The 922,746-nt window shown below is 34.5% G+C and carries 887 protein-coding genes, 57 pseudogenes, 4 riboswitches and 5 other annotated features (2 of these 953 cut by a window edge); of the genes and pseudogenes, 222 read left to right on the plus strand and 722 right to left on the minus strand.

The features are described 5' to 3' along the window. Window positions 1-207, plus strand: the final stretch of a protein-coding gene (locus tag ACUL40_RS06050) for a GNAT family N-acetyltransferase (RefSeq protein ID WP_000337118.1). It extends 354 nt beyond the left edge of the window; the window shows 207 of its 561 coding nt (coding positions 355-561); its start codon lies off the left edge, out of view; the stop codon is at window positions 205-207. A 290-nt stretch (window positions 208-497) separates the two neighbouring features. Here ACUL40_RS06050 and ACUL40_RS06055 read toward each other — a convergent pair whose 3' ends face one another. Beyond that, on the minus strand, window positions 498-1,442 hold the full coding sequence (locus ACUL40_RS06055) for a helix-turn-helix transcriptional regulator (RefSeq protein ID WP_063245509.1): 945 nt from the start codon (window positions 1,440-1,442) through the stop codon (window positions 498-500). Window positions 1,443-1,531: 89 nt separating this feature from the next. On the opposite strand from ACUL40_RS06055, the gene ACUL40_RS06060 reads away from it, so the two are divergent. Beyond that, window positions 1,532-1,975, plus strand: coding sequence for a hypothetical protein (locus ACUL40_RS06060; RefSeq protein ID WP_445422883.1), 444 nt, complete (start codon window positions 1,532-1,534; stop codon window positions 1,973-1,975). A gap of 408 nt (window positions 1,976-2,383) precedes the next feature. Here the strand turns inward: ACUL40_RS06060 and ACUL40_RS06065 are convergent, their stop codons facing one another. Beyond that, window positions 2,384-4,459, minus strand: a complete 2,076-nt coding sequence (locus ACUL40_RS06065) for a HelD family protein (protein ID WP_098583515.1) — start codon at window positions 4,457-4,459, stop codon at window positions 2,384-2,386. A 319-nt stretch (window positions 4,460-4,778) separates the two neighbouring features. Here ACUL40_RS06065 and ACUL40_RS06070 point away from each other — a divergent pair. Continuing rightward, window positions 4,779-5,093, plus strand: a pseudogene (locus ACUL40_RS06070) (CPBP family intramembrane glutamate endopeptidase); the annotation flags it as partial. A gap of 54 nt (window positions 5,094-5,147) precedes the next feature. On the opposite strand, the gene ACUL40_RS06075 reads toward ACUL40_RS06070, so the two are convergent. Beyond that, window positions 5,148-5,528, minus strand: coding sequence for a gamma-glutamylcyclotransferase family protein (locus ACUL40_RS06075; RefSeq protein WP_075677138.1), 381 nt, complete (start codon window positions 5,526-5,528; stop codon window positions 5,148-5,150). Window positions 5,529-5,553: 25 nt separating this feature from the next. Then, complete coding sequence (gene recQ / locus ACUL40_RS06080) at window positions 5,554-7,671, minus strand: DNA helicase RecQ (RefSeq protein WP_445422884.1); 2,118 nt, start codon at window positions 7,669-7,671, stop codon at window positions 5,554-5,556. Between the two features lie 1,123 nt (window positions 7,672-8,794). Here recQ and ACUL40_RS06085 point away from each other — a divergent pair. The 3 genes from ACUL40_RS06085 (at window position 8,795) to ACUL40_RS06095 (ending at window position 10,527) form a co-directional block, all read left to right on the plus strand. Beyond that, window positions 8,795-9,418 (plus strand): hypothetical protein, encoded by a 624-nt coding sequence (locus tag ACUL40_RS06085; RefSeq protein WP_000287725.1) that lies wholly within the window; start codon window positions 8,795-8,797, stop codon window positions 9,416-9,418. A gap of 164 nt (window positions 9,419-9,582) precedes the next feature. Next, entirely contained in the window at window positions 9,583-9,939 is a 357-nt protein-coding gene (locus ACUL40_RS06090) for a hypothetical protein (protein ID WP_000606231.1), read from the plus strand. 135 nt (window positions 9,940-10,074) lie between these two features. Then, window positions 10,075-10,527, plus strand: a complete 453-nt coding sequence (locus ACUL40_RS06095; RefSeq protein WP_000877572.1) for a hypothetical protein — start codon at window positions 10,075-10,077, stop codon at window positions 10,525-10,527. Here ACUL40_RS06095 and ACUL40_RS06100 read toward each other — a convergent pair whose 3' ends face one another. The 4 genes from ACUL40_RS06100 to ACUL40_RS06115 all read right to left on the minus strand — a co-directional run bounded on the left by ACUL40_RS06100 (window position 10,528) and on the right by ACUL40_RS06115 (window position 13,650). After that, complete coding sequence (locus ACUL40_RS06100; RefSeq protein ID WP_000503011.1) at window positions 10,528-10,701, minus strand: hypothetical protein; 174 nt, start codon at window positions 10,699-10,701, stop codon at window positions 10,528-10,530. Between the two features lie 216 nt (window positions 10,702-10,917). After that, window positions 10,918-11,748 carry a GH25 family lysozyme gene (locus ACUL40_RS06105; protein WP_078188085.1) on the minus strand — a complete coding sequence of 277 codons (831 nt, stop codon included), beginning with the start codon at window positions 11,746-11,748 and terminating at the stop codon, window positions 10,918-10,920. Between the two features lie 428 nt (window positions 11,749-12,176). Beyond that, window positions 12,177-12,911, minus strand: coding sequence for an N-acetylmuramoyl-L-alanine amidase (locus ACUL40_RS06110; protein WP_000135291.1), 735 nt, complete (start codon window positions 12,909-12,911; stop codon window positions 12,177-12,179). 289 nt (window positions 12,912-13,200) lie between these two features. Then, on the minus strand, window positions 13,201-13,650 hold the full coding sequence (locus ACUL40_RS06115; protein ID WP_000820903.1) for a DUF6884 domain-containing protein: 450 nt from the start codon (window positions 13,648-13,650) through the stop codon (window positions 13,201-13,203). Between the two features lie 243 nt (window positions 13,651-13,893). On the opposite strand from ACUL40_RS06115, the gene ACUL40_RS06120 reads away from it, so the two are divergent. Next, window positions 13,894-14,082: a DUF4017 family protein gene (locus ACUL40_RS06120; protein ID WP_000789485.1), complete on the plus strand. Its 189-nt coding sequence runs from the start codon at window positions 13,894-13,896 to the stop codon at window positions 14,080-14,082. Between the two features lie 338 nt (window positions 14,083-14,420). Here the strand turns inward: ACUL40_RS06120 and ppaC are convergent, their stop codons facing one another. The 3 genes from ppaC to ACUL40_RS06135 all read right to left on the minus strand — a co-directional run bounded on the left by ppaC (window position 14,421) and on the right by ACUL40_RS06135 (window position 16,926). Next, window positions 14,421-15,350 carry a manganese-dependent inorganic pyrophosphatase gene (gene ppaC, locus ACUL40_RS06125; RefSeq protein ID WP_000416873.1) on the minus strand — a complete coding sequence of 310 codons (930 nt, stop codon included), beginning with the start codon at window positions 15,348-15,350 and terminating at the stop codon, window positions 14,421-14,423. Between the two features lie 160 nt (window positions 15,351-15,510). Continuing rightward, window positions 15,511-16,176, minus strand: a complete 666-nt coding sequence (locus tag ACUL40_RS06130) for a lytic polysaccharide monooxygenase (protein WP_000742279.1) — start codon at window positions 16,174-16,176, stop codon at window positions 15,511-15,513. Between the two features lie 246 nt (window positions 16,177-16,422). Further along, window positions 16,423-16,926: a GNAT family N-acetyltransferase gene (locus ACUL40_RS06135; protein WP_078385980.1), complete on the minus strand. Its 504-nt coding sequence runs from the start codon at window positions 16,924-16,926 to the stop codon at window positions 16,423-16,425. 105 nt (window positions 16,927-17,031) lie between these two features. Between ACUL40_RS06135 and ACUL40_RS06140 the strand changes: the two genes are divergently transcribed. Continuing rightward, a complete protein-coding gene (locus ACUL40_RS06140) occupies window positions 17,032-17,673 on the plus strand; it encodes an HD domain-containing protein (RefSeq protein ID WP_000875112.1) in 642 nt (213 codons plus the stop codon). Between the two features lie 64 nt (window positions 17,674-17,737). Here the strand turns inward: ACUL40_RS06140 and ACUL40_RS06145 are convergent, their stop codons facing one another. The 7 genes from ACUL40_RS06145 to ACUL40_RS06175 all read right to left on the minus strand — a co-directional run bounded on the left by ACUL40_RS06145 (window position 17,738) and on the right by ACUL40_RS06175 (window position 25,392). After that, window positions 17,738-18,130 (minus strand): carboxymuconolactone decarboxylase family protein, encoded by a 393-nt coding sequence (locus tag ACUL40_RS06145; protein WP_001999958.1) that lies wholly within the window; start codon window positions 18,128-18,130, stop codon window positions 17,738-17,740. 72 nt (window positions 18,131-18,202) lie between these two features. Further along, the gene (locus tag ACUL40_RS06150) at window positions 18,203-19,693 is read right to left on the minus strand and encodes an alanine/glycine:cation symporter family protein (RefSeq protein ID WP_142408772.1); all 1,491 of its coding nucleotides are present in this window, start codon (window positions 19,691-19,693) and stop codon (window positions 18,203-18,205) included. A gap of 130 nt (window positions 19,694-19,823) precedes the next feature. Then, window positions 19,824-21,308 carry an aldehyde dehydrogenase family protein gene (locus ACUL40_RS06155; protein ID WP_000920973.1) on the minus strand — a complete coding sequence of 495 codons (1,485 nt, stop codon included), beginning with the start codon at window positions 21,306-21,308 and terminating at the stop codon, window positions 19,824-19,826. A gap of 17 nt (window positions 21,309-21,325) precedes the next feature. Next, window positions 21,326-22,222, minus strand: a complete 897-nt coding sequence (dapA, locus tag ACUL40_RS06160; protein ID WP_001169456.1) for a 4-hydroxy-tetrahydrodipicolinate synthase — start codon at window positions 22,220-22,222, stop codon at window positions 21,326-21,328. Window positions 22,223-22,244: 22 nt separating this feature from the next. Continuing rightward, the gene (locus tag ACUL40_RS06165; RefSeq protein ID WP_001025560.1) at window positions 22,245-23,186 is read right to left on the minus strand and encodes a proline racemase family protein; all 942 of its coding nucleotides are present in this window, start codon (window positions 23,184-23,186) and stop codon (window positions 22,245-22,247) included. Next, on the minus strand, window positions 23,183-24,220 hold the full coding sequence (locus ACUL40_RS06170; protein ID WP_000842048.1) for a proline racemase family protein: 1,038 nt from the start codon (window positions 24,218-24,220) through the stop codon (window positions 23,183-23,185). The genes ACUL40_RS06165 and ACUL40_RS06170 overlap by 4 nt, the downstream gene beginning before the upstream one ends. Continuing rightward, entirely contained in the window at window positions 24,217-25,392 is a 1,176-nt protein-coding gene (locus ACUL40_RS06175; RefSeq protein ID WP_001215261.1) for an NAD(P)/FAD-dependent oxidoreductase, read from the minus strand. Before ACUL40_RS06175 ends, ACUL40_RS06170 begins: the two co-directional genes overlap by 4 nt. Before the next feature lie 180 nt (window positions 25,393-25,572). Between ACUL40_RS06175 and ACUL40_RS06180 the strand changes: the two genes are divergently transcribed. The 4 genes from ACUL40_RS06180 (at window position 25,573) to ACUL40_RS06195 (ending at window position 29,176) form a co-directional block, all read left to right on the plus strand. Next, complete coding sequence (locus ACUL40_RS06180; protein ID WP_000885732.1) at window positions 25,573-27,234, plus strand: sigma-54 interaction domain-containing protein; 1,662 nt, start codon at window positions 25,573-25,575, stop codon at window positions 27,232-27,234. A gap of 108 nt (window positions 27,235-27,342) precedes the next feature. Continuing rightward, a complete protein-coding gene (locus tag ACUL40_RS06185; protein WP_000182617.1) occupies window positions 27,343-27,615 on the plus strand; it encodes a (2Fe-2S)-binding protein in 273 nt (90 codons plus the stop codon). Continuing rightward, entirely contained in the window at window positions 27,612-27,944 is a 333-nt protein-coding gene (locus ACUL40_RS06190) for a (2Fe-2S)-binding protein (protein ID WP_000087065.1), read from the plus strand. Before ACUL40_RS06185 ends, ACUL40_RS06190 begins: the two co-directional genes overlap by 4 nt. Continuing rightward, window positions 27,941-29,176: an NAD(P)/FAD-dependent oxidoreductase gene (locus ACUL40_RS06195; protein ID WP_001286095.1), complete on the plus strand. Its 1,236-nt coding sequence runs from the start codon at window positions 27,941-27,943 to the stop codon at window positions 29,174-29,176. The genes ACUL40_RS06190 and ACUL40_RS06195 overlap by 4 nt, the downstream gene beginning before the upstream one ends. Before the next feature lie 24 nt (window positions 29,177-29,200). Here the strand turns inward: ACUL40_RS06195 and ACUL40_RS06200 are convergent, their stop codons facing one another. Together ACUL40_RS06200 and ACUL40_RS06205 are read right to left on the minus strand one after the other, a co-directional pair. Further along, window positions 29,201-29,509, minus strand: a complete 309-nt coding sequence (locus ACUL40_RS06200) for a YxcD family protein (RefSeq protein WP_000447747.1) — start codon at window positions 29,507-29,509, stop codon at window positions 29,201-29,203. Beyond that, window positions 29,497-29,946, minus strand: a complete 450-nt coding sequence (locus ACUL40_RS06205; protein ID WP_000914478.1) for a hypothetical protein — start codon at window positions 29,944-29,946, stop codon at window positions 29,497-29,499. The genes ACUL40_RS06200 and ACUL40_RS06205 overlap by 13 nt, the downstream gene beginning before the upstream one ends. Window positions 29,947-30,204: 258 nt before the next feature. On the opposite strand from ACUL40_RS06205, the gene ACUL40_RS06210 reads away from it, so the two are divergent. The 3 genes from ACUL40_RS06210 to ACUL40_RS06220 all read left to right on the plus strand — a co-directional run bounded on the left by ACUL40_RS06210 (window position 30,205) and on the right by ACUL40_RS06220 (window position 32,201). After that, window positions 30,205-30,969 (plus strand): DUF1836 domain-containing protein, encoded by a 765-nt coding sequence (locus tag ACUL40_RS06210; protein ID WP_000447231.1) that lies wholly within the window; start codon window positions 30,205-30,207, stop codon window positions 30,967-30,969. A 233-nt stretch (window positions 30,970-31,202) separates the two neighbouring features. Beyond that, window positions 31,203-31,808 (plus strand): DedA family protein, encoded by a 606-nt coding sequence (locus tag ACUL40_RS06215; RefSeq protein WP_000952913.1) that lies wholly within the window; start codon window positions 31,203-31,205, stop codon window positions 31,806-31,808. A gap of 168 nt (window positions 31,809-31,976) precedes the next feature. After that, the gene (locus ACUL40_RS06220) at window positions 31,977-32,201 is read left to right on the plus strand and encodes a hypothetical protein (RefSeq protein WP_000558689.1); all 225 of its coding nucleotides are present in this window, start codon (window positions 31,977-31,979) and stop codon (window positions 32,199-32,201) included. A 40-nt stretch (window positions 32,202-32,241) separates the two neighbouring features. Here the strand turns inward: ACUL40_RS06220 and dltD are convergent, their stop codons facing one another. The 7 genes from dltD to ACUL40_RS06255 all read right to left on the minus strand — a co-directional run bounded on the left by dltD (window position 32,242) and on the right by ACUL40_RS06255 (window position 39,252). Next, window positions 32,242-33,423, minus strand: coding sequence for a D-alanyl-lipoteichoic acid biosynthesis protein DltD (gene dltD, locus ACUL40_RS06225; protein ID WP_048538300.1), 1,182 nt, complete (start codon window positions 33,421-33,423; stop codon window positions 32,242-32,244). 268 nt (window positions 33,424-33,691) lie between these two features. Then, a complete protein-coding gene (locus ACUL40_RS06230) occupies window positions 33,692-34,225 on the minus strand; it encodes a GNAT family N-acetyltransferase (RefSeq protein ID WP_000061617.1) in 534 nt (177 codons plus the stop codon). Between the two features lie 114 nt (window positions 34,226-34,339). Beyond that, on the minus strand, window positions 34,340-35,962 hold the full coding sequence (locus ACUL40_RS06235) for a peptide ABC transporter substrate-binding protein (RefSeq protein ID WP_445422885.1): 1,623 nt from the start codon (window positions 35,960-35,962) through the stop codon (window positions 34,340-34,342). Between the two features lie 20 nt (window positions 35,963-35,982). After that, window positions 35,983-36,984: a C40 family peptidase gene (locus tag ACUL40_RS06240; protein WP_445422886.1), complete on the minus strand. Its 1,002-nt coding sequence runs from the start codon at window positions 36,982-36,984 to the stop codon at window positions 35,983-35,985. 39 nt (window positions 36,985-37,023) lie between these two features. Further along, a complete protein-coding gene (locus tag ACUL40_RS06245; RefSeq protein ID WP_053082644.1) occupies window positions 37,024-38,085 on the minus strand; it encodes a dipeptide epimerase in 1,062 nt (353 codons plus the stop codon). A gap of 186 nt (window positions 38,086-38,271) precedes the next feature. After that, complete coding sequence (locus tag ACUL40_RS06250; RefSeq protein WP_000271313.1) at window positions 38,272-38,598, minus strand: DUF3870 domain-containing protein; 327 nt, start codon at window positions 38,596-38,598, stop codon at window positions 38,272-38,274. Window positions 38,599-38,895: 297 nt separating this feature from the next. Further along, the gene (locus ACUL40_RS06255; RefSeq protein WP_001228738.1) at window positions 38,896-39,252 is read right to left on the minus strand and encodes an FtsB family cell division protein; all 357 of its coding nucleotides are present in this window, start codon (window positions 39,250-39,252) and stop codon (window positions 38,896-38,898) included. Window positions 39,253-39,536: 284 nt separating this feature from the next. Here ACUL40_RS06255 and ACUL40_RS06260 point away from each other — a divergent pair, with 284 nt between their 5' ends. Beyond that, window positions 39,537-40,463, plus strand: a complete 927-nt coding sequence (locus ACUL40_RS06260; RefSeq protein ID WP_000559360.1) for an aldo/keto reductase — start codon at window positions 39,537-39,539, stop codon at window positions 40,461-40,463. 19 nt (window positions 40,464-40,482) lie between these two features. Here the strand turns inward: ACUL40_RS06260 and ACUL40_RS06265 are convergent, their stop codons facing one another. From ACUL40_RS06265 to ACUL40_RS06310, 10 genes are all read right to left on the minus strand, one after another. Beyond that, entirely contained in the window at window positions 40,483-41,079 is a 597-nt protein-coding gene (locus ACUL40_RS06265; RefSeq protein WP_445422887.1) for a DJ-1/PfpI family protein, read from the minus strand. Next, window positions 41,076-41,567 carry an ankyrin repeat domain-containing protein gene (locus tag ACUL40_RS06270; protein WP_000400680.1) on the minus strand — a complete coding sequence of 164 codons (492 nt, stop codon included), beginning with the start codon at window positions 41,565-41,567 and terminating at the stop codon, window positions 41,076-41,078. The genes ACUL40_RS06265 and ACUL40_RS06270 overlap by 4 nt, the downstream gene beginning before the upstream one ends. A gap of 532 nt (window positions 41,568-42,099) precedes the next feature. Further along, window positions 42,100-42,330 (minus strand): hypothetical protein, encoded by a 231-nt coding sequence (locus ACUL40_RS06275; protein ID WP_000789031.1) that lies wholly within the window; start codon window positions 42,328-42,330, stop codon window positions 42,100-42,102. A 369-nt stretch (window positions 42,331-42,699) separates the two neighbouring features. After that, window positions 42,700-42,963, minus strand: coding sequence for a hypothetical protein (locus ACUL40_RS06280; protein ID WP_000432421.1), 264 nt, complete (start codon window positions 42,961-42,963; stop codon window positions 42,700-42,702). A gap of 140 nt (window positions 42,964-43,103) precedes the next feature. After that, a complete protein-coding gene (locus tag ACUL40_RS06285; RefSeq protein ID WP_445422888.1) occupies window positions 43,104-43,664 on the minus strand; it encodes an AAA family ATPase in 561 nt (186 codons plus the stop codon). A 100-nt stretch (window positions 43,665-43,764) separates the two neighbouring features. Further along, window positions 43,765-44,526 carry a class I SAM-dependent methyltransferase gene (locus tag ACUL40_RS06290; RefSeq protein ID WP_000490911.1) on the minus strand — a complete coding sequence of 254 codons (762 nt, stop codon included), beginning with the start codon at window positions 44,524-44,526 and terminating at the stop codon, window positions 43,765-43,767. A gap of 227 nt (window positions 44,527-44,753) precedes the next feature. Next, window positions 44,754-46,493 carry a Xaa-Pro dipeptidyl-peptidase gene (locus ACUL40_RS06295; protein WP_142408745.1) on the minus strand — a complete coding sequence of 580 codons (1,740 nt, stop codon included), beginning with the start codon at window positions 46,491-46,493 and terminating at the stop codon, window positions 44,754-44,756. A 322-nt stretch (window positions 46,494-46,815) separates the two neighbouring features. Further along, a complete protein-coding gene (locus ACUL40_RS06300) occupies window positions 46,816-47,658 on the minus strand; it encodes a peptidylprolyl isomerase PrsA (protein ID WP_000823433.1) in 843 nt (280 codons plus the stop codon). A 189-nt stretch (window positions 47,659-47,847) separates the two neighbouring features. Continuing rightward, on the minus strand, window positions 47,848-49,224 hold the full coding sequence (locus tag ACUL40_RS06305) for a sensor histidine kinase (RefSeq protein ID WP_001037254.1): 1,377 nt from the start codon (window positions 49,222-49,224) through the stop codon (window positions 47,848-47,850). Then, window positions 49,217-49,864, minus strand: coding sequence for a response regulator transcription factor (locus ACUL40_RS06310; RefSeq protein ID WP_000865969.1), 648 nt, complete (start codon window positions 49,862-49,864; stop codon window positions 49,217-49,219). The genes ACUL40_RS06305 and ACUL40_RS06310 overlap by 8 nt, the downstream gene beginning before the upstream one ends. Before the next feature lie 121 nt (window positions 49,865-49,985). Between ACUL40_RS06310 and ACUL40_RS06315 the strand changes: the two genes are divergently transcribed. Continuing rightward, complete coding sequence (locus ACUL40_RS06315) at window positions 49,986-50,402, plus strand: hypothetical protein (protein ID WP_000591763.1); 417 nt, start codon at window positions 49,986-49,988, stop codon at window positions 50,400-50,402. A 44-nt stretch (window positions 50,403-50,446) separates the two neighbouring features. On the opposite strand, the gene ACUL40_RS06320 is transcribed toward ACUL40_RS06315, so the two are convergent. From ACUL40_RS06320 to ACUL40_RS06370, 11 genes are all read right to left on the minus strand, one after another. Beyond that, entirely contained in the window at window positions 50,447-50,944 is a 498-nt protein-coding gene (locus tag ACUL40_RS06320; RefSeq protein ID WP_000504411.1) for a DinB family protein, read from the minus strand. A 99-nt stretch (window positions 50,945-51,043) separates the two neighbouring features. Then, on the minus strand, window positions 51,044-51,502 hold the full coding sequence (locus ACUL40_RS06325; protein WP_000651656.1) for a GNAT family N-acetyltransferase: 459 nt from the start codon (window positions 51,500-51,502) through the stop codon (window positions 51,044-51,046). Between the two features lie 267 nt (window positions 51,503-51,769). Then, window positions 51,770-52,474 (minus strand): alpha/beta hydrolase, encoded by a 705-nt coding sequence (locus ACUL40_RS06330; RefSeq protein ID WP_048656226.1) that lies wholly within the window; start codon window positions 52,472-52,474, stop codon window positions 51,770-51,772. A gap of 55 nt (window positions 52,475-52,529) precedes the next feature. Beyond that, a complete protein-coding gene (locus ACUL40_RS06335; protein ID WP_142408712.1) occupies window positions 52,530-53,189 on the minus strand; it encodes an HAD hydrolase-like protein in 660 nt (219 codons plus the stop codon). A gap of 2 nt (window positions 53,190-53,191) precedes the next feature. After that, window positions 53,192-53,905, minus strand: coding sequence for a 5'-methylthioadenosine/adenosylhomocysteine nucleosidase (locus ACUL40_RS06340; protein WP_065212611.1), 714 nt, complete (start codon window positions 53,903-53,905; stop codon window positions 53,192-53,194). A 17-nt stretch (window positions 53,906-53,922) separates the two neighbouring features. After that, on the minus strand, window positions 53,923-54,672 hold the full coding sequence (locus tag ACUL40_RS06345; protein ID WP_000372655.1) for a WecB/TagA/CpsF family glycosyltransferase: 750 nt from the start codon (window positions 54,670-54,672) through the stop codon (window positions 53,923-53,925). A gap of 12 nt (window positions 54,673-54,684) precedes the next feature. Continuing rightward, complete coding sequence (locus ACUL40_RS06350) at window positions 54,685-56,268, minus strand: M3 family metallopeptidase (RefSeq protein WP_061457352.1); 1,584 nt, start codon at window positions 56,266-56,268, stop codon at window positions 54,685-54,687. Between the two features lie 290 nt (window positions 56,269-56,558). Next, complete coding sequence (locus tag ACUL40_RS06355; protein ID WP_000538278.1) at window positions 56,559-57,419, minus strand: DegV family protein; 861 nt, start codon at window positions 57,417-57,419, stop codon at window positions 56,559-56,561. A gap of 477 nt (window positions 57,420-57,896) precedes the next feature. Further along, window positions 57,897-58,349: a spore coat protein gene (locus ACUL40_RS06360; RefSeq protein ID WP_000361676.1), complete on the minus strand. Its 453-nt coding sequence runs from the start codon at window positions 58,347-58,349 to the stop codon at window positions 57,897-57,899. Between the two features lie 14 nt (window positions 58,350-58,363). Continuing rightward, window positions 58,364-58,564, minus strand: a complete 201-nt coding sequence (locus ACUL40_RS06365; RefSeq protein WP_000342253.1) for a spore coat protein W — start codon at window positions 58,562-58,564, stop codon at window positions 58,364-58,366. Window positions 58,565-58,927: 363 nt separating this feature from the next. Continuing rightward, window positions 58,928-59,497: a spore coat protein gene (locus ACUL40_RS06370; protein ID WP_000333030.1), complete on the minus strand. Its 570-nt coding sequence runs from the start codon at window positions 59,495-59,497 to the stop codon at window positions 58,928-58,930. Between the two features lie 850 nt (window positions 59,498-60,347). On the opposite strand from ACUL40_RS06370, the gene ACUL40_RS06375 reads away from it, so the two are divergent. Next, window positions 60,348-60,779, plus strand: coding sequence for a GNAT family N-acetyltransferase (locus tag ACUL40_RS06375; protein ID WP_063220344.1), 432 nt, complete (start codon window positions 60,348-60,350; stop codon window positions 60,777-60,779). Between the two features lie 314 nt (window positions 60,780-61,093). On the opposite strand, the gene ACUL40_RS06380 is transcribed toward ACUL40_RS06375, so the two are convergent. Both ACUL40_RS06380 and ACUL40_RS06385 read right to left on the minus strand, forming a co-directional pair. Continuing rightward, window positions 61,094-61,864 carry a GNAT family N-acetyltransferase gene (locus ACUL40_RS06380; RefSeq protein WP_242245060.1) on the minus strand — a complete coding sequence of 257 codons (771 nt, stop codon included), beginning with the start codon at window positions 61,862-61,864 and terminating at the stop codon, window positions 61,094-61,096. A gap of 310 nt (window positions 61,865-62,174) precedes the next feature. Then, complete coding sequence (locus tag ACUL40_RS06385) at window positions 62,175-62,954, minus strand: BC_2878 family exosporium-associated protein (RefSeq protein WP_242245061.1); 780 nt, start codon at window positions 62,952-62,954, stop codon at window positions 62,175-62,177. A gap of 252 nt (window positions 62,955-63,206) precedes the next feature. Between ACUL40_RS06385 and ACUL40_RS06390 the strand changes: the two genes are divergently transcribed. Further along, window positions 63,207-63,527 (plus strand): hypothetical protein, encoded by a 321-nt coding sequence (locus ACUL40_RS06390; protein WP_001062733.1) that lies wholly within the window; start codon window positions 63,207-63,209, stop codon window positions 63,525-63,527. Between the two features lie 54 nt (window positions 63,528-63,581). On the opposite strand, the gene ACUL40_RS06395 is transcribed toward ACUL40_RS06390, so the two are convergent. From ACUL40_RS06395 to ACUL40_RS06415, 5 genes are all read right to left on the minus strand, one after another. Further along, window positions 63,582-65,117, minus strand: coding sequence for an MDR family MFS transporter (locus ACUL40_RS06395; RefSeq protein WP_078385869.1), 1,536 nt, complete (start codon window positions 65,115-65,117; stop codon window positions 63,582-63,584). Between the two features lie 24 nt (window positions 65,118-65,141). After that, complete coding sequence (locus tag ACUL40_RS06400; protein WP_017673238.1) at window positions 65,142-65,849, minus strand: hypothetical protein; 708 nt, start codon at window positions 65,847-65,849, stop codon at window positions 65,142-65,144. An 18-nt stretch (window positions 65,850-65,867) separates the two neighbouring features. Further along, entirely contained in the window at window positions 65,868-66,578 is a 711-nt protein-coding gene (locus ACUL40_RS06405; protein ID WP_001258384.1) for a bactofilin family protein, read from the minus strand. Window positions 66,579-66,591: 13 nt separating this feature from the next. Continuing rightward, window positions 66,592-67,215, minus strand: a complete 624-nt coding sequence (locus ACUL40_RS06410) for a YhbD family protein (protein WP_000102257.1) — start codon at window positions 67,213-67,215, stop codon at window positions 66,592-66,594. 158 nt (window positions 67,216-67,373) lie between these two features. After that, window positions 67,374-69,110, minus strand: coding sequence for an ABC transporter substrate-binding protein (locus tag ACUL40_RS06415; protein ID WP_000470211.1), 1,737 nt, complete (start codon window positions 69,108-69,110; stop codon window positions 67,374-67,376). 101 nt (window positions 69,111-69,211) lie between these two features. On the opposite strand from ACUL40_RS06415, the gene ACUL40_RS06420 reads away from it, so the two are divergent. Next, window positions 69,212-70,426 carry an MDR family MFS transporter gene (locus tag ACUL40_RS06420; RefSeq protein ID WP_078187065.1) on the plus strand — a complete coding sequence of 405 codons (1,215 nt, stop codon included), beginning with the start codon at window positions 69,212-69,214 and terminating at the stop codon, window positions 70,424-70,426. A 170-nt stretch (window positions 70,427-70,596) separates the two neighbouring features. Here the strand turns inward: ACUL40_RS06420 and ACUL40_RS06425 are convergent, their stop codons facing one another. The 8 genes from ACUL40_RS06425 to ACUL40_RS06460 form a co-directional block, all read right to left on the minus strand. Continuing rightward, window positions 70,597-71,268: a DUF4309 domain-containing protein gene (locus ACUL40_RS06425; protein ID WP_139362476.1), complete on the minus strand. Its 672-nt coding sequence runs from the start codon at window positions 71,266-71,268 to the stop codon at window positions 70,597-70,599. 275 nt (window positions 71,269-71,543) lie between these two features. Beyond that, complete coding sequence (locus ACUL40_RS06430; RefSeq protein ID WP_000959548.1) at window positions 71,544-71,690, minus strand: hypothetical protein; 147 nt, start codon at window positions 71,688-71,690, stop codon at window positions 71,544-71,546. Window positions 71,691-72,010: 320 nt separating this feature from the next. After that, window positions 72,011-72,406 carry a hypothetical protein gene (locus ACUL40_RS06435; protein ID WP_000834883.1) on the minus strand — a complete coding sequence of 132 codons (396 nt, stop codon included), beginning with the start codon at window positions 72,404-72,406 and terminating at the stop codon, window positions 72,011-72,013. A 77-nt stretch (window positions 72,407-72,483) separates the two neighbouring features. Further along, window positions 72,484-72,726, minus strand: coding sequence for a GlsB/YeaQ/YmgE family stress response membrane protein (locus ACUL40_RS06440; protein ID WP_000638306.1), 243 nt, complete (start codon window positions 72,724-72,726; stop codon window positions 72,484-72,486). 180 nt (window positions 72,727-72,906) lie between these two features. Next, window positions 72,907-73,872 (minus strand): nucleoside hydrolase, encoded by a 966-nt coding sequence (locus ACUL40_RS06445; protein ID WP_078187062.1) that lies wholly within the window; start codon window positions 73,870-73,872, stop codon window positions 72,907-72,909. 77 nt (window positions 73,873-73,949) lie between these two features. Beyond that, window positions 73,950-74,138, minus strand: a complete 189-nt coding sequence (locus ACUL40_RS06450; RefSeq protein WP_078187061.1) for a YvzF family protein — start codon at window positions 74,136-74,138, stop codon at window positions 73,950-73,952. 69 nt (window positions 74,139-74,207) lie between these two features. After that, window positions 74,208-74,993, minus strand: a complete 786-nt coding sequence (locus tag ACUL40_RS06455) for a class I SAM-dependent methyltransferase (RefSeq protein ID WP_445422889.1) — start codon at window positions 74,991-74,993, stop codon at window positions 74,208-74,210. Window positions 74,994-75,188: 195 nt separating this feature from the next. After that, complete coding sequence (locus ACUL40_RS06460; RefSeq protein ID WP_000071478.1) at window positions 75,189-75,557, minus strand: hypothetical protein; 369 nt, start codon at window positions 75,555-75,557, stop codon at window positions 75,189-75,191. A gap of 478 nt (window positions 75,558-76,035) precedes the next feature. On the opposite strand from ACUL40_RS06460, the gene ACUL40_RS06465 reads away from it, so the two are divergent. The 8 genes from ACUL40_RS06465 (at window position 76,036) to coaW (ending at window position 82,171) form a co-directional block, all read left to right on the plus strand. Beyond that, window positions 76,036-76,188 (plus strand): YqbF domain-containing protein, encoded by a 153-nt coding sequence (locus ACUL40_RS06465; protein WP_000291905.1) that lies wholly within the window; start codon window positions 76,036-76,038, stop codon window positions 76,186-76,188. Window positions 76,189-76,356: 168 nt separating this feature from the next. After that, entirely contained in the window at window positions 76,357-76,791 is a 435-nt protein-coding gene (exsC, locus tag ACUL40_RS06470; RefSeq protein WP_000148799.1) for an exosporium protein ExsC, read from the plus strand. A gap of 294 nt (window positions 76,792-77,085) precedes the next feature. Then, window positions 77,086-78,288, plus strand: a complete 1,203-nt coding sequence (locus ACUL40_RS06475) for an MFS transporter (protein ID WP_000269258.1) — start codon at window positions 77,086-77,088, stop codon at window positions 78,286-78,288. A 149-nt stretch (window positions 78,289-78,437) separates the two neighbouring features. Next, window positions 78,438-78,737, plus strand: a complete 300-nt coding sequence (locus tag ACUL40_RS06480) for a hypothetical protein (RefSeq protein ID WP_078187059.1) — start codon at window positions 78,438-78,440, stop codon at window positions 78,735-78,737. 169 nt (window positions 78,738-78,906) lie between these two features. Further along, entirely contained in the window at window positions 78,907-79,269 is a 363-nt protein-coding gene (locus tag ACUL40_RS06485; RefSeq protein WP_000757022.1) for a hypothetical protein, read from the plus strand. Window positions 79,270-79,610: 341 nt separating this feature from the next. Continuing rightward, window positions 79,611-80,810 (plus strand): LL-diaminopimelate aminotransferase, encoded by a 1,200-nt coding sequence (locus ACUL40_RS06490; RefSeq protein ID WP_000222697.1) that lies wholly within the window; start codon window positions 79,611-79,613, stop codon window positions 80,808-80,810. Window positions 80,811-80,866: 56 nt separating this feature from the next. Further along, the gene (locus ACUL40_RS06495; RefSeq protein ID WP_000547649.1) at window positions 80,867-81,265 is read left to right on the plus strand and encodes a 3-hydroxyacyl-ACP dehydratase FabZ family protein; all 399 of its coding nucleotides are present in this window, start codon (window positions 80,867-80,869) and stop codon (window positions 81,263-81,265) included. Window positions 81,266-81,349: 84 nt separating this feature from the next. Then, on the plus strand, window positions 81,350-82,171 hold the full coding sequence (coaW, locus tag ACUL40_RS06500; protein WP_000442501.1) for a type II pantothenate kinase: 822 nt from the start codon (window positions 81,350-81,352) through the stop codon (window positions 82,169-82,171). Window positions 82,172-82,185: 14 nt separating this feature from the next. Here coaW and ACUL40_RS06505 read toward each other — a convergent pair whose 3' ends face one another. From ACUL40_RS06505 to ACUL40_RS06535, 7 genes are all read right to left on the minus strand, one after another. Beyond that, window positions 82,186-82,695 carry a 2'-5' RNA ligase family protein gene (locus tag ACUL40_RS06505; protein WP_001259199.1) on the minus strand — a complete coding sequence of 170 codons (510 nt, stop codon included), beginning with the start codon at window positions 82,693-82,695 and terminating at the stop codon, window positions 82,186-82,188. 117 nt (window positions 82,696-82,812) lie between these two features. Beyond that, window positions 82,813-83,292, minus strand: a complete 480-nt coding sequence (locus tag ACUL40_RS06510) for a CcdC family protein (protein WP_000502963.1) — start codon at window positions 83,290-83,292, stop codon at window positions 82,813-82,815. 39 nt (window positions 83,293-83,331) lie between these two features. Then, window positions 83,332-84,003 (minus strand): DUF4052 domain-containing protein, encoded by a 672-nt coding sequence (locus ACUL40_RS06515; RefSeq protein WP_000178200.1) that lies wholly within the window; start codon window positions 84,001-84,003, stop codon window positions 83,332-83,334. Next, complete coding sequence (locus ACUL40_RS06520) at window positions 84,000-84,872, minus strand: ABC transporter ATP-binding protein (RefSeq protein ID WP_000560923.1); 873 nt, start codon at window positions 84,870-84,872, stop codon at window positions 84,000-84,002. The genes ACUL40_RS06515 and ACUL40_RS06520 overlap by 4 nt, the downstream gene beginning before the upstream one ends. Next, window positions 84,869-85,249: a GntR family transcriptional regulator gene (locus ACUL40_RS06525; protein ID WP_000805185.1), complete on the minus strand. Its 381-nt coding sequence runs from the start codon at window positions 85,247-85,249 to the stop codon at window positions 84,869-84,871. Before ACUL40_RS06525 ends, ACUL40_RS06520 begins: the two co-directional genes overlap by 4 nt. Window positions 85,250-85,373: 124 nt before the next feature. Beyond that, window positions 85,374-85,862, minus strand: a complete 489-nt coding sequence (locus tag ACUL40_RS06530; RefSeq protein ID WP_000424643.1) for a DinB family protein — start codon at window positions 85,860-85,862, stop codon at window positions 85,374-85,376. 13 nt (window positions 85,863-85,875) lie between these two features. Next, window positions 85,876-86,469, minus strand: coding sequence for a DUF4825 domain-containing protein (locus ACUL40_RS06535; protein ID WP_063245537.1), 594 nt, complete (start codon window positions 86,467-86,469; stop codon window positions 85,876-85,878). A gap of 441 nt (window positions 86,470-86,910) precedes the next feature. Here ACUL40_RS06535 and ACUL40_RS06540 point away from each other — a divergent pair, with 441 nt between their 5' ends. The 6 genes from ACUL40_RS06540 to ACUL40_RS06565 are packed head-to-tail and all read left to right on the plus strand — an operon-like array spanning window position 86,911 to window position 87,922. Next, a complete protein-coding gene (locus tag ACUL40_RS06540; protein WP_000156193.1) occupies window positions 86,911-87,051 on the plus strand; it encodes a YrzI family small protein in 141 nt (46 codons plus the stop codon). 27 nt (window positions 87,052-87,078) lie between these two features. Continuing rightward, on the plus strand, window positions 87,079-87,222 hold the full coding sequence (locus ACUL40_RS06545; protein WP_000142712.1) for a YrzI family small protein: 144 nt from the start codon (window positions 87,079-87,081) through the stop codon (window positions 87,220-87,222). A 28-nt stretch (window positions 87,223-87,250) separates the two neighbouring features. Next, window positions 87,251-87,394 carry a YrzI family small protein gene (locus ACUL40_RS06550; protein WP_000668965.1) on the plus strand — a complete coding sequence of 48 codons (144 nt, stop codon included), beginning with the start codon at window positions 87,251-87,253 and terminating at the stop codon, window positions 87,392-87,394. 26 nt (window positions 87,395-87,420) lie between these two features. Then, window positions 87,421-87,561: a YrzI family small protein gene (locus tag ACUL40_RS06555; protein ID WP_000669805.1), complete on the plus strand. Its 141-nt coding sequence runs from the start codon at window positions 87,421-87,423 to the stop codon at window positions 87,559-87,561. A 52-nt stretch (window positions 87,562-87,613) separates the two neighbouring features. Next, entirely contained in the window at window positions 87,614-87,754 is a 141-nt protein-coding gene (locus tag ACUL40_RS06560; protein ID WP_000669806.1) for a YrzI family small protein, read from the plus strand. A 27-nt stretch (window positions 87,755-87,781) separates the two neighbouring features. After that, window positions 87,782-87,922 (plus strand): YrzI family small protein, encoded by a 141-nt coding sequence (locus ACUL40_RS06565; RefSeq protein WP_000668497.1) that lies wholly within the window; start codon window positions 87,782-87,784, stop codon window positions 87,920-87,922. A gap of 240 nt (window positions 87,923-88,162) precedes the next feature. On the opposite strand, the gene ACUL40_RS06570 is transcribed toward ACUL40_RS06565, so the two are convergent. Continuing rightward, window positions 88,163-89,248, minus strand: a complete 1,086-nt coding sequence (locus ACUL40_RS06570) for an AI-2E family transporter (protein WP_000837892.1) — start codon at window positions 89,246-89,248, stop codon at window positions 88,163-88,165. 149 nt (window positions 89,249-89,397) lie between these two features. Here ACUL40_RS06570 and ACUL40_RS06575 point away from each other — a divergent pair, with 149 nt between their 5' ends. After that, entirely contained in the window at window positions 89,398-90,219 is an 822-nt protein-coding gene (locus ACUL40_RS06575) for an HNH endonuclease (protein ID WP_000189709.1), read from the plus strand. Window positions 90,220-90,447: 228 nt separating this feature from the next. Here the strand turns inward: ACUL40_RS06575 and ACUL40_RS06580 are convergent, their stop codons facing one another. The 21 genes and pseudogenes from ACUL40_RS06580 to ACUL40_RS06680 form a co-directional block, all read right to left on the minus strand. Beyond that, window positions 90,448-90,540 (minus strand): putative holin-like toxin, encoded by a 93-nt coding sequence (locus ACUL40_RS06580; RefSeq protein ID WP_001289320.1) that lies wholly within the window; start codon window positions 90,538-90,540, stop codon window positions 90,448-90,450. Window positions 90,541-90,734: 194 nt separating this feature from the next. Next, window positions 90,735-91,847 carry an FMNH2-dependent alkanesulfonate monooxygenase gene (gene ssuD, locus ACUL40_RS06585; RefSeq protein WP_078186511.1) on the minus strand — a complete coding sequence of 371 codons (1,113 nt, stop codon included), beginning with the start codon at window positions 91,845-91,847 and terminating at the stop codon, window positions 90,735-90,737. Window positions 91,848-91,923: 76 nt separating this feature from the next. Then, entirely contained in the window at window positions 91,924-92,772 is an 849-nt protein-coding gene (locus ACUL40_RS06590; protein WP_445422890.1) for an ABC transporter permease, read from the minus strand. Between the two features lie 16 nt (window positions 92,773-92,788). Continuing rightward, a complete protein-coding gene (locus ACUL40_RS06595; protein WP_063245540.1) occupies window positions 92,789-93,775 on the minus strand; it encodes an aliphatic sulfonate ABC transporter substrate-binding protein in 987 nt (328 codons plus the stop codon). Window positions 93,776-93,792: 17 nt separating this feature from the next. After that, window positions 93,793-94,548 carry an ABC transporter ATP-binding protein gene (locus tag ACUL40_RS06600; protein WP_000218576.1) on the minus strand — a complete coding sequence of 252 codons (756 nt, stop codon included), beginning with the start codon at window positions 94,546-94,548 and terminating at the stop codon, window positions 93,793-93,795. 240 nt (window positions 94,549-94,788) lie between these two features. Continuing rightward, window positions 94,789-95,517: a hypothetical protein gene (locus ACUL40_RS06605; RefSeq protein WP_000691336.1), complete on the minus strand. Its 729-nt coding sequence runs from the start codon at window positions 95,515-95,517 to the stop codon at window positions 94,789-94,791. Beyond that, on the minus strand, window positions 95,514-96,104 hold the full coding sequence (locus ACUL40_RS06610; protein ID WP_063245541.1) for a TetR/AcrR family transcriptional regulator: 591 nt from the start codon (window positions 96,102-96,104) through the stop codon (window positions 95,514-95,516). Before ACUL40_RS06610 ends, ACUL40_RS06605 begins: the two co-directional genes overlap by 4 nt. 239 nt (window positions 96,105-96,343) lie before the next feature. Further along, complete coding sequence (locus ACUL40_RS06615) at window positions 96,344-96,853, minus strand: DUF402 domain-containing protein (protein WP_063245542.1); 510 nt, start codon at window positions 96,851-96,853, stop codon at window positions 96,344-96,346. 205 nt (window positions 96,854-97,058) lie between these two features. Then, window positions 97,059-98,114, minus strand: a complete 1,056-nt coding sequence (locus ACUL40_RS06620) for a hypothetical protein (RefSeq protein ID WP_063245543.1) — start codon at window positions 98,112-98,114, stop codon at window positions 97,059-97,061. A gap of 12 nt (window positions 98,115-98,126) precedes the next feature. After that, a complete protein-coding gene (locus ACUL40_RS06625; protein ID WP_000400636.1) occupies window positions 98,127-98,600 on the minus strand; it encodes a tetratricopeptide repeat protein in 474 nt (157 codons plus the stop codon). A gap of 141 nt (window positions 98,601-98,741) precedes the next feature. After that, window positions 98,742-99,431 carry a phosphopantothenoylcysteine decarboxylase domain-containing protein gene (locus ACUL40_RS06630; RefSeq protein WP_000676726.1) on the minus strand — a complete coding sequence of 230 codons (690 nt, stop codon included), beginning with the start codon at window positions 99,429-99,431 and terminating at the stop codon, window positions 98,742-98,744. Between the two features lie 15 nt (window positions 99,432-99,446). Beyond that, entirely contained in the window at window positions 99,447-100,250 is an 804-nt protein-coding gene (locus ACUL40_RS06635; protein WP_000783347.1) for an aminoglycoside N(3)-acetyltransferase, read from the minus strand. Between the two features lie 230 nt (window positions 100,251-100,480). Next, a complete protein-coding gene (locus tag ACUL40_RS06640; protein WP_001053116.1) occupies window positions 100,481-100,882 on the minus strand; it encodes a GNAT family N-acetyltransferase in 402 nt (133 codons plus the stop codon). Window positions 100,883-100,938: 56 nt separating this feature from the next. Continuing rightward, window positions 100,939-101,877 carry a DMT family transporter gene (locus ACUL40_RS06645; protein ID WP_000644594.1) on the minus strand — a complete coding sequence of 313 codons (939 nt, stop codon included), beginning with the start codon at window positions 101,875-101,877 and terminating at the stop codon, window positions 100,939-100,941. Window positions 101,878-102,279: 402 nt separating this feature from the next. After that, window positions 102,280-102,804: a DinB family protein gene (locus tag ACUL40_RS06650; RefSeq protein WP_227900837.1), complete on the minus strand. Its 525-nt coding sequence runs from the start codon at window positions 102,802-102,804 to the stop codon at window positions 102,280-102,282. 15 nt (window positions 102,805-102,819) lie between these two features. Continuing rightward, window positions 102,820-103,320: a GNAT family N-acetyltransferase gene (locus ACUL40_RS06655; RefSeq protein WP_000620314.1), complete on the minus strand. Its 501-nt coding sequence runs from the start codon at window positions 103,318-103,320 to the stop codon at window positions 102,820-102,822. Between the two features lie 33 nt (window positions 103,321-103,353). Further along, entirely contained in the window at window positions 103,354-103,899 is a 546-nt protein-coding gene (locus ACUL40_RS06660) for a GNAT family N-acetyltransferase (protein WP_227900838.1), read from the minus strand. Further along, window positions 103,856-104,616 (minus strand): annotated as a pseudogene (locus ACUL40_RS06665) (nucleotidyltransferase domain-containing protein). The gene ACUL40_RS06660 and the pseudogene ACUL40_RS06665 overlap by 44 nt, the downstream one beginning before the upstream one ends. Before the next feature lie 16 nt (window positions 104,617-104,632). Next, window positions 104,633-105,316, minus strand: a complete 684-nt coding sequence (locus ACUL40_RS06670) for a DNA alkylation repair protein (RefSeq protein WP_000923448.1) — start codon at window positions 105,314-105,316, stop codon at window positions 104,633-104,635. Window positions 105,317-105,766: 450 nt separating this feature from the next. Continuing rightward, complete coding sequence (locus ACUL40_RS06675) at window positions 105,767-106,156, minus strand: VOC family protein (protein ID WP_000800667.1); 390 nt, start codon at window positions 106,154-106,156, stop codon at window positions 105,767-105,769. A gap of 188 nt (window positions 106,157-106,344) precedes the next feature. After that, window positions 106,345-107,166 carry an MBL fold metallo-hydrolase gene (locus tag ACUL40_RS06680; protein WP_000371021.1) on the minus strand — a complete coding sequence of 274 codons (822 nt, stop codon included), beginning with the start codon at window positions 107,164-107,166 and terminating at the stop codon, window positions 106,345-106,347. A 292-nt stretch (window positions 107,167-107,458) separates the two neighbouring features. Here ACUL40_RS06680 and ACUL40_RS06685 point away from each other — a divergent pair, with 292 nt between their 5' ends. From ACUL40_RS06685 to ACUL40_RS06695, 3 genes are all read left to right on the plus strand, one after another. Then, a complete protein-coding gene (locus ACUL40_RS06685; protein ID WP_000551452.1) occupies window positions 107,459-108,286 on the plus strand; it encodes a peptidoglycan-N-acetylglucosamine deacetylase in 828 nt (275 codons plus the stop codon). A 157-nt stretch (window positions 108,287-108,443) separates the two neighbouring features. After that, window positions 108,444-109,106 (plus strand): DUF3841 domain-containing protein, encoded by a 663-nt coding sequence (locus tag ACUL40_RS06690; RefSeq protein WP_000637706.1) that lies wholly within the window; start codon window positions 108,444-108,446, stop codon window positions 109,104-109,106. Between the two features lie 110 nt (window positions 109,107-109,216). Then, a complete protein-coding gene (locus ACUL40_RS06695) occupies window positions 109,217-109,891 on the plus strand; it encodes a TerC family protein (RefSeq protein ID WP_445422891.1) in 675 nt (224 codons plus the stop codon). Window positions 109,892-109,947: 56 nt separating this feature from the next. Here ACUL40_RS06695 and ACUL40_RS06700 read toward each other — a convergent pair whose 3' ends face one another. The 12 genes from ACUL40_RS06700 to ACUL40_RS06755 all read right to left on the minus strand — a co-directional run bounded on the left by ACUL40_RS06700 (window position 109,948) and on the right by ACUL40_RS06755 (window position 131,536). After that, window positions 109,948-111,921, minus strand: a complete 1,974-nt coding sequence (locus tag ACUL40_RS06700; RefSeq protein WP_000808770.1) for an LTA synthase family protein — start codon at window positions 111,919-111,921, stop codon at window positions 109,948-109,950. Window positions 111,922-112,448: 527 nt separating this feature from the next. Further along, a complete protein-coding gene (locus tag ACUL40_RS06705; RefSeq protein ID WP_000633864.1) occupies window positions 112,449-114,074 on the minus strand; it encodes an ABC-F family ATP-binding cassette domain-containing protein in 1,626 nt (541 codons plus the stop codon). A 377-nt stretch (window positions 114,075-114,451) separates the two neighbouring features. After that, the gene (locus ACUL40_RS06710; protein ID WP_001093195.1) at window positions 114,452-115,300 is read right to left on the minus strand and encodes a hypothetical protein; all 849 of its coding nucleotides are present in this window, start codon (window positions 115,298-115,300) and stop codon (window positions 114,452-114,454) included. Window positions 115,301-115,771: 471 nt separating this feature from the next. After that, window positions 115,772-118,888, minus strand: a complete 3,117-nt coding sequence (locus ACUL40_RS06715) for an MMPL family transporter (protein WP_320480629.1) — start codon at window positions 118,886-118,888, stop codon at window positions 115,772-115,774. Between the two features lie 209 nt (window positions 118,889-119,097). Next, window positions 119,098-119,664 carry a TetR/AcrR family transcriptional regulator gene (locus tag ACUL40_RS06720; RefSeq protein WP_001107309.1) on the minus strand — a complete coding sequence of 189 codons (567 nt, stop codon included), beginning with the start codon at window positions 119,662-119,664 and terminating at the stop codon, window positions 119,098-119,100. A gap of 229 nt (window positions 119,665-119,893) precedes the next feature. Then, window positions 119,894-121,051 carry a GNAT family N-acetyltransferase gene (locus ACUL40_RS06725; protein WP_139846745.1) on the minus strand — a complete coding sequence of 386 codons (1,158 nt, stop codon included), beginning with the start codon at window positions 121,049-121,051 and terminating at the stop codon, window positions 119,894-119,896. Between the two features lie 124 nt (window positions 121,052-121,175). Further along, a complete protein-coding gene (gene aroA, locus ACUL40_RS06730; protein ID WP_000664630.1) occupies window positions 121,176-122,465 on the minus strand; it encodes a 3-phosphoshikimate 1-carboxyvinyltransferase in 1,290 nt (429 codons plus the stop codon). Window positions 122,466-122,482: 17 nt separating this feature from the next. Then, window positions 122,483-123,583 carry a prephenate dehydrogenase gene (gene tyrA / locus ACUL40_RS06735; RefSeq protein ID WP_001228139.1) on the minus strand — a complete coding sequence of 367 codons (1,101 nt, stop codon included), beginning with the start codon at window positions 123,581-123,583 and terminating at the stop codon, window positions 122,483-122,485. Beyond that, complete coding sequence (gene hisC / locus ACUL40_RS06740) at window positions 123,576-124,676, minus strand: histidinol-phosphate transaminase (RefSeq protein ID WP_001197280.1); 1,101 nt, start codon at window positions 124,674-124,676, stop codon at window positions 123,576-123,578. Before hisC ends, tyrA begins: the two co-directional genes overlap by 8 nt. 18 nt (window positions 124,677-124,694) lie before the next feature. Beyond that, entirely contained in the window at window positions 124,695-125,867 is a 1,173-nt protein-coding gene (gene aroC / locus ACUL40_RS06745; RefSeq protein ID WP_017656510.1) for a chorismate synthase, read from the minus strand. A gap of 53 nt (window positions 125,868-125,920) precedes the next feature. Further along, window positions 125,921-126,140 (minus strand) — a binding site (T-box leader). A 9-nt stretch (window positions 126,141-126,149) separates the two neighbouring features. Beyond that, a complete protein-coding gene (locus ACUL40_RS06750) occupies window positions 126,150-127,226 on the minus strand; it encodes a bifunctional 3-deoxy-7-phosphoheptulonate synthase/chorismate mutase (protein ID WP_001273575.1) in 1,077 nt (358 codons plus the stop codon). Window positions 127,227-127,420: 194 nt separating this feature from the next. Further along, window positions 127,421-127,656 (minus strand) — a binding site (T-box leader). A 54-nt stretch (window positions 127,657-127,710) separates the two neighbouring features. After that, window positions 127,711-127,946, minus strand: a binding site (T-box leader). Between the two features lie 107 nt (window positions 127,947-128,053). Next, entirely contained in the window at window positions 128,054-131,536 is a 3,483-nt protein-coding gene (locus ACUL40_RS06755) for a DUF4020 domain-containing protein (protein WP_000265214.1), read from the minus strand. A 181-nt stretch (window positions 131,537-131,717) separates the two neighbouring features. Here ACUL40_RS06755 and ACUL40_RS06760 point away from each other — a divergent pair, with 181 nt between their 5' ends. Then, window positions 131,718-132,155: a YndM family protein gene (locus ACUL40_RS06760; protein WP_000997702.1), complete on the plus strand. Its 438-nt coding sequence runs from the start codon at window positions 131,718-131,720 to the stop codon at window positions 132,153-132,155. A gap of 150 nt (window positions 132,156-132,305) precedes the next feature. On the opposite strand, the gene ACUL40_RS06765 is transcribed toward ACUL40_RS06760, so the two are convergent. The 4 genes and pseudogenes from ACUL40_RS06765 to ACUL40_RS06780 all read right to left on the minus strand — a co-directional run bounded on the left by ACUL40_RS06765 (window position 132,306) and on the right by ACUL40_RS06780 (window position 133,878). Beyond that, complete coding sequence (locus tag ACUL40_RS06765) at window positions 132,306-132,836, minus strand: cysteine hydrolase family protein (protein WP_259591598.1); 531 nt, start codon at window positions 132,834-132,836, stop codon at window positions 132,306-132,308. Between the two features lie 34 nt (window positions 132,837-132,870). Next, window positions 132,871-133,407 carry a GNAT family N-acetyltransferase gene (locus ACUL40_RS06770; protein WP_000898772.1) on the minus strand — a complete coding sequence of 179 codons (537 nt, stop codon included), beginning with the start codon at window positions 133,405-133,407 and terminating at the stop codon, window positions 132,871-132,873. A 12-nt stretch (window positions 133,408-133,419) separates the two neighbouring features. Further along, window positions 133,420-133,638, minus strand: a pseudogene (locus ACUL40_RS06775) (YfzA family protein); the annotation flags it as partial. A gap of 138 nt (window positions 133,639-133,776) precedes the next feature. Continuing rightward, the gene (locus ACUL40_RS06780; RefSeq protein ID WP_000502345.1) at window positions 133,777-133,878 is read right to left on the minus strand and encodes a YfzA family protein; all 102 of its coding nucleotides are present in this window, start codon (window positions 133,876-133,878) and stop codon (window positions 133,777-133,779) included. 101 nt (window positions 133,879-133,979) lie between these two features. Between ACUL40_RS06780 and ACUL40_RS06785 the strand changes: the two genes are divergently transcribed. Further along, entirely contained in the window at window positions 133,980-134,504 is a 525-nt protein-coding gene (locus tag ACUL40_RS06785; protein ID WP_000070150.1) for a kinase, read from the plus strand. Between the two features lie 18 nt (window positions 134,505-134,522). Here the strand turns inward: ACUL40_RS06785 and ACUL40_RS06790 are convergent, their stop codons facing one another. From ACUL40_RS06790 to ACUL40_RS06805, 4 genes are all read right to left on the minus strand, one after another. Further along, window positions 134,523-135,197: a hypothetical protein gene (locus ACUL40_RS06790; RefSeq protein WP_445422892.1), complete on the minus strand. Its 675-nt coding sequence runs from the start codon at window positions 135,195-135,197 to the stop codon at window positions 134,523-134,525. A gap of 52 nt (window positions 135,198-135,249) precedes the next feature. Then, the gene (locus ACUL40_RS06795) at window positions 135,250-135,672 is read right to left on the minus strand and encodes an SMI1/KNR4 family protein (protein ID WP_259591597.1); all 423 of its coding nucleotides are present in this window, start codon (window positions 135,670-135,672) and stop codon (window positions 135,250-135,252) included. 313 nt (window positions 135,673-135,985) lie between these two features. Further along, window positions 135,986-137,641 (minus strand): cell wall-binding protein EntB, encoded by a 1,656-nt coding sequence (gene entB / locus ACUL40_RS06800; RefSeq protein ID WP_445423144.1) that lies wholly within the window; start codon window positions 137,639-137,641, stop codon window positions 135,986-135,988. Between the two features lie 213 nt (window positions 137,642-137,854). Beyond that, window positions 137,855-138,346 carry a hypothetical protein gene (locus ACUL40_RS06805; RefSeq protein ID WP_001071240.1) on the minus strand — a complete coding sequence of 164 codons (492 nt, stop codon included), beginning with the start codon at window positions 138,344-138,346 and terminating at the stop codon, window positions 137,855-137,857. Between the two features lie 180 nt (window positions 138,347-138,526). On the opposite strand from ACUL40_RS06805, the gene ACUL40_RS06810 reads away from it, so the two are divergent. The 4 genes from ACUL40_RS06810 (at window position 138,527) to ACUL40_RS06825 (ending at window position 140,563) form a co-directional block, all read left to right on the plus strand. Continuing rightward, on the plus strand, window positions 138,527-138,907 hold the full coding sequence (locus ACUL40_RS06810; protein ID WP_000687535.1) for a VOC family protein: 381 nt from the start codon (window positions 138,527-138,529) through the stop codon (window positions 138,905-138,907). Window positions 138,908-138,965: 58 nt separating this feature from the next. Next, the gene (locus ACUL40_RS06815) at window positions 138,966-139,256 is read left to right on the plus strand and encodes a BBE domain-containing protein (protein ID WP_002041349.1); all 291 of its coding nucleotides are present in this window, start codon (window positions 138,966-138,968) and stop codon (window positions 139,254-139,256) included. A gap of 335 nt (window positions 139,257-139,591) precedes the next feature. Next, a complete protein-coding gene (locus ACUL40_RS06820; RefSeq protein WP_001090915.1) occupies window positions 139,592-140,074 on the plus strand; it encodes a hypothetical protein in 483 nt (160 codons plus the stop codon). 138 nt (window positions 140,075-140,212) lie between these two features. Continuing rightward, window positions 140,213-140,563, plus strand: a complete 351-nt coding sequence (locus ACUL40_RS06825) for a hypothetical protein (RefSeq protein WP_001999997.1) — start codon at window positions 140,213-140,215, stop codon at window positions 140,561-140,563. Window positions 140,564-140,696: 133 nt separating this feature from the next. Here the strand turns inward: ACUL40_RS06825 and ACUL40_RS06830 are convergent, their stop codons facing one another. After that, the gene (locus tag ACUL40_RS06830) at window positions 140,697-141,743 is read right to left on the minus strand and encodes a DUF2332 domain-containing protein (protein ID WP_000337432.1); all 1,047 of its coding nucleotides are present in this window, start codon (window positions 141,741-141,743) and stop codon (window positions 140,697-140,699) included. A 380-nt stretch (window positions 141,744-142,123) separates the two neighbouring features. Between ACUL40_RS06830 and ACUL40_RS06835 the strand changes: the two genes are divergently transcribed. Next, window positions 142,124-143,626 (plus strand): malate:quinone oxidoreductase, encoded by a 1,503-nt coding sequence (locus tag ACUL40_RS06835; RefSeq protein ID WP_000069138.1) that lies wholly within the window; start codon window positions 142,124-142,126, stop codon window positions 143,624-143,626. Window positions 143,627-143,673: 47 nt separating this feature from the next. Here the strand turns inward: ACUL40_RS06835 and lsrB are convergent, their stop codons facing one another. From lsrB to ACUL40_RS06855, 4 genes are read right to left on the minus strand one after another with little or no spacing between them, the layout of a single operon-like run. Further along, complete coding sequence (gene lsrB, locus ACUL40_RS06840) at window positions 143,674-144,717, minus strand: autoinducer 2 ABC transporter substrate-binding protein LsrB (protein WP_000823660.1); 1,044 nt, start codon at window positions 144,715-144,717, stop codon at window positions 143,674-143,676. Beyond that, window positions 144,714-145,703 carry an ABC transporter permease gene (locus ACUL40_RS06845; protein ID WP_259591595.1) on the minus strand — a complete coding sequence of 330 codons (990 nt, stop codon included), beginning with the start codon at window positions 145,701-145,703 and terminating at the stop codon, window positions 144,714-144,716. The genes lsrB and ACUL40_RS06845 overlap by 4 nt, the downstream gene beginning before the upstream one ends. Next, complete coding sequence (locus ACUL40_RS06850) at window positions 145,700-146,653, minus strand: ABC transporter permease subunit (protein ID WP_445423069.1); 954 nt, start codon at window positions 146,651-146,653, stop codon at window positions 145,700-145,702. The genes ACUL40_RS06845 and ACUL40_RS06850 overlap by 4 nt, the downstream gene beginning before the upstream one ends. Next, on the minus strand, window positions 146,650-148,131 hold the full coding sequence (locus tag ACUL40_RS06855) for a sugar ABC transporter ATP-binding protein (protein ID WP_445423070.1): 1,482 nt from the start codon (window positions 148,129-148,131) through the stop codon (window positions 146,650-146,652). The genes ACUL40_RS06850 and ACUL40_RS06855 overlap by 4 nt, the downstream gene beginning before the upstream one ends. Window positions 148,132-148,328: 197 nt before the next feature. Between ACUL40_RS06855 and ACUL40_RS06860 the strand changes: the two genes are divergently transcribed. From ACUL40_RS06860 to lsrF, 4 genes are read left to right on the plus strand one after another with little or no spacing between them, the layout of a single operon-like run. Further along, window positions 148,329-149,261, plus strand: coding sequence for a sugar-binding transcriptional regulator (locus ACUL40_RS06860; RefSeq protein WP_445423071.1), 933 nt, complete (start codon window positions 148,329-148,331; stop codon window positions 149,259-149,261). Further along, window positions 149,261-150,823 (plus strand): autoinducer-2 kinase, encoded by a 1,563-nt coding sequence (gene lsrK / locus ACUL40_RS06865; protein WP_326038397.1) that lies wholly within the window; start codon window positions 149,261-149,263, stop codon window positions 150,821-150,823. Before ACUL40_RS06860 ends, lsrK begins: the two co-directional genes overlap by 1 nt. Before the next feature lie 25 nt (window positions 150,824-150,848). Next, the gene (locus ACUL40_RS06870; RefSeq protein ID WP_000909986.1) at window positions 150,849-151,211 is read left to right on the plus strand and encodes a cupin domain-containing protein; all 363 of its coding nucleotides are present in this window, start codon (window positions 150,849-150,851) and stop codon (window positions 151,209-151,211) included. 6 nt (window positions 151,212-151,217) lie between these two features. Next, on the plus strand, window positions 151,218-152,000 hold the full coding sequence (lsrF, locus tag ACUL40_RS06875) for a 3-hydroxy-5-phosphonooxypentane-2,4-dione thiolase (protein WP_000219765.1): 783 nt from the start codon (window positions 151,218-151,220) through the stop codon (window positions 151,998-152,000). Window positions 152,001-152,109: 109 nt separating this feature from the next. Here the strand turns inward: lsrF and ACUL40_RS06880 are convergent, their stop codons facing one another. From ACUL40_RS06880 to ACUL40_RS06900, 5 genes are all read right to left on the minus strand, one after another. Next, complete coding sequence (locus tag ACUL40_RS06880) at window positions 152,110-152,529, minus strand: VOC family protein (RefSeq protein WP_065382449.1); 420 nt, start codon at window positions 152,527-152,529, stop codon at window positions 152,110-152,112. Between the two features lie 203 nt (window positions 152,530-152,732). Further along, window positions 152,733-153,437: a nucleotidyltransferase family protein gene (locus ACUL40_RS06885; RefSeq protein WP_000570640.1), complete on the minus strand. Its 705-nt coding sequence runs from the start codon at window positions 153,435-153,437 to the stop codon at window positions 152,733-152,735. Between the two features lie 69 nt (window positions 153,438-153,506). Beyond that, a complete protein-coding gene (gene hmoA, locus ACUL40_RS06890; protein WP_000469498.1) occupies window positions 153,507-153,833 on the minus strand; it encodes a heme-degrading monooxygenase HmoA in 327 nt (108 codons plus the stop codon). Window positions 153,834-153,929: 96 nt separating this feature from the next. Continuing rightward, window positions 153,930-155,150, minus strand: coding sequence for an MFS transporter (locus tag ACUL40_RS06895; protein WP_445423072.1), 1,221 nt, complete (start codon window positions 155,148-155,150; stop codon window positions 153,930-153,932). 51 nt (window positions 155,151-155,201) lie between these two features. Continuing rightward, on the minus strand, window positions 155,202-156,245 hold the full coding sequence (locus ACUL40_RS06900) for an ArsR/SmtB family transcription factor (protein WP_445423073.1): 1,044 nt from the start codon (window positions 156,243-156,245) through the stop codon (window positions 155,202-155,204). Between the two features lie 303 nt (window positions 156,246-156,548). Here ACUL40_RS06900 and ACUL40_RS06905 point away from each other — a divergent pair, with 303 nt between their 5' ends. Then, window positions 156,549-157,040: a DinB family protein gene (locus tag ACUL40_RS06905; protein WP_000532733.1), complete on the plus strand. Its 492-nt coding sequence runs from the start codon at window positions 156,549-156,551 to the stop codon at window positions 157,038-157,040. 332 nt (window positions 157,041-157,372) lie between these two features. Beyond that, the gene (locus ACUL40_RS06910; protein WP_445423074.1) at window positions 157,373-158,566 is read left to right on the plus strand and encodes a NupC/NupG family nucleoside CNT transporter; all 1,194 of its coding nucleotides are present in this window, start codon (window positions 157,373-157,375) and stop codon (window positions 158,564-158,566) included. Between the two features lie 49 nt (window positions 158,567-158,615). Here ACUL40_RS06910 and ACUL40_RS06915 read toward each other — a convergent pair whose 3' ends face one another. Together ACUL40_RS06915 and proB are read right to left on the minus strand one after the other, a co-directional pair. Further along, on the minus strand, window positions 158,616-159,863 hold the full coding sequence (locus ACUL40_RS06915) for a glutamate-5-semialdehyde dehydrogenase (protein ID WP_025687458.1): 1,248 nt from the start codon (window positions 159,861-159,863) through the stop codon (window positions 158,616-158,618). A 16-nt stretch (window positions 159,864-159,879) separates the two neighbouring features. After that, a complete protein-coding gene (proB, locus tag ACUL40_RS06920) occupies window positions 159,880-160,983 on the minus strand; it encodes a glutamate 5-kinase (RefSeq protein ID WP_000744808.1) in 1,104 nt (367 codons plus the stop codon). Between the two features lie 139 nt (window positions 160,984-161,122). Continuing rightward, window positions 161,123-161,333: a binding site (T-box leader), on the minus strand. Window positions 161,334-161,673: 340 nt separating this feature from the next. On the opposite strand from proB, the gene proC (ACUL40_RS06925) reads away from it, so the two are divergent. Next, entirely contained in the window at window positions 161,674-162,492 is an 819-nt protein-coding gene (proC, locus tag ACUL40_RS06925; RefSeq protein ID WP_000360723.1) for a pyrroline-5-carboxylate reductase, read from the plus strand. 178 nt (window positions 162,493-162,670) lie between these two features. On the opposite strand, the gene ACUL40_RS06930 is transcribed toward proC (ACUL40_RS06925), so the two are convergent. Together ACUL40_RS06930 and ACUL40_RS06935 are read right to left on the minus strand one after the other, a co-directional pair. Continuing rightward, complete coding sequence (locus ACUL40_RS06930) at window positions 162,671-164,311, minus strand: M20/M25/M40 family metallo-hydrolase (protein ID WP_000049571.1); 1,641 nt, start codon at window positions 164,309-164,311, stop codon at window positions 162,671-162,673. A gap of 74 nt (window positions 164,312-164,385) precedes the next feature. Further along, window positions 164,386-165,135: an IclR family transcriptional regulator gene (locus ACUL40_RS06935; RefSeq protein ID WP_000250758.1), complete on the minus strand. Its 750-nt coding sequence runs from the start codon at window positions 165,133-165,135 to the stop codon at window positions 164,386-164,388. A gap of 267 nt (window positions 165,136-165,402) precedes the next feature. Between ACUL40_RS06935 and ACUL40_RS06940 the strand changes: the two genes are divergently transcribed. Together ACUL40_RS06940 and ACUL40_RS06945 are read left to right on the plus strand one after the other, a co-directional pair. Then, on the plus strand, window positions 165,403-166,827 hold the full coding sequence (locus ACUL40_RS06940) for an amino acid permease (RefSeq protein ID WP_000079991.1): 1,425 nt from the start codon (window positions 165,403-165,405) through the stop codon (window positions 166,825-166,827). Between the two features lie 301 nt (window positions 166,828-167,128). Continuing rightward, window positions 167,129-167,587 (plus strand): VOC family protein, encoded by a 459-nt coding sequence (locus ACUL40_RS06945; protein ID WP_025921893.1) that lies wholly within the window; start codon window positions 167,129-167,131, stop codon window positions 167,585-167,587. 248 nt (window positions 167,588-167,835) lie between these two features. On the opposite strand, the gene ACUL40_RS06950 is transcribed toward ACUL40_RS06945, so the two are convergent. The 4 genes from ACUL40_RS06950 to ACUL40_RS06965 form a co-directional block, all read right to left on the minus strand. Then, entirely contained in the window at window positions 167,836-168,867 is a 1,032-nt protein-coding gene (locus tag ACUL40_RS06950) for a fatty acid desaturase (protein ID WP_000171504.1), read from the minus strand. 306 nt (window positions 168,868-169,173) lie between these two features. Beyond that, window positions 169,174-171,561 carry an immune inhibitor A domain-containing protein gene (locus ACUL40_RS06955; RefSeq protein WP_000727440.1) on the minus strand — a complete coding sequence of 796 codons (2,388 nt, stop codon included), beginning with the start codon at window positions 171,559-171,561 and terminating at the stop codon, window positions 169,174-169,176. Window positions 171,562-171,794: 233 nt separating this feature from the next. Beyond that, window positions 171,795-172,625 carry a VanW family protein gene (locus ACUL40_RS06960; RefSeq protein WP_001028237.1) on the minus strand — a complete coding sequence of 277 codons (831 nt, stop codon included), beginning with the start codon at window positions 172,623-172,625 and terminating at the stop codon, window positions 171,795-171,797. 472 nt (window positions 172,626-173,097) lie between these two features. Beyond that, window positions 173,098-174,771: an alkaline phosphatase gene (locus ACUL40_RS06965; protein WP_065212590.1), complete on the minus strand. Its 1,674-nt coding sequence runs from the start codon at window positions 174,769-174,771 to the stop codon at window positions 173,098-173,100. Between the two features lie 298 nt (window positions 174,772-175,069). Between ACUL40_RS06965 and ACUL40_RS06970 the strand changes: the two genes are divergently transcribed. Both ACUL40_RS06970 and ACUL40_RS06975 read left to right on the plus strand, forming a co-directional pair. Then, the gene (locus ACUL40_RS06970; RefSeq protein WP_000809113.1) at window positions 175,070-175,552 is read left to right on the plus strand and encodes a DUF2975 domain-containing protein; all 483 of its coding nucleotides are present in this window, start codon (window positions 175,070-175,072) and stop codon (window positions 175,550-175,552) included. A gap of 10 nt (window positions 175,553-175,562) precedes the next feature. Continuing rightward, complete coding sequence (locus ACUL40_RS06975; protein ID WP_000974619.1) at window positions 175,563-175,778, plus strand: helix-turn-helix domain-containing protein; 216 nt, start codon at window positions 175,563-175,565, stop codon at window positions 175,776-175,778. Between the two features lie 40 nt (window positions 175,779-175,818). Here ACUL40_RS06975 and ACUL40_RS06980 read toward each other — a convergent pair whose 3' ends face one another. From ACUL40_RS06980 to ACUL40_RS07000, 5 genes are all read right to left on the minus strand, one after another. Continuing rightward, window positions 175,819-176,130 carry a hypothetical protein gene (locus ACUL40_RS06980; RefSeq protein ID WP_445423075.1) on the minus strand — a complete coding sequence of 104 codons (312 nt, stop codon included), beginning with the start codon at window positions 176,128-176,130 and terminating at the stop codon, window positions 175,819-175,821. A 357-nt stretch (window positions 176,131-176,487) separates the two neighbouring features. Next, window positions 176,488-177,066 (minus strand): HAD-IA family hydrolase, encoded by a 579-nt coding sequence (locus tag ACUL40_RS06985; protein ID WP_001024243.1) that lies wholly within the window; start codon window positions 177,064-177,066, stop codon window positions 176,488-176,490. Between the two features lie 23 nt (window positions 177,067-177,089). Then, complete coding sequence (locus ACUL40_RS06990) at window positions 177,090-177,671, minus strand: kinase (protein ID WP_000106113.1); 582 nt, start codon at window positions 177,669-177,671, stop codon at window positions 177,090-177,092. After that, on the minus strand, window positions 177,671-178,213 hold the full coding sequence (locus ACUL40_RS06995; RefSeq protein ID WP_000506636.1) for a GNAT family N-acetyltransferase: 543 nt from the start codon (window positions 178,211-178,213) through the stop codon (window positions 177,671-177,673). The genes ACUL40_RS06990 and ACUL40_RS06995 overlap by 1 nt, the downstream gene beginning before the upstream one ends. A 14-nt stretch (window positions 178,214-178,227) precedes the next feature. Next, a complete protein-coding gene (locus tag ACUL40_RS07000; RefSeq protein WP_167316393.1) occupies window positions 178,228-178,611 on the minus strand; it encodes a VOC family protein in 384 nt (127 codons plus the stop codon). A 280-nt stretch (window positions 178,612-178,891) separates the two neighbouring features. On the opposite strand from ACUL40_RS07000, the gene ACUL40_RS07005 reads away from it, so the two are divergent. Together ACUL40_RS07005 and ACUL40_RS07010 are read left to right on the plus strand one after the other, a co-directional pair. Further along, window positions 178,892-179,137, plus strand: a complete 246-nt coding sequence (locus tag ACUL40_RS07005) for a hypothetical protein (protein ID WP_000433602.1) — start codon at window positions 178,892-178,894, stop codon at window positions 179,135-179,137. A 145-nt stretch (window positions 179,138-179,282) separates the two neighbouring features. After that, window positions 179,283-179,576 carry a hypothetical protein gene (locus ACUL40_RS07010; protein ID WP_167316464.1) on the plus strand — a complete coding sequence of 98 codons (294 nt, stop codon included), beginning with the start codon at window positions 179,283-179,285 and terminating at the stop codon, window positions 179,574-179,576. Between the two features lie 118 nt (window positions 179,577-179,694). On the opposite strand, the gene ACUL40_RS07015 is transcribed toward ACUL40_RS07010, so the two are convergent. Then, complete coding sequence (locus ACUL40_RS07015) at window positions 179,695-180,231, minus strand: DUF2812 domain-containing protein (RefSeq protein WP_000448416.1); 537 nt, start codon at window positions 180,229-180,231, stop codon at window positions 179,695-179,697. Window positions 180,232-180,238: 7 nt separating this feature from the next. Further along, complete coding sequence (locus tag ACUL40_RS07020) at window positions 180,239-180,556, minus strand: PadR family transcriptional regulator (protein ID WP_000991882.1); 318 nt, start codon at window positions 180,554-180,556, stop codon at window positions 180,239-180,241. A 206-nt stretch (window positions 180,557-180,762) separates the two neighbouring features. Between ACUL40_RS07020 and ACUL40_RS07025 the strand changes: the two genes are divergently transcribed. From ACUL40_RS07025 to ACUL40_RS07035, 3 genes are read left to right on the plus strand one after another with little or no spacing between them, the layout of a single operon-like run. Beyond that, complete coding sequence (locus ACUL40_RS07025) at window positions 180,763-181,692, plus strand: AAA family ATPase (RefSeq protein ID WP_000608784.1); 930 nt, start codon at window positions 180,763-180,765, stop codon at window positions 181,690-181,692. Further along, entirely contained in the window at window positions 181,689-182,855 is a 1,167-nt protein-coding gene (locus tag ACUL40_RS07030; protein WP_167316394.1) for a DUF58 domain-containing protein, read from the plus strand. The genes ACUL40_RS07025 and ACUL40_RS07030 overlap by 4 nt, the downstream gene beginning before the upstream one ends. Next, window positions 182,827-183,936: a DUF4018 domain-containing protein gene (locus ACUL40_RS07035; protein WP_000860478.1), complete on the plus strand. Its 1,110-nt coding sequence runs from the start codon at window positions 182,827-182,829 to the stop codon at window positions 183,934-183,936. Before ACUL40_RS07030 ends, ACUL40_RS07035 begins: the two co-directional genes overlap by 29 nt. Window positions 183,937-183,992: 56 nt before the next feature. On the opposite strand, the gene ACUL40_RS07040 is transcribed toward ACUL40_RS07035, so the two are convergent. Further along, window positions 183,993-185,450, minus strand: coding sequence for an MFS transporter (locus tag ACUL40_RS07040; RefSeq protein ID WP_001186926.1), 1,458 nt, complete (start codon window positions 185,448-185,450; stop codon window positions 183,993-183,995). Between the two features lie 402 nt (window positions 185,451-185,852). Here ACUL40_RS07040 and ACUL40_RS07045 point away from each other — a divergent pair, with 402 nt between their 5' ends. After that, window positions 185,853-186,113, plus strand: coding sequence for a hypothetical protein (locus ACUL40_RS07045; protein WP_000889737.1), 261 nt, complete (start codon window positions 185,853-185,855; stop codon window positions 186,111-186,113). Window positions 186,114-186,196: 83 nt separating this feature from the next. Then, window positions 186,197-187,693: a glycosyltransferase gene (locus tag ACUL40_RS07050; protein ID WP_000335242.1), complete on the plus strand. Its 1,497-nt coding sequence runs from the start codon at window positions 186,197-186,199 to the stop codon at window positions 187,691-187,693. Between the two features lie 143 nt (window positions 187,694-187,836). Here ACUL40_RS07050 and ACUL40_RS07055 read toward each other — a convergent pair whose 3' ends face one another. The 6 genes from ACUL40_RS07055 to ACUL40_RS07080 all read right to left on the minus strand — a co-directional run bounded on the left by ACUL40_RS07055 (window position 187,837) and on the right by ACUL40_RS07080 (window position 195,320). Then, window positions 187,837-188,079 carry a hypothetical protein gene (locus ACUL40_RS07055; RefSeq protein WP_000752474.1) on the minus strand — a complete coding sequence of 81 codons (243 nt, stop codon included), beginning with the start codon at window positions 188,077-188,079 and terminating at the stop codon, window positions 187,837-187,839. A 110-nt stretch (window positions 188,080-188,189) separates the two neighbouring features. Continuing rightward, on the minus strand, window positions 188,190-188,390 hold the full coding sequence (locus tag ACUL40_RS07060; protein WP_001277646.1) for a hypothetical protein: 201 nt from the start codon (window positions 188,388-188,390) through the stop codon (window positions 188,190-188,192). A gap of 305 nt (window positions 188,391-188,695) precedes the next feature. Beyond that, window positions 188,696-191,017, minus strand: coding sequence for a glycosyltransferase (locus tag ACUL40_RS07065; protein ID WP_002041379.1), 2,322 nt, complete (start codon window positions 191,015-191,017; stop codon window positions 188,696-188,698). A gap of 52 nt (window positions 191,018-191,069) precedes the next feature. Beyond that, window positions 191,070-192,587 carry a glycosyltransferase family 2 protein gene (locus tag ACUL40_RS07070; RefSeq protein WP_000839298.1) on the minus strand — a complete coding sequence of 506 codons (1,518 nt, stop codon included), beginning with the start codon at window positions 192,585-192,587 and terminating at the stop codon, window positions 191,070-191,072. 221 nt (window positions 192,588-192,808) lie between these two features. Further along, a complete protein-coding gene (locus ACUL40_RS07075; protein ID WP_445423076.1) occupies window positions 192,809-193,831 on the minus strand; it encodes a hypothetical protein in 1,023 nt (340 codons plus the stop codon). A 271-nt stretch (window positions 193,832-194,102) separates the two neighbouring features. After that, window positions 194,103-195,320, minus strand: a complete 1,218-nt coding sequence (locus ACUL40_RS07080; protein ID WP_001286475.1) for an aspartate aminotransferase family protein — start codon at window positions 195,318-195,320, stop codon at window positions 194,103-194,105. A gap of 301 nt (window positions 195,321-195,621) precedes the next feature. Here ACUL40_RS07080 and ACUL40_RS07085 point away from each other — a divergent pair, with 301 nt between their 5' ends. Beyond that, complete coding sequence (locus ACUL40_RS07085) at window positions 195,622-197,001, plus strand: catalase (RefSeq protein WP_001003610.1); 1,380 nt, start codon at window positions 195,622-195,624, stop codon at window positions 196,999-197,001. Between the two features lie 218 nt (window positions 197,002-197,219). Here the strand turns inward: ACUL40_RS07085 and colA (ACUL40_RS07090) are convergent, their stop codons facing one another. The 37 genes and pseudogenes from colA (ACUL40_RS07090) to ACUL40_RS07270 all read right to left on the minus strand — a co-directional run bounded on the left by colA (ACUL40_RS07090) (window position 197,220) and on the right by ACUL40_RS07270 (window position 228,742). Next, window positions 197,220-199,856: a collagenase ColA gene (gene colA / locus ACUL40_RS07090; RefSeq protein ID WP_445423077.1), complete on the minus strand. Its 2,637-nt coding sequence runs from the start codon at window positions 199,854-199,856 to the stop codon at window positions 197,220-197,222. Between the two features lie 489 nt (window positions 199,857-200,345). Further along, window positions 200,346-200,858 carry a hypothetical protein gene (locus ACUL40_RS07095; RefSeq protein ID WP_078386546.1) on the minus strand — a complete coding sequence of 171 codons (513 nt, stop codon included), beginning with the start codon at window positions 200,856-200,858 and terminating at the stop codon, window positions 200,346-200,348. 108 nt (window positions 200,859-200,966) lie between these two features. Continuing rightward, complete coding sequence (locus tag ACUL40_RS07100) at window positions 200,967-202,721, minus strand: adenine deaminase (protein WP_078386547.1); 1,755 nt, start codon at window positions 202,719-202,721, stop codon at window positions 200,967-200,969. A gap of 356 nt (window positions 202,722-203,077) precedes the next feature. After that, the gene (locus ACUL40_RS07105; RefSeq protein ID WP_445423078.1) at window positions 203,078-204,244 is read right to left on the minus strand and encodes a serine hydrolase domain-containing protein; all 1,167 of its coding nucleotides are present in this window, start codon (window positions 204,242-204,244) and stop codon (window positions 203,078-203,080) included. Between the two features lie 258 nt (window positions 204,245-204,502). Continuing rightward, entirely contained in the window at window positions 204,503-205,009 is a 507-nt protein-coding gene (locus ACUL40_RS07110) for a DUF3902 family protein (RefSeq protein WP_000843838.1), read from the minus strand. A gap of 183 nt (window positions 205,010-205,192) precedes the next feature. After that, on the minus strand, window positions 205,193-205,933 hold the full coding sequence (locus ACUL40_RS07115) for a hypothetical protein (RefSeq protein WP_000247497.1): 741 nt from the start codon (window positions 205,931-205,933) through the stop codon (window positions 205,193-205,195). A gap of 15 nt (window positions 205,934-205,948) precedes the next feature. Further along, window positions 205,949-207,058, minus strand: a complete 1,110-nt coding sequence (locus ACUL40_RS07120) for a DUF58 domain-containing protein (RefSeq protein WP_445423079.1) — start codon at window positions 207,056-207,058, stop codon at window positions 205,949-205,951. Next, on the minus strand, window positions 207,055-207,987 hold the full coding sequence (locus ACUL40_RS07125) for an AAA family ATPase (protein ID WP_000105663.1): 933 nt from the start codon (window positions 207,985-207,987) through the stop codon (window positions 207,055-207,057). Before ACUL40_RS07125 ends, ACUL40_RS07120 begins: the two co-directional genes overlap by 4 nt. 301 nt (window positions 207,988-208,288) lie before the next feature. Further along, window positions 208,289-209,536, minus strand: coding sequence for a PoNe immunity protein domain-containing protein (locus tag ACUL40_RS07130; protein WP_074554737.1), 1,248 nt, complete (start codon window positions 209,534-209,536; stop codon window positions 208,289-208,291). 27 nt (window positions 209,537-209,563) lie between these two features. Beyond that, a pseudogene (locus tag ACUL40_RS07135) lies at window positions 209,564-210,082 on the minus strand (cytoplasmic protein); the annotation flags it as partial. 318 nt (window positions 210,083-210,400) lie between these two features. After that, on the minus strand, window positions 210,401-210,745 hold the full coding sequence (locus ACUL40_RS07140) for a hypothetical protein (protein ID WP_016124776.1): 345 nt from the start codon (window positions 210,743-210,745) through the stop codon (window positions 210,401-210,403). After that, a complete protein-coding gene (locus ACUL40_RS07145) occupies window positions 210,720-211,004 on the minus strand; it encodes a hypothetical protein (RefSeq protein ID WP_002025991.1) in 285 nt (94 codons plus the stop codon). The genes ACUL40_RS07140 and ACUL40_RS07145 overlap by 26 nt, the downstream gene beginning before the upstream one ends. An 89-nt stretch (window positions 211,005-211,093) precedes the next feature. Continuing rightward, entirely contained in the window at window positions 211,094-211,432 is a 339-nt protein-coding gene (locus ACUL40_RS07150; RefSeq protein WP_000872896.1) for a hypothetical protein, read from the minus strand. Between the two features lie 16 nt (window positions 211,433-211,448). Continuing rightward, window positions 211,449-212,075 (minus strand): annotated as a pseudogene (locus ACUL40_RS07155) (polymorphic toxin type 50 domain-containing protein); the annotation flags it as partial. Window positions 212,076-212,485: 410 nt separating this feature from the next. After that, window positions 212,486-212,800, minus strand: coding sequence for a hypothetical protein (locus ACUL40_RS07160; RefSeq protein WP_000350220.1), 315 nt, complete (start codon window positions 212,798-212,800; stop codon window positions 212,486-212,488). Window positions 212,801-212,820: 20 nt separating this feature from the next. Continuing rightward, window positions 212,821-213,315 (minus strand): annotated as a pseudogene (locus ACUL40_RS07165) (hypothetical protein); the annotation flags it as partial. Between the two features lie 266 nt (window positions 213,316-213,581). Next, a complete protein-coding gene (locus tag ACUL40_RS07170) occupies window positions 213,582-214,079 on the minus strand; it encodes a hypothetical protein (RefSeq protein ID WP_000429178.1) in 498 nt (165 codons plus the stop codon). 16 nt (window positions 214,080-214,095) lie between these two features. Beyond that, a pseudogene (locus ACUL40_RS07175) lies at window positions 214,096-214,659 on the minus strand (hypothetical protein); the annotation flags it as partial. Between the two features lie 298 nt (window positions 214,660-214,957). Beyond that, on the minus strand, window positions 214,958-215,236 hold the full coding sequence (locus tag ACUL40_RS07180) for a hypothetical protein (RefSeq protein ID WP_000747779.1): 279 nt from the start codon (window positions 215,234-215,236) through the stop codon (window positions 214,958-214,960). Between the two features lie 104 nt (window positions 215,237-215,340). Beyond that, window positions 215,341-215,679, minus strand: coding sequence for a hypothetical protein (locus ACUL40_RS07185; RefSeq protein WP_445423127.1), 339 nt, complete (start codon window positions 215,677-215,679; stop codon window positions 215,341-215,343). A 24-nt stretch (window positions 215,680-215,703) separates the two neighbouring features. After that, a pseudogene (locus tag ACUL40_RS07190) lies at window positions 215,704-216,318 on the minus strand (polymorphic toxin type 50 domain-containing protein); the annotation flags it as partial. A gap of 518 nt (window positions 216,319-216,836) precedes the next feature. Beyond that, window positions 216,837-217,106 carry a hypothetical protein gene (locus ACUL40_RS07195; RefSeq protein WP_001000171.1) on the minus strand — a complete coding sequence of 90 codons (270 nt, stop codon included), beginning with the start codon at window positions 217,104-217,106 and terminating at the stop codon, window positions 216,837-216,839. A 63-nt stretch (window positions 217,107-217,169) separates the two neighbouring features. Then, a pseudogene (locus tag ACUL40_RS07200) lies at window positions 217,170-217,934 on the minus strand (T7SS effector LXG polymorphic toxin); the annotation flags it as partial. A gap of 195 nt (window positions 217,935-218,129) precedes the next feature. Beyond that, entirely contained in the window at window positions 218,130-219,377 is a 1,248-nt protein-coding gene (locus ACUL40_RS07205; protein WP_074554728.1) for a PoNi-like cognate immunity protein, read from the minus strand. 27 nt (window positions 219,378-219,404) lie between these two features. Then, window positions 219,405-219,812 (minus strand): hypothetical protein, encoded by a 408-nt coding sequence (locus tag ACUL40_RS07210; protein ID WP_031312493.1) that lies wholly within the window; start codon window positions 219,810-219,812, stop codon window positions 219,405-219,407. A 614-nt stretch (window positions 219,813-220,426) separates the two neighbouring features. Continuing rightward, window positions 220,427-220,885 carry a hypothetical protein gene (locus ACUL40_RS07215; RefSeq protein WP_445422846.1) on the minus strand — a complete coding sequence of 153 codons (459 nt, stop codon included), beginning with the start codon at window positions 220,883-220,885 and terminating at the stop codon, window positions 220,427-220,429. Further along, window positions 220,885-221,289: a hypothetical protein gene (locus ACUL40_RS07220; RefSeq protein WP_000745181.1), complete on the minus strand. Its 405-nt coding sequence runs from the start codon at window positions 221,287-221,289 to the stop codon at window positions 220,885-220,887. The genes ACUL40_RS07215 and ACUL40_RS07220 overlap by 1 nt, the downstream gene beginning before the upstream one ends. Before the next feature lie 99 nt (window positions 221,290-221,388). Continuing rightward, complete coding sequence (locus tag ACUL40_RS07225; protein ID WP_000551898.1) at window positions 221,389-222,624, minus strand: IS110 family transposase; 1,236 nt, start codon at window positions 222,622-222,624, stop codon at window positions 221,389-221,391. A 156-nt stretch (window positions 222,625-222,780) separates the two neighbouring features. Beyond that, window positions 222,781-223,566 carry a recombinase family protein gene (locus ACUL40_RS07230; protein WP_065212578.1) on the minus strand — a complete coding sequence of 262 codons (786 nt, stop codon included), beginning with the start codon at window positions 223,564-223,566 and terminating at the stop codon, window positions 222,781-222,783. A 204-nt stretch (window positions 223,567-223,770) separates the two neighbouring features. Continuing rightward, entirely contained in the window at window positions 223,771-223,977 is a 207-nt protein-coding gene (locus ACUL40_RS07235; RefSeq protein ID WP_306292718.1) for a hypothetical protein, read from the minus strand. A 348-nt stretch (window positions 223,978-224,325) separates the two neighbouring features. Further along, window positions 224,326-224,763 (minus strand): SMI1/KNR4 family protein, encoded by a 438-nt coding sequence (locus tag ACUL40_RS07240; protein ID WP_000190068.1) that lies wholly within the window; start codon window positions 224,761-224,763, stop codon window positions 224,326-224,328. A 5-nt stretch (window positions 224,764-224,768) separates the two neighbouring features. Then, window positions 224,769-226,429: pseudogene (locus ACUL40_RS07245) on the minus strand (T7SS effector LXG polymorphic toxin). Next, a complete protein-coding gene (locus ACUL40_RS07250; RefSeq protein ID WP_229175086.1) occupies window positions 226,426-226,788 on the minus strand; it encodes a DUF3958 family protein in 363 nt (120 codons plus the stop codon). The pseudogene ACUL40_RS07245 and the gene ACUL40_RS07250 overlap by 4 nt, the downstream one beginning before the upstream one ends. Before the next feature lie 40 nt (window positions 226,789-226,828). Next, window positions 226,829-227,104 carry a TIGR04197 family type VII secretion effector gene (locus ACUL40_RS07255; protein WP_000503633.1) on the minus strand — a complete coding sequence of 92 codons (276 nt, stop codon included), beginning with the start codon at window positions 227,102-227,104 and terminating at the stop codon, window positions 226,829-226,831. A 212-nt stretch (window positions 227,105-227,316) separates the two neighbouring features. After that, the gene (locus ACUL40_RS07260) at window positions 227,317-227,610 is read right to left on the minus strand and encodes a putative quinol monooxygenase (RefSeq protein WP_000583805.1); all 294 of its coding nucleotides are present in this window, start codon (window positions 227,608-227,610) and stop codon (window positions 227,317-227,319) included. Between the two features lie 46 nt (window positions 227,611-227,656). Beyond that, a complete protein-coding gene (locus tag ACUL40_RS07265; RefSeq protein ID WP_000185392.1) occupies window positions 227,657-228,295 on the minus strand; it encodes a nitroreductase family protein in 639 nt (212 codons plus the stop codon). 18 nt (window positions 228,296-228,313) lie between these two features. Then, window positions 228,314-228,742 carry a MarR family winged helix-turn-helix transcriptional regulator gene (locus ACUL40_RS07270; protein WP_000204162.1) on the minus strand — a complete coding sequence of 143 codons (429 nt, stop codon included), beginning with the start codon at window positions 228,740-228,742 and terminating at the stop codon, window positions 228,314-228,316. 265 nt (window positions 228,743-229,007) lie between these two features. Here ACUL40_RS07270 and ACUL40_RS07275 point away from each other — a divergent pair, with 265 nt between their 5' ends. Then, a complete protein-coding gene (locus ACUL40_RS07275; protein WP_229175087.1) occupies window positions 229,008-230,951 on the plus strand; it encodes an elongation factor G in 1,944 nt (647 codons plus the stop codon). Between the two features lie 45 nt (window positions 230,952-230,996). Here the strand turns inward: ACUL40_RS07275 and ACUL40_RS07280 are convergent, their stop codons facing one another. Both ACUL40_RS07280 and ACUL40_RS07285 read right to left on the minus strand, forming a co-directional pair. Continuing rightward, complete coding sequence (locus ACUL40_RS07280; protein ID WP_121868300.1) at window positions 230,997-231,662, minus strand: alpha/beta hydrolase; 666 nt, start codon at window positions 231,660-231,662, stop codon at window positions 230,997-230,999. Further along, window positions 231,663-232,130 (minus strand): NUDIX hydrolase, encoded by a 468-nt coding sequence (locus ACUL40_RS07285; RefSeq protein WP_017674163.1) that lies wholly within the window; start codon window positions 232,128-232,130, stop codon window positions 231,663-231,665. It lies immediately after the preceding gene. 196 nt (window positions 232,131-232,326) lie between these two features. On the opposite strand from ACUL40_RS07285, the gene ACUL40_RS07290 reads away from it, so the two are divergent. After that, window positions 232,327-233,118 carry a DUF4240 domain-containing protein gene (locus ACUL40_RS07290; RefSeq protein ID WP_000449122.1) on the plus strand — a complete coding sequence of 264 codons (792 nt, stop codon included), beginning with the start codon at window positions 232,327-232,329 and terminating at the stop codon, window positions 233,116-233,118. Window positions 233,119-233,177: 59 nt separating this feature from the next. Here ACUL40_RS07290 and ACUL40_RS07295 read toward each other — a convergent pair whose 3' ends face one another. From ACUL40_RS07295 to ACUL40_RS07335, 9 genes are all read right to left on the minus strand, one after another. Continuing rightward, window positions 233,178-234,215 (minus strand): SDR family oxidoreductase, encoded by a 1,038-nt coding sequence (locus tag ACUL40_RS07295; protein WP_065212575.1) that lies wholly within the window; start codon window positions 234,213-234,215, stop codon window positions 233,178-233,180. 166 nt (window positions 234,216-234,381) lie between these two features. Further along, window positions 234,382-235,053 carry an ABC transporter ATP-binding protein gene (locus tag ACUL40_RS07300; RefSeq protein ID WP_063220517.1) on the minus strand — a complete coding sequence of 224 codons (672 nt, stop codon included), beginning with the start codon at window positions 235,051-235,053 and terminating at the stop codon, window positions 234,382-234,384. Further along, window positions 235,053-236,315, minus strand: coding sequence for an ABC transporter permease (locus tag ACUL40_RS07305; RefSeq protein WP_065212574.1), 1,263 nt, complete (start codon window positions 236,313-236,315; stop codon window positions 235,053-235,055). The genes ACUL40_RS07300 and ACUL40_RS07305 overlap by 1 nt, the downstream gene beginning before the upstream one ends. A gap of 5 nt (window positions 236,316-236,320) precedes the next feature. After that, a complete protein-coding gene (locus tag ACUL40_RS07310; protein WP_059303694.1) occupies window positions 236,321-237,406 on the minus strand; it encodes an FtsX-like permease family protein in 1,086 nt (361 codons plus the stop codon). Window positions 237,407-237,471: 65 nt separating this feature from the next. Further along, window positions 237,472-237,840, minus strand: a complete 369-nt coding sequence (locus ACUL40_RS07315; RefSeq protein WP_000838688.1) for a hypothetical protein — start codon at window positions 237,838-237,840, stop codon at window positions 237,472-237,474. 207 nt (window positions 237,841-238,047) lie between these two features. Next, window positions 238,048-238,995 (minus strand): serine hydrolase domain-containing protein, encoded by a 948-nt coding sequence (locus tag ACUL40_RS07320; RefSeq protein ID WP_063220514.1) that lies wholly within the window; start codon window positions 238,993-238,995, stop codon window positions 238,048-238,050. 24 nt (window positions 238,996-239,019) lie between these two features. Then, a complete protein-coding gene (locus tag ACUL40_RS07325) occupies window positions 239,020-239,910 on the minus strand; it encodes an AraC family transcriptional regulator (protein WP_445422845.1) in 891 nt (296 codons plus the stop codon). Between the two features lie 48 nt (window positions 239,911-239,958). After that, complete coding sequence (locus tag ACUL40_RS07330; RefSeq protein ID WP_016122751.1) at window positions 239,959-240,429, minus strand: GNAT family N-acetyltransferase; 471 nt, start codon at window positions 240,427-240,429, stop codon at window positions 239,959-239,961. A gap of 17 nt (window positions 240,430-240,446) precedes the next feature. After that, window positions 240,447-240,854 (minus strand): DUF3980 domain-containing protein, encoded by a 408-nt coding sequence (locus ACUL40_RS07335; RefSeq protein WP_042990604.1) that lies wholly within the window; start codon window positions 240,852-240,854, stop codon window positions 240,447-240,449. Window positions 240,855-240,950: 96 nt separating this feature from the next. On the opposite strand from ACUL40_RS07335, the gene ACUL40_RS07340 reads away from it, so the two are divergent. Beyond that, complete coding sequence (locus ACUL40_RS07340) at window positions 240,951-241,418, plus strand: NUDIX hydrolase (protein ID WP_445422844.1); 468 nt, start codon at window positions 240,951-240,953, stop codon at window positions 241,416-241,418. 18 nt (window positions 241,419-241,436) lie between these two features. Here ACUL40_RS07340 and ACUL40_RS07345 read toward each other — a convergent pair whose 3' ends face one another. Beyond that, complete coding sequence (locus ACUL40_RS07345; RefSeq protein WP_445422843.1) at window positions 241,437-242,348, minus strand: DMT family transporter; 912 nt, start codon at window positions 242,346-242,348, stop codon at window positions 241,437-241,439. Between the two features lie 125 nt (window positions 242,349-242,473). Between ACUL40_RS07345 and pdxR the strand changes: the two genes are divergently transcribed. Continuing rightward, complete coding sequence (gene pdxR / locus ACUL40_RS07350; protein WP_000454914.1) at window positions 242,474-243,916, plus strand: MocR-like pyridoxine biosynthesis transcription factor PdxR; 1,443 nt, start codon at window positions 242,474-242,476, stop codon at window positions 243,914-243,916. Between the two features lie 81 nt (window positions 243,917-243,997). Next, window positions 243,998-244,438 (plus strand): YaiI/YqxD family protein, encoded by a 441-nt coding sequence (locus tag ACUL40_RS07355; RefSeq protein WP_000708762.1) that lies wholly within the window; start codon window positions 243,998-244,000, stop codon window positions 244,436-244,438. Window positions 244,439-244,524: 86 nt separating this feature from the next. Here the strand turns inward: ACUL40_RS07355 and ACUL40_RS07360 are convergent, their stop codons facing one another. From ACUL40_RS07360 to ACUL40_RS07390, 7 genes are all read right to left on the minus strand, one after another. Continuing rightward, a complete protein-coding gene (locus tag ACUL40_RS07360) occupies window positions 244,525-244,839 on the minus strand; it encodes a DUF3892 domain-containing protein (RefSeq protein WP_000358176.1) in 315 nt (104 codons plus the stop codon). Window positions 244,840-244,919: 80 nt separating this feature from the next. Beyond that, window positions 244,920-245,744, minus strand: a complete 825-nt coding sequence (locus tag ACUL40_RS07365) for a DUF2785 domain-containing protein (protein WP_000141231.1) — start codon at window positions 245,742-245,744, stop codon at window positions 244,920-244,922. Window positions 245,745-245,836: 92 nt separating this feature from the next. Further along, window positions 245,837-246,298 carry a hypothetical protein gene (locus tag ACUL40_RS07370; RefSeq protein ID WP_000490271.1) on the minus strand — a complete coding sequence of 154 codons (462 nt, stop codon included), beginning with the start codon at window positions 246,296-246,298 and terminating at the stop codon, window positions 245,837-245,839. A 27-nt stretch (window positions 246,299-246,325) separates the two neighbouring features. Further along, on the minus strand, window positions 246,326-246,994 hold the full coding sequence (locus tag ACUL40_RS07375) for a uridine kinase (protein ID WP_001080563.1): 669 nt from the start codon (window positions 246,992-246,994) through the stop codon (window positions 246,326-246,328). A gap of 170 nt (window positions 246,995-247,164) precedes the next feature. Beyond that, complete coding sequence (locus ACUL40_RS07380; protein ID WP_000357656.1) at window positions 247,165-247,908, minus strand: metallophosphoesterase family protein; 744 nt, start codon at window positions 247,906-247,908, stop codon at window positions 247,165-247,167. A gap of 13 nt (window positions 247,909-247,921) precedes the next feature. Beyond that, the gene (locus ACUL40_RS07385; protein ID WP_445422848.1) at window positions 247,922-248,071 is read right to left on the minus strand and encodes a hypothetical protein; all 150 of its coding nucleotides are present in this window, start codon (window positions 248,069-248,071) and stop codon (window positions 247,922-247,924) included. 14 nt (window positions 248,072-248,085) lie between these two features. Next, window positions 248,086-248,883 (minus strand): VOC family protein, encoded by a 798-nt coding sequence (locus tag ACUL40_RS07390; RefSeq protein ID WP_445422842.1) that lies wholly within the window; start codon window positions 248,881-248,883, stop codon window positions 248,086-248,088. Between the two features lie 97 nt (window positions 248,884-248,980). Between ACUL40_RS07390 and ACUL40_RS07395 the strand changes: the two genes are divergently transcribed. After that, complete coding sequence (locus ACUL40_RS07395) at window positions 248,981-249,991, plus strand: sulfite exporter TauE/SafE family protein (protein ID WP_002024365.1); 1,011 nt, start codon at window positions 248,981-248,983, stop codon at window positions 249,989-249,991. A gap of 36 nt (window positions 249,992-250,027) precedes the next feature. Here the strand turns inward: ACUL40_RS07395 and ACUL40_RS07400 are convergent, their stop codons facing one another. After that, the gene (locus ACUL40_RS07400) at window positions 250,028-250,477 is read right to left on the minus strand and encodes a GNAT family N-acetyltransferase (protein WP_000764601.1); all 450 of its coding nucleotides are present in this window, start codon (window positions 250,475-250,477) and stop codon (window positions 250,028-250,030) included. A 320-nt stretch (window positions 250,478-250,797) separates the two neighbouring features. Then, window positions 250,798-250,991: riboswitch (Lysine riboswitch) on the plus strand. Window positions 250,992-251,103: 112 nt separating this feature from the next. Between ACUL40_RS07400 and ACUL40_RS07405 the strand changes: the two genes are divergently transcribed. The 3 genes from ACUL40_RS07405 to ACUL40_RS07415 all read left to right on the plus strand — a co-directional run bounded on the left by ACUL40_RS07405 (window position 251,104) and on the right by ACUL40_RS07415 (window position 253,793). Continuing rightward, window positions 251,104-252,570 carry an amino acid permease gene (locus ACUL40_RS07405; RefSeq protein ID WP_001083397.1) on the plus strand — a complete coding sequence of 489 codons (1,467 nt, stop codon included), beginning with the start codon at window positions 251,104-251,106 and terminating at the stop codon, window positions 252,568-252,570. 113 nt (window positions 252,571-252,683) lie between these two features. Continuing rightward, complete coding sequence (locus tag ACUL40_RS07410; protein ID WP_001026167.1) at window positions 252,684-252,989, plus strand: iron-sulfur cluster biosynthesis family protein; 306 nt, start codon at window positions 252,684-252,686, stop codon at window positions 252,987-252,989. Between the two features lie 33 nt (window positions 252,990-253,022). Continuing rightward, the gene (locus ACUL40_RS07415; protein WP_445422841.1) at window positions 253,023-253,793 is read left to right on the plus strand and encodes a DNA alkylation repair protein; all 771 of its coding nucleotides are present in this window, start codon (window positions 253,023-253,025) and stop codon (window positions 253,791-253,793) included. Window positions 253,794-253,902: 109 nt separating this feature from the next. On the opposite strand, the gene ACUL40_RS07420 is transcribed toward ACUL40_RS07415, so the two are convergent. Continuing rightward, window positions 253,903-254,883, minus strand: a complete 981-nt coding sequence (locus tag ACUL40_RS07420; RefSeq protein WP_000827149.1) for a hypothetical protein — start codon at window positions 254,881-254,883, stop codon at window positions 253,903-253,905. 214 nt (window positions 254,884-255,097) lie between these two features. Then, window positions 255,098-255,379 (minus strand): annotated as a pseudogene (locus ACUL40_RS07425) (hypothetical protein). Window positions 255,380-255,682: 303 nt separating this feature from the next. On the opposite strand from ACUL40_RS07425, the gene ACUL40_RS07430 reads away from it, so the two are divergent. Next, complete coding sequence (locus ACUL40_RS07430) at window positions 255,683-256,444, plus strand: class I SAM-dependent methyltransferase (RefSeq protein WP_000817573.1); 762 nt, start codon at window positions 255,683-255,685, stop codon at window positions 256,442-256,444. 180 nt (window positions 256,445-256,624) lie between these two features. Here the strand turns inward: ACUL40_RS07430 and ACUL40_RS07435 are convergent, their stop codons facing one another. Further along, on the minus strand, window positions 256,625-257,149 hold the full coding sequence (locus ACUL40_RS07435) for an NUDIX hydrolase (protein WP_002182860.1): 525 nt from the start codon (window positions 257,147-257,149) through the stop codon (window positions 256,625-256,627). A gap of 158 nt (window positions 257,150-257,307) precedes the next feature. On the opposite strand from ACUL40_RS07435, the gene ACUL40_RS07440 reads away from it, so the two are divergent. Beyond that, window positions 257,308-257,931, plus strand: coding sequence for a cephalosporin hydroxylase family protein (locus ACUL40_RS07440; RefSeq protein WP_265736937.1), 624 nt, complete (start codon window positions 257,308-257,310; stop codon window positions 257,929-257,931). Window positions 257,932-257,965: 34 nt separating this feature from the next. Here the strand turns inward: ACUL40_RS07440 and lepB (ACUL40_RS07445) are convergent, their stop codons facing one another. The 13 genes from lepB (ACUL40_RS07445) to ACUL40_RS07505 all read right to left on the minus strand — a co-directional run bounded on the left by lepB (ACUL40_RS07445) (window position 257,966) and on the right by ACUL40_RS07505 (window position 269,750). After that, window positions 257,966-258,487, minus strand: a complete 522-nt coding sequence (gene lepB / locus ACUL40_RS07445) for a signal peptidase I (RefSeq protein WP_002094069.1) — start codon at window positions 258,485-258,487, stop codon at window positions 257,966-257,968. A gap of 81 nt (window positions 258,488-258,568) precedes the next feature. Continuing rightward, window positions 258,569-260,722, minus strand: coding sequence for a peptidoglycan D,D-transpeptidase FtsI family protein (locus ACUL40_RS07450; protein WP_001249190.1), 2,154 nt, complete (start codon window positions 260,720-260,722; stop codon window positions 258,569-258,571). A gap of 323 nt (window positions 260,723-261,045) precedes the next feature. Further along, the gene (locus tag ACUL40_RS07455) at window positions 261,046-261,783 is read right to left on the minus strand and encodes an NAD-dependent protein deacylase (RefSeq protein ID WP_074554685.1); all 738 of its coding nucleotides are present in this window, start codon (window positions 261,781-261,783) and stop codon (window positions 261,046-261,048) included. A 66-nt stretch (window positions 261,784-261,849) separates the two neighbouring features. Next, complete coding sequence (pcp, locus tag ACUL40_RS07460; protein WP_000859710.1) at window positions 261,850-262,497, minus strand: pyroglutamyl-peptidase I; 648 nt, start codon at window positions 262,495-262,497, stop codon at window positions 261,850-261,852. Window positions 262,498-262,513: 16 nt separating this feature from the next. Continuing rightward, on the minus strand, window positions 262,514-263,476 hold the full coding sequence (locus ACUL40_RS07465) for a DUF979 domain-containing protein (RefSeq protein ID WP_001021658.1): 963 nt from the start codon (window positions 263,474-263,476) through the stop codon (window positions 262,514-262,516). A gap of 1 nt (window position 263,477) precedes the next feature. Continuing rightward, window positions 263,478-264,173, minus strand: a complete 696-nt coding sequence (locus ACUL40_RS07470) for a DUF969 domain-containing protein (protein WP_000593392.1) — start codon at window positions 264,171-264,173, stop codon at window positions 263,478-263,480. Window positions 264,174-264,195: 22 nt separating this feature from the next. Next, complete coding sequence (pxpA, locus tag ACUL40_RS07475) at window positions 264,196-264,957, minus strand: 5-oxoprolinase subunit PxpA (RefSeq protein ID WP_283746355.1); 762 nt, start codon at window positions 264,955-264,957, stop codon at window positions 264,196-264,198. 18 nt (window positions 264,958-264,975) lie between these two features. Further along, window positions 264,976-265,965 carry a 5-oxoprolinase subunit C family protein gene (locus tag ACUL40_RS07480; protein ID WP_283746354.1) on the minus strand — a complete coding sequence of 330 codons (990 nt, stop codon included), beginning with the start codon at window positions 265,963-265,965 and terminating at the stop codon, window positions 264,976-264,978. After that, a complete protein-coding gene (gene pxpB, locus ACUL40_RS07485) occupies window positions 265,956-266,669 on the minus strand; it encodes a 5-oxoprolinase subunit PxpB (RefSeq protein WP_445422840.1) in 714 nt (237 codons plus the stop codon). The genes ACUL40_RS07480 and pxpB overlap by 10 nt, the downstream gene beginning before the upstream one ends. A 14-nt stretch (window positions 266,670-266,683) precedes the next feature. After that, the gene (locus ACUL40_RS07490; protein WP_000026361.1) at window positions 266,684-267,436 is read right to left on the minus strand and encodes an IclR family transcriptional regulator; all 753 of its coding nucleotides are present in this window, start codon (window positions 267,434-267,436) and stop codon (window positions 266,684-266,686) included. Window positions 267,437-267,591: 155 nt separating this feature from the next. Continuing rightward, window positions 267,592-268,143 (minus strand): signal peptidase I, encoded by a 552-nt coding sequence (lepB, locus tag ACUL40_RS07495; RefSeq protein ID WP_000662501.1) that lies wholly within the window; start codon window positions 268,141-268,143, stop codon window positions 267,592-267,594. 23 nt (window positions 268,144-268,166) lie between these two features. After that, complete coding sequence (locus tag ACUL40_RS07500; RefSeq protein ID WP_000895119.1) at window positions 268,167-268,844, minus strand: copper homeostasis protein CutC; 678 nt, start codon at window positions 268,842-268,844, stop codon at window positions 268,167-268,169. 198 nt (window positions 268,845-269,042) lie between these two features. After that, window positions 269,043-269,750, minus strand: a complete 708-nt coding sequence (locus ACUL40_RS07505; protein ID WP_445422839.1) for an ArsR/SmtB family transcription factor — start codon at window positions 269,748-269,750, stop codon at window positions 269,043-269,045. A 69-nt stretch (window positions 269,751-269,819) separates the two neighbouring features. Here ACUL40_RS07505 and ACUL40_RS07510 point away from each other — a divergent pair, with 69 nt between their 5' ends. Continuing rightward, window positions 269,820-270,290, plus strand: a complete 471-nt coding sequence (locus ACUL40_RS07510; protein ID WP_000991272.1) for a DinB family protein — start codon at window positions 269,820-269,822, stop codon at window positions 270,288-270,290. Between the two features lie 215 nt (window positions 270,291-270,505). Here the strand turns inward: ACUL40_RS07510 and ACUL40_RS07515 are convergent, their stop codons facing one another. The 8 genes from ACUL40_RS07515 to ACUL40_RS07550 all read right to left on the minus strand — a co-directional run bounded on the left by ACUL40_RS07515 (window position 270,506) and on the right by ACUL40_RS07550 (window position 277,720). Further along, window positions 270,506-271,654: an acyl-CoA dehydrogenase family protein gene (locus ACUL40_RS07515; RefSeq protein ID WP_001218362.1), complete on the minus strand. Its 1,149-nt coding sequence runs from the start codon at window positions 271,652-271,654 to the stop codon at window positions 270,506-270,508. Between the two features lie 154 nt (window positions 271,655-271,808). After that, window positions 271,809-272,441, minus strand: a complete 633-nt coding sequence (locus ACUL40_RS07520; protein ID WP_000662215.1) for a YdcF family protein — start codon at window positions 272,439-272,441, stop codon at window positions 271,809-271,811. A gap of 329 nt (window positions 272,442-272,770) precedes the next feature. Then, window positions 272,771-273,358: a GNAT family N-acetyltransferase gene (locus tag ACUL40_RS07525; RefSeq protein WP_000402585.1), complete on the minus strand. Its 588-nt coding sequence runs from the start codon at window positions 273,356-273,358 to the stop codon at window positions 272,771-272,773. 388 nt (window positions 273,359-273,746) lie between these two features. Beyond that, the gene (locus ACUL40_RS07530; RefSeq protein ID WP_445422838.1) at window positions 273,747-275,075 is read right to left on the minus strand and encodes a YjiH family protein; all 1,329 of its coding nucleotides are present in this window, start codon (window positions 275,073-275,075) and stop codon (window positions 273,747-273,749) included. A gap of 111 nt (window positions 275,076-275,186) precedes the next feature. Next, the gene (locus ACUL40_RS07535; protein ID WP_063245351.1) at window positions 275,187-276,065 is read right to left on the minus strand and encodes an aminoglycoside phosphotransferase family protein; all 879 of its coding nucleotides are present in this window, start codon (window positions 276,063-276,065) and stop codon (window positions 275,187-275,189) included. Beyond that, window positions 276,066-276,581, minus strand: a complete 516-nt coding sequence (locus ACUL40_RS07540) for a GNAT family N-acetyltransferase (RefSeq protein WP_000440749.1) — start codon at window positions 276,579-276,581, stop codon at window positions 276,066-276,068. 23 nt (window positions 276,582-276,604) lie between these two features. Beyond that, on the minus strand, window positions 276,605-277,069 hold the full coding sequence (locus ACUL40_RS07545) for a DUF2691 family protein (RefSeq protein ID WP_000820297.1): 465 nt from the start codon (window positions 277,067-277,069) through the stop codon (window positions 276,605-276,607). A 216-nt stretch (window positions 277,070-277,285) separates the two neighbouring features. Continuing rightward, complete coding sequence (locus tag ACUL40_RS07550; protein WP_000282831.1) at window positions 277,286-277,720, minus strand: ferritin-like domain-containing protein; 435 nt, start codon at window positions 277,718-277,720, stop codon at window positions 277,286-277,288. A 309-nt stretch (window positions 277,721-278,029) separates the two neighbouring features. Between ACUL40_RS07550 and ACUL40_RS07555 the strand changes: the two genes are divergently transcribed. Beyond that, a complete protein-coding gene (locus ACUL40_RS07555; protein ID WP_001139523.1) occupies window positions 278,030-278,536 on the plus strand; it encodes a GNAT family N-acetyltransferase in 507 nt (168 codons plus the stop codon). A gap of 105 nt (window positions 278,537-278,641) precedes the next feature. Here the strand turns inward: ACUL40_RS07555 and ACUL40_RS07560 are convergent, their stop codons facing one another. Then, window positions 278,642-279,823 carry a YhgE/Pip domain-containing protein gene (locus ACUL40_RS07560; RefSeq protein WP_000475839.1) on the minus strand — a complete coding sequence of 394 codons (1,182 nt, stop codon included), beginning with the start codon at window positions 279,821-279,823 and terminating at the stop codon, window positions 278,642-278,644. Window positions 279,824-279,994: 171 nt separating this feature from the next. On the opposite strand from ACUL40_RS07560, the gene ACUL40_RS07565 reads away from it, so the two are divergent. Further along, window positions 279,995-280,612 carry a TetR/AcrR family transcriptional regulator gene (locus tag ACUL40_RS07565; protein ID WP_001205505.1) on the plus strand — a complete coding sequence of 206 codons (618 nt, stop codon included), beginning with the start codon at window positions 279,995-279,997 and terminating at the stop codon, window positions 280,610-280,612. Between the two features lie 103 nt (window positions 280,613-280,715). Here the strand turns inward: ACUL40_RS07565 and ACUL40_RS07570 are convergent, their stop codons facing one another. After that, window positions 280,716-283,103 (minus strand): immune inhibitor A domain-containing protein, encoded by a 2,388-nt coding sequence (locus ACUL40_RS07570; RefSeq protein WP_000728990.1) that lies wholly within the window; start codon window positions 283,101-283,103, stop codon window positions 280,716-280,718. A 242-nt stretch (window positions 283,104-283,345) separates the two neighbouring features. Next, on the minus strand, window positions 283,346-285,952 hold the full coding sequence (ppsA, locus tag ACUL40_RS07575; RefSeq protein WP_000094181.1) for a phosphoenolpyruvate synthase: 2,607 nt from the start codon (window positions 285,950-285,952) through the stop codon (window positions 283,346-283,348). A gap of 489 nt (window positions 285,953-286,441) precedes the next feature. Here ppsA and ACUL40_RS07580 point away from each other — a divergent pair, with 489 nt between their 5' ends. Further along, window positions 286,442-287,299 (plus strand): MBL fold metallo-hydrolase, encoded by an 858-nt coding sequence (locus ACUL40_RS07580; RefSeq protein WP_017656566.1) that lies wholly within the window; start codon window positions 286,442-286,444, stop codon window positions 287,297-287,299. A gap of 310 nt (window positions 287,300-287,609) precedes the next feature. Next, window positions 287,610-288,086: a YndM family protein gene (locus ACUL40_RS07585; protein WP_017656567.1), complete on the plus strand. Its 477-nt coding sequence runs from the start codon at window positions 287,610-287,612 to the stop codon at window positions 288,084-288,086. Between the two features lie 35 nt (window positions 288,087-288,121). On the opposite strand, the gene ACUL40_RS07590 is transcribed toward ACUL40_RS07585, so the two are convergent. Beyond that, window positions 288,122-288,637 (minus strand): DUF3231 family protein, encoded by a 516-nt coding sequence (locus tag ACUL40_RS07590; protein WP_001986359.1) that lies wholly within the window; start codon window positions 288,635-288,637, stop codon window positions 288,122-288,124. Window positions 288,638-288,931: 294 nt separating this feature from the next. Then, window positions 288,932-289,144, minus strand: coding sequence for a small acid-soluble spore protein, SasP family (gene sasP / locus ACUL40_RS07595; RefSeq protein ID WP_000517671.1), 213 nt, complete (start codon window positions 289,142-289,144; stop codon window positions 288,932-288,934). Window positions 289,145-289,409: 265 nt separating this feature from the next. Between sasP and ACUL40_RS07600 the strand changes: the two genes are divergently transcribed. Then, complete coding sequence (locus tag ACUL40_RS07600; protein ID WP_000649088.1) at window positions 289,410-290,543, plus strand: zinc-dependent alcohol dehydrogenase; 1,134 nt, start codon at window positions 289,410-289,412, stop codon at window positions 290,541-290,543. A gap of 370 nt (window positions 290,544-290,913) precedes the next feature. Here the strand turns inward: ACUL40_RS07600 and aspA are convergent, their stop codons facing one another. Both aspA and ansA read right to left on the minus strand, forming a co-directional pair. Beyond that, on the minus strand, window positions 290,914-292,344 hold the full coding sequence (gene aspA, locus ACUL40_RS07605) for an aspartate ammonia-lyase (protein WP_001251924.1): 1,431 nt from the start codon (window positions 292,342-292,344) through the stop codon (window positions 290,914-290,916). A 53-nt stretch (window positions 292,345-292,397) separates the two neighbouring features. Beyond that, entirely contained in the window at window positions 292,398-293,402 is a 1,005-nt protein-coding gene (gene ansA / locus ACUL40_RS07610) for an asparaginase (protein WP_000722299.1), read from the minus strand. 184 nt (window positions 293,403-293,586) lie between these two features. Between ansA and ansR the strand changes: the two genes are divergently transcribed. The 3 genes and pseudogenes from ansR to ACUL40_RS07625 form a co-directional block, all read left to right on the plus strand. Beyond that, complete coding sequence (gene ansR / locus ACUL40_RS07615; RefSeq protein WP_000893569.1) at window positions 293,587-293,964, plus strand: HTH-type transcriptional regulator AnsR; 378 nt, start codon at window positions 293,587-293,589, stop codon at window positions 293,962-293,964. A 57-nt stretch (window positions 293,965-294,021) separates the two neighbouring features. Then, window positions 294,022-294,236: pseudogene (locus ACUL40_RS07620) on the plus strand (DUF1304 domain-containing protein); the annotation flags it as partial. Window positions 294,237-294,339: 103 nt separating this feature from the next. Continuing rightward, window positions 294,340-294,426, plus strand: a pseudogene (locus ACUL40_RS07625) (IS3 family transposase); the annotation flags it as partial. 125 nt (window positions 294,427-294,551) lie between these two features. Here ACUL40_RS07625 and ACUL40_RS07630 read toward each other — a convergent pair. From ACUL40_RS07630 to ACUL40_RS07680, 11 genes and pseudogenes are all read right to left on the minus strand, one after another. Beyond that, a pseudogene (locus ACUL40_RS07630) lies at window positions 294,552-294,683 on the minus strand (excinuclease ABC subunit C); the annotation flags it as partial. A gap of 147 nt (window positions 294,684-294,830) precedes the next feature. Then, the gene (locus tag ACUL40_RS07635) at window positions 294,831-295,910 is read right to left on the minus strand and encodes a Ger(x)C family spore germination protein (RefSeq protein ID WP_000832874.1); all 1,080 of its coding nucleotides are present in this window, start codon (window positions 295,908-295,910) and stop codon (window positions 294,831-294,833) included. 2 nt (window positions 295,911-295,912) lie between these two features. Further along, window positions 295,913-296,995, minus strand: a complete 1,083-nt coding sequence (locus tag ACUL40_RS07640) for a GerAB/ArcD/ProY family transporter (protein ID WP_000809697.1) — start codon at window positions 296,993-296,995, stop codon at window positions 295,913-295,915. A gap of 20 nt (window positions 296,996-297,015) precedes the next feature. Continuing rightward, the gene (locus ACUL40_RS07645) at window positions 297,016-298,515 is read right to left on the minus strand and encodes a spore germination protein (RefSeq protein ID WP_000802296.1); all 1,500 of its coding nucleotides are present in this window, start codon (window positions 298,513-298,515) and stop codon (window positions 297,016-297,018) included. Between the two features lie 360 nt (window positions 298,516-298,875). Then, on the minus strand, window positions 298,876-301,281 hold the full coding sequence (locus ACUL40_RS07650) for a PAS domain S-box protein (protein ID WP_000584284.1): 2,406 nt from the start codon (window positions 301,279-301,281) through the stop codon (window positions 298,876-298,878). Between the two features lie 430 nt (window positions 301,282-301,711). Then, window positions 301,712-301,939, minus strand: a pseudogene (locus ACUL40_RS07655) (hypothetical protein); the annotation flags it as partial. 20 nt (window positions 301,940-301,959) lie between these two features. Continuing rightward, window positions 301,960-303,360 carry a hemolysin BL regulatory component HblB gene (gene hblB, locus ACUL40_RS07660; protein WP_000976151.1) on the minus strand — a complete coding sequence of 467 codons (1,401 nt, stop codon included), beginning with the start codon at window positions 303,358-303,360 and terminating at the stop codon, window positions 301,960-301,962. Window positions 303,361-303,735: 375 nt separating this feature from the next. After that, on the minus strand, window positions 303,736-304,863 hold the full coding sequence (gene hblA, locus ACUL40_RS07665; RefSeq protein ID WP_000591977.1) for a hemolysin BL binding component B: 1,128 nt from the start codon (window positions 304,861-304,863) through the stop codon (window positions 303,736-303,738). Between the two features lie 36 nt (window positions 304,864-304,899). Next, window positions 304,900-306,120, minus strand: coding sequence for a hemolytic enterotoxin HBL lytic component L1 (gene hblD, locus ACUL40_RS07670; protein WP_000714435.1), 1,221 nt, complete (start codon window positions 306,118-306,120; stop codon window positions 304,900-304,902). Window positions 306,121-306,181: 61 nt separating this feature from the next. After that, complete coding sequence (gene hblC, locus ACUL40_RS07675) at window positions 306,182-307,501, minus strand: hemolytic enterotoxin HBL lytic component L2 (RefSeq protein WP_000850223.1); 1,320 nt, start codon at window positions 307,499-307,501, stop codon at window positions 306,182-306,184. A gap of 1,180 nt (window positions 307,502-308,681) precedes the next feature. Then, complete coding sequence (locus ACUL40_RS07680; RefSeq protein WP_001097912.1) at window positions 308,682-309,911, minus strand: helix-turn-helix domain-containing protein; 1,230 nt, start codon at window positions 309,909-309,911, stop codon at window positions 308,682-308,684. Between the two features lie 435 nt (window positions 309,912-310,346). Between ACUL40_RS07680 and ACUL40_RS07685 the strand changes: the two genes are divergently transcribed. Continuing rightward, a complete protein-coding gene (locus tag ACUL40_RS07685; RefSeq protein WP_002026045.1) occupies window positions 310,347-310,475 on the plus strand; it encodes a hypothetical protein in 129 nt (42 codons plus the stop codon). Window positions 310,476-311,154: 679 nt separating this feature from the next. Here ACUL40_RS07685 and ACUL40_RS07690 read toward each other — a convergent pair. From ACUL40_RS07690 to ACUL40_RS07740, 11 genes are all read right to left on the minus strand, one after another. After that, a complete protein-coding gene (locus ACUL40_RS07690) occupies window positions 311,155-311,385 on the minus strand; it encodes an alpha/beta-type small acid-soluble spore protein (protein ID WP_000897399.1) in 231 nt (76 codons plus the stop codon). A 166-nt stretch (window positions 311,386-311,551) separates the two neighbouring features. Further along, complete coding sequence (locus ACUL40_RS07695; RefSeq protein WP_065212211.1) at window positions 311,552-312,193, minus strand: excinuclease ABC subunit C; 642 nt, start codon at window positions 312,191-312,193, stop codon at window positions 311,552-311,554. A 165-nt stretch (window positions 312,194-312,358) separates the two neighbouring features. After that, a complete protein-coding gene (locus ACUL40_RS07700; protein ID WP_000067451.1) occupies window positions 312,359-313,774 on the minus strand; it encodes an amino acid permease in 1,416 nt (471 codons plus the stop codon). Between the two features lie 133 nt (window positions 313,775-313,907). After that, window positions 313,908-314,726: a pyrroline-5-carboxylate reductase gene (gene proC / locus ACUL40_RS07705; protein ID WP_001041291.1), complete on the minus strand. Its 819-nt coding sequence runs from the start codon at window positions 314,724-314,726 to the stop codon at window positions 313,908-313,910. Window positions 314,727-315,050: 324 nt separating this feature from the next. After that, window positions 315,051-316,244, minus strand: coding sequence for a Ger(x)C family spore germination protein (locus ACUL40_RS07710; protein WP_000680791.1), 1,194 nt, complete (start codon window positions 316,242-316,244; stop codon window positions 315,051-315,053). Further along, window positions 316,241-317,332, minus strand: a complete 1,092-nt coding sequence (locus ACUL40_RS07715; protein ID WP_000628605.1) for a spore germination protein — start codon at window positions 317,330-317,332, stop codon at window positions 316,241-316,243. The genes ACUL40_RS07710 and ACUL40_RS07715 overlap by 4 nt, the downstream gene beginning before the upstream one ends. 26 nt (window positions 317,333-317,358) lie before the next feature. Beyond that, entirely contained in the window at window positions 317,359-318,933 is a 1,575-nt protein-coding gene (locus ACUL40_RS07720) for a spore germination protein (protein WP_000119231.1), read from the minus strand. 681 nt (window positions 318,934-319,614) lie between these two features. Then, entirely contained in the window at window positions 319,615-320,559 is a 945-nt protein-coding gene (locus tag ACUL40_RS07725) for a response regulator (protein WP_000274087.1), read from the minus strand. 4 nt (window positions 320,560-320,563) lie between these two features. Further along, the gene (locus tag ACUL40_RS07730) at window positions 320,564-321,880 is read right to left on the minus strand and encodes a sensor histidine kinase (protein WP_000584807.1); all 1,317 of its coding nucleotides are present in this window, start codon (window positions 321,878-321,880) and stop codon (window positions 320,564-320,566) included. A gap of 233 nt (window positions 321,881-322,113) precedes the next feature. Then, window positions 322,114-323,094 carry a glutaminase GlsA gene (glsA, locus tag ACUL40_RS07735; protein WP_000588648.1) on the minus strand — a complete coding sequence of 327 codons (981 nt, stop codon included), beginning with the start codon at window positions 323,092-323,094 and terminating at the stop codon, window positions 322,114-322,116. A 124-nt stretch (window positions 323,095-323,218) separates the two neighbouring features. Beyond that, window positions 323,219-324,643, minus strand: a complete 1,425-nt coding sequence (locus ACUL40_RS07740) for an alanine/glycine:cation symporter family protein (RefSeq protein WP_000439275.1) — start codon at window positions 324,641-324,643, stop codon at window positions 323,219-323,221. Window positions 324,644-325,597: 954 nt separating this feature from the next. Between ACUL40_RS07740 and ACUL40_RS07745 the strand changes: the two genes are divergently transcribed. Next, the gene (locus ACUL40_RS07745) at window positions 325,598-326,749 is read left to right on the plus strand and encodes an anion transporter (protein WP_000659298.1); all 1,152 of its coding nucleotides are present in this window, start codon (window positions 325,598-325,600) and stop codon (window positions 326,747-326,749) included. Between the two features lie 164 nt (window positions 326,750-326,913). Here the strand turns inward: ACUL40_RS07745 and ACUL40_RS07750 are convergent, their stop codons facing one another. From ACUL40_RS07750 to ACUL40_RS07770, 5 genes are all read right to left on the minus strand, one after another. After that, on the minus strand, window positions 326,914-327,174 hold the full coding sequence (locus ACUL40_RS07750; RefSeq protein ID WP_445422837.1) for a cytochrome P450: 261 nt from the start codon (window positions 327,172-327,174) through the stop codon (window positions 326,914-326,916). 343 nt (window positions 327,175-327,517) lie between these two features. Beyond that, a complete protein-coding gene (locus ACUL40_RS07755) occupies window positions 327,518-328,675 on the minus strand; it encodes a serine hydrolase domain-containing protein (protein WP_000857790.1) in 1,158 nt (385 codons plus the stop codon). Window positions 328,676-329,260: 585 nt separating this feature from the next. Beyond that, window positions 329,261-330,592: an erythromycin esterase family protein gene (locus ACUL40_RS07760; RefSeq protein WP_098926026.1), complete on the minus strand. Its 1,332-nt coding sequence runs from the start codon at window positions 330,590-330,592 to the stop codon at window positions 329,261-329,263. A 521-nt stretch (window positions 330,593-331,113) separates the two neighbouring features. Continuing rightward, on the minus strand, window positions 331,114-332,703 hold the full coding sequence (locus ACUL40_RS07765; protein WP_322367891.1) for a bifunctional metallophosphatase/5'-nucleotidase: 1,590 nt from the start codon (window positions 332,701-332,703) through the stop codon (window positions 331,114-331,116). Between the two features lie 408 nt (window positions 332,704-333,111). Continuing rightward, on the minus strand, window positions 333,112-333,948 hold the full coding sequence (locus ACUL40_RS07770) for a bromoperoxidase (RefSeq protein WP_001074300.1): 837 nt from the start codon (window positions 333,946-333,948) through the stop codon (window positions 333,112-333,114). Between the two features lie 502 nt (window positions 333,949-334,450). Here ACUL40_RS07770 and ycaC point away from each other — a divergent pair. The 4 genes from ycaC (at window position 334,451) to ACUL40_RS07790 (ending at window position 338,343) form a co-directional block, all read left to right on the plus strand. Beyond that, a complete protein-coding gene (gene ycaC, locus ACUL40_RS07775) occupies window positions 334,451-335,095 on the plus strand; it encodes an isochorismate family cysteine hydrolase YcaC (RefSeq protein WP_000131227.1) in 645 nt (214 codons plus the stop codon). A 164-nt stretch (window positions 335,096-335,259) separates the two neighbouring features. Then, window positions 335,260-335,904 carry a hydrolase gene (locus ACUL40_RS07780; protein ID WP_000067162.1) on the plus strand — a complete coding sequence of 215 codons (645 nt, stop codon included), beginning with the start codon at window positions 335,260-335,262 and terminating at the stop codon, window positions 335,902-335,904. After that, entirely contained in the window at window positions 335,901-336,494 is a 594-nt protein-coding gene (locus ACUL40_RS07785) for an antibiotic biosynthesis monooxygenase (protein WP_078421379.1), read from the plus strand. The genes ACUL40_RS07780 and ACUL40_RS07785 overlap by 4 nt, the downstream gene beginning before the upstream one ends. 13 nt (window positions 336,495-336,507) lie before the next feature. Beyond that, a complete protein-coding gene (locus ACUL40_RS07790; protein ID WP_001052854.1) occupies window positions 336,508-338,343 on the plus strand; it encodes an amidohydrolase in 1,836 nt (611 codons plus the stop codon). A 288-nt stretch (window positions 338,344-338,631) separates the two neighbouring features. Here the strand turns inward: ACUL40_RS07790 and ACUL40_RS07795 are convergent, their stop codons facing one another. The 7 genes from ACUL40_RS07795 to ACUL40_RS07825 form a co-directional block, all read right to left on the minus strand. Continuing rightward, window positions 338,632-339,510 carry a LysR family transcriptional regulator gene (locus ACUL40_RS07795; protein ID WP_000423188.1) on the minus strand — a complete coding sequence of 293 codons (879 nt, stop codon included), beginning with the start codon at window positions 339,508-339,510 and terminating at the stop codon, window positions 338,632-338,634. Between the two features lie 219 nt (window positions 339,511-339,729). After that, window positions 339,730-340,173, minus strand: a complete 444-nt coding sequence (locus tag ACUL40_RS07800) for a MarR family winged helix-turn-helix transcriptional regulator (protein WP_000111425.1) — start codon at window positions 340,171-340,173, stop codon at window positions 339,730-339,732. 442 nt (window positions 340,174-340,615) lie between these two features. Continuing rightward, the gene (locus ACUL40_RS07805; protein ID WP_000388923.1) at window positions 340,616-341,566 is read right to left on the minus strand and encodes a magnesium transporter CorA family protein; all 951 of its coding nucleotides are present in this window, start codon (window positions 341,564-341,566) and stop codon (window positions 340,616-340,618) included. Window positions 341,567-341,871: 305 nt separating this feature from the next. Then, on the minus strand, window positions 341,872-342,897 hold the full coding sequence (locus ACUL40_RS07810; RefSeq protein WP_063220667.1) for a ParM/StbA family protein: 1,026 nt from the start codon (window positions 342,895-342,897) through the stop codon (window positions 341,872-341,874). Between the two features lie 35 nt (window positions 342,898-342,932). Next, the gene (locus tag ACUL40_RS07815; protein ID WP_119683644.1) at window positions 342,933-343,334 is read right to left on the minus strand and encodes a peptidase U61; all 402 of its coding nucleotides are present in this window, start codon (window positions 343,332-343,334) and stop codon (window positions 342,933-342,935) included. An 85-nt stretch (window positions 343,335-343,419) separates the two neighbouring features. After that, on the minus strand, window positions 343,420-343,806 hold the full coding sequence (locus tag ACUL40_RS07820; RefSeq protein ID WP_000557320.1) for a general stress protein: 387 nt from the start codon (window positions 343,804-343,806) through the stop codon (window positions 343,420-343,422). Window positions 343,807-344,141: 335 nt separating this feature from the next. After that, the gene (locus ACUL40_RS07825) at window positions 344,142-345,680 is read right to left on the minus strand and encodes an alpha/beta hydrolase (protein ID WP_445422836.1); all 1,539 of its coding nucleotides are present in this window, start codon (window positions 345,678-345,680) and stop codon (window positions 344,142-344,144) included. Between the two features lie 555 nt (window positions 345,681-346,235). On the opposite strand from ACUL40_RS07825, the gene ACUL40_RS07830 reads away from it, so the two are divergent. After that, window positions 346,236-346,601, plus strand: coding sequence for a YxeA family protein (locus ACUL40_RS07830; RefSeq protein WP_001225224.1), 366 nt, complete (start codon window positions 346,236-346,238; stop codon window positions 346,599-346,601). A gap of 87 nt (window positions 346,602-346,688) precedes the next feature. On the opposite strand, the gene ACUL40_RS07835 is transcribed toward ACUL40_RS07830, so the two are convergent. The 3 genes from ACUL40_RS07835 to ACUL40_RS07845 form a co-directional block, all read right to left on the minus strand. Continuing rightward, window positions 346,689-347,399: an alpha/beta hydrolase gene (locus ACUL40_RS07835; protein WP_025688069.1), complete on the minus strand. Its 711-nt coding sequence runs from the start codon at window positions 347,397-347,399 to the stop codon at window positions 346,689-346,691. Window positions 347,400-347,502: 103 nt separating this feature from the next. Then, window positions 347,503-347,958 (minus strand): TspO/MBR family protein, encoded by a 456-nt coding sequence (locus ACUL40_RS07840; protein ID WP_025688067.1) that lies wholly within the window; start codon window positions 347,956-347,958, stop codon window positions 347,503-347,505. Between the two features lie 111 nt (window positions 347,959-348,069). Next, on the minus strand, window positions 348,070-349,500 hold the full coding sequence (locus ACUL40_RS07845; RefSeq protein WP_001179969.1) for a cryptochrome/photolyase family protein: 1,431 nt from the start codon (window positions 349,498-349,500) through the stop codon (window positions 348,070-348,072). Window positions 349,501-349,713: 213 nt separating this feature from the next. Here ACUL40_RS07845 and ACUL40_RS07850 point away from each other — a divergent pair, with 213 nt between their 5' ends. Beyond that, window positions 349,714-350,283 carry a DUF3841 domain-containing protein gene (locus ACUL40_RS07850; protein ID WP_065382363.1) on the plus strand — a complete coding sequence of 190 codons (570 nt, stop codon included), beginning with the start codon at window positions 349,714-349,716 and terminating at the stop codon, window positions 350,281-350,283. Between the two features lie 136 nt (window positions 350,284-350,419). On the opposite strand, the gene ACUL40_RS07855 is transcribed toward ACUL40_RS07850, so the two are convergent. The 9 genes from ACUL40_RS07855 to ACUL40_RS07895 all read right to left on the minus strand — a co-directional run bounded on the left by ACUL40_RS07855 (window position 350,420) and on the right by ACUL40_RS07895 (window position 363,111). After that, entirely contained in the window at window positions 350,420-351,637 is a 1,218-nt protein-coding gene (locus ACUL40_RS07855; RefSeq protein WP_000365634.1) for an NAD(P)/FAD-dependent oxidoreductase, read from the minus strand. Between the two features lie 299 nt (window positions 351,638-351,936). Further along, window positions 351,937-352,458, minus strand: a complete 522-nt coding sequence (locus tag ACUL40_RS07860; protein WP_001086260.1) for a carbonic anhydrase — start codon at window positions 352,456-352,458, stop codon at window positions 351,937-351,939. A gap of 79 nt (window positions 352,459-352,537) precedes the next feature. Further along, complete coding sequence (locus tag ACUL40_RS07865; RefSeq protein ID WP_445422835.1) at window positions 352,538-355,144, minus strand: DUF2309 domain-containing protein; 2,607 nt, start codon at window positions 355,142-355,144, stop codon at window positions 352,538-352,540. Next, a complete protein-coding gene (locus ACUL40_RS07870) occupies window positions 355,144-356,676 on the minus strand; it encodes an NADH dehydrogenase subunit 5 (protein ID WP_000908940.1) in 1,533 nt (510 codons plus the stop codon). The genes ACUL40_RS07865 and ACUL40_RS07870 overlap by 1 nt, the downstream gene beginning before the upstream one ends. Before the next feature lie 627 nt (window positions 356,677-357,303). After that, window positions 357,304-357,666, minus strand: a complete 363-nt coding sequence (locus ACUL40_RS07875; protein WP_000798162.1) for a DUF2294 domain-containing protein — start codon at window positions 357,664-357,666, stop codon at window positions 357,304-357,306. Between the two features lie 366 nt (window positions 357,667-358,032). Beyond that, entirely contained in the window at window positions 358,033-359,121 is a 1,089-nt protein-coding gene (locus ACUL40_RS07880) for a GerAB/ArcD/ProY family transporter (RefSeq protein WP_031312238.1), read from the minus strand. A gap of 27 nt (window positions 359,122-359,148) precedes the next feature. Further along, window positions 359,149-360,336, minus strand: a complete 1,188-nt coding sequence (locus ACUL40_RS07885; RefSeq protein WP_000052112.1) for a Ger(x)C family spore germination protein — start codon at window positions 360,334-360,336, stop codon at window positions 359,149-359,151. Further along, the gene (locus tag ACUL40_RS07890; RefSeq protein WP_445422834.1) at window positions 360,333-361,925 is read right to left on the minus strand and encodes a spore germination protein; all 1,593 of its coding nucleotides are present in this window, start codon (window positions 361,923-361,925) and stop codon (window positions 360,333-360,335) included. The genes ACUL40_RS07885 and ACUL40_RS07890 overlap by 4 nt, the downstream gene beginning before the upstream one ends. 343 nt (window positions 361,926-362,268) lie before the next feature. Next, the gene (locus tag ACUL40_RS07895; protein ID WP_063220663.1) at window positions 362,269-363,111 is read right to left on the minus strand and encodes a polysaccharide deacetylase family protein; all 843 of its coding nucleotides are present in this window, start codon (window positions 363,109-363,111) and stop codon (window positions 362,269-362,271) included. A gap of 395 nt (window positions 363,112-363,506) precedes the next feature. On the opposite strand from ACUL40_RS07895, the gene satA reads away from it, so the two are divergent. Further along, window positions 363,507-364,064, plus strand: coding sequence for a streptothricin N-acetyltransferase SatA (gene satA / locus ACUL40_RS07900; RefSeq protein ID WP_001054996.1), 558 nt, complete (start codon window positions 363,507-363,509; stop codon window positions 364,062-364,064). A 79-nt stretch (window positions 364,065-364,143) separates the two neighbouring features. Here satA and menA read toward each other — a convergent pair whose 3' ends face one another. The 3 genes and pseudogenes from menA to ACUL40_RS07915 all read right to left on the minus strand — a co-directional run bounded on the left by menA (window position 364,144) and on the right by ACUL40_RS07915 (window position 366,392). Next, window positions 364,144-365,055, minus strand: coding sequence for a 1,4-dihydroxy-2-naphthoate polyprenyltransferase (gene menA / locus ACUL40_RS07905; protein WP_000526090.1), 912 nt, complete (start codon window positions 365,053-365,055; stop codon window positions 364,144-364,146). Window positions 365,056-365,212: 157 nt separating this feature from the next. Next, a pseudogene (locus ACUL40_RS07910) lies at window positions 365,213-365,356 on the minus strand (DJ-1/PfpI family protein); the annotation flags it as partial. A gap of 52 nt (window positions 365,357-365,408) precedes the next feature. Continuing rightward, complete coding sequence (locus ACUL40_RS07915) at window positions 365,409-366,392, minus strand: phosphotransferase (protein ID WP_065212278.1); 984 nt, start codon at window positions 366,390-366,392, stop codon at window positions 365,409-365,411. A 147-nt stretch (window positions 366,393-366,539) separates the two neighbouring features. On the opposite strand from ACUL40_RS07915, the gene ACUL40_RS07920 reads away from it, so the two are divergent. Continuing rightward, on the plus strand, window positions 366,540-367,025 hold the full coding sequence (locus ACUL40_RS07920; protein WP_000826914.1) for a hypothetical protein: 486 nt from the start codon (window positions 366,540-366,542) through the stop codon (window positions 367,023-367,025). 63 nt (window positions 367,026-367,088) lie between these two features. Here the strand turns inward: ACUL40_RS07920 and ACUL40_RS07925 are convergent, their stop codons facing one another. The 17 genes from ACUL40_RS07925 to ACUL40_RS08005 form a co-directional block, all read right to left on the minus strand. Continuing rightward, a complete protein-coding gene (locus ACUL40_RS07925; RefSeq protein WP_065212229.1) occupies window positions 367,089-367,649 on the minus strand; it encodes a class I SAM-dependent methyltransferase in 561 nt (186 codons plus the stop codon). A 109-nt stretch (window positions 367,650-367,758) separates the two neighbouring features. Next, entirely contained in the window at window positions 367,759-368,589 is an 831-nt protein-coding gene (locus ACUL40_RS07930) for a GNAT family N-acetyltransferase (RefSeq protein ID WP_065212230.1), read from the minus strand. A gap of 299 nt (window positions 368,590-368,888) precedes the next feature. Beyond that, window positions 368,889-372,359 carry a glycosyl hydrolase family 95 catalytic domain-containing protein gene (locus ACUL40_RS07935; RefSeq protein ID WP_139847105.1) on the minus strand — a complete coding sequence of 1,157 codons (3,471 nt, stop codon included), beginning with the start codon at window positions 372,357-372,359 and terminating at the stop codon, window positions 368,889-368,891. A gap of 161 nt (window positions 372,360-372,520) precedes the next feature. After that, entirely contained in the window at window positions 372,521-374,590 is a 2,070-nt protein-coding gene (locus ACUL40_RS07940; RefSeq protein WP_139847106.1) for a bifunctional aldolase/short-chain dehydrogenase, read from the minus strand. 192 nt (window positions 374,591-374,782) lie between these two features. Continuing rightward, a complete protein-coding gene (locus ACUL40_RS07945) occupies window positions 374,783-376,573 on the minus strand; it encodes an L-fucose isomerase (RefSeq protein WP_326037966.1) in 1,791 nt (596 codons plus the stop codon). Between the two features lies 1 nt (window position 376,574). After that, window positions 376,575-378,068 (minus strand): rhamnulokinase, encoded by a 1,494-nt coding sequence (locus ACUL40_RS07950; RefSeq protein WP_445422833.1) that lies wholly within the window; start codon window positions 378,066-378,068, stop codon window positions 376,575-376,577. 28 nt (window positions 378,069-378,096) lie between these two features. After that, the gene (locus ACUL40_RS07955; protein WP_063220655.1) at window positions 378,097-378,747 is read right to left on the minus strand and encodes a class II aldolase/adducin family protein; all 651 of its coding nucleotides are present in this window, start codon (window positions 378,745-378,747) and stop codon (window positions 378,097-378,099) included. Between the two features lie 53 nt (window positions 378,748-378,800). Then, complete coding sequence (locus ACUL40_RS07960) at window positions 378,801-379,796, minus strand: ABC transporter substrate-binding protein (RefSeq protein ID WP_445422832.1); 996 nt, start codon at window positions 379,794-379,796, stop codon at window positions 378,801-378,803. A gap of 47 nt (window positions 379,797-379,843) precedes the next feature. Then, a complete protein-coding gene (locus ACUL40_RS07965; RefSeq protein WP_180358748.1) occupies window positions 379,844-380,848 on the minus strand; it encodes an ABC transporter permease in 1,005 nt (334 codons plus the stop codon). Between the two features lie 34 nt (window positions 380,849-380,882). Then, a complete protein-coding gene (locus ACUL40_RS07970) occupies window positions 380,883-382,388 on the minus strand; it encodes a sugar ABC transporter ATP-binding protein (RefSeq protein ID WP_063220653.1) in 1,506 nt (501 codons plus the stop codon). Window positions 382,389-382,447: 59 nt separating this feature from the next. Beyond that, window positions 382,448-382,879 carry an RbsD/FucU family protein gene (locus ACUL40_RS07975; protein ID WP_063220652.1) on the minus strand — a complete coding sequence of 144 codons (432 nt, stop codon included), beginning with the start codon at window positions 382,877-382,879 and terminating at the stop codon, window positions 382,448-382,450. A 41-nt stretch (window positions 382,880-382,920) separates the two neighbouring features. Next, window positions 382,921-383,931, minus strand: coding sequence for a LacI family DNA-binding transcriptional regulator (locus ACUL40_RS07980; protein ID WP_445422831.1), 1,011 nt, complete (start codon window positions 383,929-383,931; stop codon window positions 382,921-382,923). Window positions 383,932-384,254: 323 nt separating this feature from the next. Further along, window positions 384,255-384,659, minus strand: a complete 405-nt coding sequence (gene arsC, locus ACUL40_RS07985) for an arsenate reductase (thioredoxin) (RefSeq protein ID WP_000428364.1) — start codon at window positions 384,657-384,659, stop codon at window positions 384,255-384,257. A 20-nt stretch (window positions 384,660-384,679) separates the two neighbouring features. Further along, complete coding sequence (gene arsB / locus ACUL40_RS07990) at window positions 384,680-385,720, minus strand: ACR3 family arsenite efflux transporter (protein ID WP_061457430.1); 1,041 nt, start codon at window positions 385,718-385,720, stop codon at window positions 384,680-384,682. Between the two features lie 18 nt (window positions 385,721-385,738). Then, on the minus strand, window positions 385,739-386,176 hold the full coding sequence (locus ACUL40_RS07995; RefSeq protein ID WP_001271013.1) for an ArsI/CadI family heavy metal resistance metalloenzyme: 438 nt from the start codon (window positions 386,174-386,176) through the stop codon (window positions 385,739-385,741). A gap of 60 nt (window positions 386,177-386,236) precedes the next feature. After that, a complete protein-coding gene (gene arsR, locus ACUL40_RS08000) occupies window positions 386,237-386,542 on the minus strand; it encodes an arsenical resistance operon transcriptional regulator ArsR (protein ID WP_002026021.1) in 306 nt (101 codons plus the stop codon). A gap of 457 nt (window positions 386,543-386,999) precedes the next feature. Further along, entirely contained in the window at window positions 387,000-387,509 is a 510-nt protein-coding gene (locus ACUL40_RS08005; RefSeq protein WP_074047913.1) for a DinB family protein, read from the minus strand. Window positions 387,510-387,861: 352 nt separating this feature from the next. Between ACUL40_RS08005 and ACUL40_RS08010 the strand changes: the two genes are divergently transcribed. Further along, window positions 387,862-388,407 (plus strand): dihydrofolate reductase family protein, encoded by a 546-nt coding sequence (locus ACUL40_RS08010; protein WP_000529756.1) that lies wholly within the window; start codon window positions 387,862-387,864, stop codon window positions 388,405-388,407. A 228-nt stretch (window positions 388,408-388,635) separates the two neighbouring features. Here the strand turns inward: ACUL40_RS08010 and ACUL40_RS08015 are convergent, their stop codons facing one another. The 3 genes from ACUL40_RS08015 to ACUL40_RS08025 all read right to left on the minus strand — a co-directional run bounded on the left by ACUL40_RS08015 (window position 388,636) and on the right by ACUL40_RS08025 (window position 392,201). Next, window positions 388,636-390,492 carry an alpha/beta fold hydrolase gene (locus ACUL40_RS08015; RefSeq protein WP_445422830.1) on the minus strand — a complete coding sequence of 619 codons (1,857 nt, stop codon included), beginning with the start codon at window positions 390,490-390,492 and terminating at the stop codon, window positions 388,636-388,638. Between the two features lie 58 nt (window positions 390,493-390,550). Continuing rightward, the gene (locus ACUL40_RS08020; protein WP_001072312.1) at window positions 390,551-391,117 is read right to left on the minus strand and encodes a TetR/AcrR family transcriptional regulator; all 567 of its coding nucleotides are present in this window, start codon (window positions 391,115-391,117) and stop codon (window positions 390,551-390,553) included. A 319-nt stretch (window positions 391,118-391,436) separates the two neighbouring features. Next, a complete protein-coding gene (locus ACUL40_RS08025; RefSeq protein WP_139245426.1) occupies window positions 391,437-392,201 on the minus strand; it encodes an SDR family oxidoreductase in 765 nt (254 codons plus the stop codon). Window positions 392,202-392,369: 168 nt separating this feature from the next. Here ACUL40_RS08025 and ACUL40_RS08030 point away from each other — a divergent pair, with 168 nt between their 5' ends. Next, a complete protein-coding gene (locus ACUL40_RS08030) occupies window positions 392,370-392,810 on the plus strand; it encodes an Lrp/AsnC family transcriptional regulator (RefSeq protein WP_074047909.1) in 441 nt (146 codons plus the stop codon). Window positions 392,811-392,875: 65 nt separating this feature from the next. On the opposite strand, the gene ACUL40_RS08035 is transcribed toward ACUL40_RS08030, so the two are convergent. The 4 genes and pseudogenes from ACUL40_RS08035 to ACUL40_RS08050 all read right to left on the minus strand — a co-directional run. After that, a complete protein-coding gene (locus tag ACUL40_RS08035; protein WP_074047908.1) occupies window positions 392,876-394,081 on the minus strand; it encodes a M20 family metallopeptidase in 1,206 nt (401 codons plus the stop codon). Window positions 394,082-394,169: 88 nt separating this feature from the next. Beyond that, a riboswitch (SAM riboswitch) is annotated at window positions 394,170-394,271 on the minus strand. 76 nt (window positions 394,272-394,347) lie between these two features. Continuing rightward, window positions 394,348-394,875: pseudogene (locus ACUL40_RS08040) on the minus strand (AAA domain-containing protein); the annotation flags it as partial. Between the two features lie 143 nt (window positions 394,876-395,018). Further along, window positions 395,019-396,149 carry an RNA-guided endonuclease InsQ/TnpB family protein gene (locus ACUL40_RS08045; protein ID WP_000599325.1) on the minus strand — a complete coding sequence of 377 codons (1,131 nt, stop codon included), beginning with the start codon at window positions 396,147-396,149 and terminating at the stop codon, window positions 395,019-395,021. A 641-nt stretch (window positions 396,150-396,790) separates the two neighbouring features. Beyond that, window positions 396,791-398,572, minus strand: a pseudogene (locus tag ACUL40_RS08050) (AAA domain-containing protein); the annotation flags it as partial. Between the two features lie 111 nt (window positions 398,573-398,683). Here ACUL40_RS08050 and ACUL40_RS08055 point away from each other — a divergent pair. Further along, window positions 398,684-399,076, plus strand: coding sequence for a VOC family protein (locus ACUL40_RS08055; RefSeq protein ID WP_001145268.1), 393 nt, complete (start codon window positions 398,684-398,686; stop codon window positions 399,074-399,076). A 351-nt stretch (window positions 399,077-399,427) separates the two neighbouring features. Here the strand turns inward: ACUL40_RS08055 and ACUL40_RS08060 are convergent. Then, window positions 399,428-399,610: pseudogene (locus ACUL40_RS08060) on the minus strand (hypothetical protein); the annotation flags it as partial. 409 nt (window positions 399,611-400,019) lie between these two features. Between ACUL40_RS08060 and ACUL40_RS08065 the strand changes: the two are divergent. Beyond that, window positions 400,020-401,111 (plus strand): low temperature requirement protein A, encoded by a 1,092-nt coding sequence (locus ACUL40_RS08065; RefSeq protein WP_000391548.1) that lies wholly within the window; start codon window positions 400,020-400,022, stop codon window positions 401,109-401,111. A 69-nt stretch (window positions 401,112-401,180) separates the two neighbouring features. After that, window positions 401,181-401,361: pseudogene (locus tag ACUL40_RS08070) on the plus strand (alpha/beta fold hydrolase); the annotation flags it as partial. A 568-nt stretch (window positions 401,362-401,929) separates the two neighbouring features. Here ACUL40_RS08070 and ACUL40_RS08075 read toward each other — a convergent pair. The 3 genes and pseudogenes from ACUL40_RS08075 to ACUL40_RS08085 form a co-directional block, all read right to left on the minus strand. Next, window positions 401,930-402,283, minus strand: a complete 354-nt coding sequence (locus tag ACUL40_RS08075; protein WP_000833211.1) for a YxeA family protein — start codon at window positions 402,281-402,283, stop codon at window positions 401,930-401,932. 269 nt (window positions 402,284-402,552) lie between these two features. Then, window positions 402,553-403,056 (minus strand): annotated as a pseudogene (locus ACUL40_RS08080) (YdcF family protein); the annotation flags it as partial. A gap of 94 nt (window positions 403,057-403,150) precedes the next feature. Then, window positions 403,151-403,338: pseudogene (locus ACUL40_RS08085) on the minus strand (hypothetical protein). 99 nt (window positions 403,339-403,437) lie between these two features. Between ACUL40_RS08085 and ACUL40_RS08090 the strand changes: the two are divergent. Next, window positions 403,438-403,569: a hypothetical protein gene (locus tag ACUL40_RS08090; RefSeq protein WP_255309955.1), complete on the plus strand. Its 132-nt coding sequence runs from the start codon at window positions 403,438-403,440 to the stop codon at window positions 403,567-403,569. Window positions 403,570-404,770: 1,201 nt separating this feature from the next. Here ACUL40_RS08090 and ACUL40_RS08095 read toward each other — a convergent pair. From ACUL40_RS08095 to ACUL40_RS08105, 3 genes are all read right to left on the minus strand, one after another. After that, a complete protein-coding gene (locus tag ACUL40_RS08095; protein ID WP_000532026.1) occupies window positions 404,771-405,472 on the minus strand; it encodes a YrrS family protein in 702 nt (233 codons plus the stop codon). 237 nt (window positions 405,473-405,709) lie between these two features. Beyond that, window positions 405,710-406,144, minus strand: coding sequence for a hypothetical protein (locus ACUL40_RS08100; RefSeq protein WP_002164503.1), 435 nt, complete (start codon window positions 406,142-406,144; stop codon window positions 405,710-405,712). 604 nt (window positions 406,145-406,748) lie between these two features. Next, complete coding sequence (locus ACUL40_RS08105) at window positions 406,749-407,558, minus strand: CPBP family intramembrane glutamic endopeptidase (protein WP_059303649.1); 810 nt, start codon at window positions 407,556-407,558, stop codon at window positions 406,749-406,751. Between the two features lie 588 nt (window positions 407,559-408,146). Here ACUL40_RS08105 and ACUL40_RS08110 point away from each other — a divergent pair. Next, on the plus strand, window positions 408,147-408,737 hold the full coding sequence (locus tag ACUL40_RS08110) for a TetR/AcrR family transcriptional regulator (protein ID WP_065212240.1): 591 nt from the start codon (window positions 408,147-408,149) through the stop codon (window positions 408,735-408,737). Window positions 408,738-409,056: 319 nt separating this feature from the next. Further along, window positions 409,057-409,819: pseudogene (locus ACUL40_RS08115) on the plus strand (transposase); the annotation flags it as partial. A gap of 352 nt (window positions 409,820-410,171) precedes the next feature. Here ACUL40_RS08115 and ACUL40_RS08120 read toward each other — a convergent pair. The 9 genes from ACUL40_RS08120 to ACUL40_RS08160 all read right to left on the minus strand — a co-directional run bounded on the left by ACUL40_RS08120 (window position 410,172) and on the right by ACUL40_RS08160 (window position 418,052). After that, the gene (locus ACUL40_RS08120) at window positions 410,172-412,256 is read right to left on the minus strand and encodes a serine hydrolase domain-containing protein (protein WP_445422829.1); all 2,085 of its coding nucleotides are present in this window, start codon (window positions 412,254-412,256) and stop codon (window positions 410,172-410,174) included. A gap of 93 nt (window positions 412,257-412,349) precedes the next feature. Continuing rightward, window positions 412,350-413,516 carry a serine hydrolase domain-containing protein gene (locus ACUL40_RS08125; RefSeq protein ID WP_445422828.1) on the minus strand — a complete coding sequence of 389 codons (1,167 nt, stop codon included), beginning with the start codon at window positions 413,514-413,516 and terminating at the stop codon, window positions 412,350-412,352. Between the two features lie 375 nt (window positions 413,517-413,891). Next, on the minus strand, window positions 413,892-414,197 hold the full coding sequence (locus tag ACUL40_RS08130; RefSeq protein ID WP_000323758.1) for a monooxygenase: 306 nt from the start codon (window positions 414,195-414,197) through the stop codon (window positions 413,892-413,894). A gap of 223 nt (window positions 414,198-414,420) precedes the next feature. Next, window positions 414,421-414,771: a DoxX family protein gene (locus ACUL40_RS08135; RefSeq protein ID WP_069461642.1), complete on the minus strand. Its 351-nt coding sequence runs from the start codon at window positions 414,769-414,771 to the stop codon at window positions 414,421-414,423. Window positions 414,772-415,102: 331 nt separating this feature from the next. Continuing rightward, window positions 415,103-415,522 (minus strand): MarR family winged helix-turn-helix transcriptional regulator, encoded by a 420-nt coding sequence (locus ACUL40_RS08140; RefSeq protein ID WP_065212243.1) that lies wholly within the window; start codon window positions 415,520-415,522, stop codon window positions 415,103-415,105. A 507-nt stretch (window positions 415,523-416,029) separates the two neighbouring features. Then, window positions 416,030-416,416, minus strand: a complete 387-nt coding sequence (locus ACUL40_RS08145; protein ID WP_002204749.1) for a DUF1259 domain-containing protein — start codon at window positions 416,414-416,416, stop codon at window positions 416,030-416,032. A 418-nt stretch (window positions 416,417-416,834) separates the two neighbouring features. Beyond that, entirely contained in the window at window positions 416,835-416,996 is a 162-nt protein-coding gene (locus ACUL40_RS08150; RefSeq protein ID WP_000441009.1) for a hypothetical protein, read from the minus strand. Between the two features lie 241 nt (window positions 416,997-417,237). Next, window positions 417,238-417,561 (minus strand): PepSY domain-containing protein, encoded by a 324-nt coding sequence (locus ACUL40_RS08155; protein WP_445422827.1) that lies wholly within the window; start codon window positions 417,559-417,561, stop codon window positions 417,238-417,240. A 20-nt stretch (window positions 417,562-417,581) separates the two neighbouring features. Beyond that, window positions 417,582-418,052, minus strand: coding sequence for a hypothetical protein (locus ACUL40_RS08160; protein WP_063220640.1), 471 nt, complete (start codon window positions 418,050-418,052; stop codon window positions 417,582-417,584). A gap of 267 nt (window positions 418,053-418,319) precedes the next feature. Between ACUL40_RS08160 and ACUL40_RS08165 the strand changes: the two genes are divergently transcribed. Together ACUL40_RS08165 and ACUL40_RS08170 are read left to right on the plus strand one after the other, a co-directional pair. Next, window positions 418,320-418,994 carry a response regulator transcription factor gene (locus ACUL40_RS08165; protein WP_001264526.1) on the plus strand — a complete coding sequence of 225 codons (675 nt, stop codon included), beginning with the start codon at window positions 418,320-418,322 and terminating at the stop codon, window positions 418,992-418,994. Continuing rightward, window positions 418,991-420,364: a sensor histidine kinase gene (locus ACUL40_RS08170; protein ID WP_065212245.1), complete on the plus strand. Its 1,374-nt coding sequence runs from the start codon at window positions 418,991-418,993 to the stop codon at window positions 420,362-420,364. The genes ACUL40_RS08165 and ACUL40_RS08170 overlap by 4 nt, the downstream gene beginning before the upstream one ends. Before the next feature lie 191 nt (window positions 420,365-420,555). On the opposite strand, the gene ACUL40_RS08175 is transcribed toward ACUL40_RS08170, so the two are convergent. From ACUL40_RS08175 to ACUL40_RS08185, 3 genes are all read right to left on the minus strand, one after another. Continuing rightward, window positions 420,556-420,771 (minus strand): hypothetical protein, encoded by a 216-nt coding sequence (locus ACUL40_RS08175; protein WP_001104104.1) that lies wholly within the window; start codon window positions 420,769-420,771, stop codon window positions 420,556-420,558. Between the two features lie 346 nt (window positions 420,772-421,117). Next, entirely contained in the window at window positions 421,118-422,563 is a 1,446-nt protein-coding gene (locus ACUL40_RS08180) for a L,D-transpeptidase family protein (protein WP_074555285.1), read from the minus strand. 626 nt (window positions 422,564-423,189) lie between these two features. Beyond that, entirely contained in the window at window positions 423,190-424,068 is an 879-nt protein-coding gene (locus ACUL40_RS08185) for a CPBP family intramembrane glutamic endopeptidase (protein ID WP_069358111.1), read from the minus strand. Between the two features lie 359 nt (window positions 424,069-424,427). On the opposite strand from ACUL40_RS08185, the gene ACUL40_RS08190 reads away from it, so the two are divergent. From ACUL40_RS08190 to ACUL40_RS08200, 3 genes are all read left to right on the plus strand, one after another. After that, window positions 424,428-425,765, plus strand: a complete 1,338-nt coding sequence (locus ACUL40_RS08190) for an erythromycin esterase family protein (protein WP_001036232.1) — start codon at window positions 424,428-424,430, stop codon at window positions 425,763-425,765. Between the two features lie 346 nt (window positions 425,766-426,111). Beyond that, on the plus strand, window positions 426,112-426,690 hold the full coding sequence (locus ACUL40_RS08195) for a sensor domain-containing protein (RefSeq protein WP_000842190.1): 579 nt from the start codon (window positions 426,112-426,114) through the stop codon (window positions 426,688-426,690). Window positions 426,691-426,805: 115 nt separating this feature from the next. Then, on the plus strand, window positions 426,806-428,593 hold the full coding sequence (locus ACUL40_RS08200) for a response regulator (RefSeq protein WP_445422826.1): 1,788 nt from the start codon (window positions 426,806-426,808) through the stop codon (window positions 428,591-428,593). 321 nt (window positions 428,594-428,914) lie between these two features. Here the strand turns inward: ACUL40_RS08200 and ACUL40_RS08205 are convergent, their stop codons facing one another. Next, the gene (locus tag ACUL40_RS08205; RefSeq protein WP_000022545.1) at window positions 428,915-429,340 is read right to left on the minus strand and encodes a DUF5412 domain-containing protein; all 426 of its coding nucleotides are present in this window, start codon (window positions 429,338-429,340) and stop codon (window positions 428,915-428,917) included. A 550-nt stretch (window positions 429,341-429,890) separates the two neighbouring features. On the opposite strand from ACUL40_RS08205, the gene ACUL40_RS08210 reads away from it, so the two are divergent. Continuing rightward, the gene (locus ACUL40_RS08210) at window positions 429,891-432,002 is read left to right on the plus strand and encodes a TerD family protein (RefSeq protein WP_445422825.1); all 2,112 of its coding nucleotides are present in this window, start codon (window positions 429,891-429,893) and stop codon (window positions 432,000-432,002) included. A gap of 211 nt (window positions 432,003-432,213) precedes the next feature. Here ACUL40_RS08210 and cypD read toward each other — a convergent pair whose 3' ends face one another. Both cypD and ACUL40_RS08220 read right to left on the minus strand, forming a co-directional pair. Then, window positions 432,214-435,411: a bifunctional P-450/NADPH--P450 reductase gene (gene cypD / locus ACUL40_RS08215; protein WP_074047365.1), complete on the minus strand. Its 3,198-nt coding sequence runs from the start codon at window positions 435,409-435,411 to the stop codon at window positions 432,214-432,216. Window positions 435,412-436,180: 769 nt separating this feature from the next. Then, on the minus strand, window positions 436,181-437,659 hold the full coding sequence (locus ACUL40_RS08220; protein ID WP_242245190.1) for a DHA2 family efflux MFS transporter permease subunit: 1,479 nt from the start codon (window positions 437,657-437,659) through the stop codon (window positions 436,181-436,183). A gap of 427 nt (window positions 437,660-438,086) precedes the next feature. Between ACUL40_RS08220 and ACUL40_RS08225 the strand changes: the two genes are divergently transcribed. Next, a complete protein-coding gene (locus tag ACUL40_RS08225; RefSeq protein WP_242245191.1) occupies window positions 438,087-438,683 on the plus strand; it encodes a hypothetical protein in 597 nt (198 codons plus the stop codon). Window positions 438,684-438,813: 130 nt separating this feature from the next. Here ACUL40_RS08225 and ACUL40_RS08230 read toward each other — a convergent pair whose 3' ends face one another. From ACUL40_RS08230 to ACUL40_RS08250, 5 genes and pseudogenes are all read right to left on the minus strand, one after another. Next, on the minus strand, window positions 438,814-439,362 hold the full coding sequence (locus ACUL40_RS08230) for a hypothetical protein (protein WP_001201796.1): 549 nt from the start codon (window positions 439,360-439,362) through the stop codon (window positions 438,814-438,816). Between the two features lie 260 nt (window positions 439,363-439,622). Continuing rightward, window positions 439,623-440,618: a D-cysteine desulfhydrase gene (locus ACUL40_RS08235; RefSeq protein ID WP_326038418.1), complete on the minus strand. Its 996-nt coding sequence runs from the start codon at window positions 440,616-440,618 to the stop codon at window positions 439,623-439,625. A 356-nt stretch (window positions 440,619-440,974) separates the two neighbouring features. Further along, a complete protein-coding gene (locus ACUL40_RS08240; protein ID WP_229174724.1) occupies window positions 440,975-442,207 on the minus strand; it encodes a DUF4073 domain-containing protein in 1,233 nt (410 codons plus the stop codon). A 196-nt stretch (window positions 442,208-442,403) separates the two neighbouring features. Continuing rightward, a pseudogene (locus ACUL40_RS08245) lies at window positions 442,404-443,944 on the minus strand (serine hydrolase domain-containing protein). Between the two features lie 210 nt (window positions 443,945-444,154). Next, window positions 444,155-445,075, minus strand: a complete 921-nt coding sequence (locus ACUL40_RS08250; RefSeq protein WP_011110235.1) for a class I SAM-dependent methyltransferase — start codon at window positions 445,073-445,075, stop codon at window positions 444,155-444,157. A 215-nt stretch (window positions 445,076-445,290) separates the two neighbouring features. Here ACUL40_RS08250 and ACUL40_RS08255 point away from each other — a divergent pair, with 215 nt between their 5' ends. Together ACUL40_RS08255 and ACUL40_RS08260 are read left to right on the plus strand one after the other, a co-directional pair. Continuing rightward, window positions 445,291-445,881, plus strand: coding sequence for an AAA family ATPase (locus ACUL40_RS08255; RefSeq protein WP_000819859.1), 591 nt, complete (start codon window positions 445,291-445,293; stop codon window positions 445,879-445,881). A gap of 140 nt (window positions 445,882-446,021) precedes the next feature. Then, complete coding sequence (locus tag ACUL40_RS08260) at window positions 446,022-447,134, plus strand: LPXTG cell wall anchor domain-containing protein (RefSeq protein WP_000851034.1); 1,113 nt, start codon at window positions 446,022-446,024, stop codon at window positions 447,132-447,134. Window positions 447,135-447,183: 49 nt separating this feature from the next. Here ACUL40_RS08260 and ACUL40_RS08265 read toward each other — a convergent pair whose 3' ends face one another. Then, window positions 447,184-447,855 carry an ABC transporter ATP-binding protein gene (locus tag ACUL40_RS08265; protein WP_000202612.1) on the minus strand — a complete coding sequence of 224 codons (672 nt, stop codon included), beginning with the start codon at window positions 447,853-447,855 and terminating at the stop codon, window positions 447,184-447,186. Further along, window positions 447,855-448,919, minus strand: a complete 1,065-nt coding sequence (locus ACUL40_RS08270; RefSeq protein ID WP_000477770.1) for an ABC transporter permease — start codon at window positions 448,917-448,919, stop codon at window positions 447,855-447,857. Before ACUL40_RS08270 ends, ACUL40_RS08265 begins: the two co-directional genes overlap by 1 nt. A gap of 185 nt (window positions 448,920-449,104) precedes the next feature. Between ACUL40_RS08270 and ACUL40_RS08275 the strand changes: the two genes are divergently transcribed. Beyond that, a complete protein-coding gene (locus ACUL40_RS08275; RefSeq protein ID WP_000805797.1) occupies window positions 449,105-449,728 on the plus strand; it encodes an ArsR/SmtB family transcription factor in 624 nt (207 codons plus the stop codon). A gap of 69 nt (window positions 449,729-449,797) precedes the next feature. Beyond that, the gene (locus ACUL40_RS08280; protein WP_000353378.1) at window positions 449,798-451,057 is read left to right on the plus strand and encodes an MFS transporter; all 1,260 of its coding nucleotides are present in this window, start codon (window positions 449,798-449,800) and stop codon (window positions 451,055-451,057) included. A gap of 109 nt (window positions 451,058-451,166) precedes the next feature. Here the strand turns inward: ACUL40_RS08280 and ACUL40_RS08285 are convergent, their stop codons facing one another. The 5 genes from ACUL40_RS08285 to ACUL40_RS08305 form a co-directional block, all read right to left on the minus strand. Further along, window positions 451,167-451,637, minus strand: coding sequence for a DinB family protein (locus ACUL40_RS08285; protein ID WP_000821005.1), 471 nt, complete (start codon window positions 451,635-451,637; stop codon window positions 451,167-451,169). Between the two features lie 201 nt (window positions 451,638-451,838). Beyond that, window positions 451,839-453,215 carry a sensor histidine kinase gene (locus ACUL40_RS08290; protein WP_000839519.1) on the minus strand — a complete coding sequence of 459 codons (1,377 nt, stop codon included), beginning with the start codon at window positions 453,213-453,215 and terminating at the stop codon, window positions 451,839-451,841. Between the two features lies 1 nt (window position 453,216). After that, window positions 453,217-453,894, minus strand: coding sequence for a response regulator transcription factor (locus tag ACUL40_RS08295; RefSeq protein ID WP_000781961.1), 678 nt, complete (start codon window positions 453,892-453,894; stop codon window positions 453,217-453,219). Between the two features lie 152 nt (window positions 453,895-454,046). Next, window positions 454,047-454,886 carry a YitT family protein gene (locus ACUL40_RS08300; RefSeq protein ID WP_000747503.1) on the minus strand — a complete coding sequence of 280 codons (840 nt, stop codon included), beginning with the start codon at window positions 454,884-454,886 and terminating at the stop codon, window positions 454,047-454,049. A gap of 331 nt (window positions 454,887-455,217) precedes the next feature. Next, a complete protein-coding gene (locus ACUL40_RS08305; protein WP_000525483.1) occupies window positions 455,218-455,859 on the minus strand; it encodes a F0F1 ATP synthase subunit alpha in 642 nt (213 codons plus the stop codon). 308 nt (window positions 455,860-456,167) lie between these two features. On the opposite strand from ACUL40_RS08305, the gene ACUL40_RS08310 reads away from it, so the two are divergent. Beyond that, window positions 456,168-457,199 carry a S66 family peptidase gene (locus tag ACUL40_RS08310; RefSeq protein WP_000905873.1) on the plus strand — a complete coding sequence of 344 codons (1,032 nt, stop codon included), beginning with the start codon at window positions 456,168-456,170 and terminating at the stop codon, window positions 457,197-457,199. Between the two features lie 268 nt (window positions 457,200-457,467). Here the strand turns inward: ACUL40_RS08310 and ACUL40_RS08315 are convergent. The 3 genes and pseudogenes from ACUL40_RS08315 to ACUL40_RS08325 form a co-directional block, all read right to left on the minus strand. Beyond that, window positions 457,468-457,560: pseudogene (locus tag ACUL40_RS08315) on the minus strand (HXXEE domain-containing protein); the annotation flags it as partial. Window positions 457,561-457,602: 42 nt separating this feature from the next. Beyond that, the gene (locus ACUL40_RS08320; RefSeq protein WP_000403243.1) at window positions 457,603-457,818 is read right to left on the minus strand and encodes a DUF2164 family protein; all 216 of its coding nucleotides are present in this window, start codon (window positions 457,816-457,818) and stop codon (window positions 457,603-457,605) included. A 221-nt stretch (window positions 457,819-458,039) separates the two neighbouring features. After that, window positions 458,040-459,164, minus strand: a pseudogene (locus ACUL40_RS08325) (MFS transporter). A gap of 36 nt (window positions 459,165-459,200) precedes the next feature. Here ACUL40_RS08325 and ACUL40_RS08330 point away from each other — a divergent pair. Further along, window positions 459,201-459,503 (plus strand): annotated as a pseudogene (locus tag ACUL40_RS08330) (hypothetical protein); the annotation flags it as partial. Between the two features lie 176 nt (window positions 459,504-459,679). On the opposite strand, the pseudogene ACUL40_RS08335 reads toward ACUL40_RS08330, so the two are convergent. From ACUL40_RS08335 to ACUL40_RS08370, 8 genes and pseudogenes are all read right to left on the minus strand, one after another. Then, a pseudogene (locus ACUL40_RS08335) lies at window positions 459,680-459,964 on the minus strand (carbohydrate-binding protein); the annotation flags it as partial. Window positions 459,965-460,216: 252 nt separating this feature from the next. Next, window positions 460,217-460,618, minus strand: a complete 402-nt coding sequence (locus ACUL40_RS08340) for a DUF4279 domain-containing protein (protein ID WP_000105603.1) — start codon at window positions 460,616-460,618, stop codon at window positions 460,217-460,219. 126 nt (window positions 460,619-460,744) lie between these two features. Further along, on the minus strand, window positions 460,745-461,512 hold the full coding sequence (locus ACUL40_RS08345; protein ID WP_303045943.1) for an SAR2788 family putative toxin: 768 nt from the start codon (window positions 461,510-461,512) through the stop codon (window positions 460,745-460,747). Continuing rightward, window positions 461,508-461,957 carry a S8 family serine peptidase gene (locus ACUL40_RS08350; RefSeq protein WP_232288814.1) on the minus strand — a complete coding sequence of 150 codons (450 nt, stop codon included), beginning with the start codon at window positions 461,955-461,957 and terminating at the stop codon, window positions 461,508-461,510. Before ACUL40_RS08350 ends, ACUL40_RS08345 begins: the two co-directional genes overlap by 5 nt. Before the next feature lie 22 nt (window positions 461,958-461,979). Continuing rightward, window positions 461,980-464,076: pseudogene (gene hypF, locus ACUL40_RS08355) on the minus strand (carbamoyltransferase HypF); the annotation flags it as partial. 10 nt (window positions 464,077-464,086) lie between these two features. Then, complete coding sequence (hypE, locus tag ACUL40_RS08360) at window positions 464,087-465,115, minus strand: hydrogenase expression/formation protein HypE (RefSeq protein ID WP_000778913.1); 1,029 nt, start codon at window positions 465,113-465,115, stop codon at window positions 464,087-464,089. Between the two features lie 82 nt (window positions 465,116-465,197). Next, window positions 465,198-465,779, minus strand: a complete 582-nt coding sequence (locus ACUL40_RS08365) for an isochorismatase family cysteine hydrolase (RefSeq protein ID WP_074047357.1) — start codon at window positions 465,777-465,779, stop codon at window positions 465,198-465,200. A gap of 203 nt (window positions 465,780-465,982) precedes the next feature. After that, complete coding sequence (locus ACUL40_RS08370) at window positions 465,983-466,423, minus strand: Lrp/AsnC family transcriptional regulator (RefSeq protein ID WP_000342842.1); 441 nt, start codon at window positions 466,421-466,423, stop codon at window positions 465,983-465,985. A 150-nt stretch (window positions 466,424-466,573) separates the two neighbouring features. Here ACUL40_RS08370 and ACUL40_RS08375 point away from each other — a divergent pair, with 150 nt between their 5' ends. Next, a complete protein-coding gene (locus ACUL40_RS08375) occupies window positions 466,574-467,869 on the plus strand; it encodes an APC family permease (RefSeq protein WP_000193978.1) in 1,296 nt (431 codons plus the stop codon). An 862-nt stretch (window positions 467,870-468,731) separates the two neighbouring features. Here ACUL40_RS08375 and ACUL40_RS08380 read toward each other — a convergent pair. The 18 genes from ACUL40_RS08380 to ACUL40_RS08465 form a co-directional block, all read right to left on the minus strand. Beyond that, entirely contained in the window at window positions 468,732-469,241 is a 510-nt protein-coding gene (locus tag ACUL40_RS08380) for a DUF4303 domain-containing protein (protein WP_065212259.1), read from the minus strand. Between the two features lie 144 nt (window positions 469,242-469,385). Beyond that, window positions 469,386-470,633, minus strand: coding sequence for a DUF1015 domain-containing protein (locus ACUL40_RS08385; RefSeq protein ID WP_065212260.1), 1,248 nt, complete (start codon window positions 470,631-470,633; stop codon window positions 469,386-469,388). 13 nt (window positions 470,634-470,646) lie between these two features. Then, complete coding sequence (locus ACUL40_RS08390) at window positions 470,647-471,819, minus strand: 3-phosphoglycerate dehydrogenase family protein (protein WP_000490228.1); 1,173 nt, start codon at window positions 471,817-471,819, stop codon at window positions 470,647-470,649. Window positions 471,820-471,831: 12 nt separating this feature from the next. Beyond that, a complete protein-coding gene (gene serC / locus ACUL40_RS08395) occupies window positions 471,832-472,914 on the minus strand; it encodes a 3-phosphoserine/phosphohydroxythreonine transaminase (protein WP_016124867.1) in 1,083 nt (360 codons plus the stop codon). A gap of 208 nt (window positions 472,915-473,122) precedes the next feature. Beyond that, window positions 473,123-473,314, minus strand: a complete 192-nt coding sequence (locus ACUL40_RS08400; protein WP_000670804.1) for a DUF378 domain-containing protein — start codon at window positions 473,312-473,314, stop codon at window positions 473,123-473,125. 89 nt (window positions 473,315-473,403) lie between these two features. Next, window positions 473,404-474,471: a glycoside hydrolase family 113 gene (locus tag ACUL40_RS08405; RefSeq protein ID WP_139245344.1), complete on the minus strand. Its 1,068-nt coding sequence runs from the start codon at window positions 474,469-474,471 to the stop codon at window positions 473,404-473,406. Window positions 474,472-474,672: 201 nt separating this feature from the next. Beyond that, window positions 474,673-474,912 (minus strand): cupin domain-containing protein, encoded by a 240-nt coding sequence (locus tag ACUL40_RS08410; RefSeq protein WP_000997182.1) that lies wholly within the window; start codon window positions 474,910-474,912, stop codon window positions 474,673-474,675. 293 nt (window positions 474,913-475,205) lie between these two features. Further along, entirely contained in the window at window positions 475,206-476,033 is an 828-nt protein-coding gene (locus ACUL40_RS08415) for a helix-turn-helix transcriptional regulator (protein WP_000762815.1), read from the minus strand. A 553-nt stretch (window positions 476,034-476,586) separates the two neighbouring features. After that, a complete protein-coding gene (locus tag ACUL40_RS08420; protein ID WP_074047355.1) occupies window positions 476,587-478,977 on the minus strand; it encodes a penicillin acylase family protein in 2,391 nt (796 codons plus the stop codon). A 102-nt stretch (window positions 478,978-479,079) separates the two neighbouring features. Further along, window positions 479,080-482,493, minus strand: a complete 3,414-nt coding sequence (locus ACUL40_RS08425) for a DUF4132 domain-containing protein (protein WP_074047354.1) — start codon at window positions 482,491-482,493, stop codon at window positions 479,080-479,082. A 111-nt stretch (window positions 482,494-482,604) separates the two neighbouring features. Continuing rightward, entirely contained in the window at window positions 482,605-483,381 is a 777-nt protein-coding gene (locus ACUL40_RS08430) for a DnaD domain-containing protein (RefSeq protein WP_074047353.1), read from the minus strand. Window positions 483,382-483,847: 466 nt separating this feature from the next. Further along, window positions 483,848-485,647 (minus strand): S-layer homology domain-containing protein, encoded by a 1,800-nt coding sequence (locus ACUL40_RS08435; protein WP_002026061.1) that lies wholly within the window; start codon window positions 485,645-485,647, stop codon window positions 483,848-483,850. Window positions 485,648-485,978: 331 nt separating this feature from the next. Then, window positions 485,979-486,440 (minus strand): hypothetical protein, encoded by a 462-nt coding sequence (locus tag ACUL40_RS08440; protein ID WP_074047352.1) that lies wholly within the window; start codon window positions 486,438-486,440, stop codon window positions 485,979-485,981. A 156-nt stretch (window positions 486,441-486,596) separates the two neighbouring features. After that, a complete protein-coding gene (locus ACUL40_RS08445) occupies window positions 486,597-487,553 on the minus strand; it encodes a DUF3994 domain-containing protein (protein WP_000992203.1) in 957 nt (318 codons plus the stop codon). 56 nt (window positions 487,554-487,609) lie between these two features. Then, the gene (locus ACUL40_RS08450; protein WP_000587853.1) at window positions 487,610-487,939 is read right to left on the minus strand and encodes a hypothetical protein; all 330 of its coding nucleotides are present in this window, start codon (window positions 487,937-487,939) and stop codon (window positions 487,610-487,612) included. 102 nt (window positions 487,940-488,041) lie between these two features. Beyond that, window positions 488,042-488,380, minus strand: coding sequence for a DUF4064 domain-containing protein (locus ACUL40_RS08455; RefSeq protein ID WP_000831725.1), 339 nt, complete (start codon window positions 488,378-488,380; stop codon window positions 488,042-488,044). 121 nt (window positions 488,381-488,501) lie between these two features. Continuing rightward, window positions 488,502-488,876, minus strand: a complete 375-nt coding sequence (locus tag ACUL40_RS08460; protein ID WP_000451789.1) for an immunity 22 family protein — start codon at window positions 488,874-488,876, stop codon at window positions 488,502-488,504. A gap of 93 nt (window positions 488,877-488,969) precedes the next feature. Next, window positions 488,970-489,458 carry an antitoxin YezG family protein gene (locus tag ACUL40_RS08465; RefSeq protein ID WP_074047351.1) on the minus strand — a complete coding sequence of 163 codons (489 nt, stop codon included), beginning with the start codon at window positions 489,456-489,458 and terminating at the stop codon, window positions 488,970-488,972. A 204-nt stretch (window positions 489,459-489,662) separates the two neighbouring features. Between ACUL40_RS08465 and ACUL40_RS08470 the strand changes: the two genes are divergently transcribed. After that, the gene (locus tag ACUL40_RS08470; RefSeq protein WP_000364669.1) at window positions 489,663-490,370 is read left to right on the plus strand and encodes a DNA alkylation repair protein; all 708 of its coding nucleotides are present in this window, start codon (window positions 489,663-489,665) and stop codon (window positions 490,368-490,370) included. Window positions 490,371-490,480: 110 nt separating this feature from the next. Here the strand turns inward: ACUL40_RS08470 and ACUL40_RS08475 are convergent, their stop codons facing one another. Continuing rightward, window positions 490,481-490,807 carry a DUF3895 domain-containing protein gene (locus ACUL40_RS08475; RefSeq protein WP_001071909.1) on the minus strand — a complete coding sequence of 109 codons (327 nt, stop codon included), beginning with the start codon at window positions 490,805-490,807 and terminating at the stop codon, window positions 490,481-490,483. Between the two features lie 313 nt (window positions 490,808-491,120). On the opposite strand from ACUL40_RS08475, the gene ACUL40_RS08480 reads away from it, so the two are divergent. Beyond that, complete coding sequence (locus ACUL40_RS08480) at window positions 491,121-491,375, plus strand: SunI/YnzG family protein (RefSeq protein ID WP_000900619.1); 255 nt, start codon at window positions 491,121-491,123, stop codon at window positions 491,373-491,375. Between the two features lie 184 nt (window positions 491,376-491,559). Here the strand turns inward: ACUL40_RS08480 and ACUL40_RS08485 are convergent, their stop codons facing one another. The 52 genes and pseudogenes from ACUL40_RS08485 to phaZ all read right to left on the minus strand — a co-directional run bounded on the left by ACUL40_RS08485 (window position 491,560) and on the right by phaZ (window position 526,103). Further along, a complete protein-coding gene (locus ACUL40_RS08485) occupies window positions 491,560-492,033 on the minus strand; it encodes an Imm30 family immunity protein (protein WP_065212267.1) in 474 nt (157 codons plus the stop codon). Window positions 492,034-492,187: 154 nt separating this feature from the next. Then, a pseudogene (locus ACUL40_RS08490) lies at window positions 492,188-492,440 on the minus strand (ankyrin repeat domain-containing protein); the annotation flags it as partial. Between the two features lie 87 nt (window positions 492,441-492,527). Beyond that, on the minus strand, window positions 492,528-493,181 hold the full coding sequence (locus ACUL40_RS08495; RefSeq protein ID WP_000609054.1) for an SMI1/KNR4 family protein: 654 nt from the start codon (window positions 493,179-493,181) through the stop codon (window positions 492,528-492,530). A gap of 113 nt (window positions 493,182-493,294) precedes the next feature. Next, window positions 493,295-493,405 (minus strand): annotated as a pseudogene (locus ACUL40_RS08500) (cytoplasmic protein); the annotation flags it as partial. Window positions 493,406-493,549: 144 nt separating this feature from the next. Next, window positions 493,550-493,651: pseudogene (locus ACUL40_RS08505) on the minus strand (cytoplasmic protein); the annotation flags it as partial. A 192-nt stretch (window positions 493,652-493,843) separates the two neighbouring features. After that, window positions 493,844-494,500 (minus strand): SMI1/KNR4 family protein, encoded by a 657-nt coding sequence (locus tag ACUL40_RS08510; RefSeq protein ID WP_016124893.1) that lies wholly within the window; start codon window positions 494,498-494,500, stop codon window positions 493,844-493,846. A gap of 32 nt (window positions 494,501-494,532) precedes the next feature. After that, complete coding sequence (locus tag ACUL40_RS08515) at window positions 494,533-494,928, minus strand: immunity 22 family protein (RefSeq protein ID WP_016124894.1); 396 nt, start codon at window positions 494,926-494,928, stop codon at window positions 494,533-494,535. Window positions 494,929-495,036: 108 nt separating this feature from the next. After that, entirely contained in the window at window positions 495,037-495,459 is a 423-nt protein-coding gene (locus ACUL40_RS08520; RefSeq protein WP_016124895.1) for a hypothetical protein, read from the minus strand. Between the two features lie 11 nt (window positions 495,460-495,470). Continuing rightward, complete coding sequence (locus ACUL40_RS08525) at window positions 495,471-495,887, minus strand: tetratricopeptide repeat protein (protein WP_079004663.1); 417 nt, start codon at window positions 495,885-495,887, stop codon at window positions 495,471-495,473. Window positions 495,888-496,793: 906 nt separating this feature from the next. Further along, a complete protein-coding gene (locus tag ACUL40_RS08530) occupies window positions 496,794-497,276 on the minus strand; it encodes an antitoxin YezG family protein (protein ID WP_016124897.1) in 483 nt (160 codons plus the stop codon). After that, a pseudogene (locus ACUL40_RS08535) lies at window positions 497,269-497,966 on the minus strand (DNA/RNA non-specific endonuclease). Before ACUL40_RS08535 ends, ACUL40_RS08530 begins: the two are co-directional and overlap by 8 nt. 45 nt (window positions 497,967-498,011) lie before the next feature. After that, entirely contained in the window at window positions 498,012-498,200 is a 189-nt protein-coding gene (locus ACUL40_RS08540; RefSeq protein WP_229175213.1) for a hypothetical protein, read from the minus strand. Window positions 498,201-498,334: 134 nt separating this feature from the next. Further along, window positions 498,335-498,802 (minus strand): DUF6985 domain-containing protein, encoded by a 468-nt coding sequence (locus ACUL40_RS08545; protein WP_000154325.1) that lies wholly within the window; start codon window positions 498,800-498,802, stop codon window positions 498,335-498,337. A 15-nt stretch (window positions 498,803-498,817) separates the two neighbouring features. Further along, window positions 498,818-499,609, minus strand: coding sequence for an HNH endonuclease (locus ACUL40_RS08550; protein ID WP_072769957.1), 792 nt, complete (start codon window positions 499,607-499,609; stop codon window positions 498,818-498,820). Continuing rightward, on the minus strand, window positions 499,576-499,755 hold the full coding sequence (locus tag ACUL40_RS08555; RefSeq protein WP_370685259.1) for a hypothetical protein: 180 nt from the start codon (window positions 499,753-499,755) through the stop codon (window positions 499,576-499,578). Before ACUL40_RS08555 ends, ACUL40_RS08550 begins: the two co-directional genes overlap by 34 nt. Before the next feature lie 80 nt (window positions 499,756-499,835). After that, window positions 499,836-500,354, minus strand: coding sequence for an SMI1/KNR4 family protein (locus tag ACUL40_RS08560; RefSeq protein WP_079004662.1), 519 nt, complete (start codon window positions 500,352-500,354; stop codon window positions 499,836-499,838). Between the two features lie 428 nt (window positions 500,355-500,782). Then, window positions 500,783-500,995 (minus strand): annotated as a pseudogene (locus tag ACUL40_RS08565) (hypothetical protein); the annotation flags it as partial. 435 nt (window positions 500,996-501,430) lie between these two features. After that, window positions 501,431-501,775 (minus strand): hypothetical protein, encoded by a 345-nt coding sequence (locus ACUL40_RS08570; protein ID WP_078437909.1) that lies wholly within the window; start codon window positions 501,773-501,775, stop codon window positions 501,431-501,433. 14 nt (window positions 501,776-501,789) lie between these two features. Continuing rightward, window positions 501,790-502,170, minus strand: a complete 381-nt coding sequence (locus ACUL40_RS08575; RefSeq protein ID WP_065382263.1) for a hypothetical protein — start codon at window positions 502,168-502,170, stop codon at window positions 501,790-501,792. A gap of 55 nt (window positions 502,171-502,225) precedes the next feature. Beyond that, window positions 502,226-502,456 (minus strand): annotated as a pseudogene (locus ACUL40_RS08580) (DNA/RNA non-specific endonuclease); the annotation flags it as partial. A gap of 601 nt (window positions 502,457-503,057) precedes the next feature. Beyond that, a complete protein-coding gene (locus ACUL40_RS08585; RefSeq protein ID WP_001113308.1) occupies window positions 503,058-503,513 on the minus strand; it encodes a hypothetical protein in 456 nt (151 codons plus the stop codon). Window positions 503,514-503,529: 16 nt separating this feature from the next. Next, window positions 503,530-504,504: a hypothetical protein gene (locus tag ACUL40_RS08590; RefSeq protein ID WP_016124898.1), complete on the minus strand. Its 975-nt coding sequence runs from the start codon at window positions 504,502-504,504 to the stop codon at window positions 503,530-503,532. 17 nt (window positions 504,505-504,521) lie between these two features. Then, window positions 504,522-505,046, minus strand: a complete 525-nt coding sequence (locus ACUL40_RS08595; RefSeq protein ID WP_173426853.1) for a hypothetical protein — start codon at window positions 505,044-505,046, stop codon at window positions 504,522-504,524. A gap of 72 nt (window positions 505,047-505,118) precedes the next feature. Continuing rightward, window positions 505,119-505,349, minus strand: a pseudogene (locus tag ACUL40_RS08600) (hypothetical protein); the annotation flags it as partial. A gap of 239 nt (window positions 505,350-505,588) precedes the next feature. Then, window positions 505,589-505,781, minus strand: a pseudogene (locus ACUL40_RS08605) (endonuclease V); the annotation flags it as partial. Further along, window positions 505,781-506,317, minus strand: coding sequence for a SecY-interacting protein Syd (locus tag ACUL40_RS08610; RefSeq protein ID WP_079004660.1), 537 nt, complete (start codon window positions 506,315-506,317; stop codon window positions 505,781-505,783). The pseudogene ACUL40_RS08605 and the gene ACUL40_RS08610, both read right to left, overlap by 1 nt. A gap of 92 nt (window positions 506,318-506,409) precedes the next feature. Then, a complete protein-coding gene (locus ACUL40_RS08615) occupies window positions 506,410-506,751 on the minus strand; it encodes a hypothetical protein (protein ID WP_071759437.1) in 342 nt (113 codons plus the stop codon). A 248-nt stretch (window positions 506,752-506,999) separates the two neighbouring features. Further along, window positions 507,000-507,511 (minus strand): annotated as a pseudogene (locus ACUL40_RS08620) (Imm6 family immunity protein). A gap of 483 nt (window positions 507,512-507,994) precedes the next feature. Further along, window positions 507,995-508,195, minus strand: a pseudogene (locus ACUL40_RS08625) (PoNe immunity protein domain-containing protein); the annotation flags it as partial. 130 nt (window positions 508,196-508,325) lie between these two features. Next, window positions 508,326-508,727 (minus strand): Imm48 family immunity protein, encoded by a 402-nt coding sequence (gene imm48 / locus ACUL40_RS08630; protein WP_079004659.1) that lies wholly within the window; start codon window positions 508,725-508,727, stop codon window positions 508,326-508,328. 16 nt (window positions 508,728-508,743) lie between these two features. Continuing rightward, window positions 508,744-509,220 (minus strand): hypothetical protein, encoded by a 477-nt coding sequence (locus ACUL40_RS08635; RefSeq protein WP_016134982.1) that lies wholly within the window; start codon window positions 509,218-509,220, stop codon window positions 508,744-508,746. Between the two features lie 13 nt (window positions 509,221-509,233). Then, complete coding sequence (locus ACUL40_RS08640; protein ID WP_079004658.1) at window positions 509,234-509,863, minus strand: type IV secretion protein Rhs; 630 nt, start codon at window positions 509,861-509,863, stop codon at window positions 509,234-509,236. A 72-nt stretch (window positions 509,864-509,935) separates the two neighbouring features. Then, entirely contained in the window at window positions 509,936-510,127 is a 192-nt protein-coding gene (locus tag ACUL40_RS08645) for a hypothetical protein (protein WP_071743237.1), read from the minus strand. A 218-nt stretch (window positions 510,128-510,345) separates the two neighbouring features. Further along, window positions 510,346-510,816: an SMI1/KNR4 family protein gene (locus ACUL40_RS08650; RefSeq protein WP_000403325.1), complete on the minus strand. Its 471-nt coding sequence runs from the start codon at window positions 510,814-510,816 to the stop codon at window positions 510,346-510,348. A 19-nt stretch (window positions 510,817-510,835) separates the two neighbouring features. Next, entirely contained in the window at window positions 510,836-511,534 is a 699-nt protein-coding gene (locus tag ACUL40_RS08655) for an HNH endonuclease (protein WP_074555386.1), read from the minus strand. Window positions 511,535-511,713: 179 nt separating this feature from the next. Continuing rightward, the gene (locus ACUL40_RS08660) at window positions 511,714-512,427 is read right to left on the minus strand and encodes a pentapeptide repeat-containing protein (RefSeq protein ID WP_079004656.1); all 714 of its coding nucleotides are present in this window, start codon (window positions 512,425-512,427) and stop codon (window positions 511,714-511,716) included. A 19-nt stretch (window positions 512,428-512,446) separates the two neighbouring features. Next, on the minus strand, window positions 512,447-513,226 hold the full coding sequence (locus tag ACUL40_RS08665; RefSeq protein ID WP_079004655.1) for a hypothetical protein: 780 nt from the start codon (window positions 513,224-513,226) through the stop codon (window positions 512,447-512,449). Window positions 513,227-513,274: 48 nt separating this feature from the next. Then, window positions 513,275-514,132: an ADP-ribosyltransferase gene (locus tag ACUL40_RS08670; RefSeq protein ID WP_139372056.1), complete on the minus strand. Its 858-nt coding sequence runs from the start codon at window positions 514,130-514,132 to the stop codon at window positions 513,275-513,277. 397 nt (window positions 514,133-514,529) lie between these two features. Next, complete coding sequence (locus tag ACUL40_RS08675; protein WP_000049179.1) at window positions 514,530-515,018, minus strand: SMI1/KNR4 family protein; 489 nt, start codon at window positions 515,016-515,018, stop codon at window positions 514,530-514,532. Continuing rightward, window positions 515,015-515,839 carry an HNH endonuclease gene (locus ACUL40_RS08680; RefSeq protein ID WP_079004653.1) on the minus strand — a complete coding sequence of 275 codons (825 nt, stop codon included), beginning with the start codon at window positions 515,837-515,839 and terminating at the stop codon, window positions 515,015-515,017. Before ACUL40_RS08680 ends, ACUL40_RS08675 begins: the two co-directional genes overlap by 4 nt. Before the next feature lie 235 nt (window positions 515,840-516,074). Next, window positions 516,075-516,584, minus strand: a complete 510-nt coding sequence (locus ACUL40_RS08685; protein WP_000526867.1) for an Imm6 family immunity protein — start codon at window positions 516,582-516,584, stop codon at window positions 516,075-516,077. A gap of 15 nt (window positions 516,585-516,599) precedes the next feature. Further along, window positions 516,600-518,297 (minus strand): hypothetical protein, encoded by a 1,698-nt coding sequence (locus tag ACUL40_RS08690; protein ID WP_079004652.1) that lies wholly within the window; start codon window positions 518,295-518,297, stop codon window positions 516,600-516,602. Window positions 518,298-518,329: 32 nt separating this feature from the next. Continuing rightward, a complete protein-coding gene (locus tag ACUL40_RS08695) occupies window positions 518,330-518,656 on the minus strand; it encodes an MFS transporter (protein WP_079004651.1) in 327 nt (108 codons plus the stop codon). Further along, a complete protein-coding gene (locus ACUL40_RS08700) occupies window positions 518,656-519,375 on the minus strand; it encodes a DUF5081 family protein (protein ID WP_079004650.1) in 720 nt (239 codons plus the stop codon). The genes ACUL40_RS08695 and ACUL40_RS08700 overlap by 1 nt, the downstream gene beginning before the upstream one ends. A 22-nt stretch (window positions 519,376-519,397) precedes the next feature. Further along, window positions 519,398-519,703 (minus strand): WXG100 family type VII secretion target, encoded by a 306-nt coding sequence (locus ACUL40_RS08705; RefSeq protein WP_000014535.1) that lies wholly within the window; start codon window positions 519,701-519,703, stop codon window positions 519,398-519,400. Window positions 519,704-519,729: 26 nt separating this feature from the next. After that, the gene (locus ACUL40_RS08710) at window positions 519,730-520,152 is read right to left on the minus strand and encodes a hypothetical protein (RefSeq protein ID WP_000883457.1); all 423 of its coding nucleotides are present in this window, start codon (window positions 520,150-520,152) and stop codon (window positions 519,730-519,732) included. A gap of 645 nt (window positions 520,153-520,797) precedes the next feature. Continuing rightward, complete coding sequence (locus ACUL40_RS08715; protein ID WP_000241986.1) at window positions 520,798-521,529, minus strand: M15 family metallopeptidase; 732 nt, start codon at window positions 521,527-521,529, stop codon at window positions 520,798-520,800. 48 nt (window positions 521,530-521,577) lie between these two features. Beyond that, a complete protein-coding gene (locus ACUL40_RS08720) occupies window positions 521,578-522,813 on the minus strand; it encodes a CapA family protein (protein WP_000887602.1) in 1,236 nt (411 codons plus the stop codon). A 599-nt stretch (window positions 522,814-523,412) separates the two neighbouring features. After that, window positions 523,413-523,613 (minus strand): NETI motif-containing protein, encoded by a 201-nt coding sequence (locus ACUL40_RS08725; protein WP_000166303.1) that lies wholly within the window; start codon window positions 523,611-523,613, stop codon window positions 523,413-523,415. Then, window positions 523,597-524,793 (minus strand): MFS transporter, encoded by a 1,197-nt coding sequence (locus ACUL40_RS08730; protein WP_000062799.1) that lies wholly within the window; start codon window positions 524,791-524,793, stop codon window positions 523,597-523,599. Before ACUL40_RS08730 ends, ACUL40_RS08725 begins: the two co-directional genes overlap by 17 nt. 118 nt (window positions 524,794-524,911) lie before the next feature. After that, complete coding sequence (locus ACUL40_RS08735) at window positions 524,912-525,139, minus strand: hypothetical protein (protein ID WP_000549500.1); 228 nt, start codon at window positions 525,137-525,139, stop codon at window positions 524,912-524,914. A 61-nt stretch (window positions 525,140-525,200) separates the two neighbouring features. Further along, window positions 525,201-526,103: an intracellular short-chain-length polyhydroxyalkanoate depolymerase gene (gene phaZ, locus ACUL40_RS08740; protein ID WP_000594877.1), complete on the minus strand. Its 903-nt coding sequence runs from the start codon at window positions 526,101-526,103 to the stop codon at window positions 525,201-525,203. 189 nt (window positions 526,104-526,292) lie between these two features. Here phaZ and ACUL40_RS08745 point away from each other — a divergent pair, with 189 nt between their 5' ends. From ACUL40_RS08745 to ACUL40_RS08755, 3 genes are all read left to right on the plus strand, one after another. Next, a complete protein-coding gene (locus ACUL40_RS08745; RefSeq protein WP_139372055.1) occupies window positions 526,293-526,709 on the plus strand; it encodes a MarR family winged helix-turn-helix transcriptional regulator in 417 nt (138 codons plus the stop codon). 15 nt (window positions 526,710-526,724) lie between these two features. Continuing rightward, complete coding sequence (locus ACUL40_RS08750) at window positions 526,725-527,924, plus strand: MFS transporter (protein ID WP_001190318.1); 1,200 nt, start codon at window positions 526,725-526,727, stop codon at window positions 527,922-527,924. 100 nt (window positions 527,925-528,024) lie between these two features. Then, window positions 528,025-529,284 (plus strand): serine hydrolase domain-containing protein, encoded by a 1,260-nt coding sequence (locus tag ACUL40_RS08755; RefSeq protein WP_000768744.1) that lies wholly within the window; start codon window positions 528,025-528,027, stop codon window positions 529,282-529,284. A 173-nt stretch (window positions 529,285-529,457) separates the two neighbouring features. On the opposite strand, the gene ACUL40_RS08760 is transcribed toward ACUL40_RS08755, so the two are convergent. Next, entirely contained in the window at window positions 529,458-529,940 is a 483-nt protein-coding gene (locus ACUL40_RS08760) for a hypothetical protein (RefSeq protein WP_079004648.1), read from the minus strand. Between the two features lie 348 nt (window positions 529,941-530,288). Here ACUL40_RS08760 and ACUL40_RS08765 point away from each other — a divergent pair, with 348 nt between their 5' ends. Continuing rightward, complete coding sequence (locus ACUL40_RS08765) at window positions 530,289-531,635, plus strand: short-chain fatty acid transporter (RefSeq protein ID WP_000490029.1); 1,347 nt, start codon at window positions 530,289-530,291, stop codon at window positions 531,633-531,635. Between the two features lie 40 nt (window positions 531,636-531,675). Here ACUL40_RS08765 and ACUL40_RS08770 read toward each other — a convergent pair whose 3' ends face one another. The 4 genes from ACUL40_RS08770 to ACUL40_RS08785 form a co-directional block, all read right to left on the minus strand. Further along, window positions 531,676-532,029: a hypothetical protein gene (locus ACUL40_RS08770; RefSeq protein ID WP_001006477.1), complete on the minus strand. Its 354-nt coding sequence runs from the start codon at window positions 532,027-532,029 to the stop codon at window positions 531,676-531,678. After that, the gene (locus ACUL40_RS08775; RefSeq protein WP_001101572.1) at window positions 532,026-532,601 is read right to left on the minus strand and encodes an NAD(P)H-dependent oxidoreductase; all 576 of its coding nucleotides are present in this window, start codon (window positions 532,599-532,601) and stop codon (window positions 532,026-532,028) included. The genes ACUL40_RS08770 and ACUL40_RS08775 overlap by 4 nt, the downstream gene beginning before the upstream one ends. Before the next feature lie 23 nt (window positions 532,602-532,624). Next, complete coding sequence (locus tag ACUL40_RS08780; protein WP_016124928.1) at window positions 532,625-533,014, minus strand: SWIM zinc finger family protein; 390 nt, start codon at window positions 533,012-533,014, stop codon at window positions 532,625-532,627. 262 nt (window positions 533,015-533,276) lie between these two features. Continuing rightward, entirely contained in the window at window positions 533,277-533,534 is a 258-nt protein-coding gene (locus ACUL40_RS08785; protein ID WP_000171476.1) for a hypothetical protein, read from the minus strand. Window positions 533,535-533,634: 100 nt separating this feature from the next. After that, a riboswitch (SAM riboswitch) is annotated at window positions 533,635-533,733 on the minus strand. 131 nt (window positions 533,734-533,864) lie between these two features. Between ACUL40_RS08785 and ACUL40_RS08790 the strand changes: the two genes are divergently transcribed. Then, window positions 533,865-534,056 carry a hypothetical protein gene (locus ACUL40_RS08790; RefSeq protein WP_000554032.1) on the plus strand — a complete coding sequence of 64 codons (192 nt, stop codon included), beginning with the start codon at window positions 533,865-533,867 and terminating at the stop codon, window positions 534,054-534,056. A gap of 30 nt (window positions 534,057-534,086) precedes the next feature. Here ACUL40_RS08790 and ACUL40_RS08795 read toward each other — a convergent pair whose 3' ends face one another. The 7 genes from ACUL40_RS08795 to rraA form a co-directional block, all read right to left on the minus strand. Continuing rightward, entirely contained in the window at window positions 534,087-534,809 is a 723-nt protein-coding gene (locus ACUL40_RS08795) for a YwiC-like family protein (RefSeq protein ID WP_000779987.1), read from the minus strand. A gap of 182 nt (window positions 534,810-534,991) precedes the next feature. Further along, complete coding sequence (locus ACUL40_RS08800; RefSeq protein WP_000044904.1) at window positions 534,992-535,693, minus strand: ECF transporter S component; 702 nt, start codon at window positions 535,691-535,693, stop codon at window positions 534,992-534,994. Next, entirely contained in the window at window positions 535,666-537,327 is a 1,662-nt protein-coding gene (locus tag ACUL40_RS08805; RefSeq protein WP_445422824.1) for an ABC transporter ATP-binding protein, read from the minus strand. Before ACUL40_RS08805 ends, ACUL40_RS08800 begins: the two co-directional genes overlap by 28 nt. After that, window positions 537,300-538,178 (minus strand): energy-coupling factor transporter transmembrane component T, encoded by an 879-nt coding sequence (locus tag ACUL40_RS08810; RefSeq protein ID WP_002178524.1) that lies wholly within the window; start codon window positions 538,176-538,178, stop codon window positions 537,300-537,302. The genes ACUL40_RS08805 and ACUL40_RS08810 overlap by 28 nt, the downstream gene beginning before the upstream one ends. 22 nt (window positions 538,179-538,200) lie before the next feature. Beyond that, window positions 538,201-539,037 (minus strand): DUF4430 domain-containing protein, encoded by an 837-nt coding sequence (locus ACUL40_RS08815; protein WP_079004646.1) that lies wholly within the window; start codon window positions 539,035-539,037, stop codon window positions 538,201-538,203. Between the two features lie 57 nt (window positions 539,038-539,094). After that, the gene (locus ACUL40_RS08820) at window positions 539,095-540,933 is read right to left on the minus strand and encodes a DUF4430 domain-containing protein (RefSeq protein WP_079004645.1); all 1,839 of its coding nucleotides are present in this window, start codon (window positions 540,931-540,933) and stop codon (window positions 539,095-539,097) included. Between the two features lie 339 nt (window positions 540,934-541,272). Then, window positions 541,273-541,752 carry a ribonuclease E activity regulator RraA gene (gene rraA, locus ACUL40_RS08825; RefSeq protein ID WP_000266037.1) on the minus strand — a complete coding sequence of 160 codons (480 nt, stop codon included), beginning with the start codon at window positions 541,750-541,752 and terminating at the stop codon, window positions 541,273-541,275. Window positions 541,753-541,952: 200 nt separating this feature from the next. Between rraA and ACUL40_RS08830 the strand changes: the two genes are divergently transcribed. Next, window positions 541,953-543,383, plus strand: a complete 1,431-nt coding sequence (locus tag ACUL40_RS08830) for a YfcC family protein (RefSeq protein ID WP_001166974.1) — start codon at window positions 541,953-541,955, stop codon at window positions 543,381-543,383. 157 nt (window positions 543,384-543,540) lie between these two features. Here the strand turns inward: ACUL40_RS08830 and ACUL40_RS08835 are convergent, their stop codons facing one another. From ACUL40_RS08835 to ACUL40_RS08845, 3 genes and pseudogenes are all read right to left on the minus strand, one after another. Then, on the minus strand, window positions 543,541-544,368 hold the full coding sequence (locus ACUL40_RS08835) for an endonuclease I family protein (RefSeq protein ID WP_000672193.1): 828 nt from the start codon (window positions 544,366-544,368) through the stop codon (window positions 543,541-543,543). Window positions 544,369-544,867: 499 nt separating this feature from the next. Beyond that, complete coding sequence (locus tag ACUL40_RS08840) at window positions 544,868-545,224, minus strand: hypothetical protein (protein ID WP_001229415.1); 357 nt, start codon at window positions 545,222-545,224, stop codon at window positions 544,868-544,870. A gap of 287 nt (window positions 545,225-545,511) precedes the next feature. Beyond that, window positions 545,512-545,601 (minus strand): annotated as a pseudogene (locus tag ACUL40_RS08845) (transposase); the annotation flags it as partial. 134 nt (window positions 545,602-545,735) lie between these two features. Between ACUL40_RS08845 and ACUL40_RS08850 the strand changes: the two are divergent. Then, window positions 545,736-546,065 carry a hypothetical protein gene (locus tag ACUL40_RS08850; RefSeq protein WP_000566271.1) on the plus strand — a complete coding sequence of 110 codons (330 nt, stop codon included), beginning with the start codon at window positions 545,736-545,738 and terminating at the stop codon, window positions 546,063-546,065. Window positions 546,066-546,358: 293 nt separating this feature from the next. On the opposite strand, the gene ACUL40_RS08855 is transcribed toward ACUL40_RS08850, so the two are convergent. Together ACUL40_RS08855 and ybaK are read right to left on the minus strand one after the other, a co-directional pair. Continuing rightward, window positions 546,359-546,499 (minus strand): hypothetical protein, encoded by a 141-nt coding sequence (locus tag ACUL40_RS08855; protein ID WP_001156925.1) that lies wholly within the window; start codon window positions 546,497-546,499, stop codon window positions 546,359-546,361. Between the two features lie 303 nt (window positions 546,500-546,802). After that, window positions 546,803-547,279: a Cys-tRNA(Pro) deacylase gene (gene ybaK, locus ACUL40_RS08860; RefSeq protein WP_016124935.1), complete on the minus strand. Its 477-nt coding sequence runs from the start codon at window positions 547,277-547,279 to the stop codon at window positions 546,803-546,805. A 340-nt stretch (window positions 547,280-547,619) separates the two neighbouring features. On the opposite strand from ybaK, the gene ACUL40_RS08865 reads away from it, so the two are divergent. The 3 genes from ACUL40_RS08865 (at window position 547,620) to ACUL40_RS08875 (ending at window position 550,184) form a co-directional block, all read left to right on the plus strand. Further along, complete coding sequence (locus tag ACUL40_RS08865; RefSeq protein WP_100650580.1) at window positions 547,620-548,897, plus strand: histidine--tRNA ligase; 1,278 nt, start codon at window positions 547,620-547,622, stop codon at window positions 548,895-548,897. Between the two features lie 160 nt (window positions 548,898-549,057). Further along, complete coding sequence (locus tag ACUL40_RS08870; RefSeq protein WP_079004643.1) at window positions 549,058-549,369, plus strand: hypothetical protein; 312 nt, start codon at window positions 549,058-549,060, stop codon at window positions 549,367-549,369. 215 nt (window positions 549,370-549,584) lie between these two features. Next, window positions 549,585-550,184 (plus strand): hypothetical protein, encoded by a 600-nt coding sequence (locus tag ACUL40_RS08875; RefSeq protein ID WP_016124937.1) that lies wholly within the window; start codon window positions 549,585-549,587, stop codon window positions 550,182-550,184. A gap of 91 nt (window positions 550,185-550,275) precedes the next feature. Here ACUL40_RS08875 and ACUL40_RS08880 read toward each other — a convergent pair whose 3' ends face one another. Further along, window positions 550,276-550,656 carry a winged helix-turn-helix transcriptional regulator gene (locus ACUL40_RS08880; protein ID WP_079004642.1) on the minus strand — a complete coding sequence of 127 codons (381 nt, stop codon included), beginning with the start codon at window positions 550,654-550,656 and terminating at the stop codon, window positions 550,276-550,278. 129 nt (window positions 550,657-550,785) lie between these two features. Between ACUL40_RS08880 and ACUL40_RS08885 the strand changes: the two genes are divergently transcribed. Then, a complete protein-coding gene (locus ACUL40_RS08885) occupies window positions 550,786-551,469 on the plus strand; it encodes an NAD(P)H-dependent oxidoreductase (protein ID WP_000185713.1) in 684 nt (227 codons plus the stop codon). 154 nt (window positions 551,470-551,623) lie between these two features. Beyond that, complete coding sequence (locus ACUL40_RS08890) at window positions 551,624-551,905, plus strand: DUF1292 domain-containing protein (RefSeq protein WP_002026117.1); 282 nt, start codon at window positions 551,624-551,626, stop codon at window positions 551,903-551,905. A 50-nt stretch (window positions 551,906-551,955) separates the two neighbouring features. On the opposite strand, the gene ACUL40_RS08895 is transcribed toward ACUL40_RS08890, so the two are convergent. Then, window positions 551,956-553,014, minus strand: a complete 1,059-nt coding sequence (locus ACUL40_RS08895; RefSeq protein ID WP_445422823.1) for a pyruvate kinase — start codon at window positions 553,012-553,014, stop codon at window positions 551,956-551,958. 282 nt (window positions 553,015-553,296) lie between these two features. Between ACUL40_RS08895 and ACUL40_RS08900 the strand changes: the two genes are divergently transcribed. After that, window positions 553,297-553,773, plus strand: coding sequence for a hypothetical protein (locus ACUL40_RS08900; protein ID WP_001056353.1), 477 nt, complete (start codon window positions 553,297-553,299; stop codon window positions 553,771-553,773). Window positions 553,774-553,844: 71 nt separating this feature from the next. After that, window positions 553,845-554,783 carry a hypothetical protein gene (locus ACUL40_RS08905; protein ID WP_079004641.1) on the plus strand — a complete coding sequence of 313 codons (939 nt, stop codon included), beginning with the start codon at window positions 553,845-553,847 and terminating at the stop codon, window positions 554,781-554,783. A gap of 62 nt (window positions 554,784-554,845) precedes the next feature. Here the strand turns inward: ACUL40_RS08905 and ACUL40_RS08910 are convergent, their stop codons facing one another. From ACUL40_RS08910 to ACUL40_RS08930, 5 genes are all read right to left on the minus strand, one after another. Continuing rightward, window positions 554,846-555,562 (minus strand): hypothetical protein, encoded by a 717-nt coding sequence (locus ACUL40_RS08910; protein WP_079004640.1) that lies wholly within the window; start codon window positions 555,560-555,562, stop codon window positions 554,846-554,848. Between the two features lie 338 nt (window positions 555,563-555,900). Then, window positions 555,901-556,659, minus strand: coding sequence for an SDR family oxidoreductase (locus ACUL40_RS08915; protein WP_002178542.1), 759 nt, complete (start codon window positions 556,657-556,659; stop codon window positions 555,901-555,903). 57 nt (window positions 556,660-556,716) lie between these two features. Further along, window positions 556,717-558,375, minus strand: coding sequence for a putative ABC transporter permease subunit (locus ACUL40_RS08920; RefSeq protein WP_000036884.1), 1,659 nt, complete (start codon window positions 558,373-558,375; stop codon window positions 556,717-556,719). Further along, window positions 558,368-559,093 (minus strand): ABC transporter ATP-binding protein, encoded by a 726-nt coding sequence (locus ACUL40_RS08925; RefSeq protein ID WP_000570204.1) that lies wholly within the window; start codon window positions 559,091-559,093, stop codon window positions 558,368-558,370. The genes ACUL40_RS08920 and ACUL40_RS08925 overlap by 8 nt, the downstream gene beginning before the upstream one ends. Window positions 559,094-559,181: 88 nt before the next feature. Beyond that, entirely contained in the window at window positions 559,182-559,376 is a 195-nt protein-coding gene (locus ACUL40_RS08930; protein WP_000958863.1) for a hypothetical protein, read from the minus strand. A 179-nt stretch (window positions 559,377-559,555) separates the two neighbouring features. On the opposite strand from ACUL40_RS08930, the gene ACUL40_RS08935 reads away from it, so the two are divergent. Then, a complete protein-coding gene (locus ACUL40_RS08935) occupies window positions 559,556-559,915 on the plus strand; it encodes a DUF3796 domain-containing protein (RefSeq protein WP_000859213.1) in 360 nt (119 codons plus the stop codon). Beyond that, complete coding sequence (locus ACUL40_RS08940) at window positions 559,903-560,106, plus strand: helix-turn-helix transcriptional regulator (RefSeq protein WP_000896308.1); 204 nt, start codon at window positions 559,903-559,905, stop codon at window positions 560,104-560,106. The genes ACUL40_RS08935 and ACUL40_RS08940 overlap by 13 nt, the downstream gene beginning before the upstream one ends. 47 nt (window positions 560,107-560,153) lie before the next feature. On the opposite strand, the gene ACUL40_RS08945 is transcribed toward ACUL40_RS08940, so the two are convergent. The 6 genes from ACUL40_RS08945 to ACUL40_RS08970 form a co-directional block, all read right to left on the minus strand. Continuing rightward, window positions 560,154-561,119, minus strand: coding sequence for a tubby C-terminal domain-like protein (locus tag ACUL40_RS08945; RefSeq protein WP_016124940.1), 966 nt, complete (start codon window positions 561,117-561,119; stop codon window positions 560,154-560,156). A 329-nt stretch (window positions 561,120-561,448) separates the two neighbouring features. After that, window positions 561,449-562,159, minus strand: a complete 711-nt coding sequence (locus ACUL40_RS08950) for a YjjG family noncanonical pyrimidine nucleotidase (RefSeq protein ID WP_000875906.1) — start codon at window positions 562,157-562,159, stop codon at window positions 561,449-561,451. 106 nt (window positions 562,160-562,265) lie between these two features. Continuing rightward, complete coding sequence (locus tag ACUL40_RS08955; RefSeq protein WP_063220412.1) at window positions 562,266-562,724, minus strand: DUF2262 domain-containing protein; 459 nt, start codon at window positions 562,722-562,724, stop codon at window positions 562,266-562,268. A 260-nt stretch (window positions 562,725-562,984) separates the two neighbouring features. Further along, complete coding sequence (locus ACUL40_RS08960; RefSeq protein WP_445422822.1) at window positions 562,985-564,004, minus strand: tyrosine-protein phosphatase; 1,020 nt, start codon at window positions 564,002-564,004, stop codon at window positions 562,985-562,987. Between the two features lie 89 nt (window positions 564,005-564,093). Further along, a complete protein-coding gene (locus ACUL40_RS08965) occupies window positions 564,094-564,933 on the minus strand; it encodes a hypothetical protein (RefSeq protein WP_445422821.1) in 840 nt (279 codons plus the stop codon). Window positions 564,934-564,984: 51 nt separating this feature from the next. Beyond that, on the minus strand, window positions 564,985-565,707 hold the full coding sequence (locus tag ACUL40_RS08970; RefSeq protein ID WP_445422820.1) for a GNAT family N-acetyltransferase: 723 nt from the start codon (window positions 565,705-565,707) through the stop codon (window positions 564,985-564,987). A gap of 123 nt (window positions 565,708-565,830) precedes the next feature. On the opposite strand from ACUL40_RS08970, the gene ACUL40_RS08975 reads away from it, so the two are divergent. Together ACUL40_RS08975 and ACUL40_RS08980 are read left to right on the plus strand one after the other, a co-directional pair. Continuing rightward, window positions 565,831-566,670: a DUF2785 domain-containing protein gene (locus ACUL40_RS08975; RefSeq protein WP_000355451.1), complete on the plus strand. Its 840-nt coding sequence runs from the start codon at window positions 565,831-565,833 to the stop codon at window positions 566,668-566,670. Between the two features lie 17 nt (window positions 566,671-566,687). After that, entirely contained in the window at window positions 566,688-567,134 is a 447-nt protein-coding gene (locus tag ACUL40_RS08980) for an NUDIX hydrolase (RefSeq protein WP_000540452.1), read from the plus strand. A gap of 8 nt (window positions 567,135-567,142) precedes the next feature. Here ACUL40_RS08980 and ACUL40_RS08985 read toward each other — a convergent pair whose 3' ends face one another. Then, window positions 567,143-568,141, minus strand: coding sequence for a tryptophan--tRNA ligase (locus ACUL40_RS08985; protein WP_001290901.1), 999 nt, complete (start codon window positions 568,139-568,141; stop codon window positions 567,143-567,145). A gap of 44 nt (window positions 568,142-568,185) precedes the next feature. After that, window positions 568,186-568,393 (minus strand) — a binding site (T-box leader). Window positions 568,394-568,531: 138 nt separating this feature from the next. Here ACUL40_RS08985 and ACUL40_RS08990 point away from each other — a divergent pair. Further along, a complete protein-coding gene (locus tag ACUL40_RS08990) occupies window positions 568,532-569,689 on the plus strand; it encodes a 1-deoxy-D-xylulose-5-phosphate reductoisomerase (RefSeq protein ID WP_000241787.1) in 1,158 nt (385 codons plus the stop codon). A 29-nt stretch (window positions 569,690-569,718) separates the two neighbouring features. On the opposite strand, the gene ACUL40_RS08995 is transcribed toward ACUL40_RS08990, so the two are convergent. Both ACUL40_RS08995 and ACUL40_RS09000 read right to left on the minus strand, forming a co-directional pair. Then, window positions 569,719-570,840 carry an AI-2E family transporter gene (locus ACUL40_RS08995; protein ID WP_074047506.1) on the minus strand — a complete coding sequence of 374 codons (1,122 nt, stop codon included), beginning with the start codon at window positions 570,838-570,840 and terminating at the stop codon, window positions 569,719-569,721. A gap of 63 nt (window positions 570,841-570,903) precedes the next feature. Beyond that, the gene (locus ACUL40_RS09000; protein WP_000539732.1) at window positions 570,904-571,152 is read right to left on the minus strand and encodes a GlsB/YeaQ/YmgE family stress response membrane protein; all 249 of its coding nucleotides are present in this window, start codon (window positions 571,150-571,152) and stop codon (window positions 570,904-570,906) included. A 209-nt stretch (window positions 571,153-571,361) separates the two neighbouring features. On the opposite strand from ACUL40_RS09000, the gene ACUL40_RS09005 reads away from it, so the two are divergent. Together ACUL40_RS09005 and ACUL40_RS09010 are read left to right on the plus strand one after the other, a co-directional pair. Continuing rightward, window positions 571,362-571,823: a GNAT family N-acetyltransferase gene (locus tag ACUL40_RS09005; RefSeq protein WP_000601230.1), complete on the plus strand. Its 462-nt coding sequence runs from the start codon at window positions 571,362-571,364 to the stop codon at window positions 571,821-571,823. 38 nt (window positions 571,824-571,861) lie between these two features. Continuing rightward, a riboswitch (cyclic di-AMP (ydaO/yuaA leader) is annotated at window positions 571,862-572,004 on the plus strand. A 96-nt stretch (window positions 572,005-572,100) separates the two neighbouring features. Beyond that, window positions 572,101-572,244, plus strand: a complete 144-nt coding sequence (locus tag ACUL40_RS09010; protein WP_000945243.1) for a hypothetical protein — start codon at window positions 572,101-572,103, stop codon at window positions 572,242-572,244. A 73-nt stretch (window positions 572,245-572,317) separates the two neighbouring features. On the opposite strand, the gene ACUL40_RS09015 is transcribed toward ACUL40_RS09010, so the two are convergent. The 4 genes and pseudogenes from ACUL40_RS09015 to ACUL40_RS09030 all read right to left on the minus strand — a co-directional run bounded on the left by ACUL40_RS09015 (window position 572,318) and on the right by ACUL40_RS09030 (window position 578,593). Then, window positions 572,318-574,831 carry a BC_3345 family exosporium-associated protein gene (locus ACUL40_RS09015; RefSeq protein WP_050292785.1) on the minus strand — a complete coding sequence of 838 codons (2,514 nt, stop codon included), beginning with the start codon at window positions 574,829-574,831 and terminating at the stop codon, window positions 572,318-572,320. 22 nt (window positions 574,832-574,853) lie between these two features. Then, window positions 574,854-577,361, minus strand: a complete 2,508-nt coding sequence (locus ACUL40_RS09020; protein ID WP_445422819.1) for a collagen-like protein — start codon at window positions 577,359-577,361, stop codon at window positions 574,854-574,856. A gap of 146 nt (window positions 577,362-577,507) precedes the next feature. After that, window positions 577,508-577,636 (minus strand): annotated as a pseudogene (locus ACUL40_RS09025) (ubiquinone biosynthesis protein UbiE); the annotation flags it as partial. Between the two features lie 42 nt (window positions 577,637-577,678). Continuing rightward, window positions 577,679-578,593 carry a tetratricopeptide repeat protein gene (locus tag ACUL40_RS09030; protein ID WP_063220402.1) on the minus strand — a complete coding sequence of 305 codons (915 nt, stop codon included), beginning with the start codon at window positions 578,591-578,593 and terminating at the stop codon, window positions 577,679-577,681. 279 nt (window positions 578,594-578,872) lie between these two features. Between ACUL40_RS09030 and ACUL40_RS09035 the strand changes: the two genes are divergently transcribed. After that, a complete protein-coding gene (locus ACUL40_RS09035) occupies window positions 578,873-579,268 on the plus strand; it encodes a hypothetical protein (RefSeq protein ID WP_002041528.1) in 396 nt (131 codons plus the stop codon). A gap of 76 nt (window positions 579,269-579,344) precedes the next feature. Then, complete coding sequence (locus tag ACUL40_RS09040) at window positions 579,345-579,584, plus strand: DUF3923 family protein (RefSeq protein ID WP_000747696.1); 240 nt, start codon at window positions 579,345-579,347, stop codon at window positions 579,582-579,584. A gap of 122 nt (window positions 579,585-579,706) precedes the next feature. On the opposite strand, the gene ACUL40_RS09045 is transcribed toward ACUL40_RS09040, so the two are convergent. The 4 genes from ACUL40_RS09045 to ACUL40_RS09060 all read right to left on the minus strand — a co-directional run bounded on the left by ACUL40_RS09045 (window position 579,707) and on the right by ACUL40_RS09060 (window position 582,775). Continuing rightward, window positions 579,707-580,255 (minus strand): DUF2179 domain-containing protein, encoded by a 549-nt coding sequence (locus ACUL40_RS09045; protein ID WP_000938438.1) that lies wholly within the window; start codon window positions 580,253-580,255, stop codon window positions 579,707-579,709. A 198-nt stretch (window positions 580,256-580,453) separates the two neighbouring features. Then, window positions 580,454-580,867 carry an ATP synthase subunit I gene (locus tag ACUL40_RS09050; RefSeq protein ID WP_000613875.1) on the minus strand — a complete coding sequence of 138 codons (414 nt, stop codon included), beginning with the start codon at window positions 580,865-580,867 and terminating at the stop codon, window positions 580,454-580,456. Between the two features lie 52 nt (window positions 580,868-580,919). Further along, window positions 580,920-582,248: a hemolysin family protein gene (locus ACUL40_RS09055; RefSeq protein WP_000402258.1), complete on the minus strand. Its 1,329-nt coding sequence runs from the start codon at window positions 582,246-582,248 to the stop codon at window positions 580,920-580,922. A 119-nt stretch (window positions 582,249-582,367) separates the two neighbouring features. After that, the gene (locus tag ACUL40_RS09060; RefSeq protein ID WP_000285639.1) at window positions 582,368-582,775 is read right to left on the minus strand and encodes a MerR family transcriptional regulator; all 408 of its coding nucleotides are present in this window, start codon (window positions 582,773-582,775) and stop codon (window positions 582,368-582,370) included. A 459-nt stretch (window positions 582,776-583,234) separates the two neighbouring features. On the opposite strand from ACUL40_RS09060, the gene ACUL40_RS09065 reads away from it, so the two are divergent. Further along, entirely contained in the window at window positions 583,235-584,119 is an 885-nt protein-coding gene (locus ACUL40_RS09065) for a DMT family transporter (RefSeq protein WP_326038449.1), read from the plus strand. 17 nt (window positions 584,120-584,136) lie between these two features. On the opposite strand, the gene ACUL40_RS09070 is transcribed toward ACUL40_RS09065, so the two are convergent. Together ACUL40_RS09070 and ACUL40_RS09075 are read right to left on the minus strand one after the other, a co-directional pair. After that, window positions 584,137-584,646, minus strand: coding sequence for a hypothetical protein (locus tag ACUL40_RS09070; RefSeq protein WP_153596380.1), 510 nt, complete (start codon window positions 584,644-584,646; stop codon window positions 584,137-584,139). A gap of 46 nt (window positions 584,647-584,692) precedes the next feature. After that, window positions 584,693-585,514 carry a pentapeptide repeat-containing protein gene (locus tag ACUL40_RS09075; RefSeq protein ID WP_000181430.1) on the minus strand — a complete coding sequence of 274 codons (822 nt, stop codon included), beginning with the start codon at window positions 585,512-585,514 and terminating at the stop codon, window positions 584,693-584,695. Between the two features lie 196 nt (window positions 585,515-585,710). Here ACUL40_RS09075 and ACUL40_RS09080 point away from each other — a divergent pair, with 196 nt between their 5' ends. Continuing rightward, window positions 585,711-585,887 carry a DUF1272 domain-containing protein gene (locus tag ACUL40_RS09080; protein WP_001162793.1) on the plus strand — a complete coding sequence of 59 codons (177 nt, stop codon included), beginning with the start codon at window positions 585,711-585,713 and terminating at the stop codon, window positions 585,885-585,887. 43 nt (window positions 585,888-585,930) lie between these two features. Here ACUL40_RS09080 and ACUL40_RS09085 read toward each other — a convergent pair whose 3' ends face one another. The 10 genes and pseudogenes from ACUL40_RS09085 to ACUL40_RS09130 all read right to left on the minus strand — a co-directional run bounded on the left by ACUL40_RS09085 (window position 585,931) and on the right by ACUL40_RS09130 (window position 598,853). Further along, window positions 585,931-586,998 carry a lactonase family protein gene (locus ACUL40_RS09085; protein ID WP_072770173.1) on the minus strand — a complete coding sequence of 356 codons (1,068 nt, stop codon included), beginning with the start codon at window positions 586,996-586,998 and terminating at the stop codon, window positions 585,931-585,933. A gap of 120 nt (window positions 586,999-587,118) precedes the next feature. Beyond that, window positions 587,119-588,660 carry a gluconokinase gene (gntK, locus tag ACUL40_RS09090; RefSeq protein WP_048538065.1) on the minus strand — a complete coding sequence of 514 codons (1,542 nt, stop codon included), beginning with the start codon at window positions 588,658-588,660 and terminating at the stop codon, window positions 587,119-587,121. Between the two features lie 109 nt (window positions 588,661-588,769). After that, entirely contained in the window at window positions 588,770-590,095 is a 1,326-nt protein-coding gene (gene gntP / locus ACUL40_RS09095) for a gluconate permease GntP (RefSeq protein WP_065212044.1), read from the minus strand. A 396-nt stretch (window positions 590,096-590,491) separates the two neighbouring features. Continuing rightward, entirely contained in the window at window positions 590,492-591,160 is a 669-nt protein-coding gene (gene fsa, locus ACUL40_RS09100; protein ID WP_000667692.1) for a fructose-6-phosphate aldolase, read from the minus strand. A gap of 109 nt (window positions 591,161-591,269) precedes the next feature. Beyond that, window positions 591,270-592,163, minus strand: coding sequence for a phosphogluconate dehydrogenase (NAD(+)-dependent, decarboxylating) (gnd, locus tag ACUL40_RS09105; RefSeq protein WP_001195924.1), 894 nt, complete (start codon window positions 592,161-592,163; stop codon window positions 591,270-591,272). 112 nt (window positions 592,164-592,275) lie between these two features. Further along, complete coding sequence (gene tkt, locus ACUL40_RS09110; protein ID WP_000193012.1) at window positions 592,276-594,270, minus strand: transketolase; 1,995 nt, start codon at window positions 594,268-594,270, stop codon at window positions 592,276-592,278. 39 nt (window positions 594,271-594,309) lie between these two features. Beyond that, entirely contained in the window at window positions 594,310-595,794 is a 1,485-nt protein-coding gene (gene zwf, locus ACUL40_RS09115; protein WP_065212045.1) for a glucose-6-phosphate dehydrogenase, read from the minus strand. A 351-nt stretch (window positions 595,795-596,145) separates the two neighbouring features. Beyond that, window positions 596,146-596,682: pseudogene (locus ACUL40_RS09120) on the minus strand (glucose-6-phosphate dehydrogenase); the annotation flags it as partial. Between the two features lie 250 nt (window positions 596,683-596,932). Beyond that, complete coding sequence (locus ACUL40_RS09125; protein WP_000643794.1) at window positions 596,933-597,886, minus strand: NADP-dependent oxidoreductase; 954 nt, start codon at window positions 597,884-597,886, stop codon at window positions 596,933-596,935. Between the two features lie 13 nt (window positions 597,887-597,899). Then, entirely contained in the window at window positions 597,900-598,853 is a 954-nt protein-coding gene (locus ACUL40_RS09130; protein WP_000410336.1) for an LLM class oxidoreductase, read from the minus strand. A 406-nt stretch (window positions 598,854-599,259) separates the two neighbouring features. On the opposite strand from ACUL40_RS09130, the gene ACUL40_RS09135 reads away from it, so the two are divergent. Further along, the gene (locus ACUL40_RS09135) at window positions 599,260-600,255 is read left to right on the plus strand and encodes a zinc-dependent alcohol dehydrogenase family protein (protein WP_445422818.1); all 996 of its coding nucleotides are present in this window, start codon (window positions 599,260-599,262) and stop codon (window positions 600,253-600,255) included. A 251-nt stretch (window positions 600,256-600,506) separates the two neighbouring features. On the opposite strand, the gene ACUL40_RS09140 is transcribed toward ACUL40_RS09135, so the two are convergent. The 7 genes and pseudogenes from ACUL40_RS09140 to ACUL40_RS09170 form a co-directional block, all read right to left on the minus strand. Further along, on the minus strand, window positions 600,507-601,301 hold the full coding sequence (locus ACUL40_RS09140; RefSeq protein ID WP_000551076.1) for an SDR family NAD(P)-dependent oxidoreductase: 795 nt from the start codon (window positions 601,299-601,301) through the stop codon (window positions 600,507-600,509). A 605-nt stretch (window positions 601,302-601,906) separates the two neighbouring features. Further along, window positions 601,907-603,604 (minus strand): M4 family metallopeptidase, encoded by a 1,698-nt coding sequence (locus ACUL40_RS09145; RefSeq protein WP_065212046.1) that lies wholly within the window; start codon window positions 603,602-603,604, stop codon window positions 601,907-601,909. A 168-nt stretch (window positions 603,605-603,772) separates the two neighbouring features. Continuing rightward, window positions 603,773-606,001, minus strand: a complete 2,229-nt coding sequence (locus tag ACUL40_RS09150; RefSeq protein WP_445422817.1) for a putative mucin/carbohydrate-binding domain-containing protein — start codon at window positions 605,999-606,001, stop codon at window positions 603,773-603,775. A 299-nt stretch (window positions 606,002-606,300) separates the two neighbouring features. Further along, a complete protein-coding gene (locus ACUL40_RS09155; RefSeq protein ID WP_065212048.1) occupies window positions 606,301-608,016 on the minus strand; it encodes a methyl-accepting chemotaxis protein in 1,716 nt (571 codons plus the stop codon). Window positions 608,017-608,469: 453 nt separating this feature from the next. Next, a complete protein-coding gene (locus ACUL40_RS09160; protein ID WP_000668224.1) occupies window positions 608,470-609,039 on the minus strand; it encodes a 5' nucleotidase, NT5C type in 570 nt (189 codons plus the stop codon). Between the two features lie 59 nt (window positions 609,040-609,098). Continuing rightward, window positions 609,099-610,195 (minus strand): annotated as a pseudogene (gene ribD / locus ACUL40_RS09165) (bifunctional diaminohydroxyphosphoribosylaminopyrimidine deaminase/5-amino-6-(5-phosphoribosylamino)uracil reductase RibD). Next, entirely contained in the window at window positions 610,188-610,925 is a 738-nt protein-coding gene (locus ACUL40_RS09170) for a GTP cyclohydrolase II (RefSeq protein ID WP_000258858.1), read from the minus strand. Before ACUL40_RS09170 ends, ribD begins: the two are co-directional and overlap by 8 nt. Window positions 610,926-611,228: 303 nt before the next feature. On the opposite strand from ACUL40_RS09170, the gene ACUL40_RS09175 reads away from it, so the two are divergent. Beyond that, window positions 611,229-611,546 (plus strand): winged helix-turn-helix transcriptional regulator, encoded by a 318-nt coding sequence (locus tag ACUL40_RS09175; RefSeq protein WP_001000104.1) that lies wholly within the window; start codon window positions 611,229-611,231, stop codon window positions 611,544-611,546. A 348-nt stretch (window positions 611,547-611,894) separates the two neighbouring features. On the opposite strand, the gene ACUL40_RS09180 is transcribed toward ACUL40_RS09175, so the two are convergent. From ACUL40_RS09180 to ACUL40_RS09210, 7 genes are all read right to left on the minus strand, one after another. Then, complete coding sequence (locus ACUL40_RS09180; RefSeq protein WP_000158938.1) at window positions 611,895-612,494, minus strand: nitroreductase family protein; 600 nt, start codon at window positions 612,492-612,494, stop codon at window positions 611,895-611,897. A 388-nt stretch (window positions 612,495-612,882) separates the two neighbouring features. Beyond that, a complete protein-coding gene (locus tag ACUL40_RS09185) occupies window positions 612,883-613,956 on the minus strand; it encodes a WD40/YVTN/BNR-like repeat-containing protein (RefSeq protein WP_000410430.1) in 1,074 nt (357 codons plus the stop codon). A 405-nt stretch (window positions 613,957-614,361) separates the two neighbouring features. Next, window positions 614,362-615,201, minus strand: coding sequence for an aldo/keto reductase (locus ACUL40_RS09190; RefSeq protein WP_000793565.1), 840 nt, complete (start codon window positions 615,199-615,201; stop codon window positions 614,362-614,364). Window positions 615,202-615,217: 16 nt separating this feature from the next. Continuing rightward, window positions 615,218-616,432 (minus strand): MFS transporter, encoded by a 1,215-nt coding sequence (locus ACUL40_RS09195; protein ID WP_001089891.1) that lies wholly within the window; start codon window positions 616,430-616,432, stop codon window positions 615,218-615,220. Between the two features lie 582 nt (window positions 616,433-617,014). Further along, window positions 617,015-617,488 carry a tautomerase family protein gene (locus ACUL40_RS09200; protein ID WP_001128306.1) on the minus strand — a complete coding sequence of 158 codons (474 nt, stop codon included), beginning with the start codon at window positions 617,486-617,488 and terminating at the stop codon, window positions 617,015-617,017. A gap of 42 nt (window positions 617,489-617,530) precedes the next feature. Next, entirely contained in the window at window positions 617,531-618,046 is a 516-nt protein-coding gene (locus ACUL40_RS09205) for a heme-degrading domain-containing protein (protein WP_105559683.1), read from the minus strand. Between the two features lie 413 nt (window positions 618,047-618,459). Next, window positions 618,460-618,831 (minus strand): DUF1304 domain-containing protein, encoded by a 372-nt coding sequence (locus ACUL40_RS09210; protein ID WP_000402483.1) that lies wholly within the window; start codon window positions 618,829-618,831, stop codon window positions 618,460-618,462. A 483-nt stretch (window positions 618,832-619,314) separates the two neighbouring features. On the opposite strand from ACUL40_RS09210, the pseudogene ACUL40_RS09215 reads away from it, so the two are divergent. Continuing rightward, window positions 619,315-619,449: pseudogene (locus ACUL40_RS09215) on the plus strand (VOC family protein); the annotation flags it as partial. 346 nt (window positions 619,450-619,795) lie between these two features. On the opposite strand, the gene ACUL40_RS09220 reads toward ACUL40_RS09215, so the two are convergent. The 11 genes and pseudogenes from ACUL40_RS09220 to spxA all read right to left on the minus strand — a co-directional run bounded on the left by ACUL40_RS09220 (window position 619,796) and on the right by spxA (window position 627,790). Beyond that, a complete protein-coding gene (locus ACUL40_RS09220) occupies window positions 619,796-620,137 on the minus strand; it encodes a zinc ribbon domain-containing protein YjdM (protein ID WP_000067659.1) in 342 nt (113 codons plus the stop codon). 263 nt (window positions 620,138-620,400) lie between these two features. Next, on the minus strand, window positions 620,401-622,164 hold the full coding sequence (locus ACUL40_RS09225) for a SulP family inorganic anion transporter (RefSeq protein ID WP_001228486.1): 1,764 nt from the start codon (window positions 622,162-622,164) through the stop codon (window positions 620,401-620,403). A 100-nt stretch (window positions 622,165-622,264) separates the two neighbouring features. Next, a complete protein-coding gene (locus ACUL40_RS09230; RefSeq protein ID WP_000021461.1) occupies window positions 622,265-622,705 on the minus strand; it encodes a hypothetical protein in 441 nt (146 codons plus the stop codon). 1 nt (window position 622,706) lies between these two features. Beyond that, window positions 622,707-623,060, minus strand: a complete 354-nt coding sequence (locus tag ACUL40_RS09235) for an ArsR/SmtB family transcription factor (protein WP_000526187.1) — start codon at window positions 623,058-623,060, stop codon at window positions 622,707-622,709. Between the two features lie 427 nt (window positions 623,061-623,487). Beyond that, complete coding sequence (locus ACUL40_RS09240; protein ID WP_001014168.1) at window positions 623,488-624,807, minus strand: aromatic amino acid transport family protein; 1,320 nt, start codon at window positions 624,805-624,807, stop codon at window positions 623,488-623,490. A gap of 1,005 nt (window positions 624,808-625,812) precedes the next feature. Next, window positions 625,813-625,898: pseudogene (locus tag ACUL40_RS09245) on the minus strand (DUF3888 domain-containing protein); the annotation flags it as partial. A 7-nt stretch (window positions 625,899-625,905) separates the two neighbouring features. Then, window positions 625,906-626,241 (minus strand): IDEAL domain-containing protein, encoded by a 336-nt coding sequence (locus tag ACUL40_RS09250; RefSeq protein ID WP_000987462.1) that lies wholly within the window; start codon window positions 626,239-626,241, stop codon window positions 625,906-625,908. Between the two features lie 124 nt (window positions 626,242-626,365). Next, complete coding sequence (gene saiR / locus ACUL40_RS09255) at window positions 626,366-626,779, minus strand: Rrf2-family transcriptional regulator SaiR (protein ID WP_001083465.1); 414 nt, start codon at window positions 626,777-626,779, stop codon at window positions 626,366-626,368. 188 nt (window positions 626,780-626,967) lie between these two features. After that, window positions 626,968-627,102, minus strand: a complete 135-nt coding sequence (locus ACUL40_RS09260) for a BA3454 family stress response protein (protein WP_000573538.1) — start codon at window positions 627,100-627,102, stop codon at window positions 626,968-626,970. Between the two features lie 110 nt (window positions 627,103-627,212). Beyond that, window positions 627,213-627,347, minus strand: coding sequence for a BA3454 family stress response protein (locus ACUL40_RS09265; RefSeq protein WP_000573515.1), 135 nt, complete (start codon window positions 627,345-627,347; stop codon window positions 627,213-627,215). A 47-nt stretch (window positions 627,348-627,394) separates the two neighbouring features. Beyond that, window positions 627,395-627,790: a transcriptional regulator SpxA gene (gene spxA, locus ACUL40_RS09270; RefSeq protein ID WP_000236189.1), complete on the minus strand. Its 396-nt coding sequence runs from the start codon at window positions 627,788-627,790 to the stop codon at window positions 627,395-627,397. Window positions 627,791-628,368: 578 nt separating this feature from the next. Here spxA and ACUL40_RS09275 point away from each other — a divergent pair. Continuing rightward, window positions 628,369-628,716, plus strand: coding sequence for a winged helix-turn-helix transcriptional regulator (locus ACUL40_RS09275; RefSeq protein ID WP_000860832.1), 348 nt, complete (start codon window positions 628,369-628,371; stop codon window positions 628,714-628,716). A 48-nt stretch (window positions 628,717-628,764) separates the two neighbouring features. On the opposite strand, the pseudogene ACUL40_RS09280 reads toward ACUL40_RS09275, so the two are convergent. The 5 genes and pseudogenes from ACUL40_RS09280 to ACUL40_RS09300 all read right to left on the minus strand — a co-directional run bounded on the left by ACUL40_RS09280 (window position 628,765) and on the right by ACUL40_RS09300 (window position 633,135). Further along, window positions 628,765-629,503 (minus strand): annotated as a pseudogene (locus ACUL40_RS09280) (GntR family transcriptional regulator). A 32-nt stretch (window positions 629,504-629,535) separates the two neighbouring features. Then, on the minus strand, window positions 629,536-630,597 hold the full coding sequence (locus ACUL40_RS09285; RefSeq protein ID WP_059303568.1) for an oxidoreductase: 1,062 nt from the start codon (window positions 630,595-630,597) through the stop codon (window positions 629,536-629,538). 212 nt (window positions 630,598-630,809) lie between these two features. Then, on the minus strand, window positions 630,810-631,982 hold the full coding sequence (locus ACUL40_RS09290; protein ID WP_059303567.1) for a cyclopropane-fatty-acyl-phospholipid synthase: 1,173 nt from the start codon (window positions 631,980-631,982) through the stop codon (window positions 630,810-630,812). A gap of 291 nt (window positions 631,983-632,273) precedes the next feature. Continuing rightward, a complete protein-coding gene (locus ACUL40_RS09295) occupies window positions 632,274-632,600 on the minus strand; it encodes a winged helix-turn-helix transcriptional regulator (protein ID WP_000816335.1) in 327 nt (108 codons plus the stop codon). A gap of 190 nt (window positions 632,601-632,790) precedes the next feature. Continuing rightward, a complete protein-coding gene (locus tag ACUL40_RS09300) occupies window positions 632,791-633,135 on the minus strand; it encodes a winged helix-turn-helix transcriptional regulator (RefSeq protein WP_065212051.1) in 345 nt (114 codons plus the stop codon). Between the two features lie 413 nt (window positions 633,136-633,548). Between ACUL40_RS09300 and ACUL40_RS09305 the strand changes: the two genes are divergently transcribed. After that, window positions 633,549-634,559 (plus strand): aldo/keto reductase, encoded by a 1,011-nt coding sequence (locus tag ACUL40_RS09305; protein ID WP_000040527.1) that lies wholly within the window; start codon window positions 633,549-633,551, stop codon window positions 634,557-634,559. Window positions 634,560-634,636: 77 nt separating this feature from the next. Then, window positions 634,637-635,053 (plus strand): SRPBCC family protein, encoded by a 417-nt coding sequence (locus ACUL40_RS09310; RefSeq protein ID WP_000951521.1) that lies wholly within the window; start codon window positions 634,637-634,639, stop codon window positions 635,051-635,053. 45 nt (window positions 635,054-635,098) lie between these two features. Here the strand turns inward: ACUL40_RS09310 and ACUL40_RS09315 are convergent, their stop codons facing one another. From ACUL40_RS09315 to ACUL40_RS09335, 5 genes and pseudogenes are all read right to left on the minus strand, one after another. Beyond that, window positions 635,099-635,665 (minus strand): SGNH/GDSL hydrolase family protein, encoded by a 567-nt coding sequence (locus ACUL40_RS09315; RefSeq protein WP_065212052.1) that lies wholly within the window; start codon window positions 635,663-635,665, stop codon window positions 635,099-635,101. 15 nt (window positions 635,666-635,680) lie between these two features. Further along, entirely contained in the window at window positions 635,681-636,508 is an 828-nt protein-coding gene (locus tag ACUL40_RS09320) for an MBL fold metallo-hydrolase (protein WP_013142076.1), read from the minus strand. Between the two features lie 25 nt (window positions 636,509-636,533). Beyond that, window positions 636,534-636,629 (minus strand): annotated as a pseudogene (locus ACUL40_RS09325) (DUF7010 family protein); the annotation flags it as partial. Between the two features lie 42 nt (window positions 636,630-636,671). Continuing rightward, window positions 636,672-637,520 (minus strand): phosphotransferase, encoded by an 849-nt coding sequence (locus tag ACUL40_RS09330; RefSeq protein WP_002204735.1) that lies wholly within the window; start codon window positions 637,518-637,520, stop codon window positions 636,672-636,674. 187 nt (window positions 637,521-637,707) lie between these two features. Further along, window positions 637,708-638,457 (minus strand): Nif3-like dinuclear metal center hexameric protein, encoded by a 750-nt coding sequence (locus ACUL40_RS09335; protein ID WP_001022442.1) that lies wholly within the window; start codon window positions 638,455-638,457, stop codon window positions 637,708-637,710. 83 nt (window positions 638,458-638,540) lie between these two features. Between ACUL40_RS09335 and ACUL40_RS09340 the strand changes: the two genes are divergently transcribed. After that, window positions 638,541-638,750 carry a hypothetical protein gene (locus ACUL40_RS09340; protein ID WP_000801653.1) on the plus strand — a complete coding sequence of 70 codons (210 nt, stop codon included), beginning with the start codon at window positions 638,541-638,543 and terminating at the stop codon, window positions 638,748-638,750. Window positions 638,751-638,782: 32 nt separating this feature from the next. Here ACUL40_RS09340 and ACUL40_RS09345 read toward each other — a convergent pair whose 3' ends face one another. The 4 genes and pseudogenes from ACUL40_RS09345 to ACUL40_RS09360 all read right to left on the minus strand — a co-directional run bounded on the left by ACUL40_RS09345 (window position 638,783) and on the right by ACUL40_RS09360 (window position 642,136). Next, the gene (locus ACUL40_RS09345; protein WP_000849321.1) at window positions 638,783-639,682 is read right to left on the minus strand and encodes a PhzF family phenazine biosynthesis isomerase; all 900 of its coding nucleotides are present in this window, start codon (window positions 639,680-639,682) and stop codon (window positions 638,783-638,785) included. Window positions 639,683-639,728: 46 nt separating this feature from the next. Next, a pseudogene (locus ACUL40_RS09350) lies at window positions 639,729-639,821 on the minus strand (GNAT family N-acetyltransferase); the annotation flags it as partial. 144 nt (window positions 639,822-639,965) lie between these two features. Further along, window positions 639,966-641,459: a class I adenylate-forming enzyme family protein gene (locus ACUL40_RS09355; RefSeq protein ID WP_079004674.1), complete on the minus strand. Its 1,494-nt coding sequence runs from the start codon at window positions 641,457-641,459 to the stop codon at window positions 639,966-639,968. A 143-nt stretch (window positions 641,460-641,602) separates the two neighbouring features. Next, entirely contained in the window at window positions 641,603-642,136 is a 534-nt protein-coding gene (locus ACUL40_RS09360; RefSeq protein ID WP_048538105.1) for an NAD(P)H-dependent oxidoreductase, read from the minus strand. 124 nt (window positions 642,137-642,260) lie between these two features. Here ACUL40_RS09360 and ACUL40_RS09365 point away from each other — a divergent pair, with 124 nt between their 5' ends. Next, window positions 642,261-642,584 carry a winged helix-turn-helix transcriptional regulator gene (locus ACUL40_RS09365; protein ID WP_001072958.1) on the plus strand — a complete coding sequence of 108 codons (324 nt, stop codon included), beginning with the start codon at window positions 642,261-642,263 and terminating at the stop codon, window positions 642,582-642,584. Between the two features lie 193 nt (window positions 642,585-642,777). Here ACUL40_RS09365 and ACUL40_RS09370 read toward each other — a convergent pair whose 3' ends face one another. From ACUL40_RS09370 to ACUL40_RS09420, 11 genes and pseudogenes are all read right to left on the minus strand, one after another. Then, entirely contained in the window at window positions 642,778-642,933 is a 156-nt protein-coding gene (locus tag ACUL40_RS09370; protein WP_001121201.1) for a hypothetical protein, read from the minus strand. A 94-nt stretch (window positions 642,934-643,027) separates the two neighbouring features. Beyond that, window positions 643,028-643,303, minus strand: coding sequence for an ArsR/SmtB family transcription factor (locus ACUL40_RS09375; RefSeq protein WP_000660066.1), 276 nt, complete (start codon window positions 643,301-643,303; stop codon window positions 643,028-643,030). A gap of 250 nt (window positions 643,304-643,553) precedes the next feature. Continuing rightward, complete coding sequence (locus tag ACUL40_RS09380; protein ID WP_065212054.1) at window positions 643,554-646,901, minus strand: glycosyltransferase; 3,348 nt, start codon at window positions 646,899-646,901, stop codon at window positions 643,554-643,556. 204 nt (window positions 646,902-647,105) lie between these two features. Next, entirely contained in the window at window positions 647,106-648,491 is a 1,386-nt protein-coding gene (locus ACUL40_RS09385; protein ID WP_445423145.1) for an anti-sigma factor domain-containing protein, read from the minus strand. Beyond that, on the minus strand, window positions 648,481-649,203 hold the full coding sequence (gene sigI, locus ACUL40_RS09390; protein WP_002082432.1) for an RNA polymerase sigma factor SigI: 723 nt from the start codon (window positions 649,201-649,203) through the stop codon (window positions 648,481-648,483). Before sigI ends, ACUL40_RS09385 begins: the two co-directional genes overlap by 11 nt. A 583-nt stretch (window positions 649,204-649,786) precedes the next feature. Further along, window positions 649,787-650,548, minus strand: a complete 762-nt coding sequence (locus ACUL40_RS09395) for a glycosyltransferase (RefSeq protein ID WP_000141000.1) — start codon at window positions 650,546-650,548, stop codon at window positions 649,787-649,789. A gap of 98 nt (window positions 650,549-650,646) precedes the next feature. Next, window positions 650,647-651,279 carry a LysE family translocator gene (locus ACUL40_RS09400; RefSeq protein WP_000254113.1) on the minus strand — a complete coding sequence of 211 codons (633 nt, stop codon included), beginning with the start codon at window positions 651,277-651,279 and terminating at the stop codon, window positions 650,647-650,649. Between the two features lie 152 nt (window positions 651,280-651,431). Further along, window positions 651,432-651,585: pseudogene (locus ACUL40_RS09405) on the minus strand (DUF3963 domain-containing protein); the annotation flags it as partial. Between the two features lie 105 nt (window positions 651,586-651,690). Further along, window positions 651,691-653,175 (minus strand): WD40/YVTN/BNR-like repeat-containing protein, encoded by a 1,485-nt coding sequence (locus ACUL40_RS09410; protein WP_079004635.1) that lies wholly within the window; start codon window positions 653,173-653,175, stop codon window positions 651,691-651,693. A 477-nt stretch (window positions 653,176-653,652) separates the two neighbouring features. Then, the gene (locus ACUL40_RS09415) at window positions 653,653-653,910 is read right to left on the minus strand and encodes a DUF3963 domain-containing protein (protein ID WP_001036208.1); all 258 of its coding nucleotides are present in this window, start codon (window positions 653,908-653,910) and stop codon (window positions 653,653-653,655) included. A 146-nt stretch (window positions 653,911-654,056) separates the two neighbouring features. Beyond that, the gene (locus ACUL40_RS09420) at window positions 654,057-654,536 is read right to left on the minus strand and encodes a GyrI-like domain-containing protein (RefSeq protein WP_000801042.1); all 480 of its coding nucleotides are present in this window, start codon (window positions 654,534-654,536) and stop codon (window positions 654,057-654,059) included. A 109-nt stretch (window positions 654,537-654,645) separates the two neighbouring features. Here ACUL40_RS09420 and ACUL40_RS09425 point away from each other — a divergent pair, with 109 nt between their 5' ends. Next, a complete protein-coding gene (locus ACUL40_RS09425) occupies window positions 654,646-655,608 on the plus strand; it encodes a helix-turn-helix transcriptional regulator (protein ID WP_065212056.1) in 963 nt (320 codons plus the stop codon). Window positions 655,609-655,771: 163 nt separating this feature from the next. Here the strand turns inward: ACUL40_RS09425 and ACUL40_RS09430 are convergent, their stop codons facing one another. The 4 genes from ACUL40_RS09430 to ACUL40_RS09445 all read right to left on the minus strand — a co-directional run bounded on the left by ACUL40_RS09430 (window position 655,772) and on the right by ACUL40_RS09445 (window position 658,191). Further along, on the minus strand, window positions 655,772-656,521 hold the full coding sequence (locus ACUL40_RS09430) for an ABC transporter permease (protein ID WP_000837818.1): 750 nt from the start codon (window positions 656,519-656,521) through the stop codon (window positions 655,772-655,774). Further along, window positions 656,522-657,283 carry an ABC transporter ATP-binding protein gene (locus tag ACUL40_RS09435; RefSeq protein WP_065212057.1) on the minus strand — a complete coding sequence of 254 codons (762 nt, stop codon included), beginning with the start codon at window positions 657,281-657,283 and terminating at the stop codon, window positions 656,522-656,524. A gap of 170 nt (window positions 657,284-657,453) precedes the next feature. Next, window positions 657,454-657,795, minus strand: coding sequence for a DUF1048 domain-containing protein (locus tag ACUL40_RS09440; protein ID WP_000891986.1), 342 nt, complete (start codon window positions 657,793-657,795; stop codon window positions 657,454-657,456). A gap of 75 nt (window positions 657,796-657,870) precedes the next feature. After that, entirely contained in the window at window positions 657,871-658,191 is a 321-nt protein-coding gene (locus tag ACUL40_RS09445; RefSeq protein ID WP_000429488.1) for a PadR family transcriptional regulator, read from the minus strand. Between the two features lie 887 nt (window positions 658,192-659,078). Here ACUL40_RS09445 and ACUL40_RS09450 point away from each other — a divergent pair. Then, window positions 659,079-659,536 (plus strand): annotated as a pseudogene (locus ACUL40_RS09450) (transposase); the annotation flags it as partial. 118 nt (window positions 659,537-659,654) lie between these two features. Here ACUL40_RS09450 and ACUL40_RS09455 read toward each other — a convergent pair. From ACUL40_RS09455 to ACUL40_RS09485, 7 genes and pseudogenes are all read right to left on the minus strand, one after another. Next, entirely contained in the window at window positions 659,655-660,140 is a 486-nt protein-coding gene (locus ACUL40_RS09455; RefSeq protein WP_000548430.1) for a hypothetical protein, read from the minus strand. 160 nt (window positions 660,141-660,300) lie between these two features. Continuing rightward, window positions 660,301-660,647: pseudogene (locus ACUL40_RS09460) on the minus strand (RHS repeat-associated core domain-containing protein); the annotation flags it as partial. 202 nt (window positions 660,648-660,849) lie between these two features. Further along, on the minus strand, window positions 660,850-661,500 hold the full coding sequence (locus ACUL40_RS09465) for a hypothetical protein (RefSeq protein ID WP_072770360.1): 651 nt from the start codon (window positions 661,498-661,500) through the stop codon (window positions 660,850-660,852). A gap of 18 nt (window positions 661,501-661,518) precedes the next feature. Beyond that, window positions 661,519-663,273, minus strand: a pseudogene (locus ACUL40_RS09470) (RHS repeat domain-containing protein); the annotation flags it as partial. Then, the gene (hcp, locus tag ACUL40_RS09475; RefSeq protein WP_065211782.1) at window positions 663,269-664,555 is read right to left on the minus strand and encodes a hydroxylamine reductase; all 1,287 of its coding nucleotides are present in this window, start codon (window positions 664,553-664,555) and stop codon (window positions 663,269-663,271) included. The gene hcp and the pseudogene ACUL40_RS09470, both read right to left, overlap by 5 nt. A 700-nt stretch (window positions 664,556-665,255) precedes the next feature. After that, on the minus strand, window positions 665,256-666,029 hold the full coding sequence (bla2, locus tag ACUL40_RS09480; protein WP_227077954.1) for a BcII family subclass B1 metallo-beta-lactamase: 774 nt from the start codon (window positions 666,027-666,029) through the stop codon (window positions 665,256-665,258). 156 nt (window positions 666,030-666,185) lie between these two features. Continuing rightward, entirely contained in the window at window positions 666,186-666,467 is a 282-nt protein-coding gene (locus ACUL40_RS09485) for a hypothetical protein (RefSeq protein ID WP_000397721.1), read from the minus strand. 133 nt (window positions 666,468-666,600) lie between these two features. Between ACUL40_RS09485 and ACUL40_RS09490 the strand changes: the two genes are divergently transcribed. Continuing rightward, window positions 666,601-666,795, plus strand: a complete 195-nt coding sequence (locus ACUL40_RS09490; protein WP_000819661.1) for a hypothetical protein — start codon at window positions 666,601-666,603, stop codon at window positions 666,793-666,795. An 88-nt stretch (window positions 666,796-666,883) separates the two neighbouring features. Here the strand turns inward: ACUL40_RS09490 and ACUL40_RS09495 are convergent, their stop codons facing one another. From ACUL40_RS09495 to ACUL40_RS09510, 4 genes are all read right to left on the minus strand, one after another. Continuing rightward, window positions 666,884-667,132, minus strand: a complete 249-nt coding sequence (locus ACUL40_RS09495) for a hypothetical protein (protein WP_000666948.1) — start codon at window positions 667,130-667,132, stop codon at window positions 666,884-666,886. Between the two features lie 280 nt (window positions 667,133-667,412). Beyond that, window positions 667,413-668,456 (minus strand): flavin-containing monooxygenase, encoded by a 1,044-nt coding sequence (locus ACUL40_RS09500; protein WP_065211780.1) that lies wholly within the window; start codon window positions 668,454-668,456, stop codon window positions 667,413-667,415. Between the two features lie 150 nt (window positions 668,457-668,606). Then, a complete protein-coding gene (locus ACUL40_RS09505; RefSeq protein WP_000632406.1) occupies window positions 668,607-668,960 on the minus strand; it encodes a glyoxalase superfamily protein in 354 nt (117 codons plus the stop codon). 13 nt (window positions 668,961-668,973) lie between these two features. Further along, a complete protein-coding gene (locus ACUL40_RS09510) occupies window positions 668,974-669,666 on the minus strand; it encodes a cyclic nucleotide-binding domain-containing protein (RefSeq protein WP_065211779.1) in 693 nt (230 codons plus the stop codon). 108 nt (window positions 669,667-669,774) lie between these two features. Here ACUL40_RS09510 and ACUL40_RS09515 point away from each other — a divergent pair, with 108 nt between their 5' ends. The 3 genes from ACUL40_RS09515 to ACUL40_RS09525 all read left to right on the plus strand — a co-directional run bounded on the left by ACUL40_RS09515 (window position 669,775) and on the right by ACUL40_RS09525 (window position 671,283). After that, window positions 669,775-670,221 (plus strand): DMT family transporter, encoded by a 447-nt coding sequence (locus tag ACUL40_RS09515; protein WP_048655704.1) that lies wholly within the window; start codon window positions 669,775-669,777, stop codon window positions 670,219-670,221. Window positions 670,222-670,234: 13 nt separating this feature from the next. Continuing rightward, entirely contained in the window at window positions 670,235-670,699 is a 465-nt protein-coding gene (locus ACUL40_RS09520) for a DMT family transporter (protein ID WP_000965812.1), read from the plus strand. Window positions 670,700-670,788: 89 nt separating this feature from the next. Further along, window positions 670,789-671,283, plus strand: a complete 495-nt coding sequence (locus tag ACUL40_RS09525; RefSeq protein ID WP_000901700.1) for a hypothetical protein — start codon at window positions 670,789-670,791, stop codon at window positions 671,281-671,283. Window positions 671,284-671,323: 40 nt separating this feature from the next. Here the strand turns inward: ACUL40_RS09525 and aiiA are convergent, their stop codons facing one another. The 3 genes from aiiA to ACUL40_RS09540 all read right to left on the minus strand — a co-directional run bounded on the left by aiiA (window position 671,324) and on the right by ACUL40_RS09540 (window position 675,606). After that, entirely contained in the window at window positions 671,324-672,076 is a 753-nt protein-coding gene (gene aiiA, locus ACUL40_RS09530; protein ID WP_065211778.1) for a quorum-quenching N-acyl homoserine lactonase AiiA, read from the minus strand. Window positions 672,077-672,477: 401 nt separating this feature from the next. Next, entirely contained in the window at window positions 672,478-673,869 is a 1,392-nt protein-coding gene (locus ACUL40_RS09535) for an amino acid permease (RefSeq protein ID WP_001284404.1), read from the minus strand. Between the two features lie 537 nt (window positions 673,870-674,406). Then, window positions 674,407-675,606: a multidrug effflux MFS transporter gene (locus ACUL40_RS09540; protein WP_065211777.1), complete on the minus strand. Its 1,200-nt coding sequence runs from the start codon at window positions 675,604-675,606 to the stop codon at window positions 674,407-674,409. Between the two features lie 362 nt (window positions 675,607-675,968). Between ACUL40_RS09540 and ACUL40_RS09545 the strand changes: the two genes are divergently transcribed. After that, complete coding sequence (locus tag ACUL40_RS09545) at window positions 675,969-676,409, plus strand: DUF5823 family protein (protein ID WP_445422815.1); 441 nt, start codon at window positions 675,969-675,971, stop codon at window positions 676,407-676,409. 66 nt (window positions 676,410-676,475) lie between these two features. On the opposite strand, the gene ACUL40_RS09550 is transcribed toward ACUL40_RS09545, so the two are convergent. Then, window positions 676,476-676,700, minus strand: a complete 225-nt coding sequence (locus ACUL40_RS09550; RefSeq protein ID WP_000390461.1) for a hemolysin XhlA family protein — start codon at window positions 676,698-676,700, stop codon at window positions 676,476-676,478. 310 nt (window positions 676,701-677,010) lie between these two features. Then, on the minus strand, window positions 677,011-677,289 hold the full coding sequence (locus ACUL40_RS09555; RefSeq protein ID WP_445422814.1) for a hypothetical protein: 279 nt from the start codon (window positions 677,287-677,289) through the stop codon (window positions 677,011-677,013). A gap of 699 nt (window positions 677,290-677,988) precedes the next feature. On the opposite strand from ACUL40_RS09555, the gene ACUL40_RS09560 reads away from it, so the two are divergent. Continuing rightward, a complete protein-coding gene (locus ACUL40_RS09560; protein ID WP_000768018.1) occupies window positions 677,989-678,732 on the plus strand; it encodes an SDR family NAD(P)-dependent oxidoreductase in 744 nt (247 codons plus the stop codon). 112 nt (window positions 678,733-678,844) lie between these two features. On the opposite strand, the gene bshB2 is transcribed toward ACUL40_RS09560, so the two are convergent. Both bshB2 and ACUL40_RS09570 read right to left on the minus strand, forming a co-directional pair. After that, entirely contained in the window at window positions 678,845-679,507 is a 663-nt protein-coding gene (bshB2, locus tag ACUL40_RS09565; RefSeq protein ID WP_000439483.1) for a bacillithiol biosynthesis deacetylase BshB2, read from the minus strand. Window positions 679,508-679,522: 15 nt separating this feature from the next. Further along, window positions 679,523-679,873: a YojF family protein gene (locus tag ACUL40_RS09570; RefSeq protein ID WP_000407045.1), complete on the minus strand. Its 351-nt coding sequence runs from the start codon at window positions 679,871-679,873 to the stop codon at window positions 679,523-679,525. Between the two features lie 262 nt (window positions 679,874-680,135). Between ACUL40_RS09570 and ACUL40_RS09575 the strand changes: the two genes are divergently transcribed. Continuing rightward, window positions 680,136-681,461, plus strand: coding sequence for an ArsB/NhaD family transporter (locus ACUL40_RS09575; RefSeq protein WP_229174622.1), 1,326 nt, complete (start codon window positions 680,136-680,138; stop codon window positions 681,459-681,461). Between the two features lie 71 nt (window positions 681,462-681,532). On the opposite strand, the gene ACUL40_RS09580 is transcribed toward ACUL40_RS09575, so the two are convergent. From ACUL40_RS09580 to ACUL40_RS09600, 5 genes are all read right to left on the minus strand, one after another. Next, on the minus strand, window positions 681,533-681,760 hold the full coding sequence (locus ACUL40_RS09580; protein WP_001047304.1) for a hypothetical protein: 228 nt from the start codon (window positions 681,758-681,760) through the stop codon (window positions 681,533-681,535). 99 nt (window positions 681,761-681,859) lie between these two features. Further along, on the minus strand, window positions 681,860-682,411 hold the full coding sequence (locus tag ACUL40_RS09585) for a GNAT family N-acetyltransferase (protein ID WP_074047688.1): 552 nt from the start codon (window positions 682,409-682,411) through the stop codon (window positions 681,860-681,862). Window positions 682,412-682,618: 207 nt separating this feature from the next. Further along, complete coding sequence (locus ACUL40_RS09590) at window positions 682,619-683,527, minus strand: iron-hydroxamate ABC transporter substrate-binding protein (RefSeq protein ID WP_000728218.1); 909 nt, start codon at window positions 683,525-683,527, stop codon at window positions 682,619-682,621. A 21-nt stretch (window positions 683,528-683,548) separates the two neighbouring features. Then, on the minus strand, window positions 683,549-684,565 hold the full coding sequence (locus ACUL40_RS09595) for an iron ABC transporter permease (protein ID WP_326038465.1): 1,017 nt from the start codon (window positions 684,563-684,565) through the stop codon (window positions 683,549-683,551). Then, a complete protein-coding gene (locus ACUL40_RS09600; protein ID WP_000902719.1) occupies window positions 684,566-685,600 on the minus strand; it encodes a FecCD family ABC transporter permease in 1,035 nt (344 codons plus the stop codon). Window positions 685,601-685,875: 275 nt separating this feature from the next. On the opposite strand from ACUL40_RS09600, the gene ACUL40_RS09605 reads away from it, so the two are divergent. Next, complete coding sequence (locus tag ACUL40_RS09605; protein ID WP_000468400.1) at window positions 685,876-686,640, plus strand: DUF817 domain-containing protein; 765 nt, start codon at window positions 685,876-685,878, stop codon at window positions 686,638-686,640. 128 nt (window positions 686,641-686,768) lie between these two features. On the opposite strand, the gene ACUL40_RS09610 is transcribed toward ACUL40_RS09605, so the two are convergent. After that, complete coding sequence (locus ACUL40_RS09610) at window positions 686,769-687,806, minus strand: DUF4003 domain-containing protein (RefSeq protein WP_002041575.1); 1,038 nt, start codon at window positions 687,804-687,806, stop codon at window positions 686,769-686,771. A gap of 158 nt (window positions 687,807-687,964) precedes the next feature. Further along, complete coding sequence (locus ACUL40_RS09615; protein WP_001081123.1) at window positions 687,965-688,420, minus strand: DinB family protein; 456 nt, start codon at window positions 688,418-688,420, stop codon at window positions 687,965-687,967. A 192-nt stretch (window positions 688,421-688,612) separates the two neighbouring features. On the opposite strand from ACUL40_RS09615, the gene ACUL40_RS09620 reads away from it, so the two are divergent. Beyond that, a complete protein-coding gene (locus ACUL40_RS09620) occupies window positions 688,613-689,101 on the plus strand; it encodes a DinB family protein (protein ID WP_000902408.1) in 489 nt (162 codons plus the stop codon). Window positions 689,102-689,328: 227 nt separating this feature from the next. Then, window positions 689,329-689,865, plus strand: coding sequence for a GNAT family N-acetyltransferase (locus ACUL40_RS09625; protein ID WP_059303552.1), 537 nt, complete (start codon window positions 689,329-689,331; stop codon window positions 689,863-689,865). A gap of 112 nt (window positions 689,866-689,977) precedes the next feature. Here the strand turns inward: ACUL40_RS09625 and ACUL40_RS09630 are convergent, their stop codons facing one another. The 3 genes from ACUL40_RS09630 to ACUL40_RS09640 form a co-directional block, all read right to left on the minus strand. Continuing rightward, complete coding sequence (locus ACUL40_RS09630; protein WP_000771162.1) at window positions 689,978-690,454, minus strand: DUF2690 domain-containing protein; 477 nt, start codon at window positions 690,452-690,454, stop codon at window positions 689,978-689,980. Between the two features lie 17 nt (window positions 690,455-690,471). Next, complete coding sequence (locus tag ACUL40_RS09635) at window positions 690,472-690,984, minus strand: YjfA family protein (RefSeq protein WP_000473741.1); 513 nt, start codon at window positions 690,982-690,984, stop codon at window positions 690,472-690,474. A gap of 291 nt (window positions 690,985-691,275) precedes the next feature. Further along, a complete protein-coding gene (locus ACUL40_RS09640; RefSeq protein WP_326038466.1) occupies window positions 691,276-692,169 on the minus strand; it encodes a LysR family transcriptional regulator in 894 nt (297 codons plus the stop codon). 123 nt (window positions 692,170-692,292) lie between these two features. Between ACUL40_RS09640 and ACUL40_RS09645 the strand changes: the two genes are divergently transcribed. Then, a complete protein-coding gene (locus ACUL40_RS09645) occupies window positions 692,293-693,258 on the plus strand; it encodes a quinone oxidoreductase family protein (protein WP_445422813.1) in 966 nt (321 codons plus the stop codon). A 65-nt stretch (window positions 693,259-693,323) separates the two neighbouring features. Here ACUL40_RS09645 and ACUL40_RS09650 read toward each other — a convergent pair whose 3' ends face one another. From ACUL40_RS09650 to ACUL40_RS09660, 3 genes are all read right to left on the minus strand, one after another. Beyond that, window positions 693,324-694,034, minus strand: coding sequence for a histidine phosphatase family protein (locus tag ACUL40_RS09650; RefSeq protein WP_001042044.1), 711 nt, complete (start codon window positions 694,032-694,034; stop codon window positions 693,324-693,326). Window positions 694,035-694,194: 160 nt separating this feature from the next. Continuing rightward, window positions 694,195-694,719, minus strand: coding sequence for a GNAT family N-acetyltransferase (locus ACUL40_RS09655; RefSeq protein WP_000256470.1), 525 nt, complete (start codon window positions 694,717-694,719; stop codon window positions 694,195-694,197). A gap of 6 nt (window positions 694,720-694,725) precedes the next feature. Continuing rightward, on the minus strand, window positions 694,726-696,627 hold the full coding sequence (locus ACUL40_RS09660) for an endonuclease MutS2 (RefSeq protein WP_001095187.1): 1,902 nt from the start codon (window positions 696,625-696,627) through the stop codon (window positions 694,726-694,728). Window positions 696,628-697,228: 601 nt separating this feature from the next. Between ACUL40_RS09660 and ACUL40_RS09665 the strand changes: the two genes are divergently transcribed. After that, window positions 697,229-698,068 (plus strand): exosporium leader peptide-containing protein, encoded by an 840-nt coding sequence (locus ACUL40_RS09665; RefSeq protein WP_445423146.1) that lies wholly within the window; start codon window positions 697,229-697,231, stop codon window positions 698,066-698,068. A gap of 155 nt (window positions 698,069-698,223) precedes the next feature. Here the strand turns inward: ACUL40_RS09665 and amyS are convergent, their stop codons facing one another. Next, on the minus strand, window positions 698,224-699,765 hold the full coding sequence (gene amyS / locus ACUL40_RS09670) for an alpha-amylase (RefSeq protein ID WP_065211565.1): 1,542 nt from the start codon (window positions 699,763-699,765) through the stop codon (window positions 698,224-698,226). A 203-nt stretch (window positions 699,766-699,968) separates the two neighbouring features. Here amyS and ACUL40_RS09675 point away from each other — a divergent pair, with 203 nt between their 5' ends. Together ACUL40_RS09675 and pepF are read left to right on the plus strand one after the other, a co-directional pair. After that, window positions 699,969-700,760 (plus strand): arylamine N-acetyltransferase family protein, encoded by a 792-nt coding sequence (locus ACUL40_RS09675; RefSeq protein WP_000129192.1) that lies wholly within the window; start codon window positions 699,969-699,971, stop codon window positions 700,758-700,760. Window positions 700,761-700,877: 117 nt separating this feature from the next. Continuing rightward, complete coding sequence (gene pepF, locus ACUL40_RS09680; protein ID WP_000137537.1) at window positions 700,878-702,665, plus strand: oligoendopeptidase F; 1,788 nt, start codon at window positions 700,878-700,880, stop codon at window positions 702,663-702,665. 46 nt (window positions 702,666-702,711) lie between these two features. On the opposite strand, the gene ACUL40_RS09685 is transcribed toward pepF, so the two are convergent. From ACUL40_RS09685 to ACUL40_RS09720, 8 genes are all read right to left on the minus strand, one after another. After that, entirely contained in the window at window positions 702,712-703,758 is a 1,047-nt protein-coding gene (locus ACUL40_RS09685; protein WP_065211564.1) for an agmatine deiminase family protein, read from the minus strand. A 107-nt stretch (window positions 703,759-703,865) separates the two neighbouring features. Next, window positions 703,866-705,608, minus strand: a complete 1,743-nt coding sequence (locus ACUL40_RS09690; protein WP_065211563.1) for an amidohydrolase — start codon at window positions 705,606-705,608, stop codon at window positions 703,866-703,868. An 80-nt stretch (window positions 705,609-705,688) separates the two neighbouring features. Continuing rightward, entirely contained in the window at window positions 705,689-706,510 is an 822-nt protein-coding gene (locus ACUL40_RS09695) for a MerR family transcriptional regulator (protein WP_000287978.1), read from the minus strand. Between the two features lie 42 nt (window positions 706,511-706,552). After that, window positions 706,553-707,530, minus strand: a complete 978-nt coding sequence (locus tag ACUL40_RS09700; protein WP_000435519.1) for an agmatine deiminase family protein — start codon at window positions 707,528-707,530, stop codon at window positions 706,553-706,555. A gap of 231 nt (window positions 707,531-707,761) precedes the next feature. Beyond that, window positions 707,762-708,694, minus strand: coding sequence for a bestrophin family protein (locus ACUL40_RS09705; RefSeq protein ID WP_000233823.1), 933 nt, complete (start codon window positions 708,692-708,694; stop codon window positions 707,762-707,764). A gap of 180 nt (window positions 708,695-708,874) precedes the next feature. Next, window positions 708,875-709,291: a phosphate-starvation-inducible protein PsiE gene (gene psiE, locus ACUL40_RS09710; protein WP_000916573.1), complete on the minus strand. Its 417-nt coding sequence runs from the start codon at window positions 709,289-709,291 to the stop codon at window positions 708,875-708,877. Between the two features lie 165 nt (window positions 709,292-709,456). Beyond that, window positions 709,457-710,614, minus strand: a complete 1,158-nt coding sequence (locus ACUL40_RS09715; RefSeq protein WP_000709181.1) for an agmatine deiminase family protein — start codon at window positions 710,612-710,614, stop codon at window positions 709,457-709,459. Between the two features lie 329 nt (window positions 710,615-710,943). Beyond that, window positions 710,944-712,071 (minus strand): serine hydrolase domain-containing protein, encoded by a 1,128-nt coding sequence (locus ACUL40_RS09720; RefSeq protein WP_000915192.1) that lies wholly within the window; start codon window positions 712,069-712,071, stop codon window positions 710,944-710,946. Window positions 712,072-712,328: 257 nt separating this feature from the next. On the opposite strand from ACUL40_RS09720, the gene ACUL40_RS09725 reads away from it, so the two are divergent. Then, the gene (locus tag ACUL40_RS09725) at window positions 712,329-712,559 is read left to right on the plus strand and encodes a hypothetical protein (protein WP_000798794.1); all 231 of its coding nucleotides are present in this window, start codon (window positions 712,329-712,331) and stop codon (window positions 712,557-712,559) included. 110 nt (window positions 712,560-712,669) lie between these two features. On the opposite strand, the gene ACUL40_RS09730 is transcribed toward ACUL40_RS09725, so the two are convergent. Further along, on the minus strand, window positions 712,670-713,899 hold the full coding sequence (locus ACUL40_RS09730) for an MFS transporter (protein WP_065211562.1): 1,230 nt from the start codon (window positions 713,897-713,899) through the stop codon (window positions 712,670-712,672). Between the two features lie 86 nt (window positions 713,900-713,985). On the opposite strand from ACUL40_RS09730, the gene ACUL40_RS09735 reads away from it, so the two are divergent. After that, window positions 713,986-714,837, plus strand: coding sequence for a LysR family transcriptional regulator (locus ACUL40_RS09735; protein WP_445422997.1), 852 nt, complete (start codon window positions 713,986-713,988; stop codon window positions 714,835-714,837). Then, window positions 714,830-715,339, plus strand: coding sequence for a DUF3916 domain-containing protein (locus tag ACUL40_RS09740; protein WP_001208348.1), 510 nt, complete (start codon window positions 714,830-714,832; stop codon window positions 715,337-715,339). The genes ACUL40_RS09735 and ACUL40_RS09740 overlap by 8 nt, the downstream gene beginning before the upstream one ends. Window positions 715,340-715,377: 38 nt before the next feature. Here the strand turns inward: ACUL40_RS09740 and ACUL40_RS09745 are convergent, their stop codons facing one another. The 3 genes from ACUL40_RS09745 to ACUL40_RS09755 form a co-directional block, all read right to left on the minus strand. Next, window positions 715,378-716,322 (minus strand): glycerophosphodiester phosphodiesterase, encoded by a 945-nt coding sequence (locus tag ACUL40_RS09745; protein WP_001226340.1) that lies wholly within the window; start codon window positions 716,320-716,322, stop codon window positions 715,378-715,380. 391 nt (window positions 716,323-716,713) lie between these two features. Further along, a complete protein-coding gene (locus tag ACUL40_RS09750) occupies window positions 716,714-718,333 on the minus strand; it encodes an FAD-dependent oxidoreductase (RefSeq protein WP_065211561.1) in 1,620 nt (539 codons plus the stop codon). 287 nt (window positions 718,334-718,620) lie between these two features. Beyond that, window positions 718,621-718,752 (minus strand): hypothetical protein, encoded by a 132-nt coding sequence (locus ACUL40_RS09755; RefSeq protein WP_001227549.1) that lies wholly within the window; start codon window positions 718,750-718,752, stop codon window positions 718,621-718,623. A 91-nt stretch (window positions 718,753-718,843) separates the two neighbouring features. On the opposite strand from ACUL40_RS09755, the gene ACUL40_RS09760 reads away from it, so the two are divergent. From ACUL40_RS09760 to ACUL40_RS09780, 5 genes are all read left to right on the plus strand, one after another. Beyond that, window positions 718,844-719,188: an ArsR/SmtB family transcription factor gene (locus ACUL40_RS09760; protein WP_000571870.1), complete on the plus strand. Its 345-nt coding sequence runs from the start codon at window positions 718,844-718,846 to the stop codon at window positions 719,186-719,188. Between the two features lie 18 nt (window positions 719,189-719,206). Continuing rightward, window positions 719,207-720,205, plus strand: a complete 999-nt coding sequence (locus ACUL40_RS09765; RefSeq protein ID WP_000646436.1) for an NADP-dependent oxidoreductase — start codon at window positions 719,207-719,209, stop codon at window positions 720,203-720,205. 178 nt (window positions 720,206-720,383) lie between these two features. Next, the gene (locus ACUL40_RS09770) at window positions 720,384-721,850 is read left to right on the plus strand and encodes a protein adenylyltransferase SelO (protein WP_065211560.1); all 1,467 of its coding nucleotides are present in this window, start codon (window positions 720,384-720,386) and stop codon (window positions 721,848-721,850) included. A gap of 255 nt (window positions 721,851-722,105) precedes the next feature. After that, window positions 722,106-723,200 (plus strand): response regulator aspartate phosphatase, encoded by a 1,095-nt coding sequence (locus tag ACUL40_RS09775; RefSeq protein ID WP_001102732.1) that lies wholly within the window; start codon window positions 722,106-722,108, stop codon window positions 723,198-723,200. Next, entirely contained in the window at window positions 723,200-723,409 is a 210-nt protein-coding gene (locus ACUL40_RS09780; RefSeq protein ID WP_000721430.1) for a hypothetical protein, read from the plus strand. The genes ACUL40_RS09775 and ACUL40_RS09780 overlap by 1 nt, the downstream gene beginning before the upstream one ends. A 73-nt stretch (window positions 723,410-723,482) precedes the next feature. On the opposite strand, the gene ACUL40_RS09785 is transcribed toward ACUL40_RS09780, so the two are convergent. From ACUL40_RS09785 to ACUL40_RS09810, 6 genes and pseudogenes are all read right to left on the minus strand, one after another. Next, entirely contained in the window at window positions 723,483-724,082 is a 600-nt protein-coding gene (locus ACUL40_RS09785; RefSeq protein WP_000275796.1) for an FMN-binding negative transcriptional regulator, read from the minus strand. A gap of 141 nt (window positions 724,083-724,223) precedes the next feature. Further along, complete coding sequence (locus tag ACUL40_RS09790; protein ID WP_445422996.1) at window positions 724,224-724,751, minus strand: GrpB family protein; 528 nt, start codon at window positions 724,749-724,751, stop codon at window positions 724,224-724,226. A 23-nt stretch (window positions 724,752-724,774) separates the two neighbouring features. Further along, window positions 724,775-725,122 (minus strand): DUF4260 domain-containing protein, encoded by a 348-nt coding sequence (locus tag ACUL40_RS09795; RefSeq protein ID WP_001172063.1) that lies wholly within the window; start codon window positions 725,120-725,122, stop codon window positions 724,775-724,777. A 12-nt stretch (window positions 725,123-725,134) separates the two neighbouring features. Beyond that, window positions 725,135-725,278 (minus strand): annotated as a pseudogene (locus ACUL40_RS09800) (bile acid:sodium symporter family protein); the annotation flags it as partial. 50 nt (window positions 725,279-725,328) lie between these two features. Continuing rightward, on the minus strand, window positions 725,329-726,720 hold the full coding sequence (locus tag ACUL40_RS09805) for an FAD-binding oxidoreductase (RefSeq protein ID WP_000406573.1): 1,392 nt from the start codon (window positions 726,718-726,720) through the stop codon (window positions 725,329-725,331). A 126-nt stretch (window positions 726,721-726,846) separates the two neighbouring features. After that, window positions 726,847-727,245, minus strand: a complete 399-nt coding sequence (locus ACUL40_RS09810) for a DUF2871 family protein (protein WP_000737896.1) — start codon at window positions 727,243-727,245, stop codon at window positions 726,847-726,849. 253 nt (window positions 727,246-727,498) lie between these two features. Here ACUL40_RS09810 and ACUL40_RS09815 point away from each other — a divergent pair, with 253 nt between their 5' ends. Both ACUL40_RS09815 and ACUL40_RS09820 read left to right on the plus strand, forming a co-directional pair. Further along, a complete protein-coding gene (locus ACUL40_RS09815; RefSeq protein WP_000636213.1) occupies window positions 727,499-728,002 on the plus strand; it encodes a GNAT family N-acetyltransferase in 504 nt (167 codons plus the stop codon). 201 nt (window positions 728,003-728,203) lie between these two features. Further along, entirely contained in the window at window positions 728,204-728,386 is a 183-nt protein-coding gene (locus ACUL40_RS09820; RefSeq protein WP_000531430.1) for a hypothetical protein, read from the plus strand. A 277-nt stretch (window positions 728,387-728,663) separates the two neighbouring features. Here ACUL40_RS09820 and ACUL40_RS09825 read toward each other — a convergent pair whose 3' ends face one another. Beyond that, on the minus strand, window positions 728,664-731,576 hold the full coding sequence (locus tag ACUL40_RS09825; protein ID WP_063220828.1) for a SpaA isopeptide-forming pilin-related protein: 2,913 nt from the start codon (window positions 731,574-731,576) through the stop codon (window positions 728,664-728,666). A 571-nt stretch (window positions 731,577-732,147) separates the two neighbouring features. Here ACUL40_RS09825 and ACUL40_RS09830 point away from each other — a divergent pair. Next, window positions 732,148-732,501, plus strand: coding sequence for a hypothetical protein (locus ACUL40_RS09830; RefSeq protein WP_000473483.1), 354 nt, complete (start codon window positions 732,148-732,150; stop codon window positions 732,499-732,501). A gap of 372 nt (window positions 732,502-732,873) precedes the next feature. On the opposite strand, the gene ACUL40_RS09835 is transcribed toward ACUL40_RS09830, so the two are convergent. Continuing rightward, entirely contained in the window at window positions 732,874-733,314 is a 441-nt protein-coding gene (locus ACUL40_RS09835) for a hypothetical protein (RefSeq protein ID WP_000773522.1), read from the minus strand. A gap of 631 nt (window positions 733,315-733,945) precedes the next feature. Between ACUL40_RS09835 and ACUL40_RS09840 the strand changes: the two genes are divergently transcribed. Next, on the plus strand, window positions 733,946-735,199 hold the full coding sequence (locus ACUL40_RS09840; RefSeq protein ID WP_065211557.1) for a sensor histidine kinase: 1,254 nt from the start codon (window positions 733,946-733,948) through the stop codon (window positions 735,197-735,199). 304 nt (window positions 735,200-735,503) lie between these two features. Here ACUL40_RS09840 and colA (ACUL40_RS09845) read toward each other — a convergent pair whose 3' ends face one another. Together colA (ACUL40_RS09845) and ACUL40_RS09850 are read right to left on the minus strand one after the other, a co-directional pair. Further along, window positions 735,504-738,419, minus strand: coding sequence for a collagenase ColA (colA, locus tag ACUL40_RS09845; protein ID WP_445422995.1), 2,916 nt, complete (start codon window positions 738,417-738,419; stop codon window positions 735,504-735,506). A 201-nt stretch (window positions 738,420-738,620) separates the two neighbouring features. Then, entirely contained in the window at window positions 738,621-739,298 is a 678-nt protein-coding gene (locus ACUL40_RS09850; protein WP_000109728.1) for an MgtC/SapB family protein, read from the minus strand. A gap of 290 nt (window positions 739,299-739,588) precedes the next feature. Between ACUL40_RS09850 and ACUL40_RS09855 the strand changes: the two genes are divergently transcribed. After that, entirely contained in the window at window positions 739,589-740,107 is a 519-nt protein-coding gene (locus ACUL40_RS09855; RefSeq protein ID WP_001103118.1) for a GNAT family N-acetyltransferase, read from the plus strand. A 47-nt stretch (window positions 740,108-740,154) separates the two neighbouring features. On the opposite strand, the gene ACUL40_RS09860 is transcribed toward ACUL40_RS09855, so the two are convergent. Together ACUL40_RS09860 and ACUL40_RS09865 are read right to left on the minus strand one after the other, a co-directional pair. Further along, the gene (locus tag ACUL40_RS09860) at window positions 740,155-741,063 is read right to left on the minus strand and encodes a VOC family protein (protein ID WP_016125015.1); all 909 of its coding nucleotides are present in this window, start codon (window positions 741,061-741,063) and stop codon (window positions 740,155-740,157) included. Window positions 741,064-741,236: 173 nt separating this feature from the next. Then, window positions 741,237-742,148 carry a VanW family protein gene (locus ACUL40_RS09865; protein ID WP_000488973.1) on the minus strand — a complete coding sequence of 304 codons (912 nt, stop codon included), beginning with the start codon at window positions 742,146-742,148 and terminating at the stop codon, window positions 741,237-741,239. A gap of 483 nt (window positions 742,149-742,631) precedes the next feature. Here ACUL40_RS09865 and ACUL40_RS09870 point away from each other — a divergent pair, with 483 nt between their 5' ends. Together ACUL40_RS09870 and ACUL40_RS09875 are read left to right on the plus strand one after the other, a co-directional pair. Continuing rightward, a complete protein-coding gene (locus ACUL40_RS09870; RefSeq protein ID WP_000283715.1) occupies window positions 742,632-742,961 on the plus strand; it encodes a hypothetical protein in 330 nt (109 codons plus the stop codon). 116 nt (window positions 742,962-743,077) lie between these two features. Further along, a complete protein-coding gene (locus tag ACUL40_RS09875; protein WP_000345046.1) occupies window positions 743,078-744,169 on the plus strand; it encodes a DUF3900 domain-containing protein in 1,092 nt (363 codons plus the stop codon). Window positions 744,170-744,505: 336 nt separating this feature from the next. Here the strand turns inward: ACUL40_RS09875 and ACUL40_RS09880 are convergent, their stop codons facing one another. From ACUL40_RS09880 to ACUL40_RS09915, 8 genes and pseudogenes are all read right to left on the minus strand, one after another. Beyond that, entirely contained in the window at window positions 744,506-744,853 is a 348-nt protein-coding gene (locus tag ACUL40_RS09880; RefSeq protein WP_000227983.1) for a hypothetical protein, read from the minus strand. Window positions 744,854-745,217: 364 nt separating this feature from the next. After that, the gene (locus ACUL40_RS09885) at window positions 745,218-746,063 is read right to left on the minus strand and encodes an exonuclease (protein WP_000786417.1); all 846 of its coding nucleotides are present in this window, start codon (window positions 746,061-746,063) and stop codon (window positions 745,218-745,220) included. A 188-nt stretch (window positions 746,064-746,251) separates the two neighbouring features. Then, entirely contained in the window at window positions 746,252-746,452 is a 201-nt protein-coding gene (gene cspB / locus ACUL40_RS09890; RefSeq protein WP_001179150.1) for a cold shock-like protein CspB, read from the minus strand. 215 nt (window positions 746,453-746,667) lie between these two features. Next, complete coding sequence (locus tag ACUL40_RS09895) at window positions 746,668-747,567, minus strand: WD40/YVTN/BNR-like repeat-containing protein (RefSeq protein WP_000449496.1); 900 nt, start codon at window positions 747,565-747,567, stop codon at window positions 746,668-746,670. 16 nt (window positions 747,568-747,583) lie between these two features. Then, the gene (locus ACUL40_RS09900; RefSeq protein WP_001062752.1) at window positions 747,584-748,027 is read right to left on the minus strand and encodes a flavodoxin; all 444 of its coding nucleotides are present in this window, start codon (window positions 748,025-748,027) and stop codon (window positions 747,584-747,586) included. Window positions 748,028-748,353: 326 nt separating this feature from the next. After that, a complete protein-coding gene (locus ACUL40_RS09905) occupies window positions 748,354-748,974 on the minus strand; it encodes an acetate uptake transporter (protein WP_000070938.1) in 621 nt (206 codons plus the stop codon). Window positions 748,975-749,060: 86 nt separating this feature from the next. Beyond that, window positions 749,061-749,458, minus strand: a pseudogene (locus ACUL40_RS09910) (NUDIX hydrolase). Next, window positions 749,455-749,796 carry an ASCH domain-containing protein gene (locus ACUL40_RS09915; RefSeq protein ID WP_139846882.1) on the minus strand — a complete coding sequence of 114 codons (342 nt, stop codon included), beginning with the start codon at window positions 749,794-749,796 and terminating at the stop codon, window positions 749,455-749,457. The pseudogene ACUL40_RS09910 and the gene ACUL40_RS09915 overlap by 4 nt, the downstream one beginning before the upstream one ends. 110 nt (window positions 749,797-749,906) lie before the next feature. On the opposite strand from ACUL40_RS09915, the gene ACUL40_RS09920 reads away from it, so the two are divergent. After that, window positions 749,907-750,464 carry a CatB-related O-acetyltransferase gene (locus ACUL40_RS09920; protein WP_000966303.1) on the plus strand — a complete coding sequence of 186 codons (558 nt, stop codon included), beginning with the start codon at window positions 749,907-749,909 and terminating at the stop codon, window positions 750,462-750,464. Between the two features lie 49 nt (window positions 750,465-750,513). Here ACUL40_RS09920 and ACUL40_RS09925 read toward each other — a convergent pair whose 3' ends face one another. Beyond that, the gene (locus tag ACUL40_RS09925; protein WP_445422994.1) at window positions 750,514-757,986 is read right to left on the minus strand and encodes a DUF7507 domain-containing protein; all 7,473 of its coding nucleotides are present in this window, start codon (window positions 757,984-757,986) and stop codon (window positions 750,514-750,516) included. 116 nt (window positions 757,987-758,102) lie between these two features. On the opposite strand from ACUL40_RS09925, the gene ACUL40_RS09930 reads away from it, so the two are divergent. Continuing rightward, window positions 758,103-758,852, plus strand: coding sequence for a (S)-benzoin forming benzil reductase (locus ACUL40_RS09930; RefSeq protein ID WP_001271070.1), 750 nt, complete (start codon window positions 758,103-758,105; stop codon window positions 758,850-758,852). Between the two features lie 35 nt (window positions 758,853-758,887). On the opposite strand, the gene ACUL40_RS09935 is transcribed toward ACUL40_RS09930, so the two are convergent. The 6 genes from ACUL40_RS09935 to ACUL40_RS09960 form a co-directional block, all read right to left on the minus strand. Continuing rightward, window positions 758,888-759,721: a GNAT family N-acetyltransferase gene (locus tag ACUL40_RS09935; protein ID WP_000615373.1), complete on the minus strand. Its 834-nt coding sequence runs from the start codon at window positions 759,719-759,721 to the stop codon at window positions 758,888-758,890. A 66-nt stretch (window positions 759,722-759,787) separates the two neighbouring features. Further along, a complete protein-coding gene (argH, locus tag ACUL40_RS09940) occupies window positions 759,788-761,296 on the minus strand; it encodes an argininosuccinate lyase (protein ID WP_445422993.1) in 1,509 nt (502 codons plus the stop codon). A 101-nt stretch (window positions 761,297-761,397) separates the two neighbouring features. Next, window positions 761,398-762,507 (minus strand): serine hydrolase, encoded by a 1,110-nt coding sequence (locus ACUL40_RS09945; protein WP_445422992.1) that lies wholly within the window; start codon window positions 762,505-762,507, stop codon window positions 761,398-761,400. Between the two features lie 117 nt (window positions 762,508-762,624). After that, window positions 762,625-763,557 (minus strand): nucleoside hydrolase, encoded by a 933-nt coding sequence (locus ACUL40_RS09950; protein WP_000756458.1) that lies wholly within the window; start codon window positions 763,555-763,557, stop codon window positions 762,625-762,627. A 123-nt stretch (window positions 763,558-763,680) separates the two neighbouring features. Further along, a complete protein-coding gene (gene panF, locus ACUL40_RS09955; protein ID WP_001104820.1) occupies window positions 763,681-765,114 on the minus strand; it encodes a sodium/pantothenate symporter in 1,434 nt (477 codons plus the stop codon). Between the two features lie 3 nt (window positions 765,115-765,117). Continuing rightward, window positions 765,118-765,396: a YhdT family protein gene (locus tag ACUL40_RS09960; protein WP_000656239.1), complete on the minus strand. Its 279-nt coding sequence runs from the start codon at window positions 765,394-765,396 to the stop codon at window positions 765,118-765,120. 273 nt (window positions 765,397-765,669) lie between these two features. Between ACUL40_RS09960 and dhaS the strand changes: the two genes are divergently transcribed. After that, the gene (gene dhaS, locus ACUL40_RS09965) at window positions 765,670-767,154 is read left to right on the plus strand and encodes an aldehyde dehydrogenase DhaS (RefSeq protein ID WP_000080281.1); all 1,485 of its coding nucleotides are present in this window, start codon (window positions 765,670-765,672) and stop codon (window positions 767,152-767,154) included. Between the two features lie 50 nt (window positions 767,155-767,204). Here dhaS and fabG read toward each other — a convergent pair whose 3' ends face one another. Further along, entirely contained in the window at window positions 767,205-767,945 is a 741-nt protein-coding gene (fabG, locus tag ACUL40_RS09970) for a 3-oxoacyl-ACP reductase FabG (protein ID WP_000395038.1), read from the minus strand. A gap of 132 nt (window positions 767,946-768,077) precedes the next feature. Here fabG and ACUL40_RS09975 point away from each other — a divergent pair, with 132 nt between their 5' ends. Beyond that, window positions 768,078-768,227, plus strand: coding sequence for a YfhD family protein (locus tag ACUL40_RS09975; RefSeq protein ID WP_001035815.1), 150 nt, complete (start codon window positions 768,078-768,080; stop codon window positions 768,225-768,227). A gap of 73 nt (window positions 768,228-768,300) precedes the next feature. On the opposite strand, the gene ACUL40_RS09980 is transcribed toward ACUL40_RS09975, so the two are convergent. From ACUL40_RS09980 to fdhF, 17 genes are all read right to left on the minus strand, one after another. Next, window positions 768,301-770,154, minus strand: a complete 1,854-nt coding sequence (locus ACUL40_RS09980; RefSeq protein ID WP_000928147.1) for a terpene cyclase/mutase family protein — start codon at window positions 770,152-770,154, stop codon at window positions 768,301-768,303. Window positions 770,155-770,253: 99 nt separating this feature from the next. Beyond that, window positions 770,254-770,679, minus strand: a complete 426-nt coding sequence (locus ACUL40_RS09985) for a divergent PAP2 family protein (protein ID WP_000447820.1) — start codon at window positions 770,677-770,679, stop codon at window positions 770,254-770,256. A gap of 79 nt (window positions 770,680-770,758) precedes the next feature. Beyond that, window positions 770,759-771,700 (minus strand): EamA family transporter RarD, encoded by a 942-nt coding sequence (gene rarD, locus ACUL40_RS09990; RefSeq protein ID WP_000535539.1) that lies wholly within the window; start codon window positions 771,698-771,700, stop codon window positions 770,759-770,761. Window positions 771,701-771,792: 92 nt separating this feature from the next. Then, window positions 771,793-772,041 carry a DUF1294 domain-containing protein gene (locus ACUL40_RS09995; protein ID WP_000871349.1) on the minus strand — a complete coding sequence of 83 codons (249 nt, stop codon included), beginning with the start codon at window positions 772,039-772,041 and terminating at the stop codon, window positions 771,793-771,795. 183 nt (window positions 772,042-772,224) lie between these two features. Next, window positions 772,225-772,623 carry a hypothetical protein gene (locus ACUL40_RS10000; protein WP_000367297.1) on the minus strand — a complete coding sequence of 133 codons (399 nt, stop codon included), beginning with the start codon at window positions 772,621-772,623 and terminating at the stop codon, window positions 772,225-772,227. 42 nt (window positions 772,624-772,665) lie between these two features. After that, window positions 772,666-772,890 carry a hypothetical protein gene (locus tag ACUL40_RS10005; protein WP_000752375.1) on the minus strand — a complete coding sequence of 75 codons (225 nt, stop codon included), beginning with the start codon at window positions 772,888-772,890 and terminating at the stop codon, window positions 772,666-772,668. Window positions 772,891-772,905: 15 nt separating this feature from the next. Continuing rightward, window positions 772,906-773,955, minus strand: coding sequence for a P-loop NTPase (locus ACUL40_RS10010; protein ID WP_000957508.1), 1,050 nt, complete (start codon window positions 773,953-773,955; stop codon window positions 772,906-772,908). Between the two features lie 72 nt (window positions 773,956-774,027). Continuing rightward, entirely contained in the window at window positions 774,028-774,264 is a 237-nt protein-coding gene (moaD, locus tag ACUL40_RS10015) for a molybdopterin converting factor subunit 1 (RefSeq protein WP_000628501.1), read from the minus strand. A 4-nt stretch (window positions 774,265-774,268) separates the two neighbouring features. After that, on the minus strand, window positions 774,269-774,733 hold the full coding sequence (moaE, locus tag ACUL40_RS10020) for a molybdopterin synthase catalytic subunit MoaE (protein WP_000531881.1): 465 nt from the start codon (window positions 774,731-774,733) through the stop codon (window positions 774,269-774,271). After that, complete coding sequence (locus ACUL40_RS10025) at window positions 774,714-776,021, minus strand: molybdopterin molybdotransferase MoeA (RefSeq protein ID WP_000442200.1); 1,308 nt, start codon at window positions 776,019-776,021, stop codon at window positions 774,714-774,716. The genes moaE and ACUL40_RS10025 overlap by 20 nt, the downstream gene beginning before the upstream one ends. A gap of 17 nt (window positions 776,022-776,038) precedes the next feature. Next, the gene (locus tag ACUL40_RS10030) at window positions 776,039-777,055 is read right to left on the minus strand and encodes a molybdopterin-synthase adenylyltransferase MoeB (RefSeq protein WP_000785259.1); all 1,017 of its coding nucleotides are present in this window, start codon (window positions 777,053-777,055) and stop codon (window positions 776,039-776,041) included. Window positions 777,056-777,079: 24 nt separating this feature from the next. Continuing rightward, window positions 777,080-777,859 carry a formate/nitrite transporter family protein gene (locus tag ACUL40_RS10035; RefSeq protein ID WP_000863998.1) on the minus strand — a complete coding sequence of 260 codons (780 nt, stop codon included), beginning with the start codon at window positions 777,857-777,859 and terminating at the stop codon, window positions 777,080-777,082. 191 nt (window positions 777,860-778,050) lie between these two features. After that, window positions 778,051-779,067 carry a GTP 3',8-cyclase MoaA gene (gene moaA, locus ACUL40_RS10040; protein WP_000844124.1) on the minus strand — a complete coding sequence of 339 codons (1,017 nt, stop codon included), beginning with the start codon at window positions 779,065-779,067 and terminating at the stop codon, window positions 778,051-778,053. 16 nt (window positions 779,068-779,083) lie between these two features. After that, window positions 779,084-779,881 (minus strand): formate dehydrogenase accessory sulfurtransferase FdhD, encoded by a 798-nt coding sequence (fdhD, locus tag ACUL40_RS10045; RefSeq protein WP_000802695.1) that lies wholly within the window; start codon window positions 779,879-779,881, stop codon window positions 779,084-779,086. A 16-nt stretch (window positions 779,882-779,897) separates the two neighbouring features. Continuing rightward, entirely contained in the window at window positions 779,898-780,242 is a 345-nt protein-coding gene (locus ACUL40_RS10050; RefSeq protein WP_000039582.1) for a DUF2294 domain-containing protein, read from the minus strand. Between the two features lie 115 nt (window positions 780,243-780,357). Continuing rightward, the gene (locus ACUL40_RS10055; protein WP_366987253.1) at window positions 780,358-780,840 is read right to left on the minus strand and encodes a DUF1641 domain-containing protein; all 483 of its coding nucleotides are present in this window, start codon (window positions 780,838-780,840) and stop codon (window positions 780,358-780,360) included. A gap of 12 nt (window positions 780,841-780,852) precedes the next feature. After that, window positions 780,853-783,792 (minus strand): formate dehydrogenase subunit alpha, encoded by a 2,940-nt coding sequence (gene fdhF, locus ACUL40_RS10060; RefSeq protein ID WP_001063637.1) that lies wholly within the window; start codon window positions 783,790-783,792, stop codon window positions 780,853-780,855. 366 nt (window positions 783,793-784,158) lie between these two features. On the opposite strand from fdhF, the gene ACUL40_RS10065 reads away from it, so the two are divergent. From ACUL40_RS10065 to gerSC, 3 genes are read left to right on the plus strand one after another with little or no spacing between them, the layout of a single operon-like run. Next, window positions 784,159-785,697 carry a spore germination protein gene (locus ACUL40_RS10065; RefSeq protein ID WP_000534525.1) on the plus strand — a complete coding sequence of 513 codons (1,539 nt, stop codon included), beginning with the start codon at window positions 784,159-784,161 and terminating at the stop codon, window positions 785,695-785,697. After that, window positions 785,694-786,791 (plus strand): endospore germination permease, encoded by a 1,098-nt coding sequence (locus tag ACUL40_RS10070; RefSeq protein ID WP_326038475.1) that lies wholly within the window; start codon window positions 785,694-785,696, stop codon window positions 786,789-786,791. The genes ACUL40_RS10065 and ACUL40_RS10070 overlap by 4 nt, the downstream gene beginning before the upstream one ends. Next, window positions 786,792-787,928 (plus strand): spore germination protein GerSC, encoded by a 1,137-nt coding sequence (gene gerSC, locus ACUL40_RS10075; protein WP_001252213.1) that lies wholly within the window; start codon window positions 786,792-786,794, stop codon window positions 787,926-787,928. 74 nt (window positions 787,929-788,002) lie between these two features. On the opposite strand, the gene ACUL40_RS10080 is transcribed toward gerSC, so the two are convergent. The 6 genes from ACUL40_RS10080 to ACUL40_RS10105 form a co-directional block, all read right to left on the minus strand. After that, complete coding sequence (locus ACUL40_RS10080) at window positions 788,003-789,397, minus strand: APC family permease (protein ID WP_000051654.1); 1,395 nt, start codon at window positions 789,395-789,397, stop codon at window positions 788,003-788,005. 498 nt (window positions 789,398-789,895) lie between these two features. After that, window positions 789,896-790,036, minus strand: coding sequence for a hypothetical protein (locus ACUL40_RS10085; RefSeq protein WP_001116195.1), 141 nt, complete (start codon window positions 790,034-790,036; stop codon window positions 789,896-789,898). A 57-nt stretch (window positions 790,037-790,093) separates the two neighbouring features. Then, window positions 790,094-793,456, minus strand: a complete 3,363-nt coding sequence (locus ACUL40_RS10090; protein ID WP_000175124.1) for a tubulin-like doman-containing protein — start codon at window positions 793,454-793,456, stop codon at window positions 790,094-790,096. A 79-nt stretch (window positions 793,457-793,535) separates the two neighbouring features. Then, the gene (locus ACUL40_RS10095) at window positions 793,536-795,635 is read right to left on the minus strand and encodes a vWA domain-containing protein (RefSeq protein ID WP_134208895.1); all 2,100 of its coding nucleotides are present in this window, start codon (window positions 795,633-795,635) and stop codon (window positions 793,536-793,538) included. Window positions 795,636-795,891: 256 nt separating this feature from the next. Then, window positions 795,892-796,230: a VOC family protein gene (locus tag ACUL40_RS10100; RefSeq protein WP_000511515.1), complete on the minus strand. Its 339-nt coding sequence runs from the start codon at window positions 796,228-796,230 to the stop codon at window positions 795,892-795,894. Between the two features lie 59 nt (window positions 796,231-796,289). Continuing rightward, window positions 796,290-796,637, minus strand: coding sequence for a hypothetical protein (locus ACUL40_RS10105; RefSeq protein WP_000842881.1), 348 nt, complete (start codon window positions 796,635-796,637; stop codon window positions 796,290-796,292). A gap of 134 nt (window positions 796,638-796,771) precedes the next feature. Between ACUL40_RS10105 and ACUL40_RS10110 the strand changes: the two genes are divergently transcribed. Beyond that, on the plus strand, window positions 796,772-797,167 hold the full coding sequence (locus ACUL40_RS10110; protein ID WP_000555000.1) for a hypothetical protein: 396 nt from the start codon (window positions 796,772-796,774) through the stop codon (window positions 797,165-797,167). 40 nt (window positions 797,168-797,207) lie between these two features. On the opposite strand, the gene ACUL40_RS10115 is transcribed toward ACUL40_RS10110, so the two are convergent. The 10 genes from ACUL40_RS10115 to ACUL40_RS10160 form a co-directional block, all read right to left on the minus strand. After that, complete coding sequence (locus tag ACUL40_RS10115; protein ID WP_000828243.1) at window positions 797,208-797,927, minus strand: class I SAM-dependent methyltransferase; 720 nt, start codon at window positions 797,925-797,927, stop codon at window positions 797,208-797,210. 82 nt (window positions 797,928-798,009) lie between these two features. After that, window positions 798,010-799,704, minus strand: a complete 1,695-nt coding sequence (locus tag ACUL40_RS10120) for a peptide ABC transporter substrate-binding protein (protein ID WP_000823440.1) — start codon at window positions 799,702-799,704, stop codon at window positions 798,010-798,012. Between the two features lie 441 nt (window positions 799,705-800,145). Continuing rightward, a complete protein-coding gene (locus ACUL40_RS10125; RefSeq protein WP_000823468.1) occupies window positions 800,146-801,861 on the minus strand; it encodes a peptide ABC transporter substrate-binding protein in 1,716 nt (571 codons plus the stop codon). 297 nt (window positions 801,862-802,158) lie between these two features. Next, window positions 802,159-803,862: a peptide ABC transporter substrate-binding protein gene (locus ACUL40_RS10130; RefSeq protein WP_000730163.1), complete on the minus strand. Its 1,704-nt coding sequence runs from the start codon at window positions 803,860-803,862 to the stop codon at window positions 802,159-802,161. Window positions 803,863-804,208: 346 nt separating this feature from the next. After that, window positions 804,209-805,471, minus strand: coding sequence for a dicarboxylate/amino acid:cation symporter (locus ACUL40_RS10135; RefSeq protein WP_001223629.1), 1,263 nt, complete (start codon window positions 805,469-805,471; stop codon window positions 804,209-804,211). Window positions 805,472-805,675: 204 nt separating this feature from the next. After that, on the minus strand, window positions 805,676-806,713 hold the full coding sequence (locus ACUL40_RS10140) for an LCP family protein (protein ID WP_000526726.1): 1,038 nt from the start codon (window positions 806,711-806,713) through the stop codon (window positions 805,676-805,678). Window positions 806,714-806,730: 17 nt separating this feature from the next. Next, window positions 806,731-807,729, minus strand: coding sequence for an anti-sigma factor (locus ACUL40_RS10145; protein WP_134208893.1), 999 nt, complete (start codon window positions 807,727-807,729; stop codon window positions 806,731-806,733). Window positions 807,730-807,741: 12 nt separating this feature from the next. After that, window positions 807,742-808,275, minus strand: a complete 534-nt coding sequence (locus tag ACUL40_RS10150; RefSeq protein ID WP_326038477.1) for a sigma-70 family RNA polymerase sigma factor — start codon at window positions 808,273-808,275, stop codon at window positions 807,742-807,744. A 203-nt stretch (window positions 808,276-808,478) separates the two neighbouring features. Continuing rightward, complete coding sequence (locus tag ACUL40_RS10155; protein ID WP_001041427.1) at window positions 808,479-809,285, minus strand: ABC transporter permease subunit; 807 nt, start codon at window positions 809,283-809,285, stop codon at window positions 808,479-808,481. Beyond that, entirely contained in the window at window positions 809,278-810,171 is an 894-nt protein-coding gene (locus ACUL40_RS10160) for an ABC transporter ATP-binding protein (RefSeq protein ID WP_000626569.1), read from the minus strand. The genes ACUL40_RS10155 and ACUL40_RS10160 overlap by 8 nt, the downstream gene beginning before the upstream one ends. Before the next feature lie 155 nt (window positions 810,172-810,326). Here ACUL40_RS10160 and ACUL40_RS10165 point away from each other — a divergent pair, with 155 nt between their 5' ends. Then, a complete protein-coding gene (locus tag ACUL40_RS10165; RefSeq protein ID WP_002041614.1) occupies window positions 810,327-810,929 on the plus strand; it encodes a TetR/AcrR family transcriptional regulator in 603 nt (200 codons plus the stop codon). Window positions 810,930-811,023: 94 nt separating this feature from the next. On the opposite strand, the gene ACUL40_RS10170 is transcribed toward ACUL40_RS10165, so the two are convergent. Continuing rightward, window positions 811,024-811,992 carry a helix-turn-helix transcriptional regulator gene (locus ACUL40_RS10170; RefSeq protein WP_002041615.1) on the minus strand — a complete coding sequence of 323 codons (969 nt, stop codon included), beginning with the start codon at window positions 811,990-811,992 and terminating at the stop codon, window positions 811,024-811,026. Window positions 811,993-812,051: 59 nt separating this feature from the next. Here ACUL40_RS10170 and ACUL40_RS10175 point away from each other — a divergent pair, with 59 nt between their 5' ends. Further along, complete coding sequence (locus ACUL40_RS10175; RefSeq protein ID WP_000171342.1) at window positions 812,052-812,495, plus strand: VOC family protein; 444 nt, start codon at window positions 812,052-812,054, stop codon at window positions 812,493-812,495. A 55-nt stretch (window positions 812,496-812,550) separates the two neighbouring features. On the opposite strand, the gene ACUL40_RS10180 is transcribed toward ACUL40_RS10175, so the two are convergent. The 8 genes from ACUL40_RS10180 to ACUL40_RS10215 form a co-directional block, all read right to left on the minus strand. Then, window positions 812,551-813,582, minus strand: coding sequence for an oxidoreductase (locus tag ACUL40_RS10180; protein ID WP_224201122.1), 1,032 nt, complete (start codon window positions 813,580-813,582; stop codon window positions 812,551-812,553). A 270-nt stretch (window positions 813,583-813,852) separates the two neighbouring features. Continuing rightward, a complete protein-coding gene (gene parC / locus ACUL40_RS10185) occupies window positions 813,853-816,276 on the minus strand; it encodes a DNA topoisomerase IV subunit A (RefSeq protein ID WP_326038478.1) in 2,424 nt (807 codons plus the stop codon). Between the two features lies 1 nt (window position 816,277). Continuing rightward, window positions 816,278-818,242, minus strand: coding sequence for a DNA topoisomerase IV subunit B (gene parE, locus ACUL40_RS10190; RefSeq protein ID WP_001062202.1), 1,965 nt, complete (start codon window positions 818,240-818,242; stop codon window positions 816,278-816,280). A 375-nt stretch (window positions 818,243-818,617) separates the two neighbouring features. Next, window positions 818,618-819,031, minus strand: a complete 414-nt coding sequence (locus ACUL40_RS10195) for a CoA-binding protein (RefSeq protein WP_000151390.1) — start codon at window positions 819,029-819,031, stop codon at window positions 818,618-818,620. A gap of 79 nt (window positions 819,032-819,110) precedes the next feature. Beyond that, window positions 819,111-820,352 (minus strand): S1C family serine protease, encoded by a 1,242-nt coding sequence (locus ACUL40_RS10200; protein ID WP_000542646.1) that lies wholly within the window; start codon window positions 820,350-820,352, stop codon window positions 819,111-819,113. 203 nt (window positions 820,353-820,555) lie between these two features. Further along, window positions 820,556-821,233, minus strand: coding sequence for a response regulator transcription factor (locus ACUL40_RS10205; protein ID WP_001044679.1), 678 nt, complete (start codon window positions 821,231-821,233; stop codon window positions 820,556-820,558). Window positions 821,234-821,251: 18 nt separating this feature from the next. Continuing rightward, complete coding sequence (nrdG, locus tag ACUL40_RS10210) at window positions 821,252-821,704, minus strand: anaerobic ribonucleoside-triphosphate reductase activating protein (RefSeq protein WP_000867076.1); 453 nt, start codon at window positions 821,702-821,704, stop codon at window positions 821,252-821,254. Next, a complete protein-coding gene (locus tag ACUL40_RS10215) occupies window positions 821,701-823,557 on the minus strand; it encodes an anaerobic ribonucleoside triphosphate reductase (RefSeq protein ID WP_063220550.1) in 1,857 nt (618 codons plus the stop codon). Before ACUL40_RS10215 ends, nrdG begins: the two co-directional genes overlap by 4 nt. Window positions 823,558-823,782: 225 nt before the next feature. On the opposite strand from ACUL40_RS10215, the gene plsY reads away from it, so the two are divergent. Next, window positions 823,783-824,379, plus strand: coding sequence for a glycerol-3-phosphate 1-O-acyltransferase PlsY (gene plsY, locus ACUL40_RS10220; protein ID WP_000258974.1), 597 nt, complete (start codon window positions 823,783-823,785; stop codon window positions 824,377-824,379). A gap of 108 nt (window positions 824,380-824,487) precedes the next feature. After that, window positions 824,488-824,778, plus strand: a complete 291-nt coding sequence (locus ACUL40_RS10225) for a HesB/YadR/YfhF family protein (protein ID WP_001054453.1) — start codon at window positions 824,488-824,490, stop codon at window positions 824,776-824,778. A 26-nt stretch (window positions 824,779-824,804) separates the two neighbouring features. On the opposite strand, the gene ACUL40_RS10230 is transcribed toward ACUL40_RS10225, so the two are convergent. Then, the gene (locus ACUL40_RS10230) at window positions 824,805-825,224 is read right to left on the minus strand and encodes an acyl-CoA thioesterase (RefSeq protein ID WP_000495812.1); all 420 of its coding nucleotides are present in this window, start codon (window positions 825,222-825,224) and stop codon (window positions 824,805-824,807) included. A 109-nt stretch (window positions 825,225-825,333) separates the two neighbouring features. Between ACUL40_RS10230 and ACUL40_RS10235 the strand changes: the two genes are divergently transcribed. Beyond that, entirely contained in the window at window positions 825,334-826,626 is a 1,293-nt protein-coding gene (locus ACUL40_RS10235; RefSeq protein ID WP_000614858.1) for a glycosyl hydrolase family 18 protein, read from the plus strand. Between the two features lie 86 nt (window positions 826,627-826,712). Here the strand turns inward: ACUL40_RS10235 and sspN are convergent, their stop codons facing one another. The 4 genes from sspN to ACUL40_RS10255 form a co-directional block, all read right to left on the minus strand. Next, window positions 826,713-826,847: an acid-soluble spore protein SspN gene (sspN, locus tag ACUL40_RS10240; RefSeq protein ID WP_000070190.1), complete on the minus strand. Its 135-nt coding sequence runs from the start codon at window positions 826,845-826,847 to the stop codon at window positions 826,713-826,715. A 43-nt stretch (window positions 826,848-826,890) separates the two neighbouring features. Next, on the minus strand, window positions 826,891-827,034 hold the full coding sequence (locus ACUL40_RS10245; RefSeq protein ID WP_001254699.1) for an FbpB family small basic protein: 144 nt from the start codon (window positions 827,032-827,034) through the stop codon (window positions 826,891-826,893). Window positions 827,035-827,173: 139 nt separating this feature from the next. Next, window positions 827,174-828,121, minus strand: a complete 948-nt coding sequence (locus ACUL40_RS10250) for a 3'-5' exonuclease (RefSeq protein ID WP_061457590.1) — start codon at window positions 828,119-828,121, stop codon at window positions 827,174-827,176. Between the two features lie 115 nt (window positions 828,122-828,236). Continuing rightward, window positions 828,237-828,812: a redoxin domain-containing protein gene (locus ACUL40_RS10255; RefSeq protein WP_000269082.1), complete on the minus strand. Its 576-nt coding sequence runs from the start codon at window positions 828,810-828,812 to the stop codon at window positions 828,237-828,239. Window positions 828,813-829,007: 195 nt separating this feature from the next. Here ACUL40_RS10255 and ACUL40_RS10260 point away from each other — a divergent pair. Together ACUL40_RS10260 and ACUL40_RS10265 are read left to right on the plus strand one after the other, a co-directional pair. Continuing rightward, a pseudogene (locus ACUL40_RS10260) lies at window positions 829,008-829,222 on the plus strand (hypothetical protein). An 11-nt stretch (window positions 829,223-829,233) separates the two neighbouring features. After that, window positions 829,234-829,566: a YmzC family protein gene (locus ACUL40_RS10265; protein ID WP_072770202.1), complete on the plus strand. Its 333-nt coding sequence runs from the start codon at window positions 829,234-829,236 to the stop codon at window positions 829,564-829,566. A gap of 22 nt (window positions 829,567-829,588) precedes the next feature. Here the strand turns inward: ACUL40_RS10265 and ACUL40_RS10270 are convergent, their stop codons facing one another. Both ACUL40_RS10270 and acnA read right to left on the minus strand, forming a co-directional pair. Further along, window positions 829,589-831,247: an ABC transporter ATP-binding protein gene (locus tag ACUL40_RS10270; protein WP_000666381.1), complete on the minus strand. Its 1,659-nt coding sequence runs from the start codon at window positions 831,245-831,247 to the stop codon at window positions 829,589-829,591. Window positions 831,248-831,364: 117 nt separating this feature from the next. After that, window positions 831,365-834,088 carry an aconitate hydratase AcnA gene (gene acnA / locus ACUL40_RS10275; protein WP_000238565.1) on the minus strand — a complete coding sequence of 908 codons (2,724 nt, stop codon included), beginning with the start codon at window positions 834,086-834,088 and terminating at the stop codon, window positions 831,365-831,367. 291 nt (window positions 834,089-834,379) lie between these two features. Between acnA and sspO the strand changes: the two genes are divergently transcribed. Next, window positions 834,380-834,529, plus strand: coding sequence for an acid-soluble spore protein SspO (gene sspO, locus ACUL40_RS10280; protein ID WP_000518051.1), 150 nt, complete (start codon window positions 834,380-834,382; stop codon window positions 834,527-834,529). A gap of 41 nt (window positions 834,530-834,570) precedes the next feature. Here sspO and pdaB read toward each other — a convergent pair whose 3' ends face one another. Together pdaB and ACUL40_RS10290 are read right to left on the minus strand one after the other, a co-directional pair. Then, window positions 834,571-835,296: a polysaccharide deacetylase family sporulation protein PdaB gene (gene pdaB / locus ACUL40_RS10285; RefSeq protein ID WP_002041622.1), complete on the minus strand. Its 726-nt coding sequence runs from the start codon at window positions 835,294-835,296 to the stop codon at window positions 834,571-834,573. Between the two features lie 46 nt (window positions 835,297-835,342). Then, window positions 835,343-835,606 carry a hypothetical protein gene (locus tag ACUL40_RS10290; RefSeq protein ID WP_445422991.1) on the minus strand — a complete coding sequence of 88 codons (264 nt, stop codon included), beginning with the start codon at window positions 835,604-835,606 and terminating at the stop codon, window positions 835,343-835,345. 121 nt (window positions 835,607-835,727) lie between these two features. Between ACUL40_RS10290 and ACUL40_RS10295 the strand changes: the two genes are divergently transcribed. Continuing rightward, window positions 835,728-835,850: a small acid-soluble spore protein P gene (locus ACUL40_RS10295; protein ID WP_000517649.1), complete on the plus strand. Its 123-nt coding sequence runs from the start codon at window positions 835,728-835,730 to the stop codon at window positions 835,848-835,850. A gap of 124 nt (window positions 835,851-835,974) precedes the next feature. Continuing rightward, window positions 835,975-836,355: an Hsp20 family protein gene (locus tag ACUL40_RS10300; RefSeq protein WP_000516747.1), complete on the plus strand. Its 381-nt coding sequence runs from the start codon at window positions 835,975-835,977 to the stop codon at window positions 836,353-836,355. A 48-nt stretch (window positions 836,356-836,403) separates the two neighbouring features. Here ACUL40_RS10300 and ACUL40_RS10305 read toward each other — a convergent pair whose 3' ends face one another. Together ACUL40_RS10305 and ACUL40_RS10310 are read right to left on the minus strand one after the other, a co-directional pair. Continuing rightward, window positions 836,404-837,642: an MDR family MFS transporter gene (locus ACUL40_RS10305; RefSeq protein WP_000676811.1), complete on the minus strand. Its 1,239-nt coding sequence runs from the start codon at window positions 837,640-837,642 to the stop codon at window positions 836,404-836,406. A 66-nt stretch (window positions 837,643-837,708) separates the two neighbouring features. Then, window positions 837,709-838,116 carry a hypothetical protein gene (locus tag ACUL40_RS10310; RefSeq protein ID WP_000965149.1) on the minus strand — a complete coding sequence of 136 codons (408 nt, stop codon included), beginning with the start codon at window positions 838,114-838,116 and terminating at the stop codon, window positions 837,709-837,711. 137 nt (window positions 838,117-838,253) lie between these two features. Between ACUL40_RS10310 and ACUL40_RS10315 the strand changes: the two genes are divergently transcribed. Then, on the plus strand, window positions 838,254-839,456 hold the full coding sequence (locus tag ACUL40_RS10315; protein ID WP_445422990.1) for an alanyl-tRNA editing protein: 1,203 nt from the start codon (window positions 838,254-838,256) through the stop codon (window positions 839,454-839,456). Between the two features lie 43 nt (window positions 839,457-839,499). Here the strand turns inward: ACUL40_RS10315 and ACUL40_RS10320 are convergent, their stop codons facing one another. Beyond that, window positions 839,500-839,943: an NUDIX hydrolase gene (locus ACUL40_RS10320; RefSeq protein WP_000432568.1), complete on the minus strand. Its 444-nt coding sequence runs from the start codon at window positions 839,941-839,943 to the stop codon at window positions 839,500-839,502. Window positions 839,944-840,047: 104 nt separating this feature from the next. Between ACUL40_RS10320 and ACUL40_RS10325 the strand changes: the two genes are divergently transcribed. Beyond that, window positions 840,048-840,629, plus strand: a complete 582-nt coding sequence (locus tag ACUL40_RS10325; RefSeq protein WP_001247728.1) for a DUF6434 domain-containing protein — start codon at window positions 840,048-840,050, stop codon at window positions 840,627-840,629. Between the two features lie 8 nt (window positions 840,630-840,637). Here ACUL40_RS10325 and ACUL40_RS10330 read toward each other — a convergent pair whose 3' ends face one another. From ACUL40_RS10330 to ACUL40_RS10355, 6 genes are all read right to left on the minus strand, one after another. Continuing rightward, window positions 840,638-841,729, minus strand: coding sequence for an acetyl-CoA C-acyltransferase (locus ACUL40_RS10330; protein WP_001077998.1), 1,092 nt, complete (start codon window positions 841,727-841,729; stop codon window positions 840,638-840,640). Then, window positions 841,722-843,185: an acyl-CoA synthetase gene (locus ACUL40_RS10335; RefSeq protein WP_445422989.1), complete on the minus strand. Its 1,464-nt coding sequence runs from the start codon at window positions 843,183-843,185 to the stop codon at window positions 841,722-841,724. The genes ACUL40_RS10330 and ACUL40_RS10335 overlap by 8 nt, the downstream gene beginning before the upstream one ends. A gap of 66 nt (window positions 843,186-843,251) precedes the next feature. Further along, a complete protein-coding gene (locus ACUL40_RS10340) occupies window positions 843,252-843,827 on the minus strand; it encodes a biotin transporter BioY (protein WP_001093334.1) in 576 nt (191 codons plus the stop codon). A 123-nt stretch (window positions 843,828-843,950) separates the two neighbouring features. After that, window positions 843,951-845,564, minus strand: coding sequence for a long-chain fatty acid--CoA ligase (locus tag ACUL40_RS10345; RefSeq protein WP_048655775.1), 1,614 nt, complete (start codon window positions 845,562-845,564; stop codon window positions 843,951-843,953). A 168-nt stretch (window positions 845,565-845,732) separates the two neighbouring features. Next, a complete protein-coding gene (locus tag ACUL40_RS10350) occupies window positions 845,733-846,521 on the minus strand; it encodes a helix-turn-helix domain-containing protein (protein WP_063220557.1) in 789 nt (262 codons plus the stop codon). 443 nt (window positions 846,522-846,964) lie between these two features. Beyond that, window positions 846,965-847,168 carry a hypothetical protein gene (locus ACUL40_RS10355; protein WP_033693195.1) on the minus strand — a complete coding sequence of 68 codons (204 nt, stop codon included), beginning with the start codon at window positions 847,166-847,168 and terminating at the stop codon, window positions 846,965-846,967. 152 nt (window positions 847,169-847,320) lie between these two features. Between ACUL40_RS10355 and ACUL40_RS10360 the strand changes: the two genes are divergently transcribed. Both ACUL40_RS10360 and ACUL40_RS10365 read left to right on the plus strand, forming a co-directional pair. After that, window positions 847,321-848,130 (plus strand): GNAT family N-acetyltransferase, encoded by an 810-nt coding sequence (locus ACUL40_RS10360; protein WP_000214341.1) that lies wholly within the window; start codon window positions 847,321-847,323, stop codon window positions 848,128-848,130. A gap of 171 nt (window positions 848,131-848,301) precedes the next feature. Further along, complete coding sequence (locus ACUL40_RS10365) at window positions 848,302-848,514, plus strand: CsbD family protein (RefSeq protein ID WP_000160410.1); 213 nt, start codon at window positions 848,302-848,304, stop codon at window positions 848,512-848,514. Window positions 848,515-848,537: 23 nt separating this feature from the next. Here ACUL40_RS10365 and ACUL40_RS10370 read toward each other — a convergent pair whose 3' ends face one another. Genes ACUL40_RS10370 through ACUL40_RS10380 form a run of 3 tightly spaced genes read right to left on the minus strand, consistent with a single transcriptional unit; the run spans window position 848,538 to window position 850,095 of the window. After that, complete coding sequence (locus ACUL40_RS10370) at window positions 848,538-848,786, minus strand: DUF2164 domain-containing protein (protein ID WP_000981066.1); 249 nt, start codon at window positions 848,784-848,786, stop codon at window positions 848,538-848,540. 19 nt (window positions 848,787-848,805) lie between these two features. Beyond that, window positions 848,806-849,258, minus strand: coding sequence for a peptidoglycan recognition protein family protein (locus ACUL40_RS10375; protein WP_000404002.1), 453 nt, complete (start codon window positions 849,256-849,258; stop codon window positions 848,806-848,808). A gap of 15 nt (window positions 849,259-849,273) precedes the next feature. Continuing rightward, window positions 849,274-850,095, minus strand: a complete 822-nt coding sequence (locus ACUL40_RS10380) for a protein phosphatase 2C domain-containing protein (RefSeq protein ID WP_069461620.1) — start codon at window positions 850,093-850,095, stop codon at window positions 849,274-849,276. Between the two features lie 126 nt (window positions 850,096-850,221). Here ACUL40_RS10380 and ACUL40_RS10385 point away from each other — a divergent pair, with 126 nt between their 5' ends. After that, entirely contained in the window at window positions 850,222-851,031 is an 810-nt protein-coding gene (locus ACUL40_RS10385; protein WP_445422988.1) for a YitT family protein, read from the plus strand. 19 nt (window positions 851,032-851,050) lie between these two features. Here the strand turns inward: ACUL40_RS10385 and ACUL40_RS10390 are convergent, their stop codons facing one another. Next, window positions 851,051-851,422, minus strand: a complete 372-nt coding sequence (locus tag ACUL40_RS10390) for a VOC family protein (protein WP_445422987.1) — start codon at window positions 851,420-851,422, stop codon at window positions 851,051-851,053. 237 nt (window positions 851,423-851,659) lie between these two features. Here ACUL40_RS10390 and ACUL40_RS10395 point away from each other — a divergent pair, with 237 nt between their 5' ends. After that, on the plus strand, window positions 851,660-853,192 hold the full coding sequence (locus ACUL40_RS10395; protein WP_033695653.1) for a BA3702 family sensor histidine kinase: 1,533 nt from the start codon (window positions 851,660-851,662) through the stop codon (window positions 853,190-853,192). A gap of 43 nt (window positions 853,193-853,235) precedes the next feature. Here ACUL40_RS10395 and ACUL40_RS10400 read toward each other — a convergent pair whose 3' ends face one another. The 11 genes from ACUL40_RS10400 to hutP all read right to left on the minus strand — a co-directional run bounded on the left by ACUL40_RS10400 (window position 853,236) and on the right by hutP (window position 866,949). Then, window positions 853,236-853,844 (minus strand): alpha/beta hydrolase, encoded by a 609-nt coding sequence (locus ACUL40_RS10400; RefSeq protein ID WP_033695652.1) that lies wholly within the window; start codon window positions 853,842-853,844, stop codon window positions 853,236-853,238. A 24-nt stretch (window positions 853,845-853,868) separates the two neighbouring features. Further along, complete coding sequence (locus tag ACUL40_RS10405; RefSeq protein ID WP_445422986.1) at window positions 853,869-854,807, minus strand: ring-cleaving dioxygenase; 939 nt, start codon at window positions 854,805-854,807, stop codon at window positions 853,869-853,871. A gap of 351 nt (window positions 854,808-855,158) precedes the next feature. Further along, the gene (putP, locus tag ACUL40_RS10410) at window positions 855,159-856,637 is read right to left on the minus strand and encodes a sodium/proline symporter PutP (RefSeq protein ID WP_000687591.1); all 1,479 of its coding nucleotides are present in this window, start codon (window positions 856,635-856,637) and stop codon (window positions 855,159-855,161) included. 286 nt (window positions 856,638-856,923) lie between these two features. Beyond that, a complete protein-coding gene (locus ACUL40_RS10415; RefSeq protein ID WP_000005169.1) occupies window positions 856,924-858,492 on the minus strand; it encodes an FMN-binding glutamate synthase family protein in 1,569 nt (522 codons plus the stop codon). 67 nt (window positions 858,493-858,559) lie between these two features. Then, window positions 858,560-859,687: an alkene reductase gene (locus ACUL40_RS10420; protein WP_071740986.1), complete on the minus strand. Its 1,128-nt coding sequence runs from the start codon at window positions 859,685-859,687 to the stop codon at window positions 858,560-858,562. A 562-nt stretch (window positions 859,688-860,249) separates the two neighbouring features. Further along, the gene (locus ACUL40_RS10425; RefSeq protein WP_170317877.1) at window positions 860,250-860,711 is read right to left on the minus strand and encodes a CarD family transcriptional regulator; all 462 of its coding nucleotides are present in this window, start codon (window positions 860,709-860,711) and stop codon (window positions 860,250-860,252) included. Window positions 860,712-860,971: 260 nt separating this feature from the next. Then, window positions 860,972-861,943, minus strand: coding sequence for a formimidoylglutamase (hutG, locus tag ACUL40_RS10430; protein ID WP_000399838.1), 972 nt, complete (start codon window positions 861,941-861,943; stop codon window positions 860,972-860,974). Beyond that, window positions 861,922-863,193: an imidazolonepropionase gene (gene hutI, locus ACUL40_RS10435; RefSeq protein WP_000887531.1), complete on the minus strand. Its 1,272-nt coding sequence runs from the start codon at window positions 863,191-863,193 to the stop codon at window positions 861,922-861,924. The genes hutG and hutI overlap by 22 nt, the downstream gene beginning before the upstream one ends. Before the next feature lie 12 nt (window positions 863,194-863,205). Next, complete coding sequence (gene hutU, locus ACUL40_RS10440; protein WP_000416944.1) at window positions 863,206-864,864, minus strand: urocanate hydratase; 1,659 nt, start codon at window positions 864,862-864,864, stop codon at window positions 863,206-863,208. 23 nt (window positions 864,865-864,887) lie between these two features. Beyond that, window positions 864,888-866,405 (minus strand): histidine ammonia-lyase, encoded by a 1,518-nt coding sequence (hutH, locus tag ACUL40_RS10445; protein ID WP_000631874.1) that lies wholly within the window; start codon window positions 866,403-866,405, stop codon window positions 864,888-864,890. Window positions 866,406-866,508: 103 nt separating this feature from the next. Next, window positions 866,509-866,949 carry a hut operon transcriptional regulator HutP gene (hutP, locus tag ACUL40_RS10450; RefSeq protein WP_000926516.1) on the minus strand — a complete coding sequence of 147 codons (441 nt, stop codon included), beginning with the start codon at window positions 866,947-866,949 and terminating at the stop codon, window positions 866,509-866,511. 196 nt (window positions 866,950-867,145) lie between these two features. On the opposite strand from hutP, the gene ACUL40_RS10455 reads away from it, so the two are divergent. Further along, a complete protein-coding gene (locus ACUL40_RS10455) occupies window positions 867,146-868,096 on the plus strand; it encodes a class I SAM-dependent methyltransferase (RefSeq protein ID WP_000166759.1) in 951 nt (316 codons plus the stop codon). Between the two features lie 3 nt (window positions 868,097-868,099). On the opposite strand, the gene ACUL40_RS10460 is transcribed toward ACUL40_RS10455, so the two are convergent. Beyond that, entirely contained in the window at window positions 868,100-868,672 is a 573-nt protein-coding gene (locus ACUL40_RS10460; RefSeq protein ID WP_000722200.1) for a DJ-1/PfpI family protein, read from the minus strand. After that, on the minus strand, window positions 868,669-869,256 hold the full coding sequence (locus tag ACUL40_RS10465) for an AAA family ATPase (protein WP_002041639.1): 588 nt from the start codon (window positions 869,254-869,256) through the stop codon (window positions 868,669-868,671). Before ACUL40_RS10465 ends, ACUL40_RS10460 begins: the two co-directional genes overlap by 4 nt. A 245-nt stretch (window positions 869,257-869,501) precedes the next feature. On the opposite strand from ACUL40_RS10465, the gene ACUL40_RS10470 reads away from it, so the two are divergent. Then, window positions 869,502-869,798, plus strand: coding sequence for a hypothetical protein (locus ACUL40_RS10470; protein WP_000262401.1), 297 nt, complete (start codon window positions 869,502-869,504; stop codon window positions 869,796-869,798). 103 nt (window positions 869,799-869,901) lie between these two features. Next, window positions 869,902-870,333, plus strand: coding sequence for a DUF2621 domain-containing protein (locus ACUL40_RS10475; protein ID WP_000889373.1), 432 nt, complete (start codon window positions 869,902-869,904; stop codon window positions 870,331-870,333). Window positions 870,334-870,403: 70 nt separating this feature from the next. Here ACUL40_RS10475 and ACUL40_RS10480 read toward each other — a convergent pair whose 3' ends face one another. The 3 genes and pseudogenes from ACUL40_RS10480 to ACUL40_RS10490 form a co-directional block, all read right to left on the minus strand. Then, complete coding sequence (locus tag ACUL40_RS10480; RefSeq protein WP_001028439.1) at window positions 870,404-870,910, minus strand: CcdC family protein; 507 nt, start codon at window positions 870,908-870,910, stop codon at window positions 870,404-870,406. A 90-nt stretch (window positions 870,911-871,000) separates the two neighbouring features. Beyond that, window positions 871,001-871,708 carry a cytochrome c-type biogenesis protein CcdA gene (gene ccdA / locus ACUL40_RS10485; RefSeq protein WP_001152676.1) on the minus strand — a complete coding sequence of 236 codons (708 nt, stop codon included), beginning with the start codon at window positions 871,706-871,708 and terminating at the stop codon, window positions 871,001-871,003. A gap of 16 nt (window positions 871,709-871,724) precedes the next feature. Further along, a pseudogene (locus tag ACUL40_RS10490) lies at window positions 871,725-871,873 on the minus strand (peptidase T). Between the two features lie 322 nt (window positions 871,874-872,195). Here ACUL40_RS10490 and ACUL40_RS10495 point away from each other — a divergent pair. Both ACUL40_RS10495 and ACUL40_RS10500 read left to right on the plus strand, forming a co-directional pair. Beyond that, complete coding sequence (locus tag ACUL40_RS10495; protein ID WP_000947043.1) at window positions 872,196-873,104, plus strand: EamA family transporter; 909 nt, start codon at window positions 872,196-872,198, stop codon at window positions 873,102-873,104. 139 nt (window positions 873,105-873,243) lie between these two features. Then, window positions 873,244-874,389, plus strand: a complete 1,146-nt coding sequence (locus tag ACUL40_RS10500; RefSeq protein ID WP_000253675.1) for a M20 peptidase aminoacylase family protein — start codon at window positions 873,244-873,246, stop codon at window positions 874,387-874,389. 48 nt (window positions 874,390-874,437) lie between these two features. Here ACUL40_RS10500 and ACUL40_RS10505 read toward each other — a convergent pair whose 3' ends face one another. From ACUL40_RS10505 to ACUL40_RS10515, 3 genes are all read right to left on the minus strand, one after another. Then, window positions 874,438-875,382 (minus strand): ABC transporter permease, encoded by a 945-nt coding sequence (locus ACUL40_RS10505; RefSeq protein WP_000482759.1) that lies wholly within the window; start codon window positions 875,380-875,382, stop codon window positions 874,438-874,440. Beyond that, window positions 875,375-876,286: an ABC transporter ATP-binding protein gene (locus ACUL40_RS10510; protein ID WP_000180622.1), complete on the minus strand. Its 912-nt coding sequence runs from the start codon at window positions 876,284-876,286 to the stop codon at window positions 875,375-875,377. Before ACUL40_RS10510 ends, ACUL40_RS10505 begins: the two co-directional genes overlap by 8 nt. A 90-nt stretch (window positions 876,287-876,376) precedes the next feature. Next, window positions 876,377-876,952 (minus strand): ABC transporter permease, encoded by a 576-nt coding sequence (locus ACUL40_RS10515; RefSeq protein WP_000050617.1) that lies wholly within the window; start codon window positions 876,950-876,952, stop codon window positions 876,377-876,379. A gap of 169 nt (window positions 876,953-877,121) precedes the next feature. Here ACUL40_RS10515 and ACUL40_RS10520 point away from each other — a divergent pair, with 169 nt between their 5' ends. Next, the gene (locus ACUL40_RS10520) at window positions 877,122-877,721 is read left to right on the plus strand and encodes a hypothetical protein (RefSeq protein WP_001220617.1); all 600 of its coding nucleotides are present in this window, start codon (window positions 877,122-877,124) and stop codon (window positions 877,719-877,721) included. A gap of 93 nt (window positions 877,722-877,814) precedes the next feature. On the opposite strand, the gene alsR is transcribed toward ACUL40_RS10520, so the two are convergent. Continuing rightward, window positions 877,815-878,714 (minus strand): acetoin biosynthesis transcriptional regulator AlsR, encoded by a 900-nt coding sequence (alsR, locus tag ACUL40_RS10525; protein ID WP_000423234.1) that lies wholly within the window; start codon window positions 878,712-878,714, stop codon window positions 877,815-877,817. A gap of 153 nt (window positions 878,715-878,867) precedes the next feature. Between alsR and ACUL40_RS10530 the strand changes: the two genes are divergently transcribed. Then, window positions 878,868-879,233: a CidA/LrgA family holin-like protein gene (locus ACUL40_RS10530; RefSeq protein WP_000872365.1), complete on the plus strand. Its 366-nt coding sequence runs from the start codon at window positions 878,868-878,870 to the stop codon at window positions 879,231-879,233. Then, window positions 879,230-879,907 carry an LrgB family protein gene (locus ACUL40_RS10535; RefSeq protein WP_000578954.1) on the plus strand — a complete coding sequence of 226 codons (678 nt, stop codon included), beginning with the start codon at window positions 879,230-879,232 and terminating at the stop codon, window positions 879,905-879,907. The genes ACUL40_RS10530 and ACUL40_RS10535 overlap by 4 nt, the downstream gene beginning before the upstream one ends. Window positions 879,908-879,919: 12 nt before the next feature. Here the strand turns inward: ACUL40_RS10535 and ACUL40_RS10540 are convergent, their stop codons facing one another. Further along, a complete protein-coding gene (locus ACUL40_RS10540; protein ID WP_000442980.1) occupies window positions 879,920-880,333 on the minus strand; it encodes an NUDIX hydrolase in 414 nt (137 codons plus the stop codon). A 142-nt stretch (window positions 880,334-880,475) separates the two neighbouring features. On the opposite strand from ACUL40_RS10540, the gene ACUL40_RS10545 reads away from it, so the two are divergent. After that, the gene (locus ACUL40_RS10545) at window positions 880,476-880,682 is read left to right on the plus strand and encodes a DUF3903 domain-containing protein (RefSeq protein WP_000625222.1); all 207 of its coding nucleotides are present in this window, start codon (window positions 880,476-880,478) and stop codon (window positions 880,680-880,682) included. A 361-nt stretch (window positions 880,683-881,043) separates the two neighbouring features. Here ACUL40_RS10545 and ACUL40_RS10550 read toward each other — a convergent pair whose 3' ends face one another. From ACUL40_RS10550 to ACUL40_RS10615, 14 genes and pseudogenes are all read right to left on the minus strand, one after another. Beyond that, window positions 881,044-881,799, minus strand: a complete 756-nt coding sequence (locus ACUL40_RS10550) for a sulfite exporter TauE/SafE family protein (protein ID WP_059303518.1) — start codon at window positions 881,797-881,799, stop codon at window positions 881,044-881,046. A gap of 98 nt (window positions 881,800-881,897) precedes the next feature. Next, on the minus strand, window positions 881,898-882,044 hold the full coding sequence (locus tag ACUL40_RS10555) for a BC1881 family protein (protein WP_000644411.1): 147 nt from the start codon (window positions 882,042-882,044) through the stop codon (window positions 881,898-881,900). A 239-nt stretch (window positions 882,045-882,283) separates the two neighbouring features. Beyond that, window positions 882,284-882,831 (minus strand): annotated as a pseudogene (locus tag ACUL40_RS10560) (hypothetical protein). A 23-nt stretch (window positions 882,832-882,854) separates the two neighbouring features. Continuing rightward, a complete protein-coding gene (locus ACUL40_RS10565) occupies window positions 882,855-883,874 on the minus strand; it encodes an NERD domain-containing protein (protein WP_229174267.1) in 1,020 nt (339 codons plus the stop codon). A gap of 140 nt (window positions 883,875-884,014) precedes the next feature. Continuing rightward, window positions 884,015-885,061, minus strand: coding sequence for a GH25 family lysozyme (locus ACUL40_RS10570; RefSeq protein WP_001181398.1), 1,047 nt, complete (start codon window positions 885,059-885,061; stop codon window positions 884,015-884,017). A 130-nt stretch (window positions 885,062-885,191) separates the two neighbouring features. Continuing rightward, entirely contained in the window at window positions 885,192-886,955 is a 1,764-nt protein-coding gene (locus ACUL40_RS10575; protein ID WP_000229520.1) for an ABC transporter ATP-binding protein, read from the minus strand. Beyond that, window positions 886,955-888,706 carry an ABC transporter ATP-binding protein gene (locus ACUL40_RS10580; RefSeq protein WP_000862455.1) on the minus strand — a complete coding sequence of 584 codons (1,752 nt, stop codon included), beginning with the start codon at window positions 888,704-888,706 and terminating at the stop codon, window positions 886,955-886,957. Before ACUL40_RS10580 ends, ACUL40_RS10575 begins: the two co-directional genes overlap by 1 nt. A 122-nt stretch (window positions 888,707-888,828) precedes the next feature. Further along, the gene (locus tag ACUL40_RS10585) at window positions 888,829-889,050 is read right to left on the minus strand and encodes a YneF family protein (RefSeq protein ID WP_001123317.1); all 222 of its coding nucleotides are present in this window, start codon (window positions 889,048-889,050) and stop codon (window positions 888,829-888,831) included. A 78-nt stretch (window positions 889,051-889,128) separates the two neighbouring features. Then, a complete protein-coding gene (gene sirA / locus ACUL40_RS10590; protein WP_000860636.1) occupies window positions 889,129-889,569 on the minus strand; it encodes a sporulation inhibitor of replication protein SirA in 441 nt (146 codons plus the stop codon). A gap of 156 nt (window positions 889,570-889,725) precedes the next feature. Then, entirely contained in the window at window positions 889,726-891,726 is a 2,001-nt protein-coding gene (gene tkt, locus ACUL40_RS10595) for a transketolase (RefSeq protein ID WP_000019766.1), read from the minus strand. A 296-nt stretch (window positions 891,727-892,022) separates the two neighbouring features. After that, on the minus strand, window positions 892,023-892,826 hold the full coding sequence (gene phnE / locus ACUL40_RS10600) for a phosphonate ABC transporter, permease protein PhnE (protein WP_000047897.1): 804 nt from the start codon (window positions 892,824-892,826) through the stop codon (window positions 892,023-892,025). Next, window positions 892,826-893,620, minus strand: coding sequence for a phosphonate ABC transporter, permease protein PhnE (gene phnE / locus ACUL40_RS10605; RefSeq protein WP_001000763.1), 795 nt, complete (start codon window positions 893,618-893,620; stop codon window positions 892,826-892,828). Before phnE (ACUL40_RS10605) ends, phnE (ACUL40_RS10600) begins: the two co-directional genes overlap by 1 nt. Next, window positions 893,617-894,390 carry a phosphonate ABC transporter ATP-binding protein gene (gene phnC, locus ACUL40_RS10610; protein ID WP_000569240.1) on the minus strand — a complete coding sequence of 258 codons (774 nt, stop codon included), beginning with the start codon at window positions 894,388-894,390 and terminating at the stop codon, window positions 893,617-893,619. The genes phnE (ACUL40_RS10605) and phnC overlap by 4 nt, the downstream gene beginning before the upstream one ends. An 83-nt stretch (window positions 894,391-894,473) precedes the next feature. Further along, complete coding sequence (locus tag ACUL40_RS10615; RefSeq protein ID WP_000915065.1) at window positions 894,474-895,412, minus strand: phosphate/phosphite/phosphonate ABC transporter substrate-binding protein; 939 nt, start codon at window positions 895,410-895,412, stop codon at window positions 894,474-894,476. Between the two features lie 185 nt (window positions 895,413-895,597). Between ACUL40_RS10615 and ACUL40_RS10620 the strand changes: the two genes are divergently transcribed. Continuing rightward, on the plus strand, window positions 895,598-897,181 hold the full coding sequence (locus tag ACUL40_RS10620) for a bifunctional metallophosphatase/5'-nucleotidase (protein WP_059303517.1): 1,584 nt from the start codon (window positions 895,598-895,600) through the stop codon (window positions 897,179-897,181). 39 nt (window positions 897,182-897,220) lie between these two features. Here the strand turns inward: ACUL40_RS10620 and ACUL40_RS10625 are convergent, their stop codons facing one another. Together ACUL40_RS10625 and ACUL40_RS10630 are read right to left on the minus strand one after the other, a co-directional pair. Beyond that, entirely contained in the window at window positions 897,221-897,460 is a 240-nt protein-coding gene (locus tag ACUL40_RS10625; protein WP_000607015.1) for a DUF896 domain-containing protein, read from the minus strand. Between the two features lie 45 nt (window positions 897,461-897,505). Continuing rightward, on the minus strand, window positions 897,506-898,162 hold the full coding sequence (locus ACUL40_RS10630; protein ID WP_000991469.1) for a YneB family resolvase-like protein: 657 nt from the start codon (window positions 898,160-898,162) through the stop codon (window positions 897,506-897,508). A 141-nt stretch (window positions 898,163-898,303) separates the two neighbouring features. On the opposite strand from ACUL40_RS10630, the gene lexA reads away from it, so the two are divergent. Further along, window positions 898,304-898,924: a transcriptional repressor LexA gene (gene lexA / locus ACUL40_RS10635; RefSeq protein ID WP_000413738.1), complete on the plus strand. Its 621-nt coding sequence runs from the start codon at window positions 898,304-898,306 to the stop codon at window positions 898,922-898,924. Window positions 898,925-899,014: 90 nt separating this feature from the next. On the opposite strand, the gene ACUL40_RS10640 is transcribed toward lexA, so the two are convergent. From ACUL40_RS10640 to ACUL40_RS10705, 14 genes are all read right to left on the minus strand, one after another. Beyond that, complete coding sequence (locus tag ACUL40_RS10640; RefSeq protein ID WP_000976237.1) at window positions 899,015-899,818, minus strand: DUF4097 family beta strand repeat-containing protein; 804 nt, start codon at window positions 899,816-899,818, stop codon at window positions 899,015-899,017. Continuing rightward, window positions 899,819-900,361 carry a DUF1700 domain-containing protein gene (locus ACUL40_RS10645; RefSeq protein ID WP_000031383.1) on the minus strand — a complete coding sequence of 181 codons (543 nt, stop codon included), beginning with the start codon at window positions 900,359-900,361 and terminating at the stop codon, window positions 899,819-899,821. Next, window positions 900,354-900,677: a PadR family transcriptional regulator gene (locus tag ACUL40_RS10650; protein ID WP_001102628.1), complete on the minus strand. Its 324-nt coding sequence runs from the start codon at window positions 900,675-900,677 to the stop codon at window positions 900,354-900,356. The genes ACUL40_RS10645 and ACUL40_RS10650 overlap by 8 nt, the downstream gene beginning before the upstream one ends. Before the next feature lie 1,038 nt (window positions 900,678-901,715). Then, window positions 901,716-902,771, minus strand: coding sequence for an N-acetylmuramoyl-L-alanine amidase (locus tag ACUL40_RS10655; RefSeq protein WP_016125131.1), 1,056 nt, complete (start codon window positions 902,769-902,771; stop codon window positions 901,716-901,718). Beyond that, a complete protein-coding gene (locus tag ACUL40_RS10660; protein ID WP_445422985.1) occupies window positions 902,768-903,007 on the minus strand; it encodes a holin in 240 nt (79 codons plus the stop codon). Before ACUL40_RS10660 ends, ACUL40_RS10655 begins: the two co-directional genes overlap by 4 nt. Beyond that, window positions 903,007-903,243, minus strand: a complete 237-nt coding sequence (locus tag ACUL40_RS10665; protein ID WP_000348875.1) for a hemolysin XhlA family protein — start codon at window positions 903,241-903,243, stop codon at window positions 903,007-903,009. The genes ACUL40_RS10660 and ACUL40_RS10665 overlap by 1 nt, the downstream gene beginning before the upstream one ends. 77 nt (window positions 903,244-903,320) lie before the next feature. After that, a complete protein-coding gene (locus ACUL40_RS10670) occupies window positions 903,321-903,494 on the minus strand; it encodes a hypothetical protein (RefSeq protein ID WP_229172586.1) in 174 nt (57 codons plus the stop codon). A gap of 381 nt (window positions 903,495-903,875) precedes the next feature. Then, complete coding sequence (locus ACUL40_RS10675; RefSeq protein WP_001051361.1) at window positions 903,876-904,697, minus strand: M23 family metallopeptidase; 822 nt, start codon at window positions 904,695-904,697, stop codon at window positions 903,876-903,878. Window positions 904,698-905,046: 349 nt separating this feature from the next. Then, on the minus strand, window positions 905,047-906,024 hold the full coding sequence (locus tag ACUL40_RS10680) for a lysozyme family protein (RefSeq protein WP_025921790.1): 978 nt from the start codon (window positions 906,022-906,024) through the stop codon (window positions 905,047-905,049). A 238-nt stretch (window positions 906,025-906,262) separates the two neighbouring features. Further along, on the minus strand, window positions 906,263-906,649 hold the full coding sequence (locus tag ACUL40_RS10685; RefSeq protein ID WP_000464425.1) for a DUF1492 domain-containing protein: 387 nt from the start codon (window positions 906,647-906,649) through the stop codon (window positions 906,263-906,265). 118 nt (window positions 906,650-906,767) lie between these two features. After that, on the minus strand, window positions 906,768-907,640 hold the full coding sequence (locus tag ACUL40_RS10690) for a DnaD domain protein (RefSeq protein WP_000511420.1): 873 nt from the start codon (window positions 907,638-907,640) through the stop codon (window positions 906,768-906,770). A 152-nt stretch (window positions 907,641-907,792) separates the two neighbouring features. Continuing rightward, entirely contained in the window at window positions 907,793-907,987 is a 195-nt protein-coding gene (locus ACUL40_RS10695) for a hypothetical protein (RefSeq protein WP_001189065.1), read from the minus strand. An 11-nt stretch (window positions 907,988-907,998) separates the two neighbouring features. Beyond that, on the minus strand, window positions 907,999-908,757 hold the full coding sequence (locus ACUL40_RS10700; RefSeq protein WP_063220698.1) for an ORF6C domain-containing protein: 759 nt from the start codon (window positions 908,755-908,757) through the stop codon (window positions 907,999-908,001). 202 nt (window positions 908,758-908,959) lie between these two features. Further along, on the minus strand, window positions 908,960-909,172 hold the full coding sequence (locus tag ACUL40_RS10705) for a hypothetical protein (protein ID WP_000283431.1): 213 nt from the start codon (window positions 909,170-909,172) through the stop codon (window positions 908,960-908,962). Between the two features lie 202 nt (window positions 909,173-909,374). Between ACUL40_RS10705 and ACUL40_RS10710 the strand changes: the two genes are divergently transcribed. Continuing rightward, window positions 909,375-910,034, plus strand: a complete 660-nt coding sequence (locus tag ACUL40_RS10710) for a LexA family protein (RefSeq protein WP_011110319.1) — start codon at window positions 909,375-909,377, stop codon at window positions 910,032-910,034. 335 nt (window positions 910,035-910,369) lie between these two features. Here the strand turns inward: ACUL40_RS10710 and glnA are convergent, their stop codons facing one another. The 4 genes from glnA to hflX all read right to left on the minus strand — a co-directional run bounded on the left by glnA (window position 910,370) and on the right by hflX (window position 914,855). Further along, on the minus strand, window positions 910,370-911,704 hold the full coding sequence (gene glnA / locus ACUL40_RS10715; protein WP_000092763.1) for a type I glutamate--ammonia ligase: 1,335 nt from the start codon (window positions 911,702-911,704) through the stop codon (window positions 910,370-910,372). Between the two features lie 48 nt (window positions 911,705-911,752). After that, window positions 911,753-912,142, minus strand: coding sequence for a transcriptional repressor GlnR (glnR, locus tag ACUL40_RS10720; RefSeq protein WP_000656783.1), 390 nt, complete (start codon window positions 912,140-912,142; stop codon window positions 911,753-911,755). Between the two features lie 174 nt (window positions 912,143-912,316). After that, window positions 912,317-913,588 carry a methionine gamma-lyase family protein gene (locus ACUL40_RS10725; protein ID WP_233935186.1) on the minus strand — a complete coding sequence of 424 codons (1,272 nt, stop codon included), beginning with the start codon at window positions 913,586-913,588 and terminating at the stop codon, window positions 912,317-912,319. Beyond that, window positions 913,581-914,855, minus strand: coding sequence for a GTPase HflX (gene hflX / locus ACUL40_RS10730; protein WP_000391393.1), 1,275 nt, complete (start codon window positions 914,853-914,855; stop codon window positions 913,581-913,583). The genes ACUL40_RS10725 and hflX overlap by 8 nt, the downstream gene beginning before the upstream one ends. Before the next feature lie 92 nt (window positions 914,856-914,947). On the opposite strand from hflX, the gene ACUL40_RS10735 reads away from it, so the two are divergent. Both ACUL40_RS10735 and ACUL40_RS10740 read left to right on the plus strand, forming a co-directional pair. Continuing rightward, the gene (locus tag ACUL40_RS10735; RefSeq protein WP_000312267.1) at window positions 914,948-915,571 is read left to right on the plus strand and encodes a trimeric intracellular cation channel family protein; all 624 of its coding nucleotides are present in this window, start codon (window positions 914,948-914,950) and stop codon (window positions 915,569-915,571) included. Window positions 915,572-915,670: 99 nt separating this feature from the next. Then, complete coding sequence (locus ACUL40_RS10740) at window positions 915,671-915,808, plus strand: hypothetical protein (RefSeq protein ID WP_000181500.1); 138 nt, start codon at window positions 915,671-915,673, stop codon at window positions 915,806-915,808. A 30-nt stretch (window positions 915,809-915,838) separates the two neighbouring features. On the opposite strand, the gene spoVK is transcribed toward ACUL40_RS10740, so the two are convergent. Beyond that, window positions 915,839-916,795, minus strand: a complete 957-nt coding sequence (gene spoVK / locus ACUL40_RS10745) for a stage V sporulation protein K (protein ID WP_000438178.1) — start codon at window positions 916,793-916,795, stop codon at window positions 915,839-915,841. A gap of 113 nt (window positions 916,796-916,908) precedes the next feature. Between spoVK and ACUL40_RS10750 the strand changes: the two genes are divergently transcribed. Beyond that, a complete protein-coding gene (locus tag ACUL40_RS10750) occupies window positions 916,909-917,874 on the plus strand; it encodes a tyrosine-type recombinase/integrase (RefSeq protein WP_000450327.1) in 966 nt (321 codons plus the stop codon). A gap of 113 nt (window positions 917,875-917,987) precedes the next feature. Next, window positions 917,988-921,614: a Gly-Xaa-Xaa repeat protein gene (locus ACUL40_RS10755; protein WP_445423147.1), complete on the plus strand. Its 3,627-nt coding sequence runs from the start codon at window positions 917,988-917,990 to the stop codon at window positions 921,612-921,614. A gap of 81 nt (window positions 921,615-921,695) precedes the next feature. On the opposite strand, the gene hfq is transcribed toward ACUL40_RS10755, so the two are convergent. Next, window positions 921,696-921,920, minus strand: coding sequence for an RNA chaperone Hfq (gene hfq / locus ACUL40_RS10760; RefSeq protein ID WP_000813896.1), 225 nt, complete (start codon window positions 921,918-921,920; stop codon window positions 921,696-921,698). A gap of 21 nt (window positions 921,921-921,941) precedes the next feature. After that, a protein-coding gene (gene miaA / locus ACUL40_RS10765) for a tRNA (adenosine(37)-N6)-dimethylallyltransferase MiaA (protein WP_000504929.1) crosses the window boundary here: on the minus strand, window positions 921,942-922,746 show its 3' portion. It continues 149 nt past the right edge of the window; only the last 805 of its 954 coding nucleotides appear in the window; the start codon falls outside the window, past its right edge; the stop codon is at window positions 921,942-921,944.

Below are 922,746 nucleotides of genomic sequence, written 5' to 3' on the forward strand. Positions count from 1 at the left end.
ATTGGAAGAGCTCTTCTAGAAACGTTAATCAATTGGGCTAAAAATAACAGTAAGATTGAAAAAGTTTGTCTTGAGGTAATGGAAGATAATCTAGGTGCAATCCAGTTATATAAGAATCTAGGCTTCTTTGAAGAGGGTAGAAAAGCAAAGGGTGTAAAATTGGATGATAGCTATCAAAATTTAATATTAATGGCTTTATTCGTTTAAAATTGAACATTATTTAAATGTAGTGTAGTGCTTTGATAAAAAAGGATAAATCTTTTACAAAAAATATCCCCTACTTTCTAAACCACGAGTAGAGGATTATGGCGTTTTAATAGACTTAGGAAGATAGATACAATTCGTTGCTAAAAGGACCATCATCCGTTGTGGATTTGAAATAAAGTTTGATCATTTTTTATCTATTTTATGCCACAATCGCACCCTTTAGTTGAATAAAGGAACAATTATCTATGAAGTGATCCTTTCTAGTAGTATAAAATTAAATGCAAATTAAGCTAAAAGTTATTATATTTCGTTATCACTGATTTAGCCCTTTCAATAAGCTTATTTTTTATGAAATCAGGTTCTATTATTTCTGCTTCTTGTCCAATATTCCAAAGTAGTTCAACATAAAACCACTCTTCTGAAGGGTTAATATTCTTTGTTATTTTCGCGGTTCCATCTGAATTGTATTCCATATTATCTCTTAACCATGATATGCTCTCAGCTTTTCTTTTTCCCTCTTTGCTTAAACTCACTTCGAGCTTTATGAGATTAGATTCACACTCAGAATACAGCCATTCTTTAACATTCAAATGGACATTAGTGGAATGAGAAGCAGAATTAATAATTGTTTTTTTTATTCGATCTACCCTGAAAAGCCTTATGCCTCTTCTCATTCTACAGTAAGCGGGACAATACCAATACCCGTTATATACGTATAAGCCCATAGGTTCTATCTCTCTATAGATTTCATCTTCAGTTGTTTCATATAAGATATTAACAGTTTTCTCTTCTACAGATGCATCATAAAGGTTTCTTAGCACCGTTTTATCTACTTTAATATTTGGTTGCCACATCAAGATTTTGTCTCTAGTATTCTCAATTGTATCGGAAGTTTCCTGAGGAATCATATTGAACAGTTTATTTAGAATTACTTTATATGAAGTAGAAAAAGGAGTGGCGCCAACATATTGCATGGCATCTATTGCAAAAAATAAAGCTATTATTTCATCCTCACTAAACCAAATAGGAGGGATCATTTTATTTTTTAGTGTACTAAACCCTCCATTTCTACCTCTTTCTGAATAGACTGGAAAGTAAATTTCACTTAGCTCCTGTATATCTCGGAGGATTGTTCTCTCTGAGACTCCTTCGGATTTAGCAAGTTCCTTTGCAGTAATGGAATTATTATTGTTTAATGCCAGCATGATTCTAATGATGCGTTTAGTTTTAGACATTTAATCACCTTTTTCATAAAATATGACAAAATCTGTCTTATTTATAGTATAAGCTAATTTTAAACTAAGTGAAGGAGGCTAATGCAAAAATGAATACCATCGAATATATTACTGAAACGAAAGAAGTATTATTTTCACGTAAAAACTTAAAAAATGAAGAGATATCTGCGAGATTAATAACTGATTACATTGTAAGTAATGGTGTAGTTTACGAGAATATAGGCTCTTGGGTTGATGATGTAGTGAGAATTAAACTTAAAAAGTTGAAGGAAGAAACAACTTACCTAACTCAATCAAAGAAATACAACTTTAGATGTGTTGAATACCGAAAATATGAAGATGAACCATCGCAAAGAGAGGTGCTTCATGTTCTTGAGAAAGAAAGTACTTCTGACTTACTACCTCATCTTTTAATTTTTAATCCTTCTCTACAGGCGAGACCATTAAAAAGATGTGCATCAGAAATAGACGAAGATCGGGAAATATTTGTTGTATATTATTTAGATGATTGTGATTGTGAATGTGAAAAATAAAGTGTATGCTAAAGAACCTACTTTCTCGATATTGAGAAAAGGCTTTTATTTTTTAGAACTCACATTTAAAAATAAATGTACATTTGTTCTCATTAAATTATATATTAATCATTATCTTTATTCATTATTATTTATTTCTACAGCTATAAATTAAAGACTTAAATTAGCAGCATGTAGTCTATTAAAAAGTACATTTTTTTCTTAAAGCACTACAGAAACGACTTTATTGTTATATTTTTAAGTACAGTGAAGTATCTTATATCGAAAATTAAATAACTTTATTGTCATTTTACACGTCTACCATTTTAATATAAAAAAGAGGATTTTCATACAGTACTAGAAAATCCTCTTTTTATATTTATCCCACATTAGCTTGCAGTAAAACTCCCCACTGATTATAGTTTCACTTTATTTTAATCCTTTAATTAAAGGTGACGCTTCCCCACTATAGAAAATCCATAAGTCATGAAGTGATCTCGTACATCCGACATATAGTAATTTTGCATCATGTTTTGTGTTTTTGTAATGTTCTTCATCCACATCAATTAAAAGCACCGCATCAAATTCTAAACCTTTCGCTAAATAGACAGGTACTACTGATATACCACCTTCATATTTACTTTGGTTTGCTTCAATTACGTTGACCGTTAATCCTGCATTTGTTAATTTCACATATATATCACGGCATTCATCTTCTGTTCTTCCGATTACCGCAATTGTTTTCACATCTGCATTTTGCAAATGTTTTACCGTCTTCACAATTTCAGTAAATTGATTTTCTGCATGAATTACTTTCACATCTTCTCCACTGCGGAAGACTGGTGTTGCGAGTCCTACTGGGATTTCTGCATTTTTAATTATTTCATTTGCAAATTCAATAATTTCTTTTGTAGAACGATAACTTCTTGTCAATTCATAATAACCGGTTTCTTGGAATACTTCCTTAAAAGCATTCCAATCTTCAATTCCTTGGTAATCATAAATCGCTTGCGATAAATCACCTAATATAGTGAAAGAATTACCTAATGTAATTTCTTTTAATACATAAACTTGGAAAGGCGAAAAATCTTGCGCTTCATCAATAACAACGTGATGAAACTTCTGCCCGATTTCAATCCCTGTTATACGATGATGTATGTATATTAAAGCTGGTAAATCTTCTACATACACTTCTTTTTTACGACAACTCTTTTCTGTTTCTTTAACAAGTTCTTCAGGTAATGCCTCAAGTATTTCTTTACTTTTTACTATTGAACTATACAGTGAAAGAGCACTCATTTTCGGCCAAAACTTCATATATGCGTTCAGTCTCTTAGTCGCTTCTTTTTTTAGTAATTTTTTCTCGTTTGTTTCCCCGAATTTTTTAAGCTCAATTTCAATCCAGCGCTTCATTCGTCCTACTAATCGTTCTCTTCTTTTCTGTAAAGGATAATGTTTATATTCAACTTGCATCCATTTTTTAATATCTTCTACTGGAATAATCGCTCTATCCCACGCCTCAAAATCTTTTGTCGGAACTAACTCATTTTCAAATTGGATCATTCTCTCTTGAATAAACGTCTTAAATTCCAACGTACCCTTTAATTTACCTAGCATTACCTTCTTTTCATCACGATTAATTGAAAATGCTTCTTTCAATTTTTCTTCTGTCTGCTTTAGTTTCACTGAATCATCTAACGTACGTAATGCCCAATCCGGAAACGTTGTTTGATTAATATTCCCTACACCTAATTCAGGAAGTACACTCGAAATATAGTCTAAAAACAGACTATTCGGCGCAAATACGATCATTCTTTCTGCTTCTAGTTGTTCACGATATTCATAAATTAAAAAAGCAAGGCGATGTAAAGCAATTGTTGTCTTTCCACTCCCTGCAACCCCTTGAATAAGTAATGGTAAATTTCTTTCCGCTCGAATAATATCATTTTGTTCCGATTGAATCGTTGAAACAATATCCTTTAGCTTATTATCTTTATTCTCACCTAATCGATATAGAAGAAAATCATCGGCATGCGATACATCTTCATTTCCTTTTACATATGTATCAACAACACGTTCAAGTTCTCTTTTTCGAATGGAAATGTTTCGTTTTAAATACACATCACCTTCTACTAACCCATCTGGTGATTGATAAAATGCTAATTCGTCTCCACCGGTAAATGAATAAAACATACTTGCGACAGGTGCCCGCCAATCGATAATGATTGGCTTCATCGTGTCCATATCCGAAACCCCTACTTTTCCGATATAAATCGGCATAACTTCTTCTTTTCCATCTTCCTGAAAATCTAACCTTCCAAAGTACGGCTCTTGCACACCAATACGTAAGTTTTGTCTATTAGACTCCCTCATACTTTCAAGAATTTGCTCTTTAAAATCTTCTCCATAATAAACTGGGATTTTTTCAAGCTTATCCAATTGCTCATCCATCGTATGTAAAGTATCCTTCATTTTTTGTAACTCATCTTCAAATATGTTGCTCATTTCGACGATTCCCTCCTGTCCGTTCTAATTTTTCAGTCGAAGTATCATTGTATTAAAAATCCAATCATAAAGTCAATAGTTTCTATTTAAATTTTCCGAAAAAACTTACTTTTCATCTTTCTAATTTAAAAAGAATATGCAACATCTAAATCACACAAATACACATATAGTATAATGATGCATGCAAAAGATACTACTTTCTATTTGTCTCCTATTTAATTTATCTATTAAAAAACATTGTAAAAATTAAAGAATTTAATCAATGGGCGTTTTACTGCCCATAAATAGTAGGATAAATAAAAGTAAAGGAGGCTCTTCAAATGAATATTTTGAATCTATCTCAAGATTAAATATGCTTCTATCTGGCTGTATCCTTATGGTTTGTTGGTCAATTATGTATGTTGAAATATATAGACTTACAAAATCCGTCTGGCCATGCGTTATCATGCATGCGATTGAGGATGCTGTTCCTACTGTTTTAGTTACCCTAACAGGGATTATTACCCTTACAAACAGTAGTGATTTTTGGTTAAATCCTATTAGCGGGGTCGCTGCTACTGTTTTATTTCTCGGAATTGGAATCGTACTAAGAACTATAAGAATAAAAAGAGAACGACAATTATTCACACAATAAAAAGCAGATAATGAATTCGTCATTATCTGCTTTCCAATTTTTAAAACTACCTTATTATATTTTTTGATACATAAGCCAGTCACCAGAGTCTATCACTTTCTTTAACATCTTTTTATCTTGAGCGATATACACGTATGCCTCAATTTCCCTATCAGCAACATATACTGTTTGCGTGATTCGATCATATAAATCAGTCTCCGCATTACCTGTATATTCTTCTAGTTCATCTAACTTACACAATATCTCATCATTTACTACATAAACTTCTCCATACACCTGTTCTTCAATCGAATAAGTCATGGCCGGATATCCTTCGTTCGTATCAAATAATTTGCCATATGTCCAAGCTCTGTCTGCGATGCATGTTGCACCTAGCATATAATGAGCATTCATTTGTCCTCTTCTTAACGTGCCATAAACGAAAACATGATACATAAATTCTTATCCCCTTTATATGCCTCTACTTTCTTATTTGTAAATAAGCACGAATCATAAAGTAACTCACTTCATTCGGAAGCTGTTCTTTAATAGATTTCAGACCACCATCTGCATTTTGAACGGCAGTTTCAATAAGAGATTCATACTCTGCTGGAACAAAGCTTTTCCAATCTACTTCCATTCTATCCTCATAGCAGCGAATTAAATGGTTTTCGATTGTTTGTCTTGATAAGTTACGTTCTTTTGCAATCTCATTCAAATCAATACCTTGTTTATACATTTCATACGTTTCTAAATGAGAATTTGCGGACGCTTTTCCTGACTTTTTACGCTCTGAAACTACTTCTGTCTTAATCGTTTCAGCATAATTTGGATTTTCCTCAATAAAATGCTGAACTGCTTGTAAGAAGTGCGAGCCATATTTCACAAGTTTGTGTTCTCCGATACCTTTTACCGTCAACAATTCGGAATCACTTTGCGGCATTTTCACACACATATCTTTCAATGTTTGGTCAGAGAAAATAACGAACGGAGGTACACCTTCTCCTTGTGCAATTTCTTTACGTACTTCACGAAGCACTTCAAATAAAGGATGGTCTTGAACAATTTGTCTTGTCTCTACTCGTTCTTTTCGTAAAACATTCTCTTTACCAAGTAATACTTCTTTCCCTTTTTCAGTTACTTTTAACGTCGGATAAGTGCCATGCTCAACTGCAATTAACTCATCTGAAATTAAAAACTCAATAAACTCACTGACCTCTTTTACACTACGGTTCGATAAAAGCCCATACGTTGGTAAAGTATGAAAATTAAATTCAATAACTTTCTTATTCTTCGACCCAGTTAATACTTGCGCTATCATTTGCTTTCCAAAGCGTTGGTTCGTTCTAATCATGCATGATAAAACCATTTGTGATTCTCTTGTCACATCGATGCTCTCGCGATTGTCTGTACAATTACCACAGCGTCCACAATCTTCTTTCGGTTCTTCTCCAAAGTATTGCAAAATAAATGATTGTAAACATTGTTCTGTATGACAGTAATCGGTCATATTTTGCAATTTTTCAAGTTCATTTGAAAAACGTGATTCTCCAGTTGATTGATCAATTAAAAAACGCTGTACTTGTACATCTTGAGAAGAATATAACAATATACATGTACTATCTAATCCGTCACGACCAGCACGTCCTGCTTCTTGATAGTAACTTTCCATATTTTTTGGAAGCTGATAATGAATTACGTAACGAATATTCGATTTATCAATACCCATCCCGAATGCAGATGTTGCTACCATTACACTTACTTCATCTCGTAAAAAGAGTTCTTGTTGCTCATTTCGATCACTATCACTCATACCAGCATGATATTTTGATACAGAAACACCTGCCTTCATCAAATCTTCATATAACTGATCGACTACTTTTCTAGTAGCTGCATATATAATCCCGGATTCCTTTTGATTTTGACGAATATAATCCGCCAAATATGCATTTCGATCTTGCCCTTTAATGACAGAAAACGATAAGTTCTCACGCTCAAACGTTGTCATAATTGTATTTTCTTGATTAATTTCAAGTGTGTTACAAATATCATCACGTACTTGCGGTGTTGCTGTTGCTGTTAATGCTAATACGAGCGGCTTTTCTGGAAGATAATCTAATATGCGATGTATATGTAAATAACTTGGACGGAAATCATGTCCCCACTGTGAAATACAGTGTGCTTCATCAATCGCAATCATAGGGATTTTCATATCGATAAGTTGATCAACAAACTCCATCGAATCAAGACGCTCAGGCGCCACATAAAGTAACTTGTAATGTCCTTGTTTCGCTAATTGAATTCGCTGATTTGCTTCTGCAATAGATATAGAACTATTAATATATGTAGCTGAAATGCCATTCTGTACCAATGTATCTACTTGATCCTTCATAAGTGATATTAGAGGCGATATAACCAACGTCGTTCCTTCAAATACTAATGCCGGAATTTGATAACAAATCGACTTACCGCCACCCGTTGGCATAATACAAACCGTATCTTTCCCATCTAGTACATTTTTAATTGTTTCATCTTGTCCTCTTCGAAACGAAGAATAACCAAAGTAGGACGCTAAAAGTTCTTGTGCTTTAGTAAACAAAAAAGAGTCACCCGCTTTTCTTTATCTTTCATCTACTTCTATTATATCAATCACTTATGCGACTTGAAAGGGATGATTAGATGCTTATTGTTTTTTCATTATTCTATGTTTCTTCACTTATTTAATATGAATTAGCATCATTATTTTATATGTTTTACAACATTTATAACGTAAATCCAGTACACAAGAAGAAAGAGTTTCAATTTAAATGTTCATTTTATTTCCCTTTCTTGAATACTACTAATCGTATACATATAAATTCAGGAGGTTACTATATGAAACATCGTAATATGAGTTCCATCAAGGCAAAAACGAAAACACAAAAACTCCAATTCTCTAATAATGATGCGTGGAAATATGAATCATACTATAAGTACCAGCCATTATTCTCTTATAAAAAGCTTTTTAATTTTCTTTCTCAACTTTTTAGACGTTAATATATGTGCAAAAAACATATCATTCACAGAATTTTTCTCAATATTAAATGTATAGACTTACTACAATTCAGTTGTTACCATATATAATAATCTGTTGGATAAACCCCTTAAGTTGACCTGCTTATATTAGCAGGTCTTTTTCATGATTACATACTTCTGTGTACCTCGATCTCACTTCCAAGTCTTTTCTCCATTTTATAACCATATTTAGATCCCAACAATTAATGATAATCATAAATTGTTGGGATTTAAATTGTTCACATATAATTATGCAATTCTTCTTTCTCAATACACAAAACACATTTTACTTGTTACTATAAAAGTACTCCAGATGAGTTTTTTGCTCATCGACATTATCTAGTTATTGGGGCCTGCCGCGGGAAGCAGGTCCCTTTGACTGTATGAAGGTCCCAATTTCATTTGGACACATTTACCAGGTTTTTTCAAAAGAATTTTATGATAACATTACGTAGTCGAGTCCGACATCTCGGCAATACCCTTTTGAGGGTCTGCAACTTCCCTTACAGACCCTCTTTTACTTTATATTCAATTTATTCATATATACCACAACACCATTCATTGAATTTCTCCATTTCAAATTCCCTAAAAATAATCTAGGACACGTAACTAAAAATAAATCTTCATCATACTTTGAGTTATACATGTTCAAAGGAGTGTTACTATTTATGTATTCTTATTGGCAATCGTATTACTCCCCCTACCATAACCCTTATGTAAACTATGATTTATCCGTACGGAACTACCGAATTAGTAAAAATGAGAATTTTTTAAAAGGGTATATGCGTTCTTTATGGGAACAACACGTCGCTTGGACGAGATTGGCTATTATAAGTATAGTATTTAATTTACCAGATGTTAATGTTACTGTTGGACGACTTCTACAAAACGCAACACATATGGGACTATCACTTGAACCATTTTACGGTGAGGATGCAGTGAAAAAATATAGTGCATTAATTAAAGATCACTTAGTAATTGCAGCGGATCTTGTTAAAGCCGCAAAAGCTGGTAATCAAAATGCAGCGGCCGCTATAGAGAAAAAATGGTACGCTAATGGTGACGCAATTATTGAATTCCTTAACAGAATCAACCCATATATAGATAAAGAAGAATTTAGAAAAATGTTTTATGAACATTTAGCACTAACGAAAGCAGAAGCACTTGCCTTCCTAAATAAAGATTATGAAGCAGGAGTAAAACTTTACGATAAAATTGAAAAAGAAGCATTAGAAATGGCTGACATGATAACAAACGCAATCGTAAAACAATTCCCGCAAGTATTTCAATAAAGTGAAACTTTAATCAGTGAGGGGTTTGTTCATCCCCCACTGATTATCAGCTCTCACCAATCGGCTTATTTAGTTTTTTCTCCATGATATTTCACCTCTCCTCTTTACATTTAGCTTATATCGATATATTTTATTAATATCCGTTTTTTATAGGAGGAAATAGTTTGATTAACGCGATTGGTCTCGTTTTTATACTTACAAATAAACACGAGAAAAAAAAGAAAGTTTACTTAAATGAAAAATTTGCACTAATAGATATTATTGATTCTAAAGAAGTATTTGATGATGAAGGGAATCCTTTAGTAGAACTAACATGTAAATACAGTATATATTTAGATGAAAAATATTACTGTAAATCTCTCGATGATTATACCGGACAAGTCTTTCCTTTCTTAAGTGCAAAAATAGGAAAAGGTCTTCTAAGAAACTTAAACTATTACTTTTCTTACGTTGATGCCTATGATAAGAAACCACCAGTTAAAGAAATAAGACCACTTATGAAACAAGTAACTAACAGATAGCCAAAAATACCAAAAAAAGAAAGCATCTAACCCTGGATGTTTTCTTTTTTATTAAAAACTCATTAACTTTCATCCTCTTCTAAAAGTATGTATCCAAGCATATTTTAAATTAAAAACATTGGAGGATTAGAGTGAATGAAATACTCAGAAACAATTATAAGCAAACGACTTCGAATACTTAAAATGACGGGTATGTTTTTCATGCTAGTGTTAATAGCATGGATTGGCTATACAAAATTACTTTATGAAAACGGCTTTCTTCAAGAAAAAAAGAATTCAGTAGAAGTAATGAACACTAGCATTACAGGAGAAATAGAGCAGCTTTTTCATATAAACTTGCAAGGTTATCGAAAAACAAGCCTTGATGCTGTTATAGAAGCCAGTAAAACCGATCCAAGTGAACTATCCTTAATTGAACTAGTCAACAAATCCTGCTCGCGAGATTGCATAGGTGAACCAGTTACATATGTAAACTCAAACAATGGATATATCTTTTATAAGGAATCTAATGGAACTAATGTAGCTATAACGGTTAAAAAGAAAGACACATGGGTAATTGTAAAGAAATCTGTTCAAGATGGAATATAATCACCCAAAAAAAGAGTACGCATCGTACTCTTTTTTATTATTAATACCCTTCCTCTTCATGCCTACAATGGCATTTCGCTTTTGTTTTACAATGACATTTTTTACACTCACACTTCGGTTTCTCTTTGCAACAACACTCGTGAAAATCATTGCGCTTACATCTACATCTCCCAAACATTAAATCATCCCAAAATTTATTACAATCTTGAAAATGTCCACAATGACAAGTATTTCTCATAAATATGCTTCCTCCTTGATAGAATTCATCATATTCTATGTTTGAAAGTATACAAAGGCTTGTTTATTAGTCTATTTTCTCCATATTATAAGTAGAGTTAAAAGATTAAATAAAAATAAAAACCGTCACATGACGGCTCTTATTTTTGCAAACTACTCTTTTGTATAAAAATATTTAATTCCTTTCATATCTAACCAAGCAGTTGCTTTGTCCAGTTCGTTCCCTTGACGATAATCTGTTTCGAAATACACAAGCCCTTGGTTATCTCCACGAGATATTATTTTAGAAGTATATCCAAGCTTATCCATCATTTGAATCATGTCAGAAATTAAATTTACACCAAATTCATAAGTAACTACTTTGCTATATTTATTCACTATAATTCCAACCCCTTCTTGTTTTTTTATCGGCTCAACAATTTGATTTGTAAACCAAGCTAACGGCTTATTTCCAATCAGCTTATTTAAATCACACTTGCCGATACCAGCCACATTGCCTGTCTCTGTGTATTGCCAAATATCACATGGATACGCCGGTTTGTTACCACCATAACGAGGAATCCATACAAAATCACAATTGACATTTTCCATTCCAAATGGAGTATACATATGATGAGCAATATATAAACCGACTTTCTTAGCTCCTAATCTGCGTAATTCATCAATAAAAGCTTGTGCACCCGCTCTCATATCGTTCATTGTTCTTACTTCTACGTCAGCTACCCAAACTGTTGCATTTTTATCACCACGGTTCCAAAAGTCTCTTGCTTCTATCCGTGCATCCTCTACTGAAACGAAACGACAGAACGCATAATTACCAAACGGAATATTCCTTGCTTTCATTGCTTGTACATAATTTTTATATAAAGGATCTACATAGTTTGAACCATCTTGCACACGTGCAATTACGAAATCTAATTGTGGTGCTGCGATATCCCAGTTAATGTCGCCATTCCATTTCGAAATATCTACAATATAACCCATTATTTAACATCTCCTTTTTCATTATTATATTCAAAGCTTGTTTTTTTGTTATTATCAACTAATAAATAGTATGAGAGGTATTATATTATTGGGTAATAATTTAAAATTCGGCTTATGTATTGAGAAAACAAAATATTATTACGGGTTTAATAAGTAAAGATTTACAAAACTCTAAACTATATAAAGTGAAACGATAATTAGTAGGAGGCTACGAGCAGTGTAATTCCCACCTAATTTCTTAGCTTCATCCGAATTTTGAGGTAAGAATTTTACTTCCCGCAAATAGCTTGATAAATAAAACCACCTTTCTGACAGGTGGTTTTGTGTACTAATTTACATATAAATTGTCCATATTTTTATAGTTACTTAATATACTTGTTAACTAAAAATAAGACAATTTTTAGTTTTTAATCAAACCAATTTTCGTTTTATCTCACGTACTCATAGTACCATTTACGTGCATCTAACCAAGCTGTAAATTTATCGATATTCCCGGACGGATAGCCATTCGTTATAGCATAACCAATGCCATCTTTTTGAACGACAATTTGTCCATCAATACCCGCATCAACCATAGCTTGAGCCAAATCTTGTAAATTACTAAATGCTACACCACCAGTTTTTACTTTGAGCAAATCCGCTGCACCTCCTCCAGTTTGTCCTGTAAGAGCAAATACAACAGAATTAGCGATTTTATCAACATTCCATTTTGCCATATCAGATTCATTGTCAATAAATCCTAATTCTATAAGAATAGCAGGTGCTTTCGTCCCATTTAATACCGCTAAATCTGTACGCTGTTTCGCACCTCGATCACGCCATCCAATATCTTTTGCTAGTTGAGCTGAGATTTTAGCCGCCAAATCTTTCTGATCATAATACAAAACCTCAACACCCTGTCCATTTCCATCACTTGCATTAAGATGAAAAGAAATAACTAAATCCACAGCATGGGAATTGCTATTCCGAATGATATTATTTAAATTTTGTGATTGAGTTGCCCCTACCTCGTCCGTATCGTCATAAACCGTGTGTCCTAGGGATCTTAACTTAGCCGCCACAGCATCTTTAACTTGCCTATCTAAAACGTGTTCTTTCCGATTCCCAAAATTAGCACCTTGAACAATACTATTGTGTCCTCCGTGCAAACTATATCTGGCCATTATTTATCAACATCTCCTTTCTTAATATCCTATTCAAAACTTGTCTTATTGCTATTCCCACTTACAATTTTAACTGTACCCATATGTCCTACATTTTCTAGAAGTGAAGCAATTTGTTTTCGATATAAAAAAGCTATCGCTTCATAAATCGAATGATTTATTCTCTAAATTACTTTTACATGAATGACGACACGAACAAAAAAGCATCACCCTTTCGGCGATGCCTAAAAACTCTATTTTACTTTTCAGCTCCCTAAATAAATAGAGTTTAAAATCACTGAAACTACACCTATATTTCCTCCCCTTCCTTCACAGCTTCTTTCAACCTCTGCAACATATATCCAATCCCTTTACACCCCTCTAGCGGATATGTAATCATTTCTTCTGGATATAACTTTGTCACTACTTTTTTATGCTTCTTCCCTGCTAGTAAGACGATTTCGTCAAACTGTAATAAACTTTTATCTACCATCTGTTTTTGTAATTGCTCTATATTTATTACCTCATCGCTTTTTGAATCAAATGCAAGATCATAGTTTTCTAATACAATATCATTTGGTCTTAAAAATCCATGTTTCGCCGATAATATAACCCAGTTTTCGAAAAACATAGTTGCGTACGCCTGACATGCTTTTCCGAACGGACTAATATACACATCTTTTGCTTCCATCGGTCCGTAGTCTGAATGTTTATCCCAAATTTTCTTTTTTCCACATGGAATTATACATATCCTTTTCATATATATTTCTACTCCCTTTACTTTGGTAAATAAAATTCGTTATTTTGTACATTTTTCTCTCAAAATACTATATAATAATTCTGAAAAGTTTAAATTACACATTTTACCATGTATGTACTATGGATCACTCTCATTGCAAATATTATAATACCATAAAAATTTTTGCATTTTTTTCTTCAAATTTTTATAATTAAATTGAAATATTATGATTTATAAATTAAATTAGGAAGGAGGTCCATAAAAATGAAAAATATTATCCCTGCACTATTAGTCTATTTTATTGTTTGCGTTATTTCCGTTATCATCCCAGCATCTGAAGGCTATAATTATGTCGGCTGGAAGTTATTTGTTGGGCAAGTGTATGCGATACCTATTTTCTTCATTACTGCTATAATTACATTTTATATAAACAAGAAAAAATCTTACGAATAAACGATTATAAGGATAGCTAACGCTATCCTTATTTTAATTCGTTAATCAAATTTAGAATAACCCTTGCAGTACTTTATATCCTTTCTTCTAAAAAATCAAACGCAACATCTGTATTTCAGCGTTTAAATGCAGTTCCACCGAAATCCAGCTCTCTAATTCTGAAACAGATGCAATATTTTTTCGAAAAACCCCTGTAATTTACTTTTCAATACTTCCATATCATTAAGCATATACAATGCAACTGTTTAAAAGTTAAAAATTTCTGCTTATTATAAATAAAAAAGGACAAGTAGCCAATCTGACTACTTGTCCTTACTGTTCATCTGTACGCAATACGATTAAGCTTGGAATGCTTCTGTTAATACTGGTACGATTTGTTTTTTACGAGATACAACACCTTTTAAAGTAGCTGTGTTGTTTTCTAGTGATACGTTGTATGCTTTCTCAACAACGTTTGCTGCTTTACCGATCGCAAGACCGACAGAATCATTAGTTAAGATATCAGTTACAACGAATAAGAATAGGTCTAAACCTTTTTCTTCTACTACTGCAGAGATTACTTTTTCAAGTTCCGCTTGGTGTACAAGAACGTCGTTTGTATCAACAGCGTTTACTTGTGCGATTTCAACTTTCGCATTACCCATTTGGAATTCTTTAGCGTCAAGAGAGATTAATTGCTCCATTGTTTTTCCGCTTAAGTCAGCACCAGCTTTTAACATTTCTAAGCCGTAGTTATCTGCATCTACACCAGCGATTTGCGCTAATTCACGAGCAGCTGCTACGTCTTGTTCTGTGCAAGTTGGAGATTTGAATAGTAAAGAATCTGAAATGATTGCAGATAACATTAAACCTGCAACTTCTTTACGAATTGTTACGCCATTTTCTTTGTACATTTTGTTTAAGATTGTAGCTGTACAGCCAACTGGCTCACAACGATAGTATATAGGATCGCTTGTTTCAAAGTTAGCAATACGGTGATGGTCAATAACTTCTAACACACGAACTGATTCGATATCGTTAGCACTTTGTTGACGCTCGTTATGGTCAACTAAAATAACGTTGTCCACTTCGCTTGCTACTGTCTCAACAAAACGCGGTCCTTCTACTTTAAAATAGTCTAACGCAAATTGAGTTTCACCGCTGATTTCGCCTAAACGTACAGGCTCAGCATTCATTCCTAATTCTTTTTTCAATTCTGCATAAGCAATTGCAGAACAAATTGCATCTGTATCTGGGTTTTTATGCCCGAAAACTAGTACTTTTTCCATGTTTTCCACCTCTTCATGAAAAGGATATCTTAAAGAAGCAAATATGACAATATTTAAAGCATATTTTTTTATAAATAATTGCACTTTCTTCTATATTTTTCATCATTTTCATAAAAAAAATCATCTAAAATGAATTAGATGATCGAAATGTATGTTTCAATTAAAATAGTGTAGGAGCTTGCACTACATTGTTAAAAGCGAAATTTGAGGATAAGCCATTATTCAAAAGGTTTACATCTATAACTTGATAAAACGCATTTCCAGTGTCTGCAATTTCCCAAACAGCTAAAATAAGATGGTATCCACTACGGTCAGTTGGTACATTTGCTTCGTGCGTTACTGTTGTCCCTGGTCTAGCTCCACCGTCATTTTTCACATAGAATGGCACTAAATCTAAATCTGATCGCGTTAAAGGTTTATTTGGATTCCAACCTTTTTTCGTAATATAATATTTCCACTCTTTTGTACTATGAGGAGCCGTTAGTTTCCACTTGAATGTATTCGTCCCGCCATTTAACGTAACTTTCTTCCACCTATCTACAGTTTGAACATCTAAAGCGGGAAAATGACCAGCCCCTGCAATTTGTCCATCAGAAGGTCCTAGTTGCGGAAATCCACCTATCCCTTCTACGCTTTGTGGTTCATATTGAATCGGTCCACAATTTACATTTACCCCTTGCTTACATAAATAAGATCGGCTCGCTGGTGATTCTACATATCCATGAGCTGAAGCCTTTTCTGAAAATCCAAATGTTAATAATCCCGTAAGTAATACTCCACCACTTAAAATAACTTTCTTCATCTTTTGTAAACTATTCTTTTTCATACTTTCATCCCCTTCCGATAATAAAGCGAAAATAACTATAGTTGGCTAGTCATCTTCTCTACATTTATTATAAGACGAGAATCATTACTAAAAGAACCCTCTAAAAAATTTCTCAAATTCATTTAGTGCGTTAATTAGATTATAATTAACTATTTTAACACCGCCAGAAAAATATAGACGGTGTTAAAAATAGTCGTTTATTATTCACTTACTAATAATTAAGCACTCTCCCCGTTTGATTATACCTTAAATGTTTTTATAATAAATAATCGTAGCATCTAACTTACCATTCGGGGAAATTGCATACCCTGGTATTGTTCCAACTTCTTGGTAGTCTAGTGATTTGTACAGTTTATTGGAAGGATCTCCTTCTCTAGTATCTAATACTAAAAGTGACCTGTTTTCTTGCTTTGCTCGTTCCTCTGCTTTTTGCATAAGCGATCGTCCAATACCGTTACGTCTAAAGTTTGGATGAGTCATTAATTTGCAAATCTCGGCTCTATGAATTCCGTTAGGCTTAGTAACTAATTGTAATTGAATACTCCCTGCTACTTCGTTGTTTATTTTAGCCACATACAATATCACTTCTGGCGCTAATACTGTTTGCCAATACTTTGTTGCGTCTTTTTGTTCCAGTGGAGGCAAAAAACCAATTGATGCCCCATCGTTTACAACCATTTTCAAAAGTTTCGAAAGTTCTTCCATATCATTTTCTAGTTGCTTTATTTCTTCAATTACTAAATTTCGCATTACTTTTCCCCCTTTTGTTTCATTGTAACAATTTTTAAAGAAGGAATAATGAAATAATAAGATGAATTTATAGAAAGATATGACTTTTTGTGAAAGGATAACGATATGAAATATATATTAGATAGAACGTACGCAAAAGAATTACTCGAATGGGCATATGAACAAAACCCGGGCCCTTGGTTTGAACATTCACTACATGTTGCTCATGCAACTGAAAACATAATTATAGAACTTATTAAAAATGGGTATAACCTAGATGCTGACATAGCATATAACGCTGCCCTTTTGCATGATATCGGAAGATACAAAGGTTTTACCAAATCGGTCATTCATTCCTATGATGGTTATATGTATATGAATGATTTAGGGTATACAGGAAACGCTGTTATTTGTGTGACACACTCATTCCCATGCAAAAATGAACATATAGATATCGCAGCGGAATGGAGTCTCGTTCCTGACCATATGAGAAGCCGGTTAGTTGAAATATTAAATGAACATTGTAACTACGACTTATACAATAAAGTAATTACTCTTTGTGACGCTCTTGCTGATGCGGGTGGCTTTACTACGCTGGAAAGAAGATTAATTTCTGTTGGTTTGCGTCATGGTACAACATCTCATACATCTTTACATTGGAAAGGGTTTTATGCGATTAAGAAAGAATTAGAAGCTTTAATCGGTAAGAGTATATACACAGTTCTTCCTGATGTAGAAAAATCTATTTATGAAGATATAGAATATTAAATTGAATACAAATTTAATTTCAAATAAAAAACGTTTTAAACATAAAGTTTAAAACGTTTTTTATTCAATGCTTTTGATTTTTCAGTTCTGTTAAACACTCTTGCACTAAAGTTACCGCTTGACTCATCGCAGCTCCGCCAGCAAATGCTGCTGAAACACCACATGCTTCCAGAATCTCTTTATCTGAACATCCTTGATCAAGACAACCTTTTGTATGATAAATTGTACAATACTCATCTTGCGTTGCTAAACTAATTCCTAATGCAATAAGTTGCTTTTCTCTTTTTGTTAAAGCACCCTCTTGAAAACAAGCTTGCGTGAACGCATTATATGTCTCAGCGATTTCAGGAATTTGATTTGTAAAACTACCTATACCTTCTTTATAATGATGTAGAATATCATTTATCGAACTATGTTGCTCATGTTCCATCTTATTCCCTCCAGTCATATTATCCATACCTATTGTAGTATGTGATGAAATGGAGGCAATATACCTTCTTTTAAATTAAGAATTTTCAGTTAATTTACGTTATAATTTTAAATTATCATCTACAATAACTTTTTCTCTAGAACTTTTTCTTTCAACCTCTTTACTTCTTTCTTCCCAAAATGTTAATCCTTCAATCTCCACATTTTTAGGATTAAATACTGGATCTTTCCCTTCTTTTTTCTGCCTTTCATAGTCTTTTAACACTTTTAATGCGATTTTACTTAATAATAGAATCGCGATTAAGTTTAACCATGCCATACTACCGATTCCTAAATCTCCGAGATTCCATAAAAGCGACGCTGATTCAACACTACCGATGTAAACCATAATTAAAAATCCAAATTTTAAAACTGGTTTTAACCAGCCATACTTCAATTGACGATCTAAATAAGTAAGTGTCGTTTCAGCGATATAGTAATAAGCGAGTAACGTTGTAAATGCAAAAAAGAAAATCGCAATTGAAATAAATATTGGACCAAACCCTGTTATCACAGTTTCAACTGCTTGTTGTGTATAAATTGGACCAGCTTCCACATTTCCTATATTTTGTACAATAGCGGTTTTCCCTTCAGGTATAACATTATACATACCTGTTATTAAAATCATAAGAGCTGTCGCTGTACATACGACAATTGTATCGATATATACGGAAAACGCTTGAACTAATCCTTGTTTTGCAGGATGCGATACTTCAGCAGCCGCCGAACTATACGTCGCTTCTCCGACACCAGCAACGTTTGAAAATACAGCGCGTTTTACGCCCCATGCAATAGCTGCACCAACAATTCCACCAAACATTTCATTTACACCAAATGCACTAGAGAAAATTAAAGCAAACATACTTGGAATCTCCGTTACATTCGCAATTAATATGATACATGTAACAATTACATAACCAATTGCCATAAATGGCACAAGCATTTGAGAAACAACGGCAATTCTCTTTACACCACCAAAAATAATTGCTGCTAGTAACACGACTAAAAATATACCAGTTATATATTTGCTAATACCATTAGAGTTTTCGAATCCAACTGCGATACTACTAGATTGAATACCTGGTAATAACACGCCATATGAAAGTGTTACAACTACCGCTACAATGACTGCAAACCATTTCATTTTTAAACCTCTCTCAATGAAATATGGAGTACCGCCGCGATATTCATTCCCTACTTTACTTTTGTATACTTGAGATAATGTTGATTCTACAAACGCGCTCGCTGCCCCTAACAAAGCCATTACCCACATCCAAAATACAGCTCCAGGCCCGCCGAAAGCGATCGCTGTCGCTACCCCTGCAATATTACCAATTCCAACTCTTCCTGATAAGGCTAAACAAAATGCCTGAAAAGATGATATTCCCGTCTCGGAACTCTTTCCTTCAAATAATAGTTTAATCATCTCTTTAAAATAACGAATTTGCAAAAAACGTGTTGCAATCGTGAAATATACGCCTGCCCCTAATGCAAAAACAACTAAACCGATACTCCACACTTGCCCTACTAACCATTCTACTAAATTCTCCATCCAAATCCCCCTTATCATTCTTTGGAAAAGCAATTTTGTATATAAGAAAACGGACAACTATTATCAAACTTTCTAGTTGTCCGCATCTTTCATTATTTCATCCCTCAATTTTTGTCAGTAAAACACCCTATTACTTTATATTTACCCAAACACTTTTCACTTCTGTATAATTATCAAGCGCATATGAACCTAATTCGCGGCCAATACCAGATTGTTTGTATCCACCAAATGGTGCAGCTGCATTTTCTAAGTTATAATCATTAATCCACACTGTTCCTGCTTTTAATTTATTTGCCACTTGATGACCCGTTTTGATATTTTGCGTCCATACACCCGCAGCAAGGCCATAGGATGAGTTGTTCGCTCGTTCAATTACTTCTTCTGTCGAATCAAATGGCAGAACAACAACAACTGGTCCAAATATTTCTTCCTTAACGATTGTCATATCGTCTGTAACATCTGTGAATACAGTTGGCTTAACGAAATAACCCTTTTCAAGTGCACGTTCACCACCAGCCGCAACTGTAGCGCCTTCTTTCTTCCCTTGCTCAATGTAATGTAACACACGCTCTTGTTGTTTCTTAGATACGAGTGGACCCATTTCCGTTCCTTTCTCCATACCTGCTCCAAGTTTTACGTTGTTCGCCATTTTCACAAGTGCATCTACTACAGTTTCATAATGTTTACGATGAACAAATACACGTGATCCTGCGCTACAATTTTGACCGTGATTATACATAATACCTTGGAATGCACCATTAATTGCTTCTTCCAAGTCCGCATCTTCTAAAATGATATTTGGTGATTTGCCGCCAAGCTCTAACGTTACATGCTTAATCATTTCTGCAGACTGACGCATAATATACTTTCCTGTAACAGTAGATCCTGTAAAAGCAACTTTATCAATGTCATGATGATTTACAATTGCTGCTCCTGCTTCAGGACCAAAGCCTGGTACAAAGTTTACAACACCGTTTGGAAATCCAGCCTCTTTAAAAAGTTTTGCTGTATATAGTAAAGATAAAGGCGTTTGCTCTGCTGGCTTTAATACGATCGTACAACCTGTCGCCAGTGCAGCTCCCATTTTCCAAGAAGACATAACGAGCGGAAAATTCCACGGAATAATCTGACCTACAACACCTACAGGTTCATGTCTCGTGTAATTTAAGTAATCTTTTGAAATTGGGATTGTTTGCCCAATAATTTTTGTAGCCCATCCTGCGTAATAACGATAATTTTCTACAGTTGCTGAAATATCATCATCAAGTGCTACTTGATATGGCTTTCCATTATCTAAAGCTTCTAGTTGCGCTAATTCTTCTCTATGTTCTTCAATTAAATCTGCTAATTTATAAATAAGATGCGCTCTTTCAGCAGTAGTCATTTCTGCCCACGGACCGGATTCAAATGCAGATCTTGCCGCTTTTACTGCAGCATCAATATCCTCTTCTTGCGCTTCACATACGACAGCTAGAACATCTTCTGTAGCTGGATTATACGTTTCAAACGTCTTTCCCCCAATAGCAGCAACAAATTCGCCATTAATAAACATTTTAATTTCTTCATTTAAAAACGCTTCCACTTTTGGTTTCAGCTCAATATTTGTCTTTAACATTATGTTCTCCTCCTTATTTAAACAGCTACATGAGCTGCAATATTTGATAAAATCGTTTGAAGCTTTTGATCCTCGTCAACAGTTAATCCTAGTCTTGGATAGCGAGAAGGTCCTCCCGCTTGCCCATGTAATTCCATGGAACGTTTAACGATTTGAACATATTTCCCTGATCCTTCAAGAAACTCGCAAAGTGGTAAAATAGCATCGTTTATTTCCCACGCCTTTTCTAATTCACCATTTTGAAAATGCTCATACATTTTTGTAACGAGACCGGGAACGATATTTCCTGCTACTGAAACCCATCCCGAAGCACCAACTAAATATGATTCCATAACTAAATCTTCAGAACCACAGAAGACTTGGAAAGCCCCTTCACTTTGTCTTACTAAATCTCTCGCTTTTCGAATATCTCCGCTAGATTCTTTAATATGTGTAACATTTTCACACTCTTTTCCAATACGGAGCATTAGCTTTGTACTCATATCAACACCAGAAGTAAATGGGTTATTGTATAGCATAATTGGTATATTTACAGAATTTGAGATTTCTTTAAAATGAAAATAAATCTCCTCTTCCTTCGGTTTACAATAGTAAGAGTTTATAATTAATGCACAATCCGCTCCGTGCGCTTCTGCATGTTTCGTATATTCAATTGTTTCTTTCGTCGTCTCTGCTGCAGTTCCAACAATGACTGGAATACGGCCATCAATTTCTTTCAACACGGTTTCTACCATTTTAAATCGTTCTTCTTTTGATAAACTTACAAACTCTCCTGTACTTCCATTAATGATGACACCTGCAACCTTTTGTTCGATAAAGTAATTTACATTTTGTTTTACCCCATCCCAATTAATTTCCTGAAATTCATCCATCGGTGTTATTAATACTGGAAATGCCCCTTTAATTTTTTGCATATTTATCTCTCCTTATCACATTTTATTTTAATAAGAAACCTGCCGGAAATGGATCCGTAGGGTCTAATAGAAACGTCTGCATTCCTGTAATAAATCCTCTACTTTCAAAACGGAAAATGTATCCTAGTTCCTCCTTCTTCACTTTTTCCACAGTTATAAAACTATTAAATATACTTTCATTTTTAAAAGGTTTATCCGCCATATAATCATTTTTAAATAACGCATGAACATAGGAAACGATAGTAGAAACAAAACCTGGCGAACGTACGATAAAGTTATCTTCATGAAATGTAATCGACTTTATATGGTTCTTTTCTTTTTGCGAAGGATCTACTAAAATAAGCCTTTTTATTAGCGACTGTTTTTGTATAGCCTGCAGTGTAGCTTCTCCCCATCTTTTCAATTCTGAAATGTTTTCAACACGAATTTCTGGCGAATACGCACCTTTTTCTACAACTGCATATACTTTATCTGCTTGTATGAGAGAATAACTTACATTACCAACCTGTAAATTTTCCTCAATCAAATAGCATAGTTTGCTTTCAAACGAAACCGATATAACTTCATCATTCTCTACATACGCATGAACTAAAAATATTCCAGATAACGTTTCAATTTTGTATTGATTGGACTCTCTCTTTTTTAAATACCCACTTTCGAGTAACATCGTTATTACTGCAACAATGCCTCCATAATGAAGCGGAATCGAACCTTCATGATTAAAAAATAATACAGCTGCATCCACTTCATTATGGATAGATGGAACGACAATGCACCCATTCAAACCGATAAAACCACGTGGTTCATTTAATAAAAGCTTCATCTCTTCTGCTAATTCACCTGAAAATTGTTCATTTAATTGCTCCAAACTGTAGTAGTATTTGCATGGTACGTCTTTCATTACACGAAATGCCTCGCCATTTACATGTACGTCTACTGCTGTATACATTTTTTGAATGTTCATTTTATATCCTCCGTTTCATGTTCCATCGGCGGAATTAGCAAAAATCCTTCTTTAAGTGGATCCATTTCATTGTAAAAAAATCTATGCATACCCATAAGCCAAGCTGATCCCGTAATTTTCGTTATGACAGCTTCAATATTTTCAACATGTGTCGTATTCATGACATATCCTTTAAATAAAGAACCAACGATACTCTCATGAATGAACTCTTCACCAATTTCGATTTCTTTCTGAGCGTATAATACAGCTAGCTTCGCAGATGTTCCTGTACCGCATGGAGATCGATCTATTCCGCCTGGTGGTACAACAACTGTATTTTTCACATGCGCACATTCATGAGTAGGATCTGTATAAAATTCAACATGTGTTAATCCTCTTATAAACGAATACTCTGGATGAGTGATTTCAAACTTCTCATTAATTGTGTTTCTTATATGAATCGCCTTATCGATGATTGTAGATGCATTTTCTGGTACTAATTCTAGATCTACTGATTTCGCATCAATAATGGCATAAAAATTCCCTCCATACGCAATATCAGCTTCTATAGTTCCAATGTCTTTCACTTGTACAGTAATATTTTTTAATAAAAAAGCTGGTATGTTACAGAAAGATACTTCTTTTGCTTTTCCATCTTGAACAGCAATATCTACTTCAACTAAGCCAGCCGGTGTATCTAGTTTTAAAGAAGTAATTGGTTCAACTACCGGAATTAAACCTGATTCAACTAACGCTGTACATACACCGATTGTATCGTGACCACACATCGGTAAATATCCACCTGTCTCTATGTATATAACACCTATATCAGCCTCAGGATGACACGGGTCTGTTAATAATGCCCCTGACATTACATCATGACCACGCGGTTCATTCATTAACAATTTTCGAATCCAATCATACTCCTTTTTCATATGTAACATCTTCTCTGCCATCGTCTCTCCAATCAACTTTGGAAGTCCACTAATTAATGTCCTCGTTGGATTCCCACCCGTATGTGTATCAATTGTCGTAAAGACTCTTTGTGACTTCATCCGTTTAACACCCTTTCTGTAAAACGACTCAAACGAAGTGGTTCAATAGGAATAATTGTCTCTTTTTCATTTAATAACTCTTCAATTACTTTCCCAGTAACTGCTGCAAGACTAATCCCATCCCCTTCATGCCCAGCGGCAATGAAATAATTTGGAATATGTTCCACTCGTGAAATAATCGGTAAATGATCTTCTGTCCACGGACGTAAACCAGCGTAAGAACGAATTACCATCATATCTGCCATTTTCGGATAAAAGCGAATCGCTCTATTTGCAATACATTTAATGACTTCATTGTTTATTCTCGTATGAAACCCTACAAATTCACGGCTACTTCCAATTAAGAAATTTTGACTTTCAGTAGGCTCAAATACGAGCGCAACCCCGTATTTTTCAGTTAAAGCATCTACTTTTCGTTTTCCGCCAAATTTAGAAATTAAATAACCGAATTCCATTACTTTACGGCACCCTACGTGTTGTTGCCTTGAAGCTACAATAATATGCCCTTTTCTCGGTTCAATTGGTATATTTATATTTAACATCTGACCAATCTTAGGAGCCCACACACCGGCTGCATTTACAACTTGTTGTGCTGTAAAAGTTCCATTCGTAGTTTCTACAACAAATGAACCATTCGTATCTATGTTTATACTCTTTACTTCGGTCTGTTTAAAGGCTTTTGTGCCAAACTTTTGTGCCTCTGACAGAAGCGAGAATGCAAGGAGATATGGATTCACAGTTGAATCCGTCGCACATTCTAAACCGCCTAATAAATCATCAGCAAAAAAAGGCGACTCTTCTCTTATATCTTGCCTATCAAGCATTCGAAACGGTAATCCAGCTTCTTTTTGCCGATTTACCCATTGCTGCGCAGCTTCCATCTCTTCGTCTGACTCACATACGAGAATACTTCCTGGTGCCCTATATTCAAATGAATGCTCTAATTCTTCACTTAAATCAGTTACTAATTTTTGACTTACTAAAGACATTTGACTATCAAACCCTGGGTCTTTATCAATGGCCAAAATATTCCCATCACACCGTGAAGACGTCCCGCTGACAAATTCTCCTTTTTCAATGATTGTTACATCTCTTCCGTATTTTGAAGTGTAATAAGCGATAGAACACCCTATTATTCCACCACCTATAATTAAAACGTCGCAGTGCCTCACACTATACTCCTCCTTTCCCTAAACCTCTCACTTTCTTTTATGCAATTGACGTGCCAATTCTGTACATATACAATTTTTATAAATAATATTTTTATTTGTAAAAATATTTTAAATTTATAGTAAATAGGTGTATTATTTTTTTATCACTGTCAAAATTTTTATACATAACAGGAGGACATTATGGCATTTTCATTTCCGACTATACAAGAATTTTTGGAAAGCGCTTTAATCAATCATACATGTAGCCTTGATCGCATTAAGAAAATAAACGAAAGGTTTTATTATCTCCCTTCTACTACAGAAGAATATAATTGCGCAATTATTTATGTAGATGACTCATTCACTGCATTAATTGACGCTTTTTCTTATGAATTAGCTGTTATCATCCTTAACGAAAACGATGAGCCGCTATGCTGTATAACTTCTCAGCAAATGATTCCATTTCTTTATAAGTCCTACAATGAACTACAGTCATTTTATGACACTGTAATACAAACAACTGACTCTTCTGTTACAGTCATTGATAGTAAAGAATACGTTCGAACTTGGACAGATGGCGCTGAAAAAATATTTTCAGTAAACCATAATGAGATTATTGGGCAACCGATTACTCGTTTTTTTGATTATAAAGACTTGGAAATTTTACAATCTTTACATGATGGAAAAAGCATAGTCGCTCAGTTCCATCAGCCTCGTCCCGATTTATTCGTATTAATTAATTCAAATCCAGTTTATTGTAATGATGAAATTATAGGAGCAGTCGTTTCAGAAACAGATGTTACAAATCAAGTCGCTTTAAATGAAAAACTATTTAATATGTCACATGAAATGCACCGTTTAGAACAAGAAGTGGCAAAGTATAAAGATGAATCCGATCCATTCCTTGCAATGAATGGGAAAAGTCCTGTTATACAAAGAACGATACAATTAGCTAGAAAAGTTTGTTCGGTAAAATCAACTGTTTTAATACTTGGGGAAAGCGGAGTTGGAAAAGAAGTATTTGCGAAAGCAATTCATGAAGCAAGTGAGGCAGCGAAGGCGCCTTTCATTTCGATTAACTGCGGGGCAATTCCAGAAGCGTTATTTGAAAGTGAATTATTTGGTTACGAGCGTGGGGCGTTTTCTGGAGCAAATAGTAAAGGAAAAAAAGGGAAAATTGAACTCGCGCAAGGCGGTACTTTATTTCTTGATGAAATAGGTGAAATGCCACTTGATATGCAAGTAAAACTGTTACGTGTACTGCAAGAGCGAAAGTATTACCGAGTTGGTGGTGAAAAAGAAATTAATATTGATTTCCGCATTATCGCTGCTACAAATCGTGATTTACAAGAAGAAATGAGAAAAGGAACTTTCCGAGAAGATTTATATTACCGCTTAAATGTAGTTAGCTTGCATATTCCACCGCTGCGCGAAAGACGCGAGGATATTATTGAATTAACTTATTCTTTCTTAAATGATTTTTCAATCAACTATAACCGACCAATTCGTGACCTACCTTCAAGCATTATGCATGAACTGCTTCATTACAATTGGCCAGGTAATATTCGCGAACTTCGAAACGTTGTTGAACGGCTTGTGGTATTCGCAACAGACGGAATTATAAAACAAGAATATCTACCATTTCATACGACTGAAACTTTAGACAACCATACAGCTCATTCCCTATTACTCAGCAACAATAATACAATCCTTTCTTTACAAGAAGAGATGGATGAGCATGAGAAAAAAGTTATTGAAAGGGCTTTACGAATTTTAAATGGGAATAAATTAGAATGCGCAAAACAACTTGGCGTAACAAGGGCTACTTTATATAACCGTTTAAAGAAACTTGGACTTCAATAAAGAATCATTATGCACCAATCAGGCGTTTACAGGTAGCCACCTCCTCTCTATATTGGCATGATTTTTGCTTATATAATTTGTGAAAATCGAACTAGAGGAGGAATACACATGACAAATAAAAACAACTTAATCGTTTGTCGTTGTGAAGAGGTTACATATGGGCAACTTCAATCGACAATTGCTGAATATAACTGCTCGGCAAGAGAATTAAAACTAAGAACACGTGCTGGCATGGGATTTTGCGGTGGGCGCACATGCAGAATAATGATAGATCGAATGATTGAAAATGCGAATCCTGACGTAAATCTTAATGAACTACCGTTAAAATATCAACCACCAATACGTGCAGTTACTTTTGGATCAGTAGGTGAAAGTAAATGAGTAGAATTACACATCACCCTATTTTAGGTACTTTACAAAGTAGTGAGCGTATTACCTTTCAATTTAACGGTCATCAATACGAAGCATATGAACATGAAACGATAGCTGCTGCCCTGTTAGCAAATGGAATACGGACATTAAGAGTTCATGAAGATAGCGGAACACCGCGAGGTATTTATTGTAATATCGGGCACTGTTCCGAATGCCGCGTGACAGTAAATAATCAAACAAATGTACGCGCATGCTTAACTGTTGTAGAAGAAAACATGGTTGTTGAAAGCGGGAAACAGCATCCGAATATCGTGAGAGAGATGGTGAAAAAGCGATGAGTGATGTAATTATTATAGGTGCAGGGCCAGCGGGATTATCTGCTTCTATCTCTTGTGCTCGTTTCGGACTAAAAGTGCTCGTTATTGATGAATTTATGAAGCCGGGCGGGAGATTGTTAGGACAGTTGCATCAAGAGCCTACTGGAGAATGGTGGAACGGAATAGAAGAATCGAAGCGACTTCATGAAGAAGCAGAATCACTTTCAGTACATATCAGGTGCGGTGTTTCGGTCTATAATTTAGATAGAGATGAAAACAATTGGTTTGTACATACTAATATCGGTACGTTAGAAACACCTTTCGTACTACTTGCTACTGGAGCTGCGGAATATTCTATTCCCCTTCCTGGCTGGACACTTCCAGGAGTGATGTCAATTGGAGCAGCTCAAGTTATGACAAATGTTCATCGCGTGCAAGTTGGAAAAAAAGGAATTATTATTGGTGCTAACATTTTGTCTTTCGCCATTTTAAGTGAATTGCAATTAGCGGGAATTACAGTGGATCATATTGTACTCCCTGAGAAAAGCGAGTTAAGTCAAAAAGCTGGTGAACCTGAAGAAGTTTTAAACTCTCTTTTAAATGCAGCTCACCTCGCTCCTTCTGCTTTCTTGCGAATAGGTAGCCACTTTATGAAATTTGATTGGATTCGAAAAGCTGGATTAACATTCTATCCAAACAACGGAATGAAAATAAACGGAACGCCACTTCACCTTCGGAAAGCAGCTCTTGAAATTATCGGAACAGATCAAGTTGAAGGTGTACGTATTGCTAATATTGACTCTAAAGGAAATGTTATTAATGGAACAGAGAAAATATATGAAGCAGATTTTGTATGTATTGCCGGGGGATTATACCCACTTGCCGAACTTGCAGCTGTAGCCGGTTGTCCCTTCCATTACATTTCAGAATTAGGCGGACACGTTCCTCTCCATTCTGAAACAATGGAAACTCCTCTTCCTGGTTTATTTGTAGCTGGCAATATTACAGGCATTGAAAGCGGAAAAATTGCGATGGCGCAAGGAACAGTTGCAGGTCTATCTATCGCAAAATATGCAAGTAAAAAACGTGATATAGTCGACCAACAATTATCTCACGCCATGCAAAACGTTCACTTTGTTCGTCAGAAAGCTGCAATTCAGTTTAATCCGATGGTAGATATCGGTAGACGAAAAATGAATGAAATTTGGCGTGATTATTCTTCTACATATGCACATACTAAAAAGAGCTGCTGAGATTATTCTCAACAGCTCTTTTCTCTACTCATCTGAGTTATTAAATTTCGCTAATGCGTAAATTCCTTCTTCATCATCTAATTCAAGTTGCAATCTCGCTGCGAATGGATTGACATTATATTCTCTGTCAAGCAATAAGCGTAAAGCTTCGATTAAGTTTGCTTGAATTAAAATTTGCTGGCGACCATTTACCTCTACTTCCGCAGAGAAACCGTAGTCATCATCATACATAAGTTCAACTAATACTTCTTCTGGACCCACTTGTCTTTTTTCAGCGATATATATACAAAGCGCATTTATAAGCTCTTGTTCAGAAATTTTTATTGTTTCCATGCTACTTCATCTGCCTTCTTCTTACGTTGGTCTTTGAAGTATTTAAATGCACGAACTGCTAACATTACGATACCAGCCATTACTAACATATTTACCATAAACGCTAATACAGAACCAAGAGCTCCCATATTTGCAAATAAGCTACCCATTAGTAAACCACCAAGACCACCTAGTAATAAACCTTTCATAAAGCTTCCTTTATTACTTTTTGGTGCTGTATTTGTTGCTTTCGTTTTTGAATCTGGAGTCGTTTTTTGAGAATTTACATTTGAGTCTTTTTTGTTTAAATCAACTTTTGACTTTTGACCTGAACTTGGTGTAAATGATTTTTTACCAGATTTGTAACTTTTCGCTGCCGCATGATCTACGAACATAAAGCTGCTAGCCCCAAAGATAACCATGAATGCTGTCATTACTGCTACAAGTTTTTTCAACATATTATATCCATTCTCCTTTTATATAGATATATGTGAAATCTATCTTTCTAGTAAATTCAGAATGATAGATTTGTTTTTAAGAACATTTTAAAGGTTCTTATGAACTTATTATATGAACTTTTGTCGAAATATGCAAGTATTATTTACTTCCGACAGTTTGGTGACAAAGGAAAAATTAAGCAAAACAGAATTGACTTTAAATGAAACAAAACATATTATAAGTTCATAAGAACTTTTTATTATTTTGGAGGTGAAAAGATGGAAACATTTCATCTCACACGAAACGAAATGGCTACCCTTCTTCTATCACTAAGAGGATGGAATACGAAAAAGCCTCTCGGTATTTTACAAGAAGCTTGGGCAAAGTCACATAAAAAAGATATTGAAAGCGGACAAAGCGTTACAGCTTTTATTACTACCGCACTTTCACCTATTTTTGAAAAGCTGATTAAAATTGACGATACTGATGTCGGTTTTTCTTTAAATGAAATAGTTGCGCTTGGCAATCAGATTGAAAACACAAGTTTCTCTGTAACTGCTATGCAAAACTGGGTGAAACGAGATATAAAAGAAATGATTGGCTCTCCTCAAAAGGGGAAAAAATATTCAATTGAACAAGCAGCCTTACTATTTATTGTCGAAGATTTAAAAACAGCACTTGATTTTGAATCCATTCGTAAGCTATTACGCCTTATTGTAAATGACCCAGCCGATCGAAGTGATGATTTAATCAATCCTGTTCATTTATATGTAGCATACTCTTCTCTATTTGAAGAACTCAATCAAGGGAATTGCTTACAATTAAATGCAACAGATACCGTTCATACAATTGAAAACATCGTAAAAGAAAAAGCTGATAAAATCGCAAGCAAGTTCGATCAAATTAATAACGAACAACGCGAAGCAATTCGTAACGCTATTATTATTGCGACCCTTTCTGTACATACCGCATATGTACAAATGTTAGCAAAACGTTACGTAACAGCAACTTTATTTTTACAGAACTTAGATGTGAAGCCTTAAAAAATAGGAGCAGAAATGCTTCTATTTTTTATGAGAAATTTTTAATAATCTTTTCATTAACCCTTCATGAAAACGCGGCTTATATCTTTTACTATAATAATTATGAGAGACATAAAAGAATTGAAATAGCAATCCCCTATGTAAATAAGGTATAATCTACATATAGTGAACCTTTTACGTCATTAAATAAAAGGTTTTTATACTCAAAAATTCATAAACTAGAAGGTGCAACAATGTTAAGTAGTTTTATTCATTCAGTATTAACGTTTTTTGAAGGATTAGGTTATTGGGGCATTATGCTTGGACTTATGATTGAAATTATCCCAAGTGAAATTGTCCTTGCTTATGCAGGATACTTAGTATTCAATGGAAGTATCTCATTTATAGGCGCTGTTGTATTCGGTACAATTGGCGGTGTTATTGCTCAAATCTTTATTTATTGGCTTGGACGATACGGCGGACGCCCTATATTAGAACGTTACGGAAAATATATTTTCATACATAAAAAACAAATAGATGCTGCAGAAGATTGGTTTAATCGTTACGGAACTGGCGTCATTTTTACAGCACGCTTCATTCCAGTAGTGCGTCATGCGATTTCAATTCCTGCTGGTATTACAAAAATGCCATTACTACGTTTCACTACATTAACAGCACTTGCGATTATCCCTTGGTCTATTATTTTCATTTATTTAGGTGAAAAACTAGGTGAAAATTGGGAGAATATAAATGATATTGCTGGTCCGTATGTGAAATCATTCGCAATTGGTGGCGTCGTACTTATACTTTTATACTTCGTTATAAAAAAATGGACAAAAAAGCGTAAAAATCTCGCTTAAGAATATAATAAAAACCGCTATAAATTCATTCGGAATTATAGCGGTTTTTTATTTATATATGAATTAATCTTCAGGAATTATATAATACCTTTCCATCTACATTTACATGGATAAGCAACCATTTGATCATTTCTTTCGTATATTATCTCAAAAAGGAGTGACTCCCCTATGCATTGGCAGCAAAAAATACCGTACTTAATCGGACGCCCTATCGGCATTTCCTTCATAAATGGGCAAGGAACTTCTGGTGTATTATGTTCAGCGCATGATGGTCAATTATATGTGTATGAATACCTTTATCAAGCTCAGTTTGCAATGAAACATTATGATTATAGACAGATTCAAGATATACATGCATTCCCAAATTGTCCTCACCAAAATCCTCTATACTAAAAAAATCGGAACGGCTCATAGCCATTCCGATTTCTATACTTTATTTCTCAGAATAAAATTTCTGCACTGCTTCATCAAAATAAATCCAACCTTTCCAGCCCAAATGAATCGTATCTTTTAAGAAATACTTATCATATTCATGACCAGAGAAATCAATTACTGGATATCCTGCTTTCTCAACCTGTTCTCGAACTTTTTTATAATACACTTCACGGCGTTCTTTCGGGAAGCCAGTATAATCATACCAAGGCCCATTTACAGGTACAGAAATAAAGAGTGGTTTGACATTTTTCTCTTTAAATAACTCTAAAATAATTTGTAAATCATCGTATTCTGGTGATTCATCATATGTTTCATTTGCTCTAAAGTTTTTTAAACCTTTTAGTTTTTTCTTCAGATTATTCTTATGATAATACGGATTTTCAATTCCGAATGTATTTGTAGTAGATTCAGCTTTCCCTTCTTGTTCTGCGTGTTTACGTGCGTCTTCCCAAGAAATTGAACGAAGTCTGATATTTGTTTTCTCCTTCATCGGTTCGATTTTAAATAAAGAGTTAAATATATCTCTATGATCTAAAATATTTCGATGCATATAAGCAAGTGGTTTAACTAAACCTGCTTTTATGTTATGTTTCGTATCATTATATACAATACCTTCTAATGAATTTTTTAATATATCATCTTCTTGAACAACTTTATAATCTAATAGCCGTTTCGCGATTTGCTTTTTCATTTCTGGATTTATCTTATCATTAAAAATAAAATGATATGCTTGTTGTTTGGAGAAATTATTAGTGAAATCCCCTTGTGAGACACCAGTCTTTGTAAACCATTGTGGTGAAAGAACAAAGACTACTTTTTTACCTTCTAATTCATCCATAGTAGATGTCATATTTAAAATATGAGCTAAACTTTGTGTACCGCCAGTTCCAATTAAAAACGGTGTAAAACCAGCTGGATTTACTTTGAAATAATTAGACGGATGATATGCATCCATTCGTAAAAATTCTGATGAACCGTACATCGGTAAATACTGTGAATTCTCTAACATTTTTTGCTGTAAGAAAACACTTTGTAATTTCTCTTTTTGTAAAGAAGTTGCCGCATCTTCTACCTTCTTATCACTAATAAGCGATACTAAACTTTTCGATGGGATTAGAATGATAATGAAAAAAAGCACACATGCTAAAATTATAGGACCAAAAGCATGCTTCATTTTCATCTTCTGTCCCTCTTTCTATCGTTATTAAATTGTAACCCTTGTTTTTGACACGTCATCTTTTCTCTCCTTTGTCTCTATACATGTTCCATTCTATTTATCTATTATATACATGTATGTATTTCCTTCCTTGTTCTATTAAGCCCTATATAAATAGCGCAAGAAAATGTTTCCATAGAAACATGTTAATTATACAAGATTCTACATAAATTTCACACTGGAATTTTAGTAATAATTTTATTTTTTAACAATAAAAAAACATATGAAATGTCTAGAATTCTTCGGATGATGTATGAAGTTCAAAATATGATAATAAACGCCCGCTATGATTAACTTCATGAGTATATATAAACCCGAGCTTTCGTAAAAGTTTTTTCGAGCTCTCATTTGCTACTTTAACTCTAGCAATTATTCTTGTTACATTCAAAGTCTCTATTGCATATTTAATGGAAGCCTCTGCTGCTTCTAATGCATACCCATTCCTCCAATGTTCTGGGTCAAGGAGATACATAATTTCTATTGCACCTGTTTCATCTACCTTTCTTAAACCACAATGTCCTAAAAGCTTTCCTGTTTCACTATTAAATAACAACCATACCCCGAAGTCATACTGTTCCCAATGTAAGATAAGTTGCCCAATATAATCATTTGTTTCTTCCTTCGACATTCCTCTTGATTTAGCCAACCATTTGCCAACAGTATCTTTTTTTAATATGTTATAAAACTGATTAATATCTTCTACAATTGGTTTCCTCATAAATAATCTTTTTGTATAAATTACTTTCTCTTCTTCAAACATAGACATCATTTCCCCTCCAAATACTGTTTACAGACTAATAAATTATACCATGAACTATTTTTCTAACTTTAAATAAGAAAAACAGACTATCACATACATGAAGTCTGTTTCTCCATTCTTTTATTTTTGTACATCTGCCCATTTTAAACTTGTAGCTGGACCAAATTGATGTACATATAAATCTTTCACATATGGTTTTTGTAAGTAAGATAATCCGCGCTGGAATACCGGTGCAATTACTGCATCATCAAGTAGCATTTTTTCAGCTTCTTGCATTGCTTTCCAGCGAGCCTTTTCATCATTACCTAATTCTGTTTTAATCTTCTTAATTAACGCATCATATTCTGGGTTTGCATATTCTGTATTATTGACGCTACTTCCAGAAAGGAATACTTCTAAGTAAGTCATTGGATCTGGATAATCTGGTAACCAGCGTGATAACGACATTTCATATTCTTTCTTCTTCTCAAGTGATAATTTTTGCGTATGTGGTTGTAATTTCACATTCACTTTTAATCCTGGTAAGTTTTTCTCAAGCTGCTCTTTAATGTACTCTCCAACTTTTTTAAAGTTTTCCAAGTCATAATTTAATAGTTCTAACGTCACTTCATCTGTACCTGTTTCTTGCTTTGCCTTTTCCCAATATTCTTTCGCTTTTTTTACATCAGTTTTATTAAACTCACCTGCCGTACTTCTAAAATCTTTTTTATCTGGTCCCTTTAAAAATCCTTTTGGTACGTAATAGTTTGCTGCAACCGATCCATCATTTAAAAATGAATCTGCGAGTCCCTTCTTATCAAAAACTGTACTTAGCGCAAGACGTGCATTTTTATTTTTAAGAATCGGTACATTTTCATTAAATCGGAAGAAGTACATAACTGGATCTGTATATTGTTTTAGCCCTTTATTATTTTTATATTTATCTACGAATTCTGTAGAAATAACAGCTCTATCAACTTTATCTGTTTCATATAAATTTACCGCAGTTGAAATTTCTTTTACAATTTGATAGTTTACTTCATCTAACTTCACTTCTTTTTTATCCCAATACTTATCGTTTTTCTTCATTGTAAAGCTAGCTTCATGCTTCCACTCTGATAATGTAAACGGTCCATTATATACCGCTTTATTTGCTTCTAATCCATATTTATCACCTTGCTCTTTCGCATATTTTTCGTTAATTGGATAGAAGGATGGTAAAATTAATAATTTCGTAAAATACGGTACAGGATGTTCTAGCTCTACGACGAATGTTTTATCATCCTTCGCTTTTACTCCTAATTCATCTAGACCTAGTTGTTTTTTATTTATCTTCTCAGCATTTTTTACATCGTACGCAATGTATGCATATTGAGAAGCAGTATCTGGATTTATCAATTGCTTCCAAGCGTATACGTAATCATGAGCGGTTACTGGCTCTCCGTTAGACCATTTCGCATCACGTAATTGGAATGTATATGTTTTTCCATCTTTACTCACTTCATATTTTTGTGCGCCGGCTTCAATTACTTCATCATTTTTCGATAGACGGAATAGTCCTTCCATTACGTTATTCAAAACGTTAAACGAGACTGCATCTGTTACTCTCCCTGAATTTAACGACGGAATTTCACCTGTTTCTAGTAACTGTAATACTTTCTTCTCATCTTTCGGCTTTGTTGCAGTTTTTTCTTTTGCGCAACCAACTAAAAATAAAGAAACTAATAGAGTACTAACTAATGAGTAACGAATAACTTTTTTCATTTAAAAACCCCCTTCTATTTTTAAGGTAAGTAACGACGAGCACCAGCGTATTCTTCTATATATCCTGGTGTATTTAGCGGTATAATCTCTACCGACCTTTCAGCTCTTGGTGAGTGAATCATATTGCCATCACCAATATACATTGCAACGTGATGGACACTACCTTTCCCTTGATCATGTGCAAAGAAAATTAAATCTCCTTTTTGTAGATTTTCTTTATCAACTGCAACCCCTGCTCTTGATTGCGGTCCAGAATCTCGCGGAATTGTAATGCCGTGCGATTTATAGATCGTATGTGTGAAGCCAGAGCAATCAAATCCAAAACCACTTGTACCAGCCCATATATACGGTAAGCCTAAAAACATTTTCCCTGTGTTAATTAAATCATTGGCCGCCGGAGTTGGAATATCAGTTTGAGATCGGTAAACTGTTCCATCATTTTTTCGTAGCCATGCTTTTTGACCGTTTGGCAACAATACACGGTATGAAATTGTGTCTTCACTTAATAGCGGCAGTCTTGTATTATAACTGACTTCAAGTGATTTATGTTTTTCAGAAGGATTTATATATAAAATCGCTGTTGGTTTAGTTATTAAGACAAAAGGTTCATTTGTTTTATCTGCAAATTCTTGATTATATGTTAATTGTTTTTCAGGCATCCAGCCCGGATAACCTTCTTCATTTCGTGGTGTTGGCTGTCCATGCACTAATACCTTCACCCATTCACCTTTCTTATCAATAACAGTTACTTCTTGACCGAGTAAAGCTTGTGTTGCTAATTTATTTGCATTTGTTAACCATAGTTTCTCGTCAAGTGTCATTGATTTCGTCCATTTCCATAGATCCACTGGATTTGTTGCACTCGGTGTATCGATTGGTCTTAATGAATCAGGTGCTGTCCATAACGTTGCAGCAGATACATCTATAAATGCTTTATTATCCTTCTTTTCTTCAGCATTTGCCGATGTAAACGATGAAAATATAAATAAAGTTGTTAAAAATGCAGTTCCTACTTTTTTCATATATATCCCCCTTAAAAGATAGTTTACTTGTCTCTTCTCCTAAGATTTACTATTCACTGTCGATTGAAGGTTTACCTTTGATCCAGAATAAGTCATTCCTTCTGGCTCTTCCATTAACCAAAGCGGTGCATCAAGATCAAAATAATGAATATTAGGATGCGCTGCCGCTAAATGCGCAACAGCACTAACGGAAAGTGAAGACTCCATCATGCTGCCCACCATACACTTCACACCAGCTGTTTCTGCGATATCAGCAATACGCCATGCTTCACGTATGCCACCACATTTCATTAATTTAATATTAATGAAATCTGCATATCTTCCTTGAACGAGCTTTAATGCGTCACTTGCTGAAAATATACTTTCATCGGCCATAATTGGCGTTTGCACACGATCTTTGACGTACTTTAACCCATCCCAATCTTTCGCGTGTACTGGTTGTTCAATAAATTCTATATTTAAATTACGATTTTCCATCTCTTGAATGATAGAAACCGCTTCTTTTGGACTCCAACCTTGATTCGCATCTAAACGTAATGTCGTATTTCTTGGTACCACATTTCGAATTGCCTCAATACGTTCCAAATCTAAATGCGCCTCTTTACCCACTTTAATCTTTAATATTTGAAATCCTTTTTCTATATGTTTCTTCGCTTCTTTTGCCATTAATACAGGCTCATCCACACTCACTGTAATATCGGTATGAATTTCTTTCTTCCCGCCTAACAATGCATATAACGGCACATTTTGATATTGGCAATATACATCATATAAAGCGATATCTACCGCTGCTTTCGCACTTGAATTTCCAATACAACTCATTTGAATGCGCTGTAGTAACTGCTGAAATTGAATGATATTTTGACCAATTAAACATGAACGCATCGGCCCTAAAATCGCTTCTTCCATTCCGCTGGTGAAATCCCCCGTAATAACTGGCGTTGCGGCTGCAGCCCCCTTACCAATCACTCCTTCGTCTGTATGAATATAAACATCTATACTTTCAATTTCGGTTACAGTACGAAGCGCGGTTTTAAACGGTGTATGCAGTTTTACACGTCTACGATTTACTTTTACATCTGTAATTTTCATTTTGTTCATCCTTTCGTTCTCCAATGAAGTGAAATTTTAATCCACCGGAGATTTATACCCACGGATTATTAGGTAAACCCATTGGGCATTTACTCTCCTATCTCTCTACTTTATTTTCGTTTACTTTTAATGTAGGACGATAATGTGAAATAAAAAAATCCAGCCATAAGAATGATTCTTACGGCTGGATTTTGTCTATGATTGAGTAGACAAAGCAGCAAGCTGATTATATTTTTTCTGTGCATCTTTTAGCGCTACAAGTAACGCTTTTTGAGAAGAACCGAAATATCGGTTCTTTACTTCCATTACTAACGCCGGGTCATTTATATTTTTATGTAGAAATAAATATTTAACAAATTGAGATGTTAATGCAATTGTCGCTGAGCAGTCTGCATCTACAATTTCCCCTGTATCCTTAACAAGGATAAATGCTACGAAATAGCTTTTAAACTTTTCAGTAATGGGATTATTTTGAGGTGCTTTCGCATCCCCTACGATATAAATTGTATTTGAAGCGTACACAGCTATCTTCCTTTCTTATACGAGGATAACGGGTTTCTTAATAGTCGTATGAGCGAGGAACTCAACGTTGATTAAAAAATGTATCCGCTTACCTTGTATTATAATATAATTGACAGAATTTTAACAACATTTATTTTAGTGTATATTCCATATTTATGAAAACAGCTTAAACTCTTCATTTTTACAATATGTGATTGTTCCTTGTACCATGACATTCATACATAAAAAACTGCACCTCCAATTGTTAGACGCTGCCTAACAATTGGAGGTGCAGTTCAATGGCTAACTGTTTTTTTATTACTTTGGCATCACAAATATAGTTTCATTTGACTTAGAAAATTGATACTCTTTTCTCGCTAACTTCAAAATTTCTTCCTCATCGTCTGTTAAATTTTCTATGTTAGTCTTTAAAGAATCTTTATCTTTCTTTAAAGATACTAATTGTTTCTTTTGATCCGTAATCGTATCTTTCTTTTTATCAATTACTTCTTGTTGTTTCGTTAAAATATATTGAACGTACAGAGTAGTTGCTGCAATAAAAAGGACCATTAAAATAAGACGCCTTAACTTCTTTTTATTTATCTTACGCTTGTCACTAGGTTGTGATGATTGTTCTGGTATATTAGGAACATTTACTCGTTTGAGTTTCCTCATTCAAATCCCCCTAACCCATATTTTTCACTACCATCGGCACGTTTTCTTACTAAACTAAATTCTATTCTTATAAAATAAACTCCTTCACAAAAATATCCCATAAATTAACCAATTAAAGATAGCATTCGACGACATTTCTACATTTACACCGTTTTTTTTTATACATGCTGCTATAAAATAGTAGTTTCTGTAATTCTTTTTCTACTATTGTAGAAGAGTTTTTTCACACACAAAATTCTTACCCCACATATCCATGTTATAACATGCTTACAAGGAGGAGAAATATGCATTACCGCACATTAGGTAAAACTGGAATAACTGTTTCTGAAATAGGTTTTGGGGCATGGGCAATCGGTGGTGATGAATGGGGACCTGTTAACGATAAACAATCTATAACTGCTATAAAAAAAGCAATTGAGTGTGGTGTGAATTTTATTGATACTGCGGATGTGTATGGTTTAGGACATAGTGAAAAGTTGGTGGCTACCGCGATTAAAGGACATCGTAATGATATTATCCTATCAACGAAAGGTGGTTTAATCGGACACCACTACGACCCTAATGGAGTTCCTGTATATGATACTCCCGAAAAAATCATCGCCGTATTTGAAACAAGTTTACAACGTCTTCAAACAGATTATATTGATCTTTATTTTTGTCATATTTGGTGGCATAATCGTAGGGAAACAGAAGCATTTCTACGTGCATTTGACATATTAAAACGTGATGGAAAAGTAAGGGCAGTCGGTGTTTCGACTCATGATTTACAATACATTCATCATTTCAATAACAACAACGAAATTGATATCGTACAGCTTGATTACAATATATTAAATCGAAAACCAGAAAAAGATATATTACCATTTTTACAAGAGAAAAATTTAGGAGCTGTTATTCGTGGTCCATTAAAAATGGGCATTTTAACTGGAAAATTCACAAATAAAACAATTTTTCCGGATGGAGATTTACGCAAAGATTGGCCAAATGAAACTTGGTTTCAAGAAGACTTACAAACTGTAAAGAAACTTCGGTTGCTCTCAAATAAAAATCAGACCTTAGGGCAACTTGCACTTCGCTATGTACTCTCTCATCCGGCAGTAAGTGTTGTAATTCCTGGTGCCAAAACAGGAATACAAGCACAAGAAAATGCAAATGCATCTGTTCGCCCTATGTTGAGTGATGAAGAGCTTAACTATATTCATTCAATATAAAAAGCCCAATTCGGGCTTTTTAATTTGGGAAACTAATATCATACTCCATTCGCTTCGCTGTGTCCTCCGCAACATGCACACCTAACAAGTTTTTCACAATATGAAATACCATATTAATTCCAGCTGAAATTCCGGCAGATGTTATAATATGTCCTTCATCTACAAACTTTACATTTTCTATAACTTCAACATTTTGAAACTCATTTTTAAACTTTTCAATACTAGCCCAATGTGTTGTTGCTTTTAAACCTTCCAGTAAACCTGCTTTCGCCAGTAATAGCGATCCTGTACAAACTGAAGTCATCAGCTTTACTTCTTTCATTTGTTGGCGAATCCATTTTATTACTATTTCATTTTTTATTTCATATTCTCTAGCACCTAGCCCGCCCGGAATTATTAAAATATCCACTGGTGGTAAATTTTCAATACTATAATCTGGCTGTACCTTCAATCCGTTCCTTGCTGTAATCATTTCCCCATTCTCGCTAACTGTATAAACAGTAAATGGTTTTTCCTCATTCACCTCAGTTACAGAAAAAACTTCAAATGGCCCTGCAAAGTCTAACACTTCTACTTCATTAAATAAAAATATACCAACACTCCATTTATTCATCATAAGTTCACTTCCTGTTTCAAATGATGTAATAGATGATCATATCCTTTTTCTAATGCAATATCATACGCTGTTTTCCCATCATTTTTCTTTATCATCTTATTAGCTCCATTTTTAAGGAGTAACATAATTATTTCTTCATTTCCTAATAATGCCGCTTCGTGAAGTCCTGTCCAGCCACCACTTTGCATAATATTTACATCTAATCCTTTTTCAATTAAGAAAGCAACAAGTTCACTTTGCTTGTTCGCAATTGCTGCTTGCAAAGGCGTATTTTCATTTTCGTTTTTCGCTCTACTATGTATATCTGCACCACTTTCTAAAAGAAAACTCGCTATTTCTTTCTGTCCAAAATAAGCTGCTAAATGAAGTGGTGTCCATCCATCTTCACTACATTCGTTAACAATACTTGGACTCGCCTTTATAAACTTCACTACTTTTTCCTTATTACCACTTATAACAGCTTGTGCTATTGATTGTAAATGCTCCATAATAATCTCCCATCCTTCAAAATATTTAAGCATCTCCTTCTACATGTTCTATTCATTATTATATTTTCCTTTTAAAACCTTAAGTTTACATAATAATATTATATATCACTTTTTGTGCTTAATGCTGAATAGCAATAATGTTAAAAATACTGCCTTTAAACAATGAAGACCATGATTTCATTAGAATGACTGAAAAAGCAAGCAAAAAACTATACACATAGTTTTCATCATATTTGTTCAGTTGCATGAACTAAAACAGGTAATGTTTATTCTGCTATTTATGCTTTCAACATATCAAATAATATTATTCCAATAAAAAACAATCCATTTTAAAAATGGATTGTTTTTTTATTTCTGTTTTATGCGGTTTATTTTATTTTTGTATTTTCAATGATAGAATAATTATATTTACAAAAATGAAACACTACTATCTTAGCCCCTCTTATAGTAAGTTTTTCGTTCGAAAACAAAAATACAATTTCACCTTACAATTGAAAAAACATATGTAAAAGTTTCTAAAACAGCTGCCTTATCATACTAATCTATAGCAATTCTGTCTTCTTCCCTTACCTGTTTCCTTTAACACATACGATTTTAAAACTAGCGCCGTTAATGAATCTGTTAATGTTTTATATGATAAATTTGATAATGCCAATAGATCGTTCGTATATAACATTCTATGCTTCTCTAATAATAATAGTACTAATCGTTCAGACGGTTTTAATGCCTCGTCACTTTCTAGTATAAAGTCTATATTTTTCATTTCTCTAATTACTACTCCTTATATAAAAAAATACTTTAGGTGCTAATTTAATATGAAAATAATACATAACAAAATTATAGATATATTAAAATAGTACCATCTAAAAACACTATTATACTATAACATAGAAGTAGTGTTTCCCCAAATAGGAAATGCTTTTTTATATCGCTGTAAGATTCTTGCAAATGTACATAATATTTTGTACCATTACCCGCCAAGTTTTCTTCTAATTTCGCTGCTCATCCTGATGTATTTGTAATCAATGAAGTTCTTCTAAATTTATAAACAAATAAAAAACGGTTCGTCTATCATGCCCTAAACATGAATGACAACCGTTTTCTAGTTTCTTCTTAATTAACATGCTCTATCTTAAATATTTCTTGCAATATGCGGCTTACTGTAATGACTTGTTCCACCGCCACCTACAACTACTTTACCGCCTTTTTCGAAAATTAATAATTTACTTGAACCATCTGCAAGAAGCACTATTACTTCAGCATTATTACTTGTTGCTATATAAATTACATAACCACTCTTTGATATACAAGTTTCCCAATTCGCATCAAATTCTGATCTTACTACACGATTTGAATACACTTGATTTTCAATTCTATCTTGTTCTACGTTTTCCAAATTTATTCTCCCCTCTTCCCTGCATAGTTATATATATTAAAATAGCACCATCTAAAATAGTGACCGATTTTAACATAAATAGTATATGTAATTAGTAGGAGAATGCTTGGACAATAGAAACGAAATAGACTTCGGGAATTTTACAATTGAAACTTCTCTTTAATCATTTCCGCTACTTCTTTTGCACTCAAATACGTGTTATTAATTTTTATATACTCTTCTTTTTCAATTTCACCATGAAGAGAGTTTAATCTATGCATTTTCATCGTTTCTTTCAAATTATTTTCAGACCACTCAATATCTCTTTTTTTCGGTTTATGTTCTAATCTATTCGGGCTTTTATTTCGTTCTAATCTTTCATCTAATTCCGCTTCCAGCTCTACAAAATACACTGTCCCACCTTTTGATTCAAAAATATTTTCTACATGATGTATATAATCCCAATCCTCTTGGAGGTCAAATGCCCATATACACGTAAAAATCATTCCAGATAAATCACTTTTAGATACTTCTTCAAATATTTCATTACGAAATAAACTTACTAGTCTTTTTGCTTCTTTCGTACTGTAATCAAAAATTGGACTTACTAAATCAATTGTCATGTGGTTATGAAAAAGTTTTAAACCGGTTAATGTTGCTAATTCTTGCCCCACTGTCATTTTTCCAACTGCTTGTGGGCCAAATATTAATATAAGTTTCATTTATTTCCCCCAATCTTTCTCTATAAACCATTACATAAAATAAAAAATAAGACAGCCGATTTTAAAACGATTGCCTTATTTTTTATTCATAGTTTTAGTTCTATTCTTTTCGCACAGCTTCAAAAGTAATCGTTTGATTTGCATTTGACGGTTCTTTTTCATAAACATATTCAGTAGAGCGAGTAATGTTTGAGAAACCTATACTTTCTAAAAGAAGTATAAACTCTTCTATTCCATACCAGCGCAGCGCAAAGCGTTGCAATTCTGTTTGTACTAACTGTCCTTTACTCCACTTTTCATATTTCAAATATGATACAGTAACTTGGTTCAGCCAATCTATTTCAATTGATTTATTTTCTAATGTGATTCCGTCTCCGCTTGGCAAAGAGAAAGTCGATGTATGAATTTCCCCAGTCTTCCATTTATGCGGGAGCATAATATCTACAATTAATCGTCCACCTGGATTAAGATGTTCATAAAAACATTTTAATGCATTTATAGAATCCACACGATTTTCAATTAAACAAAAAGATCCAGTAGGAATGATAATTGCGTCATATTTATGCGGAAGTGAAAATTGTTGCAAGCTTCCTTCATACAAATTAGGATGTAAGCCTCTCTCTTTACAGCGCTTACGGCAAGAATCTAGCATTTCAGGTGAATAATCTATCCCATCCACTTTAAAACCAGCCTCTAGAAGCGGAATGATGACACGCCCTGAACCTACTGCAGCTTCGAGGATTCTTCCTCTACAATCTTTTAAACGTTCTTTGTAATACTCAATATCACCATTTAAAGAATAACCGACTGGTTTTGTGTAATCATACAGTTCCGTACAAAGTGTACTATAAAAGCTAAACATTTATTTTCTCCTCCGTTTTTACGTACGGAAGATTTCAATTCAACTAATCTTCCTGTACCTCTAATTTTAATGAGATTTCGAAAGAGCTGACTGTCATAATATATCACTCACTTTCCATAGAATATAATGATATTGTATTACATAACCTTCCAATTTGAAATATAAAAATTAAAAATTCAGACTACAAATTAAAGAGCTTACTTTAGTAAGCTCTTTAGAAAAAATATTTATTTCACAATCGGCAATGTCACTTCACTTAATTTCACAGTAAGTTTTGTACCAGCTTTCGGTCTAATTGTATAATCATAATCACTTGCAATTAAAACCACTCCGATTTGATGCCCCGCTTTAAATACATAATCATCTGGCTGCATGTCCCATGTGAATGTATAATCTTTGCCCGGTTGAATCGCTGTTGAATTTTCTATACTCTTTACGTTTTGTGGGTCCATCCAGCCTCTCGTTACGATTTCCGGCTTCGCTCCTCCATAGTCAACAAGTAACGCTGTTAAATTTGATACAGATCGATCAATATTTCCTGTAATTGAAATCTTTGGTGTACCACTTATACGCGTATCTTTTTGCAGTACAGGCATTGTATATACTAATCGATTTGCTACTTCTAATTCTGGGTTTGCTACTAATTGGTTTGATTTTATTTGTGCATCATCTAAGAATGAGAAAACTTTATTAGCCGATCCCATACTTAGTGGCAAATTGACTGATTTATTGCTTAAATACATACGGATTTTTGAAGGTACAGCTGCTGGATCTGGCCAATTTTTTATCTTTTGCCACGTTTTATTTTCTCTTTGCACATCAACCATTGGTTCATCCATAATTCCATTTTCAATTCCGTACAACCAATAATCTAACCATTTATTTTGTGTTTGCTGCCAGTTATTACTTGATGTCCCACCATGACCACCTTGGTGTAGCCACATTTTACGCGGAACATTATTTTCTCCAAGTGCTTCCCACCATTGCGCGAACTGTTTCGTTTTAACATTCCAATCGTTTAAACCATGAACAACAAATACACTCGCTTTTACATTTTTAGCATCTTTTACATAGTTACGTTTATCCCAAAAATCATTATAATTACCTGTTTTTCGGTCTTGTCCAGCCGTTAACTCTTTTATAACTTGTCCGCAAACTTCAGGGTTTTCCCTTGTCAGTACTGCTTCTGCCATATTATCTGTATCTTCTCCTTGATATCCGCCTGGAGCAATGACTGCACCATTTGCACGATAATAATCATACCAACTACTAATTGCTGCGATTGGAATAATTGTTTTTAAACCTTCAACTCCAGTAGTCGCAACAGCATTTGGTAATGTACCATTATAAGAAACTCCAGTCATACCTACATTGCCTGTAGACCAATTTGCCTGAACTTCCTCACCCTGTTCTGTAAATGCTTTCGCGCGACCGTTTACCCAATCAATAACAGATTTTGTCCCGAGTATCTCTTGTTCATCTCCAGTTGTAGGGCATCCATCTGATTTTCCAGTACCGATACTTTCGCCTAAAATAACTGCATAACCTCTTGGCACGTAATAGTTCCCATACGAACCAAGATTAATCGCTCCATACGGTTTTCCTTCATACGCATACAATTCTTCATCTACATTATATACAGGAACATCTTTTAATCCAGATCGATATGGACTCATTTCATAAATAACAGGAACTTTCACATTCGGATCTGTCTTTGGACGCATAACTTTTATCGATACTCTGTCTTTCTTACCGTCTTGATCACTATCAACTTCTGTCTCTACATATAAATTTTCGATAATAGCTTCATCGAGAGAATAAATCGGTTTTGTCATCCCATTTTCTAATTCAATTTTCGTATTTTTAGTCTCTTCCTTATTCTCTGCATGCACATCCATAGTAAAGCTAGGTATAATTGTTGCAGATAGCATTGCTGACAGTGTAATTGCCATTTTCTTTTTACTCAAAATATTCCCTCCCCTTATTCGTTCTCTTTTACTATATAACAAAATAACTGAAAATTCAGTTTTATTTTTATATAAAAGTTGAGAAACTCAAAGATTTCTTATTAAGTAAAATTTAATGGAGGTGTGAAATTATTTTCCCACTCCCACCTTCTTTATAAAGTGAAACTTTAATCAACCCTCACCAATTGGACGTTTACGATCAGCAGGGCCACTTCTTTGCTTTCGCTGAATTTTGAGGTGGGGTCTTACTGCCCGGCAAATAGCGGGATAAATAGAGAAAAAGACAACCAATATTTCTATCGATTGCCTTACATTCCATTTATTATTTTTCTAACTCTTTAAAGGTATCTTTCAAGTCTTTATCAGATACCTTTATATCTGCATTTTTAAGCAGATCTCTAGTAACTTGTTGATGGAATTGAGGATCTTGTATACGTTGCTGTTCTAATTCTTTACGAATATTCTCTTTCTCTTCCTCATACGGTTTAAGCTCTTTTTTATCCGTTAGCTTAATAATATGATATCCGAAAGAAGATTTAACAGGTTCACTCAATTGACCAACTTCTAACTTATACGCAGCATCCTCAAATTCTTTCACCATCATACCAGGTCCAAATTCAGATAGTTCCCCACCTTTTTCTTTAGAACCTGGATCCTCTGAATATTGTTTAGCCAATGCCGCGAAATCTTCGCCACTATTTAATTTTTCTTTAATTTCTTTTGCTGTCTTTTCATCTTTTACTAAAATATGGCTAACTTGAAGCTTTGGCTTATAATGATCTTTAATATCTTTTTCCGTTACGGTTGCTTTAATAGCTTTTTCAAAAGCAAAAGTAAGCTTTAATTTCTCTTTCAACTGATCTTCATTTTTCACACCATTGGATTCCATATATGTATTAAAATTATCGCCCATCTTGTCTTTTAATTCTTTTAGTTGTTTCGTTACCTCTTCATCCGTAACTTTATATTTATCATGTAATACTTTCTCTACTACCATTTCAGATAAATTCTGTTTACCGTAGTTTTCTTTTAATTTTTTGTTAAAATCACTTTCTGAAATGCTTCCTGATTTTGTCGTTACAATATTATCTGATGAACCACATGCAGATAAAGATAACGTCATACCCATTAAAATGCTACCAATTACTAATTTCTTTCTTTTCAAATCTGAATACCTCACTTCATTAAATTCAAATATAACTATGTAAATATAACGTTTTCCTGTGAACTTCACGTGAATTTAATGAAAGTAGAACATTTGCTAATTCTCCATTTAATACATCAATTTTGAAAATTATGGTGATTCGTCCTATATCGCTAATCTCTAAAGCTGCAAAAAGGACTAATATTTTCATTAGTCCTTTTTCACATTTATATAAAATTGAATTTCTCCATCTATAGAGGAAACTCCATATTCAAAACCATGCCTTTCTAAAATACTTTTCACTATCGCTAAACCTAATCCTGTACCTGATTTTTCTTTACTACGAGAAGATTCTAGTACATAAAAAGGCTCCCAAATTTTCTCGATATCCTTAATTTTATCCGTAGGAATGCCATTTTTTATTTGGAAATATATACTTTTATTTCTATCTTCTAATGTAATTATTATGTTTTGATTTGCTGTATATTTTATCGCATTAGAAATTAAATTTTGAAACACCATTCTCATTTTATTTAAATCTGCATAAACGATTGTATTGCCCGCATTACAATTTACTTGCAAGTTAATTTCTTTCGAATCCAGTTCAATCTGATGCTTATCTAATATACTCTGGACCAGTGGTTCAATGGGGAATTCTTCTTTTTGTAAAATATCTCTTTCTAGTTTAGAAAATCGTAATAGTTCTTCAATTAAGTTTGATATTTGATCTGTTTGTTTAATAATTGTATCTACGTAAGTCCCATCATCTAATCCATCTTTAATCCCCATAGAGTATGCTTTTACTAATGCGATCGGTGTCTTTAATTCATGCGTTACATCACCCATAAATCGTTTTAAATGTTCATTACGATCAGTTAAGTCTTGATGTGCTTCATGTAGTTTTTCACTCATGATATTAATACTATTGGCCAACTCTCCTATTTCATCATTCGTTTTCACTTTCGTTCTTTTAAACTGCAAATGTGAAATATCCTGAGCCACATCACTTAACTCTTTCAGTGGTGTCGTTATTATTTTTGAAAGTATCCACACAAGTAAAATAATAAGAAGGAGCGAGAAACATAGGATATATAAGTAAAATGTATTTAACGTATTTATAATTTCATTTGAATTCGCAATGGAAGTCCCAATTAAAATTATCGTATCATCTTTCGCAATATATTTAGCAAAAAAACTCGCTTTTACCTTTCCTTGATCGTACAGTTTATTCGATTGCCCTTCCGTCTTCACTTTCATAACTTCGTCTTTCGTAATCCAAAGCTTATTTAACGTTACTTTCTTTTTCGTAAGTTGCATGCGTAACGCGTCGTTCATAGCATCTTCTGACTGATTAATTGGCGTATACGCAATTGTAACATTATTTTCACTTTCAATTGTATGAATAACATCTTCTAAATCATTGACTGGCGCATTTTGTATTTGAGTTGTAAATTCATTTAAGTTTTCACGTGTTTTATAAATATTATATTTCGGCAGGAGAAAGTTAATTAATAATAAAGAAATTGTAAATATAAGAATAACGGTTAAAGAAATGCTGAGAAATAGCTTTTTCCCAAGTTTATTCACTTTGTTCCTCCAAACTATAACCCAGCCCACGATGCGTTTTAATAATATCTTCTCCAATTTTTTTACGCAGCCTTCTTACATGTGTATCAACCGTTCTCTCTTCTCCAAAATAGTCAAATCCCCATACAATGTCTAACAATTTTTTACGAGTTAAAATAGTTCCTTTATGATTTAAAAAGCATTTTATTAATTCGAGCTCTGTTTTTGTAATTTCTAACTCTATATCATTTTTATATACTTTATTTTTGGCGAAATTTATCTTTACATCTTGTACTTGAATAATATCATCGTGCTGAATAAGTTTTTTCGCTCGCGTAATTAGTACTCCTGGATGAAATGGTTTTTTCACGTACTCATCTGCCCCACTTTGAAGCGCTGCTAATTCATCTTCGCTTTCACTTTTCGCCGTAAGCATTAATACTTTCACGCTTGAATTCTTTTTTATTTCCTGACAGACAGTAATACCACTATGTTTTGGCATCATCCAATCCAAAATAGCTAAATCAATTTTTTCATCATAAAATATTTGAAGTGCTTCCTCTCCGTCTTTTGCTAAAAAAACTTCGAATCCTTCTTTTTCAAAATAAGCTTTTAAAATCCTTAACATATCTTGTTCGTCATCTGCAATTAATACTTTCATATTTTTTCCTCCATTGCTTTTAAACAAAAACCAATTGTATCATACAACATCTTTGTTACATGAATGTGACAGAAAAATATTTAAAGCTTTTGAGGGGATAGTAATGGTGAGGTGTTGTACTATGATAAAAAAAATCGGGGTCATTTCTCTTCTTCTATTTCTATTATCAACAAATGCGTTCGCAAATACAAATCAACAAATTGAAGTATTTGATTGTCAAAAAGAAATGGTCATTCAAAAACAATCTTTAGATCCAGTAATCCAAAAAGAAGCAGTTCAATACGCTAAAGCAATAACTGGTCCATTTAAAAACTTAAATGTCGTTCCAAAAGATGGCTATATGATAAAAATCCCTTTATCTAAGCCGGTTTCTATTACTAATCAATGGTTACACACTACAATAGACGAAGTACTTATACTGCTCCCACTAAATGAAAAGCCTTATATTATGCTTTATGATGATGAAAATAATCCGCATTTTTATTATGTAAAAGGTAAACCAGGATTATTATTGAAACACATGAAGGTTAAGTTATAATGTAAGAAAGATCCCACAAATATGATTTGCGGGATCTTTCTTTATCAATTAACAATTTGATTTTCATTTAAAAAATGAATAACCTGTCTTTTATGATGGTTATCATGATCTACAAATTCTTTAATAATATATATAAGAGAATATGGCGTTCCGGTATGAGGACAATGTGATACTCCATTGGCCGTTAAAGGTTTCTTTAGATTTCCAGCAGATAGTAATCTAAGTTCTTTTACGAGTAACTCTCTTTTAGATTTTGCTTCTTCAAGAAGTTTCATCTTAGATATACCGGATTTGGCATAACTAGATGCTAGTTTATTATATGTATCAAAATCAGGGAACTCCATTCCCTTCCCATCTCTCACTGATGATAATGTCTCACGTAATAGATAGTCATCCCAGTTCATAATATGAGATATTATTTCGCCAATAGTCCATTTCCCCTCTGATATTGGTGCCACCCACAATTCCTCTTTCATACCTTTCAATGTATTTATCCAAATTGAATATTCATTGAAATCATTAATAATTTTATTTTCTCCCATCATCCAATTCTCCATTCTAATATTAGATTCTTATAAATTATAACATCAATCTACACAAAACAGAACAAAAGTTCTACTGGAGAAGTAAACAATAATTCACTATATCCTTTTATATAAGTTCAAATAATGGCTCACTCCCATATATTTTGTCCCTTTCAGAAATCCACTCGAAGTATAAAATTTGTCACCCTGTACTGTATCTGTATTTAAAACAACAATATTAAAATGTTTTTTCGCATCGTTTATAATTCTCGCTAATAATAACCTCCCTAATCCTTTCCTTCGGTATTTTTTTGCAATATAAAATCTCCTTATCCTACCAATCTTATTGTTTATTGTATATGGATCCTCATTTAACCCTCCTATTCCAATTAACTTTTCCCCTTGAAAAATCCCATATAAGCATTCACCAGTTTTATTAAACGTGTTTATTTTATTTTCATATTCACTTATTAGTTTTATTAGGAAATAAAATCCTTCGTCTTTGCTTTCCTGAACAAGATAATCGTGTTCGTATATCATTAAATCTTCAATTTGTTGAATATGTATATCTTTCAAGTAAATCTCCCCTTACTATGAAAATACATAAAAATGCTCTAGAATTTTTGATTCTGAGCATTTTTATGATTGTTATCTTATTCAATTCGTAGTATGTGTATTCTTCACTTTAGATATAAATCGATAATATAGTTGTTTAATTCTTATTTAACTAAAGCATCTGTTTGTTTAAGTGTATACATTCACATTTATATTTTCTCTCAAATATACTATCAGTTTATATATTCCCCATTCTTCTCTAACAGGTTCAAGATAAATTGTAATTTGTTAATCAATATGTTTGTGTAACCACTGTTCAAATATTTTTAACTGTTCTTCAGTATGAAGGTAATGTTCACCCGTCTCCATAACTTCTAATTCACAACAATGTTTTTTTGTAAAATAGTTAATAGTTTCAAATTCGCACAGTTCATCCTTAGCTCCGTACATAATATATGTATCTGTATTCCATGTACTAATAGGATGCTCTTTTACATAGCATAAATAATCCCAATATAACTTTTGACCAATAGGTGTCTCTATAGTCATTTCTTTTTGTAAAAGCTCCGGTGTTACATTAAACCATTTCATCATATTTTCTATAATTCGTTCCATATTAACTACTGGTGATAAAAATAATGCCTTTTCTATCACATCATTTTGAAAAGCTAAAAGGCTAAAATATGCTCCCATACTACATGCAAACACGTTTATTTCTTTCCAATGTTCTTTTGCGTAGTTCATAATTATAGATAATTCATTAACACAAAACTGTACTTTACAAGGAGTGTTATCATTCTTTCTTTCTCCATGCTCAGGTAAATCAAAGCTTAATACTTGATAACCTTTTCGATCGGCTTCTTCAGCTAATATTTGAATAACTGCATCTTCCTTATTTGACATATTTCCATGTACTGCAATAAAAATTTTTTCACTCTTATCTCCCCACAAAACCGCAGGAATATTACTAATTTTAAAATTATTTTTAAGCATATTCCCCTCCATAAAATAAGACATATAGGACTCGAAAAAAATTCACACACTTTATTTATCTCTGTACAGCAGGCAGTATCCGCTTTAAATCTATTAAATCATCTATTACTATATCAGCCTGAGCAAGTTCCTCTTCTTGCGCAAAATCAAAATTGCATCCAATTGCAAGTAAACTGTTGTCTTTCGCTGCATTTATATCAGATAGCCGGTCACCGACTACCGCTGCCTCTTTTATATCATATTTGTTCATAATACTTTTAACTAAGTCACCTTTATTTAGCGATTGTATTTGTTCAATACTAAACGTTTCAGTCACCCACTTGTCTAAAGCATAATACGTTACGATTGCTCGTAAATATTCTTTCAAACCATTACTAGCAATGTAAATTGAACAATTATTTTCTTTTATATATGTAAATATTTCTTTTACATTTGGATAAAAAGCGCCTTTTCCGCTTTTTATGTTTTCAATTAGTCTATCTAAAAAATATGCATCTGTTTGTTCTCTTATTTCAATAGAATGTTCCGGTAATAAAGCTTCCCAAACTTTCGGTAGCGGCACACCCATAATTTCACGGTATTTTTCAATCGGTGTTACCGTATCCCATAATTGAAGTGATCTTAAGTGATCAAAAGTATCATCTAACGATAATTCTAAAATTTTATCTGTTTGAAATAATGTTCCATCCATATCAAAAATTAATGCTTGTAACATTCTTATTTCTCCTTTTGGACTATAGTTTTACCAGATATATTTTTAAGAATCTCAATAATAATTTCTGAGCAATAATTTGCAGCAGTTTTCGCGAAATCATCATAAGAAACTTGAGCTTCATCATCTGCACTGTCAGAAATACATCGTATAACAAGAAACGGTATATCATTTATGTAGGCAACATGTCCAATTGCTGCACCTTCCATTTCTGTACAATGAGGTGCGTATTCGTCTATTAATTTTGCCTTTAACTTTGAATCTTCAACAAAACATTCACCACTTACAATTCTTCCTTCGTGAGCTTGAATATTTGAACTATTACTGTTACATGCTTTACGTGCTAACTCTATCAATTCCTTACTTGCAATAAACTCCTCTTGAAACGGGAATAATTTTTTCATTTGATTTTTACTTACATCATGATGGGTAACATTCGTTGAAATAACTACATCACCAACTTTTACATCTGGATGTAATCCACCAGCAACGCCCGTATTGATGATAGAGTCTACATTAAATTTATGAATTAATGTTTGCGCACATGCAGCTGCATTTACTTTCCCTACACCAGAACGTGCAATAATTACTTCTGTTCCCATGAATTCTCCAATATAAAATGGCATTCCCGCTATTGTCTGTTCTTCTTGTATTACTAGCTTTTCTAAAAGTAAATCTATTTCAATTTGCATTGCTCCGATAATGCCGGTTCTGTTCATGTATGTAGTCCCCTTTATTAATTAATCCCTTTAATCCTCTCTGACATAACCGACAATAAAAATTTCGGAAGTACAAGTTGTCTCTTTAATCTTTTCGGCTGTGAGAGTAACCTATACAGCCATTCAGTTCCAGTATCCCTCATTATTTTCGGTGCTCTTTTTACAGTACCAGATATTATATCAATCATTCCTCCGATACCAATAGATAGCGGAACGTTTAATGTTTGTATGTTTTCATAAATGAACTCTTCTTGTTTTGGTGAACCTAGTCCTACAAGTAATAAATGCGGTTTGAATTGCTTAATTTTCATTTTTATTTCTTCTATTTCTTCACCATTTACAAATCCATGCTGTCCTTTAAATTGTGCTCCTGGGAACTGCTCATTTAATTTTTCTAATGCCTTTTTATTACTTTCTGGCGCAGCTCCAAAAAGAAAGACACGATATTCATTGTCGTTACAATATTTTATTAAATCGTGAGTTAAATCCGCCCCAGTAACACGTTCTTTCAAAGTTCCTTTTAATATTTTCGAGCCAATTATGACACCAATCCCATCCGCTGTTATTAAATCCGCAGATAGTAACATCTTTTTAAACTCCTTTGATTTTTCCGTATTTTCCTTTGCAGACATAACAATTTCAGGATTTGCAGTTACTACAAACCTTGGTTTCTCTTGTTGTTCATGTAGCCAACCTTTTAATAAACTTATAGCTTTTGCATATTCTAAAGTTGAAAAAGGTATACCTTTTATAAATTGCTGATCCACTGTACTCTCCCCTTACATAAGCTGCAAATATTCATCAATGTCTTTAGAAATTTGAATAAAAGCTTTATTCCAAAATTCATAATTTCTTATATCTATTTCAAAATGTTTTTTCATAAGCTCCTCTACTGGAGCCTTTCCTGTTTCTCGTAAGAACTCTTTATATTTCAAATGAAAAGTACTTTTACCTTCTTGAGCTATTTCTAATAAGCTAAAACTTACTAAATATCCAAACGTGTATGGATAATTGTAAAAAGGAACATCTGCTATATAAAATTGAATATATTTCATCCATACAAACGGCTGGTATTCACTTAAAGCATTTCCATAAGCTTCTTTTTGTGCAATTATAGATAATTTCTCAATTTCATCAGCACTTAAAGGACCCTCTTTACATTTTTCATAAAATGTTTTTTCAAACTGATACGATGCTCGTATTGCCATTACATAATTAAAACTATTTCTTATTTTCCAGCTAAGTAATGACTTTTTCATATCTTTACTATCCGTTGTTTCAATTAGATAATTTAAGAGTACCGTTTCAAAGAAAATAGATGCTGATTCAGCCGTACTCATTGGCAAATAATCATCTAAAAAAGATGTAGATTGTTCAAAACTCATATTATAAAAATGCCAAGCATGTCCTAATTCATGAGCGAGCACTCTTACACTATTTATACTCCCATCATAACGAATGGAAATTCGCGATTCTTTCTCACTGAAAAATGGAGCACAAAACCCGCCTGGTGGTTTATTCTCTCTCGGTTCAGCATCTACCCAACCACTTTCTATCGTATTACGTGCAAATTCTGCTAATTCTTCATCAATATTCTTCCATGCATCATAAACGTTTTGTATTGCTACTGAAAAAGGAATCATGACCTCATTACTTTCCTTTACCGTCATAAGTGCATGCCATGTAATTGAAGCTTTCCCTTTCTTATACACGTTTAAAGCACTTACTAATTTATCAAGGTTTTCTTCTGTCGCATTCCACATTTGGAATAATACAGTTTCTGAAATGCCATTCGCATGAAAAGATTGTGTTAAAATCTCTCTATCTTCTATTTCATTACTCTTTGCATTACGCAATCTCCCTACTTGATTTAATACAGTAGCAAAGATTTCTTTTTCCTTATGTAAAGCACATGTTAATGACTCGAATACTTCTAATCTTTCCTTTTCATTATCACTATTCATTGCAATAGTATTTGCTTGTCCAAAGGATAATAGTTTATTATTGTGCTCTATTTCTATCCTATCCCGTAATTGTATGTACATATTTTCCCACGCATTAAGTTCATCTTTTATTAACTTAGTATTATCTGAAGTTTCCACTTCATTATGTTTTATTACTTGCTGTAATTCACTTTTTAGTTCCTTCACTTTCACGGTCAATTTAGTAAGGTCAGATGGAACACTTTCTTCAACCGATCGACAGTACAAATAGTATTCTGCTTTTTCAATAGCTTGTATAAGCTTTGAAAGAATCTCTACATCTTTTGTTACAAAATATTGCTCTTTCAACTCCAAAATCGGAAATAGAATATCCTCATTCAAATACAAGCGATTTAAATCCCATCTAGCACTTTCTTGCATTTTTATAGCCGCCTCCTATTTTTACAAATAGTTACAGATATTTCTCCCCACACAATTATATATGAAATGGCAAAATTTTGATATCTTCAAATATTTAAATTTCTATAAATATATTCTTATTTATACTCTTTTCTTCTACCATTAAGTATCATTACACATATAAAAAATACTCCCTCTACAAGATTGCATTTGATATAGGAAAACTTCAAAGATTTTATCTTCATCAATACCATATCGACCGATTATCACAGATTAAAAAATAAAAAAGGATTGATCAAAAGATCAATCCTTTACTCTACTTCATTTAAGAAAAATAACGTTATAACGCCAGGTCCTGTATGTGCACCGATTGCTGCACCAATTGTATTTACGATAAATACTTCACAGCCAAATCTTTCCGTAATTAACGATTTTAATGCTTCCGCTGTTTCTAAATCGTCACCGTGAGTCATACCGATTGTTTGACCTTTAAGGTCTTTACCACGTTCTTCCATAATATCAACAATACGGCTTAATACTTTCTTTTTCCCTCGTACCTTTTCAAGTGGTACAAGTTTTCCTTCTTCCACGTTTAAGATCGGTTTAATGTTTAGTAAACCACCGATAAATCCTGCGACTTTGCTTAAACGTCCACCTCTCACTAAGTACTGTAAGTCAGCTACAGTGAAGATATGTTCCATATGGCTCATTAGAAAATCAACACGCTTTAAAATATCTTCTTTTGATGCGCCGTCTTTTGCCATTTTAGCAGCTTCTAAAACGACAAGACCTTGACCAAGCGAAGCACATTTCGTATCAATAATTTCTAAATCTAAGTTAGCATATGTTTCTTTTACTTCCTCTTTAATGACAACTGATGATTGATATGTACCAGACAGTTCAGATGAAAAAGCTAAATATATACAAGGATTACCTTCTTTTGCATAAGAAACAAATTTTTCTTGGAACGTTTCAAGTGAAGGCAATGACGTTCTATAAACAGCGCCTTCTCTCATTTTTTGCAATAATGTAACTGACTCTAATGTTACTCCATCTAAATACTCTGTTTCTGCTTCATCATATACACGGAGTGGAATTAAATCAATATCATATGCTTGCAGCAATTCTACTGGTAAATCCGCCGCACTATCCGTAATGATTTTAACACCCATTTTTAAACCTCTATTCTGTTATAAATATAAAATAATAAAATAAAAATAGTACTTTTAAATTATATACGTAAAACTTAAATGAAGAAAGGAAAACACTTTATATTGTATGCACTATTCTTCAAAACTTGAACTGTTAATGAAAATGATTCTATTTTAAACACCTTTTTCTTATTATTTTTCTAAAACACGAATAATTTTATAAGTATTTTGTATCATTATATTTTAATTCTTTATCTTAATATAATCTTTTCAAATTCATACTGTTTAAAATGTAAAAGCCAAATCCAATAAAGGAAATGGCTTTTACATTTTCATAAAATAACCAAACTTTATTTTCCATCAAATTGTTTGTTTACATTCATACTTTGGTGATGTTGAATATTAGTCCAGTTATGATAAATATTTATAGCCTGTACTATAATTAAAACAGTGAATATTCACCTGTAAGAATCACTAGATAAAAACAAGTTAAACATTTTATAAAATATTTAATTTTACTAGTAAAGCTAATAAAATTTGGAGAAGAATTTGAACATTTACTGCTATGTCTGTATCCGTAGTCGTAACTGTAACATTTCTAGAATTTCTAATAACAGTTTCTTGTTTATTAATTTGTTTAATAGATGATTTTTGAAACAATTCTTGTGCTACACGGTCAGCTTTTTCACTATCTGCTATAGAAATACTTATTATAACCACGATAGCTGCTTGTAATGCTGCTTGAATAGATAAAGCAGCTTTTGTATCTGTAGTAGTAACTTCTACATCTGCTGAATCTACAATTGTAATAGATTCTTCAGAAATTTGATACGTTTTACTTTCTTGCGCAGCTGCTTCTGAAACGCTAGCATTTTTAAAAGATGGATGAGGATTTGAGGAATCTAATGCACTCCACTTTTTATTTTCATCTGAATGACATGTTTTGTCCATGCGTTCACCCCCTTTCAATCTAAATAATTATTAACTTGTGATTGTATTTCAGAAACAATACTTTTAATTTGCTGCTTTTTTTCTGGTGATAAATTTTTTAATTTTTCTTCATTTATCCCATGCCTATTAAAAATATCTGAGAGTAAAAGGTCTATAATTATATTCTTTTGATCCTTATCAAACTTAAAGGAAGAAAATTTATTTAAATCATCCATTTACAATATTCACTCCAATCAATTTTCTATAAAAATTTTAAATATCTACGAGCATTATATGTAATGAAATAAAAATTGCTTGGACAAGTAACTTAATCTTCTATTTTCACTTCTTTTTGCTAATAAAATCAAAAGCTGACTTCTAATAAGAAGACAGCTTTCCTTCACTTCACATAAATATAAGTTTCATTACTGTTAAATCATGTATTTTATCTTTATTTGTAGTTTTCCACACTTGCTTTACCATTAATCTTGAATATTAATTCAGTCATAATAAAAAGTCCAAGCTTGTACCACGTATTACAACAAAAAACATTTACTTAGATTGAAAACTTATAGCTAAATATCAATAGGATAGACACTTTATAAAATGTTTAGTTTAACTAATAAAGCTAATAAAATTTGAAGGAGAATTTGAATATTCACTGCAATATCTGTATCAGTAGTTGTTACGGTTACGTTTCTAGAATTTTTAATAAATGTTTTTTGTCTATTAATTTGTTTAATAGCTGATTTTTGAAATAATTCTTGTGTTATTTTATCTGCCTTTTCACTATCTGCTATAGAAATACTTACTACAACTACGATAGCTGCTTGTAATGCCGCTTGGATAGATAGCGCAGCTTTTGTATCTGTAGTAGTAACTTGTACATCTGCTGAATCAACTATTTCAATATATTCCTCAGAAATTTGATCGATTTCATCTGTTTGTATAGCTTCCTCTAAAAAATTTGCATTTTTACTAAACGAATAATCATTTAATGATTCGCAATCTTCTTTTTTCGGATCGCAATCCTCTTTTTTTAGCTCACAATCCTCTTTTTTTGGCTCACAATCCTCTTTTTTTGGCTCAGGAACTCGTTTTTTCGGCTCAAACTCCCGGTTTAATGGATCCCGATTTTTCTTTCGTCTACAAACTTCACATTCACACATAAAATCACCCCTTTTAGTCTTAAAAATTAGCAATATTAAAATATTGACTAACTAATAGCATTTTATGTATTTTTTAAAAATTTGTTTGGACAAGTAACTTAATCTTCTACTTCTTTTTCTAATAAAAAAAGCTGCCTTCTAATAAGAAGACAACTTTCTTTGTGACTACTCTAGAATAGATTTCATACAATATAATTGTTCCTTCCTTATAACCTGAGTTCGTCACTTTAGTTATAAAAATGTGGGTATATCCTATACCTTTTTTAGGGACCATCCATAATTTATTTCATAAAAAGTGCTTTGTTTTACTGAAAGGTGGTTGCGGAAACAACCGCCTTTTTATTCGGAACAAAATAAAACTTTTATATAAAAGCCCCATACTTAAATACACTAAACTTCATATAATATATTGCATCCTTTCTTTTTAGAATAAGTAGTCGTTTACTGAAGGGCACTTTTCGAAGTGCTCTTATCTTTAATCCCCCTCTTTTTCAGGAAGAGTTTTTTTACTAAACCCTAATATGATTTGTATCACTAAGGCTAGGGATTACGACATTTCCTTAATAACTTCAATGAATATAGTAGCTACTAATTAAAATACCCCTATGATCTTCTCTACACTTAAACCATCGTGCATTACCGAACACATGAATTAATTTTTATTTTGACTATGTAACACTAAATTCACAAGATTATTATCCTATGTTTGATGAAGCCATCATTTCAATGCCAGCAACCCCACACTTTTAACTAATAACTTAAACAAATGGGCTACCTCAAGGTTCCTTTGATATAGTATGTTATGTTCTATATAATGAAGAGAGCGCTAGTATTCCGAAGGAGGATATATATGAGTATTCAATTGGCCACATCTAACGATTTAAAATGGATTAATAATCAATATGACTCAATAGGATTTGTACGAAGTGATTTAAAGAGAGATAAAGTTGCAATTATTACATATAACAACGAGTATGCAGGTGTTGGCCGATTAGTCCAAATAGATGAAGATACTTTAGAAATGGGCGGGATTTTTATTCTGCCTCAATTTAGAGGGCTTCAATTAGCTGGTGAGCTTGTTTCATTTTTAGTAGAAACTGCGAAAAAATCACAAATACAAAATGTATATTGTCTTCCTTTTGAGGAATTAGAAAACTTTTATAAGAAATATGGATATACTGAAGTCGATACTACGACAGAAGCAGTCCATCCAATTATTCTAAAAAAATATAATTGGTGTTTGGAGAACTACGATAAACACGTTCTACTATTTAAATTGTAAATGTAATAAAGTGAAACTTTAATCAGTGGGAGTTTTAATCAAACCCCTCACCAATCGGGCTTTGATTAAAACTCTATGTTCCGTCAATACTATAGATAATATGATTGTATTTCTCCATTCCCCCTGAGAGAGGAGCAGTTGGCTTTTGCTAGCTGCTCTTTTATTTTTTCAAAAAGTCACATAAATATCTTTAATTCCAAACATTCAAAAGATAAAATATGATATGATTGTTATGAAGATATTTACCAACTAATAAATGCGCCCTAGACTTACGTACTAGGGCGCATTTATTTTTTAGTATGTAACTCCTTCACTCATCTATTATCCACAAAATAAGTATCATATGCCTTATCAAATTCATATCCTAACTTTTCTGCTAGTTTAGCAGATGTAGTATTCGCTGCGTCCCAGTTTGGATACTTTCCATTTTCTAAGCAATCCAATATAAGAGCTGCACTTACTACAGTTGCCAAGCCCTCTCTTCTATGATTGTGATCAGTCGCAACTTCAATTTCAATCCCATTATTATAAATACTATACGAGGATGCACCGCATACAACTTCTCCGTTATATAAAATGCTATAACCTATACCACGGTTTATATAATCTTCTACCGAATGAAATTGACTTGTGAAATCTTCAGATATCTTATGTAATGTAGGGCTATTTGCGATATGCTCGTCTATTCTTCTTAACTCATATTCTTTTGGAAGTGCTGATATAAAAGATTTTAATTTTGAACGATTAAAAACTTCTGGATTTCGTTTGAATTTATAACGTAAAAACTTATCTATTTTTCTTTCATGGAATGTTTCTAAGCGTTGTTTCCACTCTTCACTATTTACGATAACTAAAATTCTTTCTGGAATATTACGTAATAACTCTTCTGTTTCTTTCGTATTTGGGTCTCCAGCGTAAAATGTAAAAATCCCTACCGTAACTTGTGCTACTTTTGGATTTTCAAGATCATTTACCCAAGCAGTACCCATATGCCCTTGTAAATAAGAAAGTAAAACAACGTTATTGAAATCCTCAAACATAGAAACTAGTTTTTTTCTTGTATGTATATTCGCTTCATATATCATTTACATTCCCGCCTTCTTTAGAATCAACTACTCTTAACATTTTCATGAGCGCTCCATAATTCGTATTCATATACATACCCACCTGTTCATCATAAAAGCAATTGACTATTAAATTAAAACTTCGAATATTTATAAAATATCAGTAAACATAAAATGATTATAACATCTACTAACTATGAAATGATCAACATATAAAATAAGTCAACAATAAATATATTTCTTACCCGTTAACAAACGGTTTGAAGGACCAACATAATTAATTATGTAACAACCCTCAACAATAGTTTGAGGGTGCATTTAAATACATGTGTTATAACTCATTTTTATAAATAAAAGATTCCGTCTCACCGTTCTTATATACTTTAGTCAATTTAACAAATGATTTATACGTGTTAACGTCATCCTCTATCATTTTTTTCATCTCTTCTATTTCGGCATCACCAGTTCCGCCCTCTATTTTTAAACAGTTCGAAATGGAAAGGTATCCGCTTGATGCCAATATAAAAATAAAAATCGTATCAGGAAAATTAATAAATAATAATCCGTAGTTTAAAGGGTCTCTAGCTGGATGTGATAAAAGTAATCGAAAACCTACCAGTTCAGGTACTTGAACAAAATCTCTAGAAACTCTCGCCTCACCTACTATAGTAATTTGCTTTACTACATTCCCGAGATCATCTGTAAATTCAGTACATCTAGGTGGATTAATTGTTGTTGCTTGGAAAGACACATTTAATTCAGGATTGTTAAAATCGAAAAAGATTGTACTCCCCTCTGTTAAACAATGCGGGCAAACATTTCCTAGCAAGCTAAAGTCCTCTTCAATATATTTAACTTTTGTTTTGCAGCTACATACTTTCCCTATTCGAATTGCATCAATCTTTGAACAATCGACAAATATAACCTCATTGTCTTCTTGTACGAATGATACGATACCTGTTTTCTTATTAAATGAAAGAAAATAAGATACAGCAATTTCGTTTCCTTCTATTATGATACTTTCAACTTTAGTATACGGTTCTAGACTTTGTAAAAACTCACATATACTATTTTGGCAACACCCACAATTACGTTTCGGTTCACACCCCACTTACACTCCATCCCTTCTCTATATAGAATTGCTACTACATATATATGAGAAGAAAATAAGAAAAGCTTGGACAATATAACGTTAACGTAGCAATATCGTTACCTAATCGTACATTTATATGGAAATCACACCATTTTTGAGTAAGGACACATAATTTTTACTATAAATACATATAACAATTTCATCTTTCATGAAAAAAACGTTATAATAAGGTGTAGCCTCTACGATTACGTTATAAAGGAGATTAAAACAATGGCTAAAATTAAAGTATACCAAGCAAAAGAGGAAAATATGGAAGCAGTAAAAAACATCATTGATGTTGAGGAACAAAACCCAACTGCTGAAAACTTACAAAATCTATACGCATGTGTATTAGATACTGAAGATATGGCATTGCCTGAATCATACATTGAAGAAGATATCTTAATTGATTCTATTGAAGTTATGGTTAACGCTTCTCAAAGCAAAGTAAGAGACTTAGGTGCTTACGATGTAATCGAAGTTCAAAACAAAGGTAAGAAAACACAAATTTTACTATTAGCAGACGAAGAATACGAAATTATCGAAGGCTAATCTAAATCTGTACATACGAAAAAGCTCCTTTCCAATTAGAAAGGAGCTTTTTCATTACGCTTTTGATGTTTCACTCTTTTTATTCGTTTGTTGTTTCTTAATTACCATGCGCTCATTTCCCATAAAGAAAATGAATATGAATGCTAATCCAGCTGGTACCAATGCCCACATGAATGTTTGAACAATTGAACTAGAAAGAGCGTCAATAATCTTATCTAATATTTGCGGAGGGATTTGAGATCTTGCTGATTCTGATAGAATAGCTCTTGAATCCCCTAAAGCGTTTGTATTCATTCCCCCGCTCATCCCTTTAAATGCTTCTTCTAATTGATCTTGGAAACCTGTTCTTTGGATCATTCCGAAGATTGTAATGCCTAGTGTCATTCCTAACGAACGAATGAAGTTACTCGTTGAAGTCGCAGACCCGCGCTGTTCCATACCGAAGTTGTGAATAGCTGCCATACTTAGTACAGAGAATGAGAAACCGACTCCAAATCCGATAATAATCATATAAACTGTTAATAATACACGACTTGTTTCTGGTGTTAACGTGCTTAATAAGAATAGTCCAATTAGCATAATAACCGCAGAAATAATCATAATGTTTCGGTAGCTAAGTTTAGTTGTTAAAAATCCGCCTAACTGCGCTGTTACGACTGATCCTAACATCATCGGTAAAAGTAATAATCCTGAGTTTGTTGCGGTACCACCGTATACACCTTGAATAAATAACGGAATGTACACAGTTGCTGACATAAATGCAGCACCGTAACATAAAGCAATAATTGTACTCATTCCGAATAAGCGCTGCTTAAACATCTCAAATGAAATAATTGGTTCTTCTACTTTTCGTTCAATAAAAATGAATGCGATGATTAAAATGGCGAATCCACCAAATAAGCTTAAAATAAAGCTAGAATCCCAATCATATTTTTGTCCACCTAGTTCTAAAGCAAACATTAAACAAATTACTGCACCAACTAAAGTAATTGCACCAAACCAATCAATCTTTTGCTTTCTATGAACGCGTGATTCTTTATAAAAGAATGTAATAAAAATAAGTGCTAAAATGCCAAGTGGTAAGTTAATATAAAATACCCAGTGCCAGCTAATGTAATCGGTAATATATGCGCCAAGTAATGGCCCGAAAATACTAGATAATCCAAATACCGCTCCGAATAAGCCACCCATTTTCCCGCGTTTTTCAGGTGGGAAAATATCAAAAACGATAGTAAACGCAATTGGCACTAATGCCCCGCCGCCAATACCTTGAATGGCACGATAAATACCTAACTGTGTAATATTTTCAGCAGTACCACAAAGTGCCGAACCAATCATAAAGACAATTAAACCGAAAATAAAGAATCTCTTTCTACCATACATATCTGATAGCTTACCGAAAATCGGCATGCCTGCCATTTCTGCGACCATATAGGCAGAAACGACCCATACAAAGTTTTCGAGGCCTCCTAAGTCACCAACGATTGTTCCCATCGCCGTTACGACAATGGTATTATCCATCGATGCCATTAAAATACCTAGCAATAAGCCCGCCACAACAAAGCCGAGCTTATTATTCTTCTCAACCATATCTCTTGCTCTCCCTCATACTACTTATATTTGTTTATGTTCTTTTACGACTGCATTACCTTTTTGATTAAAACTAGTATGATATTCTACAACACTAATTTCACATCCAGGACCAATTGTGACGTTGTTGCCTCTTACAACTTCAGCAATCGTATGTTCTAAATAGATATCATCTCCTTCAACAATCGAAGTTTGGAGGTTTCCAGCATGACTAGTAAAAGGAATAAATCTCGTTTTTTTACGAACAGTAATCTTTTTGCCACCAATTTCTCTTACCTTACTGCCTTCATAACGAAGTGAGATTTGAATATTTTCAGCATTAAGTAATCCAGCACTTTCAAGACCACCAGTTAATGATAAATCTTCTATTTCAATATCTCCCTTCACATTTAAAGCACCTTTTACATCTACGAAATCACCTGAAAACTTTCCTGCAATATCTATCATACCTCTAACTTTTGTTTTTTCAATATGAGCATCACCATGAATTTGTGTATTACCATATACTTTTACATATTCCGCATCTACATTTCCTTGTACTTCGTTATCTCCATACACGACATAGTTTTTCACTTTCACATTACCGCGTACATCACTCGTTCCGTACGTTTTAAACTCATTGCAACTCATATCATTCGTAATTGTTCCTTCACCGCGAATCTTCACTTTATTATAATCTCCGCCTGCTGAATTACCAGAACCATTTACTGTGAGACTATGTGGATGTTCCATATTGATTTCTCCCTTCCGTTAAACCTGCTTAATTTCTTTTACATTTGCATTTTTATCAACAGTAAGAACACCCGTATATTCAATCAGTTCAATCTCACAGTTTGCTCCTACTGTAACATTGTTTCCTCTTACCGTTCTTATGTGAGCATAATCAATATCGATATTGTCACCTTCTAATAGTTCAGCTTCTAACTGCAAGCCAAATACTGTTTTAAATAGCCTACTAAATGTACCTGATCTATGTCTTACTTTAATCGTTTGACCACCAATTTCTTTCGCTCGACATGTACCGTGAATATTTATATTAATTTCATCTGCGCTTAATAAACCACCGATTGTAAATTGTCCTTCTGAAGAAAAAGTATCCACTTCACAATTACCGTCAATTGTAGCTTGACCATTGACTTTAAATTCTTCACCAGTGACATTTCCACCTATCGTACCTTTTCCTGCAATTTTCAAACTGTTTGCTTTTACATTTTGCGTAATTGTTGCTTTTCCATCAATTCGCATCGTTTCAGCATGAACTGTGCCATCAACTTTACCAGATCCGCTAATTCGTGCACTGCTACTTTTCAAATCGCCAGTAACTGCACCGTAACCGTTACATTCAAATTGCTCACATTCAACATTTCCATTCACAGTTCCTTTTCCGTTTAATTGCACTTTATGAAACTCGCCACCATTCGATGAACCGTAACCATTTATAATCAAATTATCTGTACGCATACTTTCTCCTCCACTACAACAATTTAGTTTTTAATGCTTCGGTATATTTCATAATCGCTTCGCGTAAAACGATTTTGGTGCCTTTTTCAAAAATTAAATCGTCCACGTTTGAAACTAATAAACATGTAGAAATACCTAACTTTCGGACAATGATTAAGTCACAAGTTTTATGTTTCATTGCTTCATAATTTTCACGTAAAACTTGCAAGACCATTTTTCCTTCTTCTAAACTAATCTCTCCTGATTGTAGTAATTCTTCTAACATGTACACATAAAGAATGTCTACAAATTGAAACTCTGCTGTTTTATTCGTTTGTTCTATGAAAAATTGTAAAACTGGTTCTGATGCAATCCCCTTGCGTAAAATCTCTTCCTTTGTTAAAAGAATTTCTCTCACACTCGGTGAAAACATGTTCGCTAGTTCATCAAGTGATAAATCCTCTTTCATCGTTTGGATTTTATCGATACGCTCTAATATCTTTTCTTTCGGAAAAAATGTCTCTTGACCTGTAAACGTTGATTTTCGTACAAACCAATCTTCCGGAATTAAATTTTTTCTTTTCCACCTATATAACTGTCCGTATGAAATACCAGTTAGTTCTAATAAATCTTTTTTTGAAATTAAATCTGTACTCAACTGTATAACACTCCTTCCTGATAACAATGTAACATAACACTGTTACGCTGTAAATAGACTTTTATCACAAGTAGCGTAACAATGTGTAAAACAAACCTATTCTCACATACAAAAAGGCTCTTACACATCTTATGAAAATGTGCAAAAGCCCTTATATATCAAGATTTAAACCAAATATTATAAAAATCAATCCAACCTTGTGAATTAATCATTATATTTTGAACTTTTTCATGTGTACTTACCTCTTGTTTATTACGATATAAAGGAATAATATGAATTTGACGTAACAAAGTATCCTCGATATCGCGTAACAGTGTAACTCTTTTCTCTAATTCTTCTTGTCTAAAATAAGGAGACAACTTTTCATGAAAGTCCATGCTGCTTTGTCCATGAATAAAACTATTTTTTGTAAGAAACATATATAATAAACTATCTTCTATTCGTTCACTTATTGTGGCACTATCATGCATCATATCGGCCTTTTGTATCGTACTTACTTCCAATAGCTCTTCTATCTCAAGAAAATTATTTTCTACACGAATCCCGTACTTCGCACACTCTTTTTGTATCCATTGTGCATCTTCAACATGATCTCGTCCTGTAAATGTGTAGAGTTGTAGCACTTCACTATGATAAGTACTCCTTTTAATTAAACTTTCGATATCTTCGTCAATATCTACTATGCTTTCATTTGCTAATATTAGTTTCTTTGCCACTTCTCCACGTTCTCCGCCGAGTTCTTGAACGATTGTATAACCATGAATGATTTGATATAACGCTTTCCGAAATAACGCATCTTGCATTGGTCCTTCTTTCGTAAGATTACATGTTATATATGTCACGTTCGACTCAAGCCGAGACAATTCTTTATTATATTTTTCTTTATCTTTATACTGCGCCTTTACTAAAACATCGTATGTACTTACACCTTGTTCTACATTCCACAACTCAATACGATCTAGAAAAGGTCTTTCACGAAAATATAAAGGATGTCCTTCTAAAATGAACAGATTTTCATTACTTTTATATAATTGAAAAGGCCCTGTTCCAATTAACCCTCCTGCTTCATCTTCATTCACGATAGAACACTGTTCTGCACTTAGCATATGTAAAAACATTCGATTTTCCGTATGTAATTGAATTTCGAAAACGTAGTCATCCACTGAACGGATATTTTCAACGTGTTGTAACATCCATGCATGTGCATTATTTTCCAGCTTCATAAATCGATTCAACGAGTATATAACATCATGTGCAGTAAGTTGTTTTCCATTATGAAAGTGAACTCCTTTTCGTAAGTAAAACGTCCATATTTTTTCAGCGTCATTATATTCCCAGTGAAATGCAAGTCTTGGCTCTATAATGTTTGTATTACCGTCTACATACACGAGTGTGTCGAATATATGTTTTACCATATGGCATTCTGAACGCATTGTAGCGTATACAGGATCTAATGTGATATCTAAATTCATTTGTACTTGCAACCGGAGTACATCTCTTCTCCCTTCAGATGTCATTTCAACCTTATGACCAAATATTGAATCCACCCAGGAGTGATATTCTCCCTTTACCGATGGAAAATGTGAGCTATAGCGTTCCACAAATATGCTTCCGCTTTTCACATCCCCTTTTTTCGTTATTTCTTTTCCTCTATCTAAAATTAAAGACATCGGGTGCTTTTGAAATATTAACTTAGAACGATTTCCTCTGCCGCGACCTGGAAACCACTTAATCCAATTTAACTCATCTAATTTTTTTATAATTAATTTACTATTACGCTCTGTACAAAATAGTGTTCTAGATATATTTTGCACTGTTACTTCCAATCGTTCTCCCTCTTTTTTCCCTTTTCCATAAGCAATCCATAGTTCAATGTATTGATCTAAAATAAACATCATACTCCCCCTAAAAGGTGAAAAATACTCCCTATTGTTTCTACCCTTTTTCCAACTCTCCTTTCATCTTATCATTTCAATATAGAAAGGAGGAATTAATATTGAAGTATCTCTTACTTCGTTACAATAAACCTATTTTTATTAGACTGTGCGGTGAATTATTAACCCGAACGACTGAATCTATGTTAGCTCTCATTATGATTATTTACGTCAATAAAATGTTAAACGGCAATGTAATAATAACTATGCTGATTTTCGGACTGCAGCCACTTTCAGACATTTTATTTACACTTATTGCTGGAGGAATTACTGATAAATATGGCCGAAAAAAGATTATGTTACTCGGATTATTACTACAAGGTGTTGCAATCGGTAGTTTCGTTTTCGCTCAATCCGTTTTTATATTTGCACTGTTATATGTCATTAATGGTATTGGCCGTTCCTTATACATTCCAGCTCAGCGTGCACAAATTGCTGATTTAACAAAACAAGAGCAGCAAGCAGAGATTTTTGCTCTCCTACAAACGATGGGAGCAATCGGATCCGTAGTCGGCCCTTTAATCGGTGCAAGTTTTTATAATACTCACCCAGAATATTTATTTATCGTGCAAAGTGTAACTCTTACGATATATGCTGTTGTTGTTTGGACCCAGCTCCCAGAAACTGTTCCACCTATAAGTAAGTCGAAACAAACAGTTGAGGCAAGTTCACCAAAGCAATTTGTTTTTAAACATTACGCCATATTCGGTCTTATGGTTTCTACACTTCCTATTAGCTTTTTTTATGCACAAACTGAGACGAATTATCGTATTTTTGCAGAACATGTATTTCCTAATCTCGTATTCATACTCGCATTTATTTCAACATGCAAAGCCATTTTGGAAATCATTCTACAAATCTTCCTCGTAAAATGGTCTGAACGATTTTCTATGGCGAAAATCATCCTTATTTCTTACGCCTGCTATACAATAGCTGCAGTTGGCTTTAGTTATTCAACGACGATATTGTCGTTATTCTTCACCTTACTCTTTTTAGTCATTGGAGAAAGTATTGCTCTAAACCATTTATTACGATTCGTTTCAGAAATTGCACCTCATGATAAACGTGGTTTATATTTTTCAATTTACGGTATACACTGGGATATATCTCGAACGTGTGGACCAGTTATTGGTGCAGTTATATTAAGTAAGTTAAATGGAAGTATGCTGTTTTATATTTGTGCTAGCTTCTTATTAGTTGGAGGTATTGTTCAAGCGCTATTTGTTCAAAGTTTGGAACGTAAAAAAATCGTGAACCATCCTACACATAATTTATAGGTTACTACTTTTTCAGTAGATCAACATTTCTTATTGGATAAATGCTAAAAAATAAAAGTGAAGTATTTCGCATATGAAAGTATGTTTTATATGACAGGAGACGTTCCTTGTTTACAACTAAAAACACCTCACTTCAAGAAAGTGAGGTGTTTTTGAAATCACTTAATTTCTTATCCTGCCATTTTATTAATACTATCCTCTGGCGAAAATACGGAAATATGATCGACCTTACCAGTCGATTTTGGAATGACAAATTTCAATTCATACTGGTTATTTACTTTGTATACATATATTTTATCTTCACCATTCTCTTTAACTGAAGATGGTTTTCCTAATGCTTTTTCAATTTCTTGTAATGTAATCAATTTTAGTTCTGCATGATATGAGCGTACATCAAAAACTTGTGACCCTTTATTAAATCCGAAAACAACATTTTTATTTGTAAAATTTGCGTACATTCCATTCCCTGCATATTCGGTTTTATTTGCTTTCCCCCACGCTTTTTCAATTTCTTCAATATCCCCTGTATGGGCTCCAAATGGCACATTAGGTACCTTTCCTTCTTTTGCTAGTTCAAACAAATCTTTAACGTGGTTAATTGATTTTTGATTAAGTGTTCTATCTTTCGAATCTTGCTCAGCTGATGGTTTTGTTGTTTTTTCATTACTTGGTTTTGCTTCAAGATTTTTCTTTTCTTCTGAAGAATTGCTTTGTTCATTTTTATGATTTTCCGAGGCTGGATTTGCTTCCTTTTTTTCGTCTGTCCCTTTACATGCTGCTAATGCAAATGTGCATGTAAAAGCAAGAAATAACATAACTATTTTGAAATATACTTTCATCATTTTTACCCCCTATTGTATTTTATTCATTTCGATAATCAACCGGATGCGAAGTATAGTATTAATTAAGGACTTCTAATTCTAAATCGTCACTTTCCCATAATTTTAAAAAACTTGGAATTATATTGTTAATCATCGTATTCATCTCCTTCTTTAAACCTTCTCTTCTCGATGATAATATCCTCTATCTATAACTTAAAACATGCTGTCACAACAGCTCCTTGAAACAAAAAAACCAGTAGGAAGTGATTACTCTTTTCCTACTGGTTGAAATGAAATTAAACGGTAAATCTTAGCTTCTTAAAAAATGTAGCGATAGTGTTTTTTACTGTTTCAAAATTATAAGCAAACGTGTTATCTCCACTTAATGATGAAATACATGTTAAACCTGCAGCTTTAATAAAAGCTTTTACATCTACAAGCATAGAATTAGCCTCCAAGAATTTAATTACAATCATTATAACAGGTGTTTTACGACGCTAACATGAAAGTAATAAATAAATTTCTATTATTAATTTATCCCGCTATTTGCCGGGCAGTAAGATCCCCACCTCAAAATTCAGCGGAAACAAAGAAGTTAGGTGGGGGCCCTGCTGCCCGTAAAAGCTAAATTGGTGAGAACTGATAATCAGTGGGAATGAACAAAACCCCCACTGATTAAAATTTCACCTTATTTAGCTTACAGTACACCATTTCAATGTCATATAAAAAAGCTGCCCAAAAAGAGCAGCTTCAAATATGTATATTACACTTCAATTGATTTACCATCTTCAACAATATGATAAAGTAAATGCGCTAAATGATGAATTGGACCGTATTCTTCCTCTTCCTCATCTGTTTCGCCTTGGAATTCAAGATCGTTTAAGTATAGTGCTAAAAATTGATAGTATAGTTTTAAATCAAATCCGTAGCATGCAGTTGGTTCTTCATGATCCCCTTCATATTGTAACATTAAGTATTGATCATTTCCTTCTGCATCTTCTGCATCAAAGAATACGAAGAAGCCAACGTTTGTATCTAAATCAAATAAATGACGAGTACCTTTTTCAGTTGCTTTATTGAAGTCCTCTTCACTTAATTTATGTACTGTTGTCGCTTTTGCATTATCTTCTTGATGGAAATTTACTGTAAATGATTTCAATGCTGACACCTCCTGATTGTATAATACTAGCATAACATATAAAAAGGACTGCTTACAAATGTAAACAGTCCTTACATTCATTTTCGCATTGCTCGTAATAAGAAGCTTACGATGAAAATTAAAATGATCGCACCGATTAAAGCTGGAATAATTGCATATCCCCCAATGACTGGACCAAAACTACCAAGTAATTTCGAACCAACCCAAGAACCGATAATACCAGCAATAATATTACCAATTACACCACCAGGTACGTCCTTTCCAGTAATTAAGCTCGCAAGCCATCCTAATATACCACCGACGATTAAAGACCAAATCATATAATAACCTCCTTTACATTTCACCAATCAAAATATAATTAGAAACAATTGCTTACCATTAGTTATGTGACATTTTTCATAAGTTATTCATGTTGTTCAACTTTAAGATTTTTGAGAATAATACACACAGATTAAACCTTTTTTTGAACTAACGATTTATCCGACTTGTTATTACACACATTAAGAACAATCTAGCTTCAATATTGTTCGCATAAACTCTTCTTTAAAAGCTGCATAGTTAAAACCAACAGCAATTCTTTGAATCGGCCGATCATCAAACCTTGTTGGCTCAGCTATTTTTCTAAAGTCTGCTACACTTTGGCCCCTAGTCACATCATTTGTCGTACTAATCCACACTGCCGATTTTTTATATTCGAAAATACTGTCATTTATAAACGAGATAAACGGTAGTAAATCGTGTATAGGACTTCCACCAATACCCGGATATTCTTTTTTATAGAAATTCTCATAATAAAAATCAATCATTGGTTTAATGAGTTTCGCCTGTCCAGTTCCTTGTTTATCTATTATTTTGGCCATTTCAGGCGTAATAAGCGCGCCCTGTGTTACATTTAACGGGTATATGCTAGCGTTTTTCGCATATTTCATAACAATATTTGCTGCAATTGGATCACCATAAAAATTCGCTTCAGATACTGGTGTAACATTACCTGGAAATAGGAAAGCGCCGCCCATTATATAATACGAACAAATACGATCCATTATATTTGGATACAATAAAAATAACGTAGCAAGCGTCGTTAGTCTCCCTGTCGCCACAATTATAATATCTTCTGGACAAGGTTCGATTAATTTGATTAATTCACAAAAATTTTCTCGTTTACAAATTCTCATCTCAGGTGGAATAATAGGACCTAAACCGTGATCCCCGTGGATTTCAGGGAAAAACAAAGGCTCTTCAGCTGTCATCGGTCTACTCGCACCTTCAATAATTTTCACTTGTGTAGCATAGTACCTTTCTAAAAAATAAACATTTTCCGTAACGATATCTCGTGATACATTCCCGTACTCAGCAACAATACCTAGAATATCTAATTTACATGTTTTATTTGCATAAATTAACGCTACGGCGTCATCAATACCAAAGTCTCCAAAAAAGATAATTTTCTTATTAACTATTCTCACCCCTCTTCAGCATAATCTACTATTATTATTATGTGAAAAAGACAAGGCGGTGAAACAGCGCAAACTAAAAAAGTCGCCTATTTATTGGCGACTTCAATCTTTTTATAAGACAAATATGCAAGTACATTTTTACTTGAATCGTATTTCGGGTTATTTCCTTTTCTCGGCTCTCTCATATGTGTCTTTTCAAATCCAGGAATGTCTGGCATTTTCCCCATAAATTCAAGTATTTCTTCCTCAGTACCTTCAATGCGTACACGAATCATTATAACTATTCCTCAATTCTCAGTTTCTCTGTACTAAGTATATCGTACTTCAGAAAGACTGCAACACATTTATCTTTTTAACGTTGTACTTTTTTTACATATAAACATAGCCATTTCAGTATAGAACGATTCTACTTTATTATTTTTAAATTGAATATTAAAATATCCCTTCATTTCGTTTGGTGCTTTCATCATACATTCTGTTAATTTTTCACGCTTTTGTAAAGGGACATCCATCATATTACACCACCAGTCAAAATCAAACTTCTTATCAAAAGTAAGACATGACTGCATTTGCAAACCGTTTTTTTCTAATAAAGTAAGCCATTCTGTCTTTTTTAGAGCTCGTTCATGACTTGGGTCTCGCTTTTTTTCTATAAAATTATAAAATGTATCATATTCATTATTTTCTGGCGAAACATTATCTATTAAGATGAATAATCCATTATCCTTCAATATACGATTTACTTCATAAATAAATTGAGCCGGATTCGTAAAATGATGGGCTGCAATCCGGCATGTGATTGTATCAAAAAAATGGTCTGCAAATGGTAAATCCTCTGCGTTTCCTGCTACAAAAGATACATTTTCATGCCCATTCTGCTTTATAAAAACTTTTGCTTTTTCTAACATCTGTTCTGTTAAATCAAGTGCAACTACTTCTTCAAACATGGGTGCTAACATATTTGCCACATGTCCGCCACCAGTAGCAACATCAAGAAGACGATTATTATGACGAGACTCAACTTGTTGAACTACATATTGTAAATCCAGTCCTTTAGCATGTATTTTACTATTTACATATTTATCTGCATTACTGCCAAACTGTTTTTTCACAAGCTCTTCTTTACTCATATTATCATCTTCTTTCTATTGTTATTTACATATACGACTCATATAATTATTACAATTCTCTTCATGTATTTTCAAATCCTCTTTTCATCTCACTTCTCATCACGTTCCCTTATAATCAAAATAATATGATTATACGTTCTTCCATTAAACAAAAAAGGCTACGGGAACTTGCCCCCTAACCTGACTAAATATTTACTACATTTTTATTTCTTCATATATATCTATATAATATAAATCCTCTTTCAACTTCATAATAACATCTACTTCGTTATAAGTAGCCTCACGAGCATGTAAACCAAATTGATCCATACCAATCCATATCCACCCAGGTGTAAGATATAAAACATCTATATTAAAATAATCTAACTTAGTAAGCTCCGATGTAATAAATTTATCTTTATTAGCGATTTGTTTATCTATTAAACCATATTCTTTTCCATTTTCAAATAGCGATATAAATTTCCCTACAATCGGATGTTCACGAACAATAAAATGATATTCTTTTTCCTCTATATTTACCACAATCAAACGAGAAACAGATAAATCAGGCCCTGAATTCGACATATTTGTTTATTCACCTCCTTATATAGGCTTCTTAAATATGATAACAAATGAATATTCAAATTAAGTTAATATAATGTAAAAAATAAAAAAGCTGAATCCCCTTTAGAAATCAGCCTTTATAATTCGATCAACTTTATTCTTTTACAAATTATTATAATGTTTCTTTTTCCTCATCATTTCCGGAAACTAAATTTCCTATAGCATCCGCTGTTACTTCTACTACAAATTCACAAATACCTGCTACAACTTCTCCAATTACTTCATCCATCTTTTTACCCCCTTATTTTATGTAACTTATTTGTAGTATAGAAGAAATTAGCGAATGTAAACTATCGAAAAAGGTGACATAAACCTTACAGAATTGTAAGCTCTTTCATCCCTCTGCTTATCCCCTTTGAAACTCCAAGTATTTTTAGCAGACATATAGGCCATCATAAATATGAAGCAAGTAATAATCTAGTGTCAGGAGGCGTTTAATATGTATTACGTAAAATTAATTAAAGGTCAATCTTTCTACGCTTTTGACCATCGTTTCTTGGTGTCTGAAGAAGAAGAGGTTTCAGAGAAAATTTATAATTACTTACGACGTAATGAATTTTTTGAAGTACGTAAAGAAGAATACTCTGCTTAATTACAAAAAGCATTAAGAAAAATATCATCTTATTGTGATATATTCTTAATGCTTTTATGTGAATTTCTTCTTTTCAATAATTGTTGTTGACTCTATTAAATAATCTAGTATTTGTCCAAGCTAATTCTTCACTATTTTCATATTCTAGTATATGAGGAGGTGAAGAATATGACTCATATCATTGATTACCAAGCTACTCAACCTATTAGTAAAACTGGTGAAACAACTTTTGCAATCCCAGCTTCTCCAAATAAAGCAATTTTAGCAAATTTGAAATTGAGAATTTCAAGTAGAGATTCACGTAATAATCGAGTAGAATTAATCGCTACAATTGGTGTAGAAGGAATAACTGGGACTTCACAAGTTTTATTCCGAATTTTCCGTGATAATATTGAAATTTTTAATGCACAAGTAGGTATTGAATCTACAGATTCTGAACAATTTTACGTACAAACATTTCAAGCTATAGATCAAAACGTTAGCAGTGGAACACACGAATATTCATTAACTGTAGAAAACCTTACTAGTGGTGCTAGTGCAGAAGTTGTTGGTCCTCTATCTTTTAGCGCTTTAGCTATTGGACAAGAGCGTAAATGTTGCTAAGTGAATCTAATATTTAGTTTTGTACTTGAGAAAAGCGAGGCGTAGTTATACGTTCTTGCTTTTTTATATGTATCCTTACTTTCTATTAGCTTTAATCATAAAATTTTTACGTTTTGATTCACTTATTTCAGCACTTAACACATCAAATTTTTGACAAATCAAAAAGATTGAAATCCACTTATGAAACACGTAATATAGACTCTGACTCTAAAAAAGTTCGTATAAAAACACTGCATAAATAAGGAGGTTTTATATACGCGTTTTTCATTTTAAAAGACGGAGAGGTTTTATGTTATGTGGCGTAATAAAAACGTTTGGATTGTTTTAATTGGGGAGTTTATTGCAGGTCTAGGATTATGGCTTGGTATTCTTGGCAACCTTGAATTTATGCAAAAATATGTCCCTTCTGATTTCATGAAATCAGTTATATTATTTATCGGACTATTAGCCGGTGTTCTAGTTGGACCTATGGCTGGCCGTGTCATCGATCAGTATGAAAAGAAAAAAGTTCTTCTTTACGCTGGGTTTGGTCGAGTTTTAAGTGTTATTTTCATGTTTTTTGCTATTCAATTTGAAAGTATCGCATTTATGATTGCATTTATGGTTGCTCTTCAAATTTCAGCAGCATTTTATTTCCCTGCATTACAATCTGTAATTCCACTCATCGTACGTGAGCATGAGTTATTACAAATGAACGGTGTACATATGAATGTTGGTACAATTGCTCGTATTGCAGGTACTTCACTAGGTGGAATTCTTTTAGTTGTGATGAGTTTACAGTACATGTATGCCTTCTCAATGGCAGCATACGCCTTATTATTCCTCTCGACTTTCTTCCTACAATTCGAAGACAAGAAATCAACAACACCAAGTAAACAAGCTGCAAAAGATAATAGCTTTATGGAAGTATTTCGTATTTTAAAAGGAATTCCTATTGCTTTTACAGCACTTATATTAAGTATCATCCCTCTATTATTTATAGCTGGGTTTAATTTAATGGTTATTAACATTAGCGAAATGCAACATGATCCTACGATTAAAGGGTTCATATATACAATTGAAGGTGTCGCATTTATGATAGGTGCCTTCGTAATTAAACGTCTATCTGATCATTTCAAACCTGAAAAATTACTATATTTCTTCGCAGTTTGTACTGCTTTTGCACATCTGTCATTGTTCTTTAGCGATATAAAATGGATGGCTCTTACATCATTTGGGTTGTTTGGGTTTAGTGTTGGCTGCTTCTTCCCTATTATGTCGACGATTTTCCAAACGAAAGTGGAAAAAAGTTATCACGGTCGCCTCTTCTCATTCCGTAATATGTTTGAGAGGGTTATGTTCCAAATCGTCTTACTTGGCACAGGCTTCTTCTTAGATACAATTGGGTTACAATATATGGTTCTCATCTTCGGAGTCGTTTCATTATTGATTATTTCTATTTCCCTCTCTAAGCAGAAACATTATGAAAAACAGCATTCGCAATCTGCGAATTTATAAAATAAACAAAGAAGTATGGATCTAATATTGAATCCATACTTCTTTGTTTTATAATACGCCTATTTATTACGTTTATTGAAATTAAAGGAGTATCCTCCTTTAATTTCGAATAGATTATAAAAAGTACTCTTTATAAAAGGAGTGGTAAAATGTCTGGTGGCATCGAAGTATTTATTGTCCTGCTCTTTGCAATTGCTCTGTTTAGCATCCTAAACTTTTTAGCCATTTCCTTATCTGGACATAGTTTTAAAAAAAGAATCGTGGCAGGTTTCATATTTTTACTACTGACTCCCATTATCTTTTTGACTATCACAACATTTGCTTCTATATTCGATAAAGCAGGATTTGGCGCAGGTACGTTAGCCTTTATGATCGCAAGCGTATATATATTAAATGGAATAGTGCTTCTGCTTTCCTCTTTATTTATGCTCAAAAAAGACATAACATAGGCTATGGTACTAGCATGAATCTGACTTTACACTAGATTCATGCTTATTTAATTTCTCCTAAATTTTTATATGAAATTAAATAATTCTTTAAAAAAATTTAAACTTTATTTATTATAATATCCCTATCGTATTCGCACGTTTATTCAAATTTAAAAGAAAGGAGCACAAAATGAAAAAGGTTCTACTTACAATTCCTATACTAATCATTCTACTTAGTGGATGCAGCAATAACGATATATACGGTTCTTGGGAAGTCGTTGACAATAAAAATGGTGAATGCCCTGTATATTATAAATTTGAAACAGTTGTCAAAAAAGAAAATAAAGAGGAAATTGTGCAAAATTTAGTAGAAATGCAAACAACAAAGAATAAAGACGATTTATATAAAGGCTCATTTGTCAAAAATTCTAATGTATATCACATTGATTATGGTAATTCATTTACATCGGACCAAACTTTAAAAGTTGCCGACGGTACACTAAATGTATACTTTTTGACAGCCGAAAAATTATGCACATATAAAAAGAAATGATTACATTTCAGAGGAGACGCAGAAAATATTTTCTGCGTTATTTCACTTTAGAAATCAGCCACAAAAATAGCCCTTGTTTTCGTATTCTTTTTCATTCAAAACATGAGAAATATACTTAATAAAAACTAGAGAATACCTTAAATTATATAAAATGAATCCTATAATAGACATTTCAATTAACACATCTACGCTATTTACATCGATACTTTTCAAAATAGGCTAATCCTTCCTCTAAATTTGTCAATCATTTTAATTTTCATAAAAAAATGATAAAATATAAACATGTGTTTTCAGAATAATTAAAAATGCAGAATGAAAGCACTGTTTTAGGAGGGGTTTTGATGACTTACACGTTAGCAACTAGAATGAAAGCATTCCAATCTTCTATATTTAGTGAATTAGGAGCCTATAAAAAAGAAAAAATTGCAGCAGGTCATAACATGATTGATTTGAGCATCGGAAATCCTGATATGCCGCCCGCTGATTTTGTAAGAGAAACAATGGTACATACAGCGAGTGAGAAAGAGAGCTACGGGTATACATTATCAGGTATTCAAGAATTTCACGAAGCTGTAACTGAATATTACAACAACACTCATAACGTGTTATTAAATGCGGATAAAGAAGTTTTATTATTAATGGGTTCACAAGACGGGCTCGTTCATTTACCTATGGTTTATGCAAATCCAGGTGATATTATATTAGTTCCTGATCCAGGATATACAGCTTATGAAACAGGTATTCAAATGGCTGGTGCAACATCTTACTACATGCCTTTAAAGAAAGAGAATGATTTCTTACCAGACTTAGAAGTCATCCCTGAAGAAATTGCCGATCAAGCGAAGATGATGATTTTAAACTTCCCAGGGAATCCCGTTCCAGCAATGGCTCATGAAGATTTCTTTAAAGAAGTAATCGCATTCGCGAAAAAGCATAATATTATCGTTGTCCATGATTTTGCTTATGCTGAATTTTATTTCGATGGTAATAAGCCAATTAGCTTCCTCTCTGTACCTGGTGCTAAAGAAGTTGGTGTAGAAATCAATTCTTTGTCAAAAAGTTATAGTTTAGCAGGTAGCCGTATTGGATATATGATTGGAAACGAAGAAATTGTTCGTGCACTTACTCAATTTAAATCTAATACCGATTACGGTGTATTTTTACCAATTCAAAAAGCGGCATCTGCAGCACTAAGAAATGGCGCTGCATTTTGTGAGAAAAACCGCAATATTTATCAAGAACGGAGAGATACTTTAGTCGATGGATTCCGAACATTTGGCTGGAATGTCGATAAGCCAGCTGGTAGTATGTTTGTCTGGGCAGAAATTCCACAAGGATGGACTTCTCTAGACTTCGCTTATGCATTAATGGATCGTGCGAATGTCGTTGTTACACCTGGTCATGCATTTGGACCTCACGGAGAAGGCTTCGTACGTATTGCACTCGTTCAAGATAAAGAAGTGTTGCAACAAGTTGTTGAAAACATTAGAAATAGCGGCATTTTCGTCCTTGAAAAAGTAAATGAATTAGTTAAAAATTAATTCCGGCTCCCCTGCTTAACTTTAGCAGGGGTATTATTAATTGGAGGTACTTTCATATGCATATTAAAGACACACTTCCCCATCGTTATCCATTTTTAATGATTGATAAAGTAACAAATGTAAAACAAGATGAATTCGTTACAGGATATAAACTCATTACAAATAACGAATGGTTTATAAATGATAGTCACAAACATATGCCTCATATGTTAATTGTAGAAGCACTTGCTCAGCTTAGTGCATTTGTACATACAAGTGATTCTGAAGGACTAGGATTCCTCTCCTCTTTAGATGGAGTTGAATTCCACGGAAAAGCATATCCCGGTGATAAACTTGATTTACATTATGAGCTAACGCGCAATCGCCGAGGTTTTGTTCTTGGTAAAGGTATTGCAACTGTAAACGACCAGCCTATTGTAACTATTGAAAAACTATTAATATATCAAGCAGATTAAAGTGTTCCTTATATCAGTTGGAAATATCTATTCTCAACCGATTAAGTAAATAGGAAAACATATTACGTAGTTAGGAGCAGGAAAATGGAACGTACTATCGGTATCGATGCTGGAGGCACATTAACGAAAATAGCTTATTTTAACAAAAAAAAGCTATTAACTTTTGAAAAATTTTATTCGCATGAACAACATAAAATAATAGATTGGATTAAAAACAACAATGGCATAAAACAAATATGTATTACGGGTGGTAAATCGAAACTATTACAGCAACTGCTTACAGGTTCATATAAAATAATAGAGCTAAGCGAATTTGAAGCTACTCTTGCAGGTGTCCAATTCATATTAAAAGAAGAACAACATACTATAAACAATTTTATTTTAACCAATATCGGTACAGGTACTTCTATCCATTATGTTTATAATGAACAATATATTCGCGCTGGTGGAACCGGAGTTGGCGGTGGGACTATTATGGGACTCTCAAAATTGTTAACAAATATAGATCATTTTGAAGATATAATACCTCTAACAAAAGTAGGATCTAGAAAAGAACTAGATATTACGGTTGGAGATATTTATGGTGGTATTCTTTCCCCTATCGATAATAACTTAACTGCTAGTAACTTCGGAAAAGCAGCCATTACAGAATCAAATAATAGTAGCTCCGATATACTAGCTACTGTACAAGGACTTGTCGGTGAAGTCGTTACTGCATTAAGCCTTCAATTCGCTGAAACAAAAAACATTGAACATATTATTTATATTGGTTCGACTTTATGTAATAACGTACAACTTCAACATATTATTAGTAGCTACACCGAATATCAAAATAAAACACCAATCTTTTTACAAGATGGTGGTAATAGCGGTGCAATTGGTGCATTACTTCATGCTACGAAATAAAAAGCTGACTTTTGTCAGCTTTTTAGAAATGGCACTTCAAATTCAATAATTGATTCCCCGTTCTCTCCAATTCGCTCCACGCTTATTCTATCAATCACACAATTTAACTTCCCATGAAAACTAGGAATCTCCTTCACTACTTCAGCAGCTAATTCGGCACTTTCTTTTCTTCCGACTGTTACATGCGGGATGTACGGAATGTCTTCTTTCAAAAATTGTAATAAAGGTCCTGTATATAGAATATTATGTAGTTCCTCTATTTGTTCTTTCCCCTTTTCAACTCGTAAAAACAAATATTCTCTTTCACTTGTAATTTGATTCGTAAATTCAATTTCTATATTCTGTATCGGTTTTGATACATTTATAATATGTAATTTCAGCTCATCATTTGAAATCGAACTTTCAAATGGGAATACAATTGTAATATGCGGTGAAATTAATCCAAATAAAGGATCATGTTTTTGCCTAATGTCCTCGATTTCGCTAATGAACATGTTGTTTAGAAAAAGTAAAATTGTACGCATTTTTATCCCCTCAACTTTTCCTCATTATAATATGTATCATATTCTATGACAGCCTGCCCTTCAACAACTTGTTTTGCTTACCTGTAAAAATAAAAAAACTTCTCAAATGAGAAGTTTTCATATAGCATGATTATTATTTTCCCGCCAAACTTTCCTAAACTTTATATAACAGGCAATTCTCCAAGGAAAAATATACGATACTGCAACAACGTAAAATAATAAACCAATCGTTTGTTGATCTAAATCAACGATAAATTGTCTTGAACCATATCTTAAAAAGACAAGTGCAATAAAAGTAATTAAAAAAGCTGCACTTTTTTTCGTATAAATATTCCCATCATCTCTTCGTTCATAATTTGTTAATACTATAAGCGGTACAGCAAAAAGTACACCAATGAATACCGCTATAATTACTTGTAATATAGCTGGATGTACGGGACCTAAAAACCATACAATACCTGGTGTTAAAAATAGTAATGGCCATAAAATACGTTTTCCCGATCCCTTTATTGGCTTATGCATGGAGCGATAACGACGCCAAAATATCAGTAGTGCAATGCATAAAAAGACGGTTATTAGTGAGGACGTGTCTCCCATATATTTTCCTTCTCCCTAAAAGAATAATCTATCACTATTTTAAACTGTTCGTTCAAATGATACTTTACGAATAAATATACTACTAGTTATGATATAAAGAATTGTTAATCCAATTGAAATAACAATAAAATAAGGGATATCTATTAAAGATACATCATTTGTAAATAACAATCCTTTTATCCCTACTTCTCCATACAGCACACTATTTGTTGAAAGGAAAAGCGACCCACCAATCATGAGACCAATCCATTGAAATCTTTGCTTAAAAATTACTACTACTTGAAAGAAACATGCTATCGTAACATAAAATAAAAATTGTAAAATAAACTGTTGTATTAATTGCTCTCCAAAGTTAACATTTACTAAGTTATATTTTATATCTTGTAAAAACAGTATTTGAAGGAATGAAAACAATGCGGATTGCAACACAATATAGCAAATCGCTCCGATAAAATATTGTATTCTCGTTATACCAAATGAAACTGCTAAACGAAATAAATCATCTTGAACAATGAAAACACTCCCTACTATAAAAATCATAATTGCAATTGAAGGATTATTGATAATTTCGGGTAAATAACCAACTTTCGCTTCATTTAAATGAGCAGCATATAAAGCTCCTTTTATTAATAAAGCTACAATCCAAAATATTAAAATTGCTTTATAATGAAAATTTATATGTAACCTCAATTGTTTCATTAACATCGTCATTCCACTTCACCACCAGTCATGTGAATAAATAGTTTTTGTAATGTAATTCTATCAATTACTAAACCTTCTTTTTCAAGAGAGTAACAATCTTCATTAGAAAGCCCTTCCCATATAACAGCAATACCTTTATTCCCATAAATTTCTTTATTTATAACTTTTTTATTAATCAAGAACTCCTCCACTTTACCTTTTTGCCCTGAAATAATATGACCTTGTTGCAATAAATCTTCCACTGTTGATTGAACAACAAGTGCACCTTCTTTTATGATAATTACTTCTTCAATAACATGGGTTACTTCTTCTACCAGATGTGTTGATAATATAATTGTTCTGGGATACTCCCCGTAATCTTCTAGTAGTAAACTATAAAATAACTCACGATGTGCTGCGTCTAATCCTGTAGTTGGTTCATCAAAAATAGTAATTGTCGCTCTGCTTGCTAACCCTTTAATAATTCCTACAACTGTTTGCATGCCATGAGATAGTTTATGGTATTTCTCTGTTATATTAAGCTGAAATTTACCCGCCAGTTCTTCAGCAAACTTCTGATCCCAATTTTTATAAAACATGTTACATATCTTAAAAATTTCTTTTACGCTATAACTTAAATGAGACTCTTCTTTTACTCTAACGAAACAAATATTTTGCATCGCTTTACTATTTTCAAAAACATCTTCACCAAATATTGATACACTTCCACTACTTGAAGTAATTTGTCCTGCTAGTAAATTTAATAAAGTCGTTTTCCCTGCTCCGTTCCTTCCAAGCAAACCATATATTTTATTCTCTTCCAATGAAATCGTTACTTCATTTACAGCTATTTTCTTTTTATACTTTTTCGTTACATCTTTCGTTTCAAGTGCAATCATCCCTCTTTCCCCTCCTTCGTAATTTTTTGAATCATATCCATCAATTCATCTTTTGATATTTCTAGTACTTTCGCTTCTTCCCACACTTTAGGTAAATATTCAGTCATAAAAGTATTTTGTCTTTTTTTTAGTACAACTTCTTTTGCCCCTTTTGCAACAAACATCCCGATCCCTCTCTTTTTATATAAAATCCCCTCATCCACTAATACATTCACCCCTTTAGCTGCGGTAGCCGGATTTATTTGTAACATCTTCGCAAATTGATTTGTCGATGGAACTTGTTCTTCTTCAAGCAATATGTCTTTTAAAATATCAGATTCAATCGTTTCTGCAATTTGTATGTATATTAATTTATTTTGTTCTAGAGTCGGCTTCACATTTTCACCACCTTAGGTTCATAGGTTCATTACTTATGTAATTAACCATATCACATAGAATTATTTTTTTCCATAAATTTCTTTTACAAAAAAGAGAGTCATTCAATTAAGAATGTCTCTCTTTCTAAAAATTCGAAGTTTCAACTCTTGTTCTCAAATTCTTTTCATTTATACCATTTTGACAAAAATTAAACTGTTGTCCCTCAATACATTTTGTACGATCTACTACTTGCCCTAAATGATAGCTTGTATGCTCAACCAAATGTAATAGACTTTGAAGATCAATATGCCTTTTTTCTTCCCAGACCTGTATATATGCTTTGCCCCACTCATCAAATATTTCTTCAACAGTTTTTAACAAAGCTTCAGAGCTTATTTGTTTCACTGGAAAATATTCTTCAATTCCATTTTCAAAAACTATATTTGGATCCTTATAACGCCTTGTATTTCTCTGTAAATGTTCACAAATATGTAGTACGATTCCACCAATTGAATTAACAGAGGTCTCTTGTTTCCACAAATCTTCTTCACTAACGAGCCTAATTGCCTGTACTAACTTAGGTAAATAATGATCCTGCATTCTATGATAAGAAATTTTGTATACTAACTCCATCTTCTCCCCTCCATTATTTCAACTGGTTCACTTGATATTTAGCGAATAAAGATTTCCGAAAATCTTTATCTTCCACAAGCATTTTAATTTTTTCTTCATTGCCGTTAAAGAACTTTATAACTTTATTTTTATCCCATATATCTTTTTCTTTTGGAAAATCATCGAATTCCCTATGCAAAATTGATAACATTTCTTCCCTCGTTATCTTAAAGTTTTTATTTTCTATTTGAAACTCATAAGCTTTTGCGTTTGGTACTAAAATTACTAGATAGGTAGCATTAAAGAGAAAATTCTTCTTCATCGTATCTTTCTCATCAAACCAATACGTCTCAATCATTTCTTCTGTAAGAGCTCCACTCTCTTTTGCACCATAGTTCACTTTTATATTTTCATTTTCTAAACTTATACTTTGAACTGTTCCACCACCGGGTAAATGATTAATAATTGCAACCACATCTGAATTATTACCAACGTATGTCCCAGTATATTTCTTAAAATCATCTGACCTAACATCATATATATCTTTTATTCTTTCCCCGTTAGAACAAGCCGTAATGAATAAAAAAATTGTTAGCATAACGATTATGTTATGATGCATATATTTCATTTAGCATCCCCCATTTTTATCGATATTTCGTTAATTACAATATTTACTTTCAAATCCCTTTTTAAATATACGCATTTTAATCAAAATTAAAAATTTTCATTTTTTATGTTTACAATTATCCATTAATTGTATATACTTACTAACGTAAGAAAAAAATTCTAAAAGGAGGTCGAAGGAAATGATGAAATTACAATTACATGCATTAACTTTAGCGTTAACTGCACCTGTGTTTTCTGGACAATTAAATATGAATTCGACCACCCTAATGGAGAATTGAAAATCGTACTTTATTTCATTTAATTCATAAATTCGCCACAGGAGGTCGTATACTTTCCTGTGGCTTTTTCACGCCCAGCCATAGGAGAACTGTATCTTCCTGTGGTTTTTTTGCGCGATTTTTTAGTCTCTTACATTATTTTTCTAAGAAAGGAGCAACATTCAATGACTATTAGCGTATTGTTTTTAAGTATTACGATTCAAAGAAATACAATTTCCAAAGATGAAATTCTTCATAATGAGCAAATTGAAAAAGCTATGAATGATGTTAAGGAGCGCCAAGCACTTTACTGTGATCACCTGTAATTCCTTTTTGAAAGGAGGAATTCATTTATGACTTTTCATATTTTCTTTTTTACGACTGTGCTTCAAAAACATACTTTATCTGAAACTGAAATCAATCGTAAACAACAGTTAAAACAACTGACTGATAAAATAACTGACATTAAAAGTTCATACTACACTCAAATGTATTAAAAATATATTTTAAAGGGGTCATATATTCATGAAATTTAAAGCATTCTTTTTAACAATCACCATTCAAAAACGTAAGCTTTCACAGAAAGAGATTTTACGTGAACAACACATCCAAAGCATTATGGACGAAGTAAAAGAGCGCCAATCTTCTTATTACACTCGTCTTTTCTAAATCACTTATAAAGGGGTAATTATTTTATGAAATTTAAAGTATTCTTTTTAACCATTACCATTCAAAAAAATAAATTTTCCGAGTCTGAAATGCTTCATGAGCGACAAATTAATCAGGCTATGGATTCTGTAAAAGAAAGACAAAGTCATTACTGTAGTCACCTATAATTTCTTATTACACTCGTTTTTTCTAAATCATTTATAAAGGGGCAATTATTTTATGAAATTTAAAGTATTCTTTTTAACCATTACCATTCAAAAAAATAAATTTTCTGAGTCTGAAATGCTTCATGAACGTCAAATTAATCAGGCTATGAATTCTGTAAAAGAAAGACAAAGTCATTACTGTAGTCATCTGTAATTCCAATTCAAAAGGAGGAATTCACATATGAAGTTTCACCTTTTCTTTTTAACGATTACGATTCAAAAAGAAACAATATCTCAAAATGAATTAAAACAAGAAAGACAATATAAACAAGTTATTGATGAAATTCGAGATCGTAGAAGCAAGTACTACACTCACCTTTAATCGTTTAACTATATAGAATTGAAAGGAGTCGATTATGATGTTGATAGCACGCTGTAAGGAAATAATTTGGATAGTTCAGAGGGATTCCACATAGTTTTATAGAGCTTATATCACACAAGTTTATCAATGAATTTGATGTATAAAAAATATATAATAAAATCAAATCAACCCACTTTTAATTATTTATTTATAAACAAAAGATACACCACTTAAAAAGCGGTGTATCTTCCTCAGTTTTTACTATTTTCGGTTACTTCTCTTCGTCTTAAACAATCTCACTAAGTTCGAAACAACTGTTTTTGTTACTGCATAAACTGGTACTGCTAAAATCATTCCGATAATTCCCGCAAAGTTACCTACCCCTAAAATTAAAATAATAATTGTTAGTGGATGAATATTTAATTTCGAGCTCATAATACGTGGTGAAATAATATTACTTTCAAACTGTTGTACAATTGTTACGATAATAATTACGTATAAGGCTTGCATCGGAGATACGAACAGTCCTACAATAACAGCTGGTGCTGCCCCGATAAATGGACCTAAGTTAGGAATGATGTTTGTAAATGCTGCGATAATTCCTAAAACGAAAGCGTACGGTAAATCAATAATTAAATAACCGATAAAAGTAAACGCACCTACAAATATACAAACGAGCGCTTGCCCTTGAATATATGCAGATAATGTTTCGTTCGTTTCCTTAATGATACGAAGCCCCTCTTCACGGTAAGACTCTGGTAATAAACTTACCGCTTTTCCTGGAAAGGCATGTCCATCTTTAAACATGTAAAATAAAATGAACGGTACAGTAAATACAACTAATGCAACGTTCGTGATAATACCAAATAAAGCCGTTGCACTCGACGTAATTGTATTTGGTATATCTTTTAAGTATTCAATCGCATTTTTTTCAATTGTTTCAATGGAAACGTAGTTTTGTGTAGATAACCATTCAAACAACCTATGATGTGATAATTCTTGTATGTATACTTTTCCCTCTTTTATGTAGCCTGGCATATTTTTTACTAAGTCCATTAGCTGTTGTGAAATCGTAGGAACAACTACTCCAACGCCAACCGCAGTTAATGTTATGATAAAAAGATATAACAGCAATATCGCTAAATTTCTAGGTACTTTTTTATTCTCCAAAAAGATTAATACAGGATTAAATATGAAGTATAAAAAAAGCGCGATTAAGATTGGGAAAAATAATGTTGATATGAAGATACCAATCGGTTGAAATAAAAATGATATTTTTGTGCAAATAAATATGATTCCTACAACCATTAGCACTTCTAATGTCCAAAAGTGCACTTTTGATTTCAAAAAAATGGCCTCCTTTAAACTAGCACTTCTCTTCATTGTACCAAAATAAGTATGAATTTCACATAATATTTTCCTTTACAATATTCCAAAATACCAATAAATACACTACAATGAGATTACATACAAATTTGCAGGTAAAGGTGATAAAAATGACACAATGCATCATTTGCAGAAAAGATACGAAAGAACTTAGTGAACAATATGTCATTCCAGAAATATTATGTGGATATTATTTCACAAACTCAATTTGTGATACTTGTCATGAACAAATGACAACAAATATTGATCGTCCTTTAATTAGGCATAAATTGAGTCAATTTAAGATTGAACAAATGAAAAGACAAATTGATTCCCCACTCTATACGAATGAGCACGGTGAGGAACTTGCGGCTGCTGAGACTGATGTTGTCGAAGTAAGCGACGAAATTCTTTATTCTAATGCATTAATTATGAAACTATGTAAAAAGCACGATATTTCCTTACATAATGAAATTTGGAAAGAGGAACGTGTAACGAAAGTAGCGAGTTCTATTCAACGTGAATTACTATTAGATAACCGTAAATATAAAATGAGTATATTAAAAATGGCTTATACATTCGCTGTACAAGCAGTTGATGGCTACTTTGAAGATCAAGATGCAATTGATATTTCTACCATTCTCTCAAATGCAGATTTCGTGGAACTAAAAGAAAAAAGCATTGTACGTGATTTAAGCAAAAGTTCTTTATGGAATACGCTAAATACAAGTAGTGAAAATCATTACTTTATTTTACTTAGCGATAAAGACGGTCTGTTTTGCTTCATTCGCTTGTTTGACATCTTTGATGTTGTCGTTCATTTATCAGAAAAAAGATTTGACCTTCCATCACCCATTGTCGGTGTAAATAATGTGAATACACAGAAATTTTATGTCCAAAGTTTAAAACAGTATATGGATGGGCTGTTCAAAGAAAAAGCACCTACTATATAATAGATACCAGAACATACGGTCTCCTTTCTTGATGAAAAGACACTGTGTTATAATGAGTATGAAAAGAACAATACAATCACATAAACCAATTATAAATTGTATATAAATAAAAAAGACTAGTGTGCGGCTACACACTAGTCCACGTAACTTAGCAGATTGGATTGTTCATTTATCCTATTTGTTTCTTACAAACAAAACAACCCACATTCTATAGGCATAGGTGGGTTGTTATTTTTTGAGCTTGTCTATTAAAACGACGACGAACGTTAACAATGCAACGAGAAACAGTCCACCCTGCAGTAGCAACGCTATTTCACTCACGTATTATCACCCCCTCCTACTCGGAGAAGTGATAATTGAACAACCAACCGCACCTTAAGTTACCCTTTTATTTTACCATATTTTCTAATAATTTACGATGAAAACCCGCAAGCGAATAACTTGCGGATTTTTTATACCCTATTAACAGGCAGTAAACAAAATGAAGCAATAAATAAGTGAAACTTTATTTCTCACTATTTTTTTAATGCATATGCATCAGCAATCATTTCACCAACAATTTTATTTTCTTCTTTCTTCTTGTCTTTCAATAATGGGAATAACAATTCTGCCACTTCATACGCTTCTTCTAAATGCGGATATCCTGATAAAACAAACGTATCAATTCCTAACGATTCATATTCTTTTATCCTTTCTGCTACTGTATGCGGATCGCCTACAAGTGCAGTACCTGCCCCACCTCTTACAAGTCCGATTCCAGCCCATAAATTAGGGCTTATCTCTAACGACTCTCTCGTACCTTTATTTAAATGTGTCATCCGTTTTTGACCAACCGAATCATATCTTGCAAATGTCTTTTGAGCAAGCTCAATTGTTTCATTATCCACATATTGAATTAAATGTTCGGCCTCTTCCCATGCTTCTTCTTCTGTCTCTCTTACAATTACGTGTAATCTAATGCCAAATCGGACTGTACGCCCCTTCTCTTCTGCAAGTTTTCTTACTTCTTCTACTTTTTCTTTTACTTGCTCTGGCGGCTCTCCCCACGTTAAATATACATCACTATGTTCAGCTGCTACTTCTTTTCCAGCAGCTGATGATCCTCCGAAATATATAGGAGGATATGGCGTTTGAACTGGTGGGAATACAACTTTACTATCTGTAACTTGAATATGTTTTCCTTCTAAAGAGATCGTTTCACCTTGCAATGTCGATTTCCAAACTTTTAAAAATTCATCCGCTGCTTCATACCTTTCATCATGATCAAGATATAATCCATCTCCTTGTAGTTCAACTGGATCTCCTCCAGCTACTACATTAATAAGCAGTCTCCCATCTGAAATTCTATCAAATGTAGATGCCATCCTCGCTGCAACTGTAGGGGACATTAGTCCTGGTCTTACTGCTACTAAAAATTTTAGTTTTTCTGTTTCAGCAGCAAGAGCTGAAGCTAACACCCAAGGGTCTTCACATCCTTGACCAGTTGGAAGTAAAACACCCGTATATCCTAAATAATCAGCTGCCGCAGCAACTTGCTTATAATAACCATATTCAGCTGCTCTTCCTCGTTTTGTCGTTCCTAAATATCGACCATCTCCATAAGCCGGAATAAACCATAATAATTCCATGCCTTTACACACCCCTTATTTATTTTGAATCGTATACTAACACATTCTATATAAATTACCCCTAATAATTTATATGTTAATTCCCAGTCTCACCTTTAAAATTATCTCGCCATCTTAAAAACTTCGCTTCTAGTAAACGTACTAGAGAGTCAGAAAACTTCCCAACAAATGCAAAGATAATTATGCCGACAAATACGATATCTGTATTTGAAAATTGCCTTGCATCCATAATCATATAACCAATACCTTCTGTAGATCCCATAAGTTCTGCTACTACTAAACTCACCCATGCAACACCTAACGATAACCTTGCTCCTAGTAAAAGATTAGGCAATGCAGATGGTAAAATGAGTTTCGTAATTAGTTTTCTTTTGCTAAACTCTAACACTCTCGCAACATCAAATAACTTTGAATCCACACCTCTAATACCTAAAAATGCGTTTACGTATAAAGGAAAAAATGCACCATCTGCAATTAATAACACTTTCGATGTTTCACCAAAACCGAACCATAATACGAAAAGTGGCGCAACAGCTAGATGAGGTACAGTTCTTAACATTTGCACAGGTGGATCTAAATATTGCTCACTTCTCGTTGAAAATCCAACAATCGTTCCTAAAATGATTCCTAAGCCCCCACCAATAAAGAAACCAGCCGCAGCCCTGAATACACTAATACTTAAATGGCCGAATAACTCTCTTGTTTTAATAAGCTCTTGGAAAGCTAGAAAAATATCTAATGGTGTTGGTAAAACTGTTTTAGAAACAAGACCGAATACGCCAGCTAACTGCCAAATTATTAATATAATAACCGGTATAGTAATCGCCCTTACTAAAACTTTTACATTTAACTTTCGCACATTCTTAACTCTGTTTTTCTCAATCGTTATACTCGCTGGTTTAATAACAGCTTTCGTATTTTCCACTTTACAAAACCTCTTTTCACTTCGCTTTCAATGCTTTTTCTACGAAAGAATTATCTACAACTTTTTCCGCCTTAATTTCTTTCTTTATAGAACCGAGCTTATATTGAAAATCCGCTGTCTTTTGTTGTTCTGCTATTATTTCCTTCGTTACCGAAACTAAAATTGGTTTGTCGTGATTAAACACTTCTTTTACGATCTCCGCATCTATCTTTTTTACAGAAGTATATACTTTTATTGCTTCATCTAAGTTAGCATCTTGCCATACACGTGCTTTCTCATAAACTTTGAGGAATTTCTCAACTAATTCTGGATGTTCTTTCGCAAATTTTGTTCTCGTAATTAAAAATTCTGGTGAAGAGACATTTAATGTTTCACCGTCTGCAATCACCTTCGCACCTTTATTTAACGTATGTAATGATATGAAAGGGTCCCAAATCGCCCATGCATCTACTGATCCTGATTCGAATGCAGGCTGCGCTTCATCTGGTTGTAATTGAATGACATTTACCTCTTTTGCATCAATCCCTTCTTTATCAAGTGCTCGATACAATAAATTAAAGGCACTACTTCCTTTTGCTACTGCAATTTTTTTACCTTTTAACTCTTTTACACTCGCAATCTTGCTATCTTTTTGAACGAGAATTCCAGTTCCTTTTCTCGCATAACTTGTATTGGCGATTTCGGTAAATCCAATACCTGCTGCTTGCGCTGAAATGACTGGAGAATTCCCTACTTCACCAAAGTCTAATCGGTTTGATGCGATTGCTTCAAAATAAGGAGGTCCACTTTGGAACTCTGTCCATTTCACTTTAACTCCTTCTTTTTTAAACTCCTCTTCAAACCACCCCTTTTTCTTTGCTAGTAATAGCGGGCTTAACCCTTGCTGTATACCAATTTGTATTGTTACATCTTCTTTCTTACTACTTGCTGTACTTTTTTCACATCCTAATAAACATACTGATATAGCTAAAGCAAAAGAAAGAATTTTAAATTTTTTATACATATAAAATCACCCTTTTCCTATATACTTGTTTGAATCAACCCTCCATATTCAAACTGCTGTAATACTTTCGTTCGAAGTTGTTGGAACGATTGAGAAGTTTTATTTCGCGGATAAGGCAAATTATTTTCAATCACTTTATGTATTTTCCCTGGTTTTGCACTCATAATGATGATTCGGTTTGAAAGATATATCGCTTCGTCTATATCATGTGTAACGAATATCATTGTTGTTTTCTTCTGCTCCCAAATATTTAGCAATACTTCTTGTAAATGACTTCGAGTAAAAGCATCCAGCGCTCCAAAAGGTTCATCAAGTAATAATACATTTGGATCTCTTAATAACGCTCTCGCTATCGCAACACGTTGTGACATCCCGCCTGAAATTTCTTTCGGATACGATTTTTCAAAGCCATCTAACCGAACGATTTCAACCCATTCTCTCACCTTATCTTTCACATACTTATCTTTTAACGACAAATCTGCCGCTATATTTTCTTCAACTGTTAACCATGGAAAAAGCCTATGTTCTTGAAAAATAAAACCTTGTTTCTTGCTCGTTTTTAAGATAGGCTCCCCGTCAATAACAACTTCACCTTCAAAATCATTATCTAGACCTGCAACAATTTTTAGTAATGTACTTTTTCCGCACCCACTCGGACCAATTACTGTAACAAAATCCCCTTCCTCTAATTGAAAATTAATATTCTCTAGCACTTGAACCGTACCAGTTTGTTTCAAAAAATATTTTGATACCCCATCAATTGAAACAGTCATTTCTTCCCCTCCTTAAAATGATTCATATAAATGAACAGATTCAGTATTTGTGCAATAAAAAAACCAAAGGCATTTTATCTGTTGATAAAATGCCTTTGGTTTCTCCAATCAGCAATACGTTATGGAATTAAGTACATATTATACAAATATTTCCGATAAGTCAACTAGGTTTTATTAAAACATACATATGATTTGTTTGAACATTTTACTTTTGTTTATTTAAACGATATCGTTTACTTACTATTTTTTCTGATCTTTAATCCACTGTAACCAATAAGAAAACTCACACGCTAAATGCATTTGATGGGATTTAATTAGACTATTAGGACAAAGGGCTGGGAACTCAACAACTAGACTTACTTCTATCCCTGTATCAGTATCTTTAAATTGATGTCGAACTCCACCAATAGTAGTACCATCTTTCATACGTGCAACACCTGTTGATTGGTATTGATAAGATTTATCTCTCGGTGTTTTCAATCCGGTTTCGTCACCAAAAACAATGAAAAATTGAACTGGAAACGGAGAATTACCAGTAGTTTCGATAACCTCTAATTCATTTTCCCCAAAGGGTCTTAGTACATAGTGATCAGGACAAGCAGATAAATTCACTTTGTTATTTTCACGTGATTGTTCAAGCATCAAACTATCAATTCCATGTATAGCTACTTCTGCTGTAATCCCGTCTAAATAAATACTAGTTTTTGAAAATTTTCGTCTATCGCCAGATAAAAGAGTACAGATACGCATACCTAATGCACTTAATCTAAGTTTTGATTTCAACTTTTCGTACATTTCATTGTATGTATATCGCAACTTTATTTCCGTTAGCTGTTTTATCATGACGTCTGTATCATTTATTTCAAGCTCTTTATGTCCTAATGTATATAATACTTTTTTTATCCGTTCTCTTTTCCATTTTATAAGTTGCTCTTGTGAGATATTATTTCCATCGATAATAATTTTCATAAACTTTCTCCTTCCTTTTGATTGTATCGTAGTGTAGTTAATACTAAATTAACCATTTCATGTTTTGTATCTAGATTCAACTTTACTTCTGAATGAGCAATACTGTTAAGACCGTATAAAATAAATCCAGAAGCTAATAATGAGTTATCAGTATAAAAAATCCCTGTTTTCACTCCCTCTTCAATTACTTGTCTAATGAACGGTTGCATACGTGCGAATAATTTCTGTTCCAGTTGAAAATGTTGTTCCGTCTGAAACGAACTCACATTTTTATAGGGTGCTAACTTTTCAATAAATGTCCAAAATATATCTAGTGAATCTTTCATCTTTTGCATGACAGACCGTTCATTTGAAACAAGTATTTCTTCAATTAACTCCATATTTTTCACAATACAGTCATTTAAAACTTCATCAACAAAATTCTCTTTAGACTTGAAGTAATAATAAAATAAGCCCGTTGCTACACCTGCATGATTCACAACATCTTTTATGCCAAATCCTTTCATACCATTTTTCATATATAGTTCAAAACCAATATCCATTAACTCTTGGCGTCTTACATCTGGTTCTTTTGATATTCTTTTCATACGTCATCTCCTACAATGTTTTCACCACGACTGAATCTAATTCAATCATAAACGACTGAACTTGATTCAGTCAATATTATTTCATAAATTTAAAATCGATTTAATAACTAAGCGACGAAATTTCTACAAAAAAAGAGTAATCTCAAGAGATATGCTACTAACCTTAGATTTATCAAAAAAGTTAGATCATATAACTTGAGACTACTCATTCCCATTCAAAATATTTATGTAATTAAATTTTATTTCCTCTGCACTCTGGCTGTCTCCAAAACTATTGGTGGCAGCTCTTTTGGAATGATTTCTTTTAATCCATAAAGAGCTTTCTTCACATAACCACCTTCGAAATTTCCTAATGGTTCTGGTAATTCATCCTCATCCAATATGAAGTATTCTCCATTTGGAAGTACCATAATATCGATGATTAAATCTTCAAAGGAAACCACTTCATCTTTTATTTGTGTGTTTTTTACGATATTAAAATAGGAACCTAAATACTTTCCTTTTATATCTCTCCATACGTATAAATTGTACGGACGATCTTTCCAGTAATATGCGATTGTATAACTCCCTTTTGGGATTGTTAACTTAGTATCATTTGCAGTCATTGTAAATGAATACTGCACCTCGTGAAATAAAACGATACTTTGTGATTGCTTTTCAAGTAATAAGCAATTGTGATCTACTATTGTTGAGTTATACCGGATTTTTCTTTCTATAATTTCAATTTTCGATGTAAGTAACTTATTCATTATTTTGTTTCCCCTTATGCTAGTTCTATCCTCAATTATATCCATTTATGTAGTAATAAAGAAGTGTATAGTTTTTTATATAATGATTTATACAAGTACATAATAAAAACTCCTTCTTATTTAGAAAGAGTTTTTCACTATCCATGTTTCATATTTTTTCACTTCTAACGGAAGCTCATTTGTTTTTATGCAACTAACAGTACTATTACTCATGTTTTAACTTTTCCTTAACCGCATCATAAAATTTTCGTTCTTCATCAACATTTAAGTAAACACGACTTACTGTTTTAGAAAAGCCGTATAACAACTGCGCTTTCACTGACTCTTTTAATGTTATTTCAAAAGTAGCAGGTTCTTTTATGAACTCCATAACAGTTGCATCCAATACCTGTCTCCCTTCTTTTGCCGTTAGCAATTCACCCTTGTAGAACGCAATATTATCAATTTGTGTAAATGGCACAACAATTTTCTTTCCTAATCCGATTTGAATGATTACTTGTTCTTCTGTTACGACAAGTGGATTTTTGCGCATCGCTTGTATTTCAGCTATAAAATAAATCATCGCGTATACATTTAAAATAAGTAAAATCCATGCTATTACTGGATTCCACTGATGTAGTAAATAATGAAAACCAATGCTTTCAATTGCTGTTGCATGAATAATCATGATATACACACCTATAGCACCAGTCTTTTTATGATATGAGTATACAGATTTACCTGTTGGTACTTTTTCACGCCACGATAAAAACGCATAATAGATTAACTTACACTCTGTTAGAATGACATCTATTAACTTACCTCTTTTCATAGTAGCGTCAAACGCTGCATCAATTGCATAAGAAAAGGAATAATTTTCTCTTCTATATTCTTTATATTTTTTTATTATTTTAGGAAGCACTCTAACAATTTTATAGAGAAGGAATAATTCTAGACCTACAAATGCAATTTCAGCCGCAACAATAATATAAGAGATGAATGAAAAAGCTTGTAAATAATCACTTGGAATAATAAATCTTGCAAAAATATAACCAGCTATTACAACAGGAACTATATATGTTAACGAGTATCTTTTTCGAATAATGAAGAAATACGTGATGATTGGAATGACAAACATGCAATCTAATAATGACCCAAGCACAACTTCTTTCGGCGCAACTGGTACAATTGGAAGGGCATACAATAAATAGTTTGATAGCATAATTAAAGAGACGAGTCCAATCCAAATACCTTTTCGCCTTCGTGATAGTGTAACCTTCATACGTTCACTCCTTTATTTAAAAACCTCATTTAAATGGTCTTTATAAAATGAAATGGCACGTTCAAATTCTTTTACTTCCTCTACTTTCACGACAGTTTCAAGTAATAATTTCATCGCTGATTCGTGATCGTTTACGTTATATTTTGCTAATGATAAAAATACTTTCATCGGAGCATTCTCTGGAAATTTTTTCACCCCAGCTTCTAATACTGTAATTGCCTTTTCATATTCCCCTATACAACGATATGTACTTCCTAAACCAATATAAGCACCGCAAAGCGATTCGCCATCAAGTCCATTTGCGATTGCCTGCTCATAATACGGAACTGCTTCTGTTTCTAGCCCCATTACATCATGTATCCACGCACATTGATACAGTACTTCTGCATCCTTTGTAAAGTTTGTTAATCCTATAAGCATCTCTTTAGACTGCGCATATTTCTTTTCATTTCTAAGTTTAATAGCTTGCTTTAATAAATGTTCCATAGAATCCACTCCTCACCAATTATTCTGTGTATAGCTCTTGATTGGTATACGCTTCACATTCGTGTAAAAGTAAAATTCCCACCAATTAAAGTTTCGCTTACTTATTACTATGCGGATTCATTCTCATCTAAAAACTTAATTTTAAAAAGCAGTGACACGATTACATAATACCTCTAAGCTTTTGACAATTTCTTTCGCTGTTTCATCTTTCCCATTACACAACTTCCCTTTACCATCCTGTCCAATTACATAATGCACAGCCCCGCGCGAATATAAAGAATGTGGTGAATTCGCAATCATTACATTCGCCCTTGCTTCTTTCATTCTATTTTTTGCTCTTTCAAACAGTTCTTCTTCATTTAAATCACTTTCAAGTTTAAAACCAACAAGTACTGTTTCTGGGTCCCATTCTTTTATTTGTTTTAATACCTTTGGAGCCTTTTGAAAGTGAATAATCGGTGCTATATCACTTGAAATTTTTCCGTTCATATTAAGAACATTACCATCTTGATCACAAATTTTCTCTACAATCCAATCTGATCCAGCCGCTGCCATAATGACTGCATCAACCTTTTCATGTGATATGATACTTTTCATTTTATCTTGTAAATCAACGATTCCTTCAAATGGATGTAATTCTAACCCTCTATGTACATCACTCGGTTTCTCCGCAAAATAACCGTGTAAATATATAACATGTGCCCCTTTAGCTAGAAGTTCTTCTGCGATTATCCTTCCGATTGTACCTTTGGCCATATTCGTATGCCCGCGTACTTGATCCCATTTTTCTAGACAACCACCGCTCGTAATTAATACCTTTTTCCCCTTCATTGTAACCATCCCTTACTAATTTTTCTTACGAAACCATTCTGTTCCAAAGTCAACTATATCACGCTGTTTCATTAGACGACACGTTGCATTCCCTATCTTCCCATTTTTTACAGTTCCTTTTCGCTCAAACTCCACACCAATTTCTACAAACTTCTCAGATTCGTAATCCATTTCAACAAACTCTTTCCACACTCTTTCACCGTTTTCTATAATAGGTGCTCCTACTTGTATTAACTCACATGCACCAGAACGCACCTCGGATAAATGAACAGACGTATTGGAATCATATCCAACACCAATTAATAATACGTACCCGTCTAAATCATATATTTTTCTTAATGGAGATTCTTCTCCAAAGCTCATTGATAACGAATGGTTCATTGTTATTCCTACTGCATGTTTTCCCCATGCAGCAAAACTTCCTAACGGATGATTACTACGTACTACATTCGGATATGTACGAAAACATTCAACTATTTCACCCATTCCCCTTGTTGGGGTTATACGTGAATCAAATGCTGGGACGTTATCTCGGATAATTTGCCACCAGTCTTCCGGTACAGGTGGTCTTGACCAATGTTTCGGATCGGACAAATCCGAAGATTGCGTTGGCATTATTATCGTTCCTTCTTCCGTAACAACTTTCATTAATGCTTCTACTACAGCAACGGCACCACCAGATATCCACCCGATAGAACTTAGTGATGAATGAACGATAATTGTCATTCCTTTTTCGACTCCTAATGCTTTTAAATCTTTTGTTATTGTTTCGATTGTATTTGGAAATTGTGTACTTGCTACTATTTCATTCATTTTCATATTGGTTCCCCCACTAGCCACGTAAATTTAAACTTTTATATAAATATATTATCATATTTTTCTTAATTTTTAACTTAATCATATTCATTACTACAAAAATATGTATATTATTATACTGAAGCCTCAAAACTCTATTAAAATCGTAGATAATGATGAGCGAGAGTTTTTTTGAAATGAAGAAAAATGTAAATCCTATTTTTTCAAACTATACTCCATATGCATATTTTATACTATTTTTCCATGTAACAATGAAGTCTTTCTATCCCTGGATATTTTTCTCCTAAACTTTTAACTTGAAAACCAATTCTTTTATAAAATTCTACCGCCCCATCGTCTGTCTCCGCTTCTATATAAGTCAATTGATATATCCTTACCACTTCTTTAATCATTTGCAGTGCAATTCCTTTTTGACGATAATCTGGAGCCACTGCTATATGACATATGCGTGCTTTAGTTTCTCCGATTATTTCAATACCTAGACAAGCTTTTTCTTCATATTTGTACAAAGTCCCTTTATTACTTTGATAAAATATTACTGCCTTCTTTAAGCTTATTTCATTTGGACCGACGGCATATTGTAGCACATTTAATATTGAATCTTTCTCAATTTGTTTAACACACTGTAAATTCATACTTTCATCCCTTTCTATGAAAAAAGACTAGCTCTTAATAAAAAGAGCTAATCTCATTACGCCGTTATTTTTTCTTCTTTTTTTACAACGACAGCCACATAACTATGAAGTATCATTCCAATAATAACGAGACTCATACCAATCCAAGATAATGATGATGGGATTGGTGCAGATAACCAGATCAACTCTCCTACTAGCGCAAATAAAACTTCACCAGACTGCGTCGCTTCCACTGTTGCTAATTTTTGCGGATCATCTTTCACAAGATCTGTTGCAAAGAAAAATAATACTGTCGCGATTAACCCAGAGCTAACTGCTACAATAAAACATTGAAAAACTTGGCTACTTGACGGTAATCCGCCTGTTGATACTTCGTAACCAGATAATAAAAACCAAAATGGTAAACTTGCTAATGTCATACCGAGTACTCGCTGAAATACATCTAATTCCCCTTTACAAACTTGCATCATTTTTCTATTTCCAAGAGGATACGCAAATGCTGCAATAAGTACAGGAACTACACATAAAACGGTTTCACGAATACCTAATGAAGAAGCATGTTCTACTTGCATGAGAACGACACCGAATAAAATAATGCCCGACATTACTAATTCCTTCATCGGAAGTTTTTTATGTAGTGGATCCACCGCAAAAAATGGTGTTAACAAAATCCCTGCAACGATTGTAATTTGCCATGTTGATGCAACGAGCCAACCTGGTCCGAACGCTCCAGCAAAACTAAGCGGTGCATAAAAGAGACCAAATCCAACGATACTCCACACTAACCATTCTTTCGGATTGTTTTTCATATATTGAAAGAGTTGCTTTAAGTTCCCTCTATACATAACAATAAGTAATAGCATTGGAACCATAAAATAATACCGTAATGATGCACTCCAAATCCAGCTTCCACCTTCTAAGTCCATTGCCCTGTTCAAAACAAAAGTAAAGGCAAAGAAAAATGATGCCAGTATTCCTATAACAATTGCTTTCATTGTAAAACCCCTTGTATTTAATTTTTTATCTCTATGACCTATATTTTAGTATACGCGATGAAAAATCTACATTCAAACTTACATTTCACTTTAGGATGATGAAGGAATTGTAGTAGATTTACATGGGAATAAAGTGCATTGGTATGAAATCGAGGCCATTACATATCAAAATTTTCAAGGGTCAAAATCTACTTTAATCTCGACCCACTATACTCACCATGAAAATATACGCATCCGCTATAAAAGATGGCTACCAACTATTGCACATTCAATTTACTGGTTTTCTATTGAGAAACCAAAAGATTATCATAAAAATTTAATGATAGCTTGGGAAGAAAAGCGAACGAATAAAAACAAACGCCTCCTTTAATTATTATTTAGGGGCGTTCGTTCATTCAAAAATTAAAGAATATGTAGTTTATATTCTCTGTATAATTTCCTCAATCGATTTATATGAGCTTGATGATACCGATTATGATCTGCTATATGCCATATTCCCCATCTTATTGTCGCAGTTTCGCCTTTTTCATACAAAACTTCCCGCGTTAAATCAGTTTCTGTTAGTTTCATACATTCTTCATAAAACAATTTTTGCACTGCTTCATAATCTTGCATTAACTCTTGCAATGTGTTTTTTCTTAAACTTGGTAATTCTCCTACTTCATTTAACATAGGACCATATTTATTTTCAAATGCTGGCGGAACATCTTCTCCCTTGAAACGATACACCCAATGTAAATCAACAACTGCTAAATGCTGAAGTAACTGCCCAATACTATTTTCATTATTTTCAGACCCTTTATAGGATAGTTCGTTCTCTTCAGTACCTTCGACTAACCTTTGCAATCTATTAAACGTATCAGCAACCGTCGCATACAAAATCGCTACTTGAGGGTCCATTTTTCTTTCTAAATGGAGATCTTTCATACAAAACTTCCTCTCTTAAAAGAACAACACCATATGTTCATCATCACTATACACACCATTCATTTTTATAGCCCTTTTTTCAATTCCGTATGTTTTAAATCCCATTGATTCATATAATCGTTTGGCTGGTTCGTTCGTTGACACAACCCCTAAATTCAATTGCTCTAGCTTCATCTCTTTTGCCCTTTCAATTGCTTTACGTATTAAATCACGTGCAAGACCACTTCTTCGATTTTCAGTATCTACATACATTGCAACGATATGTCCTTTATGCTTATATGCGTCTTTTTCTTCTGTTAATAAAGTAACAACCCCAACTAAACGATTTTCATTATTAAAAGCACCAAATGTAAAACTACTGTTGGATGAAAGATTACTAGCAACTCGTTCAAGAGGGTTTTCTTGACGTACTGCTTCTTCATAAGTCGTTATAAATGCTTCTGGATTTACTTGTAGTGCTTGTAAACGCAACTCCCAATATTTTTTTGCATCCGCTTTTGTAAGTAATCGAATCATTTTATTTTCCCCTTTTTAATTTACATAATATTTTTATAGGTTATTAATTTTTGATTCATACTCTTCTTTTAATATACTGTAACGATAGCGATGAATGAACTTTCCCTGTCTCAATCGATCATTTCTCATTAACCCTTCGCATACAAATCCGGCACTTTCATAACTCTTTTTAGCTTTTGTATTATCTTCATCTACACGTAACCAAATTTTCTCCAATTCAAACTGAGAAAAACCTATTTGTAACATGCTGTTTAGAGCTGCCATTCCAAATCCTTTACCCCAATAGTCTTTATTTCCAATCGCAATTCCTAGTTCAGCATTTTTATTTGTTTTATCAAAATTTTTAAGGTCTACCCATCCAATATGTATACCTGTCTCAGTAACCATTGCCCTTTGTTCATAACCATTTTTTCGGCTTATACAAGCTTCAACCCAGTTTCTCGTATCTCCACGAGTGAACGGAGGATATTGATCTGGTAAAACTAAATGCTTTGTTACATCTCTATCTAATGACCATTGATAGCGATCTTCTACATCATCTAGTGTCAATTCTCTTAATTGAACATATGGTACATTCATTTTTTTCTCCTCTCTTTATTTACCAATAGAAAATCCTTCGAACACTCTTCCACCATACTGTTCTAACGTCTTTTCTATAAAATGAATTAATTCATTTTTCCCTCCCGTTTTATAAAAATGATCAAAAGCGGCTACAAATTTGTTTGCATATTGCTCATCATATCTTTTTAGCACTCTAATAAACCATTTTGAACTCCCAAGCCACTTACCATTTACTCTTAATACATATTCATGTACTAAATCGGCTAATAAATTAGCGATAAACAATTCTTCTTCTCTTTTTGTTGCACCAATAAAGTCATCTAAAGTATCCGTAATAAAATATCGCTTCTGCTTAATCGTTTCTTCGGTCCATTTAGCTGGTCCTTTATGTAGTAAATCATTCGCTTCTTTTTTTAATTTCTCAACAATTTCCTGTTCCCCTTTTAAGGCAATCCCTTCTGAAACTAATTGTGGTAACGACGGCCTCCCTCGATCACAATCCATTTTGAAAAAGGTTTTATATGTTTCGAAATTATGAACAAACACCTCAATAGGCCATCCATTACTATAGAAAGATTCTCTATAGCAAGAAGTTAAACTTTGATCGACTATTACAATGTCAAGGTCAGATGTTTTCGTCGCTTCTCCTCGTGCAACGCTTCCGCCGAGTAAAGCTACATCACAATTCGGAAATTGTAATGTAATTATGTTTTGTGCTGCTTCAATTGGTTTCATAACCGATCCTCTTTTCTTATTTCACTTTCTTTTTTTCAGCTCTTTCTCTCGCTTTTTTTATATAGCTTTCTGCATCTGGTGTTTTACATGATGTTGCACCATGATCAACCTCTATTTTTCCAATTTCACTTGCAATTTCAATCGCTTGTCGCTCTAAGTCTTCATTACGAATTCCTATTGCGATTAAAGCACTATTCATCGCTTCTTTTTTTCTATTTTTTTCATTATGTATATTTTCTTTAATCTCTTCTAAGTACGGAGAGAAGAAATCATCATGTAACGTTTTATTTTTAATCGCTATATTTGCTAATAAAGACCAGCCAGCTCTTCCAATCCATTCATCATTAGACTTTATCCACTCTTCCATTCTTTCTATTGCAATTGGCGAAGTACATATAGATGTCATCAGAACATCCATTAAACAGTAATAATCAACATCCTGAATCCAACTATTAAGCTGTTCTGTCGTTATTTTTTTCGGGTCTAAAATATAAGTTGCTAATGTCATTGCGTCCATATTTTTCGTTTCCCACAATTCAACTGCTAAATCGTGATCTTTTTTTATCTTCTTTTTTAACAATTTTAAATTCGCAAAACTAACTCCAAATAACGGCTCTTTCGCTCCGTGGTTTTTATACGTTTTTCGATTTTGTTCTGTTCCATATTCCTCTAGTTGCTGCATTACTTCCTCAAGTAACATATACCCACCTCTTTATCTTTTATGTTAACTGTATATATGTATGTACGATATATTCTACATTACTTTTTGTTTTTCCTATATTTATTTTTAAAATACGGTATGTGAAATTTCTAAACATTGCACAGCTATACCATCAAAAAACTGTACATGTTAAACATACAGTTTTTTGATGGTATCAATTTTGCGTAGAATAAGATATAAACTACGAAAGAACTTTTAATAAGATGTGTATTTCCAACATGTTTAGAAAACGCTTCAAAATGGTTTACTATCTTACTTTTATACCTCCTTCATAAATTATGTTTACTACATTTGTTCTTAGCCAAAATACTTTCTACATTTTAATAACTCTCTCAATAAAAATTTCTTATATAAAAATCCCTACAAACACTGTAGGGATTTATGTCTAAATCATTTTGTTACACTCTATTTCATATGAAAATAGTTTTCTTATTCAGATGCATTCATAAGCACAATTCTCCAACCGTCTGGATCCTCTATTGTGGTTCCTTTCTCTATCCAATACGGGTTTTCAGGTTCTACCTCATGATAGCCCATATTACTTAATCGATTCACTATCTTTTCAATTTCATCTTTAATAGGCATATAAAAAACTAGTAAATTATCTTTTGTCGGTGCCGGACATGGACTTCCATTAACATGTGTAGTAAACTCCAAATGATACTCTTCATCTGGTAAGCCAAACATAACCCCATCATATCCTTCATGATTGTGAAATTCCCCTATACGTTTTAAACCTAATCCTGTTTCATAAAAACTTATCACTTCTTCAAATTTATCTGTTGGTCTTGCAATTCTAAATTGAACCCAATTCTTCATGCAAATCTCCTCCTTTTCATTTTCCAAAGCTTTATAGTAATTAGTATAGGTTACATATATTCCCTTTAACATCCCTCATTAGTGTGAACTTCCTAAGTTGAAAGACCTATTAGTTAATAAACAATAGGACTTTAGTATAAAATTCATATAAAATTAGTTATATAAATATAGAGATGAATTACAAGCTATTACGTATGAAATAGTTCTCCTTGCAGGGCCTTTATATACCGATCAGCAGATCTTTGTACAGCTTTATTCGCATCTTCCACCACACCATGAAATGCATTATATAGTCGACTAAATTGGATATCTTTTACCTTCTCTGCCATATCTCTAACTTTATTCGCTGGTAATGGAATGAGATTGGGATAACTATACATAAAACTTACCCATTTTCGATCCGAAACTACTTGTATAATATCACCTGATAACAAAATACCTTTCCCTTCATTACCGTCTTTCCAATGTATAACAGTTCCACCCTTAAAATGGCCTCCTAAGCGATGCAATGTAAGTTCTTCCGATAATATCAGATGCTCCCCAGACCAAAATTTAATTTGCTTACTCGGACGAACCACCCACTCTTTATCATCTTCATGAATATAAATAGGTACATTGAATGTTTCCGCCCATTTAACTTGTGTAGAGTAATAATGTGGATGAGAAAGTGCTATTGCTTGAATACCACCTAAATCATATATACGTTGTATCGTTTTATCATCTAAATAACTAATGCAATCCCACATAACATTTAGAGTTTTACTTTGTATTAAAAATGCTGTTTGTCCAATCGCAAATTTAGGTTTAGTAGTAATGCTATACAAACCGCTTTCTTCTTTTATTATTTCGTTTTTGTATAAATTGCTATTTTGCATCGTTTCTAATGTTGTCCATGACTGCCCAATTGGATTAACATATTGTCTTTCCTCATTACAAATTTTACAGCGAGAAGGTGCTTCTTCATTTTCGGGATACTGTACTCCACATGTAGTGCAAATATAATTATCCATATTCCCACTCCTTTTTTCATGTAATTGTTTCTTTACCAATATTTTAATAAAAAACAAAAATATTCGAATCAATAATTGGAACGAAAACGAAGTGATACGAAAGTATGATTTGGTGATTGAAAGTTTAAATAATAAAGTTTAAATTCATCCTATTTTTCAAAACTGCAATTGATATAAAATCTTGCATACTTTTGAGTAAACTTTTTTACACTTGTAAAAAAGTTTTTTTGCATTTCCCTACCTATAATTGCTAATATAGTAGAGTAGAACTTTTATAGAGAGAAGGAAAATTATGCACAATGGAATTCGAATGACAACTTTAGTAAAAAGGGCTATGTTAGTTTGTGCGGGGGTATTATTCACATACGAAGTAGCTTTTGGATCAGTACATACTGCTCTAGCTAGTACAGAGGATGAAGCAAAATCTGTTCAACTTGTAAGTGAGATTCAAACATCTCTTGCTCCGAAAGAAGCTCCAAAACATTATAACGGGCAAGTTAGAAAAGTCGCTTATTTAACATTTGATGACGGTCCTGGAAAATACACAGCTGAGCTTTTAGATATGTTAAAGAAAGAAAATGCAAAAGCAACATTCTTCCTAATTGGTTCAAACGTAAAAGCTTTCCCTGATCTTGTAAAACGCGAAGATGCTGAAGGTCACTACGTTGGGATGCACAGTATGACTCATAACTACAAGAAACTTTACACTGAAGGTCATTACGTAGATGAAATGAAGGAAGACCAAGGCTTAATCGCTGGTGTTTTAGGTAAATCACCAGTATTAACTCGTCCATCTTACGGCTCTATGCCAGGATTAAACGAAGCTCTTCGCAACAAAGTTGTAGAAAATGGCTTAAAAGTTTGGGATTGGACAATTGATTCTTTAGACTGGAAATATAACAAAATGCAAGTTGATGCTGCATCTGCTAAAATTGTAGAAAACGTGTTACATGGTGCTACAAATCCAACAGAAGTTATCCTTATGCATGATATTCATCCACAATCAGTAAAAGCAGTTCCTGGAATTATTAAAGGACTGAAAGAAAAAGGATATGAATTAGAAGCATATAATGAGAACGAACACTTCCCATTAAACTTCTGGCATGATAATCGTATGTAATGAAAAGACTTGATTTCCTTTAGCTGGGAATCAAGTCTTTTTATCATTTTGGGAATTACTCCTCGTATATTCGACTCAAACTCCCCCTTCTCTAATATCAATAAAAATTCAAAATCACATGTTATACTATAATTTAGTTTAAATAAGTAGGTGCCATATGATCGTATATACAGTACAAACTGAAGAAGCATGGAAACAATTTAAGAAACTTGGTTATTTAGAAGGTAATAAAGAATTCATCGATCCAGACGATGTATATTCATATGACTGGATGGTGCGCGTCGCTAAAACAAGATTGCCTCATTACGAAGGTAACTATCCTATTTGGGTCTGGGAAGCAAATAATTACCCAAATCGAAATCATAAAGCTTGGGGTAGAACAAATTCAAAAATGGTAATTTTAACACTAGATGTACCGAAAGAATGGGTACTATGGAGCTATTTTGACTATTGGTGCTGTGCTATGACTGATGGATCAACATATTTACATACAAAAAATAAGTGTACTTTAGATGAATGGTATACATATATGGATAAAGAATACGGGATAACATTTGATTTCGACTATTTATTATCTCATCCTGATTGGTGTCTAGGTAAAGAGGATTCGTTAGAAAAACAAGGTGTTATCGGCAAAATACCCCTTTCCTTCGTGAAAAAAGTAAGACGTTTTCGTGCTAAGACAGATAAGTCTATTAGTAAAATCCGAAGTGATAACTGGGATAATAGAAAAGAAAACCGCATTAAAAAGATGAATCGAAAATTAAGAAAGCGAAACGATAAACAAAAAAGAATACAAAAGCGACTTATACGAAATTAAAACATATATCAAAATACAGTAAGAAATTATGGATTGAATATACAAATTCAATCCTATTTTTTATATTATCAACACTTTAGCACATATTACTCTTAAGGAGTGATATGTATATGGATTTTCTTTCAGCCGAATATTTGTCCGCCCTACTTGCCATCATTGTAATTGATTTAGTGTTAGCCGGTGATAATGCCATTGTAATTGGATTAGCAGCAAGAAGATTACCGAAAGTTCAGCAAAAGAAAGTTATTATATGGGGAACTATCGGGGCAATCGCGATTAGAGCCCTCGCTACCTTAGTTGTTGTTTGGTTGTTAAAAATACCAGGGCTACTTCTAATTGGTGGTGTACTCCTTATATGGATTGCTTATAAATTAATTGCTGAAGGCAAAGATCATGATATTAAGGCCGAAGAAGGATTTTGGTCTGCTATTAAAACCATTATTATTGCTGATGCGTTAATGGGCATCGATAATGTACTCGCTGTTGCAGGAGCTGCCCATGGTAACTTTTCTTTAGTAATCATCGGATTATTAGTGTCTATTCCAGTAGTCGTATGGGGCAGTACATTGATTTTAAAATGGGTAGATTGTTTTCCTGTCATCATTACGATTGGAGCAGCCGTTTTAGCTTATACTGCCGCGAAAATGATTGTAGATGAGAAATGGTTCGCTGGATTTTTCGAAAGTAACCCTTTGGTTAAATGGGCATTTATCATTATTATCATCATCGGCGTAGTTTTCTTCGGAAAGGCTAAACAAAAAGCAACAGCTAGTTCTGTCTCATAATGATGGTATATTTACAAATAAAAGGCGCTATTCATATGAATAGCGCCTTTTATTATTTATTTAGCTTCCCCTTCCGGAGTCGTTTTTACCTTCGTTTTGTTTTTATCGCGGTTGTTATAGTTATACTTCGAACGATCTACTGGAGTGAATCCTTCCGGTGTGTAGAATCGTAATAAGTCACCATTCACGACTTGGTCAGAGTATTTTAGTGAGTTTTGAACCATTTGTTCATTTTTCTTTATTTCATCTGTAAATTCTACAGGTTTTCCAGTAGTTGTATCATAGTATTTGCCGTTTAGTGCAGTAACTGTTGGGCTTACGTAGTTACCGTTACGGAACGCAACGACTTGTTTATGATCTGGTGATAATAAATCAGAACCGAATTGAACATAATTCTTTGTATCTGTACCTAGTAAGTGTAATAGCGTTGGAAGAACGTCAATTTCACCACCGTATTGATGTTGTACGCCACCTTTCACTCCTGGTACACGAACGATTAATGGTACACGTTGTAACTGTGCATTTTCAAATGAGTTCATTTCTTTACCCATTACTTTTGACATTGCTGCGTTATGATTATCTGAAATACCGTAATGGTCTCCGTACATAACAATAATTGAGTTATCATATAAACCAGATTGTTTCAAGTAATCGATGAAGCCTTTTACAGATTCATCTAAATAGCGTGCTGTTTGGAAGTACGTATCTACTGATGAATCACCTGTTGTTGCTGGTTCAATCGTTGCTTCTGCCTTATCGATTGGATAAGGGAAATGGTTCGATAACGTAATAAACTTCGTATAGAACGGTTGTTTCAACGTTTGTAATAACGGAATAGATTCATTAAAGAACGGTTTATCTTTTAACCCGTAGTTTACTACGTCTTTTTCATTCATATCGTAGTATGACGCATCAAAGAATTTATTAAAACCAAATGATTTATAAATATCGTCACGGTTCCAAAATGTTTTGTAGTTACCGTGGAATACTGCTGATGTGTATCCTTGTTGTCCTAAAATAGCTGGTGCTGATTGATACGTATTATGAGATTTCGTTGTAAAGACAGAACCTTGCGGTAAACCAAACATTGAATTCTCTAACATAAACTCCGCATCAGATGTTTTCCCTTGTCCTGTTTGATGGAAGAAGTTATCAAAATAAAGTGTATTCGCATCTTTTGTAAATGAGTTTAAGAACGGTGTAACTTCTTGACCATTTAATTTGTAATCAATTAAGAAGTTTTGGAATGACTCTAAATGAATGTAAATTACGTTCATTCCCTTTCCTTTACCGAAATACTCAGGATTTGGACTTGCATAAGTTGATGTTAAATAATTTCGTACTTCTGTCATATTATCGCCATCAGCTAATGCTCGTTCTGTCGATGCTTTCGCACTTTGAATTCCATCATAAATTGTGTAGTTGTATGCACCTAAATATTTCACAATATAATTACGGTCAAACGTTCTTGTTAATAATTCAGGACGGTCAGACTCTGCAAGACCTAAGTTAACACTGAATAATAAAATACCTGCTACAAATACTAGAGATAATTTATGCTTCGCAACACGAATTGGTTTTGGATTTGCAAATTTTGTTGCGACTAACACAATTAATATAATCGTGTCTAAGAAGTATAATGGATCATAAAGATGTAGCAACGCAAGAATACTACCACCTAAATCTCCAAAGTTATTCGTTTGTGTTAATGTCGGGAACGTAATAAAGTCACTGAAAAAGCGATAGTATACTACGTTTGCGTATAAAAGAATCGACAATAACAAATTAATGATAATTAACCAAATATAAGATCGTTTCCCTTTTGCAAATAATGCAAGTCCTAAAAATAGAACTGCTGAACTAAGCGGGTTAAAAAACAGCAAGAATTTTTGAATTGTGTTTGAAATTCCTAAATTGAATTCCGTTACATAAGCTGCATATGTTTTGAGCCACAATAAAATAACGGCAAACAGAAAGAATCCAAAATGATTGCTTAACACACTTTTGCTCTTTAATAAGAACTGTTTCATTTCTCCACCTCTTTTGATCATCCAAGGCTTATTTTTTTATAAGTCTGTCTCTCTATTCAAATTTTCTTCTTCAAATAGATTATCTTTATTTAACTATATGAAGAATATTAGTAATTATAATTTGAAGCTAGTATTTATTCAACTATTTCTTTCTAGACATTTTGACCTTGGTTTCTATTTAACAAAATAAATTTGTAACATTTCCTGTTTTCTCCCAAGATTCATCCACTAATTATGACACCCCATACTATATACCTTTATAAACTCATTCGCAAACTATTCTATCTCCAAATTTGGTACATATTTCACATGACAAAATAATACGATTTGATTATATTACTCCACTTACATTTCCCTTCTTCAACTAACTCTTTAAATCTTAAAGTCATTACATCCCTTCATACATGAAAAAATTCTCCTGTTCATTAATATTATATTTGAATAATTATTCATTTGACCGACCAGCGATGTTACGTTTTCTCGACAAAAAAACTCGCTCTAAAAAGAGCGAGTTTTTTCATTATATATTATTGACCTTTGTACATTGCATCTACTTGTTTTTGAAGTTCCTCATTTTCTAAGAACTCATCATAAGTAGCCTCTTTATCGATTACACCGTTTGGTGTTACTTCGATAATGCGGTTTGCAATTGTTTGCACGAACTGATGGTCATGAGATGTGAATAAGATTGTACCTTTGAATGCAATTAAACCGTTGTTTAATGCTGTGATTGACTCAAGGTCTAAGTGGTTCGTTGGATCGTCAAGTGTGATTACGTTCGCACCACTTAACATCATTTTAGATAACATACAACGAACTTTTTCGCCTCCAGATAATACAGAAACGTTCTTTTTAACTTCTTCACCTGAGAATAACATACGGCCTAAGAAACCACGTAAGAAGCTTTCAGACTCATCTTGTGGAGAAAATTGACGTAACCATTCAACTAAGTTGTAATCACTATTCTCAAAGTACTTAGAGTTATCTCTTGGGAAGTAAGACTGAGAGGTTGTAACACCCCATTTGAATGAACCACTATCAGGCTCCATTTCACCCATAAGAATTTTAAATAATGTTGTCATCGCAATATCGTTACGGCCGATAAATGCAACTTTATCACCTTTATTTAAAGTGAAGTACACATTATCTAACACTTTTTCACCATCAATTGTTTTAGAAAGACCTTCAACAGTTAATAAGTCATTTCCTACTTCACGCTCAGGTGTGAAACCAACGAATGGGTAACGACGTGATGACGGTCTAATATCATCTAATGTAATTTTGTCTAATAATTTTTTACGAGAAGTTGCTTGTTTCGCTTTAGAAGCGTTTGAACTAAAGCGTGCAATGAAGTTTTGTAACTCTTTTACTTTCTCTTCTTTTTTCTTATTAGCATCTTGTGTTAATTTTAAAGCTAATTGGCTTGACTCATACCAGAAGTCATAGTTACCAACATAAAGTTGAATTTTACCGAAATCAAGGTCAGCCATGTGCGTACATACTTTATTTAAGAAGTGACGGTCATGGGATACTACGATAACTGTGTTTTCAAAGTTCATTAAGAAGTTTTCTAACCATTGGATCGCTTTTAAGTCCAAGTGGTTAGTAGGCTCATCTAATAATAGAATGTCAGGTTGACCGAATAAAGCTTGAGCAAGTAATACTTTTACTTTCTCTGCACCAGTTAATTCTGACAATTTCTTATCATGAAGATCTTCACCAATACCTAAACCTTTAAGAAGGATTGCAGCTTCTGACTCAGCTTCCCAACCGTTAAGCTCAGCGAACTCACCTTCAAGTTCAGCAGCACGCATACCATCTTCATCACTAAAGTCTTCTTTCATGTAAATAGCATTTTTCTCTTGCATTACTTTGTAAAGTTGCGTGTGACCCATAATTACTGTTTCTAATACTGGGAACTCTTCATATTCGAAGTGGTTCTGTTTTAATACTGCTAGACGCTCACCTGGCGTAATATGTATGTCACCTGTTGATGGTTCAATTTCTCCAGATAAAATCTTTAGAAATGTAGATTTACCAGCACCGTTTGCTCCGATTAAACCGTAGCAGTTACCTGGCGTGAATTTTATGTTAACATCTTCAAATAATTTGCGATCCGCGAAACGCAAACTAACGTTACTTACTGTAATCATTTGTGTCCTCCTACTAATACCGCTTATTTCAGCGTTTTCTCACCGATTGTCTTAAAAAATCGCATATTACGACTCAATTATTGTAGACTATAGCTATTATATAGTAGAAGCTGGATGAATAGCAACGGTTGATTGCTATTCCTTTCTTTCCAAACTCGAATAAAACCTTTGTTTTTAATTAGATTAAAGTTACATACACGTTTTAAAGAGGATTCATTTTGAAAAAACATTTATAATTGGAGCATTATGTTTATCAATTGAAATAACACAATAATTTGTATGCATTTCGCATTATAAATAGCAAACTAAAACGCTCAGAAAATATTCTGAGCGTTTTCATTTCCTTCTCCAACTAAAGCACCAGGTAGTGTAAAAAGCTATTTCACCATTTGTATTGTTAACTTATCTTTTAACATTGACCTATATGAGTCAATTTCATATTTTGTATTATTGATTTTTTCTTTTTTCATTTTTAACATATCGAATATTTCTAACTCTAAATTCCTTCTAGCTTCAAGAACTTTTATCGCTCCTTCTACCCCTGAATGGTTATGTTCTTTCCCATAGCCTTGGTTCGTGTAATAGTCGACAATTCCTGTGGACCATTCTGGATTTCTTTCTTTTAATGCCTTCCTAAATGAAAATTCAAGATCATCTTGTTCTACATAAAATAACATTGGATTTAAATTCTCTATGATTTTTGCAACTTTCATTACATAATTTATTATTTTTTCTTTTTGTTCACCGTATTTAATCATCCCAATTGTTAATGGATTTTGTATGAAACAACATTCAAAAATATAAACCTTATTATCTTCTAGAGCAATTTCAGCAAAGTCATTCCATTTGTCAGCAATTAATTCAACATTTTTATCGAATGGCAATTCATATATATCGTTTTTAAAAATATCATTACATAATTCGTCCGAAAACTGGTCACCAAACTCATTTTTTATCTTTCTGTATGGTAATAAATAATTGCTTCCTTTTTTTAAAACTCTTTTAAGAAGCACTTCTTTAAAATCTCCACTGTTAGATACTAATCTATCGAATTCAAATTTATTAAAACAAGATACACCATCATAGTCGGCGGGGTGATTCAAATTCCCCTCTAAAAATAGTTCAACTTCAATTTTATTTTGGCTTAGAATTTCATTTATTAGCTTTGCAGTGGTCGATTTTCCAAATCCAGGTAAACCTTCTACTATTATTAGTTTTGTATTCATATTTATAAATCCCTTCCTTCAAAGTATTTAACCAAGATTTAAAAAATTACTTACTCCACTGCAATCACTCCTTCAAAATACGATATTCAACATTTCCTTTGAAAAATCCTTCTTAAAGTAACCTGACCGTTAGTTTAAGAACATTTTTTTCACAATCTCTATCATTATTTTAACATAAATTTCCATTTACCTTTAAAAAAAGATAGTCCACCATTATTTGAGTGAACTATCTAAAGTAAATTATATCTTTTAAATCAAATACTTTGTCAGTAATCCCCAATCGTTGCGCTGGTGTTTTTACTGTTTTCTTTTTCTCTTCCTTTGCAATTTAACTAGATAAAAGTACTTAAACAATGCAATAACAATTAAAAAAGGGATGCTAAATCATATGTGATTTACATCCCTAATTTGTGTGTTATTTTATATGTTCTCTCCCATAACTGAAACAGTTACTTTTAAAAGGGGATTCTTTTATTTTCTTTCACTTAATTTCTTTGCATAATTCTTCATTTTACTCGTTAAACCTATTAAAGCAGGTAACAATATTGGCATCACAATGATAGCTAATAGTAACAACGCAACGCCAACTACGGATGCTACTTGTATAAGCGTTAATACACCTGAAGGGATTAATGCAGCAAATGTACCACCTAAAATAAGTGCCGCTGATAATACGACTCCTCCGATATGACGAGAAGCAGTTACAATTTTCGTCGCTGGGTCCCCTTCTAACTCATTGTATCTCATCATTACAAAAATACTATAATCCACTCCTAAAGCGACAATCATTATGAAACTAAAGAATGGAACATTCCAGCTTAATGAATCTACATGTAAAATATGCGTACTAATTTGTTCACTTATCCCTAATGATGCAAAGTAAGCTAATAGTAACGATCCAATAATAAAGATGGTGTTTAATAATGAACGTGTAATCACAATTAATACAATCGCGATTCCAATTAACATAATTGTAGCTGTACGTAAGAAATCTTGCCCAGTTACTTCTTTTAAATCAACGTTTCTAGCTGTCGTTCCTCCGATTGCTGTTTTCGCATGATTTAATTCCGACCCCTTCAAAGTACCATCTATTGTGTTATTGATTTCTTGAATAATTGGCATCGCTTCTTTTGAATACGGATTTACGTCTAAAATGATTGTCATTTTAGCAGTCTTTCTATCATGTGACATGTACGTATTCAAAGCTTTTTGGAAATCTTCTCCCTCCAAAACTTCTTTTGGAATATAGAATTTCTCAGAGCTTTTTGATTCGTTCAGTTCTCCTAAATATTTCTGAGCATCCCCTAGGCCATTACTTACCTTTTCAAGGCCTTCTGTACTTTTAGTTAGTCCGGATTGTAATTGACCCATCTGTTCTTGCAAGTCTTTCAGTCCGGTTAATAGCTGACCTTGCCCATCGTTTATTTTCGTTAATCCGGTTTGTAACTCAGATGACTTGTTCGCAATTTGTTTTGAACCTGAAGCACCTTCATTTAATCCATTTTTAAGATCAGCTGCTCCTTTTTGTAACTTAGTAACTCCATTGTTCATTTCTTTTAAGCCATTATCCACTTTCAATAACGATTGATTCGCTTCTTTAAATGATCCCATCGCCGCATTATGCTGCGCTTTCAATTTATTTAATTCATTTGAAAGCCCACCTAATTGCTTTTGAGCCTCTTTAGCAATTCCTATCGTCTGCAGAATGTTAGGATCATTTGCTAATTCTGGTTTCGTTTGAATGAAATTGGTCATTAACATTTCAATTTGTTCATAACCTTTCTTCGCACCGTCAATCGCTTGAGAAATACTTCCGAAGTATTGATCGTAAGAACTTAAACCTTTTTCTAACTGTGTATAGCCAGCATGAAGTTGTGAAGTTGCTTGAGATAATACACTTATATTTTCATTTACTGAAGTTAACCCACTCTCAATTTGCCGCGCACCTTGTGCTCCGTCATTTATGCCATTGGATAGTTGATTTAAAGCTGTTCCTAATGCTGATACACCACTTTTCGCTTCATTTGTTCCATCAATTAACTTTTGAACGTTCGCAAGACTATTTGAGTCCTTATTACCCATCTTATCTTTCGCAGTAGTTAATCCATCATTAATTTCCTTTATACCACCATTGGCATCTCCTAAACCTGTATTTAGTTCACCCGCTTGTTTATTTATATATAGTTCTTTAATCCTATCACCAGTTGGACGTGTCGGTGAATATACTTCTGAAACACCTTTTACTTTCAAAATCTTATCAGTTAGTTCATCTAAAGCTTGAAGCGAACTCGCCTCATCTAACTTGTTATTCGATTGAATGACTAACGTACTTGGTGAAGAAAAACCAGGTGGAAAATGTTCTTCTATTACGTTAATCCCCATTTTCGACTCATATTTATTGTCTACTTCAAATAAATCGTTGTAATTAAGTGTATTAGAATACTTTAATATGAAAGGAATTGATATCACGAATACAATAATTAAAGCTACAAATGGTCTCACTACTGAGTTTTTCGCAAAGAATCCCCATAGACGACTGTCTTCATGACCTTTAAATGTTTTAACGGGATAAAACATCCCTTTTCCTAAAAGCACCATAAAAAACGGATTTAACGTAGTTAATACTAGTAATAAAACTGCGACACCAATTGCTACCGCTGAAGTAGATTGATATAGTTTAAAACTCGCTAAAGCAAGAGATGCAAAACCAATTAGTACTGCTATCCCGCTATATAAAACGGTTTTCCCTGCCGATTTAAATGTTTCTTTCGTAGCCAAAAATGCGTTTTCTCGTTTACTTAATTCTTCTTTAAATCTCGTAAATAATAAAATGTTATAGTCTGTTCCAACCCCAAACAGGACAACAACGACAAACACTTGTGTAAAGTTAGAAAATGGAAAATTAAATTGATCTACTAAATGAGCAATAATCCCCATTGAAACTAAATATGATACCCCAACAGTAAGAAGAGAAACAATTGGAACAATAGGTGAACGGAATACAATGATTAATATTACAAGAATGAAAATGATTGAAATAACTTCAGTCTTTTTCACTCCCTCTTGAGAAGATGTAAGGAAATCTCCTGCTATTAAATCACTTCCTGTTAAGTACGTTGTTACCCCTTTCGTTTTCACTTTATTATGAAGGTTATTTGTAACTTTCGATATTTCACCATGCTTTTTATCTATCGATATTTGCGTTAAAATAGTCGTATTATCTTTAGAAACTAATTGTTTCTCTAATTCTTTATTATCTAAATGTGAAACAACTTCTTTAATTCCTAATTGTTCTTTTTCATTTTGCAAAGCGTTGATTGTTTTTATTATTTCCTCTTTTTGCTCAGTCGTTAAAGCTGTTTTACTGTCACTATTAAAAACAACTATAATGTCATACTTTTCTGTCCCGTCTTTATCCATTTCTTTTATCATTTTGTCAGCAATACTACTTTGTTCTGTATTAGGAATCGTAATGTGCCCTTTTTCTTTCACTAATTTATCCATATTAGGCATCGTTACGATCATTGTAATGGTAATAACTATCCATAATAGAAAAGATAAACTTCTCCAATTTTTCAGCTTGCTCATTTGCATCATCTCCCGCGATTAAAATTTACGTTAGTTACGGAATGAATATTCATTCCTATTATTCTATTACATTATTTGTAAACTCTATTAAACTAGTCTTTCCGGAATGAATATTCATTCCTTTAGTTGCACAAATACCCTCTCCTACTCTCATTTTTTAATTCTATTTAGGAATGAATATTCATTCCTGTCCTTATAAAGCTATAGAATCAAATGATTCTAATAGCGTTCCAAGAGCTTTCTTCCAATTCTTTTACTAACTCTTTCGAGTATTCTAATTGCCCTGTTGCAATTACTTTCGTTAATTTTTCTAACGGTTGATATACAATAATAATTAAAGCAACTGGAGGCAATGGACGAAGCAAACCTTTTGCGATTCCATCTTCAATAATATTCATAAAGAAGCCTATAAAATCGTCAAATATTTTCTTACTCTGCTCATCAAGAAAATAACTATCACAGTGAGAATTTGTAAATAAAAAAGCATCCACATTGTTTCTCGCAAATTCAAATAAACGGTTATACGTATGACTAAACTGTTCACGAATATTTGCTTCAACAGGAAAATCCGTTTTTATCATTTCAGAAAGCTGTAACATACTTTTTGAAAATAATGAGTTAACAAGCGCCTCTTTATTTTCAAAATAGCGATAAATAGTACCCGCACCGACATTTGCTTTTTCAGCGATCATTGGAATTGTCGTACCATCGTAACCACGCTCTGCAAAAAGTTGCATCGCAGCATCAAAAATATCCTCTTGTTTGTTTTTAGCCATTTTTTCCACCTCTATTTTCAGGAATGAAAATTCATTCCGTTTTTAATTATAAATTACAGGGAATAAAAGTCAAGTGCGTGACAACGTATAGTTGCGATTCTATTCTCTTGTATGTGAATAAAATTATATCAGCGATTTTCAGGATATATCAACTTACCGACAAAAATTAATACAATGAGATGGAGCTATCCCAAAATTTTGTTCGAAACAACTCCATCTTATATGCAAATTAAAAGAAATCATAAATAAACGACTTGCGCACTGGTACTACATTCTCAAATGCCCGTATTTCCTCTTCGCTTCCGCTAATTAATTCTAATTCATTTAGTTCTAATGGGCGTTTGTATCCAAGCAGTATTGTAGATAGTGCATTTATATCTAGGTTGATCCCTTTATCCATTGGTTCTTCTATAATTGCTATTTCATAATTTGCAAGTCTCACCGATACATTATTCCACGGTGCAAATGAATCTGTAATATGTAAAATGACTTCTTGTTGTACATTGTTCCAGTTTAACTCATACTGTTTTAAGAACTGCTCTACATCTACAATTCTTCCCATAAAATATGGTTTTATTTCTGTTTTCACACGTGGTTCTTGCAATGTATATAACAACTGTTCGTTTTCACTTACTGTCATTTCAAGCTCTTTAATCATAGAATCATGCTGGCAAATAAAATTCCATAGACCATTTCGTGCTTCATTATGCAGTGGAACAAATTCATCTACTGTCATTTTATAGTTTTCTATTTTATATAACATATAGCCGGCTGCAGTTTTATTTTCATCGTAATAAATTGCTAATGTTAAATCCTCATAAACAGCTTGTAACCACCATTTTTCATTGCGAACTAGCATACCAGAAAAACGTTCTGCAAATGTTTCATAAAGCTTCTCGACCTCTTCTGGGTGATTTTCTTTATTGAAACGTTTCACAGTACCATTCACTTGTTTTTTCATAACTAAATCACTCTTTGTCAAATGACATACGAGAAGATTCGCACAAAGTTCCCAGCCGTATTTACGGTAAAATGTAACAGCAAATGGGTGTAACATAGAGACTGTAAAGCCATCTTTTTTCATTGTTTGAAGTGAATGTTGAAGTAGCTCTTTTACATACCCACTTCTTCTGTACTCTGGATACGTCGCTACTCCTGCAACGCCACCCATTTTAAATTTTTCTTTACCTATGTAAATATGAAACGGGATGAGGTGTAGTTTTGCAGCTAAGTCTTTCCCTTCCATAATGCCGTATATTTCATGACTTTCCTTCATTTTTGTAAGTTGCTGCTGTAATCGTTCCTCATCTACTTTATATTGAAAAGCGTATTCTGATAAACGTAATGCTTCTCTGAATTTATCTTCTTTTAATTGTATGACATTCATATAATTCTCCTCCATTCCCTTTTTGAATTGTATCATAATTCTCACTATTATAGTTCGGTAAGTGAAATTACAAGGACGTTTTAACAAAAAAGCAGATACATCACGTATCTGCTTTCCACCCTTTTTATTTAGCTAACTTTTGAAGTTCGTCAAAGAATGTAGGATATGATACACCTACTGCTTCTGCATCTTCAATAATTGTTTTTCCTTCTGCTAGGCAGCCAGCAATTGCAAGCATCATTCCGATACGGTGATCACCATAACTATTTACTGTATTGCCTTTTAGAGCTGATTTTCCGTAAATGATCATACCGTCATCAGTTGCTTCTATGCGAGCTCCTAGTTTCGTTAACTCAGCAACTACTGTATCAATACGGTTTGTTTCTTTTACTTTTAATTCGTGTGCATCTTTAATTACTGTAATTCCTTCTGCTTGCGTTGCCGCTAATGCGATTACAGGAATCTCATCGATTAATCTAGGGATAATATCTCCGCCAATTTCAATTCCTTTTAATGAAGATGTTTCGATTGTAATATTTGCAGCTGGTTCTGATGCCCCTTCGTTAATTAGGTCTACAGTGAACGTAGCACCCATTTTTTCTAAAACATCAATAATACCTGTACGGGTTGGATTCATTCCTACATTTTGTAATACTAGTTTACTATTTGGGATGATTGCACCTGCTACTAAGAAAAATGCTGCTGATGATACGTCACCGGGCACTTGAATATCTGTTGCTGTTAATTTTTGTCCACCTGACAGCTTCACTGTTTTCCCTTCGCGAGTTACTTTAACACCAAATGCTTCGAGCATTCTTTCCGTATGGTCGCGTGAAATATGTGGTTCTGTAACAGCTGTTACACCTTCTGCACGAAGACCTGCAAGTAAAATAGCTGACTTTACTTGTGCACTTGCAACAGGAGAAATATATTCAATTGCTTTTAAATCTCCGCCACGTATTGTTAACGGTGTAAATGTTCCTTCTTCTCGGCCGTCTATGTTTGCGCCCATTTGTTTTAATGGGTTTGTTACACGCTTCATCGGTCTTTTTGCGATAGATTCATCACCTTGTACGCAAGAGAAAAATGGTGTGTTAGCTAATATACCTGACATTAATCGGATTGTTGTACCAGAATTACCAACATCTAATACAGCTTTTGGTTCTTGTAAACCTTCTAATCCTTTACCAACTACAGTAACCTCATCACCGTTTTGCGTAATTTCTACTCCCATTTCTTTAAAACATGAAATCGTACTTAAACAGTCTGCACCGGGCAAGAAACCTTTAATTGTTGTTTTCCCTTCTGCAATAGAACCGAACATAACAGCACGGTGTGAAATGGATTTATCACCTGGGATTGTAATATTGCCATTCAATCCGTTATTAACAGGTTGTATTGTTCTTTCTTTCACGTTTTTCACCTTCTCATTTAAATTGTTTCATAAGTTTGGTATTCTTCTTCTCCAAGCGCTAGTTTTGCTTTCATACGATCTTCTTCCCTTTGGAAGCTAATACGTAATACCCCAAGCAGTCCTTCACGCGCTTCTAATATTTGCAAGTTCGTAATACTAATTTCCTCGCGCGCCAAAATACTCGTAATATGAGCCAATGCCCCCACCTTATCTAATACATCGACGTATAAGTCGTGATAGGCAGGAATTGCCCCTCTCTTTCTTACTGGTAAAGAATCACGGTATTCTTTCGCATCTGCAAAATAGTTTTGAATCTCGCATGCATCTCCGGTAGAAACTGTTTTATATAAATCTTCCATTTCAGAGATCCACTCTTTTAATAATACCATTAAATGCTCACGATTTTGCTTTACAATATCACTCCACATTTTCGGACTACTAGATGCGATACGTGTAATGTCTTTAAACCCTCCAGCAGCTAGCTGATGAATGAGCGGATTATCTCCTGCATGTTTCTCTACTTGCTTCACTAAACCTGCAGCGATAAGGTGCGGGAAATGACTAACGATCCCTGTTACATAATCATGTTCTTCTGTATTTAAAACAAGGAAATGTGACCCTGTTCCTTTTAACCAATCTTTTAACTCTTCCACTTGTTCATTTGGCACATGATGCATCGGTGTTAAAATGTAAAATGCATTTTCAAATAAATGCGCTTTTGCACTTTCAACTCCCGTTTTATGAGAACCTGCCATTGGATGTCCACCAATGAAAGATACTTCCTTTGAAAATAAAGTTTCTGCTTCATTCATAATCGTGCCTTTTGTACTACCAACATCAGTCACTATAACATCTTCTCGTAAACGGAATGACGCAAGTTTGTGTAATAGCTTCTTCGTTTCTTCAACTGGAGAAGCAAAAACAATTAAATGTGCCTCTTCACATGCATGCTGTAAATCAACTGCTATTTCATCTACTACGTGTAATTCTTTTGCACGCTCTACTTGTTCTTGAAATATATCATAACCTGTTATCGTTACATCGTGCTCTTTCTTAATTGCTAATGCGAGAGAGCCTCCGATTAAACCAGTTCCAATTAATACTACCTTTTTACGCATTTTCCTCATCTCGAGACTTTCTTTTTTTATTTTCAAAGTGTTGTTGTAACACTGAAATCACCCCTTCATTTTGCTCCCTTGTTCCGACTGTAATACGGATACCATTCGGGAACGGACGAATAATAAATCCTGCATGTGCACAAGCTTCATAAATCTCTCCAGCATTCTCAACTGGCAAGAAGATGAAATTTGTTTGCGATGGATAAAATGGAATATCATTTTCCCTACAAAAGCTCTCGTATTGTTGTAATCCTTCTGTATTTACACGAACTATTTCTTCAATAAACTCGTCATCACCAAAAGCAATCGTCGCTGCTTTTTGCGCTAATGAAGATACGTTAAATGGCAAACGAACGACATTTAATTTTTCGATTAACTCTTCCTGTCCAACCGCATATCCAACGCGGAAAGAAGCTAATCCGTACGCTTTAGAAAATGTTCTAAGTACAAGAATATTTTTATGTTTTTCTAAAAGCGGTAATGTCTCTGGGAAATCTTTTGCTGTTACGTATTCATAGTACGCTTCATCAATGACAATTAACGTATTTTCACTAATACCTTCAATGAATTGAGTCAATTTTCGGTCATTCACATATGTGCCTGTTGGATTGTTCGGGTTACAAATCCATACAATTTTTGTATCGTTATCTACTACTGAAGAAATTTCTTCTAAGTCGTATACACCGTTATTTAACGCAATTTCCTTCACTTCGCAACCTTCTATAATGGCATGATGACGATACTGTGGGAATGTTGCACCTGCTGTTACAATGTTATCTCCCGCTCGTAATACGGCGCGGCTTATTATTTGAATGATTTCATCTAAACCACTACCACAAAGTACTTGTTCCATTTTCACATGTAACTTATCTGCGATTGTTTGACGGAGCGTTGTAGCACCTCCGTCAGGATATAAAGCATGTTCCAACCACGATTTTTGCAACTCATCTAAAACACGTGACGAACAGCCGAATGGATTTTCATTCGATGCTAATTTCACAAACGAATGATCTCCGTACACTTCTTTCATTTGTTCTGGTGATTTACCTGGTTTATATGGTTGTAATGATGATAGTTGATCTTTTACTTGCACGTTAAACCCACCTTTTTATTAAAATTCTTTTGCGTAGTTATTGTGTTGCATAATGTTTTGTTTTAATAATTCCATACGATCTTTTCCGAATTGTTCGACTAGTGCATCTGCAAGTTCCCATGCCACAACAGATTCAGCTACTACACCCGCCGCTGGTACTGCGCAACTATCAGATCTTTCAATACTCGCTTGGAATGCTTCTTTCGTATCAATATCAACGCTTGCTAACGGTTTGTATAAAGTAGGAATTGGCTTCATCACGCCTCTTACGATAATTGGCATACCTGTTGTCATACCGCCTTCTAAACCGCCGGCATTATTCGTTCTTCTCGTGTATCCTTTTTCTTCATCCCACAGAATTTCATCATGCACTTTGCTTCCTGGTTGTCGTGCCGCTTCAAAACCTACGCCGATTTCAGCACCTTTAAATGCATTTATACTCATAATTGCACCAGCAAGTTTTGCATCTAATTTACGATCGTAATGGACGTAACTACCGACGCCAATCGGCATACCTTCTGCAATGACTTCCACAATACCACCGATTGAATCTCCACTACTTTTTGCGTTGTCAATCGCATTCATCATTTCTTGCTCTACTTCTTTATCTAAACATCGAACTGGTGAGTTTTCAGTAATTGTTTGAATTTCTTCAATTAATAAGTTTGAAATATGTTTTGCTTTTACTCCACCAATTTCAAGAACATGTCCTGCAATTTCCACGCCTAATTCGCTTAAAATTTGTTTTGCAACTGCACCAGCAGCTACACGAACTGTCGTTTCTCTTGCAGATGACCGCTCTAATACGTTTCTTATATCACGATGACCATATTTAATTGCTCCATTTAAATCTGCATGTCCGGGACGTGGTTTTGTAATTGTACGTTTCATGTCTTTACTTTCTTTTTCCGAAATTGGCTCTGCACCCATTACTTTCGTCCAATGTTTGAAATCATCATTTTTTACAATTAACGTAATCGGTGATCCAAGTGTCATCCCGTGACGAACACCACTTACAATTTCAACTGTATCTGTTTCAATTTGCATACGTCTTCCGCGTCCATGACCTTTTTGTCTTCTTAATAATTCTTTATTAATATGTTCCGCCGTAAGTGTCAAACCTGCTGGTACACCTTCTAAAATAACTGTTAACTGCGGTCCATGTGATTCTCCAGCTGTAATGTATCTCATTTCTCTTGCCCCTTTACTATTTTTTTGTACAAAAAAGTCCCTACTGAGCGCTCAGTAGGGACGATGTTTATCGCGGTACCACCCTAGTTGTAGACTTCTTTCGTCTACCTCTCTTCTTCTTTAACGATCGTTTGACCGTCTTACCCTCCAAAAGTTGTCGGGAAAGATGCTCCAAGGCTGTAATTCATGCTTACCTTTGTACTGATTCACACCGACCATCAGCTCTCTTTAACAGTGAGATAAGCACTACTGTTTCCTCTTCAACGCATATATGATATGGAATTAAGATAATTTATTTTTGAAACCTTTTAACTCATCCATGAATCTATGGAATTCTGGAATGTCCATTTGTTGTGCAGAATCTGATAATGCAACTGCTGGATCTGGATGAACTTCAGCCATTACTGCATCTGCGCCAATTGCAAGTGCCGCTTTCGCTGTTGGTAATAATAAATCTCTGCGTCCAGTTGAATGTGTTACATCAACGATAACTGGTAAATGTGTTTCTTTCTTTAAAATTGGTACTGCAGAAATGTCTAATGTGTTACGTGTTGCTCTTTCGTATGTGCGGATACCGCGCTCACAAAGAATAATTTGATCGTTACCTTGCGCAATGATGTATTCCGCTGCGTTAATGAACTCATCAATTGTTGCTGCTAATCCACGTTTTAATAATACTGGTTTGTTAACTTTACCTACAGCTCGTAATAAATCGAAGTTTTGCATGTTACGTGCGCCAACTTGAATTACATCAACGTAGTCTAATGCCATTTCAACATCGTTCGGATTTAAAATTTCACTAATAATTGCTAAGTCAAACTCGTCTGCTACTTGACGTAAAATTTGAAGTCCTTCTACTCCTAAACCTTGGAAATCATATGGAGAAGTTCTCGGTTTGAATGCACCACCGCGCATTAATTTTAAGCCTTGGTCTTTCATCGCTTGCCCTACTTGACGAACTTGTTCTAAACTTTCTACTGCACAAGGTCCCATAATGAACGTTTGTGTTCCGTTTCCAATCAATTCACCTTTTACATCAACGATTGTATTTTCTTGTTTCTTTTTACGTGATACTAGTAACGCTTTACGGTTATCATCTTCTTGTAACTCTAAGCTTGCTTTGAAAATCGTTTTGAAAATATGTTGAACTGTTGATGTTTCGAATGGTCCTTCGTTATGCTCTGCGATCATATCAAGTACTTCACGCTCACGTACTGGATCAAAGCGTTTCGTGCCTTGTACTTGCTTTTGCTCTCCAATTTTTTGAACAATTTCACCACGTTTGTTTAAAAGGTGTAATAGTTGTAAGTTAATTTCATCTACCTGTTTACGTAATTGATCTAATTCATGATTTGCCATTTGGAAATCCTCCTCTAATGTTTTAAAAGTATAGTAAGAGAATAAAAAATTCTCTATTTTCTGAACTGACTAATTATACAAATTTATAGTGGAATCGATACCTCTTCTTATTTTAAACTAATAATTCGTACACAGACATAAACTACTAGTTAAAAATCCACTTTTTTGTACAAAAAAGCCCTACTGATCCAATCAGTAGGGACGATATTTATCGCGGTACCACCCTAGTTGTAGACTTCTTTCGTCTACCTCTCTTCATTGTTAACGATCATCTGACCGTCTTTCCCTTCATAAAGACAATACTATCTTTACTACGAAAAAGATGCTCCAGGACTGTAATTCGCTCTTGTTTATGTACTGGTTTGCACCAACCACCAGCTCTCTGTTACAGGGAAACAACAACTACTGCTTTTCCTTTCAATGCATGACTATTTAATTTTCAAGTTGAACCACTAAAATACAAAAAGTCCCTACTGAATAAATCAGTAGGGACGATATTTATCGCGGTACCACCCTAGTTGTAGACTAACTTTCCGTCTACCTCTCTTCACTGTTAACGATCAATTGACCGCTTTTTCCTCATAAAGACAAACTATCTTTATTACGAAAAAGATGCTCCAAGACTGTAATTCATGATTATCCCTGTACTGGTTCACACCAACCACCAGCTCTCTGTTACAGTAAGACTAACCACTACTGTGATCTCTTCATTGCACTTTGTTTATTCAAATGTTTTTGAAATTGAATAAGTATGATTCGTATTATAGAACGCTTTTCAAAACACTGTCAACAACTTTTTATATATTTTTTTAAATTCCACTTTCGTCCTATAATTCTTTTTGTAAATCACCCATTACAATTCCTATGCGAATTATTTCATTTTCTAGTAAATGTAAAACATATTCCTCTACTTCATACTGAACTAATAATTCTTTTATTTTTATGATTTCTTTTTCAAATAAAACGGCTTCGTGACATGTTTGTAGTAAAATAAAAAACACATTTGCAAATATTTCTTTATGCGCTTTCATACTTTCTTTTTTATGAAGCATTTCAATCAATAACTGCTTCATTTCCTCACCTGCACATTTACCATGTACACTTGAAAATGCACGAGACATAATACATAATCCTTTTTCTAATATTTCATCCATGTATAAAATAATACGTAAAAGCATTACATATTCTCTTGCAGTTATCTCACCCATTTTTGGTCGTTCTCGCAAAAATACACTGAGCCAAGCTGTCCAAAATTTTTGTTGTTCTTTTACACTTAATGTTTTGACGTAATAGCATAAAAACTGCATAAACTTAATTTTATTTTCTTCATTTTCTAGTATGAGTAACGGGTATAACCAATCTGTTTTTTGATCCCAATATAGTACACATTTAATAAATACAAAGCTAAGCCACTTCAAGAAAGCTTCTCTCGTATGCGGATGTAATACTTCCAAATGTTCTATCGCATACTTAATAAATCGCTTCATTTCTGTAAATAAAGGTAAATTTATTTGCGTGTAACATAAGCCGGCCCATGCATATTCCGTAATCTCATTTTGTTTTTTTAAATCTAAGTATGGTAACAAATATTTTCGGCACCATTGTTTTTCAATATGATATAGGAATGTAATATCTGCTATTAAACGAGCAAACATAAAGTTTGTTCGTTCCGAATTAACTCTTACTTGTTCTTCAAATAAAAATAAATATTCATATACATTACGATCGTATAAATGATCATATGATAACAACTTTAATAATACAGCCGTCATTTTTCCAACTGGATGCTGAATTGATTCATTATAAAAATCTTGTTTCCCAAGCTTAAAGTCTGTATCACTCTTCATAACTTGAGGAAACACTGAAAATGCAAATCGTTTTACAACACGTATACTATTCTCTTCTAATTCTTCTAGTCGATTACTAATTTCATATAGAAAACTACTAATTAACCAATGAAAAGCAGTATTTCTAACAAATTTCTGCAATAGCGGAATAATTTTTTGGATTTGCTCATTCGTCAATCCTCGATTATTTCGCCATTCTCTAATACAAACAAACCATACTTCATTACTTATTTCTTGCACTCCTACTAATTGGTATGCAAATGAAATACTCCACTCTGTGTTTAATTTACATGCTTTTGATAACATCTCTAAAAAATGGCGTTGTTCAAAAACACCATCTTGCGAAAATTGCTGAACTTGCTTCATAATTTCAACATCTTTCAGCTGCAATAATCCGTCAGCAGTTACATTACAAGTAATGCTTTCTGCTGTATCCTCTTTCTTTTGTACACTGTATCGTTCAGAATGAAAATGAGGATGCTTTTGCTTCATTAACTCATACCCATTTGCCGTAGATGGGCTATTCGAATCACACTTGAATAATAAGTCTAATACGAGACATGCATCAAATACCCGCTCTTCTGTAAGATGCTTTATTACAGTTCGAGTGACTTCTTCTTTTGTTTTTTCTAAACAATGTGCATAATGCCTTTTTAAAAGTTGAAAAACTTCGTGTTTATAAGTGAAATCTAAAAGAAGTCCTTCATGTAACAACCATTTCATTTTGTCATCTACACGAACAAAAATATTTTTATTCATCGCATCAATTGCAATTCGCTTTTGAAGTACGCTATTTGCTTCTATCATTTCTGTAATATAATAATCCGCTTTTTTCTCATTGTTTTCGCATAAATAAGTTAGACACTCTTTTACAATTCGTATTAAAAATGCAAGATCATTTTGATGAAACTCTTTCTCTACATTTTCCTTATTTCTTTTTTTCAGTGCCGTTTGTCTTAACGACAACATTCTCAATTTTTCTAATCCAATCATCATAATTGGAACAGCATAATAAGCGATATATGGCCTCATCTTTTCGTTCCAAATTTGCTCCACATGAGAAAATGTAGATACTGGTAAGCGACTCGATTCCTCGAGTTCTATTGATTCTTGCGTATCATTTCCCCATTTTCTTACACGTTTCAACTTCAGTTTTCCGTCTAAAATAAAAGTTAGTAACAATAAGGCAATTTCTTTATGCTCAGGAAAAGAACATTTTTGCAGTAACTTAGAAATCTTTTCTATAGAGCTACTATCTTTTTCAGCTGTTTCTAATAAAAGGAGTGTCCACCTTGCAAACAACAACGGGTCCATCTTACTCTTCGTTTCGTTTAAGTAGTTACAAATTGTTCTCCATAATAACGGTGATATTTTAGAATAGTTTTTATAAATTAATTGAAATAATTCTTTCTGATGACTAAAAAGAAATTGTTCCACTAACCATTCTGCAAGTAATTCATCTACTTCATTATAGTTTGGCGTAAGCATAAACAAATTTTGTAATTTACCTTCTGCTTCTAACCATTCGACCCATTCATAATCATGAGCAAATTCCACAAAGTAACGTACTGTTTCAATTTTTTTAATCGATTGCTTTATGTATGATAATTGTTCCTGTTCTACTGACGGGGGAACCGTTACAATATCCCGAATACGCATTCTTTTCGTAATATAATTATCACCCATTAATTCAGCCCAGCGTTTTACCGCTTTTACAAGGGATTGATGATTATTCACCTTATTCGGATACACAATTGGTCTTATCCCCAAATGTTCCCAGTGGTACGTATTTTCTCCTTGTGCGACAAAAGCAAATCGTCTTGTACTTGGTGGTAAACCAGTTGCTAAATATTTCATTACTGGGTCATTATGACTATATCCAACGAATAAAACGGTGTAATTTGAGAATAGATCAACTAAAAACCTTCTCGCCCACCCTTCCGTTAAGTAAGCCCTTCCAAAATCACCATCTGTTAAAATTAAAGCCTCTTTCTCCTGTTCTACATTACCATGTATGTAAGCAAGACCTTTAAAAGCTCTCCCAGTCGGTAAAGCTGGAGCGTAATAAACATTGATATCTCTATTTATTTCTTTAATTGCAGTTGTAAAATGTTGATCAAAATTTGTTGTTACAATGCGGATATCTGTATCTAAAGGAAATAACCTTGGAATTGCATAATGCAATGGATTCGGTTTTGATTTCTCTATATGAACGAGATCTCTTGCGACTTGATGTACATCTTTTGTTTTCGCAATTTTGCCAAGATAATAATCATGTGGCTCTGTTATTTCACGTTTTTCAACATATAACGTTTTTGCAATTTCATCAACTAAATCATCAAAATTCGGTAAGTTTGATTTCCCTTTCATAGAAACTCCCGCTCCAACAAATAATACTAACTTTCCTTGCTCAAGGTGATCAATTAACTCATCTGGAATTTCTACTTCTGAAGTAATCCACATCTTGGATTCCCCCTTACCTAAAAATGTCATACACTCTCATTTTACTATAACATTTTTTCATTGTTTTTATAATATTTAGACTAAATTCCGAACATGAAAAAGTTTTATGTAAATAAATCCGTTACAATGTATGAACTCCAGAATTTATTGAAAAACTATGTATAAATCGGAGGTGTAAATTTTGAATGATTTCACAGTAGTGCTTATCAAGTTTATATCGTGCATTATCGCATTTAGCATTGGGCTTGCTTTATTTTTCCCTGCAACGTTTGTTCAAATTATTTCATTCAGTCTCTTTGTTACAATCGTATCCTACATGTTCGTTGATAAAATTATTTTAAATCGAATTGGCAATACTGGTGCCATTATGTCGGATTTCTTATTAACATATTTAAGCGTATGGATTTTCGGTAATATTTTATTAGACAACTATATGCAAATTGCATGGGGCAGTATCCTTTCTGCCATCGTCTTCACTTTATCTGAAGTAATCGTTCATCGCTTCTCTAACTCTCATACAAGGCACAACAATGATAACATTCGTATTAATCGCCGCTTTGCATATGGTACAGAGTTTGCTGAAGAACAAAATATATTGGATAAAGATAAGAAAAAGTAACGTTTTAATGCAGGAGCGCCCTTTTTAATTATGTGGTGCTCCTTTTTTGTATTTTTTCATTATGGTACGTGAAATTATATAAGTGATTATTTCAAAATACCGAATTACTAACAATATTTGACGCTATTTTTTCTAATAAAAAACTGCCTCTTATTTAGAGGCAGCCACTTTTAAGTCTTTTACTGCAACAACATCCGCAAACGCTCCCAATACTGCGTTATGATGTTTCACAATATCTTCAGCACGTAACACTTCTGTATTAAATGTACTATGCGCATCACTCACTAACGTTACTTTATACCCTTCACTACATGCTCTGCGCGTTGTCGTATCTACACAATACTCTGTTTGCATTCCCGAAAGAATAACGTGTTCAATTCCTTTCTCTTGTAACACTTCGCTTAAGTTTGTATTATGGAATGAATCTGGAGTCGTCTTTTCAACTATATTATCTCCTTCTTGCGGAGCGATGGCCGCATGGATTCGCCATCCATCCGTACCTTTTTCTAACGGATGTTCTTTAGGACCGTTATGTTGGATATAAATAACTGGAATATCATTTGAACGACATTCCCTAATAAGCTCTTGCAATGTTTGTAAAAACTTTCCCCCATTATGTACTGGCATTCCAGCTGTATACATACCCGCTTGCACATCAATTACGATTAATGCTTTTTTCATTTCACACATCCCCCTTTATTTGTATAAGCCATTATTATTGTTTATATTCCATCATCCAACAATCTTCTAATTTCCCCTCATGCAACTCATGTTCCTTTAAAATCTTTACTTTTTTAAATCCACTTTTTTCATAACACTTTATTGCTCGTTCATTATTTACTTTCGGATCCATTGCAATTGCTTCTGCTCCCATTTCACCCATAATATATGTAATTGCTGCCTGAACGAGTTTTGTTCCAATTCCCTTTCCCCAATAGGCTGGTTCACCGATAAATTGGTCCATACCCCATACATTTTGTGATTCTTTATAGCCATATAACGCTTTCCACTCTGAATCCACTGGGTACATTTGTATGTAACCAATCGGAATGGTATCAAATTCTATTAAACATCTTTTTTCATTACTGTTTGGACTATGTATAAAATGATCAAGCACCTTTTCTACAGATTGCGGATTATCTCGTCCTTCGTAATACCGCAGGACTGCTGGGTCCGTTAACCATTTAGAAATGATAGATGCATCATCTTCCATTACGTATCTAATCAATAAACCTTCTTTTTGAAAAAGCATATTATACCTCTATTATTTCTTTATATTTTTTCTTGCTGTTACATCTTTCATTGCACCTACTAATGCATATGGTAGTAATGTAATCGCAAAAAATGCTGTAAATACGTTAAATTGCGGGATTGTATAGAGTGTGAACCATTCAGTGAAAAATTGAGAATTTAATATTCTATTAAAAAACTCTCCGCCTGACCTAAAGTTTGGCGCCCACGCAGTGATTTCACACAAAATAAAGTGAAACTTTAATCAGTGGGGGTTTTGTTCATCCCCCACTGATTATTAGTTGAACCAATCGGGCTTTTACGGGCAGTTGATCCCCCCACCTAACTTCTTCGCTTTCGCTGAATTTTGAGGTGGGGGTCTTACTGCCCTTTAATGCGGGGTAAACAGTAACTGAACAATAAAAAATGCCCCTAGATAACGAAACCAAGTCCGTTTCCATATAGGTTGTGCATTTTTTAATATATCTCCCATCTTACCCCCTCCTTAAATATCCATCATATTAATTATACACTTTCCTCACTTTATTTGTTAAAATTTTCTATATAATTAATGCTGTTGGGGGGAAATACATTATGTCTAATCCTATACTTACATCCACTTTAATCATTCTTAGAGGAAACTCCTCAAGTGGTAAAACAACGATTGCAAAACAACTACAAGAACATTTCGGACAAGGAACACTTTTAGTATCACAGGATGTTGTACGTAGAGATATGCTTAGAGTACACGACACAATGGGTAATTTATCACATGATTTACTATTTGAAATTACGAAGTACGGAAAAGGAAAATGTGAATTTGTTATTTTAGAAGGTATATTGAACAGTCATAGGTATGGTGAGATGTTAAAAGAATTAATTCGTTATTTTGATGAAAATGCATTTGCATATTACTTTGATTTATCATTAGAGGAAACTATTAGACGACATAACACAAGAGACAAACGACATGAATTTGGTGAGGATTCCCTACAAAAATGGTATAATCCGCACGATACTATTAAGGTTGCCACAGAAACTATTTTTACAGATAACTTTACGCAAAAAGATATATTTGATGCAATTCTTAATGATGTTGCGATCGAAAAACAAGCCTAACATAATATGTTAGGCTTGTTATGTATTTTGTATTTCAGTTTTTATAATTAAACAATCTATACATAAATAATAGTATATATTCATTTCCCCAAACTGGAAATCAACTACTGAAATAAGTCCACGTTCCTCAATATCTTGAGTAATTGTAGCAACATATTTCATCTCTTTCGTACAAGTTGGACACGCCAAATCCTTTGGAAGATCATCATATAATGGTACGCCTAATAATCTACATACATATTCAGAACCGAACAAGTCAAAAGCTTCCCAGTAACTATCTTCATCTGTAGGTATATCTTCATTTTTCATATTTATAAGCTTTACCGTTGTTTTTGGTAATGAAGCTGGTAACTTATCTTCCTCTTCCATTATCCATTCTTCTGTATTTTGCTGCTTTATGATTTGAACTGTTTTACCTCCATCACTTAACTGAAAATATTGCGGTTCCCACACCATCGCGCAGTTCAAGCATGAAACGAATGGTAAAATATTTAGTTCATTACTTTTAAGTTCAGCAAGTCTCCCATCTTTTAAATCAAAACAGAGAATTTGATGCATCTTCTCACCGCATAACTTACATACTGGCAAATTACAATCTTGACCGCCAAAGTAATGATTATATGAACCTCTTCCTTCAATTACTCTATACCCTTTCCGCTCATTACAATGTGCGCCATATAATTCTATTGTCATATTCTATCCTCGCCTTTTATAAGAATGATTCACAAAATGATAATAATTAAGACTAAAAAACATCGTCTTCCTGAATAGTTTCCATAATAAATTCTTTTAAACTCGGAGATATTTCTTCCATTTCTTCATCCGCGTGATACCAAATATATATTTTATCATCCATTTTTCCATTATTTATTTTAAAGCACAATTTATCCCCTGAACCATCGTCACCAATTATGATAAGATTTTCTGGTATAGACTCATCTCTCATGTCAATATTTTGTCTAACAATATCATCCCAAGTTTTCGTTACATTTCTATTATCTTTAATCGGATATAGTATCCATTTCCCTATTTCAGCATTATTAACTAATTTAATAAGATCCCTATATTGATTTGGGAAAGCAGCACCTAGCTTTTCTTCCGTTTCTTTTATTTGCAACTCCAATACACCTTGTTTCTTTGTTTCAATATATTCTCTTACTTCTTTCATGAAATACACCTATCCTTTGAACTTAATTACACTATTATGAGTGAAAGTGTTTAGTAAACGATTTGATCCGATTTATATATTTCATTATACGTTAACCCTTCGTTTTCAACATACTATTCTTCTCTACTTCTCAATAACCTTCTGTTCTACTTCCTTACCTCATTCTTAATAGTTTTTCTAAACATGAGACAATTTTTATGTTTTATTACAGGTTTATTAATAAGTCATTTAAAAATCCTATTATCCTTCTACTAAAAAAATAAAAGCCAGCCTCAATAAAGAGAACTGACTTCTATTTGGATAATTATTGTTATTATAAAATTTTCACTTTAACAGTTTGTCTTCCCCAATTCATAGCTTTACTTTTTGAACCCATTAAAACATCAATACGATTACCTTTAATTGCACTTCCAGTATCACCAGCGATCGCTTCTCCATAGCCTTCTACCCATACTTTAGATCCTAATGGGATTACTTTCGGGTCAACTGCGATAATTCTCATATTCGGATTTGCCGTTAAATCATGCCCCATCGCAGTTAAAACGCGTCCACCATATGTACCATTTTCACTTGGATCAGCAGTATACGCTGTCGCTACTACCGTTAATTCACGTTTAGCAGACTGTATGTTGTTTTTAGATGCTTCTTTCGCTCTCTCTTCTTCTTTAGCCTTTGCTATTTCTCTTGCTTTCTCTTCTTCTTTAGCTTTTGCTATTTCTCTTGCTTTCTCTTCTTCTTTAGCTTTTGCTATTTCTCTTGCTTTCTCTTCTTCTTTAGCTTTTGCTATTTCTCTTGTTTTCTCTTCTTCTTTAGCTTTTGCTATTTCTCTTGCTTTCTCTTCTTCTTTAGCTTTTGCTATTTCTCTTGCTTTCTCTTCTTCTTTAGCTTTTGCTATTTCTCTTGCTTTCTCTTCTTCTTTAGCTTTTGCTATTTCTTGCGCTTTCTCTTCTTCTTTAGCTTTTGCTATTTCTCTTGCTTTCTCTTCTTCTTTAGCTTTTGCTATTTCTTGCGCTTTCTCTTCTTCTTTAACTTTTGCTATTTCTCTTGCTTTCTCTTCTTCTTTAGCTTTTGCTATTTCTTGCGCTTTCTCTTCTTCTTTAGCTTTTACTATTTCTCTTGCTTTCTCTTCTTCTTTAGCTTTTGCTATTTCTTGCGCTTTTTCTTCTTCTTTAGCCTTTGCTATTTCTTGCACTTTCTCTTCTTCTTTGATTTTTGCCTCTTCTTTAGGCTTTACTATTTCTTGCGCTTTTTCTTCTTCTTTAACTTTTACTTCTTCTTTGACTTTTGCCTCTTCTTTAGGTTTTACTATTTCTTGCGCTTTCCCTTCTTCTTTAGGTTTTACTATTTCTTGCGCTTTCCCTTCTTCTTTAACTTTTACTACTTTTGCCTCTTCTTTAGGCTTTACTATTTCTTGTGCTTTCGTTGTTTCTTTCGCTTTTGCTACTTTCTGCGTCTTTATTTCTTTCTTTTCTTTAACTGATTTTTGTACTTTCGCTACTTGCTTCGTTTTCTCTTCAGTTTTCTTTTCAGTTGGTGCTGTACTTGATAGGAAAGAAACGTTTGCATAAGCAGTTTTTCCTTTATACTCAAATTGCAGCCATCCGTCTTTTACTTGATGCGTTGATTCAATTACATCATCTTTTTTTAGTCTGCCAAGAATTTCTGAATCCGTGTTTGCTTCAGTACGTACATTTAACAAATTCGCCGTTACATGATATACATCTTTTGTAAACTCCGAACTTACAAACACTTCTTTACCATTCAACTCAATTTTTGACCAGCCATCTTCGGTATTTATGACTTTTAACTCTTGCCCATTCTTTACTTTTTCGACCACTTTTGATTCTGTAGTCGGTTTTTCACGTACGTTAAGTACATCTGCTGTTACGATTGTTTCTGCGGTAGCAGTTGTGGTAAACGCTCCTAATCCAAAAACAGTTGCTGTTGCTGCGCCAATTACTTTTTTCATATTAGCCTCCATTAAATTTTTTTGAATTTTATCAAATGCCTCCGTAAAATTGTATAATTTTACATAATATCAAAACATTTGCAACAGTATATTAATACGGCTTAATATACTGTTATTAAAAATCCTCACTTCAATACTAACAAATTCTTATTTCTAATTCTATATATTATAAATCTCCTTATCTTTTATAAAAGCTCCATGCCCTTCTTCACACTAAATAGTTGTGGCAATTCCCGCCAAAAATAAACTTACGATTGCTAAAATTTGAGTAGCGACTATAGCCCCTCTTAAATGAAACTTATAATCTTTATATCCTTTCATACCTTCCGTACTAGGAATCACAACAAACCTTGGAGTAATCCAGCAAAAAATTAGCCAATCAATTATAAGTAAATCTACTAAATTGAAAATCATTAAAATACCAAAAGTGTGTAAATAGGCATCCATATACATTAACTTTTCATGCTTATGTAGTATATATGTAGAAACGAAAGGACTACCGAAAAGAATAGTATTATATACAATATTAAAATAAATGGTTTGCTTTTTTTCATGAATCGATTTTGGAAAAACTACTTTTTGAATATCTTTCGGATAATCAGTTAAAGAAAGTCGTGGATTATAATATAAGGACCCTAAAATCATTACGGATAGTACAATAGACATGATGACACCAACGTACATCATTTGCTCAAATTGATTCATAAGCTTCATTCACCCTTTTCTGTAATTACTATGATGGTCATTCACTTAATTACATATTGTATGTACGTACATAATCAAAAATTAACAACTAGCTTTAATAGCGAAGCAAAATTGTTGCAATGCAAATGCAAATTTAATACAGTGGAAGCCTAATTGATACAGATAGGATTGGTGAAACCTATGAAAATTGAACATATTGCAATTTGGGTAAATGACTTAGAATGTATGCGTGATTTTTATATGAAATACTTTAATGGTAAAGCAAACTCTTTATATCATAATAAAACGAAACAATTTGAATCTTATTTTATTACGTTCGAATCTGGAGCAAGACTTGAACTTATGCGTAAAAAAGGGATTGAAAATAAGCCTAATTTAAACATAACCGGCTATACTCATATGGCTTTTTCTGTCGGTAGTGAAGAACGTGTGAATGAACTAACAAAGGTGATAAAAGATGCTGGTTATCCTTTATTAAATGGACCACGTTTTACTGGAGATGGCTATTATGAAAGTGTAATAGGCGATCCAGAAGGCAATCAAATAGAAATTACGATTTAACTTACCCTTTTCCACCACCTCCGTATTTTTCCACAGATTAGGCGGTGCTGTTGTTGAGGTGCCAAATGAGGCAACTGCTTACTTTTACCGAAAAGCACTATCAAACATGCCAATATTCGCTACTTGGGAACAGCCAGAAGGTGCTGGTGGAAGTATTCGATGGGTTGAAGACTTCCGCTTAGCAATGCTTCCATTTACAAAAGGTGTCTATGTTAATACTCCTGACCTATCCATTAAAAATTGGCCAGATGCATACTTCAGTTGCAACTTTGACCGATTAATGGAAGTAAAAGCGGAATACTTTGCGAAAAATGTCTTTAACTTTCCGCAAAGTATTCCGCTTTTTTAAACTATATATTCCACCTAATATATCAAAATATAAAACATCCATTTTTTTATGGGTGTTTTACAAAAAGAGTTTACATAATATAATTATTAGTTGCTTCTTTTACTAAATATCTATTCAGCAATCGAAAGTAACACTTTCTCAAGGTCTTTTTTAGATAACATACTTTCGTTTATATAGCCATTCTTTTAATTGTAATTCATCCAAAGCTCCGTTCCCCTCTCATAATCCTTCACACTATATTCGCTCGTTTTTCACAAAAGGTTCATTTTACATGAAAATTTATTTATTACAATAAAAATATAAGGTATATTTTTATGAAAAGGAGGAATTCAATAATGAATACAGAGGATAAAATTCACGCTGAAAAAGTGTTAAAAAATCTATTCATCGGATCACAAGTTGATGGATTACAATTTGGTATTTCTCCAGGCGCTATAAAGATTCATTTCACAAACTTTCACGACTCAGTTTATTATGACGGACAATTATATATCAATATCGAATCCAAATGGTGTTTATTTAATAAACCTCAAAAAAGCTACCCATTAAATGAAGATGAATTTGAAGTTTATTCTGAGAAAGAAGAATATGAAAGAATATGTAAGATAAGAAGACAAAAAGTTACCGATATACAACTTGGCTTAGAAAGCCCTCATTTAATTATTACATTAGAGAGTGGACAAATTATTTTTTTAAATGGTTTTCATGATTATTATGAATGTTGGCAAGCTGGTGTCCTATGTGAGGAATGGCTTGTAGTCGCTGCACCTGGGAATGAAATCGCCACTTGGGCTCCCGATGAGTTTACCGATAAGTAAACTGTCTTCACGAAGAAGAAACGAAGATGTTTTATGAAGTACTATACTAATGAACTACATAATCATTTCTATTATACGTAAACAAAATGACGATTTTACTTTAATAGAACTCACTTTATTAAAGTTGAAAGGATGATAATGATGGCATGTGTCCATGATTTTGGAATAATTGACGATTTTACTTCTCAAAAAAATTACGAAGATTATACACCAGAGAAATATCATTGTATATCTGTTGATGATGATATTATCAGTAGTTTAAATCAAAATTTATCAATTATGAAAACCTACTTCCATACAGTCAAAAATCAGAAATACGGTTTAGCTTATTGTGGTATTACAATTATCCCGCCTGAATCATTAGCAATTTTCTATGAAACAGTTACATCCTCAAAGTTCTTCAGAAAATCTGATGAGCTGAATGAGTTAGCTTCAAAAATTGTACAAGCTGCAGCAGAACAGAAGTACATGATCCATTATGGGGTTTAAATGTAATTCAAAAAATGCTTAGGATTTCTCCGAAGCATTTTTTGTATGTTACTAATACATTTATTCCTTAACCATTTAGTCAATGCTTGAGCCTATGGCCCCATCTTTTACAAGTGAGGGCGCCCCTATTAATCTAAATAAGCGTCTCATTTCCAATCTTCCAGCTAAACCATCTCCCGTGCCCTTCTGTTTCTCCAACCGTTTCACGATATTCGTTTCCGTTAATATAATAATCAATATGAAGGTCACGATCCCACATGTTGTTATACAGGTGGAATACATCACGTTTTGCTCCAATTTCTTGTATTTGTTTTTCTAACTTATGTTTTACTTGTTCTGGTATTTGATTTGCAACATGTGTATGGAAAATACAAATAATAGCTTCTTCACTTATTTGTTCAATAATAGATGATAATAGCTCTACACCGTCTCCTTCTATTAATTGGACAGATTCATTTTTCACTAAAGATGCAGCTTGATCAAACATCTCAAGCCTTTCTTTATGTTCTGGCCAAATTAAAGCACGTAACCATAAATAATCTTCCTCATTATGTAAATCATTCACATGTAAGTCCAGTCCGATTCTTTCTACGACAGATGGGCTTTCTTTTAGAAAATGCGGCACATTTTCCCCTCTTATTTCAGAAGTTACATGCACATTTGAATTTATATTCCCGTACATTTCATCCGTTCCGTACGAATAACGATATTGGTCCCAGAACAATTGCAACCCAGAACTTGTCCCAATTTCAATTAACGCTAACGGCTTCTTCACTTTCTTAAATATGTAGCAGAAACTTGGGTATAAGTATGCGCACCGTCTTACTTCATTCGTTTGAACAAGTTTTGTTTGTAACAAAGTAATGATTTCTTCTCGGTACTCTTTACAGAAATCTTTAAAATGATTAAAAGCTTTATCTAAATTTGTATCAGCATCTTCAACTAAACTACTATAATACGTTTTTAAATGATGTTCTTTCCCTGCTAACAATAAATAATGTACTGCACCTAATAGTAAGTTTGGGACTGGTTGACCTACCTGAGCATAGGACGATAGTGTAAGTACTTCCTCATCTTCAGCAATTTTCATTGATAAATATTCATATAAATCACTTGACCCTTTACATTCCTTTATTGAAAAGTTTCGAAATAAGTTTGAAATTTGTTCTTTTGTACACATTAGAGTCCCTCCTTTTTATTTTTCAGAATAATCTTACCATTACAGAAAGAATAATTCCATAAAAAGGTACTCGATTTAGTCCCTTAAGGATACGTAAGCTTTTTCGAGATAATTTCAAACTGTAATTTTTTTCTATTTATCACCTTAAAAGAGCTTGTTAAATAAGATTTTTAGCGAATAAAACGTTAAATAGTTTAAAATTATCAGATAACACTAGATATTTTAGTCTATTAATTATTATAATAGAGTATGAGATGGTTATATAATTGAGACAAAAAAGGTATACACCTAGGTGGGGCCTAGGCGGTGTTTCTCTTTTACGGCTTAGACATAGAAAACACCTACACTTTTTTGCCAATATAGGGGATGGAGAGATTATCATGAGCAACATGCAGCAAAAAACAGACGTTATCTTAATTGGTGCAGGAATTATGAGTGCAACGTTAGGCTCATTACTAAAAGAATTAGCACCAGAATGGGAAATTAAAGTTTTTGAAAAACTCGCAAGTGCCGGGGAAGAAAGCTCTAACGAATGGAATAATGCAGGTACAGGGCATTCTGCGCTATGCGAACTGAACTATACTTCCGAAAAAGCTGACGGATCTATAGATATTAGTAAGGCTGTAAAAGTGAATGAGCAATTCCAGCTTTCAAGACAATTTTGGGCATATCTTGTAAAGAGCAAATTAATTCGTAATCCACAAGATTTTATTATGCCACTACCTCATATGAGTTTAGTACAAGGGGAAAAAAATGTTGAGTTTCTAAAAAACCGTTTTGAAGCGCTTTCAAAAAATCCACTGTTTCAAGGAATGGAATTTTCCGATGCTCCTGAAACATTAAAAAAATGGCTTCCACTCATTATGGAAGGCCGCACATCTAATGAACCGATGGCGGCAACGAAGATTGACTCTGGAACAGATGTTAACTTCGGTGCATTAACACGTATGTTGTTTGATTACTTAAAAACAAAAAATGTCGAGCTAAACTACAAGCATAGTGTCGAAAATATTAAGCGCACGAAAAATGGTTTGTGGGAAGTAAAAGTACACGATATGAATAGTGGTAAAATTGAGCATCATACTGCTAAATTCGTCTTTATTGGCGGCGGTGGCGGTAGCCTACCTCTACTTCAAAAGACTGGTATCCCTGAATCAAAACATATCGGTGGATTCCCGGTAAGTGGACTATTTATGGTATGTAAAAACCAAAAAGTTGTAGAGCAACATCATGCGAAAGTGTACGGTAAAGCTAAGGTTGGTGCTCCGCCAATGTCTGTACCTCATCTAGATACGAGATATATAGACAATAAAAAAGCTTTACTGTTTGGACCATTCGCAGGCTTCTCACCTAAATTCTTAAAAACAGGTTCAAATCTTGACTTAATCGGTTCTGTAAAACCGAATAACGTCTTAACGATGTTAGCCGCTGGTGTAAAAGAAATGGGACTTACAAAATACTTAATTCAGCAAGTTATGTTATCACATGAAAAACGTATGGAAGAATTACGCGAATTCATTCCGAACGCGAAAAGTGAAGATTGGGATATTGTAGTTGCTGGGCAACGTGTACAAGTAATTAAAGATACTGATGCTGGTGGTAAAGGGACACTTCAATTTGGTACAGAAGTAGTAAGTGCAGCTGACGGCTCAATCGCCGCATTACTAGGCGCATCACCAGGTGCTTCTACTGCTGTTCACGTCATGCTTGAAGTATTAGAAAAATGTTTCCCAAGCCGCATGGTAGAATGGGAAGAAAAAATAAAAGAAATGATTCCTTCATATGGCATTTCACTAACTGAAAATCCAAGATTGTTCCAAGATCTTCACACTTCTACTGGTCGTACACTTGGATTAAACGAAAAAGAAACTGTTCATAATTAATGAAGAAATAAAAAAACGTCCGATATATTCGGACGTTTTTTTGTCTACTAAAAATTATACTTATCAATATTATCTTTCGTAAATACAACTCGTTCTGGTAATACGATAATTCCATTCCCTTCTGCCTCATAATCATATCCTTGAATGGAGTTTGGCTCTACCTTCACTTTTCCAATTCCTTTTACTTCGAAGCTATCCCCTACTTTTAACTTCTTCCCTTTTACAACAATTTCATTTGCTACATACGTTGCGAGAGCACCTTGTTGTTTTACATCCCATAAACCAAATTGTGCTACTGTTCCTCGTTTTACGTAATCACGCATAACGTTTGGTGTAGAAAAGCCAGTTACGACAACCTTTTTATCCATTTTTAAATTTTCAGCTGCTTGTGCCATTGCCGGAAGTGCCGTTGCATCTGGACAAATGACTGCATTAATATCAGGATACGTTTTTAAAATATTCTCTCCTACTGACAAAGACTTTTGCGCATTATTTTCACCGTACTGCGTCGTTACAATTTCCCAGTTCGGATATTTCTTTTTAATAATTTCTTTCGCTTTCGTTACCCATTGGTTTTGATCCGTTACTGTCGGGCTAGAATAAAAGAAGGCTACTTTTCCTTTATCTCCAATTTGCTTTGAAGTCATTTCTATTAATAAATTAGCAAGTTGGTCTGGTGTTCCTTGGCTGATATAAAAGGAACGGTCTTTCGGATTCACATCAGAATCCCATGTTAACACCGTCATCCCTTTTTTCTTAGCACGTTGCAGTGATTGCGATAACCCATCCACTGACGTAGATGAAACCATAATCGCATCATAGTTTTGATTAATGAAATTGTTTATATATTTAACTTGCCCTGAAACACTCGCTTCAGACGGTCCATCATACTTCACTTGCACGCCTAACTTATCTCCCATCTCTTTTGCCCCTTCACCACCCGATGTGAAGAAACCAACTCCTGTTAATTTCGGAATAAATGCAAATTTCACATCATCAACCTTTTTCTTATCTGCCGTTTGGCTAGAACACGCAATTAAACCGATTAAACAAATACATACAATCAATACAATCCCCAGTTTTCTCTTCATGACATTTCCCCCTTATGCAAATTCTTTCTTTTCTCCGCTAAGAATTGATGTAATTTGAAATGTCTCATAATAATTGAAAGAATAAGGATAATACCTATTACTACATTGGATTGTTCATTTGTTAAACCCGTCATTTGCAAGCCATACTGCATGAGCCCAATGAAAATACTCGCCAGTACAGTACCAATAATGCTTCCTTTTCCGCCTGTAATAAGTGTACCGCCTAAGACGACTGCTGTAATGATTGGTAAAATTGTTTCACTTCCCATATCAGCACGTGCGGAACCGAAGTAGGCAGTTAAGAAAGCGCCTCCTAATCCACCTCCTAACCCTGAAAGTATGTAAGCAATAATGACTACTTTTTTCGTTTTAATCCCGGTGTATTTTGCTGTATTTTCGTTCGCACCTGTTAATTTTACATGGCGCCCGTATATAGTTCGGTGAAATAATACAGTACATAAAACTGTTAATACGATCAGTAGCCATAATAAATTCGGTATTCCTATAAAACTACCGTTTGCCAGTTGTACAAATGTGTCAGGTAAACCGCTTATTCCTTCGTACCCAGAAGCACCTGCCCCTCCTGAAATGACGAGGGCAATTCCCCCGTATAAAAACATCGTTCCGAGTGTAACGACGAGTGGTTCTACATCCGTCATTTTTATAATGAGTCCGTTTAAAGCGCCTGCTAAACAACTAATTATTAGGGCGATTATAACAGCAACCAAAATAGGTATTCCGTTCATCCAAAGTACACCGATTAAGATTGAAGTGAGCCCCATTATTGAGCCGATCGATACATCAATTCCTCCTGTTACTATAACAAAAGTCATTGGTATCGCCGCAATTGCGATAAATAGAAAATCATTTGTACTAAAAAGGAGATTACTAATATTTAAGAAATCACTATTTATTAAACTAAAAAGGATGAATTCTACAAGAAGTAATACAATTAGAACCCCTTCCCATCTATATACATACTTCATAGATTCATCCTCCTTTCTGCCTTCCACTTTTTCATAACACTATCTAATATGATGATAAGTAATAATAAAAAACCTGAAATAGCATTATTCCAAAATGCTGGTATTTTTAAAAAGACGAGTGAGCTACTTATTGTTTCTAAAAATAACGCTCCTAATGCAGCTCCAAATAAAGATCCTGTTCCTCCTTTTAAATGAATTCCTCCTAGTACAGCGGCTGCGATTACTTGTAATTCTAATCCTGTACCTGTTTGATTTGGCACGAAACCGATATTCATAACAAATATGCAACCAGCGAGCGCAGCGCTTATGCCTGAAATCATAAACGCATATATCTTCACTTTATTTACAGGTATACCAATAAGCCTCGCGCCATCTTCATTATCACCTACCGCATAAAAGTATCTTCCCAATGGCACTTTTCTTAAAAAGAAGTATAGTAGTAGTAAAATAATAAGAACGAACCATACAGTTATAGGTAAACCAAGAATGATGATAGATGACAGCTGCTTAAAATCGTTTGGAATATCTTCAATCCACTTCCCGCCTGTGAAAATTAACATTGTACCTCTAATAATTCCTAACATGCCTAATGTCATAATAATGGCTGGTACCCGAAACTTCGCAACTCCAATACCATTTACGAAACCGATAATGGCTCCAAGTATAATAGCTACAAATATCGACAAGAATGCACTATACCCATTCGTTAACATCATTCCGCAAACTGCTGCACTTAGCCCCATGCTTGAACCAACTGATACATCTATATTTTTCGTAAATAAGACGAACGATTGACCGATTGCTAGCACGACTAAAATAACGCTTGATTTCATCAGTAAAGATAACGAGTTAAATTGAATAAAACTAGAGTTTATCATTCCTACAATAGCTATATAAATTAGTAGTAACAGTATGATAGACGTTTCATGCATTTTTAACATATGTTTCATTCCGCTACACCTCCGTATGCAAGGCGTGTAACTTCATTCACACTCAGTTGTTCTTTTTCCATATGAGAAACAAATCGCCCATTTCTCATTACATATACACGGTTTACTAATTGGACAATTTCTTCAACATCTGAAGAGATTAATAAAATTGCGAGTCCTTCCCTTTTCATTTTTTTTATCGTCTCATACACTTCAAGCCTTGCTTTCGCATCAATTCCGCGAGTCGGCTCATCAAGAATAATAATTTTAGGATTACATGCAAGATACTTCGCAAGCACGACCTTCTGCTGATTACCTCCTGATAAAGATGCCAGTTCTTTATTCATATTCTGTACAACAATTCGGAACTGTTCTATAAACGAATTAACTAAAGCGCTTTCTTTTTCTTGATTTATAAAAAAGCGATTATTTTGATATAAACTTGCTGCTGCAATATTTTCTTTAACAGAAGCAATTGAGAAAATTCCATTCCTCGCCCTATCCTCTGGCACATAAACTAGTCCTTCGTCTAGCCTTTTATGCAAAGAACACGTATCAATTGATTTTCCACCCAATAAGATAGACCCTGATTTTATAGTTTTCAATCCAAATATCGCTTCTGCTAATTCCGTTCTGCCAGATCCTATAATGCCAGCAACACCTACAACCTCACCCGCATGTACAGTGAATGATATATTTTCGAATGCGTGACCATTTATATCAACCACTTCTAATATTTTTTTCGTCTTTGCTGTCTCTTGAACTACTTCTATTTTCTCTTTCTGTTTATATCCTTTTGGCAATAGTCCCTCCATCAGCATGTCATATGTATAGTCACATACATCACCTCGGCTTACAATCATTCCATCACGTAGTATTGCTACTTTGTTGGCAATTTCAAAGATTTCTGGAAAACGATGCGTAATATAAATCATCCCAATTCCTTTTTCTTGTAAACTTTTCATCAACACAAAAAGACTCTTAATTTCGTGTGTTGTTAATGTCGATGTTGGCTCATCTAGAATAAGAATCTCAGCTTCTCTTATTAATCCTCTAACGATTTCTACTAACTGTTGTTGCGCAATCGATAATGTTCCTCCTAGTTTATTAAGGTCAATATCCCATCCTAAGCTGCTAATCAATTGCTGAATCTGTACTTTTAGTTTCTTTTTCTTTTCTTTTAACCCGATACATATATTTTCTTCAATAGTCATATGCGGAAAAATGAGTGGTTCTTGCGGTATTAAATAAATACCTTTTCGGTGTGCTTCTGATGGATTTGAAAACTGTTGCTTCCTTCCTTTTACATACATCTCTCCATCATCATACGAATATAACCCCGTTAATATTTTCATTAATGTTGATTTCCCGGCGCCATTTCCCCCCACTAAAGCGTATATATCTCCGCGCTCTACTTGTAAGTTCACTTCTTTTAATACAAGTTGATTTAAAAACGCCTTACTCATTTTCTTTACTTGTAATAAAGGTACGTTCTCCACATGATGTCACCTGCCTTTATCCAGAACATTTTTTGAGAAAATGATTATTTGTTCTACTTGTTTTGTAGCATTGTATATTCCTTTTTTTATATCTAGAACACTTTTTTCTACGTACTATTAATCGTTTCAACTGGAATAAACAAAATATATGGTACATATGTTTAAGCTGTGGTCAATTGTTGAAAGGGATGAAGAGTATGACTCAGCTGAACTTTGAAGAAAATTTATTAACTAAAGTAACTTGGTACTATTATAAAGACCAATTAACACAACAGGAGATCGCGTCACTTCTTCATATTTCAAGAAATAAAGTCGTCCGGTTATTAGATAAAGCGCGGAGTGAAGGTATCGTTACATTTCACGTAAAAGGGACTGGTTTGCACTGTTTAAGTATTGAGCGTGACCTAATGAAAAAATTCCACTTAAAAGATGCTTTTATTATCCCTACCCCAGTAAACAATTATCACGCTTCTCTCGGAAAAGCTGCTGCACAATATTTAGAAACTCATCTCCAGCAAGGCGATTTACTCGGTATTGGCTGGGGAGAAACAATTAGCAAAATGCTAGAAAACATTCATTTTGAAAGTTCTATCAACCTTTCAATCGTAACGCTCACAGGCGGGGTAAATCACTATCTCCCGAGAAAACAAAACTATTTACACTACATGCAAGGCGAACTTCACATTATCCCTACGCCGTTTCTAGCGTCTACAACCGAAATGGCACAAAGTATTCTATCAGAACCGAGTGTAAAAGATATGCTTCAAGTCGCTTCACTTGCTCATACGGCTGTTGTCGGTATTGGGGGATTATCTCAAGACGCTACGATTGTAAAAGAAGAAAAATTAACACTACGTGAGATGACATATATTCGTAGTCAAAACGGTGCTGGCGATATTTTAGGACAGTTTTATAATACAAATGGCGATTTATTAGAGCTCTCGCATCACAATCGTCTAATTGGCACGCCCCTCTCTATTTTGCGCAATATGAAGCATGTCGTCGGTGTTGCTGGAGGTACTGAAAAGATAGATGCAATTTATGGTGCCTTAAAAGGAAAGTTTATTCATTCATTAATTACCGATGAGGAAACTGCCCTCTCCTTATTACGAAAGGATGGTGATTGTTAATGTCCCATTTATTAGCTTTCGATGCTGGTACAGGGAGCATTCGAGCAGTTCTTTTTGATTTACATGGTAATCAAATTGCAGTAAGTCAAAAAGAATGGATTCACAAATCTGACCTTCGTTATCCAGGCTCTATGAACTTTGATGTAGTAGAAAATTGGAAGCTAGTACAAGAATGTACGAAAGAGGTGCTTCAAAAAAGCAACACTCCTGCCTCTTCTATTCTTGCTATTAGCGCTACAAGTATGCGAGAAGGATTTGTTTTATATGATCAAGATGGGCAAGAAATATGGGCGTGTGCAAATGTTGATGGGCGCGCATCCGTCGAAGTTAGTGAATTAAAAGAAATTCGGTCACATCTTGAAAAAGATTTATATACAAAGTCTGGTCAAACTTTTTCATTAGGTGCTTTACCACGCCTACTCTGGATAAAAAAACATGAACCCGACGTCTATAATACTATTCACTCTTTTACAATGTTAAACGATTGGATTTTATATAAACTAAGCGGCGTACTACAAATTGATCCCTCAAACGGATGCACGTCAGGTATTTTTGACTTACAAAATAGAGTGTGGGATAACGATGTCGCTAAGGAGTGCGGTCTATCTTTGCCATTTTCACCAACAGTAAATGAAGCTGGTACAGTAATTGGCAACGTTACAAAAGAGTGTGCAGCATTAACTGGATTACGTGAAGGGATTCCTGTCGTCGCCGGGGGTGGAGATGCTCAAATGGCATCGCTCGGAACAGGAATCGTGAAACCAAATCAAACGTTAATATGCGGGGGTAGCTTTTGGCAACAAGAAGTGAATGTTACTGAGCCAATAACAGATCCACATGCTGCGATTCGAGTAAATTGTCACGTCGTTCCGAACCTATGGCAATATGAAACAATCGCCTTTTTCCCAGGTCTCGTTATGCGCTGGTTTCGAGACGCTTTTTGCCAAGAAGAAAAGAAACTTGCTGATAAACTCGGTGTAGATGCTTATGAATTACTAGAAGAACAAGCGAAAGACGTACCTGTCGGTTCATATGGTATTATCCCTACTTTTTCAAACGTTATGAACTACATTTCTTGGCGTCATGCCGCACCTTCATTCTTAAATTTAAGTTTAGACGCTGACAAATGCGGAAAAAAGGAAATGTTCCGTGCTATTGAAGAAAATGCGGCCTTCGTTACACTTGGAAACTTAAAACTAATTGAAAATCTTACTGGTACATTCCCTTCTGAAGTCATTTTTGCTGGCGGTGCCGCTAAAGGGAAACTATGGCCACAAATTCTATCAGACGTACTCGGCATTCCTGTAAAAGTACCAGTTGTGAAAGAAGCAGCTGCTTTAGGAACTGCAATTGCTGCCGGAGTTGGCGCTGGCATATATTCATCTATGGAAGAAACTGCCGAAGAGTTTGTACAGTGGGAGCAAACATTCGAACCAGTTACTGAAAATCACGAACTATATAAAGAGTTCTATGAAACATGGAAAACTGTATATGACAGTCAGCTCGCTTTAGCTGATAAAGGGCTCACCTCACATATGTGGATTGCGCCTGGTGCACTGTAACACATTACATAAAGGAGTGAACTGTATGTTAAAAGCGAATGAAAATGACTTCTCCTATCGCTTCGGTGATAACGGGCCGAAATATTTAATACAAGGGCCAAATATTGATCTTGGCCTTGTTGTCATTCAACCGGGCCAGGAGTTTCAAAACCATTATCATACGACGTGCGAAGAGGTCTTTTATGCATTAGAAGGTGAAATAGACTTCTATGTAAATAACGAAAGAGTTCCGATTAAACAAGGTGATGTCCTGCAAGTTCGCCCTCATGAATCTCACTATCTGATTAACCATTCTGACAAACCTTTTAAAGCTGTTTTTATAAAGTCACCACATTTACCAAATAAAGATACGGTACAAACGGAAAATCCAACATTAACGAAGGAGTGATTTTGAATGACTTGGGGATTTAAAAATCGATTAAATACAATTTTACCTGATGGTAGAGCGGTTATGTTAGCAATAGATCACGGTTATTTCTTAGGACCAATTCACGGACTAGAACAACCACTTGAAACAGTTAAAAACTTACTTCCTTATACAGACTCCCTCTTTTTAACACGCGGTGTACTTAGCTCCTGCATTCCTGAAAACTGCAACACACCGATGGTTATGCGTGTATCTGGTGGCGCTACTGTCGTCGGTAAAGATTTAGCGAATGAAACAATTGTTACACCTGTGAAGGAAGCAGTGAAGCAAAACGCAATTGGCGTTGGCGTTTCTGTTTTTGTCGGATCAGACTATGAAACACAAACTGTTACAAATCTCGCAAATGTAGTTTCTGAAGCTCATGATTACGGCCTACCAGTACTCGGCATTACCGCAGTCGCAAAGGAATTACAAAAACGTGAAGCTCGCTTTCTAGCACTTGCTTCCCGCGTATGTGTTGAAATGGGTGCTGATATTATTAAAACGTATTACTGCGAAGGATTCGAAAAAATAACGAGCACATGCCCTGCCCCAGTCGTCATCGCGGGCGGCCCAAAACTAGATTCAATTGAAGACGCATTAAACATTACGTACAATGCATTGCAAGAAGGAGCAATTGGAGTAGACATGGGCCGAAACATATGGCAATCCGAGCACCCAGCTGCGATGATCCAAGCAATACATGGCATTGTGAAAAATGGATTGAATGTGAAAGAGGCACTTGAACTTTATGATGATGTGAAGAATTAATGTGAAAAGACAGACTATTTATTAGTCTGTCTTTTTTACTTTACAGTGAAACTTTCATAATCCGTCTTCTAATATGATACATACTTAAATTTTATACACCTTCAAACGATTACTCTTGTTGATCGCTATTAAGCTTTGAAACTTTCTTACCTTCTCTATAATCAAGACAAGACACTTCAATTAATAAGCCATTAAATACTGTAAAATAAAAACCATAACTACTACCTCTCATCGTATACGGTTCCTTGTCTATTTCAATGCCACCAGCTACTAAACGATTATACGCTTGATCAACTTCATTTGAAGTATCCACTAAAAAACCAATATGAAAAGCTTCAGGATACATCACTTCCTTATTTCCCTTAAATGCTTTTGGATCGCTCAGCACAAGTATAAATCCACTTTCATCACTCATTACTAATAATGCCTTTCCCTTTTGCTCTAAAAATTGAAAATCAAAAAATGTTTCAAAGAAATGTCTCGCTTCTGATAAGTCATCAACACATAAATTTAAATGATTCAGCTTCATGTACTCATCTCCTTTTAAAAAGAAGGGATATAGACTCATTTTCATAACCCTTAAATATGTAAGGCAAGATATTCAAGCGTTCCATCTAAGACTATGCTTTATAAGTCTAATACTTTTCTCCATAGCCTAGAACGTTTTTTATGACTGCAATTATATAAACTGTTAGACGTGAAATATTAATGTACCTATTTAAAATAGTCTCATTATTTATTTTCCAGATTGTGTAGAACCCACTCAACCAGGAAAATTGCTGAAGGGATGCGCTCTGTTGTATCACCTAAAAATAGCTTATTAAGTAACTCATCTAAATGAATTGGCTTATTCGGCAACGTTTGAATATACCTTAAAGCAGATCCCGCTGGCGGTACTGGCTTATTATTAATAGCCCATATCCCTTCTAACAATGTCCAAGTTGACGTATGAACTAAGTATGAAGCTTTTAACTCATCATTTGCTTTTAAAGCAGATTGAATTTTAATAAGCGAACTATGCAACCAATGAGAAATGCCCTTCATTTTGTCGCTTGAAACACGATAGTTTTCAAATTCATATGTAGCTATTTCCTTTAACTTTTTTAACTCACCGCTTTTATCAAACAAAATTTTCCCTTCTAGAAATGAGTATAGTTCCATCGGATTGTTTTTAAAGTTTACTTGAATTTGATTAAAATCTGCACCCTTATATTCAACTAAAATATCTTCTCTCATTTCAGAATGAAATTTCTTCTTTTGTCCGTCTTCTAAAAGAATATAGAAGTCTAAATCAGATTCAGGATATGCATCGCCTCTTGCAACAGATCCAATTAGCATGAATCCATTTACCTTTTCCATAGATAAGACTTCCGCTACTATTGTTTGCACTAATTTTTTATGTTGTTCATATGTAATGAATGCAAGTTTTTCTATCATTCCCATCCCCCCAGTCATAAAAAAGAGGATACATGATTGCTTCTACAACATGTATCCTCTACTTATATATTACGACTGTTGATAAGCCGATTTCGATGATTTCACATAATAAACTGCATGATCCACATTAATAATATGATCTGGCTTTGGTTTACCACGGCCCGCTCTATGTCCAGCTAAGTGTTCTTCACTTGTTTCCCAGTTTTTCCATGCTTCTTCAGATTCCCAGCGAATCATTACGACAACTTCTTCGTCGCCGCGTCTTACTTTTTTCACGAGAACACTTAAATCGATGAAGCCTTCAAATTTTTCAATAATACCTTCTCCAGTGAAACGTTCTACAACTATATTTGATGTACCTTCTTTTACTGTAAATGTTTTCGTTTCGATAAACATATATCCCACTCCCTCTTTGTTATACGAATACTAGCATTCTTCTATTATAATTGATTATGATAATTATTTTCAATTGTAAAGTTTTAATTTTTTGAATTATGCTGATTTCTTTTCTATCGCCTCATCTAAAAATTTGAAATATGGAAGTAACATCCCTATTAAAGATGTAACACATATAATTGCACCGATGATTACATATAGCGCTCTTACTCCCCACATTTCACTCAATATCCCCCCTACTAACACACCTAATGGCATAGCGGATCGTATAAAAAATAAACGCACTGAAAATACTTGTCCTATCATATTATTTGGGACGGTTTGTTGGCATATTGTCGTGTTATGAACATTGAAAAATGCAATACAAATCCCTGCTATTACTTCAATTATTATTGCAATGATAATACTATGATTGAATCCTAATGAAATGTATGTGAGTCCCCCTATAAACAATCCTCCAAGCATAAGTATACGCCGGCTTTTATATGTTACTTTTCCGACTAATACTGAGCCAATTACGTAGCCAAGTGGAAAACCTGCCATGAAATAACCGTACTCTGCATATCCCGCTGACAGCTCGTCTTTTATATAAGGAAGATTTGTGACCATCGTTACCCCTACTCCAAACTGCACGAAAGTAAGAAATATACCGAGCCAAACGATGATTGGTTTTGTGAAAAAATATGTAAAACCGTGAAAAAACTGTTCTAGCCACGTTTTCCGAATAGGTTGCGACGTTCTATTTTCTTTTATATAAAATAAGAAAGTGCCACTAACAAATAAACATATGCATACGAAAGATAATGTAAGTTTTGTTCCAATCAAATGAATGACTACTCCGCCTAATACTGGCGCAAGAAACATCATAAGGCGAGTCATTCCATCAATGTACGCATTTGCATCTTGAAGTTGTTCTTTCCCTACAATGCTCGGTGTAATTGCTTGACTTGCAGGTGTATAAAGTGGTGTAATAAGTCCCACTACAATTTGAACAACATAAATGTGCCAAACTTCTATACTACCCGAAACTAGCATCACCAAAGGTAATAAAAATACGGACGCTCGTATCCATTGTGAAAATATCATAATCCACTTCCGGCTCCATTTATCAATAAATGGGCCACTTATTAATTGCAATATGAGTGATGGGATGAAATATAATAACCACATACTACTTAAAGCCATTTCTGATCCTGTTAACTCATATACTAGAATTGAATTACATAACGTTCCGAAAGCCCCTCCTAATTCAGAGATTGCACTACCAATCCACATAAAAAAGAACGAACGATTTTTCAATATATTTTTCAATTTCACACACCAACTTTTCTTTTATATTCCTCCCTTTATGTACATTCTCGTTGTTAATTATCTATTCAAAAACATATCTAATTCTTTCGCTAAAGACTGTACTGCTTTCTTTCTTAATACATATTTTCCGTCATGTATATCAACTAACTTCGCTGCACGTAACAATTTCAAATGATGATGTACAGTCGATTTACCGAGTTGCAATCTTTCCGTTATTTCCTGTAATGTACGTTCTTTTTCAAACAACATTTTTACAATTCGCAATCTCGCTTCATCTCCAAGAGCCTTATGTTTTTGAACTAAAAAATAATTCGGTTCATACGGATCTTCAGGATGAATACTTTCATTCGCAACTGGATAATGAAATACTTTCGTATCATCAATATCTGCTTCAATATTCCACGGTCTGTACGTCATTTGCGGAATAAGAAGTACGTGATGAACACTTGGCTCTGGCATATAGTTCACTCCGCCAGTCGCCCACTCGACAAACTCTTCCGGCTTCATCTTTTTATTCATTTCATTTTTTGCTTCATAATCTCGTTTTAATATAGAAAGTATTTCTTCTTCCTCACTCTTAATTACACTCTCATACCACCCTGTCATTACAGCGATTAAATGAGATTTCAGCACTTGTACATCTACATCACATATAAAGCGAATGTACGTAGAGAAAAACTGATGATCATGTGTTAATTCCTTTAGTTCATGTATTGCAGTTCCATCTCTACTTGCGGCTAAACGCCTTTTTTTCTCATATTTCTCCCCTAAAAACGGTAAACATGTATACTTCAAATCTTCTTCTGAAAGTGAATCGATTTTAGCATGAAACTGCGATACACCCTGTATGTCTTCTTCATACAACAACTGAAGCAATGCTTTCCACGTATTATTTTCTTCGACAAATTGTAAGTGCTCTCTCATTTCTTCTGTTAATGATTTCTTAATTTCTTCCCATTCATTTTGACTCTTTTCAAGTGTATCAATTAACCTCTTATAAGTAATTGCTGCAATGCCAAGCGCACATTCGAAAAGTATCGAATATTTCACTTGAACGTTATACGTTTCCCTCTTTCTACTCGTTATGTGATAGACCTCCATTTTTATCCCCTCCTTGTTTGCTATATATCAAATTCTATTTTTATCGAATTTAACCTTCTATATTTTTAGAATTATTTTGCGACTTCAAAAAAACTCTAATCCATGAGCAAATAGAGAAAGGTTTATACTCTTTTTCATTCTGACTCAATTAAAGCCTTGATTATTAAGTATCATATTAAAAAGAAGTTTTTTAATGGCTCTGTTATAAGTTGTCTTTCACCCTCTTGTGCAACTATAGAAAAGGTTTATTGAAGAGAAAAGAGAATTGGTTTTATTAAGAAAAATGAACAGGAGGCTATACGAATGGGAAGAAAAGAAATGTTGCAAAATGGAGTCCAACAAGTTTTTTACGAAGAAGAATGGTACCCACCAATATCAGAAGCGTTAAAGAATCTTACGGTTGAACAAGCATGTTGGCAACCAGAAGGTGCTGCCAGTAATACGATTTGGGAAAATGTGAACCATTTATTAATCTTTAAAGAACGCCTACTTTCCCGTTTACATGAAGACGACACATTTGTTGCTCCACAAAATAATGATGAGACGTTTATCCAAGGTGGACCTAATGATGATGCCGCTTGGCAGCAAACCGTAAAGCGAACGCTTCAAGTACATGATGCCTTACAATCTTCATTAACCGCCCTTCAAGAAGCAGAACTAGATCAACTAAGTCCTTCTCTACCAGTTTGGCAACAATATATGAATATCCTTTTGCATGATGCTTATCATACAGGACAAATTATACAGCTTCGGAAACTTCAAGGTTCATGGCCAACTCACCGTTCTTATTTATAAAGTGAAATTTTAATCAGCTCTTACCAATCGGGATTTTGCGGGCAGCCCATCCCCACCTCACTTCTTTGCTTTCCTTGAATTTTGAGGTAAAAATCTTACTGTCCGTTAATCCGGAATAAACGATGTTTAAAATCGCATACGTTTAATATCCAACAAAACAATTGAAAACAGCTAATTGTTCGATAATTACTGCGATTGCTCAAAATAAAGCAAATTAAAATACATTGATTCCTAACATAACTTACATGCTTCATAACTTCTAATCATAATCCAAATTTGGAAGAATAGATGCTTTTTTATATACAAATAATAACTCTCAAGGAGTTGTTGACATGCATTTCATATTGAATATGTTAGGGATTTTCGTTGTCATATTAATCATTTTCTTATGTTCGCCTAATAAAAAACATATAAAATGGAGACCGATTGTAATTCTCATCCTATTGGAGCTTTTTATTACGTGGTTTATGTTAGGCACAAAGCTCGGCAGTATTATCATTAATAAAATTGCGTCATTTTTCAGTTGGCTACTAGCATGTGCGAATGAAGGTATTCGATTTGCATTTCCTTCAGCTATGGAAAGTCAGCACATTGATTTCTTCTTTAGTGCGTTACTTCCTATCATTTTTGTTATTACTTTTTTCGATATTCTTTCTTATTTCGGAATCTTAACTTGGATTATTGATAAAGTAGGTGCAGTTATTTCAAAGATTTCTCGTTTACCAAAGTTAGAAAGTTTCTTTTCGATTCAAATGATGTTTTTAGGAAACACCGAAGCACTTGCGGTTGTTCGTGATCAATTATCTGTTTTAAAAGAAAATCGATTATTAACTTTTGGAATTATGAGTATGAGTAGCGTTAGCGGATCCATTCTTGGTGCTTATTTATCAATGGTTCCAGCAACATATATTTTCAGCGCAATCCCATTAAACTGTATTAACGCATTAATTTTAGCCAATGTATTAAATCCTGTGGAAGTTTCGAAAGAAGAAGACGTTGTTTACACACCTTCAAAACATGAAAAAAAGGATTTCTTTTCTACTATTTCAAACAGTATGTTAGTTGGGATGAATATGGTTATCGTTATTTTAGCTATGGTAATTGGTTATGTAGCTTTAACAGCATGTTTAAATGGGATTTTAGGATTTTTTGTAACAGGGTTAACAATTCAAAAAATCTTCTCCATTATCTTTAGTCCTTTTGCATTTTTACTCGGTTTATCAGGCAGTGATGCTATGTATGTAGCTGAATTAATGGGGATCAAAATAACGACGAATGAATTTGTTGCAATGATGGATTTAAAATCAAACTTAAAGTCGCTACAACCGCATACGGTTGCGGTTGCAACGACATTTCTAGCTTCTTTTGCTAACTTTAGTACAGTAGGTATGATTTACGGAACTTACAATTCATTATTTGGCGGAGAAAAATCATCAATCATCGGTAAAAATGTTTGGAAGCTTCTTGTTAGCGGGATGGCTGTTTCTTTATTAAGTGCTATGCTCGTTGGGCTATTTGTATGGTAATTAATTTTAATAATAAAAGACACCCAAGCCAATTGAGTGTCTTTTATTATTATTTTCGAATTTGTCCATTTCCACGAATCACATATTTTGTAGAAGTTAATGCTGGAAGCCCCATTGGTCCTCTTACGTGTAACTTTTGTGTACTGATACCAATTTCCGCTCCGAATCCAAATTCGGATCCATCTGTAAAACGAGTCGATGCATTATGATAAAGTGCCGCGGCATCTACAGAAGTAAAAAACTTGCTGACGTTTTCCTCGTTTTCAGTAATAATTGCTTCAGAATGCATAGATCCATACGTATTTATATGATGAATCGCTTCTTCAACAGTGGAAACCACTTTCACTGCTAGTGTGAGAGATAAAAACTCAGTTTCCCAGTCTTCTTCTGTCGCAAGTAAGATAGAAGAATCAATCGCCACTGCTTTATTATCACCACGTAGCTCCACTCCTCTTTCATTCAAGGAAGAAAACAACTCGCTACCATATTGCTCTGCCCAATTCTCATGAAGTACAATCGTCTCAATTGCATTACATACAGATGGACGCTGTGTTTTTGCATTTATAATAATATTAAACGCCATTTGTTTATCTGCTGTTTCATCAATGAATATATGACAATTTCCCGCACCTGTTTCAAGTACTGGAACAGACGCTTCTCTCACTACTGTATCAATTAATTGTTTACCGCCTCTTGGTATAAGAACATCCAAGTACTCGTTCAATGTAAACAACTGTTTTGCACTATCTCTCGTTGTATCTTCTATGAGCTGTACACTTTCTGAAGGCAAGCTAGTTTGCTTAAGCGCCCGGTGAATAACGCTAACGATGGCTTTGTTAGAATGGATAGCAGAAGAACTACCACGTAGTATTACTGCGTTTCCTGTTTTTAAACAAATTGTAGCAGCATCAACAGTTACATTCGGTCTTGCCTCATAAATCATCCCGACAACACCAAGTGGTACGCGCATCTCCTGAATAGATAGTCCATTTGGCCTTTCCCATGCACTTACACATTCTCCTACAGGATCACGTAATTCAATTAGCTGCTTAATCCCCTCTGTCATATCAATAATACGATTTTCAGTTAGCAGAAGACGATCAAGGAGTGAATCAGAAAATCCTTTTGCCTTACCTTCTTCAATATCCCTCTTGTTTTCTTCTAAAATATAAGCTGTTTCTAATATTAACTGATCAGCTATTGCGGAAAGTGCTTCGTTTTTTTGCTCTGTAGATTTAAGCACAAGCTCTCTAGCAACCTCTTTTGCTTTTATCCCCTTTGCCAACACTTCATTCATTTTTATTTCCTCCTTTTTAAAGTGAAACCCAATGATCCCTATGGATGACTTCATAACTATGTCTCTCGCCTCTTACTTGAATATCTTGGCTTTGCATACCTTTTACATCTATTAGTTCCTCTGCACTATATGTGCATTGTCCTTTTCCTATTACGCGCCCTTGTTGCGTTACAACCTCTACAACTTCACCCACTTGGAAAAATCCTGATACATTCGTAACACCAGCTGGAAGTAAACTCTTACCATGCTGAATGATGGCAGTAGCTGCCCCAGCATCTACTTCAATTTGTCCGCTAACAAGCGAATGTAAGGCAATCCATTGCTTGTTCATCTTCATTTCTTTTTGAGGAGCATTACCAACATACGTTCCATCACCCTTACCCTTCAAAACATCTACAAACTTTTCCTGTCCACGTCCTGTTCCGATAAATACACTCACACCAAGAGAGAGCGCTGTCTTTGCAGCGTCGATTTTTGATTTCATACCGCCAGTCCCAAGTTTTGAGCCAGCATCTCCTGCAAGAGAAGAAATTTCTTCCGTAACTTCAGGAAGAAAATAATATTTTTTTGCATCCGGATTTTTCTGAGGATTTTTGTCATATAACCCGTTCACATCCGTAAAGATCATAAGCATATCCGCCGAAACAAGCCCGCTTACTAAAGCTGACAGCATATCATTATCACCGAACGTCAGCTCCTCTAAAGAGATGGAATCATTTTCATTAATAATTGGAAGAGCGGAGCGGTTTAATAATTCTCCTAACGTAGCGTAAGCATTACTATATTGTTCTTTTCTAGAAAAATCACTCCTCGTCAGCAAAAGTTGCGCAGTAACGATGCCATATTTACGGAATTCCTCCGTGTACGCCTGCATTAACAAACTTTGTCCGACAGCTGCTGCAGCCTGTTTCCCTTTAATCGTTACAGGTCTGCTAGGATATCCTAGCGCTGAAAAACCTGCAGCGACGGCTCCAGATGTAATTAACACAACCTCGTGCCCCTCTTCTTTCAACCGAGCCAATGCGGCAACGTGATCTGAAAGCTGTTCTGTAGAGATGCCTCCGTGACTATCTGCCAAGGAACTACTCCCAATCTTTACAACAACTCGTTGTTTTTTCACTTTTTTATCCCCCAAGTCTAAAATCAAAGTTTTTTATAAATTACACTTCATTCACTTTGTAACTATATCTATTCTCATCAATGCTGCAATGAGGTATTTAAGAGCAAAATAAAAATGACCGCTTCGCCCTTAATAAAATAAAAAGGACGAAACGGTCATTGTTCCGCGGTACCACCTTAATTGATATACATAGATATCCACTTGGTGCCTATAACGCAGGCGAACGCCTAAACTTTCATTTAAGACTCAGGGATAGGTTCGATATATTCTATACGAGGAATCTTTCAGCCGGTGAATTCCACTCTCTTTCGCAAGAAGACATATGTACTAATTCCCTTCAACGATTTTCAATCTAATTTTTTTATATTATGCGATATAGTTCGATTCGGTGTCAAGAGGTATTTTTAAAAATAAATAGAGCCGCAAGTTATTTGTATGAAATTATCGCCCTACTGAATGAAAATACAAAATGATATAAGTTTAACTCATATTCATAAACATAAAACCTTACATTATAGTGTATATATTTACATAATGTCGAATATAATTAATTTTTATCTTTTAGTGTTGCAAAAAGGAATATATTCTCTTAGAATGTTTCTTTATATTGCACAGGGATGTTATTCTTATTCTAAGAAAATAATATCAAACCGATATAATTGATTATAAAAGGAGCAAGATTGAGTTATTATGGATAAACAAATTGGATTCATCGGTTGCGGAAATATGGGAATGGCTATGATTGGCGGAATGATAAACAAAAATATAGTGTCTTCAAATCAAATTATTTGTTCAGATTTAAACACTGCTAATTTAAAAAATGCTAGTGAAAAATATGGGCTAACTACAACTACCGACAACAATGAAGTAGCTAAAAATGCTGATATTTTAATTTTATCAATCAAACCAGACCTATACGCGTCAATAATTAATGAAATAAAAGAAATAATCAAAAACGATGCTATCATCGTTACGATCGCTGCTGGGAAAAGTATTGAAAGTACTGAAAATGCCTTTAATAAAAAAGTAAAGGTTGTAAGGGTAATGCCTAATACTCCTGCTCTTGTTGGAGAAGGAATGTCTGCATTATGCCCGAATGAAATGGTGACAGAAAAAGATTTAGAAGATGTACTAAACATTTTCAATAGTTTTGGTCAAACAGAGATCGTAAGTGAAAAATTAATGGATGTTGTCACATCCGTAAGTGGTTCTTCACCAGCTTATGTATATATGATTATAGAAGCGATGGCAGATGCTGCTGTACTAGATGGTATGCCAAGAAATCAAGCATATAAATTCGCTGCTCAAGCTGTGTTAGGCTCTGCAAAAATGGTACTAGAAACAGGAATACATCCAGGTGAATTGAAAGATATGGTTTGTTCTCCTGGCGGAACGACAATAGAAGCTGTAGCAACATTGGAGGAAAAAGGACTGAGAACAGCGATTATTTCAGCTATGCAGCGTTGTACGCAAAAGTCTGTTGAACTATCTGGTCAAACTAAAAAGTAAAACTGTAAAAGAGATCGCGTTAGCTATGAATTCATATGAATTTAATTAGAAATTCACTACATGATAAACGGCCAAACTCATATATAATTGAGTTTGGCCGTTTCAGTTTTAATTATATTAAAATAATTTCATTCAAATCTTCTTTACAGGTTCTGTTTTATCCCTTACCTATTCCCTACTATGATTGTGTAATTTTATTAGAAACTAATAATTTTTCAATGCACTTCGGTAACATATCTAATAGCGTTTCAAATGCGTAGTTTACATCTAGACGTTCTGTCCATTGATGTGCATCTTTTCCTACCGGCCCCATATTTAATACTGGAACATCAAACTCTTCTAATTCCTGAAGCGGAATTGAATAACCTTTATCCCATAATGGCATATTGTCTACAAGCGAACTCATTGAATCCAGTGGATACTGCAAGCCTACATAACTTAAATCTGAAATCCCCCCAAAATAATTTTGGTTTTCAAATGTAATTTTATGATTGTAGTGTGCATACTTTTCCATTTCTACAACTACCTCTTTTATTAAAGGATTGTTGCGTGAACTCACAGCTGGATAGTACGGCGGAGCGAAGAAAAGTACAATCATCGGTGCCTTTTCTTTACATAAAATCGCTAATTTATCTACTAAATCAATGGTTACCGCACGATCATCTTTATCTCCTCTATTTTTTATAATATTAGATTGAATATGATTTATTTTTTCTCGTCCATGTTGCTCAATTGCATATGTGATAAGCTCTTCATAAGTTAATACATTTACTTTGAGATTAGGTGGTATAAATGGATTATATTTAGAAAAACGATATGCATGTTTTTCATACGACTCTTCTATTTTCTCTGCTACTTTCGTTACTTTTTGACGTAACAATGAAACTACATCTGTCATTGATTTTTCTAATAAAAACAAATTAAATAATGTAACTGCACGATGCGGAATTTGTACAGAATAATCCTCTTTTAAGTCCCTTTGAAGTAAGTTAGTTGGCGGAGGACTCGCTTCCCCTTCTACAATATCACAAAGGTCTGTGTTTAACTCTAATTCTGCTGTTATTAATGAAGCCATATAACTCCCATTTAACCCTGCAAAAGGTTCACCTACATGTGTCTCTTTTCCGTAGCAAAGAAAACCAGGTAACACTTTACCAATAGAGCCAGTGTAAATATACTTATTTTGGTCACCAGGATGTCTTGAAAACATAGGCTCTGAGTTTAGTACCGTTTTATACTCTAAATCATGTTCTCTTGCTAACTCTAGTAATCTTGGAACAGCAGCTCTCATCCCTACAGAGTTTACTTCTTCATCTGGTACAGCCAATAAAAGAACATTCCCATCAAATCTTTCTTCGCAAGCTTGCTCAATCATTGCCATTTGTAATGCTAGACCGCATTTCATATCCATTGTTCCTCTACCAAACAGCCATTCTCCATGTTCTATATCTTCACGTACATGGTCTGGAAGTTCATCTTTATGAGAATAAAACATAGATGTTAACTTTTTAGGATTAAATGCATCTTCTTTCCACATTCCGTAATCTTGTACATCTACAACATCAAAGTGACTTACTAGAATTACAGTATTTTTTGTACTATCGCTTTTCTTTACTAGTGCTGTAACAAAATATCGTCCGTCCCCTGTCGGATTTTTTTGCAAATGGTGCGGGTTTTGTTTGAAATACTGTAAGTCAGATAATTGTTCCACAACAAAGTCTGGCAATATTACTTCAGCTTCTGAACCGGTAATACTAGGAATTTCAACAAGACTGCTTAATAATTGAACCAATTGTTCTTTTGATTGCCACTTTGACATATAAATCCCCCTATTTTCCGCATTATGAAAACTAATTCCAGTATATGAATAAAAAATGACGACAGCTATCAAAATTATAGTTCTGATGTACTGCCGATTTTTATTGATATTTCATGAGCCGCTTGTTTTACCTTGCTAATAAGAAAAGATAGTCGATCATCATTAATACGATGACTAATTAACCCAACACTTAATGCTCCTACTACTTTATGATTAAATCCGATAATAGGTGCAGCTACTGAAGCTGTCCCTTCTGTTTTTTCACCATAACTGACAGCATATCCTTCATTTTTTATTTGCTTTATTTGATTAAGAAGAATTTGCTTTTGTTCTGGTAATGAAGGAAGTAAATACTCTACAATATGTTCCATTTCATTCGTTTTCATATTGGCAAGCATCGTTTTATTTGCAGCACCAATTGAAAGTGGAATTTGTTCTCCTAGATTATCGATAACTCGAATTTTTAAAGGACTATCAATTCTTTCAATGATAATAGAATGTGTTCCGTTTGGAATATTCAAATAGACACTTTCTTCCACTTCAGAAGCCAAACGTTTCATCACTTCTCTTGCAACAGATCTATAGTCTACCTTCTCCAATTGACGCAACCCTATTTCCATCCACATTGGTCCAATTTTGTACTGTTTTGTCTCTGTAATTTGTGTAACTAACCCATGCTCCATTAGAGAGTTAAGTAATCTATGTACTGTACTAACCGGGAGATGTGTTCCATCAGCTATATCAGAAATAGCCCAATACTCTTTTTCATTTGTAGAATTCAATAATTTAATAATACTTATCGCTCGATCAATGGACTGTACCATAACTCGCCTCAACTTTACTCGTAATATGTTAGTACGCTTAATTAACTATCAATTTAGCAAACATTCGAAATGAAATCAATCTATTTATTTAATTTTCTAACAATAAAAACATATCACTAACAACGAATTGAAAACGCAAACAAAAAAATATTGACTTTTCTTTTTAATTATCTGAAAATTATAACAAGATTTCACATCACGGAATACATTCCATAATACGGAAAAACATCAAACATTCTTCTATCAACTACGAAAGTGAGGAAAACAATGGCGCAAGTAAGCAATACAAACAATGAATTAAAACGTACGATGAAAAGTAGACACTTATTCATGATTGCACTCGGTGGTGTGATTGGAACCGGGTTATTTAACGGATCTGGCTTTATTATAAGTCAGGCTGGACCTGGTGGATCCGTACTTGCCTTTATTGCTGGTGGATTATTAATGTATTTCGTTATGCTATGTCTTGGTGAACTTGCTGTAGCCATGCCTGTTTCAGGTTCTTTTCAGGAATATGCTACTAAATTCATCAATCCTGCAACTGGCTTTACAATCGGATGGTTGTATTGGTTAAGCTGGGCGAATACGACCGGTCTTGAATTTACAACTGCCGGTATTACAATGCAGCGCTGGTTTCCTGATATTCCTGTTTGGGTTTGGTGTTTAATATTTGGCGTTACCATCTTCACTATTAACGCATTATCTGCTCGTAGTTATGCAGAAACAGAATTTTGGTTTTCAAGTATAAAAGTATCTGCCATTATAGCTTTTATAATTCTTGGTGGCGCCGCTATGTTCGGTTTTATTGATTTAAAAGGCGATGAACCAGCTCCACTTCTTTCAAATTTCGTAAATCATGGTGGTTTATTTCCGAATGGACTTGCAGCTATTCTATTAACAATGGTTACAGTCAATTATTCCTTCCAAGGTACAGAGCTTGTCGGAATCGCAGCAGGTGAAAGTGAAGATCCAGCAAAAACTTTACCTCGTTCTATTAGAAATATTATATGGCGCACAATGTTTTTCTTCGTCTTAGCAATCTTTGTTCTTGTTGCTTTAATTCCTTGGGAAGAAGCTGGATTAACAAAGAGTCCATTCGTTGCTGTTTTTGATAATATCGGTATTCCATATGCAGCTGATATTATGAACTTTGTTATTCTTACTGCTGTTCTTTCTGTCGCAAACTCAGGACTATACGCTGCTACTCGAATGCTTTGGTCTTTATCAAAAAACGAAATGGCTCCAGCATTTTTAAAGAAATTATCATCACGTGGGATTCCTCTCAACGCTTTAATCATGACAATAGCTATTTCTGCTTTTTCTCTTTTGACAAGTGTAGTAGCTGCTGAAACTGTTTACTTGTGGCTCATTTCAATTTCCGGAGTCATTACCATTATTGTTTGGATGTCAATTTGTGTTTCTCAATTCTTTTTCCGCAAACATTATTTAGCAGACGGCGGAAAATTAGAAGACTTAAAATTTAAAACGCCACTTTATCCACTCGTACCAATTCTTGGTTTTGGATTGTATGGCATTATATTAATCAGTCTTATTTTTATCCCAGAACAACGACTTGGAATCTATTGCACTGTCCCATTTATCATCTTTTGCTACACTTACTATCACTTTAAAGTTAAGAAAAGAAATTCTACTAACACTCATAGTGAAACTAAAATTAGCGAGACTTCGTAATATTTGACTATACATAAAAGACCACACATGGCGTTTCACTTCATGTGTGGTCTTTTTTCATTATTTTAATATGATTTCATCTGAATTTAATGAATATATCCCCTTTCCTACAAAAGTAGTAGAGTGTTCATTTAAACACTTACTACCTCAGTGGGATTTATCACATTCCAATTTCAATATAATAGTAAATAGGTATATCGGATATAGATGTACATTACTAGGCTTATACATATTTCAACTTTAGAATTATATTCACTATTGAATTGGTAGTTACCAATAAAGAAAGAAAGGAATGATCATAATAATACAGAACATATACGAAACTCATTTACATGTAAGAAATTTAGAGAAGGCAATAAATTTCTATCAAAACAAGCTAGGATTAACGTTAGCAAGAAAACTCTCCAAAAGAAGAGTGGCTTTCTTTTGGGTCGGAGAAAATAAACAACAAATGCTTGGACTATGGGAAGTACATAACATTGAAGACTTTGAGCCGAGACATTTTGCTTTTGGTGTAAATTTAGAGTTTTTAATGACTTCTAAAGTGTGGTTAGAGGAACGTGGAATAGCAGTGATAGGAAGTCAAGGAAAAGGAAATCAAGAGCCAATTGTCCAAAGGTGGATGCCTGCTGCAAGTGTATACTTTCTAGATTGTGATGGAAACAAATTAGAATTCATTTCTATGTTACATGAGAATCCAGATGAATTAGAATATGCGTCCTATTTAAGTGTATGGAATGCGGAACACCAAGAAAAATGAATGGAATTTTCGTTCAAGTCTTTTCTTATTTTTGGATATAATGTTGTACGATCCCCCCTTTTACTATGAATTTGTTAACATAATGCATTTACTGTCATCTTATATTTGTACTTACGTACGAGCAATTCCTAATCTGCTTCAATTACAATTTGAATTATGTAAATTTTCCTCTTATCTGGCATCTACTCTTTAAACACAAACTCCCCTTAAATCGAAAATGATTAAGGGGAGTTTTATATACGATGCAATTATAGTTCAGATTTCACTCGAACAGAAACATTATTTTTAATTATATTTTTGACATCTTTAAAGCTAACAAAATTGTTACTTTTCTCATCCCAAAGACGGAAACGTAGTGATTGTAAGCTTGTAGCAAGCGTAATCGTTGGTACATTTTTTAACGGAAGCGTATTATTGTGTGCCTCTTCTAGTTTATAGTTAGGTACCCTTGGGCTTAAATGGTGAACATGATGGAATCCAATATTACCAGTTAAGAATTGCAAAATTTTAGGAAGCTTATAAAAAGAACTTCCTTCCACTGCCGCTTTCACATATTCCCAATCTTTATCCTCTTCAAAATAAGAATCTTCAAATGTGTGCTGTACGTAAAACAGCCAAATCCCTACTGAACCTGCTATTAAGAATATAGTACCATGTACTAACAGAAACGATTGCCACCCAATTGCCCAGCAAAGTATAGCTACTACAGCAACAATTATAATATTCGTCAAATAAGTATTCATACGTTCTTTCTGCCTTGCACCTTTTCGGTTAAATCTATTTTTAAGCAAGAAAACATAAATCGGACCTAATCCAAACATAACGAATGGATTGCGATATAAGCGATATGCTAAACGAAGTCTAAATGGTGCAGCTACATATTCATCAACTGTAAGCGTCCAAATATCCCCTGTACCCCTCTTATCCAAATTACCACTCGTAGCGTGGTGAATAGAATGTTCATGCCCCCACTGATCAAATGGGAATAATGTTAAAACACCCATACACGTTCCAACTATTCTATTTGCACGTCGACTTTTAAAGAACGAATAATGGGTGCAATCATGAAAAATAATGAAAATTCTTGTCATAAATCCAGCGGCTAACAGTGCTGGAACTAATGTTAACCAATAAGAAACTGACAAACTTTTATAAGCAAGGTACCATAAAATAATAAATGGCACGATTGTGTTGATCAGTTGCCAAACACTTTTTTTAATCGTTGATTTTTCAAAAGGAGCAACTTGTTTTTTTAAATTTTTAGTATTTTCTAAGGTCATTGTTCTAATTCCTTTCCTTTTTGTTGCTAATTCATATTATAGCACACTATTAGTATCAGGTGTTAAAAGTAGCTATAATAAATATTATATACTATGAAAATCTCTTTTTTCTTACTCATTACTTACAAATTACTTACGCCCAAAATAGCTTCTATAATTGGACAGGCGGAGTATTTTATTTATAAAAGAAACTTCGAATTTTTCCAATAAGTACATAAAAAAACAGCAAGTTTTTTCACAAGAAGAAAAAGCTGCGATAAGTCAGTTTCACCGACTTATCGCAGCTCCTCTTCGTTTTACCTTATTTTATCGATGAAGCCACACTGCACCTGCAGACTTGTCTTCAGCTTGGCCTACCACTTCAAACTTCAGTCCTAGTTTCGGTAACTTACGTCCTGCATCAGGAATAATGCTGTTGATGTATTGCTTAGAATCATCAAATTTTGCCACTCCTGGTAATCCTTTATAATCGAAGATACCGCGAGTTGGTGAATTTACTTTCCATGCTGGTGTTTGATCAAATGAGAATGCCGCATCGGCAATTTGGTAACGCGTACTGCTCTTCACAGTAGGTTGTCCGTTTAATGTCCCTACAATTGCCTCTGGATGAGAATCTACTACTCCTAAGAACCCTTCACCTGGATGAACGCCTACCCAGTTATCTGTAAAGCTTTGATCCGCATACCATACAACCATTCCTGTATTAAATACTGGGCCACGTGCATGTTGTAACGCAGTGTCAGAACCAGCGTAATTTCTCCACTCTACATAGTAATTATGTTTTTTCTGTTCAAATCCGTTAGACACAGTAAAGCCTTTTAACGTCATTGCTGGCTGACCTTCTGCATCATCAGAGAAAACAACTTTTCCATCTACAGTTAATGCTGCATTATCTAACGCAAACCCTTTATAAGCTACTGCAATATCTGTTAAGTACTCAAATTGCAGTTTTACTTTTTTTCCTTTGAATTGGCTTAAATCGTATGATTTATCAACCCACTTACCATCAGTTGTATCCGCGCCGCCTTTTACATCTTTTTCGCCCATTCTATCAATGCGTGTCTTCGTTCCATCTTCTGCAATCGCATATACGTCAAGGAAATCATACTTCGCTTCAAGTTCGTAAAATGCCTTATAATCGAACTTAGCATCCTTTGCATTTGTTAAGTCAAATACTGGTGTCTCAAGTGTTGTATGAATGTCATTTCCTTTTGTACTGTAATAGAACTTCTTACCAAACGCTGATTCGATATTTTTTATATCTTTGTCCGGCAAGTTAACACGAACGATTCCAGGTCGTTTAGATTTTGTAGTACTTTGATCTACATATGTCGCAACACCGATTCCTTTGCTAAGTTTGTCATAATCTACTTCAAGGATATTCGCCCAGTTCCCCTTCATATTCTTTTGGAAAAATTCTTTATTTTGTGGTGAGAAACTCGTTGGCTCTGTTCCTGCAATTTTTCCAGCCCAGCTACCACCACTCATAATAGACCATGACTCAACAGGTTCACCTTGTCCTGAGTACTTTGTATCATATTCATCTGGTAAGCCTAAATCATGGCCATACTCATGTGCAAACACACCAACTGCCCCGTCTTCAGGCTCGATTGTATAATCATATGCAGCCATCTTTCCGCCCCAGTTCGAAACAGAAGATTTCGTGCCATCAATTGCATATGGTTTTGAACCTAGTTTTGAACGATGTGACCAAATCGCATCATCTTTCAATTTACCGCCGCCAGCTTCTTGACCAACGCCAGCATGTACAACCATTAAATGATCAATAATGCCATCTGGCTCATTTTTATTTCCATCACCATCTTGATCGTATTGATCAAATTGGTCATAGTCTGCTAAATTGATTCCTTTTGCTACCGCTGCTTTTAATGCTTCTTTCACAAAATCTTTTGGTCCTAAAGGCCCCTTGTTATCATGCCCAGTACCCGCATCAGCACCATAATCTGATGCTTTTCCTGGAACAGTAAGCCATTCTGTTACAGTCCCATCAACTGTGTAGCTACCACCAGATTGTTCTTCATAATATTGCTTAAATGTGTTAATCTTCGATCCATCAAATAAAGTGAATGGTTCATCACCAAATAACATTTTTTGATAATGTTCACGATTAAAGTCTTTAGAATACATGTATCCTGGCTCTTGATCAATATTGTTATGCTTAAAATCGCTAAATTCTACAAGTAAAACAAGTACTTTATCTTTTCGAACAGCTCCATTGTATTCTTCTTGCTTCGCTGATGTAGTAGGTACTTTTCCATTTAATTTCCCAGGGTTCAATGCTGCACCTTGTCCAGCTACTGGGCCTACTTCAGGCTGCTGCGCCTGTTCATTTTCCTTCATTTTTGCATCTTTTACTTTTTTCATAAAATCAGAAGCTTCTTGCGTAAGACTATCTCCTGTTAAAATTTCTTTCCCAGGGTTTTCCCCTTTCTTTTTCTCAACATATTTTTCGACAGCCTTTGACGTCTCAGCTTGCGATGCAGATTGATCAATTACCCCCCGTTGTTTTAGCGCTTCAGCCAAGCGCTCCTCCGGTATTAAGTGCTCATCTATTGGTAGAGATGATGTTGGTGTCTCAGCATGCGCTGCGTGACCTCCAAAAGCAAACGTACTACTTAGTACTGCTGCTGTTGTTAATACCGCTAATGGTTTTAATTTCTTTTTCTTTTTCAATGTATTTCCTCCCCAGTGTCTGCAAATTATCGTTTTTTGCCGATAACAACATAATATTCGTTATAATACGAATATTCAATCTTTTTCAACAAATAAAATGTTGAGAAATATTTTTTATGCAGGGTGAAATACATACGATAGAAAAACAAACTCACCTATAAATAACAGTGAACTTTTTTAGTAAAAATAAGAATTAAATATTCTCTATACTATTTAATCTATGGGTTACCATATTACTCACTATTCTCATTATTACAAGCTAATAGTGGTTCGTACATCATTATAGCGTGATTCTCTGTTACATATTGATCTTCTATTAACTGTTTCTGTAGATTATATACTTTACGTTGAATCACATTATGTCGTATATAACCGCCCCAGTATGCAGGTTGAATTGAGTGTTCTTTCTCATACACTTCATATTGATAAAGTTGCGGATAGACTGTTCTCCATTCACCAACTAAATGTTCATCTGTCATATAAAGGTGAAGTTGATACGGTTGATCCGTTTCATTTTTAATTTGTAAATCCAAATAGTTATAGGAACAAGTTGCCCCACTCCCAAACGGTTGAGTTCGCCTAGAATCAGGAAAGACATCAAAGCTATGACGATATCGTTCGGTTACTGTCAGTGGTGTATGTAGAGTCATCCAATATATTAAATTTGAAAGCTGACAAAGACCTCCTCCAATACCTGATTGAAAAGATCCGTAGTGTAATACCATACCTTCTACATACCCTTTTTTCCTCGTTGGCTTACCTATTAAACGCCAGTAAGAAAATGTTTCTCCCGGTCTAATGACGATACCATTTAGTTTTTTAACAGCAATTTTCAAATTAACAACCTTATTCTGTTGATACCACATATCTACATCTTTAAGCTTACGAAGTAATATTGTTTGGTGCTGAATTGCTGTACAAGGTAGCTTTTCTTGTTGGAACCTTTTTGCATATGTTTTTCCGTCTGCTAACCACTGAATGTGCCTCTTTGTAGAGTAATACCACTTACCTAGCATAATGCGATACTTAGACCGCTGTTTAGGACGTAAGTGCACTATATTCATTTTATTCCCTCTCTCTTTCTTCAACTAAATTCTAATATATTTCTAATTCAATAAATTACAGTTTTCTTAACTGCATAATAATTTCCGCAAAAAAATAATAAATTTACTCTAGTGGAGATTTTATTTTGATGATTGCTTTATAATTATATAAAACTGAGCTTCAATACAATAAATTGAAATAAACACATTATAAATATAACGGATAACCTTAAATAAAAAATAATGAACATTAAAGAAATTCTAAAGTATTAATATATTTTTCGTAAATATTAATTGATAACCCATTAGACTTTACTATATGTATAACTTCTTATTCTACAAAACGAAATTTTTTAATGTAAGAAAAAACTATACTTTCCCTTTAACATTGATACCAGTCTCATATGGAAAACTTTACAAAACAATTCGAACACTTACATTTAGAATAAACACAAAAAATTGCCACCAGTTAGCTTAACTGGTTGGCAATTTTTTAACGAGAATGCTTTACAAATAGTTGAATTGCTTCTTCTGGTACATAGCACTTTCCATTACTCTCTACAATAATACTTCTTAATTCATACCCTTTACCATTGATACGAATTATATTTTTGTTACCAAATAATTGTGCTTCTACTTTATTATGTTTTACTACGAGTAACGGGTTTGCTCCTTCGGTTTTGTCGGCTGTTACAGTTGCACCGATTTTCTTAAAGACTTGTTCACTCTCTAAAAATATTTTATTCGTTACTTCTTCTAAGTTAAAGCCCATCGCTTTCGCCATCGTCTTCGCAATGTCTGTATTTTGGATTAAGCCTTCTGGTTTTTGAGGTCCATAAGAATGTAAGAATACATCCTCACCTGTATGTCCTCCTGTCGTAAAGCCGATATTTGCACGATTAGCCAATAATGTAGTAAAAATTCGTCCTACATCCATTTTCTTTTTTGCCGCTTTTAATTTTTCTTTTTCATCATGAGTTAGATTATCCAAACCATATAGTTTAGCTACATCTTCTACATTTGATAAATCAGATTTCAGTTTATTTATAGTTCCTTCAAGTGTCATTTTCGCCTTTTTCAATGGATCAATGTATGCAGAAACCGGTGTAGTATTGTATCCTTTTGTCGTATTCCTATTCCCTATAGAGATGCCGCTGTTACCATGATCAGTTAAAGCGATGAGCATCGTATCCCCATCTTTCTTCGCAAATTGTAACGCCTTTGCTACCGCTTCATCAAATGCCAATATATCACTAATCATCCCAATTGGATCATTAGCATGGGCTGCCCAATCAGGCTTACTACCTTCTATGAATAAAAAGAAGCCATCTTTATCTTTTGATAATGTTTGAATTGCTTTTTCTGTCATTTGAGAAAGTGTTGGTTGTTCTGGGTTTGTTGCTATACGATCCATATCAAACGCAAGAGCATGATGTGAGAAAGAGCCCCAAATTTTATTAGATTTGGAGTTCAATAACGCATCTTTCGTTTCAACGAAATCGTATCCTTTGTCTTGAATCACCTTCACTAAATTTTCACCATCTTTTCGGATTCCATTACTTTGCATAGGTAGCAGCGCTGCTTTTCCCCCGCCTAATACGACATCTATATTTTGATATACTTGCTGCTTCGCAATTACGTCAAATTGCTTGCGATTGACATGGTGAGCCGAGAATCCCGCCGGAGTAGCATGCTGAATTTCAGATGTAGCAACAATTCCAGTTGCACGACCAGTACGTTTTGCACCTTCTAATACGTTTGCGACCGGCCGTAACTTGTCCTCTTCTTTTATTGGCTCTAAGCTAGGCGAACTTACAATAGAAGGTAATACACCTAAATATCCTGAATTTGATTTATTTCCAGTTGCTAATGCTGTTGCTGCTGGCGCTGAGTCTGTAATAGCTGATTCCGCCGAAAACGTACGAACTCCTCCTGTTACAATTTGATCTAACGTAAGCGGTGCCCCTTTATACCAGCGAGCCAATGTTGTCGCCGTTGAACTCGTTCCGTCCATAACCATTATAATTATATTTTTAGGCTGATGTTCTACTTTTTTCACCTTAGCTTTGGCCGCATGATAATTCATCATACTTTCCGTACTTAATACGCTTACTATTATAGCTGCCACTAATAGCAACTTTTTCATCTTCACACCATAATTCAACATGATTGTTCCTCCATAAACTTTGCATTCATTTTAAATACACACTATTTCCTTTTCCATACCAAAACCTACATATGTTTTATTAGTTCCCAATTCTCATAAAGCTAACAATAGTTACTTTCCCTTTCTTTCCTTTATTAAATATCGGTATGTATCATCTATCTTATAAAAAAGATTTAACATCCTTTTCATTAATTACTTGTTTAACAATAAATCCTCGATCAAAAGAAATAAAAATTTATTGTTAAACAATAAATTTCGTGTTAAATTAATAAGATATTAAATAAATGAGGTGCTTTTTATGAAACAAGGATCCACACTCTTTTTAAAGACCGTTGTGATTCTGATCGGAATCCCCGTTCTTGCTATGTGCATTTTTTTAGTCCCTAAAATAGGAGCTTTCGCTGCAGAATTATATCCAGATATTGCATATATTAAATATCTTGTATTTATCAATTTATATGCAACAGCAATACCTTATTACTTCGCACTGTACCAAACATTTAAGCTTTTAAACTATATTGATAAAAATAACGCATTCTCAGAGTTATCTGTTCAAGCTTTAAAAAATATTAAGTACAGCGCATTGGCAATTAGTGTATTATATGTATTAGGTATGCCACTTTTCTATCTCGTGGCAGAGAGAGATGACGCCCCTGGCATTATTATTATCGGAATGATTATGATTTTTGCTTCAATGGTAATCGCGGTCTTTGCTGCCGTTCTCCAAAGACTATTAAAAGATGCTATAGATATAAAATCAGAAAATGATTTAACGGTCTGAGGTGAATAATATGGCAATTATTATTAATATTGATGTAATGTTAGCAAAAAGAAAAATGAGTGTAACAGAGCTTTCGGAGAAGGTTGGAATTACAATGGCTAACCTTTCTATCTTGAAAAATGGAAAAGCAAAAGCAGTCCGTTTTTCAACTTTAGAAGCAATATGTAAAGCATTAGAATGCCAACCGGGGGATATTTTAGAATATCAACCTGAAGATACCGAGTAAAAAGAGTCCTTCATACGAGAAGGACTCTTTTTATTACACATTACGGTGCAAAACTAATTTGACCAGTAAACAATAGGATAATTGCTATGATCCAAAATATAAAAAATGATGAGGACAGTATTAATGAAAGAATAGCAATTCCCTTCTTCTCTGTTCTTTTCGTCATTGTGATTATTGAAAGTATGATACCTACACCTGTCAGGGCAATTGTAATATAATCTCCAACTATATTACCTGCATTGGCTATCCTTTTTGGCGTTATAAAAACGAATAGAAAACACAAAATGCCGATGAGTAAAGATACATAGCTTATTATACTGTACTTCTTTTTAGGAACTATTTCAGTTTTCATACTAACCCCACCCCTTCTATATAGCTATGAATTCATATTAACATGAATAACCATAATTTGGTTAAAATATAAAAAAGATAAAGTAGACGCTATCACTTTATCTTTCGGTTTATTTCTATCTAACAATTAACCTGGCTACTTCCTTAATAAAGATGGACGATCATTCTTTAACCTCTAGTAATTATTATATACAGAAAATAAAGTGAAACTTTAATCAGTGGAGGTTTTGTTCACCCTTCACTGATTATTAGTTGAACCAATCAGGCTACCCGTTAATGCGGAATAAAATGAAAGAGTTCTAAAAAATAAAGACTGTACCTTTAAAATGAAAGATTCAGTCTTTATTAATAACTTTTTTTATAAAGAAAACTCTCTATCACTCACTATCTTAAAAAACTCCGAGTAATGTGATAAAGAATAATCCGCTACATCACAATCACCTTGAAACATACATGTTGAAATACCTAATTCTTTTGCAGGTAATAAATCTAATTCTCTATCTCCAATAGCTAAATCAATATTGTATTTTTTATGCAGATGATTATAAGCTAAAGAGTTTGGCTTTCGAGGAAAGCCATCGTCAATTGTAACCATATCTACGAAGTATTTTTCCCAGCCGTAATATTTTAAAATGCCCATAACCCCTTCCCTATGTTTATGGGTCATAATCACATTTTTATTTGCAAATTTCAAAACCTCTTCGACACCTGCAAAAGGTTTCATATCTTTTGGCGTGAATTTCCCCTTCAAAACTTTAATCTTTTCTTCCTGCTCACATGAAATATTATAATACTGAATTGCATGAGAGTATGATATTTTTAAGTTTTTGTATATTTCTTGTTTTTCTACTGAATCACCTAATATTTCAGAAAGCATCATTGTATATGCAGGATACGTATCAAATAACGTCCCATCAAAATCCCATAAAATATTCATTCTATTCACCTTCTATTTTCAAATCATTCAATGACTAAATCCGCCCTATCCCTCGGCAATTCCGTTTTTAAGTAATAATCCTCTGCTTTCCAATACCTATTTTCAAACTTTGAAAGGTTTTTCTGCGTTTTTTCACTCTCACGTAGAAACCTTGTCTCTCTTGGACAGTCCAAATAGACCATATAATGAAAAAAATCTCTCCATTCTTTTCGCTGCAGAAAAACTCCTTCAATAACAATTACGCCTACAATAGGAATCTGTACTTTTTCCATTTCACATATATCTGTTTCTTCATGAAAGAAAGGTAATTTCAATTTTGTTTCATGTTGTAGCTTTTGAAAAAATTTCCGCCTTAGCCATTCAATGTCCCATTGTAAATAATAATGCTCATACCATTCTTCATATCCAGTATGATATCGTTTATTACGCTCCACTATATGATCATCAATATGGAAAATACGAAACGGAATGCCTTCTTGTTTCATATTTTCTTTTAAATTGGCTACGAATGTTGTTTTTCCAGATCGACTTAAACCATCTATACCTAAAATGAATCTATTTTCCCTATGCTTCTTCATAATCGTTATAAGTTCGTTTGTACTCATTACTTCTTCCACTCTTCTTTTAATAAAGAATATAAAATGGTATCATGAGCAACTCCATTTTGAATCATATGTTTTCGAAGTAATCCTTCTTCTTGAAATCCTGCTTTTATTAATAATTTTTGAGAAGCTTTATTTTCTACATATACAACCGCTGCGATTCTTATTAGTTGCAGTATTTCAAATCCGTAAGCTAAAATTGCTTGTAATGCTTCCAATGCATATCCTTGTCCCCAATATGTATCATCTAATTCATAACCAATTTCAGCTCGTTTATGATGATTATTAATTAAATGAAATCCGCACGTTCCGATTAATTGGCCCGTCCCTTTTTTCTCGATTCCCCAGCGAAATACACTGCCCTCTTCATAACGATTTTTGAACGTTTGAATCATTGTTTTCGCTTGCTCAATATTTTGGAAAGAATCCATTCCGAAATAACGTATAACTGATTCTTTCGAAAAATATTGGAATATCGTTTCTGCATCTAATAGTGTAAGTTCTCTTAAGAATAAACGTTCTGTTTCTAGTTTCGGAAATCCCATTTCTCTTTCTCCCTCTATTCTAATGAACTGCAAATTTCAATATAATTTCCATCTGGATCAGCAATGTAGGCAATTGTTTGTCCCCACGGTTTTACAATTGGCTCCCCTAAAATTTTAATACCTTGCTCTCTAAATTGCTCAATCGTTTCTTGTACATTCTCAACAACGAATCCTAACTCGAAATGAGAAGACTGTAATTCACCTTCTGTAAGCGGTAGTCCTGTTAATTCTTTCACATCTTGCCGCGTATTCATCGCTAAAATGGTAGTTCCAGTATTAAATTCAATATATGTGCCGTGCTCTGCTTTTATAGGTAACTGTAAAATATCTTTATAGAACTTTAAACATTCCTCAAACTTTTCTACATATAAAATGATGTACTTCATTTTCAAATTCATTTTACATCCCCCTTTGTATCTATCCCTAAAATTTCGACAAAAGTCTCATAAAACCTTGTTCCTTGTAGTAATGAGCAAAAAAAATGAGGCCGATTTCTCGGCCCCCCAGCTTATTGGCATAAAACAGGAGATTTGGTTTGGACATAACCAGTTCGTACTTTTATTATATTTTATTTTTTCTGAATTTTAAATACATTAAACACCTATTTATATTGAGAAAGTTTTTTGCTTGCATAAAATTAAAGATTTTAAGAAATGATACAAATGGAGGTGTATACATATGGAACCAATGCTATGTCCAAGTTGTAAAACGAACCGTACTCGCTTTAATATTCTTGAGCAACAAGTAAAACCAGTCAAAATAAATCCACAAACTGGTCAAGTGGAAGAAGAATACACAAATGAAACGATGAATGCTTTTCATATGGCCTATCAAGGACCTACATACCGTGTCCAATGTGCTGTATGCGGACTTGTTGAAAACCCTGAACAATTTATTAAACCTGCGCAAAATCAGTCTTTCTAATAAAAACATGATTATCCCTTGTAGAAATAGATTTTTCTATAAGGGATTTTTTCGTTTAATACATTAATTAAAAATGTATTTCTTCCTTATTATATGTTAAAATCCACACCATTTTAGTAATATTTACATAAGGGAGGTGAAACAAATGATTTTAAATAAAAAGATAATGCTTCCATCAACATTTCTACTATTAACTTGTCACATAATCCTCTTTTACTTTTGGATTTCCGATTGGAAGAAAATCTCAACTTCTTACAGTTTAGCTATATGGATACTTTCTACTATTTGTGGTCTTTTACTTTATTTCCTTTATAAAAAACAAAAATCTAATAAAGTGATATTCATTGCTAGTTCGTTATTATTAATTACTTCTTCATTTATGATTTTTTTAGATATTGTTACTGGTATTATCTTTGTAACTGTTAGTTCTATGCCTTAAATATATAATGTTTTATTATATAAAAAATAGTTAACAAAATAGAATTACATAAAAATTAAAGAAGATAATATGTCATTGTTCATTGTCATCATTATCTTCTTCTAGGGTCTAATCTTTATTATAATATTTCACTTTTCAATTTCTTGATTTTCCAAAAAATCCTCATGAAGAAATAAGCATACATACAACCTACAAACCCTGTCATAACTTTCGCCCAAATTGGCACCCTTGATTCTGTTGAACTTAAAAATACGCTATACATTGAGGGTAATATAGTTATTGAAATCAATGCGAAAAATTGTAATAATTCCTTCATTTTTTGTACCTTCGTGTCCTTCTCTGAATATATGTCAGGTAACTCAATTCCCTTCTCTACTTCCTTACAAAAATAATTCCATCTTGTAAAACTTGTGACACGTTTCCAACCAGACATTTCATATATTTCAAAGTACTCCTGTTGTTTTTCTTTTGAATCCCTATAAACCAATCTAAAATCCGCTTTATATATTACATCTTTCGGTTCGGTTTTCTTAAACGTATACAACAAATTATATCTTTGTAACGCCCAACCTTTTTGATGCATTTTCCGTAAAAAAGCTTCTTCTTTTTCTAAACTCCATGCCATGAAAAATTTAAATACCTTCTTTGTCTCCATCTCTCATTCACTCCCCTAATATACTATTTCCATTCCTTACAGATCTCTGCAATCTGTTATACTCGAGCTCTAACACTTCTCTCCCAAACGGCGTTAACTCATAGCACTTCTTTCTGTCTGTAGAGGCAACTTCAACAATTAACTTCTCTTTTAGTAATTTCGTCGTATTTCCATATAAAGTACCAGGGCCGAGCTTTACTTCCCCATTTGTCATCTCTTCTACCATTTGCATAATTCCGTAGCCATGCAACGGCTTCACGAGTGACAATAATATGTAATATGTCGCCTCAGTTAACGGAATATATTTTTGCGCCTTCGCATTCATTATAACTACCTCCGATACATCGATATATGATATATCGATTTGCGATACATCGTATATCGATATTTTATAATTATATTCCAAAATATGCAAGAGTAATTTAATAATTAAATATCCATTTCTTTGAATTAAAAAATCATACCAATTTTCTGAATAATTTGTTAAAATATAGAAATATTAGCTCTTTTATAATGAAAGGAATGGTACATATGATAAATAAATTGAAAGAAAACATCGGATCTGTGTTTGTTGGTAAAGAAAATGTTATTGATCTACTGCTCGTTTCACTTCTTGCTGATGGACATGTACTACTCGAAGACGTGCCTGGTACTGGGAAAACGTTACTGGCGAAAACCATTTCAAAAAGTATTGGTGGTAGTTTTTCTCGCGTTCAATTTACCCCTGATGTACTTCCAAGTGATGTAACAGGTATTGAATACTTCAACCCAAAAACAAGCGAATTCGAATTAAGAATTGGACCAGTTATGACAAACATTTTGCTAGCAGATGAAATTAACCGTGCAATGCCAAGAACGCAGTCGAGTTTGTTAGAAGCGATGGAAGAACGACAAGTGACGCTGGAGAAGCAGTCAACTCCTCTTCCGAAACCGTTCTTTGTTATTGCGACGCAAAACCCAATTGAATCACAAGGGACTTTCCCTCTTCCAGATGCACAGCTTGATCGCTTTTTAATGACGATTTCAATCGGTCATCCAACTCCTAAAGATGAGTTACAAATGATGCGACGTTTTCGGAACGATTTACCATTAGAAAGTGTCACATCTGTCATCTCATTAGAAGATATTTTAGAAGCTCAAAAACGAGTAAAAGAAATATTTGTTTCGGAACCGTTAGAACATTACATTATTAAACTTGCTCATGCTACAAGAAATCATGATTATATCGCTAACGGTGTAAGCCCACGTGCCACATTAGCTTTAGTACGTGCTGTTCAAGCTTTAGCCTTTTTACGCGGGAGAGAATATTGCACACCAGAAGATATACAATTGTTAGTTCCTTCTGTTTGGAATCACCGTATCGTCTTATCAATGGAAGGTGCCCTGCGTACGACAAAGAATGATATTATGCAAAGTATTTTAAAAGAAGTTGACGTACCTGTGGAGATTGAACAAGCATGAATGGACAGCGTGTTGTAACTGTGCCTTTATTTTTTCAACTCCATATTATTCAACTAACCGTTCCAATCGCATTACTTTTCACATTCTTTTTCCCGCAACGAATGCTTATGTTTCTCTTTTTCTTCTATTATTTATTTGCGATTTTTATTTATAAATATGTCGCTTTCATAGAGAAGAAGTTTCAAATCATAAATGAGAAACAAACTACACGGATTTTTCCTGAGGAATCTGGACAGTTTTTTATTCATTTAAAAAATGGAGCCAGCATACCAATCGTTAATGGTGTTTGTTACTTTCATTTAAATTCGTCCCTTATACCGCATAAAGAGCAAGGCATTGAACAAATATCAAAAACGTTATTCTCTTTCCCATTTTCACAACCTGCACATTCGGCACAAAAATGGGGGTTAACATTAACCGCCACGAAGCGTGGTGTGTTTCAAATTGAACAATTTGAATGTGTATTAAAAGATCCATTTCATCTATTAACTGTACATTTACCTGTTTTTGATAAATTAAGGACTGAAATTATTGTGTATCCTTCTCCTAAAGAAGTAGCAGGTTTGCAAGAACTTCAGCAACTTTTGAATGGATCTTATCGAACGAATTTTTCTTTTTACAATGATGAAACATCTATTATCGGTGTAAAGCGATATGAGCGTGAGTCTTTCCGCTCTATTCATTGGAAGGCATCTGCTAAAATGCAACAATTACAGGCGAAGCAATATGAACCTGTAAAAAATTATAGTTGGACGATTTGTCTTTCTTTAGCTGCCGATCGTGGATTTGGTTGGAAAGATAATGTAGAAGAACTTATTTCATATACAACATACATTTTCCAGTATGCAACGAAGCACCACATTCCGTTTGAATTGTTTATTAGTGTATTAGCAGAAGGCGGTGCATTACATGTACCGTTAAATGAAGGACAAACACAATATGCAAAAGCTTTAGAAGAATTAGCCCGTATTTCAGATGATAGTACGTTACTTCCGAAACAAGGATTCCTTCATTATGTAAAGAGAAAAAGAGAACGATCGTCTACAATGATATACATTGGTTTACAAAGAAATGAACTCCCTCTTCTCTCGCAGCCAACGTTTCTCATTACTAGTGAAGGGATGGTGGAACCAGTTGAAAACTTGGCTATATCACATTCATGATTTCATTCTGCTCCTTCTGCTTTCATTATTAACAGAAAGAGATGAACTAATTAGTATTGCAATATTTTTAACAACAGGCTATATTGGAGTATTTCTTATTCATAAATTTATGCAGAAAAAAACAACAGGATTTGTAATACTTTTAGTTCTTCAAATCGTTCTTTTCTCTTTATTTTTACCTTTTTCTCTATTTGGCACAATCATATTACCACTATTTTTCTTTATCGTACATGTGGTCGGACCTGGATATCCAGTTCAAAAATCTTTAGGTGGTATTGTATGGTTTTTCGTTTCAGCTATATTTTATGCACCCTTTCCACCGTTGTGGAAACTATTAATGTTAGCCTTGCATCTTATGATTACATTTTGGTTAACCGGGGCCAATCGCAAACAACAACTATTACGTTTTTCTTCTATCATTACGATTGGCTTAATGAGTATATTAATTGTTCAAGTATTTCCTTTCATTCGACTTATTTTTGGTTTTATAACGGAAGTAGTCGCATTAGGCGTCGGCTATGCTTTAATGCCATTAATTAAAGCAGCGGAATTAAAAGATACTGAAGATGTTTGGGCAAATAAAGGACATCTCTTAAAACCAAAAATTGAAGACGGAAAAAAAATTCCTGATTTTGATCCAATACTCATAAATAGCACTACAATAATAGTCTGTACAGCTATCGCTATTTACGTCGTTTGGAAAATAGTAAAAAAACGAAAACATTTAAGTTTACCAAATATGCCCGCCTTCGAATCTACTATCATTACTGATAAAGAAGGAATGAGCCAAAATCGTTTTAAACGAAATAAACCGCCACATAACGAAATTCGGAAGGAAATTTTCAAGCTAGAGAGTAAGTTAACCCCTCCTTTAAATAGAAAACGGGGAGAAACTGTTGAGGCTTGGCTAGAAAGAATAAACGATGAAGAAGATGTAAATATTCAAAGTGATATTATTATAGATGCTTATAATACGGTGCGTTATTCAAATAGTGCAAACACTGTACTTCTACATGAATTTAAGGAAGAGATTCATAAGCTTTATGCATATCAAAAAAGTTTGAAGAAACGAAAGAAATAACGTAACAAAAAGACTCCTATATTCATAGGAGTCTTTTTGTACTTCTACGTTGCTTTTTAAATGGAAGCATTCTTCCCTGCTTCAATTTCTAATGACTCTTCATGCCACCAAAGTGTTTCTTCAGGGTCTTCTTTAGCGATTTGGTGTGCTTCTTTTTTCGTTTCTACTGTAGGATATGAACCTTTTAGCGCACGCCCTGAAGTTGTAACGAATAGTACACTAAATACAACTAATCCAATAATACTTACACCTGCTAAATAAAATGCCGGTGCGAGCGGGTTACCAGTTGCATGAACTAAGTATGAACATACAAGCGGTGTTGTTCCACCGAATATCGATACAGAAATATTAAATGAGATCGAAAGTGCTCGATAACGTACATCAGTGAAAAAGAGTGATGGTAATAATGAAGGTAATGTTCCTTCATATACACTTAAGAAGAAACCTAGTACGAAAATACCTGCAAATATAGCTGCAATATGTCCGTTACCTATTAGTAAAAATGCTGGAATTGCAAATACAGTTAAACCAAGTAAACCAATTTGCACAACGCGTTTATTACCAATTTTATCACTTAATTTACCGAAATATAGTGCTAGTGGAATCATAAGTGCCATCGTAATAGAAATAATTAATAAGCCTGTTGTTTCTTCGACTTTAAGTACTTGAGTTAGATAAGAAGGAATATACGAAAGAATCATATAATTTGTAATATTAAAGAAGGCGACAATTACTGTGCTTAATAAGAAGTCTTTTTTGTGATATTTAATAATATCCATGAATGAAAATTGTTCATTGTCTTCAGATTCCTCTTGTGCTTTTTCCATCTCTTCAAAGATTGGAGATTCATCTAGATGACGGCGTAAGTATAAACCGACCAAACCAATTGGTGCAGCTATTAAGAACGGAATACGCCATCCCCAGCTGAGCATTTGCTCATCTGTTAACAATAACGTCAAAATGGTAACAATTACCGATGCAGCAATGTAACCTGAGAGTGTTCCAATTTCAAGACCACTACCGAGTATACCACGCTTTTTATCTGGAGAAGATTCTGCGATATAAACCATTGCTCCTGAATATTCGCCGCCTGTAGAGAAGCCTTGAATCATTCGGGCAACTAAAAGTAGTATTGGTGCCCATACACCAATTTGTTCATAGGTTGGTAGTAATGCGATGAATAATGTAGAAAGTGCCATTAAAATAATAGTAGTACTTAACACGATTTTTCGGCCGTACTTATCTCCTATTCTACCAAAGAATACACCTCCGATTGGTCGAACGAGGAAGGCTGCTGCAAATGTACCGAATGTAAGTACAAGTTGCAATCCACTATTATCAACACCAGAGAAGAATAATTGACTTAAAATTACCGCTAAATACGCGTATAATCCGAAGTCAAACCACTCCATTGCGTTCCCTATACCAGTAGCAATTACTGCTTTCCTGGCTTGTTTAGGATTAACAATATTAACGTCTTGAGGTTCAAAATTTAAATCATTATTTTGTTGCATATAATAAAACAGCTCCTTATTTAATTTAACTTCTTTAAGCACACCTTCTCTTATTGAATAAAATTAATTCGAAGCACTTAAGGAAAAGCAACGTCTCCTTATCTGTTATTATTATTTCACATAATTAATTATTTGTCCAATTAAATGCTCTTTTTATATAAAATTAAACCCTGTTTAACTTGTTATAGAATGACGTTCAGCTTATATAACACATACCTTTACACTACAAATGAAATTTTAATTTATTTATATCTATACGTTTCTGTAATTGCTTCCTTTAACCTAGAAATTAGTAACTTTTACTAAAGATTTGCATATATTTAAAAAGTGAACTCATTAGCTCGAATTTTGTCTTATTACATTCAAATATAGTATTATTATAGATTTAAAGGAGGGTGTTTTATGTTGGAAATAATACTTTTACTTGCTACTATTTCTTTTCTCTTCATTATTTCTGGATTTTTCATTACCTTAAAACAATATAAAGAAATAAAAAATATAAAGACTATATTAACTACCAAAAAAGAAAATGAGAAAACTACATCCGAAAACTCAATCCCTATGCAATTAGACCTGAGCGTTCTCAATAATTTACTGGCTTCTGGAATAAATAAAGGTACTAATTCAGGTAATGAAAATTCTAAGTCTGAGAAAACTAAATAGTCGTTACGTATTTAATAAAATATATATCTCCTATTTTATCTAATCTTATTAATAACTACCTCTGATTAAAAAGGAGACTACTTATGTGTAAAAATCCGATTTCTATTATTATTCGTATACAGCATAACATAAAAGTTTTACCTGAAATTTTGAAAGCCTGTGAACAACTACACCCTTTAGAAATCATCCTTACTATTAACGGATATATCGATGATTCCATTGATATTGCACAATCTTACAATTGTAAAATTATCACATTAGAAGAACCGTCAGAATTAAATAATTGTTATGTAATTGGTGCCACAAAAGCAAAGGGTAAGTACCTCTTATTTTTAGATGCAAATTACATTATCCAATCTTCCTTACTTACACAATTTCTTCAACCATTACTAGACGAATCAGCTGACATAGTATTAAACAATTTAGATGACTTTTTTTATCAAAAGCAAAAGCCAACTATAGAAATGATTTGGCAGCAGGTTACGAATCATTTTTTTCATCGTCCAGATTTACATGTTAACTCACTATTATTTCCTCCCTATGCAATAACAAAAGAGATTCTTGATGCAATTACTCCAGAAAGTTTATTAAATCCGATATTGGCACAAATGAAAATTATTAAAAATAAATTTCGCATTAGCAATCATTTTAAAATTTCTATACCGCAAATTCCCTCCTTCCCCTCAAAACAACTCATTCGTTATCACCTAGAAGCAATTGAAAATTGGGTAAATATATTACAAAATTCAAGAGGAAACTATACTGATAATAATCGAAGGCGAGATATTATTTTAGAACTTCAAAACGGCGAACAAAGAGCTATACCCAAAATAATTACAGGTAAAAAGTTTTATTCAAATACTTATGGAAATAAACAATTATCCATCATTATCCCTGTTCAAAATGAAGAAAAAACGATAGAATCTATCATTTTTGAGGTGCAGAAATTAAAACCTTTAGAAATCATCATTATTGTTAATGGATCAACGGATAAAACAGAGGAATTGGCGAAGAATTGCGGTGCAACAGTTATTACTTACAAAGAAGCACTCGGCATTGATACCGGACGTGCCGTTGGTGCATATTTTGCAAAAGGTGATATATTATTATTTATTGATGGTGATTTCTTAATTCCTAGTTCTGATTTATTACCATTTGTACAATCTGTTCAAAATGGAACCGATTTAGCTTTAAATAAATTAGAGCACTACTACATGTATCGTGTTCCTTATACTATCGTAACTGCATGTAAGCATGTTGTTAATTTAGCATGTAATCGAAAAGATTTAGGTATGGGCTCCACAACTGCTGTCCCTCATGCTTTTAGTCGAAAATGCATTGATACAATTGGGTTTGATTCTCTTCTTTCACCAACCTTAAGTCAAGTTAAAACAATTTTAGCAGGATTGCATGTACAAAATGTTCATTCTATCGACGTTGACAAGATAAATCGAGTTCGACCAGAAAAACACTTCTCGCAGGAAGGCTACCTTTCATTAGCAACGCAACAAATCATTGGTGATCATATAGAAGCAATTTCTTACCTCATTGAACAAAAAAGAAACACTGAATACTTTTAATTGTATATTCTTACCACCAAATAATATATAAATTCATTTTAAATATATAGCAAAATAAAAAAAGATGGTTGTAACCATCTTTTTTATTTTTACATTAGATCAAAAGAAAAGTAGCAGGCAGGCTTTTCATTTCTGTATCTTTCTTAAGAAGTTTGAAAATAGAGGCTTGTTAATGAAGAGTCAACACTTAAATCATCTTTTAGTGCAATTGAGAAACATGCAACTAATGGTAAAGTAATAACAATTGATCCACTAGGACTAATTACAATAGTAGGACTTGTCCCACATGTGCCTCCACAATCGACTACTGCATCAATTCCACTACCAGGGGTAATTGTAATTTTAAGACACACATCTAAACAAACATTATTCGTAGTACATGCCATAACTCTCCCTCCTTTCTTTTAACAATATATGCAGTTAATTAAATTCGGACACGACTCTCTTACTAAGTCTTATAAATTAGATGTTATTTTATTATTAACTGCATAGAAAATTAACGTTTTATTAAACTATCTAAATCAACTAAAAAACTCAAATCATCCTTTACTGAAATAGAAACACATGCAATAAACGGTATTACATTAAAATTAGATAAACATTCATCATTGCACCTTACGAATATTTCTGCCCCACCATTTGGATTGACTTTAGTTTCTAAAGAAATATGAAAACAACTTTTATTGATGCAAGACAAGATATTCCCTCCTTTCTTATATCTAATATCAATTTATCCAAAAATAAAAATACCGTTACAACTTTATTTACTCTTTACCTTCCATACTTAAAATAAAAAAGATAAAAGCTTCTTCATATATATAAAGAAGCCTTTACCTTTTAGTTACTTGTTCATTTACTATCAGTCAGTGAAACATGCTCTTCACTTGTACCTGAGCTAAAAATAATAAAAATTTTTGATTTTAGTTTCATTGCAATACTAAATATCGTCAAGTTGCATAAATGAAATGTTTAAGTTACTCATTCAATAGACAAATTTACCTTTTAAAATAAATCTTTAAAATCCTTATTCTTCAATAAATATGAAAGTCCTTCTAAATGATCCCCAGTAATTCTCAATACAGCTGGTGGATGTCCTATCGTCGCAAAATGCTCTTGTGGCCGAATACGATTTGGTTTCATTACATCTACAAAATGGACACATTCGACTTTATACCCTTCTAATATTGCCTTTACTTGTGCAACACACGCTGTGTGAAGAGTGTCCCAGCCAATTCCCTCTAAACATTTTCTACTAATAGCATGGGGAACAGCAATTGTAGATCCTACCCCTAAATCTTTACGGTTACAAGCAATATTCAACATATATTTATATAAACTTACAATATATAGAGGAAATCTAAGATTTAAATTTAAATCATTTAAAACCATATCAACACCATCCGCAACAGCTTGCGTTAACGGATGAAGATCTTTTGCTGGAATAGCAAAATCAGCATCAATAAAGAGAAGTATATCTCCTGTCGCTTCTTGTGCACCAATTGCCCGTCCTACATCATGCCCTAATCTTTCTTCATAAACAATTACTGTTGCCCCTGATTGCTTAGCAATTGCTTCTGTTTGATCTGTTGACCCATTAATGACAACAATTATTTCTTTCGGTTCAATTTTTCTTGCCTCAAGAATAACTTCTTTAATCGTTGATTCTTCATTTTGTGCTGGTATAATAATTGATAACTGTTTTCCATTATAAATAGAGGAATTCATTCCCCATCCTTTATGGAAACGTGAATAATTCTTTTGTTTTTTTAACTGCTCTATAATTTCTCTTTTTCTTCCTCCATCTGTATAATTACCTCTATCATCTTTTCGTTGTAACCAACTCTCCAAAGCTTTTATATTTTCTTTAATCTCATATACTTCTAATTTAGTTAATCCATTTTTATAGAAAGAGGTTTTGTTTGCAGGCATATTATTCAAGGAGGTGTTAGTGATGGCTGACGAGGATTGTAGTCGCCACCCTTTCTCAATAAGAGTTACTTGGGACAGAATAGGGTTCTGCAAGATATCATATCCAATGTCTTCAATTGCTTTTTTAGTAATAGCATATGGCATAGATAACATCGAATCATATTTTAAATCCATACGCCCCAATACATCGTTTACTATTTTTCTATACACCATAGCAATGCTTGGCCATTCTACTCTCATCTTTTCAAAACAAACCGAGTCTATATTATTTAAAATTACATCCTGTTCCTTTTTTAGTAGCGGTTCTATAAATCGTTCTAATTCTACCGAAAAAATAACATCTTCTCCATTTAAAAATAAGACTACATCACCATTGGCGACTTTTGCCCCATGAACTGGTGCTTTCCATTTACTTTTCTCCTCAATCACAACAACGTTACTTTCAACAAATGTTGGTATAGATTGTATCGCACTCATTCTATCATCAGCTACAATAATAATTTCTAGTGGTTTTATATGCTGCACTTTATTTAAAATTTGATTCAATTTTGATTTTTCTTCTCCTAAAACTATAACAACTGATAGGTCCACTTCTTTTTGTTCTTCTTTTACAGTCTGATTAGGTTTTACTTTTTTTATATATTCAATTGTTTCACTCTTCCCTACAGCTGCATGCCCTGCTTTTTTATCAAAATATAAGTCAATTATAATTTGATTTACTTCCGTGTCTTTATCAAGTTGCTCTAATTCGGAAATAAATGGTAGCAAATGATTTTGCACATCAAATTCACACGCGAAATTTTGCAAAAAATAAATATTCGGTACATATTTAATGTGATTAAAAAATTTCACAACATTAATTCTTTCACCAAATTTCTCTTCAACTTCTTCTCTTGATAAATTTGGATAAGACAAATCGAAAACTAGATTTATTGGTACAGGTATCCATTTTAATAAATTTGTTTGAGGATTATTAATGAAAGCTGTGGAGCCCTTAACGAATCCAGCTAAAATTAAAGACATAAATCCTCCCCCAGAACTGCCATAAAACAACACATTTTTCGAATCAACTTTTAACTTTACAAATACTATTTCTAAAATATTTGCTATATCTTGTAAATAAAATCTATTTAACTCTCCCTGTCCCCAACCTAAAGATAATTTTCCAAGATATAACGTAGGGTCATTATAATATATAACAGTATCTTCAAATTCATCCATCCAAGAATGTCGATGAAAAATAGGTGGACCAATTGGCTGTTCTTGAAACCCACCTGCTCCGGATCCAAAAACAATAGTGTTAGAAGCATCGGGCTTAATACGAATTAAAAATTCATACGTTACTTTATCCCAATCAACCTTGAGTATAAATGGTTCTGTAATTTGAAAATCCATTTGCCATAATTGTTCATATGAAATGTTAATTATTTTATACTGGTCTAACAGTTTAATCACCCTTTCCATCCATTTCAAGTTGTTCTATCAAGTAAGAGAGAGCTTCAACGTGATCACCAATGATTCTTAATACTGCCGGAGGATGCCCATTGTGACTTACATTCTCCATTAAACGAATTCTATTCGGTTTTACAACATCAACGTAATGTACACATTCTACTCTATACCCTTGTAATATTGCTTTTACTTGTGCAAGACTAGGGCATAGTAAGCTTTCCCAGCCTATTGCATCTAAACATGATCTACTCATAGCATGTGGAATTGCTACTAATGAGCCATTGCTTAATTCTGGACGATTATATGCTAAATTAAGCATATATTTTACGACGTCTACAACATAAAACGGAGGGTGTAACATCGGATTCAAATCATTTAATGCTATGTCTACACCAGCTGAAACTGCTTTTGTAAAATGATGCAAATTACTTCCTGAAACACTAAAATCACCATCAATAAATAAAAGAATATCTCCTGTAGCTTCAAGCGCTCCAATAGCACGTCCAACATTATGACCAAGTCGTTCGTTATATTCAATAATAGTAACACCAAGTCTTTTAGCAATATTAGCCGTTTGATCTGTCGAACCATTTACAACGACGATGATTTCTAGTGGTTCTATTTTTCTCGCCTCAAGTATTACTTGTTCTATAGTCTCTTCTTCATTTTGTACTGGTATAATGACAGAAAGTTGCTTCCCATCATAAATTGAAGAATGCATTCCCCACCCTTGATGATAGGAAGGGTATCGCTTACATTCACCTAGTTTTTGAACAATATCTCTTCTTTTTCCTGCATCAGTAAACCCTACTCTTCTTCCTTTTTTCTCTATCCATTTAGCTATACCGCGTAAATATCTTTCTACTTTCTCTTTTTCATTTTTGGATAACTCTTTTTTTATTAAATATCCTCCTTCCTCTATAGTCTCATCTTTAGATAACGTATTGATTGCATATTGATCGTTAATCCGCCACCCTTGATTCACAATCTTCATATGAGATAGAACGATATCTTCCATATAATTAAAGCCGATATTTTCCACTACTTCTTTCGTAAGCGCATATGGTAACGAAAGTATTGAATTGCTTTTTAAATCTGGTCGACTTAAAATTTCATTTAACATTTTTCTCCATACAATATCCATATTTGGACATTTACCTATTTCTATCAATTTATCTATTTTATTTAAAACTACATCGGCTTGATTTGTAACAATTGGCTCAATAAATCTCTGCATTTCATTTGTGGATAACGAAAAATTGCCATCTAAAAATAATAAAACTTCTCCTTTTGCTGCCTTTATACAAGCTCCATATCCATCATAATGCTTATTATATTTGTCCATAAAAACAATATGACATTTATGTTTCTTTGCTATTTCATACAAATTACTTCTATCGTTAGGAACGAAAATTATAATTTCAAGAGGATTTAGCTTCCATATAGATTGAATTGACTCTTCTAATATTTGCTCTCTTTCACTGTACAAAATAATAACCGTTAACGATTTCATTACACGCCCCCTTTACACATCATGTGACATAAAATATTAAGTATTACCATTTCCTATGAATTTGCTACTTTATTAACATATTCAAAAGTGAATTATACTGTGTGAAAACAAACGTCTATTTTTAAAAATATAATTCTGCACTTACCTCCTTTCTCTTATCATTGTTTGTTACAACTCTCACCATAAAAAACAAAAAAAGTCCTAATTTCTTTAGGACTTTTTTAAATAAATTTATCAATATTATTAATTTTATATACTACCTTTTTCCATGTTATACCGCGATCTTTTGTAGTAAATATTTCTTTTTTATTACACGCCCAACCTTTACGCCGATTAAAAAAATGCAAACAAAATACATTTTTTAACAATTGATTACTTGATACTTTAATCCATTTTGCTCCTTTTTTTATTATTTGATACACACTTCCATTTTCACTATTTATAACCCAGCCATAATAGGAACTAAAAAACGAAACAGCCACTTTACTAGTATTTATTGTTTTATTTGAAATATGCCACGAATTCCCTTTATCAAATGAGTAATTCATTAAAAATACATCATCATTCTTTTTAGTTGGTATTACTAATAAGTTATTTTTATAGATTGCTTTATAAGCCATAGCAGTCCCATTGTTAATTCCTTCAAGACTTGGAATATCTTTTACAGGATGCCAACTTTCCCCACCATTTATTGTTTTAAATACCGTTGATGTTTCATAATGTTTTTGTAATGAAATAAACCCAATTAGATCGTTTATAAATGTTATCCCTGAAATACTATCACTAATACTTATATTTTTTATTAATTTCCAAACTTTCCCTTTCGTTTTCAAATAGTATAAATTATGTTCAAATTTATTTGATGCAAGCTTTCTAGATAATACAATCCATATACTATCCATATTCGTAGCATGCAATTGTACTTGAACATCAGTCGATTTCTCCCAATCTTCTTCAACCGGTAAAATAAACTTACTCCACCTTTCTCCTCTATTAACTGTATAAAATATAGCTGGCAATAAATCGTCATTCTTTTTTGTTAAACCATATGCCCAAGAGCTTCGAGCGTTTATTGGATACCCAAATAATACAATTGAATTAAGAGGATTGACAACATCCCATTCTACTCCTCTATTTTGAGTATATAAGATAGCCTGCTTTTTATTTGTATATTGAATACTAGCCCAACCATATTTATCCGTTCTCATTTGTAAAGAAGTAAATTGAATATCATTATTTTCCAATATATCACCTCATTCTTATTATTTATATATTCGTATGCTATTATTTTCAAAACGTTCTATCATTAGTTATTTAAACCACCCGCTTTATCTACTATCTTTATACTTACTTTCCCTTTTCTTCACCACTCAAATATAACGAAATTCCTTCTATTTTTCCGTTATCATATAAAAACGACTGTATTTTACAAAATTCAACTATAAAAAATGCACCCCAATTGTAAACTATCCCCAACAATTAGAGTGCACTTTATATAAAATATAGCTTTAATTTTTAAGCACTTACTACAGCAGCAACTTTATCTAAACAAATAATAAACTGATTCATAAATGCGTCAATTTCCTCTTTCGTAATAATATACGGCGGAAGTAATCGAATAATATTCCCTTTTGTTACATCGACTAACATTCCTTTATTCATTAGCTCAACCTGTAATTTCTTCACATTTTCATTCGTATCATTCAGACTAATTCCAAACATCATGCCAGCATGACGCACTTCCTGTATATAATAAGAATTTTCTTTCTGAATGTCTTGCAGTTTGCCATTCAAATATAGTGACGTTTCATAAGCTTCTTGCATTAACCCATCATCAAGTAATGTATTTAATACCGTTAAACCTAAAGCTGTTCCCATTGATGAATGAGCAAACGTTGTCCCGTGATCTCCTGGTGAAAATACATCACATAACTTTTCACCTACAATAATTCCTCCTAGCGGTATCCCGCCTCCTGCTCCTTTACCAATTTGAATAATGTCCGGTGTGATATTAAAATTTTGATAAGCAAATAGTTTTCCCGTTCGACCCATACCACTTTGAACTTCATCAACGACAAGAAGTACATTATATTTTTCACATAAATTTTGAACACCATGCAAATATTTACTTGATAAAGGATAAATTCCCCCACTTCCTAAAACAGGCTCTAGCATAATCGCAATTGGTTTTTCTTTAATAATGGTCTCCTCTAATTGGTCTATATTCTCACGCTCTACTTCGTATACAGGAATAGATGTTTTAGGGAAATTTTGATATACCTTTTCTTGTCTCGTAAAATGTAGTGCCCCTAACGTCCTCCCGTGAAAACTATCTTTTAACACAACTACTCCGTCACGCTCTTCATTCGCAATAGATCTATATTTATCAATTAATTTTAATGTCGTTTCTGTCGCTTCCGTACCAGAGTTTGTAAAAAAGACTTTTCCGCTTTTTAAAGTACACTCTACTAATTTCTTTGCATACTCAATTGCAACTGGGTTTAAGAAATGAAACGGTAAATGCAACGATTTCACAACTTGCTCCATTGTCGTTTGTACAATTTTAGGATGATTGTATCCTAGTACATTTACTCCTACGCCAGAAAATAAATCTAAATACTCTTTACCATCTACATCATATAGTTTACATCCTTCTCCTCTTTCCATTGCAACCTCTGTCCGACAATATGTAGACATCATATATTCTTTATCTAATTGAAACCAATCCGACATGTTAAATTCCTCCTAGTTATTTTTCCTTTTTTAACGTTTATTCTCTATATAATCGTTTATAAATTAAGTTTTAAGATTGAAATTTTAATAGTGGTTTTCTTCCACATTTTTTATTAAAACGTGTGCTTTCTCTTCCCGATATTCATTTTTCCATAATTTCTTCTATTTCAACAGGTCCACTACATATGTGTTTTTTTCATCTAGCGGTATGTTACTGCTTTGAACTTTGTATGTCATACATAATCGAGACTATAAAATCATATTTAGTAACAATCGACGAAAAAATTTGGAGGCTATATCGATGAATGAAAAATATGATAAACATAGGAAAGAATTATTAGAAGAAGACTTTAATAAACATCGAGAACTTACTGAACCAGCTAAATTTCACTCTCAAACAGTTGGTTCACGTGGACCTGTACTAGAGCAAGATAGTGTACTGCATGAGTCATTACAACAATTTATTCATGAAAAAATTTTAGAAAGACCTGTTCATGTAAAAGGATTTGGTGCGTTCGGTTATTTTCAAACGATATATTCGATGTCTGAACATACTAAATTAAGTTTTTTACAAAATTCTAATGAGAAAGTTCCTGTTATGGTTCGATTTTCGTTAGCTGTTAGTACGAAAGGAACACCGGATACTGCTAGAAATGTACGCGGTTTTTCCACAAAATTTTATTCAAAAGAAGGCATTTTTGACCTTTTATGTAATCACATTCCTGTTTTTTCTGTCCGTGATCCAATGCGTTTCCCTGAAACGATTCAAGCATTATTGCCTTCACCTAAAAATAACTTAATAGACCCTAATAGATTTTGGAGTTTTGTCGCTAAAGCACCTGAATCTATTCATTTTGTTGTCCGTTTATACTCTAATAATGGTACGGCCAAAAGTCTTCGCCACATTCCAGGACATAGTGTTAATACATATGTATGGAGAAATGCGGAAGGTAATCGAAAGTATGTAAAGTATCATTGGTACCCGTTTGAAGGTGTACAGTACATTACTAGTAAAGAAGCAATTAAACTAGCTGCCGAAAATCCTGATTATAGCGGGAAAGATTTATATGATGCAATTGAAAATGGTAAACCAGTGGAGTATGGTTTATACGTCCAGCTCATGGATCCGAAAGATGAAGCGCATCTTTCTTATGATCCTTTAGATGACACAAAAGTATGGGATGAACAGACGTATCCTCTCATACCAGTCGGGAAAATGGTATTAAATAAAAATCCTGAAAATTTTATGGAACAAGTAGAAAAGGTCGCATTCTCTCCTTCTAATTTACTGGATGGTGCAGAACTATCAGATGATAAAATGCTGCAAGGGCGCGCTAACATTTACAGTGATTCACAAAGAAGAAGAATTGGTCCAGAATTTCGCAAATTAACGATTAACCAGCAGCAAGATTGGACACCTGCTAATCAAATTACAACCGGTGAAGGAAGGTACGTTGAAGGTAAACTTGAAAGAACTTCTATAATGAAACAGGATGACTTTACGCAGGCTGGTGAATTTTATACGAAGTTACAGCCAATAGAAAAAGAACATCTCGCTGAAAACTTAGCTAGTGATTTGAAAGTTATATCCGATGATATTAGGGAGATCGTTTTGGGGTATTTCAATCAAGTATCAACTGATTTGAAAACAAGCATTGAGACAAAAATGAAAGAGCATTAAGAAGATTAAAACATGCTTTACGAATGAGAATTCAAATCTATATTAATTATTTTCTTGTCAAAATCCAATGAGGTTATTTAATTTGAAAATATAAAGCCAACATATCCCTGTTCTATAATTAGAACAGGGATATGTTGGCTTAGTTTAATGTTTAACATTACATACTTTATTTCGCTAAAAAATGCGATAAGTAGCCTTTCAAAACAAACTATAGTAAACTATTTTACTTGTACCGTATAATTCCCTGTTCCACCACCATACTTATATACACTTAAGTAATATTTCCCTGGCTTTGCATTATAATTTCCAAGCAATTTGTTTCCATCACGTTTTGTTGCATAAGCTACATAATTATTTAAATCTGATTCAGAATATAATACCCAGTTCAGTCCAAGATTTTGTTCGTTCGTAACAGAAATTTGTAAATCTTTTTGATCCTTTACATCAATAACAAATTTATCCCCCTGATCTTGATCGCTCAAGGTTCCTCTTAACAAAATATTCAAAGATAGTGGGTTTGCTGTTTCAAATGAATTATTTGGTTCTTTTTCTACAGCCGTACCTTCTTCCGTATTCACTCCGCTAAACACAACATCATATTCAAATTGCCCAGCATTATTTACACGGTAATTTACAAAATAAGCAGTCAATGTTTTATATCCAGTCCACTCTTTTCCTGAAAGACGTTTCAACATATCATTTGTTGCTTCATTCATCACTTTCCAGTCCTCAACTTCTCCTTTAGCCACACTTCCTGTATATGTTCCCTGTAGTGTAAATGTATTAAAGAATTGTGATTTATTCTTTGTTACTTTCACATCTTTTAATTTCGCTTCATTCGTAATATCTGAAGTAACGTCCGAAAGCGATTTTGGATCATGTTGAGTTAAATATTCATCTGATACTTGGGGAATCGTATACTTATCGCGATTATCAATAAGCATTTGCATATAAGATTGATATTCTTCATTTAACTTATTATCTTTGCTTAATGTAGCACGGTATGCATCGTAACTTGAAACATCATTTGCGCGAATTAAATCATGTACTTTATCGAACATTTCTGGGCGCTTATTATACATATATGATTGCAGCGCAAACGAATAATTATAAAAATCCCACGTTCCATATTTCGCATTTAACGTTTGTGATGCTGTATAACGTTTTGCAGGATCATTAGATAACCCGCTAATTATACTTTTTCGCGGTACTACACTATCTAATCGAGTTGCACCTGCAAAGAACTCTGCATTCCCTTCTTCAAACCATGTTAAACGTTCATTTTGATACATTTCCCCTTGGCCCCATAATCCCTGAACTTCGTACCTTCCCTGTAAGTAGTGCGTAAATTCATGGCGGAACAATTCTTCCAGACTATAAATACTTTGCTCTGGTGTACGTTCATATGTAAAGAAAGTTCCTGTCCCTTCAATATAAATCCCACCATTATTCGTTTCATATCCGTACAGTTGACGATTAAATTGATACTCATCTGGGCTATTATAAATAACCATCGTTAACACATCATCAGCATGTCCACTTTCAAGTGGTTTATCGCTACCAACTGTACGATAAAATTGAGAACGCACCTCTTTTGCCGCCCAGTATAGACGTTTAATTTTCTCTTCGCTAACTTTATCCCCAGCTTTAAAGACAATTGCTCCATCATCAAACGTATACGTTTTCGGTAAATATTTCTTTTTACCTTCTTCTCGAATTTGATCTAAATTTACAGTTTTTCCATTCGCATCTATTCCTCCATAATTTGTAGTAATTTGTTCTGCCGCAACAAAGTATTGCTCTCCTAAATATGGGTAAATTCGCATTGCATCTGTAACAACTTGTTGTCCTTTTGTCGGCGTGCTATGAAGCTTGCCCAATCGGCCAGCATAATAAATTCCATTATTAATTAACCATCCGTTTTTATTTGTTACTGTACCAAGTAGTGCAAAACGATTTACTTCATTAATAAAGTTATCGATATTCCGAAACCACATCGTATCTTTTGGCTCTTTTCCAGTCGTGTACATATCCGTCTGAATATCAAAGTCAATTCCCTTCATCAACTCATATATAGCGTCTCCTTTTGTTCGGTCTTCAATGAAAGTTGCAAGATTATCGTTATATTGTTTAAAAATTTCACCTGCATATAAAACCGTTTCAACATCTGCTGATGCATTTCCAATTAATTTTCCATATGATGCAATTATTTTATTTTGTTCTGATGTACCAAGTTTGAAATTTGGATTTTTTGCAATTGTTTTTAAAGCTGGTAAACACTTATCATGGTAGCTACGCTCATTTAGTTTGCTTAATTCATCATGGTAAAAACCTAAATAAAATGCTGCACGTAGAGCTTCTACTAATGTTTCAATCCCTTTTGAATCATCTTTCGTATAAGCTTGTCCTTGTTCTGCTAGTTTATTAATAATTGCTTGCATTCGGCTATCATCTTGATAGAATTTAAGACTATCACTATTAAACTGAAATAATTCCGGAATTTGATACCATTTAATTGTCACAAGAAGATCAGTTAATTGTTTATTATTTAATTGATTTAACTCAGCCATTGAATACTTTTTTTCTTCAGCTAACGGTTTAATATTATCGGTTGGTGCTAGTGGACGCTGTGATAAATCCGCTAATTTTAACCGTTTTGTAAAAGATGCATTTTCTTGTACTTTTGAAGGGTGCGCCAATTCATCAACAGATTTCTGTATTCCTACCGGCTCCATTTGTAATACGTTCTTCACATTTTGCTCTTTTGTCTCTGCTTGAATTTGCAAACCATTACATGTTATTGTCACTAATCCAACACCAAGAATCCACTTAGAAATTTTCGAATATTTAACCATCCCATTGCCCCCTAATAATTTAAAAGAAAATTCAGAATTTTGAAATCAAAAAAACCACTTATTTGTATGTATTTACAGTTCCGCTATAAATACAACTATGATTAATAATGCAATAGTAGCTTGTTTTATACTATTACGAGTACAGATTCCTTACATACAATCTCCCTTCCTTACATGTAATACAAGCAAAAACCGTGCCAATCATATTTCTTATGAATAGCCAACATTCTTTTATAAATACTGTAGAATAAAATATACATAGGTGGTTCGGCAATGTATAAATCATTTGACACAAAATCTAATGTTTATGAAGAACAAATTCATTGAATATTATAAGTTCATTAGCCAGTAAATAATCCCCAATTATTAAATCTCTCAAAAAAAGGTAAACAAACATATTCCATAAAGCTAATATGTTCGTTTACCTTTTTCTATTTCACATCAACAGCAAAATATCGTTGAATAAAAACAGTATGAATAAGTATTTTGTTATTCATTTCTCTTTTTCATATAATCTTTTTCACATTGCAACAGCTTGAATTTCACTTTTTTCCCTTTCTTCTTTTTCGTTTTTATAACGAACCATTCCCCTTTTTCAACGTCTAGTTTTAGGCGTTTCATTACATTGATATTATCTTTTTCTTTATAAAGTAAAAATGCTTCTTGCGCCCTCACAAATAAGCTGGGCTGTTCGCTAAATCCACCACTATCATAAATTTTAGTTAGCGAATTATAATAAGAATCATTTTCCTTTCCACCATACATCAAATGAGCAGCCTCCAGATCTCTTTTACTTACTTCCCAAAAACTATGTTCATCAATATTTAAATTAAATGTGGATTTAATGTCCTGTATTATATTCTTCACATGCTTTTCATCTCTAACTTTTCTTTCTTCGAGACAATGCGAAGATAATTCTGGTGCATCTGATTGGGAATGTACAACGTGTTGTATCGATACACACAGAATAAATACGCTTAAAATGTAAAATATTTTTTTCATATTTACATATCACCTCAAATGATTTAGATACTATATCATTTGAGGCTTACAATATTCTTATGCTAATAATGAGAAAGATCCTATAAAATTTTTATAGGATCTTTCCTTTTAATATTGCTTTATCAAATTCACGGGCGGGGCAACTACCTTACTACTTTTCACATCATATAATCCTATAGGTGTTACTCGTATAAAAGGCAAGTGCGTCGCAGAAAAGAATAAAATTGTAAATGCTGGATCATCATACGCGTAGCCACGCTCTTGTAGTAATTTCACCATCTGTTTCTCTTCCTGTATTAATTCACTCATTTTTAAATTAGACATAATCCCGAGCAATGGTAATGCTATTTCGTGTAACACTTCATTGTTTTCTGCTACGACCATTCCACCACCGAGCTCTTTTACTCTACGAAAAGCTGTAAGCATATCTTCTTTACTTTTTCCAATGAGAATCATATCACCTGTGCCGGAATAAGAACTAGCAAGACCACCTAATTCTTTCGCAAAACCTTTTACAACTGTATTTACTCGCCAAGTACCATCACGAGCAATCATCATGAGGAAGCATTCATCATGATCTGTGGATAATTCATCACAGTCTATATTGATTTCACTAGTATATGGTTTTGTAATAACGTTATTTAATAAGTGTATCCCCGTTTTATTAGAGAAAATCATATCCTCTTTTTCTATTGACCAATCTAATGATAATGGAGTTACTTTATATTTACTCCAGTCTATATGTAATGCTTCATGCGTATTTACACCGTCACGCTTCACCCATTTCCCCTTTGCAAGGACACTAATTGGTACTGGGTTTTCTTTACTTTCTAAAATATTGATATTAGCAATTCTACCTGTCGCAATCGAACCATGTACATGTTCCATATTATAATAGCGAGCAATATTATAACTTGCCATATGGTATGCATCTATTACTGGCACTCCTTGTTTTATCGCGGTAGAAATCATTACGTTTGTCATTCCATTTTCATAAAACGAAGGATGTGAGCCGTCTGTTGTAAAAAAGAATCTATCAAACTGCTTTACGCCTAGTTCCAACAATTCTTTCAGTAAAACTTCTAAATCTGGGCGGATTGAAGAATTTCTTAGGGAAACAGTGTAACCTTGCATAAGACGAGTGAAAACTTCCTGCCCTGTCATCGCTTCATGATCACAATCTGTACCTAACAGTTTTAACTTCGCTAAAGTCGTTTCAGATGCACCCGGAAAATGTCCTTCTACTTTCTTTTGCAATCGCTTCGTTTCCTGCACCCAAGTTAACATTTCATCATCGCCATGTAATAGTTTTGGCCATGCTGTTAGCTCGCCGCCTTGAAGAACCGCTTCATGCTGCAGCCACTCTATTATTTCTTCACGATTAAACAAAGATTCTCCGTTTTGCAATTCAGTCTGTCCATCAAAACGGCACCACCAATACATACTTGCTGGAATCTTATTGAATTCATCTAATAAACGAAATGCTTCTTCACGCTTTAATGTGAAAAATAAAGTTAAATTATCATTAATAAAAGTTGTTGTCCCAAACTGCATCGCATGATTCGCTAGCGTCTCTGGGTTATACAACTGATACGGATGTGCATGTGGTTCTATGTAACCGGGTACGACATACTTTCCTTCGCAATCAACAACTTCACACTCCGTTAATTGCTCTGGCAGCTGCTCCCCTACGTATACAATTCGATCATTATATATCCAAATATTCGCTGTCATCCACTCGCGCATATAAGAATTTAAATATGTTGCATTCTTTAATAATATGTGTGTGCTTCTCTTACCATCTAGTACTTCAACATGTTCTCGTAATTGTTTATTACTCCATTTATAATGATTTTTCCCCATTGTATTCAACTCCAAATCAACTCATAATTATTTTGATTAAAACGAGTAATATTTAACTAACTAAAGTATTTTCCATTCATAACTCCCCTATTGGTGCCCCTATACCCTTCATTATATGTAAAAATTTAAAAAATAACAATTTTCAGAACTATATACATACCTCTTTTATCCAAAATAAAAAGAATGTCATGTAACTGACATCCTTTTTTATTTTGTCGTAAGCATTAAGATTGATTTTCACTTTGGAATACACTTGATGTCATATCATAAATGCAACTACTGTCCATAGTTGCGAACTTAAAAAAGCACCTCTTTTAAATACAACTATAACAAAATTCTATTCATTTTCTTTTCATCTATTTATTAAATTCAATTTGCATCATTTTATTTAACTGTGGAACAATATCGACCCCACCTATTGAGTTAAGACTGATAGCTAATGTATGTTTGCCTCCAATTACTCCCCCAGCAAAAGTTGCAAATCCAGGAATTCCTCTTCCATGCCCCCAAACTGAAACACCGTTTGGAAGTTTAGTCTCATAGATTCCAAGACCGTATGCGTCACCAACCCCTTTGCCTTCTATAGGAACTGTAGTAAGCATTTCTTTTAGCTCGCGTTCCTTCAGTAACTTACCACCAAGTAAAGATGAAAAGAACTTATTTAAGTCATCCGCATTAGAAATCATATCTCCAGCTGCATTAGCTAAACTCGGATTATAATACGTAATATCTTTGAACTCGCCTGTCCCTTCCATTTTCACATATCCACGAGCATGATTCTTTCCTGGGATGACGGGTGAATTTCCTGGTAAAAACGTATTTGATAGATCCAAAGGTTCAATAATTCGCTTTTCGATTTCTTCCGCATAACTATTTCCAGTTATTTTTTCAATAAGCATTCCTAGTATTACGTATCCTGTGTTTGAATACAACCAATCTTTACCCGGCGAGAAATCTGGAGGCAGCGAAAGGCCTATTTTCACTATTTCTTCTGCTGTATACGTTTTTTTCGAATTCATTATGTCCGCGTCTTTTGACTTTAAGTATTCAGCGATACCACTCGTATGATTCAAAAGTTGTCGTATCGTAATTTGATTACCATCATACCCATTTCCTTGCACGAGACCTGGTAGCCACTTTTCAATTGAATCGTTAAGTTGTAAGCGATTTTCTCCTACTAATTGAAGCACAGTCGTCGCAGTAAACGTCTTCGTCACACTACCAATCCGAAAGCGATAATCCGAATTCACCGGTTTCTTTGTACTTAAGTCCGCCACGCCAGCAGTAAAACTACTAGTTTTTCCGTTGTTAGACGCCTTAGCTAATATTCCTACAGCACCAAGCTGTACTGTTTCCTGCATTACTTGTTTCCAGCCATTACGATTCTTTTGATCATGTACTTGTGACGAACTAGAAATATTTTGAGCTGACTCTGCAGTCACAGTAAAACCAGGTGTGAATAGAACAGTACCCGCTAATAAAACTGCAAAACTTGCTAACTTAATTGAATTACATTTTTTCATAAGGCTTTCTCTCCTCCATTAATATCGGATTGATTCAAGCTATACTTTCATCCTATATGATAAATCTCTCTTTTTTCTTATCCATTCCTTACGAAATACTTACGTTTAAATTTAAATACGGTAAACTGAGGAAGAGTTATGCATGCAAATAAAAAGAGAACATGTTTTCATTTTTTATGTAAACATGTTCTCTTAAACATTTAAAATTCTATATCAACTTTTCATCCTATTCTTTACACAACTAATTTATATTCCTTTTTACCAGCCCGCACTAGCATTCATACCATTTCCAATAATAGAAAGTAATAGCGGCCATAATACTGGTCCTAGTGTAAGAAATATATTTAGAAGTATGAGCATTCTATATCCAACGGTGAAATTGTGATTTTTACGATTAACAAATACTAAACTGATTAATGATATTATAGTTGTTAAAAATAATACTAACATTAGCAACCAATACCACACCATTAAACTAAGACTCCACGGTGTTAATAGCTCATGTATGATACAAAATGAGATTCCTAATACAGCAAAACTAAAACTAGTCACCGATGTTTTTATAAGCCATTTATTTATTTTTTTATCGTATGTATTTTTACAATATAAATCTATTAAAGTATATAAAGATAAATATGCCATTAATACACCTATCCAAGACAATAACCAGTCTCCGTCTCCTTTGAATAATACGTACAGTAACCAACACATACCTACTGCTGAAAAAACAAAGGAAATAAGTATGCTTTTTAATACCGATTTCATTACATTTTCACACCCTTAAAAAATCAAAAAATAATTATAATTTATAAAAATTAAGTATAGGTTAACATGTAATGAAGTATAAGTAAATAAAGTTAATTTTGTTTACCTATTTGAAGACGGTTTCATATAAGAAAATAATTCATGTTAATCAAATTTCCGTATAAAAATAGAAAAGGTGGATATTTATGTATCCACCTTCCCGTCTCCCTCTACCCACTTCATTATTTCTTCCACATCTAAATCCGTATACGTCTTTTCACCATAACGAACAGACTCATATAACGAGATAATATCTCTTGTTCTACAAATTCTTTTTAACCATTGTTGTATCGTTTCATAGGACCTTCTCTGTTCATGAAATGGTAATGTTCTTTCCCATTCAACTAACGTTTTTCTTATCTTATCTGTCGGTAACGGCCGTTCTAACTGATGAATGACTTTTTCATTCTTTATGCTTCTTACCGCAGTTTGCTTTGTGATCGATTCTTTCTCCTGTACTATTTCTGTTCTCATCAATTTGTTCCTAATATACTTGTAGATGGCATATATAATTAATATTGCGATTATCACATAAAAAACTATAGTAATCCATACATTTGAAAGAACAGAAAGCACGTCACTCCATAGACTTTCTCTTTCGAAAGGTTGAAATTTTTTACCCGTTTTCGTTCTTATACCCGTATCTTTTACTTCTTCATATTCATCTTCATCTATTTTGGAATCATCAAAATTTTCACCTATACTAGTAAAGTCATAATTTCTTTCCGATATTGTCTTAGTCTTACTGAAAAAACGCTCTTTTACTATGTCTTGTACATACACAATACCTTGTGATAACGTTATCGCACTAATCGCAAAGAAAAGTATGATTAAAGTTCTCACACTCCATAACTTCACTTTCATATGTCGCTTTTTATTCACCATGACATAAGCCCCTTCTTATTCTTTCATTACAATCCATTTATTCGTTCTACTGTATTTCTTTGGTGAAGTACCAATAATTAAAGGAACCGCATCCAGTTCCTTTCGACGAAAGCCTGCTGTGTAAAAGTAAGAAGAAGATATAGGCGTATCTTGGTCTGATATCGAGGCAAGTACCCTTAATACATTTTGCAAATGTTTCCGATTATCCCCATTTTTTATATGTAGCAAACCGTTATCTTTTACACTATTGATCCATACTTCAAACGAACAGTTTTGCATAAGAAGTTGTTTGCATATACCTGCTGTTAATTCAATTAGTTCCTCTATATCATTTCGCAAAGAAACACCACTTTTATTTTGCAAGTTGAGATAAATCGCGTATTTATCACATTGTGTTCGCTCATACTTTTTCGCAATTATTGTCCCTGTTTTCGCTGTTGCACTCCAGTGGATGGAACGAAAATCTTCATTTTCATAAGACTTTACTCCCATTACTTTCGTTTCATCATATAAGGGTGAAGACATCGCTTTTCGAAATCCTCGTGACCGTTCTTGTAATTCAGGAACTTGTATTTTCGGAACAGCTGGTAAAACTAAATAAGAGGGCGTATCAACTTGTTTATATGTTATATGGTTCGTTATAAATCCAAAGAGATCAGTAATAACAATTTCAACTTCTTCCCATTTCGCGATGCCTCTTTTTAACGCTACAGCTTGCAAATCAAATGAAACTGACTCCCTTCCTTTTAAATTAAAATTCATATAATAATTTGAACCTGTACTATGATTTTTGTTTATTTCATCATGATTCCAAGTTAGCTTATTTTCACATTTAAATCGAAATACGATATTAAGAATAGGAAATATCGACTTGTTTGAAATTTTCATTTTGCACATATTCGTTTCACCTATAAAAACATTCGAATTCCCTTGACTGTATTCCCATTCAACACGAGATACTTTACGTATATATACATGCATAGCACCTATTAAAATTACATATAAAAATACGAGAGATAAAAACAGTAGATTACTTGAAAATACACTTAAAATAACGGCTACAACTGACATAACCCCCATTACGAAAGGCTCCGCTAAAGGTGTATACACAAGCTGTTGATTCATCGTACATTCTCCACTGGCACACTAATCGTATGAAGAATTTCTTTCATAATTTGTTCTTTCGTCGTTTTCATCTCTCCCTCAATTGTTAACGTTAAACGATGAGCACAAACGGATGCAGTGAGCGTCTTAATATCATCTGGCGTACAGTAATCTCTTTCATTTAATATTGCCCGTGCTTGAATCGCTCTCATAAATGCCAACGTTCCCCGAGGGCTTACACCAATTTCAATTAACTCATGGTTACGAGTTGCTTCAATAATTTCAAGAAGATAATCTTGCACATCATTCCCTACTAACACTTCTCTTGCACGCTTTTGCATCGTAATAATTTCTTCACTTGAAATAATAGAGTGTAATGTTTCTAACGGATCATTCATTTGAAACCGATTCATCATTTCCTTTTCAGCTTCTCTCGTAGGATAACCTTGGCGAATCGTAAGTAAAAATCGGTCTAATTGAGCATCTGGTAAAGGAAATGTGCCCGCTGATTCGAGTGGATTTTGCGTTGCTATAACTAAAAAAGGTTCTGGTAATGAATGTGTCTGTTTCGCAATTGTAACCGTACGCTCTTCCATAACCTCAAGTAACGAAGATTGTGTTCTCGGTACAGCTCGATTAATTTCATCCACTAATACGATATTTGCAAAAATGGGTCCTAACCTTGTTTTAAAATCCGATTCCTTCACATCAAAGTATTCAAGGCCAATAACATCTCCAGGCAAAGTATCCGCTGTAAATTGTATTCTTTGAAATTTGGCGTCCACACTTTTAGCCAAACTTTTCGCTAATGTTGTTTTTCCTGTCCCAGGTACATCCTCTAATAAAATGTGTCCCCTTGCTATTAGAGCAATGGCTGCTAGTTCTATCGATTCGTCTTTTCCTATAATAACCTTCGAAATATTATTAGTAATTTTCTTTAATGTACTCATATAGTATCTACCACCTTTTAATTATCTAAAAATTAAGAATATACTTTTTTCCAAATTATAACATGTAATTCGAAGATGAAATAGAGTGAAAATGAATCTTTTATTTTTTCTTCATTGCACGCAAAAAAGCACCTATTGTCGTATATTGACAATGAGGTGCTTAACTCAATCCAACAGCCTTCTTTCCCTCTAATTTTTAGTAACAATACATCCTTTTTTCTGCCACGCATGCATTGTTTTCAATTAACTAGTAAAATGCATTCTAATATTACATATAATAAAAACCATTTCGATTTGTTCGTTATAGAACTTCCTCTACATCGACACTCTCTATCTTCACTTCATACATATTTGGGATGCTTGCTTCTTTTGGTACCCATGCATAATAATTTTGATCATTTTCTAACATAAATTGAACTAACTTTGTTTCTGAAACATTCCAGAAATTTTTAAGATTATCAATGTAGTCCTCTAAATCTTCTTTATAGTCCAATTGTAATATATAATCTCTTACCGTCAGGGCAAACACAATTAAACTTCCTAATAGATTTTTTTGCTCATTTTCTTCTTCATACTCTTGTGGTAAGAACCACACTTGACCTATTCCTATTGTTTTTTTGTATTTCTCATAAAAACTACTATCATCCATATTCTCATAATCATGTATTAATTCATTGACCAATGAATGCCATTTTGGCGGAATAATATTTTCCAATGCAGGATTATGTTCAATTCCTTCTACTATATCCTCGATTTCTTCTGTCTCATCTTCATAGTGATATTCACTTAGGTCTATATGCTTGAATTTCATTTCATTTTTATAATGTGCCAAATCATATGGATAATGATTATTATCTTTTAAACTTGTATCATCAAGTCCGAGTATCTTTACTATTGCAGCTGTCTCAAAGCTCCAATACCCCACATATCCAGGTTCTTTATGTGCATTTTTCCATTCATAATCATAATGGCCTTTAAACCATTCTTTCTCCATGTACGTTTGCAATCTTTTAGACGCTTCTTTTTTATCTGTTTGTGCAAGTTCTATAATCTCTCTCGTTTTTGCATATGGATTTTCTTTATAATATCTATTCGTCATTTTTGTGTATCCGATATCACTAGCGCATAAGAGGAAATCGATTACTGCGTCGTTCATATTTTTTGTATCAACTATCTTTTTTAATCTTTCTATATTCTTTTTATCCGTTTCTAACAAAATTCCTAAGGAAATCATCCAAATCAGACTTAAATATCCAATTTCCCTACTTCCTGTATTCTCTAAATCATAAATTGCATTATGAAAATCTTTTTCTATTACACTAACATCTTCCCCTAAAGAATACTTTGCCCTAATATCCTCCATCTCATATCTAAAATTGGCTAGATATGTCCCTTCTATAATACTCTTATTATCTTTAGAATATCTTTGAATTCCATTTTTAGTATCTTCTTCTAAACTTTTAATATCTTCTCTATTTTCCTCTATAAACTCTTTATGATATTCAATTCCTTCTCTACACTTTTCTTCTATACATAAATAATCTCTCATACCATTCAATTCCTCCTCGCTTCTAAATTATGGCCATTCTCCAACGATGTTACCCTTTGCATCTATCTTAAATGTTTTAACCTTTCCGCTACTATCGACTTTTGATAATACTCTTTCTACCTTATCTCTCTCCAACGCTTTTGTAATCTTATCTGCTAATTTGTTATCTCCATCAACAGCTTTCAATATTCTACTTTTTTCAGTATTCACACCTGTCAACCAACCATCTGACATTTGTGGTCCATCTTTAGTTTTTCCTAATTGTGAACTACCAAACTTTGCTTCATCAATAACATATTTAATATTTGAATTTGGATTTGCATTTTCGTATAATCCATCAATTCCTTTTACTATTTTATCATTTATACCTGTTGGTGCACTTTTTCCGACTGGCTTTAAATCAAATCCAGCTTCTTTTAAACTTTGATTATTCAATAAATTGTCACTAGATTTTATTTCACCATAATTACCTTTTTGCTTATTGGTAGCTGTTTTTGCATCAAAATTGTCTACATTTGTATTTTTGTTACTGCTAGGTTTACCGTTAGCCGTACCCTAAGTATCATTCTTAACCTCTTTAAATTAACCAATTTCTTCCTAAAGCTTTGAAATCTTACTTTGAGTATAGGCTTTCGTCTCTTTATGACTTAGGGTGATTGCCTCTTCAAATATTAACTACTATAATTACAAGTAAATTAAAACAAACTTAAAAAGAATGAATTCTTTACTATACAGAATTCATTCCTCGCTAGTTGTTTAAAATATTTATCTAACTCTTTAGGTTCAATTCACATTCAATATCCCCTAAACATACATTAAATTTAAATTCCTAAGAATGATGGAAAGCTAGCATACCTTGTAAGCTTATGCTGAATACCACTCTTCCGTAGAAAAATTATCAGCATTTGAATTTCCTTCTAACTCCCATTCACTAATAAAATTAATTATTTCTCCTAAAATTAGATTTATATCATGATTTTTTATAATCAAACCTCTATGATTATTCCAAGTAAAATCAATTTCGATATTTATATTCAACCCCTCCTCACATTTACTTAAAAAGTCATTCATTACTAAGGTAAAACATAAATTCACAAAATTATCAGAAACCCAAATTACGGATGAATCATCATTAACCTTCTCTATTCTAAATCTTAAATTATTGTATGTAATCCACTTTATATTACCTTGTATTTTTTCTTCTTTCATAATTATTTTCCTCCCATACTATGACATCCATTGCTGGATTTGTTTTTAAACTGCCATATATCACATTTTCCCATGAACCATACTTTTTATAAAGTTGTTCAGGTGTAGGTCCTTCTGCCTTGCCATATTCAAGAATATTTCTTTCATTGCATTCAATCCATGTTTTTTCACAAAATCGGCATTGAGATTTCTTATTAGATATCCTAAGTACACTCATACTCTCATCCGTCTCTTTTTCTTGTAACCAATTTCGTACCACTGATGAACACCCTTTACAGGTGTAAAAACATAGAAAAAAACCTTGATTGGTATATATGCCAATCAAGGTCTCATTTTAAATGCCACCTATTATTTACACATTTTTCTTTCCCATACTCTTTTTCCGTCAGTTAAAAACACTGCACTTGGCGGATCATCATAGAGAGAAATTTCAACTAACGAGCCTTTCTTTTGTATTAACCAATTATATAAACTATTTTCTTCCCTAGTAGGATGCGCTAAAATATCATTCACTTGAAATGTAACGGCATAGTATTCGGTATAATTCACATCATCGTCATCTAACCCATTGTCTGTTTCAAAAAGTGTGTCTGGTTCACCAATAATTTTCAATCCACTTTCCCACTCTATTATCAAGTCTCTATCTTTATACTCTTTTAACGTTTTTATTAAAGGATCATATTTCATGTATATCCCCCTCTTATTACTTCTTTAGTGGTTCTGAAGGCACTATATGTGCTCCGTCTTTTCCATAATGAATCATTCCTCTAGTAGTTTCAAGGTATTCACCAGTATCACGATCATAGTATTTTCCAATTGTTTTACCAAAGTCTACTCTTTCTTTTTTACCGTTTGGTAGTAGTTGACCTTTCCCGGCGAACTTATTAAGCAATTCTTGTGCTATTTTATTATCTCCATAGAAAATGCTCTTATTTTTTCCATTTGCTAATTCTTGTTTATAGTTCGGTGTATCGGGAATATGCTTTTCTTGAGCTCCTGCTTTCACTTTTATTGGATAACCATTTACTTCACGGTATGGGCCTTTAGGTACAGAATCTTTTCCATAAGAAGGTATTCGATTACTCGCACCCTTACCTCCACCAGAAGACTGGATTTTTTGAAGAGTATCCTTAGTATTTTGAATCGATTTATTCCAAACAAATCCACCATGTACAAAAAGACTAGCCCCAGCAGCTGTTGCTGCTATATCTAATGGAATAACAATTGGTGATGCTAACCCACCAGTTCCTACTTCTGCGACGATAGTTAAGAAATTAGATCCGCCTATGAGCGAAATAGCTTCAAACATTTCTACAATGGACCCGGCTATTTAATAATATTGCCCTATTTTTTTATGTTTTCTGACATTGAAAAACAAACTATATACCTGCAATTGAAGCCTATGTGCATATTCTGTTAGCTTTAATTCATAAAAATAATTTCGATAAATTTATAGCTTACCTTTCAATTAAAAAAGCACTTATTGTCTCAAATAGACAACCAAGTGCTTTAAGTTCATATGTTTTTAAGTAGCATAAATTTGTGAATTTTTTCCCATTCCAAGTCTTTAATATTCGTCGTACAGTAAAATGTCATCTCGCCTAAGCTCGTACCTCGTTTTCTATTCTATCATTGCACATAACACTCTATGATGGTACAACCATCATGATCTATGAATTTCAAGAAAGTATCATTATATCCCATGGTTCTATACTTAAGCACACCAACTATTCCTTTAATTTAAGGATTTTCTATATAACTTTCTGCAATATCAATATCATTTGTCATTTCTAATTCTGGAAATTTTCCATCTAATTTTCTTAAGCAATTAATTAGTTCTTTACTTTGTATAATTTCTACTATATCTTCCAAAACTTCACTTATCCAATATAACTCTTCTTTACTACAGTTCTCTAAATATCTTATAGTATTTTCCTCATTTTCTGAGAGAACTTCTATTATTTCATTCCAACTTTTTTGTATCCCATAGTCATCATTCAAATTTAATTTTTTTCTTTCATTTAATATAACTTCCATTTTATTTGCTATATCCATATTAATCCTCCAAACTCTATCTACGGTTGTTTAGTCGCATCTGGAAAAATAGTCCCTATCTCTCCATTTGTTTTTATAACTCCAACCCTAACACCGTTTTCGTATACTTTATTTATATTATAATCTACATTATTTTTTTCCAAAAATTCAATATTACTTTGTCCATGTCCTCCACCCTTCATTTTTGAAATATCTCCTGTTTTAGGATGTGTTGTAAAGTCACCTACATTTGAATGTTTAATGCTACTTTCGAGTATATTAACCTTGTTAGCCCGACTATTTCCATTACTGAATCCACCTTCTTTAGACTTCGCAAACTTATAATAAGCTTCTATTAATTCGCCTTGAGGTATTTTGGTTACAATAGTTCCACCAACACTAGAGAGTGCATAGGAAGCCTCTCTCTTAAATGATTGTAACATTTCAAGCGTAGGCTTCAATTCTTTTGCTAGTGTTACTGCATTAGCAATTGTACTTACTCCACTTGATGCTTTTGCTCCTTTTGCGATAATCCCAGGCATTAAAAACTTCTTCATATCATGAAAGAGAGTTGTGGAAGCACTTCATCATTCGAAACTTTTGTTTTGATATTTTTGGATATATAATTCATCTTACTAAATATTGTAATCTCAAAATAAAAAGTACTTATTTCTTTTTATCAGCAATCAATTGCTTTAAGTTCATACGAGTTAATTATCTTTCAGTAAAGTTAAACCTTCATTTTCTAATTTATTCAAAGTTACTAAAAAAACCCCAAGGCATATACCTTAAGGCTCATAAATCAAGAAAATATTCCCTCTATTTTTTTGTCATAATTTTTTACTTTATCATTAATTTCTATTAGCAAAGTATCCTCATCCGTTGCAGGTTCATAACCAATTATTACGTTTGGAATATCATACTCTTTTTTCAAATTAACTAGATAATGCACTAACTTTTTTAACCTTAACTTATTATCATTCCTCTCATCCTTTAATATTTCATTTTCAGGAAAGTTAAATACAATATCACCATCCTGTTCATCAAATGAAAATACTATTACTACATTTTTTAATGAAATACCTAGTTGTAATTCTTCTAAACATACATTTCCTGTGCCTTTCGGTGTTAAAATCTCTTCCATTTTTTTCACTTGAGAAAAATCCAAATCTTTTTCTAAAATATTATCATAAAAATGTGATGATTTAATTTTTAATATATTTAATTTAAGTTCGTCGTAAATTAACTTATCAATACTTCTCTTATTAAAATCTCTTAATATAATCTCTAAATTTTCCACTTACAATCCCCCTCTTTCACTGATCAATAAACCCTTTAAAAGTTCCATCAAGGTTCAATCGAACTCCACGTCCATCTGGTAGTTTTTTCTCCAAAAACTCTATTCCTTTAGGACTTTTAATTTTTATAAATCCTCCTGGTCCATCCATTATTTCTTTAAGGTGTTTCAATGCAGTTTGGTTTATTTGGTCAGGGCCACCTTTAACTTCCCCCCAAATATCTGGATTTCTTCCTGCATGTTTTTGTAAAGCATGACCTACAACAGTTTCTCCACCCTTTTTAGGAGAAGTTGCAGTATTTATTATAGTTTCATTATTAACTTTAACAAACTCACCTGTACCCTTACCTCCACCAGAAGACTGGATTTTTTGAAGAGTATCCTTAGCATTTTGAATCGATTTATTCCAAACAAATCCACCATGCGCAAAAAGACTAGCCCCAGCAGCTGTTGCTGCTATATCTAATGGAATAACAATTGGTGATGCTAACCCACCAGTTCCTACTTCTGCGACGATAGTTAAGAAATTAGATCCGCCTATGAGCGAAATAGCTTCAAACATTTCTACAATGGACCCGGCTATTTAATAATATTGCCCTGTTTTTCTAATGTTTTTTGACATTGAAAAACATACTATATAGCATCAATTAAAGCCTATGTGCCTGTGAAATGCAAGGTACGAAAGTGCATTCGCTCAAATAATAATTTTCAATTGAAATCAACAAAAGAGACCTCAAATGTGAAGTCTCTCTTGTTGATTATTTTCCATAAGTAACTCGCCATTTATTTGTTTATTTTAAGACAGATAACGTGGTTCATTCAAATATATATCTTAAAGAAAAAATTTTTCCTGCCGTCATAATCTAGTAGAATAGATTCAATTAATTCTTATTAATTGCGATAAACTCACTAGGAATCTCATCTGCTAACCAAACTTTTTCATTTCCTAAATAAAATTTAACGCCTTCTTCTCTAGCTTTTTCAGTATTAACTTCTAAAATAATAGGATGCTTATCTTTTCTTTGTTCAAAGCCTTCAGAAGCAAAATCATGAATAAGTTGAACTTTACTTCCTTTGCCGATTTCAAAACATGCAGTATCATCATTATCAACTCTTTTAGCAAAAGGAATCAGCTTACGATTAGGATATCTTTTCTTCATACCAGAGTATATGTTAGTAGCCTGTTCTGATTCCTTTAAAAACTATATATCAAAATTAACTAAATCTAATTTGACTAATAAGGTAACAGTTTAAATGCCACCTATTATTTACACATTTTTCTTTCCCATACTCTTTTTCCGTCAGTTAAAAACACTGCACTTGGCGGATCATCATAGAGAGAAATTTCAACCAATGAACTTTTTTCTTGTTTTAACCAATTATATACAGTACCTTCGTTTGTATTAGGTCGAGATAAAATATTATTTACTCTAAATACAGCTGCATCATATTCTGTATAATTTATATCATCCTCATCTAGTCCATTGTCTGTTTCAAAAACTGTATCTAGTTCTCCAATAATCCTCAATCCACTTTTCCATTCTAGTATCATGTCACTATGTTCATGATTTATTAATGTTCCAATTAAAGAATCGTACCCCATTTGCATCCTCTTTTCTTATGATTTTTATGGTCTTGATGGTACTATATGAGCGCCATCTTTTCCATAATGGATCAACCCTTTAGTAGTCTCATAGTATTCACCAGTATTGCGGTCATAATATTTTCCTATTGGCTCACCAAAGTCTACTCTTTCTCTACCGTTTTTTAATAGTTCACCTTTCCCGGCGAACTTATCAAGCAATTCTTGCGCTATTTTATTATCGCCATAGAAAATGCTCTTATTTTTTCCATTTGCTAATTCTTGTTTATAGTTCGGTGTATCGGGAATATGCTTTTCTTGAGCTCCTGCTTTCACTTTTATTGGATAACCATTTACTTCACGGTATGGGCCTTTAGGTACAGAATCTTTTCCATAAGAAGGTATTCGATTACTCGCACCCTTACCTCCACCAGAAGACTGGATTTTTTGAAGAGTATCCTTAGTATTTTGAATCGATTTATTCCAAACAAATCCACCATGTACAAAAAGACTAGCCCCAGCAGCTGTTGCTGCTATATCTAATGGAATAACAATTGGTGATGCTAACCCACCAGTTCCTACTTCTGCCACGATAGTTAAGAAATTAGATCCGCCTATGAGCGAGATACCTTCAAACATTTCTACAATGGACCCGGCTATTTAATAATATTGCCCTGTTTTTTTTAATGTTTTTTGACATTGAAAAACAAACTATATACCTGCAATTGAAGCCTATGTGCATATTCTGTTAGCTTTAATTCATAAAAATAATTTCGATAAATTTATAGCTTACCTTTCAATTAAAAAAGCACTTATTGTCTCAAATAGACAACCAAGTGCTTTAAGTTCATATGTTTTTAAGTAGTATTAAATTTGTACGTTTTGTAGTAGTTGTCATGACACCTTCTGTATGTTATGACAATTACTACATTAAACCTTACGAGTTTGTACGAGTTCGTTAGTTTTTTGCCCATTCCAGATATTTATATTTATCAACTAATCACTATGAGTTGTAATCTCAGAGTCTCATTTCCCTAAAAATAAAACATCATATCTATTACGCTTCATCAAACAGACATCCCGATTTGTATAATTATTGTCGGATGTAAATAAAAATATTAAATAACTAAATCAATTTGGCAGCTGAATAGTTACCTTATTTTTCTCCTGAAAACACATTAAAAATCTAGTTTATTTAAATCATTATGTTTTATAAATCGAGCTATTTCCATTTCTAAATCAATTCTATTAATATTTTTATCAAAAATAAATCCTATTTCCCCATTATATTTTTTTAATTTAGTTGGCATATCCCAATACTCCATCTCATTTTCAAACTCATATAATCCAAAAGTAAGGCACATGTTTCTTCCGTTTTTTTCAAAAAAAATAATTATGTTATCTTTATCAAAGTCTTCATAAATAATATTTATTTTAGTGTCATTCATTCTTGCACACCTTCCCAAGTAGTATACTTACTAGATTATCATTTTTAGCCATACAATAAATTATTACTTACTCCCAATTCTATATAAATGATAATATTTATCATATAAACCACAACATGCGTCCATTCCTGGGTTTGCACTCATTGACTTTTCGATCACTTTTTCCCATGAACCATACTTATTAAATGAAAATTCTGCTGTTGGACCATGTGGATTACCATATTTAACCTCATTTCTAGCCATTACACGCTCTAGTCCTTTTGGATCATCTATATAATCATTTAATCGATTCTGATTTCTTTGATTATTTACCGCTCTTGCAATTTCTTCAATTGAATTTCCCTCATTCTTCATTTTATTAATTAGTTCTATAATATTATCATTTTTATCATGATAACTCTGCCTTCTTACAGTTGCCTGAGCCACTTGTTCTGGATTTGTCCAGTCTAGTGCATCAGCAAATCCACCTATACTCTCCGAGTTTGGATTTGGAGAAAACCCATAAACTGCATCTGGATTTTCATGGATATTTTTTGCCGCCTTTGGATTATCCATAGGATTATTCTTATAAGCAAATCTAGTATCACCCGTACCCTTACCACCTTCTTTAGACTTCGCAAACTTATAATAAGCTTCTATTAATTCGCCTTGAGGTATTTTGGTTACAATAGTTCCACCAACACTAGAGAATGCATAGGAAGCATTTCTCTTAAATGATTGTAACATTTCAAGGGTAGGCTTCAATTCTTTTGCTAGTTTTACTGCATTTGCAATTGTACTTATTCCACTTGATGTCTTTGCGATATGACCGATTTTATTTAGCGCCTTTAACTTATTTACTTCTCCTACATAATATATATACTCTGAAATACTCTACTTAATTTACAGAACCATTCGTAAACACAAAAATAGTGGCAGTTGGATTCTCCAAACTACCACTATTTTTAACCTCTTAATTCATTAAATTCCGTATAAATTAGTTTTTCAACGTTACTCATGATACACAATGTTTTAATTTGCTTATTATAGAACTTCCTCTACATCGACACTCTCTATCTTCACTTCATACATATTTGGGATATTTACTTCTTTTGGTACCCATGCATAATAATTTTGATCATTCTCTAACATAAATTGAATTAACTTTGTTTCTGATCCATTCCAGAAATTTTTAAGATTATCAATGTAGTCTTCTAAATCTTCTTTATAGTCCAGTTGTAATATATAATCTCTTACCGTCAGGGCAAACACAATTAAACTTCCTAATAGATTTTTTTGCTCATTTTCTTCTTCATACTCTTGTGATAAGAACCACACTTGACCTATTCCTATCGTTTTTTTGTATTTTTCATAAAAACTACTATCCTCCATATTCTCATAGTCATGAATCAATTCATTGACCAATGAATGCCATTTTGGCGGAATAATATTTTCCAATGCAGGATTATGTTCAATTCCTTCTACTATATCCTCGATTTCTTCTGTCTCATCTTCATAGTGATATTCACTTAGGTCTATATGCTTAAATTTCATTTCATTTTTATAATGTGCCAAATCATATGGATAATGATTATTATCTTTTAAACTTATATCATCCAGTTCCAAAATTTTCGCAAGCGCTGCCGTTTCAAAGCTCCAATATCCTACATATCCAGGTTCTTTATGCGCATTTTTCCACTCATAATCATAATGACCTTTAAACCATTCTTTCTCCATGTACGTTTGTAATCTTTTAGATGCTTCTTTTTTATCTATTTGTGCAAGTTCTATAATCTCTCTCGTTTTTGCATATGGATTTTCTTTATAATATCTGTTCGTCATGTTTGTGTATCCAATATCACTAGCGCATAAGAGGAAATCAATTACTGCGTCATTCATATTTTTTGTATCAACTATCTTTTTTAATCTTTCTATATTCTTTTTATCCGTTTCTAACAAAATTCCTAAAGAAATTATCCAAAGCATATATATATAACCCACTTTGCTAGCTCCTGTATGCTCTAAATCATCCATTGCATTATAAAAATATACTTCCATTGTGCTAATGTCTTCTCCTAAAGAATACATTGCTCTAATGTCGTTCATCTCATGTATAAAATTCCTTAAATATCTTCCTTCTATAATACTTATATTATCTTTAGGCTTTCTTTGTATACCATTCTTTTCATCTTCTTCTAAACTTCTAATCTCCTCTCTATTATCTTCAATAAACTTTTTATGGAGTTCTATTCCTTTTTTACATTTTTCTTCTATGCACAATTGATCTCTCATTCTATTTAATTCCTCCTAGCTTCTAAATTATGGCCATTCTCCAATATTGTTGCCTTCTTCATCTAACCTATATGTTTTTACGTTTCCACTACTATCGACTTTTGATAATACTCTTTCAACTTCACTATCTTCCAATGCATTCGCAATCTTTTCTGCTAATACTTCATCTCCATCAACAGCTTTCAATATTCTACTTTTTCCAGTTTCAGAACCGTTCAACCAATCATTTGACATTTGTCGTCCATCTTTAGTTTTCCCCAATTGTGAACTACCAAACTTAGCTTCATCAATAACATATTTAATATTTGAATTTGGATTTGCATTTTCGTATAATCCATCAATTCCTTTTACTATTTTATCATTTATACCTGTTGGTGCACTTTTTCCGACTGGCTTTAAATCAAATCCAGCTTCTTTTAAACTTTGATTATTCAATAAATTGTCACTAGATTTTATTTCACCATAATTACCTTTTTGCTTATTTGTAGCTGTTTTCGCATCAAAATTATCTACATTTGTATTTTTGTTACTGCTAGGTTTACCGTTAGCCGCACCCCCACCAGAAGACTGGATTTTTTGAATAGTATCCTTAGTATTTTGAATCGATTTATTCCAAACAAATCCACCATGTACAAAAAGACTTGCCCCAGTAGCTGTTGCTGCTATATCTAATGGAATAACAATTTGTGACGCTCCCCCCCCAGTTCCTACTTCTGCTACGATAATCCAGTCATTGAAAACTTCTTCATATCATGAAAGAGAATTGTGGAAGCACTTCATCATTTGAAACTTTTGTTTTGGTATTTTTGGATATATAATTCACCAAATATTGTAATTCCGAAATAAAAAGCACTTGTTGCTTTTAGTCGGCAATCAAGTGCTTTAAGTTCATCTGCTTATTAAGTAGGATCATTTGAGGGGATTTTCAATTAACTTTACAATATCTTTAAAACTTAGGAATTCATTAGTTTCATGTTTATTCCATTTATTTATATTCTTAGCTCACTAATAGCTATCTCGCCTAGTTATTGTTCTTATATTCAAAAGAATTATCTCTCTTCTTTGCACAAATATAAGTATTGGCCAAACTCAGGGAATGTATCCCAATTTCTAGATACATCATCTTTTGTCTCTCGCTCTTCTACTTCTCCAGTTTTAGAATCTTTTTGCTCCATAGCAATATGACCATTTTCTTGATACCCCAAAATCATACTTTTTAACTGTGTATCCCCGTCATATTCCCAATACATTATTGTCCTTAGGAATAGTCTATTATCTTCTTTAACAATAAAATCGTAGTGTAAATATTTACGAAGAAAATCATCCAAAAAACTTACCGATACCCATTTCTCAGTGACATTTACTAAATACTTTGGCTGCTCTCCATCACTAAGAACAGCAGTATAAGAATGACGATTTTCATGAAGTGTCTTGGATGCATTCTCATCAATAATATTCCAAGGCTTCTTTTTTATATTAGACCACTTATCACAATAATAAATTTCCATTAATTATACACCTTCCCATTAATATCACGAATAATAATCCCTTTCTCATTCGCCTCTTCAATAATTTTTTGTGGAACTGGCTTTGTTTGTACAGGGATTTCCAAAATTAACTCTCCATCTAGTCGACCACCTTTTAAAGCATTAGGATTAAATTTACCTGAAGAAATTTCTGAACCGGAAGAATACTTTTTAGTAAACTCACTTAGATAACTTAATGCCGTCTTTTCTTTTACTTCAGCCAATTGGGTAAATTTCCTCGAGACAATTTCTTCACCCGGAATATAAGAATCTACAACATATTTCTTCCCATTGATTTCCTTTGCCTCTAACTCTACTTCATTATAAGGATATCGAGGACGATTTTCCTTATTAAATCTATTCCCTGCTTCCCATTGCTTTTTCACAAAGTCCGGTATTGATTTCTTTTTAGATAGTGTTTCACCCGTACCCTATGTTGTAATCTTAAACTCTCACAATAAAAAAACAAACCATATAAAACCTTATTAAACTACTTCCTTCTCTTGTACTACCGGCAATTCATATGCTGTTTTATGTTTCATCATTCCATAAACAATGTTTACAAGTCTTCTCATAATACATACCAATGCTTGTCCTTTTGTTTTCCCCTCTTTAAGTTTCTTTTGATAGTATGCATGAAACACTGGGTTTCGTGGCATCTTACTTCCTTTTGCTACTTGTACTTGCTGTACTGCTAAGTTATAAAATAAAGCGTGTAACGCCCTGTTTCCTTGTTTACTTTTATGTGCCTTACCTTTCCCACCAGAACCAAAGTAAACAGGCGCAATCCCCGCAAACCGTGCTAATTTATTGGCATTTGGAAATCGCCTTACATCCCCAATTTCTGCGATTAATGCTGATGCCGTCACAAGTTCTATTCCCGGCATTGTGTCTAATTGATAATCTAATACATTCATTAACTGTTTTAGTTCTCTCTCAATGTACTTCATTTCCTGTTTTTTAAATACAATGTCCCTAACAATACTTCTCACTAAAAAGTCTCGTGTTTCTTGATACTCCTTCATTGTTTGTCCATCTTCTTTTACAAGCTTTAATATGTCACTTGCTTTCTTTACTGAGCATGTATTGTTGCTAACATCTAATAAAAAAGCTGTCAATCGCTTTATATTCGTCCCCTCTAAACAAGAAGGTGACGGATATTGCTGCCAAAATGCCAATGCCGTTTTGCCATCTATCTCTGAGAAAAACTTTTTATAACTTGGATAATGGTGGTTCAATTGAATATGTAGTTGATTTTTCAAAGCTGCTTGTGCTTTTACTAATGCATTCCTTCTTGAAACTAGTTGTTGTATCGACCAAAATAAATCGTGCGGCTTTGCATCTGGTAGTTGATTAAATTTGCTTACCAATATGCGTGCTACACATTCTGCATCCCAGCTATCGTTCTTTTTAATCATTACCTCACTTTTACGTTCTAAAAATGATAAAGCTGGATTTACTTCTTTCACCACTCGTTCATGATCTACTAAATACTTCGCTAACGCTCTTCCATAACCACCAACATCTTCTAAACCAAATACAACTGATAATCCATCACTCACATATGTCTCTACTTCTAATAAAAACTTCGAAAATGCAGATGGTTTATTCTCAAATTGTATTTCTCCTAGTTTCTCTTGCCAACAATTAATAATAACAGCCGTATGATGCTCCTTATGTAAATCTACTCCTACATACAAATAGTTCTGCCTATTATGCATAACTCATCCCTCTATTCAATGATTTAGTCATATATAAAAATGTCGGCAACCTTAGTTCGAGCGTTCATCTTCCGATGCGCATAGGTACGCAAGCCTATCCATTTTTCATCACTCTAGTAGTATGTATAGTAAAATGAGCTAATTTTTTAAGTGAGTTTATAAAATAATTGCTGGATGTTTCCCATTTGCCTGTATTTGACCATATGTGTATATCCCTCGATAAAAACTCTCTCGGTCTAACATGCGTTTCACTTGTACTTTCGTAAATTGTTTTCCTTTCTCCGTACGATAACCCTCTACATTCAGTCGTTCTGCCAATTGAGAGAGTGACCAATGCCTAAAAAAGTATCGTAACTCAAATAGTCTACGCACAACCACCGCTTTCTCCGCATCTACTTCTAATACTTTCTGTCCTTTGTTTGCCCTGTAACCAAACATCACACCGCCACCTGCATATCCACCTTGTTCCGCTTTCTTCTTTCTACCTCGACTTAGCTTTAATGAAATCTCAAGACGTTGATATTGATCTAGTAGTTCTAACATGCCATTTACTAAAAAGTCATTCGGGTCATGTGTGTATATACTGTAATTTGGTTGTTCAATTGCTTTCACATCTACCTTGTATTTCTTTAGCTCTCGTTGTATTAACACTTTTGCCATATCAGAGCGCCATAACCGAGATGTATTTAGTACAATCACGTGGCTCACTTGATGATATGTCATATCTGACAATAATTCTTGTAAACCTTCACGTTCAACTGTTAATCCATCTTCATCTACTGTCGCTCCACTAATTCCTTTATCTTCGTATATGTGAAGCAGTTGTAGTTCATTTTCAATGCAGTACCGTTCAATTTCTTCTACTTGATATGTTAAGCTGTACCCTTCACGTACTTGCCCTTCTGTTGAAACTCGTACATAACCAACTACTTTCTCTTCCATATTGAGTCCTCTCCCGTTACAGTAATTACAATCCATGTAACGTTTACCCGTTTTTTTTGCGGATAACGTGTGCATAACGTCCATCCGTTAAAACGTACTTTACGATGACTTCAAAAAGTAACACAACCCTTTATTTTTTCCTCTACTATCGTCGTACCCTGTTCACAACCATTACAATCTATAAAAATTTAATACTTAGCACACTTATAAAATTATAATGTGTCTACTCATTTCTATCCTAAAACGCAAAAAAGCACTTGTTGCCTTTAATTGACAATCAAGTGCTTTAAGTTCATATGTTTTTAAGTAGCATAAATTTGTAAGTTTTATAGTAACAGTATGACACCTTTTATATGTCGTGACAACTACTATGTTAAAACTTACGAGTTTGTACGAGTTCGTTAATTTAATGTCCATTCCATGTCTTTATATTCGTCGCACAGTAAAATGTTTTCTCGCCTAAGCTCGTACTTCATTTTCTATTCTATCATTGCACGTAATACTCTATGATGGTACAACCATCATGAAGTATATACTTTTTAACAGCCTATTCTTTTTCTGTCCACTTCAAAAATAAGTGCTTTTTCGTTTGCTTGTCTTATGTGTCAGTGTATATTTAACTTTAGCACCACGAACTTTGTCATTCTCGTGTGTAAAGTATACATTGAGTAGTAAGTATGACTATAATACTTATAAAGTTACTATAACCAATCTCGTTTGTTTACTTATTACTGTAGACTTTTAATCTATACTAGAGTATTAATCAACCATATTCACAAAGTATTCAGTATCCTGATTAATTTTTCGTATAAATTCCTCCAATGAATCAGCTATTTGAGTCTCAAAAAAATATACAGGAGTTTGTTGAGGAGTATTCAAATCAAGTGTTAAATATACACCCTCGTTTACTTCATAAAAAACCAATTTATCTTCTTCCTCGTATATCCCCTCTAAATCTGGATCAAACTCGTAAATACCTTCTCTCAATGTAATATCTGCTATAGTATCTGGATCCATTATTCTATTTATTGCATCCACATTATTTCCTTTTATGAAACCATAGCCAACTTCTAAGTAAAAATTTCTAAGTTCATTAGGAAATGCAAATCCAAGTCTCTCTTCTGCCACTATAAGTTCATTTTCTTGTAATTTAAAAAACTTATGATGACTATTTCTTATAAAATCAAATGTAGCCATTAAAACTACCTCCTTGGAAATAATTTATTTGATGGTGACCCTTTACCATGAATTCCTGCCTGATGTTCATCAGGAAATTTAGCTGGATGTATATTCCACCATTCATGAGGCCCACCAAAATTATTCTCTATAATATGATGCGCATCATAGGGTTGCCCAATATCCCTTACTACTCTACCTTTTTTATCATAAACTTCCTCAGTATATCTTGGCCATGTTTGCCCTGTTTTTTCTTCCCATTCACTTATCAATTTGTTTTTCACACTGTTAAATTTATTTCTGTGTTTTAACGTTTCCAATGGCGTCATTTTTTCATACTTATGTTCCCTTAGAGCAGCCTTTAATTGTTCTACTTGGTTTTTATGAAGCTTCAATCCTGTTTTTGACTCTACATCTCTAATATAATCTTTAGCTAAATCGTAATCAATTTTAACCGTACCCTTACCACCATCTTTAGACTTCGCAAACTTATAATAAGCTTCTATCAATTCACCTTGTGGTATTTTGGTTATGATAGTTCCACCAACACTAGAGAATGCATAGGAAGCCTCTCTCTTAAATGATTGTAACATTTCAAGCGTAGGCTTCAATTCTTTTGCTAGTTTTACTGCATTAGCAAATGTACTTACTCCACTTGATGCTTTTGCTCCTTTTGTGATATGGCCTACTTTATTTATTGCCCTATCGCCTAATATTGTGGTAGCTATTTGTGTTAATCCATAGGTAGTCAATTCTGTACGACTCTCTGCATCTCCCTCTATCATATCTCGTTTTATTTTATTTGAAAATGCATGCCACATATTTTTTGCAGTTTCATCCAAATGGAAAAGTGCATAGGTTACATTAATAAAAGTTCCTATGTCCATATTACTTAAAGCTATTGCGGACTCGATTTCATCACCAATAGCTTCCCACATCTTTTTCGCTGTTTCAAACGTGCCAACTATACTGTCTGTCGCATCGTCCCAAGCATTTCTAACCGGAGATTTCTTCTCAATTATGTTATTTGTTTCTATATCTTTAATTGACTGATCATTTTTTCGAGCTGTTTCTTCTATAATCCCCTGAATCGAACTCACCCAATCCATATTCAACCCTTGTGTACTAAACGTACCACTCACAGGACTAAATCCTTTCCCGCTTTGCACTTCAGAGAGTCCGGCTGTGATGCTAGCTGCTAATTGGAGGGCGGTGCTGTAGTTGTTGCTGGATGAATGATTGAATTCATATAAATGCTCTAGTTTTTCTTCCAGTTTTTTTCTCATTGCACCTAATACCGTTACAATTGCACCTACTCCGGGCATTGGTGTAAGTACTTCTATTGCTTCTATACTTGTAATCGATTGATTAATTCCCTTATTTGTTCTCTTATTTCTTGTTCAATCACATCTGTCGAAGCAACTTTCGCTTGGAACTCATTTGGAAATGCTTCGTTTTGGCGAATTAATTCTTCACATAAGCATATAATTCCTTGCGCTAATGGCCGAAATGTTTGGACAAGGTAGGATTTTGCACTACTGTATGTTTGTCCTTGTAATACTGTGTCTATCGCAAAGGCATCAATAGATTGAATGACTTGTTCCATACTTTGAATCGTAGCATTACATATAGCGTTCATACTTTGAGTTTGACTTTGTACTTCTCCCAAATACATGTTTAAACTCATGTATTGGCCTCCCTTTGTAGTTGCTGCTGTTCATAGGAAAGGTCGTTTTCTTTCTCACTGAGATGCCGTTTTTCTTTAAGCAACGTCTCTTTTTCATTTTCTAATTCGAATGTAAGTTTTCTTTCATACTGTCCGATTTCTTGCCGCATATTCGTAAAAAGGTGAAACACTTCTTTGTCGCCGTGCCAAGTTTCTAGTATTCGGTTAAATAAACGATTACTTCTATTTTTCCATTCATGAAAACTAGCCTCAGCTCGTTCTTGATTTTGCAACGCAATTCGGTTTTCATTTTGCTCTTCAAATATACTTCGTAATTTTTGATTACATTGACTGATTCTCATTTCAATTTCTTGACTCATCTTTTCTCCCTACCTTTTCCCCTTTACGTAGGCCGTTACATTATTGAAAAGTCTTTTGAAGTCCGGTATCCATTTTCTCAAATTCATTTGCTACGGAATGGATATTATCAATTGTTTGTTGAAAAGCAGTACAAAATTGTTTCGTGATCTGTAAATTTTGTTGATTTGCTTCTTGTGCCTTGAAGTTCGCAGATAGTGTAGTACGCGTTGCCTTATTTATAGAGCGACTAGTAGCACTTTTCATTCTATCTGAAGCATTTCTCATTTTCGTTGCAAGTTGCGTTGCCGTATGCAAATTACTTTGAAATTCTCCCATTACTTGCTCCTCTCTACCTTTTATTTACAAGAAAATTATACCACGGAAAAATATCCCAATAAACCGAATGTTCGAATTTAACATACAATTCAGCACTGTTACTGAGGATACGAGCAACGCTTATCTATCAACATAACTGAGTCCAAAATGGATTCTACTTATACAAAAAAGATGACTTCAGCCATATGCTAAAGTCATCTTTTTCTACCTTATTATTTTACTAATTCTCCATTATAAGCTTTTATATTAAGCGGAGCAGTTAAAAATTGTGCTGCTTTACTAACGAAAGATGTGAAGTGTTCACTCGTATTATGGCTCGCAACTGCTGCTTCATCTTTCCATACTTCTACCATCGTATAAACACTTTCTTTTTCTGTATCTTTATATAAATCATAAGATACATTTCCACTTTCTTCTCTTGAACCATGAATGAGTGGCTGAATTTCTTCTAAAAATGCTTGTTGTTTTGCTGGGTCTACTTGAAATATTGCGTGAATAATAATCATGGTGTTTCCCCTTTCATATTCCATATATTTCTATGACCTAATTAGATTACTTCCACTCAGCAACTTTGTCAATTGGAAGACGTACTGATTGGTAACCACTGTCTGCAGCTTTCCCGATTGAAATTAACATAACTGGTACGTAGCTTTCTTTATCTAGTCCAAATGCTTCTGCGATTTGATCTTTCTCAAATCCACCAATTGGACAAGTGTCATAACCGTGCGCACGAGCTGCTAGCATAAATTGCATTGCTACAAGACCACCGTCAATTAATACCGTATCTTTCATTACTTCTGGTGTAACCATAGAGAAGTAAGCTGAAAGTTTTTTCATTTGATCTTCTTTTACTTCTGCTGGCATAAGTCCACGCTCTACTGCTGTACCGTAAATTTCTTCTGCGTTATCAAAGTTGTTTAAATCACCAAATAAAGCAATCATTGCTGAAGACGTTTCTACTTGAGATTGATTGAATTTCGCAAGTGGCGCAAGTGTTGCTTTCGCTTCGTCACTTTCAATCACTACGAATCTCCATGGTTGCATGTTTACTGAAGATGGTGCAAGTGTTGCTTCTGTAAGAATTTCTGTCATTTCTTCTTTGCTAATTTTCACTGAAGGGTCGTACTTACGAATTGAACGACGTCCTGTTAAAATTTCGTTAAAATCATTTGTTTTTACTGAGTTAGTCATAGTTGTATTCTCCCTTTTTTATAATTCTTTTATATTTTCTTGAATGTGATTTAACATATTTAAAAGATTATCGCGTTCTTCCTCACTTAATCCTTTAAATGCAGATGCTGCAAAACGTTCTTTTTCTTCTTGAAACGCCTGAATTTTATTTCGCCCCTCTTCAGTAAGAGAAACTAACGTAATTCTGTTATCATCTGGATTTTTACGTCTTACAATCATTTCATTGGCCTCAAGCTGCTTTAAATGCCTTGTTATCGCAGCATTATCAATATTCACTTCTTGCTGAAGTGCTTTTTGACTAATTTCACCTACTTCAAATAATTGAAGTATAAGCTCTAATCGAGACTGGCTCATACCCGTACACCCTTCAAATTTCGAACTTACTTCTTTATTTAGAAAGTGTAATTTATATAAAATAATCGCTTCTTTTGAGCATGAACTTGTCAAATTAACCCTCCTTTAAAATCAAAATAAAAACATTTGATGTATCAATAGTTGATATGTCAATTAATATAATCTATATCGATTTAGAATGCAAGCATTTTGTTTTTATTTTATTTTTTCCAAATTAAGGCGCTTTGTAGCGTTACAAATAATGTTAATTGCACTATAATAGTAATAATTTAAATGACTGGAGAGTGATTGATAATGCGGCAATACACAAATAGAAATGAGGAAATGAAAATGGAAAATGAAATGAGGATATTCATAAATGACAACAATAAATATAGGGATTGTCGCGCACGTAGACGCTGGCAAGACGAGTTTGACTGAGCGTATTCTTTATGAAACGAATGTGATTAAAGAAATTGGCCGAGTAGATAGTGGTAATACACAAACTGACTCAATGGAATTAGAAAGACAACGCGGCATTACGATTAAAGCATCTGTCGTTTCTTTCTTTATTGATGATGTAAAAGTAAATGTCATTGATACACCTGGACACGCTGATTTTATCGCTGAAGTGGAGCGATCATTCCGCGTTCTAGACGGTGCGATTTTAGTTATCTCTGCCGTTGAAGGTGTGCAAGCACAAACAAAAATTTTAATGCGAACATTACAGAAACTAAACATACCGACTATTTTATTCGTTAATAAAATTGATCGTAGTGGCGCAAACACTGAAAAAGTTATGAAACAAATAAAAGAGGTTCTTTCAAATGAAGCATTCCCCTTCTACTCTGTTCTAAACGAAGGAACGAAAGAAGCCCGGATCATTGAATACAAATCATATGACGATTGTATGGAACTGTTAGCACCATTTAATGAATCGTTACTTGAATCATATGTAAATAACGAAATAATACCGGACGCACTATTAAGAGAAAAACTAGAACAGCAAATACAGCAAGCAAATGTGTATCCAATCTTTTTCGGTTCAGCAATGACAGGTATAGGAGTAACTGAAATACTTGAAAAACTTCCGCCCCTAATGCCAGCTCTTACATCGGCACAAGAGGAACCATTATCTGGTGTTGTTTTTAAAATTGAACGTGAACCTTCTGGAGAAAAGGTTGCGTATATAAGAGTTTTTTCAGGTAGCTTACATGTTAGAAAATATGTTGATATACAGCGCGATGAGTCTCTACCACATAAGGAAAAGATAAAAAAAATGTGCATATTTCATAATGGAGATGCCGTTCAAACTACTACCGTTCCTAGCAGTGAATTTTGTAAAGTGTGGGGACTGAATGATATTAAAATTGGTGATATTATCGGTGAACGTACGGATTATATAAAAGATACTCACTTTGCCGAACCACAAATGGAAGCAGCCATCAATGCAGTACCAAAAGAACGAATTCATGATTTATACGCTGCACTTATGGAACTATGTGAAGAAGATCCGCTCATTAAAGTGTGGAAAGATGATATTCATAATGAACTTTATATTCGCCTTTTCGGTGAAGTACAAAAAGAGGTTATCGAAACAACACTTTATGAGAAATATAATTTGCAGGTTACTTTTTCAAGTACGCGAGTTGTATGTATGGAGAAACCAATTGGCATTGGGAATTCCGTTGAAGTCATGGGTGAAAAAGCGAATCCTTTTTACGCAACAGTTGGATTCAAAGTCGAACGTGGTGAACTTAATTCTGGCATAACATATAAATTAGGCGTTGAACTTGGCTCACTACCTTTAGCATTTCATAAAGCAATTGAAGATACTGTATTTCAAACGTTAAAACAAGGTTTATACGGATGGGAAGTTACGGACATTTCTGTCACGTTAACACATACTGGTTATGCTAGTCCTGTTACAACAGCGAGTGATTTTAGAAACTTAACACCACTCGTACTAATGGATGCCTTAAAGAAAGCTGAAACATATGTATATGAACCAGTAAACGAGTTTGAATTAACTGTACCGAAGCAAGCAATTAGTACCGCAATGTATAAACTTGCTACTATTCCAGCAACTTTTAGAGAGCCTATATTAAGTAATAACTCTTACCAGTTAACAGGATCATTACCTGTTGCGAAAACAGAGAATTTTAAACGCATGCTTCATTCATTTACAGAAGGAGAAGGCATATTTACAACGAGGCCAGCTGGTTTCACAAAGCTTATGGCTCCCTTCCCTACTCGAAAACGTGTTGATTATAATCCGCTGAATCGTAAGGATTATTTACTTCATGTTTTGAAGGCTTATTAAAGTAAAAGAGGTGCAATTCGCACCTCTTTTGCATGTATTAATAGGTTAGTTTGTCCTAACAACTTCTTTAAGTTTTCCTATTATTTTCGCTATAGCCTCAATTGAATTTTCCGTTTCATATCCCCCAACATTTACAGAATGATTTACATTTTTGACAACTTCAATCTGTAAATTCGTTTTATATAACTGATCAATTTGACCTGCATTGTATTGGTGATCTTTATCCCCAATAACTAAAAACCCTTCGTGTCGACTATGTAAGATAGAATCAAAAATTGTATCAAACGTCAGTAAAGGTGTAAATAGTATCATTTTTGACTGCGCGAATTCTTCTCTCCTCATTAAATCATTTGCAATCGGAATTGTTCCGAGTGACTTCCCTAAAAACATAGTCTCGTTGTATTGCTCATCTTTTAATACTTCATTTATTACCGGATTAATATCATCCATCATTACTTTCGTTACTTCTTCCATTGGTTTATTCATTAATTGTCCATCATAAGAATAATGAATATGTACAACATCTATTTTATGTTCAAGCATTAACATCGTCGCGTAATAAAATAACGGCTTATCATAATTGTATCCTGAACCTGAAAACATAAAGCAAACGGTACTAGAACCTTTTTCGATATGTGTGTAATAAATTACTTTGTCATTTATATGTACCTCTTTTTTAGTTCCCTTCACCATTTTCCCCTCCGAATACATTTACTTTTGTAATACGATATGTTCTGTGTGAACTGATACATCCTTTACTTTCTCTTTTATAAATGCAGGCTGTAAGTTATATGTATGCAGTTCTTCTACTGGCACCCATCTAAACAAATACGTTCTACCCTCTTCTTCCAAAATATATTGATCCGCTCCACTCGCAGGTAACTCATGTAGCTCTACTTCATAATAAAAACTAATTTCATGAAACTTTCGCTCAGAAAGTGTAAAGAAATTTTCTACTGACCATATTAACCTTTTCCTTTTAATAGGAACACCTATCTCTTCCGCAAGCTCTCGTTTTAATGCATCTTCACTATTCTCTAGCATTTTTACTCTACCACCGGGTACATACCAATAATCTTCCCCTTTGTTTTGAAGAATAAGTATTTTATTATCATGTTTACAAATTGCTCCGACGCGGTAGTTAAAACATGTTTTTTCAACTTTGAACGTAAGATCCATCCGTAATGCCCCCTTATATAATTAATATTTAATTATTACAAAACGATTATGTAATTACTGTACGAATAAGGTTACTAAATTTATCCACTTCATTCAATCATTTTCGAATTTTCCAAACTTTTGTTTTTCATCATTACAAGTATATATACATATGTTACAATCACATTGCACACTAGAAAACATTATGGGGGTACGGATGGAAACGTTATTAATCCAGCAAACTGAGAAATCAAATAAGTTTTGGAAAATCGTTGTGAAAGAAAAAGACTACGTTGTGTTTTACGGAAAAATTGGCACAGCTGGTAGTGTAAAAGCGAAAGAGTTTGAAACAGAAGAAGAATGTATGAAAGAAGCTACTAAACTAGTTGCTTCCAAACGTAAAAAAGGATATATAGACCCTATTCAAGGGGAAGATTACATAAAAGAAAAGACGATAACCGAAGAAGAATTTTGGGAACTACTCGCTCGTGCAAAAACGAAAGGTGAGGACCAAGAAGAACAAATAGAATGGCTTACTTCTCACCTTGCTAAACGTACAGTACATGAAATTGTTGCTTTTGATACGCATATGCATCGTATTTTAAAAGATTCCTATACCTCCCGTTTATGGGCAGCCGCTTATATTATTATGGGTGGCTGTTCAGATGATCCTTTTGATTACTTCCGTGGATGGTTATTATATCAAGGAAAAGAGACATACGAAGCTTGTATTGAAGATCCAGAACGATTAATTCCTGTATTAGAAAATTTGAGTGAGTATGACGTTCCAGAAATAGAAGAACTTTCTTTATATTTCGGTTTCACTGTATATGCAGAAAAAACTGGTGACGAAGATGATACTTACTTTACACTTTACCATGTCTTATCTAATGAAGAATTCGACGATGTTGATTTTGAATTTGACTGGGATGAAGACGATGAAGAAGGTTTAAAAAAGATGTTTCCTAAGCTATGGGAGATGTATGGGGAAGAACCGATTGAGTGGTAGATTCATATTAGGACTCTGTTTAACCAATAAACAGAGTCCTTTTTTCACAAGATTCTTATTTAAACTCTCTTTCTTTCATACCACTTATCCAATAACACCTTTTCTCTTTCCCCTGAAATACCTGCTTTTAATTCCCATTCTTCCGTACTCTCCATCCACTCATACACATCTGTAACTGTCTCTTCTATTCTTCTAAAAGTAAGCCCTTCATTAACCGCACTTTCGATACAAATAGAAAACCCGCCTCTCCACGGCTTCGTCTCACCATCTAATGGGAAAGTTTCTGGAATCCACAAAGGCATTTCTGTCCAAGGCTGCACATTATGTTCACTCATAAACGATTCGTCTACCCAAACAAATTCAGCATCACTATTCGTAACCTTTTTACACGTATTTAATAGCTCTTCCATCGTCAATTCATCATTCGGACCTGTTACATTGAATATACCTGCTTTATTGTTTTCTGCCATGTTGAGTCCAAAGTATGCAACATCTTTTATATCAACTATCTGCACTGGACGGTCTTTTCTTCCTGGAACTAACACTTCTCCTCCCTTTGCTATACGCCCAATCCAGTATGGAAGTCGATCCGTATAATCAAACATTCCCGAAAGAAGTCCCGCTCTTACGTGTAAAACACGCCCCGGCCAATACTTCTCTGCTTCTTTTTCGCATAATACTTTCAGTGCGCCATAATGCTCATAAGGAGATATTTCACCATTCTCTACACCCTTTATTTGCTCTTCCGTTGGTTCAGGTTGTAATATATAGTCTTCTTTTATGTCATGCGGAATCCAATCTTTATATACGGAAAGGCTTGAGATGAATATATAATGTTTTATATTATCTTTTAAGACATCTCCAATATTCCGAATGTGATGTGGAGAAAACCCACATGTATCCACGACAACATCCCATTTTCGATTTTCTAAACTTGATACATCGTTATTTCTGTCACCGATTAATTGCTCTACTTCAGGAAAAATTTCTTTGTTCGTTCCGCGATTAAATATTGTAACTTCATGCCCTCTTTTTAAAGCCTCTTCTACTAATGCTCTTCCTAAAAAACGTGTACCACCTAGAATTAGAATTTTCATGGTTCTCCCCCATTCATCATTAAAAACCCTTTCTTTTGTTAAACGAATTTCTATCATAAAAAGTTACGGGGGATTTGTTATTTTACTTTAATCCTACAAATAAAAAGAATCCATTTTGAAAAATTAATCAATACGGATTCTTACATTAGATATAATTATTGAATTACTAACTCCGCACAACTTCCCCATCAACTAACTCAATAATTCTATTACACTTATTTGCTACCTCAATATCATGCGTTACAATAATAATCGTTCGTCCTTCTTCATTCAGTTGTAATAATAGATCCATAATTTCTTCTCCTGTTTTTCTATCTAAATTCCCTGTCGGTTCATCAGCCAAAATTATTTCTGGTTCACCTACTAACGCTCTTGCAATTGCGACTCGCTGCTGTTGTCCACCTGATAGCTCGTCAGGTGTTTTATGCATATGTTCTTTTAAACCTACTTTTTCTAAATAGAACTTCGCCTTATTTTTTCTTTCCCGTTGCTTTAACTTTCTATATGTGAGTGGTAGCACTACATTATCCAGTACAGTATGTTCTTTTAACAATGCAAAATATTGAAAAATAAATCCGATCATTTCATTTCTTGTTTTATGAACTTTATTTGCTCTAATTTCAGTTAATGATTTTCCATTTAACGTATATTCACCCTCATTTGGCATATCAATTAGCCCGATAACATTTAGTAATGTACTCTTCCCTGAGCCTGATCGCCCCATTACCGCTATAATTTCGCCCTTATTTATCGTTAAATTTATACCGTTTAACGCGAACGTATTGTAATTCTTATTACTATACACCTTCTTAATATCTTTTAGTTCAATTAACCCCATTATTCCATCCCACCTATTAATGTTTTCGGTTCGAGCTTTCTAATAAACAAAAAGACAATTACATTCGAGACAATGATAATCAATAATAAGAAAAGAAATACTAAAAACAATATAGGCATATCCAATTTAAAGTCTAATACCGTTGCTTCCTTTAAATCCTTCGACATTTGTAATAGAACCCCATACCTCCATGAAAAGTAAGCTATTGACATTCCTAAGCCAACTATTGCTACAATAATGTTTTCTATAACAATTTGAATAAACATTCCAAATTTACTTTCGCCAAAAACTATTTTTATACCAAATTCCCGCTTTCTCATCAAGATAGAAACAATGGTCGTTACTACAATTCCGACAATCGAGAATACAATGAATAAGATTCCTACTATAAGTTGAGGTATTTCAGAATAGCCGTTAAGAGTAACATCTTCATTTATTTCATCACCTAAACTTTTTAAATGAAACGTACCGCCGTTTCCTTTAAGTTGAATTGATTCTTCTAGTTTCTTTACATCTGCACCTTTTTGTAAATATAAAACTGTACTTTGATGTAGCCTTAAAAACATTGCTTCATATTTTTCAAATCTATCAAATGACATAGGCATTATCATTGCGTAATCCAACTTCAAATATGTGTTCGTCGTATTATTATTTACGATAAATTTATTTTCTGGCAAAAACCCTGTAATTGTATATTGATTATTAATTGTATCCCCAACTTGAAAATATTTCTTAAAGTAAGAACCCATTAAAACTTTTGTTTTTTCTTCATTATTTTTTTGAAAGTCATCATGCGCGAAACCTTCTTCAGGTTTTAAAGGTAAATGTAACATTTTATAGTAATTTTCATCTACAAAAATTGTTTTAATAGTAGGTCTTTCGTCATGAAACGTTTTATTTTTCAAATCAGTAATCATACTGTTTTGAAATGGTCTATTACTTGACTCTATTTCAATAACTCGCTCCTCGTATGTACCATACGAAATCACATCTTTATTTTGATAAATTGTATTATAAACCGCTTGAATTTTCTCTTTATTAAATTGATTGCTTTGTAATCTATCTGTCGTCATTTCAAAAGTAACTAAATATGTTTTATCCCCATTTAATACCGAGCTGGATTTATCGTTTAGATAGTGTAAATTATAAAACACATTAATTGAACTCGTTATAGTTGCTAATCCAAATGTAATCTGTATTAGAAGAAATACGGAAAATAGAAACCTCTTTTTTAATGCTAGGAACGCACTTTTTATTCTCATCGTTTTTACTCCTTTAATGCTTTAGCAGGTTCACTTTTAAGCACATATACAAATGGTATTACAGAGAGAATGAAAGCTATAGTAAGTGAAAAAAATACACACATTACAATATGAGTAGACTGTAAACTAATATTATAGCTTGTAAACTCTATAATACTTTCACTCAAAATGCTAAAAATCCATTGTATGCATATTGCACAGGCTGATGCAGTGATTGCACATAAAAATAATTGACTAAATATAAAAATAAAAAGATTTACATTACTTGCTCCCAAAGCTTTCCTTAACGACAAACTTTTTTTCTTCGTATAAATCCAATAATAACTTACTATTATACTGGTAATGAAAGCTATACATAAAAGCCTATATGGAAAACTGAGTAACTCTTCTACGGCTTCACTTGAGTTTTTTTCCTTCTCATAGTTCTCTTTTTCACTAATTACTTTGGCATTTATATCTTTATTGTTCTGTTTCATATGCTGTATGAAAGTTTCTATTTCCTTGATAGGGTTTTCGTTAGAACGAACAATCATTTGGAATGTATTATCTTTTTGTATCATCTGTTTCACTTCATCTGGCATGTCATTTAGAGAGACGTAAATTTTAATATTATACTCATATCCAGTATTTTCTCCAGCTACGCCTTTAACTGTATATTCCTTATTAAATAATTTTATTGTTTCCATATCCTTATAAATTTTCTTCCCCACTATTACACTATTTTTTTCATCTTGTCCCATCTGAGAACCTTTTAGTAAAGGTGGAGACCAATTTTTATTAAGGAGACCATTCATTATTACGTGGCCGATATCCGGAATAGTAATACGAATATCATTTGTAATAACGCTAGCGTTTTTAAAATCAGATTCTACTAACGTCTGAAATTGTTCGAAATTGATTTCCCCCATATTAGTAAGTCGAACAGAATAGTAATAATTAAAATAACCATTCTTACTATCATAAAATTTCTCATCATAATAATCTCGCGTCGATATTGCAATCAGGATTGGCCATATTGTCAATACAAATCCAATAAATAACATAATGAATATTGTTTTGTTCACCACTATTTCTTTTAATACTAGATTCATATATCCTCCTCATTTTAAAAACCGTGAAAATGGTATTTATCCTTTTTCACGGTTTTTGTTGATTTTTATTTAATTACCATTTCCTTAGAAGTGTACGCACTATCCCCTACCATTATCCATTCATGACCCGAATAACCTCTGGTCACCGGTCCTTTGGATGCAACGCTAACGTTTATACGATCTGAAGTTTTAGCATCATACAATGCTAACTCTTTAGAAGTCCCATCATCAAAGCTAGCTCTTACAGTCATCTTGTAAAAATGAGGTTCGTTCTTTTTCGCAGTATAGGCAGTTGCCTTAGCTTTTGCTCCGCTTCCTGTCCACGTTGCATTATTATCCCAACTAATCGAAGCAAATGAAACGGAAGAAACCATACCTAATAAAGAAGCAGTTAATCCTATAACAGCTAAAGTTTTTTGAAGTAGGCTTTTCATATATTCTTAATCTCCCTTTTTAAAATATTCACTTAAATATTTAAGTATTTTTAGGCCTTGTCCTCATTATACATAAAAAAAATAACCATATATCGATAAAGTCTAATATTTACATTTATTCACGCAATTCTTACATTCCCCTGAAATTTCCGTCATAAAACAAAAAGATGGTATGAAGCTCCAATTCACACCATCTTTTTACTAAAATTATTTATTTAACCGTATACAAGGAAGAATATATTCCACAATCAATTCCCATCTATCCCGTGCATTCGGCATAATTTCAGAAGCAATTACTACAACCAAATCCTGCTTCGGAATACAACAAATCATATTCCCACCATCACCCATTGCACAATACGAATAGACACCCTCTTCTTCTCGTAACCACCATAAGTAACCATATTGATTTTGGTTCATTTCTGTCGATTCTTTTATCCATGATTTTGATAGAACTTGTTTTCCATTATGAATACCTTCATTCAAATACATCTGTCCAAACTTAGCCATATCCCTAACCGTTAACGTTACTCCCCAGCCGCCCGTCGAAATACCATTTGGATCGTGAACCCATCCTTTCACATCTTTTCCGAATAAGTCATCGAACCCAAATGCTTTCGTATTGTAGTTTGGAATTTCGCTCATGCCCAGTGGTTGAAATAAGTACTCATTCGCAAATTCACGTGCACTTTTCCCTGTTGCATTCGTAATAATTGCTGATAGTACATGCGCTCCTGCAGATGAGTATTTAAAAGATCCAATTTCTCCACCGTTCCCCATTCTATTAAGTGTATGCTGTACCCAATCCTCTTGTGTACATAGTTCTTCTAACGGTTCCTGCCAGTCTACAAAAGGATATGGCGCTGTCATTGTTAGAAGATGGCGTACGGTTACTTCAGATTCCTTACATTTATATTCCGGGAAAAATTCTATTACTTTTTGATCAACACTTTTTATATAGCCCTTATCTATACATATCCCAATTAACGCAGAGATTATCGTTTTTGTAACTGACGCTACATGAAACGCATTATCTGGACTGTAACCATTATAATAATTTTCAAAAACAACATTACCTTTCTGCACTACTAACATGCCATTCATATTTTTATATTCTTCTTGTATAATTTGATCTAACTTTTCAGCAGTTTTCATTATTCCTTCCCCTTTAACCTATAATTAAAAAGGTTCGATAGGTACATATATATCAACTATATGTTTATTTTCCGGGTGCTGCTTTGGATCATTTCTATATACTTCAAAAGGATACGAGTCTCTCGGTTTATATCCGCTATTTGGCAGCCATTCACCGTATAAGAAATCCCATGCTCCTTTATATTCATTTTGAAATATTTCAAAATGTCCTACTACATACTTGCCTGAAGGTATTACCATTATTCCTATGTCGTTCGTTTCTATTGCGGACGCCTCCGGAATTGTTATACATAAACTTGTTCTTAAATGATAGTCCTCAGTAAATTCATGATGATCGTGGTAAATGGTTAATACTTTAATATCATCAAATACATGATAGTTTTGCTTAGCTGCGTAATGAAATAGTTTTTCTATCATTTTTGGAAAAGCTATAGTTAACTCTCCATATGTACCGATATGTCTTATGTATGCGACGTTTATATCGTCCGCTGTTACAATTTCAACATTTCCTCGAACCTTCTTACATTCATTGTATTGAGAAGTTCTTCTTACGTCTTTGCAATTCTTGCTATTGTCGTTTCGATATTGAGATGGACTTACGCCGTAATAATTCTTAAATGTTCGGGAGAAAACTGCTGAATCTGTGAATCCGAAGTGATACGCAATATCTGTAATCGTCATATCTGTCCGATATGTAAGTAGATGTGTTGCCCTTTCTAACTTCAATCGGTTTACATACTGTGATAATGACTCGTTTACTATCCCCTTAAAAATCCGATGAAAATGAAACTTTGAAAATCCTGCTACATCCGCTAACTCTTCAATTGAAAGTGAATCATTCATGTTTGATTCTATATAATCTTGCACTTTATAAATGCGTTGTAAGTATTCATTTCTACTTTGTTTACTCTCCATATTTCTAGCTCCTCACAACAAAAAGGCTAACTTTTCGCTAGCCTACTTTTACACATGTTTCAAAAATAAAACTCTACTACCGCCGTTCCCATCATAATTTGTATGTACCGATACACCCTCTATCTCATCATCCCCAGCCTCAATTCGAAAACCGATTTCTTGATGAAACTGTATCGATTTTTTATTAACTGGTGACGTAATTGCTTTTACAACTTTACAATTATTTGCACGTGCGACATCAAAGAAATATGAATACAATGTCGATGCAATTCCTCTTCTTCTATACTTCGGATTTACCCCGATAAAATGAACGTACGCTTCCTCTTTATGCGTTTGCGAAAAGAATCCGCATAAGAAACCTAACGTTTCGCCATCTTCTTCAATGATAAAACTCGTTTCTTGAAAGTGAACGAAAAACAATTTTGGCAACATGGCAGCCATGTCTCTCCCGCCCCACCAATCATTTAAAACAGAATGAATCTTTACATAATCTTCCCCTTGGATGTTTCTTACTCGCATACGTTTCTCCCTCTCACTCACTTCATTTTTTCATAAATTTTAATGACTGTTTCTACTAAAAGGATAAATACCCATATCCCGCAAAATACAAGAACTGACTGAAATATAGAACCTAACATAACAATACTTATTAAACCTAATTCCGATCCCGAAATAGATATTTCATCAAACCCAAGATTATGTATAAATGGACCAGTTGAAAAAGCCATTAAAATTGATCCTATTAAATAAATCACACTCATTATTTTTAATATTTTTATAGAAAGATATGAAGTTTGTTTTTCTTCCACTTGTGATAATTCGATTTCCCCACTCGCAATTCCTTTTTGCAAACAGTCCTCACATAGAAATTCTTCCTTAATTTTTTTACCACCGTGCAATGTACCTGTAATTTCTTTACAGCGCGAACACTTTCGATTTATCATTTTGTTATCACTCCAATCTCGTAAGATTATACTTATACAATTCTATTTTTACCTTATTATTCCTTTTGTGTATTTTATAGAGAGGTGACGTGTCTTATGATATCTAAACTTATTTTTGGTTATAAAAAGCCTACTGAGCAATATGTATTACGGCCTAGTTGTTATGCAATTATTTTTAACTCAACTTCTTCAAACATTGCTATTATCCAAAAAGGAGACCGTTATTTTTTACCTGGTGGCGGTATGGAAGGTACCGAAACAAAAGATGAATGCTTACATCGTGAACTACTAGAGGAATTAGGATGGGCAATTGAAATTAATCAATATATCGGTAATGCAATGCGATATTTTTATGCGGAAAAGGAAGATACTTATTATTTAAATGACGGGTTCTTTTATATCGCGAACATGGTGCAGAAACGAACTGGAAACTGTGAGGAGGATCATGTTTTAAGGTGGATGTCTCCATTACATGCTATAGAATATTTACTTCATGATCATCAAAAATGGGCTGTTGAACAAGCGCTTTTATTACAAAAACCAAAAGGATCTCCTTCTATATGAAAGAGATCCTTTTTATTGTTAACTTACTTTTTTCAAATTGAGAGCTGGCTTTTGAATTCCACCCTTTTTTACAACATATAAGCCGATAAAGATTATAAGTCCGCCAACGAGTTGCATCATGTTGATTTGCTCTCCGATAGTTACTGCCGCAAAAATAACTGCGAACAACGGTACAAGATACATATATACCATTACTTTCGTTGAGCCTATTTGACTAATACCGACATACCACATCGCAAGTCCGAAGATTGTCGCGAAGACGATTGAATATGCTAGTGCCCCCCAACTTGGCATGTCTACTGGCCACGTTAATGTGTTTACGTTGAATAAACAATATACAACGAGAGGTACAATTCCAATTAAAGTAGACCAAGATGTGACTCTCATTGCGGAGTATTTTGTAATAAGAGGTTGCGCTAATATTGGATACCATCCCCACGCAATCGCTGCGACTAATCCAATTATGTTTCCGAGCCACGCATATTCGTAAGTAGTTCCTCCTGTATGTCCTGTTAATAAAACGAATGCTGCACCAATAAACGCTACTATTGAACCAATTTGTACTTTCATCGAAAAACGTTCTTGTTTGTGCAATACTGCTAATATCCCTGTAAAAATAGGTGACATCGCAATTAATAATGAGGCGTTCGTTGCTGAAGTATATTTCACAGATAGCATAAACATCGTTTGATACATTGTCGTACCAACGATACCGACTGCTACTAATCGTAACCAATCTTTTCTTTCAATACGTAATGAGCGTTCCATTAAAAATGTAATAAGTAATAATACCGGTGATGCTACTAAAAATCGTAAACTATTAAATTGAATGGATGACATATATGCCACTCCATACTTTCCTATTGTATAATTTGCTCCCCATACTAATGCAACTGATACTAGGAGCCATTCCATTTGCCATCGTTTCATCCGAATCTCCCCTTCCCTATTTAGCATAGTAAAATTGGCTGGATATAACACCGTCCAATTGGCTGTTTTTTTACCCAGCCAATTTGCTATACTTGATGTATATAAGAGATACGGAGGCGTTTTTTATGGAATGGAAACTAGATAGTGACAGTAAAATCCCTATTTATCAGCAAGTTGTTGACTTTATTGAAAAACGTATTACATATGGAGAACTTCCTCCAGGAAGCTTCCTCCCTTCAGAACGGAAATTAGCTACGCAGTTAAATGTAAACAGAAGTACAGTAACGACTGCTTATAATGAACTACGTGCTATGGGAATTGTAGAGAGTACGACTGGTAAAGGAACACGCGTGAGTACACATATGTGGGGTGTTTCTCCAACATTAACACCCAACTGGAGAAATTTCGTAGAAGGTGGTACTTTTTTACCAAACTTACCACTACTCCGCCATATTCGGGCAGAAGTACAACAAAATGAAAATATTATTGATTTTGCAAACGGAGAGCTCGGTTGTAATCTTTATCCCCACGATCAACTACAAGCGATTTTACGTGAACAACCGTTAACGCATTCATTAAGTTACGATCATCCGCAAGGCTATCTCCCGCTAAGACAAGCGGTCGTAAAATATATGAAGGAATATTTAAAAGTTGAGGCGACTGAACAATCCATTATGATTACATCTGGCGCACAGCAAGCACTTCACCTTATCGTGCAATGTTTATTAAATCCAGGTGATGCTGTTGCTTTCGAAAGTCCTTCACACTGTTATTCCCTGCCTCTATTCCAATCAGCAGGTATTCGTATTTTCCCATTACCTGTTGATGAACACGGCATTAACCCAGATGATGTACAGGAGTTATATAGAAAGCACCGCATTAAAATGATTTTTTTAAATCCAAATTTCCAAAACCCTACGGGGACGATGCTTCATCCAAACCGTAGAAAAAAACTATTATCACTTTGTGCAGACTTACGAATTGCGATTGTGGAAGATGATCCGTCTAGTTTACTTACGCTAGAAAAGAAACAACCTTGCCCTACTTTGAAATCAATTGATGAAAATGGAACTGTCATTTATGTACATTCTTTATCAAAAATGATTGCACCAGGCTTACGAGTTGGTTGGCTCGTTGCCCCGCAGTCTGTAGTAGAAAGGTTATCCGACGCAAGGCACCAAATGGAATTAGGAATGAGTATTTTCCCGCAGTGGCTTATGCAACAATTTTTTGAAACTGTACCATTTCAGTCGCATATCGTACCGTTACGAAAACAACTAGCAGAAAAAAGAGACGTTATCGTCCACGCTCTAAACGAGCAACTTCATGATAAAATCTCTTTTTCAAATCCGACCGGTGGAATATACATATGGGGAAAATTAAAAGAACCGATAAACGAAAAGCAACTTATTATGCAAAGTTTAAAACAAGAAATTGCTTTTATGCCAGGTAGTATTTTCGGCGCAAAAGATGGTTATATACGTTTATCTTATGGAAAAGTGAATATTAATCAAATTGAGGAAGGTATTTCTCGTTTGCGGGAGGCTATTTTGGTTTGTGAAAAATAACGTGAGATAAAGCTTTCTCGTTTGACAAAAGAAAAATCTACCATTATTATCAACACGAACCTAGTTATAGGAGTGATAAAAATGAAAATTTACGTTGATGCAGATGCTTGTCCTGTAAAAGATGTAATTATTTTTGAAGCTACGAATGCAGAAATCCCTGTAACCCTCGTTACTAGCTTTTCTCATTATTCTAATGCGGAACAACCAAAAGGTGTGGAAACAATATATGTTGATTCCGGAGCAGATGCTGCTGATTACCGAATTATGCAGTTAGCAAAAAAAGAAGATTTAATCGTAACACAAGATTACGGTCTTGCTTCGCTCGCTTTAGCAAAAGGCTGTATCGTTCTACACCATAAAGGCTATAAGTATACGAATGATAACATTGAACAATTGTTACAAACACGATATTTAAGTGCAATGGTTCGAAAAAGTGGTAAACGTACAAAAGGACCGAAACCATTTACAGCAGAAGATAAAGAGAAATTTAGAGCACTCTTTAAAAGTATGATCTCACTTTAAAAATGAATCGTCTATTTGCTAGGAAAACTTCGCAAAACAAAGAAGAGAATATCGTAATGAACATTCTCTTCTTGAGGTTTACCCGTTTAAAATGAAGGTAAATTATCTAAGTTATTTTCTTTTATTCCATCCGGTTCACTACGTATAATATCTCTGCCATACTTATGAAATACGTCCACATGAGCTAACTTCCCTGATTTTGCTTCATTAAGAGCAGTCATATAATCTAACTCTCTCCCGCTACTTGTTTTAAACGCTATTAAATCTCCATCATCATTTTTACGAACAGCAACAATTTGTTCTGCTCCTGTATTGACTTCATGGCCTACTTCAAATTGAGCTTGCTCTTCTCCTTGATGTAAATAATCATTATACACCTTTTCAAAGTCTTTTTTGTCCATAAAACTCACCTCCAACACATTTTATTAGTATGGTTGGGAGGTAGTGGTTTTATGTACTTTTCTCTTAGAAAAACGTATTTTTAATACCTACGCAACCCTTTCAAAGTCTCCAATATATCATCTGTAAAGGCTGTGCTACCCTCTGTCTCTAAAACTCTAAAATATAAACTTCTTAAGAAAGCTCTAATATTTTGTACTAAAATATCATATTGAGGATGCGGGATGTCTTCAACAATTGCTATACTATGTAACCAGTTGCTCCACTCTTCTTCAGTTAAAAGATTTTGGTTACGTAACGACATAATTGGTGCTACTAATCTCTCATCCTCAAAGTGAATGTATACATAGTCATGTAAGCGTACCTTCTGACGAACGGCAGCTAGTATTGCATATGAGAACTCACGATTTTGGATTGTACGCGCTAAAGCATCAAGCGCATCTGCTGCATGTGCAGTAGAGTGTGCCCAGCCTTTTCCTTCTACGTAGCCCCTTACATCTTCTTCTAAATATACATATTCCAACACTTGTTCTGCCACACTGTACAATTGTTCTTCCGATAACAACGGTTCTCTTTCATGAACAGATAAAATAAGTGGTGGAATTAATACGGAGAATGCACGTTTAAATACAGAGTCTGTTCCCTTTTCACCAATTTTATAAAATAAATAATCAGGACTAATTGCTTGTAACATTAATCCTCTTAACTCTTTTTGTCTAAATACATCATTTGTAATCCATGTGTGAAGCGTACTATAAATTAAATCATCACGTAATTCAGCATCAGGTGATCCGATATAATCTAGCATCCATTGAGCATATGGATATGCATCTACGTCTTCTGGTACAGCATAATTGTTATTTTTAATTTGTAGTAGTTCTTCTTTTAGTTCGAGTACTTCTGTCATTTTTTTATCCCCTTTAAATTTCTCTTCCTAAATTATTCCCTATTAGTATCATAAAATTAAACCCATTCTTAACGCAATATAAAATGGAATCATTAATTATCTTCACTATGTAACAGTTCTTCCAATGTTGCTTTAACTTCTTCTTCTAATTCATTAATCGTTCCGCTATAAAGTGTTCCTATGCTACTACTTTTTCGATATCCTTGGTAATAATACCAAAGCGAAATAGTACAGACTTCCCATGATTTTGAAGCATCATATTCAAAATTAATTTCTGATCTATATTCATACTCTAAACAATTCTTAGATGTTAGTTCTTCTAATTCATCACCGTCTATATCTCTTTTAATTGACAGCTTCAAATTTAATTTACCATTTTGCGCAAAACGTTCTTCATATATTTTTTGATACTTACTGCAAATGTCTTCACTTATACTCTCTAGTTCCATTATTTTTTGTTTTAACTGTTCATTTATCTGTTCATTTTTGATTTCTAAATATTGTCCATCCTTCTCTTCATTCACTTTATTATTTTTTTGAAACCATCTAAACAAATGTTCATTCCCCCTATATAAACTGTATTAATGTCTTTTAAATAGAACTACTGGATCATCAAATTTACTATTTTCAAATAAAACATCTGCAAGTTCTTTCGGATTATGCTCATCTATATACAACTTACAGGCCGCATGATATCTGTTCAAAAACATCTTCTCTGCTTCTTCATAACTTCCAAAAGCTTCAGTTTCTCGCTTAGCACCACGTTTTCTCGCAATCTCAAAATTTGTATCTACAAAGATTTTGTAATCAAATAAATACGCAACGTCTTTTTTCAATAGAAACGTTCCATCTACTATTAATATCATATTTTGCGTGGCCAATAGCGGCTCATTATGTACAGACATATCCGTTATTAAGTTATGAGAAATCGTTTCATACTGTAAATTCCCGTTAGGTCCTAAAGGCATTAATAATCTTTCTTTGAAAGCTGTATAATCGTGTGCATCTTCATAATACCCTCTTGCAGATTCTTTTCCTTTTGCATAGCGAATCACTCTTGGATTATGAAAATCATCAATGCTTGCGCGTGTTACTGGTAATCCTCGTTTTTTTATTTCTTCCGCTAGTTCGTTTGCAAATGTTGTTTTTCCTGATGCTGTAATACCACTTACTCCAACTCTTGTTGGATAGGTTAAGTTTAGCTTTACAATATGATCTGCAATTTCTTTGATTCGTTGTTTTCGGTTCATGATATCTCCCTTTATAATTAATTTACATAATATAATTATAAGTAACAATTCATGTCACTATTTGTCGGTAAATCGATATCCTTTGTCGAATCGTTGATATATCGAAAAAATCGTTGATATATTTTAAGTTATGATAGATATATTTGAAAAATCGTTGATATATTATTAGCTTACTTCCCCTTAAACCCCCGATATAAGGCCGTCCGTAACTCTTGCTTATACTCTTCAATTTCTGGCATTTCGAGTTCTTCTGCTAATCTGATAGCTAATTCAATATCATACGGTACTCGTACAAGTTGAATAGAAAAGCTCGCCGCTTCTTTTTCATTATATGTTCCTTCAAATATTAAATAGGAAGCTTGCGTTATTTCAAGTGGGTTTCCTACGCTACCGGCATTACATAACGTTTTCCCTCTGAAATTTTGAACGAACGCTTGGTGAACATCGCCGTAACAAACGACATCTGGTTTTCTTTCTCCTTCTATATTTTCTGTCAGATCACTATTTTCGAACATACTAATACGTTCTTCTCTTGAAGCGTGTGGTTGAATTCTTTCATATAAACTTCTCGGTGAAGCGTGAAACATACGAATGAGTTTTCCACTCATAAAAAATTCGATTGAAAATGGTAAACTTCTTAAATAATCATTTTGTTCTTCCGATAATTGTTTTTGATGCCATTTTAATGCTTCAAATTCAGTCGGCTTTGTAATAAAATCATCCCAGTTTCCCATTACGACTACTTCACATTCTTTACGAATGATTTCAATTGCTTCACTGGAATGAGGTCCTTTTCCTACTAAATCTCCAAGGCAAATAATGCGCTCGATTCCTCTTAATTTAATATCATTCAACACGGATTCTAATGCTTGAATATTACCGTGAATATCTGAAATTACTGCTATTTTATCCATATAAATTACTCCTTTATTTATTAAATTCGCTTGATTGATACCATTTTGGAATATAGGATGAAAATTGATTATGATCTTCTAAAATTCCGTTTGAAATAGCTGTACACTTTACAATACGAGGCCATTCTAGTTTTCTCTCTATCTCTCTAAGTATTTCTTCCAAAGCGTTCACCTCTATCAATATATGTACAAACTACCTAACACTTCATGCTCTCGTTTATTTTCCCCTTTAAATTCCACTGCAAATGGATATTCGCCATGATTCTTTATGTATTCTTGTACTAGACCTTCTCCAACCGGTTCACAAAACTGTACTTGAATGTCACCAAACGATACACTTTGACACTCCGCGTTCCATTTTTCATTTTTCACAACTGAGCTTGTAGATAGTCCCATTACTTTTTTCCATTTCCGTACTGTTTCTCGAACGTTTTTTACTGCGTAATGAATCGTTTCAATTTGTTGCACTTTGTTTTTATGTTCAGTGATCATCCCACTGTTACGTAAATCGTTTCTTCTTTCTTCGTCCGTTTCATTCCACTGTATAAAGAAAGGTAATTTCGGTCCGTTCTCTTCTTGCTTAACGAATAACATTTTCCATTCTAAAAGTCGGCCATCTTTTCTCATGCGTTTCCCTTCAAATGGCCCTATCGTATGTAAGCCGTACTTATTAAAGTTAACTGCTAGCTCCTCAATTGCATCTGTTCGGATCGCGATTTGTAGCATTCCTTCTCCATTTTGTAGTTTCACCACTGTTTCTTGTACTAATGGATTTTCTGCTTCTTTCGCTTTTTCTTCATATTGAACTGCTAAAAATTCTATATATGATAAATCAAAATAACTTAAACTATTCCAAGTACCCCAATTCGTATGCTCTCCGCCTAATACAGTATGAAATCCAAGTTCCTGCATTTGTTTTGCCGCTTCCTCCGGTGTACCATGAACTGCGTGAACAAGATGATCAAATCGTAACATGTCTTTCTCCCCTTTCTCTCCATCCTTTTATTGTATATTTTATTTTTCTTTCATTCAATTCAAAAACTTTAAAACCTAGTTGATTTATACGATTAATATGTATTATAATGAAACAAATTTAATTATTGCTGATTGGAAAAACCAAAGGCACTTTTCTCATACGGGAAAAGTGTCTTTTTCATTTATTATTACAGGGGGATTATTTATGCAGAAATTAATTGTCTTTGCTATTATTGGATTTTTCGCTCAACTGATCGATGGAGCACTCGGAATGGCGTATGGGGTAACGTCTACTTCACTATTATTAATGTTTGGTATTGCACCGGCTGTAGCTTCCGCATCGGTTCATTTAGCTGAAGTCGTTACAACTGCAGCTTCTGGCGCATCTCATATCAAATTTGGAAACGTTGATAAATATACAGTTTCCAGGCTTACATTACCTGGGGCAATCGGCGCATTTGTTGGGGCATGTTTTTTAAGTAATTTGCCTGGAGATGTAATCAAACCGTACATTTCCGTATTTTTATTTACTTTAGGGGTTTATATTTTATTACGATTCATCATTCAAAAACAAATTGTCACTTCAAATAAGCGTATGTCTGCAAAACAACTTGTGCCGCTTGGTTTATTCGCTGGATTCGTTGATTCAACTGGTGGCGGTGGTTGGGGGCCGATTACGACACCTGTTCTTCTAGCAAGAGGAAATGAAGCTAGAAAAGTTATTGGATCTGTAGATACGAGTGAATTTCCTGTTTCACTCGCTGCAACAATCGGCTTCTTCATCTCACTTGGCTGGGAACAAGTAAGCTGGGTTTGGGTATTTTCTCTCATGCTCGGTGGTATCGTAGCGGCACCAATCGCGGCATGGCTAGTTCGCATCGTTCCTTCTCATTTACTTGGCGTATTAGTTGGTGGTCTTATTATCTTTACAAACATTCGTACACTGCTTACTACATTTAAAGTGGATCCAACTATTATTTCACTTTCTTACGTTGCAGTTGGTCTTGTCGTTATTATTTCTATTTTCATTGCTGTTCGTAATCATTCCAATCGTCCTAATACGTCAACGGCTGAGTATCCGAATGATCAGAAGCAAATGCTACCATAACTATAAAAAATACCGCTCAATTTAGAGCGGTATTTTTTATTTTTCTATTTTCCAATTAATCATCATTTCTGTAGCATTTACTCTCTTCATATGTAACTTTTCTAAAACACGCATCGAACTATAATTATCTAGAAGTGTCTCTGCAATTATTGTTTCTACCTCACCTGTTTTGAAAGCCCAATCGATTAGTTCTTTTACAGCTTCTGTTGCATAGCCCTGATTCCAATATTTCTCAATGAATCCATAGCCAATTTCTACTGTTTGATTCTCGTTTGGTTTCCCTTTAAACCCAATATCACCTAAAACGCTATCATCTTCTTTTCGAAGAACATACCACGCCCCCCATGGTAATAAAGCCTCATCTTGTTTCACATTCTCTACATGCCCTACAATATGCGGACCGCTATTATATCCTTGCTCGTTAGCGACTTGAATCCTCTCTTCTGTACACGGCACTATATAGAGCCTTTCTGTTTCTAATTTCATTTTGATTTCCCCTTTTTGCTTAAACGTTACTCTAATTATAACAAATAATATGACTTTATTATGAATGTCGAATTATATTTTTCTGAATTTTCTTTTAATTTAGAGGGTTTTTCAATATTTTTTGCGAAACATTTGTATAACAATTTTTTCTTTGCTTATTGCTACATAATAGTAGGTTCGGGTGGAGTTTTGCAAGCGTTTCCTATACAATAACCGATATTTTTTGACTTTTCCTAACAAAATATCTTGCAATATATTCAGAAAGTCATTACAATTGCCATATATTAAAAATCTTAGCAATATATAAATCCTCATCAATCCGATGAGGTAGAGGTTGCGACTTTTAATAGTAAAACGGACGAGACACAGAGAATGTCAGCTGACTCCGTTTGAAAGGAAAAGTTGCCGAAGTTTATATTTCTTCTCTGGAAATATGAGCTGGGGCTGTCTCCGAAAGGAACAGAACTGTCACGTTTACAAAATTACCGTGTAAACGTGGGGTGCTATCTTAACGGAAGGGTATGATGGGGTGGTTATTTGTGAAACGTTCCGCCAAATTCCTTTGGCGGTTTTTTGTATTTTTCTCCCCCGCTCCTTCCTAACCTACAAGAAAAGGAGTGTTGAACATGAATAGCGCAACAAATCAATCTACCTCTAAAACGCAAACTACACAAGGACAAGGTGAATTAAAACGCGGATTAAAATCTCGTCACCTTACGATGATTTCTCTCGGTGGTACAATTGGTACCGGACTATTTCTTGCCAGTGGTGGTGTCATCCATACAGCTGGACCTGGTGGCGCATTAATTGCATACGCCGCAATTGGAATTATGGTTTATTTTTTAATGACAAGCTTAGCTGAACTTGCAGCTTACATGCCTGTTACTGGATCTTTTAGTACGTATGCAACAAAATTTGTTGATCCATCACTTGGCTTTGCACTTGGATGGAACTATTGGTATAACTGGGCAATTACGATTGCTGCTGAACTTGCAGCCGTAACATTAATTATGAAATTTTGGTTCCCAGATACCCCTTCTCTTATTTGGAGCGGATTATGTTTAGCTATTATTTTCCTTTTAAACTATTTATCTGTTAAAGGGTTTGGTGAATCTGAATATTGGTTCGCACTTATTAAAGTAGTTACGATTATTATCTTTTTAATTGTTGGTTTCATGATGATTTTTGGAATTATGGGCGGTGAAACGGTTGGATTTAAAAACTTCACTGTTGCAGATGCACCATTTAACGGCGGTATCATGGCAATTATCGGTGTGTTTATGGCAGCTGGTTTCTCATTCCAAGGTACTGAACTATTAGGAGTAGCTGCTGGTGAAACTTCTGATCCAGAGCGTAATATTCCGAAAGCGATTCGTTCAATCTTTTGGCGTATTCTTTTATTCTATATCCTTGCAATTCTCGTTATCGGTTTATTAATTCCTTATACAACTGAAAGCCTTGCTGCAAGTGATGTTACAGTAAGTCCGTTTACACTTATTTTTGAAAAAGCGGGCGTTGCCTTTGCTGCTTCTGTTATGAACGCTGTTATTTTAACGGCAGTACTATCTGCTGGTAACTCTGGTATGTATGCATCAACTCGTATGCTTTGGGATTTAGCTCGCCAAGGGAAGGCACCAAAGTTTCTTGGTAAATTAGATAGCCGCGGTGTACCTGTTAACGCATTAATCGTAACATCGATTGTCGGTAGTATTGCTTTCATTGCTTCTTTATTCGGTGACGGTGTTGTATACATTTGGTTATTAAATGCATCAGGAATGTCTGGCTTTATCGCTTGGGTCGGCATTGCAATTAGTCATTACCGTTTCCGTAAAGCGTATATCGCACAAGGAAAAGATTTAAATGACTTACCATATAGAGCAAAATGGTTCCCCTTCGGTCCAATCTTTGCATTTACACTTTGTATCATCGTAATTTTAGGACAAAACTACGGGGCATTTATGGGTGAGTCAATCGACTGGAACGGTGTACTCGTTTCTTACATCGGTTTACCACTCTTCTTAGTACTATGGTTAGGTTATAAATTTACGAAAAAAACAAAAGTGATTCCACTTGATAAATGTGAACTAAAATAAAGTGAAACGAGCAAACAAATTTGTTTGCTCGTTTTTTGTTGCAAACCTCTTTACTTCCCTATTGCTCCTGTTTTTGCAATAATAAAGGAAATATAAATAAAGGTTGGGATACAATGAACATTCGCATTACTGATGAAGCAAAAGCAGCTATACATAGATTAGAACTTGAAGATAAAAAGATCGTTCGCATTAGAGGAACAATGACGAACTCTTGTAGTATTTTCGTTGATGTCGATTTAATTTGGGATACATATAACGCAGATGATGTTGTATATGAAGATGCAGAGCTTATCGTACAAATGGATTCATTCACGAAAGACTACACTGGTGATACGGTGAAACTTGATTATAAGACGACAGGTTTTAGTATTACGACTCCGAGTGAGACTTTGGTTTATGGATTGTCGATTAAAAAATAAAAATTGTTTTCCTTTGACCACCGAGGTGAAAAAATGGGTAAATATGTTCCGTTAAAATTTTTATTTAATGAAGAATTAGCAGAAAAAATAGCTGATTCTATTTGTAAACACGATCCTTGTTTCTCTAAAAGCATCTTTGTAGATTCTGTAGCTTGTAAAGTTGAAAATTTAGAGTTAAAACAGCGTATTGAAGTAATTGCAGATGAATTACACAATGCTTTACAAAAAGATTTTAATGCCGCAATACATATATTACTGAAAACATTAGGACCAGAAAATACAACAGAAGTAGGCACATTTACAAATGGATATATGTACATGCCTGTTGCAAAATACGTTGAAAAATATGGGCTTAACGATTTTAAAATCTCGTTTAATGCAATGTATGAAATAACGAAAAGGAATACTGCTGAATATGCCATTCGGCCCTTTCTTGAAACATACCATGAAGATACACTAAACATATTACAACAGTGGATTCATGACGAAAACAGCCACATTAGGAGATTAGTTTCTGAAGGTACAAGACCAAGGCTTCCTTGGGCTAAAAAAATAGGAGCTCTAAAAGGTGATTTTCAGTACAATTTACAGCTTCTTGAACCATTAATGAATGACTCTTCTAAATATGTTCAAAAATCTGTAGCCAATCATATTAACGATATTACGAAAGAAGATAAAGAACTCGTTTTTCAGTGGTTACAGCAATTACGTGATAAACAGCATCCTATTAATCCTTGGATTATAAAACATGGGTTACGAACGGTGATTAAAAATGGTACTTTACCAAAAGATTTTTGTTTTTGAGTATTTTAAACAAAACCGCTTATGCTTCAAAAATGAAGTATAAGCGGTTTTCCTTTTGAATACAGAAATAACAAACGTAAAAAGTACTTTAAATTTCTTCTTTATATCATTATTTTACTAACTCTTCTATGTTATTACTTTCCTTAATTTTTTCGGATGATAGCCAGAGTGAATAACTTGTTCCATCCTTGTTCCTTAAATATATGTTAAATTCCTTATTATATAGTTCTTCTTTAAGAATAGTGACTACCTTTCTCAAATCATCTATTACATATGGATCATTTCTATATTTTATCTCACTGTCATTGAAAACTAATGTCAATTCATACTCTAGACAATTGCCGTCTTTCGGGTGTGGACAAGTAATATCCTCAATTTCAAAACGATCATTTTGAATTTCATTTAACCTTACGCCTACTTTTGTTTCAGTTTGAACCAAATATGTCCAATAACCGCTTACTGTGTTTTTCATTGTTAAAAGCAGTTCTTCTTTCGTTATAGCTTTTTGCACATTTTGAAAAGGCAAGCCTATAGATTCACCATTATAATCCTCAATTTCAAGTGTTGTTATCTTTCTATTACTCTTCTGAATGAATTGGATTAGAGCATATAAACGATCTAATTCTTTTGATTCAAATTGACTGTAATCAATCTTGTCACTCGTTTTTAAAGTTAATAATAACGTATCCGTTGGTTTCTCCTCTATATCATCATCCACTATATATTGAAAAACATTTTTATTTTCAGGTTCCACGTAACCTAATTTTTTAATTTCTTCTAGCATTGGTTTAAATTTCTTATATTCCTCATATGTTTTTTTTCCGTATTGATATTCATCACCTTTTATTCTTGAATATAAGAAGCCATCTACCTCTACTCTAAATTGAATATTTTTGTTATTTTTTGCTTGAACAGTATGATATGTATGCCCCATATTCCCTTCGTTTATAGCACCCCAATGTGTTACAATCACATCAATTCCGTGCTTTTTTTTCACATATTTTTTCACCTGATCGTCATCTTTATAATTACACCCACTTAAACATAAGAAACATAACAATAGTAACATTACATTTTTCATTCTTTTCATATAGCACCTTGCCCTCTTTTCGCATAAACAAAATATTCCATATATAAAGAATACTAAATCGCTGAATGTTTTCAAAGAATTAAAATATTTTTACACTCGGTTTATATATCTATTTCTTTTATTAATGGCTCTAATAAGTTTTACTATTGATAATCGAATATAATAAAAAGAAACCTAAATTTAAGGTTTCCCATTTTTGCCAATAATTCAGATTTTAATAGATATTTTTTAGCCAAGTAATAATTCGTAGTACCTGAACCGGCTCAAACCAAGTAATGAAAAACAGGACAACAAAGAAAAAGATAAGTGATATGAATTTTACTCTTCCATCTTCATGTCTAGCAATTGCTATAAAACTTAGAACCATTCCAATTTAAAAAGAAATATACCCTAATAGGATAATAGGCTCAGAATAGCTATCTATTATCCTATTTAATCCAAATAATAATAGTCCAAAAGTCATCAAGATTATTGAAAATACACTAAATTTTTTCATAATTCAACCTTCAATATAATTTTACTATTTTATGGAGAGAATAATTTTTTATGCGTATGAATGAACAATTACACTATAAAAATAGATAACTCAATTTATTTTTTCATTAAACAACTACCTTCTTTTATACCCTCAAAGGATTCCCACTCGATTATCCCGAATATATAAATTGCTATTCTCACAAGGAGCAAATTTATATGAATCTATTCGAACACGAAACGTAAAACCGCTTCTCTTTCATGAGAGGTCCTCCCGTTCTCCGTTCTCATCATATCATTCATTGAAAAATAGGAGGACATAATTATGAAACGTGATCCATTATTTTTAACTTTATTAGAAAGTGCAAATACACATTTTAGCGGTTGGGATTTTTCTTTCATTTCAGAAACGGGCCGAATGAAGAGCGAGCCTTTATCATGGTCGTACGGCAGTACTGCTTTCCAGCTTATGCAACGCGCTAAATCAATGCTAGATATGGGAACTGGCGGCGGAGAGTTTTTATCTATGTTACAACCGTTCCCGTCAACTATTTATGCTACTGAGGGCTACGCTCCAAACGTGCCAATTGCTCGAAAGAAATTAGAGCCTTTAGGGGTTACTGTTGTAGAGGTGAACGATGATACTGCATTGCCATTTCAAGATGGTCAGTTTAATCTAATCCTAAACCAACATGAATCATATGCTGCTTCTGAAGTAAAAAGAATCCTTTCTCAAAATGGGATTTTCCTTACACAACAAGTTGGTGGTCTCGATTGTGTGGAACTTAATGAGCAATTTAACGCACCGCTAAATAACGAATTTGCAAGTTGGTCACTTGAAGCAGCATGTAGTGAGTTAGAGGAAACTGGATTTACTATTTTAGAAGCAAAGGAAGAATTCCCTTTCCAACGCTTTTATGATATTGGCGCTATCGTCTACTATTTAAAAGCGATTCCGTGGCAAATTCCTGATTTTACTATCGAAAGGTATTATGAGGAGTTATATCGTATACATGAAATTATCTTACAAAAAGGATATTTTGATGTGAAGCAACATCGATTTATGATTAAGGCGATTCACAGCTAACAAAAAGGAGGCGGCAAAGCCACCTCTTTTTTGTTCCGTTTACGTATGTTCTCTACGCTTTCACCATAAGAAAAGTTATATCATACATATTACAATTCTGACCAATAAATTGTATTTCTGAAACATATAATCACTTCGTATATATAATGAGAACAAAACGTGATTTTTCACTATCCTCTTCTATTGAGAAATGAGTTGTTTTTCATATCGCTTGTTCGCATCATCTTCTGTCAAACATGCAGTTGTGTAATTAATAATATTCCGGTTATCGTACGTGAATATATGTTTTAACTTATTTTCTTCTGTTATTACTGTCGGTAAGTATTTTGGTAAGTTGCTAACTACACCTCTATTATCACCATCTAATATCCAATCAATTTCTTTCCATTCTAATAATCCTTCAGCCGTACGTAATGGTGTATTCATTTGCATTCCATCTGGAAAATCAGCAACGAACACATACATTCCTTCACTAGCCTGGGGCTCATCTTTACCTTTAAAAACAACAGTCCCTTTATACGTTACACTTGAAAGTTCTATACCCGTTTCCTCAAACGTTTCTCTAATTATTCCTTCGTATGGCGTTTCATTCTCTTCTATTTTTCCTCCAACACCATTCCACATCCCCATATTCGGCTTTTTATTTCTATTTAATAGCAGTATTTTATCGCTTTTTCTAATAAAACAAATTGTGTATTTGTACATACGATCATTTCCTTTCATTTTCCACATGAGTTATTTGGCTTATTTTCAAGTAAAAACACTCGCCTTACAATTCCTTACTACATAATATATAGTACAACTTTCATGCGTAAACACTTTACGTCAAACGAGAGAATCCTTTTTAGAAAGGAGAATTTAAAATCGATAATATAAGCAATGAATTTCTAAACCAATATTACAACAGCCTCGTGTGGTTAAACGATACACACTGGTTCGGGGTTCCAATCTGTAAACTTCCCTCTGATCTCTTTTTGTATCAAGAAATTATTTATGAATTAAAGCCCGATTTAATTATTGAATGCGGGACTTTTCACGGTGGTAGTGCACTGTATTTAGCTTCTATGTTAGATTTAATTGGAAAAGGTCACGTACTTACTATCGATATAACTCCGCAGCCAAATCGGCCATCACATAATCGGATTACGTATTTAACAGCATCTTCTGTTTCTGTGCAGGCCATCCAAACAATTGTAAGCATGCGCAAACCTGATGATGTGGTTTTAGTTATTTTAGATTCTGATCATAGTAAAGAACATGTCTCCAAAGAACTATTACTATATAAATCTATCGTCACTACTGGCAGTTATATGATTGTAGAAGATACCTCCATTAATGGAAATCCGCTTCTTCCCGATTGGGGTCCTGGCCCGATGGAAGCTGTGGATGAGTTTTTAACTAAAAATAATAACTTCATAATCGACGAGTCTAAACATAAATTTTTCATATCATTTAATCCAAAAGGTTTTTTAAAGAAAATAAAGTGAAACTTTAATAAGTGGGGTTTTGCTCATCCCCCACTTATTCTATCATTTTCATTTTTGAAAAAGGATAATATACAAATTCCACCTTGCCTATTATGTTATCTTCTTCAATATATCCTAAGCCATTTCGACTATCTCTACTTACTTCGCGGTTATCTCCCATTACAAATAACTTATTTGGCGGAATTTTTGTCTTTTGAAAATTATAAAACACTTGTGTGTTGTTAAATAAATCTTTGTTTGTATATGGTTCTTCTTGCTTTTTATCGTTCACATATACCTTTCCGTTCGTTATGTTAATTACATCACCAGGAAGCCCTATTACACGTTTCACATAATATTTCGATTCATCCTCTTCTTTTATAATGACAATTTCTCCGTGTTGTAAATTAGAAAGACGTACTACCGCTTTATTTACAAATACGTAGTCTTCTTCATATAAAGTCGGCTGCATCGATTCCCCTTCCACCTTACATAAAGTAAAAGAATGGTAGCCTATGACTATCACCAATATAAATAGTATGTACTTTCCCCAGCCTCTCTTAATCTCCTTTTTCATATCCATTCCCACCTTATAAAGCGCTTTTTAACTCAAAAAATATATCACTGCACAATATGTTTCCATGCAGTGATACTATTTTTACTGTGCCTTGTTCGGTTGTTCTACTGGAATTGAATTTGCATTTGATCTATTTGTTTTTAATTCAAAATACGCATCCAAAATCTCTTTACCAATCGCAGAATTAATTCCTGATTTATCATCATTCACCCATGGTACAACAACTGAAAAAGCTACTTCCGGATCAGCATCATATGGTGCATAACCGGCAAGAGTTAAATTATAACATTTTTTTCGGTTGTTGTTCTCATCTCTTCCAATATCACTTTCTCCACCATATACTGTCTCAGCTGTTCCTGTTTTTCCCGCTGGTTTATATGGTAGACCTTTAAACGTTCCGGTACCTGTTCCGTCAGCTTCTTGAAAAACTCTTCTAAATCCTTCTTTTACATGATTAATGTACGAAGTGTCCATATCCACTCTATTTAATACAACTGGTTCAATCGACCGAACGACTTTTCCTACATCCTCTGGTCTATTCGGTTGCTCTCTAACTTCTTGTACAATTTGTGGTTTCATTCGGTAACCGCCATTTGCAATGGTTGAAATATATTGCGCAAGCTGAAGCGGCGTATATGTATCATACTGTCCAATCGCGTAATCAAGTAAAAATCCGGGTATGTTATCAGTTCTACCTATTTGACCGATTGATTCATTTGGCAGGTCAATACCAGTCGACACACCTAGGCCAAATTGTCTAAAATAGTAGCGCATTTTATTAAATGTTTCTTGTTTAATGTCCAATGGATTGTTTGGGACATAATTAATGCCTGCCATTTTTAAAGCTGTATTAAACATATAAACGTTCGATGACACTTGCAAAGCTCTTAAATCATCAATATCTCCAAATTCTTTCCACGATTTCTTCGGCTTAGAACTTCCTTTAAAATACATTGGCGCATCAAAGAAATGTGTATACGGCTTAATCGCTTCTGTTTGATATCCAGTTAATAAAGTAGCCCCTTTTACAGTTGACCCTAACTCATAAGAACTTGTCATCGTTCCTAATGCATAATCTTCTATTTGCATCCCGCCATCTTTATTTACAATTTTCTTTCCTGCCATTGATAAAATTTGACCGTTTTTCGGATTCATCATTACTACGAACGCACGATCCATCATCGGCTCTGCAGCATGAAAGGCTCGTAAATTCTTTTCAAGGCTGCCCTCTACTCTTTTCTGTAAATCCATATCGACTGTTAACATCAAGTTATTTCCACTTTTTCCTTCAGTCACTTTTTCTGTTCGAACAATCTTCCCTGCTTTATCCATAATATTTTTAGACTGTTCCTTCGTTCCATGTAGTGCATCTTCATATTGTTTTTCAATGTAACTTTTACCAATACGGTCGTTTCGATTATAATCACGAACTAAATAATAATCTAATTGTTCTCTTGGCAATCCTTCATTTTCATTAGAAACGCTACCTAGTATAGAGCGCAGTATTTTATCATTTGGGTATTCACGTTCCCAATCTACTGTCGTATCTACCCCTGGTAAGCTTGCCAACCTTTCACTAACGACAGCATATTCATTTTGACTTACATCTTTTTTAACGATTTGCGGCGTCATTTTATATCCCGCATTCATTTTGCTTTTAATTACTAATACTTCTATATCTTCCTTTGAAAGCTCATTTAATTCTTCTTGTGTAATTCTTTCCCGGCGCAGTTCTTCTACTTTTTTATCTAACTCTTTTCCTTCTATTTCTTGCTTTCTAAATTTACTCTCATCTTCTTTCGTTACTTTCGCTGCTGCCCGCTTTTCATTTAACTGCATCCAAAAATCTTTCTTATCTGTCTCTGTTAACTTATCCATGTCCTCTTGCGACATTTCAATTAGCTTAGCTAAATCTCTTGCTACTTGTAAAACTTCTTTCGAGTCTACTCCTCTCATTTTCGTATATGTAACGGTTCGCAATGGTTTATTATTTACAATAACGTGACCTTGCCGATCAAACATTTTCCCTCTAGGAACGGGAGTGCTTACCGTTACATCTTCCTTTTTGTTTACTTCATTTCTATACGTTTCTCCATCAATGATTTGTACTTTACCTAATTGAATTATAATAGCTGAAAATAAAAGAAAGACAATAAAAAATAGTACATTTAACCGAAATGGAATATGAGTCTTTTTCTTTTTCGATTGTTTTTTCTGCTCCTTTTTCTGTCTCATTTCGCTCCCTCGCTTCATTCTATTAACATTTCTACGCAAAATCATTATGTATCAAATTTATTTATATGATATATATAGAATTTTATATTAATTATAAAAGAAATAAAAGATTTAATTTTCAGTTTTTTGTTTTTACATCCTATTTATTACCATTCCCTTAATGCACAATAACATGAATATTATTCTAAAAGAAAAATGCGGCAAATTGATTTTTATAAATTATAGAGATGTTGTTACTACGTTATCAAAATGTTTTCATATGGCTTAAAACAGTGATTACTCAAATAAAAAACTGAGGCAGATACCTCAGTTTTTTCGATAACTTATTTCATTGAAGATAACCCTTCAACAAACTCACCAATCTTATTTTGAAAAACAAAATCAAAGTTATATTCCTGTCCTGTTAACTCTTCATTTACTAAAATAGTTGTTGCTCCTACTTCCCTCTTTGCGATTTCCGGGAATGAAGCGACAGGTTGTACTTTTAATGACGTTCCCATAACGAGAAGTACACCTGTTTCATATAAACGTTTCATCGCATTTTGATATTGCGGCAATGTATCTCCGTATAAAACAACATCTGGATTTAAAATAAAATTACACTTCTCACAACGCGGTACTTCATGATCAATCATATACTGTAAATCATAGCCTGATTTACATTTTGGACAATGTGCTGTTTGAAGTGTTCCATGTAAATCAATGACATGCTTACTGCCACCTAATTGATGTAAACCGTCAATATTTTGCGTTAAAATCGTAATATCTTTCCCTTGTTCTTCTAGCTCAGCTAAAAAGCGATGGCCACGATTTGGTTTATATTGATGGAACGTATTAATTTGAAAGATTTCTTTATAATGCTTCCAAAATTCTTTCGGACTTCGGTTATAGTACCCTCTTGATAAGTACATCTCCACATTCGCATCAGCATACAATCCATTTGCTGAACGAAAATCTGGAATACCACTTTCCGTACTTGCACCAGCGCCTGTTAATACTGTAATTTTCTTCGCTTTTTCTAAAATTGAACGTACTTCTTCAAATTGTTGCACAAAAATCACCTCTATGTATTTTCCTATTCTTATTATACCAGTTGTTTACAGGAGGTGTTGTACAATTCATTTTACTTAATGCGTTGCGCCCCCAACCTCTACAATATCTACCTTAACTGTCGTCGTTACTTCGATTGCCAATTCTATCCCCTTACGAATAGTAGAAAGTGACATACTCGGTTGCCCTGGATAATTACTCGCTTGTTCTGGTAAAAACGGAATATGAATGAATCCGCCTTTTATTTTCTTATCATGTTTCTCTAGTTCATGCATAAGTCCATAGAATAAGTGATTACAAACGAATGTGCCTGCCGTCTGTGAAACAGATGACGGTATACCCTCTTCGCGAAGTTTTTTCACGATTGCTTTCATCGGAAGTGTAGACCAATATGCAATCACTCCTTCTTCTACAACTGGTACATCTACCGGCTGATTGCCTTCATTATCAGCAATTCTTGCATCATCAATATTAATTGCGACACGTTCTATCGTAATATCTGGTCTGCCCCCAGCTTGTCCAATGCATATAATAATTTCCGGCGCTAGTTCTTCTATATACTCTTTTAATACGCTTATTGATTTATGAAATACAGTTGGTACTTGTTTGCTTATTATCTTGTATTCTCCAATTGTTTTTTCATGCAAACCTTTTGCTACTTCCCAAGCTGGATTGATATTTTCTCCGCCGAACGGATCAAACCCTGTTAATAATACTGTTTTCATAGTTTTATCCTCCTAATTAGAAACGATATACTAGGCCGTACATAATAAACATATTTATGATAAAAATTGAAAGAGCAATTGGTACTTGCGCTTTAATAACCGCATTTTTATCCTTTAGCTCTAAAAGCATCGCAGGTACGATATTAAAGTTTGCTGCCATTGGAGTAAGCAGCGTTCCGCAATATCCAGCAAACATACCGAGTGCTGCCATAATTGCTGGGTTTCCGCCGTGCATTTGAACTATTAAAGGTAAGCCAATTCCGCCAGTAATAACAGCAAACGCTGCGAATGCATTTCCCATTACGACTGTAAATAGCATCATGCCTAAACAGTACGCCATAACGGCAACGAACGGATACTCTGTCGGTAGCACTTGTCCGACTAAGTCTGAAACAACTTGTCCAACGCCAGACTTCGCGAATATACCGCCAAGTGCTGCTAACATTTGTGGTAAAATTACAGCCCAGCCAACAGCTTGTAATAGTCTGCTTCCTTCTTGTACAGGTGTTGTTATTTTTGATTTTGTAATACGCATCGCCGCAACAAATGCGAGTAATGCACCAAGCGCTAGTGCAACTAATGTTACTTTATCTGGATCAACAAGAGAGACATTTCCCCATTTAATTTTCCCTAAGGTCAACGTACCGATAATTGTAAAAATAGGAATTAATAGTGCAGGCATAAAAATTTTATTTTTTAATTTCTCAGCATGTTTCACACGTTCTTGTACTGGAACTTCTTTTTCCTCTGATTTTGTTACTTTATTTAGCGAGGCTAAAACGACCATAGCGAGCACGATACAGCCAACGTAAAACGAAGGAATTACATTTCCAAATAAAAATGTAACTGCAAACAATGCCCAAAATAAACTAGAACCGAATCTGTTTGGATGTTCACGATCGAATGCGATACGAACAGCGATAAAAGCAACGATTATCCCTAATACATAATAGATTGTATCCATTGTGATGATGTTCATATTAAATTGCCTCCTTCTCTTCTTTTCCTTCTGCCTTCATTGTTTTCTCTATATATTTATCAAACCTTCTAAATCTAATCCAGCTTACAATAAGTGCAGATATTGCTGTCGGAATGCCCCAAAGTGCCATATCCCATACTCCGACATGCATACCTACTGAATCGAAGAATCCTTTCATTAATAAAATAGCTCCAGTTGCGATGAAAATATCTTCTCCGAAAAACCAAGCTGTATTTTCAGCAGCTGCTGCGTTTGCTTTAATCTTTTCTCTTAATTTTTCAGGAAGTTTACCGTATTTACCTTGCGCGGCCCCTTCTGCCATCGGTGCAACGAGCGGCCTTACTGTTTGCGCATGCCCACCAATATTAAGCCCTAGTGCTGCTGATGATTCTCTTATCGTAAAATATGACATTAATACTCTTCCAGTTGTTGCTCCTTTTGATTTCGTTATAAGTGCTTCTGCTCTTTCTTTTAAACCGTAACGCTCTAAAATTCCGATTACCGGTAAAGTTAATATAATTGGCATAGACATATATCTATTTTCTATGAAAAATTTACCGAACATGCTGATCACATCATAAAAACTTAATCCTGAAACCATACCAGTAACAATACCTGCAACCATAACTACTAAAAGTGTATTTAATCTAAATAAAAAGCCCACTGCAACAAGTAGTATTCCGATTAATTTAATCATTTCTAGCACTTCCCCCTATTTTTTATTTCGGTGCACAAATAGAAATACCATTGAGTTTGAATGTTCTGTATATTCTTCCTGCAAATTGTACTGCTTTTTCCCCATCACCGTGTAAACAAATCGTCTGCGCCTGAACTGCTACTTTCTCACCATTCACCGAATTTACATAGCCTTCTTTCACCATTTGAAGTACTTGCTTTATCGCTTCGTCTTCATCTTTTATAAGCGCATTTTCTTCTGTACGGCTCGTTAATGTACCATCTTGCTTATATGTACGATCCGCAAAAGCCTCTTGTACGAGAGTTACTTTGTATTTTTCTGCAGCCTGTATAAACACCTTGCTATTTGCTAATCCATAAAGTAATAGACTTGGATTTATATGATAAATTGCCTTTGCAATTGCATCTGCAATTTCCGGATTAGACGCCGCCATATTATATAAGGCACCGTGCGGCTTTACATGCTGCATTTTCCCGCCTGCCGCTTTCACAAATGCGTCTAATGCGCCTGTTTGATATAAAACATAATCGTATACTTCACTTGCTGAAACATTCATGTTTCTTCTACCAAATCCAATTAAATCAGGAAATCCAGGATGCGCCCCTACTGCTACGTTATGCTCCAAAGCTTTTTCAACAGTTTGACGCATAATAGACGGATCACCCGCATGAAAACCGCAAGCAACGTTTATAGAGGAAACGAACGGAAGAATTTCATCATCATTCCCCATTTTATAAGCGCCAAAACTTTCTCCTAAATCACAGTTTAAATCGATTGTAGTCATAATGTATTCCTCCTAATTTTAGCTTCGTAAAGCGATGAATTTCTTTAATAGATTCCTATTTACTTCTTGTTCTATGTACAATTGTTCCGCTTCTTCAAGCGTAATTTTCTCAAAAGAAACATAGTCCCCCGGCTTTAGCTGGGCAAGAAGAGGTAAATCTACTGAAATGATATTTCCCATTCTCGGATAGCCACCTGTCGTTTGCCTATCTGCCATTAATATAATCGGCTGTCCACCATTAGGAACTTGAATGGTTCCAAATGTAACAGGACTCGATAAAATCTCTTTTTCTTCAATCCTATTTAAAACTTCTCCCTCAACCCTATAGCCCATACGGTCAGCATAATTAGATACCTTATACTCTTTCGTAAAAAATGCCTTTCTACTTTCTTCTGTAAATTGATCGTATTCAAAGTCAGCTATGACACGAAGCTTAGGATGTTTCTTATACTTTGGTAGTACACTGTTGCTAATTGCCCATTTCGTTTTTATACGCTCATCTTTTTGTAAGTCTTGTATGAAACGATTCGCCATTTCTGGTTGTGCACCAATTTGGAAGTAGTCACCCTTTTTCAGCATTCTTCCTTCTATACCGCCAATCGTAGCACGTATGTACGTACTTTTGCTTCCCATTGTACGCTCAATATGTATACCACCCGCAAAAGTTACATACGCTCTGCAACCACTTTTCACTTTTCCAAAACAAAGCATACTACCTTCTTCCGCTAAAATGGGACGCCATAACGGGATACGTTCTCCATTCAATAACGGTTCCATATCTGCTCCGCCAATCGCAAGTAAAGTCGTTTTCTTTATTAACAATTTAGGTCCCATAATCGTCATTTCGAGTCCCGCTTCATTCTCTTCATTACCAACTAACATATTGATCATCCGAAGTGCACTTTGATCCATCACCCCGCCAACTGGCACACCGTATTGTTGATAATGAGATCGCCCTAAATCTTGGACTGTTGTAAACATTCCCGCATGCAAAACCTCTACATCCATTTTTTAGCCCCCTCAAGCGATACGTACTCTTCCTTCGTTATTGGAATAAATCGTAAATACATACCACTTTGAATATATGTTGGTATTTCTTCTTCCAGATTAAATAATGAAATAGGAGTTCGGCCGATAATATTCCATCCTCCTGGTGTTTCAAGCGGATATATACCTGTTTGATTTCCGCCAATACCTACTGAACCAGGAGAGATTTGTAACCGTGGTGTTTCTTTTCTAGGTGTTTCTAATTCTTTTGAAAGTCCTCCTAAATACGGGAACCCTGGTGTAAAACCTAGCATATATACAAAATATGTAGTTTCACTATGTATTCGAATCACATCTTCTACTTGTAAACCGTGATAATGCGCGACTTCTTCTAAATCAGGTCCATATTCTCCCCCGTAGCACACTGGTATAGAAATATGTTTCACATCCTGTTTTACTTCTTCTTTATAAGAATCACACAGCTCCTTTATATACTGGCGAACGTAATCATGTGACCTTTCACTTCTCTCATTTCCCTTCCATACTTCGTATACATTGTAGTAAACAGCTAATGAAGTAAACGACGGAACGCACTCTATCATTCCTGCAAACGGATGTTGCTGCAGTGCTTGAAATAACCGCTGTACTTTCTCATATATATCCCTCTTAATTTCTTCACCAAATGTAACAATAATTGCTTGATCCCCTAACGCAGAAAATTTCATCCTACTCCCTCTTTCTATGCCAAAAAGCCGAGTTCTTTCGAAATGCGATGCGCTGTTTCTTTCACCTTCGCAATAAAATATGAAATGTTACTTTCGTTGTACTCAATTGCTAATCCCGAAATACTAATGCCTGCTACAACCGTTCCATCGCTCGCGAAAATGGGTGCTGCTATCGCGGCTGTATGATTTTCTAACTCAGAATAACTAATGGTGTAGCCTTCCTTTTTTGCCATTTGCAACACTTCTAACAATTGTTTCTTATCCACGATTGTTCCATCTGCAAACTGTTTTAAATCCACTTCCTCTATGTATCTCCGTTTCTCTTCCTCAGAGAAATACGATAGTAAAATTCTTGGACATGCGCCAGCATAAAGCGGTGCTCTTCTTCCAACCGCCGTATACACGCGTACCGGCTGAACACCTTCCATTTTTTCAACATAAATTGCGTCATTTCCATCCTGAATTATTAAATTAACTGCCTGTCCTAAACTATCTCTAAGTTCTTTCATATAAGGAATTGCTATATTTCTTACTGATAATCGGTGTGAAACAAGTTGACCGAACCGTAAAAATACGACCCCTAAACGATATTTCCCCTTTTCGTTTTTTTGTAAAAACTCCATCTCTTCCAACGAACCAATTAAACGATAAACAGATGTCTTCGGCATATTTGTAAGCTGAACCATCTCAGTTAAACTTAGCTCTTCATGCTCATAAAACAACTCTAAAATATCCATTGTCTTAACTGCCGTTTTATTTATACTCATTCTATCTCCCTTTCGTTCCGAATTACGGAACTTAAATTCCGTTTTTCGAAACAAACATATAATTTAAAATTATAAAATATTCTTTCAATTCAATCAATAGATTTTAAGCAAATAAAAAAGTATGGAAGAATATCTCTCCCATACTTCACCACACTTTATAACGCTCTTACTTGTTCCAACGGCCAGAAAACAGCTTGTCCTTTTCCGACAATTTCATCTTCTGAAATAAAGCCAAACATGCGACCATCCTTAGAAACTTCACGATTATCCCCTAAAACAAATACTTGGCCTTCTGGCACTTTCGTTTTCCCAGTGATTTGTTCTAACGTAAAGTCTGGAGTTAATACACGGCCTACTGCTTTTTCTTTAAACTGTTTTAAATATGGTTCTTCCATCGCTTTTCCGTTTACATATAAAACATCATTTTTATACTCAACTGTATCGCCTGGCAAACCAATTACTCGTTTTACTAAATCGTATCCTTCTTTCCCGTGGAAGACGATAATATCAAAGCGATCTAATCCACTTATACTATAACCAATCTTATTCACGAGAACTCTTTCGTTATTTTTTAAAGTGGGCATCATTGATTCACCTTGTACTAAAGAAGGTGTAAATAAAACACCGCGAATAATAGCAATTAATACAAGGGTAAAACCTATCGTTTTAGCCCAAGAGAATAATTCTTTCTTCGTATTTTCCTTCATCGTTTCTCCTCTTTCTTAAGCACTTATTTTATTATTTCAACTAATTCTTGTACTAAATTAGGATCTATTTCAGAAAAACATGATTTTCCTTCTCTTACCGCTGTACCGACATGCGCCTGCGTGATTCCAGTTTCATCTAGCAATCGCTTTATATTTTCTTTCGTCACGCCAGCTCCAGCTACAAGCTGAATTTGACCATCACTTACCTTTTGCATTTCTGTAAGCACCGGAATATTCTCTACTATATTTCCTTGTCCACCTGAAGTTAAAACGTGAGTCACTTTATGAAACTTCTTTAAAGTGCTCATCGCTTCTACTGGATTTTTTATATCATCTATCGCACGGTGGTACGTTACATTTATTCCATCTACAACAGATAGTAAATCCGCTAATTTCTCTTCATCCACTTCATTTCGTTCGTTTAATACGCCTAATACTACCCCAGCTGCTCCTAACTTCTGTGCAACTATAATATCTTCTTTCATCATTTCAATTTCTTCTTCCGTATATGTAAAAGACTTCGCATGCGGACGAATCATAACATGAATTGGTATACTTACCACTTCTACCGCTTTTTTTATAAAAGCATAACTCGGTGTTAAACCACCTTCTGTATAAGATGAAATTAATTCAATCCGCTTCCCGCCAGCACTTTCAATTCGTTTTACATCTTCTAAACATGTTGCAATAACCTCTAGCATGAGATGACCTCTTTTCGTGCTTTTTTCTTATTATAACATTAGTAAAAATAAGAAGCCTAGCTTTCTCCTTTAAAACTTAAAAAAGAAGAATGAAAAGAAAGATTTTTTATTGGCAACGATTATTGGTAATATCCTATTATTCATGTACACTCCTACCATAATGAAAAAAGCCCTTCATTTTGACGGATTTTTCTAATTTCAAGCTTTTCTTTCCTCAGTTTTCAGATCAATGCCTAATTGATCTTCCAATAACTTTACACCTTTCTTTGTAAGATGGACAGCTCGGTTCTTATCCGTTTTCGTAATCCATCCCTGTTCAAAAAGCAGTTTTGCAATTGCAGACCCTAACCAACCAGAAATATGGTAACGCCGTTCACTCCAATCAAGGCAAGGTTTTGCAAATACCCTCCTTTTTGTATCTGCCTCATCAACATTTATTCCAAAATTCAGAAACCATTTCTTACCTTGTTCCGTTACAATGTATTCTCCATCCTCTAAAATTATAAATTGCCTATCTAGTAATTTTTCAGTTATCTCTACACCGAGTTTGCCTGCAAGATGATCATAACAAGTTCGAGCATAACGAATTTGTTTTAGTTGGCTTGATTGTTTTAAAGAGCGAACTTGAACTGTTGGTGCAATTGTCCCTAACTTTTCAAGCACTTCTGCAACTTCTTGATTAGCAAGTCGATAGTAACGATGTCTACCCTGTTGTTCAACTGTAAGTAAATTCCCTTCTACTAATTTAGAAAGATGCGAACTAATTGTTGGATGTGACACTTTTGCCATATAAGCCAATTCACTAGCAGGTAGTGCCTGATTATTCATTAGACAATCTAAGATGATTGCTCTTGTAGGTTCAGCAATTAGTTTAGCTATATATGAGATATTCGGATATACATTCATATTTCGATGATACCCTAACTATTAAATTGATACAATTATTTTAAGTTTAATAGTAAAGGAGAATGTATTATGAATGCAATTGATCTTAGTATATTAAATTTAAAAGAAACGAGAAGGCGCTCAGAAAAATTATGGAATTCTCTTCCCGATAATTTTCTTAATTGGAAGCCTGATCCTGAGGCTATGTCCTTTGGTGAAATGATTCGTCACGTATGGAGCTCAACTTTTTACTATCATATGATTATAAAAAACAACGGTTCAATAAACGACATACGTACCCCGTATGATGACGAGCCAATTACTTGTGTAAAAAAAGAAATTGAATTGGCACAATCACACTTTACTGACTTCATAGAATATGTTCAATCAATAAGCATAGCCGAGCTAGATTCAAGACTTATTGATCGAAGCGATGTTGGCTATCAACGATATTTAGGTGATATGCTATTACGAATTGCCTATCATGATGCGGTCCATGCGGGTCAATTTTTACAATATTTGCGAATGGTTAACTTGGAAAGACCTTTAATTTGGGATTAAATACGAAAAATGTTTATACAGCCTCCAAACTGGCATTACAATAAGAATTTTTCAACAAGAAACAATCACAACACCATGATAATCATTTATATTAAAAACCTACATCTCCATTAAGTACTTCATACACATAAAAAGCACGGGTTTGATTACTAATCAAACCCGTGCTTTCAAAACAACTATAATATCCATAAACAATAAAATGTAAACTTCAAAAATCACGACCGAAACGCCGCATCCGCCAGCATAGACAATGTTGCATCATCCATCGGTGGATTATGCAGTCCTGCTCTGACGTTTAAATAGTAACGATGGAGCGGATTTTTTTCTGATAAACTTTTTGCTCCTACGATGCGCATCGATTTATCCACTATAGATATCGCCGCATTTGTTACAGCATATTTCACAGCTGCTAATTCTGCTTGCAGTGATAGTTTATCTTCTGCCTCATCGTACTTTTTCGCAATTTGATATAAAAAGACGCGAGCTTGCATAAGCTCGAGTTCTAATTCTCCAACTAATCTTCTAACATTCGGTAATAAACTAATAGAATGGTTTAAACTATTTGGTTTGTATGATCCCGCAAACTGAACTGCATAATTTCTTGCTGATTGTGCAATTCCTAAATAACATGCTGGTATATGTAGCAACCAGCCAATACCCTTTTGTTTCACTTTCCCGCCTTTTACATCCGTAAAAAAGCGGTTGTCTATCTCTACATTTTGTAAGACAAGGTCGTGGCTAGCAGTCCCTCGCATTGCAACGCTATCCCACGTTTCTTCAATAGATACACCGAGTGTATTTCTTGGAATAACAAACTCACCAACTTCTTCACGGCCTTCCATACTTGCTGAAATAATAAAATAATCAAGTACTGGCGCCATCGTTGTAAAATTTTTTCTTCCATTTATAACCCACTTCTCGCCTTGTTGAACCGCTATTGTTTCTGGTTTGCCGCCACGCGTCGGACTCCCTGTTTTCGGTTCTGTTGCTGCCCTGTTAAAGAGCGCACCATTACGTACTTCTTCGCAAAACCATTTGAACATCTCATCATTCCAAGAGCGATTTTCCGCTAGCTCCTTCACAATGCCAAGATGCCAGCCAATCGATAATGCAGTAGCTCCACAGCCTTCCGCGATTTTCTCTTGAAATAAAACGAAGTCATATAAAGAAATGGCACTACCACCAAATTCCTTCGGTAACGTTAATTTCGTATATCCGATATCTTTCAAATCATTTATATTTTCATACGGAAATGATCCTAATTCACTTAGCTGATGCTCCCTTTCCATGAACTTCGGAATCAATTTATTTATTTTCTCAATAATTAAAGACTGTTCTTCTGTTTCAACAAATGAGAGTGCCATACTATAATCTCCTTTATGCTCGATTCATAAACCGTTCATTTTGTCATTATGATTATATGAAGCTACCTCTCTATTGTTTCACTATTCCGATAAAAATACAATGTTTTTGACTAATAAGAAAAGTTCCTATTTAAGGATAGATCCTTTTCTTATATTAGTCCCCCTTCAATGCTTTTAATGGCAAAGAGGTTACATATCCAATATACGAGAATAATTCTTTAAAGAAGAATGGTATTTCTGTATCTAACGTTTTATATGCTGATGTCGGCGTTGGTGAAGCATACGCTTCAATATTAATATGTTTTGCGATTCTCATTGCGCGTTTCATATGAAGTGGATCACTTACAATCGTGTATGTTTGTATGCCGTTCTCTATTCCAACTTGCTTCGCATTTTTTAAATTTTCTTCAGTGAAAAGGGATTTAGTTTCAATTAAAATATCTTCCTCTTTTACACCTTGTTTCATTGCATATACTCTTGCAGTACGTGCTTCCTCAAGTTCTGCCTCGAACTTTGTACCACCTGTAAAAATAATCTTTTTAATATTTCCGTTCTTATATAAAGAAATCGCATGATTAATTCTTTCTTTAAATACAGGAGATGGTTTTCCGTTCCATGAAGCTGCTCCTAGTACGATACCAGCATCCGTTTTCACGTCATCATTTGCTTTAAAACGATAACTCCAAATATCGTAAGCTGCATAACTTACATATAAAATAGCAGAACAAATCATTAGTAAAAATACTTGAAAGATTCGTCTTTTCTTACTCTTCTTATTTTCTTTCATTTGTAATTGCCTCCGTACATCATCCATACTTCTATAAAAAACATTTATATCAAATCGTTTTGTTTGAGTTTATTTAAAAGAAGGAACTTTACTTGTTATTTATGTATAAAAGGGTTTTCATTTAAAATTGAGGATTATCAATTCATTTTCATTTGCGGTTTTCATTACATTTTTTAAATTCATAAGTTTATTACCATACAACTACATTGTAACGAATTTTTTCTCAGAAGGGAACGATGAAACAAAAGGAATTAAAATAAAGTAGCATTTTGTAAGAAAAAAGGTATATTTTTCATATCTCACGAACAATATACCTTTCAAAACACGAATTATAACTTTTCTTTATACAACTCTAATTTTTCTAACAATTGTTCTTTTACGCCTGGCCATTCACTCGAGATAATACTGTACACCACCGCATCTCTCACATAACCATTCGGTAATTTTCTTTCATTTCGAAGCACACCCTCTTTTACTGCGCCTAACCGTTCAATTGCTCGTTGTGCTTTTTCATTTCTTGCATCCGTCTTAATTTGCACTCTCAGCATATGCAATTTTTCAAAAGCATACTGAAGAAGCATATACTTACACTCTGTATTTATACTCGTACGTTGCACACTCGGATGATACCACGTTTGCCCTAACTCAACTGTCTTATCTTCTACTGAAATATTATATAAACGTGTACTTCCTACAATCTTATTCGACTGTTGATCTACGACTATGAAAGGTATTTGAGTACCTCTTCCGTAACCCTTTATCGCTTTTTGAACGTATTGTTGCATATCTTGCACACTATCCATTTTAGAGATTAAATACGCCCAAATATCCCGATTTCCTTCTACAATCGAAAACAAAGTTTCGACATCAGTATTATCCATTAACCGCAACTTTGCTCTTTCGTGAATAATTTCCATTTTTAAGCCCCCTTTGTTGTTACTATATCATAAGAATCAAAAACGCATTATAAGAATAAAAAAATATAAAGAAAAGAATTCTTTTCAAATATATTCTTCTCGTATAAGGTAGGAAGACTCATCAGTAATCATTAAAAAAGAATTTTTCGATAATTTCCAATAAATTCTATATAATGATAAACGGGCGGGGATAAAAAATGCTAGATCAAATTACTTGGGGAACGCCAGGCAGCTTATTATGCTTAGGATTCTTTTTTGCAGGACTAGGAATCTTCTTAAGAAGCGTTACGTCATATACGAAAAATAAATAAGAATATCCCGCTTTTAAACAAAAGAAGCCCTCTTTTTACAGACGGCTTCTTTTGTTTAACTTTATCTTATTAAAACTTCAAAGCAACAAATAAGCAATCGGCGTAATAATAAGCAACGTTAAAATCGTTCTCTGCACATATAAAATAATGAGTTCAGATACTTTTAACGGAATATCTGTTGATAATATACAAGGAATGGAAGCGGAGAAAAACAAAATAGATGATACGGAAACAACTGCAATAACAAACTTTGTCACGAGTGGTGCACTTACTACTAATAATGACGGTAAAAACATTTCTGCAATGCCAACTGATGCGGCTTTAGCAGCTAAGTCTGCTTCTGGTAATTGTAATAGCCATGTAAACGGATAGAAAATATAACTAATCCAATCAAATGTTGGCGTGAACTTCGCTAAGACGATACCAATTAATCCTACTGACATAATGGATGGTAAAATTCCCATTGTCATAATAAATCCGTCTTTTAAATTCACTGCAATATTTTTCATAATGCTCGGTGCAGACTTTGATACTTCTAACGCATCTTCCCAAGCACGTTCCAACATTTTCTCTTTATAAACAGGCTCTGGGAAGCCTTCTTCTGTTACATATGTATCTGGTTTTCTACTGAGGGGTGGGATTCTTACGGTGATAGCAGTCACGATGAATGTTACAACAAGTGTAGTCCAAAAATAAACATTCCATAAATGCATAATATCTAATGTTTTTGCGATGATGATCATAAATGTAGCGGATACTGTAGAAAATCCTGTAGCGATAATCGCCGCTTCTTTTGTCGTATACTTTCCTTCTTTATACACGCGATTCGTAATAAGGAGAGCAAGCGAATAACTTCCAACGAAGGACGCAACTGCATCGATTGCCGATCTCCCCGGCGTATTCCATAATGGCCTCATAATCGGACGACAAAATGTACCGATAAATTCAAGCAATCCATATCCGACTAATAACGCTAAAAACGCCGAGCCAATTGGAACGAGCAAACTTACTGATATGACTAGCTTCTCATATAAAAACGGTCCAACATCTGGCGCAAAGAACCAATCTGGTCCTACTTTTAAACAATATAATATGCCAAAAACAAAGCCAACTACTTTTAAAATAGAAAAACAAATGTCTACGATAGATGCATTCCATTTCTTCGTATAAAATGGATAAATCGCACCAATTGCCATAACAAATAATGCATAATAAGGTACTATGCCAGGAACCGAAGCCCTAATCCACGATACGATATGATCAATCATAATAGACGATGCACCGTTTATCGTAACAGGAACGAAAAACATAAACACTCCAACGAGACTAGCAAGTATAAACCGAAGAATAATCCCCTTCTCTCGCCCTGTCTTAATTACATTACTCTTTAATTCAATTTCACTCAAAATTCGACACCTCCTATTATCTAAATATTCTGTATAATAATGTTGTATTCCTTCTTTCCATTTCTACTATTTAATCATATGAAAAAGCCTATTTTAAAATAGGCTTTTCTATTACCTCTCATAATCATCCACAAGCACTTGAATGATACGATAAGATTCTTCTGCTACTTTTTCATTACTATCCCTATTCGCATCATATGTAATTAACGCCTTCCAAAGTGCCCATCCTCTCGCTCTATTCCACGTTTCTTCATCCATGCGTAATACTTCTTTAAATACATTTCTACTATTTTCATCAAAAAACGTCCAAGCCATCGCTGCATCACAAGCAGGATCTCCTACGCCTAAAATACCAAAATCAATTACAGCACAAAGCTTTCCATCTTTAACGAGTAAATTCCCTGGCGCTACATCTCCATGAACCCAAACTGGCTTACGATCCCATGTCGAACTAAGTGCTACATTCCAAAGGTGTTTTAATAATGCCTCGTCAAAAACATCCTTATTATTTTCAATAGCAACTCTCGCCTCTTCATCATATACAGATATAAGTCCGCCTCGGTAAAAATTATGTGTTCCAGCTAAAGGTCCGTTACTCGCATTAATAGATTGCAATTCTACTAAAAAAGATCCTAAGTCCGCCGCAAATTCATTTAAATCCCGAACGTTTTGTTTCGTAACTGTTTCTCCCTCTATCCACTTATTAATAGACCAAGGCAATGGATACGCTTCAGACGGATTTCCTTTCGCAAGTGGGGTAGAAATCGGTAAAGAAAGCCCCTTATTTAATATAGGAAGCCAACTATTTTCTTTCTCTACTTGCGGTGCATATGCCACATCACTTGGCAATCTTACACTCATCTCATCCCCTAAGTGAAACGTCCTATTATCATACCCACTAAACTTTACAGGTTTCACTTCTAAATGGGCCCATTCAGGAAACTGTTCCTGTATTAACTTTTCAACTAAACTTACGTTAATTGGATGCATTCACATTCTCCTTTTCTTTTGAAACTTACTAAGCCCATCCGTACTTCCAACATATTCAAAACTATTTTTCTTATAAAAATCATTCAACGTACGATTATGCCCCACGCAATCTAACTTCAAATACTCTTTATCACATTGCACATTCTCTTCTACCCACCGTAAAATCCATTCTCCTATTCCATTTCCCTTATACTTCCGTTTCACCGCAAATCTATGAATATATAATGAATTAGAAACTTCCTCTTTACCAAAAATATGTTCATCCCATTCATTTTGTTTAGGAGAAACTGTAACCGTACCAACTATTTCAGCTTCTTTCAGAACAACATATGTATATTTCTCTCTTATACATTCTAGTATTTCAGCCGTAGCTTCCTCTCCTAAAAGATACTGCCACTGATCCACTTCTTTATATTGTAGCCATTGTGCTACCTCTTTTAATAAAAGGATAATACTATCACTTTCATTTTCAGTAGCAATTCGAATTGCATATTCTTTACTTATATTTCTCTCCATATTGCCTTTCCCCTTTCAAATTGCTACCATACTGACAAACGAGTCCTTCCATCATTTTCATCTGTAATATATTCTACATAAAATCCTTGATTCACTGCGTTTTCATACATTAATTCAATCGATTTTTGATCTTTCGCATAAATTTGTATGTATTGAGCATCCACCGCTAATACAACTACCTCACACTTGCTTTCCTTAAACTCTTCGTATGTTTCAATATCTATCGCTATTTCTCCTTTAGGATATGCTTTTAAATCTGCAAAAATAAGATAATATATGTTGTCTTTAACTAACTTTTTCAACGCTAACCCTTCCACTACACTTGGTTCTTCTGGAAATAATGCCTCATCCAATTCACCACGTGCTATTAAGTAGGACTCCTCATCCCTCACTCGCCAATCAAATACAGTAATATCAATTGGCTTTAATACTTTCCAAAGTAAATTATCATATCCATCTAGAATATCTACTGTAAGCCCTCTTTTCATATGCTTGCTCCTAACTTATTCATTTTCGTTTCATACATTATATATGAAATGTAATTACTATATTTTGTCGATACATAAGTACATCATAAAAAAACCGCTCCACTACTAGCGAAACGGTTTCCTTCTGCTTACATTTAAATATTCCATTCAATTGTTGCACTACGTTTTAAAATATTTTTTAATATATGCACCACATCAGTCGTTCATTCTTAATGTTCACTTCGACTTCACGAAGTAATATAAAAACCATACTGCATGATTTTGTTCATCCGCAGCTATTCTCCGTAACAACTCTTTCAAATGTACATCCGATGTCTCATCTGAAATTTCCAAATAAAAATCTACTGTTTTTTGTTCATCTTGTATAGCAAACTCTAATCCTTGTAAATACGTATTCGGACAGTCTTCAGTAATTTGTGGTTTCGGCTGCCTGCCAGTTAAGTTCGTATAAATTTGTACAAAGTTGTGGAAATGCTTTATTTCATCATTACGAATTTCAAGAATTTGTTTTTGTTCTACTTGATTTGGAGCCATATTTGCTAATTTTGCATAGCAGCTTATGGCGCTATACTCTCCATTTATAGCTTTTTCAATATCACTAATCAATTTATCATTCTGCCTATACCAATCATAATAATTTGAATTATACATCATATCCCCCCATACTTTCGCTTAACATTTTATGCATTTAGAAATAGTAGGAGCCTGTGTATTTAATGGGACGGCTTTAGAATGAAAGAAAAGTTTGAGAAAAGGGTCTATTTTGTAAAGGAATTGCTTATTCATAAAGTGAAACTATAATCAGTGGGGATTTTACTACACGGCAAATAGCGGATAAAATATCACTATTTTTTTGTACGCTGTTGCTATAAATTCGCGAATGAATCAGGTTTCCAACCAGATGTGGTGTTGAGATGCGAAGCTATTATGAATCCAGTCATATAACTAGGAGGTACCACTATGCCATCTTTATTTAAAACTATGGCCTTCCAGCTGAAAACCGAAAGACTTGAGCTTAGTATGTGGGAGGAATCCGATTCCGTTTGGCTGAGCAAATTAATTGGCGAACGTGGCGTGGACATTCCAGCCGTTGATTCCGTTCGTAACCGGCTTATTGAGATGCGCAAGAAGGCAGATGAAAATGGTATTTCCCTTCTCACTATTCGAAGGAGAGACGAAGGCGATTTCATTGGGTACTGTGGCTTAATTATCGGTCGTTCCACACTTGAAGAGCCGGAGATTGCATACGAGTTGTTCCGCAGCGCTCATGGTAAAGGTTATGCGACTGAGGCCGCATCTGTTGTACTGGACGCGGCGATTGCTACTGGGCGCCAAAGACTTTGGTCGACTGTAGGTGCTTGGAATATCGCTTCCCTCCGGGTACTAGAAAAGATAGGATTTAAGCGGCATCACAGTACGTGGGATGATGAACGTGGTGAGATTGTTTGGAACGTACGCGATCTTTAAAGATTTCGCCTTAATTCTAAACACTACACTTTTCAACAATCAGGCATTTACATTGAGAAAAAATCACAAACAAGCCGTTTCACTAATTAGTGAAACGGCTTGTTTTTAAGCGTTCAATTCTGTTTTATGCCCTTTTACTACACTACGTTTGAGTGCAGTTGCTAATATAGTAACCATACTTACTATACCAATCCAAACGAGTACAGTAACAGGTGTATTCCAGCTTAACCCTTTTCCGAAGAAGAAGATTTCTCTTAGGCCTTCAATCATAAATTTCATTGGTAACCATGAGTAAACCCAGTCTTGATAAAACGGAGACAACATCTCAGGTGCTAATAATAATAACGGTGCCCCGAAGAATAGTAATAAAGCGAATAAACCGATTCCTTTTAGCCCAACTAATGATAGTACTGCAGATATCATTAAGAAGAAACTAAAAGAAGTAATGGATAAGAATAGAGCTGTATCCGTGAAGTTCGAAATATTTAACCCTACCATCCCATCTGCAATCCATGTAAGACCAAACCCAATTACAAGTGTCGCAATAGCTCCTGTTACGATTTGTTTTACTTTTAACAGAAAGTTTTCTTTTCTTGAGCTTACTGGCATTTTACTAATCGCAATAAAAATAATCGCTGCACTAGCTAAACTTGCAATCCATAACGGCTGGAATAATGATATTGGTGAGTTACCGTTCGCACTATTTTTGCCGACCTCATTCACATTTTTCACGTTCTTTACAATAGGTGTTACTAATTTCTCAGCTTGATCTGTTGTTACAGTAGCTCCTTTTGCTTTCAACCCTTCTAATATTTGTGTACGAACAGTATTGTTCATATTATCAACAATCGCCTGTAATATTTGCTCTGCCATAGTTGATGCAGCCGTATTCATTCCTTGATTAATATATATTTCTATCTCAGGTGAAGATGGCTGTGGTGTTCGTAACGACGCTTGTTTTGCGCTAAATTCTTTCGGGATGACTAATGCCGCGTAATACTCTTTATTGTTTAATCCCTTTTGAACGGCTTCTTTATTTTTTACTTCTACCCACTCCACTGCGGGTTCTTCCTCTGATTTCGCTGTTTTTTTCATGTTATCAACGATCGTTTGCCCCATATTCATTTTCGGTTGATTTGGAATTTCTACACCTTGATCCTCATTTACAATTGCAATTGGCAAGTTTTTCGGCTGCGGTTGAACAGTTGGAAATAGCGTTAATGAAAAAATAAAAACAACAAGTAGTGCAATAACTGGTGATAAAAATAAAAGTTTATTTTTAAACATTTTCTTTTCTCCTCCCTTAATTTGATCTATAATAACCAACAACGTGTTGTTTATTTATATTTTGAATTATATGTTCGAGTTGAACCTTATACAATAATCAAAAATCGTGAATGTGTTGGTTATAAGACACATTTTCCAAATGTGTTGAGTAAAATTAAGGAGGGATATGCTTTGCGCGATAATAATTTAGATTTGCGTGTTGTTCGTACGAAAACTGCCATACGAAATGCATTGGTGGAGCTAATTGAAGAAAAAGGTTTTGACGCCATTACAGTGAAAGATATTACAACGAAAGCAAACATTAATCGCGGTACTTTCTATGCGCACTATCAAGATAAATTTGATTTAATGACAAAATGCCAAGAAGACATTATGTACGAGTTTTCTAGCATTGCTAAACAGAAATTCCCGGAAGTTATTGCTGACCTTGGATCAAATCCTTCTCCAACAATGCCATTTATACTTATCACTTCTATTCTTGAATTTCTAAATGAAAATAGTGATTTTATGAGAGCTGTACTAAGTCCGAAAGGAGATTTATCTTTCCAAACAAAACTGAAAGACTTTATGTGGAAAACATTATTTGAAGATACGAATGGTCCTCTCATTAATAAGGAGAATTTACTTGTTCCAAGCGAATATTTAACTTCTTATATGGCATCTGCACATATAGGTGTCATCCAACAATGGTTAAATAATGGACAAAAAGAAACACCTGAGGAGATTGCTCGCTTTTTATCAACAATCGCAGTTCATGGACCTTTTTATGCTGCTGGCTTAAAGAAATAAGCCCGCTTGCTTAGTAATTTCTATTATTTTATTAATAACTTGAAATTTATGTTTCTGTAAAAAAAGCTGTTGAAAGGACTCCCCTTCAACAGCTTCTACATTATTAACGATATAAACGAACTGCACCTGCAGAATTATCATCTGCTTGTCCAACTACTTCAAATTTCAATCCAAATTTCGGTAATTTACGTCCTGCATCTGGGATTAAATCATTTATATACAATTTAGAGTCATCAAACTTCGTTACACCTGGTAATCCTTTGTAATCATATGTTCCACGTGTTGGAGATACCACTTTCCATGCTGGCGTTTGGTTAAGGGAGAACGCAGCATCTGCGATTTGGAATCGTGTACTATTTTTAACAGTTGGTTTGCCATTTAGTGTTCCAACAATTGCCTCTGGGTGAGAGTCAACAACTCCTAAGAAACCTTCACCTGGATGTAAACCAACCCAATTATCTGTAAAGCTAGAGTCTGCATACCATACTAGCAGACCTGTATTATATGGTACACCACTGCTATATTTTAACGCTTGATCAGCACCAGCATAGTTTCTCCACTCTAAATAGTAGTTATGCTTCTTCTTATCAAAACCGTCTGCTACAACAAAACCATTTAATTTAAATTTCGTTTCGCCTTCTGCATCATCAGAGAACACAACATGTCCATCTACAGTTAATGTAGCATTATCAAAAGTAAAACCAGTCGGCGCTAAACCACCATCTGTAATGTATTCGAATACTAATTTTACTTTTTGACCTTTGAATTTGCTTAAGTCATAAGACTTATCTACCCATTTACCATCTGTTGTGTCTAGACCATTTTTCACATTTTTTTCACCAATTCGATCCACTAACGTTTTCGTACCATCTTCTTTCACTGCATGTACTTCAAGGAAGTCATAATCCGTTTCAATTTCATACATTGATTTATAATCAAACCTCGCATTTGTTGCATTTGTTAAATCAAACACTGGCGTTTCTAATGTTGTATGAAGGTTATCACCTTTTGTACTATAGTAGTACTTCTTACCGAATGCAGGCTGAATACCTTTCACCTCTTTATCTGGTAAGTTAACACGAATCAGACCAGGACGATTTGATTTCGTTACACTTTGATCTAAATACGTCGCATAGCCAATACCACGATTTAATTTATTATAGTCAACCTCTACAATATTGGCCCAGTTTCCACCTATGTTCTTTTGAAAGAACTCTTTGTTTTGCGGAGAGAAACTCGGTGGCGTTGTTCCTGCAATTTTACCAGCCCAGCTACCGCCACTCATAACAGACCAGGAGTTAATTGGCTCACCTGCTCCTGTGTACTTCGTATCATACTCATCTGGAAGACCTAAATCATGACCAAATTCATGTGCGAATACACCAACCGCTCCGTCTTCTGGCTCAATTGTGTAGTCGTATGCTGCCATCTTACCGCCCCAGTTATCAACTTTTGCTTTTGTTCCTTCAATTGGATATGGTGTTCCAAGGTGCCAACGATGTGACCAAATTGCATCATCACCTAGTCTACCACCGCCCCCATCTTGCCCAACTCCAGCGTGAATGACCATTAAGTGATCAATCAGACCATCTGGTTCATTTTTATTGCCATCACCATTATTGTCATATTGATCGTATTCGTCAAATTCAGATAAATCAATACCACTTTCTACAGCCGCATTTAATGCCTCTTTTACAAAATCACGAGGTCCTTTTGGTCCCATATTATCATGACCGCCATCTCCTGCATCTGCGCCATAATCTGCCGCATTACCAGGAACTGTCAACCACTTTGTTACTGTGCCATCTACTGTATAACTACCACCAGATTGCTCTTCATAATATTGTTTAAATGTTGGTACTTTTGAACCATCAAAGAGTGTAAATGGCTCATTACCAAATAACATTTTTTGATAATGTTCTGGATTAAAATCATTTGAATACATATAACCTGGTACTTGATCAATATTGTTATGCTTAAAGTCCGCAAACTCTACTAGCAATACGAGAACTTTATCTTTACGAACATCACCGTTATATTGTTTTTGCTTCGCTGAAGTAGTTGGTACTTGGCCGTTTAATCCCCCTTTAACCGGCTCTTGTCCCGCTACTGGACCACTAGCAGGTTGATCTGCTTTTTCTTTCTCATCTGCTTTTGCATCTTTAACTTTTTTCAAAAAGTCAGCCGCTTCTCTCGTAACACTATCCCCCGCTGCTGGTTCTTTTCCCGCATTTTCTCCTTTTTTCTTCTCTACGTATTTTTCAACAGCTTTTAATGTGTCTTCTTTCGACGTAGATTCATTAATTACACCGCGTTTCTTGAGCGCATCTGCTAAACGCTCCTCTTGAATTAAATTTTCATCAATCGGACTTAAAGTTCCTCCATTAGACGGCGTTGCCGCATAAACAGATTGACCCCCATACCCAAATGTGCAACTAAGCACAGCTGCCGCCGCAAGCGTAGACAGCACTTTAAAAGGTTTTTTCTTCATCCCTATTCCTCCCCAATATTAAATACGATACAACGTTTATATATTACGGAAAATTCAGAAAATTATCAATGCATTGTCTGAATTTGTAATATTTTTGAAAAAATCCTTTGTTTTAGATGAACATACATTCTGATTCATCAATATTTCAGAAAATATTGATGAAAGTTGATAAAACTATTAAAATCATAAAGAAATCGTCCACTATATTTAGTGGACGATTTCTTTATTTATCTAAAATACAACTACAACACTTCAATATATCCTTCTGTTCCATGTACCCGAATTCGTTGCCCGTCTTTTATTAGTTTCGTAGCATTCTCTACTCCAACAACTGCTGGCAGGCCATACTCACGTGCAATCACTGCTCCGTGCGTCATAAGCCCGCCGACTTCAGTGACTAACCCTTTTATAGAAACAAACAAAGGTGTCCACCCAGGATCGGTAAATGCCGTAACTAATATATCTCCATCTTCCAAATTCGCGTCTTCCATGTTTAAAATAACGCGTGCTCTCCCCTCAACCACTCCAGAAGAAACAGGCAAACCTACAATTGCTTCAGCCGGGAGATTTTCGCGTTTGTACTTACCTGTAATGATTTCTCCATCAGACGTGATAACACGCGGAGGTGTTAGTTTTTCATATAATTTGTACGCATTTTTTTGTTTATGAATAATCTTGTAATCTAGTTTATTTGTGCGAACGACTTCGTGAAGTTCTTCAAAAGTTAGATAGTATATATCTTCTATTTCATTCAGAACATTATTTTGCACAAGTTTCTCTGCTTCTTTCAGTAATGCCTGCTTATATATGAAATAACGATGAATCATGCCGTATTTCGGATATTCACGATAACCGATGAAATTGCGGAGGTTACAAATCATTCTCTTCGTCTCTTCTACTTTTTGTTCCCCATCCGGCAAGTGCTGCAATCGCTCTAACAACTCTTTTTCTTTTTTCAAAGCTTCCTGCAGCCCTTCTTCAAACTTCCGCTTACTAGCACCATATTCAAAGTCTCTTATATGATTTAAAATCATCGGTATAATTGTAGCTGGCTGTTCACTCCAGCGCGTTTTCGTAATGTCGATTTCTCCACTGCATCTCATTCCATATTTATTTAGAAAAGCATCGATTGCATCCCGAACTTTTTCCCCGCCTTTAAACTGAATTAATTCATCTAAAAAGCTGTCATCTTCTACATGCTGTAAATACGCAATGACTTCCGGATACGGCCGAATCACATCTGCCACATCCAATAACGCTAGCCCCATTTCTGACGTAATATTATGTTGTACAGATTGTGAAAGTACATCTGCTGCATTTTTTTCTCCTAGCCACTGCTCCATCTTTTCATTAATCCATGATGAAGCATTCATACCTGCCATAATGATAGCTATACTTTGCGAGTTAAATAATACTTTCTTTAATTGCTGAATGTCTTCTAAAATAAAATCAAGTACATCCACCCCTGATTTCGTTTGCATGTTTCGTTTTAATTCTTCTATTGATAATTCACTATTCTTTATTAAATTCGTAACGATTTCCGGATCGTTTTCAGGTTGTTGTTGCGAACTTGCAGGTGGCACATTTTTACTAAGATCCTTTTCTTTTTCATCATCCGATAACAATTTAATAAAATTCTCTCGCTCAATTACAGTCGTTAATGCATCTCGTATGAGCGGATCCGATTTACCTAAAGTGTTTATTAAGTAATCTCTGCTAGCAGGTGAAGCTAGTCTTTGCGTAGCATCAACAAATAGTCTTCCTCCGGCTTTACACATAGGTGCACTAGTCGTTAACAGGAAAAAAGATAAACCTAATGGTTTCATCGCATCGGTCATCATTTGTTGGTGACCAACTGATATATACACGTGATTTTCCCCATCATTTACTTCTGGAATTGGATATAAAGTCGTAATCGGTCTGCTTTGGACTATATAAATTGTATCATCAACTAAGCACCATTCAATATCTTGCGGACAACCAAAATAAGCTTCGATTTGTCTTCCGATGCGTGCTAGTTGTAAAATCTGTTGTTCAGTAAGTGTTTGAAATTTTTGCTGATTAGGAGCAATTTTCTTTCTCTCTGTTCCGCCTTCTTTTCGTCCATAGATGGCTAATTTTTTCGTTGCGATGACCTTTTCGACGATTTCGTCTTCTTTTACCTTATAATTATCGGCAGAAACCAATCCAGATACTAGCGCCTCGCCAAGTCCAAAGCTGGCATCGATTGACAACACCTTCCTATTCGAAGTAATCGGATCCGCAGTAAATAAAATCCCTGAAGCCTCAGGGAAAACCATTTTTTGAATGACAACACATATAGAAACTTGATTATGATCAAAACCGTTTTGCATTCGGTATATAACCGCCCGATCTGTAAACAAAGAAGCCCAGCATTTTTTAATATGCTGCAAAATGTTTTCTTTTCCAATAACATTTAAATACGTATCTTGTTGACCAGCAAACGAGGCATACGGTAAATCTTCAGCAGTAGCACTCGAACGCACTGCATATGCATGTTCATCGCCAAAGTGCGAGAGATAATGAGCTACTGATTCCACTACATCAACTGGAATTTCCACCGCCATAATGACTTCTCTAATCTGCTTACTAATTTCACCAATTCGATCTCGTTCCTCAATTTTTAGCATTGCTAATTGATTCAATAAAGTTTGAAACGCTCCATTTTTTCCGATGGCCTGTTCATACCCTACCGTTGTAACACAAAACCCTTCTGGCACTTGTATCCCTTGAATATTGGATAACTCCCCTAAATTCAATCCTTTTCCACCAACGAGAAAAAGCTGCGTTTTTTCTATTTCCTGAAAATCGAGAACGAAAGAACTCATTTGGCACCTCTCCTTACTATTCATGTGTTCTTGATTGTAACAGTAGTAAATGAGAAGAAACAGTCTATTTCGAACGTAAATTACATGATATAATTAAGTTAGGAAGAGATCATCACTTCTATTTCCCCTCTAATTCACTTCAATTACATCACCAAACTTAAACATTCTTTTATTATGAAAAGCAATCATTAGACATAATGGATTTCTATCGACATTTGTTATGTGTTTTTTATATAAATATATATTGTAATATCTTTATAAATATTTTATTAAGCCATAAATTCGCCTCAAAAAATAGTAGAATCTGTGACTTTAAAAGCAATATTTTTTGTTTGCACTTTATATAAATTGATATGAATCCCTCTTAATTCTAGGACTAAATTATTGTTTTTTAATCCCGCATTAATTCTTTTCTCAAATTCGCCAAAATGAATTTTCAAGATTAGGGGACTATAATGTCGTATTAAAATATATTAAGGGGGAGAAAAATTGGACAATGAAATGAATTATGGAAGTGATTACAAGTTTATTCCAGCAACTTCAATTGAAAGTGGTCACGGCATCGAAGTATTGCCTGATTTATTTTGTTACACGATTCAAATCGTCAATATATGCTTTGTTGGAAATCCTAAGACCAATGATTTTGTTTTAGTTGATGCTGGAATGCCTAAATGTGCAAATGAAATTATCTCTATCGCTGAGGATCGATTTGGTACCAATAGTCGCCCAAAAGTAATTATTTTAACTCACGGCCATTTTGATCATGTTGGGGGAATAATTGAACTCATCAAGTATTGGGATGTTCCCGTCTATGCACATCAAATGGAGCTACCGTTCCTGACTGGACAACAAAGCTATCCAGAACCAGACCCTACAGTTGAAGGTGGTATGATAGCGAAAATGTCTCCTCTGTTCCCAAACGAACCAATTGACTTAGGAAATAACATAAAAGCGCTACCTATTGATGGAACTGTTCCCCATATGCCAGAGTTTAGATGGATTCATACACCAGGACATACTCCAGGGCAGATTTCATTATTCCGAGAAAAAGACCGAACTTTAATTGCTGGGGACGCTTTTGTTACAGTGAAACAGGAGTATCTGTATAAAGTAATAACTCAAGAACAGGAAATAAGCGGTCCGCCTCGTTATTTAACAACAGACTGGAAAGCCGCTAAAGAGTCAGTTCTTAAGCTAGAAAAGTTAAAGCCTCTAACCGCTGTTACTGGACACGGGATACCTATGTCGGGTGAATTGCTATCAACAAGCCTCAAAACACTCGTTCAAGAATTTGATAAAATTGCTGTGCCTGATTACGGAAAATATATAGATAAAAAGATGCATTAAACGCGAAAATACTTTGTTTATTTTTATATTAACGAATCAGAATATGATACAAAATCAAAACACCAAAAATATTAAGTTTAATATGAAAAAAACTGTACTTAGGCAACCTCTCTATTATAAGAATGGAACTACCCTTTATGAATAAAGCTCGATATTCCGCAAATACTATCCATAGTATAAGCCTGCCTCTTACCCAGGTTGTACTTCTTACCATTAAAGGGTGATTAAAACGGGTTACGCTATATAAAAGCATAATCCGTTTTTAATGAAATATTTTATTCCATATACGTTTAAACAATGGAGGAAAATGATGAAACATATTGTTGCTTTATTAATTAAGTACACAGCGATAACTGCAGTATTGCTAATCATTCTCAGTATCTTTCAAGGCATTTCAATTCCTAGAGTATTACTAATTTCTCTTTTTCTTACGGGAACTGCCTATTTAATCGGAGATCTCTTCATTTTACCTAAATACGGAAATGCGATTGCTACAATGGCAGATTTCGGTTTAAGCTTCTTTGGAATTTGGTTATTAACATCCTTGTTTACTAATTTAGATGCTACTCATAATATTGGATTTTCTTCATTTATAGCCGCTTTAATTATTGGTGGAACAGAAGTTTTCTTCCACATTTATATGAAGAGGCTAGTGCTACGTAACGACGATAAATTAACAAATCACAATCATATTCAACATAATAAATATGCTATAGAAATGTCAGATGAATATATAGATTCTTCCACCATAAATAAATCCAAGCTTAAGGATACATCTAAAAAATAAAAAAGTGGCCAACGCCACTTTTTTATTTTTGTTTATTACGCTTGGTCAGAATTTCTTACATGTAATGGAGGTGGAACTACCCATCCCTTTTTCTTACTTAAACGTAGCAGAGTTACACCTGCCTGCGCTTTTTTCATATGAAATTGTCCGAATAGCATACCTACATCTTCTCGAAGGCATTTTCCCATTACTTGACTACATGTCACAAGTCCAGCTGCTAATCCTGTAGAAACAGCTGCAGCAATTTCAACATCATTAATACGTGCTCCAGGAGGAATGTCTTCGATAGATGCAACTGGTCGTTCTGGAGGAGCAGGCGGTAAAGCGACCCCATTAATCTTTAAAAGAGCTTTTAATTCTTCTATTTCCGAATTCATATCATTTTCAATTAAGCCTTCTAAAAACTTCTTCAAATCTTCATCACCTGTGTGATTCATAAACACTTGATGGCTTGCAATTGCACCCTGTGCAGCAAGAAGATAACTCCAAATGTCAAATACTTCTCCGTAATGTAAAGGTTCATTTTGAGGATTTCCACTTAATATACCCATTTTTAAATTCCTACCTTTCGAAAATATCATAATAAATATTGATTTCAATATTGAAATCAAATTTTTAAGTATGCTTTTTCCTGCAAAAGATTTTCTACTATGCATGGAAAACACCTTTCCAACACTGCGTGTTTATTGTTTAGGAAAGTAGTTTACAAATTAAATACTCAAAGATTATGAAAGAAGATTATCAATAATCTTTGAGTGAGAATCTGTTTAATATAAGGTTTTTTATTTTTATGAATACACAAAAGAAATTGATTTACATATTTGCTATATTTTAAGCCAATTTACTTAGCGGTTAGCTCTACCACCAAGTTGTTGTTCTGCCATTGCTACTAAACGTTTTGTAATTTCACCACCAACAGATCCGTTTGAACGAGCTGTTGTATCTGCACCAAGTTGTACACCAAACTCTTGTGCAATTTCATATTTCATTTGATCAAGAGCTTGTTCAGCGCCTCGAACTAATACTTCATTACGACTTCCACTATTATTTTTTCCCATATTGTTTCACCTCCGATGTTTTTAATATGCTACAAATTATGAAATAATAATTATCCTTTTTATGGAAATTAGATTATGAATAAAAATTGATTTTTTTCTTAAAGTAGGGCAAAACATATAAGAAAGAATAACTGATATAACATACTTTCATAACAACACTATGTATACTTTCTAATTCCCTTCAGTAAACAAAAGAAAGATTTCTATTTCACCAAGAGATTAAATAAAATTATGTTTTGAGACATAATCCAAAAGGAGATATGAGATGAAAGCTGTAACCTATCAAGGACCAAACCAAGTACAGGTTAAACAAGTGGATGATGCAAAATTAGAGAAAAAAGATGATATTATTGTAAAAATTACTTCAACCGCTATTTGCGGTTCTGATTTACATCTATATCAAGGCAACATGCCCTTACCTCAAGGATACATTATCGGCCATGAACCAATGGGAATCGTTGAAGAAGTCGGGCCAGATGTCACTAAAGTGAAAAAAGGCGATCGTGTTGTCATCCCCTTCAACGTTTCTTGTGGACATTGTTTCTATTGCCAACATGAAATGGAAAGTCAATGTGATAACTCAAACCCTCATTACGATTCTGGTGGATACTTTGGTTATACAGAGAAATTTGGTAATCATCCAGGCGGACAAGCAGAATATTTAAAAGTTCCATTTGGTAATTTTACTCCATTTGTTATACCGGAATCATGCGAACTTGAAGATGAATCCCTACTATTTCTATCAGATGTTTTACCAACAGCCTATTGGAGTGTAATAAACGCAGGCGTTAGGCCAGGTGATACTGTTATCGTCCTTGGTTGTGGACCTGTTGGATTAATGACACAAAAATTCGCTTGGATGCAAGGTGCTAAACGTGTAATTGCAGTGGATTACTTAGATTATCGGATGAATTATGCAAAAAAGATTAACAATGTTGAGGTATTTGAGTTTACAAAATTCCCCGATATGGGAGAACATTTAAAGGAAATTACACATGGCGGTGCTGATGTAGTTATTGATTGTGTGGGGATGGATGGAAAAAAATCGCCTCTAGAATTTCTGGAACAAAAATTAAAATTACAAGGTGGAACTCTCGGTCCTATTCAAATCGCTACGAAAGCCGTAAGAAAATATGGAACGGTTCAAATGACCGGCGTTTATGGTGGCAATTATAACGCCTTTCCACTCGGTGCATTTTGGGTTAGAAATATTAATCTTAAAATGGGACAAGCACCTGTCATTCATTTTATGCCGGAACTATTTGAAAAAATAACAAATAAAGAATTTGATCCAAAAGAGATTATTACACACAAAATTCCCCTTGAAGAAGCGAGTTATGGTTATCAGATTTTTAATAATCGTGAAGACGACTGTATAAAAGTCATTCTGAAGCCTTAAAGCTACAATTCATTATTCTTAATGAAAAGATAAGATTACATTTCGTAATCTTATCTTTTTTTATTAAATGCTAAGTATCTATCCCCTATTTTCATCTCACATCTAAAATAGTTATTTTCAAAAACTTTGCATTTTGAGGTAATAAATAATTGGTAAAAACATGAATTAAAGTATTAAGTAACCAAATAGCGGACACGATAACAATGTTAACTAACTTAAAAGTGATGTTGATTATATTGCTGCTCCTCTTAATTTTGTTTCTATGAACTATTAAACGCCACTGTTACTTACTTATAATCTCCCTACCTCTATTCACATATAAAATCCCTATATTGTAAACAAAGAGGAGGGACTTGTCCCCCCTCTTCTTTTAATTTTTCTTTAAAAGAGTTGCTCCTGCAATCCCTGGGTGTGTCATTTCGAATGGATCTAGAATTAACTCTAAGTCCTCTTGTGACAATACACCATTTTTCACACAAAGTTCTCGAACAGATTGCCCTGTCGCGATTGCTTCTTTCGCAACGCGAGCTGCTGCTTCATAACCGATATGAGGGTTCACGGCTGTAATAATTCCTACACTTTTCTCAACATACTCTTTTAAGCGATCTTCATTCGCTTCAATTCCTTTTAAGCAATTATCTGTAAAGGCACGGAAACCGTTATTCATAATGCTAATCGATTGCAGTAAGTTGAAAACAAGTACTGGTTCCATCACGTTTAATTCTAATTGTCCTGCTTCTGAAGCAAGGCAAATTGTATGATCATTACCTATTACTTGGAACGCAATTTGATTAATAACTTCTGGCATAACAGGATTTACTTTCCCTGGCATAATAGATGAACCTGGTTGACGAGCTGGTAACATAATTTCTGCTAAACCAACACGTGGACCTGATGCCATTAAGCGAAGGTCATTCGCAATTTTAGACATATTCATCATACATACTTTCAGTGCTGCAGATACTTCAGTATAAGCATCCGTATTTTGCGTGGCATCTACTAAGTCTTCTGCACCAACTAGTGGTAGTTCACTAATTGCAGCTAAATGTTTTACAACTGCTTCAATATATTCTGGGTCTGCATTTAAGCCTGTACCAACTGCAGTTGCTCCCATGTTCACTTCATATAAGTGTTGACGTGATTGCTGAATTCGTTTCATATCACGTTCAAGTACGCGAGAGTATGCTTTAAATTCTTGTCCAAGACGGATTGGCACAGCATCTTGTAAATGTGTACGACCCATTTTAATAACATGATCAAACTGTTCTGCTTTTAATTCAAATACATCATGCATATAACCCATCGTTTGTAATAAGCCTTCTAATGCATTTAATGTTGCGATATGAATCGCCGTTGGGAATGCATCGTTTGTTGATTGCGCCATGTTTACATGACTATTTGGACTAATATAATGATAGTCTCCCTTTTCCATCCCTAATAATTCAAGAGCACGATTGGCAATGACTTCATTTGCATTCATGTTCATTGAAGTACCCGCTCCGCCTTGGATTGGATCTACGATGAAATGATCATGCCATTTTCCATCAAGAATTTCTTGAGCAGCCTCTGCGATCGCACCGCCCTTGTTCAATTCCAATCTTCCTACATCTGTATTCGCAAGCGCTGCTGCTTTTTTTACAATTGCGAACGCTCTAATTAAACTTTCATGAATTTTATACCCTGTAATCGGGAAATTTTCAACAGCGCGTAAAGTCTGAATTCCGTAATATGCCTCAATAGGTAATTCCTTTCCTCCCAAAAAATCATTCTCCACTCGCACGTTCTTGTTTGTCATTGCCATTTTAATTTCTCCCCCATATTAAATGTAAAACCTAAATAAATCATATGAAGTCATTACCAATCCTTATCAGATTTTATTGTTAAATCGTAGGCTAAAGGCTCTTCAATAATTTTTTTAATCTCTTCTAATTTATTAGTTTTCCCAAGCGCCCACATCAATTTTGCTATGATGGCTTCCGTATTCATATCTCCAGACAATATTACTTGATGTTGTGCCACTTTCCGTCCTACTTCATAGAGAAGTATGTCTTCTCCTTCTTCCAGGCATTGAGTAGTAATCACTACAGCAATCCCCATTTCAGTCAACTCTTGAATTTTCGAAAGCAAGTTCCTTCCTTCAAAAGGTAATCCACCGTTTCCAAAACTTTCAATAATAATTCCTTTATACAAATCTTTTAAACAATCAAATATCTCTGGTTTTGTACCTGGATACAATTTCATAAGAAAAACATCCGTACATAAATTAGTATTTATTGAAAGTTCATTATGGGAGGACGTTGGCTTCCAATGATATTTCACTTCATCTTCATTTACCTCAGCAACATATGGATAATTCACACTTTCAAATGCATCATAACTTTTTGTTCGCATTTTAACTGCTCTCGTCCCAATAATCACCCTACTATCAAAAACAATAAACACACCGCCAACATCCTCACAGGCAAACCTAAGAGCATCAGCTACATTTTTTTTTGCGTCTGTCTTTTTAAAACTAATAGGTACTTGTGAACCTGTTAAAACAACTGGTTTTCTTAAACCTTGCAGCATATAAGATAACGCAGAAGATGTATAAGCTAACGTATCCGTTCCATGTGTAATCACAAACCCGTCATAGTCATCATAGTGATTAAAAACAGCATTAGCTATTTCTTTCCAGTGCTCAGGTTGCATATTGGTACTATCAATATTCATTAAGATTTTGCAATCTATTTCTAAGTTTCGAGAAGACTTCGAAAAATAATTCAATAATTCCTCAGCGGACAATCCTGGAACAAGCCCCTCATTCCCCTCCACAGATGCAATTGTCCCACCAGTTGCAAGTAATAAAATTTTCTTCATACACAACCCCTCCATAAAATAAACAACGATATATCGTTCGCGTAATGCGTATTTATATTTATCATTATAGAACTTAATTTGAATTAATCAAGATTTTGTATTCAATACGCGTACTTTTTTTCTATTCTTGATTCTTTTTCTATGTTATAATTAATTTAATAAAATTAGATGGGGTATGAGACGAATGCTGGAACGTTTATCTAAATTAAGAAAAAATCAAAAATGGTCCTTACAAGAGACAGCAGATCGACTTGGGATTGCGAAAAGCACCTATGCCGGGTATGAAAATGGTTATAGATTACCTTCATTACAATCTTTATCAAAAATAGCCGATTTATTTGATACATCTGTAGATTATATATTAGGCCGAATTGAACATTCACATCAAAACAAAGATGTAATTGATATTACAAGACTCCTAAACGATCCAGATCCAACACTTTTAATAGATGGAGAAGCACTGTCAACAGAAGAGATAATAGATTTTATTGCTTTTGTGAGAAGTAAACGAGAACTAAGTTCCAAGAGAATAGAAAATATTGAACCAACATGTAAAAGTTGATTCAATAAAAAACGAAGACACTGTACTCTTTAAACTTAGAAATACTTAGACAATTAATTTGCAAACGGTTTATATAATGAATTCTTAGCAGCTAGCCTCATTCGGGGACTTATACTTGGAAACAATCCCATTGGTGATATGATTCAATTATTTTTCATCATTGTATAGTGGTAGCAGCTATTTTCGGAGGTTTCACATCCAATAAATCAATTATCATGAAACAAGGATTTCTCGCTATTTTAGCGTTGCTTGCCCTTTTATCTGTCATATAGAACTAAAACTTTTCAATAAAGGAACTCACTTTTGAAGAATACGCCATTCTTTCTGTAGATTTATAAGAAAGAATGGCGTTTTTGTATGTCTATTTCTGTATCGAAAGAATTTGAAAGTATAACAGAATTTAAACAAGAATTAGCAAAGTATATAAAGTACTATAATCATGAAAGAATCAAGGAAAAATAAAAGGAAATGAATCCAGTATTGTACTAGGCTCATTCCCTAGAGGCTACTTAATAAACCGACCTTTCTAACTTTCGGGGGCACAGTCTAATTGAAGTGCTACAAGCAACGAATTTACTACTTTAAAGTTAAGTGTTTAACCTTGAAGTACTGAAATTCTTTTTTCCAGACAAAGCATACATTATATCTTGATGCTTTATTGTCCTCTTATAATTATGTGGTATCGGGAATTTGTTTCGTTGTTCTTTTATTATAATTATGATTACTATAAGTGATAAAGCTACAGGTATAAAAACGATTAACAAAGCATCTTACTATTTATGAAATTCTTTGTTAATCGTTTCTCTTCTCCCTAATCTCCTGCGAGACTATATTTTTTTATTAAAATTTTCCATATCTTATTTGATTTATTCTGTAACACCAGATTGGGTTACTTTTACATCAGCTGTTACACGAAAACGTAAATGTTTATAGGATTCTTCCCATTCTTGACTGTTCCATTTTCTTACGTGAGTTCTACCAAGCTTTCTAAGTCCTATAGGATCTGTGTCTTTTTTAATAAATCTCTTTATCAATGTAGTTGCTTTTTTTTCTATTTCTTTTTCCATAATTTTTTCTAATTTTTTTATTTCTTTAGGATTATCTAGATTTTTTGTTTTTGTAAATTCTTGAATTTCAGCTTTAACTTGAATATGAGCATTTACGAATGGATGCTTACTATTCCCCTCCATCTTATATTTTGTTCTAGCTTTTATATTCTCTATCGTGGCGTAAGTATTTGAGGAACCAGGTAGTTTGAATTGGTATGTACCTTGTTTAAAATTATCTGTCAACAATTTAAATACAAATAAATCTTTAGGATTCACTTTATCAACCATTTTACATCTTTTAAAAAGTGCTATTCCATCTAACTCCAACACATTACCTTTTTTAGATATTATCGGTAAATATGAATCTCTCGCATCATCATTAAGTTGGTTTAAAAACATAAAAAAATTTGTTTTTGGCTGCGTTCCATTATCCATATTTTGCTCCAGTAAAGAGGATAGATAGGAAGCAATTTCTTTTTCTTCAGAATAATTCCCCTTTAATAGTGATTCCCCTTTTACATTTGTAATTGCTAAATAAATTGCATTTCCTACACTAGGATTTCGGTTCAAAGTCTCTAAAATTTCCTGCATTCCCTTATCAATTATTTTTTCATTAAATATAATAACACGCAATTGCCCCAACTCTAGAGGTCCAGAAGACTTTTCGGATGCTCTTGCAAGAACTTCTCTACCAGTCTGGCCTGATGCTGAATAGATTTTCGTTTCACCTTCCCCGCCTCCTTTATAAGCTGAAATCGCAAAGGTTCCTTTTAGCTTACCTTTTGCTTCGGTATCATATGCCGCAACTTGAACTAAGTCAATGTCATCCACAATTTTCGTTTTAGCACAACCTATTAAGAAGACACTTACTATAAGGAAAAGTATCCATCGCTTCATGTTTATCTCCTTAACTTTATTTTGGCGGTTTGAATTAGCCATAATATAGGTAGGTATACATATATATATACAAAGCCAATTTGACCTGTCCAAGTATTTAATAAGTTAATTTTATTACGGTTATTCAAGAAAAATGATAAAACAAAGATGAACAGGATGATAACTGGCAAAACATATTTTTGCTTTATTCCCAGTGCCTCTTTTATACCACGACTTACTCCCCATAATGTAAAGGAAACGTTAGGTAATATAAAAAAAGCCCAAACAGAAACAATAATGTATTCAAACCGCTCTATAAAGGGAAATTGTATAATTTTAATCATGCTTAAATATGCCCATATCGCGCTCGCTAGTTGTTTTTCACTAAAAAACGCAAGAGTTAAAATCATAAGGTATGTGTAGACAATAGTCGTTACTAAATTTGCATAGTGCGCATATTTTTGAGAGGTTCTTGCCTTTTTAATAAATGGGTAGTACAACAATAACATTTCAAATCCAAAAAAACTAAACATATTTCCTTTCATTCCTTTCATGATTTCTAGGAATGAATGCTGTGCAATTGGAAATAAATTCTGAAAATCTGCATACTGCAAAGGATAAAAAAATGTGAAGATTAGAATGCTTGGGATAACGATTCCAAAGAAGCCGATTCCAGCAACTACACGAAATCCTCCAGTCACAATGTAATAACATAGACCCAAAAAAGCCCCTGCTATAATCCAAGATGAAATGGAAGGAAACATCCAAACATGTACTACTTCGATATAGGTATGTAGTGTTGTTGCACCTAACAATACAATATAAGATAAAAAAATGAAGTTGAACAATCCACCAATCCATTTTCCAAGTACATCTTGATTGATTGCAATGATATCTCCATTACCCTGATTTAAAATCTGATATATGATCCAAATCATAAGATTAACAGATATTCCAAAAAGCAGCGTGCTAATCCACGCATCATTTCCAACTAATTTTGCACTAATCCTTTCAAAACCAAGCATACCAACCCCCATCTGTATAGTAATAATTAAAAAAAACACCATATATGGAGAGACTTGATACTCAATTGGGATCTGTTTCATAATGCTCCTCCCTGTTAATTTCAATCATCAAAATCATTTCGTGATTTAATTTTATTTTTCTCTACCTCTTCTGGATTAAAACGAAAACGCTGTTTAGATCTTGAAAAAATAGGACGTCGAAACATCGCTGAGATCGGCAAACGGATAATGCTGTCTTTCCAATCTGTAGGGCGTGTAGGATAAAAAGGAAACAAATAAGGACGTCTTAATGATTCTGTACGTAATAAACGTGCTAAAAGCAAAGAGCTTGTTAAAACAATTCCTAATAAACCCAACAGGTGTGCAGATATTATAAAAGGAAAACGAATTACTCGAATTGTATTACCAATTCGATATATTGGTGCTGTAAATGAGCTAAGAGCTGAAAGTGCAACAATAATAATAAGTACATTACTTGTAAGACTTGCCTCTACAGATGCCTGTCCAATTACAATACCACCTACTATACCGACAGTTAGACCCACTTTAGTTGGTAAACGTGCCCCCGCTTCTCTCAGTAATTCAATCGTTATTTCTAAAAAAAGCGCTTCAATTAATGGAGGAAAAGGTACTTTACTTCTCGATATGATTAACGTTTCAAGAAGTTCTTTTGGAATAAGCTCGTAATGATATGTTAAGATTGCAACATATAATGGAGTCGTTAAGACAGAAAACATAAAAGCAAAAAGCCTTAATAGACGAAAAAAAGAGGCAATAATCCAAGGCATGGTGTAATCTTCTGTGGTAGAAAAAAAGTCAATTAATGTTGTTGGAAGAGTGATCGCATAAGGTGAGCCATCTACAAAAAGTGCAATTTTCCCTTCTGCCAATACAGCTGCTACACGGTCTGGTCGTTCTGTATTCAAAAATTGAGGAAATATAGAATTCGGGTTGTCTGCAATTAACTGCATCAAATACGTGCTATCCAAAACGTGGTCTGTTTTTATTAGACTCACCCTTTTTATAATTTCTTGTAGATTTTGATTATTTACAATTCCCTCAATATATACAATCGCAACGGTTGTGTTAGATAGAGAGCCTACTTTCAATTCCTTCATTTGTAAATAAGGTGTTGGAAGCTTTCTACGTACTAAATTTAAGTTTACATCTAAATCTTCAACAAACGCGATTTGTGGACCCACGATATTGTATTCAATTTCAGCTTTTGTAATATCTCTTTTTTCTTTCTTTGCCACATTGATTAACAAGCCATTTAATTTATCTGTATCGAACTGAATAAGTATATAGCCGTTTAAAATACTATCCTGAATATCTTCCATTTGATTTGTTATTTTTGAATTTTCAAAGGGTAAGACAGACCGAATATCTTGTAATGAATCGAAGCTCTTCTCTTTTATATAAGTTAAAACCTCTTCATGAAATATATTTACATCGATTAAGGTTCTAAAATATGAAATGACTATAGAGGATTTGTTTGAAGCGATCTCCAACGTTATAAAATCTTTAGATTTTTTTAGTAATTGCATTAATTCCTGCAAAGATTTTATAGAGTGAACAGGTACTTTTTCATGTGGTTTCAATTGATAATACCCTTCCTTTCAAAAAGAACCTATATATAGTTTTTAGAAATTTCTATTTTAAAAATGAGGGATATTTATATGTGAATATGCTCCTTAAAAACAATGCCTTTTTAACTAACTTAACCAAAATTAGTTAAAAAATGTATTGCAAGTAAAAATTTGAAATGTCTCCAAGAAAAATTACAATATTAAAAACATCCTTTCTTTTGGTTCTAAAGAAAGGATGTTTTTATAACAGGCTTTTTCAAGTGTCTATTCTATATGGTACATTTACCAGTGTTCTTCTCTTTATTATTTCATTAAGTAACATTGGCATTACATTCTGTATGGTTTCTTAAAAAATTTCAGTAAGAGAATATCTTAATTTTGAAGTGTACAAATAGGGAGAGTGACTTCAACTGTAGTCCCCTTATTCATTTCACTCTTAATAAATATCTTTCCCTGATGTGTTTCAATGATTTTATAACAGATCATTAATCCTAAGCCAATCCCCTCTTCTTTAATACTATAAAAAGGTTCTCCGAGGTATGGTATACGTTCTTTTGGAATCCCACACCCTTGATCGATAAAACGAATGCTTACTTGATTATTATCAAGTATATTTATTTGAATCAGAATTTCCCCTCCCATCGGCATAGATTCAATTGCATTTTTTAATATATTAACAAATACTTGTTTTAATTGATTTCCTTCACATGAAATCAATGGAATACCAGGGTTAAGATCGATTCTAAATTTTATATTATGCATCATTGCTTGAGGTTGTAGTAGCATTAAAACTTGATCCATTAGCACACTAATGTTATTAGGTTGCATTTTTACTACCTGTGGTTTGGCTACCGCCATAAATTCAGTTGTTATGCTCTCTATACGCTCAATCTCTGATGATACTATATTAATATAACCCTGATTATTCTCATTTTCCGTTGATTTTAGTAATTGCATGAACCCTTTCATTGCAGTTAATGGATTATTAATCTCATGAGCCATTACAGTCGCTAATTGTCCTACAACAGCAAGTTTTTCAGATTTTCGTAATAATTCTTCTGTTTTTAGCCGTTCAGTGATATCACGAGAAATACTTAGAAAAACTTTTTTACCATTTAAGTTAAAAACACGAACACTAAACTCAGTTGTTATTACTTTTCCTGTTGGAAAAACATATTCATCTTGCAAAGTGAAGGAAGTTTGTCCTTTTTTAATTTTTTCTAATAACCTTACGATTATTTGAGAATCTTGTGGTACTATATTTGAAAATGATAATGAGAGCAACTCTTCTCTACTATATCCAAATCTTCTACACCCAACAGGGTTTACCTCAATAAATCGACTTGGAGCATTATCTTCATTCAGCTCTACTACATATACCGCATCAGTTGCTTGTTCGATTAGTGCACGGTACTTCATTTCACTATCTCTTAATTGCTGGTGTAATCGATGCCGTTCTCTTTCTGCTTGTTTTCTTTCAGAGATGTCTCTACATATTGCTGATAAAGCTATCACATTTCCTCTTACATCTAGTATAGGAGAAACTGTCAGACTGATATCAAGAAGACTCCCATCACTCCGTTGTCTAACAGTTTCTAATCTAGTAACCACCGATTCTCCTGTTAGAATTTTCTGAATATTTTCAAGCGATTCTTCCATTAAAAAATCCGGTACACAAGGTAATCTCTTACCTATGATTTCTTGTGATGACCACCCAAATATCTTTTCATAAGCTTTATTGGCTTGTAAAATATGCCCTTCTCGATCAGAAATGGTAATAGCATCTAGATTGTGCTTTATAAATGATTCTAATAATTCTTTGGTAGCGCTTAATTCTGATTCTACCTTTTTCCTTTCGGTTATATCAACTGTAGAACCAACAACTTCAATAACTTGTCCATTTCGTTTAATTGGCCTAAGCGCAATAAGAATAATAGTTTTATCATTTGGCCAAGGTAATTCAAATATAATTTCTTTTCCTTCCCATGCCTGGAGATAGTACTTCATCAATTGTGGAACTAAATGTGGAGGAATAATAGAAGCATCAATAGTACGTAAGCTTTTTCCTACCACCTGTTCAGAATAAAATCCGTTTTGATAATAAAACTGTCCATCACATAAAGTGTGTATAAAGTGCTTATCCACTTTTTTAAATTTAAAAATTCCTCCTTGAAGCTCATGTACGGTATCTGTAAGTTCTTGCTTCGATTTTTTTAATTCTCGATTCATTTTAGATAAGTCCTGTGTTAAATAATACAATCTTTGGTAGGCTTCCATAAGAAATAGCCCAATTAAAAGTCCTAACGCTATATATAATAAGCCTCCTGTGTAAAGTAATGTAGTGTTAAATAATACCCCAACTAACCACTTTATTCCAATAAAAACAGAAAAATATAAAGATGCACTTTTAAAAGGATGTAGTTTTTTTACATAAATTTTAAAAGTAGAAAATAGAATCCCCATACATAAATAAGCAATCACAGGAGGTTCCCAATACTCTCCAATGTAAAAAATACGCATTAATATTATGCTAATTAGCGTAATCCAACCCGCAATACGACCAAAGTAAATAAAAGATAGAATAAGAGGAACAACTCGAAGATCGTAGGAAAATCCCATGTATGGAAAAGAAAAGAACATTAACGTAACTGCAATAATCCCTCCATAGAGCTTTTCGAAATATCGACTAGAATTAATTGTAAACACTTGAATAAATATTGCTGCGCTAACTAATAAAGAAAAAATAGAAAGGTTGATGAAATAATCTTTAATAATCATGTAATGTCCCTCCTTGCATTAAGTGTATTCGACAAAAAAGCTAAAAATCCTACAAATTGTATAAACAGTTCAAATGCATAAATTTTAAACTAGGATAAAATCTGGAAAAGTAAATAAGGAACACAGCAGATGGGATATTTTAATGAAAAATAGTTCAAAAAAGATAATAGTAACCGTTGACTACTATTATCTTTTTTCTTTAAGTTATCGTAATACGTATGAAACTCTAAGGGACGTGGTATGTCATTTCATCAAACAATGATTATATACTGAGTCATGAATATAGAAATTTCAGCAGTAATTTTTGAAAAATAACATAAAAAACAAAACTATCTTTGAAAATGGAAAAAATCTATATGAATGTCAACTAATCTATGTACAAAAACGTTCACTTAATTTTGCATAAAATCACTCGACTTAGGAAGCTAAGTAGTTCTTCAAGGTCGATAAGAACACCTGTAGATGCTTCAGGATAACTACATAATTGTATGGGTAATGTACTTGAAACCTTTCGGTAAAACCATACACATAATACAACTAACTCCTTGGTTCAATATTTACTTTTTCGCTGAACAAATTCTTTTTCTTGAGCAAAATATTCTAGGATATAAGGAGATTTTTCGATTAACTTGGTGTCTAGTTTATTCTCCAGCTCCAATTACTTCGTTACTTTCAGATTCAGTTCATTATATTTTGTACTTTGTCTTTATACACAACATATTCTTTACCATCCACTACTGCTACTACCGCAAATTCATCATTTGGATTGAATGAAAGCCAATCAGCCCACATGTTAGTATTAGCCCCTCCACTCCACATATTATGAACAGTGTTTTTCGTTAAATTCATAACTTTATAAGACGCATTTGGCGCATTTGTTCCAGTCTTTATTTCAAAAGTGTATGCGTTATGAATTTTTTTATAAAAGTAGAAAACGTTTGATGGACGAAGCTGATTCAAAAAATCCTGTTCTTTTTTCTCTGCAATTTTTATCCCTTCTTGCAAAGTGACAACATCTGTTTTTAATGTTTTCCAACTGTTTTTCGCTGCATTCAAGCTAGGGGTTAAGAATTTATATTTATTTTGATCAGCTTTTTGATCAGCTTTATCAATATGTCCCAGTACACCCGAATATTGAGAATCTAAATCCTCCCATTGCGTAGACATATAAGTAAGAGCAGTGATAGCACTATCAAGCATACTATGCATATCACTAATATTATGAAATGCAACTCCAACTATACGATTCAATGTTATTTTATAATCTACAGTCTGACGCAATTTTGCTAATTCAGGTTCTAGCCAACCTAACTTACCTCTTGCATCACCTATCATTATGCCACCAGCAATCAAGGTTGGAATAAAGGGGATTTTCACCATGTCTAACCCCTTAGATTCTATGTCTTTCTGATATTTTACTTGTCCTAAAAGGTCCTCTAGACGCTTTTGGTCAGCCTCCACATCGGCACCTTGGTTTTTTAAAATCGATTGCAATGTCTCTTTATGACTTCCAAATGTTCTAACATCTTCTCCAATAGCATTTTTTAATTGCATTAATTCTTCTATTAATGCTTTTGCAGACTTTTGATTTTGTTGAATTCCTCCCTGTAAATCTGTAATCCCTTTTTTTAAAGTATCTCCATTTCCAGTATTGATCGCCTCTACTAATGTTTCATAATAATTTTCAAATTTTGTATCGTATTCTATAATGCCTGTCAATGTATCTAAAAGCTGTTTTTTTACTTGTGTATTCCATGTAACAGCATGTGCTCTTGCATTCTTTTGATCTTGTACAATTTTACTAGGTAAATCCGCATTTCCATTAATAGTTATTCCTTCAAAACTCACATCTGGATTATTAATTAGCAAATAAGAATATTCATTCATAGCTTTTGCAAATAAACCAGCATCTTGCAAAGCTTTTTTCATCTGTTCTTCATTTGCTGAAAGAGACATATTTTCAGTGTTCGTTTGTTCAATTTCAATTGCAAAAGTTTCTAGTGGTATGACTGCATAAGTAGTTGTTATAGTTAAAAACGCTGATATAGCGAGTAGTTTATTAGGGATTTTTTTCATCATTTCGTATTCCTCCTATATAAGGTATGGTTTCAAGTTCTAATCTTATTAAAAAGCGATGTCTTTCAAAATGAGTTCTACATCTTTTATCAGTATCGTTTGAACTTTCTTTAGCATCCTTCAAATCATTAAGTATTAAAGAAAATGTATATAATCTACTTCAAATTAACCGATTCTGTTGCAAATTTAAAAAAAGCAATTAAACTACAAGGTTATTTTTTATTCGAATCATACTTATATATAATTGAAAGGCGAAGTCTTTAATGAGACTCCGCCTTTCTGTTATATAAGGATTTATTAATTATTACTTTTCTGTTTAACAGTGTAATCATAGACTTTCCATGTTTTAGTTCACTTTACAACAGAATTAATATTTCCCTATTTTTGTGGAGTAACAGTTTCCACTTTTAATTCCTTTATTCCTTCTTTTAATGTAACAGCATCTGTTCGTAATGTTTTCCAACTGTCTTTCGCTGCATTTAAATTAGGCTTTAAGAATTTAAATTTATTTTGATCGGCTTTTTGAGCTGCATTCTCAATATGCCCTAGAACGCCCGAATATTGAGAATCTAAATCATGCCACTGCGTGGACATATAAGTAAGAGCGTTAATAGCATCATCAAGCGCCTTGTGCATTTCATTAATATTACTGTAAGCAACTCCAACTACACGATTTAAGGTTACTTTATAATCCACGGTCTGACGTAATTCTGCTAATAAAGGCTCTAACTTACCTAAATTATCCCTTGCTACTCCGACTATAATACCGCCAATTATTGGTAGACCCAAAATAGCACCCTTCATTACATTAAACCCATCAGATTCTAATTGTTTATAATAGTTTACTGATCCTAATACTTCTTCTAGACGCTTTTGATCGGCATCAACATCTGCACCTTGATTTTTTAAAATTGACTGCAAGAGCTCTTTATTACTTCCAAAAGCTCTAACATCATGTCCAATAGAGTCTCTTAATTTAGTTAATTCTTCTATTAGTTGTTGTGCATACTTTTGATTTTGTTGAATTTCACCTCGCAAATCTGTAATCCCTTCTTTTAAAGTTTCTCCATCCCCTGTATTAATCGCTTCTACCATTGTTTCATAATAATTGTCAAATGTTGTATCGTATTCAACAATACCATTCAATGTATCTAAAAGCTGTTTTTTTACTTTCGTATCCCAAGTAACAGCATGTGCCCTTGCATTCTTTTGATCTTGTACGATTCTACCAGGTAAATCTACATATCCATTAATGGTAATTCCCTCAAAATTCACATCAGGATTCTTAATTAACATATAAGAATAGGCATTCATAGATTTTGCAAATAATCCAGCCTTTTGCAAGGTCTCTTTCATTCTCACTTCATTTGCAGAAAGAGCCGTATCTCCATTGTTCGTTTGTTCAATTTCACTTGCAAAAGTTGTTACTGGTGAAACTACATTAGCAGTTGTAATAGTTAATAGCGTCGATACAGCGAGTAATTTGTAAGGGATTTTTTTTATCATTTCATTTTCCTCCAATTTAGGTGTTAAATTTCAGTTCTACTCCTGTTTAAAAGCAATATCTTTTGAAATGAATTCTGCATCTTTATGAATATCATTCCAACTTTCTTTAGCGGCTTTTAAATCATCTGGTATTAAAGAGAATTTGTGGTCTTGCATAGAATCGATATTATCCAGTAAATCTGTATAATTTGCGCCCATTGTATTCCATTGCTTTTGAATATTTGTTAGAGACAATATCGCTTGATCTACAGTCTGATATAAATATGCCAATGTTTCTTTCGCGTTAGTAAGCGAAAGGACTGCTTGATTAGCACGATCTGCTTTCATACTTAATTCTCCGATTTTATTAGAAATTTCATTATAGGAGTCCATATGCTTAGATGCTGTGACACCAGCCGCAGTTCCTAGACCGATACCAGCTGCACCAAGAGCCGAGAGTCCACCAACAACAGCCGGTGTTGCTGTACCGCCAGTTACAACAATAACTACCGCTCCTCCAATAGCTGCAATAACTAAAATAGCTGCTCCCAATCCACCACCAATTGACCATGCTAATACATCATCAAAATGTTTTTTCTGAGTAGAACGAAGTTGCTCAATTTCAGCTTGAAGTTGTGGAATCGTTGCCTGTTGACCTGCTAATATTGCAGTTAATCCACCTTTCCCATCTGGACCACCAACATTATTTTTAAAATCTGTAGAATTTTGATATAATTTCCCTTTGAAGTCTTGTAGCATCTTAATCACATCTGTAACTTCTTTTGAATTTGTATTGATTGTAGTAATTAAATCATTTATACCCTCTTTTAGACCTGCCTTATCTTTCTTTTGTACAGTTTCTACTAATGTGTCGTAATAATTTTGAAATTGTTCATCGTAATTTACAATATTACGAGCAGTTTTTTGAATCTGTGGCTTCGCTGTATCTAACCAGTAATTCGCATTGATTCGTGACAGCTCTTGATTAAGGTGAATATTTTTGAGCAACTCTCCCCCCTCTGAGCCTAAATCGATATTAGATAAATTTACATTTGGTTGCTTAATCATTGTTTTTGCGTATAAATCCATTACTAGAATATGAGACCCTGTTTCAGCTAATGCTTTCTTCAGTCCTTCGGGGCCTAATGCATAATTGCCTACTTTTTGTTCTTGAGCGGTCGTTTCTTGTGCAAATGCATGAATAGTGTTACCGGTAGTAGCAGTTATAACAGTTGCTAATGTAGCTAAAGTTAGTACTTTGAATGGAAATTTTTTCATGACTATTCTCCTTCTTTCGCTAAATGCTTATAATCTTTATGAATTCCGAAAAAACGAAATATTAAAATTTATATACTTGTTCTTCAAGGTAACTTATTACATTTTTTAATTGTCTTAATGTATCTTTTTGAGACTGCTCGCTAGTTGTATCAACATTAGTAGATAATTTTGTAATGCTATTTTTTATTAGATTTAAATCTTCTTTATAGCGCTTTAGTAGATCAAGTTCTACATCTACTTGATTTGCAAACGTATGCAAATCATTTTGTGTAAGAAGAAGCATTGATTTTTGTAAATCAGCTATTGATAATTTCGTTGTTAAATCATATATTTTTTGATTTTGTTTCTCTAAATCATCTAAATATGCTCGCTGTTCTGCTGTTAATTTATTTACTTCAGCAAAAACGCCAAATGTTTTCTTAATCTTTTCGGTATCAATGACCTTCATCAGGTCATACTCTTGTGTTTTTGCTGCGGCTGCGGCTGCTATTTCACCTTGTTTGCTTTTCTCAATTGCTTCACGAGCTGCTTTTTTTGCTGATTCAATCTCTAGAGCAGTTTTACCTTGTTCTGTCGCTTCTTGCGCCGCTTTTTTCTCCGCTTCTAAAATAGAGTTGTTAATTTCTTTTCCTTTGTTATACGCTGCCACCCCTGCTTGAGCAGCCGGTTCAATAATTTCTTTTGAAAGACTATAAACTTCTTTGAATATAGCAAATCCCTGTTCATTTAAAGCCCCTGGTATTAATGCAATTTGCTGTAAATCATTTTGAATTGCTTTTTTGGTATTTAATATTTCATTTTTTAACTGGTCTATTTTTCCTGTTCCGTCTGTACTTAGTATGCCTTGAGCAGTTGCCACATTGGTATCAAAATCTTTTAATTTTTTATCAAGCTGTAATTTAAGATCTGTTAATTCATTGATTTGCCGTTGCGTATTTTCTTGATTCGTCATAGCCATTTCTTGAAGTACTTCAAGTCTATCCGAAAACCCTTCTCTATCTTCTTTATTGTCTACAAACGATTTTAATGTCGGGTAATAGCTATTAAATTTTGTTACAAATCCTTTACTTTTTGAATTTAATAGAATTAACTGTGGATAGAGTTCCGATGACCATTCCTTCATATCTTGTTTGATTAGGAATTGATTTGTATTTAAAGCTGGGACTTCCTCTAGCTGTACATTAGGACTCATTAAAGATTGATCAATATACGTTTGGATTAATTTAGATTGCGCACCTAATTTTCGTAATGATGAAGAAATATCCATGCCTTCCTGTTGAGTTTCCGCTTGAACGATTGGTGTTGCGAGAGTATTGATAGGAATAGTTGCTCCAGTTACTATGGATGTTATTAAAAATCCTGTCATTATTTTAGTTTTCATTCCGTACACTCCTTTACCATTGTTTTTATAACTTAATTCATATAACTTGTACGACCGCTCTCGTTGTAAACTGGATAAGAAGGAAAAATCTTTCAGATACGTTAATATCGTTGTTTTTTATTTCTAATAGGATGTAAAGATTTTATTTATCTCTCATTTCGATACTCTATTTTTTTAAATATAAATAACAAAAATTTATTAACTATATTTGAATCAGGCACCCTATGAGTAGTAAATTATTAATTCTTTCCTAAAGTTGCGGTTTAACTTACAGAATCGTGAGGATCAATAAACCAATGCTTACAGTTAATCTTGCTATAACATTGTTTAATTTAAATTTAATAATATTACTCTTAGTTTTATCAGCAAGCTCCTTACTAGACTACAAAAGGTGAAATTATACTGTACATCGCTTATACTTTTATTGCGGAATAACTTCACTTTTGTTATGCAGAAACTTAGAACAGGTTTATTACAAATTTGATTCTTGACCTCTTGTAAATAAATTGACTATTTATAAAATTATTAACGACATAATGTTACTTACAACTTCACTATAATTCCTATTAGCGTAACCTTATCCTTTCTGTCTGGTCATACCAGTTATGTTGTTCATTAAAACATTAAATTTTTAATGCGTAAATAGAAAAATTTTGTCGATTACGATCGATAATTTACTGTTAAATAAAAATATGAACCGAAAAAAATTATATAAATATAGTTATTCGTAAATTTCATTTCTGTAATTGTAATGATTACAAATTAATGTGTATACGGTTAAAAATAACTATTTTAGCTCAACCAAGAAATTTTATTTTAGAAAAAATACTTATAGAATAATATAATAGGTCTTTTTATACTTTTTTACCTTTATTTAGTTATGTATAATTGCATAAAATGTAGATATATTTAGTAATATATGTTATATTGTTGATTTTTTCACAAAACATCCTAGTATCATTATTAACAAATATTCAGTATGAAGATATTAGTCTATAAACTTATCATCGTTATAAACATAGGTTTTAAATTACAAAAAAGCTGCAAAGCTTACTTGAAACACTTTGCAGCCTTCTGTCTTTTTGTTTTCTTTAGCAAAATAATGGTTAGTGTATTTTCATTTTTTGGGATACTTATACCCATGTTTAAGTCTTTACATTGAAGACAGCAGATAACAAGCTTATATTACTGTATATTTTTCACGGTACTGCCTAGGAGTCATACTAGTGATTTTTTTGAAAACTCTTATAAAATAACTTTGGTCATTAAAGTTAAGCCACGCACAGATATCTGATAACGAATAAGTAGTGAGTGTTAATAATTTTTTTGCTTCTTCCACTCTTTCCCTTTGAATATATTCGCTTAAAGTAATTCCCATTTCTTTTTTAAATAGTTTAGACAGATAAGTAGGCGTAATTTCTAAATGATTAGCAAGTTCATTCAGAGATATTCCATCGTAAACATTTTTATTAATATGTTTTATACATGTAGTAACCGCGTAAGAATACTTTTTTGCATTGTATTCTTTCACACGATCTGCAAAGGTACGTAAAGCGTCCCCTGACAATCGCTTTACAGATTCTACATTATCTAATTGTTCTAGGGTTTGTATATATAAAATACTATGGGCAAAAGCAATATCTGGTGGCAGGTTTCCTTCTATTGCATATCGAGTGGCTAAGGTAATCGCAATAATTCCAAGGTTTTTTTGATTCCTGAGCGGATCCTCTATTAGCATAAGTTCAACATCTTCTTGCGAAACCGCATACATATACTGTATTAACTTTTTTTTATTTCCTTCTTTAATAGTCGAAAAGAAATCATTTACTAATGCCATATTGTGCGTTTTAGGTTTGTTTTGTCGGCGTTTTAAAATATATAAATCCGGTTTCACAATTTTATTAGGAACTTCCTCTAGTACTTTATTTTTTTCCAAGACAATATCTACATCTAACTTTTCATTGAAAATCATGTAATGTAATAAAATTCCCATATCAATTAATGTAGTTTTTTTAATCTCAGATAAACACTGATAATAGGCAAGTCTTTCTTGAATGTTATCATTTGCTTTAAATTCTTTCTGAAATTTTATGATCATATCATCTGAATCTTTTGGATGTATAGTAGGACCGATTATAATAGTCCCTTTAATATCATCATGATTTTCTATATGAATTAGAACAAAATTTTCAAGATAGTTGTTACTTCGGAAAAGTGGCAAGTTAAAGGGATCGTTTTCTTGATAAATATCAGTAAGATGTTCTTCTTTTGAAGAATAAAAAGGACTACAAACATTATCAGATGTAGAATGATATAAAATTTTTCTGTCTGCAGATAAAATATGTACAGGGGCATTAAATGCTTTATGTGCAAGATCACACAAGTGTTGTATATCGATAGAAGTATTCATTACATTCTCCTTTATAGATCTATAAAATATATTCTGTTATATATAATTCACGACAAATAATACTATAAAATATCAAATTAGTACAATTCACAACAAAATATTACTATATCTTTTTTATAAAAATCATATATTATTTAATTGTAGTTAGCATCTAAATATCAGAGTAGATAAGATAAGTAAAGGAAATAAGCTAAGTTCTTTTCTTAATTCTACAAGATATAATTATTGAACTTGAGAAAACAGTGAAATACTACAAAATACAGTGGTAGTCAATGCGAGAACCAAGCTGGAAAAAGATTTAAAATACAGCGAAAATAACAGGAGATACTGTACCACCGCAAGAAACAACAGTCAAAGTTCCAATTCAATCACTTATACAAATTGAATTCAAAAAAATAAATACTGCTAATTTAAATATGAAACTGAAAAACTATTTTGCTCCAAATTTTAAAAAAAGATAATAAAGAAGTTGTGAAATTGGAAACAGATGAAAGCGATATGGCTATTTTTGAAGCACTATGCTTTGAAAAGTATAAGGTGGAGGAAATTCAAGTACTCAACTAAACATTTAATTGAGAGAACGGTCTTTTCATCAACTAAAAATAAAAAAACGAATGGAATTTTCAAAAAAATGACACTATATTACTGGTCGCAACATTAGCTTACTTTCCACAAAAGAGGAAAATATATATAGACTTTACAAATACTAAAAATAGCAAACTAGATAGTTTTATTACCGCATCACATAAAGTGAAACTTTAATCAGTGGGGGTTTTGTTCATCCCCACTGATTATTAGCCCACACCAATCGGGCTTTTACGGGCAAATAGCGAGATAAACTTATTATTAATTTCCAAATACAATAGTTGTTAATCAACCAAAAACTTCAATAACCAAGGTGCACAGTAAATTGACATCAAAACAATTCTTACTACAATATCAGGTTTTGCTTATTCTATAAAAAAAGAAATATCACTTAAAAACTATTCCTTTATATCGATTTAGACATAAAACATTTTATTATATCGGCTTAAGTATTATGGAATTAAAATTACAAATAACACCAAAACTCTTTAAAGGGTTCATACATCGCTCGTATCGAATTCATCACCTTCCGATACCTATGTCATTAACATAACTAAAAAACATCATTACAAAGGAATCTGAGAGGTTTTTTCAATTTCGAAATTTATTTTTTTGTAAATTAAAGGAAAAATAATCCGTATATATACGGATTATTTTCTTAGTGTAGTCTGTATTGACCTGTTAACTGTTTTTCAGCCATTCGAACTAAGCGTTTTGTAATCTCTCCACCGATCCGAACCATTTGCAGATGATGTGATGTATCAGGTCCCAGTGTGACTCCTAGTTCAAAAGCAATTTCATACTTCATTTGCTCAATAGTACTTGTAGTAGCAGAAATAAGAATTTCATTTGTATCACTTTCGTATCTTTGAATATTTATAAATAACATGTGCCTAATTATGCTATTTATGCATGATCAACCTAATTTATTCCAGTATTTTCATAGGAACCCTTTCCCTCCCCTTATTCCACCAATTAAATTTGAAACACAAATGTACATTGCATTTCAATATAACAATAAAAGCTACAAAAGCAACGAATTTACTACTTTAAAGTTAAGTGTTTAACCTTGAAGTACTGAAATTCTTTTTTCCAGATAAAGCATACATTATATCTTGATGTTTTATTGTCCTCTTATAATTATGTGGTATCGGGAATTTTTTTCGGTATTCTTTCATTATAATTAAAGTTTGAAGTTCTATGCTCAATACTTTTGCGAGGATATGATAGTTATATCCATTGTTTAACAGAGAAATTATGTCATAAAACATAGTTTTTCCACCCACTAATTTTACTAATTTATTCTTTAACTCATCCCCCTTTTCTTTAGCTTTATCAATTTCTAACAACATAGATTTTTTATTTGTCTGCTTAATGTATTGAGTATACAACTCTGGGAATTCTTTTTGTACTTCTTTGTTTAATACTGGTCTATATTTAATCATATAAGTAACTTGTAACAAAGAGCGTTTTAACAAACTATCTTCAATGAGATACGCTACTTTATTAAATAAATGTACATATTCCTCAATATTGGAATAACTATTAAAATGAGCTAATACTCTACTTTTTATACTAAAAGCCTTGCCTACATAAATAATATTGTCATTATAGTCTTTAATGAAATAAATACCACTGTCAGATTTTTTCAATTTATTATCCAATTCTTCTATACTCATAAAATGCAATTCACTCATACTTCTCTCTCCTTAGCAGCGTTAAATCGTAAAAAACAAGCAAGGTTTCTAAAAAAGTACTTAGCTGCCCTAGCATCTCTTATTTTATCTCTTGCTAAATGTCAAAAAACTGTTTCTATGTTACTCAACTATCAATATGATTATTAATAAAATTTTCGATCGTTATTATCTCGCAATTTTATCATGTAATTTCGAGATCGTTTCCTCATTTAAATTACTGTATTTTATCGAATAAAGGAAATATACTACTACCCCAATAGTAATCCAAATACTAAAGTACACCCATGTCCTTAACGGTAAATTTAGCATTAAAAACACACAGCATACAATTGCAACGCATGGTAATACAGGTACAAAAGGTACCATAAATCCACGTTTTAAATTTGGGTGTGATTTACGAAGGATAATAACTGATAGACAAACTAACGCAAATGTCACCAAACTACCGATATTAACTAAATTAACTAATTCTTTCAAATCAATAAACCCAGCTATTATAGAGCTCCCTATTCCTGCTAATCCAGTTATAAAAGTGGGTGCTCCAGTTTTCTTATTAACTTTCGCAAATGATTTCGGTAACAATCCATCACGACTCATTGCAAAGAATACTCGTGTTGCCGCATACATATTGGAAAAAATAACAGCCATAAGGCCAATTACAGCACCTGCAGCAATTGCACCAGCGACTTTTCCTTGTCCTACAACTTCCATTACATAAGCCATTGCCTCAGGAACATTTAATTCTTTATAGGAAACCATTCCTGTCATAACAAGGCATACCATAACATAAATAATTGTACATATGATTAATGATGCAATAATACCGATGGGAAGATTACGTTTCGGATCTTTTACTTCTTCTGCTGAAGTTGCTAATATATCAAAACCCGTAAAAGCGAATAAAATAGCTGCTCCACCCGTAAAAACTCCACTTAAACCGTATGGTGCAATTGGTATCCAGTTCATTGGTTTTACATAGAATATACCAACCGTAATAAACAACAAAATCATTCCAATTTTAATCAATACCATTATATTATTGATTCGTTTACTTTCTCTCGTACCACGAGATAACATCCATGCCAATATCAATGTAATAATTACTGCTGGTAGATTCACAATACCACCATGCGAAGGAATCGTTACTAGAGCTTTAGGTATCTCTAATCCAAATCCCTTTATTAAATTGTGGAAATAGCCTGTCCATCCAGCAGCGACAGCTGCTGTTGCCACGATATATATTAACAGCAATGACCAACCTACTAGATGAGCAACAAACTCACCAATTGTTGCATATGAGTACGTATATACACTACCAGACGCCGGGAGTGTAGAAGCAATTTCAGCGTAACATAATGCTATAAATCCACATATAATTGCTGCAAGTATAAATGAAAAAACAACTGCTGGACCAGCATTTCTTGCTGCTACTAATCCAGTTAACACAAGAACACCCGTTCCAACTATCGAGCCTACCCCTAACATAATTAAATCAAATGCTCCTAATGTTTTCGTTAAAGTCTTGCTTTGATTATGCTCTAACAATTGTGTAACGGATTTCTTTTTTAGTAAATTACTCATATTTTCTGTATCCCCTTTAAAATAAGGTTGGTTCTTCTCGTTAGTGTTGTATATAAATTTACTTAGTTATTAACTAGCCTCATAATATTTCTTTTACATTAAATAGATTTGAAATATTATATAAATTCGCTTCTCACTTACTAGTTAAACTAGACATTTCCATAGATTTTTGCGTACAACGTTTCATAGCTGAAATGATAGCTGTTCTTAAACCTTTTTCTTCTAGCGTTACTACAGCTTCTATCGTCGTTCCACTTGGAGAACAAACCATATCCTTCAATTCACCTGGATGTATTCCTGTTTCCAATACCATTTTTGCAGAACCTAATACAGCCTGAGCCGCAAATTTATAAGCTTGTTTTCTCGGCATACCGCCAAGTACAGCAGCATCTGCCATGGCTTCTATAAACATATACACATATGCTGGAGAAGAACCACTAATAGATGTAACAACATCCATTAGTTTTTCATTTATGACCTCCGTCTGGCCGAAAATATTAAATATGTTCAGTACCTCTTTTATATCTTTTTCTGTAACCATTTCATTAAAACATAACGCAGACATTCCTTCTCCAACAAGTGCCGGTGTATTAGGCATTACTCTAACAACCTTTAACTTTCTACCAAATTCATTCTCAGTGCTCTTAATACTTTTTCCTGCAGCAATAGTTACAACGATTACATCATTTTTTATTTGATCTTTTATTTGGTTAATTACCGATGAGTATAAATCTGGTTTGATTGATAAAATTAAAATGTCAGCACTGTTAGCGACTTCATTGTTGTTAGTAGTTATAGTTATGCCATATTCATTACTAGCATTTTTTAAATTAATGACGTTTAAATCTGAACAAATTATTTGATCTGGAGAAACTATATTTTTTTTTATCATCCCACCTATCATAGCAATACCCATGTTTCCACATCCGATGAATCCTATTTGTTTATTCATAATAATTTGCTCTTGCTCCTTCTACTCTAAATTTTATTGATTTTGAAATTATTATTCTAAATAAGGGCTATTACAATTACTTGGTTTATCAATAGAATTTCAAAATTCTCCTTCCTATATAGAGCTTACATATACCTCTAATAACTTCTTTGCTTTCGCTGAATTTTGAGGTGGGGGTCTTACTGCCCGGCAAATAGCGGGATAAAATCATTTCTTTAATCTATAATAAGAAGGACATAAAAAAACAAAAAGTTACAAAAATTTTTAAATTAAAATTTTTGTAACTTTTTGTTTTGATGCAAATATAATTTCAATTAAGGTATCTCACCGTTTTAAACTTGACGCTCCATAATCTTGTATAGTTACATTTATATGATATTTAATCGGTACCTTACTAAATGTTTGATCCCAATTTTTTTTGACTTTCTCCCATGTTCTCGGGTGTTTAATTCTTAATTGGTTGCCAAAACCCGCAATATCGACTTGGTATTCTTTTTGTATTTTTTTTGTAACATGATGTACTAAGTGCTTTACTTCTTTTTCAATAGCTTTTTCTTCCCTTTTTAAAAATTCATTTTCAAAATCTTTTCCTGATTGTATCCAATTTTCAGACAAACGCCCTTCTGATTCAATGTTTACATCAAAGGAAATATTATTTCCGTTAACATGTGGTATGATTTTGCTTTTTATTGACTTTATTTCGTATATAATGAGTTTCTTTGATTCTTTATCAAAAGTTTTTAACACACCACCATTCCTTTTTCCGTTTATCCATACTACTCCTTCCAATTCCTGTTCATTTAAAAAGCCCATCAACTTTTTTGTCTTTCCTTTAATTACAGCAGCTCCAGCAAATTTTGTTTCTCCTTTTATCGAGATTACATTTTGCAAAAGAAAACTGGACCCTGACCGCATCTTTCCTTCCAATTTAGCGAGCGATACAGGAGGTACAATCCTTGTTGTTCTATTTCTATTATCTGCAATTCCAGACAAACGAAATGCTGGGATTTCTCCTTTTTTGTTTGATTCCAGTACCTCCTTCGCTAGACCCTTGCTAATTAAGAGCATACAGCTAAGCCGAACTTCATTGTCACGGAGATACTGTTCAAGTAATTGTTCTAAACTGTATGTACGTACAAGACTATCACTAATAACAATGTTTTTTAAATGTGGGCTGAACATTGTGCTCTCTCTTTTCAATGAAAACTCACGAACAATTTGATGAATGGAATCACCGGTCTCAGAAACATTTATATAACGTTTTTGTTGTCCATTTCCTTTACTTTGTGCTTGCGAACTAACAATTTGATAAGTAGCTGTTATAATATTTCTTTTAGGATAACCTCCTTCCTCATCCTCTTTCTCAATTGTTGAATCCTTCCCTTTATCTAGTGCTATACCTGCAGTTAAACTCAACTCTTCTACTTCTTTACTGCTCCAACACCCTGTTAAAAATAGAAGCAAAAGCGTCCATAACAAAGCCAAATAGAACCGCATATAATTAAATTTATGTTTCACACTACTCCTCCTTTTAATCGCGTAATAATAAAAAGAAGCAGTGGCAGTAAACCAAATAAAAATAAAGCAGCATTACCGAGCATATCCCCCAATTTAAGCAAGTCATTTATATTTTTCGAAGTCATAGCAATGATGTAAATGATTGGAATTAAAGCAAAAATAAACGGATGAATACTCTTTTTAAAGAGTTGGGCTAATCCTAATGCAGCTGCATAGTAACTAATCGTATAGGTAGCAAATATTTGCATAATCCATATTACAAGCAGTAAAGATTCAAAACGTTCAAATATCAAACCAGAAATTTCAAAACTGCGCATAAGGTCAATTGTCGGCCATGTTCTTGTTACAACCCCATCAATTGATAATGCACCAATGACCATTACAACAGTTATTACATAAAAGATTAACGGAATAGAAATTCCAACTAAAATAGCTTTTACTGCTTTCTTTCGTTGTTCCATAAATACCAAAAGAATTAACATAATTTCAGGACCTGTATATGCGAGAGACGTTGTTTTTATCCCATCTAACACTGGTTTAATTCCCAAACCTAATACGGGACGGAGATTATCTATCTCGAATATTCCGATACTCATAAAGGAAATGATTAAAAAAATAAAAACAGTAATAGGAAATATTATTTCAAACATCCGTGCAATTGAATTAATACCACCCATAATCAAATAGAGACCTATCCACATAAAAGGCATAACAATAGCCCATGTGGGGGTTCCTTCGAGCAAAAAAAAGCTTATTACTTCTGCCATTGAACGAATTTGAAATGCTGAAGTTGTAAGAAAATACCCTATAATAAGAAAACTAAGCAATCTGCCTATCCATTTCCCTACAATATCTTGACTGTATTGGTAAAATGTTTTTTCTGGAAACTGCTGACTTAATTTGACCATAATTACTCCTGAAACCATTGCGAGTATCCCACCTAATATCACACTTAACCATACATCTGGTGTTTTCACTTTTTCCACAGATGCTCTGGGCAAAGTAAGAATTCCTGTCCCAAGTATGTAATTTACAATAATAACAACTGCTTGTGAAGTTGTTATTCGGTCTTTAGGTATAGTAATCATTGAAGGCCACTTCCTTTCGTCATCAGCTACCTTTTGCGGATAGTTTTTTTGGTATGCATTATTTTCGGTCGACGTCTCATTATTTTTAATGGCATGCGAACCATAAAATCTTTCCAGTCACTGAATCGATATGGAACAGCAGGGCTGGTATAAGGAACGCCAAAACTTTTCAGTTTCACTAAATGACTGCAAAGTAAAAGAAAGAAGAGAATAACTCCATACAAGCCAAATATCGCAGCACAAAACATAGCTACAAAACGAAGAATGCGTAACGTAATTCCCACACTATATTGCGGAATAGTAAAAGAAGAAATAGCTGTTACCGCAACAACAATAACCATTATTGGACTAACAATTCCTGCTTCTACGGCAGCCTGACCAATTATTAAACCGCCCACAATTCCCATTGCCGGTCCAATCGGTTTAGGCAGACGTAAACCTGCTTCTCGTAAAACTTCGATAGCTATTTCCATAATTAACGCTTCTATTAAAGCGGGAAAAGGAACTCCTTCTCGCGATCCGATAATAGAAATAGCGAGCTTAGTGGGAATTAATCCTGGATGAAATGAAATGAAAGAAATATACAGTGCTGGAGCAAATAATGAAACAAAAGCTGTCATGAAGCGTAATAAGCGGAGAAGTGTACCAGGAAGCCACCTTTCATAATAATCTTCTGGTGATTGCAGCAGCATGCTAAATGTAACTGGAGCAATTAAAACAAATGGTGTTCCATCTAACAAAATAGCTACTCGACCTTCCATCAAAGCACTAATAACACGATCAGGTCGTTCTGTATTTTGAATCTGCGGAAAAGGACTGAGATAATTATCTTCAATAAGTTGCTCTATATAACCAGATTCGAGTACACTGTCTATGTCAATTTTCTGAATTCTGTTTTTTATTTCATCCACCAATTCTGTACTAGCAAGATCTTTAATAAATGCGACGACTAACTCTTTCTTTGCACGTTCTCCTACTGGTAGCTTTACTAATGATAAGCTCTCATCCGCACAGTGTCGTCGCAAAAGTGAGGTATTATCACTTAATACTTCAGTAAAACCGACCCGTGGCCCTCTGACTAATGCCTCCGATACTGGTTCTTCAATGTTTCGTTTATTTGCTTTTGTTGTACCAAGAATAAACACATCTGCTAAACCATCAATTAAAAGAGCTGTTGAACCTATCAATACTTTGGGTATTAAATCTTTTATGTAATGGACTTCTGCTACTTCACTAATTGTAAGAACTTTATTTTTAATATATTCTTTTGAAACAGTCCCCTCCACATAAGAAGATTCATTTTTATATTCATCAGAAAAATCATCCATTAGTAATTTCATAATATGTTTGTCAATTATCTCTTTATCTGATAGACCATCAACAAAAACGATCCCAGCCTGAATATCTGTGCGTCCAATATTAAACTTCCGAAATCGAACATCAGAATTATGTCCGATTTGTTGCTTTATAAGTTCTAAGTTAGAGGCAAAATCATTTGTGAAATGAACGTTTGTATTTTGAGATGGTTTATGCTCTTGTTTCGTTTTACTTTGAATATTATTTTTTTTCACTTGTTTGTCTCTTGACTTCCACCAACTCATTCTTCCCACTCTTTCTCTGACATACGAACCCAATGAAAAAATCTTGAGATAGTATACGGAATTAAAAACAAGATAAAAGCTTGTACAAAGACTTTCCAATCTGGAAGATAAGAAGTAATTATGTTCCACATTTTTATCACCCAATTTATATACTCTGCTAGGATTGAGATTTCTAAAAAACGATATGTACTTAATAAAAAATAACGATAAGATTAAAGAGCAGAAAAGCGAGACATTATGCTTATTTAGTACCAATAATCTAATTAGTATAAAAACATTTCTGACCTAAAATACCATTTCCAATTATAATTTGTTAAATATTATCTCCTTTTCCCTTATTTATATGCCCGCATTTGAATTTCAAATAATATAAGGATCAATGATATTTCCTCTTAAAGAAAAAAAGATGCCAGAAGATAGCATCTTTTTTTCAATTCAACTTACTATGTATTTATATTTTATTGTGAAAATACTCGTTTTTTTTAATGAATATTAATGTGTAAAAAATACATATTCTTTTGTTTTAAGTTCATACACTTCTACCGAATCGATACGGAATTTTCTAATTTTAAAACCAATATGAAATAAAGGAAAATCCTCTCTTAGAAAAACTATATAAAACCAATAACATGAAAACAATTATCAATCTATCAATTGAAAATAATACTTAGCAAGAGTTTATTATCTTAACTCCAAGTGTATTCGTTTTGCTTCAAAATAAAGAACTTGAATAAATTTTTTCGTATCAATACGAGCAGGTAATGTTGGTTCATTATTCAATTCTGTCATCTTTCTCCTTACGGTAGTAAAATCAAAAAATCTAGAAGCATAATTTTCGAACTTCGGGTTTAAAAAATCAGTAAGTCCAAGGGATGCTAAATGGTTTAATGATTGATAAATTGCTCTCCGAATCCGTTGTTTGGAAGCTTCTATGAACCTTTTTAATTCGGCATCTTCAGCTGAATCCCCAAGTTTTTTTTGAGCTAAATTCATAAAAATCTCTTTTAGTGAGGGAAAGCCTTGTTCCAACGTGTTATCTTGTTCATATTTATATAAATAATCTAGCATATCCATTAAATCTTTACTTCCACTTTCACTGGCTATTCCTAATTCAGACAAAAGAAAATGAATGGAATTTTGAAAATGATTGAAAGTATTTAAATGTTTTTCATTACGGTATTTTTCTTGCACAATTGAATTACTATCCAATTTTAGTACCATATTAAGCGATTCTTGAATGTTTTTTATTGATTTTTCCAAACGAATTCGTTCAATGACTTTCCGAACAACTGTTAATACTTCAATCCGGTTAATTGGCTTAATAATATAGTATTCAACACCAAGCGAATAAGCTTCAGCAATTAATTCTTTTGATTCTACTTGAGAGACCATGATGATTTTCCCTTTAAACGAAGGCTTTATTTGACGAATTGTTTTTATTCCATCTTGATTCGGCATTAACAAATCGATAAATAAAATGTCTATATTTTTAAGGATTACCATTTGTTGCTCTAAAGATAAACCATCCTCAGCTTCTCCTATAACCTCCCCAAGATCTTCATCCTCGATAATTTGAGCCAACATTGAGCGAACCGCTTTTTCATCATCTACTATATAAAAATACATAGAATCACCCTTTCGAAATTATATGATCAATCCCTAATCTAATTATAAAAATTGATCCTTTTCCTTCGGTTCTGTCCTCAAACGTAACATCACCTTCAAGTTGTGCGACCATTTCTTTAACATACGATAATCCGATACCTGTCGATGGGTTGCCTAAATCATCATATTTAGAAGTAAACCCAGGCTCAAAAATTGAATCTTTATATTTTGAAGAAATACCAGGACCATTATCGCCTATTTGAAATTCAACAAAATGGTGGTCTTTATTAATGTCAATTGTGATGGTTCCCATACCTTGGATAGCTTCTACAGCGTTTGTAACGATATTATTTATAATAGATAAGATTGTGTAAATATGATAATGAGGATGCACACCATCAATTTTATACACAAATTGGATGTCTTTCTCTAGCAACCGTGCATATTTCGTATTTGCCCGTATAATGATATTTACTAGTTCATGCACAGACATATAATCTGTAAAACTTTCATCAGAAATTAATTTTGAAAGTCCCGCAAAAATACGTTGGTTATCCTTTTTAACGTCATGGACCTCACCAGCAATTTGTAATGCCTGTTGCCTTAAATCCTCAAACTGAAAATCCATCTGTTTGTGCTCAAAGGAGTCTAAGGTTTGATATAAATCATAGGATTTTTTTGTTATATTCTCAGCATCTTGTAATGTTTTCTTTAAATGAACAGCATCTTCATATAAATTAGAGATGAGCATGAGCATGTGTTCATTTTGCTTCTTTATATGTCTCTCCCTTGATTGCGCTTCATACAATTTCATCATATTGAAAAAGCTTAGAACTATAAAACTATGGGAACATGCAATAACAATGATCTCATTTATTGCCTCGGATGTGATCGATGTTTTTAATACGAAATATTGAATCATTAATTCCACACAGTCTGACAGTATTTCAATCATGCAACCAATAAAACCAATCATTAGTGGTTGATGATAAAAACGTTTGATTTTTGCTAAATGAAAGAGATACGAATAAGTAAAATAAAAGAAAAAACTAGGATAGTGAGTATGAAAAGCGGCTAGCCAATCCACATTTCCCTTTATAATGACATCCATTGAGATACGAAATACTACCACGACTATCGCTGTTAAAAAACCCGGTAAAAATGCTGGAATTCGTCGAAACAATAACAAAAAAAAGAAAAATGTTGGTGCGCCAAAGCTCATTCTAAATGTTTCATTTAAAGGAAATGACTTTATTTCACCTACTAAGGGTACTGTAAGTATCATTAAAACGAGAATATAGATGTCTTTTTTTACTAAATTACTAAGATTCAAAATAATCACTTCTCACTTTCGCCTAACAGTCAGTATACAAACCTATTTGCATTAATACAATACTTACTCTATTTTTTTCAAAAACTGATAAATAAGATATAAACGAAAGCATTATAGATTGTGAGTATTCATTACACCCTTCTACTTTAGAAACATACTTTATAACTCAAAAATGTTCAGACACAATATAAGGTCTGAACACTTTTGGACTCGCTCTAACACCAAAATATCTGTGCTCCTTTTTAAAATATACTTAAATCCCATTCTTTTGCAATATGTTCTAACAACATAATTCCTGGTAAACTATTCCCATACTCATCAATGGCTGGTCCGTAAATACCAATACCACATCCATCTTGAAACGATAAATCCTTCCTAGATTTTGAGGGAACAAGTGTCATAATTCCGCCCGATACCCCACTCTTAGCTGGTAATCCAATGAAAGCAGCAAATTTTCCGGAAGCATTGTACATTCCACAAGTAAGCATTAAAGCTTTTGTTAACCTAGCTACTTCTTTAGGGAGCACTTGTTCTTTGCGAATAGGATGATATCCATCATGTGCTAGTATAAGCCCTATTAAGGCAATATCTTCTGTATTTATTTCAATCGAACATTGTTTTAGGTAAACCTCTAGTGTCTCCTCCACATCTGATTCTAGAAAACCATTCTCCTTTAAATAGTATGCTAATGCTCTATTACGATGAGCCGTTTCCCATTCTGATTGAAATACTATTTCATTAATAGCGGGACGCTTCTCTATCATTTTTTCAATTAATACGTATAGAGATTCTAATTTTTCTTGCACCGATGTCCCTGGCAAAAGTGAAGCTATCGTAATTGCTCCAGCATTGATCATAGGATTAAAAGGTTTTCCTGGTTTATGTATCTCTAAACGAATAATTGAATTAAAGGCATCTCCAGTTGGCTCTACGTCAACTCGTTCTAATACATAAGAAATACCGCGACTTAAACAAGCGGCTATAAAACCGATTACTTTTGATATACTTTGTAATGTGAAAGGTATCTCCCAATCTCCTGATTTTATCATTGTTCCATCTGGCTTTACTATACAAATACCTAACTGCGATACATTTATTTCCCCCAGAGCGGGAATATAACTGGCGCTTCGTCCCTTAGCTGCATACGCTCGATAATGAGCTACCCATTGATCTAAGCAAACTTTTTCTTGACCCTCAACTTGAACGCTAGAATCCTTTATCATTTAATCATATTCCCCCGTACTATTAACTTTATATAGAATGATTTTTTCTTTACTATAATCAATAATATTTGCACTAGAACCAAGAAAAATATTCAGACATATTGCAGTCTGAATATCCTTCTTATTACACACTTTTCTTTTTTGAAGTTTTCTCATAACTATCCCAACATTCAATATTTTCAAGCCCTTTAATGTTTTCTTTATAAAAAATAGGATCTTTACCAGCTTTTTTCTGGTTTATATAATCTTGTAACGCCGCAAATGCTACTTTTGAAAGTAAGGTAATAGCAATTAAATTAATAATAACCATAAAGCCCATAAATAAGTCCGCTAAATCCCATACAATTTGAATCTTTGCAACAGAACCAAATACAATCATAGCCAACACACTTATTCTGTATATCATTAACCACACTTTACTTGTATGTAAGAAGCGAATATTTGTTTCACCATAATAATAGTTGCCAATTAACGCACCAAATCCAAATAAAAAAACAAAGATAGCAAGACAACCCGATGCCCAAGGACCTATGTGTTCACTTAATGCTGCTTGTGTAAGTGCAATACCATTTAATCCCGGTTGTTTATATGCATCAGACAGCAAAATAATAAAGGCAGTGCTAGTACAAATGATCAGTGTATCCGTTAATACACCAAATGCTTGAATCAGTCCTTGTTTCACCGGATGACTTGTTGTTGCTGTTGCGGCAACGTTTGGTGCACTTCCCATACCAGCTTCATTTGAAAATAAACCACGTTTAACTCCATTCATAAGTGCTGCACCAATTGAACCGCCTGCTATTTGTTTAAAACCAAATGCGTTTTGAACAATAAGAGAAAGAACTTCCGGCATTTTTGATATGTTGGTAACTACAACAAATAATGCAACTCCAATGTATAATACCGCTAAAAATACTACCTTGTATTCAGCCATTTTTGCAATACGTTGTACACCACCAAAAATAATCGCAGCGAAAGCAATGGCCATGATTATCCCAACTGTTAGACGATCTGTACCAAATGAGTTTTGAAAAGCAATTGTAACTGTATTTGATTGTACTGAATTGAATACAAGTCCAAAAGTAATTGTGATTAAAATAGAGAATAATACTCCCATCCAACGTTTATTCAACCCTTTTTCCATATAATAGGATGGACCACCGCGGAAACCAGTTTTATCTTTTACTTTATATATCTGTGCTAATGTGCTTTCGACAAAACTAGATGCCGAGCTGATAATAGAAATAATCCACATCCAAAATACAGCTCCAGGACCACCTAATGCAATTGCAATCGCAATTCCTGTAATATTCCCTGTTCCAACGCGGGCTGCCATACCAATACAAAACGCTTGAAAAGGAGAGACTTGATCTTTAGCACCGCTTTTTCCCTCCATTAATACACGGACCATCTCTTTTAACATTCGAAACTGTACAAAATTCAATTTAAATGTAAAATAAATTCCGCAAATAACAAGCATAATAATTAACAATTTAGACCATAAAAAATCATTTGTTGATCCGACTAAATCTACAAAAAACCTTTCCATATCATCACTCCATACCAAAATTTATCTATCATAATCTATATAAAATCACCTATATTTCCTGGTATAAATACCTCTTTCATATTCAAATACAACAAGGATAAAAATTTTCTATATGAATCGGATTGGCCTGCTTAAGCAAACATCACAACATGTAACCGTAAAACTGAAATTTTGAAGTACTTAACGATTATACAAACGGATGCTCTACCCCTTTCTGCAAAACTAATATTTTTATCCACTAACATTGTTGTACTACTATGTTTGTTTCGTTTACCGGTGATTTAAATCATAATAATCAATAGTGATTAAGTGGTTTTTTGTTAATCTTCTCAAGAACATGGAAATATCTCCTTTCTCACTACTAATCTCAAAAATAGGCTAGGTAAAAAATTCGCGAAAACTCTATAAAGCGCTTTCACTATTCAACTAAGAAAATCTTGTCTTTAATTTATAATTAAAAGTACAGAATGTTACGAAAAAGTACAGATTTTTATAAAAACAAAAAATATTTTAAGTTTTTTTCATCTAAAAAACACTGAGATTTTGTGAATTTTATACAGTATCCAAACGTCGCAGATTCTGTTCTACCTAACCTTTGACAAGCCTCTATTTTCTTCATAAAAACATGCGTACTTTTTCTCTTTTAGAACTTCTTATAAAGTATTTGAAATCAAGAATCAATAGGGTATTATAAGAATATTAAAAAAATAAAGCATTTAATTTATTTATGGTATCATACAAAAAACATTTGTTTTCTCAATTAATCCCCCTAGCTGGATTCGTCTATATTGCACATATTTACCACATGAAAGACACTAAGCAAAAAAGGATTTTATTGAAGGGATGAAACATTACAAAACTTTTATTTAGGAACTTATGACATCCTCTTTTCTAGCAATATCGAGTTATCCCAAAAAACGTATATTTACTAACATAGATTACAGGTGGTGTATTGTGAAAGAAATAGTATTCGTTCAAAATAAAAAAAGACTCCTTATGAAATTCGGATTTTTAAAAAAAGATTTAGTACTTACCATTTCACTAATACTAGCAATTGTAAGCTGCTTAATACATTCGCCAAAGATCGAATATATTAACTTTGAAGTGTTAATTAGCTTATTTAATCTAATGGTGGCCATTAAGGCCTTGGAACAGCTAAAGATATTAGACAAACTTGCCGTTGCCATTTTAAATAAATGCAATAACAGCAGGTCAATATCTATTATTCTAATTTTGTTATGCTTTATTTGCTCCATGTTTGTAACAAATGATGTCGCTCTCCTCACTTTTGTACCAATAACACTTGTCATTAGTAAAAAAACACAAATGAACATGATGGATACAATCATCCTGCAAACAATTGCGGCAAACATCGGTAGTAGCTTGATGCCTATGGGAAACCCACAAAATTTATACTTATACTCTTACTATGGAATTAAGCTCATCCCATTTTTAGGTTCAATCCTGCTTTTAGCTGTACTTGGAATTAGTTTGTTATTTATATGTACTCAAAAACTTCAAAAAACAGATTTAAAAATAGAACTACCTGTTATTACCGTGAAAAATCGAAAAAAAGCTACCGTCTGGATTTTAATACTTCTCACTATCATTGCATCTATTTTTGGTGTCATTAATTATTACATTGCGCTAATAGTTACATTAGTGGCAGCATTTACATTAGATAGAAACTTACTATTTAAGATCGATTACTTTCTTCTAATAACCTTTGTCTGTTTTTTTATTTTCATCGGAAACATTTCACATTCGGATGCACTGGAGACATTTGCTCGCGCTAATTTAAGAGGAGATACTTCAGTCTTCTTTAGTTCCATATTTTTGAGTCAATTGATTAGCAATTTTCCTACTTCAATTCTTCTATCAAACTTTACTTCTGATTGGAAAGCTTTATTACTAGGAGTAAATATTGGAGGGCTTGGAACAATTATCGCATCTTTAGCCAGTGTAATCTCCTATAAACTATTCATTCAGGCCAATGTTAAAGAGAGTAAGGCGTATTTAATTAAATTTAGCATTTACAACTTTTCATTTTTAATCATACTTACATGTATACAATACTTTATGTTTAAATTTCTAAAAATTTTTTAAAAAATTAATTCCTTTAGAAAAACCCAAATTCTCAATTTAATGCTGAGATATTTGGGTTTTAATATAGGTATGTTTAAAGAGCTACAACAAAGTTACCATCAATTTAATATTTTGAGATGTTCTCACAGCGAAAATCTTTTAGCTTTTACGTTGTTTATTAGATTTCAGTTCATTTTTGAAGTCTTCTTCACAAAATCCTTAATGTCCCTCAATTTTTTCCTGCTAATATTATCTTTAATGGTTGAATCTATTTCAATTTTTAATTTTGCAAATGCTACTCCTACACAATTATAGATACTTAATCCAAAAGCAAGATGTCTTGCAGTACCACTAAATGCCTTTTTAATATCAATGTCAGGACGATAAACGTTGAGTTTATCAGGCCTTTCAAATACGTTAGAGTCACAGTTTGTTGCACCAATCATACAGTAGTATCCACATAACTAGTTACATTCTCCTTTTTTCTATTGTTAATAGCTTCGTAATAAAAGCTGTTAAACAGCAAAAGTGCGAAGTCTTAAATTAGACTTCGCACCTTATACAAATTTACAATCCGTGAAGATACCAATACAAATGCAATACTAGATACATACTAATCACTCATTATATCTGTTGCTCTTTTAATTGGCCAATGTATAAACAAATCCTTTTACTTAGCCATTCTTCATGATTGGCTTGATTGTTTCTAGATACTTAATCCCTCTATACTCTTTCAAGCGGTAATCCATTCCGATGGAAATTACAAATGACAAAATTTATCCGTTTTTCCTACTTTCTAAATTCAGCAAGTAAAATGTTCTTAAAAACTTCCGGGTTATTAAGGTTTAAACTGTTCGAATTGATAGCGAGTGTATGTTTACCTCCAAGTGTTCCACCAGCAAAAGTGGAAAACCCTGGAACGGCACCCCTGTGTCCCCATACCGAGACACCGTTCGGAAGCTTAATTTCAAGTATTCCAAGACCATATCCGGTTCCCTCTCTATTTGTAGGAACTGTAGTAAGCATTTGTTTTAACTGCTGTTCCTTCAGTAATTTGCCACCTAGTAAGCAAGAGAAGAATTTGTTTAAGTCGTCAGCAGTAGAAATCATATCTCCATCCGAGCTACCTGGGTTAATATAAGTAACATCTTTTAGCTCACTCGCTCCGTCTAGTTGCAAATAGCCACGGGCATGCTTGGTGCCTGGAATCACGCTTGAATTACCAGGTAGAAATGTATTTGACAAATCAAGCGGTTCAATAATCCGATTTTCAACCTCTTCCGCATAGCTGTTTCCTGTTACTTTTTCAATAAGGATTCCTAGTATTACATATCCTGTATTTGAATAAGACCAACCCTTTCCTGGGGCAAAGTCTGGGGGAAGTGAAATCCCCATCTTTACAAATTCTTCAGCCGTATACGATTTTTTTATATCCGTAATATCAAAGTCTTTTGAATTTATATAGTCAGCAATACCACTTGTATGATTCAATATTTGCCGGATCGTAATCTGGTTACCATCATATCCGTTTCCTTGAATAACACCAGGTAACCATTTTTCAATGGAGTCGTCTAGATTCAAACGGTTCTCTCCAGATAATTGAAGTAGAACTGTTGCAATGAACGTTTTCGTCACACTGCCAATGCGAAAGCGAAAATCTGCTTTCATTGGTTTCTTAGTTTTCAGATCGGCTACCCCAGCTGTATAACTCCAAGTTTTCCCCCCCTTAGAAATTTTAGCGAGTATTCCCGGGTATCCAAGTTGCAGTTCATCTCGCATTGCTTTCTTAACGGAAGTACGATCGCTTTGCGTACTTGTTTGTAACGAACTAGATACATTTTGCGTAGGTTCTGCTTTTACAACTGATGTTGGTGTTATGTATAACAGGGAACTTCCAGCTATTAAAAGTGCTAGACTTGCACATGTAATTTTACTGCGTGTTTTCATAAAGAATTCCTCTCTTCTATTTAAATTGTATTGATGGCTAATAGCTGTCTCATATACGAACCACACAGCTATCAACTCTCCCAATGATAAAAGTCAACACTGAATTTGCAATCAACGTACTAATCATTATTTTCACAAACACCATTGTGTTCTAACAATCTCTAAATCACTCTTTTTCCACATACATATTAACCATAGAAATTACTTCTTTTCCTTAAAACACTCTTGTTACTGATTATTTGTTTTATATGTAGGCCGTACTTGTTCCCCCCTTCATGCCTCCTTATATTTTTATCCTACACAATGAAAATCTCTTTTTTCTTACCTATTCCTTACAAATTCCTTACATACAAAATCACTTCTACAATAGGATTGAAGTAGCATCTGTGCCCGAAAGCGCAAAAAACACCGATGCTTTTCGCTTCAGTGTTTTTGCGCTTTACATATTGTAAGATTCGTTTTACTCTTAACAGGTTAAACTGCTGATTTTTTCTAATGCGATTATTCTTCTTGCTATATAAAACAAATTTCATTGTGTTATATGAAACACTATGAAATTTGTCATTAAGGCACATGATTATAAATTTATTGATGTACTTGAGATGGACTCACTTTTTGAATTTGAACAAGTATATCAAACGCTTTACCTAATGATATATCAACAGTTTTTGGTATATCAGGCCCTTCGGTAGTTATTCCAGCGAAAATTGGATGTTGTTCGTTTAACCAAGTTTTTGTCACGCCGTTCGCCTTACGTAAATCAATAAAAAATTGATCTTTTTTAACTTGTCCAAAGATGTAGTTATAACTGTTTGGATCATCCGATTTTAATGTTCCATAGGGGCCAAATTCACCATTGCTATTCTTCACATTGTATTGTCCTTCATAAACTGACGTTCCAATAGATACGTACCGTTTTCCGTAATATTCTGCTAAATGCTGCCCTGCTACTTTAGGGTATATAAAAGAAAGCATATTTGTTTTCGAAACGTGTCCATTATGTCCCCATACAATGGTTTTTCCTAAATGTTCTTCAGTCCACTTCGCATTTTCATACATTGCAATATCATGTTTCAAATAAAAATCCGCTGGTTTATCAGGAGGTGTCGCTAACATTGTAGTAAACTGTTCAATAATACGAGCATTTTGCTTTATCCATACGAACTCTTTAGATTTCCCATTTAAATGACTTTTATTTTCCTCTAATAAAGCACTAATTTGTTTAGCATCTAAAACATACTTTTCTTTTTCTTCTTTCGTAAGGCTTTCAAAAGTATTCATATCCTTTGTTACAGGAATAAGCCCTTTTATCTTCTCTTCTACTCTAGGCAACAGTTTTGAATTGTTCGCTTTAATATATTCTATTATATTATTATAAACATTTTCGTTTACTGATTGAATGTCCATCCCGATGACACGTACTTTCGATTTATGTTTTGGATTAGCATTATATTGCCGAATCCAATCAAGTAAATCTAGCATTTCTTTCGTCTTAAATACAGGTGTTAGATGTTGGCTTGGGTTTCCCTTACCAGTAAGAACATATCGATCAAGTTCCAAGGCCCTGTCCCATCCCTCTTCTAAAACTAGATTGGTAAAGCCCTTTTCAGATACTAAATACTTAACAATGCGGTGTTTCATCGTAAAAACTTCATGAGCCCCATGCGTAGCTTCACCTAAACCTACAATTGAAGCTGAACCTACCATATCCTTAAGTGGTTTCAAATCATTAAGAGATGCAGTTGGATTAGTTGTTTTTAAAGGCTTTGCATGTGCTTCTAACCATTTCGCTATTTGATTTGTATTATAGGGAGCTGTAACAGAAACCTCTGTTTTCGAATCTGCATAAGTATTTCCTACAAAATGAGTCATTGTTATAGCAGAAACAACAATTGCAATAATTATTTTCTTTTTCATAAAAAACCTCCTGAAATATTTACTTATAGCTTTTTGACATACTCTGCCAACTTCCGTTTAAAACATTCATTTTCTTATTACTGTTCAGATACATTTATTCTAGTTCCTAAAACTCACTTATTTCTTAATAGGTTCTTAAGAAATTCTTAATTCACTTATACGAATATAAAACTAAATAAGCTTCAATTCATTGTATTGTAAATTCCTCATTGTATAACATTATAATGTACAGATATTCGTTATAAATGATGTTATCTAAAGTATTCAATTTCAGTATGTATTATTAACGTAGTTAATATATGGTTAATATGAAGTTCCAATTTTTGATTGTTTGTAGTCTCTTTATCATAGAGTTAATTTAGGGGTTATTTTTTGTTCACTTCATTTTTTTCGGCACTCTGCATCTAGACGGTATACCCATTGGCCACAGTTAGACTATTTCAAATCAAAAAAATAGATTACCTGCACACTAAAGAGTATAGCGCACAGGTAATCTAGTTGTTTTTGAGATTAATAAAAAACTAATTTATCTTTTGAATTCTTCCATCAATAATAGACTGAATTGGTTCTTTTGATTTTTTTATATAATCTACTAATGCTTCAAAATCAGTTGGTCCTGTTTCAGCATCTTTACCGTTTTTAAAGGATACAAATCCATCTCCACCTGAAGCTAGAAATGCGTTCGCAACGACGCTGTAAGTTTTAGAAGGAATAATTTCTTCTCCATTTGTTAAGCGAATACTTGTTACTTTTTCTCCATTAGGCTTGTTCGCATCCCAAGTGTATTGGATACCTGAAATTTGAAGCATTCTTGTTATGTCTTTTTGCCATTGTTGATTTAAAATATCACGAATGTCTTGACCTGTTAAATTTACTTTTATTAATTGATTTCCGAATGGTTGAATACCATATATCTCTCCCCATGTAATATCACCAGTATCTAAGTCATTACGAATACCACCAGGATTCATAAGTGCAATTTGGGATTGCATTGTTGTACGCTGAGCATCAGCAACTAAATTTCCAAGAGTAGATTCACCAGCCATATTTTGTTTGCGATCTAGTGGAGCGATAGACTTACCTACAACTTCATTAACAAGAGGTGCGATTTTTGCTTGATATTTCTCCATCTTCTTCTTTATTTTTTTATCAGGCTCTATGCCTTCATGATAAGTTGTAACAATTTCTGCTTTTTTCTCAACAATATCTTGTGTCTTACGATCAATCTTTACATCAACATCAGCAAAAGCCATACCATAAGAATTTGCTTGTACGACAAGTTTATTATTAACAGTTCCATTTACATAGGTGTGGCTATGGCCACCAAAAATAACATCGACTTCTGGATCAGTCTCATTTGCTAATCGGACGATATCACCATTTGTTACGCCGTTCCCATCTGTTATACCTCCGTTATGTGCAAGAACAACGATAGATTTAACGCCTAGTTTTTTTAATTGCTTTACGGATTTGTTAATAGCTTCAACTTCATCTGTAATTTCTACATTCTTTAGCATAGTAGGCATAACAAGGTTAGGAACATCCGTTGTTACGACTCCGATAAAGCCAACAGGAACTCCTTGTACCTTTTTTATAGTGAATGGTGGTAAAAATAAACGACCGGTGGATTTATTATAGAAATTTGCAGCAACATATGGGAATTTTGCTCCTTTAAAATTTCCTGTTTTCTCATGGTATCCACCATAAATAAGGCGGTTCATTTCTTCAACACCTTCATCAAATTCATGATTTCCTATCGTTCCAACATCGAATTTCAAATCATTTAGAAATTCAATTGTAGGTTCGTCTTGTAATAATGCTGAAACAGGAGTACTTGCTCCAACAACATCTCCAGCATGTACCTTTAATGTATTTGGATTTTGTTTTTCACGATCACGTAAATAAGCCCCTAAGTACTCAATTCCCCCTGCATCTTTATTGTTAATTTTTTTTACAGTGTCTAGTTGCCCATGAAAATCGTTAATACCGAGCATTTGTACATCTATGTAGCGATTTTGTTCTGTACTTGCTTGGATTGAAGGCGCAGCAAATACACTAGTAAAAGTAACTGTACTTAATGCTAAAGCAACTGGAATAATTTTTTTCAACATAAAATTTCTCTCCCCTAATTAAAATCTGACATAATACGATGTTATTTTAATATATTAAGAGAATTATTTCCATAAAAATTCTACCAATTATAAAAATTAATAAGATTTTATTGTTTTCTGACAAGATATTTCTTCCTCAAAAAATGTACATTTCTTTGTTTTGAGGATTATTCAAAATATTATCTTGATAGTAATATAGCAATACATCTAAAAGACCTAAAAAACTCTAAACAATACATTTTTGCTGTTAAGAAGAATATTCAATTCGAAACTAATGAAGATTTATCAACCTAACATATCAATACCACCATTTAAAAAGATGCTCCTGGATTTATCCAAGAGCATCTTTTATAAAGCTTTATTTTTTACTTATTTATAATTTATCAACTAACAATTATATAGTTGTAATCAGTCCTTTAAAAATAATAGGAGTGCTTCATTAAATTCTTTAGCATGCGTTGCATTTAGCCCATGTGGACCACCCTTTATTAAGGCTACTTTAGAATTAGGAATTGCTTCATGTGTTAATTTCCCACTATATTCATATGGTACAGTTGCATCAGAATCACCGTGAATAATAAGAGTAGGTATATTAAACTTCTCCAAGTCTTTTCTAAAATCTGTCTTACTAAAGGCGGTAATACAATCAAGTGTTCCTTTAGGTGATGCACTGGCTGCAATATCCCAATTATATAAACGGAATGGCTCACTAACTAAATCTGTTCGATTACCAGCCGCGAAAAATCCCTTAGTAAATTCATCAAGAAATGCAAGGCGGTCATTTATCACACCACTTTTGAATGCTTCAATTGTTGCATCATCTAAGGCCCCTTCAGGATGATCCTCTGATTTGTATAAATACGGAGGAACTGCCCCAGCAAAAACAGCCTTTTCAATACGATCTGTTCCATACGTACTAATATATCGGGCTACTTCGCCTCCACCCATAGAAAAACCAACAAGTGTGACATTTTGAAGCTCTAAATGTTCTAATAGTTGATGTAAATCAGAAGTAAAGGTATCATATTCATACCCTTCCCACGGCTGAGATGATTGTCCAAATCCTCGACGATCATATGTTATAACTCTGTATCCAGCCTCAACAAGAGCAGGAACTTGGTATTCCCAAGATCGACCACTTAACGGCCAACCATGAATGAGTACAACTGGTTTTCCTGTGCCATGATCCTCATAATATATCTCAATTGGTTCTTGCTTTTCGGTTCCTACAGTAATTTTAGCCATGCTTCTACCTCCTAAAAATATTCCAATATGTATCCTTTTCTTCAATAATCTGGATGAATGTCATAACCTATTCATGCACGTTTATGTTGTGAATTCTAAGTATGAAACTCTATTGTTCCAATGCATTCATTTTCTCCTTTTGGAACAATCCCCCCTCTAATGCCTTTTGCATCATAAAATAATTACTGAACATTACTCCTATTCAATTGTAATAACAAAAATAGGTGACTATCAATATCGTTCTATCTATAGGATGTATAGGTAAAACCAATCTATTTTATAGTGAAAACAACTATAGTTACGACCTATACGAATTATAGATAATTTAGAATTGATTAACGAATCAGTTTTCAAATACTATAAATTTGTATAGCACTTCATGTTCTGTGAATGCTGCTATAACCAATATTATTGGTCAGCTTAGTTATAAACGAAGAAACTTATGATAGTATCCGACTATTTAAACTTTCTTCGATTACTTAATTTTTAGGAGGAATACATAATGACTGATCTCTATTCTCGTATTAACAAAGATGATGCTGTTGTGCTTTTAGTAGATCATCAAACTGGTCTTATGTCCGGACTAGTACGTGACTATGGTGTTGATGAATTCAAGAACAATGTTTTAGCTCTTGCTCATACTGCTAAGTTTTTTAATTTACCAGTTATTTTAACAACAAGTTTTGAAAACGGGCCTAATGGACCTTTAATGCAAGAATTGGTTGATCTCTTTCCTCATGCACCAAAAATAGCTCGACCTGGACAAATTAACGCATGGGATAATGATGATTTTGTAAAAGCAATCGAAGAAACTGGAAAAAAACAACTTATCATCGCAGGCGTAGTTACGGACGTTTGTGTTGCTTTCCCGGCACTTTCCGCTATAAAAGCTGGATATGAAGTATTTGCTGTTACTGATGCTTCAGGAACTTTCAGTAAACAAGTTGCAGATGCTGCCAATACACGTATGGCACATAGTGGCGTGCAACTTATGAACTGGTTTAGCGTAGCTTGCGAATTACAACGCGATTGGCGCAACGATGTCGAAGGTTTTGGCAATTTGCTTGCTAGCAATCTTCCAGGCTATCAAAATATAATTGGAAGCTATAGAGGAGCTCAGCGAGATCTTAGTAAACAAAATGCATAAATGTATCTCAAGGAAATAGCTTTAAATCACCTTTTTTAAAGTAGATAGTATAAATTTAGTGCTGATTAAATCAGCACTAAATTTAAATTAAAAAGTATAGTAGAGCTTCAATTGACAGAAGATACATTACTTTCAATAAACAATTGAAAAAGGAGCGTTTTATTATGAGTAATTTAGAATTGTTAAATCCGGAGAACAGTGCCTTAATTTTAATTGATTTTCAACCTCAAATGACTTTTGGAGTTGCAAGTATTGATAGACAAACATTGATTAATAACGTTATGCTACTTGCTAAATCAGCAAAAACTTTTAACGTACCTACTATTCTTACTACAGTTGAAACACGCAGCTTTTCTGGTTATTTTTGGCCACAAATTCTTGATATATTCCCAAACCATGAAATTATAGAACGTAGTTCAATGAACTCTTGGGAAGATCCGAAATTTGTTGAGGCAGTTAAAGCAACCGGTAGAAAGAAATTAATATTTGCAGCACTTTGGACTGAAGTTTGCCTTGCATTCCCTGTGCTTGAAGCAATTAAAGCTGGCTATGAGGTATATGCAGTTGATGATGCTTCAGGTGGTACTAGTTTGACAGCACATAACGCTGCTATGCGTCGTGTAGAACAAGCTGGTGCAATTCCAGTGACAGCAATTCAAGTTTTACTTGAATACCAACGTGACTGGGCACACAAAGACACTTATGATGCTGTAATGGAGATTGTAAAGGAACACACTGGTGCTTATGGTCAAGGTGTAGAATACGCATATACTATGGTGCATGGCGCGCTTCCAAGCAGGAAAATATGAAACAAGAAGGAGTAGCTGTCGAAGAGACTTATACAGGGAACACGATGGATGCTGGCAATCCAGTAACAACGATTGTTACATGGGAAATTCAAGAAGGTAGAGAAAAACAGTTTGAAACATGGAGACATGAAATTGAGGCTGCGGCTACTAAATTCCCAGGACATTTAGGTGTAAATCTAATAGTCCCAAGTAACGAATCCAGAGAGTATACTGTTATTTTTCGCTTTGATACGTATGAGCATCTACGTACTTGGCAAGAATCAGATGTTCGCCGGGATTTGTTAAAAACGGCGGAGCAATTTCAAGCCACTAATCCAACTTACAAAACTGAAAGCAGTTTGGCTTATTGGTTTGTTACTCCGAAAACGCCAGTTCCACCGCCAAAATGGAAAATGTCTATCATTACCCTTCTGGGTGTATGGCCTCTTAGCATGTTAGTTCCTAAAGTGATAGGACCTATTATAAAACATATGAATCCTATTATGTCAGCTTTTTTTGTTTCTGTATGTATAGTGTCCTTGCTATCATGGGTAGTCATGCCGATTTTCGGTAAATTATTTCATCCATGGTTACAAAATAATAGAAAGTAGACGAGGTGTGAACATGAATTTACCGGATATGATCTTATATAACGGAAAAATTACTACCCTTGACCCTTCTCAGCCTGAGGTATCTGCTATCGCCATAACTGATGGTTTAGTCACTGCAGTAGGTGGAGATGAGCTTCTTAATAGTGCCACGGAAAAAACAAAAAAAATAGACCTTAAAAGAAAGAGAGCTATTCCAGGCCTGAATGACTCCCATATACACGTGATTCGTGGTGGTCTGCATTATAATATGGAATTACGTTGGGAAGGCGTGCCATCACTTTTTATTGCTCTAGAAATGCTCAAAGAACAGGCAAGGCGTACACCTGCTCCTCAGTGGGTAAGAGTAGTTGGGGGTTGGTCTGAATTTCAATTTAAAGAGAGACGGATGCCAACATTAGAAGAGATTAATGCTGTTTCTGAAGACACGCCTGTCTTTGTGCTACATCTTTACGATAGAGCACTTGTAAATCGTGCAGGGCTACGTGCACTGGGATACACGAAAGATACCCCAGACCCTCCAGGCTGTTTAATTCAGCGGGATAAAAGAGGTAATCCAACGGGCCTTTTAATTGCTAACCCTAACGCTTCTATTCTTTATTCAAGTTTGGGTAAAGCTCCAGTACTTAATCTTGACGACCAGATTAACTCAACTCGCCATTTTATGCGTGAATTAAATAGATTAGGTATTACAAGTGCCATCGACGCAGGTGGTGGTTTCCAAAATTACCCTGATGACTACAAAGTTGTTGAACATTTAGCCGAGAAGGAACAATTAACTTTGCGTATTGCTTATAATCTATTTACGCAAAATCCTAATCATGAATATGAAGACTTTGCTTCATGGGCAAAAATTGTTTCTCCCGGTCAAGGAAATGATAAGTATAAAATGAATGGTGCCGGAGAAATGTTAGTATTCTCGGCAGCCGATTTTGAAAAATTTCAAATGCCACGGCCCGAACTAGCTACAGTAATGGAAGCCGACTTAAAGAAAGTAATTTCTCTATTGGTGGAAAACCGTTGGCCATTCCGTTTACATGCAACTTATGACGAGTCAATCACACGTTTCTTAAATGTATTTGAGGAAGTTAACAGAGAAATTCCTTTTAATGGGCTACGCTGGTGGTTTGATCATGCAGAAACAATCTCAGATCGTAGTATGGAACGTGTTAAGGCTTTAAATGGCGGTATTGCCATCCAAGACCGCATGGCTTTTCAAGGTGAATACTTTGTTGACTTATACGGAAAGGAAGCTGCAAAGCATACTCCTCCAATTTATCGTATGTTAGACCTTGGTATACCTGTTGGCGCCGGTAGTGATGCAACCAGGGTTTCCAGCTATAACCCTTGGGTTGCTCTTTACTGGATGGTTGCTGGAAAAACCATTGGTGGGCTTTCCATATACGATGAAAAAAATAAACTTGATAGAAAAGTAGCCCTGGAATTATATTCAAAAGGAAGTGCGTGGTTCTCTGGCGATGAAGGTAAAAAAGGAACCCTGGCAGTAGGTCAGTTTGCTGATATTGCTGTATTGTCTGCTGACTACTTTACTGTGCCGGAAGAAGAAATCAAAGACCTTGAATCATTGCTCACCATTATGGGTGGGCAGGTTGTTTATGGAAATAATGAATTTAAAAACTTATCACCTGAATTGCCGCCAGCATCACCTGATTGGTCACCGACGGGCGTTTATGGGTATGGTGGTGCTAACCTAGCCAACACTATACTTTCTCACGATTCCCATGATAACAAGTTACATAGTTGTAGTAACCCTCTCCATCAACACACTCATACCGTAATAGGAAAAGATGGAACTAAATGGGGTATTGGTTGTACTTGCTTTGCTTTCTAAATCAAAACCACCGGTATAATGCCGGTGGTTTTCTTTCTACAATAAGGATATATAAATTCAAAATAGCAGTGTATATCCCTACATGGAATCTGTTACTATGCGATAAGACCGAAGAATTGATTGATTAACTTAACTTGTTTTTGATAGCCTTCTCTCCTTGCAAAGTCTGTCCTTTTTTCCTATCCCCCTTTTTGATCGACTACACCACACATATAAATCCACTGTCCTTCGACTTTAATATAGATTTTAATTTTTTCAATTGTTACACTAGGATCATTATTATTTCTATTACACTGATACTTTTTGAGAATCATTTAACTTCTGCATAAAGATGCGTGCTGCAAAACTTAAAAATTTATCATCAAAGTGTATAAGATTAATATCTTGACTTGGTGTTGGATCAGTAATACGAACTATGCTCAAAGTATCATTATTAACAAAGTTAACCAGTGAAAGAGGTATTATGGCAACACCATGTCCATTGTATACAAGGCTCAATAGAGAAATAGAAGATTTTGTTTCTATATTTGCTTCAGATAAAGATAACCCTAAACTCTCACAATATATCTTAATAGATTCACGACAACTACATGAAACCATTACTCTACTGAGCCCTACTAATTCTCGAAAAGAAACAAATGATTTTTCATTCAAAGGATGATTTTTTGGAATGACAAGGACGAGCTCTTCACTATACAAAAGGGTGTTTGTTAATGTGTCTGGAATTTGAGCACTACGTGTAATCCCGAAATCAATATTTTTGTCAACGATTTGATTTACAGCAACTTCGGATTCTATAATCTTTACTACAATGTTGGGATAATGTTGTTGAAACTTCATAATATAGGGTGTTAAATAAGTGAGATCCTCTAATAAACCTCCTATAGTAATCACACCTCTTTTTACACCCTTTAATTCAAAAATTTCATTATAAACGTCATCAAATTGTTGCATGATAAATTTTCCTTTATCAAATAGCAGCTTACCCGCTTCTGTCATTTTGATACCTCTTCCAACTCGATGAAACAAGGGTGTATCAAGTTCACCTTCTAAAACTCGTATTTGTTGACTTAAAGTCGGCTGTGAAATACCTAGAACTTCCGCAGCTTTAGTAAAACTATTATTATTACAAACTTGAATAAAATACTCTAAATGACGTAATTCCATTCTTGATACCCACTCTCCGCTTTATGAAAGATTTATAATTTAAAGGACGATATGTATACATTAACATAACAACTTTATTTCATATTATACCGATTGAAATTACACGCTTTATTCATTTTGTATTATAATAAATTTACTACCATTTATTAATTTTTCCTCCTATTTATTTAAATTATATTTAATTAGGACATTACTAATTCGAGATATATTTCTAAAGATTTATAGTTCGAGTGCATAATACCCTAATTTTTTCAACTTTTCGATTATCATTTTTTTCTCAGTATAGTCCAAACCACCAAATATTTGCTGAATCGCCTCTTTATGCTGTGGAAAAATAATATCCATTAGTTCAATACCTTCTGAAGTAATTGACGCATACGTGACACGGCGGTCTTTAGGACATGGTTTTCGTATTAAGAACCTCTTCTTTTCCAACTTATCCACTACATACGTGATACTACTACTTGCAAGTAATATTTTGTCTCCAATTTTTTGTATAGGCTGATCGCCTTTACTATACAGTAGCTCAAGCACTGCAAATTCAGTTGGATTAAGTCCATAACTTTTTATATCCTCTTCAATACGCTTAGTAATTGACTGTACTGCCCTTGATAATATAACAAATAACTTTAAAGATAAGCTCTCATCGTTAATCACGCTCATAATTTCCAATCCTTTACAAGTTATCTTGAATTCGAGATTCATTATATTATCGTCAAAATATTATGTCAATCATTCATTTTAGCTTTATCAATCCATTTATAATTTATTTCTCAACATATGACATATGGAATTAGAAGAAAACAATTGTTACTATATAAGTATCTCAATTACGTTATTTCTTTTAAAGAGAGCTTGTTTTTAATCGCAAGTTCTCTTTTGCCATATTCTAAATTGAATCCGGACAAATTTCAGAGTATATGATATAGTTTTTAAATAAAGATTAGAGCTCTCCTACAGGAAGGAGAGCTCTAATCTTTCATATAAATATTCACCATTTTTATCATTGTGAGGACATCAAAACTTTAACTTGATGGGGATATGGTGCTATCTCAATTAATAAATATTACAAACCATATATCTATCATATTTTTTATAAACAGGATTAATTAGATTTAAAAAAAGATTTCTTTTTCTTTACTCGTAATAAGTCACCTGTCCATCCTTTGAATCGCATATACATATACATACCCGCTGTTGTGAAAATAATAAATAAGAGAGCGATTAAATAGCTATATTTCCATTCTAGTTCAGGCATGTATTTAAAATTCATACCCCATAATGCTCCTAAGGCTGTCAAAGGCGTACTCACAGCAGTTAATACAGTAAGAGCTTTCATAATTTCATTCCCACGATGAGAAGAAACAACTTCTTGTAAATGAATCATCGTGTCTAATTCTTCTTGGTACTCTTTAACAAGTTGTAATCCACGCTCTAATTTTACGTATGTTTGTTTATAACAAAGGGTGTTTGTTAGTTTCTCTAACCAAGCTTCTTTTAGGCCTTGTAACACTTCTTGTATTAAGCGAAACACATGTGTGTTCATAAATAATTCATGACGAATATGATAAATCCTTTCTAAAACTGCTATGTTATTATGATGATAAAAATCCCATAATACATTTCTGAAATTGTTTTCAAAGTAGTCAACCTTTCGCAAATAATGAGATATAAACATTGATAAGATAGCACATAATCCTTCAGCGGAACTATTACAATTTTTTGTACCCATAGGGAAATTATGTATTATTTTTTGGAAATCCTCTTCCTCTTTTTCCTGAACTGTTATCAGTATTCCATCAGCTACGAAATAATGAAGAAATTTTTGAATTTTGGCGTCCTTTTTATCTTGATCATATAAAAACGAACCATATACACAAGTTTGACTTGGTGATAACGTATAAACATATAATCCATTTTCACAAGGAGAACTTATTTTCTTTACAAATTGAGCGAAATAAGATGTTACATCACGAGGGATTATAGAAGAAAGTTTTTCAAGCTCACTAGTTTTCACATGATACCAACTCCATTTCGTCATTTTTATGCATTCCATATTATTCTTCCTTTCTAAATAGTTTTATGTTTGATTGAATCATATCCGTAATACGAAATTTGTATGTAGGTATTCATGTCTTGGAGGAAGAGTTTTTAGATCATCTAAATTACAAAATAAATAACATAGGAGGTCTTATTCTTTTAAAAGAAAGACCCCCTATATATTAGTTATTTTTATTTTCAATTTTAAACATTTCCTCTATACAAGCACTTTTTATCTTTTCTTATAAAGAATTTATTATATGTGGAAAAGAAGCTACATAATTTGGCACGTCTATTCAACGAACTCCATTTCATTCGTTATTATAATTTGGATTCATATGCAGATTGATTGGTAATGTCCTCAAATACTTGACTCCCAATAATGTAGTATCCATGGAGTGCAGCCTCTTTCGAAGCGTCTACCATACGGAAAGAAGAAATTTCACTTTGCATTTTTTCAATTCGTTTTTTGTGGAGATCTACTATTCCTCCTGTCCAAATAATAGTGTTATACTGTTCTAACTTAAATTGTTCTTGTAATACACGCATGACGTCTTGGAAGTGTGCATCCAACTCTTTTTGAATCAAAGTATGAACCTGACTTGCCTCATGATTTTCTTCTCGACATTCATATCCTTTTTCTAATATGTTTGGCATGTCGTTAATATGCAATTGATTACTTTCACCCTCATGATTCTGCACGATATTCTTAATATTTTTCAAAGGCTTGCTACATCCTAGTTCCGCCTCATAATGATTTAAAATGACATTCTGTTTCATATCTGTCATTTCTACTGTACGAAATCCGCCATCAATAATTAAGATGCGATCTCGTTCCTGAATGATTCCCTCTTTTAAGAAATAGGCATGTAAAGCGACCGGTTGCTGAAGAATCAAAGCATTTTCCACCGTAATATGAATAAATTTCCCATCAATTTGTACGGAAGTTTCTTTTTTTAGTGCACGTTGTAATTGCTCATGCTGACTACCAAAACAAGTAACGGGGAGCCCAGTAACAACTAGAGGTAACACGACATTTTCTTTATAATCCTTTGCAATGCAACCAAATATTTGTTGTTTAAATCGTTCGCTTTCATAATAATTTTCTATTTCTTCGTCAAATGGAGGAAGAAACGAAGCGTCAGATTGATGTGCTTCATTTCCCATGTAGTATGCAAAATCTAAGTCTATAAAACTTACCTTTGTTAAATCTTCACTTTCAGCATGATTAGGTACAGGGGCTAGTGTGGAAGCTTCACTCTTGATTGTCATCTCAGAATCTACATCCTGTCGGTATGCCCTTTTGGTAAAGCCAATTCCTACATCAATTGCATACAGAGATTTCATACTTTTTTCCTCACTTTCTATTTTTAGAATTAAATCTAGGCACTCTCTTCTTTCCCTTCTTTCACATATTTCTTTTCATTTTTCGTTTTTTCCCCGTCTAAGTTCTTACTATTTTCATTTATTTCGTAATCCTTTTCACCTGTTTTCTTTTTATTATTTTCGTTTTCTGTTAAGTCTTTAATGGTAGAAATGACAACTGGTGTGGCTGTAAGCAGTTGTGGTAATGTTTGTTTTGCAACATTAGCTGCAGTTACAGAAAATTGTTTACTTGTCTCAGTTACCTTCTCCAATGTTTCCTTTATGTTTCCTTCTTGTAGTTTTTCTTTTACGCTTTTTCCTTTTGCTTGTATAGCTTTCCGATTTTCTTTTTTTAATAGGGAGACTATGACTCCGGTCGTAATTCCAATCACAGCATATTTAAATATTGTATGTTTCATTTTTCTCATCCTTTTCTATTTTTATTTTCTTCCATGCTACAAACTAAAATAATTCCCTTACCTATTTATCAGATGTTGCAATCTATTACAGAGAATGATAGTTTTGCGGCTGCCTAGCATTCGCCATTGGTACTTCAGCTGTTACTAGGAGTAAAATCTTCCCTTGATCTAGTTTTTCTTCATATAAGTTAGCTTCCTCCTTCGACAACCCCATTTCTTCCATTTGATTTCGAAGTTCGTCCCCTTTTTTGGAGAAAAAGTTGATAATACTTGTTCCCAATCCTTGTTCTTTTACTCCAATCGTATTTGTGTTTGTATCATCCGCAATCCTTTTTGTTATATGTTTTTCATGTGCTAAAACATAAATGTCATCGTGGCGAACCCCTTGCAATTCTAGCTCTTTTACTTTCATAACTACTTCCTGTTCATTTTGATATTCATAAACTACCGTTTTTCTTTCATTCGTATGCATCGTATCTTTCCTCCTTTAGATTTTTTATTTTTTTATTTAGTTGTTATGTAATATGTAATACACCTATTTTAAAGATGTTAAACCTAAATTTTCAAAAAATTTTACACAATAGGTTATTCATGTTTTTAATATCAAAGAAATGTCACAAGCACTTTGCTTTGATAAAAGCGCTCCAAATAACGATTTGTTTGGAAGGTAAGCCCATTGTTTTATAGAAATCATAGCAAAATAAAAAAGCACTCCTTTTCAAAGAGTGCTTTAAAAAAACATACAACCTAATCAAAATATTTCTATTTTGATTACGGAAAGAAAGTCCTTATTAAAACATATGGTTGCTAATTTAATTGCGATCTGCCTTGCACCCAAGCAGCAATATCATTTATAACATACTCAGGGATATTAGCAGGACTATAATATTCATCTGGCTTACTTATTTCCCCATCACCCTCTGTAAAGAAATGATTTAACTTTGGATATAGTCGATAATCTACGTTATCTCGTTCTTTTAATTGTTCTTTCCAAAGAGGAATTTCAATTTTTGATTGAACTTGATAGTCTCTTTCTCCTTGAATAATAAGAAGCGGTGTCTTTTGTTCTTTTGACATTTCTGCCGCTTTAATTTTCCGTATAGAATCCCAAAATACTGCTGACCCTAAGTAAAAATCTTTTGGGGGATTCTGACCAGAGAAGTTGGGATCATTTAATAATTCAAATTGCGATTTGTAGAATTTATATTGATCCAGGTTCATTGCTCCAATAGAGAAAAGGTACTCAAATTGATCTAAAACAACGTCTTGGATCGTACGAGCTGGCCCTCCCATTACAATTGCTCCAGCAATATTTTTATTTTGGTCTTTTTCAATCATTTTCGGAAGCATCATTCCACCTTGACTATGACCAAGAATATATATTTGATTCTTATTTATTAGAGGCTCATTTTTAAGAAATTGAGTTACAAGAAGAGCATCATCTGTTGTCTCTTTATCAACTGTATAAAAGGGACTGAATTGTGTTTTCAACCCATGTTCATACGTTCTTTTATTATAGCGAAGGACAGCAATTCCCTTCGATGCAAGACCTTCAGCTAAATCGCGAAATGGTTTTAAAGCAAACGCTGTTTCATCCTGATCAGTTGCTCCTGATCCTTGAACAAGAATAACCGCTGGAAAAGGCCCCTTTCCTTTTGGAACCGATAATGTTCCTGGTAATGGAAATGCACCACTTCCAACTACTACTTCTTTATCAACAAATGACTCAGGCTTACTATATGATGGACGCTCTGCAACAGGACTAAACGACATGCTTAGTTGAAAATCGTCTATTTTTCCAGATGGATCTAGTTTAATTAGTAAAGGTACAGTCATTTTTTCAAAAACTAATTGAATCTCTACATTTGTATGAACAGGATTTGTCTCTTTTTGTGTAACCTCTCCAATTTCTATAAAAGAACCTGCTTGTAATTGCACTGGGAGTCCCTCCCAATAGCTCTTCAGCCATTCTTCGGATATTATTTTCTGTAATGACCTTGAGGTTAAATCAAATGCAGATTTATAATCTTCACTATTCATATGGCGAATAAATGAAAGAGTAGTAGATATAATAGGATTTTCATCATCACTATTGTCTACTTTTTTTATAGTTGTGTTTGCTTCCTTTAATTTCGAACTAAATTGGTAGTTAAACGGATAGTTATATGTATAAGGATATAAGCTTGTTTTCAATACTTCCGTATTCCGTCCCTCATACAAACTTGAAGAACTCGTAAAATTTTCAGGTGAAATTACTTCCTCCGCATATGAGACTGAGGGAATTGCTATTGTAAAAATTGCACTGACAAGTAATAACTTATTACTTATTCTTCTTTTCTTACCCATAATTATTGATTCTCCTTCCAAAATTTAAAATTTCTAACAGAACATGCCAACTATAAGGAAAATAAAAATTATTAAAGAGATTAATAATCTATTTTACGCTCCCCCCTAACTAGTTAAAAATCTATCATTAACAAACTTCAATAAAAAATGCCTTCCCCCTCTTTTTTTTATCATCGGATTTTTCAGTGACATAGAAGCGCAGCGCTGCATTACATGTAACTGACCCATGGGGTTCTCTATTCTAAAAGAAAGCAGCACCCCACAAGATACTTTCTTTAATTGTTCTCACTCTAATTTATTTAGATAATTCTCTTATTACTGTAAGATACATTTATTCTAAATCCTAAAACTCACTTATTTCTTGATAGGTTCTTAAGAAATATCAAAAAATAAAGAAAAAAGTTATTTGGTTATTCATTCCGCAAGCTTAATGCTCAAGTTAGTTTTTTTCACACGGTTAAACTTTATTAAGAAAACCTTAAGAAATTCCCCTCTATATTTATAAGAATTTTTTTCTATACTGAAGCATGTAAATGAACAAGAGGAGAAACGATAATGAGAAAATTTGTAATTTGCATATTAGGAATAGGCCTTCCTATATACTTACTACCTTTCATATTACGCGGGGATTTAGACAGATTTAATCCGATTGCTGAAGAAAAAAATGTATATGCCGTTGCGAAAGGATATGGTGTTCCGGATTATCATCAAAAAGGAAAAGCTATGTACTCACTAAAAGCTGTTGATGAATTAAGCAATGAAAAAGAATATAATGTTGGAACGAACACGCCTAATGATTTTATAAGAAAAACTTACTTAAAAATTCATGTAAAAGGAAAGTATGTGTATTCTTACGATATTATTTCTAAAGAGGATATTCCGGAGAAAATAAGGGGACAATTGGAGATAGCAAATAAATAAAAGAGCCAATTCATACGAGTTGGCTCTTTATTCTCTCTTCCATCTACCGCTGGGAGAATTCTTTCGGTAGATTTATTAAATTCGTTATCATTGTTTCAATAACCATTCTTCAATTACTTTCACTGTTTCATCTCGTTGTGCTTTTGGCGTAATTAAACTCGCATTATCACCTTTTTGCTCACCGTACATGCCAAAATTAGCATGATTCCCCCCTTTTATCATGTGCATAGTATTATTCTTTGACATTAACTTTTTATTGTTCTCTATTTTTTCTACAGTTGCTAAAGCATCTACTTCCCCGTAAATTGATAACATTGGAATCGACTTAGTAGAGAAGTCATCTGCAGGATACGAACCTAAGAAAATAATCCCGTCTACCTTTTCTTCATGTTGAAAGGCATACCTAGAAATCATAGCTCCACCCATTGAATGCCCCGCAACATACCATTTTTGAACTTCAGGATACTGTTCAATTACACTATCTACCTCATTTATTCCAAATATCGCTAAATTTAATGGTAACTTAGGCATTACTACAAAATGCCCATCTTTTGCAAGAGCTTCTCCTAAGTAACTATAAGCCTCGGCTTCTACTTTAGCTCCTTGATAAAAAATAACTCCTATTTTTGCATCTTTCTCTCCAAAAACTATATAATCTGCATCTTTTTTATCATCTACTAAAGACAAAGCCTCTTTCGTTGGTTTATAAGTAAACTGAGACCAAGTTAAAAAAGTAATACTTCCGATCATTAAAATACCTAATACAGAGTACAGAACAATTTTTATCCATTTCTTCACACATATGACCTCCCTAAGATGTGTATATTCTATACTTTAGATTATCATTAATAAACATAAAAACTCGAGCATTTTCTTTGTGCTCAAGTTTTCATTTACGTCTTTAATTTATACTATAAATTGTCCAAGATAAATATGTAGCAAATGCAGACCATAAAAAATATGGGATTAGCAACCATGCCGATACTTTAGATAAATTGGAAGAAAACATAATGAGAAGTAACGTAGTAATAGCGACTAGTAAACAATCTACTGTTGCTAAAAATAAATTTTTTTGGCTAAATTGAAAGTAGCTGAACGCTTGATTGAACATATAATTTAAAAGGAAAATAAACCAAAATGTTTTTGGCTTGAATCCATAGTTGTTGTAAATAATTGCAACTGATAATGCAATAAGTCCAAATAATACAGCCCATATCATTCCGATTGTCATACCAGATGGTGTCCAAGACGGCTTTTCTAACGCATCATACCAAGTACGATCAATAGGGAATAAAACACTAGAAACATAAAACAAACCATATGTTAGTAAAAATACTATAATACTAGATTTTTTCATAAACATTCTCCTTTTTACTAGAAGATTATAGAAACTTTATATGATTAGTATGTCCTTGTAATGGATAAAATTCTAATATTAAAATTCAAAATACATATTGTTTAACCTATTTCATACAAATTCTTTCATACTTTTATATGCACAAAGGGCTCTCTCCCGTGCTGCCTTATGATCAACAATCGGAAAAGGATATGTATCCCCAAGTTTTATATTGGATTTTTGTAAAATATGCTCAGGTGCTTCCCAAGGCTTATGTATATATTTGTTTGGGATATCTCTTAATTCTGGTACCCATCTTCTTATATACTCTCCATTTTTATCAAACTTTTCTCCTTGTGTGATTGGGTTAAAAATACGAAAGTACGGTGATGCATCTGCTCCACTTCCAGCAACCCATTGCCATCCCATTGTATTATTTGCAATATCAGCATCTAGTAGTGTATCCATAAACCATTTTGCTCCTTCTTGCCACGGAATTAACAAATGCTTTACAAGAAAAGAGGCTACAGCCATTCTTGCCCGGTTATGCATAAAACCTGTTTGCCATAGTTCTCGCATTCCCGCATCAATAAACGGATAACCCGTTTTCCCCTTTTGCCATACTCTTAATAACTCCTCTTCCTTATCCCACGGGAAATTTTCAAAGCTCTTATTAAGAGGTTTATATACTGTAAATGGATAATGATATAGTAAATAATAAGAAAACTCTCGCCAAATTAATTGACGTATAAAGCTATTAACTTGTTTTTCAAAAAGACTACATTGTCTTTCGGTACTTTTATTTATTAAGTAATGAAACATTAGCTTTACTGATATTTGACCAAATGAAAGATACGGTGCCAACATCGAATGGACATTTTGACCTGGAAAATCTCTTCCTTCACTATAAGAGACTAATTTACTAGAGAAAAATTTCTTGAATGTTTTATATGCCCCTTCTTCTGTCGGATCCCATATTACTTCCATATGAGATGTCCACGGTATAATCGGCAACAATTGTAATTCTGAAACAGATAAGCTTGCTGGTAAAGAGTTCCCCCACTTTATACTCTGCACTCTGCTAAAAGGTTTAGGTATTACCTGCTTTTGAAATGCATTGTAAAAAGGCGTAAACACCTTATATTCAGTGTTATCTTTCTTTTTAATAATCCACGGTTCTAATAATAAATGCGAATTAAATTCTTTACAGATAATACCTTTATCCTCTAACATCATTTTCATTTTTTGATTAGATTGTAATCTGTCCGGATCATAACAAATATTCCAATATACAGCCGTTATATCTAATTGCTCTATGAGAGAAAGTATTTCTTCCTCCGTACGTCCTTTACGAATTATTAAAGTAGAGCCCAATGCCTCAAGTTGCTTCTTTACATCTATTACAGCATGGTGCAACCACCACTTTGACGCACTTCCTATTGAAAAAGTTTCATCTTGTATATATACAGGAAGAACCTCACCAGACTGAACAGCCTCAAATAGAGCTGGGTTATCATATAAACGAAAATCTTTTTGAAACATAACAATAATTTTATTTTGCATGGCTATCCTTTCTAATTCTTAAAGCACAATTCATTCTTTATTAGAACAAATACTTCTGTTATTTTTAAATGATTATAAGAATCATTTTTTGTAATTGCAAACAAACTCTTCTATCTTTAATGGATTTTTCCAACTCTTAATAAAGATAAAAATATAATGCACTTTGTACTTATCTTAAACTCTTATAAAATAAAAAAGAAAATGGAGAGAAAGATGAAAAAACAATTTTATAAACAATCAAACTTAAATACATCTATAGATTCAACAATCCTATGGACTTTTCAAAACCAAAATGCCATAAATACACTTTTGAATGAAGGTAAGCTTATAGCCGATCCTATTTTTGTTAGTAAAGAAGATTGCACAGCATATAAATACATTGTAAGACACATGAAACAGAAAGGTATTGAATTTATTATAGATTTACCCATTTGGGCATGGCATTCATGCAATGGTTACCAAAAGAAGCCTACTTATGAGACTGCAAGAGAATTACTATCAGATATTCAATTAGAGAAAGAAATATACCTCATCGAATTCACATGTCCTAATTTTTTATTCATGTTAACAAACTATAGCGGATGGTGCGACATTTATTTTAAACTTACTGGCAATCCTAAAGCAAGTGTAACAAATGATGAAGAAAAATACTTATTTAATCTTTACCCTACCATTGAGGAAGAATGGGAATATCATCATATCCAAGCAACTCTACCCTACCTAAAAAAAGAATGGATTATACAAATAACTGAACTTAGTAAAATGAATGGATTTAACAAATAATATTGTTTATGAATGCTTTATTTAAGCATTCATAAACATAACAAATAGTCACATGAAACTAATACATTTAAAATAGCTTTTTTATAATGGAATCCTAAATATGCTCCTTACTACTATGATTTTGTATACATGCAGTTTACTCATTTAGTTTTGGTCTAGTTTGTAAATATAAATTCAAATCTGGACTTGAACCGTTAATAATTATATCTCGAACAATTTTAGAAAGTACCATACTATAAACTAATCCATTATCTCCATACGCATAGATAAAGTGACAATTTGGAAACTCTTCATACATTCCAATTATAGGTAAACCATCATGAGTACCACCATAAAAAGCACTTAAATAAAATTCAGGTTCAACTGTTATATTGGGAAAGAGCTTATTAAATTCATTCACTAATTTCTCTTTTTTATGGATTAATTTTGAATCTCTTTCTTGAGCAATGTTTGTATCTTCATCTAATCCACCTATAATAATCCTATTATCTACAGTAGTTCTCATATAAATATATGGTCTCGCAGTTTCCCAAATGAGAGTGCGTTTATACCAAGAAGATAAATCTTCCACAGGATTAGTAACAATTGCATATGAGCTAATCAGTGTAGCGTTCTTTTCCTTTTTAAATTCCAATCCTTCATATCCTGCAGCCACAATTACTTTATTGGCAGTAATAGAATTGCCCTCCTTTGTATAAAAGATAGCACATTCTTTCTCTAACTTTTTGCCAACAATCTCTGTATCTTCATAAATGTGAACTCCTTTATTAGAGGCTTGTTCTAATAAACTATGTGTAAATTTATAAGGATTTATTTCACCATCATTATACGTATAAATAGCTGCACGTTTTTTAAATGGATATCTCTGTCCAATTTGTTTTTCTGATAACCAAGCCGCTTTAAAATCATGCTTATGTAAATAATACAGTTCCTTTTCTAATTTCTTTATATCCTCTTCATAACTTGCATAATATAAGCTGTCACGTCGTTTAAAGTCAGAGCAATAAGGCAAGTTTTGATCAGCATATTCAATATCATTAATAGCTTGTTCACATAATTTCATATGCTTAACTGCATACTCTTCCCCAAATGTATTTACAAGTTCATAAAACATCTTATCACCTAAATATTGAATAAGTGCTGTATTTGTAAGGTTACTTCCATGTCCTACCTTTCTTTTATCAACGATAACAATATTTAAATCTGATTCACTCAAATAGTATGCTGATTGAGCACCCGAACTTCCTGCTCCTATTATTAGTACGTCACATTTTATATCTTCGTCCAAACGAGGATAAGAAGGTGTATTAGAAAAAGTCGTGTTCCAATATAATTTCCCTTTCTGTAAATCCATTTTAATTGCACCGTCCTAAATAAAATAGTTATATCCCCATCGGTATCTCCAAATCATTCTTACTATATACTTCTTATCAAAATTATCTTGCTATCATGAATAAAGGTTTTCATAAACCTAAAAGCCTTGTCTTAAAAATTTTTTCGAAAAAACGTCAAATAATTTTTTATTTTTATTATAAAAAGAGCAAAAGACCTCCATTTATAGAAGATTTCTTTTACTCTTTTTAAAGGAAATAAATCCAAATATTTAACATATTATAGTATCTACCAAATAAAAGTTGCTTATCTATCGATAACTTACACATAAGAATGCATTTGTTTCACTACTTTATTAACAGAAACTTTAACAACCGTTTCTTTTTCCCCTGTTCTATCAATCTTGAAACCATGAACTTTAACATCAGACGGTACTAGTGGATGATGACAAATCATATCTATACTCTTCTCAATATTTTCACTAACATTTTCTTTTCCACTTAGCCATTCATCAAGGCTACCACTTGAAAATTCAGGCATGCAATTTTCAAAGAGATAGTCTAGTTCCCTGTTATTTTTTATGGAATCACGTTGAATTTGTAGATTAACTACCTCAGTTTCTTTATCCTCTATTCCTACAACAAAAATTTCTTCAACATTTTCTTGATAAATAGCAATAATAATAGATCTCATTATATCTCCATAAGGATGTACAATTACAGAATCGTAGCTGTGTATAGTCAACATGTTTTCTTGTTGAATGTTAGTTACTTGTTGGATAATAGGCTCTATTTCATGTTTAATGTCTGTTAACAATAAAACTTTTTTATTCTTTGAATTCATATGGAGCACTCCTTCTTCATTATTGTATTTATGAAACTTTTAAGTTAGTAACAATAGTTGATAATTCATTACATGATTGTTACCAGTTTTTCCAGTGTCCCTCTGGATCAACACTTGCAAGTCTAACCCATCCATTTTGAACTTTTTCTCGAAATGTGAAATCATTATTTAGCAAACGTTCTATATATTGACTAGGCGCTTGAATTACAATTAGTAAACGAAGTGGTGAATGATACGTCTCACTATCTGACTGCATAACGGATTGCCAAGGTAAGCCTGGCAACAAATCACTTGCATTTCCCTGCATAACACCTAGACCCGCGGTTACGGTTTGGGTTGTTTTGTTTCCACTACCATAATAATGAGGAGCTACAGTTGAAGCGTAATATTGTAGATTTATCCACTGAGCTACTGTTCCTGGTCCTGCAATAATGTTAGCTAATATATCGCCACTTTCATCCTGTTTCCAATCATAATTATGGAGGAAAGCCCTACCGTCTAAGTCACAATCCTGAGTTAATTCTCGTTGCCCGATAATAAAAGATGCATTACGAGCTAATCCCCATTCTGGACGTATTTCACTCCAATCTTCTGCAAATCGATGTGCCTCTTTACTCGCATTTTTTATTTTCGTTTTAAAATTTGGTAATTGCGTTAAACGCTCTCTATTTGCATGTTGGCTCACATTTGGCATAATCGATTCGATACAATCAAATGCTTCTTGCGCAGTTTCCGAAAGTTCTGGGACGTAAATCCATTCCAATTCATCCACTGTTGTTTTATGTTCAGCTGCTGCAAAAATGGTATCCTCAGGAATTTTAATACCTTCCGCAAACAACGCCTCTCTCACTTCTGGGAGATTACATAAAGTAGCAAAAACTCTTGCATTGAATCCTCCTGCTGCTCCGCCACAAGCACCACACTCAAGTGCTGCAGCATAAGGATTGTTCGTACTTTGACTACTATGTCCGCACATTACAACTAAAGGAGCAAATTTTTCTGTCAGTCCCACCATTTTTAAAGCTTGACGCACATAGTTCACTTTTTCTTCTTTCGTAAAACCGATAGGTATCTCACCCTTTGTGTCATGAACATGATTAAGCGAGAATGTTGTATCAGGTTTTTGTAACATAGTTTTACGAAGGTTACGAATGAAACCACCAACTCCTCTTGGAACAAAGCTTCTTGTCACCATCTGTAGACCAAGTAAAGGACCACTTAACTCAGGTAGCGCCATACTTGTCAGTACGTTCTGTTTCATCGTTTTAAACGTATAACGTACCGAACTGCCTACCCTCTTACGTTGCTCATAAGATTTAAGTTCATTTTCATTTGTGAGCTCTTTTATTTGATGTTTCGGTTTGAGTATAACTGGCAAAGAAGGATGGTTGTTATTACTACCTAGTTCACTAGTTGCAATTGGTAACCCAAAGAAACCAGCTATTCCAAATGTTTCAAACGGACCTAATTTTTCAAGGTGGCGACGAAACGGTTCTGAACGTACATCAATACAGAATGCTAATTGAGCTAATACACGCTTTTTATCATTGGTTGCACGTTGTGCAGAAGCAATCTTCTCCCTTAATTGCTCTGCATGCGTTTGTTCCCAAGCTTCCAGCCAAAGTTTCTTGCGAATATTTTCATCAAAACGATAAGCGAATACTAATAATTCACTTTGTTCAGTAGCAGGCATTTGTAACCATTCCCGTGTTGAAATATTCCCCCAATAAATCCAAGAAGCTATAAGTGGGACGATCGAAACTTTTTTCTCAACCTTTTGATTTTTTAAAGGTAAATAAGGTTTTACAATAGCCAGCTCCATAGAAATTCGAACTGCTAAATATTCTATGAGAAGTTCCTGTTCCTGAATTGATTGTTGTGAGCGCCATCGTATCATTCCTGCCCACCCAGGCAAAGAAAGTAAGTGCCCTTCAAGGTAAGATTGTATGTTAGATTCAGAAATTCCTAGTTCAGATAATGCTCTCGCTAAAGCTACTTCGGCATCTTGTGCCCAATTTTTTAAAACTTTACGCTCATTTTTACTGAGCGCTGGATCAAATTTAATAAGGTGTTGCCATGCGCGATAAAAACCTTTCTCTCGATTTGGCATCGTCCAATTTGATCCGGATTCATCAAGATATAATTTACACCATTTAATGATATGATAATTAAGAACATCAGATAGGTTTTCACTATTTTGACTCTCTATAAGCGAACTTATTGGCTGCATAACAGAGGCTTGCATACTTGCTGTATTTATATAATTCATTTCTTCTGCCAATTTATTTACTTCTGGCGATGATAATAGACTAGAAGGTAATTTTTCTAACTTTAAAGCTGCTTGGCAAAATCGCTCTGCTTTCTCTCGCGGAATATGAAAAGATTGTGAATCCAGCCAACGAGACAAACTCATTTGTAAAAATGATTCCTCAATCTCACCTTTCGCTTTTGCCGAATGAATCATGGAGGCACTAGGATAAATATCCACATTACGAGCTTCTTTTAACCAATTTGCGACTTGTTCAAATGATTGCTTTTCAAGTCCCATCCAAGGGTGGTGAGCTGCAAACGTAGAGATAGGCCAAAGTGGCGCAATAACTCGGCTAGCAGATGCAACTAAATCATTTATATTATTTTCTTGCATATCAATGTTTGTATCTTTCTTTAATATTGACGGTATGCTCATCACGAATTACCTCCCTTTGATACATAATGTTTCAGATAGCTTGGGTGACTTTCTACTGACTTTCGTCTCGCCTCACCTACTCGAACTAACCAAAGATAAAGTACAGCGAATAAAGTAGAAGATTGATGACGAGTAACGAAAGTACTAATAACACTACTAAATAGTAAAATACATATAACAAAGATAACGGCTGGAGCTGAAGGTTGAACACTTTGATAAATATCAGTATGCAACCATTTATAAAGAGAATTATGAACGGTAAAGTAAATGAGAGAAAATCCAATCAAAACAATTACGCCAGCAATTCGTCCCATTCTTCCCTCTCCAAAAACAACAAGCTGTTTCCATGAAAAGTATAGTGACCAGCCTAAGATTAACGCACTAACTAGTTGATACCCCTCTCCAGAAGTCATAAACCAGAAAGTAATTGCTATAAATAATCCTAAAACACGCCCAACTATAATCCATAAATTGGACATCTTTTCATTAGACTGATTCACTACCCCAAAACGTTGCACGGAAGAACCAGCTTGTAAAAATAGTGTAGCTTTAAACAAACCATGTAAAATTAAATGAATAATAGCCGCTAAATAGGCGCCTAATGCACATTGAATAAGCATAAATCCCATTTGTGCAATAGTTGAACCTACTAGCTGACGTTTATAATCAACTTGGACTAAACTAATTCCTGTACCTATTAAGATAGAAATACTAGAGAAAATTAGTAAAATTATTTGTGCAATATCATCATGAAAAAGAGGTGAAAATCTAGTTAACATGATACCGCCAGCATTTACTAAACCCGCATGCATAATAGCAGAAACAGGAGTTGGAGCAACAGCAGACTCAATTAACCATCTTTGAAAAGGCCATTGTGCTGCTGGAATCATCACCGCTAATATAATTAATAAGTTAATTCCTGTTCTCTCCAATGTTCCATGTAGCACTACATTTTCATTCGTTAAAACTGATGTTAACTGCCACTGTCCTGTTACTTGAAAAAGCCAAATGATAGCTGATAGTAAGGCAATCCAACTTATTGTAAATAGGTAGCCAGAGATTTTAGTTGCTTCACTAACTACTTTCCACCCTTTATTTAGCCCTATAAGTAGAACCAATCCTATAAGCGTTGCTCCCCAACAAATGAGCATTAAGCGAAGATCATCACTTAACCATGCAACCGAAGATACACCTGTAGTAAATGTAAAAAGTGCAAAGTATTTTCGATATGAGCGATCTCCCATTAAATAACGTACAGAGAAACGCTGAATGATTAAACCAATTGTAAGAACAAAGAAAGCCATTAACCAAGCTAAAGTATCTAGATGCCAAGGCCCCACAACTCTATCTCCATTGTTATTAACAAGTGCGAGTAAAGAAACCAATGAAGGTAAAGCAGCGATACCAATATGGATATGAACAAAACGTAAAGGTATCCTTGCATTTAAAAATAATAATCCACTTAGCCAAGAAGCACTAAGCGCCATAAAAAATAAAGTTAACAGTGTTGATGAACTCAGCGAAATTAACATGTTAAATACTCCCTTCTAAGCGAAAATAGCCTATAAAAATTCCTTTTCATTACGATAGTTTTTTAAATTTCAATTTTCATTCACTCTTTTTCGTGCATCGTTTTTTCCCATAAAAAAAACCGACAACTTCCATAATTCAATGATTTTATATCATCATTGAATTATGGAGATTGTCGGTTTCACTTCAACTAACTTCAATAAAGTTTTTTGAAGAGCTCCCATTTTATAGAGGATAGTAATGTATGTATTACTCCTATTAAAAATAACAGTATATCTCTGATCTCCTAGATTATGCAATCAATATATCAATTTATGTTATGCGCTATCTTTCAATTAAGAAACTTTTTCATTTAGTCAATATTACATATTAAAAAAATGCTAAAGCCTTAATTATAGCAAACAGTTAAAATAAGCATCTATTAATTTTTTAAAACAATTATAAGATAAACTATATTAAGCAGTTTGTCAATTTATTTATCAGTTTTTTTGAGCGTTATTCCAATTAAAATTCAGTATACGTAAATAATTTCAAGTTATTATTTATTATTATGTTAATAAATTTAAATACAGCACAAAACTTTTAGGTTTCTTAATTATCTCCCACTAACCCTACGATGGTTTTAATTTTTAAAATTTTTCCTCAAGATTATGAAACAATTTAAAAATCATTACTCGTTCACCAGTACGGGAGCTTATATCCGTATGAAAACTTTTCACTTTTTCTCCAGTTAATTCTAGTATAATCTCTTTCAAATCTTCAATTCCAGATTCAACTAGCTCCGAACGATTTTTCTTTATCGTTAGCATACCGTCTTTTGTTTCGCAAACCGTATATTCAGCCGGCGTTAAAATACCTTGTAGATTTACGATAATCATATCCCTTAATATATCTGTCTTAACGGATATAGACCCGCGTCCTAGGTAGTCTTTTTCCCAGTGAGTAATTGCTTTGCTTATCTCTGATTCAATAGAGCCTTTTGAGTTTTTCATCTTTGTATCCTCCTTCAATAAAATGTAATTACATTTATAATTACAATAACAATATAATAATCTGGATTGATTTTATTTTCAATTATTGAGAAGAATTTATAGGAATCGTTCTCATGTATCCTTTAGTATTAAAGTGAATTTTTATATTGCGATATACGTTTTTTTGATTATCCAAAACAAAATACTCTTACTATAAAGACTCTGTTGCATAGATTTCTAAAAAGGACATTCCGGAGAAAATAAAGAAACTCTTGTAACGTAATATACAAACAAAAAATCCTACACTTATGAATAGGATTTTTCTCTTTTTATATTAGTCAAAAAACTAAAAGTATACCTGCCCTCCAAACATATTACCGATTGAGTTTATGCATATTTCCTTCGAATTTTGCCAACCACCAATAACAGTAAAGGAATCCCTAGCTCATAAACGGGAAATGCAATTGGAATTACGAAAAATATGTAGTAATAATGGGTAAATGTTTGGATATTTTTAACTGACACAGCTATGATGAACGAAATAGGAGCAAGAACTAACGCTACTTTTCGCCAATCCTTCAAATGAAATATTTGTGCTGTTCCATAACAAGCGATAAACATGTATAACGCCAATTTCACAAAAATACTAAAAAACCAAATAATAACTATCAAAATATCCACATTTTGAATGAACTCCATGACAGATATGTATCGGCTCAAATCGTAAACCGGATACAAAAAACTTGAAGATAAATTCGGACCGAATGTTAAAATGACCGCTAATGTTCCAATCGTTACCATGAAAACGGCTAATCCTACCCCCAACATCGCCCTTGATGACGCTTGCTCTGGTTTATCCATAAAGAAAACGAACATCATCATCATAACAGCCTCTCCAAAAAATGCGGCTACAGGAGTATAGGAACCTTTAAGGATGGGAAGCCAGCCAGAATCGTGATAAATAGGCCGCATATAATCCCAATTCATATTGCCAACATTCAAAATGATTACAAACGTTATCATTAAAAGTACAATTGGCCCTATGATTTCACTTAAACGTCCAATACCTTCCACCCCTCCTTGGTAAATGATAAAAATGAGCAATAACATCGCAGTAAAGACAATGACCCACAAAGGTGTATTATGAAACAAAGCGATAATAATGAATTCACCAAATTCACGGACGGTTATCCAAATTATCATGTACCACCCAAAGAAGTAAGGAATCATCAGTAGCTTTCCTAGCCATTTACCAAGAATAGTTTGACTAAATTCAATGAGAGTTTGTTTCGGATAAAGCGAACCAAGTGTAGTTGCCAAAAAAGTAAGAGCAACCCCTATCAATCCTGCAATCAAAATCGAGATCCACGCATCTTGTTTGACAGTACGAATCGTCGCTGGAATAACTAGAAGGAGTGATTGTCCCACTTCAAAAGTGAACATCATCCAAAAGATTTGCCTGCCAGAGATTTTCATCGAATTTCTCACACTCTATATTCCTCCTTATTTTTTCATTTCATTTTTCTTCAACTGCAACGGTGGTCCAGTCAGTCCTACTCGCCGAATAGTAAGCTTTGTATGAAGAGAAACCTCCACTTTTCGAAATTGTTTACTCCAATTCTTTTTTAACTCTTTCCATTCGGATGGATATTTTTGATGAATGGCTTCTCCAAATCCAAAGATATCGGTTCCGTATTGTTTTTGAACCTTTTTAATAGTTTGGAGAGCTTCCTTTTCGGACTGTTTTTCCAATACATGTTCTAAAAGAGTAAGATTTTTTGGCTGCGAAAGATCTAAATTCGTATTGTTCTCCTGAATTGTTCCTTCACCAGAAAAAACAATGTCACACTTAATTGTGTCCCCTTGTATAGTAGGTATGATTTTTCTATTGATCTTTGTCATATATAAACTTGCACTACCATTTCCTTTAGAGGCCGTTGCTGTAACTGTCTGTTTACTTAAACGATTCACTATCCAAAGAGTAGTTAACCATTCCTGCATGTTCAAGTATCCTACCAATTTGAAATCGTTGTTAAATATAGCACCGCCTACAATTTGAAACCCTTTGACCTCAGTTTTTCCTTTTTTATGAGACACATTTAGTTTAATAACGGGCAAAATCGGGGTGATTCCATCACTCGTACCAGCAATAAGAAAATTTAATAAAGACATATCTCCCGCTGCCTCTATTTGCATATGCTCTTTAAGTGCCCCAAGTGCCGGGATAGACTCTAAAGGGATGGATGCTTTCAGAAAATCTTTTGCAGTATTCCCTTTTATGACAAACACACCTGCTCGTAATCGAATATCAGGATCGCGGCTATATGCATCTAAAACTGGAGCAAGACCACTTTTAGCCATTTTTTCTCCAATCAATATTACACGCTGGTGCCCTCGAAAAATTTCTCTCGACATTTTTGTTTGCATCATTTGTATAGCTTCATGTGTATCCCTTCCCGTTCCCGATTCTGTAAAAAACGCTTTTCCTGCATTACTTCTTCCGCTCTGTCCCATTCCCATTTTTGATGGAATAATAAACTGAGCACTAATTTCAATCTTATTATTCTTCGCTTGATCAAGTCCCCATCCTAATTCTATTGCCAAATCATTTAATTCTGTCCGATCCCAACATCCCGTCAAGAAGCATAAAGAAATGACCAGTATCATACAGAGTGCCTTGTGCAGGCTCATTCTGTTTCCCCTCCCCGTTTCTCATCTGGCTTTTGTCCACCTGGAAAACGGACTTTCTCTTCACCAGATACCATTATTGGGCGGTGGGTCATATTCCAACGAGGTGTTCGGAGAAAAACATCCTTTAAATCACGAGGAGTTTGTGGTGCAACTGGACTTAAATACGGAATGCCAAAAGAACGAATGTTAGTTAAATGAATCAAAATCGCAAGGGTACTTATTGCAACACCGTATAGCCCGAGCATCCCTGCCAATAACAGCATCGGAAAGCGTAACATCCGGTAAGCTGTTCCTAAGTTGTAGCGCGGGAACGCAAATGACGCAATACCGGTCGTCGCCACAACAATGACCAAAGGTGCGGAAATAATACCTGCTTGCACAGCAGCTTGCCCGATAACAAGTGCTCCGACAATACTAACTGCTGATCCAACAGGTTTTGGTAACCGAACCCCCGCTTCCCTCAAGCCTTCAAATAAAAACTCCATCATTAGCGCTTCTATGACAGCCGGGAACGGAATGCCTTCTCGCGCAGCTGCAATACTAATAAGCAAATTTGTCGGAATTAATTTAGGATGAAAGGTTGTAATAGCAACATAGAGAGAAGGAAGAAATAATGAAATATTAATTAATATTAAACGTATCCATCGAACAAAAGTTGTGTAGATGGAGCGTTCATAATAATCCTCCGCTGCTTGTAGACCAGTCCAAAATGTCATAGGAACAATCAAAACGAAAGGTGTGTTATCTACTAAAATGGCGACTTTTCCCTCTAATAAACTTGCACAAACCGCATCTGGCCGCTCAGTATTTTGAATTTGTGGAAAGGGTGAAAAGGGTTGGTCCTCAATAAACTCTTCAATGAAAGCTGACTCCAATACTCCATCAATTTGAATTCGCTTTACCCTTTGGCGAACTTCATCCAAAACCGAATCAGGTGCAATTCCCTCAATATAGGCAATTACCACATCTGTCTGTGACAATTCCCCAATCGAATAAGGTTCCATTTTTAGTTTTTGGCTTCGAATTCTTCGGCGAATCAGGCTCGTATTGACCCTTATCGTTTCCGTAAACCCGTCCCGAGGGCCACGAACAGAGATCTCGGCAGCCGGCTCTTCAATACCTCGTTTTTCAAAACCTTTTAAATCAGCGACTAGAGCTTGACTTTCTCCTTCTGTTAAAATGACAACATTCGCTTTCAATACTGCTTCTATAACCTCACGAACTTTAGAGATTGTCTTTACTTGAGAAACCGCAATTAGCTGATTTTGTATAATTTCTCCTACCGAATCCACACTCTTTACTCCACTAGGCAGACCTTCGAACATCATTGGTTTCAAAACAACTTGTTCCACAACTTTAGTTTCAATTAATCCATCTATATAAATAAAAAGAATTTTATTTTGACTATCTATGATTATTGGACGAAAAACAATATCGGAACAATTTTCAAAAACTTGTCTCAAAACTTCTTCATTCGCAGATACACTCTGCTTGAGTTCGCACTCTTGATCATTTTGGAGCAGCATACTTGCACTCTCAAGTTCCTGAATATCTTTTCTCAAACGCTTTCTACTAAGTTTTTTCATCATACTACCCCATTTATCGAGTGGTTTATGTTTTGAACCCAATTGTTAGTAATTTCTTGACAGAATAGCTTTAAAAAACCGTTCCACTAAATGTTTTTTTGTAAGTAATCATTTATCTAGAAAACAAAAGGAAAATATCCCCTCTATATCCTTCTTAAAATTTCCTTACACATGAAAATTATTCAATTTTTTCTATAAGTTAGTTATTCTAAAATGAGGTATCCATAAAGTAACTTGTAAATTCTGCTTTGTTAAATTGGTAGTAATAAGCTTATAGAAGCGAGCAAAAAAAGCATGTTCTGAAGAAAGATAAATCAGAACATGCTCTTAATTTATTTATTTGATACTATAGACGTTGATCTTTCTGGAAGTTTAGTTGAAAATGATCCGCTTCATTGTATACCCCGAATTCATATCCTTTTTCCTTATAAAATTTAATAATTTCCGGAAGCGCTTGTAATGTCTGTAGTTTTTCATGCATTAGAACTACTTCCACATCTTCTGTTGTTGTACGCTTTACATTTTCTATAATTTGCTGTGGGTTACCTTTTAATTTCCAATCATTTGAATCTATCGTCCAATCCCAAACTTTTATTCCTGCTTCTACAATTTTGTTACGAATGTCCTGCCCCTTTAATCCTGGTGCAGATCCGTATGGGGGACGGACTAGTTTAGGAGTTGTACCTGTAATATTATGAATAAGAGCTAACGTTTCTTTCATCTCCGTTACAAATTGTCCTTTTTTGTATAGCTTATCACTATTATGTGTCATACTATGTGCACCAATATAATGTCCTTCTTTTACTGCTCGTTTTACATTTTCCTGAAAACCGGTATTCTGTAAATTGCTACCTTGCATAAAAAATGTCGAAGCAACATGTTGCTCTTTTAGTACATCTAAAAATTTCCCAGTTAATTCGCTAGGACCGTCATCAAATGTTAAATAAACAACCTGTCCTACTGGTTTTCCATCAGCTCTTTTCTGTTTTGCCAGTGATGTGTCCTCTTTCTTTTTTTGTTGTTGCGTATTAGCTAGCCTAATATTTTCATTAGCTACCCCTTTCGCTGGGATAGAGTTCCATTTCCCTATTAAAAAGAACGTGAAAAAGGTCGTTGCTAAAACAACTCCTAAAGATAGTATTGCCTTAGTTACTACACTTGTTTTTTTCTTATTTTGTGATTCTTTCATTATGTTTCGATCCTTTCCCTACTCATTTTCATATTCATTATTTATGCAGCTAAACATTAACTTCAGCTGATATTTACAATAAATAGATTAATAGAGGAAGGTGAAGATAAAATGCAGATAATGTCGAAATTAGTTAAAGAATAGCCTATTACATCGACTCTTTAAAAAAATATTTGTTTCTCTACTACAGTTAAATTTGAAAACTGGATATACATCCAAAATAAAAAATACTACTCTTTCTAAATAACATTTTCACCTCAAGATAATAGCATACCGGTATAAAGATAAAATACAGAGATGGCCGTACTATTGAAATTCTATTATAATTTTGTAATTGGAATTCATTTGAACCAAATGAAGAACTAGAAGAAATATTATTATGTGGAGGTACTCCGATGAACCTTGTAATTAGAGAGTTAGAAACAAATGATTTAGATAATCTCCCGGAGATTGATGACAGTTTTATAGTGAATGCTCGGTTAATTCTTTCTCTTTCCAAAGGAAATAGACGCATAGAATATACAGTAGAAGACGTTCCAAGTTATGAAAAAAGTTATTTACAAAATCAAGATGATAATGAAGAACTGGCTTACAATGAATACATAAATAAACCTAATCAAGTCATTTACATAGCTCTGTTACATAACCAAATCATTGGATTAATGGTATTAAAAAAGAATTGGAACCACTATGCTTACATAGAGGATATAACGGTAGATAAAAAATATCGTACAATCGGAGTTGGCAAAAAATTAGTTGATCAAGCAAAGCAGTGGGCAAAAAAAGGAAATATGCCAGGTATCATGCTTGAAACGCAAAATAATAATGTCGCAGCATGTAAATTTTATGAAAAATGTGGATTTGTAATTGGTGGGTTTGATTTTCTTGTTTATAAAGGTTTGGATAAGACAAGTGATGAAGTTGCAATTTATTGGTATATACATTTCAAATGATAATAGTTTATAACGTAAAAAACTCAAAATAAAACCCCAATTTCTCTATATTAAAATCGAGAAATTGGGGTTAAGTTATTTAAAACAAATAACTAATTAATAATCCTGCTGACAACAAGAAGCCGAAAATCGTATTTGTCATCGCTGTTGATTTCATTGCGATGCGCATATATCCAGGATCCTTTGCCCCTTTTTGGAAACTTTGAATCGCAGAAATTGGCTTTCTCAAACCTAAGAACATAACTAATGCCCAAGGGCTTATATAACCCATTAATACAATTACGGCAATCCATAAATACGCAATGAAAAAAGCTACCGCTAGTGTTACCACAGCTTTTTCTCTCCCAAGGAGGATTACTAATGTCTTTCTTCCACCTTTAATATCTTCTTCGATATCTCGGATGTTATTTGACATATTGATTGCACCTACTAAAATTCCAATTGGAATGGAAATCAATACACTTTCAATCGTTACAGTATTCGTTTGAATAAAGAAAGCAATGAGCACAAAACATGTCCCCATTAACAACCCAGAAACTAATTCTCCAAACGGGGTGTACGCAATTGGTAATGGACCGCCTGTATATAAATAGCCAACTGCCATCCCAATTAAACCAATAACCACTAACCACCAACTACTATTCATACAAATATAAATGCCAATAAAAGCTGCTACGACATATAATAAAAGCGCAACTGTTAACACATTTTTTGGCTTCAATCCATGACGGACAATTCCGCCACCGATGCCAACGGATTCAGCGGTATCTAATCCGCGTTTGAAATCATAGTACTCATTAAATAAGTTCGTTGCTATTTGCAGCGCTAAACATGCAAGCATCATCGCAATAAATAAAAGCCAATCAATTTTGGCAACATAAAGTGATGCCACTGTCCCTAAAATTACAGGAGAAAACGTCGCCGTTAATGTATGCGGGCGCGTCATCTTCCATATTAATTTAGCGGAACTAATTTCCTTTTCATTCCCCATAACTCTGTTCAATCTCCCTACATTTGAAGTATAAATTACTAGCAGTATCTTTCTATCTATTTCCTGCCACGCATCCATTCATTATAGCAATAAATGATTATCCTTTCTAACAAATCAACTTTTAATAAAGTAAAATTTATAAAATGAAACTTTAATCAGTAGTAACTTCTTGTTTTTGGTCACTCGAAACGAATTCAATTGTAAATGGAGCCCCTTCTTCTATCGCTCTTTTCAGTACCTCAAACGGTGCGAATGAGACAAGTTCTCCAAAACCATCAAACAATACAGTTTGTATTTTCATTTTTAGAACAACTCATATGTTTTGTTTTATAAATCCCAAAGGAGAAGAAAGGTTATCTACAAATTAATAATGAAGACAACCTCTCTCCCCTTACTCTATAAACCTTCAAATGTTCCTCTAACTGCCTCGCATCTTCTAATACACTTAGCGTTTTCTTCACAAAATTCCAATTCAAACTACCGGATAACCATAACAATGAAGAAAGTCTCTTATAATCATTTGGTGTTACAATATTATGTACCGTATACCCTTCTAAAAATGAACTAGCAACACTTGAGCATACTTCATGAGACTGTATTCCTTCTGTTCGCGAGTACCATTTTATTAAAAAGGCTAGTCCTTCAATACGATCAACATATCCAATTGATTCAAAATCTACAATTCCTTTTACACATTGACTTGAGTCCCATAAAACATTCAAAGGATTTAAATCTGTTTGTACAATAAACTGTAAATTACTCGTATATGCGCACTCTATATGATATGTAGCAAGATTTATGTACTCCCGTAATTCCTTACATGCGCTTACCTTACTTTCTAACATATCAATAAACTGGGCATACCCATCTAAATGGGATTTCTTTTGAAAAATCGAGCTTTGAAATGTACTAGAAATATCATGAATCTTTCTTGCCTTCTTTCCAAACGATTCTGCAATAGATTCTGTGCAGTGTGTAAGATGCTCTCCTTCAATCCAATTAGACAATACAAATCGGTACTGTTCATCATTCCAAGTGACTAATGTAAATGACTCCCGTGACGTATTCTTGTTAATTTGCATAAAAGGAATTCCATGCCCTCGTAAATAATAGGTAAAGCGTACTTGCTCTTTCAATTGTTCATTTGATAACGCTCCAAAAGCTGGATTGATTATTCGATTGCTATTCATAAACCGTGCGGAATATCGCTTTCCATTTACCATGATTTTATAGTGTAAATCTGTATGCCAGCTATTTATATGTAATTCTTCTTCTATTACTAATGAACGGATTTCTGTAAAATAATTCATTAATACATCTTTTATTATGTGCTTCACTTCCTTCTCTCCTTTCATACAAAAAATTAACGTACATGCAATCCATTCTATTCCCCATAACAAAATGTATTTCACTTCATTAAGCATAGCTAGGATATTTCAAATAGGAAATAGAATTATAGAAAATAGTAGATGGGGGGCATATTATTGAAGAGATTAACATTCGGTATAATTGGAGCATTAAGTATCACCTTATTAATTGGATGTACAAGTAATTCAAATGAAACGAAAGCTTCCAATAAAGAAGCATCCACAACAGTGAAAGAAAAAGAAATTGTATATGAAAACGTTATGTTTGAACAAAAAGAAGTGAGAAAACTTGAGATTAGTCCTGTAAATTCAAAAGGGAGTAATAAAATAGTAAATAAAACAAATATGAAAACAATTTTTACAAGTATGGAAAGCGCAGAGAAAAAAACACTCCTTCTAGATCAAGATGCAAAAAAACATATGCATTCAAAAATGAAGGTTACTTATCAAGATAAATCTATGCAGGAATTTTTTGTTTGGATAGAATCGGATGGTGACATCGTAATGGCAAAAGCGAGCGATGAAACACACGGTGAAGGTTATGATTTAAGTGAAGATAATTCTAAAAAAATCATTCAGTTTTTCGAAAAGGCATCCCAGTAATAATTATACAATAGATAAAAAGCCGCATTTGCGGCTCATAAACTTATTGAACTAACGAATACCTTACCGTTTAATCGCATCCACAATTAACGATGGGCAACCAAGTTTATCTCCTTGATTTCTAGGATCATATCTTTTTGATCGGAAAATAACGCCATCATTTGCATCCCATTCTTTGTAATAAAATTGCCCATTTTCATCGCAATATTCCAGTAAAACTATTTCAAATCCAGCTGTTTCAAACATTTTCGTTAATGTTTTATAATTATAAACGATTTTATGGCTTGCAGCTGGATGGTCTTTCGGGCCAGGTCCGCCTACTTGCACTATATTTTGATATGTTTCATCTTGGAAAAATGCATCAGGGACACCGCACCGAATATGGCCTGACGGTTTTAAAAATTTATAACAAATGCTAGCTGCTTTTACCCCTTCTTCAAAAGTAAGGTGCTCCCATACATGCTCTGCTAAAATAGCTGAAATGGAGTTATATTCAAATCTTGCTTCCCACATTGTTTCAACTAATAAGTTAAGATCATCTTCTTGCGTTTGAATCCAGCCCGGATTGTTATTAAATGCCCCAGCTGCCACTACTACTTTCATTTCGTCTTGTTTTATTACCATTATTTTCACCTCGTATGAATTTTAAGTCATTAGATTTTTCGTAAAATCGGATTTGCATGTCCTTTTCTTACATGTATGAATTAAAAAAACTACTTCTATATTCAACAGATTATTCAAATAGAAAATAATATCCTACATAATTAAAAACATTTGTAAACCCTACATTTTCCACAACTGCAACAGAAGGCTTGTTCAATTCCATACAGTCCCAATATGGAATAATATCATTCTCCAAACAATCTTTTACAAAACTATGCGCTATCTTTTGAGCTAATTTCCTCCCCTGGTAACCCTCTATTGTTTCAATATCTATGCAGTGTATATTTTCAAATACAAACCCTGAAAAACAAACACTCACAATTACATCATCATAAACAATGCAATAACCGATTCCCTCATTGAAAAAACGATCCGATGAAGACCAAAACTCTAAAATTTTTGATTGTAAAAAATCAATATTCTTAAATGTATTATTACTATTTTCATAGAGAGCTTTACTCATTTTCAGCACAGTATATTCCTGTTCAATTTCAGGTTCATGATGATTTTCATAATCCTTTTTTCTTAGCGTATACACTCTTTGATTCCAACTCTTTAAGTTACGGTGCTGAAATATTCTTTCAATTGTTTTGTTCCACTTTGAATGATTTCCGATTCCTTCAAAGCAATCTAATCCTGCTTTCCTCGCCCTAGGTACTATTACATTATTAATAAAACGATTCATTTCTTTATTAAACTCTTCATTTTCAGCATCTCCAATAAAGAAGAAGCCATCATTATTACCTAACCAAATGAGTCCCGAATTAGGAGAAGACACGTTATCTACAAATATACGACCAGGATTCACTCCTGCAATTACAGCTTTGACTTCTAATTGACCGTGTTCATTTATTAAACCACTACATTTATAAAAATCATTCTTGCTTAATTCAGAAATCATAAGTTAAACCACCTTCCTGAAACCACTCTATTCTAACTTTATCATTTTATCGGAATATTCTCTATTCACTTAAGTGATTTTTGTAAATCAATGCAGCCTTGCTTATGTATAGTAAAAAAGAGTCAATCCTCTATGCAATAGAAGATTGACTCTTTCCTTTATTTATAAAAATTGTTTCATACATTGAAACTCAGACCACTCTTTTTCCTATCTGATCATCAAATCCCCACTGAACATGTGAGGGTATAATTGGAGACATATAATCCGTATGACTACAAAGAGTAACGACTAAATCAACGCTATTTAAAACTCAACCAAGCATCCGCCCAGTCCGCATGATCATTTCCGTTACCGTTACCTGCATCATCAACGACTAGTTTTAATTCTTTTTTACCTGTAAGGTCAACATCAACAAATTTTGCTGGCGTATTATAGTACATTGTACCGCTATTAAATACTTCAGCCCCATCAAGTAGTACTTTGAACACGACTGAACCACCTTTACCGCCAGGTTCCTGGTCGATTCCTACATATGAATTAAATCGTTTGTAAGTTGCATTTGATATATCATAGGTGATTTCTGACTTCGAATGCGTTCCGATTCCTTTTTTATACGTAATCGGTCCTGTCGTTCCGAGTAATGAAAGCGGGTTTTTGTCAGTGCTTTTATCTTTTTGAACCGTTGCCCATCCAGCGGTTGCTTTTATCCATGAAATATCACTCAGGTAGATGCCGCCGGAAGCCACTTGAACTTTCGTTGATGTTACCACCGCATTCCCTAATTTTACAGAGACCCCAACTTCTTTCACTCCTTTAAACTCGGATGGCGGAGTTATAACAAACGAATATGTGTCCTCTCCTCCTGCAGTTAATTGAAAGTCTGTTGTTAATGGCTGCGCATTCCAGCCATCTGGTAATTGCAGTTCAATCTTTCCAGGTGTCACTTTTTCCCTTATTTCATTTTGAACCTTTACCTTTAATGTAGTCGAACCCCCTTCAACAATAATTGGATTGGGTTCAACATTTGCTGAAATTAGCTTTACTGCTGGCGTTACTTCTATTTGATTCGTTTTACGAACAGTCCCGCTATCTGTATTTACTTCAGCTTCAATGGAATAATTATTAGAAGCCACATCAATCGGGACCGGTAAATCTGCCTCAATTGTTTTCGATTGCCCTGGTTCAACGCCTTCAAAAGCTACTGTAATCGGTTTAACATTCCAGCTCTCTGGAGCCTTTACAACCACTTCTCCGGAAGAAGATTTCAATGAACCGAAGTTTGATAAATTTGCCTTTACTTTAACTGTACTTCCTGCCGTTATACTACTCGGAGACTCTAGATCGAAACTAAGCATAGACTCAATTTTATAAGTTTTACCTTGTTCCGTTTTAAATGAAATCGTATCTCCATCTTTCGTAAATGGCACCGGTGTATTCGTTCCGACTCTTGTCACAGTAACTGGTGTATTGAACATTGGACTTTTTAACTTTACATCGTTTCCGTGATCAGAATTCACCTGAATGACTGTAGGCATACCATTTTTCCAGTTCGCATCAATCGTAAATGCACCGCGTGCTCTTAGTCCTTTATAAGAACCGTCCTTCCAAGCTTTCGGAAGTGCAGGCAATAATTGAATGGAGTCGGTATGGCTTTGAATTAACATTTCAGCAATTCCCGATGTTGCGCCAAAGTTTCCATCAATTTGAAACGGTGGATGCGTATCAAACAGGTTACTAAGCGTACTTCCTGTAAGTTGCCCTTGCAAAATTTTATAAGCATGGTCACCATCTAATAAACGTGCCCATAAATTAATTTTGTTCGCTTTACTCCAGCCCGTTCCCTCATCACCACGATGGTTTAAAGTAACTTTAGCAGCCTCAAGCCATTCCGGTGTATTGTGATTAATCATACTTCCTGGATATAGTGCAACTAGCTGAGATATATGCCTATGCGTTTCGCCAGGGTCATCTATATCATCCTTCCACTCTTGCACTTGACCATATCTACCAATTTGAATTGGTGGGAATAATCGATCCCTTTTAGTCTTTAACTCATCTCGAAACGCCGTATCAATCTGCAAGATTTCACTAGCTTCAATTACATTTGAGAACAACTCATACACTAACTGTTGATCAAAAGCGCATCCATTCGAGATACCACCAAGCTCTGGAGACCAGCACGGAGAAACAACTAACTTCTTATTTTGATCTTCTACTAAAAACTTACTATGAAACTCCGCCGCTTCTTTCAGTATCGGATAAATCTTTTCTTGTAAATATTGTTTATCATCCGTAAATTTATAATGTTCCCATAGGTTTTGACCGATAAAAGCATTCGCACTAGGTGCCCAACCCCAGCCTAATCCCCAGCCAGGCGCTGTAAATCCAAATGGATTATTCATCGTATTAACGGTCCACCCGCCACCTGTAACACCGAAATGTTTTTCCGCCGAAACCCTTCCTGGTGCTCTTAATGAATCAACATAGTCCATTAATGGCTCAGCTGTTTCGGACAGATTCGCCACCTCTGCAGGCCAATAATTCATTTGCAGGTTAATATTGAAATGATAGTCACTTTCCCACGGTGGTGTGTTCGAATTATTCCATACACCTTGTAGATTTGCAGGAAGCGTTCCTGGTCTTGAAGAAGAAATGAGCAAGTATCTTCCATATTGGAAGAATAGTTCTTCTAAATACTTACTGTTTTGTTTACTATAAGATGCTAGTAGTTCATTTGTTGGAACAGATGGGTTTTCCCCTCCTAAATTTAAAGAAACACGATTAAATAAAGAGTGATAGTCTTTAATATGCGTATATTTTAAAATCTCATAACTCTTCTTAGAAATAGAGGCCATGATTTTTTCAACCTTTTGATGTGGATCTTCTCCTTTATAAGTAGGGTATTTATTTTCATAATCAGTAGCCGCAGTCATAATAATTGTTAAACTATCTGCATTCGCTACTTTAATTTTCCCATTCTCCGCTGTTAAAGTACCTCCCTCATTCAATACTTTAAATTCTGATTCATATTTCATTCCGTTATTCGCTATTTGTCCTTTAATAGTGATTTTATTATCTTTGGACGTTACTTGCCCTCCCTGCGCGCTCGTTGGTCTAACATCTAATGAAAGCTGTTTAGATTCACTAGCTGTTAAACGCATAACCATAACGCGATCAGGATAACTTGTGAAATATTCCCTATTATATTGAACACCTTTATAGTTATAGGAAACAGTAGCAATACCTTCATTTATATTTAATTCCCTGCGATAATTTGAAAATGCAGATGGATCTGGCATATTAAAATCTAAGTAAATGTCCCCAAAATTTTGATAGGACCCAAACCCTTTTTGAAGACCTGTAAGAAATTGCGAAGATTCCCTTTCCGCGCCTGATTTATCACCTTTTGCTAACTTTTCCCTAATGCTACCTAAGTGACTCGCTGCTCCATCACGATTCCCGTACGTATACTCACTCGTACTGCTTGGTCCGCCAGTCCAAAGCGTTTTTTCATTAAACTGAATACGTTCTTGCTGGACTCCGCCAAATACCATGCCGCCCATATAACCATTACCGATTGGCAATGCTTGTTTTTCCCAATCTTTTGCTGGCTCATTGTACCAAAGCGATAGTTTCTTTCCCTCTGATTTTGGAGTGTCAATCGTAATAGGTGATGTTGCCTCTACCCTATTAAACTCTCCAGTGCTTCCTAAAGAGAATAATAACGTACCAAAGAGCAATCCCCCTGTTAATAAGTTCCTAAGTTTCAAATTTCCATCCCCTTTTGAAAAGCGAATGTAAAGTGTCCCCTTCTGCGCATTGACTTATTTTATTCTCTCCTTGAGATTCGCTATTCTTTTATATGGAAGCATAATAGGCAAACGTACATTTGCCTATTACACCTCTTTTTCCTTTTTAAAAAAAGAAATAATTATCTAGTAAATGCCGCTGTTACACCACCATCAACTGTAATCATACATCCAGTTGTTTTATCCGCCTTTGAAGAGGCAAAGAAAGCAATTGATTCAGCGATATCTTTCGAATAAATATTAACCAATAATGTTGTACGTTTACGGTAATGTTCCTCTAACTGGTCCGGCTCAATACCATATGCTGCGGCACGTTCTTCACGCCATTTCGAACCCCAAATAGCTGATCCTTGCAGAACCGCATCTGGAAGAACTGAATTTACACGAATACCGTACTCACCGCCTTCAGCTGCAATACATCTCGCTAAATGTGTTTCGAGTGCTTTTACAGAGCTGTATGCTGTAGCGTTTTTCCCGGCATACACAGAATTTTTTGAGCCGACAAATACCATATTCCCCCCAATGCCTTGCTGTTTCATTTGCTTGAACGCTTCACGTGCCACTAAAAAGTATCCCGTTCCAAGCACGTTCATATTTAAATTCCATTCTTGAAGCGTTGTTTCATCGAATGGACTAGACGTCGCAAGCCCTGCATTGTTTACGATACTATCAACGCCTCCGTAAGTCAGAGCTGCCTGTTCAAATGCCGTCTTCACTTCTTCTTCTTTTGTTACATCCATTTTTACCGCAATAGCACGGCCTTCACCATACTTATCATTAATTTCCGCTGCAACTTTTTCTGCCCCTTCAAAATTCAAGTCAGCAAGCACTACATGTGCACCTTCTGAAACAAGGCATCGTCCCGTTTCACTTCCAATTCCGCCAGCACCACCTGTAATAAAGGCAACTTTGCGGGAAAATTCCGCTTCTGCTGGTGCCAACGATAATTTATATAGCTCTAATGGCCAGTACTCAACATTGTAAGATTCGTTTTCATTTAAAGAAACAAAACTTCCAAGTGTTGTGGAGCCTTTCATTACTGAAATTGCCCTATGATACAGCGCACCACTTACTTTTGACATCGCCACATTTTTACCGGTATTCACCATACCGATACCAGGAATTAAAATAACGCGCGGTGCCGATTCAAACATTTTGTCTCCTTCGTATTTGTTACGTTCAAAGTAAGCTTTATACTCTTCTTTAAAGCTTTCAACACCAACCTTTATGCTCTCTATTAATCTGTCCATATCTTTCGTTTGCGGATCCCAATCAATATAAAGAGGACTGCGCTTTGTGTGAACTAAATGGTCAGGACAAGCCGCTCCAACTTGAGAAAGTTCTCGTGCATCGCGGCTGTTTACAAATTGAAGTACTTCATCTGTATCGTCATAGGATAATAGCATTTTCTTTTCATCACTAACTGCCCCGCGAATAATCGGCATTACTTTTGCAAGAATACTTCTACGCTCTTCTCCTGAAAGTGCTTCGTATTTTTGACCTCCGAATACAGTGCTTTCATTCACTCGCTCATTAATATATTGTTCTGCCTCATTAATGACCGCAATTGTTTTTTCATAGCTTTCTTTCGCTGTTTCTCCCCAAACGACTAAGCCGTGTTTTTCCATTAATACTAGTTCAGCATTTGGATTATTTTTCACGCCTTCTGCAATCATTTTTGATAATGTAAATCCCGGACGCACATATGGAACCCAAACGAAGCGATTACCGTAAATTTCTTCCGCAATTTGTTTTCCATTATGTGCGCAGCAAAGACTAATAATAGCATCTGGATGTGTATGATCCACATGTTTAAAAGGTAAAAATGCATGTAATAACGTTTCGATAGACGCACGCGGATGTTTGCTGTCAATCATACAATGAGATAAGTACTCTACCATTTCTTCATCTGGCATTTCTTCGCGCTCCATCAATAAACGAATGTCTTCCATTTTTAAACCAGTAAAGTTTTGCACTTTCATAGTCGCTAAATCAGATCCGCTTCCTTTCACCCACATAACCTCTACATCATGACCACGAAAATCCTTTTCAACTGTCTTTACCGATGTGTTTCCACCGCCCCAATTACATACAGCACGGTCTGTGCCAATTAAATTTGAACGATACACTAATTGTTCCAATCCTTGCGATAATTGAGATGCTTTTGCATCTTCCCATAAACTTTTCACCATATTTTTTACCCCCGCTATTTTTTATTGTTCTATTATTTCGGATACTAAACTCTTTAAAATAGTAGTATCCGTATGTTCAAGAGTTTGCTATTACTTGCACTTCTTTTACATGTAAAACACTTTCATTCCAGTGCGAAAAAATATGCTCTATAGTAACCCCCCCGACATATTATCAGGGGGAACTTTTTTTCCTTAATGGTATAATGGACCAAAGTTTTGGCAGGCACGGTAATCTGCTGCTTCTGGATCGTTTGTTCCGAACATGCCCCATGCACTCGGTCTAAAGATTTGTTCTTCTTTGACGTTATGCATATTTACAGGAATTCGGAGCATTGAAGCAAGCGTAATTAAATCACTACCAATATGACCGTAGCTTATTACACAGTGGTTAGCACCCCAATTATTCATCACGGTGTAAACATCCTTAAAAGCACCTTCTCCCGTTATATTTGGAACGAACCAAGTTGTTGGCCAAGTTGGATCTGTTCTCTTATCCAATATGTCGTGCACCTCTTCTGGGATTTCAACTGAATAGCCTTCTGCGATTTGTAAAACAGGACCTAAGCCTTTAACAAGATTGAGACGGGCTGCTGTTACAGGCATATTTCCCTTTGTTAAGAAATCACTTGAGAATCCGCCCCCTCGGAAATACCCTGTTGAAGCCGGTCTCCAAGAAGTAGCTGCTAAACAATTTTGAACTTCTTCCTCTGTAATTTCCCAAAACGGTTTTATAGCAGGCTTTCCATCTTTCGTTTGTTGTCCTGTCCCATCAAGTGCAGCTGAACCGGAGTTAATCATATGAATAAATCCCTTTTCTGCTAATCCTTTAGGTTTATGCCCTGTCACACGTTCTACTGCCTCCGGACTCCAATACGTTCTTACATCAGCAAAAACTTGAGCTGTATTTGTTAATAAATGGCCAAATAGCATCGTAACTCCATTTAAACTATCATTTTCAGTAGCCATAATGTATGGCGGGCGAATTCCGTTCCAATCAAAGGAGGAATTTAAAATTGTCTCCATAAAATCACCATTTGGGAAATGATCCGTCCATTGACGCTGACCTTGGAAACCTGCGGAAATAGCATTGTATCCTAGCGCTTCCTCACCATAGCCAAGTTCCACTAGTTTTGGATTTCCAGTCATAAGATCCCTTGCAATTAAAGTCATTTTAACGCTAGTTTCCCAGTCTTTATTTTTTTGCTCCCGTGACCTTTGCATTTCTTCCGCATTATTATCTGGACCTTCTGGACAATACTCTTTTACCCAGTTTAAAGCTTTTTCATATTCTTCCTTATCATAAATCTCTTCATCTATTCTTCTTACAAATTCGGTCATATCAATATATTCATTTCTCATTCCTAAATAATCTTGGAAAAATTCAGGTTGAACGGTACTACCGGCAATCCCCATAGATACAGACCCCATCGACAGATACGATTTTCCTTTTAAAGTAGCAACGACAAGGCCAGACTTTGCAAATTGAAGTAGTTTTTCCTGCACATCTTCTGGAATGGATGTATCACTTAAGTCTTGCACATCTTTCCCGTATATGCCGAAAGCTGGAATGCCCTTTTGATTATGGGCAGCTAAGACAGCTGCAAGATACACTGCCCCTGGACGTTCTGTTCCATTAAATCCCCATACTGCTTTTGGAATATCAGGATTCATATCCATTGTTTCAGAACCATAGCACCAACATGGTGTAACAGTAATAGAAACACCAACTCCCTCTACTGCAAATTTTTCAGCCGCTTTGGCCGCTTCCGCCACACCGCCAATACATGTATCAGCGATGACACATTCTACTGCCTCACCATTGTAATGACGCAAGTTTTCGGTTAGTAGATTTGCTACCGATTTTGCAAGATTCATCGTCATATCTTCAAGAGATTCACGTACACCATTTCTTCTGCCATCAATTGTTGGTCTAATTCCGATTTTCGGTAATGTATTGTAGAATCTATTATGAACTGTTTTCATTTTAAAGCTCCCTTCTTACTACATTGTTATCGATTATTTCAATAAAACGGCCGTATGCTTCCTGCCATTCTAATTGGTTTTGAGGTTGATAATGTTTAACAGGAAACGAGTTTTCAACAATCTCTCTACCTTCCTTTAAATCCTTTATTTTTCCTAGCGCGATCCATTGCGATAATGAATTTCCAATCGCACTCGCTTCAACTGGCCCCGCTACAACAGGACGGTTAGTCGCATTTGCGGTAAATTGACAAAACAGATCATTCTGAATGCCACCGCCGCCCATGTGGATAACTTCTATTGACTTTCCAGTTAAAACTTCCAGCTTCTCTAACACCCACCTATAACTTAGTGAGAGACTCTCCAAAATACAGCGGAGGAAACTTCCTTCCGTTTCAGGCGGCTGTTGACCACTCTTTATACAGAAATCTCGGATTTGTTTTGGCATATTTTCCGGATTGAAGAAAGAAGGATCATCTGGGTCTATGAAATGTGCAAATGGCTTTGTATTTCGAATCAACGTTGCTTCTTCTTCGTAAGTAAAAAGCTTGCCTTCTTTTGCCCAAGTCCCCCTACATTCTTGCATGAGCCATAACCCCATAATATTTTTAAGTAGTCGAAACTCGCCATCTGCCGTTCCTTCATTTGTAAAGCCCCATTCCAAAGCCTGTTCATTAATGACTGGATTCTTCACTTGAACTCCCATTAAGATCCATGTACCACAACACATAAACGCAGAACATTCTGACTTTATAGGCAGTGCGGCAAGAGCACAGGCTGTATCATGTCCTGCACCAGCAATAACTTTAACAGGCTTCATGCCAAATTTGTTATGAATGGAAGAAAGTGTCGGACCGAGAGTTGTTCCTGGCATCACAATATTTCCCATGATTTCTTTAGGTAGCTTTAACTTAGTCATAAGGGCGGTATCCCAATTATGCTCATGAATGTGAAATAATGATGTCGTTGTACTAATCGTATATTCATTCGCCTTTTCGCCGGAAAATAAATAACTCAATAAGTTTGGTGTTAATAATAGAGTTTTTGCCTTTTCTATCAAATCTGGGTTATTCTTTTTTATCGTATAAAGCTGGCAAATCGTATTAATTGCTGCTGGCGTGACGCCCGTTCGAGAGAACAAAACATCCCTCGGAATGACTTCCGTGATTTCTTTTAAACTATCATTTGTATGCGGATCTCTATAAGAATAAGGATTGCTAAGCAATTCTCCTGTTGCAGAAAGAAGTCCGAAATCAACGCCCCACGTATCGATAGATAAACTTTCTATCGACTTATGACCGTTTCTAATACTTTTCCCTATTCCATTCTTCATTTCTTGGAAGATCCTTAAAATATCCCAATAATAATGACCAGTTGCGTAAATAGGGCTATTGGAGAACCGGTGAACTTCTTCAAGATAAAGGCGTTTCCCATCAAATCCACTTACCATTAAACGCCCATTAGATGCACCTAAATCAAAAGCCCAAACTTTTTCCATTCCTTCACACCCCTCGGAAACACTTCAATTACTCCGCATCTTTTAGTAGTTGTAATCTATATTTCTCAGAAGATAGATTTCTTAATTCGTGACATTCTTCCTCTGTCAAAATTCTTGGCACGCCCACAGTCGATGCAATCGTATATACTTTGGCCGCTTCTTCTAGAATTTGCATTAGAAAATATGCTTCTTTCATTGTTTTACCAACCGTAAGTACGCCATGATTCCTCATTACGACTACATCATTTTCTTCAATCACATTTGATACAGCGTTAGCCAATACTTCTGTAGTCGGAATCATATATTCAAGATAAGATACGCTTTTGATCATTGCTGGAAAATCTGGGAATAGACTCGGAATGGTATGACCAGTACATGATACACCTACCGAATAACTTGGATGAGCATGTAAAACAGCTGTTATATCAGGACGTTTACGAAAACATTCCAAATGCATTAATATTTCAGAAGATGGTTTTAAATCATCCAATATCTCACCAGTTTCAATATTGACACGTACCCACTCGTGGTCTTCTATCTCTTGCAAATCAAAACCACTAGGAGAGATATACATCATATTCCCATCTCTCATACTCAAATTTCCACCTGCTCCTACTACAAGTCCTGTTTGGACAATCTTATTTGCATATAATTTCAAATCATTTATTACATTAGACAATGTTATACACCTCAGTTTCTCTCTTATTTGCACCGCTAGTTTCGTTTTAGATTTTATTGATATAGCACTTCCTTAATCTTTGGATCATCAATGTTCTTTTTATCGTACCAATAGAAACCAGTGTCAATTGTTTTGGATACTTGTTTCCCATCTAGGTTCTCAACAGCTGCTTTCACAGTTTCGTAACCAATTCCAATTGGATTTTGCGTAATCGCACCTGCCATCACTCCGCTCTTAATCGCATCAATTTGTAGTTTTCCAGAGTCAAAGCCAACTACTACTACACTCTTTTTGTTCAATTCTTTAACAGCATTTACTACCCCTATCGCAGAACCTTCATTTGTACCGAAAATACCTTTTACATTTGGGTGCGCTTGCATAATTGCCTTAGCAGCGTCAGTCGATTTTAATTGATCGCCGCTACCATATTGAATATCGACAAGTTTGATGTTCGGATACTTTGATTTGATTGTATTTACAAAGCCATCGCGGCGTTCAACACCTGTTTTACTTGTCTGGTCGTGAGCAACTACTGCTACTTCTCCTTTTTCACCAACTAATCCAGCCATTTTCTCAGCTGCAAGAGCTGCTGCTGCTTTATTATCCGTTGCAGCTCTTGCTACAGGTATATCTCCCTCAACACCTGAGTCAAATGCAACAACCGGAATTTTTTTATTTTTTGCTTGTTCTAATAAAGGAAGAGCAGCCTTAGAGTCTAATGCCGCAAAACCAATCGCATCTGGTTTTTTATCAAGTGTGCTACGGAGCATTTCAACTTGTTTATCAACCTGCGCTTCCGTTTCAGGACCTACAAATGTAATATTTACTTTATACTCATCTGCTGCTTGCTCAGCTCCTTTTTTAACTGCTTGCCAGAACTGATGCTGGAACCCTTTTGAAATAATAGCCACATAGCGCTTACCGTCATCTTTTGTAGGGGCATTACTATCCTTACTTCCTGTGCTTGCACCATTTGAAGAACACGCTCCCATAAACATTGAAATTGCGAGAATTGACGATAAAACTATGCCCTTTTTTGCTTTCTTCATCCAAAATTCCCCCTATATATTGTTTTATTTAAAAAGCAGTATCGCAATTAATTCTTTGCTTTTTTGTTTCGTAACACATCTGCGTAAACTGCTAATAAGATAACCGCCCCAACAACTACCGTTTGCCATTCTTGAGGTACCGAAAGAATTTGAAGACCATTTGTTAACACACTCATAATCAATGCACCGATAACAGTACCAAGAATTGTTCCTTTACCACCACTTAAAGAAGTTCCTCCGATAACGACTGCTGCGATTGCTTCTAATTCATATCCTGCACCTAAAGCTGGCTGAGCAGAATTTAGACGAGATGCCATGATAATCCCTGCAACACCAGTAAAAACACCTGCAATCATATAGATAATGATTTTCCACTTATCAACATTCACTCCAGAAAGCCTGGTTGCTTCTTCATTGCTTCCTAGTGCAAATGTATACCTTCCGATAATCGTTTTATTTAAAATTAAGCTTGCGAAAATAGCCATTCCAAAAAAGATGAAAACAGCATTCGGAATAGCAAAGCCAGGAATAATAGAACCCATCGCAATTTTGTTAAAGCTTGGTATAGAAGTGAAATAAATTGGAGTGGCTTTCGAAATAACAAGTGCCAATCCTTTTGCGATCATCATCATCGCTAACGTTGCAATAAATGGGGGAATCTTCAACTTTGCAATTGCAGCTCCAGAAATTAAACCTACTACGGCACCTATTAAAATACCTCCAAGTACAGCTACCCAAACTGGTAAACCTAAGTTGACAGCAAATACACCTGTCATAACCGAAGACAAGGTTAGTACGGTTCCACAGGATAAATCAATTCCACTTGTAACGATAATCATTGTTGCCCCTAAAGCAAGGATGCCTGTAACAGCTGTCGATAAAAAGATTCCTATAATGTTATCAAATTGTAGAAAATTAGCTGAAGTAATTGAAAAAATGACAACAAGTACAATTAAACTTGCAAATGCTAGAAGCTGTTGAAGCGCGTTTGAATTTATCCCTTTCCTCATCTTCCCTTCAACTGGAAGTTCGACTACCTTTTGTATTTCCATTTTTGTTCACTCCTTTATCATCCGTTACTATTCATTACATCATTCGTTTTGTTGCAAGAGTCATAATTGCTTCTTGCGATGCTTTTTCATCATTTTTCAATTCTCCTGTTATTTTGCCTTCACACATAACAATCACGCGGTGACTGATCCTTAAAATTTCAGGAAGCTCTGAGGAAATCATAATAATAGATTTTCCTTGCTGTGCTAAATCATGTAGTAACTTATAAATTTCGTCTTTTGCCCCGATATCAATACCACGAGTAGGCTCATCAAAGATTAAGACATCTGAATCTCTAGTCAACCACTTGCCAATAACAACTTTTTGCTGATTCCCTCCTGAAAGATTTTTCACTAATTGATTACCTGATGGTGTTTTTATTTTTAACCTCTTAATTAATTCCTCAGATTGTTGATCCACTTTCGATACATGCATCCAGCCGAAAGGTTTTACATAATCTTTCATCGATGCCATTGCAATATTTGTTTTGACATCCATCCCAACTAGAAGTCCAAACTGTTTTCGATCTTCAGACAAATAGCCAATTCCATTTTGTACTGCATCGGAAGGATTTTTAATATTCTGTCTTTTTCCCTTAATAAAAATCTCCCCTGAATCTAGTGGGTCTGCCCCAAATATGGCACGGGCTACTTCTGTTCTTCCAGCACCCATCAATCCAGCAAAGCCAACGATTTCCCCTTTATACAGTTCAAAACTTACATCTTTTATCGTGTTCCCTCTCTTTAAATTTTTTACTTCAAACACTTTTTCTCTCGTTCTCTCTTTCATTTCTGGTTTTTGATTGTTATCAATTTTCCTTCCAACCATCATCGAGATAATTTGTTCAATCGTTGCATCCTTCGTGTTCATCGTTCCTACGTATGTACCGTCTCGCATAATCGATACACGGTCAGTAATTTTCTTAAGCTCCTCCATGCGGTGAGAGATATATACAATTCCCACACCATCTTGTCGTAATTTCCGAATCATAACAAATAATGCATCGATTTCAGTATCCGTTAAAGCTGCGGTTGGCTCATCCATAATCAGTACTTTTGAATCAAAAGAAAGAGCTTTAGAGATTTCCACCATTTGCTGTTTCGCAACTGTTAAATTGCCTACCAATTCTCTTGGGTCTAGATGAATGTTTAACCTTTCAAATAGTTTTTTCGCTCTGTTATTGAGTTCTTTTTCATCCAAAAAAAGATTAAATAGCCCTTTAGGTTCTCTTCCAATAAAAATATTTTGGGCAACTGTTAAATGCGGAGCCAAATTAAGTTCCTGATGAATAATGCTGATTCCGAGTCTTTGTGCTGCTTTTGTATCTGGAACCTCTATTTCTTTTCCTTCATACGCAATGGTTCCAGCATCTCTTTGATAAATTCCTGTTAAAATTTTCATTAATGTAGATTTTCCGGCTCCATTCTCTCCCAAAAGTGCGTGAACTTCGCCTTTTTTCAATTCAAATCGCACATTAGAAAGCGCTTGCACTCCAGGGAACGCTTTACTAATTCCATCCATTTTCAGCAATAATTCACTCATCCTATCACCTACTACCCTATCAAATTTTTAATGAAACAATATATTAGTTTAATAATGCGTTAATCAGTAACCACGCCCTTTTTTAAAATCATATTAGCATAGAGAGCACTTTCACTCGTTGCAACAATTGCATACGCCTTCTTTGCCCTCTCATAAAATGCAAAGCGGTCAATCATCTCAAAACCATCAAAATGAGTATCATATTTTTTAATTGTCGCATCATATGTTTCCCAAATGGAGGGCGTGGTAGGATCCCCTTTTACGACTTTCATTAATGAAACAGAATGATTACTATACGTATCGAGTGGAAAGAATTGCAAAATTGCCTGTAATACTTCAAGAACCCCATGACCTTCACATCGAATGAGCTTCGTCCCGCAAGAGGCAGCGGGGAAATTGCCATCCGCTAAAACAATCTCATCCCCATGCCCCATTTCTAAAAGAACTTTCATTAAATCTGGACTCATTATTTTCGGTATTCCTTTTAGCATTTCTATCTCCCTTCCGATTTTTATCTTAACGAAAATACGTTTCAACTACGTACACTTTGTGCATCTATTAGTAATGGAGGTGTAAATATTTCATTAAAGGGACCTTCTTCATTATTTAAGCGTTTCAGTAATATATCACCTACCCTTTCTCCCATTTCGTATGGTTTGTGCGCTACCGATATAATCCCAGGCGCTTGTAATAATTGTGCTGCTTCCACATCACCAAAAGAAGCGATCACGATGTCCTCTGGTATTGAGTAGCCTCTCTTTGTTAGTTCAAGAAGAACACCAAATGCCATTTCATTGTTCAAAGATAGAATCGCTGACGGTTTCTCAGTAAAATTAAGAAAATAATCAACTGCTTTCATACCACCTTCTCTTGTGAAAGTGCTATTAAACGTATAGTTTTCATCTTCCTGAATCCCGAACTCTTCCAAAGCTTTCTGAAATCCTTCATAACGCTCTTTACCTGTACTAACGTTTAACAATCCATTCACAAGACCAATAGATCGATGACCCTGTTTTAAAAGATAGCTCGTTAATCTATAAGCACTTTCAAAATTACTTTCTACAACCGAATCTAATTTTGAATCTCCAATCTCAACAGTCCGATCAACTAAAACTATTGGTACACCAGCTTGATGAATACTTCTTACTCTTTCTTCACAACCTCCAGCAGTAGCCAACACAATAGCATCTACCCGTTGTTCCACTAGTAGCTGCAACAATTTATCCTCTTTCTTAGGATTTTCGTGACTACTACAGAAAATAAGGTTATAGCCCTTTTGCTGCACAATATCTTCAATCGCCTTTGAAATTGTCATGTAATAATGATTTGTGATATCCGGAATCACAACACCAATCGTGTATGTTTTATCTTGCTTTAAACTTCTAGCAATCGCATTTGGTTGATAATTAAGCTTCTTCACAGCTAAAAAAACACGATCTTTAATGTCGTCACTTACAAATCCACTTTCGTTTAACACTCGAGATACTGTAGCTGTAGACACATTCGCTTCCATTGCAACATCTTTAATTGTAGATTTTGCCATTTTATCACTCTTTCTTAGTTTTCAAGAAATCGTTTACTTCAGTTTTGTTTAAACCCTTATTTCATCCATGTAAACGATTACTTAGTAGTTTACATGGATAATAATAATTTAATTTTCAGAATATTTCAAGGCTTTTTATAAACATTTTTTTCTCAAAAAATTCACCTATACATCAGATAACCTGAAAAACGTGAATGGAGTCGTTTTTTTCGTGATTAAATCCACGTTTATTACAACATTCTACTACCGTCATACCGTTCTATTTTGAAGTTTCATAGCACATAAAAAAGAGCCTACTCGATTGAGTTGACTCTTTCCTTTATTTACTCACCTGTTTCAGAAAATCGTTTTATACGTTCACCAATTTCATCGCGAACACGTTGAAATTCAGACCATTCTTTTCCTGCCGGGTCATCAAATCCCCAGTGAACACGATTTACGTGCGAAGGTGTCGAAGGACAAACAGAATCCGCATGACTACAAAGTGTAACGACTAAATCAGCATTATTTAAAATGTTTGTATCAATCATATCTGATGTTTGATTTGTTATATCGATATTCACTTCATTCATTGCTTTAATCGCATTTGGATTCACTCCATGTGCTTCGATTCCTGCAGAATATACATTCCACTTACCTCCTAAATATTGTTTACCCCACGCTTCTGCCATTTGGCTTCGGCATGAATTTCCTGTACATAAGAAATAGATTGTTTTTTTGTTTTCCATGTTGTTTTCCACCTTTGTTTTTAAGTTGATTGATCATTAAAATATTTACGTTTAAACCAAAAAGCGACATTTACAAGTGCAATCATGACAGGTACTTCGACTAACGGTCCAATGACAGCTGCGAATGCTGCGCCCGAATGAATACCAAACACACCAACTGCTACAGCAATTGCTAACTCAAAGTTATTACTACCTGCTGTAAATGCTAACGTTGTCGTCACCGGATAGTTTGCACCAATTTTTCTTCCCATAAAGAAAGAAACAAAAAACATTACAATAAAATAGATTAATAACGGAATCGCTATTCTTACCACATCTAGTGGCACGCTAACAATCATCTCTCCTTTTAAAGAGAACATAACGATGATTGTAAATAGCAATGCAAGTAATGTAAGTGGACTAATTTTAGGTATAAACACTTTTTCATACCACTGTCTTCCTTTTAACTTAACTAGTACAAAGCGTGTCAACATACCTGCTATAAAAGGAATTCCTAAATAGATACATACTGATTTTGCTACTTCTATCATTGTAATATCGACAATAGCACCTTCAATCCCTAACCATTCTGGAATTACAGTTACAAATACGTATGCATAAACTGAGAAAAAGAGCATTTGGAATACCGAATTAAAAGCAACTAAACCTGCCGCATACTCTTTATCCCCATCAGCAAGATCGTTCCAAACAATTACCATTGCAATACAACGTGCTAACCCAATCATAATGAGACCAACCATGTATTCTGGTTTATCAGGAAGAAAAATAATTGCTAACACAAACATAAGTACCGGACCAATAATCCAATTTTGTACTAAAGATAGCACTAACACTTTTACATCTTTAAATACTCGGCCCATTTCCTCATAGCGAACTTTCGCTAACGGTGGATACATCATTACAATTAAACCAACAGCAAGCGGAATAGACGTCGTTCCAACCTGTAATGTATTCAGTCCGTCTACTACACTAGGGAACACAAACCCTAAACCAATCCCAACAGCCATCGCTAGAAAAATCCATAGTGTTAAATATCGGTCTAGAAAAGATAAACGTTTCATTTTATTTTCCATCTCCTATTAACAACAAGAATTTTTAGCTACCTCATTTGAAGTCGCGCAACAAGATGACTCTTCAATTTTGTGAACATTACTATCTGCTTTCGTATAAAAGAATTCCCACTCATTCCCATCTGGATCTGTTACCCAAAACTTATCTTGCACTGCATAGCAACAAGTCGTATCCATCTCATCACGCGCGAAGAAACCTTCTTTTTCTAATCGTTCTTTATGCAATGTAATTTCTTCAGCTGTATCCACTTGGAAACCAAAATGATTTACCTGATTTCCCTTCACTTCATCTCGCACGTTCAGCGTAAAATTAAGTCCTGGCGTCTCTAATAAAAATTTTGCATAATCTGTTTTCACTTTAACTGGTGAAACACCAAATACCTTTTCATAAAATTCAATAGACTTCTCTAAATTCGTAACGTTTATACCGACGTGAACATATCTCATACCTTATTCCTCCTTTTTATATATCATTAATCAATTTTTTTTGATTAATAACTCAAAATTTTAACAGCAACTACCTTTCCCTGTTTTTCTAAAGATACAGCACAATTCTTCTGATAATAAATTATTCACTTCCGCATCATTTAAATCATAATAACTCCACGTACCTTTTGTTTCTTTTACAATCAAACCTGCATCTAATAAAATTTTTAAATGATATGATAATTTAGATTGCGTCATTTCAAAAACTTCTGTTAAATCACATACACACGTCTGTCCTCGCTGGCAAAGTTCATACATGATTTCTAAACGTTTCTGATCCGCCAACGCTTTAAACTTTTTCTCATAGAGCTGAAAATTTTGTGCCACTGTAGTTCACTTCCCTTCATCAACTTTTTTTGATGTTTATAGTATATACGTAGATGAGTTCTATATGCAACTTATTAATCAAGTTTTTTTGATTTATCTAAAAAACTTCCTCGCATCATATCTTTGTTACAATTAAAAAAGACCATAACCTTTTCAAAAATGAAAAACTATGGTTCTTTTTACAACTTAATAGTTACAATATTTCCGAGAAATGGAGTCTCTATAACTATTTTAAATTTTAATTTGATCATTATAGAGTAGTGCCCCATCACCCTCAATCTAAGAAAAACAAATACCCCAAAATGAGAAAAATCGATATGCTCTTGTTTTTGGTGCATATTCATAAAAATAGTCTAAATCCTTAAGTTGATGGTTGTGGGGCGGGCCCCCCATAAGAACGGTATCTAAAAGATTGTATGATAGGTGTTAGTTCCATTCCAATGGCCTCAGCCGGCGATTAACTCAAATACCGATTTCGGATGACCGCCATGTGATGAAGTTCGTGTCCTGCGACGCCGTATGCGAGGGCGCGCGCCGTAATGCTTAGGTTGTTGGCTGTGCCCTTGCGGGTCCACGCCTCCGCTGGTAGCCCGCGCAACAATGTAAGCGTTGATTGCCGTACGGCCCGGTAGTCTTCGGCCAATTGCGCGGTTGTCCAGCTTCCGAAAGGAGGTATGAATAATTCCTGATCGAAACCGGTCAGAGGCGTCTGGTCCCCTCTTGCGAACCGGAGCAGGCGGTAGGTCATGACGCGTTCCGCGTCTGTAATGTGGCCCACGACTTCTTTCAGCGTCCATTTTCCTTCCGCATACCGATATGTGGCCTGGCTTTCGGTCAACGATGCCAGGAGCTCTGTCATTTGCTTTTCCTGGGCGAGCAGAATGTCGATGATGTTACCGTCCGGCACCAAACGGATATATTCGCCGGAGCTTCCGGCGTATTCTTCTTCTGACGGTCTTTGATTCATGCGTAGTCACCTCTTATATGTAGATATAGAAAATTATAGCACTCGTCTATGTCTAATAAATTCGCGAAATGATAGAACTTTCCTTCTAATAATTGAGGATAAGCAACTATTTAGTTGGTCGGTCTCCACACTATCCTGATTCGTTAGCACAATAAGCAATGCTAATCAATAATGCATAAAAATTAGAAGTTATACAATATTTCAAAGTTATTAATATATATTGAGTTATTCCGAAACATATATTAATACATTTTGTCGAAACTATTAAAAAGGGAGAATTTCTCTAGCTGGAGAATTAATAATTGTGTTACCAATATGTAAAAATCTCAATTTAAAATTAAAGGAGAATAAAATGGGACAAATAATTGTATCGATGTACCTCTCACTAGATGGTGTCATGGAGGAACCAGCTTGGACTGCTCCATATTTCAATGAAGAAGTAGCAAAGTTTCAATCCGATTTACTGTTTGAAAGTGAAGCTCTTCTACTAGGGCGAGTAACCTATCAAGGTTTTGCAGCTGCCTGGCCTTCTATGACTGATGAAGAAGGTTTTGCTGATAAGATGAACAGCATGCCTAAATTTGTTGCTTCAACAACTTTAGAAAAAACCGAATGGAATGCAAATCTTATCAAGGGTAATATTGTAGAAGAAATATCGAAATTGAAGGAACAGCCCGGTCAGAACCTTTTAATTTATGGTAGTGGTGAGCTTATCCAAACATTGATGCAACACGACCTCATTGATGAATATCATTTTATGGTCAATCCTGTTATCGTGGGAAGCGGAAAGCATCTCTTTAAAACCGGAAACGATACAAAGGCTTTAAAACTGATCGAAACAAGAACGACCAGTTCAGGTGTCGTTATTCTTTCCTATCAGCCGGAGAAAAAAGAATAATTATTGATAAATTATATAATCAAAAAAAGATTGACTCTTTCAGATCAGGAAAAGTTAAAAATAACTTCCAATAACGAGAATAATGTAAATAAGCTGTCCATGTAGACAGCTTATTGTTTTTTTGCTTAGCGTGCAAAATTCGCGTCTTGTTCGCGGGACTCCAAACAGTACGATTTTATTTCAAAGACACAACGATCTTACTACACACTTTTTATTTATCCTACACTCTCATTTGCTAGTATTACTATTTTTTATTACTAATGTTGCCGTTTCACTCGGGTGGCTAAGAGGAAAATGATGGCCATATGGAACAAAATCAACCTTACCAAGATGCGATGGAGCAGAATAGGCTCTGTCATAATCCCCCCAAATAATGTGAAGATTATACTTTGTTACTTCATTGAAATCACCTTGATCGTTTTTCAGTAGTAAACTGTTAAGCTGAACCGTAGTATTTAAAATTCTAGGAGAAGTAAAACTTTTACTTATCTTTTCAATATAATGTTCAGGGATGCTCTCCGTACTTTCAAACAAACCATTACTTAATAAATAACGCCCTATCAAATTAGTAGTTGCTAATTTTAATGTCCATTTGTTCATAACTTGAGGAACATTTAGCGATTTAGCATTTTTTTTAGCAACAGGTGGCTGAAGTAAAGTGATTGAATACTTCTTATCTATGTACTCTTGTACCAATGCTTCCAGAAGAATAAACGCACCGAATGAATGTCCAATTAGATGCGCACCATTCGTAGCTTTCTCCAATAACTTTTTCACTACATTCAAATAGATATCTAGAAGATTTTTCTCTTGTTTAAAAGGAGACCGTCCCAAACCTGGAAGATCCAAGATCCATACAGGTTGACCAGTTTTTTCATGAAGCCCTTGCGCTAAAGGAAATAAATCCTCTCCATCACTCAATAAACCATGTAATAAAATAAACGGTTTACCCTTTCCTTGTAATTGGTAAAGGGTAGTGTTATCGCATAATGTTCGTTTAAATAAATGATTATGCCGGCCATTTTGATACATTATTCGATAATCCAGATCAGCTACTACGGCAGGGAAAAATTTCATTACACTCGTCTTCTTAAACCAATCTCCTCCCATAATTTTTTTCGCTGAAACATTTGAAAATTTTTGTTTTGTAATAAAATTCAGTCCATCAGAAGGAATTTTTGTTATTTTACTTCCTCCACTATTCATAATTGCTTTCATAAATGGCATTGGAACAGAAATTTTTGGTGCCCTCATATTCATACTTTCCGACATAATACTTAATAATTCAGCAATGTTTTGATCGTGCTGTTTGTCTTCAACAAGTGTATATGTTTGAATAGTCGGTTGCTCCAATCTGAAAACCTGCACAATAAACTTCGCAAGCTCATCGTTTGAAATAAGTGGTAACCTATATCCCTTACCTCCAGGAATCACTGGCATGAGCCCTCTTCGCATACTCATCACAAGCAAACCTAATCCTGCTATCTGCTCTGTACTCCCTGTTTTACTACTACCGACTACAGTTGGCGGATTAATTACAGAAAGCGGATAACCTACTGCTGATGCCTGCTGACGGATATAAAGATCTGCTAAAAATTTTGTTCTCTCATATGGATTTTTTATTTTCAAATAATTGTTTCCTTCTTTAAACACATCAATTGCAATCTTGCTATTTTTATCATCAAAGGGACTCATATAACCTACAACATGAATAAATTGTTGCAAACCCTTCAATTGATGAATACTTTCAGCTAATTCACTAATATGTTTGGCACCATTTAAAAATACGGAAGCTGCCTCTTTACTTGTCGCTTGAATATCCATGGGGCCTCCTGCGTGAATAATCACATCCGTTTTCAATACCCTCTCCTTATCTTCAGCACTTAGACCTAAATCTATTTTCGTCAAATCACCTTCAATAAAGTGCATAACTTCCTTTTTTAAGATGCCTCTTTCTTGAAAAAGGCGTGTTGCTTTATTTTTCGACCTCACTAAAAGAAGAATTTTAACATCCTCTTTGGCTAATTCTTTTACTAATTGTTTTCCAATAAAGCCTGTTCCACCAGTTAAAAATACTGTTCTCATATAAAATCCCCCTTTTAGTACTACTTAGTACTAATTTGATGTAAAAAAAATGCTTCTTTTATCGAAGCAATTTTAAAAAATGATCTGCTGTTTTCGTGATTACAGTTGCATCCTTCAATGTTTCTGAAATAAATAACGCTCCTTCAAGATTTGTAATAAAAAGTGATGCAACCTCATCAATATTAATCGTATTTCTGAATTCTCCATTCTCTACCCCTTGTTTAAGTAATAGAGAAACTTTCTTTTGTAATCCTGTAAAAAAAAGACCTATTTTTTCTTTTATTTGCGTGGCCTGTTTAGGACTTTGAATATAAAGAGTAATAAATGGACAGCTCCCCTTATACTCCCTCGACTGAACTCCTTGTGATAATTGCTTTAAAAACAGTTGGATACGATCTTCAACTAAAAATTGGTTCTGAGAAAGTATGTCATCAATTGCAGATTGATACATTTCAATCCAATAATCAACGACCCCTTCTAATAATACTTCCTTATTAGAAAAATGATAATACACATTAGACTTTGAAACTTTGCTTACACGTACTAATTCATCCATACTTGTATAAGCAAACCCTTTTTCTAAAAATAATGTTGCAGCTACCTCAATCACACGTTTTTGATTCATTAATTTTATCTTTGTCATAACTAGAACTATATAGTACTAGTTTAAATATTGCAAGTATTTATGTTAATTTTTAAAAAAGTTCCACTAACATTGATTTTACTGCAAAAAATCTTATTTTGAATAAAGTTGAACTGAACCCCGAAATTGTTCATTCACTATCGTCTAATCGGGGGCACCATACATACCCGTCAACTTAAGAAAAAGAAATGCCCCCTGATTCAAGTTGCCTAGCGAAAAAATCACGTTTTAATAGACTTCTTTAGTATGCCTATCTTTCTATAAATTACTAGATTAGCTTGATGGCTATGGAGTAGTGACCCTATAAACAAAACCCACCAGAAACATCTAAAATCTGCCCCGTTACCCAGCGGCTATCAGAAGAAGCAAGGAATGCTACTGCATCTGCAATATCTTCAACTTGCCCTATTCGTCCGAACACAGATGAGTTGGTAGCAAAATTTCGTATTTCCAGATCATCTAGCAATTTTGCATTGATATCTGTCTTCGTATATCCAGGCATAATTGTATTCACTGTTATACCTCTTTCTCCAAGATGTTTAGCTAGAGGCAGTGTCATCGTATTAAGCGCACCTTTACTTAAGCCGTATGCAATTGAGCCTGTAAAACCAAGTCGTACTTCAGCTGATGAAATGTTAATAATGCGACCCTCTGCTCGTATTAATGGTAATGTTTGCTGGATTAAAAAGAATGGTGCTTTCATATTTACAGACATAATTTCATCAAAAACTTCTTCTGTCGTATTTTCAATCGTTCCTTGTGTACCTATCCCTGCATTGTTTACTAAAATATCAATCTCTGATGTACCAACTTTTATTTGTAATTCATGCTTTAACTGTTCTACTAGCTTTTTGACACCATCAATTGAATTGAGTTCAGCTTCAATTAAGAACGCTTTTCCTCCATTAGATTCAATCTCACTAATCGTTTCATCTGCAGCTGTTTTATTTCGACCGTAGTGAATCGCAACTAATGCACCGTCGTTTGCCAATCTCATCGCAATCGCACGACCAATTCCTCGACTCGCCCCTGTTACTAACGCTACTTTTCCATCAAGATTCTTCATTTTTTCCATCCTTCCTAAATTTCCGTTTGATAAAAACCTATACTTATATTTTCATACAAACACCAATTATTTTAAATATAGATTTATAGGTAATTCAGTTCGGTCGCTTATGATATTATAATTATAATTCGTAATTTACTTTAGAAAACAAAATAAGGAGGCTACACAATGCAAAACGCTGTAAAACTGGATGAAATTGACCATAAAATAATGCACTTGTTGTATGAAAATGCGAGAATTTCTGTTTCAGAAATAGGAAGAATTATATCCATGACGCAGCCTGCTGTAAAGGAGCGTATGAATAAACTTGAAGATCAAGGAGTTATAGCGGCTTACCGAACGAAATTTGAACCTTCTAAAATTAATAAAAACATTCAAGCATTCATCATGTTTAAAACGAGCCAATGCTCTGATTTTATCCAATATTGTAATGCCGCTCCTGAAGTAACTGATTTATATCGAATTAGTGGGGAATTTAATTATATGATGAAGGTCATGAGCGATTCGATGGATTCTCTCGCTGCATTTTTAGACTCTTTAATGCAATTCGGCTTATCGTCTCCTTTAATTGTTTTAAAGAGTGAGTTTGAGGAGAAATTGTCATTCTAATAAAGTGATAGGCACCAGCTTTCCAAAAAAGAAAAAGGAGTGGATCATCCACTCCTTTTAACCACCTACCCCTGATTCCTCTGCGCCTCTCTAAACTCCTCCTTCACCTTCTCTAACAACCCTTCTTCCGTAATTAATCGATACGCCGTATTTGCTAATGCTTTTGCCGATGTAATTAATGCTTTATCTCCAAGTTCTGAACGTGCTGCTTCTCTAAATTCATTCGTATGTGCAATTAAATCATCTGGTCCGATTTTAATGTACGGATGAATTGTCGGTACGACTTGACTTACGTTTCCTGCGTCGGTTGAACCGATTCCTACTCTTTCTTTACGATTTACATCTTCACCTAATAGTTCTAGTTCTTCCGCTACAATATCGTTATATGTTTTTGTTACGAGTAATTCATCGATTTCATTTTGGAATTGATGGATTTTTACTTTCGCACCTGTTGCTAACGCTGCTCCCTCAGCAATGTTTCTTACTTTTTCTGTTACTTCCGCGCATCTTTTTCGCGTTGCTGCACGGATGAAAAACCTAGCCGCGGCATAGTCAGGAATAATGTTAGGTGCTTTTCCTCCTTCTGTAATGACGCCATGAATTCTCACGTCTGACGGAAGTTGTTGGCGAAGTGCATTAATACCGTTATAGAGCTGAATAACCGCATCTAATGCGTTAATCCCTTCTTCTGGCGAAGCTGCAGCGTGAGCTGTTTTTCCGTAAAAATGAAAATCAAGTGGATCGACTGCTAGTGAAGGACTCGTTGTTGCTGTCTTTCCGCTCGGATGAATCATAAGCGCTGCATCAATATTTTTAAATAAGCCTGCCTTTACATAACTCGATTTTGCGCTACCGTTCGGTCCTCCTTCTTCAGCTGGTGTTCCGAAAACGACAACTTCCCCGCCAATTTCTTCAAGCGTTTCTGATAATGCGATCGCTGCTGCAACGCTAATTGTGCCAATTAAATTGTGACCACACGCATGGCCAAGTCCTGGTAAAGCGTCATACTCAGCTAAAAATGCGATTGCTGGTCCTTGTTTTCCAGAGCTTTTTCGCGCGATAAATCCCGTTTCATGTCCAGCTATATTGTGCTGCAACTGAAACCCTGCACTACCTAGTAATAAACTTAACGTTCTTGATGCGTAAAACTCTTGGTTTCCAATCTCCGGATTCGCATGAATATCATGACTTGTTTCTATGTACTTTTCCTTATTTCTTTCGATACTCTCTTCAATTGTTTTTCTTTGTGACGCTACTCCTGTCGCTCCCATTTTTCTTCCTCCTTTTATTTTCACGTAAAAAAGCCTCTTTCTAAAAGATAGAAAGAGGCTTCTGTATATACAATCAAAATGAGCTTCTTTCTTATCTTTCAAGTTACCTTGCTGGAATTGGCACAGTATTCATAACGAATCCGCTGCCGAGGTATCATAGGGCCAGTCCCTCCACCTCTCGTGATAAGAATTTTCATAAAATTACATTAAATTATTTTTTATTCTAAGTTCATTCCAAGTAAAAGTCAAGGAATTCCTATCCGAATTTACCGAATATCTAAAAATCCTTTTAATACACCAATTGTTTCTGGTGCTTGCAGTCTTGCACATACGTACGGAAATTCCGTGCTACCTTCAAATATCATTTGAGATGTGAGCGGTGCGCCTGCCCAGAAGATTTCATCATCAATTACGATAAACGGGAATGCTTTATTTTGTCTTTGTAACTTTACATTTTTCAGTGGAACTGGTCCATCACTATAAACTATTATCTGTGCATTTGTACGCATTAACGCTTGCCATACTCGCTTATCCACTTGTTTTGTACTTGGAAGTGAAATAATAATTTTTCGTTTTGCGGCTAAAATATCTTTTAATAGCCCTTTCGGCTCTTCAAGATTCATTTCCATAAACCAGCGTAAACGTTTCGAAATTTTCCGTTCCCACAATTGTCTTGATGTCGTGCGATCATACACATCTCCGTGACGTTCTATATGAGCTGTTAATTGTGATAACGCTTGTTTTCTCGATAAATTTTTGCGCATGTAGTGGCAATCTGATAATTGAATGAACTTCCGATACGATAAACTTAACTAAATCTATACAATTCAATCAAATTTACACGAGTTAGTGCTTCATCGTGTTCTCGCAACCCCGAAGGGACGAGGGGTATAACACTCCACACGAGGCAGTATCGTTACCTCCTATTATCAAGCATTTATTTTACCCATCTTGATAAATTTATCGCAGCATTTACATCCCTATCGTGATGGCTATTGCATGAAGCACAACGCCATTCACGAATCTTTAAACTCCACTGTCCTTCTGGTTGAACTGAATGGTCGTATTTTACGCCGCAACATGAGCAAATCTTGCTTGAGGCGAACCATTTATCAGCTTTTACATACGCAATGCCGTACTTCTCGCACTTGTATGACAAACATTGAAAGAAGAAGTTTAATTTTTGAAATGAAAATGCTTTCGATAGCTTTTTGTTTTTTAACAGGTTTGAGATAGATAAGTCTTCCACAACAATCCTCATTGGTTTGGTTTTCACCAATTTAGCTGTTGCTTGATGGATATGGTTATTTCGGATATTCGTAATTTTCCTAGATAACCGCAGGTGCTCAGCTTTCGCTTTTTCATAGCCGGCAGATTGAATTTTTACACCTTTTTTAAATCGCCTAGACATATCTCTTTGTGCTGACTTTTTCCTTTTCAAAAGCTTTTTAACCTTGGCATCTTTGTTTATATTTCGTTCTTTCATACCATTAGAAGCTACAAACAACTCTTTTAACCCAACATCCACACCAATCAACTCGTTCGTTAGTTCTTGGAATTCAAAGTCTTCTTGGAATCCTACACTAATCCACCAGTGACGACCATCAAAGGTAACTCTTGGATTGGATGGTTTTTTGTTTCTTGGTAGTTGTTGGCTTGTTTTCACTTCTCCAATAGACTGAATATGAACGACTTTCTTTCCTATAATCAGTCTTTCATAATTGGCATAAAATCCTTGGATTAAATCTTTTTTGGATTTATAAGAAGTGTGAGAACCATTTTTGTACTTTTTGAACGAATTTTTTCTCGCCGTATCAAAATCTTTTGAAGCCTGTTTGGGAACTTGTGCATTAATGTCTTTTAACCACTCATATCTCTTTCGCTTCTTGATCTTTGTAAATCGTTTCTGTAAAGCTAACTGTGAAACAGATTTTCCAAATAGCTTATAGTATCTATCACTCATTCTTTTACAATAGTTATAAGCAAATCTTGCAGCACCAGCATGGTTTCTAAGCACTTTTTCTTGTTCAGGCGTTGGAATCAGTCTAACTTTCTTCGCCAATATCATCAGAATGTAACTCCTTTAATGAAAGATTTGTTCTTCTGAATCGTAGCGTGTTCCACCAGCATTCTCCTGAGACTACCAGGATACAAACCTGTTAATTCCGATACTTGACTAACTCGTGAAAATTTCATTATTATTCTCACCTCATTGAACCTATCGCAGCACGTACGTTCGATGAATTCAATGAAGTTTGATAGATTCAATAAAATTTATCTTGTTCAACTAGGGCCGCAATTCCTTAGCCAGTTCTCTTATGAACTTCTCATGTTTTCACATGAGCGCAGACTATATGTTTATCTACTTAGAGATAGAGGATTTTTCCACCACCATAGGCTTGTGATGTACTCTCGCCAGTTATACGAGATAGTCGTTGAACGTTCATCTTATCACTTTTGACTTAGATGATTCGAGGCGGAAGACCCATTGTTCTAGTGTTTAGGATTTAACCTTGCACCATCTGATTGATTTTTTCTGCTTTCGCGACATTCACGCTCGCTATTTCTAGCCACGTTGTAGTTCAATCAGCTTTAGGGATTGCCCGCAGTTAACCCTCACTACTAGCCAATCACTTGACTAGCAGGGCTTACTGATATATTTAATTAACTTTCGTTATAATTGGTTAAATAAATCGTAACAGTTAGTTACCCTCTCGCTCTCGTCACTGCTACATTGACGAGGCGATGGTTTTTGTGATCAAAGAATAATACACCAGGTCGTTCTTGCGGATAACTATCCACCGTATCAAAAATCATCATATCTCTTTCAGAACCTTGGAACTTATGAACTGTCGCCGCTAAAACTGGTATGTTTTGATATTTCGTTCTCTGCAACATTTCTCTAATACACGTCGATAAAAAGCGTGACTGCGCCCTGTAAGGTGTCACAATACCAATTGATTGAACACCGTCTAACAATCCGATTAACATCATTTGCATTGCTACTAAACCAGACATAATGTTAAAACGTGAACCAGAAGCAGCATCTTTTAACGAAAAAGCTCCCATTTGGCTCGTATCAAATAAAACACTCGCTTCATTTGCAAACGGCTGCAATTGCGCAAGTTCTTTACGCTCTGAAACAGACGGATGATCGTATACTCTATTTTTATAAATAAACGAATTCGTAAACTTCGATATATCCGCATGCATACGTCTTTGTTCCTGCAACATAAATAGGTTTGGGTGTGCTTCTGATTTATTAACAGACTCCACAATCCCAGCATGGTAAAACATATCTTCCCCAAGCCATTTGCGAACGAGTTCATGATTTGCCATCGCAATTGGAGGTAACTGTAAAAAGTCACCGCAAACGACGATACGTTTTCCAAGTGAAGCAGCTAATGCAATTTGCGGAACGAACGCCATACTCACCTCATCTACGACAACTAAATCAAATGTACGCTCATAAATTAGCGCATCAATGGCACATTTCGATAAAGTTGCGCCGATTACTTTTGCATTTTCAATATATTCTTTTTCTACTTCTTTAATTTTAGCCTTTTGCTTTCGAAGATCACTTTCAATCTCCTGCATACGCTTCTTATCAGAGGACGTTGCCTTATACGATAAGATTTTTTCACGAAGCTCTTGGCGTGTCTCTTCTAAATAGAGTCTTTCCTCACCCCATGATTCGTTCGTCGTTTCAACTAACTTAGATGCAAGTAACGTTTCATGATTTCGTATATGTTCATGTTGACTATAACCGTAACGAACAATTTCGCCAGGCGTCCATTTCTTTTTCTTCTCAATTTGCTTCGTTACTTCACTCATTAATACGTCTACTGCCGCATTACTATGAGCTAACACAAGTACCGATTTTCCTTTTTGATAATGGGCCGAAATAATACGTGATAAATTGTAAGACTTCCCTGTTCCCGGCGGTCCCCATACGTACGTTGTCGGATTATAAAACGCGCGATATGCCAGTTCATTTTTTGGATTTTTCATCTTCTCAATATGTTTCGGGCTGCTCGTCCCATCAACAAGACGCTTTATACGATTACGTTTCAGCTTATCTTTACGCGCTTCTTTCAATCGCTCTTGCAGTTGCTCTAAAAGTTGCCACGGTTCACTGTATAAAACCGCTTCTCTTATTTCACCTTGTATATAATCATTTAATTTCAGTTCTATTTCTAATCCATGTACAGATAATACTTCTCCTGTCGCTTCCTCACCATCGAACTCAATTCGAATCGGTGAACCTTCAGGTAAGCTTACTTCCGAAATAAGCTGAAATACGTATACTGTACTTTCATAATCTGTATATAAAAAACGACCATTCATGATAGAAATTTTACTACCACCTATCGTTTTCCAATGTTTAATTTCATATGCTAATGCATAATGCCACTCTTTCATCGTTTCCGATAATGAAGGAGTTTGAGTAGTTGTATTCATCGTATAATCTCCTTCCTTCTCCCCAAACATACTTTCTCACTATACCATATAACACGCTAAAATTTGTAAGGTTTTTATCTTGCTTATTTTCTTAATTTTCAATAATATATTGTATATAATTTTCAGAAAGAAGGAATCTACATGCCAGTTAGAAGAATAGAACACGTTGGACTTATGGTTGCAAACTTAGAAGCATCTATCTCATTTTATGAAGAAGTAGTCGGCTTACAGCTCCTTAAACGTATGGGGCACCCGAACCCAGACTTAAAACTCGCTTTTTTAGGTGTGGAAGAATCGAAGGAAACGATACTCGAACTCATTGAAGGTTATAACTCTTCTCTTCCGGCAGAAGGAAAAGTACATCACATTTGCTTTAAGGTAGATTCATTAGAGGATGAAATTGAAAGAATACAAAAACACGGCGTAACCTTTTTACTAGGAGAAGAAATCGAAACATTACCAGATGGAACACGTTACATATTCTTCGCTGGCCCTGATGGAGAGTGGATTGAGTTTTTTGAGACGGAGAGATAAAGTGAAACTTTAGTCAGCCCACAATAAACGGGATAATAACTTTATGATTCACATAAGGAGTAGAAACTGATGAATACAGTTTTTATTATCGTTTTTTGGGTACTTATACTATTTCCACTTCTTAATATAATTCTGATAAAGAAGTGGAATATAAGTCCCATTGATCTCATGGGGGTATTTGGCAATTTAAAAATGCTGTTTACTTATAGCACTTTTACGAATGCAAAAATAGCCAAAATACGCAAGCAGTTTCGCATAAAAACTTGCATATTTTAGGCTGTTTAATTGTACTCCTTATTTTGTTAAAGTTACCCGTCAGTTCAATTCCAAAGACCTCATGTGATGAAGTTCGTGTTCTGTATCCGCTACACTATCTGTAGCAACAGTTGCTATCTCATTTTCTTCAATACTTGACATTGCTCGATTTATAGCCTGTTCTAGCTTTACGTTCTTCTTGTTCATAGCTGTTACTAAGCGTTCTATAGTTGCTACATCTTTATGATAAAAAATTCTAGAATTATTATTGCTACATTCTTTCATTTTATTAATTAGTATGATATACCATCACAGCACCAGAAAGACTAATATAAGCTAGTATCATCCATACGTTATCATTTCTAATCTATCCTGTTTAGAAATGATAACGTTTTTTTGTACTTAAAGGTATTAAAATTTCTTAAATTGATGGGAATATAGGGTGCCCCCTATATGGTGGAGATAGAATCGTAGCGGATGACATAGGAGAAAAACTAAACGGTCTAAAAGTATTGTATTTTAATATTAAAATTTTAAGGGTAGCCAACTATATAAAATGTAACACTGACGTTCCAGGGGATTATGTTGAATACAATAATGAGGAAAAATGGTTTATGTCTATATTATTTTCTCTTCCAATTACTATATCTTTTTAGCATACTATTAACTATAAGGAGGGAGTACCGAAATGGAAGAAAAGAAAGTGACGTGGTTAGAACTCTTTTATGATTTGTTATTTGTGGCGGCAGTGACGGCTGCGACTCATGTTTTACTTCATGTTGAAGATGGTCAAATCCATGCAGAGTATTTAGTAAAATTTGTCTTAATTTTTATTCCGATCTGGTGGGCTTGGGTAGGGCAAACCATCTTTGTTAACCGGTTTGGAAAAGATTTATTTCATCAAAGAATTTTTTTGATCCTGCAAATGTTTTTTGTCCTAATAATGACATCAAGCTTATCAGCTGATTTTGATCCTTATTATCTTTCTTTTTTAATTGGCTATATTGGCTTAAGGGTCGTGACTGCAATTCAATATCTTGTTGTCCAGCGTATAGAAGAGGGAGCTCGAAAAAAAGCAGCACTCTTTTTAGGAAGATATTTTTGGATTGGAATCGTTATTTCATTATTATCCGTCTTTTTTGATTCTTGGATTCGATATGCTGTGTTATATTTTGGGATTCTTATCGATATTATTGTCCCACTGCTTGGAAGGAAGTGTTTAGAAAAGGTTCCTACAAATACAGCCCACTTGTTAGAGAGATTTGGTCTATTTTCCATTATTCTCTTTGGGGAAGCTCTTGTAAGCACTCTTGTGGTCATTCAACCTAAACAAGGAAATTGGGATTCAATAAGCTTTGCGATCATTTCATTTATCCTCATTATTTCGATGTGGTGGCAATATTTCGATAACATGGAGAAGAAACTCGACAAGTCTAGACAAACTTCTGGTCAAATTATTATTTACGGTCATCTATTTATTTTAATGTCTTTGAGTATGGTTGCAGCATCCATTAGATTATTATTTTTACATGAGGTCTATTATTCTTTTATCTTATATTTTGTTTTTGGTTCTGTATTGCTCTATTTCCTGTCAACTACAATTGTTTTTCATCAATACAGGTTTGAACAACACCGCTTGAATATTTATCATTTATGCTTGTTTTTAGGAATTTTAGCAGTCTTTTTTGTTATTAATTTAATTATAGTAGTGCCGAATATTGTGATAATAGGACAATTAACCTTATTTTTTATCATCTATGCTAAATTAACAAGCACATAAATAAAAGAATCAAATAAATTAGTATCAAACTATAATACTGGTTTATATATATTGGTAAATTTTATATTTATATTAAATCTTATAATTCACGGTGACTCTGATGCAACTGTACCTTTTGAGTTAAGTGGAAACGCACATATGATTCCATTCCTGATAGTAAACTTGCTCTAATACAAGTTGTCCTCATGGATTAAACGCAACTCCTACAAAAGAATTTAATGAAGTATTATTAACATTTTTAAAAGAATAATCTTTGAGGAACTACCAGAGGCGGTTCAACAGCAATATCAAGAATAATAACACGAATTTATCGATTAGGGTTTTCCAAAAAGAGTAGCGCTATGCCTAATCTTTTGGAAAACCTTCTTTACATAGTTTTTTTAGGTCTCTTAGGGGAATCGTCACAGTGCTATCAAGTTAAAAAATACATTCTTCCCATAAACGAAAAAACGAACTGAACTTCTATGGACAACTATGAAAGAATGAAATTTTCGTTTTGGGGATAATTCAAAATCTTAGGTTGATGGCGATGTGGCGGTACCCAAAATCCAACATCTCTAGCTAGATTCTGTAAGGTATTTGGTGATAAAAGACTCTTAATCTCCTGTGCAAATAATTGTAAGTCGTCAGATACAGAATTAGACATAAAAAAACGTCATCCTTTCCTATAATTCTACCGTAAGAATAACGTCTTTATGGCGATATGGTGGTATACCTACTTAATTTAGCTTATTCTCCCTTTTCGGGGATTTGGGCAAAATTACCCCACAAAAAAACAGCGAACCCTTCGAATATGTGGGTTCGCCATTATAAATCATTTATTTCACGTCTAATTTTTCTTTCACCTTCCCAGGAAGCTCGTCTTTCTTCACCTCTTCCCAAGCAGTTACACCTTTTTTATCGGAGTGGAACACGCGTAAGAATGCTTCTTTACGAAGCTCTTTAAATCCATTAAATTTCACTGTTTTTTCATTACCATTTTCGTCAAATCCTTGTAATTCATAATTATACTCTGTGTATTTATTTCCTTCTTTAGATACCCCTGACTTTATTTTCGCATCAGTTGTAATTTGAACATAGTATTCATCTTTTCCCATACGATTCACATCGCAACCAACTAACATTGTAGCAAATACAACTAGAATACTAAAAAGTGTAATATATCTTTTCACGTCATTCACCTCATGTGTTTTTTATTATGCTGTTATCATAACCCCTTTTTATTTGAGAAGAAATTCAAGAACATGACATGAAGATTACACTTTTGTAAGATAATAAAAAGACGACTACAACAGCTGCTTTTTAATCAACATCATAACAATCACTTGCATTGTAGTCTAACATTTAAATAAACCAACCCATATAAACACAAAAAAGAGGAGTCACCCTAAGGTGACTCCTTACCTAAGATAACTCCCAAAATATAAGTTATACAACACCCTTAAAAAAATAAATAATTTACTCCGGTTGCTATGATAGAGAATCCCATAATAATTGCTATTACAATACTGTGACGTACACGATTCATAACGAAGATTGCGATATACTCTCGAATCATCGCATTTGGCCAATAATAGAAGGCTGTTTTTGAGGCAATTCCTTGGCTATTTAATCCTACTATTTTAGCGTATAATCCGGCGCGAAACACATGGAAGTTGTTTGTAGAAAAAATGCAGTTATACTGTGTTCCTTTTAATGATTCCATAATTCTCTTTGAAAAAAGCATATTTTGGTATGTTGTAGTAGAACGGTCCTCTTTTATTGTATTCTCTAGAGGAATCCTATTATTCACAGCATACTCCTGCATAGCTTTCGCTTCAGAAATATTTTCATCTGATCCTTGTCCACCAGAGAAAATAATCTTAGGTGGTGAGGAAACTGCTTCTTGTTTCTTATAAAATTCAATAGCTCTATTAATTCTGCTAGCTAAAAGTGACGTAACCTTAAATATTTAGAAATTTAAAAAGCCCCCTAATATTGTTAAAGGGGCTTTACTCATACGAATAATAATTTTTATAAATAATTGCTAAATAGTGAATTTACATAAATGCTTTTAGAAGCTCTTGAACTAATGGGATTGCTCCACCTATAAATTTTAAAACTGCCATTGCGATTTCCATATTATTTCCTCCTTTTTTGTTAATACTGGGATGTGATTAAACTTTATACCCTTATTATAGTAAACGCTTACATTTGTAACAATACATTTCTGTATGCAATATTGCATATTTATACGTTTTGACAATATTTGACCTCTATTAGCCATTCTTTAATGGTACCATAACGAAGTGAGAGTCTTTAAGGGTTCTCCTTAATAGGAGGAAATATGGAAAAAGTTCAAGATATTTACAGTAATATAAAATTTAAAAGTTGGTTTAAACAAGTATTAGCTGTAGGAGGAATATTAGGATTCTCCTACTTGGTGTTATATGGTTTTTGTTTTTTAGTTGATATGTAAATATTATACAACGATACTAGTGGAGTCTTGCCTACAGAGGTAAGACTCTTTTATTGTACTTGAGATGAACAAACTACATACAATAGCTTTCAGGTTCTTCAAATTTCTCTGTATGGTTCTTTGTTCCTCTATGTTCTAGACCCACTATTTCCTATCATTGAATATAAATGAACTTCCATTTATATTGAAAATACAATTTTATTGATAAAAAATGTCTTTTTACTAGATACATATTAAAAAGAAAAGTATAAGTTGTATTCCATTTCGGTACAATCTTTTTATCTTTGAAAAGGACTTAAATCTTATTAATAGATTTGAGTCCTTTTTGTATACATCAATCTCTATATAACCATATAAATATAATATATTAAAAATAATTTAAATGCAAGAATACTTGTAGAGGAACCGCCAGCACTTCGAAAAAAACAAGCTAAGCCAAAAAATACAATAAGCTGCCCATATGGACAGCTTATTTACACAATTTTCTTTATGGGAAGTACACTTAAGGTCATTTTTAACTTAATAGGAGTCTAATATCTCAAGTTTCTTAGCTAATACCCAGCTATTTAGGCCTAAAGATGCATAAATATTGTAATAAAAATAATTCCCGTTTCTCAATGTTTCCTATAATTCTTTAGTATCTTCATAGAACATAGGCCAACCTTGCATTAAGATATTATATATATATTTCTTACTACAAATATGGACGGTATTATCCTTGTTGCAGTTTTAATTTTAATCAAGTCTATTGTAATTACACAGATTGAAATATCTATTCAATTTTAAAAATAGTAAAGGAAATGTATATAAAAAGATCACTTGTCTTAGAAACAAGTGATCTTTTTATTAGATAAACTGCAACTTGCTAACAGCAGGTAATTGTTATCCTATTCATATGTTCAATAGATATCATAATACATTTTTTAGTTATATAGACGGAATTGTTTCTAATAAAATGAGACCAAAAATATTTCAAAAGGTACCATTAATTATTTAATGCTTTAAAAATGCAATTTTGAACCTTTCGAAGCACTAAATTAGATAGCTTTTAATAAGCTTCGAACTTTGTCTGCATCAGGATCTCACAATTGAGCCTGAGTAATTAAACCTGTTAACATAGCAAAAGAGTCCTGATTGAAACAAACTTTTTTATGAGTTTTACAAGAGTAAACTTTTAAGCACATAATTACATTTCTATTATTTATTTTACCACTTGTACAGATGCTGGTTTCCACCCTTGATTCTCTACCCAATCAATATTAACCTTATATTTTTTATTACTTTGTTTATCTCGTACATTACCGTAGGCTTTATTATTACCATTATTTCCAATAAAATCGAAAATCAATTGGCTCTCTGGAACATCAACAGCATAAGAGATTGCTTTTTTCATCTCACTCCAATCTACTGTTCCTTCTTTAAATTTCATATCAGGTTTTGCTCCTTGCTCTGTACCAATTGGCTTCCATGAAGGATTAGTTTGAGGATCCTTTTCTTGAGATACCGTTTTTTCTTCCTCTTTATTTTCAGTTCCGTTCGTTTTTACCGATTTTTCTACTTTTTGTTTCCCTTCTAACTGTGCTGCTTCTTTATCTTCGCTTTTCTTTTCTTCTATCTTTGCTATTTCTTTATCTTTAGTTTTCTTCTCTTCTAACTTTGTTGCTTCTTTATCTTCAGTTTTCTTCTCTTCTATCTTTGCTGTTTCTTTATCTTCAGTTTTCTTCTCTTCTATCTTTGTTACTTTCTTTTCTTGAGCAATTGCTTTCGTTGATGTATTAGAAGGGGTAAACAATTGGTATGTCACTATACCAACTGTCACTAATACCAAAGTAAATGCAATATTAAAAATTGCCTTTTGACGACGATTCTGTTGTTTTTCTTGAAATCTGCTTACTTGTCCCATTCTTCAAACCTCCGTGTTTACTTTCTCCTCTACTCTTTATGTATTATCCCTAAAATTCTTAATATTTTTATTAAACAATAGAAATAAACTACACTTTCCATACAGGATTTCATATCATAATAAAATTTGTGTTTTTTCAAGTATCTGACATATGTTATTCAAAATAGTTTAATACATTAAAAATTGATAAGCTTCTGCACTTAAGAAACCTTCAATTTTATTCAAAGGTGATTCCAATTACGTCCACATTAGATCTCCTGTAGAAAGCTTTTTAACAATTAAACCTCTTCTTCCCTTATTAATAATTTTAAAATTAAATTTCCCTCTATAGTATAATAAAGATGTTTCGTTTTCTAATGGGGTATGTCGTAAAATCAAAAGAGATTTTATCTCTTTTACCTTCTTTTCAGAGTAAAGTTCACCACTAGGAAATTCTATTATTCCTAATGTAATCTTTAATTCGCTCTCATCAAAAGCCCACTCTTTATTAAGTTCTCTTATCTTTTGTATAAAGCTTCTTTTAGTTTGTCCTATATAGAGCAATGTTACATTCTTAGCATATACTCTAGAGATTGCAAATATCCCCTTCTTAGAAGCTTCTTCCCTATTATAAAAGTCATTTATACTATACATGCCATACCACTTAATATGTACTGTTTCTATGAATCTCACCTCGTTTTTAGACAATATTATAATTTCTGAATGTTCAAATTATTATGGGTACATATGCTTGATTACTTGAATTATAAATTGTGCTTTTCAATAATACATTTTATTATTACTAATTTCAATAATGAAGAAAAAATACAATATTATAGTTTAATTATAAAGCTGTATAAAAACAAAGTGATGTCGTGCCACATATTTTCTTTTTTTACAATTTCAAACTATCGTGAACAAAATTTTAAAATTTATGAAATAAAAATATAATGTGTATGTACATACATTTCTATTAATTGAAGAAACCTTCTTAATTGAGGTCGTACCACATGCCCATCAACTTAAGAATTCAGAATTACCCCAAAACGAAAAAATGAGCTTTTTTGCTACAAGTTAAAACAAAATTTCGTTCTGAGGGTATTTACCTTTCTTAGCTTGATAGCGATGGGCTTTACCTCTATTTAAAAAAGAATCCATTTTAATCAAAATGGATTCTTTTTTGCTTATATAATATTTTCTCAGTTTTCTTGTCTTATTTATTTTCTATAATATAAAATTCAGTTTTATATGTATAAATTACTTTTAATATCTTTATGATTAACTAAAGGTTCTAATCTTACTTTATATTTAAGTTTAAATCATTAACTTCAGCAAGTTTCATCTTGCGTAAATAAATCATCGCAAATACAAAAACGATGCCTGATGCCACCGCAATAGCAATAAGAGCCTTTCTAACATCATCTCCTGCGCTAACATGACCCGTAACTTTCTCTGGATCGATGCCCATATCTTGTAATACACCACTGAAATTTATCACGAAGTGACCGATAATTGGTATTAATAGATTGTTTGTTCTTAAATACACAGCCGCGAAGAGGAAGCCCATTGCTGTTGTATAAATAAGCTGTAATAAAGTTGCATCTAAAGGTGCGCCAGAAAGTAAGTTTATAGCATGCACTAATGAGAAGAGTACACTTGACCATATAACAGCTAACAAAATACCGTTCTTTTTCTGGCTCCAAGCTTTTAACAATCCATTTAATAGAAGCCCACGTAATAGAATCTCTTCATATGAAACAGCAGCAATTGTAGATACTACCGCTATTAGATAAGCTTGCATACTTGCTTTCATTAAATTATCAAATTCAACACCTATTAAATTTAGTACAACATAACTTAATCCTGGAAGTAATAACAGAAGGCCTAATCCAATTCGATTCATCATATTTCCAAATTTCAGTTTGAACACTGTCACATTAACTAGCAACATAATTACAATTAGAACAAAACGCGCTACTAATTGCGCTACATTATCATCAGTAAATATAATCGAGAAAACTGAATCTACTACGATTGTAAGTACCATAATTACTGCAAAAAAGCTAAGTATTACACCGGCTGGTGACTTTTCAAATAATTTTTTCATTAAATATCCTCCATTTTAATATATATAAATAATCACCCGAACCGAACGGTTCGGTTCGGATTCTAATAATACTATAAGTTTCTAGTTTTTTAAACCCTTTCTACAAATTATTAACAAAATTAACATAGTAAAAACTAAATGTAATTATATCTCAGTTGCTTATTTACAATCAAATTCCAGTAATCAGTAATCATTAATGATTACTGATTACTCTTTTATAGAATGAAATGAAGGTGTGAGTAACTCGCCCACTTTAGATAAACATATTAATAAAAATTATATATAATAGTTAAATGTCTATACATTAAAATTAACTATATATTTTTACTTTTTCTATGATTTTAGGTGAAATTAGTTGTATAACATGACTGAATTAACCAATTGGCCAATTATTATTGACAGAAAATTCTTTCATGCGATAAAGAATATATAATTTAATGAATCTCAAACTGTATTGGTTCCTATAAGATAGGGATTGATATGATAATTTTGCTTCAAACTTATTTATACCTACAATAAAAATTTTAAAAAATTATAGTGAAAATCACCCTAAATATTAAGTTCTTTTTATTAGGAGGACCACAAAGCATGACTAAAGTTGATAAGGTACAAGAAAAGATCATTGAAACATCTTTATATTTATTTAATACTAATGGGATAACTTACACATCCATTCAGGATATAATAACAGCTACTGAACTATCTAAAGGAGCTATTTATCGTAGATTCAAAAATAAAGAAGAAATTGTGCTTGCTGCCTACGACAAAAGTGGTGAGATTATGTGGGGGCATTTTCATACAGCAATGGAAAAGAAAAAGACAGCAATCGATAAAATCCTTGCTATTTTCCTTATATATCAAGATGCAGCTAATAATCCTCCAATTGCTGGAGGCTGTCCATTACTTAATAGCGCAATTGAAAGTACTGGAGTATTTCCAGAATTACAAAAAGCAGCAGCAAAAGGTTATGATGATACAGTAATGTTAATGGCCTCTCTCATAAAGGAAGGAATAGAGAAACAAGAACTTAAAGAAGATATAGACATTATATCGCTCGCTTCTTTTCTTGCATCTTCAATGGAGGGAGCTATTATGGCAAGTCGAGTATCTAACGATAATATACACCATCAATATTTTATTGAACAAATAAAGCATCATCTTTACTCTTATTCTAAATAAATGAGTACTTGCATCGCCTTCATTCAATTTTTATAAACTTAAATTGAATAAATACTCCTCATAAAAAGTACTTTCTGTTTATGAGGGAGGGATCATTTTTTAGCAGAGGTAGCTTACAGAAGAAATAGGGTTGTTTAATTAGACGAATATAAACACAATGTGGCCTATCACATACCCACTTGGACCTATTTTATCTGAAAAATGGTTAGGCAAAATATTCATTAGACGAATAGCAATTACAGGTATTTTGGAATTTCTATACCTAGTTTATGGCTAAGTGACCAACTAAAGAAATTCACGCTAACTTTGTATCTATATGTTGAATACACGCATTTATATCAAGAACCCTGAACCAGAATACTTCAACAATGGTACATTAAAAAAGCAAACAGAATACATCCAGCTTGATATGACACAAATGATGTCTGGTCTAATCCCTGGTGAAACGATAGAAATCCTCGAGGCATACATTGGCCAAAATCAGAAACTTCCAGCACGTGTTATTATCCATCGTTTAACCGATGATCAAACGCAAACACGTCTGAAAAACCAGGCTATACGTGAAAAGAAGAAAGGCATTATCATGAAGGATAAAAGTAAACGTTTAATGGGCATGAATGTATATATCACGAACACGTCGCTAGAAGAAGTACCGACGAACTACGTGCATTCATTATATTCACTTCGTTGGCAGATTGAAATTTTGTTTAAAACGTGGAAGTCATTCTTTGGAATTGATGAATGTAAAAATATAAAAAGAGAACCCTAGAGTGCCATTTATATGGACAGCTCATCGGCATTCTCCTCTGTTCTTCTACGATATTTCAAATGCGACAGTTTCTACTTGAAAAGAAAAAACAGGAGCTGAGTGAATACAAAGCGATTTATATGATTAAAGATTACTTTCCTTTACTGTTTCAAGCGATAGCCGTTGGCACAGAAAAACTTTTAAAAATTCTGCATCCCCTTTATCAGCTACTCAAAAAAACGGTCGTAAATGTCATAGGTATAAGAAGATGACGGTCTTTGATATTCTAGGGATTGTGTATAAAACGACGGTGAAGCAAAGACAAGCTGCCTAGCGAAAAAATTACGTTTTAATAGGCTTCTTTAGCATGCCTAATTTTTTATCACTTGCTAGTTTTGAAACAAAGGTCATTTCGTATCTAGTAATTTACTTGGTTAGCTTGATGGGTATGAGGTCGTACCCCAAAAAGAGTAGAAATTTAATCTCTCTACGCTGTTAAAATTATTCAACTCCCAAAAAACTGTACATCTTCTAGAGATACTAATTTTCTAGTTTTGATGTTTTTATAGTGCTTGAGAGTGATATTATTCAAGCTTTTTCATTGAGAATGCATAAATACAAACAAAACCAGTAATACATCTTTTCTGTACCGTACTGGTTTTGTTTAAGATCATCTTAAATTATAGCTAGTTCACCGAGATTGCAAATTCCGATTTCGGTGCCCCAGCGAATACGATTGTTCCGTTCTTCGGAAGTTCCACCTTGTTATTGCCACTCACAATGGTGAAGTTGACGCAAACTCCCTTCTCATCATACACCGCAAATGAACCATTTGATGGCAGCGTCACGGTCATCCTTTTGTCTGTTGCCGCTTGTGGAATTGTAAACCATTTCGCATGTCCATTTGCTCCCAGCGTAACTTGGGATGATTGGCCTACATCAATTGGTTTTACATTAGATTCACTTACGTATAACAATCCAGCCATCTCCATATATTCATTGCCGCCTTCTGTATAGAAATGCGTTTCCGTCGTATCACGACCATTCATCACGGGTACTTGGATCTGATGCACCGCGGTGTTCGGACCTGTAATTTTTCTGCCATCCCAATAGCCTGCTGGGCCTTCCTTGCGAGTAATTTGAGTACTAAGATGTTTCGACTGAACAAGATATTGAATAGAACTAAATTTCTCGTTTACACGATAAAACTTGACACCTTCCCTCTTTGCCCATGCAGCAGCGGTTTTCTTCGAAAGCACGTTGTCTTCTAGTTTCTCAGCTAAATAGTGGGTCATCACACTTTGCCCTAAACCTGGATAAGATTTATATGCGCTCTCCTTCAAATAAGTTCTTCCATTCTTCTCGGTTACGAAGTTGAGCTTGGAAGTACCCCCCTCATTAATAAAGCTTCCATCAGCAGTATATACATATTTTTCTTCTGGATTAGATGGTAAGAATAGTTCACCGTTCTTCATAATTTCAATTTTGAAATGAGTTTCGCTATTGCCATAAAATCCTGCTTTCTTTGCTACGCCTTGAGGCATTTTGACTTTGACCGGCTTACCAAAGGATTTGTTCGGCTTGATTTCCTTAATAGTACCTTTTTCTTTAAGCGTAGCGAGCAGCAATTCAGTTGCCATTAGCTGATTTGTAGAGCTCCGTCCACCAGATGTCAATACAGCCGCTGCTATTTTCTGTTCCGGAAGCACGACTAATATAGCATGTTGCAATGCCGTATCGCCGCCCTTAGCCAAAGCTTTGATCCCATATTCACTGAATGGGTATAGTTTCACACTATCCCAGCCAAGACCATAGTTAAAAATATTCTCGCCAGCCCCCGGCCACATTCCTTTTTTATATTCCTCTTGCTCCATTGCCTTAACTACCTTATCAGAGAGGATTCCTTTTCCCTGTCCCATAAATAGTTGTGAGAATCGCACCATATCTTCTGCCGTGGAAGATATACCTCCCGTACCAATAACATTCACCGATTCAATTGGAAGTTGCCCTTGGTACGCCGGGTAATATAGTCCAGCCCGATTTTCATCCCTCCATTTGTCCTGCGGCGTTTTCGTATGATTCATTTTTAAAGGCTCTGTAAAGTTTTGATGTAGAAATTCAGTAAAGCTCATACCACTAACTCTTTCCACCAAAATTTCGGCCAGCGTAAAACCATCGTTACAGTATACCGAGAAAGCACCAGGGTCCGCCTTCAAGTTTTGATTTGACAATTGCTGTAACAAGGTATCATGGGCATAGGTATCATTATCGTTAAATAAAAATGCATTACCTAACGTAGAACCTTGCAATCCAGAGGAGTGATTCAATAACATACGCGGTGTAATACGTTTGTATCGACCGTCCTTCATCTTAAAATCAGGAACATAGCGGACAACAGGAGCATCCAAATCGACTTTTCCTTCATCGACCAATTTCATTACAGCCGCTGTTGCATACATTTTACTAACTGAACCAATCCCGTATAAAGTATCTTTGGTTAGCGGCTTTTCCCCTTCCATATCGTTCTTGCCAGCCTGACCCGACAAAATAAGTTTTCCATTATCAATTAGTGCATACTGCACGCTAGCTGCCCCATGGGACTTCGTAAGTAGCTCCGCCTTCTCTGCTGCAATCTTCTTCAGTTCCTGACTAGCTACTTCTTCACCAATTACAACAGTAGTCTTACTTTCAGAAAATGCTTTCGCTCCGGTTGGTAGAATCATAGTTACCGCTAATGCAGTGGCTAACACACCAGTTAGCTTATTTTTCATCACGGAATTACCTCCTTAAATAATTGATCGTTTTCATCATTCATTTGTGTAACTATGAAACTATGATAAATTTTACCCGTTTTTACTTTTAGACTACTTGCTAAATTCAGCAAGTAAAATATTTTTAAAAGGATCAGGAGTATCAGCTTTAAGGCTGTTCAAATTGACTGCCAATGTATGCTTGCCTCCAAGTGTGCCTCCAGCAAAAGTTAAAAAGCCAGGAATGGTTCCTCCATGCCCCCATATCGATTCACCGTTTGAAAGCTTCATTTTGAAAATTCCAAGCCCGGAATCACCAAGCTCATCTACTCCTGTAGGGACTGTTGTAAGCATTTGCTTTAGTTGCTGTTCTTTCAATAATTTGCCCCCAAGTAAATAAGAAAAGAATTTGTTTAAATCATCAGCTGTAGAAATCATATCTCCGGCTGAGCTCCCCATACTTGGGTTATAATAAGTAACATCTTTCGGCTCACTTGCTCCGTCTAATTGGATATATCCACGGGCATGCTTGGTTCCTGGAATGACGCTTGAATTTCCAGGTAAGAATGTATTCGCTAATTCAAGTGGTTCAATAATTCGATTTTCAATCTCTTCCGCATAGCTGTTCCCAGTTACTTTTTCAATAAGAATTCCTAGTAATACATATCCTGTATTTGAATACGACCAGCTCTTTCCTGGAGCAAAATCTGGAGGCATGGATATTCCCATCTTTACTAATCCTTCAGCAGTATAAGATTTTTTTGTATCCATCATATTAAAATCCTTTGACCTTGTGTAATTAGCGATACCACTTGTGTGATTCAATAATTGCCGGATAGTAATCTGTTTATCATCATATCCATTTCCTTGAATGACACCAGGTATCCATTTTTCAATAGAATCGTCTAGATTTAAGCGGTTTTCTCCTGCTAATTGAAGTATAACTGTTGCAGTGAACGTCTTTGTCACGCTGCCAATTCGAAAACGAAAATCTGTTTTCATTGGTTTCTTGGTACTCAGATCAGCTACACCAGCTGCATAACTCCATGTTTTTCCACTCTCAGAAGTTTTAGCAAGTATCCCTGGATATCCTAGTTTCAATGTATCCCGCATTGCCTCTTTGACGGAATTATGATCTCTTTGGGTGCTTATTTGTAACGAACTAGATACATTTTGAATGGACTCCGCTTTTACACTTGAGGTTGGAGTTGTATAAAACAGGGAACCTCCAGTTATTAAAAGAGCTAAACCTGAACATGTAATTTGACTATGCTTTTTCATCAAAATAATCCTCTCCCCTATTCATATTGTATAAATAGTTATTTGCTGTTTGGAACTAATCACACAGCTTTCTTCTTACCCCACTGCAAAAGGACGACATTGAATCTGTAATATCTCTTTTCCTCCAAACAAGTCTTATTAATTGATTTGTTTTTTATAGAAATATATAGTATTTTTCTCCTCTCACTCTTCTTTACATTTTCATCTTACACAAGGAAAATCTCTTTTTTCTTACCTCTTCCTTACAAATTCCTTACGTTCAAAATTACTTTTATAATTGATTATTTTTTATGCGAGTCCCCTCACCATCAATTTAAGAATTAAAAAAAGAGGGGATTATCCCCCTCCTTTTTACGCTTGCTCCGACTGTCGGAATTATTTAATAAAACCACGATTCAACTTAGTTAACTTTTCATTGATGTTAAAAATTCTTACTCTAATATCTTTTACACCAGCTGCTTCAAGTCTGCTCTTGTGCATTTCCGCGTATTTTTCAGCATCTTGTTTTTCTTCAAATACATAAATGCCTCCAGCTTCTTTTGTTTCTTCATTCTCAGTCCATATTTTCCAATGGAATCCTTCTTCTTCGTTAATACTTTTTGCTAAATCCCAAAATCCTTTTTCCATTTCTTCACCAAAAGGACCTTCAAACGGAAAATCGACTTGTAATAAATATGCCATTTTCACTCACTCCTATTTTTAATATAAAATTCATCGGGAATTCCTTTGTATAAAAATTCTTGCCATTCTTTTACTGATTATGATTCTAATGATAGTAATGTCTAAATCCATATTGCTATTATTATTCAAGCACTAATTGGAGAATCCCCCTATTTGTAACATAATCACAAAACGATAGTAACTTGAACGCATAAAGTGAAAGTTTAATAGTTTTCAGTTATGTTTAAAAAATGTGATACAAACTTATCCCTAAACTAAGGACAAACAAAACAAGTGCAGGTATTGCCTTCTTAAAGGGATCTCTCGCTAATACAATTAGAGTTAATGCGGCTGCAAGCATCGTACCGCCTAATAACAATCCTGCCCATAAAGCTACTACCGGAATCCAAATTCCTATCAACATTCCAATCGCTCCTACAATCTCAAAAGCTCCAGTTAAGAAATTAAAAAACGAAGGTAAACCAAATCGTTTGAATTCATCTGCCATTTTCCCCGATATAATTTTCGTTCCTGTCATTAAAAAGAACAGAAACAACACTACTTTTACAATATTGATGAAAATTAAAATAGTAATCACACCTTTCTTATTATTTGATAAAAACTCAGTATTGTTCAGGTAGTAGTCACTACCTTTACCCTATTTCCTGAGATTACCCGTATGGAAGTCGCTTCAATTTACATTACCCTTTTCAATATTAAAGGGCTGAAAATTATATGCTATAGCATATATAATATAAAAATTTGACTGGTACTAGGCAAAAAAGTGAACCTGAATCAGATATGATACAAAATAAAGTTATCTTTCCATTCGTCCAAACAAACAAAAATTATATGCTATAGCACATATAATACCTAAAACAAAGTTTGTTCCTTATGAATAGCATAGCATCAATAAGGAACAAATATTAATAGCGTGTATCATACAATTTGTTTAATAACGATTGTAATACTTTAATTTCTTCCTCGCTCAAATTACTCGTAACGAAATGGTGAGCGTCTTTCACTACAGGCAAGATTGTTTTCTTTAACTCGTCACCTTTTTCAGTTAAAAAAAGGTTATGTGAACGCCTATCTTGGTCATTCAAAGACTTCCTTACAATCCCTTTTCTCTCCATTGACTGTATCATTCTAACAACAGTAGTTTGATCTTTATCAATAGCTTCCGCCAACTCTTTTTGAGTAGTGCTCCTTTGGCTACAAAGAACACTAATAATCCCCCACTGCTCTGGCGTAACTCCATACGGCTTTAATTTCTTCGTAAAATAATTGGTCATTTTCACATCAGTACGATGAACAAGATAGCCTATTAAATCATGTAAGTTCATATATCACCTCTATAAATTAAGATATAAAAGGATATAGCATACCAGTCAATCATTCACAATGAATGTATTTGTTTCACCATATATATGCTATGGCACATATAATAAAGTAGATTATTTTAATTGTCAAATGATTTACCTATTATTTTTCGAAAACAAAATCGCCCCCCCTTAGATTATAGAAGGAATGACTAATTTGACGTATTTCTCTGGCGATTTCTCCTCTGTCGTTTTATGATATGCTAATAACATTTGATAAAATATGGTATCTACAAATAGTCAAATACCTTTAAAGATACCTCGTCCAGTTCTTGCTGTTGCAAGATAAACAGCATATAATCCGTTAACCACCCACATTAGCAACGAAAACATAAAGAAAAGGCATTCCAAATATGAAACACCTTCTTTCGTTTTATAAAACCATCCACTTAAATCTATTTTACAAATATAACATTCAACACGCTGAAATCTTCTATTTAACGTAATCACTCATTTAACTAAAAAACTTAGTTAATTGCACAATGCTCTTCTCACTTTTCTTGCAAAATTTAGTGGATCATCAACGTCTTCGATATTAACGTAAATCAAATTTGGATCATCACATAACCACTCATTGTGTATAGACGAAACAATTATTCCTTGTTTAATAATTGTCGCCACAAATTCAGTGACTTCTTTTTGTAAGAGTGCTACTCGGCCTAGGCATAATGCTCGTCCAGTTTTATTGTCTCGTGATTCGAATGAAAAGGAAGTTGTTACTCTAAAACGTTTTCCCAAGATTGTTGCTCGTATTTCATCCCTGTTTATTGTTGCCACGCATTTCCCACCGGCGAATCCTTCTTGCCCGCCGATAATTCTTGCAAACTGTTGACAAATTGATTCCTCATTAACTGCCATACCTTTAATCATCCCCCCTTTTACTGTTAGGTTATGAATGAATACATAGGTCTGAAACGGTAATGAATCTAATGTATTATAAAAAAAATGATGACAATCTATCGAGAGCTATTAGCTCAATTATTCTTGATCGTATGAATTGTTATCAGAGTTTAAATGGTGCAGAATTTTCATTTTATGTTTAATGGGCATCGGAGACTGAAAGCAAAACTCAGCTATTATATGATAAGACATTTTTAAAAAGCATAAAAAAGACACCCTAAGGTGCTATCCTCCGACTTGAGAATCTTATCTATGTATGGAGAAATTTAGAAAAGACAAATACAAAAGAGAAAATTCGAACTATAATTTATAGAACTCTTATGCCATGAATTACTTACATATTTCCTTATTTACCAGAAGAAGAATCTCAGTTACATTATTTTCTGAACAGTCTCGTTAAAGCCATCCCAAGAAATCCAATGCCCATTCCTATTAGCCATCCAGTTTGGGCATTACCTAACATAGATCCCACTCCTCCACCAAGAAACATACAGCCAACGAATACTAATCCTCCAATTCCCCAATTTGGCCGTTCCATAATTCAATCACATCCTTTCAATAAAACATATGCGATTAGCTCCCTCAACTTTCTTCTATAGGATAGTTCATTATTTTGCTTAAGTTTAGCGCTTCAAGGAATTCATAAGATGTGAAGCTTGAGCCATTTATATAGATTGTAGAAGTATGAAGATTTTCCACATTTTAAAATAGTAAAGTATAAACATGAAAAAACTCCTAACAAATTTTGTTCGGAGTTTTTTCAAATACGCGATATTTATTTAATCTTCATTATCAATTTCTATTGTACCTGTCCTTGCACTAACTTTTAAAATATTTAACAGATTATCAGGTGTCTTGATTTCCACTTCATATTCAAATTGTGATTGTGCTAAGTTGTCATCTTCTAATTCGAATTCTTTTTTCACATTAATAATTTCTCCATTTGTATGAGCTAAAGAAATTTCACGAACTTGTTTCTCTGTGTAGTTTTCATTCTTTTTTGCATAATTGTAACCCATACCATAATATCCACCAACAATAGCAATACCACTTACTAAAATAGCAATTACACTTATCATTATTTTCTTTTTATGTTTTAACATTTTCATCCACTCCTTAATGATTAATCATCTATTCCAAATCTTGCTTCAAGTGCATTTTCTGCTTGTTCTAATTGATCTTCCAGTATATCGTGTTCTCTTTCTTGCGTTTGATATTGTTCAACAGTTATCGTTCCAGCGTGATAATCTGCTTCTAGCTGATTATCAGATAGATCTATCTTGTCATCCAGTTGGTCAATCTCTTTTTTTACTGCTAAGTACGTATTTAGGTTTTCTTCTTTTGCTCCAACTGGTTTCGTGTTATTTGCCTTTTCTACAATAGATGTGACTTCGTTTTTGAAATCTTGTGTTTGCTTCGTATCATTCGTAGCAGGCCCTATTTTGCTTGGTTCTTGTTGTAATTGAGCAACTTCTTTTTGTAATTTATCATTTTCCACTTTCAGTTGTTGTACTTCTGTATTGTTATCAGCTTGAGTAGAACAAGCTGTTAACAATACACAAGACATTGCTCCAATCAGCATCCATTTTCCCATTCTGTTTTCCTCCCTTTACATGTGCACCTTATCCTTGCCTTTATATTACTGAACAAACATTAAAGGAAGATTAATGTACAAAAAAATAAAGTGAAGGCTTTTACAGGCAGTTAATCCCTACCTACCTCGCATTCGCCGAATTTTGAGGGAGGAGTCTTACTACCCGTTAATACGGGATAAAATGATATAATTAACTAGTTTCTAATCTTTCTTTAATGTTTCGGAATTATAGTGATACATATTAATAAGAAGAAAAGGAGAATGTTAATGCGAGTTCTTATTGTCGAAGATGAACAAGACTTACAAAATATATTGGTAAAACGATTAAATGCAGAACATTATAGTGTCGATGCATGTGGGAATGGTGAAGATGCCCTGGATTATATAAACATGGCTACCTACGATTTGATTGTACTTGACATTATGATTCCAGGAATAGATGGTTTACAAGTATTACAAAGATTACGCGCGGACAATAATACAACTCCTGTCTTGCTTCTTACAGCTAAAGATACAATTGATGATCGTGTAACAGGACTCGACTTAGGTGCGGATGATTATTTAGTAAAGCCGTTTGCTTTTGACGAACTGTTAGCAAGAATTCGAGTGTTAATGCGAAGAAAAACAGGAAATACATCTAATGTGTTTGAAATCGCTGACCTAGTGGTAGATTGCAATATGCATAAAGTAACAAGAGGAGACCAAGTTATCACTCTTTCCAGTAAAGAATTTGCTATTTTAGAATATATGATTCGTAATAAAGAAGTTGTGCTGACACGAGATAAAATTGAGCAACATGTGTGGAATTACGACTATGAAGGCGGATCGAATATTATTGATGTTTACGTCCGCTATCTTCGCAAAAAAATTGATAGCCAGTTTGAAACGAAGTTAATTCATACAGTACGAGGAACTGGTTACGTATTGCGAGTAGAATCATGAAAAGACTATCAATAAAAATGAGAGTAACTCTGTGGTATACGGGGCTAATTGTAATTATTATGGCACTCGTATTAGCTTTTATTTTAACTTCTTCAGATAAAGTTTTGCTTTTTAATATGAAAAATCAATTGAAGAACACAGTAAAAGAAAGCATGGAAGATATCGAATATAAGCATGGGCAGTTAAAGATTGACGATGATTTTGAAACCTTAGAAGATGGAGTAAATATAAGCATTTATAGTAAACAAGGTGAGCTGTTGGTAGGACATAGTCCAACAAGCTTTAATAAAAAGATATCGCTTAAATCCGATGAAATACAAACCATTAAAGACGGCAATAAAGAATGGATAGTATATGATTTTCTCCATAATGCAGGCGGCGATGAGCAAGTCTGGGTTCGTGGAATAATGACTATGAACCAATTATCCTCAACGATGAATACGCTTATCGTGGTAACAATCATCTCATTCCCATTACTTATTCTTATTGCGGCATTCGGAGGATATTTTATTACGCAAAGGGCGTTTCGACCTGTGCAACAAATGAGTGATTCAGCCAGTAAAATTGGTGATGGTAAAGACCTTTCGAAGAGAATTAATTTACAAGGTTCACCGAAAGACGAAATGTATCATTTAGCACAAACCTTTGACAAAATGTTTGAGCGATTGGAGACATCATTCGAAAGTGAAAAACAATTTACATCTGACGCATCTCATGAATTAAGAACGCCAACATCTGTTATTATTTCACAATGCGAATACGCTTTATCGCAGAGGAATAACCCGAAAGAAATGGAAGAATCGTTAGAAGTAATTTTAAAGCAATCACGTAAAATGTCCGCTCTAATCTCACAACTCTTATTATTAGCAAGAGCTGACCAAGGAAATCATAATACTTTCCAATTTGAATGTATCAATATGAGTGAATTAACGGAAATCGTTGTAGAAGAACTTTCATTAATGGTTCAAGAAAATTCGATTGAAATAACAACTAATATAGAGGAAGACCTATTTATTAAAGCCGATCAAACATTGATGATGCGTTTATTAATGAATTTACTAACGAATGCGATTGCTTATAGCAAAGCGAGCGGAACTGTGCATATGCAACTATTCCGTGATGAAACCAACATAATAGGTACAGTCTCCGATAATGGCATCGGCATCAGCGAGCAACATATTACTAAAATATGGGACCGCTTCTATCGAGTTGACGCAGCACGAACATCTTCAAACATCGGAAACACAGGTTTAGGATTGTCGATGGTAAAATGGATTGTCGAACTACATGGAGGAGAAATTACGGTTGAAAGTAAATTAGGAGAAGGCAGTACTTTTACATTTAAACTACCAATTGAAAAAAGAGCATAATTTATACGTGTCTGTCGCTTCAGAATAAAGATTGATTCAAAGGCTCTCTACAATCCTTATGTAAAAATAACTGAAGCATTTTAAACATCATCGATTTTATCATTTTGGACAACCTATTCTGTTAAATTAATATACATGCGAAAAAACTATCAAAATAAAACCCCAGAAATCCAATGGTCTCTGGGGCTTCATTATATATTTAGCTCTTTTTGCTTTTTGTTTTGTTTATGTCTATAGAGCAATTTACGACTTATTAGAGAAATCACTAATAAGGTCAGAATTAATAAGATAAGTTGCATAAATGATAAATCAAAATATTTAGCACCTGTAACGATTAAAAGTGTAGAAATCGTGCCTTTTACAACGAAAAAAATAATAACCCATAATCCGCCTTTTTTCCAGTTCATTTTATATTACCCTTTCCTACGTTTAAATTCTTAAAATATTTAATGATAGTTCGTAAATATGACAACTTAATAGAAATCTATTATATTAACAAAAAATTCATGTCTAATTAAATGCGACGATTCTATATTAAGTGAAAATGATATTCATTGTCAATTTTATTGATTATTTGAATACTTATTCTTAATCTCTTTCTACTTTGTTTCTTATAAGCAATACACTCTTGTATTCAAACAAAAACACCTCCATTGCATTTGCACACTTAGTATGCGAATGCAAGAGGTGTTTTTTCATATACCATCAGGTAAGATTTTCTGCTTTGTTTATTTCTAGATACGTAGCTATTTTTTAGTACACAATTACTGGATCATACGTGTTCAAACTATCATAGACAGTTTTTGCAACATTAGGAAGAAGGTTCACACACCCACCTGATCCTCCTGTTAAATAAGCATTATTTCCCCAGTCTTTTCGCCAGCCGGCATCGTGGAATCCTTGACCGCTATTTGTGAATGGAACCCAGTAATCTACTTTAACTGCATAATCAGCTTTTCCTACTGCGTTACCTCTTAGCGTATATGGTGTTCGTTTATATAGGACGTACCAAACGCCTGGTGATGTATCTTCACCCGTGCTATGTTTACCCGTTACTACATTTGTTGTAACAACTAATTTTCCATCTTTGTAAATCCAAATTTGTTGCTCTGCAATTGAAACTTCCGCATACGTGTCTCCGATGCCATTATTCGCTGTTGTTTTATAACCGATACCTTCCTTCTCCCAACCATTTCCGTGAATATTAGAAGCAGAAAGCGCCTTTTCGCCTTTCTCAAAGGCTTGTTGAACTTGTTTAGTTTCTTTTTCAACATCTAGTGCCCAGCCGTAGCCTTGCCCTTTTACTGATATGACTGAACCGGAATGCGTTTTAAATGAGAAATCTTTATTTAAGGTTGATTTGGCATTATTAATTTCAGTAATTTTCTTCTTAATGTCACTCGCATCAATTGTAACTTTCATATCCTTTGACATAGAGGCATTTTGAATTAAATCTTTCGCTTTTAAAGGATAAACTTCATCCTGCACTTTATACTCAACAGACTGCCCAAGAAGATTCTGTAGTGCTTTCTCCTCTTTTTTGACAATCGGGTCGTCTTCTTTAATAGGTTTTATGTATGCAGACTTCAGATGAATTTCGCTTTTATATTTTTGCTTATCGTAATCTTTCAGTAGACTAGTAACATCATACTGTTTTCCTTCAACACTTTTCGAAATAACAATTTTCCCTTGTTCTAGCTTCGCCATAGCATCTTGAGGCGCTTTTAATTTTTCATTCATAGAGATGAGCGTTTCTTCTACAAGTTTTTTCATCGTTTCACTACGATACTGATCTGCCTTCTCTGGTAGTAATGAATAATTTTCTCCCTTTGAGGAAGGGAAAAATGTCCACTGACTTTTTAATAGTTTCTTAACTTGAGGCAAATCTTTTTCCGTAAGTTCCGTTTTTGTATCTTTTTCATCTAAAATTTGTTGTTGATCAACATAGACTTTGTTTGCTAGTCCAGATGTCTTTAATTTCTGTATTGCCTGATCAGCGCTCAGACCACCAACTTTTGTGTCATTAATTGTAACATTCGAATTGAAGTGAGTTGCCTGATAATAACTCATTCCCCCAATAAGAAGTGCAATTACACCAATACCCGCTGCGATAAACTTCCAATTTGTATAACGTTTTTTTGATCTTACTCGTTTTTGATCAATTTCTTCAACTGATTCATTTGTTGTATTGTTGTTCATCAATCTTTCCCCCGTATGCATTAACGTCAAACGATTTTCAACTAAAATCATAGACTAGTGTACCTTATTTTTCCTAAAATTTCATTATTTCCGACCACATTTTATCGCAATTTAATGATTTAATTTAGATTTTTTAATAGTACGATGCATTGAACAGCCCTTTACAAGTCATAAAATGAAACTTAAATTAACCGTCACACCAAGAGATTTAGCTTAATATTCTAGGGGGAAATTTTTCTCTTTACGTAAAATGCGAATTATATTATCCATTTTTATGAACATCAATCCCTAATTTTGTCAAAAAAAAAAAAAAAAAAAAAAAAAAAATAAACGATAGTCCTTCTACATTTTTGATAAAAGGACTATCGTTTTTTCAGTTAGAGTATTTGTATAATCGTTTAACTTTTTATTTCCTGAAGGTCTAACGTGATGAAGATGATGAAATTTCATCTCATAGCCTTTAAATGAAAAACATTATGTTTTTTATGACAATCAAGTTTATTTTTATAAATTAAACCCTTAGCTTGATAAGAGTCCGTTCAACTAGATTTTTTCTAATATTTTTAGGAGCATCTTATTTCAGCCTCGTCATATTACACTAATTGAATTTAAAACAAATCCGTATGCTATTTAGTAAAATTTACGATTCGAGACATAATTATTGCAGTAGCCAAGATAATAATAGCGGTTATCAAACCAGATTCTCCAATCCAAATCTCAGTTTGATCTCCTGTACTTGCACGTGCGAAAGGTCCTTGAATAATGGCATTCCAAGTAGTATGAATGATAACCGAAGGCCAAACGCTACCTGTGATAAGTCGTAAATAAGCTGTAATATAACTGAATGGCACAATACAAAAATAGATGCCAAGTACTGAAAGTAGGGCCGATGTTCCCTCTACATATAGACCAGCAATAACAATTGGAACATGCCACGTTGCCCAAATTAATCCGCTAATAAGAATGGGACGTGAAAACTCTGCATCGATTAGCCTTGTGAGCATATAACCTCGCCAACCCATTTCTTCTCCCATAACTGGAATTAAGTTAAGCAAGCTACCTAAAACTCCGCTCAATACTACTATAAAAATGAAACTTAATGGTATCGGTAGATATTGAAATCCAAGTATATTGTAAATAGGTTCTAGCATACCACCTTGCGGGGGCTGAAACCTCGCAAGTCCGCTAAACCAGGCGATAGAATAAGTAATTCCACATATTATCATAGGTATTAACAGCGCAAAACCAATCCCCTTCCATATCTTTAAGTTACCGAGACTAAAAGATACATCTTTAAACCCTTCTTTCAATATTATGCGAGTCAAAATAGAAGAAAATGCTGGGGTAAACATATATACCACAATAAGCGGCATACTTTTAGTAATCATTACTACTACATTTAGAATAATAGAAGTAATGGTTAAGATACTTAGAAAGAGTTGAAGTCCTATTTTAGCACGTTGGATTTTATCTTTATTGTGGAATGCTTCTCCGTGTAATAACATTGTAATCCCCCCTTCCCCTTTTATTCATTTGTTTATCAAATTTACTTCCTGTCATTTCAACAGCTACAACTTAGAATAAAAATATTTTGACATACAGATCATTCATCTTTAAAATCCCTCCCAAATTCATAATCTAGTCTTACTTGCGATTCAACAATTTAATTATTATTTATAAACTGTCATAGCCGATAGTACAAAAGTGTAATGATTAACCTATGACTTGTGTCAATTAATCTTATGACAATATGTAACTAGAAAATATGATATGGAATAAATAACAATTGAATTAAAGCAATTGATTCGTGCAAGTACATGAATCAATCTTGCTTTTGAAAATAATTCAATTGAGGTGGGCAAAAATGAATAAGAAAAGAATGATTGCAATGGTTAGTACAGCTTTATTAGTCACAGGATGCGCGGAAGTAGGAAACGCTCAAACTGTAGCAGTCGAAAATTCAGGTCAATCAGTCCAAAAAAATATAGTTAAATCAATACAATCACAGGCTAACCCATTAAAAACGATAGAGCCGTCAAAACCATTTGAAGATTTAAAACCACTTAAGAAAATGATTGGGAACGCGCAATATGTAGGATTAGGAGAGAATACTCATGGAAGCTCTGAAATTTTTACTATGAAGTTTCGCCTTGTGAAATATTTGGTTACTGAAATGGGTTTTACGAATTTTGCAATGGAAGAAGATTGGGGAAACGGCTTAAAACTAAATGAATATATCCAAACAGGAAAAGGAAACCCTAGGGAATTTTTAAAATTGTTATATCCTACTGACGAAATTATAGCCATGATTGAGTGGATGAAAGATTATAATGCTGATCCATCCAATAAAAAAAAGATCCAATTTATTGGGCTCGACTTAAAGGCGTTGGACCAAGGTAGCTTTAATAAAGTAATTGATTATGTAAGGCTGCATCGACCAGATTTGCTGGCAGAAGTAGAAGAAAATTATAAAGAATTGTCTTCTTTTACTGGAAGTATACAGGAATATATGAAACTTACTCCTAAATTGAAAGAGAAGTTCAAAGCAAACGCTGAGAGAGTAGCCCGATTACTAAAAGATGAGAATGAACAAGCCAACACAGAAATAATTCCATCCGAGTACATCTGGGCGAAAGCAACGGCAAGTGCAATAGAGAAATTTACCACAATGCTACTCCCTAACGACTATCCAAGTATAATAAAACTACATGAACAATACTTGGCCGATCATGCAATGTGGGCACAAGAGACATTTGGTGGTAAAACGATGGTATGGGCACACAATATTCATATAGCTAAAGGAATTATCGATGAGAAATTATACCCTTATGTTGCGGGGCAGTTTTTGAAGGAACGTTTAGACAATAATTATGTCACAATTGGTAGTACAACTACGGAGGGGAATTTTACCTTATACAGCGAATATAATCCTTCCACTGGAGGTAAGATTACAACAGACACTATTCCACAAGATGTAAAAAGTTTCAATTATACTCTCGGAAAAGTGCCATATAAAATGTTTTTATTGGATAACCGTCACCTTAAAGGACAAGCAGAAAAATGGGTTAAAGCAAAAAGACCATTACTAAGTATAGGGGGACAAATCCTCCCGAACAGTTCGGTGTATTTTGATACTTCATTGCTTGAGCAATTTGATATTATTTTTCATATTCGAAAAACAAGTCCATCTCATATTAAATAAAAGTACAAAGCAATCCCGTTCTTGCAGATGTAAGAACGGGATTGCTTTGTGGAGGAGTAATAAAGTGAAACTTTAATCAGCAGGTTTTTGTTCATCCCCCACTGATTATTAGCCTTCACCAATCGTGCGTTTACCGGCAGCCCGCCCCCCACCTAACGCTGAATTTTGAGGTGGGAGTCTTACTGCCCAGTAAATAGCGGGATAAAAGCATCTTTTTTAACCAGAAGTAAGCTGCTCTCCCCTTTTTAACATCATTTAGAACTGTCATATGACACTTTTACACTAGTGAGAATGACAAAAAAAGCAGTATGATTCGGTTATTACACAGATAGGAGCGATGAACTTTATGAAATCAAGATTCATCCATAATGGTTATTTTTTATTGCTAACTTTCGGTACAGGATTGTTTTATTTTTGTTTTTACCTAATAGCTCTGCTATTTAGTTTAACCCTTTCATTTACTGTTGTTGGGATTCCATTAATTATGCGCGTACTACAGACTACCACACCCTTTATCCAATTCGAGCGCATACAGACGAAAATTTATACAGATATTTCAACAGACTCTTACGATAGAAGTATAACAATGGATACATCGAACTGGTCTCAGGTGAAATTAGTGCTAACAGATCGTCGCACTTGGTGTGCTGTCTATTGGCTAATGCAGAAATTTACGATTGGCATTTTCAGTCTCATTAGTGCAATCATTTTTTACGTAATGCCACTTATGTTCCTGTTGGCACCACTACTGTATCGATACATCGATATGAATATTATATTTATACAAATAGATACTTTTGCCAAGTCACTCTTTGTAATGTTTATGGGTATAGTATTTACCGCCATAAGTATTAGAATAGTCGATGGTTTGACAAAGAAAATTGGGGGCTATACACGTAGTATGATTCGGCAACTAAATCAATAGAAGTTTGCAGTCTGTGAGTAGTATCGTAGTTTTAAATTAAAAAGTATAATAAGGCAGGAAGGATTAAATTATTATATAGGAAGTAAAATGGTAGGCTATTTAGGGGGTAAAGGACTTGTTAGATATGGTTAAGTATTGGTTTTGGTATGATTGGATTATGTTAGGGGTACGCCTACTTGCTAGTGTGTCTATCATTCTAGCTACATTAAATTTTCAGGATGGTTTAACATTACCACTTTGGATTATTATTCTTTGGGAAATTATTGCCTTCTCTGTTCCATGGGTAGCCTTACTATTCAATTATAAATATTATTTGTTCACAGAAATACTGCTATATGGTGGACTATGTATATATTTAACCTTATTATTTCCAGAAGCTTACAACACATTTCTTATATCGGTGTTTCTAATTGCTGCGAATAGTAAGCATTTGTCCTATTATTGGACAGCTCCAATAACGGTTTTTATAACAACTGGAATTTTCTATGCGGTCTCGCCAAGTAATAGCTATTGGATTATGGTCACCTATTATGGATTCGCATATGTAATGGGCTTCGCTTTTCATTTATTAATCGTCAATCATAAACAAAATGAATCAATTCGTAAACAAAACGCAGTACTTGAGCAATATATGTCTCAGATTGAACGCATTACACTGGCGGAAGAACGAAACAGACTGTCGAGTGAGCTTCATGATACAGTTGGTCACGCTTATACTTCTATTATTATGGGGATGGAAACGTTGCGCACCGAACTTGCTACTGAAATGGGTATACAGAGGCTAGATTCTCTGCTTGAAATGGGACGTAAAAGCATCGAGGACGTGAGAGGTTACCTACATCAAATGGAGTCTCCTTGCCAATCGCCTTCCTTAATTCAATCTCTCCAAAATCTTGGAGCCGAATTTCAGGAGCACGCTCAGGTTAATGTAAGTTTTCGGGCATACGGAGAGGAATATGAAATGTCTCGGCAAGCGAAGATAGCGTTCATTCGTTGCTTACAAGAGTCCCTTACGAATGCAGTACGTCATGGTCAAGGAACTGAAATTATAGTTTCATTGCAGTTTGAACAACAATATACGAGATTAGAAGTTCAAGATAATGGAAAAGGAAATGTAGAATGGCAGGAAGGCTTCGGTCTGAATGCAATGAAAGAACGAGCAATGAATTTGCAAGGTCAATTGTCTGTATATACAAAGCCAGATGAAGGAATGCTTGTTACATGTACCATACCGCGACAAACTGAAATAAAAGATGGACTTATTCGTTTGTTAATTGTAGACGACCAGCCGTTTGTTCGGGAAAGTTTGAGGACACTACTCGATAGATATGAAGATTTAAATGTAGTCGGTTTGGCCGAGGATGGCAATGAAGCCATCGATTTGTGTGGGCGCCTTCAACCCCATGTTATACTTATGGATTTAGATATGCAGCACATGGATGGAGTCGAAGCAACCAAAAAGATTAAGCAACAATGGCCACATATCCGCATATTGATTTTTACCACTTTTCAGGATACCGAACAGGCGTTGGAATCGCTTCGCAACGGTGCGGATGGCTTTTTACTCAAATCCATTGAAACATTGGAGCTAGCTAATACGATCCGACTTATTCACAAAGGTGGGACACTGATTGATCAGGGAATGTCTCACAAAATATTTGAGAAATTTGATGAGCAAAAAGAGACACCACAATCAAAAGCAACCGCTTATGAGCTAACAGCTAGGGAGATAGAAATATTGCAACTAGTAGCCAAGGGACTTCGATACACTACCATAGCATCAAGGTTATATTTATCGAATGGTACGGTCAGAAATTATGCTTCCACAGCTTATACAAAGCTAGGAGTCCGCAACAAAGAAGAAGCTGTTCAAAAAGCTCTAGAAATTGGAATTATTGAATAAGAAAAATGTTTTTTGTTTCTTTACAGCAAGGCAAAATGTAGTTACAAGATACAGTAAAGGATAAAGTGAAACTTTAATCAGCCCTCATCAGTCGGACTTTTACGGGCAAATAGCGGGATAAAATGAGCGAACTATCATGAACACCTGTTTTATACGTATACTTAATAGACAACCTAAGTAACAAGTTTATTCCATTTTTATCAGTAGTCGTATCTAGAAACCTAAAAGAGTCCATTTAGAAGATTTAAATGGACTCTTTCACTCATATAATACTATCTATAGTTAAACAAATAAGATTAAATACATTTAAATTTTCTTGTTTTATCTAATAAACTGTTTAGGCATTTCTTTAACGTGCTTATCATCATCACGCCAATCATAGGTTTCTTTCTGCGAAACATCTAAAGTTTGATCTCCAATTCTAACAATATTCTTATTTACCCATTCAATATATGGATCGGTATCTGGATAATTCCAATATATATTTTTCTCTGAATCTGTATCAAGGTTAACTAATTCACCCCTAACAGCATCCGCACTTAATGATCCTGCATTATGAAAATAAGTCTTGATGAGATATTTTCCATCTGGAGATTTCACTGTTCGAATTAATTCCCCTTTTGGATATTGCAAACTAAAAAGTTTCCAATATCCAAATCCAATTATAATTACTAACATAGTAAGTATAGTTAGTAATACTTTTCTTTTTGTTTTTTTAATTTCACCTTTTGTATTTATAATACTCATTCAACTCCATTCCATAATATATCAAAAATAAAAATACTCCGTTAATACGGGATAAACATGAAAATTCCCATTTAAGAAAACTTAAAAAAATCAGACTGTATACTTGAATTGCTCTCCGCAAGAGAATATACTAATAAAGCAGGCTATGACGTTCCTTCCTTCTAACTTCTTTGGCGAAATAGGGATGTTACTTTCCTGCTAAACACATAGGCTATGACAATTCTTCCTTCTTTGTAGAAATTTCAAATTGTTTTAGAGTTGTCAATTTCCTATGAAAATAATTAGACTATAAAACCTCTTTCTTCTTTGGGATTGAATAAACTTTAGTTTATCAACCATTGATGTAGAGGTTTTCTTTTCTTAATTAACAAATTACCACTTAACAACTAAATGTTATACCCCTAATTTTTCACTAAAAAATAGCTTTATACCCTCAGTGCATTTCTCTACAATTAGTGTGTTTATGCATGTAAAAATAAAAATCTACCACTGAAAGGAGGACAGTCAGACTATTCCCCTCTTTTATAAGGAGTGAATAATCGGCGTTCTCATGAAAAATTCTATTTATATAAGAAGAAGTTTGAAAGTAATTATAAAAAGAGAAGAAAATAAACTACCGAACATGTATTTAGCCACTGCTTTAAAAAACTTGGAAAGTTTAGGATTTACTTTTTCTGAGCCTTTACTAGAAGAGTTGCAAACACTTTCGGTTGGTGCATTCACATCGTTTTACAAAGAGTTGGTAAAACATTTAAAAAAAATGGTTGGTGCACATATTCAGTTTACTCCTATGTATCCAAACTTTCCGCAACAAATGATGGATTTAAGTGACGCTGATTTATACATCAATGCCGTTATTCATTATGTGACGTTGCGCCTACCTGTATCAAAAGTAGAAGAACGACTTCCTCTTTTAGATAGCGTTGATTTGAAAGTTATTGACTTAGGAAGTGAAGAAGATTTCAATCAAATGATTTCTCAATTGATTCGTGCAAACAGCTCTATTTCCTCAACTGATAAGACAGATGTAGAATGGGCTATTACACACACTGAAGATGTTTCCTGTTTTCTACCTAATGTAATTCCTCATAAGGAAAATATGTCTTTTATAATTGGGGTTTTATTAATAAACAGAAAAATATCAGCCGATGCTGCTGCAAAGTATTTTAAAACAGCAACTGATGTTCTTCGCCTTGCAGTTGCTTTATCTGAAGGTGATGTGAGTTTAGCATCCTCCGTTCGATTCAAGAAGTTTAACCGAGTAGAAAGACGCTTCCTTTTAGGATTGTTAGAGCAATGCGGAAACATTACCGAAGATATGATTCGATACAAAAAACGTTGGATTCGTTTAGGTGAAATTCTTCATCCAGCAGAATATCATACTCGTTTCCCAAAAACCCACCGAGCATTTGAGATGCTTCGCAACAACATTAAAGTTGAAACATTTAATGGAAAAATAGAAGCAGCTTTGTTGAATCGTGATATCATGACAGCGAAAAATCTTTTAAAAACTCGCCCGGGGGAATTTGCCAGACGCTTGGATCATTTAATCCGTTTATGTAGTGATACGTCAACAGATGTTTTCAATATTCTCGAAGAGTTTCTAAGTATAATAGGAGACGTTTCTACTCCTGTATTACTTCAACTCACGGCTCATTTTAAGCATCGAAATGATAAAAATGAATTTCGCACCTTTTTTCCAAAGGGAAATGTAGCAAAAGCTATAGGTATTGAAAATACACTTCCATTTATCTCAGAGGATATTTGTTTAATGATTGTAAAAATGTGTGAAGATACTTTAAAAAATCGCTTCGCAGAACTTCCAAGTCTCGGAAAAGTATTTTTGGATGAACAGTTAAAAAATCACTTAGTTCCCTTCTCTCAACGTTCAGCCAGCAAAGCGCTTCGCACATTATCTCGAGGAAGTAAAGTAGATTTGCCAGAAGGAGATACGATTCGTTTTTTCCTATGGTGGAAAGAAGGCTATGTGAATGGACAACATACAGGACGTGTTGACATTGATTTGTCTGCTGCAATGTACGACGAAGATTGGCAATACAAAGAACATGTATCCTTCACGAACTTACGTTCAAAAAATTTCAAAGCCTACCATAGCGGAGATATTACTTCTGCACCAAAGGGAGCATCTGAATTCATTGATTTCGATATTCCGTCTGTGCTGAAATATGGTGGACGCTATGTAGTTATGACTTTGCTTTCTTACACAGACCAACCATATAAAGATTTACCAGAATGCTTTACTGGTTGGATGGTTCGCCAATATCCTGGTTCAGGTGAAATATTTGAACCTTCTACTGTTCAAGATAAAGTGGATATTACTGCCGACACCCAAATCTCTATTCCAGTTATTTTAGACTTAAAGGAACGAAAATTGATTTGGACAGATTTGTCTCTTACAAGAGATCTAACTTATGATAATACCATCGAAGCTAATCAAAAAGGTATGATACTAGTTGGAAAGGCTTTAACTAATTTAGTTAAACCGAATTTATATGACTTGTTCCGATTACATATTGAAGCTAGAGGTGAACTCGTTCAAGACATCGAAAAAGCAGAAACTATTTTCTCTTTGAATAAAGGGATTACTCCTTTCGATATCGAAAAAATAATATCTGATTTTATAGCTGACTCAAAAGGCTAACTACATTACAAACATTGATAATGTGTGGAAAATATCGATGTATAATGTCTATGTGAAACAGGACCTGATAGATGTATATCAGGTCCTGTTTTTTATTTAGTAGATACTAAATAATCTGGTTAATCACTATTCATCTAAATACACTATACTAATAAAGTGAAATTTATTCGAAAGAAATTCATTAGTTAATACGTAACTAATTAAGAAACATTCATATACCAGCCCAAACATCTTTTCCATATCGCCCTTCATCTTGCACACGATCCAACCAATTTCTTGCTTCTTGTTCACTGACTTCATGAATTTCTTGATATGCTTGACAAAGGGTATCTTCTACATCCGGAGCCATTTTACTTCCATCACCACATATATAAAGATGAGCTCCATTATCTAATAACGAAATTAAATTGATTCTATCTTGTTTTATCAAATGCTGTACATATGTTTTTGGATGTCCCTCTAAACGAGAAAAAGCTGTGTGTAAAGAGATTAATCCATCTCTTTCATCATTTTCTAGTTCTGTACGATAAAGATAATCTTTTTCAGGATGACGACAACCAAAATATAGATGCGCTTGTCCTAAGTTCATACCTTTTTGCTTTTGAACACGACGCGCTTGCAAGAATCCACGGAATGGTGCAATTCCAGTACCTGGCCCAACCATAATAATTGGTGTTTCTGGATCTTTAGGTAATTCAAAGTTTGATTGTGGCGTTCGAATGAAACAGATAATCTCATCTTTATTATGACGCTGAGCTAAGTAATTAGAAGCGACTCCTTCATATGTCCCTTCCCCACTCCATGCAGGTGCATTAACAACACCGACCGTAATGCTCAGACGATTGTGTGCAACGAGTGGAGAGCTTGAAATAGAATAGTAACGCGGTTTGAGCGCAGGGAGAAGTTCTAAAAAGCGTTCAAATCGGATTTCACAAGCCTCATACTTTTCAAGAAGGTCCAACATTGAAATCCGTTTCTTTAATATTTGTTCATGATAAACTCCTTCTTCTAATAATGCTTCCAATTCTTTTTTATGAGGAGGACATGCTGTGAATGTTACCATTTCTCGTATTTGTGCTCGAGTGGCAGCTTCTTGAACTTCAACACTATAACTAAGAAGGTCCAATAAACTAACAGGACTGTCTAAAGGTATGTGATTTATACTTCGTCCACTTGCACTCAGTATAACTTGATCCTTCCCATTTAATCCAAAACGTTTTAAAATTCGGTTGATATTTTTCTCGCTATTAACTGGCAACACTCCAAGGTGGTCTCCTTCTTTATATGTAGCGCCTTCTGGCAAAGATACCTCGATATGTCGTGTACTTCTATCACTGCTGGATGATTGAAGTTCACGATTTTCTAGTATAGATGCATAAACTGCTTCATATGTTCGTGCAAGAGGAGATCCTCCAAGACGACTGACAAATTGCAGACTCAAAGTACTGCGCTCTTTTTCCATATTTTTGTTGAGCTCCAATCCAAATGCCTTCATCGCATCAGACCACATGTTTTGTTTCCATTGCTCAAGCTGTTCCTCGAAATCACCACTTGCATCTGCTTCTCCGCGTTTAGAAAATCTTGTTGCTCCTTTTTGAGCCATTTGCTCATCAATGTATCTTGGAATCCGTTGGTAGGTACTAGCCCAATTATGATCTCCACAACCAAAAACTGCGTATTGAACCCCTTTTAGCTCATCTGGTTTTAGTTCCTCCAACCATTGCACAAACTGCCCTGCATTACTTGGCGGTTTTCCATTATAAGAAGAAGTCACAATAAGTACCGCTCCTTCTTTTGGCAAACTTCCAATTCGATCGTTAAGAGCTACCACTTCCGTTTGAACTCCTTCTAAACTAGCTGTATCTGCTAATTCTCTTGCAATACCTTCTGCTACACCTGTATCCGAGCCATACAGAACAAGAAGTGAAAGATTATCGGCCCCAATAATAGAAGGTGTCTTCTGGACGTGTTGCTTAATTTCATCGTTTTTCAGCTTGTCCTCTGTAGGTGCAAGAACAGTAGGATGACTAATAGTTTGTTTTCGGGGTAGAATCCTAATCTTAAAATCACCGGGCTTTAGTGTTAATGTTTGTTTTACGTCCAGCTGATAGTTTTGATAATCGATTAATTCAAAATGTTGAAGAAGCATTCCCATTACAAGAGTGGCTTCATGAAGTGCAAATTGCATACCGATACATGCTCTCTGGCCATTTCCAAATGGCTTATAAGCATGATGAGGAACCTTATCCAGCTCTTCAAATCGTTCAGGTTGGAATTCTTCCACATTGTCTCCCCATGCATCTTTATCCCTATGTAGCTGTGGAATAAGAACAGAAATACGATCTTCTCCTTTCTTAATTGGGTATTTCCCGCCAATCACTGTATCTTCTTTTGCATAGAGACTGAATGCTGGAGCGGTAGGCCATAGACGTAGCGATTCATTTAAAATCATCCGTATATACTTCAGTTTCATAACTTGTTGGTATGTTGGAGTAGGATCTGTCAAAACACGGTCTACTTCTTCATAGGCTTTTTTCAATTTATCCGGATTCTTTAATAAGAAGTAAATTGCAAAAGATAACAATCCACTTGTTGTCTCATGTCCAGCTATTAAAAAAGTAATAATTTGGAAACGAATGTTTTCATCATCTAATTTTTCACCAGTTTCCGGATCTGGCACATTTAGCATACGGGAAAGTAAATCATTTTCTTCCTGATCTCCACTACTTTTACGTTCAGCAATAATATTATCTACTAAAGAAAACATAGATTGAATATCATGCTGAAATTGACGTTTCGTTCTCCACATAAGTTTGTCTTCTATATCCAGCCGCTGCAATTGGTGCATCGCCTCATCTAGAGCACGGGTCATGCTAGTAATAAAAGGATGAGGGGTCTCACGATAAAAGCTATTGAATCGGTAATTAAAACCACATAGACCAATTGTATCTAACGTAAGACGAGTCATATCCTCCGGAACATCTACGTTTTCATTCGGATTAAGCCGTGCCCATTTTTGAACGAGTTGTACAGCAATATCGACCATCATGGCATGGTAATCTTTCATTGCCCGTTGGCTGAATGTAGGCATCAAAATATTATGAGCTTTTTTCCAGTTAGGCTCGTGAGTCTCGCTAGTAAATAATCCGTCCCCAGCAAAGGCACGAACTTTTGCTAAAGCACCCTCTATACTTTTATCGAACCGCGTTTCGTCACAGACTTCTGCTACCAATTCATGTCCAGAAACGACAATGATGGTATCACTTAAAGTTTGAATTTGAAAAATGGGACCATACTCTTCCGCTATCTTGATAAAGGATAGGGTTGGTTTATCTTTATCGATTAATGGGAGATTACCCAGCGGTCCATATGTTTTCGGCTGAGGAATGGCAGATACTTTTTTTTCCATTTAAAACACCCTTTCAAAAAAGCATGAAATAAAGTGAAACTTTAATCAGTGGGGGTTTTGTTCATCCCCCACTGATTATTAGTTGAACCAATCGGGCTTTTACGGGCAGTTGGTCCCCCACCTAACTTCTTTGCTTCCGCTAAATTTTGAGGTGGGGGTCTTACTGCCCGTTAATGCGGGATAACATATCCCATTTAATAAAGAGGAAATAGCAACTAATCGCCTGGGATAAAGATATGTAATTGATTACCTTATTTTATCTTTTCCCTAACTATTCATGATTATGATATTGCGTATAAGCTTGGCAATTAGATTTATAACTTGTAGAAAAATACTAAATTAAAATGAAGCGAATAAATATAGTTGGAGCCTTTTAATGTTGGTATTAAAAGATAATCTAAACTTGTAATGTTTATGAGAAATTGCAAACGGATCTCATCTCTTGTATTTGTTCATGAAAATGATTATTTTGATTCATTTTCTTCTAAAACATCCCAAAATAGAGAAGTTGACGAGCTTAAGATTGTAGTATTTGAAAAATCAGTGGTTTAGTTAAACCACTACAATAAGCAATATACCGTGTTACTAATGAAAGAGGACCTGATATGAACATCAGGTCCTCTTTCACTATATAATTATGTCACTGCTTCTTTCAGTTCTTTTCCCATTTTAAATACCGGCGCCTTAGTAGCAAAAATTTGTATTTCTTTATAGTTTATCTAATCAGCAAACAACTTGTAGGAATCATTATCTAACGTTTTATTCTTCTCTACCGATTTAACTTCTCGACGGCTTCCGCACTTGTGTCTACACGTTTAACGAAAAAAACTAATAGTAGTGCAACAACATTCATGCCAAGCGCTACATAGAATGAATATTGAATTCCGGATAATAAAGCCTTCTGAGTTACTATTGCCTTCGTAGTTTCTGTGAAGGTTGTTGGATCTATATGAGACATTAAACTTTCAGCTTTTGTTTTTGTTACAGAGTTCATAATCGTAACAAGAATAGCAGTACCAATGGAACCGGACACTTGTTGAGCTGTATTATTAACAGCTGTACCGTGCGGATTTAAGCGAGTTGGCAATTGATTAAGACCATTTGTCATAAGTGGCATCATCACCATCGCCATCCCAAACATCCGCAGTGTATAAATAAGAATAATATGTGTATGACTAGAGTCAATTTGCAGACTTGCCAACATATAAGTTGAAACAGCTGTAATGGAAAGCCCTACTATGCCAAGAATCCGAGGACCATATTTATCAAATAGTTTACCTGTAATTGGTGACATAATCCCCATTATTACCGCACCTGGAAGCATCATCAGCCCAGAGCTCAGCGGCGAAATACCACGGACGTTTTGTACATAAGCTGGTGTTAAAATCATACCCGAAAACATGGCCACCGCGTTAACAATTGCAATTACAGACGCAAGTGCAAACATTGGGTACTTGTAAACACGTAAATCCAATAACGGCTCATCCATTTTTAATTGACGGATAATGAAAGCAATTAAGGCAATAGCGCCTATGATTAAGGCTGTTAAGACAACTTTATTCGTCCAGCCATCGGAGCTTGCAGAACTGAATCCATATAACAAACCGCCAAAACCGACAGAAGATAATAGTAATGAGAGATAATCAAGTTTTGTATTTTTATTTTGTTTCATGACATTCTCAGATTTCCAAATCCCTAACAGTAAGCTAATGATTGCTAACGGTAAAATCATTTCAAAAAGCAAGCGCCAGTCATAATACTCTACAATATAACCTGATAGTGTCGGTCCAATTGCTGGAGCTGTAATCATAACTAGTCCAAAAATCCCCATTGCTGTTCCCCTTTTTTCTCTCGGAAAGCTTACTAGCATAATATTCATTAACAAAGGTCCCATAACTGAAGAGCCTGCCGCTTGAACCATCCGACCAGTAAGTAATAAACCAAAGTTCGGTGCTACAGCCGCTAAGGCAGTACCAAGAATAAAAATCACCATAGATGTAATAAATAGGCTCCTATTTGAAAAACGCGTTATTAAAAATGCTGATGCCGGAATTAATATACCACTTACAAGCATATACCCTGTAGAAAGCCACTGGATCGTTGAATAATCTTGAATGTTTAAATCTTTCATTATTGATGGCAAGGCTACATTTAAAAGGGAGTTATTTAGAAATGAAACAAATGCCCCAATAAAAAGGATTACAAGCATTACATATGGTGGTTTTCTTTTATGTAATGTTTCACTCATATATTTAATTGCCCCTTCATTATAAATTTCATTGATTCGTTTAAATCGTTTACATATTTGCACAAGAAAACATTACCCTTGCAGTATTTTGCCAAACTCTTCGAATGGATATTCTCTTTTTAGCAATTCCACTTGCTCAACATACCATTTTAAAATCTTTTTCTTGATGAAACCTTTATAAAAACGTTTGTTAACGGAATTTAAATTAGGCTGAAATACACAAAATAAGCAACTGAAAATCCCCTTCTAAAATAAAGTGAAACTTTAAATCAATGGGAATTTTACAGGCAGCGAGAAAAATCAAAAAGACCACGCACCCATTCCTTTAAATACAGGCTTGTAGATCTAGTTATGTAACCATCCATAAAAAGGAATATTACATAGGCTAAGTCTAACATTACATTTTTAAAGTGAGGAGAATAAGCGTATGGACCAATATTGGTATTTGAATTCAAAGGGAAACGGGGAACAATATACTAACCAAATTTCATTATATTCACAGCCCGAAATAACTACGTCTGAGGTAATGAATGATTTAAAGCTTCCTGAGAATTGGAGTTACCGAGTCTATCCAGTTAGTTGGGATTCATCAGCCAATTATACGGGGTTCAATCCCCAACCTCCTCCCTTCTCTTTGGGGCAGCAGCCAATTAATTATGCAGGGATAATACCACAAGGTCACCCTGCTAATTGGACTCCATTACCAGGTCATGCAGGTTTTAATTTTCAAAAACCTCCCTTCCCCTGGGCGCAACCATTCAATCATACAGGGATGTTCGCACAAGGTCATCTTGCAGCTTTATTATCGCCGCCAGCCAAGCCTTTTCATTTCAATACCAATAACTCGGGTGTTTTTGGAAACCCTCCAGGATGGGGTGGTCCGTGGGCCCCAATAGGATGGGGAAATAACGGAGGTAACGGTCAGCTAGGACTGCTTGGAAACTTACTTACAGCAGGAAAAGGCACCATGAGTGGAATAGGAATGATCAGTAGTTTAATCGGGATGGGGAAGTTCTTCTTTTAGTTAATTAGAACAGGAGAATGTGGCTGTAGCTTTAATCAGCCACATTTAAGGACAGTAATCTCCCACCTAACTTCCTAGCATAGCATTCGCGGAAATTTTAGGTGGATATGTATTGTTACAAGTTACTGTTTTACTTTGAGTACTCCTTTACTTTCTTATCAAGTGCCTTACTATAAGCATCTTTGTTTTCCTGTGATAACTCATAAACTGCTTTTTTCCAATGCTCTCCGTCTACACCTGATAAAAATTCAGTACCTTTCATTGCAGCTTCTTGAATCTTCTGTTTATCTTCTTTACCAGCATCCTTAATTAACTTCGTTGCTTTTCTTGCCTCTGTTACCCCTTCTTGTATGGATTTGTGAATGTCTTTGTATGTATCAGGTACTTTTATGTGTTCCATATTATCTAAAATTTTATCTATCTCGTTTGATGTTTTTAAAACAGCTTTTGCTTTTTCTTTATCCTTTAAGGATTCTCCTAAGTTTAGTAATAGTTCATCCTTCTTAAATTGGAACTCTACCACTTGCTCACATATGTAGTACGGATACTGTTGTTCGGAAAGTATTGTTATTGCTTTACTAGTTTGCTCAGTCTTATGAGTAGAATCTTTATCTCCTACCTCGCATCCGACTAACAGCATAAATGGAACTGCTAACGTTACTAGTTTCTTTGCTCTCATTATGTATTCTCCTTGTGGAAAGTATTGTAATTAATTAACATATCAAACTATAACATACATTACATTATGGTTCACTTCCATTACGCTTTTAAAATGTAAAATAAGAATACACCCCATAAGCCACAAATAAGATTAATAGAATAGAAATGCCGAGTACCGTATATATAATCCATTTTAAATTTGAATTCATATCATCCTCCTACCTCTCAATAATTCCAGTATATAACAAAAAAGCATTGGATACCCAATGCTTTTTACACTTACGCAAATAAAGAAGTATTCGCATATAAAGCTGGTGAACCACCTGAATGTACGAATAAAATATTGTCTTCCTTATTAAAATTACCTTTTCTAATTAAGTCGATTAATCCCGCTACTGCCTTACCTGTATACACTGGATCAAGTAAAATACCTTCTGTTTTCGCAAGTAACTGAACTGCCTCTACCATTTCCGGCGTTGGTAACGCATAGCCTGGTCCTACATATTCATCAAAGCACGTAACAGCGTCGCGCGAGATAAAGTTTTGAATACCAACATGTGCTGAAGTTTCATCTACAAGTTTTGCTACTTTCTCTTCTTGCTCAGCTTTTCCTCTACTTACATTAATCCCGATTACAGGAATATGGCTTTGTGTTCCAGAAAAACCAGTAATTAAACCAGCATGCATACCGCCGCTACCACTTACACAAACAACTGAACTGAAATCAATTCCTTGCTCAAATGATTGCGCCATAATTTCTTGCGCACAAGCAACGTATCCCATTGCGCCTGTAGGGTTTGATCCACCAACTGGAATTACATATGGTGTATTTCCTTTTTCACTTACTTCTTTTGCTACTTTATGCATTTCTTCCATCAGGTCTGCTCCGTTCGGTACAACAATGACGTTTTCAGCACCTAATAAGTGATATAAGAAATAGTTTCCGTTAAAGTCTCTCTTCTCTTCTGTCTCAAGCCCTTCCTCTAATACAAGGATACATTTCATTTTTTCTTTTACCGCAGCAGCAAGTGTCAGGCGGCAATGATTTGACTGAATACCACCAGCTGTAATTAACGTATCTGCACCATTTTCCTGTGCATCTGCAACTAAAAATTCTAACTTTCTCGTCTTATTGCCACCGGCTGTTAAACCAAGTAAATCATCTCGTTTAAAATAAATAGTCGGACCACCAAGTGCTTCAGAAAAATTGTTTAACTTTTCAATTGGTGTATATGATTCTGTATATTTTTTTCTCGGGAATTTAGCTAAATTCATTGTAACGCTCCTTTTGTACTTCTTTCACAATATATGTAACGTTACTATTATTACACGTAAAAATGGTGAAGTCATCTTTCTCGGTTAAAAATGTATTAGAATTTCATTTTGATAAGTAAAACCGTATTAATGCTTTTAACTTAATTACGGTACATGAAATTTATATCAACGATTTTTTAAATATATCGTTCATTACTTAAAATATATCAACGATTTTTCAAATATATCGATCGTAACTTGCAGTATATCAACGATTTTCTTAATATATCGATCTATCGACAAAAAACGACAGACAGGCAACCCCTTTCCCATCAACAAAAAAAGAGCCCACACATTCAAATGCAGACTCCCTCCAATCACTTATTTACCGAAAAACGAAGTAACTGCGTTAATCCCGGCTCTAAATTCATTTCACCTTTATGGCGTACGTATACAGTTTTATCTCCATCAAATTTCGGAGGATTTGCTTGACTATACGTATGCCACTCATTCGTTCCTTCTATAGAATACTCCATATATTCAGTTGCTCCGACAATTATATTTTTACTATCATCTGCCGTTACATTTGGTGCCATCTGCGCAATTTTTGAATCACTAATTAATAACTTCTTTATATCCTTATCACGTTTGTAATCGTAAGCTGTCACAATTACATCGTTACCATATGCTTTCACTTGTAACCCTTGTTTAAATGAATAGCCATCTGGAGCAGTTTTCTCTCCTCCATTTGGTCCTGCTGACATCCAGCCTGTTTCAATCCCGCCCGTATTTACAACAGTGAAACCTTTTTCATCTCCGCCTTTAATTTTCTTTTTACCAGCCCAGTCCGGTAAGTTTAAATCCCAATGCGTATGACTCGTAAAGAAAACAACTTGCGGATAGTCTTTTAATATATCGTACAACTTATCGATGTTTAAATAATCTTGTAAGTACGGTGATTGTCTTGATCCAGATACTGTATCAGGTAAAACGTGATGAGAGAAAATAAAGATTGGCTTATTTTTATCTTTTTGACTATACTCTTCTAAATTTTGTTTTAACCAACCTAATTGCTCATCACTCATATATACTTCGTCCCACATTTTTGAATCGTGGTATTTCATATATTTTTCCGTTCCTAAAAATAGAAACGGATAACCGTCTAATTCTTTTTTATGATATACCTTTTCTTGTCCACTAAATTTCAGATATCGGTTAAATAAAGTTTCCTCATTTACACCATTTGGCCATGTACTTTGAGAGAGTTTTCCATCTGCTGTCCATTTACCAGCATAAAACTCATGATTCCCAACAGTAGACCATACATTTTCCGGATACTTATTTTTATTTAACACACGCTTTACATCATCATATTGTGACTGTTGTCCAGTCGGCGTTATATCCCCATTCATAATAAGCGCTCTAGAAAGTGGCGTCACTTTGTTCATATCTTTTAGCACATGATCAAAATCCCCTAAATCCCCTTGAATATCACTAATAACGTTAAAAGTTGTAGCTGATTTTCGGGCTTGCTCTTTCCCTTCCGCATGCACTGAAAACGTCGGTAATAATGCCGCCATAACTGCTAACGAAGCAACTGTCTTTTTCATACAAATTCTCCCCCTAATAATAGAATGTACAAACTGACATGTTCTGCTTTCTCTTAGGTGCTTGTCCAATTCACATTATAAGGAGGGATTGTAAAGATAGATGGAATAAAAAATTAAGTGTTTTTTAAGAGATTTTGTTGTTTTTTGCACTCCACAATTCGCGATTCACGCCAATCTAGCTTTCTAGTCTTTTACATTACATACATGTAAATTTTGATGTTAAATCTTTTCGTTTCATACGTTGTTTTTATTACTTTTAATTTTCGGGAAAAATCCACTAATTAATAATGTTATAATCCATACCATTATTAGAATGAAATTTATTGTATTACCGGAATTCAAACTAAACACTCTCCACAAATTGGCAGCACAAAAAACGAGAACAGCAGGAATAATAAGTAAAAATGTCCTAACTACTAATCCGATGTAAGATTTCTTCGCTTGCTTAAAAATGAACGTTCTTCTACCTTTGTACAAACTAATCACAAACAGTAGCAAATATATACTAAATGTGGTGCCAATAACAATTGATGTAATGAAGTTAGTTTTTCTCTGCTCAGCTAGAGCGAAGTAACTTTCAGGTAATTTTCCAGTTTCATATTCAATCCATGCGTGGTAAATATCCTGTCGTAAGTCTATACCACCTTCACCATTTGTAAGGATTACCAATCCATCCTTTGTATTAGGAATGAAACCATAAAAAGAATGCCAGCCACGATTGTCACCAGAATGATAAAGTAATTTCCATTGATTAGATAGTTTTTTTTCAAATATACCTAAACCATTCTCCCCTAATATCGGCTTTTGCATTTCCTCAACACGTTCACTTTTGATGACACCATTCCCTTTATTATTTGCATCCATGCTTGCAAGTATCAATGCCATCATATCGGTAACATTTGTCTTAAGACCTGCAGCAGCCTGTTCGGTAAATTGGTAACTAGGGAGCTCCTCTCCAAAATAACCATAAGCTTTTGAAAGGTTATGGTTTTCAGGACGTTGTAAAAATGAACTAGATTTCATTCCTAAAGGTTTCATAATTTGTTCTTCCATATAACGATCAAACGGTATTCCGGTAACTTCTTCAATTACAAGTTGTAAAATTGTATATCCGCCACCAGAGTAAATTGTTTCTGAACCTGGTTTATTGGTAACTTCCACTGGTTCATTAAGCCATCCTTTTCCAGACAGAGACTCCTCAATAGAGTCAAGATGTTTCCCTGGTGCAACCCCGAGATATCCTTTATGTGCAGACAGCCCTGCTGTATGACTTAACAATCTTCTTATCGTAACTTCATTATTATTAAACTCTGAATTAGATAATTTCCATTTGGTCAGATATTTTCCAACGGGATCATCTAGTAATAAACGCCCTTCATCTACAAGGTGCAAGATTCCCCACGCTGTAAGACTTTTAGATATGGAACCAGCCTGAAACAAAGTATCATCACTCACCGCTTTTTTTGTCTTTTTATCTACATAACCGTAGTTAAGTGTATAAGCAATACGTCCCTCATGCACAATTCCTATTGCAACCCCGGGTACCTCATAATCCTCCTGCCATTTTGGTACCTGTTCATCCAGCTTTTTTTTGAAATCCTCTATACTCCTATCAGTCAGCGTGCCCGATTCTGCCCTCACCACATTTGTAAACCATGCTTCATTCGTAATAAATATGCAAATAATTAAACATAAAATACTTTTGCATATTATCGATGCTTTTTGTCTATTCTTCATTTGCTCCGCCCTTTTTTTCAGAATATTCTATCCGTTAATTAGAGTATCCTATTCACATATCTAGTTCTATCGATTTTCATTACTTAACCTTACAAAATTGTAATAAAAATCAAAGATCTACATGCTTAGGGGTTTTACTGTTCTTTATTCGAGGGCAGGAAATTTAATACAAAAAAGACACAGAGATTCCTCCCCATGCCTACTAATTCCTTACTTCTTCACCGCATGTACATAATGCACCGTCTCAAAAGCTTTCAAATAATCATTTCGTCCTTCAAAATATAATGTATTTATGTCCTCTGGTGATAAATGCTCATAAATAAGTAAGCCCGCCTTCTCTAACAGTGCTTCCATTTCAGCATAAGAATAACATGATTTCATCGGTTCTCCGCCTACCGCAGCCATTTTCACCATATTTTCAACTCGATTGGACAGTCCTTTTTTCGTAAATAAGTTTTCATCTGGATAATCAAAAACGATAGAGCTTCCTTCTGGAACCATCTCGAATAGACATTCTATTAAACTGGAAAGTTCCTCTTTCGTTAAATAATATGAAACACCTAAAAGGCTAAAGAAAGTCTTTTTATTTTCAAATCCTTCATTGCGTAACTGTTCATAGGAAAATCCTTTCGTAAAATCCATTGAAACAAAATGAAGGTTTTTTGGAACTTCAAGTTCTGTTTCTTTTATTCTTTCCTTCTTAAACACCTGCGTAGAAGGATGATCCACTTCAAATACTTCTATTTTATTTTCTAATTCTCGGTGTCTAAAACTGAATGTATCTAATCCCGCACCGAGTATAACGTATTGTTTCGCTCCCAGCGTAATCTCGTGTAGTAATACTCTTTCACAATATGCCGCACGTGCTAAAGGTGTTGGTGATAATTGCACTTGTGTAATCCATTTTAATATTTCTTGTGGATTATCTTGAAACTGCTGTGCAATGTCTGTATTGAAGAAATGTATTCCTTGAACCATATTCGTTTCAATATTAATTCGTTCTTTTGGCGAAATGAACTCTTTAGCTACATAATCATCAAAGATTTTCGGATTATCAAATTCACTATGATATGCCCTGCTGAAAGCTGATACTAACGACGTTACACTTGCTTCACCTTGTTTCACGCACATACACTCTCCTTCATTTTCACAACAAAAATAGGGTTCCCCTGGCCAGGAGAACCCTATTATACACCTTATTTTTATATTGGTAAATTATAGCACAAATAAGTTTTTTTGTCAAGTTTCCAGCCTACTAACGCTCCAACAATTTGTGTAATCTCTAGCAGGAAGATTTCGATCTACACCGAATATTCCAGTTCATAACAATACAAATGGAGGCCAATATGAAACGATTCGTCATTATTACTGTAGGAAAAACACACAGCGGTAAAACTACATTTGCAAAAGCTTTAGAAAAAGAGTTATCCCACTCTTTCGTTATGGATCAAGACAACCAAGCTGAATTTATTAACACGCATTACGAAAAATTACAGCCGGCTGAAGGTGCTAATACATTTAAGCACGGTCTTTCAAAATTCATTGTTGATTATGCGAAAGAACATACAAATTTACACCTTATTATTTGTAATTCCAATCGCAGTAAAAACGGAAGATTCTATTTACTAAACGAATTATTTCCACAGAATGAATATGTACGCATATTAGTTCATTTTGACATTCCAGATGATGTACTTTACGAAAGAGTGGCTCGAAGCACGCGAAGTACGAATATTTTTAGAGGTGGATATTCTAGTTTCAAAGAAGTACTTGATCGACAACAAACTGAATCACTTCACGATGATGTAGTAGATCCTATAGAAAATGAAGCTGATTATTTGTTTGTTATTCGTAACAGTAAGGATGTAAACTCTACTATATTAAAAATTGTCCATCTTGCTAAAGAGTACTCCCCTACCCCAAATAAGAGATTATAAAAATTACATAATCATAGATTATTATGCAAATACTTCCTCTAGGCGGCACAGATGGTATATAATGATGGAAGAATCTACTTCTATATGCTCAATTTTACACAAAACAGCTCATGCATATGAAAGAAAAGAGGTACAAAAATATGAAAACAAAACAAACAATTGCTGCGTCTACACTAGCTTTAGCAATGATTGCTGGCGCGAACTCTACTCATGCGGAAGTAAATGATGCTACTCCTCAGCAAAGTACGGGAGATCGATTAGCTGAAATTAAGCAACATAAACAAGAGTTAGATGCGAAATTACAGCAACACAAAGAAAACGTGGATCAAACATTGAATGAACTTAACAAGGTTAAGGAAAATGTTGATACGAAGGTGAATGAACTACATGAACGTAAACAAGTTGCTGATGAAAAAATTAACGAGATTAAACAACATAAACAAGAGTTAGATGCAAAACTTCAGCAAGACAAACAAATCGCCGAAGATAAAATCGCTGAAATTAAAGAGCATAAAAAACAAGTAGAAGATAAAGTTGCTGAAGTAAAAGAGCATAAACAAAATATCGATAACAAAGTGAATGAGATTAAAGAACATAAACAAACTGTCGATGAAAAAGTGAATGAAATGAAGCAACATAAAGAGAACATTGATCAAAAGGTTAATGAACTTAAGGAAGTTAAAAAACAAGTAGATGAAAAATTAGCTGAGTTAAAGAAAGCGAAACAAACTGCTGAAGACAAACTCGCTGAACTAAAAGAAAACAAGCCGAATACTGGTAACACGTTAGAGGAACTTAAGAAAATTAAAGGCAATTTAGACAGTCTTTCCGCTAACTTAGAACTAGCTAAACAAGATGTAAAAAACAAACTAGCTGAATTACAAAAGGCTAGAGAAGATTTACTAAATAAAATTAACGAAATTAAACAATCGAAACAAACTGTTTCAGACGATTTAACAAAGAAAAAACAAGACTTAGATATTAAAATCAACGACTTTAAGCATACTGAGAAAAAAATTGACGACAAATTAGCTGAGTTACATACAACGAAGCAAAATGTTGATAACAAGATTAATGAAGTATCACAGTCTAAACAAACGCAAGCAGATAATGGTACTAAAAACAATAACGCTAAAGAACTTCCTAACGCTGGTAGCGAGCAATCAAACAATATGGCTCTAGGAATGCTATCTGTATTAGGCGGGATTTTATTACTTACTCGTAATAAAATTAAAACGTTATTCTCTAAATAAATCCATTAAAAAAAGGAAAACCGCACATACATGTACGGTTTTCCTTTTTTTATATTAACTGTCCATCTCGAAGCGTCAATATACGATCACATACATCAAGCATTCTTTCATCATGTGTAATCATAATTGCTGCTTTTTGGCTCTCTTTCACTTCACGTTTCATCATTTCAACAACTTCACGTGCGCGTTTTGAGTCTAAGCTTGCCGTTGGCTCATCCGCTAATATTAAATCTGGGTTGTTCATGAACGCACGAGCAATTGCTACCCTTTGTTTTTCCCCACCAGATAGTTGATTTGGATAATGATTTTTTCTTTCTCCTAATCCAAATGCCGCTAATAAATGATCCGCACGCTTTTCTGATTCTTGTTTACTTTCTTTTTTTAACTTAGCAATGTAAAGTAATTGTTCTTTTACATTTAAATATGGAACAAGATTTGCGAACTGGAAAATGAAGCCGATTTTTTTCAAACGAATATCTGTCATTTCCTTTTCTGATAACTGTGTAATATTTTGCTCACGAATGTAAATATCCCCTTTTGACGGTGATAATAATGCACCCGCGATTGATAATAACGTACTTTTCCCTGATCCAGAAGGACCGACGATTCCGATAAACTCTCCAGCTTTCACATCAAGCGACATCGGATGAAGGGCTGTTACTTCCGTATTCCCTTCTCCGTACACTTTACTTACTTTGTCTAATTTCAATAATGAAGTCATTACATCCCGCCTCCAATTGCTTCTAATGCATCAACTTTTAATACTTGGTATAACGAAATAAGTGTTCCTAAAATACTAATTACGATAAAGATTGCTGCGTATTGTGCAATCATCGGTGTTGTTAATAAGAACGGCATACCCGCTGGTAAAATTTGTTCTAATCCTTGTACAAGAACGATACTAATTACCATCGCAACGACTGATAAGAATAACGCCTGTACGACTAAACTATTTGCTAAATACGAGTTCTTCGTACCAATTGCTTTTAATACACCTAATTGCTGTGTTTTTTGTAGTGTAATAACATAGAAGAATACACCGATTAATAACGCAGCGATCACAAGTAAGAACGCAATGATCATCGTTAATGTTCCTTGCTCTTCTTTAAATCCTGGAATACTTTGCAGTACTTCTTTTTTATCGATAACGTGAGCATTTTTAATTTCTTTATCTGTGTTAAGTGCAATTGCACTATAATCTTTTTGGTTTGGTTGTGAAATAGATCCCCATACGTCTTCATTTATATAAACGACTGGTGTATGGCTAAACATTTGATCTTTCGTAAATCCGACGATTGTAAATTCTTTCTTTGAAACAGGATCGATAATTGTATCTCCAATATCGATTCCCTTCTCTTTAATCGATTCATCAGCAACCATCTCGTTGTTTGCTGTACCTAATTTCTCCCCTTTTACAATGTTCGGTTCTAAAAATGAATCTCGTTCGCTTGAGAAAATAGCGATATCAACCTTTTTCGAGCTATCTTTCTTTTCATATGTTGAAACTTTCACACGAAACGGAACTGCCTCTTTCTCGCCTACTTGACTTACTACGTTATCTACATCGTCTTTCTTAATTTGTGAACGAAGTAATTTATTTTCCGCATCATCTGCTAAAACGAACTTATTTGCCTCCATATTTTGAATCGATGAAGCATTATCATATGATAATCCATTTGCTAATCCTGAAATAACAAGGACTAAAAATGATAATAACACCATAATCAATCCGATTAATCCGTATCGTAATTTTGATTGTTTTAATTCACGCAGAGCTAAAAACATTTCGCTCGCTCCTTCCTCTTTCTTTCTATGCACTTATCATAAAAAAGAAATATGAACGGAATATGAACAGAAGATTACAGAGATTAAGATTAAATTTTCAGAAAGTATTGAAAATAATTAAGATCCTTGATACAATTCAGTCAAATAATCTTGACCGAGTAATTTAATTTAAGGAGTTGATCATTTTGAAGCCCGTATTAACACTAACTACTTATAGCCAACTAAAAGCATTAAGCGATCCACTACGTTCCGAAATGATGATACGTCTATGCGAACGTCCTTATACTGGACAATTACTATCTGAGAAATTCGGCATTTCAAGGGCGAAAATTCATTATCATTTAAAAGAATTAGAAAAGAATGGTCTTATAGAGATCGTTTATACAGAAGAAAAGAATGGGATTGTTCAAAAGTTTTATCAATCTGTCGCGAAAGGCTTCACCCCTGCTGCAGATCTATTACCTCATTTAGAAATAGTAAGCGAATCAGGTCGCCAAATCTTTTTACAAATGATAGAAAGAACGAAAAGCCAAATTCTCGCTGCACCAGAAGAAGCTTTTACATTACGAAATGCAAGTGAAGATCCAGCTAAGTGGAATTACGTTTCATCCTGCTGGGAATTTGATGCTACGCCAGAACAATTTCAAGTGTGGGTAAAAAAGTTTTATGAATTAATGGCTGAATTAAACGAAATCACAAAAGGTGCAGATAAAGATCCAAATAGTAAACCTTATTATATTTCTACTACTGCACTTCAAATCGCTGAGAGAACAATGCAGCAATTTATTAAAAAAGAAGAAAAATCGTAATACGATTTTTTTTACATAAACGGTCAAATTTATTTTACCGAATAAATTTATTATAAAGGAGCAGATAAAGTGGACATATTAAAAAACCGGAATTTCCGCTTATTATTTTTAGGGAGAATTTTTACAAACATAGGAGATAGTTTGTATTATGTAGCAGCGATGTGGCTCGTATACAAATTAAGTGGTAATCCTTTTTATTCTGGATTAGCTGGTTTTCTTACATTATTACCTTCTGCACTTCAATTTCTTACTGGTCCATTCGTTGATAGATGGTCCATTAAACACACCCTCGTCATCACACAAGTTTTGCAATGCATTCTTATTTTAATCATTCCTATTACACACTACTTCGACCTATTAACAGTCCACCTACTACTCATCATCATGCCAATCGTAGCCTTTATTGAACAATTCGCCTATCCCGCACAATCAAAAGCTTTACCACTTCTACTGCATAAAACACAATTATTAAAAGGAAATTCACTCTTTTCATTTGCGTATCAAGGCATTGATTTAATTTGTACGACGCTTTCTGGCATATTAGTAGCACTATTTGGCGCGATCACTTTATATGTAATTGACTCTTTCACATTCGCGATTACTGCCCTTTTGTTCTTTTCATTGAAAATACCAAAGCAAACCGAAACGGGCACATCACTTTCAACTAAACAATATTTCTCTGATTTAAAAGAAGGTTTTTCAATTGTCTTCCGTTCCTTAATGGGCGTATTCTTAATCGGTTCCGTTGTCGCTAATTTTTCAATTGGTATGACGATGGCCATACTCCCTTCTTTCGCTGATTCTTTAGGGGGCGTGAAATCATATGGCTTCTTCTTAGCTGCTATATCAGCAGGTAGTCTCATCGGTGCATTATTCAGTTCATGGGTTGGTAAACGTAATGTTGGCCGTGTCTCTATTATTGGCTTTGCGACTGGCGCTACCTTTTGGTTTCTCTCTACAATCGTACCGTTTCAATGGCTATCTATTCTCTTATTCGGCCTAGCTTGGATTCCAATTGGTGCAACCAACATATTATTTGCGACAATTAGCCAAATTGTAATTCCAAATCAATATATTGGCCGCATCAATTCAGTCATGCGAAGTATGAGCACAATTGCTATGCCGATCGGTTCTTTAATTGGCGGATACACTGCAAATGTATTTAGTAGCCAGCTCATTTTCGCGCTCGCTAGCATCGGGATTTTATTTATTTCTCTCGTATGGCTACTTCATCCGAAATTACGAGCATTGCCGAAAGCTGATGAGATTACAGCGGATACTTTTGGGGTGCAGTTTAAGGAGGAGCGCAGGAAAGGTGCTGCTTTATAGCCAGCAAACATAACCCCGTTCTAAATTTGGGACGGGGTTAAAAATATAATAATAAAGTCGTTTGAATATCTAAATTTTATTCAACAAAAGCACCAACCTAAAACGGCAGTTAACGCTTTGATGGCCATGCCCCCTGCATTTTCCTTAATTGAATAATTTGGCCTGTATGATAAGCATCATGAAGCATGATGTCCAGTAATTTACCTTCAAGTGAATTTTGTTCAAGCTCTCTTTCAGAAATTGCACTTAATACCTGTCTTAAATTACGCTGAGCATTTTCAGAGCGTTCAACGACTTCCTTCCATTCCGTATCATTATTAGATTGCTTAGTCAGATAAAAGGTGTCATTACCGTCAAGATTATGTGTCCATTCACGTCCTTCCAAGTTTGCAGCAAGTCTTTCTTTGTAATAAGTGAGATGATTAACATTCTCCCAAATGGTATTCGTTGTCTCTCCAGCTGGTTTCCACATAGCCTGTTCAGCTGTAAGTCCTTCTATAGCATATTTAAACGGTGCATACCAACTCTCTTTGTCGAATGTTGAATCTAGTACGTTTAATAACAAGTCAATTCGTTTCAAAGTAATTTCCTCCCTACACAGTTCAAGTTTTAATACACTCCCTCTAACTCTGTAGAGATTCTACATTTTTAAATAAACTTCCTCCTAATCCCACTCCATAAACTCATCCGATTATGCAATTAAAATGACTCATATTTTTTCATTTTACACGTATACTAGCGACAAAAAAAGAAGAGGCTGTTCCCAAACAGCCTCTTTCATCTATTTAGGAAGCTCCACCCGAACAGTCGTCCCTTCCCCTTTCGTACTATATACCGAAACGGTCCCTTTATGCAGTTCAACAATCTTCTGCACGATTGATAATCCTAAACCGCTACCTTCTACGTTTCTTGCTCTCGCTGTATCCACCTTATAAAAACGATCAAAAATACGATCCATTTCTTCTTTTTCCATACCGATTCCGTTGTCTGATATAGAAATTATAACGCTAGACTCTAACTCTTCCACGAAAAACTCAATCGTTCCACCATCGTTTGAAAACTTAATGCTATTCGTGAAAATGTTACTCCATACTTGATGAAGTAAGTTTTCATCACCTTGAATTGTAATGTCCGGCACATCAAATTCAACGGCGATATCTTTTTCCCGCCATTTCCATTCAAGCATAAAAATGACGTCTTTAATTTGTTTTTGTAAGGAAAAGTCTTTTATTTGTAAAACCTTTTCCTCCTTATCTAATGAGGCGAGCGTAAGTAACTGTTTACATAAACTAGACATTCGCTTACTTTCACCTTCAATAATTTGTAAGTAATGATTTCTTTCTTCCTCACTCATCTTTTCTGTTTGCAACGTTTTTGAAAAACCTTGTATGGAAGAAAGCGGCGACTGGAATTCATGTGAAACGTTCGAAACAAATTCTTGTCTCATTTCATCTAGTTCTTTAATACTTTTCGTCATCTTTTGGAAGCTTGTAGATAACGTTCCTATTTCATCTTTTCGTTTTACGTCTAATTCAATTTTATATTCCCCACTCGCAATTTTTTGCGTAGCCTTCGTAAATTTACGGATTGGGCGAACGATATAGCCTGCTGCAATCGCTATAAAGATAATGCTTAATAGTACGATAAACCCAAGTAATACCGCTAAGAAAATTCGCATTTCGCCAAATTGGTTCTGAATGTCGGGGCGAATAAATAACGCGTACTGTTTATCACCGTGCTTTACCGGTACACCAACACTATTTATTAATTCATTATCGAAAAATCCTGTAATAAAAAGACGCGTTGGATACGTAGAAACACCATTAAACGTTTCTCCTTGCAATACTTTATGAACAGTAGCATCGCTAATAGACGTCTTACGAAACGCATTACCGATACGCTTTCCATTCTTTTGATCATCGACAATATAAATTTCATACCCTAACTTCGCAATAGAATGCAAATACGTCTCTTGATTTTCTTCACTTTGCTTTTCATATAACGATTTAACTTCTTCCGCATACTTTAAAATCTTTTCACTATTATACGGTTTTAACTTCACTTGATAATATACGTTCGTTAATAAAAAGCCGATAATACTACTAAGTAGCATAATGCCGACCGTCATAAATACAAATCTAGAATATAGTGATTTCATCTTATTTCAACTCCAACTTATACCCGAGGCCGCGCACCGTTGTAATTTGAAAATCATCCGTTCGTTTTGAGAAACGATCTCGGAGCCTTTTCACATGAACATCAACTGTTCGTTCATCTCCTTCAAAATCCATTCCCCATACTAATTCAATTAATTCTTCTCTTGAAAATGTTCTCCCAGGATAACTAGCTAGTTGTGATAATAATTCAAATTCCTTTAAAGGAAGTAAAATCGTCTGGCCGTTACACTTTACTTCAACACCTTTACGATCAATTGTCGTTCCATGGAGTGTAATTATGTCAGCGCTCAGCATTTGATAACGGCGTAATAAAGCTTTCATACGGAAAATCACTTCAGCTGGTTCAAATGGTTTTACGATATAATCATCTGTACCAGAAATGAATCCTTTTTCTTTATCCACTAACTGGTCTTTCGCAGTTAATAAAATAACAGGAATATCATGATACTTCCGAATTTCTTCACATAACGTATAACCATCAACAAAAGGCATCATAATGTCTACAATCGCAAGATGAATATTTTCCTTCTCTAATACGTCTTGCGCTACCTTTCCATCTTCCGCCTCAAAAACTTTAAACCCCTCTTTTTGTAAATGATAATGCAATAACTCTCTTATATGTTTATCGTCATCAGCTAATAAAATATGTATCATCTTCATTAAACCCTCTCTCGTTCATCCTTCTACATCACTACATTAAGAAACAATTGGATTTTTTGCAAGAAAAAGAAAAAGAATCTATTTTGAAAAAAGACTATTCAAAATAGATTCTCACGTTTTAGTATTAAGATTATTTTAATCAAAAATAATTTTTAAGCCTTCGAAATATCAACAAATCCTTCTCCGAACACATCACGAACATCGTGGATAGCAATGAACGCAGCTGGATCCGTAGTTTGAACAATCCTCTTTAGCTTCACTACTTCTTGCTTATTAATAACAACATATAGAATGTCCTTCGGCGTTTTCGTGTAATAGCCATGACCTGAATACACGGTAACCCCTCTGCCCATTAAGGTTGTTACCTTCCCGGCAATTTCATCCGGATTATCAGAAATAATTGTAATGGCCTTTTTCGGATTTAAACCTTCAATTACAAATTCCATTACTTTCGTTCCTACATATAGCATAATAATTGTCAGCATCAGTTTTTCTGCACCAATGATGAAATAAGATGAAAATGCAACGATTAAATCGAAGAACAGTAGACCATAGCTAATGCTCCAGCCTAAGTATTTATGTGTCATCCTCGCTAAGATGGTAGTTCCTGCTGTCGTTCCACCAACGCGAATGATAAGACCAATCCCGCATCCGATAAATATTCCACCGAAAATGGCATTTACCAGCATTTCATCTGAAGTAATCGTCCATCCTTCTGTTAAATGAAGAAATAGCGAGTTCGTAACTACAGCGATAATCGTATAAATCGTTGTGATCTTATTTAAAAATTTATAGCCGACTATTAACAAAATCGCATTTAAAATTAAGTTAACTAAACCTGGTGACCACTCAAATAAATAGTACGTAATAATCGTGATACCTGTTACCCCTCCCTCACCAAACTCGTTCGGAATAACAAATAAATTGACACCTAACGCAAAAAGAAATGCACCGATAATAATAAAAATAATGTCTGTCGTTCTTTTTTTCATACAGTACCTCACTTCTTATGTAAATATTTATTCTGCCATAAACTCTCACTATTATATCGTGGAATATTCAAATCGAACAGTGGTTTGTTTTTATTTTAATATAAGATAAAAAATCAACAATATTTATTATGTACTGCAAATAAAGTTTTGATTTCACCCGTAATTTACTCTTAAAAAGAAATGCTGAACATTGACTTGCACAAATTTCAAATAAAAAAGTACCCATCTAATTGTCATACGCAATGAGAATTAGATGGGTACTGCATGATACATTTAGTTTTTACATGTATTGTTTGGAGAAAATTGCAAATAACGACCTATACTCGCCTTATTAAGACCAAATCCATACATCATCATTATTTTCAGTGTTCGTCTTTGCTTCATGAACTCTTTCGATATGATCAACTGTGTTCCAGTTAATAGAACTTCCGCCCCAGCCCACATACTCCATATCAATTTTCACTTTCTCACCCACATTAAATACTTGTCCCTTTGTTAAGAAAACATCAATAATATCTTTCTTCCCATTTAGCGATGGATACTCAACTACAACATATTTAGTAGCACCGTCTCCCTCATCTTCCATCGTTCCTACTTTTGATACTTCTCCAATTACATAATTAGGTGAGCCATCTTCTTTCATGTGCATACCTAACTTGTTTGTTGTATTTTCAACTGCAGTTGCAACCATATATTCTGTAAAATTACGCATCATAGATCCAGTAGCTTTTACTTCATCTCCTACTTTCACGTTTGAAAGTGAATCAATATACACACTAACAGGTTCCTCATATTGCTTAGATTTTACAACAATCACACCGTTATCTACTTCTACTACTCGTCCTTCTAACGTCGAGAAATTCGATTCAATAGAAGCTGCACTCGCTTTTGTTAGTTCTAATCCTGGTACATTTGTTCCTGATAATGCTGCGATCCCTAAAGCACCTGCTAAAATTATTTTTTTCATACCCATATGTAACATCTCCATTCATGATGATTTTATTTTTTTGATTGGTATCGACCAACCTGTAATCATTATAGTTACAGGTTATAAAAATAACAACCGTTTTCCTCATGCAATGATGCATACTGTGATTTTCAAATATAAATTTTAGCAAAAAACATTTGTAGATTATTCCTATATTCAGCACTAATACTAAATTCTCAAATTACAGCAGGTGAACTTATTGAAGGCGGAGAAACTAATGTCATGTACAATGTTCTTCAACTCTACGGTTTGTATAGCCGTAGTTCATTACATTATGTAGGAGCGGGATTCATATGTTAATAAAGCCAAAGAGATTACAGCCTGGAGATATCGTAGCGACAGTAAGTCCTTCGTGGGGAGGAGCAGGTGATGCTGAAATAAGATGGCGATATGAGCAAGGAGTAAAAAGATTAGAAGAAGTTTTTAGTCTTACGGTTATCCCAATGCCAAATAGCTTAAAAGGTAGCGAATACCTTTATAACAATCCAGAGGCTCGTGCGGAAGATATAATGACAGCATTTAAAGATACACGTGTGAAAGCAATTATCGCGAATATTGGCGGTGAAGATAGCATCCGGTTACTTCCCTATATAGATTTTAATGTGATACGCGAAAACCCGAAAATTTTTATGGGGTACTCTGACGTTACTATTACACATTTATTTTGTCATAAAGCAGGGCTTTCCTCTTTATACGGTCCAGCAATTCTGACCGATTTTGCCGAAAATGTAGAAATGGATCCATACACAATTGAAATGGTAAATCGTACCCTCTTTTCAAATGAAACGATTGGCGAGATTCAACCAGCTCATGAATGGACAAGTGAGCATTTAGAATGGATTGAAATAAATAAGGATACAAGACGTACGATGCAGCAAAATAATGGATATGAGGTACTTCAAGGCTCTACCACTGTACAGGGGCGCTTAATTGGTGGTTGTATTGAAGTATTGGAATTTGCAAAAGGAACGGAACTTTGGCCTGAGAAAAAACATTGGGAGAATAGTATTCTCTTCTTTGAAACTTCTGAAGATCATCCAGAACCAAGTTATATAAAGTATTGGTTGCGAAATTATGCAGCGCAAGGCATTCTGCAAAAAGCAAAAGGTATCATTTTTGGTAAACCGAAAGATGAACAATATTATGAAGAATATAAACATGAAATACTGCAGGTTATGAAGGAACATCATTTAGAAGATTTGCCGATCCTTTATAATTTAAATTTCGGCCATACTGAACCGAAGTTTATTTTACCTTACGGTGCGATGGCGGAAATTGATTGTGAAAATGTATCTTTTTCTATTTTAGAGAGTGGCGTGGAATGAAGTGTAACTTTAATCAGTGGGGGGTCCATTCACATCGCTATCAAGCTAACATTTTGAAGTACTCCCAAAACAAAAATTTATTCTTTTCATAGGTAACCAAGGACATTTAGTTTATTTTTTCGTTTTAGGGAACAATTAATTTCTTAAGTTGATAGCGATGTGGCGCTATCCCAAAATATAAAAATCTCCTTCAAAAAAGAAAGGCGCCTACGCACCTTTCTTTTTTAACTCACTTGTACTCTCTTCAGCATCCAAAATCCCTTCGGAATCACTTTAATACATCATTGTACGGATCTAATTGCTTTTTAGAAAAGTAATGGATTGTCTCCTTACTTTTCAGTAACATATTTCCTTTTATAATTTAAAAAAATGATATTATAGTTTTTCAATTCTCATATAAAGTCTATTGACTGTTTATATCTTTCTCTATATTCTTTAACAACATTTCCAACCTATCCCTAGTAACTTGATTAAAATGTGGATTTAATTCCTTTATTATGAATTCAAGTAACTCATAGCTTATGTATTCACCCAATTCCAGTGAATATTGTTCAGCTAAAAAAGACTTTAATTTTTTAGAGATATCAATCTTATCCTTTTTACTAATTTTTATCTCCATTCGATAACAAACCCCTCTTAGATTAATCTGAAAAGCTAATTAAAATAACTTTTTATTACCTGAGAACTGGTCACTGTTGCATATCTTTTTTTGAAGTATCTCTGTTTTATATATTACACAGCACAATATATAAAACAAAGCCCAAATACAGAATTTTTAACTTTATCAACTTTTTTAGGAATTCCAAATAAAATTAACTTTTTCATATTATTAAATTTTTTCTATAAATTTTTCATACCTTCTACCTTTTTGGCACTTTCGTTACCGTAAGTTGCAATTTTCCTCATTTTTAAAATAATACAACCTAGACTCAATGCAAAAAGTGCAAATATCCCAAAAGTAACAGTTATAGTATTTAATGATAGACTCCAGCTAATTAAGAAAGATACTAGTGCCCCCCCCCTAAACTGGCCGATGCGATAAATAGACTAGTCACTTGATCAATATTATTTTCCATAATACGGGAATCTATGATTAATGTTATTGGAAAAACACCCGCTATGACTAAACCAATAATGAAGATGACAAACAAATACATACCTGTACCTCGAACAAAGGGAAATAGAGATAAAAGAATCACTAATGTAAAGCAACTAGATGTAATATATGTCCAATAATTAAATTTATGGGCTAGCTTACCTACAAGTATTCTTCCTATAACTATTGCTAGCCAAAAACAAGATATACTTACTGAACTGATTAATTCATTCTCAGTAAGAATCATTATTGTAGATAAAAAATTTGCAAGATTAGTTTCTATGCCTGCATATAAAAATGCAAAAAGTGAAATGAATAATATAACTGTAATCTTTTAAATTTTAGAGTAAATGAGGAAAGGGATGCTCCTCCCTTTCCATTATTTTGAGGAGAAAAATTTAGAAATTTTGTACGTCCAAAGATGTACTAAACAAATAGTGTAAAAATAAAGAATAGTAATATCCCATAAAGAATAAAATACCATTCATAAAATTTTATAATATAATTAACTAGTAACGGAAACCCTAGCGTCCCAACCCCAAACCATACTTCGAGAATGCTAAATTTAGCAGCACTATTCCTTTCTGCTGAAATAATAAAGGAACCCACCGTAGTTTCTAACAAACCCCTAATACAAAGCAAATAACAGTTAAATATGCCCATTCTTTAATATATATAAAACCTCCTAGAACGATGGACATTACTAAAACACCTAATGTTATTGTTTTAAAATAATGATACTTTCTTACTAGTATGGGTGAACTTAGAACACCAAATAAAAAAAACGTAAATTGAAAAAATATTAAAACGCCTAATTGATCAGGGGTTCTTCCATAATATTGTATGAATGAAGGAATTAAACTACCTATGCAAACATGTATTATTCCTACAATAAAATAAAACAAGCAACCATATCTAGTCCTTTATCCGGACAAAAAAATCGATCCAGTCAAAACTTTAAAACTTATAGTTTACCTGTAGGTACCAAAGAATTGAAATGGGTTATTGTGCCTTCAGAAAAAGATCATCCTTCTACTATCTCTTTCAATGTAATGATTGATGTTCCCCTAGGTACTGATTCTATTCGTTGGAAAAATATTTCACATGAATCTAGGACTGAAGCTTACACAAATACCAAATATTATATCGCAAGTCCAATTGGTGCCACTAGCAAATTCACTGTGCAAATTTATGCTATTACAAATTAGAAAATAAAGAATCCCAATGGAGTACCATTAGGATTCTTTTTCGATTTCATTTCGTAAACAATAGATGGAGATTAAATTTATTTGCAAATCATTTAAACCATTTGAGAATTTATATTTTGAACGGCCGTTTATTTCCAAAGAAAAATCCAAAAATATTAACTACATTTTCCTGCTTATCATTTACTCAAAACTGGCTTCCAAAGCGATAGGGCAAAAATCCAATTTGTGTCACCATTGCCTTGATAACCTTGAACTGCTTTATACACTTTCCTCTCATATACTACTCTATCACCTTTAGTATATGCTTTTCTCGCATCCCATTTTTCATATGTGGAATCCTCTGCCTTTGTTGTTACATCCAATACATCACTTCTACTAGATTCATTTCCAGCTAAATCAACCGCTGTTACTACATATTTATACGATGTATTAGCCTTCAATTCCTTATCCATAAAGTTAGACTCTTTATTTTAATACTAGTAGAATCATTTCGTTCATAGAGACTATCTTCAATTAATATTAAAAGCTACTTTCTGGTTGCTGTTGTCCATCTTCACCTATACAATTAGTTTGTAAGAACCCTCCTCTTAAGGAAGGCCCTATCTTTTATCAGAAGTAGAATTCAATTTAATACTTAGGGCAAACATTTTATCGCAGACACTATCAAAGGTACATTGCATCATTTAACAAATATTTTAATCCTACCGCTAGACTTACAATAAGTATAGACAAATATCAATTTCCGCACCAATACTATTGATAAAACCAATAGTATGTTGATCAAAACATAAAGAAGGGACTTCATTATTTTCTATTTTTACAACAACAGATAATTTGCATTTTAGATTATGTTTACTTTGCATATTAATTATTTCATTTTTTTTATGTTCCAATATGGAAATTAACTTTTTTACAACCTCTTCTGCATTAAGAGATTCTTCATACCCTGTTTCAATACTCCAGTTTGTTTCTTCCCGAATAAATAACGAATTACCTCTAATAAACTCACCTTTTTTATAAGTCATCGTTGGTTCTAAATTAAATTGTTTAGTTAGCTCTTCTGGATTAAATATTTCTCCGAAAATGGCTAGTTCTACATTTATTAATGTACTCAAATTATTTAACACATCCCTATTAATATTTGAAGTAAAGGATAATAAATTTTATCCTTTACTTCATACTTATAATTCATTATAACTAAAAATCTAAAGTCATTTTTTCACAAATGACTTTAGATTTTTTTATTTTATAAATGAATCAGTTGGTATCGGAGTTCCTTTTCCACCTTTTAGGTAAATCCAAAGTCTTCCTGTTTTCTTATCCACATAGATATCATATTTTGAAATACTAACACTTCTACCCAAGTAGTCTCTTTTTAATTCGTGAGCATCAATACCTTTTCTTTTAAGGAATTTATCATCAACCTTATTTATACTCTTGGGAACCTGTTTCATTGCTGAAGTTACTGCTTGTTTTCCATACTTTTTTATTGCATATTGTATACCATATCTAGCCACAGCCGCTACTACTACAGGCCAAATAGAAGCACTTGCTTTTAGGGTATTAACTTCATATTTTTTTCCTGTTTCTTGATCAACGAATGTAGCTATAAAGTCATTTCCTTCAACTTCTTGTACATAAACATCAAAGTTTTGTTGGGTTTCTTCACCATTTTCATCAACCGTCTTACCGAATACAGTAATTCCCCCTGTTTCAAGGTTCATGTCGATATCTGTTGAAACTGATAAATCTGTTGTGTCTAAAGTTGTATTAACTACGACCTTTTCGTCTGTTTCTTTTTCTATATTAATCTTTAATTCATTTGAAACTTCAATTCCTAATTCTTTATTTACTTCAGATTCCACTTTACTTACATCAACGGAAGTTACTTTATCTTGTATTCCTGTATCTGCTTTTACATATTGTATATTAGGAAGTAAAGTAAGTAACATAGAAAACACTAATATTTTAACAATTACGTTTTTCGTTAATCGATCTCCTCTTTCAATCTATCATTATTAATCCAGAACCATATTCAGAATCATATCCTTTTTCACCTAGATCTTTAGTTTTATCATTTAAATAAGCTTTAATATTCTGACTATTGAAAATTATATCTTTTTGTGCTAATAGGACTGCTACAGTACCCGTAACATACGCAGTAGCAAAAGAGGTACCACTATAATATGAATAGTCACCTTTATTATCAGTAGTTAAGATATTTATTCCGGGAGCTGCATAATCTATTTTCCCTTTTGCAGATACACCAGATCGTTTTAAATTTTCTTTTATTGCTGAAACAGATATTACATTTTCATATTTAGCTGGATAATCAACTGATAATCCTAATGTATTTCCTGAAGCTGCAACAATTATGATTTCCTTGTCTAATGCTTCATCTATAGCTTCTTTTAATTTCGGATTATCTGATTGTACACCGAAACTAATATTCATTATTTTCACATTTTCTTGAATGCACCATTGTATAATGAAAACGATAGCTCAATTCACCCTTGGTATACTTATCTTTAAGTATCAAAGATACCAACTCTTTAAACATAGGTTTTATATCGATTTTTCTAATTCCATTCGAAGCAACTATTTCATATGATAATAAAGGATTGGAAGAATTATTGATATCAATCGCTTGCTCCAACTCAATAGCAGCCTGTCCTTCATATTGGACTGTTTCACGGACACCCAATAGTGCTGAAACAGCATCAAAAAGCCTTCCCATACTTGAAGTAAGAGGAGAATTAATTCCTTTTTGAATCATTTTTATAAGTACATCTAGTTCAAAACTATTTCGCTCTGAAATTATCTTTATTGGTAATTCTTTGACTTGTTCACCATATATTTGCGTCAATATTCCTAAAGCAATTCTATACGGTTCTTTAACAGCTTTATCACCGCCTGGCAGCTGAAAGTAATCGATATATGCCGCTCTTTGATAATTAAGAAAATCACCGATTAAAAACTCTCCACCCCAAATATTCCCATCATCACCATAACCCGTACCATCTAAAATAACTCCTAAAACAGGACCATCTAATTGATTATCAACCATACAAGAAGCCATGTGGGCATGATGATGCTGAACCTGTACAACTGGTAAAACTTTTTGATCAAATGCATATTTTGTACTATAAAAATCAGGATGAAGATCACTTGCAATTACAGAAGGACTAATTTCAAAGATTTTTTGTAAGTGAGCTATAGTATTTTTAAACGATTCATAAATTTTATAGTTTTTTAAATCACCAATACGATGACTAATAAAAGCTTTTTCGTCTTTAGTTAGGCAAATCGTATTCTTTAATTCTGCTCCTAAAGCAAGTACATTAGTTGATCCTTCTTTAAAATCAATTGGGTTTGGTACATAACCTCTAGCGCGACGAATTATTTGTAGTTTTATTACTTCATCATCTAAATCAATACCCCTAACAATAGAGTCATCTACTCTAGTGAATATCTCCCTATTGTGTACTAAATAATAATCTGCAATTCCCTTTAGCTGCTCAATTGCATCTCCATCTTTATATACAATAGGTTCATCAGAAACATTGGCGCTCGTAGCTATTAATGCAATAAAATTCCCTCTTAAAATAAGATGATGAAGTGGTGTATAGGCTAACATTACCCCATAATTATTATTATTTGGTGCAACATCTAAAGAAATAAACTCATTATCCTTTTTGTTCAATAACACAATTGGTCGTTCTTTAGAAACTAATAAAGTTTCTTCATTTTTTGTTATTTCAGCAAAATTTTTCACATCATCTAATTGAGATGACATTAAAGCAAAAGGTTTTTCATCCCGTTTTTTTCTTTTTCTTAATTCTTTTACAGCTTCATGATTCATTGGATCTACAACTAAGTGATATCCACCTAACCCTTTAATAGCTAGGATTTTCCCCTTTTTCAACAAATCAATTGTTTTTTCTATTGGATTATCAGTGGAGACATTTGTACCATCTGTTGTTTTCAATTGAACTTGTGGTCCACATTTCCAGCAAGCATTTGGTTGGGCATGGAATCTCCGATCCAATATGTCTTTGTATTCTTTATCACACTCTTTGCACATAGGAAATTTGGCCATTGTAGTATATGGTCTATCATAAGGAATATCTTTTATTATTGAATATCTAGGTCCACAATTTGTACAATTAATAAATGGATAACGAAACCTTCTATTCGTTGGATCAAATAATTCGTCTAAACATTCATTACATACATAAGTATCAGGAGATATTAAAGTTTGCCTACTACTATGTTTTTGGCTACTCAAAATATCAAAAGAGCTATAACGATTGTTGGATTCTTGTTCCTCTATTAATTTAACCTCTTGCACATAAGCCAATTCTGGGGAATTAAATTCAATATCATGAATAAAATGCGTAATATTATTTTGTTCCCCTTCTACTTCTATAAGCACTCCATTTGAATCATTTAACACCCATCCGTTTAGATGATACTTTTTTGCTATCCTATATACGAAAGGTCTAAAACCAACACCTTGCACAATGCCTTTAACTTGATACTTTTTTATAAACATATTTATTACTTTTTTCATAAATTGTCTCCTAACATAATCGAGGTAATTCTGCCCCATATAATAACTCAATGAGTTTCAATTCACCTGATTTTGCTTCCATGAGCACTTGTCTTTCTTTTGTTTGATTAACTTTACCAATTACCGCAGCTTCTTTACCATATTTAGTATTTTTTAATACCCTCACGACTTCCTCACTTACCTCTGGAGAGACAAACATACAAACATTGCCCTCATTAGCTAGATACATTGGATTAACACCTAACATGTCGGCAGCCATAATAGTTTCTGCTAACATAGGAATATCTCTTTCTTGTATTTTTATTCCAGTATTAATTGTTTCTGAGACTTCATTTAAAACTGTACCTAGCCCGCCTCTTGTAATATCTCGCATACAATGTATAGAATCACCAAAAAGATTTTTCAACTCTGATATCATATGATTTAATGGTGCACAATCACTATTTATTCTCTGTTCAAACCCTAATCCTTCTCTGATAGAAAGGATATGTATACTATGGTTTCCTAGTTGTCCTGTTATAATGATATCGTCACCTTCTTGAATAGAGTTTACCGAAAACGGTGATACATCTCCTTCAAAAACTCCTATTCCAGTTGTATTAATAAAGATTTTGTCTACTTCACCTTTTTTAACAACTTTTGTATCACCAGCAACAATATACACTCCAGCTTCTTTCGCGGTCTCTCTTATAGAATCTAATATTTCTTCCAAATCTTTAATTGGAAAACCCTCTTCTAGTACTAATGCCAATGATAGATAAAGTGGTTTTGCACCACTAACCGCTAAATCATTAACCGTTCCACAAACTGCTACTTTACCTATATTCCCTTCACCAAAAAAGATAGGATCAATAACAAAAGAGTCTGTTGTCATCGCCAATCTTCTACTACTTACCTCAAGAATGGCACTATCCTCCATTTTTCCAAGGTGAACATCTTCTAGTTTTGCAGTAATAATTGAACTAATTAAATCCTGACTCAATAGTCCTCCTGTTCCATGGTCTAAAATTATATTTTCTAAATCTTTAGTTAATTTCATTTATTAAAACTCCTTTTCATTTTTATTTTTGAAAAATAATATCACTTGCTACATAGAACAAGTGATATTACAACGTATTTACTTACGGAATTGCAACTCCATCAAAAGAAATATCTTCATTTTTAGAAATTGAATTGCAGATTTCCTCGATACTCATAATCTTTGCACAATATGAACCTAACCATTTTAAAGCTCGTTCCTTATCTTCAGCCTTCGCTGAAACAACTGCATCTTCTGGTACGATTACATTATAACCACGGAAAAATCCATCCGCTGCAGTTGTTTGGACACAAATTTGAGTTTGCATACCCGTAATAATAATTGTATCTACTCCTAATTTTTTTAAGGTTTCATCAAGATTTGTCTCAAAAAAGACACTATCCTTATTTTTCTCCATAATAATATCTTTTTCATGAAGAAACTCAGGTAAGATTTCTGCACCTTTAGATCCCTTTGTGACTGGTAAAAAATCACCATATCGTTCAGCTTTCGGATCATCTTCTAAGTTAATTAACTGCAGGTGAATAATAGAAACATCATTTTCTCTCATAGTATCTAAGAAAGACACCATTTTAGGCGTAAACGCCTCCACAGCTGCAATTCTATCCTCATTTTTATTAACCAAATCGTACTGTAAATCATTTGTGAGCACTGCATATTTCATAATAATCCTACCTCCAATTAACTAAGAATTTAATTTTTCTAAAATACAATGTTCATTATTCCATCAGTAGTAAGAATATGTAAAATATTATTTTTTATCTAAATTTTCTAAATAATTTTCTGAAAATTAATACCTAATAGGACTCTATTTCCTATTAGGTATTAATTTAACGCTTTTTATTTTGAATAATCACTCATATGTAATTAAAGTTTTTCACTCTCTGTAAAAAATGATTTATGTTCTACTGGAGAAGAAAGCACTATTAAGGTTGTAGGCTTTCCATACTCTAAGCACAAATTAATATAGTCTTCGAGTGTATGTACAGATTCCGTGACTACCTTTGTTAGATAACTATACATACCGGCAATCCGGTGACATTCAACCACATCTGAATGTTCCATTGCAAACTTTTTATATTTATTGCAATCCCTTGGTTCCATCAAAACAAACGCAGTAATATGTTTTTTTAATTCTTTCGGATTAACAATCGTGCGATAACTTATAATTACCTCTTGTTCTTCTAGTCTTCTAACTCGCTCTGTAACAGAAGGAGAACTCAAACCTACCAGTTTTCCTATTTCAACCATACTTAAACGTGCATTTTCCTGAAGATGAGAAAGAATCTTTAAATCTGTATCATCCATTGCTTGGCCTCCCCTTGATTAATTAAGAAAACACTTAATAATTCTTAAATTCTTTAAGAAAATTATAATTAATACATAAATTATAGCATGTTATCTTTTTTTTAAACTTTATATAATTAATATCAATTAACGAAAGAGAGGCTGAGAATCTTGACACAACAATCATTGAAACGTTCAATTACTTGGGTACAGGGGACCGCATTAACCATCGGAGCTGTGTTAGGTTGTGGAATCCTTATTTTACCTTCAATTACTGCAAATAGCGCTGGACCAGCTTCAATTTTATCTTGGGTTATCATGTCTATATTAGCTTTTCCTATTGTAGCGACTCTAGCGCGTCTTGCTAAAATGATTCCCAGTGCTGGAGGAATTACAGCTTATGTTCAAATGGCATTTAATGCAAATACAAGTGCCATCCTAGGCTGGATTATGTTAGGTTCTATTCCTATTGGAGTACCTATTATTGCTTTAACAGGTGCCCATTATATTGGATATGTTTTTCCAATAAGCAATCTTAGTGTTATAGGAATTGCAGCATTAATTTTAATTACCTCTTTACTCTTACATATAAAAGGGATCGAGCTATCATCAAAAGTTAGTGTGTTTGTAATTTGTATTATTTCACTTTTAATAGTTGTCGCTGTTATCGTTTCTATACCATATGTAAAATTAAGTTCTTTTACACCATTTGTACCAAACGGGTGGTCTTCTGTTGGCGCTTCTTCTGTAATTATCTTTTTCTCATTTGTAGGGTGGGAAATGATAACCCCATTAGCTGAAGAATTTAAAAGGCCCGCTAAGGATATTTCGATTAGTTTATTTTTAGGAGCAATTTGTATCTCCATTATGTACATTGCAATATCTTTTGTAACAATAGGGACCCACTCATATGGTGATAAGGATCAGATAGCTTCCCTTAGTATTCTAATATCAAAAGGATTAGGACCGATAGGTACATATATAACAACTATTTTAGCAATTTTCATTTCGTTTAGTGCTGTACATGCTAACATTGCAGGTTTTTCAAGAATGATTTACGCTCAAGCTAGAGAAGGACATTTCCCTTCCTTCTTTGCTAAGTTACACTCTCAATTTCAAACTCCAACTAGGGTATTACTAGTTCTAGGAGGCATTTTTAGTTGTATTTTAATTTTTTACGGTATGGCACGACCAAATTTAGAAATGCTTCTTAAAGGTCCTAGTGTAATATTTATTACTTCATATATTTTTACAATGCTAGCTGCTCTTAAATTATTAAAAGTGCGTGATATAGGTTGGTGGATGGCCTTCCTATCTCTAATTATATGTATTATTGTATACTCATTTAGTGGTTGGGCTATTTTCTATCCAGTTATCTTATCAGTTATTGGTTGGATTTATATAGTTATGAATAAGAAGTATAGTACTATAACCAATCATTCAATAAATACATCAAATGAAAATTAGGTTCTACTCCTATAAACTAATACCACAACTTATATACTGTTATTAACACTATCCAAGTTGGAAGAAGTACAGTTTCAGCTGACTTATAACTAGGTCAAAGTAATTTAATAAAATATGAATGATTAATAGAATTTATTTTTCAACTTTCAAATAACAACCCTTTTTTATAACGTATCTCTGCAAAGAAATGTTATAAAAAAGGGTGATTGATTATGTGCAGACCCTCTTTCACCTTACTTCACATATACATAAGCTTCATTTGCAATTACAAAGTAGGTTTTATCCTTATTGTTGTGTATTTTAACAGTATAAATATAGGTTCTCGTGCAGCTTTTTTAAACTATAATAAACTCCGAAAAACCAACTAAGGAGCATAATAGATAAGATATGTTAAAGAAAAGTAGTTTGAAAAAGATAATATGTCTGAAATTCTAAAGGAACGTGGTATTCCAATTTATCCAACAATCATTATGCACTAAGTTCGTAAATATGAAAATTTTATCCGTTACTTTTGAAAAACAACAAAGCAAAAATACCTTTTTATCTTTATACTCAACATATTCTTTCCCCTCCACTACCGCTACCACTGCAAATTCATCATTTAAAACCAATGAACCCACATGTTTGCATTAACCACTCCACCTATAGTGATATATTTTATGCTACCTAGCCTTATCTCCCCTTCATAACTTCTTTTCCAAGTTAATTCATACATATAAACATCGTAATTATCTTTGGACGTTTTTTCATCAGGTTCTAATTGTTCAATGCTTACGTCACAACGAATGGTTACTATTAATTGGTGACTTTCTATTAAATGAAAATCGCCTCTTATAGAGCGCAGTTTTACTTATGTTCATTCTTATGCAAATTCTGAAGCATATTCTTCGTATGTCTTTAATGTATTAAGCAATCGAGCTGATTCAATCATGATTTCGTTCGATGAATCAGTTACACAAATGACAATAAATCGATTATCATCTCTATCTCCAAACAACCCTTCTGATTCAAGTTCCATTAACACATTTAACGTTTCTTTCAACAGTGTATGTACTCGTATGTTAAAGTCATCTTCGACGATATTATGATATTTCTTAATAATTTTGTTCACTTCATCAAACGTTCCAAAACCGTTCCATTCGCTCCACTCAACAGCTCCGTATCTATAATAATTGTATAAAGGGTCCGATTTATTAACTTTGATTAGTCTTTCTTTATTTGCCACTGGTCCAATGCTATTGACACAATCGTCTGTTAATATGGAGTACCCGTATATTGTGTCAACACCGCATCTTGTTAAAAGTTCGTTATAATGACAACGAATTGCATTTTTCAATTCAACATAAAAACTTTTTTGCAGCTGCATTTTCATCGTATTTCCTCCATTTTTTTTGTAGCGACCTGTTGTTACATATTTCAATCTTAACATTAAAATCAACATTAAACGTTTACTGAGCCAAAATAAGAAAAACCGAAACTAAAAATCATTTCGGTTTTTCTAACTAAAGAAGTCTATTTATTTTAAAGAATGAACAAACAACCCACTACGAAGTTTCGGTTCAAACCACGTTGATTTTGGCGGCATGACTTCACCGGCATCTGCGATTGCTAATAAATCTTCCATAGATGTCGGATATAATGCGAATGCTGCTTTGTATTCGCCGCTGTTCACAAGGCGTTCTAGTTCTTCTAATCCGCGGATTCCTCCGACAAAATCGATACGTGAATCAGAACGGGGATCATGTATTTCAAGCACTTGGCTTAATAAATGATCTTGCAGGATAGATACATCTAAACCTCTAACAAGATCATTCGCATCAAACGTTTCCTCTTTCACTGTGAGCTTATACCACTTCTCATTTACATACATACCAAATGATTTGGGCTCATTTGGTTTATACGGAGAAACAGTTGCTTCTTCTACATAAAAGTACTGCGTAATTTGATTTAAAAACTGTTCCTCTGATAAGCCATTTAAATCTTTCACAACTCGGTTATAGTCCCAAATCGATAATTCATCATGAGGGAATAGAACCGATAAGAAGAAATTAAATTCCTCTTCTCCTGTGTAATTTGGATATTGTTCTCTTCGCATAAGTCCTACTTTTGCAGCTGATGCAGAACGGTGATGCCCATCTGCAATATAAAGATTAGGAATTTCTTCAAATGCGTTTACTAAAGTCGTAATTACATCTTCATCTGCAATCTTCCACGCAACATGCTTAACACCGTCTTCTGCTGTAAATGTATAAATTGGCGCATGTTCTTCTTTCCAGCTTCTAATTAAATGCTTTACTTCATCTTTTGTACGGTACGTTAAAAAGATTGGGCCTGTATTGGCGTCACACACATCTACGTGGCGAATACGATCTAGCTCTTTTTCATGACGTGTTCTTTCATGTTTTTTAATTGTATCATCTTCATACTCATCAATAGATGTACAAACGACAAGGCCTGACTGCGTTCTTCCTTGCATCGTCAGTTCATAAATATATAGCGCTGGCTCTTCATCTTGTATGAACACTTCTTCTCGTATAAATTGCTTTAAATTGTCTCCCGCTTTTTCATACACGCGATCATCATACGGTGACAGTTCAGGATCTAAATCAATTTCTGCTTTATCAACATGCAAGAAAGAATATGGATTCCCTTTTACAACTTCCCTTGCCTCTTCACTATTTAATACGTCATACGGTAAAGCTGCCACTTGTGCCGCTTTTTCCTCTACTGGACGAATGGCCCGAAACGGTCGTATTTTTGCCACATTCCTCTCTCCTTTACACAATCATTCGAACGGCTACAACACCTGTAATTTTGCTTATATTTTCTACAATATTCTCTTTTATTATATCATCAATTCCGTTATCGATATCAATCATTGTGTATGCCCAAGAATGTTTACTACGATTAATCATATCGGCAATATTAATATGATGTTCCGCTAAGCATCCTGTAATTTGCCCTACCATATTCGGGACGTTTTGATGCATAATTGTAATGCGTTTCTTTCCGATATACGGCAGCTCAACATTTGGATAGTTGACTGAATTACGTATATTTCCTGTCTCTAAATATTCACGTAATTGACGTGCTGCCATTACTGCACAATTTTCTTCTGATTCAGACGTAGATGCACCAAGGTGAGGCGTCGCTGTTACATTTTTCATCTTTATTACATTTTCATTCGGGAAGTCCGTTACGTAATGTGTAATAATATCTTCTTCTAATGCTTTTTGAAGAACCTTTTCATCTACAAGTTCTCCTCTAGAGAAATTAAATAGACGCATCCCTCTTTTCATCTTCTCTACAGCGTGTTCCCCAATAATCCCCTTCGTTTGATTCGTAAGAGGAATATGCAATGTAATATAATCACATGTTGCAAAAATTTCATCAAGGCTAAATGCTCTTTGCACATGTGTAGAAAGACGCCAAGCTGTTTCAACTGAAATGTAAGGGTCATATCCGATAACATCCATCCCTAACGCTAACGCATCGTTCGCAACTAAAGCACCGATTGCGCCAAGTCCGATAACACCTAGACGTTTCCCTGCAATTTCTGATCCAACAAATTGTTTTTTTCCTGATTCAACAAGCTGTGGTACTTCTTCACCCTCTAAGTTTTTCGTCCAACTTACACCATTAATAATGTTACGTGAAGACATAATAAGACTGGCAATAATGAGTTCCTTTACAGCGTTTGCATTTGCCCCCGGCGTGTTAAATACTACAATTCCTTTTTCTGTACATCGCTCGACAGGAATATTATTTACACCAGCGCCAGCTCTTGCAATCGCCTTTAAGTCTTTTGAAAACTCTTCTTGATGTAAAGAGTAGCTACGAAGCAAAATTCCATCTGGATGATTGATTCTATCTCCTACTTCATAACGTTCTTCAGTAAAAACTTGCAAACCTTTTTCTGCAATTTGATTTAACGTTTGAACACGAAACATATCCCCATCTCCCTATCTATTCTCAAGCTCAAATTCCTTCATATAATTTACTAATTGCTGTACGCCTTGTACTGGCATCGCATTGTAAATACTAGCGCGCATACCACCGACTGATCGATGCCCTTTTAACGTAACAAGTCCTCGTTCTTTCGCTTTTTGTAAAAACTCACTGTTCAGCTCTTCTGACGGTGTTGTAAACGGAATGTTCATAAGTGATCGATACGTAGGATCAACTGGTGAAGTAAACAATTTTGATTCATCTAAGAAATTATAAAGAAGTGAAGATTTCATTCTATTTTGTTCTTCAATCGCAGATACTCCGCCTTGCTCTTTCAACCACTCTAGTACAAGTTTCGTTACGTAAATACTAAAGGACGGCGGTGTATTATATAAGGAGTTATTTTTACTGTAAGTTTCATAATTTAACATTGTCGGACAAGAGCGATCTGCTTCCCCAATTAAATCTCTTTTTATAATAGCAATCGTTAAGCCCGCAGGTCCTAAATTCTTTTGCGCCCCCGCATATATAAGACCAAACTTCGAAACATCATATCGCTCTGATAAAATATTTGAGGACATATCCGCAACGAGCGGCACTTTTTCTACATGTGGAATGTCCACATATTTTGTCCCCTCAATTGTATTATTCGTTGTAATATGTACATAATCTAGTTTTTCATCACTTAATAAACCGTCCAGTTTAGGAATCTTAGTAAACTTCTCTTGCTCGGAAGAAGCAATCACTTGTACTTCCCCAACTTTTTCGGCTTCTTGCAATGCCTTTTTAGACCATGAGCCAGTTAGTACGTATCCAGCTTTTTTATACGTATTCATTAAGTTCAACGGTATCATAGAGAATTGTAATGACGCACCGCCTTGTAAAAATAAAACTTCATACTCATCAGGGATGCTCATTAATTCACGAAGTAAGTTACTCGCTTCCTCTATAATACTTTGAAAATAAGAAGATCGATGACTCATTTCCATAATAGACATGCCTGTCCCGTTATAATTTAATAGCTCCTTTTGCACTTTCTCTAAAACTGGCAAAGGGAGTATTGATGGTCCTGCTGAAAAATTATAGACTCTCTCCATTACCCTCATAACCTCCCTATTTCTCATCGGATTATTTTTTAAACTTTCTGAATTATAACCTAAAATATAATATGTGGTCAATTTGTTTTCTATTATTAGGGCGCAAGACGCGATGGAATCGCTTGCAAGTGCAGACTTTTTTATGGACATATAAAAAAGTGTTAAGTACATAATCGTACTTAACACTCTAATAATGAAAGAATAATAGCTAATCGTTCGTAAAGAACCGATCAAAAATTTGATAAATAGCAGAGAGACCAATGAGCCAATAAATAGTGTCCACAAGCGCCGGCATAGAACCAAACCATTTCTCAACTACATTGTAATCTAACGCTACAAATAACCAATTCAAACCGCCAAGAATCACCAAAATTACTGTAAGGTAAGACAAAAATTTCATTATGATTGCCCCCTAGGTGATAAGATGGTGAAAGGCCTTTCACTAGAAATATATGTAGTAAACTTTAAAACTTACCTATTTTATAAAATTTATTTTCTGTACCACCCGTTAATAACTGCCTCTGCTTCTTTACTATGTATTTGATACGCATGTGTACTATCATTAGAGCCAATAAACCAAATTGAAAAACCTTTAAAATATGGTTTCGGTTCTAATACATCGCGGTAAGCACGCCATCCATTTAATTGCACATCCTTCGAAAACACATTTGAAACATCTGGATTCCATGGATTTTGTAATCCAAGTTCACGTGCTGGAACGTTAAATCCACCGAAGTAAACTGGCTTTCCTGTTGCATTATGTAATTGTTCCAATTGCTGAACAACATTTTGCCCACGATTATATACTGTTGTCGCAAATAAACTTTGCTTCACTTCTTCATATGTTGGATTTCTTTTTCCTGAAACTTCAAACCAACTGTCTATGCTAACAATATCCACCTTTTTTAAATACGGGCGATTGATTTTCTCATTAAACTTCGCTTCATAAGAAGGGTCCCAGCTTGCTGTTAACCACCAGTTCATTTGATACAAAACATTTCCTTTATACTGATTACGAACAAAATCAATTGTATCGCTCCAGTATCCTTCTGCATACTCCATATTCACGAAATTAGAAGCAATCTTTAGTCCATACACATTGTATTTACTTGTAATGGAATTAAAAATATCTTGCAGAATAACCGTCTTCCAATTCCAGAAGAAATCATTAATGTTACTTGGGTTCCATTCTGTCTCTCCAACATTCCCCTGCTGAATATACGGGAACGGTTCCACTATAACTTGAATATTACGCTTTAATAATTCTTGAATTAAAATAATAGCTTGTTGCTTTTGCGCTTGATTAATTACCATGTTCGTAGAAGTCACATTTGGGATATCTACTTGAATCGGTACATTTACTGTATTTAAATTTAAACGCTCTACATCAGCTAACACTTTCGCTACATTTCCAACTTCCCATACTGTTACGTTTCCTGATTTGATTTTTCCAGATTGAACAGTATTTACATCTGCCTGTACATTTCCTTGAAAACAAAAAGAAAACAACATAAGAAACACTCCTAAAAAACTTATTAAACTCTTATTTTTCTTCACAACTTTCCCCCTATAATTTTTGGCTTTCTTGATTATTTTATACAACGTTTCATATATATTCCACAAAAAATCCAATAAATTTTTATTGATAAAAATGCTATTCATCCTTTATTCACATCTTACTCATACTAAGCTCCTAAAAATAGTAAGATAAATAAAAAAGGAACGGATTTCCGCTCCTTTTTTATCTTTTTACAATTATCAATCCATTTCCCTTTTAGGCTCTACCAACATGATATGGGATTCCTTTTCAGTGAAAGGTTTATGCTCAACGCCTCTCGGGACAATAAACATCTCGCCTTTAGAAATTTTCACCTGTCCATCACGAAAATCGATGAACATCTCCCCTTCAAGCACAATAAATAGCTTATCTGTATTAGGATGCTCATGCCATATAAAATCTCCATTAGCTTTAAAAAGCTGAATTTGATCGTCATTCATTTCACCAATCACTTGTGGATACCAATAATCGTTAATTTTAGATAACTCGTCATTTAGTTTAATAGGTTGGTAATGGATAATAATCCCTCCTCACTTTCAAATTCCACTATATTACAGTAATATAAGTAAAAAAGTCGTTATTACGCTTAAAAAGAAAATGCTCCGGCCAGAACTTTTCATTCAGATAGTACAAAGGAGTGATTTCAATGAAAGTACTTTCAATCCAATGTTTCCTTTAACTCTCCATAAGTATAGAACAGTGATTTTCAAATAAGAATGGACCCCTGTTGACATTAGTATGGATTATTGATGAACTTCTCGCGATATTTAGTAGGCGAAATGCCAACTCGCTTCTTGAAAACTCTACTAAAATAAAAAGGGTCTGCGATTCCAACAGCCTGCGCAATTTGTTGTACAGGCACATCACTTGTACATAACATTTTTTGAGCCATCTTTATACGATAGTTCAATAAATATTCTGCTGCCCCCATACCTGCATGCTTTCTAAACACGTAAGAAAGACGATTTCGATTAACATTATTTTGTTCTGTAAGTGTATGAATTGTAATATCTTTATAATAGTATTTACGAACGTAACTAGATATTCGTTCGAATAAAGTATGCGACTCATAATTGCTTTCTCTATTGAAAACACTTAATAAAGCTTCATTCAACGCTTCGCGAAACAGCATTTCGGTCTGAAACATCGAAATGCCTCCACGCTGATTATATACATCCCAAAGACGCATAAGTAATTCGACAAGACGAGGAGATTGTCCTGTTAATAATTCAAAATGCTGATGAGTAAATCCAGAGTCTTCTCGTTCTGAATTGCTTATCCGATATAAAACAAGAATATATTCCCAGTTTATTTCACCAAGCATTTTATGGGCTAATGTCATTTTTGCACCCCCATGTATAACTTTTCCTGGGGAAAGAGTATACGGCGTACCATTAAATTGAAATTGCGTCTTCCCTGTAATTGGAAATACAAATCCTGGGAAAGAATCTGTAGACTCAGCAAAAGGCACACCTGGATTTTTAGCATAACGATATACTCCTTCTACTCGGAAAGGAGTATTGGCAAGATACTCTGCTAACTCATTCACGTCTAACTTCACAATACACGCCTCATTTCAATAATAGTTTTCTTGTAATTCGCGAGATTAATTGGTGTACATTCTGGGAAACGCTAAACCAAAAATAGTACATACAACTTAACAAGATCTGGTTATTAACCTATAAATATATTGTTTTTCATTTATTGACCAAAGTATCCTCCCTATATTATTGATAATGATTTTCATTGTAGTTTGATAAAAAAACATTTGTCAAGTTGGCTGGCCTAGAAAAATGATGAAACAAGGGGGATAGAGGAACAGTTCTGTTGCAAATAATACCTAGTCTTTGTTAACTAATTCCCCTCAAAACTGGAATGATCATGTTAATAGTTGTAATGACTTTATTAGTTACAGCACTTACAGCATGTGGAAATAATCGTAATCCTGAAGAAGTTGCTACAGCGTATTTCGAAGATGGAAACAGCCTACTATCAAATTAAATGATAGTAGGCTGGCTGTTAAAATTATTTAAGAACTGGGTTATGTTCTAAATGATAAGCTTTCATTATCAAAAAGAGTATTACTAGTTCCCTCCACAAACAAAAACACCCTATCACTTCGGTTCTAAATTTAGCACCTTCCCCTCTATCCCCTCCGTATTCAATGTAGTCGTATGATACGTGCCATTTACCCAATCATCTATTTGATCATGATACCAATCGCTTCTAAAATGGCCCGACTGTCCTGGCCCTACGATATGATAACCGTTTGACATATCTTTCGTATCAATAATGAATCTCCAAGACGCCCCGTGATTTACAATGCCGTTTTCGCCGTAACTCGCTGCTTGCACGGTAACTTGGCTCCCACCAATCGGAACTGGTTTCTCACGATTAAAAGCGAGTAATGCTAACATACTAGACGATTTTGAGATTGGATGTGTAAAAGCGAGTTGATGGTAATCGCCCCACTTCCACTCTCCAATATCGGGTCCATATTCCTTCTGCAATTTCTTCATTACATTCTCGTACGATGTATGCACAACTTTTGTGAAACCTCCGTACTTCGTAAACCAAACGCTATTTTCTCCCGCTACTTCTTTTCGAATCAATTCATCAACAACTTGTGACTTCCCTTCAAATAACTCCATTACATCTTTCGGTATTTCTTTTGAAAATAACGTATTTGAAATCTCTTTCATTAACAAATGGAATATTAATGGTGCCGCTTCATCTTTACTATCGTAAAAATTCCACTTTGTTAATTGGTCTACGCCTTCTTTCTCTACCTCATTTAAAGATGCTTTATTTAACTCTTTTAAAAATATAGGAGTAAACTCTTTCCCATATAAATTCTTTTGATCCATCTGTAACTCTTCTAAATCTTTCACCGTATACTTTTCCTTCTCTTGCAAAAATTCTTGAATACGCATTTGCCTATATGGCTGCGCCCACGTATTGCTAATATGATACGGATAATCATCATCAACAATTTTATTATTCGCAGTTGAAATAAACCCTTGTTTTGGATTAATTACTTTTGGAAGTTGATCAAACGGGATATACCCTTCCCATTCATATTCATCTGTCCATCCTGGAACAGGTAAGCTACCATCACCTTTTTTACGCACTGGTATGTTTCCATTCGCTTTATAAGCAATTGTGCCATCGTTTGATGCAAACACAAAGTTTTGGGTTGGTGTATGAAAATCTTGAAGAGCGGTTTCAAACTCATTCCAGTCTTTTGCTTTGTTCATATTTAATACAGCTTTTAACTCAGCTGACGGTTCTAAAGCTGTCCACTTTAAAGAGAATACTGTTTTCGTTTTCTCCTTCCCCTTATCCGCAAACTCTGAAATTACTGGTCCATGCCTCGTAATCGTAACGTTATAAGGAATTGTCTTCCCGCCTTTTACTTTAATAGACTCGTCTACAACGGTAGCTTTCTCCCATTTATCGTTATACAGAAATTCATTTTCATTATTAGGATTTCTCTTCTCAATATATAAATCTTGCACATCAGGCCCTGTATTCGTAACACCCCACGCTATTTTGTCATTGTGTCCTAATATAACACCTGGTACTCCAGCGAAAATAACGCCACTCACATTTAAACCTTTCATTTCAAGTCTCGTTTGATACCAAATAGAAGGCGTCGCAAGAGATAAATGAGGATCATCTGCTAAAATTGGCTTACCTGACGCACTCTTCTCACCGCTCACAACCCAGTTATTACTACCGTTAAACTCCGGCGGAATTATCGTTTTTGAAAAACTTTGTGCTACGTCCACATTTGTATTTTTCAGTTCAGCTAGCAATCTAGGAGCATCTTTCGGATATGCAGGAAATAGCTCATTCGCTTGCTCTTTCGGAAGATTTTTCAGCGCCCAATATCGAAATGCCTGTCCGTGCCAATGTCCTCCTAAGTCAAACGCCATATACTTCCCAATCGTTAAAGTATCAACAATTGACCACTCAGCAGGTTCATAACCTAATATAGTAAACTCAACTGGTAATTTCTTTTCCTTTTTCGCCTCACGTATAAAAGCGTTCACCCCATCAGCAAATGACTGCAGGGCATATTTCGCTTCTCCATTATATTGACTAACTGAAGCTTCGGCCGCTCGCCGTAAACCGAGTGTTCGAAACAATTTATCTCGGTCAACAGCTGCTTCCCCAACAACTTCACTTAACATACCAGACGCTTGTCTTCTACTTAAGTCCATTTGAAACAAACGATCTTGCGCTTGTACATATCCTTGTGAAAAATATAAATCATGTGCATTTTCCGATTTAATATGCGGGACACCTTTACTATCCCGCTTCACCGTAACAGCGTGTTGTAAATCCTCTAGCTTTATCGTTCCATCTATCTTTGGCATAGATTTCAGCGTATATATGTTCAAAAAAATCGCAGCGGAAATAACTAACAAAAGAACGATACTACTAGCCCAAATAAAAATTCTTTTTCCCCTTTTTCGTTTCTTCTTTATAACGACTTCCATATAACCACCCCTTTCTCACACTATTCGCTTCTTTTTGAGAAAGAACCTTTTAAAGACATTGAAAAACCCCCTTCATTTTCCTACCAATGAAGGGGGTTTTTCTTATCGTTCGCTACGCCAACTTTCATTATGCCCAAGATTTGAATCTGTCGCTACTTGGACATCATATAACATTTCACTAAAGAAGCGTTTATCTACTTCTTTTGGTACAATGCGTCTTTCATCATCAATCTCATCGTATTCATATGAACCACGCTTCACTGTACCTGCTTTATAAAATTGAATGTCAAATACACATACATCTTCTTCATCTTCATAACCAATCGGAGCTCCGCTAAATGACAATTGCACGCCTAATCCGGTACGAGTATCTTCTTTGTAAAATGTATAATATACACCGCCATCTTGAACAGACCCACGGATCCATCCAAGCTTCGTCATCTTACCGAATAACGAACGACCATTTAGTAAAATACCGCCAAATCTCTCAATAGCACTCTCATCATTCTTTTCTACTACAAACACTGGACGCTCAATTTGTAGGAACGGCTGAACAATTCCCGCACTTTCTAATTGCTCTTTCCATAATTCCTTCTCCGCCCCAGACAATTCTAACGGATGAACGAAACCAATAACAGTGCCAGATGAAAGTTCATAACTCTTCCCGTCAATTGTACAGAACACGCCACCTTCTGCATAACGGAATGCCTTCAGCAACTTCCCTTCCTTATACTCACCCCAAATGAGTGAAATAGAAAATTGCTTCATAATTGGATTATCCATAAATACAGATTTCCATGCATTATGTGACCAATAACGCTTTAACGAAAGTGCCGCTTCTAATCGTTGTTTTTGCATTGAAAGAGTAGTTCGGAGTTCCTTCTTTAAAGAGGCTAATTCTTTTTTAGCCTCTTCAGCCTTTTCTACATCATCTTTTGCATTCGGCTTTGGAAGTGACTTCATACGTTTTCCTTCTTCTGTCTCTAATTCAATTTTTGACTCTGTAGTTAAAATGGCAGTAAAACTTCGATTCCCGAAATCAATTATCTTTTCACCCTGTATAGTAAAGCCGAGGTCCGGCACCAATTGATCTTCCAGCTCTTCCTCTGTTATACCACGTGTTTTCGCAGCAAGACTTAGCGCTTCTTTTGCTGCATTACGTACTTGCTTATGTTTATATTTAAATGCTATTGCATGAATAGACATAAGTGCAAGCTTAGATGAAGACAAACCTAAAGCACGAACGGCATCCGCTGCTATCTTTCCTCTCATTTGAAGCACCCATTCATCAATTTGCTTTATAAGTATGTCGACCATTTTGTCGTCACTATACATTCCGTATAACGAAAGAATTCCACGCTTCTTTACATCTGCGTCTTGAGAAATCCATATTTGATATATTGTTTGCACACATTCTTTTAAGTCCTCTTCATTTAAAGCTCTACCAATTACTTCTGCCGTTCCTTTCTTCTCAATAACAGCATCTGAAATATACTGTTGTAAATAGGCTAACGGAATTGCAGCATCAGCAATTTCATCAGAGTCACGTAAACGGATTTGTGGCTCATCCCCAATCAATTGCAGAAGTGAATTTCTTATTTGTTCAGTTAAAATACGTGCACATAGTTCTTCTATTTTTTCTTCCTCCGTTTGGAATAAAAATGAGAATTTTCCTGCGAAAGATTCATTTTTACTTTCTTGCAAAGCTTCCTGTACAATTTTCGTATATTTTTCAAGCTTATACTCTATTAGTATTTTCATCACATTTTCACGAACAATCTTCTTTTTATTATGAAGTTCAACTGCTACATCTGCTGCAGCTTCCACATCTTTTGAAAGCAGTTTAACTACAGACTCACGCATTTTTTTAGATGAATCTCCTAAGCTTTTAATTAAAATTGGACGCATTTTAATCATGTTATCCTTTGCTAACTCTTCTAAAATATATGCTTTTGCCACAGCAGAATACTCATCAAATCTTTCAATGATGTACGCTTGTTCTTTTACAATTACACAAACAAGCGCTTCCTTCGCCTTATTTCTCTCTTCACTGTAGCATGCAGCTTCTTCAACTGCATAAGCGATAAGCTTTTCCTTACTTAACCCATACGAAAGCAGATCTTCTAATACTTGTTTCGGTTCTACTCCTCTGACAGAACATTCGTAAAGAAGTTCGTATAAATTAACACTATCATCATCTCCAAACTGTAGTGTAAGTACAGCTTCCCTCTTCGCTACATCATCTATATCCCAAAGAAGCGCAACCTCTAACACCGGCATACCCCAATACATACTCCTATATTTCGGATTTTTAAGTATTTGCTTCATATCCTCAAGTGACAATTTCCCTTGTAAATAATCACGATATGTATCCCGCACTGTAGACAATTTTATTTGCAAAGCAGCAACAAAAAATTCTTCTCGCATTTTCCCTCTATTTAGCTCATATCCTTTTTCAGCTAACGTTCGTGCGATGATGAGATAATTCATTTTACTTACATATTGCAAAGTATGTTGAATACATTCAGGATCTTCCTCCAACATAAAGCATAGCAATTCATATTCATACGTCTTACAAAAATCCTCACTATTTAAATCATGTTGCCTTAGACGATGCGCAAAAAATCTTTCCTTAGAAATCCAAAACTGTGTACAAAAACTTTGAATTTCTTCATATGTTTCTCTATTTACACTACCAGTTTTTTTGTAGTTTTGAGACTGACCGAGAGTGTGACACATATAACGTGTTGCATAGTTTATAAAACCCCAAACATTTTTCTTCGCCAATATTTCAATATATCGCCTCGCAACATCCGAATATTTATGAACACAAAATAATAGCCGCCAAATATGTTCCGGTAAATTCCCACCTATAAATACTTCACTATCATCTTCACCTTTTAAATACCGTTTAACTGCTTCAACCTTTTCCTTTTCCCCTAGCAGTTTTAATATAAATTCTGTATGTTCTTCTAACCTTTCATTCAATAAAGAACTATATGTACGAAACTTTTCATAATCTACATCAAACATTATGAGAAGTAATGTTAATTGTTGATTAGTTGGTAAAGTATGTAATTGTCCCTCTATATAGTTCGGACTCTCTTTTGTTAACTCTCTAAGAAAAACATCTGCTTCATTTACATAACTTGAAATACTGGATAAATATTTACATGCGATTGCTACAAGTTTGTCCAAAGGAAGTGCACTTTTTTCTAAATAAATCTTCATTTTAGAAAAACTGACATGCGCAAAACGGACTACAAGAACATTTAATAATTGCTCCTCGAGTATATGGTAAAATAATCGAAAAAAATCCGGATCTTGTTTATGCACTTTCCTAAAATCGTTTATAAATCTCTCCGCAAAATCACTTCTTTTTTGATCACGAATTGTCGTTAGTTGAATATTTTTTAAAATCTCTTCTTCTTTTGTCTGTAAATATCGTTGTGATAATTGTTTCTGTTCTTCTGTCATATTAATATATTGAAACAACTCAGATGTACTAGTAGTCAAACTTTGTACCCCCCGCATCTTTTTATCTATTATAAAAATACCCTTATTTAATGGTAGTATAGCATAAAACCAACAAAAACGAACGTACATTCTATATTAAATTAATGTAAATTAAAATACACTACTCAACATACATTTCCTTCTCTCTAAACTTCCCATTACAGACTTCTCCCCACTAAAATCCTTTAACTTTTTGCTACACCAATTCCTCAAAATCCCCTTCACATAAGCTAACGTTTTCTTATTATTTTCAAACGCAATTTTAAGTGCCTCTAACACTTTCTCTCCAGAAAGTCTTTGTATCCAATTCTTCAATTCCTTCACAATATATGGGGATAAATTACTAATATTTTGTTCATAAAACTTATAAACTTCACTATTTGGAACGTCCTCTTCTATGGTTTCCACCTCTTCCGCTTCTTCTTTCTCTTCAATAACTACTTGTGAACTACTATTATCCTCTTCTTTTGGCATACCAAAATGCTGCAGTACTAATGGAATCTTGTATTCTTTTTCAAGGCATTTACGTAAAAATATATGTATGAACTCATTACTTTTTACAGTCTTTAACTCACGTAATACGCACTTCTCCACATTCGTATTTGAAATAGGGTTATAGTGTAACCAATTTATTATGAATACCTCTTTCGTTTCCGTATCATATAGAATCTTTCCATACTCAACAAACCTGTTTAGCAACTTCTCAACAGTCTCCATACTATAACCGGTTTCAAGCTCTGCCACACGCTTCGGTAATATATAAATACCACATTGCTTCGTTTTCGTACCAGTTAACAAATATATGTAAAAATAACGCTCCTCTGGCGTTAAATCTAATATGAATTCATCTTGCCAAAAGTTCACCTGCACATTACGGTATACCGCCATATGTTTCCCTCCACTCTTTGCTAGTAAATAGGAAAATTTTAATCCTTCATTATAAAGATAGGAATGCAGGAATGGTTTTGGCATTCGAATTACAATTTTTTTACTACTACAACACCGGTTTCATTTTTTCGCGCTTGTTTTGTTCTTGTAGTTGTTTTTGTTTTTGCTTTTGTTTTTGTTTTTTCTTAGTGATTTATTACTTGGTAGGGGCTTATGAGGGGCTTGGAAGGGCATTCTACATTACAATCTATCAAATACAATTGTTCTTCCTACTAAATAGGAGCTATTCCAAATTATTATTTTGGATAGCTCCTTTCAAATTCTTCTTATTTTTTACTTCTACCAATGTTAGCTTCTACATACAATTTCTTCTGCTATTTGCGGGCAGTAAAACTCTCATTTCAAAATTTGGTGAATAAACTGCTTGATGTAAGTGCGAGTGGCCCTCACTGATTAAAGTTTCCTTTTATTTTTGCATTGAATCTAACATCTTCACAATAAAGGCAGCCGCCTGACCACGAGTTGCTGTGCCTCGAGGATCAAACTCATTATTTCCAATACCATTAACTACCTTTAAGCTGTATAATCGTTGAACCGATTCTTTGTATGTTATTAAATGCTTATCTGTAAATGGTAATGCTACTAACTCACCTGTAATTCCTTTATATCGTAATGCTTTGTCAATCATAATAGATACTTCTTCACGAGTAATTGGTGAGTTAGGATCAAAAATCCCTTCACCACGACCATTAATAATTCCTGCACTTGCACAACGTTTAATACCGTCATGAAGTGATGGATGTGCCTCATTGATATCTACAAATGACTTATTTCCCTCTGGTAGTTTAAGAGCATTCGAGATTAATTTCGCAAACTCCGCTCTCGTTACATTTCGATATGGAGCAAATACACCATTGCCTTCGCCTTGCATAATACCTAGACTGTTTAATTTACGAATATGCCCTTCAAACCATCCACCTGTAATATCATCTTTTGGTTTTTGTACTTCTTCCTTAGGCTTTTGTACTTCTTCCTTTGGTACATTGTAGTTAATTTTAATCCAACTTGGGTCATAGAAAATCCATTCTCCATTACCTACTTTATACCAACCATTTTTAACCGCTAATACTTTGTAACGATCTCCGTTTGAAGCTTTACGTACAACACGATGTTCAATGCCCGCATCACTACGTACATTGATGCCACTACCATTTACCACTAGTTCCATGCTAGGTTCAGCTGGATTATTTTCATTTGGATTAAATGAGTCATTTTTATCTTGTAAAGGCGTATCAATCTGCGCATTTATATTTGCATACCACTGAATTCCTTGTACGAAACCAGCCCAATTACCTCGTGAAATTAAAATGTCAGGACATTTTTTCCCACTCCATTGTTGATGCTTGTATATATGATCTGCACCAATTCCTTCTTTGTTCATTAAATAACCTGCAAGTCGTTTTGCATTTTCTAACGCTTTATTGTAATCACCGTCTTGGTTAACCGCAATCTCGATACCGATAGACTCCCTGTTTCCTGAACCATCTCCATCTCCTGCATGCCAACCATTTTCGTTTGTTGGTAAGTGTTGATAAATTTGTTTATCATCTACAGTAAAATGCCATGAAGCTGTTCGGAAAGTGCCTTCAGTTGCTTGCTTGTATAAATATTTCGCATGATTTTCAGCATTAGCACCAGCGGCTGTATTTGCGGTCTCATGGATTGTAATGTAACGTGCTTTCATCGGATTCGCAGGACGAATATCAGGATTTCCTGCTGGAACAATCCACTCCACAAATGGAACTCCTGCAAGTGTTCCATATTTCTTCGTACTCTGTGCACTATATTGAATACCTCTTGGCTTTGCAACAGGTTTCATTTGACGATCAGATCCATCATTTCGACCATCTACAGATTCAAATGCCTTTTCAATGTTTGAAATAGCTTCCTTTTCTGCTACTTGTCCCTTCTTAGCATCTTGCATTTTGTTTAATTCTTCTGTTTCATCATGTTTATGCTTATATTCTTCTAAAAGCATTTTTTCATTTTCAGATACTTCTGCTTCGTTAATTTGTACATGATCAGGAACTTCCAACTTGAAATTAGAATAATTTAATCCGCTCGTTCCGTGTTCTCCTTGGGCAATATTAAGTTGATCAGTTTGAGATTTGTTGATCTCTTCTGCTGATGCTGATAAAGGTACGCTCCCTAAAATCACTAGACTTGTTGATAGTGCGATTACTTGTTGTTTGATTGTCTTATTCATTATTATAATAGATACATACACATTCCCGCCGTGTATGTATCTCAACCTCCCTTTATTGTCACATTAATTTTTTAAAATATGAATCTACTATGTACTTTTAATGCATTTTCTTTTTATTCATATATTTAAATTATCATATTTTATACCCACTAAGAAAATATTTATATGTCATCCCTACAGATGAATTTCATCTAACATACTTTTTATAAAATTCATCAACAAACATTATTTTACAACTAATTACAAATACCGTCAAAATAATCAATTTAGACTTAGACAAATAACTGGCATACAATTTCATAATAAGAGATCCTATACTATCGAAATACATCTATTCCAAATTCCCTTTAACGTTTTCAACAATCTCATTTATCGTATTCCGATCAAACTTATCACTAATTTCATATGACTCACGATCTCCTACGAATTGCACGCCTACGATATCATTGCGATCCTTACCGTATTGCACTTCAATAATAGATCCTCGCTCTATTTGTTTCCAAATGAGACCTGCTTCATCTTTATTATCTAAAATAATGCAGTCTTCAATATTTTCATCAATCCCAATTAATTTATTATCATCCATATATCCAATCTCGTATTGTTGCCGTTCTTTCGCTTTGCCACTTACTAATATACCTTTGCTACCATATGAGTAATCCATATAGTCCTTTTTCTCCGTTTGTACTGCTTTCGGCTTTTGTGCTTCAGTTTTTTCAGCAGCCCCACAACCTGTAATAAGACTGATTGGGATAACCACTATTAATACGAATCTAGTAAATTTCTTTATCATTTGTAACCAACCTCATATATTTAATGTAAAACTCCATTTATTACTTCTATTAAAGAATAACATGATACTAAGTAAACAGAACGAAAGATAACATATTATTTACATATCCACTCTTTAATGAAGGACCAGGCCATTTAAACCTAGTCCTCCATAACTTTAACTTTGCTTCACATACTTAATTGTATGAAATGACGTCTCATTAAATAATTGCAAGTTTTCCCCATCATAATCTTGAACTTTATATGCTATTTTCTTTTTTTGAATTGTATCTTCTACACCGTCTACTAAACGTTTATTGAGATGTAAATAGATTGTAAAAGCTTCCTTATCATATTCCCAAGTTCCTTCAATATAATTCTTTTTATTTGGATACTCACCTTTACCATACGTTTCAAATGTCTTATCACCTTTTAAAATGAGTGACATATTAAAACCGTCTGTTCCTTGGAATCCCCAATTACCGATTAATTCCGTACCATCTTTCACATTCTTCATAACGTTATCTGTATTAATTCCAGCTTTCTTATCTAACTCTTTCAAATCTTTCACAGATACTGTACCGTCACCGATTTTAATATCCCCTTCAAGATCTTTGAATGCCTTAAGCCAGTAAATATCTCCTTCTTTCACTAACTTTTCGGATTTCTCCATTAACTCTTTATCAGTCTTATCGCCTTTTTCTCTTTTTTCTTTTCGGGTGAATACTTCATTTATTAAAGAAAAAGACTCTCTAAAATAACCAATTGCTTTTTCAAAATCCTTTTGTTGATTTACATACTCTGCAGGGGGATCTATCGACTCAAATTTATCTAACACTTTATTTAATTCTTTCACACTATCTACTATATCTGATTTCTTTTTCTTACCGTCAAAAACCTCTCTTGTAATATTGTTATGCTCCGCAAACAACTTATCAAACTCTACCCCTAATTTATACACTTTATTAGGATAGTCTTCCTTTGAAACTTTTTCTTTCTTACTATTAGACTTCGATTCTTTTACTTTAGACTCTTCCGTTTTCTCCTGTTTAGAAGTGTTCGTTTTCTCAGAAACTCCACAACCAAATAACAACATGACCGGAACTGCTACCCCTAGTAGTTTCTTTGCATTCATGACTGATTTCTCCTTCTACTTGAATGGATTACTCTTGCTATACCCATCCTCTTTTTTTATCTTGTAATTAAAGTTACAATCGCAATAACTCCTAGAATCGGTCCCCAATATTCCATTTTTATAAAAAATAATGAGTGCTTTTTGTTAAACATAACTTTTTCACCAGTTTCGGCATCTATATAAACTTTCCCATCTGGCTTATTAATATATTTACCTAAATACCAAGACATAACCCCTGATATAATAAACATTACCGCCATTGGCCAACTATGGTCTTGAAAATATGTAGCGTCCCCCGTTATAGATCCAAAGATAGCCTTACCCAAAAGAGTATTAATAATTACAATAATTGCGACTAAAAAACCCCAACCAGACCAAATAATCATCTATTTCTCCTCCTAAAGCGTACAACTTTGTACTTTATGTTAATTTGAACTGCAAACGAAAATGTTTAAAAAAACCGAATATTCAGACGTTTATAATTACATTTAGCTTACATTCGATTCTAACTGTAATGTTCTAAATGCAAATGAACCAGATATAATTTGTAAAATTGTCGGAATAAGTAAAAAGAATAATGACATAAATAACATAACTATAGGAATCACAATCATACAAACTCCATAAACTTTATTATTAACCTTGTTTACTAAACACGATAAAATGAACAACCCTATTTGAACCGTTAAAATAATAGAGTAATAAGCTAAAAGTTCGTAATCAACACCTTCCATAATATTAAACGCTACAACTATTAATATTATAGAAATAATAATTCCCAAAATGCCACCAATTAAACCTAATACAAATTCAGGCGTTCTTTTCAATTCAATCCCCCTTTTATGAACCACTAACTGCTTGTATATTTTTCCCATTCACCATCATACCAAATATTCATTGGAAAAACTATACAAATGTATTTTTTATTCTACTGCAATTTTCTTGTATCTATAGATAACTTGTAGCAGTTACAAAATTAAAACCTTCACAATTACTTACTGAATTGTCATATTGAAAATTATAAATTAAAACGATAGAATTATAGGATTTATTTAATTTAACTACTTCCTTAATTCGAGAAAGTATTTTATCATCATATGAACATCCCGTTAATAACATAGAAATGTCATCACTCGCTTCTTCTAACACTTCCTTTTCAATAAAATCTTCATCTACATCAATCATATCAATATTAAAATCAACAAAAAATCTTGCTGGTATAGCGTCTCCTTCTTCATCATACGTAACATCTATATATGTATCCAACTGATCTTGCGTTTGCATATTACCGAACCATATTGAAACCATTCCGTGTACTTCCATTAATAGCGTCCTCCATTATGAATATATATTCTCATTCAACTTACGCTTTAAAATTCATGATTTTTATAAAAACCATTTCTTCTTTCCTTTCAGTCAAATAGGATTATTCGGAAATTCATTGTCATACTTATGAATTAGCGCTTTATCATTTTCATCAATTGGTACTTCACCTAAGTATTTATGTTTCCAAATAATCATCTGATCACTAAAACTATATTCTGTATCGAACCAATTTGTATAATCGAAATGCATGTTAAATTCCCCACTATGTTCCAGAGACATTGTAAAGGAGTACCAAAGCTCTTGCTGATTATCTTTGAAAACATTTCTTAATTCCTTACTCAATTTATATAAAAAATCTTCTTTCCTTTCAAACTCCTCTTCATCAACTTCGTATTTAAAAGGAATTTCTACACTATACTTATAATTTTCTTTATTTCTGAAGTTGTTATAGAAAAAGTAAGTTCCCCCTCCAGCTTCTGATATTTGTGCATAAAAATAAAATTTCTCCCATTCTTCTGGAATCATGGCATGAACCGTTTCCGCTATCTCTCTATATAATCGATTCAATTTTATTTCCAATTAAATTCCCCCTATTTAATTTTCATCACTTACTTTTTCTATATTATACCATTCTTTTAATTAGCTCTTTATTTCATCTACAATTCAAACCAAGTTTCGATACTTTTAGAAAGTAGACATACCTTTTGAATACAATTAGTATTAACATATGAAATACGAAAAGCTTAAAAAGGCTTTCACATGAAGAAAGGAAGTTGCAAAACTATGGATCTTAAAACAGTTATGCAAGAACTTGAAGCTCTAGGTAAGGAACGAACGAAAAAAATATACATATCTAACGGTGCGCATGAGCCAGTATTCGGAGTAGCTACAGGTGCCATGAAACCAATCGCTAAAAAAATAAAATTAAATCAAGAATTAGCTGAAGAACTTTATGCCACAGGCAACTACGATGCTATGTACTTTGCAGGTATTATTGCCGATCCAAAAGCTATGAGTGAGTCTGATTTTGATCGCTGGATAGACGGGGCATATTTTTATATGCTATCTGATTATGTAGTGGCAGTAACTTTATCGGAGTCAAATATTGCGCAAGACGTTGCTGATAAATGGATTGCAAGTGGGGACGAGCTTAAAATGTCTGCCGGCTGGAGTTGCTACTGTTGGCTATTAGGAAATCGCAAAGACAATGAATTTTCCGAAAGTAAAATTTCCGATATGCTTGAAATGGTGAAAGATACAATTCATCATTCTCCAGAACGAACAAAATCCGCTATGAATAATTTCCTAAACACCGTGGCAATTTCATATGTACCACTACACGAAAAGGCAGTTGAGACTGCAAAAGAAGTTGGTATAGTTGAAATCAAACGCGATAAGAAAAAAAGCAGTTTGTTAAATGCTACAGAGAGTATTCAGAAAGAACTTGATAGAGGAAGACTTGGTTTTAAGCGTAAGTATGTAAGATGTTAAAAGTATGAAGGTGTCAATCTAGGAGAGATTGACACCTTTTTAGTGGACATTACTAGACTAACGGAGCTACAAGTTAAAGGAAACCAATCATTCATCTCCCACTATACATCTCAAACTTCTTCTTTCAATTTATATACCCTATCTCTTTTCTCATCATCTTTGATAAAAATAAGTTTTCCTTCTGTAACAAAACCTTCTAATAGTAAACATACTTGTCCATATGCTTTAGGCTTATTCGTAGTGAATCTTTCATCGGGTATTTTACCAGATCGTATTAATCGTTCACATAGCTCAAGCGCACTTATTTCTTCAGAATCAATTAATTCTAAAATATCTTTTTGTAATGGTGATAACGGGGCTGGTACCTTACATACCTCAGCTACCTCCACCTTTTCTTTTTCTTCTTCAAATAAATCTTCGAATGAAATTTGATTCATACTTCTTTTCCTTTCTAACGATTGATTTGTATAACATGAACTGAATCCTATAGCGTATGTATTATTATGTATTACTTACCTTTTTTCATAAATCTCAAACTCATGTACATCGTTTCATATAGTATATTTCGATTATACCAAATATACGTTCTGTTTTCTATTGTAGAATTCGTTATAATGGGAATGAAAGTAATTATGAACCTTTTTCTCGTTGTTAATTGTATACTATCTGTAAAAAAATAGAAATATAATTTATAAATTTGTATAATAAAATAGTATGAGTGAAATTTTATTATAGAAAGGTTCTGGTAATATGTTAGGTATTCATGTTGAAAAAACAAAAGATGAACTAATTATTTCATGGCAATTCTCTAAAATTCATATTCCATTATGTGAAATCACTGAGGTAACGGAAGATAATACATATGCTGGTGTTGAAGAAAAAAGCGCAATCCGAATTGGAACAGCATATGGTACAACTGATCGTATTTTAATTAAGACAGTAAAGCAAAATTATTTATTATTCACTACTAATAGAGTATCCATTTTAAATAAAATAAAAGCTTAATTGTTTTTCTTCCTATATTTAAATGTTAAACATCTACATTCTATTATAGGAAACGCTACAAAAGATTCGTTGATTACTCCTGCTCCTAATTCGGAAGCATATGGTGAAACTATATAACACAAACACCCTAGCTCTTCGCTAGGGTGTTCTTAGTTTTATCTATAATACAGTAGTTCTACAATTCTTATTTATTTTTATGAACTCCTTGTAATTGACTAAGAACCTCATTGGCAGTCCCCTCAAATCTTTTAGGGTTATCAGCAATAATTTCATTAAGTAAATTAATTATCGTTAGTTGTATATCATGATTCATTCCTACAAGTACTTTAGCATACTCACTTCTATATAAATCATTATTTAAAATTCTTATGTTTAGTAGCATTGCCCACTCTTTTGCACTCTCAACCATTTTTGGTAAAGCTTTAGGCATCTCTGTTAGATATTTTCCCATTTCAAAATCTTCAATAAAATGAACTAGACCAAACATAACTTCTTCCTCTTGTGTTTCATCCTCAAATACTATACACAACTCTTTAATAAGCTTCTCATCATCACAATCTGCTAAGTTTTCTAATACACTGTCAAACTCTTCACATTCCGATTGATTTTTTAAAAATCTACAACTATATAATCTCTTAACCTCAGATTGATAGTCCATATAAATTTCTCCTTTTAAATGAATTGGATAATTAAATTAATATGATCCTAAGTTTTCAACCTTTATAATCCGCTTAACCCAAGAAAAGGAACAAACCTGAAACATTCATTATATGTAGGGGTTCCACGCTTTTCTATTACCTCAATATATGACCTCAAGTGTACATTTTTAAATATTCAGCAATTTCTTGTCCTCTTTCAGTAGCAAATTCATAAGCTCCCATATCTTTTATAATCTTTCATAGTATCCCCTGTATACTTTACAGTAATATCAATACCATTCTTTACAATATTAAAATGCCTATCATAAATTGCTGAGAATAGTGAATTTCTATTTGGATCTCTAACATCTAATATTGCACCATTATCAAATAAGTACTCAACAATAGCCATCTCACCAAAAACTGCATCATTTATAATCATTTTTAACTCTCCCTATTTACTCCCTTGGATCCATATAGATTTCTCTATTCGTATAAAAGTTACCCTCTAATATTAACTGTTTTTTCCAGTCGTTTCTATACTCAGTATAGTACTATCAATTGCTAATTTTTCAATAAGTTTTTTCGCCTTACCGTATGGAAATCTCTCTACTAATATATAAGGAAGATTTTTTGAACCCTTTAGCAAATCAATTGCGGAAATCTCAAGCCCTAATATGTTCTTTATTCTTATTAAATCTTTCAAACCTTCACTAGGAGTTTTCACTAACACTATATTACATATATCAGACGACTTATGTATCGCTTTCTGTTCTATTTCACTTACACAACCACTATTCACCCATTTTTTAAAATCAGCGGTAATTACAGTAGCATGGCTTGGATTCATGTCCCCAGAATCAATTACTACCACCTCTTTTTCCTCTGCATGTTGAGCCATTAAAAATACATTACCCCCACCGTCATCACCAATTGAGACATATCCCCTCGCATACTCATCTACTTCCCAAACCTCGTTCCTTTCTGCAATATGCTCCGTACCATAAATAAGTAACCCACTACCGATTGAAAAGCCATTTGTACATCTCAATAATTCCTTATATACATTAGGTAATGTAACATTCATACGATTTTCTACTGCTTGAATTTCAATATCACTCGCTGCTGACTTTTCTATCAAATCTGGAATATTAAATAGATTAATCATTTAATAATCCCTCCTAAACTATCAAGATATTTAAACGTATCGCCTGTCATCTCTCTATAATCGTTTCGCAATAGATTTCATGAAATTCATAAAGTATGTCGGTATGTAAGCCTTCATTTTTCATTTGGTAAGTAGACAATCATTTTCCCTTTCATGTACTCACCTTTCCATCCACAAGGCCATCCTCCCATTTTATACACCTTAAATACCTTTTCATAAAGTGAAACTTTAATCAGTGGGGGTTTTGTTCATCACCCACTGATTATCAGCCCTCACCAATCGGGTTTTTACGTGCAGTTGATTCCCTACCTAACTTCTTTGTTTTCGCTGAATTTTGAGGTGGGGGTCTTACTGCCCGTTAATGCGGGATAAAAATTATCCACTTTTCCATTTACTAAACGATTTAGTGCACGCATCTCAAGGTCTCTTTCTACTTCTTCAAGAATATTTAGATGATCAATAGAAATAAATTCTAATCAAAAACAACTCTCAATCCTAAGTTTTACGATAAATAAAAAACATCCATCTTGAAAAAAGATTGATCAAAATGGATTCTTCTTCAACAGATTTTTGTTTGGGCTTTATAAAAAATCCAAGCATTTTCTGCCTGTATTGCTCCATTCATCGTGCTTGATTATTCTCTTAAAAGTGAAGAGTTTCTATTAAAATTTTTTAATATACTCATACACTTCTTTAGGCTTTATATTAAGCATGTGGGCAATTTCCGTTATTTTCTTTCCTTCTTCCTTCATCTTTTTTACTTTTCTCTCCATTGTTTGCTCATATTCTTCTGCAATATCAAATAATGGACTTAATAAAGAGTGCCATATTTCAAAATCAGTAAATTTATTTCTTTCCAAAAACTCATTTAACAATATATTCAATTCTTTAGTTAGTATCATTCTTTTACCTTCTAACACTTGTTTCTCAGTTAGAAAATCACCTATATCTTTCATAAAATTAATAAATGATTCCATGGAATCTGCAAGAAAATCGCCACCACTCCAACTATCCATTCCGTGCATGAGGGAAAATATAGGGTATCCTTCTTCACTTAAGTCAATAATAATTGGATCTCCACACATAGTTTCATATGCAATAACAATCCAATTTGCATCCCAAGTATCTTCCTCATCGGTTATAAGGGAGTTTCCATCGGTGTCAATGCTGTATCCATCTTGAAATTCATCTAATTGCTCAAAAGAACATACATCAAAATTCACATACTCTCTAATTTTTTTATGCTCTAAGTTCATAAGTTCTAAATTTCTCTTTACCTCTACTTTTTGATGATAAGAATTAAATTGTATGATTGTCATTTTTACTCCATCCCTATTATTACATTAAACTTCTAATCTTCATAAATTACCGATCCCATATACTTCAGGCTTCTACCATCCAGTTTTGCTTCTTCAACAAGTTCTTCATATTCAAAATCATATAACCTAATGACAGTATTGTATTGTTCTTCTAAATTTCCAACATAAAATTCTATAAGTTCACTTATAATTGATTCAGAATACGAAGCATTCTGTAGTAATTCAGACAAAGAAGATGTAACATGTTCATTATATGTACATTCTAATAAGTCTTGGTTATACTCAATGAAATCTATTTGAAAGTCAGTCATAAAACGTGAAGGGATTCTGTTCCCCTCATTATCATATTTTATTTCTACATACTTTCTTAACACCATTTCGCTAGTACTACTTCCAAACCAAAGAGAAACAGCTCCTGGACTTTCCATATTAATCCTCCTTTCCAATTTTTCTATGTTCTAATGGTAATAAATCAGGCATACTGTTTCAGATATAATGTAATCAGCTTCTTAAATTCTTTTTACGCAGCTAAACATTTAACTTTTTAAAACTTTCAGATACTTAGTATTCTTCGGATTCCCAAAACATCTACCCTCTGATTTTTTATTGGCAATACTAAAAAATTCTTTTGCGGTTTCTAAATCACCTAATTCAAAAGAAACTTTTCCTGCAATAAATTCCTTATCACCGGAATCTATACGTGCAAATCCAGTTAAAAATATTTTATCTGCCCACTCCTTTGCTTTTTTTAAATCATTTACCATAAAACAAGTGGAAATAATATCCTTAACTAAATGGTAACTCTCTTCACAATAAATACCTTTAGGGTCAGGAATTATATCCCATGCCTCTTCTAATAACACAATAGAGTCATTATAGTTACCATTATTGAATTCTTCATTGCTTTTTTCTAAAAGACTTTCGAATTCTTCTTTCATATGTGATTGTAAAATAGCCATATTTACCCTCCTCAAATTATATCCTTAATCAATTCAAAATACTTATCATCCTCATTAAAAAAGAGTTTATAGCCTTCTAAAATATATGCTCTTAGCAAATACTCTCTAGCTTTATCAAGCTCCCCGCACTCGAATAAACTCTCTCCAAGTCTCAGTAAAATAAATGGATTTGAAATACCATCCGGACAGTTTCGTGCATTATATAAATTACTTTTCGCTTTCTCATACTCACGATTTAAAAAATAAGTATCTCCTAATGCTGTATAAATCCATGTACTTGTTTCCCAATCGGTCTTCGGTAACGGAACCAAATCCAGAGCAGCGATATAGCTCTCTATTGCTTTATCATCTTTTCCTTTTTCAACAAAAGCATCTCCTTCGTTACATAATCTCACAATTCGGTCATACACTTGATCGTTAAGTTCCAATATAAATCCTCCCAATAATTATTTATTTGGTGGCAAGTAATTTTCATCGATTGTTAATATTCGAACATTTTTATTGTACCTTTTTAAATAAGTAAGTTTTTGATCCATCTACTATCCATCTCCCATTTTTCATTGTTTATTAAAGTCGTTAATCTGTTTTTGTATCTTTCTTTCAAGTTCTTTTTCTTTAACCAGCATTTATTTGAGCTAACCGATTCTGCTTTATTTAGATTTTTATACGTTCCTATGTCACCTTCTCTTGGTAACAGTTTTTTGAAGCTACTTTTTTTACAATATTACCTGTTCCCTTAACAACACACCTTTCCAAGTTCGAGGTTCTACTCTGCATACTGAATACCCTCCTGACAGGCCACAAGAACTTCTTTTTACACTTTCATTAATTCATACTTCTCCCCCTTTAATGAAGAGTTATTATCACAATATTTCGCTAGTTTATTTTTAATTATATAATACTACCAATATATGTTAGACTTAATTCATAAAAATAATTAAATGTATAAAAAAGCACTTGTTGCCTCAAATAGACAATTAAGTGCTTTAAGTTTCATCTGTTTTTAAGCAGCATCAATTTGTACGTTTTGTAGTAACAGTATGACACCTTTTATATGTGGTAACAACTACTACGTTAAAACTTACGAGTTTGTACGAGTTCGTTAGTTTAATATATATTCCATGTGTTTATATTCAGCACCCAGTAAAATGTCATCTCGCCAAAGCTCGTACTTCTTTTTCTTTTCTATCATTGTACATAGTACTCCATGATGGTACAACCATCATGGAGTTTATTCTTCAAAGTAGCCATTTCTTTTTCTACCCACTTCTCATATATGCTTATGCATGTTTACGTTAAACCACTATAAACTTTTATCATATATGGTATTGCACTCAATTTTTTGTATCTTCAAGATTTTTAAGATGCTTTTCTAAGTATTTTTTCCCTGAATTACTTTTAGGCATAAGACCAAGATGTTCATATTCCCAAATAATCATTCTCTCGTGGGAATTTTCATCTGAAAGGTCATCATAATTAAAGTCAATATTAAACTTTCCTGTATTATCAAAAATCATAGTGAAATTTGTCCAAGCTTCTTGATCATTATCAATAAACTCTTTCTTCATTCTCTTAATACAATCTAACAAACGATGCCACTTCTTAAAATATTCTTCTTCTGGGACATTAAAGAGTTCAACAATACTATGACTGTAAATAGGAGTACTATTCTCTTCAGGATAGTAATAAAAATATGACTCTTGAGCACCTTCCCCAACCTCACCATACAGGTAAACCTTAAACCACTTCTCTGGAATTGTATCAATTACAACCTCTGCTATTTCATTGTATAACTTGCTTAATTTTTCATCATTCATCTAGTTTTCCTCCTGGTACATTATCAAAATTCTTCAATCTCCATCTATCTTCATCACCAATTTTATATCTAATAACAAAACTGTCTGGACGTTTTGAATTCCCGCTATAATTCGGCGTTATTTTCACCCTAACTTTATCACCATCATTAAGAGCATTAGCCCATTCATTCTCTAGTTTTTTCCATTCTCCTCTGTTTAAGTTACTATTCATTGGAACTAAATTATCCATATTACCAGAGCCTTTAAATATAGTTGCAATTAAATGTCCGCCGTCATCATCATCCAAACGATCATTCCCACCTACCACTCTCTGAGCGTAGTTATTCCGCTTACCATCACCTAATTGAAGGCTACCCTCGCAACTTGCAACACACCCTTGACTATCTGTTGTATATGTATATCCTTCTTTACTTGTTCAACATTTGGCTTTAATATCTTTTTACGTTTTTCCCTAGCATATTGTTCTCCATAGTTTACTTTTACAGGCCCTTCACCCGTACCCTTAACCCCACCACTCTCCAAATTCGAGACCCTACTCTGAATACTCGCCTTTGAGGCATCATGGGCTTCTTGGAATTTTCCGCTATAGTTCGTTCCAGTTCTAACGACACTTCCATCTGGCAGTATTTCTACACTTTTAACGAATGGGGATACGGAGTCCGCACCTTTCGCTAATGTATTTTCAATTATATAATACCAGTAATTTGGGTTAGCCTTAATTCACAAAAATAATTTTTATAGATTTATAGCATGCCTACCTATTAAAAAAGCACTTATTGCCTTTCGTAGACAATCAAGTGCTTTAAATTCATCTGTTTTTAAGCAGCATAAATTTATAAGTATTTTAGTAAAAGTATGACACCTTATATGCATCGTGACAAGTACATTAAAACTTACGAGCTTGTACGAGTTCATTAGTTTCAGGTTCATTTTAAGTGGTATATATTCGTAGCCAAATAAAACCTCATCTCACCTAAGCTCGTACTTTGTTTTCTGTTCTTTCATTGCACTCCATGATGATACAACCATCATTAATCTGTACTTTTTAACAGCCCATTTTAAATAGCGACATCTTGATAACCTACTTCATCTACCCTTTCATTTATAAGACGAATTCCTAAACCATTTTCCTCATCCCATGAACAATCAAACGAGATCCCTACATCACGTCCATCACGAAGGAAATCATACGGAACAGAAATACCTACTAATGTTATATGTTCTATTAATTGATCAACTGTTTCAATTAATGGATAATCTTCATTAAATGCAACATCATAACCAAGCTCATGCCTTTTTTGTTTATAATAATTTAAAATTGGTTGTAATATGTTATGTTGGATTTTCTCCCAATTATCCATTAATGAATTGTATGCCACATATTGACCTTCATCAAATTTACCATCATCTTCTCCTCCAATTAATAATGCTATCTCCGTGTCCTTTCCTAAAAACTTTATGGTTCTGTATCCTACCCATGTATACTGATAATCAAGTTCTCCAAAAACTTTATCATTTATTGTCATTTTATAATCTCCTTATTATTTATTTGCAAATCCTCCAGGTTCAAAAGCTCCTGCGTTTATTTCACCAACTCCACCAAGGTGTCCAAATTTGGCGTTTATTTCTGTTGGCACAAGTTGTATAGTAACTCCATCATTTAACTCATGCCATGTTAATTTATTTTTCACTCGGTATTTTTCTATATCTTTTGTCGTAATTCCACCAGCTTCCATTCCAAATTGGTTTGCCAATTCTGGTGAATTATTAAGCTGAGCTGCTAACCTTTCATTTGCTTGCTTAAAATTATAATCTCTAGCAGTATTTCCTTTAGCCCCTTTTCCACCTAGCATATAATCGATTTCCAACTGTGCCTTTGCTACTGGTGAAAAATCAGGAACTCCATTTTTATACTCAATTCCATTAATACCAGCTTCATTTAAGATTTTCTGTAACGTAGGATCTGGTGGTGGTTTTAGGGTACATAAAGACTCACCTCTAACCCCTTCAAAAACGACATTTGAATTCGTTTCTGCGAGTGTTTGCTTAAATCTCGATTCATATGTACTGGCAAATTCCTCTTGCTTGAAGGCTGGTGGAACTTCAGCCTCTCTATTACCCGTACCCTTAGCAAGTTGATAAGCGTCATCTTTAGCTGCCGTACTTGCCTTTAAAAACTTTCCAGCTACTTCTCCAACAGTTGAAGATTCTACATAAGGAATCTTCACTCCTATTCCAGTATCCACCGTCCTAACTGCTACTGGAATAGGAGTATTTTTCATAGCATCTAGTGCATTTTTTAAATTCTTATTTTCCTTAAGCGATTGTACCACATTATTTCTACGCTAAAACGCAAAAAAGCACTCGTTGCCTTTAATTGACAATCAAGTGCTTTAAGTTCATATGTTTTTAAGTAGCATAAATTTGTAAGTTTTGTAGTAACAATATATCTATTTTGTTTTCTGTCCACTTCAAATATATTTTGCTATAGATTTATCAGTATTTATGTTTTTATAGCTGTACAGTAAAATACACTTAAAACAAGCATAATTGTATAAACTACCCCTTTAAAGCTAATATTTCTTCTCTATTATAGTCAATCATTGCTAAAAAGTACTCGTCAAAGTTCTCAAATCTATCTATTTCTTCGCCCGCAAACCAAATAATCTCTCCTGGTCTAGAAGAAGAAGGTAGACATAAAACAAATAAATCCCTATCAAATTTCGAAACTGCAATTGGTAGTAGCTCATGTCTTAAAACACCACTACCCTCTAAAACAACATCATCTATAGCTTTTAATAGCATCTGAGCATAATCCATTATAGAAGATTCCTTTAATTGCTCCGTACCAAATAAATCCACCGTTTGATAAAAACCTGCCCAACCATTGGCATATTGAAAAAATTCTCGATACATTGAATCAAGTTTATATCCCAATTCTTGTTCAATAGTGCAAATAGATTTTTCATTTGCTCCCACCTCTGGAAAATGGTGTGGCCATATTTTTTCTACATCTTGTTTCATTAGCTCCTGCTTCACTAAAATCATTGTAGCTATCTTATCTTTCCAATTATTCACCGTCTACTCCTCCTCTACAAACTTAAATTTTGTAGGTTTATAACCAATTGGATATTTATTAGCCTGTCCACCTATGCTCATATTAACTTCTGGGTCAAGGTCTAACCAACTATGAGGATCCGGTTTCCCCATCCAAGTTGTATCGGGAACATGACCAACATGTCCCTTGTATGCTTCTCCATTATCGGTAGCACGCTTGCCTTCTAGTCTTGCCGCACGTGAAGCTTCTTGTCTTAATTTACCTTTAGTTGATACTCTTCCTGTTGGTGATAAAGCACCCGCTTCTAAAGCTTTATCACCAACATAAGCCTTAACTTGTGCTATCTGTTCATCTGTCGCTCCTGGTGGTGCTTTGACTTCAACAGGTCCCCCAGTTTTACCCGTACCTTAGCCACACTACCTTCCTTACTAACTCCTGAACCACCACTACCCTTAGCAAGTTGATAAGCATCATCCTTAGCTGCCGTACTTGCCTTTGAAAACTTTCCGGCTACTTCTCCAACAGTTGAAGATTCTATATAAGGAAGCTTCATTCCTATTCCAGTATCCACCGTCCTAACTTCTACTGGAATAGGAGTATTTTTCATAGCATCTAGTGTATTTTTTAAAGCCTTATTTTCCTTAAGCAATTGTACCACATTATTTCTACGTTAAAACGCAAAAAAGCACTTGTTTCCTTTATTTTACAATCAAGTACTTTAAGTTCATATGTTTTTAAGTAGCATAAATTTGTAAGTTTTATAGTAACAATATGACACTTTTTATACTTCATAACAAATACTACATTAAAACTTACGAGTTTGTACGAGTTCGTTAGTTTCATAAACATTCCATGTGTTTATATTCATCTCCCAGTAAAATGTCATCTCGCCTAGGCTCGTACTTTTTTTCTATTCTATCATTGCACATAGTACTCCATGATGGTATTACCTTCATGAAGTACGTATTTTCAAATACCTTATTATTTTTAAGTCAAATGCAAATATACTTCAGTATTCGTTTCTGTATATGTGCTTATGCACATTTAATTTTAACATCACAAGCTTAGTCGTTCTCATAAATAAAAACAGTTAGTTTTATTTTCCTCTCTCTTCAATGTCCTGTATTATTACCCAATCAATACCATCTTCCAACTCATTTTCAAGTTCTTCTAACAACTTAAACCCTTCTTGTTCAATACCAGCATCATATCCATAAACTTCAAAATATCTTTTCTTATATTTTGTATACCAATAATATTTACTGTACAATATGGTATTTTTATCTTCTTTTCCCACTAAATCTATTACATTATTAGTAAAGAACTCATAATAACTTAAAAATCTCTTTAATTTTTCATCACTAATATCCTTTCTAACGACTAAGTTATCTTTTTCTAGTTCAATCATTTTCTTCAATTCTAATTCACTTATTATTTTCATAGTGCTACCCCTTTCTATTCTGGATAATACTTCACTTCTATATCAATATCCATTTTCTTAAATAACCTTTTTAGTTGTTCTACAGCTTTTTCTTCAGATACTAACCATTCAACTTTATATTCCGCTACTTTAGCAGCATCAATCTGTCTTAATGCTTCTTGAATCACCTTATCTTGTGCAAACTTAGGCATTTCTTCTACATGATAAAATGATTTCTGTTTAATTATTAATTTACCATCTTGAACTACATCTCCAACTAAATTTTCAAATTGTACAAATCCACCCTTAGGATGTGGTAAATAGAAACTTCCATCACTTGGGTTTATCTTTAACTCAAATTCATCAACTCTTGGATTTTTTTTGAGGTATTCTTTTTCCCCAATATCCCTTCCCATATGGCCTTGCTTCTATATCATTGATTCCCCATTTTATTTTAGTTGTGTACTTAGAATTACTCGTACCCTTAACCCCACCACTCTCCAAATTCGAGATCCTACTCTGAATACTCGCCTTTGAGGCATCATGGGCTTCTTGGAATTTCCCGCTATAGTTCGTTCCAGTTCTAACGACACTTCCATTTGGCAGTATTTCTACACCTTTAACGAATGGGGATACGGAGTCCGCACCTTTTGCTAATGTATTTTCAATTATATAATAATAGTAATTTTCATTAGCCTGAATTCATAAAAAATAATTTCTAAAAATTTATAGCATGCTTACCTATTAAAAAAGCACTTGTTGCCTTTCGCAGACAATCAAGTGGTTTAAATTCATCTGTTTTTAAGCAGCATAAATTTGTACGTTTTGTAGTAACAGTATGACACCTTTTATATGGTAACAAGTAATACATTAATACTTACGAGTTCATTATTATTGTGTCCTTTCCATGTCTTTTCAATAAAATATCATCTCGCCTAATTCTCACGCTTTTCTTTCTAATACAGTTGTAAAAATAAAAAATTCAATAGCCACTACGTTCTCCTAACGTTGCCATTGAATTCCTTTACTAAGCATGTACCTTTGTCAACGTGCAAGTAACCAACAAAATAGGCACATTTCTCAATTTATTTTCTATCTCTATTATCACCCCTCCCAAATCCAAAACATTTTTATTATTTCGAATTCAGGAGGTGAAAAGTTTAAATGCATTTGTAGTAACACATGGTGTTATTAAAATTGTACGTGGCCAAAAATAGCACATTCTAGGTGGTTATGCAATCTTGATATTAACTTATAAGAAAATCTTGATCGGATTCAAGGGTGAAGGCATACAACCTTAGGCCTATCTATAATATTTGATACACCTTTCTTGAAAAGGAATTCTATCATCAAGCAACACCTCTTCTTGCAGGATTTTTGTTATATTCTCTATTTTCCCAATGAATAATGCATAAAAGTCGCCCGAATTTGGATATAAAAACAGACCAAATCCCTTTGGTGACAGTATTTTGTTAGCCATCTTGATCTTATCGGGTAAAAATTCATAATTAAATGCTTCTAATCTCTCAAGTTCTTCTTGTGTTGCTAATTCAATTTGGTGGGCAAATTCGTAATCAAGAATAAAATTGACAATTTCTTGGTATTGCTCACCTTTATAGTCAACGTATAAAAACTGTTTCGTTGTCAATCCATATTTTAATAGGTCTTCATGTAAGTCATAACTTCCTTGTTCCTTCAAAAATGTTTCCAAATCCTTGCTATCAGGAAATATAATCTGCGCTATCCCTTGATCAGGCATCTTAGCTTCCTCCCTTTTATTGAAATAATTCTCCATGCTTGTTAGGAATATATTCCGGATAGTTTTCACGATAAAATTGATCGATCATCTGAAGTACGGGATCCCATTCAGGATATGACTCATGTTCCCCAAATACCATTCTAGCTTCTGGAGTATTCATCAAAAAATTATCGATTTGAGTAGGTACTGGCAACCCTAGTTGTTTCCTTACATGGATTAAAAATAATATTTCAAAAGGATAAAATCCGTATCTGAAATCACCAAATTCACCTAGCTGTCCGATTTCAGAAGCTAACGCAAAATGATACTGAGACATTATCGAAATTAGATATTCTATTTCTTCTAAGTCACGAGTCGACCAACGTCCTAACACTTCATCATATATATTTAGGTCTTCAGGGATTAAATCGCATCGCAGTTCAGTTTCTTTAAACTTATTTTTCACGACTAGATGCAATTTTTCATTTGTCCCCATGATGGTTTTATTTCTATACTGCAAGTATAGCTCTAGCAAAAACCAAATATGTCTATTCTCTTCATTAGCATCTATTAAATGTCCACCGAAGTGATGAACCATAAAATCATATAATATATTTTCTTCTTTCTCCCATCCATACATTGCAAAATGAACTAATGTGAGGACGACTTCTCTAAACGTATATCCCAAGATCATTCCTGGATACCTGCTTGTATAGAGATCCTGTCCCATGCACTGGTAAAATAAAACCTTCTGCATGTTCTTTAATCCTTCTGCATTGTTTCCACCGCTGATCAATACATCGTTTTTCCATAATGACAAGTGATATGAGGAAATTTTGCTTAGATTTATTAATAGTATGTGATCTTTCTCTGTTTCATTTTGCTCAACGATTTTCTCAATCTTTCTTCTACTGACATTATATTTATCTTTCACATCTTCAAATTTGATTCCATCCACAAAATTTTTGCTATATTTTTTAAAAGCCATTTCTAACTTTTTTTGGTTTATCATTGTATCCTCCCTATGAATTAATCTATTTCCTTCCATTCCTTTACCTGTAACTCATCAACGCCGAATCCAATATCAGTGATCTTTATATCTGTTTCAACTCTAATAAAATCGAATTGTAGATCCGGACGCTCCTCCATCAGATTCTCTAAGTTATCTCTAAAATTAGCATACCTAGGATCATCGCTGTTAACCATGTCTTGAAAATAAGTATCTCCACCCTTTTTCTGTTTATCCGAGTAACTAAAACTAGCGGAATCTGATGCCTTTGATTCAATAATAGTTAACTTTGGCGGCGGCCCTTTCGATAGGAATGCTGCATCTATACCATTTCTCCCCACTTGGAACAGATCGGAAACATCTTTACCTAAATCACCTTTATCCTGAGAAAAATATTTAGAATTATCGATTTTTCTTTCATACTCCTTTGCAACCTTCAAGTCATAATGATCACTAATAACATCTTTTGTATCCAACTTGTTGGCCAATTTATTTTTTTCTCGCGTTAATCTTTTGACTTCTTTGTCATTTCCCTCTATTTTCAATCTATTTATTTCTTTATCTAACTCTTTAATTTCTTTTGAGATATTGTCTGAAATGTTACTGCCATAACCAACTTTCCCCGTACCCTTAACCCCATCACTCTCCAAATTCGAGATCCTACTCTGAATACTCGCTTTTTAGGCATCATGGGCTTCTTGGAATTTCCCGCTATAGTTCGTTCCAGTTCTAGCGACACTTCCATCTGGCAGTATTTCTACACCTTTAACGAATGGGGATACGAAGTCCGCACCTTTTGCTAATGTATTTCCAATTATATAATACCAGTAATTTGGGTTAGCCTTAATTCACAAAAATAATTTTTATAAATTTATAGCATGCTTATCTATTAAAAAAGCACTTGTTGCCTTTCGTAGACAATCAAGTGCTTTAAATTTATATGTTTTTAAGTAGTATTAAATTTGTAAGTTTTTTAGTAACAGTTCGACAGCCTTACATGTTGTGACAAATCCTAAGTAAAACTTACAAGTTTATATAAATGCATTCTACTTGTAGTTATTGCTTAATAAATATAGAATACATTGTTTTATTCTCCTATTAACTTCTTCCTCATTTTATGTGTTTCTAAATCTGCTAATCTAACAGGAATAGGTAAATGACTCTCATTATTAATACAGTTCATAACAATTTCAGTACTTGTATCTAAATCAATCCAGTTCCTACAACAAACAAAAATAGGTTGAACATTTTGTCGTACTTAAAGTTCGACTATAGATTTCTATTGTTCATTCTTAAATTTCAATTGTGAAATGAGACTTTCTAAACTATTAGTTATTCGTTTATACTCATTTAATTCAAAATCTTCAACTAAAATTTCACCTGTATTGTTGTCTAGTACTATTAACATGCCATTTGATTCAAAACCAATTGGGATAAATTTAAAAATATCCTCTTTAGATTCTGCATAGTCTTTGACAAGTGAAATAAAATAATCTGGTTCAATCCCTGGAATAACGGGGTGCAAATTAATATTATAAGAAGAAACCCATCCCGTTAATTCTAAAAACCAATATGAATTGAAATACTGCTTCACCGAATCATGTAACTGAACGTTATATTGACTTTCAATTTCATCAAAGAAAAATTCCACTCCCTTCTCTATTGGTTTCCAAGAAATATATCCATATTCATCTTCTTCACCCGAATATATAAATTCATCTACATCTTCATTCCATGCTATTTGTGGTAAGGAATTGTTGTACTCCATCCATTTATCTATAAATTTTTCAAAATAGTCTTTCATAACCTCTTTCATATTAGAAATCACTCCTTAATAAGTTTCTGTAGTAACTCTGAATAAATTTTATCTTTCCACATATTCCTGCTTCTTTTTCCATATTATGAATTCTACCGAAGCTTGGTTGTTAGTTTTTGAGATAATGAAAATACTTGTCCACCTCCACCAATATGATAATGAATTAATTTCTCTTCCCTAACACCTTTAACATTATATTGAGAGAAATATTCCATAAACACCTTATCATTAACAGAACGACCATTAAAAGAATCCCACTCTTCAGCATTAGTGTACTTCTCGCCTTTCCCACCAAAAGGTATCTCAATGACTGCACGTTGATCTACAATATACACTATATCCACATTTTGAAGATGTACACCATGATATGTTCTAATCTGGTTATCAAAACCTGTATCCTTAGTTAAAACAAAAAGCGATAACTGGGTTACCAATTACCGCTTACTAAATCAAACCATTTGGTGCATTATAAAGTAACAATTATTTTATTATCTATAATAGTTCTCAAGTTGGTGTAATTTCTAATCATGTTATTACCATATGCACTAACAGTTTCATTACCATACATCCTACTTTCATAGTTATCTTTAAATTCTTTTTTATTGACTCTTCCAAACTATCGTAGCTGCTTAGTTTTTTTAATCTTATCTACTTGACATGGATAAGATTACTTTTTACGCTTTTAAATTAATGGCAAGCTATCCCTTTTTATATAATTATCGGTTTCGACACTGCCGCTTAATGAGTAATTTTCTAATAGGTATTTTTTATATTATTTAAACTTTCAATCTTAAAATAACCAGATTCTATTGCGGTTTAACCTAATATTCTTAATATTTCATCATCAATTATTTCAACCACTTGAGGAACGAATTTTCTTTTTTCCTTTTTATACGCTTGATAAATTGTATAAGACACAGCATCTAATACTGAATACCACGCATACTGTTTTTATACATCTTTCTCTTCATTCGTAAATTCAGCTACATCTATATAATCTTCGCTGTCTATATAGTTACACAAATCATCAGCATCGATTTTTTCACCTTCAAGCCACTTCCAGCAGGAATTTAGCGCTTCTCTACCAGTTTCATATCCATCTTCATCCATATTTATCATATTAAACATATTTTCTGCTATTATCAATCCTAATGCAACTTTGGCCTCTATATTGAGCTTATTAATAAAATCCATGACCATCATTCCCCACTTATTTTCTTATTTTAACCACATTTTCTATCAATCCATTTATTACCTCAAAAGATAATGTATCTCTTGGTTATTGTAAGCTTGGATCTATTTCAGTTGATACTTTAATTTTTAAATTTGGATACATATCCGTCAATTTCTTAAATATTCCTCTTTTATCATCTGGAACAGAGTCAAACAAACCCTTTGTACAAATTATAGTAACATCAATTATCTTAAGCCTTCAGGTAATGAATTTATTCCACCTTTCAATCTATAATGTGCCCAGTTTTTTAATCTTCTTTTAAATGTACTATAATCTAGGGAACTATCAATAATTTTTAACAACTCATTATGTGCTGTAGTAGAACCTATATCACCATGTTTACCTATTGGATTAACAAAATGAACTTTTTTCATCCTTAATAAAACAATTAAATGGACAAAAAAATCCACAGTGTAAAAGTTTATCACTGTGGATTCTTACATTTATTTTTCTTGGTAATGCACCATATCATAAGGGTAGTACGAAGTATCTTTCAAAGTTGAATCATCTAATTTTAAAATTTTTACGATTGCTCCACTTTCAAAACTCCAGTAACCACTATAAATGTCATTTTTATTTTCATGTGCATCGTACCCTGTTTCCGAATAAGTTCTCAAGAAACTTTCACTATAATAATTGGCTTTGAATTATCTCGACCGCTTTCTAGTTTAATATGCCCATCACTTGCTTTAGCCATTTCACTTTATTCTTTAAAAACCTTTCTCCTTCGCTCATAGAATCTAGTGAAATAGCACATACTATCTTAATTCTAATTTAAGTTGCTGTTTTAACAACTTCAATAATATCATGAAAATCTTGTGATAATTCTTCATTTCTACCATCTTTATACATGAAATATCCTTCCAATCCTCTATGAATAATAGCAAACATAGTAGGATGGAAATTTTTATCTGTGGAATTAATAAGAAACTGGCTAAATTGAACAGCAGACTCTAAAGAATAATTTAGTTTTTCGTTTAAAATCTGAATCATAGCACCTTGTATGTCAACAGGTTTAATATTTTTTTCGTGTCCTAATCCATTAAACATTCCAAAAAGGTATGCACCTAAGATTTGCTTTTCTTGTTCATCATTGATGTCTATTTTAAAAACCTTATATATGGTAGTATTTATAATATTCATACATTCATTAAGGAAATCTTTATTTTCTTCCAAAAAACTTCACTCCTTATCATATAACTTTTATATTTCCTTTAGGATATTCTCCAGTCCACCCACATGGAATATAACCATTTATATATATTTCGTATAAACAATTATAAAATTCAGACTCGCATACTAAAGAATAACTTTTATATAGTGCGATATTCATTATATCAAATAAAATTTGACTTTTCATGTTTTCTAAAAGTTGTCCTTCACTAATCAGAACAGACAATTTTTCATCAACAATAGGAATAATTTCCTTCTTTATATCCATCGCTAAATTATTCCAATTTTTATTATACATTTCTTTATAATTCTTTGATAAATGTGAAGTAACATCTCCTATTTTATCTAAACAAAGGTTCTCCCACTTTAATTGATTAATACTTTTACTAGCCAATTTTAAAGTTGGTACTATCTCAAAATCAATTTCTAATTTTCTAGTGTGTGATAAAAAATCAATTCTACATAAAGACTTCACGACTTCATTTTCTAATCTCACTTTACTTCCTCCATCAAGGTTTTGGTTTTGGTAAATTAATTCTACCCGGTATTCTAGGTACGAAATCATCAGCCAAAAGATCAGCATTTATTTGTTGCTTGATCGCTTCTGAAACTGCTTTGTTTACTTGTGCTTCTGATAACCCTGCATTAATTAAAGAATCTCTCAATGCATTGTTATAGTCTGTTAAATTAGGCTTAAGCCCTGCTAGATCTCCATTTTCCCTGTAAATATTCCGAAAATTTTCTAAACTTTTATGAGCATTGTAATGGGAGCTATCTATATCTTTAAATATATTTCCTTCCAATTTTACAGAAAGTCCGTCATTTGTTGGAATATAGTCTCTAAAAGCAGCATCTTGATTCAAATGATGTGCTTGACCTGAAATTTCTTTATTTTTCCTCAGATTTTTGTATGAATCAATTAAAATATCATCGAATTCATTAGCCCCACTGGCTCCCTTACCAATATTATCCGTGCCCTTAACCCCACCACTCTCCAAATTCGAGGTCCTACTCTGAATACTCGCCTTTGAGGCATCATGGGCTTCTTGGAATTTCCCGCTATAGTTCGTTCCAGTTCTAGCGACACTTCCATCTGGCAGTATTTCTACACCTTTAACGAATGGGGTTACGGAGTCCACACCTTTTGCTAATGTATTTTCAATTATATAATACTAGTAATTTTTGTTAACCTTAATTCATAAAAATAATTTTTAAACATTTATAACATGCCTATCTAATAAAAAAGCGCTTGTTGTCTTTCGTAGACAATCAAGCGCTTTAAGTTCATTTGTTTTTAAGCAGCATAAATTTATAAGTTTTGTAGTAACAATATGACACTTTTTATACTTCATAACAAATACTATGTTAAAACTTACGAGTTTGTACGAGTTCGTTAGTTTCATATACATTCCATGTCTTTATATTTATCGCCCGATAAAATGTCATCTCGCCTAAGCTCGTACTTTATTTTCTATTCTATCATTGCACATAATACTCTATGATGGTACAACCATCATGAGTCATTATTTTCAAGCTTCTCATTGTTTTTCTGTATCACTCAAAAATCTTTTTGGAGTTCCTTTATCTAGTTTTAATCATGTGATTTGTCTAGATAGATGTATTAGTGAAGCATACCCATAAATTCAGCAAATGTATCTGCAACATGATGACTTACTGGTTCAAGTTCAGCAGAATTCTCATGATCCCACACACAAACTTTCGGGTTACTTCTTGATTCTCTAAAATCTAAACATAAAAAATCACCGGCAAATAATACAGCAATTGGTAATAAAGCTACTCCCAGTAAATCTCCATCATCTGTAAGTCTCTCATCTAGCTGGGTCCATGTTACATCAATATCAAACATACCTATTTCAATATTTTCTGGGGCTTCAAGAATACATAAAAACCTAATAACTGCATAGCTATGGTTATTACACACAAAAGATTTCTTTTCTGGGGAACCACCATTATTAACTTTTATGAAATTCTTATAATCTACCGGTAGTTGAACTCTCCAAAATTCTTCTTTCTTTAATATTAAACTATCAGACGGTAACGGATAAATTATAGATTCTTTTTTAATTTCCATTCAAAACACTCCTTTTTTATTATCTTGGCGCATCTGCCCACATTCCTTTAGTCCTTCCACCATTATGAACAGTAATACCATGGATTCCGTAAGGAACTAGTTGCATTTTCCCTGGTACTTCAGTATGATGCCACGTATAAGAACCATTTTCCACCATAGCCCTTATATCCTCTGGAAGCCTGTTATTCAACCAGTCAAATTGCTCCACATCTCTTTTTAACCATAAATCTTTTGGAAGTTCATCTTTATGTACTACTAGACCCAGTCCTTCAAAATCAGCAAATCCATAGCGCATACCTTCTACTTTTTTCACTTCAACTTTCGGGATAAGACCTAATTCTTCAGCTCTTTGTTTTATCATTTTCCTTTTATTACTTGTTAATTTGTTCCCACCTTTAATATTATTGGCCCAAGACCAGTTTTTAATATCTATTACCTCAATATAATGTCGAGCATAATCATCTAATACATCATCAAAATTCTTAGTTCCGTTAATAAAATCAGCTATATTATTTAAATTAACTTCACTTGCTGTCTTACTTCTATCCCCCGTACCCTTAACCCCACTACTCTCCAAATTCGAGATCCTACTCTGAATACTCGCCTTAGAGGCATCATGGGCTTCTTGGAACTTCCCGCTATAGTTCGTTCCAGATCTAGCGACACTTCCATCTGGCAGTATTTCTACACCTTTAACGAATGGGGTTACGGAGTCCACACCTTTTGCTAATGTATTTTCAATTATATAATATTCCCGACTTAATCTATCTAATAATCCTTAAAAATAATCTATATTGATTTTCACTAATTTAGTAATCTCTAATATCTCTACGAAAAAAGCACTCGCTACCAATAATAGGTTTTCGAGTGCTCAAATGTATATACTTCCCATCATATTTAAATCATTTTTAAGATTTGTTCCTTCACATTTTCGTCAAACTTGGCTCCTTCTACCTGTGCTCCCTTCCAAACTACATTGTCTAGTTTGGCACCGGTAAAATTCGCATCCGTGAAATTCCCATTTAAAAGGTTCGCTCCTGTTAAATCCGCGTTTGTAAAATCTGTATTTCTAGCATCTACTTCTGATAAATTAGCATCTTCTAAATATGCTTTTTCAAAGTTACCTTCTGTAAGATTCGCGTTGCTGAAATTTGTTCCTGTACAATCAGCCTGTTCCGCATTGATTCCTGCCAAATTTGCATGGCGAAAAGTAGCATGATTTAATATCGTTCCAACTAATTCTCCATATGAAAAATCAACTTCATCAAAACATGTTTCAAAACAACTACTTATATTTACCTTTGCATATTTCATATTGGCTTTAGAGAAATTAGCTTCACCAAATCTACAATCTGCAATATGTATTTCCTCTAAATTACAGCTCCTGAAATCAGCAAACTCAAAATCACAATCAAAAAAAGATGCTCTCATTAGTGAAGAAGCTCTTAAATGGACTTGTTTTGCCATGATTCCCTCTGCCATCACCTCTGACAAATCTGAAAAAGTAAGATCTAAATCACTCATATCTAGTCCATCTATAACCTCATCATTGTATTGAGATCTATTTAATATTTCCATGACTCTTATTCTATCATTACCATTCTCATTCATTATTACGATCTCCTTTCATTTAGCTTTTCAGATAGTCCTTCCAAGCAATATTTGGAGAATAAGTTACACCCATTTGATCTTCATCAAAACTTGGTATAGCCATTACTTGTGCTGGTTCCAAATACTTCATTACTTGTAGCCAATTATCAAGTAATGTATCACTATCACTCCCTAATGGATTATTTAAAATATCAATACAAAGCCCACCCCAATCTAGCTCAGATACCACAGCTGGACTATTTTGTAATAATTCCTTATCAAACATTTCTAAAATATGACCACTAAAGTATGTTCTAGCGCCTATCCCTAAGGGACCGTTAGGAAGAAACCTAACCGGTATTGGCTGGGAAGATATTTCCATCCACATCTGTAAACGTTCACGGTCGGTATTCCACGGATATGATAAAGGCCAAAAAATTTGAGTTACTCCGTAACTTGGTTTCGCAGCTTCTGCGATTTGATCAGATAACTCAAAAAAAGCAGACCATAATTTTTTAGGTATTGATTTATGAAACTCAAACTCTAAAAATGAACGATGGCTCCAGTTAACTTGAAAACGTCCTGTGTAGTTCACAGATTTATCACGATACAGGTAAACTTCTGATACTATACGCTCTGAAACTGCTTTTTCCAGAATTTTCTGACGGTTATATTCTACCCGTACCGTTTCACAGTTGCCCCAATGAGTAGGAGCAAATTTTTCATTTGACTCAAACACATCCAAAAGACGACCTAATAATTCTTCTTCGTTAAAAGATACTGTAGGATACATTGTAATTGTGAAAAAATCTGGTTTCATGTATATCCCCCTTAATATTAAAAAATATAGTCACATAATAATTTTTATTCACAGCTTTTTCCACCTACCTCCACCAGGTAAACGTGTATTGTTCTCCCATTTATGAGTCACTTTACCGCTATTTGGATCAGTGTAGTAAACATCACTATCCTTACCCAAAGGCCCACTTGGTCTTGGATGAGGAGGAATCCCATTCAAATCGGGTTTATCGCTTGATATTGTCACAATATGACTTCCATTTTTATCTTCGAGCATCTCTCTTTCAGCTCGCATTTGACTGTCATTATGAATAACGTGTTCTTTGTCACTTATTTTGTGTTTGTGATCATGAACTAAATCGATTTCATCCTTAGCATTACGACCTATACTATCTGGACGCGTAAGATGCCCTTCACTGGATGTATACGTAACAACCTTGCCGGAGTTATTGTCCTCTAATGTACGATTTAGGTGTTCTCCCAAAGCTTTTCTTCCTTTTATTTCTTCTTCTCTTCCACGCTCTTGACTTTTCCTTAAATTTTCACGCTTAACATCCCACTCTTTACGTTCTAAAGGCTCTTTTGTTTCTTCACAATGACGATTATACCTAATGTTATCTGCTTCCTTGTAATCCCCCCGTGCTTTGGCTTCATCTATTTTTATTCGATAGTATTTTTCTCTTTCCGGGGTTAGTTTAATTTTGTTTGGGTTTGCGTTACTACCACCACTACCCTTAGCAAGTTGATAAGCGTCATCCTTAGCTGCCGTACTTGCCTTTGAAAACTTTCCAGTTACTTCTCCAACAGTTGAAGGAAGCTTCACTCCTATTCCAGTATCCACCATCCTAACCGCTACTGGAATAGGAGTATTTTTCATAGCATCTAGTGCATTCTTTAAAGTCTTATTTTCCCTAGGCGATTGTACCACATTATTTCTACTCTAAAACACAAAAAAGCACTTGTTGCCTCAAATAGACAATTAAGTGCTTTAAGTTCATATGTTTTTAAGTAGCATAAATTTGTAAGATTTATAAGATCTGTAAGTTTTGTATTAACAGTACGACACCTTTTACATGCCATGACAACTACTACGTTAAAACTTACGAGTTTTTACGAGTTCGTTAGTTTAATGTACATTCCATGTGTTTATATTCATCGCCATGTAAAATGTCATCTCGCCTAATCTCGTACTTCGTTTTCTATTCTATCATTGCACACAGTACTCCATGATGGTACAACCATCATGGAGTATCTATTTTCAAACACCCTATTATTTTTTCTATCCACTTCACATAAACTTTATTTTTCATTCATCATTATATTTTTTAATCGTGTAATTTACTTAAAAAATCAGTAAATGTATCTGCAATGTAAAATACATTTTCTCTTGCACGTTCTTCCACTTGTTCTTCTGTTAATCCTTCTTCTCGCATCAACATTTCTTTTTCACCAGCATTTTCATGTTCCCAAAATACCACAACAGGGTTATTTTTGTCATTTTTATAGTCAAAACATATTAAATTTCCCGCTGGGTCAAAAGCAAAAGGAACTAATTCTGCCGGTAGTGTATCCTTGTAATCATCAAATACTTCTATAATATTTTCATCATCATCCATATCGTAACTTAATAACGTTCCAAAAACCTTTCTTTTCCCTTCAACTTCAAACACCTCTGGACTAACATGCGCTCCATTATTCTTCATCACACATTCTATATAATCTAAAGGAAAATTAATGTTCAATTCCTGTTCAACATTCTTTACATCTTCTCGTATAATAGGTTCATCTGGTGATCTCCATTGTACCTTACTCATCTGATTCCATCCCCCCATAATGCATTTCCACCTAAATGGTTAACTTTATGCGTTTTAGACACTACTAACTGCATTTTACCAGGTACTTGATGATGATGCCAAGTCAATCCTTTTATTCTAGCTTCCTCATTATAAATATCCCGGAGCTGTTTCTCTGTAAAGATTTCCTTTGGTATATCTCCCTTCTCTATTGCTTCTTTTAATGCCTTTGTACAGAACTTAAACTGTTTATCATCAGATGCTATAAACATCCCTTTATCCAACTTTGTTTGAAACTTAACAGCATCTCCTTTAAAAATAGGAAATCCTAGTACATCGTAGTCTACACCTTTCACATGTGTACCTCCCGCTAATGATTTATTTAAAATATTATTTTTAGGTGAGGCATTCAAATATTCATCAACATAACCTACCACTTCTTTAAACTCTTCAACACTATCATACCCAAATTCTTTGATGGTAGTATCATCTACTTGTTTTAAGAAATCTTCAACACTATCATATCCCTTAGGAACAATTGATCTATTAATCAAGTTCCCGTCTTTATCGTAATTATTTTTAATTACTTCGTCAATTTCAGATCTATGAACAGCGTTACCCGTACCCTTAGTACCACCACTTCCCCGTATCTCCGCAAGCGAAGCTCTAACACTATCAATCTCATCTTGTATCTTCTGATTACTATCAATGCAGTGCCCATGTACCCAGCCTTCTACGTTAGTTCCAACACGTTCGAGAGTTCCGTTATCATTTGTTCTGTAAACAGGAACTTTGACACTTGCTAAGACAAAATTAAAAGGAATGAATCCTACACAATACAAGATTCATTCCTCACTAGATGCTTATAATATTTGTCTAACTTTTTGGGTTCACTTCACAATCAAGTGTTTTTTTAAACTTTAAGTGCAGTTTAACAAAAAAATATTAAGAAACCTATATCAATTTATTACAAATAGCAATGCTCTATATGTCTAATATATGCAAACTAGCTTAATTATTCTTTATAAACAAACCAAGAGCTAAATATTATAAAAAATCCCCAAATTTATTACTTACTTAAAATATATTTATAAAATCTTCTCTTTTTGTTGGAATTTCAGTATTTGTACTCGAGTAATTATTAATAACTGTTTCCATTTCTTTGATTTCCTCTACAGTAATAAAGCTGGTTTCCACTGCACTATTTAAGAAAATTGTAATACTATCGGTAGTAATACTTTCTAATGACTGTGGTAAATATTTTACTTTTTCATTTTTATAGGCTTCCCAAGAAGTATAAGCGACAGCATCAACTAATAGTGACCAGATCCTAGCAATATTCAAATCTTCTTCTTCCTCTGCAAATTCTGAAATTCCTGTAAAGTCTGCGTTATCAATAAGCTCATATAATTCATCCCCAGTAACAGCATGAGATTCAATCCATAACCAACATTTGTCCAAGGCTTCCCTTCCATCCGGATATCTTTCATCATCCTTGCTGATTATAGAAAATACTCTTTCAGCAACTGCTAAAACAAAGCCTACTTTAACTTCTTTTTGTAAATTCTCGATTAATATATTACCCATAATTTCCTCCTTAAATTATTCAATGATCTTTCCATCTTTTAAAACAAAAGATAACAATCCATTAGTTTTAACACTGCCATCAATCTCCGATGTTACTTCTATTGTTAAGTTAGGATATTTTTTGCTAGCTTGATAAAATATACCACTCTTTTCAATAGGATGTGGTTTCAGTAATCCTTTGCTACACTTATTACATACACCTCTTGGGTTAGATTGATGAATTCTAAGTGTACCCGTTACTTCCGTTGGTTCGATTCCTGCTTTTTTTATAGCATAATCAAACTCATTTAAAACTCCTTCTTCAGCATGTCTTGTAAACTGTGCTAACTTAGGATTTTTTAAATGGTCATATGGAGCCCTAATCTCCCTATTTGGTAAGATTGTATCCAATGAAGGCAGTCCAGCTTCTTTTCTAACTTCTGGAGACCCTCCTTCAAAAGCCAAATCCCTAAGGCCTTTTACATCTGTTTTACCAACTGCTATTGTATTAGTCTCTGGAACATTCCACTTTTTCCGTAAAGCATCCAAATCTTCTTTACCTAATTGGATTTTACTATTACCCGTACCCTTAGCAAGTTGATAAGCGTCATCCTTAGCTGCCGTACTTGCCTTTGAAAACTTTCCAGCTACTTCTCCAACAGTTGAAGATTCTATATAAGGAAGCCTCATTCCTATTCCAGTATCCACCATCCTAACAGCTACTGGAATAGGAGTATTTTTCATAGCATCTAGTGCATTTTTTAAATTCTTATTTTCCTTAAGCGATTGTACCACATTTCCACCCAAATTTGGATTAAAACCAGGCATTCCTTCTTTGAATTTTAATAATTTCGCTAAATCAGCTAATTCACTCGTGCCTTTGAATGCTTTTACTCCTTTTCCTACTGCTCCAACAACTGGGATTGCGTCTAATCCGCCAAAAATGATGTTTCCTACCCGCTCTTCTTGGCTCAATTTCCGGTGTGTTCCCCAGTCTTCTCCGTCGATACCGCTTTTTATTTGTACACCTCCGTATACTACCGCGGCAGCGGCCCCGAGTGGTGGGCAAAGGATTGTTGTGATGATGATTCCTACGCCTATTCCTATGTCTCGCACCATTTCTAGTTTTTTCTGTTCATCTTCTATCGATTTGTATTCAAATCCTCGTGTGGATGGGACTACTTTCTTGTATTCTTCATAATTTAATTTTGCATCTGGATTTTGTTTTTTTAGTTCTTTGTATTCTGCCCTAAGTACGTTATCAAATGCAGGTGAATCTCTAAAAATATCTTCTACTGTTATTTTATCTTTCTTCTTCTGTATTGTTTGTGGTACACTTCCGTAGCCTGCATGCGCACCTGGTAATACTGTCGTTGTTGTGGAGCCAATTCGGTTATTTGTTTCAAAACTGAGAATAGATGTATCTCTCATTTTTTGAGCGAATTTATCCATTTCTACTAAAAAAGGTTTATCTATATGTTCAGACACCAATCGCCCTGCTTCTCCGCAATATTTTTGTAATGTCGTATAACTATCAAGTAATTCCCCGATTTTTTGCGATTGATCTTTAGGATTAAAATGTATACTACCATCCGAGTCTAAATCTCGTATTCTTCCATCAATTCTTTTTAATGATTCATTTGCTTCCCGTAATTTCATGAGTGCATCTTTTGTAATTCGATTCATACCATCCCCCATGTTTTGCCATGGTTCAGGTCTATATTTCACATCCATTTCGTTTTCATCCCCCAGCCGTATGGTGATTTCTACAACTTACTTAATATTTCACGTAATTGTTCGTCCTTTTCAAGCATTTCTACACATACATTTCCTACAACTTTCGCCGACCTCAAATAGTGTTCAGACAATTCAAGTGTTTTGTGTAATATATCAGGATATTTTTCAATTACTCTCATCGCTTCACCTTTTTGATAAAAATTACAGCTTAATAAACTCTCAATATTCGTTCCAATGACGTCTACATGGATTTTATATATATTTTCTAACTTCATTACTATATCAAGTAGTTCTTGAAAATTAACTAATACTTCTTCTCCACCACCAGAACCACTATCTCCCATTGATACTTGCATTATTCAATACCTCCTAACGAGAATTGTCTCGGGTCAATTAACTTTTTATACGGCATTTTTAACACGTCATACAATTTCTTATTAACCGCATAGAGGCTCACCCAGTCATATCGATTACGTTCTACATCAATTTGAACGTAATCTTCTCCTTCAGTGAAATATAAGAAACATTCCCATTTTCCTCCTCTATTACTACGAGGCCTCGTATACGTTTCTATCGCTATAACGTCTTTATTTGATAAATCTTTTTCCTCAAATGTTTGTTGTTCTTCTTCTGTCATTCTCTTTGAGAAAAATGTATCTTCTATTTCCCTCGGTTCTCTCAATAAGAAAGGGATGCGTGTTAATAATGAAAAATATACGTCTGGCTTTGGTATGTAGTCGATCTCGTATTTTTTATTTGGCTCTATTTCCGTTAATACAGCCACTCGATCTTTATCCTCTTTTAAAAAGCCAATTAATACATTATTCATTCTCGTGTATTCATGACAATTTTCATATTCCTTTAATAGTTCAATTATTTGAAAAGCTGCAGGGGTAATTCCATTTTCACTTGTAAGTAGGCCTTTTTCTTTTAAACTCGTAGTTGCTTTCGTGACACATTCTGCATCAAGTAAAATAATTGCGTCACGGTTTGGCAATCCAAATATATCGGTAACCCCAGCTGCACCTGCGAGAACATATAATTCAGCAGGTGCAAAACTCATTTCTTTCCCCATTCTTTTATCCCTCGTTTCTCCATCACAGTTGTTTTATCGCCCTTACTTCCGATTTATCTCCGTACGTTTGAATGCTTTTATCTAACTCTTTCAAAGCTTTCGTATGTCCTTCAAATGCCTCTACCATTTCTGAATTATATTGAATGATCAAATCAAGATAACTTAAAAATGCATCTCTCGTTTTTCCATTCCATTTCGCACCTGTGACATATGCTTTTAAGTCTTTCGCTTGGTTTAAAGAATCCTTCATACCATTTTCAATGTTTTGTGCGTAAGAAATGGCACTTGCAGTGTTACTTCCTATAATTTCAACCTCTTTACCACTCATGTTGGTTCCCTCCATTCTTTGTATGCTTAATGGATAAAGTTTTCAAATTCCTTTTTCTTTTCTTCAAAAGCCTTGGTCGCTGCGGCGTATGCTGACGCTTTCTCCGATTCTGCTTTCGCTTTATATTCCAAATACTTTGCATAAGCTGTACTTTTTGCAGATCCAATATCGCTTAATGCACTTTTAAAATAGGATAATACTGTATTTAAGTCTTCATCCTTTTCATGACGTTTTTGTTCAAATTCAACTGCCGGAATTTTATTAGCTTCTAAGCCATTACTTTTACTCTCATAATCTCTCTTCGCTGATTCAGCCTCTTGAATGAATTGCTTTAACTCTCTTTCTTTATCTTTTAAATAATCATGTAAATCATCATACCGATCTCGTTTCCTCGCACTTTCTGTAAAACCAGACGCATTTAAAAAAGCATTGTACAATTCATCTAACATCTTTCTCCCCCTTTAGCACAATAACTATGTAGTTAAATTCGTATATTTAAACATGAATATTCATTACATTAAGAATTAACAAATAATTATTTTTACATATTGCTATTTTATCAAAGGGATTTTAACATTTCCATATTTTATGAATGGCTTTCGCATTTTTCTTCAATAAAGTGAAACTTTAATCAATATGACTATGTATTTATGTGCAGAAATAATAAAAAACACTGCCAGGCGCAGTGTTTTTTATTATTACCTTTTATCCAATTCATTCGTATTAAATCCTCGCTTGAGAGTAAGACCAGTTCTTTCTTATTTCATCAACAACTATTTCTGGATAATCCCAATGAAGCGTACGAGTAGGCTCCCGGACTCGTTTTACTATTCCTTGGGCTGTTTTGTTTCTATATTCATTCCAATATTTTGGCTCAGTCGTGCTTAAAAGAACAATAGAAAAAGGATCTGATATGAATATCAGATCCTTAACTTTAATTTCTTAATACATACATCTTTTTACACGATAACTGGTTCATCCGTGCTCAAATTATCATACTCAGTTTTTACAATACTAGGCGGAAGGTTAACACATCCTCAGATTCACCTTTTCCTGTAGCAGTGCATAATGTTTAATAAAATTAAAGCATATTTTTACTTACCAGATTTAATTTTTTCGTTATATTCTTCTAAAGTTAACCCTTTTTCTTTTAGATAAACAGCAACTTCTTTCCCTACATAACGATAGTGCCATGGCTCATACTTAATGCCAGTAATATTCTCTTTATCTTTTGGATAGCGGAGAGTAAACCCATATTCTGCAGCATTCTTATCTAACCATTTGAATGCATCGGTAGTTTCAAATTTTGCATTTAAATCTTCTACAGTATTTTGCCATTCAACTGAAATAATGTCTAACGCTAATCCAGTATGATGTTCACTTGCACCAGGATACTGAAGATATTCCAATGCCTTAGCACTAGCCTCTTTATCCGACAAACCTTGAGATTTATAGCTTTTAACTGAAGCATCATAATACGTTTGTTGTAATTTTATAGCTCGATAACCTGATCTTAAATAAAGATTGATTCCCTCTTTTTTTGCAGCTGCTACCATATCCTGATAGGAAGTTGCAATTCTACTATCTATTTTCATATTTGGCTTCGCATTTTGAGTGATACTTGTTAATTCAATTCCTAGTTCCTTTGATAACATATGCTCTCTATTTACAAGGATAATTCTCCAATCATTAACATCAGAGATAGGTAAAACATCTTTTTTCTTCGCATGTATTTCATTTTTATTTTTATCGTTATTATTAGTAGTTGCCTGAGATGTTTGCTTTCCACTACAAGCAGCCAGACTCCATCCCATTGCTAATACCAATGCTAAAATTATAAATTTTTTAATTGTATCTCATTCCCTTTTTGTTTATTAGTCTTTATACCAATTTCCCAACACGTCTCTAGGAATCTCCTTGAAATCCTTCAAAGAAACGGGGCCGACAAATTTTTTAATTCCATGTTTTTTAGAATTTTCATCCGAATAATCTTTTAAAAATTGAATTTTAAATTGTTTCTTACCATCGGCATAGTCGGTTACTGTCGGTACGATTGCCGCTTGTCGTATACCAAAAGTTTTATCTTCATACTTAACAAATTGTACATAAGATAATCCTCCAACTAATGTTTCTAATTTTTCTTGCGCAGAAATAAGATTTCCAAGAGAATAATAGATTAGCGTTTCATGTCCATCTTTATTTTGTTTCCACTCAATTGGTTGAATTACATGTGGATGATTTCCAATTACTACATCTACACCTAAATCTGTTAAATATTGAGCAACTTCTTTTTGTTGCTTTGAAGGTGTTGAGGTATATTCTACTCCCCAATGCACCATAACAATCACCATATCAGAGCTACTCTTCGCCTTTTCCACATCATTTTGTATCGCTTTTTTATCAATTAAATTTAAAGCCCAAGACTTATCAGCTGGAATTTTAATTCCATTCGTACCATATGTATAATTGAGTAACGCAAAACGAATACCATTTTTTGTAATCGTTTTTATTTCATTACGCTCGTTTTGACTCTCATTAATACCTACCGGGATAACATCCGGATATTTCTTCCAGTATTCTCTTGTATTCGCGACACCTTTAATACCCATATCCATAGCGTGATTTGTCGCTTGCGTCACTATATTGAATCCAGTGTCCACTAAAGATTGGCCTACTTCTTCAGGTGTATTGAAAGTCGGATATCCTTGTACTTTTAAATTATTTCCGGCAATCGGAGTCTCCTGGTTCACGATAGCAAGATCACTTGATTTAACAGCTTTTTTGATATTTTCATAAATATAATTATAATCATATGAACCGTCTTTTTGTTTGCCATCTTTAATTACTGCGTCATGATATAAATTATCACCCGTTGCTATTAAATTCACAACCGATTGTACTTTTTTATCTTCAGTAAAATTAGGAGACTGTTGGATAGGACTTTTATCTACCCAATTTGGTGCTTTTAATGATGTATCTATATTGGATTCAGCCGGTGGTAATGAAGCTTTAGATGTCTTAACATCAGTATTACCACAAGCGGTTAAAAGCACTAAAAAAATAAGACATACTAAAAAAAACTTTTTACTTCTCTGTAAAGTATCTAACATGTGATCCTCTTTTCTGTTTTATTCCTTATAACTAGTTCTAACAAATCATTCTTTACAACAACGTATTTTGGTTTTACCCTTAATTATGGAAGGACACTCTGTTACACCTGCTTCGGAATATACTAATAATTATTTTCCGCTTTCTAGCAATCTATCGATTCCATCAGAAGTAATAGATTGCTAGAAAAACATAATCCATCAGGATGTCGACTAGTTTGATATACCTGTTCCAATTGCAGTAACTCGTTTAATATTTAAACAAGATAGGAGAATCGTTCATATAGCCTCTTCTCTCGCTTTATGTTTAAGGTGCCTCCAAAAAAAGGGATCGTTGCTATACCCCTTTACATAGTACGAAATTTTTGCAACTAATTTCTTTCATTCAAGCGACAAACATTATACCGATAACAATAAGTAAGACCCAAGAACTTATTTTACCAATATACGAAAAAAGTAGCAATCTTTTGCCCCATATAAAGAAGCCAATTAGGAGAAATGAACGAGAGATTCATTCTATTCAATTCCTTCATTGATTAATAAAAAAACAAGCCACCCAACTATTGGATGGCTCTATACTATAAAGAGAATTTGTTATTGGATTACTTCAATTTCCCTTCAAAAACAATCTTCCTACCGCACGGCTCAACTACTGTTTTGCCGTCTTTCTTTACTTCATGAAAGATTGGCTCTTCCATACGACGAGACGGAGCGTAGCCTTCTTGTTCCATACGTGCTAAGCAGTCTGTAATTGTTTCATTTTCAAGTACTTCAAATTTCTTTTTATTAGGTTGTTTTGTCATGCCCTAACCTACTTTCTATTTTTCTTGATGCGAATTGATTTTTCATGTAGACCATATATAACATTGCGAGAATTCCCATTATAATCATAACCGCAATAAAAAAGCTTGTATACTGTATTTTTTCTATAAATACGCCGCCTAATACAGGTCCCATAATACTTCCTAAACTAAAGGCAATTCCAGATAATATATTACCTGCTGGCAATAAGTGTCTCGGTAATAAATCTGTCATAAATCCAAGTCCTAACGAGAAGCACGATCCAATGACCATACCCGCTAACAACATGCAGGCAAAGACGATCCAATAATATTGATCAAATACGGCTGCAAGCAAGAAAATGCCCGTACTTATGCAGAACGTCCACGTTAAAATACGATCCCTTCCGTATTTGTCACTTAATATACCGAGCGGAATTTGTGTAATAATACCCCCAACTGCAAATGCTGGTAATAAGAAGGATACTTCTGAAACAGACCATCCTTTTCGAAGCGCGTATACTGGTAAGTTACTGTTTAACATTGCTTCCAGTACGCCATATGCAAGTGGTCCCAGCAGTGCAATCCATCCTAATCCAACAACTTGTTTATAACGAGAAAATGATGATTCACTCTTCACTTCTCTTTCATCTTGCGCTGGGAATGCATTTTTTGTTGGAAGTAGTAAAAGCCAACCTATTAAACAAAGTATAGTAGATATAATAAATGGTGTTGCAAGACCGTACTGCACAGTGCTTGCTAAATACGGACCAACGGCAAAACCAATTCCGAAGAATACACCGTATATCGATACTTGTCTCCCTATTTTACTTGGGTCTGATGTTGTCGTGATCCATGTTTGTGTTCCGACATGAAGCATATGATCTCCAACTCCAACTAGAAATCTAAGGATAAACCATACCCAAAATGAAAATGTTTGTGTAAAAAAGAATAATGAAATAATAACGAGAAACCCACCTATAACAATAATCGGCTTCATTCCAAACCTTTGCATCGGTTTTTCAAGAAACGGCGAAATAACTAATATCCCAATGTACAATGCCGTCGCATGAATACCATTAATACTTGAACTAACCCCTTCTTGTTCAAAAATCATTGCAATGGCCGGTAAGAGCATTCCTTGTGACAAACCCGAGATTGCTACAATCCCAACCATAATCCAAAAAGTAAAACGCATTGACATCCTCTGTCCCTCTCCTTCTCACGCTTCCACTTTTCATTATAAACTGTTTCTTCAAATGCGTGTACGAATATTCGCAATAAAAAACAAGCTAAAAGAATGAACCTTTTAGCTTGTTATCTTATCCTTCCCAAACTTGCGCTTTCACATTGTAATGAAAGTGTTTAAAATATGGATTTTCATAAAATGAAGGTCCATATAAGTAATGTTGCATATGAGCTGTTAGTGGCTGCTGCATTTGTAAAGGAACTACAGCTGGTGAAACTTGCATATACATCGGATCTATCATTATTTTTGTATAGATATGATGATTATATGGCGAATAAGCGATTAAGGATGGTTTATGCATTGATAATCTCCCCTTATACATACAAATGTTATAGTATATGCAACACTTCTCATTTCGGGGATTATTTCTGTTCTAACCAATCCTCTACATGTTTTATAAATACATCTAAACAATCAATAAACGGCGAGTGTCCGCAATCTTCTAATACCTTCAACTCTGCATTTGGCAAATGTTTCGCTAATTCCTCACCGACTACTTGCGGTACGACATAATCTCTATCACCTTGTATGACGAGTGTTGGCGCTTTAATACGATGAATTTGTTTACTTCCCTCTACAACCCCATTATGTTCATCTGAAATATTAAATGTAATGAGCGCATAATTCACATCTACGAAATTACGTTGCGTTAACATATCATCTAAATACTTTTCATAACGGTCCGGTTCAGGTTGATTATGTGTATATATTAATAAATTCCATACTGTACGGTAATATAGTTTGTTCATATTTTTTATCGCATCTAATACTGGAGCGATTTGTACTGGATCTTGCGCAATTTCTTCTTTCGTCTTTACTAAACTTGATACAATCGGCTGCCCATTCGTATCTTTTTTAAAGATTGGGTATCCTTTCATTCCTACTGATTCTACTAAAATTAACTTTTCTACAAAAGTTGGGTGATTCGCTGTAAATTGCATCGCAACGCCACCACCCATTGACCAGCCCATTAATGAAAATTTCTCTAGCTTTAACTCGTCAATAAATAATTTTACATCGTCTGCAAAGTCTTGTAATGAATCTATCGACTGATTATACGTTGATTGTCCAAACCCTCTTAAATCAAGAGCGTAAATATGGTATTGATCTTGCAACTTTTCAATAACTAAATCCCAATGTTGTGACGATGTCATGTTCCCGTGAATGAGTACAAGAATATCTGTATTTCGCCTTCCAACTTCCTGATATGCAATCGTTTCTCCGTTCGATAGTGAAACAAACTCCATTGTTGCAGGCTTAATCATCACAAGTTCCCCCATTCTATTTAATAGAAAGAAAATTCTTTACTTAATTAAAGAATAGCACGTAGAATATACGTTCGCAACATAAAACCTATAAGAATTTTTTACATAAATCAACATGTCTATTACTAGACAATTATTATAAAAAAGTATATAGTTAGCTAGGTAACTAATTTGAAAGGATCAACATACATGGACGAAAAACAACATTTTTTTCACATCGTCAGCCAGACTTCTCGAAAGTTTACGAAGAAATTTAATGAACGTGTATCTCCAACAGGGTTATTTAGTGCGCAATGGGCTGTTATTTTCCGCATTAATCAAACTGGTTCTTGTACGCAAACAGAATTGTGCCAGTATTTAAATGTTGAATCACCAACGATGACTCGTACGTTAACACGTATGGAAACGATGGGATGGATTATTCGTACAGAAGGTAAAGATCGCCGCGAGAAGCTCATTTCTTTATCCGAAACAGCGATAAAGATGATTCCAGTATGGCAAGAAGAAGTTGATACTTTCGAAGAAAAAACGCTAGAAGATATTAATGAAGATGATTTACATCAAGCATTTCAAGTGTTACAACAAATTATTAAAAATTTAGATTAAATTGGAGGGATGACGATGCAAAGTGAGAAACTTTGGACGAAGGATTTCCTCGGAACTTGTTTTAGTAGTCTATTTCTTTTCTTAACATTTTACATGCTTATGACTACTCTGCCTGTCTATGTCATAGACGGCCTAAAAGGAAAACCTGAGGAAATTGGTTTAGTTGCAACTGTGTTTCTTATTTCTTCTGTTTTATGTAGACCATTCACAGGAAAATGGCTCGATGATTTAGGAAGAAAGAAAATATTATTTATTTCACTTTCATTATTTTTAGCCGCTACTGTTATGTATTTCGGTGCGCAAAGTTTATTCTTATTACTTGCCCTTCGCTTCTTGCACGGTATTGGGTTCGGGATGGCAACGACAGCTACTGGTACGATTGTAACTGATGTTGCGCCAGCTCATCGACGAGGCGAAGCGCTTGCATATTTCGGCGTATTTATGAGTCTGCCGATGGTAATTGGTCCTTTTTTAGGTTTAACAATTATTTCTCATTTTTCGTTTACTGTATTATTTATCGTTTGTTCCGTATTTTCATTACTTGCATTTTTATTAGGACTACTTGTAGATATTCCGCACGAAGCACCTGTTAGCAAACAAAAACGTGAAAAAATGAAATGGAAAGACTTAATCGAACCATCTTCTATTCCGATTGCACTTACAGGATTTGTTTTAGCCTTTTCTTATAGTGGTATTTTATCCTTTATTCCTATTTATGCGAAAGAACTCGGTTTAAGTGAAATTGCAAGTTACTTCTTTATTTTATACGCACTTGTTGTTGTCATTTCTCGTCCATTTACAGGAAAGATTTTTGATCGCTTCGGTGAAAATGTACTCGTTTACCCTGCTATCATTATTTTCACAATCGGAATGTTCATATTAAGCCAAGCACAAACTTCATTTTGGTTCCTTGGCGCAGGTATGCTAATCGGTTTAGGTTACGGGACATTAATTCCGAGTTTCCAAACGATTGCGATTTCTGCCGCTCCAAACCATAGACGTGGTTCTGCGACAGCTACGTATTTCTCATTCTTTGATAGTGGTATTGGTTTTGGTTCTTTCATTTTAGGTATTGTCGCAGCGAAATCCAGTTATCATAATATGTATTTTATCGCAGCTATTATCGTTGCGTTCACTTTACTTTTATATTATGGATTACACGGACGAAAACAAAAATTCAAGAAACAACCTACAGACGGAAAAATTTCCGCTTAACGTTAATAAGGAAAGTAAACTTCCCCGTTTACTTTCCTTATTTTGTATTTCTTTCAAGACGAGCGTATACTTATAGTAGAAATAAAAAGGAGGGCCATATATGAAACTAAAAAAATCTCCCCTACTCTTACTTATACTAACATTCATATTTGTAATTACAGGGCTTGGGTTTACTTACTTCAAACAAAATAAAACGACCCCATCAAAACATAATGTGACAAAAGAAAACTGGTTAAATGACCCTTACTTACGTTGGTCGTACACACACATGAAAGAATTCACTTTAGTTAATGACGTAAAAAACAATCCTGACCAAATTGCTCACTTCCCTTCCGCATTGCAAAACTTAGACGATTTTGCTGTGGAGCGTAGATTCGGAAATACAACTCCTCTAAAAAAACTTTTAGATGATAACAAAACAGATGCTTTTGTCGTTGTACATAATGGACAACTTGTTTACGAACGATATTTCAATGGGTATAAACAGAATGAACCTCATGGTATGGCATCATTAGCAAAAGTCTTTACCGGGGCAATTATACAATCTCTCGCTGAAGAGAATCGTATCGATTTAGAGAAAACAGCTGACACTTACATAAAAGAATTAAAAAACACACCGTTCGGTAATGCCACACTTCAGCAATTAATGGACATGCAAGTTTCAGCTGAATATCCTACTCATGGATATGAGCAACCTGGGCTAGAAAATCAAGATGCACAATTATATTTAGCTAGCAATATTTTACCCCGCGGCAAAAATTACGACGGTCCGATGAAAATTTATGATATGTTACGGGAAGCCGAAGAAACTGCACCGCCTGGTTCTTCCTTTTCTTACAATAACGGATCAACAGAAACGCTCGCTTGGATTATTAGAACTATTACTGGTAAATCACTAGCTGAAAATGTAAGCGAACGAATTTGGTCTCAAATTGGTATGGAAGAAAACGCGTATTACGTTACAGATGAAACAAAAGTAGAACAAGCTAGTGCTGGATTAAATGCAACTGCTAGAGATATGGCGAGATTCGGACAATTACTATTAAACAATGGGGAATATAACGGAAAACACATTCTCCCTTCTTCTATTACAGAAAGTGTAAAAAATGTCCAAGAAGGTGAACTTGCAATTGGCCCTGGAGCTTCCATTTCTTATCATAATCAATGGTGGATTCCGCACAATGAACAAGGTGCTTTCGAAGTGTTAGGTAGTTACGGACAAACACTTTACATCGATCCGAAAGCAAATATGGTAATCGTTCATTTCTCTTCTAACGCAACGCCAAGTAATGAAATACATTCGACTTACTCAAATATGTATATTGATATTGCACATCATTTAGAAAAGCTTCCACAGTAGTGGAAGCTTTTTCATTACAGTACATTATTTACACTACTATACCAATTATCTTTTCGTTATTAGAAAAGATTGAAAAAACAATTACCTAAAATACACCTATCGAAAATTTTATAAGCAGGTTACAATTTTAATTGAGCGTTTAACTAATACACCCACATCTTTTGGAGAATGTATTAAAACACTTCCCTTACAAAGATTGTCTGTTCATATTGGTCGAAAATTTCTTCTATAGATGAAAATAAAGTTTCTTCCGGGATGATGAACTTTATTTTTTGACCATTTTTTAACATGAAGGAAATCGTTCCATTATCATTAAAACCTGTATGAAACGTTCCTCGTTTATTTAATAGTACCTCTTCAATTATATTTATTTCAATTGAAAAGTTATTCTTTAATTGCAAGAGTTCATGTACATCGCCAGTATGTATTTTTGCATCTATTTCAGTTTCTAAGTTTAATTGTTTTTTCTCAATTTTTTTGAACCAAAACAAAAACAATAGCTCTGAAATACCAGGTAATTGTTTTTTATAAGCATGTCGGCTATGAAACTGTCCACCAATCTTTATAAAATATATACAGCCACCTGTAATAAAAACTTTATAATATATATCTGCCGTAAACATTTTAGGCTTTAAAAGATAAAAACTTTTGATCATAATTCCCCCATCAATGTTAAATGTATTTGTATAAACATTTTTAGCTAGATTTGTGCTATAACATATTTCTCATGTAATGCAACACTATTATATTGAATCTCCTCTCCCTTTGCAACAGTTGCTTTGAAGCCAGCTAGTAACCTTTCTCTATACTATCCCTATAAGTGCTACCCCATTTCCAACCGTTTTTCTTCTAGTATATTAAAAGCAGAATTTGATACGAGGCTCTATATCAATCTATCAATAAATTACCACTCTGTAAATATCTGAATTTTCTTTACATTGAAGGTTATCTCCTAAACAACCTCGAATAATTGTAATACATATACATAAGGAGGTTGATCTATTTTGTTTCGTTCCTTTACAAATGGTTGCGTCGCCTTAGTGCAACGCTTCTTACCAGAACCGTTTATTTTATCATGTTTACTAACTGTTTTCGTTATCTTCTTTGGTATGTTTGCGACTCACCAAACACCTGTAGAAATGATTAATCACTGGGGTAATGGAATTTGGGGACTCCTCGCCTTTTCTATGCAAATGGCACTTGTACTCGTGACTGGATCTGCTTTAGCAAATGCTCCTCTTATTAAAAAAGGATTAACGAAAGCTGCCAGACTACCAAAAACAACTGGACAAGGCATTATTGCCATTTCAATTGTAAGTTTACTCGGTGCATACATAAACTGGGGCTTTGGAATTGTTGTATCTGTTTTATACGCAAAAGAAGTGGCAAGGCAGCTGGACGGATTAGATTATAGACTAGCAATCGCCTCTTCTTACTCTGGATTTCTCATTTGGCATGCCGGTCTTTCTGCCTCTATCCCTCTTACGTTAGCAACAGGCGGTGAAACGTTAATTAAAACGACTGCTGGAAGTATTAAAGAGGCGATTCCAATAACAGAAACGTTATTCTCACCATACGCTCTCGTTCCAGTTATTATTTTTCTCATTACGATGCCTCTCATTAATAAAGCGATGCACCCAGATGAAAAACATACGATTACAGTAGATCCTAGCGTGTTCCATGAAGAAGCTGCTGCTCAAGAAGTAGAAAAAAATACGTTCGCTGAAAAGATGGAAAATAGCATTATTATTACACTTTGCGTTGGATTGTTAGGTCTCATTTATATTTTCAATTACTTTTATACGAAAGGATTTAATCTTACTCTCGATATCGTGATTTTTATGTTATTAATTGCTGGACTTATTTTCCACCGCACTCCGATTCAGTATATTCGCGCTTTTTCAGACTCTACGAAAAGTGCCTCTGGCATTTTACTTCAATTTCCGTTTTACGCAGGAATTATGGGCATGATGATTGGAGCAAATAGTGAAGGACTTTCACTTGGAGGAGCTATTTCTAATTTCTTTATTAGCATTTCAAACGAATCAACTTTCCCGCTCTTTACTTTTTTAAGTGCTGGTATCGTTAATATTTTCGTTCCATCTGGTGGCGGTCAATGGGCTGTGCAAGCACCAATTATGATTCCAGCTGGCGCTGAACTTGGTGTACCTGCTGCAAAAACAGCAATGGCAATTGCATGGGGCGATGCTTGGACGAATTTAATTCAACCTTTCTGGGCATTACCAGCATTAGCGATAGCTGGTTTAGGTGCTCGTGACATTATGGGATTTTGTGTTGTGAACTTACTATATGCGGGTTTTATCATTAGTCTATGTTTCTTATTTATTTAAACAAAAAGCTAGTTTTATACTAGCTTTTTTACATAATAAATCACTTATTTCCCACGCAATTTATAATCTTCTCCCACTCTAACTCCGTAAGATGTAATGACTCAAATGCAAAAAAATCTTCGCAAATTTTTCCGATCAGGTGTGGATGTTCCCTCAAAAAATTCCACTGTAACGCTTTAGGAAGAAAATATGTTTCATATTCTTTACTTCCCCTTACTACCTGATCAACTTCTCTTTCACAAATTCCTCTTATTAAATAATCATTTCTTAACTCTATTTGAATTTGCTGAAATGTTTCGCTGCATTTTTTCAATTGAAGTAAACACGTAACATACTTCCGAAAAAGTTCGCCATCATACTGAACACAGTTTATAATACGATCGACTTCATTCATAATGCACGAGCCTTTTCTTCTATTTGTAATAACCATTTCTCACGCTTTGATACTTTACTCGTTTTCACAGATTGAAACACTGACCGTTTTATATCGCGAATGCCACAAAAACGTAAAATACCTCTCTTCATCATAATCCAATCTGCTGATCGATATAACAATGCGACGTACCATAGAGGCGAGTCTAACGTATTAATAACCCATGCTTTTTTCCCTTGCAATAATCCTTTCGGCAGAGCCCCTTCATATTTATAAGCAAATCCAGCTACGAAAATACGATCGATAAATCCTTTTAAAATTGCTGGCATCCCCCACCACCATATTGGATAGATGAATAGAAGTGTATCTGCTTCTTCTACTAACGTTCTATACCGAGCTGTTTCCTCTTCATTTACTAAATCGCGTCTTTTCTTCTCTTCATTAAATACGAGGACTGGATCAAATTGTTCTTTGTATAAATCAAGTACGGTAACTGAATGATTTGTTTCCTGTAGTCCTTTTTGCACATGATTGAAAATCGCCGCGTTAAAACTTGAAGGGTTAGGATGAGCATATATAATTAGTACGTTCACTACAAAACAACTCCCTCTATACGTTAAAGTTTCTCCTTCTTTAATAACTTCTCTACAATTTGTACGTTTTTCGAACTTTGCAACAATCGATTTAATAATATAAGTAACTCTTCTTTTTCTAAATCTTTCAGTTTCTCTTTAACTGCACTCTCACCAGCACCTTGCATATCATAAACAACTGCCACCATATGTTTACAATAATTTTCATAGGGACACTCACAGTTACTTTCTGAAAAATCTTCGAGATCGATAACTACTTCATAATTCCTTGCATTTCCAGTAACGAAAGCAAACACTTTTTTATCTTGTATTTCAACATCTTCTACATGCCCACCTTCATAATATTCATATCCCTTATCTACAATGTACTTTGGGATCCATTTCGTTATATCTTTTAATAAGTAAGCGTACATAATTGTACCCCTTCCTTTAATTCCCTTTTGACTTCAAAAATCCTGCATGTTATTCTAATTACTGTTAAGTAGCAAGTCTACGTGACAAAACGACTGACACCTATTCGGCGAAGGTGTCTCTTTTCATTTGCAGCCGATATGAATTGCCTCTTTCAGGCACATTCAATTTTTGACACTACACACTCAACACCATTCCCTGTATCAGGCTGCTTTAGCAGTCTTTTACTCTACATACTCCGTTATTTTAAGAAAAAAAGAGAGCTTAGCTCCCTTTTCTCGCCTTATACAATACCCCTTTTTCAGCATAGAGATATTCATCAGCTAATGTAATTTTCCCATCCAGTTTTAGTTCGTCTAATAATCTTGATAAATAAAATTGATGCAACATCTTTTTCGTGAATTTTCCTTCATGATGCGAAACGATATGTTCTTGAATATCTAACAATGATATCGGCTTATCTTGCTCTATCATATATTCATAAACTGTACTACGCAGTTTTACGTATTTTTCGAGTGTCACAGTAATGCGCAACCCCTTTCTTCTTAATATAAATTTTCGTAATCGGTTTTTTTGCAATAAAAAAACCTCTCCGATAAGAAGAAGTTACGTATATATCTTCGTCTTATCTCCCAGAACAAATATGTTCTGCTGGAATTAGCACCTGCATCGCGGTTGCTGGGTTTCATCGGGCCAGTCCCTCCACCTCTCTGGATAAGAAAATATTCACTTAATTCTTACTATACGTAATTCCACTTTAATTGTCAAACAAATATAATAAATATAACAAATTATATTTTCTTCCTTACTGTTCATACTACCCATATACGAACATGCAAGGAGGATTATGAAATGCATCAAAATGCTCGCGGATATGTACAAGATTCTTTTCAATCATTACAAGAAGCTAAAAATTGTTTAGAAGAAGCGCTCGAAACAGTTGAAAAAGATTTTAATCGCGCTCGTATTGAACAATCACTTTATGCTGTTGAACAAGCTATTCAACGTTGCGAGTACACCGTTCACATTTTAGAAAAAGATTAAAAACTTCCCATCAATTGATGGGAAGTTTTTTCAAATGGCATACTTCATAATTATTGCCGTTATGATTAAAAAATATACAGAATTAGCAATTTCTAAAATTCCTACTTTTTTAATAGAAATTTTTTTGCCATACAACACAATTGCTCGAATGACACTTGGTATAAAAATAAGAGAACACCACGGATTAATCACAAATATGATTATCGTTAATACGATATGATATCCCCAAGATATAAGACGATACTTCGGGTTATTTTTTTCACGAATCATCGTTTTCACATAGAACGTACTACCTAAAAAGTATAAAAATGAAATAAGCGCAATGAATAATGCTGTATGATCGATTTGCTTCATTGAAAAGGAATAACTAATTAACCCACCGATACAAAACACAATAATCGCACAAATATCATTTAATAGTGCTCTTTCATTTTTTTGACGAGCGTAATACATATTCACTATAAATAATGGAATCATTACTATTACGAATAAAAGAATTCGCCACTCATATAATAAAGAAATCATCCCAAATAGGAACGCAATAAGAAAATAAATAATGGCAACTTGTAAAAACTCTTTTTTTCGTCTTTGCTTTATGTACGTAAGAAATGGGTACGTAGCTAAATAGATAAAGAACCACGCTAAAAACAATGGAATATGATAAATAGTAGGTTTCCCAAGTATGACACTTAATAAAAAAGGAATAACAAGCATGGCCCATGCACCATGTTGCTTCGGAATAACTAACTTCATTAACTATACACCTCCCTTTTGAAAAAAGTTCTCACCTACAATTATACAAATAATTTTATATAATAGCGGATGCATATTGAATCGATTTTTTGACAAAAAAATGCTCCTTACATTATGTAAGAAGCATGAAAGAGGCAAACGAATATGTAAGTCGCGACCCTACCTTATATGAGTATGCTTTTCTATGTCACGTTATGCTCATCTAATATACCGTATTTCTTTTTAAATCTTGTAAGAATCGTAATCCATGAAGTACTAAATAGTAATAAGAAAATAACATTCGAAATCGCATGGCTCAAATCAAAGTAAAAACTTGCGATATAATACGAAATGACAGTTTCCCATGTTGCTTCTCGTATAAAACCGAGAAGGCCCCAGAAATTCATAATCCAGCCAAATAAAAAGCCAACAATTACTCCGTAAAGAAGTCTCCCCCATAGCTTTTTCATAAAAAATGTATTACGAAGTAAACCTGCTATAAAACCAATCATGCCCCACGAAAACATTTGCCACGGTGTCCATGGACCTTGTCCTAAAAAAATATTAGATACGATTGCTGCTGTAGCACCAATCATAAAACCAGTTTCACTTCCAAATACAATTGCAGAAACGATAATGACAAAAGAAGTTGGTTGTACACTTGGTAAAATAGAAAATGGCACCCGGCTTACTGCTGCAATTGCCGCTAATACAGCAACGAGAACAATTTCACGTGAAACAAACGCCTTTCTTTCAAAACGGATATAGAAAGGTAACATAATAACCGCTAATAGAAACAAACTACTTAACATGTAATAACCGTCCATGACAAGTGTCGTAAAAAGCAATGTGCCGATTATTACTGCAAAAATACATATTATGAATGCAACATATCGTTTGGACACGCTTCGCACACATCCTCCCATGTTAATGCATATGGCAATTCTTTTCGAATGAATCGATTAATAGATGTTGTATAAAAGAAGTTGCCGCTAAAAAATTCTTTCGGTGCATCATTCATAATGACTGTTCCATCAAATAACATCATACATTGATCCACGTATTTCGCTGCAAACTCAATATCGTGCGTTGCCATTACAATTGTTGTACCTTCTTTTTGCAGCTTCCTAAATAGTTCTCCTACTCTTTCTTTCTTCCATGGATCCAATCCCTTTGTCGGTTCATCAAGTAATAATATCGTTGGCTTTGATAATAACGTCGTACATAACGCAAGTAATTGTTGCTCTCCTCCGCTACAATCATGCGGATGGCGTTCTTTAAGCGAGTACAACCAAAACTGTTTTAGCGTATCTTCTGCTATTTCTTTTCCTTGTTCTCCATATAATTCACGCGCACGTTCATAAACCTCGTCCCATACTGTATCAAATGTAAAATGGTAATACGGATGCTGCGATACATACCCAATACTTTTAAACCGTTCTTTCGAATCGATTTTATGTACCACTTTTCCGTTCCACTTTACTTTTCCTCTTCTCGCTTTTTGTAATCCTGCTAAAATCGTTAACAGTGTAGACTTACCTATACCGTTCTTCCCAACGAGCGCTACCCATTTTCCTTTTTCAATCGAAACTGATAAATCACGTAAAATAAGCGGACTATTTTTTTCATATTGGAACGAAATATGCTCTGCGCTTAAAATTACCTCTTGCTTTTCACTTTGTGCTATTGGGTCATTTACATATGATATCGCTGCAAAATCATTCATTTTCATTTGCGCCTCTCGCACTGTAAACGGAATATCTCTCACATTCCACTCTAAAAATAGCCTTGGAATTTGCGGAATAAATGGACGGAATGTTTCTACTCCCCACATATCCGTAATAACAATTTTAGGACTACCATCATACATAATACGGCCATTATCCATACAAACAACGCGTGTTGCAAGCGGGATAACTTCATCTAAGCGATGTTCACTTAAAATAATCGTAATTCCAAGTTCTTCGTTAATCCGTTTTAATAATCCTAAAAATTCTTTTGCAGCGATTGGATCTAACTGCGCTGTCGGTTCATCTAATAATAGCAATTTCGGCTGCATAACTAATACCGCAGCTAAATTGACAAGCTGCTTCTGCCCACCAGATAACGTATGAACAGATTGATGCAATAAATCTTGAAATCCTAAAAAGCTAATAAGCTCTGCTATTCTTTTTTGAATAATATGTGATGGTAATCCGATATTTTCTAAAGAAAATGCTAATTCTTGAATCACTGTATCCATAACAATCTGGTTTTCTGGGTTTTGAAATACCATCCCAATTTCTTGGGCAGATAACAAATCAGCTACTTCCTCTATTAAAACACCCTCATAAAATATCTCTCCAGAACGCGTACCAATTGGAAGTAACTCCTTTTTAAAATGTTTTAATAACGTCGTCTTCCCAGATCCCGATCCTCCAGCAAGTGCAATAAACTCACCTTTTTGAACAGAAAGAGAAATATGCTGTAACGCGTATTCGTTTTCATCAGCATATGCAAATGATAAATTGTTTATTTCTGCATGCGCCACCATATCCATTCTCTCCCTTCCATCATAATTGGTAAACTAATAAACAGTGTAAATAATACAAACATCATTCCATCATATTGCTGGAATAAAATAGATTCGACTTTCGGATAAATAATCAATTTCCCTCCGCCATAATTACTACATACAATAGCAGCTATAAATAAAATGATTAAATAACTGAGCGTATACCAATCACGCCTTTCCATTCTATAGCGAATATACGTCGTACGCTTCGTTACACCAAATCCACGAGCTTGCATAGAATCTGCCGTTTGCAGTGCATCTTCTAATGAACAAATTAATAATACTTGCAGCAATTGCATACCATTTTTGACGCGTTCAATTATCGAACCTGAATCTACCTGCACACCTTTCGTTTTTTGGACGAGTGTGATTTTCTTTAATCGTCTTATAAACAAAGGAACAAATCTCACTGTAATCATCGTTAACAATGCAACTTTCGGTGAAATTCTTGAAAACAAATATAAAAATTTATGACTGGAAATAATATCATTGTATGACGCAAACGTAAACATAACTGCAACTAGTAATAACCCCATTACTATTCCAAACATAATCGCCTCAAGCTTAATACGGCTATCACCTAACCAAAATAACGTAGTTCGACCTCTATGCGTTAATAACGAATTAAATAAAATTACCATAAAAAAGAAAACAATTGTGCTCGGTAGCATCTTTCTTATCTTTTCGCTATTTCCTTGCATCACATTTAACATAATAATTAATACTATTGCTCCAATTAAAAAAAGAGGATGAAGACACATCGTACATAGTATCATCACCCCGATATAATAGAAAAAATTCACAAAAGGATGTAAAGAAGAAAAACTTATTTTCATAGCCCTTTACCGAATGCCTTTCTTATTGTAATACGTATACCCACTCAATTGTATCGCCTGGTTTTACCGTAGCTACACCAGCACTATGGTTTGGAAAAGCACCGTTCACACGATATTTCCATCCACTAGTATCCGCAATATCTTTTTCATATAAATCATTAATACCTTTTACATAAATACTATCTCTAGATCCGCTTGCATCAACATCTAATCCTGTACGTTGTAATACTTTATACACAGTATCGCCATCTTGTACATCCATCTTTTTCGCACCCATTATATATCCGTTATTTCCTTTTACCGAGATTGTTACTTGTTTTGCTTTAGGTACTGGTGGTACTGGTGGTGGCACTGGGTTTAGTGGTGGTACCGGTGTTGGTGGAGCTGGTACACTATTGTTCTCTTCTGGCTTTTTCTTTTGCTCCTGCTTCGGTGTTTCTTTCGGCTGATTCACAACCTTTGCTTCTTCTTTTACTTCTGGTGCTTTCGGTTGTTGTTTCTCTTCTTGTGCTTGTTGCTGCTCTGGTTGCTTATTTACAGCCGGCTGTTCTTTCGGTTGTTCCTGTTGTTTCTCTTCTTTCTTTACCTCTGGTTGTGCCTGCAGCTTTTCCCCTTTCGGCTTCTCTTCTACTTTTTGTTCTTGTTTCTCTTTCTGTTCTTCTTGTTGCTTTTGTTCTGATTCAGCTTGCTTTTCTTCTGTTTTTTCTTCCGGCTTCGCTTCATCTTTTTGTTCTTCTTGTTTCGCTACCTCTTCTTGCTTCGGTTCTACCTTCTTCTCAGGCTTTACAGCTGCCTCTTCACATCCGGCAAGTAGCCCGAGCGAAAGCAGTAAAGAAATGAACCATTTCACCTTACTCATCCTATCTCTCACCTTTCATACGAAAATTAGGAGCAAATAATTGCTCCTAATTTTTTGTTAAGCTGCTTTACGTCTCCATAATACATATGCAGAAGCAATACATAATACACCCATACCTACTTCTGTTGCTGCGCTATGAGAAGATGCTCCTGTTTTTGGTAGACTGTTACCGTTTCCGATTTTTTTATTCTTAACCGGTTCGTTATCTACAACTACTTTTAGATTTTCATCTTTTGTTTCTTGTTGTACTTGTTTTTGTTCTTTCGGTTCTTCAATAACTTCTTTTTCTACTACATTATTTTCTGGTTCAACGACCTTTTCTGGCTCTTCAATCGGTTTTGGCTTAATTACATCACCAGCGTCTACATTAGACCAATCATAAATAGATTTTCCCATTTCCTTAAATTGAAGTAATGCTAAAAGAGCCTGTTCTGTAGCCATTCCGTTACCATTTTGATCACTTGGTAACCATTTAAATTCACCATTTGAAAGTTGATATGATAATAGGTTTTGCATTGCCTTATGAAGACGATTTTGATCTACATCTTTAACAAGCGATAATCCAATAATTGCTTGCGCAGTACTATTTGAATTTTCTTGTCCATCAGCTGAAAAACCGCCATTTTGCAGCTGTTCGTTATATAAATACGCAACAGCTTTTTGTATAGCTGGTTTCACATCTGATCGCTCTTGATAAGGAGCTAATGCTGATAAAACCATACCTGTTACATCAACACTACTAGCACTATCTTTACTACCTGAACTATTATAAGTCCATCCACCGTCTGTATGCTGATTATTTAACAGTGCTTCAACTAAAGCAACTCTGTTCCATTTTGATTCAACTGGAATCTCATACTTCTTCGTATCAAATGCAAGTAAAGCAAATGCATAACCTGTAACAGAATTCACTTTATCTGACTCATACAATTTTTGAACTAAATTATGCCCACCTACATTTTTAGGGTCTGCACTCATTGCATTCATCATAATAATTGTTCTAGCTAAATCTGTCGCTGAAAAACGATTAATGCGCTTTTCTACTTTTTCAGTTACTGACTTAACATAATTTAATTTTGCCTCAATTGGCACATTCTTTCCAGAACGAGAAAGCGCTACAGCTACCCAGTCACTTTCAATTCCATCTTGTAACATCTTATCTGATGTTTTAGAAATGGCTTCGTTTAATTGTGCACTTGAATCTTGAATGTTCTCTTGCTTTGGTTGTTCTGGTTTTTCATCATTTGTTTTTGTACCATCTGGTTTTTCTTGTTTTGAACTATCCGTCTTTGGTTCTTCTGGTTTTTCTTGTTTTGGATCATTCGTCTTTGGTTCTTCTGGTTTTTCTTGTTTTGGATCATCCGTCTTCGGTTCTTCTGGTTTTTCTTGTTTTGGATCATCTGTCTTTGGTTCTTCTGGTTTGCCACCGTTAGGTTCTTCTGTTTTACACGTCCCGAACTTATCTAACGTTTCTTTCAATGTTTCCTGGCTTATATTGCTCCAGTCTGAAACAAAGCGAAAGACAACAACATCTCCAGATTTTAATTTATAACTATCTGCTCCGACTTCTGCAGACTTATCATTTACATCATACAGCCAAGCACTTGTAGCCCCGGCCATTAAACCATCGATTCCTTTTACATATGTTCCAAACGACATCGTTTCAGATTCTACTTTGTCCCCCATGACCTTTTGCAGCAAACTTAAAGCTGTTTCCCCATCTTTAATTTGCTCTTCTTTCGGACATAACATAATGCCCTTTTGTGATTCCCCAATAATTGCAAGTTTTGCTGTATTTTCTTCAGCAAACGTAATATGTACTGTATTCGCAAAAGAAACAAATACAAGTGTCACTGCCATTAACGACGTAAGCAGCCACTTTTTCAACATTGCCATCCCAAAATTTCCTCCCTTACTACCATTTACACAAAAAAAGGCCCTTCAAGGGCGTGCGATTGACACTCTCTTTTTGTAAGTGTCGAACAAAAATGTACAACACCTCCTACCCGCATTATTCGCGGCTATATTTGTATAGGAAAAATAATTTTGTTTATGAACGTATCATTGTGATAACATTCACTTTTCTTGGCACAACTTACTTCCATTTAAGTTATCGTAAAACGATAAACCTATACATTCTGTAAATTTTAAATTTCTGTATTATTTTACTATTGACAAAGAATTTTGTCCATGCTTTATCGGATTTATTTTCTAAGAATAATAACTTATTAACTCTTAACGATGTAAACTCTTTTCACTAATAATGACGCCATCTTCATCCGCATAGACATATTCATTTGGATTCCAATCCACTTGTCCAAAGTGCAATGAAATATTTCGTTCTCCTTTTCCTTCTTTCACACTTCTATTTGGCATCGTTCCTAACGCTAAAATACCAATATTAATATTCTTTAGTTCACTAGAATCACGAACATACCCATTCACAATAATTCCTGCTAGCTTTCTTTCTTCCGCAATAGCTGCCAAATTATCACCAAGTAACGCACAATTCGTAGACGCTCCGCCATCAACAACTAATACTGTTCCTTCTGGTAATGTTTGCAATCCTTCCTTCACTAGTACATTATCATCTTTCACTTTTACAGTTGCAATTTTCCCGTGGAATTGTTCTTTCTTCCCAAAAGACCGAAAAGACTGGCGACATATTTGTAATTCCTTTTCAAATTCATCACATAGATCAGTAGTTTTCCACATCTTGTTCCCTCTTTTCCTTTTTCTTTCTACATAACATATTCTTGGCTTATTATCGTTTCCCTGTCTAATATTGCAATAATTTGTACGTGCGGGAAAAGGATACAAAAACTATTGCCTTAAGAAGCTACCTTTATTATAATCTATTTCACAGATTAAATTCAGAATATTAAAAATTAACCAAGTGAAGAAGGAGGGATTTTATGCAAATACAAACTGAGGCAAAAAAACAACCTAGTAAACAAAAGTTTAAAATGCCTGATGCGTACGTACTACTATTTTTTATTGCCTTACTTTGCGCCATTGCTACGTACTTCGTTCCTGCTGGAGAATTTAAAAGGGTTACAAACGGGACCGTTACAACGACAATACCAGGTAGCTACCATTCTGTTCCGCAATCACCCGTAGGATTTGTTTCTTTTTTTACCGCTATTGAAAAAGGAATGACACTTGCTGCTCCTATTATCTTTCTAATTTTATTTACAGGTGGAGCTATTGCAATTCTTGAAAAAACAGGTGCTCTTGACGGTTTAATCTATCATGTTATTAACAAATTTCGTAATCAGCAATTACTTTTCATTTGTATAGTTGCTGCGCTTTTTTCTATTCTTGGAACGACTGGTATTATCGTTAACTCAGTTATCGGTTTTATCCCCATCGGCATCATCGTTGCACGCACGTTAAAATGGGACGCTATCGTCGGTGTAGCAATTATTTATTTAGGCACTTATGCTGGTTTTAATGCTACTATTTTATCTCCCTCACCTTTAGGCATTTCACAAAAGATCGCAGAACTTCCGATGTTTTCCGGGATTGGTTTACGCACCGCAATCTATATATCTTTTTTACTTGCCACTATCCTTTATATAAATTGGTATGTAAAACGCTTGAAAAAATCAAATAAAGGAAGCATCCTTGGCGACAACTGGTTTCCCAGTAACGCTCTTTCAAGCGAAAAAGAAGCAGAGAAAAAAGAAGTCCCTTGGACGATACGTCATAAATTAATTTTACTCGTTTCAGCTTTATCATTAATTGCATTTTTAATAGGCGCTTTTCGTCTACATTGGACGGACGCAGAAATGACCGCTACTTTTATTTTCATAGCAATTACAGCAGGAATAATAGGTGGCATGAAAGCAAACGATATCGCATCCACTTTTCTAACTGGCTGCCAAAATCTTATCTACGGTGCTTTAATCGTCGGAATGGCTCGCTGTATTTCAGTCATTTTAGAACAAGGCAAATTACTTGATACTATCGTTAACCAGCTCGCACAGTCTCTTGAAGGACAAAGCCCTGTATTTGGCGTTATCGGTATGTACGTAAGTAGTGCTGCATTACATTTCCTTATTTCATCCGGGACAGGAGAATCGGTTATTTTTATTCCGATATTAGCTCCATTAGCTGATTTCATGCACATTACACGCCAAGTTACAGTACAGGCTGTTATGCTCGGAGAAGGTGTAGTAAACTGCTTAAATCCAACTTCCGGTGTTTTAATGGGCGTTCTCGCAGCAAGCGGGATTTCTTATGGAAAATGGATTCGTTTCATGGCTCCACTTGCACTCATTTGGTTTATCATTGGACTTGTTTTTCTTATTGTTGGGGTGAATATTGAGTGGGGACCTTACTAAATACTTAACTAGATAAATAAGTACTATCGTTCCATATAAATATCTATTCTATTTCCCTCACTAGTCCTATAAAAATCATTTATTCTAGTAAAAATATAAGAAGGGATTGATCATAATGATCAATCCCTTTTATCAAAATATAATACCTTTAAAAATCTTAGTTCCAGATTTTATTTACCCATTCTGGATGATCAATAAAAGGGTTGCGGTTATGTTGATATTTTGTAAAAATTACTTCATTACGCTTTCGCTCTAAATCATCGACCGGGTCTTGTTCATTCCATTTTAATAAGACAGATAGTTTCCCCATGTATGGATCTTTATTGTTATTCACTTTTTCATTTAGTTCTAAATCTATTTCGCCGTTGTCTCCCTCGTAACGAACAGCCATATAAAACAGCATTCTAGCAATATCTCCTTTTACACTATCACGAGGTTCCCAAGAATCACTATCATATTTACATTCTGTCGCTTCAGAATGATTTACACCACCGTTATCAAAATCTAGATTTCCACGTGAACTATTTACAGATACATCCGTCGCTCTTAAATGATGTAGATCTGTTCCAGGTCCTGCAGTCGTTCCAAAGTCACCGTGAGATTTTGCCCAAACATGCTCTCGGTTCCAGTTATTTACTCCTGATCCATTCGTAAGTTTCCCTTGCGAACGACCAGTATATAAGAGTATCACATTATTTTTATTATTCGGATCTTCATCAGTATCTCTTAACGCTTCCCAAACCGCACTGTATGATAACTTTGTATGATTATCAATAATATTATGCAATTCCTTCTTTAATTCTAACCCCGTTTTTCCTATTGCGTTATTATAATATGTATCGTCATAATTTTTTACAATAATCTCCTGTGCTGATGCAGGAACCACTTCACCATGTATAGTATCTGTGAATGATAGAGATGCAGAACCTAAAATAAAAAATGAAGATAGTGTAACCATAGCAATCTTTGTATTTCGAAACTTCATATACCCATTCCCCTTTAAAATATAATTTAAAGCTATTAACTAAAAAGTGCTTTCTAACCCCCGAAACCTTTTAGAAACCCATACCCCTTTTCTGTTTATTTAATACAAGACTCTATCCAGTCTGTATCACTTCTAAACTTTTTGTTTATTCACATTCCAAACAATTTCACTTTTTACAAGGAATATCCTTTTCTTATAAAGATTATTAACATATTCTTTACAACTAAAAAGTAGTTTAATATTAACTTATAAATTTAAATTTATTTATGCAATAATGCATATTTGATAAATACTTTAAAAAACAGTTTGAATAAAATGCATTCAAAGAAAACCGTGCCACAAAACAGATACGGTCTAAGACAGAAATAATAAAAATTAAGATGATAGCTCGACTTTTCCCTTTTCCATAACTATCTTTATTTTTGTGTAAAACCTTTCTTTCTCTGAATAATACGTACAAAAATAGATTGGATACCATGTAGGCACCAATCTATTTTAATTAAAGAAACTGTGTCAATTCTGAGTTCACAACACGTTGTGCAGTAATAATAACATTTTCAGCTGTTAGTCCATAAACACTATATAGTCCACCAGGTTGATTAGGAACAATTTGAACTTCATATTCAAATGCTTGTCCAAGAGCAGGATGAACTAAACTTAGAGTTGCAAAAGTAGAAGCATTAGAATTCACATTGAAGTTTACCTGTTCAATTAATACTAATGAACCGTCAAGTCTAAAAACTCTAGCTACTCCAGTAAGTGGGCCCGCAGTACGGTTAAGGATCTTCACCCTAACTTTATTTGCATTAGCAGGTTGATTTCCTACGTTTTCAATTGGTCCTGTAGTAAGAGCCATATAACACCACCTCCATTATGTTATTATTATATTCAATGATAAACATTAATGTTATAGTCTAATTACCCAATTTATTTAAAATAAAAAGAAGCTCCAAATTCTATTATATTTAGGTCATAGATATTAAACTTAATAAAATCAAAGGCAGGAACATATTTGATATGTTCCTGCCTTTTTATTGTGGGATACCGATAAATAGCCCTCTAGCTAAGATTTTAAAGTGCTACAAAATCAAAAATTTTATCTCACCAAAGTTTTCTACGAGAATCCAGTGAACAGCTTATTTACATAATTTTTGTTCTCAGAAGTTGATCTTGTAGCGCTCTTTCTCGTAATTCACTATGTTTTCCAAAGAAAATAGTGAAAAACAGGGCGGAATACATTTACAAAATGACAAAACTGTAAGAATACACGAATGTTTGTAAGAAAGTTCGATGTTTTCTTTTTCCTTTTTTTATTATAGTGAAAAAGAAGAACAAAATATTCTCTTATGTAGGAAAGGAAGATAATAATGATCGATCTATTAAATAAATGGATGTTAGAAAGTACAGCCAATTTTAATATCGTTGTAGGACTTACAGCACTTCTATTTTTGGGTTCAGTAATTGCACTTATTATTATTTACAAAAAAATTGGTAAACCGGTTGAAAGAACAAATGCTATTTATTTAAAAATTACTTCTCGTATGTTTACTACTCAAATTCTAATGAATGCTATATTTATTTCTTTAGTTGGTAAAGATATTGAGAATTTCCGTCAAATCTTTATATTATTTGAAGCTTTTGTATTCTTTATTGGAGCTATTTATTCGTTTAAATTATATAGACAGGAGTACAAATGATTCACTTATAAGAAACAATAAAAAACAGTAGTGATTTTACATTACTGTTTTTTATTGTTCATTTTTAATTGTAAACTTTTCATTTTTAGTTAACTGTATATTCTATACATATGAGGTTAACATAACCCATCATTAGCGTTAGCGAGGAAAAAGGACAACCCTGCTCTCACAAGTGAACCCTTTTTTAGTTCTATGAATCTATACATATTATATACATTCCTATCCTAACGTGGTTTTAGTGCTCTTGTTTGTTACTGGATTAGCCAAAAAACTGTATAAAATCTTGCATACTATTAGCTTGTTTTTTCAAAAATACTGGCATCCCCCAATTTGTGCTTTCTTATGGATATTTCTTGACTCCTCATTAAAACACTCTCCTGTTCTTTGTCTATCTTTAAGAATAAACCCTGCTTGTTTATTTCAAGTTCTTGCATCGAGGTTTTACCTTCTCCCAAAGCCAAACAAACAATTCAGATTACATGCCTATATCAAACTAAACATTCAATCTTTATCCAGTTTGTAAATAAAATAGGATAATCAGCCCCATAACGGACTAACTATCCTATAAATTATTATCTAAATTCAATAAAGTGAAACTTTAATCAGCCCTCACCAATCGGGCTTTTACGGGCAGTTGATCCCCACCTAATTTCTTTGCTTCCGCTGAAATTTGAGATGAGGGTCTTACTGCCCGGCAAATAGCGGGATAAAACTAGAACTTCTTTTCCTATGTATATTTACTTCGTTACCTCTCCAAACTGCGCTCTCGTCACTTTCGCCAAGTCATCTACTTTAAGCTCAATTTGTATACCAATTTTCCCGCCACTTACTATCATCGTTTCAAGTGATTGGGCACTTTCATCAATACATGTAGAAAATAACTTCTTCATTCCGACTGGCGAACAACCGCCGCGAATATATCCTGAAACTTTCGTAATATCTTTTACAGGAATCATTTCAATTTTCTTTTCACTTACTGCTTTTGCGGCAGCTTTTAAATTCAGTTCCTCATCTACCGGAATAATAAACACATGATAATTTTTACTATTTCCTTGAGCGATTAGCGTTTTATATACTTCTCTCACTTCTCGTCCAATTTTCTCGGCTACTGATACGCCATCAATTTTCCCATCTTCTGGGTCATATGATATCATCGAATATTCAATTTTTTCTTTATCTAATATTCGCATCGCATTTGTTTTATCTTTTTTCATAGTGATCTCCTTAAAAGGTTATTTCATATTATTAAGTTTTATTATACACCCTTTTCCATTTCTCCTACATAACTTCACGTATATTTCAAAACTAAAAATATTGATAATTCAAAAATCATCTGATATAATTTGGAAAAACTTACGTTAAGGAGAGATTTGTAATGCGAAATTTTAATACTTCTTTCCAACTTCATCATCATACGTAACGCCGTGTATCCGAAGAAAAATTTTTCTTCTTGGGTACAGGGCTTTTCCTGTTGACCCACGAAGCGTTCATAAAGCTATGTGGGTATTTATATACCTGCATAGCTTTTTTTAATTTGAAAAAGGAGTGATTATGATGGAAATGAGAAATGTAAAGGGAACGAAAGACTATTTACCAGAGGAGCAAGTGCTGCGAAATAAAATTAAAAGAGCTTGTGAAGATACGTTTGAACGATACGGATGCAAACCGTTAGAAACACCAACGTTAAATATGTATGAGCTTATGTCATACAAGTACGGCGGTGGTGATGAAATATTAAAAGAAATATATACACTTCAGGATCAAGGAAAACGCGACCTTGCCTTACGATACGATTTGACAATTCCATTCGCAAAAGTCGTGGCGATGAATCCGAATATTCGCCTCCCTTTTAAACGGTATGAAATTGGGAAAGTATTTCGAGATGGCCCTATTAAACAAGGAAGATTTCGTGAATTTATACAATGCGACGTTGATATAGTTGGTGTTGAGTCTGTCATGGCAGAAGCTGAACTTATGAGTATGGCGTTTGAACTGTTCCAAACGTTAAACTTAGAAGTAACGATCCAATATAACAACCGAAAATTATTAAACGGTATTCTCGAGTCTATTAACATCCCTACTGAGTTAACGAGTGACGTCATTTTGTCATTAGATAAAATCGAAAAGATTGGGATTGATGGTGTACGAAAAGATGTATTAGAGCGCGGGATTTCTGAAGAAATGGCTGATACGATATGTAATACCGTATTATCTTGTCTAAAGCTTACTATCGCTGACTTTAAAGAAGCTTTCAATAATCCACTCGTTGCCGATGGAGTAAACGAATTACAACAATTACAGCAATATTTAATCGCCCTTGGAATAAATGAAAATACGATATTCAACCCGTTTTTAGCGCGAGGACTCACAATGTATACAGGTACTGTATATGAAATCTTTTTAAAAGATAGATCGATTACATCTAGCATCGGTAGCGGCGGCCGTTACGATAACATTATCGGAGCATTCCGTGGTGATAATATGAACTATCCAACAGTCGGTATTTCATTCGGTTTAGACGTTATTTATACAGCACTGTCACAGAAAGAAACGATATCATCTACAGCGGATGTATTTATCATCCCGCTTGGGACAGAGTTACAATGCTTACAAATTGCCCAGCAATTACGTTCTAACACTTCCTTAAAAATCGAACTAGAACTAGCAGGACGCAAATTAAAACGTGCCCTTAATTATGCCAATAAAGAGAATATCCCTTATGTGCTTATTATTGGGGAAGACGAACTTAGTACAAACACTGTTGTGTTGCGGAATATGAAGGAAGGTAGTGAGGTGAAGGTTCCGATTTCTTCTTTAAGTAATTATTTATAATACGAACCACCCTCGTTTGGGTGGTTTTTCTATTTTATAGATACCTAACAATTAGTTTACATAAAATTATTATAATCTATTAAAAATACAAATAAACAATATCCAATTACCTATTATTTTTGGTAATATATAGATATGAATTGTTTTAGGAGGATTAACTTTGAAAACCTACATTCAAGCACTAAAGTGGACTACAGGGATCTATCATCTTTTATTACTTCCTTGTTATTATGTATTTCCAAGTCTTGTTAACCTATATGGGATACCTTTACTACTATTGATTGTTTTACATATCAATACTATTTTATTAGCTAAAAAAGAAGGCATGAATACGTCCCCTCATTATATCGGTATTATCGTTACTCTAGTTGCCTTCTTTCCTTATATAGACATCTTTCTACATATGATAGCAGCCATTTTCCTTTTATTAGATGCTGCTTCTACGAATGCAAAAGAAGTGTATGATTCATAGATGGATAAAATGAAACTTTCATCCATTGAGTTTTGAAATAGGTCAGCAAAAAGGGTTTACTTTTTAAGTAAACCTTTTTTAAATTCCCCTCCTTACTCCCGACCAATAAAAGAATATTCTGTTTAAATTTTATAAATTTCTAAACATTTATAAAACATTCAAATTAACATACATTTTAGTTATGTAAAAAATCTAAGTTTTAAGGAGATGAATCCATGCTGAAAAAGTTGGTAGCAGGTGCATTATTAACTGTTTCGTCGTTAACTGGAGGACTGGGATCAGTATCAGCTAGTACCGAAAAAAATTATACGATTTCCTCTTTCGAATATGTAACTGTAGATGAAAAGACTGTTGATTCGTCTAACAAATTGAGTGCTCCATCAAAGGAAGACGTAAAAATAACGTTAGTTCTACCGAAACAAAATCAAAATGGAGACTGGTTATCTTATGGATTTTCGAGCAAAGAAAGTTTAGAGTCTTTTATTGAAAAAGATAAACAAAGGTTGAATCATTCAATCACTCCCCTTGGTGTTGGAGGAAGCGGACCTGGTAGTACAGACTTCTATAAACGCACAAATCAAGGTAGCGAATATTTTTCTCTAAGTAGCGGTTATAAAAACTTGTCTGCTAGTTGGCAAAATCAAATTGTTTCTGTACGTACAGCAGCTCCTACTGCTAGCTATTCAACAACACTATGGGAACGTACTTCAACTGACGGATATGGAAAAGGTGTTGTTTTTAAACATGCTGATTGGTATGGTCAAACTGCAAACTTAAATAACTTTCCAACTTCAGCAGTTGAAGTTAAAAAGTAAAAAATATAGAAATAAAAGGTGTTTTCACGTATGGAAACACCTTTTATTTCTACAACTATTTCACATAACTCGTCTATATCAATTTCAACTCTTAACTATTATTTTTCGTATTCCTATTCTCCAAAACCTTCTCCATATTATGAGTTGCCCATTCCATCATTAATAGAATCACTGGACGTAGTGATTCACCAAGCTCAGTTAACGAATATTCAACTTTAGGTGGCACTTCACGGTATACTTCACGATGTATAATGCCATCAGCTTCAAGTTCTCTCAGCTGCAGCGTTAACATTCTTTGTGTGATATTTGGTTTTAATCTTTTTAATTCATTAAAGCGCTTTGTACCATCTAATAAATGATACAAAATTACCCCTTTCCATTTCCCTCCAATCACCTCAACCATAGCTTCAACTGGACAAGAATATTTATTTAAAAATGGGTAATTTATATTATTTTTGTTTGGACAATCCATAATAAATCCCTTCCCTTAACAATAGTATCTTTTTTGATACTATACCACATAAATGTGCGTACTTGTATCTATGTTACTTTAAAAATATAATTTACTTACAAAAATAAATTCATGAAAAGAGGAACTTTTATGACAAATACAAACGAAATTACAAAAGAAAAGATTATGGAGGCTTTTCATTTCAGACATGCATGTAAAGAATTCGATCCTATGCACAAAATTTCAGAAGAGGATTTTAAATTTATTTTAGAAACAGGCAGATTATCTCCTTCTTCTTTTGGATATGAGCCTTGGAAATTTATTGTTGTACAAAATAAAGAATTAAGAGAAAAACTACAACCGTATTCATGGGGCGCTGGTGGGCAACTTGCAACAGCTAGTCATTTTGTTATTGTTCTTTCAAGAAACATTAAAGATATGCATTATGATGCAGAGTATATTAAATATATGATGAACGATATTATTGGATTGCCTGAAGACACTCAAAAAATTAGATATGAATTCTTCAAAAAGTTCCAGGAAACAGATTTTAACTTATTACAATCCGATCGTGCTGTATTTGATTGGGCATCTAAACAAACTTATATTGCTTTAGGTAATATGATGACGAGCGCAGCTCAAATCGGTATTGATTCTTGTCCAATAGAAGGATTTGATAAAGAGGAAGTAGATTCTTTACTTCGTCAAGAAGGCATTATACAAGACGATAACTTTGAAGTATCAGTTATGGTTGCCTTTGGTTACCGTAAAGAAGAGCCAAAGCGTGATAAAACAAGACAGACTATGGATACAATTGTTGAATGGATTAAGTAATATAGCACAGACAAATAATGCTCCTAATAGCTGGATACTTATACTAAAGAACTATCAGTCGTTTTTCTTATGTATGAATTTGGTTTTTCATGGAAAGATATGTTAGTATGTATACAGTTTGAGTGCTCTATTTTTAGAGTCGAACAGGAGGAGAATGAATATGTCTGATATTGAAGTTGGCGAAGTGTTTACTCTTAGTGATGAGAATAACGAAGAGCAAGAAGTAGAAGTACTTGGAGCGATGGATGTCGAAGGTGCAGAGTATATTGCTGTTGCCTTTGTTGAAGATATCCAAACAGAAACTGAGGAAGACATTGATATTTTCTTTTTAAAAGTAGAAGAAGATAATGAGTTTTCATACATTGAAAATGATGAAGAGTTTGATAAAGTATCTACTGCGTTTGAAAAGATTTTGGATGAGCAAGAGCAAGAATAGTATGAATGAAAAACACGCGGGCGGATGTATATCCGCCCTCTTTTTATTTATTACTCATCCAGAGACTCACGCAGTAATTGCAGTACATCTTTCATCGCAAAAGGTCCATCTTTTTTAACATGTTCCGCAAATTCTGAAACGAGACGTAATGTTCTCACACTTTCGATTGGATGCTCTCCTGATGCACTTTCAGCTGAAAGCATAACTGCATTCGTCCCGTCCAGTACAGCTTGAAACACATCAGTCACCTCTGCCCTTGTTGGAATAGAATGATCTACCATAGATTGAAGCATTTGTGTTGCTGTAATGACATATGTATTCGTTCGATTACATTCCTGAATCATCATTTTCTGTAAAAGCGGAATGCATTGATACGGTAACTCTACTCCTAAATCGCCCCTTGCAATCATAATTCCATCTGCTTCTTTACATATATCTTGAAAATTCTCGATTGCTTCCATCGTTTCTATTTTTGCAATTACATTAGGTGACGTTTCTTTATACTGTTGTATAAAATCTCGTATTTCTTTTATATGACTAGGTTTTCTTACGAAAGAACACGCGATAAAATCAACATTCTCTTCTAAAAGAAACTGAATATCTTTTTTATCTTTCTCTGTAATAGCTGGTAAACGAACAGCCGCATCTGGTAAATTAACTCCTTTATGAGATGAGATATTGCCACCTGTTTTTACCTTCGTTTCTATTTTGTCCGTACTTATCTTTTCAACAATTAATTCAACTTCTCCATCATTAATTAAAATTCTACTGCCTACTTTCACATCATTCGCAATTCCTTCATAATCAACACTCGCTTCTGTATTACTCCCTGTAACTGGTTGTGTATGTAAAATAAAAGAATCTCCTGCCTGAAGTGTAATTTGCTCTCCCTTCACTTCACCTAATCTTATTTTAGGACCTTGTACATCACCCAAAAATTTAATAGAGTCATCTAATGATTTCACTAAACGAATGGTGTCTTTATGACTTTCATGCGTGCCATGCGATAAATTCAGTCGAACAATTTTCATACCATTCTTTATTAACTGTGCTAATGTTTCTTTATTATTACTTGCGGGTCCAATTGTACAAATTCGATCGATTGTCATTTTTGTCACCATCCTTTTTTTAATAAGTTTCCCATATGAACTTAAAAATAACAGAGATTCTGACATGAATAGATTTAAATTTACATGAATTTCATAAAATTAAACCTGTATCCCTTGCTTGCTAAGCATTAGAAGATATATTCGCTTTTTTGCAAATGAAGACATGTTGAATCTAAAGTAAAAGAAACGTTAAGTATGGGATAAACCATTGAGAGTTTCGAAATTTTCATATATTGTATGAATTGAGTTCGAACTCAAAAATTTAAAAAGGTGGGAAAATTAGTGAATATGAAAAAATCTTTATCGGTGACAACTTTAGGGTTAGCGGTTTTAGGTTTTGGTTTTACTAATAACGCAAGTGCTTCAGAGGTCGATACTGTAGACAAGCAGCCCGTTTTAGTTGACTTTGATACAATTCAATCAACAAAAACATCTAGTGTCCCTAGTTTGACTATTGCAGCTGCACCTAAGAATGACTCTAACATTAGCGTATATACTCCCTTTTTTGGTAACCCATATGCAGTTGCTAAATCGAAATCAACTACGACCGAAGACTATGTTTATGCAAAAGCAAGAACTTTCAATGGCGATGGCTCATTAGTGAATACGAAAAGTAATAGTGCAAAAAAATCATCCTTTGTAAGTGCTACAGCGACCAACACAAGCATTTATTATGGAGATGATTACGCTATCGGTAATCATACCTATAAATTAAGTGGTTATAATGATGTGAATCACGAAACAAAAGCTTTCTGGTAAGAAAGAGAAAAAAGATATGCATCTTGCATATCTTTTTTCTCTAATATTTTACATATATTGAGGTGCTATTTATGAAACAAATATATATTATTAGCGGTGTTTTACTTATTTCATTACTTACAATTTATATTTTGTTCAATACTTCATTCATACAACCTCATCCACCTTCCATAGAAAATAAACGAGAGCAACAAACCAATACTATTTCTTACGGATTGAAGGATAATCAAGGCCAACATATTAACAATGGTAGTACAATTACTAGTGAGGATAATAAAATTAATGTAACATTATCATTCGTACATACTATTAATGAAAACCGAAAATATGGATTAATTGTTCTAGAAGATTACGAACAAAAACCTTTTAAAATAGAAGATACTACTACTGAAATATCACACTATTTTTTTGATATGAAACCAAACAGTTCAATTACTACGAAAATCTCTTTACACACTTCTCCTAATGCAAGTGAATTAACCTTTTTAATAATTAAAAAACCTGAATACAAATTAAAAGATAATAACTTAAATAAAGCAGCTATTTTAGAAGATATTCTAAGTATGCGATATTCAATGCATCCTCTTCAGAAAGAAAACGAAAAAATAAAACTCTCCCTTATAGATCCAGATGCTATTCTAAAAGATGGTCTTTACGAACCATTATTTGTTACGAACCGTGAAGAGAACTTACAAACTGTCTTCTTTGAAAAGGAAGGCAAGCAATTAATTTTATCAAACGGTAATGAAACAAATGATGAAATGACTTACGCAATCGTGGCTTTTAAAGATTGGAAACAAGTTGAAATATTTAACAATAGAAAAGTCGTTTATACTAAGGTTGCACCTGAAACGAGGCAAATCTTTAATTTCACATTACCTTCAGTGGATCAGGAAAGTAATTTGCAACTCGTCGCTTTTCCATTTCCTTATAAAGTTAGCGAAGAAGATTATATCAGTCAACAAGCATTCAGTTCCTTTCGCATCGTAATTGAAAATAGAAATAAATAAGTTATACTATGCACATTACAACAACCTAAAAAAGGCCTACTCACACGAGTAGGCTTTTGAAACTATGAAAGTTTCGTCAATAACTGATTTAAATCTTTTTTCGTTTTCGTCGTTAATGATTTCATTTTATTAATATCGATTTTTTCTTTCTCCGCTCCTACAATTAACGGATACATACTTTGACCGATTGTTTTAGAATCCGTCGGATGTGATGCTTCTAGCTCTTTTTCAATCACATCCCACTTTTCATTAATTTGTTTGCCAAGCTTATTCACTGTTTCCAATTTTGGATTAGCAGCTAACTGCTTGTCCAAGCTATCAATTAATGCTACAACTTCTTTAACATTCGTTTTCACAGCAACACTTTTCTTCGGATCTTTCGTTGTCTTTCCGTTATTGTTTGTGCTTGTACTTGTGCTTTGATCTGTTGTTTTCCCGCTAGTCGTTTGATCATTCGTTTTTCCTGTCGTCTCTTTTTCTTTTGTTTTTACATTTTCGTTTTGAGTTGACGTTTTGCCGTTACTTTCTGTCCCTGATGATTCTTTCGTATTTTTTGCATCCTTATCTGTTTTTTCATTTGAAGAAGTATTTGTTTCTTTTTCAGTATCTTTCGTTGTTTTTGACGCTTCATCTGCACTTGTCGTTTTTGCTTCTCCATCATTTTGCGCAGTTACTTGCTCTTTCTTTTCCGTTTCTTTATCTGATGAAGGACTACAAGCTGCCATAGTAAGCATTGTACCAATTGTTATCGATGCGATAGCGACCTTTTTCATTTTCATATAAATCCCCCTATGTTTTACATAATTTATCCTCCCCTTTACGATTCGATTCCCCCTTAAAAAATCCCTTTTCATACGAATTATCATCTTTCCGACAGTAATCTTCATAATAATACGTACAAAAACTGATAAACTCATTTTAATATTCGAGTTTCTTCTACTTCATTTTTCTACTCGCAAGTAAAAGAAAAAGAGTATATTGTCACATTAAGAATTACTATCTTCATATGACGATATACTCTTCTATCAAATTTTTATCTTTCTTGACATTTTATTTATACAAAAAAATAAAATTTTCTTTCGTTTTTTGTTTCTCAACATTTGTTAACATAATATTTTTATGAGTAACCACCATTCGAGTGAATGACTTGCCCAGTAACCCATTTCGCTTCTTCACTTACTAAAAAAGAAATTAAGCGCGCAGCATCCACCGGTTCTCCTACTTTACCTTGTGGGAACTTCCATACTAAATGATGCTTCAGCTCCTCTGTAATCCATCCTGTATTCGTCGGTCCTGGATCTACAGCATTCACTGTAATCCCCTTCTCCATCGCAACTGGTGCTACTGACTTTGTAAATGCTTCAATTGCCCCTTTCGTTGCTGCATATGCAAGTTCATCTGGCATTGGACCTACTGACTGTCCCGAAGTAAGATTAATAATACTCCCGCCCGTTTTAAGTGAATAATGTTTTATAAACAATGAACTTAATAGCATAGTAGCCCGAACATTAACTGTATAATGTTTATCCAACTGCTCTACATCTAATTCCTCAATCCTCGTATGAGTAGAATATACTGCATTATTAACTAGAATAGATGGATCACCTAACCGTTCTGATACCATATAAAACAAACGAGTTGGCGAATAAGACTGCGATAAATTGATTTCTGCCATTTCACATCGAACATCGTAACTTTCAATTTCCTTTTTCAGCAAAAAGGGTTCTTGATCACTCATTCCCCATGGCATCGCTTTATCATACTTTGGCCAGTACGTGAAAAAAATGTCTATTCCCTTTTGAGCAAGCACCTTGCATACAGCTGCACCAATTCCATTCAGACGAGTTGCCCCTGTTACAATTGCTATTTTCTTCACCTTTTTCTCCTCCATCTATACACAGATCCCCTGCATGAATACAGAGGATCTATCTTCTTATTGAATATTTGACAGTATACGTTCAGCACCTAATTTTAACATTTTAATAAAGATATAATTTACAATCGTAAACATTACAAATAAAACGATAAACATAACCCACAGTCCGACATGAAGGAAGAAGTATAATACACTTACTCCCCCCACAATAATTAAAGCTATTAAAATATTAGCTAAAAAATTCCATAAAGTTGTATATCGACTTTTAAATAATTTCTGCTCTGTATCCCAATGAATATCTGCAGTTTGCGCGTCCCAGCGTGTTCCGATTAAATTAATTAATAACAACCCGTTCGCACTTAGTAAAAACCACAGTATCATAAAGACTGGAGAAATCCCAGCTACAACTGCCATCGTAATACCGAATACTGCTAAAATGATCACATTAATTAACCAAGCAGTGATTGCTTTCGCAAAAAAGATATCCGAAGCCTTTACTGGTAAATAACGATTCACAAACCAAGAGCTTCCATCTCGTGAAAATGACGTTGTTGCAATGACGTTACTCCCCATTAAAAATAACGATGCACAAAGGCCAACACCAATTGCAAATCCCGTTGTCTCTGGATTGTTAATATACTCTGTAATAAACTTTAAATTTCCATCTTGCACAAATAAAATAAAGAACAACATAATTGGCATAACGAAAGTTTGTACAATGCAATTTAAGAAAAATTGTGGTGTACGGAATAACGTTTTAAATTCTTTTTTCACATACGCTTTTAAATGCGAACTTTGTACTGTTGATTTCTGTAAACCTTCCGCCGAAATAACTTGTTTCTTTGCTGTACTCGTTGAAAGTCCAATAACCCCTTTTAAATATGTACGCTCTGCTATGTAATAAAACAACACAAAGAAGACAAATGAAATAACTGCAAAGATTATTACATATAAAGGTCCCTTCCAATTTGCATTTTCTACTAATGCTACTGCTCCAAAATATGTAGTTGGAAAATAGTTTGTCATTTGTACTAAAAGAGAAGACTGGTTGTTTGCAAGGTAATCCGCAATTGCATCTTCAGAAAACGAACTTTTATTTTTCCACTGCAAAAATACGTTAATTCCTACAATAAATAGTATACTTACGATTCCAATAAATATATTTCCTCGGTCTTTATTTTTCGCTATATTTGTATACCTCATAATAACTGTCATCAGTAACGAAGCTAGTACTAACGGCACAATTGGGAAGAGTAAGTAAATGAAAATCATATATATGTAATATGTAATAAATGCGCCACTTTTTAAACCGTACGTAATAAAGATCGGTAATAAAATAAATGAACTCATTACGTATTGTGTAATTAATACTGTTAAAAATTTGGCTGAAATAATTTGCGCTGGTTTTAATGGTAATGGTAATAACATTTCAATGTCATTGCTGTAGTAAAATACAGTTAAAATGTTCGTAATACTCATTAAAAATACCCATATACTCGCAATCGCAAGTCCCATTGCGATAATCATTCCTGGATCTTGCCCTAAATGTATCATTCCCTCATACATTGCATGCGTGATAGAACCAAACAGTAAAAAGCCGACAAATAAAATAGCTGCAAATGAAAATACATACGCCCATCGCTTCTTCTTATCTGTTATAAAATCTGCGTAATTTAACTTTAATAGTACCTTCGTTAACGTCCAAATTTTACTCATTGCCCGTCATCTCCAAGAACATTTTTTCAAGTGATTCATTGGATTTAAAATGATCTCTCATTTCATCTAAATTTCCTTTAAACTGCAAATTCCCCTTATTAATAATAGCAACCCGGTCACATATTTTTTCCGCTACTTCTAATACGTGTGTAGAGAAAAATACAATCTTTCCTTTATCCGCATGCTCTCTCATCATTTCTTTTAAAATATATGCAGATTTCGGATCAAGCCCAGTTAATGGTTCATCTAAAATCCATACATCTGGCTCATGTACGAGCACACCAATAATAACGATTTTTTGTCTCATACCGTGCGAATAACTTTGAATTTGATCAGATAAAGCATTATAAAGATCAAACTTCTTCGCTAAAGACTCTATTCGTTCTTGTCGTACTTCTTTCGGCACTTCATACATATCGGCCATAAAGTTTAAATATTCAATTCCTTTTAATCGTAAAAACATATCTGGACTATCTGGTACATAACCAAACGTCTTCTTCGCTTCCATCGGCTCTTCCATAATATTTTTTCCGTTAATCGTAATAGTCCCTTTGTCCACCCCGTGAATACCAGTAATCATCTTAATTGTCGTTGATTTACCCGCACCATTCGGTCCTAAAAATCCAAAGATTTCGCCGCTAGGTACAGATAAACTTAAGTCTTTTACTGCATAGGTAGACCCATTATAACTTTTTGACACATTCGTAATTTCAATCATTCCATCCAATCCTTTCCTTAATTACCAAATAACTATATTGATATTATAGCATAGTTCTATTTTAAGATTTTTACATTTTTCAGTATATTTAACCTTTAAAATAAATATACACCCCTAATCCAACAACTAAAACGACAGCTAGTATAATATAAATCATTGTTAAGCGTTTAATATTCCCCTTTGTCGCTTTGCTATAATTTGCATCACCATTCCGCCCAATTAACACCGTCGCAATGACAGTAATCACTACAAGTAATACAACGATCATGATCCAAGTTAGCATTTCTTCCTCCCCCTCCTTACAACCATTTTACAATATTATCCTCTTTATTTCGCAGCATATTTCCTCTTTTCACTATTATTATGAAGCAAACTGGAAAACTATTATTACCATTCCCATCCAATTGTGATATATTTGTAACATAACGTGACTTATTTCTAACAACGTAAGGAGGACCTATCATGAAAACAACTTGGATAAAATATTTAGGATTTCTCGGTTTCTTCGGTTTCCTCGGATTTTTTTATGAAAAAGGATTGTTTACTATGTTCTGTTTCTTCTCCTTTTTCACATCGTATAGAACAGTTCAACACGATGAACTGTTTGAACAAATTGTCAATAAATCGTGCCGCAATGCATTTATCGTTACGTTACTAACTACCGCAATCATTATGTTTATTGAAATGTTATTTCCAAACCCGGCGCTACAAGAAATTGATATCGCTCTTATTTTCGGCACACTCATTCTTACATTCGGTTTTTCTATGTTCTTTTATGATAAACCTGTTGATGAAATGGAAGATGCACCATGGCGTTCGTAACGAAGATAAAAGAATACCGCGCAAAATTGAACATGACACAAGAAGATTTAGCGAAGAGCGTTAGTGTGCGACGTGAAACAATTAGTCATCTCGAAAAAGGTAAATACAATCCTTCCTTACAACTTGCTCACGATATAGCGAAGGCACTACATAGTACGATTGATGAGATTTTTATTTTTGAGGATAAATAAAAAATACCGTCATTCTTTCCAAGAAGAATGACGGTATTTCTCATTGATTATCCATATAAAACCGCATGAAATACGCCTAATAGTAAGTATTGATCCTCCATGTAATCTCCATCATATGCATTCATCTCGATGTAATACATATCTTCCTCAAGACGAATATTCCAATCTGCAATTACATAGCCCTTTCGTAATAATTTTCCCATTCCAAATGAAGTTTTATGAACAACATATTCTTCTGCCTTATATGTAAAGGTAAATAAGAAATTTGCATCCAATAACTTTCCGTCACATACAAGTATTTCATGCTCTGCATCATGATTATCTTTGTACGTTACTAAAATCTTTCTTTGGCGCTGCCTACTTACATCCTTTGCAATGACGCGAATATTGCCCTTACTATCCTTTATTTCATAAATGATATTACTACCAATTTTCGGAATGAAGTCCAGCACTCTCATCAACGTATTTTTATAATAACCCCGTACTACGCCTACTTGCTCACTTCCATTATAAAACTCTATCGGCGTCGTATCTGCTTTGCTATCACACGGTCGTTTGTAAGAGAGCTGCATCATTCGCTCTCCTCTTAAGTACTGATCAAACGTCACAGGATATTCTATCATGCGCAGTTCTTTATTTAACTCATACAAATAGCGTTGAACACTCTCTATTAATGTTATAGTAGCTATACGCTCTTGAAGTTCAAATTCTTGCCAGCTGGAAAAAACATTCCATTGATTATGATCCTCTTCGTAGAAGAAACTAAGAATTACCTCTTCACGGTCAGCCGTTTCATATTTCATAGGCACGTTCTGCCCATGTTGAACTTGTTCCATCCACTGACCTAAATAAATCCCCAGCTCTGCAACCTTCATACATGATTTTTGAAAAAATACGCTGTCACTCGCGCAAATCGTTACATCTCCTTCGATAAAGCCCTTTGAATAAGCATCATACCGTGGCTCATCCTTCTGCGGGAGATTTTTGTCTAACTCAAATAAAAACGTTAACATCCTTTATTCACCTCTAGTTGTTACACTAATCATACATGACATCGCATCACGCTAGGAAACTATTTATATACGCATATTTAATTCACGCATTATAACACGTGAATGACCTTGTATAGTAGCTCTATTTTTTTGTTCTATATCTTAGTATATGAATTTATATGAGCAATTTTTCAAATATATCTATTGCAACTTACAATATATCAACGATTTTTCAAATATATCTATCACAACTTACAATATATCAACGATTTTTCAAATATATCTATCACAACTTACAATATATCAACGATTTTTTCAATATATCGATTTTTCGACAAATATCAGCACAATTAAAATGAAGCTACCTTTTCTTCCGCCACTTCTACAATTTCTAAAATTTGTAGCAGACTCTCCACTTCATAAGTCGGGTTAACATCTGTCCCGTTTTCTTTCAAACTCGGATTATACCAACACGTATCAATGCCGTAATCTTCTCCGCCTTTCATATCAGAAGTTAACGAATCTCCAACCATTAGTACGCTTGATTTATCAGTAATCCCAAACTTCTCAAATGCATAATCAAAAATCTCACGTGCTGGTTTTTGATGACCAACTTCTTCAGAAATAATAATGTGATCAAAGAAATTACATAAAGGCGAATTTCCGATTCTTGATTGTTGCACCTTCGTATATCCATTCGTAATAATACCTAACTTGCAATCTTGTAGATTTTCACATAATTGTACTGCGCCTTCTATAAGATGTACTTCTTTCCCTAAGTTTTCAAGATATACATCACTAAATTGCTGTGCATCTACGTCTATATTATGAAGTGCAAATAATTGTCTAAATCGATCTACTGCTAATTCACTTAGCGTAATCATTTTATTTTCTAAATCTCTCCATAATCCATTACTAATCTCTTTATAGCTTGCAAGATAATCATTATACCCTGTAGGCATATCAAACTGTACAAACGCATTATGTAATGCATGTCTTTCCGTTTCAGGGAAATCTAATAATGTATCATCTACGTCGAATAATATAACTTTGTATTTCATGATGTTCTCCTCAATTCCTATTTTAAAAGCTTCGTTCTCATTGTTTAAAATTTATTTAATTCTTTTAACTAAAGCACACTTTAATTCAATTTTTATATAACTAAAACTACACCTCTGCGTTTAATAACTTATAATCATTATTAAAATAAGCATGTATCATGTGTCCACCAAATAAATCTCCATCATGATATTCACAGTATATATCATTTTCTCTAATTTCAATTTCATAGAGCGTAATTGCTTTTGCAAATTTTTCTTTCGTTATATCATATTCTCCTGCATCTACAGCATCCCAATTTAAATGTTCATCATTCTCATCATACTCAGGCCAAAAATCATTTTTGTAATTTATCAATTTTTCTGCTATGGCTACTTTAGCCTTTTTATCAAATTCTTCTATACATAAAAAAAGCTTCTCTGCCCTTTTAATCATCTCATTAACATCTACATATTCATTTCTAATATCCAATTGCCAATGTATTTCCCCATTTTTTTGGTGATATGCTTTACATGTCTCATTAAAGGTAAACAATCCTATTAATTCACTTTTTATTGATTTCCCCATCTCCTAATTTCCTTTCTATTATGATAACCCTCCATCAAATACATAGACATTTTCTTGCTTTTTCCCTATAGTTCATTATAGAAATCATTATAAATCACACGACTTTACCGTCACTTAACATAATAACACGATAGTAATATAAGTTTATATATTTCATTATGAGGCGCTTAACCTGCTCTTTATTGAATACACCATTATCTTCTATTTTCAACTACGCTATAAGTAAAAGGAGGCTAATTCGCTCAGCCTCCTTCTCATTATTAATCTTCTAGCAATAACTCTTTCATTTCCTCTAACGACTCTTTCGTAAAGCCAAGGGCCCTTTCAGCGTATGCTTCAACTGATCTGTATTGCTTTTGAATTTCACCAATCGCAGCTTGCAAGTATTCAGCACGTGCTTCAAACATCGCACCTAATATCTCTCTACTCTCATCGTTTTGTAGTTTTGCACCTAAAAAGGCCATCATTTTCTCGTTTAACTTTTCACGGAAACCGTTACTTAGTAAATAATCTTCCATTACTGTTTTTTCTGGTACACCTAGTAAAAGTAGTAATAATGCTGAACCAAATCCAGTACGATCTTTTCCAGCTGTACAGTGGTTTACTAACGGTAAGTTTTCCGGGTTTTGCGCTAAGTTTAAGAAGCTTACGAACGCCTCGTTACCACTTACGAAATCTTGATTCATTTTCACAAGATACTCACCTGGTTTTCCTAACATAGAAAGGTCACCAACTTGGAAAAACTCATTTATATTTAAGTCTTTCGCTAAGTCTTGCATAACTGGTAAGCACACTTGACGAGCACCTGTAATTTCTGGATTCGGCTTATGCTTCACTTCAAAGTCTGTACGGTAATCACAAATTAACTTTAAGCCAGACTTTTGTAAATACGCAATATCCCATTCTGTTAGTCCTGCTAATTCTTCAGAACGGTATAATTTGCCCCATTTCACTTTACGTCCATCTGTCGTTTCATATCCACCCATATCACGGAAGTTAAACGCACCTTGTAATGGCAATCTACGCTCAGCTACTGTCACTGCTTGTCCATTACTTCCTACTAGTCTAAAATATGGACGTTCATTTTCACTCGGTTTTTCAATTGTATATGATAATTCTCCATTTACCGTTGCAAGTAATTCTCCAGTTTCTTCAATATGATCTGGTGAAGTACTCCAATAAATACGAACTTCTTCTATATTATTTTCCCACTTTATTTGTAACGTATTATCTTCAATTCTTTCTACAGTTGCTTGTAGCCAATTTCTTTGCTGCTCCATTCTTTCACCAACGCTTTCTCTTATAATTGAATCTTACCCTATTGTATTATGGGAATATCCATTTTGTCGTTCTCATTTTTCTTTTTATCTTACAAACAGGCGAAAAGTTCTTTTACTTGTTCAAAATTTGTACATGGATTACCGCGAAATACGTATGCGATTTGTTCATTACCTAAATCTTCGTATACAACTGTTCCGCGATTAGGGTGCGAATAAAACTCTAACCCGTTTATAATTTGTTTTGGACCATAGTTCATTGTCCATGAAGAAATAGGATAATACGCTTTGTTTTTATGTCTACAAACCCAAAGTGCATATAGTTTATTAACTTCGTCCCAATATACATACTGCATTTCGTCATTTCCGAAACCGACCGATTCAAGTTTCCAATTTAGTTTTTCATGAATTAACAAATTTACATAGGATACGTCATCTGGAGCATTCCACTCTCTACATCTTCCTATCTCACCCATTTCACTTCTCTTCGCTTGAAAGCTTAATAAGTGAAATGATGTATGTAATATCGTTTTCCCAAGCTCCATATTTACTGGTTGTAATTCAAATAGAAATCGTTCCATTTCGTCTTGGTTTACATATCCATGATCAACAGAAATTTCAACTTGTGTTTTCCATATAGATGTAACGTAACTTTCTTTTCCTTTATAATTTATACCTTTCCAATACACAAGCCCTTTATATTGAAAACAATCTCCTTTTGCTTGAGAAATACAGCTATCCGGAAATACTGGTTCCATTATATCGAGAAAAAATTCCTTTACTCGAAACATCCCAGTTGGAGTAACAACCTGAAACCAAAAAGTTCCCCACTTTTCACCTTCATAACGTTCTGAAACTTTTTCAACATTCCAGCCTTCTAACAATACATTTGGATACAATAACACGAATGAATGCACGGATTGCTTTAACATATATAGTCCCCTCCCGCTATACGAGTTCGAGAGTATACATCATTCATCCTCCTAAAACTTTCTCACATATCTCTCAGTTGAACTAAACAACTGACATCCGTTCTTTTCAAAAACATCCTTCATCCACTCATTTTGTATATTTGTCTCACCAATATAATAAGATGCACCTATTTCCTTTAAGACAAACATCGCACCTGCAAATAACGCAGCTTCATATCCCTTATTACGCATATTTGGAGTAACTGCGAAGTACATAAGTTTCCCTTCTTCTAACGCACCTCTTTCAATATGTGGAATTACAATTCCTATCGGCTCTTCACCTACACTCGCTATTAAACAATGTTCTTTCCACTGCTCACCAATTTCTTCTAGCATCATATGCACAAATTGATCATGAGCGACTGGTTCTCCCGTCGCTTCATTCCACAGTGAATAAAAAGCCTCTTCTCCAACTTCTTCAATAAGCTTAAAATCAATTTCACTTTCTACATCTTCTACTTCGTATATATCTTTAAATACAATCATGTTTTCCGTAACATATTCAAATGAATACGTTTCAAAACATTTTTTATACACATCATAATTTGGACTTTTTGAAGAGATTTCAAAATGTAGTTTTTCTAATCCATCTTTTTTAGCTTCAGCAACGCAATATTGCATCATTTCCTCTAATTGCTCTTCTGTAAAAATCTCTGCATTATTTTCTTTTATCATAATAGAAGAAGCACTTCTTCTTATTTTAAAATGTTTTTCTAACTGTTCTATCGTCGTCATATTCTTCCCTCATCTATATCATACTCGAATTTCTAATCGTTCTCCTTGCATGAGCAGGATTGTCCTTGAATATATAGAATACTAGAAAAGATCGCATCTTTAAAGTGCGGAGGAGGTTCTCCATTGGATATTACAGCATTGCAACAACAGTTAGAGCTTATACAACAAAATGACTACACGCAACTGCAACATATAGACGTAAATGAGTTAACTTTGAACATGCTTCAGTATATCGGAACGACTGATAGCTACGTTCGTTACCAACTTATATATAAATGTTTTGCGCATTTCATTCATCATGAATTCCTTATGGACGATCAGCTGAAATTACTTCTGCAAACTTGTTTAAGTGATGAGTATTTATATTGTGACATTTACTCCCCACATACAGATGGGGTTTTCACACGTTCTTACACTGTTTCGTTAATTGCGTTAATACTCCAATTCGCTAATTCGCACTACTTTTGTACAGAGGAGGATATCGAAGAAATAAAAAATAAACTCATTACATACACAAACTTAGAAACGGATTTTCGGGGCTATATTGAAAATAAAGGATGGGCTCATTGTCTTGCTCATGTATCTGATGCCTTTACTGAAATTGTTCATAATACGTATACAACTTTTGAATGGTACGAAGAATTAATTCATTGTTTATTAAATAAAATCTTTATTCCATCTGACCTTTTTCATAATAACGAAGATGAACGCATTGTTACTCCATTACTAGCAATGCTGTATCATGATTTTCCTCAGAACGATTTAATTTCTATTATTCATAAAAAAATAAAAAGGCTTCCTCAAATTAGAAAACGCCTTTCGCTTAATGAGTATTGTATTTTATGTGCCAATATTAAAACCTTTTTACGCACATTATTTTTCAGAACGAAAGATGACCATAACTTAGCCTTTACAGCACGTAAAACAGAAAGAATGTTAAAAGAACTTCCTAACTATTATTAAATACAAGGAGCAATGACATGGGTTATATTGAAGATATGAGAAATCTAGTAGGAAATCATCCACTTATTCTAATAGGATCACACGCCATTATATTAAATGAAAAAGATGAAGCATTGCTGCAGCTCCGTACAGATTTTAACCGCTGGGGCATTATTGGCGGTGCCTTAGAATATAACGAAACATTAGAAGATGCTTTAAAACGAGAAGTGTTTGAAGAAACTGGACTTATTATTAAAAATCCAGAACTATTCCGTACATACTCAGGACCAGATTTCTTTCAAATCTATCCAAATGGCGATCAAGTACACGGTGTACTCGTTGTTTATATTTGCCGAGAATTTTATGGGGAGCTTGTATGCGATCAAAGTGAATCAAAAGAACTACGCTTCTTTTCACTTGATGAATTACCTAATAATCTTCCTCCTGTTATCGAGAAGATTATTACAGATTATCTAAAAAAATAAGGGAACGCTTAACGTTCCCTCTCAAATCCAATCCGTTTTTTAATTTCCGCTAAATTTACCTTCGCAATAGCGCGTGCCTTCTCAGCACCGTTTTCTAATGCTTCATATAATAAATCCGGCTCATTCATATACATTGCGTACTTTTCACGAGGTCCAGCTAACTCACGATCTACAACGCGAAACAACTCTTTTTTCACATCGCCCCATCCGATTCCAGTCTCATATTTTTCACGTAATGACTGTACTTCGTCTTCTGTCGCAAACTCTTTATATATCATAAATAATGTTTCTAATTCTTTCGGTTCATTTGGAAGTGAAGAGTCTGTTTTGATTTTAAATATTAACTTTCGAAGTTTTTCTTGCTCTGCAAATAATGGGATTACATTTCCGTAACTTTTACTCATCTTCCTTCCATCAAGACCAGGTAAAATAGCTCCTTCTTCTTGCACTACATACTCCGGTAGTGTAAATGTCGTGCCAAATGTATGATTAAAATACGTCGCAATATCACGCGCAATTTCAATATGCTGAATTTGGTCTTTTCCAACTGGTACATGAGTAGCTTGAAATAATAATATGTCAGCTGCCATTAAAATCGGGTACGTGTATAACCCCATATTCACTCCCGCATCGACCTCTAACCCTGCTTCTTTATTTTGCTCCACCTTCGCTTTATACGCATGAGCACGGTTCATAAGACCTTTCGGAGTTAGGCAAGCTAAAATCCAAGCTAATTCTAGAATTTCCGGTACTTCTGTTTGCCGATAAAAAACAACATCTTCACCAAGTCCAAGCGATAACCAAGTAGCTGCTACCTCTTTCGTATAACTGCTGAACTTTTCTGAATCATGCACAGCATTTAATGCATGATAATCAGCTATAAAGTACAATGCTCTTCCTTCATTATTCTTTGACATTTGTAATGCAGGTTTAATCGCACCAATATAATTCCCTAAATGCGGATAACCTGTCGGCTTAATTCCTGTTAACATTATTTTTTCACTCACACTAACTCCTCCTTTCTCAAAATAAAAAGAGCCCCTCATCCTTAAAAAAGGACGAGAGACTCCCGCGGTACCACCTTAATTAGCTATCATTAGCTCACTTCATACTTCAATAACGTGAAGTAACCGTCTTTACCTACTCATTTCAGTTAGAAGCTCCAGAGCCCATTCCATATTCATCCCTTACTGATTCTCACCACATATCAGCTCTCTGAAAAGTTTCGAATATGTACTCTTCTCTTTCATTGCTTTTTCGTTATTTTTTACAGTTTATCACATTTCACTTCCAAACAAACCCTAATTTTCTATTTTATATAGCAGGAATTTCCACTTCAATTGTCTAATGTTATATAGGTTTGTTGAAATATTCGAAACAACTTTGGAGGTTTTTTCATGGTAAAATATATATCAATTTTAGGTTCAACAGGATCCATCGGCACATCTGCATTAGATGTCGTTTCAGCTCATCCTGAACATTTTAAAATCGTCGGTTTAACCGCAAATTATAATATCGATCTTCTTGAGCAACAAATCAAAACGTTTCAACCTCGTATTGTAAGCGTTGCGACAAAAGACTTAGCAGACAAGCTTCGTACGCGTATTTCAGCAAATACAAAAATCACACACGGGACTGATGGCTTAATTGCAGTAGCTACTCACCCTGATTCAAATCTTGTATTAAGCTCTGTTGTAGGTGTTTCAGGATTACTTCCAACAATTGAAGCATTAAAAGCGAAGAAAGATATCGCTATTGCTAATAAAGAAACTTTGGTTGCAGCTGGACATATCGTAACTGAACTAGCGAAACAAAACGGATGTCGCTTAATTCCAGTAGATAGTGAGCATTCAGCTATTTTCCAATGTTTAAACGGAGAAAATAATAAAGAGATTGAGAAGTTAATTGTAACAGCTTCCGGTGGTGCTTTCCGTGATAAAACACGTGATGAAATGCAAACATTACAAGCAAAAGATGCTTTAAAGCACCCAAACTGGTTAATGGGCGCAAAACTAACGATTGATTCTGCCACATTAATGAATAAAGGGTTCGAAGTAATGGAAGCGAGATGGCTATTTGATATTCCATATAAAAAAATTAATGTAATGATTCATAAAGAAAGTATCATTCATTCTTTAGTAGAATTTATTGATGGATCAGTTATGGCGCAGCTCGGTGCTCCTGATATGAGAATGCCGATTCAATATGCGTTTCACTATCCTACTCGGCTGCCTTCTTCCTATGAAAAATTAAATTTATTAGAAATCGGTAGTTTACATTTTGAAAAACCAGATTTAGAGAAGTTCCCTTGTCTACAATACGCATATGAATGTGGCAAAATCGGTGGTACTACTCCCGCTGTATTAAATGCAGCAAATGAAATTGCGAATGCGCTATTCTTAAAAAATGAAATTGCCTTTTTCGATATTGAAAAAACAATTTACAAAACAGTTGAAGCTCATCATAACGTAAAAGATCCTTCACTAGATGCTATATTAGAAGCAGATCAATGGGCACGCCAATATGCAAATGAATTGTTAATAAAAAAGCGCTAAAACAGTTCCCACCGTTTTAGCGCTTTTTTTCACGTATTCAACTTAACAAATCTATAACCGTGTGTAACTAACACTTTTAATATCGCATATCCTGGAATGGCCAAAATAATGCCCATAATCCCGAATAAGTTTCCGGCAGTTAAAATGATAAAAATGATAGTAATCGGATGAATATCTAACTTTTTACCCATAACTTGCGGAGAAATAAATTTACCTTCTGCTAATTGTACAACCATCATAACGATAATTACTTTTAACACCATTGCTGGCGAGTCGATAAATGCGATAATTAACGCTGGTGTAATCGCGATAATTGGTCCTACGTACGGAACGATATTTACAATCATCGCTAAAATCGCAAGTAATACCGCATATTTAATACCAATAATAAGATAACCAATTAATAGCATAATACCGATAAATAAGCTGACGATAATTTGACCTCTAATATACGAGCTAATCGCATAATGCATATCATCTAGTATTCTCATTGTTGCTGGTTGTCTTTGCTCTGAAATAAACTTTAAAAAGTGATTCGGCAATTGCTCACCATCTTTTAAAAGATAGAACAATATAAATGGAACCATTACAAATGTCAAAACAACCTCTGTAACAGTACTCAAAAATCCAGTTACATTCCCAGTTACTGATGATAATGACTTTGTAAAATCAACTGTGTATTCTTTTACCATATTCGCAACATTAATATTTAAATTCTCCTGAATTTTACCGAGTAAATTACTTTCCCCGAATCTACGTGCTGCTTGTTCAATCTCATGGCCAAAATACGGTAAGTTATCAATTAATGCATCAATTTGATCTTTAATAATAGGGATAACCGTTACAACTAAAAATACAAATAATCCTAGTACGATTAAATATATGGAAGCTATCGATACGATTCTTGAAACACCTTTCTTTTCTAAAAGCGAAACGAATGGATGCAAAATATAAAATAGCACGCCTGCTAATAGTACTGGGAAGAAAATTGTTTTTAAAAATACGATAAACGGTGTAAAAACAAATGATATTTTTGTTAGCAATAAAATATTAATGAACAATAACGCAAATCCAAGTAATACCGCCAAATAATTTTGTTCTCTAAAAAACTTTCTTAACTTATCTCTTTTTCTTATATTTATTTTCTCCAATGAAACCACCTCTTCGAATGATGAAAAGCCCTTATTCAGGGCTCTTCATCATAATCTATATCTCTATTTCTTTGCAGCTTTCACTACAAATGATACAATAAGAATTAACACGATTGCACCTAATAATGCCGGCACGACATGAATCCCACCAAATGATGGCCCAAAGGATCCAAATAATCTACCACCTAACGAAGCACCTAATAAACCTGCGATAATATTTCCGAACATACCACCTGGGAAATTTTTACCGGTTATAGAACTAGCAATTGCACCTATAATAGCACCAACTATTAATGTGATAATCCATCCCATTTTTAGTCCTCCATTTCTATTATAGTTTGTATGATTCAATACAAACATATGTATTTATCATTGCTAATCATATTTCACTATAGAAATATATTTACTACTATTTTGCATATGGAGATACATATATTATATGCAAAAAAGAAAAATATTGTCAAACTAACCCATAAAGCAATTATATTCATATACCATATTTAAAGGAGGCTTCATTATCTATGATTCTTAAGTTAAATTCCACTTCTTTTGAAGTAGCAACCTCCATTTTACAGGTTCAAATTCCAGCTTATAAAGTTGAAGCAGACTACTTAAATAGTACTGCCATACCTCGTTTATATGATACTGTAAACGATATTCAAAATTGCGTTGAAACATTCTATGGATATTTTTCTGAAAATAAACTTGTCGGTTTTATTTCTTTTGTACAAGAAGAAAAACTAATCGATATCCACAGGTTAGTTGTATCGCCCAATTTTTTCCAAAAAGGAATCGCAACGAAACTCCTAATTTATATATTTAACATGTTTCCCTCTTCAATGGCATACATTGTACAAACAGGTAAAGCGAATACCCCTGCTATTACTTTATATAAAAAACACGGATTCATTACAGTATCAGATACAATACTTCCTGACGGTATGATTCTTACGCAATTAAAAAAGACAGAATACACAAAATAATTTGACTTGTTCGCTCCTTTATGTTATTTTTTACTTTATAAAACCTTTTGCTGAGTCCAAATTTTGGAGCGGGGGAACCATTTTTGTAGCTATGCTACTTGGGGCGAATCTTTTTTAAGTAGGGAAACTCTCACTTCCCGAGTCCGACAGCTAACCTCGTAAGCGTAATGGGAGAGGAAGGTGCTTTTTGCCTATGTTACACATTTTGCCTCCTTAATTATAAATATGGGATCGATATCAAATAGTCACCTATATTTATAGAAAAGGAGAATGTATTATGTTACGTTTATCTGATCACGCAATTAAAATGATGGAGCAAAGACTTCGAATTGAAAAACAACGCACATATCAAGCAAATAAGGTTGTAGATAACTTACATCACAAATACTTCTTTCAGCATATTTTTCAACCGAAAAGATAAAGAAAATGTTTATTTAATATTAAAAAACACAAGGTGTGTCTTACAAAGATATTCCTTGTGTTTTTTATATTCTTTATAAAATTCTCACTACATTTAAGCTTGCTGTAATCGCACCTGCTATAGTAGTCACATGCCCTACACCTAACGGGCCATTTTGTAATATTAATGTTGAATTGGCACTCGTCACATTCACAAGAAGTGTATTTGAAATGGCTGGTTCGATTACTACAGTTGATGTCGTTACGTTTTGTATAAAACTCCCTGTTAGTTGCGTTCCATTTAATAGCAATCTAACAGATACTGTCTCATTCCCACCATTTGCATCCCCTTGAAAATAGTAGCTTACTAAATATATTCCTGGCGTCGTTACTGTGACTGTCGTAGCACTAGTTAAAGATACACCAGTTCCATATACAGTGGATCCAGAATTAATTGGGATGTTGGCATTTGCTGCAATTGTGCTTGTTGATGTAGAAAAGAAATAGCCTCCACCTGTTGATATAGCAGAAGGGCCTGTTGCTCCCGTTAAGCCTGTTGGACCCGTGGCTCCTGTTGGGCCTGTTACTCCCGTTCCCCCTGTTGCTCCAGTTATTCCTTGTATGCCTTGTATTCCGGTCGGTCCAGTTGCACCAGTCACTCCCGTCTGACCTGTTGCTCCCGCCTGACCCGTTACACCTTGTGGACCTTGGATTCCCTGTGGACCTTGTGGACCAGTTGCTCCTGTCGGGCCGGTTGCTCCAGTCGGACCCGTTATCCCCTGTGGACCTTGGATTCCTTGAGGACCTTGTGAGCCCGTTGCTCCTGTCTCGCCGGTTGCTCCAGTTGGACCGGTTGCTCCTTGTGGTCCTTGAATTCCTTGTGGACCTTGAGGACCCGTTGCTCCCGCCTCGCCGGTTGGACCGGTTGGACCGGTTGGACCCGCCTGACCAGTTATTCCTTGTAGACCTTGAGGGCCTGCCTGACCAGTTGGGCCTTGTGGACCTTGCACGCCTTGTATCCCCTGAATTCCTTGGGGGCCGGTTGGACCAATTGGACCTTGGATTCCCTGAATTCCTTGAGGACCCGTTGCACCCGCCTGGCCGGTTGGGCCTTGTGGACCTTGCACACCTTGTATTCCTTGAGGACCAGTTGGGCCTATACTTCCTTGTGGTCCCTGAATACCTTGTATTCCTTGAGGACCAGTTGGACCTGTTATGCCACTCGGACCTTGTATGCCTTGCACTCCTTGAGGACCGGTTGAACCACTCGGACCTTGGATTCCTTGTAGCCCCTGTAAACCAGTTGGACCGGTCGCTCCCCTTACTCCTTGCTCACCTTGTATGCCTTGTATCCCTTGAGGGCCGGTTGGACCGATTGGCCCCTGTGCCCCTTGCACTCCTTGTGGACCAGTCGGACCGGTTGCTCCTACCGGTCCCTGGATTCCTTGTAGACCTTGCGGACCTGTCGGACCGGTTACTCCTTGTATCCCTTGTGGACCTTGAATGCCTTGATCACCCGTTGGACCCGTTGCCCCCATCGGTCCCTGTACTCCTTGCAAACCTGTTACACCAGTTGCTCCGGTCGGTCCCTGGATTCCTTGTACCCCTTGAATTCCAGTCGCTCCTGTTGCTCCGGTCGCTCCTGTTGCCCCTGTTGCTCCAGTCGGACCAGTTGGACCCCCTGGTGATCCTGCTGGACCGGTTGGACCAGTTGGACCTCCTGGTGGACCAGTTGGACCGGTTGCTCCAGTCGGGCCAGTTGCAGAACCTGTCGGACCAGTTATCCCAGTGGCTCCTGTTGGGCCGGTTGGACCTGGATCACCTTGTAAACCGGTTGGACCAGTCGGACCGATTACACCTTGCACTCCTTGTATTCCTTGTATTCCTGTTGGACCTACCTGCCCCATTTCTCCCTGGGGACCTTGTAAACCTTGAACACCAGTTTCCCCTTGTGGACCCATTGGTCCTTGCTCCCCTTGAATTCCTTGAGAACCAGTTGGACCGGTTGGACCAATCGGACCCTGTATTCCTTGTATTCCGGTTACACCTTGTAAACCACTACCTCCTAAATTACCTTGCACACCTTGTATACCAGTATTTCCAGTTGGTCCAGTCGGACCAATTTCCCCTTGCACTCCTTGTATGCCTTGTATTCCTGTTGGGCCGGTTGGACCGATTTCTCCTTGCATTCCTTGTATGCCTTGTATTCCTGTTGGACCGGTCGGACCGATTGGGCCAGGAATTCCTTGTATCCCTTGAATACCAGTTGGACCAGTCGGACCTCTTTCTCCTTGTATTCCTTGAACACCTTGTATTCCCTGTGGGCCTCGTTCTCCCATAGGTCCTTGATTACCTTGAGAACCTTGTGGTCCAGTTAAACCAGTTGGGCCGGTTGGACCATTTTCTCCTTGCACCCCTTGCACTCCTTGTATTCCTTGTGGGCCGGTTGGACCGATTGGACCTTGTACGCCTTGTATTCCTTGCGGTCCAGTTGGGCCACCTAAAGCACCAGTTGGACCGGTTGGACCAGTGGGCCCCGTAATACCTGGCGGTGGAAAAGGAATAGGTGCTTGAAACTTACTACACTTATCTTGATTCTTCACAAGCATCTCCCCCGTTATAACTAACGTATCAAACTATTTTTAATACATTTAAACTAGCTGTTATCACACCAGATAATGTCGTTACATGCCCGATAGCTAACGGACCATTTTGTAAAGACAAAGTTGCATTTGAAGAAGTAACTTCAATGACCATCGTATTCGAAACTGCTGGTTCTAATTTAAAAGTACCTCCTGTAACATAAAAAATAAAACTCCCTGCGACTTGTGTTCCATTTAAAGTAAGCCTCACTGAAATTGTTTCATTTCCGGCCGTTGGATCACCTTGAAAATAATAGCTTACTAAATAAATTCCCGGCGTACTTAACGTTACAGTTGTTGCATTTGTTAAACTGACATCAGAACCAAAAACTGTAGATCCAGAATTAATTGGTATTAACGCATTCGCTGCAATTGTACTCGTTGAAGTAGAAAAGAAATAACCGCCCCCACTAGGTAAACCAGTCGCTCCTGTCGCTCCCGCTATTCCAAAGAAACCTATTGAACCTGCACTACCAGTTGCTCCTGTCGGTCCCACCACGCCACTTGGGCCCTGACTACCTTGTGCTCCAACTGGGCCTATACTACCACTAGCACCTGTCACCCCACTTGCTCCAATTGGGCCTTGCAACCCTTGAATACCTTGTATCCCTTGTATTCCTTGCGGACCCGTTGCACCTGTATTGCCTGTCGTTCCCGTTATTCCTTGTATTCCCGTAATCCCTTGAACTCCTTGCACACCTTGTGGTCCAGTTGCCCCGGTTGCTCCAGTAGCCCCAGTTTCACCCGTTGCACCTGTAATTCCAACATTTCCTTGTGGGCCTTGTGGGCCTTGACTACCTTGCGCCCCTTGGACTCCTTGTGGGCCTGTTATACCGACTTCCCCTGTATTTCCTTGGGGACCTCTAATTCCTTGTGCACCTGTTGGACCGATAATTCCTTGCACACCTTGTATTCCTTGCACTCCTTGCGCTCCTGTTGGACCCGTTATTCCTTGTAATCCTTGAGGACCTTGCAAACCGATAGCTCCAGTCGGTCCTATTATTCCTTGCACTCCTTGAGGACCTTGGGCACCTTGTGTACCTGTCAATCCGGTAGTCCCTTGTATCCCTTGAACACCTTGAGGACCTTGTGTTCCAGCTGCTCCTGTTTCCCCTTGAATTCCTTGTACGCCTTGGATTCCTTGTGCTCCAGCTGGGCCGGTTGCTCCTCGGATTCCTTGTGCTCCTTGAGCTCCTTCCGCTCCTGTAACACCAACTGGACCAGCTATCCCTTGTATTCCCACCATTCCTTGTGCACCTGTTGGACCTATCACACCTTGAATACCTTGAATACCTTTAGGACCTTCTGCACCAGTTGGACCAGTTACTCCCAGCGGACCTTGTATTCCTTGAGAACCTTCTGCACCAGTTGGACCTGTTATACCTTGGTTACCTTGAGGACCTTGTGCTCCTTGTACTCCAACTGCTCCAACTACACCTTGGGCACCTTGCGCTCCCCTTACACCTTGATGACCTGTTGGACCTGTTATACCTTGCACACCTTGCCCTCCAATTGGACCTATCCCTCCGCTTACACCTGTTGAACCGGTCGCACCCGTTGGACCTGTTGGACCTCCTGGTGGACCGGGTGGGCCAGCTGGTCCAGTCACTCCACTAGAAGGGCCAATTGGACCGGTCACTCCCGTCGGACCGCCCGGTGGTCCTTCTGAGCCTTGAGTACCAATACTACCCGTCGCTCCTGTTATACCTCTTATTCCCTTTATCCCTTGAAAACCTGTTGCTCCCGTTATACCTTGTATTCCTTGCACACCTTGTGGTCCTTGTAAACCTATTACACCTGTTATCCCCTTTATTCCACTTATACCTTGGGCACCTTGCATTCCAGTAGAACCAGTTGGACCCACTTCACCTTGTATTCCTTGAGCTCCTTGTGGGCCTTCCTCTCCAGTAATTCCTTGTATACCTTGGAAGCCGTCTTCTCCTTGTATACCAATAGCCCCTTGCTCTCCTTGTATTCCTTGAACACCTTGAGGGCCTTGTGGACCAGTTACACCCGAGACTCCAGTTACGCCTCTTTCTCCCTGCATTCCTTGTGCCCCTGTTTGTCCTCGCTCACCTATTTCCCCTTGTATTCCTTGTATACCTTGTATTCCTTGACTACCAGCAGGACCCGTAGCTCCTTGTATTCCTTCTAATCCTTGTACTCCAATATCACCAATTAGACCTTGGTTTCCGATTAATCCTTGAGCACCTTGGAGACCAGTTGGGCCAGTTATACCTTGCTCTCCTGTATCACCAATAACTCCTTGTATTCCTTGTGCTCCTGTTGTCCCTCGGGGACCTTGTATCCCCCTGATACCTTGAGGACCTTGGGGCCCAGTTGCTCCCGTCGGTCCAGTCACCCCTGTAGGACCAACAGGACCTTCATGCCCTCCAGTTGGACCGATTGGACCACTATTACCTGTCGGACCCGTTGCTCCTATAAGCGGAAGAGGCAGTGCCACTCCAAATTTTTTGCACTTTCTATGATGACGCACAACAATCCCCCTTCCCCAAAATAATTACACCTTTTATATGAAATGCATTTTTATAAGAAAAGTACACCTTTGACCTCATTTTTTTAAAATAAAGAAGCCTATCATTTCATCTATTTGAAACGATAGGCTGCTTTTTATAAAACACTTTACTTTCTCGCCTTAATAATAAAAGTAATTGGCACCATTCTAGCTTTATATAAAGAATAGTATTTCGTAGACATAGACAGGTCAGCTAGTTCTTCATCAAATGAGCTCGATGGTCCAGGCTCTTCTATTAATAAAAAGATTCGACCATCGTATGTGACAGTCGAATCTTTTTATTGTTCATATTCAAGATGATTATGCCTTTTACAACCAAACAAATAGCACCCACCTATAAAATCCGTTTCAAATTCTAACCCTGGAACATATCCAGATTTGATACGTTCTACCATTGTTTTATAACAATTATTCTCTTCTGTATATTCCTCAATTAACTCTTTCTTATCGTTTTCTGTCCAGTTTTCTTCTACTTCTTCATTCTGGACATCTTCTATTTCTGCTGTTTTCGCTTCGATACATTCCCGTATAACTTCATTTATACGGGAGAAATTATTCGTTTTATATAGAGCATACACAAATCTACCAATCCAATTAGGACTTTTCCAGCATTCTTTATATCCCTTTTCGAACCATTCAATTGCTTCTTTATAGCAATTCAACTCAACATATAAATCTGCTACATTAATTTCCCCTAAAAAATTATCAGATTCCCTGTTAAAAGTATCTAACTTCTCTTTTGCTTCTGTCGTTCGTTCTAAATCAATTAAACATTTTACATAGCTATACATGATATAGTCCGAATCCCCTGCAACTCGCAAGAAAAAGTCTGAAGCTTTTTCCAGCTCTCCAAGGTTATAATGCGCTACAGCTACATTATGATATGCTTCATCTGATGGTTGAATCGAAATAGACTTTTGTAATGCTTCTTTCGCTTCTGTCCATTTTTCTTGTTTCATGTAAATGTCCCCTAAGATGTTATAAGGAAAGTATGAAGAAGGATTAAACTTAACAACTTCTCTTATTAATTCAAGAGCTTTATCATCATTCTCTTCCTCATAAAAGTACATCCAAGCCAGATTATTGAGAGATTGTACGTCTCTAGATTCATGTACTGCTTGTTGAAACAGTTCCATTGCTTCCTCATATTTATTTTGTTCAAACATTTCAATTGCCTTCTCATTAATGTTCAAATAACTACCTCCGAAGTAAATGAATTCATCTATTCCCTATCATTATTGTAAAATGTAAAAATTATAATTTCTATAAAAAAATTTCTTTCTCTCGTCTACATTTCGATTGAAATAGAAGCTAAAACATACGAATTTACAAAAATCAGTAAATTTTTCATTCTCCCTTAAATTGGATATACCTCCTGTTTCATTTTACATATTATGGTACAATTAAGAGGGTACTAACTAAACATTTACGCTCCGCACTAGTAATCTAGCAATACAAAAATCAAAAATCACATGGAATTGAGGGATGTTATGAAACAGAAATTAGCTGTTCTTCTATTCACTGGAATCATATTATCAGGATGTTCAACTATAGCAGAGAATTCTTTAGAAAGCGGGAAAGGCAGTATGGAATTATTAACACCAACGATTACAGCAAAAGACAATGAATTAGAAATTAAAACTAAAGGCATTGATGAAAATAAAGTAACTTTTATTTATGTTGCTAATAAAAAAGTGTTGGAACAAAAACTAAAAAATGGTGAATCCTACAAACTTAACATTAAAGATATCGAACACGCTCATAGGACGGACTACAAACCAAAAGTTCAACTTTTACAAACGAAAGACGATGATGATGATGGAGAAATAGTAACCTTCAAACAAGTTAGATATACAGTTAAAAACTGATTTTAAAGTTGTTTCATTATAAATGTAACAAAAGAAAATATACTTTTAACAGTAGATAAATGTAGGGGGTGCTAACATGAAAAAACGATGGATTTCTTGGTGGATTGGTAACCTATTTTGGATTATCGTTTTTGGAATATGGGCCGCTATTATTTGGTTACGAGAGGTTGATGGTGCTGGTGTTATTCAAACACCTGAAATTAAATCAATATCACTTATCGTTTTATTAATCACGTTTATCATACCGGTATTTTTTCAAATTATATGGCTAATCATTAATTTGAGAATGAGTAAAAAACATAATTATACGATTTAGTTTTTTTGAATTAACAGATGAATATTTTTCATAAAAAAAGAGAGGAATCTACATCAAAATAGATTCCTCCCTTTTACATTTAGACTTATACTGCGCTTTTAATGCATCACTATTCCTCTTTTTTACGATGCATGTTCATCTTTCTTCTTCATTAACGCTCTTTTCTTCATCGCCTTCGTTAAATATCCACCCTTAAACGAGCGAATTTCATACGAAGACATAAACGCTTTCGGTGCAATTTCATTAATGATTTCTAAAAGCTCTTTCTCTCTAGAACGCTTTGCGACGATATCTAAGCGATAACGTATAGAATTAATACCTTCGCCTTCAAATACTGTAACGCCAAATCCAGAGTGACGTAACTCATCTACTAATTCATTACAACGGTCTAGTAAACTAACTTGATACGTAATATAACCAATTGCTAATTTATTCTCTATATAACCGCCTAATAACAGTCCCGCACTAAAGCCAATGACATAGGCAACGATGTTCATCCAATTTGATAAATCTTGAAACACAATACCTAAACTGACAATGTAAATAGCTCCTTCTAACAATCCAACACCAGCAGCGGATCTTGTTTGATTCTTTACAAGCAAAATCGTACGGATTGTTAATATTGGAACGTAAATAATTTGAAGCACAAAAATAAGTAGCGCTTGTAACATTGGTATCCACCTCTTTCAAAAAGTCTTTTGTCATAATAACATACATAACCTTTAGAAATCGATGGGTTTTTTAAAATTTTTTTATTATTTTTCATACTATTGAAAAATGCAAAAAAGAAGCGTATTATATTTGTCATTAATTTGATTACTTGTATCATATCGCTAAACTAAAAAAGGAACCCGATTAGGTCCCTTTCATCATAGCTCTATATCTTTCGAAGCATGTTCCCTTTGCTTCTCTTCTTCTTTCACTAATTGCATATTTGCATAAGCTAAATTTGCAATCATTAAAAAGTGACCACCTAAAATACCTGTACCGAATGCCCACATTTCCATTTCATGCTCAATTTCATACATGATGATAGCTCCTAAAATAGCAGCTGCAAATCGGTTTAAAACTCCTAATCCAGGAGCCTTTTCCTTCATTACGATACTTTTCCCGAGTTTCTCCACTCTGCGAGCTAATAACCAAAGACAATAAGCACTTACTGCTAATCCAATACCGAACCCTGTCACTTGTTTTCCAAACGGAGTAATCGTCCACATAAGTAGTAAACCACTAAAGATCACATACAATTGTAATCGATATACACGTAAGGCTTCTTGAATCAAAATATCCGCTCCTAAGTTCTCATTTTTTGTACTTTAGAAGAAAAGCAGCAACTTACACAGTTGCTGCTTTCTCTTCTTCTTGTTCTTGTTCCATCTTACGAATTTCAACACGTTTAATTTGGTAAGCGTCTTTTTCTAACACTTTAAATTCATAACCTTCTGCCTCAACGTGTTGTCCTTCTTCGATTTCATGATTTTGCATCATAATCCATCCACCGATTGTATCCACATCATCTTCTTCGATGTGTAATCCAAATAAATCTTTCACTTCTGAGATAAGCACTTTTCCATCAACAATAATATGTTGCTCGTTCACATGTTGAATTGGCGGTGCTTCATCTTCATCATATTCGTCACGAATTTCGCCGACGATTTCCTCCAAGATATCTTCAAGCGTTACAATTCCGGCTGTTCCTCCGTACTCATCATATAAAACAGCCATCGGAATTCGCTTCTTCTGCATTTGAAGTAATAAATCGTGAATTGGAGTCGTTTCCATCACTTCAATAATCGGACGCATATACGAGCGAATAGATGATAAATCTTTTTGATCCTCGGTCATATATCGAATAAAGAAATCTTTTACGTTGACCATACCGATAATATCATCTTTATCTTCTCCAAAAATCGGATAACGTGTATATCGCTCATTTTGGATTACTTTCATGTGTTCTTCTACTGAATCTTCCAGGTAGAAACCAACGATTTCTGTTCGCGGTACCATAATCTCTTTTGCAATACGATTATCAAATTCAAAAATGTTATTTACATACTTGTATTCAGCTTGATTAATTTCGCCACTTTCATAGCTATCTGAAAGGATAAGACGTAATTCTTCTTCTGTATGAGCTACTTCATGTTCTGAAGCTGGCTTTAAACCAAATAAACCAGTTATCACACGAGCTGAACCGTTCAATACCCAAATAAATGGATACATTACTTTATAGAACATCATTAATGGACCTGCCAATAATAACGTTACCCTTTCAGCCTTTTGAATTGCCATCGTTTTTGGAGCTAATTCTCCTACTACAACGTGTAAATACGTCATAATCATAAAAGCAAGACCAAATGTTAATACTGATGAAATAGAAGGATTTAAGTTCCATTTCTCAAATAACGGGTGTAATAACTTTTCAATTGTCGGTTCACCTAACCAACCTAATCCCATAGCTGTAACTGTAATACCTAATTGACAAGCAGATAAATATTCATCTAAATTTGTTGTTACCTTTTTCGCTGCTAAAGCACCGCGTTTTCCTTCCGCAACAAGCTGATCGATACGGCTTGAACGTATCTTTACAATCGCAAACTCTGCTGCTACGAAAAATCCAGTAAATGCGATTAAAATCGCAACCATGACTAAATTAAATATTTCCAATGAATCCCCTTAGTTAAAAAACTAAGGTGTCCACCTCCTGTATACTATAATGTTTTCTTATTTGTTTGTTAGAAAACATAGCCCGATACAAAAATTAAAGAGGTCGGATTTCACTTATTCTATAATAATAGAGCAAGTGTCTGTATTAAAGCTGTCGTTTGACCTGATAAAGATTTCGATATTTTTTCACGTTGTGAATCAGTCAATTCATCTAAAAGCGGTTTTAACTCAGTAAGCTCCACTTCTAATCGATGAATATGGTCTGTCACTTCATTCACTTGTTTCGAAACGTGTTCATTGATACCGAGCAGCTTCTTCTTCTCCTCGATTTTCTCTTTAATCTCACAAAGCGGCATATGCATTTCTTTGCACTTCTCAATAAATTGTAATGTCTCAAATGCTGTTTCGTCGTAATAGCGATAATTAGATTGAGATCGCTCCGCTTTTAAGATACCTAGATTCGTATAATAATCAATCGTTCGTTTCGACACGTGAGCCATGAGAGCCAACTGTCCGATTCGATACACCTTCCCAACGATCTTCCCCCCTTGTTTATATTACTTACATCATACAATACATAAACTGTACAGTCAAACGTGACGGTTTATTATTCACAATTTATACACAACTTAATATATTTTCTTAAACTTATAGAATATGGTTTTACTTATATAATTAAATTATTAAATTTCATTAATTACGTGCTAGCCAAATATATTTATGAAATCACCTGTTCTTTTCAATTTTTCTTATTTTAGAACATATCGTTCTATTTCTAAAAAATTAACTCAGTACAATAAACTGAAAATTAAGTTATAATATCATTATAAAATTATGAAGGAGGAATGCACTCATGTACTACAACACTTCATTCGAAAACGATCAACCTGTAGGCCGTCTATAAACTAAGACGGGCTTATAACACATACACTATGCCTCGTCTTAGGGAACTCATATTACCCTAAAAATAGACGGAGGTACTTCAAATGAAACAAACAATTTTAGGAGCTATATGCTTATCACTAGCAGCAAGTATATGGGGCGGTATGTATGTTGTTAGCAAATACGTACTCGATTTCATTCCACCACTAACACTCGTTTGGCTACGCTTTATTATCGCTTTTGTTGTTTTATATGGCATTTTGAAACTAGCTGAGAAAAAGCAAAAGAAAAAAGTAACCATTCGCAAAAAAGATTGGCTCCTATTCGCTTGGATTGGATTTATCGGCTATTTCATTTCGATCACATGCCAATTTATCGGAACAAAATTATCCGACGCTCATACAGGCTCGTTAGTTACATCAGCTACACCTGCATTTATGGTTATATTTGCAGCGCTCATTTTGAAAGAAAAACTAACTGCTCGTAGACTTTTATCTACTATAATAGCGACAATCGGTGTCATTATCGTAATCGGATGGGATATTGAAATTGGCTCCTATTTTATTGGAACAATCATTTTAGTTGGAGCCGCTATTACGTGGGCTTTACTATCTATTTATGTAAAAATCGCTTCAATCCAATTTTCATCCTTAGTTATTACAACGTACGCAATTTTCTTTTCACTCTTTTTTATTACACCTTTTATGATATGGGAACTACAAACATCCTCTATCGGAACAGTAAATACGTACGTAATATTAGGCGTATTATACTTAGGAATCGTCTCAACAGCAGGTGCCTTTTTCCTTTGGAATAAAGGATTAGAATTACTGGATGCAAGCATAGGTTCCTTATTTTTCTTCTTCCAACCTATCGTTGGATCGTTACTTGGTTGGCTCTTATTAAATGAAACATTAAATAGTAACTTTTTTATTGGTGGTATTCTTATTATATGTAGCGTTTTAATTACTACTTTTGAAAAGAAATAAAAAGCAGGCAGAGATTCTTAGTCTCTGCCTGTTCGCATTATTGGATCTTGGTCGTGAAAACCAATACAAATCGGTATATTATTTTGCACTTCACTACGTACACTTATAAAACTACACAGCGTTTTAGCAATTAAATATAAAGTGATACCGATTGCTTTTTCACTTGTGTCAAAGCCATTTTCATTATACATATCCGCTAATTCTACAGACTCCGGTCCCTCAACATCATATGTCCATTCAGAAGCCCAATCATCATCCTCTTCTTCAAGTGGAGCATACTCCTCACAAATATAAAACTGACTAGTCCACTCGTTATCAAGGTCATACTCAAAATAAATCGCTTTTGCTTCTTCATTAGTAGCCATTTCTACAGCTGCATCCAAACCTACTCGAATACTTACCTTATATGACTCTACATCAATTACTTTAATTCGTTCTGCATATTCTGTAGACGCCAACATGCAACAAATATCATAATACTTCGCTTCTATTTGCTCTACTGCTAACGAAAAGACATCCTCTTGCATCTCTTCTAAATACTGAAATATATCTACACTAAATACTCCTCACTCTTTACGCACTCCAATGCGATGGACGAGACAATAATTTCGGTAATTTCGTATGTTTGTCCCCTCTAGCAGCATTAACTTGAACTTGCGTCAGAAAAATACTATTAGTAAAATCAGCCCCGCGAATATCTGCATCTCGCAAATCTGCTCCGATGAGATCTGCTCCTCTTAAATCTGCACCATTTAAGTTAGCCGCAATTAAGTAAGCTCCTCTTAAATTTGCACCTTGTAAATTTTTCTTTTTCAGATTCGCTCCCATAAGGTCTGCTCCGCGGTGAATGATTCGTTTCTTACGCGCAGTATTCATTTCCTTCCATACTAATTCGCTCGTTTCTAAAAGAAGAATGTTCACCTCTGCCCTATGCATTGGAACATTTATTTTCATTAACTCATCTGGATTTAAATTCGAAAGTCGCTCTGTCTCCTCAATTGCGGTCTCTAGCTCTTTATGAATTGGCTGTGTTGCCTTTAAAAGAATCGCTTCATTCAAATACCAAAGCATTTCATGAAGTTGATGCATAACCGGAAAAGCATCGTACATTTTTCTTGCATGCTTTGCATCTTTCCTCCAATCAATCCCTTTAAACGTACCCTGAGAAATCTTCTGCCCAGCACCGAAACATTCAAATACTGTACAACCTTTATAACCTTTTCCTCTAAGATTTTTATGTATACTACATTTAAAATCTGATTGTAAGTTGGAACATGGTTTACCACCATCTTTATTCACTGCAAAATCTACCGATGCTGCAAACGGTAATGCAACGCAACATAGACCGAAGCATTTTTCGCAGTTTGCTTTTAAATGATCGTTATGATTAGTCAAAATCTATACCCCCTGTTGTCTTTTGACTATTTCATAATATTCCAACTGTAATAAATAATCAATTTTAAAATAAACCAGCATCTTTCGTTTCAATTCATAACTTTATCATTCGATTTCCTTTCAATTGAAAAGGACTATTTCTATTTAATGAATTATAATTAAATTATAAATTTTCTAACTAAAAAGGAGACTTATTATGGCACTAGAAATGAAAACAAACTGTCAAATTTGCGATCAATCGCTCGAACAAAATTCTGAAGCATACATTTGTGTATATGAATGTACATTTTGCGCACCATGTACAGAAGAAAGACATAACGTTTGTCCAAACTGCGGCGGCGAATTAGTACGTAGGCCAAAAAAGAAACAATAAAAAGCAAAGCGATATCGCTTTGCTTTTGTTTAGGCATCTGAAATTATATATTTAAAAACTTCACACAAACAGGCTCTGGCACAGCAACATCAGATTGTAAAAGTGTTAACTTACCTGTAGATTCATCTCTTGAAAATAACACAAGATTATGTGACTTTTCATTTGTAGCAACAAGGAACTTTTCAGTAGGATCTAATACAAAGTCTCTTGGCCAATTTCCTTCTGTAGATGTGTGTTCAACAAATGTAAGCTGACCTGAACTTTGATCTACGCTATAAACAGCGATACTATTATGACCACGATTACCTGCATATACAAAACGGCCGTCAGAAGAAATATGAATCGCACTTCCTTGATTATTTTCATCAAACTCTTCTGGAACAGCAGAAATATACTGTAATTCTGTAAAGGATCCTTCTGCAGGATTATAGGTTAACACAATAACCTCTGAACTAAGCTCCGTCATCACATATGCATACTTTCCATTCGGATGAAAAGTAATATGTCTTGGACCACTTCCTGGATTTACAGATAAACGATTCACTTCTGTTAATGTACTATCTTTTACTTCATACGTAATTATTTTATCTATCCCTAAATCAACGCCCACTACATATTTTTCATCAGGAGTGTACCCCGCGTAATGTGCATGTGGTTTTTCTTGTCTTTCTTTATTCGGACCTGAACCTTCATGTGCCATAATAGATGAAGCAGGATTTACAGTTCCATTTTCTTCATTTATTTCAAAAGACTCAATCGTTCCTTTATGGTAATTCGCTGTAACTACTGTATGATTTCCCCTATCAACACTAATATGACAAGGAGAAGCACCTTCTACTACTTGTCTATTTTTCGCTTTTAGTTCTCCAGTATGACTATCAATGGAATACGCAGCTACACCGCCAGATTCGCCTTCCTTAACAACGGAATAGAGATATTCATTATTTCGGTTAATCGTTACATATGTAGGGTTATCCAGCTTAGCGGCAAGTGTTACATTACTAATTTTTTTTGCTTCTGTGTCTAAAGTAAACTTATATATTCCTTCGCTATTTTCTTTCGTGTAAGTTCCAACATATCCAATAAACTCTTTGTTATCCTTCATTTTCATAACCCTCTCTCCCTATATTTTTCGTTCATCATGCTTCTTAAAATATTTTATGTTGAAAGAATATCCTAAAAAATCGGAGTACCTCTTTATACGTTACCATATTTTCTTGGTAAATAGCTTTTAAACCCACTTTTTTTGATACGCTGCTATACTTTCATATTCTTCTTCCAATTGACGGGACAGACGGATATAGATTGGCGTTAAATCTTTATATTTTTCCACACTTTCCATGTTTGGCTCATGATGGAAATCTGCACCTACCATTTCAGAAACTACATGCAACGTATCTACTTCACCTAGACTATATAAACCGAGGATTGCAGCTCCTAAGCAAGAGCTTTCGAAACTTTCCGGAACATATACGTCTTGATGGAAGATGTCCGCCATCATCTGTCTCCAAAGTTCCGACCTTGCAAAGCCGCCTGTCGCTTGAATTTTTTTCGGTTCGCCAATTAACTCTTTTAAAGCGAGAAGAACCGTATATAAATTATAAATTACTCCTTCTAAAACAGCACGGATAAGATGTTCTTTCTTATGATGCAATCCGAGTCCAAAGAAAGATCCTCGTGCATTTGCATTCCATAAAGGAGCTCTTTCCCCTGCTAAATACGGGTGAAACAATAAACCGTCAGATCCAGGATTCACTTTTGCTGCTATTTCAGTAAGTACTTCATATGGATCTTTCCCTAAACGCTTCGCAAGTTCAATCTCTGAAGTACCCAATTGGTCACGAGCCCATCTGAAAATCATACCGCCATTATTCACTGGTCCACCGATTACCCAATGGTCTTCAGTTAACGCATAACAAAAGATTCTCCCTTTTGGATCTGTTACAGGACGATTTGTTACAGCACGAATCGCACCGCTTGTACCAATTGTAACAGCCACAACGCCAGGATCTATTGCATTTACACCTAAATTAGATAGTACTCCATCACTCGCTCCTACTACAAAAGGCGTAGAAACAAGTACATTCATCTCTTTGGCAAGCTCTTCATCTAATCCTGTTAAACTGTGCGTTGTTGGAACAAGCTTTGAAAGCTTTTCATCTGTAATTCCCGCAACATGTAAAGCCTCTTCATCCCATTTTAAAGATTTCAAATTAAACATCCCTGTTGCTGACGCTATAGAATAATCAATTACATACTCTTTATATAACTTGTAAAAAACATATTCTTTAATAGAAATGAATTTATAACTTTTTGCGAATAACTCTGCCTGCTCATTCTGTAGCCAAACTAATTTCGAAAGTGGTGACATCGGATGAATTGGTGTCCCAGTACGAAGGTAAATTTCATGACCATTCATATCATTCTTTATTTTCTCCGCCCAGCTTGCACTTCTATTATCTGCCCAAGTGATACATCTCGTTAACGGCTCTCCCTTTTCATCTACGGCAATGATACTATGCATTGCCGAACTAAAAGAGACACAAAGAATATCACTTGGCTGTACACTACTTGATCGTACAGTTTCTTTAATCGTATGTATTACTGCACGAAAAATTTCTTCTGGGTCTTGTTCCGCTGTTTCAGGCGTAGGAGAATATAAAGGATATTCAATTCCATGACTAGCAATAACAGATCCATCAGTAGAAAATAGAACTGATTTTGTACTAGTTGTCCCAATGTCTACACCAACCATATATTTTGAGCTCACCATTTCTTCCTCCTAACAAAAAATTGTTACAGTATCCCACCATAAAAATACATACCTTTTATCTATTGATAACGTTGTATGCCACAATTATCTAAATAGAAACATCTTTATCTTAAACAAACATATCGAGTAGTAAAACTCCTCCAAAAGCGATAAATGAAAGTAACGTTTCTAATACAGTCCATGTTTTAAATGTTTCTTTCACTGTTAAACCTAAGTATTCTTTTACCATCCAGAACCCAGCATCGTTTACGTGTGAAAACATTAATGCTCCTGCACCTGTTGCAATGACGAGCAACTCTAAATTCACACCTGTCGTATTTTCAATGATTGGTGAAACGATGCCTGCTGCTGTTGTTAAAGCGACTGTCGCTGACCCTGTCGCAATTCGAATTAGTCCTGCTACTATAAATGCTAATACAATTGGAGATAGAGCTAAATGCTCAGACATTTGAGCAATAGCATTGCCTACACCACTATCGATAAGAATTTGCTTAAATCCCCCGCCGGCACCAATAATCGCAACAATTGAACCGATTGGTAATAAGCTATCTTCTGTTACCTTCTTAATAGCCTTTTTATCGATACCTTGACGAAATCCAAGAAAATAAAACGCTGCAAAACATGCAATCAATAACGCAATGATAGGACTACCGATTAATGTGATAATCTTCATCAAAGTAGTAGAAAGTGGAACATAAGGAGCCGCTGCAGCTAAAACCATTAACATAACAGGTAACAAAATAACTAAAAATGAAACTCCTATTCCTGGTAATTTCGTTGATTTTGTATTTACACGAATCAATTCTGGCTCATTTTCAGGAATTACACGTTTATGAATCCATTTCGCAAATATAGGACCTGCAACAATCGCTGCAAAAAATGTAATAATGAGTGAATACAATAGTACCTTCCCAAGATTCGCTTTATAAATACCAATTGCTACAATTGCCCCTGGATGCGGCGGAACAAGGCCGTGTACGACAGATAGCCCAGCAATTGCTGGTAACGCTATCAATAAAATATTTTGTTTCGTAGTTTTATGAATTGAAATTACTAACGGCAACAATATTAAAATACCTACTTCAAAAAACACCGGAATTCCAATAATAAAACCTGCAATTAACATAGCCCACGGTAAGTTTTTTATCCCAAAGGATTTAATAAAGAACTCTGCCACTTGCATTCCAGCACCTGACTCTGCCATCATTTTCCCTAAAATTGTACCTAAAACTAAAATACCTACTAAATGCCCGAGAACACTCCCAACTCCCGTTTCATAAGCACTCACTATTTTATCCATTGGCATTCCAGACATAATTGCTAAAAACAAACTTGCAACCGTTAAACTAATAAACGCATGCCATCTCCACCACGAAACCCCTAAAATAACAATTACAATTGATAATAATGTAATCATTAAAAGGTACATATTCATACTTAATCCCCCTTTATGTAAACCCTTTCATAATTACTATATAATGAAAAGAACCTATATAGTTCTTACTTGAGTAAAAGATAGCTTTACATATTGATATGCACTTAAAAGCATCCTCACATCATAATGATTTATACAAAAAGAATCTCCCTTATCAGAGATATACTTTAACTCATCTCTCTGATAAGGGGATTTCTCTTTCATAATTATAATGTCATTGTGATAAACGCTTCGCGTAAGCAAATTTTCCTTTTTTAAAAGTGAATGACGCTTTCTTCTCTTGCTGTTTTCACATAGTAAGACTACAAACTCGGGATCCAGTTTAAACGATGAAGTTACTTAGAATTTGTCCTCTCATGAAAAGCAATTTTCAGCAAGCCCCTTCACTTTTATACATTATAATTTAGGAGCTTTCGCCCAATCCGCAGCAAACTTCTCAATACCTTGATCTGTTAATGGGTGCATAGCAAGTTGCTCGATTACTTTATAAGGGATTGTTGCAATGTGAGCACCTGCCATCGCTACACGAGTTACATGATCTGGATGTCTGACAGAAGCCGCAATAATTTGTGTATCTAATTGATGAACATCGAATAATTCAGCAATTTTAGCAACTAATAGTACACCATCTTCAGAAATATCATCTAAGCGTCCTAAAAATGGAGAAACATACGTTGCACCTGCTCGAGCAGCTAAAAGTGCTTGGTTCACAGTGAAAATAAGTGTAACGTTCGTTTTCACACCTTTTTCAGTAAGATAGCGACAAGCTTCTAATCCTGCTAGCGTCATTGGAAGTTTTATCGTGACGTTTTTATCGCCACCGTTAATTTTAATTAATTCTTCTGCTTGAGCAATCATTTCTTCAGCTGTAACAGCATCTGGCGTTACTTCTGCCGAAACAGACTCAACTTTAGGTACTGCCTGACAAATTTCTGCGATACGGTCTTCAAACTTAACGCCCTCTTTTGCTACTAAAGAAGGATTCGTTGTAACACCAGCTAAAACTCCAAGTTTATATGCTTTTTTTATGTCCTCAAGATTTGCAGTATCAATAAAAAATTTCATGATCAATTCCCTCCAGTTTTTAAACGTTGATGAGTTACATGTTTAATATGCTTATCCCGTAAAAGCCCGATTGATGTGGAATAAAGCCCCTACTTATTAAAGTTTCACTTTATTTCTTTTCTACTGCATGTCCGCCAAATTCATTGCGCAGAGCTGCTACAACTTTTCCTGTAAATGTATCATTGTCTAATGAGCGGTAGCGCATTAATAGAGACATTGCGATAACAGGAGTTGCTGTTTGAAGGTCTAATGCTGTTTCTACTGTCCATTTTCCTTCACCAGAAGAATGCATAACACCCTTAATTTCATCCAGTTTTGCATCTTTAGAAAATGCATTTTCTGTTAATTCCATTAACCAAGAACGAATGACTGAACCGTTGTTCCATACTCTTGATACTTTTTCATAATCGTAGTCAAATTCACTTTTCTCTAGAATCTCAAATCCTTCACCAATAGCAGCCATCATACCGTATTCAATTCCGTTATGAACCATTTTTAAGAAGTGACCACTACCAGCTTTTCCAGCATATAAGAATCCATTTTCTACAGCAGTATCGCGGAAGATAGGTTCAACGATGTCCCAAGCTTCTTGATCTCCTCCGATCATGTAACAAGCACCATTACGAGCGCCTTCCATTCCACCAGAAGTTCCTGCATCCATAAAGTGAATGCCATCTTCCTTTAATTGCTCATATCGGCGGATAGACTCTTTATAATGTGAATTACCAGCTTCAATTAGAATATCTCCTTTTGATAAAAGTGGTGTAACCTCATCAATAACAGAATCAACAACAGCGTGTGGTACCATTACCCAAAGAATTCTTGGTGATTGTAATGACTGAACAAGTTCACTTAAACTAGATGTACCCGTTGCCCCGTACTCTTTCATTTCTTCTACTGCGCTCGTATTTAAATCAAATGCTACTACTTCATGTTTATGATCCATTAAATTTTTCCCTAAATTTAATCCCATTTTACCTAACCCAATTAATCCTACTTGCATAATATAATTCCTCCTCAAATCATCTTTTATTAAAAATCCATATCACTACAATCTGGAATACCTTTCAGCACTGAAATGTTAGTATGTACAGAAAGGTATTCACAGTCATAGCTTAAGAATTCAACACATTTTTTGTAATTTGAACAACATTTTCTGTCGTAAATCCAAATAGATTCATGACTTCAGTTCCAGTTCCTGAAGCTCCAAATGTTTCAATTGATAGTACTTTTCCTTCTTGTCCTACATAACGTTCCCACCCGAGAGATACACCCATCTCAAGAGATACTCGTTTCGTTATAGAAGACGGAAGAACGGATTCTTTATATTCGTTCGATTGGCGATCGAATAACTCCCAGCTCGGCATTGCAACGATGCGAACAGAAACTTGTTCTTCTTCTAATTTTGCTTTCGCACTAGCAGCTAAGGATACTTCAGAACCTGTCGCAATTAAAATTACATCCGGATTTTCATTTGTTTGTGTTAATACGTAAGCTCCTTTAGAGAGATTCTCTATGTTCGCTTTCGTTTCATTAAACACCGGTAAATTTTGACGGCTCAGTACTAAAACGACTGGACCATCCGTTTGCTGTAAAGCATACGCCCAAGCACTTGCTGTTTCATTTGCATCTGACGGACGGATAACTGTTAAACCAGGAATTGCTCGAAGCGCTGCCAATTGTTCAATTGGTTCATGCGTTGGACCATCTTCTCCTACAGCAATCGAATCATGTGTAAATACGTAAGTAACAGGTAAATTTTGCAGTGCAGCCAGTCGAATCGATGGACGAAGGTAATCATTAAATACAAAGAATGTACTTACGAAAGGTTTTACTCCTCCGTGGAGAGCCAGTCCATTCGCTGCCGCGCCCATTGCATGTTCACGTACACCGAAGTATATATTTCGTCCAGCATATGATTCTACTGCATATACTGCTTCACCTTTTATATCTGTCATCGTAGAATGAGAAAGATCCGCACTTCCACCGAAAATAGAAGGAATCGATTTCACATAATGATTAATAGCTTCCCCACTTGCAACACGAGTGGAAATCGTTTTTTCAGTATCAAAAGATAGAATGTCTTTCGCTTCAATTAAAACATCACCTGTAATCGCTTTTTCTAATTCATCTGCTAGCGCAGGATTCGACTCTCTGTATGAGTTGAACTGCTCATTCCAGTCATTTTCTTTTTCAATACCTTTTTGTTTCAGTTCATTAAAATGAGCTGTTACTTCTTCAGGCACAAAGAAGTCTTCCTCATAGTGCCAACCATACACTTGTTTTGTCGCTGTCGCTTCTTCTACTCCAAGCGGATTACCATGTGCTTTGTTCGTTCCAGCAACTTTTGGACTTCCATAACCTATAATGGTTCTAATTTCTATAAGAGTAGGTTGATCCGTATTTTCTTTCGCTGATTGAATAGCTTTTGTAATAGCATCGACATCGTTTCCATCTTCAACTCTTACATATTGCCAATGTACAGATTCTGCCCTTTTCTGAATATCTTCAGAGAAAGCAATGCCTAATTCACCATCAAGTGAAATTTCATTTGAATCATACAGTACAATTAACTTGCCAAGTTTCATATGTCCTGCCATTGACATCGCTTCATAAGCGACACCCTCCATTAAGTCACCATCTCCGACTAAAGCGTACGTATTGTGATCTATAATAGAGTGACCATCCTTATTGAACTTCGCTGCTAAATGCGCTTCTGCCATTGCCATTCCGACAGCATTAGCAATCCCTTGTCCTAACGGGCCTGTCGTCGCTTCAACTCCAGGAGTATGACCAAACTCAGGATGTCCTGGTGTTTTACTATTTAACTTTCTGAAGTTTTTCAAGTCATCAATTGAAACGTCATATCCAGCTAAATGAAGTAAGCTATACAGTAGGCTCGATCCGTGTCCCGCTGATAAAACGAATCGATCACGGTTAAACCATTTCGGATGATTAGGATTGTGATTTAAATGATTCGCCCATAATGCATAAGCCATCGGTGCTGCTCCCATCGGAAGACCTGGATGACCTGAATTTGCCGCATTAATAGCATCAATTGATAATGTACGAATTGTATTCACTGCTAATTGATTTATGTTTTGTGTCATAGTAATCGTCCCCCTACATGCTTTCATGAAAGAAAGTACTTATTTTTCCGTCTCTTGATCTAACCACCATTTAAATCCACTTTCTTGCAATAATTCATTAGACGCATCTGGACCATATGAACCAGACTCATATTCATGAAGTGGTAATAAGTTCTCCTCGAATGCTTCAAGAATTGGTTGTACCCATTCCCATGACAATTCAACTTCTCTCCAATGTGCAAAGAATGTAGCGTCTCCACTCACCGCATCATGAATGAGTCTTTCATACGCTTCAGGTACTCCCACATCCGCTTGCTCACAAGTAAAGTTAATACGCATCGGTTCAATTTCTCCATTTTTCAATGGATTTTTACTATTTAACTGTAATGAAACGTTCTCACCTGGACTAATTTCAATTATTAATAAGTTAGGTGCTGCATTTGGATTACTATCTTGATATTGCTGTTTTAACGTATTTTTAAATTCGATTACAATACGAGTAGACTTTTCTTTCATTCGTTTTCCTGTTCGTATATAAAATGGAACGCCAGTCCAAAATGGATTATCGATCCACAGGCGAGCAGCAACAAATGTGTCTATGTTAGAAGAAGGATTTACTCCTGGCTCCTCTTTATACGCTACAACTTGTCCGCCTTTTATTTCTCCTGAAACGTATTGACCGCGAACGATATGGTTTTGAACGTCTTCTTTTTTCACTTTACGAAGCGTCTCCATTACCTTTCGCTTTTCCTCTCGAATTTCACATGCATTAACCTTTTCCGGCAGATTCATAGCAGTCATCATTAATATTTGTAACATATGATTTTGAACCATATCTCGAATGGCTCCTGCCTGGTCATAATATCCTGCCCTTTCTTCAACCCCAACTGTTTCACTAGCTGTGATTTGTACATTCGCTATATGTTCTTTATTCCAAATCGACTGGAGAACAGGATTTGCAAATTCTAGCGCTTCAAGGTTTTGAATCATCGGTTTACCTAAATAATGATCAATACGGTATATCTCGTCTTCTTCAAACGTGCGACTAAGCTTATCATTCAGCTCACGAGCAGATGCAAGGTCGTGCCCAAACGGTTTCTCAATCATCAGGCGTTTCCATCCATCTGTTTTATCAAGTCCGCTTTCCTTAATATTTAAAGCAATCGTCTCGAAAAATTCAGGAGCAACTGAAAGATAGAACATTCTATTACCTTTTATATGTAGTTCTTCTTCCCTTTCACGAACGACTTGTAATAATCTCTCATAGTCTTCCGGCTTACTGACATCTAATGGACAATAGCGAAAATTATCTAAAAAACCTTTCAGTTCCGGAGTACCTTCTTCCCTCTGACGAGAAAACGTCTCTATTGATTCTTTTATTCTTTCTTGAAAATCTTCGTGAGATACTTGACGTCTTCCAAGCCCGATAACGGATATTTGCTTTGGAAGCTTTTGATCTCTATATAAGTTATATAGTGCGGGGTAAATTTTGCGTTTCGCTAAGTCCCCTGTCGCTCCAAATAAAACAAAGGTCATTGATTCCAATTTCAGTCCCCCTCTTGTTGTATAATCCTTGTCAATATTTTAAAAATGAATTGTACAGAAGCCCCTGTTTTTATAAAAAAACAAAGAGTTATCAAATTCCAATTCCTTTTATACCTTTCGCTTTCTAATTGTCCCCAATATTAATAGTGGCAATTCAAAGCACTTCTACCACAGATTACTTATTTATCGAACCCAACAAACAAATGTATATTCGATTACTTTTAGTAATTAAATAATCTTATGTCTAGTATATTAACCATATAAATTATTATCGTCAATAAAAATGTCTTGCATTACATACTATTTATTTCGTAATGCTTTTCTAAGTGTATTCCTAATTACCATTCATTTTCAAAGATAATGATTGATATAACAAATGTCAGTTTCATCAAAATCTTCAATCATTTTTCCATTAAACTCACGAGCAGACGTTACATGATAACCAAAAGGCTTCTCTATAATAAGACGGTTCAATCCTTTTGTAGCCCACAATCCACTTTCCTTAATATTTAAAGCAATGACATCAAATACTTCTGGTATAACAGATAGGTAAAACATGCGGTTTTCAGGAATGTTTAATTCTGTTTCACGCCTCTTTACAAGACGCAACAAATCTTGATAGTCCTCTATATTCGCTGTATTTAATTGACAATAACGAAATGTGCTAATAAATTCTTCTACTCCTAATTCATCATCAGTAGATCTTCTAGAAAATGTAGCAAGGGATTGTTCTACCTTTGTTTGAAATTCCACATCTGACATTACCCTTCTGCCGATACCGATAATCGAAATAGATTGTGGTATATTTTGATTACTAAATAGCTTATATAAAGCAGGATAAATTTTGCGTTTCGCTAAATCCCCTGTCGCTCCGGATAAAGTGAAACTTTAATCAGTGGGGGTTTTGTTCATCCCCACTGATTATTAGTTGAACCAATCGGGCTTTTACAGGCAGTTGCCCCCACCTAACTTCTATGATATCGCTGAATTTTGAGGTGGGGGTCTTACTGCCTGTTAATGCGGGGTAAAAGAAATGTCATTGAATCCATTTGTTCTCTCCCTTTTAAAACAATTGCTAGAATAGAATATATAAGTTCATTCGCTACTTAGCACAATACTGTCTCTAAAACCTCATACTTTACCAATGTTTCTTCAATACAATTTTCCCAAGAGCACGTTCTGACTCACTTATGTGGTGTGCTTTTTTTACACCTTCTACATGTAAAGGCAACACATGCGTGACAACAGGTTTAATCTTCCCGCTCTCAATTAATTCTGTAATAAGAGAAAGTTCATATCCGTTAGGTTCAGTAAATATATGGTCACTCTCAATATTTTTCTCTCTTGATATCTCGGTTTGCGGAATTTTCATACCTTTCGGACCATAAATAGACGCTAACTTTCCATTTGGTGCAAGTACTTTATAACTATTCTTTAGTACATCCCCACCTAACACATCAAATACAATATTGTAATTATGCAAAAGCAAAGAAAAGTCTTCCGTTTTGTAATCGACGACAGTATCAGCGCCTAGATCCTTTACAAATTGCATGTTTTTCGTACTAGTCGTAGTTGCAACATATGCACCGAAACTTTTCGCTAGTTGAATAGCAAACGTACCTATCCCGCCAGATCCAGCATGAATTAAAACCTTATTACCCTTTTGAACATTAGCGAATTTCACTAAACTTTGCCAACTTGTCAAACCTACTAGAGGGATTGATGCCGCTTCCTCAAAAGATAGATTTCTCGGTTTTTTCGCTACATACTTCTCATCTACTGCCACGTACTCTGCATACGTACCATTTCGTTCAATATCTGGACGACTATATACTTCATCCCCCACTTTACATACTGTTACGTTTTTTCCTATAGCAGCAACTACACCTGCAACATCCCATCCTAAAACGAGCGGGAAGTCATAAGAAATTACGTCTTGAAGTAAACCCTCACGTATTTTCCAATCCACAGGATTTACACCAGCTGCATATACTTCAATCAGTACATCGTTGTCTTCCAATAGCGGTGTCTGCATTTCAATCTCTTGTAGTACACTTTTATCTCCATATTGCATAAGTCCTATTGCTTTCATTCTTTTCACTCCTTTACAAGGCTGGGAAATGCGGTAGCACTTCTTCTCCTAGCTCATCCAATACTTCGTCAGCTGGACGTTGACCATCAAATAGAGCAAGGAATAAATGATTCACACCAATACTTTTATATATATCAAGTAATTCAATTAGTGCCTTACGCCCTGTACGGTAACCTAAACGTATCGGTGTAGGACGTTCATTTGGATCTTCAGATAAATCTAAATGCATCGGTTGGATAAATGGTTTGAATACAGCTGGATGATAATCCTCTACTAGTTCTCTCCATTGTCCAATTGCTCCCGCCTGATGCACCGGACTACGTGGATAATACATCCATCCATCTCCATGTTCAGCAAACCATTCCATATTTTGCTGACTAAAACCTGTAATAAAGGTTGGAACACGTTTAGACGGTTTTGGAACTAAATTCGCACCATGAACTTCTCCTAGTGTCGACTGGATAGACGGGAAGTTTTTATACAAAATTTCTTCCAAGTAAGCAAATGCTTCTCTAAACTTTTCACCTCGTGTTTCATGACTAACACCTAACGCTTTGAAATCGGCACGTCTGTCACCGGATGAAACGCCAAGCATAATTCTTTCTGGAAATAGTTGATCTAATGTAGCAATTTCTTTTGCTACACGCAATGGATGACGAAGTGACAACACTGTTGCCGACGTTCCAAATGCGATTTTCTCTGTCTTGCTTGCTAAATACGTCAAATAAATCATCATATCGTAAATTTGACCTGTTGCAGGATCACCAAAATCAGGGTCTTGCAGCAATACATCGCGAAGCCATACACCTGTAAAACCGTATTGTTCCGCTTTTTGTACTAACTCTACTTGTTTTTCCATCGTTGGAGCATGAAACTGATAATTTTCAATCGGAATGTGAACTCCTAACGTAAGTTGATCTTTCGCAAACATACGATTATATCCAAAATGGTTCGCAAACTTTTCCATGTGTTTCACTCACTTTCCCTCATTCATATAAACCTATACTTTTCATATTTCTTCTCAAAATTTATAAGCAACACTGCAACACCACATTGTTGCCGATTGTAATCGTTATAACTTTCTTTGTGCTACGAGTGTTATTATAAATCGGCCATAACATGAATAACAGTACGTACTTTAAAGTGATGTAGGCACTTTAAAGTACCTATACTAAGTGAGTAATAATAAATCATGCTGCAAAAATAACATCTACCCTTTCTTCAAAAAGCTTTACTGTTGCTTTTGCAAATACGTTTCATTATTTCACGTACTTTCCCTTTCTTTATATAAAATTGTTACTAACCAAATTCAAAATATTATACTTATTTTTCGTACTTTGCTATGCTATAACCACAAACAGGAGGTATAAACTATGAAAGCACAAATTATCCATTCTTTTGGGGGTTCATCTGTATTTCAATTAGAAGAAGTTTCAAAACCAAAACTTTTACCAGGTCATGTTCTAATCGATGTAAAAGCAACAAGTGTAAATCCAATCGATACAAAAATGCGTAGTGGTGCCGTTTCAGCAGTCGCTCCTGAGTTTCCAGCTATATTACACGGCGATGTAGCTGGTATTGTTATTGAAGTAGGAGAAGGTGTTTCGAAATTTAAATGTGGGGATGAAGTATACGGATGTGCCGGAGGTTTTAAAGAAACTGGAGGTGCACTTGCAGAATTTATGCTTGCTGATGCACGATTAATTGCTCACAAACCTAAAAATTTAACAATGGAAGCAGCAGCTGCTCTACCATTGGTTGCAATTACAGCTTGGGAATCTTTATTTGATCGTGCAAATATTAAATCAGGTCAAAATGTGCTCATTCATGGAGCTACTGGTGGCGTAGGACACGTAGCCATTCAATTAGCTAAATGGGCTGGTGCTAAAGTTTTTACAACTGCTTCTCAGCAGAACAAAATGGAAATAGCCCATCGTCTAGGAGCCGACATAGCTATTAACTATAAAGAAGAATCTGTTCAAGAATATGTGCAAAAACATACGAATGGCAACGGATTTGAAGTTATATTTGATACAGTAGGTGGCAAGAATCTCGATAACTCTTTCGAAGCTGCTGCAGTCAACGGAACTGTCGTAACAATTGCAGCTCGTTCAACCCATGACCTCTCTCCTTTACACGCAAAAGGACTCTCTCTGCACGTTACTTTTATGGCGTTAAAAATATTACATACAGATAAACGTGACGCTTGCGGGGAAATTTTAACTAAACTAACGCAAATAGTAGAAGAGGGACACCTTCGACCATTACTAGATTCGAAAACTTTTACGTTTGATGAAGTTGCACAAGCACATGAATATTTGGAATCAAATAAAGCAATTGGGAAAATAGTGTTGAAAAACGTTTGGTAACTTTCACTAAATAATACAAATAACAGCGGGATTGCTTCGTCTTATCTTTTTCTTAAGAAATGCCACAACGCTAAAAGCTTTCCATCCTTTACAACAAGTAAAAAAGAACAGCCGAATTTTTCTTATAGTAGAAAATCCGGCTGTTTTCTTATCACAATTTGCTTTTTGTATATTTCTATTAATGAGTAAAATACAACTTATTTGTCTTACCATCTTTACTTTCTACAGAATACTATGTTGTTTTTAATTTATTAAAATACACTACGTACTAATCCCCCGTCTATTCGCAACGCGGAACCATTAATCGCTGAAGAAAGTGGGCTGCTTAAGAAAGTGACAAGATTGGCAATTTCTTCTGGACGAATAAGTCTTTGAATAATAGAGGTTGGTCGATTCTCTTTCATAAATCGCTTCTCAGCTTCTTCTATTGTCAATTGCTCATTAGGATAAAGACTATTTAACATAGTCTCCACTCCTTCCGTTAAAGTCGAACCAGGCATTATAGTATTAACAGTCACATTCGTTCCTGTCGTCAGCTCAGCTAAACTGCGAGAAAGTGAGAGTTGCATCGTTTTAGTCGCACTATAGTGAGCCATTTCTTGAGATGGCATAATAGCTGCTTCGCTAGCAATAAAGATGACTCTTCCTTCTTTTCTTTCAATCATTTTTTTCAAGTACGAGCGAGTAAGTCGAACACCACTCATAATATTGACTTCAAACAATTTAAACCAATCTTCATCAGGGATATCAAAATATTCTACAGGTTCAAAAATTCCTAAGTTGTTAATAAGAATGTCTACTTCAGGGTACTTTTCAATCACATTTTGGCACCCTTGTTCTGTTCCTAAATCAGCTACTACAGGTTGAAGAATAGCATCCGGATACTGCGCTCGAATTTCGTTTATCGTTTGATTAACATTTTCTTCACGGCGTCCATTAATAAGTACAGTAGCTCCTTCCGCTACTAATGAAGTGGCAATTGCTTTTCCAATCCCTGCCGTAGATCCAGTAACCAGTGCTATTTTTCCTTTTAATTGCATATGCATATAGATCCCTCCAAATTCATGTGCTACATGATTGACTTACGTTGGAATAAATAATTACGTTTATATTGTGGTTCACTTCTCTTATCTTTAACAGAAAATAAGCAGATCCACCCTTTTTTCGAAAGAGTATAAACGAAAATTATGTAGCTATTGGACTCTGTACGGAATTAAAAATCGAAATTATCATCATTTAGATCTACTCGATAATTCTGATTCTAATCATTGTCATGTTAAAAAATCGCATCAACAGCAGAGTAAAGCTAAAACCAACTAATAAATACCATTATGATATATATTAACGATAAAGAAAATTACGCACTTTAAAGTTCCATAGGAACAAAAAAGTGCCCTATAAACTATAATTTCTAACTCTTTATATTTGCTAAAGTAGTATCTTTTTTTATCATAGAAAAGGTTGTAAAATCACACATTCTTACATACAGTTATAAGATTATTTTTATCCTAATTAACTAAAAACCATATAACACATTTATAAAATAAAATTCTAAAAAAACCTTGCAGAAAAATTCTACAAGGTTTTTGCCTATACACACAAATTAATCACTATATTAAAATAAAAGGGTTTATAATTCATCGCAATATTATTAAATATAAGCTGCTTTAAAGGCTTGTTGGACAGCTTGTACTTCTAATGAGTCTTTACCATATAAGTTCGTTGCTACACGAATACAAGCTTCTTTTAATTCTTTAAAGTTAGAAGTCATATTTAATTCATCCGTATTTGCATAATAGAAAATATCAAACATTTTATCTTCTCCAATGCCATGTACGTTTACTCCATTATGGTTTCCACCACTAGCAATCAAGTAAGCTACTTTATTAATAATGCTAGAGTTCGTGTGTACACCACCATGATCGTGGTCAGCATCAATAGGTAAGTTATTATAATGTCTATAGTCCTCCGGATATCTAGAAGAGATAGATGATGGGTTTTTCATATCTCTAAAAATACGACCTGATTGTTCTCCCATTGTCCAATTGAACTTTCCGTTATTAGCATACTTTTCAACTGCTACTCCTAAAATATCAGATAGAGCCTCATTAATTGCACCAGCTTCTCCTGCATACTCAAGTCCAGACTCATTTCTTGTAACCGCGTGTGTAAATTCATGTCCTGCCACATCAAATGCTCTAACAATTGGATCTCCGTATACTAGCATAGCTCCATTACTAAATGCATTAAACCACTGCTTAGGATTTCCTTTATTCGTACCATTTGTGTTCCAACCATGAACGACAGAAATTACTTTTTGTCCGTTATTATCAAAGCTGTTACGGCCATATTTTTCTTGATAAAAATCATATACTTTCGTTGCTAAATAATGAGCACTAACTGCTTTAGGATCAGTAAAATTTGTAGAATTACTTGTTACTAAATCATCGAGATAACCCCATACATTTCTTCTATAATTATTATAATCTTTATAATTAGCAGTATATGTTTCAATTCCCTTACCACGAGAATAATCTGCAAGCATGTACGTTCCATCACTTCGCTGCGTAATTCCAAACGTACGATTAATACCTAAGTCATCTTTTCCTGTACCTGTTAATCTTGAAGAATCTTGTGATTTATTTGCTGTCGCAGATTGGACAATACTACTATCTACTTGTATACCCAATTTTTGAACGAGTTCTTTTAATAGATTACCACCAAAAGCATCAATTAATACTGTACCAGATACATATTCAGGTGTAGATGCACTAAAAGTAATTTGATATGCGTTTGTAGCTTTATTTGTATTTTCATCTACATATACCACTTGTTTAATTTCTGGTTCTTCAATAAATGTGAGATTATTTCCATAGATGTTGAAAAGCTGTTTTTTTGCATCCTCTTCTGATAAAGTAATAGGTTGTTTCAAATCTTCCTGTTGTTGTAGATCTTGGGCACTATCCCCTGAAACGCTCGTAAGTACACCATCATCATTAATATGTGCTGTTAGTTGATATCCGTATACATCACGTCCTTCATACGTTTGTTGAAGACGTACCAATGTAGTACCATCATAAGATTTACGACTTTGCGTAACATTATAATTAACTTTGGATTCCGTATTAACTTGCTTTGATGATAATGCTTGTTCTGTTTTTCCTTTTAGTGCATCCTTTGCTACATTTTCTGCCGAATTTTGAGAAGGTGCTGTTAAATTACCTGTTCGGAACGTATCTTCCTTTGTGTCCACTTTTAAATCTTCTGTTGCCGCATGTACTCCTCCATAGGGCATAATCGCCGATAACACCACTCCTGTAGTTAAACCTACCTTTACGAAATTATTCATATTCTTACTCCTTTATAATCTTATTATTAAGTTAAATAAATGTTTTTTCAAAATTGGAAACATAGATATTTCAAACTATCTATGTTTATCTACTGTTTATGAATTGTGATTCCTCATAATATAGATAGATTGCGTCTTTACTTTTAGATTCATTTCATTCCTCAAAAATTACTCATTATATAAGCTATCTTTATATTTATTTATATACGTTATTTTTTGTGGTTCTGATAACATATTTATCGCCATCCACACATTCTTTTTCATTTCTAATTTTTGCATTGGTATCTCTTTTAAAACCGGATTACTTATAATTTCTTCCATTTCTTCATCAATTCTTTTCATAAGATTTTCTTCTGGATTATTTTTTAAATAAGTATTTTTCAGTCCCCATTTTGTCATTATAAATTCATTCGTTTTATTCATAGGATTAATAATAGTAGCTTTACTAGTTAATCGTTTTTTTATTTCATCATGATAGATTTTAATTTTATATCCTTCTTTTAGTGGAATAGTATCTTTTACAATCGTTACATTTGTCCCTTCCATTTCCTTCGTATAAATTTTTTCACCTTTCTCATTAAACACCTCTATTGATGCGTATTTTTCATCTGCATAATAGCTATGAGGCGTTTTAGTAGTAACCGTAAAAACAGCCCGCTTTTGCTCTAAGTCTGTATTTAATTTGGCAAACTGATCATCTCCTAATCCTAGGAATTGAATCGTTTCATTTACCAAATTGCTCACTTTCATTTCGTTAACATCAATCGTTAGACTATTATCCTTTTCCTTTACATAGGCATAATACGAACGGAAATGATACATTCTATCCATTTTCTCACCTGAAATTTCAACCGTATAAACCCCATTTGGTACGTCTTGTAAATTGATATCTGCTGTTTCAATTGTTTTTTCTTGAACAACTGTATTCCCTTCTTTTAATTTAATCTTTCTTCCTTTCAATGTATCTATTTCATTTGTATTTAAATGGATATGCAAATTCCCTTTTAACCCAAGTGAAGCAATTTGCTGATTCGTAACTATTTCAAAGTTAGAGTTTATCGGAATATCAGGATCAACTAGAGCTCTCGCCTTAGCTAATTGTGATTCAGGCACTATATACGCTAAAGAAGTCATTGCCGGATAACCTTTCGCCCTATTCATCTCTATTTGTTTATGATTAAACTTAAAGCCCCATCTTTCAAAAACGGGTGTAAAATCAACTTGTACATTCTCGCTATAATACTGATTCATTAAATCCGGTAAAGAATAATCCCCCTTTTTGAAAGCAGCATTGCTAGCTAGTTTTCGATAACCTTGATACATTTTTGCAAAAGCTTCATCGCCAGCTTTTTGTTTCGCCATCGTTAAAAGAATAAGTTTTTGTCGTAAATCTAAGTCATCATAATTTTTATTTTCTTTCATTAAAGCATTATATAAATTCCGTTCTACTTGTTCCTTTTTCCCGAAATTAAACAACCAACCAACTTGATCTGCTTTTTTTCCATATTTACTATATTGATATTGAACACCGAATAGATTATTAGAAACTTCTCCTGTAAATATTCCTTGATTATCAAAACCAGCTTGGTATCCGTGAGCGATTTCATGTAAAGTTCCCCAACTCAGTTTATCTAACCACATCTTTGTACTATCTGAACTATTCGCTGTCCAATTTGCACCATAATAGGCACCGCCAGCACCGGATATATCTGCTTTTAAAAAATAACGATTTTGACTTTTTTTATTTTCAACCGCTGAACCATCTAAACCAATAATTGAATCATACATCGCAAAAATATTTTCATAATACGCAATTAACTCATCCAATGATTGAAAATCTTTTAAAGACCTTACTATTTCTTTATCTTTTTTAGGTATAAATAATTGAAAACTCTCCCCTTGAAGTAACGCATACTCTCCATCAAATTGATCCCATGTACTAAAAAATTGAGATACACTTCCTTGTTGTTTATAAATGGGAAGAGGTTTAGTAGCACTTTCATTCCCTACTTGGTACTCAAGTACAGCGTGCTCTTCACCATACGGAGTATCTATGAAAGGAACTAAAGGCGTATCACCTTGAATGGTAATCCATTCATTTCCTACTTGTATGGATTTTTCATTTTTAGAGTCATTAGACAATAAACGTAATGTTAATTTGTCTTTAAAATTAGGATTCGTTTGTCTTACCTTTAATGGTGTATTTCTCTGCAAAATAAATCCTAAATCTTGTCGATCGTGATATTTACCCTTACTTATGCCCGCCTGAAATATCCAAGTAGGCTCTTCTAAACTAGTAATTTCTTTTACATTTGTTCGTTCATCAGCATGTAAGTGTATATTTCCTATGAGGAAAAACATTGTATACATGATGCCTATAACAAGTAGCCTTTTCATTTACATATCTCCTTTTCTATTTTTTATATACAAAATACAATAAAACCCTCCTTCTTTACTTATAACTGTCGTCAGTAAGTTACTTATTAGTGTAATTATTATAGTTACATTAGCTCATGATTATCAATCATTAAATATATGTAATTTTGCATATATTAATGTTTAACGAAAAATTTCGAGATATCTTGTAATGATCCAATATTATTTCATACATTATTCAATAAAAAAAACACACGAAGCCCCTTAAGTCTTCATGTGTTTTCATACATGTTATTACATTTATAATTGAATAAATTATCTTATTCTGTAATATTAAATTTTGAAACCAATCCCCTTAATTCTTCCACCTTTTCTTTCATTTTGTTGGATTGGATTGATATTTGTTCAATTGATACGGCCTGTGATTGAATTGAATTTACTGTTTGAAGCGTCTCCTTTTTCACATCCGTTGCAGTTTCAGAAACTAGCGAAAGAGAAGCATTTACTTCTTCTGTACCAGCAGACATCTCTTCTGTCGCTGCGGATACTTCTTGAATTTGACTTGTAATCTTATCAATATCTCTCATAATAGACAAGAAGGTTTGATTCGCTTTGTGGGCAGCTTCTTTTCCTTCTACTGCCTTCTGTTGGCCTTTTCGCATGACATTAACTGTATCTTGAGTATCTTGTTGAATGGATTTTATTAAATGATTCACTTCCTTTGCAGATTCTTTAGATTGCTCAGCCAAGTCTCGAACTTCTGCGGCAACCACTGCAAATCCTTTCCCATTCTCTCCAGCACGTGCCGCTTCAATAGCGGCATTTAAGGCAAGAAGATTCGTTTGTTCGGCAATATTAGTAATTGCAGCGAGAGCTGTATCAATCTGTTGTGTACGTGTAACAAGTTTATTTATTACTTTTGATGTTTCCTCGACAACATCATGCACACTATTCATTTGAAGAATAGAGTGATTTATCACTTCACTACCGATATTTATTCGTTCTGTAGTCGTTACTGCTACCTCAGCGACTACTGCTGAAGATTCAGCTACAGTTTGCACCCCTGTTGTAATTTCTTCCATTGAGGATGAGCTCTCCTGAATACTAGTTACCTGTCCTTCTATTTTTGTTTTTACTTCTAAAACAGTCTGTACAACCTCATTTGAAATACTAGACGCTCGATTTGTATCTTGTAATACGCCCTCCGTAGTAGAAATAACCTCTTGTGTTGTCATCTTAACATTCGCAATTAATTGTTGAAGGTTATCTAACATACTATTAAAAGACTGAACAATATGCCCTAATTCATTATTTGCTTTATAAGGAGTACGTGTTGTTAAATCTCCAGCTGCTACTTTTTCCATATCATTTTGTAGTAACACAAGTGGTTTTCGGATAGTTAATTTAATAATATATCCAATTAATATAATTATTAAAATTGCTAAAAGCGAAATACTAACAAACATTATCATTGTATTTTGAGCACTATTATTATTTTCCTTCTGTAAAAGCTCTGCATTATTACTATTATATAAAATTAATTCACGAATTGATTTTATTGATTTTTGCATATTAGGTTCAATCTCTTTTAGGTAATATGCATATGCTTCCTCATTATTAGATTTCCCTAATTCTTGCGCTTTCTTCATTTGAGTTCTTAATTTATTAAATGTTTCATAAAACGTGTTATATAATTCTTTTTCTTTAGTAGAAATAACTTTAGCCTCAAACTGCTTTAAAAGATAATCATTTTCCTGACGAATTCCGTCCATTTCTCTTATTAATTCATTCATTCTTTTTTCATCTTTTGATACCATAATTTCCATAAAGTTCATATTAACATGATAAAAATTAGATTCTACAATACCAATCCACTCAATTGGTAGTAAATTATCCTCATACATATTAGAGGAAGTACTTTTCCCTCTTTCTAATCCCCAAAACCCTATTAGGGATAATACTATACATGCAATACTTGATATAGTTATTAATATGTTTAGTTTTGTACCAACCTTACTGTTTCTTAATAATTCCAATTCACTTTCTCCATTCTAATATATAGTTTAAGTAATGTATTTTATACCAAGAATCCAAAAATTACGATGTTTATTTTGTAATATGCAATTTTGCATATCATCCACTACTGATTCAAAATAACCTAACATTGTAATTTTGGTTTTCCAAAAATTCATGATTATGAACACACCCTATTAATTCTTGAACTTCTCATCCAAAATATCCAAAAATATTGTGGCACCAGGGGAACCCATCATTGATGTATAAATTACACTACCATACAAGACTAGCTTAAAAATATTTTTCTTATTGCTCATTTTTCTATTTCCTCTCTATTAGAAGTACTCCTAGCACATCACACTAATAAAAACGATAGTATTAAAAAATAAGGAAAGACATAACACCTATGTCTTTCCTCTAAAATTGTAACACTCAATATACTCTTAGCTCTATTTGATTTGCCAGTTAAATCCTCACATTTCTTTCTTTATAATATCTCCTAACTCCGTCCAACTTGTAATCCGCGGGATATTGAGATGTTGATTGTAAGAAGTAGTTTTTGCATACACATTTATCGGTTTTCCTATTAACGTTTCTAAGACTGCCGGCTTATCATCAAAGAAATAGTTTAATTTTATTTCTTGTATGAAGTGTATTTTTTCTTCATCCTTCATTCCATAGAAAAAGCGATCTTCATGTACCGGAAAACCTTTTTCTATTAACCATTTTTTTGTTTGCTCTCCATGTTCTTTAGGCCGTGCTGTTATATAGTATATTTCATGTCCCTGTTTTTCTAATTCTTGTAATGTCTCTACTGCATATGGAAACGGTGAACAAGAAGTATAATAAATCTCATCCAGCAAACTATTCCACATATGACTGCCTTCCTCCGAAGTCATGCCAAATGCTTCATGAATTTCAATTGTTTTTAAAGAATGAAATACATCCAATCCTACTTTTTTGTTTAATTTCTTATTATATAAATGAAAAGCATGCTGCCTTAAATCAATTAATGTATCATCGATATCAAATCCAAACTTCACTCTTCATCGCTCCTTTCTGCAATCCATTTATCGGAACATATAAGTAGCTTTTATTCTCCTTATATGTTCCGATATTCTGGATAGCCAATAAATCTATAATCTTTTCCAACCTGGGTAAATGATACATCCTTAAATTCAATTGCATCTTGCATTTTAGTAATACCAGTCCCCTCTACAAAGCTAGGCGCCAATCTGCCCCCAATAATTTTTGGTGCGACATATAATATAAGTTTATCCATCAATTTATTTTCAATAAACGAAGCATTTACCTCTCCACCACCTTCAATAAGCAGGGAGGAAACTCCTTTTTGCCCTAAAACATCAAGCATTTCATGTAAGTTTATATGCTTTTCTCTGCTAGTAACAAATACTTTAACTCCTGCATTTTCTAATGCTATCTTTTTTTCGCTGCATGATTACTTGTTGTAAATATCCAGGTAGGAGCTTCTCCATCTGTAACAACATTAGCTTCCATCGGTATGCGTAATGTCGAGTCCAATATTATTCGAATTGGATTTCGTCCATTTGGAATACGCGTTGTCAATGATGGATTATCCTTTTGAACAGTATTCGCTCCTACTAAAATAGCCGCATTTTCGTTTCGTATTTGGTGTACTTCTTGTCTTGCTTCTGTAGATGTAATCCACTTACTATCCGATGAAGACGTAGCGATTTTACCGTCTAATGTAACTCCTGATTTAATCGTTACAAATGGACGCTTTGTCAAAATATATTTATTAAAGACTTCATTCATTTTTTTAGATTCTTCTTCACACACTCCTACAAGTACTTCAATACCTGCATCTTGTAGAATTTTAATTCCACGTCCAGAAACAAGCGGGTTTGGATCAAGTGTAGCAACTACTACCTTCTTAATTCCTGCTTGTACAATTGCTTCAGCACAAGGCCCTGTTCTACCATGATGAGAACAAGGTTCAAGAGTTACATAGATTGTAGCACCACGTACCTGTTCTCCAGCCATACGTATCGCATGTATTTCGGCATGTGGTTCTCCGGCCTTCATATGTGCTCCGACCCCTACAATTCGATTATCATTTACAATTACAGATCCAACCAATGGATTTGGAGTCGTTTGTCCCTTCATAGCCTTGGCATTTTCTAGTGCTAGCTTCATATACAATTCATGCTCAAGCATGTAAGTGTCCCCCTTCAAAATGTCCAGAACGCTGAATCTTCGTTTGCAAATATTTCTCATTAAACTCTGAGATATCACCCCATAACGGTTCACGACTCGTAACATTTAATCCAGCTTTTTGTAACGCTTCTAATTTTTTTGGATTATTTGTAATAAGTTTTACAGGTTTTGAGCGTAGCGCTTTTAATACTTCAATTGTATCATCATAGTTTCGAACATCATCTTCAAAGCCTAGGTTCAGATTAGCTTCTACTGTATCTAACCCATTTTCTTGCAAGAGGTACGTCATTGCTTTACTAAACAAACCAATTCCTCTTCCTTCATGATTCGCTAAGTAAAATAAAGCACCTGAACCATGTTCTGTAATCATTTGTAAAGACTGCTTTAATTGGAATCCACAGTCACAACGTTTACTACCAAAGATATCACCGGTGTGACAAATACTATGCATACGAATTAGGGCATCTTCAGAATTCTCAAAATCACCATATACAAGCACACTAGATTGCTGCATATCAGCTAAATTAATAGATGAGAGTTTTTTGATAATTCCTTCTACACTATTTGTAACCTCACTACATTGTAACCAAGAATACCATTGGAAAATTTTAGTCTCCCCATATAAATTAATTGGCAATTTGATAGGTCCTACTAAATAAATATCCTTTCCATCTTGATGTATAAATTGAATTTTATCTTCTAACATATGAATTGTATCTGTTGTAACCATTAGGTACCTCCTAGTATTGAGAATCTCTAAAAATTCTCTTCCATTGTTATATTTTTTATTGTTTAACTTACACAACGTAAGTGTTTTTACAGATGCTATTCTTTTTTCTCTCAGCTTATATGCAATATGTATCATTACAACTTTGGCCATTTAAAGAAAAGAGTTTTAGTTACATAAAACAACTTAGTTACTTTATGTAAGTGAGTATACATTCGTAATTAATTTACGTCAAGTAATTAATTATAAAAACATTTGTTACTAATAGTAAGATGTTATATAATTTGTTTTAGGAGGTGAAGGAAAATGAATGATTCTACATTATGCCCTCGCTTTGAAAAAGGAATGAAATTTTTTAGCCAACGATGGACAGCACTAATTATTTACCAACTTTTTTCTGGATCTCAGCGCTTTTGTACGCTTGAATCTTCTCTTCCTGTTAGCGGAAGATTACTTTCAGAAAGATTGAAAGAATTAGAACTAGAAGGAATTGTCGAACGTAAAGTCTTTCCTGAGACACCAGTTCGTATAGAATATTCTTTAACTCAAAAAGGATTTGCTTTAGAAGCTATTATTCGCGGAATAGAAGAATGGTCACAGGAATGGATAGAACTTGAGGAATAACATAAAAGCTTTTTCGTATATAGTTTTAAGTAATCAAATTACAGATACCTATTATTAAAACGCTAGTTTTTCAAGCATTTATGAAAAGCTAGCGTTTTTTAATGAATAAAATAAAATAAAATAAAATTTAAGAAATGAAACAAGATGATCAAACCGATCACCTTGTTCCTTTAAAGATTAAAATAGTGATTTTAACAACTTTTATTAATACATACTCGATTAACAGAAATAATAAATAGAATTTTTGTAACTAAACAGTTTTATTTTCGCAATACAGTTAGCTTATCCCGCTATTTGCGGACAGTAAGACCACCACTAATTAAATTTCCATTTTATTGCATTTGAATATTACTTATGAAATTTCACACGCTCTTCAAGTGGTTGGAATTCTTTTTCACCTGGTGCAGCTGTTGGATTACCAAATGGCATTTGTGCAATTAGTTTCCAATTAGCAGGAACATTCCATTCTTGTTTTACCTCATCGTCAATTAATGGATTATAATGTTGTAAAGATGCCCCTAATCCCTCTGCTTCTAAACCTGTCCACACGACTAATTGGTGCATACCTGATGCTTGGTGTGACCAAATTGGGAAGTTTTCAGCATATGCAGCAAATTTTTCTTGAAGCGATTTAACGATAGCCTCATCTTCAAAGAATAGTACTGTTCCATAACCAGCTTTAAAAGAATCCATTTTTTGTTGCGTTCCTGAGAAATCTCCATCTCCAACTACTTTTCTTAATGTTTCAGTTGTAATATCCCATAATTTATCATGAGCTTCACCAAATAATACAACTAGTCGCGCAGTTTGAGAATTGAAAGCTGATGGAGTATATTTCACAGCAAACTCCACAATTTCTTTAATTTTTTCATCCGATACTTGTACCTCTTTGTTAATTCCATAATAAGTACGTCTTTCTTTCAGTGCAGTATAGAAATCTTTTGTCATAATTCATTTCCTCCTAAGTTTTAATATTCTTCAAAATGATACATTGCGAAGATAATATGAGTTGAAATGAGTTCATTTTTGAACCATTGAACACCATAACACCAATTGCTAGTCATTCTGAATCTAAACCACTGCTTCTTGCTTCAGTTTCCCTAAAAAAACACTTATAGCATCATTGATACAATCTAGTGATCATTCGGTATTATTTTACCCATTCTCTATTCATGTATCCTGCTTGTTTCATATTTACACAAATATGAAAATAACCTTAAATTGCTGGTCAAAAAAGCCAGGTAGCATGAATAACACATTACCTGGCTTTTTACATTTTTAATTTAAATTCAACTAAACATTACCAATGAATAGTAGTAAAAACTATACCTGTCACTTATTTAATAATTAACATCTCATAAGGATGTTGTTCCATAAATCTATTCTCCCAAGGAATCTCTAATGATGTCCAATTTGAACCACCGTCTACTGACTGATACACTCCTTTATTGCTAAACAGATAAAACGTTCCATCACTTGTTGCCTTTAATACTGGTATGATTGTGCCTTTAGGAGTTGGTAAACCTACATTCATTTCTGCCCAAGACTGATTTTTTTCTTTCTTATAAATAAATGATTCACAATTTCCATTATTGTAATCATGCGCTACGTGTGGATTTGAAGATGTCGCGATAATAATATTTTCTGGATCATTTGGGTTAACTGCCATTTGATATGCGTAATGATGCTTTAGCCCGCTACACATATAGTTCCAAGTCTTACCTCCATCATTACTCTCCGCATACTCTTGACCTGGTTCTTTCAAGAATGAATCACCTAACACCCCGTATAAACGATTTGGCGCATCGCCATGTGATTTAAGAATGTGAATATCTTGAGGATAGTTCCCCTCTTTTTCCTCAGTCCATGTCTTACCTCCATCTACACTTTTAATTAATCCGCCTACCTCAATAGTCGTATAAATAGTTTCTGGATTATTAGCATCAATTTCAATATGTTTTACATGGTGTGTATATGTTCTTTGAGGAAAGAACCATGATGAATATGATGGCATTTGTCGATAATCAGTTAGCAGCTCAAAACTGTCTCCTCCATTTTTGGATACGAACATTGCGCTCGGTTCAGTTCCTACATATACAATCCCGTTACCGTCATCCCCCTTCGCTGGAGATACAGAAACTGCTGTAATAGCTCTCATATGAATAGCATTTGCTGGGAACACTTCACCAAAGGAAGGTAACGCACCAATCGCTTCCCATGAACTTCCTCCATCTTTACTTCTCCATAATCCCCTGTCAAAGGTACCACAATACATTCTTTCTGGATCGTATGGATCTGAAGCTAACGCAACCGGATTCGCACCTACAAACTGCGATTGGACGCTCCATGTTGAGTCTTTTTTTTCTGCAATTACAAGTTCTCTATCAAACGCTAATATGAATTTTTCCATTACTAAAATCTCCTCGCTTCATGAATTTTCTACTATGTTATTTAAATTTTGAACATTACAAGTTAAGAGGTGTATTTTGTATGCTATAGCATACAAAGGATAAATTTTATAAGCAATATGTGATTAAAAACTTACATTATATAATTTGTTAACTTCACATCCGTATGATGAACAAGATGTCCTGTTAACTCATATAAGTCCATATGCCACCTCTAAATAAATCGCAATTTATATGCTATAGCATATATAATATAGAATCCATTATTTTATGTCAAACTTTAATACTGTTAATCAGTTCTTTAGCTCGTCTAAAGTAATTTAAAAGTCATAATATAAACAGAAACATTTTATTGTCTATTCAATAAAAAAAGAGTGCAATTTTTGCACTCTTTTTACTCATTTCTATTAGAAATCAAAGTTATCAGGATCTGGACCAACGCGGTGATTTTGATTTAATGCATCGATTTTTTCCATATCTTCTTTCGTTAATTCAAAGTTAAATACATCTGCGTTTGCAATAATGCGGTGCTCTTTCGTTGATTTTGGAATTGTGATCACTTCATTTTGAAGGTCCCAACGTAAAATCACTTGTGCTGTTGTTTTACCATGTTTCTCAGCAATTGCCTGTAATGTTTCATTATCTAATAATTGACCTTGCATAAGTGGTGACCATGCTTCCATTTGAATACCTTGTTCTTTACAGAAAGCTTGTAATTCTTTTTGTGTTAAACGAGGATGGTATTCTACTTGGTTGATCATCGGCTTAATTTCTGCATCTTTTATTACATCTTGCAGATGGTGAATTTGGAAATTACTTACGCCAATTGCACGTACACGCTTTTCTTTATAAAGTGTTTCTAACGCTCTCCATGTATCTTTATATTTCCCTTCTACAGGCCAGTGAACAAGATATAAATCTAAATAATCTAGCTTTAATTTTTTTAAGCTCTCTTCGTATGCAGCAATCGTTTCTTCATATCCTTGATCTGCGTTCCATACTTTTGAAGTAATAAATAATTCTTCTCTTGAAATACCAGTTGTTTCAATACCGGCACGAATCCCCTCACCTACAGCTGCTTCATTTCCGTAAATTGCAGCTGTATCAATGCTGCGGTATCCTGCTTTAATTGCTGATTTAATCGCTTCTACAAGTTCTGGTCCTTCTTCTACTTTAAATACACCTAAACCAAACCAAGGCATTTCCACACCATTACTTAATACTGTTTTACTTTGTAAGTTTTTCATTTTATTTTCTCTCCTTTTATTTTACTTGATCTCTTTTTTCTAATGTCATGCTCCATGCTGTTAAAATAACAGCACCTACTACCATAATGCCGCCTACCCAAGCTGTATGAATTAACCCTAACGAGTTCGTTACAATACCGCCTAAATAAGCACCAAGAGCAATCCCAGCATTAAACGCCGCAATATTAATTGCCGATGCAACATCGACAGCACTCGGTACAAATCGTTCAGCTAACATTACGACATATACTTGTAACCCTGGAACATTCATAAATGCGAATAGCCCCATTAAAATAATTGTGATTAACCCAGCTACCTTAAATGGTGCCGTAAATGTTAAAACAAATAGTATAATCGCTTGAATAAAGAACATGTAGAATAGCGCTCGAATTGGATTATGATTCGATAATTTTCCGCCAATCACATTCCCTATCGCAATGGCGATTCCATACACTAATAAAATGATAGTAACCGTATTTGCTTTAAATCCTGTTACCTCTTGTAATAACGGAGATAAATACGTAAAAGTTACGAATGTTCCCCCATATCCTAATGCAGTAATAATGAAAACTAGTAACAGTCTTCCGTTCGTAATCAGTTTAAATTGATCGCGGAATGATACAGACGCACCTTTTTTCATATTAGATGGAATGAGAATACTATTTGCAATTAAGGCGATAATTCCAATTACTACAATTGCTAAAAATGATGTTCTCCAGCCAAATTGTTGACCAATAAATGTTCCAATTGGTGCCCCTGTAATAGTTGCAACTGTTACACCAGTAAACATGATGGCAATCGCGCTAGCACGCTTATTTTCTGGGACAAGTGCCGCAGCAATTGTTGAACCAATTGACATAAACACACCATGCGAAAGTGCAGAAATAATTCGCGCAATAAGTAATACAGTGAAGCTTGTTGCTACCGCTGCGATTCCGTTACCAATAATGAAAATAATCATAATCCACATTAATAACGTTTTTCGTGACATATTAGCTGTTAATGACGTTAATACTGGAGCCCCAAACGCTACGCCTAACGCATATAAAGAAACTGTTAAACCAGCCGTTGTAACCGACACATGTAAATCTTCCGAAATAGATGGTAATAAACCGACACTAACAAATTCAGTTGTCCCAATCCCGAACGCACTAATTGCTAACGCTAACAACGCAAATATACTTCTTCGATTCGTCTGAACTTCTGAAGACGATGCTGTATATGAATTCAATTGAGTTTCCCCTCTTCCCTATAATTCCTATCATAATAGTGCGATAAAAAGGCCCTTTTATCTTCTAAAAAACATATTTAATCTCTACAAACGCTATTATGAATGGTTTCATTCTTTTTTTAAAGAACGCACTTTAAAGTACTATAGGTACTTTTTAGTACAGTAAAGCTTGTCTCTCTCTTACATGTACTATTATGAAATATATTCAATACAATGAATAGTACGTACTTTAAAGTGCTGTAGGTACTAAAAAGTAACATAGTTAGTTACCAGTACCGTAAAGCTTGTTTCTCTCTTACATGTGCTATTATGAATGATAATCACCCTAATAAAAAGTACGTACTTTAAAGTACTATAGGTACTAAAAAGTAACATTTATATAACCTAGCTTATTTTGCTCAAAAATTGAAATCTACATTCCATGAAAAAGACTTTCAAATGAAGAAATACACTTTCCCGTAGAGGCAACTTTAGAGAATATTACTTAAACATATAAAGGATCATGTTCATTACCACAGACAAATAATAAAAAAGGCAAAAACGAACAGAAATGTGTTCATTTTTGCCTTTTTTATTTAATGATTAAAATGTACGACTTTTGGAAAGGAAATCTGCATTAGCTCCTGTTACACCACTTTGTCCCCAGTTCCCTGGAATCATTTCACGAATAAGAATTAGCACTTTATCCAAAGGTGCATGAGTATATTTAGATGTTACTTGTGTAAGTTCGTTTACCCACTTATCCTTTGTCTCTTGATCAAATGTATTCCATATATCAATCTTAATAATAGCCATTCCATTAACGTTACGACCTAGTGTATCGTAAGACTCTTTTGTCTCCCAATCGGACACCCTACTTTTCACAGCAAAGGTAGCATCACTTGCTACAGCCCCAGCTTTCCCCCAGTTTTCTTTCTCAAGTTCCGTTATCAACACTTGAATTTTGTCAGGGACAATTTTTAATAGTTTTATTGTAAGTTCCGTTACACTATAAATAAATTCCTTCTTTTCTTCTGTTGACATGGTTGGCCAAGTATTTAGCTCGATTAATGGCATAGTATTGCCCCCTAAATTTAATTATCTATTGACTAGTTACAACTATTGGTTCAAATGATTTTTAACTGCTCTTACTACCAATTCGTGATCTTCTTCTGGTGGTAATCCTGAAACTGTTATCATTCCAATAACCCCTACGTTTTTTATTCTGATAGGAAAGCATCCACCAAACGCAGCATATTCCGAAGTATCTAAAAGATATTTTTCATTATATGAAATTCCAGTTATTTCACTTTGTATCTGCATATAATACGAGCTACGATCATGCAGGGAAACGACTCGTTTTTTACGCTCAATCCATTTCGTATTTTCCGCATTTGTCCCTGTCATCTTGAAATGAAATAATTGCACACCATTTTTCGTTATATCAACAGCAATCAATTTCCCCTCTCGCTTTGCTGTTTCAACGATAAATAAACCTAGTTGCAAGGCATCTTCATTTGTAAAAGAGGAAAATTGAAGCGTTTCCTCCTCTTTTAAAATTTGTTTACTTATTTCATTCAAATTTGAAGTGCTCATATCTTTAACCTCCATAATTGTTTTATGCCACACCGACATTTTTTCGAAATTATTAGGCCATATAGTACAACCCTTCAATCAATCTGATTCTAAATAAACTGCTGTAACATCGTTGGTAACTAGTAGTACCGTAAAGTTTGTTTTCTTCTTACTGGTGCTATTATGAATGATATTCAAAGTTATAAAAAGTACGCACTTTAAAGTGCTATAGGTACTTTAAAGTACTATTCTACTTATCCCTATCTTACAGAGACTATTATGAAATATATTTAACATCTTAAAAATGTATGTACTAAAGAATAATATTTTTAATCACTAACTTTTTTGCTCAATGGTTGTAATTCATCAGATACAGAAATAGACATACAAAAACGCCATCCTTTCCTATAATTTTAAAGAAAGAATAGCGTATTCTTTTCAAAAATGAGTTCTTTTATTGAGAAACTTTGATTCTATATCATACATAAAAGGGCAACCAGTGCTAAAACAGCTGGAAGTCCTTGTTTCACAATAATTGATTTATTAGATGTGAAACCTCCGAAAATAGCTGCTACCACCACACAAATTACGAAAAATAATTGGACCATATAACCAATTGGATTGAGTCCAAGTACAAGTCCCCAAATGAGACCAGCCGCTAAAAATCCATTATATAAACCTTGGTTTGCAAACATAATGGCTACGTTTCGATCTCCTTCTAAATGCTTCGGTAATTTGAAAGCACGTTTCGCTACTTTTGAATTAATAAAAAACATTTCAAGGATCATGATAAACAAATGTTCTAATGCTACGATCCCGACTAAAATAGCTGCGATTATTTCCACACTATTCTGCCCCCTACACTCTCTATTCTTTAATATTCTCTACATTTTTTTGCATCTGTAATAGAACATGAATAAGTATTTTGCGTTCTTCTCCACTGATATTTACGAACATTTCCTTCATAAAATGTTCCTTTTCTTTCTTGTCAAAATATTAATTGATATATCAATTATTGATACATCAATTAATATACATCTCTCTTTTTATTTTTGCAAGTTTTTTTGCTCAATTGGTTTTATTTTGTTCTAGCAACTTTAAACCAATTCAAAACATCAGTTCGCATTTCTAGAAATCATAATTACTTTAAGTTCATTCTGACAATCATATTTAACTAAATATATAAAAGAATTGAGTTATATCTCCATCAATTTATAAAAATTAATTTTTTTCTAAAACAGATACTTTACGTTTTTTATAGTAATAAAAATCATTTTTTTGTTTCAGAGGCAATCCATTTTGTTAGCCTGATGTGCATAAGATAGCACCCATATGGAGAATCAATTATCTTTCAAGAAGATGGCTTGAAATCTGGATTTGGTACAAGAGTTGCCTACTTCCGTGATCCAGATGGTACTAATTTAGAGCTAATTGCTCCAAAAGGGCCATTTAGACGTGACTAATTAAAATATATTAATACTGAAAAACCACCTTTATGAGAGGTGGTTTTTTGTTGCTAATAGTGAAGGTTAATATTGAGGTCTGATTGACACCTATTCCTTTTCCACATCTTTCATCATACCATCGAAAGAATAGTCTTATAGCTATTTCAAATATTTCGGCAGTACTATATTGCTAGCAAGCTAAAATTTCATGGTACTCCCCAAAAACTCTGCTGAATCATAACCCAAAGTTCATTTTATCATTTCAAGGTAATTCGAAATTCTTAAGTTGTTGGGCACGGGGTACAGCTGAAAAACAGTGTATATTCATTAACTTCAAACTAATTTTGATGTAACAAAATTGTATTTATACCTTTTTAACAAATTCAGATTTTAATTTCATAGCTCCAAAACCATCAATTTTACAATCAATATTATGATCTCCATCAACTAATCGGATACTCTTTACTTTTGTACCAATTTTTACAACTGATGAAGTTCCTTTTACTTTAAGATCTTTAATTACTGTTACAGAATCACCATCGTTTAAAATATTTCCATTTGCATCTTTAATTACCTTTGTATCTTCACTATTTTCAGCTTCTAATTCTAAAGTCCACTCATGAGCACATTCTGGACAAACAAAAAGATTCCCATCTTCGTAAGTGTATTCTGAATTACATTTTGGACAATTTGGTAAATTAGACATATTTTTATTTCCTCCACTCGTTTTCGTGTATTCTATTAAATAAATATTATTTTTAATTTCCCTTTTCCGTTTAAATATACGGAAAATATTCTCTTCTTACTGTTTGATACTTATTTGTTGAATGTATAAAAAAACTACTTGTTCACACCTTGTAAAAAATCTTCTCCACATTCTCCAAAACAAACTTTCTTCTTCTCTATTTTTTAATAAAATGATGAAAAAGTAGATGAAATCAAACAAACTTTGTATGTGAAGTGAAATTTTTAAAAATCTAATGCATTTACTTTATTCTTTATTGTATTGATTTCCTGAGATTGCTGAGAAAGCCCTGTACACTCATGAAAAGCAAAATGCTTACACCCTATACATTTTCTTGTATTCAGATGTCCTAAAGCACAATTAATTGCTTCCCCGGTATGATCAAAAAAGTTTTCTTTCCCAATCTCAGCGTACAATCCATTCTTATCTAGATTGGCTTTTAGCTCTGATTGAATTCCAGAAATAAGAAGTACGCCACCTTGTTTTTTGAAGTGCTGAACAATATTCCTAAAGTAAGACTCTCCTGTGGTATCAATAAAAGGAACTTTTCCCATACGTAAAATTAAAACTTTAGGTTTATAATGAATAGTCGCTAAAATATTTTGTTCAAATGTTTGAGCAGCCCCAAAGAATAATGGGCCTTCTATTGTATAAATACTAATTTGTGGACAATCATGAGCTTTATTTACCACATGCGATAACAATTTTTCATTCTTTTTTGTATGATCAGGAAGCACTTTAGATATAACAAGCATATTACTCATACGTTTTGTAAACAAAATAACAGCTAAAATAAGACCGATCTCCACAGCTGTTGTTAAACTAGTAAATACAGTAAGTAAAAATGTTACTAGTAATACAAGGGAATCTCCTGTCTTCATTTTGAGTATGTGATAAAAATGTTTTTGTTCGCTCATATTCCAAGCTACCACCATTAAAATGGGAGCCATACTAGCAAGAGGAATATGTGAAGCATATGGAGCTAACAGTAAAAGTGTCAATAACACAAATCCCCCATGAATAATACCCGACATCGGAGATACAGCCCCACTCTTAATATTAGTCGCTGTACGAGCAATTGCTCCAGTTGCTGGAATCCCGCCAAATAACGGGGTAACAATATTTGCAATCCCCTGACCGACAAGCTCTTTGTTACTGTTGTGTTTACTATTTGTCATACCATCTGCCACGACAGCGGATAAAAGCGACTCAATTCCACCGAGCATCGCAATAACAAATGCAGGACCAATTAACTGTTTTATACGTTCTAATGTGATTTCTGGTATATCAAACTGAGGAAGTGTATTTGGAATCGTGCCATATGCTGTACCAATAGTAGGTACATGACCTGAGAAAAATACAGTTGCAATTACAGTTGAAATAACAACACCTACTAATGAACCAGGCACTTTTGGTAAAATTTTTGGTGTTATGAGTATAACAAAAAAGCAAATCAAAGCAGTTATAACACTATAAAAATTGGTAGTACTGATATGAGTGAAGAGTTCCTTCAAATTCGCTAGAAATTCCTCATGCTTTTTTATACCTGTTAAACCTAAAAAACTAGCAATTTGTCCCGTAAAGATAATAACAGCAATACCTGAAGTAAAACCAATTGTTACAGGACGTGGAATAAACTTAATTAAAGAGCCTAGTTTGAAGATTCCCATAAGACATAAAATAATTCCAGCTAACAAACCCGCGAGTAGTAAATTTTCGTATCCATAGGTAATTACAACTCCTAAAAGAATCGGAACAAAAGCACCTGTAGGTCCTCCAATTTGATACTTCGAACCACCAAACAGTGAAATGAGTATTCCAGCAATACAGGTTGTATAAATCCCATACTCTGGCTTAACACCAGAGGCTATAGCAAAAGACATAGCAAGTGGAATCGCAACAACTCCAACAATCATTCCTGAAAGAAGATCCTTTTGAAAATGTGCTAATGAATATCCTTCAAACCTTCCTGTAAATAACTTTCTCATTACAAACCCTTCTTTTCTATTTTTAATAGATCTGGATTACAAATGTATTTCTCGGTCCCTTATACAGAAAATTGTCCTTTTCACAAAAATAAAAAACATCCTAATATTTACTATATGTTTTACTTAAATGACACTCCAATTCACCTATATCTCCACCTTGTTGTACATAGGATTTCAATCTTTCTGCTAAACGTTCTCCGGCTCGACTATCTAGCTTCTTCGTATCAATAAACGATCTAATCCTTACCTTATCTGGAGTAATATCTCTACGAAACATTTGTCCTGGAATTTCACTCCAAAAACGATTCCATTCATCCAGTAATCCTATTTGATCAAATAAAAAACCTTGAATTCCACATAACCAAGCTGTACAAGCAGTATTTCTTTTTCGACATCCAACTCCATCTTGTAAATGTTGGCATGAAAAACAACAAGAATTTCCACTTTTTATACAAACTTCACAAACGTAATGAGCTCCTAATGAGCGAAATGTTTCAATCCCATGTTGGATGATATCTTCTTTCTTAACCTCAATACTCAACCTATCCCTCCTTGGCCATCATTTCACTTTCTGCTTCATCTAGCTCTTCTAACATTGAAATCGTATCGATTAAATGGTTGTTGAAAATCTTCCGTGCAACCACCAATAAATCCACAATAATAGGGTCTCGTAAAGAATATAAAACTCTTTTTCCATCTTTCCTACCAACAACAATATTTTTTGAACGTAGTACACTTAATTGCTGAGAAACAGCTGAGCCTTCCTTATTTAAAATATCTTGAATTTCGTTTACGCTTTTTTCACCTTCTGACAATAATTCTAAAATACCTATTCGCAAAGGGTGTGCTAAGGCTTTAAAGAAATCTGCTTTAAATTGTTGCATTTCGTTTCCCATTGAAATCCCTCCGTTACTTTTCCTCAATTTAAAAAGTATCATATACATCTTCAAATGTTTGAATATGTATATGATACTTTTAAAACCTCGAATTTTCAATACAAATTTTACAATATTAAATAAGCATCAAATAGAGAAATATACTATTCAAATTCAGGTTCAAAATTTATTATCCAAAATAAAAGCGCCTAACATATTAGGGATATATAATACGTTAGGCGCTTGATATTTAAATTTTTTCGATTTAGGTCTTGATAATATTGGATGAGTATATGACCAAAACGCTAGATGACTAATATGAATAAACTTATTTGTAAAATTAATTCCTTAGAATATTTTAAGAGCAAGTTTTGAAAAAAACTATTCAAAACTTGCTCCTTATTTTCTCAGATCCAACTATTTTGATACTAAAACCAACAGTAGTGAATTAGAATAATGACTTAATACTTGCTAAGACAGTAAGTACACCTACAATAATAACAAATACGTTGCTCATTTTCCCTTTGTATTTAGCTAGTACTGGCACTTTTTGAATCGCATACATCGGTAATAGACATAAGATAGCAGCAACTAAAGGACCGCTTAGAGAATCAATAAGTCCAAGAATACTTGGATTTGTATAAGCAACAAACCAGCATGATAATACAACAAAAGTAAGAATTATTGTCTTAATTGTTTTTTCTTCAATATCTTTTCCACGTGATTTACCAAACTTAATAATCATGTCACGCATTACTTCAAATGCTCCTATATAATGGCCAAGGAAAGACTTTGTAATAGCCACAAAAGCAATAATTGGAGCTGCAATAGTGATTACAGGCGAATTAAGCTCATTAGCAAGATATGAAAGAATTGATAAGTTTTGTTCTTTTGCCATTTTTATATCATCTGGAGTCAAGCTCAATGCGCTACTCCAAACGAAGAACATAACAACAGCGAATGTCATGATATAACAAACCTTTTGTATTTGCGCACATTTAGCATCAGTGGCTTCGATTCCATACGTAGCTCTCTGTTTCACAACAAATGATGAAATCATAGGTGAATGATTAAATGAGAATACGATGATTGGTAGAATCATCAATATCGTCCCAAAATAGCCTGTTCCTGTTGAAGCAGTTGAAACAGCTGAAAAACTAAGCATTGACGTATTCCACTGTGGAATTAAAGATATTGCGATAAACAGTAGAGAAACTATGAAAGGATACACTAACATACTCATTACCTTTACAGTAATATCTTGACCAAAATTCAGTATAGCGATAAGACCAAGAACTAATACAAGTGATAAAATAGCTCTTGGAGGTTCTGGCATGTGCAATTGATGCACAATAAAACTACTTGCAGTGTTTGTAAGCGCAACCGAATACATTAGTACGATTGTATAAATTGAACCGAAATATACGATGTTAAAAATGATACTCGCTTTATTTCCGAAATACTCTCTAATTGTACCTGTGATCCCCTCATCAGCAGAATTAGAAGCGTATATCATTTTAGCAAGTGCCCTATGTGAGTAGTACATAACTGGATATGCAAGCAATGTAATTAGTAGTAAAGATAATAAACCACCTGAACCTGCATTAATCGGTAAAAAGAGCACCCCTGCTCCAATTGCAGTTCCAAATAGACTGAGTGCCCATGTAGTATCCTGCTTATGCCACTTTTTCGGATCTGCATATTGCTCATTTTTTAGTGCGGTATTTTCAGCTTGAACTTCTATTTTCTTTGCAGTATTCCCGTTCATATAATAACTCCCCCTTGTATCTATTCCTGCATCTCTCTTTGTACCTAACAAATATTCCCTTTTCGGAAAATGAATTCCTTACAAGTTGCCCCACATTGTATGTCCTTCATCATAATGAATCCAAATTGAAACATTCGCTAATTAGCGTCCTAATATAATTGTTAGCGTTCACAAAAAAGTTTACTCGTAATATCCGCTCTTTATATAAAGAACCCTTAAGAGAACAATATAGAATAGACTTCATAAATACGTTGCAACATTTCTAATAACAGTGTATTACTTTAATGGTTTCTCTTTTTTACTTTTAACAGTAATTTTAGCTAAACCGGCCTCTCTTCATTTGCGAGGCATTTCTTTCTCAATTCTATACATTACTTTCATAACTTCGGTAGCACTGATGATATTGCTCACACAAGCCACTGAAGCACATTACATACATTTCGCCTCTAATCACACACCTTTCTTACTAATAATCGCATTTTTTATATTTTCTCCAGAGATAATAAAATTTCTCTCGACGCCCTCATTATAACGTGTATATTTATAAAATTAATATTTTTATATTTTCAGAAATATTAAAGAGGAATAATTTTATATGGATAATATTTTACAGTTAGCATGTAGCCATTGTTTTTATCGCTTAAAGCTGAATTAGTTAGTAAAAAAATACAATAATACATTGTTTTTCTAGGTGACTTATTATAAAAATACTTATATCCCCTTTTATCAAAAAATTTTATTTTAAACATAAAAGATATTCTAATAAATAATTAATGTAGGTAAAAAGAAAAAAATCCCAAAATACAAAAACCAAATTTTAGGATATATATTATTAATATTGAATTCATATACAATTTAAAAAGCTACACTGAGCAAAAAACAAAAAAGCTGCCCCATATGGACAGCTCATTTACATAATTATCGTTATCAGGAATACACAAACAAATCACTTCAATATCATCTTAATTGTAGTTTGTTCGGCTCTTCTTCAGGGATATCTCTATATTAGTAATGAATCGTTTTTACATCATTTCCTTTTATGCGAAAAGTAATTGTGTCCCATAAGGCGGATTGTGTGCACCCTCAAAAGTTTAAATTTTAAAATCCCTCATTAACTAGCTCTTTTATCGAGTTTAATTTTGAAGAAAGCTCGATAAACCATTCTTCATCCCCTGTTAATAATGCAAGATCTATAAGATAAAGGATTTGTTCCTTATTTATTACCTTTGATTCAGGGAGTTTGTTAACGTGTTTACTAAAGAGTAAAATCGCTTCGTTTATTGTGTACTGGCCGTCACGTTTCACAATACTAACTGTAACTATATCCTCTACATCATCAAGTGATACAATATAACCAACTATTAATTCACCTTCATTTGATATTCCACGAACCCAATCTCCTACTTTTAAAACATGATTATTATTTGACATCATACCGTTTCACCTTCCTATAAATATTTTTTGTGACGATAAAAAAGATATAAAAACAAATTATACTGTAATATTTTTCATTACATTTAAGTGTTAAGAACTCACGGCTATATAATAGTTAAGCCGCTTAACGCTCTTGATTGATAAGGTCAACAACTTCTTTCATTGTATAATTCTTTAAGTATTCACCTAGATGCTCTTCAGCACCTAAGAAAATAGCGAAAAGAACTTTTCGCATATTCGAACCTACAACACACTGATTGTTTGATTCTGGACACTTCGGCTGCAAAGCACCTTCAGAGGTTATCTGATAAATATGCCAAAGATTAATTTCATCTAAATCGCGAGCGAAAATAAAACCGCCACCAGTCCCCTCTTTCGATTGTATAAACTTATGTTTTTTTAACAAACTTAGTACTTTGCGAATGCGTACTGGATGAACACCTGCACTTTCTGAAATAGCATTACTTGTTGACATCCGGTCTGGCTGTAAAGCTAAATAAGTTAAACTGTGTATGGCCAAGGTAAAGTCGCTGTTCATGATTTTCCTCCTACGATTAAAAATATTGTTTCTCATATATTAACATACTGTAGCCAAAAATATTACAGATTGGTTAGAACGTTAAAACATGTGGATGCTTCTTGCCATAAAAAATTAATTCCCTTATATTCTATCCCGTCCCACCTATATCTGATAACTTCATTTAGCTTTTTAAGTTAAAAAGAAAATTAAACACTCCACTGTTTCTTCACTTGTTCTTCTGCCAACTGTTCAATTTTTGTCCAAATCGTATCTTTACTCACAATAACATTTGTTTGATAATTTCTATTATTATAATTAACTGTAACACATACTTCAATCATCTTCTGCTTCCTCCTTTCAAGAAAATTTCTTATTTATATTTAATACCTGAAAAATTTTGAATTTAGTTATAATCTCTAGCATATAACTTCATTTTTTTAAATAATTAAGTTTAAAAACCCCACTGTTTCTTCACTTGTTCTTCTGCCAACTGTTCAATTTTTGTCCAAATCGTATCTTTGTTCACAATGACATTTGTTTGATAGTTTCTATCTTTATAATTAACTGTAACGCATACTTCTATCACCTTCAGTTTCCTCCTTTCAAAAAATTTCTCTTTCATACTATTACTTATTAATTAGCCAACTTTTGCAGTTCAATGTTTAAAAATGTTCGGACACTACGTGGTAAAAATTTGCGAATTTCTTCTTCGTTAAAACCAATTTGCAATCTTTTTTCGTCCAGCATAATCGGGCGACGCAACATTAGTGGATGCTCAATTATTAATGTATAAAATTCATTTAGCGAGAGCTCATCAATATTTATATTTAAGTCCTGAAAAGTTTTGGATCTAGTTGAAATAATTTCAGTAGCCCCCTCTTCAGTTAAACGAAGAATCGATTTAAGCTCATCAACTGTCATAGAATTTGATACGATGTTTTTTTCAATATAATCAATTTGATGCTCTTCAAGCCATGCTTTCGCTTTTCGGCATGAAGCACAGCTTGCTGTTGTATATAGAATTACCATATTTAACTCACTCCTTTAATGTTATTAAACGTACATTTTAAATATCGCTTATTGAAATGTATTAAAAAAAATTACAGTTTAGAATCAAATTCACATAATGTTAATTATTCAGCAATGTTTCATTTATCTCTATTATTCATGCTACATTTTACAGACGTTAACAACTCACTTTTAAAAATCTTACTGTAATTTTAAACTTTACAGTTCAATTAATCAACTGTTAAGTCTTGGATTAATTTTAATAACACAACAAATTATTCTCATGTAAAATTCCCCATAGCATGATGGCTCCTTCAAAGCACATTTCACGCATTTCTTGCTTACAAGTGCTATTATGGATTATATTCATCCTAATAAAAAGTACGTACTTTAAAGTGTTATAGGTACTAAAAAGTAACATATGCATTTTTAAGTGCCGTTCTGCTTATTTCTCTCTTACATCGGTTATTATGACCGATATTTAGCACAATAAATAGTACGCACTTTAAAGTGTTATAGGTACTAAAAAGAAATAATTTTAGTATTGCAACGGATGTAGGCTCACAACTGTAATCTAAATTCATCAAAGGAGTTTTTTTATGAAGACATACAATATTCCTGTAGAAGCGACTTTAGAAGTTATTGGCGGAAAGTGGAAAGTTGTTATCCTTTGTCATTTAAAAAAAGGAACAAAAAGAACGAGTGAATTAAAACGTTTAATGCCTGGTATTACGCAAAAAATGTTAACGCAACAATTACGGGAACTAGAAGAAGATGGTGTAATCCAAAGGAAAGTATATGACCAAGTACCACCAAAAGTAGAGTATTCTTTAACGGATTACGGTTCGTCTTTAGGAGCTATACTCGATTCCCTCTGTTCCTGGGGAGAAGTTCATCTTGAAAAAACCGGGAACACATCCATGCTGATTACAGCAGATGAATCATAACTGTAGAAGACATAAAATAGGTTGAGACAATGCTTGCCTCAACCTATTTTATGTCTCTTTATAATTTTTTTGCCGTAATGACTGTTTCAAACTCAAAGGTTTCCGGTAGATGATCTGCATAAGAATATTCAAAAGTTCGTCCATCCGTTAAGTAAGCTACTTGCTCAACTCGCATTAGGAAATCCTGATTTGTTAAGTTCATAAACTGCTTTTCCCTATCATCTGGGCGAATCCCTTTAACCCTGACAACAGATGTCCCTACTTCAAGACCAAGTTTATTTTGAATATGTGAGTATATCGACTCCTCTAAAACAGAAGCTTCAACACCTGGGATAACCGAAATTGGCATCCATGTATGCTCCATAATCGTCGGAATGCTGTGAATGATGCGGAGGCGAATGATTTTATAGACGAAATCACCAATTGAAACTCCCAATTTCTCAGCAACTACTTCATCAGCACCTACAATCGCAAACTCGATAATTTTACTTTCTACCTCACTACCGTAAACAGCTTTCGTACCTGTTAAAGTTTGAATCATTCGTGCCTTTTCCTGCTGATGCCAATCTTGTACCACTGTTCCACTTCCGCGCCGACGGATAATGTAGCCGTCTCTTACTAATAGATCCAGCGCTTTTTTAATCGTAAGTGCTGAAACATCGAATTCTTCAGCAAGGACGGAGCTACTCGGAATTTTTTCGTTGATTTTATATTCACCGTCTAAAATTTGCTGTTTAATCTTTTGATAAATGCCGAGGTATTTTACTTGTGTTGATCCGCTTGCCATTTCCATACCTCCTTTATACTGCAAACTCTCTTCTATTCATTCAAATGTAAAGCCTCAAGTTTGTAAACTGAAGGTGATGGGGCAGCAAATCCATTTTCCAAGATTTCAATATTCGTTACTGCTTCTTCATCTTTCACAAGTTTTGGTGCACCATTTACAATTGTGTCATACGCTGCATCATAGAAACGACCGTAATCACCAAGCGGCGTTTTAATTTGTTTTTCAATCCAGTCACCATTTGCATTACGATACTTAGCAATTCCATAATACATCGGCGAATCTTCACCAAATCCTGCACTCTCAGGCATAATACCCGCTTTCAAATCATTTTCCTGCTGATCTTCACCGTATTTAATAAAAGAGCCATTTGTTCCATGAACGATAAAGCGTGGATAATCTTTTGCTACGATATGGTTCGTTTTCAGCTTAATCTTCAACTGATTTCCATAATGTAGACCAACATCGAAATAGTTATCAACCGCACCTTCCACTTCATTATTACGAATATCGTATGTCACTGTATTTGGACGGCCGAATAGTGAAATCATGCGGTCCATCGTATGAATACCTAAACTGTAAAATGAACCTTCTTCTTTTGGAGCTTCATGAGTGATTGAACCAGGACGGAAATAATCAATATGTGATTCAATCTCAATAATATCACCAAGGAATCCTTGTTCAACTACTTGCTTTACAGCTAAAAAATCACCATCAAAACGGCGGTTTTGATAAGGCATAACGACTACACCTTTCTCTCGTCCTAATGCTAATAATTCTTTGGCGTGTTCTACTGTATCGCAAAATGGTTTTTCAACGATAACTGATTTTCCGGCTAGTATAACTTTTTTTGCTAATTCATAATGCGTATGTGCTGGCGTACAGATCGTCACGACTTGAATTTCTTTGTCATTCAACAATTCGTCCAAATCAGTAGTGAAGTAAACACCTTTTTCCTCATATGGAGCCGCTAATTCTTGATTTATTTGACGTACAAAAATCGTTTTTACTTTTATATTATTACGTGTCTTTAGATAAGGTAGGTGATAACGGTTAGCTGATTTTCCAAATCCAATAAAGCCCATTGTTAATGTCATGTTCTTCAACTTCCTTGCTCATAAATTTTCGTTTCTACATTTATTATATATTTTTTCTTTAAAAGTATATAGTTTTAATTTTAAAATTATATACTAAAAAGTCGAGATAGAAATCATTTTCTGATTCCCATCTCGACTTTACGTTATAGACTTATATCCTATCATCATTTTATTTATACTCAATGACTTGAGAGCTACTTGGTTACATGCTCTTATTCATACATATACGAACGTGTCATCGGAATTGTATCATTAATCCCTTTTGAAAATACAAATTGATGTAAATCAATATTACCTGTAAAGAACGAAGCTGCACATGCATTTAAATATAAACGCCACATGCGGATAAATCGCTCATCTTTCGTTTTACGAACTTCCTCTAGTACGTTTTCAAAATTTCGAGCCCAATGTTGTAATGTTTTTCCGTAATGTCTACGTAAGCTTTCTACATCCACAATAAAAAATTGTTCGTTTGTCATGTTCGTGATTAATTCGTTCACAGCAGGAACATACCCACCAGGGAATATATATTTTTCAATCCAACCATTCGTAGCACCACCATTAGCCGGAGAAGTAATGCAATGCAGCAGAGAAATCCCGCCATCATTTAATAGTTTGTTAACTGTTTCAAAGTATTGCGTAATGTTGTCTTTTCCTACATGTTCGATCATACCTACACTAACAATTTTATCAAATTTATGATTCTTAATATCGCGGTAATCAAGTAAAGATACTTCAACTAAATCCGTAAGTCCCTCTTGTTTAATTCGCTCAGAAGTCTTAGCATATTGTTCCTCACTTAACGTTACTCCCATCGCTTTCACACCGTACTGTTTAGCGGCAGCTGTAATGAGTTCACCCCACCCACAACCGATGTCTAATAGCGTATCACCTTTTTGAAGGTTCAACTTTTTCAAAATATGATTCACTTTATTATGCTGCGCTGTCGTTAAAGAATCTTGCTCATTTTGGAAATATGCACAAGAATATGTCATTGTTTCATCAAGCCATAATTTATAGAAATCGTTCCCAATATCATAATGATGAGCAATATCATCTTTATTTTTTTGTTTTGAGAAATTCCATTTACTTTTGAAATATTGCAACTTACTATCACCTAAAAAGCTATCCTGCCTTTTATAAATAGATTGAATTGCTTTTTCAAGGTTACCCTCTATTTCAAGATCCCCATTCATATATGCTTCACCGAATGCAATAGAAGGATCCTTAGCGATTTCTTTTTTTGAAAGTGGCTTATGGAATGTTATGTGAAATTGAGGTTCCCCTTCGCCATATTGGATTGTTTCTCCATTCCAAAGTGTAATTTGAACTGGATCTGAAAACAGATTTTTGAGTATTTTTTTATAAAAAAGTTCTTCAACCATAAAAACATCTCCTACTAAAAAATTGAACAAAAAACTATACTAGTTAATAAGTCTTTTTGAACATAGCTTAAAATCGTTATTGTACTGACTTCTTGCTACGAGTGTCATTATAAAACGGTTATATTATGAAGCATAGTACGTACTTTAAAGTGATGTAGGCACTTTTAAGTACCCATGACTGAAACAGGTCCTCAAAAATTTTACTTTTCATCATAACAACTTTCTAAAGTTTTAAAACGAAAAACACCACCTCGTCATTAGGTGGTGTTTTCAATATTACATATAGAGATTTCACTTAACTTCTGTGTTTTTTCTATCTATGCATCGTTCTCCCCATACGGTCAATTGATTTAATACATTTTGCAAAGACCACCCATAATCAGTTAAGGAGTATTCTACTCGGGGTGGAATTTCTTTATAGATTTCACGTGTAATCACACCATCATCTTCTAGCTCACGTAATTGTTGCGTCAACATTCTAACAGAAATTTCAGGAATTAGACGCTGCAACTCGCTCGTTCGCTTTGTTCCTTTCGTTAAGTGACATAAAATGACGACTTTCCACTTTCCCCCGATAATTTCTAAAGTTGCTTCTATCGGTATATTGTATTGTTTCACACGATCTCCCTCCTTTTTTCTAAATTTCTTCTCTATTGTTACGTAAAAACAAATAATTTTCTATACGGCACATTTTAGTTCCTACAGCACAAAAAAGTACCTATATTACAAAAAAGTAATTATGCTGCTTAAAAATCTCCCTCTATACAAAAAGAAAAAACGAACGTATTCTCGTTCGTTTTTTCTTTCTTTATTCAACTGCGGTTATAAGCATAGACGTGTTACCATTCTTTTCAAGATGATTTTCTCCCCAGTTACAAAGAGTATCGAGTATAGAATCTAAAGAATGACCGTAATCAGTTAAAGAGTATTCTACTTTTGGTGGCACTTGCTTATACACTTTTCTCTCGATTACACCATCTTCTTCTAATTCACGTAATTGTTGCGTTAACATCTTTTGTGTAATACCAGACATTAATTGTTTTAATTCGCACGTTCTCTTTTTGTCTTTCTTTAAATGACAAAGGATAACTACTTTCCACTTTCCACCGATAACCTCTAAAGTTGCCTCTACAGGAATATTGTATGTTTTCATATAAAAATCTCCTTTAATAATTTTATAAGACAAATAAGCTAAAATATTTAAATATTACTTTTAAGTATCTATAGCACCTTAAAGTACGTACTTTTTACCCTGTTAAACATGTTTCATAATAGCATACGTAAACAGCAGATGAGTAGTACGGCACCAAAAAGTACCTGTATTACTTTTTAGTATCTATATCACTTTAAAGTACGTACTTTTCATTATGTAAAATACATTTCATAATAGCATTTGTAAGGGTTGAGTGAGTCATGCAGTGTTAGAAATTACCTGTTAGTACCTTTACTTTAAAGTGAGTATTTTTCTCATACATTTTGTCAGACGATAAAATGACATGTTTTCATTTTCACATCCATTCACAGTGAATAAATATTTTTCAAATACATTTTAGGAGGATATCTATAATGAGTAAATTACTAAAAGAAAAAATCGGGTTTGGTACAGCACCACTAGGAAATATGTACCGTAATATCCCAGAGGAAGAAGCAATCGCTACAGTGGATGCTGCTTGGGAGAATGGCGTTCGTTACTTTGATACAGCTCCACTTTATGGATCTGGCTTAGCGGAGATTCGTCTTGGTGAAGCACTATCAAAAAGAAATCGTGATGATTACTTTTTAAGTACGAAAGTAGGTCGAACTATTTCGGATGAATTAGAAGATCCATCTGCACGTGATTTAGGTGAAAAAGGCGGGCTTTTCGAATTTGGTCGCAAAAATAAAATGATCAATGACTATAGCGCAGATGCAACACTTCGTTCTATCGAGCAAAGTTTGAAACGTTTAAAAACAGATCGTCTAGACTTTGTTTTCATTCATGATTTAGCACAAGACTTTTATGGTGATGCGTGGATTTCACAATTTGAAATTGCTCGAACAGGAGCATTCCGTGCGCTAACACGTTTACGTGAAGAAGGAGTCATTAAAGGCTGGGGGCTTGGAGTAAACAAAGTAGAATCAATTGAACTTATGCTTGATTTAGAAGAAGCGAAACCAAATATATCCTTATTAGCTGGTCGCTATTCATTATTAGACCACGAACGTGCATTGCAACGAGTAATGCCTGCATCTGTAAAGCATAATATGGATATTGTTGTTGGTGGCCCATATAGCTCAGGTATTCTTGCTGGCGGCGCTCACTTCGAATATCAAAAAGCATCGCCAGAAATTATTGCAAAAGTTGAGAAAATCAAAGCTCTTGCAGATCGTCACGAAATCAGCATCAAAGCTGCTGCATTACAATTTTCACTAGCAAATCCAGCAGTTGCTGCCGTTGTTCCTGGGGCAAGTAAACCGGAACGAATTGTAGAAGACCAAAACGCCTTAAATACAGTAATTCCAGCAGCATTCTGGGAAGAAATGCGCGAACAAAAACTAGTAGCACCTAATGCACCACTACCAATCAACGTAAAATAATTTGAAACCTTAATCAGTGGGGTCATCCCACTGATTATTTGCTCGCAAATATCGAGATAAAAAGGAGCGTAATGAACATGGCACATACTACTACATCTATGGAAATTTTCGGTTCACCTGAACAAGTATGGCAATTAATCGGAGGTTTCAACTCCCTTCCAGACTGGTTACCTTATATACCTAGCAGTAAATTAACTGAAGGCGGTCGTGTACGTCATCTAGCTAATCCAGATGGCGATACAATTATAGAACGCTTAGAAGTATTCAATGATAAAGAACGCTACTACACGTATTCAATCATGAATGCACCATTCCCAGTCACTAATTATCTATCTACAATCCAGGTGAAAGAAGGTACTGAAAGTAACACATCGTTAGTAGAGTGGTCTGGTACATTCACTCCTGTTGAGGTTAGTGATGAAGAGGCAATAAATCTGTTTCATGGTATTTACAGCGATGGACTGAAAGCATTACAGCAAGCATTTCTAGATTAATTTACTAAAAACAATGAAAAGCAAAGCGATATCGCTTTGCTTTTTTTATAAAATCCCTTTTAACTTTTCACCAATTAACTTCGCTAGATACTCATAACCTTCTGGACCAAAGTGTAATCCATCTTTTTCATCATTTTCTACAAACCTTTTATAATTCAGTTCTTGAATCATTTCAGCATACAAATTTAGAAAATAGCTTCCTGTTTCTTTTGCCACTTTCTCCACCACGTCTGCATACTGACAGAGCACTTCATTTGTTCTATTATGCTGCCTCTCTTCATCAACTGGCGCAGGGCTAATAAGCAGCACTTTACCTGACGAAATATGGTTCACAATCTTCTCTAAATTTTCTTTGTATGCTTGTAATGACACTTGAGAAAAAGAAACTGCATCATTCGTACCAAGAAAAACTGTTACGAAATCTGGTTTATATGATATTACATCTTCTTCAATCCTATTTAACGCATCGAATGTATTATCACCTGGAACACCTGCATTCACTACTATCCAATTCGGAAACATCTCTTGCAAACGTGGTGTTAATCTCGGCATTCCATCATAAAATGTTTCATCAGCTGTAATACTATCTCCAAAACATACTAACGTTTTCATTAAGCTACTCTCCTTTTACGTATGAAACAACTTTCCTTCTATTGCTTTTATATATCTTTCAGCAGAACGTTCAACTGCCTCATTTGCATTTTCCTTTACTACTCGATGAAAAGCGTTGTATAAACGATTAAACTGTAACGGCTTCACTCGATTCACCATTTCTTCCACTTTCCTCGCTGGTAGTGGAATTAAGTTTGGATAGCTGTACATAAAGCTTACCCACCGCTCATCTGCTACAACTTGAATAATATCACCTGTTAACAAAATCCCTTTTCCATCATTACCTTCTTCCCAATGCAATACAGAACCACCACTAAAATGTCCTCCAAGACGATGTACAGTAATCCCATCAGCTAATTGTAAAGACTCACCAGACCAATAAATAATACGACTACTCGGACGCATCACCCACTCTTTATCATCTTCATGTATATAAATTGGTACATCAAATGTCTCTGCCCATTCTACTTGCGTTGAATAATAATGAGGATGAGACAATGCAATCGCATCTAATCCGCCAAGCTCTTTTATTTTCGTAATTGTCGTTTCATCTAAATACGTAATACAGTCCCACAGTAAACGATATGACTCTGTTTTCACTACAAATGCCGTTTGACCGATCGCAAATCCTGGTTTTGTTGTAATACTATAAAGTCCATCTTCCTCTTCGATTATTTCATTTTTATATGTATCACCAATTTGTAAGCTTTCTAGTGTCGTCCAAGATTGTCCTTTTGGATTCACATATTGCCTCTCTTCATCACAAATATGACAACTCACCGGTTCTTCTACACTCGCTGCATACTGCACGCCACACGTTGTACAAACGTAATTTTTCATCATAATTCCCCCTATCCCTAAATTTTTATTAAGCTGCTTTTTTATGTTCAATTAATAAACTTATAAAAGTAAGTAAATAGACAAATGTAACCGATAATGGAATTACAGTAAATCCTTTTTCGCTTCTACAACATTCATCTCACCATTTCCCCTAAAAATATTTGTACTATAAAGTCACCTCAACCTCACCCATCCAATAACGCCAAGCTGCTAAATAATCTTCTAAATCTTTCGGGTGGTGCCGTAAACATGTATCTATACGCAAATATAATCCTATGACTATCTCTTCATATAAATCACGGTCATTTTTATGAAATACACATTGTTTCATCGCATAACCAATCGTTTCTTTTGTTAAATCTTCCGGAGTTGAACAGAACGCATAAATTAAATCATATATAGGATCTCCTAACACTGGTAAAGGATCAATTACACCGTGCAGTTTATTCTCTTGAAATATAAAATTATGAAATCCAAGATCACCATGCAATAAAAATGGCTGATTTATTCCAGTCCCCCTACTTGGACTATTTGCTAACTTAAAAACCGTTCTATACGCTTCCTCACTTATGTAACGTCTTACATTTTCATGAGCTTCCATCACATTTGTCGTTAAAAATTCATTCCAAGATTGAACTAGGTTTTCTTTCCATCCCCAGCCATCAATCTCTGTAGCTACTTCATACTTATTGATAACTTCCTTTACAAGTTTACAAAGAACGCTCCGTTTATGGCCTAGTTTGCAAAAAGTTGTGCCCTCAAGGAATGAGTAAACAATATAGCGATTTAAAGGTTCCTTATAAAAAAGCTTTGGAAATAATTCATCCTTTTTATAAAACTGAAGAAAATAAGCTTCTTCACGTATGACATCCGATTCATTCAACTTTACAACGTATTGTTCATCTAACAAATATATAGTACTTGTTGTTCCCCCGTTTAACACTTTTACACTATTTGGATAATGTGAAATCACTTTCTCCTTAACTAGTTGTGCAGTGATTATTGAAATATCCATTCTCTCACCCTTTAACTCCAAATATTCCCTTAATTCAAAAGACAACTTTACTATTATTTGACAAACATAAGGGAATCCCTCCTAAAAATCTTAATATAACAAAAGATAATTTTATTTCATTGCAACTGCGTCTTTCAATATTCCATCATATAGTTCATTCCATTGATGGTAATGCGATGTAATTTCTTCACTCCAAATGTTCTTCATTTAATCTAGTAATTTCTATTGAATTATCTCTTTCTTTTAACTTATGAGCCAAACTTTCTACACCAAACACTTCTGTAAACGTATGACTGCCTACAATTAAATTAATCCCTTTAAATTTCGCATGTTGCACTGTATATAATGTTTTTTCACCTGTTATGTACGTGTCACACCCTTTTTCTAATGCACGTTCAATCAAATTTGTATTGTTTCCTGCACCGGTTAAAATCGCAATCCGTTTTACTGGTTTATCGTGATTTCTCCAGCTCTTCACTTTCTCTTCCATTCTTTCTTCAAGTTTTCCAACTAAGTTTGAAAAAGGAATCGCTTCTTTATATTCTCCTATTCCCGGTAGTTCTTCTTCCTCATACGTGGAATATTCCAGTATTGTATCTATCCCAATTCCGTTAAATAACGATGTACATGTGCCAAACTTTACAAAATCTAACGGCAAATGAACCCAAAAATGATTCATTTCATATTGCTTCAATTTCTCAATACAAGCCTCTTCCATACCAAATAAAAAACTCCACGGCGCATGATGTGTAACTATCATATCGACTCCATTTCTATACGCTTCTTCAATAGTTTCTAACGTTAAATTTGTTGTGTAACCGATTTTGTGAAATTCATCTTTACTTATATGAGTAAAACCATATTCATCATCGCCGTATTTATGAAGATGCTCTCCAAATAGTGATGTTATATGTTCGTTAAACTGCTTTATATTCATTTTATTTCTTCTTTCATTTACTTTTATATTTCAAAAATAAGGAAATACTAAATAAAAACGTTACATACATATAGGAGGACACCATGAAACCTGAATTTTTAAAAGCTGTACATGATGCCATTGGAAACGTCGAACATATTCATATAGAAGAAAGCGGTGCTGACAGCTTACTTATCCATCATGATGATGCACAGCAATTACAACAAGTCGCTAAAACGCTAGAAAATAACAATTTTCGCTCTGCTTTAAGAACAACTGGAGATGCTTCGTATATTGAAGTGTTGAACAGATAATGAAAGTCCGGATGTATGCCGGGCTTTCTTTTTTATATTAAAACTTCAAACTCTTTCACATACACCGCTGTTCCAGCAATATCTATTTGTAACTTTTCGTTTTCTATCCCTTTCGTTACATAAACAGTTACACGACCATCTTTATTTATTTCCTGTCCTTGCTCAACGATTAAGTCCAATTCATGTTCAAAATCTTTCTCTAAATACTCCGCATAATACGCTCCCATTACACCTGAAGCTGTTCCTGTCACTGGATCTTCAATCGTCCCAGCATAAGCTGATGAAAAATGACGGCCATGCATTTGTGCTAGTTCATCATAAGTTTCTAGACAAATTGGGTGAATAGAAGCATTAGGTATTTCTTTTAATACCGATGGAAATGCAGCATTATTAGGTTTCATTCTCTCACACGCATCTAGATTTTTAATCGGCACAATTACAGTCCAGTTTCCTGTACTTCCATATACTATCGGTAAACTTACATCTAAATCATTTACTTCTAAACCAATACTATGAGCTAATTCTTCTTTTGAACCTGCAAAATCTTTAAACTGAGGTGCTGTCTGCCTCATTTTAATAAAGGTTTCTCCATTTTCATTTACACCTATTTGTATCGGTAAAATCCCTGCCTTCGTTTCAATCGTAAGGTTACTTTTCTCTTCTAATAAACCTTTTTCGCGCAAGGCATATATCGTCCCTACTGTCCCATGACCACATAAATCCATTTCAAAACCAGGTGTAAAATAGCGCATTCTTATATCTCCTACTTCTGAGGAAAGAACAAAAGTTGTTTCGTTATATCCAACTTTTTCAGCAATAATTTGCATTTCCTCTTCCGTTAATCCATCTGCTTCTAATACAATACCTGCTGGATTTCCCTTATTTGGTTTATTCGTAAATGCGTCATAATGAAATACGTTTATAGTCTTCATTTTCTTTTCCCCTTATTTGTCCATTTCTTTATTTTTATAATCAATAAGAAAATTGATCTAACCAACTTTCATAATCATCATTTTGGAACGGACGGATCATCAGTCTCTCTGTCTCTACCTGTAATAGCGGCAGCTTCATTTATATCTCTTCCCTCAATTGTTTTTCGAATATTCTTTATTATCTTACACAAAATACAAAATCTAGTAAATCATTATGTTTTTGGTACATAAAAACCCAGTCATGCCTTATACATAACTGGGTTCTCCATCGTTTTATAATTTTCTATTTCACAAGAACTACATCTCGTAATTCCCTCTTCAACACTTTTCCTAAAGCGTTTTTCGGTAACTCGTCTATGAATACTACTTCTGGTATTTTATAACTTGCTAACTTCTCCTTACAATACTGAATAATACTTTCTTCTGTTAATGTTGTTTCGCCATCCTTCACAATGTAAGCTCTTGGAACCTCTCCCCAAAAGTCATCTGGAACTCCAACTACTGCAACTTCTAAAACACCATGTATTTCATGAATAACATCTTCTACTTGATCTGGATATACGTTGTCACCACCGCGTATAATAACGTCTTTATATCTTCCCATAATATGCAGGAATCCATCATCATCTATCATGCCAGCATCGCCCATGTTAAACCAGTTATCTTTTACTACCTTCTTTGTCGCCTTTTCATTATTCCAATACCCTTTAAACATGTATGGACTTTTCACATGAATCTCTCCAACTTCATTTGTTGTTAGTTCATGTCCTGTTTCCGGATGAACAATTTTCACCTCTACATTTTTCAAGGTCTTTCCTACAGAAGACATCTTTTCTTTTCCCATCATTGGATGCCATGAGGTTACAACCCAACCTTCTGTACTACCATAACCTTGCACCATATATATTCCTTTTTCCATATATTTTTGAATGAGTGTTTCTGGCACTTTTGTACCACCGCTTTGTGCTACTTTAAAGGTTGAAATATTACGTTCTTTTTTATTTAATTCATCAAGCATGTAACTATAAACAGCAGGGAACGCAAGCATCGTAGTAATTTTCTCTTCTTCAATCTTATCCCAAATAATAGCAGGATTCGAATCAGCTAAGAAAATCATCGTAACGCCATGATAAATACAATTTAAAATAGAAAGCACGCCACTCATATGGAACAATGGATGCACAGATAAAAAGCGTTCACCTGCTGGGATTTCTCTTTGTCCCGCAATTTCAGCAAAATAGTGATGTAAGTTTTTATGTCCAATTACACATGCTTTCGCCTGTCCAGTCGTTCCTGAAGTAAATAAGTAAATGGCGTCGTCTTCTTCATGAACTTCTACGTTCGGTTCTGTCGTTGGCTGTTTTTGCAGCTCTAATTCAAATGAACCAAAACCTTCTTTTGTCGTTTGAATTACATAAGGAATTTCTTTAACAGCATCAACATTTAATAACACTTCACTAAATTCTTCATCAATAACTAACACTTTTAATTTCGCTTCTTTTACAATCGTTTCTAATTCATATACAGTAAGCTGATGATTTAGCGGAATAAATACCGCTCCAATTTTTAAACTTGCCATCATAACACTTGGAAATGGGTGATTATTTTTGCATAGTATTCCTATACGATCTCCTCTTTGCACACCATTATGTAACAAATAATGTGCAAGCTGATTTACTCGTTCATTATATTGCTGAAACGAATATCTTTTCTTCCCTCCTACAAGCGCTTCCAAATTTGGTGACTGCATTGCTCTCTTTTGTAATAATTGTCGCATCGTTCTCAAGTAAAACTCCCCTTTATATATGTTAGGTTTTTTATTTTACCAGATTAACTATTAATTTACTAAAGATTACACTTGGTGAATATAAGAAGAATATAAAATAGCCATTTACTTCACAAGTAAATGGCTATTTTTCATTATATATTAGAATACTTCTTGTTCATTACATATTGCACATACTCAGGTGCACTTTTATCAATCTCTTCATCACTTAGTTTATATTCTGCACCATATAAATAAAAGGAAGGTATAAATTCCATACCTGTATATAGGCATGTAGCTTGGAATGGTTTCGTCAACTCATCCATTGTAATCCCACTATTTTCATAGTCTTTTTCTAATCCACCTATAGAAATAGCTACACCAAATTCTTTCCCCTTCACTTTATCTCCTTGTGATCCGTACGCAAATCCATATGTTAATACATCATCGAACCATTTTTTTAATAATGGTGGTGTGCTGTACCAGTAAAGCGGAAATTGAAATATATATCTGTCATGTTCTACTAATAACTTTTGCTCTTGTTCAATATTAAACTCCCAATTTGGTGCCACCTTATATAATTCATGCACCGTAATTTCATCTGAATGTTTCTCAAGTTCTTCTATCCATCTTTTATTAATTTTTGATTTTTCAATATGAGGGTGTGCTACAATTACAAGTGTTCTCATCATTTTCCAGCCCCTTTATAAATTAATCAATCCTTTACGTATTAGTATGAATGAGTTACATATAATTGAAAAGTACGTACTTTCAGGTACTATAGGAACCTTGAAGTACCTTTGGAGGTGTTATATGAATCAAAATGATGATTGCCCAATTGCAACAACACTCGATGTAATCGGTGGAAAATGGAAAGTTCATATTTTATGTATTTTGTCGGATGGAAAAATGCGAACAAATGAAATTAAACGAGAAATCCCAAACATTACACAAAAGGTTCTTACACAACAACTTCGGCAACTTGAAGCTGATGGGATTATCTATCGTACCGTATATCAAGAAGTACCACCAAAGGTTGAGTACACCATAAGTGAATACGGAAAATCTTTAATGCAAATAATGAATGATCTGTTTGAATGGGGAAAAGATCATCAAATTAAAAGATTACATGACTAAAAAAGCACTATATACTTTGTTTCATCCTCTACGTTCATATTTTTTATTTCTATAAAGTTTATTTTCATCATTTTTTAGCTAACTTGTTTTCTTAGATTGATGGACGTGACCCCACATCCATCAATCTAAAAAGATACAATTAGAAAAATGAGATTTCTATACAGTTTCGCATATAAACACTACTTCCGCCTCATTAAGCGCTCGCTCTACTTTTTCTAATCTCAATTGTACGTAAGCTATAAAGAAGCACCCCTAAACCGAGAATTTTTTCATTATTAGACGCATTAGAACCTAAGGTAATAGTAGGTACATTTAAACCCATAAACCTTTCACTCCATTCTATAGGCATATAAAAAGATACTCCTTAAAAATAAAAAACGCTATTCTCTCTGTAAAATCATAGAAAAGAATAGCGTTTTTTATTTTGAAATAGAAGTCATTATTTAAACTAAACATGCTAATATTGATTTTGTGCGATTGTCAGTTACCTCATAATAAATTTCTAATCCTTTCCGAGTACCTGTAACCATTTTAGCAGCTTTTAGTTTAGATAAATGTTGACTAATTGTACTTTGAGGCATTTGTAAATCCCCATACATTGTTGTTACATTAGTAGGACCTTTTGCAAGCATTATTTTTACTAAAGATAGACGAACTGGATGCGCCAATACCTTTAACACCTCAGCGATTTCTTGAAACATTTCTTTTTTTTCTTTCATCTTATTTCTCCCCTTTTATATACATATTTATGTTATCCATATATATAATTCGAAGGTATATGCGTTTTTGTGTCCGTCATTTTAAAAAAATATAAAAAAACTTTAATCCGAAACTAAAGGATTAGCTTAACATACTGTCTCACTATTCATAATGAATAGGAATCTCGTTATAGAAGGAGCAGTTTTTATGCTACAACTCTACATTCAACTAACTAAAACTAATGAAAAAAAGAGCAGATAGTCCGCTCTTTTATGATGCCTCCTTATGTTCCGTGGAATGTTTAACACTCCCCAGTCTCTTTAGTTTATTCCACCCTACCGCTACTCCTCGAAGCGATGAGAATATAGATTTAATGACAACATAAGTCATAAATTGACGATAAATAAAACGTTGTAAAATTAACCATGCCAATGGTTTTGGGTTCTCTTCCTCTAATTTAAATGCGAACAGAGAAGCGAGAAGATCCATTAAAAAGAATACAAAATAAAATCCTAAAACTTTTAGCGGATTACTACTAAATAGTCCTATAATCATTAATATATCTGCAAAAGGAGCAATGAATTGCAGAATATATTGGAATAACCACATATTAGGCAGTGCAATAAACCCTAATGTTTTATGTTTTGAATTACACAACGCTTTTCGATGTTTCCAAAGACATTGAAGTGTACCATATGACCAACGATATCGCTGTTTAATGAGACTTTTCACATCCTCAGGTGATTCCGTAAAAGCATGCGCTTTTTCTTCATATACAATTCTATGCCCTTGACGTAAAAATGTAATAGTAAGATCCGTATCTTCTGCTAATGTATCTTCGCTTAAATATCCAGATTCAACTACATTCTTCTTGCGCCACGCCCCAATAGCTCCTGGAACGACTGTAATACAATTTAACTCATCAAAAGCTCTACGTTCTAAATTAAACCCTGTAATATACTCAACATGTTGCCAAGTAGTTAACAAATTCCGTCTATTCCCCACTTTGACATTACCTGAAACTGCAGCTACATTCTGATCTTCAAAGTGTCTAACCATTAAAGAAATAGCGTCTTGCGCAATAATAGTATCCGCATCTAAAGTGACAATGATTTCTCCTCGCGATTGTTGAAACCCTAGGTTCATTGCCGATGATTTCCCGCCATTTTCTTTCTGAATGAAACGAACTTTAGGGTGTTTATAAAATGTTTCTTTCATTACTTTTGACGTACCATCTGTCGATCCGTCATCCACAACAATAACTTCAAATTCTCTATAATTACTATTCAAAATTGAGTGAATCGTCTTGGCTATCACCTTTTCTTCATTATATGCCGCTATGACAACACTAACAAAAGGTTGATAATACGAATTAATATAGCGAGATAACGTTTTTCTTTTCTGCTTCCATGCAAAATAAATTAAGAATAAAAATCGAAAAATCCCTAATCCAATAGCAATATAAAAAATAGTAGTTAATATATGCTTAAAATATCCGGCTCCTGAAAAGACAGCTTTATTATAAAGTAAATATTGCTTCCCCTCAGAAGAAACAGGAGGCATAATTTCATCTCGTTCTTTATTCATTAAATCTGAAATTGTTACAAAACTATATCCATGCTTTTTTAGGTCTTTAATAATGATTGGGAGCGCCTCTACTGTATGTGTACGATTCCCTCCCGCATCATGGAGAAGAATAATATTTCCCTCTCCCTTATAAATGGGATTAAGAGCACGTCTTACTAATTCATTTGTTGATGGTGTTGCCCAGTCTTCGGGATCAACTTTTTCCGCTACCATTGTATAGTTCATATTTTGTGCACGTAAAATAGGCAATATTTCATTTGAGGAATCCGGGTTAGCATCCGCTTCATATGGCGGTCTAAATAAAACCGTAGAATGTCCAGTTACTTCCTGAATTAAACGTTGCGTCGTATTAAGTTCTACTTTCGTTCGTAGTAAAGACGTATCAGCTATGTTAGGATGCTTGAAAGTATGATTGCCAATTTCATGCCCTTCATCGTATATTCTTTTTACAATACTAGTATTTAGTTGTGCGTTTTCACCAAGTACAAAAAAAGCAGCTTTTATTTGATTCTCTTTTAATATATCTAAAATTTCTGGCGTATATTTCGGGTCTGGTCCATCATCAAATGTTAATACTACTTGTTTCCCATTTGGTTTTCCATATCGTTGCACTTCATATGCAGATGGTAAGGATTGATATACTTCATCTGTAAGGTAACCATCTTTGCCTACTTTAAAATCTCTCAATCCATTTTTTCTTTCATTCTCAATCTGTAAAATTTCACCTTGTCCAGAATAATTTACTTCATCTAAACTATTGATTTTATGTAATACATTAGGATTTTTTTGTGCCTCAATCGGATTTTTTAAAACTTTCCATATTGTAGGGTCTTCTGCTCCTAGTCTCCATAACGCAAATCCCTTTGCATTATTGTCCATTGCGATTTTAACTTGATTATAAAGAGTTACACCGTCTAAGAACCAAGCAGTATGTTCTTTCCCTTCTGTTTTATACCTAAAATAAGGGTTTCCACTCATTTTATCCCATTGAATTTTCATATTTGAATCATGAGCCATTGCCATAACTTCTGAGAAAGTTAAAGACTTCGCAGCTTCTTTACTATTCACTTCCCAATCATATCCATAGTTACCGAAAGCAACTATAAGCTTATCAGACGGAATATTCAGTTCTTTCAATGTATGTTGGAACCATTTATTTGAAGCAATTGGTCCTGGTTCCCCGGCTCCATAGTGCTCATCGTACATCATTACAATCATTCGATCTATTATTTTTGCTAACGCACTATAATCAAAAGCCTTATCATTAGCTGGAACATCTTGTGTAACGAGCAAATCATGTTGATGAAATTCCGTAGTAAGTTCTTTCATAAAATTTGTTAAGTTTTCTCTATCACTTTCAGGTACGGCCTCAAAGTCAATATTAATTCCTGAAAAATGATTCTTTTTAACTTGGCTTACTAAATCATTAATAAACTTTGTCTTTACATCATTTGAGGAATTCAGTAACTTATGAATTAGCCCACTATCAGGACCAGAAGCTTCCTCAGTATAGTTAGTAAGCAAAGGCATAATCTTCACTTGATTTTTTTCTGCCAACTTTACTATCTCAGGTTTGATCTCACTTCTAATCGTTAAATCTGCTTTTAAATGATACCACTCTGGTACTAACGTAGTTAAGGAATCGATATTTTCTTTTAAAGAAGCGGTACTATTTTCATCCCAGTTTACATAAAAACCATACACTTCTTTAGGTTGTTTACTATCCTTCGGCGAATTCACCAAATTTTTATTATCCTTCGTCTCGGTATTTGGGTTAAATTCTTCCTTCTTTAACTGCTGATCACTAAGTTTTTGATTAATTGGTACAAGTTTAGTATCTTGTTGTACAGCGGTATTCATATTTGGAATTTCTGGTGTTGAAAAAATACTTTGAAAGAAAAAATAAAATACAACACTTACACTAACTATTGAGATACATAGAAACGAAATAAAGGCTATGTTTCTCCTTCCTTTCGGATCATAAAAAACAGGTTTTTCTTTATCTTTCTCTTGTTGAATGTTTTTCTCCATTATATTTTTCACATACTCCTTCTTAATAGAACTATAAAATAATAAAGTGTAACTTTAATCAGCTCTCATCAATTGGACATTTACAAGCAGCCCAACTCCCACCTAACTTCTTTGCCCCAGCCAAATTTTGAGATGGGAGTTTTACTGCCCACAATAGCGAGAGAAATCCTTTTAGCTTTAAAATGAATCTCTCACTTCCATATTCTATTGATTCTTCTTTTCATTCCCTTGCTGGTGGCCTCTATTTTCTTGTTGAGACCCCCTACCATTATTCCCTTGCTCGTTTCCGTCATTTTCTTTCTGGGATCCTCTTCCATTGTTCCCTTGCTGATTCCCATTATTTCCTTGTTGAGATTCTCTTCCGTTGTTCCCTTGCTGATTCCCATTATTTCCTTGTTGAGGATCTCTTCCATTGTTCCCTTGCCCATTTCCATTATTCCCTTGTTGTGACCCTCTTCCGTTGTTCCCTTGCTCGTTCCCATTATTTCCTTGTTGTGATCCTCTTCCGTTGTTCCCTTGCTCGTTCCCATTATTCCCTTGTTGTGATCCTCTTCCGTTGTTCCCTTGCCCATTTCCATTATTCCCTTGTTGTGATCCTCTTCCGTTGTTCCCTTGCCCATTTCCATTATTCCCTTGTTGTGATCCTCTTCCATTGTTCCCTTGCTGATTCCCATTATTTCCTTGTTGAGATTCTCTACTTTTATTCTCCTGTTGATTCCCTCTATTTTCTTGCTGAGATCCTCTTCCATTGTTTTCTTTTATTTGCTTCGATGGCTGTTCCTCTGTTTTCTTTTGTTCTTTCTGCTCTTGCTTTTCATATTTTTTTTCTTTTACAGGAGACAAATCCAGTGATGCATCATGAGATGACTCCGGCTGTGATTGCACCTCTTCTTCGTTTCCCACCGGATTAGACGGCGTGGCAGGAGGAGTAAGCGATTTGTTCTTCTCATTCTCTTGCTTTATATAAACACCTGTGCCAATTCCAGCTTTTCTAGCATTCTCTCGTACTTGCATCGTGCTACTTTGATATTCAACTGTAATATGTTTTAGCTCATATTCTTTCTTTAATTCTTTCATTGCCTTTTCCAAAAGTGGTTCTAGTGCCTTGTCCTTTGCAACTGCTGTTAGCATAACTTGCTTATCATTCGTTAAATACTTATCCTCTTGACTTTGCTTTATAATAGTACGTATTACTTCTTGTAATTGTTTATTTTCCCATTGCTTCAATTCTTTTAAAATACGCCTTCCATCATCATTACAAGCCTGTAAATCTATAACACGAAAATCCTTCGTTACGCTCACCTCTAAACTTGGATTTATATCAACTGAGACGTAAGCAAATACTTTTTCTTCTGGTTGGTTGTAGAAAAACAGCACTGCAAATAGAAAACAAGCAACAAGTATTGATGCAGGTTTTAAAAAGGAAGGGATCGAAAAATGCGATGCTTTTTGTTCTTGCTCATCAAATGAGATTTCCTCCCCGATCATGCAAGAATCCCCTTTTCTTTTACACGTAATAAACTCTCCATTTGGTGTTAAAACAACTACGCTATGCTTTTTTATATCCATCACAATTCCTTTATTCATCATGCTTTTCCCCTCTTATGTAATCCAGAATATATGTATAGTTGTTTGCAAAAATAATACACATTGCAATAATGTATTTTCTATGTCGTTCCAACGTTTTACGACTTACCCTAACACGCGGTTCAATATGTTTAAGCGGTAACTTTTTCTTTCGGAACAGCTCTTCCATCATTTCCTCTTCTTTTATAATAATTTTTACAATTTCTATTAAGTGCTCACGCGTATCACGATGCTTAGGAGATTCTTTAGCAAGCTCTGAGAATGTGATTTTAAACTCAGCTAGCACACTTTGAAAATGAAGAATTTCCTCCTTACGGTTACTATTTTCCATCTCTTTCATATACTCCGTAAGCGACACTTGCATTTCTAACATTTCCTCTTGCTCATCTTCTTTTAAAAAGACAAAGTTATGTTTAGACTCCTTACGTATATAGTCAATTACATCTCTTTTTATAAGAAGATCAGCAAACGCTAAAAAGGATTTTCCTTTTGTATAGGAATACTGTTCAATTGCTTCGTTAAACGCAAACAATCCAATGCTATATTCATCATCCTGTTCTGTAATATACCGGCGGCAGACAGATGAGATTGATTTTCTAATAAAAGGCTGATACTGTACGATAAACGCTTCTTTATCTTCTTCGTTGTTTTGTATGTTACATACGATATCTTCTATTTTCGGTTTTCTTAAGATCTTCATTACTAAACTCAACACTTGTAATCTCCCAGCCTCCTTCAAATAGCAAAATGGCCACTACAAAAGTGACCATTTAACCAGATTTTCTTGGTACTTTTCTTCGGTCTTGTTTTCTTGCTGTTAGTTATATTTTTTGAGTCTAACTTTTTCCAACGTTTTCTTAATGATTTTCCTTTTCTCTCGGCACTACAGTTAAGTTTGTATTTTTATCTACTTTCTTATTTTCTACCGTTCGTTTTGCTTATTCTTTTTCTATTTTATCTGCAATCCTTGAATAACTCTCCTCTATACCATTGGTAATTTCATCCTTTTATTTTGGATGCCCACCTAATCTAGTAATTTTATTAATGCTTCTATATTCTTTCATAGTCATTTTTCTTCTATTTATTTTCTTCACTATACATATTCGGAGGAATACATAGTTTTATGGGGGTCAAAAAATATTTTTATAAAAAAATACATATTTATTTCAAAAATAAAAACCACCAATTTGAAAAAGGATAATCAAATTGGTGGTTTTCTTATAATATCTATTAAATTAAGTTGGATTCTCATTATATCTAAAAAAGTACTAGCTATCCTCTTCTAATTTTCTCCATTTTTATCTTTCTTGGTTATCATAATATGTCTTATCTGCGTATTTTCTATCATTTCCTTTTAGATAAGCTAAAATTACTTTTGGATTTTTAAGTAAAGTCCAGTCTCCATATGTATCAAATCTTCTGCATGAAGTTATCATTCCATTTTTAATAGTACCGAATTTCTTATTATTTTTCTTTCCCCACTCTTTTAAACGTTTAGCGAAATCTGCATCTTCTGCCATAAGCATGTTTTCATTAAATCCGTTGATTGCCATAAAGTCTTTTCTATAGCACCAAAAAATCCCTACAGATATAGCTCCGTACTTAAAAAGTAAGGGGATTATGATTAACATTGCGGAGAGAAATATTCCTAAAGATATTCTTTCAAACTTCCCATTTACTCCACCACCAATGTATTTATCTGAAGTTAAATATTTATCTACATTAGACAACATAGACTCTGTCATTATCGTATCAGCGTCTATAGTGACGATTATTTCTCCACTAGCTATTTTAGCCCCTGCATTTCGGATTTTAGATAAGTTTTTATCGTTATTTTTCAATGTAACACAATTATAAGATTTTGCTATTTCCTCTGTTTTATCTGTACAACGGTTTAAAACAACTATAACTTCCGTTTGCTCTTTATATGCCTCTGATGCCTTTGCAATTGAATCTAAACATTTTCTAATGTACTTTTCTTCATTATGCGCAGGAATTATAATAGAAAACTTCACATCTTCTTTCAAATTAACTCCTGAAGATTCGTTTGTCTCAGTCATAATATTCCCCCCTTATTTTATAAGGTAAATATCTACTATACATAAATTATATTAATATTTATTAGGTTATATTATAGAAACTGACGGTAAAGAAGCTCTTACTGTCGACGTTCAAAAGCAAGACGTACAGCAAGCCCCGTTAAAACACTTGCCATAAGCCAACGCTGTACTCGTAGCCACGTCGGGCGTGTGCCAAACCATTTTGCAATTCTACTTGCTGTACATACAATTACAAGGTTAACTATAAAGCTAACAGTGATTTGCGTAAGCCCCAAAACTGCACCTTGAAAAAGCAACGATCCCTTCTCTGGATCTTCAAATTGAGGTAGAAGTGATACATACAAAATAGCAATCTTTGGATTCAGAAGATTCGTCATGAGTCCCATCAGAAATAATTTCCTTGGTGGCTCATTAGAAATCATACGAGGTTCCATAATAGATGTAGCACCCGGTTTAATCGAATTCCAGGCGAGCCAGAGCAAGTAAGCAGCACCTGCCCACTTTACTGCTTCATATACAGCGGGAACAGCAACGAATAGAACTGTAAGTCCAAACATAGTTGCGATTATATAGATTACAAATCCGAGCATGATGCCCAATAAAGAAATAAATCCCGCCATACGTCCTTGCGTAATGGAACGGGAAATGAGGTAAATCATATTAGGCCCAGGTGAACAAACCATGCTAAGCGAAACAATTGCAAAAGCTACCAATGTACTCAAGCTGACCATAAACCTTCCCCCTTTATTTTACATAAAATTTCCTATTGTACATTTTATCATAATTGAGGAGAGAAAAGATTAATATAAAACGATGCAGCTAAGTAATATTATCGGATCGAATGTATTGTAATCACATACTTCTCATTCTCTTAAGTAAGGATCTAAGAGTACCCTATCCATAGAGCTACTAAAACCACTACAAATAAAGCTAAACAACATGTGATATTTCGAATCCACTTTTGTATATCTCCAAAATACCTTTCTATATATAGCGTTGATAGTAAGCATAAGAAATAAAACAAAGAAAGGCAGCGAGGTATAGGTCCATTTTTATCTTCATGGCTGGAATTATACCCCTTACCAAACTTCTAAATAAAATGTATAGCTGAGTAGTTACCTTATTTTTCAAAAAAATTCTGATTATTTCTTTTTCACTTCTTCTACAAATTCCCATGTCTCTCCGTTATCTTTTGATTGATAAAGTGCACTACTATCGCCATTGTAGTCTCCATCTGCCCCTTGTCCAACTAACATATTAAAAACCCCATCTTTCTCATATGGCATACTAGGTGAATCAAAAGGACTTATTGTGGACTGTGTATGATCTAATTTCACTTCATGCGGCGGATATTCTACCTTTTTAAAAGATACTCCCCCATCATCTGTGCGATATAACTCTCCTTCATTACCAGAAGGCCTAATTGCTCCTAAAAACCCAAGTTTATCATTTATAAAAGTGATTCCTGATACACTACCAATCCCCCCATTAAATGGGTCTGGATTGATAACCTCCCATGTTTTCCCTTCATCACTAGTCTTGCTTAATGAATAAAAGGCGCTCCCTAATGCTTTATCTGTCATATTTAGTTTATAACCAACTTCTTTCGATAGGAAAAACTGTTCTTTTTCATTCTTTAAATCTTGTTGTTTCTTCTCTTTAAGCATATCTTCTTTTGGAGGCGTCTTTGATTTACTCCAACTTGCGTCACTTATTAAATTATATCTAGCAGGGACTAGCTCTTGCTCTTTTCCAGGGACAAATATAGATACAGTATATCCAATGATATCAGAAGCTGCTTTTTTAAGACTCTGCCCCTTACCATCCTCAGTAATATTAATAATTCCCTCTGTATTGGATCCCCAATTTCTTTTTCCATAATAAATCAACCCATACTTACTTTCATTCCATTTTCTAACCGTTTGCTTAACTGGAATCGCTTTAACCGTTTCAATTAAAGGTTCTACTAATTTATCATCATTATAATCAGGCTTTGCGTATCCGTCTCGTATTATAGTAATATCTTCTGACTTCTTCTTATTATAAGAGATTAAATAAGTTTCTTCTTTCCCATCATCATTTTTCCCATAAACAAATGTATCAAACGCTGTGATTGTTCCATCTGAATGAAATGTAAGATCAAAATCAGTTGCCATATACAATTTCTTTGGCAAAGGATATTTTTTATTTATATCTTCAAAAATACCTTCTACTCCAGATTTATATATATTATTATGTTTAAGTTTAACTGACCTTTCATGTTTTAACTTTTCTATAAACCATGCCAATTTGCCATTGTAATTTATTGCACTTTTATAAATCTGCATCCCATAAAATGATGTAATTGTAACAATAATGATAATAGAAATGGATCTCCATACTATTGAATTAGTTAATTTTTTAGATTTATATTCTCTATTTTTCATCACCCGCATTGTAGTAAATGCAGTTATGGATATAAAAAGTACTATACATAATAACATAATATAAATATTATAATTCATTCTTCCGTACTTACAGTATAAGGCCAACTCATAACAAAAAATCCCATATACAATTATTAGTATTGGATTTGTTACTAATGACAGAAGTATCCTTTTTGTATTTTCTCTAAATATAGAAACCACCCCTAATTACATGAATTACTGATATTAAGTATACTTTATTGTAAAGTCACAAAAAAGCTATTTAATCTTGCCGCAAAAAATACAATAGACATCTTTCTATTAAAGCCGTTTACAAATCTAGTTGTTTCATAGACAATGGATTTTTGAGTGAATACTAAAGTTGCTTCATTTATATGAATTACAAATCCAAGCATGATGCTCAATAAAAAAAATAAATCCTGCCATACGCCCCTACGTAATGGAATGAGAAATAAGATAAATCAAAATAGGCTCACCATACTAAGTGAAACAAGCGCAAAAGCTAGCAAAGTACTCAGGCTCACCATAAACCTTCCTTCTTTATCTTACATAAAATTTCCTATTGTACATTTTATCCTGATTGGGGAGAGAAAAAATTAATATAAACCGATGCAACTAAGTAATAGTATCGAATCGAATGTAGTGTAATCACATATTTCTCATTCTCTTAGGTAAGGACTAAAAATAACCTATCCATAGAGCTACTAAAACCACTACGAATAAAGCAAAGCAACATGTAATATTTCGAATCCACTTTTGTATATCATCAAAATACTTTTCTATAAATGCAGTGTAAATAGAAAGCATAAGAAGTAGCACAATGAAAGTAAAAGATCCCAATTTATCGTTAAATTTTTCATTAGTAAATGTACTTACATGAAGGAATAGAAAAACAAACGTTACTATGAATAGCTCAAATAATCTTTTTTTATTCAATCTACCACCACCTTACAGCAATTCCCTTTTATTCCATTTTATCAGAACATACTGTGTAGCAGTATATGAATATTATATTCATTTCAAAAAGGCCAACAATACAAGATCGTTAGCCTCTAATTTCCATATTCGCACCTTTTATCACTTTACTTCCTAACAACCGGAATCCACATTTCACCAAATACTAAGCCATTTCTCTGCCCCATCTCAACCGTTGTATTCGGTCCACCAACATAGGCAAAATCCTTTGCTTCTGGTAAAGCTTGACCGAAGGCGATGCCAGTAAGCTTATTACTTAGCTCTTCAGCCGTTTGGTCTTCCCCTTTCACTACTAAGTATTCTCCCCTCGGAAACTGAATCACTCTAGATTCTTCTTCTATTTGTGCTTCTGTCATGACACCCGCATAATACATCATTTTGTTATTCACCGCTTCGCTCACGGAAAAAATGTATTCATTTGTAGCTAAAGCTTTTAAAGTGTCCAGCCTTCCATCTTCTTTAACAGCCGACCAAAAGTCTTCCTTTTCTTTATTTATTCCAGCAAAGTCTGTGTATTCACTCTTAATTTCAGTTCCAATACCTAACACAATAAAGCTATCTTTTTCTTCTATAGTATAATTTTTCATTTGCAAAACCTGCCTCTTGTTTTATTAATCAAACGATTTATCTTTTCATCTGATACGTTTATAATACCTTTAAACCATGTCAAAAAATGATACTGTTTAGGAGACTAAAATGAAAAAAGTTGAACGGATTAATACAATTATGCGGTATATCAACAACCGCTCCCACTTTACAATTTCTGAAATCATACAAGAATTTAACATATCACGGTCGACAGCTATTAGAGACATTAGAGAAATCGAAGCTATGGGAATGCCACTTGTCGCTGAAGTTGGGAGGACCGGGGGATATTTTGTTATGCACAACTCTATCCTGCCCGTTGTTCGCTTTACTGATAATGAAGTGAAAGCTCTTTTTATTGCCTTTATGGCTACAAGGAATCAACAACTTCCCTACCTAAAGAGTCGTCAATCTTTAGCCGAAAAACTACTAGGACTCATCTCAGAAACCCAGCAAGATGATCTCGTTCTTTTAAATCAACTCTTGCTTTTCCAAGGGACTAACCCTCATAATCCCGATCTACTTGAGCTTTCTGATCTCCCCCATCCTATGTTAGAAAAACTCATTCAAATCCTTCTTTTGGATAACCATTTATTGATTACTATGAAAGAAGATGAAGAAATCAAGTCTTATCCAATTTATCTATTGCACCTTTATCAAGAAAAAAGCCATTGGATCATTGAAGGGTTTGACTTAAAAAAAGAAAAGAAGATGATGTTTCCTGTCGATGATCTCATTAATATTGAACCATACACGACGAACAAAAGGCTAAATAAGAAAAAGATTTTAGAAAAACTAAGTAAGAAGGACGAAGCAATTAACCTTGTATTTGAACTTGGTCCGACAGCAATTGCCCAGTTCAAAAAATACCATCCTTTAAAAATTTCAATATCTTATACTAATCCTTACCAATCCACAGCCATTTTAAAAACTTTTATCAATGTTAACAATCCCGATGAAGTGACGGAAATAATAAATTGGCTGCTTTTTCTAGGGAAGGATATTAAAATCAAAGAAATACCCGATGAAGTATTAGCAGATTTACAAAAACGAGTGTGCTTATACATTCCATAAGCAGTGAGCCTCAAATATTAAGCTTTATCACTGGGTAATTATCCTATTTTTAAATACCATTTCATTTACTACAATGAGAGCATGATAAATAATAAAAGCACGGAAAATCTCCCGTGCTTTTCTAAATATATATTATTCCTGAAGGTTTCGTTTATCACGTTTCTTACCCTAACTGACGTTTAAATGCTTTACTGGCGAAAAAGTAAGAGATGACCATTATACCTACGCACCAAGCGAGCGCAATCCAAATATCGTTACCAACAGTTCCTTCATATAAAAGAGCACGAATCGCATTCACGATTGAAGTTACAGGCTGATTCTCCGCAAACACACGAACAATTTTTGGCATCGTTTCGGTAGGTACAAAGGCCGAACTAATAAATGGAAGAAAAACTAGCGGGTACGAGTAAGCAGTCGCCCCTTCCATAGACCTCGCTTTCAATCCTGGAATGATAGCTAGCCATGTTAGCGCCAGCGTAAACATCCCTAGTATCCCAGCTACTGCAAGCCAATCTAGAATATTAGCGCTGGAACGAAAGCCCATTAAGAGTGCAACAAGAATAACCACCACGATAGTAAGTACATTAGCAACAAGAGAGGTTAAAACGTGAGCCCACAATATCGATGAGCGCTTAATAGGCATCGTAATGAAACGTGCCATCAGCCCACTCTTTACATCCGTAAAGAGTCGCACGGAAGTGTAAGCTACACCGGATGCGATAGCCATTAGCAAAATTCCCGGCAATAAATAATTGACGTAATTTTCCGTTCCTGTTTTTATTGCGCCGCCAAACACGTAGACAAATAATAGCATCATCATAATCGGTGTAATCGCTACTGTAATAATTGTATCCGGACTGCGCATAATGTTACGCATTAAACGACCTAGTAATACACCTGTTTTACTTTTCATTTACATCTCCTCCTTTTTGCCAATGATCGCAAGGAATATTTCTTCCAATGTCGGTTGCTTCTCGATATACTCCACTTTTGCTGGCGGGAACATCTCTTTTAGTTCAGCAAGAGTACCTGTCGTAATAATTTTTCCGCCATGCAAAATAGCGATACGGTCTGCCAGTTGTTCTGCTTCCTCCAAGTACTGAGTCGTAAGCAAAATAGTTGTGCCGCTACCAGCAAGTTCCTTGACTGTATCCCACACTTCGATTCGCGCTTCAGGATCAAGTCCAGTCGTTGGTTCGTCAAGAAAAATAACTGCTGGCGCCCCAATCAAACTCATCGCGATATCAAGCCGGCGCTTCATCCCGCCTGAATACTGATCTGCCCTTTGGTTTGCCGCATCAGTCAGGCTAAATCTTGCAAGTAGATTGTCAGCAACTTGAGCGGGATTGAAAACACCACGTAATTTGGCGATCATTATCAAGTTTTCCCTCCCAGTCAGCATACCGTCTAAAGCTGCGAACTGCCCTGTCAAACTGATACTTTGACGAACATGGTCTGGTTGACGCTGTACATCAAATCCGCAAATACTTACTTCACCGCTATCTTGCTTCATTAGCGTCGAAAGGATGTTAACCGTTGTCGTCTTTCCAGCTCCATTTGAGCCTAGCAGCGCGAAAATTTCTCCACGCTGCACCTCAAAATCTACCCCTTTTAAAACTTCCTTGTCTTTAAAGGATTTTTTCAAGCCTTTTACAGAAATCGCTGCATGACTCATACTTTTTTCCTCCCTATAAAAATGTTTTGCGAAGACTATTTATTTACCTCTATCTATTTAGTATCACTGATATTCTGTATTACTTAGTACCGAGTTAAAAATATAACTGAATAGCTATGATGGCAATTCATATGTGTAACCAGCTAATCAGTCGGTACTACTTATTCCATTTATTTTTTTCTCAATTTCTTCATAATACTTTCATTCAAATCTTCACGATACTTGGAGACGTAAGTTTTAGCATTTGCCACTAGTTCGTCAGCAAAGGAAGCCACGTCATCCCCAGTAATGTCAAGCACTTGTCTTCCTTCCGCTGCACCAGCTTCAAACAAATCGATTAATTCATACTGTATGTGTAACATATCCATCCCGTTACCCGCTGAAAAATTCCACATGTAGTTTTGAATTTTCTTAAATACAAATTGGTAGTCCTCTGGCAGAGCCTCAACTCGTGCCATCATCATTTTGTACTCTTTTTTATCACCAATTAACTTTTTGAACATTTCTAACATCTTATTTTCCTCCTTTTTTATAAAACCGAACAAGAAATTCTCAAAATATCGGCCGGAACATTTTATCTTATGAACCTATTTTGACTTCAAGACGTTAATTTTTGACGATACAAAATCCCATTTTTTCCAAAACAATTCAAGCTCCTGGCGGCCTTCTTCATTTAATGAATAAAACTTACGAGGCGGTCCCATATCTGATGGTTTCTTTTCAATATTCACAAGCTTTTTCTTCTCTAATCGTACGAGGATGGTATACACCGTACCTTCCACAACTTCGGTAAACCCAAGATCATTCAGGTGGCGGGTAATCTCATAGCCATACGTTTCACGGCGACTAATGATTTCCAGTACACACCCTTCCAGTGAACCTTTCAGCATTTCAGTTAAATTTTCCATGTCCTGATCCTCCTTTACCCCCTATTCTGTCTGACTTATATTCAGTATCACAGAGTACTAAGGCGAATTTTTTACTGAACAGTTTTGTGAATCCGAACTATTCAGTATCACTTATTACATCTACATTGTATGACTAAGTAGTTATGGATGTCAACTTTATTTTCAAAAAAATTAAAAATCCGCTTTACCCTAACCGGATACAGCCTACTTTTTTATGTTGAACTATCCATATAGCTAGTAAGCTAAAGAATGCTCTACAACAAAAATAAATACAATCTTTTTTGTAAGGGGCTACCCCATTTCCATCAAGCTAGCGAAACCGAGATGCCCCCAAACCGAAAAAATGGGAGTATCTCGGTTTTATATATTTGATCATATGTCCTTATTCATATACAGCTAGTTTTTGTAATGGTTGTTCTTTTATAATTAGCCATTCGCTTACAATAATACTATATACAACCCAAAGTGTAATTTAAATCACCTCTCTTCTTAGTGTTTTTATACCGATGTATCTTGTTTTCATGAAATAGATTAAGAGAATTGTGTTTTTTGTTCGTTAAATATCAACTGCCCTCTTCACTATACAGAAACATTAAAAATATCATTACTAAAGCTAAGCCAAGTTTCAATTAAATTATGCCTTAGTTTATAAAAGAAATACCCAATGTAGCATCTAATATGTAAAAAAACATTCGATATTTCGGTATTAATTTATACCTAATTTCGGATCCTTTAATAAAATACCAAAGGTCGAATGAAAGTTAGAAAATTTTTATGAGTTGTTTTCACTTTTAATAAATTCCATTTTTCCTTGATCATGCCATCAGCAATAAATTAATTCCCTCTAAAAAATCCCGAAAATTCATTTAGCTCCAAATGAAAAGTGATTTACGGATGTAACTTATTTATTATTTGGAGAGCGTACTTTGTATTTATCAACGATTATGGATGCCTTTAATCGCCAAATTATAAGTTATGTCGTCAGTAATCGGTCCTTAGCGATGAAGATAGTAAAACAAGCAATGAGAGGACGAAAAGTAAAAGATGTCATTCTTTACACAGACCAAGGAAGTGTTTATACTGCGAAGGAATTTCAATCGTATGCCAAACAAAATGGCATTATCACCAGCATATCCCGGAAAGGAAATTTCCATGATAATGCCATCATGGAAAGCTTCTTTGCGCATTTAAAAGCGGAACTTTCTACTCACAAAAGATAGCAAGAGTATTCAACACAGCTGTACGAAAGGTTGTGCTAGAATACATTCATTACTACAATTGTGTGCGAATACAAGAAAAATCAAACCACCTATCCCCTAAAGAATTTAGGGAACAGATGGTTTAGGTGTTTTGATAGGTGTTCCATTTTCAGGGTTCACTTCAGTTTTAATTGTATTACTTCATTAGTCTTCTTAATTTTCCAATCATTGATTCCGCTGAGTGCCTTTTTCTCAATTTGAACATTAAGGGTGTTCTCTCGTTTCTTTATATTCATCAATAATATATCCCGAATAGGTAGTAGCTTGCCTTTCATATCCAATTTTAGTTAAATTAATATCATTAATCCATTGGAAATAATGGGTCAGCTCATGAGCAATAGTAACCAGATAATATCCTAATGCATCATCTTTTCCATTTTTTTTTAACGTTTCATAATAATCACCTGTTGAAATACGAATATATGGCTCATCATTTCGATTAAATGGCTCGAAGAAAGTTCCATAGACTAGCTCTCCATCCATCGCTTTAATTTTACATGCAGATTTCACATATATCGGTACTCTAATAGGGAAATAATACTCTTGTCGTAACCATTTACAAAATTCTTTAATTGCTCTTCTTACCTCAGGATCAACATCTTTATCAAACTTTAATCTTAATCCTGTACGGTGGCTCTTGTCTTCTAAATTATAATATTTCTGCCAATTTGTCAGTGTCCAAATATGCATATCATCACCCTAACTACCTAATATTTTCTATGCCCCTTACCTGGTGTATGTTTTTTAGGTTTTGAAGGACCATCTCGTTTGTTTGATTGACTTTTCCAACCTTTTTTCTTTTTTTCTCTTTATTTTCTCTTCCTTGTTTCTTTTGACCAGGCCTTGCATACGGATCAGGATCTACCGATAAAAACACACCATGTTCTGGATTATAGTATCTCGCAATCAGATAATACATGCCAATTTCTTTATCATACATGTATCCCGCATATCCAAATGGATTGTCTGCTGCGATACCTTTCGTATCACTCTTTAATACGTTACCCCACGAATCATATTCATACGTTGCTACAGCTTCCCTATTTTGATCTGTCATCGCGACTACGTCACCATGAAGAAGTTGTAGTATACTGTTTGTCTTCGTGATTTCATTGCTCCACGTACACCATTTATTAAATGCATATATTGACGAAGGGCAGTCCCATTTCCATCTATCCCATATAACGGTGGAATACTACCTCTTCCTTAAGAATAATAGATTATTTAAAATAAAAAGTGCATCTCAAAAATTACCTGTTTAATTTTCGAGATGCACTGAATCTATAAAACTTTATATCCCACTCATCATTAAAAAGAATATTAGCAATGAATTAATTTTATAATCCTAGAACGACATGTATAAAATATTACTACTTTCAATACTTGCATTGCCATTCCTTTATTGCAGACCAGCATAGTTTTCAATTAAAGCTTTCCTATACCTTTTTCCTCCATCGCGAAAAATTTCTTTATGGTACTCCTCCGTTTCAATAAGAAAATCAGAAAGAGGCTGCCATATCGTTGTATCAATCATCTGATCCCTATAAATATCTTTTTCACTAATTAGCAACGCTACGTCGTCACGAACATCAATCACCAACAATACCTTTCCAGAAGAAAATAGTATATAAAGTACAAAATGATCACGCAGTGAGCATCCGAACTCTTTTCCATCCTTTTCTTCCCGCCATGTGATAATATCCCAATAGTCTTCTGATGATATATTCACATCAAACTTTGCTGCCTTTTTTACATCTTCATCAAAATATCCGCTCTTAGTCCAAAATAGAAAAGTTCGATATCGAAAAGTTTGTTTTGTACATATATATGCCGTATGCTCTCCTAAAACTTCGCCTATTTGTTTTAACGAATCAATAAATCCCTCAGCACCAAAATCATAACAACTAAATAGCAATATATATTTATCAAGGTCACCCCTGACTACATACTCTGGTAAACTTTTTTCCATATCTACCATCTCGGCAATTCTTTTATAAACAAAACTATACTCTTCCTCGGTAAGTTGAAATAAGCTATCTATTTTTCTCAACCTGTTTCCCCTTTCCCTTTAACCTAAATTTAATAACATCTTTCTTTTTTTCTTCCCTCTTCCATAATACTCAGCAGTATTCTCACCATTACTCGATCCATTGCGAGTAGTTATTTTCCTTCCGTTTTTAGTAAAATTCCTAATTTGCAAACCATTTCGGTAAGTTATGTCTTGATTCCATCCTGCTTTTCCTAATCTATTGTGTAATTGGCGCAGACTTATATTAACCCTAAAATTTGATACAGAATTTCCAACTGTAGTATTAGTAAAATTAAGCTTTTTTCCATATTTGAATGTATTATATGCTAATTTCGCACCTTTATAAGCTGCTCCACCAACTAATCCGACACCAACAGCTACTGCAGCTGCTTTCCAACCATTCTTTTTATACGCTTGATAACCATCATAGGCCGCAAAACCTGCGTTCAATACCATCCAAGCAAAATGACCATCTGGATCGGTCAGCATGACTGGATTATTATCCGCATACGTATACCCATTCATTGTAACCGGGTCATCCTCATCGCCCGGATCAGGATCCACCGATAAGAACACACCATGCTCTGGATTATAATAACGCGCAACTAGATAATACATGCCAATCTCTTTATCATACATGTATCCCGCATATCCAAACGGATTATCTGCTGCGATACCTTTTGCGTCACTTTTTAATACGTTACCCCATGCATCATATTCGTATGTTACTACAACTTCCTTGTCTTGATTCGTCATCGCAACGACATCACCACGAGGATTATAGTGATAGTATAACGTTTGTCCTTGCGATTTCATAGCCATGCGTAAACCATTTACGGAATATACATATTGGCGGAGTACCTTTCCACTACCATCCGTCTCATATAATGGGTTGATACTATCTCCATCATAGAAATAACGTGTTACTTGACCATTTACACTCTTTTCAATACGACGGTTATTCTCATCATATTTATAAGTTGCGAATGCATTGCTCTCACCTTGTTTTGTAATCGCTACAATCTGGTCATCTTCGTTCCATGTATACTTGTACTTCCCGTCAGATGTACGATTTCCATTCGCATCATACGTTAACGATTCGTTTCCGAATTTCACAAGCTGATTTCCGTCATTAAATGTTGCCGCTATAGATTTTGTTTCTTTTCCATTCTCTACAACTTTCACACTCGTACGGTTTCCAAATCCATCATATGTGTAAGATTTACTTGTTCCGTTTGGTAGTGCTTCATTTAATAATTGGTTAATCGGGTCATATACAAAGTTTGTTTCTGTTACTTTTCCGCCCGCACCTTCATGTTTAATCTTCGTACGGTTACCCGCTTGATCATATTCATATCGTTCAGAAAGAAGAATACTGTTGGATGTACCTACTACTAGGTCTTTAATTTTGTTCGCGTGGTCATAGTTAAACGTCGAACCTGAACCATTACCAGCTGTATACGTACGAACGTTTCCTTGATCATCATAATCAAATCGATACGTTTGAGAACCGTCTGTTACACGAATGTTTTGATCTAGCGTGTTGTAGTCATACGATACTTTATTTGTGTATCCACCTTGTGTTACTGTTTGTTCTTTTAATTTCTCTGTCTTACTGTTTGCTTTGTCGTGATATGCCCAGTCAATTTTTCCGCCTCGGCTATCTGTTGCACTTGTAACGCGGTCAGCCTTATCGTATGTTTTTGTTCGTTCTACACCATTGACATGGTCTTTCACTTTCGTAACTTGTCCGTTTTGATCACGTTCAAATGTAAATGAATCTTTTCCGTTACGATAACATCATAGCCATGTCTTCTGCTGCATTTGTAATTAGTTTTAAACCAAATGTTTCTTGTAATACATCAAGCACGCCAGGTGAAATAAATTCAGGAGCCTTTGGACCGATGCGAATATCTTGAATTCCAAGACTAAATAGCCCGAGTAAAATGGCAACCGCTTTTTGTTCAAACCATGATAGCACAATACTTACTGGCAATTCATTCACTTCACATTGGAAAGCATCAGCTAATGCAGCTGCTATTTTCACTGTAGAAATGGAATTATTACATTGTCCTAAGTCGATGTAGCGCGGAATCTCGGTACCAGGTACAACACCGTAATCCACATCATTAAAGCGGAATTTCCCGCAAGAAGTTGTTAAAATAACTGTTTCTGGCGGAAGTGACGTTGCTAATTCACGATAATATTCTCCACCTTTTCCCGGTGCATCACAACCGGCAATAACAAAGAAACGCTTTATCTTCCCCTCTTTTACTGCATTAATAATTTCCGGAGCTAATGATAATACTGTATGATGATGAAACCCTGTTACTAACTGTTCATCCGACTCCATATGTACTTCTGAAAGTTCTAGTGCTTTTTGAATCAATGGTGTAAAATCATCATTTTCAATTTTTTGTACACCCTCTAAACCTGCAATATCATATGAAAAGAATCGATCAGAGTATGATCCTTTAATTGGCATAACACAGTTCGTTGTAGCTAATATGGCACCAGTAAATTTTTCAAAAAGGCGTCTTTGATCATACCATGCCTTACCGATGTTTCCTTTTAAATGTTTATATTTTTTCAGTTGCGGGTATCCGTGTGCTGGTAGCATTTCAGAATGCGTATAAATATTAATGTCTTTTCCTTCTGTTTGCTTTAATAGTTCTTCTAATGCAAATAAATTATGGCCCGTAACTACAATTGCTTTACCTTCTACACGATTTTGTGTAATTTGTACAGGTTCTGGCACACCAAAATGATTCGTATGTGCCTCATCTAATAATTCCATCACCCGTAAAGCTGATTTCCCCACTTTCATAGCCATATCAATATGCTCTTGTTCGTTAAAATTAGAATTTGTTAATGTCATATATAAAGCTTCTTGTGTTGTAGCATCTACAAATCCATCCGTATACCCTAGCTGAGCAGCATGTGTGCGATAAGCTGCAATTCCTTTTAGCCCAAACACAATCGTATCTTGTAGACTCGCAATCGTTTCATTCTTGCCACAAACACCCATTACTTTACATCCGCCTGTTGGCGTTTGTTCACATTGATAACAAAACATATCATCCCACCCTCTCCCAATCATTCATTACACCTTAAGCATAATACCCATTGAAAAAAAGTGATGTGATATCAATCACAATAATATATAAAGATTTGTGACAGTTCATATTGTTGACATAATACTTTTATTGACATCCAAAAAATATACATTAGTGTGCACACATCTTTCGATACTTTTAAATAGCTAAATAATTAATTTGGAGAAATATATACAACAAAAAATTTTTTTGAATCCCTTATACAAATAATTGCAATTCATCTCATATGAAAATAGCGTATTTTTTATTTTAAGGAACTATCATTTTTTTATTAAAGCCTTCATTGTAAACCTCTTTATTTACAATACATTTACACTATCTTAACATTACTTACATTATTTATATGATATATTTATATAGAAGCTACTTAAGAAATTTCATATACATTTTATCTTTATGATCTCTAATCTAATCAATAAAAAGATCATGTTATATTTTTATAACAGGGGTGAATTACGATGACTGAAACTTTAAAAACACTTATAATGCTTGATGCTACTTACGTTGTTATTGCAATTATGACAGTACTAGTATTTGTATACTTGGAATTAAAATCTCAGTAATATATGCTGACGTAATTGACAGATTCAGCATTTAAATATAGTTAGAAGAAAGAAAGGAGAAAATTATTTCTCCTTTCTTTTGTATTTCTACAATTTCTTATTTTAATAAATCCAATGTATGTAAAAGTAATCCCTTGTCTCCTACTTTCCCGTGACCAGGTACTACCGAATTTATATTTCCATATCGCTTCAGCACATTCTCAATCGATGTAGACCATTCATTTACATACGCATCCGCAACATTTCCTAAATCTTTAGCTTCCGCAGATTTTACTAAACAGCCTCCAGCTAAAATTTGATATTGTGGCAACCAAACAACAATATTATCTTCTGTATGTCCTTTCCCTGGATAGAACGTTTCTACTTTTGTATTGCCAAACTTCAAACTCGTAATTATTTGTAAATCTCCAAGCGGCTCTTCATATCCACTGTTCTTTGCTAGTTCTGCGGTTAATGCTGTACTATGCGCTTTAACTCCTTTTTCTTTCAACGCTGTTATTCCGCCAATTCGATCAGCGTGCGCATGTGTAATAATGACATCCGTTACGCGCTTCTGAAATTTCTTTTCTACCATTTCTATTAGTTCCTTCGTTAATTTGTCATCCCAAGAAGAATCAACAAGCACTAGTCCTTTAGCAGTATTAAGAACTAGACCGTTCGAAGGAACTGCTTCTCCATTAAAATAACCTAACTCCGTATGAACCCATACATTCTTGTTTAACTGAGATATTGAAATGGTTCCCGTCTCATTTTTTATTACTGTTTTCTCTACCTTTTGTGATGCTTGTACAGAAGAAATTGTGCTAACAAATTGAATTGTTCCTAGTAAACCTACACATAATCCTACTTTTAACAACGTATTCTTTTTCATGTCATCAACCCTTTCTTTCAAGCTAAATAGTTATTACCTATATTAGACAATTTATCTCAAATGTTTGTTCCATATAATTGGACACTTTATTATCGCCGCTTATGTAAATACACGCATGGTGCAGTGAAAAAAGATCACCCAAATGGATGATCTTTTTTATAATTTATCAACATATTGCTTCGCTTCTAGTAAGGAAAAACCAAAAGCTTCTCTTACTCTCTTAACTGCTGTAATTTTTTTGCCTTCTTCTACAAGCTGGCGTAGTTCTTTATTAATTTCAGGTTCTCTTTCTATAATTCCCATTTCTTTCGTAATTAATTGTAATCTATCTTCAATTCTCTTTAAACGCGCATCATTTTTCTTTTCAATTGTAGTTAATTTTTCAGCGATATAAATGAAACCAAAGGCTACTATCAGTATAACCATCCAAAATTCCATGAATGTTCCCCCTTACTAACTTTCATTTACTTTATTCCACTAACTTATGTAAATTTTACCACAATACACATTTAATGTATAATATCACTATATCAAACTGTTAATAAAACCTATTATTTTAGGGGGACACTTTATGAAAAGATTTTTAAATACGTTACTTCAATTTGTAGTTCTTTCAATCGTGCTACATTTGTTATTTGATATAGTTGGTTGGCTTGTTTTCAATGCACCAATTAAAAACAAACAAATCATCATTTCTTTAATAACAATCTCATGGGTTATGTACATGTACCGAGACAATTTTTTTCAAAAGTTCACTTCAAACTAACTAAAAAAGAAAACACTTCATTGGTGAGGTTGTAAAAACGTTATCCTTATAATGAAAATAAAGAAGCTGTCCCTTCCAGCTTCTTTACCTATATAACATTTTTCGCAACAATTTTTATATGTTCTGGTGCGATAATCTCCGTTATACTTTCTTGGAAATCTTCCCGCAACATTTCTTCCAAATGTTCTAACTGCACTTCAACATGAGTGCATTCTAAATTATGTATATTTAACAGTGCATAATGATCTTTTTTCTTAATTACTAAATATTGATTTTCCTCTGTCACAAGTACAGAACCTAATCGGACTCCTAGTAAGCGCTGATCATCAAACTTCATAATTACTTCTCCTTCCCTCATATAAACAAAATTACAATGAAAATAATTACATTTATGGAAAAACACGCTTGTTTAGACTATATCATAATTTACTAAAATAGAAATATCTTTTTCTGTTTTAATAAAAATCCCTATTTTTTCATATATTTCGATACAAAAAACTTTCTCAACATTAAATTTGAATTTTCAGTTTTTAATTCTATGAAAATCTATTATAATAAAGTTAATAAATGTTTGACCTCTCCTAATTCATGTACATATGGATGATCAGTAGTTATTGCTACTGATCTATTTTTTTGATTTCAGAAAGTACATACTCTGCATCCTTTCCTACACCACAAATAAGTGCGGAACCCCTTTGAGATTGCCATGGTAAACCGATATAATACAATCCTTTTACTGGACTGATTCCCTTTATATGATTAGGAAATCCTTTCTCATTCACTGCCTGTTCAATTTCAATCCAATTATAATTTTGAACAAAACCAGTTGACCATATAATGCTTTCTGCACTATAAGTATCACCATTCTGAAACATAATGTTATTTCCTGATGCACTTACTACTTTTTCTTGCAGTTTGATTGCTCCATTACGAATAAGTTTCTTACCTTCAAAACCGAAAATAGGGTCCTTTCTCTTCTGAAACCATCTTCCCCTCTTTGTATTTATTTCAGCGTACAATAAACCCAATTTTTCTAGCAGATTAAAAATACTTTTTCCAAAAAGTTGTAACGGTAAAAACGTTAAAGGATGACTAATAGACACCGTAACTTCATGAGTCTTTGCCAGTTCTACTGCAATTTGCATTCCTGAATTCCCACCACCTACTACTAGTACTTTTCCCTTAGGAATTTGTGATGGTGATTTATATTGTGATGAATGTATTTGAAAAATATGTGATGATAGATTTGCTGAAACTGAGGGAATAAACGGCTGCTGAAAAGCACCTGTTGCGATAATAACTTTTTTCGTTTGTAAAATTTCTGTAGGAGTATGTAATTCAAATATTTCTTTTTCTTTCTTTATTTTTAGAACTTCCGTTTGTAATTGTACCGGTAATTGAAAATGTCTTGCATATTCTTCTAAATAAGTTGCAATTTCATCTTTATATGGAAATTCATTTTTTTCACCTATTAACGCCATACCCGGCAAGCTACTGTAAGACCTTGGGGTAAAAAGCTGCAAAGAATCATATCGATTTCTCCATGAATCACCAACTCGCTTTCCTGCCTCAAGTAATAAAAAATTATACCCTTCCTGCTTCAAGTAATATCCCATTGTTAATCCAGCTTGACCCGCCCCAATAATAATTAGATCTTTCATTCTAATCCCTCCTCTTCTTAAACGTATGAATATTTGTTCATATATTCATACGTTTCCATAATCATAACATTTTCTTTTTATATGATTCAATATCTACTCAAAATAAAAAAGAGCAGTTCACTGCTCTATGAACTACTCTTCATTCCATTTCTACAATTTTTCCTCGTATAGTGTAATTCTATTTGAAAACGGATCAATTACAGTTAATTCAATTGTACCCCAAGGTGTTTTTTCTATATTCGGCTTCGAATAAGCATATTCTTTACTTAATACTACAGAATGATAATCCTTTACATCATCTATTTTGATCCGAATCGCACCACCTGGTGAGGCATCACCATGATGTTCTGATAAATGTATCACAGCATCCTGTAACGAAATTTGCAAATATAATGGCATATTTTCCTCATACCGATGTTCCCAATCCAGTTTAAATCCTAAAAAACCTAAGTAAAATAGTTTTGCTTTTTCAATATCAAAAATTCTAAATATAGGTGTTATCATTTATACTCTCCTCCTATTTATAAACATCTGCTGCCAATTCTCCCAAAACTTCCACGTTTACTACTTCAAAACAACCATCATTCTTCTTTATTATCTCTTTATCACAAAAAACATTTAATGTGCGCAACAAATGCCGATAGCTCGTTCCTAACAATTCCGCTGTTTCCGTTAAATTCCCACTAAATACAATTCTATTTCCGTGCTGTACTGCTCGTTCCCCTGCTGCTAACATGTAACTCGCAAGTCTATTTTCAAGCGGATACAATAAATTAATTGTACTATTTTTTGAAAGCCGATTTAACTTATGTGCTAACGATCCACAAATACATCTTAAAAATTTCGCATCATGAAATAGCTGATTTCTCACTTTTCCTAATGGTAAACCAACACAATATGAATCTGCCATTACTTGTACATTTGAAGTAATCCTTTGGGAATGAATTAACTCCACATCTCCAAGTAACTGCAAACTATCATAAAAACACAGTAATACGGATTTTCCGTTACTTAATGTGTTAAACGCTTTCGCTTTTCCTTCAACAAAGAAATATAAATAATCTATCTCTTCATTTTCTCTACAAATAAACTCATTCTTTTTAAAAAATATAAGTTCCATATATGGCTTCATATCATGACTAAAAAATGAATCAATATTATTTTGCTTTATATACTCTGCTAATTTAATAGAATTACATACTTTCTTCATAGTTCCCCACCTTTACAACTCATCCCCATTGTAATCAAAATTTTCTTCTTCCACTATGACATATGTCATAGTAATACACAATTTCAGCATGATACAGTCATTACAAATATGAAATATAAAGGGGATATTGCATTGTATAACTTTCTTTCTGTCTTTATTGGTGTGCTCATCGCCGTTATGCTTCCATTGAATGGGATTTTATCTGAGTTAATTGGCAAGTATACAGCAAGCGTAGTCATTCACCTTGTCGGTTTAATTGCAGTTATTTTCGTTTTAATCTTAAACAAACATAAAATTCATTTCGATAAAGGTATTCCACTTTTTTTATATAGCGCTGGAGCGATTGGAGTATTCACTGTTCTTTTTAATAATATAAGTTTCTCCGTCCTTGGTGCCTCTATTACGATCGCATTAAGTTTACTCGGCCAATCCATTGCTTCCATCATTATCGATCATTTTGGCTTATTAGGAATGAAAGTTGCAAAGTTTGAAAAGAAAAAACTAGTTGGATTAGCATTCATCTCTTCTGGGATTATTATCATGACAATATATTAATGGGGGCAAAAATATGTTATATATTACGATCGCTATTTTAGCTGGTGTTTCTATCGTCGTTGCTAGAATTATTAACGCGAATTTAGCAAAGGAAATTGGAAACTGGGAAGGCACGTTTTTCAATTATATTACTGGATTATTTTTCTCTATGTTGTTTTTAATTTTCAGTTCAGATTCATTGTATATTCCTATTCATACGTTGCAATCTATTCCTATCGCCGTGTATTTAGGCGGATTAGTAGGCGTTATCGTTATTTCGTTATCCAACTATATTACTCCTAAAATATCAGCCTTTTATTTAACATTACTCATCTTTATCGGACAATTATTTGCGGGGACTATTATTGATTTCTTCCTGACAAATGAACTCTCAATCGGGAAAGTTATCGGTGGCATTTTCGTATTAATTGGGCTCACTTACAATTTACTCATAGATCGCCCGATAAAAACTGTGAAGCATAACCAAGTTCAACTATAATACTTTACGCTTACCTATCATATATTAATAGAAAAGCTCTTCACACGAAGTAATAGAGAGGAGAAAATCCTATTAAAAAAATTATTTTATTGCTAGGTAGCGTATTAATTATTTCTGGAATTGCATGGTTTATAAACTCGGGAAAATCTATTCAAGATCTCTATACTGCAAATAAACCGAAAAAGAAAGCTACTATTATTTCAAGCTCGCGAGATCCAAATGAGCCCCCTGTTTTTTTAGGAAAACAGGAAATAAAAGATATACATGTCGAATCAATTAAAACAAAACAGGATATCTTTCTCACAAAAACAGATGAATTAAAAACGTTTATTAACAGTATGAATACCGCAAAAAAAGGTAAATTAACATTAGATGAAGAAGGATCAGACTTAATAGATTGTGATATGTGGATTACTTTCGAGGATGGAACTTATAAAAAATATTTCATATGGGTAGTTGATCATCACAGTAGCGAAGTGATGATTGCTCAGCAAGATACTCCTGATGATGTAAAACTTACGTACTATCAGTTAAACGAAGATAGTTCAAAAAAAGTTTATAATTTATTTAAAAAAATTATTTAAACGAAAAAGTCATGAGCACGCGAACTCATGACTTTTTGCACTATATATACTCAGGGAACACTCTACAACCCTTTTCCTGCTCTATATCATGACCAAAGAAAACAATTGGTTTCTCTTTCGCCACAACTCCTTTTAAACGTTTGATTGAAGATAAAGCTAATTCTGGATCAAATCCTGCGAACGGCACTTCATCTTCAAAATTCTCTTTCGTGTACGATGCATCAATTGTTAATAAAACTGAACCGGATTGCTCCGTCTCAATGAATAACGACTGATGGCCTGGAGAATGACCTGGCGTATACAATAATTGAACACCTGGTACCACTTTATAATCCCCTTCAATAATTTTGTAGTTCAAATGCGGTAATATACATTCTTTCATATATTCTTCTCTATGAAGTGCTGCCTCATATTCCGCTCGCTGCACAATAATCGGTGTATTTGTAAAAGCACCGTTTCCTCCTGCATGATCAAAATGTAAGTGAGAACTAATAATATATAAAAGGTCGTCCGGCTCATACCCTACACGCTTTAATATATTCACGATTCTATCTTCTTCAGTCATTTTCGGTAAAATCTGTCCTTCAACAAATGTACCGTTAAAAAGCCCTTCATTATTAACTGCACTTTCTGGCATACCTGTATCTACTAAAATAGGCCCCTCTTCTGTCTCCAAAAGATAACACCATACAGGTAAGTTCAATAAATTCCCCGGCGCGAGTGTACTATTAACAGAAGAATGATCTAACATACAACGACCTGCTGGGATGAAATAAAGCTTCTTTACTGTCATTATGTATCCACCTTTACATTTAGTTTGGGATAAAGTAATACAATAAAAAATTCTTCTTTTTAGAAATAAACTCCTTCTAGACTATCAGTACAGCTTACATAACAATGAAACATTAACACCGATTAACGCTGAAAACTTAAAGAAAGCACATGCACTACTTGAAAGCGGGCACACCATTTGGAAAATCGTATTAGAGAGATTTTAATCATGATAGTGACAGATAGTATGTGAAACTATATTAACGATTTTTCGAATATATCTATCATAACGTACAATATATCAACGATTTTTCAAATATATCTATCATAAATCAAATTATATCAACGATTCGTCAAGGTATATCGATTTATCGACAAATAGCAACAATAAGAAAAGGCTGTTCCAGATGAACAGCCTTTTCTTTATTTACTTGAAATCTCTTTATTATTTTGAACGTCTAACGGAGCTCGCTTTCCTATTCCGAAAGCATAGAAACTAATTGTAACGATAGCTAAGAAAATAATACCTACAACTAATGAAATACGAGTATCATCGTTAAACCACATTCCGATTAATACCATAATTAAAAAGGCAATCGTTAAATAGTTTGTTACAGGAGCAAATGGCATTTTGAATGGATGATCTTTCATCTCTGCTCCCTTTTCTTTTCTAAAATTAATTTGACTAATTAAAATGACAAACCATGGTACCATACCAGGAAGTACACTCGCACTATATACATATACGAATAAGTTTTTCGGTGCGATGTAACTTAAAACAACACCAACCGCCAGACCGATAATTACGCCAACTGTACCAAATAAAGGTACACCATTTCCAGAAAGTTTCGTAAAATATTTCGGTGCTTGTCCATTTACACCTAACGTATAAAGCATACGACCAGCACTATAAATACCACTATTACAACCAGACATTGCTGCTGTAATAACAACAAAGTTAATAAGTCCAGCTGCTGCCGTAATACCAACTTTCGCAAAAGTCGCTACGAACGGGCTACCAATTGTACTTAATTGATCCCACGGATACACAGTTACAATAACGAAAATAGCACCGATGTAGAAAATTAAAATACGCCAAATTGTACTTTGAATCGCTCTTGTAAGTGTCTTCTTTGGATCCTTCGCTTCACCAGCAGTAATACCGATTAATTCCACACCTTGATACGCTCCAACTACAAGTGATAATGCAAAGAAGAATCCTGAAAAACCACCTGTAAAGAAACCGCCATTTGACCAAAGATTAGATATGCCAATCGCTTCTCCGCCGTTACCAATTCCAAAGAAAATAAGGCCAAATCCCGCAATAATCATTAATAGAATCGTAACGATTTTAATCATCGCAAACCAAAATTCAAATTCACCAAATGACTTAACTGAAATTAAGTTAGCTGCACCAAGAATAACCATTGCGATTATACCTGGTATCCAAGCTGGTAAATCCGGGAACCAATATTGCATATATGCTCCAACCGCGATAATTTCTGACATCCCAACGATAACCCACTGGAACCAGTTACTCCACGCTGTCATATAACCAGCTAACGGGTGAATATACTTATGACCGAACGTCGCAAATGAGCCTGTACTTGGCTCCATATACAACATTTCTCCCATGGCACGCATGATGAAGAAGATAAAAATACCTGCAATGGCATAAGCAAGCATTACTGACGGACCTGTCCATTTAATTGTGCTGGCTGACCCCATAAACAAACCAACACCAATCGTTCCGCCTAAAGCAATCATTTGAATATGACGTGCTTCTAAACCTCTTTTCAATTCTTTGTTTGCCACTTCACTTCCCCCTCTTAGATGATTCATAGCCGCATTTTAACACAAGATGCTTTCCCCTAATTCCTTTCGGCCCTGAAAATGATGAAGCAAACGTCATTTTACACTAGCTTTAAAGCTATCCTAAAATCGTTTTGCGCTCCTAATAAAATTCTCAAAACCTTTCATCTTCCAATATTCTATAAATCTTAAAATTACTTACCTTATATTAATTCATTAATCTGAAAAATTCAATTATTTTTTTAATAAATTATTATACATAATTCTGATTAATTTTTAACTAAATTAACAATAAAATACATCTATTCAATATGATTCCGGCATGTATATTATTACAATATAAATAACCGAGGAGAGTATTTCTTCCTCGGTTTCATATCTCAAATACTTCAACCTTTATAGTTAATAACGTAATTCCCCACACATTCGATTTATATACCAATGAGAAATTTAATATATTAATAAACTACTAACTTCTTTACCCCAGCCAAAATATAAAAGAGTCTCATTAAAAAATGAGACTCTTTTACAATTTCATATTTAAATCGATTTCGAAGTTTGCTTACCAAAGATAAATACCCTAGTAAACACTACCATTATAACTACAATAACCAAAAAATAAAGTGGCATCACTAGTAACGAGCCTGTATGCAGCTGACTCATTCCCAAAATTGTCATCGTTACAATTACATAGTACCCTAAACTAAACAATGCACCTGCTGTACCAATGACATCTTGAAAATCCACTAACGCTAAACTTAAGCAGTTAGGTAATGCTACTCCAATTCCTAATAGCAATATAAACATCGCTATTAAAAATACAACCATATATATTACATTTGGATTTGATCCAACAAACGTAATTACAGATAAAAGGATAGCTCCTCCTGTCATTACGAGACAACCGATATATATAATTTTCTCTGGTTTATAAGTAGCAAGTAAACGTTTTGAAACTTTCGCTCCAATAATAGAAGCAGAAGCAACAACAATTCCTAGAAATCCATACATACTAGGCGATAATTGAAAGTAATCAATAAAGATAAACGGCGCTTCTGCATAATAGCTAAATAAAACACCATTTGCTCCTCCAATTAACAGCCCATATGTTACCACTTTCGGATTTGTAATTAACCTCTTCAAGACTGAAAATACATTTATTTTATTCGTTACTGAGCCCGTTTTTGTTTCAGGAAGAGAAACAAACGTATACAGAAAAATACCGATACTCATAACTACTAAACTTAAAAATACTATTTTAAATCCAAACATTTGATCAAGAAAGCCACCAATTAACGGTCCTATCGCTGGTGTAAAAGCAATGACTGCCGAGATTTGAGCAAACATAACATGCCTCTTATGCCCTTCTACACTTTCACGAAGAATCGTTTGCGTCACAACTGATCCTGCACTTGCTCCAAACGCTTGAATAAAACGACTTACCAATAAAACTTCAATGGAATTTGCAATATAGCATAAGAAACTCCCAGCGCCATATACGACAATTCCAAGTAACATCGCCCGGCGACGACCAATTATATCTGATAACCACCCAATAAAAAATACACCTAACGCAAAACCAGCAAAATACACACTAAGTGTTAACTGCACCTCATTATTACTTACATGTAACGCCTTTGAAATGTCTGGTAAAGACGGTGTGTAAATCGTTTCACTAATTTGCGGAAATGCGACAAGAACAATCATTAACAAAAGTGATGGTACTGAGACTTTTTTCATTTTTCATACCCTCCTATAACTTTGAAAATCTCAGAAATAAAAAGACTTTCCTTAGCTACGGAACAGGAGGGGCCATTATAGAAATCCGTTCATAAAACAACAAAGAAAACACCTCAATTACGTATGTTAATACTTATAGGAGGGTAATATTAACATCGATTTTCAAATATACTTTTTCAATTATATTACATACTGCGTTTCTTTTACTAGTGCTCGGCCTTGGAGGATTGTTAAAAAGATAACTTGATGCAGTCACCTTTTTATGGAATAATTAGAAATAGTTTGAATTCGTAAGTTTAATTATTAAACGATAGACTAGCATATTTTAATGTCACAAGCTTACAAACTGGAGGCCTTTCGTAATGATTGAAATTTTAAGGACAGTAGTAAACTTTCTAATTTCTCTATTCTCAGGAGAATTACCATTTGTATATTATGTATGGATTATTACCCTATTCCTAATTCAAATAACCCAATCTACTCTAAACTATAAACTCTTTAACAAGAAAGGCAATTTCAGCACTTATATATCGGAAGGATTACTTGCTTTTATTATTTTATTGTTTGGAGGAATATTAGTATCTAAGTTACTTGCTTACATAATAGACGATCCTACTATTAGTATGACGAATTTAACACATTATTTTGTTTCTCTTATCATATTAACTATATTTGTCGTAATAACCTGTGTTAAAGACTTTATAGAGACATCTATAAAGAATAAAAATATATCTCTTTTGAGCTTTTTAGTAATTTCCTTAGAGGATAAGTATGCAGATGAAAAGGAAACGGAAAATTTATAGCTTCTCATTTACATAAAAGAAAGAGAGAGCTCCCCTCTTTCTTTTATATCTTTCTATTTCACAAGACTAAATCATTCCTTTTAATATTAATCCTAAAACTGACATTATTATCGCACTAATAATAATTCGCAAAATCCAAGTTGTGTTTGTACTTATTTTTTCTAATTGCTTATTGATTGTTGCTATATCTTTCTCATTAATAGTAGTACGCGTTTCTAAAGCACGAATGTCTCTCATAATTTCTTTTTGCTCCGCCTTGAGACTGTCAATTTTAGCGTAAACATCTTCCATATATTCACACCCTCTGTTCATCTTAATAGAAAAATCTATATATATTATGAGACAACCCTCTTACCTGTGAATACATTGCGTACATCCGCGTACCAAATTATTTGTACAATCTAATTGAATTATTCATATGTTTCCTATCTTCTATATAAATCAGCGTTAAGATAAATTAAAAAAGGAATCCCTTGTTTATTTAACAACAAACAAGGTGCAATCCAACATTCGGGAGCACCTACGATAATTTCTATTGTTTTCATATTTACAACTCCATATAATCAGTATGATTTTCTGAAGAAGCCACTTTTTGAACTGCTTAAAGTATACTAATATGAATACGAAATAGCTGTATTGATAAACTCTCTAGAACAATAAATATACTGGCTGAAACCGATCTATATCCAATATTTTTTCCAGTAACATGAATGGTTATTTCTGATAAATACGTTTGTATATCATTGTTTTCAAAAATTTCATCCTCAGCCTTTACAATATCTGCTTCACAATCTACTTCTTTAAAAGTTTTCAATAATTTTGTTTCCAATAAACTACAATCAAAATTCTCATCTTTTATTACGGCAAATTTAACCTTCATATCGATTTCCCCATTTTTAACAAACTAAAATCATTAAATCAATATAAATATATATCATTCTATTAAATAATTCAAAATATACGCTTCTCATATACATTATTAAAAATCCGTTCTAAAGAATTAAATGCAAAAAGAAATTACATATACAAATCCCCTATTTCAACTTAACTTTGTGTAATAATGCATATTTCAAATACATTATTTCCTTTCACTCATACTTTTATCATTGAGTTTTTATTCACAAATTCGTAACACATATATATGAGTTATTATGCTAAAATTAGTTTATTCACAAGAAGAAGTTATTCTTAATAAATCAATCATTTTTAATACCCTGTTTAAAGCCTTGCCCCCCTGCAAGGCTTTTTCCTATTTAACTAGAGTAGTAGTTTTCGTTATGCATCTCTCCCCTTTGTTCCTTACCCTACAAATAATACTGAATGTTTATTTTACTTTTTCAACATCCTTACTCGCTCTGTTCGAGAGCTCTTTACCAAATATTCAATCTAATGATAAAATTGACCAAATTAATATTTTCGTCCATAACTGTATCAAAAAGTACACTAAAGAAAAAATAGCACTCTCACGATTAAGTAAACGCGAGCTTTTTTCTTCTATCTACTTACTATTTAAGGTTAATAGTTTAGTAACAAGATTTAAAAATTCGACTTAAATTCATTAATGAATGGAGAGGTTTATATGAAATTAAAAGACAAAGTAGCAATCATAACTGGTGGTGCAAGTGGAATTGGCGAATCTACTGTTCGTCTTTTTATCGAAGAAGGTGCAAAAGTAGTTATTGCTGACTTTTCTGAACGTGGAAAAGAACTATCAGATGAATTGAATGCACATGGATATAATACGTTATTTATTAAAACCGATGTAACAAAAGAGGCAGATATTAAACAGCTAATTCATGAGACAGTAAGTACATACGGTAAATTAGATATTATGTATGCCAATGCCGGCGTTGCTGATGATGCACCGGCAAACGAATTATCCTATGAAAAGTGGAAAAGAACTATTGATATTAATTTGTCTGGGGTATTCCTTTCTGATAAATATTCGATTGAACAATTTCTTAAACAAGGTACAGGTGGTGTCATCGTTAACGCTGGTTCGATTCATAGTTTTGTTTCATTACCTACACCAACAGCATACTCCTCTGCAAAAGGTGGTGTGAAACTATTAACTCAAAATTTATGTACTGCCTACGCTAAATATGGAATACGTATTAACGCGGTGTGCCCTGGTTATATTGACACCCCTTTACTAGGTAGTGTTAATCCTCAACAGAAAGAATATTTAGCTTCACTTCATCCACAAGGCAGACTTGGAACACCAGAAGAAGTCGCTAAAGCTGTCTTATTTTTAGCAAGTGATGATGCTAGTTTTGTTAACGGCACAACACTTCTTGTTGATGGAGGCTATACTGCACGTTAATTTAAAAATTTTGAAGCACCCTAAAAAATATATAGTCTTCAACAAGAAAAAGCGCCATCACAAGTGACGGCGCTTTTTCTATGTAAGAGCAACTAGAAGATATCCTTCTAGCCTACTCCCATTTATAAGTCCAAAACTGTTCAAGTTGCAGCCATTTTAATGTTGCTGCATCTTTGTTTTTTATTTTTGCATGCGTGTCTTCAAGCATTGCTTCTGTTTGTGAACGGTGCGCACCTAATGCAGTTAATTTATGATCAAATACTTCACTAATGTTATTTACAACATCCGGTTCTCCTAATACTGCTTCACGATTTTTCGTAATCGCAACAGCATGAATAACTGGGCGCTCTTCTTTTGGCATACGTGATACAGCGCGAACGACAGCGCGGCCAAATGCATTATGATCTGGATGTACACCGTGCTCTGGATAAAATGTAATAATTCGAGATGGATTTACTTCTTGAATGATTGCTTCAATTTTGTCAGCAACGAAATCAACATCTTCAAATTCTAACGTTTTATCATGGAAGCCAAGCATTCTTAAATCTTTAATACCCATCGCTTCACAAGCATCTTTCAATTCTTTCTTACGGATATGTGGAATCGTTTCACGGTTAGCGAATACGTTCTTACCCATGTTACGTCCCATTTGTCCTAGAGTACCACATGCATATGTTACAGGTACTCCTTGATCTGTTAATAAGCGAATTGTCCCTCCCGCAGCATATGCTTCATCATCTGGATGCGGAAATACAACAAGTACATGTCTCTCCATAAGTTTCCCTCCTTCTTACTTAAATGGTGTTAAGCTTAACTCAAGTGCAACTGCTAGACGACCTAAATTATCATGTCCAGCTAATAATAAACGCTCTTGATCGTCTACTTCCCAGTGCGTAATACCTTCAGCATATACCCAACCGTGATCCATTTTCAGACCAACTCGGTATGGATTTGTTCCAGTTATCTTCCCGCGTTCAAAACGGATAATCGCATTTCGAATGAAAGCACCAACTGTCATCATCTTTTCATTTATGTGTGATGCATACGCTCCGTTTGTCGTTTCTAAATGAATATATACATCTTTATTTACAAAACGTTCAATTTCATTTTGAATAAGAGAACTATCTTTTACTATTTCCATCGGAATTCACCTCTTTAAACCATTTTACGCAAAAATAATGTAAATTGCTATCTCTATATTAGAGGACAACGCTCACTTTTCCTAATAATTTGCACTGTGTTTTTTATATTTTTTATATGATATGTAAAAAATACATTTTTTCCTTCACTTTGTTAAATAGTTTTCTTTCTTTTTTGAATTTGCTACAATATATTTTATCCCGTATTATTGCAGCGAGATACATTTCGACAATTGAATACATAATTTAAAGAAGGTGACATGATTGGAACAGTCAGCACATGAAGTAGCAAATTGGCAATATTATTTTGCAATTGCCGTATTTTTAATCACGTACGGATTTATTATTTCTGAGAAATTGAATCGTGCTGTAATCGCACTATTCGGTGCTGCTATTATGATTATTTTTGGAGTTGTAGATTTACATACTGCTTTCACATCACATATTCAATGGGAAACGATTACCCTTTTAATTGGGATGATGATTCTCGTACATATTACGAGTCAATCAGGCGTCTTTGAATTTGTGGCCATTAAAGCGGCAAAAGCAGCTGGCGGAAAACCGATTCGCATTTTATTATTACTATCCCTATTAACTGCTGTCGGATCAGCATTTTTGGACAATGTAACGACTGTTTTATTAATCGTTCCTGTTACATTATCCATTACACGTATTTTAAAAGTAAATCCTGTGCCTTATTTGATTTCAGAAGTGCTGTTTTCAAATATAGGCGGAACAGCAACATTAATCGGTGATCCACCTAATATTATGATTGGATCAGCAAACAAGCATTTAGACTTTAACGCCTTTTTACTTAACTTAGCTCCAATCGTAATTATTATTTCTATTGTGACACTTGGCATTATTTACTTCATGTACCGTAACAAACTAAAAACAACACCTGAACAAATCGAAAAACTAATGGCATTAAATGAAAAAGATTATATTAAGGATCAAAGCCTCCTTTTAAAATCTATTTCGATTTTAGGACTAACTATTTTAGGCTTCGTACTTCATTCGATTATTCATGTAGACGCTGCCGTTATAGCGATGACAGGCGCTACACTTCTTATGTTAATCGGCGTGAAAGAACATGATATTGAAGATGTATTTGCCCACGTTGAATGGATAACCATTTTCTTCTTCGCCGGACTATTCGTTCTCGTTGGCGGGTTAATTGATATCGGACTTATCTCTTCACTTGCAAAAGAAGTAATCGGCGTAACAAACGGTGACATCGGATTCGCAGCTATACTTATTTTATGGGTATCTGGCATCGCATCTGCGACAATCGACAACATCCCTTTTGTCGCTACGATGATTCCTCTTATTCAAGACTTAGCTACAGGACTCGGACTATCTGTCGATTCTCCGCAAATCGAAGTACTATGGTGGGCGTTATCTCTTGGAGCTTGCTTAGGAGGAAATGGAACGCTAATCGGAGCATCTGCAAACGTAGTCGTTGCTGGTATTGCAAAACGTGAAGGACATGCTTTCTCTTATATGGACTTCTTAAAAATTGGTTTACCATTAACTATTGTTGCACTCTTGTTATCACATGCTTATATATATTTACGTTATTTAATGTAAAAGTTGTATTGCATGAAATTATATCGTCAAATCCAAAAGGTTTGCAGCATCGTGCTGCAAACCTTTTTTCATCACCAAAATATACCGATAATTGCTAACCCACCTAAAATCATACCACCAATTTGTCCAACAATTGTTGGTGATAATTGAACACCTTTTCTCACTTCAACAACTGGTCTTTCGTGCCTTAGTTGCTGCACTTCGCTTTGCAGTTGATGTACACTTCCGTGTAACTCTTTAATTAGTTCCTTTAATTCAGCGACCTCTTCATTTACTGGTTTTGCTTTTTCTAAATTCATTTTACATAACTCCTTATAAATTCAATCAGTTCACTGTAAATTTTCGCCAATTATCATTATATCTCCTGCATACTACATATATAATATTGAATGTATTCGCTAATCTTGCAACCCTATCCATTCATCCCGCAATATCCCCATAATGATACGATCAAAACACTTCCCATCTCTTTGAACCGCTTCTCTCATACACCCTTCCATCTGAAAACCTATCTTTTTATACAACGCAATGGCTGCTTTATTATAAGAAATTACATCCAGACCGACGCGGTGTAAATTCAATTCATAGAAAGCATACTTTAAAATAAGATGTATTGCTTCTTTCCCATATCCTTTTCCTCTATCATTCGCATCTCCTATACCAATGGCTAATAAACCTGTTCTGTTATTCCACTCTATACCATGAATCGCCACAAAACCAATTAAGCGATCTTCTTTAACTGTCCTTACCATGAAAGAAACACTATTCGATCTTCGTCCTTTTAATAACCCATCACTTGCTATTTCATTTAAAGATTGCGGGAATGCTACATCTGTATCAACATTTCTTAAATACTCACTATCTTCTTGCCACATAGCCATTACTTCAGCATCTGTTTCTCTCATAGCTGATAATTTAATCGTTTTATTTCGAAAAAGATTCATTGTCATTTCAAACTCCCCCTTTATTAAATAACGGGGATAATTATTCCACCCTATTTACCCCCTTGTTTCATAAACGGGATACTTACAATAAGCGCTGACATTGGCACATCTCCTCCATATCGAATTAACTTCATTGTATAATTTTTCATTTATTCTAACAATAATAGAAAGGCCCTCCAAATTTAGAGGGCCTTTCCTAATAACAAAACTATATTATTTCGTAAACATTTTCTCCGCTTCATCCATTGCCATTTTGTTTCCTAAAGCAGAATAGTCAAGCCATGGTTGATCATTGATAATGTATACATGCTTGCCTTTAACTGCTTTTAAGTCTTTCCAAATTGGTGTTTCTTGAAGTTGTTTAAATGCTGCTTTTGCTTTGTCATCTCTATTTACAACAACGAAAATCGCATCTGCATCAAAGTCAGGTAATACTTCTTGTGAAATGACTTCGAAAGGACGGTTTCCATCAATTTTCTCTACACCATTTGCAGGTTGTAACCCTAGGTCTTGGAATAAAATTGGTCCCATCGGTCTTTTCGTACTAAATACACGCAATTCTTTTGCAGTAACGCGAATTGCCATTACTTTTTCGTTATTACCTAGCTCTTTATCTATTAAACCTTTTACTCGTTTTGATTGCTCTTCGTAATCTTGAATATATTTATCTGCTTCTTTCTCACGGTTTACAAGTTTACCAACTTGTTTTAAATGCTCTCTCCACGTACCTTCATCTAAATTGAAAGAATGTGTTTTTGCAATTTTTTCGTATTTCGCTACATCTTTACCAGCATATTTTTCATCAACATAAATGTCAGTTGGCTTTAATTGAAGTAACGCTTCCATATTCGGATCTGTTACAACACCAAGCTTCTTCGTATCTTTCAACTTCTCTTTAGCGTGCGGTAAGAAATCTTTTAAATCTCCACCAATAACAGAACCTACTGGTGTAATTCCTAATGCAAGTAAATCATTCGTTAAATGAATAGACATTGAAGCAATTTTTGGGTCATTACTTTTTTCCGTTTTTTTCGTTGCCTCTTCATTAGCTTTCGTTTGACCACATGCTGCTAATACTAAAATACACATCATGCTAAATAAAATAGTAAGTTTCTTTTTCATATGTTCTCCTCTTTGAAGTATTTATTTTGTTTTTGTAAGTAAATAAAGAAAATACGGTGCTCCTAAAGTTGCCACTACTATACCAGCTGGAATAGAGTTTGGCTCAAATATAGAACGACCTATCGTATCTGCTAGCACTAAAATAATCATTCCGATAATGCCAGCTAAAGGAAGAAAGTGTTGATATGTAGTACCTACTAACTTCCTTGCGATATGCGGAGCAACTAAACCGATAAAACCAATTCCTCCTGCCATCGATACACTTGCGCAAGATAATCCAACCGCTGTAGCTAAAAGTAATAACCGTTCTTTTTGAACAGAAACACCAAGTCCTGCTGCTACACTATCACCTAGTGACAATGCATTTAACGTTTTAGATTTTAGCCATGCATAAGGGGTTAGTATGAAAATCCATGGTAATAATGCAAGGACATGAATCCAATCCCTTCCCCACACGTTACCAACTAGCCATCTAGAAGCGAATGTATACGTCTCATCATTTAACTTGAGAGAGAAAAATAGCGAAATTGCACTAAAGCCAGCTGAAACTGCAATACCAACGAGAATAAGTCTAATGGGAAGTAAACCTTTTGACTGATCACTCGCAAGTAAAATAATAAGAAATGCAGCTAATACTCCTCCGCCAAATGTAAATAACGGTATTAAAATGGATGCACTCTCATTAATAGAATGAAAGAGAGTAACAAATACGATAAGACCGAAAGATGCACCTGAATGCAACCCTAAAATACCAGGATCTGCAAGTGCATTACGTGATAACCCTTGCAAAATCGCACCGGAAATACCAAGACCAATGCCGGCTAACATCGTGATTATTATTCTTGGCATACGATAATCATATAGCACGGTTGCACTCTCAAAATCACCATAACCCAAAAGTGTTTCAATTACTCTAAGTGGTGCTATACTCAGCGTCCCTGTATTTAAACTAATTAAAATTACAGCGATACTTATACATCCGAAGATTGTAGTTACAGTAATAGCTCTCTTTTTATCCGTGTTAAAAAGATCTTTCACTTATAACTCCCTCCCAACTTTACGTGCTATATAGAGGAAGAACGGAACTCCAACAAGAGCTACCATAATCCCTATCGCAAGTTCCTTAGGAGGATTTACTGTTCTTGCCCCTAAATCAGCTACAACTAATAACATAGCTCCTAATAATGCTGACATAGGAATAATGAGTCTATAATTCACACCAACTAATTTTCTAGCAATGTGCGGGATAACTAGTCCTACAAATCCAATAGAACCAACAGCTGAAACAGAAACACCTGCCAGAATAACTACTATAATCATCCCTAGTATTCTCGTTCGGTTCGTTTTCACTCCTAAATTTGTAGCAACATCATCCCCCATTGATATGAGTGAAATAGATCTCCCTAGCATTGTCGCGAAAATAATCGTTATAAGAATAATAGGAACTAAAAATTTCAAGTGTTCCCACTTAACCCCTGCAACACCACCAGCATACCAAAATGCTAAATCTTGACTTAAATCATAATAAATCGCAACACCTGAACTTAATGAATGTAAAAGCGCTGCCATAACTGCTCCAGCAATCGTTAATCTCATTGGTGTTAACCCGCCTGATGTTGCTGACCCAATAACAAAAATAAGTACTGTACTTAAGACTGCTCCAATAAAGGAAACAATCATTAAATAGGAATACGGCATATGCGGAAAAAAAGCAAAACTAAGTGCCACTACAAACATCGCACCTGCATTTATTCCGAGTACACCTGCATCAGCTAAAGGATTTCGTGTTATACCTTGCATAACAGCACCAGCAACCGCAAAAGCTGCCCCTACAACTCCTGCACCAATTACTCTCGGGAGCCTTAATTCATAAATAATTTGGTGCTGCGTTAATTTCGGATTGTAATTCAAAATCGCTGCCCAAACCGTTTGTAAATGAATATCTTTTGCACCAAATGAAATGGCTAAAAATATAGATCCAATTAAACATAAAATTGTTAAGCTCATGAAACATATGAACTTAATATGTATCCAGCGGTTATTACCAGCATGTACAGTAGACTTATGTAACATGTTTCATTTCATCCTTTATATTCAGTTGTTTTTTATAATTATTTTTTATTTATAATTATTATTGATAATAATTATCATTTTCATTTAGATATTATATCCCCACTTTTTTTAAATAGCAAACTATTTTTTCACTTCGCTAAATATTAAAATACTCATTACAATTCCCTTCTAAAACTTACAAATACATGCAAAATAGACTACTGGATTATTTTTTAAATTGTAGTATACTTATTAATTATTTTGATTTTTCTAATAAAAATCCCGAAGGTGACACAATGTTCCATATAAAACAACTACTACACTTCACTTACGAGCAAACATTATCTTGCTTATTCCCAGTCGTTATTTTCTTAACACTAGCCCTTTCAAAAATCGTTTCTATTCCAGGGTTATATCGCTATGATTTCATACTCATCGCATGTCTTCTTATGCAGTGGATTATGTACAAGACTGGACTTGAGACGAAAGACGAATTAAAAGTAATTACTGTCTTTCACCTCATCGGCCTTTTACTAGAAATATATAAAGTTCATTTCGGTTCATGGAGTTATCCTGAAGAGGCGTATTCAAAGATTTTTGGAGTTCCGCTTTACAGCGGCTTTATGTACGCAAGTGTCGCAAGTTACATATGCCAAGCGTGGAGAAGGTTGCATTTACAAATGCATTATTGGCCGAAAGCTATTTTTACCGTGCCATTAGGAGCAATGATTTACTTCAATTTTTTCACGCATCATTTTCTATACGATTTTAGATGGTTCTTAACGTTACTTCTATTCATCGGTTTCTTTCGGACATTTGTGGAATTTTCATTACGAGGCGTTACATATAAAATACCACTCGTTCTCTCCTTTTTCCTTATCGGTTTCTTCATTTGGATTGCAGAGAACATCGCAACATTTTTCGGAGCATGGCAATATCCAAATCAACGGGAAGCATGGAATCTCGTTCACTTAAGCAAAATTAGTTCATGGTTTTTACTCGTTGTTATTAGCATTATGATTGTCACGCAGCTCAAACATTTGAAGGAATCAAAAAGATAATGCTGATTATGTAAAAACAGTTAGCCCATCACTCATTAGAGAGTGATGAGCTAACTGTTTTTAGTAATATTTTTTAAACCATCCTTATCAAGGGAGTTATAATTTACAAGAGTATAAGCAATTACACATTATGAACTGCTACTAGCAGAAGATGTTGCTACAGATGAAGCGGCAATCGTTGCCATCATGGCTGCCTGTTGTGCTTGTATGAGGACTTCTATCATTGTTTGTAAACCTGTGTTAGTAGCTTTACTTTCCTCACCTTTCTGACTTACGAACAGTTGAATAGCAATAAGAATAGTTGTATCTGTATGCCAACGGAACAATTTATCCCCCTGCAATTTTTCAATAAATGCTCGAATAGAATGAATCTCTTTTTCTCCGTCCTCGAGTAACGCTAGTAGCCCGATAGCTGGGTAATGCATCTGTTTTACTTTTACCTTTTCTTGCTTTAACAAATTCCATATATTTGTACATTTTGCAACTAATAGTTCTTCCCTGACATCCTTCTTTAGTGAAAGAATATGACTCAAAAATTGAAGATCATTCCCTTTACGCAAACCAGCTGTCGCTAGTTTCTGATAAAGACGTTCCACTCGGTCCATAAGTGTTTCTACATGCTCTGATTGTCCTGCTAATAAAACTGCGAGCGGATAATCATTTGTACTTGTAAGAAAGAGGTGATCCTTTTTCATGCGTTTATATACTTGCATCGAACGCTGAATGTGCGCGCCATGCTGTTCATTTTCTTCTGTTAAAAGCACAGCTGCTGCGAGATAAGTAAATATACTCCGGCTAAAGCCACCAGTGACCAATTGTTCATATAAATCTAAAAACTTCCGAAAAGCTTCCTTGTAATCTGTAAAGTGAATATCTAATGTTGCGGCCACTACAAAACGATGATAAGACTTTAAGTATGAAAACATCCCTACCTGATTCTTAATATAGCTACTAATTTCTAAAAAACGTCCGAGATCAAACAATTTATCACTACCTGCATACATAGCAGCAATCATCATTCCTGTTCGAGAATCACTCGTTTTCCATTTTAGTTCTCCCTTTAACTGTACATATGTATGTTTATATTGCTCCAACTTTTGCTCTAATGTAATCATAGTATTCACCCCTATTTCTAGTTCTTCTCTATTATTATACGTATATTCCATATTTAGGAATACTACAATTAATAATCACAACATAAAAAATTATAAAATTCTCTAATCCTTCAAGAAGTTATACAAAAAAGGTAGATAATAATTTATCTACCTTTTTTGTATATATTATTTAACATTACAACTGTATTGCTTGTTATATGCAATTAAGACTAAAGAGCTTTAATAATACGTTCCATCGCCTTCATTTGCCCAATATGATCAGCTTCATGATAAAGCATCATACCGTAAAGCTCCCCTACTGTTTCCAATCCTAGGAATGGCTCTGGCAGTTTATTTTCAAATGCTTCTGCTGGAATTTCGTTAATACGTTTTGCTTGTTCTTTTAATTGAGCCGTTAACACTTCTAACGATGGTCCTTCTGTCGTCCATTTAGATGGTCTTGATCCATATCCAAACATACCTGGATATTCAGTTGGCAATTGTTTAAATTCTCTTCCGAACATGAAAGTCTCTGCTGCTGTTAACACGTGACCGATATGCCAACGAATTGTATTGTTAAAACCCTCTGGCTGCGTATCCACAGTTTTATCATCTAACGTTTCCATAAATTTAAGTAACGCCCCGCGCGTTATTTCAAATTGTTTTAAACCCACTAGTCTATTCATTTTATCGTTCCCCTTCTTGATGTACAATTTATTATGAACTAAGAATGTTCAACTTATTAAAGTTTCACCTTGTTTAATCTATCAGAAACAAATAAGAAATACATCTAATATGCTTATTAAAAATAATAAAAAGGTTCACTCCTCGTAAATATAGAATTACTTACTATGTTAATAAAAGAGGAGTGTACTTGCATGTTACATATTTTAAAACAACAATATAATCTTATTAGCTCTACAAGAGAAACTCTATTTTCGTTTTTGGAAGAAATCCCAGTAGAAAAATTACATAGCACAGTTTCTAATTTCGGAAGCGGTAGCATTATAAAGACTCATATTCATGTAGCCGATTGCTATCGATACTGGCTTGGATCATTCGCATTCAAGCAAAAAAGAGCAGATTTTTCATTTGCTAGCGATTACGAAATTGAGCATGCAGATGTGGAAAAAGTTCGCGCTAGATTTAAGTTAGTAGATGAGACTGTACAACGTTTTTTAGATGAATACAATGACCGTTGGCTCGAAAATATAGCAAATGAAGTGAAATGGCAAAAAGAACCTTGGAGCACAACTCCGCTATGGCTTTTAACTCATACGGAGACGCATGAATTTCACCATAAAGGACAAATTGTATCTATGGCTCGTCACCTTGGATATACTCCTCCTGATACAGACCTTAGTTAATACATTCGTGTTCATTTAAAAGCGGAATGAGCAGCAAGAATAATAGTATGATCAAAAAACTCGTTGATACATTTTGTTGTGTATAAAACATTTATTATTTGTTTTAGGTATACCATGCCATTATAAAATTCATGTAACATCGAATTAAGATTCATATTTTTTATGTAACTCATTGAAGAAAGTTAAGTATTTATACATTCAATTACTAACTAAAGGAGAAAATTATAATGAGATTAGAGAGCGAGAGAATTTATTTAAGGCCTCTTTGTCAGCTAGATGCTCCTATTATATTACAAAGTACAATGGATGATGAAATAAGATATATGACTGGAACTAAGTCCACTTTTTCATTGGAGCAAATTACGAAACATATAGATCATATAAATAATGATTCAAGTCGCTATGATTTCGCTATTTGTTTACAAAGTACTGACAAGATGATTGGAGAGTTGTCGATTTTAGATATCGATGAGGAGAACAAAAGAGCAGGATTCAGAATATCAATGCTTTCAATAGCATTAACAGGACAAGGCTATGGAACGGAAGCTATTAAAATAGTTTTAAGATTTGTTTTTGAACAACTATCATTAAATCGTTTACAGTTAGAAGTATTTAGCCATAATTTACGCGGAATTAAAGCTTATAAAAAAGTTGGTTTTGTAAAAGAAGGAACCTTACGTCAATCTTTATTTTATAACGATACATACTCAGATGAAATTATTATGGCCATACTTAAAAGCGATTATATAGAGAGACCTTTGTAAATGGATGCAGTTAATCTATTAAACAAATTTAAAGAACCTTACCACAATAAAATGCAGTAAGGCTCTTTCATTTTTATATCAAATAACAGCTCTTAAAACATGTATAATCGTATTAATACCAAATAGTCTCCGCATAATTATATGCATCACTATTCGGAATTGCATGTTTCCCTTGTGCTTGTGCCTTTCTTGGATCTAAATCATATACCATTGGTGTATAGCATGATGTTTGCCCTTTATTTACAACACCATTTCCTCCAGCACTTCCGCAAGTGTATGCCTTTCCATCTGTTTTTCTAACAATCCTTGCATCAGCTTCGTTATTATAAACTGCCAGGCGAGTTACAGTAACTTTTGCCCACGCTGTTTTACACGTCGTGCTAAATTTTAATTCTACATAAGAATTTGAATCAATCCACTTCTTTTCTTTCGTTACTGCAGATTGATCACAGCTGTTATAATAAGGACTTTTCCCATCATATGAATGGTCTTCTGCGTATGCTTTATCGCTATTAGTCGTGCTAAACATACTAGTTACAACGAGTAAAGATAGCAATAAACATGCACTCGTCTTTTTTAAAAGTTTCATATCATTTCACTCCTTTCTTAATAACGTGCTGTTTTCCCGTAACCGTTATTAAACGTAACTGCTTCAGCATCTGCTGTGTATCCGAAATCAGCAGTCAAATCAAATACCATTCCTGTATAAGTGCTCGTTTGACCTGTTTTTATTGTGCCGTTCCCCTGATTAGAAGTAACTGATTTTTGGAATACACCATTTTTGTATTTATTCACAACAGCGTACGCGTACACTCCTCCCGAAACAGCTGGTGCTGGTTGATCTAAAACAAACTTAGCCCATGCTGCATGACATTTATTACTGTAACGTAAATACACTGTCCCTACTTTTTTACTACCTTCATATACAGCTGTAGATTTTGCATTAAATCCATCTGCATCACACGTCGTACTTCCCCCGTATACTTTCGTTGTTGCTGGATTTTTCCCGTCATAATAACTGCTTAAATCAGTAGCTGCAAATGTACTTCCTTGGAAACTAAATAATACCCCTACACTCGCTGCACTTAACACACATACTTTCATTAGCTTTTTAAACATTGTAAATCTCCTCCCTCAAAATAAGTACGTTTATCTATCCCCTATGTACGCCCCTCCTTTCATGCTGCCTAGAGGCATCTTACAGAAACGAATAAAAGTTGTAAATTCCCTTACGATTATTGGAATATACAAAGAAATTTACTTATCCTTTTAAGAAAAAAAGTTGAGAAATACACATTTGAAGACATCCTTTATTTCAAACATAAAAGAACCGATACTTGTTACATGCAAGCATCAGTTCTTTATAAAAAATTGCCATTTTTTCTTTTTATAAAATAAATATTTCTCCACTTAATCCGTTGTAAAGAACTCCCTCGTTACATCAATAAATTGCTGCAGTGGCACTGTCATCCATTTATCTTTATGCCAAGCAATTTGTGTATAAATTGGAGATATTGTTTCGTTTAACATTAACTCCTTTAACGTCCCTTCCCGTATATCTTTTTCTACTACTATCGCTGGTAAAATGGCTATACCTAAATCTGCAATAACACATTGTTTAATTGCTTCAACACTCACAAATTCAATTTTATTTGCTGGATATACATCTTCCCCGCGAAATAGCTCTTCAAATAAAGTCCGATACGAGCAGCCTAATTCTGTTAGTAACAGTGTTTCACTCTCTAAATCTTTTATAGAAACTGAAGGTTGTTCAAGTAAACGATGCGTAGAAGCAGCTACTACTTTTAATTCTTCTTTCATAAGTGGTTCCACATGTAAAACATCTTCTGTTTTACATTCGTCCAAAATAAATGCAAGATCTACTTTCCCCTCCATCAATTGTTCCTTCGCATCTTTATTGGAGTGTGCTGGTTTAAATATAAGTTTTATTTGAGGAAATTGTGCTTTAAACTTCTTTAATATAGAAGGCAGTCTGTATGTACATTGACTTTCTTGTGCACCAATTATTAACGTACCTGCTATTTCTTCATCATCTTTCACAGCCATTTTCGCTTCGTTACTGAGTGCAATCATCTTGTCGGCATATAGTTGAAACTTCCTACCTGCTTCAGTTAAGAAAAGACGTTTCCCTAATCTCTCAAATAGTGGTGTACCAAGCTCAGCCTCTAATGTTTTAATTTGTGCTGTAACGCTCGATTGGGCAAAGTTTAATTTCTTCGCAGTTTGTGTAAAGTTCAAAGTATGTGCCGCTACTTTAAATGTAATTAACTGTTTTATTTCCATTTATCATCCCTCTTTTCAATCGATATTTCCTATTGATTCCATCGAAATAATCCTCTTTGTCTATTGATATTTGTATTGTATGATAAAGAACATCTATAAACAATATAAATGGAGGTATTCCATATGAAAGCACTTTATTTCGAAACATTCGGAGACGCTAATGTTCTACACTATAAAGAAATACACAATCCAATCATAAGTCCAAATGAAATTCTTGTCCGCACGAAAGCAATCGGATTAAACTTTGCTGATATTTATAGACGCCGCGGCGATTATCATCTTGCTGGCAATCCGCCTTATGTATTAGGTTATGAAGGAGCTGGAATTGTTGAAAAAGTAGGAGCTGACGTTACTACTATCAACCTAGGAGACCGTATTGCATTTGCGGACGTCCCATTTGCAAATGCAGAACTAGTTGCCGTTCCATCTGAAAAAGTAATCCCACTACCAGATTCTATTTCTTTTGAAACAGCCGCTTCTGTCTTATTACAAGGATTAACTGCACATTATTTAACGCACGATAGCTATCAACTAAAACAAGGTGATATAGCTTTAGTACACGCTGCAGCTGGTGGCGTCGGTCAACTTCTTATTCAAATGATTAAACTACAGGGCGGAACAGTAATTGGTCTTACATCATCAAAAGAAAAAGCAAAGATAGCTACATTAGCTGGTGCCGATCACGTATTTTTATATACCGAAGCATGGCATATGAAAGTACTGGAAATGACTAATGGAACTGGAGTAAATGTTGTGTATGAATCAGTAGGTTCTACATTAGGGGAAAGTTTTAACGCTACTAAAATTGGCGGTACTGTCGTATTTTACGGAATGGCTGGTGGTAATCCTGCGCCAGTTGATCCGCGTATGCTTATGGATACTTCAAAAACTTTAACTGGTGGAGACCTTTGGAACGTGCTTACCACTTATGAAGAACGTAAAAAACGATCTACTCAATTATTCGATTGGATCGCAACTGGAAAATTAAACATTTCAAATCCTACTACATTCTCTTTACAAGACGGTGCTCTTGCTCATGAATTATTAGAGAGCCGTAAAAGCACAGGGAAGATTTTATTAATCCCATAATTCACAAAATGAAAAGGAAGCTAGATTTCTCTACCTTCCTTTTCTTATTTCTATTTGAGATTTAATTATATTTCCACACTTTCTTTCCCTTTTGCAACATAACTCATATCTCCAACCGACTCGACTGTGTATGTTCCATCTTGGTATACAATTTTCGTCACACTAGCATTTTCCACCCCAAGTTTTGTTTTGCTACTGTCTAACATTTCTATTAAGGTAGTAATCAAAAGCCCATGAACGACAACTAAAACGTTACCGCCACCATTTCCAGCAGCTTCTTCACTAATTTTATCTATCTCAGCTTTTATGCGAGTAGAAAATAATTCCCAATCTTCCGCCTGTTTTGTAGGATCTGCTACTCTAATAAGATTAATCACTTCTTGAATAGAAAACTTCATAAGTTCTTCTGGTGATGCAACGCCTGCAGCTTTTCCAACCACATCCCACATATTCTCAAGTTTTTCACCTTCAAAAATACCGAAATTTAATTCTCGCAAATCTTTTCTTTGCTCAAGTTTTAATTTTGATTGCTCACTATATTTTAATACTAAATTAGCAGTTTCAATTGCGCGGCCGCTATCACTACTATATGCATTCATAAAATGAATATCTTTTAATCCTGTCCCTAAATTTGTGGCAACTTCAACACCTTTTTCTACTAATGGAGAATCAGCCCAACCTTGCGCGCGATGATTCGTATTTAATATTGTTTTACCGTGTCTTGTAACATATAACGTAACTGCATTCTCATTGCTATCTGTTTCTCGCTTATTCATTTCATTCTCTCCCTTTACGTTTCTATATCAATTTTACCACCTCAATTATTCATTGAGCAAAATATACGTCAGTAGATCCGCTTAATAAAAAAAGCTATCTTTCTGTATATCCATACAAAAAGATAGCATCTTTTATGATTACATTTCTTAACCGTTACTCCTACTCAGCAAAAGCACTCGAATATTGTACAATTCCTTTTACACCTCGAAGAGAATTTTCTGTTAATTCCATTATCATAAATACCTCTTCAGGCACTTCAAACGGTGCTTTTATATTCCACTCACTTGCTTTCTTAAAACCAAATTTCGGGTAGTACTCTGGATGTCCCAATACTACAACTGATCCGTATCCAAGTTCTTTCGCTTTTTCTAATGCAGCTACAATCAGTTTTCCACCAATTCCTTTTTTCTGATGACCCCTAGCAACTGAAACTGGTGCAAGCGCTAACGATTCTACAGAAGTTCCATCTTGTTCTATTGTAATTTTCGATAACATAATGTGACCAACTATATCTTCATCTACCGCAACAATTGATAACTCTGGAACAAACGCGTCACATTCTCTAATACGTTTTACAAGTTCATGTTCTGTTTTATCACTAAATTCTTCCTTTAAAAATGCTTCTTTTACGACTTCTTCTGTTTTTCTATAATCATTTTTTTGTTCTTGTCTAATCGTTACCATTTTAACTTATCCTCTATTCTTTCTTATTTCTTTTTGAATTTTACGCAGTGCCTTTTTCGATCCGCGCTCAATATCGTGTTGCATTTTTCTTTCTTTATAATCAACAAATAGTGTATTTAAATCGTATCCTTCTGGATATAACTCCTTCGCTGCTACTTCTAAAGTAATACGTTTTACATTTACTTCAACGAATTCACCGTTATAATATACAACAACGTTATAAAAATTATCTTTTTCCTTATAGATGATACCAAAATCATCATGATCCAATAAATTAACACGATCGCCGATTTTGTACTCATAATGAGATTCTCTTTTTTCTTGTACGAATTTCGGTTTTCTAATTTTACTTTCATTCACTTTTTCTAAAGCGTACTCTTTATTTCCCATGTACTCTTTCGCCCTTTTCAGTACATGTTCTTTTACGTTCATTTTATTCGCAATCCAAAGTGCATTACTTTCTCCTGATTTTCCGATAACTAATTTATAAAGCGGCTCTAACGTTTCACTATTAAACTGCATCGCTGCATTCATAAAGTCATCATGCATTTCTGAGAATCGTTTAATTTCTCCGTAATGCGTACTAGCAACGGTAATACATCCCGCAAAGTACAACTCTTCTAAAATAGAAATTGCAAGTGCTGCACCTTCATTTGGCTCTGTACCGCTCCCTATTTCATCAAATAAAAGTAACGTATTATTATTTGACATCCTCATAATCTCAGAAAGATTTTTCATATGAGATGAAAATGTACTTAGTGCGTTTTCGATACTTTGATTATCACCAATATCTACAAATACATTTTCAAAAATAGCGATTTCTGTCCCTTTATCTCCTGCAATATGAAGACCTGACATTGTAGCTAATGTTAACAATCCAATCGTTTTTAACACAATTGTCTTTCCGCCCGCATTCGGCCCTGTAATAATTAAACTACGATACTCTTGACCAATTTTAAAATTCAAGGGTACAACTTGCCCTGTTAAAAGCGGATGCTTACAATTCACTAAATGAATGTAGCCATGATCATTTAACTTCGGTTCTATTCCATCAATCGATTTACTAAACTTCGCTTTCGCAAATACCATATCATACTGACTAATTAGCTCCATGTTAATCTTTATACTATAAATATTTTCTAATACCATCCCTGATAAAGTCGCTAAAATTTGATATTCTTCAACCGCTTCTTCTGCTTTCAAACCTGCTAGTTCTGCATTCAATTTCGTAACCGTATGCGGTTCTATAAATACAGTAGAACCTTTTGCCGAGGCTTCAATAATACTTCCGGCAACTTGGTTTTTATAGGAAGATTTAATTGGAATCGTATAACGGTCATCCTTTTTACTAATAAAGAATTCCTGAATGAATTTCTTATTTGCACTACTATTTAAAAACTTCGTTAAACGTTCTTTTATTTTCCCATCTACAGAATCGATATTATTTCGAATTCGTTTTAACTCTTTACTTGCAGCTGCATCAATACTATTTCCTTTAATTGAAAAGTTAATTTCCTCTTCAATACTTTTATATTCAGTCATTGAATTTGCATAAGAAGCTAATACTGGTGCAAAAAATTCTTTATCTAACATAAACTTTTTAATCTTTCTACATCCACGTAAAAAGTCTGAAACACTCACTAATTCTTCTGGATCTAAAATCATACCTTTTTCTAATTTTTGAATTGTACTAGCAATATTAGAAATGCCGAAGAAAGGAACATGCCCTTCTGCATCTAATATAGCTCGTGCTTCTGTCGTTTCATTCAGCCGATTTCTCACTACTTTTATACTCGTACTTGGCTCTAATTTGTTTAATAATTCCTTACCTAATCCACTTACACAATAAGATTTCACTATATCCTTTAATTCGTTATATTGTAATTTTTCAAAAGTCATCGTATTCATTTTGTTTCTCCTCACTATGATTGATTTTTATCATAAATGAAGATACCTACTCATTAGATTCCAATGAGTCATATATAAAATTCCATAATTATACAATAAAAACATATACAAAAAAGCTCGGCATACCGAGCTTTTACATTTACAAGGCATGTGTAATAACGTATGAGGAAATAAGCCATAAAAAATAGATGGCAGTCCCTTATTACACGCTTTATAAAGTATTGTAGGTATCTTCATAGGTTTTGAAATAAATGCATGACAAAATTAGGGGTATGATGTACATAAAAATCCCCTGGTCTTATCCGATTTATTTCATTAAATTTTTCCTATTTAATACCTACCGCACTCACAAAAAGCACCTCTCATTAATTTATATTATAGTCATTGAAATCTAATTTATTGAAATCATCATACTATATGTTACGTGAGAAGTAAAGGTGTCATACTTTAGTAGTACGTAACTATAAATTTCAATATTGCTTAAATTAGGTCTATATTCGCTGAAGAGAAATTATAAGAAGCGCCTCCGCTATTGCGAATGTCATTTACTTCCCCAAATACATTTAATAATTATGACAAGCAATGATAGGAGGTTTACTATATGAATGAAGAGTATAGTATTTTACACGGACCTGCTCTGGAACCAAATTTAATCGGTCCCACACTACCATCAATTCCACCATTTACATTCCCCACCGGACCTACTGGAATCACAGGACCTACCGGCGCGACAGGTTTTACCGGAATTGGAATAACTGGTCCTACCGGGGTTACAGGTCCTACCGGAATCGGAATAACTGGTCCTACTGGGGTTACAGGTCCTACCGGAATCGGAATAACTGGTCCTACTGGGGCTACAGGTCCTACCGGAATCGGAATAACTGGTCCTACTGGGGCTACAGGTCCTACCGGAATCGGAATAACTGGTCCTACTGGGGTTACAGGTCCTACCGGAATCGGAATAACTGGTCCTACTGGGGTTACAGGTCCTACCGGAATCGGAATAACTGGTCCTACTGGGGTTACAGGTTTAGGGATTCTTCCCATATTTGGAACAATAACTTCTGAAGTAGGAATCGGTTTTTCAGCAGTAGTTAATACAAATATTAATTTTACCATTCCAGGACCTGCTAGTGGAACTACCCTAAATCCATTAAATAATTCTATTACAATTGATACCACTGGCGTGTACTCTGTATCCTTTTCAATTGTATTTGTAATACAAGCTATATCGTCTAGTATATTAAATCTTACAATAAACGATTCCATTCAATTCGCAATTGAAACGCGAGTTGGTGGTGCTTCTGGGGTGAGAGCTACATCCGCCAGAACTGATTTACTACCTTTAAATCAAGGGGATGTTCTTCGAGTACGAATAAGAGAAGCCACGGGTGACATTATATATTCCAATGCCTCTCTTGTTGTTATAAAGGTCGACTAGCTCTTTTATTACAATAAAGATTTATGAAAAATAAAGTGAAACTTTAATAAGCCCTCACCAATCGGGCTTCCCACAAATAGCGGGATAAATATGCACAATATAAAAAGAAGAGGAAAACTTATATTTCAGTCTACCTCTTCTTTTTCATCACCAAATTATTGTTGAACATATATGGAAACTGATCCTCCACTTACTTGGAACTGCCCCCATCCGTCCTTATTAATTGTTACAGTATTTGTTTGATTACCCGTAATATCGTACCATACTTCCCCTGCGTTATTCTTTCCAACATCCATCCACTTCGCCCCTCCTGGTCCATCAGAGATTAATGTTGCTAAACCAGAATTAGCATGTACACTATCACCTTCTCTTGTCCAGCCAATCACATCCGGATGATCAAAATAATCACGCTGCGTACCATATGCAAAGTTTTTTCGTGCCGTCAAAATCGGATCAATTTTGTCCTTTAACGCTGGAATTTCATAGTTACTATTTCCTTTTGTACCATAGTAATCACCATAGAAAACAGAAGGATACCCCTCTGCACGCGTTAAAATAAATGCATATGCCAGCGGTTTGAACCAAGGGCTCACTACAGATTCCAATGACTGACCAGGCTGTGAATCATGATTTTCAACTAGAGTAACCGCAAGTGTAGGATGATTCGCAACTACCGTTCCTTTTAAAATATTTCTCATATCATAATTTCCATTTTCTGTTGAAGCATAATGAAAATTATAATGAAGTGGTGCATCGAACACAGATTGATTATAATTAACCTTCGCTAAATAATTATTTAAAGTCTGGATATCATTTTGCCAATATTCAGCTACTGTAAACATTTCTTTCCCTGTTTGCTGTCTAACATGATTTACCCAATCGCGCAAATATTCATGATCAATATGTTTAACAGCATCTAAACGAAAACCATCTAAATTTAATTCATTCGCATACCACGTTCCCCATTTTTTCATTTCATTCGCAACATCTGGATGATCAAAATCAAGATCCGCATACATCAAATAATCATAATTCCCATTCTCGCTAGACACTTCCCAGTCCCATGCTTTACCTATGCCCCTAAATTTATAAATTCGGTTTAATTTCCTTCCTTCATCCCAATCCGTTCCGTCAAAATGATACCATTTCCATTTGAAATTAGAATAAGAATCTCCACGTCCTGGAAAGTTAAATCCCGTCCACGCACTAATTTCATAATCACCTGATACTTCAACATTTCGATTGCTCGGGTCTACCTCAACTGCTGTTACAGTTTCTGTATAATCAGCCCCACCTTTATGATTCATAACTACATCACCGTATACATCGATGTTTTTCTTATGTAAAGCGTCAATTGCAGATTTCAATTGTGCTTTCGTCCCATATTTCGTCCGCACTGTGCCCTTTTGATTGAATTCCCCCAGATCATATAAATCATATGCTCCATATCCTACGTCATTTTGCGTAGTTCCTTTATATGCAGGTGGTATCCAAACAGATGTAATTCCTTTTTCCGCTAAATTTTCAACATCAGTACGCAAACGATTCCAATGATTCCCATCATTCGGAGCATACCACTCAAAATACTGCATTAACGTTCCATTGTTAACTGTGTCTGCATATGCCTTACTCCCCTCATATATACTAGGTAAAAACATAACAACTGACAATCCGACTATTGTTATTCTTTTAAACATCTGTACACCATCCCCTTCCAAGAAAGCGTTTGCATAGTTTATCAGAATTATTATAATATTCGTCCCACCGTTAGTAAAGTAGCAATCTCTCACTCTCCCATATTATTTTTAATCTAATTTCAAATATTCAACGTAGTTTTAATTTCACATCCTATTCAAGATTGTTTACAATTTACCTATAAAAGCATAACGGAGGGATTTCGATGACAGACTTTCAAAAACAATTTTTCGCACGATTACATATAGAAGAAAAAGACACAGTTTCATTTGAAGATTTATCTAACATTATGTACGCAATGGCACAAACTGTTCCTTTTGAAAACTTAAATATTCTCGAAAAGAATTTTAAAGAAATATCAAAAGAAAATTTGAAAGAGAAAATTTTAGTAAATAACCGTGGCGGTCTTTGTTATGAACTCAATCCTACTATGTATTACTTCCTGAAAGATTCTGGATTCGATGTTCATCTCGTTTCAGGAACAGTTTATAACGCTGCAAACTCCATATGGGCTGTTGATTCTGGCCATATCGCAACCGTTTTAACACATCATAATGAACTTTATTTAATTGAAGTAGGATTCGGATCATACTTACCTCTTGCCCCTGTCCCTTTCTCAGGTGAAGTCATTCACTCTGCTACAGGAGATTATCGTATTCGTAAAGAAATGACCGAAAAGGGAAACTACATTTTAGAGATGCGGAAAAACAATGAGTTCTTGGATCAATCTGCTGCTGATGATTGGACGTTAGGCTATGCATTTTATATAGAAGAAGTGGATGAAGAAAAAGCAAATACAGCACAAAAAATTATCGTTGAACATGAAGGATCACCCTTTAATAAAGTACCTCTTATTGTAAAACTAACTGAAGATGGGCATGCCTCTTTAACGAAAGATAGCCTTACAGTAGCGAAAAATGGTAAAAAAACGAAAGAAACCGTTACAGACATGCAATATACAAACCTTTTACATTCAAAATTCGGAATTACACTATAAGTATGTAAGCCTTGTTATTTTAGCAAGGCTTTTCAATTTTCAGCAGGGATTTTTTGCAATTTGTTGTATTTCATAGTTATATAGAAATATAACTACATGTTTAGAAAGGAAATGATTATGACAGAACTTAAAGATCGATTACAAGTAGCTGATATAGAAAAATGGGATTTAACAGACATTTACCATACAATTGAAGATTGGGAAAGTGATTTTCATAAAATTGAAGTATTAACGAAGGAATTACACGAGTTTAATGGCAATATTCACGATGGCAATAGTTTATTAGCTTATTTAACGAAGAGTGAAGAAATTTCTAGCATAATATCTTTAATGTTCGCTTATGCACGATTACAATCTGACCTTGATACACGCGATACTGACGCGCAATCTCTTGTCGATAAAGTATCACAATTACACGTAAAAGTAAGTGCGGCGAAATCTTTCTTTTCCCCCTTCTTACTTAGCATAGACGAAAGCACATTACATTCTTACATAGAAGAAACAGAAGGCTTACAATATTATAAAGAAGACTTGTTTGAATTATACCGTTATAAAAAACACGTATTGAATAAGGATCAAGAAGAAATTTTATCACAGATGGGTGAAGCTCTTTCTTCTCCACAGCACACATTTGGTATGTTAAACAATGCAGATATATTATTTGGTGAAGTGACGAATGACGATGGAGAAAAAGTGAACTTAACACGCGGAATGTATGCAAAATTAATAGAAGATACGAATCGTGAAAAGCGTAAAGAAGCTTATAAAGCATATTACAAACCATATGTTCAGTTAAAGAATTCCATCGCATCTACTTTATCCGCTGCTATTAAAAATAATGTTACTGTTTCGAAGCTAAGAAACTATCCATCAGCGCTAGAGAAATCATTATTTGGCGATATGGTTCCGAAAGAAGTATATGAAAACCTAATTGATACAACAAAAAAAAACATTCAAACATTACATACATACAATGAAATTCGAAAAGAAAAATTAAACGTAGATGAACTAAGACAATACGACTTAGGCGTCGATTTAGTAGAAGGTGCAAAACAAGACATCCCATATAGTGAAGCATTTGACATTATGATTGCATCACTAGCTCCTTTAGGAGAAGAATATATTGAGACATTAAAAAGTTTTAAAGATAAACGATATATAGACGTAAGAGAAACACCAGGAAAACGTTCTGGTGCTTATAACTTTGGTGTATATGGTGTTCACCCTTTCATTCTTTTAAATCATCACGATGATTTAAACAGCCTGTTCACTCTTACTCATGAATGCGGACACGGTATGCATACGCACTATTCACATGGATACCAACCAAGAATTTCTGCACATTATTCTATCTTTGTCGCAGAAGTCGCTTCAACAGTAAATGAAGTGTTATTAATTCACTATTTATTAAAAGAAGCAAAAGAAACGAACGTACGTAACCATTTAGTTAACCATTTTATTGAGAAATTTAAAGGTACTTTCTTTACACAAATTATGTTTGCAGAATTTGAAAAAATCACACATGAAATGGCTGAACAAGGTAAACCATTAAATGCACAAGTATTCAGTGAAATTTATGAAAAGCTATTTAAAGAATATAACGGTGATTCACTTGTATTTGATGAAGAAGTAAAATACGGATGGGCTAGAATCCCTCATTTCTATCGCCCGTTTTACGTATATAAATATGCAACTGGATTCGCATCTGCCATTCAAATCGCTGATAAACTATTAAGCGGTGATCCGAATGCTCAGAAAAATTATATTGAATTCCTTAAAGGTGGAAGTTCAGACTACCCATTAAACTTATTGAAAAAAGCTGGCGTCGATTTAACAACGCCAGAACCGATTGAAAGTGCATTGAAACAATTCACTCAACTTGTTGAGGAGTTTTCAACATTATAAAAAGCATGCAGAGTATATGCTCTGCATGCTTTTTATTTGAATTACTCTATTCTATATGCTGCTGCGTCACACAATGAATCATACCACCGTATGCATACAATTCGTTAACATATATACCGACAATTCTTCTCCCTGGAAATTGACCTTCAATGATTTGAAGCCCTAATTTATCATGTTCATCACCGTATATAGGTACCAATACAACTTCATTACCAATATAAAAATTCAAATATGAACCCTTACAGTCTGCTTCTTTTACCACTTTTCTTGTTACTGGTACTGGAATGAGCTGAAATGGCTTTCCATCTATATTTTTCGCTTGTCGCAATTCTTGATAATGCTTTTCGTACGCCTCCAAAAGGTATGGCTCTCCTTCACCGAAAGGATCATATTCATACAGTATCGTATTTTCATTTACAAACCGTGCCGCGCCATCAATATGATAATCCGTATCTTCATCATAATTATCTTCTCCGCGTATACCAGTTATCCATATAAAATTCGTTACTCCTAAATATTTCGTTAACTCCATTTCAATTTCTTTCTGACTTAGTGTAGAATTTCGATTTTCATTTATAATAGACGTTTCCGCCGCCATTAAGGTCCCGTTTCCGTTTATCTCAATTCCCCCGCCCTCTAGACAGACACTAGATTCAACTTTTGGAATGCGATACATTTCACTTATTTTATTCGGAATATTAGCGTCGTTTTCGTACGGATATTTATCTCCCCAACCATTAAATATCCAGTGCGTTAGATAGCGGTTCCCTTCTTTATCTTTTACAAAGATTGGTCCGTTATCTCTTATCCAAATATCATCAGTTTCTTGAATTAAGAAATCAATTCTATTCATATTCACGTTAGCTTCCATTAACTTCGATTGGACATGTATTTTTTCTTCTTCATCACATACAACAATATGGACATTTTCTCCATAGTGAAGCTCCTTTGCCATCGATATCCAAATATCATCTAACTTAGCTCTGTAACCTTCACCCCTATGTGTTTTATCATGTGGCCATTGGAGCCATGTACCTTCATGTTTCTCCCATTCCGCAGGCATATAATACAAACTATTTTCTATATTTCTCATACGTGTTCACCCCTTATATGAATGTATGTCCAGTCTATACTTTGACATCGTGTTAAGGTCAACAGGAATATATTCATTTACTTGTAGCAACTTTATAAGGTGACTCTTTATTTCTCCTTGTGATACACTACTTCTCCTTGTAAAACCGTCACTAAAACTTTCGCATTCGGAATCTTATCGGCACTCATTTTAGTAATATCTTCATTTAGTAATACCATATCAGCTGATTTGCCTACTTCAATCGAACCTGTAATGTTATCAAGACCTAGCGCTTTAGCTGGCTTAATTGTATAGGCATCAATAGCTGCGTATACATCAGACAAGCCCTTTTCATCAATGCTTAATGCATTTGAAATCGTCACAAGTGGATTCAGTTCGTTTACATCCCAATCACTACTAAGTGATACATTCGCACCGGTTTTCCAAATTCGCCCTAACGGCATAATTCGTTTCATTTGCTGATTTGTAAAATACGTACTTGCCCAGCTTTGTTTTGGATCTTCCGTAAAATCATGACCTACTTGAAAATCAGCGCTAATACCTAACTTAGCAAAACGATCTATATCACTATCTTCTACCATTTCCACATGCGTAAGTGTATAAGGCTGGTTTGCACCTTCTTTTTTCGCTGCTTCAATCGCATTTAAACTCTCTCTTACCCCAGCATCTCCAATTGTATGAATAAGTGCACCGTAACCAATTTTATTTAATTCGGTTAACCACCATTTCATTTTTTCTTCTGGAATATAATTCAACCCATACGGAGTTCCTGTAAACCATTCAAATTTATATTTTTCTAGTGTTTTAGCAGTGCTATTAATACTAATTCCATCACTATACATTTTCACTTGATTAATAAGCATACGGGATGACACATCATCACGCTTAATTTTTTTGAAATACTCCATTTGTTCTGCTTCGTTTAAATTTGGATATACCCATGGTCGAAGTACTACGCGTGACGTTAGCTTTTTTTCGTCATTTACTTTATTCCAAACGTCTAACCAGCCTCGCTTCCAATAAAGACGTCCATCACCAACTGTAGTAATACCATTCTTTGCAACCTCATCTAAACCGTCTAATAAACCTTCATAATTTTTTTCAAACAGATTTGGTTGAGAATTCCATGCTTTTTCCATCACGATATCTCCTGCTGTATCATAAAGAATACCAAACGGTTCTCCTGTCTCGGAATCCCGAATAATCCTTCCACCTTGTGGATCTTTTGTATCTTTATTTATTCCAGCTAACTCGAGTGCCTTTGAATTAACCCATACAGAATGGGAGGTTCTTTCCATAATTAATACTGGATTATTAGGAAATAACTCATCAAGAACTTGTAATGGGGTTTGTTGCTCTGATTTTTCGTCCATATCTTTTAACAACGCTTCCAAACTGAACCCCGTTCCACTTATCCATTCGCCATCTTTCACACCTTTTTTACAAGCCTTTAAATACGAGCGTTGTTTTTGCAGAGAAGCATCTGGTGAGACACTACAATTTCCTGCTGCTGGTGATTTTGCTTCAAATATATGATTATGATTGTCCACAAAACCAGGAAGTATAAAACGTCCTTGTAAATCCACCACTTTCGTATCTTCATTTATAAATCCCTCTACATCCTTGTTTGAACCAACAAATATAATTTTCCCCTCTTTAACGGCTACAGCCTCTACGATGTCTTGCTTTTCATTTGAAGTATAGATTGTACCATTTTTAAACACTACATTTTTAGGTAACTGACTTGGTAGTACAGCGCTACCACTCTCACCTTCTCCTACTCCAGCAGTACATGCGGAAATCCATACCATACTTAGAACGAGACAAATAATCATGATTGTTCTTCTCATATTCTCTCTCCTTTTATTATGATAAATTGCTTTCATACATAGAATAAGGATTGACATAATGTTAATGTCAATCCTTATTCTCATTCTATTTTCGTAACTAAAAAACAAATTTGTGTCACATACTCTTCTGCTAAACAATCACATTCAGGTCCCTTTATATAAACCTCATATGGCGAATTAATTATCACATACCCATTTCTTTCAATCCATTCTTCTAACGCTATATAAGCGTAACCTATATAGTCGTAACTTCCATAATGCATAGTAGTAACGATATGATGTGGACTTAGTTGTTTCATTTCATACTCTTGTGCTACGTCTTCATCATTCCCCTGCATAACCGGGATTCTTAATTCAATATCACTGTTACTTGGAATATATTCTTCATCATAAAAGACTGCAGATGGTGAACCGACTATTTGAAAATTATTTTTTTGTACCTCTTCATATAAGTCATAAAAATAATCATCCATATCATCTATATCTATTTTTACTCTTTGAGTAATTATCGTTACTTCATTCCTCATTCCCATTAATATATCGTAATTTCTATGACGAGCAATATTTAGACTACTATTCACCTTTACCATTTCATTCATTTCTGAAATAACCTGTAAATTTTGCTTCACTTCATGAGACAACTCGATAATTTGTGATTGTATATGTTGAACAAACGAATCTTGATCTGATGACTGCAAAACAATTTTAATTTTTGGAAGAGGAAATTTATACTCCCTTAACTTTTTGATTTTCAACGCTACTTCCAGCTGCTCTTGTTCATAATATCTATACCCATTAACCGGATTCACATATGCCGGTTTTAATATCTCCTCTTTGTCATAATGTCTTAACATCCGCGTACTCATTTTACAAATCCGAGAAAACTCAGCGATGGTATACATATCAATACTCCTTGAATAGATTTTCTTTTCATTACTTATTTATTAAAACCAATCAAAAATCTTCTTCATTGAAAAATCTTCATTCTGATTTTTTAATCTTCTCATTTTTGAAGGTAACAAATGGCTTGGACAATACCACGTTAAACAATTCATTGCGCCTCCCATTGTTGATATTTCTCCTACATGAATTTGAATAACTTGCTTCTCCGTATACTGTTGAATATATCGTAAAACTTCCTCATCTTTAGCTAGTCCAAACTTAGGAACATAAAGAGCATCACATGATTCTAACATATTTATATACAACCCTTTTGCTGATGCTATCTCTTGATCATATTGTCCTTTCTCTGTATATGATGAAGGAACAACTATAAATTCAGCTTCTGGCATTTGTTCTTGAATAATCTCTTGAACACTATATCTAAATTCATGATCCCCTAAAAAATCACTAATAAACATTGTATGTTCATCAATAAATTTAACCATTCCGTCTGCGTGTGCTAGTACATCCCCTTCTTCAGCAGGAATAATAATAACTCGGCTCACATCTAAATCCCATTCTAACTGCTCAATAATTTCCTCTTCTGTCCAATCATCGTTATCATCAAATATACGTTCTGTTAATATTACGGTATCTTTTTTATTCCAAATAAGATTACCACCATCTAATATTAATGGGGATTTCACATATTCAAAGTCATTCTTTTTCAACCATTTATTAAACTGTTGATCTAAATATCGCCCTTGATCATCTGGCAAATAATTTGGTCGATATTTAAATTTAACTAGATGATTTGTGACAACCGGTGCAACATCTCTTAGCCAAATATCATCATACTCAAAACAGCTCGTATGAAAGTCTTGTTCTTCAACAGATAAAGATATAAGTTGATCCGCAATTGATTTCTTTTCATTTAAACATTCATTAAAGTAAATCAAGTCTTCATAAAATGGTTGATAATATTCATTCGATTCGTCTGGTATTGCAGTAAAAATAATCCCATTATGTTTTTGTTCCATATTATTTACCTCGCTTTTTAATAGTAGTTACATAACTGATTTCACAAAGCCAACTATTCCTCAATTCATTTCTCTTTTCATTACAACTCATGAACCGCGTATATTTCATGAATGGATTATAGCATGGAGAAATATTATATATTTATATAAAAAATATAAAGCTGACGTTAAGCCTTAAATTGACTCTTGACAAGTTTTTTAAATAACCTATTTTAAAACAACAATAAATGATTAAATGATTTTTGTATCAAGATTCAAACCCATTACTTCTAATAGATCGTTTTGATTATATAAATTCACTAAATGCGCTTCTACTCCTATACAAATTCCTTCTAGCGGAAGATCATTTGGATCCTGACCAAAGGGATCTTCAATTTCAACCCCTATTGCTTCAATACCTATGAATGCAAAACTTATAAACGTAGTCGCAAGTACTGTAAACCATCCGAGACTATCAACAAGACCAATCGGTAAAGTCGCACAAAATATAATCAATAAAATTTTTATATGAGCAAAATATGCAAAAGGAATAGGTGTTGTTTTGATACGATCACATCCACCCACAGATGTAAGTAACGTATTCAAATCCATTTCCATACTAATTATCGCATTTGGATGAATTTGCCCCGTTTTCAAACCTTTTGATAGTATAGTTTTCAACATAAAAACTATACTAATCGGTAAATGATTGGACTCAACCAAAAGTGCTTTTTCCTTCTCAGAACAGACAGCGAGCAATGATTTCACTTCAGATAGATTTTTTTCCTCTCTCAAGTGTCCTTTCGCTAACTTTGGAAATGCAATTAATAGATGTAAAAATTTTATTTTTTCCTGCTCCATACTCTTCCCTTTAGAATCCCAATGACACAAAAAACTAATTGCTAAATTTCTAGTACAAGCACCAATCGTGCCAAACAGCTTTCTACCTTCCCAGTACCGATCATAGGCAGTATTCGTACGAAACACTAATAGTAATCCTAAAGCTCCTCCGACGATTACCCAAGGAGTCTGATTTATATTTATTTCTGTATAGTAATAATTAATCACAGCTACTATCGTTGAAATACACGTATATAATACGATTTGTGGGAAAATATCTCTTATAATTGTCCCTTTTAATGTAAATATTTGATGTAAACTATTTTGATTATTGTAATGAACCATATTTACAAAAACCTCTTTCTCTATTAACCTTTTATTCTTTTAAATCATGAAAGTATACAATTAAATAATAGAATCATAAACCCTATCATTATGAGGCTGGTTAAGATTATTTCTTTCAATACCGTTACTCCTTTTTTGCAAAAAGATAAAATATCTTATTTAATTCAACAACAAATGTCATTATTCTAAATCCCGACGCATCATTTTAGAATTCGCAATGAACAATGCACTAATTAATACAAAGATTGCACAGGCATATAACAATAAATCTAACGGACTATCGTGATCTATAATGATGAGACGCACAATAGCTGTTATACCTATATATATAAAATATCGTAATGGAAAATGAAAATTCATTTGAAAATACTTTATAATCATTACGATGAATTCAAAGTACAAAAAGAATACAACGATACTATCAATTAAATGATAACTAGATTCATTACTATCCAATTTCAGTTCTTGTATAAACTGAATGACTTCTTTCATAAGAAACACACTTAGAACAACTCCTAAGCAAATTAAAGCTACATTTAAAATGTACTGCAAAACGATAGGGAAATACGAAAACACTATTTTAAAATTCTTTAACACAAACATTTTTCTCCTTTACCATATAAAACGAAAAGCGAACATACACTACAATTCATTTATCATTATATTGAAATTTTATTATTACAAATAATAAGGAACGACAAAATAGGTAATAAGATTCCACCTATTTTGTCTATATAAGCAGCACAACGAAATTAAAATTAATTACTTCAATGCAATTGGTTGTTGTTGTGTCACACAATGAATCATACCGCCGTTTTTATACAACTCTCTCACATCAATACCGACTACTTTACGATCTGGGTATAACTTCTGAATCGTATCGTTTGCGATTTTATCATTCGGATCATTATAATTAGGCACTAATACAACTGTATTCCCAATATAATAATTGATATACGATCCCTTATAATCGAGAGTTTTTCCATTCTCTAAAGCAACCTTTTCTTTACTAAGCGGCAAGTATTCATACTTATATTTCTGTCCTGAAGCATTTTTGGCATCTAACAATGTATCCATATCTTTATTAGATAAACCCCATTCAGCTAGGTCATCTTCTTTCATCGTTACAATAGTAGATTTATTATGGAATTTAGCAAATCCATCAATATGAAAGTCCGTAATATCTAAATTAGGTACTCCGTCTAACCAAATAAAGTTTGATACCCCAAGGTCACTTATATATTTTTCAATTTCCTTTTCTGATAAATCAGGATTTCTATTTTTATTCGTTACTGCACTTCGAGTTAATAAAGCAGTCCCATTGCTGTCTAATTCAATTGCGCCGCCTTCAAGGACAAATTTCCCCCAATCAACTCTTTCAATTCCTGATTGTTTACTAACATTCTTACGTATTTGAGCATCATTTTTATAAGGTGTTTTCTTCCCCCAACCATTAAATGCTGGATCTAATATTTTGAGATTTTTATTGCTGTCATAAACAAAAATTGGTCCACTGTCCCTTGCCCATACATCATCAGTAGGCGCGATAAAGAAATCAATCTTCTCCATATTTAACCCTTCATCTGTTAAAAGGTTATTGATTCTTTCTTTTTCTTCCTGGTCATATGCAACAATGTGGACTTTCTCACCCTCAGTTAAAGCACTTGCCATCTTAACCCAAATAGGTTCAACTTCCTTCTTATACTCTTCACCATATGTATATTCATGTGGCCATTGCAGCCATGTACCTTCATGTTTATCTTTTTCATCTGGCATCGTATATTTCCCAGCATTTTTCTGTACCTCTACTTTTTCCCCTTCTTTCCCTTTAACATTTTCATTGTTACCCTCAAAAGAGCATCCACTAATAATTGTTGTAGATAATGTAGCTATTAAACAAAACTTTATTGCTTTTTTCATTTTTTCAACCTCCTGTTCTTGTCTCCAATAATATAAAGCTTCACATAGTGTGAAGCTCAAGCTTTTTTATCAATGTAAAAATTACCAATTGTTCTTTGCATTACTTAGCATTTAACTACCTATTTAGATTTATTCAAATGCCAATCACCTTTCTTACCTATTTATCCCGCTATTTATGGGCAGTAAGACCCTCACCTCAAAATTCAGCGCAAGCAAAGAAGTTAGGTGGGGCCCTGCTGATTAAAGTTTCACTTTATTCAGTAAGTAAAACTTTACAAAATAAAAAAATCGGTATTGATAATTACATATCAATACCGATTTTTTTATAATTACTTTCCTTCTATTAAATCATTCGCCATTTTCCTGAATTCTTGATTAAATGCGTCATTCATACCATTTTGGACGTTAGAAAATAATATGACAAACGTTCGTTTATCCCAGTTAAAATTATTAAAAGTGTTCCAGCCAGCTAATACACCGTGGTTATGATAATAATCTGGGTAAATATAGAAACTAAATCCATATTTTCTTGCAGGTGATGCAGAAAACATATCTGATACACTTTGTTTAGAAAGTAGTTTACCATCCATAATAGCTTCATCTAACTTTTTCATATCTTCAACAGTCGTATACATTTCACCACAACCATACAGCCAGTTCATTTTTAAGCGCGGCGTGGCTATTAACTTATTATCTTTTTTCGTATACCCTTCTGCTAAGAAAATATCTTCTGGAAGTGTTGCGCCCATTCCAGATTCATTCATTTCAACGGGAGTCAAAATATTTTCTTTCACATATTCAGCAAGTGGTTTATTCGATATTTTTTCTACAATATATGCAAGCACCATATAATTATAATCTGTATATTTCCATCCTGTCCCTGCTGGAAATTGTAACGTTTGTGCCCCAATCCACGTTACTAATTTTAACCGTGATGCTGCGTCAACACTACCTTGTCCCTGTTCTGGTAATCCAGACGTATGTGTTAACAAGTTTCGTAACGTAATATTTTTATCTGCTGGAAACGATGGGATATATTTATTTACATTGTCTTCAATGTTCAACTTCCCTTTTTCTTTTAGTTGCATAATAGATATTGCAACAACTGTTTTCGTAATAGAACCAATGCGATATTTCGTTCTTGGCGTTGTTAATACTTGATCTTTCACATTCGCATAACCGTAGCCTTTTCGTAAAATCACATGACCTTTACTTGCTACAAGAACACTTCCATTAAATCCTTTATCTTTTAAGTACTGATCTAGTTTTCCAGCTGCAATTTCATAACGCTTTTTCTCATTCGCATCAATTTCCTGCTTAACATCTTTTTGCTTACTATTTACATTAGAAAATGCCTTTGCATCATATTTTTTTCCTTTATTTGCATGTATTAGTGTAACAATACTTCCACAAAAAACTGCAAAAATAAAGAAAACGATTAACCATTTCTTTAACATACTAGGAACCCTCTTTTATCTAGTTTCACTTAACGTACATCCATTCTATTTTATATCTTTTAATTATCAAGTATATTATAATATTATTTAATATTCACTCTGTTAAAACTAGATTCCTTTTTCTCATTTTCAATTTTGACTACTCTCTATTGTATTTCTTTCTTGCAAAATTTCCAACATACAATCGGATGCATTACACTATAATTTCAAATTCTTTTGTAACATTTGTTACATACTAAAAAGAATGGAGATGTAATATGAAAAACACCGATAAACGCAATCGTTTAGATGATAAGATGTTTCATTATCGGATAACAAAAAATAACATGGTATTAATTGAATATTACGGAAAACAGATTATGGTATTAAAAGGAAATGATGCTGAAAAATTTTTAAATAAAATAAATCATGCAAATAACGATAAAGAAAAACAGCTAATTATGGCTAAAATTACAGGTAATTTCAAAAGAGGTAATGAACGAAATTGAAAACGAATCTCATTTACATTTTGATTATACAACAAATAAAAAAAGAAATGTCGCTCATTCAACATTTCTTTAGACTTTCTTCATAAAAAATTTACATTGCTAACATTCCTTCATTTTCTATCCTTCCTATATAAGCTAACCGCTGAAATAGTTAGTAATACAACTATGCATAACCACGCATACGTATATCCCTTCTTATCTACAATATAACCAAATAAAGCAGGCGCAGCAATAATGGCAATTTGATTTAATGTAAGTGCAAAACTCACTGTCATCCCTACCGATTCTTCACTTGCTGATTCCGCAACTTCAGTTATGAAAAGGCTAAACCATCCAATTGCAAAGAACCCTAACAATGCACTTACACCATACAATACATTCGTTATTGTATGTATGCTCATTACTAATATTAGAATGAAGAAAATAGAAATACAAACAGTTATAAATAAGAGGTTACGCCTATTCCCCTTATAAAATAAATCACTAGTAGCTGCTAATATAACCCTACCAACCATTCCAGAAAAGAACATAACGGAAAATACTTTTCCAGCTAAAATTGGCGTGATTGATTGTTCCAATACTAAAAATTTTATAAAGTGCGCAACTAACACCATTTGCAATGAAATCATACAAATGCCAGTTATATAAATTGCATATAACTCTTTTTTACACATCACTTCTTTTAACTGCATCCAAAAAGAAAGTTTACTACGTTCTTGTTTAACTTTCTCTTGAATATATGGTTCCTTATAAAATATAAAAAATAAAAACCCTCCAATTATACAAATACATGCAATACTATTTACCGCATAGGCCATACTATATTTTATTGTAAGAAACGGGATCAATACTCCCGCTAATGTACCACCAATCGGTATACCGGCTTGTCTAATCCCCATCGCTAACCCGCGATTTTCTTTTGAGAACCACTTCATTATCACCTTACTTCCTCCTGGCTGCGAAACACTATAAAACGTTCCTACTAATAAAAGTACAAAGAGTAACCCATTAAATCCATTGACCATATTAGTCAGTAAAAACGAACCTCCTAGTAAAAATGAACTTATCGAAATTAACAACTTTTCATTGTATTGATCAAGTAGCCGCCCGACAAAAAGCATACAAAATAGCGGTCCTATATTTACAACACTTACTAACAATCCAATCTCCGTATTCGTAAGTGCATATTCTTCTTTCCAAAATAAAGCAAACGCTCCAACACCATACGTTATAAGTGTCGCTGTTGTTTGAGCAACCGTCGCAAAAATTAACATAACCCACTTATAAGTACTATTCACCCTTTCTTCCATTAACACAATAATCCCTCCATCCCCTTCCATTGTATGAAAGTTCTGATATCATATAAAATAAAGATTTATCATGTAATTCATCAAAAAAAATGATACCTTTTCTGGAGGGATGATACTTGGATATAAAAGATTTAACTGTATTTTACGAAGTTGCGAAAGAAAAAAACATATCTCACGCAGCTAAAAATTTAAACTATGTACAGTCTGGCGTAACAATGCGTATGAAACAACTAGAAAACGAATTAGGTGTGCCTTTATTTTACCGAAACGGAAAAGGTGTAACTTTAACTTCTAACGGTGAGATTTTATTAACATACGCCAAACAAATTATCTACTTAATGGATCAATCTGTTAAAGCAGTTCAAAGTAATGGGATCGAACCAAGAGGCACTTTAAAAATTGGATGTACAGAATCTACAACCGCTGTAAGACTTCCATCTATATTAACGGCCTATTATGAGAAATACTCAAAAGTCGAATTGATTTTAGAATCAAATACGACGGAACAATTGATTAGGCTTGTACTAGAACGAAAACTGGACGGAGCGTTTATAGCTGGCTCTACTCAGCATGCTGAACTTCATACAAATATATTTCGTGAAGAAGAATTAGTTCTCATTAGCAAAAAGCCTTTATCTTCCTTTAAAGACATAGGAGACATGAATTTACTTGCATTTAGTCATGGTTGCTATTATAGAAATTTATTAGAAGATTGGCTTCAAGAAGAAGGAATTTCACCTAAGCGAGTATTAGAGTTTGGAACAATTGAAGCGATTCTCGCATGTGTAAAATCAGGTATAGGCATAGCAATTATGATGAAGTCTATTTTAAATGGTCATCAATATGACATATCATTCAACCCTTTGCCAAATAGCTTCAAAAAAGTTCCTACTACTTTTATTACTAGAAAAGATATATATCACTCTGCTGCATTACAAAAATTTATGGAGATGACTCACAATGCGTGAAAAGAAAATACGTGGTATGAACCGAAAAACAAACACTATGATAAAGCGAATTGAGGAACATACAAAAACGTTCCCTTCTACTTTCTATAACGATGAATATTGGAATATGCTATTGCCAGTTTCGCAAGCTTTTATTGACTCTCGTAAAACACCTAGAAAAGTAAAACGGTTATGTATTCAAACCTTATTAAATCAAGCAAATCATTTAATAAATATGAAACCGAGCGATACACATACATATCGAGTTGTTGTTTTGATTTCTATAAATAATTTGTGGGATTCGCAAATCATTATATTTAAAAATGAGGACTACTTTCATAATTTCTTTAATAGAGATAGTGAATTTCAAAAATGGATTCTTCTTTCAAATGAAATTGATTTTTGGGAGACATGGGAAATGTCAGTTTGTCATTCCTTCAAAACGCTTCACTTTCAAGAAATTATTTATGATGCAGATGAATGCTATGAAAAAGAGATTCTGTTTATCGGAGAGTTAGATTAAAAAGGGTATACCTAAAACACTGGTATACCCTTTTCCACTTATTTTTCCTTCAATACACTATGTAATCGATCCGGATAATTTGTAAACATTCCTGTAGCACCCCATTTGATTAACAGTCTCATATCTGGTTTCTCATTAATTGTATAAGGGTGAATTAACAGTCCATTTTTCCTAGCCATTTTCATATATGACTCATCAATAATTAGTTCCCCGTTATCATTACGTAAGTTTGGTCCAATACCAGCTGCATACTTTTTAATTTCTTGAAAATCATCATTTGTTACACTTTTCGGTTCATGTGTAATGCCAGACCATTCAACAATTTCATTGTTTTCATTTGGATAATACCAAAGCAATTGAACTAACGGAATATTTTCATTCATACTATGAATCTTTTTCAAACTATCTTTACTAAATGATTGAATCATAACACGGCTAGAAGACATGTTTTGGCCTACTAAATTATATTTTTGTAACAACGCCAACAATTTCTCTTCCATTCCTGGATACACATCTGGTGATTTTGTTTCAATATAATACTTCATACTTCTTCCATACTTTTGGAAGATTTCTTCAAGAGTTGGAACCTTTTGCCCAACATACTCTTGCTTAGCCTTTTCTGGATACGCTTTATTAAACCATGATCCAGCATCTAAACTCTTTATTTCACTTAACGTTTTATCGCGTACTTCGCCTGTTCCATTTGTAGTGCGATCAACTGCTGTATCATGCATTGCAATTAATTGGCCATCCTTTGTTAATTGAATGTCTAACTCTAAATAATCCGCTTTCATTTTTTTCACTAAATCATAAGAAGCAAAAGTATGCTCAGGTGCATGTCCACTTGCTCCGCGATGTGCAATATTTAAAAACTTATTCGTATTCCATTCATGCTTTCCTTCTGCTTTCGCATGAACAGCTCCCCCAGCAAAGATACTTCCAGTCATAAAGAAAATAACTAAAACGCTAATAATCTTTCTCATTCTTCTAACCCTTCCTACGTTGCAAATTTCAACAAGCTAATGAGATTTACACGAAACAGAAGACACACTTTCATTATTTTTATAAACCTATATTAAAATTCCAATCTTACAAATGTTTTCTATATTATTAATATAGAAAACTAGTATTATCCTATTTAATTTCTATAGCCCTCCTTTTCACATGTAACTCCCTATTTTGTACGGTTCATTCAATAAAAAAAGCCATAAATTATTTAGGCTACACTCCTGTATCCCTAAATAAATTTATGGCTTTTCTCAAATATCTCCGGCCTCTATTAACTTGTCGAATTTAATCATATCAAACCTATTGAAATTTGTGAATATTTTTTTCAGTGCAGTGAAGCACATAAAACAATATTTCCGTAGTTACTTAAAAATCACATAATAAATTTCCCATTACCTCGTCCAATACTATATCTGGATTTACTACCGCTTTTTCTGAACGCCATCCTATAAAGCCATCTGGTCTAATTAATACAGCACCTCCATTCTCTATACCATATAATTTGCTAAAAATATCTTCTGGAGCAATAAAGTCTCCACTTAAGCCAACACGATACCCTTTTATATTTATTCCTAATTTAGCTGAAACAGTATGTGCTGCCTCAGCCCAAGAACTATTTTCTACTCCTGTAAGTAATACAAAACTGTTACCGAATAAGTCTAATGTAGAAACTTTCTTCCCTTCATATGTTCCCCATAAATGTGGCGCTCGCGTTCCAGGTCTTCCGTTCAACTCTATGCTATCCATTCTATGTGGAGTGACTGAATTATCTATAATTGCCTCTGAACAATACTGATATCCAACTGTAACAGCTAAACCATCCCTATTATTCAAGCTGCCTTCCTCTCTATTCGCAGCACGAAACAGTAAACTACTTGCATAAGCTGTCGTTAATTTTGCAACAGAGTGTCTCTCTTCATGATATGTTTCTAACAATTTTGGTTTTGCCTTCCCTTTTATAACAGCCGCTAATTTCCAAGCTAAGTTATGCGCATCTTGTATTCCTGTATTTGAACCAAATCCGCCTGTTGGTGGCATAATATGTGCTGAATCTCCAACTAGAAAGACTCGATTTCCTTGAAATTTCATTGCTGTACTTTCGGCCGCTTCCCACGGTAAAACACTTAATATTTTTGACTCAACATTTGTACTTCCAATTGCTATTTCAATAATTTGTTTACAACGTTCCATCGTGAAATCCTCTGGTCCCTCTCCTTTTAATGGATCGTAGGCTACATGGTAAATCCATTTTTTCACGTTATCTACTGGGATCAGTGCACCAAGAACCTCTGGATGAAGTACCATAGAAAAACCGAATGCGTCTCCTTGTATAAACTCACTTAAGTCTGCTTCAAAATAAATATTCATATAATAGCCACCAATGGTTCCACGCCCCTCAGTTTTAATCCCTAACTGCTCACGTATTTTACTTTTCGCTCCATCTGCTGCAATTACATAGTCACAATGTATGACACTTTCTTTTTCTGTTTCACGATTTCGAATCTTTGCTTTTACCCCGTTTTCATTTTGTTCAAATGAAACTAATTCATGATAAAAAGATAGTTGCCCGCCTAATGTTTTCGCTTCTTGTAACATCATCTCTTCTAAAATAATTTGATAACATGCAGTTTGTTTTGATGGACTAATCTTTTCTATTTTTTGAAGTAACTCTTCATCGTTTCCGTATTGTGTCGCTCTCATTTGTTCCAATTCTTCTTTATTCGCCTCAGCTATTGTATGAACCGCTATTCTTCCTCGGCAGTTCTCTAATGCTTTACCTGCCAATTTAATTCTTTTTTCCAAGCCTAATTCTCGAAATAACTCCATTGTACGTAAAGTAAGACCGCCTGCTTTCGGATGAATGGCAGTAGACGGATGCCTTTCAATAAGTAAGTACTCAATGTTATGTTTTGCAAGAAATAACGCAGACGCTAACCCAGATAATCCCCCTCCAACAATTAAAACTGGTACATAATTCGATTTCATATATTTCCCCTCCAAATCATTGTTCTGAGCTCAGTGACATAAATATAATCAAAAAAAACATTAAAATATAGACTTATATTTCATTTTGAATTATCATATAGATAGATTACGCCCCAAAATTCCTTTTACCTTTTCATACATCTATAATCCACCTGAATTGTGTCTGTATGAAAGTGTAAAACAAAAGAACGTACTTTACGTTGAACCATGTTCTATCGTAAAATTCAAAAATAATACAAACATTATAAGCGGTCGTAACCTTATGGATTATACAAGGTTACGACCGCTTATTTTATTGTTACATCATTTTTTGTTTTTAAAACCTCATCTATTGTGTTATGTAGTCCTTCCAATCCCTTTTCTATCTCCCTATAATTTTCAACAATAAAAAATTCATTCGTCTCGATTTTCTTTCTCAATATTGCACCTCATACAACAATCATGTAGCATTACCGTATCGAAGTAATGGTTCATCATCTTAAACCTTTCGACTAATTACCTGGAGGCAAAGTGATTGAAATGAATAAACAAGAACAATTAAATATTATAAAAAAAGATTTTATTGATTCTCAAAAAGTATTATTGGCAATTGGTGATGAAACGCGTCAAGCTATTTTATTAGTGCTAATGGAAACGGAATGTCAAACAGGATTACGTGTAGGAGAAATCACGAAGCAAACACACCTTTCCCGTCCAGCAGTATCACATCACCTTAAGATTTTACGAGAAGCTGGCATTATTTTAATGAGAAAAGAAGGTACAAAGAATTTTTATTATATTGATATACGTACAAAATTAGGTTTATTAAAAAATCTTGTATTAGATATTGAGAAGCTATTGCAAAACTTTTATTAAAACTTGGAGGTATAAGAAATGAAAGCAATGATAATTGATAGATATGGAAAAGTCCCAATGCGTATGGCAGAGGTACCTACTCCTGAAATAAATGAGTATGAAGTGCTCGCAGAAATTCATGCAGCTAGCATTAACCCAATTGATTTTAAAATACGCGACGGAAAAGTAAAAATGTTACTGAAATATGAAATGCCCCTAATCCTTGGTAACGACTTTGCCGGTGTCATCACGAAGGTTGGATCAAAAGTAACTCGTTTTAAAGTTGGTGATGAAATATATGCTCGTCCAAGAAAAAATAAGATTGGTACTTTCGCGGAGTATATAGCCATTCATGAAGATGATATAGCTTTAAAACCGAAAAATTTAAGTTTTGAGGAAGCTGCTTCGATTCCACTCGTTGGCTTAACATCATATCAAGCATTACATGACATCATGCAATTACAAAAAGGACAAAAGATTTTAATTCACGCCGGATCCGGTGGTGTTGGTACTTTCGCTATTCAGCTAGCAAAAATAATGGGTGCCATTGTTACAACGACTGCTAGTGAAGCTGGTGCGAATTTAGTAACGTCTCTTGGCGCAGATGAAATTATTAATTACAAAACAGAGAAATTTGAAGATATACTAAAAAATTATGATGCCGTATTTGATACAATCGGCGGTGCAACACTTGAAAAATCATTCAATATTATAAAAAGGGGAGGAAACATTGTTTCCGTTTCAGGCATGCCGAATGCTCGCTTCGGTAAAGAATTTGGTTCAGGATTCTTTAAAACTCTCTTATTTTCATTAGCCAGCAAAAAACTTACTGCACTTGAAAAAAAGCATAATGCTCAATATTCATTTTTATTTATGAAGCCAAGTGGGGATCAATTACGTACTATTGCAAACTATATTGAAGCTGGTGAAATCAAACCGGTAATCGATCGAGTTTTCCCTTTTGAAGATGCGCAAAAAGCAATGGAATATTCCGAGGCTGGAAGAGCAAAAGGAAAAATAATTGTAAAAATTAAATAATAATAAAACCTCCATTTTCTTAAAATGGAGGTTTTAAATTTGCTGTTAAATAGACATAGTGCAATGAAGTCCTTACAATAGATTGCAAGGGGAAATATTATATTATACTTTTAGTTAACTTTACAAAGAATACATACGTACAAATACATAACTTAAAATACAAAAAGGAGGAGATACAATGACTAAAAATAATGAAACAGGTTGGAATTTAGATAATAGTTATACGACTTTACCACAATCATTTTATACAGAAATCCCCCCTACTCCCGTAAGTTCACCGGAGTTAGTTAAACTAAACCATTCATTAGCGATATCTCTTGGCTTGACCCCTGAAGAACTGAAAAAGGAAGCTGAAATTGCTATTTTCGCTGGTAATGCACTCCCAGAAGGAGCTCATCCATTAGCTCAAGCATATGCTGGCCATCAATTCGGACATTTTAATATGTTAGGCGACGGTCGTGCTCTTTTAATTGGCGAACAAATTACTCCTTCAGGTGAGCGTTTCGATATTCAACTGAAAGGTTCTGGCCCTACTCCCTATTCACGCCGAGGAGATGGTCGTGCTGCACTCGGTCCGATGCTACGTGAATATATTATTAGCGAAGCAATGTATGCACTCGATATTCCAACTACCCGCAGTTTAGCAGTTGTCACAACCGGTGAACCAACCTATCGTGAAACAAAGTTACCTGGAGCAATTTTAACTAGAGTAGCTAGTAGCCATATTCGCGTCGGTACATTTCAATATGCTGCAGCTCGTGGCTCAATCGAGGATCTTCAATCGCTAGCTGACTATACGATAAAAAGGCATTATCCAGAAATTGAAGCTCATGAAAACCGATATACTGCATTACTACAAGAAGTCATTAAAAGACAAGCCAGTCTTATCGCAAAATGGCAACTTGTTGGATTTATTCACGGCGTAATGAACACTGACAATATAACAATCAGTGGCGAAACAATTGATTACGGTCCTTGTGCATTTATGGACAATTACGACCAAGGAACCGTATTTAGCTCTATTGACACACAAGGTCGTTATGCATATGGAAATCAACCATATATGGCCGCATGGGATCTAGCACGACTAGCTGAATCTTTAATACCAATTCTGCACGAAGATGAAGAAGAAGCATTAAAAATCGCTCAAGACGAAATTTCGAAATTTAGCGTACAGTATGAAAAACAGTGGTTCCTTGGAATGAAAAAGAAATTAGGACTATTTAGCAACGAAGAACAAGATCAATCACTTATTGAGCAACTTTTAAAAATGATGGAGAAATATAAAGCGGATTACACAAATACATTCCGTTCATTAACTCTTGATACGTTAGAAAATACCCCTCTATTCGATAGTCCTGAATTTAAAGAATGGTACAAACTTTGGCAATCTCGATTAGAAAGACAAGAACAATCAAAAGAAAACGCCTACGAGATGATGAAAAATAATAACCCATCAATCATCCCGAGGAACCACCGTGTAGAAGAAGCACTAGAAGCAGCTGTTACAAATGACGACTATAGCGTAATGGAGCAACTTCTTGAAGCTTTATCAAACCCTTATGCGTATTCTACAGATCAAGAAGAATACTGCATTCCGCCTGCACCGACGAATCGCCCTTATCGTACTTTTTGTGGCACTTGATTGTTTAATATGTAAAAAGGTGCGTTCATATAATTTGTGTGAACGCACCCTTTTTATATCCCCCCACTCAACTAAAACTTTAAAATGCACATCCCCCGATGCCATTTCTTTAATCCAAAACAAATTCTACACTATTCCAATAGACTTACTCGTAAGCTTGTTAAACAAATATTGAGAAATATAAAACATCATTTCTCAATATTTTTATTTTTGATACTATATTTTATAAGAATATTCAAAAAGTGAGGGGATTTCATGAACGTTCAACTACAAGGTAATGAACAAATTACAAAATTATTTAATGACTGGTATAGAGCTATGTTACAGCATCAAACTACCCATGCAACAAAAATAAAAAAAGATATTGAAAATACCATCTCTAATTCAGAAGAAGATACAAACCTACAATTGTATTATTCACTTTTTAATTTCAGATACAAAATCTTAACAGATGGTTTAAATATTAATAAAGATGATTTTAATAAAATTGATTCTTTCCCACTTCCAGATAATGGGCTATTTTCTTATTATTATCATTTTTTTAAGGCTATTCACAATACAATTATTGGAAACTACAATGCAGCAAAACATCTTTTCGAGAACGCTAAAAAGCTGCTAATACACGTATCTGACGAACTAGAGAATGCTGAATTTAACTACCGCTTAGCTGCCTATTATTATCAAACATATCAACCACTAGTAGCAATCCAATCTGCAAATGAAGCTAAAGCGATTTTTTCAAAACATATAAACTGTGAAATTAATGTTGCTTTGTGTGATAACATCTTTGGTTTATCTTGTATTGATTTAAAACAGTTTGAACAAGCTGAAATTAGACTTGATTCAGCATTAAATATTCTACAGAAGTATTCAGAGGAGACTTTATCATTAAGAGTACGACATAATTTAGCTTGGCTATATGCAAGTCAAAACCTTTCAGAGTTAGCAATGCGTCATATTTCAGAGGTTACAACTAAGCAACCAAATCACTTTAAAGCACTTTTTGTTGAAGCACGTGAATACTACAAGCTTGGAGAATATACCCAGGCTAAAGAACTTATAAAAAAAGGATTAAACATCTCAAATAAACTAGAAAACAAAGAGTTTCAATATCGTTTCATGATTTTAAGAGAACTAAATAATAAAACTTCTATAAATGATTTAGAAATGATAATTTTGGAAGGAATTTCTTACTTTAAAACAGAAAACCTTTGGGAATGTATACAAGAGTACACTGATGTTCTAGCAAATATGTTTTATGAAAAAGAAGACCATATAAAAGCTAGTCAATACTTTTACATGGCCAATCAAGCAAGAAAAAAACATGAAGAAAAGGGAGCTTTGATATAATGAAAAAGATTAAATTGAGCATCATTGGCTTAGCTGTTATTAGCATCACAACTCTTGGGTTAAGCTTCACCTCAGAAACACCGAAAACACAGTTAGGATATGTAGCATTAAACATTGGGGACACCCCTGCACCACAAAGACCTGACCTTGTTCAATCTATTGACGTAAGTAAAGACTACAACTCAACAACAACTGAAAAAGCACTTTAAAAAATGAAAGACCTTCAATTAAGAAGGTCTTTTTAAATACGCTTATTTAGAATATTTCCCTTTCATGTAGGCTTTATTTTCTCATCAACTCCGCAATCCTCTTACTCTCCTCACTACCAACTTTCTCAAGTTTCTCCACAACTAAATTCCGTCTCTCTACAGAATGATTTTGACTTAACTTCGCTTTTCCTTCTATTTTATTTATCTTTATTTTGAATCCAACTATTCCCTTACTTAATCCTCCCATATAATTTGGATCTACATCATTAAGTGAGTAGGTGCTCTCTGGATCTTCATATTTATTTACTAAATCTTGAAGAGAATCTACTAATGTCTTCTCATCTTCAACAATTTCTAATTCACCATATACATGCACTGCAACGTAATTCCATGTTGGTACTGCATTGTTTGTTTCATACCATGACGGAGAGATGTAACTATGTGGTCCTTGAAATATAGCTAGTACTTGCTGAGTCCCAATATCTTTCCACTGTTCATTCGGTCGTGCGAAGTGACCATGTAAAGTAAGGGTCTCCCTATTTAGCAACAACGGCAAGTGCGTTGCATATGGTTCTCCGTTATGTTGAGAAAATAATGTCGCAAAGCTATTTTGTTCCATTATTTCGTACTTCATCTCTTCATCTTGTATTGCGAAATATTTTGGTATGTACATAAGCTCCCTCTTTTCCGCTCTTTTCTATTTTATTTCCTATTATATTTAGTAACCGCATCAATCAACAGGGCCAGTTTATATTTGTTTTATAATGGCAGCTTTCTATTTCAAAACAATAGGCAGCATGTATTCCATGCTGCCTTAGTTTATTTTTTCTAATATATTTGTAATAAATACGGTCTTACCTTCAATATAACTAAATCGATTTTTCGACTCTCTTGCTAACTCTTCCTTCAAGTTTCCATACTTATTAGCTACTTCAGTATGTTCACGAAGGTAATCTCGAAACGCTATATGCCTTCTCAACTCTTCACTATTTTTATCACACACATATAAATGGTGTTCCATCCAAACTGTATTTCCCTCGTTCCATGGAACGAACATATCCTTTCTTCCAAATGCCTCTCTTCCTTTAAAGCTCCATTCTAACTGATGATAGTACCCTATCTTCTCAAGTTTTTTTACTACCTCATGAAAAATTTCGTACTCTTCTATTACAACATCAATATCTAGTATTGGTTTTGATGCAAGCCCTTTAACAGATGTACTCCCAACATGTTCAATGGATAAAATGCTGTCTTCCATCACATCGTTAATGAGAGTTTGTAGCTTATTAAATTCACTTTCCCATTTGATGTTATATTCTTCGATAGTAATTCTCTGTTTCAACGTATCCCTCTCCTCAAAAGCAATTATAACCTCTGAATATGAGTATCCTTAAAATCCGTCTCATATTTCAATCCATATCCAAACATTCGATCCATTCCAATATGTGCTGTCCATATTAAGCCAATCATTATAACGGTATCTATCTTAAAATAGACACCTATTAGAACAATTAATATGGATATGATATATGTGTGACATACATTATATATTTTCGCACCAACGTGATTATTAATCCCATATGCTAACATTGATAGATCCGGCGCTAAAAGGAATACAAAAAATATAATCCAACTAAACTCATATATCGAATACATATAAATCGTGGCTAAAAATACAACCATTCCTTCAAAATGTACAATACGTTTTTGCATTATTTATCATTCCTATTTTTCTATATTTATTGATACATTTTCATCGCTGAAAGTGTTCTTTGCATTTTTTGACCAGATGGTTGCTAATATTGGCCCTGCAATGTTATGCCATACTGCCGCTAATACACTTGGGAGTGCAGCAGCCGGTCCACAATGCAAAATACTTTCCAGCTATATTACTTATCGCTTCTAGTACTTTCATCCAATCAGCCCCTATCTTTTAATTGAAACACCTTATTCGGATTCAAAATATTTTGCGGATCAAGAGCTTTCTTTATTTTCTCCATTACAAATAATGCTGCCCCATGCTCTTCTTCTTGATACTTTCGTTTTCCGATTCCAACGCCATGTTCTCCTGTACACGTTCCTCCTCGTTTAAGAGCATACTGAACGATACTTTCATTTATTTCGTCTGCCTTCTTCACTTCCTCTTTATCATTTGTATCAATCATTAAGAGTACATGGAAATTCCCATCCCCAACATGACCGAGAATACCGCCAATAAGCCCTACTTTATCTAATACCTCTTTCGCATGTTGAATCGCTCCAGCTAATTCCGAAATTGGCACACATACGTCTGTACTCATTAGCTTTTTACCAGGATAACTATGCACGTAAGAGTACGCTAAGTTATGCCTTGCATCCCACAGTTTATTTCTCGCTGCTGTTTCCATCTCAAACGCAATTTCTATACATTTATGATCAAGAACGATTTCTTTCGTAAATTCAATATCTTGCTTTAACCCTGCTTCATTGCCGTGGAACTCTACAAACAGTGTCGGTTCTTCTCTGTAACTTGTTTCATTGTAATGATTTACTTGTTTCATAGATAATTCATCAACGAGTTCAATTCTCGCGATTGGAATACCTGCTTGTAATATGTTAATTACAGCTTCTACTGCATCATTTATAGTTGGAAACGATGCCCTCGCAGCCATAACATGTTCTGGTATACCGTATACTTTTAAAGTTAACTCCGTGAAACATCCAAGTGTTCCTTCTGAGCCTACGAAAATACCATTTAAATGATAACCTGATGATGACTTCGCCGCTAAATTCCCGGTATGTATTACTACTCCATCAGCAAGAACGACTTCTAAATCTCGAACTTGATCACGCATTACCCCATACTTTACCGCTGTCGTTCCGCTCGCATTTGTAGCAGCCATTCCTCCTAACGTTGCATCAGCTCCTGGGTCTACACTAAAAAACAATCCATACTTTTTCAATTCTTTATTAAGCTGAGAGCGCGTCACCCCTGGCTGTACTCTCACAAGAAAATCCTTTTCTCTTATTTCAAGTATTTTGTTCATAAGAGAAAAGTCCATTGTAATTCCTTTTTCGTAAGGGATTACATGTCCCTCTAAACTGGATCCTACTCCAAATGGAACGACAGCTGTTCCGTGCTGACTCGCTATTTTCATTATCGCGCTAACTTCTTCGGTTGTTTTTGGAAAAACAACTACATCAGGTAAACTACTACTATGGTAAGATTCATCTTTACTATGTAACTCTCGTACTGTCATATTTATTACTACTCGATCTTCAGGAAGTATGCCTTTTAATTCATTTACTACATGTTCAATTGTTATTTCCATAATCAACTCTCCTTTTTAATTTTAAAACAAGTATACCATCTTTATACTAAATAATTAGAAAAATAAGATTATTAAATCTGAACATACAAAAAAGAACCTGTAGCACACGCTACAAGTTCTTTTTTACTACATTTTAAACGATTTCTTTATTAACAACATAAACCAAATTAAAGTAACTGCCATCAACGAATGAGAAAACCCTACAATATAAGTTAACCCTTTAAAGTCAGCTCCATTTAACTGAAGAAGCCCTCTCGCTGCTAGCGAACCTAACATTAATGTTAATGCAATGTTATGTAAAACAAACCACTTATTAAACCCTTGCACTTCATGAAATGCGAATACTTTTGCTAATCCTAAAGCAATTAAAAAGAAGAAAAAGCCAAGTACAAGTGTATGTGTATGCAAAAGATTTAACAAAGTAGATCCTAAAATCCCTTTATACTTACCATACTCCCTAGCGAAAATCCCTGATAATAAACCGATAATCAAATACGTAAACGATGCATTATATAATTTCTTCATTATGTACCTCCTTGAGTAGAATGTGTAGTGTGTCATATTTAGTAATAATGATAGTTATATAGTAAAAACTCCTAGTCACCTAGGAGTCATTGTATAAGTATCTCACTCTTTACAATCAATCCTAATTATAAAATATCTCTCTATACAAAACAAACGAACTTTATGTGAACAAACACCCCCATTAAAATATGTTGCACTTTTGTTTTACACAATCCATACTAATTGTTATAACTTTTTAAAGGTGGTGTAATAATTGATAGTTCTTGAAACCGAACGTCTAAATCTTCGTTGGTTTGATATAAAAGACGCTTCTTTTATTCTTGAGTTAGTAAACGATCCTGCATGGATTCAGTTTATCGGTGACAAAGGGGTTAGAAACTTAGAAGATGCAAAAAATTATATTGTAAACGGTCCCATCGATATGTATAACAAACTCGGATTTGGCCTTTACTTAGTAGAACGAAAAGAAGATCTCACTCCACTTGGTATGTGTGGCCTTATTAAAAGAGATTCATTAGAAGACGTTGATATCGGATTTGCCTTTTTAGAAACATTCCGTTCAAAAGGATATGGCTACGAGTCAGCTTCTGCGATAATCGAATACGGTGTACAAAAGCTCGGCATGAAACGAATTGTAGCAATTACTTCTATAGATAACATTGCCTCAGGAAAGCTTTTAGAAAAAGTAGGATTACGATTTGAGAAAATCATTTCAGATTCAGGAGAAGATTTAAAATTATTTGGGTATAACGCATAGTAAAAAAGGTCGCCTTGAATGGCGACCTTTTTTACTACTTTACTGATCTCGTAATAATACTTTTAGTTACATTATAGTTTTGCAGTAATTCTTGTGATTACCACTATTCCTTTCATATCACATTTTTGGAAATTCATAGAAATAAAACTTTCACTTCTAAATAAATTATATTAATATATTAAATAAAGGAAGTGAAAATAAATGGGACAACCGCTATTTTTATTAGTTCTTCAATTCATTGCATTTATATTAATTATTTGTATCGTATATGGAATCTTGTACAATACCGTATTGAAATTAAATATGCCTAAATGGACTGCACATATAGTAGCTACGGTATTTTCACTTGGTATCGCCTATCAAGCTTTTATAAATTTCATTTGAATAACCTTTTTAGCAATTACTTCTATTGTTGATGCAGTAAAGCTTTTAGAAAAGCAGGATTGCAATTTGAGAAGATTATTTCAAAATCAGGAAACGTAGCCATTTTTTTATAAAGTCTGTCCTGCGCAAAATAGTGAAGACGTTATTTTCGCTGAAAATGTGTTTGCATAACAAGAAATGAATTTAATTGATCCTGCAAAAATTTTATTTTAAATCAAAGATATGTAAGAAAATAAGCACATCCTGTTAAAAAACAGATGTGCTTATTTTTTAATTTCTATGCATTTTTACGTTTCAAGAAAATAACTCCACCAACAATTAACAGTAATGCGCCTGCAACCATAGAGATCCAACTTGTAAGATTAGTACCTGTTTGCGGTAACCATCCAATTTTAGATTGAATTTCTTGCTTAGGTTGTGGTTGTTCTTTTACTTGCTCGTTAGGCTGCTCTGGTGTTGAAGTATTTTTATCTGAATTTGGCTGTTCTGGTTTAGGTTGTTCCGGCTTTGCCTCTTTAAATTTCACTGTTTGTCCCTTATCTTCAATTTCAGCGTGAATAGCTACTAATATATTATCTTGATACAGTTCTTCAAACACGACTACTTCTTTACCTTGTAATGCAGAAGCATTAAATGTGAAATCTAGTGTGATAGAACCATTCTTCTCTTTAGCAATAAACTTAGATTCTACTGTTACTTCTTTACCATCAACTAATAATGGCTTGTTTGTTGCTTTATCCATCAGTTTACCTTTTACAACATACTCTTTGCCCACGATTAAGTCTTTGTATTCCACTGTATCTTGGATTGTTACAGATTTAGAAGCGTCTAACTCTTTAGAACCATCAGCTTTGTTTGTTGCTGTCGTTTTTACTGATGGCTTAACGAACTTAACTGTTTGACCTTTATCATTGATATCAGCATGTGTCGTAACAACTTTTCCGTCTTTCAGTAACTCTTCGAATACTACTACTTCTTTTTCTTCTAAACCAGTTGCATCAAAAGTGAAATCTAGTGTAATAGAACCATTTGCTTCTTTTGGTGTAAACTTCGTTTCAGCAGTTACTTCTTTACCATTTACAACTAATGGTTTATTAGTCTCTTTATTCATTAATTTACCTTTTAAAGTGTACTCTTTACCTACTTGTAGGTCTTTGTATTCCACTTTATCTTGGATTGTTACAGACTTAGACGTGTGCATTTCTTTTGTACCATCTGTTTTATCAGTAGCTGTTGTTTTTATTGAAGGAATCTTTTCATCTTTGACAATGTGTTTAATGATTTGACCATTCTCTTTAATTTCAAAAGAGAACGTTTCTTCATTTAATACATAACCTTTTGGTGCAACAGTTTCTTTATATGTGTATTTTCCAAATGGTAATTTTTCAAATTTAGCGATTCCTTTATCGTCTGTTTTTCCTTTTACTACTTCTTTTCCTGCTTCGTTATAAATCGTAAATTCTGCATTTGGAAGCTTGTTATTTCCATCAGCTACATCTACCTTTGTAATTTCTAGATCACCTTTGATAAGATGATTAACTGCCAATAACTCAATAATCTTCCCATGTTCCTTTATTTCGAACATAATTGGTTCTTTAACAAGAACATAACCATGTGGAGAAGCCTTTTCTACAAATGAATATTTACCATACGCTAAATCTTTGACGTTAATCTCACCATTTTTATCTGTCTTATATTCCCCAACTACTTTTCCGCTTGCATCTTTTAGCTCGAATGCTGCACCTTCTAATTTTTTACTAATATCTTCATTATCTACTTTTAGTAATTTTACACTACCTTTCACTTCGGTATTTTCCACTGTAAAAGTAAGTGTTTTATTGTGCTCTTTAATTTCAAAAGGATACTTTGTTTTATTTCCAATATATCCATTAGGTGTTTTTGTCTCTAAGAAATAATATTTACCATACGTAAGACCTTCAACGTTTGCAATTCCATTTTCTTTTGTTACTACTTTTTTCACTTCTTTTCCATCTTCAGTGAAGACTGTGAATTCAACATTTGGTAAAATCTTTCCTGAATCACTAAGCTTTTTAATTTCGATGTTACCTTTTACTTTGTTATTTACTATTTGGACAGCTCCTGTTTCTCCTGTCTTAACTTCAATAGTTTGTGGTTTATCATCTGAAACATAGCCTGTTGGTGCTTTAATTTCTTTTAATGTGTAAGTACCAATTGGTAAGTTGTTTAATTCTGCCATACCATCAGCACCAGTCGTGATTTTTCCGACTGATTCATTATTTACATTAAAGACCTCAAATACTGCACCAGCTAAAACTTCTCCATTTTCTCCAACCTTTTTAATTTTTAAAGAACCAGCTGCTTCCCAATTTACTGCAAGATCACTACTAAGCTTTTCTTCATTTCTTTCTAATAGTACTGTAGCGTTCTGAACAGTATCCGTACCACGGTAAGCAATTGCTTGAACTTTAGTTAAATTAGCAGCAACACTTAAATTAAATTCACCCGTTTTTGTATTCTTAGGAATTTGGATACGAAATTTTTCTCCAACTGAAAGCTGATCTTTCACTTCTCCATTTTCACTAACAATTCTAACTCCATTAGGTGCATTTTTCGCTACTACCTTATAAGAACCACTCTTAGCATTTGTTTGTACTGAATATAGATTTGTTTCGAAGAATTCACCCTTTAATTCTGCTTTTTGCTTTTCAGCAGGAATCACATTCATAAAAACATCTTGAGTCTCTTCACTATTATTAGCATTACTAATAATAGCCTTAGCTGCTTTTTCAACATTTTTATTCTCATGTTTTAATTCATTTACATCGAGTTGACCTAATGCATTCCAAACCGCAAGTTGCGTTGCATAATGCGCTTCATTTTTATTAGCTACTCCCAGCTGTTCAGCACTTTTTTGCGGGAAACCATTTAATAAGACTCTATATACTACATTATCTGTTTTCCCCATTTCAGGAAGATCTTCACCATTTGGTGATTTTAATCCAAGGGTTAAGCAATAAGCAATTTGACCACTTGAATTTTTAATCATTTCAGTGCGAATGTACTTACCTAGACTATTACTATAACTCCAGTCCATTGAATATTTCTCATGCGTCATAACCTCTGCACTAGCCCTAGGTAAAAATACATTAAGGAATAATGCCAGTACTGATAATAATGTAAAAACTCTTATAATGACTCTCTTACCCAATTTTGTAACCTCCCTAGAATAAATTAATCCGAGTATATATCGCAATATCTAAAACATTCACGATCGACCCATTTATCATTATAAAACAATAAATTACAAATATTAAATAATTTTAATAAAATAGTCAAAAAATTTACACATTTTATTATTTATCAAGTTTTTTAACGAATTTACTATATACAAATTCTAAAACACGCCTACAATTTAAAAGACAAATATGTATGTTAAATATATAAATAGCAATTCCTTTACTCCAGTTATTAAGCTTTCCCCTATTAAAAATATCCTCTTCATTTTCTTGTTAACCTGAGTAACTTATACACCTCTTCTAATCTATTACACTCCTCCATTTAAATATAAAGGTGACTTCTCGTTCAAAGAATAAAGTGAAACTTTAATCCTCCCGATTCCCATCTAACTTCTTTGCTTTCATTGAATTTTTGGGCGGGAGTCTTACTGCCCCAAAATAGCGGGATACATTATGCAATATTGCATTTGATAATCATTTTCATTGTAACTATAATGATTACAGGATTACTATTAATCCAATATTCTACATGGAGGTTTTATTATGTTTAAAAAAATTATTGTATCTTCTATGGCGCTTACTATGTTCGGTGGAGCTGCAACTATGCTAGAGGCACCTACTGCTCAAGCAGCTTCTTATAACTCAACGTCATCCTCTTACTTTGATGTCACTCCTGAAGAGGCCGTGGCTTTCTATCAATCTCAAGACTATAAAAAATTAAAAGTATTTTTGGATGACTTTGAAGCAAGAAACCCTTATACTCCAGGTGGAGGCTACGCTCAAGGGAGTGTACGTATGCAAAAATTTAACGATGCTCTTAGAGATGCAAAATTAACAAATGTCTACCAAGAATTTATTAGAATCTCATACTACAATCATTATCCAGAACCAAAATAATAACAACGGATTAAATGTTTATTATTTCTATAACTTAGCCTAATTTTAAATGTATAACCTAAAAATAATTACTAAAACCACTCATATAAGGGTGGTTTTTCTATTTCCCCATATAATTTAGCGGAATGTTACATCATCTTTATTTTAATATGTTTTATAGTAGACATTCTCTAGTTGACACAATCTAGTAGGTTAGCAATGGGAATTTCAAAATATATTTATAATTATTTTCTGTTTAATAGCAAAAAACGAACACCCTCTCCCAATTAGAATAAGGTGCTCGTTTTCATTTTTATCGGTAATTCTCAATTCACTTTAGCTTCTTTCCAATAAGTAAAGATTAAATTAACTTAAAAACAAAGCGTTTTAAATTTAATTCATAGATCTTACTGAAACTTGGAATTGCCCCTTAGAACCATCATCATTTGAAACGTAAATTTTATATGTTCCATTCGGTAATGGAGATAAAGCATTCCGTACATTTGTAACATTAATTTGTTGTTCTCCAGGTTTTATATAACCACCAACAATTAGCTCTGTATTTGGACCTTTTACACTATATCCCATTGTATTTTGACCATTATTTTTCATAGAGAAGCTTAAGTCAGTACTCCCATCATATACGAAAGAAGTTACAGCCTCACCACTATAATCCATTGTTTGAGTTAATAATAAGTCTGCAGAAACATGTTCAACTACATGAATTGGATCATTCGTTTTGTGCACTTCTTCAGCATAAGTATTATTCCCTAACACACCAAGTGTTAATGCTGAAACTACTCCACAACTAAGCACTAGTTTATTTAACTTCATTTTAAGTTCCCCCTTGATGTTTGTATTCTATTACCATCATACATCCTTTTTTAAGTGCGTTTTTATGTAATAATTCATATCTATAAACCTATATATTTTAACTTTCCGCCTTAATAGTTATTGAGAAAGCCACATAGATAAAGCTACAATATTACACTTCATAAAAAACTTATAAATTTTAAAATCTTTTTCTAACAAAGTTTTATACGAGGAAGTACCAAAATACTCAAATAAATAGCATTTCTATTTCAGATAAAATGTACTAATAAAATTTTTCTAAAATTTCACTTTGTAATTTGATATATTCCATGTTAATATAACGAAGGCTACAAAACAGGAGTCACCACACATATCATTTTCACAGAATATTCATACTTAAAGAACCTTATTTTATCAGTAACTCAATCCCAATTTTACCTATACAAAAGTTAGTTTATAATTTCATATGCACATGAATTTAAATAGATTTTTTATCTATTATTTTTTCTATTTTCCTTATCGATTTTAATACGAGTAATATAACAGCACTTTTCAAGTACCCTTCCTTTTTAGATAAAAAGTCTACTAATACTAAACATCTTTGTCCAACTCATACATAATTCTACTTACAAACTATCGGAGATGCAAAACTATGGGAATTTCTACTCTTTTATTAAATACCTTTATTATAATAATTTGTATCCTTAGCTATCACGTACTCTGGCTAGAGTTTAAAGAAAAAATAACATGTAATAATATGTTATTTTCTATCCTTTCCTCCATTGCTATTATTTTTTGTATGACTTTTCCTTTTCATTTACATGTGGGATTTATTTATGATTTACGTTTTATTCCTATAATATTAGTTTTTCTATATGGAAATACAAAAAACATTGTTTTTATAGGAATTTTATATCTTTCTTATCGGTTTTACTTAGGCGGAAATGGCGTTCTTCCATCATTTATTATCTTCACTATTATTTTTGGTATAACAATGCTCTTTCGTTACTTATTACCTATGTATGTTAAAGAAAAAAAAGTATTATTAAGCTTACTCCTTATTTTAGTATGTACAACTTCACTTTCTATTTGCGGTATTGTAACTCAAATACATACAGGAGGGAAAATAGACTCTACTCTCATAGAATTTTTATTAAATTACATAATCATTAATATTTTCACAGTATTATTATCAGTTTATTTAATAGAGGGAATGATTGAGAAATATAAAATGAAAGAAAAGCTACAACGAGCTGAAAAATTTTATATAGCTAGCGAACTAGCAGCGTCAATTGCACACGAAATCCACAACCCACTAACCACGGTACATGGATTCACTCAATTATTAAATGAAAAACATGCCTCTAAGCTATCTCAGGAGCAATACTTAGAAATCATGTTAATTGAAATGCAGCAAATACAATCTACTATTAATAACTATTTATCTTTAACCAAACCACAGAACACCCTAAAAGAGAAAATAGATATTAATCACATTTTAAATCAGGTGAAAGATACTATTTCACCACTCGCTCTGTCATACAAAGTTGAAATCAAACAAAATAGTACAGATTCCTTTTATATAAATGGGGACCCCGAAAAATTCAAACTCTGTCTAAACAACATCATCCAAAACGGAATTGAGGCTATGAAAAATGGTGGATTATTACAAATAAATATACAAAAAGTAAAAGAAAATATCATAATTGATATTATTGATTCAGGAATTGGGATGTCATCTCAACAAATAAAACGAATTGCTTTGCCATTCTATTCAACAACAGAAAAAGGAACTGGGCTTGGTACTATGATTGCTTATAGTATTATTAGAGAATTAAACGGAGATATAGAGATAGAGAGTGAATTAGGTAAAGGGACACGTTTTTCTATTAGTATCCCTTGCTAACGTGATAACAATTTTCTATTTAGTTAATTACATAAAAGGATCAGATCTTATCTATTGTTACAGATATACTCTGATCCTTTAGTTTAATTCAATTAAAAACACTTAATATTTATAACTTTTCTTACATCGTGATGAAATACTAGTTCATCGATTTTATCTCATTTACTGATTAGATTTGTTTAATGTAAATATAATATCTCGCGATACTTAATTTGTTATTATCATTAGGGACATTTCCTGCAGTTGTTTTTTCATTAAAGTACAGACCTTATGCCATTCATTGAAAAAGACAACTCCCTTTTTACTACTTCACTTCCACCGTATAATTCCCTGTTCCACCACCATACTGATACACATGTAAATAATACTTCCCTGGATATGTGTAGTAACTACCTACTAGTTTATTCCCTTGTTGCTGAGCATACGTAACATAATTATTTAAATCTGCTGCAGAATAAAGTACCCAGTTCATTCCGATATTATTTTCATTCGTTACGTTAATTTGAAGGTTTTTAGCATTCTCCACATTAATTTCAAAGAAGTCACTTGTATCGCCATTTCCTAAACTAGCACGTAAAACTTGATTTAACTGCAGTTTGTTTGCTGTTTGGAATGAGTTATTCGGTTCTTTTTCTACACTGTTATCTTCTTTCTTTTGAACAGTTACAGTCGCTGTAGCAGTATTAGTTGCTCCTTTATCGTCTGTTACCGTTAATTTCGTCGTATACGTTCCTTCTTTTGTATATACGTGAGTTGGATTTTGCTCATTACTTACTGCTCCATCACCAAACTCCCATCTATACAAAGTAATTTTCCCGTCTTCATCTTTTGATCCGTCGCTTTTAAATGAAATTGCTTCATTTACATTTCCACTATACGGACCATTTATAACTGCAACTGGTGCTTTATTCTCTGCACCTTCTTCTGTATTAATACCGTGAAACACAACATCATATTCAAATTGTCCTGATGCATTCACGCGATAATTTACGAAGTATGCTGTTACTGTTTTATAGCCTGTCCATTCCTTTACACTTAAACGTTTTAACGTATCATTAACGTTTTGTGTAATTGTTTTCCAATCTTCGTATTCTCCTTTTGCTGCAGTTCCTGTATATGTTCCTTGTAGTGTGAATGTATTAAAGAACTGTGATTTATTTTTCTTCACTGATACATTTTTCAATTTTGCTTCCGCTGTTATTTCTGCTGCAATATCTGAAACTGGCTTCGATGCATGATTCGCTAAATAATCGTCTGATACTAATGGCACATTATACTTCTCACGATTATCAACTAGCATTTGCATATAGTCTTGATATTCTTTATTTAAATTCGCATCTTTACTTAATGTAGAGCGATATGCATCATATACTGTTACATCATTTTTCCTAATAAGATCATGTATTTTATCGAACATATCATATCTCTTATTGTACATATACGATTGTAAAGCAAAGGAATAATTATAGAAATCCCACGTTCCATACTTTGCATTTAACGTTCGCTCTGCCGTATAACGCTCTGCTGGATTTGAAGATAATCCTCCTATAATACTCTTTCTCGGTACAACATTATCCGTTCTCGTTGCCCCTGCAAAAAATTCAGCATTTCCTTCTTCAAACCAAGATAATCTTTCATTTTCATATATTTTTCCTTGTCCCCATAATCCTGGTACTTCATATCTACCTTGTAAATAATGCGTGAACTCGTGCCGGAATAATTCTTCTAAACTATAAATACTTTCTTCTGGCGTACGCTCATAAGTAAAGAACGTACCTGTTCCTTCTATATAAAGACCACCGTTATTCGTTTCATAACCGTACAATTGACGATTAAATTGATATTCTGCTGGGCTATTATAAATAACCATCGTTAGTACATCATCAGGATTTCCATTTTCTAAAGGTTGATCACTTTCAACCGTACGATGGAATTGTGCCTTCACTTCTTTTGCCGCCCAATATAAACGTTTTACTTTTTCTTCTGTCACTTTATCTCCAGCTTTTAAAACAATTGCCCCATCATCAAACGTATACGTTTTTGGCAAATATTTTTTCTTTCCATCTTCTCTTATTTGATCTAAATTCACCACTTTACCATTTGCATCTTTTCCGCCATAATTCGTTGCGATTTGCTCAGCAGCTACGAAATATTGCTCCCCTAAATACGGATAAATTTTCATCGCATCTGTTACAACTTGTAACCCTTTCGTTCCTGTACTATGGAATGTACCGAGTCTACCTGTATAATAAATGCCATTATTAATAAGCCAACCGTTTTTTGCTGTAATCGTTCCCATTAATGCAAAACGACTTAGTTCATTAATATAACTATCTATTTTCTGATACCATACTGTATCTTTCGGAGCTTTCCTCGTATCGTACAAATACGATTGAATGTCGTAATCAACACCTTGCATAATATCGTAAATAGCATTTCCAGCTGAAAGATTATCTACTAATGTAGAAAAATTATCATTATATTGTTTGAAAATTTTTGCAGCTGATGTTATCGTTTCCACATCACTCGAAGCGTTTCCTATTAACTTTCCGTATGATGATACCACTCTATTTTGCTCTAATGTACCCAGCTTGAAATTTGAATTGTTAGCTATCGCTTTTAATGCAGGTAAGCATTTATCATGATAACTCCGTTCATTTAATTTACTAAGTTCCGAATTATAAAATCCTAAATAAAATCCTGAACGCAATACCTCCACTAATGTCTCAATCCCTTTTGAATCATCCTTCGTATAGGCTTGTCCTTGCTGCTTCAATTTATCAATAATCGCCTGCATCCTACTATCATTTTGATAGAATGCTAGACTGTCTGTATTAAACTGAAATAGCCCCGTAATTTGCTCCCAATCAATTGTTACAAGTAAATCTACTAACTGCTGATTGCTTAATTGATTTAATTCAGCAATTGTATAAGTTTTCGCTACAGCTAATTGCTTACTTTCTTTTTTCACCTCAGGTGGTCTTTGTGATAAATCGGCAAATTGTAACCTTTTCTCAAAAGACTTGCTTTCGAGCACTTTCGATGAATGAGCTAATTCTTGTACTGGTAGTTGTACACCGACTGGCTCCATTTTGAGCACATTTCGATAAGAAACTTGCTCTCCCTTAGTATCTTCTGCCAAACTGACCCCTTGAAAACTCCCTAACATTAAACTAGCAAAACTTACCCCTACTAACATGTTCTTTGAATAGCCTTTCATGCTCTCCCCTACCTTACATTTTTAGTGTCCCGCTCCATTATTTTACTATTTTCACTTTTTGTCCTGTATTGAGAAAAAATAAGGTAACGTTCACACATGTATCCATTCCATGTAAAATTAACGCTTGACTTTCCGTGCATTTTATATCAAAAAAGATAGATAATAGCAAAATTTCTGCTACATCTATCCTCGTTTTCAACACTATGATTTTAACTTTATAAACGTAACTTCCGGTAATGTTTGCATATGCTGAATAAACTCATTCTTTTCTTCTGACGATATATTTTTCAGCTGCATTCCTACCTTATAAACAGTTTCTGTACCTTGCTGTGAAGCTTCCACCTCATATGAGAGTATTGGGATGCCTTTCACTTGTAGTGTTTCTAATATTTGTTGTATCGCTTCATGTTTATTTACAAACATTTGCACTGTTATATTTTGTGGAAATAGAAATTGCACCTTAAAAATACGACTTACAATTTCTAAACCAATTAAAACGAGAATCGTCGCTCCAATGCCTACTACATACATTCCCGCTCCAATTGCTAATCCTATACCGGCAGTAGCCCATAAACCAGCCGCGGTCGTTAATCCTTTCACCGCCTGCTTTTGAATAATAATTGTGCCTGCACCTAAAAAACCAACTCCACTAACGACTTGTGCTGCAATACGACTTGGGTCTAGAGACGTATGCTCTTCATACACAATATCTGAAAAGGCATATTTCGAAACAACCATTATTAACGCACTTCCTACCGCTACGAGGAAATGAGTCTTTAATCCAGCTTCTTTCGATCGAATTTCTCTTTCAATACCAATCATTGCTCCTAACAAGCCAGCAACACCGATTCGTATAATAAAATCAAAATCTACACTCACGGGCACTTCCCCCTTTCATTCATTATAGATAGATAAAACAAAAATTATCACAAACATCCATTTATCACCATGAAAGAATACCACTAAAATACACTTAATACTCCGACTGTTTTATGTTAATATTTTAAATATTAACATAAAATAAATAACTCCTGATTTTAAACCTTCACTAATTTTCTAAAAAACCAAAGGTGGATTGCATGAAATTGGGTTGAGAAATTTAAGAAAACGCTTTCATTTTGTTTCATAATTTTTTATAAAAAATACATAAATAAAGGAGCTTACTAACAATGAACGTCTCGTTACTTACACCTACTACTGATTTACAAGAAGAATACTTAGATTTCTATAACGAATGGAAAGATAGCGGTGAAACAATGATCCCGTGGGTTATCTCAAAAAATCCTGCCAACTTCCCAGCTATGGTTCAAGAACTTCTCGATGCGCATAACGGAATAAATATCCCTGAAACTTGGGTACCAGACTCTACATATTGGCTTGTTACAGATGAAAATAAAATTGTGGGAGCTGTTAATATACGTCATAGTTTAACCGAACATTTATTTAACGCTGGCGGTCATATTGGTTATGGCATTCGCCCTTCTGAAAGAAGAAAAGGTTATGCTACGAAGTTACTAGCATTATCATTAGAAAAAACGAAGGAATTAGACATCACGAAAGTACTTGTCGTTTGCGACGCAGTGAATACCGCTTCTGAAAAAACGATTTTACATAACGGCGGGCTTCGTGATGATGATTTCACTGAGGAAGATGGGAATGTAGTAAGAAGATATTGGATTGAGCTATGAATGATCACAAATAAGCGAGAAAGTGATTATACACTTTCTCGCTTATTTTACACTGCTTCTATTTCAAACTGCACTGTAATACCACTTGGATCTACCACCACAAACCCATTTGTAGTTTCATTTATTTCATGTTGTTTTTCTATTAATCTTTCTTTCACTTCATCTAACGCTTCTTTATACGGTAGTACAATCGTATACACCTTTAGCCCAGTTGCATGTACTGGTGGGTGTGGATTGTTTACTCCGTTCCACGTATTTGCACCAATATGATGATGATATCCCCCTGCTGAAATAAATAAGCAATCCTCTTCACGCTGTTGTACTTCAAAACCTACTGTTTCCACATAAAATTCATGTGATTTCTCTACATCAGCTATTCGTAAATGTACGTGCCCAACGACAGTATTAGCAGGCAAACCATCAAACTCATAATCAACGAGTGTTGCCAATTCTTTTAAATCAAGTGGTGTACTTCCTCCTGGCCCTTCTCCCCATTGATCACGCGGACGGTCTGCATAAATTTCAATACCATTCCCCTCTAAATCTTGCAAATAAAAAGCTTCGCTATATGTATGATCACTTGCACTATTAAACCTTGAAATTGGTAAAATTTCATTTGAATATGTATAACGCCCTTCTTGCTCATCCGGGCTGTCAATTACATTCTTATTACGAAGAACCCCAAATAGCGCAGAAGCAAAAGCTTCACGAGTCGGAACTAAAAAGGCTACATGATATATACCAGTCGTACGCGGTTCTTGCAGTACCCCGTCCTCTAACCTTTCAAGAACAAGTAACGCGTTCTTTCCACCTTTTCCAGATAAATATGCTTTATTCCCCTCTTGCTTAATTACCTCTAATCCTACAACATTCTCATAAAAAGCAATTTGACGCTCTAAATCTTTCACTTTAAATTCAACATGACCAATACGTGTTTTCGGATGAATTTGTACCATGAATAACTTCATCTCCTTATCCCTATATTTTCCCATTACATATAACCGTTACTATGAAGGATACAACTAAAATCATCCTATGTAAATAAGAAAAGTCAGAATTCACATACATTTTTATTTTCATAATAAAAAGCCATCTTTTCTAACTTTTAGAAAAGATGGCTTTTTAACTCTTATCTCATTTTATGTACTTCAGCAACTAGCTTTCCACCCTGAATGCCCATATAAAGCTTCACAGGTGCATCATTCGTATTTTCAAATACTAAATCTAAGTATGGATATGCAATTGTAGCATCTCTTCCTTGTGGAACATAACCTACCGTTTTAGAATGTGTAGTTCTCTCCACCATTTTCAGACCAGCTTGATCTGCTGCATTGTATAAAGTTGAAGATGTTTGACAAACACCACCGCCATATCCATCTACTAATTTACCATCAACTATTTCTTTCCCTAATTGATATCCTTTATCTGGTGTTGTATCACCGATTAATGAATTAAAAGAGAAACGGTCTCCTTTTGCTAACACAACTCCATTTATGCTCGCTGCTGACAAACGAATATTCTCAATACGGCCACCTGTTGAACCACCTAAATTCGTTTCATATCTACCAATTACCGTACCATTTCCTTGCGCATCACTTAATGTTGCGACTGGTTTTTTCTCCACGATCGGCAACTGATACGTAGCATCCCACATACCAACATTTAACAATTTATCTACTAATTCTTTTTCCATTAATTCATAAGAAGGTTTTCCTTCTTGCCAACTTCCATCAGGTGCTATACGTGAAGGAACCATTTTTTTGTCGACGCTTTTTCCAACCTCACCAACAACCTTTGTTACAGACTTTTTAAATTTCGCTTCATCTTCAAAATAGCCTAAACTAGATAAATCTAATTTTTTCACTTCAGTACCAGTTCGACCATCAACTAAACTAATAGTATCCTGCACTTCTGCTTTAGCCTCTACAGTATGCCCACCAATATCACTTACCAATGCAACATCACTTACTTTTGCACCACAGCCACTCATTATAGCTACACATAACACCCCAACCAATATACCCTTTACTTTACGGAACAATATACTCTCTCCCTTTCCCCAACATCACTATTATGTATTTATTTCATTTTTATGTATGTTTTGTTACAATCATTTTACAATATGTTTATAAAATGTTACAAGTTATTTTTCACTCTATATAAATTACTCTTTTCTTTTATAAATGTCTATACATATTTACATAAAAGTTTGAGTTTGATAGAATTGTAACTTTTATGTAAACTTTCTCTTTTATCCAGTATATACCATTAAGCAAAAGAAATACAAATCAAAAACCCTCAAGCTATTTTTTATAAAGTGAAACTGTAATCAGTGGGGGGTTTACGGGCATCCCGATCTTCTTTGTTTCTGCTGAATTTTGACATGGGGGTCTTATTGCCCAGCAAATAGCGGGATAAAGAGAAATCCCGTCAACATAAATAGGTATTTGCCGTGCCACCACTCCGCTTTTGCACATACATTATGGTGAATTCAACCTATTTTAAAGAAATGGAGGATGTTATTATGTATCCCTACAATCCATATGATCCATATAATCAATATGCGTACCAACAACCACAGTATGACTTACAAACACAATATCAATCTTATATAGATCAAGCAGAGCACACGAATCCATATGACCAAAATAGACAATTCCAACTTCCAATCTCTTTTCCTGGCACTGGAAATCGTCAATTAGAAAGACGCGTAAATGAGCTTGAACAAAGAGTTCGTCAACTAGAAAATACAGTTGAGCGCCATACACGTAGACTAAACCGCTTAAACCAACGTTTACGCACAGTAGAAAACAGACTAAACATTCCATTCGCAGCATTAGAAGACGGATTTTAATCGAGAAAATAAAGATTATATAAAGGAAGGGGCTTCCCCTTCCTTATATAAATTGACGAAAGTTTTTTCCATCTCTATACTGATAAGAGTTAATGAAATGAAACAAGGTGATAAATATGGATTTTGAAATAAATTATCTTTCCTTTTATGTTGTACAAGTAGAAGGAAAAGGTGAAGCAGTTGATAAACGCTACAAACATTTTCAAACTTTAGACGCTGAAGAATATGAAGATAGTTCCTTAAAAGAATTTTTGAATGGTGAGTTATTAAAAATATCGAAGCGAAAAGTAGAACGTCATGCAAAAACAGAACAAGCCCCAACAAAAATTGGTCGCTTTATTGTAGAAGAAGGGCACGAACTTGATTCAAACCCTCATTACAACCTTTTTAATCGTATTCGCTTTGCAGAAACAAAAGAAAACTTTAAAGATATGAGCGAACCTCTCGTTTATACATATCTTGACACAAGCGCTGTACGTGGTGGTGTATTTTTAATTGCTCAGGCAAAACTACGCAAATACTTTGATGATCCATTCGTATTCGTAATGAAATGCGACTTTGAACCAAAGGTTGCTTCTATTTCTGATGAATCAACACTGATTCGTAACGTTGAAATGGCCATCACAACAAAGAATATGAAATCTATCCAATATCCGTACATGCCTGAAGAAGGTATGGTTGAAGTAGGCGAACTAAAAATACACCAAGCATCACATGCCCGCTACTTTGAAGACTTCTTAAAATTCGTCGAATATGAACGCTCTATGCCTGAAATTATGAAAACACAGGTAATGGACATGGTATACGACCAAATTGAAGATGTATTTGAAGAAGGTACGGAAGAACGCGAACAATTCGACCAAGCGATGGAAGTATGGGCTGCTAGTCCGAAGCGGGAAATTATGGAACAATTTTCAACCGAAGAAGTAATGGAAGCTACCGCTCAAATCGTCGAGCATGCTCCTGAAGTGGAATTAAAACTAAAAGCCGATCATATCTCTGTGAAGGCTTTGCTTGCTGATTTCGGGGATCAAATACATATTGCGAAGGTAAATGACCGATATGTACTTATGATTGAAGCAGACACACTTACATTTGAAAAAGGCTTCTCTCCGATTGAGTTTCTGAAGCCAGATGAGCTGCAGGATGTGATTGAGCGGATTGAGAATAAGCAGCAGTATTCGTTTGATCCGAGCGGTATTGAATAAAATGAAACTTTAATCAGTGGGGTTTTGTTCATCCCCCACTAATTATTACCCTCACCAATCGGGCTTTTACGGGATAAATACTTCCATATAACTGTTGTTACTGGGCGCTTATAATAAGCGCTCTTTTGTTTATATTAAAAACCGATTCTACTAAGAATCGATTTTTCTGCTTTATAATAAAACATGTTTATTTTCAAATTTTTTTGATGCAAGATGACATTTGTTGCAGAATCAAATACATCCCTTCCTTGTTATACAAGCTTATTTCCATTAGAAATATCTACTTCAATATTTCTAGTTGACCAAGACCTTCTATAAGTTGTTAAGATGCAAATTTCACTTTACTACCTCAAATTTATTGTACTCGTAAAAAGATAATTGAAAACGATATTCCGGATGTTCTCTCACCCAATCGTAGGCTTCTTCTAAAATTTCCATTTTGTTTTGCAAGTCATTAAGTTCACTACATTCGTCCCTTTTCTGTTTGCACAGAGGGCAGAATCCATTCACTATTTCCGCACTCGTCGCCCTAATAGTTTTACTTTCTAAATCAACTACTAGACGAAGAATAACAGAATGCTCTTCTTTTGTAGTCACCTTCATTTCAGCAATCCGATCCTCATTCCAAAAGACACCGTTTAATTCCATCTTTACTGTGACATCTTTAATATCCAAGTCTACCACTATCACACCTCCCTTGTACAAAACTCAATCTTACTCTTCTATTTTAAACTTTAATACACCACAACTTAAAGAGATATTAAGTTTTTTCCAATTCTTCTTTACTATGAAAGAAAGTGTAGTTAATGCTAATTGTGTGGTAAATATTATCCCAAAAACTAAAACAGTTAAAATGTTAAAGATCGTTTCCATTAAACTACACTCTTTTCTTTATATATATTTTTATTTTATTAATACGGTTTAAAACTCTTATTACGTCTTAACAATCCCAAAGCAATTATAATGCACAATCACAACAACAAGTTGATGCCTATTTAATATCAATACGCTGTTATTACATGTATGTAGTTAGAGGGGGAGGAGAAATTCATTTAACCTCTGTATTCTCCTCCATCTCAGCCAAATACCTAATCTGCCGTTCCGCTTTTCTCACTGCTGTACGAAAATGTTTTTTCAGGAGTTCCACTGTATTTTCACTTATATAATATCTTTCCGTTATACTTTCCCACGTGTCACCACTTTCAAATGTACTCCATTCAAAAGGGCGTTCTGTATTTTTCTTTAGTTCTTTAAAAACCCATTTTCGCATCTTTTTTTTCGCTTTTTCTGTTAGTTTTCCGTTTTTTACAAGTTCAAGTTCACCATGTCTTTTGTATCGCTTATTGATATCTCTCTCGCTATATACTTTAAGAAGTATATTTGCTGTATTTTCAGCATCTGCTAAAGCACGGTGCTGTTTTCCTTCCCACGTTAAAGCGAGCTGTTCTACCGCAAATTGTAAACTTGGCGTATGTTCAAACAATTCCTCATATGCTTGGAAAACAAATTTTTGCAAATCAATTCTATTTTCTTTTTCTATACTTGGGCATTCAACACCATATAATGTACAATCATGAGATAGAAAGCGATAATCTTCTTTTCCCCATGAAACAAATATAGAACCTTCGCCGATGAACTGAATAAATTTCTCTATAATTTGAGGGAATTTTTCTACACCCATTAAATCTTTTTTCGTAATACCGGTTAATTTTGTTGTATGACGAGTTAATCGTGCACTTGGTTTTACTAACTCCGAAAATTCTTCAATTATCTTCATTGTACCTATTTCTATTTTTACAGCTCCGATATCAACTATTTCTGATGGATCTTCTGATTTATACGGTCTGAAATTCCTTTCAATATCAAACACAATGAAATGTGTAGCGTTTTTCAATTTATTTACCTCTTTCTAAATTCCTTTTCACACAAACACTTTATTTTCAGTATTTATTTATTCATGTACTTTATACAAAAATACTCCGAATAAATAAATGAAAATTCAGTCTTGTTATGATATGTAAGTAGGAGGACATCTATAAAAATGCAAAAAAAAAGAAGGGCGAGCCCTTCTTTTTTCAAAAATTACTTCTTGTTTACGTTAGTAGCTTGAGGTCCACGGTTACCTTGTTCTACTTCGAAAGTAACTTCTTGACCTTCTTCTAAAGTTTTGAAGCCTTCGCCTTGGATAGCTGAGAAATGAACGAATACGTCTTCTCCGCCTTCAACTTCGATGAAACCGAAACCTTTTTCTGAGTTAAACCATTTTACTTTACCGTTTTGCATGAAAAAAATCCTCCTACAATGTACCTATATGTACATATTCATTTTCAACCACCTTACAATAATAAGCCAGATATTAAAAAACTGCAACCCCTGAGGAGATTTAACATTGCTATCCTCCTCGGAAGTTACAGCTCATTTAAATCTCTATATTATTAAAAGTAAAATGGTTTAAATATACTATATCATATCAATATAATAAAAGTAAAGTTTTTTTCTTAAATTATTTTTTGTTCCCACTGCATTGCTTTTAATTCACCTGATCCGGCTACTACATAACCATCTTTTTGATTAACAATGCGCCATCCGTGCCCTTTAACTGAATCACATACTGTAACAATACCTTCTTCAAGAAGCACACGGCACACACTACTAATCCCCGCCTTATTTTGCGTTGAAGTTGTATATAAAACATGTTGATCTACACTTAAGTCTAAATAACTACTTGCTTTCTGCTCACTTTGACATGTATGCCAATATATTTTTTCACTTGCAATACTTTCATCTATTTTACAATAAGAAATATTTCCGCTAACTCCCTTGCACGATCCACTTGCCGCTACTAAATAAGAATTGTGTAAAGTCAACGCGGAGATCATTTGATTCATCGCAATTTTAATCCTCTTTAATTTACGTGTCTTCAAATCAAAGAGCCAAACACCACCATATTTAGCATGTATTTTCGTACCAATAAATAAGTAATGTTTATATAAAAATAATGATCGAATAGACGGTGCCGCACTGCCATACTCAAGAAACGGATGAATAGTTTCCCATGTCAAACCGAAATTATTAGAAAGATACAGCGTTTTTTCTCCATGAGCAACAACAGTTCCTTGTACATTGCTACATACATTCCAACTCGTTGCTTTTGTTGGAAAACGCTGAATTGTCCAGTTCTCTCCACCATTCATACTGCGAATAAAAATCCCTTCGTCACCTACACCATAAACTACATTATCTTCGCTATGTAAATCCCTAATTCGTTTTTGAAAACCATTTAAAATTCGTTTCCATTCTCCGTCTTGTTCAACAAATAAGCCATTATATGTAGTAGCTAACAACAGTTTTCCATCTCTTAACTTTGTAATAGCAGTTGCACTTAACATTGTCTCCACGTTGACACTCCCATTCTTAGAACTTCTCAGCAAATGCAATTGCAAAATTACTGCATTTTTCAACATCCTCTTCATCTTCTGGAGCTAATTCAATTTTCAGCCCTTCTTGTACAAGCTCTGCACCGCGTTCCACAAGACGTTCTTCAAATATCGTTACCGCTTCACAAAACAGTTCATACGCTGTATCACCCGATCCGAATACCGCTACCTTTTTCCCAGCTAAATCTATATTTTCTAAGTCATCATGAAAATCTTCCGCTTCAAATGGTAATTCACCATCGCCCCACGTATAAGATCCTAAAATGATTCCATCATAAGCTAATAATTCTTCAGCGTCCATGCCTTCCATTTCTTGCAATACTACTTCATGATCAAAAGCATCTAAACTAACTTTAATTAAATCAGCAATACTCTCTGTATTTCCTGACATACTTGCATAAGCTATTAAAATTTTTGCCACTTTGGCATCCCCCTCTAACAATAAATGATTCTCATTCTCATTATATTAATAATGAGAATCAATTTCAATTGATTTTTTCTACTTTTATTTACATTTCACATTACTTATTTCAAATAAGGTGAAACTTTAATCAGTGAGGGTATTCATCCCCCACCTAACTTCTTTGTTTCCGCTGAATTTTGAGGCGGGGGGCTTACTGCCCGGCAAATAGCGGGATAAAGTGAAAGTTTAATGAGTCCTCACCAATCAGGCTTTTTCAGACAACCCACAAAGAGCGGAATAAATAAAAAAGCACAGATGACTATACAATCATCTGTGCTTTTTTATTATTTTTTAAAAATACCAAAAGGCTTTCCTACTGGTAAAACAACTTTTCCGAAGTGTGTATTTAACACTGCTGCAGCTGAACCGTAGAAAGATAATAATGAAATAAGAAGTTCAGAATATGCTGCTAAATTATGCATTGCATGCGGCATAACACCTAAAGTACTTAATGAAAGACCGATAAATAAGAAATCAATAAGGACGAAAATCATAAATAATACTTTATGTGTTTCCATTGCACCAATTGTCATAAAGATTGTGAAAATCAAATATCCGATAAAGGCTACACCAAGCTGTTTTGAATCTGCAGCTTGTGCTAATTTTTCGCCAAATACTCCAAGTTGAATTAACCAAGTCATTCCAACACCTAGCCAAAATAAACCGTACGCACCGAATGCTGTTGTACCGAATGTATTGTTATGCTTTGCATCATGAATGCAAGCAAAGATTTGTGCAAATCCTCCTAAAAAGATTGCCCACGGTAATACAAGTGAAACGCCATCTGTTAAGCCTAACTTTTGAGATGATGCTACAAGTGTTACCATCGCTAATCCAAATAGACCAATTCCAGATGGATCCGCTGTTGTCATTTTCACATGATGTGTAGTAGTTTGATTGCTCATATAAACCTCCTGATTATAAACATACTCGAATACAATACTTAAATCAGAAGACTATGTCAATGGTTTTTTTTGTATGTTGTCAGACGTTATATTTTATAATGATTAAATATATTTCTGACCACTTCATAAGGTTTTATATTCACTTTTTCCAACTCGTTTATCGGTAGCCATAACGGAATATAATTTCCCCTACCTTCCAGCTGAAATTCCTCAGCTGTTCCGCTTCCGAACACTCCGCCTGTAATATAGGCAGCATAATAATATTCATTTCCTTTATATTTTACCTTTGCAATAAGGTGCTCCACTTGTATATGTGTACCCCTAATTCTTCGTATACCTCTCTTTTCGTTGCCTCTTCAGGCGTTTCACCTTCCTCAATCCCTCCGCCAGGAAAAACATAATATCTTTCCTCTTCTCGAATACGTTTTATAAGAGCGATTTTTCCTTCCTGTACAATGATAGCTGCTCCGCGATTTCTTATCATTTTATTACCTCAATACGAATCGCAACTGTTCCCCACTCTTTTTCTTGTTCTTTCGTATATATTTTGTATGTACTTTCTAACATTTCCTCTAAACTATCATTTTCACAATCCAATAAATTTTTATCGATTTGTTCATATATAGCTTTAAAGCTCTCGTATCGCTTTATTTCCGTTACTTTTACCGTCATCATTTCTGTTGTCTTAAGATTCGTAAATACGATTTCATCTTCTTTGTTTATTAGTTGACGTTTTTTATCGTATAGGCGTACTTCATATACTTTTTTCCCTGATCGAATTGACTGAAACGGTTTATTATATAAACCCATTTCGTATCGCATACATCCCACTCCCTTTTGTTCATTTCACCTATTAATACAGTTCACATTACTACATCTTGCATATAATATTCCATACGTATCACTTAATTGAGAAAGGAGGCTGAAGAAGCATGTTATATTTAAATCAAAAACCTGAATATAATAAATATGATATTGGTGATTATACTTATAGTAAAGTAGGGCCAACCATTTTTTCTTGGAACGATGAAACAAAATTGAAAATAGGTAAGTTTTGTTCATTAGCAGAAGAAGTCGTTTTCATACTTGGCGGTGAACATCGCGCAGACTGGATAACAACTTATCCATTTAATGCACTTTTTGATGAAGGAGCACATATTACTGGTCACCCTTCTTCAAAAGGTGATATCGTAGTTGGCAATGATGTATGGATTGGTTATCAATCCTGCATTTTATCTGGTGTTACAATTGGTAACGGTGCCATTATTGGTGCAAAAAGTGTTGTTACAAAAGACGTCCCTCCATATGCAATTGTGGCTGGTAATCCAGCAAAATTTATTCGATATCGTTTCCCGCAAGAAACAATTGACAAACTAGAGAATCTTGCATGGTGGGACTGGGACATTTCTGTTATAAAAGGAGCTATTCCATTACTACTTTCCGACAAAATCGACGAATTTTTCACCTCGCCCGAAAATGAATCTATATGATTAAAACAGAAAGAGCATCCAATTATTTTTCAGGATGCTCTTTCTGTTTTTATTTTTTATGTCCATGCAAATGATTACACGGAGAACATTGAAATGGAATCTTATCTAAGCAATTAAAGTTTGTTTCGCAAATTTGTTCAATCGTTGGAACAAATGGAATGACAACTATGTTACTTTCTACTATTTGTGTAACAGGTGGCAATACTGTGCCTACTTGATGTTCAAAACGAATACTCGCTTGATTTATATAATTTCCTGAACCATTTGGCGCGCTCTGTACTGCTACTTGGAACGAAACTGTCCTTGCTTCACCAGGATTTAAACTTTCGATAAGAACCCCTACTGCCGGGCTTACATTCGGCACTGGCGTATTATCAACCGTTACACTTCCAGGAACAAATCGAACACTACTATCTAACATATCTTGAAAACGAATATTTTGCATTACAGTATCACCCGTATTTGTGATGACTGTCGTAAACGTAATGACATCTCCAATTGTTGCTACCTGTAAATCTGCCGTTTTTACGACTGTCGTTGAGACATTTTGAGGAATAAACGGGATAACAACTGTATTACTATCACCTTCAACTACTACTGGCGGCTCATTCGGATTTACAGTTGCAAGCCCATTCGCTGTAGCAGTATTTGTAACTAAATTATTTACTTGCCCTCCTATTATTACAACTTGGAAATTAATAATTGCTGCATCATTTGGCTGAAAATCACCTAACGGAATACCAGTATTCGGATTAGCAAATGGAAGAGGTACATCATTTACCGTTACCGTACCATTTATAAATAGCGTATTCGGATCAATGATATCTGTTAACACAATATTGGTCACAGGAACTGTACTATCATTTATAACAGCGATTCCGTAAGTGACAACATCCCCTATCATTGCTACTTCAAAGTTTGCTCCTTTTGCAACAAATAAGATTGCAGTATTTACCGTCACTATAACTGTATTGCTTGTATCCATCACTGTAACTGGCGGCTCCCCTGGTACTAAAATATATTCTGCTAACGCCCCAGCAACGTTCACTACTGTACCACCATCCGGAAAACTTGTAATCGTAGCTTCATATGTTACAAGTGACGTCTCACCAACTGGTATATCAGGTATCGTAAATCCAATCTGCGGATTTAACCCCGGTTGCGGAACCCCATTTATCGTTACACTATTTGGAACGAAATCAGCTTCCTGAGATAGCACATCGATAAATTGAACATTCATTGCATCAGCAGTACCAGTATTTAATATACGAACAGTATACGTTACCGTTTCTCCTACACCAACAACTGAATGGTCTACTTCTTTTAGCATATCTAAGCTACCTCTATTTACCGGCGTAACCGTCGTATTACTTGAATTTGTAATTGTAGACGGAGGTTCTCCTGGAATCAATTCGAAATCACCCGTTACTCTTGCTGTATTCATAATGCTACTAGAAGGCGGAACTGCGATTACATTTACTTCAAATGTAATTAATACACTATCCCCTACTGCAAGATCAGGCAATGCAAAGCCTACAAATGGATCTAAACCTACTTGCGGAATCCCATTTATTTGTACACTTCCAGGAACGAATTCTAAACTAGGTGATGGAACATCGATAAACTGAACATTCGTTGCTGTTACCGTTCCCGTATTTGTAACTTGCACACTATACGTTAACGTATCTCCTAATCGTGTCGCTTCTTTATTTACAGATTTTATAACGCTGAATCGTCCTCTATTCACTCTAGTTATCGTCGTATTACTCGGCTCTGTTACTACAACTGGTGGTTCTCCTGGCACTAAAGTAAAGCTTCCTGTTATATTTGCAACGTTCGTAATTGTTCCTGATGACGGGATGTTTGTAACTGTCGCTTGAAACGTCACTATAACTGTTTCACCAACTGGGATATCTCCAACTCCAAATCCAGTAATCGGATTTAAGTTTGGTTGCGAGGCTCCATTTATCGTTACACTATTTGGTACAAATGACGCCCCTGCTGAAATGGTATCAACAAACTGAACAGCATTAGCTGTTACTGTTCCAGTATTTGTTATTTGAACCGTATACGTTAATATATCTCCAACGAGAGTAGCAACCCTATTTACTTGTTTAATAACATTAAATTGCCCTCTATTTACAGTTGTAAGTGTTGTATTGCTCGGCTCTGTTACTATAACTGGTGGTTCTCCTGGTACTAATACAAAACTTCCAGTTACATTTGCCGTATTGGCAATTGTTCCGTTTGATGGCGCACTAACAACGGTTACTTGGAAGATGACTTCTACACTTTCACCTGGGTTTATATCTGGAAGCGGGAATCCATTATTCGGATTGAATCCAGGTTGTAACACACCGTCTATCGTTACAGTGTTCGGCACGAATGCTATAGAGGAAGGTAATAGATCACTATATTGAATATTCGTTGCTGGCACTGTTCCTGTATTTTGAACTACTGTTGTATATGTGATTGTATCGCCTACTGCAACAACCGGCTGACTCACTGATTTTAAAACATTCAAACCAGGCTCATTGATTTCTGTTAATGTCGTATTACTTGTCGTTGTTTCCGTAATAGGCGGTTCTGTTTCACTTACAGCAAATGTAGCTGTAACGTCTACAAAATTAACAATCGTTCCACCTTCTGGTATGCTTGTAACCACTTCCTGATATGTGACAAGTACAAAATCATCGACAGGTATATCTGGAACTGTAAAACCAATGAAAGGATCTAATCCTGGTGCTGGTACCCCGTTTATGCTCACACTTCCTGGTACAAATGCTACACCCGCGGAAGTAGTATCGATAAATTGAACATTCGTCGCTGGCACTGTTCCGAAATTAAAAATCAATACATCATACGTTAATATTTCTCCTACCGTCGCTACTTCTTTATCTACTAGTTTCAATGGAAAAATAAACGCTATATTAATTGTCGTAACGACTAAATTTGTTAATATCGTTTCCGTAATCGGTGGTTCCTGCGGATTTGGTTGTGAAGTAAATGTAACATCTGCATCATTTAATATGACTTCATTATCTGGAATTTCTGTAATCGTCACTTGGAATGTGACCTCAATACTTCCACCAGCGATTAATAATGGAGTAACTGTAAATCCTATTTCTGGATTTAAATCAAGTTGCTGCACTCCACCTATCGTTACACTATTGTCAACAAACGTCGTTCCTTCTGGTATGACATCTTGGAAGAACACATCTGTAACAGGGATAATTCCTACGTTTGAAATGAGCACAGTATACGTTAATACATCCCCAACGGCCCCAGTTGCAACATCAACTGTCTTTGTTGCAGTTACTTCACCAGGAGGAGGTAACGGTATTGTAACTACCGTTGTATTACTTGAATTCGTTGTTGTTACAGGTGGCTGTAAAGGATTTAATAAGAAAGTGGCTGTAGCAGATGCTGTATTTAATACTGCTCCACGTGTAGACGGTGCAACTACCGTAACTTGGAACGTTACTGTCAATGATGTTCCAGCTGCAATATTAGGAAGCGGGAAACCAACATTTGGGTCAAATCCAGGTTGTGGCGTTCCATTTATCGTTACACTATTTGCTACAAAAGTTGTTTCTAAAGCAATTGGATCAAGGAAAGAGACATTCGTTGCTGTTACTGTACCGTTATTTCGAATAACAACAGAATACGTGTAAGTTTCTCCAAGTGCTGCTTGTTGTACAGATGAAGATTTTTGTATATTTAACTGTGCTGTGTTTACTTGCGTCACTACAAAATTACTATTTGTAACAGTCGTTATTGGAGGGTTTGCTGGATTTATAAGAAAACTTGCAGTAACGTTTGATTGGTTTCTTATATTTCCACCGCTCGGAACACTCGTCACTGTAACTTGAAACGTAATCGTAGCCGTTTGCCCGACCGGAATATTTGGTACCGGGAAACCTAGCATAGGATCCGCGCCTTGCTGTACGACTCCATTTATCGTCACACTATTTGCTACAAAGGCAGTACCAGACGGAATTGGATCTTGAAAAACAATATTCGTTGCAGGAACAGTTCCTGTATTTTGAATAAGAATCGTATACGTTAACGTATCTCCTACACCGGCTTGTAGTGTATTTACACTCTTCATTACATTAAGTGATCCTACATTCACTCGCGTCACAACAATATTACTAATCGTTACAATTGTAATTGGTGGCTGGAGAGGACTTACTTGGAAATCAGCAGTGACATTCGCATTATTCGGAAGAACTCTATTTGGTGGTACACTCGTGATTGTCACTTGAAAAGTGACCGTCACCATTCCTCCTACTGGAATATTAGCAAGTGGAAATCCAGTTGTCGGGTTTAAACCTGGTTGAGGTGTCCCGTTTATTGTTACACTATTCGCTACAAAAGTGGTTCCAACTGGAATCGGATCAAGGAATGATACATTTGTCGCTGTCACCGTTCCACTATTTTGTATACGAACTGTATACGTTAACGTATCTCCTACACCGGCTTCAGTAGCACTTACACTTTTCATTACATTTAACCCTGAAGAATTCACGATCGTCATAACAGTATTACTTGGTACTGTTACAGTAATCGGCGGCTCTGTTGGATTTACAAGGAAATCTCCAGTTACATTCGCATTATTTACAACATTATTTCCTTGGGGAATTTCATCAATTAATACTTCAAATGTAACAATAACACTGGCGCCAGTAGGCAAATTATTTAATGGGAATCCAAGTTCTGGATCTGCCCCTTCTTGTAAAACACCATTCACAACTACACTATTTTCAATAAATAATGTCCCTTGGGGAATTGAATCTTGGAAAAATACATTCGTAGCTGGTACACTACCTGCATTTATGACTTCTATTGTATATACTAAAATATCCCCTACTGTTGCAACATCCGTATTGACTGCTTTCACAACTTCAAAGTTTCCTGATTGTACTGTCGTATTCACAACATTACTCGGTACATTGATTGTTACTGGTGGTTCATTCGGATTCACTTGAAAGCTTGCTGTTACATTTGCTTGATTTAAAATATCTTCATTTTCTGGATTCTGTACAATTACTACGTCAAATGTGACTACAACCGTTTGAGCCGCAGGAATATTCGGAAGAGAGAATCCTGTATTCGGATTTAGTCCACTTTGCTGTACTCCATTAATTGTTACAGAATTTGCAACAAATGAAACAGCAGAAGAAATAGGGTCTTGGAAAAATACATTTGTTAACGGAACATTCCCTGTATTTTGGACGGCAATTGTGTACGTTAAAGTATCCCCTACCGCCGCTTGCGTTGTATTTACTTCTTTTATTACATTTAAACCGCCTGTATTAACTTGTGTCACAACTGTATTCGTTTGTCTATTAATTGTTATCGGTGGCTGATTCGGAATAACGACGAAATTAGCAGATACATTTCCGCGATTCGCAATCGTACCTCCCGATGGTGTAGATGTTACTCGTACTTGAAATGTAACAGTCCTACTTCCGCCAGGAGATATATTAGCTACTGTAAACCCAGTCGCTGGATTTACCCCAGGTTGTGAAACCCCATCCACAGTCACACTATTTGCTATAAATGTCGTTCCAATTGGTATTGGATCTTGAAAAATAACGTTCGTTGCAAGTACATTTCCTGTATTTTGAATTGTTACCGTGTACGTAAGAACATCGTTAACCGTTGCAAAAGCTCTATCCACTGTTTTTCTCGTTGTTATATCAGCTATATTAATTGTCGTAACTACAGTATTACTTGTCGCTTGCCCTGAAACTGGTTGTTGACCAGGCACTGGAGTAAAGGTAAATGTTGCACTTGCACGGTTTGGAATTGGATTGACAAGAGGGTTCGATGTTACTCGAACTTGAAAGCGCACTACAGTCGTTTGCGAAGCATTAATACTTCCTAGATTAATACTACTTGCTGGATTCGCTCCTGGACGCGCTACTCCATTTACCGTAACGCTATTTGCGACAAATGTTGTTCCAGCAGGGATACTATCAACAAAAATAACATTGCTCGCAGTGACATTTCCATTATTTGTGATATTAACTGTGTACGTTAATACATCATTAAGCGTTGCCGTCTGTAAATCTACAGATTTCTGCATACTTATAGTTGCTTGATTCACTGTCGTTTGTACTGTGTTTGAAGAAGACGTACTTGTAATAGGAGGACTACCAACGAAAGGACGAAATTGATATGACACCATTGCACGATTTAAAATAGGATTGGGATTCGGGAATGATATTATTCGAACTTGAAATGTAACAATTCTTTGCGTGTTATTTGGGATTGTACCTAAATTAATTCCATTAGAAGGGTTTGCATTCGGCTGTGTTACTCCCCCTACCGTAACACTACCTGCAACAAACGTCGTTCCGTTCGGAATACTATCACGTAATACAACGTTTTCTGCACTTCCTGTTCCTGTATTTGGGACCGTAATCGTATAAGTGAGAATATCCCCTACCCCTGCGACTGTTCTATTAACTGATTTAACAGGATTAATAATTGGACCTGTTGCATCAATTTGAACACCAAAACCAGCTGCTGCGTATCCATCTCCATTTGTAACAAATCGAACCGTTGCTGATGTTTGACTGTTTACTAAAGATGAGGAGGCATCTACATTCGTAATATCCCACCCTTGTCTTCGGACGGCCAAAGCTACCCCTAACGGCTGATTCAAATCTCCAAACGTGCCGCTCGTATCTAAATTTCCACTATCATTACAAATTTGTGACTGAAAGAAATTATTCGCAGGATTTCTCGGTCCGAATAATGCAACTGTAGCATTTGCATTCGGCCCAAAGCGAAGTTGATCTCCAACAATGTTAGAATCACCTTCTTGAGCAGTTACGAGCACTCTTCCTGTAACAGCTCCTGTTGCCGGCGTAGCAAAACCTGAAATTGTAGCATCAACTGGCGGGGATGAAGCATCGATAATTTCTTGACCTGCATATACTGACAAATTTCGAAGTGGTAAACTTGCATTTTGATACACAACCTCAAGCGTCCATCCAGCTGAACGACTGATTGTCGGGTCGGCTGAAGTTCTTGCAGCTGGCACAGCACCCGTTGTATATGTGCCTGCTCCACCTGCACTAACAAGATTTGTTACATTGGCAGAGCGAGCATAATAAAACTGATTTCCTACTGAACCTTGCTGCGCGGTAGCAGGATCTGGCGTAACAGAAAACGTCCCTGCTGGCGTTGTAAATGTAATGTTATCATTTAAAAATGGTAACACATCTTCCGTATCAGTCCGGAAAGTACCAGCCCAAACTAATTCTGCATATAATACACTGCTTCCCGCTGGAAGATTTAAAATTGCACTTGAAGAATTCAATTGCCATTCATCTGTTGTCCCTGCTGGGAACCCTGGTACTTGCAATGCTGTATTTACTGTCGTAAACACAGCAAGTGTACCAAAAATATTACCTGGTGCAGGTGATGTAGGGCTAAGTCCCAGCGTATTCCCAGTAAACGTGACGGCACCAGGTACTGTTGTCGTAAACCTATTTATAAAAGGCACACAATCATCTCATTTCAATTATAGTAAAAAGTGCTCTATACTATAAAATGTAGACAAACTATACAATGTACGTTGTCCAACAAAATTCCGCACATATGAGAGGGGTTTATAAAACTATGCGCTACGTTATCATAACAGGAACTTCACAAGGTTTAGGTGAGGCAATCGCTACGCAATTATTAGAAAAAAATACAACTGTCATCTCTATTTCTAGAAGAGAAAATCAAGAGCTTACAAAACTTGCAGAGCAATATAACAGCAATTGCATTTTTCATTCCCTAGATCTTCAAGATGTACATAACTTAGAAACTAACTTTAAAGAGATCATTTCATCTATTAAAAAAGACAATGTATCCTCTATTCATTTAATTAATAATGCGGGTACAGTTGCACCTATGAAGCCAATTGAAAAAGCTGAAAGTGAACAATTCATTACGAACGTTCACATTAATTTACTTGCACCTATGATTCTTACATCTACATTTATGAAACATACGAAAGACTGGAAAGTAGATAAACGCGTTATTAACATTTCATCTGGTGCAGGAAAAAACCCTTACTTTGGCTGGGGCGCTTATTGTACAACGAAAGCTGGTGTAAATATGTTTACACAGTGCGTAGCAACTGAAGAAGTGGAAAAAGAATATCCAGTAAAAATCGTCGCTTTTGCACCTGGCGTTGTTGATACAAATATGCAATCACAAATTCGCGAAACAAATAAAGAAGATTTCATAAATTTGGACCGCTTCATTGCATTAAAAGAAGAAGGAAAACTATTATCACCTGAATATGTTGCGAAAGCTATTCGTAACTTACTAGAAACTGAGGACTTCCCTCAAGGCGAGGTTATTAGAATCGATGAATAACAAAAAGGCGTGCTAAAATAGCACGCCTTTTTGTTCTACTTCTCTAAAAATATAAGCACAGACTCCGCAATTTGCTCATAACCAATTTCTTGATAAATTTTATTCGATGTCGGATTCGCTAAATCAGTATATAACGTAGTCGTCTTGTACCCTTCATCTAACATACGTTGACTAAGTGCCGCTACACACTTAGATGCGTATCCCTTTTTCCTTGCTTCTTTCGGCGTATATACAAAATTAACTGTTATATTATTTTTAGTTGGTCTCGTTTTTGCAGCTACAGAAACGAGTTTCCCATCCACTTCCAAACCAAACAGTCGATTTGTAGTTATTAATGTATATGCAGTTTGTTTTGCTTCTTCTTTCGTAGTAGGAAGCTTTACATCTTCACAAAATTGATATATCCACTGTTCTATTAATGGTAATTCATCATTATTTACCGCTCGAAAAAGTCCATTCGCATTACACTTCTTCTTTACTCTGTTCAACTCATACACACCTTGCTCCATTGCAACATTCATTTTCTTATTTTCTAATACCGCAATCTCTTCCGCTAATTTCTGTACAATTTTCTTATTACCGATCAATCCAGGAATATCCGGATATACTTTCGTTAACTCTTTTGCAAGTTCCTCAATAGCTACTCCCGAAATTTCAGAAGTTGCAACAATGATTTGTTTCTTCTCTTCTGTTTGCAGAAATACAACCGCAATGTCTTCTCCTTGTTTCGCTATCCCCATAAATATCGGTTCTTGAACCATTTGTAATACACCTAATATGAGATTGTTTTCCTGCTCATTCTTTTCTAGAAATGGTGTAACATCTTCTTTAAAATGAAAAATCTCTTCATATACATGTAATTGAATCATCGACAATCTCTTCTCTCTATTTATATTTTAATTAAGTATTGGCGATTAATTCATTAAATCCCTCTTTTACGATTCAATAATATTCAAAGCTAATGTATTCAAGGCATTTTCAGCTTGTAAAATTCTCTGTTTTTCCTTTTCAAATACATCTTCTTCTTTTCGAAAGGACTCTTTTCGATTTTTAATCATACGCTTCATTTCTTTTTTACTCGGTCCACCGTATACATTTCTTTTTTGAATAAAAGCTTCTGGCGATATAATTTCTTTCCACTCTTTTTCTAATACATTTATTTTAAAATGTTCTTGCAAATACATATTTACATCTTTGAAGTGTAATTCATGTAGTTCTTTTTTCTGCTCCAATGACATATTTGCAATAACACTTGCTGCATGATGAGCATGCCGAAATGGAATTTCATAATTTTTCGTTAAAACATCAGCGAAATCCGTTATCGTTATTGCATGTTTATAGGAACGACTTTTTAACGTTTCTTCTTCTACTTTCATCGTTAGGATCACTGCATTCATCATACAAAAAACACGAATCGCCTTTTCAATCCCTTTATATAAATATGGCTGCAAGTCATCTTCCGTATCGACAATATCACCAAATGGTGTATTATGAATCATTTGAAATACTGTAAATGCTTCTCCTAAAGCACTACTCGTAATTGCACGAGCGTGTTCAATTGAAACCGGATTTCGTTTTTGCGGCATAATACTACTGATTTGTACATATGGCTTTGCAACAGTAATACCGTCATATTCTTTCGTTGCTAACAACAAAAAGTCATGAATCCATCTACTCGTATTCGTCATCATTACCATAAGTAGCGAGCTAACTTCTAATAAATAATCCGCTCCGGCAACAGCATCATATGAGTTCTCAATTACAGTTGTAAATCCAAGTAGATGAGCAACTCGTTCTCGTTTAATCGGGAAACTTGTTGTAGAGAGTGCAGCCGCCCCCATTGGAGACTGATTTAAAAGCTGGTACGTTTTTTTCATTCGTTCTAAATCTCTTTGCATCGTATCATAAATTGCTAACGTATAATGACCAAATGTTGTTGGCTGTGCCGGTTGTGTATGTGTATAAGCTGGCATGATCGTTTCCTTATGATTATCAGCAAGTTGCAGTACACTTTCTTGCAATAGCAAATAATGTTCCATTAATCGTAATATATACCGCCTTAAACTCATGCGATACATCGTTACACCCATATCATTTCTACTTCTACCAATATGCATATTACTTACAAAATCGCATTTCGCTTCTTGAGAAATTAAATGTTCGATTAAAAAAAAGAGGTCTTCATGCTGCTCTGTATATACCAATTTATCTTTTGGTATTCGCTCTACTTTTCTAAGTGCGTTTAATATAACTTTAGCTTCTTCTATTTTTATTAAACTTTCTTCAGTCAGCATCGTAATATGTGCTTTATGCACTTGAAACATATCTTTCAATAAGTAATTTCGTTGAAAATCAAATACATGTTGTAATACACAATCCACATATGTTTTTCCAGGGAAATCAGCGCCTTCACTCTTTATAAACTCTTCCTTACTCTGTTTCATCACCTTTTCCCCTCTCACCTAAGTATTACTACCCATCATACCCATTGATAGAAAAAAAGTGCCTGTACATCAAAATAAACTCGGTGCTCTCTGCACCGAGTTTATTTAATAAAAGTCGCATCATACTTATCACTTTGCAACACTTGGAAATGTAAGTTTGCTAAATGTTTCCGTATTTCTGCACTATCGTCTTCATTTAAATTATTCGCCAAAAACACAATCTCCGTACAGTTTCCACGTTTATCCATAGCGTAAACTGCTTTTGTAACCGTCCATGGTGTATAACCATTCTTTTGCCCAGCATGTCTAAATGTTTTACGGTATTTCTTGGCACTCATGTCTGTTTCAACGATATTTGCCCACACTTTTTCTTCAGCTTCTGTCAAGCCACCTTTATGGTTTGCCTTTTGAAGTAATACCATATAATCATTTGCAGAAGCTGCTGGTAATCTATCTGACCAAATTTTGTCGTAACGTTCCTCTAAATAAAGCGGCATTTCCTTCTGTAATAATGGTCCCTTCTTCTTTAAGCGTTCATGAATAATCATCGCATATTCACGATATTGCTCTTGAGACATTTCTTTTAACTTTTTCTCTATTTTATATTTTGGAACATGTAATTCTTTATGCAAATATCCCGGGATATACAAAGATGAAACGATTGGAAATAGTGGTTGATGTGCAGGAAGTGATAAACTTTGTAAATTTCGATTGATGTTATCTAATCCTAACAATTCCATTAAGTATTCAGCATTTGCATTCGAACTAAACTTAACCATTCCTTTTGCCACTTCTTCTAAAGAAACCGCTCCTTCAGTTATCTTGCCCGTTTTCTCCAAATACTTTTGCCATCTATCTTGTGCACCACCATCTGTATTCGGCACATAATAGCGATTCACATCATTAATCGACACGAAACTAGAAGAATCAATTTTCCCTTCAGTAACTTGTTTCGTATATTCAAGCGCCACAATTAATTTCATCGTACTAGCAACTGGCAATACAACATTTGGGTTTACAGAATAAACAACTTTATCATTTCTCTTTACTAGAAGCGCACTATTTTTTTCATCTTTATGTTCTTCAATAAAAGATGCAATATACTGTGCATCATCATTATTTGAACTCCACACTTTTTTCACTAAAAAGTTACCCGATATTAGCAAAACAAAAATACCCACAATTACTGCGCATACTATAGTTTTTTTCAAGTAAAATTCCTCTCCTATTGTGTAACTCTTCTCTATTTATCATTTAAAAACAAAATAATGGAGATGGTCATTTACATAACCATCTCCATTATTTTAACTTGTATGCTCCTATTATGTCTACGTCATAAATTTCACAAAATCCTCAAGAAACTTTTTATAATGTAACGACCAACCAATTCGCACCCAATTTTTTAATGCTTTTGCATCAGGTTGAGGCCGAAAATCAGCAATACTCTCTCCTTTTGCAATTCCAGCTGTATCTACATCGACACGACGATATACATAATCTAAAAGGGATGGATTTGCCGCAACCATCATTGTAACGACGTCATGTACTGGACTTCCCTTTATTTTCGGATTTAACTTTCTATAAGCTTTATAATAGTACGTAAATATCGGCTCGATTAACTTATTAAAACTCGTTTTAGAGTGTTTCGTAATATATTTTACCATTTCCGGTGTAATAATTGCTTCAGATGTAACGTTAAGTGGCACTAATGTCACATTTTTGGCATTTTGCATAACTAATTGTGACGCAATGGGATCACCATGAAAATTCGCCTCTGCGACTGGTGTTACATTGCCAGGCATTAAGAAAGCACCGCCCATTATATAATATTCTTTCACATACTTCATCATCGGCTTTTCTAAAATAAATGCTGTCGCTAATGTTGTTGATCTACCAGCATCGACTATTATTAATTCTCCTTTATATTTTTCAAGAAGATCAAAAAATGTACAAAAAGGCTTTATATTTGGTGAAAAAGTTTTTGGAGGTTTAATTGGCCCTAAACCGTCTGTCCCATGAATTTCTGGATAATACGTCGTAATATCTCCGGATAAAGGAATTTTCGCACCATTAATAACAGGTATATCTTCCCGTCCTGCCATTTGCAATAAATATGCGGCATTACTTGTCGCCTTTTCTTGTGTTACATTTCCATATCCCGTTACTACACCAACAATATCAATATCAGGATGCAACAATCCATACATAATTGCTAAAGAGTCATCAATTCCCGGGTCTCCTAAAAATAACACTTTTTTCATCGACCTCAACTCCATCCCCTCAGTTGTTATTAATTTATGAATAACCGTGGATATACAGAATAAAAAAAGAACAAATTCATACGAAAAAACGCAGTCTTATAAGGACTACGTTCTTCAGCTAACCTATACTGTTTTTTTTACAGCACTCATACTTCCAATAACATAAGCGATAAACGCAAAACAAATCGGGAAGACAACTGTATGTATACCGAACGGATTTGGATAGAAAAGATGAATACACATATATGAGCCTACCCCAACTAAAATAGACGCAAGCGCTCCTGTAGCATTTCCTTTCCTCCAATATAACCCTAATACGATTGGCCAAATGAATGCTGCTTCTAATCCACCGAAAGAAAATAAATTTAGCCATATTAAAAAATCTGGTGGTTTAATCGCCGCTGCATAAACGAGTAGTCCTACAATACCAGTAATCCACAAACTTCCTTTTTTTATCGTACTGTCTGCTGCATCTTTATTTATGTAATTTACATATATATCTTTAATAATTGACGAGCTTACAAGTAATAATAAAGAGTTTACTGTAGACATAATCGCTGCCATCGGTGCAGCTAAGAAAACTCCAGCTAACCAAGGAGGTAACACTTCCATCGCAAGTAGCGGCATTACTTTATCTGGTACCGTTATACCTGGAAGTACTACTCTTGCAAATACACCAGTTAAATGCATACCGATCATAATTGTGCCAACGACAACGGTTCCAATTATTAAAGCTTGATGCATCGCTTTTGAATTTTTATAAGACATGGCACGCACGCTAATTTGCGGTAAGCCGACAACGCCAATTCCAATTAAAATCCAAAATGATGTAACATATGATTTCGTTAAACTGCCATCTGCTCCGAATGGTGTAATTAACTTTGGATTAATTTGAACAAGTTCCTGCATAATCTTTTCAATTCCACCACCAGCAATGACAGTAGCAATTAAAATGATTGTCGTTCCAACTAACATAATGATTCCTAATAATGTATCTGATAGAGCAACTGCACGAAATCCACCAATTAATACGTACACAAGTACAGAAAAAGTAAATAAAAATAGTGCTGTTGTATACGATAGACCAGTTAGTGACTCGATTAATCGTCCACCACCGACCCACTGGGCTACTGTCGCTGAAAATAAAAAGATAATAATACATAACGCAGAAAGTATAACAACTGCTTTATTATTGTATCTCCCTTTTAAATAATCGATAAGAGTAATTGCTTCCATCTTCCTAGCGATAATTGCAAACTTTTTACCGATAACCGTTAAAACGATATAGCCTGTTACAACTTGAATCGCAGATAACAGTACCCATCCAAGCCCCATATTGTAAGCAATACCAGGGCCACCAATAAAGCTACTTGCACTACCGTACGTAGCAATCATTGTCATCGCTAATAATAAACCGCCTAGCTCACGCCCACCAAGAAAATATTCTTGTAAAAATTTATTATGAGCAGTTGCTTGCACACGTCTTGAAGCATATACACCAATTAAAAATACAACGATAAACGAAATTATCATTGGAATGATTACATACCAATTCATCTATTATTCCTCACTTTTTTCTTCCTCATCGAGTGAAATATCTTGAAATACAAAACGAACAACTAAACTAAGTAAAATAACCATAACGATAAATCCAACGATACAGCTATAAAAAAACCATGCGGGAAAACCTAATACATATGTATATTCATTCGGATTTTTACTACCAAGCCCATAAGCAAATCCGTACCATATTATAAAATTAATAATAGCAAGTCCAAGACCAATTAACGCTTCTCTATGGGCTATTCGAAAGCGTGGATCATCATGATAATCTTTCATTTTTACCCCTCCTCTCACGATGTATTATTGTACCATTGTTCTTCTAGTTTTTCCTACTAGAAAGCAAAAACAAGCAGGATTTTTTATAATCATATAGAAGATTCTCTTACATTACATATTTTTTACAATTGTAACACAAATGAAATTTGAATTTTCAGTATTTCTTAATTATGATTTTAATTAGAGGCTTTCCATCTAGTTTCCACATCCTTGATTTCGGAATAAGCGCCGTCTCGTACTGCGTTTACATTATATTTTCAAGGGGGTTATACAATGAGTCAACTAGCTGTAAATCTTCATGAAAAGGTAGAGAAATTTCTTCAAGGTACAAAAAAGTTATATGTGAATGGATCTTTCATTGAAAGCGCTTCCGGTAAAACATTTAAAACACCTAACCCAGCAACTGGTGAAACACTTGCCGTCGTTTCTGAAGCTGGTCGCGAAGATATTCATAAAGCTGTAGTCGCAGCTCGTATGGCTTTTGACGAAGGTCCTTGGTCTCGTATGAGCACCGCTGAGCGAAGCCGTCTCATGTACAAGTTAGCTGATTTAATGGAAGAACATAAAGAAGAGCTTGCACAGCTCGAAACATTAGATAACGGAAAGCCAATCCGTGAAACAATGGCAGCAGACATACCACTTGCAATTGAGCATATGCGCTATTACGCTGGATGGGCTACGAAAATCGTTGGTCAAACAATTCCTGTTTCCGGTGATTACTTTAACTATACACGCCATGAAGCTGTTGGTGTCGTTGGTCAAATTATCCCTTGGAACTTCCCGCTTCTTATGGCAATGTGGAAAATGGGAGCAGCGCTTGCTACAGGATGTACAATCGTTTTAAAACCTGCAGAACAAACTCCACTATCTGCTCTATACTTAGCTGAATTAATTGAAGAAGCTGGATTCCCGAAAGGTGTTATTAATATCGTACCTGGATTCGGTGAATCAGCTGGACAAGCTCTCGTTAATCATCCACTCGTTGATAAAATTGCATTTACCGGTTCTACTCCTGTCGGTAAACAAATTATGCGACAAGCATCCGAAACATTAAAACGCGTTACACTTGAATTAGGCGGTAAATCACCAAATATCATATTGCCAGATGCTGATTTATCTCGCGCGATTCCTGGTGCACTTTCTGGTGTTATGTTTAACCAAGGACAAGTATGCTCTGCTGGATCACGCTTATTTGTTCCGAAGAAAATGTATGATAATGTCATGGCTGATCTCGTCCTCTATTCTAAAAAACTAAATCAAGGTGTCGGTCTTAACCCTGAAACAACAATTGGCCCTCTCGTTTCCGAAGAACAACAAAAACGTGTAATGGGCTACATTGAAAAAGGGATTGAAGAAGGCGCTGAAGTACTTTGCGGAGGAAGTAATCCATTCGATCAAGGCTACTTCGTTTCTCCTACAGTATTCGCTGACGTAAATGATGAAATGACGATCGCAAAAGAAGAAATTTTCGGTCCAGTTATTTCTGCAATACCGTTTAACGATATTGACGAAGTAATTGAACGTGCAAATAAATCACAATTCGGCTTAGCGGCTGGTGTGTGGACAGAAAATGTTAAAACAGCACACTATGTTGCAAGTAAAGTACGTGCAGGTACAGTATGGGTAAACTGCTATAACGTCTTTGATGCAGCATCTCCATTTGGAGGATTTAAACAATCTGGTCTTGGCCGTGAAATGGGATCTTACGCATTAAATAACTATACAGAAGTAAAGAGCGTTTGGCTTAACTTAAATTAATGAGAAAGAACCTGACCTACCTGGTCAGGTTCTTTTCATTATGTATTCCTTTAAACTTGCAGTCCTCCGCTCACATTTAATACTTCACCTGTAATATAAGATGCGTATTCTGATGCTAAAAAGGCTGCTGCGTTCGCAATATCTTCTGGCGTTCCAATTCTACCAACTGGAATAGCGCCAACCATCTTTTCTTTCACTTTATCTGGTATCGTTTTGGTCATATCTGTATCCATAAACCCCGGACAAATCGCATTACAAGTAATACCGAAACTTCCAACTTCTTTCGCTGCTGTTTTCGTTAATCCTACAACTCCTGCCTTTGTAGCCGCATAATTTGCTTGACCTATGTTTCCTTCTCTACTAATTGAAGATATATTAATAATGCGTCCATACCCTTGTTGTCTCATGTAAAGAAGCGCGGGTTGCATACAATAAAAAACTCCAGTTAAGTTCACTTGTAATACTTGTTCCCAAGCAGACTTCTCCATTTTATGTAACATTGCGTCTCTTGTAATTCCAGCATTATTCACCAAAATATGTAATGTACCAAATTTTTGAACCGCATATTCAATTAACGACTTTGCTTCATTTTGATTACTCACATCACATCGATATGAGCACACTTCATATCCTTCATCTGATAATTCACGTGTCGTTTTTTGTAGATTTTCTTCATTTACATCGCTAATTAATACTTTCGCCCCTAGTTTTGCATAAACCCTTGCAATCTCTTTTCCAATTCCCTGTGCAGCTCCTGTTACAACAGCTGTTTTCCCATTTAAAAACTCCATTCCTATCCCCCATTTCTATTACTTATACTGTATATTTCGGCTCCTTGCTTTCCAATTCCTCTTTGTATAAAAAAGTCTATTTGTGTCAAACTAACTTTGCAACGTCGCATAAACGCAAGGAGATTGTGTCGAATGAACAAAAAGAATTTCAAACAAAGCAAAGCAACTGATGGCATTGATGTTGAGTTCTCTCGCGAACTCGCTGACCACAACGACTTAGAAGCAAATGCACGTGCAAATGCCGCTGATGCACGTCAAAAGCGCCAATCAACCGAAAAATAAGGTACATCACAACCTTATTCTTTTCAAAAGGGACCTACTACCCAACAAAATAAACCGAGAGACATCTCTCGGTTTATTTTCTATATTTTTTTGCATAATGAGCCAAAGTAAGCAATGGATATATATGAGCATAACTATGATAACGAATATAAAACCCACCTGGTAAACCTGTTCCAGTAGGATATTTTTCATTTATATAAGAGTTGGAGAGCAAATATGAAATACCTTTTCGAATGACTGGCGTTTCTTTATCATAGTAAGAAATGAGGGCATCTAACGCCCATGCTGTTTGGGATGGTGTACTAAATGGCAAAGTAACAAATCTTTTTTCCACACTACTTTGGCAAGATTCTCCCCAGCCACCATCTTCATGCTGTATATGTTCAAGCCATAAAGCTGCTCGTTTCACTGATGGATCGCTAGATGGTATTCCTAGTGACCGTAAACCAGTCAACACTGCCCATGTACCATATATATAACAAATTCCCCATTTCCCATACCACGATCCATTTTCCTCTTGTACATTCATTAACCAATTTATCGCACTTTGTTTTTGTTTCTCGGGCAATTCATTTTGCGTATACGTTCCGAAAAATTCTAATACTCTTCCTGTAATATCTGGTGTAGAAGGATCTGTAATCATATCACTTGCATTTTCGATTGGTAAATTTGCTAATATACGGCTCGTTACCCCTTTTTCAAAAGCCCCCCAACCACCATCATTATTTTGCAATCCTTTAACCCAATTAACCGCTCGCTTCCAAGCAGTGTCTACATTTTCGTTCCCTCTACTTCGCGCCAATGCTCTTAACGCAGCAGTTGTATCATCAATATCTGGAATCGTCGTATTCACATCCGAAAAGCCCCAACCACCCGGGAAGAGATCCGGTGCATGTACACTCCAATCTACTTTCTTCGTTTGCTGTTTTCTTAGTAAATATGCTGATGCATTGTGAATCACTTTACTTGCTTTCGGAACTTGAGCTTCTTGCAAAGCATAACTGAGTAAAGCTGTATCCCATACAGTTGATGGAGAGTTTTGCAAATGGCTCCCTCTCTCCATCTTCCATATATAAGATGTGATTCCCGTTATAGCTTTTTGAATAATTGGTGATTGAATAGAATGTCCTAATGCAAGTAAAGCATAAATCATATAAAACGAGGCAGTTGCGTAGCTATATAATGTTCCATTTTCATCAATACGCTCTTTCATAAAACGTTCTACTTCCTCATATCCTTTATGATGCAAAGAAAGTGGATACGTTATAATTTTCTTCACGTCACTTACTAACGTTTGAAAAACTGGAGACCGATCCTCCCGAAACCATTCTCCGCCCCCGCCTGCAATGTGATTTAAATTTGGCAATAACTTTTTCCCTACTCGAAATCTTTTATTTAAACACAACATCATCGGAATTAAATGAATACGTGCTGAGCTACTCAGTTCAAAAATACTGAGAGGGGAATCATTCTGCAGAAACATAATTGGTGTTGGCAAATGAAAGAGAGAAGGATATTCATATTCTCCATGAATCGCTAATAAAAACTTCGTCATAAAATGAGCACGCGCTACCCCACCGCGCTCATTTATAAACATTTCCGCTCGCTTCATATTCACATCTTCTTTTGTATATTTTTTCGATGCAAGTAAGGCAGCATAAGATTGAATTGTAGCAGATAAATTACCACCCACTTCATCTTCATACAATTTCCATGTTCCTTCATTTGTTTGGAGTGATGCTAATCTTTTTACAAACGGTTCTATCTCTTTATCTTTACCTAATAATTTTAATAAAAAAATCATATGACAATCTGTTAGTGGCGCTCCTTCAAAACAAAACCGCCACGTACCATCTTGCCGTTGCATTGTTTGAAGTGCAGTTGTTCTTCTCGCTATTTCTTCATGCACTTTTTCATATAATAACAAGTTGCTCACCCACCCTTTCGAAATCCGTATAACGATATTCAAAAAGGTAGCTGAATATGTATAAAAACAAAGAAAAGCAGAACATATAAAATGTTCTGCTCATAAACAATACCCTACTCCGACAATAATCCCTAATAAAGCACCGACTACTACTTCATACGGTGTATGCCCAACAAGTTCATTTAACTTCTTATATTCTGTTTCTCTACCGTGAAAAAAGTCATTCAATATTTTTGCTTGTTTACTTACTGCAAGCCTTACTCCTGAAGCATCATACATAACAATAATGGCAAAAATTGTAGCAACCGCAAACATCGAGCTTTCCACGCCTTCCACTACTCCAACTCCTGTAGCAAGCGCTGTAACTGTTGAAGCATGAGAACTTGGCATCCCACCTGAAGCAAAAAACTTTGCAAAATCAAATTCACCTGTTTTAACTAATTTGAAGACTACTTTCGTTAATTGTGCTAAAAACCATGAAATTACAGCTGCCATAAGCGGATCATTATGTAAAATTGTTTCCATGTTCTCAGCTCCTTACTGACTATAATGGAAATTCTATATAATATAAGTATAAAGAAAAATGCGTAGAAAATACTACGCATTATGATACTTTTGCTGATTTATTTTTTATAAATTTCGGTTGTTTCTGCACTAAAAACTTAGTCTTCGCTACCGAGAATACAAATAATGCAACCCATATACAGAAAAATGCAATCATATGAGTAGATGTGAAATGTTCACCAAATACGAATACACCTAAAATTAAGCTAATTGTTGGTGCAATATATTGTAAAAAACCTACCATATAAAGCGGAATAAGTTGGGCTCCTTTTGCAAAATAAAAAAGTGGTAGAGCTGTAACAATACCTGCTCCTATTAATAGTAATGTCGATAACATTGAAATAGATCCAAATGAGCCGAAACCATGGGCGCCTGTCATAACAAGGTAAATGATTGCAAGCGGTGTCACTAACATCGTTTCCATCGTAAGTCCAATTGTAGCATCATAGTTTAACAGTTTTTTCGTTAATCCGTATAATCCAAATGAAAAGGCAAGTGAAAGAGAAACCCACGGAATAGATCCGAAACGCACTGTTAAAATGATAACCCCCACTCCAGCTAAACCAACTGCAACATATTGCCAGAAGTTTAACTTTTCCTTTAAAACGACTGTACCAAGTAAAATACTAATAAGCGGATTAATATAATAGCCGAGACTCGCTTCAATAACATGATTATGATTAACGGCCCATATGTAAACAAACCAGTTTCCGCTAATCAAGACTGAAGCTATTGTTAATGACATTAATAATTTAGGTCGTTTAAAAAGATTCACAAATTCCCCAATAAACTGACGAAACCTCTTCGTAACACCTAATACGAGTAACATAAAAACAAATGCCCAAACGATGCGGTGTGCTAATATTTCATCTGCTGGAACTTCCTCAACCCATTTCCAATAAATCGGTAGGATTCCCCACATCGTGTAAGCACCAGCCGCGTATAGTATCCCTTTTTTTTGCTCTGCTGATTGACTCCCCATCTTCCTTTTTCTCCTCTTCTCATTTTTTCTCCATTATACGGTCTCACATGCTCACTTTACCAATAATCAATCTGCATTTCTTTCGACATTTCTCATACAACGAATAATAAACATACCGTTATTACAACAAGTAACGGTATGCCGAAAACAAATTTCTTTTTATGAGTTTTATGATGAAACATATACATGCCGATCCAAGCTCCAACTGCTCCTCCAGCTGCCGCCGATAAAAACAACGTACTTTCTGGCGTTCTCCACTGTTTCTTCTTTGCTTTTCGTTTATCAAGCCCCATAAGGCTAAAAGCTATAACGTTAATAATAAGAAAATAAATCCATTTCATCGCTTTCTCTCCTTATGAAAAATTCGATTAATAGTAACACGAAAAAACGACGGAAACAACTGAAGAACTCTTTTTATCCAACTAGTTTCATTCCTTTTTCTTAATTAGTTACCTTCATATTTACATAACCAACTAAAATCGCATTTAAAGCATTTAATATAGAAAAATGTTATGAGTAGAATCTTATATTTCATTACATTCATCCACTACCATATCATCAAAAAAATTGCTCTCAATCACTTTCTCATCAAAACGAAGAACTACAATTAGCCCTACATATAAAGAAACAAAATTTAGAAACCATTCCCCATTCTCATCTTTCTTAGCTAAGCATTTAAATATCTCTTGAAATTGCATACGCTCGTCTGCAGCAACAATGGGACGTACACCAAAATATTTCAATACAAGATTCAGCTTCAGCTGTACGGATAATGATAAAATATATTTTAATAGCTTCGTATACTCTGCACTATCTTTTTGACTATACAACTTCACAAGCTTTGGATGTAAATTCGAAATCGATAATTCCTCGTCAGTCACTCTAGTTACTTCTATCGTTTCAATCATCTTTTTCATATCCATCACATTCACCCCTTCTGAAAAAATTCTAAAGCCAAAGAGTACTTAATTCAAAATGTACAACAATTGTGCATTTCTCGTCTCTCGTTCTTCCTCACTGACTAAATCATACTTTTTTAGGAGGTGAAAAACATCATTTAATAATTTCTGTGAATGAATACCTTGCAAAAAACTCTTTAACTCTTTAAAGATCCCTTCAGGTAAAAAATTCTTTTGACTTTCAAGCTTATTCATCACATCTTCAATAGAATGATCAATGTTACATGCCATACTAAACTTCCCCCTCTATCCTCTATAAATAATATCCTCAGCTAACGATGTAAACACTTCTCCAACAAGAGAATCTTCATCATATACAGATGAACCATTATTTTCTTCACGTTTCGCAAAAGGTATTTTGGCAATTACTTCTGTTTGCAATTGTTCTGCAAGCATTTCGCCGCCACCTTTTCCGAAGAGATAATTTTTCGATCCATCTTGTTCTTCATAATAAGCCATATTTTCCACAATACCTAAAATCTCATGCTTCGTATGTTTTGCCATTACACCAACTCTTGAAGCAACGAATGAAGCTATATTGTGCGGAGTTGTAACAATTATTTCTTTCGCTTGCGGAATCATCGCTGCAACATCAATCGCAACATCTCCTGTACCTGGTGGTAAATCAAGTAATAAATAATCTAATTCTCCCCAGTGCGTATTCGCAAGGAAATTTTGAATCCATTTATTTAGCATCGGTCCGCGCCACATCACTGGGTTATTTCCTTCTGTAAAGAATCCCATCGACATGATTTTAACACCGTGACTAATGACTGGAATTGCCGTTTGATCAATCATCGTTGGTTTCTTATTCGTTTCCATCATAGCTGGAATACTAAAACCATATATATCTGCATCTAATATCCCCACTTTTTTGCCCATACGAGCTAGTGCAGTTGCAAGATTAATTGTCACCGTTGATTTTCCAACTCCGCCTTTTCCGCTCGTTACCGTAATAAAACGTACTCCTGAATCCGGGCGAAGCATGCTCGGCATACCAGTTTCTGTTCTAGTATTTCGCTTTAACTTCTCTGTTAAAGCTGCACGTTCTTCTTGTGTCATAGAACCAAATGTTACCTCCACTTTAGAGGCACCAATTGCGTGAAGCGATTCTTCAATATCTTGTTGAATTTTTGCTTTTAACGGACAACCTTGGATTGTTAGTACTACTTCAAGTTTAACCTCTGTTCCGTTCATTTGTATATTTCTAACCATATTTAATTCTACAACACTTTTGTGTAACTCTGGATCCTCTACATGTTTTAATGCATTCATTATTTGTTCTTGAGTAAGCATAGAACTCATCCCTTCTCTTATTCTAATTTATATACAACATTTTCTTGGCACTTCATCTGGTGAAAAAGCTTATTATCCCCCGCTAACGGGTGGGATTAATGCGACTATATCTCCGGCTTTTATCATCTCTTCATTCATTACAAACTCTTCATTAACAGCCACCATCACTTTATCCAGCGATTGTAAACAATAGGTGGCTTTGAGCCATTCTTTTAATTGCTGCACTGTCATTTCTTGCTTTTCTGAAATTACTAATCGATCCGATCCAACTTCCTCACGCAAATTTGCAAACAGTAAAATTGTAATCATTTTCTCATTCTTCCTTCTTTGGTTTTCCTTCTGGATAAGGTGTGTTTTCAAGTTGATCTCCAACCCACATCGTTCCATCTTCCCAAAATTCTTTTTTCCAAATTGGAACGATTCGTTTTATACGTTCAATCGCGTACTCATTCGCTTCATAAGCTACTTTACGATGCGGTGATGAAACTGCAATGACTACCGCAATATCCATTATTTCTAGCCGCCCTACACGGTGCGTAATTGCTACTTTTGCATCCAGCCATCTTTCACTAATTTCTTCACCAATTCTCATAAGTTGTTTTACTGCCATCGGTTTATATGCTTCATACTCTAAATGTAGCGTTCGTTTTCCTTTTGTTAATTCTCTCACCGTACCAATAAATGTTGTAATCGCACCTGCTTCCCTTCTTGCGACTTTATTCGTTACTTCTTCAACTAAAATCGGTTTATCTACAATCTCAAATAGCACTTGTCCCATTAAAACCACCTCTCACTTTATGAAATGTCCAAGGCCATTCACTACCTTCGTTATCTTCTAATAAAAGAACATCGACAAACATATCTTTTTTATATCCTCTTGTCCCGCCCGGCAATACGATAAACGCGTTGGATTCTGCCAATGAAGAAACTGAGCTAGATTTATCAAACCCTGATGGATAAGCGATTAATTTCCCCTCATCATATTGCAATTTTGCTCGTACAAATCTTGTAAATGGATTCGGTTTTAGAAAATCTTCTCCTAATAACGCTTTTTCTCTTTTTAAATGTACTTTTTCACTAAACATATACGTCCGAATACACGGTCTTACGAATAATTCAAACCCTACGTAACAAGCTGATGGATTCCCTGATAAACCAAATAATAACTTGCCATTTAATTGTGCTACAGTCGTAACACTTCCTGGTCGCATTGCAACTTTATTAAAAAGAACAGATGCACCTAACTTTTCGTAAATAGCTGGTAAATAATCATAATCTCCTACTGATACACCGCCCGTTGTAATTAACATATCTACTTGGCCAAGCGCTTCTTTCACAGCTGTAAAACACGTATTAAAATCATCACTAAACTTCCCAAAATATTTTACTCTTCCGCCCGCTCTTCGAATTTGAGACAATATCATGTACGTATTACTGTTTCGGATTTTCCCTGGCTGTAATGAATCATTGACATCCAGTAATTCACTCCCAGTCGCTAACAGTCCAATTACAGGCTTTCTCGCAACTGGTACTTCACTATAACCGAATGTAGCAAGAAGAGCTGAAATACCTGGATTAATGTACGATCCCTTCTTTGCAAGAACTGTTCCTTTACGAGCATCTTCACCTTGAAAAGAAATATTGTCGCCCGTTTTGAATGATCGCTTCACTTCCATATAATTGTTGCCATTCTTCTCATATTGACGAGTCAGCTCTAACATAACAACCGCATCACACCCATTCGGAATTTGTGCTCCTGTCATAATTCGAACTGCTTGAAATGGACCTACTTTCTCATGGAATAGCGATCCTGCACCAATTTCACCCACTACTTCAAATACAATTGGCGTTTCATAACTTGCTAAATTAGTATCTTCTGCTCGAATAGCAAATCCGTCATACGGCGACCGATTAAATGACGGTACATCATGGTCAGCTACTAAATCCTCTGCTAATATACGTCCATAAGCTAATTCAATTGGTAATAGCTCCTTTAAGCCCTTATCAGCAAATCCCATCACTTTACGAACAGCTTCTTCAACCGTAATTGGCACTCTTCTTTCCATTGTTGACACCCTCTCTATTAACCGAATACGCGATAATATAGTTGTTTCGCTTTCGAAATATCATTTGTACCATGAATAAAAACACGACCATCCCGAAAAAAAACGATGCGGTAATCATCGAATTGGCAAGATAGTAAATACGGATTCCGATCTACTTTTCCCAGTTTTTTTAATACTTTTTCTATATCATCAAAATTGTATTTCCTATTGTCTACTGTTCTAATTTGAACTGTATTTCTTCCGCATAAAACAGCTGCTTTCGTTTGATTTTCGTATGATAAATAAGGATAAGTTCGATTCAAACCGCATGAGAGACAAGCGTCTGTTTTTATTTTCCCTAATTTTATAAAATGATTTTGATTACTCCATATATCAAACATGAAAAATGTTTTTCTAATTGCTGAGAAATCTTCCACTAAAATTTTGAGCGCTTCTGCCACTTGATATGCTGCGACGATTTGAACAGTCGGGCTAATAATCCCAGCAGTATCACACGTCACACCTGTAACAGGGATATTTTTCAGCATACAATGTAAACACGGTGTCTCTTGCGGAATAATTATATAACTCATACCATATGATCCAACGCAAGAACCATATACCCACGGAATATTATGTTTTTGTGATAAATCATTTATTACAAATCGAATATCAAAATTATCTGTTGCATCAATGATTACATCTACATTTTTTAATAGACCTTCCATATTTTCTGAAGTTGCATCCATTACGAAAGCATGTATTTGTACTTCCGAATTAATTTGTTCTAGCCGATTTTTTGCAGCAATTGCTTTCGGCATTTTCTCTCTCGCATCTTGTTCAGAGTACAATTGTTGCCTTTGTAAATTACTCCATTCAACGTAGTCACGATCGATAATCGTCAACTTACCAACACCTGCACGTACGAAACTTTCGGCACTTGCACTTCCTAATGCGCCTGCCCCTACAATTAACACATGTTTATTTCGAATTTTTTCTTGTCCTTTACTCCCAATTGGTTTGAACAACTGTTGTCGTGAATACCGATCAGCCATTACATACCCTTCCTCTCAAGAACTCTATTTCATATTAGAATGTTGTTTCTGATAACAAGCAAAGTAAGCAAAACCAACAAACCCAGCTCCTCCAATTACATTTCCGATAAAAACAGGAACAAAATTTTTAGCCAGATCCATCCACGTTAGATGACCAGCAAAAATAACAGCGGAAATGACAAACATATTTGCTACTACTTGCTGAAATCCAATCACTACAAATGCCATAATTGGAATCCAAATTCCGATGATTTTCCCGACAAAATCACTCGTCCCGTAAGCGAGCCAAAGAGCAAGACAAACGAGCCAATTACAACCAATTGCTAAAATCAAAGTTCTCCCAAATGATTCATGTAACTTCCCTTCCGCTATCGCTACCGTTTTATTTAAATACTCTCCCTCTGTTAATCCGCCAAGATGTCCAAAGCAATACGCAACGAAAATTGCCCCAATAAAGTTCATGAGAGTAATCCAAACCCAGTTATTCAGTACACTTATCAATGTAATTTTCTTTGCATAAAGCGCCATAGACAGTGACATCATATTTCCCGTAATTAATTCTCCTCCTGCTAATACTACGAGCATGAGTCCAACAGGAAATACTGCTCCTCCTAAAACATTCACTAGACTTCCCCAGCGCTCAGGTAAATTCCCTAAAACTCGAATGTTAAGTAAAAAACCTATCGCAATAAACGCTCCTCCTAAAAAACCGAGAATAAGCATCGCTGGCAATGTCTGTCTTACTTTTTGAACACCGGCCTCAATGACAAGCTCAGCAATTTGTTCCGGCTTATGAAATGCCATTACCCATTCCTCCATTTTCTCCAAATAAAAAAGCAGCTTCAAAAAACCTCCTCAAAATAAAGGTTTTTGAATGCTGCTTAATTTCTCTGCACATCTTTTACAGAGATATCAATCATCACTTTTACTATAAAATAGAAAATCCACAACTCTTGTAAATTTTCCATTTTTCACTATGACGCTAGCTTTATATATTAACCACCGATATGTGACATTTCAATTTTAGGTATTGTTTTCTTATTTGTATGATTTAAGCGTTCATCTGAATAACGATCTTCCCTATTATTCCATATATCGCGTACTACATCTGTAATGTCCTCATCTGTATGTTCAGAACGAAGCAATTCTCTTAAATCATTTCCTTTAGAAGCAAATAAGCAAGTATATAATTTTCCTTCTGCAGAAATACGAGCTCTCGTACATGATGAGCAAAAAGAATCTGTTACTGATGAAATAATACCTATTTCCTCATCGCTTCCTATATAACGATACCTAGTAGCCACTTCACCAGAATAATTTGCTTCTATCCGTTCTAACGGCATAACTTGATGAATCGTATCTACTATTTCTTGTTTAGAGACGACCTCTTTTAAATCCCAACCATTATAATTTCCAACATCCATATACTCAATAAAACGAAGAATATGCTTATTTTCCTTAAAATATTGCGCCATCTGCAAAATGTCCTGTTCGTTTTTTCCCTTTTGAACGACCATGTTTATTTTAATTTTCATTCCAACTTCAGCTGCAGCCTGTATTCCTTCCAGAACCCTTTGCACTTTGCTCCTATTACCATTTAAATAGAAAAACCGCTCTTCTTCTAAGGAATCTAAGCTAACTGTTACACGTGATAGTCCCGCCTTATATAAATCAGGAGCAAACTTTTTAAGTAACGATCCATTGGTTGTTAAACCGATATCTTCTACACCATCAATTTTATTAAGGCGCTCAATAAGCTTTGGAAGCCCTCTTCGAAGTAACGGTTCTCCGCCTGTAATCCGTAATTTTCTCACACCTAAAGAAACGAAAATACGTGTTATCCTTTCAATTTCATCAAAAGATAAAATTTTATCATTAGACAAAAACGAGTAATCAGGACCAAATATTTCTTCTGGCATACAATATCGGCAGCGAAAATTACAGCGATCAGTAACTGAAATACGTAAATCCTTTAACGGACGTTGCAACTTGTCTAATGTAACTGATTTCATCTTCATTGCCTCACTTTTATTTTATATTTAAAACACGTTCTGGATGGGTATATACATTTAAGGAGTGATTACGAATAAATCCTATTGTCGTAATACCTAAATCTTCCGCTAGTTGCAAAGCTAACTCAGTTGGAGCTGATTTTGATAGTATAATTTCACAACCGATTTTTGCAACTTTCAATAATATTTCCGAAGAAATACGGCCACTAAAAACAATGATTTTATCTTTTATAGAAATATCGTTTCTTAAACAATAACCATAAATTTTGTCTAGTGCATTATGCCTACCAATATCCATTCGGCTTAAAATAATACCATTAACATCACATAAAGCTGCATTATGAACCCCACCAGTACGATGAAACGTATCCGCAGATTGCTGCATTTCTTTCATTAACCGAAAACAATCATCGGCAGCAACCTGTACATGGACACCCTTCATTTTTTTTGCACTTAGTGCATCATTTGCAAAAACAAACCCTTGCCTACTCATACCACAACAAGACGTAATATAGCGTTTATTTTGCATTTGTTCATAATACGGATTTACTTTTGTCGTTGTTACATGCACAAATCCTTCTTTCTCCTGCACCCATACACTATCAATGTCTTCATACTTCCGAATGATTCCTTCAGACGCTAAGAAGCCTATTACCATATCTTCTATATATTCTGGAGTACTAACCATTGTAACAAACTCCTGTCCGTTCATTTTAATGGTGACAGGAAACTCTGTTACAATGCTGTCCTCTATATGTTTAATTGCTCCTTGTTCATAACGAAAGATTTCTCTTTCTACCTGTATCGGTTTCACGATCAGTATCCTTCTCTCACGTTATATTTTTATCAAAAACAAATACAGAAACTGCAATATCTTCTTCTACTTTCATATCTGAAAACAAATTCACTAATTTCGCTCCAACAAGTTCCTCCAAATGTTCACGGGAATTCGCAGCATACACTTCTTGAATCATTTTCGTTCTAGCCATATGAACCATTTCCGCACCGTCCATCGTACTTGAAATAAATTTTTCAGTAGGTGTTAAGTTTCCATAAAGAGTCGCTATAGCCATATTTTCCGCAAAAACAGTATGAATTCGTTCTGGTCCTTTTCCGAAAAGTTCCTTTCGAAGTTTTCGTATCATATCATTAAATTCATGTACTTTTTTTGACATACAATTATACCTCCCAAAAGCCTCATTTTACTCTATTATATATTTTACCAAAATGAGCCTTCCGCCCAAACTATTTCCTACAAATATTTGGGCGGAAAGGTTCACTTCATGAAGTTTATTCGTCTTTTAACCCTTTCCCCATACCTTTTAAGAAATGAAGCCCAAACCCGATAGCACGGTTAATATCTGGGTCTTTCAATACTTTCATAAGATCGAATACCCCTACTTTTTTATTACTTTCTAGATGTTCATTACCTTCTTCTAGCCCGACTAATAAACTACCTATAAGCTTTTTCGTAAGTTCTGGGTCAAGTTCAGTTAACGCACCTGCAGCGCCCATCATATTATTAATTAAATTTGTAACAGGCTCACGAGTTACTTGACCTAGAACAATTTTCGCAATTGATTCTTTCGCTTTTAGCATTGAATTTGCAGCTTCTAGCATTCCAATGTCATTTAATTCCCCTACTATATTAAACATCTGATTTAGAGCTTCTTCATTATTAGTTAGAAGCTCTTTTAAATCATCTAACTTTTGCTGTTTTATTTCTTCCTCAGTTAATTCTTGTTTTTGAATCATTTTTATAGGTGCAGCCATAGTTTTCTCCTCCTACTTATCCGTTAAATGCACATACCCTGGACGTGCCCACTTACGATGTACCTCAATTCCAGCTTGAGGGTGACGTTTTTTATTGCGTGGGTTCGCTTTTGGCATCGGATTTTCGCCATCAACTTCTAATACTTCCATACGTACTTTTGTTTGTTTATACGCAGGTGTATTCGTACGTACATCCACAGCAGGACCTGTTAAGAAATTAATTGCCGTTTCGTTATCTGTAGAGTTCATCGGTAAATATAACTCATTCGCTTTTACACGATCTGTAACGAGTGCACGTAATTTTAATGCTCCAAAAGGAGAGACAAGACGAACTAACGAACCTGTTTTTACGCCACGTTCTTTTGCAAGGTCTGGAGAGATTTCAACGAAAACACCAGGTACTTTCGTTTGAATACCTGTTGATTTATTTGTCATATTCCCTTCATGGAAATGCTCAAGCATACGACCGTTGTTAATGTGAAGGTCAAACTCAGCTGGAAATTCAGCTGGACGTACCCAGTCAGCAATCGCAAAACGAGCCTTTTTATCTGGGAAGTTAAATCCGTCTTGGAACAGAAGTGGTGTATTCGTTCCATCAAAACTTCCCCAATGGAAACTGTTCCATCCTTCAAGCACTTCATAGTTCGCTTGCGAGAACAATGGTGATAAACTTGCCATCTCAGCAAAGATTTCACTTGGGTGGCTATAATTCCAGTTTGCACCTAGTTTATTCGCAACTTCCTGGACGATCCACCAGTCTGGTTTCGCATCTCCTAGCGTAGGAAGAACTTGATATAATCTTTGGACACGGCGCTCTGTATTTGTGAAAGTACCTTCTTTCTCAAGAGATGGCGCTGCTGGTAATACAACATCTGCATATTGAGCAGTTTTAGAAAGGAAAACATCTTGCACAACGAAGAAATCAAGGCTCGATAACACTTCATGTACATGATTTGCATTAGAATCTACAAGAGCCATATCTTCTCCGACAAGATACATTGCTTTCATTTTTCCTTCGTCAATTGCGTGAAGCATTTCGATATTATTAAGACCTGGTTCACTATCAATTTTCACTCCGTAAGCAGTTTCAAATTTCGCACGTTCCATTTCGTTAGTAACGTGCTGATATCCTGGAAGCCATCCTGGTAAAGTACCCATATCACAAGCACCTTGTACGTTATTGTGGCCTCGAAGTGGGTATGCGCCTGCTCCTGGACGACGGTAGTTCCCTGTTGCAAGAAGTAAGTTTGAAATTGCAGCGGAAGTATCAGAACCACCTGTATTTTGCGTTACCCCCATACCCCAAAGGATACATGTACCATCTGCATCACGAATCATTTCAGCCATTTGAATAAGCGTTTCTTTTGAAATGCCTGTTACTTCTTCTGCATATTCAAGTGTATATTCCTCTAGGCTTTCTTTGAAATCTTCAAAGAAGTTTACATTCTCATTAATGAATTCCTGATCATGCCAACCTTGATCAATCATATATTTCGTAACAGCCATTAACCAAACTTGATCTGTTCCTTGTTTTGGACTAATAAAGACATCTGATCGCTCTGCCATTTCGGTTTTACGAAGATCAGCTACAATTAACTTTTGTCCGTGTAATTTATGTGCACGTTTAATACGTGTAGCTAGAACAGGATGACCTTCTGTCGGATTACATCCTACAATAATAACAAGACCAGATTGCGCAATATCTTTAATCGTTCCGGCATCACCGCCCATACCAATTGTACGGAACAAACCATCCGTTGCTGGTGATTGGCAATAACGTGAGCAGTTATCAATATTATTCGTTCCAAATACTTGTCGAGCTAATTTTTGAATTACATAATTGTCTTCATTTGTAATTTTAGAGGAAGAAATAAATCCGATAGAACCTTTACCGTACTCTTCTTTAATAGCGCCTAATTTATTTGCAACTACATTCAATGCTTCTTCCCATGTAGATTCAACAAACGTTCCATTTTTACGAATTAAAGGTTTCGTAATTCGTTCTTTAGAATTTACGAAGTCCCAACCAAATTTTCCTTTGACACAAGTAGAAATTGCGTTAACTGGTGCATCAGAAGAAGGTTGTACTTTAAGAATTTTACGTCCTTTCGTCCACACTTCAAATGAACACCCTACACCACAAAATGTACATACTGTTTTCGTTTTCTTCGTACGAGTATCACGCATGGCCGCTTCCACTTCTGATACCGCAAAAATACCGCTATATCCAGGCTCAACTTCTTTAATTAAATCTACCATTGGTTCAAGAATATCTGGTTTTAATCCCGTCATAAATCCAGCTTCACCGAGCATCGTTTTCTCCATTAAAGCGTTACAAGGACAAATCGTTACACATTGACCACAGCTAACGCATGAAGAATCATTAATATTTACTCCTTCATCCCAAATAACTCGTGGGCGTTCCGCTTCCCAGTCTATCGATAACGTTTCATTTACTTGTAAGTTTTGACACACCTCAACGCATTGACCGCATGCAATACATTGATTAGGATCATAGCGATAAAACGGATGCGTCATATCAACTTCACTTACATCTACTTTCGGTTCATACGGATATTTTTGATGTTCAATTTCCATTAATTCTGCTGTATTATGCAGTTTACAGTTCCCATTGTTGTTGTCACATACTGTACAGTATAATAAATGATTTTCTAGTAACCGATCCATCGCCTCTGTTTGTGCTTCTTTTGCGCGAACAGAAGCACGTTCAATGTTCATACCTTCCGTTGCTATCGTCGAACAAGAACGCATTAACTTTCCGTCAACTTCTACAATACAAGTGTCACATGTTTGAATAGGATCTACTTCTGGCACGTAACAAATTTGCGGATGTTCAATCCCGTTCTCATTAATAACACCCAATATCGTTGAACCGGGCTCCGCTGTATACTTTTTTCCGTCAATTGTAATATGAACCATGTTGTTATTCATGGTCTTTCCCCCTTTTTGAGAATAAAAAAACTCCACCACGAAAATATACGCACCACATTTCGGCACGTTATTATCATGGTGGAGTAGTTTATTAGCACATCTTGCTAAAATACCAATCCATTTATTCATAAATAAAACGATAGAGTCATAACAGGTCATATCACGATTCCATCTTTAACACTATAATTATAGCGTTAAAGTTAAAAATATACAATATAAAATTTAAACTACGCATATGTCAGCTTGTAACTATCCATAATAACCCATATAAAGTGAAACTTTAATCAGTGGGGGGTTTTCTTCATCCCCCACTGATTATCAGCCCTCACCAATCGGGATAAAACATAACAAGGAGTAAGCGAACAAATGGGGTCTTTTAATAAATGGATTCGTGGTGAAAAATCTCTTTCTACCCAAGAGCAAGCTGATTACGCATTAAATAAATCTATCTCTTCTTCCCTTTCCCTTAATTTAAAGCACTTGTCCAAACTGTTTAGCGGTATTCCAGAATTAATAACACGCACTTTTCCATTAAAAAACGGACAGGAAGCTGCACTCATATATATGGAAGGACTTGTAGACAAAACTGTTATTAACGTAAACATTCTTCGTCCTCTCTTATTTAAAGAGTGGAATGAAGACGATTTTTGGAAAGCCTCTGTTTCTATCGGAAATATTAAAAAAGTTCAACAGTGGGCAGACATTGAACAATCTCTTTTACACGGCAAAAGTATTTTATTTATAAACGGACAACTATCCGCTTTAGAGCTCGATACGCAAGCGGCACCAAAAAGGAGTATTGAAGAACCTACAACAGAGAGCTCCATAAAAAGCTCACACGAAGGATTTAATGAAGTAGCGAGCGACAGCCTTGCACTTATTCGTCGATATATTCCAAATCGCGAACTGAAAGTGAAGGAATTCACTGTTGGTGAACGAGCTACTTCAAAGGTTTTTTTGCTTTATCTAGCAGATGTTGCGAACGAAAATGTCGTAAAAGAAATGGCATCCCGTATCGAGTCAGTAAAAGTTGATGCGATTCTTACTACTGGTGAATTAGAGGGGTTTGTTGAAGATAATTCATTTACTCTCTTTCCGCAATTATCAATAACTGAACGCCCCGACACAACAGCACATCATATTCTTGATGGGCGAATTGCCGTTGTTGTAGATCGCTCACCAGGCGTATTAATAGGACCTATGACCTTTTCATCCTTTTTTCAGACGATAGATGATTACAGCTTCAGACCTATGATTCCATCTTTTATACGACTCCTTCGTTTCACTGGGCTATTTATTGCAATATTTGCTCCTGCTCTTTATATTGCTATGATTTCCTTCCATTATGAAGTGATTCCGCTCAAATTGTTGTTAACGATTGGAGAATCTCGAGCCAAAATTCCTTTTCCTCCCATATTAGAAGCTTTATTAATGGAATTAGTTCTCGAAATGCTCCGAGAAGCAGCGATTCGGCTTCCTGGACCTGTTGGGCAAACAATCGGCGTCGTAGGAGGAATTGTAATTGGACAAGCTGCCGTTCAAGCTGGGATTGTTAGTAACGTTATGGTTATCGTCGTATCAATTACTGCGGTTGCCTCCTTCATTATTCCTAACTTAGAAATGTCAGCAGGAATTCGGCTTCTTCGATTCCCAATGATGATAGCCGCCTCTTTATTTGGCGTCATTGGAATTATGGTTGGGATGGCAATCATTATTATTCATATACTTTCTATGGAATCTCTCGGTGTTCCTTATGGTAGTCCTTTTTCTCCGTTATTTGCTTCGGATTTAAAAGATACCCTTGTACGTTTCCCATGGAAAATTATGAAGAAACGGCCACTATCTCTACAATTAAAACAAGATAACCGGCAAAGAGATGTTGAGGAAAAGGAGGATAATAAGTGACAAAACGTGCAAAGAGGGAGATTAGTTTATTTCAATACATTTTAACGATTAGTGGTGTTCAAGTAGGATTCGGTGTCCTTACACTTCCGCGTGAAGTTGCACAAGGGGCAAATACAGATGGCTGGATGTCTATTATTATTGGATGTGCTCTCACTACTTTAGTCAGTTTATGTATTGTGAAAATTATGGAAAAGCATCCTGGATATACTTTACTCGATGTGCTAACTCGTTATCTTGGGAAGTGGCTAGGAAGAGTAGGAATGATTTTTTGGATTTTATATGCTGTCCTTGCAGCTATTTCCTTAATTTTTTCCCTCTTATACGTTATTCACATTTGGATTTTACCTAGAACTCCAATGTTTTTAATTATGATTTTACTATCTATTCCAATGTTAATGCTAGCATGTAAAGGCGTTCTTATTATAAGTCGCTATGCTGTTTTCACTGTATTTTTCACACTATGGATGCCTTTTCTATTGTTTATTCCGCTTAAAGATGGGCATTGGATTTATCTTCTTCCTCTTCTTAAAGAAGGCTGGATACCAGTTTTAAACACAGTAAAATCAACTATCATTGCGTTTCTCGGATTTGAGTTTGCATTTGTCCTTTATCCTTATCTCAGTAATAAATCATCTGCAAAAAAAGGAATTGTTCTTGCGAATTTGATTACGCTATTTATTTATCTTCAAGTCACCTTTGTCTCTTTTGTTTATTTTAGTCCAGATGGTATAACAAAGTTTTTATGGCCGACTCTTTCTCTTGTTACACCGTTTCACTTCTCATTTCTTGAGCGATTTGAAATTATCTTTTTGTCATTTTATCTCTTTATTATTTTTGATTCCTGTATTCCTTATATTTTCACTGTTTCAGATGGAATTAATCAATTTCTTAACAAAAAAGGCAGTTCATTACCTATTTATGTTTTATTATTCGGGTGTATTTTCATCTTATTCTTTTATATCCCTTCTTCTTATCAGATAAGTGCGTTGCGGGAATTTTGGGGAACTGCTAGTTATTTTATCGTTTTTCTATTCCCAGTCGTATTTCTCTTATACATGACACTTTATCAGCATTGGAAAAGGAGAAGAGTTTAAATGAGGCGCTTTATTCATTTCACTATACTTTACTTTCTCATAACCTTTTTAACAGGCTGTGGAGATCGACTCGACTTAGAAAAACAATCGATTTCATTAATTTACGGCTTTGACGCAAAAGCAAAAGGAAAATTAATTGTGTACCACGTGAATCCTATTTTTAATGAAGACGTAGAAAAAAAGTACGAAACACATGAAGCGAAAGTACGTACACCTCGAGAAGCAAAAGCAACGTTTAATAGCTCAAGTGGCGGTTTAGTATCTACAGAAAAGTTACAGCTCATTTTATTTAGCACAAATTTTTTAAAACAAGAAGGGGCTATGCCTTACCTTGATGTTTGGTATCGTGATCCTAAAAACACTGGAAACATGCGCATGGTTGCAGTAGACGGTCCAATTTCTTCAGTTATATATAATAACTTTAAAGATAAGCCTGCCCTTCCCGAGTATTTAACAGATTTAATTAATACGAACAAACTGTACAATCGGACCGTTTTTACGACATTCCATGAATTTCACAGGCAAACGTTTAATAAAGGTATAACACCTGCTATTTCAGAAATAAAAAAAGGTAAAAAGGATGTTATCGTTACTGGTTCCGCGCTATTAACTTCTCGCGGAATTTATAAAATGTCATTAAATCGTTATGAAAGCGCCCTTCTTCTTTTGTTACAAAAGAAAGCGAATACACCGGTTTCGCTTACATTGAAAATCCCTTCTACTTCAGTTGAAAGTAATAGTGATTTAAAAGATACCGATGGCGGCGATTTCGTAACAATAAATGTTCTTAGCATGAATCGTGATATCCATACAGATTATAGCGATAACCACTTCAAATTTCATGTTAAAATGGATTTGAAAATTGCTGTCTCTGAACTTACATTCAATATGGATATAGACAAAGATAGAAAGAAATTAACTTCTCTTATTACAAAACAACTAAACAAAGATTTGAACGATTTAATCCACAACATTCAAAAACAGCAACTTGATCCATTCGGATTTGGTGATTATGCGAGAGCGTTTCAATATAAAGAATGGAAACAAGTCGAAGATGATTGGCCGAGTGCCTTTTCAAAAGCTAATGTGAAAGTGGCACCAACTATTAAAATTTTAGAAAATGGGATTATTAAATAGAAAAAACACGCTACTTGTTCTTATATGAATAAGTAGCGTGTTTTCATTTCCATTACAAGTATTATTTCAATGGACTATACTTTATTTCTATTTCTATTTCTATTTCTAACATTACTATGTTTTTTAGCATATACAAAATATATGAAAACACCTATTATAATCCATGCCACAAAACTAATTAAAGTAAGCTTAGAAAGGTTCAAAGCTAAATATATACAACTTACTATCGAAACGATAGGTAAAAAAGGTACTAGAGGAGCACGGAATGGCCTCTTCATATTAGGATGTGTCTTTCTTAATACAATGACAGCTATAGATACAAACACAAATGCTGTTATCGTTCCCATATTCACTAAATTAGCTAATAAATTCAAATCCACTAATCCCGCTAATAAAGCTGCTAGTATACCTGTAACCCATGTATTAAAAAATGGAGTTTGTAAACGTTTATGGACACTTGAAAGTCTTTTTGGTAACAATCCATCTCGACTCATCGAGTAAGATACACGAACAAATGCAAACATAGCTACTAACAGAACTGTTGTTAGCCCTGCTATCGCTCCCACCGATAACAACCCAGCAATTCTATCTTCTCCTACAGTGCGCAACGCATATGCAACAGGATCAGCAACATTTAATTCCGTAAACGGAACCATTCCAGTTAACACGAATGAAACACCTACATATAGAACCGTACAAATGAACAAGGAAACAAGTAGCCCGATTGGCACGTTACGTTGTGGACGCTTCACTTCTTCTGCGGCTGTTGCAACTGCATCAAATCCTAAAAAAGCAAAAAATACAGTAGCAGCGCCTCCTACCACACCGTGAAAACCAAACGGTAGAAATGGTTGCCAATTCTCTGGTCTTACATATTGTGTCCCTACAACAATAAACCCTACAATAACAGCCAGTTTAATAATAACCATTATATTATTTATTCGTGCACTTTCTTTTGCACCACGGCTTAATAAAAATGTAACAACTAAAATAATAAGAACTGCTGGTAAATCAATGATTCCACCCTTCCCCATTCCTGGTGCCGAAGCAAAAATCGTAGGAATGTGAATATTAAAACCTAGTAGCAATGACTGAAAATATGCTGACCAGCCTGCTGCAACCGCAGAAGTCGCTAATAAATACTCCAGCATAACACACCAGCCAACTATAAATGCAAAAATCTCACCTAGTGTCATATATGTATATGAATATACACTTCCCGAAACTGGAACTGTAGATGCAAATTCAGCATAACAGAAAGCTACACATGCACATATAATTGCCGCTAATACAAAAGATAATACAATCGCTGGACCAGCATGTTTCGCTGCTACAATACCAGTTAATACGAAAATACCTGTACCAATAATTGCTCCAATCCCTAAAAGAGTTAGATCAATCGCTCCTAAAGTTTGATTCAATACTTTTTTCTTTTCTTCATCCATTGCTTTCTTTATGAAAAGACTCATTCTTTGAAACCTCTTTTTCAAGTTTATCTCTTACTTGTTACATTCTTTATTACTGTTCTATTTTAAAAATAAAAATATACATAGTTCACTTCCCCTATAGACTTAGTAACCCACCCCAAAAAAACAGAAAAATCAATCTCTTTATGCCGTATTGAATTTTCAAAATATTAATCGTACCAAAAAACCATTAAGAATGCTGATTGAATTTATCATACAATTAATTATATTGTCAATAATAAATCAACCAAAAACAATCGGTTGATTATGTATCAAATGTTATTTTTATACATAATTATTTTCTCAAAAACATTGTTGTTTTCCACCTTAATATTCATACACATTTTATTACATTGATTTTCATACAATTTTCATTACATACAATGCAATAAAAATTATAATAACCTCAAATGAATTATTATTTAAAAATAATAATTCATTTGAGGTTATTTTACCATTTTAATACTAACAAAAAAGTGCAGATTTTCATCTGCACTTTTTTTATTCTTCCGCTTCAGCTTCTGCACTACTATTTCCAAGATGCTCCTTCTGAGCTTCCTCTTGCAGCTCCGCTGAAATCATCCCATAATAAAGTTCCGGATATAACCCAAATATTTGATATACACTTCCTAAAAACGGCATCAGAATCCCTCTTTTCTAAAGTTGTATTGCCACTTTTAAGGATTCCCTTTTCATTCATTATACATTCGTTTTTGACGTTTCTTCTTCATCTTGAACACCTAATAAATTTTGCCATTTTTTATACGGAGCGCTATTTGGATCTACATACCCTTTCGCATGCGAGCGATCCCACAATTGTTTAATAAACATTTCTTTCTCTTTCTTTGCCACCATATCGGCACCTGTACCGTAATAGTTCTGGAAATACAACTCGATTTCATCAAGGAATAGTCTTAATAATTCATCTGATGTTTCTTCTAACGTCGGATCATACTTCGCTTCACGATCATACATTAAAATCATATCTAAAAGATTGTGGACATGTTCTTTTCTAAGCCATCTTACATCTTGGGCTCCTAATACGAACGGATGTGTATATAAATGTCCACCTTGTATCATCGCCTTTTCTTGCTCTTCTTCAAATCGTGACAAGATGTTTTCATAAATAAACGGATTATGAAGCAACGCTCTGTGTAATTTATAACTTTCGCTTGAAATATTTTTCCCCATTGACTGAATTAAAAAGCTACGTCCTACACCGTTATATTGATACACAAACTGTCCATCAACAGCAACTAAACTAATCCAGCGATACATATATGCGTATAGTAATGCACGATTACATTTATCATAATCTAATTTTGTTTGAGTCGCATTTAAATCTGGCATAAAGGCTGGTAAGTGCCAATACTTATCTAAATGCGGCGTTAAACTAGATTTTTTACTATTTAATTTGTTTACACGGCGATAATACGATTGGAAATAGTCACCTTTATCATTCATAAATCCATTTGAAATATGTCCTGATGATAATTTAGGAAAGTCTTGCAGCGATAAGCCGTAATGCGCTCGATAACAGATCACTTCAAATGGCGAAAAGGCTTCATGTACTGTATCTTTTTCTTTAAACATTTCTTGAATTAATTCCTCTTGCAACTCTTTCTTTAAAGAAGGATGTATACCCCAATATTGTAATTCCCTATGATGAGCAACTTTCGGAACGAATGGACTCGCTAAATGGAACAGGTCTTCAATTTTTTCACGAACGTATTCATCGCGATCACGTTTCTTATAATCTGCTTCTTTTCGCAACGCTTCAATAATATTCAGTTCTAATTTATCACGATAGCGTACTTGCAGTTCGTCATAACAATAGCTCAGTATATGTTCTCGGTAGAAATCCTCTACCTTTTTCGACTGAATCTCTTCTGTTTTCGCATCACGACAATATTCCCCGTACAAACTCATATAAATTTCCGCTGATATATCTTTCGGTAGTACACCTAAATTTAAATGTTGCTGCATATCTTGCCATATCTTTTCTTGCAGCTGTTCCTCAGCTAATACATATACATTCGTCGGGTTTGTTTTCCCTTCAAATTCCTTACTGCGCTTTTGGATTTCAAACAGTAAATTTTCACGTGTTTCATGTAAATTATCAAAAAATCTTTCCCAATATTGAATCATTTTATTAACTGCTTGATATAGCGATTGATATACAAGTTCTAATAGCATTTCTTTTCGATATTCATTTAATTTGTGTACATATTGCGTTACGATGTCTTCAAATTCTCTTTTGAATAAACGTTGCTGATTATTAATCATTTTTCCGAACCAGCCTTGTTGTTGAGCAATTTCTACTCGGCGTACAGCCGTTACCGTTCCATCAATATTACCCACATTAAATTTTTTATCGTAATTTTGAATTACATTACGCTTTTGTTCATTATTTTCATGTAGTCGATTCATTTTTTCTACTAACTGCTTTCGAATTTCATATAACATAAAACGCGCTGCTACTGGGTGAACGGGATCTGTTTTCTTTAAAAACCATGTATTTAATTGATAGGACTGCCCTTCAGAACCACTTGGTGAAAAGCGGTCTGATTCAATCATGTCATATAAAAGTGTCGTTACATGTTCATGTACCCGGCTCGGAATCGCATACGCATATAAACGCACCGCATGATCCACTCTTGCCACTTCACCCTTCATTTGTTCCATCATTTTCAGTTTCGTAGCTGAAATTTTACACTCATGTTGCAGACGATTTAATTCCTCATCTTTTTGCACCGTTCGTTGTACATAACTTTCTACAGCTTCTAAAAACAGTTTTGATTTCGCAACTCCGAGCTTACCGCCCTCTGCTCCTTCACGTGTTTCATTGTACATTTGTCTATAGAAAATATGAGCTTGCTCTGGACGGGTAGCAAGATGCTCCAAGTCCTCTAAATAACTTTTACCTCTCTCCGGCTTTTCACGCTGCATCCCACGTTTTACATCTTGGTCGTATCTTTGCTTCTTCTCTTGAAACAGTTGATCTAAATGCAGCCACGATTCATCTAAACCTTGCACCGCCCATTTTAAAGCACAATATTTTAACACATGCTCATATGGATAAATGAGTTTTGCCGTTCCTGCCCCGCAATATCGTCCTTTTCCACTTGATTCTGCTAATTGCTGAATTTGATTGTCTTCCTGTGCAAAATGACTTGTAGACATCGGGCTAAATAACTGTAAATAAATTGTATTTGCCATCTGTTCCATATAGTCTGATAAATTGTGTAAATGGTGTCCATGTAGATTTTCGTAATCGTATAAGAAACAATAATTGTACGGTAAATGATGTTGTTTAATTGTATGATTCGTTCTTCCGTCTTCATCTACTTGATCAGGGCGATACTCTAATTCAATTGTTACACCACCGCGTTTTGATAATTCTCCAGTAGAACCGAGCGTAATAGCATGTAATTCTTTTAACGATGCATAGCCATTTGCTTGCACCGTTTCAAATTCTTTCGCACTAACCGTTCTCGTCTTTACTAAAACATCCGGCATTAAAAACGCACCGCGTATTAAAATGTTATGATGCTGCAATTTCTTCCGAAGCATTTCACGTAAATATAATGCAATTTGCAGAAACATCCCTGAACCTGTTCCGCCTGCTAGTGATGTTACTATAATGACACGCACACCATATTCCGTTTGATCACTTGTAACCGGAAAAATTTTCTCGATTTCTTGCCAAAAAGACGTCAATTTATCTTCTTTCATCGCAGCACGTAACGCTAAACGTGAAATGACGCGTAACTGTCCTGCTCCTTCTGTTAATGGTTTATCAAGTATAGTCGGATCCATCGGAAACCACTCTGGGATCGTTGGATCTCCCGCAATATACTCCCTAGGCGTTTTACTAGAACTTGTTTGTGTCTTAAACTTTCGAATATGATCGAATTTACTTAATGTATTCACATCTGTATCAAATACGTGCATTGCTACCTTTTTCCGGCGCTCTTCAGGCAGTTTTTCATATATTTGATGCGTCACAGTACTACCGATTCCACCTAAACCAATTAATATTGTTGGAACTTGTAATGTCATGTGAACCACCTTCCTATTCTTGCTTGTTGGAAAAAAGGGAAAGAGGATTAATACTCCATCCCCTTCTTATCCCTACCTACTATTCACATTCGTACTTGTAAATCTCTTTACCATATCCCCTATCAATTAGTAAAAGTTCATTTGGATATAGTGTCTTATGTTCCATTCCTACTTCATCCTCTGCTATAAACATTCCATCAATAATCATTCCAACTACTTGTGATTCTTTCGCTACAAAGACAGATTTCGAACCTTTCTTCGCTATAAACGTAACGGATTGCACGGTTTTTCTTTCTGCTCTAAATGGGATACCAAAATAATGGTTCCACCATTTATTTCGAAGTAATTCTGGTTCAGATTGATATAGCCAATCTTTCGCTACCTCTTGATCCCATTCATAATACAGTAGTGCTTTCCGGTGAAATCTTGGCCGAATAATCCATCCTAAAACAATGATTCCTACTACTAGCAGTAATAAAGTGATAGGAATGACAAACTTAAAAATAAGCGCATATTTTTCATAAAACGGAGCATCTTGAATATGGAATGTTATGTTTTTCTTTACTTCTTGTAACTTTGAATCCTGCATTACGATGGTAGCTTCTACGGTGCCGGTATCTGTAAAATTAAATGTGTCGGAGTAATAGGGACGAGGATAAACATAGATTTGATTTCCATGTTGCTTTATTTCATAATTGATTGATTGTTTAGATGTGACACCAGTAGATTTTAATAGTTTTTTTACAGCTTCTTCTGTCATTAACTTACCATCTAACTGTGGTTGTAAAACAAATGGTTTACTATTCTCTAAATTTGTCACTTTTTCTTCATAATCTTTTGTAACAGTTTGAAGTGATAATTTCGGTTTCTCAGCTGTTTCAATTTTAAATTCTTTCGTCTGTCTATAAAACCCCTTTATATTCATATGAACTTTCCCGCGTACTAACCCTTTACCAAGCTTCGTTTCGTAATAAAACACATGCCTTTTATCGTTCCACTTCATTGCATATTGTTTTCCATCTATTTCTACTTCTGCCTGAAAGTAAGAAGACTGAACTGGCAACTCCGTAGGCTTTGCTTCAATAACAGCAGTAACACCTTCGTACATTTTCTCTACATTTTTTTGACTACTATCATCTTTGTCATAAGTAGAAACCGTATAATTAAGCGCTGGTTCAACTAATACTTGTAGTCCTTCTTTCTCAATGTCCTGATCCACTTCTATCGTATACGTTCCTGGTTTAATAACTTCTTCATTTTCCGTACTGATATGAACTATATTTCCGAACAATTTCGCTTCACCTGGTGCATGTATGGAAAAAGAAGATTGTAATTGTAATGGTTTAGAAATTTGTGTGACCTGATAATCGGGCAGAGAAGGCGATTGTCGTACAAGCGTCATACGCTTTAACGGAAATGGTGTTGTAATCTCTACTCTTTTCCCCACTACTTTCGTTTTTACAATCGATTCAACAGAGGAGAATGGATCACGATTTGCAACTAATGCTGCCACTTGATTTACACTTTTTACAATGCCATCTTCTCCGCTTGACGGCATCGTAACACCATTTATCTCTTTCTTCCATATTTCCTTGAACGTATTTAGTTGTTCTTTTTCTTGTTGTCCTAAATCTTCTTCCATCGTAATTAAGACTGGATGTAACGATATCTTTTTTGTATCCATTTCTTTCTTAAACTGGGCTAATTTCTGCAAAATTTGTTCTTTTCCGCCAACCTTATCTTTCTCTAAATCATTAAATGCCCCGTCAGTTAATACAATAAGCCAAAATTCACGCTTCCCATCTATATCTGCTTCCTTTTTTATAGATTGCATCGCCGTTTCTACTGCGCTAAATGGAGTATTTAAATACGTTTTCCACGCTCCAATTCCCTCAATTTCCATTTGTCTCTTATCCTTCGCTAACGAAATGTTTAATGGATCATTCGGCTTACTCATTGGAACGTAAGAAAATTTATCTTTTTCATCTAATAGCGCAACTAAACTTTGCAAAGCATAATTGGCATATTTCCAGCGATCGTTATTTCTCATGCTGCCCGAATCATCATATACAAGTGAAACGACCCTTTCCTTTGCCTCCTCTCCTTTTGCAAAAGTCCAAAAAGGATGTAACCATATAAATAGAAACAACATGAATGTGGCACAAATTCGAATTTTCATGATGAGGCTTCGCCACCTTTGTAGACAAATTCCTATGTTTAAATTTATGAGAGGAAACAAGATATATGACTTGTATTTTAGGACAACTAACCCACCATAACTTTATTATGTAAACAGATCATACACTTGGTAATATTCCTTCTAGCATTCTCTATCCAATTATATAAGTAAAAAAGCCTGTTTAAGCTCCACGCTTAAAACAGACTTTTCCTACTTTTTATTTTAAAAACACATGACAAAAAGTTTGATTTTTAACTTAACACATCACTTCTATTGTAAATCCACCAGGTGCTTCAACGTAAAACGTATACGCATGGGCATGCTTAGGAGGCTCGACCAAAAATCCATCTTCCTTCAATCTTTGATTTATCTTATCTACTTGTTCTTCACTTTCTTGTGGAAATCCTACATGAAATGTTTTTGGATACTGAACTTCTTTTCCTTTCATTAACGTTAGTATAAATCCATCATTATCACGCATAACTGCAAAGGCATTCCCCCTTGTTCCACTACAAGTTAAGCCAAAATACTTTTCTAAAAACTCTCTTGCAGCTACTACATCTGCAACTGTTAAATTAAGATGTTTAATTCCCAATTCATCACCTTCTTTCTTAATTTTCTAACATTTTATCATACAATTAAAAAACACGCCTTTCACAGCGTGTTTCCTTGCTTTACATACACTTCAACAATCGGATTCTCTTTATGATCCGCATGCAAGCGTATATTCTCTTCACTTGTATTATAAATACTAGCTAATAACATTATCGTTAACACATTAGGTGTCTTCGCATCACTTCCGTATTTTCTCTCAAGCGCTTCCTTATATTCAAAATCTAAATCCCCCTGCACATATGTATACACTTCAAAACCATCTTCTAAATTGCAAACTACTGTATCAATAATATCTGCCCCTACTTGCTTCTTCATTTCCTCTCGCAACGCTTCAATAAATTCTTCCCACGGTACTTCGTGTGTCTGAAACTGATCTGTAGATTTCATGCCTTTTCCTCCTTATATATCCTCTTCTTATATTTCCCCTTTCCTATAACAATTATGATAGATAGGGCATTCGTACAAGCCGCACTTGTCCCCCTTACATATCGTATTACTGTAATGCGGAAGGAGGAAAGAACATGCATAGACAAAAATGTTATGATACATGCCGACGTTACTTCGGAAAAGTTGTTCGGATTGAAGACCGTGATGGCCGTATACATTTAGGGAAAATAATCGATGTGACACAAAGCTCTGTATGGATTGAACCGGTGCAACAGCGCTCATCTTTTGATTCAGGATTCGGCTACTATGACGCTTATGCAAACGGTGGTTGTGACCTTTGTGGAGGCCTTAGCAGGTGTGATAGTTGTGGATTCGGATGCGGTGGTGGATTCAGCAGCTGCGGATGTGGTGGTCGTGGTTGTAGTAGTTGTGGTTGCGGCGGCTGGGGAGGCGGCGGTTGTGGCTGGGGTGTTGAACTCGGATTTGGTTTCATCTTCGGAATTACATTAGCTGCATTATTTTTCATTTAACATAGTAAAGAGTTGGCTACCTTTAGCCAACTCTTTTTCTTTATTTTTCACATATAAAAATACGATGCCCTAAAATGTGTTGGTACATAAGCCGTATATTTTCATGCTGTACCCACGCCTCATATAACTCATTCGGAATATGTGAGGATACATTCCATTCTGGCTCTTCTACATAGCCAGAGATCGTTTCTGCAATCGTGCCACCGCCAGCAATTGTAATTCTTTTAAAATTTGCTTTCTGAAATAATTGTACCCACTCATTCTCCGTTAATAATTCTTTCATACCATATAATTGGGCGATTTTTTCTTCCTCACCCTTATCAATGTGCCTATCAATAATCATTTCAATGACAACAAGCTTACCGTCCTGCTGTAATACACGATAACACTCCGAGATAACCCTTTCTTTGTCTGTAAAAGCGATGATTGATTCTCCAAGTACGAACTCAAATGAGTTATTCAAACACGGTAAATGCTCCACATTTCCTTCAATTAATTGTATAGCTAACCCTTCAAACAACCATCTATCTTTTGCCTTTTGAATCATAATTTCATTCTTTTCAACCGTTGTTACTTTATAACCAAATTCCCTTGTCATATATGCCGCTGTTTTCCCCGTACCGCAACCTATCTCAAGGACATTCGCTCCATATTTAAAAGGCAGTTGTGCTAACAATTGTTTTGTTAACGTAAAGCCACCAGGATGAGCGCTTCCTATTCCGTAATAAGCTAGGAAATCGATGTATGTGTTTCGCTTCATGGGATTCTCCCTTTTTTATTTTATATATTCGAGCAAGGAAGAAAAGTGCATAGAAAAAAGGGCGTATTGTACGCCCCTCATCTTACTTATCCTCTGTAATATATGCCCATTTATAGCTGTAGTCTCCACCAACTGGATGGTGAACAATACCTTTTACTTTAGGTCTTTGAACGATAGCATCACCACGTTGATATAATGGTGCAATTACAGCATCATCAAGTAACATTTTCTCAGCTTTTAGTAAGCTATCCCAACGTTCTTTCGTTTTCGTTAATAGCTCGCCTTTACCTTTTTCTACAATTTCATCATATTTTGGATTTGAATATCCAGTTTGGTTATGAGGACCATTTGTAACGAACATATCAATGAATGTCATTGGATCTAAGTAATCAGGGCCCCAACCAGCGTAAGATAAATCATAATCTAAATCTGATTCTAATTTTAACTTTTGTTTAAACGGTTGATTTTTCAAGTTCACTGTTAACCCTGGTAAGTTTTTCTCAAGTTCTCCTTTTAAGAACTCCCCTACTTTTTTCGCATTATCGCTATCGTAGTTTAATAGCTCAATCGTTACTTGCTCTTTTCCAAGTTCTTTTTTCGCTTTTTCCCAATGCTCTTTTGCTTTTTTCACATCTGTTTTTAAAATATCTCCGTTATCTTTACGGAAGTCTTTTCCATCTGGACTCTTCGCAAATTCTTTTGGTACTAAGTAATCTGCCGGTGTAGATCCGTCATTTAAAATAACGTTCGTTAAGCCTTTTTTATCATATGCCTTTGCAATCGCTAAACGTAAATCTTTGTTTTTTAATACTGTATCTTGCCCACCACGTTTTTGGTTTAAACGTAAGAAGAACGTTGATGGTGTTTTTTGTGTATAGAAGTCTGGATTTGATTTATATTTGTCAACCATTTCAGATGTAAGTCCCGCACGATCGATTTGTCCACTTTCATATAAGTTTACACGTGTACCGCTATCTTTTACTACGTTAAAGTTGATTTCATCTAACTTAACTGTTTTATTATCCCAATATTGTGCATTTTTCTTTAATTTCCATCCTTCTTCATGTTTCCAGTCTGTTAATGTAAATGGTCCGTTGTATAACGTTGTATCTGCTTCTAAACCAAATTTTTCACCTTTTTCTTTTACGAATTTTTCATTTAACGGATAGAATGTTCCGAATGAAGTTAATTCTACAAAGTAAGGAACTGGATTTTCTAATTCTACCTCTAATGTGTAATCATCTACAGCTTTTACACCTAACGTATCAAGTGGTGCTTTCCCATCATTAATTGCTTTTGCGTTCTTTAAATCAAACATAATGTATGCATATTCCGCTGCTGTATTTTTATCTACCGCACGTTTCCAAGCAAACACGAAATCCTTCGCTGTTACAGGGTCTCCATTTGACCATTTTGCATTTTTATTTAATGTAAATGTATACTTTTTACCATCATCACTCTTTTTATATGATTCAGCAACCCCTGGAGCTGCCTTATTATCTTTATCAAGTCGATATAAACCTTCCATTACGTTGTTTAAAGCTAGAAACGATACTTGGTCTGTCGCTTTAGCAGAGTCCATAGATGGAATCTCTTGAGACTCTGTTAAATTAAGCACTTGCTTCGCCGCTAACTTTCCGCCTTCTTTTTCACCGCTTTTTGGTGTTGTGCTTGCCTTCTCTTTATCTCCTGATCCAGAGCAAGCTGTTAATGCCATACTCATTACTAAAACTGGTGCTACGACCGCTGTCAATTTTTTCATCTTTTTTCTCTTCATTTTTTTGTACCCTCCCCAATTATATGTACGATATTAACATTTAGAAATTCTCTACTAACTTTCGTTATCAGAAAATTCTTATTAATTAATATTCTACTGTTTTTTTAGATTTTGTAAAGTATTTTTGTAAATTTTCTAAATATTTATTTTTTTATTATAGTAACTTGTTGTTTTAACTACTATATGAATTATCCCCCGTCTACTATATGTAAACATCCCTCCCCTTATTCCAATCTATTACTACGTTCTATATTTTTCTTATTAGCATGAGGTCTCTTACTATCATTCATCTGTCTTACTACTTACTGACCTCTCTATTTTCCTCCGATAGAACCTTCCTAATTACCTACCCGATTCTCAATAGGCTAACGAGATTTATTCCCTTATGCATACTAAAAAGCATTTCAAAAGCAGCTCAGCCACTTTTGAAATGCTTTCACTTTATTTTTTTCCACCATCCTCAGTTACATACGCCCACTTAAAGCTATATTCTGGACTGATGTTATGTTTCACAATTCCTTTTACATTCGGTTTCATTACGTACGATCTTCCTGTTTGATATAAAGGAACTAACCCTGCATCTTCTTCAAGGAATAACTTTTCAGCTTTCCCTAACGTTTCCCAGCGTTTTTTCGCATCACTCATTAATTCATTACCTGCTTTTCCTACCATTTCATCGTATTTTGGATTTGAATAACTCATTTGGTTGTACGGGCTCTTCGATTCAAACATATCAATAAATGTCATTGGATCCGCATAGTCTGGACTCCAACCTGCATAAGAAATTTCATAATCTTGCGCAGTTTCTAATTTTAATTTTTGTTTGAACGGCTGAATTTTTGTATTAATCGTTACACCTTTTAAATTTTTCTCAATTTGATCTTTTACATAGTCAGCAATCTTTTTCGCAGTTCCATCATCATAACTTAGCAATTCAATTGTAACTTGATCTTTTCCAAGTTCTTTTTTTGCTTCTTCCCACGCTGCTGCTCCTTTTTTCGGATTATATTTCAGACCATTTTTAAATGTATCTTGATAATCTTTACCATCTGGCCCTGTCGCAAGTCCTTTTGGAACCAATTGATCTGTTGCTTTTGATCCATTATTTAAAATTACATTTGCCAATCCTTTTTTATCAACTGATAATGCAATTGCTTCACGTAGTTTTTTGCTCTTTAAAGGCGTATCTTGTCCGCTACGTTTTTGATTTAAACGTAAGAAGAATGTACTTGATTCCGCATACTCACCATATTCTTCTTTGTTCGATTTATATTTATCTACAAACTCTCCTGATAGTAATGTAAAATCAATTGATCCTGTATCATATAAGTTTACTTTCGTTGCAACCTCTTTTACTACACTATAGTTAATTTCTTCTAATTTCACAGTCTTTTTATCCCAGTACTTATCATTTTTCTTCAGCTGCCAACCTTGTTCATGTTTCCATGAAGACATAACGAATGGACCGTTATACACAGTTGTATCTGCTTCTAAACCGTACTTATCACCTTTTTCTTTTACGAATTTTTCATTTAATGGATAGTATGATGGGAATGCTAATAAATTTAAGAAATACGGTACCGGTTTTTCTAATTCTACTTCTAGCGTGTAATCATCTACCGCCTTCGCTCCTAATTCAGTTACAGGTTTTTCCCCTTTATTAATCGCTTCTGCATTTTTAATATAGTAAGCAATAAATGCATATTCTGCCGCAGTATTCTTATCAAGTAAGCGCTGCCATGCGAAAACGAAATCTTTCGCTGTTACAGGATCACCATTTGACCATTTTGCATCTTTTCGCAGTTTAAACGTATACTTTTTACCATCTTCACTTTTCGTACTAGACTCTGCCGCAGCAGGAATTGGCTTATTATCTTTATCAAGGCGATATAGGCCTTCCATCGTGTTCCCTAAAATTTGCGCACCTAATGTATCAGTAGATTTAGAAGTATCCATCGTCGGAATTTCTTGGTTTTCCGTACGATTTAATACTTGTTTCGCTGCATATTTAATATCAGATTTTTTTTCTTCCCCACTATTTGATGTAGTAGTCGTTTTCTTTTCCCCACCTGACCCAGAACATGCTGTCAATGCAACACTCATCGCTAAAACTGGTACCACAACTGCCGTTAACTTTTTCATCTTTTTTCTCTTCATTTTTGTACCCTCCCTAATTATATGTACATTACCAACCCTTGAGAGACCCCTTACTAAAGATTAATTTTTCAGAAAATTACAACTAATGTTATTCTACTCTTTTTTTCGCATTTGTAAATAGTTTAATTTTAAATATTATGACTTTTTTGTTTTAGTAGGATTTATCCCCCATCTACTATATGTACATACTATACACCTTATTCTCCTCTATTTAACCATACTAAAAATTAGTATTTTAAGCTCACAAAAAAGCATTTCAAAGTAGCTTAGCTACTTTGAAATGCTTTTTTAACTCTATTATTTTTCAGTTACATATGCCCATTTAAAGCTATATTCCGGACTGATATTATGTTTTACAATACCTTTAATATTTTGTTTTAGAACATATGCATCACCACGTTGGTATAAAGGTACAAGTGCTACATCTTTCTCAAGAAGTAATTTCTCAGCTTTTCCTAGCTCTTCCCAACGTTTCTTCGCGTCACCCATTAATTCAGTGCCAGCTTTTTTAATCATATCATCATACTTAGAATCAGCGAAGCTCATTTGGTTATGAGAATGATTAGACTGGAACATATCTAAGAATGTCATTGGGTCAGCATAGTCAGGTCCCCAACCAGCATATGATAAATCATAATCTTGCTCTGTTTCTAGTTTTAGTTTTTGTTTGAATGGCTGAAGTTTAATATTAACTGTTACACCTTTTAAATTTTTCTCAATTTGGTCTTTTACATATTCCCCTACTTTTTTCGCATTACCAGTATCATAGTTTAATAACTCAATTGTAACTTGGTCTTTACCAAGTTCTTTTTTCGCTTCTTCCCAGGCCGCAGCAGCTTTTTTCGCATCTGGTTTGATACCATTTTTAAATGTTTCTTGGAAGTCTTTTCCGTCTGGTCCAGTCGCTAACCCTTTCGGTACTAAGAAGTCTGCTGGTTTAGATCCGTCATTTAAAATAACGTTTGCTAAGTTTTTCTTATCGATAGAAAGCGCGATTGCTTCACGTAATTTCTGACTCTTTAATGGTGTATCTTGTCCACCACGTTTTTGATTCATACGTAAGAAGAATGTACTTACTTGTGAGTATGTGCCAAACTCCTCTTTGTTATTTCTATATTTGTCAACGAATTCACCTGATAGAAGTGCGAAATCAATTGCACCTGTATCAAATAAGTTAACCCTTGTATTTATTTCTTTTACTACACTATAGTTGATTTCATCTAATTTTACAGTCTTTTTATCCCAATATTGATCATTTTTCTTTAGTTTCCAGCCTTGCTCATGCTTCCAATCAGTAAGAACGAATGGTCCGTTATATACTGTTGTATCAGACTCTAAACCGTATTTATCACCTTTTTCTTTTACGAACTTCTCATTTAATGGATAGTACGATGGGAACGCTACTAAGTTTAAGAAGTATGGTACCGCTTGTTCTAATTCAACTTCTAATGTATAGTCATCTACCGCCTTAACTCCTAGTTCAGTTACTGGTTTTTCACCTTTATTAATCGCCTCTGCATTTTTAATTGGGAATGCGATAAACGCATATTCTGCAGTTGTTTTTGGATCTAATAATCGTTGCCATGCATAAGCAAAGTCTTTTGCTGTTACAGGATCACCATTTGACCATTTTGCATCTTTACGTAGTTTAAATGTATATTTTTTACCATCTTCACTTTTCGTACTAGATTCTGCTGCAGCTGGGATTGGTTTATTATCTTTATCTAATCGATATAACCCTTCCATTGTGTTCCCTAAAATTTGAGAACCTAATGTATCTGTATTTTTTGAAGTATCCATTGTTGGGATCTCATTTGTTTCTGTACGATTTAACACTTGTTTTGCTGCTAATTTTTCCCCTGATTTACTATCTCCACTAGAGCTAGAATTTGTGCTTGTCTTCTTATCTCCACCTGATGTAGAACATGCTGTTAACGCCATGCTCATTGCTAAAACCGGTGCTACAACTGCTGTTAGTTTTTTCATTTGTTTCTTTTTCATTTTGTACCCTCCCTAATTCTTAACGATAGCTATTAAAGAATTTTCTGATAATTCTGTTTTTCTCTATATATTTATCAGACGATTCTTACTAATTCTTATTCTACTAATTTTTTAATTTTTGTAAAGTATTATTATTGAAAATTTTTAAAAAATTATTTTTTTACAGTAATATTCATAAAAATTCCATATTTTGTTCAAACCTTATTTCGCATTCATACACATTCGTTGTTTTAATCACTTTCATCTCATTTACCACTTGAATACTTGTTAATTATTGCTAATAAATAATGCATATATCTAAAAACATCTTTTCTACAAAAATAAAAAAGTCAGCAAAGCTGACTTTTTACCCGACCATTTTCTCTCTTTTCATTTCCTCTACTACTCTCGTATACTTCTCATCATCAAATTCATTTTCACTTTTCGCAACAACTACAGTTGCAATACCGTTACCAATTAAATTAACGATAGCACGTGCTTCTGACATGAAACGATCTACACCAAGTAATAACGCTAAACCTTCTAATGGGATAACATTCATTGCAGATAGAGTAGATGCTAGTACAATGAATCCCCCGCCGGTTACTGCTGCTGCTCCTTTAGATGTAACTAACAAAATAGCTATTATAGTTAATTGTTGACCTAGTGAAAGATCGACGTGAAAAACTTGCGCTAAAAATATAGTTGCCATTGATAAATAAATCGTTGTTCCATCTAAGTTAAAAGAGTAACCTGTTGGAATGACTAAACCTACTACCGGCTTCGAACACCCGAAGTCTTCCATCTTTGTCATCATCCGCGGCAGTACTGATTCTGAAGATGATGTCCCGAGAACAATAAGTAATTCTTCTTTAATATACGCTAAATATTTCCACAAACTAAATTTATACAATTTACAAATAAAATTTAAAACAATAAAAACAAATAATGCCATTGTCGCATATACACAAATCATTAATTTACCAAGTGGTATGAGCGTGCTTAAACCATACTTCCCAATTGTAAATGCCATCCCACCGAATGCTCCAACTGGTGCTAATTTCATTACAATTGATAAAATGTTAAAAAATACTTTCGATAATCTTTCAAAAAAGTCAATAACCGGTTGTCCATTTTTTCCTAACATCGTTAACCCTGCTCCGAATAAAATGGAGAAGAACAGAACTTGTAAAATATCACCTTTGGCAAATGCTTCAAACATGTTAGACGGCACGATATGTAAAAAGAAATCCATCCATTTCATTTCTTGCCCACTTTGTACATATTGTGAAACATCTCCGCCTTTTAGTTTTGAGGGATCTAATCCATCTCCTGGACGTACAACATTCGCTACGATGATACCAATAATTAAAGCCGCTGTTGTAACAATTTCAAAATATAATAGTGCCTTCCCACCAACACGGCCTACCTTTTTCATACTTCCCATACTTGCAATACCGAGCACAATTGTTAAAAAGATAATCGGTGCAATAACCATTTTAATCATATTGATGAATGTTTCACCAATTGGCTTCATTTGTTGTCCAACACTCGGCCAAATTGCCCCTACTGCAATACCACAAATAATAGCCACAATAACTTGGAATGTCAAATTCTTTACAATTCTCATTTTTGATACTCCCCTGTATTTTCATTTCTGCCATACTATTTCAATAATTGCTAATGATATATTCTATGTAATAGCCCCCCTGTTATTTAACTTAAACTATAATTTTATGTTACACTATTATCTTAAACCTGAAAATAGTATATAATATTCACGAATAAAAGACATACTATTTAACGTAATAAAAAAGCAGACATTACATCTGCTTTAATTCTCCTCAATCTGTTTTTCACTTAATCCTAGATGTGTTCTAAGAGTATTACTCAAACTCTGTAGATCTTTTTTATTAGGATTATAATAATATACACGTTGCCCGTTTGGGCCATTAGGTAAGTATAAATCATCACCAGCTAATTGTATTTTTTCAACTGAACCGTTTAAACCGTATTTATAAAAAGATAAAATATCATCCATTACTAAATTTGTTTTAAAATCACCATCAACCGCCTCAACTATTTTTTCTAGCTTCGTAATCGATCCTACACTTTTTAATTTACTTAAAATCGCTTCAATAACAAGTTGTTGGCGCTGTCCTCTCATTGCATCACTATCAATATGGCGCGTTCTTGCTAGTGCAAGTGCTTCTTCCCCATTTAATTTTTGTAATCCTTTTTTCAAATGAATCGCATCAGGTTCATCTTTACTATTTTGCTCCGTAAATTCAACTGGGACATCCACTTCAATACCATCTAACCCATCAACAATTTTAGTAAAGGAACCAAAATTAAATTTCACAAAATAATCAACAGGCACCTGTAACAATTTTTCTACCGCTTCCACAGAAGCTTGCGGTCCTCCATCTTTACCATTTTTAACGAAACCACTTCCATATGCATGGGTTATTTTATCTTTTTTCTTTTCAACTGGAACATATGTATATGTATCACGCGGTATGCTCGTTAATTTCACTGTTTTATCGTCTTTATTAAAAGTCGCTAACAATAATGCATCTGTATGAAATGCACCATTATATTCCTTTTGTCGTTCTTGATTTTCATCAATTCCCATAATTAAAAGTGAAACATGATTTGCAATTGGCTTTACAGATTTCTCACGTAAATTGGATTTTTCACCTCGTGCTAAATTCAAATTAGATTTTTGTACAAGACTAGAAGTTTTCATATATACATAGGCCCCATAGCCAATTCCACCAAATAGTAATACCGCCAGTAGTAAACTTATTATCTTTTTCTTTTTATATTTTTGCTTATTTTTCTCTTCTCTTAAAGATGAATGATTCCCCATTTACTCTCCTCCTGTTTCTATTCATCCAATATGTTTTTCATTTTTTCATATTTAGCGCTATCCTTTTGAAACATACTTTCTTTCAATCCCTTATCTATTTGTATCCATTCAGTCGTAACTGAATATTGAATCAAGCCTTCTTGAAAACTAAGAAATTTCAACATAATCCCTGTATTTTTCTCCACAACCATTTCGAATTTCCCTCTTAAATCTTCAGAGGTGCTAACAGGCATCTCTATGTTTATAACTCCTTCAATTTTGTAACAATCTAATCCAAGATATTTCGTTTCTTTATAATTCCAATCTTTATATCGAATTAATAAATCTGCGAATTCTGATTGAATACTATATTTAGCTAGCCCTACATATTCATCATCATATCTCTTTTTCTCATCTGATTTTCTCACTAACCTTTCCGTAGGATTTAATTTTAATAGTTCATTGTTTCTTTCTTTCGGGTTCCATTTTGTCTCTTTATAGGTATACTTCTCATCATCAAACTCTTTTTTCTTCCCCTCGTTATATATAATTGTTCGTTTTTTGGCTAGTTTATCTTCTTTCGAAGAGATACCTCTTTGTTTCTCCGTATCAATCGCATACTTATATGTTGTAGCAATTCTTGATGAGCTAGAATATTCCTCAAATTGTCCTGAAATATTTTTAAAATAATCAATAGAATCTAGCATTTTTTGATGAATCTTTTCTTTATCTGGATAATGTACATTCGATTTTATTTCTTCTTCATTTTCATAATCAGAAAACGCTTTTTTCTTTACATATTCAAATACTCCACCATTTTGTGCAAAACTTTGTATAGAAAACTCAGACATAGATACCACTGAAAGTATACAAACCGCTGCACTAATTATCATCATATGAATTTTGTAACTCTTCTTTTTTACCTTAAGATTATGTAGCGTGCTATTAATCTTTTCATTTAACTCTGGAGGTACTATAACATTTTCATCTTTTATTCTCTTTTTTAATTTCTCATCAAATAATTTTTCATTATCCATCCTTTACACCCCCTATTCCATCTTTAATCGTTTTTGTAGTTGTTCCCTCGCACGTGATAATCTTGATTTCACTGTTCCTTTCGGTATTTCTAACAGCTTTGCTATACTCTCTTGATGCATGTCTTCATAGTAATAAAGCACCGTAACAGCTCTTAATTCTTCATGTAACGATTGAATCGCATTACACAAATCTATATCTTCATACTGATCACACGCACTCATAATGTAATCATTCTCTTCTGTCACAATTACATTTTTATACGCTCTAATAATATTGTTACACTCATTTATTAGTATTCGAATTAACCAAGTTTGAAAAAATTCTTCTTTTTTTAATTTTTTTATATTTTCATAGGCTTTTAAAATTGTTGTCTGTATCGCATCCTCTATATTTGTCTCATCACGTAACATCGCCTTTGCTATTCGATACATCTTCGCTTTTTCTGTATGTATAAGCGCTATAAAGGCTTCATGATCACCTTTTTTCGCTAAAGAAACACCCGTTTCTTCTTTTACAATCATTTTATATAAAGGGATTACTTTCACAATTGCTCCTCCTGTTTCATCCTCACTTCATCACTTCCAATTTAACTTTACATGTATTAGACGTATGAACCTAGAAAAAGGTTCATTTTTTTGAATATTTTCTTAATTAAAAAGATAAATATCCTTTATAAGTGTTATGCGATAAACATACTAGTTTAAATTTACAAATAAAAAAAGCCCACTTTCTCAGTGGACTTTCTACTCTATAACGGTAAATCCCTCTTCCTAAATAATACAATCGCTACGATAAAAATACAAAGCGCTACAGTAGTTAAACCTATACTTACCGGCCATATATTATATGATCCTTCAGCAATTTCTTTCGGACGAAACAGCGTGAATAATGATAGGTTTTTCATCCATTCTAACTTATCACTTAACTTCCCTACCATATCCAATACGAAAAATAAAATAGTTAAACTCGCTGAATAACTTAGTGCTTTTCTTTCGTCATTACATATACAAGAAAAGAAAAATGAATACGCACTAATGACTAAAAATATGAGCCCTCCGACTACATTTATCTTCAAAAATAATTCTTTATTTAAGTTGTTATCTTGTAAAAACCATTCTGCACCTACTAACCCAGCTACATACGTAACAGATACAATAATTAGAAGTCCCAATATGAGAACAGCAGCTTGTGTAATCGCAATTTGCACTCTAGATACAGGTGTTGCTAGCAAGTATGCCATTGCTCCTTTATCTACATGACGAGCAATTAAATGTGTCGCAACTGTTACGCAAAAAATTGTTAAAATGATAATAAACAATAGACTATAGTATTCGCCCGCTAGAAAATCCATTACGTTTTGAATCGGACTTTCCATACCAACGATTTTTTTCACACTATCAGGCATGGCAGCTATTAATTCATTTAGCCCTTTCGCTGATACCATTGACGGGAATATCCAAATTAATAACCACAGATATAAAGCTGCACCAGACGCATAACTCAAAATACTTTTTTGTGTTTCTTTCAAACTAGCTAAAAATAATTGCTTATTCATGCGTTACCCCTTCTTTCTTATCGTAATAATGCATAAATAAATGTTCTAAATCCATCGCTCTCGTTTGAAGTGCCGTTACATTATAGTTTGAAAGTGTTTGTAAAACAGTTTGATAGTTTCCTTGTACAATGATAGATGCCTCTCTACCTTTTACCGCTTCAAATTGCAAATTACACTTTGTAAGGGACTCAATCTCTTCTTGTGATGATACTGTTACATCTATCACCTGTCTTCTCATACTTTGTAAATCGTGAATATTTTCAACCGTTACGAGTCGACCATCTTTAATAATAGCTACTCTGTCACAAGTTCTCTCAATTTCAGTAAAAATATGTGATGACATTAGGATTGTTTTTCCTCTTTGCTTTTCCTCTAATATTAAATCTATAAACACTTGTTGCATAAGTGGATCAAGTCCAGATGTTGGTTCATCTAAAATTAACACCTCTGGATCGTGCATAAATGCAGCGACTATCCCTACTTTTTGCTTCATTCCTTTAGACATTTTGCGAATCGGTGTTTTCACATCAAATTGCAGACGCTCTATCAGTTCATCTCGTCTTTTCGTATCCTTTAATCCACGCATTCCCTGCATTAATTTTAAAAACTCTAATCCATTCATTCCTTCAATAAAAGAAATTTCACCTGGCAAGTAACCAACTTCCCTTTGAATTTTCGCTGCTTCATTCCAACAATCTAATCCAAAAATTGTCGCTTTACCAGCTGTCGGTTTTATAAATCCCATTAAATTACGAATCGTCGTTGATTTTCCGGCACCATTCGGTCCTAAATAACCAAATACTTCTCCCTCTTTTACATCAAATGTAATATGAAACAAACCTTTTCCATTCGAAAACTGTTTTGTGACATCTTGAACTGAAATCATAATTCCACCTCATTTTTTGAAATATTGAATATGTGATATTTCAAAATTATTGTACTCCTCACCTTCCATATTCGCAACAATTTTTTGAAATATTTATTAGTCCATATTTCAAAATTATTGTTTTCCATTATTTTTTCTTGTATATTTTAAGTGAGGTGATTGCATTGAACGGCTTTGAAAGAGTAAAAGAAAAGAAAAAGCGTGCCATTAAAGAAGCAGCATTCGTATTATTTTCAGAACGTGGATTTAATGAAGTGAAAATAGAACATATCGCAAAAGAAGCAAACGTTTCTCAAGTTACAATTTATAATCATTTCGGAAGTAAAGATGCGTTATTTAGGGAGCTTATACAAGAATTTATCATATCTGAATTTCAATATTATAAAGAGCTTGCAGAAGAAAAATTACCTTTTCATGATATGATGCAAAAAATGATTGTAAGAAAAATGAATACTGGCGGATTATTTCAACCTGATATGTTACTACAAATGATGCAAAGGGACGAAGAACTCCGTAAGTTTATTTATAGTTATCAAAATGAAAAAATCCTACCCTGGTATTTAGAAATATTAGAACAAGCTCAGCGCAAAAACGAAATTAATCCACACCTTACTAAAGAAATGATGTTACTTTACATTCAAATGTTTACAAAATTAGGTGATGAATTTGGAGCACAACTTCTTGAAGGAGATCGGGAAAAACATATAAAAGATATCGTTACGATGTTCTTTTATGGACTGTCCGTCCCAGAAAAATAATTGTTTCTAAAAAACAAATACAATCACCAAAAAGCCCTTTGGATATTTAAATCTCAAGGGCTTTTTCATATCAAATAAATAGCTAAAACTAACTTTATCTTAAAGAAGTTAAATGCTGCTTTATAGATAACACCTTATTATAGATTAACTCTTTTAGCATAACAGGCTGAATTGAAATAATCGTTTCACCGAAATTCAGAAAATAATTTGAAATAAAATCAGATTCTTGCTTGTTAAAATAGCCTGTTATAATGTAATTTTCATTTTCCTTTTGCAACCTCATGGAAGGGTAATTCTCTTTATCAAAAATGTCTTTTCCTTTTTGATTAACAATGACGCTAAAATCAATTGCATCAGACTTTCTGTGAAAGGTAGTAAGATAACTTAATAATTCTTCAAGATTTTTTGGATGAACATTGCTTGTTTCCACAATAGAAAGAATTTTATCACATCTAATTATTTGAACATGATTTGTCTCAAAATTAAAGATTTTAGCATACCACTGGCCAAATTTAGATTCTATTCGAATAAATTGGGCAACCAATGCTTTCTCCTCACCTTTTTTTAAATATGTTAAATGATAAACTTGCTCAGCAAAAATTCCCTGTAAAATTTCTTTTAAGAACGGACTAAAATTACTATGATTTGTTACTTCAAAGGAAAGCGTTCGTTCCATAATTGAAATATTTTTACTCACATTATCAGGTAATACATGTTTAAATTTATTTTCAAGCGCAATACTTTCTACATTAAATGGTTTTGTCTTGTATCCATTTAGCGTAAGAATTGAAAAGTATAACGCATACATTTCATCCACACTAAAATAAATTGGCGATAACACACTATTTTCTATAATTTTATAACTTCCATTTCTACCTAATTCAGAATATATGGGTACACCTATTTCTTCCAATGATTGAATATCTCGCAACGCAGTACTTTTAGAAATATCATATCTAGCCATTAAATCTTTTAAATTAAAATATCTTTTATTATTTAAGAAAATAAGCATGTCATTTATTCGTTCAGTTTTTTTCATATTTCCCTCCCAAAAAGGTATCATGTATTGAAACCTTTTTAATCTATATTATAATTATCAACTAATAAAGGAGTTATATATTTATGACATTAGAGATAGCTATTTTTCTTTCAATGAACGGGCAAGCAAAGGAGGCGATTAACTTTTATACACGTAATTTAGAAGCCAAAAAATTAATGATTGTTACGTATGAAGAACTGGCGAAAAGAGATAGTTCTTTTAAAATTACAAGTGAAAATAAAGATCATATTGCTCACTCTGTTTTACAAATTGGGAATACAAAGCTAATGATAGCAGAAGATACAATGAAGCATAATGAACGTTATAACGTTGGAAATAACATGTCACTTTGCATTCAAAGCGCTAATTTAGAAGAAATACAACGGTTTTATAATAATTTAATTTCCGATAAGCATGTGAAAATAATCTCTCCGCTAGAAAAAAATATATTTAGTGAAGCATATGGTATTATTGAAGATCCTTATGGCATACAAATCCAATTAATGTATGATAAACGACTAAACTAATTAATTAATCATATTCACATATTCCTAATAAAAAAGACACGAATTTCGTGTCTTTTTATTTTATAGAAATGACTCTACCCTTTTCACTACTTTCAATCGCTAATTGAATCATTTTAATAACATCTAAACCTTCTTTTGCTGTTACAGGTAGTTCCTCACCATTTAATATACTATCTCGTACACCTTTATAATAATTGTCATAACAACCGACTTCTGTTGGAATACGCTCTAAGCTTTCTTCTGTTTCTAAAGTAGCAAAATTCTCTTCATCGTCTACTCCATAACCGTTATCACCTGGCTTCATTCCATTTTTTAATTGCTCTTCCTGCGAATCCATACCGTACTTCACGATAGAACCTTTCTCTCCATGCACTATAAAATGTGGTCCAGCTTTTTTCACATAACTGCTACTACGTAAAATGACACGTTTAACTCCGTAATGAAGTACTATGTGGAAATAATCATCCACCTCTGCACCTGGTCGTTGTTTTATTACATCTGCACTTATCGCATCTGGTTTCCCGAATATTGATAACGCTTGGTCAATTAAATGCGATCCTAAATCGTATAATATACCGGAGCCTGGTAGATTTTTTTCTCTCCATCGATCACGTACATGTGGACGGAAACGATCAAAATTCGATTCATATGCGTATACATTCCCTACTCTGTTTTCTCCTAACAATTTCTTAATTGTTAAGAAATCATTATCAAAACGACGATTATGATATACGCTTAACATTACATTATGCTGCTCTGCTAATGAAATAAGCTCTTCCCCTTCTTCAATTGAGACAACAAATGGTTTTTCTACAACAACATGCTTACCTTTTAAAATTGCTTCTTTTACATATGGAAAATGAGTTGTATTAGGTGATGTAATAACAACTAAGTCAACATCAGCTCGCTTCACCAATTCATCAATTGTACTAACAACATTAGCGTTTGGTAATGTTTCTTTTACTACCTCTTCTTTTGAGGATAATACAGCACGAATATCATATTCTTCTATTGTTTGTAATAGTGGGATATGAAATGTCGTACTAGAAAAACCAAATCCTACAATCCCTACACCTATTTTTTTCATGTTGCCCCTCCATTTGTCCCGCTTTAACGGGCAGTAAGATTCCTAACTCAAAATTCAGTGAAAGCTAAGGCATTAGGTGAGGAATCAACTGCTTGTTAAAGCCCGATTGGTTCAACTAATAATCAGTGAGGATGAAGAAACTCCCCATTGATTAAAGTTTCACTTTATGAGAACGATTTCATTCAGTTATTATAACAAGATTATTATTATTTACATAATAAATTGCCTAGAAAAAAGCATCTTGCTACTATTCATAGCAAGATGCCCTCTTTATTCTGGTCTTTTCTTCGTCCACGTTTCTACTACTTCACCAGTATCATTAACATCTAGCACAAGGCTACCATTACTATACCGGTCTTTATTTCGATACGCTTTCGGATCAATTTCTTCTACAATGTTTTTCTCTGTCTTCATGTAAACTAATTCATCGTCCCGAACGATTTCAATACCGACAATGCGGTACGGATTACGTTTTAATTCTTTGAAAATAACAAGACCTCGCTTCGCCCTCGTTGATTTCTCAATTTCTGATGCTTTTAGGCGTTTTACAGCACCGCGCTGTGTTACGAGAATAAGTTGATCTTTGTCACCATTTAACGGTTTACCAGAAGCGACATAGTCATCTTCTTTTAAATTAATTGCTTTCACTCCAGCAGCTCTTACACCGACTGGACTTACTTCCTCTTCATGGAAAATAAGTGCATATGCACCGTGTGTAGCAAGAACGATATCACTCGTTCCATCTGTCGCAAATATATCGACAACTTCATCATCTTTTTTCAAGTTTACAGCAACGAATGCTCTTGAATAACGCTGAACTTTATATTGATTTAATTCTGTTTTCTTTATCATACCATTTCTTGTTACAAATACGATAAATCGTTTTTCTTCCTCAAAGTTCGGTACAACCGTTGCCCAAATGATTGTTTCATCCCGGTCGAGTGAAACGATATTAGCAACGTGCTGACCTAAATCTTTCCAACGAATATCTGGCATTTCGTATACTGGCAGATATATATAGTTTCCTTTATTCGTAAATAAGAGGACTGTCTCTGTCGTATTCGTATCGAATCGTTCAAGTAAGATGTCACCCTCTTTCATACCGAAGTCTTTGCCGTTTGAGGCATTATGTGAGCGCCATCCAGTACGTTTCACATATCCTTCTTTCGTTACAGTAACGATGACATCTTCTTGTGGGATCATCACTTCTACATCGATTTTAATTTCCTCGATTTGATCTTCAATAATCGCGCGTCGATCATCACTATACGTTTTCTTAACTCTCTTTAAATCAGTTTTAATTACTTGAAGTAATCTTTTTTCACTTTGTAAAATTGCCTGTAGCTCAATAATTTTCTTATTAAGCTCATCTGCTTCTTCTTGTAACGCCGTAATGTCTGTATTCGTTAAGCGATATAATTGCAAGGAAACAATTGCTTCTGCCTGTGCTTCTGTAAAGCCAAATTTTGCACTTAAATTATCTTTCGCGTTACGTTTATCTTTTGAAGCTCGAATTGTCTCAATTACTTCGTCTAAAATCGATAATGCTTTCTTTAAACCTTCTACAATATGTTGACGATTTTCTGCTTTTCTTAATTCATATTGCGAACGTCTCGTAATAACCTCTTTTTGATGTCCAATATAAGCATCTAAAATTTTCGGTAATGTCATAAGTGTTGGACGACGATTATTGATCGCTACCATATTAAAGTTATATGGAATTTGCAAATCTGTATTTTTATATAAATAATTTAAAATACCTTCGGCGTTTGCTTCTTTCTTTAATTCAACAACAATTCGTAAACCAGTACGATCTGTCTCATCACGCACTTCAGCAATACCATCTAACTTTTTATCTAGACGTAATTCATCCATTTTCTTTACAAGGTTTGCCTTATTCACTTCGTAAGGAATTTCAGTGATTACAATTTGTTGTTTCCCACCACGCACTGTTTCAACTTCTGCTTTTCCGCGAATAATAATTTTACCTTTACCTGTTTCATACGCCTTTTTAATACCATCAATCCCCTGAATAATACCGCCTGTTGGGAAATCTGGTCCTTTCATAACTGTTAATAAATCATCAACAGTACTATTTGGCTTATCAATACGCATCATTGTAGCATCAATAACTTCTCCAAGATGATGCGGAGGAATTTCTGTTGCATAACCAGCGGAAATCCCTGTAGATCCGTTCACTAATAAATTCGGGAACGCTGCTGGTAATACAACTGGTTCTTCACTCGTATCATCAAAGTTTGATACGAATTCTACTGTTTCTTTATCAAGATCACGTAATAACTCAGATGCAATTGGTGATAAACGAGCTTCCGTATAACGCATTGCTGCTGCTGGATCCCCGTCAACACTACCGTTATTACCATGCATTTCAACTAAAACATTACGTACTTTCCAAGTTTGGCTTAAACGTACCATCGCCTCATATACAGAGGAATCACCATGTGGATGATAATTACCAATAACGTTACCGACTGTTTTAGCTGACTTACGGAACGCTTTATCATGTACATTACCTTCTACATACATAGAATATAAAATACGTCTTTGTACTGGCTTTAAGCCGTCACGCGCATCTGGAAGTGCACGATCTTGAATAATATATTTACTATAACGTGCAAAGCGATCACCTAACACGTCTTCAAGCGGGAGGTCATGAAACTTCTCTGCTTGCATGTTATTCCACCTCCGTCTCCATAATCATTTCATTTTCTAAAATATTTCCTTCTTCTTGCATACCAAACTGTACATTACGTTCAATCCATTTACGGCGCGGTTCTACTTTATCGCCCATTAACGTTGTAACGCGGCGCTCTGCCCTAGCTGCATCATCAATTTTCACGCGAATTAATGTACGCGTTTCAGGATTCATTGTTGTTTCCCATAATTGATCCGCATTCATTTCACCAAGTCCTTTATAACGTTGTAACATATAGCCTTTTCCAACTTTTTTCGTTACACCGTCTAATTCCTCATCTGACCAAGCGTATTCAATTACCTCACTCTTACCTTTTCCTTTACTTACTTTGTATAAAGGAGGAAGTGCGATAAATACTTTACCAGCTTCGATAAGTGGCTTCATATATCTGTAGAAGAACGTTAATAACAATACTTGAATATGAGCCCCATCCGTATCGGCATCGGTCATAATTACAACTTTATCGTAGTTAATATCTTCAACATCAAATTCATTTCCTACACCGCCGCCAATCGCATAAATGATTGTATTAATCTCTTCATTCTTAAAGATATCAGCAAGCTTTGCTTTTTCTGTATTAATTACTTTACCACGTAGCGGTAATACGGCCTGGAAACGTCGGTCTCGTCCTTGTTTTGCAGAACCACCGGCAGAGTCACCCTCTACTAGGTATAGTTCATTTTTTTGCGGGTTACGTGATTGTGCAGGTGTTAATTTCCCGCTTAACGTACCTTCTGATTTTTTCTTCTTCTTACCACTACGCGCTTCTTCTCTTGCTTTACGGGCTGCTTCACGTGCTTGTGCTGCTTTAATTGCTTTTCTCACAAGAAGTGTAGCTACATCAGGATTTTCTTCTAAAAAGTATGCTAAATGCTCAGATACAATGGCATCAATTGAAGAACGCGCTTCACTTGTACCTAGTTTCCCCTTCGTTTGCCCTTCAAACTGAAGCACTTCTTCTGGTACACGTACCGAAACGATAGCCGCTACACCTTCACGAATATCTGTACCTTCTAAGTTTTTATCTTTTTCTTTTAATAGTGCTACTTTACGAGCATACTCGTTAAACACACGCGTCATCGCTGTTTTAAATCCAGCTTCGTGTGTTCCACCATCTTTTGTACGTACGTTATTTACAAACGATAAAATGTTTTCTGAGTAGCCATCGTTAAATTGAAATGCTAGTTCTGCTTCAATTCCATTTTGTTCACCAGTGAAATATACAACTGGATGAATGGAATCTTTTTCTTCGTTTAAATAGGAAACGAAAGCTTCAATTCCCGTTTCATAATGAAATACATCCTCTAAATCATTTCGTTCATCTTTTATTGAGATTTTCATTCCTTTTAATAAGAATGCAGATTCACGTAATCTCTCACATAATGTTTCATAATTATAATTTGTTGTGCTGAAAATCGTTGTATCTGGTTTGAAATGCATCGTAGTACCAGACTCTTTCGTCTTCCCGATTTTCTCAAGCGTCGTTACAGGAACACCGCCATTTTCAAAGCGTTGTTCGTAAATATTTCCGTCACGCTTAATCGTTACGACTAACCATTCTGATAAGGCGTTTACAACCGATGCCCCAACACCGTGTAAACCACCACTCGTTTTGTAACCACCTTGACCAAACTTACCACCGGCATGAAGTACAGTTAAAATAACTTCAGGTGTAGGTTTCCCAAGTTTATGCATTCCCGTAGGCATTCCTCGCCCTTTATCTATAACGCTAATACTATTATCTTTATGTATTACGACTGAAATTTCGTCGCCAAATCCCGCTAACGCTTCGTCAACGGAGTTATCTACTATTTCATATACTAAATGATGCAATCCACGGCTGTCCGTGCTCCCGATATACATACCCGGGCGTTTTCGAACGGCTTCAAGTCCTTCTAACACTTGAATCGCATCTTCATTATATTGGAACTGATGCTTCGCCAAACTCCTTGCCCCTTTCCTAATCCAAAATCAGAACATATGTTTCTATTATAGAATAACGCCTCGACTATCGTTTTGGCAAGTTATCTTATCTCTTTTATATACCATTTTCAATAGAAAAATCCTTGTTTTCTCACAAGGATTCCTCTAGGCTACTATTTCAGAAAAATAATCGTTTGTCAACGAGAAATGGATATGTATTCCAAGATTACACATTCCAAACCTTTATTATGATCCAAATGATCAAGATCCAAAATGGGATTACAAGTAACAATCCCCAAAAACAGCCTTTAAAAAATCTCATGATGAACACCTCGTTCATCGGCCCTACTTATCTATAATGAGGGCTGAATCAATCTTTCTACCTTTAAATCTATACTATTTTGTCATCGCATGTTCTACTTTAATACAACGATCCATTATTACAGTATAGTCTTTTTCTTTTAAAAGTTTATATGTATCCTCATCTTGTACTCCTAATTGTGCCCAAAAAACATCTGCATCAATCTCTACAAATTCTTTTGCAACATCCATTAAAAACTCTGAGCGACGAAATACATTTACAATGTCAACGTGTTCCTTAATATCCTTTAGTGAAGAAACTGCCTTTTCTCCGAGCACCTCATCTACTGTTGGATTAACTGGAATAATGCGGTATCCAGCATCTTGCATTGCTTTTGAAACCATATACGATGTACGTTCTGGCTTATCTGATAATCCAACAACCGCAATTGTTTTGCTTTTCTTTAACACTTCACCAATTTCCGTACGAGTTGGGTTTTCAATTGTCATAATTAATCCCTCCTATTCCTTTAGTATAGCCGATAAAGAAAGTCTCTTTCAATATGAAAGAGACTTTCTTTTATTTCGATTATTGATTCTTTGTAGCTGAATTATCTGCTAAAGTAGCCGATTTCGTCATTTTTTGACCGTTACGGTAGAATGTAACTTCTACTTTCTCGCCTACTTTTTTCTTTTCATATAAATATTTACGGAATTGAAGAGCATTCTCTACTTTTTGATTATCTAATGCTACTACAATATCATATTGCTCTAAACCAGCTTTTTCAGCTGGTGATATTGGGTAAATTTTACCTAATACAACGCCGTTTGTTACTTCTTTCGGTACTTTCAATTGATTGACTGCATAAGCTTGCACATCTTCTAGTGAAACAACACCTACTCCAAGAGCTGGACGTTTTACTACTCCATCTTTTTCAAGAGATTCAATAACTGGTTTTGCGATGTTAATTGGAATAGCAAATCCAATTCCTTCAACTTCTTGTTGTGCAATTTTACTTGAATTAATCCCAATTATTTCACCATTTTGGTTAAATAATGCACCACCACTATTACCTGGATTAATCGCTGCATCCGTTTGAATAACTTGTGCTTGCCAATCTGGTCGTTTATCCCCATCAATATCAACCGGAATTTCGCGTTCTTTACTACTGATTATACCTTCCGTTACACTTCCATCAAATCCAAGTGGATTACCGATTGCAATGGCTTTTTCACCCGCACGAAGTTTACTTGAATCACCTAAAGTGGCAACTTTATTTACATTAGATCCATCAATTTCAACAACCGCTAAGTCTAACCAAGGGTCCTTACCAACTAATTTCGCATCAACTTGCTTTCCGTCGCTCAGCTTCACAGCAAGTTTATTTGCTCCATCTACTACGTGGTTGTTTGTTACAATATATGCTTTATTTCCTGCTTTTTTATAAATAACACCTGATCCTGAACCGGCTTGTTGTTCTTGACCTGTCGGTTGCATTGCAAATGGATCAACACTTTGTTGCATATTAATAACACCTACAACAACATCTTTCGCCCCTTCAATCATACCAGGTAAATCAGTTTCATTTTTCGCTTTATTTACAACAGGAACTACAGTACCTTCTACTTTTGAATCCGAACTAAATGATGATACTGGCGCTCCATTATTTTGAGCCCATGGCATATATGGTGCTGCAAAACTAATCGAAACCGCTCCGACTACAGCTCCCACTAAACCTGTGAAGAAATAGCCTTTTTTACTACCTGATTTTCTCACTTCTCTCGTTTCACTATGCTCTTCATTTAAATTTGGTCCGTCGTAATATCCCATGTTTTATTTCCCCTCTCTGGTGAATTCGTATTTTCAGTATAGTCACGTTTTGTGTCCTTCTTGTGAACTCATCGTGAAATCCAATTAAAAAAATACACTTATCTAACATTGTAGACAAAAAAAGTATTTTTTGTACATTTTACCTTCAAAAGAGAGTATAAAATTACCATTTCCCTAGGCTAAATTACACAAATCGTTCTAGATTATTCTTCAAATTTATAACCAACTCGAATAACAGTACCGATATGCTTCGCTTTATCTCCTAGCTTATTTCGAAGTTTTTTAATATGGGTATCAACCGTTCGGTCATCACCGTAATAGTCATATCCCCATAACTGGTCTAATAAATGTTGACGTGATAACACAATTCCTTTGTTCTCCATTAAATACACAAGAAGTTCAAATTCTTTATGTGTCAATATAATTTCTTCTCCATCTACTAAAACAGTTCTAGATAGACGATTCACTTCTATTCCAGCTAAAGACATAGCATTTTCTTCCGCTACTCCTACCGCACCATCCGCACGTTTCAATAACGTCTTTGCACGAGCTACTAATACTTTCGGGCTAAATGGTTTCGTTACATACTCGTCTGCACCTAATTCGAAACCTAGCAATGTATCATCCTCATCCGAACGCGCTGTCAACATAATAATTGGTACTGCTGATTCTTTTCTAATTCTTCTACAAACAGACCATCCATCTATTTCCGGTAACATAATATCTAACATAATTAAATCAATTTCATGCTCTGCAAATAACTCTAGCGCTTTTTTTCCATCTTCTGCTTCGATTACTTCAAAGCCTTCATTACGAAAATAATCACTAACAATTTCACGTAATCTTCTTTCATCTTCAACAAGCAATACCGTTTTGTTCATATAATCTATCCCGCCTTTTTACTCTTTCAATCGAATAATACGTTGATTGGAGCTTCCGCGAAATGGAAGTGTTAAATCTTTTTCCTCAATTTCAAACCTTCCATCGACTAAAACATCCCCATAATGTAACAACTCTATCATATCATTATTTTGAGAACTCTGTATCTCTTCTAACGTATAACCTGTATACATCCATAGGTTTTTTTTCAAATCTTTCACGATTTTTGCTACCTTTTTCACTTCAGCAGCTTGAAAAAATGGATCTCCACCTGAAAATGTTACATCAGTTAATGGATTACTTGCAATCTCTTTCACAATTTCTTCTACTGTCATTTCCGTTCCGTTGCAAATATTCCACGATTTCGGATTGTGGCAACCAACGCAACGATGCGGACAGCCCGCAAAAAACACGACTGTCCGCAATCCTTCTCCATCTACTACACTATCATGAATAATATTCATCACTTTCATTTATGTTTCACCCGATCTATCTCTTCACTACGTTTCGCACTATTCCACTTTGACATATCTCCTACAAGATAGCCTGTTATACGGCGAATTCTTTCTATATTAGCCTCATCTTCATTCCCGCAACTTGGACATTCATTCCCAATAACCCCGTGATAACTACAGCACTTACAACGGTCAACAGGATGATTAATTGAACCGTATCCAACGCCATGTTCTGCCATGGCTTGTACAATTTGTTTTAATGCCTTTTTGTTATGCATTGCTGCTCCGTCTAGTTCAATATAAGTAATATGTCCCCCGTTACATAGAGCATGGAACGGACCTTCTAAACGAATTTTATTTATCGCTTGAATGTTATAATAAACTGGAATATGGAATGAATTCGTATAGTAATTATGGTTCGTTATGCCGCTAATCACGCCAAATTCTTTTCTATCTTTTTTCACAAACTTCCCTGATAATCCTTCTGCTGGAGTTGCAATTACTGAGAAATTCAGTTGATGTTCTTCTGTCGCTTTATCCATTCTATCTCTCATAAAGGAAATAATTTCATACCCAAGTTTCCATGATTCTTCATCTTCCCCATGATGCTTTCCTGTTAAAGCTACTAAACATTCCGCAAGACCGATAAAACCAATACTTAACGTCCCTTGTTTTAAAATCGAGGCTACGGAGTCTTCAGGCTGCAACGTTTCTCCACCACGCCATACACCTTGTGAATATAAAAACTGAAAATCTCTTGCTCGCTTCGTACATTGATACGCATATCTTTCTAATAGCTGCTTAATTCCTAAATCTAAATAATAGTTTAGCGCTTCAAAAAACGCTTCTTTTGAACCACTAATTAACGCTAATTTCACTAAATTAATAGACGTAAATGATAAATTCCCTCTACCAATCGCTGTTTCTTCTCCATGTATATTAGACATAACACGGGTACGACATCCCATGTAACATACTTCACTTTCTGGTCTTCCATCATAATGCACTGCATTAAACGGAGCATCTAAAAATGAAAAGTTAGGGAATAATCGCTCTGCGGTTGTCTCTAATGCTAATTCAAATAAATCGTAGTTCGGATCACTTTCTTCAAAATTCACACCTTTTTTCATCTTGAAAATTTGAATCGGAAAAATCGGTGTCTCTCCTTTACCAAGTCCAGCTTGTGTCGCTTTTAAAAGTTGTTTAATTAACATTCTTCCTTCTTTTGATGTATCTGTTCCATAATTAATAGAAATAAACGGTACTTGTCCTCCGCCCCTACTATGCATACTATTCGAATTATGAACGAAAGCCTCACACGCTTGATACGTATCATTTTCCGTTTCTTTCCATGCAAATTCTTCTATTTGTTCTTTCGTAAGCGGATATGATTGTAATCGTTTTTTATGTCTCTCAATTGTTTTTCGTACATAAGGTGCTAAATCAATATCAAAGAGTGCAAACGATTGACCACCATGCTGCATATTTTGATTCGCTTGAAAAATAATAGACGAAAGAGCCAATGCACTTTTAATGTCTTGCGGTTGTCTCATATGTCCATGTCCAGTATGAAAACCGTTAGCAAGCATTTGCGCTAACGGAATTTGTGAACAAGTCGTCGTTCCTGTTGCATAAAAATCTAAATCATGTGGATATAATATATTTTCATTTATCGCTTTTTTCACTTGATCTGACAATAAATTCTCAACAGCATAATATTTTGCACTCTCAGATGCGAACGTTCCCATTACGCCCATTGGAGAGCGGCCGTCTACATTTGCATTTTCTTGCATCAAATCTTGTTCATTGCCGTGGACTATTGTCTCAAACACTTTCATTAATTCTTCTCCACGTGTATTATTTTGTAACATTTATAACCCTCCACCAATATGTTGTTATCTTTTGATTAAAATGTTACTACATATAGTCTTACTGTTTCTGTGAGAAATGTAACATTACTGTGAAATTTTTTTCACGAAATAATGAATTTTTCATTTACAAAAAAGAAATGTGCTCTTTACAAATGTATGGTACAATATACGGGAAAAACTCTTTTTACCCTTTATCAACACATTTGAATAAAGGAGACTGAACTTATGGTTACTACATATCTTTTATTTATCGTTGCCTACTTACTTGGCTCGATTCCATTTGCACTAGTTGTTGGAAAAATCGGCTACGGAATCGATATTCGTGAGCACGGGAGCGGTAATCTAGGCGGAACAAACACATTCCGCACATTAGGGAAAAAAGCAGGTTTTACCGTTACAATTGCTGACATTTTAAAAGGGACATTAGCAACAAGTCTACCAATGATTTTCGGATTAGATATTCATCCACTATGGTTCGGGTTAGCGGCTGTTCTTGGACATGTCTATCCAATCTTCGCGAAATTCCGCGGTGGTAAAGCAGTTGCAACTTCTGCTGGGGTGCTATTATGCTATTCACCAGTTGTTTTTGCAATATTGGCTGTTGTATTTTTCACCCTTTTATTTACAACAAGATACGTATCACTTTCTTCTATGGTAACAGCAGTTGTTGCTGTTATTGCATCCATTGTTAGCGGGGATAAAATCTTCATTATTGCGATGTGTTTATTAGCAGGTATGGTTATTTATAAACACCGTGCAAATATCGGACGAATTATAAATAAAACTGAACCAAAAGCAAACTTTTCAAAAAAGCAAAAATAAGATCGTAACCCACATAACGCAAAAAGAAAACGTGAAGCATATTAATAGCGTCTTTTTGCGTTATTTTTTATACTAAAGAAAAAGCAACATAATTTGGAGGAACTATACATGAATCTTTCCGTAACAAAAGAAGCAGCACAATGGTATAAAAATGAATTAAACTTACAATCAAATGAAACACTACGCTTTTTCGTACAATACGGTGGTTGCAGTACTGTGCAAAAAGGACTTTCTTTAGGTATTCGTAAAGATGATCCTGCACATCCTGCTGTTCAAATTCAAGAAGAAGGTATTAACTTCTTTATTGAAGGCGATGATGAATGGTTCTTCGATGGACATAATTTATCTGTTACACTTAACGAAGGTGACGACTTCCCACAATTTAATTATGAAAAATAAAAAAACGTGGCTTCTGCCACGCTTTTTTATTTTTTCTTAATTTCCTCATATTTCGCATACCACTCAGGATATAACTTTTTAAATGATACAGGGCGGAACCCTTCTTTTTTCGCACAAATATTCGTTGTACTTGCAGTAATACAAAGTTCACCATCACCATTATATATTTCATATCCATATACAACGCGAAGTGGGCTCACAGTATCTACCCATGTTTTTACGATTGCTTTTTCTCCGTAACGCATCGCTTTACGGTATGAAATTTGTAAATCTAACACAGGAGAAATAATTCCTTCTTTCTCCATTTCAACATATGAAAAACCTAAATCTTGTATAAGTTTCGTGCGACCTAACTCAAGCCACACTAAGTAGTTTGAATGGTAAACAACACCCATTTGATCTGTTTCCGCATAACGGATTTCAACTTCATGTTCTGCTACAAACATATGTATTCGCCTTCTTTCACTTCTGCTACCTTGCATACATTTAATCATAATACAGTGACATCAAAAATAAAATAAAAATAGTGAATCTTTTCCCGAAAGGAGCAAGCATATGATTCAAATTGTAACGGTTCGTAGTGGTGATAGCGTATATAGCTTGGCATCAAAATATGGATCAACACCTGACGAAATAGTAAAAGACAATGGATTAAATCCAGCTGAAACGCTCGTTGTTGGTCAGGCACTTATCGTTAATACGAAAGGGAATAATTATTATGTACAGCCTGGTGACAGCCTATATCGAATCTCTCAAACATATAATGTCCCCCTCGCTAGTTTAGCTAAAGTTAATAATTTATCTTTAAAATCTATTCTCCATGTCGGACAACAATTATACGTACCAAAAGGTACAAAACGAGCTGTAGAATCCATCGCTTATTTACAGCCTTCCACTATACCGATTAAAGAGAGTTTAGTTAATGCTACACGTGCCATCAATCCATTTTTAACATACTTAGCTTATTTTAGTTTTGAGGCAAAAAGAGATGGCACATTAAAAGAACCTACTGAAACAGCTAAAATCGCTAATATTGCAACGCAGGGTAAAACAATCCCTATGCTCGTTATTACAAATATTGAAAATGGTAATTTCAGTGCCGATCTAACATCGGTTATTTTACGCGACGCAACGATTCAAAACAAATTTATTACTAACATTTTGCAAACAGCTCAAAAATATGGCATGCGAGACATTCATTTCGATTTCGAGAGTGTAGCACCTGAAGACCGCGAGGCGTATAATCGCTTTTTACGAAATGTAAAAACACGCTTACCTAGCGGGTACACATTGAGCACAACTCTCGTACCGAAAACAAGTTCAAATCAAAAGGGAAAATTTTTCGAAGCTCACGATTATAAAGCGCAAGGGCAAATTGTTGATTTCGTCGTCATTATGACATATGACTGGGGATGGCAGGGCGGGCCACCGATGGCAATTTCTCCTATCGGTCCGGTGAAAGAAGTACTTCAATATGCAAAATCTCAAATGCCTCCCCAAAAAATTATGATGGGGCAAAATTTATACGGGTTTGATTGGAAGCTTCCATTTAAACAAGGAAATCCACCCGCAAAAGCAATTAGCTCTGTCGCAGCTGTTGCACTAGCTCGTAAATATAATGTCCCTATTCGTTATGATTTCACAGCCCAAGCTCCTCATTTTAATTATTTTGATGAAAACGGCGTGCAACACGAAGTTTGGTTTGAAGATTCACGGTCTGTTCAAAGTAAATTCAATTTAATGAAAGAACAAGGTATAGGTGGTATTAGTTACTGGAAAATCGGTTTACCATTCCCACAAAATTGGCGTTTACTCGTTGAAAATTTTACGATTACGAAAAAGGGCTGACAAAAGTCAGCCCTTTTTTTCATATTACTGCTAAAAACTCATCTTTCATTTCCTCACAAAAAAGAAGAATGATAACATTCTCCTTTTTAACCGTTATCAACAATCGGTTGTTTACCTGTTTGATCTTGCATTTGCTTTCCTTTATTTCCACCAGCTTTTTTCGATTGTGTTCCAATATGATTTGGTGCAAAGTCTTTTGAATTTTTTTTCGGATTACTCATTACTATCGCCTCCTTAACACTAGTATCGTACTAGTGTTAAGAATTATTCAGCTTGCTTAAAAAGTTTCATTTCATAACGTTTTTCAATGCGCTCTTCAATGCGATCAATTGCATCACGATCGCTTAATAATTGTTGTTTATTTTCATTTACAAGTTCTTCAAACGATTTACGGCGACTTCTTCTCATGTTGTTCACCCTCTCTCCTTCGCTTTCTTATTACATAGTATGAGCAAACGAAAAACTCTTTAATCAGATTTGTAAGAAAATTTTATGTTTTAGTACTCCTAAAAAAACTCCGTGTACAATATATTGCACACGGAGTTTTTTATACCATAATATTTAAATACTCTTTCAACTTTTCATCTGCATTCATTTCATTTTCTTTATAATCATGAAGCGCCTGTAATACAAAATCATACTGCTCTAAAATATAACTTTCTAATCTCATAACATCCTCTAAGCTATTAAGCATAATTCTCGTATTACCAACTTCACTTTTTAACGCTGGTTCACATTTTAAGCTTGTACATATTTCTTTCACATCTTCTTCTAATATCTCTGTTAATACATATTTCTTTCGTCCTTTTACCTTTACTCTCATAACTGGATAAAAAGCTTTTATATCTAAATAACTTCCTACGTTCATACAACGTAGCCATTCTACATTACGTTTATTACATGCAAGTATTTCTTTCACCGCTTCATATACCGCAGTTTCATCAAGCATAACCTTATTTACTTTTCGTTTCCCTTCTTCTTCAATAGCTGCACACTTTTGATAAACAGCAGCACACGTAATGCAATCGTCAAATGCATTATGAGAGCTTAAACGAATTCCAAGCATTCGCTTTAACGTTTCAAGTTTATGATTAGGCGCATGCTTCATGTATTTCTTCGCTAAAAATACAGTATCAATTACTTTATTTTTAGGTTCAGGCAACCCAAGCATATTTACATTACTTTTCAAAAAGCGCATATCAAAAGAAGCATTATGGGCCACAATAACATTTGTATGTAAAAATGCTAAAAATAAAGGTAATACCTCTTCAATCGTCGGTGCATCTGAAACACGATAATTGGTAATACCGGTTAAACTCGTTATTCGGTCCGGAATTGGCCGCTCTGGATTCACGTATGAAACAAATTGATCTACGAGTTCATGATTACGATATTTCACCGCTGCAACTTGAATAATTTTATCATTATAAGGGTTAAATCCTGTTGTTTCAAAATCAATTACAACATAATCTAACGGTAAGGATACATTCCCCACTCCATACACTCCTTTATCTCTAAACGATTATATTTCTTACATCATATCATGAAGTTATTACTACTTGAAAAAGAAAAGGCAGAAATGGGAACTCTCCCCCTCTACCTTTTCACCATTATTTTAATTTAGCAACCCTTTTCTCCATCTCTTTTTGCGTCATCGGCCCAATAAACTTATCTTGAATGACACCTTTTGTATCTATAAAATACGAAGTTGGAATCGTAATTACTTTATACGCTGTTGTCACATCAATGTTCTTGTCCAATAAAATAGGAAAAGTAATTCCTTTTTCTTTAGCAAAATTGCTTACCTTTTCTGCCCCCCCACCTTTTTCTGAAGGCGTATAGTTGATTGCTAAAATTTCTACGTTTTCTTTATGTTCTTTATAGAAAGCCTCCATATCCGGCATTTCTTGTTGGCAAGGTCCACACCACGTTGCCCAAAAGTTTAAAATCACTTTCTTTCCTTTTAAATCTGATAGCTTTACATTCGTTCCATCTAACTTCGTTAATTCGAAGTCTGGCGCACTCTTCCCTATTTCAATACCATTCCTTGCAATAATCTCTTTCATCGCAGCTTCACTTTTTTCTTGCTTCACTTTTACCGCCTGCTCTTTATTACCAAACTGTTCATAAGCTGCATATCCCGCTAAACAAAGTAACACTACAATAATCGTAAGCTTCCGCCACATTTTATATCACCCTAACGTATTATCTTCTTTTAACACATTCATCAAAATACTATATACCTTATTTTAGCTTATACGGACAAGCTTGGAAATATTCACATTCTAAATAATCAGAATTTTTATAACTGCGATGAAATATTTACCTTTTCATCATATAATTAGAAATAAATATAATATTTTACAATGAAAGGAGCTCTCATGAATTTATTTGAAAAATACTTCTATATATTCTTAGTTTTATATTTTCCCCAATCGGAATTATCACATGGATTATCTCACTATTTAGTAAAGACCCTGAAAAAAAACAAGTTGGACGTATTTGTCTCTATATCGCATTAATTTCATTTATCCTGTTAGCAGGCCTCGGTGTTCTTACTTTCTTCAAGACGACCACCATCACTACTACAGAATAATTATAGAAAGGATGACTGTTTTGGGAGAACATCCAATTTGCAAAGAACTTCGATATATACGAATATATTTAGTTGTTTTAGTGATTGTTCTTTTATTTTTTAACGGCAAACAAGTCGTTGAAATTTCTACAAATCACGATTCTATAGAAAATGTTTCGACCAGTAATATGACACAGGTTGCTGAAAATACATTTGCCATTCAAGAATATAATCCATCTCTAAGTAGCGAACATACGGTCAAAATTTTCAAATATAATCCAGATACAAACCAACTGACTCTAATGAAAGAGTTTAGTACTAACGATACTGAATCTTATACGTATCAACTTAATAAGAATGAATAAAGATAAGAGCATTATGTCGCTCTTATCTTTTTATTAACATCTTTTTGAAAAATGATTTATATGTTAATAACTCTCTAGGATCCCCACATTCCACAACAATTCCATTATTCATGACAACAACCCAATCCGCTATCATCGCCCTCTCGACATCATGTGTTGCCACAATTCTCGTTACATCGCTTCCTAGTTCTTCTATCATATTCCAAAAAAATTCTTGATTGTTCGGATCTAATCCCGCGGTCGGTTCATCTAAAATAATAAGATGAGGATTTGAAACAATTGCTCGCAATAATGCAAGGCGTTTTCTTTCTCCCCCTGAAAACTCTTCACCGCTTTTATGTAGTACAGTTTGAAGACCTTCAGGTAACCCCCTAATAATCGGCGTTACATTGACAAGTTCAGCATTTTTTTCTAACTCGTTTTCTAGCCTCTCTTCCCCAAAATACATATTCTCTTTTACTGTCACCCGAAAGAAACGAGGTTCTTGCCACACTGCAGTCAATTGAGCCTCATTTCCATAATAAGTAATGCTACCGTTAGATGGTTTATACAAACCTGTCATTAATTTTAAAAGCGTCGTTTTTCCTGCACCACTTTCTCCTACAATCATAACGAGTTCACCAGGTTGAATTTGCAAATCAATATTATGAATTCTACATTTCTCTTCATTATTTTCCTGAAATGAGACATTTGTTATTATCATCCCCATCGCTCTTTCTACATTACTATCTGCCACTCTTTTATCAAAAAAGGAAAAAACTCTATTTGCCGAAGCGACTGCAACTTGTGTCATCATTAATAAATCGCCCACATAACGGACTGGGAAAAAGAGCATCTCAATTGTCGCTAACACTGCAATGAGTGAACCAACTTCTATTTCTCCCCTCATTATTTTTTGTGCACCTATAATGAGAACAAGGATATATGCTCCTGTTTCAATCACCGTTCCAACTACTCCAATACAATGTTGCATCATCGTCTTCTTTACTTCCGATTTATACGATTGTGCCGTTACTCTTTTAAATAAGCGAATTGCCCATTTTTCTTTTTGTAAACTCCGCAAATCTTGTATTCCCTTTACAAACTGTGACACCATCTCTACAACACTTGAGTGATTTTTTTGAGCAACGCTTGCGATATTTCTTACCTTTTCCCCAAACAACATCGGAACCGTTGCACTTAAAAATAAAAACGGAGTTATCCACAATATGAACTGTATATCTATATGTTGTAGTGCTATGAACGCACCTATAAATTGCGCAATGGCATGTATATATTCTATTAATATAGAGCCATATAACCTGACCCAGTTCGGAATATCAGACACGACCAAAGTTTCTAACTCTCCTTGCTTAATCTTCTCACTCTCTTCAAACGGTAATGAGAAATAGTGACGCAATAATTCTATACGTTTCGTTTGTAATATACGTTGACTGGCTTTTGAGCTTATATAATCAAATAAAAGATTGTTCGTCCACATTAAAAAGCGAATACCCGCAAACAAAGCTATATATAAATACGTACCTTTTAGCTCCCTTTGAATAAGATTGTCTACAATTAATCCCATGAAAATTGGGCGTGATAAATTTAAAATGGCAGCAATTATCCCACTACATACAGCTGCCAGTACTAATATTTTCTCTTTTCGTAACGGCAACAATATTCTTTTATATTCTTTCATGACTTTCCCTCCACTTTTCGTAGTAAAAAGAAAGGGATGAAACCAAATGGTTTCATCCCTTTCCATAAAATAAGGAAGCTAACAGTTGTTAGCTTCCTTCTCGTTCATTTCAATTATTTAGTTTGACACTTTTGACTCTTCAATTTTCTCACGAAGAACCATTTGCAGAATACCACCGTGACGGTAGTAATCAATTTCAACTTCACTATCGAAACGAGCTACTACTTCAAATTGTTTTTCGTTGCCATCTGCATCAGTTGCAACTACTTTTACAAGATCGCGCGGTCTAACTGTTTTGTCGATTTGAATTTCAAATGACTCGTTACCAACAAGACCTAACGTTTCAGCACTTTCGCCATCTTTAAATTGAAGTGGTAGTACACCCATTAACACTAAGTTACTGCGGTGAATACGTTCGAAGCTTTCTGCGATTACTGCTTTAATACCTAATAAGTTAGTACCTTTCGCAGCCCAGTCACGAGAACTTCCCATACCGTAATCTTTACCAGCAACAACTAGAAGACCTGTTCCATCTTCCTTATATTTCATAGCAGCATCATAGATAGATGTTACTTCACCAGTTGGCCAATATGTTGTATATCCGCCTTCTGTTCCTGGTGCGATTTGGTTTTTAATACGGATGTTCGCGAATGTACCACGCATCATAACTTCATGGTTACCACGACGAGAACCGTAAGAGTTAAAGTCAACTGGTTGTACGCCGTTTTCTAATAAGTAGCGTCCAGCTGGTGTATGCTTACCGATTGAACCTGCTGGTGAAATGTGGTCTGTCGTTACAGAGTCACCAAATTTACCAACTACGCGTAGGCCTGATAATGTTTCAACTTCACCTGGCTCTTTAGATAAACCTTCAAAGAATGGTGGGTTTTGAATATATGTTGAATCATTATCCCAAGTATATAAAGCTTCGTTTGAAGTTTGGATTTCATTCCAGCGCTCATTGCTGTTAAATACTTGTGCATATTCTTTCTTGAACAGTTCAGATGTAACAACGCTTTGAACTACATCTTCAATTTCTTTAGCTGATGGCCAAATATCGTTGAAGTAAACAGCATTGCCATTTGCATCTTTACCGATTTCATCATTTTTCAGGTCAATATCAACAGTACCTGCAAGTGCATATGCCACAACAAGTGGTGGTGATGCTAAGTAGTTCGCTTTTACAAGTGGATGAATACGACCTTCAAAGTTACGGTTACCAGATAAAACAGATGTTACTAATAAGTCGTTTGCTGCGATTGCTTCTTCTAATTCTGGCGCTAATGGACCAGAGTTACCGATACAAGTCGTACAGCCGTAACCAACTGTTTGGAAACCTAATTGGTCTAAATATGTTGTTAAACCTGATTTATCTAAGTACTCAGTAACAACTTTAGATCCTGGTGCTAATGATGTTTTTACGTACTCAGGTACTACAAGTCCTTTTTCAATTGCTTTCTTCGCAACTAGACCTGCTCCAATTAATACGTATGGGTTTGATGTATTTGTACAGCTTGTAATTGCTGCGATTGCAATTGCACCTGTTTTCATCGTTACTTCTTTATCTTCTAATGTAACCTTCACTTCTTTATCGAACTCTTGCTCATTAAATCCAAGTCCTTGTGTTCCAACTGGTGCTACAACAGCTTTGTGGAACGCATCTTTCATATCTGAAAGTGGAATTAAATCTTGTGGGCGTTTCGGTCCAGAAAGGTTAGATTCAATTGTATTTAAATCAATTTCAACAAGATCAGTGTAAATTGGATCTTTGCTGTCTGCTGTATAGAATAAGCCGTTCGCTTTACAGTATTCTTCAACAACGCGAATTTGTTCTTCATCTCTACCTGTTAAACGTAAGTATTCTAATGAAATATCATCGATTGGGAAGAATCCACAAGTTGCGCCATATTCTGGTGCCATGTTTGAAATTGTTGCACGGTCAGCTAAAGGCATGCTCTTTAGTCCATTACCGAAGAACTCAACGAATTTACCAACTACACCTTTTTGACGTAATACTTGTGTTACTTTTAATGCAACGTCAGTTGCTGTAGTACCACTTGGAAGTGTACCAGTTAATTTTACACCGATTACTTCAGGTACTGGGAAGTATGAAGGCTGTCCAAGCATTCCTGCTTCTGCTTCAATACCACCAACGCCCCAACCAAGAACGCCGATACCGTTAATCATTGTTGTATGTGAGTCTGTTCCAACTAATGAATCTGGGTATGCAACTAAGTCACCTTCAGCATTTTTCACCGCGTGAACAACTGGTGCTAAATATTCAAGGTTTACTTGGTGTACAATACCTGTAGCTGGTGGAACTGCGCGGTAGTTATCAAATGATTTTTGTGCCCAGCTTAAAAATTTATAACGTTCTTCATTACGTTTAAACTCTAAGTCCATGTTGAATGCAAGCGCGTCTGCCGTACCCGCTCTATCAACCTGTACAGAGTGATCGATTACAAGGTCTACAGTAATTTCCGGATTAATTTTATCAGGATCCCCACCCATGTCTGCCATTGCTTTACGAAGCGAAGCCAAATCAACAACAGCTGGAACACCAGTGAAATCTTGTAAAATTACACGAGATGGTTTAAATGGAACATCGATATCTTGCACATCTTTCGTTCCCCATTTCGCTAAATTTGTAACATGCTCTTCTGTGATTACACGTCCGTCTACTTGACGAAGTACTGATTCAAGTAAAACTTTCACGGAATATGGTAATTGAGATACGTTGCCAACCCCTGCGTTTTCAAGCGCTTTCAAATCATAATAATGATACGTTTTTCCATCTACTTCAAAAGTTGCGCGTGATTGAAATGGATTATGTTTGACCATTATGTTTCCCCCCTGTTAAACGTGACTAAGTTGTCTGAATATAAAATGTAGACAAACTTTTCAATACCTTACGATAATATCTTATTACAACTTTCTAAATAAGTAAATAATAAGAAACTTATAGATTATCATAAGTTTTCTTTATGTTTCTAAATTTGAATAGTGCTCATGTTCCTTATGAATACTATTACCATAAAGTAAAGTGCTCTATTAGCGCTTTCTTTACAGTTCATACATACTATGAACTGCTCATCATGCAACTTACAAAAAAAGTTATAGAGGTGAAATAAAATGGGTAAAAGAAAAGCAAATCATACTATTTCAGGAATGAATGCGGCATCTGCACAAGGACAAGGTGCTGGTTATAACGAAGAGTTTGCAAATGAAAACTTAACTGCTGCAGAACGACAAAATAATAAGAAACGCAAAAAGAACCAGTAACGAAAAATCCCAAAAGGAGCATTCACCTTTTGGGATTTTTTCTAATGTTTATAACGTAACAATTCCGAAACCGTTACAAATCGATAGCCCTGCTTTTTCAGTTCAGGTAAAATTTTTGCTAGCGCTGCTACTGTTTGACTACGATTATTTCCCCCATCATGTAACAATACAATATCACCACTTTTTGCATTTTTCACTACATGATTTACAATGGATTCAACCCCTGGATTTGCCCAATCACGTGGATCTTGATGCCACGACCATAGAACAGTTTGATAACCAGCTTCTTTCGCTGTTTTAAATACAGCATCGTTAATATATCCACCCGGTGGACGGAATAGCAAAGGTTCTTTCACCCATTTTTCGAAAAATTTCTTTCCATCTAAAATATCATTTTCTAATTTTTCATCTGATGAATTACTCGCATACAAATGATTCATCGTATGATTTCCAATTTCATGTCCCTCTTTTAACACTTGTTTCACTAAATATGGATTACGCTGAACCCGAAATCCAATCATAAAAAATGTCGCTTCTGCTTTATATTGACGTAATAAATTTAAAATTTGTGGTGTATAAGTTGGATCCGGTCCATCATCAAATGTAATAGCAATAATCTTTTCATTATTAGGTACTTCCCATGTTACATAGCCAGTTGGTTCTAGCTCTTTTCTGAGCAACATTTTCGCTTCCACTTTTTCAACTTGAAATATATGTACTGCGCATAATAAAGAAAAAACGAGTAGAAAAATTTTCTGTTTTAGCATAATATTCGTTAAAGTAATGAGGTTGTCGAATACACAACAACCTCATTTACTTTTCTAATTGATTTACATGCTGCATAATATTTTGAAGGTTATTTTCGTATTGCTCAAGTTGTGGGCGTTGTGTTTGTGAAGCTACTTCTAGTGCATTTTGAATTTGTTCATACGCTTCCTGAACCTCTTGGCGTAATTCTTTTAAATCATGACCGTAGTTTGGATCATTTTTTACAATGTTGTTAAATGCATTTTCTGCTTGTGTAACACCTTGCTGAGCTGCTTGGAACGCTTGTTGTTTATCTTTATGATATGGCATTATATAATCCCCTTTCCATAATAGTTAGTCCCATTTATCTTTACCTTTTTTTCTAAAAACATTCTCGTATAAATTTGCAAACTTCTCTCATTCTAAAGAGGAAGAGGAGGTGTCACATACAATGGGAAAAAACAATCGTGAAGCGAAAGAAAAAAAAGGACAACCTGAACCATTAAGCGGATCTCATAAAGTAAAAAACCGTAACCATTCACGCCAAAAACATCATGCGCATCATGATATGTAAAACAAAAAGTGCACACTAGCTATCTTTTCCACATACAATGTTTATATTTTTCCATTTATTCTTCACCCCTACTTCATTCATGCATAACATAGTATGAATTGAGATTTTACGGAGGGTGTCTTACATGGGCAAGAAAAAGAAGGATTGTCTTTTTCATGTTGATGGTTTCGAAGAATGGATGGATCAATTTTGTTCTGACTCTTGTAGTAACTTTAGTTTCCCAAATCAAATTCATATTGACCTTTGCGAAACGGAACAAGAATACATTTTGGAAACAGATGTACCAAATGTAACTGAACAAAATGTAGTCATTAAAAAGATGAAGACAGGCCTAACCATTTGCATACTTCATAATAATATTTCTTTACAGCGGATCATTCCTTTACCCGATAATATTATTTATAAGAAGATGCTAGCCTGCTTAGAAAATGGATATTTAGCCATTCATATTTCCAAAAATGAAGTTGCTGATAAGCATGAAAAGAAAGTTCTTTTTTTAAATTAAGAGTTAATATAATACACACTAAGCCCCAGTTGGTTACTGGGGCTTATGTTATTTCGCATGCATTTCTATATTAGAATTTCTATCATATCTTTTTTTCGATAAACCTTTTGTAACTAAAAGCACAGGAAATGCCACAGTTGAAAATATAGCTAGTGCTGAAAATATTGCAAACCCATTTTGGTACCCGTAGTAATCGAGAAGTACTCCTCCAAACCACGGACCTATTACTGCTCCAATTCCCGAGAAACCCATCGCACCGAAGTATGTTCCTTTTAGATGCGCAACAGCAATATCATCAATAAATACATCCGTCATTGAAAACATTAAGACTTCTCCAATTGTAAAAATAATTGTACAGACGGCAGCACCTAGCATAGATTCTACTACTCCAAATCCAAACAATCCTCCGCTCACAAATAAAGTTCCAACCATAATGGATGCTAATGGTGTGTATTTTTTGCACATTTGAATAACAGGGTATTGGATAATCACTACAACAATTGCATTTAAAGCGAGCATATATGAGAATAGCTTCACTCCATCCTCAAATATATGTGCATTTGCAAAATATTGAGATACTGTCGTCGTTAAATGTGAAAAACCGCAATTACTCAAAATAATACCGACTAAAGCAACTAAAAATACTATATCTTTTCGCAATATACGCATTGCATTTAACATTGTAACAGGTTTTTCTGTACTCACTTTCTTTTTTTCCATTGGATACTTCTTAAATTGGAACGCTAATATAGCTGTATATAGAATATATACCCCAGCTGCTACTAAAAAAGGAATTGTTGATTTTGCACTTCCAATCTGTAATCCAACAATTGGTCCAATAGCAACTCCAACATTTATTGCACCGTATCGTAAGTTATAGACGAGTAACCGATACTCAGGCTTTGTTAAATCTGATAATAATGCTCTTGATGTTGGCTCAAAAAACGACCTACATAATCCATTTAAAGCGTTTAATAAAAAGAAACTTAAAACATGATCCGCAAGTGAAAAACCTATAAACACAAAAATCCAAACGATCATGGACCAGAGCATAATCGTTTTCCGGCCAAATCGATCTGATAAATTCCCTCCGATAAAACTAGCAAAAACACCAACAAGTGCACTCGTTCCGATAATAGCACCAGTCATTCCAGCTGATACACCTTTAACAGTCGTTAAATAAATCGCTAAAAAAGGGATACTCATTGAAGTTGCAAACCTAGCAAACAATGTCCCTAAAATAATACTCATTCCAAGCGGATGAATATGCTGTAACTTCCCCTTCATCGTTAAACCTACTCTCTCTATTTTCACAAAAAAAGAAAGCAAAGGATCTGCTTTCTTTTCCTTTTTCTATACTTGAGCTGTTGATACCCGAGTTGTTCTCGTTATGTCCATATCAATTCCATATGTGAACTGTAATTCTTTACACACATCTTTAATTAAGATTGCGACATTATACTTTTCATTAAATTGTAAAACTATGTTTTCTACTTCTTCATATGTATACTTATATTCCCCTGTAATGACACTTTTTAGATCAAAGCATTCGTTAATACAAAGTTGTACAAGTAGCTGGTCATATTTCTCTATTACATCTTCTTTCTTCCAAAGTAACTCTTTTACATATAATCGATCAAACTTCACACTTTCTCGATTACAATCCGTTAAAATCCGGGTCATTTCGTTTAATTCTCGATATAATTCGGAAATATTTCTACTTAAACTAAGCAGTTTATCTACGCCGTTTTCATATAACATATTCATTCCACCCCCGCATTTTCTTTTTCTTATTATAGCAAGAAAATTCTAAAAATAGTTTCTTTCTTCTGAAATATTAGGAAACTAATTTCAATTGCTTTACAATGAAACTAGTTAATGCGAGAGGAGAAAGAAAATTGGAGCACAAATTATATTACACTGACGCTTATAAGCAAGACTTTACTACTAAAATTATAAAGCAAGATTATGATAAAGACGGTAACTTATACGTTGTTTTGAATGAAACAGCATTTTATCCGACAGGTGGCGGACAACCATATGATACTGGTACATTAAATGATATCAATGTAATCAATGTAGAAGAGATAAACGGAGAAATTCGTCATTACATTGCAGAACAATTACATACAGAAGACATAGAAGGTAAAATCAATTGGGAGCGCCGTTTTGATCATATGCAGCAACATGCGGCTCAGCACATTTTATCTGCTGCCTTTTGGGACCATTTTAACATGCCTACAATTGGATTCCATCTTGGTAAAGAAACAGTAACAATTGATTTAGAAACAGAAAATCTTCATGCAGAAACGGTTGAAAAAGCAATACAAATTGCAAACAAAATTGTTTTTCAAAACCATCCAATCCGCATCCAGTGGATGAACTTAGAAGAAGCGAAAACGTTGCCCCTTCGTAAAGAACCGACTATGACAAAAAATATACGCGTTGTTATGATCGAAAACTTTGATTATAACGGCTGTGGCGGAACACACCCGAAACGTACTGGTGAAGTAGGTCCTATTCAAGTTCTTAGCTGGGAACGCAATAAAGGTGGCATACGACTAACGTTTATCGCTGGCTGGCGCACACTTAAATTAATAGGGCAGCAACAACAAATTATGAAGAATGTTTCCAAACAATTAAACAGTAGCGAAACTGATATTCCAACAAAAGTGGCGCAACTGCTTACTTCTCAAAAAGAAAACGAAAAAGCAATACAAACAATGAATGAAAAATTATTATTTGCAGAGGCAAATGAACTACTTCAACACCCTACGGAAATACATGCCGGCATACTTATTTCTAAAGTATTTACAAATCGTTCTATGCAAGAAATCGCAAAGCTTTCCGCTATTATTACAGAACAACAAGAGCAAGCAATTACGTATTTCGTCATCGAAAATGATGACAAACTACAATGTATTCTCGCTTGCGGAAAATCAGTATCACTCGATATGAATGCTCTTTTAAAAGACGCTCTTCCTACAATCGAAGGAAAAGGTGGCGGAAATAAGAAGAGTGCTCGCGGTGGCGGGAAAGCAATTATGAGCGGAGATGAATTTTTAAATCAGCTTGTTTCTTCTTTACAGTCAGCAGTTTAAAACATGTTATGAAGGATAGCGAACGGCTATCCTTCCCCTATATTTACAGACCTATATTTTGTTTCAAACCTTGATAACTCCCTGCATTTACAAAACCTTCACTTATAAGATTGATAAAAGTTTCCGAAAAACCATAATGACTTAAATCTTTAATCGGCACCATTTGCACATCATGAATTGGATTATGATCAAACTCGTTAGAAGGTAGCATAATTTCACCTTCAATCCTTTTAAGCAAAAACGTTATATGTAATAAAGACGGGCGAGCATCTGGTTTATCACAAACATAGAGTAGCTTCTGAATGTTAACTTCTAACCCTGTCTCTTCTCTCATTTCTCGAATCATTGCTTCCTCTAACGTTTCGCCATTCTCTGCTCTTCCTCCAGGTAAAGACCAATTTCGATTAGCCACTTTTTGCTTTACTAGCAATACCTTTTCATCTTCAATTAAAATTCCTGTAACACGAACTTGCATTACATTTTCCATATGCAATCTCCTCTTCCCATTATATTTACAAATTAACCCTTCCATAAAAAGAACATATGTTTTATAATTGAAGAAAATTATGGAAGAAAGTAGTTGTTACATTCATGCGTCCACCTTTAACAAAGTCTATATCAATTGAAGATTTCCAAAACTATTATTGGCTAAAAGCAGAACTCCAAACATTTTGTCGTGAGAATGGGTTGCCAGCTAGTGGCTCTAAGATCGAAATAACCGATTGTATCTCACATTATTTAACTACTGGTAAAATATTAAAAAACAGCTCTGTTCAAAAGGTGAGTAAAGCTTCCCTATCCTATAAAGACCTTTCTCTTCAAACGATTATTACTAACAATCACCGCTGTAGCGAAGATGTTCGTGCTTTTTTCAAAGAAAAAATCGGAACAAACTTCAGCTTTACAGTAGCTCTTCAAAAATTTTTCAAAGAGAATGTTGGAAAAACATATGAAGACGCGATAGCTTTTTGGCATGAAGAAAACGAACGAAAAAAAGACCCTACATACAAAACAACTATCGGTGCACAATTTGAATACAATCGCTTTACTCGTGACTTTTTCGAAGATCCAAATAATAAAGGGAAAGCAAAAGCTGATGCGATTGCTGCTTGGAACGAAATGAAAGCGAAGCCTGGTAGTAATGTTTATGTTCCTCAAAAAGTAGAAAACTAGTTACCTCGCTAGTCTTCTATTTTCTCAAATAATAGCGCCATCCCTATCCCGCCTCCAATTCCTAATGTAGCAATTCCATATTTCATAGACTCTCTTTGTGCCTGATAAAACAAACGTGTTACAAGCATAGCACCAGATGCACCGTACGGATGACCGAGCGCAATTGCTCCACCATTTACATTTACTTTTTCGTACGGAATTTGTAACTCTTTTGCACAAGCAACAACCTTTGAGGCGAATGCTTCATTTATTTCAAAATAATCGATGTCCTCTACTTTTACATTCATTTCGTTTAATAATTTGTTCACCGCAAATATCGGACCAGTCCCCGGAAGATTTGGATCTACTCCCACTACAGCACTACGAACGAAACGAAGTACAGGCTTGTATCCTAATTTTCGGGCTTGCCCCTCTTCCATTACAAGAACGGCACATGCTCCATCATTTACACCACATGAATTCCCCGCCGTTACTGTACCATTTTGTAAAAATGCAGGTTTTGTTCTTTTAATCATTCGTTCATAATTCATTTCTGGCTTTATAGATTCATCTAATAATCCATTAAAAGAAAATATTTCATCATGTATATATCCTTTTTCTAACGCTTGCAGTGTCCGCTTATAACTAAGACAAGCATACTCGTCTTGCATTTCTCTCGTGATGTTATAACGTTCTGCAACATATTCAGCCGCTACTCCCATGTCAGGATCACCAATTGTTTCAGGTGAAAATCGTGCTCTTTTTTGAAAAGGTGACGTACTTGTACTCTCTACTCCCCCGGCGATATAACACTTACCTGCCCCGCCTTGAATGAGATAACACGCAGTTCGAATTGCTTCTAAACCAGCACCACATTGCCGATCAATCGTTACACCAGGAATATGATAGCCAAGTCCCGCCTCTAAAGCAGATAGTCTCGCAATATTCCCTCCTGGCCCAACAACATTACCTAATATGACATCATCTATTTCCCTCTCAATCCCTTTACTTAAAAACGTAAGAAGCGGCGTTGCTAATTGCTGAACTTCATACTCTTTTAACATCCCATTCTTCTTACCAATAGGTGTTCTTTTCGCCTCTACAATAACTGCTCTATTCATATATTTTCTCCCGGTTTTCAATCATACTTTTTGCTTCCATACGAGCGATTTTCCCACTATTTGTATAAGGTATTCCATCTACAAAATGCCATTCTTTCGGTATTTTAAAAGAGGATAATCTCTGTAAGCAAAAACTCTTTAATTGTTGTTTCGTAGCACTTCCTTTTACAATCGCGACGGGCTTTTCACCCCAGTAACTATCTTTCATACCAATTACAACTATTTCATCGACAGCTGGGTGTTCATGTAATACACTTTCTATTTCTTCTGGATAAATATTGACTCCTCCAAATAAAATCATATTCTTCTCTCTACCAACAATATATATAAAGCCTTCTTCATCTTCATAGCCTACATCTCGCACTGTCATCCAACCTTCTGCATTCAACTCCCGTGTTAAAACCCCATCTATTATGTATCCCATAAAAAACTGATCACTTTTCACATAAACAGTTCCTATTTCACCTTTTTGTACTTCTTCGCCTGCTTCATTACATATTCGAACTTGCACATTATGACAAGGTTTTCCTACTGAATTTGGCCTTCTTTCGCTTTCTGCATCGACTAGTGCTGTTACAAAACTTAACTCTGATGCACCATAAAATTCATATCTTTTCGCATAAGGAAATATATTCTTTATTTTTTCTTTCGCTTCAGCTTCCCATTTCGCTCCTGACGAAATAATTTTCACTTTATTTTCTATTACTCTATTTTCTTTATATAAAGATTCAAGCATTGTCGGAACTGTATACATAACCGATATATTTTCAGTTTCTAACTTATCTAATACTTGATTCGGAATGAACTTTCTCATAATGTGCACTGTTTGTCCTACATATAATGCACTTATTGCCCCGTATAAGAAAAGAGAATGAACGAGCGTCCCAGCTATTAAAATTGAATCCTCCCTTTTCATATGAAAGTCATGTACATTACAATCAAAACTATGAACCCACGATTGTTGTGCACGTAAAAATGCCTTTGCTGTTCCTGTTGATCCTGATGTAAATCCCATATAAAAAGGAGCATGTTGTACACTTTCTACAGTGGAATATGTAGGAAGATATTTCTCTATCATTCTTTTCCACTCATCAATTTCAATTACTCTTCCTTCTTCATCCAATAGATCATTCACCTTATATCGTTCTGTCACAATCATATCCGGATTACTAATTTCAATTCTTTCTCTGAGCTCATCTTGTTTCCACTTTATATCTAACGGAACACAAACCCACCCGGCCATAGCGGCACCAGAAAATAGTTGTAAAAACTCTATACGATTTTCTAATAGGATTGCTATCGTTTTATTCTTCGATTTTTTTTCATTTAACCAGCTTGCTACTTTACAAACTGATTCAAACCACTCTTTATATGTTAAAACTCTATCATTTTCCTTTATCGCTATTTTATTCGGTTGTACAGAGGCATGCTTTTTATATTCTTTTGTAATCCCCATATGAGACGTCCTTTCTTTACAATAATAATAAAAAGAAACACGCAATTAACGTGTTTCTTCCCTTTATCATCCCGCATTTGTATATTTTCCATTCTTTAAAGCGGGCGTAATAATATGTTTCAATGAACGATGTAATTTTGTTACGAGAACTGCCGCAATAATTGCTTTTATACAATCCCCTGGTAAAAACACAGCACTCACTTTCATTGTCTCCCATACAGAAACATCCATTAAGAACGCTTGTACAGTAATACCAAATACATAAACTACGAAAATACCACCAATTATATTAATACATAATACTTTTATAATAGAAACTTCACGTAAACGCTCAATTAAATAACCAATAACAAACGCCCCAATGATGTAACCAAGTAAATATCCTGCACTTGGTCCAACAAATACACCAAGGCCACCGCGTCCACCAGCAAGCAATGGTGCTCCAACTCCTACAATAAGTAAGAAAATAAGCTGACTTAACGCACCTAGACGTGATCCTAACAACCCACCCGCAAGCATAACACCGAGTGATTGCAATGTAATTGGAACTGGTGTAATAGAAAGAGCAATCGGAGGTATTAACCCTAACACTCCCATAATAGAACTAAATAAAGCGACAAAAACTAAGTTTTTTGTATTCATATTTGCTTCTCCTATTTGTAAACTTAAAATTTATTTTAGGTAACATATCATAAAAATTATATTATCTTTCCACTCCTCTTTTGTCAACCATTAATGTATTAGAGTTTACAAATAGAAGTTCACTTATTTCTCTCTATGCAAATGCTCCAGTTCTTTCCGAAGCGCCTGTTTTAAAAACTTCCCAACAGATGTTTTCGGTATTTCTTCCATAAAGACAATATCGTCTGGCAACCACCACTTCGCAAACTGTGGTTTTAAAAACTCATATATTTCTTCTTTTGTAACCGTACTATTTTTCTTTTGAACAACGCAGGCAATTGGTCGCTCTTGCCACTGAGGGTGAGGAACTGCAACGACAGCCGCTTCAAATATAGCATCATGTGCCATTAAAGCATTTTCAAGGTCAACTGAGGAAATCCACTCGCCTCCGCTTTTAATAACATCTTTCGTACGGTCAACAATTTTCACGCATCCTTCCTCGTCAACTGTAACAACATCTCCTGTATATAACCAACCATCACGAAAACCTTCGACAGTACGCTCATCGTTATAATAGCTTTCAGCGATCCACGGCGCTCGTAAACATAGTTCTCCCATCTCCGTACCGTCCCACTTCACTTCACCATTTGTACCGACTACTTTCATCTCTACACCAGGTACAAGATACCCTTGCTTTGATCTAATTTCTAATTGCTCTTCATACGATAATTCTGTTTCATAACTTTTTAAACGTGCAAGTGTTACGAGTGGGCTCGTTTCGGTCATACCATATGCATGGATGAACGGAACATTGTGTTTTTGTTCAAATGCTTTAATAACACTTTTCGGTGCAGCTGCACCACCGCATAGTATTCTCGTCATACTAGATAAATCGTAACTATTATTTTCTAACTCTTGTAATACACCAAGCCAAATTGTCGGCACACCGGCAGCTAACGTCACTTTTTCAGATTGGATCATTTCTAATAAAATTTTTGGCGTAAACATCGGTCCTGGAAGAACTTGTTTTGACCCAAACCAAGTAGCAGCAAAAGGAAGTCCCCAAGCGTTCACATGGAACATCGGTACAATCGCCATTGCAGCATCACTTTCCGATAAAGCAGCTGTATCCGCTAAACCGAGTGCCATGCAATGCAGTACAGTACTACGATGCGTATATACAACACCTTTTGGATTTCCTGTAGTCGCTGACGTATAACACATACCAGCAGGTGTATTTTCATCAATATCTTTTACAAATTGGAAAGTTGGATCGCCTTCTTCTAATAGCTTTTCATAATGATATACAGGCTTCAGCGTAGTATTTGGGAGTTCATCTTTATCAGTCATAATAATGTAAGCTTGTACAGTTGATAATTGTGATTGAATATTTTCAACGAGTGGTACGAGATCTTCATCAATAAGTAAAATTCGATCTTCTGCATGCTGAATAATGTATGAAATATGTTGAGGAGATAAACGAATATTAATTGTGTGTAAAACGGAAGCAATACCAGGAATAGCAAAATACGCTTCCACATGCCGATGATGGTTCCATGCTAACGTTCCTACACGTTCACCTTCTTTAATTCCAAGCTTTTTCAACGCACTGGAAAGTCTTCTCGTTCTTTCCCCTAACTGCTTATACGTTAACGTTGTAACTGTATCATGTGTCCGTGAAACAATTTCTTTCTTCGAAAACAGTTTCTCTGCTCTTTCCATCATAGAACTAATTGTTAGCGGTACATTCATCATCATATTGGTTATGTCCCCCTTTAAAACGTTTTCATTTTTCGTTTATTATAGCAGACTTCTACAAATGATTACGACATTTTTCTGTATTTTCTGAATTATTTCTTTGGAAATAATTCAGAACGATAAAAAACATGTTTTGAATACATTGATTCGAAACATGTTTTTTATTTTTTATAAACTATCTACCTTTTTCCTTACTTTCTTTTTCAGTTTAAAAATAAAACGATTACTGTATTCCTTATTTTCTACTAAAATCCGATACGTCTCTAACACTCCTAACACACGTACAAAAAGATAAACTCCGATAGCAATAAGTACAACACAGTACGGATAATACTGCACTAATTCTCCTGAAGTGATATGCTTTTCCTCAAACAAAAACGGTATTGCGCCTGCGGCAATAAAACAAAATCCAACAATCACCACTGCGGCATACTTCTTCTTAATAATCGCATATCTGTTGGTCAATTCTTTTAGAAAGTTTTGATCAAATAGTAGTTCTTCCTTTTTCAATACATTGTATCGACTCTCTTCTATCGTTACAGGTGCCATCATTGCTCCGATCCCAAGCACTGCAATGATAATGACAAGAAACGTAGACATTGTTGCATTTTCTTTAAATAATAAGTACGGTATTGTAGATAAAATAAGCAAGCTAAATCCTAATGCAATATATTTAGAAATTTTTTGTCCATACACTATATACCCTTCTGCCATTTCCTTACTTACATAATAACCATTTTCCTTTTCGTTACTTTGCTCAGCAATTTCTTTTAATAAATAGTCAAGTGATACTTCAAATACATTTCCAATCATTATTAACTTTTCAGTTTCAGGAAAACCTTGACCGTTTTCCCATTTACTAACCGCTTGCCTTGTTGTGTTTAATTTCTCGGCTAATGCTTCTTGAGAAAGACCCTTTTCTTTTCTTAATTTAAAAAGCTTCTCACCAAATCCCATATGTGTGTCCCCCTTCGTTTTCTTAACTAAATTGTATGTAAACATTGCTCTTACCTCTATCTTCCTGCGGTTGCACTTTGTCAACTTACGGTTGCGATTGTGTTATATAGTGGTTTTGTATACGATTTAGCTATTATTCTTCTATGATTATGGCGTTAATAAACCACCCTCTCCTAATAACCAATTATAACAATTAAAGGTAATTATTGTTATAAAAAATCAAAAAACTCCTTTATTCATTTAAAGGAGTTTTAAATATGAAATATTCCAAGAGAAGCTGTTTTTTCTTCCTCCTACTACCTCACAATTTCTTCTATATATTTTTATGTGTCATATAACGAACTATGTACTGTATATGTTTTCATCTCTTTATCTGAGGCATACTCATATATATGTAAAATATTACTCTTATTAACTACCCTAATAAAACCACTACTCAATAATCATAACGGCTTCTGCTTAAACTTTTCATAATGTCGTACTTTTAATGAAAGGATATTTCCGCAGTCTGTACAAATATAAGCATCCACCGGTGAAGATGTGAACATCGTTTCCTTTTTCCGTATTTGTGCATATCCGACAAACTCACCTTCTCCTATGTTTTGAGAACCACAATTAGAGCATGTCTGCACGGTTTTTTGTTTCATGAGAGCACCACCTTTAATCTGTTTCCACTCCCTTCGACAGCTCACTTCCATTTCCCTTCCAAAAAACCTCTTATTCTCTCACATTTCAACAGGAATCTCAAAACAAAAATCGTATATGTACTATGAAATATATTTATTAACGGAGGAATTTTATGACTACTGTTATGACACTCGATATAGCAACAGAAATTGAAAATGCAGAAATTGATATGCTCTCTTCTAGATTAGAGAGACTACAAACAATAAGCGGAAACCCAATGCAAGTGCAAATGAAAAAATTCGGTAGCGCCACTGCCTTTTCATCAAAAATAATTGCTGGTCCAGCTTTTAATACGGTAAAAGGTATTACAAATGCAGATGCGATTGATGCAATCATTTCTTATTATGAATCACTACAAATCCCTTGTCGTTTTGAAATTACCCCAGCACAAGGTACAACTGAATTATTTCAATACTTATCTCAAAAAGGGTTTTATCAATCTAGCTTCCATACTGCTTTGTATAGTATACCGAGAGAGGGTTCATCACTTCTTCCTTCTAATATTACAATACGAAAACTAAAAGAAAATGAGTTTGATATTTTTGCAGACATTTATGTACGTGGATTTAATATGCCATCCTTTACAAAAGATAGCGTGCGCCAAAATAATGAAATTCTTTACAATGAACCAGGGTGGCATTTTTTCATAGCTGAAGTTCAAAATATCCCTGCTGGTATTGGTGTCCTGTATATAAATAAGGGTGTCGCATCATTAGCTGCTTCTGCTACTTTGCCAGAATTTCAGCGTAAAGGCTGTCATACTGCATTAATTCAAAAACGAATTAAGAAAGCTATTGAATCCAATTGTACTTTAATAGTTGGACAAGCAAGGTTCGGTAGCGGCAGTCAAAATAACATGGAACGTGCTCACATGAAAATCGCTTATACAAAATCAATATGGACCGCAAAAGACATATTATAATTTACTTTATTTCTCCTCCCGTTACATTTTTAAACATTTTATGACAATTCCTTTTCTATCCTATTAATCATTTGAATATTCAAACTAGATTTGTTACGCTATTACTAGATACATCATTCAACTTGCAATATGAAAAGAGAATTCTAATCAAACTACAAGGAGGAGAAATGTATGACTAAACATGATCATGGTTTAAAAGAAAAAGTAGAAGGTGCCATTGATAAGGTAAAAGGTGAAGTAAAAGAAGTTGTTGGGAAAGTAACTGACAATAAGAAATTACAAGCTGAAGGAAAATGGGATAAGGTGAAAGGCACTGCTAAAGATACAGTTGGTAATGTGAAAGAAAAAGTACATGAATATAAGGAACATAAGAAAGAAAAATAAAAAAGAGCCCATCGGCTCTTTTTTTATTTCCCTTCATTTTTCTCTAACACGTATAAATCTTCTTCCATATTCGTTAATTTCTCACTTACAAGCTTTCTTGCATCTCCAATTGCTTGATTGTATGCAAATGGTCCAACTAATTTAATCATTTCTTCTATTAAACGCTCTGCTTGGAAACGCCCAATTTCATCTAGATCTTCTTCCATGAAAAATTGCTGAATTTGCGCTACAAGCTCTTCTTTTTTATCATTTGGTATTTTTATATTCATCATCGTTGTTACTCCTCTATATTTAAGATAATATCTTCCTTAACTCTACCATAGAAAAACGATTACCAGGACAGCTTTTTGTAACTCCTTCTAACTCCCTATGACCTAGTATATTTTCTTTCTTTATAGCAAATTGCTTCATAAACATTTTGCATAAAGAATATAATGCATTCACTTGCGGGGGAGTGGGATCGTATTTATCGAAATTTCCCGTCATACATATTCCAATTGTATGACGGTTATGGTCTTTCGCGTGCGCTCCAATATGTAAACCTCGCCCTTCCACTACAGTTCCATCCTTTTCGATAAAATAGTTGTAACCAATTCCGCTCCACCCCCTTACAGTTTGATGAAATTCATGCGTTTTATACACGTCCCATCCATCTTCAGCTGTATGGTGAATAATCAGTTTGTTTACTTTTTCTAAAGGAACTAATTCATCTTGAAATGTTAGATTGACACGTTTAATTTCCATTTGAACTGCCTCCTCTTAAAAATCAATCATAATAATCGTTTTATCATCTGGCCTTATTCTCTTTTCCGCTTCTAGCTCTTCAATAATTGCTATATATTCGTTTATACTATTCTTTCTTATATATGCAACAGTTTGTTCTAATGACCAATCTGGGTGAAATAACCCGTCTGAACAAATAAAAATCCCACTCACTTCATCTGTATGTAATTCACCATGTTGTAAATAATGTATCGCTTCTTTCATTCCATTTGCAACTGAATAACCATTTGGCATATTTGCAAGATAACGATTGTATTTTAACTGTTCTCGAACATCTTGAAAAACATATTCTTCTGGTACAGATAACCCTTTTTTACGATCTTCTTCCCTCTTCTTTTTTGCTCTTTTACTAATTCCTTCAACTGTGTCTTTCGTTAATACTTGCATCGTTCCATTTTGAAAAGTTGCGACAATCATACAGTCCCCAAGCTGCGCATATTCAATTTTCTCACCAACTATTTGGACTGCCGCGATACATGTGCACCACAAATGCTCTTTTTTTCTCGTGTCTACTTCATATTCTAACATTTTGCTTTGCAATGCTTCATTTGCTTTGGCAACTGCAAATTGTAAACTATGATTCTCTCGTAATACAGTAAAATAACTTGCAAATAAATGCGAAGCGATGTATGCTCCATTATGTCCCTTTTCATCACGAAACGGAACAAGTGGTGTTGCACCGTCACATACACCATAAATCTTTTTTTCTTTATTACAAAAATAAGAATCCTCACATTCTTGCTTCAACGGGCTTTTCTGTTGATATGTTTTTATCTTCACAACTGTATCCCCTTTCAAATGATAAAATACTCAAATTCTTTTGATTAATCTAATTTACCTAAATAAACTGTTTTTACCCAAAACTTTCAATATCATATATAATCTTGAAATAATATGAATTTTTCAGTGAAGGACGGGAAAGAAATGGTCAGATTCCTTGGTGTTATTATCGGTTCTATTATTATTGCGGTTGCCTTTAATCTTTTCCTTATCCCCCACAAAATTTTAAGTAGTGGAATTGGCGGAATTGCTATTATTTTAGGGATTATAACCCCTGTAAACACAGGCATTATTAACTTTGTATTAAACTTACCTATCCTTATTTTAGGGTACATAGGTCTTGGGAAAAAAGTAATTTTTAACACAGTTGTCTCTGTAGTTGTATTATCTGTTGCATTATACTACGTTCCAGTAAAAGTCGTAGCAACAGATCCATTGTTATCTTCTATCTTCGGAGGTGTAATCGCCGGAGCTGGTATTGGTCTTGTTTTTAACTGTAATGGATCCACTGGTGGATTTGATATTATCGGTATGCTTTTATCCCGCAAGCGAGACATTAAACTTGGCGGATTCCTTATTATTTTAAATGCAGTCGTTGTAATAATCGCAGGATTCTTCTTCACCTGGGATGTTGCACTTACAAGCTTACTTTCAATTTATGTAACTGGTAAAGTAATTGATGCTGTTCATACAAAACATCGTAAAGTTACACTTATGATTGTAACAAATGAAGCAGAAAAAATGAAAAAACAACTTCTTTCAACTGTTGTACGTGGAATAACGTTACTTGATGGCGAAGGTGCTTATTCAAGCGAGAAAAAGCGTGTACTTATGACCGTCGTTTCTCGTGAAGAATTAGCAAGTATGAAACTAACAATTTCTGAAATCGACCCGAATGCATTCGTTAATATTACAGAAACTGTAGAAGTGTTAGGACTTTTCAGAAGAAGTTAAAGACTAGGTGGGAATCCACCTAGTCTTTATTTTGCATAAATTCAATTCGGTTTCCAAATGGATCTGACACGTAAAATCGAATTACATCTGGCCGTGCATAATCATCAATCACTTTAACACCTTGCTCTATAAGTGTTTGCTTAAATTCATTAATTTCATTCACATAAAAAGCTGGATGAGCCTTTTTAGCTGGTGTAAAGTTCCGCTCGACACCAATATGGATTTCTTGATTTCCGCATTTAAACCAACATCCACCTCGTTTTTTCAACTCTTCTGGCTTTGGAATTTCTTCCATACCAATCGTATTCACATAAAAATCACGCGCCTCTTCTTCACACCCTACAGGTGCAGCTACTTGCACGTGATCAATCCCTTGAATATAATTTTTCATTTTCTCTCCCCCTCCTCTACCCTAATGTTATACGGAAAACAGCCGTCTGTAACTTACAAAAGGTTTATAAAACAATATAAGCTCCCCTTATTACCATCCTGCATTCACCTTGCAAAAAATAAAAAAAAACAAAATTTATTCTATAACTTCCATTTTTTATAGAAATACACATTACATCTATATTATAGTTATGAATAGACAAATCTTTTTAGATGCTATTTGTACGGAGGAACTATTATGAGTCGTAAAAAATATTCACCAACTCAAAAAAAACGTCATCCGAACATTTCTAGACGTTTGCGAAACCATATACAAGATCGTTCATTAACAGAAATGTACGCATCTCTGTTCGAACACAATCCTGATAGTATTATTTCATTAAATTTAGAAGGAGTTATTCTACATATAAATCCTTCTGCCGAAAGAATATTAGGTTACACTTCTTTAGAATTAGAACAGAAAAATATTACCTCTATTTTAGAAGCCCATATTTCTGAGCAAGTATTACAAAATATAAAGAATACTGAAGCGGATAATCAACAAGAGTATATCTTATCTATTTATCATAAAAATGGATTCTTATTAGATGTTGTGACAAAACTAGTTCCTATTTTTGTTCAAAATCGTCTTACTGGCGTATATGCTATTATGAAGCCGCTTGAAAAATCAGAAAGAATTGAGAATATACTAAAAGAAAGTGAGAAGAGATTGCGTACATTAGTAAACTCCATGCCTGCGTTTGTTATTTTTAAAGATCATGAAGGGCGCTGGCTTGAGGCAAATGACTACGCACTTTCTTGCTTCAATTTCCATCATGTACCTTACCACGGGAAAAAAGATAGCGAACTCATTCAATATAATGAAGCATACCGAGAAGCTTTTTTACATTGTGAAGAAATTGATGAACTAGCATGGCAACAAAGACAAATTCTTCATGGCGAGGAATTTATTATACATAGAGATGATTTCGATCTAATCTTAAGTATATCAAAAGTCCCGCTTTATCATCCTGACGGTTCTCGCAAAGGTCTTATCGTGATGGGGAGAGATGTTACTGAGCTAAAAGAAACTGAAAAGTTATTACGAAAATCTGAGAAGCTCGCAGTAGTCGGACAACTGACAGCTGGAATTGCCCATGAAATTCGAAATCCACTCACTTCTCTAAAAGGTTTTCTAACGTTGCTCCTCCCTGAAATAAGTGAGGAGCAGAAATGGTATATCGATGTTATGTTAAGTGAGATTTCACAAATGGAATCCATCACGAGTCAATTTATGGCGATGTCTAAGCCACAAGTATTATCTATCCAAACTTGTAACATACAAACTTTAATTGAAGAGGTAGTTACATTTATTTTACCGACTGCAATTATGCATAGCGTTCATATCATCATGGATCATTTTGATTACGTATATGATATTCAATGTGACGGTAACCAATTAAAACAAGTTTTTATAAACATATTAAAAAATGCGATAGAAGCAATGCCAAATGGCGGAAATATTTTCATCCAAACAAAACCATTAGAGGATAATTTCATCTTAATACGAATTATCGATGAAGGTTGCGGCATTCCAGAAGATCGTATCTCCCGTCTAGGCGAACCTTTTTATAGTTTAAAAGAAAAAGGCACAGGACTAGGATTAATGATGTGTTACAAAATAATTGAAGAACATCATGGTAGATTACACATTTCAAGCGAATTAAATAAAGGTACGATTGTTGATATTGAGCTACCACTTTCTTCATCTCATCTTGCAATCCAGTCTTAAATAAAAAAGAAGCATCTGCTAATCGTTAGCAGATGCTTCTTTTTTAAAATGCTTTGTCATACCACTCTTTTGCTTTTTCTACTTCACCCATCGTTAATTGATGCCCTCGATTTTCCCAATGCATTGTTACATTCGCATTTGCATTTTCTAATAGTACCTTCAATTCCTCTGACTCTGCTGATGAACAAATTGGGTCATTTGTCCCAGCAGCAATAAACACAGATTTCCCTGCTAAATTTGCTAATTGAATTCCTCTTCTTGGTACCATTGGGTGATGAAGCACAGCACCTTTCAATGCATTTTCGTAATGGAATAATAAGCTTGCTGCGATATTTGCCCCATTCGAATAACCGATAGCTACAATGTTATTTCTATCGAATTTATATTCTTTAGCCGCTTCATCTAAAAATTCATTTAATTCCTTCGTACGGAAAATTAAATCCTCTTCATCAAAAATGCCCTCTGCTAATCGGCGGAAGAAACGCGGCATCCCATTCTCTAACACATTTCCCCTAACGCTTAATACCGACGCTTCCGGATCAACTATTTCTGCAAGTGGTAGTAAATCTAATTCATTACCACCTGTGCCATGAAGTAATAACAGCACTGGTTTTGACGTATCTTTTCCTTTTTGAAAAACATGTTTCATCATAATCCTTTTCCCCCTTCAATCACTTTAATCTAAATTTCTCACTTCAAATGGTAAAAGCGTTTGTTCAATCTGTTTTCTATGTTGTTCATATTGTTCCGGTAACTTTAATTCCTTTCCCATCGTCTCTAACGATTCATCATGAGCGAAACCAGGAGGATCTGTTGCAATTTCAAATAAGATTTCACCATGTTCTCTAAAATAAATCGCGTTAAAATAATTTCGATCTTGTACAGGAGTTACGTGATATCCAAAACGCGACACATACTCTTTCCAGTCTAGCTGATCAGCATCATCACTCGCTCTCCAGGCTATATGATGAACTGTACCAACGCCCATTTGGCCACGACCGATTGTTGATAATTTCAAATCAATAATATTTCCAATGTCAGCAGAAGAACGGAATCGAACAAATTCGCCCTCTTCTCCAATTTTTTCAAGACCCATAATATGTTCTAACAATTCAGCTGTTTTTTGAGGCTGTGCAGATAAAAGAACAGCACCTCCAAACCCTTTAATTGCTACTTCTGGTGTAACTTCTCCAAAACTCCAATTGTTTAATTCGCCTGCTTCTCTTTCAACTAATTCTATATGCAAACCATGCGGATCATCAAATTCTAAATACTGCTCTCCAAAACGAGTCATTTTTGTATACGAAACATCGAATTTTTCTAATCTATTTTCCCAAAACTCCATTGTACCTTTTGGTACAACGTAAGACGTAATTCCTACTTGACCGTCCCCAATAATACCTTGACGAGCACCTGCCCATGGGAAAAACGTAATAATTGTTCCAGGCTTTCCTCCTTCATTTCCAAAATAAAGATGGTACGTACCTGGATCATCAAAATTCACTGTTTGTTTCACTAAACGTAACCCTAATACACCAGCATAAAAGTCTACATTTTCTTGTGGATGCCCTACAATCGCTGTAATGTGATGGATTCCCATTGTTTTCTTTTCCATTTCTTCCACTCCTTTTTTATTTCATTATAAAAATTCTTTTACATTTAAATTCATTATTCATTTTGTCCATGCTGCAAAGTAAAATCCGTTATAATAATTTTATCTCGAATTCGAGATATTAATTAAAAAAATACCTATTGGTGTCCAACCTATCAAATTATCTTGAACTCAAGATAATTTACAAAAAATATTCGTTCGATTTATAACCATAATATTTCTTCATTATGCATGTTATTTATCTCGAACTCGAGATTTATTATAAGTTACTTATTTTTTATTGTCAATAAGTCCTTACTTTCATTTTACATGTAAAAAGAGTAAACGCTATTCATCGTTTACTCTTTTTGCAAATCATTTCTTTTCTTCTTCCAGTACTGCTTCCATCTCATTAAATTCACGATGAACTGCCTTAACGGGTTCTTTCGTTAATAAACTTACAACGATAACAGTTAATAAACTACAGAAGAATCCAGGTACCATTTCATACATAGTCGCTTTTAAACTTGGAATTTGTACCCAAGTGATAACAACTAATGCACCGACAATCATCCCAGCAAGAACGCCCCATTTGTTCGTTCTCTTCCAATATAAACTTAATAAAATTGCTGGTCCAAATGCTGATCCAAATCCTGCCCAAGCATATCCAACAAGCGTTAAAATTGTATCACTCGGATGATACGCTAAAACAACTGCAATCATCGCTACAACTAATACTGACAGCCTACCGATAAATACAAGTTCTTTATCACTTGCATTACGACGGAAAAATGTTTTATAGAAATCTTCCGTTACTGCACTTGAAATAACAAGTAATTGTGAGGAAATACTACTCATAATCGAAGCCAAAATAGCTGATAATAAAAATCCTGTAATATACGGATGGAATAAAATATTTGAGAATGTTACAAAGACCATTTCTGGGTCTTGTAATGTCGCATTATTTTTAGCATAATAGGCGATACCAATTAGACCAGTAAGCATTGCACCTATAATTGAAATCGTCATCCAACCGATACCGATTCTACGAGAAGTTTTTAAATCTTTAATAGAGGTAATTGCCATAAAGCGGACAATAATATGTGGTTGACCAAAATATCCAAGGCCCCATGCTAAAAATGAAATAATACCAAGTATTGTGGTCCCTTTAAACATATCTAAATGCGATGCATCGACTTGCTTAATCGTATTAAATGTTTCTGTTACACCACCGACATCCGTAAAAGCAACAATTGGCACTAGTACAAGCGCAATAAACATAATACAACCTTGCACAAAGTCCGTCCAACTTACGGCTAGAAAGCCACCAAATAGTGTATACGCAACAACGACACCTACTGTTACAAATAAACCAATTTTATAATCAAGGTTAAAAGAATTTTCAAACAAACGTCCACCTGAAACTAAACCAGCCGACGCATAAAATGTGAAAAATACTAAAATGACGATAGCGGAGACAAAACGAAGTATTTTCGTACGATCTTTAAACCGATTCTCTAAAAAGTCTGGAATCGTAATTGAATCATTTGCCACTTCTGTATACGTTCGTAAACGCGGGGCAATGATTAAATAGTTTGCATACGCACCTATTAATAAACCTATCGCAATCCATACACTTGATAATCCCGTTGCATACATCGCACCAGGTAATCCCATTAGCATCCAGCCACTCATGTCAGAAGCACCAGCTGATAAAGCTGTAACTGCTGGACCAAGTCCCCTCCCGCCTAACATATAATCTGATAAATCGGATGTCTTCTTATAAGACCAATATCCGATATACAACATACCTGCCATATAAATAGCAAGCGAAACCATAATTTCAATCTTCACCAAATCTCTCCCTTAGTCCATAAGCCATTCAAAATTTCGAAAAATGACTTTTTCTATTTTCTTGTTTTCGCTTATGGTTCCCTACCTTAACAAACATTTTTTGTTCTTTCAAGTGAACGAGCACTTTTCATTACATGTGAAAACCTTTATAAACGCCTTTATCCCAGTGGATTACCCTGTTTTCAAAAGGAATTAAAGTAAAAATATTCAGATAATTAAACGCCTTATTTTTTAATAAAAATAAGCCATACAAATGTATGACTTTTAATCTATTAAACATAGCTTACTATTTACTAGTAGGAAACAATTCTGAGAGAGGAACTACCCGCCCCATCTCGTCTTTAAATACAATATGCTCTCTCTTTAAATGACGCGGGCTCTTCACTCCCACCGCTGCCGCTAATGAAAATAAACTATATCTCATACTAATAATATAATTCATGACTCGCCACTTCTTCTCATACGGATCTAACGCTTTTTGATAATGCGGATTCGTCGTGGCTACACCAGATGGACATTGGCCAGAATTACATTGAAGGGCCATAATACAGCCGCTTGCCATCATAAATCCGCGGGCTGAACTTACAGCATCCGCCCCAATCGCTAAAGCAATCGCTACTTTATCTGGTGTGATTAATTTACCCGATGCAAATACTTTAAACTTGTTACGAACACCATAATGGTTTGCTGTATCAATAAATGTAAGTAATGCTGGAATAAGCGGCAGTCCCATACAATCTGCCATCGATTTATACGTTGCCCCTGACCCGCCTTCTGAACCGTCTATTGTAATAAAATCTGGATAAATGTTTAGTTCTTTCATTGTTTTTATTAAATCTTCCAAAGGCTTCTGCTGACCAATTACAATTTTCATTCCAACTGGTTTACCGCCGCTTTCTTGCAACTGTTGAATAAAATAAAGTGTATCCGCTGCATTCTTTAAAAATGAAAATCGATTCGGTGAATTAATCGTCTCTCCCTTTCGGACGTTGCGAACAAACGCAATTTTCTCATTTACTTTTTGCCCCTCTAAATGACCACCACGTATTTTAGCACCTTGCCCAAATTTCAATTCGAATGCTCTAATATTACTTTCTTTCACTTTCTCCATGAATTTTCCCATTGAAAAATTACCGTCTTCATCACGGTATCCAAATAACCCTGGACCAATTTGCGCAACGATATTCGCTCCTGTATGTAAATGTTCTGGAATAACGCCACCTTCACCCGTATTAATCCACGATCCGCCTGCCATTTTTGCTCCAAGACCACTCGCTAAAATATAATTTTCTCCAATCGCACCATAAGAAGTCGCAGATGCACCAAACATGCCATGTAGCTTCCACGGATATTTACGGTTCTCACCGACTATAATTGCATCATCTTCTTCGTACAGCCAAAGATTCGTTGTATCCGCTGTCAATTTTTCTCTTCTTGAAAATAACCCTTCTTTATGAATCACGTACTTTTTACCTTCTCGCTCTTGCGTGAGATTCACACTTAATTCCTCCGTTAATATCGGAAATAATGTATTAGCAATATAATATCCAGAAGCTTCAAAATCTCGTTTTGATCCAAAACCAAGTATTTCAGAGCGATATTTTGCTAAAAACATAACACTTTGAAAATCATAACGTGAGAAAGGCTTTCCATCCGTATCATGATCAAACCAATATTGTCGAAATTCAGGCCCTATCTTTTCCAGTAAGTAGCGCATTCTTCCTAAGTACGGATGTAATTTTAAAATAGAATGATGTGTTCGTTTTTTTATAAAAAATGTAATGATAAAAAAGACGATTAAAAGCAACATTAAAAATAGTAATATACTAATAATAACGAGTAGCGTTTCACTCATCCCGCTTCCCCCTATGAAATTCCATAATAAAAGGAGAACACTAGATGTGTTCTCCTTTTATCTTTATTCATACTAACGTAGCAAGATGCTCTTTCGCGTCATATTCAACTAAACTTTCAGCGTGTTTAATTCGATGAACAAAGTCTGGATTAGCAATTAACGGTCTTCCGAATGCCGCTACATCAATCGTTCCTTCTTGCAACGCTTCTTCGGCCTCTTTCGGATTTAAATTACCAACCCCAACAATCGTACCATCCCAATATTTTCTTACTAGTTGATGAAAATTCTTTCCGTCAGCAATCTCTTGGGTATAATTCATCGTTGAAGGATGGATCATCGTTAACCCAACCTCTTTAAACATATTTATGAACGTTTCAATTGCAAACTCAGGGTTTTCCCACATATAAGTAGGATTATCACCTTTGAAAGCAGAGAAACGAAGAAGTGTTTTATTAGCTCCAACAGCTTCTATTACAGCCGCCGTTACTTCTTTCATAAACGTTAACCTTTGTTTTAAATCACCGCCATATTTATCTGTTCGCTTATTCGCAAACTCATACGTAAATTGATCGATTAAATATCCGTGTGCACCGTGAATTTCTACTCCATCAAATCCAGCTTCGATTGCATTTTTCGCAGCTTGTGCGTATTGACCGATCACTTCTTGTATTTCTTCTAACGTCATTGCTTCTGGCGTATCAAACGGTTTACGAAAGCGTGGAACATTTCCCTCTGCAGCGATAGCCGACGGTGCTTGTGGCATTTGACCACCAATTATTTCATGATGACTCATACGCCCAACATGCCATATTTGAGCAATAATCGTCCCGCCTTCTTTATGTACTGCCTCTGTAACAGGTTTCCAAGAATCGATTTGTTCTTGTGTATAAATACCTGGTACTCCTGGGTTTCCTTTTGCTCTCGGACTAATGACAATTCCTTCTGTAATAATTAGTCCAATTCCATCTGCAGCACGTTTTCTGTAGTACTCCACTACATCCGCACCAACTACTCCAGTCTCATTATCTGCAAAGCATCTTGTCATCGGTGCCATCGCTATACGATTACGAAGAAACCAAGCTCCAACTTGAATTGGATCAAACAACTTTGTTTCTTCAACGTTTCCAAAAAATCCCCCAGCATTTACATTTGTTCCTTCATAAATACTCGCTGCTTTATTACTTGAACTTGTCATTTTTCTTCCCCCTAAAAAATCTTACTATAATCGCATCATACTTACTTTTAGATAGTAACGTCAATTTTTACGACTTTACAATAAAAAATTCGAATATCCAAAAAATAAAATGCTTTAAATAATATTAAAAAGGTTTCCTTAGGAGGAAACCTTTTTTGTTGACCATATATGGCTGTCAATTCGTTTATCTCTTTAATAAAAAAACACCTTATCAATAGAAGTGAAAATGGTTCAGTATTCTTCTAAAAATAATAACTTATATACCTAAAACAATGAAAGCCCTACCTCTCTTTCATCCTTACGGCTCCTCGTCCGTGCCAGTGTGAATCAGGATTGCAAAAATCAAGTAACTATTTTATCGAAGTATTCAATTAAACTTCGAACATTCATAAATGAAATTAAAAAATAAAAATGGATTTGATTGTAGTAATAACAATAGAGGTAATGCTCTAAAAGTGGTTTGAAAGAGTTGAATGTCTTTGAAATGATAAATTTTCTATAATTATGTTCCCAAAAAATTCAAGATCTTTTTTGGGATATAATACATTATTTGTAATGAACCTTAACAAAAGCTTTTTATCTGATTTTCTGTGATACCTTCAATTAATCCCAGTTCACTAATCAAAAATTCATATGCGTTATCTAACATCTTCTTTTCGCTTGCATTAAGTGCTTTTTCTTTCTGTATACGCATTAAATCACGCACAACTTCAGCACCTTCTTGCATTTTACCCGTCTTTATTTTATCAGTGTTCAATTTATACCTTTGTTTCCACGTAAGTAATCTATCTGATTCCCCATGTTGAAAAATATCCATTATGTGTGCTAATGCGGTTATATCCGTAACTGGACGTATATTCGAATTCAATATTCTCCCTGCTGGAATCATTAGTTCCATATTACTAGCTGACATTTTTATAACATAATACTGTTGTTTTTCTCCTGAGATTTCCTTCTCTTCTATGGCTTTAATTATACCTGCTCCCTGCATTGGATAAACAATGTTATCGCCAATTTGAAACAAATAATCCACCTCCATATATGGTAACCTTCTCAAGCTTAACATACTTTTAGTTTTTTAGCAAAATTTTTATTTTATCATAAAATTATTTTACACGTCAACACTTCAGAAGCAAGAAATTAAATTTACACAATAAACTATAAAAATCGCAATTCCATTAACGGTTCCACACACATTCATTCTCTTTTAATACAAAAACACATCACTACATTTAAGTAGTGATGTGTTTTTGTTAAGGCATAAATAAAGATCTACTTTTCCGTCTATATACTAACTTGCTTACTAACCGTTTCCCTCGCTAAAAGAAAACTCATAATCACTTGCGCTGCTACTCTACTCGTCATATCTCTGAAATCAAGAGTTGGATCAATCTCTACTATATCCATCCCTTGAACGAGCGGTTCTTTACCAAGGAATTCAATCGCATCTAGTAAAGTCGTACTATCCATTCCACCAGGCCCAATTGCTGGACAACCTGGTGCAAACGCTTGGTCTAGCACATCCATATCAAGAGAAATATAAATAGAAGTCACACCTTGATTTCTTAATAATTCAATACTTTCCGTGATAATATCTTTTATTTCTCGCTCTCGTACGTCTTTCATTGTATACACTGTTACACCATGCTCTATTGCATATTCATGGTACGCACGTGCATTAGAAAAATTACGAATTCCAATTTGAACAAGTTGTTTCCCTGTAATGACATCATTTTCTAGTAAACTACGGAATGGTGTACCATTTGACGGGCCTCCATCATCTAAATTACGTAAATCATGATGAGCATCAAATTGAATAATCCCGACCTTTCCTTTACTGTTTGCAAAGCCTGTTATACTCGGAAAACTAATCGAGTGGTCACCACCAAGAACGATTGGTATCATGTTCGGATTTACTTTCGTTACATGACCAACTGTTTTCGCAATTCGGTTATGACTTTCTTTTATATCCGTCACATGCATCGTAATATCGCCGCAATCATATAAGACACTTTCTTTCATATCGTGTTCTTCTGTAATTGCATATGTGCTGTATGCATCTAACATCGCACGAATTGTCTTTGGAGCAAAACTCGCTCCTGAATGACTAATAGATGGTTTAGAAAGGGGTGCTCCAATTAAGGCAGCACCGAATATTTCTACACCTTCCTCCCAATCTTTAATCATCTCACTCCATTTTGTCACTTCACGATCAATAAACTTTGCGTTTTTCTTTAAATAGTGGCCGTGCTCCACGATTGTTCACCTCTTGTATATGCAATATTACCATTCTTCCATACTGTATTCACATGACTTACGCCGTAATGATACGGTACGTAAGCATAATTGTAAGCATCCCATAAAACTAAATCTGCCTTACGACCAACTCTAATTTTCCCAGCTACATCACCACGGTTAATGGCATATGATGAGTTAACCGTTACGGCATTCCAAACTTCTTCTGGTGTCATTTTCAGTTTTAGCATCGCAATGCTCATAATAAGCTGAATATTTTCAGTTGGACAGCTACCTGGGTTAAAGTCTGTAGCTAACGCAACTGCAACACCTTCATCAATCATTTTACGACCACGAGCAAAGCTTTCTTTATTTAAATAGAAAGTTGTTCCTGGTAATAATGTTGCTACTGTATTCGAGTTTGCAAGCATTTCAATCCCTTTATCAGAAGCGCCAACTAGATGGTCTGCTGATGCTGCACCGATTTCTGCCGCTGCTTCCGCACCACCAAGAGGGTCGATTTCATCTGCATGAATTTTCACATCAAAGCCAAGCTCTTTCGCTTTTAATAAAAATTCTTTTGATTCTTCTACTGAGAACACACCTGTTTCACAGAAAATATCAACGAATTCCGCCAATTGTTTCTCTTTCATTTCTGGTAATAGGTCTAACATCCATTGTAAAAATTCTTTCGATCTACCTTTATATTCTTTCGGAACTGCATGAGCACCTAAAAATGTGGAAACTAAATCGATTGAATGCTCTTTTTGTAATTGTGCAGTTGCCTCTAATTGTTTCCATTCCGTCTCATCATCTAATCCGTAACCACTCTTCGCTTCTACAGTTGTAACGCCGAAAGATAGCATACGGTCTAAATGGAATTTCGCTTTTTGAACAAGTTCTTCTTTCGACGCCTGTTTCGTTGCATTTACAGTTGAAAGAATACCTCCGCCTTGTTCTAAAATTTCTAAGTACGGAACTCCTTGTAATTTTAGCGCAATTTCATTTTCACGAGATCCACCAAATACAAGATGGGTATGCGGATCAACAAGACCAGGAGAAACCATTTTCCCCCCGCAATCAATAACTTCTTTCGCTTGTAATCCTTTCGCTTCTTCCGCTGTTCCAACGAAAGTGATTACACCATTTTCAATTCCAACCGCACCGTTTTCGATAACAGGAAGCGTGTTCATCGCTTCTCGTCTTAACAAGCCATCTTCTTGATCCATTGTTAGTAATTGACCGATATTTATTAGTAAAGTGTCCAGCATGTTTTCTCCTCCTTATTTCATCATTGGAATGTTAACGCCTTTTTCTTTCGCAGTTTCCACAGCTAAGTCATATCCAGCATCCACGTGACGAACAACACCCATACCAGGGTCAGAAGTTAATACGCGCTCAATACGTTTTGCTGCTGCTTCTGTTCCATCTGCAACAATAACCATTCCAGCGTGAAGTGAATAACCCATACCAACGCCACCACCGTGGTGAACAGATACCCAGCTCGCACCGTTTACACTATTAATTAATGCATTTAAAATTGGCCAGTCAGCTACTGCATCACTACCGTCTTTCATCGCTTCTGTTTCACGGTTTGGAGATGCTACTGATCCGCAATCTAAATGGTCACGACCAATAACAATCGGTGCTGATAATTCACCATTTGCAACCATTTCATTAATGATGCGACCAAATTTCGCACGCTCACCGTAACCTAACCAACAAATACGTGATGGAAGTCCTTGGAACTCAACTTGTTGACGTGCCATACGAATCCAGTTACATAAATGTTCATTATCAGCGAACTCACGTAAAATTACTTCGTCTGTTTTATAAATATCTTCTGGATCACCAGAAAGTGCTACCCAGCGGAATGGCCCTTTTCCTTCACAGAATAATGGACGAATAAATGCTGGAACGAATCCTGGGAAATCGAAAGCATTTTTCAAACCTTCATCGAAAGCAACTTGGCGAATGTTATTTCCATAATCAAATGTAATTGCACCTTTTTCTTGCATCGCAAGCATCGCTTCCACATGTTTTGTCATACTTTCTTTTGATAATTGTACGTAACGTTCTGGATCTTTTTCACGAAGTTTCGCTGCTTCTTCTAATGTGTAACCTACTGGAATATAACCGTTTAATGGATCATGAGCAGATGTTTGATCTGTAACTAAATCTGGCGTAATATCACGCTTCACTAGTTCTGGTAAAATCTCTGCCGCATTTCCTAGCAAGCCAATTGAAATTGGTTCTTTCTTCTCTTTATACTCGTTCGCAACAGTTAATGCTTCTTCTAATGATTCTGTATACATGTCACAATATCTCTTTTCAATACGACGATCGATGCTACGCTTATCAACATCAATAGCAATGACAACACCGCCGTTCATCGTTACAGCAAGAGGTTGTGCACCACCCATACCACCTAAACCAGCAGTAAGTGTTAATGTACCTTTTAATGAACCGTCGAAATGTTGACGAGCTGCTTCACCAAATGTTTCATATGTTCCTTGTAGAATCCCTTGTGTTCCAATGTAAATCCAGCTACCAGCTGTCATTTGTCCGTACATCATAAGACCTTTTTTCTCTAGTTCTCGGAAGTGATCCCAGTTTGCCCATTTTGGTACTAAGTTTGAGTTCGCTAACAGAACGCGAGGTGCATCTTCATGTGATTTAAAAATGGCAACTGGTTTTCCTGATTGAACAAGTAACGTTTCATCGCTTTCTAACGTTTTTAATGAATCTACAATCGCCTGATAGCTTTCCCAGTTACGAGCTGCACGGCCAATTCCGCCATACACAACTAATTCTTCTGGTTTTTCAGCAACTTCCGGATCTAAATTGTTCATTAGCATACGAAGTGCAGCTTCTTGCACCCACCCTTTCGTTTGTAACTCTGTACCTCTTGGCGCGCGAATTGTTTGTTGTACTTTTTCCATTTCAATCTCTCCCTTTTCTCATTTTATAGTGCTGCGTTTACATCCAATCTTTCTTTTATCGAATAATTCGTTTTTAACCAATGTGCAATATTTTCAATATCCGTTGAGAAGATGCGATCATTTGTAATAGATGGTACTTGCTGACGCCCTTGATGGTAGAAGCTCTTCGTCACTGTACTCATGTTTTCAATTCCACGATATTCTGCCGCTTGCATCGCACAAATCATTTCAATTGAAAGAACACGTCTTACATTTTGAATAATTTGATGTGCATGACGTGAAGCGATTGTTCCCATACTTACGTGATCTTCTTGGTTAGCTGATGACGGGATTGAATCAACACTCGCTGGATGTGCTAACGTTTTATTTTCAGAAACTAGTGACGCTGCAGCATATTGCATAATCATTGCACCAGACTGAAGTCCTGGTTCTGGACTTAAAAATGGCGGTAAATCGTTTAACTGCGGATTTACTAAACGCTCAATACGACGCTCTGAAATGTTTGCAAGTTCCGCCATTCCTACTTTTAAGAAGTCCATCGCAAATGCAATCGGTTGACCATGGAAATTACCACCTGAAATTACTTTTTCCCCGCCATCAAAGATTAGCGGATTATCTGTTGCGGCATTCATTTCAATTTCTAATTTTTCTTTCACATAATTCAAAACTTGCCAAGAAGCACCGTGTACTTGCGGGATACAACGAAGTGAATAGGCATCCTGTACACGTAGTTCTCCTTGTTTTGTTGTTAACTTACTATCATGAAGAATGTCACGAATTCTGCTTGCTACATCCACTTGCTCTTTATAGCCACGTGCTTTATGAACATTTTCATCAAATGCATCAATAATGCCTTGTAACCCTTCAATTGTCATCGAAGCAATTAGTTCAGCTTGATACGCCGTTGCTTCTGCTTCTATATAAGAAAGAACTCCTTGTGCTGTCATCGCCTGCGTACCATTAATTAACGCAAGACCTTCTTTCGCTTCAAGTTCAATTGGCTCAAGCCCTTCTTCTGTAAGAGCAACCATTGCATGAACGCGTTTCCCTTTATAGAACACTTCACCTTCGCCTAATAATACGAGCGCAAGATGAGATAAAGGTGCTAAATCTCCACTTGCACCAAGTGAACCTTGTTGCGGAACGACTGGATGAATTTTACGATTTACAAACTCAAGAAGCATATTTACAACAAGCGGCCTTACGCCTGATACTCCTTTAAGCATCGTGTTCGCTCGTAAAATTAACATTCCGCGCGATACTTCTTCCGGGAATGGATCACCTATCCCACATGCATGTGACTGAATTAAATTATGTTGAAGTGCCTTTACATCATCTTTTTGGATAAGCACATCACTAAACTTTCCAAATCCAGTTGTAATACCGTAAACGACTTTTCCGTCCTCTACAATTTTCTCAACTACTTCGCGGCACTCCGCTACCTTTTGCATACTAGTTGGACAAGCTGTTACACCTTCTCCTTCCAGTAATAACCTCTTCATTTCTTCAACTGTCAATGTATGTCCTGTTAACGTAATCATCATTTTTCCTCCTTAAAAAGGCAAAAGGGGACCTTATCTTTTTAAGACAGACTTCTGTCCTAAAAAAGTAAGGCCCCCTTCTAACTAATAGACTATGGGCAAATCATATGTGATTAATTCCTAAACCAATCGCCTCATGCTCAGATCCTTTTACAGGTGCACCAATCGTTCCATATAATGCAACAGCAACCCATTCGCCTTCTTTTTTCCCGTCGTATGGTGTACCGCGCACAATCGCAAAACGAAGTCCTACTGTACGAAGAACGTCTGCTAACTGAATTTGACCTCTCGTCACTCCGTACAAAGCTTCCATAATTGCATGATAAAGTGCATGTGTTTCTCTGTAAACGTCTGTTTCAATAACTTGGTTGCTTTTAGCCGCTGTTTCCATTGCTGCGACAACCTTTTGCGAATTCATCGAACCCACTTTCCCCGTACAATACTTCCAACCTTTTGGAATGGATAATACAGGACTTTCATTCTCATCCGCAAGTGCCAACAGCATGGCCATACGACCAATTCGATGTGTTCCTTGAAGAAGCATGTGACTCTCTCATTTCTTTTGAATTATTTGAATATTACTTAATTTAAGAATATATGAAAACGGTTAAATCGTCAATAGTTTAAAATCATATTCAAACATTTTTTTCATCCCCCTAATTTTGTGTACACAAATGATTTACACAAAATTTCCAGACGTGCTATAGTCTCACTAACAGATGCAAAGGGGCGAAATTTCAGTGACAAAACGAAAAGATATTCATTTTCGAATTGAAGAGAAATTACTTGAAAGGTTTGAATCAGCACTCCATTACGAAGGTTTAAAGAAAACAGATGTATTAACACATGCAATCCAACAATTTTGCACAAAGGTGGAATGTGACAAAATGAATGATGTAAAACGACAATATAACGTTAGCAACCATTTACAAACACGCATCGACACACATACACATTACGAAGAAAAACACGTAGATTTAGATAAGATCGTCATTGAACATTTACACCTTCAAGGGGATGAAAACATATTAGAGGTTGGGTGCGCTAGTGGAAAATTCCTTTCCCTTTTACAAACAAATGGTCATAAAGGCCCATTAACCGGGTTTGATCAATCCGAAGCTATGCTTGCTGAAGCTGCTAAAATAAATAACTTAATAGAATGGAAACGAGGGGACGCTAGTAAACTTCCTTTCGAAACAAATTGTTATGACCTAATAATTGCAAGACATATGTTATACCATGTGAAAGATGTTGAAAAAACAATTCAAGGCTTTTATAAAGTCATTCGTTCTGGCGGAACACTTTTAGCTACAACAAATTCTAAAGTTTCATTACCTCGTATAGTTGAAATGTGTAACAACATGCTTGACGCATTTGATCTACCGAAAACATCACCAGCAGTCTCTCCATTTTGTTTAGAAAATGGTAAAGAGATAGTAGCATCTGCTTTTCCAACGGTTGAAGAAACAGTTATTCATAATGCGCTCGTTTTTCATCATGCTACCCCAATAGTAAACTATATTTCCAGCATGTTTCCATCGTTAAATATACCCGATAATATGTATCTTCAAGCCGAGATGAAAGAATGGCTAACAGAAGAAATCAACAAGGAATTATCGCTCCATAACGGTATATGGCGCGATCCAAAAACGTTAGTAATTTATCGGTGTAAAAAAGCTAGCATTTGCTAGCTTTTACACGTTTTCTCGTAAAAGTTTCTCCATTACTACATTGCCTTTACCACAATAAAAATCTGTATTATGTTCGTCTGCCACTCCAAAATAAGAGGCAATCGCTATTCCAAATGGTACAAATGCATGCCCTTGTGCTGTAATGATATTTGAGTGTTGCACAACTTCTTCATACACGAAATTTTCTACTGGAAAACAATCGAATTTTTGATAATCTATAGTCGCAGTATAAGAAATCCCTTTAAATAACCCTGCTTTTGCTAGCGCATACGGTCCAGCACAAATTGCCGCCACTAATTTTTCTTGTTCGTGAAATTGACGAATGACTGAAAAAAGAGATTTCGCATCTTTCAACTGTACTTCTTCTCCACCTGGAATAAGTACCCCCTCATACTCATCTACACGTACTTCACTTACTTCTATATGTGGTTGCACTTGCAAACCTGTTTCACTTATAATCAATTCTTTTGTTAAGCCCGCTGTAATGATTTCAAATTTATTTTTCAGCAACGCCGTCGCTACTGTTATTTCAAACTCCGCAAATGTTGGGTATACAAATAAAAGTATTTTTTTCATAGCCCTCTCTCCTTTAACCAGTCCATAAAATATACCTCTAAATCGTCAACTGTTAATCTATTTGTGTCCACATAAGTTACAGGAAATTGTTTATACCAGTCTTTTTCAGTTTCTGCTAATTTAAATTGCTCCTCAAATGTACTTCTGTTTCTTGTTCTATCATTATTTTTTCTATCATATACATTCTTTTTCGTAACATCTAAGTAAAAAATCACATCCGAACGGCATTCTCTTAATTTATATAATTCATCTTTCAATTCAGTTTCTATATCCCACTCTTCTCCTATAATCGTTGGATAAAAGAGTGTAAAAAACTCAATGTCTTCTGGTCCGCGATCAAAAATTACGACTGAATCTTTCACATTTTGAAACTCCTTTATTTTTGCTTCCATAAACATTTTTTGATTCATAATAAACCCTACTTTTGAATTCATATCTAAATTCAATTTTTTTCGCTTCTCTACAATTGGATATGGATTTTCATATATAACTCGAAACCCTCTCTTTTCTAACCTTTTTGCTAATGTTGTTTTTCCGCTAGCCATCGGCCCTTGCAGTGAAATTACGTATGTCACACCTCTCATTCCCTTACACTTTAGTACACCTATAATATACAGAATCTTGAAAACTCTCAACATTATATATATCATCTTGTTTCTTATTCTTATCTAACTTATAATGAAAAATAGAGATTATGACGGACGCATCAATAATGTAAGCTTGGAAATCCAAGCTTACATTATTTTTTGCTTTCCCTTTTCTAATAAAAAGAGTATACTAGATTAGAACGTATGTTCTTAATAATTACATACAGTAAGGAGATAGAACAATGGTATACGACACAAAAGCAATTTCTTGGAATGAATCTTTAAAACAACTTCAACGCCGCTATACAAACAAACAAGTTGACCGAAAAGAATTTGAGGATATTGAACTGATGGAATTCTTCCGCGATAACGACTACATTTCTTTACCTACACACATAAGCGGCCTATCAAAAACACGTTTTACTTCTTACTCTATTTTCACAACTGAAGATAAAGATCGTAAAGTTGGCACATTAATCATTGAATATGTAGAAGATGATAATAATAATTTACATGTGGAACAACTATACTTTGTTTAAATGATAACGCTTGGTCAAAATGACCAAGCGTTCTTGCTTTCTATGAATCTCACTGTATATAATATGAATAAAAGAAAACCGCTATCATTAAGGGGGGATATGCTTGCTCGAAGGATGGTTCAGTTGGTTCATTGTATTATGGACGGTTATTTTATTAGGGCTTATGTCTATCGGTGGATACTTTATGTTCAGAAAATTTTTAAAACGTTTACCAAAAGAAGACGGCATGTCCATTTTGGATTGGGAAGAACACTACATAAATAAAACGAGACATTTATGGGCTGACGAACAAAAACAATTGTTAGAAGAGCTTGTAAGTCCTGTTCCAGAACTATTTCGCGATGTTGCAAAATCAAAGATTGCTGGAAAAATCGGGGAACTTGCATTACAAGAAAATGCCTCTCAAATTACACAAGACTTAATTATTAAAGGATATATCATTGCCACACCAAAGCGTGATCATAAATTTTTAATTAAAAAACTACAAGAAAAAAAGATTGATTATTCTAACTATCGATCTTTACTCGCAAAGTAACTTCATATTATTTTCGATAAAAAAGACAGCGCCTTTGACGCTGTCTTTTTATTTGGTACATATACAGTTTTTAAGTTAGCTTCATATCTTTTTCATTATAAAAACCATCTTCTTTTTCCATTTCCTTTTGTAATTTCGTAAAGGAACGGTACATGGCAATTCTCCATGACACAATCATCGCGAACGCCAGTAAGAAGAACATGCCACTAAGTTGTCCTAAATCAAGAGATTGGCTTAAGTATGTTTTAAATACAATCCGCACGACAAGTAATCCAATTAATATAAAAACAAAGGCTTTTGAACGCTTCAAATAAATCTCTTGTCCTCTAATTTCAAATTTAGATGTTTTAATAAGAAAAATAGAGAAAAACAAACCGACGCCAATTGCTTCTAACATTTCCGCTGGAGTTAATCGAAATTCAGGAAAAACATACATCAATGCTCCCGTGCTCATAAAAAATGGCGGAAGTATAATTTTTTTCAATGTTGCAGGTTTCTTAGCTGCTTTTAAACGAATAAACATCGCACCGACAGCCATACAAACAGCAACGATACTTGATAAAAGAACTATGTTCATATTTTCTCATCCTTTTTTGTGGCTATATGCAAAATATACTTTCATTATATGCTTTTCCGTTAGTATTTCCAACATTTTCGCAGAATAATACTAAAAACCGGTAAAACCACCAAATAAACTTGAGAAATATACGATAATTTTCGTCATCCAGTTAAAGTATAGGAAGACCCCCATAACAATCATAATATATCCTCCGACTTTCATGAAGGCCATACTATTTCTTTTAATCCAAGACATTTTCGTAATAAAGAATGACAGTACGAAAAACGGGATAGCAAATCCAAGTATGTAAGCAATCATGTAAATCATTGCTGATTCTGGGTTTGTTGCTGCTAATCCAATTACCGACACTAGAATTGGTCCGGTACATGGCGTCCACCCTGCTGCAAAGGCTAATCCAATTAGTACTGATCCAAAATAGCCACTTGGACGATTTTTAAATGTAAATTTACGGTCTTGCATTAAAAATTTCGGCTTAAACACCCCGACAATAATTAAGCCGAACACGATGATAAATATACCACCTAACTGTCTGATTAAATCTTTATAGTCAGTAAAGATTCCTCCAATAAAACTTGTACCAAATCCAATTGCAATAAATATAATTGAAAATCCAAGTAAGAAAAACGCTGTATGTATCATACTTCTTTTGCGAAGCATTGCATTTTCTTCTTTCAATTCAGAAACCGACATACCTGTTATGTACGATAAAAATGCCGGATAAAGCGGTAAGCAACATGGGGAAATAAATGATAAGAACCCGGCGCCAAACGCTAAAAAAATACTAATATCTTGCATCATTCCACTCCTCTCCCTAAATATTGTAACAAAAACACATAAAAATACTATGAACAATTCGTGAAATCACTTTTACAACGTGGCAATAAGAAAAAAGTACTTCCTCACAGTTTCTAATAAAACGTTTTCATTTCCTTCTATTATATAGAAAAAACTCAAATGGATTATGAAACTCCTTTAATTGTCATTACCATAACAAAGGTAACATAGTTTCTCAAATAATTAGCACGTTACTAGTACGTCTATATACATATTGGTTTAAAAAATATTTTTTTCAAATGCTGGCTCTATACAATGCAAAGTTGATTTTATAATACTTCTACTATTAATAATTTCAAGATTATGCATAAATATCATACTTTTATTATTATTCTATAAAATGTCATACTTTTCTTTCATTTGACCCTTTATTTCTAATTTTGTATACTTCCCTCTAGTTATATATTTTCGATACGGAACAACTTCATATAGATGGGAGGAATTTTTCATGCTTCGTTATTCTCTTTTAGTTTTATTAGGAGCGTGTAGTTATGGAATTTTAGCTATTTTTGTTAAGCTTGCATATGCAGAAGGATTTTCACTTGGAGAGGTAATTGGCAGCCAATATTTGTTCGGTTGGATTATTTTGCTTGCTATTACACTTCTATTTTCTAGACATCGCGTTCCTTTAAAGCAAGCATTACTTTTATTCGTTGCAGGAACATCTGCAAGTTTTACCGGAATTTTTTATTATGCTTCATTAAAAACTGTACCAGCTTCTATTGCAATTATTCTTTTATTCCAATTTGTTTGGGTCGGAATTATCATTGAAGCAGTCGCAACAAAAACATTACCTTCAAGAGAAAAAGTTATTTCTGTTATTTTCTTACTTGTAGGGACATTTTTATCAAGTGGTTTACTTGAACAATCAGCAGGTGCTTTCGATACGACTGGGATCATTTTAGGTTTATTATCTGCTGTTACATTCGCAACATACATTTTCGTGAGCGGAAAAGTTGCTGTTGAAGTACCTTCATTACCGCGCGGTGTTCTCTTAATGACTGGTGCTTTAACTTTAGTCATGATTGTATTCCCACCAACATTTATTTTTAATGGTGCCATTTCTCAAGGTCTTTGGAAATACGGTTTAGGATTAGGAACATTTAGTATCGTAATTCCATCTATTGCCTTTACAATCGGTATTCCAAAAATCGGTTCTGGCTTAGCAACTATTCTTGGTGCAGCGGAACTACCAGTTACAACAATTATGTCCGTATTCGTTTTAAAAGAGGCTGTACTATCTTCACAATGGTTCGGTGTATCACTTATTTTAATCGGGATTGCAATCCCGCAAATTGCATACGCAATGCGTGGACGTTATCGTAAACATCATACGCATAAAAAAGTCGCAGCATAAAGTGAAACTTTAATTAGTTGAACCAATCGGACTGCCCATTAATACGGGATAAACGAGAGAGGATTTTCATTTGAGAATCCTCTCTTTTATTGTTGTATACTTATGATAAATATTTTGCTGAAGAAAGAAGGCATACTACATGGTATCTATTTCAAATCAACTAAAAGAAAAACTTATTTCCATCCGTCGACATTTACATGAGTATCCAGAACTATCATATGAAGAGTTCGAAACAACAAAAGCAATAAAAAATTGGTTAGAAGAAAAAAACATTACTATCATTGACTCCAATTTAGAAACAGGAATTATCGCTGAAGTGTCTGGTAATAAAAACGGGCCAATTGTAGCAGTTCGTGCTGATATTGATGCCCTTCCTATTCAAGAAGAAACACATTTGTCCTATGCATCTAAAGTACGAGGGAAAATGCATGCTTGTGGACACGATTTTCATACAGCTGCCATTTTAGGTACTGCTTTCTTATTAAAAGAAAGAGAATCTTCCCTAAATGGAACGGTTCGCTTCATATTCCAACCAGCTGAAGAAAGTAGTAATGGCGCTTGCAAAGTTATTGATGCTGGACATTTACGTAATGTGCAAGCGATTTTCGGCATGCATAATAAACCTGATTTACCAGTAGGTACAATTGGCATTAAAGATGGTCCACTGATGGCTGGAGTTGATCGATTTGAAATTGAAATTCACGGAGTTGGTACACACGCGGCTGTACCAGATGCTGGCGTAGATCCTATTGTCGCATCCTCTCAAATTGTGATGGCACTGCAAACAATTGTAAGCCGAAATATAAGTTCATCTCATAATGCAGTTGTTAGTGTTACAAATATTCACGCAGGAAATACGTGGAACGTGATTCCTGAAAAAGCTACGTTAGAAGGAACGATTCGCACGTTCCAAGCTGAAACACGTGAAAAGATTCCAGCACTCATGGAGCGTATTATTAAAGGTGTATCTGATGCATTAGGTGTAAAAACGAAATTCCGTTTTTATTCAGGTCCTCCTGCTGTTCACAACGATAAAGCTCTTACAGACTTATCTACTCAAGTTGCCACAAAGATGAATCTTAATATCATCTCGCCTAGTCTATCAATGGCTGGAGAAGATTTCTCATTTTACCAACAGGAAATACCAGGTTCATTCGTCTTTATGGGAACGAGCGGTACACATGAATGGCATCATCCTGCTTTTACAATTAATGAAGAGGCACTGCCTATAAGTGCAGAATACTTTGCTTTACTAGCCGAAAGAGCACTTAAACAATTCTCATAAAAAAAAGCCGTTCAAAGTGCATCTCAGCACCCTGAACGGCTTTTCTTATTAAGTTAAATCACGTTTTAAAAACACAGTATATGAAATACATAAAAATACGAACAAATAAAGTAGCAACATACATGATGCAAACGGGAATGTTACTCCATCAATAAAACTTCCGTTCTTTGAAATACTATATAAATCTGTGTTTGCTGGCAATAAATATTTCGCCCAGTTATATCTAGTGGCTGCTAATAACGCAATATTGCCTGATAAAGCAAGGAATAGTGAAATACCAATTGCACCTCCACTAGATCTCGTTAACACAGAAATCATAAATGCAAACGATGCGTACACAACCGTTGGTAACCACGATAAAACATAATATTTACTTGCTTCTACAAAAATGTTTTGTTTTATTATATTTCCATCTTGGAAAATAAACTCACTCCATGCAGGCTGTTGGAATTTATAAATAACAAGTCCACATAAAGCGGAGAAGATCATATTAAATATAAATAATAAAGCTGCAAATATAACGATTGCTAAAAATTTTGCTGTTAAAATTTTAAAGCGACTCGCTGGTCGTATCGTTAAAAATTTATATGTTCCCCAGCTATATTCATTCGCAAAAATTGTACTTGCATACACGAGGATAAATGGGAGCAAAATTGGAAATACGATAAAACCTGTATCTCTCATGAAAGAAAGTGGAGAACTGCTTGCCGGTGCTGTATCCGTATCTAAATGCTTCATCTTAAGCTGGTATTCTTTTACAAGCTCATCCCCTGATTTTTCTGCTAAAATAGCTTCTTTTTTCATGCCAAGCTTTTTCTCAATTTCTACAGTTCGTTCTGTATAATCTACTTTCCATCCTTTTGTTTCCGGTTCAAAATACTTTACCGTAACCCATCCTAATCCGATTATTAATACTGCAATAACTGCAAATGGAATAATCGTTCGCTTCCGCTTAAATATTTTATACAGTTCGTTATATACTAAATTAAACAATATCTTTTCCCCCTGTTAATTCTAAAAATTGCTCTTCTAACGTTTTTCTTTCTTCATATACACGATACACTTGAATATTTTTCTCAAGCAATGTACGAATAACATTTGGGATTTCTTCATCTTTTACATTAATAAGTAATTCATTATCTTTTACTAAAACATCATGCCCTAATATTTCTGCTGCTTTATTCGCATCATCTACACGTATACGGATCGTCTCCATCTCTTCGCTTTGGCTATGCTGAATATTTTGCGTAGCCACATATTCCCCGTGCTGAATAATGATAACTCTGTCACACATTAATTCAACTTCTGAAAGTAAGTGACTTGATACAAGTACAGCTTTTCCTTGTTCATGTGCAATTTTTTTTATGTACATTCTCATTTCATGTATTCCACTAGGGTCTAATCCATTTGTCGGTTCATCTAGTATCAACACGTCTGGATCGTGAATAAGTGCCTGAGCGATTCCTAAACGTTGTCTCATGCCGAGTGAATACGCTTTTACTTTGCGATCAATTACTTGTCCCATCCCTAACAATTTCACTACTTCATCGATACGTTCTTCGGTCACATTACCATTCATTCGTCCGAAATATGTTAAATTTTCATAGCCGCTCAAAAAAGGATAAAATTCAGGTGTCTCAATTACCGCTCCAATTTTCGCAGCTGTTTTTTCGAATTGCTGTTTCACAGATTGACCATCAATCCATACTTCACCTTCTGTCATACGGATCATACCAACCATCATTCTCATTAAAGTCGTTTTTCCAGCACCGTTTGGTCCGAGTAAACCGACAACCTCGCCTTTTTTCACTTCAAAACTAATATTTTGTACAAGTGTCTTTGATCCGATTCGCTTCGTTAACCGATCGACTTTTACAATTGATTGTTCATTTGTCATTCTATACAACCTTTCCTTCCCATTCTTTGTCAGGTCTTTTCACTGTAACATGATTATTTTTATGTGTAAAATGGAAAAAGGCATGATTTCTCATGCCTTTTTCTTGAAATGCAACGAATTTTTATCTTGTAAACTTTGAACAAATCGAAAACATTGCACCATCGATAATAGAAGGATAACAATCATAATTATACTCACTACTACTATTGCATATATTGTAATCGGTGCACTATTTATCCCTTGTATTCCTGCTATTCTTATAAAGATAATCGTAAATAATTTTAAAAATAACATCCCATTAACTAATCCAAAAACAAACGCTGCTCCATAAATGAATAATTGCTCCTGACATAATAAACATAGTACTTCTTTTCTTTTTATATTTTCTGCTACATAAGATGTAAACTCCTCTCTCCTCACTAGCAAAAGGGAGTACATCATTTTATATGTAGTAAAAATACATATGAAAATTAGTACAATAAACAGTGTGTAAAAATACATTTGAAATACAAATGCATCCCCTACTTTCAAAATAGCTCCTTCATTAAATTGTAACGATATCATAAAAAACAAAATCATAATACTCATAGCAATCCACATAAATTGCTTCATCCTTTTGGTAGCAAATGTTCTAATATTTTTTCTCGCTAACCGACATAAAGACATAAAATTCTTCCCCTACCTTATTACATACGCATTCTATACTACTAGTGTATAAAAATATGACATTTTAAACATCGCACTACAATCGGAATTTCTTCTAAGTCTTTAGTCCTAGAAAACGAAATGATAAAAAATCACATTTAGAATATAATTGTAAAAAGGAGGAGATTGCATGCGTATAAAATTACTATCAATCTTGTTTTTATTATTACTCACAAGTTGTAGCCAAATAAAAAACAATGAAGTTGCCATTGTTGAGCCATACAAATTAACAAAAGAGCAAGCTTCTATTTTACAAATGACTCCTTTTCAAGAAGGAAATAGCATGTTTTATAACGTTACGCTTAAAAATGATAAAGATGAAATAAATGCTACAATTGATTATTATAACAATGGTAAAAAAACAAAAGAAATTGCTAATATAGCTACCTCACATTTTTCAAAAAAGAAAGTAAAGCTTTCTTTTTTACCACCACATTTCCAATTCGATAAAGATATACAAGAAAAAAGGCAGTGGTATATGAATATTGAAGGTGCTTCAACGCTTGTTCATGAAGAAGCACCACCAAGCGTAAATAGCTCCGCAACTACTACAATCCAATCTATAAAAAATTTAAAATACAATCAAAAAACAATTTTAGCTGCTGTAATCCAAACAAGTAAAGAAACTGTAAGCGTCCCTACAATTGACGAAGACAAAGGTATTGATTTACTCTTAAAAGAAAATGAACACGTTTATCTATTTAGTATCGAGCTAAAAAAAGAACAATAAAGCGGAAATGCAACTTAAGTTGCACTTCCGCTTTATTGTTTAACAAGGTGTACTTTTATAAATCTGAATTAACTTCATTTTCTGTTACTACTATTACTCATCTTCTACTTCTATTCTTTTCTTCTCTCTTGCAATTTTTAAAAACTCTAGCAACTCTGGATTACTATTCATTTTTTTGTAAGCCACTGACATTTCTGCCACAAAATTAGAATCATATAATTCTTTATATACAACTTCTGTTTTATATAACTTATTTGCCGATACGGGTATTACTGTAATTCCAATCCCTGCCGCTACAAGCCCCATAACTGTTTGATACTCTGTTGCTTCTTGTACAATACGTGGACTAAATCCAACTTCTCTGCAAAGAGATAAAATTGTATCATACAAAGCTGGCCATACTGGTCTCGTAATAAATACAAACGGCTCATCTCGTAAATCTTCTATATGTATTTCATCTTTCTCTGCAAGTGGATGTGCCTTTGGTAAACATAAGGTACAAGATAACCTTTGAATTGGCTCTAATTCTAATAATTGTGTTGGAATTGGTGGACGTAAAAAGCCAATATCAATACGATTATCATGAAGTGCATGAACTTGATCTGGTGTTGACAATTCATGTAATGCAACAGACACTCTCGGAAATTTCTTTCTATATTCCCTAACAATTGATGGTAAAATATCATATATCGCCGCACCTACAAAACCAATTGAAAGTGATCCTACTTCTCCCCTTTGCGCACTTTGTGCAACTTCTACTGCTTTTTCAATTTGTTCAAACGCTTTTTTTACTTCTTTTAAAAACATTTCTCCTGCTTCTGTTAGTTCAACCTTTCTTTTCGTTCTTGAAAATAATGTAACTCCCATTTCTTTTTCTAATTGCTGTATTTGTTGACTAAGTGGTGGTTGTGTCATTTGTAAACGAGCAGCTGCCCGTCCAAAGTGTAACTCTTCTGCCACAACAACAAAATATTGCAAATGCCGTAATTCCATTTTTGGACACCCTTTTCACTTTCGATTAATACGTCTAATATATTAATAACATATAATTTATATATTAGACAAATATTTTGAATGAACGTATAGTAGAAATTGTTAATTCTTTTTTACAATTTTTATGTAAAAAAAGAAAGAGGTGGTTACTGTATGAAATGGTGGAAGTTAAGCGGACAAATTTTGTTACTATTTTGTTTCGCTTGGACAGGTGAATGGATTGCAAAACAGGCACACCTCCCAGTTCCAGGAAGTATAATCGGTATTTTTTTATTATTAATTTCGTTAAAATTTAACCTAGTTAAGAAAGAATGGATACAGGACGGAGCAGATTTTTTATTAAAAGAACTTATTTTATTTTTCATCCCTTCTGCAGTCGCTGTCATACGTTACAGAGATACACTAACACAATATGGAATCGATCTCATTTTAATTATTATGATTAGCACTCTTTGCGTTACCTTAGTTACAGGACTTTTAACAGAATTGCTACTAAAGCGGAAAGGATCAACGCAATGATCGGATTTCTTTGTTTACTATTAACACTATTCACATATTGGATATCAAAAAAAATGTACCAACGTTGGAATTGGAGTCTACTTTCTCCTCTTCTCGTCTGTCCCATTATTTTAATTGCTTTATTGCTCGGATTAGATACACCTTATGAAACATATGAATCTGGTGGTCACTGGTTAACTGAATTATTAAAGCCCGCAACAGTTGCTTTTGCATGGCCAATCTATAAATATTTTGATTTATTAAAGAAACATGGAATGGCTATCTTACTTAATGTCATTGTCGGTTCGTTTTTATCAGTCATTACTTCAGCACTACTAGCAAATTATTTTCAAATTGATTCATCACTAGAACATAGTTTAGCGCCACATATCGTAACAACACCAATCGCAATGGCTATTTCAGAAATGATTGGTGGTATGTCACAATTAACTGCTGTATTTGTCGTTTTAACTGCCTTAACAGGAGCATTGCTCGGTCCTTCTCTCATACGTATTTGCCGTATTAAAACAGCAATCGCAAAAGGTATTATGTTAGGAACGAGCGCAAATGGAACCGGTACATCAAAAGCATTCGAAATCGGTCCTGTGGAAGGAACAATTGCAAGTTTATCCATGCTTTTAACAGCAGGCGCTAGTTTAGTGATCGTTCCGCTTTTCTTGTCTTGGATACATTAAAGAAGCAAGTATTTACATACTTGCTTCTTTATCTATATATTGGCACAGCAATTCATAATCCTCTGGAAAAGCTAAACACAATTGTTCAACTTCATGTATCCCTTTCCAAGCAATTTCATGTATTAACTCATCAGGATCTTGGATTTTCATATTACCGCCTATTTGTTTAACAAAATAATAATGGACATACACTGGAACACCGTATGTAATACCCTCTTTTTCATATATTTTATTTACCACTTCCACATTGTAACCTGTTTCTTCCCAAACTTCCCTGATACAACATTCTTCTATTGTCTCTCCCTTTTCAAGTCCTCCACTTGGGACAGACCATCTTTTTTCTTCTCCCTCTTTGCCCTGCAGTACCATTAAAACTTCATTTCTTTCATTTACACATACCGCTGCACTACCTATCCATCTCTCCATAAACATCCCTCCCCTACTAAAATTCGCCCTCTTTTTTATTTTCCCCTTGAAAAAAAGAGGAAAATAATAAAACAATGACGAAAAATTACATCAACTTCATAGACAATCCTTTTTTAGAAATTAAAACTGGAAGGATGAAAATATGATTTCTAATTATGTTGTGGAATGTGTCTTTTGTGAAGAAAATCGAAAGGCTCGCCAAGCTATTGTCACAGTTCCCGCGACTACTCAGCTACTAGCCATTGAAAAAGTGCGTGCGGAATGCAAACGTCGCTTCGGAAAAACTGTATTATTACAAACAGAAATTAAAGAAAAAATTGTTTTTGAACAAAAAGAAAGCCGACCATAAATTGGTCAGCTTTCTTATCCGATCATATTTTCACATGAAGATTAGGGGCATCCTCTTTAAGGATCGGGATTTTCCCATTATGTACGTTCCATAATGGTCATCGAACAATATATTTCTATGCAATTAACTATTGAATAGAATAGGGCAAAACTTGTTCGCATTTTTAGAAAAGGGATAGGGATATAATTCAAGTAGTACTTCGAATACTCGAACTTTACACTCATAATATTAAAACAAATCCTTTTATATGGGAAATATGAATTACCTACATAATTCATTCGTAAAATATATTAATAGTTTGCTATATTAATTTTATCCCGCTATTTGTAAGCAGTAACCCCCTACTTATTATAATTTCACCTTACTCTATCAATAGCATACATCCAGCTAAAACCGGTGTCATAATCATCGAAAACCTCAAAAGCATTCGCGGTGCATAATTTGTAAACTTCGCGCCAATATATGCCCCTAACATGGTCCCAATTAATACTTGCAATAACAATATATAATCTAAATATCCTTCCGAACTATATCCTAGACCGCCTCCAATTGCAATCGGTAATATAACAAGCATTGTTGTCCCTACAGATTGCTGAATCGTTAATCCCAATAGAACCATTAATCCAAGCTGAATAAACGGTGCAGAACCAATCCCAAATGAACCAGCCATCATTCCAGTAACTAATCCAAGGCATATACATTTCAACAAGTAGTTCATGGAAAACTCTTTATGCTTATATAAAGATGACTGTTCTTTGTTTTGGAACATAATTAATTTAATAAACATAAAAATTGCCGATAAAAATAACATCCCAGCTGTAAACCAATGAAGAAGATGTGCTGGTATAAGTGAACCAAATTTAGAACCAATATAAGAGCCAATTGCGCCAAATCCCCCAACAATCCCGCCTATAATAAGTGCTACATTACCTTCACGGTAATGACTGACAACACCTGATAATGTCGTAAACGCCATTGCAGTTAAAGATGTTGCAAGAGCAACATGAATAGGAATATGAAATACTAAAGTGAGTATCGCGATAATAAACCCAGCTCCTCCAGCTCCAACAAATCCTAATAAAATACCCATTACTAACATTGTTATAATAATTGCCACAGACTTTCCCTCCAGTAACACAATTATCCATCATATTTATCCTTACATACAAATAAAAAGCACCCTAGATGGATGCTTTTTATTTCAATGATATGTACTTAATCTTGATTAATCAAAATAACCGCTGGACCAGCTACTACTACTCCAGCTACTTCTATTTTTTCAAATTCCTTTACTGTAATAGATATAACTCCTTCTCTTTCCATCAATTCTTTACTCAGGACATCAGTCGGGATTGCTTTCACCGTCTTACCTCCTTTTCATTTATACAATATGATAAAGTGAAACTTTCATCAGTGGGGTTTTTGTCCGTACTTATTGATTATTAACCCTCACCAATCGGGCGAATAATCGCCCAATGCATCTATATATATGCATCACCTCCGCTTTCATTCCTTATTCCACTCAAAAACCTTCTCCCCCTTCCTTGACATATTGAAAAATAAAAAAGAAGCTATAACATATAGCTTCCCTCCACGTTTCTTTAATCTTTATGCACCGTATATTCCATGACTTTACCATCTCTATCAAATTGTAAAATAAGCTGTTCGCTATCTATTGGGATAAAGCCACGTTCAGTCCCAAGATAATACAAAGTGATAACTCCTTCTCCCCCACTTCTCGTTTCCGTTGGGGCTCCTAACAATTGTGTAATTTCTTCATTTGATTTCCCTTTTAATTTATATTTTTGTAATAGATCATCTACCATATGTACCCGCTTATCTGCATGATTTAACCATCTATTTTGATTAAACTTTGATGTATATTCATTTACACTTAGTTGTACAGTGCACACTATTAATGGTATGAGTGCTACTATTAACCCCCCAACATTTGCTTCTTTTCTTCATTACGATTTTTAGAAACATATAAAATAGCCCTTTGAATCATGACTAATAAAACAAATGGTATGAATACTACAAAAATGCTCCTTACACTTAAGGGTATATGGACCATATCAATGACGAATATAAATAAAAGGTACATTACTATATATAAACAAAAAGAGACATACAAAATGCCACGTAGCATAGCGTTCAGAAAGATCTCCCCTTTTAACTCACTATATAATTCATCCGGCTAATCATTTCTTGAATCTGTTCTAATTCTTGCACTGTATATACTACTTCCCCTGCTAATATTTCATTTCTAAAGAACGTTACAATTTGCTCCCGATCTTTTAATCTAGGTGTTTCCTCACTAGAAAGGTCTACTATTTCTTTTCCATTTTTATTATAAAAATATACAACTGGTTTTACTTTTTCTTTTATACTATTAGCCTGTATTTCTTTCAAACCACTGTATAAAATTTGAGATAGTTTCTTCGCCCTATATACTGGATTCCCTTCATTTTTCACTTGTATAGTTGACGAATCTTTACCTACTATATATTCAAATGTCTCTTCTTTTTCAACTTCTTGTTGATACTTACCCATTTCATCAATCATAAATGAATATATACCAGCATTTTCTTTCGTTAAACCATGAATTAATTTCTCTTCCCATTCTTTCGTCTCAAGTAGATAAATACCAGTTTTGCACAAGATGAGATGATGGATTCGATTATCGTTTATTTCACTATTATTTTTAATAAAAACATTCGGCATGATTTGAATTTCAGCATCTAATATGGTGCCTTGCTCTATGAATCCTCGTTTCATATAATGTAATGTTTCGTACGTATTCATTTCAGCGCCGTTTTTAGTATATTCTCGTAGATTTGCAATTAGTTTTTGAAACATATGTATTTCGTTATTATGTTTATTTTGCATTTCACTACGTTCTTTACTATGCTGCACAGCTAATTGATTTTTCATCATACGCATATTTTCAATTTCTCTATTTGCACTTACTTGTAAATCATTGTATTTTTTCTGTTCCATATTTTTTAAATTATTTTGTTGTTCTTTATGCTCTATCACCGTAGCTGCAATTTCATTTTTATACGTTTCAATCGCTTGTTTCTTTTCAAATTCTACTTGCTGACTCTCTGATTCTAACTGTTTATTTTTATAAAACAGCACAAATACTACAGCTAATAATATTAAAACCGCACCTATTAGCACATAATTCATATTTTTACCCCTTTATTTCATTTTCGATTATTTTTTATAAATATATCTATTATAGTATACTATGGTTTCGATATAGACTTTGTAAAAGTTGTATATTTTTAATAAAAGGCACCTCTGACGGGGCACCTTTTATTTTCACTCTATTGTACACCATACTGAATATAACTTGGATCATAGTATATCCATTGATTTGTCCCTAAGCAAAGCCATCCATCTTGCTTACTCCATACTCGATACGATTCACCATGATGTAACTGTCTTATAACATTTCCATTTAATGATGGAGCATCACGCAAATTTACATTATCACCAGTAATAGTCGCCACATAATGTTTATACTGAATATAACTCGGATCATTATATACCCACTGATTTGTCCCTAAACAAAGCCATCCATCTTGTTCTCCCCAAACTTCATATGTTTCGCCACGATTCAATTGGCGAATTACACTAGACTGCAAAGATGGTCCACTTCTCAAATTCACATTATCTCCATTAATTATAGCAACCCCGTACACTGGAGTTGCATTATTAGGCGGGGAAACATTACCTCCACCACTTGCTCCATTCCCTTTTAAAGCTTCTAATGAAACTGCAGCTGATACATCACAATTTCCTACGCCTGAAATTTGTCCGGAATCTGTGTACTGCCACGCTGTCCACGTTGTCCATCCACCAGCATCAGCAGGCGGTGTACTCGAGTATTTAGCAATCCAAAGCGGTATATCACTTAATCCGCTAATTCCGAACTCATTAATATACCAAACTCCTGTATATAACATTACATCTTTTCCAGTAGCCTGTTTCACATAATTTATGAAGCTTCTTGCCCAATTCGATATAGCGTTACCAGTTAAATTACTGTTACTCGGATCTGTTGGTGATTCTAAATCCAGAACTGGCATTAAGTCTGTCTGGTTATTTTGTAATATACTCACAAAATATTTTGCCTCTGAAATTGCATCATTTTGTTCTGGGCGCGCAAAATGGTATGCACCAATTAATACATTCGCATTTCGTGCTGCTTGTACATTCTTAGTAAAAGTAGGATCAATGTAGTTTACACCTTCTGTCGCTTTTGCATACGCTGCTGGAATTCCAGATGCCTTCACTGCATTCCAATCAATATTCCCTTCCCAATGAGACACATCAATAAACGTAACATTTGAACTTGATCTGTTTTGCATATAAAATCTCCTATCATTTTTTTACTTCGTATACATACAATATGTACAAGTTTCATAAGAGGACACGACATTTATGCTATAGAAACAAAGAGTAAACATATTTTGTATACAAAATAAAAAAGACCTTGTATTACAAGGCCTTTTGCAAACTCACTTTATTTTGTAGCAAATACATATTATAATACAAACCTTGCTCACTTAATAATTCTTGATGTGTCCCTCTCTCTACTATCTCTCCATCATGCATCACAAAAATTTGATCCGCATCTTGAATTGTAGATAACCTATGCGCAATGGCTATCGTCGTTCTACCTTTTCGCATTTGTTGCAACGCTGTTTGAATAGCCTCTTCTGTTTCTGTATCGATATTAGCTGTTGCTTCATCTAATACTAATACTTTCGGATTCGTTGCTATCGTTCTAGCAAAAGCAATTAATTGTCGTTGACCGCTTGAAAATGCTGCACCTCTTTCTACTACTTCTGTTTCATACTGTTTTGGTAACTTTTCAATAAACGTATTCGCTTGCACAAATCGAGCAGCTTCTTTTACTTCTTCATCCGTAATCTCTTCATTATACATACGAATATTTTGCTTTACATTTCCAGCAAATAAAAATGCATCTTGCAATACGAGTCCTATTTTCTTTCTAATTTCTCGTTCTTCAAATTTTTCTAAATCTACACCGTCTATTACAATATTTCCTGACTTAATATTATAAAATCGCATTAACAAATTCATAATCGTACTTTTTCCGCTACCAGTATGCCCAACAAAAGCAACCGTTTGCCCTTGTTTCACGTGAAATGATACATTTTTTAAAACGTCACGCTTTCCATCATATGAAAAAGTAACATTTTTAAATTCAATATCTCCATCCACGATTTGAGGATTCTCATTACCTTTTTGAACCGGTGCTAAATCTTTCTCGTCCATTAAATGAAATACACGTGATGACGAAACAAGTGCCTGTTGGAAGAAGGACAATTTCATCATCATCTCATTTACAGGTTGGAAGAAACGATGTATATAGTTAACAAAAGCATATAAAACTCCTACTTCAACAGGGCTCTTTAAAGCATCAATCCCAAATAAACCTAGTACTAACGCAATAGCTACAATATGTACTAAATCCGTAGCTGGTCGTAAAAGTAATGCGTCTAACTTCAAAGTACGTCGCCCTGCACTATAATGTTTATTATTCACTTCTTCAAACTCTTTTCTCATACGTTTTTCTTGTCTGAACACTTGAACAATATTCATTCCTTGTATGGACTCGTTCAACTTTGCATTTAACACGCTTAGTTGATTACGTACTTCTAAATAAAAAGCTGCACTTTTCCGGCGATATAATACCATAATCGCAAACATTATCGGAATTAATACGAGAGAAAATAGCGCTAATTTTACATCTAATAAAAACATCGCTACTAAAATACCTACTAAAAAGACTACATTTTTTACAAATGTTGATAACACACTGACATAAAAATCTTTAATCGCTTCCGTATCATTTGTTATACGCGATACAAGTGTACCAATCGGCGTACGATCAAAGAAACTTAATGACAGCTTTTGAACATGTTCATATACTTCAACTCGCATATCTTGAACAATCTTAAAAGCAATGTTCTGAAAGTACAATAGATTTAAATACGTAAATAGTACTTTTAATAAATGAGCAACTATGTAAATTACAAATAAAGTAACAAGCGCTGATCGTTCAAAATCCCGCGGTACTAGGTGTTCATCGAGGAATTGTTTAATTAAAAAAGGACCCATCATTTCCGTTACTGTCGCACCAACTAAAAAGATAAATGCTAAAGATAGTAACCCTTTATATGGCTTCATATAGGAAAGCAATCTACTTAAATCACTTCGCTTCTTCTCTACCATCATACGCCTCCTTTCTCGACTAAAGCTTCTAATTGCTGGCTTTCATACATTTCCTTATACCAGCCGTTTTCCTTCATTAATTCCTCATGTGTACCTCTTTGTACAATTCTACCTTCATCAACAACAAGAATAAGATTGGCATGCTGAATTGCACTTAATCGGTGTGCAGTAATAATCGTCGTTTTCCCTGCTCTCTCCCTCTTTAAGGCACTTAAAATCGTCTCTTCTGTTTTTGCATCTACCGCTGATAAACAATCATCCAAAATTAAAATTTCAGCATTTGTTAATAAAGCACGAGCAATAGAGATTCGCTGTTTTTGACCACCAGATAACGAAACACCTCTTTCCCCTACTACTGTTTCATATCCTTCTGAAAATTGGAGGATGTCATTATGAATACAAGCAATCTCTGCTGCTTGGGTAATTTCATTATATGTAGCATCCGCCTTTCCAAAGGCAATATTCTCGCCAATACTTGCTGAAAATAAAAAATGATCTTGCGGCACGTATGAAATGGCAGAACGGACACCATGAAGTGTTATATCTCGAATATCTCGCTCCCCAATTTTTAATTCACCATTAAAATGATCATACTCACGGATTAAACATTTTAATAAAGTCGTTTTCCCTGCGCCTGTACGTCCTACAACTCCTAGCGTTTCGCCCTTCTTCAAATCAAAGTGAATATCGTTTAAATGTAACAATTCATTTTTCTTATACGAAAATGAATCAACGGCAAACGAAACATTACCGCTCGCTATTGTATGTACAGCATTTTCGCTATTTACTACATCTGATTTTTGTGAAAGAATTTTTTCTACACGGTCATATGAAGCACGCCCACGCTCCATAATATTGAATAACCATCCAAACGCTAACATTGGCCAAACGAGGGTACCTAAATATGTCGTAAATGTAACGAGATCACCTACTGTTAATTCACCTCTTACAACTAATACCGATCCGTAACATACTGCGATTAAAAAAGAAAATCCAACGATAAGAGAGATTGTCGGATCAAATAACGAATCAATACGTGCAACTAACACATTTTTATGTACAACATCTTCTGATTTTCTTCGAAACGCCTGTAAATCTTCTTTCTCTTGTCCAAGCGAGCGAATCACTTTCATTCCACTCATACTCTCTTGCACTTTATCATTGATTTCCGAAAACGATTGCTGTGCTTTATGAAACCTTTTATGTAATAAAGTTCCATAATAATTTGTCGAAATAGCTACAATCGGCATTGGAATTAAACTTAATAATGTTAACTTCCAACTAATTGTAAAACCCATCGCTACGAGTACACATCCTCCGACAGCTAATGAGTCAACAAGCGTCAAAACACCTGCTCCAGCAGTTTGCTGGATCGCTTGAATATCATTGGTCGCATGTGCCATTAAATCACCTGTCCGATTTGACTGATAGAAAGATGGACTCATCTTTGTAAAATGTTCATACAAATTTTTTCGTAATTGGCGAGCTAATTTTAATGAAGACCCGAAAATCATAATACGCCATATGTAACGTAATATGTACATCGTAATACCTACAATTACTAATAGTACAACCCATTTTAGTAACTTATCGGTCGTCAATGTTCCATCATTAATTTCATCTACAACGATTCCAATTACTTTTGGTGCTACAAGTTCTAAAAGTGCAACGCCAAACAATAAAATAATTCCAGTTATGTACGCTCGTTTTTCTTGTTTAAAAAACCACGCTAAATTCATAAACACTTTCATTTTTTTCCTCCTCCCTTAAAATGAGCGATGTTTTCAGTTTACCAAAAATACAGAATTTTTAAAAGTTTTAAAAACTATAACTAACAAAAAGAAAGACACTCTTAGCGAGTGTCTTTTAGCGCTTATTTCATTTGTTGCTTGTTCATTGCGCTCATCATTTGATTGATTTTCTTTTGGGAAGGTTTTTGTCCCATTTGCATCATCATCATTTTTAACATTTGTTCGTTAATTGGTGGATTTTTTTGTAAGTAATTCATCATGTATTTGCGGGCAATGAAAAATCCTAACGCCACGCCTGCTACTAGTGCTACTACGCCCACTAGAATACCTAACCAAATTGGCATATATTTTCCTCCTTCATGTTGTCTACCTTACAGTGTACTAAAACCTTTTCAATAAGACAAGATACAATTCGACATTTTTTACACATATGTTCGTACTTGTTTTAGAGGATTCAGCCATCCGTACTTTGTATTTTCATAATCCATAGCTAAAAATGTTAATTCACACTTTCTTAACACCTCAAAAAACGTCGTTTCCATAGAGACATTTCCAGAGGTATTCATACGAATATAGTGCGGTTTCACCATTATTTCGCCGTACTCCGCTCCCGTATAAATTGTATGTGTATGATGTGTTCTATCATATTTACCAAGAACGCGCAAAGCTTGTTCTAATTTATGATGAATTTTCATTACTTGCAATGGCATCGTTATATACATCATTTGCTTATATAACACTTTTTTCTCCGAAAGGGACCCAGATTCTGAAAATCGAGCAAATAAATCAAAAAACAAATATTCACGACCAAAATAAGCTTTCGCAATATCCTCTTGAATTAAATACAATTCATACGTTTTCATTTTTCCACTCCCAATCTGGACAACCTTTTCTCTTCATTATATATAAGAAAATTTGCAATGATTGTCTGACTGCGGAGAGATAAAAAACTTTTTCTGTCGAAAAAACTCATTTACATAGAAAAACCTCTCCATGCCGGAGAGATTTTTCTGAAATCATTAAAGCATTTCTTTTACTTTACGAACAACGTTCTCTACAGTAAATCCATACTCTTCCATAATCTTCTCACCAGGAGCAGAAGCACCGAATGTATCGATACCTAACACATCTCCTTCAAGACCTACGTAACGGTGCCATCCGAATGTAGCACCCATTTCGATTGCGAAACGTTTTGTTACTGCTTTTGGTAATACAGATTCTTTGTACTCTGCAGTTTGAGCTTCGAAGCGATCCATAGATGGCATGCTGACAACAGCTGCGTCAACGCCGTCTACTGCTAATGCTTTTTGAGCTTCAACAGCTAGGCTTACTTCAGATCCAGTTGCAAGTAAGATTACGTCAGCCGTTTCTTTCTTGCTTGCAGAAACTACATATGCACCTTTTGCTACTTTTTCATACGTATCATCTTTTGCACCTTCTAATGTTGGAAGGTCTTGACGAGTTAATACTAAAGCAGTTGGTTTGTTTGTAGATTCTAAAGCTAGTCTCCAAGCTGCAACAGATTCGTTACCATCAGCAGGACGGATAACAGAAACGTTTGGCATTGCACGAAGCGCTGCTAATTGCTCGATTGGTTCATGTGTTGGACCATCTTCACCAACAGCGATACTGTCATGTGTGAATACATACGTTACTGGCAATTGCATTAATGCTGCAAGGCGAATTGCTGGACGTAAGTAATCAGAGAATACGAAGAACGTACCACCGTAAGTTTTTAAACCACCATGTAGTGCAATACCGTTCATTGCTGCACCCATTGCGAACTCACGTACACCGTACCAAATGTTTTTACCGCTGTAATCATCTCTTGTAAAGTCTTTTTCGTTATTCATGTATGTTTTGTTAGAACCAGCAAGGTCAGCAGATCCACCGAAGAATGATGGTACAGACTCTGCAATTGCATTAATTACAGCACCAGAAGAATTACGAGTTGCTGCTTTTGATCCTAATTCATAAGTTGGTAAGTTTTGCTCCCAACCTTCTGGAAGTTGACCGTTCATTGCTGCTTGGAATTCGTTTGCTAATTCTGGGTATGCTTGTGCATATTCACCTAGCATCGTGTTCCACTCAGCTTGCGCAGTTTCACCAACATCTTGTACTGTTTTACGGAAGTTGTCATATACTTCTTCTGCTACGTGGAAGTCTTGCTCAGCAGTCCAAGCATATGCTTCTTTCGTTAATTTTGTTTCTTCTACACCAAGTGGAGAACCATGTGAAGCTGATTTTCCTGATTTGTTTGGAGAACCGAAACCAATTGTCGTTCTTACTTCAATTAGCGTTGGGCGTTTTTCGTCAGCTTTCGCTTCTTCAATTGCTTTCGCGATTGCTTCAATATCGTTTCCATCCTCAACACGGATTACTTGCCATCCGTATGCTTTGTAACGATCTTCTACACTTTCAGAGAATGAACGATTTAAATCGCCATCTAATGAAATATCGTTTGAATCGTAAAGCACAACAAGACGACCTAATTGTAAATGAGCAGCTAATGAAGATGCTTCAGCAGAAACGCCCTCCATTAAATCTCCATCACCACAAATAGCGTATGTATAATGATCTACTACATTATACGCATCACGGTTATATTTAGCAGCTAAATGTCTTTCAGCCATTGCCATACCTACAGCAGTTGCAATACCTTGTCCAAGTGGACCAGTCGTTGCATCTACACCAGCTGTATGACCGTACTCAGGATGTCCTGGAGTTTTGCTTCCCCATTGACGGAAGTTCTTTAAGTCATCCATTGTTACATCATAACCAGATAGGTGAAGTAGGCTGTATAATAACATTGAACCATGACCTGCAGATAATACGAAACGATCACGGTTAAACCACGTTGGGTTATTTGGATTGTGTTTCATAAATTGAGTCCATAATGTATAAGCCATTGGTGCTGCACCCATTGGCATTCCTGGGTGACCAGAGTTTGCTTTTTCAATCGCATCGATGGATAATGTGCGAATCGTGTTGATAGAAAGTTGTTCGATTGAATGTGACATGCTATTCTTCCCTTCGCTTATATTAGTAAACGTTTTATACATTTATATGATAGCTTCCCACGCAAGATTATACAACATGTATCGACAAATATGTTGATATTTTTTTGATTTTTTATAAAAAAATCAATGTTTCCGGGAATGTATGGGCATTCAATATGACATACTTTTTCATTATTTTTATTTTAAAAAGAAAGGGAATTATCTGTATATTTATACAAATTTCTTCTATACTTACTTTTTTAAATAAGTTTTTAAAAACATAAAAAAGCATCTAACTTCGATGCTTTTCAAATAAGTTAAACAATCCGTTTCCGAATCGAGCTTGAAATCAAATCAATTATAATTACCATTAAAATAATACCTAATAAAATAATACCAACACGAGACCAATTCCGTGAACTCAGCGCAAAAATTAAAGGTGTACCAATCCCTCCTGCTCCGATAACTCCTAAAATCGCAGCGGATCGTACATTAATTTCAAATCTGTATAACGTATACGATAGAAAATCTGGTAACACTTGCGGTAACACCGCATACCAAAGTATTTGAAAACGATTTGCTCCTGTTGCTAGTAACGCTTCCGTCGGTCCTTTATCTATGTTTTCAATTCCTTCTGAATATAGTTTTCCTAACATTCCAATAGAATGCAATCCTAAGGCTAATACTCCTGCAAAAGAGCCTGGACCAACAGCTTTTATAAATAAAAGAGCCATAACTAATTCAGGAAATGTACGAACAAAACTAAGTACAAATTTCCCAAATCCTGAAGTTAATTTTCCACTACTCATATTCGTTGCCGCCCAAAAAGCAAACGGAACAGATAAAAATGCAGAAATAAATGTACCTAATATCGCAATTGCCAACGTATCAATTAATCCATGTAATAAATCTTCACCATCTGGCAAAGATACATACGACCAGTCTGGAGTCAATATCCCTGTCATAATTGCTTTTGTAATTTCTCCCGCCGTTTCCTTTATTCCCTCTAGCGGTACTCCTGAAAAAGCCCATATATAAACAAATGTAAGTGCTATAAAAATAAACGAGCGATACACACTCGGTTTCTTCGGTTTTGGTACGATTATCGTCGTTTTACTCATTATAATTTCTCCCGCAACAATGTACTTACATAATCAATTACCAATACAACAACAAGAGTATAGATGATAATAGATGCAGTTTGTTGATATTGTAAAAATCCAAGTGTACGATCATAATATAGTCCAATACCACCTGCTCCTACTAAACCTAGGACAGCCGCTGCCCGTACATTCACCTCAAATGTATATAGTACATAGGAAACAAAGTGTGCTTTTACTTGTGGAATGACTCCATAAACAATCCATTGCACCTTATTAGCCCCTACAGCTGTCATCGCTTCTAGTGGGCCAGGGTCAATTGATTCAATTGATTCATACAACAATTTCGCCACGAGCCCAATTGAGAAAAAAGTAAGAGCTAAAATACCCGGAAGTGGTCCTATTCCAAAAATAGCTACGAAAATTGCCGCTAATAATAAATCTGGTATCGTTCGAATAAAATTTAAAATCAATCGAGCTGGACTGTATAAAAATGTACTAGTAAACACATTACTTGCCGCAAACAGTGCAAGTGGAATAGCTAAAATCGCTCCTAAAGTCGTCCCAATAATCGCCATACGTATTGTATCTAACATTGCTGTTGTAATAACTTGAAAATAACTCCAATCTGGCGGCACCATTTCTTTTAACAAATCCATTATATTAGGAAAACCAACTACTAGCTTTGAAAATGATGCGTCGACCTGTATACTACTTCCCCACAACAGTAAAATGAATAGAATAAACGTTAACATATGTTTTAACTTACTCGGCGGCTTCGGTATCGACTTCGAATATATCGTCACATCATTCATTTAGCTGCCACCTCTAACAATTCACTTTTCTGTGCTACGTCACCATAAATTTCAGCAAACTTTTCATCCGTTGCTGCTTCTACTAAACCATCAAAAACAATTTCGCCTGCATGTAATCCAATAATACGCGTCGCATATTGCCTAGCTAAAGCAATAGAATGTAAGTTTACAATTGTTGTAATTCCAAAATCTTCATTAATTTTCTTTAAATCATCTAATACTTGCTTTGTTGTTAGCGGATCTAACGACGCAACAGGTTCATCTGCCAATATGATTTTTGCTTCTTGCGCCAATGCTCTAGCTATCGATACACGTTGTTGTTGTCCTCCTGATAATTCATCAGCACGTGCATATGCTTTTTCTAAAATATTCACTCTTTTTAACGCTTGAAATGCGAGCTCCACATCCTCTTTCGGAAACAAACCTAACGTTGTACGCAATGTCGAATGATATCCAACACGGCCAGCTAATACATTCTTCAATACTGTTGATCGCTTTACAAGGTTAAAACTTTGAAAGATCATACCAATATCCCGGCGCATACGTCGTAAATCTTTTCCTTTTGCAGCAGTAATAGACTCACATTCAATCATGATTTCGCCTTCTGTAATCTCATGAAGACGATTTACCGATTTTAGAAGTGTAGACTTTCCAGCTCCGGACAGCCCTACCATTATAACAAACTCACCTTTTTGAATTTTCAAGTTTATATTATTCAATCCTTTTGTACCATTTGGATACACTTTGGAGACATTTCGAAATTCTATCACACATCTTACCTACCTTCTATGTATTCAAAACGGCAAACTAACTGAAAACATTCCCTTTCAGCTAGCTGCCATTTCCATATGTATTATTGCGTTTTTACTTTCTTCCCATATTCACGAACGATGTCAAATTTACTATCATCAGATTTAACGTATCCTTCATGTGAATATACTTCTTTAATGATTTTGTGACCTTCCTCATTTTTTCCAATTTCAATGAAAGCATCCTGTAATTTCTTGCTCCACTCTTCATCTAAATCAGAACGTACCGAAATCGTATCGTTTGGAATTTTCTCCGTAAATTTCACTATTTTCGTTTGCTCGAATATATTCGGATAATCTTTTTTTACAATATTACGAGCATCTTGGAATACAACAGCTGCATCTACGTCACCATTTAAAAGAGCAATAAGCGACTGATCGTGACCTTTTAATGTAACAGGTTTCACATCTTTTAACGGATCAATTCCCTCTTTTAATAGAACAGCTGCAGGCCATACATACCCTGCTGATGATGTTACGTCTTGATAACCAATCTTTTTACCTTTTAAATCTTTTACACTATTTATATTAGAGTCTTTTTTAACAACAAACTCAGATTTATAATAATCTACTAAATCTTTTGTAGGAGCTCCTGTTTCATCCTCTACTCCAAAACGTTGTGCTTGTAAAATTACATTTGCAGCCTTCTTTTCATGTGCTAATACGTACGCTGTTGGCGGTAAAAATCCTACATCTACTTGTTTAGATGCCATCGCTTCTACAATTGTATTGTAGTTCGTTGAAATACTAACTTTTACTGGAATATTTAACTTATCACTTAATAGCTTCTCAAGCGGTTTTGCCTTCGCCTCTAACGTATCTGCATTTTGAGAAGGAACAAATTGAACATTTAAAGTCTTCGGTACATACCCTTTTTTCGTATCTTCATTTTTACTTGCACTTGATTCCTTCGTTCCACAGCCACTTAATAATCCCGCTGCTAGTACAACTGTTGTGCTCATTGCAAAAACTTTTTTCAACATATTAATGCCTCCATTTTTCATTGTTATAAAATAACCTTTCATAAACATGAAGAAATATATCACATATTTTTACAAATAATTGATTATTTACAGAATCTTTACACATTCTATACACTCACATTAAAATTCTCTTCACATATTTGATATGATGAATTGGAAGATAACAATAGAAAAGGTGAGTCATATTGGAACAAAATCAAACTGTAACTTTAAACATCTTATTAACAAGCGATATACATGGCACTGTTTATCCTATTCACTACCAAGATAACTCCCCAGCAGAACTTGGTTTAGCTAAAATTTCTACTCTTATAAAAAAAGAACGTTCCCAAAATACAAACGTTCTTTTAATTGATAATGGCGACTTTATTCAAGGAACACCATTTACTTATCATTATGTTACATACGAAAAAAACAAAAAAAACCCAATGTCCTTATTAGCAAATTACTTACAGTATGACGCTGCAATTATCGGCAATCATGAGTTTAATTACGGGATGGGTATATTAAATAACGCTGTGACTACTGCGAACTTCCCGTACCTATCAGCAAACATTTTAGATAAAAACATAAAGAAACCTTATTTCGGAAAACCTTATATAATCAAACAGATTGAATCCAATATAAAAATTGCTATTTTAGGGGTGACAACGCACTACATTACCAATTGGGAACAACCCCATCACATTAAAGACTTACAATTTGAAGATGCATTAGAAACAACGAAAAAGTGGGTTTCTTACATTCGCAAACATGAGAAACCAGATTTACTAGTCGTAGCGTATCACGGGGGAGTTGAACGAGATTTACAAACCGGGGTACCGACTGAAGTTTTAACAGGAGAAAACCAAGGATATGCAATGTGCCATGAAATTGACGACATAGATATTTTATTAACAGGCCACCAACACCGGGAAATTGCTCACACAATGGCTAACGGTGTAACAATTTTACAGACCGGATGTAATGGAAACTCAGTTGGAAAAGTAAAAATAACATTCGAAAAAACAAAACATAAATGGGTTAAAAAAGAGAGTTCTTCTGAATTATTATCTGTACAAGGAGTTGAGGCTGACCAAGATGTACTTTCATTGGTAGCCGATTACGAAGAGAAAACACAAAAGTGGCTTGATCAACCTATTGGAATCATTCAGGGGGATATGCAAATTTCAGATGCTATGCAAACTCGTTTGCATGATCATCCTTTTATCGAATTCATAAATAAAATACAGATGGATATAGCTAATGTATCAATTTCTTGTACAAGTTTGTTCCATAATACATCTCCAGGTTTCCCGGAACATGTAACAATGCGTGACATCGTTTCTAATTATATTTATCCAAACACATTAAAAGTAATTAGAATAACTGGAGCGGATATAAAAAATGCTCTTGAACTCTCTGCTTCTTATTTCACATTAAAAACAGATGGATCCATCACCGTAAGTCCTACCTACATAGAACCAAAGCCACAACATTATAATTATGATATGTGGGAAGGGATTTCATACGTATTAAACATTTCAAAACCAATTGGTGAAAGAGTAGAATCTTTACAGCATAACAGTGCTCCTCTTAATATGAATGAAGAATATGACGTTGTAATGAATAATTATCGTGCAAGTGGCGGGGGAAATTTCTTTATGTTTCAAAACAAACCGGTAGTAAAAGATATACCCACAGATATGTCTGAACTTATCGCTAATTATATATTGGAACATAAAACGATAGAAGCAACAGTTAATAACAACTGGAAAGTTATTAAATAACGATTTTTACATATAAAAAAGATGGGCTTCGCCCATCTTTTAATTTAATTTTGCATTATCTTGCTTTTTTAAAGCTTTTAATTTCGTCGGTGTAACATCTGTACCTTCTTCGTTAACAACTTTAATACCTTTAAGTTCGTTTAACATATTTTGACGAAATCCTTTTAAATATTGTTCACGTAGCGATTGACGCTCACGTTGCTCTTCTTCAGTTAAACCTTCAGCTTTTGCTTTTTTCGCTAAGAAGTTAATGCGTTCAACGAGTTCGTGATTAATCATCTCGAATCCCCCTTCTAATCAAAACTGATTATTATCATACAATAGTTACTCTTCTTTATCAAGCAATTGCTTCGTATACTCTACATATCTACGATGTACAGTCGCCTTTGAAACATTATGACCAAATCCACGTAATGTTGCTGCAATTTCTTCAAACGTGAGTTCACTTTTTCGCAAACGTACAATTTCCTCAATTGGCACTTCTTTTTTCTCTCTTCCTACACTTAAATGACGATTTTTTAAATTTTTTTCTGGACGATAACCTTTTTCTACTGCACGTTGCATACCTCGTTTAATTTTCAAATTATGAATCTTTCTTTGATATTCTTCAACAATACCAATAATATCTAATACCATTGAATCAGAATCCGACAATTGTAATTCACCATTATGTGTATGCGTATATACTTTTATGCCTTCTTTATGTAAACAATGCATTAACGCGATCTTCGCATTTCCTCTACCAAGACGCGTTTCATCTTGTATAAGTAACACATCAATTTGTTCGTCTCGAATTGTATCCAACACCTCTAATATACCGTCACGTTCAATTGTATATCCACTAGCCTGCTCTTCAATCACCTTAGTAACATTCATTTGATAGCGCTCAGCTAAATGCAATAATTCATCTTTTTGACGTAATAATGATGTTTCTTGCGCTTCTTTCGTTGTACTCACACGTGCATAAATAATTGCATTCATTTTGAACCCCTCTTTCTCCCTATTATTTCCCTATAGTGTAACATAAATCCGCCATTTGTTCGAACTTATGTTTGTAGAATGTTTTTTCACATGTTATACTTATTAATAAGAAAAATGAAAGAAAACGAGGTGTTAGAAAACATGGAAAAGTTAACGAAACGCCAGCAAGACATTCTCGACTTTATTAAGCTAAAAGTACAAGAAAAAGGATATCCACCTTCCGTACGTGAAATTGGTCAAGCAGTCGGCCTCGCTTCTAGTTCTACAGTGCACGGACATTTATCACGATTAGAAGAAAAAGGATACATTCGACGCGATCCAACAAAACCACGTGCCATTGAAATTTTAGGTGAAGACCGAATGGATACGGAAACACAATCTGTTATTCAAGTTCCAATTGTCGGAAAAGTCACTGCTGGGTTACCAATTACAGCGGTCGAAAGCGTAGAAGAACATTTCCCACTTCCAGCTAGTATTGTTGCTGGAGCAGACCAAGTGTTCATGTTACGTATTTCTGGAGATAGTATGATTGAAGCTGGTATTTTCGATGGAGATTTAGTTGTTGTTCGCCAACAGCAGTCTGCATATAATGGTGAAATTGTAGTCGCTTTAACAGAGGATAACGAAGCAACAGTTAAACGTTTCTATAAAGAAAAAGACCATTTCCGTCTACAACCAGAAAACTCTTCATTAGAACCTATCATTTTAAAACAAGTGTCAGTTATCGGGAAAGTAATTGGCGTATATCGTGATTTACATTAAAAATAACAAAAAGAAGATAATTACCGTATATAAATAAGGTAATTATCTTCTTTTTGTATTTTGATAGATTTCCATGCATTCTATTTCTTATTAACGAGTTTCAATCGTCACATCTCCCGCAGCCGTTTTACCGCTAATCTTTTTACTGCCATTTCCAATTGTTACATTTTTATTTTCTTCATTAAAAATTGTTACATCTCCAGCAGCACTTTGCCCAGTAATTACCGCATCTTGTGGTTTTTCCGATAAAGTAATATCTATATCTCCCGCAGTTGAACTGGCTTCTAGATTATACTTAGAATCATGATCTTGAATATTTATTTCCCCACTTGTTGTTTTTGCGGTCACTTTCCCTAATACCTTCTTAAAGTTCACCTCACCAGCTTTTGTCGATCCCTCCACATTCTTAGCCGTTACTTGTTTCAACTCTACTTCTCCAGCAAGTGTTCTAACACTTACGCTATCACTTTTCACATCACTCATTTCGATTTGTCCAGCAGATGAATTTACTTTTACATCTTGGTAAGAGCGTTCGGGCACAAGGAGAGTCAATTTAGACGTTTGAAACCTAAAATCGTAAAAAGAAAAATCAAATGAAGCACCTTTTTCTCTTTCCCCAATAATTTTTAATGTGTCACCATCTTCTGCGATACGAATCTCTTGTTTACGTACATCTCCCGATTGCTTTACATAAAAAGAAGAGTCAGGAGATTTTTGGACAATAATATCCCCGGCATCTAACTTAACTTCTATATTTTTTAATGTTTCGTTTTTAATTACATTTTCTTTATCGCCTTTTTCAGCAGTTTGTACTGCTTTTTCATATGTTTGGGAAATTCCTATTACTCCAATAATGATACAAGCGATAGCGATTAAAAATAGTTTTTTCATCATTTACTCTCCTTTTATCATTTTGAAGTTCCATATTACATATCGTACACACAATCTCTTGAACCACTTTGTACTATAAAAAGCGATAATACATAACAATAAACCTACCCCAACAAACGTTATACTAACGAAAAGATCCAACCATATAAAAGTACCCATAAATACTTTTCCAATAACGAAAAATGGTGTTACTACACTAGCAATACCACCGATCCAAAAAGAAAATATAAAAGCAATAATTGCGACTAACGGGCCTAACACAATAATAAAATTAAACAAACTAAGTCCAATCGCTGCCATAACAGCTCTTGTCACATTTGAAGTCGATGGATTTTTTTTCATTTCATCGAAGCGATACATCGCAAGTAATTCTTTCGCGATTACTTTCGGAGAACCAAGGCCCTGTATTATTTCCGATTCAGTTTTCCCCTCTTCTAGTCCAAACTGAAAGTGCTCTTCATAATCCAATAAAATATCTTGCCTCTCTTCCTCTGGTAACTTTCTAAGATAACTTGATAATTCTTTAAGAAACCCTTCTTTACTCATCCCATTCCACCCCTTCAATAATTTCTTGTACCCCTTTCGCAAAATCACGCCATTCTGTTACTAACAAATGAAATTGCGTCTCCCCTTGCTCTGTTAATTGATAATATTTACGAGGTGGCCCTTCCGTAGATTCCTTTAAATACGTTTGAAAATACCCTTCTTTCGTCAAACGACGTAATAAAGGGTATACTGACCCTTCCGATATTAAAAATTTATTAGAAATTTGCTGAACAAGTTCATAACCGTAACTATCTTTACGTTTTACAAGTGCTAATACACAAAGTTCAAGCACACCTTTTTTAAACTGAACGTTCAAGTGCCATCCTCCTTTCCTATCCTAGTACTGTTCAATACACGGTACCTGTTTTATCCATAATATACCACTTAGTATTGTTTATTGCAAGGTACTGTATTTTTCATTTTTATATTTAGCACTATTCACACTCACAACATCAAACGTCGAGCAAAACATACAATACAATTATTCTATATATGTTCACAGCTACCACGCATATTAAACACTTGTTCAACCACCTCTTCCTGAACTGCAAAATGATTAAACCTTTTACATTAAATTAAAAATATACGGTACCACCTCAAATAATCTCTTTGATTTTTTCAGACATTTCACAAGCGCCTCTTTTGCCCGCGAAAAGAAAAGTCCGGATACCATAGTATCAAAGCTTTTCTTTTCGTATAGGGACATATACCGACCGCGTTCCCATCGGTGAACTTATGTATGGAATATATCCTCTGAATTTAACAAGTTTTAAATTGCGCTAAAAATCCAAAATAAGTGGGAGCAAGTTTAAAGGTGGTGGATCCAGTTTTACTTCTACAAAATTGGCCTTTAAAATGGATTATCGATATACAAAAAGCACCAAATAAACACTTAAAATAGAGGTATTTAAATACTAATGCATGCTAAAAATATTACTGAATTAAAAAACAAATAAATAATATTATTAACATCTTGGAAAGAATGATTGATGATATAAATAAACATTACAAAGCAGCTGTCGTTATATTAGAAACTAAAGAACTTTCTTTACTATCCAGACTAGATTTCAAGATTTTTGATAGCGTTTGAGCACATCTCGACTCTTGTAGTTATTATGATAATCCTATATTAGGTGAAATGTGTAAGGTAGAACAGTCTCTTCAGTCTATATTAAATAGAAATAAATAATATTAGACCATCCTCAAAATAGAATCGATATATAGGAGTACAAACTCATTGGTACATAGACAAATTGATTGAACTTTGAAAATAGAAAAATCAATTGATTTAGAACTCATAGAAATTACGAATATAATAAATAAAAAAAGACCACCTATTACAGGCGGTCTTTTTTTATTTCACATATATATAAATTTCATTTGCTGTTAAATAGTATGTTTTCCCTTTGCTGTTGTGTACTTTATATTGTGGAGATCCATTTACACTTACTTTAGCATCAATAGTGAATCCTAATCCTATATTTACAGTACCAGCAACATCTTTATCCTGCCAAGATAGGGATTCATAGAATCGTAGATTGTCCACTTTGGAAATAACCTTTTTACCAACTAATGTAGAAGCATCCATCCCCTTGTAACGGATATATGAGGAATCATAATAAATCCACTGATTACTTCCAATATCTAACCAATCTCCTACCTTCTTACCTACTTTATATGTCTCACCCTTTTGTAGTTTACGAATGACTTTGTTCTTAGTTGATGGTCCAGAACGCAAGTTTACATTGTATCCCTCAATATTTACAACACCATTCGCCTCCACTATGCTAGGTAAATCATTTGACTCTTGTGGTTTAGCATCAACCGCAACTGAATCACTGTTATAGACATTTAACACATCCGCTCGAAATTTAGCCTCAGATACACCATGACTACGAAGATAATCAAGAGGGTCCTCATGATCTGTTCCACCTAATTTATAGGTAACATCCTTATGTGTCCATAGGCCCTTAGAAGGATGAATATTTCGTTCTCGCAAGATTTCTCCAATTAACTTTACATATCGCTCATAAGAACGTTTGAATTTGGATGAATCACTTGTCTCACACAATTCAACATGAACAAATCTAGTATTTGCTGCTGGACCTGCCCCCCATGCACGATATTTAATAGATGCTATTTGAATCTTTTCTTCCCAATCAACTGCATAATGAACAAATGCCGAACGCCATGTACGAGACTCATATTTTTGAATATTAATTGCTGGCGCCTCAGGGGTAGCTGTAGAATGTGCCACAACACCTTCAAAAGCACCAACACCATAACGGAAAGGTTGCTTAGGCAATTCAGGAATAAGTAGCGTTCTATCAGCAAATGCATTGGTTTCAATTGTTACTATTAAAATCATAGTAACAACTATGGATAAAATATATTTGCATTTCTTTTTCATTGCTTATTGTCATCCTTTTTCATAATTTTCGTATGATCAAATACTCCACTTGCTGATAATCCGATAATTATTCCTTGAAATATATTCATTTTGGTATCTTGAGACAAAAATAAAACGCCTAACGTAATGCCAAGCGTCAAATTAAATACTGGGATATATTTTGTTTGCATTCCAGTTGTTTTTGCAATTTGTGAAATTCCTACAACAACCCCAATCATTGCCGTAATTTCAATCATTACATACCTCCCCCTTTCAAAAAGAAGGTAAGAGCAACTCCAATTATTCCACCGATAATAAGGCGTAAGATCCAAGTTGTATTAGCACTGATTTTATCTAATTGCTTATTGATATTAATAATATCTTTTTCATTACCTGTCGTCCGCATTTCTAAACTTCTAATCTCTAATCGTATATCCTTAATATCTTGCCTTATTTCCTGAACATTACTTTGCACCTCTTGTAAACCATCCATATTTCCACCTCTTTCCCACTTCTTATTTAATTTAAAATTAAAAATCCTATATTACATATGCTTGGCTTTGCGTTTCATTATTGAGTTCCTTCTTTTTTATCTGTCTCATCTATATGTCCCTCAATAGAGCCCGCACCATCAACTTTTGCAGGAATTTTTACTGTGTTTAATTCGTTTGTGATTTCACTTTTTTTCGTTAATATTTCTATGGATTTGTTAAACTCTTCATTTGTCTGTTGCATTTTAGTCACTGTTTTATCTATTTCACCTTTTGTATTTTTCACAGTGATTATGATTGTAGAACCTCTCTAAGATTCCTTGTAATTTCATGGTATTGCCCCATACTTTTTTAGTACTTTTCACTCTTGGCAAAGCTAGATATAATTTGCTCCTCTAAAATTTCGAATCATTTTTTCTTTGGTAACTTGACTAAGTGCTTTGTAATATCTTTACATAGAATAGTCACAGCGTTTATGCAGCAGCCTTTAAACAAATTAGTCACTAAACTACTCCTTTCATTCTCGAATCGAGACACGAAAACAACTTAGTTCAGTACACACCGCCATTTTTCTTCCTCTGTCATGCCCAGATTCCAAAATAAAGAGCCACTCATATGAGTGACTCTAAACCTTTCATCGAATGTCTAAAATATCAAAATGTTCTTCAGGTGCCCAACTATTTCTACCAACATCAATCCATCCTTCTTTACGAGCATAAATCATGACAGGCGCTTTTGAAGAAATTCTACCTTTATATGGACCATCAATACCATCGTAATAATTTACTCCCCATCCTTCTGGATACTTTGATACTGCTTTAAAAGGCCAGTAATTATAATGTTCAGCCTTTACCCAACGACTTCTACCTAAATCTAACCAAACATCACCATCTGCTCCCCAGTAGGCACCCCAATATAATACTTCCGCTGCTGTTGTAAAACGTCCTTGAAAAGAGCCGTGTGGTTTATCATGATAGTTAACACCAAACCCTTCTGGATACTTTGATTTGGCAAATCCAATACCCTCTGGTTGCGGCACACCGTTTCCGCCACCTTTGCCCAAGTAGTCTAACGGGTTCACAGCATCACTCTTACTAACATTCCAGCGTCCTTTATGCAATTCAAAATGTAAGTGTTGGCCACTGGCCTGCCCCGTTTCTCCCATTACTCCAATTGTTTGTCCCTGTATAACGTAATCGCCTTCTTTAACCGTTCGAGAACCACTACGCATATGAGCGTATACAGTTTCCCATGTAACTCCATCAATAGTATGCACAATCATAATACATTCACCATAACTGGATGAAAGATAAGAACGACTAACTTGTCCGCTAGCCGCTGCATAAATCGGATGATAACCCGATTCAGCAAGGTCTACCCCATGGTGATCTGGTCTGTCACCCCTAAAACCACTTGTTACTCTTGTTGTATCCGTTGGATAAATAAATTTTGCCATATTAATCTTCCTTTCTATTTTTACAAAATATAAAAAAGGTACTTAAATGAGCACCTTCGTTCACTGTCTATATTTATTATTTTTCTAATATATTATAGTTTTTCAAATCTAAAGATGAACAGAATGAAAAGCTCTCCGCCGTTACCTAACATCAAAATGTTCTTCTTTTAACCACGCACCATTTCCAATATCAAATCAACCATCTTGTCGTGCATAAACCCTATATGGAACAAATCCATCTACATTACCTGTATAATTCCTATTAGGACCATCATATGTGTTAATGCCATAAACTACTGGATATTTTGAATAAGCAATGAATCATTGTTCAACTAATTTTACTACCCTTTTATCGAATATCTAAAATATCAAAATGTTCTTCTGGCGCCCAACTATTTCTACCAACATCAATCCATCCTTCTTTACGAGCATAAATCATGACAGGCGCTTTTGAAGAAATTCTACCTTTATATGGACCATCAATACCATCGTAATAATTTACTCCCCATCCTTCTGGATACTTTGATACTGCTTTGAAAGGCCAGTAATTATAATGTTCAGCCTTTACCCAACGACTTCTACCTAAATCTAACCAAACATCACCATCTGCTCCCCAGTAGGCACCCCAATATAATACTTCCGCTGCTGTTGTAAAACGTCCTTGAAAAGAGCCATGTGGTTTATCATGATAGTTAACACCAAATCCCTCTGGATACTTTGATTTGGCAAATCCAATACCCTCTGGTTGCGGCACACCGCCACCAGTTCCTCCATCAAAATCTACATATTGTTTAACAATTTCAGAGTAGAAGAAATTCCCCCCGTTTTTATATCGATAACCACCATTGTAGGCAACAGCGATAGGGTTACTATATTTCACCATAGCACCGGTCGTATTTCCAAGTGATGGCGCAACAACCGTTTTAGAATACAGATCTGCCACCGGTAATGAATGCTGTTTATTGTTAGATGCTAACCAGCGAAGGTAAGCTCGTCCAAAATTATATGATTGAACAATGGCACTTAAATCTGTAATTCCATTTTTCTTCGCATCATCAAAAGCACCCTTTAAATGCTTCACTCCGTAATAAATTGAATCTTTCGGGTTTTTAATTGTATTCATTGCCCACCCTTGCGATTCACTGGATTGCATAATATCAGGTGTCGTTTCAGAATTCCCTCCACTTTCCACCATAATAATTCCAAGCACGTAAGGAACTAACTCAGGTACACCTTGTGCAGAACATTCGCTTTCTACCATTGATTGCCAACGTAACACCTGTTGTGGCAAATTCTTTGTTTTGACTGAAGCAGCTAATAAACTCATCATTAAACATCTCCTTATTTTTCTATTATTTTCGCCTGTAAAACTACTATTTTACTAAATATAACTAGAAGCTAAAGACCTATTAATCCATCAAATCACTTCATATTACTCACCTTCTTTCACATCAAAAAGAGCAACCATAAAAATAGTTGCCCTTTCGTCGAAATCTTATATTACTACTATAAATCACTTTTTCAATACTTTCTGTACACTGCATGTATCCTACAAAAAGGTAACACTAAAATCCATCTAAAAACTTGACAATCTTCCTTATTTCAGCATGTTTTCGGCGTATATAGCCTGTACTATAATGTAATTCAAACGCAATTTGCTCTAAAGTCATTCCATCAACATATTTCATTTTAAGTATTTGATGATCCAGTCCTGTAAACTTATTAATCAAAAGCTTTAAATCATACTCCTCATTCATTTTATGAGCTAATTCATATTCAATTGCTTCAATCCGCCCTTCTACCTTAGCCCCTTCCGATTCAGCGGTTAATCGTACATTTTGCAAATCACCGCTAATCCAACGCTTCAATTCGGCTTTTGATTTATCTAAGTTGTATTCTAAATAAGCAATTTCTTCTTCTAACTTCTTATAATCTTTGAGCCATTCGAACACTTACTGATTCACCCACTTCCGTTCTTTTTACAAAGTCTCTTAATACTAATTTAATAGCATGAATATGCTTATTAGCCTTTTCAATCTTTATTGCTTGTAAATCATCTAGCATTTTTTCTTATGACCTATATTTATTTAACACTTCTTGTAATCTCTCACGCTCTTCATCAGTAGACTGCACGGTTTTTCTTTCCTCTTCTAGATTTGTTGATTCATCATCTTTATATAACCAATCGGGTACAATCTCTTTTCTATTTGAATACTTCCTACCTGTCCCGTTATATTTCTTTTTCTTGCTCATTTCGAAACGTCTATCTAGTATAGCCACATCAACTAATGTTTTAACTTCTTGCTCCTTCCAATTCCTCAATATAGCCTTAATGTAGTTCCATCTTGGCGCATTCTCATCAACAGCTTTATTAATTGCATGCTGAATTAACTCCCCACTAAACAAATTACAAAAGCTCCCCAACTCTGCAATTGCAATTTCACTTAACGGAATGCCCATCCCCTTAATAAAGTTACAACTTACTTTAACCCTCTCATTGATGAATACACGAGATTCTAATTTATCCATATCATCATAATCATTATTATTTCGTTTATTAGTATTTAGTCTATTAGTATTTAGTAGTTTCTGATTTTCCTCATATGGCTTTACCACATCTTGGTTTTCCATTTGTGGCATGTCCCTTTGTGGCGTTTCGTAAATTTCCGTATCCCACCTTGTAATTTTTTTCGTATTCCCATCACGAACAGGATAACGTTTTACATAACCTAATTCTTTTAATTCCTTAAAACCTGTACGGAGCGAATCTTCTCCATCCTTAGCATGTCGAGCTAATTCACTAATATGAAAAGTCCAATCATCTGGTAATGTAAGCGCATAGGCTAAGATTCCTTTCGCTTTCCATGACAACCTTTCATCTTTTAAACCAGTATTATTTATAACGGAATAATTACTATCTTTTTTCACTCGAATAATCCCCATACTAGCCACCTCATAAATTCTCAAAAACGGTATTCAATGTTATACTTATCTAGAGATATTTTTTCTTATAGAATCCGCTGCAACGGATTCTTTTCTTATGCATTCATTCAAAACAATCATGCTATCCATATCTATTTTCTTCTAAACCTCTCTTATTCCTCAAGTTCAACATCCACTTGAATTTCGATATTCATTGGAATTTCTTGTGTTATACGAATCACATTTTGACTCATTCCTTTTTGAATAAGCTTTCTAACCTGCTCTTTTGCATCTTCTTTTGTTTTAAATTCACTGACAGTTGGTAACCCTGCTAAACTGCTAGTAATTACTAAAATCTTTCTTTGCATGTTCTTTCCTCCTACTGAATGTCTGCCATATTTATTTGTGAGTTTTTAACTGTAATTTCTTCATTTAAAACAGTTGGAATTGAATATTCTTCATTAATCATTTGTATTGCTCTATCCAAATGATTACGTTTAATAGCTTTATAACTATTCACACCAAATTCCCGATGTAACTGACTATAAATATCTCTATATAACTTCCTTCTAAGGCCGATATCCTGATAAGAATTTGAATTTTTACCTCCCAATAACATAACACCTAAGCTTTTTACAGCCCTTGTTATCTCTTCACACTCGATAGCATAAAGCGGCGTATTTTCTCGCAAACCCTTCACCTCAGACTTTATCTCTTGTATCTGCTGAGTATGTCCTTCTAACGCAGCAAATGTTAACTTTAAAACCCCCATTGGGTCCTTTGGCACATTTTGTTGATTTTGTATATATTGCTTCATTCGTTTGAACTCTTTCATAAATTTAATTTTCATTCCAACCGCTTCTCTACTGGTATATCCCATAACAAGTAACGTGAATGCTTCTTCTGTTAAATCATATTTAGGGATTCGCCTATTCTTTGAATTAAAATAAGTGGACTCGTGAAAATTTTCTCCTCCAAACTCTTCACCTACATATACAATTTGTTTTCGAACTTCCTTCAAAACGTCGAAGTGATTTTTTTTGAATATCTTCGCAATTACCAAACTATCCGTTACTACTTTGCCATTAACCTCAAATACTAATGAACTATGTACTGATGAGTCAATTAATTGCCCCATCCTCATCTCCTCCTCACTACTAATTTTGGACTATCTTTATTGCATTGAGATAATTTCGCACTACGCATAATTCTTTACTTTCTTTTTACAAATTAACTAGTTATCAGAATTTAAATTAAATACTTTGATATGAACCCTCTTATTAAATCATCATTCAATAATTCGATTATAGGGTTACATTTTAAGTAAATTTCCTCCGATTTCAATTCGCTTCATTTTCTTCAAATTCAAAAAGATATTCCAAACTATGTTCTGGAAAAAAAGTTTTCTTAATTTCAAAAGCTTCATCATAATAAAAACGAAATTTACCATTTATTTTGTCGCTCACTGTTGCGTGGCGAAGTTTCAGATGCGAAGAAATTTGTGTAATCATAATTCTTTTTCTCGCCATCTCTGCACGCAAATTCGGATACATTTACTCACCACCTGTTTTTTGTACGATATTGCGTTCATTTCCATTTAAATATAAACTCAATTTCGTATTTAGTCAACAAAAAAACGTATTTAAATACTCAATTTCGTATATTTTTCTATTTACTAACAATTTTAGTTAGGTTATGATATATACAGAAATACGCAATATCGTATACATTTTAATAAGAAAGATGGTGAAAGTAATGAAAAAAGCAGAGGTTGTAACACGCTTAATAAAAGAAGCTGGCTATAGTAAAAGAGCCTTCGCCGAAAAAATAGGTCTCCCCCCCACAACACTGCAATCCATGTTATCAAGAGGGATTGGTAAAGCATCTGTTGATAATGTCATAAAAGTTTGTAAGGGATTAGGAATCACTACTGATGATTTAGAAAGACTCGCAACTCAAGAGGACAATACTGTTAAAGAAGAAGTTTCTATTTATGAAACCATCCAAAACGATCAATCAAACATTATTTACATTCCTATCATTGGTTCTGTAGCAGCCGGTACACCCATACTCGCTGAAGAAAATATCGAAGGCTATTTACCCATGCTAAGTACATTTTTAAACAAGCGTAAAAAGTATTTTTATCTTACTGTAAAAGGCACTAGCATGAATCTCGAATTCCCTGATGGTTCTTATGTTTTAGTAGAGGAAACTCCTTATGTTGAAAACGGACAAATTGCTGTTGTAAAAGTCAATGGTTATGATGCTACCGTGAAAAAGATTTCAAAATCCGGAAGCATCATTACTTTAATACCATTGAGTAATGACCCTATCCACGAACCAAAAACTTACGACCTTTCAGCTGAAGATGTAAAAATAATTGGTCGCGTTGTACAGGCAGTAAAGAATTATTAAGTTTTAGCACAAGTGATTAAAAAAGATAAAATCAATTCTTTTGAAAAGATTTTCTTAGTAACATGATTCAAAATAACCAAAAACAATCCATTATCTAGTAGTTAACATATCCAATAACTTCACTAAAAAAGCCCTGATACCGTAGTATCAAGGCTTTTTCATTTCACAAATTATATAAAACTTACATTTATCTGATAATGTTTTTCTATGATATCACTACTTGTTATTAATTATTGGCTTTTATGTGGCTGTTTTTCATTTTGCAACCACATAAAATTGTAATAATAGGGAATTAAAAAACCCTTGATACGAGTTGTATCAAGGGTTCAAGCCTCTTAGTAAAGAGACATATATTGATCGCGTTCCCATTGGTGAACTTGTGTTCTAAAAATATCCCACTCAATCTCTTTCGCTTCGATGAAGTGCTCAAGTAAGTGTTCTCCTAGTGCACCGCATACTACTTCATTAGATTGTAATGTAACTAATGCTTGCGCTAATGTTGCTGGTAAGTCAACGATACCTGCTTCTTCGCGCTCTTCTTTTGTCATTACATAGATGTTACGATCTACTGCTGCTGGTGGAGTTAATTTGTTTTTAATTCCATCAAGACCTGCAGCTAATAATGTAGCCATTACTAAATATGGGTTTGCAGCTGGGTCAACACTACGTACTTCTACGCGTGTACTAATACCACGAGATGCAGGGATACGTACTAACGGGCTACGGTTTTGTGCAGACCATGCTACGTAACAAGGTGCTTCATATCCAGGTACTAGACGTTTGTATGAGTTTACAGTTGGGTTTGCTATCGCTGTAAATGCTGGTGCATGTTTTAAAATACCTGCGATGAAGTGACGAGCATCATCACTTAATTGTAAGTCACCGTTTGCATCAAAGAATACGTTCTCACCATTTTTAAATAATGATAAGTTACAGTGCATACCTGAACCGTTCACACCGTATAGTGGTTTTGGCATAAACGTTGCGTGTAAACCATGTTTACGAGCAATTGTTTTTACAACAAGTTTGAATGTTTGAATGTCATCACATGAGCGAATTGCATTTGCATATTTAAAGTCAATTTCGTGCTGTCCTGGAGCAACCTCATGGTGAGATGCTTCAATTTCAAATCCCATTTCTTCAAGTTCAAGAACGATATCACGACGACAGTTTTCCCCTAGATCCATCGGCGCAAGGTCGAAGTATCCACCGTTATCGTTTAGTTCTAATGTTGGATTTCCTTTTTCATCCACCTTAAATAGGAAGAATTCTGGCTCTGGTCCAAGATTGAAGTCTGAAAATCCTAAAGCTTCCATTTCTTTTAACACACGTTTTAAGTTGTTACGTGGGTCTCCATCAAATGGAGTGCCATCTGCATTGTAAATATCACAGATTAGTCGAGCTACTTTACCTTTTTCAGCTGTCCAAGGGAAAATTACCCAAGTGTCTAAATCAGGATATAAATACATATCAGACTCTTCAATACGTACGAAACCTTCAATCGAAGATCCATCAAACATCATTTTGTTATCAAGAGCTTTCGTTAATTGTCTCACTGGAATCTCTACGTTTTTAATTACCCCTAAAAGGTCCGTAAATTGTAAACGGATATACTTTACATTCTCTTCTTTCGCCAAACGGAAAATATCTTCTTTTGTGTATCTAGACATTATAAATTCCTCCTTAGTCCCTCTAATCGCCTTCAGAATCAGTTATCTTTAGTGAAAAAATCTTGAAATGTCACCTTGTCGCAATGAAGTTCGATTGAATCTACCTGTATGTTGTAGTTCATCTCGAAGTATTTTGCGAAGCTCAGTTTTTGAAATTTCTTTCGTTTCTTCTTTTACTTTCACTGCTTCTGTTTGATTTTCTTTCATTAGTAACACTTGTTTAATACCAGCCATATTCAGGCCTTGATCTAACAAATCTTTAATTTCTAACAACTTATCTACATCGTTAAATGAAAACAATCTACGATTCCCCTTTGTACGGGTTGGAGAAACAAGATTATGCTCTTCATAGTAGCGAATTTGACGTGCAGACAATTGTGTTAAATCCATAACAATACCAATTGGAAACAGCGGGGCAGAACGTCTATCTTCTTTCATTTTTCAGTTCCTCCTTCGCCTTAACTGCTTCTCATTTTATAACATGTTATGTTTAGTGTCAATAGATGTTAGCTTTTCTTACATGATTTTTTTATAAATTTTTTCATTCTTTTTTCTAATCGCATAAATCGTTACTTTTATACGAAAAAAGCTGCCGATATCGACAGCTCCCCTTTAAGAAATTGTTAATAAATTCTTTTCAATCAATTCATCAATTGCAGAACAAATCGCAATTTTAACATGCGAATACGTTAATCCACCTTGCACATATGCAACATACGGTGGTCTAATCGGACCATCAGCAGACAATTCAATACTTGCACCTTGAATAAATGTTCCCGCCGCCATAATTACATCATCTTCATAACCTGGCATATAGTTTGCATACGGAGTAAAATGCGAATTAATTGGAGATGCATATTGAATCGCTTGGCAGAAGGCAATCATACGGTCTTTATCATCAAATTGAACAGATTGAATTAAGTCTGTTCTTGGCGCATTCCACGCTGGTGACGTGTTCATTCCTAACTTTTCTAAAAACGCAGCTGTAAAAATTGCACCTTTCAGCGCTTGTCCTGCAACATGTGGCGCTAAGAAGAACCCTTGATACATTTCTTGCAGACTGTATAAAGACGCTCCAGCTTCCGCACCAATTCCCGGAGACGTTAAACGATATGCACACGCTTCAACATACTGTTCTTTCCCGACAATATAACCACCAGTTTTAACAATTCCGCCGCCCGGGTTTTTAATAAGCGAACCCGCCATTAAATCTGCACCAACATGACATGGCTCTTGCTCTTCAATAAACTCACCATAACAGTTATCTACAAACACAACAACATCAGGTTTAATTTCTTTAACAAACGCGATCATCTCTTTAATTTGAGAAATAGTAAACGATGGACGAGTAGCATAACCTTTCGAACGCTGAATACCGATCATTTTCGTATTACTATGAATCGCTGCTGCAACAGCTTTAAAATCAACAAGCCCACCTTCAGTTAGCGGAACTGCATTGTAACCAATATTATATTCTTTAAATGAACCTACACCTTTCCCACGCACGCCAACGATTTCCTCTAACGTATCATACGGTTTTCCAGTGATGTACAATAACTCATCTCCTGGACGTAAAATACCGAATAACGCTGTAGAAATAGCGTGAGTACCTGAAATAATTTGCGGACGAACAAGTCCAGCTTCCGCTCCAAACACATCAGCATACACTTTTTCTAACGTATCACGGCCAATATCATCATAACCATAACCTGTCGTCGGGATAAAATGCGAGTCACTAATTTTATGTTTACGAAAACTTTCTAATACACGAAACTGATTACTTTCAATTACTTCATCCGCACGTTTATGTACTTCTGTAATCTGACTCTCTACTTCTTTTACGATTGGAGCAATTTTTTCTCCATTTTTCAAACGATCAAACATTTTTATTTTCTCCTTCTTCCACTAAAAATCTCTTTAATTGCACATTAAGCGATGAATGAGTAAAAATATACCCTGCACAATCATATACAAATTTATCTTCCAGAAACTCCATCTTTGCTAATAGCGTTTCCGTCTTTAAAAGCGTTAATAACTTACCTTCACTCGGAGGGATTTCTACTCGATAACGATCCATTTCTTTCTTCATTTTCATTTCTATCGCTTCTTTTATACGCAATACATCACTTTCTTCAAAAGCACTAGTCATTAAGAAATCACTTTTCGGAAACGGAATAAAGTTTTGATGTAATTCATCTTTTTTATTATATAACGTAATAATAGGAATATGATTAATTTCAAGTTCTGATAATAATCGTTTTACTGTTTTTTCATGCCCTATGTAGTTAGGATCCGCAGAATCAACTACATGTAAAATGACATCTGCTTCCCCCGCTTCTTCCAGTGTCGAACGAAAAGCAGCGATTAATGAAGTGGGTAAATCTTGTATAAAACCAACAGTATCGGTTAGTAATACTGTATAACCAGAAGGTAACGGCATCTTCCTCGTCGTTGGGTCTAATGTTGCAAACAGAAGGTTTTCTTCAAACGTATCAGCTTCCGTTAATCTATTAAACAGTGTCGATTTCCCTGCATTTGTATACCCTATTAACGAAACTTGAAATACTTTATTATCTTTTCTTCTCTCACGATATCTTTTTCGATGTTCCACAACAACTGCAAGTTGTTTCTTTATTTCATCAATACGGGATCGAATATGACGACGATCCGTCTCTAATTTCGTCTCACCCGGTCCTCTCGTTCCAATACCACCACCAAGACGCGATAAGGACAATCCTTGCCCCATAAGACGCGGCATTGTATATTGCAACTGAGCTAATTCTACTTGAAGCTTACCTTCCCTCGACTTCGCACGTTGCGCAAAAATATCCAGTATTAGTTGCGTTCGATCAATTACTCTCGCATCTAATACTGAGGATAAATTCCGAATTTGACTCGGCGTTAATTCATTATTAAATACAATAACATCCGGCTCTAATTCTTCAGTTAACATTGTAAGCTCTTCTAATTTCCCTTTACCTATGTAAGTTGCCGGATGAAACTTTGGTCGTTTTTGCGTTGTTGACACTAACAATTCTGCTCGTGCAGTCTTCGCTAGTGATGCAAGCTCTTTCATGGAATGCATAAATTTTTCATCATCATCTTGTGGCAATTGACAGCCTACTAATATGACTTTTTCTTTTTCTTCCATCAAATATGTTCACTCATCCTTTTCGAAATTTAAACCTTCTAATATAATAGCAGAGGAAGCACATTTCATCTAGTTAGCGGGGGAGAAAATTCATGGCATGGGAGATTTTTAGCATCATAGGCACAATCGCTTTCGCACTAAGCGGAGCCATTGTTGCAATGGAAGAGGATTATGATATTTTCGGGGTGTATATTTTAGGAATGGCAACCGCATTTGGGGGAGGTGCCCTTCGTAATTTATTAATCGGTTATCCGATTGTCGCGTTTTGGCAACAAGACATGTTATTCCAAATCGCACTTTTATCAATGACTATTATTTTTCTTTTTCCAAATAAGTTAATTAGACATTGGAAAAAGTGGGAAAATATCACTGACGCTATCGGCTTATCAGCATTTGCTGTACAAGGAGCATTATATGCCCAAAAATTAAATTTACCAATTAGCGCCACAATTGTAGCAGCTGTTTTAACTGGTATCGGCGGCGGTATCATTCGCGATCTTTTAGCCCGCAGAAAACCTCTCGTTCTTCGAGCTGAAGTATATGCCTTTTGGACAATTTTAGCAGGTTTCTTAATTGGCGCTCAAATTATTGTTAGCGATTGGGCTCTTTACATTTTATTCATTTTAATTGTTTGCTTCCGCATGGTTTCTATTCATTACAAATGGCATTTACCGCACAGACGTATCGAAACGAAAGAACGTTCAATGCATAAATAGCAATCTAACCTCTTTACATATCGTAAAGAGGTTTTTCTTTTCTAACGATTTTTTCTTTATATAATGTTTATACTAATTTTTAAAGTGAGGTGAATACACATGACAAACCACGTTAATAAAGGAGCTCAAAAAAGCTCAGTAAATCAATTCGGGCACGATCCTAATTCAGCACACGAAAAGAGCGCTAAAATGGAACACTTCCATAAAGCACACCAAGAAAAAGCAAAAAAAGAGTAAACGAACTTATACACAAAATCGACGCACAGTTTATGTACTGTGCGTCTCCTCTTCGAGCATCAAATCCATACTCGATATTCCAATTAAATCATTTTTATCATAGGCATCTTCTTGCAACAACCGCATCGCCTGTGTACGAATTGATTTTTCAACAATATTCCGTACATACCGCCCATTACTAAACGATGTAATTTGCGACGAATACTTTACAGCATGTAAATGATCCCTAAATTTCCATTCAGCCTCTTTCGATAACTGATATTCACGCTCTTCATACATTCTTTTCCCAATTTCCAACAACTGATTTACCGAGTAATCCGCAAATTCAATAATAAATGGAAAACGAGATTGCAGCCCTGGATTTAATGAAAGAAAGTGATTCATCTCTCTTGAATATCCAGCTAAAATCAATACAAAACCATGTTGTTTATCTTCCATATGTTTTACAAGCGTATCAATTGCTTCTTTTCCAAAATCCTTCTCTCCTCCTCGAGCTAAAGAATACGCCTCATCAATAAACAAAATACCTCCCATTGCTTTTTTTATTAAGTCTCTTGTTTTTTGGGCTGTATGGCCGATGTACTCTCCTACAAGATCAGCACGTTCAGCTTCAACCAAGTGGCCTTTCGATAGAATATTCATCTCAAACAGCAATTTTCCTATCATTCTAGCAACTGTTGTCTTCCCTGTACCTGGATTCCCTTTAAACAGCATATGAAGTACTTGCTTCTCTGACTTCAATCCCTTCTCTTGTCTTTTTTTATTCACATAAATCCAAGCATATATTTCTTTTATTATCTTTTTTATATCATCCATCCCAACAAGCTTCCCCATCTCTTCTTCAATTCTCTGCAGCATTTCATGTTTAATTGTAGTTTCATTTGAAATTACCGTTTTATTTTCTGCGGCTGGCAAAGAAATTTTCTTTCGATGGTTTAACACAATATTAATTTGATTATTGTTCTTCTTTCGCATCGATTGTTCCATACAATCACCTCATTTTATCCACTCACCAAATATTATTATTCCTGTCCCCCTTGTAAATGCCTATTTTCAGAAAAGTTTGCTATAATATAAGAAATAATTAAGGTGGTGGGACTATGGAGACAACGGAATTCCATGATACAATACAAGCCTTTTCTATTTTTTTATTGAATAAAGGCCGAAAACCCTCAACTATTAAACGTTATGTTTATGACGTTGAAGACTTCGGACATTGGTTAGAAAAAAACAAAAAGCTCCCTTCCAGTAATATATGGGCTACACTTTGTACAAAAGACTACGAAGATTACTTTTCCGATTTAAAAACGAATCGACATTACTCAGAAAAAACGATGCATCGTGTATTTATTGTACTAAATAGAATGTATCATTTTCTAAACATTCCTAATCCATTGAAAAATATGGAGATATCTATTCAACCAGACCGTACACTTCGTAACGAAGATTTCATTTCACCTGATGAAGAAAAAAGGTTAAAGTATATAGTCACTTCATTAGAAGGACTTTCAGAAAAACAACTTCCTGTGCGCCCCTTATTAATGGATCGCAATATTGCTATTTTAAATCTATTGATTGACTACGGTTTATCCTTACAGGAACTTACAGCATTAACAATGCATCACGTTCACTTTGAAACTAACACATTATCAATCCCAGCAACCGCAGGTGTAGAAAGAACAATTACATTAGCAAAAGAAGACAAAAAACAACTATATAATTATTACAAAAGCATCCCGGAACCAGTTCGTCCCAAATACCATAGTGATGATCCATTATTTGTCGCATTCGATTTTAACCGTGGAACATACAGATGGGTATATGAAAATGATGCACCAAAGGCATTAACGGAAATTGCTATACAAAAAATGATTCGCCTCGAAGTGGCTAGAGCCAATTTACGTAAAGGAATTTCAGGACAACATTTTCGTAACACCTATATTTTAAACTTAATAAAAAAAGAAACTCCTGAATCAGAAATTATAAAACTCGCTGGATTCAAATCAAAAATTTCATTAAAGCGATATTATCAATACGCAGAAAATAGAAAAAACGCCTTATTGTAAGGCGTTTTTTCTATTTTTTCTTTAAACAAACGATTTTACTATGACCATTTAACTAATTTCTGCATCTACTATGATGAGTTTCGTTCACATTTTCGTGAGAAAGGAGAGATTTAATGTCTCGTTATAACGACAATCAAAACAAATTCTCCAAACCATGCTTTCCAAGTAGCGCCGGACGAATCCCAAATACTCCATCAATCCCAATTACTAAAGCTCAACTTAGAACATTTCGTGCGATTATTATTGATTTAACAAAAATAATCCCAAAACTTTTCGCAAATCCATCTCCCCAAAATATTGAAGATCTAATCGATACATTGAACCTACTGAGTAAATTTATTTGTTCACTAGACGCTACTTCCTCCCTGAAAGCACAAGGGTTAGCTATTATTAAAAACTTAATAACTATATTAAGAAATCCAACCTTTGTAGCAAGCGCTGTATTTATTGAGCTTCAAAATCTCATTAACTATTTACTATACATTACAAAATTATTCCGAATTGACCCTTGCACACTTCAAGAGCTCCTTAAATTAATAGCAGCATTACAAACTGCTCTAGTTAATTCTGCTTCGTTTATTCAAGGGCCTACCGGACCTACTGGACCAGCAGGCGCTACTGGTGCCACTGGACCTCGAGGTAACACTGGTGCCACTGGACCTCAAGGACCTCAAGGTAATACAGGCGCTACCGGTAATACAGGCGCTCAAGGACCTGCTGGTGCTACCGGCGCTACTGGACCTCAGGGACCTCAAGGTAACACTGGCGCTACCGGCAATACAGGTGCTCAAGGACCTGCTGGTGCTACCGGCGCTACTGGACCTCAGGGACCTCAAGGTAACACTGGCGCTACCGGCAATACAGGTGCTCAAGGACCTGCTGGTGCTACCGGCGCTACTGGACCTCAGGGACCTCAAGGTAACACTGGCGCTACCGGCAATACAGGTGCTCAAGGACCTGCCGGTGCTACCGGCGCTACTGGACCTCAGGGACCTCAAGGTAACACTGGCGCTACCGGCAATACAGGTGCTCAAGGACCTGCCGGTGCTACTGGTGCTACGGGTGCTACTGGACCTCAAGGGCCTCAAGGTAACACAGGTGCTACCGGCAATACAGGCGCTCAAGGACCTGCTGGTGCTACGGGTGCTACTGGACCTCAAGGGCCTCAAGGTAACACGGGCGCTACCGGCAATACAGGCGCTCAAGGACCTGCTGGTGCTACGGGTGCTACTGGACCTCAGGGGCCTCAAGGTAACACGGGCGCTACCGGCAATACAGGCGCTCAAGGACCTGCTGGTGCTACTGGTGCTACTGGTGCTACTGGACCTCAAGGTGTTCAAGGTAACACGGGCGCTACCGGCAATACAGGTGCTCAAGGACCTGCTGGTGCTACCGGCGCTACTGGACCTCAAGGTGTTCAAGGTAACACAGGTGCTACCGGCGCTACCGGCGCTACAGGTATAGGAGTTACCGGACCTACCGGACCTTCTGGCGGGCCTCCTGGACCTACTGGACCTCAAGGTAACACGGGTGCTACGGGTGCTACTGGTGCTACTGGTGCCACTGGACCTCAAGGTGTTCAAGGTAACACAGGTGCTACTGGTGCTACTGGACCTCAAGGCGTTCAAGGTAACACAGGTGCTACTGGTGCCACTGGACCTCAAGGTGTTCAAGGTAACACAGGTGCTACCGGTGCCACTGGACCTCAAGGTGTTCAAGGTAACACAGGTGCTACTGGTGCCACTGGCGCTCAAGGTGCTCAAGGGCCTGCTGGTGCTACTGGCGCTACCGGACCTCAAGGCGTTCAAGGTAACACAGGTGCTACTGGTGCTACTGGTGCTACTGGTGCCACTGGACCTCAAGGTGTTCAAGGTAACACAGGTGCTACTGGTGCTACTGGACCTCAAGGCGTTCAAGGTAACACAGGTGCTACTGGTGCCACTGGACCTCAAGGTGTTCAAGGTAACACAGGTGCTACTGGTGCCACTGGCGCTACTGGACCTCAAGGTGTTCAAGGTAACACAGGTGCTACTGGTGCTACTGGTGCCACTGGACCTCAAGGTGTTCAAGGTAACACAGGTGCTACTGGTGCCACTGGCGCTACTGGACCTCAAGGTGTTCAAGGTAACACAGGTGCTACTGGTGCTACTGGTGCCACTGGACCTCAAGGTGCTCAAGGTAACACAGGTGCTACTGGTGCCACTGGACCTCAAGGTGTTCAAGGTAACACAGGTGCTACCGGCGCTACCGGTGCCACTGGCGCTACTGGACCTCAAGGTGCTCAAGGGCCTGCTGGTGCTACTGGTGCCACTGGTGCCACTGGCGCTACTGGTGCCACTGGACCTCAAGGCGTTCAAGGTAACACAGGTGCTACTGGTGCCACTGGCGCTACTGGACCTCAAGGTGCTCAAGGTAACACAGGTGCTACTGGTGCCACTGGACCTCAAGGCGTTCAAGGTAACACAGGTGCTACTGGTGCCACTGGACCTCAAGGTGTTCAAGGTAACACAGGTGCTACTGGTGCCACTGGCGCTACTGGACCTCAAGGTGTTCAAGGTAACACAGGTGCTACTGGTGCCACTGGACCTCAAGGTGCTCAAGGTAACACAGGTGCTACTGGTGCCACTGGACCTCAAGGTGCTCAAGGGCCTGCTGGTGCTACTGGCGCTACCGGACCTCAAGGCGTTCAAGGTAACACGGGTGCTACTGGTGCTACTGGTGCCACTGGACCTCAAGGTGTTCAAGGTAACACAGGTGCTACCGGTGCCACTGGACCTCAAGGTGTTCAAGGTAACACAGGTGCTACTGGTGCCACTGGCGCTACTGGACCTCAAGGCGTTCAAGGTAACACGGGTGCTACCGGACCTCAAGGCATTCAAGGACCAACGGGTGCTACCGGTGCCACTGGACCTCAAGGTGTTCAAGGTAACACAGGTGCTACCGGTGCCACTGGACCTCAAGGTGTTCAAGGTAACACAGGTGCTACCGGTGCCACTGGACCTCAAGGTGTTCAAGGTAACACAGGTGCTACCGGTGCCACTGGACCTCAAGGTGTTCAAGGTAACACAGGTGCTACTGGTGCCACTGGCGCTACTGGACCTCAAGGCGTTCAAGGTAACACGGGTGCTACCGGTGCCACTGGACCTCAAGGTGTTCAAGGTAACACAGGTGCTACTGGTGCCACTGGCGCTACTGGACCTCAAGGCGTTCAAGGTAACACGGGTGCTACCGGACCTCAAGGCATTCAAGGACCAACGGGTGCTACCGGCGCTACTGGTATAGGAGTTACTGGACCTACTGGACCTTCTGGTGGACCTACCGGACCTACTGGGCCTACTGGACCTAGCTTCCCTATAGCAACAATTGTTGTAACAAACAATATTCAGCAAACAGTACTGCAATTTAATAACTTTATTTTTAGTACTGCAATTAACGTAAACAATATTATCTTCAACGGCACAGATACAGTTACTGTTATTAACGGTGGTATTTATGTAATTAGCGTATCCATTTCTACAACTGCGCCAGGATGCGCTCCACTCGGAGTAGGAATTTCAATTAATGGAGCAGTCGCAACTGATAATTTCTCTTCAAATTTAATAGGCGACTCACTTTCATTTACTACAATCGAAACATTAGCAGCTGGTGCAAGAATTTCTGTTCAATCTACTCTTAATGAGATTACGATCCCTGCGACAGGAAATACTAACATCCGCCTTACTGTATTTAGAATCGCTTAAATTTCATGATATATTGTTTATGACAAATAAAAAAAGAGCGAGGAAACTCGCTCTTTTTTTGTTATGTACAATAATTCATTACTATTCTAATTCAATTGAAACATTTTTTTGTGGTACAAATGTGGAGATTGCATGTTTATAAATAAGCTGCTGCTTACCTTCTGTTTCCAGCAGGACTGTAAAATTATCAAATCCTTTAATTAGTCCACGAAGCTGGAAACCATTTAATAAGTACAGCGTAACAAACGTATTTTCTTTACGGAGTTGATTTAAAAACTGATCTTGAATATTGATTGATTGCTTCATGTCGAATCCTCCTCTTTTTCTCTACTTACTATTATTCGACTTTACTTGTAACTTTCCTTCTATGTATCGTAAAATTTCTGACGTTTTTTCACCGTCTGTAACATCAAACCACGTGACATCCATTTTATTACGGAACCACGTTAATTGACGTTTTGCATAACGACGCGAATTCGTCTTTAATTGTGACACCGCATCTTCTAAAGAGGCTCGATTCTCAAAATAATCATAGATTTCTTTATATCCAATCGCTTGAATAGATTGACAATCTCGTATCCCTCTATTATACAGCCCTTCTACTTCCTCTAATAGGCCTTGTTCCATCATCAAATCCACTCGTAAGTTAATGCGATCGTATAGCATTTCTCGATCCATTGTCAAGCCAATTAATGAAACATCATAGAGTAACTCTTTTTCTTGTTTCTCAATTTGTTCACTCATTTTTTCACCCGTCGTGTGGAAAATTTCTAACGCCCGAATGACACGTCGTACATTATTTGCATGAATACGCTCCGCACTTTCTGGATCTACTTCTTGCAATTTTTTATGTACATATTCCACACCGCGTTCTAAAGCTAACTTTTCCATTTGCTCTCGGTATATCACATCACCAGCATCATCTGTAAACTGATAATCGAATAAAACAGATTGTATATAAAGACCGGTCCCACCAACTATAATTGGTAATTTACCACGTTCTGTAATTTCTCGAATATGCTTGCGAACACGTTCTTGAAATTCCGCGACAGAAAATGAATCTTCCGGATTTTTTATATCGATCATATAATGTGGAATTCCGTCCATCTCTGCTTTTGTTACCTTTGCGGTT

This window comes from Bacillus sp. KNSH39, assembly GCF_052656585.1.

Coding starts and splice junctions, on each gene's coding strand:
- ACUL40_RS06055 (WP_063245509.1), bottom strand. CDS start 1,442: ATGTCTAAAACTAAACGCATCATTAGAATCATGCTGGCATTAAACAAT.
- ACUL40_RS06060 (WP_445422883.1), top strand. CDS start 1,532: ATGAATACCATCGAATATATTACTGAAACGAAAGAAGTATTATTTTCA.
- ACUL40_RS06065 (WP_098583515.1), bottom strand. CDS start 4,459: ATGAGCAACATATTTGAAGATGAGTTACAAAAAATGAAGGATACTTTA.
- ACUL40_RS06075 (WP_075677138.1), bottom strand. CDS start 5,528: ATGTATCATGTTTTCGTTTATGGCACGTTAAGAAGAGGACAAATGAAT.
- ACUL40_RS06085 (WP_000287725.1), top strand. CDS start 8,795: ATGTATTCTTATTGGCAATCGTATTACTCCCCCTACCATAACCCTTAT.
- ACUL40_RS06095 (WP_000877572.1), top strand. CDS start 10,075: ATGAAATACTCAGAAACAATTATAAGCAAACGACTTCGAATACTTAAA.
- ACUL40_RS06105 (WP_078188085.1), bottom strand. CDS start 11,748: ATGGGTTATATTGTAGATATTTCGAAATGGAATGGCGACATTAACTGG.
- ACUL40_RS06110 (WP_000135291.1), bottom strand. CDS start 12,911: ATGGCCAGATATAGTTTGCACGGAGGACACAATAGTATTGTTCAAGGT.
- ACUL40_RS06115 (WP_000820903.1), bottom strand. CDS start 13,650: ATGAAAAGGATATGTATAATTCCATGTGGAAAAAAGAAAATTTGGGAT.
- ACUL40_RS06120 (WP_000789485.1), top strand. CDS start 13,894: ATGAAAAATATTATCCCTGCACTATTAGTCTATTTTATTGTTTGCGTT.
- ppaC (WP_000416873.1), bottom strand. CDS start 15,350: ATGGAAAAAGTACTAGTTTTCGGGCATAAAAACCCAGATACAGATGCA.
- ACUL40_RS06130 (WP_000742279.1), bottom strand. CDS start 16,176: ATGAAAAAGAATAGTTTACAAAAGATGAAGAAAGTTATTTTAAGTGGT.
- ACUL40_RS06135 (WP_078385980.1), bottom strand. CDS start 16,926: ATGCGAAATTTAGTAATTGAAGAAATAAAGCAACTAGAAAATGATATG.
- ACUL40_RS06140 (WP_000875112.1), top strand. CDS start 17,032: ATGAAATATATATTAGATAGAACGTACGCAAAAGAATTACTCGAATGG.
- ACUL40_RS06145 (WP_001999958.1), bottom strand. CDS start 18,130: ATGGATAATATGACTGGAGGGAATAAGATGGAACATGAGCAACATAGT.
- ACUL40_RS06150 (WP_142408772.1), bottom strand. CDS start 19,693: ATGGAGAATTTAGTAGAATGGTTAGTAGGGCAAGTGTGGAGTATCGGT.
- ACUL40_RS06155 (WP_000920973.1), bottom strand. CDS start 21,308: ATGTTAAAGACAAATATTGAGCTGAAACCAAAAGTGGAAGCGTTTTTA.
- dapA (WP_001169456.1), bottom strand. CDS start 22,222: ATGCAAAAAATTAAAGGGGCATTTCCAGTATTAATAACACCGATGGAT.
- ACUL40_RS06165 (WP_001025560.1), bottom strand. CDS start 23,186: ATGAACATTCAAAAAATGTATACAGCAGTAGACGTACATGTAAATGGC.
- ACUL40_RS06170 (WP_000842048.1), bottom strand. CDS start 24,220: ATGAAGTCACAAAGAGTCTTTACGACAATTGATACACATACGGGTGGG.
- ACUL40_RS06180 (WP_000885732.1), top strand. CDS start 25,573: ATGGCATTTTCATTTCCGACTATACAAGAATTTTTGGAAAGCGCTTTA.
- ACUL40_RS06185 (WP_000182617.1), top strand. CDS start 27,343: ATGACAAATAAAAACAACTTAATCGTTTGTCGTTGTGAAGAGGTTACA.
- ACUL40_RS06190 (WP_000087065.1), top strand. CDS start 27,612: ATGAGTAGAATTACACATCACCCTATTTTAGGTACTTTACAAAGTAGT.
- ACUL40_RS06195 (WP_001286095.1), top strand. CDS start 27,941: ATGAGTGATGTAATTATTATAGGTGCAGGGCCAGCGGGATTATCTGCT.
- ACUL40_RS06200 (WP_000447747.1), bottom strand. CDS start 29,509: ATGGAAACAATAAAAATTTCTGAACAAGAGCTTATAAATGCGCTTTGT.
- ACUL40_RS06205 (WP_000914478.1), bottom strand. CDS start 29,946: ATGTTGAAAAAACTTGTAGCAGTAATGACAGCATTCATGGTTATCTTT.
- ACUL40_RS06210 (WP_000447231.1), top strand. CDS start 30,205: ATGGAAACATTTCATCTCACACGAAACGAAATGGCTACCCTTCTTCTA.
- ACUL40_RS06215 (WP_000952913.1), top strand. CDS start 31,203: ATGTTAAGTAGTTTTATTCATTCAGTATTAACGTTTTTTGAAGGATTA.
- ACUL40_RS06220 (WP_000558689.1), top strand. CDS start 31,977: ATGCATTGGCAGCAAAAAATACCGTACTTAATCGGACGCCCTATCGGC.
- dltD (WP_048538300.1), bottom strand. CDS start 33,423: ATGAAAATGAAGCATGCTTTTGGTCCTATAATTTTAGCATGTGTGCTT.
- ACUL40_RS06230 (WP_000061617.1), bottom strand. CDS start 34,225: ATGTCTATGTTTGAAGAAGAGAAAGTAATTTATACAAAAAGATTATTT.
- ACUL40_RS06235 (WP_445422885.1), bottom strand. CDS start 35,962: ATGAAAAAAGTTATTCGTTACTCATTAGTTAGTACTCTATTAGTTTCT.
- ACUL40_RS06240 (WP_445422886.1), bottom strand. CDS start 36,984: ATGAAAAAAGTAGGAACTGCATTTTTAACAACTTTATTTATATTTTCA.
- ACUL40_RS06245 (WP_053082644.1), bottom strand. CDS start 38,085: ATGAACAAAATGAAAATTACAGATGTAAAAGTAAATCGTAGACGTGTA.
- ACUL40_RS06255 (WP_001228738.1), bottom strand. CDS start 39,252: ATGAGGAAACTCAAACGAGTAAATGTTCCTAATATACCAGAACAATCA.
- ACUL40_RS06260 (WP_000559360.1), top strand. CDS start 39,537: ATGCATTACCGCACATTAGGTAAAACTGGAATAACTGTTTCTGAAATA.
- ACUL40_RS06265 (WP_445422887.1), bottom strand. CDS start 41,079: ATGATGAATAAATGGAGTGTTGGTATATTTTTATTTAATGAAGTAGAA.
- ACUL40_RS06270 (WP_000400680.1), bottom strand. CDS start 41,567: ATGGAGCATTTACAATCAATAGCACAAGCTGTTATAAGTGGTAATAAG.
- ACUL40_RS06275 (WP_000789031.1), bottom strand. CDS start 42,330: ATGAAAAATATAGACTTTATACTAGAAAGTGACGAGGCATTAAAACCG.
- ACUL40_RS06285 (WP_445422888.1), bottom strand. CDS start 43,664: ATGAAACTTATATTAATATTTGGCCCACAAGCAGTTGGAAAAATGACA.
- ACUL40_RS06290 (WP_000490911.1), bottom strand. CDS start 44,526: ATGTTTAGCTTTTATAGTACACTTTGTACGGAACTGTATGATTACACA.
- ACUL40_RS06310 (WP_000865969.1), bottom strand. CDS start 49,864: ATGAAAGTATTAATTGCAGATGACGAACAAGATATGTTAAGGATTTTA.
- ACUL40_RS06315 (WP_000591763.1), top strand. CDS start 49,986: ATGATAAAAAAAATCGGGGTCATTTCTCTTCTTCTATTTCTATTATCA.
- ACUL40_RS06320 (WP_000504411.1), bottom strand. CDS start 50,944: ATGGGAGAAAATAAAATTATTAATGATTTCAATGAATATTCAATTTGG.
- ACUL40_RS06330 (WP_048656226.1), bottom strand. CDS start 52,474: ATGCTTAAAAATAATTTTAAAATTAGTAATATTCCTGCGGTTTTGTGG.
- ACUL40_RS06335 (WP_142408712.1), bottom strand. CDS start 53,189: ATGTTACAAGCATTAATTTTTGATATGGATGGAACATTATTTCAAACA.
- ACUL40_RS06340 (WP_065212611.1), bottom strand. CDS start 53,905: ATGAACAGAACCGGCATTATCGGAGCAATGCAAATTGAAATAGATTTA.
- ACUL40_RS06350 (WP_061457352.1), bottom strand. CDS start 56,268: ATGCAAGAAAGTGCTAGATGGGATTTAAATCGCTTGTATTTGAATGAG.
- ACUL40_RS06355 (WP_000538278.1), bottom strand. CDS start 57,419: ATGGGTGTTAAAATCATTACGGATAGTGCGGCGGATTTACCAGTAGAA.
- ACUL40_RS06360 (WP_000361676.1), bottom strand. CDS start 58,349: ATGGACAAAACATGTCATTCAGATGAAAATAAAAAGTGGAGTGCATTA.
- ACUL40_RS06365 (WP_000342253.1), bottom strand. CDS start 58,564: ATGGATGATTTAAATAAATTTTCTTCCTTTAAGTTTGATAAGGATCAA.
- ACUL40_RS06370 (WP_000333030.1), bottom strand. CDS start 59,497: ATGTGTGAATGTGAAGTTTGTAGACGAAAGAAAAATCGGGATCCATTA.
- ACUL40_RS06375 (WP_063220344.1), top strand. CDS start 60,348: ATGAGTATTCAATTGGCCACATCTAACGATTTAAAATGGATTAATAAT.
- ACUL40_RS06380 (WP_242245060.1), bottom strand. CDS start 61,864: ATGATATATGAAGCGAATATACATACAAGAAAAAAACTAGTTTCTATG.
- ACUL40_RS06390 (WP_001062733.1), top strand. CDS start 63,207: ATGGCTAAAATTAAAGTATACCAAGCAAAAGAGGAAAATATGGAAGCA.
- ACUL40_RS06395 (WP_078385869.1), bottom strand. CDS start 65,117: ATGGTTGAGAAGAATAATAAGCTCGGCTTTGTTGTGGCGGGCTTATTG.
- ACUL40_RS06400 (WP_017673238.1), bottom strand. CDS start 65,849: ATGGAACATCCACATAGTCTCACAGTAAATGGTTCTGGTAATTCAGCA.
- ACUL40_RS06405 (WP_001258384.1), bottom strand. CDS start 66,578: ATGCGTACAGATAATTTGATTATAAATGGTTACGGTTCATCGAATGGT.
- ACUL40_RS06415 (WP_000470211.1), bottom strand. CDS start 69,110: ATGTTTATTTTAGATCAATACATTGAACTATGGATTGCTTATGGAAAA.
- ACUL40_RS06425 (WP_139362476.1), bottom strand. CDS start 71,268: ATGATGAAAGTATATTTCAAAATAGTTATGTTATTTCTTGCTTTTACA.
- ACUL40_RS06430 (WP_000959548.1), bottom strand. CDS start 71,690: ATGCTTGTAGATGTAAAAGCTTTTATTAAAGCTGCAGGTTTAACATGT.
- ACUL40_RS06440 (WP_000638306.1), bottom strand. CDS start 72,726: ATGATTTGGTCTTTAATCGTCGGTGGTATATTAGGATGGCTTGCGAGC.
- ACUL40_RS06450 (WP_078187061.1), bottom strand. CDS start 74,138: ATGATTCGTGTACGCATTGAAGGTACTGAGGAAGAAATACTTGAATTT.
- ACUL40_RS06455 (WP_445422889.1), bottom strand. CDS start 74,993: ATGAGTAAAGAAGAGCTTGTGAAAAAACAGTTTGGCAGTAATGCAGAT.
- ACUL40_RS06460 (WP_000071478.1), bottom strand. CDS start 75,557: ATGTCGAATTCAGGGCCTGATTTATCTGTTTCTCGTTTGATTGTGGTA.
- ACUL40_RS06465 (WP_000291905.1), top strand. CDS start 76,036: ATGTATTACGTAAAATTAATTAAAGGTCAATCTTTCTACGCTTTTGAC.
- exsC (WP_000148799.1), top strand. CDS start 76,357: ATGACTCATATCATTGATTACCAAGCTACTCAACCTATTAGTAAAACT.
- ACUL40_RS06475 (WP_000269258.1), top strand. CDS start 77,086: ATGTGGCGTAATAAAAACGTTTGGATTGTTTTAATTGGGGAGTTTATT.
- ACUL40_RS06480 (WP_078187059.1), top strand. CDS start 78,438: ATGTCTGGTGGCATCGAAGTATTTATTGTCCTGCTCTTTGCAATTGCT.
- ACUL40_RS06485 (WP_000757022.1), top strand. CDS start 78,907: ATGAAAAAGGTTCTACTTACAATTCCTATACTAATCATTCTACTTAGT.
- ACUL40_RS06490 (WP_000222697.1), top strand. CDS start 79,611: ATGACTTACACGTTAGCAACTAGAATGAAAGCATTCCAATCTTCTATA.
- ACUL40_RS06495 (WP_000547649.1), top strand. CDS start 80,867: ATGCATATTAAAGACACACTTCCCCATCGTTATCCATTTTTAATGATT.
- coaW (WP_000442501.1), top strand. CDS start 81,350: ATGGAACGTACTATCGGTATCGATGCTGGAGGCACATTAACGAAAATA.
- ACUL40_RS06505 (WP_001259199.1), bottom strand. CDS start 82,695: ATGCGTACAATTTTACTTTTTCTAAACAACATGTTCATTAGCGAAATC.
- ACUL40_RS06510 (WP_000502963.1), bottom strand. CDS start 83,292: ATGGGAGACACGTCCTCACTAATAACCGTCTTTTTATGCATTGCACTA.
- ACUL40_RS06515 (WP_000178200.1), bottom strand. CDS start 84,003: ATGACGATGTTAATGAAACAATTGAGGTTACATATAAATTTTCATTAT.
- ACUL40_RS06520 (WP_000560923.1), bottom strand. CDS start 84,872: ATGATTGCACTTGAAACGAAAGATGTAACGAAAAAGTATAAAAAGAAA.
- ACUL40_RS06530 (WP_000424643.1), bottom strand. CDS start 85,862: ATGGAGTTAGTATACAAAATTTCTTATCATAGAATGCAGGATCATTAT.
- ACUL40_RS06535 (WP_063245537.1), bottom strand. CDS start 86,469: ATGAAATATATGCATCATAACATAATCGTTATGCTAACAATTTTTTTA.
- ACUL40_RS06540 (WP_000156193.1), top strand. CDS start 86,911: ATGACTATTAGCGTATTGTTTTTAAGTATTACGATTCAAAGAAATACA.
- ACUL40_RS06545 (WP_000142712.1), top strand. CDS start 87,079: ATGACTTTTCATATTTTCTTTTTTACGACTGTGCTTCAAAAACATACT.
- ACUL40_RS06550 (WP_000668965.1), top strand. CDS start 87,251: ATGAAATTTAAAGCATTCTTTTTAACAATCACCATTCAAAAACGTAAG.
- ACUL40_RS06555 (WP_000669805.1), top strand. CDS start 87,421: ATGAAATTTAAAGTATTCTTTTTAACCATTACCATTCAAAAAAATAAA.
- ACUL40_RS06560 (WP_000669806.1), top strand. CDS start 87,614: ATGAAATTTAAAGTATTCTTTTTAACCATTACCATTCAAAAAAATAAA.
- ACUL40_RS06565 (WP_000668497.1), top strand. CDS start 87,782: ATGAAGTTTCACCTTTTCTTTTTAACGATTACGATTCAAAAAGAAACA.
- ACUL40_RS06575 (WP_000189709.1), top strand. CDS start 89,398: ATGACACAATGCATCATTTGCAGAAAAGATACGAAAGAACTTAGTGAA.
- ssuD (WP_078186511.1), bottom strand. CDS start 91,847: ATGGAATTATTATGGTTTATTCCGGCTTATGGAGATGGTCGATATTTA.
- ACUL40_RS06595 (WP_063245540.1), bottom strand. CDS start 93,775: ATGTATAAAAAATTTAAAATTCTTTCTTTTGCTTTAGCTATATCAGTA.
- ACUL40_RS06600 (WP_000218576.1), bottom strand. CDS start 94,548: ATGACTGTTTCAATTGATGGGGTATCAAAATATTTTTTGAAACAAACT.
- ACUL40_RS06605 (WP_000691336.1), bottom strand. CDS start 95,517: ATGAAAATTATTATCGATGGAAATAATATCTCACAAGAGCAACTTATA.
- ACUL40_RS06610 (WP_063245541.1), bottom strand. CDS start 96,104: ATGAAAAGAATATCAAAAGAACCAGATGTAAGACGCCAAGAGTTAATG.
- ACUL40_RS06615 (WP_063245542.1), bottom strand. CDS start 96,853: ATGAATAAGTTACTTACATCGAAAATTGAAATTATAGAAAGAAAAATC.
- ACUL40_RS06620 (WP_063245543.1), bottom strand. CDS start 98,114: ATGAAGGTTACACTATCACGAAGGCGAAAAGGTATTTGGATTGGACTC.
- ACUL40_RS06625 (WP_000400636.1), bottom strand. CDS start 98,600: ATGGAACATTTATTAAAGCAAGCTATTAAACTTAGAAATGAAAAGAAA.
- ACUL40_RS06630 (WP_000676726.1), bottom strand. CDS start 99,431: ATGAAGGGGAAAAAGGTATTAATTACGAGCGGTGGTTGTCTAGAAAAA.
- ACUL40_RS06635 (WP_000783347.1), bottom strand. CDS start 100,250: ATGAAAATGAATGAAATAGTAGCAAGTACACAATTTCCAAATACAATC.
- ACUL40_RS06640 (WP_001053116.1), bottom strand. CDS start 100,882: ATGAATTTACAGTGTGTTAAACAAATTGAGAAAGATTCAATATTAAAT.
- ACUL40_RS06645 (WP_000644594.1), bottom strand. CDS start 101,877: ATGAAAGCAATTGTTATAGGAATACTGGCATCATTTTTCTTTGCCTTT.
- ACUL40_RS06650 (WP_227900837.1), bottom strand. CDS start 102,804: ATGAAAGATCTCCATTTAGAAAGAAAAATGGACCCTCAAGTAGCGATT.
- ACUL40_RS06655 (WP_000620314.1), bottom strand. CDS start 103,320: ATGATTCGATTACTTACAAAAGCGGATGCAAAAAAATATTGGGAGTTG.
- ACUL40_RS06660 (WP_227900838.1), bottom strand. CDS start 103,899: ATGAATGTACCATATGTTCAATTAAGAGAATTGACACTAGATGATGTA.
- ACUL40_RS06670 (WP_000923448.1), bottom strand. CDS start 105,316: ATGTTACTTGAGGAAGTAATGCAGCAACTAGAGGAATATGGAACAGAA.
- ACUL40_RS06675 (WP_000800667.1), bottom strand. CDS start 106,156: ATGAAGAATTGGGTTCAATTTAGAATTGCAAGACCAACAGATAAATTT.
- ACUL40_RS06680 (WP_000371021.1), bottom strand. CDS start 107,166: ATGGATAATTATATTTGCACTACATGTGGAGTACAGTATCCCGAAAAT.
- ACUL40_RS06685 (WP_000551452.1), top strand. CDS start 107,459: ATGCACAATGGAATTCGAATGACAACTTTAGTAAAAAGGGCTATGTTA.
- ACUL40_RS06690 (WP_000637706.1), top strand. CDS start 108,444: ATGATCGTATATACAGTACAAACTGAAGAAGCATGGAAACAATTTAAG.
- ACUL40_RS06695 (WP_445422891.1), top strand. CDS start 109,217: ATGGATTTTCTTTCAGCCGAATATTTGTCCGCCCTACTTGCCATCATT.
- ACUL40_RS06700 (WP_000808770.1), bottom strand. CDS start 111,921: ATGAAACAGTTCTTATTAAAGAGCAAAAGTGTGTTAAGCAATCATTTT.
- ACUL40_RS06705 (WP_000633864.1), bottom strand. CDS start 114,074: ATGATTACAGTAAGTAACGTTAGTTTGCGTTTCGCGGATCGCAAATTA.
- ACUL40_RS06710 (WP_001093195.1), bottom strand. CDS start 115,300: ATGAATACAAAACTAATAATAGTAGAAGGTTTACCTGGATTTGGAAAA.
- ACUL40_RS06715 (WP_320480629.1), bottom strand. CDS start 118,888: ATGAGCAAGCTGAAAAATTGGAGAAGTTTATCTTTTCTATTATGGATA.
- ACUL40_RS06720 (WP_001107309.1), bottom strand. CDS start 119,664: ATGGCTAAAAACAAACAAGAGGATATTTTTGATGCTGCGATGCAACTT.
- ACUL40_RS06725 (WP_139846745.1), bottom strand. CDS start 121,051: ATGAATGTCATACAATTAAAAGAAGATAAATTCAGAGAAGCATTACGT.
- tyrA (WP_001228139.1), bottom strand. CDS start 123,583: ATGCGTAAAAAGGTAGTATTAATTGGAACTGGTTTAATCGGAGGCTCT.
- aroC (WP_017656510.1), bottom strand. CDS start 125,867: ATGAGATACATTACAGCTGGAGAATCACATGGACCGCAGTTAACAGTT.
- ACUL40_RS06750 (WP_001273575.1), bottom strand. CDS start 127,226: ATGGCAAATCATGAATTAGATCAATTACGTAAACAGGTAGATGAAATT.
- ACUL40_RS06755 (WP_000265214.1), bottom strand. CDS start 131,536: ATGTGGATTACTTCAGAAGTAGAAATTCCAGATGAGTTAATTGATCAC.
- ACUL40_RS06765 (WP_259591598.1), bottom strand. CDS start 132,836: ATGAAAAAAGCATTAATCGTAATTGATGTGCAAGCGGGTATGTATACA.
- ACUL40_RS06770 (WP_000898772.1), bottom strand. CDS start 133,407: ATGCTTTTTCAAAAAGAAGGTTTATTGATTAGATACGTAATGGAAGAT.
- ACUL40_RS06780 (WP_000502345.1), bottom strand. CDS start 133,878: ATGGGAGATATATTAAAAAATGCACAACCTATATGGAAACGGACTTGG.
- ACUL40_RS06785 (WP_000070150.1), top strand. CDS start 133,980: ATGTCTAATCCTATACTTACATCCACTTTAATCATTCTTAGAGGAAAC.
- ACUL40_RS06790 (WP_445422892.1), bottom strand. CDS start 135,197: ATGACAATAGAATTATATGGCGCACATTGTAATGAGCGGAAAGGGTAT.
- ACUL40_RS06795 (WP_259591597.1), bottom strand. CDS start 135,672: ATGAAAGAAGTAAGAGAATATATTGAAACAAAGAAACAAGGTGTATTG.
- entB (WP_445423144.1), bottom strand. CDS start 137,641: ATGAAAAAAGTAATTGGCGCAGCAACAGCAACTGTTTTTGGATTAGGA.
- ACUL40_RS06805 (WP_001071240.1), bottom strand. CDS start 138,346: ATGAATCAATTTGAGCAAATGATGTACGTTGGTGTCATCATGTCTATT.
- ACUL40_RS06810 (WP_000687535.1), top strand. CDS start 138,527: ATGAAAATTGAACATATTGCAATTTGGGTAAATGACTTAGAATGTATG.
- ACUL40_RS06820 (WP_001090915.1), top strand. CDS start 139,592: ATGAATACAGAGGATAAAATTCACGCTGAAAAAGTGTTAAAAAATCTA.
- ACUL40_RS06825 (WP_001999997.1), top strand. CDS start 140,213: ATGATGGCATGTGTCCATGATTTTGGAATAATTGACGATTTTACTTCT.
- ACUL40_RS06830 (WP_000337432.1), bottom strand. CDS start 141,743: ATGTGTACAAAAGAACAAATTTCAAACTTATTTCGAAACTTTTCAATA.
- ACUL40_RS06835 (WP_000069138.1), top strand. CDS start 142,124: ATGAGCAACATGCAGCAAAAAACAGACGTTATCTTAATTGGTGCAGGA.
- lsrB (WP_000823660.1), bottom strand. CDS start 144,717: ATGAAGAGAAAACTGGGGATTGTATTGATTGTATGTATTTGTTTAATC.
- ACUL40_RS06845 (WP_259591595.1), bottom strand. CDS start 145,703: ATGAAGTATGTATATAGATGGGAAGGGGTTCTAATTGTATTACTTCTT.
- ACUL40_RS06850 (WP_445423069.1), bottom strand. CDS start 146,653: ATGAAACATATGTTAAAAATGCATGAAACGTCTATCATACTGTTACTA.
- ACUL40_RS06860 (WP_445423071.1), top strand. CDS start 148,329: ATGACTCAGCTGAACTTTGAAGAAAATTTATTAACTAAAGTAACTTGG.
- lsrK (WP_326038397.1), top strand. CDS start 149,261: ATGTCCCATTTATTAGCTTTCGATGCTGGTACAGGGAGCATTCGAGCA.
- ACUL40_RS06870 (WP_000909986.1), top strand. CDS start 150,849: ATGTTAAAAGCGAATGAAAATGACTTCTCCTATCGCTTCGGTGATAAC.
- lsrF (WP_000219765.1), top strand. CDS start 151,218: ATGACTTGGGGATTTAAAAATCGATTAAATACAATTTTACCTGATGGT.
- ACUL40_RS06880 (WP_065382449.1), bottom strand. CDS start 152,529: ATGAAGCTGAATCATTTAAATTTATGTGTTGATGACTTATCAGAAGCG.
- ACUL40_RS06885 (WP_000570640.1), bottom strand. CDS start 153,437: ATGATAGAAAAACTTGCATTCATTACATATGAACAACATAAAAAATTA.
- hmoA (WP_000469498.1), bottom strand. CDS start 153,833: ATGTTTATCGAAACGAAAACATTTACAGTAAAAGAAGGTACATCAAAT.
- ACUL40_RS06900 (WP_445423073.1), bottom strand. CDS start 156,245: ATGGAGGTCTATCACATAACGAGTAGAAAGAGGGAAACGTATAACGTT.
- ACUL40_RS06905 (WP_000532733.1), top strand. CDS start 156,549: ATGGGAAGAAAAGAAATGTTGCAAAATGGAGTCCAACAAGTTTTTTAC.
- ACUL40_RS06910 (WP_445423074.1), top strand. CDS start 157,373: ATGCATTTCATATTGAATATGTTAGGGATTTTCGTTGTCATATTAATC.
- ACUL40_RS06915 (WP_025687458.1), bottom strand. CDS start 159,863: ATGAATGAAGTGTTGGCAAAGGGGATAAAAGCAAAAGAGGTTGCTAGA.
- proC (WP_000360723.1), top strand. CDS start 161,674: ATGGATAAACAAATTGGATTCATCGGTTGCGGAAATATGGGAATGGCT.
- ACUL40_RS06930 (WP_000049571.1), bottom strand. CDS start 164,311: ATGTCAAAGTGGCAATCAAAAGAACAATTGGTTCAATTATTAAGCAGT.
- ACUL40_RS06935 (WP_000250758.1), bottom strand. CDS start 165,135: ATGGTACAGTCCATTGATCGAGCGATAAGTATTATTAAATTATTGAAT.
- ACUL40_RS06940 (WP_000079991.1), top strand. CDS start 165,403: ATGGCGCAAGTAAGCAATACAAACAATGAATTAAAACGTACGATGAAA.
- ACUL40_RS06950 (WP_000171504.1), bottom strand. CDS start 168,867: ATGACCTTAGAAAATACTAAAAATTTAAAAAAACAAGTTGCTCCTTTT.
- ACUL40_RS06960 (WP_001028237.1), bottom strand. CDS start 172,625: ATGAATATAGTGCACTTACGTCCTAAACAGCGGTCTAAGTATCGCATT.
- ACUL40_RS06965 (WP_065212590.1), bottom strand. CDS start 174,771: ATGTTGAATTATGGTGTGAAGATGAAAAAGTTGCTATTAGTGGCAGCT.
- ACUL40_RS06970 (WP_000809113.1), top strand. CDS start 175,070: ATGAAACAAGGATCCACACTCTTTTTAAAGACCGTTGTGATTCTGATC.
- ACUL40_RS06975 (WP_000974619.1), top strand. CDS start 175,563: ATGGCAATTATTATTAATATTGATGTAATGTTAGCAAAAAGAAAAATG.
- ACUL40_RS06980 (WP_445423075.1), bottom strand. CDS start 176,130: ATGAAAACTGAAATAGTTCCTAAAAAGAAGTACAGTATAATAAGCTAT.
- ACUL40_RS06985 (WP_001024243.1), bottom strand. CDS start 177,066: ATGAATATTTTATGGGATTTTGATGGGACGTTATTTGATACGTATCCT.
- ACUL40_RS06990 (WP_000106113.1), bottom strand. CDS start 177,671: ATGAGTACAAACGAACTTATAACGATTATGAAGAAGCATAGGGAAAAT.
- ACUL40_RS06995 (WP_000506636.1), bottom strand. CDS start 178,213: ATGGGATTTCCGAAACTAGAAACAGAACGTTTATTCTTAAGAGAACTT.
- ACUL40_RS07000 (WP_167316393.1), bottom strand. CDS start 178,611: ATGAATTTGAAAATGAAGTACATCATTTTATATGTAGAAAAGTTTGAG.
- ACUL40_RS07005 (WP_000433602.1), top strand. CDS start 178,892: ATGGAACCAATGCTATGTCCAAGTTGTAAAACGAACCGTACTCGCTTT.
- ACUL40_RS07010 (WP_167316464.1), top strand. CDS start 179,283: ATGATTTTAAATAAAAAGATAATGCTTCCATCAACATTTCTACTATTA.
- ACUL40_RS07015 (WP_000448416.1), bottom strand. CDS start 180,231: ATGGAGACAAAGAAGGTATTTAAATTTTTCATGGCATGGAGTTTAGAA.
- ACUL40_RS07020 (WP_000991882.1), bottom strand. CDS start 180,556: ATGAATGCGAAGGCGCAAAAATATATTCCGTTAACTGAGGCGACATAT.
- ACUL40_RS07025 (WP_000608784.1), top strand. CDS start 180,763: ATGATAAATAAATTGAAAGAAAACATCGGATCTGTGTTTGTTGGTAAA.
- ACUL40_RS07030 (WP_167316394.1), top strand. CDS start 181,689: ATGAATGGACAGCGTGTTGTAACTGTGCCTTTATTTTTTCAACTCCAT.
- ACUL40_RS07040 (WP_001186926.1), bottom strand. CDS start 185,450: ATGCAACAAAATAATGATTTAAATTTTGAACCTCAAGACGTTAATATT.
- ACUL40_RS07045 (WP_000889737.1), top strand. CDS start 185,853: ATGTTGGAAATAATACTTTTACTTGCTACTATTTCTTTTCTCTTCATT.
- ACUL40_RS07050 (WP_000335242.1), top strand. CDS start 186,197: ATGTGTAAAAATCCGATTTCTATTATTATTCGTATACAGCATAACATA.
- ACUL40_RS07055 (WP_000752474.1), bottom strand. CDS start 188,079: ATGGCATGTACTACGAATAATGTTTGTTTAGATGTGTGTCTTAAAATT.
- ACUL40_RS07065 (WP_002041379.1), bottom strand. CDS start 191,017: ATGGATTTTCAAATTACAGAACCATTTATACTCAAGGTTGATTGGGAT.
- ACUL40_RS07070 (WP_000839298.1), bottom strand. CDS start 192,587: ATGAAATCGTTAACGGTTATTATTTTGTACAGTGAAAGAGAGCAAATA.
- ACUL40_RS07080 (WP_001286475.1), bottom strand. CDS start 195,320: ATGTCGGATTGGTTTCAATTAGATAAAGAATATATGATGTCTACATAT.
- ACUL40_RS07085 (WP_001003610.1), top strand. CDS start 195,622: ATGAATGAAAAATATGATAAACATAGGAAAGAATTATTAGAAGAAGAC.
- colA (WP_445423077.1), bottom strand. CDS start 199,856: ATGGTTAAATATTCGAAAATTTCTAAGTGGATTCTTGGTGTTGGATTA.
- ACUL40_RS07095 (WP_078386546.1), bottom strand. CDS start 200,858: ATGAAAAAAATATTTTACATTTTAAGCGTATTTATTCTGTGTGTATCG.
- ACUL40_RS07100 (WP_078386547.1), bottom strand. CDS start 202,721: ATGGGGAAAAATCATTATAAATGGAGTAATAAACAATTACGAGAACAT.
- ACUL40_RS07105 (WP_445423078.1), bottom strand. CDS start 204,244: ATGAAAAAATGTAATTCAATTAAGTTAGCAAGTTTTGCAGTTTTATTA.
- ACUL40_RS07110 (WP_000843838.1), bottom strand. CDS start 205,009: ATGAAATCGGTATTAAAAAGCATACTTATTTCCTTTGTTTTTTCAGCA.
- ACUL40_RS07115 (WP_000247497.1), bottom strand. CDS start 205,933: ATGGTGAATAAAAAGCGACATATGAAAGTGAAGTTATGGAGTGTGAGA.
- ACUL40_RS07120 (WP_445423079.1), bottom strand. CDS start 207,058: ATGAATCAACAGCTTGTGTATACACCTTTAGCGGAGCCTTTCGTAATG.
- ACUL40_RS07125 (WP_000105663.1), bottom strand. CDS start 207,987: ATGAGTACATTAAAGAAAATTACTAATAATATTTCGAAGGTTATTATA.
- ACUL40_RS07130 (WP_074554737.1), bottom strand. CDS start 209,536: ATGAGAGATTATTTATGTATAGAAGAAAAGTGTAGAGAAGGAATTGAA.
- ACUL40_RS07140 (WP_016124776.1), bottom strand. CDS start 210,745: ATGAAAGAAGAAAAAATACAAGGTAATATAAAGTGGATTACATACAAT.
- ACUL40_RS07150 (WP_000872896.1), bottom strand. CDS start 211,432: ATGAAATATGATCCTTTAATAAAAACGTTAAAAGAGTATAAAGATAGA.
- ACUL40_RS07160 (WP_000350220.1), bottom strand. CDS start 212,800: ATGGATATAGCAAATAAAATGGAAGTTATATTAAATGAAAGAAAAAAA.
- ACUL40_RS07180 (WP_000747779.1), bottom strand. CDS start 215,236: ATGAAGAAAAGATATCCTAATCGTAAGCTGATTCCTTTTGCTAAAAGA.
- ACUL40_RS07185 (WP_445423127.1), bottom strand. CDS start 215,679: ATGGGGTACGATTCTTTAATTGGAACATTAATAAATCATGAACATAGT.
- ACUL40_RS07195 (WP_001000171.1), bottom strand. CDS start 217,106: ATGAATGACACTAAAATAAATATTATTTATGAAGACTTTGATAAAGAT.
- ACUL40_RS07205 (WP_074554728.1), bottom strand. CDS start 219,377: ATGAGAGATCAATTGTGCATAGAAGAAAAATGTAAAAAAGGAATAGAA.
- ACUL40_RS07215 (WP_445422846.1), bottom strand. CDS start 220,885: ATGGAAATTTATTATTGTGATAAGTGGTCTAATATAAAAAAGAAGCCT.
- ACUL40_RS07225 (WP_000551898.1), bottom strand. CDS start 222,624: ATGCATAATAGGCAGAACTATTTGTATGTAGGAGTAGATTTACATAAG.
- ACUL40_RS07230 (WP_065212578.1), bottom strand. CDS start 223,566: ATGGAAGAGAAAGTAGTTGGTTATGTACGAGTTTCAACAGAAGGGCAA.
- ACUL40_RS07240 (WP_000190068.1), bottom strand. CDS start 224,763: ATGGCTACATTTGATTTTATAAGAAATAGTCATCATAAGTTTTTTAAA.
- ACUL40_RS07250 (WP_229175086.1), bottom strand. CDS start 226,788: ATGAGTCAAGAAATTGAAATGAGAATCAGTCAATGTAATCAAAAATTA.
- ACUL40_RS07255 (WP_000503633.1), bottom strand. CDS start 227,104: ATGGGAGAATTTCAAAGTAATTTGCATACGGCAACGCAACTTGCAACG.
- ACUL40_RS07260 (WP_000583805.1), bottom strand. CDS start 227,610: ATGATTATTATTCACGCAATATTTCAAGTAGACCCAGCAAAACAACAA.
- ACUL40_RS07265 (WP_000185392.1), bottom strand. CDS start 228,295: ATGACTAACTCAGTAAAAACAAATGATTTTAACGAAATTTTAACAGGA.
- ACUL40_RS07275 (WP_229175087.1), top strand. CDS start 229,008: ATGACAACAATAAATATAGGGATTGTCGCGCACGTAGACGCTGGCAAG.
- ACUL40_RS07280 (WP_121868300.1), bottom strand. CDS start 231,662: ATGTATTCGGAGGGGAAAATGGTGAAGGGAACTAAAAAAGAGGTACAT.
- ACUL40_RS07285 (WP_017674163.1), bottom strand. CDS start 232,130: ATGGATCTTACGTTCAAAGTTGAAAAAACATGTTTTAACTACCGCGTC.
- ACUL40_RS07290 (WP_000449122.1), top strand. CDS start 232,327: ATGGAAACGTTATTAATCCAGCAAACTGAGAAATCAAATAAGTTTTGG.
- ACUL40_RS07295 (WP_065212575.1), bottom strand. CDS start 234,215: ATGAAAATTCTAATTCTAGGTGGTACACGTTTTTTAGGAAGAGCATTA.
- ACUL40_RS07300 (WP_063220517.1), bottom strand. CDS start 235,053: ATGGGGTTAATTGAACTAAAAGATATTAAGAAGGTGTATAGTAATAAG.
- ACUL40_RS07305 (WP_065212574.1), bottom strand. CDS start 236,315: ATGAGAATAAAAAGTGCGTTCCTAGCATTAAAAAAGAGGTTTCTATTT.
- ACUL40_RS07310 (WP_059303694.1), bottom strand. CDS start 237,406: ATGAATCTAGTATTAAAAGAAATAGTGGTGAACAAAACAATATTCATT.
- ACUL40_RS07315 (WP_000838688.1), bottom strand. CDS start 237,840: ATGAAAAGCCTACTTCAAAAAACTTTAGCTGTTATAGGATTAACTGCT.
- ACUL40_RS07320 (WP_063220514.1), bottom strand. CDS start 238,995: ATGAAAACTGCTGAAAAGTTAGATCAAATTATACAAGAAGAATATAAA.
- ACUL40_RS07325 (WP_445422845.1), bottom strand. CDS start 239,910: ATGGAGAGTAAACAAAGTAGAAATGAATACTTACAACGCATTTATAAA.
- ACUL40_RS07330 (WP_016122751.1), bottom strand. CDS start 240,429: ATGCGAGTAAGAAACATCCAAGGGGAAGATTATGTAAAGATTCATTCT.
- ACUL40_RS07335 (WP_042990604.1), bottom strand. CDS start 240,854: ATGATAAATCGAAAGTGTTCGCGCTGTAAAGAAATTACAGGTACATTG.
- ACUL40_RS07340 (WP_445422844.1), top strand. CDS start 240,951: ATGATATCTAAACTTATTTTTGGTTATAAAAAGCCTACTGAGCAATAT.
- ACUL40_RS07345 (WP_445422843.1), bottom strand. CDS start 242,348: ATGAAACGATGGCAAATGGAATGGCTCCTAGTATCAGTTGCATTAGTA.
- pdxR (WP_000454914.1), top strand. CDS start 242,474: ATGGAATGGAAACTAGATAGTGACAGTAAAATCCCTATTTATCAGCAA.
- ACUL40_RS07355 (WP_000708762.1), top strand. CDS start 243,998: ATGAAAATTTACGTTGATGCAGATGCTTGTCCTGTAAAAGATGTAATT.
- ACUL40_RS07360 (WP_000358176.1), bottom strand. CDS start 244,839: ATGGACAAAAAAGACTTTGAAAAGGTGTATAATGATTATTTACATCAA.
- ACUL40_RS07365 (WP_000141231.1), bottom strand. CDS start 245,744: ATGACAGAAGTACTCGAACTAAAAGAAGAACTACTACAAATTAAAAAT.
- ACUL40_RS07375 (WP_001080563.1), bottom strand. CDS start 246,994: ATGAACCGAAAACAACGAATCAAAGAAATTGCAGATCATATTGTAAAG.
- ACUL40_RS07380 (WP_000357656.1), bottom strand. CDS start 247,908: ATGGATAAAATAGCAGTAATTTCAGATATTCACGGTAATATTCAAGCA.
- ACUL40_RS07390 (WP_445422842.1), bottom strand. CDS start 248,883: ATGTTACGATTTGATCATCTTGTTCACGCAGTTCATGGTACACCGGAG.
- ACUL40_RS07395 (WP_002024365.1), top strand. CDS start 248,981: ATGTATTATAATGAAACAAATTTAATTATTGCTGATTGGAAAAACCAA.
- ACUL40_RS07400 (WP_000764601.1), bottom strand. CDS start 250,477: ATGAAATTAGAAACAGAAAGGCTCTATATAGTGCCGTGTACAGAAGAG.
- ACUL40_RS07405 (WP_001083397.1), top strand. CDS start 251,104: ATGAATAGCGCAACAAATCAATCTACCTCTAAAACGCAAACTACACAA.
- ACUL40_RS07410 (WP_001026167.1), top strand. CDS start 252,684: ATGAACATTCGCATTACTGATGAAGCAAAAGCAGCTATACATAGATTA.
- ACUL40_RS07415 (WP_445422841.1), top strand. CDS start 253,023: ATGGGTAAATATGTTCCGTTAAAATTTTTATTTAATGAAGAATTAGCA.
- ACUL40_RS07420 (WP_000827149.1), bottom strand. CDS start 254,883: ATGAAAAGAATGAAAAATGTAATGTTACTATTGTTATGTTTCTTATGT.
- ACUL40_RS07430 (WP_000817573.1), top strand. CDS start 255,683: ATGAAACGTGATCCATTATTTTTAACTTTATTAGAAAGTGCAAATACA.
- ACUL40_RS07435 (WP_002182860.1), bottom strand. CDS start 257,149: ATGTACAAATACACAATTTGTTTTATTAGAAAAAGCGATAAAATACTG.
- lepB (WP_002094069.1), bottom strand. CDS start 258,487: ATGAAAAAGGAGATTAAGAGAGGCTGGGGAAAGTACATACTATTTATA.
- ACUL40_RS07450 (WP_001249190.1), bottom strand. CDS start 260,722: ATGAGACAGAAAAAGGAGCAGAAAAAACAATCGAAAAAGAAAAAGACT.
- pcp (WP_000859710.1), bottom strand. CDS start 262,497: ATGAAAACAGTATTATTAACAGGGTTTGATCCGTTCGGCGGAGAAAAT.
- ACUL40_RS07465 (WP_001021658.1), bottom strand. CDS start 263,476: ATGAACATCATCACAATGGATACAATCTATTATGTATTAGGGATAATC.
- ACUL40_RS07470 (WP_000593392.1), bottom strand. CDS start 264,173: ATGATTAAATTAATCGGAATACTACTTGTTGCAGTGGGCTTTTTATTT.
- pxpA (WP_283746355.1), bottom strand. CDS start 264,957: ATGACTACAATCGATTTAAACTGTGATTTAGGAGAAAGTTTTGGCGCT.
- ACUL40_RS07480 (WP_283746354.1), bottom strand. CDS start 265,965: ATGGATGTAGAGGTTTTGCATGCGGGAATGTTTACAACAGTCCAAGAT.
- pxpB (WP_445422840.1), bottom strand. CDS start 266,669: ATGAAATTTTCTGCGTTAGGGGATCAAGCAATTATTGTTACATTTGGT.
- ACUL40_RS07490 (WP_000026361.1), bottom strand. CDS start 267,436: ATGAGTATAAATAAAACGGCAGTTAAGACAATGGATATTTTAGAGTTG.
- lepB (WP_000662501.1), bottom strand. CDS start 268,143: ATGAAGGAAAATACGAAGAAAGAATTATTCTCTTGGGCTAAAACGATA.
- ACUL40_RS07500 (WP_000895119.1), bottom strand. CDS start 268,844: ATGCTAGAGGTTATTGCAACATGTTTAGAAGATGTAAAACGAATTGAA.
- ACUL40_RS07505 (WP_445422839.1), bottom strand. CDS start 269,750: ATGAATGTATATCCGAATATCTCATATATAGCTAAACTAATTGCTGAA.
- ACUL40_RS07510 (WP_000991272.1), top strand. CDS start 269,820: ATGAATGCAATTGATCTTAGTATATTAAATTTAAAAGAAACGAGAAGG.
- ACUL40_RS07515 (WP_001218362.1), bottom strand. CDS start 271,654: ATGGCACTCTCATTTGTTGAAACAGAAGAACAGTCTTTAATTATTGAG.
- ACUL40_RS07520 (WP_000662215.1), bottom strand. CDS start 272,441: ATGAAAGAAAATAAGAAGAGTAAGAAAAGACGAATCTTTCAAGTATTT.
- ACUL40_RS07525 (WP_000402585.1), bottom strand. CDS start 273,358: ATGGAAATTATTCACGAAAGAGCAAAGTTGCGGTTAATGGATAATACT.
- ACUL40_RS07535 (WP_063245351.1), bottom strand. CDS start 276,065: ATGCATCCAATTAACGTAAGTTTAGTTGAAAAGTTAATACAGGAACAG.
- ACUL40_RS07540 (WP_000440749.1), bottom strand. CDS start 276,581: ATGGAGAGAAATATAAGTAAAGAATATGCAATTCGAATTGCTACTGAA.
- ACUL40_RS07545 (WP_000820297.1), bottom strand. CDS start 277,069: ATGAAAAGAGGGCTTACAGTAGATATTCTAGATGGATATGATAATTTA.
- ACUL40_RS07550 (WP_000282831.1), bottom strand. CDS start 277,720: ATGTATAATTCAAATTATTATGATTGGTATAGGCAGAATGATAAATTG.
- ACUL40_RS07555 (WP_001139523.1), top strand. CDS start 278,030: ATGCCATCTTTATTTAAAACTATGGCCTTCCAGCTGAAAACCGAAAGA.
- ACUL40_RS07560 (WP_000475839.1), bottom strand. CDS start 279,823: ATGTTTAAAAATAAACTTTTATTTTTATCACCAGTTATTGCACTACTT.
- ACUL40_RS07570 (WP_000728990.1), bottom strand. CDS start 283,103: ATGAAGAAAAAACCTTTTAAAGTGCTGTCTACGCTTGCGGCGGCAGCT.
- ppsA (WP_000094181.1), bottom strand. CDS start 285,952: ATGAGTTCTTTCGTTCTCGATTTTCAGGAAATAGAAAAAACGCAGCTT.
- ACUL40_RS07585 (WP_017656567.1), top strand. CDS start 287,610: ATGAAACATATTGTTGCTTTATTAATTAAGTACACAGCGATAACTGCA.
- ACUL40_RS07590 (WP_001986359.1), bottom strand. CDS start 288,637: ATGGGTATATTAAGTGGAAATCCTCAAAATGAACCTTTACATTACGGA.
- sasP (WP_000517671.1), bottom strand. CDS start 289,144: ATGGGAAAAAATAATAGTGGAAGTCGTAATGAAGTATTAGTTCGAGGC.
- ACUL40_RS07600 (WP_000649088.1), top strand. CDS start 289,410: ATGAAAGCTGTAACCTATCAAGGACCAAACCAAGTACAGGTTAAACAA.
- aspA (WP_001251924.1), bottom strand. CDS start 292,344: ATGGCAATGACAAACAAGAACGTGCGAGTGGAGAATGATTTTTTGGGA.
- ansA (WP_000722299.1), bottom strand. CDS start 293,402: ATGAAGAAAATTTTATTACTTGCAACTGGTGGGACAATTGCATCTGTG.
- ansR (WP_000893569.1), top strand. CDS start 293,587: ATGCTGGAACGTTTATCTAAATTAAGAAAAAATCAAAAATGGTCCTTA.
- ACUL40_RS07635 (WP_000832874.1), bottom strand. CDS start 295,910: ATGAAGCGATGGATACTTTTCCTTATAGTAAGTGTCTTCTTAATAGGT.
- ACUL40_RS07640 (WP_000809697.1), bottom strand. CDS start 296,995: ATGAAACAGATCCCAATTGAGTATCAAGTCTCTCCATATATGGTGTTT.
- ACUL40_RS07650 (WP_000584284.1), bottom strand. CDS start 301,281: ATGATTATTAAAGATTATTTCATCAACCTTTCTATTTTTTCTTTATTA.
- hblB (WP_000976151.1), bottom strand. CDS start 303,360: ATGATGAAAAAAATCCCTAATAAACTACTCGCTATATCAGCGTTTTTA.
- hblA (WP_000591977.1), bottom strand. CDS start 304,863: ATGATAAAAAAAATCCCTTACAAATTACTCGCTGTATCGACGCTATTA.
- hblD (WP_000714435.1), bottom strand. CDS start 306,120: ATGAAAAAATTTCCATTCAAAGTACTAACTTTAGCTACATTAGCAACT.
- hblC (WP_000850223.1), bottom strand. CDS start 307,501: ATGAAAACTAAAATAATGACAGGATTTTTAATAACATCCATAGTAACT.
- ACUL40_RS07680 (WP_001097912.1), bottom strand. CDS start 309,911: ATGAATACTTCTATCGATATACAACACTTGTGTGATCTTGCACATAAA.
- ACUL40_RS07690 (WP_000897399.1), bottom strand. CDS start 311,385: ATGTTATTTATAAATATTCAAAGATACGAAAGTGATACAAATGAAATT.
- ACUL40_RS07695 (WP_065212211.1), bottom strand. CDS start 312,193: ATGAGTGAATTGCATTTTATGAGTATAGAAGAATTGGATAATAAATTG.
- ACUL40_RS07700 (WP_000067451.1), bottom strand. CDS start 313,774: ATGAGTAATTTACTAAAAAAGAAATCCGTTACACAATTGTTAGAGCAT.
- proC (WP_001041291.1), bottom strand. CDS start 314,726: ATGAATAAACAAATAGGATTCATCGGATGTGGAAACATGGGTATTGCT.
- ACUL40_RS07715 (WP_000628605.1), bottom strand. CDS start 317,332: ATGATTACTATACCTAAAGACCGAATAACAACTTCACAAGCAGTTGTT.
- ACUL40_RS07720 (WP_000119231.1), bottom strand. CDS start 318,933: ATGAGTTGGTGGAAGTCAAGAGACAAACAAGTGAAAAAAAATAATATT.
- ACUL40_RS07725 (WP_000274087.1), bottom strand. CDS start 320,559: ATGTATTTTTATATAGTAGATGATGAAAAAGCGGTTCGCTCAATGTTG.
- glsA (WP_000588648.1), bottom strand. CDS start 323,094: ATGATAAAGGATTCTAGCGTTCAAGTTGAGGGTCAAGAAAAAGTTTGC.
- ACUL40_RS07740 (WP_000439275.1), bottom strand. CDS start 324,643: ATGGAAAGGTTTTTTGTAGATTTAGTCGGATCAACAAATGATTTTTTA.
- ACUL40_RS07750 (WP_445422837.1), bottom strand. CDS start 327,174: ATGATTGGTGCAACAAACTGTGACTCTAACGTATTTGAAAGGCCTGAT.
- ACUL40_RS07755 (WP_000857790.1), bottom strand. CDS start 328,675: ATGAAAACACGCAGTAAAATTACATGTGCAAGTCTAGCACTTTTAATA.
- ACUL40_RS07760 (WP_098926026.1), bottom strand. CDS start 330,592: ATGAAAAAGAAAATAATTATTGCAATTGTTGTTTCTGCTATAACAATG.
- ACUL40_RS07765 (WP_322367891.1), bottom strand. CDS start 332,703: ATGTTGAAAAAAATTATTCCAGTTGCTTTAGCATTAAGTACAGTTACT.
- ACUL40_RS07770 (WP_001074300.1), bottom strand. CDS start 333,948: ATGGCTAAAATTACTGTAGGAACCGAAAAGCAAGAACCAATTGAGATA.
- ycaC (WP_000131227.1), top strand. CDS start 334,451: ATGACTGATCTCTATTCTCGTATTAACAAAGATGATGCTGTTGTGCTT.
- ACUL40_RS07780 (WP_000067162.1), top strand. CDS start 335,260: ATGAGTAATTTAGAATTGTTAAATCCGGAGAACAGTGCCTTAATTTTA.
- ACUL40_RS07785 (WP_078421379.1), top strand. CDS start 335,901: ATGAAACAAGAAGGAGTAGCTGTCGAAGAGACTTATACAGGGAACACG.
- ACUL40_RS07790 (WP_001052854.1), top strand. CDS start 336,508: ATGAATTTACCGGATATGATCTTATATAACGGAAAAATTACTACCCTT.
- ACUL40_RS07795 (WP_000423188.1), bottom strand. CDS start 339,510: ATGGAATTACGTCATTTAGAGTATTTTATTCAAGTTTGTAATAATAAT.
- ACUL40_RS07800 (WP_000111425.1), bottom strand. CDS start 340,173: ATGAGCGTGATTAACGATGAGAGCTTATCTTTAAAGTTATTTGTTATA.
- ACUL40_RS07805 (WP_000388923.1), bottom strand. CDS start 341,566: ATGGAATGCATAAAAATGACGAAATGGAGTTGGTATCATGTGAAAACT.
- ACUL40_RS07810 (WP_063220667.1), bottom strand. CDS start 342,897: ATGAAATCTCTGTATGCAATTGATGTAGGAATTGGCTTTACCAAAAGG.
- ACUL40_RS07815 (WP_119683644.1), bottom strand. CDS start 343,334: ATGAAACATACAATATTTAAATATGCTGTGATTGGAATTACGACCGGA.
- ACUL40_RS07820 (WP_000557320.1), bottom strand. CDS start 343,806: ATGCATACGAATGAAAGAAAAACGGTAGTTTATGAATATCAAAATGAA.
- ACUL40_RS07825 (WP_445422836.1), bottom strand. CDS start 345,680: ATGGGTAAGAAAAGAAGAATAAGTAATAAGTTATTACTTGTCAGTGCA.
- ACUL40_RS07830 (WP_001225224.1), top strand. CDS start 346,236: ATGAGAAAATTTGTAATTTGCATATTAGGAATAGGCCTTCCTATATAC.
- ACUL40_RS07840 (WP_025688067.1), bottom strand. CDS start 347,958: ATGAAAAAATCTAGTATTATAGTATTTTTACTAACATATGGTTTGTTT.
- ACUL40_RS07845 (WP_001179969.1), bottom strand. CDS start 349,500: ATGCAAAATAAAATTATTGTTATGTTTCAAAAAGATTTTCGTTTATAT.
- ACUL40_RS07850 (WP_065382363.1), top strand. CDS start 349,714: ATGAAAAAACAATTTTATAAACAATCAAACTTAAATACATCTATAGAT.
- ACUL40_RS07855 (WP_000365634.1), bottom strand. CDS start 351,637: ATGGATTTACAGAAAGGGAAATTATATTGGAACACGACTTTTTCTAAT.
- ACUL40_RS07860 (WP_001086260.1), bottom strand. CDS start 352,458: ATGAATTCAAAGAATAAAAAAGTTTTATTGTTAACAGACATTAAACAT.
- ACUL40_RS07865 (WP_445422835.1), bottom strand. CDS start 355,144: ATGAGCATACCGTCAATATTAAAGAAAGATACAAACATTGATATGCAA.
- ACUL40_RS07870 (WP_000908940.1), bottom strand. CDS start 356,676: ATGTTAATTTCGCTGAGTTCATCAACACTGTTAACTTTATTTTTTATG.
- ACUL40_RS07875 (WP_000798162.1), bottom strand. CDS start 357,666: ATGAAAAACTCAAAAGGCTCTATTGAATCAGAGATAAGCAAAGCAATT.
- ACUL40_RS07880 (WP_031312238.1), bottom strand. CDS start 359,121: ATGAAAATCTCTGGCAGGCAAATCTTTTGGATGATGTTCACTTTTGAA.
- ACUL40_RS07885 (WP_000052112.1), bottom strand. CDS start 360,336: ATGAGCCTGCACAAGGCACTCTGTATGATACTGGTCATTTCTTTATGC.
- ACUL40_RS07890 (WP_445422834.1), bottom strand. CDS start 361,925: ATGATGAAAAAACTTAGTAGAAAGCGTTTGAGAAAAGATATTCAGGAA.
- ACUL40_RS07895 (WP_063220663.1), bottom strand. CDS start 363,111: ATGAAAGAATCACAAAATAAGAAAAAAACAAGTGTAGTAACTAAGGCA.
- satA (WP_001054996.1), top strand. CDS start 363,507: ATGAACCTTGTAATTAGAGAGTTAGAAACAAATGATTTAGATAATCTC.
- menA (WP_000526090.1), bottom strand. CDS start 365,055: ATGGGGAATGAAAAGGAAATTAGTTCCGCTAAATTAATATGGAAGATG.
- ACUL40_RS07925 (WP_065212229.1), bottom strand. CDS start 367,649: ATGGTAATAAAACAAGACGAAATGAAAGTAGTAGTGGCAGCTGGGGCA.
- ACUL40_RS07930 (WP_065212230.1), bottom strand. CDS start 368,589: ATGATTTCTGAATTAAGCAAGAATGATTTTTATAAATGTAGTGGTTTA.
- ACUL40_RS07940 (WP_139847106.1), bottom strand. CDS start 374,590: ATGGTGAAAAGTTTATGGGAAGATGCAAAAGCATCTCAATTATCGCAA.
- ACUL40_RS07945 (WP_326037966.1), bottom strand. CDS start 376,573: ATGAAAACAGTTCATAATAGATTCTACAATACATTACCGAAAATCGGA.
- ACUL40_RS07950 (WP_445422833.1), bottom strand. CDS start 378,068: ATGGAAAAAGTTTGGGCTTTTGATTTAGGTGCATCTAATGGGCGTTTA.
- ACUL40_RS07960 (WP_445422832.1), bottom strand. CDS start 379,796: ATGAAGAAAGCAAAAAAGGGCATAGTTTTATCGTCAATTCTCGCAATT.
- ACUL40_RS07965 (WP_180358748.1), bottom strand. CDS start 380,848: ATGGAAATACAAAAGGTAGTCGAACTTCCAGTTGAAGGGAAGATGAGG.
- ACUL40_RS07970 (WP_063220653.1), bottom strand. CDS start 382,388: ATGAGTGAATTATTGCTGAAAATGGATGGAATTAGTAAAGCGTTCCCT.
- ACUL40_RS07975 (WP_063220652.1), bottom strand. CDS start 382,879: ATGCTAAAAGGAATACCGAAAATAATGAGTCCAGATTTAATGAAAGTT.
- ACUL40_RS07980 (WP_445422831.1), bottom strand. CDS start 383,931: ATGGCAAAATCTACAATTAAAGATGTTGCAATGGAAGCGAATGTGTCT.
- arsC (WP_000428364.1), bottom strand. CDS start 384,659: ATGGAAAACAAAAAAACAATCTATTTCTTATGTACAGGAAATTCATGC.
- arsB (WP_061457430.1), bottom strand. CDS start 385,720: ATGAAACGTTTATCTTTTCTAGACCGATATTTAACACTATGGATTTTT.
- ACUL40_RS07995 (WP_001271013.1), bottom strand. CDS start 386,176: ATGAGATATGTTCACGTCGGTATAAACGTTACGAATTTAGAGAAGTCT.
- ACUL40_RS08005 (WP_074047913.1), bottom strand. CDS start 387,509: ATGAATCAAAGACCGTCAGAAGAAGAATACGCCGGAAGCTCCGGCGAA.
- ACUL40_RS08010 (WP_000529756.1), top strand. CDS start 387,862: ATGGGACAAATAATTGTATCGATGTACCTCTCACTAGATGGTGTCATG.
- ACUL40_RS08015 (WP_445422830.1), bottom strand. CDS start 390,492: ATGAGAACAGTATTTTTAACTGGTGGAACAGGCTTTATTGGAAAACAA.
- ACUL40_RS08020 (WP_001072312.1), bottom strand. CDS start 391,117: ATGAATCAAAAACGTGTGATTGAGGTAGCTGCAACATTATTTTTAGAA.
- ACUL40_RS08025 (WP_139245426.1), bottom strand. CDS start 392,201: ATGAAGAATCTTGATGGAAAAGTAGCGTTAGTAACAGGGGCGAGTCGA.
- ACUL40_RS08030 (WP_074047909.1), top strand. CDS start 392,370: ATGCAAAACGCTGTAAAACTGGATGAAATTGACCATAAAATAATGCAC.
- ACUL40_RS08035 (WP_074047908.1), bottom strand. CDS start 394,081: ATGGGAGCGACAGGAGTAGCGTCACAAAGAAAAACAATTGAAGAGAGT.
- ACUL40_RS08045 (WP_000599325.1), bottom strand. CDS start 396,149: ATGATATTGGCGAAGAAAGTTAGACTGATTCCAACGCCTGAACAAGAA.
- ACUL40_RS08055 (WP_001145268.1), top strand. CDS start 398,684: ATGCCAGTTAGAAGAATAGAACACGTTGGACTTATGGTTGCAAACTTA.
- ACUL40_RS08065 (WP_000391548.1), top strand. CDS start 400,020: ATGGAAGAAAAGAAAGTGACGTGGTTAGAACTCTTTTATGATTTGTTA.
- ACUL40_RS08090 (WP_255309955.1), top strand. CDS start 403,438: ATGGAAAAAGTTCAAGATATTTACAGTAATATAAAATTTAAAAGTTGG.
- ACUL40_RS08095 (WP_000532026.1), bottom strand. CDS start 405,472: ATGGGACAAGTAAGCAGATTTCAAGAAAAACAACAGAATCGTCGTCAA.
- ACUL40_RS08105 (WP_059303649.1), bottom strand. CDS start 407,558: ATGAAAAAATTATTTGAAAAGTCACCAGCCGGTGTAATACTTAGCTTT.
- ACUL40_RS08110 (WP_065212240.1), top strand. CDS start 408,147: ATGACTAAAGTTGATAAGGTACAAGAAAAGATCATTGAAACATCTTTA.
- ACUL40_RS08120 (WP_445422829.1), bottom strand. CDS start 412,256: ATGAAAAATAAGCTAACTGGTGTGTTAGCCACTGCATTAGCGGTAACT.
- ACUL40_RS08125 (WP_445422828.1), bottom strand. CDS start 413,516: ATGAAAAAGCATAGTCAAATTACATGTTCAGGTTTAGCTCTTTTAATA.
- ACUL40_RS08130 (WP_000323758.1), bottom strand. CDS start 414,197: ATGGCATATTTATTACAAGTCGATTTTCCGTTTGAAGGTCCTTTTGGT.
- ACUL40_RS08140 (WP_065212243.1), bottom strand. CDS start 415,522: ATGAACTTACATGATTTAATAGGCTATCTTGTTCATCGTACTGATGTG.
- ACUL40_RS08145 (WP_002204749.1), bottom strand. CDS start 416,416: ATGGCAGTTAATGAGGAATCAATTTGTCAACAGTTTGCAAGAATTATC.
- ACUL40_RS08150 (WP_000441009.1), bottom strand. CDS start 416,996: ATGGAACGGCCAAATTGGGGAATTGGAGGATTAGTATTCGTTGGCTGT.
- ACUL40_RS08155 (WP_445422827.1), bottom strand. CDS start 417,561: ATGTTAAAACATAAAAAGAAAATAATGATAAGTGTAATTGCTATTTTA.
- ACUL40_RS08160 (WP_063220640.1), bottom strand. CDS start 418,052: ATGGGAAAATGGATGCTGATTGGAGCAATGTCTTGTGTATTGTTAACA.
- ACUL40_RS08165 (WP_001264526.1), top strand. CDS start 418,320: ATGCGAGTTCTTATTGTCGAAGATGAACAAGACTTACAAAATATATTG.
- ACUL40_RS08170 (WP_065212245.1), top strand. CDS start 418,991: ATGAAAAGACTATCAATAAAAATGAGAGTAACTCTGTGGTATACGGGG.
- ACUL40_RS08175 (WP_001104104.1), bottom strand. CDS start 420,771: ATGAACTGGAAAAAAGGCGGATTATGGGTTATTATTTTTTTCGTTGTA.
- ACUL40_RS08180 (WP_074555285.1), bottom strand. CDS start 422,563: ATGAACAACAATACAACAAATGAATCAGTTGAAGAAATTGATCAAAAA.
- ACUL40_RS08185 (WP_069358111.1), bottom strand. CDS start 424,068: ATGTTATTACACGGAGAAGCATTCCACAATAAAGATAAAATCCAACGT.
- ACUL40_RS08190 (WP_001036232.1), top strand. CDS start 424,428: ATGAATAAGAAAAGAATGATTGCAATGGTTAGTACAGCTTTATTAGTC.
- ACUL40_RS08195 (WP_000842190.1), top strand. CDS start 426,112: ATGAAATCAAGATTCATCCATAATGGTTATTTTTTATTGCTAACTTTC.
- ACUL40_RS08205 (WP_000022545.1), bottom strand. CDS start 429,340: ATGAGTATTATAAATACAAAAGGTGAAATTAAAAAAACAAAAAGAAAA.
- ACUL40_RS08210 (WP_445422825.1), top strand. CDS start 429,891: ATGAAAAATTCTATTTATATAAGAAGAAGTTTGAAAGTAATTATAAAA.
- cypD (WP_074047365.1), bottom strand. CDS start 435,411: ATGGAAAAAAAAGTATCTGCCATTCCTCAGCCGAAAACATATGGACCG.
- ACUL40_RS08220 (WP_242245190.1), bottom strand. CDS start 437,659: ATGAGTGAAACATTACATAAAAGAAAACCACCATATGTAATGCTTGTA.
- ACUL40_RS08225 (WP_242245191.1), top strand. CDS start 438,087: ATGGACCAATATTGGTATTTGAATTCAAAGGGAAACGGGGAACAATAT.
- ACUL40_RS08230 (WP_001201796.1), bottom strand. CDS start 439,362: ATGAGAGCAAAGAAACTAGTAACGTTAGCAGTTCCATTTATGCTGTTA.
- ACUL40_RS08235 (WP_326038418.1), bottom strand. CDS start 440,618: ATGAATTTAGCTAAATTCCCGAGAAAAAAATATACAGAATCATATACA.
- ACUL40_RS08240 (WP_229174724.1), bottom strand. CDS start 442,207: ATGAAAAAGACAGTTGCTTCGTTAGCAGTTATGGCGGCATTATTACCG.
- ACUL40_RS08250 (WP_011110235.1), bottom strand. CDS start 445,075: ATGTGCGTGAAACAAGGTGAAGCAAGTGTAACGTCGTTAGTATCAGCT.
- ACUL40_RS08255 (WP_000819859.1), top strand. CDS start 445,291: ATGAAACGATTCGTCATTATTACTGTAGGAAAAACACACAGCGGTAAA.
- ACUL40_RS08260 (WP_000851034.1), top strand. CDS start 446,022: ATGAAAACAAAACAAACAATTGCTGCGTCTACACTAGCTTTAGCAATG.
- ACUL40_RS08265 (WP_000202612.1), bottom strand. CDS start 447,855: ATGACTTCATTATTGAAATTAGACAAAGTAAGTAAAGTGTACGGAGAA.
- ACUL40_RS08270 (WP_000477770.1), bottom strand. CDS start 448,919: ATGTTTTTAGCTCTGCGTGAATTAAAACAATCAAAATTACGATACGGA.
- ACUL40_RS08290 (WP_000839519.1), bottom strand. CDS start 453,215: ATGAAATCACTATATTCTAGATTTGTATTTATGACGGTCGGCATTATG.
- ACUL40_RS08295 (WP_000781961.1), bottom strand. CDS start 453,894: ATGAAGATGATACATATTTTATTAGCTGATGACGATAAACATATAAGA.
- ACUL40_RS08300 (WP_000747503.1), bottom strand. CDS start 454,886: ATGAAAAAAAGAACGACAGACATTATTTTTATTATTATCGGTGCATTT.
- ACUL40_RS08305 (WP_000525483.1), bottom strand. CDS start 455,859: ATGGGTATGAAAAAAATAATTTTAGCAGGTGCTTTAGGGATCGCAGCA.
- ACUL40_RS08310 (WP_000905873.1), top strand. CDS start 456,168: ATGTTAATAAAGCCAAAGAGATTACAGCCTGGAGATATCGTAGCGACA.
- ACUL40_RS08320 (WP_000403243.1), bottom strand. CDS start 457,818: ATGGAGATAAAAATTAGTAAAAAGGATAAGATTGATATCTCTAAAAAA.
- ACUL40_RS08350 (WP_232288814.1), bottom strand. CDS start 461,957: ATGAATATTAGTTTCGGTGTACAATCAGATAATCCGAAATTAAAAGAA.
- hypE (WP_000778913.1), bottom strand. CDS start 465,115: ATGAAATTAACTAAAGATTTAGAAAATATAATTTTAGACCATGGAACA.
- ACUL40_RS08365 (WP_074047357.1), bottom strand. CDS start 465,779: ATGAAATATGCAGTGCTCACAAATGATTTACAGTACGATTTGGTTAAT.
- ACUL40_RS08370 (WP_000342842.1), bottom strand. CDS start 466,423: ATGGATGATACAGATTTAAAGATTCTTTCTCATCTTCAGGAAAATGCA.
- ACUL40_RS08380 (WP_065212259.1), bottom strand. CDS start 469,241: ATGAAAATGCAGCTGCAAAAAAGTTTTTATGTTGAATTGAAAAATGCA.
- ACUL40_RS08390 (WP_000490228.1), bottom strand. CDS start 471,819: ATGTTTCGTGTTCAAACGTTAAATCAAATTGCAGAAAAAGGTTTGCAA.
- serC (WP_016124867.1), bottom strand. CDS start 472,914: ATGGAGAGAGTCTATAATTTTTCAGCAGGACCATCAATACTCCCTTTG.
- ACUL40_RS08400 (WP_000670804.1), bottom strand. CDS start 473,314: ATGAAATTTTTGTCTTACCTTACAGTAATTTTGGTGATTCTTGGCGGT.
- ACUL40_RS08410 (WP_000997182.1), bottom strand. CDS start 474,912: ATGAATGACGATCAAATTCAGCTTTTTAAAGCTAATGGAGATTTTATA.
- ACUL40_RS08420 (WP_074047355.1), bottom strand. CDS start 478,977: ATGGAAGTCGTTATAAAGAAGAAACGAAAAAGGGGAAAAAGAATTTTT.
- ACUL40_RS08430 (WP_074047353.1), bottom strand. CDS start 483,381: ATGGCGGTATACCGTAATGTGCAGGTGAACTTTTGGCAAGATGAATTC.
- ACUL40_RS08435 (WP_002026061.1), bottom strand. CDS start 485,647: ATGAATAAGACAATCAAACAACAAGTAATCGCACTATCAACAAGTCTA.
- ACUL40_RS08440 (WP_074047352.1), bottom strand. CDS start 486,440: ATGATAAAGAAATTTACTAGATTCGTATTAATAGTGGTTATCCCAATC.
- ACUL40_RS08445 (WP_000992203.1), bottom strand. CDS start 487,553: ATGAATGCAAAGAAACTACTAGGGGTAGCAGTTCCGGTCATGTTGTTA.
- ACUL40_RS08450 (WP_000587853.1), bottom strand. CDS start 487,939: ATGATTATTTGGTCTGGTTGGGGTTTTTTAGTCGCAATTATTGTAATT.
- ACUL40_RS08460 (WP_000451789.1), bottom strand. CDS start 488,876: ATGGAAGTACACGGAATGGTTTCAATATGGTTCGGTAATATGCAAACG.
- ACUL40_RS08470 (WP_000364669.1), top strand. CDS start 489,663: ATGGATCTTAAAACAGTTATGCAAGAACTTGAAGCTCTAGGTAAGGAA.
- ACUL40_RS08475 (WP_001071909.1), bottom strand. CDS start 490,807: ATGAATCAAATTTCATTCGAAGATTTATTTGAAGAAGAAAAAGAAAAG.
- ACUL40_RS08480 (WP_000900619.1), top strand. CDS start 491,121: ATGTTAGGTATTCATGTTGAAAAAACAAAAGATGAACTAATTATTTCA.
- ACUL40_RS08485 (WP_065212267.1), bottom strand. CDS start 492,033: ATGGACTATCAATCTGAGGTTAAGAGATTATATAGTTGTAGATTTTTA.
- ACUL40_RS08495 (WP_000609054.1), bottom strand. CDS start 493,181: ATGATTAATCTATTTAATATTCCAGATTTGATAGAAAAGTCAGCAGCG.
- ACUL40_RS08510 (WP_016124893.1), bottom strand. CDS start 494,500: ATGACAATCATACAATTTAATTCTTATCATCAAAAAGTAGAGGTAAAG.
- ACUL40_RS08515 (WP_016124894.1), bottom strand. CDS start 494,928: ATGGAAAGTCCAGGAGCTGTTTCTCTTTGGTTTGGAAGTAGTACTAGC.
- ACUL40_RS08520 (WP_016124895.1), bottom strand. CDS start 495,459: ATGGCTATTTTACAATCACATATGAAAGAAGAATTCGAAAGTCTTTTA.
- ACUL40_RS08530 (WP_016124897.1), bottom strand. CDS start 497,276: ATGAATGATGAAAAATTAAGCAAGTTATACAATGAAATAGCAGAGGTT.
- ACUL40_RS08545 (WP_000154325.1), bottom strand. CDS start 498,802: ATGACAATAAATGATAAAGTTTTTGGAGAACTTGATTATCAGTATACA.
- ACUL40_RS08570 (WP_078437909.1), bottom strand. CDS start 501,775: ATGAAAATAATAAGTGAATTAGAATTGAAGAAAATGATTGAACTAGAA.
- ACUL40_RS08575 (WP_065382263.1), bottom strand. CDS start 502,170: ATGGGAAGGGATATTGGGGAAAAAGAATACCTCAAAAAAAATCCAAGA.
- ACUL40_RS08585 (WP_001113308.1), bottom strand. CDS start 503,513: ATGCCTGATCAAGGGATAGCGCAGATTATATTTCCTGATAGCAAGGAT.
- ACUL40_RS08590 (WP_016124898.1), bottom strand. CDS start 504,504: ATGATAAACCAAAAAAAGTTAGAAATGGCTTTTAAAAAATATAGCAAA.
- ACUL40_RS08610 (WP_079004660.1), bottom strand. CDS start 506,317: ATGAAAGAGGTTATGAAAGACTATTTTGAAAAATTTATAGATAAATGG.
- ACUL40_RS08645 (WP_071743237.1), bottom strand. CDS start 510,127: ATGAAACTAACGAACTCGTACAAACTCGTAAGTTTTAACATAGTATTT.
- ACUL40_RS08650 (WP_000403325.1), bottom strand. CDS start 510,816: ATGGAAATTAAAAAAGAATCTATAATTTATCCGTTACCGTCTGATAGT.
- ACUL40_RS08660 (WP_079004656.1), bottom strand. CDS start 512,427: ATGAATGAGAATGGTAATGATAGAATAAGAGTCATGGAAATATTAAAT.
- ACUL40_RS08665 (WP_079004655.1), bottom strand. CDS start 513,226: ATGAAACCAGATTTTTTCACAATTACAATGTATCCTACAGTATCTTTT.
- ACUL40_RS08675 (WP_000049179.1), bottom strand. CDS start 515,018: ATGAGTAAGGTACAATGGAGATCACCAGATGAACCTATTATACGAGAA.
- ACUL40_RS08685 (WP_000526867.1), bottom strand. CDS start 516,584: ATGGGTAATATATTAATCGAGAATTTACAAAAAGAAGTTAAAGTAGGC.
- ACUL40_RS08690 (WP_079004652.1), bottom strand. CDS start 518,297: ATGGATGTGAAATATAGACCTGAACCATGGCAAAACATGGGGGATGGT.
- ACUL40_RS08695 (WP_079004651.1), bottom strand. CDS start 518,656: ATGCAAGTATCAATGGGAGATAGTGGTTCTGGTGGTGGAGAAGAAGTA.
- ACUL40_RS08700 (WP_079004650.1), bottom strand. CDS start 519,375: ATGGGGAAAGAAATGAGTTTTGCACCTGCTGAATTATATGTTCTCGCA.
- ACUL40_RS08705 (WP_000014535.1), bottom strand. CDS start 519,703: ATGAGTGGTAAAGAGGTTGAAATTATAGGAAGTAACACTGCAAGTGCC.
- ACUL40_RS08710 (WP_000883457.1), bottom strand. CDS start 520,152: ATGTTAGATGAATTGTACAATGCTTTTTTAAATGCGTCTGGTTTTACA.
- ACUL40_RS08720 (WP_000887602.1), bottom strand. CDS start 522,813: ATGTTAGATACTTTACAGAGAAGTAAAAAGTTTTTTTTAGTATGTCTT.
- ACUL40_RS08725 (WP_000166303.1), bottom strand. CDS start 523,613: ATGACAAAACAACCTAATAAAAAGAAATTTGAAGTACTTGAAAATGAA.
- ACUL40_RS08730 (WP_000062799.1), bottom strand. CDS start 524,793: ATGTCAATGCGTTTTACTTTTTGGATTATGGTTGGGATTGTAGCAATC.
- ACUL40_RS08735 (WP_000549500.1), bottom strand. CDS start 525,139: ATGCATAAACCATCCTTAATCGCTTATTCGCCATATAATCATCATATC.
- phaZ (WP_000594877.1), bottom strand. CDS start 526,103: ATGATTAAGCCTGCAACAATGGAGTTTGTTTCACTATCGAACGGAGAA.
- ACUL40_RS08745 (WP_139372055.1), top strand. CDS start 526,293: ATGGACGAAAAACAACATTTTTTTCACATCGTCAGCCAGACTTCTCGA.
- ACUL40_RS08750 (WP_001190318.1), top strand. CDS start 526,725: ATGCAAAGTGAGAAACTTTGGACGAAGGATTTCCTCGGAACTTGTTTT.
- ACUL40_RS08755 (WP_000768744.1), top strand. CDS start 528,025: ATGAAACTAAAAAAATCTCCCCTACTCTTACTTATACTAACATTCATA.
- ACUL40_RS08760 (WP_079004648.1), bottom strand. CDS start 529,940: ATGATCAAAAGTTTTTATCTTTTAAAGCCTAAAATGTTTACGGCAGAT.
- ACUL40_RS08770 (WP_001006477.1), bottom strand. CDS start 532,029: ATGAATGAAGTCGATCGTATTATAAACTGTGTTCAGTATGATGGCGAA.
- ACUL40_RS08780 (WP_016124928.1), bottom strand. CDS start 533,014: ATGTACGCTTACTTATTAAAAGATATAACGAAATGGATCCCAAAGTAC.
- ACUL40_RS08790 (WP_000554032.1), top strand. CDS start 533,865: ATGCATCAAAATGCTCGCGGATATGTACAAGATTCTTTTCAATCATTA.
- ACUL40_RS08795 (WP_000779987.1), bottom strand. CDS start 534,809: ATGAAGTTAGTTATTCCGAAGCAACATGGTGCATGGGCCATGCTTGTT.
- ACUL40_RS08805 (WP_445422824.1), bottom strand. CDS start 537,327: ATGGATATGGTGGCGCATGCAGAAATAAACAATTTATCATTTGCATAT.
- ACUL40_RS08810 (WP_002178524.1), bottom strand. CDS start 538,178: ATGAAAATAAGTTTTTCTTCTTTACATCCTTTTGTGAATTTTTTCTAT.
- ACUL40_RS08815 (WP_079004646.1), bottom strand. CDS start 539,037: ATGAGTAAGGTGAAATGGTTCATTTCTTTACTGCTTTCGCTCGGGCTA.
- ACUL40_RS08820 (WP_079004645.1), bottom strand. CDS start 540,933: ATGGCAATGTTGAAAAAGTGGCTGCTTACGTCGTTAATGGCAGTGACA.
- rraA (WP_000266037.1), bottom strand. CDS start 541,752: ATGTGGAAAACTACTGATCTATGTGATGAATTTGAAAAGGAATTACAA.
- ACUL40_RS08830 (WP_001166974.1), top strand. CDS start 541,953: ATGCAAATACAAACTGAGGCAAAAAAACAACCTAGTAAACAAAAGTTT.
- ACUL40_RS08835 (WP_000672193.1), bottom strand. CDS start 544,368: ATGAAGTTTCGAAATACAAAGATTGCTATGGTTACACTATCTTCATTT.
- ACUL40_RS08840 (WP_001229415.1), bottom strand. CDS start 545,224: ATGGCTCTTACTACAGGACCAATTGAAAACGTAGGAAATCAACCTGCT.
- ACUL40_RS08850 (WP_000566271.1), top strand. CDS start 545,736: ATGATCGATCTATTAAATAAATGGATGTTAGAAAGTACAGCCAATTTT.
- ACUL40_RS08855 (WP_001156925.1), bottom strand. CDS start 546,499: ATGCAAGAACTTGAAATAAACAAGCAGGGTTTATTCTTAAAGATAGAC.
- ybaK (WP_016124935.1), bottom strand. CDS start 547,279: ATGAAAAAAGATAAAACAAATGCGATGCGAATATTAGATAAAGAAAAA.
- ACUL40_RS08865 (WP_100650580.1), top strand. CDS start 547,620: ATGGAAATGAGAAATGTAAAGGGAACGAAAGACTATTTACCAGAGGAG.
- ACUL40_RS08875 (WP_016124937.1), top strand. CDS start 549,585: ATGCTGAAAAAGTTGGTAGCAGGTGCATTATTAACTGTTTCGTCGTTA.
- ACUL40_RS08880 (WP_079004642.1), bottom strand. CDS start 550,656: ATGGATTGTCCAAACAAAAATAATATAAATTACCCATTTTTAAATAAA.
- ACUL40_RS08885 (WP_000185713.1), top strand. CDS start 550,786: ATGACAAATACAAACGAAATTACAAAAGAAAAGATTATGGAGGCTTTT.
- ACUL40_RS08890 (WP_002026117.1), top strand. CDS start 551,624: ATGAATATGTCTGATATTGAAGTTGGCGAAGTGTTTACTCTTAGTGAT.
- ACUL40_RS08895 (WP_445422823.1), bottom strand. CDS start 553,014: ATGACAATCGATCGAATTTGTACAATTGGACCCGCAAGTAATAATAAA.
- ACUL40_RS08905 (WP_079004641.1), top strand. CDS start 553,845: ATGAAACAAATATATATTATTAGCGGTGTTTTACTTATTTCATTACTT.
- ACUL40_RS08910 (WP_079004640.1), bottom strand. CDS start 555,562: ATGAAAATGAAAAAGGTCGCTATCGCATCGATAACAATTGGTACAATG.
- ACUL40_RS08920 (WP_000036884.1), bottom strand. CDS start 558,375: ATGAGTAAAATTTGGACGTTAACGAAGGTACTATTAAAGTTAAATTAC.
- ACUL40_RS08925 (WP_000570204.1), bottom strand. CDS start 559,093: ATGATTGAAATTACGAATGTGTCAAAAAGTTATAATGGGTCTACCTAT.
- ACUL40_RS08930 (WP_000958863.1), bottom strand. CDS start 559,376: ATGCTAACTTGGATCATGATCGTTGTATTACTTGTAGTGATTACTGTC.
- ACUL40_RS08935 (WP_000859213.1), top strand. CDS start 559,556: ATGAAAACAACTTGGATAAAATATTTAGGATTTCTCGGTTTCTTCGGT.
- ACUL40_RS08940 (WP_000896308.1), top strand. CDS start 559,903: ATGGCGTTCGTAACGAAGATAAAAGAATACCGCGCAAAATTGAACATG.
- ACUL40_RS08945 (WP_016124940.1), bottom strand. CDS start 561,119: ATGTTAACGTTTTTATTTGAGTTAGACAAAAATCTCCCGCAGAAGGAT.
- ACUL40_RS08950 (WP_000875906.1), bottom strand. CDS start 562,159: ATGAAATACAAAGTTATATTATTCGACGTAGATGATACATTATTAGAT.
- ACUL40_RS08955 (WP_063220412.1), bottom strand. CDS start 562,724: ATGGGGAAATCAATAAAAAGTGAATTAATAGGATTGTTTACCTTTAAT.
- ACUL40_RS08960 (WP_445422822.1), bottom strand. CDS start 564,004: ATGGAGCAGCAAAGAAATTGGCTACAAGCAACTGTAGAAAGAATTGAA.
- ACUL40_RS08965 (WP_445422821.1), bottom strand. CDS start 564,933: ATGTTAAAGCAATCCGTGCATTCATTCGTGTTATTGTATCCAAATGTA.
- ACUL40_RS08970 (WP_445422820.1), bottom strand. CDS start 565,707: ATGACGACGATAGAACAGTTAGAAAAACATTTTAAAATAAGAAGAAGT.
- ACUL40_RS08980 (WP_000540452.1), top strand. CDS start 566,688: ATGGGTTATATTGAAGATATGAGAAATCTAGTAGGAAATCATCCACTT.
- ACUL40_RS08990 (WP_000241787.1), top strand. CDS start 568,532: ATGGTAAAATATATATCAATTTTAGGTTCAACAGGATCCATCGGCACA.
- ACUL40_RS09000 (WP_000539732.1), bottom strand. CDS start 571,152: ATGGGATGGATTATCACATTAATAGTTGGTGCTATTATAGGTGCAATT.
- ACUL40_RS09005 (WP_000601230.1), top strand. CDS start 571,362: ATGATTCTTAAGTTAAATTCCACTTCTTTTGAAGTAGCAACCTCCATT.
- ACUL40_RS09010 (WP_000945243.1), top strand. CDS start 572,101: ATGTTACGTTTATCTGATCACGCAATTAAAATGATGGAGCAAAGACTT.
- ACUL40_RS09015 (WP_050292785.1), bottom strand. CDS start 574,831: ATGCTTGTGAAGAATCAAGATAAGTGTAGTAAGTTTCAAGCACCTATT.
- ACUL40_RS09035 (WP_002041528.1), top strand. CDS start 578,873: ATGGAATTGAGGGATGTTATGAAACAGAAATTAGCTGTTCTTCTATTC.
- ACUL40_RS09040 (WP_000747696.1), top strand. CDS start 579,345: ATGAAAAAACGATGGATTTCTTGGTGGATTGGTAACCTATTTTGGATT.
- ACUL40_RS09045 (WP_000938438.1), bottom strand. CDS start 580,255: ATGTTACAAGCGCTACTTATTTTTGTGCTTCAAATTATTTACGTTCCA.
- ACUL40_RS09065 (WP_326038449.1), top strand. CDS start 583,235: ATGAAACAAACAATTTTAGGAGCTATATGCTTATCACTAGCAGCAAGT.
- ACUL40_RS09070 (WP_153596380.1), bottom strand. CDS start 584,646: ATGCAAGAGGATGTCTTTTCGTTAGCAGTAGAGCAAATAGAAGCGAAG.
- ACUL40_RS09080 (WP_001162793.1), top strand. CDS start 585,711: ATGGCACTAGAAATGAAAACAAACTGTCAAATTTGCGATCAATCGCTC.
- ACUL40_RS09085 (WP_072770173.1), bottom strand. CDS start 586,998: ATGAAAATGAAGGATAACAAAGAGTTTATTGGATATGTTGGAACTTAC.
- gntK (WP_048538065.1), bottom strand. CDS start 588,660: ATGGTGAGCTCAAAATATATGGTTGGTGTAGACATTGGGACAACTAGT.
- gntP (WP_065212044.1), bottom strand. CDS start 590,095: ATGAATATGTACCTTTTAATGATTACATTATTATCAATTGTAATTGTT.
- fsa (WP_000667692.1), bottom strand. CDS start 591,160: ATGAAATTTTTTATTGATACTGCAAATCTTGAGGACATAAAAAAAGCA.
- gnd (WP_001195924.1), bottom strand. CDS start 592,163: ATGCAAGTAGGATTAATTGGGTTAGGTAAAATGGGATTAAATTTAGGG.
- tkt (WP_000193012.1), bottom strand. CDS start 594,270: ATGACACAAAACATAAATCAATTAGCAGTGAATACAATTCGTACATTA.
- ACUL40_RS09125 (WP_000643794.1), bottom strand. CDS start 597,886: ATGAAAGCAATAGGACTTATGCAATATGGAGATAAAAGTGTACTACAA.
- ACUL40_RS09130 (WP_000410336.1), bottom strand. CDS start 598,853: ATGGAAAAGTTTGCGAACCATTTTGGATATAATCGTATGTTTGCGAAA.
- ACUL40_RS09135 (WP_445422818.1), top strand. CDS start 599,260: ATGAAAGCACAAATTATCCATTCTTTTGGGGGTTCATCTGTATTTCAA.
- ACUL40_RS09140 (WP_000551076.1), bottom strand. CDS start 601,301: ATGCATATGCAATTAAAAGGAAAAATAGCACTGGTTACTGGATCTACG.
- ACUL40_RS09145 (WP_065212046.1), bottom strand. CDS start 603,604: ATGAATAATTTCGTAAAGGTAGGTTTAACTACAGGAGTGGTGTTATCG.
- ACUL40_RS09150 (WP_445422817.1), bottom strand. CDS start 606,001: ATGAAAAGGCTACTTGTTATAGGCATCATGTATACAATGTTTTTCCTC.
- ACUL40_RS09170 (WP_000258858.1), bottom strand. CDS start 610,925: ATGGTTACAACAGATACAATTCATATGTTAGAAGATAAAATTCAATTT.
- ACUL40_RS09175 (WP_001000104.1), top strand. CDS start 611,229: ATGAATGATTCTACATTATGCCCTCGCTTTGAAAAAGGAATGAAATTT.
- ACUL40_RS09180 (WP_000158938.1), bottom strand. CDS start 612,494: ATGACAAAAGATTTCTATACTGCACTGAAAGAAAGACGTACTTATTAT.
- ACUL40_RS09185 (WP_000410430.1), bottom strand. CDS start 613,956: ATGGAAAAATTCATATTAGCGTTTGATAGAGAACTTGTAATTGCAGAA.
- ACUL40_RS09190 (WP_000793565.1), bottom strand. CDS start 615,201: ATGAAAAACTTACAAAGTAAAACAGTATTAAGTAATGGTGTGGAAATG.
- ACUL40_RS09200 (WP_001128306.1), bottom strand. CDS start 617,488: ATGCCATTAATCGAGCTAAATACTTGGCCAACCATGTCAACAGAAGAA.
- ACUL40_RS09205 (WP_105559683.1), bottom strand. CDS start 618,046: ATGTCGGTGTGGCATAAAACAATTATGGAGGTTAAAGATATGAGCACT.
- ACUL40_RS09220 (WP_000067659.1), bottom strand. CDS start 620,137: ATGTCTAATTTACCAAATTGTCCAAAATGTAATTCAGAATACACTTAC.
- ACUL40_RS09225 (WP_001228486.1), bottom strand. CDS start 622,164: ATGAGAAAGTTATTTACAGGAAGGTTTGAAGGATATTCATTAGCACAT.
- ACUL40_RS09235 (WP_000526187.1), bottom strand. CDS start 623,060: ATGGGAAACGAAATGCAACAATTTAAAGCAGATTTCTTTAAAGCCTTA.
- ACUL40_RS09240 (WP_001014168.1), bottom strand. CDS start 624,807: ATGAACGGGAATACTGCAAAGAAAATAGAAGTTCAAGCTGAAAATACC.
- ACUL40_RS09250 (WP_000987462.1), bottom strand. CDS start 626,241: ATGATGTCAAATAATAATCATGTTTTAAAAGTAGGAGATTGGGTTCGT.
- saiR (WP_001083465.1), bottom strand. CDS start 626,779: ATGAACAGCGACTTTACCTTGGCCATACACAGTTTAACTTATTTAGCT.
- ACUL40_RS09260 (WP_000573538.1), bottom strand. CDS start 627,102: ATGATTGAAGTATGTGTTACAGTTAATTATAATAATAGAAATTATCAA.
- spxA (WP_000236189.1), bottom strand. CDS start 627,790: ATGGTAATTCTATATACAACAGCAAGCTGTGCTTCATGCCGAAAAGCG.
- ACUL40_RS09275 (WP_000860832.1), top strand. CDS start 628,369: ATGAAGACATACAATATTCCTGTAGAAGCGACTTTAGAAGTTATTGGC.
- ACUL40_RS09285 (WP_059303568.1), bottom strand. CDS start 630,597: ATGACATTAACAATGGGCTTTATTGGATTTGGAAAATCAGCTAACCGT.
- ACUL40_RS09290 (WP_059303567.1), bottom strand. CDS start 631,982: ATGGTTGAAGAACTTTTTTATAAAAAAATACTCAAAAATCTGTTTTCA.
- ACUL40_RS09300 (WP_065212051.1), bottom strand. CDS start 633,135: ATGAAAACATACAATATTCCTGTAGAGGCAACTTTAGAGGTTATCGGT.
- ACUL40_RS09305 (WP_000040527.1), top strand. CDS start 633,549: ATGAGTAAATTACTAAAAGAAAAAATCGGGTTTGGTACAGCACCACTA.
- ACUL40_RS09310 (WP_000951521.1), top strand. CDS start 634,637: ATGGCACATACTACTACATCTATGGAAATTTTCGGTTCACCTGAACAA.
- ACUL40_RS09315 (WP_065212052.1), bottom strand. CDS start 635,665: ATGAAAACGTTAGTATGTTTTGGAGATAGTATTACAGCTGATGAAACA.
- ACUL40_RS09320 (WP_013142076.1), bottom strand. CDS start 636,508: ATGATGAAAAATTACGTTTGTACAACGTGTGGCGTGCAGTATGCAGCG.
- ACUL40_RS09330 (WP_002204735.1), bottom strand. CDS start 637,520: ATGGATATTTCAATAATCACTGCACAACTAGTTAAGGAGAAAGTGATT.
- ACUL40_RS09335 (WP_001022442.1), bottom strand. CDS start 638,457: ATGAATATAAAGCAGTTTAACGAACATATAACATCACTATTTGGAGAG.
- ACUL40_RS09340 (WP_000801653.1), top strand. CDS start 638,541: ATGAAACCTGAATTTTTAAAAGCTGTACATGATGCCATTGGAAACGTC.
- ACUL40_RS09345 (WP_000849321.1), bottom strand. CDS start 639,682: ATGAAGACTATAAACGTATTTCATTATGACGCATTTACGAATAAACCA.
- ACUL40_RS09355 (WP_079004674.1), bottom strand. CDS start 641,459: ATGCGACAATTATTACAAAAGAGAGCAATGCAGTCACCAAATTTGGAA.
- ACUL40_RS09360 (WP_048538105.1), bottom strand. CDS start 642,136: ATGAGAACACTTGTAATTGTAGCACACCCTCATATTGAAAAATCAAAA.
- ACUL40_RS09365 (WP_001072958.1), top strand. CDS start 642,261: ATGAATCAAAATGATGATTGCCCAATTGCAACAACACTCGATGTAATC.
- ACUL40_RS09370 (WP_001121201.1), bottom strand. CDS start 642,933: ATGCCTATAGAATGGAGTGAAAGGTTTATGGGTTTAAATGTACCTACT.
- ACUL40_RS09375 (WP_000660066.1), bottom strand. CDS start 643,303: ATGAAAGAAAAAAAAGAAATGTTTCAAGAAATCGCTGAGGTGTTAAAG.
- ACUL40_RS09380 (WP_065212054.1), bottom strand. CDS start 646,901: ATGGAGAAAAACATTCAACAAGAGAAAGATAAAGAAAAACCTGTTTTT.
- ACUL40_RS09385 (WP_445423145.1), bottom strand. CDS start 648,491: ATGATGAATAAAGGAATTGTGATGGATATAAAAAAGCATAGCGTAGTT.
- ACUL40_RS09395 (WP_000141000.1), bottom strand. CDS start 650,548: ATGACTGAGACAAACGAATCTTCAGGAGTTAATTTGAAAGAAGATGTG.
- ACUL40_RS09400 (WP_000254113.1), bottom strand. CDS start 651,279: ATGGTCAGCTTGAGTACATTGGTAGCTTTTGCAATTGTTTCGCTTAGC.
- ACUL40_RS09420 (WP_000801042.1), bottom strand. CDS start 654,536: ATGAAAAATTATACTATAGAAGAAAAAGATAGCTTTATTGTGTTAGGT.
- ACUL40_RS09425 (WP_065212056.1), top strand. CDS start 654,646: ATGAAAAAAGTTGAACGGATTAATACAATTATGCGGTATATCAACAAC.
- ACUL40_RS09430 (WP_000837818.1), bottom strand. CDS start 656,521: ATGAAAAGTAAAACAGGTGTATTACTAGGTCGTTTAATGCGTAACATT.
- ACUL40_RS09435 (WP_065212057.1), bottom strand. CDS start 657,283: ATGAGTCATGCAGCGATTTCTGTAAAAGGCTTGAAAAAATCCTTTAAA.
- ACUL40_RS09440 (WP_000891986.1), bottom strand. CDS start 657,795: ATGTTAGAAATGTTCAAAAAGTTAATTGGTGATAAAAAAGAGTACAAA.
- ACUL40_RS09445 (WP_000429488.1), bottom strand. CDS start 658,191: ATGGAAAATTTAACTGAAATGCTGAAAGGTTCACTGGAAGGGTGTGTA.
- ACUL40_RS09455 (WP_000548430.1), bottom strand. CDS start 660,140: ATGCATATTTGGACACTGACAAATTGGCAGAAATATTATAATTTAGAA.
- hcp (WP_065211782.1), bottom strand. CDS start 664,555: ATGTTTTGTTATCAATGTGAACAAACGCCAACAGGCGGATGTAAAGTA.
- bla2 (WP_227077954.1), bottom strand. CDS start 666,029: ATGAAAAAGAATACGTTGTTAAAAGTAGGATTATGTGTAGGTTTACTA.
- ACUL40_RS09485 (WP_000397721.1), bottom strand. CDS start 666,467: ATGGAATTTTGGATGGTTATACTGATAGTAGCCTTTGGTTTCATTTAT.
- ACUL40_RS09490 (WP_000819661.1), top strand. CDS start 666,601: ATGAAAAGATTTTTAAATACGTTACTTCAATTTGTAGTTCTTTCAATC.
- ACUL40_RS09495 (WP_000666948.1), bottom strand. CDS start 667,132: ATGAAGTTTGATGATCAGCGCTTACTAGGAGTCCGATTAGGTTCTGTA.
- ACUL40_RS09500 (WP_065211780.1), bottom strand. CDS start 668,456: ATGAAAGATCTAATTATTATTGGGGCGGGTCAAGCTGGATTAACAATG.
- ACUL40_RS09505 (WP_000632406.1), bottom strand. CDS start 668,960: ATGATAACACCTATATTTAGAATTTTTGATATTGAAAAAGCAAAACTA.
- ACUL40_RS09510 (WP_065211779.1), bottom strand. CDS start 669,666: ATGAAGAAAGTATGTAATTCTATTAAATTAGCAGAGTATATAAAGCAA.
- ACUL40_RS09515 (WP_048655704.1), top strand. CDS start 669,775: ATGAAATATAAAGGGGATATTGCATTGTATAACTTTCTTTCTGTCTTT.
- ACUL40_RS09520 (WP_000965812.1), top strand. CDS start 670,235: ATGTTATATATTACGATCGCTATTTTAGCTGGTGTTTCTATCGTCGTT.
- aiiA (WP_065211778.1), bottom strand. CDS start 672,076: ATGACAGTAAAGAAGCTTTATTTCATCCCAGCAGGTCGTTGTATGTTA.
- ACUL40_RS09540 (WP_065211777.1), bottom strand. CDS start 675,606: ATGAAAAAAGTCTCAGTACCATCACTTTTGTTAATGATTGTTCTTGTC.
- ACUL40_RS09545 (WP_445422815.1), top strand. CDS start 675,969: ATGATTGAAATTTTAAGGACAGTAGTAAACTTTCTAATTTCTCTATTC.
- ACUL40_RS09550 (WP_000390461.1), bottom strand. CDS start 676,700: ATGGAAGATGTTTACGCTAAAATTGACAGTCTCAAGGCGGAGCAAAAA.
- ACUL40_RS09555 (WP_445422814.1), bottom strand. CDS start 677,289: ATGAAGGTTAAATTTGCCGTAATAAAAGATGAGAATTTTGATTGTAGT.
- ACUL40_RS09560 (WP_000768018.1), top strand. CDS start 677,989: ATGAAATTAAAAGACAAAGTAGCAATCATAACTGGTGGTGCAAGTGGA.
- bshB2 (WP_000439483.1), bottom strand. CDS start 679,507: ATGGAGAGACATGTACTTGTTGTATTTCCGCATCCAGATGATGAAGCA.
- ACUL40_RS09570 (WP_000407045.1), bottom strand. CDS start 679,873: ATGGAAATAGTAAAAGATAGTTCTCTTATTCAAAATGAAATTGAACGT.
- ACUL40_RS09580 (WP_001047304.1), bottom strand. CDS start 681,760: ATGAATTTAGAAAAAGCAAAACCAGTAAATGAAGAGGTCGCTGAATTA.
- ACUL40_RS09585 (WP_074047688.1), bottom strand. CDS start 682,411: ATGACAATGAATCTTTTTCGAAATAAAACGATTAAATTATCAGCTATG.
- ACUL40_RS09590 (WP_000728218.1), bottom strand. CDS start 683,527: ATGAAAAAGAAACTTACTATTTTATTTAGCATGATGTGTATTTTAGTA.
- ACUL40_RS09600 (WP_000902719.1), bottom strand. CDS start 685,600: ATGTTACATAAGTCTACTGTACATGCTGGTAATAACCGCTGGATACAT.
- ACUL40_RS09605 (WP_000468400.1), top strand. CDS start 685,876: ATGTTCCATATAAAACAACTACTACACTTCACTTACGAGCAAACATTA.
- ACUL40_RS09610 (WP_002041575.1), bottom strand. CDS start 687,806: ATGGAATATACGTATAATAATAGAGAAGAACTAGAAATAGGGGTGAAT.
- ACUL40_RS09615 (WP_001081123.1), bottom strand. CDS start 688,420: ATGAATAGACTAGTGGGTTTAAAACAATTTGAAATAACGCGCGGGGCG.
- ACUL40_RS09620 (WP_000902408.1), top strand. CDS start 688,613: ATGTTACATATTTTAAAACAACAATATAATCTTATTAGCTCTACAAGA.
- ACUL40_RS09625 (WP_059303552.1), top strand. CDS start 689,329: ATGAGATTAGAGAGCGAGAGAATTTATTTAAGGCCTCTTTGTCAGCTA.
- ACUL40_RS09630 (WP_000771162.1), bottom strand. CDS start 690,454: ATGAAACTTTTAAAAAAGACGAGTGCATGTTTATTGCTATCTTTACTC.
- ACUL40_RS09635 (WP_000473741.1), bottom strand. CDS start 690,984: ATGTTTAAAAAGCTAATGAAAGTATGTGTGTTAAGTGCAGCGAGTGTA.
- ACUL40_RS09640 (WP_326038466.1), bottom strand. CDS start 692,169: ATGGAAATAAAACAGTTAATTACATTTAAAGTAGCGGCACATACTTTG.
- ACUL40_RS09645 (WP_445422813.1), top strand. CDS start 692,293: ATGAAAGCACTTTATTTCGAAACATTCGGAGACGCTAATGTTCTACAC.
- ACUL40_RS09650 (WP_001042044.1), bottom strand. CDS start 694,034: ATGAATAAGCGAGAAACAGATAGCAATGAGAATGCAGTTACGTTATAT.
- ACUL40_RS09655 (WP_000256470.1), bottom strand. CDS start 694,719: ATGGTAACGATTAGACAAGAACAAAAAAATGATTATAGAAAAACAGAA.
- ACUL40_RS09660 (WP_001095187.1), bottom strand. CDS start 696,627: ATGAATACGATGACTTTTGAAAAATTACAATATAACGAATTAAAGGAT.
- ACUL40_RS09665 (WP_445423146.1), top strand. CDS start 697,229: ATGAATGAAGAGTATAGTATTTTACACGGACCTGCTCTGGAACCAAAT.
- amyS (WP_065211565.1), bottom strand. CDS start 699,765: ATGTTTAAAAGAATAACAATAGTCGGATTGTCAGTTGTTATGTTTTTA.
- ACUL40_RS09675 (WP_000129192.1), top strand. CDS start 699,969: ATGACAGACTTTCAAAAACAATTTTTCGCACGATTACATATAGAAGAA.
- pepF (WP_000137537.1), top strand. CDS start 700,878: ATGACAGAACTTAAAGATCGATTACAAGTAGCTGATATAGAAAAATGG.
- ACUL40_RS09685 (WP_065211564.1), bottom strand. CDS start 703,758: ATGAGAAATATAGAAAATAGTTTGTATTATATGCCTGCGGAATGGGAG.
- ACUL40_RS09690 (WP_065211563.1), bottom strand. CDS start 705,608: ATGAGAAGAACAATCATGATTATTTGTCTCGTTCTAAGTATGGTATGG.
- ACUL40_RS09695 (WP_000287978.1), bottom strand. CDS start 706,510: ATGTATACCATCGCTGAGTTTTCTCGGATTTGTAAAATGAGTACGCGG.
- ACUL40_RS09700 (WP_000435519.1), bottom strand. CDS start 707,530: ATGGAACAAAAACATAATGGGATTATTTTTACTGCAATACCAGACGAA.
- ACUL40_RS09705 (WP_000233823.1), bottom strand. CDS start 708,694: ATGGTTCATTACAATAATCAAAATAGTTTACATCAAATATTTACATTA.
- ACUL40_RS09715 (WP_000709181.1), bottom strand. CDS start 710,614: ATGAAAAAAGCAATAAAGTTTTGTTTAATAGCTACATTATCTACAACA.
- ACUL40_RS09720 (WP_000915192.1), bottom strand. CDS start 712,071: ATGTTAAAGAAATGGTTAATCGTTTTCTTTATTTTTGCAGTTTTTTGT.
- ACUL40_RS09725 (WP_000798794.1), top strand. CDS start 712,329: ATGAAAAACACCGATAAACGCAATCGTTTAGATGATAAGATGTTTCAT.
- ACUL40_RS09730 (WP_065211562.1), bottom strand. CDS start 713,899: ATGGAAGGGGATGGAGGGATTATTGTGTTAATGGAAGAAAGGGTGAAT.
- ACUL40_RS09740 (WP_001208348.1), top strand. CDS start 714,830: ATGCGTGAAAAGAAAATACGTGGTATGAACCGAAAAACAAACACTATG.
- ACUL40_RS09745 (WP_001226340.1), bottom strand. CDS start 716,322: ATGAGAAAGATTATTAGCGTTTTAGTTATTTTCTTTATGACTGGAAGT.
- ACUL40_RS09750 (WP_065211561.1), bottom strand. CDS start 718,333: ATGAAATCGAATTATGTACCAGTTTTAATTGTTGGAGGGGGATTATCT.
- ACUL40_RS09765 (WP_000646436.1), top strand. CDS start 719,207: ATGAAAGCAATGATAATTGATAGATATGGAAAAGTCCCAATGCGTATG.
- ACUL40_RS09770 (WP_065211560.1), top strand. CDS start 720,384: ATGACTAAAAATAATGAAACAGGTTGGAATTTAGATAATAGTTATACG.
- ACUL40_RS09775 (WP_001102732.1), top strand. CDS start 722,106: ATGAACGTTCAACTACAAGGTAATGAACAAATTACAAAATTATTTAAT.
- ACUL40_RS09780 (WP_000721430.1), top strand. CDS start 723,200: ATGAAAAAGATTAAATTGAGCATCATTGGCTTAGCTGTTATTAGCATC.
- ACUL40_RS09785 (WP_000275796.1), bottom strand. CDS start 724,082: ATGTACATACCAAAATATTTCGCAATACAAGATGAAGAGATGAAGTAC.
- ACUL40_RS09795 (WP_001172063.1), bottom strand. CDS start 725,122: ATGCAAAAACGTATTGTACATTTTGAAGGAATGGTTGTATTTTTAGCC.
- ACUL40_RS09805 (WP_000406573.1), bottom strand. CDS start 726,720: ATGGAAATAACAATTGAACATGTAGTAAATGAATTAAAAGGCATACTT.
- ACUL40_RS09810 (WP_000737896.1), bottom strand. CDS start 727,245: ATGAAGAAATTATATAATGCATCGTTTACGTATTTGATTATCGGTTTA.
- ACUL40_RS09820 (WP_000531430.1), top strand. CDS start 728,204: ATGGGACAACCGCTATTTTTATTAGTTCTTCAATTCATTGCATTTATA.
- ACUL40_RS09830 (WP_000473483.1), top strand. CDS start 732,148: ATGTTTAAAAAAATTATTGTATCTTCTATGGCGCTTACTATGTTCGGT.
- ACUL40_RS09835 (WP_000773522.1), bottom strand. CDS start 733,314: ATGAAGTTAAATAAACTAGTGCTTAGTTGTGGAGTAGTTTCAGCATTA.
- ACUL40_RS09840 (WP_065211557.1), top strand. CDS start 733,946: ATGGGAATTTCTACTCTTTTATTAAATACCTTTATTATAATAATTTGT.
- colA (WP_445422995.1), bottom strand. CDS start 738,419: ATGAAAGGCTATTCAAAGAACATGTTAGTAGGGGTAAGTTTTGCTAGT.
- ACUL40_RS09855 (WP_001103118.1), top strand. CDS start 739,589: ATGAACGTCTCGTTACTTACACCTACTACTGATTTACAAGAAGAATAC.
- ACUL40_RS09860 (WP_016125015.1), bottom strand. CDS start 741,063: ATGGTACAAATTCATCCGAAAACACGTATTGGTCATGTTGAATTTAAA.
- ACUL40_RS09870 (WP_000283715.1), top strand. CDS start 742,632: ATGTATCCCTACAATCCATATGATCCATATAATCAATATGCGTACCAA.
- ACUL40_RS09875 (WP_000345046.1), top strand. CDS start 743,078: ATGGATTTTGAAATAAATTATCTTTCCTTTTATGTTGTACAAGTAGAA.
- cspB (WP_001179150.1), bottom strand. CDS start 746,452: ATGCAAAACGGTAAAGTAAAATGGTTTAACTCAGAAAAAGGTTTCGGT.
- ACUL40_RS09905 (WP_000070938.1), bottom strand. CDS start 748,974: ATGAGCAATCAAACTACTACACATCATGTGAAAATGACAACAGCGGAT.
- ACUL40_RS09915 (WP_139846882.1), bottom strand. CDS start 749,796: ATGCGATACGAAATGGGTTTATATAATAAACCGTTTCAGTCAATTCGA.
- ACUL40_RS09920 (WP_000966303.1), top strand. CDS start 749,907: ATGTTATATTTAAATCAAAAACCTGAATATAATAAATATGATATTGGT.
- ACUL40_RS09930 (WP_001271070.1), top strand. CDS start 758,103: ATGCGCTACGTTATCATAACAGGAACTTCACAAGGTTTAGGTGAGGCA.
- ACUL40_RS09935 (WP_000615373.1), bottom strand. CDS start 759,721: ATGATTCAATTACATGTATATGAAGAGATTTTTCATTTTAAAGAAGAT.
- argH (WP_445422993.1), bottom strand. CDS start 761,296: ATGAAACAGAGTAAGGAAGAGTTTATAAAGAGTGAAGGCGCTGATTTC.
- ACUL40_RS09950 (WP_000756458.1), bottom strand. CDS start 763,557: ATGAAAAAAGTGTTATTTTTAGGAGACCCGGGAATTGATGACTCTTTA.
- panF (WP_001104820.1), bottom strand. CDS start 765,114: ATGAATTGGTATGTAATCATTCCAATGATAATTTCGTTTATCGTTGTA.
- ACUL40_RS09960 (WP_000656239.1), bottom strand. CDS start 765,396: ATGAAAGATTATCATGATGATCCACGCTTTCGAATAGCCCATAGAGAA.
- dhaS (WP_000080281.1), top strand. CDS start 765,670: ATGAGTCAACTAGCTGTAAATCTTCATGAAAAGGTAGAGAAATTTCTT.
- fabG (WP_000395038.1), bottom strand. CDS start 767,945: ATGGAGTTTTTAAATGGGAAAACAGCTGTTGTAACAGGAGCTGCACAG.
- ACUL40_RS09975 (WP_001035815.1), top strand. CDS start 768,078: ATGAACAAAAAGAATTTCAAACAAAGCAAAGCAACTGATGGCATTGAT.
- ACUL40_RS09985 (WP_000447820.1), bottom strand. CDS start 770,679: ATGGAAACAATTTTACATAATGATCCGCTTATGGCAGCTGTAATTTCA.
- rarD (WP_000535539.1), bottom strand. CDS start 771,700: ATGGGGAGTCAATCAGCAGAGCAAAAAAAAGGGATACTATACGCGGCT.
- ACUL40_RS09995 (WP_000871349.1), bottom strand. CDS start 772,041: ATGAAATGGATTTATTTTCTTATTATTAACGTTATAGCTTTTAGCCTT.
- ACUL40_RS10000 (WP_000367297.1), bottom strand. CDS start 772,623: ATGGATATGAAAAAGATGATTGAAACGATAGAAGTAACTAGAGTGACT.
- ACUL40_RS10005 (WP_000752375.1), bottom strand. CDS start 772,890: ATGGCATGTAACATTGATCATTCTATTGAAGATGTGATGAATAAGCTT.
- ACUL40_RS10010 (WP_000957508.1), bottom strand. CDS start 773,955: ATGCTTACTCAAGAACAAATAATGAATGCATTAAAACATGTAGAGGAT.
- moaD (WP_000628501.1), bottom strand. CDS start 774,264: ATGATTACAATTTTACTGTTTGCAAATTTGCGTGAGGAAGTTGGATCG.
- moaE (WP_000531881.1), bottom strand. CDS start 774,733: ATGGGACAAGTGCTATTTGAGATTGTAGATAAACCGATTTTAGTTGAA.
- ACUL40_RS10025 (WP_000442200.1), bottom strand. CDS start 776,021: ATGGAAAGAAGAGTGCCAATTACGGTTGAAGAAGCTGTTCGTAAAGTG.
- ACUL40_RS10030 (WP_000785259.1), bottom strand. CDS start 777,055: ATGGCTGATCGGTATTCACGACAACAGTTGTTCAAACCAATTGGGAGT.
- ACUL40_RS10035 (WP_000863998.1), bottom strand. CDS start 777,859: ATGGCATTTCATAAGCCGGAACAAATTGCTGAGCTTGTCATTGAGGCC.
- moaA (WP_000844124.1), bottom strand. CDS start 779,067: ATGAAATCAGTTACATTAGACAAGTTGCAACGTCCGTTAAAGGATTTA.
- ACUL40_RS10050 (WP_000039582.1), bottom strand. CDS start 780,242: ATGTCAAAAAAAGTACATGAATTTAATGATATGATACGAAAACTTCGA.
- ACUL40_RS10055 (WP_366987253.1), bottom strand. CDS start 780,840: ATGGCTGCACCTATAAAAATGATTCAAAAACAAGAATTAACTGAGGAA.
- fdhF (WP_001063637.1), bottom strand. CDS start 783,792: ATGAATAACAACATGGTTCATATTACAATTGACGGAAAAAAGTATACA.
- ACUL40_RS10065 (WP_000534525.1), top strand. CDS start 784,159: ATGGGGTCTTTTAATAAATGGATTCGTGGTGAAAAATCTCTTTCTACC.
- gerSC (WP_001252213.1), top strand. CDS start 786,792: ATGAGGCGCTTTATTCATTTCACTATACTTTACTTTCTCATAACCTTT.
- ACUL40_RS10080 (WP_000051654.1), bottom strand. CDS start 789,397: ATGAGTCTTTTCATAAAGAAAGCAATGGATGAAGAAAAGAAAAAAGTA.
- ACUL40_RS10085 (WP_001116195.1), bottom strand. CDS start 790,036: ATGCCGTTTTTAGGAAGTGTATATCAAATATTTGGGTTATATCCGGAA.
- ACUL40_RS10090 (WP_000175124.1), bottom strand. CDS start 793,456: ATGACATTACAAGTTCCAACAATATTAATTGGTTTAGGTGGAATCGGT.
- ACUL40_RS10095 (WP_134208895.1), bottom strand. CDS start 795,635: ATGAAAATTCGAATTTGTGCCACATTCATGTTGTTTCTATTTATATGG.
- ACUL40_RS10105 (WP_000842881.1), bottom strand. CDS start 796,637: ATGAAATCTACAGATCAGTTTCAGACACACGAAGTACCGTGGGAAGAA.
- ACUL40_RS10110 (WP_000555000.1), top strand. CDS start 796,772: ATGCATAGACAAAAATGTTATGATACATGCCGACGTTACTTCGGAAAA.
- ACUL40_RS10115 (WP_000828243.1), bottom strand. CDS start 797,927: ATGAAGCGAAACACATACATCGATTTCCTAGCTTATTACGGAATAGGA.
- ACUL40_RS10120 (WP_000823440.1), bottom strand. CDS start 799,704: ATGAAGAGAAAAAAGATGAAAAAATTGACAGCGGTCGTAGCACCAGTT.
- ACUL40_RS10125 (WP_000823468.1), bottom strand. CDS start 801,861: ATGAAGAGAAAAAAGATGAAAAAGTTAACGGCAGTTGTGGTACCAGTT.
- ACUL40_RS10130 (WP_000730163.1), bottom strand. CDS start 803,862: ATGAAAAAGAAACAAATGAAAAAACTAACAGCAGTTGTAGCACCGGTT.
- ACUL40_RS10135 (WP_001223629.1), bottom strand. CDS start 805,471: ATGAGAATTGTAAAGAATTTGACATTCCAAGTTATTGTGGCTATTATT.
- ACUL40_RS10140 (WP_000526726.1), bottom strand. CDS start 806,713: ATGGGGAATCATTCATCTTTAAGAGAAGAGAAAAATAAGCAAAAATAT.
- ACUL40_RS10145 (WP_134208893.1), bottom strand. CDS start 807,729: ATGGATAATGAAAAATTATTTGATGAGAAATTAAAAAAGAGAATAAAA.
- ACUL40_RS10155 (WP_001041427.1), bottom strand. CDS start 809,285: ATGAATAAGCAATTATTTTTAGCTAGTTTGAAAGAAACACAAAAAAGT.
- ACUL40_RS10160 (WP_000626569.1), bottom strand. CDS start 810,171: ATGATTTCAGTTCAAGATGTCACAAAACAGTTTTCGAATGGAAAAGGT.
- ACUL40_RS10170 (WP_002041615.1), bottom strand. CDS start 811,992: ATGATACCTTTTTGGGAGGGAAATATGAAAAAAACTGAACGAATAAAT.
- ACUL40_RS10175 (WP_000171342.1), top strand. CDS start 812,052: ATGACATTAGAGATAGCTATTTTTCTTTCAATGAACGGGCAAGCAAAG.
- ACUL40_RS10180 (WP_224201122.1), bottom strand. CDS start 813,582: ATGAAAAAAATAGGTGTAGGGATTGTAGGATTTGGTTTTTCTAGTACG.
- parC (WP_326038478.1), bottom strand. CDS start 816,276: ATGCAAGCAGAGAAGTTTCATGACCTCCCGCTTGAAGACGTGTTAGGT.
- ACUL40_RS10195 (WP_000151390.1), bottom strand. CDS start 819,031: ATGACAATTGAAAACCCAACTCGTACGGAAATTGGTGAAGTGTTAAAG.
- ACUL40_RS10200 (WP_000542646.1), bottom strand. CDS start 820,352: ATGGGATATTACGACGGACCAAATTTAAATGAAGAGCATAGTGAAACG.
- ACUL40_RS10205 (WP_001044679.1), bottom strand. CDS start 821,233: ATGAACAAAACGGTATTGCTTGTTGAAGATGAAAGAAGATTACGTGAA.
- nrdG (WP_000867076.1), bottom strand. CDS start 821,704: ATGAAAGTGATGAATATTATTCATGATAGTGTAGTAGATGGAGAAGGA.
- ACUL40_RS10215 (WP_063220550.1), bottom strand. CDS start 823,557: ATGTTACAAAATAATACACGTGGAGAAGAATTAATGAAAGTGTTTGAG.
- plsY (WP_000258974.1), top strand. CDS start 823,783: ATGGTTACTACATATCTTTTATTTATCGTTGCCTACTTACTTGGCTCG.
- ACUL40_RS10225 (WP_001054453.1), top strand. CDS start 824,488: ATGAATCTTTCCGTAACAAAAGAAGCAGCACAATGGTATAAAAATGAA.
- ACUL40_RS10230 (WP_000495812.1), bottom strand. CDS start 825,224: ATGTTTGTAGCAGAACATGAAGTTGAAATCCGTTATGCGGAAACAGAT.
- ACUL40_RS10235 (WP_000614858.1), top strand. CDS start 825,334: ATGATTCAAATTGTAACGGTTCGTAGTGGTGATAGCGTATATAGCTTG.
- sspN (WP_000070190.1), bottom strand. CDS start 826,847: ATGAGTAATCCGAAAAAAAATTCAAAAGACTTTGCACCAAATCATATT.
- ACUL40_RS10245 (WP_001254699.1), bottom strand. CDS start 827,034: ATGAGAAGAAGTCGCCGTAAATCGTTTGAAGAACTTGTAAATGAAAAT.
- ACUL40_RS10255 (WP_000269082.1), bottom strand. CDS start 828,812: ATGTGGCGGAAGCTTACGATTATTGTAGTGTTACTTTGTTTAGCGGGA.
- ACUL40_RS10265 (WP_072770202.1), top strand. CDS start 829,234: ATGACTGTTTTGGGAGAACATCCAATTTGCAAAGAACTTCGATATATA.
- ACUL40_RS10270 (WP_000666381.1), bottom strand. CDS start 831,247: ATGAAAGAATATAAAAGAATATTGTTGCCGTTACGAAAAGAGAAAATA.
- acnA (WP_000238565.1), bottom strand. CDS start 834,088: ATGGTCAAACATAATCCATTTCAATCACGCGCAACTTTTGAAGTAGAT.
- sspO (WP_000518051.1), top strand. CDS start 834,380: ATGGGTAAAAGAAAAGCAAATCATACTATTTCAGGAATGAATGCGGCA.
- pdaB (WP_002041622.1), bottom strand. CDS start 835,296: ATGCTAAAACAGAAAATTTTTCTACTCGTTTTTTCTTTATTATGCGCA.
- ACUL40_RS10290 (WP_445422991.1), bottom strand. CDS start 835,606: ATGCCATATCATAAAGATAAACAACAAGCGTTCCAAGCAGCTCAGCAA.
- ACUL40_RS10295 (WP_000517649.1), top strand. CDS start 835,728: ATGGGAAAAAACAATCGTGAAGCGAAAGAAAAAAAAGGACAACCTGAA.
- ACUL40_RS10300 (WP_000516747.1), top strand. CDS start 835,975: ATGGGCAAGAAAAAGAAGGATTGTCTTTTTCATGTTGATGGTTTCGAA.
- ACUL40_RS10305 (WP_000676811.1), bottom strand. CDS start 837,642: ATGAAGGGGAAGTTACAGCATATTCATCCGCTTGGAATGAGTATTATT.
- ACUL40_RS10310 (WP_000965149.1), bottom strand. CDS start 838,116: ATGTTATATGAAAACGGCGTAGATAAACTGCTTAGTTTAAGTAGAAAT.
- ACUL40_RS10320 (WP_000432568.1), bottom strand. CDS start 839,943: ATGGAAAATGTAATGCAAGTTCGTGTTACAGGAATTTTAATTGAAGAT.
- ACUL40_RS10325 (WP_001247728.1), top strand. CDS start 840,048: ATGCGTCCACCTTTAACAAAGTCTATATCAATTGAAGATTTCCAAAAC.
- ACUL40_RS10330 (WP_001077998.1), bottom strand. CDS start 841,729: ATGAATAGAGCAGTTATTGTAGAGGCGAAAAGAACACCTATTGGTAAG.
- ACUL40_RS10335 (WP_445422989.1), bottom strand. CDS start 843,185: ATGGGGATTACAAAAGAATATAAAAAGCATGCCTCTGTACAACCGAAT.
- ACUL40_RS10340 (WP_001093334.1), bottom strand. CDS start 843,827: ATGAATACAAAAAACTTAGTTTTTGTCGCTTTATTTAGTTCTATTATG.
- ACUL40_RS10345 (WP_048655775.1), bottom strand. CDS start 845,564: ATGATGATGAATGTACCGCTAACAATTAGTTCTATGATGGAAAGAGCA.
- ACUL40_RS10350 (WP_063220557.1), bottom strand. CDS start 846,521: ATGGGATTTGGTGAGAAGCTTTTTAAATTAAGAAAAGAAAAGGGTCTT.
- ACUL40_RS10355 (WP_033693195.1), bottom strand. CDS start 847,168: ATGAAACAAAAAACCGTGCAGACATGCTCTAATTGTGGTTCTCAAAAC.
- ACUL40_RS10360 (WP_000214341.1), top strand. CDS start 847,321: ATGACTACTGTTATGACACTCGATATAGCAACAGAAATTGAAAATGCA.
- ACUL40_RS10365 (WP_000160410.1), top strand. CDS start 848,302: ATGACTAAACATGATCATGGTTTAAAAGAAAAAGTAGAAGGTGCCATT.
- ACUL40_RS10370 (WP_000981066.1), bottom strand. CDS start 848,786: ATGATGAATATAAAAATACCAAATGATAAAAAAGAAGAGCTTGTAGCG.
- ACUL40_RS10375 (WP_000404002.1), bottom strand. CDS start 849,258: ATGGAAATTAAACGTGTCAATCTAACATTTCAAGATGAATTAGTTCCT.
- ACUL40_RS10385 (WP_445422988.1), top strand. CDS start 850,222: ATGGTCAGATTCCTTGGTGTTATTATCGGTTCTATTATTATTGCGGTT.
- ACUL40_RS10390 (WP_445422987.1), bottom strand. CDS start 851,422: ATGAAAAATTATATTCAAGGGATTGATCACGTGCAAGTAGCTGCACCT.
- ACUL40_RS10395 (WP_033695653.1), top strand. CDS start 851,660: ATGAGTCGTAAAAAATATTCACCAACTCAAAAAAAACGTCATCCGAAC.
- ACUL40_RS10400 (WP_033695652.1), bottom strand. CDS start 853,844: ATGATGAAACATGTTTTTCAAAAAGGAAAAGATACGTCAAAACCAGTG.
- ACUL40_RS10405 (WP_445422986.1), bottom strand. CDS start 854,807: ATGGAAAAGAAAACAATGGGAATCCATCACATTACAGCGATTGTAGGG.
- ACUL40_RS10415 (WP_000005169.1), bottom strand. CDS start 858,492: ATGAGTGAAACGCTACTCGTTATTATTAGTATATTACTATTTTTAATG.
- ACUL40_RS10420 (WP_071740986.1), bottom strand. CDS start 859,687: ATGACAAGTTCAAGTAATAAAGCAGCGAGTATTTATGAAGGAACAAAT.
- hutI (WP_000887531.1), bottom strand. CDS start 863,193: ATGCTGGACACTTTACTAATAAATATCGGTCAATTACTAACAATGGAT.
- hutU (WP_000416944.1), bottom strand. CDS start 864,864: ATGGAAAAAGTACAACAAACAATTCGCGCGCCAAGAGGTACAGAGTTA.
- hutH (WP_000631874.1), bottom strand. CDS start 866,405: ATGATTACGTTAACAGGACATACATTGACAGTTGAAGAAATGAAGAGG.
- hutP (WP_000926516.1), bottom strand. CDS start 866,949: ATGCTTCTTCAAGGAACACATCGAATTGGTCGTATGGCCATGCTGTTG.
- ACUL40_RS10460 (WP_000722200.1), bottom strand. CDS start 868,672: ATGAAAAAAATACTTTTATTTGTATACCCAACATTTGCGGAGTTTGAA.
- ACUL40_RS10465 (WP_002041639.1), bottom strand. CDS start 869,256: ATGAGAGGTGTGACATACGTAATTTCACTGCAAGGGCCGATGGCTAGC.
- ACUL40_RS10470 (WP_000262401.1), top strand. CDS start 869,502: ATGGTATACGACACAAAAGCAATTTCTTGGAATGAATCTTTAAAACAA.
- ACUL40_RS10480 (WP_001028439.1), bottom strand. CDS start 870,910: ATGAACATAGTTCTTTTATCAAGTATCGTTGCTGTTTGTATGGCTGTC.
- ccdA (WP_001152676.1), bottom strand. CDS start 871,708: ATGCAAGATATTAGTATTTTTTTAGCGTTTGGCGCCGGGTTCTTATCA.
- ACUL40_RS10495 (WP_000947043.1), top strand. CDS start 872,196: ATGCTTCGTTATTCTCTTTTAGTTTTATTAGGAGCGTGTAGTTATGGA.
- ACUL40_RS10500 (WP_000253675.1), top strand. CDS start 873,244: ATGGTATCTATTTCAAATCAACTAAAAGAAAAACTTATTTCCATCCGT.
- ACUL40_RS10510 (WP_000180622.1), bottom strand. CDS start 876,286: ATGACAAATGAACAATCAATTGTAAAAGTCGATCGGTTAACGAAGCGA.
- ACUL40_RS10515 (WP_000050617.1), bottom strand. CDS start 876,952: ATGTCTTTATGTCGGTTAGCGAGAAAAAATATTAGAACATTTGCTACC.
- ACUL40_RS10520 (WP_001220617.1), top strand. CDS start 877,122: ATGCGTATAAAATTACTATCAATCTTGTTTTTATTATTACTCACAAGT.
- alsR (WP_000423234.1), bottom strand. CDS start 878,714: ATGGAATTACGGCATTTGCAATATTTTGTTGTTGTGGCAGAAGAGTTA.
- ACUL40_RS10530 (WP_000872365.1), top strand. CDS start 878,868: ATGAAATGGTGGAAGTTAAGCGGACAAATTTTGTTACTATTTTGTTTC.
- ACUL40_RS10535 (WP_000578954.1), top strand. CDS start 879,230: ATGATCGGATTTCTTTGTTTACTATTAACACTATTCACATATTGGATA.
- ACUL40_RS10540 (WP_000442980.1), bottom strand. CDS start 880,333: ATGGAGAGATGGATAGGTAGTGCAGCGGTATGTGTAAATGAAAGAAAT.
- ACUL40_RS10545 (WP_000625222.1), top strand. CDS start 880,476: ATGATTTCTAATTATGTTGTGGAATGTGTCTTTTGTGAAGAAAATCGA.
- ACUL40_RS10565 (WP_229174267.1), bottom strand. CDS start 883,874: ATGAATTATGTGCTAATAGGTGCGGTTTTAATATTATTAGCTGTAGTA.
- ACUL40_RS10570 (WP_001181398.1), bottom strand. CDS start 885,061: ATGCAAAACAGATCAAGTTCAAATGTTACGTTTATTGATGTGTCTCAT.
- ACUL40_RS10575 (WP_000229520.1), bottom strand. CDS start 886,955: ATGGTAGAGAAGAAGCGAAGTGATTTAAGTAGATTGCTTTCCTATATG.
- ACUL40_RS10580 (WP_000862455.1), bottom strand. CDS start 888,706: ATGAAAGTGTTTATGAATTTAGCGTGGTTTTTTAAACAAGAAAAACGA.
- ACUL40_RS10585 (WP_001123317.1), bottom strand. CDS start 889,050: ATGCCAATTTGGTTAGGTATTCTAGTGGGCGTAGTAGCACTAGTAGCA.
- sirA (WP_000860636.1), bottom strand. CDS start 889,569: ATGAAAACGTATGAATTGTATTTAATTCAAGAGGATATTGCGAAAGCT.
- tkt (WP_000019766.1), bottom strand. CDS start 891,726: ATGTCACATTCAATCGAACAACTTTCTATCAACACGATTCGCACATTA.
- phnE (WP_000047897.1), bottom strand. CDS start 892,826: ATGAGTAAAACGACGATAATCGTACCAAAACCGAAGAAACCGAGTGTG.
- phnE (WP_001000763.1), bottom strand. CDS start 893,620: ATGAATGATGTGACGATATATTCGAAGTCGATACCGAAGCCGCCGAGT.
- ACUL40_RS10615 (WP_000915065.1), bottom strand. CDS start 895,412: ATGTTGAAAAAAGTTTTTGCAATGAGCACAACAGTTGTACTAGCAGCG.
- ACUL40_RS10625 (WP_000607015.1), bottom strand. CDS start 897,460: ATGATTAATCACGAACTCGTTGAACGCATTAACTTCTTAGCGAAAAAA.
- ACUL40_RS10630 (WP_000991469.1), bottom strand. CDS start 898,162: ATGAATGCAATTATTTATGCACGTGTGAGTACAACGAAAGAAGCGCAA.
- lexA (WP_000413738.1), top strand. CDS start 898,304: ATGGAAAAGTTAACGAAACGCCAGCAAGACATTCTCGACTTTATTAAG.
- ACUL40_RS10640 (WP_000976237.1), bottom strand. CDS start 899,818: ATGATGAAAAAACTATTTTTAATCGCTATCGCTTGTATCATTATTGGA.
- ACUL40_RS10645 (WP_000031383.1), bottom strand. CDS start 900,361: ATGAGTAAAGAAGGGTTTCTTAAAGAATTATCAAGTTATCTTAGAAAG.
- ACUL40_RS10655 (WP_016125131.1), bottom strand. CDS start 902,771: ATGAAAAAGAAATGCAAATATATTTTATCCATAGTTGTTACTATGATT.
- ACUL40_RS10660 (WP_445422985.1), bottom strand. CDS start 903,007: ATGATTGAAATTACGGCAATGATTGGGGTTGTTGTAGGAATTTCACAA.
- ACUL40_RS10665 (WP_000348875.1), bottom strand. CDS start 903,243: ATGGATGGTTTACAAGAGGTGCAAAGTAATGTTCAGGAAATAAGGCAA.
- ACUL40_RS10675 (WP_001051361.1), bottom strand. CDS start 904,697: ATGGCAAAATTTATTTATCCAACGGATACAACAAGAGTAACAAGTGGT.
- ACUL40_RS10680 (WP_025921790.1), bottom strand. CDS start 906,024: ATGAGTTTATTAGCTGCTTCAGTCAAAACAAAGAATTTGCCACAACAG.
- ACUL40_RS10690 (WP_000511420.1), bottom strand. CDS start 907,640: ATGGGGATTATTCGAGTGAAAAAAGATAGTAATTATTCCGTTATAAAT.
- ACUL40_RS10695 (WP_001189065.1), bottom strand. CDS start 907,987: ATGCAAAGAAAGATTTTAGTAATTACTAGCAGTTTAGCAGGGTTACCA.
- ACUL40_RS10700 (WP_063220698.1), bottom strand. CDS start 908,757: ATGGGGCAATTAATTGACTCATCAGTACATAGTTCATTAGTATTTGAG.
- ACUL40_RS10705 (WP_000283431.1), bottom strand. CDS start 909,172: ATGTATCCGAATTTGCGTGCAGAGATGGCGAGAAAAAGAATTATGATT.
- ACUL40_RS10710 (WP_011110319.1), top strand. CDS start 909,375: ATGAAAAAAGCAGAGGTTGTAACACGCTTAATAAAAGAAGCTGGCTAT.
- glnA (WP_000092763.1), bottom strand. CDS start 911,704: ATGTCTAGATACACAAAAGAAGATATTTTCCGTTTGGCGAAAGAAGAG.
- glnR (WP_000656783.1), bottom strand. CDS start 912,142: ATGAAAGAAGATAGACGTTCTGCCCCGCTGTTTCCAATTGGTATTGTT.
- ACUL40_RS10725 (WP_233935186.1), bottom strand. CDS start 913,588: ATGTTTGATCGTTTGAAAAATGGAGAAAAAATTGCTCCAATCGTAAAA.
- hflX (WP_000391393.1), bottom strand. CDS start 914,855: ATGGAAGAAAAAGAAAAAGTCATATTAGTAGGCTGTCAATTGCCACAA.
- ACUL40_RS10735 (WP_000312267.1), top strand. CDS start 914,948: ATGGCATGGGAGATTTTTAGCATCATAGGCACAATCGCTTTCGCACTA.
- ACUL40_RS10740 (WP_000181500.1), top strand. CDS start 915,671: ATGACAAACCACGTTAATAAAGGAGCTCAAAAAAGCTCAGTAAATCAA.
- spoVK (WP_000438178.1), bottom strand. CDS start 916,795: ATGGAACAATCGATGCGAAAGAAGAACAATAATCAAATTAATATTGTG.
- ACUL40_RS10750 (WP_000450327.1), top strand. CDS start 916,909: ATGGAGACAACGGAATTCCATGATACAATACAAGCCTTTTCTATTTTT.
- ACUL40_RS10755 (WP_445423147.1), top strand. CDS start 917,988: ATGTCTCGTTATAACGACAATCAAAACAAATTCTCCAAACCATGCTTT.
- hfq (WP_000813896.1), bottom strand. CDS start 921,920: ATGAAGCAATCAATCAATATTCAAGATCAGTTTTTAAATCAACTCCGT.